The organism is Streptococcus sanguinis, from assembly GCF_020729725.1.
Lineage (GTDB): Bacteria > Bacillota > Bacilli > Lactobacillales > Streptococcaceae > Streptococcus > Streptococcus sanguinis_V.
Genome location: NZ_JAJEPA010000005.1, coordinates 1 through 922,746 on the forward strand (window position 1 = coordinate 1; position 922,746 = coordinate 922,746).

The window sequence follows — 922,746 nt, forward strand, 5'->3', positions numbered from 1 at the left end:
CACAAACGGGTAAACCAAACTTTGTCGGTGGCGACCCGAATGTACCACTGGATAATGATACTCCAGCGACTTTCGATGATGGAAGCAAACGCAAGGAAGTTCCAAATGTCGGTACCTTTGAAGTAGCACCAGATGGTTCTGTTACTTTCACACCGGACAAGCAATTTGTTGGGACACCAGACCCAGTTGTTGTTAAGCGAGTAGATAAGAATGGTACCCCAGTGACGGCTAAGTACACGCCTACTGTTGAGAAAGTGACCCCAATAGGAACTACCGCAACTAGCACCGGTCCACAAGGCCTTCCTCAAACTGGCACCCCGACCTTTGCGGGCGGTGAACTACTTGTTCCAATTGATGAAACCGTTGAACCAAGCTTTGAAGATGGCAGCAAGGAAAAGACCATTCCAGGCCAGGGAACGTACACCATCACTCCAAATGGTGCAGTGACCTTTACTCCAGACAAGCAGTTTGTAGGCAAACCTGATCCAATCACTGTGAAACGTGTCGATAAGAATGGCACACCAGTGACTGCGACCTACAGTCCAGAGTTCACCAAGGTAACTCCAACAGGTGCTGGAGCCAAGACAGAAGGTCTGCAAGGTCAAATTCAAGAAGGACAAGTCACCTTCACTCCAGGCCATGATTCAGTTCCATTCCCGGCTGGTTCGACTCCGTTATTTGACAATGGTTCTTCTGTCAAAGAAGTACCGAATGTCGGTAAGTTCGAAGTGGATGCAGATGGCAAGGTCACCTTCACTCCAGACAAACAATTCAAGGGTGAAACACCAGAACTTGAATTGACTCGTGTGGATGCCAATGGAACACCTGTTACAGTCAAGTACCAAGCGGTGGTGAAAGAGGTAACTCCAACAGGCACCACCGTGACGAGCACTGGCCCACAAGGTCTTCCGCAAACAGGGACTCCAACTTTCAAAGGTGCGGACCCACTAGTTCCGATTGATGAGACTGTTGAGCCAACCTTTGCAGATGGAAGCAAGCAGAAGACCATTCCAGGTCAAGGAACTTATACTATCACTCCGAATGGCATTGTGACCTTCACGCCAGAGAAGCAATTCGTAGGCAAGCCAGATCCAATCTCTGTGAAACGAGTAGATAAGAATGGTACACCAGTGACTGCGACCTACAGTCCAGAGTTCACCAAGGTAACTCCGATAGGTACTGGCACCAAGACAGAAGGTCTGCAAGGTCAGGTTCAAAAAGGTCAAGTGACTTTCACGCCAGGACATAAATTAGTTCCATTCCCAGCAGGTTCGACTCCACTCTTTGGTAACGGAAAGAATATTAAAGAAGTACCAAATGTTGGTAAGTTCGAAGTGGATGCGGATAACAAGGTGACCTTCACCCCAATAAAACAATTCAAGGGCGAAACATCAGAACAGGGATTAATTCGTTTAGACGCTAACGGAACTCATGTTATTGTCAAATATCAAGCAATAGTGAAAGCAGTAGTCCCAACTGGTAAAGATGCGACCTCTACGAATATCAAAGGCCATGTTCAAACTGGCACCCCTGTATTTGAAGCAGGTGATCCACTGGTGCCAATTGATGAAACGATTGCGCCAACCTTTGAAGACGGAAGTAAGGAAAAGACCATTCCAGGTCAGGGAACTTATACTATCGCACCAGATGGTACAGTGACCTTCACTCCAGAAGCTGATTTCCTTGGTCAAGGAAGCGGTGTGACCCTTGTCCGTCGTGATAAGAATGGCAGCTCAGTGACGGCTCGCTATATTCCGACCGTAGTTGAACCATCAACTAGCAAGGACAGTGTATCTAGCGGTCGCAAGGGTCAAGCTCAAACAGGCACGCCTACCTTTGAAGGGGCGATTGACCAGGCAGTAGCACCGACCTTTGCGGATGGCAGCACCGAAATGGTTGTCCCAGGAGAAGGAACTTATCGGTTCAATATGCTGGGAGCAGTAACCTTTGTACCAGAAGCTGATTTTGTCGGAACTGCTCGCGGAGTCGTCGTGAAACGTCTCGATATTTATGGCAATGCCGTGACGGCTACCTATACCCCGACTGTTTTGGGAAGCACTGATACAGAAGATACCAGCAGCACGGGTCTCAAAGGCCAGCCTCAGACCGGCAAGCCTATCTTTGAAGGAGACGTGGATCCAACCGTTCCGCCAACTTTCGAGGATGGCAGCACCGAAAAGGTTGTTCCAGGTCAAGGTAGCTACACGATTGCGCCAGATGGCACTGTGACCTTTGTACCGGAAGCGGGCTTTGTCGGTCAAGCTGATGGCGTGACAGTGATTCGAAAAGACCGCAATGGTCAGACGATTTCAGCAGTCTATGTTCCGACTGTGACAGAAGCTCCTGTTCAGCCAGAGCGGACGATTACGCCTGCACCACCGTCTCTTTCTAAGAGTGAGGGTGCAAAATCCCTTCCTAAGACTGGTACAGAAGAAACCTCATACTTAGCTGCAAGCTTACTTGCGGGAGTATCAGGTTTGGGACTGATTGGATTAGAGAAGAGAAAGAAAAAGTCTGAAGACTAAAATTTAAGAATTTAGGTTTCAGATACTAAATTAAAAGAGGAAAGATTCGTTTGTGGATCTTTCCTTTTTTAAAAATAGACCATTTTTAAAAAAGTGTCTATTTATAAATAAAAATTCCATAATTATAGTTATATATATAGCTAAGTAAAAAGGAATAGTGTATAATAAAGCCGTTGGAATTAAATGATTATTTAGGAGATTATTATGGGAAAAGATTTGTTTAATCCACACCTGCGTAAGTTTTCGATTCGAAAACTAAACGTTGGTGTTTGTTCTGTGCTCTTATCGACCTTGCTTCTTTTGGGAGCAGCTGCGCAGGTTAGCGCTGATGAGACTGTTTCTTCTGGGACTCAAAACGAGGTTTCTGAAATAGGTATAGCTGATTCCTCAGTAAATACTGCAGAGCTGCTAAATTCACCAGCTGAGGAAAGTAATCCTGCCACTATTTCAGCTCAGGTAGAAGATGCATCTGCTGTATCAACAGCAAGGCCTGATTCAGATGGCAAGTCAACAAGTGAGCAGCCGGCGGCAGAAACTGCCTCTTCACAAGCAGGTGTTCCCACAGAAGTTAAGTCTGAGGAGACTACCCAACCAGCTCCTGCTCAACCAGCAGCAGTCGCAGAGACTGCTCAGCCTAGTCGCTCTCGTCGCGTAAGACGGGATGCGGCACCTACTGGTCTGCGAGATGGTGACCCTAACAACACAATTGAAAAGCCTACTTTGGCTGACTCTGAAAAAAAGAACCCTACGGAGTTGATGAAGCAGATTAACTGGCTGGATCTTGGTGATAAAAGTGCCATCAGCAACTTAGATACGGACGATTCCTTTAAAGTTGGTACTGTTTATGAAAAAGAAATTTCACCAGGCTATCGTATCAAACTGACAGTGACGGAATTAAAACCCTTCCACTCAACAGAGATTTATCGTGACCGCGTCAAGGGTACTGCGTATGAAAACAGCTATGATCCAAATGCGAAAAATACTTGGTTTAAATATGTAAAAGAAGAATTTCAAAAACAAGAAGTCGAGGGAGATTCAGCTAGACCGAAAATTATAGGAGCGGAACAGAATCAATGGACAGCCGTCCGAGACCAAGGGATTAACACCAATGGTCGAAAGACTCAATTACTAGTCCCTAAAAATGGTGCTAGCTATGGAATAAAATTCAAGGTAGAAGCGACTTACCTTGGGAAACCTGTAAAAGCAACAGTTATCATGTCAGATGGAGAAGAGGCCAACCCAGGGGAGTATGCTATCTTCACGACCAATGGCCAAGGTTGGGAACACTTGGCAGAATGGAAACGCGTTCGGCCAGATGGTCGGGAAATTACCGAAACTTATGCACCGATGAACCCTAACAGATATGGTCAATACATAGGGGATGATGCGACTGTACCTGTAATCGACTGGACTGCTTTTACTAATCCAGATCAAAAAACAGGAGGCTTGGGCTCTCAGGTCTTTGGTCCTAATACTTCTAAAGATCACACTGTTCCGATTGTGATGACACGTGGCGCTTCAGAAGTTGGGATTTATATTGCTTCTTCTGGTCAGCAAGCTGCTATGATTGGTTTTATGGTAGTAGATGAGGGAGATGCACCAGCTTCTTATGGAAATGCTGTTCATGCTATTTCTGGTTATGATGCCAATACAGGTGCAAGAACTCCTCAGCCATTCTTGGGTCGGGTTGAAGCTGATATTGATACTACTTCGGGTAATGACTGGATGCATGATGAAAATACTGATCACGCAGACGAAGGGGTTGATCAGCTCTTGCCTTCAGATTTGACTGGTAAGACAAATAACCTTTTCCGAGTTAATCGTCTTCAAAATGGTGACTACTCAGTTCGTCTCCAAGCCTCTGCCAATGGCAATAGCAAGGCCTATGTCCGTGCTTGGATTGATTTCAATCAAAATGGCGTTTTTGATGAAAATGAGGCCAGCGAATTTACTGAAGTAACAACGGCTGGTGACTATACTGTTAATTTTAAGAATAATCCAGCGATGACCAATCCTGAAGTTAGCAAGCTGGGAATGCGGGTCCGTATTGCCCTGAATAAGGGAGATATTGAAAAACCTACGGGAACAGCCTTTAGTGGGGAAGTTGAAGACTTAGAAGTCATCTTGACCTATCCACCGAAGGGAGAAAAGAAGGAAAGTACGGGAATAATCGGCCAGCGTCAGAAAGCTACTCTTCAGTTTACACCTCAAGGTATTGATCAAAAAGATGAAAGCAAGAAAGCAGCTATTGATACAACTGTAGCACCTCTTGTTTTGGATAATGCTGGCAATACATTAACAGCAGATGGCGACGGTTGGTACAGTACTCCTGAAGGACGATATAAAGTAACAGCCAAGGGTGCAAATGTGGATGTGATATTTGAACCTAGCACTGGCTTTATCGGTACTACTCAAGGAATTAATATCCGCCGTGTTGATACTAATGGTGCAAGTACAGATTGGATTGCGAAGAATAATGGAGAACCTGTTATCAACGATAAGTTGAATAATATGGATGCCCGCTATATTCCGACTGTTTTGAATTTCACGGAACATCGTTCGACGGAAGCACAAGGTTTGCCTCAAGTGCAAGATATTGTCTTTAATGATGGCAATCCTGCTAAGACACCTGCTCAACCATCTGCAACGAATCCTGTCTTTTTCTTGGATGCTGATGGTAATCGTATTGTTGGCACAAGTACGAAGGCAACCTCGCAAGGCCAAGAAGTGGGAACCTTTGAGTTAGATCCAGCTACTGGGCGTGTGACCTTCACTCCGAATAAGTCATTTGTGGGGACAGTTGACCCTGTTAACCTACAATTGCATGATGCCGATGGAACAGAGCACCGTGCAACCTATCAACCAACAGTAACGCGTGTTGTTCCAACAGCGCAAGGAGCAAGCTCTGAAGGTATTCAAGGTGCTGAACAATCTGGTAATTTGATTTTTGTGCCAGGTGATAATCGTGTGCCAATTAATGAGACGGTCGCTCCAACTTTTGATAACGGTCAAACAACTAAGGTTGTTCCGAATGTCGGAACTTATATGGTTGATAACGCAGGTCGTGTAACCTTCCAACCAGTTCCTAGTTACACTGGCCGTCCAAGCGCTGAATCCGTTAAACGTGTTGATATGAACGGGACTGAAGTAACCGCTGCTTATCAAGCTGAAGTTAAGGCCGCAACTCCAACAGGTCAAGATACACAGACTGTTGGGCTTCAAGGACAACTTCAAACTAGCCAGCTTAACTTTACTCCAGGTCAAGCAACTGTTAATAACCAAACACAAACAGTCCCATTAAACCCAGCAGGACCACAATTCGTTGTGGATGGGCAGGTTCAACAGGGTAATACCTTGGCAGTTAGCGACGCAAGTGGCAAGCTACAAGGAATTTACACTGTTCAAGCTAATGGAGATATTAGCTTCCAACCTGCTCCTGATTTTTACGGAACGCCTACTCCTGCACATCTTCGTGTAAGGGATAAGAATGGTTCTACAGCAGAAGCGGTTTACCAACCTACAGTGACTCAAGTAATGCCAACTAGCACCGATGCGACTAGCACAGGTCCTCAAGGTATCCCACAAACAGGTACGCCTACTTTCACTCCTGGCGACACAGCTGTTCCAATTGACATGGATTCTCCAATGACTTTCGAAGATGGTCAGCCTAAGAAGACTGTTCAGGGAGTGGGGGTATACACTATTAACTCAGATGGTTCTATCACCTTTACTCCTGAGAAACAGTATGTTGGGACACCAACACCAGTCACAGTAAAACGTGTGGATAAGAATGGCACGGAAGTGACAGCTACCTACACTCCAACCGTTACTAAGGTTACACCGGTAGGTACTAATGCGACTAGCACTGGCCCCCAAGGTCTTCCTCAAACTGGTACCCCAACCTTCACAGGCGGTGACCCACTAGTTCCGATTGATGAAACAGTAGAGCCTATCTTCGCAGATGGTAATAAGGAAAAAGTGATTCTAGGTCAAGGCACTTACACCATTGCTCCAGCTGGGGCAGTGACCTTTACGCCAGACAAGCAGTTTGTAGGCAAACCTGACCCAATCACTGTAAAACGTGTTGATAAGAACGGTACGCCTGTAACTGCAACCTACAGTCCAGAGTTTACGAAAGTGGTTCCTACAGGTACCAATGCAACGAGCACAGGTCCTCAAGGTGTTCCACAAACCGGCACGCCAACCTTTGCGAGTGGTAATCCACTGGTTCCAATCGATGAAACCGTTGCACCAAGCTTCGAAGATGGAAGCAAGAAGAAGACTATTCCAGGTCAGGGAACTTATACCATTACTCCGGATGGCGTAGTGACCTTCACGCCAGAGAAGCAATTTGTTGGGACACCGGATCCAGTAACAGTTAAGCGAGTGGACAAGAACGGCACACCAGTGACTGCGACTTACAGTCCAGAGTTTACTAAGGTTACGCCAACCAGCACCAATGCAACAAGCACCGGTCCTCAAGGTGTCCCTCAAACTGGCACACCGACCTTCGCAGGCGGCGATCCACTGGTTCCAATTGATGGCTCAGTAGAGCCAACTTTCGAAGATGGAAGTAAGGAGAAGAAGATTCCAGGCCAGGGCACTTACACCATCACTCCAGATGGCGCAGTGACTTTCACGCCAGACAAGCAGTTTGTAGGTAAGCCAGATTCAGTAATTGTGAAACGTGTTGACAAGAACGGCACACCAGTGACAGCGACCTACAGTCCAGAGTTTACGAAAGTGATTCCTACAGGAACTGGTGAGAAGACAGAAGGCCTGCAGGGTCAGGTTCAAGAAGGAAAAGTCACCTTCACCCCAGGCCATGACTCTGTTCCATTCCCGGCTGGTTCGACTCCGTTATTTGACAATGGTTCTTCTGTCAAAGAAGTACCGAATGTCGGTAAGTTCGAAGTGGATGCAGATGGTAAGGTGACCTTCACACCTGACAAACAATTCAAGGGTGAAACACCAGAACTCGAATTGACTCGTACGGATGCCAATGGCACCGCTGTTACAGTCAAGTACCAAGCGGTAGTGAAAGAAGTGATTCCTACAGCTACCAATGCGACCAGCACTGGTCCTCAGGGTGTTCCACAAACAGGTACTCCAACTTTCCAAGGTGGTGATCCACTGGTTCCAATTGATGACTCAGTAGAGCCTACCTTCGCAGATGGAAGTAAAGAAAAGACCATTCCAGGTCAGGGAACTTACACCATTGCTCCAGATGGGGCAGTGACCTTCACCCCAGACAAGCAGTTTGTAGGTAAACCAGATCCAATCACTGTGAAACGTGTGGATAAGAACGGAACTCCAGTAACGGCTACCTATAGTCCAGAGTTTGCCAAGGTAACTCCAACTGGTAAAGATGCTTCCTCTACAAATATCAAGGGCCATGTTCAGACTGGCAAGCCTGTCTTTGAAGCAGGTGATCCATTGGTTCCAATTGATGAAACCGTTGAACCAAGCTTCGAAGACGGAAGTAAGGAAAAGACCATTCCAGGTCAAGGAACGTACACTATCTCACCAGACGGTACAGTCACTTTCACTCCAAAAGCTGATTTCCTTGGTCAGGGAAGCGGTGTGACCCTTGTCCGTCGTGATAAGAATGGCACCTCAGTGACGGCTCGCTATGTTCCGACCGTGGTTGCACCATCGACCAGTCAGGACAGTGTGTCCAGCGGTCGCAAGGGTCAAGCTCAAACAGGCACGCCAATCTTTGAAGGGGCGATTGACCAGGCAGTAGCTCCGACCTTTGCGGATGGCAGCACCGAAATGGTTGTCCCAGGCGAAGGAACTTATCGGTTCACTATGCTGGGGGCAGTGACTTTCGTGCCAGAAGCCGACTTTGTCGGAACTGCTCGCGGAGTTGTCGTGAAGCGTTCAGATATTTATGGCAATGCCGTGACGGCTACCTATACCCCAACTGTTTTGGGAAGCACTGATACAGAAGATACCAGCAGCACGGGTCTCAAAGGCCAGCCTCAGACTGGTAAACCAATCTTTGAAGGAGACGTGGATCCAACTGTTCCGCCAACTTTCGAGGATGGCAGTACTGAAAAGGTTGTTCCAGGCCAAGGAACTTACACGATTGCGCCAGATGGCACAGTGACCTTTGTACCAGAAACTGGCTTTGTCGGTCAAGCTGACGGCGTGACAGTGATTCGCAAAGACCGCAATGGCCAGACGATTTCAGCGGTTTACGTTCCGACTGTGACAGAAGATCCTGTTCAGCCAGAGCGGACGATTACGCCTGCACCACCGTCTCTTTCTAAGAGTGAGGGTGCAAAATCCCTTCCTAAGACTGGTACAGAAGAAACCTCATACTTGGCTGCAAGCTTACTTGCGGGAGTATCAGGTTTGGGACTGATTGGCTTAGACAAGAGAAAGAAAAAGTCTGAAGATTAAGAGGAGAGAACTTAAGTTTTAACTCCTGAATTAAAAGAGGAAAGATTCATTAGTGAATCTTTTTTCTTTATGCCCAAAGAGAAAAACTCTTAAAAACTTCATAATAATGGCATTTCTAAAATGTTAAAGATTAAAGTAGAATTTGAAAAACTCCCAGATTTATTTAATTTATAGGTATTTTTCTACGATCTATTTTTTCTTTTGTTTTTAAAAATAGACTATAAAATGCTTTGTGTCAATTTTTTTAAAAATTTTTTATATAATTATAGTTATATATATAGCTAACTAAAATGGAATGTTGTATAATAAAACTATTGTAACTAGATGATTATTTAGGAGATTATTATGGGAAAAGATTTATTCAATCCTCACCTGCGTAAGTTTTCGATTCGAAAACTAAACGTCGGTGTTTGTTCTGTGCTCTTGTCAACCCTGCTTCTTTTGGGAGCAGCGGCACAAGTTAGTGCTGATGAAGTTAGTGATTCTGGTGCCCAAAACGAAGTTTCGCAAACAGGAATAGCCGAATCATCAGTGAATTCTGCTGAAACTGTGGCTTCTGAACATTTACATGCAAAAGAAAGTTCAGCACTTGCTTTTGCTACTGAGACCCCTCAATCAGATGATAATCCTAGTCTAAGAAGCTCAGAGCCTGAGAAAGTTGAAGAATCTACTGAATCTACAGCAACTAAACCAGTTGAGAATACTCAGCCAATCACTGTTCACCCAGAAACATCTAACGCGGCTATCGTGGCTGAAAAGTCAGAAGCAATAGCAGATGTATCTCAGCCTAATCGCTCTCGTCGTGTGAGACGGGATGCTACACCTACTGGACAACAGAACAGCATAACAACAGGAGTTACGATAGGTACAGGACCAGCTGGGGCAGATGATGCTACCTCTACGCCACGAGTACCTAAACCAAGCTTGGAGGAATCTGTCAAGAAAGATAGTACCCAATTAGCCAAACAGATTACTTGGCTTGATTTTTCGGATACTGCAAGTTGGAAAGGATTGGATTCACGAGGTGGACTCCAAGTAGGAACGACCTTCAAGAAGGAAATTTCACCTGGCTATGAAGTAACCCTGACGGTCACTGAGCTTAAACCTTTTAACTCGACTGAAACTTATAGAAAACGGGTTGAAGGAACACCGACAGCAAATACTTATGACCCAAATGCTCAGAATGGATACTTAAAGTCTGCTCCACAATATGGGAAGATACCTCCTACTGTGACGGGGGCAATCCAAAACCAATGGACTTCTATCCGCGATCAAGGTTTTAATACGCAAGGACGAAAGACGCAGCTTGTCTATCCAGAGAACTCTACCAACTGGGGAGTGAAATTCAATATTGAGGCAACCTATCTCGGTAAGCGCGTGGCCCCTACGGTGGTTATGGCCGATGGTGAAGATGCCAACCCAGGTGAATTTGCTATCTTCACTACTAACGGAGAAGGATGGGAATATCTCGGTGAATGGAAGAATAAGAGTACTGCCAAAGAAGCCTACACGGTTATTACCAAGCAAATGTTGGATGATGAAAATGTAAAAAGAAGAGGTCTCTTAATCTTAAGAGATACAAGCGTAGACTGGTATAAGTACCTCAGTCCGGATACTGTGACAGGTGGTCTGGGGACTCAGGTCTTTGGACCAAACCGTTCTAACGAACGGACGGTTCCTGTGGTGATGACACGAGGAGCTTCTGAAGTAGGATTTTATGTAGCATCATCTGGGCAACAGGCTATGATGATGGGATTTTTAGTGGTGGATGGAAGTGATGCGCCAGCGACTTATGGCGAAGCCTTCCATACCATTTCAGGACGTGATTCGGTGACTGGTAAGCTAATTAATCAGCCTTACTTAGGGACTACTCCAGCAGACATTGATGTTGATACAGCTAATAATTGGGTTCTGGATGATAAAAAGGAACACAAGGACGAGGGGGCCAGCCAATTACTAGCGGACGATCAATTAAGTACTTCTAATGATTTGCTTGATTTAGACAAAGCAAAAAATGGGACATATACGATTAAAATCAAAGCTAACCCAAATGGCAATGCTAAATCTTATGTCAAGGCCTGGATAGACTTCAATAATGATGGAGTCTTTAATGAAAGCGAAGGTAGCAACCTACAAGAGATTACAGCTGCTGGTGACTATACCTTGACCTTCAATGCCAACCCAAATATTAGTGGCGGTCAAGTGGAGAAATTGGGTATGCGTTTCCGAATTGCGACTAATAAAGGTGATATTGAACAACCAACCGGTATTGCCTTTAGTGGTGAAGTAGAAGATATGCTCTTACACCGCATTTATCCTCCTAAGGGGGAGAAGCAGACTACGGACGGCTTTACAGGTGAGACTCAAACTGCTGTCCTTCACTTCACACCTAAAGGAACGGATCGCTCAGACGACAGTATCAATGCAGTTATGAGCACCCAAGCGCCTCAGGTTTTGGATAAGCAAGGCCAAGTTCTGACAGCCGTTGATGGCAACTATATTCGTCCAGAAGGGACCTATCGCTTGACCGTCAAGGACAATGACGTGCAAGTTGCCTTCACACCAAATGCTGCCTTTTCTGGAACTGCTGACGGAATTAATATTCGTTGGACTGACAGCAATGGCACCTCGACTGGTTGGACTTCAACGGATGCTTCTGACCCTAATAAAAATGATCAGTTGAATAACATGGACGGCCGTTATGTGCCAACAGTCCGTAAGATTCCAAACTACGAATCAAGTGGTCTTCAGGGACTGGAACAAAATAAAACGCTAGTCTTTAATGATGATGATGCGAATACGACCCCTGTCATGCCAGAAGCTACTCGTCCGGCTAGCTTTGTGGATGCAAATGGACGACTGGTAACAGAAAATACGGTGCCTGCCATGGCCAATGGCCAGCAAGTGGGAACCTATGAATTGGATCCAAATACCGGCCAAGTGACCTTCAAGCCTATCAAGACTTTTTATGGCACGCCAGACTCAGTGGTAGTTCAAGTCAGTGATACCGACGGTAAAGCACACCGAGCACGTTATCAACCTAAGGTAATCCAAGTAACGCCAAGAAGTACCAATGCTGAATCAACTGGTCTTCAAGGCCAAGCACAAAGTGGTAAGCCAACTTTCACTGCAGGTGACCAACAAATCCCAATTGACATGAGCAAAGCCATGACTTTTGAAAATGGGTCGGACACCTTGGAAGTAGCCAATGAAGGAACTTATACTATCAATTCAGATGATACCATTACCTTCAAGCCGCTTAAGCAATTCACTGGCAAGGCGACACCAGTGACGGTCAAACGTGTTGATACCAATGGCACCGAAGTGACTGCAACCTATATACCTAACGTGACCAAGGTCACACCAACCAGCACATCCGCTATTTCATCAGGTCCTCAAGGGGTGCCACAAACAGGAACGCCGGTCTTCAAGGAAGGCGACCCAGCGGTCCCAATTGACTATAATAAGCAAATGACCTTTGACGATGATCAACTTAAGAAGATTGTTGTGGGCGTGGGAGAATACACCATCAATTCAGATGGTTCTATTACCTTTACTCCAGATAAGAAATATGTGGGAACCCCAGCCGCGGTGACGGTTAAACGAGTTGACGAAAATGGCACAGAAGTAAGAGCAACCTATACGCCAACTGTTACCAAGGTAACTCCGACTGGTACTGGTGATAAGACAGAAGGATTGCAAGGTCAGGTTCAAGAAGGCCATGTTAGCTTCACACCAGGTCATGATTCTGTGCCGTTTCCAGCTGAAACAACTCCGCTCTTTGACAATGGTTTGACTGTTAAAGAGGTCCTAAACGTTGGTAAATTTGAAGTGGATGCGAATGGTAAAGTTACTTTCACGCCAGACAAGCAGTTTAAGGGAACCACTCCTGAGCTGACATTGATTCGAGCAGATGTGAATGGCACTCCTGTTACAGTCAAATACCAAGCAGTGGTGAAAGAAGTGGTTCCTACAGGTACCAATGCGACTAGCACTGGTCTTCAAGGTCTACCACAATCAGGTACACCTACTTTCACTGCGGGTGACAAGTCTGTGCCTATTGATATGGCCCAACCCATGACCTTTGAAGATAATCAAACAACTAAGAAGGTAGACAAGGTCGGTACTTATGTCATTGAGTCAGATGGCTCGATTACTTTCACTCCAGAAAAGCAATATGTGGGCACACCAACACCAGTGACTGTTAAACGCGTTGATACGAATGGCACTGAAGTTACTGCTACTTACACGCCAACGGTAACACGGGTCACACCAACTAGCACCAATGCTGAGTCAACAGGCCTGCAAGGACAACCACAAAGCGGCAAGCCGATCTTTACCCCAGGTGACCAAGCAGTCCCAATTGATATGGCCAAGCCAATGACCTTTGAAAATGGTACCGACACATTGGTAGTAGCTGATCAAGGAACTTATACTATTAATTCAGATGGTTCCATTACTTTTAAGCCAGAGAAGAAATTTACTGGCAAGGCGACCCCAGTCAAGGTTAAACGATTTGACACAAACGGAACAGAAGTAACGGCCACTTACACTCCTACTGTTGAAGAAGTTATTCCAAACGCAACTGGCGATCAGACTGAAGGTCCACAAGGATTGGTTCAGAATGGTAAAATTACTTTTGAAGCTGGAAGACCAGAAGTAGGTTTTTCAGCAGACAATACCCCAGTTTTTGACACGGGTACCAATGTGAAAGAAATTGAAAATGTTGGTAAGTTTGAAGTGGATATTGATGGCAATATTACCTTTACCCCGGTCAAGACATTTGTAGGTAAAACACCTGAAATTGAAGTCAGCCGTGCAGATGTCAACGGTACCCTTGCTAAGGCAAAATATCAAGCAACAGTGACAGCTGTAAAGCCAACTGGTGTTGGAAACAAGACAGAAGGCCTGCAAGGTCAAGTTCAAGAAGGTAAAGTGACCTTCACACCAGGGCACGACTCTGTTCCATTCCCTGTTGGTTCGACTCCATTGTTTGATAACCATTCAACAGTGAAAGAAGTACAGAATGTCGGTAAGTTTGAAGTGGACTCTGATGGTAAGGTTACCTTTACCCCACTCAAGCAGTTTAAGGGGGAAACACCAGAACTTGAATTGACTCGCACCGATGCTAATGGCACTCCAGTAACCGTCAAGTACCAAGCAGTTGTGAAAGAAGTGGTTCCAAGAGGAACTGACGCGACTAGCACAGGTCCTCAGGGGGTTCCGCAAATAGGTAGCCCGAGCTTCCAAGGTGGTGATCCACTTGTTCCGATTGATATGGATTCTCCAATGACATTTGAAGATGGTCAACCTAAGAAGACGGTTCAAGGAGTAGGAGAATATACCATCAACTCAGATGGTACTATCACCTTCAAGCCAGACAAACAGTATGTGGGGACTCCAGCTTCAGTTACTGTTAAACGTGTAGATAAAAACGGAACGGAAGTGACTGCCACCTATACGCCAACGGTAATACGGGTAACGCCTACCAGCACCAATGCTGAATCAACCGGCCTTCAAGGTCAACCGCAAAGTGGCAAGCCAACTTTCAGTCCAGGTGACCAAGCGGTTCCAATCGATATGACCAAACCAATGACTTTCGAAGATGGAACTGATACTTTGGTAGTGGCTAATCAAGGAACTTATACCATTAATTCAGATGGTTCCATTACCTTCACTCCGGATAAGCAATTCACTGGCAAGGCGACACCTATTAGGGTTAAACGAGTCGATGCTAATGGCACAGAAATAACTGCTACTTATACCCCAGAAGTTACCAAAGTAACCCCAACTGGCACCAATGCTGAATCGACTGGCATTCAAGGTCAACCACAAAAGGGGACGCCTACTTTCACTCCTGACGAATCTGCTGTTCCAATTGATATGGATTCTCCAATGACCTTCGAAGACGGTCAGTCTAAGAAGACTGTTCAGGGAGTAGGGGAATACACTATCAACTCAGATGGTTCTGTCACCTTTACTCCAGAGAAACAGTATATTGGTACACCAACACCAGTCACTGTGAAACGTGTGGATAAGAATGGTACTGAAGTTACTGCTACTTATACTCCGACCGTTACCAAGGTAACTCCAATCAGCACCAATGCGACTAGCACAGGTCCTCAAGGTGTCCCTCAAACTGGCATTCCAACCTTTGTGGGTGGTAATCCACTAGTTCCAATTGATGAAACAGTTGAGCCAACTTTCGGAGATGGAAGTAAGGAGAAGACTATTCCAGGTCAAGGAACATACACGATTGCTCCAGATGGCGCAGTGACTTTCACGCCAGACAAGCAATTTGTAGGTAAACCGAATCCAATCTCTATAAAACGCGTCGATAAGAATGGCACGCCAGTAACTGCAACATACAGTCCAGAGTTCACTAAAGTAACTCCAACTGGTACTGGTGATAAGACAGAAGGCTTGCAAGGTCAGGTTCAAGAAGGTCATGTTATCTTCACTCCAGGCCATGATTCCGTTCCATTCCCAGCGGGCTCAACTCCACTGTTTGATAATGGTTCAGCAGTTAAAGAAGTGCTAAATGTCGGTAAGTTCGAAGTGGACGCAGACGGTAAGGTAACTTTCACACCAGACAAGCAATTCAAGGGGGAAACGCCAGAACTGGAATTGACTCGGACTGATGCGAATGGAACTCCAGTAACCGTCAAATATCAAGCAGCAGTGAAAGAAGTGATTCCAACTGGCACCAATGCGACTAGCACTGGTCCTCAAGGTGTTCCACAAACCGGTACTCCAACGTTTGCGGGTGGTGATCCACTAGTTCCAATTGATGAATCAGTAGAGCCAACTTTCGAAGATGGCAGCAAGGAGAAAAAGATTCCAGGTCAAGGAACTTACACCATTGCACCAGATGGCGTAGTGACTTTCACACCTGAAAAACAATATGTTGGTAAACCAGATCCAGTCACTGTGAAACGTGTAGATAAGAACGGCACGGAAGTGACTGCGACTTACAGTCCAGAATTTACGAAAGTAACTCCAACTGGTACTGGCACTAAGACAGAAGGCTTGCAAGGCCAAGTTCAAGAAGGCAAAGTAAGCTTCACTCCAGGGCACAACTCTGTTCCATTCCCTGCTGGTTCGACTCCGTTATTTGACAATGGTTCTTCTGTCAAAGAAGTACCGAATGTTGGTAAGTTTGAAGTTGATGCGGACGGTAAGGTGACTTTCACTCCAGACAAGCAGTTTAAGGGTGAGATACCGGAACTTGAATTGACTCGTACCGATGCCAATGGCACTCCAGTAACCGTCAAGTACCAAGCGGTAGTGAAAGAAGTGATTCCTACTAGCACCAATACAACCAGCACCGGTCCACAAGGTGTTCCACAAACCGGCACACCGACCTTTGCAGGTGGTGATCCACTGGTTCCAATTGATGACTCAGTTGTGCCAAGCTTCGACGATGGCAGCAAGGAAAAGACCATTCCAGGTCAGGGAACATACACCATTACTCCAGATGGAGCAGTGACCTTTACTCCAGACAAGCAGTTTGTAGGCAAACCAGATTCAGTGACTGTAAAACGTGTCGATAAAAATGGCACTCCAGTAACAGCTACCTACAGTCCAGAGTTTGCCAAGGTTACTCCAACTGGTAAAGATGCGACCTCTACGAATATCAAAGGTCATGTTCAAACAGGCAAACCTGTATTTGAGTCAGGTAATCCATTGGTGCCAATTGATGAGACGATTGCACCAACCTTCGAAGACGGAAGCAAGGAAAAGACTATTCCGGGTGAGGGGACTTATACCATCACGTCAGATGGGACAGTCACCTTCACTCCAGAAGCTGATTTCCTTGGTCAGGGAAGCGGTGTGACTCTTATTCGTCGTGATAAGAATGGCACTTCAGTTACAGCTCGCTATGTTCCAACCGTGGTTGCACCATCAACTAGCAAGGACAGTGTATCCAGTGGCCGCAAGGGCCAAGCTCAAACAGGCACGCCGACTTTTGAAGGGGCGATTGACCATGCAGTAGCACCGACCTTTGCGGACGGCAGCACCGAAATGGTTGTCCCAGGAGAAGGAACTTATCGGTTCACTATGCTAGGGGCAGTGACCTTTGTGCCGGAAGCCGACTTTGTCGGAACTGCTCGCGGAGTTGTCGTGAAACGTTCAGATATTTATGGCAATGCCGTGACGGCAACCTATACCCCAACTGTTTTGGGAAGCACGGCCACAGAAGATACCGGTAGCACCGGTCTCAAAGGCCAGCCTCAAACTGGTAAACCAATCTTTGAAGGCGACGTAGATCCAACCGTTCCTCCAACTTTCGAGGATGGCAGTACTGAAAAGGTTGTTCCAGGTCAAGGTACTTACACGATTGCGCCAGATGGCACAGTGACCTTTGTACCGGAAACTGGCTTTGTCGGCCAAGCTGACGGTGTGACAGTGATTCGCAAAGACCGCAACGGTCAGATGATTTCAGCAGTTTACGTTCCGACTGTGACAGAAAATCCTGTTCAGCCAGAGCGGACGATTACGCCTGCCCCTCCATCACTTTCTAAGAGTGAGGGTGCAAAATCCCTTCCTAAGACAGGTACAGAAGAAACCTCATACTTAGCTGCAAGCTTGCTTGCGGGAGTATCAGGTTTGGGACTGATGGGCTTAGAGAAGAGAAAGAAAAAGTCTGAAGACTAACATAGGCTTGAAGAAATTCCGTTAATAAACTAGAAGAATTTCGGAAAAGCTCAAAAATAGGTAGAACTTATGTTCTACCTGTTTTTTTTAACAAAAAATTGTTGGAATTAATAGAAAGAATCGAAAGCTTCAGCTGGCTAATGACTGTCCTGCTCCTAAGTCAGTTTGATAGTTAAAGAGGGTAACTTTATATCTTCATGCTTTTAATTTTCTCTTCATCCGGTGTGACGCGCAGGGTTTTCTGGCCCGTATAGGTGACAAATCCTGGCTTTCCACCGGTTGGTTTGTTGAGCTTTCTAGTCTCAATCATATCTACTTGGACCAGATTGGAGAGTCTAGCTTTGGAAAAATAGGCTGCTAACTCGGCAGCGTCTGTCTTGACTTCATCGCTGGGCTGAAGATTGCCTGTGATGACCACATGACTACCTGGAATATCCTTGGCGTGAAACCAAAGCTCGTCCTTCTTGGCCATCTTAAACGTCAGCTCGTCATTTTGTAGATTATTGCGTCCAACTAGGATAATAGTTTGGCCATCTGTTGCCAAATATTTCTCCGGTTTCTGTCTTTTGTGGATTTTCTCTCTTTGGCGTCGGCGGATAAAGCCAGTCTGGATTAGTTCCTCCCGAATTTCTGCAATTTCAGTCAGGATGGCCTGAGAAAGGGCTGTTTCCACGCTCTCTAGGTAGAGAATCGTAGTCCGTGTCTCCTCAATCAAGCTGGTCAGGTGTTTGACGGCTTCCTTGAGCTTCTGGTAACGTTTGAAATAGCGCTGGGCATTTTGGTTGGGAGTCAGGGCCTTGTCAAGCGAGATGATAATCTTCTCACCTGTATAGTAATTATCCAACTCAACCTGGTCCTGATCGTTAGGTACCTGATGGAGAAAGGTAGTTAAGAGCTCCCCTTTTTGACGGAATTCCTCTGCATTCTCCGTTGCTAGAAGTTCTTCCTCTTGCTTAACCAGCTTTTTTCGGTTCTTTTCCAACTCATTTTCTACTCGACGAATCAGTTCGCTAGCCTGCTGGTTGACTCGATCTCGCTCAGCCTTGTCCTTATAGAAAGTGTCCAAAAGCTCGGATAGCGTGGACATTTGGGTCTTGCTGTCGGAAAATAGCAGAGCAGAGAAGGATTTTTCGGTCAGGCTTGGCTGAGTTGGACTGGCAAAAAATGCACGGAAAGTTTTGAGCTTGTCAGCTGTCAGACGGCCACTGAGCTCAGTAGCCGTATCTCGGCCCAATCCCTGAAAAATCTGCTGCAGGCGTTTGGGCTCTAAGTCTTCAGTATGTAAGATTTCAAAGAGCTTTTCATCACCCACAGCGAAAGGATTGAGACTGCCTGTCTGAGGCGGTGCGACATAGGTTGAGCCAGGCAGGATCGTTCGATAGCTATTTTGTGAAAATCCGACATGTTTGATGGCCTCAATAATCTTACCGCTAGCCTTGTCCAAGAGAATGATATTGCTGTGCTTGCCCATGATTTCGATGACCAGAGTCACAGCCACGCTATCGCCGATTTCGTTCTTATTGGAGACGCTGATTTCCAAAATCCGGTCATTCTCCACCTGCTGGATTGCTTCAATAACAGCGCCCTGCAGGTATTTGCGCATCACCATGATAAAGGTATTGGGAACAGCTGGATTTTCAAACGTGGTATCTGTCAGCTGGACGCGCCCAAAGACCGAGTGGGCTGATAGTAGCAGCTTGTGGCTTTGGCGGTTGCTGCGAATCTGTAAAACCAGCTCCTGTTCAAAGGGCTGATTAATCTTCTGAATACGGCCGCCCAGCAATTCGCGGCGGAGCTCCTCTGTCATGTGGTGTAAAAAAAATCCGTCGAAAGACATGTTTTTCTCCTTGAAAGTTGCTAAAGAAAATTATAACAAAAAACCAAGCTAAAAGCTTCTAAAGTCTCGTCAAAAAGCAATTTAATTTTTTCCTATAACTGCCTCTATAAACCAAATCCGAACATTTTATAAAAATTTTCAAAAAGGTCTTGACATCCTTTCAGGAAAAACTTAAAATATAGGAAATTAGAAAAGTAGTAGATGTATTTGTTTTTAGCGAGCTTGTGGTTGGTGGAAATGAGCAGCAAATCTTTACGAAATTGGGCTAATTGATAAAATGAATTTGAAACAATAAGAATTCGGTAGGCACACCTTACAGTGCAGCTTGTTTGATGACAAGACAGAGATATGGGGAATATTAGTTATTTTCCATAATTGAGGTGGCACCGCGATTTACGCCCTCACACAGAGTACCTGTGTGAGGTTTTTTGTTGCTTATTATAAAAAACAAGGAGAATTGCCTATGTTTAAACGATGGCGTCCCTAGGGATTAAACAGAAAAAATATAAAACATAGAAATGGGGAAAGAACATGAAAAACAAACGATTAATCACTATCTTAGGCCTTCTGGCCGTTTTGGCAATCGGTGGGATAGTCTATTCCAGCCTGAACAGTAAAGGCAATACTACTAAGACTAGTAGTGATAGTCAGACAGTCAAGGTCGGCGTGCTGCAGTATGTCAGCCACCCTTCACTGGATTTGATTTACAAAGGAATCCAGGATGGTCTGGCTGAGGAAGGTTATAAGGGCGACAAGATTAAGATTGACTTTATGAATGCTGAGGGCGATCAGAGTAAGGTTTCTACTATGAGCAAGCAGCTGGTGTCCAATGACAATGATGTGCTGATTGGGATTGCGACTCCGTCTGCACAAGGACTGGCTGCAGCTACTAAGGACAAGCCTATTGTCATGGGAGCTATCACAGATCCGGTCGGAGCAAACCTAGTGAAAAATCTGGACAAGCCCGGGGGCAATATCACTGGTGTCTCTGACCGCAATCCAGCTAAGCAACAGTTAGAGCTGATTAAAAAGTTGACTCCAGATGTTAAGACTATCGGTGCGCTATATTCTAGCAGCGAAGACAACTCCAAAGCTCAGGTAGAAGAATTCAAAAAATTGGCTGAAGAGGCAGGCTACAAGGTAGAGGAATACTCTGTTCCTTCGACCAATGAAATTGCTTCAACCATGAATGTCATGACAGGCAAGGTTGACGCTATCTGGATTCCAATTGACAATACCATTGCGTCAGCTTTTGCGACAGTTGTATCCAGCAATAAAGAAACTAAGAAACCAATTTATCCAAGTGCGACAGCCATGGTTGAAGAAGGAGGCCTTGCCTCTGTCGTTGTAGACCAGTATGACCTAGGTGTTGCGACTGGTAAAATGGCAGCTAAAGTCCTTAAAGGTGCTAAACCTGCTGACACTGCAGTAGATATTTTCGATACAGGTAAATCTGTCATTAATACAAAAAATGCCAAAGAACTTGGCATTACAGTACCAGAAGATGTCCTCAAAGAAGCAGGTCAGGTTATTAAATAGAAAGAAGGAAGTCTGTTGCTTGACAGGCTTCTTTTTCTCGATAGTCTCTTTTTGTAAATTCTTTAACTGAGCTTGCGAAATGTTTAGAAATCTGTTAGAATGAAATATAACTGAATAGCAATCCGCAAGACCAGTAACCTAGGGGAAGTTTAACAGGGAGGGGAGCCATCGACTGAAAGCTCTCTAGATGAAAGCTAGGTGAATTCACTTGCTCAAGGATTGATAAGTAAGGTCTGGCTTGCCAGATAAAAAACGGATGGTACCGCGTGTCAACGCTCCGCTTATGGAGATTGGCGCGCTTTTTATTTTGGAGGGAAAATGACGAAAACGATTGAAGAACAACTAAAAAGTTTGCGTGAAGAGACTCTAGCTTCTCTCAAGCAGCTCAAGGCGGAGAATCAAAAGGAACTGCAAGACTTGCGTGTAGCTGTCTTAGGTAAGAAAGGTTCGCTGACTGAAGTCCTGAAAGGGATGAAAGATATCTCAGCTGAAATGCGGCCGATTATCGGGAAGCATGTCAATGAAGCGCGTGACATTCTGACAGCAGCCTTTGAAAAGACTGCACAAGAGATGGAAGAGCAATTAGTAGCTCTGAAACTGGCTGAAGAATCCTTGGATGTGACCCTGCCCGGTCGTCAAATTCCGGTAGGGAACCGACATATTCTCAGCCAAACTAGCGAGGAAATCGAAGATATTTTCATCGGGATGGGCTATCAGGTTGTGGACGGCTTTGAAGTGGAGAAGGATTATTACAACTTTGAGCGGATGAATCTGCCTAAGGACCACCCGGCTCGGGATATGCAGGACACTTTCTACATTACAGAGGAGATCCTGCTCAGAACCCACACCAGTCCGGTGCAGGCGCGAGCTATGGACGCTCATGACTTTTCTAAAGGGCCACTCAAGATGATCTCACCGGGGCGCGTTTTCCGTCGGGATACCGATGATGCGACTCACTCCCACCAATTTCATCAGATTGAAGGCCTGGTGGTTGGAGAAAATATTTCCATGGCCAACCTGCAAGGAACGCTGCAACTGATTGTCCAGAAGATGTTCGGCCAAGACCGCAGTATCCGTCTGCGTCCGTCATACTTCCCATTCACAGAGCCTTCTGTTGAAGTGGATGTTTCCTGCTTTAAGTGTGGCGGTGCTGGCTGTAATGTCTGCAAGAAGACCGGCTGGATTGAAATTATGGGAGCTGGTATGGTGCATCCGCGCGTGCTGGAAATGAGCGGTATTGATGCAGAGAAATACTCTGGATTTGCCTTTGGTCTTGGTCAAGAGCGGGTAGCTATGCTTCGCTACGGTATCAACGATATTCGTGGCTTCTACCAAGGAGATATTCGTTTTTCTCAGCAGTTTAAGTAGAAACCTGTATTCATAGATGCAGCTTTTCTGAGAAAGGAGTGCAGTATGCTAGTCAGAGTAAAAAGAGAAGAAGCGAGCCTCCTTCGGGAGTTGGAAGTCGCGACCTATCAAGAAACCTTTGGTCCATTTATCAAGGAAGCTGATATGGCTCATTATTTTGACAATGAGCTGTCGCTTGCAACTATCGAAAAGGAACTGGCAGATCCTGAGTCAGAGACTTATTTTGTTGTCAAAGACAGCGAAATTGCTGGTTTTCTCAAGTTTAACTGGGGACAAGCTCAAACGGAGCAGGAACTGCCACAGGCCTTTGAGGTTCAGCGAATCTATGTCTTGAAAGTCTATCATGGTCAAGGTTTGGGCAAGGAAATGTTTGAATTTGCCTTAGAAGAAGCCGAGAAACGAGGCTTTGACTGGGTCTGGCTGGGCGTCTGGGAAAAGAATTTTAGAGCTCAAGATTTTTACTTCAAATACGGCTTTGAAAAATTTAGCCAGCACGACTATATCACTGGTGAGACGGTGGACACAGACTGGCTGCTGCGCAAGAAATTGAAATAAACAAGAAAATTTAAAGATAGGAAATGGTACGACCTAAAAGCTCGAAATTTAGATGATTTGCTTATGAAATCAGGATTTCAGACAAATCCCTAAAATTTGGTTGGTCAAGTTCCTCAGCGATAGAATAGAGAAAGGAATTGAACCCGGGCTAAAAACTCGGAAAAAAGATAGATTTGTGACCATTCATCGAATGCTTAGCAAATCTCCTATTTTTCAGTCGTTTTTGACGCCCTTGGTATCTTAAATATGCTAGTAAGTTATAAGTGGTTAAAAGAGTTAGTAGACATTGATGTGGCGAGCGCTGAGCTGGCTGAGAAAATGTCAACGACAGGAATTGAAGTGGAAGGTGTAACATCACCAGCTGCTGGCCTGTCTAAAATTGTTGTTGGTGAGGTGGTATCATGTGAGGATGTTCCTGATACCCACCTGCATGTCTGTCAAGTCAATGTCGGAGAAGAGGAGAACCGTCAGATTGTCTGTGGTGCTCCAAATGTTCGCGCAGGCATCAAGGTTATGGTGGCTTTGCCAGGTGCTCGCATTGCCGACAATTATAAGATTAAAAAAGGGAAAATCCGAGGCTTGGAGTCACTGGGTATGATCTGTTCTCTTGGTGAGTTGGGCATTTCTGATTCTGTCGTGCCAAAGGAATTTTCGGATGGCATTCAAATCCTGCCTGAAGAAGCAGTGCTAGGTGAGGAAGTCTTCTCTTATCTGGACTTGGACGATGAGATTATCGAGCTTTCCATCACACCAAATCGGGCAGATGCTCTGTCTATGCGTGGGGTGGCTCATGAAGTGGCTGCCATCTATGACAAGTCAGTACATTTTAAAGATTTTCCGCTGGTGGAAAATGAAAAGCAAGCAGGTGACAGGCTATCAGTGGCTCTTGAAACCGAGAAAGCCCCTTACTACGCAGCTCGTATCTTGGAAAATGTCACTATTGCCCCAAGTCCTCAGTGGCTGCAAAATCTCCTCATGAACGAAGGAATCCGTCCCATTAACAATGTAGTGGACGTGACCAACTACATCCTGCTCTACTTTGGTCAGCCTATGCATGCCTTTGATCTGGATACATTTGAGGGTGACCAGATTGTCGTGCGGGAAGCGCGTGCTGGTGAAAAGCTGGTGACGCTGGATGGCGAAGAGCGCGAGCTGGAAGTCAGCGACCTAGTTATTACTGTGGCAGATAAGCCAGTGGCTTTGGCTGGTGTCATGGGCGGAGCAGCGACTGAAATTTCCGGTAAGTCCACTCGTGTTGTTCTGGAGGCGGCTGTTTTTGATGGAAAATCAATCCGCAAGACTAGCGGTCGCCTTAACCTGCGCTCAGAATCATCTTCCCGCTTTGAAAAGGGCATCAATGTGGCAACTGTTAATGAGGCGATGGATGCGGCAGCAAGCATGATTGCGGACTTGGCAGGTGCAACCGTTCAGGCTGGTATCGTATCCGCTGGTAGCTTAGACACTAGTGATGTTGAAGTGGTGTCTAGTCTCGCGGATGTCAACCGAGTTTTGGGAACAGACTTGCTTTATACAGATATTGTGGATGTCTTCCGCAGACTTGGCTTTGGCTTGTCAGGAAATGCTGAACAGTTCACTGTCAGCGTGCCTCGCCGTCGCTGGGATATTTCAATCGAAGCAGACCTCTATGAAGAAATTGCCCGCATTTACGGCTATGACAAATTGCCAGCTAGCCTGCCAAAAGATGACGGAACTGCTGGTGAATTGACTGCAACGCAACAACTGCGCCGACAAGTGCGGACTTTAGCAGAGGGAGCTGGGCTGACAGAAATCATCACCTACGCTTTGACGACGCCAGAAAAGGCGGTTGAGTTCACTCTCAATCCTAGCAACTTGACTGAGCTCATGTGGCCGATGACAGTGGAGCGCTCTGTTCTTCGTCAGAACATGGTTTCTGGGATTTTGGACTCCCTAGCCTACAATGTGGCTCGTAAAAATAAGAACCTATCTCTCTATGAGATTGGAAAAATCTTTGAGCAGACTGGCAATCCTAAGGAAGACCTGCCAAATGAAATCAATAGCTTTGCCTTTGCTTTGACAGGTCTGGTTAACGAAAAAGACTTCCAGACCAAGCCAGTAGCAGTTGATTTCTTCTATGCTAAGGGTGTAGTGGAAGCACTCTTTGCTAAGTTGGGCTTGACAGCTGAATACGCGGCTAGCAGCCAGATTAAGAGTTTGCATCCTGGTCGGACTGCTTTAATCTCTATCAATGGCCAGCCTGTCGGCTTTGTCGGTCAAGTCCATCCTGCGACAGCCAAGGCTTACGATATTCCTGAAACTTATGTGGCTGAACTCAACTTGTCTGCTATTGAAGAGCAGCTTCAGCCAGCCCAGCCATTTACAGAAATCACCAAATTCCCAGCTGTCAGCCGTGATGTGGCCCTTTTGCTCAAGGCAGAAATCACTCACCAAGAGGTCCTTGATGCAATCCAAGCTGCTGGTGTTAAGCGCTTGACAGATATTAAGCTCTTTGATATCTTCTCTGGGGACAAGCTGGGTGTCGGCCTCAAATCCATGGCCTACAGCCTGACTTTCCAAAATCCAGAAGCCAGCCTGACTGACGAAGAAGTGGCTAAATACATGGAAAAAATCGAAAAATCCCTGACCGAAAAACTCGGAGCAGAGGTACGTTAATGAACGATTCCCCAGTCATGTGATTGGGGATTTTGATTAATACTCTTCGAAAACCTATTCAAATCATAGTTGATTTGCAGTTTCGCTTAGCTTTCTGTCTTGGCAAGGTTATTACTGGGTTGCGAGCAATGATGCAGACGAAACGAGGAGTATTCGAAATTGAAAATCAATAGGAAAAGTAATCATGGAAAATTCAAACCAAATATCCCAATGTCAGAATCTTTGGGCTAGAAATAAGTATCTGGTTCTCAGTCATTCCAGTAAGGTCTATCTGGGAATCCGCCAATACCTGAAAAGTGACTCGGTGGAAGCGGCACATGTTCAAGGCTTGATTGACCAGGCGGTAGCCCTGCCTGAAAATCGCGGTCAGGTCAGCAATGCCTTTCAGCATGTTTGGGGCTATTTTAAGAAAAAAGCCAGTACGATTGAAAAAGAAGATTTTATGCATCTTTTGCTTCGTTACCAATCCGGTCAGGCTGAGCAGAAAGACTTGGTAAGAGTTGTAAGGAACCTGCTAGTCAAGTATCCCAACCCTTATCTGCAGCAGTCGACCTTGATATTTGGGAATGAGGCATGAAGTTCTGGAATTGGGGAAGAATCGTAAAATTGTTCCTCTAGAAGCTTTGAGGATAATGCTAGCTATTATCAAAGAGACCACAATTGATTTTAAAAGCATTGAAAAAAGCGGTCATACCGCTTTTTTGCTTATTATCCCCAGAATTTCTGGGCGATTTCTTGGCCTTGTTTGATTTTGGCCCATTGTTGTTCAATGGTGAGTTCATTTCCAGAGTCACAAGAGGCAAAGCCGCATTGGTGGGAGAGCAGGAGACGCTCTTTCGGTAGAACGGTTGCTGCTTTCTCGAGGAGGTCTAGGACACGCTTTTCATCATCCAAGCCTGTCGTCTTACTAGAGAGCAGTCCTAAAACGACTTCTGCATCCTTGTCTTTCAAAGCTGCTAGGGCTGATACATCACCCGCTACATCACTGTCCCACTCTAGGAAGTAGCGATCATAGTGTTGGTCGCGCAGGAATTTTTCCGTGATAGCTTCGTAGGTGCCTTCAGCAGCAGAGCGGCTTTCGTAGTTGCCACGGCAGTTGTGGGTCCAGACAGTCAGTCCTAGCTCATGGGCATAGTCAACAACTTCGTTATTAATAGCGACAAATTCGTCTGCCAGGTCAGCAAGACTAGCATTGCCCTCCGCAAAGAAGCTAGCAGGATTGGACTCGTCAAAAAGCTCCCAGAGGCAGTCGTCAAACTGGATAATCTGTCCGCCAGCAGCCTTATAGTCGTCCAAAAATTCCTTATAGGCCTGTATCAAGCCTTTTTTCAAATCTTCATTGGTCTCGTAAACTTGTCCTGGTCCAGCCAAGCGGTCAAAGACTGCTAACTCAGTATAAGCATGGGCAGGTCCCCAGACAGTCAGCTTGGTATCCTCACCATCTGCCTCTTCCTTGACTAGCTTATAAATCTCAATAAAGTGATGATTTTTTCCAGAGAGTGGTGCTGTGATGCGGATACCAATATCCTTGCGGGTCTCGTATTGCCCGCCGTCATGGTCTTTGAAGGTATAGCCGTGGTCAGCAATGTAGCGCTCGATTCCCTTAAGTCCCCAGACAAAGTCCAGATGCCACATAGACTTGGAGTATTCTCCATCCGTCAGGATGTCAATACCCTTAGCCTTTTGCTCAGCGATAATCTCCTTGATGTCAGCTGTCTCCGTCTCATGGTAGCCTGGGAAGCTGTCGTAGAAGGGGTATTGAATGTCGTCGCGGTGCTCAATTTCTGTTTTATACTGGCGGAGATTTTCTGGGCGCAGAAGAGATCCAACCAGTTGAAATTTTGATTTTGTCATAAGATTTCTCACTTTCATTAGGGATTACGGTCTATTGTATCGAAAATTTCTCGGCAAATAAAATAGTTAATTATACTGGTAGAGTATAGCCGAAAACTATTGCTAGCGCTTCCTGAAATTTGTCTTTCAAGATCAAAGAATCTTCTCTATCACTGTTTCCTGAGGCTGAAGCCCTAATCGCTCATAGAAACGCAGGGCTCCGACATTGTCGTTCCAAACATTGAGAGTCAGATTATAGCAGTCGATTTTCCGAGCATAGTCTTCTGCAAAGCGATAAAGCTGCTCGCCGACCTTTTGCCTTCTGGCTTTCTCATCCACACATAAGTCCTCAATAAAAAGTGTTTTGATGGGATTGAGTATAGGACTGACAGGTTCCTTGATGGAGCAAAAGAGGTGACCGAGGATTCCTCCAGCTTCATTTTCAAAGACAAAAATAGGGGTGGATTCTTGACCCAGAATCTTCTCTAATTCTTCATTGCTAAACTTGCTGCCCTTGGCCTTGAAAATGTCCGGACGAGCCTGATGGTGGACAAGCAAGATTTGCTGAAGGAGTTCTTGGAGTTCAGGAATATCGCTGACTTGGGCTTTTCTGATTGGCATGATCTTCTCCTTTTATCTTTTTAAGAATCATTATACGACAGGGAACTATTTTGTCAAGAGAGTTCGAAAAGACTAAGAGAACAAGTAGCGTCTGAATTGCAAATGTCAATCAGAGTGACTCATTTCCTTTAGGTGTATTTTCCTTATAATAAAAACTGCTAGGTGTATTTTCCTTTTAATAAAAACTGCTTTTTCTTGACAAATGAAACAGACAAGTGTAGAATATAAGTATAAACTACAAATGTAGAAAAAGGAGAAAGCGATATGACTATTACAAAAAAAGCCTTTATCGGAATTCTATCTCTGACAGCAGCAGTCCTATTGGCTGCTTGCTCAGGCAATACCAACCAAGGAGGGAATACTAGTTCATCACAGAATACGCAAGACCAGACATCACAATCTGCGCAAAATCAGACTTCGCAGTCATCAGCTGCATCTTCCTCTAATCAGCCTTCGTCATCATCAAATGCAGGGCAGGCTACTAATCTAGACGGGCGCTATCAAGCAACCGACCATGATGGTGACCAGCACGTCCTAGAAATCAATGGTACGACTGGTACTTGGACTGAGACCGAGGTTGATGGCAGTAAGGAGATCAAGCAGGTACAAGTAGATGCTGCTAACCAAAGACTGATAGTTGGTGATGATGCTAAAAGCTATCGCCAAAATGGCAATCAGCTGATTGTGGACGAATTGGATGATGATCCAGATACTCTGACCTTTACCAAGCAGTAAAGCGCTTCTCATTCTGCTCAGGACAACAGGATGAGCAGTGAGGAATTAAACTAGGAAACTCTGAGAATGGAGTTTCCTTTTTTTATAAAAATTTTATCTTAAATGATATCAAATATTTGACTTGAAGGGTGCTTTAAGTTGTATAATAGTTGCAATAAAGATATCAAAGGAGAAGAAACGATGAAATTGGCAGTTTATACAAAAGCGGGCCAAGTTGGCCTAGCAGAAATTGGTCGCCCGCAAATTGAGGCAGCAGATGATGCTATTATCCGCATTGTCCGTACTTGCGTTTGCGGATCGGATCTCTGGAGTTATCGTAATCCAGATATTGAATCCGGCCATCAAAATAGTGGGCACGAAGCCATTGGAATTGTCGAAGAAATCGGAGAGGCTATTACAACGGTCAAACCGGGAGATTTTGTCATTGCACCTTTCACCCATGGCTGTGGGGAGTGTGATGCCTGTCGCGCTGGCTATGATGGGACTTGTGACCGCCATATTGGCACCAATTGGTCTAATGGGGTGCAAGCGGAGTACATTCGCTTCGAATATGCCAACTGGGCTCTTGTCAAAATTCCGGGTCAGCCTTCTGATTATACAGAAGGCATGCTCAAATCCCTCTTGACACTGGCTGATGTCATGCCGACTGGCTATCATGCTGCGCGAGTGGCAGATGTTAAGCCTGGTGATAAGGTGGTCGTGATTGGTGATGGAGCTGTGGGGCAATGCGCTGTGATTTCTGCTAAAATGCGTGGCGCTTCCCAAATCGTTCTTATGAGCCGTCACGAAGATCGACAAAAGATGGCCTTGGAATCAGGTGCGACAGCTGTTGTGGCTGAACGTGGCGAAGAAGGAATTGCCAAGGTCCGTGAAATCCTTGGTGGTGGTGCAGATGCAGCTCTGGAATGTGTCGGAACAGAAGTAGCCGTAGATCAAGCCCTTGGGGTTCTTCACAATGGTGGACGTTTAGGTTTCGTTGGTGTTCCTCATTACAATAACCGTGCGCTCGGTTCTACCTTTGCTCAAAACATTACAGTGGCAGGCGGAGCAGCCTCTGTCACAACTTACGACAAGCAAATCTTGCTCAAGGCAGTTCTTGATGGTGATATTAATCCAGGCAAGGTCTTTACTTCAAGCTACAAACTGGAAGATATTGATCAAGCTTATAAAGATATGGATGAACGCAAGACCATTAAGTCCATGATTGTCTTTGATTAGGTAAAGAAGAAAACAGTCTTGCTGCGGTCTCTTTAAGATGGCAGTAGGCTGTTTTTGTATGGCTTGATAGGTATTTTTTAGGAAAGGGAATTCATTCTTTATGTTCTCTACACCAAGCTATCCACCTTGACCATTCGGCGGCCAGGTGGAGCTGGTGTTCTTTGATAAGGCTGTCTGGACAAAGGCTGGGGAATTCGACGCAGAATCGGGCTTCTAGACCTTTTTCTGTGTCGCGAAACTGATGGCGAATACCACCGATATTGCAACCATTCGCTAGACTGGCAGCACCAGCAGTTTGGAAGGGATAAGATGAATCACGAGGCTCCTCTATCTCGGCTTCACCACCAAGATTAAGAAAAAACTGTGTCGGCAGAGGGCTATTTCCTGCTGTCTCAATGACTTCCAGTTTACCGCCGTGTGTCTGCATGGCATAATGGTCTGGACAGGCACCAAGATTGACGCTTTTATGAACATTTGTCTTTTCTAACATCAATTTTTCTAGCCATTTACTGAAAGAAGCAATAGTCAGTTCACTTGCAAAAATCGTGATGATAGCTCTTTTTCGTGGTTTCTTGGACCATTTGGCGGCCCATTTCATTAAATATTGGCTCCATTTGAGTTTGGTTCCGAATTGCTGGATTAGCTCTTCGTATGTCAGCTTCATTTTTGCTTCCAGTAGGGCTTGGTCTAAAATCTCCGTGTTGTCAGTATTGGGCAGCTGTAGATTAAGTATCTTGGCTGCTTTATGGATTCTCTTCTTCCGCCAGTGCTCAATTCTTTCTTGACTGACTTCCTTTTGATTGATCATAATCTTCATCTTTTAATCCTCTTGTTCTTGTCTTCTGCTTATATTTATTATATAGTGGGAGCTGGATGGCATACAAGCATCAATTTTAGATAGACTGTTGCATTTTGAGGTGAATGGTATGTATGAGAAAAAAAGAAGAGAGACAGAAAAGCGGATAGAGACTAGCTTGCTGCAGTTGATGAAAGAGCAGACTTTTGAGAGCATCAGTATTCGCCAATTGATTGACTTGGCAGAGATGAATCGAAGTACTTTTTATCGGCATTATTTGGATAAATATGATCTGCTGGAGAAGATAGAAGACCGCTTGCTAGGTGATTTGCAGGCCTATTATCAAGAGGTTCTAGAATCTGCCTGCTTGTTCAAGTTAGAAAAGGATTTTAAAGTGGAAGACTATATCCATGAGAAACAGAATCTTTTTTATTTTTTTGAGCCTTACTTGGAAGACTTAGCCATTCTTTTAGGGCCAAATGGCTGTCCGACTAGTTCGTGGCGGTTGCAGGAAGCTCTGAAGGAGATTTTCTGTCAGAGTATTTCCTTGGCAAATCCACATTTAGAGGAGGTAGAGGCGGACTTGCTCCTGAATCATCAAGCTGCGTCCTTTATGGGAACTCTGACTTACTGGCTGGCTCATCCTCGCTATAAGGCTCAGCAAATGAGTGTTTTTCATGCTAGGGTGACCGCTGTTGGTCTGGCAGGTTTTGTCAGAGAGCATATGGAGGGGGATTGACAGGATAGTTTTTCCAGTTTGCTTCTTTATGGTATAATAGTCTGGAATATCTCAAAGGAGGACAGCTTTGTTTTTAGCTTTTAAAGAGATTGTCTATAGCCGTGGGCGTTATCGTTTAGTGGTTGCTGTGGTCTTTCTCATTACCTATATGGTTTTCTTTTTATCTAGTCTTTCCGTCGGTTTGGCTAGGCTCAATCGCTTGGCTTTGGACCAATGGCAGGCTGAGTCGATCGTTTTGTCGGAGTACGCAAATAAGAATCTAATAGCTTCGACTCTCAAGGAAGAGGAATACAGCCGCCTGCTTCAAGGGGACTCAATCGCTGCTTTGGGACAAACGTCAGCAGTGGCCAATTATGAAGATGGGACTGATAAACTCAATGCTCAGGTTTTTGGTCTCTCTTGGGATAGTTTTCTAGCGCCTGACATTATTGAGGGACGTCCTGCTGAGACTGCTTATGAAGTCATTGCGGATAAGCGTCTGCAGCAAAAAGGTGTGAAACTAGGCGACCAGCTTCAGCTTAATGGAAGTGAGCGCCTCTATCAGGTTGTTGGTTTCACAGAGGATAATAGCTTCTTTACGCAACCTGTAATTTTTATGGATCTAGATGATTTCAGGGAATTAAAGTACGGCTCTAGTCAGGTTAAGAATATCAGTGCACTTGTGGTCAAGGATGGTCAGAAGATTGAAGAAGCTGGACTTAGTCAGCTCTCTATGAGCGATTTTATAGAAAATATCCCTGGTTATCAGCCTCAGGTACTGACTTTTTCCTTTATGATTGGGGCCATGGTTCTGATTACATTTTTGGTATTGGGAATTTTTATGTACATCATTACCATCCAAAAGACGCATCTTTACGGTATTATGCGCGCCCAAGGGATTGCCAGTGGGAAGATTATTGCTTCTATTTTTTGGCAGATTTTCATCCTGTCAACTCTGGGAATCAGCTTGGCAGTCTTGGCTCTCTTGGGAACCCAGCTAGTCTTGCCGGCTTCTATGCCTTTTTACAGTGACTGGAGAGCTTATGCTGGATTGATTGTCCTGATTGTGTTCATGTCACTGGCTGGCGGACTCTTGTCCATTCATCGGGTTCTGAAAATTGACCCTATCACAGCGATTGGAGGTGAGTAAATGTCAATCATAGAACTAAAAGGGGTTACAAAAGAATATGGTCAGGGGCATACGCTGGTCCAAGCCCTGAAACCAACTGATTTCCGATTGGAAGCAGGGCAGTTTGTAGCTATTATTGGGCCGTCAGGCTCGGGTAAAACAACCTTTCTTACCTTGCTGGGCCATTTGCAAACTCCCTCAAAAGGACAGATTTTGCTGCATGGGAAAGATACTTCCCAGCTCAAGGAAAAGGAACGGGCTGCTCTGCGTTTCAATGATTTTGGCTTTATATTGCAGGCTTCCAATCTCATCCCTTTTTTGAAAATCGAAGACCAGTTCCAGCTGATTGACCGCTTATCTAAAAAGAAAAGGACGGATCTAGACAGTCTGATTGAGTTGCTAGATCTACAAGGAACTCTCAAGCAGTATCCGAAAGAATTGTCCGGCGGAGAACGGCAGCGGGCTGCAATCGCCCGAGCACTTTACAATAGCCCTGATATTATCTTGGCTGATGAGCCGACAGCTAGTCTGGATACAGAACGGGCCAAGCGCGTGGTTCATCTGCTCAAAGAGGTGACCCAGAAATTCAATAAGAGCGTGGTCATGATTACTCACGATACCCGCCTGCTGGACGAGGTTGATAAGGTTTATGAAATGCAAGACGGAGTGCTGACTCAAGTTCGATAAAGCGTTAGAATGGTTTATGCAATCAAACAAAAAAAGGAGAGGACTATGATTCATTATAAAACAAATCCTCAGCTGGATTTTGCAGCAGTGCTAGACCTCTATGCTTCAGTTGGTTGGAGCAATTACACTAATCGACCTCAGCAGTTAGAGCAGGCATTCCATCATTCTTTGTTTGTGATGGCGGCCTATGATGAAGATAAGTTGGTTGGTTTGATTCGAGCAGTCGGAGATGGGCTTACCATTGTCTTTATTCAGGATTTGTTGGTGTATCCACACTACCAGCGTCAGGGGATTGGCCGAAGCCTTCTTCAGCAGACGTTGGAAAGATTTAAGGATGTTTACCAAATCCAGTTGGCAACGGAGCAATCAGATAAAAATCTAACTTTTTATCAAGAGCTCGGCTTTCGCCGACAGGAAGATTTCGACTGTACTGGCATGATTTATGCACCCAATAAAAAGTAAAATTCTATAGGAGTTTGTTAATAAGCTCCTTTTGTCATGTTTACAAGAAAAAAAGGAATAGAACTAGACCGATGAAAATATTTCTCGGTCTCTTTTGTTTTTCCTTGACAGTTGAATTATCAGAATTTATAATAAAGGAAGAAAGGTGATAACAGTGTTATCGAATTGAAAGCATGAAAAAAGAAACAGATGAGTTAAACGAAAAAATCTTGGAAAGCGCAAGGAGTGAGTTCTTGGCTTATGGCTATCAGGATGCTTCACTGCGGAGAATTTGTCACGCTGCTGGCTTGACGACTGGGGCTCTTTATAAGCGCTATGAGAGTAAGGACAGTCTCTTTGTTGCCCTGCTTGAGCCTACTCTGACAGCCTTAGACCAGTATGGACAAGAGCAGAAGCGACGTGACTATGCTTTCCTAGAAGAGGGACACCTGTCTGATATGTGGGCCCATCGCTTGGAGGATCTCCAGTCCCTGATGCGGATTCTCTATGAACATAAGGATATTATGCAGCTCTTGCTCTTTAAATCTCAGGGATCTTCGCAAGTGGACTTTAGGATGCGTCTGCCTCATTTGGCTGCAGACGAGACTTATCGCTATTTGGAGCTGGCATACAAAGAGGGTAAGAACAATCATTTGGTCAAACACGAGTTTCTGCGATCGTGCATGACAGCTTATTACACTGCTGTATTTGAGCCCTTGGCTCAAGACTGGCCCCAAGAGCAGGCGCTGGAATTTTGCCATTCCATCATGAACTTGTTTGACTGGGGAGGTTTGCTAGGTTTTTGATAGAAAGAAGGAAATTCTATGAAGAAAAAATCTGTCCTTGCTTGGATCTGGGACTTTGTTTCCCTTCATAAAATATATTTTGTGCTCAGTCTGATCTTTGCCTTTGCCTCTGTGCTTTCAGGATTTCTGCCTTATTTCTTTATTGGTGGAATGATTAATCAGCTCTTGGCTGGCAATAAAAACTGGGATTTCTACCTGCAGCAGTCAGCGTGGGCAGGTCTGGCCTGGATTGGCTACTGGGGATTCCATGGTATTTCCACCATGTTGTCGCATACGGCTACTTTTAAGATTTTAGCGGAAATGCGGCACCGCCTGACAGACAAGCTGGCTAGGCTGCCTTTAGGTACAGTGCTTAGTCAGTCATCAGGCAGTTATAAAAACATTATCGTTGAGCGGGTGGATGCGACCGAAACGACCTTGGCTCACCTGATTCCAGAGTTTACTGCTGGAATTTTTGGTCCGATTATTGTCCTCATTGCCATGCTGATCATTGATTGGCGGCTGACCTTGCTGTCTCTCCTGACTATTCCTATTGTGGTGCTGGCCTATGTTCGGATGGCTGCCAATAGCGAAGCGGACTATCAAAATACTCTTGTCAAGACCAAAAAGCTCAATGATACAGCGGTGGAATACATCAATGGGATTGAGGTTATCAAGGTCTTTGGCAAGGAAAAATTTTCTTATGATAAGTTTGTGACAGCTGCTAGAGAAGGAGCAGACTGCTTTATTGAGTGGATGCGCAAGTTCAATCTGGAGATGGGCATTGTGACTGCTTTTCTGCCATCAGGCTTGCTCTTTCTGCTTCCGGCTGGCTGTTATTTCTATCTGCAAGGCAGTTTGACTGCTGGCAATTTCATTCTGATGATTATTCTGTCGCTCAGTCTTCTGACTCCTCTGATTTTAGTGGCTAGCTATATGGACGATTTACGGAAAATCGGGACTATTTTTGGCCAAGTCATTGATATTTTGGAAAAGCCTGATTTGAAAAGGCCTCGGGAGCTGAGAGAACTTCCAAAAGGAAGGGATCTGGTCATGACGAATGTCAGCTTTGGCTATACAGATGAAGAGGAAGTACTGCATGGTATTTCGCTAGATATTCAGGCTGGCAGCATCAATGCTTTAGTTGGGCCATCAGGCTCAGGCAAGTCTACAATTGCCAAGCTTTTAGCTTCTTTCTGGGACGTCACTTCTGGTCAGATTACCTATGGTGGCTTGGACATTCGCCAGCTTCCGCTAGACTATTACAGTCTGCAGATTGCTTATGTGACACAGGATAACTATCTCTTTGATGAGACTATTATGGAAAATATCCGGATGGGAAATCCAGCAGCTTCTGATGAAGAGGTCACCGAAATTGCCCGTCGCTGTGGCTGTTATGACTTTATCATGAACTTAGAAGACGGGTTTGAAACTCAGGTCGGATCTGGCGGCGGCCATCTATCTGGTGGGGAGCGTCAACGGATTGCTATCGCCCGTGCCATGCTCAAGGATGCGCCGATTCTTATCTTGGATGAAGCGACTGCTTATACAGATCCGGAAAATGAAGCACGGATCCAGTCCAGTCTAGCTCGTCTGATTGAGGGACGGACCTTGATTGTCATTGCCCACAGGCTGTCTACGATTATGAGTGCAGACCAGATAGTCTTGGTCAATGATGGTCGGATTGAAGCTAGAGGTCGGCATGAAGAATTGCTGGCAGCCAGTCCGCTTTATACTTCCATGTGGCAGGCCCATATTGCTACCAAGGATAATAGTGAGATGGAAGGAGGGCTGACTCATGCTTAATATACTGAAGAAATTCTTTGATTTCTGTACGTCAGAGGACCGTAGGAAATTTTATCAATCCATTTATCTGGGCGTCATCAAGTCCTTTATCATCGCTCTGCGTATTCCAGCAATTGGCCTAGTCGTTATGGGACTGATTGAGAAGAATCTCTCTATGCAGACTTTCTGGCTGGCTCTGGGCATCATGCTGGTATCCACAGTGCTAAACGTCTGGATTACCCTGAAAATCACCATGCTGCAGACGGAAGCAGGCTATCATACCTGTGCTCAGAAGCGGATTGAAATTGCCGAACACATGCGCTATCTGCCCATGGGTTACTTTAATCAAAATAGCTTGGGCAAGATTACTAGTGTTACGACTAATACGCTGGAAGGGCTGTCTGATGTAGCTACGCGAGTGGTTATGATGACAGTGCAGGGATTTCTGACGACTGGACTCATCACTATTTTGGTCTTTCTCTATGACTGGCGGGTTGGACTGGTTCTCTTGGTGGGTCTCGTCCTCTTTCTCTTGCCAAATACCCTCATGCGTTGGCAAGTTGGCAAGGTTTCTGATGACAAGTATCAGGCGGATATGGACCTGGTAGCCGTTGTTTTGGAGTACAGCCAAGGGATTGTTGAAGTTAAGAACTACAATCTGGTCAACCGTTCTGCCAAGAAGCTGTCCAAGGCTATTGAAGGCAAGAGTCAGCTAGATACCAAAATGACACTCGTGACCTCACCTTACATTGCCCTCCAGGGCATGGTGACCAAGCTGACGGGTCTCTTTATGGGGCTTTTCTCTATCTACTTTTATCTCAATGGCAGTATGGAGCTGCTGGTAACCATTATGATGATTGTCAGTGGTTTTATGATTTATGAAAATCTAGACGGCGTTGGCTCTTTCTCTTCTCTCCTACGCATTGTTGATTTGTCGGTTGATATGGTCAATCAAGTCTTGGCTATCCAGCCGATGGACATCAGCGGTCAGGATATTGAGCCTAAAAGCAGCCGGATTGAGCTGAGAGATGTTAGCTTCTCTTATGGGAATAAGAAAATTATTGACCGGGTTTCCCTCACCATTCCAGAAAAAACGACAACTGCCCTGGTCGGACCTTCTGGCTCTGGCAAAACAACGCTCTGCAATCTCATTGCCCGCTTCTGGGATGTGGACCAGGGAAGTATCAGTTTGGACGGTCATGATGTCAAGGAGTACAGCTATGACAGCCTGATTCGCAATTTCAGCTTTGTCTTCCAAAGTGTCTATCTCTTTGAGGATACCATTGCCAATAACATTCGTTTTGGCAAGCCGGAGGCCAGTCAGGAAGAAGTGATAGAAGCTGCCAAGAAAGCAGCCTGTCATGACTTTATCCTCTCACTGCCTGATGGCTATGACACCAAGATTGGTGAAGGAGGTGCCAGTCTTTCTGGAGGTGAGCGCCAGCGCATTTCCATCGCACGGGCTATTATCAAGGATGCGCCTATTATCATTCTGGACGAAGCGACAGCCAATGTTGACCCAGAAAACGAAGAAGCCCTCATGCAGGCTATTCAGGCTCTGACTCGTGATAAGACCATTATCATGATTGCCCACCGACTCAAGACGGTTGAGCATGCAGACCAGATTTTGGTGCTGGATCAAGGCCGCATTGTTGAGCAAGGCAAACATCAAGACTTACTAGCCAAACAAGGCATTTACAGTAATTTTATCCAAGAAAGAAAAACAGCCGCCAGCTGGCGGATTGAGATGGGGGAGTGATAACCTGAAACAGCAAGTCACTTGGCTTGCTGTTTTTCATCTGAGAAAAGAATGGTATAATAAAACTATCTTTGCTAATCAAAATAAGAGGGAGTCTCATGTTTAAATCGAAAAAGTGGCTTTTTATTCTTTTTATTGTTATTGCCCTTCCGATTCTTATTATAAATCTACCATTTTTGACTAAGCCTCAATATAGTAACGATGGTAAGTTTATTCTTGAGCATCAAGATTCTATTAAAAAAAAGATAATTGAAAACTTGGATTTCGAAAAGAAACACATAAAATCTGTGACACTTTTGCCAGGTTCTGCTAGCGGAGAGTATGACAATGGCGGTGACGTGAGTGGGAATTATCATATCTATTTTTCAGCCTATGTCAATGATAATAAAGAACAATCATTAAGAGCGGAATTGTCTTTTCCAGATGCTGGCATTGCACCCTTTACTTTTATCCATCCTAACCCTTATAAAGACAAAAGTCAGGATATGAGTACCTGGTATATGGGCGAGATTGAAATATCGGAAGACTCTTCTTGGGATTGGAAGCGAGAGCAGGATGAGGCAAAGGAAGCCTTGTATAATTTTTCGAATGCTCTTGCTGATTCAGGAGAGAATATCGTGTATCGAGTTCAAAAAGAAAGGGCGACTCGTTTCTTTAATGAATGGCTGCAAGTACATCAGGAAAATTTCAAATCAGCGATTCAATCAGAACTGTATAGGGAACTTCCAGAACTCGAACAATCATTGGGAAAGATTCAAAGTATTCGTCTGAGTGAACATCAGTCCTATTTTCCATCTTCTTCTAGAGAACTTAGTTTCGATATATCCTTTGAAAAATATCCTGAAGAAGTTGCAACCATAAAAGGAGTGGTTCGTTCTCAGAGTGAACAATCTATCTTTCAAGATTCTTCAGCGTCCGCATCTATAAGTTTTGACAATGGACGTTTTGTCATTGATTCTGAGAATGATTCAAAGCTATATTCCATTTTTAGTAAGAGTAGACTAGGAAGCAGTGCAGGGGACATATCTTATTACCTCCCAGAGGATCATGGACATAGCATTTTAATTCCGTGAAAATCGAGCAAGCCATTGGCTTGCTGTTTTTCATTTATTGGCAGGAATGGTATAATAGTTGATAGTCGTGAGAAGTAGATTAGTGAATTTGGGAGAATATTGAAAAAAGAATAACAAAGAATAAATGATAGCGATATAATCTATCAACTTGGAAAAGAAAAGGAATAAAGATTTTAATTTTAGATGAAGAGGTATCCCATGAATGAAATCAAATGCCCCAACTGCGGGGAGGTTTTTACTGTTAATGAGAGCCAGTACAGTGAGCTTTTGTCGCAGGTTCGGACTGCAGAGTTTGACAAGGAAATTCATGCTCGGATTGAGCAGGAACTGGCTTTAGCAGAGCAAAAATCCCAGAATGCCCAACAAGCTCTGCTATCGCAGAAAGAGCAGGAAATTAGCAATCTTCAAAGTCAAATTGCTCAGTTTGAGACCCAGCAGGAGTTGGCTAAGAAAGAGGCAGAGCAAGCAGCTAGTCTTCAATTGCAGGAGAAGGAAAAAGAAGTTCAGCAATTGGAAAGTCAGCTGACAACTCTGCGCTTGGAGCATGAAAATCAACTGCAAAAGACCTTATCTGCGCTGGAAAAAGAGCGAGACGAGGTTAAGAATCAGCTAGTTTTGCAAGAAAAGGAAGCAGCGCTGGCTCAGACCTCGCTCAAAGAGCGCTATGAGGTAGAGCTGCGGCAGAAAGATGAGACAATAGAGTTCTACAAGGATTTTAAAGCCAAGCAGTCCACTAAGATGATTGGTGAGAGTTTGGAACAGCACTGCGAGTACGAGTTTAACAAGAACCGTATGGGGATGTTCCCACGAGCTGAGTTTGGCAAGGACAATGATGCCAGAACAGGCAGCAAGGGCGACTACATTTACCGTGAGGTGGATGAAAATGGTGTAGAAATCCTCTCCATCATGTTTGAGATGAAAAATGAAGGCGATGAGACAGCGACCAAGAAGAAAAACGAGCATTTCTTCAAAGAGTTGGATAAGGATCGGCGGGAGAAAGGCTGTGAGTATGCTATTCTTGTGACACTTCTGGAGGCTGACAGCGAGCTCTACAATTCGGGTATTGTCGATGTGTCCTATGCCTATGAGAAGATGTATGTTATCCGACCACAGTTCTTCCTCCCCATGATTACACTCTTGCGTAATGCTGCGCTCAACTCGCTTCAGTACAAGCAGGAACTGGCCTTGGTGCGGGAGCAGAACATTGATATTACGCATTTTGAGGAGGATTTGGATGCCTTTAAAGTAGCTTTTGCCAAGAACTATCAGTCTGCTTCGACCAACTTTGGCAAGGCCATCGAAGAGATTGACAAAGCTATCCGCCGGATGGAAGAAATTAAGAAATTCCTGACGACCTCTGAAAACCAGCTGCGTTTGGCTAATAACAAGCTGGACGACGTCTCTGTCAAAAAACTGACACGCAAAAATCCTACCATGAAAGCTAAGTTTGAAGCTTTGAAAGGAGACTAGGAGGATCCTATGCAGATACGAAAAGCAACCATGAAAGATGCTGAAGCCATACTGTCTCTATACGAAGACTTGGGCTATCCAACGACCGCTTCTAAGCTGGCTCGACGTTTAGAAACGATTCTTTCTCAGCCGCATTATGGCTGTCTTCTAGCTGAAAGAAACGGAGAAATTTTAGGTTTCTTGGGTTATGCAAAGCTCTTCTTTTTTGAAGCAGATGGATCTTACTATCGTATTTTGGCTTTGTCAGTTGCAAAAGAAGCAAGACGACAAGGAATTGCTAGTAGGCTAATTGATGAATTGAAAAAGCAAGCGGTAAAAGAAGGAGTTAAGGCACTGGCTCTAAATAGTGGATTAACTGCTGAACGAAATGCTGCACATCAGTTTTATCAGGCGGTTGGATTTGAAAAAGTGACTGCCGGCTTTGCTCTGCATTTAAAAAGTAAACATGAATAATCGTGGTAAAATAGTAAGGGAAACGAAGTAATGTCTTCAACAAAAGGGAAAACCTTATATTTTAATGATAAGAGCATGGATTATGTGACCTTTGGAAAAGGGAATAAGCCACTGCTCATCATTCCAGGTCTAGGAGATGGTTTGGCGACTGTTAAGGGAATGGCGCAAATGCTTGCCCTAGCTTATAGGGGCTTCGCAACAGCTTACCAGGTCTATGTTTTTAGCAGAATCAATGAGTTGCCAGAGAATTATACAACACAAGATATGGCGACTGATATAGCTGAAGCTATGAAGGTTTTAGGTCTGAAAACGGTAGCTGTCCTAGGAATTTCTCAAGGCGGTATGATTGCTCAGTGGTTGGCAGCAGATTTCCCGGAAAGAGTTGAAAAATTGATTTTGACAGTTACTACTGCGAAACTGAATAATCTTGGTAGGGAGCGGATTACTCGTTGGTTTGAGTTTAGTCAGACGGGAGCCTATAAGGAACTGATGTTGGATATTGCAAGTCACTCTTATACGCCAAAATCCTTTGGAAAGTTTAAATACCTTTATCGAATAATGGGAATCTTTGGTCGCATTAAAGATAAACAGCGGATTGCTATTCAGGCCATATCTTGCTTAAGACATGATAGTCTGGCAATTTTAGAAAAGATCAATTGTCCTACGCTAGTCATCGGAGCAGAAGAAGATGACGTTCTAGGTGTAGAAGCTTCGCTCGAATTGCGTCAACATATCAAAGATAGCCAGCTCACTATTTTGCTAGACTGTGGCCATGCACTCTATGAACAGCATAAGGATTTCCAAAAGAGAGTTTTAGTATTTTTAGAAAGTTAATCAATGAACGGAATTATCAACCTAAGAAAAGAAGCGGGCATGACCTCGCATGATGCGGTATTTAAGCTGCGCAAGATTTTAAAAACCAAGAAAATCGGTCATGGGGGCACCTTAGATCCAGATGTGGTAGGGGTGCTTCCCATTGCTGTGGGCAAGGCGACACGCTTGGTTGAGTTCATGCAGGAGGAAGGCAAGGTTTACGAGGGGGAGATTACTCTGGGTTGCTCAACAACGACAGAGGATGCCAGCGGTGACATCCTAGAGCGGACGCCGGTGACAGAGCTTCTAGAAGAAGCCCTTATCGATGAGGCGATGGAGTCCATGACTGGTGAGATTCGCCAGATTCCGCCCATGTACTCTGCAGTTAAGGTCAATGGCCGCAAGCTTTATGAGTATGCAAGAGCGGGTCAAGAAGTGGAGCGGCCAGAGCGGCAGGTGACCATCTATAGTTTCGAGCGCACCAGTCCGATTTCCTATGAAGGTGAACAAGCACGCTTTCGTTTTCGAGTCAAGTGCAGCAAGGGGACCTATGTCCGAACTCTGTCTGTTGATTTGGGAGCCAAGCTTGGCTTTGCCAGTCACATGTCCCAGCTGACACGGACTTCCTCAGCAGGTATGAGCTTAGATGATGCCCTAACCTTGGATGAAATAGCAGAGCGAGTAGCAGTAGATGATTTCTCCTTCCTCCAACCACTCGAATTAGGAATCGGAGATCTACTGAAAGTTGAGCTCTCAGACGAGCAGGTTGAGGATGTGAGAAACGGCCGTTTTATCAGCTTGATGTCAGAAGAAGCGGAGCTAGCTGGCTTTTATAAGGAGAAGTTAGTAGCCATTTTGGAAAAGCGGGAAGCCGCCTACAAGCCCCGCAAGGTCTTCCTTTAATATCCGCAGTAGAATTGTCAAAAGATTGTTACTCTTTTGTAATATGAAATGTGCGCTTGCATGTTATAATAATTTCATTAAACCTCACAAAAGGACAGCAACTGCACAACTGCTGTCCTTTTGTTTTGCTTTTTTTCGATTTTGACAAACGCCCTGACTAGAGCAGTCAAATCTTTTTGAATATTTTGCAGTTTAGCACGGAACGGATATTGTAAAAATAGCAAATGCGTAGTAAAATAGAGGAATGATGATAACCAAGAGAATTATAGATGAAAAAGGGATTGATCAGACAGAAGATACGGTCCTTGTTCTAGGCTATTTCGATGGGCTGCATAAGGGCCATCAGGCACTCTTTGAGAAAGCGAGAGAGATTGCTGCGGAGCAAGGTCTCAAGATTGCCGTGATGACCTTCCCAGAGTCTCCTAAACTGGCCTTTGTCCGCTATCAGCCTGAACTCATGCTGCATCTGGCTAGTCCTGAAGACCGGATGGCGCAGCTGGAAAGTCTGGGTGTTGACTATCTTTACCTGATTGATTTTACTAGCCATTTTGCGGGCAATACAGCTCGGGACTTTTTTGAGAAGTATGTATCTCGTCTGCGTGCCAAAGCCGTGGTAGCTGGCTTTGACTATCATTTTGGCTCAGACCGCAAAGAGTCACATGAGCTGAGAGATTATTTTAATGGCAAGATTGTTATCGTTCCCTCGGTTAATCTGGATAATCGGAAGATTTCTTCCACTCGGATTCGAGAGACGATTGCTGCCGGAGATATGCTAAAAACTCAAGAATTACTAGGCTATCCTCTATCTACGCGTGGCATTGTGGTTCATGGCAATGCCAGAGGACGGACGATTGGCTATCCAACAGCCAATCTAGCTCCTTTGGATCGAGTCCATCTCCCAGGAGATGGCGTCTATGTCGCGGATGTTGAGCACAATGGTCAGCGCTATCGTGGTATGGCTAGTGTTGGGAAAAATGTAACTTTTGACGGTGATGAACTCCGTTTTGAGGTCAATATCTTTGATTTTTCTCAGGATATCTATGGCGATACCATTCGGATTTTCTGGCTGGATAAGATTCGCGAGATGGTTAAGTTTGAAGGTATTGACAGTTTGGTTGCTCAGCTGCAGAGTGATGAACGAATCGCTAGAAGTTGGACTGGTTATCGAAATAGTTGAAAAATTTATATTTTCATGACATTCGGCAGTAATTTTCAAAAAAATATAGTCAAGCCAAATAAAATTTAGTATAATAGAGGTAGTTATTATACAGAATTAGAAGAGAAACGCATGATTACATTATTTTTATCGCCGAGTTGTACTTCTTGCCGTAAGGCGCGTGCTTGGCTGCTAAATCATGAAGTGCCCTTTCAGGAACATAATATCATGACGAGCCCTCTGTCAGCTCCCGAATTGCAACACATTCTTTCTTTGACAGAGAACGGTACAGACGACATTATTTCAACTCGCTCAAAAATTTTTCAGAAATTAGATTTGGATGTGGAGGATTTGTCCATTTCAACCTTGATTCAGTTGATTGAGGAAAATCCCAGTCTTTTGCGACGCCCAATTATTTTAGACGGCAAACGGATGCAAATCGGCTTTAACGAGGATGAAATTCGTGCTTTCCTGCCTCGTAGTTATCGTAAGGAAGAGTTAAGATCCGCAACCATGCGGGCAGATATTCAGTAAAGATGAACAAAAATTATAGTTACCCACTAGATTTATCGTGGAGCACTGAAGAGCTTGCTTCGGTGCTCTCTTTTTTTAATGATGTAGAAGCAGCTTATGAGCAGAAAGTCCAAGCGGAAAAGCTCTTGAAGTCCTATGCGGCTTTCAAGCAAGTTGTTCCTAGCAAGGGCCAAGAGAAGCGAATCGGCCGTGAGTTTGAAAATGTCAGCGGTTATTCGCTTTATCGTGCTGTTCAAGAGGCAAAAAGTAAAGGTAAAGGAAGCATTTCTCTTGGAAAATAAATTTCATTTTGCTAAAGAAATCATCTACCAAGCTGGTGCTTTTTTGAGGGAACATCTCTATGATGATTTGGATGTGAGTCAAAAGACCAGTGCCACTGACTTGGTCACCCAGATGGACCGGAAGGTTCAGGATGATTTGGTGGCTAAGATTCTAGCCCGCTATCCACAAGATGCTATTTTAGCGGAGGAAAATGGACTCCGACATAATATTGCTGATGGCAATGTCTGGGTGATTGATCCGATTGACGGAACCACCAACTTTATCACTCAGAAGGCTGATTTTGCAGTCATGATTGCCTATTTTGAAAAGGGCATTGGTCGTTTTGGCTTGATTTATGATGTGACTAGAGACCAGCTCTATCATGGTGGCGGAGACTTTGACGTCTATTGTAATGATCGGAAACTTCCTGCTTTTGAGGACCGGCTCTTTCAAGATTTTCTCATGGCTTCCAATGCCGGTATGCTGCAAGCCAATGATTGGGGCTTGGCAGACTTGGCTCGGGAGTGTTTAGGGGTTCGGGTCTATGGCAGTGCAGGTATTAGCTTCAGCAAGGTGTTGTCTGGTGGGCTCTTGGCTTATTTTTCCTACAACTGGCCTTGGGATTATGCGGCGGCTTCGATAATGGCGGAGAAGCTAGGCTTTATCGTTCAGACCTTGGATGGCAGTCAGCTAAATTTTCAGACTCGGCAGCCTGTCATGATGGCGCCTAAGTGCAAACTATCAGATCTGAAGCCTTATTTAGAAAAGGGGAAGCAGTAGATGGACTTTCCTAAAGGTTTTAAAGAAAAATATGAGCAGATTTTAGGCGCTGAAGCGGCGGATTTTTTTGCGACCTTTGATGATGAGCCGATTTCGGCCTTTCGTAGTAATCCTTTAAAAGAAGGCCAGCAGAATTTCTCAGATGCCATTCCTCAGACAGACTGGGGCTTTTATGGCAAGGTGTCTGGCAAGTCTGCTGAGCATGTGACTGGTCTGGTTTATTCGCAGGAGCCAGCAGCTCAGATGGTGGCTCAGATAGCAGCACCATCTAAGGGTATGAAGGTCCTAGATTTGGCGGCGGCTCCAGGTGGCAAGTCCACCCATCTTTTATCTTTTTTAGATAATACTGGCTTACTGGTTTCCAATGAAATCAATAGTAAACGCTCTAAAATCTTAGTGGAGAACATTGAGCGCTTTGGTGCCAGAAATGTTCTTGTTACCAATGAATCAGCTGAGCGGTTGGCTCAGGTTTTCAGCGGATATTTTGACTTGATTGTTTTAGATGCACCTTGCTCAGGCGAGGGTATGTTTCGTAAGCAGCCAGATGCTACCCAGTATTGGACGCTGGATTACCCAGCCCAATGCGCCCAGCTCCAGCGAGAAATTTTAACAGCTGCTATGAGCATGCTTGCCAAGGACGGTCGTCTGGTTTATTCGACCTGTACTTGGGCTCCTGAAGAAAATGAAGACATCGTTGCTTGGTTACTGGAAGAATTTCCACTTGAACTGATTGATATTTCTAAGATAAACGGGATGACTGAAGGAATTGGCTTTCCTGAGACAGCTCGTATGTATCCGCATCGCTTCAAAGGTGAAGGTCAGTTTGCAGCTCACTTTCGCTTTACTGGTGAGAATAGCTGCAAGAAGATTAAATCAAGTAAGAATCGTTTGACGAGCGAGCAAAGAAAACTCTGGCAGGACTTTGAGAGCAAGCATTTAAAAACAATCTTGACTGGAGATCTGCAGACCTTTGGGGACAATCTTTATTTGTTGCCTTCTGGCCTGCCAGACCTGTCCAAGCTAAAGATTGCTCGTAACGGTTTGCATCTAGGAACGTTTAAGAAGAATCGCTTTGAGCCTAGCTTTGCCCTAGGCTTGGCTATGAAGCCCAGCGAAGTTCTGAATCGAGTTGAAATCAGTAATCAGGACTTCAAGAAATATGCGGCAGGTGAGACGATTGAACTGGCAGAGCCGAAGCTAAACGGCTGGTACGAACTAGTCCTTGGCGGGAACGGTCTGGGCTTTGCAAAAGTCACTGGAAAAACCCTGAAAAATTATTTCCCAAAAGGCCTGAGATTTAGATAAAAAATTAGGAAAAGCTGGTATTATATGATATAGTTGAAGATGTGAATGTATTGGAAAAAAGCTTCTTTCTGCTAAGTAAGAAGTACTAAAGATACTTCCCATCCTCTTGATTTTATTAAAGGAGAAATCTTTTGAACAAATTGAAAAAATTTGCTTTAGCGCTGACGGCTCTGGGCTTAGGACTCACCTTATCGGCTTGCTCATCTTGGATTGACCGTGGTGAATCTATGACAGCAGTAGGGTCAACTGCTTTGCAGCCTTTAGTTGAAGCGGCAGCTGATGACTTTGGCTCTAACAACATCGGTAAAACAGTCAATGTACAAGGGGGGGGATCTGGTACAGGTCTATCTCAAGTGCAGTCAGGAGCTGTTGAAATCGGGAACTCGGATGTTTTTGCTGAAGAGAAGGAAGGGATCAAAGCGTCTGACTTGGTGGACCATAAGGTCGCTGTGGCCGGCATTGCTGTGATTGTCAATAAAGAAGTTGACGTGGATAATCTAACGTCCGAGCAGCTGCAGAAAATTTTCACTGGTGAAATCACCAACTGGAAAGAGTTGGGCGGTAAGGACTTGGAGATTTCGATTATCAATCGTGCGGCTAGCTCTGGTTCCCGTGCAACCTTTGACAGTGTCATCATGGATGGAAAATCAGCTGTGCAGAGTCAGGAACAGGATTCCAACGGTATGGTCAAAAATATCGTTTCGCAAACTCCCGGCGCGATTTCTTATCTAGCCTTTGCCTATGTTGATGAGTCTGTAAAAAACTTGAAACTCAATAACTATGAGCCAACAGCAGAAAATGTTGCTACCAATAATTGGTCGCTCTGGTCTTATGAGCATATGTATACACTAGGCAAGCCGACTGGTTTGGCTGCTGAGTTCCTAGACTATATGCTGTCAGATGATGTTCAAAAAGGTGTAGTTACCAGCATGGGCTATATCTCAATCAACGATATGAAAGTCAGCAAGGATGCTGATGGGAATGTCACAGCAATAGAAGGAGATTCAAAATGAAAAATGAGGAATTAACCAAAAAGTTGTTATCGCCTTCTAAGAATTCTCGCTTGGAGAAGTTTGGCCGCTATCTGACTTTTGCCTGTCTGTCACTGATTGTGGTGATTGTGGCTATGATTCTAATCTTCGTTGCTCAGAAAGGTCTATCTACTTTCTTTGTCAACGGCGTTAATGTTTTTGATTTTCTTTTTGGTGGTGTCTGGAATCCTTCTGGTAAAGAATTCGGTGCCCTGCCAATGATTTTAGGCTCCTTTATCGTTACCATTCTGTCAGCCCTGATAGCAACTCCCTTTGCGATTGGTGCTGCTGTCTTTATGACAGAAGTTTCTCCAAAAGGAGCAAAGATACTGCAACCAGCGATTGAACTTTTAGTTGGTATTCCGTCTGTTGTTTATGGATTTATCGGTCTGCAAATCGTGGTTCCTTTTGTCCGTACAGTCTTTGGCGGTACTGGTTTTGGAATTTTGTCTGGTATTTTTGTGCTCTTTGTTATGATTTTACCGACAGTAACCTTTATGACGACGGACAGTCTACGTGCTGTGCCACGTCACTACCGTGAAGCAAGTCTGGCTATGGGCGCAACGCGCTGGCAGACTATTTGGCGGGTGACACTCAAGGCTGCTCGCTCAGGTATTTTTACAGCGGTGGTCTTTGGAATGGCGCGTGCCTTTGGTGAAGCTCTAGCTATCCAGATGGTCGTTGGGAACTCTGCGGTGATTCCAACCTCTCTGACAACACCAGCAGCTACACTGACCTCTGTCCTGACTATGGGAATCGGAAATACCGTTATGGGAACAGTGGATAATAACGTTCTCTGGTCTCTGGCTCTGGTGCTCTTGATGATGAGCTTGGCCTTTAACAGTGTGATTAAACTAATTACAAAAGAAAGAGGTAAGAAAAACTATGCACGCTAAGAAATTAGATAAATTGGCGACTGGTGTTCTCTACACAATAGCGAGTATCATTGTTGCCATCCTTGCCTCTCTCATCCTCTATATCTTAGTTAGAGGTTTGCCGCATGTTTCCTGGTCTTTCTTGACAGGGAAATCCTCTTCTTACCAAGCTGGCGGTGGTATTGGGATTCAGCTATACAATTCCTTCTTCCTGCTGGTGATTACTCTGATTATCTCTGTTCCTCTTTCTATGGGGGCTGGGGTTTATCTGTCAGAGTATGCTAAGAAAGGCCCAGTAACCAACTTTGTCCGCACCTGTATTGAAATTCTGTCTTCACTGCCTTCGGTAGTAGTTGGACTCTTTGGTTATTTGATCTTTGTTGTCCAGTTTGAGTATGGTTTCTCAATCATTTCTGGTGCCTTGGCCCTGACGGTCTTTAATCTGCCACAGATGACTCGCAATGTCGAAGACAGTCTGCGCCATGTCCATCATACCCAGCGTGAAGCTGGTTTGGCCTTGGGAATTTCCCGATGGGAAACGGTCCTGCATGTGGTCATCCCAGAAGCTTTGCCTAGTATTGTGACAGGGATTGTACTAGCTTCCGGTCGTATCTTTGGTGAGGCAGCAGCCTTGATTTATACAGCAGGTCAGTCAGCGCCGGCTCTTGACTGGTCCAACTGGAATATTTTCAGCGTCACTAGTCCTATCTCTATCTTCCGTCAGGCTGAGACCTTGGCTGTCCATATCTGGAAGGTCAACAGTGAGGGAACAATTCCTGATGGAACGGCTGTTTCTGCAGGTTCAGCGGCGGTTCTCCTGATCTTCATTTTGATTTTCAATCTGGGAGCCCGCAAACTAGGTAGCTATCTGCATAAGAAATTAACCTCTGCTTAAAGGAGAAGAAATGACAGAATATAATTGGAATGAAAAACATATCATTACTTTTCCTGAAGAAAAGGTAGCCCTGTCGACCAAGGATTTGCATGTTTACTATGGTAAAAAGGAATCCATCAAGGGCATTGATATGCAGTTTGAAAAAAATAAAATCACTGCTTTGATTGGCCCGTCAGGATCGGGTAAATCAACCTATCTTCGCAGCCTCAATCGCATGAACGATACCATTGATATTGCCAATGTGACTGGAGAGATCCTCTATGAGGGGATTGATGTCAATCGCCCTGAAATCAATGTTTATGAAATGCGCAAGCATATCGGTATGGTTTTCCAGAGACCAAATCCTTTTGCCAAGTCCATCTATCGAAATATTACCTTTGCTCATGAACGGGCTGGTGTCAGAGATAGAAAGGTTTTGGATGAGATTGTAGAGACTTCGCTCAAACAAGCAGCTCTTTGGGATCAGGTCAAAGATGACTTGCACAAGTCGGCCCTGACTCTCTCTGGCGGTCAGCAGCAGCGGCTCTGCATTGCCCGTGCTATCTCGGTCAAGCCAAACATTCTGCTCATGGATGAGCCAGCGTCAGCCTTGGATCCGATTGCGACAATGCAGCTGGAAGAAACCATGTTCGAACTTAAGAATAACTATACCATTATCATTGTGACCCACAATATGCAGCAGGCTGCCCGTGCTAGTGACTACACTGGATTCTTCTATCTGGGCGACTTGATTGAGTACGATAAGACGGCTAATATTTTCCAAAATGCCAAGCTTCAGTCCACTAATGACTATGTTTCAGGTCACTTTGGTTAAGCTGCCGTCCGTATTCATCACGATTCAACAAGCTTAGTCTTTGGTTGAATGTAAAATAAAATGAAGGAAAAACGTATGACAGAACCTATTTTGCAAGTCAAGGACTTGTCGGTTTATTATAATAAAAAGAAAGCCCTTAATAGCGTTTCACTTGATTTCATGCCAAATGAGATTACGGCTTTGATTGGACCGTCAGGATCAGGTAAGTCAACCTTGCTCAAGGCTATCAATCGAATGGGCGACCTGAATCCAGAAGTAACGACTACAGGAACGGTCATTTATAACAGTCACAATATCTATGGTCCGAGGACAGATACGGTAGAGCTTCGCAAGGAAATCGGCATGGTTTTCCAGCAGCCCAATCCTTTCCCTATGACCATCTATGAAAATGTGGTCTATGGACTTCGGATTAATGGTGTCAAGGACAAGGCAGTTTTGGACGAAGCAGTAGAGCGCTCCCTTATTGGTGCTTCTATCTGGGACGAGGTCAAGGACCGTCTGCATGATTCCGCTATCGGTCTTTCCGGTGGTCAGCAGCAACGGGTTTGTGTGGCTCGCGTGCTAGCTACTAGTCCTAAGATTATTCTCTTGGACGAGCCGACATCAGCCTTGGATCCAATCTCAGCTGGGAAAATCGAGGAAACTCTATACAGTTTGAAAGACAAATATACCATGCTTTTGGTCACTCGCTCCATGCAGCAGGCGTCTCGGATTTCTGAAAAAACAGGCTTCTTCCTTGGTGGAGACTTGATTGAATTTAATGAAACCAAGAAGATGTTCCTCAATCCAGCCCATAAAGAGACCGAAGATTACATTACTGGTAAATTCGGATAACAGAAAGGAATCTTATGCTTAGAGTACAATTTGAAGAAGATTTAGAAAAACTTCATAATCAATTCTACGCGATGGGAAACGAAGTCCTATCGCAGATTAACCGAACGGTTCGTGCCTTTGTCACACATGACCGTGAACTGGCTCGTCAGGTCATTGAAGACGATGCTGAAGTCAATGACTACGAGGTCAAACTGGAGAAAAAATCTCTGGAAATCATCGCCTTACAACAGCCTGTTTCTCAGGACTTGCGGACTGTTATCACCGTGCTGAAAGCCAGCAGTGACTTGGAACGCATGGGTGACCACGCCGTATCGATCGCCAAAGCCACTGTTCGGATGAAGGGAGAAGTCCGCATCGAGTCCGTAGAGGATGCTATCAGCAAGATGGGGCGCGATGTTAAGAATTTCGTCGAAGAAACTCTGAACGTCTACCTCAATGGAAATGTAGACCAAGCTTATGCCGTAGCAGCTCTAGATGAGAAAATCAATCAATACTTTGATGATATTCGCGATCTAGCTACTGAGGAAATCAAACAAAATCCAGAGCTGATTGTGACTGGCCGCGACTACTTCCAAGTTATCTCTTACTTGGAACGAATCGGCGATTATGCCAAGAATATCTGTGAATGGGTTGTTTACTTTGAAACAGGTAAAATTATTGAGTTGTAATGAACAAAAGATACGATTTGTTTCGTGTCTTTTTTGTATAATCTCAAGTATGGTTAGCATTCTGTTTTGTGTTTTAACTTACAACTAACTATGTTATACTACGAGAGTAGAGTTAAAGTTTATATATTTTTATATGAGTACATAATGGAGAATGTTTATGAAGAAAAAGATCATTTTCACTTTGGCAGTTCTGGTACTTCTCATTCCAGGTGGAATCTTTGGTGTGAGAAAGTGGATTGAACACCAAAACTCACCCTATAATGTTTGTGATGTTTTAGACGATAAAGGAGTAAAACTTTACAAACGCGGATTTCGTTTGTTAGAAGAACAACTAGCAACTTACATTAAAGAGCACTATTCCGGAGTCACTAAAATAGAATTTTCACCTATACTAGTTCGAGGAGGTGACGGACGATATATGTTTCATGCCAATATTGTTCCTATAGTTTATGATGAATATGGAGATAAGGCGTATTTAGGTAAAAAAATTGGAAATCAAACATTTGCTCATTATGATGATTTTAGTAGTATTAGACTCGATTTTAATGGCTGGGATGAAGAAATCATTGAAATAAGAGTTGGTAGTGAATTTATTGATATATCTGATAGTAAATGTTTACCTGAAAATGCAAAACTTAATTCTGTTAAAGAAATTGATGAAAATATTGAAGCGCTTGTCAATGCTGGTCACCTAAAAGATGTGGTAAAAGGTGAAAAAGGTAGTCAAAAAGCGGAAATTCTCTATAATACAGAAATTAGGAAAGGAGACCATTTGGAATGGCATTGAAGGAGTCAAGGTGATAGTATTAAATCCTTTCAACAAAATATACTTTTCTTAAAATTAAGGTAGAAATATCTTTAAATTACTAATTATGATATAATGTATGTAAGTAATTTGTTTGTTTGCAATTTGATTAATAAAATGGAGGAGACTGATGAAGAAAAAATTTTTTGCAATCGGAATAGCTCTAATAGTTTTAATTTCAGGAGGAGTATATTGTATGACAAAGTGGATTGAACACAAAAACTCTCCATATAATGTTAGTGATGTTTTAGACGATAAAGGAGTAAAACTTTACAAACGAGGATTTCGTTTGTTGGAAGAACAACTGGCAACTTACATTAAAGAGCATTACTCTGGTGTCAGTAAAATTGAGTTTTCGCCAATTTTTGTTCAAGGTGGGGATGGGCAGAGCATGTTTCGTGCAAATATTGTTCCTGTGATTTATGATTTACAAGGCAATAAAGCCTACTTGGGAAAAAAAATTGGTGAGAAATCCTACAGTCATTATGGTAGTTTTTGGGATGTTAGGCTTGATTTTAATGGCTGGGATGAAGAAATCATAGAATTAAAGGTTGGTGACGATTTTATTGATATTTCCGAGAGTAAAAAATTACCTGTGGAAGCCAAATTATCAACTAAACCAAAAATTGATGAGAATATAGAAGCTTTTGTTCAAGAACATCAGCTCGTAGATGTTAAAAAAAGCGAGAACGGTAGTCCTGATGCAGAAGTTGTCTATAATACAGAAATTAGGAAAGGAGACTTTTTAGAATGGCCTTAACAGACGAGAGCATACAGGAATTACAAGTTGAAGTTCTTAATATAATAAAAGAAGAAAAAAATGGGAATGAGTTCTCACTTGATGAGAGCGGAAAGAAATATAAACTGATTAACGAAGTCAACGAAACCACCCAAGCTATTGCTGTTGCGCCTCTTGATAAGGAAGGGAATCCAGATTTCAGTCAAACTACTATTGTTGTTGCTGGTACTCAATCACCTAATAACGAAAATAATAACCATGTTACAGAATCAGTATTCAATGCGGTAATAGCAAGAAATCAATTAACAGAACAGACAAAGGACGTTCGAGAATTTTATAATCAATCATTAGCTAGTGCTAAAAAAATGGCTGGAACAGGACAGGAAGTTGATATTAGTAATATGTCGGGATTCAGTCAAGCTGGACCAGCAGTTGCTAAAGTAGCTGCGGAAATGAAAGTCCAGAAGATTACAAATTTCATGGACTGGGGTGCGTGGAATTCGTTGACAAAAAATACAGCCGATTATAGAGGTATTAGTGATGAAGAATTAGCATATATTAATAAACACTTACATTCATACAGTGATCAAGGGAAAGATTTAACAAGTTGGGATGGTCATGGAGGAATCATTCCGTATGGAAAAGTATATACTGTAGAGGGAAAAAATCATAATGCTGGATTACCAAAGATTAAAGGTAATAGGCTAGATTTTGAGTGGTATGAAAAAAATGGTCTTTTCTGCACTGCTATGACCGAAAAGCAAGTCAGAAAGATTGCAAAACATAAAGCAAAAATGTATGAAATAAATGTAGCAACCGCAAATTTTGGATTAGACTATGCCAAAAAGAATCCTGAAAATTATGTTCTTGAGTATTTAAGGGACTACGGAGACTTCGCTCCTGAGCCTTCTAAGCATGATTTAATCGCCATAAATAGGAAATACATTGATGAATTGCATGCTTCTTTAAGAATTAGTTCTGGCGAAATAACAATTAGTTTAAGAGAGGAACTCGTTCGCACAAGCGCTCAAACCGCTCAGCTTCAAGCTGAGGTCTACGAGCAAGAGATTAAAGATAAGTTAGCAAGTGCAAAATCGAAAGTTGAAGCACACATCTCAGAACTGAGCAATGCAGCCTATACTCTAGCCCATAATCTTTCAGCTGATGAGGTAGAGGGCTTATTATCTGAGTTGAGCATGTCAACTGCTTGGAATGATGGAAAAGAAGCAACTACCCTTGCCTCAGCAAACTCTTATATGACTACAATGACTGGTATTGCAGGGAATTTAAACAAAGCTGCAGATAGGATAGTAGAAATCGATCAACAAGGTGCCCAGATTTTTGAGAAAAGCTAGGAGGTAGAGTATGATTGAACCAAATACAGAAGATCGAGTTGAAGCCGAACGTATAAAAAAAGAATATTTAAAGATTCAGGAACGTATTGCCATTCGAGGTTTGATTTCAGCTAAAAGAGCTGTCCTTCTTGAAGAAAGTCAAGCTTTGCAAACTTGGTTGGATAGTCAAGCTGAGGCTATGAAAACTTTTGCATCCACTCAAGTACCTGCCGACTTATCCGGGGCCTTTACCGGTGGAGCAGCAGATTCCATCAAGGAGGTACTAGGTGCTGTTCCTAAGCCTAGTTTGACCAGCCCTATCTTATAGGAGGCTTTATGGATATTCAGAAAAAGATCAATCGTCTTGATGATGATCACATAGCTTTTCGAAAGAAAGTCAGCGAGTATGAATGGGATTATCAGGACATGAGACGAGAAGCTAAAAATGTTTCAGAGCAAATGAGCGAATGGATATTATCTTGTTGTCGCAATAGTCCTGATACCGTCCCCTCGTATGAATTAAGTCAAATAGAGGAAAACAGGGAAATTTTTGAGAGAAAAATTCAGCGTTATGAAGAACGGCTAAACAAAACTTATCACGAAGAAAATCGAATCTATAATAAAAAATTAGAGGAACTTGAGAAAGAAAAGAAGAACTCTTGACCTTTCTTCCATTTTATAAAACACATGGACAGGTTTTCCTGTCTTTTTGTTTGCATTTATTCTGCACTGAAATCCTTTAAATATGATACAATAATAACAGATTATAAGTGGACAAGAATGGCAGAGTAATCTTGCTACGTTGTTCGCTAGATGAGGAGAAGCTGATGCAAGCAGTTAAACATTTTATTGAAACTTTTGTTCCTGAGCACTATGATCTCTTTTTGGATTTGAATCGTGCCGACAAGACTTTTTCAGGCAAGGTGACCATTACTGGGGAAGCTAAGACAAGTAAGATTTCCCTGCATCAAAAAGATTTGACAGTTGAAGCTGTAGAGGTGGCTGGCCAAGCTCGTCCTTTCACTCTTGATAAGGACAATGAAGCTCTTTATATTGAGCTGGAAGCAGCTGGGCATGTAGTGGTGACAATAACTTATACTGGTAAGATTACGGACAATATGACAGGGATTTACCCATCTTACTACACGGTAGATGGTGTGAAAAAAGAGATTATTTCTACGCAGTTTGAGAGCCATTTTGCCCGCGAAGCCTTTCCGAGTGTAGATGAGCCAGAAGCTAAGGCAACTTTTGATTTGGATTTGAAATTTGACCAAGCAGAGGGTGAGTTGGCTCTGTCTAATATGCCGGAAATTGATGTTGAAAACCGCAAAGCGACTGGCGTTTGGAAGTTTGAAACGACTCCACGTATGTCTTCCTATCTCTTGGCTTTTGCTGCAGGGGATATGCAAGGAATTACTGCTAAAACCAAGAATGGAACCTTGGTAGGAGTTTATGCGACCAAGGCCCACCCAGAGAGCAATCTAGAGTTTGCTTTGGACATTGCGGTTCGCTGTATTGAATTTTACGAAGAATATTATGGAGTCAAGTATCCTATTACTCAATCCCTTCATGTGGCTCTGCCAGACTTTTCTGCTGGGGCTATGGAAAATTGGGGCTTGGTGACCTATCGGGAAATCTATTTGTTGGTGGATGAAAATTCAACAGCTCTAAGCCGTCAGACAGTTGCCTTGGTTGTTGCACACGAACTAGCTCACCAATGGTTCGGAAATCTAGTGACCATGAAGTGGTGGGACGACCTTTGGCTCAATGAAAGCTTTGCCAATATGATGGAGTATGTTTCAGTTGATGCAATTGAGCCTAGCTGGAAGATTTTTGAAGATTTCCAGACCAGCGGAGCTCCCTATGCCCTCAAGCGTGACGCGACAGATGGCGTCCAGTCGGTCCATGTAGAGGTCAAGCACCCAGATGAAATCAATACTCTTTTTGATGGAGCGATTGTTTATGCTAAGGGTAGCCGTCTCATGCACATGCTGCGTCGTTGGCTGGGAGATGATGCTTTTCGTAAGGGGCTAGGCGCCTACTTTGAGAAGCACCAATATGGCAATACTATCGGTCGTGATCTTTGGGACGCTCTTTCTCAAGCTTCTGGCCGTGATGTAGCAGCCTTTATGGATGCTTGGCTGGAGCAGCCGGGGTATCCAGTTGTCACTGCTAAGGTCGAAAATGACTGCTTGATTTTGACCCAGAAGCAGTTCTTCATTGGAGAGCACGAAGACAAAGGTCGTCTATGGCCAGTGCCTCTTAACAGTAACTGGCAAGGACTTCCTGATACTCTGACGACAGAAAGACTGGAAATTCCTAATTATGTAGCCTTAGCAGCGCAAAATGAAGGAGCCCTGCGTCTCAATACAGAAAACACTGCTCACTATATTACAGATTATCAGGGTGAGTTGCTGGATGCTCTTCTGAATAATCTCAGCTCTTTGGACAATATCAGTAAACTGCAAATCGTGCAGGAGCGCCGACTTCTGGCAGAGTCAGGTAAGATTTCTTATGCGGACCTGCTGCCAGTTATCAGCAAGCTGGCGAACGAAACTTCTTATATGGTAGTTTCAGCTGTTTCCCAAGTACTGGAAGGATTGAACCGCTTTGTGGATGAGGGCAGTCAGACAGAAGAAGATTACAAAGCCTTGCTGAAAGTTCTCAGTCAAAGCAATTTCGACCGTCTTGGTTTTGAAAAACAGGAAGGCGAAAGTGATGAGGATGAGATGGTTCGTCAGCTGATTGTGGGCAATATGATTAAGGCTGACGATGAAACGGCTAAAGCTCAAGCTAGTCAGATTTTTGACCGCTATCGTGATAATTTGGAAAAACTCCCTGCCGCTATTCGTTTGCAGGTATTGGTCAACCAAATCAAGCATCATGAAAGCAAGGAACTGACTAAGCTTTATCTGGACCTATATGTCGCTTCAAATGACGGAAGCTTCAAAAATGCCCTTTCTACAGCCCTTTCCTATACGAAGAACAAGGAAACCTTGGATGAACTTTTAGGGACTTGGAAGGATAAATTTACTGTAAAACCGCAGGATTTGTCAGCTTGGTATGGTCGTTTCCTCAGCCGGGATTTTACTCAAGAAGCAGTATGGACTTGGGCGCGTGAGAATTGGGACTGGATCAAGGCTGCATTAGGTGGCGACATGAGCTTTGATAGCTTTGTCATTAGCCCGGCAATGGTCTTCAAGACAGAAAAGAGATTAGCAGAATACAAAGCCTTCTTTGAACCACAGTTGGACGATATGGCGATTAGCCGAAACATCAGCATGGGAATCAAGGAAATCGCTGCGCGTGTTGAACTGGTGAAGCGCGAGAAAGAAGCAGTGGAAAAAGCAATTCGAGCTGCTATCTGATAGTTATAATTGAATTGACAAGAAAGTCTGAGATATTATCTTATCTCAGACTTTTTCTTTATCATTTTGAGTATTTAAACATTGCTTATATGCCTTTGCTTTGATAAAATAGAAAAGTATGTAAAATAAACAGGCAACTGTTTAAAGGAGAAATGGAGTTTATAATGGAAAAGAAAATAGTCTATGGCTTCCGCAAGAGCCCCCTTTCTAAGGGCTTGTGCGGAGCTGTTTTGGGTGCGGCTTTGATGGTAGCGGCCGGATCAGTTCAAGCAGAGGAGAAGGTATCTTCAGCAGCAGACCAGTCTGCCCTTTCTGAAGCAGCTCTTTCGCCAACCGAAGCACCCCAGCCAACTGCTGCCCCTGCTCAGTCAGAGCCAGTAGGGCAAGACAAGCTCCCTTTGGAGGTTTCCCATTCGGAAATGGATCAGGCTTTGGCTGAGGCCGAGAAAGCAGGAATTCAGATAAAGCAGGAGCCGACTGTTGATTTAGGAACAGCTAGAAATCCAGAAGAAGCTGCGAGTAAACGGGAGACAGCGCTAGCGGATTATGCGACTCAAATCAAGGAAATACGTGAAAACACAGCAGCTTATCAAGAGCAGTTGAAGACCTATGAGAAAGAGCTCAGTCAGAAAGAGTCTGCCAATCAAGCCCTGAAAGACCAATATGACAAGGCTCTGGCTTCCTATGAACAAGAGTCCAGTCGCATTCAGGCTGAAAATACTCAGCTAGAGGCAGACTATGAGCAGAAACGGACGGCTTATCAGGCAGAATTGAGCCGTATAGTAAAAATCAATCAAGAGAAAGAAGCCTCCTATCAAGCAGCTTTAGCAGCTTATCAAGAGGAGCGTTCACGGATTTTACAGGAAAATGCTCAAGCGAAAGCTGCCTACCAAACTGCTATGGAGAGCTATGCTACAGAGCTGAAAGTTACTCGGGAGAAGAATGCTGAAGCAAAGCGTCGCTATGAAGAAAGGCTTGCTCAGGTCTCAGCTCAAAATAAAGCTGCCCAAGCTGAAAATGCAGCCATTGCAGAACGAAATCAGGCAGCTGAAAAGGCCTATCAGGAAGCAGTCAAGCAGTATGAAGCTGAAGTTTCCCGACTGGCTCAGGTTAAGGCAGAAAAAGAAGCTGTTTATCAAGCAGCCATGGCTGATTATGAGAAAGAATTGGCTAGGATTCAGAAAGAAAATGCTGAGCTAGAGCAGCAGTATCAGTCAGAATTGGCGACTTACCAACAGGAAGTAGAACGCATTCAAAGAGCCAATCAAGCAGCTAAACAATCTTATGAGATAGCCTTGGCTAAAATCCAAGAGCAGAACAAAGAGATTGAGGCCCAAAATCTAGCTGTTCAGAAGAAAAATATAGCCTTAAAGGAGCAGTATCAGGCTGATTTAGCTGCTTATCAAGAGCGATTGGCTGAGATTCGTCAAAAAAATCAAGCGGCAGAGAAAGACTATGAGAGCAAATTAGCTGCTTATCAAAAGAATCGCTCTCAAATCAAGGCGGCCAATGATGCCAAAGCGAGAGATCATCAAGCAGCTTTGACTGCCTATCAATCTGAACTTGAACGTGTTCAATCTGAAAATAAGAAGCGGCAAACAGCCTATGAGACAGAAAAAGCAGAAATAACAGCCCGTAATGTTGCCATTCAAGCTGAAAACGCCCAGATTCGTCAGCAAAATCAGGAAAAACAAGAGCTTTATAAAAATCAATTAGCTCAATATGAGCAGGATGTGGCTCGAATCACCGAGAGCAATCAGAAAAGTCGAGAAGCATATGAGAAAGCCTTACTTACCTATCAGGAGGCGACTGCTCGGATTGAGACAGAAAACAAGAATAAATTAGCTGCTGATCAGGCAGCCTTAGCGACCTACCAAGCAAATCTTGCAAGGATTGAAGCAGAAAATCAAAGACTAAAAGAAGACTATGAGGCAAACCTTGCTTCTATTTCAGCACAGAACGCAGTGATTGAGCAGGAAAATGCAAGCATTAAAGGAAAAAATGCCCGCTTGAAAGCTGACTATGATAAGCTCTTAGAAGAATATAAGAAGGCAAAAGCTGCCTATGATACAGTCAAAACTAAGTATGATGCAGCTCTTGTAACTTTTGAGAGAGAGTTGCAGGAAGCTGAAGCTAAGAAAAATGAAGAAGGCTATCTCAGTAAGGTTGAAAGCCAGCCTTTTGTTTTCAAATCTGAGCCCCAGGCTGTCTTGACGCTTGATCCCTCTATTAGAACCTATACCAATAATGAGCTGAGTGATGAGGTTCGTTCTTGGGGAATGGATCAACAAGGAATAACTGCTTTGACCAGTGTTTTAAAAGGGAAAGAGCATCAGACTAAAGTCATTTTACAAAAAGATGTTCCTCTGGTAGCTACTTATACCAATATAAAAAATTCCAGTATTCAAGGCAAGAAAATCGCTAAAGTTGTCTACACTTATACTCTGAAAGAATCAACAAAGAGTCAGGATAAGCTTCCAGTTTTCTTAGTTAAGGATCCGACCTTGACTGTCTGGACCTTAGATTTTTATGGCCATTCTCGGGTCAATGTCCAAGCGGAGTTTTTCGATGAGGCTGGAGAAAGGCTTGATATGACAGGCTCGCTTGTCAGCTTCTCATCTTTAAATACGAACAAAGTTGCAATTGAGTACATTAAGAATTTTAATGGTGAATATATTCCTATTACAGGCTCTGCCATTAATGTTCACCCAGATACTAGTGTTCACGCTGATATTTCTATTAACTTTGAGCGGGAAGGCTCTCGCTTTGAATATAACAAGTGGGACTCGCCGAACAGTCCCTATAACTGGTATGGCGCTATCGTAGGTAAGGCACGGGGAGATGTCATTTCCTTTGATATTGGTTCACGAAATCGGGGTTCTGCTTGGTTTGTATTTAACTCTGATATTAAAGCCAAAGGTGTTCCAATGAAGCCTGTTGCTCCGACAGAAGTTGCTCAACCTCAGGAACCGGCTTATGAGGAAGTCAAGGCCTTGCAGCCTCTTCCGAGTCAGCCAGTCTATCAACCTTTGCCAGAAGAGCCAGTTCAGCCGACCTATCAAGAACTTCCTAAACAGCCGACAGAAACTCAGCCTCTTCCTCTTCCAAATCGGCCTGAGGAGCCAGCAGTTCTACCGGAAAGAGATTCGGAAAGTCTGCCGCAAGAGCCAACTTATCTGCCTGAGCCGCTTCAACCTCAAAAGCCAGTTTATCAGGAAGTGCCAGAAGAACCTAGCTCCCCTTCTCTATTGACAGAGCCGACTGCAGTTGAAGAGCCGACCTATGAGAAGGAGCAGCCCTTGCTGAGCGTTCCGCAAGCACCGGCCGAAGATCCACTGCCACAGGCACCTCAACGACCATCTTATTTTAAGGAACCAGAAAAACCTCAAAAAGCTCCTGAAGCAAGCACGGGAGAAGGACCGAAACCGCCTGCTTATGAAGATGAAATTGCTTTACAAGACCTTCCACTGGAACCAAGTTATATGCAGAAACCTCAGCTCCCTCAAGAACCAGTTCTTCAGCCTGAGCCTCAGGTACCTGTCAGAGAAAGTGACCTGCCTTTGCCTGAGAAGCCTGAAAAGCCGACCTATCAAGATCTTCCTCAAAAACCGGCTAAACCTAGCTATCAAGCTTTGCCAAGCCGTCCGCAAGCGCCGACTCAAACTTATCACTTTAACCAGCTCTTTATCCAGTTAAAAGTCAGAGAAGAGGTGGAGAATGAGTCCAAGAAGAATATTCATCAACAAGAGGTTAGCCATGGAAGTTTTGCTGTCCTTAATCTGGTAACGGATGCTTTGCCTGCTTATCGCTTGCCAATTCACTCTTTCGTATTGGAAGATCGTCTGCCAGAAGGTTTTGAATTGGATCTAGAAGCGACTAGAGCGAAAAGTCCTGGTTATGAAGTTTCTTATGACCCGAGCACCAGAGTCTTGACTTTTGTTGCTGCACTAGGTCTGCTTGAAGGCTACAATGCTGACTTGAATACTGCGACCGAGACGCTAGCTCCAGCAGCAGTCGGTCGACTCTTGTATCCAGGCAGAACTTATACCAATCATTTCAGCTTGCTGATTAATAATCAATACCGGATAGAGTCCAATCAGGTTAGTGTTTCAACACCTCCTGCAGAAATTACTATTCAAACAGCACAGAAATTTGAGCCTCTGTCAAACCAGATTTGGCAGCATCAAAGTTCTGCAAATAAGCAAGCAAGTAACTTGCAGCTATCTGTCAGCTACCAAACCAGTCAAGGTCAACTGCCTAAAACTGGTAGCAATGCGAGCTCTCTTCTCACCTATCTTGGCTTTGCGACCTTGCTAGCTTCATCCAGCTTCCGTCTTTCTAAGAAAGAGTCATAAAACGATAAGCAGCTCCTGCATCCAGAGCTTTTGAACATGATAAATCAAGACTGAGACAATTTCGTCCCAGTCTTTTTTGCTGCGGATTTTTGGGGCAAATGTTTGATAGATGTATCAAGTGTTTTAGATAGGCAAGTATTTTAAGATGAACGTAAATCGTGTTATAATAGCCATGTCAAAGAATTTTTACCTACAATAATCACTAATGTTAAAGAATTTCATCTAGCCAAACAACTAAAAAATAAGTATGATGAGGAGGAAAAGATAATGTTAGGAAAACAATTGAAGTTTATACGGGAGCAAAAAGGATATAGTCAAGCTCAGATTGCAGAATCACTAGGGACGACTCGGCAGACCATCTCGAACTGGGAAAATGATAAGACGATTCTAGATAGTGCAAGTCTTATTCGTCTAGCTGATTTTTACCAGATTTCATTAGATGAGCTATGTGGTAGAAAAGCTTTATCTATCTCCAAAGATTCGAGCATAAAATCAATGATTTTGACAAATGCCTGTACACTTTGGACTTGCTTTGTTTCATCTCTCGGATAGTTCTATTGATTTTCCTGCTAACTTTTTAGTTATTTAGAATATTAGGAGGAAAACAATGTTTTACTATTTTTATTTATCTCTCGCAATTCTATTTGAAATTGCCGCCACAAGTCTTTTAAAACTATCTCAAGGTTTTTCGAAGTTATTTTTTGCTTGCCTTGCTTTGATGTTTTATGGCTTGTGCTTTTTCTTTTTATCTCTATCTTTAAAAGGCATTCAGTTAAATCTAGCTTACGCTATTTGGTCTGGAATAGGTCTAGTAGGGACAACGATATTATCTATTCTGCTTTGGCACGAAAAAGTAACAGCTGTAAGTCTTTTAGGGATAAGTCTAGTTATTGTCGGACTTGTTTTATTGAATTTATCACAAAAGACTCACTAGAGAATGGAGAATGATATGTTTGATAATTATTTTAAAAATAAAAAGGTTGTAATTATTGGTGCAAGTGGTAGTTTGGGAAGAGTCTATACACGAGCTTTTCATCAAGCAGGTGCTAGGTTATATCTCTTAGGAAGAGATATAGAGAAGTTAACGATGTTTGTGAAAGAATTTTCGTCTTTTATTCCAATAAGCTCAGTGGATATTACAAGTGAAGAGTCTCTAAAAAATGTAGTATCAGAGATACAAGAGTGGTCGGAATGTATAGATATTGTTATCAATGCAACTGGTTTTGATGTAAGAAAGTCTTTGTCAGCGCATTACCTTGAGGACATAGAGCAGACACTATTAATCAATTTATCTGGCGCCATTCTGATTAGCAAGATTTTTCTGCCCTTATTAGCAAATGAAAAAGGTGCTACAATTGTGCATTCTGGCGGTTTTGCAGATGGGCGGCTCGCTTTCCCTTACTATAGCGTAGATGTGGCTAGTCGCGCAGGGATTTTTTCTTTTATTGAATCAATGAATCGCGAATTAAAGCAGGAGCAGAAAAAGGTGTATTTAACCTATTTTTGTCCCAATGCTGCGGACACACCCTCAGAAAAGCCTTACCATCCTGTTTGGAAAGAAATGGGGATTAAGATTTCAACTACAGACGAAGTTTGCCTAGCTTTGCTAAAAGGTATTAAGTCTCATCAAAGAGTCATCCTAATGGGACGAGGGGCATCTTTGTTTGCTAAACTCAACCTTCTGTCTTCAAGATTAGCTGATTTTCTTTTATTAGATAAATATAGCCGTATATTGAAAAAGCACTTTTCATAAACCATTTTCCCTATCTTTCAGCCTTTTTTAAGAAAAAATTCAGTCCTGTTTAAGTAAAAATCTATATGATAATGCTATTCAAGTGAAAGGATGTGTATGGGATGACTTGCAAGCTTCATTAGCTTCTTGTTTGATAGAAACAGATAGAAAAATTTACAAAAGAAAGAAGGAACATATTAAATGGATATGGAAAAAATGATTGTTGTAGAAAAAAGCACCAAATGGTGGCTGACAGTTGCGACGGGTGGTGCTCTAGCAGTCGGACTTATGGGTGGCTATGGTCTTGCGACAGCTATTCACGGTACAAAACATCAGCAATCAGCTATTCAACAGCCAGCTACTATGCCTGGAGCACTGGAGCAGGGACAGAATGCAGGAAATGGCATGCCGCCGCAGGATGGTGGACCAGGACAGAACGGTCAAGACCAAGGCATGCCGTCTCAAGACGGCCAGCAGTCTGACAATGACAAGAGCAAGAATTCTCCTGCTCAGCAAAATGACAACGGGAAGAAAAACAAGAGAAAGTCTTCAACGAACACAAATGAACAATCGGACAAGAACAATAATAAGTCGACAAAAGAAAATAAAACGTCGCAGTCGTAGAAAAAACTTACTGATTTTGACCCAAGTCATGATATAATAAGAATAGCAAATAAAACAAAAACCAAAAGACATAATCTTGGAAAGTTTTATTGGAGGAAAGAAAAATGATTAAAATTCTATTGGTAGAAGATGATCTTGGACTGTCAAACTCAGTTTTTGATTTTTTAGATGATTTTGCAGATGTAATGCAGGTTTTTGATGGTGAAGAAGGTCTATATGAAGCAGAAAGCGGTGTTTATGACCTTATCTTACTGGATCTCATGCTGCCTGAAAAGGATGGTTTTCAAGTGCTGAAAGATCTCCGAGCAAAAGGAGTCACAACCCCTGTTCTCATCATGACAGCTAAGGAAAGCTTGGATGACAAAGGACATGGCTTTGAGCTCGGAGCTGACGACTATCTGACAAAACCTTTCTATTTGGAAGAACTGAAAATGCGGATCCAAGCGCTCTTGAAACGCGCTGGTAAATTCAACGAGAATACTCTTTCTTATGGTGATGTAACTGTCAACCTATCTACAAATTCAACCACGAAGGCAGGTAAAGACGTAGAGTTGCTTGGTAAAGAGTTCGACCTCTTGGTTTATTTCCTGCAAAATCAAAATGTAATCTTGCCTAAGACTCAAATTTTTGACCGTCTGTGGGGCTTTGACAGTGATACCACTGTTTCCGTTGTCGAAGTGTACGTTTCAAAGATTCGTAAAAAACTGAAAGGAACGGCATTTGCGAAAAACCTACATACTCTTCGTAGTGTCGGCTACATTTTAAAAGATGCTGAATAAAATCAAGAAGACCTTTTATGCGGATGATTTCTCTTATTTCATTCGCTATTTTGGGTTGTTTACATTAATCTTCTCAGCCATGACCTTGATTATTATTCAGGTTATGCGCTCCAGCCTTTATACGTCAGTTGATGAAAATCTGAAAAACCTGAGTAATGATCCTAGTTCAGTAGCTGATTTGGCCTATTGGACGACAGGTCAGCAGTCTGATCCGAGTAATAAGGTCAATTCTAAAAGTCCTAAAAGCAGTAAAGAGCCAGATGGTGATTCAGATGAAGAGCCTAAGCCTAACAATCTAACTACGCCAAATGTCAGCTCTAATACTTTTGCCCTGCTTTTGGATGATGATTATAAAAATATTTCCACCAGCAAGAGCGATGGTTTTCTGGACTTTAATTCATTAGAGTTTAACAAGTCCTATCTAAATCAAATCAAGGAAATTGTGATTGGTAATAGCTTTGGTCAGACAGAAAGCTATCGGGCTTATCTCTTTGATATTGATCCTAAAAATGAGTATCCTGATATCAAGTACGCTGTGGTCATGACTAGTATCAGCCAGCTGGAGCAGACCAGCAGCAAGCATGAGCAGTTGATTGCCATGGTCATGGTCAGTTTCTGGGGAATTTCTCTGATTGCCAGTATTTATCTGGCTCGGATGAGTGTCAAGCCTCTGCTGGAAAGTATCCAGAAGCAGAAGGCTTTTGTGGAAAATGCCAGTCACGAACTACGGACTCCTCTGGCAGTATTGCAGAGCCGCTTAGAGACGCTCTTTCGTAAGCCTGAAGCTACAATTATGCAGAGCAGTGAAAATATCGCTTCTAGCTTGGATGAAGTACGAAATATGCGCTTGCTGACGACCAATCTGCTCAATCTGGCCCGTCGCGATGATGGCATCAAACCTCAATATGGTGAAGTCGAACCAGAATTTTTTGATACGACCTTTGCTAATTACTGTATTATCGCAAGGGAGAATAAAAAAGCCTTTCATTCAGAAAATATGATTAAGCACCCTATTGTGACCGATCAAATTTTCCTCAAGCAGCTGATGACTATTCTATTTGACAATGCTATCAAGTATACAGATGATGATGGCGTAATCAGTGTCATGGCTACTTCGACAGATCGTTACCTTATTTTCCGAGTGGCGGACAATGGCCCTGGTATCAGCGATGAAGATAAGAAGAAGATTTTTGATCGCTTTTATCGGGTGGACAAGGCTCGGACCCGTCAGAAAGGTGGCTTTGGTCTGGGACTTTCTCTAGCCAAGCAGATTGTCGATGCTTTCAAAGGCTCTATTTATGTCAAGGACAACAAACCAAGAGGTACGGTCTTTGAAGTTAAACTGCTATTGAAAGAAACGAAAAAGCGTTCTGTTAAATAGCGGAAGAGTGATTTTCATTGACAAATTTTTTGAAAAACAATTCTTAGCAGGCCTTGAGGCTTGCTTTTTATCTGCTTTTATTTACTTTTTTAAAAATTTAATATAAGTTTTGCCCAAAATAGGGTATAATAATAAACAAGAAAGAATGAGGTGAAATTATGGCATCAAAAATGTTACATACTTGTTTGCGTGTGGAGAATTTGGAAGCGTCTATCGCTTTTTATGCAGAGGCTTTTGGCTTTAAAGAGCTGCGCCGCAAGGATTTTCCAGATTATCAGTTTACTATCGTTTATCTAGGTTTGGAAGGCGATGATTATGAGCTTGAACTGACCTATAACTATGACCATGGTCCTTATGTGATTGGGGACGGCTTTGCTCATGTGGCACTTAGCACGCCAGACTTGGAAGGTCTGCACGCTGAGCACAAGGCCAAAGGCTATGAAGTGACAGATCCAAAGGGTCTTCCTGGCAACCCGCCCAATTATTATTTTGTAAAAGATCCTGATGGCTACAAGGTGGAAGTCATTCGTGAGAAGAGTCTCTAACATCTAGCTACAGTTAATTTTGCAAGATAAATGATGATTTTTATTCATTTAGGACAGGTGTATGAAAAGACAAAATAACAAGAAACAAGGAAAGAAAACACTCATTGTTCTCAGCTTGCTAGGTTTAGCTTTTATTGCTGCTTTATTTCTGGGTGCTGTAAAGATTTACGCTATTTTCCAAGAAAAGGAACTGCAAGAGAAAGTTAGTGTGCTGATTGCCCAAGAAGAGACCTTCCACGCTGAAAATACTGAAAAGCAGAACAAGATGATTGGCAGCCACTATGTAGAGGCCTTTTATCCTCTGCTAGATGGTCAGGTTATGGCAAGCGTTAAGGAGCAGATGGACGCTGATAGCCAGACGATTAAGGATAATCAGAAGAAGGGCGATAAGATTGAGGAATTGACCTTCTACTATGCTGAGGAAAAAGAAACGAGCCTGAAGGACGTCAAAGAAATACTGGTGCATCGCAAGGACTATCATGTCAAGGAGATGAAAATCAGTAAAGGAGAAGAACGGGAAGTTGCTGACAGCTATCTCGGTGCAGATGGCAGCCCTTTCACTCTGGATAAGCTCTTTCAGGATCCTGATGCAGCTAAGGAAATCTTCATCAATGAAATCTCCAGCCAGCTGACCTTTAGACAGGCCGATGAGGCAGTGCAGACGGAAATTCTCAATAACCTTAATGGAACGGAGTTGGGTCAGTGGTCCTTCCGTTATGAGTACAGCCATTTTTCTATCAAATTGAGCAAGGAAGTGCAAGGCTTAACCAGCATTGACGTTCCTTTATCTAGCTTTTATAACCAGATCAATGCGGACTATCTGACCGGCGATGACTTGGCAGCTTATCAGAGTTTTGAGGCTAAGAAGCATGTGAAAATGGTTGCTCTGACCTTTGATGACGGTCCTGATCCTAAGACAACACCGCAGGCTCTGGAGATCCTCAAGAAATATGGTGCCAAGGCGACCTTCTTTATGGTTGGTCAAAACATTGCTGGTAATGAAGCGATCGTCAAGCGCGTGCACAATGAAGGTCATCAGATTGGGATTCATACATGGGACCATCCAGTCTTAACTAAACTTCCTCTGGAGACAGCCCAAAAAGAAATCCTTGATACCCAGATCGCTATTAACAATGTCATAGGCATCAAGCCAACGATTACGCGGCCTCCTTATGGAGCTATTAATGCTACAATTCAAAATTCGGTTGACCAGTCCTTTATCATGTGGAATGTGGACAGCCTAGACTGGAAGACACGCAATACTAAAGCTATCATGCAAGAGATTGCCAAAACCCAGCCAGGCTCGATTATCCTCATGCATGATATTCACCAGACCAGTATTGACGCTCTGCCAAGTGTCCTCGAGTATCTGAAGAGTAACGGATATACTTTGGTAACGGTCGATGAGCTGCTGGAAGGTCAGCTGGAGCCCCATCGTATTTATTACGGCAGAGACTAATCCAGCCCTTGGGGTTAGATTTTTTGAAATCGTTGTTGGCAATGAGTAAAAGCAAAAAGCTTTGGAAACATTAGATTTCCAAAGCTTTTTTAGCTTAACTCGTTACATAAAGTTCTTGATTTTTTAGTAGAATTTCGCGAACAGAAGCGTATTTTTTCAATGTTTTCAGCTCTTCTGGATGACTGATGAGGGTGATGACATAGCCTTCTTTGCCCATGCGGCCGGTTCGGCCAGAGCGATGGGTGTAGGTTTCTAAATCGCGTGGAAGCTCATAATTGACGACACATTCTAGCGAGTCAATATCAATGCCACGAGCAACCAAGTCAGTGGCTAGCAGAAGAGTAATCTGATGGTTTTTGAACTTATCTAAGATAACCTTACGGAACTTAACGTTGACATCGCTGGCTAGAGAAACTGCATTGGATTCACGATACTGGAGTTTTTCCTCAGCGCTTCCTAGGTCTGACAGAGCGTTGAAAAAGACCAGTCCACGGAAATCTTCAACATTGGATAACTTGCGGAGCAAGTCCACCTTATCACGTTTTTCGACTTGCATGTAAAAATGCTGGATGTTATCCAAAACTTGGTTGTCAATGCTGATTTCTAGAGTGTTTTCAGCAATCTTATCGTGGTCGAACTTAGCGGTGGCGCTCATATATACCAGCTGGTGGTCACGAGGCGCATAGTGGGCGATCTTATCTACAAAGTGATACTGAGAATCGCTGAGCAGCTGGTCAAATTCATCCAAAATAATGGTTTCGACATTCATCATCTTGATTTTCTTGAGCTTGGCCAATTCGAAAATTCGCCCAGGCGTTCCGATGATAATTTCCGGACCTTTCTTAAGGCGCTCGATTTGTCTCTTCTGGCTGGATCCGGAGAGCAGGAGCTGGGCTGTCAGCCCTAAAGGCTCCGCCCAAGTTTTGCAAACCTCAAAGATTTGTCCGGCCAGCTCAGTATTAGGAGCTAAAATCAGGAGTTGTTGTGCTTTTCTAGGTGTCAGCTTGAGCAGACTAGGAAAGAGATAGGCCAGAGTTTTGCCAGTACCAGTCGGACTGATTCCCAGCACCGTATCACCTGCAGAAATAGGCTCAAACATCTTTTCCTGAATAGCCGTCAAATCTTCAAAGCCTAGCTGAGCCAGCTGATTTTGCCAGCTCGGGGGAAATTGTTCCTTAATCATCATCAACCTCAAATCTAATGCCAGCGTCCTTACGCATGGCAAATAAGCTTTCGTGAACAGCCGCAGCCGCATCTAACCATCTCTCGTAAGCCGCATCCTGTCCGCCCTTGAGCACTCGTGCGAAAGCCTGAGCCTCTTCCAACATGGTGTGGGAAGCACGCTGGATAGGCAGTACCTCCTCTTGACCGTCCAGATTTTGGAAAATAGCAGAGCTGATAAATTCAATCCCGTCTAAAGTCAGAGTTCCTTGATCTGTGTAAATCTCTGCAGGCAGATTGCTGTTTATATTTTTACCCGCCTGAATCTGAACTTGAAAGTCTGGATAGATAAGACAGCCGGCTCCATTTAAATCAATCGTATTGGCTAGCTGCTGGGCGCTGTAGCGAGCGAAGCGCGGATGGCCGAAAAGTCTGATAGCCGCATAGATGGGATAGACACCCAAGTCCATCAAAGCACCACCAGAAAACTTAGCTGAGAAAACGTTGGGCTGCTCTCCTGCAAGCAGAGCCTGCATTTTTGAAGAATACTTGGCGTAGGTAAAGTTAGCTCCTAAGACGGTCTTGTCCTTGAGGAAATCACTAATCGTATCAAAGGCCTGCTCATGATAGTTGCGGGCAGCTTCAAAGAGATAGACTTGGTGCTCGTCAGCCAGCTTGATCAATTCCCGCCATTCTTTGGGACGAGAAACCGCAGGCTTTTCGACAATGACGTGTTTACGAGCCAAAATAGCTACCTTGGCATGATTGAAATGCAGGCTGTTGGGACTGGCGATATAAACAACATCGATATCAGACGACAGAAAGTCCAGCATTTCAGTAAAGATGGCTGTATTTTCATAGTTTTGCACAAAGCGCTCAGCAGAAGCCAGAGTCCGAGAGTAGACAGCTGCCAGCTGATAGTCACCTGTTGAGTGAGAGGCCTTGATGAACTCATGAGAAATAGAACCTGTTCCGATGATTCCAAGTTTGAACATAAAAACCTCCTTTTTTCTATTTTTAAGCATCTACTTTTTTCATTTTAGCTCTTTCATTATAACATGAATTGCGGTAAAATAGATAAGATAACAAGAGATGGAGCTTATAATGCAAAATAGACCTATTATTATTGGTGTGACTGGTGGTTCCGGAGGCGGAAAGACCAGTGTTTCTCGAGCAATTTTAGCTAATTTTCCAAACGAAAATATTGCCATGATTGAGCATGACTCCTACTATAAGGATCAGACGCATCTGACTTTTGAGGAGAGGGTGAAGACCAACTATGACCATCCTTTTGCCTTTGATACGGACCTGATGATTGAGCAGATCAAGGAGCTCTTGGCAGGTCGTCCGGTGGACATTCCCACCTATGATTATACAGAGCATACTCGTAGCAAAAAGACTTATCGGCAAGTTCCTCAGGATGTCTTCATCGTTGAGGGGATTTTGGTCTTAGAAGATCAGCGCCTGCGGGATTTGATGGATATTAAGATCTTTGTAGACACAGATGACGACGTTCGGATTATCCGCCGGATTAAGCGAGACATGGAAGAGCGTGGACGCAGTTTGGATAGCGTTATTGAGCAGTATTTGGGTGTCGTTAAGCCTATGTATCATCAATTCATTGAGCCGACCAAGCGCTATGCGGATGTCATCATTCCAGAGGGGGCTTCTAACAAGGTGGCTATTGACCTGATTACGACCAAGATTGAAAAAATCCTTAAGGAAGCCAGAGAAGGCTAGGAAAAGCAGCTTTCTAGATTAGTCGTTTGAGGAAATAAATAGCTGTAAATCTGGTAAAAAGCAGTAGCTGCAAGATTTTTGAAATGTAATCTAGCAAGGGGAAGTGGACGGACTGAAATCAAGGATTTCCGAGTCCGGTCACTCCCTTATTTTGTAGGTGGTTTATGAAACAATTTGTAAAAAGAGAGTTTCACTCTCGTTCAAAATTTTTTGCCTGTCTCTTGACCTTTTGTGCAGGATTTATCGACGCCTATACCTTCATTGAGAGGGGTGGTACCTTGGTGGCAGGTCAGACGGGAAACGTCGTTTTCCTTTCGGTTGAGCTTATCAATCAGGAGACAAAGGGAATCGAAGTTAAATTAGCAACTATGCTGGCTTTTATGCTGGGGATTTTTCTGATGACAGTTTTTCAAGATCATTTTGCTCATTCTTGGCGCAGGCTGTCCAGTGTTTTTCCTTTGATATTGACGACAGTTATCGCTGGATTTTTGCCAGCAAATGTCCCCCATCTCTATATTGTGCCGCCACTGGCTTTCTGTATGGGCCTGGTTGCGACTGCTTTTGGCGAGGTGGATGGCATTGTCTATAACAACTCCTTTATGACGGGGAATATCAAGAAAACCATGGTAGCTTTTGGTAACTATGCCCGAAACAAGAAAGGAAAAGATTTGAAAGAAGGTCTTTTCTTTGTAGCCCTATTGGCCAGCTTTGTAGCCGGAGCTATCATCTCTACCTATCTGATTCAATTTTACCTATTAAAAACCATCTGGTTGGTTTCCCTGATTCTAACAGCCTTTCTCCTTTTCCGAGGCATTCAGTATGCGAGGAGATGAAGTTGCTGAATGCCAATGGATCGTATTTATTAAAATAAAAAATAAATAGAAAGAATTTGAGAAAAATCATTTATATAGGGCAAGGAAGCCTGCAATCCGTGTATTATAATACAAGGACAAGAGAGGCGTTAGCGACAGAATCTAGCACCGTTTCAGACACCGATGGTGTCATCAGTTCAAAGAAATCCAAGTGGCTTTGGGTTCTCTTCTTTGCTTTCGTGCTAGTTGCTATCATCGGTATTTGGATTCGTTCCTTGATAGCGCCCTTTAGATTGAGTGAGTGGATGATTCCTATCCATCTAGCCGCAATCCTTTTCGTTTTTATCGGAAGTGTTTATGGATTCGAAAAACTCTTCTACAGTGGGGTCGAGTCTGTCGTTCCAGCAAGTGAAGAGCAGTTTAAACAGGCAGTTGAAAGAAGTACCTTTTGGAGAAAATCTCCAGATAAGAAACCAACAGTCGATAAAATCATCTTGTATCTATTTGTTATCCTTGTTCTTTTGTTCTGTCTGGTTATTGCTGTGTTCCTTGTCATACCTGCAACCTTCATTCCTTACTATGAACATGAATGGTTTGAGCCGTCTATGTTCATGGTACCAATCGGAGCAACGATTATTCCAATTAGCGTCGTACTACTCTTATTCCAAAACAACCCCATCCGCTGGTTGTTAGCCGTGCGGAAGTATGAGCAAGGGAAAGTGATATTTGCAGAAGAAAAGGGGAAGAAAGATAAATAAAATTGAATTCTTTGTTCTTCATTTATAGTGCAGATTTTTTATAGGGATTAATTTATCAATAATGCTGAGTATTATCGACAGCATTTTCATAGATTGAACAAAATGCTCATGTAAGGATGAAGGGAACACGGCTAGTTTATTTTTTAGGTATAAAGATTTGAAAGAAAATACGTTTAAAGAAATTAAAGATGCAAATAAGCTGTATTTTAAAAGTCTAGCTAACACACGAGCATCTGTCAGTATGCTGGTTATTGCATGGACTGGATTACTAATATTGGCTATTGAAATTATTGCTTTTTATTACTATTTTAATATAGGTTTGGAAATTAATCCATTTAGCAATATATTTTTTAATTTACTCGTGTTTATTGCATGTTATCTTGTTATAGCTTTTTTTCTTCCTTTTTTAGGTTCCTTTGTTTACAAAAGGCAAATTTTATCAACTGCTTTTCTAGCATTATGTTATGCAAGTATATTCTTTTCTTTACAGTTGATGATGCTTTTAATTGTAGTTACTTCGATATCAACAAAAGAATTTACGATAGGGTTTCCCAAGTACTCACCATTTTTTGTGCCACTATTTATCGTAGAAACAGTTCTAAGTTTTATCTATCATTATCTTTGGTTAAAAAGGCAGCTTAAAAATGGATTCTCTTTTAATAGAACAGTGGGCAACTATTTAGCGAAATCTAGCGTCTATAGTCGAAATTCTCTTCTCATTATTTTCGGTCTCTCTATGTTAGGAGGAATTCTTTCAGGAAAGTTAATTCTTATCTTTGGGATTTTTGGTTCTCTTCTTTTCAGCTATGCGTTCTCCCAACTAATCATAGAGGTTACATACCTTTTATATCTAAAAATTCAGAGTGAGGAATATTGGGAAGAGGCTCCTAAAAAGAAAGAAACTTTTCGAAATCTATTTAAAGGATTTAGTTTGAAAAAAACAAAAATTCGTATTCCTATTGAAATCTTAGCTTTTGCAATATTCTTAGGTGTTTTTTATAATACTAACTATTCGAATCCAAGTATAAAACATCCTCTTTGGCTAAATTTCATTGGCAGAGTTTTCATCTACCTAATAGGAGTAGATTGCTTGGCTAGTTTTATACTATCGAAAATTAAAAAATCAAAAGATAGAACTAAAAAAGGGAAGAAATAAGGAAATTAACAATCAGATTTGATTCAAACAAGACCTGTTTATTTTTATATTTATTGTAGGAGGTTTGCTATGCGAGCGCATCATGTAAATTTTCGATATATATTGCTGGAGGATGGTAAGGAATATTTTCTATTGGATAAGCTACCGACATTGTGGGGTTATTTTTTTCCTTATCTGAATTGGTTTAGCAATCGAACGATATACCAATTGACAGAGTCGCAATTTTGGGAGGTTCGAATGCGTAAAAAACATTGGTTGGAGACACTTGTAATTCCAATGCCAGTATTTTTAGCTGTTTCAGTCTGGGCAGGGCGGATACGAACTAGTGAAAGCTTAGATACTTACCTTAATTCACCTCGCTTCTCATTCACTGAAAGATTGATTTATTGGTTTCTTACTTTTATACTAGCAGTATTATTTGCAAATCTAGTCCATTTTTTATCATCTCGATCTTTAGCAAAGAAATTTAATTTTAGTCTTTATACAAAAGAGCAAGGGAAAATAAAATTAGCTAAATTAGCTCCTTGGATGAAAAAGCAGTTTAAGAGTGTTCTGATTCTCAACTTCCTAATTGTTTTGTTTAGCTATCTCATTTTAAATTGGGGAACTATAATCTTCCTGATATTTCATGGTCTTATGTTACTAATTAGTTTACTTTTAGCAGGTGATCTAAGCTATAGTGAGAATTGTCAGTATATAATAGAGAGAAAAGAGGAGAAAGAATGGAAGGATTAGATTTCTAAATGTGGGACAGTATATTGCCTGATAGTTTTAGTAAGCTCTGTTACAGTAAAAGAAGTTTTCTCCATTAGCTTGTATATTAGAAACGAATATAAGATAACTAATTTATTATTTATGAGCAGGATAGTTAGTGTGTTAGATGAACTGAAAGTAAAAATAAAATTCTGAAGAAGTTAAATGATTCAATGATTAAGGAGAATAAAATGCCTGCAATTAAAAAATGTTGTTTGTTGGAAATTTTCAAGAACAAGATATTTTCTATCATTTTGAATCAGGGGAGCTCTATTCCTACTCTTATCAATCAGATAAATCATGGGATATTAAATGGGCCGTTTTATCTTCTGGACTGATACTAACCAACCTACTCTCTTCTATTGGTTTTCTTACTTTCTCAGTTCCTTTTGTAAAATATGGCTTGCTTATAAGTATGATAATGGCAATTGTTCTTTTAGCAGAGTGGGCTCTGAAGCCAAAGTATGAGCCAAAATTGATGACTTATAATCCTAATAATTATTTTGGTTGGTCTGACTTTATTAAGAAGTGCAAAAATAATTTGTTGTTCCTCTTATTGACAGGTATTGTTTTCTCCATAATGACATTTCAATTTTTATTGGCCTATCTTCAAGAAGCGAACCTGCATAACTATATCCTGTTTAGCCTTTTGTCCCGGTCTCTTATTTTTCGACAATTAAGCTTCGACCGATCAAAAAATTTTTGATGCTAAAGGAATTATCAGAGGAAGTATCTAAAGGGTAATTTATTGCCAATAGGAAGTGTCAGTCAGCTCTATGATAATAAGGATGAAATTATTATCATAGACTATTTTGGTATGATATTGAAAAAGTTTAGTATGGGCGATAATGTATTAAAAATGATTGTCACGAATGATAATTGCTGGCAATTATTTGAAACAAATTGAGAATGAAATAAGCTGATTACTAAGGAGAATATGATTGAAAAATAAAGCAAAGTTGGTGAATTTAGGTGCTTATAAGGATAAGTGTTACCATTTTGATTTTGAAAATAAAACATTATTAGAAGAGGTGAGACCTCCTAATTATTGGTCTTATATTTTAGTGCCGATAACTGTTTACGTTTTAAGATTTCTGATGACTGGTATTGAAAAAACTGGTATATTTGAAAGTGGGAGTACTCGGATTTTCCTAGTTCTATTTCTACTTGTAATCTCTTATCTATTGGCCCAATGGATTACAAAAAGTTATCAATCAAAGCTAGAACTTCAAAAATCCGCGCTTGATAAACATGTGTTGGCTAATTTTGTAAAAAGCCTTAGAAGAAGACGCATAGTTTTTCTTACACTGAAATCAGTGATATATTTAGCAATTTTGATTTGTGCTTGGCTATTTCTATCAGGTGTTCTTGGAGATGTCTTTCTGATATTTCTAGGGGCTTTACTTTCTTTATTTATACTAAATGCAGATTATCTATTAAAAAAATGGCCCTTCATTATTCAAACTCTGCAAAATGACAACTTTTAATTTTTTAGACTTTGTACGATTTTGGGATAATAGGGCATACAAGGGAATGGATATCTAATTTACTATTTTTAGTTATATCATTATCTTTGTTTTCTCAATTTATCACTCAAAAAACGTTATATCCCTTTTCGATTCAAGGTTGAATTATCAGAGGCTATGTAAGTCTTAGAGAATTTTCATATGAAATCAAAACGGATGAATTATCACTTTATTAGACGTTACGAAAGGTATTATATAAATGTTTAAAAAGGCTGAAATGGAGCCCTTGGCTAAAAGAAATCTCCGCTATCGTATATTAAAAACTGAGGATGAATATTATCTTCTTGATGTAGAACGCCCCTTTTTGATTGTCTACTTCTTGCCCTTGTTGATTTACTTTGTGCCTCAATAGAGAAGGGATATATAAACTGATTAAGTCGTATAGTGAACTAGGCGATAAGAATTTAAAATTGGGGAAATGGACCATATCTGCTAATTCAATTGGTAAAAAGATAGATTCTTTTAATAAAGGCTTGGGTTTTCTATTACCAACCACTACAATTAAACAGACGGTGACAGAATTTGTTAAAAATTCAAATGTATACAAAACATTATCTAAGAATGCTTGGTTAGGAAAATCTGCAAAGTTTTTAGGGAAAGCAAGCACTTTCTTAACTGTTGCTGACATGGCTATAACTTACACTAGTAGTGCTATGCAAGAATTTTCTGAATCAGGTCATGTTGGGAAAGCAGTGGCTGTTGGGGCATTAGATACAATTAAATCAATTGGTCCATTGGAAGGTGCAACGATTGGGTCGATGTTTGGGCCGGTTGGAACGGCAGTTGGATTCGGTTTGGGAGCGGTTAATACGGTAGTTCAAATGGTAAATCCACACCTTTATAGTGATATAAAAAAGGGAACTAAGCAGTTTATTGATGATGCTTCGAAAGTTACCAATGCTGTTGGAAAAGCAACGGAAAAAGCCGTTGGCAATATTGTAGGGGGCGCTTCGAAAATGTTTTCAGGATTTTTTGGAGGATGATAATTAATGAGAAAAACATTGTTTAATGCTAATTTTTATGAAAGTCGTCGATTGCGTCATGATGCTTTAATAGAGTATATGGTTAGAGATACTAATAGCCGTGGACTTTATACTGAATACTTTAGTGTTGCAAGAAAAATATTTTCTATTTTAGGAGTGCTGGTTATGTTTGGCATTGCTATTTTTACCGATGCGAATGTTCGTCATCCAGCTTCTGATGCTCCTATGGAAACATGGAGAATCAATTTTCTACCTCTTTGGATGTTTTTCCTATGTTGGATTTTGTGGTTTATTTCTTGTCGAGTAAATTTATATAAAAAATATTGTGCCCAAGTACCCTACATTGGTATCCTGAACGCTAATCTTTATATGATGTGGATGATTGTATCAATAAACTTATTTTTTATTACTTTTTTTGGGAAATTTATGACGGTATATGGTTTAATTATCTTTTATCTTTTAATTATTCTAATTGAATTGTGGTTGACTAAAAAAAGACTTGCTTCTCTTAAATATCGACTTTATAAAAGTGCAACTAATGATTCACTTGAGAAACAAAGAAAGGTGATACAGTTATTCATACTTTCAATCGGGTTAGTTGTTGCTGGATGGCTGACACTAAAAATTTTGCTTCCGGGTATTGGTGAGGTAAAGACAGATGTTTCAGGTGTGTTGTTGTCAATAGGCTTGATATTTATAGTAAATATATTTTTAATAGGTATGCTTATAATACTACTTTTGCCATATTCATTATATGGCTATTATCGCCGTAAGTATTCGGAAGAATATCGTCAATTTGAGGAAAAAACACTAGAAGAATGGTATGGAAAAAAATATTTAAAGAAATATGGAGGGAATTTATATGTTTGATAAAAATATGTTGCCGCTGGGAAGTGTTGTAATTTTGGAGGAAGGGATGCAAAAATTAATTATTATAGGTCGAGGTGTCATTTATGATGATCCCGAATTAGGTGAAGAAAGATTTGCAGCTATATATCAATTCCGATGGTCTGCTTGCTGTTCTATATAGTAAAAAGTTATCAGGAGATACTTATCTCAATATTGACTATGTATGTGAGGGCAGCTTCGTTAGACAAAATGTTTCCATTGCTTTCTCTAAAGTTTCGGATTTTGTTGTTCAAGCTTTTATTAATCGGTCTAAAAAAATAGGATATGATGAAACTGCTAGTGAAATATATCGCTCTATTGGAGGGGGAGAGCCCCCGCGTAAGAGTTTAGTGTAAAAAGAGGAGATTTTGGACTATCTGAAGAATTACGATATTGATCAGGCTTGGTTGGCAGAAAAATCTGACCAAATTCTCTACACTTATTTTCTAGATATCTGGTTTAAAGAGGGAAGTCAGCGCTTTTCTAAAGAAAATATGGGGAATTTGAAAGTAAAGTACTCTGAAACCATAGAGAGAGTGTGAATAGGCTATTCTAAACCAGACAGAATTTAATAAGTATTTTACACTAAAAGAACGTTATACGCCTTTTTGATTCAAATTTGAATTATCAGAGGCGATGTAAGCTAAGCCTTGTAGGATTTTAATGAGCAAAATGGTATTTGTAGAAGTATTAGAGAGGGAGCAGAATTGACAAAGAAAACATCGATTGCGATATATACACTAAAAGGAATTGGTCTGATTAGTATTTTCAGCTTAATGATTGTCGTAAGTCTTTTTAACCTCTTTTTAGATGGGAATTTGTTGGCAAATTTTTTATATTTCTTAGGGTCAGTTGTTTTATTAATTACAGTAGGATGGATGGCTTTTGTTTTTATGGGGAGAATAGAGCTTGATGACCAAGACTTGCTTGTTTTCCGAAATTTCAAATGCTATCGCTTTCCTCTTTCTTTGGTTACATTTTACTTCGGTAAGAACAGACACCTTTATCGCGGTAGTTATGAATGGCCCTTATTTATTGTAGGGGAAGCATTGACCCCAAATGGCAGCGGTCAAAAAGTAACACTGAAGTTGATTGGAAGTAAGTGGAAGAACCGTCAATTCCAGCATTTTATTCAAGAACATCTTGAAGGGAAAATACCCCCTTTGCCTAAGGAAGATTCTTGGAAGCTGAATACTTTTGGTCAGTTAGAGATCATTGAAGATGAGGTGCATGAAGAACCAAAGTCAGCATTGGCAGTTACTAGGAAGCTGACTGATTTTATCGAATTTGGAGCAGATCAAGGAAATGTCAAGAGGACTGTGTTTTATGATATTAAGCGAAATGAGCTTTTTGTAGGGAAAAGTGTGCCTTTTCCAATGATTTTTCTACCAAGTGCTGGTTTTTCTTATGGCCTGTATGTATTAACGGAGAATTTGACTGTACAAGGTTTGTTCCCTTTACTTTTTTCCTTCATTTTCATGCTTTTACTGGCTCTTTACCAGTTTAAAAATAGAAGGGAAAAATCAGTAGTTGAAGTAGTGCCTTATGAGATGCCCAGAGACTATTTTGCCACCCAAAAATCCAACGGTCTTAAAACCTATGCTCTCATTTTACTCTTTGCCTTGATTTCTGCTATTTTTTCTTGGCTTTATCTTCTATTTGGCAGTTTCCTACTTTTATTTTTGACGATTGTCATATGGTATTGTTTCTTGCTCTTGCTCCTGTCTGGGCAATTTAAAAAAACTAAATATTTGAAAGTATTAGAAAAAAGCAAAGTTATATAGTAAGTAATGATTAGTGTGTTTATAGGGAATATTTTATGATGATTCTTTTGCTTTGGAGTTTAATAATAAGTATGAGAGTGAGGCTGTAAACCTATCCATACTATAATAATGTCAGGAGTTGAAAGGATGATTTGAGATGAAAACTATCAAAAGTACGTTACTTGTAGCATCGCTGATACTTGTATTTCTAGGTGCAATTATAATAGTTCAAAATAAAAATCTGTTTACAGATGGAACCAAGCAGGAGAAAAAGAAAGAGCAAGATCCGCATGAAAAACAGCTAGCTTATCTTAAGAAATATGAAGAAGAGTTGGCCGACTTTGTTAAATCTTTAAACTCTAAAGTTGAAAGCGTTCAATTTGATTGGGAGAGTATGAAAGTCGAAGATATAGGGAATGGCACGCCACAAGGCGGTGGATATATTTTAACCTTGGACGGTAGAATAAATAATAACAAAGACACTGAATTTACATTGGGAATTCCTTTAAACCACAATTCAAATGAAGTTCCTGAGAAGCTGGTTATTTATGAAATGCAGCCGATAAGAATTTTACGAGATGGAGGCTGGTTCTTATATGAGTAATAGTAATTTAAAAAACTTTGATAATTTTTAGTCAGATTTGCCGCGTATAGTTCTATTTTAATGGGGAGGAATAACTGGTTAGCAAAATTTTAACTTTGTAATTAATAAAATATTAGAAGAAGCAGGAGCTACCTTACTTCTATTTTCTCGTATTTACAATTTTAAATCCTCAAAAATAATCCAGCATATTAAAAATTTTCAGAAAATATCGACTTTTTCTTGACAGGTTTATGATACTGTGTTAAAATACTAAACAATAAGAAACCATCTCAAAAAGGAGTTAGTCAAACATGAAGTCAACCCAATCTTCAAACTTTGCTTTGTTGTTGCGTTACTCGGGCTAGTGCAAAAGCATTAGTCCTGTTTGGCTTACCAAGCGGGAGTAAATCAACATCTCGCTTGTTCCTCAAGTGAGATGTTTTTTATTTCACCAATCTTATCTCAAATTCTGATGAGGAAGAAATGGATTCTAAAGGAGCGACGGGAGTGGGGCTACATCTTGATTTTTCTGAAATCAATTTGTCTTATACCGTCTCAGTCAATGAACACGACCTAGAAGTTGGGGAAGATTTTTTCCTAAATGGTCTATGTATCTTAGAAAAGGAGTTGTCTATGACACGCAAAGTTGAGTTTTTTGATACCAGCCTCCGGGATGGCGAGCAGACACCAGGAGTGAATTTCTCTATCAAGGAGAAGGTGGCTATTGCCAAGCAGTTAGAGAAGTGGGGTATTTCAGTCATTGAAGCTGGTTTTCCTGCTGCGAGTCCAGATTCTTTTGCGGCGGTGCAGGAGATTGCTAAAGTCATCACAAAAGCTTCTGTTACTGGGCTGGCGCGTTCGGTCAAGTCCGATATTGACGCCTGCTATGAAGCGCTCAAGGATGCCAAGCATCCACAGATTCATGTCTTCATTGCGACCAGTCCCATTCACAGAGAGTTCAAGCTGAAAAAGTCTAAGGAAGAGATTTTAGAAGCGGTGAAAGAACATGTCTCCTACGCGCGCTCCAAGTTTGAGATAGTCGAGTTTTCACCAGAGGATGCGACACGAACAGAGCTGGATTTCCTCTTTCAGGTTGTACAAACAGCAGTGGATGCAGGTGCGACTTATATCAATATTCCAGATACAGTCGGCTTTACCACGCCAGAAGAGTTTGCAAACATTTTCGACTACCTAGTGGCAAATGTGACTTCTGATCATAAGGTTGTATTTGGTGTTCATTGCCATGATGACCTTGGCATGGCAACGGCCAATACTTTGACGGCTATCAAGCACGGTGCTGGTCGTGTTCAGGGAACTATCAATGGTATTGGTGAGCGGGCTGGAAATGTAGCATTGGAAGAAGTAGCAGTTGCATTGGAGATTCGTCAAGACTATTATCAGGTTGAGTCGGATATCGTCCTTAATGAAACCATCAACACTTCTGAGCTGGTATCCCGCTTCTCAGGTATTCCAGTGCCTAAGAACAAGGCGGTCGTTGGTGGCAATGCCTTCTCTCATGAGTCCGGTATCCATCAGGATGGCGTCCTTAAGAATCCACTGACCTATGAAATCATCACACCTGAGCTGGTTGGAGTCAAGAGCAATTCACTGCCTCTTGGCAAGCTGTCTGGCCGCCATGCCTTTGTCGAAAAACTCAAAGAACTGGCTCTGGACTTTGCGGAATCTGAAATTAATGATCTCTTTGCTAAGTTTAAGGTCTTGGCTGATAAGAAAAATGAAGTCACGGATGCTGATATTCGGGCTCTGATTGCCGGAACGACCGTCGAAAATCCTGAAGGCTTCCACTTTGATGATCTGCAGCTGACGACCAACGACGACCATACTATCACAGCGGATGTGCAGCTGGTTAATGGCGACGGCGAGACGGTCAGCTGTGTGGCAGAAGGTAAAGGAAGCGTTGAAGCCATCTTTAATGCCATCGATCAATTCTTTAACCAGTCTGTTCAGCTTTTGTCTTATAATATCGAAGCGGTAACGGATGGTATTGATTCTCAGGCTCGTGTCTTGGTAGCTGTTGAAAATACGGATACAGATACGATTTTCAACTCCTCTGGTATTGACTTTGATGTTCTTAAGGCCAGCGCCATTGCCTATATCCATGCCAACACCTTTGTGCAAAAGGAAAATGCTGGTGAAATCGGCCATCAGGTATCTTATCGCGATCTGCCTGCAAATAATTAGAAGGAAGCGACTATGACAAAAGAAATTGTAGCTCTGGCGGGTGATGGTATTGGCCCAGAAATCATGGAAGCCGGCCTCCAAGTACTGGCTGCTGTTGCGGGCAAGTTCGGTTTTACTTATCATATCACGGAGAAAGCTTTTGGGGGTGCTGGTATTGATGCGGAAGGTCATCCTCTCCCTCAGTCAACTCTAGAAGCAGCCAAGGAGGCGGATGCTATTCTCCTAGCAGCTATCGGCAGTCCCCAGTATGATAATGCTCTGATTCGGCCAGAGCAAGGCTTGCTCGCTCTGCGCAAGGAGCTTGAACTCTATGCCAATATCCGCCCAGTTAAGATTTTCGATTCTTTGAAGCATTTGTCACCTTTGAAGGCTGAAAGAATTGCTGGTGTGGATTTCGTGGTCGTGCGTGAGCTGACTGGTGGGATTTACTTTGGTGAGCATATTTTGGAGGACAGATCTGCGCGGGATATCAACGACTACAGCTATGAAGAGGTGGAGCGGATTGTTCGTAAGGCCTTTGACATTGCGCGTGGTCGCAGAAAGCGCGTGACCAGTATTGACAAGCAAAATGTGCTAGCGACATCTAAACTCTGGCGCAGAGTAGCAGATGAGGTGGCCAAGGATTATCCAGATGTGACCTTGGAGCACCAGCTGGTGGATAGCGCTGCTATGCTCATGATTACCAATCCTGCTAAGTTTGATGTTGTTGTAACGGAAAATCTCTTCGGGGATATTCTCTCAGACGAGTCCAGCGTCTTGTCAGGAACGCTGGGAGTTATGCCATCAGCCAGTCATTCGGCTGCTGGGCCAAGTCTTTACGAGCCTATTCATGGCTCGGCTCCTGATATTGCAGGGCAAGGTATTGCCAACCCTATCAGTATGATCCTTTCTGTAGCCATGATGCTGCGGGATAGTTTTGCAGAGTTTGAAGCTGCAGAAGCGATTGAAGCAGCAGTGGAGAAGACTTTGGCTCAAGGGATTTTAACCCGAGATCTGGGCGGTCAGGCGACAACAACTCAAATGACGGAGTCAATTATTAATAATTTATGAAATGGATATTAACAGGTATTTGCCTGCTTTGGAACCTTATCGTTTTCCTGCTTTATGGCTGGGATAAGCGTAAGGCTAAGAAAAATCACTACCGCATTCCAGAGAAGACTTTGCTGATGTCAGCTTTGGCAGCCGCAGGTTTGGGCGCTTTATTAGGCGGTCGCCTCTTTCATCACAAGACCAGAAAATGGTATTTCTGGCTGGCTTGGATTTGCGAAATAATAGTGGAAATTGGAATTTTATATTACATATGGAGAAGCTAGTATGGCTGGAAAATCGATTTTTGATAAGCTGTGGGAAAGGCATCTGATAACGGGTGAAGAAGGCCAGCCCCAGCTTATGTATGTGGATCAGCATTATATTCATGAAGTAACCAGCCCTCAGGCTTTTCAAGGCCTTCGAGATGCAGGGCGCAAAGTTAGACGGCCGGATTTGACCTTTGGAACCTTTGACCATAATGTTCCTACGGTCAATATCTATGATATTCGGGATGTGATTTCCAAGGCTCAGATTGATAAACTTTCTGAGAATGTCAAGGATTTTGGTATCGAGCATGCGGCTCATGGATCGGAATTGCAGGGGATTGTCCATATGGTTGGACCGGAAACGGGCAAGACTCAGCCGGGCAAATTTATCGTCTGCGGTGACAGTCACACGGCCACTCATGGAGCTTTTGGAGCTATTGCTTTTGGAATTGGGACTTCAGAGGTGGAGCACGTTTTTGCCACGCAGACCATTTGGCAGGTTAAGCCTAAGAAAATGCTGGTCAAATTTACTGGGGTGCCACCTAAAGGTGTCTATTCCAAGGACTTTATCCTCGCTCTGATTGCCCGATATGGTGTGGCTGCAGGTGTTGGTCATGTGGTCGAGTATGCTGGGGATGCCATTGACCATCTGACCATGGAAGAGCGCATGACTATCTGCAATATGTCCATAGAATTTGGCTCTAAGATGGGCATTATGAACCCCGATCAGAAGACCTATGATTACGTTAAAGGACGGCCGGGCGCTCCAAAGGACTTTGAGGCGGCGGTAGCCGATTGGAAGACTCTGGTCAGTGATCCTGATGCTGTCTATGATAAGGTCATTGAGATTGATGTTTCCCAGTTGGCACCTATGGTGACTTGGGGAACCAATCCTTCTATGGGGGTAGAGTTTGGCGCGGCTTTCCCAGAAATCCGTGATATGAACGATGAGCGGGCCTACAATTACATGGACCTCTCACCGGGTAAGAAAGCAGAAGATATTGACCTAGGTTATATCTTTATAGGCTCCTGCACCAATGCCAGGCTCAGTGACTTGCAGCTGGCTGCTAAGTTTGTCGCTGGTAAGCACATTGCTCCCAATCTGACAGCTATCGTCGTACCAGGCTCTCGTCCGGTCAAGAGGGCTGCTGAAAAAATGGGACTGGATAAGATTTTCATGGATGCAGGCTTTGAGTGGCGCGATCCCGGCTGCTCTATGTGCCTGGGAATGAATCCAGATAAGGTGCCAGACGGAGTTCACTGTGCCTCGACCAGCAATCGGAACTTTGAGGATCGGCAGGGATTTGGAGCTAAGACACATCTTTGCAGTCCAGCCATGGCAGCAGCGGCAGCCATTGCCGGTCGCTTTGTAGACGTCCGCCAGCTACCGGAGGTCCAGTAAGGCAGTTTTATGGAAAAATTTACAATCTACACGGGGACAACAGTTCCCCTCATGAACGATAATATCGATACAGACCAAATTTTACCCAAGCAATTTCTCAAGTTGATTGATAAAAAAGGCTTTGGCAAGTACCTCATGTATGCGTGGCGCTATCTGGACAATCAGTACACGGAAGATCCTGATTTCGTCTTTAATAGACCGGAGTACCGCAAGGCGACTATTCTGATTACAGGGGACAATTTCGGAGCCGGTTCCTCTCGCGAGCACGCTGCTTGGGCCTTGGCTGACTATGGTTTTAAGGTAGTTATTGCCGGATCTTTCGGGGATATTCACTACAATAACGAACTAAACAACGGTATGCTGCCTATCGTCCAGCCGCTCGAAGTACGGCAAGCCTTAGCTAATCTGAAGCCAACGGATGAAGTGACGGTGGATTTGGAGCAGCAGAAGATTTTTTCACCAGTGGGAGAATTCTCCTTTGACATTGATGGAGAATGGAAACATAAGCTCCTCAACGGTCTGGATGATATCGGCATTACGCTTCAGTATGAGGATTTGATTGCAGAATATGAAAAAAATCGTCCATCTTATTGGCAGTAACCTCATTTTTGCTATATTGAGAAAATTCTGAAAAAACCTTGTCTCCGATAAAAATATATGGTAAAATAAATCTTAATTTAATAGAAAAGGAAGAAACTTATGACAAAACACATTCAATGGAACGGACAGCTTTCACAAGAAGGTTATGACATCTTGAAAGGCGACGGCGGCTGTATCGTTTGCCCGACTAAGGTGGGTTACATCATCATGACTAGCGATAAAGCTGGCTTGGAGCGTAAGTTCGAAGCTAAGGCTCGTAACCGTAATAAGCCAGGTGTTGTCCTCTGTGGCAGTATGGATGAGCTCCGTGCTTTGGCTCAGCTAAATCCGGAAATTGAAGCTTTTTATCAAAAGCATTGGGATGAAGACATCCTCTTGGGCTGTATCCTTCCATGGAAGCCAGAAGCATTTGAAAAGCTTAAAGCCTATGGTGACGGTCGGGAAGAGCTGATGACAGATGTTCGTGGAACTAGCTGTTTTGTTATTAAGTTTGGTAAGGCGGGCGAGCAGCTGTCAGCTAAGCTTTGGGAAGAAGGCAAGATGGTCTATGCTTCCTCAGCCAACCCATCCGGTAAAGGAAACCGCGGCAAGGTCGAAGGAATTGGCGAACGCATCGAAAATGCTGTTGATTTGGTTATTGAAGCAGATGATTATGTAGCCTCTATCCAGCCAGATAAGACTATCGAAACTCGCTATGAGCAAGGTGTTATGGTCTCTATGGTTGACAAGGATGGAAAACTGATTCCAGAACAAGGTGGCCAACGTTCCATCTCACCAGCACCAGTGGTCATCCGCAAAGGCTTGGACATTGACAAAATCATGATGCACCTGTCCGATACTTTCAACTCATGGGATTACCGTCAGGGTGAATATTACTAAGATAAAAAAAGAAGCTCAGTGTAGGAGTCGCCTCTTTACACTGGGCTTTTTAGCTTGGAACTTTGAGTTTAAAATCTTTACCCAGTTTAAAATTATTTCCAAATAAAACAAAATTCTTGACAGATGTAATATTTGGTGTTACAATTTATAAAAACGATTCGATATAGAAATAAATTGGGGAGGAAGTATGAAAGACAGTCATTTAGTAGCCTATCATATTCGTTTGTTGAATGGGCGGATTTTTCAAAAGTTACTGAGTCAAGATCCAGAAGCTCTTTATCGCAGTGAACAGGGCAAGATTCTCACAGTTTTATGGAATAGTGAAACGGGCTGTGCGACGGCGACAGATATTGCGCTGGCGACAGGATTGGCCAATAATACGCTGACAACTATGTTGAAAAAGTTGGAAGAGCAGGGCTTGGTGACCTTTAGTCAGTGTGGTTCAGATAAGCGAAAAAAATATGTTAAATTGACGGATCAAGGTTGGTCTCAGAAAGAAGTTGGCCATCGTGTCAGTCAAAAACTGGATGCTATTTTTTATAAAGGTTTCTCAGAGGAAGAAATTCGCCAGTTTGAAAATTATCAGGAACGTATTTTAGAAAATTTGAAAGAAAAAGAGGATTAGATCATGTCAAAACAAGTTGAAAATGCACACAATCTGTACATTCACGCCATTCAAGACGGGCGAGTCGCCGAGGCTCAAGCTCAGTCTGTAGGGGATACCTACATTCAACACTCGACAGGTGTGCCAGATGGGAAAGAAGGTTTTGCGGCTTTCTTTGCAAATTTCTTTGAGCTCCATCCCGAGCGTGAGATGAAGATCGTTCGCACCATTGAGGATGGCAATCTGGTTTTTGTTCATGTCCATCAATATCTCAATGGTGGAGAAGCTCAATGGGTGACGACAGATACTTTCCGTGCGGATGAGGATGGTCGTATCGTGGAGCATTGGGATGTCATTGACTACTATCGTGCTCCAGAAAATGGGCAGTTAGATCAGATCTTTGGAGATTTTGAAATCACGGATTTGGACAAGACGGTAGCAAATAAAAAAACCGTTCGTCGTTTCTTGACAGAAATTTTCCAAAATGGGGAGCTAGAGCAGTGGAGTGATTATGTGGCAGAAGATTTGATTCAGCATAATCATGAGATTGGCCAAGGAAGTCAGGCCTATAAAAACTATGTTGCAGAGCACGGGCTTACTTTTGACTTTGTTTTCCAGCTTTTGGGACAAGGAAACTATGTGGTTAGCTATGGACAGACTCAGATAGATGGGGTGGCTTATGCCCAGTATGACATCTTCCGTTTAGAGAATGGATTGATTGTAGAGCATTGGGACAACAAAGAAGTCATGCCTAAGGTAGAAGACTTGACGAATCGAGGGAAGTTTTAAATTGAGGACAAAGAATGATTGAATATAAAAATGTAGCGCTACGCTATACAGAAAAGGATGTCTTGAGAGATGTCAACTTACAGATTGAGGATGGTGAATTTATGGTTTTAGTAGGTCCTTCTGGGTCCGGTAAGACAACCATGCTCAAGATGATCAACCGTCTTTTAGAGCCAACAGATGGAAACATCTATATGGATGATAAGCGGATCAAGGACTATAATGAGCGTGAGCTGCGCCTTTCTACAGGCTATGTCTTACAAGCGATTGCCCTCTTTCCAAATCTAACGGTGGCTGAAAATATTGCTCTCATTCCTGAAATGAAAGGATGGAGCAAAGCAGATATTCAGCAGAAGACTGATGAATTGTTGGAGCTAGTAGGCTTGCCTGCTGATGACTATGCCCAGCGTATGCCGAGCGAGCTGTCTGGTGGTGAGCAGCAGCGGGTGGGTATTGTCCGTGCCATTATCGCCCAACCCAAAATCCTACTGATGGACGAGCCTTTTTCTGCTCTTGATGCTATCTCGCGTAAGCAATTGCAGAGCTTGACCAAGAGTATCCATGACCAGTTTGGGATGACGACAATCTTTGTGACTCATGATACGGACGAGGCCTTGAAATTGGGGAATCGGATTGCTGTTCTGCAGGAAGGAGAGATTCGTCAAGTGGCGACACCTGAGGAAATCTTATCTGCACCTGCGACCAGTTTCGTAGCAGATTTATTTGGAGGTGTTCAACATGGCTAATTTGTTTTCTACCTTTCAGGAGCGCTTTGGCGAATGGTTGATATCCTTAGGGCAACACCTCCAACTGTCTCTCCTGACCTTACTGGTGGCCATCTTCTTGACCATTCCGCTCGCTATCTATCTTCATAGTCACAAAAAGGCAGCCAATTGGGTGTTGCAAATTGCAGGAATCTTTCAAACCATTCCTTCAATGGCCTTGCTGGGGCTCTTTATCCCCCTCATGGGGATTGGTACACTGCCGGCACTGACTGCTCTGGTGATTTACGCTATTTTTCCGATTTTAGAAAATACTGTCACTGCCTTGAATGGAATTGATCCTAGTTTAGAAGAAGCTGGAATCGCCTTTGGGATGACCAAGTGGGAGCGACTCAAGAAGTTTGAACTGCCTCTAGCTATGCCCGTCATCGTGTCAGGAGTTCGGACGGCAACGGTTATGATTATTGGGACAGCAACTCTGGCAGCCCTTGTCGGAGCTGGTGGACTAGGTTCCTTTATCCTTCTAGGAATTGACCGTCGCAATGCCAGTCTAATCTTGATTGGAGCTATTTCATCCGCAGTTTTGGCTATTCTTTTCAATAGTCTCCTTAAATGGATGGAAAAGGCTAAGCTTCGGACGGTATTTACAGTTTTTGCTGTCTTAATCCTCGGCCTCGGCGCTTCTTACTCGCCGAGTCTGATTCCCAAGCAGGAGAAGGATCATCTGGTTATTGCTGGGAAATTGGGTCCAGAGCCAGAAATTCTCATGAATATCTATAAACTCCTCATCGAGGAAAATGCGGATATGACTGTGACAGTCAAACCAAACTTTGGGAAGACCGACTTCCTTTATCAAGCTCTGAAAAAAGGTGATATTGATATCTATCCTGAGTTTACCGGTACGATTACTGGAACTCTCTTGCAGCCTGCTCCAAAGGTCAGCAATGATGCTGAAGAAGTTTTTGAAGCAGCACGTGATGGAATCAAAAAACAGGACAATCTAGTCTTGCTCAATCACATGGCTTATCAAAATACCTATGCAATTGCAGTACCTAAGAGTGTTGCTAAAGAATACAATCTTAAAACCATCTCTGACCTTAAAGCAGTCCAAGATAAGCTCAAGGCAGGGTTCACCTTGGAATTTAACGACCGTGAAGATGGGAACAAGGGACTTCAATCTGTCTATGGACTGAATCTCAATGTGTCAACCATGGAACCAGCCCTTCGCTACCAAGCTATCCAGTCGGGTGATATTCAAATCACGGATGCCTATTCGACTGACGCAGAACTTGCGCGTTATGATTTACAAGTTTTAGAAGACGATAAACATCTTTTCCCTCCTTATCAAGGAGCGCCTCTCCTGAAGGCTGAACTGCTAGAAAAACACCCTGAATTGGAAGGTGTTCTCAATAAGCTGGCTGGTAAAATTACGGAAAGCCAGATGAGCCAGATGAATTATCAAGTTGGCATTGAAGGCAAAAAAGCGGAAGCTGTTGCGCGTGACTATCTGGTCAAGGAAGGACTTCTAAAAAAATAAGAAGTAAAAAAGTTAGACTTGTAAGGTCTAGCTTTTTTACTTACTTGAGGATAGACAGACTACGGATTGAAGAAGATGTGTTGATCTCTTAGTCAGGAAATCTTCATCCATTTTTGGTATAATAAAGTATCAATTCATGGAGGTGTTCTGATGGCATCTAGTCAAGAATATTTGGATTTTATTCTGAAGCAGCTGCAGGGCTTAGGCCAAGAAATCAGCTTTCGCAAGATGATGGGAGAGTATTTGCTCTATTATCGGGGGCGCTTATTCGGAGGGATTTATGACAATCGCTTGCTGCTCAAGCCAGTCCAGCCAGCCTTGGACTTTTTTGAAAATCCGGTTTATGAGTCTCCTTATCCAGGCGCAAAGCCAATGCTTCATATAAAAGAAGTAGAAGATGCTGCCTTTCTCTGTAATTTGATTGAAGCTGCCTATCCTGCCTTACCAGCACCAAAAAAGAAAAAATAGTCTTTCCTTTACAATGGATATTCTAAAAAGTTGCTGTTTAAATAGACATTTTTAAAATTTTCCTTTATAATGGACTTAAAGGAGGTTTGGTATGCTTTATATTGCTCTTATTGGAGATTTAATAGAATCCAAACAGCTGAAAAATCGTAAGCAGGCTCAGAAGGATCTGCAGGACATGATGGCGGTGCTAAATCAGGATTATCGGGATTATCTGGTGTCACCTTTTACAGTAACAACTGGAGATGAGTTTCAGGCTTTGCTGCGGCCTAATCCAGAGATTATGCAGCTCCTTGATCAGATTGCCTTGGGCTTTCCTCATCCGATTCGCTTTGGACTTGGTCTGGGGGAGATTGTGACGGATATTAATCGGGAGCACAGTATTGGTGCGGACGGTCCGGCCTACTGGAGGGCACGCGCAGCCATTGAGGCTATTCATGAGAAGAACGACTATGGTAGCAGCCGTATAGCTGTATCCTTGGGAGATGAAGAGCTCAGTCAGGCGGTCAATACGGTGCTGGCAGCTACTTCATTTATCCAGAGCAAGTGGAATAACAGTCAGAGAGAGGTTCTGGAGCGGATGCTCATGGAATATATCTATGACGAGAATTTTTCTCATGGAGAAATAGCAGAGCTGTTGCAGATTAGTCCCAGTGCGCTTAGTAAGCGACTCAAGTCCTCTGGTTTGAAGATCTATCTGAGAAATCGCCGTTTAGCTATGAGAATGATTCTACAGGCAGCAAAGGAGGCTGAAGAATGACAAATTTTATGGGATTTTCAGAATTTTTCATGCAGAATCCGATTCTTGTACTAACTTTGCTGGCTCATGTACTAGCTGATTTTCAGCTTCAAAGTCAGAAAATGGCCGACCTTAAAAGCCGGAGGATGAATTTCTTAATTCTCCATTTGGGAATTGTTCTGCTGCCCTTGTTGCTCTTGGGGCTCATCTTACCTAATTATCTGCTATATTTCGCCTTGGTCTGGTTCAGTCATGCGCTTATTGACTTCTTGAAGTATAGGCTGAATTCTTTGATTGTCCGGCATCATGCTCAAAAGTTTGCCTTTATACTGGATCAGGTCTTGCATCTGATTAGCATTTTTGCTCTTTATTTTCTCTTAGGGCAGCAGAAAATTCCAGCTCCTAATTGGCTGTCTGAGCGCTACCTCATGCTGCAGGCTCTCTTTTTCTTCGCCCTTACTGGTAAGCCGGTTAATATCCTCTTTAAACTCTTCTTCAGCAAGTATCAGGCAGGAGAAGACAGTGGGGAGACTATTGCGGGGGCTGGTGCCATGATTGGGATTTTGGAGCGCTTGATTATGGGACTTTCTCTTATTTTCGGGCAGTTTACTGCCATTGGGTTAGTCTTTACGGCTAAGTCTATTGCCCGCTATAATAAGATTTCAGAAAGTCAGTCCTTTGCTGAATACTACCTGATTGGCTCGCTTTTCAGTATGATTGCAGTCTTGTTGGTTTATGGCTGTCTGTATTGGTAAAAAAATAAAAAAACAGATCATCATAGCGATGGTCTGTTTGTATGTTCTGATCTATAACTCTACTCAATCATAGTATTGACAGCAGTGCCTGTTTGGTAGTCAATCTCTGCATTTGGAGAGACATTGTCCAAGAGGACATGAGACATTCCGTCCTCGTCTATTGTTTCCTTGCCACCTAGCTGGATGCTGACAACATTTCCTTCTGCGTCAAGCCCGACATACTGGAGCTCAATCTTGCGAGGAAGCAGCTCATTGTCCGTGTAAATCGGAGTAACCTTGTAATCCAGCCAATGATCTGGATTCTCCTCTAACCAGCGCTCCAAGCGATCTTCATAATAGAGCATGCTGTCTGGGTTATTGTCGTCCAGTCCTTGGAAACTGCCAGAGTTGAGCCAAGCGGTCATCGGAACGAGGTTTTTCCCTTCGTTATTGAGGCCGCTGAAAGTGAAGCCAATCAGATGAGCGCGATTCATGAGCCAAGCCCGATCATCTCCATTTCCGTAGTAAAATTTGTAATTGTGCCAACCGATGGGATTGTAAGTGACCTTGGTCTCCTTTTTCTTTTTGGCTTTGTGTTGCTCCTGCATTTGTACATGAGCAGCAGTAGCCCGACCGTATTTGTCCTTTTTCCCAAGCTTTAGCTGATACTCTCCATTCAACTCCAGAGTGCCGATAGCTGTTTCATCGCTATGGTTAAGCAGCTGGACCTTAATCTGGTTCTTCTGATTGGCAGCAACATTTTCTGCAGGAAGAGCCTGTGAAAGTAACAACAAAGAGCCGGCTGACAGGACAAGCCAAGTGCCAAACCTAAACTTTTTCATAAAGAACTCCTTTTAAATAATATATCTCCGACATCATTCTACTAAAAAATAGATTGTTTGACAACTAAAACTTTTCAAAAATATTACAAAAATAAATATCTGTTCAATAAGTGCAGGGTTTGACTAGGATGTGTATTTTTCCTATAATCATAACTAGAGAAAACGCTTGTATAAATTACCTAAGGAGGTGCTTATGAGTCCATCTTTAGAGGAAATGTCACTCGAGGAGTTGTGGCAGCTTTTTCCGATTTTTTTAAGAGAGCATCAGGTTGAGTGGAAAGACTGGTATGATGAGGAGCGGCTTCAGCTCTTGAGTTTTTTGCCTGCAAATCAGCTGGTTCGGATTAGTCATATTGGGTCGACATCGGTAGAGACCATCTGGGCCAAGCCTATAGTGGATATCTTGCTGGAAATTCCTAAAGAAACAGATATGGCGGTAATGAGAGACTTGCTGCTGCAAAATGGTTATCTGCTCATGTCAGAAAGCCAAGGGCGGATGTCATTTAATAAAGGCTACACACCGAGTGGTTTTGCGGAGCGGGTTTTCCATTTGCATCTGCGCTATGAGGGCGATCATGATGAACTTTACTTTAGAGACTATTTACAGGAGCATCCTACTGTAGCCAAAGATTATGAAAAGCTCAAGATATCCTTATGGAAGCAATATGAGCACAATCGTGATGCCTATACAGAGGCGAAAACGGATTTTATCAAGAACTATACAGAGGAAGCTAAAAAGCTTTATGGCAGAAGATATGAGAGGGAAGATAGATGATTTATCCAATTATTGGCTTTCTGATTATTCTTGCTTTTCTTTACTTGATTTACCAATCAAAGAGACCGTCTGGCTTTATAGGGCTATGGATGATGAAATTATGGAATCGTGTTTATATGCCCATGGTTGTTTGGGCAGTCAGTCAGCGGGGTCATAAGAAGCTATTTCATGCTATTTTGGATGTTGGAGTTGGAAATGGGGAATCCTCGAAATATTTGAAAAAACATTTTCCTAATAGTCGAGTTTTGGGGATTGATATTTCTTCTACTGCCATCAGAGCAGCTGAAAAATTGGCTGAGCCTGGCCTATCTTTTGAGGTGAAAAATGTTGAGAATACAAATCTTCCGGTTGAGAAATTTGATTTGATTACAGCCTTTCAGACTCATTTTCATTGGTCAAATCTAACTCAAGCGTTCCTAGAACTTAAGCGGATACTTAAGCCAGATGGAATCATCTTACTGGCATTTGAATGGAGCAAATTAGCTTATTACCAACCAGACTTTACAAAGCAAGAAAAACTGGAAAACTATTTGACAGATTTGGACCTGCATCTCATCGATAGTCAAAGAAAGGGTCAATGGATTCTTTATAAGATCGTTAAAAAAAAGGAGGTATCCTATGAAACAATTATTTTTATGTTCATATTTTGCGGGAGTCAAGAACTTGTTCAGACAATATGCATCTGAAAAGCAATTGGGCAAACATGTGCTTTTTATTCCGACGGCTGGAAATGTAGAAGAGTACAGAGGTTATATTGACGAAGCCCTGCAGACATTTGCAGATTTGGGATTTCAAGTAGAAATTTTAGATATTTCAGCTTGTGATAGAGAGACAGCTCAGGCCAAAATTTTCCAAAGCAAACTCCTCTATGTCTCTGGTGGCAATACTTTTTATCTTCTGCAAGAACTTAAGAAAAAGCAGCTTCTATCCTTGATAACAGAGCAGATTGCGGATGGCATGGTTTATGTGGGCGAATCCGCTGGTGCTATCATCACAGCCCAAGACATTGACTACAATAAGCTTATGGACGATAAGGCGGTCGCTAAGGAACTGAATGATACAGAGGCACTAAACGAGGTGGATTTTTATGTTCTTCCTCATGTTGGCGAAGAACCCTTTGTCGAAAGCGCTCAGGCAACTCTGGATACTTACAGCGACCAGCTGAATCTGCTTCCCCTCAATAATCACCAAGCTGTGCTTGTGAAGGGTAAAGAAGTGAGGGTTTTGGAGGAGGATAAGTAAGCAGAATATATGTTCTAGTTGACCTACTTGAGAAACTCTAATAAGAGGACTGAGTGCAATTGAGATAAACTAGATTAAACAAATTAGAATGCGAGTGTTGAACTTTGATTGAAAGAATATATGAAACACCAAGTGGAATAATTCATTATTGGACAAATGATGCTGTTGAATCATCCCAAAGTGCTCTTATCTTTTTACCTGGGCTAACTGCTGACCATAGGTTATTTGAAAAACAAATAGAATATTTTAAAGATACATATAGAGTCTTGGTTTGGGACGCACCTGGACATGCTTCATCTTATCCATTTCGTCTCGATTTTACTTTATTTGATTTAGCAAGTTGGCTGGATGAAATATTTATCAAAGAGAGAATAGAAAATCCAATAGTAATTGGTCAGTCAATGGGAGGATATGTAGGACAGGTTTATGCTCAACTTTTTCCTGAGAAATTAAAAGGTCTTGTTACGATTGATTCACCATCCCTTCAAAGGAAGTATTATACAGCTATGGAATTGTGGCTCTTAAAAAATATGGAGGCAATTTATAGAATCTATCCATGGAAATCTCTTTTGAAATCAGGCCCTAAAAGCGTATCAACAACAGACTATGGAAGAAAACTGATGTATGATATGATGATGATTTATGATGGCGATCAAGAAAGGTATGCTCGTCTTGCGGGATACGGATATAAGATATTTTCAGAAGCAGTGGAGAAGAAACTTTCCTATGAAGTAAAATGTCCACAATTGGTTATATGTGGAAAAGAAGATCGTGCAGGGTCTTGTATACGATATTTGAAGGCCTATGAAAGAAATACTGGGAAGTCTGTTCAATGGATTGATAAGGCGGGGCACAATTCTAATACCGACAAACCCGATATTGTAAATAGACTGATTGATGAATTTTTGGATAACAAAATTAAAGAAAAGCTTGGTTGAAAGACCGGCTTTTTGATATAATAGATTTCGTGAGTAAACAGAGAAGCTTTTGACCATATGAGGATTGGAATGATAAAGAAGAAAAAAGTATTTGTATTTTCTGTGCTTTTGCTATTAGTTTTTCTCTTTTGGGGAGTGAAGGCATATTTGGATGCTAATAAAAAAATATATCTTAAAAAAGAACCAGAAGTTTTTGACAGTATTCAGGTATTTGATGACCAGAAGTTTGTAATGGTCAGCCAAAAAGGACGATATGGGATTCGTGTTTTCTATGGCCAAGATTATGTGGCAACTGTTTCAGAAAAAAACCTTTATACAGGTGAGATGAAGACTCCTCCTAAAATAGGAGATGAAGAATACTTTAAGATTATTACATATGATCTTAATACTCCAAATCTTTTTAAAAGAGAGTTTGATGTTTATCAGCTTTTGGGTGAAGAAAATGTTTATAGAGCAACGGGTAGTATCGACTATTATTATCAAAATGGAACGGACTATTTTGTTATGCCTATGACACTGATCCAATATCAAGAAGAGGGGGAACAAAAACTTCTCTTTACGGCGAGAGGAGAGTTGATTACTGATAATTCTGAAGAAAGAATTGAAGAGTTGGAAAAAAGTAATCCTGGTTTAACTAAAGAACCAATTTATAAGACAGTTTTTGGCTGGAGTCAAGGGGGGATTAGCCAACAAATAACAGATAATTTGAAGGAGTTTGGGTTAGCATATACAGTAGGTACTATTTATCCTGATAGATACGAAGATATAGGATATATTAATCTTGCTGGCACAAACTTTGCCGCTCTTTACCCAGAAGTAGCTAAAAAAGCAAAGGATTTAGAAAATCTCTATTTTCGCCCAAAACAGTATACGGAAAAGGAGTGGTTTGATAAACTGATACATTGGTTTGCTCCAAAAGGTCAAGATGTAATGGAGCTTTATGCAACTGATGAGAAAACAGGAGAACGAACTCAGATCAAATCTTATGATGAATTTGCGGCATGGGTAGCCGCTCACCCAAAGGAGGGAGAAACGAATGAGTAAACGACATAGAGTTTACTTATTCGTTTCTATGCAAGAAGTGTTCCTTCTAGTTGGTTAGTTTTTTCAAATCAGTATCAGCAGGTGCGTTTGTGCCTGCTTTTTGATATAATAGACTTTATGAACACAAAAGAAAAAATTTCAAATTATCAACTTTTACTGGCTCAGTTGGATGCCTTGCTGTATGGAGAGACCAATGCTTTGGCAAATTTATCGAACGCTAGCGCCCTGCTCAATCAAGCCTTGCCTAATTCAGTCTTTACAGGTTTCTATCTTTTTGATGGGAACGAGCTGATTTTGGGGCCTTTTCAGGGAGGTGTTTCCTGTGTTCATATTACGCTAGGCAAGGGTGTCTGTGGGGAATCCGCGGAGAAAGAGCAGACGATTATCGTAGATGATGTGACCCAGCATGCCAATTATATCTCCTGTGATAGCCGGGCTAAGAGTGAAATTGTGGTGCCCATGGTAAAAGACGGTCGCCTGCTAGGAGTGCTGGATTTGGACTCAGCCTTGACGGGTGATTATGATAAGGTAGATCAGGAATATCTGGAAAAGTTTGTTCAGATTTTGCTTGAAAAAACGACTTGGAATTTTGAAATGTTTGGAGAAAAAGCCTAATGTATCAAGCTTTATATCGGAAGTACCGCAGTCAGACCTTTGGTCAGCTGGTGGGTCAGCAGGTAGTGGCTACTACTCTGCGGCAGGCTGTTGAGCAAGGCAAAATCAGCCATGCTTATCTCTTTTCTGGTCCTCGTGGAACAGGGAAAACTAGTGTTGCTAAGATTTTTGCCAAGGCTATGAACTGTCCGAATCAAAAGGACGGTGAGCCTTGCAATGACTGCTATATCTGTCAGGCTATTACTGAGGGGAGCCTTGAAGATGTCATCGAAATCGACGCTGCTTCAAATAATGGGGTAGATGAGATTCGTGACATTCGGGACAAGTCAACCTATGCCCCCAGTCTTGCCAAGCACAAGGTCTATATCATTGACGAGGTCCACATGCTCTCGACTGGGGCTTTTAACGCCTTGCTTAAGACCTTGGAAGAGCCAACGGAAAATGTGGTTTTTATCCTAGCAACGACAGAGCTGCATAAGATTCCAGCGACCATTCTTTCCCGTGTCCAGCGTTTTGAGTTTAAGTCTATCAAGACGCAGGACATTATTGGTCATATCGAGTGGATTTTGGAGCAGGAAGGCATTAATTTTGAGCAAGAAGGTGTGCAGATTATTGCCCGTCGAGCGGAAGGTGGTATGCGGGATGCCTTGTCTATACTCGACCAGGCTCTTAGTTTAACCCAGGAAAACCGTCTGACCACTGATATTGCTGAAGAAATCACTGGCTCTATCAGCTTAGGAGCCTTGGATGCCTATGTAGCAGCCTTGATTGCTCATGATGCAGTCACAGCCTTGGATAATCTCAATCTGATTTTTGATAGCGGTAAAAACATGGCTCGTTTTGTGACGGACCTCCTGCAATATCTGCGTGACTTGATTATTGTCAAAACTGGCGGGGAAAATCATCATGCCAGCGAGCTCTTTCTGGAAAATCTCAAGACACCGCAGGACACTCTTTTTGCCATGATTGATATGGCGACCAAGAGTTTGGCAGATATCAAGAACAGCCTGCAGCCTAAGATTTATACAGAAATGATGACCATTCGACTGGCAGAGACCAGCAGTCTTCCTACGGTAGCAGCTATTCCAGATAATCTAGCCGATGAGCTTAAGGGATTGAGACAAGAGATTGATAGTCTTAAGCAGCAGCTGGCTAATGGCAATGGGAAACCTGCAGCAGCTGTCAAAACTTCGGATATTCGACCGCAGAAGTCTAAGGGCTATCGAGCAGACCTCAATAAGGTCAATGCCATCCTAGAAGAGGCTGTTGAGAATCCTAGTCTGGCTCGCAGCAATCTGACTAAGCTACAGAATGCTTGGGGTGAGATTATCGAAAGTCTGGCTGGAGCTGATAGGGCCTTGCTGGCAGGATCGCAGCCGGTGGCGGCCAACGAAAGTCACGCGATCTTAGCTTTTGAGTCTAATTTCAACGCTGAGCAGACCATGAAGCGGGACAATCTCAATACTATGTTTGGTAATATTCTCAGCAATGCGGCAGGATTTTCACCAGAGATTTTGGCTATTTCCTTAGAAGAGTGGATCAAGATTCGAGCGGATTTTTCGGCTCGCAGCCGCAATGGCAAGGTAGAGGTTGAAGAGAAGGAAGAGGAAAGCCTGATTCCAGAGGGATTTGACTTTTTAGCAGAAAAAATTACCATTCAAGAGGACTAAAAAAAGATTTTTCTAGGCTTTCGTGTTATAATAAATCTATGAACAGACGACAATTTATTGTAATGGCTGTTTTTACGGCCTTAGAAACCTATTTTTTCAATGAATCCATCATGGCGGGGCACTATTTCATGGCTGCTTTCTGGGCAGTTTTGGTGTTGCGCAATCTGCAGATTTCCTATGTCATGGGGCGGATTGTGGATGAAATCGATAAACATTTAGGACCGAAATAATGAAAACAGGACTGAGTCATTAAGACTCAGTCCTTTTGAAATGAATTTTTCTGATTACCAACTGTTTAGCGAGACTTCACCGCTGTTGAGCCAGATTTCTTGACCATCTGTCAGCTGGACTAAGAGTTGCCCGCTGTCTGAGATGTCTTTGGCCAAACCTTGGTAGTCTGCGCCTTTTTGGCTGAAGCTTACTTGCCGTCCCAGCACCAAGGATTGCTGCTTGTAGAGATAGATGAGCTCTTCTGGGTCACTTTCGTAGAAGCATTTCCAAATCTCTGCAATGAGCTCATTGCGACTAATGGCTGGTTTCTCTTCAAAGAGAGAGCCGGCTTTTTCTTTGATGTCGGCTGGAAAGTCTGTAATGAAAAAATTAAAGCCAACACCGATGATGACATCGGTGACGAGTCCTGTCTCAATAGAAGTCGTAGCCTCGGTCAGGATGCCGGAAATTTTCTTGTTTCGATAGTAAATGTCATTGACCCACTTGATATCAACCTCTATAAGGGTTAGATTTTTTACTGCCTTGTAGATAGCTCCTGCGGTCAAGATTGTATAGGAGGGGAGCTGGTCGAAGGGGAGGTTGGGCTTGAGGTGGAGAGACATGTAAAAGCCGCCCTGGCTGGGGCAGAAGAAAGCACGACCGAAACGGCCACGGCCAGCAGATTGGGCAGCGGCTAGATAGAGAGTGTCGGCAGGGCGTCCGGCCTCCATGCCAGCCTTGGCATCCATCTGAGTGGACTGGCAGTCAGGATTAAAGGAGACCTGAACAGGTGAGTGTTCCTCAATCCAATCAGGAATTAGTAAGTCACCCGCTGTCAATCGATAGCCTCGGTTCTTGACGGATTCGATTTGGATGCCTTCTTTTTCCAGTTTTTGGATGGCTTTCCAAATGGAAGTTCGTGAAATGCCCAATTCTTGGGCTATTTTTTCGCCGTTGACATAGTCGTCAGCCTGACTGAGGATGTCAAAGATTTTTTCGTAGGTTTTCATAGGCGGTCTTTCTAGCTTAAAGGCTGCTTTCTCTTAGTGTCAGCTTGGTAGAGAGTTTGATCATGTAAGGGATGAGGTTTTCGTCAGTTTTAATCATCTGGTCCAGCATCTGCAGAGCTTGCTTGCCCATTTCCTCTGTAAAGACTGTCACAGTACTGAGAGGCGGATAGACGTATTTGGCGATGGATGTATCATTAAAGGAAATAATCTGGACATCTTGGGGAACAGCTATTCCCGCTTCCTGAAGAGCACGGAGGGCACCGACTGCCAGAGCATCGCTGGCTATGAAGAATGCTTTGGGCATCTGTTCTTTTTGCTGGTCAATCAGGTCTTTCATTAGTTGGTAGCCAGACTCTGAGGAGAACTTGCCGATCTTGACATAGGCCGGCTGATAAAGACCTTTTTTACTAAGGTAATGGCAGAAGCAGGCCAAGCGCGGGTCATCAAGACTTATCGTTCCGTCTGCGGTCTCTTCACGTCCAGCAATCATACCGATTTCTCGAAAGCCCTGCTGAAGAAAATGATCGAGAACATGAGTAACGGCATGCTCAAAGTCCGTTGTCACACAGCTGTGGCCTTGGTCGAGCGTATCGCTGTCCACGAAAACCAGGGCAGGACTGTATTGCTCCAGCTCCTTGACTTGCTGGCTGCTGAATTTTCCGATGGCAATGATGCCGTCAATCTGTTCTAGCTGGTTTAGAGAGTCGTTGTTGAAAATCCGCACGATATCATAGCCCAGTTCCTGGGCTTTCTTTTCAATGCCTAAGCGGATGGAGTAATAGTAAAGATCCTCCAGCTCTTCCAGCTCAGTGTACCATTCAACGATGGCAATGCGGTGTGTTTGAGGTAAAGTCTTTTTCTGCCTGTTGCTTTTTTTGTAGTTAAGCTGTTCAGCGATATCGAAAATCTTTTTACGCGTCTCATCACTGACAGACATGGACTTGTCATAATTCAAAACCCGCGAAACAGTTGCGGGAGAAACACCAGCAGTCTGGGCGATATCTTTGATAGTAGCCATTTGATTTGGTCCTTTTTAATTTACTGTCTACATAAATTATAACTCAAAAATTAGTAAATAACAAAGATATGTTTAGTAAAACTTAACTTTGTTCTCGAAATGAACTGGGTGAAAAGCCAAAATATTTTTTAAAAGCCTTTGAAAAGTAAAGGGGATCTGAGAAACCGACAGAATAGGCGATAAATTGGACAGGCTCACGGGTGCTTTTGAGGAGTTGTTTAGCTCGATGCATTCGGACATATTCCAGATATTCTTTAGGTGAGCTTTGGTGCTCCTCCTTGAAAATGGTTGTTAGATAGCTGCGATGAACGGACAACTTAATTGCCATATCTTGAATGCTGAGGTTAGGATTGGGATATTGAGTATCAATTATCTGCTTGCAGGCTAGATAGAGTTGCTGGCTTGCAGATAGGGTATTTGCCTGGGGCTTATAGGCAACGCTGCCCAAGTGAAAGATGAGTTCATAAAGTTGGCCCATAATGTGGAGTTGAGCTAGTTGGTTAGATTTGGTCTGCTCGGCGAAGTAAACCAAGTTCTCAACAATTTTCCCAATTCTATCTGTTTTTCGTTCCTGGTTAGCAAGTAGGTAGCAGTCTTCGGCAATCTGAGAATGATTGAAGTAGTCATAAACCCTACCGCCAGTCATTCCCAGCCAGTAGTAAGACCAAGGTTCTTCTTTGTCAGCCTGATAAAAGGTAAGTTCATTTGGCTTGAGCAGAAAGAGATCTCCAGCTTTTAAATCCACAATTTTTCCTTTGTAATGAAATTGACCTTTCCCTTTGGTAATGTAGTGAAGAACGTAGGTATCTCTAATAGCTGGTCCAAAAGAGTAGCTAGGTGTGCACTCTTCATAACCGTAGAAGCTAAGTGAGAGATCAATGGTTCCTGTTTGGTATTCTGAAAAAACAAGCATATTTTGCCTCCTACCTAACATTTTACCATATTTCCCTAACATAATTCTATTTTAGGAAGCGATTTCATAAGGTAAAATATTAGTAAATATGGAGGTTCAGAAATGGCTATCAAAATAGACAAACATCTATTCTACATCAATACAAAAAATTCCAGTCTTATCATTGAGGAAAGGGATGGCTACCTTTTGCTTAAACACTTAGGCAGAAAAATCGAATCCTATCATTTTTCCAATACAGTATTTGAGCGAGATCATGCTTTTTCTGGTAATCCGAGATCGAATGAGCGAAGTTTTAGCTTAGATACCCAGCGGCAGGTTTTGGGTCAGCATGGTTTAGGAGACTTTCGGCAACCTTCTCTGCAAGTCCAACATGCTAATAATGAAGTAACAGATTTTCGGCTTGTTGAGAGTCAGCTGATTAAGGGAGGTTTGGAAGTTCCAGGACTACCTAGCCCTCACAGTACAGAAGATGCTGAAACACTGGCCTTTATTTTAGAGGATGCAGTAGCTCATTTACGCCTCACTCTCTATTACACAGCTTTTGAGGATAACAATACCATTGCAACCTTTACTAAGTTGGAAAATATAGGTAGAGAGACAGCAGTCATACATAAGAACTTGAGCTTAATGGCAGATTTGCCAGCAGGGACTTATGATGTGATTAGCTTACAGGGAGCTTATGCTAGGGAGAAAACAGTTCGTCGTCACAAGTTAGAACAGGGAATTTTCAAAATAGCTTCCAACCGAGGAGCTTCTGGTCACGCGCAAACTCCAAGCCTTATCCTTTGTGATAGTGAAACGACGGAAGAGGCTGGTCAAGTTTGGGCAATTCAGCTCCTTTATAGCGGAAACTTTGAAGCTTGGATTCAGCAAAATCAGTTGAATGAAGTTCGGCTAGGTATCGGTATCAATGAAGATAACTTTGCTTGGAAACTGGAAGCGGGGCAGACTTTCTATAGTCCTGTTGCTCTGTTGAATTATTCGGCTCAGGGTTTGACTGGTCTTAGTCATGAGAGCCAAACTTTTGTTCAGGAGCATATCATTCCTAGAGCTTTTGCGAAGCGAGAGCGGCCAATTTTAATCAATAATTGGGAAGCAACTTACTTTGATTTCAAAAAAGAGAAGTTGCTAGAGTTAGCAGATGAAGCGAAGAAAGTTGGTATTGAGCTCTTTGTTCTCGATGATGGCTGGTTTGGCAACCGTTTTGATGACAATCGGGCTCTGGGCGACTGGTTTGTCAATGAAGATAAGCTAGGCGGCAGTTTGACAGAGCTCATAGCAGAAGTTCATAGCAGAGGATTGCAATTTGGTTTATGGGTTGAGCCAGAAATGATTTCCGTAGACAGTCAGCTGTATCGGGCACATCCAGACTGGGCTATTCAAGTGCCTGATCGGGATCATACCTACTCTCGCAATCAACTCGTATTGGATTTTGCTAATCCAGATGTGGTAGCCTATATCAAAGAAACACTGGATCAGCTGTTGAGTCAGCACGATATTGACTACATAAAATGGGATATGAATCGTAATATTACTAATCTTGGGAATGGCACTAACTATCTGGCGACCAAGATGCAGTCGCATAAGTATATCTTGGGGCTTTATGAAATTGTAAAATATTTGACAGAGAAATATGAGAATATTTTATTTGAGTCCTGCTCAGGTGGTGGTGGACGAAATGATCTTGGTATGATGAGGTATTTCCCTCAAGTCTGGGCTAGTGACAATACCGATGCCATAGCTCGTTTACCAATCCAATATGGGTCTTCTTATCTTTATCCGACTATTTCAATGGGTGCCCATGTGTCGGCAGTGCCTAATCATCAGATGGGACGAATTACTCCGCTGGCAACTCGGGGTCATGTGGCTATGATGGGAAATCTGGGGTATGAGCTTGATTTGACTAGTTTATCGGATGAAGAGAAAGCGGCGATTGCAGACCAGGTGAAGTTGTATAAAGAATTACGGCCAGTGGTCCAGTTAGGGCGTCAGTACAGACTAATCAATCCAGATGTTGGCTCCAATGAAGCAGCGGTTCAATTTAACTATGAAGATCAAACGATTGTAACCTATGTCCGAGTCTTATCAGTTGTGGAAACGATGGAAACAACCTTGAAACTAAAAGACTTAGAGGAAGAAGGACTTTATGAGCTGCAGGAAAATGGCGCAGTTTACTCAGGTGCAGAACTCATGTATGCTGGTATCACTATGAATCTTCCGCAAGGAGATTATCTTAGCAGACAGTTGCATTTTATTAAAAAATAAGGAGGCTAGACCATGAAATGGTATAAAAAGATGAGCTTAGCTGCTATTACAGGACTGTCCCTTTTGGGGCTGTCAGCTTGCAGCAGCCAAGGGGAGTCGACAGATGGCAAGGTAACGATTGAGTATTTCAATCAGAAGGGTGAAATGGTTGATACCCTTCGTGAGATTGCAAAAGACTTTGAAAAAGAAAATCCGAATGTGCATGTGAAAGTGGTGAATGTCCCTAACGCTGGGGAAGTACTCAAAACTCGCGTTCTGGCTGGAGATGTTCCTGATGTTGTCAATATCTATCCCCAGTCTATTGAATTGCAAGAATGGGCTAAAGCTGGGTACTTTGAAGATTTATCTAATAAAGATTATCTCAAGCGAGTTAAGAATCATTACGCAGATAAATATGCGATAGATGGAAAGATTTACAATATCCCTTATACTGCTAATGCTTATGGTATCTATTACAACAAGGATAAATTTAAAGAACTGGGATTGAAAGTTCCAGAGACTTGGGAGGAATTTGAGGAATTAGTTGATACGATTATAGCAAAAGGGGAAACGCCTTTTGCCATTGCAGGAGCAGATACTTGGACCTTGAATGGTTATCATCAGTTGGCTCTTGCCACTTCTACAGGTGGCGGTAAGGAAGCGAATGATTACCTACGTTTTTCCAAGCCAAATGCCATCAAGTCTTCAGATTCAGTGCTTAAAGATGATTTCAGGCTGTTAGATTTATTCCGCAAAAAAGGTGCCATGCAAACCAACTGGCAGGGAGCAGGCTATACTGATGTTGTCGGTGCCTTCGCTAGAGGCGATGCCCTGATGACTCCAAATGGCTCTTGGGCTATCACAGCAATCAATGCGCAAGATCCTAAGTTTAATGTTGGAACTTTCCCTTTCCCTGGAAAGCAAAAAGGACAAAGCTTGACCATTGGAGCAGGAGACCTAGCTTGGTCTATCTCGTCAAGTAGTAAGCACAAGAAAGAAGCCAATGCTTTTGTTGAATATATGTCACGTCCAGAAGTTATGCAGAAATATTATGATGTGGACGGCTCACCAACAGCTATTGAAGGTGTCAAGGAAGCTGGGTCAGATGCACCGCTAGCCGGTCTTGCTGAACTAGCATTTACAGACCGACACCTCGTTTGGCTAGCTCAAGACTGGACCAGTGAAAGTGATTTTTATACCTTGACTGGGAACTATATTACAACTGGAGACAAAGAGGATATGGCGAAAGCACTAAATGCCTTCTTCAATCCGATGAAAGCAGACGTAGAGTAGGAGTAGATCTACTATGAAAAAATTGATTGAGAAATATTGGGGCTGGCTCTTTGTCCTTGTTCCCCTTGTACTACAGGCTGTATTTTTCTATGTGCCCATGTTTCAAGGTGCCTTCTACAGCCTGACAAACTGGACTGGTTTGACCTATAATTATAAGTTTGTCGGACTCAATAACTTTATGCTCCTCATGAGCGATCCTAAGTTTATGAACGCGATAGGCTTTACTTTTATCATTACTATTTGTATGGTGGTTGGTGAGATTATGCTGGGAATCTGGATAGCACGAGCTCTCAACTCGAAGATAAAGGGGAAAACTTTCTTCCGAGCTTGGTTTTTCTTCCCTGCTGTCCTATCTGGATTGACTGTGGCTCTTATCTTTAAGCAACTTTTCAACTACGGATTGCCAGCTATAGGGAATACCTTAGGAATTGAATTTCTTAAAACCAGCCTTCTAGGAACGAATGGCGGTGCAATCTTTGCAGCAATCTTCGTCTTGCTTTGGCAAGGGGTAGCCATGCCTATTATCATCTTCTTAGCTGGCCTTCAGTCTATCCCGACTGAGATTACAGAAGCAGCTCGAATTGATGGAGCTAGCAGCAAACAAATTTTTTGGAAGGTGGAACTTCCTTATCTCCTACCAAGTGTTTCCATGGTCTTTATCTTGGCTCTAAAAGGTGGTTTGACAGCGTTTGACCAGGTCTTTGCCATGACAGGCGGAGGTCCGAATAATGCGACCACCTCTCTAGGACTTCTGGTATACAACTATGCTTTTAAGAGCAATCAATTTGGTTATGCCAATGCCATTGCTGTTATCTTGTTTCTCTTGATTGCGGTTATTTCTATTATCCAGTTGAGAGTATCTGAGAAATTTGAAATCTAAGAGGAGAAGCCCGATGAAAAATGCAGAAAGAAAAGCTAATTTTAGTAAATATATCTTGCTAACACTGGGGTCTATTATCATTTTAATTCCACTCTTAGCAACGATATTCAGTTCCTTTAAGTCTACCAAAGACATCGTTAATAATTTTTTCGGATTTCCGACTCAACCGACCTTAGAAAATTTTCAACGCCTTTTGGCTGATGGTATCGGAGGCTACTATTGGAATTCGATTGTAATCACGGTTCTATCTTTGGCTGTTGTCATGATTTTTATTCCCATGGCTGCTTACTCTATCGCTCGTAATATGTCTAAGAGAAAATCTTTTGGTATTATGTACACGCTCTTGATTTTAGGGATTTTCGTTCCTTTTCAAGTTATCATGATTCCTATTACAGTTATGATGAGTAAGCTAGGACTAGTCAACACTTGGGGATTAATTATCCTCTATCTGGCTTACGCTGTTCCACAGACTCTCTTTCTCTATGTAGGCTACATTAAGATTTCCATTCCAGACAGTCTGGATGAGGCAGCAGAAATTGACGGTGCTGGAAAGTTTACAACCTATTTCAAGATTATCTTTCCTATGATGAAACCCATGCATGCGACAACCATGATTATCAATGCCCTCTGGTTCTGGAATGATTTCATGCTTCCTCTCTTGGTACTCAATAAAGACTCCAAGATGTGGACTCTGCCACTCTTCCAATATAACTACACAGGTCAATACTTTAATGATTATGGACCGAGCTTTGCTTCTTATGTTGTTGGGATTATTACCATTACTATCGTCTATCTCATCTTCCAGCGCAATATTATTGCTGGAATGAGCAACGGGGCAGTGAAGTAAGCTCAAGATACAAAGACTGTAAAAAGCTCACAGTGCATACAAAGGCAACCACATCCGTAAACTATTGAATTTGTAACGCCTGTGGAAAAATAGGGAATTGGAAAAAGAAGCTTCAGCTTTTTCATACAGAGCTTAGGGCGTTTTCCATTCAGCGCACGGGAAAGAGTATATAAGACAAGATTTTAGAGGAGAAGACTATGGCTATTCAAAATAAGACCATGCTGATTACTTACTCAGACAGCCTGGGGGAGAATTTAAAAGATTTATATGACAATTTAGAAAAGCATTTTGGCGATGCGGTTGGAGGAGTGCATTTGCTCCCTTTCTTCCCATCAACTGGTGACCGGGGATTCGCCCCTGTAGACTATGAGGAGGTTGATTCAGCCTTTGGTGACTGGGAGGATGTAGAAAAGCTGGGCGAGAAATATTATCTCATGTTTGACTTTATGATCAACCACATCTCACGCCAGTCCAAGTATTATAAGGATTTTCAGGAAAAGAAGGATCAGAGTGAGTATCGTGACCTCTTTCTCAGCTGGGATAAGTTTTGGCCAGAAAATCGTCCGACGCAAGCTGATGTTGATTTGATTTATAAGCGTAAGGATCGGGCACCTAAGCAGGAAATCGTCTTTGCAGATGGAAGCACTGAGTATCTGTGGAACACCTTTGGTGAAGAGCAGATTGATCTAGATGTTCGCAGTCAGGTAACTAATGATTTCATCAAGAAAACATTGCGTCAACTGTCAGAGCATGGCTGTGATCTGATTCGTTTAGATGCATTTGCCTATGCGGTCAAAAAGTTAGATACCAATGATTTCTTTGTTGAGCCAGAAATCTGGGATCTCTTAGAAAAAGTCCAGCAGCAAGCGGCTGAGTTTGGGACGGATATTTTACCAGAAATTCATGAGCATTATTCTATCCAGTTCAAGATTGCAGAGCATGGCTACTTTGTCTATGATTTTGCGCTGCCGATGGTAACTCTTTATTCTCTATACAGTGGTAAAGCAGAGCGTCTAGTCGAGTGGCTTGAAATGAGTCCTATGAAGCAATTCACAACACTGGATACTCACGATGGTATTGGGGTTGTTGATGTTAAGGATATTCTGACTGATGAAGAAATTGACTTTGCGACCAATGAACTATATAAGGTAGGAGCTAATGTCAAGCGTAAGTATTCCTCGGCTGAGTACAATAATCTGGACATTTACCAGATTAACTCGACTTACTACTCAGCCTTGGGCGATGACGACAAGAAGTACTTCATTAGCCGTCTGATTCAGGCTTTTGCTCCAGGGATTCCACAGGTCTATTATGTTGGTTTCTTAGCTGGGAAAAATGACCTTGAACTGCTAGAAAACACTAAGGAAGGCCGCAATATCAACCGTCATTATTACAGTAATGAGGAGATTGCTGAAGAAATCAAGCGTCCAGTTGTGCAAGCCTTGCTCAAGCTTTTTCGTTACCGCAACCAGTCTGCTGCCTTTGACCTAGATGGCACTATTGAAGTGAATCTATTGGATGAAAATAGCCTCCGTATTGTCCGTAGCAATGCAGAAAAGTCGGTCACTGCTCAAGTAGTTATCAACCTCAAAGAATTGACATATAGCGCTAGTGAAAATGACCAAGCTATCACTTTTGAATAGAGATAAGAAAAGAGAAGAAGAATGGTAGAATTAAATCTGAAAAATATCTATAAAAAATATCCCAACAGCGACCACTACTCAGTGGAAGACTTCAATTTAGATATCAAGGACAAGGAATTTATCGTCTTTGTCGGTCCGTCCGGTTGCGGGAAATCAACTACGCTGCGTATGATTGCAGGTCTTGAAGACATCACTGAAGGAACTGCCTCTATTGACGGTACAGTGGTCAATGATGTAGCTCCAAAAGACCGCGACATCGCCATGGTCTTCCAGAACTATGCCCTTTATCCGCACATGACTGTCTACGACAACATGGCTTTTGGTCTCAAGCTGCGCAAGTACAGCAAGGAAGATATTGAAAAACGGGTCAATGAAGCAGCAGAAATTCTGGGCTTGAAGGAATTTTTGCAGCGTAAGCCAGCTGATTTGTCTGGTGGTCAGCGTCAGCGGGTAGCTATGGGACGCGCTATCGTTCGGGATGCAAAGGTTTTCCTTATGGATGAGCCTTTGTCAAACTTGGATGCTAAGCTGCGTGTTTCTATGCGGGCGGAGATTGCCAAGATTCACCGCCGTATCGGGGCAACAACTATTTATGTTACCCACGACCAAACTGAAGCTATGACCTTGGCGGATCGTATCGTTATCATGTCAGCGACCAAGAATCCTGCTGGAACTGGAACGATTGGTCGAGTGGAGCAGATTGGTACGCCGCAGGAAGTCTATAAACATCCGGCAAATAAGTTTGTGGCCGGCTTCATTGGCAGCCCAGCTATGAACTTCTTTGAAGTGACACTGGAAGATGGCCGTCTTGTCGGATCAAACAGAGACTTCAGTCTCCAAGTCCCAGAGGGCAATCTTAAGAGGTTGCGGGAGAAGGGCTATGAAGGCAATAAGTTGATTTTTGGTATTCGTCCTGAAGATATCAACATGGAACCAGCCTTTCTGGAAACCTTCCCTGAGTCGGTTCTAACTGCAAAGATTTCTGTTTCTGAGTTGCTTGGAGCGGAGTCTCACCTATACTGTGCGGTTGGTGGCAGTGAGTTTGTTGCCAAAGTTGATGCACGTGATCATATGAATACCGGAAGCAGTATTAAACTTGGCTTCGACCTAAACAAGGCGCATTACTTTGATGCTGAGACGGAAGACAATATTTTCTAATCTATTGCTCCTTATAAAATAATCCAGACAGATTACTGTTTGGATTTTTAAAAAAAATCTATCTATAAAATTAGTAAAATTTTACTAAATTTATTGAATTTTTACTCGGAAACAGTTATAATAAAACCAAGAAAACGATTACAATATCGATTATTCATTTTAAAGGAGTTTAGCTTATGTCAAACCTAATTTCAGCGGAGCAAGTCCGCGCAGATTTTGCCAAGGTTTTTGGAGTAGAAGCGGATCACACTTTCTTTTCACCCGGTCGGATCAATCTGATTGGTGAGCATACGGACTATAACGGCGGCCATGTTTTTCCTGCTGCGATTTCTCTAGGAACTTATGGAGCGGCTCGCAAGCGGGACGATCAGGTCTTGAGATTCTTCTCAGGAAATTTTGAAGAAAAAGGGATTATTGAAATGTCGCTGGAAAACCTGCACTTTGAGCCTGAGCATAACTGGACCAACTATCCAAAAGGAGTTCTGCATTTTCTGCAGGAGGCAGGCCATACAATTGACCGAGGCATGGATGTCTATGTTTACGGAAATATTCCCAATGGTTCTGGCTTATCATCTTCTGCGTCACTAGAGCTTTTGACCGGTATTATTGCGGAGAAACTTTTTGATTTGCAGTTGGAACGTTTGGACCTAGTGAAAATCGGTAAATTAACTGAGAATGAATTTATCAGGGTTAATTCTGGTATTATGGACCAGTTTGCTATCGGAATGGGTGCTGACCAGCGGGCTATTTACCTAGACACCAATACTCTTGAGTATGATTTGGTACCGCTTGATCTCAAGGACAATGTCGTAGTTATTATGAATACCAACAAGCGTCGTGAGTTGGCGGATTCTAAGTACAATGAACGCCGTGCAGAGTGCGAAAAAGCTGTTGAAGAGCTGAACCGCAAGTTGTCTATCACTACCTTGGGTGAGTTGGACGAGTGGTCCTTTGACGAGTATAGCTATCTGATAGAGGACGAAAATCGTCTCAAACGGGCTCGCCATGCTGTTTTGGAAAATCAACGTACTTTGCAAGCACGGGCAGCTTTGCAGGCAGGCAATCTTGAAAAGTTTGGCCGTCTCATGAATGCTTCCCACGTTTCTTTGGAACATGACTATGAAGTGACAGGTCTAGAGCTGGACACCTTGGTTCACACGGCCTGGGAGCAAGAAGGTGTTCTAGGGGCTCGTATGACCGGAGCAGGCTTCGGTGGCTGCGCCATTGCTTTAGTTGCTAAGGATGCGGTGGAATCTTTCAAAGAAAATGTTGGTCGCAAGTATCAAGAAGTTGTCGGCTATGCCCCTAGCTTTTACATTGCAGAAGTAGCTGGCGGAAGCCGAGTGCTGGATTAAATGGCAGAAAAGGAACTTGGGTCTGGGACAAAAGTCCTAGCCTCTCAATTGTCTTTGGATTGTCAAGCAAGACGCAGTGGTTGAGTGGGCTCTATTACGCTGACTTCATCAGCTTTTACAGCCCTAATCAACTGTGCGGAGGTGGGACGACGAAATCGAATTCTAACGAATTACCGATTTCTGTCCCACTCTCTTTACTAGCAAGAGAAAGGAAGAACTATGTCCAAGAAGTTACTGGATACTTTCGTATCAGCAGTGATTGACAATAGCGCTTTTGAGGAAATGGACACCATCTATCTGAGAAATCGTGTCATGGCTCTGGTTGGAGAGACAGTGGCGGAGGAGGAGACTGAGGCTGAGAATCTAATTGACCTTAAGGATGACTTGGTAGCTGTGGCTGTAAAGAATGGGAAGATTGGCGATACTCTGGCTGAGCAGGATATACTGGGAGCTGAGCTCATGAACTTAATCACACCTGCCCCTAGCCAGCTCAATCGGGACTTCTGGACGACTTATGCCTCCAATCCTGAGCAAGCTGTAGCTGATTTTTACCAGCTTAGTCAAAAGAATGACTATATCAAGGTCAAGGCCATTGCTAAAAACATTGCTTTCAAAGCACCGACTGAATATGGAGATTTGGAAATCACCATCAATCTCTCTAAGCCAGAAAAGGATCCCAAGGAAATTGCGGCAGCTAAAAAGGCAAAGACCAGCCATTATCCAGCCTGCCAGCTTTGCATGGAAAATGAAGGTTACCAAGGGCGCTTGGACCACCCAGCCCGTGCCAACCATCGCATTATTCGATTTGACTTGGCTGGACAGGAGTGGGGCTTCCAGTATTCGCCCTATGCCTACTTTAATGAGCATTGCATCTTTCTGCACAGCCAGCACCTTCCTATGTCCATCAGCCGGCTGACCTTTGAGCGCCTGCTGAACATCGTTGAGACCTTTCCAGGCTATTTCGCAGGTTCTAACGCCGACCTGCCTATTGTCGGCGGCTCTATCCTGATCCACGACCACTATCAGGGCGGACGTCATACCTTCCCTATGGAAATAGCAGAGCTGGATTGCAGCTTTACTTTTAGCGGATTTGAAGAGGTGGAGGCAGGCATTGTCAAGTGGCCCATGTCCGTTATTCGTCTAAGGTCTGAGAAGAAAAAATACTTGATTGAGTTGGCTGACAAGATCTTGAAAATTTGGCGGACTTATTCTGACCCAAGTGTGCAGGTGTTGGCAGAGTCTGAGGGTGAGCCTCACCATACCATCACGCCGATTGCCCGCAGGAAAAATGGATCTTTTGAGCTGGACTTGGTCTTGCGGGACAATCAAACATCCCCAGAACATCCAGACGGCATTTACCACCCTCATAAGGATGTGCAGCATATTAAGAAAGAAAATATCGGCCTGATTGAGGTTATGGGACTGGCTATTCTGCCGCCTCGGCTCAAGGAAGAACTCAAGCAGGTGGAACTTTTCTTGCTGGGAGAAGACTGTCAGGTTGCAGCCTATCATCAGGAGTGGGCCAATCAGCTCAAAGACCAGAATCCAGATGTTACCGCTGAGACAGTGGAAGGAGTAGTTCAGGCATCGGTTGGACAAATTTTCAGCCGAGTACTGGAAGATGCGGGTGTTTACAAGCGGACAGAGGAGGGGCAGGAAGCATTCATGCGCTTTGTCCAATCCGTCGGCATCCAGCCCTAGGAAATGTGTTATAATGAATCTAGCGCAAGAGGGAAAGGAAGTTTTATGGCAATTTTAGTATTAGGTGGTGCTGGCTATATCGGCTCGCACATGGTAGACCGTCTGGTAGCAGCAGGAAAGGAAGAAGTAGTCGTCGTTGATAATTTAGTGACTGGCCATCGGGCAGCCGTCCATCCGCAAGCAGTCTTTTATGAGGGGGATTTGGCGGATAAGGACTTTATGCGTGGCGTTTTTGCCAAACATCCATCCATCGATGCAGTCATTCACTTTGCTGCCTTTTCACTGGTCGCCGAGTCCATGGCGGACCCGCTCAAGTATTTTGATAATAACACGGCCGGCATGGTTTCTCTTTTGGAGGTCATGCAGGAATGCAGTGTTAAAAATATTGTCTTTTCTTCGACAGCGGCGACTTATGGCATTCCTGAGGAAGTGCCGATTCTGGAAACGACGCCTCAAAAGCCTATCAATCCTTATGGTGAGAGCAAACTTATGATGGAGACCATTATGCGTTGGGCAGACCAGGCCTATGGTATTAAGTTTGTAGCCCTGCGTTATTTCAATGTGGCGGGTGCCAAGCCCGACGGCTCAATCGGTGAGGACCATGGACCTGAAACCCATCTCCTGCCCATTGTGCTTCAGGTGGCTCAGGGCAAACGTGAGAAGATTGCTGTCTTTGGTGATGATTACGATACTCCAGACGGCACCAATGTCCGCGATTATGTCCATCCTTTCGACTTGGCTGACGCCCATATTCTGGCTGTCGAGCATCTGCGTTCTGGACATCCTTCAGATGCCTTTAACCTTGGCTCTTCGACTGGTTTTTCCAATCTGCAGATTGTAGAAGCCGCCCGCAAGGTGACCGGACATCCTATTCCTTTGGAAATAGCAGAGCGGCGCCCAGGGGATCCGGATACACTGATTGCTTCCTCTGAAAAAGCAAGAAATGTTCTGGGCTGGCAGCCGAAATTTGACAATATCGAAACCATTATCGAAACTGCTTGGAAATGGCACTCAAGTCATCCAAATGGCTATGATGACAGAGGATAAACTGACAAACCAGCTAGAAAGGCTGGTTTTTTACTTTGAATTATAAAACCCTTCTTTACAAATTTTTAAAAGCATTTTATAATAAAAAGAAGATTGATTGACATATTATCTGAAATCTTGTTTAGTTGCTACTAACTCTTAGTATGTCTTAAAAAATCAGGTAGTTACAGATGCGACGGGAAGCAACATTTTAGAATAACGAATTTTTGTATCACAATCAGATGTGACAGTTGTTGACAGTTTGTTGTGTAAGGGCTTTAGAGACTTATGATATAATGAAGCCATAAAAGTTTGAGAAGTCTCTTAATCTTTTCAAGCTGATTTTCATAAAAAGAATAGGAAATAAGTATGCACTCGATTCTTGCCTTATATATCACCCTGATGCCGGTCATTCTGGCTGGGATTCTGAATATGATCTTTTGCAAGTCTTCACTGCTAGAGGTGGCTTATCGACCAATGGATGGTGGGTTGATTTTAAAGGATGGTAAGAGGCTGTTTGGGGCTAACAAGACCTGGAAAGGCTTCCTCGGCATGATTGTCTGGGGAGCTTTGGCTCAGATCCTTTGGGGATTGCTCTTGAAGAGTATTTCTACCCTAGAGACGCTGCACTTGGTCTATGCCTTCTACGAAAATACCGTGCTCTTTAATCTGGTCCTTGGGGCTCTTTTGGGGCTAGCTTATGTTTTGTTTGAGCTGCCCAATAGCTTCATCAAGCGTCGTTTGGAAATCAGAGAGGGCAAGACGGCGGAGAATGGCTGGAAATGGACCTTTATCTGGATAGACCAGATTGATTCCTTGATTGGCTGTATTATTTTCTTACTTTTCTATATCCCTCTGTCTTGGCAACAGATATTGGGCATTCTAATCCTAGGTGCGGGTACGCATCTAGGAGTCAATCGTCTGCTCTACTGGGCTAAGCTTAGAAAAAATCGTATGTGAGATGGGAGTTTTTGATGAAAGAACTATGGCTGGAAAAAGAGCCTTCGACCGTCTATGGCGGTAAAATCAATCAGTTAATCAACCTTTGTCAGCTGGGGCTTTCGGTTCCTAAGGGTTTGATTTTGCCGGCGGACCAAGTAATGGATTGGCTAAGCGCAGCTCTGCCAGAATACTCAAAAGAGGGACTTAAAGAGTTAATTCATTTGGGCAAGGAGGAAATCGCGGAGCGTTTGCAGCAGTATCCCTTGGAGCCAGCTTGGCTACAGGAGTTAGCAGACTTTTGTCAGGAAAATCAAGCTTATATCGTTCGTAGCAGTGCCCTTTTAGAAGACGGGCAGAACATGTCATTTGCTGGGCAGTATGACTCGATTGGCAATTGCCGGACACTGTCAGAAATTGAGCAGGGCATTCGCTCTTGTCTGCTTTCTCTTTTTAATCCAGAGGCCTTGGCTTACTGGCAGCGTCAGGGTCTGGCAGAGCAGGATATTGCCATGGCAGTGCTGATTCAGGAGCAGATAGAGCCCGACTTCAGCGGTGTCTGCTTTTCCCTAGATGTAGCGACTAATCAGGACCAGACCATGCTGTTGGAGTATGTAAAAGGCTCGGCTGAGAGCTTGGTTAGCGGTCAAGTTAATCCTGAGCAGCTGACTCTTCCTTGGTACAAGCCAGACTGGCTTCAGTTTGAAAAGGCTGAAATTTCTCTTACAGTTTTGCAGAAACTGCACGTGCAGGTGTTGGAGATTGTAGCGTATTTTGGTCGGCCGATGGATATTGAGTGGTGTGCTGTCCAAGAGCAAGTCTATTTGCTGCAGGCTCGGCCCATCACGACAGTACCAACTAAAATCGACAGTGGCCGCTGGACGACGGCGAATTTTCGGGATGGTGGCGTGGCGGCCCAGCCCTGTCCAAATCTGATGTGGAGCCTTTACCGCCATTCTTGGCAAGAGGCACTCTCCAGTTTTTTGCTGGCAATTGGCTTAGAGCCTGAAGGAGTGATGCCGCCGCTGATGCGCCTGCACTATGCACGGCCTTTCTGGAACTTAGGCGTGGTCAAGCAAGGTATGGAGCAGATTCCGGGGTACATTGAGCGAGACTTTGATGATGAGCTGGGAGTTAATAAAGACTACCAAGGTCAAGGTTTTACCAGTAAATTAAGTCCAGCCTTGCTCTTGAATTTCCTGCGCGTATCTTTGAAAACTCAAAAAGTAACTAAGAATTTTCTGCATCAGGCGCCAGACAAGCTGCAAGAGCTGCGCCAGCAATTTACCCGCCTAAATCAAGAAATACGAGAACTGAACGACCAAAGCCCGCTCCAGCAGGTCGAAAGTCTTTGGCAGTTGGTGCTAAATCAGGCTTATTTAGACAGTGAGGGAACTTATTTCTGGCAGGCCTACATCAATACGGTCCAGCTGTCTATGAAAAAGACCAGTCTGCTTAAATGGCTGACGGTCGATGAATTTTTCCAACTGATAGCTAAATTGGGAAATGTTTCGCATACCAAGCCTTTGGCTCGGATGCTGGAAGCTGCGGATCTTATTTTGGCAGACGAGAAGCTGACAGACGACTGGTTGAAGCTATCGGTGGAAGAGTTGCAGGGACTGGCAGCACAATATCCTGAGCGAGCAGATTTCATCAAGGTTCAGGATTTCCAAAAGGACTTTGGCTATCACTCGGCTCGGGAGCTGGACTTGCGAGTAGCTAGTTACGAAGAAGATGCTCATCAGGTTATGTCAGCAATCCAGCAGTTGGTTGCTGATTCAGCTTACTACCAGGCGGCCAAAGCTTCGCTCAATCCTGTCTCTGAGTCTGAGCTGGATCTTGCCCATCTATCTCGAGCCAAGCAGAAAAAGATTGAAAAAATTAGCGAAGACCTGCGGAACTTGCTCTGGTGGCGGGAGGAGTTCAAGGATATTTCCACGCGCTATTACCACCTCATTCGTCAGATTAGCCTCAAACTCGGCCGAGCTTATGAAAAGCGAGGCTTTCTGAAAAATGAACAAGATATTTTTTACATTAAGAAAGAAAGTCTGACCGACTTTATGAAAGGGCAAAAGACAGCTGACCAGCTTCAAGAAGAAGCTGCTGATAATCGGCATTATTGCCAGGCCTATCGGAATTTTGAGCCAGTGGGTGATCTGACCGACAAAGAGATGAGCTTGGAAGAAGTGGTCCATGATAGTCAGGCTCTGCTGACGGGGATGCCAGCCAGCAGCGGTCAGGTAACCGGTCGGGTTCGAGTTCTCTTGGATTTGGCTGATATTGAGACGATTGAACCGGGAGAAATTCTTGTCACTCGCTATACAGATACGGGTTGGAGTTATGTTTTTGGTATTCTAGGCGGTCTTGTGACAGAGTATGGCGGGGTTCTCTGCCATGCATCTATTGTCGCTCGGGAATGCGGGATTCCAGCTCTGGTCTGCGCTAAGAATGCAACTCAGCTGCTAGAAACTGGCATGATGGTAACTTTAGATGGAAGAAGAGGAGAAATAAGAATTCATGAAGAAGAATGAACCTTTGTTTATCGGTGAATACGACAAATCTGTTATCCTGACTTATATGGGCGCTGCTTTTGCACTTTTGGCAGTCTATGCCATCATTCAGTCCCAGTTGCGGCTAGCCATGATGGCCTTTATCGTTAGCGGTATCTGTGACCTCTTTGATGGTGTCGTGGCGCGACGGATGAAGCGGACTGAAAGTCAGAAGCGCTTCGGCATTGAGATTGATTCCCTCTGCGACATGATTAGCTTTGCGGCTCTCCCGGCTGTGCTCCTCATGACTCAGCTGCCCTTGGGAGCGGCCAATATCATCTTGGCTGTCCTCTATGTATTAGCTGCTGTCACGCGCTTAGCGCATTTTAACCGCTTGGCCAAGCATGATGAAGGATCTGGCGCTTATTTTATCGGCTTGCCCGTGACCTACAGCGCCCTCTTTTTCCCTCTGACCTATCTGGTCTGTCAATGGCTGGCGCCTGGTCTCTTTGCTTGGGTGTGGCTGGGCTTGTCTCTTTTGCTGCCCTTCCTATTTGTCTATAACTGCCGTATTCCCAAGCCCAATAAGCTGGCCTATCTGGTCTTTGCGATTTTAGCTGTTGCAAGTTTGATTGGTCTGGGAGTTCTCCCGCATGGTTAAGGTCTATCAGCGAAAGACTGGCCAAGTAGTGGAACCGACAGAATACAAGGCGGGTCTGTTAGACAAGCTTTATGGCACTGCTTGGGGCCGCTTCCTATTGCCTATCTTGACCCAACCTAGCCTGTCTTATCTTCTGACTTTGAAAGACTACACTTCTTTTTCTCGTAAGAAAATTGCAGCTTTTGTAGAAAATTATCAGCTGAATCTGGCTGACTATGAAGATGGCCCCTATTCTAGCTTTGCGGCTTTCTTCCAGCGGAAAATCAAGCCTGGTCTGCGTCCAGTCTGTCCTGACAGTCAAGTACTGGCTGTGGCGGATGCCAAGCTGGAGGTTTTTACCATTAGTCAGGACTTACGGCTGACAATAAAGGGTCAGACATACAGGCTAGCTGACTTACTGTTGGATGAAGAGTTAGCTCAGCTGTTCACTGGCGGAACAGCGCTGGTCTATCGCTTGGGAGTGGAAGACCTGCACCGCTATCTGGCTGCTGAATCCGGCAGAATTACCCAAAAACGAAAAATCAAGGGACGCCTCCATACGGTCAGACAGGTAGCCCAGAAGCGGCGCTTGATTTATAAGGAAAATAAAAGAGAATACTGTCTTTTAGATACCGACCTAGGACCTGTCCTGCAGATGGAAGTAGGCGCTCTTCTGGTCGGAAAAATATACAATCACGGTCAGGACCATTTGGTCAGGGGACAGGAGAAGGGCTGCTTTGGTCTGGGCGGCTCGACCATTCTTGTCCTCTATCCAGCAGGCACGATTCGCTTGGATCAGGATATCCTGACTTACTCAGACCTCGGAATAGAAACCCAGATTCAAATGGGTGAAAAGATTGGAGAAAAGCTATGTTTAAACGATTAGCTGTTTATTATAAGGAAATGTTTCCTTTGCTGCCACGATTTTTTGTGGCCGCCATCATGTTTTTTGAGATTTATTTTGTCCTCTTGCTCAATGACGGAGTGACCACCTTTCACTTTGACCATCAGGAGTTAATCGGAATTTTTACGATTTTTGTCTTTCTGATGATTCTGCGGATTGCAGATGATTTCAAGGACTACGAGACCGACAGACGGCTCTTTCCTCATCGGGCTCTGCCATCTGGACGAGTGAAAAAGAAGGACCTGGCTATTGCCCTCAGCTTTATCGTAACTGTGTCTGTGCTTCTCAATGTTCTCTTTATGAACAATATTGGCTGGTTCCTCTTTCTCTATATTTACGGAACTCTCATGTCCTTCTGGTTCTTCAAGCGTGACAAGATTCAAAATTCTCTGCCACTGGCTCTAGTAACCCATAATCCGGTCATGATGATTTTGAATCTCTATACGATTTCTTTTGTCTGCTACAAGTACAATCTGCCCCTCTTGTCCCTACCAACCGTCTTGCTGGCCTTTACCATGTATTTCCCAAGTCTGATCTGGGAAGTCTGCCGCAAGATTCGGGCACCAAAAGACGAGACCGAGTATGTGACCTATTCTATGCTTTTTGGCTACAAAAAAGCCACTCGCTTTATCGAGGTGGTGACTCTTCTGGATATCTTGACCAATTTCGTTCTCCTTTGGAATATTTCCCGTGTTGGAGTGGTGGTCTTAGTGCTGAATGTTATCTGGATGACCGTCCAGTTTGAGCAGTTTATCAAGGATCCGACTCGCTTTAATATCCGGGAACGGGTGGAGCGCTATACTTATATCACGGAGACGACCATGGTTCTGTCCGTTGCTGTTTATCTCTTGATGGGGGTATTTTGATGAAAAGAATCAAGCAGACAGGGCTTGACCAGGTCGGAGGCAAGGCCTATCATTTGCTGAAAATGCAGGCTGCTGGTTTGCCAGTTCCTGATTTTGCAGTGTTTGCTTTTGAATTTTTTCAAGAATCTGCCAGCTCTGCTGACTTGGAGCGGATGGAAGAAGCTTATCGGTCTGGAGAGTTGGACTTGTCCCAACTCAGTCAGCAATTGCAGAACTGGGCCAGAGAGCAGTTTAGTCAAGAAGATCTGACAGCGACAGAAAGCTGGATTCATCAGGAATTTTCTCAGACAGACTGTCGCTTTGCAGTCCGCTCATCTGCTACCATCGAAGATGGGAAGGCCTCATCCTTTGCCGGTCAGTTTGAGAGTCAGCTCAATGTGAAGCCAGAGGGGCTTAAAGAAGCTATTCAAGCGACCTTGCTCTCTCTTTATCAGGAGTCAGCTCTTAGTTATCTGTTTGTGCAAGGACTATCCTTGAAGCAGGCGCAGATGATTTGCCTTGTTCAGGTCATGCAGGAGGGAGACTTGTCTGGGATTTACTTCACAGCTAATCCCAAGGGCATTCTGAACGAGCACATCATTGTCATCGGTCGGGGTTTGGGCAATAAGGTTGTCGAGGATAAGATTCCTACAACAATGGTGACGCTTCATCCCAAGGACCAGCTCTTTTATACAGAGCAGACGGAGGATTCACCAGGCGTATCAATGGAACAACTCGAGGAGATACAGGCCTTGGCGAGTCAGGTGAGTCAGCTTTTCGGACCTTATATGGATATGGAGTTTACCTTCGCAAATGGCCAGCTCTATCTCTTGCAGGCACGACCTATTACCACCTTGCCAGAGGGCCAGCAGATTATTCTGGATAACAGCAATATTGTCGAGAGCTATCCGGGCGTTTCCAGTCCTCTGACCATTAGCTTTATTCAAGAGGCTTATGCCAGCATTTTCCGAAGTCTGGCTCAGCGCTTGGTTGGCAAGGGTGCCCCTGAGTTGGCTGCCTATGAAGCCACTTTTCAAAATATGCTGCAGCCGGTCAATAGCCGGGTTTATTACCAGATTCAGAGCTGGTATCAGCTCTTACAGCTTTTGCCTTTTTCAAAGAAAATCATCCCTATCTGGCAGGATATGCTGGGAGTGCGAGAGACAGAGGTTCCTCAGATGCCGGTGCACCTGTCTGCGTTTAAACGCCTGCAAATCATGCTTCGTATCATCCGAGAGTTTTGGACTGCACCCAAGCAAATGCGGCAATTGGAAGAACAGTTTGCCCAGATTCAGCGCGAATACGAAGCGAGCTTTTCTCCCGACGCAGATGCAGAGACCTTGATTGCCTTGGTCAGCAAGCTAAAAGAGAATATTCTGGCTCACTGGGACATTACACTGGTCAATGACCTCTATGCTTTTGTCTATACTGGACTCCTGAAGAAGTCGCGTCGCGGCGGGGCTGTTCAGGCTGAGATTGCGGGAATTGAACAGATTGAAAGTATGCGGCCAGCCTTGGCTCTGCAGGCTTTAACAGCTCAGCTGAAAGCAGAAGAAAATGCAGAGATTAGACAGGCCATGGCAAGCGAAAGTCCAGCAGTCTTTCTAAATCGCCAGCACCCTTTGGTTCAAGAAATAGTCCATTTTATCCATGAATTTGGTGATCGGGCTCCAGAAGAGTTGAAGTTAGAAACTCCAACTTTTCGAACGCATCCAGAGCGTCTGCTCAAGCTCCTGCTGCAAATGTGCCAGCAAGAGGAGAAGAAGTTGGCCCCTCAAAAACTTGAAGAAGAGGTGCAAAAATCAGGCTGGTGGACGAATTTTCTTCGCAAGCGAGCCATGACTGGTGTTAAATATCGGGAAAGCTCTCGCTTAAACCGAACACGGATTTACGGCATGATGCGACAGATTTTCCGAACGCTTGGGCAGCAATTAGCCGAGCAAGGGCTTCTGGCTACAGCAGACGATGTTTTTTACCTGACAAAGGAAGAGTTGTTTGAGCTTACCAGAACACCCAGAGATGTTAGCAGTTTGATAGCTGATCGTCGAGAAAAGATGGAGGCGGATAAGGAGCTGCCAACTTTTAGTCGCTATGTTTTTGCTGGACAGGTCTTTGAGAAATATCTGAAACCGCAAAACCGCACCAGCAGTCATAATACAGGTAATCAAGTCTTACAAGGGATTGGCTGCTCACCTGGCTGCGTTAAGGCCCAGGTTTTGGTCGTGGAAGATGTGCAGGAGATTGAGTCTGCTCAGGACCGGATTATCGTGACCAAGATGACCGATCCGGGCTGGGTTTATCTTCTGACCCAAGCCAAGGGTGTCATTGCTGAGCAGGGGTCTTTGCTCTCGCACACGGCTATTATTTCCCGCGAGTTGGGTATTCCTTCCATTGTCAATGTCAGAGGTGCCTGCAGCCAGCTGCAAAATGGCAACTGGATTGAGATGGATGGCCTTACTGGCAAGATTCGACTGATCAAGGAGGAAGACCATGCTGGAAATTAAACCAGTCAAACCCAATACTGTAGAGCTGGACGATTTTCTAGCCCTGCCCAAGCGGATTTACCAGCCAGACCACCTTATGCAGTCGGAAGAGGAAGAGTTATCTTTGATTGAGGGCAGTCACCCGCTGAGTTCTGACTTAGAAACCTATGCCTTTATTGGCTATGAGGACGGTCGTTCTTGTATTCGAGGCCTTCTGACCTTCTATCCAGATGATGAGGCTGCTTACTTGGGATTTTTCGAGTCGATCAATGACCAGCAGATTTCATCTGCTTTTATCGAGCATTTAGCAGGTTTCGCCCGCAGTCTAGGAGCTAGCAGCATTATCGGCCCCGTACAGGCAAGCTTTTGGCTGGGTTATCGAATGCAGCTGACTGGAACAGAGGAGCTCCCTTTTACTGGAGAACCTCATAATCCAGACTATTATCCTGAGCTATGGCAGGCTGCTGGTTTCGAGCTCAAGGAGCGCTATCTGTCCAATTTTTATCCCAAGGTAAGCAATCAAACTCATCAGGACAAGCTAGCTCATCGCTTTGAGTCTTTTGAAGAAGCAGGATTCACCATTTGCTCTTCAAAGAAGCAGGAGTGGGATCAAGCTTCGCTGCAGGTTTTTGAGCTCCTCAATCGCCTCTATCAAAATTTTCCGATTTATCGGTCTATTTCCAGTCAGCAGTTCAGTCAGATTTTTCAGAAATACCAGTATATTCTTGATTTTTCTATGGTTAAGCTGGCCTATAAGGAGGGCATGCTGGCTGGTTTTCTGATTGCCATGCCGGACTACGGTTCTCTGGTTTATCAAAAACTGACTCCTCTTAACCTAGCCAAGCTTTTTTGGGCTAAGCGCTTTCCCAAACGTTATACGATTATGTATCTAGGAGTAGATGAAGAATTCTTGGGGTTGGGCTCTGCCTTGGCCTATCCGATTTTTAAAGAAGCGCAGAAGCGACAAGCCTCAGCTATTGGAGCCTTGATTCATCAAAAAACAGTCACGCGCCACTATGCAGCGGAATTGCAAGGAGACAAGCATGAGTATGGTCTCTTTGAGTTGAATTTGAACTCCTGACTAACAAAGTAAATCACATTTTAAAAAGCAAATTTTCTAACCGAAGATTTGTTTTTTTAGTTAAAAATGAACACTATTTTCAGGTTGTTCAAAAACATGATGATTTCAGCTTTCAAAGATATATTTTTAAGCAAAAGCATTGAATTTTTGTAGGAAATTCTGTAAAATTTTAAGAGATTATTATATGGAGAAAAGGGAATTATTATGGAAAAAAGAATCACTGGCGATACGCTCCAGCGTTATTCTTTTAGAAAGTTATCAGTAGGATTGGTTTCCGCCACTATCGGAAGCTTCTTTTTGAGTACCGCAATAGGGGGAAATATAAGTACGGTTGAGGCTGCAGAAGTCTCAGCCGGCAAAACCGTTCCAGTTCAGTATCACTACGTAGTAGAGTCTGAACTGACTGAAGCTGAGAAGAATGCAGTTGTTAAGGAGCTTCCAAAGTTTGTGGAAGAAAACTCTGATGCTTATTATCTGGTTTACCGTCCTAAGACCCAGGGGCTTTCGGCAAAAAGTTTGCCAAAGACAGGCTACTCAAGTCTGTGGGAAGCAACTTTTGCAGCTGCTGGGCTGACTTTAGCAGTCTTAGTAATTGCACGAGGTAGAAATGGTAAGCGATACCTGTCTTCTATTTTACTGGTGACGGGTCTAGGCTCTATTCTCCTAGCTCCTTCTGTATTTGCAGTGACTAATATTGAATTAGCCGCCTACAATCAAAGGCTAAATTTGACAGTAGGAGATAAGCTGCCGGAGCCTTTAGAGATTGCTGGTTTTGAGTATGTCGGCTATCTTAAAAGAGGTGAACAAGGCAAGGAAAACACAGCAGGAAGTCATCAGCTTCCTACGGCACAGAAGGACTTGTCAGCTGTTGAAGTCGATCAGCAGGCGGGCAAATCTGCTAGTCTTTCTGGGAATCCGAGTGCTGCCAACAAGCCAGCATCTACTGAAACAGAGAAACTAACCGAGCAAGAAAAAGAGATTATTGCTGCCAAAGAGCGCGAATTTGCTCGGCTTTCTCCAGTCACTGAAGTACCAGAACTGGAATTCAAGAGCCAAGAAAGCAGCCAAACCCAAGTCCTGCCTTATCAAACAGAATACCAATATTCAAATGAGCTCGCAGAGGGGCAATCTCAGGTCATTCGCGCAGGTGTCGCTGGTACACGTACTGTTGTCACTCGCAATTATATTGCAGGTAAAGAAATTGTAAAAAGCGAAGTGGTTTCAGACCAGGTAACTGCAGAGCCAGTTTCGGAAATTGTGTTGGTTGGAACTGCTGCAGTAAAATCTGTTCCAAAAGAAGCGCCAGTTCAAGAAGTCCCAGAATTGACTATTTATGGAACTACACCAGATACCGCACCCGTGCAAGAAGTTCCCGAATTGACGGCCTATGGAACTACACCGGATACCGCACCAGTACAAGAAGTGCCTGAGCTAACAACTTATGGTACCTCACCAGATGAAGCACCCGTGCAAGAAGTTCCCGAATTGACGACTTATGGCACAACGCTAGATACAGCACCGGTTCAAGAAGTCCCAGAGCTAACAACTTATGGCACTGCGCCAGATACCGCACCTGTGAATGAAGTTCCCGAATTGACAACGTATGGCACTGCACCAGATACAGCGCCAGTACAAGAAGTTCCGGAACTAACAACTTATGGTACCGCACCAGATGAAGCACCCATGCATCAAGCTCCAGAATTAGAGCTGACTGCGACGGATGAAACAAGAAGAGAAAAGATCGATTTTTCCGTCGAAGAACAGTATACTGATGAGATTCCAGAAGGCAGTCGCCAAATTGTCACACCAGGTGTCCAGGGTGAGCGGGCTATTACCACTCGTATCTATACCTCGAATGGCCAAGAGGTTGACCGCCAAGTTTTATCGGATGAAGAAATTCTTGCAGCAGTCACTCAGATTATTAAAGTTGGAACAAGTAAGTCAAGCCTGATTCCGGCTGACGCACCAAAGGTTGAAGAACTACCAGAATACCCGCTAACATACACCGACGAAACGCGCGTAGAGAAAATCAACTATACTATTCGTGAAGAAGAGACTGATGAGCTGGTTCGTGATGCCCGTCAAATTGCGACTCCAGGAGTTGAGGGTGAGCGTACGATTAAGACCCGTGTCTATAGTTCCAATGGTCAAGAAATTGATCGCCAAGAGCTATCTAATGAGGAAACCCTAGCTCCAGTGACGCAAGTAGTCAAAGTTGGTACAGCTAAACCATATTTGGTTCCAACCGATTCACCAAAAACAGACGCCTTGCCAGAATACCCGCTGACTTATACGGATGAGACTCGTATTGAGAAAATAGCCTTCAACATCGAGGAGCAATATACCGATGAATTGCCTCAGGACGCCCGTCAAATTGCCACTCCAGGTGTTGAGGGTGAACGGACTATCAAGACCCGTGTCTACAGTTCCAATGGTCAAGAAGTTGAACGTCAAGAGCTGTCCAATGAGGAAACCTTGGCTCCCGTAACGCAAGTCGTCAAAGTCGGTACAGCTAAACCGCACATGGTACCAAGTGATGTGCCAAAAACAGAAGTTCTTCCAGAATATCCGCTGACATACACCGACGAAACTAGAGTTGAAAAAATCACCTTCACAATTCGTGAAGAAGAAACGGACGAATTGGTTCGTGATGCCCGTCAAATTGCGACTCCGGGCGTTCAAGGTGAGCGAACCATCAAGACTCGCATCTATAGTTCCAACGGTCAAGAAATTGATCGCCAAGAGCTTTCCAATGAAGAAACTCTAGCTCCAGTAACGCAAGTTGTTAAGGTCGGAACAAGTAAGTCAAGTCTGATTCCAGGTGAAGCACCAAAGGTTGAAGAACTACCAGAATATCCACTGACTTTCACAGACGAAACTAGAGTTGAAAAAATCAACTTCACTATTCGTGAAGAAGAAAGGGACGAATTGGTTCGTGGTGCCCGTCAAATCGCAACCCCGGGTGTTCAGGGTGAGCGTACGATTAAGACTCGCGTCTATAGTTCCAACGGACAAGAAATCGACCGGCAAGAGCTTTCGAACGAGGAAACTCTTGCTCCAGTAACGCAAGTTGTAAAAGTTGGTACTGCTAAGCCGAACATGGTACCAGGTGATGCACCAAAAGCCGATGCTTTGCCAGAGTATCCACTGACTTACACGGACGAAACCCGAGTAGAGAAAGTTGCTTTCAACATCGAGGAACAATATACCGATGAGTTGCCACAGGATGCCCGTCAAATCGCAACTCCGGGAGTGCAAGGTGAGCGTACGATTAAGACTCGTGTCTACAGTTCTAACGGTCAAGAAATCGACCGCCAAGAGCTTTCTAACGAGGAAACATTGGCTCCAGTAACGCAAGTCGTCAAAGTTGGCACGGCTAAGCCTCACATGGTACCGAGTGATGCACCAAAAGCAGATTCTTTGCCAGAGTATCCACTGACTTTCACAGACGAAACTAGAGTTGAAAAAATCAACTTCACAATTCGTGAAGAAGAGACGGACGAGCTAGTTCGCGATGCCCGTCAAATTGCCACTCCAGGTGTGCAAGGTGAACGAACCATCAAGACCCGCGTCTACAGCTCTAACGGTCAAGAAATCGACCGCCAAGAGCTATCTAATGAGGAAACTCTGGCTCCAGTAACGCAAGTTGTAAAAGTTGGTACTGCTAAGCCGAACATGGTACCAGGTGATGCACCAAAAGCAGATGCTTTGCCAGAGTATCCACTGACTTACACGGATGAAACGCGTGTTGAGAAGATTAACTTCTCTATTCGTGAAGAAGAGACAGACGAGCTTGTTCGAGATGCCAGTCAAATCGCCATTCCAGGAGTTCAGGGTGAGCGTACGATTAAGACTCGCGTCTATAGTTCCAACGGACAAGAAATCGACCGCCAGGAGCTTTCCAATGAAGAAACTCTAGCTCCGGTAACGCAAGTGGTCAAAGTCGGAACAGCTAAGCCGCATATGGTACCGAACGATGCGCCAAAAGCAGATGCTTTAGAAGAGTTCGATTTAATTCAACTGCATAATTTATTAGCGGAAGCAGATCAGATTAAAGCTCAGGCACGTTATTTCAATGATAGTCAGAGTCATCAATCTAGCTATGATACTGCTTTGACAGCGGGTCAAGCGCTTCTGAGTCAATCACATGCTAGCCAAGCAGAAGTTAACCAACTGGTGGGACAAATCAATCAAGCCAAGGCTCAATTAAGCGGTCTTGAAGTTGTCAAAACTGCTCTTCAAACAGAGTACGATTTAAATCCAACTGTTAAAACAACTGCTAAATATAAAAATGCGGATTCAAATAAGCAGACAGCTTATACTGACGAATTGGCCAAGGCAGAAGGGGTTCTGAACAATCAAACTGCTACACAAGTGCAGGTCAATCAAGCATTTGCTAGCCTGACAGCAGCTAAAGAAGCTCTAAATGGAGTGCCTAAAGTTAAGCCGACAGTTTCTATTCTAAGTTTGACAGAAAATGCAGATGACAAGTCGGTTACAGTCCAATATAGATTAGAAGACCTGACCCAGTCCTTCCGTTCAGCAACTGCAGAATTGTACCAGGGTGATCAGCTTGTTCGTACTCTTCCGATTACCAATTTCGCAGGAAGTCTGAAGATTGGCGACTTAGACTACTACACAGGCTATACCCTGAAAACCAAGCTTACTTATGAACTGGATAATGGCAGCTTCACAGATCTTGAAACGGACAGCCGCAATTTCGAATTGGAATACAAGAAGATTGCCTTCCGAGATATTGATTCGGCTGAGTTTTACAGAAAAGAAAACGACCAGTTTAAGCGCGTCGTATCTATGAGCTCTATGCCTACAGATCTGTCTACCTACTTTGTCAAAGTCAAATCAAGTGAATCTAAGGAAATGCTCCTGCCGGTTCACAGCATAGCGGAAAGCCATAAGGATGGCAGGGATGTTTATAAGGTGACAGTCTCTCTGCCTGAGCTGGTCCAAGAAGGTGAGACAGGCTATAAGTCTGGCTATGACTTCTATATCAGTAAGGCAGTCCCTAGCCAGCAAAATGTCTACACCAGCTTTGCTGGTTTGATAGACGCTATGAAGAAAAATATGGCTGGAAACTATGTTCTGGGAGCAGATTTGGATGCTAGCGAGGTCAGTCTGGCACCTGCGGACTATGTCTACCTCAAAGGGAACTTCACAGGCAGTCTGACAGGTAATCATAATGGCAAGCAGTACGCGATTTATAATCTAGCTAAGCCTTTATTTGAAAACCTCAAGAGTGGTTCTTCTATTTCCAATCTGGACCTGAAAGAGGTTAATATTGTAGGCACCTATGACTCAGCGGCTTTGGCTCGCAATGCAGAAAATGCTCGAATCACAGATGTTTCAGTCCAAGGTAGAGTAGAAGTAAAAGACAATGCTTCTCAAGTAGCAGGTTTGGTCGTTATTGCTAACAATACCCAAATTACCAATAGCTCCTTTACTGGAACTATCGTGTCAAATGATAAACAGGGCAAAGAATACAATGTCGGTGGTTTGGTTGCCAATCTTAAGGGAGGAAACTCCTTGATTAGCCAAAGCAGGGCAGATGTGACTATTCTAGCAGGCGCTAGAGCCGACAACCAACGCTTTGGCGGTCTGGTTGGCCGTTTGGAAAACAATGCCCGCATCAGCCGATCTTATGTAGCTGGAAAGATTCAAAACTCTACTAAGAACGGTCAGATTGGCGGAGTGGTTGGCTCCAATTACTTCAATGGCTTGATTGATAATGTCATCAGCAATGTCAGCGGTACAAATGTTTACAGTATTTCTGGCGATCAGGGATATGAGAATAACCGTATCACAGAAGCTTATGCCGTTGAAGGAAATAAAACGCTGGAAAATGACAAGTTTGTCACTTCAACACTGACTCTGAACGAGGCAGAAGAGAAGCTAGCTAGCTTAGACATTACGACCACGCTAGAAGACACGAATCTCAATATTTATTCTGTCAACTATGCTCAGGAAAAGAATGCCCGAGAAGATCGTCTGATAGCTTATGCTAACATGGAAAAACTCCTTCCGTTCTACAATAAGGAGACCATCGTTGCCTATGGAAATAAACTTCCAGATAATCACAAGCTCAATACAGAGTACTTGCTGGATGTTGTTCCGATGAAGGGCGACCAGATTATCACTGATATCAATAGCAACAAGACCGGAATTAACCGTCTGATGCTGCACTTTGAGGATAATACGGTTGACTACCTGGATCTGACCTATAAGGGAGATTTCAAATATAAGGCAATTGCAGAGTACAGTGTAAACGGCTTAGACCTCCTTTATACACCAGAAGCCTTCCTATCAGACTATAGCAGGGTTCTCAATCAAGTGCTGCCAGAGTTGAACAAGGTTGTCCTTGACTCACCAACTATGCGAACTGTTTTAGGTGTGAATGCTGACACATCTCTGGATGATCTCTATCTGGATACGGCCTTTGACCAAGTCAAGACCAAGCTGTCAGAAGAGTTACGCAAGGTTCTGGCTATGGACAAGTCTATCAATACTGAAGGCGATGTCGTGGCTGACTATGTAGCTCAGAAGATTACAGCCAATAAGGAAGCCTTCTTGCTTGGTCTGACCTATCTCAACCGTTGGTATAATATCAACTATGACAATATCAATGTCAAGGATTTGTCGGCCTATAAGTTTGACTTCTTTGGAAATCATAATGCTTCAACGCTGGATACCATCATTTCACTAGGTAAGTCAGGCTTTAATAATCTTAAAGCCAAGAATAACTATATGGCTTATGATATCTCGCTCTCTGAAGCGACTGGTAAACGAGGGCTCTTTAACTATCTGGAAGGCTATCGTCAGCTCTTCCTGCCGGACAAGAGCAATAATGAATGGCTCAAGACCAATACAAAAGCCTATATCGTTGAGGCCAAGTCGGATGTGCCAGAAGCGAGACAGCTTCAGGATGCTGCCGAGGGCAAGAGCAAGTATTCTGTCGGTGTTTACGACAAGATTACTGCTGATAATTGGGAACACAAGGGCATGCTCCTGCCACTCTTGACCATGACTGAGAAGGGTGTCTATGCTATTTCCAATATGTCTACCATCTCTATGGGGGCTTATGATCGCTATCGCCTTGATGCCAATAACAGGGTGCGAACAGATGCTGAACTAGCTGAATATGTCGAAGACCGAGTGAGAAAAACAGCTGAATACCAGCGCGATCACTATGACTTCTGGTATAAGATTCTAAGCGATGAAAGCAAGGACAAGCTCTTCCGTTCTGTTCTGGTTTACGATGGATTCTCATTGGTTGACAAGAATGGTCAAAAATATTGGGCTCCAGCTAATGACAAAAAATCACTGGCTATGCAGGAATTCTTTGGACCAGCCGGCAAGTGGTATCCTAGCAAGGGCTATAATGCCTATGCTACAGGAAGTGTAACCCACTTTGATGCAGCTAAATTGTTAGAAGACTATGGTAACTCTGTCTATACGCATGAGATGACCCATAATTCTGACGGTGGTATCTACTTTGAGGGCAATGGCCGCCGCGAAGGTCTGGGAGCTGAGCTTTATGCTCGCGGTCTCTTGCAGTCCACTCCAAGTGCAGACGAAGCTACCATTACTCTCAATACCCTCTTCAAGGTGGACAAGGACTCTAAGACGCGTCTACATACATATAACTTCAAGGAACGCGTTCAAAATGCAGAAGACCTACAACACTATGTCCATGGTATGTTTGACATGATATACACGCTAGATTACCTAGAAGGTACCTCTATGCTTAAGCAGAGTGATGACGCTAAGCTTCAGTGGTTCAGGAAGATGGAGAATTACTATATTACAGATAAGTATGGTAAGGAAACCCATGCCGGTAACCAGACGCGAAGCTTTACTGCTGAGGAAATCAAGCAGCTGAAGACTTTTGACTCTCTGATTGAAAATGATGTCATCACTCGTCGGGAGAATAAGGATAGTGGCAAATATGGTCGAAATGGCTACCTCAGTCTCAGCCTCTTCTCACCAATCTACTCAGCCTTGAGCAATCCAAATGGAGCGCCGGGTGATGTCATGTTCCGCCGCACAGCCTACGAGTTACTGGCAGCCAAGGGTTACCATGAAGGATTTATCCCTTATGTTTCTGGTAAGTACTCTAAGGAAGCCTTTGATGAAGGTAAGAAAACATGGGATGGATGGTCCGGAAGAGATGTTGGTCTGATAACAGACCAGAAAGTCTTGGAAAATGTATTCAAGGGTGAATATGACTCTTGGCTAGCCTTCAAGAAAGCTATGTATAAGGAGCGGATTGATCAGCTGACCAAGCTTAAACCAATCACCATTGAGTACGAGCTCAGAAACCCAAGCAGTACCAAGAAAGTAACCATTCGCTCTTATGAAGAGATGCAGAAGCTGATGGACGAAGCAGTAGCAGAGGATGTACGCAACATTACTAATGCAACTAGCCGTGTTGATGCTAGCTGGGTTAACCTGCTCAAGAAGAAGATTTACAATGCTTATATTCGTGAGACAGATGACTTCAGGCAGTCAATCTTTAATAAGTAAGCGACAAAATGTTTTTCAGAAATACCTTTAAAAATATCTAGACTAAAAAAGTCTAGGTATTTTTTCTGCCATTTATTTCTAATATATCAATAATAACCCATCCGAGTTAGATTAAAAAACAATTTGTAACTTTTTTTGTAATTAAAGTAGACAAAGAATAGAAAAATGCTAATAAAAATTGTAGTTTACAAGGCGTAAATTATAATTTTTATGTTATAATTGATATGTATATGTCATATTTGCTTATCATATACGGTGCTATCATTTTTAGTTTGGTAATAAATCTTGATTTAGAATCGGCTGAAAATGAGGGGGTAGACAAGTGATGGTGTGCCTGCCAGCATTTGTCAAAAATAAAATATAAAAAGAAGGAGGACCGCATTCAAGGTGAAACAAACTTATCATAAAGTGTCTCATGCTCTGATGACTTTGCTGCTTTTGGTATCAACCTTTCTTCCCTTGTTAAGCTCAAGTCCTAGGGTTTCTGCTGCAGAGTTAGGTGAAAGTGATTATCAGCTAACTACAGATGTCACCATTAATACTAATCCTTTAAAGGATACAGGATACGGTGAAGGTAAATTTTACATTGCTCCGACCTATACATTTGCAGATAGCAAAGTATTAAATAATGGTGATACAATGGTTTATCGTGTTCCATCACAGTTCAAAATTGAGCGAACTTTGGAGGAAAACATAAGTGCACCGGATGGTACTGTTGTTGCCAAGTTGGTGACAGATCCTGTTACCAATACAGCGACCATTACTGTCACAAATGCTGAGTATTTTGCGAAAATGCCAGATACCAAGCGTATTCAATCTTCTTTCACAGTGGTTTGGGCTGATAATATGCCTTATGATCAAGAGCAAGAAGTTAATTTCCCAGGTGCTAGAACCTATAGGCTGAAGCGTATCAAGGTTGATGAAGAACCTCAGGGGTATTCCAAGTGGGGGGTTCAGGATTCTAAGGATCCTAACTATGTCAACTGGCGTATCCGTGTCAATCGTGATGTCCAAAATCTTGGTCAAGTTGTCATTGAGGACGCTATTCCAGAAGGCCAAGAGCTGGATGAAGATTCAGGGATTACAGGTTACTACTTTACTGAGTGGGAAGGTGCTTCTGGCACACGTAAATCCTTTAATCCGAGCCAGATTGTGACAATCACTGACTCCAATCATTTCACAGTTAATGCTGGGGATTTGAGTGGAAGAGGTATTTATGTTATCTACCGGACTCGTTTGACTGAGCCAGTAGATAAGGTAACCAAAAAAGCCTTTAACGATGTAACCGTTACATCTAATGGGCAAAAGATGCCTGATTTGTTAGCACGTCCATTCGCTCCTTTGACAACTCTTGATGGTGTTGGCGAAGGTACCCGTTCTGATGAAGTTATCTTTAAAGTCAAAAAGGAATTGACTGGCCGTAATTTGGCAGATGGTGAATTTACTTTTGATTTGATTAATAAGGATGACAACGACAAAGTTGTTCAAACGGTAACTAATAAAGCTGGTGCCGTAACCTTTAAGAAACTTCGTTTCAAAAAAGAAGGAACCTTTAACTACGTCATTCGTGAACGAGCAAGTAATCTGCCAGGTGTGACAAACGATGCCAATTCAGACATCAATGTTACTGTTACTGTAACAGACAACAACGGCGTTAAGACAGCAGCGGTTACCTATGACCGTGATGCTTTTACCAATACATACAAGTTAGAGCCAGCAACTGCAGCGATTACCGCTAAGAAAGTTCTGGATGGTAAAGCACTTGAAGCTGAAAAGTATACTTTCAAACTAACTGAGGTTGGCGGAAATAACTTGGAGCTTCAAGCAGCTAACGATGCCAATGGTAATATCAAGTTCCTTGGAATCAACTATGATAAAGAAGGCACTTATACTTACAAGCTGACGGAAGTAGCTGGAAATGAAGCTGGAGTGACTTATGACAGTACAGAACATACAGTGACTGTCACAGTGACCGCAAGCAAGGGCAAGTTGGAAGCTACCGTCGAAGGAAATAATCCAGTATTCACAAACACTTATAAAGACTTTGGTGTTAGCTATGAGTTTCTCAGCAGCAATGCAGCCTATCCAAATCTGCCAAAAGAAGTAACAGATTTGCTTCCAGCAGATGCTAATCGCTACACTAGTGGTACTAATGTAGACGCTAAGCAGCCTGCTAAAACAAGTGTTACAGTTACTGAAGGCACATGGACTTTCGAAGGCTATGCGGAAACGAATAGCCAGACTGTAGCAGATAAGGATCTTAAGTTTACCGGAAAATGGAATTTCACTCCAGCACCGAAATACAAGGTGACTTATGAATTTGTAAGTGCAGATCCGAACCGTAGCTTGCCAGCAGAAGTCACAGATTTGTTACCAAATGATGCCACTGAATATGCAGACGGTGCTGCCGTTCAAGCGGTTCAGCCAGCTAAGAAAACTGTTGAAGCAAGTGATGGTACTTGGAAATTCCTCAAATATGACGCAGATAGTAAAACTATTGCAGGCTCAGATGTCAAATTTACAGGCACATGGACATTTGAAGCTAGACGTCCACAAGGACCAGCTACACCGCCACCTTCTTCAGGTTCGACACCACCACCGTCATCATCTGGTGACAAACCAGTTGGTTCGACTGATGGAACCCCAGGTAATTCGTCAGATAAAGAAGGGAAAGATGTTACTGGATCAGCAACTGGCAAAAAAGTTTTGCCGAAAACAGGCAGTGAAACATCTATCTTTGCGATAGCAGCAGGATTTGCACTGATTCTTTTATCAGCTCTTGCCTATCGTTTCAAAAAAGCTAATTAATATTAGCCAAACGAATCATCTCAGCTAGCTGAGATGATTTTTTCTTGTCTTTGTCATCATCTATCCTTGATAATGTACTGACGGTTAAATTTATAAACTCTAAAGCAAGCAGTCATTCAAATGGATGTTTTTACGGTGGCTAATATTTGCTAAGCTTGATTTTACAGTCAATGAATACTTGACAATAAAAGTGAATTCTTGTTTTATAAAGAAGATTTGTTATAATAAAATAAGAAAAAGTTTCTTTGTTTAAAGGGAGATGTTGATGAAAAATAGGAAGTTTAGGGTGATTCCTTTTTTGCCCCTAGTTTTGTATCTACTGGTGTATTTGTACGGTTATTCGGGAATTGAGCCAGAGCCGGGGGTTGCTTATGGTTATTTTTACCTTTTTCTTTTTTTAGTTCCTGTTGTCATTGCTTATTTTGTAGTTGCTGTTATGAATTTTGCAACACTGATGGGGGAAGTTACTTATTTATTCAAAGGACAGCTGCTAGGGCATCTCTATCGGCTTTACTTTTCTATCTTTTTCTTTTCGATTTTGTTTTGCGGTTTTAATTATTATCAGTTGATAGCTCCATACGGCCCTCAGATGGAAATTAGTGCTGGAGAAGCATATAATTCCCTAGCACCTTATGCCATTCCTCTCTTGCTTTTTCTCTTAGGATTGTTGGGCAATCTCTTCTTTTGGGAGTTGGAAAAGAATGGAGTTCAGGAGGAGAAATAGTAGCAGTACGGCGATAGTAATTGAGGTGTTATAATTTCTCAAAATCATTAAAAGCCTGCTGAAAATCTATTTGCTCAGGCTTTCTTTGTGCTATAATAAAGAAAAACGATGAGGAGACATTCATGAATCAAACTGTTCAATATTTACAAGAATTAACGGCTATCCCTTCCCCAACGGGTTTTACGGCTGAGGTGGCAGACTATTTGGTACAAACGCTGGAAGGATTGGGCTATGAGCCTGTTCGGACCAATAAAGGCGGCGTCCATGTCGTGGTTAAGGGGAAAAATGACGCCCAGCATCGGGTAGTGACTGCCCATGTGGATACACTGGGGGCTATTGTTCGGGCTATTAAGTCTGACGGTCGTCTCAAGCTGGATCGGATTGGCGGTTTCCCTTGGAACATGATTGAAGGCGAAAACTGTCTAGTCCATGTGGCAAGTAGCGGTAAGACAGTTAGCGGAACAATCTTAGTTCACCAAACATCTTGTCATGTCTATAAAGATGCTGGAACTGTTGAGCGAACTCAGGACAATATGGAAGTCCGTTTGGACGAAAAGGTGACAAGTGAGAAAGAAACGCGGGATTTAGGAATCGAAGTCGGGGATTTTATTTCCTTTGATCCTCGTACCACAGTTACCAAGTCAGGCTTTATCAAGTCTCGCTTTCTGGACGACAAGGTCAGCGCAGCTATTTTGCTCAATCTTTTGCGCGTTTATAAAGAGGAAAATATTCAGCTGCCGGTGACGACTCATTTTGCTTTTAGTGTCTTTGAAGAGGTTGGTCATGGGGCTAATTCCAGCCTGCCGGAGCAAGCGGTAGAGTATCTGGCTGTTGATATGGGCGCTATGGGTGATGACCAGCAGACGGATGAGTATACGGTTTCCATCTGTGTTAAGGATGCTTCAGGGCCTTATCACTATGGCTTCCGCCAGCATTTGGTAAATTTGGCTAAGGAACAGGATATTCCTTATAAACTGGACATCTATCCATTTTACGGGTCAGACGCCTCTGCAGCAATGAGCGCAGGAGCAGAAGTCAAGCATGCCCTGTTAGGCGCTGGCATCGAATCCAGCCACTCTTATGAGCGTACCCATATTGATTCAGTCGTCGCAACAGAGCGTATGGTGGATGCATATCTTAGAAACGGATTAGTCGGACAGAGTGTCTAATAATGTCCAAAAACATTGCTCGAATTATTGGTATAATTCTTAAAAATATGTTATGTTCGTATATAGAATTACTTTAGGTTAAAAGGGAGAAAATGAAAGTAGTTTGTGTGGATTCCTGTATTCGTTCCCAGGCCTTTGGGATTGACATAGCTCTCCGCAATCGATTTGAACTTTTTGAAGGCATGAAAGTGCCTTATGAATTGTGGGTTTCTGAAGCGGATACAGATATATATACTAACGCCTCTTCTAGGCAGCTTGTGTTGGACAGTTATGAAGCCTTGGGCATTGATAGGACCAAGGTTCGTTTTCTTGGTTTAGAGTTGGGGGGACGAAGTGTCCAGGAGTTTGCTGAGGAGGAGCTTGAGCCAGAAGACTGGCTGATAATGGAGCGTCTGGATATTCCAGAAAATATTCTCTTGAGACGTGGACAAGATTTTCATGTAGTGCGCGTCCTTCATCAGGATCATATGATTGCCCTCGGACAAGAGTTAAATAAAAAGGTGATGAGCTGGCTGGATCAGGATGTGTTAGACTTTTTGGTTTTAGTTGGGGAAGGCCAAGAGGCTTATCTACCTCAAAAGATGAGGGATAAGGCCCTCTTTATTCCAACAACCTATGCAGATCAAGTGGTCCAATATCCAAGAGAGAGAGTCTTTGATCCTAAGGAGATTCGCTTGGTGACAGTCAGTCGTTTGTCTGAGGAAAAAAATGTTCTGTTATTGCTGAAAATCATGGCTTTGCTAAAATTTAAAGGGTATGAGCAATTTAGGTTAGATATCTATGGAGATGGTTCAGATATGGCTATGCTGCAAGATGTAGTTCAGCTCAATGATTTGGAAGATATGGTTCATTTTAAGGGCTATCAGTCTCAGGTGCCTTATCAAGCTTATGATGCCTATATTAGCACCTCCTTATCGGAAGCCTTTGCGACATCACTTTATGAGGCTTTGGTCAATGGCTTGCCTCTGATAGGTTTGGATGTGCGTTATGCCAATAGCGCTTATATTAAGCATGGAGAGAATGGCTGGCTGATACCGCATAATGACGCTAATCAGTATATTGCCCATCTAGAGCAATTTAGTCAATTTGGAGAAAAAGAATGGGGGGAATTTTCGGCAAGATCTAAAGAACTTGCCAATCGCTATCACAAAGAATTACTAGTCAATCTATGGGAAAAAGTTTTTAAAATTTCAAAAATAGGAGATTAAAAGGAGAATAATATGAAAAAGACTTTAGGAAAAAAAGTAGAACTGGGAATGAAATTAATCCCAATTCCTCTGTCTTTACTGCTTGCTGGGACAATGGCAGTGACTGTGCAGGCTGAGGAGGTAAGTAGTGAAACAGAGGGGAATCAAGTCCAAAATAACCAAGCGACTCCTCCTGTAAATCAAGAACTGCCAAATGATGGGACAATCAAAAATACACCAGCAGAGGAAGCTTCCGGTCTGACCATCTCAGAAGAAGGAGAGAAGGGCGCAGCCCAAGTCACGCCTGAAATCAAACAATTAGCTCAGGAATTTTATGACTATCATACTAAGGAAAATAGCTCTGAAATAACTAAGGCTGCAAACTTCACATCAGTCATGCCGGAGATGCAGTCAAACGAACAAATACAAGAAGCAGCTAAAAAGTATGATTATGCATATGCTATTCGCAAGATGGATGGAGTCTTTAAATATATTGATTTAAAACAAGTAGAAAATTTAAATCTAGTTAGAGATGAGGATTTTAGGGATGTAGGTTCTCGAATAGCAACACTTATCCAAAATGATACTGCCCTCTTCTTTTTGAATAAGTGGGAGGCTATATTCAATCCAAATCCAACACCTGAAGAAGTAGCGAAGATACCAAAAGCTATTATTCCACGCTCCGAATTGGATCTGACAGTTGATGAATCTATTCCAAAAAGAGTGTTTTTGAGAAACGCGTATCATCCACGAAACTGGCGTGGAGACTGGGATGGTTGGAAAACCTATGAAGAGGCTTTTTCTAGAAAATATCTGCCTTCGTCAGATCGTAGAATATTATCTATGAAAGAGATAAGACAGATATATTCTAAAAATCCTGATATGGTCCGAGTTGAAGCGTATCCTATTGAAAGGGAATTCTCTGAAAAAGGACCTATAAATCCGTACTTTCAGAGAATTGTGATTAATCAAAAGGAGCTCGAATTTTTTTCCACGCGTTTCCATAATAGGGATATAAAGAATGGAGTGTTTGATACACGAGATACGGATTCCTTAGGGTTTGGTTATAGAGATCCTATTGAATCATGGAGACAACAAAATTATCGTTTCAATGAGTCTCAAATTGGTAGAATTTTTAAACTACAAAAAGGGATGGGATTAGAAAAATATAACGACCTAGTGTATATCGACTGGCTGGGGAATAATCCGACAGTAACGGAGCCTTGGTTTGGTGAAAACAATATTAAAACCTTCCACTACAAACTGTATCTGATGAAACCTGGTGATAAGACTCGCTACTATATCGATCGGGACTATACGATTCAAATTGAGGGTGTACATGGGTTAATTGAGACGCCTGATGGTGGACTTAAAATTGTTGAATCAACTCTTTACAAGGGAGGGAAGACAACACTTGGCTTAAAAATTGACCAAAAGTTCATAGATACAGCTTTTAGATCTGTCAAAGCTGATGGCTTCGTCTTTAAAGTTTCGGATGTTAAGAAGGTTTATGCGAGTGATACGGAACCGGGCAAGGTTCTTGTCCGTTACCAAGACGAGCAGGGTCATGCTATTGCTAACCCTATTACGGATGAGCAACCAGGTAAGACTAGATACACAGTCAGCCCTAAACCTCTTATTTCCCATAAGAATCAGCTCTATACTTATAAATCTCGACTAACTGCCTATGATGCTGAATCGGGAGAGTACGAAGCAGGAAGAACCAAAGAAATCGTCTATAAGTATGAACTCAGCCAGTTCCAGCTTCCAAATGATGCACCAAGCGAAGACAAGCCCATCTTGGAAATGACTCGTTTTGTAGATGAATCAGGTCAAGAGTTATCAGACCCAGAGCGCGGTTTAGTAGCTTCTAAGACTATCGCTGGCTTTGACTATCAGTCCAGCAGTGACGAGGACAGTATTCGCACCCATGTCTATCGCGCAAGTGTGCATGAAGTACCGTCAGACTCTCCAAGTGAAGACAAGCCAGTCATGGAAATGACCCGCTTTGTAGATGAATCAGGTCAAGAATTATCATCTCCTGAGCAAGGTTTGGTGGCATCTAAGAGTATTGCTGGCTATGATTTCCAGTCCAGCAGCGACGAAGATGGTGTTCGCACTCATGTCTATCGTACCAGCGTGCATGAAGTGCCGACAGACGCTCCAAGCGAAGAACGGCCAGTCTTGGAGGTGACCCGCTTTGTAGATGGAACAGGTCAAGAGTTATCAGCTCCTGAGCAAGGTTTGGTGGCATCTAAGAGTATTGCTGGCTATGATTTCCAGTCTAGTACTGAGGAGGATGGCATTCGCACGCATGTCTATCGCGCCAGCGTGCATGAAGTACCGAAAGATGCACCAAGCGAAGAGCGCCCAGTCATGGAAATGACTCGCTTTGTAGATGAAAGTGGCCAAGAACTGTCAGATCCAGAGCGTGGTTTGGAGGCGTCTAAGAGTATCGCTGGTTATGACTACCAATCCAGCAGTGACGCGGACGGTATTCGCACTCATGTCTATCGTGCCAGCGTACATGAAGTACCGACAGATGCTCCAGTTGAGGACAAGCCTTCTATCGAAATCACTCGCTTTGTAGATGTAGAAGGAAGACCTTTAGCAGCTGAGGAATTTGGTTTGCTAGATGCTAAGGCTATTGAGGAGTATGGATTCGTTTCTGTATCAGATGCCAATGGCGTTCGCACTTATGTTTACAAGCCAAAAACGAACACTCAAACACCTTTGGGAACAGAAACTTCTGAGCAGAAGAGTCTTGTAAGGGTTGAAAACTCTGAGACTAGTCCGGTTCTATCTCGAGTGTCCAAACATCAATTACCAAATACTGGAAACACAAATTCATCATTCTTGGGAGCAGCAATTATCAGCCTTTTGGCTTCTGTTGGCTTACTACATTCCAAGAAAGAACGAAAAAAATAAGGCCAATCTGGTCTTATTTTTTCATTTCCATAATTTTGCTGTGACTTATCTAACACTCCATACACTGACAGAGCCTTCCTCCACAGGGAATTCTCCCCAGCCTTGATCGTCAATGGTTACGATTTGGGAGCTATTGCTTAGATAGTCACTGAATTCTCTGCCTGCCCATTCTGTGCCAACTAGCATGGATTTGCTAGCTGCTTGGTCATTGCTGATAAGGACAGCGATGGGTTGACCATCCTCCTTGCCTTGACGAGTCCAGCCGATACAGTTGGCATCGTCGAAGTAGTCGGTCTGCTCACCATAAGCAAGATTGAGGCGGATATCTAGGAGTTTATCCAATACCTCTTGAAAGCTCTCTTGGGCAAATTCTCCGCTAATGCCATAGTAGTCTCCGTAAAAGACGCAAGGCAATCCGGCTTCTCTAAGAAGTATGAGAGCATAGGCCGCAGGCTTGAACCATTCTTCAACTGTAGACTCTAAAGCCTGACCTCTCTGAGTATCGTGATTATCCACAAAGGTCACAGCTGATTTGGGGTGATTTTTTGCAAGTGTTTGGTCAAAAATAGTTCGTAGGTCATAGTCTGCTCCAGATTTGCTGGCATCAAATAAATTATGATGAAGTTTAACATCGACTAGATCAAAGCGGTAGTCAATATTTTCTAGATAATCGTTATTGGCCTTCTCATCGCTATTCCAAAATTCCCCAAAGACATAGAAATCTTCACCGTATTTTTCAGTAATATCGCGGATGAAATTCTTCATAAAGAAAGAATCGATGTGCTTGACAGCATCTAAGCGAAATCCATGTACACCAGTGCTTTCAATGAACCAATGAGCCCAGTCGTATAGATTTTGGATGACTTCAGGGTGCTTGAAATCAATATCCGCATACATTAGATAGTCGTAGTTGCCGTTCTCATTGTCTACTAACTCATCATCTGCCCAACCTTTATTGTCCCCTTGAATGAGGAAAATGCCTGACTTGTTGTTTTTTGCATCATAGTCAGTGCCGGTGAAGTGATACCAGTGCCATTCGAAGTCATTGTATGTTTTATTGCGGCCTGGGAAGACAAACTTAGTCCATCCTTTGATCTCGAAAGGTTCTGACAAGACCTTTGTGCGGTCGTTAGGATCAACTTCAACAACAGTAAAACGCTCTTTGTAATCTGCTGCGGCCTTGTGATTGAGGACTACATCTGCAATAGCTTCGATACCGTTCTGGCTAAGTGCTTCAATCGCTCGGAGGTATTCTTCTTTCAATCCATACTTGGTGCGGACGGTCCCTTTTTGATCAAATTCACCCAAATCAAAAAGGTCGTATACACCATAGCCGACGTCATTAGAGCCTGTTCCTTTGAAGGCTGGTGGCATCCAGACTTTGCGAATTCCTTTCGCTGCTAAGTTTGGTGCATCTTCTGCCAAGCGATTCCAATGCTGACCATCATCTGGCAGATACCATTCAAAATACTGCATTAAGGTTTGGTTTTCCATATAAATTTTCCTCTTCATTCTCACTGATTGGCTTTATTGTACCAAAAGAAGCAGAAAGGCGCAATCGTTTGCGTCTTTCTGCTTCTATAGATATTTTGACATCTTTCATAGATAAAAGATAGAATAGATTGAAATAAAAGCGCTTACATAGTATAATGGACTTATTATAAAAGATTTTATCTAAAGAAAGGTGTCTTTATGAGAAAGAAAAGACTAGTTACATTACTCCTACCAAGTTTGTTACTTGCACCTTTGGTATTGGCGCAAGCTGTTCAGGCGGATGAGGCGACTCAAGCTAGCAGCGAGCGCACGGACAATCTCAAGACAGAAACAGTTGCAAAGGCTTCTGAAACTGGCTCCAAGGACCAAGAGTCAACGGCAGTAGAAACTTCAAATCAGACTTCTTCAGAAGATTCGGTGCAGGAAAAGCAAGACAAGGCACCGCTTGCGGCTGAGGGAACGGTACCTAGCCTTAGCCCAGCGCAGGAGCAGGAGCTTCTTGCTTTGGCTAAAGATGTCAGCTCAGCACCCTCCGCTGCCTCAACTGCTGTGAAAGGCCAAGATTTATCTGCCTATACTGGCGTTCTTTCAAATCCTTCCCTCTCAGATAAGGAAATAACCCTGCAAGAGGCTGTGGATGAGTTACTCAAGTGGGCAGCAGTCAGTGATTCTCAGTTGGGGAGCAGTGCCGAGGATAGAGCAAATCTTGCAAAGAGTCTGGGGATGATTGAAAAAGAGGCTGATTTGACAGCCAGTGTCCAGGGTGCTAATCTGCAATCTATGTATTCGGTTGCCAAGCGACTGCATGATGCTTATCGCTCCGAAAAGAAAGAGCCCCTCTTTTTAAATGGTCGTTCACAGCCAATTTTTCCATATAGTAGTGGTGAAGACAGATATGAGGAGTATACTTATGAAGGCAGTGAGATTGTTCGTTTCCCAGTCTATGTAGAGACTGACTACGATACGGATGGCGACGGTAAGCGAGATTTAGTTAAGGCTATTGTGCAGCTTCCTAAAGCAGTTGCTAAGGGTGATTATAAGGCTGCGACAATCTTGGAAGCTCGTCCCTATGTCGCTGGAACCTTGGACGAAGACCATGTGACGCTAGAAAGTCTCAATCTGCCGACAAACGGTTCTTATGACATGAAGAGCCTGCGCAATCAGCCAGCTAAGCGCCAGCCAGTTTCTAGCATGAGCAGTATTGATGCAGCAAAAAGAGCAATGTCATCGGATTGGTATTATTACAGTCCATATGAGGGGATTTATGACTATGAAAACTTGAACTGGTATGATTATTTCCTCGTCCGAGGTTATGCCTTTGTTTCTAGCGCTGGTCTAGGAACCAAAGGTTCTGAAGGTTTTAATACAACTGGCTCTGATTTAGAAATTGAAGCATTTAAAAATATTGTCGAATGGGTCAATGGTAAACGAACAGCCTACACAGACAGAACTAGCAATATCGAAATCAAAGCCGACTGGGCTAATGGAAAGGTCGGTATGACTGGTCTGTCTTGGGCTGGTACGACAACTTTCGGTGTGGCAACGACTGGCGTTGAAGGATTGAAAACCATTGTTCCAGCAGCTGGAATTGCCAGCTGGTATGATTATTTCAATAGTCAAGGGTCGGCTTACACCAATCCGCCTTACAGTGATTTATCTTGGCTTTCTCTCTATGTCGCTACACGCTTGCTAGATCAAAAAGATTGGGCTGCTATTAGTAACAAGTATGCTGACTACATTAATCAGTTAAATAAGGACCAGAATGCGCACGGCCGTAACTATAGTCCGGTATGGCAGGAGAGGGATTACACGCTACATCCAGAAAAGATAAAGACCAGTGCCCTGCTAGTTCATGGTTTGAATGATGACAATGTCAAAACCAAACACTTTGAGCTCATGTATGATGCGCTAAAAAAAGCCGGTCAAGATGTGAAACTTTATCTTCACCAAGGGAATCATATCAATCCTGCTGCCGTATCTAGAGGCTTTGGTATTACAGCTAACAAGCAAGATTTTTATGATCTGCTCAATACTTGGTTCTCTCATTACCTCTATGATGTAGAAAATGATGTCAGCAAACTTCCTGCTGTTTTGGCACAAAATAACTATGATCCAAATAAATGGACCAGTTATGATGATTGGAAAAGCAGTAATCGCTTGATTCTGACAGCTCAGTCCAAGCGCTTAGAAGAAACGATTTCCAGTGACTACGCAGGAGCGGGAATTGATACCAGCAAGCGTGATGAAGCGGTTAGAAAAGCTTCTTCTAAAGCTAATTTGACCTTTATGACAGATGTCAAAGAGGATATGACCATTAAAGGACATATCCCAGTCCATTTCAAGGCAGCTCTGGCAAAGGGGGGCGGCAGTAATCTGCAGGTCAATGCCCTCCTAGTAGATGTATCAGACCAAGAGTTTGATGTGGTTGGAAACGGCGCAGCCAGTGATGAAAGTCAGAAAGACGGCTTTTGGATGGGCAGCAATCTCAACAATATGGATATCAAAAATTTTGCGACTGTCAAAACCAAATACAAAGTCATTGCCAAAGGTTGGGTCAATCTGGCTAATCCAGAATCGGGCTATGTGCCGTCTAGCTCGCAAAATAGTATTGATCCTCAAATTGGTCAATTCCATGACTATACAGTCTATTTGCAGCCTAATCTCTATACGGTGAAAAAAGGCCATAAGCTGGCTCTGGTTTTCAACACGTACGACCCAAGCGACCTCACGATTGATCGTCAATATGAAGTGACTTTCAAGACGGACTCTATCAGTGCGCTAATACCTACTTTGGAAGCTAGTCGCCTGCAAAAGGCAAACTATATACCGAATGCTCTTGATACAGCTTATGCAGCTCTACCAGAGATTATTGGTGCGAAATTAGTCGCACCAGCAATTTTAGAAGTTCCTGAGTATATCTTAGATAGCGAGGAAGGCGGAGAAGTTCCGTCAGTTCAGTTGGTAGTTCACTATGCAGAACACTATGATCAGGCAGTAGGAAAAGTTCAGAAGATCAGCAAGCAGCAAGCTCCAGTTACCTTACCTAAAACTGGCAGCAATTCAGATAAGGGAATCCTGCATCTTGGTTTGGCTCTGCTGGTCAGCACACTTGGCTTATCTAGTTTAGCAAAGAAATACAAACAACCGTAGTCGTTCTGTTTAAAAAAGCAGCTAGAATTTCATAGGTAGATGAAGTTCAGCTGCTTTTAACTTTATCCTATATAAGACCTTAGGCAGAGACGAGACAAAAAGGCGCAAAAAGAGTATACTAATCTGTATAGAAATCGGTAAAGGAGCTCTCTTATGATTGAATTTAAAGATGTCACTAAAGTTTATGAAGGAACGGTAGCTCTCAATCAGCTGAATCTGACCTTGCAAAGCGGAGAAATCGTCGGTCTGATTGGTCACAATGGCGCCGGAAAATCTACTACCATTAAGTCATTGGTCAGTGTTATCAATCCTAGCAGTGGTCAGATTTTTGTGGATGGGAAAGAATTATCCGCTAATCGCTTGGAAATCAAGAAAAAAATCGGCTATGTAGCTGACTCACCAGATCTATTTTTGCGCCTAACTGCCAATGAGTTCTGGGAACTGGTAGCGACTTCTTACGATATGACTAATGCTGAAGTAGAAGAGCGATTGGGAAATCTGCTTCATCTTTTCGACTTTGGCTCTCATCGGTATGAGGTCATTGATTCATTCTCTCATGGGATGAGGCAAAAAGTTTTCGTTATTGCAGCTCTTTTGTCTGATCCAGATATTTGGGTGCTGGATGAGCCGCTGACAGGTCTTGATCCGCAGGCAGCTTTTGACCTCAAGCAGATGATGCGCCAGCATGCAGATAAAGGAAATACAGTTCTCTTTTCAACCCACGTCTTGGAAGTTGCAGAGCAGCTCTGTGATAAGGTGGCCATTCTTAAAAAAGGAAAATTGATTTTCTACGGAACGATTGAAGAACTAAAAGGCCAACATCCAGAACAGTCTCTTGAAACCATTTATCTTGGTCTAGCAGGCCGTAGAGAAGAGGTGAGTCCTGATGCGCATTAAAGCTATAAAAAAACTCGTTGATATCAACATCCTCTATGCTATTCAGCCGTCTCAGCTGCAGCAGTACCGCAAGATGCAAGCTAAGAATCCTGAGCGCAAGGTCAATGTATCGCTGAAGGCCATCCGCATGTATCTGATCTTAGGACTGGTCTATCTCTTTCTTTTCGGCTTGATGGGCTCCCTGAACCAACTGGTTGGCAATCCGGGGCTCTTTGCCAATTTGGTTTCTGCTTTTGCTCTCTTTTCTATGTCTCAGGGCTTTCTGGTTTTTTACAATGTCTTTTATGAAAGCAAGGACTTGCAGTCTTATCGTCCCTACGCTTTTAGCGAAGCAGAAATCATCGTCGGCAAAAGCATTTCAGTTATTCTGACCTTGCTGATTGCCATTTTGCCTATGTTCAGTTATTTCTTGGTTTTGGCTTTTCAAGGTGGCAATCCTTTCTTGGGGCTTCCCTCGGCTCTGCTTGCTATTCTGATTTTAAGTTCAGTTATCACCTTTCTGATTTTGATTGCCGTCCACTTTATTACCAAGACAGCATTTTTCAGAAAGTACAAGACCATCCTGTCCAATGTCATTTTGGCTCTTGTTTCCGTCGGATCCTTTTTCCTCTATTTTATGATTAATCAAATGAACAGCAGAAGCGTTGTAAATCGTACAGAGGTTAAAGCTTTCTTCCTGCCAGTTCAAGCCTTTTATGATTTTATTCTTCATCCTTTTCATGCAGCTTCCTTGCTGGGATTTTTGGGATGGGTGGCAGTTGCGGCTCTTCTATTTTTCATCGTAAAGACCAAGGTCATTCCAGAATTTTATGAGGCAGCTCTCATGACGGGATCTTCAGTAGGAAAGCGGGAGCGCGTGCATGACATCAATATTGCGGAAGCAAAAAATCTCAAAAAGTTTGTCTGGCGCTACAATATCAGGCTCTTGAGCGAGGGTTCTGTCATTATGCAGGCCATCTTTATGTCGGCCTTTCTCCCTTACATTGTCATTTTCAGTATGGGAATGGGCATGATACAAGGCGGCCTGTCTTTGACTTCTTATCTGGGACCGCGCTTTCTCTTGCCAATGATGGCCCTGGCTGTTTTGATTGCAACACTAAACTCAGGCGGTAGCAACCTTACTGCTATTGGGATTTCTCTGGAAAGGGAAAATTTTGATTATCTCAAGGTTCTCCCATTTGATTTGAAGCAATATATTCATCTGAAGTTTTGGCAACTCTTTGCCGTCCAGTCTATCCTGCCTCTGACCTTGCTTTTGATAACCAGCCTTGTTTCCGGTATGCATCCAGTGACTTTCTTGGGCATGGTGATTGTTTGGGCTTTGATTAGTCTAATGTGGAGTTCTTGGGGTTACTACCGAGACTACAAGCATCTTGTGACTAATTGGTCCAATGTCACAGAATTGATGAGCCGAGATAATAATATGGTGAAAACTCTCTTAGCCATCGCTCTGATTTTAGGAATGTTGATTGTCATTACTCTTCTCTTCTTTATATCCAATGTTCTTGCGCCTCTGGTAATTTATATGATAGTCGCTCTAGTTTTAGCAGGCTTAGCTGTGTTGTCTTACATAGTCCACAAACACTACATGAAGAAGCTGAATGAAGAATTAGCAGTATTTTATTAAACGAGCATCAGGAAGTCGAAAGACTTTCTGATTTTTTGACTGTAAAAATAACAGCTCTGCACATTCGCAGAGCTGTTATTTGTTTTTCTTTATTTTTTCTACATCCAGTGGCATGAAAGTCGCCATGACTCGGCCGATGAGTTTAGGCTCTTCCTCATGTGGGATAAACTTATCACTGTATTTTTTATTAAGGGAAATCAGACGGATACCAGATGGATCGTTGAAGACCCTTTTTATAATGGTTTGGCCATCATAATCGATAGCATAGATAGCGCCAGCAAGCTCGAAATGAGTCTGCTTGATTAGCGCTACGGAATTTCTCGGATACTTGGGCTCTAACGAGTCAGTTCGTACCCAAAGGGCAATATCGTAGTCAATTTCTCTGTCCAGCCAGACTAAATCAGCTTGTTCAGGCTTATGCTGAGAGAGATAGTAATTCTCATAGACCAAGTAGGGGAAGTAGTCATCCTTTAAGCTGGCTTGTGTTTCTTGCTCAGTCAGGCTAGCTTCTAGTAGCTTTAATCCTTTCTCCTGTCTGTCTTGGTCAAGTTGCTGATAAATACGATTTAAATCGGGAAATTGTTGAGGGATATCTGCAATTAGTCGGTAACGAGGGTCGATTTCTTCAACCTCTACCTCAAAAAATCTTGCAATTTTTTCTAGATTGGCTGCAATAGGCAGAGATGTCCCTTTGATATAGCCAGTCAGTGTACTAGCAGGAATGCCTGTTTCACGAGATAGCTCAACTTGTTTTTTACCTGTTTCCTTGAGAAGTTCTTTGAGTTTTTTAGAAATGAGAAGACTTGCTTCCTTATCTTGGGGGCTTGCGGCGCCTCTTCCTCTGGCCATAATATCAACTCCTTTACTTGGTTTTATTATAGCGAATTAAATCGAAAAAGTAAAGGATTAGGTCAATTATTTGAGCCTAATCCTTTACTTTTTAGATACTGTATTAAATTTCGTAGCCCATTAAGATTCCGCCTTCCTCAGCATAGAAGCTGCAGAGACCTGAAGTCGGTACCGTTTCGATTTGAGCTTGAGAATATTTTTCTTGTACCAGTTGACTAAATTGCTGGCAGAATTTTTCGTTATTGCGGTGAGCGATAATGAGTCGGCCACCCTTGTAACCGGCTTTGAGGAGCTCTTCGATTGCAGAAGCAAGTGCTTTTTTCGGACCGCGTGCCTTTTGCAGAAGCTCTAGCGTGCCAGTCTGGCTAGCTTCACCGACCATACGGATATTGAGTAAGCCGACCACGGTTCCCAGAAGTTTACTCAGTCTACCGTTTTTGACCAAGTTATCTACTTTTGCTAGAACGAAGAGAAGCTTGGTTTTCTCTTGATAGCGACTAATGACTTCAACAACTTCATCAAAGCTGAGATCTTGCTGAATGAGTTCATTGAGTTTAGTCACAAGTAAGTCCACCTCGCCGCCGGCAGAAAGACTATCAATGACATGAATCTGGGCATCAGGATGTTCTTCCAAAAAGATTTTCTTAGCAACCTGTGCACTATTATTACTACCAGATAGAGTGCCGGTGATGGTAACCACAAAAATCTTGTCTGCTCCCTCAAAGCTTTTGAGATAGTCATCTGGACTAGGGCAGGCTGACTTTGAAGCAGCAGAAGAAGCATACATCTTCTCCATCATTAGGTCAATATCAAGCTGCTTATCATCTATAAAAATCTCATTTTCCACTTGAATGGTCAAGGGAACACTTTCAAACTGGGTGTCTTTAGCCAAGTTTGCCATTTCACGAAAGTCACAGCCAGAGTCAGCTATAATTTTCCAAGTCATATTTTTCTCCTTTTTTGTCAAGTATGTACAATAAAAAAATTGACAAAAAACCTGTCTTTTTTTAAAATTATAACATGAAGGATGCTTACTAGAAAGCGGAAACTGTCAGCTGATACAAGAGGGAAGAAATTGTTATGTCGGAAAAGAAAATATCGGAAAAATCACTCGCGAATTTAAAGAAATACAATCAGGAATCCAATCAAATCACGAGAGAGTCTCTGGAAATTTCTCTCATGCAGCTGCTGGAGAAGAAAGAACTCAAAAAAATTACGATTTCAGAGCTGGTTGAGCGAGCAGGGGTTTCCCGTGCGGCATTTTACCGCAATTATAGCTCTAAAGAGCAGATTCTGGAAGAGATTTTTAAAAACACTGTTCAAGGTATTACGGATAAATTGGAAGAGTTTAACTTTAAAACTGAGATGTACCAAATTTGGCTTTTTCTTTTTAAGGAAGCCAAGAAAGAAGCTCGGGTAATCAGTCTAGCCATTGACTATAATTTTGAAAAGCTGCTTACTCAGGCCGTATTCGACTTTTTGGAAAAGCGCAATCGCAATGCTAAGAAATCGACTAACTCTTACATGAATTCCTTCTGGAGTTCGGCAGTTGTTTCCGTTCTTTCCAAGTGGATTAAGGACGGTATGAAGGTTCCAGCTGAAAAAATAGCTTCTTTAGGCCTACCTCTTTTCCCACAGAAAAAGAAATCAAATAAAAACAAGTGAGTCATTAGGGCTCGCTTGTTTTTAGGTTCTGTAAGAAGTTGGTCAGTTCTTTTTGGCTACTTAATTCGTAGAATTTCTGAGGAAAAGTTTGTCGGATTTTCTTATATCTTGCCAGTGCAGTCTGACATCGTCCTTTCCAAAGAACCCAGCAGATAAACGGCCAGTCAAACTTTTCGGGGCAGCCTGGAGCCATGCTTTCTCTGGTCCGGTTGCGGTATTTTAAATAGCGTTTGAAAGCTCGATAAAGACAGTTCCAGCGAGAGAAGTTCAGAAAGATGATTTGGTCGGCTTCTGCCATCCGACGTTCATAAAAACACCAAGAGTAGTTGCCATCAATAATCCAGTCGGTATTTTTTGACAAAAAATTATCTATCTGTTTACTCATCCAATCATGGTCACTATCCTTCCAGCCAGGTTGATACTCTTCGAAAATCAAATTCAAACCACGTTAGCGTCGCCTAGCCGTACGCCAGTACTGCCTACGGCTAGCTGCCTAGTTTGCTCTTTGATTTTCATTGAGTAAAAAATAGCAATCTATCCATGTGAAGTTTGGGAATGGAGTAGTGGTTGGACAGTTGTGCTGCTAGAGTGGATTTGCCAGAACCGGAATAACCAATAATTGCTATTTTCATCCCTACCTCCTTTGTGTGAGAAACAAAAAAAGCTCCTGAGAGCTCCCTTTGTATGCATTATTTAGCAAGTTTAGCTGAAAGGCGTGCTTTATCGCGGCTTGCTTTGTTTTTGTGGATTAAACCTTTTGTTTCTGCTTTATCGATAGCTGAGCTAGCAGCACGGAAAAGTTCTTCAGATGGGTTTGCTTCAAATGCTTTGATTGCAGTACGCATAGCTGACTTTTGAGCTGAGTTTTTTTCGTTATGTTTCACGTTCAATTCAGCACGTTTGATAGCTGATTTAATGTTTGCCAAGTTGTTTCACCTCCATTGAAAATACTAACTATCTAATTATATATGAAAAGTTAGGATTTGACAAGCTTTTTTATTTTTTTAAGTAAATTTCATCAATTTCATGATTTTCGGCTTTGTGCAGGATAATTTCTGCTCGATTGCGAGTTGGTTCAATGTAGTCTAGCAGGTTGACAAGGTTAATGCTTTTCCAGACATTATGGGCGAAAGCTACCACTTCCTCTTCTGATTGAGTGGTGAAGCGGTGGTAGTAGTTTTTTGGGTCGTTTTCAGCCAGCGTCAGCATTTTTTTAAAGCGATCCAGATACCAGTTTTCGATATTTTCGATTTCTGCATCGACATAGATTGAAAAGTCAAAAAAGTCTGTCATATAGAGGCGCTCGTTCTGAGGATTCTGGAAAACATTGATGCCTTCGACAATAACAAAGTCAGCAGCCTTTACCCCTTGCATTTCCTGAGGGACGATATCATAAGTTTCATGTGAGTAGACTGGAATTTGGAAATCCTGACCGTTTTTTATGCTGTCCAGAAAGGAAAGAAGCAGCTCCATATTATAGCTTTCTGGAAAACCCTTGCGGTTTAAAATGCCATGATCTTCCAAGGTTTTATTCGGAAATAAAAAACCATCTGTGGTAACTAGCTCGACTGTCGCATTTGAAAAAGTCCGAGAAAGCAGAATCTGCAGCAAACGGCTAGTGGTGGATTTCCCAACGGCCACACTGCCAGAAACGCCAATGATAAAGGGCTGTTTCCGGCTTTCCTTTTGTAGAAAAATCCCCTTGGAAAAAGCCAAGTCTTCCTTAGAACGTTTATAAATCTGAATGAGATTGGTCAAGGGTAAATAGATGTCCGTCACGTCCTGCAGGCTAATTTTGTCATTGAAACTCTTGATAGAGTTAAGTTCAGCCTGAGTCAGAGGCGGAGTTGTTTTACGGTGCAGGTTTTGCCATGTATGGCGGCTGATTTTTTCAAAGTGAAGAAATTCGTTAGTCATAAGTTACTCCTGTATGATGGACTTTAGTATAACATACTTTTTGGAGAAATGAAAACGATTTACAATTCTAGGAAAATTATGATAAAATGGTTGTATGACTAAAATGTATTTTGCAGAAAATCCTGATGCCAAACATGATATTCATGAATTAAATGTAGAACTGTTAGGACAGCGGCTAACTTTTTTGACAGATGCTGGTGTCTTCAGTAAAAAGATGATTGATTATGGCAGTCGGGTTCTTTTGTCTGTCTTAGACTTTGAAGCTGAAGAACGGGTGCTGGATGTTGGCTGTGGCTATGGCCCATTAGGTTTGACCTTAGCCAAAGCGTACGGAGTGGCTGCGACCATGGTAGATATCAACCAGCGGGCCTTGGACTTGGCTCAGAAGAATGCTGAGAGGAATCAGGTATCTGCTCATATCTTCCAGTCAAATGTTTATGAAAAGGTCAGTGGCATTTTCGACCATATTATCAGTAATCCGCCTATTCGTGCTGGTAAGCAAGTCGTGCACGAAGTCATCAGCGGAAGCTATGAGCATTTGACAGAAGGCGGTGATTTGACCCTTGTGATTCAGAAAAAGCAGGGAGCACCCAGTGCCAAGTCGAAGATGGAAGCTGTCTTCGGTAATTGTGAGATTGTTAAGAAAGACAAAGGCTACTATATACTAAGGAGCGAAAAATAGGATGCGTGCTGTAGATATTATCCAAAAGAAAAGAGATGGTCTTGAGCTGACCAGTCAGGAAATCCGGTGGCTGATTGAGGGCTATGTGGATGGGACTGTGCCAGACTATCAGATGGCAGCCTTTGCGATGGCTGTCTATTTTAAAGGCATGACGACTCGGGAAATTTCTGATTTAACCATGACCATGGTTGGAACCGGTGAACAGTTTGACTTGTCAGAAATCGCGGGAATAAAAGTAGATAAACATTCTACTGGCGGTGTTGGTGATAAAGTAACTCTGGTCTTGGTTCCTTTGGTGGCTAGCTTTGGTGTGCCAGTTGCTAAAATGAGCGGCCGCGGGTTGGGCCATACTGGAGGAACCATTGATAAATTGGAATCCATTAAAGGATTTCAGGTAGAGCGCAGTCAGGATGACTTTATCAAGCAGGTGCAGGAAATTGGTCTGTCTGTAATTGGTCAGTCAGATCAATTGGTGCTGGCGGATAAACTTCTCTATGCCTTGCGAGATGTAACAGCGACTGTTGATACCATTCCGCTGATAGCGAGCTCTGTTATGAGTAAGAAGATTGCGGCTGGTGCCGATAGTATCCTTCTGGATGTAACGGTCGGTGAAGGCGCCTTTATGAAAAATATTGATGACGCTCGTGTACTAGCACGTACTATGGTAGATTTGGGCAAGGCTGTCGGAAGAAAAACGGTAGCTGTTTTGACAGATATGAGTCAGCCTTTGGGAACCAGCATCGGCAATCGTCTGGAAATCTTAGAAGCTTTGGATATCTTGCTGGGCAGGGGTCGTGAAGACCTCACAACTTTCATTTGTGAGTTGGCTCAGATTATGCTCGGACTGGCAGATGTTGAGAAAACGGTGGAAGAAGTAAGAGAACAGTTGACCAACGGTTCTGCTTTGAAGAAATTTGAAGCTATGATTGCTGCTCAAGGAGGTGACTTGGAAGACCTCTATCGTCCATCAAGTGCAGCTCATATTATAGAAGTGAAAGCAGAACAGGCAGGTTATATCACTGAACTGCCTGCTATGGAATTCGGACTCTTTGCTATGAGACTTGGAGCAGGACGTGCAGTTAAATCTGACGACTTGGATTATGAAACTGGAATTGTTTTCGAAAAGAAAGTCGGAGACAAGGTCGAAATTGGAGAAGTTTTCGCAAAAATTTATTCAAATGAAAAAATTTCTCAAGAACTAGTTACAGATTTTCAAAAAAATGTTAAAATAGGTGATGAAAGCGTTGCAGTAAGCGAGATTATCGAGGTTATTGCTTAATTCTAGGAGAAGCCAACATGAAATTAAACAAATACATAGACCATACGCTTTTAAAACCAGAAGCGTCAGAAGAGCAGATTCTGAAGTTAATTGAAGAAGCAAAAGTTTATGATTTTGCCAGTATCTGTGTTAATCCAACCTGGATAGAGTTTGCTGCGGAGCAGCTGAAAGGCTCAGATGTCAAGGTTTGTGTGCCAATTGGTTTTCCTTTAGGAGCCAACACTTCCGATGTAAAGGCCTTTGAAACGAAGGACGCCATCCAAAAGGGTGCTGGCGAAGTGGATATGGTCATCAATGTCGGTGCTCTGAAGTCTAAAGATTATGATTTGGTAGAGCGAGACATCCGTGCGGTTGTAGAAGCTGCTAACGGTACCTTGGTCAAGGTGATTCTGGAAACTTGCCTGCTGACAGATGAGGAAAAGGTTAAGGCTTGCCAACTGGCTCAGAAAGCTGGAGCTGATTTTGTTAAGACCTCTACAGGATTTTCAACTGGTGGTGCAACAGTCGAAGATGTTGCCCTTATGAGAAAAACAGTTGGTCCTGATATGGGCGTCAAGGCTTCTGGCGGTGCTCGTTCTTATGAAGATGCGCTGTCCTTTATTGAAGCAGGTGCGACTCGTATCGGAACTTCGGCCGGAGTGGCGATTATGAAGGGAGAAGAAGCTAGTGGCGACTACTGAGTTGATTGACTTGGCTGTCCAAGCCAGCAAAAATGCTTATGTTCCCTATTCTCATTTTCCTATCGGAGCGGTTTTAGTCGCTAAAGACGGACGGGTATTTACCGGCGTTAATGTTGAAAATGCTAGTTTTGGTTTGACCAACTGCGGAGAGAGGACAGCTATATTTAAGGCAGTTTCAGAAGGGACTTTAGACTTCGAGGAGCTGATTGTCTATGGTGAGACGGAAAAACCCATATCACCCTGTGGTGCCTGCCGCCAAGTAATGGCAGAATTTTTTGCTGAGGATCTAAAAGTGACCTTGGTCGCTAAAGATAAATCGACGGTCGTGATGACGGTCAAGGAATTACTTCCATATTCTTTTACAGATTTAACATAAGTCTGTTATCGGTCATCTGACCAAACTCAAACTTGCAACTGTGTTGCACATCTTATTTAGGAGGTTCAGAAATGAACAAAAAACAATGGCTAGGTCTTGGTCTAGTAACTGTCGCAGCATTCGGACTTGCTGCATGTGGAAACCGTGCTTCTCGCTCAGATTCTTCAGACGCGAAAACTGATTTGAAGGCTGCTATCGTAACTGATACTGGCGGTGTTGATGATAAGTCATTTAACCAGTCTGCATGGGAAGGTTTGCAAGCTTGGGGTAAAGAAAACGGTCTTTCTAAAGATAACGGCTTTACTTACTACCAGTCTACAAGTGAAGCGGATTTTGCGAATAACTTCAGTCAAGCAGCTACAAATGGCTATAAATTAGTTTATGGCGTTGGTTATAAATTAGCACCTGCTGTTACAGCTGCTGCTGATGAAAATGCTGATATTAATTATGTTATTATTGATTCTGTTATCAAAGACAAGAAGAATGTAGCATCTGCTGTTTTTGCTGATAATGAAGCTGCTTATCTTGCAGGTGTTGCTGCTGCAAAAACTACGAAGACTAACAAAGTTGGTTTTATTGGAGGGGCACGTGGCGAAGTTATCACTCGTTTTGAAAAAGGCTTTGAAGCAGGAGTGAAGTCTGTTAACAAAGATATTTCAGTTGATATTCAATATGCCGAAGACTTTAATAATCCTGAAAAAGGAAGAACTATTGCTGCAACCCAATATGCCGCAGGAGCTGATGTAGTTTATCAAGCTGCAGGTGGTACTGGAGCAGGTGTCTTTAAAGAAGCAAAAGACTTGAATGAGAAGAAAAATGAAGATGAAAAAGTTTGGGTAATCGGTGTCGATCGTGATCAAGCTGAAGAAGGTAAATACAAGTCTAAAGATGGCAAGGAATCTAACTTTGTACTTGCTTCCAGCTTAAAACAAGTTGGCAAAACTGTTCAAGAGATTGCTACTCAAACAGCTGATGGTAAATTCCCGGGTGGGAAAGTAATTACATTTGGTTTGAAAGATGGTGGAGTTGAATTGACAACTTCTAACCTATCTGAAGATGCTAAAAAAGCTGTAGAAGATGCTAAGAAACAGATTATTGATGGTAGTGTAAAAGCACCTGAAAAATAATAAAGATCCAGAAGCGACCCAACCTTCTTGGGTTGCTTTTTTAGGGTATTGAGACATTTTGTCTCAATAGAACCTACTAACTTGATTAGTAGGCTCTACTGAAATAAAATATAATTTTCTAGAAAGGAATACTCTAATGGCACATGAAAATGTCATTGAGATGCGTGAGATAACCAAAGTTTTTGGTGAATTTGTCGCAAATGACAAAATCAACCTACAACTGCGTAAAGGTGAGATTCATGCACTTCTTGGTGAAAATGGAGCTGGGAAATCTACCTTGATGAATATGTTGGCTGGTCTTTTAGAGCCAACTAGTGGAGAAATTTTTGTCAACGGAAAATCGGAAAAATTGGATTCTCCTTCTAGGGCTGCAGCTCTCGGAATAGGAATGGTTCATCAGCACTTTATGTTGGTTGAAGCATTTACTGTTGCTGAAAACATTATTCTTGGTAGCGAAATAACGAATAAAGGTGTATTAGATTTGAAAAAAGCTAATGCAGATATCCTTGAATTATCAGAACGCTATGGCTTAGCTGTTGACCCAACAGCTAAGGTTGAAGATATTTCTGTTGGTGCCCAACAACGTGTAGAAATCCTGAAGACCCTCTATCGTGGTGCCGAAATTTTGATCTTTGATGAGCCAACGGCAGTATTGACCCCTGCTGAAATTTTGGAATTAATGGATATTATGAAAACTCTTGTTAAAGAAGGGAAATCTATTATCCTGATTACTCATAAACTAGATGAAATTCGAGCAGTAGCGGATCGTGTCACAGTTATTCGCCATGGAAAATCAATTGAAACTGTTAGCATTGAGGGCGTTTCAAATAAAGATTTGGCTGAAATGATGGTTGGACGTTCGGTTTCTTTTGTTACTGAAAAGGAAGAAGCTAAACCGAAAGACGTTGTACTTCAAATTTCTGATTTGATAGTGAATGAGAATCGTGGTGTACCAGCTGTTAAAGAGCTTTCTCTTGATGTTCATGCAGGTGAAATCGTAGGAGTTGCTGGGATTGACGGTAACGGTCAGAGTGAGTTGATTCAGGCTATTACAGGACTTCGAAAAGTAAAATCAGGAAGTATTAAAATCAAAGGAAGGGAAGTTGTAGGACTTTCTCCACGAAAGATTACAGAAATGCAAGTAAGTCATGTACCTGAGGATCGTCATCGTGATGGTTTGGTACTTGAAATGATGCTTTCTGAAAATATTGCTCTCCAGACTTACTATAAAGAACCGCTCAGTAACAAAGGTGTTTTGAATTATAATCAAATTAATTCATATGCCCGTAAATTGATGGAAGAATTTGACGTTAGAGCAGCTAGTGAACTTGTTCCAGCAGGTGCTTTGTCAGGGGGAAATCAACAAAAAGCTATTATTGCTCGAGAAGTTGATCGTAATCCAGATCTATTAATTGTCAGTCAACCTACTCGCGGATTGGATGTTGGTGCGATTGAGTATATTCATAAGCGCTTAATTTCTGAACGTGATAAAGGGAAAGCCGTTCTTGTTGTCAGCTTTGAATTAGATGAAATTCTTAATTTATCAGACCGTATTGCTGTTATTCACGATGGAAAGATCCAAGGAATTGTAAAGCCATCTGAAACTAATAAGCAAGAGCTTGGTATTCTCATGGCTGGTGGAAAAATCAAGGAGGGTTCTAATGGATAAAAAAACACAGCAAATTGCTATTCCTTTTATTTCAGTTCTTTTAGGAATCTTACTTGGCGCCATCATCATGTGGATTTTTGGTTATGATGCCTTGTGGGGTTATGAAGAGTTGTTCAAAACAGCTTTTGGTTCCATTAAAAATATTGGAGAAATTTTCCGAACCATGGGGCCTCTAATTTTGATTGCTCTTGGGTTTGCAGTGGCTAGTCGTGCTGGTTTTTTCAATGTTGGTTTACCTGGTCAAGCTTTGGCAGGTTGGATTGCAGCTGTTTGGTTTGCCCTATCTTTTCCAACCATTCCTCGTTTTGCAATGTTACCGCTGACTGTCCTTGTAGCAGCAGTTGCCGGTGGTTTAATCGGTTTAATTCCGGGTTTGTTAAGAGCATTTTTAGGTACAAGCGAAGTTATTGTTACCATTATGATGAACTATATTGTTCTTTTTGCTGGAAATGAAATTATTCGGAATTTTCCTAAAAAACTAATGGTTGATTCCGAATCGAGTATTCCTGTTTCGGCAAACGCTAGCTATCGTCTAGACTTTCTTACAGAGCTTACTAAGTCACGTATGAATATTGGAATTTTCATTGCTTTGATTGCTGTTGCTGTAATTTGGTTTATCATAAAGAAAACCACACTTGGATTTGAAATTCGCTCAGTAGGTCTCAATCCAAATGCTTCAGATTATGCAGGGATGTCGGCGAAACGTACTATTATTCTTTCAATGGTGATTTCTGGAGCTCTTTGTGGTATTGGAGGAGCAGTTGAGGGTATAGGTACTTTCCAGAACGTTTATGTTCAAGCAGGATCTCTGGCTGTTGGATTTAATGGTATGGCAGTTGCTCTTCTTGCTAGCAACTCTCCTATCGGAATCATTTTTGCTGCGTTTCTACTTGGGACATTGCAAACTGGTGCGCCTGGTATGACAACGGCTACTATTCCTCCAGAACTTGTCAATATTGTAACAGCTTCCATTATCTTCTTTGTAAGTGCTCACTACATTATTGAAAAATATATCAAACCTAAAAAACGAATGAAAGGAGTAGAGTAAAGATGAATATTGTTGCTATTCTAACAATACTTGTATCAAATATGCTGGTCTATGCCGCTCCTCTCATTTTCACCAGTATTGGAGGTGCTTATTCTGAGCATGCTGGTGTTGTTAATGTTGGCTTGGAAGGCATCATGGTCATGGGAGCTTTTACAGGAGTTGTTTTTAACCTGACTTTCGCTGAAAGCTTAGGAGGAATGACTATTTGGTTTTCTCTTCTCGCAGGTGGTTTAGTTGGTCTTATTTTTTCTGCGATTCATGCAGTAGCAACCATTAATTTTCGTGCTGATCATGTTGTCAGCGGTACTGTACTGAACTTGCTGGCGCCAGCTTTAGCTGTCTTTCTTGTCAAGGCTATTTATGGAAAAGGACAAACTAATAATATTGATTTATCTTTTGGTAAATTTGATTTTCCGATTTTGTCTAACATTCCTGTTATTGGAGATATTTTCTTTAAGAATACTAGCTTGATGGGTTACATAGCTGTTGGATTCTCATTTTTAGCTTGGTTCATCATGTTTAAGACGAAATTTGGGCTTCGCTTACGCTCAGTAGGTGAACATCCTCAAGCTGCTGATACATTAGGGATTAACGTTTATCTCATGCGTTACTACGGAGTGTTGATTTCAGGATTTTTGGGAGGAGTAGGTGGAGCTTTGTATGCTCAATCTGCTTCGGTTAATTTCTCTGCTACGACGATTGTTGGCCCTGGATTTATAGCTTTAGCTGCCATGATTTTTGGTAAATGGAATCCAATAGGTGCTATGCTTTCAAGTCTTTTCTTTGGACTTTCCCAAGCCCTGGCTGTTGTTTCTACTCAGATTCCTTTCCTTGCTCATATACCTGCGGTTTATCTTCGTATCGCGCCTTATGCGTTGACAATCATTGTTTTAGCCGCTTTCTTTGGTAAATCAGTTGCTCCGAAAGCGGATGGTATCAACTATATCAAGTCTAAATAAACCTTTACACCAGTTCTTTGGAGCTGGTGTTTTTTGGGAGTTTGAAAAAAGTTATAATCATAGTAATAGAAAAAGCCTGCTTCAAGTGAAGCGGGCTTTTTAAGATTAGTTGGTTGCAATTTCATTTAGCAGGTCTTCTGCAGTGGTGGTTGGATTAACGCGTACTCGGTTAAGTGTGAGCAAGCCATTAGATAAGGAAGCTAGTCCGTTATTGGTCGTCAATCCCATCTTGTAGCCAAGGCTTTCAGCAATCTGCAAGGTTGCATCACTGTATCGTCCAGATGGATAGGCAACGGTTGTTGTGGTTTGAGACAGTTCTTTGTCCAAGTAAGACTTGGAGTCTTTTAACTCAATTTTTTGTTGGTCTTCTGCAGTCGCTGAGAGGTCAGGATGGTTGACGGTGTGATCTTCAAAAGACATGCCTTTGTCCTTCATTTCCTTTATCTCATCTAGCGTCAGCATATCTTCACGACCCGCTTGAACAAATCCAGTAATGACATTATTGGTTGCTTTCATGTCATATTTCTGGAGAAGCGGAAAGGCATTGGTATAGAAATCCCTTAAACTATCATCGAAGGTCAGCCAGACAACTTTTTTGTTTTCTGGCAAGACATTCTCCGTCAGTACCTTGTATGCTTCTGCCGGTGTTAGTGGATAGTATCCTGCGTCTTTCAAGGCTTTCAGATGGCTTTCAAATGTAGCTGGATCTACAATCAAACCAGCATTAGCTGCTTCTGATGGGTCCATGACGTGAATGGCATGATACATCAAAATAGGAACTTGAACTGGCTGGTCTTGCTTAACCCATTTGACTTTGTCCTTACTGTTGTCATCCGAAGTCGTCTTTTTATCCCGAGTTGGAGCTGACGAAGTTTTAGATGAAGTATTAACCTGGTTCGTTGACACGTTATTAGCTTCTTTTTGATTGTGCGAGTTTTGCAGCTTGGCTAGTAAAGAAAAGCCACCTACAATCAGGACAAGAAAAAGTAATAAACTCGTTAAAGAAAGCAAAATAGCTCTTTTTCTAGCTTTGCGTTGCTGCATGCGATTTCCTCGGTGTTTTCCTGTCATAATATCTCCTTTTTTTAAAAAATTACAATTCCTTGCGGAAATTTACATCTATTATAACAAATAAAGAAGTAGTTTTGTAGGCATTTTTATATAATTTTGTTATAATATTTTTTATACAAGAAATTTTCAAGGAGTGCTTCATGTCTATTAAAATAGCTTTACTTGGTTTTGGAACAGTGGCAAGCGGTGTGCCTTTTTTACTGAAAGAAAACGGAGAAAAAATCGTTCAAGCAGCTCATTCAGAGATTGAGGTTGCTAAAGTCTTGGTCAAGGACGATGCCGAAAAAGATCGTCTTTTAGCAGCTGGAAATGACTTTAACTTTGTCACAAATGTTGAAGAAATTCTGAAGGATTCTGAAATTACCATCGTTGTAGAATTGATGGGACGAATCGAGCCAGCGAAAACGTTCATCACTCGTGCTCTTGAAGCTGGCAAACATGTGGTAACAGCTAATAAGGACTTGCTGGCTGTTCACGGAGCAGAGTTGTTGGAAATTGCTCAAAAGCAAAATGTAGCTCTCTATTATGAAGCAGCTGTTGCCGGCGGAATTCCGATCCTTCGTACCTTGGTTAATTCACTGGCTTCTGACAAAATTACCCGTATCTTGGGTGTGGTCAATGGAACCTCTAACTTTATGATGACCAAGATGGTGGAAGAGGGTTGGTCTTATGAAGACGCTCTTGCTGAAGCACAACGCCTTGGCTTTGCTGAAAGCGACCCAACCAATGACGTAGATGGCATTGATGCGGCTTACAAGATGGTGATTCTTAGCCAGTTCGCCTTTGGTATGAATGTTAAATTTGAAGATGTGGGCCATCAGGGAATTCGAAATATCACACCAGAGGATGTGGCTGTTGCTCAAGATCTGGGCTATGTAGTCAAGCTGGTTGGTTCTATCGAAGAAACGGCATCGGGTATTGCAGCAGAAGTAGCTCCAACATTTCTGCCTAAAGCGCATCCTTTGGCTAGTGTCAATGGGGTGATGAATGCTGTCTTTGTTGAGTCCATCGGTATCGGAGAATCCATGTACTACGGACCAGGAGCAGGTCAAAAACCAACCGCAACTAGTGTTGCGGCAGATATTGTCCGTATCAGCCGCCGTTTGAATGAAGGAACAGTTGGCAAGGCCTTTAATGAATTCAGCCGTGACTTAGTGCTAGCTAAGCCAGAAGATGTGCAGAGCAGCTATTACTTCTCTATCTTGGCACCTGATTCTAAAGGTCAAGTTCTGCATTTGGCTGAGATTTTCAATGCTGAGGATATTTCCTTTAAGCAGATTCTGCAGGAAGGTACAGATGGTGAGAAGGCTCGCGTGGTGATTATTACCCATGCTGTCAGCAAGACACAGCTGGAAAATGTCACTGCTAAGCTTAAAGAAGTTGCTGAGTTTGACTTGCTCAATACCTTCAAAGTATTAGGAGATTAAGATGAAAATTATTGTACCAGCGACCAGTGCCAATATCGGTCCTGGCTTTGACTCCGTTGGGGTAGCCCTCTCAAAATATCTGGAAATTGAAGTCTTGGAAGAAAGTCAGGAGTGGGTGATTGAGCATGACCTCAATCCGAGAATTCCTAAGGACCGACGCAATTTACTGGTTAAGATTGCCCTGCAGTTGGCTCCAGATATTCAGCCACGCCGTTTGAAAATGACCAGTGATATTCCATTGGCTCGTGGGCTTGGGTCTTCTAGTTCGGTCATTGTGGCTGGGATTGAATTGGCCAACCAGTTGGCTCATCTTAATTTGTCGGATTATCAGAAACTGAAAATCGCTACAAAGATTGAAGGCCATCCTGACAATGTTGCGCCGGCTATTTATGGTAATTTGGTCGTATCTAGCTCATCTAGAAATCAGGTGTCTGCTGTGGTAGCGGACTTTCCGGATGCAGACTTCATCGCCTATATCCCAGACTATGAGCTTCGGACGGTTGAGAGCCGCCAAGTCTTACCAAATCGTCTTTCTTACAAGGAAGCTGTTGCGGCCAGCTCCATTGCCAATGTTGCGATTGCTGCTCTTTTAAAAGGTGATATGAAAATCGCTGGTCGGGCTATCGAGTCTGATTTGTTCCACGAAAAATACCGTCAGCCTTTGATCAAGGAATTTTCAGATATTAAGTTCTTAGCCAGAAAAAATGGCTCTTATGCAACCTATATCTCAGGAGCGGGGCCGACCGTGATGGTCCTTTCGCCTAAGCACAAGACGGAAAAGATATACCAGCTTTTGCAAAAACAGAATTTCAAGGGGCAAATCTTCCGACTTCAGGTGGATACTGAGGGTGTCCGAGTAGAAAAATAAATCATCAAGAGGTTTTCCATGAACCTCTTTTTCTTTTTGTAAAATAAGGATTTGATATCCCTATCTTTTTATACCTAACTGTGCTATAATGGGTCTAGCTTAAAGGAGGATAATTCACTTTATGGATCATTTAGAATTACAGGCTCTAGCGACTGAGCTAGGCTTACAGTTTGATGAATTTTCGTCTCTTGTCTTCGGACAGATAGAAGGTTACACGCTCTATATTGAGCCCACAGAGCAAAGAAAGCAATATAGGATTTGTTTTTCTGTTAAGGCTGGCGATGCTTTTACTGCGCCAAATGCCTTTGATGATTTGATTAAAAACTCAGAGGTTCTAACCAGTAGCCAACTGAATCACTATAAGCTAGTACTTTATGCTAAAGCCAAAACCAATCAAGCTCTTGCACAAGCTGTTCAAGAAGCACTTGTCTTTTTCAAGGAAAGAGGATTTGTAAATGTTTGTGAGCAGAGTGGTGAGCCTGGGCAGATTGATGTCTATCAATTGGGAGGAAATATCCTGATTTTGTCACGGCAAAGCTTTGAGACTCTGAGTTCAGGTCTTTCGCTGGAAAATCAGATCTATGACAATCAAAAAGAAAGTATCGTTGGTGGTATTGTTGGTGCTTTTGTTGGCAGTCTCATCGGAGGAGCGGTAATCTTATTGATTGCGCAGATGAATTATGTGGCTGTTGCTGGAGGATTGGCTATGGGTTACTGTACTATCAAAGGGTATGAGTTGCTGGGTAAAAAGCTATCTAAAGCAGGTATTGCTATTAGTATCGTGTTCATGGTCTTGGTGACTTTCTTAGTCAATCAGTTTGACTATGCTTTGTTACTTGTTCGAGAATATCCAGACGCGAATGTATTTGATGCCTTTTCAGCTGTCAACGAATCAATTTTTAATGGAATCATCCCAGATAACTATTGGTTCAACTTGATCTTGCTCTATGTTTTCACTGGAGCTGGGGCTTTCGGAGCTATCAGGAATGCTCTTTCTACTCAAACACAACGTTTTGTTACTAGGCAATTATAATCATTAAAAAGCTGACCTTTCTCAGCTTTTTCTTTGTAATCTATCGTAAATGCCATAGATTTTTGATATAATAGAGTGTATTTTGTTTACATAAAAGAGAGAAAATCATGCAAAAACTAGAGAAATTAAAATCTGAATTAGAGGGAATCGACATTCGCTTCAATGAGCCTTTGAGTCAATACACCTACACAAAGGTCGGTGGTGCAGCCGATTTCTTAGTTTTTCCCCGCAATCGTTATGAGCTGGCTCGTATTGTCAATTTTGCTAATCAAGAAGACATTCCTTGGATGGTGCTGGGAAATGCCAGTAATATCATTGTGCGAGATGGCGGTATCCGAGGTTTCGTGATTATGTTTGACAAGCTCAATAATGTAGCAGTAGATGGCTATATGATTGAGGCAGAGGCTGGAGCTAATCTGATTCAGACAACCCATATCGCCCTGCAGAATAGTCTGACAGGCTTTGAGTTTGCCTGCGGTATTCCAGGCAGTGTCGGAGGAGCAGTCTTTATGAACGCTGGGGCTTATGGCGGCGAGATTGCTCATGTCTTGGTGTCTTGCAAGGTACTGACTCCTCAGGGGCAAGTCAAAACGCTGGATGTTCGGGATATGAAGTTCGGCTATCGTCACTCACTGGTTCAGGAAACAGGCGACATTGTTATTTCTGCTAAATTTGCACTTTCACCTGGTGTTCACAGAACGATTCGTCAGGAAATGGAGCGCTTAACCCATCTGCGGGAGCTCAAGCAGCCTTTGGAATATCCATCCTGCGGCTCTGTTTTCAAGCGTCCTTTGGGTCACTTTGCTGGTCAGCTCATTAGTGAAGCAGGACTCAAAGGTCATCGGATCGGTGGTGTAGAGGTATCTGAGAAGCATGCCGGCTTTATGATTAACGTCGATGAAGGAACGGCTCAAGATTACGAAAATCTTATCGCTCATGTGATTGAAAGGGTGCGGGAAAATTCAGGTATTACTCTGGAGCGCGAAGTCCGCATCATTGGTGAATCTCTGTAAAACAGATATGATTCCCAGTAGAAGTATGCTGGATAAGGAACTGCAGCTGGCTGCAACTTAGTAAGGGGGTGAAAGCCTATCGACACGGAATTTATAAAGGGCCTTTACAGCCCTCACGAGGTAGCAGCGGTCTGACAGAACCCTTAATCTGTTAATACGAGAAAGAAGGAATTTATGACAATTGAAAAAACCAATCATCGAGTTTAAAAACGTTTCAAAAGTTTTTGAAGATAATAATACTGTCGTTCTGAAAGATATTAATTTCGAGCTGGAAGAAGGAAAGTTCTATACTTTGCTGGGCTCTTCCGGCTCTGGTAAATCAACGATTCTGAACATCATTGCTGGTCTTTTAGACGCGACAGACGGGGATATTTTTCTTGATGGCGTCCGCATCAATGATATTCCCACTAATAAACGAGACGTCCACACGGTTTTTCAGTCCTATGCACTGTTTCCGCATATGAATGTTTTTGAAAATGTTGCCTTTCCGCTGCGTCTGCGCAAGGTTGATAAAAAAGAAATTCAAGAGCGAGTTGCAGAAGTGCTGAAAATGGTTCAGCTGGAAGGTTTTGAGCGCCGTTCTATTCGTAAATTGTCAGGCGGTCAGCGCCAGCGTGTAGCCATTGCGCGGGCAATCATTAATCAGCCGCGAGTCGTTTTGCTGGATGAGCCGCTGTCTGCTCTGGATTTGAAGTTGCGCACGGACATGCAGTATGAGCTGCGGGAATTGCAGCAGCGTCTGGGTATTACTTTCGTCTTTGTCACACACGACCAAGAGGAAGCCTTGGCTATGAGTGACTGGATTTTCGTTATGAATGACGGTGAAATTGTTCAGTCGGGAACGCCTGTTGATATTTATGACGAGCCTATCAACCACTTTGTTGCAACCTTTATTGGCGAGTCCAATATTCTGCCAGGTAAGATGATTGAGGACTATCTGGTTGAGTTTAATGGCAAGCGCTTTGAAGCAGTGGATGGTGGGATGCGCCCAAATGAATCTGTTGAAGTGGTGATTCGGCCGGAGGACTTACGGATTACTCTGCCAGAAGAAGGCAAGCTGCAGGTTAAAGTTGATACCCAGCTTTTCCGCGGCGTTCACTATGAGATTATCGCTTATGATGAACTGGGCAATGAATGGATGATTCACTCGACTCGCAAGGCCATTGTCGGAGAAGAAATTGGTCTTCATTTCGAGCCAGAGGATATCCACATCATGCGTCTCAATGAAACTGAAGAAGAATTCGATGCCCGTATCGAAGAATATGTAGAAGTAGAAGAGCAGGAAGCGGGTCTGATCAATGCTATTGAGGAGGAACGCGATGAAGAAAACAACCTCTAATCTTTTTCTCTTGCCCTACCTGCTCTGGATTTTCCTTTTTGTCCTAGCACCTGTTGTCATGATTATCTGGAAATCCTTCTTTAACATTGAAGGGCAGTTTACGCTGGAAAATTACCAGACCTACTTCACATCGCAGAACTGGACCTATCTCAAGATGAGTCTGAATTCGGTTCTTTATGCAGGGATTATTACTGTCGTAACCCTGCTGATTTCCTATCCGACCGCATTCTTTTTGACTCAGCTCAAGCACAAGCAGCTCTGGCTGATGCTGATTGTCCTTCCGACCTGGATTAACCTCCTACTTAAAGCTTATGCTTTCATTGGTATTTTCGGTCAGAATGGCTCAATCAATCAATTCCTGACTTTTATTGGAGTAGGACCGCAACAGATTCTCTTTACGGACTTTTCATTTATCTTTGTAGCCAGCTACATTGAGCTACCTTTTATGATTCTGCCCATTTTCAACGTTCTGGATGATTTAGATCCTAATCTTATCAATGCCAGTTACGACTTGGGAGCTAATCGCTGGGAGACTTTCCGTCGGGTTGTTTTTCCTTTGTCCTTGAATGGTGTCAGAAGTGGAGTGCAGTCAGTCTTTATCCCTAGTCTCAGTCTCTTCATGCTGACTCGCTTAATTGGTGGTAATCGAGTAATTACTCTGGGAACTGCCATTGAGCAGCACTTTCTGACTACTCAGAACTGGGGCATGGGCTCTACTATCGGAGTGGTACTGATTGTTGCTATGCTCTTTACCATGTGGGCGACCAAGGAAAGGAGAGGGCGATGAAAAAAATTGCAAATCTCTATTTGGCCTTTGTATTTTTGGTGCTCTACATCCCCATCTTTTACCTGATTGCCTATGCTTTTAATGCTGGGGAAGACATGAATCGTTTTACAGGATTCAGTCTCAGTCATTTTCAAAATCTCTTTGAGGATTCACGTCTGATTTTGATTTTGGTTCAGACTTTCTTTCTGGCTTTCCTGTCTTCGCTAATTGCGACGCTGATTGGAACTTTTGGAGCCATCTATATCTATCAAGCCCGCAAGAAATATCAGGATGCCTTTCTGTCTATCAACAATATCCTCATGGTGGCACCGGATGTCATGATTGGGGCAAGTTTTCTGATTCTCTTTACTACTGCAAAATTCCAGCTGGGCTTCCTGTCTGTACTGGCTAGCCATGTGGCCTTTTCCATTCCGATTGTGGTGCTGATGATTCTTCCGCGTCTGAAGGAAATGAATGATGATATGATTAAGGCTGCTTATGACCTAGGCGCCAGTCAATTGCAAATGCTGAAGGAAATCATGTTGCCTTATCTGACTCCAGCCATCATCGCTGGCTACTTTATGGCCTTTACCTATTCGCTAGATGATTTTGCTGTGACCTTCTTCGTTACTGGCAATGGCTTCTCGACTCTGTCTGTTGAAATATACTCCCGCGCTCGTCAGGGAATTTCTCTGGAAATCAATGCCCTGTCAGCCTTGGTCTTTCTCTTCAGCATTGCTTTGGTAATTGGGTATTACTTTATCACCCGTGAGAAGGAGGAGACTGTATGAGAAAACTCTATTCATTTTTAGCGGGGATTCTACTGATTATCTTAGTCTTGTGGGGTGTCAGCTACCAGATCGAAAGTCGGACGCAGAGTAAAGAAAGCGATAAGTTAGTTATTTACAACTGGGGTGACTATATTGATCCTGAGCTGCTGACTGAGTTTACTAAGGAAACTGGTGTCCAAATCCAGTACGATACCTTTGACTCGAATGAAGCCATGTATACAAAAGTGAAGCAGGGCGGCACAACCTACGACATTGCTATTCCCAGTGAATATATGATTGCCAAGATGATGAAGGAAGGCTTGGTAGAAAAGCTAGATCATAGCCAGATTAAAGGTTTGGAAAATATCGGATCTGACTTTTTAGACCAGCCTTTTGATCCTGGAAATCAGTACTCGATTCCTTATTTTTGGGGAACGCTGGGTATTGTCTATAATGAAAAAATGGTTGATAAAGCTCCTGAGCATTGGAATGACCTTTGGCGTCCTGAATACAAAAACTCCATCATGATGATTGACGGAGCTCGCGAAGTCATGGGACTTGGTCTGAACTCGGATGGTCATAGTCTCAACTCCAAAGATGCTAATCAGCTGCAGGAGGCTGTCGACAAGCTCTACACTCTGACGCCAAATATCAAGGCCATTGTGGCTGATGAGATGAAGGGATACATGATTCAGAACAATGCTGCTATCGGTGTGACCTTTTCTGGTGAGGCTCGTCAGATGCTGGAGGCCAATGAAGACCTGCGCTATGTCGTGCCTACAGAAGCCAGCAACCTTTGGTTTGACAATATTGTCATTCCTAAAACGGTCAAAAATAAAAAAGCAGCCTATCAGTTTATTAACTTTATGCTGAGACCGGAAAATGCTTATAAGAACGCCCTTTATGTTGGTTATTCGACACCAAATCTTCCTGCCAAGGCCATGTTGCCTAAGGAAACTCAGGAAGATGAGGCTTTTTATCCGACTGAGGAAACGATGAAACATCTGGAAGTTTATGAGCAGTTGGGCCCTAAATGGTTGGGAACCTACAATGACCTCTATCTTCAAGTCAAGATGTATCGGAAATGATAGTCAAATAATTACTTGATGAATACAAAAAAACGCCTGGCTCAATGAGCTGGGCGTTTGCTGCTTGCTTAGTTTGAAGCTTCAGTCTGAGTGTTGGTTGCTGTATCTGCAGCAGAGCTAGAGGCAGTAGTGTCGCCTGCTGCTGTATCAGCCGTAGAGCTAGACGCACTAGTCTCAACTGCTGTTGCATCACTGCTGGAAGCAGCTGTATCAGTTGCAGTTGTTGAAGCAGGGCTGCTTGTTTCTTTTTCGATTTCCTTGATAATAGTAGTCGTTGCAGTAGAGCTACTGGTATCAGTTTTTGATTTTTCATCCTTATGGCCAGTCAGATTCATAATCGTGATGCTGGCAATGATGATAGATAAGATACTGGCAACCGTTGCAATAGTCTTTTGGAAAGCTGAAAGACCTGTTTTAATATGCTGTTTAGTAGGTTTTTTAGATGATTTTGTCTTGTTTTTATTACTGCGAGAATAGTTTTCCATGCTTGCAAGAATCTCCTTTTAAAATTTCAATGATTTCTTATCTCTCATTATACGTTTTTTATCTGAAAATGTCTTTAAAAAATCAAATTTTTATCTATGAAAACGCACACAGAAGATTGCTGTCAAGAAAAGAGGCTGCTCAAGTTTTGGTTGAGCAGCTTCTTGAGCTAGAATGGCAAAGTAATTACGCTTTTTCATCTTGGAGTACCGTTTGAGCGACAGCCAGCCTTGCTGCTGGAACCCGATAAGGAGAGCAGGAGACGTAGGTGACACCAATTTCTTGGAAGAAGGGGATGGAAGCCGGATCGCCACCGACCTCACCGCAGATGCCGATAGGAAGGTCAGGCTTGACTTGACGGCCCTTGCTGATAGCTATCCGCATCAATTCACCAACACCCGCTTGGTCAACGCTTTGGAAAGGATCAAAAGGGAGGATTTCTTTCTCTTTATAATGGCCGATGAATTTTCCAATATCGTCCCGTGAAAAGCCATAGGTCATCTGGGTCAGGTCGTTAGTACCAAAGCTGAAGAAGTCTGCTTCCTGAGCCAGCTGGTCTGCAACCAGACAGGCACGCGGAAGTTCAATCATGGTGCCAATTTCATAAGGGAAAGGCTCCAGACCATGATGCCTAAAGAGTTTGTCGATATGTTGGGTGAGAAAGGCTTTGACAGAGTCCAGCTCAGCCTTGTCTGCAATCAGCGGAATCATGATTTCTGGCTTGACGGTCAATCCTTCCTGACTCAGCTTGATAGCACTCTTGAAGACTGCTTCAACCTGCATCTTGTAAATCTCTGGTTGCGTAATCCCCAGACGACAGCCGCGGTGGCCTAGCATAGGATTGCTTTCTTGCAGCTGTTCAATGCGGCGAGTCAGTTTTTCTGGTGACTTGTGCAGCTTGTCAGCCAAAGCCTTGATTTCCTGTGAATCTTTAGGTAGAAATTCGTGCATAGGTGGATCCAAAAGACGGATAATCATAGGTTTGTCCTGTACTGCTTGGAACATTTGATAGAAGTCATTTTCTTGGAACTCTAGCAGTTTTTTGAGGGCGGATCTGGTTTCCAATTCGTTGTCGGCTAGAATCAGGCGCCGCATTTCCAGAATTCTCTCTTGACCAAAGAACATGTGTTCGGTACGAGCCAGACCAATGCCCTTTGCCCCAAACTTAATAGCTGTTTTTAGATCTTGAACGGTCTCTGCGTTGGCACGGACTTTGAGCTGTGCGACTTCGTCTGCCCATGAAAGCAGTCGTTGGAGTTCTTGGTCATTTTCGACTAGGACGGTCGGAATCTCACCGCTATAAATGCGTCCCGAGCTGCCATCAACTGAAATGACGTCACCTTCGGTCAAGACAAGATTTCCGCAGGAAACGGTCTTGCTTTCCTCGCTGATGTTCAGCTCACTGCAGCCAGCCACACAGCAGGTTCCCATTCCCCGGGCTACGACAGCTGCGTGAGAGGTCATACCGCCCTGACTGGTTACGATGGCCTGACTGACAACCATGCCCTCAATGTCTTCAGGTGAAGTTTCCTGACGGACTAAAATGACCTTTTTACCCAAGGAGTGGTAGTCTTTGGCGCGCTCAGCTGTAAAGACAATCTCGCCAGTTGCTGCACCAGGGCTGGCTGGCAGTCCTTGAGCCAAGAAAGGAGCATCTTGCAGAGCTTTTTCTTCAAATACAGGATGGATGAGCTGGCTAATCGTAGTAGGAGATACGCGCTGGAGAGCTTCTTTTTTGCTGATAATGCCCTCGTCTACCAGATCTAAGGCGATTTTCAAAGATGCTTTGGCGGTCCGTTTACCGTTTCTAGTTTGGAGAATATAGAGTTTACCCTTTTCGATGGTAAATTCAATATCTTGCATGTCCTTGTAGTGGTTTTCGAGAATCTTAGCATAGTCTTGGAAGGCTGCATAGGCCTGAGGGAGAGCTGTCTCAAGTGCAGCAATAGGCTCAGGGGTTCGAATGCCGGCTACGACATCCTCTCCTTGAGCATTGAGCAAAAATTCACCAAATAGCTGATGCTCACCGCTGGCGGGGTTTCTCGTAAAGACGACTCCTGTACCACTGGCTTGGTCGCTATTGCCAAAGACCATGGCTTGGACATTTACCGCTGTTCCCAAATCATGAGGAATATTATTCAAGTTGCGGTAGACCTGAGCTCGGGGATTATTCCAAGACTTGAAGACCGCCTTGATAGCAGCATAAAGCTGCTCTTTCGAGCTTTGGGGGAAGGTTTGATGATGCTCACGATAAAGCTGCTTGTACTGGTCGATTAATGCTTGATGTTCATCCAATGTGAAATCCTTGGCCTGTTTGCCAGCATTCCTTTCAAAATAGCCCAAAAGGTCATCGAACTCATCTTTGGAAATGCCATAAACTACATCAGCAAACATTTGCAGCAGACGTCGATAGCAGTTGTAGGCAAAGTCAGCGTTGGTCTGCTCAGCCAGAGTCTGGGTTCTTAAATCGTTTAGACCTAGATTGAGAATAGTGTCCATCATGCCCGGCATGGAAAACTTGGCTCCGCTTCGAACAGACACTAAGAGCAGGGCTGAGTCGTTGCCACTGAAATATTTACCGGTTTTTTCTTCCAATTCAGTAACCGCTTTCAAAACATCTTCTTTTAAAGAAGATTCAAAGAAATAAGGACTTTCTAAATATTCGATACAGCTTTCTGTGGTAATAGTAAAACCTGGAGGGACAGGCAGTCCCAAATTGGTCATTTCAGCTAGGTTGGCTCCTTTTCCGCCAAGTAGGGCCTTGTCATCTGCACATCCTTCCTCGAAGGAGTAAATCCATTTCGCCATATTTACCTCCAAAATTATGAAATATGTGTCATATTGTAGGACAACTACATTGTAATATACATCACATATATTTGTCAACAGAAAAAAGCATCCTATTTTATTGACAATTTTTCTTTTTTTGTTATAATGTGTTACAAAATAATGATTATTTAAACGTCTGAAAATGAAATATGAGTAATAATTCCTAAATTTTAAGCGAAATCAGGCTAGTCATCTATTATAAAGAACGAAGGAGTCAGACCTATTTGAAATTAAGTGAACGGCAAAAGAAAATTGTAGAAATTGTAAAAGAACACCAGCCACTCAGCGGTGAGAAAATCTCTGAATTACTCGATATTTCTCGGGCGACCTTGCGCTCGGACCTGTCTTTTCTGACCTTGGTTGGGATTTTGAAGGCTACGCCTAAAGTTGGTTACACATACTCGGGCTCGGATTTAGAGACGCTTTTCTTTTTCGATACCTTTCGAAAGGAAGTGGCAGAGATTATGACTTCGCCTGTTTTGGTATCTCATGATTCCTTTATTCAAGATGCCATTATTACCTTATTTATGTATGATGCGGATGTTCTCTATGTCATTGATGAGCATAAGCTGCTCTTGGGGATTTTGTCGCGTAAAGACTTGCTGCGGGCTTCGCTCAATACTAACATTGACAGCACGCCTGTAGCGGTTTGCATGACCCGAATGCCCCATATTAAAACTTGCTACAAGGATATGAATATTTTGGAAGCGGCGGCAGTTTTGCAGGATTTTGCGATTGATTCACTGCCGGTAGTTGATGAGGATAATGAGCGTAAAATTTTAGGAACTGTGACCAAGTCAGCCCTGCTGGATTATATTATTCAAGAGGCCAGAAGCGCTGAGGTTAATAGATAAGAGGAATGAACATGAAGAAAGAAATTATTGTTTACAGCATTTCAGATTCTTTGGGGGGGACTTCGCAGAAGCTATTGTCTGCGGTGACAGCCCAGTACCCAGATATTATTTTTAATAACAGCTATCGTTTTCCATTTATCAACAAAGAAGAAGAATTGCTGGATATTCTGCGTGATGCCATCAAGGACGATGCCCTTGTCATCAGTACACTGGTCGATGGTGGGCTAGCCGCTGCAGCTAGGGAGTTCAGTAAGTCCAACGGCCTTGCTTATCTGGATTTGATGCATCCATTTTTTGAGATTATCAGAGAAAAGACAGGCACCAGTCCTATAGAGGTGCCGGGTACTCTGCACCGGCTGGACACTGAGTATTTTAATAAAATCTCCGCTATTGAGTTTGCAGTCAAATACGATGATGGCAAGGCGCCGCAAGGATTTTTGGATTCGGATTTGGTGCTCTTGGGCGTCTCCCGTACATCCAAAACGCCACTCAGTATTTATCTGGCTAATAAAGGCTACAAGGTTTCTAACCTGCCTTTGATTCCAGAAGTCCCTCTGCCTCAGGTCTTGGATAAGGTTGATCCGGAGCGGATTATCGGCCTCTTATGTGAGCCAGAAAAACTGTCTAAGATACGCAGTAATCGTTTGAATTCTCTGGGATTGACCCAGTCAACCAGCTATACAGATCTGGAAAAAATATACGAAGAACTGGACTACTCAAAAGAAGTCTTTAAAAAGTATCGGGCACATGTCATCAATATCACGGATAAATCAATTGAGGAGACAGCTTTCTTGATTGAAGACCATTTGAAGAAATTGAGATAAGAGAGAAGATTGCAAAAAGCGGTTATAGAGTGAGGGCATAAGATGGAGCAATATAAGCGTATTTTACTGAAAGAATTTGATAGTCGGCAGAAGGTCATTACAGAGCTGACCAACCTAGAGGCAATTTTGAACCTGCCCAAAGGGACTGAGCTGTATATCAGTGACATTCACGGGGAGTTTGCTGCTTTTGACTATATTTTGAGAAGCTGTGCAGGTATCCTCAATGAGAAGATCAAGGACTGTTTTGGGGACAGCTTGTCAGAAGCACATAAGGATCGGCTGTCAGCGCTGGTTTCCTATCCTGAGCTTGTGCTGGGGGAAGAAACTAAAGGCCAAGACTGGTATCAGGAAACCATTCCCCAGCTCTTGAACTTGCTGGCTTTTGCAGGTGCAAAATACAGTCGCTCCAAGGTTAGAAAGGCTTTGCCGCCACAGTATGCCTATATTATCGAGGAGTTGCTCTATAGCGACAGGGCTTTGGCTGATAAAAAGTCCTATTTTGAGAATATCCTGACTTATGTGATTGAATTGCGGGAAGCGGTGCCTTTTATTCTAGGCTTGGCCCGAAGTATTCGGCAGTTGTTGATCGACCATCTTCATGTTGTTGGAGATATTTTTGACCGAGGAGCTGGTAGTGCTCAGGTCATGGATGAACTGCAGCGTTTTCACTCGCTTGATATTCAGTGGGGCAATCACGACATTATCTGGATGGGAGCATTTTTTGGCTCCAAGGCTTGCTTGCTAAATGTGCTGCGTATCGCAGCTCGCTATGGCTATCTCTGGGATATCGAGAAAGATTATGGTTTAAACCTGCGCTCCTTGACTCTTTTTGCAGACAAGACTTACCAGTCTAATCCTAAGTTTAGGCCTATTCTAGGCGGTAAAGAGCAGGAGTTTTCAGATGAGGAAATTCTGCAACTGGAAAAGGTTCACCAAGCCTTGGCGATTATCCAGTTCAAGCTGGAAAATCAACTCATCAAACGACGGCCTGAATTCCAGATGCAGGACCATGTGATGCTGGACAAGATTGATTATTGGGAAGAAAGTGTTACGATTGACGATACCAAGCATGCCCTGGTCAACACTTGTTTCCAAACGGTTAATCCGGAAAATCCGTCAGCTTTGACACCAGAAGAAAATCAAGCTGTAGACAGTATGCTGGCCTCGTTCCAAAGTTCGCTTAAGATGGCGGAGCATATGAGTCTTCTGATGAACAAGGGCTCTATGTATAAGATTTACAATCAGCACTTGCTTTTTCACGGCTGCATTCCTCTGGAGCCGTCAGGAGAATTCCAGCCTTTCATTCTCAATCAAGTCCATTACTCTGGCAAGGAATTGCTGGATTTCTTTGAGTATCATATTCGACAGGCGGCCAAGGATAAGGAAGTGGGCGATGATTTGTCGACTGATTTGATTTGGTATTGCTGGAAAGGTAAGCTTTCTCCTCTGTTTGGCAAAGAAAAGATGACTACCTTGGAGCGCTATTTCATTGAAGATAAGGAGACCCACAAGGAAGTGGAAAATTCTTATTTTTCTTATCGTAATTCTGAGAAAGTCTGCCAGCTGATTTTGGAAGAATTTGGTCTCTTTTCTCAAGAGTCTAGGATGGTCAACGGTCATACTCCGGTTAAGACAGGCAAGGGAGAGTCGCCTATCCGTGGGGGCGGTCTGCTCTTTGTCATTGATGGTGGTCTCTGCAAGGCTTATCAGAAGAAGACTGGAACGGCTGGCTATTCACTGCTCAATAATTCCTATGGCTTCCAGCTGGTGACCCATCAGCCTTTCCAAAATGCTCAAAAAGTTGTAGAATCGCCTTTTGCTCAGACCTCCCTGAAAAAGGTGATTGAAAATGTAGAGGAACGAACCCTCATCAAATCTACTACCATCGGTCAGAGCTTGTTCGCTCAACAACAGGAACTCTTTGGCTTGCTGCATGAGTTTTATGACCGGTGATGTTTAGCCCTAAGTTCTAACAGAATTTAGGGCTTTTTCTTTCTTGTTCCAGTTTCTCTTTCATGTTACAATAGGAGTATTGAAATTTAGAGGAAAGAACATGATTTATTTAGATAATTCAGCGACAACCAAGCCTTATCCTGAGGCTTTGGCCGCTTACACGGAGGTAGCTTCTAAAATCTGGGGAAATCCATCCAGTCTGCACAGTTTAGGCAGTCAGGCAACTCGTCTCTTAGAAGCTTCACGCAGGCAAATAGCAGAGCTTTTAGGCAAGTCTTCTTCGGAGATTTTTTTTACGTCCGGAGGGACAGAAGGGGACAACTGGGTGCTTAAAGGAGTTGCTTTTGAAAAAGTTCCCTTTGGCAAACACATCATCGTATCCAACATTGAGCATCCCGCTGTTAAAGAATCAGCCCTCTGGCTACAGAGTCAAGGGTTTGAAATAGATTTTGCCCCAGTGGACAAGGCAGGTTTTGTTGATGTAGACAAGCTAGCAGAGCTAATTCGACCAGACACCACACTGATCTCCATCATGGCTGTCAATAATGAAATCGGCAGTATTCAGCCCATTCAGAAAATATCTGAACTGTTAGCAGACAAGCCGACTATTTCCTTTCATGTGGACGCTGTACAGGCTATTACGAAGATTCCAACAGCTGCTTATCTGATGGATCGCGTCGATTTCGCTACATTTTCCAGTCATAAATTTCACGGACTTCGGGGTGTAGGCTTTGTCTATATCAAGTCTGGCAAGAAAATCAGTCCCCTCTTGACTGGTGGCGGTCAGGAGTCGGACAAGCGCTCAACGACGGAGAATTTAGCTGGCATTGCAGCGACAGCCAAGGCTCTGCGTTTGTCCATGGAAAAGCAAGAAGTATTTGCCCAGCGGACGGCTCAGATGAAGAAGATTCTCCTTGAAGAGCTGCAGAAGTATCCAGATGTGGTGATTTTCTCAGATCTGGAAAATTTTGCGCCCCATATACTAACCTTTGGTATCAAGGGAGTACGGGGTGAAGTTCTCGTCCATGCATTTGAAGACTACGAGATCTATATCTCGACTACTAGTGCATGTTCTTCTAAGGCTGGAAAGCCAGCGGGGACTTTAATCGCTATGGGCGTCGAAAAGTCTCTCGCTCAAACTGCTGTTCGTATCAGTTTGGTTCTTGACAACAATATGAGCCAGATGGAGCAGTTTTTGACAACTTTTAAAATTATTTACGAAAAAACCAGAAAAGTAAGGTAAACAATGCAATATTCAGAAATTATGGTGCGCTACGGTGAGCTGTCTACTAAGGGCAAGAACCGCATGCGCTTTATCAACAAACTCAAACGCAATATCCAGGCTGTCTTGTCAGTCTATCCCAAAGTCCATGTCAAGGCTGACCGTGACCGGACCCATGTTTATCTGCACGGTACAGACTATCAGCCAGTCGCTGAGTCACTCAAGCAGATCTTCGGGATTCAGAATTTCTCGCCGTCTTACAAAATTGAAAAATCTGTACCAGCCCTAATCGAAGCTGTCCAAACCATCATGAAGGAAGTCTATCAGGAAGGCATGACCTTTAAGATTACCAGCAAGCGCAGTGACCACAGCTTTGAATTGGATAGCCGCGAGCTTAACCAAACGCTTGGGGATGCTGTTTTTGAGGCCATTCCCAATGTTCAGGTCAAGATGAAAGCGCCTGATATTGAGCTTCGTGTCGAGATCCGTGAAGAAGCGGCCTATATCTCTTACGAGACGATTCGAGGTGCTGGTGGGTTGCCAGTTGGTACTTCGGGCAAGGGTATGCTCATGCTGTCTGGCGGCATTGACTCACCAGTGGCGGGCTATCTGGCTCTCAAGCGGGGGGTAGATATCGAGGCGGTTCACTTTGCAAGTCCGCCTTACACCAGTCCAGGTGCGTTGAAAAAAGCTCAGGATCTGACTCGGAAATTAACCAAGTTTGGCGGCAACATCCAGTTTATCGAAGTGCCTTTTACAGAGATTCAGGAGGAAATCAAGGCCAAGGCTCCAGAAGCCTATCTCATGACACTGACCCGTCGCTTTATGATGCGTATTACGGACCGGATTCGAGAGGAGCGGAGCGCTCAAGTCATTATCAACGGAGAAAGTCTTGGTCAGGTGGCAAGTCAAACGATTGAGAGTATGCAGGCTATCAACGCTGTAACCAACACACCGATTATACGTCCTGTCGTGACCATGGACAAGCTGGAAATCATTGACATTGCAGAGAAAATTGATACTTTCCAAATTTCTATCCAGCCATTTGAAGACTGCTGTACTATTTTTGCTCCAGACCGTCCTAAGACCAATCCGAAAATCAAGAATGCTGAGAAGTACGAAACTTACCTAGATGTTGAAGGCTTGGTTGAGCGCGCTGTTGCAGGCATCATGATTACAGAAATCACACCACAAGCAGAGGCTGATGAAGTTGACGAGTTGATTGAAGGGCTGTTGTAAAAGCGAGAGAAGGTGACGTTTATGCTTGCTGTTTTTCTCTTAATTCCTTTTTTGCTGATTCGTTTTCCTTTATTGAGTCATTTCGGCAAAAACGCTTTGTCACGCGCAGCTTATTTTGTACCAGTCCAAGGAAAAGAAAAGATAGCTTATATGATTTATCAATTGAGCAATCTAGCCTTGTTCATAATTTCTTTTTTCCTTGAAATCAACTTTCATTCTTCTGTTTTCTTTTATGCTGGAGTGGCTATTTACCTGTTTGGTTTGGCTTTGTGTGCTATCAGTATGAGGGATTTCGCTAGACCAGAAGCAAACGGCATGAATACAAAGGGTCTTTATCGCTATTCCCGTAATCCCATGTATGTAGCTTACCTTGTTTGTTTTTTGGGAATAGCTTTTTTGACCAAGTCAGTGATTTTCTTTTTGATTCTAGTCATGTTTCAGACTGCGTCCCACTGGATTATCCTCTCTGAGGAGCGCTGGTGTCTTGAAAAATTCGGGAAATCTTATCAAGAATATCAAGATAGGGTGAGGCGTTATATTTAGAAATTTTTTATCTAATCATTATTTAACAAGGCGGTTAGCGGATAACAATAGAAATACTATTTATCTGATTTGTAACAAAATTAATACTAGATGGAGTTTGAGATGGGATATTGGGATTATTTTTCGAGAGGCTTGCTTCAATCATTTTCTTGGAAAGACGGCTATGACAATGCTTTGTTAAGAGACGTGCCAGGGGAATCATATTTGTTAGGTGTCTTCTCGCATTCTTTGTTAGCCGTATTGATTACTTTTCTTGTTTTTTATGGTTTAAATATTGCTAAATTAAAAGCAGGTTCTTGGAAAGCTCTTATTAGCAAAGAATATCAAAAGAACCCAGTTAAATCTGTATTAGTTCTTGGTTTTGGTTTACCAATTACGATTCTTGTTCTTGTTTTTCATGAAGTTCATAGACCTATAGAAGCTCTACATGTTTATAAATATTTCAAAGAACAAAACGTGCACGCTGATATTGTTCGCTTAATTGATATAGATATACATACTACGACTGGTAGGTATGGAAGAAAGATATTTAGTAATCTTATCTTCATAGTTGAAACAAAAGAAGGGACTCGTAAAGTGAACATTTCCGATGCCACACAGTATGAGGCAGAATTTTTAAAAGAAAATCTTGAAACGCCAACAAATATTTCCGTTTATGTAAATAGTAAGGGTGAAATAGTCTTTGTTCATTAGTAGATAAAATTTAAAGATAATCCTTGAAAATCCGTTTTCATGCGATGAAAAAGCTTGCTAAAGAGCTGCAGAAGTGCTATACTTATAGAGTTGACTATGCACATTCCTGTGCAACCGCACGATCATCGTTGCTCGTCGTATAACAAATTTAAACTTCGTCATTATCGCCTTGCCTAACACAAGTTATGCCTTCGGCTCAATTCCTAGTTTATTCTTTGTTATACTTAGAGCTCTTCTCTTAAGTGGTTCGTCCCACGATGCTAGGCGAGTCTTCACAAAATCTGGGGAAACCCTAAAAATCATAGGAGGTGCATAATGAGCACATACGCAATCATTAAAACTGGCGGAAAACAAGTTAAAGTTGAAGTTGGTCAAGCAATCTACGTTGAAAAGTTGAACGCTGAAGCTGGTCAAGACGTTACTTTTGACGAAGTTGTTCTTGTTGGTGGTGAAAACACTGTTGTCGGAACTCCGCTTGTTGCTGGAGCTTCTGTTGTCGGAACTGTTGAAAAACAAGGCAAGCAAAAGAAGGTTGTTACTTACAAGTACAAACCTAAAAAAGGCAGCCATCGTAAACAAGGTCACCGTCAACCATATACAAAAGTTGTCATCAACGCTATCAACGCTTAATTTTAAGGAGATTAAATGATACACGCAGTCTTTGAAAGAGCCGAAGATGGCGAACTGAGGCGTGCAGAAATCACAGGTCACGCCGCGAGTGGTGAATACGGCTTTGATGTCGTGTGTGCGTCCGTTTCGACGCTCGCCATTAATTTTGTCAATTCAGTTGAGAAATTCGCAGGCTACGAACCAAACTTAGAATTAAACGAAATAGAAGGCGGTTATCTGAAGGTTGAAATTCCTCAGGATATACCGTCGCACCAAAGAGAAATGACTCAGCTTTTCTTTGAATCATTTTTCCTAGGAATGGCAAACTTATCGGAGGACTCATCTGAGTTCGTCCAAACCAGAGTTATCACAGAAAACTAACACGGAGGAAAAACATTATGTTAAAAATGAATCTTGCTAACTTGCAACTATTTGCCCACAAAAAAGGTGGAGGTTCTACATCTAACGGACGTGATTCACAAGCGAAACGTCTGGGAGCTAAAGCAGCTGACGGTCAAACCGTAACAGGCGGCTCTATCCTTTACCGTCAACGCGGCACTCACATTCATGCAGGTGTCAACGTTGGACGCGGCGGAGACGATACTTTGTTCGCAAAAGTTGAAGGCGTAGTACGCTTTGAACGCAAAGGACGCGATAAGAAACAAGTTTCTGTTTACCCAATCGCTAAATAATTAATAAGAAATCCCCATGCTCGGATAATTAAGCATGGGGATTTCTTATTAGAGACGGCACGATAAAGCATTTGTTTAATCATTCATGATGATGCTCATCGATTTTGGTATACAAACTCTGATAATATTCTAAAATTTTAATTTTTAGACTAATAAATATCTGAAATCGCTTGCATTTCCTATTTTTTTATGTTATTCTATATAAAATAGATGCAATCATGTTTCTAAGTCTAAAAAGACAAGGAGAAATTATGGAAAAAGAATCATTTAAACTTCCAGGCTTTTCATTGTACAAATTGAAAGTTGGATTAGCATCAGCAACTCTTCTATTTGCCTTTTCACAAGCTTCGCATGTTTTTGCAGACCAGGTTGGTACACCACCTTCATCAAGCAGTATAGCAAAAACTGAAGCAGTAAGGTCTCCGATTGAAGCTGCTGGTACTGAAATTGCTGCTGATACGACGAAACCTGTTGTTGAAGAATCTACAGCGAAACCAGGAGACTTGATTGATGTCTCAAAAAATGTATCGCCTGTTGATGTCAAAGAAAGTCAAGACGGCAATCAAACAGTCCATGTTGAAACGGCGACTGTTGATGTTACAAAGACAGAAGTGGCTCCGGCAAAGGTTGATAAGGCGCCAGATCCAATAACTAGACGTACTGAAAATACTTTATCTGGCACAGATGAAAATGGGAATCCCTATACGCAGTACGAGCGAGTAGATAAGACTACAACCATTACCTACACCTCAACGCCACCAACTGTAACAAAAGCTGGTTCAGCTGATATTGTCTTTGTTGTTGACCGTTCAGGATCCATGGGTAGCACAATTGATATTGTTCGTGCAAATATTAATGAATTTGTGCGAAATATTACTAAAGAGGGGATTACAGCACGTTTTGGCTTGGCGACATTTAGTGATGAGGTCTACGGCCGTAATTCTGGCAGCAAAGATGAAGATACGGTTCTAACACGGTTTGGGTCATCTTATTTTACAACTGATCCGGCTGAGCTCGAAAAAGCGTTGGCTGCAATTCGTATAGCGAGTGGAGGAGATACTCCAGAAACACCAACTCCTGCCCTGAACCAGATTATTTCGACCTATGATTGGTCTAAGTCATCTAAAAATAAGAAATTCGTCGTTTTATTGACAGATGCTGAAATGAAAGAAGACCCTTCAATTCCAACGGTTGCTGATACACTTGCTGCTCTAAAAGCTGCTGGTATAGAAAGAACCGTAGCGACGGTAAAAGCGATTGAGGGAATTTACAAAAATTTTGCAACAGAAGGCAGAGTGCTTGATATCGAAAATAACTTGGCAGATGCTCTGACAAAGGGAACCACTTCATGGATTGTTGAAAGTGTCAATGAAGCTCGTTACTATAAAATCATAAAAGATAGTTATCAATTCTATCTTGAGCGTCGTACTACAATGCCTACATCTACCGTCTACCATGTTCAGGCACCAACACTTTTGGCCAAATCTGAACAGTCTCTTCCTAAAACAGGAAGTAGCGAAAAGGCGGTCTATAGTGTTGTGGGACTTGGTTTGCTTCTGGCTGGATTGGGGCTAGGTATTAGTGTAAGAAAATCAAAAGAACAATAACCATCTGCTTATAAAAAATGAATTTTCTATTTGAGTGATTTTGAATAAAATAAATACCAGAAACGAAGACATACGTCCTCATTTCTGGTATTTTTCGTTATGGTGTAACTTCTTCATCTTTTATATTAACAACGCCATGCCAATTAGTATAATAGGTCTTTCCTTTGTAGTCGAAAGAACCTTGCCTCAAAAGATCGCCATACTCGGTAAAGTAATAATAGTACTTGCCAATCTTATAAAGTCCGTTTTTATAAGGTGTCCCATCTTCTCCAAAGTAATAAGTATATTCAGAGTAACTAACAAATCTGTTTTTGACCATTTCTCCGTAAGAATCAAAGAAGTATTGCTTGCCGTCTACACTGTAAAGATTGATGACCCTTCGTCCTTTTTCGTCAAAATAATAGACCTTACCTGTTGGGCTGGTATAGAAGGAGTTTTTTAGATTTGTCGGAATTTGTTCTGCTGGGTCATCTTGAATTTTGTATGTATCTCCATATTGGTTTGCGAGATAGTATTTACCCTCATGAAGTACGATTCTATTTTTAATTATTTCCCCAGACTCATCATAAAAAGCAGCAGGGAATTCACGCTTAGGAGCCTCCGGAACCTTGATAGGTCCTGGATCATCAAAGATAGTAGGGTCGTCCTCAATATCTGGTACACTAGGATCGTAAATACCAACTTCACGTCTAGAAACCCAGTCAGGGATTGACTTGTTCTCCGCTTGGACTGTTCCGGTGGAAATCAAAGCAGAGGCCAAAGTCGCAGCAGAAGCGAGAGAGAGGCCCAGCCAATAGCGGCGGTTGAACATTGCTTTGGTGTTCTTTTCTTGTCTCATAGCAAATCCTTTCTATGCAACTGTTAGCACAAGATTAAAGAATCTCATTTTTAACAGTTAGGTTATGTTATTTCTATAAAATTATACCTCTGTAACATTTCTATAATATTGTAATACTATTTCATTTTTATAGAGATTATATTACTAATTGGTGATAAAAACGAACAATCATTAGATAATATGTAAACGTTTACAAACATCGTTTTTTGTGCTATTATAGGGATGAAAGGAGAATGCCTATGATGAAAAGGTATAAATTGCTATTGGCGCTTGCCTTATCATTACTAGTTTTTTGGCCATTGGGAGCCATAAAGGCAGATACGGTTAATCAGCCGCCAGAATCTGCTAACCAGTCTGAACAAGCAAGTGCTGCAGTTGTAACAAACTCTTCTGATAGTAGTGCAGGGGCTAGGGGCACGCCAAGTCAGGATAGTCAGATTGCCGAAAAAGCCTTGTCAGTCTCTGATGTTCCGTCAGTTGCAGCTACTGAAACTGCTGCTTCAACCAAAGAAGGCAATACTGGTAATTTAGTAGAAGATTCTGCCAAACCAGCGACTGCCCAGCCTGCAGAAGTTCTCTTAGCTGCCAATCAGACGCAGGATCAGGCAGCGAGTGATACACCGTCTGCTTCTAAGAGAGTGCGGGAGCTTGTGGAGGATATGACGCTTCGTCAGAAGATCACCCAGATGCTGATGCCAGACTTCAGAAAATGGCAGCAAGAGGGCCAGGCCTCTCAGTCTGATATGACGGAGCTGAATAAAGAAGTGGCAGAAGCGGTTGATAAATACGACTTTGGCGGAGTTATTCTTTTTGCTGAAAATGTGAAGGGAACTGCTCAAACCTTAGCCTTGACACAGGCCCTGCAACAAGCAGCTATCAGCAACCAAGATAATAATGGTAAGTTGCCGCTCTTGCTTGCTATAGACCAAGAAGGTGGTATTGTCTATCGTTTGGGCAGTGGGACTGCTCTTCCAGGCAATATGGCAGTTGGCGCGACGCGAGATCCAGAATTAGCCAATCAAGCAGGTCAAATCATCGGACGGGAATTATCGGCTCTAGGTTTGAATGTCAACTTTGCCCCAGTATTTGATACAAATAATAATCCGCAGAATCCCGTTATTGGTTTGCGGTCCTTCTCTTCTGATCCTAAGGTGGTTGCCCGTTTGGGAACGGCTATGATGGAGGGGATTCAGAAATACAATGTTGCAGTAGCGGCTAAGCATTTCCCTGGGCATGGTGATACGGCGGTAGATTCTCATACTGGTCTGCCTCTGGTAGATAAGTCCTATGCAGAGTTAGAAGCACTGGAGTTGCTTCCTTTCAAGGCTGCCATTGACAAAAACGCTGATATGCTGATGACAGCTCATATCCAATATCCTCAGATTGAAAAAGACACGGTTGTATCTAAGCAAACTGGCGAAACCATCTATATCCCTGCTACCTTGTCTGATGACATTATTACCGGCATTGTTCGCAAGAAATTTGGCTACAAGGGAGTGGTAGTGTCTGATGCTATGGGCATGGATGCGATTGCCAAAAATTTCGGAGAATCTGAAGCGGCTATCATGGCAATCAAATCAGGTGTAGATGTGGTGCTGATGCCAACCGTCTTACGTAGCAAGAGTGATTTAGCCAAGATTGATAAGATTATCAACGATATTGAACAGGCGGTTCAGAGAGGTGATATTCCAGTCAGCAGATTGGATGAGTCTGTGACCCGCATCTTGAACCTAAAAGAAAAACGAGGTATTTTAGACTTTGACCCATCTGAGCGCACACAAGCTAAGGCTGAAGCAACTGTTGGCTCAGAGTTAAACAGAGATACTGAACGAAAAATCGCTGCTAGCGCAGTGACTGTAGTTAAAAACGATGATACTGTTCTGCCCTTTAAAGTCAAATCTGGCGACAGGATTTTGCTGTTAGCGGCTTATGACGATGAAGTGCCTGGACTAGAGCTGGGTGTCAAGCGTCTGATAGCGGACGGAGTGATTCCAGCAGGTGTCACATACGAAGCGCTAAACTACAACAAAACAACCAAGTTAGAAGATTTGAAAGGAAAGATTGACCAAGCGACACACCTTGTCTTAATCTCTGAAATTGGACGTCAATCTCAACTAGCCAGCGATTTCTGGCTGACAAGAGTTCCGACAGAAGTTGTGGACTATGCAAATGCAACTGGAAAACAGGCAGCTGTCATGAGCATTTCCAAACCTTATGATGTAGCGAATTATTCTAATGCCAAGGCTATTGTAGCAGTTTATGGAAACAAGGGCATGGATCCAACAGAGTCTCTGAAGCCTGACAATGCCTTCGGTCCTAATATCCCAGCAGGTGTGGAAGTCATTTTCAATGGTCAAAATCATGTTGGGAGGTTACCAGTAAATGTGCCGCTCATCAAGGACGGTATCATGTCAGAGACAGAGGTGGCCTATCCTATAGGGCATGGTCTCTTTTATACCGATCCAGTTAAGGATATAAAGGTGAATATCCCTTCATCTGCTCAGCTAGATCAGCCTTTTACAGCTACCGTTACCCTGAGTGGACTAAACGGTTTAGAAAAAAATGACTACCGTCTTGCCCTTAAGATGGATAGTCAGCATTTCAACATCCTGCCAAGTCCTGACTATACCATCTCTGGCGATACTGTTCTGATTTCTAAAAAAGCCAACGATACCAATCCAGTTCAGATTGGTTTGAAAGGCTTAGTGGAAGGTCAGTTCAGTCCAGTGCTTTCCCTGACCTTGATTGACAGTCAAGACAGAGAATTCAGCATGGGAGAAGGTTATTATAAGGAGCTTATTCAGATTACTGCAGCTAGGCAGAGCATGGTTCCAGGTCAACAAAATCCTCCGCAGCTGAGTTTGCGTTCTGTTGAACCTGTAAGTTCTCGTCAGCAACTAAGTCAGCAGGCTACACAGGCTAGCCAGCTTCCTAAAACAGGAGATAGCAGCAGTTTGTTCTTAGTCTTGTTGGGTGCCTTGTTCTTGTTTGGGGCTGTCTATCTGTATGACTTGTCCTCTCGCAGACTATAAGCAATAAAAGAACGAGCGAGCAGTGTTGAAGAGCTCACAGTTTTACTTATTCTTGATAAAATAACAAAAAGGAAGAATCCAAAGTAACTTTGCAGTAAAAGCGGATTCTTCCTTTTTTATTTGGAGATTTGTAGGAATGCTGCAGCAGAGAGCTTTGCGAGTTTTCTAAAAATACGTAGGCTTGAATATTTTACTCGTCTGTCATCAGTTTACTATTTACTTTTTATACGCTTTTTGGTATAATAGTTCATGTTATAAAATGTAACATCAAAGGAGGTTCTATCCATGAAAGCATCTAAATGGCTGATTGCGACTGGAGTTGCACTGAGTGCCGGGCTATTGCTTACGGCTTGTAGCCAGTCTTCATCTAGCACAAATAATTATACTTACGTTTATAGTTCAGACCCTGACAGCTTGAACTATCTTGCTACAAACCGTGCAACGACAAATGATGTCATTTCCAACCTGGTCGATGGACTTTTTGAAAATGACGAGTACGGAAATCTGGTTCCCTCTATCGCGAAGTCATGGACAGTTTCTAAGGACGGTCTGACCTATACTTATAAGCTGCGTGATGATGCTAAATGGTACACATCCGATGGTGAAGAATATGCAGAAGTAAAAGCTCAGGACTTTGTGACTGGCTTGAAGTATGCAGCGGATGAAAATTCTGAAGCTATTTATCTCGTTCAGGACTCTGTGAAGGGCTTGGATGCTTATATCAAGGGTGAAGATAAGAATTTTGACAATGTTGGTGTCAAGGCTATTGACGACCATACTCTGCAATACACTCTGGCTCGCCCTGAGCCATATTGGAACTCTAAAACGACCAGCACGATTCTTTTTCCAGTCAATGAAGAGTTTCTGAAAGCAGAAGGAAGCAATTTTGGCTCAGTCAAGCCATCTAGCATCCTCTACAATGGTCCTTACTTGCTTAAGTCTCTGACTTCCAAGTCTGTGATGGAATTTGTCAAGAACCAAAACTACTATGACAAAGACAATGTGACTCTGGATAGCATCAAGCTGACTTATTACGATGGAAATGATCAGGAAGCGCTGATTCGCAACTTCAGCGATGGCGTTTACAGCACGGCTCGTCTCTATCCGAATAGCTCTGGCTTTGCTTCAGTCAAGAAGAAATATGCGGACAATATCGTATACAGCCCGCAGGATTCTACTTCTTATTACTATAATTTCAACTACAACCGTCAGTCTTACAATCATACTTCTAAAACAACAGACGCTCAAAAATCTGCTACTAACGAAGCAATCATGAACAAGGACTTCCGTCAGGCTATTAACTTTGCCTTTGACCGTACATCTTATGGTGCGCAAGGAAATGGTGAAGACGGAGCGACTAAGGTCTTGAGAAACACCTTAGTGCCGCCTACTTTTGTTCAAATTGGCGACAAGGACTTTGGAACCGTTGTTGGGGAAAAATTAGTCAACTATGGTAGCCAATGGCAAGGAATTGATCTTTCTGACGCTCAAGATCCTTACTACAATCCTGAAAAAGCTAAGGCGAAATTTGCAGAAGCTAAGCAAGCCTTGCAGGCTAAAGGAGTTGAATTCCCAATTCACTTAGATATGCCTGTGGATCAGTCTAGCACGATTGGCGTTCAATGGGCTAGCTCAACTAAGCAGTCTATCGAATCGGCTCTTGGAGCAGAAAATGTCGTCATTGACCTGCAAAAGATGAGCACAGACGATCTTAATAATATCACCTATTTTGCTAATTCTGCTGCTCAGAAAGACTATGATATGTCTACTGGTGGCTGGACTGGTGACTACCAAGACCCATCTACCTACCTTGACACTCTTAATATCAAGAACGGTGGAAGCTTGCAAAACTTTGGTTTTGAACCTGGTCAAGACAATGATAAGATTAAAGAGCTAGGCTTGGATACATATACTAAGATGCTGGAAGATGCCAATGCTGAAACCAACGATGTGCAGCTGCGTTACGAAAAGTATGCAGAAGCGGAAGCTTGGTTGCTAGATAGTGGCTTAATTATCCCGACTGTTTCACAAGGGGCAACGCCGTCGGTTACTAAATCAGTGCCATTTACAAAGGCCTACTCACCAGTTGGTGTCAAAGGTTCAGCTTACAACTTCAAGCTGACTCAGCTTCAGAAGGATGTTGTAACGACCAAAGAATATGAAGCTGCTAAGAAAAAATGGAAAGAAGAAGCTACTGCGGCAAATAAAAAAGCCCAGGAAGAACTTGCTGACCACGTTGAAAAATAAAAAACGATTCACTTAGCGACATTGGGGCTGGATTTTTCCAGCCCCTTTTTGAATGGCTTGACCGAGGTTTTTGTAGTAAAATAGAAAGAAATACTGGAAGGAAGTGAGACGGATGCAAATAGGAATTTATAGTGCATTGCCTGAGAAAGAAAAGCAAGTATTGTTTGAATTAGTTCAAGAGTGTAATAAGGTGGACGGAGGATATAGACTGCCCTACCTGGATAATAATTATAATGCAGATCCTGAAATGCCAGCCTTCTTCTTGGCTGAGATGGATGGCCAGACCATCGGCTTTTTATCAGTCTACGCGGATGAACCTGGCCAAGCTGAGGTTTCTCTCTATGTTCTGCCGATGTATCGCCGTCAGGGTGTGGCTAATCTGCTTCTGGCTGCTTTTGCAAAAGTAGCTGATCAGTATGATTTGACCGAGATTGAGTATGTAGCGGAGCTGGTCTTTTTGAATGGTCATCCCGATTTTGCTAGGAGATTTGATTACCAAACAGATGAAGCGGAAATTTGGCTGGCACAGCCTGCTCAAGCTTTTCCTCTGGAAGAAAGAGAAGGGATTGAGGTTTTGCAGGGGAGTTTGGACTTGGCTGAAGAGATTGCAGCCTTTCAGTCCCAAGTCTTTGAGACACCGCTAGATGTTGCCTTGAAATACGCCAGAGAAGCCGTTAGCAGTGGTTCCAGTCTGCTTTACATCTTGAAGAAAGATGGTAGAGTTGTAGCTTCTGTGTCGGTTGATACGGATTTTGGCACTAATTATTTCTTTGGCTTGGCGGTTAATCAAGATTTTCAAGGGCAGGGGTTAGGAAGTTATCTCTTGCTTGCAAGTATGCAGGATTTGAATAAACTCAATGGACAGGAGTTTCAGATTGTCGTAGAAAAGCAGAATACCCGAGCTTTGAAACTTTATAAAAAGCTAGGCTTCAAAGAGATGACAGAGGTTGTCTATCTAAAAGAAAAATAGCAAATTTGTCTCAGATTACTCATTAACTTAAAAGGAGAAACTGGCTTCTTACAGTTGGTTTCTTTTGTTCTGCTTTGGTTTATGGTATAATGAGACGATATGTAAAGAAGGAAAATATTATGAATATTCAACAATTGCGTTATGTGGTCGCCATTGCTAACAGTGGGACTTTTCGAGAAGCTGCGGAAAAAATGTATGTCAGTCAGCCTAGTCTGTCTATCTCTGTCCGTGATCTGGAAAAAGAGCTGGGTTTCAAGATTTTTCGTCGGACCAGCAGCGGGACTTTTCTGACACGCCGAGGAATGGAGTTTTATGAAAAGGCTCAAGACTTGGTCAAGGGTTTTGATGTTTTTCAAAATCAATATGCTAATCCTGAAGAGGAGCGGGATGAGTTTTCTATTGCCAGCCAGCACTATGATTTTCTGCCACCTTTGATTACACAATTTTCTCAGACCTATCCAGAGTATAAGAATTTCCGAATTTTTGAGTCAACAACCGTGCAGATTTTGGACGAAGTAGCGCAGGGCCATAGTGAAATTGGCATTATCTACCTCAATAATCAAAATACCAAGGGGATTATGCAGCGGGTGGAAAAGCTAGGCTTGGAAGTAATTGAGTTGATTCCTTTTCAGACCCACATTTACCTGCGGGAAGATCATCCTCTGACTCAGAAGAATGAGCTGGTCATGGAAGATTTAGCTGCCTTGCCAACTGTTCGTTTCACTCAGGAAAAGGACGAGTATCTCTATTATTCAGAGAATTTTGTCGATACCAGTGCCAGCTCACAGATGTTTAATGTGACGGACCGAGCGACTTTGAATGGGATTTTGGAGCGTACCGATGCTTATGCGACGGGGTCTGGCTTTTTGGACAGCAATAGTGTAAATGGTATTACTGTCATCAAGCTTCGTGACAACTTGGACAACCATATGGTCTATGTCAAGCGTGAAGATGTGGAGCTGACTCAGGTCGGGGAAGACTTTGTATCGGTTATGAAAGAGTATTTTGCACAGAAAAAATAAAGTATGAAAAGAAAAATTATTATTCCTTTTGCAGTCTTGGTTCTTATTGCTGTGGACCAGCTGGTTAAGTTGTATATCGTCAGCGATTTTAAGCTAGGGCAGGTCAAGAGTTTCATTCCTCGTCTGGTGAGCCTAACCCATCTCCAGAATACTGGTGCAGCCTTCTCCATGCTAGAAAATCAACAATGGCTCTTTACATTGGTGACATTTCTGGTTATCGGCGGAGCTGTTTACTACCTCATCAAGCACCTCCATGCCTCAAAGTGGATGCTGGCTGGGCTGACCTTGGTGATTGCTGGCGGTTTGGGGAACTTTATCGACCGGATACGTCAAGGTTTTGTTGTGGATATGTTTCAGTTAGATTTTATCAATTTTGCTATTTTCAATGTGGCGGATATGTATCTAACCTTTGGTGTAGCTATTTTACTGTTGATGATTTTGAAGGAAGAAAAAGATGGAAGTAAGAATTGAGGCTTCGGTAGCTGGTCAGCGATTGGACAAGGCGGTTGCCGAGCTGACAGACTTATCGCGGAGTTTGGCTAATGAGCAGATCAAGGACGGCCGGATTTTGGTCAATGGACAAGCCAAAAAAGCCAAATACGCTGTCAAAGAAGGCGATGTCATCTCCTATGAGCTGCCTGAGCCGGAAGTGGTTGAGTATGTGGCAGAGGATATTCCGCTAGAAATCGTCTATCAAGATGAGGACGTGGCAGTCGTCAATAAACCTCAAGGAATGGTGGTCCATCCTTCTGCGGGTCATACCAGCGGTACGCTAGTCAACGCGCTCATGTATCACATCAAAGACCTGTCTGGCATCAATGGAGTCCTAAGACCAGGGATTGTCCATCGGATTGACAAGGACACTTCTGGGCTTCTCATGATTGCTAAGAATGACCAAGCCCATGTGGCTCTGGCTGATGAGCTCAAGGATAAGAAATCCCTACGCAAGTATTGGGCTATTGTTCATGGAAATCTGTCTAATGACCGTGGAGTGATTGAAGCACCGATTGGGCGCAGTGAAAAAGACCGCAAGAAACAGGCCGTGACAGCCAAAGGCAAGCCTGCTCTGACGCGTTTCCAAGTCTTGGAACGTTTTGGTGACTATAGCTTGGTTGAGCTTCAGCTGGAAACAGGCCGAACCCATCAGATTCGCGTCCATATGGCCTACATCGAACACCCTGTGGCTGGAGATGAGGTTTATGGACCGCGCAAGACCCTAAAAGGACACGGCCAGTTTCTTCACGCACGAACGCTGGGCTTCACCCATCCTCGAACTGGTGAAGTTCTGGAATTTACAGCTGAAGTGCCAGTTACTTTCCAAGAAACCTTGGAAAAATTGCGACAAGGATAGCGCAAGTCCATTCATCATTAAAATACAAATTTTCCTTCGGCCGCTTCAATTGCGGTCGTTTTTATTTTCCGTAAATCGTGGTATAATAAGACAATCTAGCAGTGAAGGAAAAGGAAATGAAAGCAAAGCGAATCGTATTTAAGGTGGGGACTTCGTCATTGACAAACGCAGATGGCAGTCTGTCACGCGCCAAGGTAAAGGAAATCACTCGGCAGTTGGCTCTCTTGCATGAGGCAGGACATGAGTTGATCTTGGTCTCATCAGGAGCTATTGCGGCAGGCTTTTCTTCTCTGGGCTTTAAAAAGCGACCGACCAAGGTGGCGGATAAACAGGCTTCAGCTGCGGTTGGACAAGGCTTGCTCCTCGAGGAATATACAACCAATCTTCTTTTGAAGCAAATCATTTCTGCTCAGATTCTTTTGACACAGGATGATTTTGCAGATAAGCGGCGTTATAAGAATGCCCATCAGGCCTTGTCTGTCTTGCTGAATCGCGGTGCAATTCCTATCATCAATGAAAATGACTCGGTGGCCATCGAGGAGCTCAAGGTCGGAGATAATGATACACTGAGTGCTCAGGTGGCAGCTATGGTTCAGGCGGACCTCCTAGTGCTCTTGACAGATGTCGATGGACTCTACACGGCCAATCCCTCTATCAATCCAGATGCTCGTCGACTGGAAAAGATTGAGAAGATTAGCTCTGAGCTGATTGATATGGCGGGCGGTGCAGGAACGAGCAACGGGACTGGTGGTATGCTGACAAAGATAAAAGCAGCAACTCTTGCGACCATGTCTGGCGTTCCGGTCTATATCTGCTCTTCACTCAAGACTGATGCTCTGCTGGAAGCTGCGGAGGAAACCAAGGATGGCAGTCTCTTTTTAGCCCAGGAAAAGGGTCTAAAAACGCAGAAGCAATGGCTTGCTTTCTACGCTAAAAGTCAAGGGGAAATCTATGTAGACCAAGGAGCAGCCGACGCTCTCAGAAATAATGGAAAAAGTTTGTTGGTATCCGGTCTTGTATCTGTATCGGGGAGCTTTGCCTATCAGGATACGGTAACAGTTTATGAAGATGGCAGCGGAGCTATTCTTGGTAAAGGGCGCGTGCGCTTTGGTAAGTCAGCTCTTAAAGATATGCTCAAGTCCAATAAGCCTAAGGGTGTTGTCATTCATCGAGATGACTGGATTTCTCTGACACCGGAGTTGAATGATTTATTTGCAGAACTTTAGAAGACGAGGAAAGGAGAAGCGATGACCTCAACACAAGCGATTTTTGAAAAGGTTCAGAAAGTCAAGAAGACGATTAATACGGCCACAACGGCTGAGAAAAACCATGCTTTAGAAGAAATGGCAAAGCAGCTCTGGCTTTCTCGTGCTGATATTTTAGCAGCTAATGAACTGGATATGGCAGCGGCTAAAGGTAAGATTTCAGATGTGATGCTGGACCGCCTTTATCTAGATGAGGAGCGGATTGCTGCCATGGCAGATGGCATTCGCCAGCTGATTGACTTGGAGGATCCTGTAGGGCAAGTCTTGGAAAGGACTGAGCTTGAGAACGGCCTCGTCATCAGTAAAAAGCGGGTGGCTATGGGCGTAATTGGGATTATCTACGAAAGTCGGCCCAATGTCACTTCAGACGCTGCGGCTCTGGCGCTAAAGAGTGGCAGTGCAGTCGTTCTCAGAAGTGGCAAGGATGCCTATCAGACAGCGCAAGCTATTGTCACAGCTTTGAAAAAAGGTTTGGCTCAGACGGAGATTTCGCCGGATTGTATCCAATTGGTTTCTGATACCAGTCGGGCTTCAGCTCAGGCAATGATGAAGGCCAAGGGCTATCTGGATTTGCTCATTCCTCGTGGTGGCGCGGGATTGATTCAGGCAGTCGTGGAGAATGCGACTGTGCCGGTTATTGAGACAGGTACTGGAATTGTCCATGTCTATGTAGATAAGGATGCTGATCAGGACAAGGCTTTGGCGATTATTGAGAATGCTAAGACCAGTCGCCCCTCTGTCTGCAATGCCATGGAGGTACTGCTGGTTCATGAAGAGATTGCAGGTGCATTTTTACCACGTTTGCAGAAGACTTTGGTGACAGATCGTGATGCTGCGCAAGAAAACCCTGTTGAATTACGCTTGGATGAGAAAGCAGGTCAGTATATCTCGGGCTCGCAAGCTAGACCAGAAGATTTTGACACCGAGTTCTTGGACTATATCTTGGCGGTCAAGCTGGTTTCCTCGCTGGAAGAAGCGGTGGAGCATATTGAAGCTCACAGCACCCATCACTCGGATGCCATTGTGACGGAGAACGATTCAGCGGCAGCTTACTTCACAGAGCAGGTGGATAGTGCTGCAGTTTATGTCAATGCTTCAACCCGTTTTACAGATGGTGGTCAATTTGGCCTTGGCTGCGAAATGGGGATTTCTACTCAAAAACTGCATGCCAGAGGCCCTATGGGGCTGAAAGAGCTGACCAGCTATAAATACGTCATCCAAGGGACTGGTCAAGTGAGGAAATAATGATGAAAATTGGATTTATCGGTCTGGGAAATATGGGCGGCAGTCTTGCTCGCCTAGTTGCCCAAGATGAAAGATTTAGAAGCGAATTACTCCTGGCTAATCGCAGTCGAGACAAGGCTGAAAAGATTGCTGCGGAAGTTGGTGGACAACCGGTCAGTAATGAAGAAGTTTTTGCTCAGGCAGAGGTGATTTTTCTGGGTATCAAACCAGCTCAATTCGCTGACTTGCTGACTGAATATCAGGAAATTCTAGAAAAACGGAATTCTCTTCTGCTGGTTTCGATGGCTGCTGGTCTGCCCTTGGAGCTATTAGAAAAATTGACACCTAGCCACCATCGTTGGATTCGGATCATGCCTAATACACCAGTAGCTGTTGGCGAGGGTGTTATTAGCTATGCCTTATCCCAGCAGGCGAATCAAGCAGACGAAGATTTGTTGCGTGAGCTACTGTCTTCTGCTGGCCTTTTGGTCAAACTAGAGGAAAAGCAGTTGGATGCGGCGACAGCTCTTGCTGGCTGTGGACCAGCCTTCTTCTATCTCTTTATAGAGGCCTTAGCAGACGCTGGTGTCCGAGCAGGACTCAGTCGCGACATATCGCTTGAACTGGCCAATCAAACTCTTTTAGGCGCTGCCAAGCTAAGTCGGGTTAGTGAGCAACATCCGGCTCAGCTCAAAGACCAGGTCTGCAGTCCGGCTGGTTCGACCATCGCCGGGGTAGCTAGTCTGGAAAAAAATGCTTTTCGAGGAACGGTCATGGATGCCGTTCAAGCTGCCTACAAGAGGACGCAGGAGTTGGGGAAATAAAGAAATCTACCAGTTTTAAGCTGGTAGATTTTGTATAGGTTGGTAGTCAAATCAGAGGGGGAATTATGTTCTTTCAACAATTTGCAGATGAAAATTTTATCTTGAATAATCTTCATAAATGGTATGGTCATGATTGTCAGATTTCTCAACTCTCAAAAGGTAGTGAAAATCTAAATTATTTGCTCGACGGCCAGTTGGTGGTTCGTGTGCTTTATTTGGCCAAAAGTTCGCCAATTTTTTCGCAAGCCTTTCCGTATCTAGAAAGAGAAGTGTATTTTGTCAATACTTTATACGAGAACAAGTTAAATCCGCTTCGGTATCTGTCTTTTCCAGATGGGAAGTTCATTCATCGGTTGGATGTGAAGGATGGAAGTCTCTTTTTTCTGAAATATCCTTATTTAAGAGGTGAACGAATGACTTTCTCTTCCTATAATTTGACAAAACTTGCTCGAAAATTAGCAAATATACATAATTTTTCTCAGAGATATTTGATGACATTTGAAAGAGTCCCCTTTTATGACGACTTGATTTCTTCTTTACATTTCAGAGCTTTTTCTTACAATCCTCAGCTTGAAAGAATCATTCCAGGCTATCAGGTATTGTGGAAAATATTTCAAAAGAACACAAAAACTTTGAAGTCAATGAAGTCTGAGAGGGGGAATATTTTTATTCATAACGACTTACATAATGAAAATTTGCTGCTTTGCGAAAAGGAAGTAGCTATATTGGATTTTGGAGATTGCAGATATTCATTACCAGAAGAGGATATTGGAACCTTATTTTGGGGAATCCTGCAGAAAGTTGAAAGGTCAAAATATGAAGAAATGCTAGATAATTTTTTTAAATATTATTCCAGACCAATCGATAAAACTGTTTGTTTTCGTTATGCCTTGCAGAGATTTTTAGATATTCATTTGTATTATCTGAATGAAAATCTAAAAGAAGCTAACTTAATCAAATATCAAAAAGAAAAATTCAACAAAGAAGAAGCAATGATTAATTTTCTCATATTGAAAATTACTGAATAATACTTGCTTAATAAAAGTGTTTAAAGCTTGAAGCAGGGATTTGGCGATTATGATTTTAACCTTATTAATCCAACATTTATCCCGCTTGTCTTTATGATTTATGTTATAATCTTACTATGCAAACCAAACCGACTTCTGCTTATGTGCACATTCCTTTTTGTACTCAGATTTGTTATTACTGCGATTTTTCCAAGGTTTTTATCAAAAATCAGCCGGTAGATAGTTATCTGGAGCATTTGATTGAGGAGTATGATTCCTACGACATCAAAAAGCTCCGTACCCTCTATATCGGTGGTGGGACTCCGACGGCTCTATCGGCACCCCAGTTGGCTTTTTTGCTGGAAAAGCTGACAGACAAGCTGGACTTGTCTTATCTAGAAGAGCTGACCATTGAAGCCAATCCTGGGGATTTGGATGAGGAGAAGATTGCGGTACTCAAAGATTCACCTGTCAATCGGGTTTCGCTGGGCGTACAGACCTTCAATGATCGCATGCTCAAGCAGATTGGCCGCAGTCACTCGGAACAGGACATCTATGAGAATATTGCAAATCTCAAAAAAGCAGGTTTTGACAATATCTCAATTGACTTGATTTATGCCCTGCCCAAGCAGACTATGGAAGATGTGAAAATCAATGTTGACAAGGCTATTGCCCTAGACATTCCCCACATGAGTCTGTACAGCTTGATTTTGGAAAACCATACGGTCTTTATGAATCGGATGCGGCGAGGGAAGCTGCCTCTGCCCAAGGAAGATTTGGAAGCGGAGATGTTTGATTACATTATTGCTGAGCTAGAAAAAGCAGGTTTTGAGCATTATGAGATTTCAAATTTTTCCAAGCCAGGCTTTGAGAGCCGCCACAACCTCATGTATTGGAACAATGCGGAGTATTATGGTATCGGAGCGGGAGCGTCTGGCTATGTCAATGGTGTCCGCTATAAAAACCACGGGCCAATTCGCCATTATCTGCAGGCGGTGGAAGCGGGCAATGCCCGTGTGCAGGAAGAAGTGCTGACGCTGAAAGAACAGATGGAAGAAGAGATGTTTCTGGGCTTGCGTAAGAAGTCAGGTGTTTCAAAAAAACGCTTCAAGGAAAAATTCGGTCTTTCCTTTGAAGACCAGTACGGAGCTGTTGTGGCTGAACTGACTGAGCAGGGCTTGCTAGTGGCAGACAAAGACATCGTACGCATGACCAAACAAGGCCTCTTTTTGGGCGATACGGTTGCTGAGAAATTTATATTGGAGTAAATCATGGGCTTAACTTATCAAATGAAAATGAAAATTCCTTTTGATATGGCAGATATGAATGGCCATATCAAGCTGCCGGATGTCATCTTGCTGTCCTTGCAGGTATCGGGGATGCAGTCAATCGAGCTTGGCGTCAGTGACAAGGATATGCTGGAGCGGTATAACCTAGTCTGGATTATCACGGACTATGATATTGATGTGACACGTCTGCCACGATTTGCAGAGGAGATTACTATCGAAACAGAAGCCTTAACTTATAATCGGCTCTTTTGCTACCGTCGCTTTACGATTTTTGATGAAGCGGGTGAAGTCATTATACAGATGATGGCAACCTTTGTTCTTATGGATCGGGATAGCCGCAAGGTTCGTGCCGTTGATCCGGAGATTGTGGCGCCATATCAATCTGACTTTTCCAAGAAATTACTGCGCGGTCCTAAGTATCCAGACTTGGAAAATCCTGTCAGCAAGGACTACCATGTGCGCTTTTACGACTTGGATATGAATGGCCATGTCAATAATAGCAAGTATCTGGACTGGATCTTTGAGGTCATGGGTGCAGACTTCCTCACGAAACATATTCCTAAGAAGGTCCATCTCAAGTATGTCAAGGAAGTTCGACCAGGCGGCATGATTGCTTCTAGCTACGACCTAGAAGGTCTGCAGAGCAATCACCAAATTTCCAGTAACGGCGAAGTCAATGCCCAGGCTTTGGTTACCTGGCAAGAGTTTAAACATGAGAATGAGGAAGAGCAGAAATGACTTATAAAGGATATTTGATTGATTTAGACGGGACGATTTATAAGGGCAAGAGCCGGATTCCGGCTGGTGAAGCCTTTGTGCATGACTTGCAGAGGCGCAAGATTCCCTATCTTTTCGTGACCAATAATACCACGCGCACGCCAGAAACAGTGCAAACCATGTTGGCGGAGAATTTTAATATTGAGACGCCACTTGATACCATTTACACAGCAACTCTAGCTACCATTGACTATATGCAGGAGAAAAATCTGGGCAAGAAAGTCTACGTCATTGGTGATGTGGGACTTAAACATGCTATTGAAGAAGCTGGATATATAGAAGACACAGAAAATCCAGACTATGTAGTAGTTGGGCTGGACTGGGAAGTGGATTATGAGAAGCTGACAATAGCGACTCTGGCTATTCAAAAGGGTGCCCACTTTATCGGAACCAATCCAGATCTCAACATTCCGACTGAGCGAGGTTTGCAGCCGGGAGCTGGCGCAATCAATGCCCTCTTGGAAGCAGCCACTCGGGTTGAACCGACCTTTATCGGCAAGCCCAATGCCATCATCATGGAAAAAGCCATAGAGCATCTAGGGTTGGCGCGTGAAGAAGTGGTCATGGTGGGTGATAACTATCTAACAGATATTCGAGCGGGAATTGATAATGGCATTCCGACGCTCTTAGTTACGACAGGCTTTACCCTGCCAGAAGAGGTGCCCAATCTGCCGATCCAACCGACGCATGTCTTGTCCAGTCTAGCGGAGTGGGACTTCGATGCGTGATAAGTTGAGATTTTCAGCTAGCGTCTTGTGCTTGCTGGCAGCAGCGATATTACTAACCATTTATCTGGCTTGGCTCTTATATCCGATGGAGATTTCTTATTTCAACTTGCCAGATAAGGTGTATTTGAAAGCAGAGACCATCCAGTATAATTTTAATATTCTGATGAATTACCTGACCAATCCTTTTAGTAAGAAACTGGCGATGCCAGATTTTCTCTCGTCAGCTGCAGGGCTACATCATTTTCAGGCAGTCAAGTATCTTTTTCATTTGGCGCAAGCTATTTTTCTAGTTACTCTGCCTGCTTTGATTTTCTTTATCAAAAAAGTAGTCAAAAAGGGATTTTTAGGTCTCTACAGGCGGGCTTTTCTATTAATTAGTATCTTGCCACTTGTCTTTGCTGGACTGGCTTTTATGATTGGTTTTAATAATTTTTTTACACTCTTTCATCAAGTTCTCTTTGCCGGAGACAATACCTGGATGTTTGATCCAACTAAGGATCCAGTCATTTGGATTCTACCAGAAGAATTTTTCATGCACGCCTTTATTCTTTTTGCTTTACTTTATGAGGGAATATTTTTAACCTTGTATTTTCTAAGCCGAAAGGGTAAAGAAAAAATTTAATATAGGAGATTTTATGTATTATATGCCCGAACCTTTAAATCCTAAAAAAGATCTAGGCCGATTTTCAGCGACTTGCTTTACTTATTTGTGGGTCATGGTTGCTGCTGTCTTCATTTACGTATTTGTTGCCTTTTTTGTCATCATGCCAGGACAAGGTATGGACATTCAAAAGACGCAAGACATTGTTACCAAATTCATGGAAAAGGACGGCGGAGCCTATATTCTAGCTTCCTGTCTTGGTGTTCTTACTTTTACGGTGTCTAGGGGTAAGCAGCTCTTTAAATACGACCTTCGCCGCAAGGGGCGGAAGATGACTCCTAAAGTTTTCTTTTATATGATTTGCTTCCTTTTATTCGCCCAATTGTTTACAGCCGTTGTCAATCAGATGATGCAGGCTATCATGCAACTCTTCAATCTAGATCTATCTAGTATGGAATCGGGAGGCGGCGGTTCTGAAACGCTGACCATGTTGATTTATTCATCCTTGATGGCTCCGGTTACGGAGGAAATCATTTTTAGAGGTGCTGGATTGAGAGCGTTAGAGAAGCATGGCAAGATTTTTGCCATTCTTCTGACTGCGATTTTGTTTGGTCTCTTTCATGAAAATCTTTATCAGTTTTATTTTGCTAGTTTGATTGGTTTAGGTTTTGGCTATATCGCTTTTGAGTATTCGATTATCTGGTCTATCATTTTTCATGCTCTCAATAACTTTGTCATAGCAGAAGGTATAGCTTTTCTTTCAAAAAAAGCTCCAGAGCCTATTGTTAACATCGTTTTTTACGGCCTATTAATCGCTGGCAGCACAGTATTTCTTTTGCTTTTAATTTTGAAATGGCCAAAATTCAAGGAATATATTGACGCCAATCGTTCGCTCCCAGGGACCTACCGACAGGCTTTTAAGTCAGTCTGGTTCTGGGTTCTGGTTGTGTTTACTTTTCTTGGAACTTTTCTGCCTGTCATGGCAGCCTATCTTGTATCCTTGATCAATAATAGCTAATTGCCTTTTATTTGGCAGGTATGCAACGATATGAAAGGAGTTGGATATAACCCAGCTCTTTTTTGTTCGGTAAAAAGATAGAAATTGAAAGTTTTTGATAGAAAATGCTTGACATTGAAAATTAAAGAGGTATAATAATAATCGTAAACGATTCCAAAGGAGGTGCTTTATGCTGAAGTCGGAAAGAAAGCAAGTTATTCTAGAGACAGTCATAAGAGAAAAATTTGTCTCTTTAGACTATCTAGTACATGCTTTAAACACTTCAGAATCAACTATCAGAAGAGATTTGGATGAATTGGAGAGCGAGCACAAGCTGCGACGAGTTCATGGAGGAGCCGAAAGCCTTCATTTTCTACAGGAAGAGGAGAGTAATCAGGAAAAATCTATCAAAAGCATTCAAGAAAAGACAGCTATTGCCAAGATGGCAGCAAGCTTGATTCAAGAACATGATGTGATTTTTATTGATGCGGGGACAACCAATGAGCTTTTAGTCAACGAGTTGCATGATCCTAGAGTGACTGTTGTCACCAACTCCATTCACCATGCGACCAAGTTGGTAGAGCGCAATATCCCGACGGTCATTATCGGCGGAAAGGTCAAGCGTTCAACGGATGCCAGCATTGGCGGTGTGGCTCTGAATCAAATCGGTCAGTTGAATTTCGATAAAGCCTTTATTGGAATGAATGGCATTGACGATGGCTTCTTTACCACTCCAGATATGGAAGAAGGAGCTGTCAAAAGAGCGATTTTGGAGAATGCTAAGAAAACTTATATCTTGGCTGATCTTTCTAAACTAGGACAGACGTCCTTTGTCAAGGTTGCTCCTCTTGCCAAAGCAAGCATTATTACTAATCAAAATGAATCAGAAGTGATTCAAGCGCTCAAAGAAAAAACGGAGGTGATTGAAGTATGATTTATACTGTCACACTAAACCCTTCCATCGACTATATTGTCCGTCTGGACAAGGTCTTTATAGGAAGCGTCAATCGGATGGACAGTGATGATAAATTCGCTGGCGGGAAGGGAATCAACGTTAGCCGAGTTCTCAAACGTCTAGGCATTGAGAATACAGCGACTGGCTTTATCGGTGGTTTTACTGGCAAGTTCATTACAGAAACTCTGGAAGAGGAAGGAATCTCCAGCCATTTTGTAGAAGTTGAGCAGGATACTCGTATCAATGTCAAAATTAAAGCAGATGCTGAGACAGAAATTAACGGACCTGGTCCAGAAATTTCCAGTCAGAAACTAGAAGAACTTGAGAAGTTCCTTTCTTCTCTGACTTCGGAAGATACAGTAGTCTTCGCAGGCAGCAGTCCTAAAAATCTAGGAAACGTTGTCTACAAGGAGTTGATTGGCCTGACCAGAAAGACAGGAGCGCAAGTTGTCTGTGACTTTGAAGGCCAGACGCTACTGGATTCTTTAGAGTTTGAGCCGCTTTTGGTAAAACCAAATAATCACGAACTAGGTGATATTTTCGGAGTCAAGCTCGAAAGCTTAGATCAGATTGAGAGTTATGCCCGTCAAATCTTAGACAAGGGTGCCCAACATGTGATTATTTCCATGGCTGGCGACGGTGCCTTATTGGTGACTCGAGATGGTGCCTACTTCGCTAAACCTATCAAGGGCAATGTAAAAAATTCTGTTGGTGCTGGTGACTCTATGGTGGCTGGATTTACCGGAGAGTTTGTCCGGTCTGGCGATGTTATTCAAGCTTTCAAATGGGGAGTGGCCTGCGGAACGGCAACCACCTTCTCAGATGATTTGGCGACAGCTGATTACATAAAAGAAATCTATGAAAAAGTAGAGGTAGAAAAAATATGAAAATTCAAGACTTACTAAGAAAAGATGTGATGTTGCTAGACTTGCAGGCAACAGAGAAAAAAGCTGTTATCGAAGAAATGATTCAAAGCCTAGTGGAACATGGCTATGTGACAGACTTCGAGACTTTCAAAGAAGGGATTTTGGCTCGTGAAGCCTTGACTTCTACAGGTCTGGGTGACGGAATCGCTATGCCTCACAGCAAAAATGCTGCAGTGAAAGAAGCGACTGTCCTTTTTGCCAAGTCAAATAAAGGCGTAGATTACGAAAGTTTGGATGGCCAGCCAACTGATCTTTTCTTCATGATTGCAGCTCCAGAAGGTGCTAACGATACTCACTTAGCTGCCTTAGCTGAATTGTCTCAATACTTGATGAAGGATGGTTTTGCGGATAAACTGCGTCAAGTGACTTCACCAGATCAGGTGATTGAGCTCTTTGACCAAGCTTCGGAAAAAGCGGAAGAACCTGCTGTTGTTGAACCTGCCAATGAGGGGGGAGACTTCCTTGTAGCTGTAACAGCTTGTACGACAGGAATTGCGCATACCTATATGGCTCAAGAGGCTTTGCAGAAGGTTGCAGCTGAAATGGGTGTCGGTATCAAGGTTGAAACCAACGGTGCCAGTGGTGTTGGAAATAAACTGACAGCAGAAGATATCAAAAATGCCAAAGCTGTTATCATAGCAGCTGATAAAGCGGTAGAGATGAATCGCTTTGACGGCAAGCCGTTGATCAATCGTCCGGTTGCTGATGGTATTCGTAAGACAGAAGAACTCATCAATCTAGCCCTTTCTGGAAATGCAGAGGTTTACAAGGCGGCTAACGGTGGCGGTGCTGCGGAATCAAGCAATGAAAAGCTTAGCCTGGGTGGTGCTTTCTACAAGCACTTGATGAGCGGTGTTTCCCAAATGTTGCCATTCGTTATTGGTGGCGGTATTATGATTGCCATTGCATTCTTGCTGGATCAGATCTTAGGAGTGCCAAAAGATCAGCTTTCTAATCTAGGAAGTTACCATGAGATTGCAGCTCAGTTTAAAGCAATTGGTGGAGCAGCCTTTGGCTTCATGTTGCCAGTATTAGCTGGTTATATCGCTTACTCAATCGCTGAAAAGCCAGGTCTGGTTTCTGGTTTCGTAGCTGGCGCAATTGCGAGCAGCGGTGCATCATTTGGCGGTGTTGCCTATGCTGAAGGCGGTCAGAAAACTCTTGATTTAGTTGGTGTATCATCAGGTTTCCTTGGTGCTTTGGTAGGAGGATTCTTAGCCGGTGGTGTTATCTTGCTTCTTCGCAAGCTTCTTGCAGGTCTACCTCGTTCACTTGAAGGTATCCGTTCAATCTTGCTCTTGCCTCTTCTGGGCGTTCTTGTGACTGGATTTGTGATGTTGGCGGTCAATATTCCAATGTCAGCAATCAATACGGCCTTGAACGATTTCTTGGCAAGTCTGAGCGGAAGCTCTGCTGTCCTTCTTGGCCTCTTGGTAGGCGGTATGATGGCTGTCGATATGGGTGGGCCAGTTAATAAGGCGGCTTATGTATTTGGTACTAGTACACTTGCAAGCACTGTTTCAACTGGTGGTTCACCTGTTATGGCAGCAGTTATGGCAGCTGGTATGGTTCCGCCCTTGGCAGTATTTATTGCAACTCTTTTGTTCAAACATAAATTTACTGAAGAAGAACGTGATTCAGGTTTGACAAACATCGTCATGGGACTATCTTTCATCACAGAAGGAGCGATTCCTTTTGGAGCTGCTGACCCAGCCCGTGCTATTCCAAGCTTTATCGTAGGTTCAGCTCTAACAGGTGCTCTTGTAGGATTGTCAGGTATCAAGCTCATGGCTCCTCACGGAGGAATCTTCGTTATCGGTTTGACAAACAATCCAATCCTTTACTTGGTATATGTATTGATTGGTGCAGTAGTCAGCGGTATTATCTTTGGTTACCTGCGCAAACCACTTGAAAAATAATATTTAAAAGAATCTCGCTTTTGTTAGTGAGATTCTTTTTTGTGTTTTCCAGCCTGCAAATTTTAGCATGGAAACTTCGCTCGATATATGGTATAATGGGCCTATCGCATATTTTTAGGAGAATAAAAATGAACATACAGCGCGAAAAAGAATTTGTTAGTCAGTACCATTTTGACGCCCGAAATTTTGAGTGGGAAAAAGAAAATGGAACACCTGAAACCAAGGTTGATGTGAATTTCCAATTGGTCAAAAGAGATGTCGAAGCACACACAACTTCATTGATTGTGATTTTGACCTTTATGATTGTTTTTGAGAATTTTGTTATCAGCGGAACTATTTCGCAAGCCAACCACATTCACGGTCGTCTTATTGAGGAACCGAGTGAATTTGACCACGATGAAGTGGAAGAGCTGGCTCGGCCTTGCTTAACTATGCTCAACCGCTTAACTTATGAAGTGACAGAAATTGCTCTGGATTTGCCAGGCATTAATTTGGAGTTTTAATCATGAAGTTAGCGGTTATCACAGATTCATCGGCCTATCTGCCGGCTTCGCTGCTAGAGAACGAAAATCTTTTTGTTTTGGACATCCCGGTCGTGATTGACGGTGAGTCTTATGTCGAAGGAAGAAACTTAACAGCTAGTGAATTTTATGAAAAAATGGCTCAGTCAGATGAATTGCCCAAGACCAGTCAGCCTAGCATTGCGGACCTAGAAGAGATTCTTACCATTCTAGACGGCAAAGACTATACCCATGTTCTGGGACTCTTTCTATCTAGCGGTATTTCTGGTTTTTACCAAAATATTCAGTATCTGAAAGATGAATTTCACGGTTTGCAAATTGCCTTTCCGGATTCCAAGATTACCAGTGCTCCGCTTGGTATCATGGCCCAATCAGCTCTAGAATGGGCAGAAGAAGGGCTGGAGTTTGACACAATTTTAGCTAATGTCCAGAAGCAGATCGATGGCACCAGCGCCTTTATCATGGTAGACGACTTGAACCACTTGGTCAAAGGAGGACGCCTGTCTAACGGCGCAGCTATTCTAGGAAATCTGCTCAGTATCAAGCCTATTCTGTATTTTAATGAACATGGCGTGATAGAGGTTTTTGAAAAGATTCGGACGGAGAAGAAAGCTACCAAGCGTATGCTGGAACTCGTCCAAGAAAGAACAGCGGGCGGTGCTTATCAGATTATGGTTATCCATGGCGATGCGCCAGAAAAAGCAGCTGAGCTTCAGCGGAATCTGCTAGACGTTGGTATTGCTGGTGAAGTCCCTATCGCAACCTTTGGCAGTGTTATCGGGACGCACTTGGGTGAGGGCAGTGTTGCGCTGGGCTATATTCCTGTGATCTGATTGCTTGAAAGTCTGAGCTTGTCTTTGTAAGGAGGAAAACATGAGTATCAAAGTTATTATTGCTGGTTTTAAAGGAAAAATGGGCCAAGCAGCCTATAAAATGGTGACAGAAGATCCTGAATTAGAATTAGTTGGGCTGCTGGATCCTTTTACGGATGAAAAAGAAGTGGCTGGTGTTCCCGTCTTCAATGCCAAGGAAGAATTGGCTGAACTGGAAGCCCATGTCTGGGTTGATTTTACAACCCCTAAAGTAGCTTATGACAATACTCGCTTCGCTCTAGAACAGGGATTTTGCCCAGTGGTCGGAACGACAGGTTTTACACCAGACCAGTTGGAAGAGTTAATCACATTGTCTAGAGAAAAGGAGCTGGGTGGATTGATTGCTCCAAACTTTGCCTTGGGAGCTGTTTTGCTGATGCAGTTTGCAGCTCAGGCAGCCAAGTATTTTCCAAATGTAGAAATTATCGAGTTGCATCATGACCAGAAAAAGGATGCACCGAGTGGAACAGCTATCAAGACAGCCGAGCTCATCAGCCAAGTCAGACCAAGCAAGCAGCAGGGAGCTGCTGATGAGGAAGAGTCTATAGCTGGCGCTCGCGGAGCTGATTTCGATGGCATGCGTATCCATTCAGTTCGCTTGCCAGGTCTGGTTGCCCATCAAGAAGTAATCTTTGGCAGCCAGGGAGAGGGATTAACCCTACGGCATGATTCCTATGACCGTGCTTCCTTTATGACAGGAGTTAATCTCGCCATTAAAGAAGTTGTCAAACGCTCAGAATTAGTCTATGGATTGGAACATTTACTATGAGATTAGAAACTCTGCCTTCTGAATTTCAGGAGGCTTTGCCAGTATTAGAGAAGATAAAAGTGGCTGGTTTTGAAGCTTATTTTGTTGGCGGCTCTGTTCGAGATGCCCTTTTGCAGCGACCTATTCACGATGTGGATATCGCTAGCTCCAGCTATCCTGAGGAAACCAAGCGTATCTTTGACCGTACAGTTGATGTAGGGATTGAACATGGGACCGTCTTGGTTCTGGAAAATAACCGTGAATACGAAGTGACGACTTTCCGGACCGAGGATGTCTATGTGGACTACCGCAGGCCCAGCAAGGTTTCTTTTGTGCGCTCGTTGGAAGAAGATCTCAAGCGGCGCGATTTCACCATCAATGCTCTAGCTTTGGATGAAAACGGCCAGGTTATTGATCTTTTCCAAGGCTTGGATGACTTGGGAGATCGGATTTTGCGGGCGGTTGGGACGGCTGCAGAGCGTTTTAATGAAGATGCTCTCCGCATCATGCGGGGCTTTCGTTTTCAAGCTGCCTTGGATTTTGACCTGGAACAAGATACTTTTGCGGCTATGAAGGATTGTGCTCCCTTGCTTGAAAAGATTTCAGTTGAACGGATTTTTATCGAGTTCGACAAGCTACTGCTGGCTCCGTTTTGGCGCAAGGGCTTAGAGGCACTCTTGACAAGTGGTGCCATAGAATTTTTGCCAGATTTGAAGGGAAGCAGAGCTAAGTTAGAAAGGCTCTTTGACTTGGCTTCAGATTTTTGCTTTTCAGCATCTGAACAGGCTTGGGCTGCGCTTTTACTGGCCTTGGATGTGCAAAATGTCAAAGGCTTTCTGAAAAAATGGAAGACCTCTCGTGAATTTGCCAAAAAAGTAGAAGATTTAGTTGAGATTGCTGCCATTCGCTTAGAACGAGACTTGACCAAGCGCGACTGCTATGACTATGATATTGACTTATTGCTACAAGCAGAAGAGCTTCGGCAGGCGCAAGGTTTGGCAGTTGATTTCTCTGCCATTCAGAATCTTGATGCCAGTCTGACTATTCACAGCAAGCAGGAAATGGTGGTCAATGGCGGCATGCTGATGCGGGAGTTCGGCTTTGAGCCAGGACCAAAACTTGGACAAATTTTGAAAGAGTTAGAATATGCTATTGTAGACGGCCACTTACCTAATGACTTAGAGGCCATTTACGCCTATATCAAGGAGAAAAAATGAGCGATTTTATCGTTGACAAGCTAACCAAATCAGTAGGAGATAAGACTGTTTTTCGGGATATTTCCTTTATCATTCATGATTTAGACCGGATTGGTCTGATTGGCGTCAATGGAACAGGAAAGACAACGCTGCTGGATGTGTTGTCGGGCAAGTCGGGCTTTGATGGAGATGTCAGCCCTTTTTCTGCTAAGACGGGCTATAAGATTGCTTATCTGACTCAGGAGCCTGATTTTGATGAGGAGCAGACGGTGCTTGACACTGTTTTATCAAGTGATTTACGGGAAATGCAGTTGATTCGAGAGTATGAGCTGCTCCTGACAGCTTATGATGAAAGTCAGCAGTCTAGACTAGAAGCAGTTATGGCCGAGATGGACTCGCTCCATGCTTGGGAAATCGAAAGCCAGGTCAAGACGGTCCTGTCCAAGCTTGGTCTGACAAATCTGTCGCTTAAGGTCGGTCAGTTATCAGGAGGTCTTCGTCGTCGAGTTCAGCTGGCCCAGGTTCTCTTAGGTGATGCAGATTTGCTCTTACTGGATGAGCCGACCAACCACCTAGACATTGATACCATTGAATGGCTGACGCATTTCTTGAAAAATTCAAAGAAGACCGTCCTTTTCATCACCCACGACCGCTATTTCTTGGATAATATTTCAACTCGGATTTTTGAGCTGGATGGCGGTCGCTTGATTGAATACCAAGGAAATTATCAAGACTATGTCCGTCTCAAGGCGGAGCAAGATGAGCGGGATGCGGCCTTGCTTCATAAGAAACAGCAGCTGTACAAGCAGGAGCTATCCTGGATGCGACGGCAGCCTCAGGCCCGGGCAACCAAGCAACAGGCTCGGATCAATCGTTTCCATGACCTCAAAAAAGATTTGACCAGTCAGACGACTGACAGCAATCTGGAAATGAACTTTGAAACCAGCCGTATTGGTAAGAAGGTCATCGAGTTTCAAAATGTAGACTTTGCTTATGATCAGAAGCCTATTCTCTCTCAGTTCAGTCTTTTGATCCAGAACAAGGACCGCATTGGGATTGTCGGAGATAATGGTGTCGGCAAGTCGACCTTGCTCAATCTGATTGCCAGTAAACTCCAGCCTCAGGTTGGCCAGCTCATTATCGGAGAGACAGTCCGAGTGGCCTATTTCTCTCAGCAGATTGAGGGTTTGGATGAGTCTAAGCGGGTCATTAATTATCTGCAAGAAGTGGCTGAGGAAGTCAAGATAGGCAGTGGAACGACTTCCATTGCAGAACTCTTGGAGCAGTTTCTTTTTCCTCGTTCTACTCATGGGACTTTAATCGAAAAGCTTTCTGGCGGAGAGAAAAAGCGGCTGTATCTGCTCAAGCTTCTCTTAGAAAAGCCGAATGTCTTGCTTCTTGACGAGCCGACCAATGATTTGGATATTGCGACTCTGACGGTCTTGGAGAATTTTCTGCAAGGATTTGCAGGTCCAGTTATTACAGTCAGCCATGACCGTTATTTCCTAGACAAAGTTGCAAGCAAGATTTTGGCTTTTGAGGATGGAAGTATCAGAGATTTTTTCGGAAATTACACGGATTACTTAGATGAAAAAGCCTTTCTGGCAGAAAGCTCTGCCATTTCCCAAAAGACTGAAAAGGAAAAAACGGTCAAAGTGCGCGAGGAGAAAAAGCGCATGACCTACTTTGAGAAGCAGGAGTGGGAGTCTATTGAGGCTGATATCGAGGCGCTGGAGGAGCGGATTTCTGAGATTGAAGCGGCCATGCAGGAGAATGGCTCGGACTTTGCTCGCCTATCTCAACTCCAGCAAGAACTGGATGAGCAGAACGAAAAACTTCTGGAAAAATACGAGCGCTATGAATACCTGAGCGGGTTAGATGGATGAAAGAAGTAGTGTTTAGGCAGAGCTGGTTGAAAATATTCCTTTTTGCTTTATTGGCGAGCGCTCTTGCTGTCTTTATGACTGCAGTTCTTGTATTACCATCTAAAAACGGATACCTATTATTTGACTCCAATATTTCTGTGATTGAAAAAATGTTTTTGGTGATAGGTACAATTGTTTTTGATTTTCTGTCTATTTTAGTATGGCTTTGTTTGTTTAGAGATAAACGTTTTCTTCATCTAACGGAACAGGGATTTTACTTCAGACCCCTTCTTTTTAGAGAAGTTTCGTTTTATAGTTGGGAAGAAATCCAGAGGATAGACTATAGAATTGAACGTATTCGACATTATGGGAAGATCCAATTATTCAATAAGAGACATATTTTGACAGTTCATTTCCATTCTGTAAATCTTCCTCTTTTAAAAAGAAGAACTGCTTATAGAATGAGTAAAAAATTGAAGTTTGGTATACCTGAACCGTTAGAAATTACTCTTATGTTACTGAAAAAAGAGAAACCAAAGTGTATTTATGAAATGATGATGAATTACCATAATCAATGTCGAGCAAGTCAGAAGGATAATTAAGGTGAAGTTTATAGTCCGAACAGTTTCATATACTGTTAATCTAAAACGTTTAGAGATGGAACGGAGGCATCTATGAAACTAAGATTGGAAAGTAGAAAATCGAAAAAAACTCAAGAACTGGGAAATTTAATCAGGGCCTACAATCAATCTAAGAGGGAGCCCTCCAAAAGCGAACCTCTTAACATCTATGTAGAAGACGAACAAGGAAATCTGCTGGCTGGTATGGCGGCCGAAACTTTTGGAAATTGGCTGGAGATTGAGTATTTGTATGTGAGCGAGGATTTGCGAGGGCAAGGTATAGGCTCAGAAATACTGTGCAGGGCTGAACAGGAAGCCAGAGAAAGGAAATGCAAATATTCGTTTGTAGACACGTATCAGTTTCAAGCCCCAGATTTTTATAAAAAGCACGGCTATACAGAAGTGTTCGCGTTGAAAGAATACCCCTATACTGGTGAAAGATATTATTATACAAAAGAGTTGTGAGTTTACTTTGGGAATAAAGATGGATTTGATTTTTACTTTTCTTTATGCAAACCTTTTCCTTACTGAAAAAATCTGATATAATGATGATAAATAAAACACAGAGGAGAATATCATGTCGAAAAAAATAATCGGAATTGACCTTGGTGGAACATCTATTAAGTTTGCTATTTTGACTTCAGAGGGCGAAATTCAGGAAAAATGGTCCATTAAAACCAATATTTTGGACGAAGGCAGCCACATCGTAGATGATATGATTCAGTCAATCCTGCATCGTTTGGACTTGCTTCAGCTTTCAGCAGAGGATTTTATCGGGATTGGTATGGGCTCGCCAGGAGTAGTTGACCGTGAGAAAGGGACTGTTATCGGTGCTTACAATCTCAATTGGAAGACGCTGCAGCCGGTCAAGGATAAGATTGAAAAAGCGACTGGGATTCCTTTCTATATTGACAACGACGCTAACGTTGCCGCTTTGGGTGAACGCTGGATGGGAGCTGGAGAAAACCAGCCTGATGTAGTCTTTATGACACTGGGTACAGGTGTTGGCGGAGGAATTGTTGCCGAAGGCAAGCTCTTGCACGGACTTGCTGGGGCAGCAGGAGAGTTGGGCCACATCACTGTTGACTTTGATCAGCCGATTCAATGTACTTGTGGCAAGAAGGGCTGCCTAGAGACTGTGGCATCTGCGACTGGTATTGTCAATCTGACTCGCCGCTATGCTGATGAATATGCTGGTGATGCCGAGTTGAAAAAACTGATTGACAATGGTGAGGATGTCAATGCGAAGATCGCCTTTGACTTGGCGAAAGAAGGCGATGAGCTGGCTCTGATTGTCTATCGCAATTTCGCTCGCTATCTAGGAATTGCCTGTGCCAATATCGGCTCTATCCTCAACCCATCTACAATCGTTATCGGGGGTGGTGTATCAGCTGCAGGTGATTTCCTGCTGGATGGCGTACGCAAGGTTTATGAAGAGAATAGCTTCCCGCAGGTTCGTACTTCAACCAAGTTGGCCTTGGCTACTCTTGGAAATGATGCTGGTGTTATCGGAGCAGCATCATTGGTTTTACAATAAATTATACAAGTTTGCTTTATTTGTTCTCCTGCAGAAAGTTCTGTAGGAGAATTTTTATAGAAAATTTGCTATACTAGAAAAAGCTCACTGAACGAAGGAGAAATCATGACGTTAGCAGATACGATTTTCAAAGAGAATATTAAAAAGATTATGGAGCAAGGTGTTTTTTCTGAAAATGCTCGTCCGCGCTACAAGGATGGAAATGTGGCCAATTCCAAATATATCACTGGTTCTTTTGCGGAATACGATTTGAGCAAGAGAGAGTTCCCAATCACGACTCTGCGCCCTATTGCTATCAAGTCTGCCATCAAGGAAGTACTCTGGATCTATCAAGATCAGTCTAATAGCTTAGAATTGCTCAATGACAAATACAATGTTCACTATTGGAATGACTGGGAAGTTGGCGATACGGGTACTATCGGGCAGCGCTACGGAGCAGTTGTCAAGAAGCACAATATTATCAATAAAATTCTCCAACAGCTGGAAGCCAATCCTTGGAACCGTCGCAATATCATCTCTCTCTGGGATTATGAAGCTTTTGAAGAAACAGATGGCTTGCTTCCATGCGCTTTTCAGACCATGTTTGATGTTCGGCGTGTAGATGGAGACATTTATCTGGATGCGACTCTTACTCAGCGCTCAAATGATATGTTGGTTGCTCATCACATCAATGCTATGCAGTATGTGGCTCTGCAGATGATGATTGCTAAGCATTTTGGCTGGAAGGTCGGCAAGTTCTTTTACTTTATCAATAACTTGCATATCTATGATAATCAGTTCGACCAGGCGGAAGAGCTCTTGCGCCGCGAACCCAGCGACTGCCAACCTCGACTCCTTTTAAATGTACCTGATGGGACTAGTTTCTTTGATATCAAAGCAGAAGATTTTGAGTTGCTGGACTATGATCCCGTTAAACCTCAGCTGAAGTTCGATTTGGCTATTTAAAGATTTTGATAAGTGTATGCGAAAACTGCCAACCTCAGCAAAAGTTCTGCTTGAATCATACTTTAAACATGCCTTTTTACAGCAAATTTGATAGAATAGAGTTACTAATACAAAGGATAAAAGGATGACAAAGAAGATTATTGCCATTTGGGCTCAGGCAGAGGATGGTCTGATTGGAAAAGACAAGGTCATGCCATGGCATCTCCCGGCAGAATTGCAGCATTTTAAAGCAACAACCACTGGACATGCTATTTTAATGGGGCGTGTGACCTTTGATGGTCTGCAGCGTCGCGTTTTGCCAAATCGAATAAGTCTGATTTTGAGCAAGGATAAGAACTATCAAGTTGACAATGAAAATGTCTTGTTGTTCAGCAATGTGGAAGATGTCTTGGAGTGGTACCACAAGCAGGATAGAAACTTGTATATTATCGGCGGAGCGCAAATTATCAGAGCTTTTGAGCCGTATTTGGAAGAATTGATTCAGACTCAGATTGCTGCTAAACTTGAAGGAGATACCTATTTCCCTGAGACATTTGACTGGGCTCCTTATCAGGAAGTTAGCAGTGAATTTTATGCTAAAGATGAAAAGAACCCTTATGATTTCACTATAAAAAGATACCAAAGGAAGGACTCGTAAGAATGGAACGTAGTATTTTTGGTTTTTTTACGGCCTTTTTATGTGTCATTTGTCTTATTTGTGCCGTTCAAACCTTTCGGAAAAAGCGGTTTGGACTGGCGGCTTTATTTTTGCTGAATGCTTTTACAAACTTGGTAAATTCCATTCATGCTTTTTATATGACACTTTTTTAACATGTGCGAAAGAAAATAAATAGATTTAGAATTTTAGAATTGGAGTAAACAATGCCTACAAGTCGTAATGATGATATGATGGTTTTTTGTTCTTTCTGTGGGAAGAATCAAGATGAGGTGCAGAAGATTATTGCTGGCAACAACGCCTTTATCTGTAATGAATGTGTGGAGCTGGCGCAGGAAATCATCCGTGAAGAATTAGCTGAGGAAGTGCTGGCAGATCTATCTGAGGTACCAAAACCTCAGGAGCTGCTGAATATCTTGAACCACTATGTTATCGGGCAAGACCGAGCTAAGCGTGCCTTAGCAGTAGCGGTCTATAATCACTACAAGCGTATTAACTACCACGACAGCCGCGAAGAAGAAGATGTGGAACTTCAAAAGTCAAATATTTTGATGATTGGCCCGACCGGGTCAGGTAAAACCTTCCTGGCGCAGACTCTTGCTCGCAGTCTCAATGTGCCTTTTGCCATTGCGGACGCAACTGCTCTGACTGAAGCTGGTTATGTCGGAGAAGATGTGGAAAATATCCTGCTCAAGCTTTTGCAGGCGGCTGACTTTAATATTGAACGTGCAGAACGTGGGATTATCTATGTCGATGAGATTGACAAGATTGCTAAGAAAGGCGAAAATGTCTCTATCACCCGTGATGTTTCGGGTGAAGGAGTTCAGCAAGCTCTCCTGAAGATTATCGAAGGAACAGTAGCTAGTGTACCGCCGCAGGGTGGACGCAAGCATCCCCAGCAAGAAATGATTCAGGTTGATACTAAGAACATTCTCTTCATTGTTGGTGGTGCTTTTGACGGTATCGAAGAAATCGTAAAACAGCGTCTGGGTGAGAAAATCATTGGTTTCGGTCAGAACAACCGAGCAATCGACGAAGATAGTTCCTATATGCAGGAAATTATATCAGAAGACGTTCAAAAGTTTGGAATTATTCCTGAGTTGATTGGCCGTTTGCCTGTTTTTGCTGCTCTGGAGCAACTGACAGTTGATGATTTGGTCCGTATTCTGAAAGAGCCTAGAAACGCCCTTATTAAGCAGTATCAGGCACTTCTGTCTTATGATGATGTTACGCTTGAATTTGACGAAGATGCTCTGCAGGAGATTGCCAATAAAGCGATCGAACGTAAAACTGGTGCACGCGGACTTCGCTCTATCATTGAAGAAACTATGATGGATGTCATGTTTGAGGTCCCAAGTCAGGAAAATGTAAAACTTGTCCGCATTACCAAAGAAGCAGTAGATGGAACAGATAAGCCTATTCTAGAAACTGCCTAACGAGGTGCTTATGGAAATCAATACCCACAACGCAGAGATTTTGCTGAGTGCAGCCAATAAATCGCACTACCCTCAAGATGATATTCCAGAGATTGCCTTAGCTGGCCGATCAAACGTTGGAAAGTCCAGCTTCATCAACACACTTCTCAATCGTAAAAATTTAGCGCGAACTTCAGGAAAACCTGGAAAAACTCAGCTGCTAAACTTTTTTAACATTGATGACAAGCTGCGTTTTGTTGATGTGCCAGGTTATGGCTATGCCCGTGTTTCCAAAAAAGAGCGTGAAAAATGGGGGCGGATGATTGAGGAGTATCTGACCAGTCGTGAAAATCTCAGAGCAGTTGTCAGCCTAGTTGATCTTCGGCATGATCCCAGCGCAGATGATGTGCAGATGTATGAATTTCTGAAATATTATGACATTCCGGTTATACTAGTAGCGACCAAAGCTGATAAAATCCCTCGCGGAAAATGGAATAAGCATGAGTCGGCCATTAAGAAAAAACTGGATTTTGACAAAAATGATGATTTCATTCTTTTTTCCTCAGTCACCAAGGATGGCTTAGATGCTGCTTGGGACGCGATTTTATCAAAAATTTAATAATACGAATTAAATCCAACTCGTTTTTGAGTTGGATTTTTTGAAATAAAACGAAAAATGTCATATACTTGTAAATTATCAATAGTGTTTTTTTAATCTTTAGTATGTTACAATGGTATCATTAACATCTTATTCAGGAGAAGTGCTGTGAAAAAGAGAATTTCAAAAAAAGGTAAGAGAATCCTTTCAGCTTTATTCATCATGACAACAACGATTGCTGTTGGTTTCGTCTTGGCAAAGCATATTAATCCTGCTAGTGCCAATAATAGCGACCAGCAGCCTATGAATCAAACAGACTATTTCATCTCACAAATCGGTGAGCCAGCGCGTCAGTTGGGACAGGACAATGATCTTTATGCCTCTGTTATGATTGCACAGGCTATTTTGGAAAGTGGTTCAGGACAGTCTGGTCTGTCTGGTGAGCCTCATTATAACCTTTTCGGTATCAAAGGTCACTATGATGGCCAATCTGCTAATATGGAGACTTGGGAAGATGACGGAGAGGGAAATGCTTATACCATCAACGACAGTTTCCGTTCATATCCTAGCTATGTAGAGTCTCTGCAAGACTATGTTGCGGTTCTCAAGCAGGGGCATTTTGCAGGTGCATGGAAGAGCAATGCGCCAACCTATCAGGATGCAACAGCTGCCCTGACTGGTGTCTATGCGACAGATACTAGCTATAATACTAAATTGAATTATATTATTGAAAAATATGATTTGACTCGCTTTGATTCACCACTCTATGAGTCTGGAGCTGGCTATATCGTTTACAATCCTTATCGTCAGCAATACACTACTCAAGATATCTTGGATGTCGATACTGCCTGGGCGAATAGATTTTAATAAAGACAACAAAAAAGAGGGAGACCTCTTTTTATGTTTAATCGTAGATTTTAGGAGTATTTCATGGGAAAATTTAAAGATTTGCTTGACAAGCAAAAAATTATTATTTTAGACGGAGCCTTAGGTACAGAGTTGGAAAGCCTGGGATATGATGTATCTGGTAAGCTTTGGTCAGCTCAATACCTATTAGACCAGCCTCAGATTATTCAAAATGTGCATGAAAGCTATGTGAGAGCTGGCAGTGACATCATCACTACGTCCAGTTATCAGGCCAGCATTCCAGCATTTATAGAGGCAGGACTAACTCCTGAAAAGGCTTATAATCTTTTAAAAGAGACAGTCTTCTTAGCACAAAAGGCAATCGAAAATGTCTGGACGGGATTATCTCCAGAAGAGCAAAAGCAGCGACCCCGTCTTCTGGTTGCAGGATCGGTAGGGCCTTATGCTGCCTATTTAGCTGATGGTTCCGAGTATACGGGAGACTACCAGCTGAGTGAAGAAGAGTTTCAAGATTTTCACCGTCCACGCATCCAAGCTTTATTGGAAGCTGGGAGTGACTTGTTGGCTATTGAAACGATTCCAAATGGAGCAGAAGCGGCAGCAATCCTCCGACTTTTAGCTGAGGAATTTCCGCAAGCTGAGGCTTATTTGTCCTTTGTCGCCCAGTCGGAGAATGCCATATCAGATGGCACTAAGATTGAGGAATTAGGAAACTTGGCTCAAGAAAGCCCACAAGTCTTGGCAGTTGGTTTTAACTGTACAGCTCCACATTTAATTGCTTCTTTATTAGGTGAGCTTGGAAAAGTGTGCAACAAACCTTTTCTGACTTATCCTAACTCTGGCGAAACTTATAATGGCTTGACCAAGACATGGCATGATGATCCAGAGCAGGAGCTGAGCTTGCTGGAAAATAGTAAACTTTGGCAAAATCAAGGTGTACGGCTTTTTGGTGGTTGTTGTCGAACACGGCCAGAAGATATTGCTCAGTTAGCAAAAGGATTTAAGGGTTGAAAATAGATTTTCAATCCTTTTTTAGAAAATTTAAAAAGGTTCTCGAAAACGCTATCAAAAGAAAGAACTTTGTGATATACTATACATAGTTTAAATTAATAGGAGAATTTTTTATGCCTGAATCAACATTTATTCCTAAAATTGAAGCAGCTTGCCATAAGAAAGAAGCTTTATTTGATACAAGCAAGGCCAAGTACGCTGTTCGTTCCATCTTTGCTGGAGCTTTCCTAACCTTTAGTACTGGGGCTGGAGCCATTGCAGCGGATTTGACGAATAAGATTGTTCCGGGAACCGGGCGCTTTCTCTTTCCATTCATCTTTGCTTGGGGATTGGCTTACATTGTCTTTCTAAATCCAGAGTTGGTGACTTCCAACATGATGTTTCTGACTGCTGGTACCTTTTTGAAGAAGATTGACTGGAAAAAAGCTTTGGTGATTTTGCTTTATTGTACCTTTTTCAATCTGATTGGCGCCTTGATTGCCGGCTGGCTCTTTGCTAACTCAGCTGCTTATGCGGGACTTAGCAAAGATAGTTTCATTTCTGGTGTTGTGCAGATGAAGCTTGCTCGATCTAATGAGCTGATTTTGCTCGAGGGAGTCTTAGCCAATATCTTTGTTAATATTGCTATTCTTTCTTTCGTTCTGGTCAAGGATAGTACAGCTAAGCTCTTCTTAGTTATATCAGCCATTTATATGTTTGTATTCCTGACTAACGAACACTTGGCAGCCAACTTTGCTTCCTTTGCTATCGTGAAATTCAGCTCAGCAGCAGCGGAAGTGCAAAATTTTGGTATTGGAAATATCCTACGCCACTGGGGCGTAACCTTTATCGGTAACCTCATCGGTGGTGGCCTACTCATAGGTTTGCCGTACGCTTGGTTTAATAAGGAAGAAAATAATTATGTGGACTGACAAAAAAAGGATTTTCGAATCCTTTTTTTGATGTCTCCTTAAATAAATACAACCTTATGGACAAATTTGATAACCCATTGTTATTTGTTTGTGATAAGCTACTTTACAATCATCAATCTCTTTACAGAGCAGTTTGTTGGAAGTTAATCAAATAGCTAGAGGAATGAGATGAAATTCCTCTAGTTTTTTATTTGAAATTGGTATAACTTCCTAAACACGAACTATAAAATTATAATAAAACTAAAAGTTCGTATTTATCTTCAAAATTGATTTACAAAACAATCAAAGTAATCTATAATAGGGTGTAGGTTAATATGTTATAAAAGGAGATTTATGCAAAGAGTATAAAAATTTAGGGGATAGATTTCATATCCGTTACTACATAGAAATAAGTATTTATTTTGTATTAGATAATGATGTTTATACTGATAATGTTAGTATGATTGCATGGACGCATTTTGTAGAATAGTAGATAACCAAGGGAGATGTTTACATATCACAAAAGTACAGCCAAGGATTCAAGGAACCCCTTGTTCGTTTACATGATTCATGTAAGCTAGTCTCGGAATTAGTCAAAGAGTATGGCATCTCTAATCAGACGATTTATAAATGGATAAAACCCTGTGAAAAACCTGCTGGTCAGGATTCTATCAGTCTTTCCCTGCACCAAGTTCAAGAAATGCTTAAGGAAATGACCAAGATGAAAGAGGAGATAATGGAATAAAATCACAAGGATAAACCATGGTTTTTCAAACAATAGGATGATGGGTAAGGAAAAGGAGAAGGTTATGAAGAAATTTTTAAAAATATTCATTATAATTTTAGGAGGTTTAGTAATTATGACAAATTTGTTCGGTTGTGATAAAAATAGCCGAGCTCATGTGGAAAGTCAGTTTGTGGATTTAGAAAAGATTTATTCTACTGCAAATGTTTCGGACTTGTTTAAATTTTATCCAAAAGGATTTGAAATTATTTATACAGTTTCAAATTTTGACGAGACTGGGAAAGATGTTCAATATTCTATAAATGTTTCAGGGAATCCTATTGATAAATCCATTAAAGGATTTATTGAAAAAAAGACTGGAAGGTTTTTTGAAGATGATACAACTAGTGAGATTGAGTACAAACACAATATTCAATATTCTGCTCAAGGGTGGGAGAGTTTAGATTCAGATTATGTTATGGAGGAAGAAGCGAAAAACATCACTTTTCTCTTTCAATCCAATGTTTTTTCTGAAAAAATATTGGCCGGCTATAAATTAATTAATAGTCGATATGACCCTGACATTCCTGCCTATCATTTGGCATATTATTTGGATGAGGAATTAGCAAAAAAGAATCACTTGGATTCATCTTGGAGAAATCAAAATGAAAATTTTGTTCTTTCGTTTACCAGAAATATCAGTGATGATAGAAAATATGTTCAAGTTAATATGTCCACTTCGCGTTCCCTAAAATCAGAAACTATAATAAATGAATATAGAGAGGTGAATGATAATGAGTAGTGAATTGACAGCGTATGTGTTGCGCTTAACTTACCCAGTGGAAAATGCTTAAGTTTGTTAAATTAATTTGGTATATTATACAAACAAAAGAAGATGTTATGAATAAGAACACTGTTCAGTATCCAGATGGAAACAAAGTTAAATACACAAGAGGGGAAATGCGGTATAAAAGGAGATAAAGAATTGAGTTTAGGAGGAGCTGGGGGAAGTGGGAAAAAGAATTAAGTTTTCGCCGCTAAAAGCTAGAATTTTGATGATGATCGGTCCAATGTTTGGCGCTATCTTCTTTGGTTTATATTCGTGTAGTGCTATTTATCATACATTAAAAGTAGGATTATCATTTTGGCTAGATTTGATTCGTGAAAATTTTATGTTGATTCTTTTCTTTATTTGGATCCATATGAGTTTAGTTGAGTCTATCTATAGAATGATAAAAAATAATCTTTTGTTAAACAGTAATATTCAGGAATTGAGAGATTGTTACCCTGAGCTTGAGGAGGACTGGCAAAATCTTAATGATGCGGACTACTTTGACAAAGATTTGCAAGTTTTGGTTTATGGCGATCATCTCATTTGTTACAGGACATTTGATATTGCCTACCTGCCAGAATGTTCTAAGATAGGTGCATTTATGAAGGCGTCTGTTTTTCGTCTTTCCCGTTTTCGTGAGGTAAGACGAGTTCATTTTTCTGCATGGTACCTTGATGGCAGTGAATCTGGACTCCGGACAGATGAGTTGCGAAAGTTTATTGGAATGAATCAGAAAGCTCGTAAAGATGCCTTATTTGATTATTTAAGAGAGAACTTTGATTATATTGAACTCGAAACTTTCGACTAAGGGAAAGAAGTAGATATTAGTCAAGTAAGAAATTTGCAGAAAATAATGACTAAATTTAAAAAAGATTGTATAAAAAGCTTGCAATCTTTTTTTTCTTTTGCTATAATTATCAATGGTTTGAAAAAACTGCCTAAGACAGTAGGGGAGCTCGACTCATAAAGATCCTACCGAGGACAAAACGTATCATGTAAAAAGAAGCGTATTGTACTTTCGTGTCTAGGTTTGGGCGCGTTTTTCTTTTGGAAAATTCCCCAAGCAAAATAATTACGGAGGTGAAACACTAAATGAGTGAAGCTATTATTGCCAAAAAAGCGGAACTGGTTGACGTAGTTGCTGAAAAAATGAAAGCCGCTGCATCTATCGTCGTTGTGGACGCTCGTGGTTTAACTGTTGAGCAAGATACCGTTCTTCGTCGTGAGCTTCGTGGAAGCGAAGTTGAGTACAAAGTTATCAAAAACTCAATCTTGCGTCGTGCAGCTGAAAAAGCTGGACTTGAAGACCTGGCATCTGTTTTTGTTGGACCATCTGCAGTAGCATTTTCTAACGAAGATGTTGTTGCTCCAGCGAAAATCTTGAACGACTTTGCTAAGAACGCTGACGCACTTGAAATCAAAGGTGGTGCAATTGAAGGCGCTGTCGCATCAAAAGAAGAGATTCTTGCACTTGCAACTCTTCCAAACCGCGAAGGACTTCTTTCTATGCTCCTTTCTGTACTTCAAGCGCCAGTTCGCAACGTTGCACTTGCTGTCAAAGCAGTTGCAGAAAACAAAGAAGACGCAGCTTAATCTTAAGCTACGCAGCGTAGCCTAGCTACGAAAAAAATATTATAAATTTAAAAATTATTTGGAGGAAATAACAATGGCATTGAACATTGAAAACATTATTGCTGAAATTAAAGAAGCTTCAATCCTTGAATTGAACGACCTTGTAAAAGCTATCGAAGAAGAATTTGGTGTAACTGCAGCTGCTCCTGTAGCTGTAGCTACTGCTGGTGCTGGTGAAGCTGCCGCTGCTAAAGATTCATTCGATATCGAATTGACTGCTGCTGGCGACAAGAAAGTCGGCGTTATCAAAGTTGTACGTGAAATCACTGGTCTTGGCCTTAAAGAAGCTAAAGAACTTGTTGATGGTGCACCAAACGTTATCAAAGAAGGCGTTGCTGCAGCAGAAGCTGAAGAACTTAAAGCTAAATTGGAAGAAGCTGGAGCTTCAGTTACTCTTAAATAATAGAGTTTCCTATCATAGAAATCAACCAAGTCGAAAGACTTGGTTTTTTTGTATCCAAAAATCATTTTTACGTTAAAACGCTAACAAAATATAGGATTGTATGATATAATTTAGACAGATTATTGCGATTTAGGAGATATTATGAATAAGATAAAAGTTATATGAGATTGTTGATTAGGAGATTTTTGTTAGGGGGATTCAGATGAATGAATGCAATGGCTTACTGTTGCTCATTCTCTGGTTAAAGGATTTGTTATTCTTTTTAGAATAATTTGAAAGGGATTTTATGAAAAAGTTTTTTGGGGAGAAGCAAACTCGGTTTGCTTTTAGGAAATTAGCTGTCGGACTTGTTTCGGCTGCTATTTCTAGTTTGTTTTTTGTGTCTATCGTTGGGGTTGACTCTGTTCAAGCGCAGGAAAAGTTGAATGTACACTATAAATACGTGACAGATACTGAAATAACTCTGCAAGAAAAGGAGTTGATTGTAAGTGGATTTCCTAAAATGTCAGAAGGCAATGAGGAGACTTACTATCTTGTCTACAGGTTAAACTCAAATGCTGGAGCAAAAACCTTACCTAATACAGGCGACAGTAACAATTCCAATACTATGATGACGGCTGGTCTGTTAACGACGATAGGATTGGTTGTTTTTCTTGTGTCAAAAAGAAAGGTTCAAAGCAAGTTCCTCTTGACTGTTTTGGTGAGTGCTGGTGTCGGAGGAGGCTTGATACTATCTGTCGATGCGCTGGAAAATGGGATCTTGCTACAGTATAATGCCGAATATCAAGTGTCGGCTGGGGAAAGTCTGCCTTCACCAGGTGAAATCTCAGGCTATACCTATGTTGGCTACATAAAAGATGAATCAATTAAAAAATTATTAGACAATAAGATTCTTGATAATCAGCAGAATGCTAATGAGGATAAAGAAGTTTTAAACCAAAATAAGAATCTAGATTATTCAGTTTCTTTTGATAAGAATGGGCTGAAAAATCAAACTCTTGGCGTTAATACAATTGAGCCCCAAGATGAAGTCTTGTCTGGCCGAGTAGTTAAGCCTGAACTATTATACAAAGAAGAGACCATTGAAACTGAGATAGCCTTTGGAGAACAAATACAAGAAGATCCGGATTTACCTGAAGGTACTGTAAGAGTAAAACAAGAAGGTAAACTAGGCCGTAAAATCGAAGTCGTTCGAATTTTTACTGTAGATAATGCGGAAGTTTCTAGAGAGGTTCTTTCGACTAAAATAGAGGAAGCAACTCCTAAAATAGTGGAAAAAGGGACTAAAAAGCTTGAAGCGACTAGCGAAAAATCAGTAGCTTCTAACTTAGTGGAACCCGAGCAAGCCGCTCCCTTACCAGAGTACACAGGAGTCCAATCTGGAGCCATCGTTGAGCCTGAACAAATTGAACCGGAGATTGGAGGTGTCCAATCTGGGGCAATCGTTGAACCCGAACAAGTCGCACCGTTGCCTGAATATACAGGCGTTCAATCAGGTGCGGTAGTTGAGCCCGAACAAGCGACTCCATTACCAGAATATACAGGAACTCAATCCGGCGCAATAGTAGAACCCACGCAAGTTACTCCATTGCCAGAGTATACAGGTGTTCAATCAGGTGCGATAGTAGAACCTGTGCAAATGACTCCCTTACCAGAATACACAGGAGCTCAAGCTGGTGCAATTGTAGAACCCGAGCAAGTTACTCCATTGCCGGAGTACACAGGAGTCCAAGCAGGAGCAATCGTAGAACCTGAACAAGTGTCTTCGTTACCTGAATATACAGGAACTCAAGCTGGAGCGATCGTTGAGCCTGAGCAGGTAGAACCTCCGCAAGAGTATACTGGAAACATCGAACCAGCAGCGCCAGAAGCGGAAAATCCTGCTGAAAAAGCTCAAGAGCCGAAAGAGCCGAAGCAAGAACCAGAAAAGAATATCGAGCTAAGAAATGTATCTGATGTAGAGCTGTATAGTCTAACTGATGGAAAATACAAACAGCACGTTTCTCTGGAGGCTATTCCAAGCAATCAAGAGAATTATTTCGTGAAAGTAAAATCTTCTAAATTTAAAGATGTTTTCTTGCCGATTTCGTCAATAGTAAATAGCACGAAAGATGGTCAGCCAGTTTATAAAATTACTGCAAGTACTGAAAAATTAAAACAGGATATCAACAATAAGTACGAGGACAATTTTACTTTCTATCTAGCTAAAAAGGCTGAGAGAGAAGTCACAAACTTTACTTCCTTTAGTAATTTGGTTCAAGCTATAAATAATGATCTTGGAGGAACTTATTATTTAAGTGCTAGTCTGAATGCCAATGAGGTCGAACTAGAAAATGGCGCTAGCAGTTATATAAAGGGCAGATTTACAGGTAAGCTCTTTGGCAGCAAAGACGGAAAAAATTATGCTATTTATAATTTGAAGAAGCCTTTATTTGACACTTTGAGTGGAGCTACTGTAGAAAATCTGGCTCTTAAAGATGTAAATATCTCAGGGAAATCTGACATTGGGGCCCTTGCAAATGAAGCGAATAATGCAACAAGGATTAACAATGTCCATGTAGACGGTGTTCTGGCTGGTGAACGTGGCATTGGTGGCTTGGTTTGGAAGGCTGATAATTCTAAGATTACGAATAGTGGTTTCAAGGGAAGAATTATCAACTCCTATGAAACGAGGGCACCATACAATATTGGAGGATTAGTAGGTCAACTGACTGGCATCAATGCAGTAGTTGATAAGTCAAAAGCTACGATTACCATCTCGTCAAATGCGGATAGCACAAACCAAACTGTCGGCGGTCTTGCAGGTCTTGTCGAGAAAGATGCGCTTATCAGCAATAGTTACGCCGAGGGTGACATTAATAATGTGAAGCGCTTTGGAAGTGTTGCTGGTGTGGCTGGCTACTTGTGGGATAGAGACTCTAGTGAAGAGAGACATGCTGGAAGATTGCATAATGTTCTTAGCGATGTCAATGTTATGAATGGGAATGCGATTAGTGGTTATCACTATCGAGGAATGAGGATAACTGACTCATATAGCAACAAGGACAACAGAGTCTACAAAGTGACTCTTGAAAAGGATGAGGTTGTCACCAAGGAATCTCTCGAAGAGAGAGGTACAATCCTTGATGCTTCTCAAATCGCAAGTAAGAAATCTGAAATTAACTCTCTTTCTGTACCGAAAGTCGAAACCTTGCTGACTAGCACTAATAAAGAAAGCGATTTTTCTAAGGTTGAAGGCTATCAAGCCAGTCGAGCTTTAGCATATAAGAATATAGAAAAACTACTGCCGTTTTATAATAAGGCAACCATTGTCAAATACGGTAATCTGGTAAAAGAAGATAGCGCTTTGCATGAAAAAGAAGTCTTATCTGCAGTCATGATGAAAGATAATGAAGTGATTACAGATATTGCTTCACATAAAGAGGCGGCTAATAAGCTCTTGCTTCACTATAAGGATCATTCATCTGAAAAGCTAGATCTCATCTACCAATCTGACTTTAGTAAGTTAGCAGAATATCGCGTGGGCGATACAGGTCTCATCTATACGCCAAATCAATTCTTACAAAATCATAGTTCAATCGTCAATGAAGTTTTGCCTGATTTGAGAGCAGTCGATTATCAGTTAGAGTCTATCAGAAACACCCTAGGTATTTCTTCAGGTGTTTCACTGACGGAATTATACTTAGAAGAGCAGTTTGCTAAAACCAAGGAAAATCTAGCAAATACACTGGAAAAACTTTTGTCAGCTGATGCAGTCATTGCCAGCGAAAATCAAACGATTAATGGTTACGTCGTTGATAAAATCAAACGCAACAAGGAAGCCTTGCTTCTAGGTCTGACTTATTTAGAACGCTGGTACAACTTTAACTATGGTGACGTTAATATCAAAGACTTAGTCATGTACCACATGGATTTCTTTGGTAAGGACAACGTATCACCGCTAGACACGATCATTGAATTAGGTAAATCTGGCTTTAACAATCTTCTGGCCAAGAACAACGTAGATGCTTATAGCATCAGCCTAGCAAACAATAATGGAACAAAAGATTTGTTCAGCACGCTAGCCAATTACCGAGAGGTATTTTTACCAAACAAAACAAATAATCAATGGTTCAAAGAGCAAACCAAGGCTTATATCGTTGAAGAAAAATCAGCTATTGATGAGGTGAGGGTCAAACAAGAGCAGGCTGGTAGCAAGTATTCTATCGGGGTATATGATCGAATTACCAGCGACACTTGGAAATACCGAAATATGATCCTACCTTTGCTGACAATGCCTGAAAGATCTGTCTTTGTCATCTCGACTATATCCAGTCTTGGTTTTGGTGCCTATGACAGATATAGAAATAATGAGCACAGAACAGGAGCAGAACTCAATAAGTTTGTTGAGGATAATGCTCAGGAAACCGCAAAACGCCAACGCGATCATTATGATTATTGGTATAGAATATTAGACGAGCAGAGCCGTGAAAAGCTCTATCGAAACATCTTGCTCTATGATGCCTATAAGTTTGGTGATGATGCTACTGTCGGCAAGGCTACAGCGGAGGCACAATTTGACAGTTCTAATCCAGCTATGAAGTATTTCTTCGGACCTGTTGGAAACAAGGTTGTACACAATAAGCATGGTGCCTATGCTACTGGTGATAGTGTTTACTACATGGGCTATCGTATGCTGGACAAGGACGGAGCCATTACCTATACCCATGAAATGACGCATGATTCTGATAATGAAATCTATTTAGGCGGATATGGAAGAAGAAGCGGACTTGGTCCAGAATTCTTCGCCAAGGGCTTGTTGCAAGCACCAGATCATCCAGATGATGCGACAATCACGGTCAACTCAATTCTCAAATATGACAAGAATGATGCATCTGAAAAATCTCGTTTGCAAGTCCTGGATCCAACTCAACAATTCCAAAATGCGGATGATTTGAAAAACTATGTTCATAACATGTTTGATGTCATTTATATGTTGGAGTACCTAGAAGGAATGTCAATCGTGAACCGTCTGTCTGATGTGCAAAAAGTGAATGCGCTGAGAAAAGTCGAGAATAAATATGTTCGAGATGCTGATGGAAATGATGTTTACGCAACGAATGTGATAAAAAATATTACAATTGCGGATGCGCAAAAATTAAATTCATTTGACAGTCTCATTGAAAATGATATTCTTTCAGCGCGTGAGTACAAAAATGGTGATGTAGAAAGAAATGGCTACCATACGATTAAACTCTTCTCTCCGATTTATTCGGCTTTAAGCAGTGAAAAAGGAACGCCTGGAGATCTTATGGGACGGCGTATGGCTTATGAGCTTCTGGCAGCCAAGGGCTTCAAAGATGGTATGGTCCCTTATATCTCTAATCAGTATGAAGATGATGCTAAGCAAAACGGGAAAACGATCAGTATCTATGGTAAGACCAGAGGTCTGGTAACAGATGACTTGGTTTTACGCAAGGTCTTCAACGGTCAATTTAATAGTTGGACTGAGTTTAAGAAGGCTATGTATGAAGAACGTAAAAACAAGTTCGACAGTCTGAACAAGGTCACATTTGATGATACAAGACAACCATGGACAAGTTTTGCTACTAAGACTATAAGTACTGTTGAAGAGTTGCAAAGCTTGATGGATGAAGCAGTTCTCAAAGATGCAAACGATAATTGGTATTCTTGGAGTGGCTATAAACCAGAACATGACAGTGCTGTACACAAGCTTAAAAAAGCAGTCTTCAAAGCTTACCTTGATCAAACCAATGATTTCAGAAAATCAATCTTTGAAAACCAGAAGTGATTGGTTTGAGTTTATCAAATGGACTGCAAAGTTGCAAGTCTGAAATGTTAGGGCAGAGCTTGAATTACTCTTAAATTCAGACCTTCTTGCAGATAAGAAATGACGAACCTAGTGAAAACTAGGTTTGTTTTTCTATATAAGTCATGCAATTAAAACAGTTGCTAGTCTGCTTTCAGGAAGTTTGCTGCTGACAGTCATTTATGAGGCTGATGATAAGCAGAAAAAAGTCTGAAATGACCTTTACCCTACTTCATATTTTTGTTATAATATTTGTATTAAAGCGTGCATTTGCGCGCTCTTTTCTGTGTTTAGAAAGCACATGGGTGCTTTAGAGTGAGTTATTTTTGAATAGATGGTGAAGGAGGAGTTATGTTATACATTTGGTCTTATTTGAAGAGATATCCTAAGTGGCTGGTCTTGGACTTTGTTGCGGCAATCTTTTTTGTGATTGTCAATCTAGGGTTGCCAACGGTGCTGGCTCGGATGATTGATGAGGGAATCAATCCTAAGCAGACAGACCGGCTCTTTTTCTGGGCTTGGGTCATGTTTGGCGTTATTATCTTAGGAGTGCTGGGGCGAATCGTTCTGGCTTATGCGGCTGGGAAGCTGACGACGACCATGGTACAGGATATGCGCAATGATCTCTATGCCAAGCTGCAAGAGTATTCTCATCATGAGTATGAGCAGATTGGAGTGTCTTCTTTGGTCACGCGCTTGACTTCGGATGCTTTTGTACTCATGCAGTTTGCGGAGCAAACCCTTAAAATGGGTGTCATTACTCCCATGATGATGCTGTCCAGTATTCTCATGATTTTTCTGACCAGTCCGTCTCTGGCATGGATTGTAGCTGTTTCAGTGCCTTTCTTGGCAGTCGTGGTCATCTATGTAGCGGTTAAAACCAAGCCCCTGTCTGAAAAGCAGCAGAAGACCCTTGATAAGATTAATCAGTATGTGAGAGAAAATCTGACCGGTCTGCGTGTTATACGAGCTATTGCAAGAGAGGAGTTTCAAGAGAAGCGTTTTGCTGATGAAAATGAGGTCTATGCGCAAAACTCCAATAAGCTCTTTAAGCTGACTGGTCTGACAGAGCCACTCTTTGTGCAGATTATTATTGCGATGATTGTGGCCATTGTCTGGTTTGCCCTAGATCCTTTGCGGGACGGCAGTCTTGAAATCGGAAATCTCGTTGCCTTTATCGAATACAGCTTTCACGCCCTGCTGTCCTTCCTCTTCTTGGCCAATCTCTTTACTATGTATCCACGGACGGCGGTATCGAGCCAGCGGCTCAAGGAAGTCATGGACATGCCCATTTCCATCAATCCTAATGAAGATGGTGTAACAGAGACAGATACGCAGGGGTATCTGGAGTTCGACAATGTAACCTTTGCTTATCCCGGTGAGACAGAGAGTCCTGTACTGCATAATATTTCCTTCAAGGCTAAGCCGGGTGAGACTATTGCCTTTATCGGTTCAACTGGTTCGGGTAAGTCTACACTGGTGCAGCTGATTCCGCGCTTTTATGATGTAACAATAGGTAAGATTTTAGTGGATGGTGTGGACGTCCGTGAATACAATCTGAAGGCACTGCGTCAGAAGATTGGCTTTATCCCACAGAAGGCTCTGCTATTTACCGGAACCATCGCAGAAAACCTACGCTATGGAAAGGAAGAGGCCAGTCAGGAAGAGCTGAGTCAGGCAGCTGAGGTGGCTCAAGCCAAGGACTTTATCGAGAGTCGGGAAGAGCGTTTTGAGACTCATCTGGCCGAGGGAGGCAGCAATCTATCCGGAGGGCAGAAGCAGCGGCTCTCTATCGCCCGCGCGGTGGTCAAAAAGCCGGAAATTTATATCTTCGACGACTCTTTTTCTGCTCTGGATTATAAGACGGATGCGGTGCTGCGTCGTCGTCTCAAAGAAGTGACAGGTCAGGCAACGGTGCTGATTGTGGCCCAACGGGTGGGAACCATCATGGACGCTGACCAGATTATCGTTCTGGATCAAGGCGAAATCGTTGGACGCGGGAAGCACGAAGAGCTGATGGAAACCAATGATATCTATCGTGAAATTGCGGATTCGCAGCTGAAAAATCAAGCTTTGACAGAGGAATAGAAAGGAGACTGACATGAAAAACACATCAAGTTTTGCTCGTCTATGGAGCTACCTAAAAGTTTATAAATTTGCAGTCGCCTTTGCCATCTTCCTCAAAATCCTCAGCGTCGTTATGAGCGTCGTCGAGCCCTTTGTCTTAGGTCTTGCCATTACTGAACTGACAAATAATTTGCTGGATATGGCTAAAGGTGTGGCTGGTGCCCAGATTAATGTGTCCTATGTCGGCTGGGTCATGGTCTTGTATTTTGTGCGGGCGATTTTTTATGAAATCGGTTCTTACTATTCTAATTACTTTATGACTAATGCAGTGCAGGCTACCATTCGTGACTTGCGCGATGAACTTAGTCATAAGATTAATCGCATCCCCGTTTCTTACTTTGACAAACATCAGTTTGGTGATTTGCTGGGGCGTTTTACCAGCGATGTCGAAGCTGTTTCAAACGCCTTGCAGCAGTCCTTTCTGCAGGTTATCAATGCAGTCTTTACTCTGATCTTGGTTATCGTCATGGTATTGGTGCTCAATCTGCAGTTGGGTATCATTGTGGTAGTTTCGATTCCGATTACCTACCTCAGTGCTCGCTTTATCGTGAAGAAATCCCAGCCTTACTTTAAACAGCAGGCAGATGCACTGGGGGCTATGAATGGCTTTGTTCAGGAAAATCTGACAGGATTTAATATTTTGAAGCTATATGTCAGAGAAGAAAGTTCGCAGGAGGATTTTCGACAAATTACGCAAAAACTGCAGAAAGTAGGTTTTAAAGCTAGCTTTATCTCTGGTTTAATGATGCCTGTTTTGAATGTTATTTCAGATCTGACCTACCTCTTGTTGGCCCTGCTGGGCGGCCTTCAGGTTATTGCTGGGCGCTTGACAGTCGGGAATATGCAGGCTTTTGTTCAGTATGTCTGGCAGATTAACCAACCCATTCAAAACCTGACTCAGCTGGCTGGTCAGCTGCAGAGTGCCAAGTCTTCTTTGGACCGGATTTTCCAAGTGCTGGACGAAGCAGACGAAGTCAATGATGAGACAGAAAAGCTGGATCAAGATCTGACAGGTCAGGTTAGCTTCAAGGATGTGGACTTCCAGTATGTGGGAGCCAAACCGCTCATTCGGAATTTCAATCTGGAAGTCAAACCAGGTGAAATGGTGGCTATTGTTGGTCCGACTGGTGCTGGTAAGACCACGCTGATTAATCTTCTTATGCGTTTCTACGATGTGACCAAAGGCGCGATTACGGTGGATGGCCATGATATACGACATCTGTCCCGTCAGGACTACCGTAAACAGTTCGGTATGGTGCTGCAGGATGCTTGGCTTTATGAGGGGACTATCAAGGAAAATCTTCGTTTTGGCAATCTGCAAGCCACTGATGAAGAAATTGTAGAGGCAGCCAAGGCGGCTAATGTGGATCATTTTATCCGGACTTTGCCAGGTGGCTACAATATGGAAATGAATCAAGAATCCAGCAATATCTCGCTGGGGCAGAAGCAGTTGCTTACGATTGCGAGGGCTCTTTTGGCCAATCCTAAGATTCTGATTTTGGATGAAGCGACCTCATCTGTCGATACACGGCTGGAGCTCTTGATTCAGAAAGCTATGAAGACTCTCATGCAGGGGCGGACCAGTTTTGTCATTGCTCACCGACTGTCGACCATTCAAGAAGCGGATAAGATTTTGGTGCTCAAGGATGGTCAGATTATCGAGCAAGGCAATCACGAGAGTCTCTTGGCTGATAAAGGATTTTATTATGACCTTTATCAGAGTCAATTTTCTAAAAAAGCGGAAGAAGTTTAAAAGGTTTGCTAAATCATTTGATAACTGCTAGAATATAAGCAAAGTGAGGTAGCAATGTCTTTAACGAGTCAAATTATTACAGCAGAATTTCCTGATTTAGATAAGGTAGAAGCTCTTAATCGAGAAGCCTTTCCAGAAGAAGAGAGAGTTCCTATTAATGAATTTCTCCGCTATACCAATGATGAACGGTCTCATTTCTTTGCCTTCTATAATGAGGAAGAATTTGTTGGTTTTGCTTTTGCAGTTTATAACGAAAAAATGTTCTATGTCAGCTTCTTTGCGATTATGCCGCACCTTCGCAGCCATGGCTATGGGGGAGAAATCATTCATAAACTGACAGAGTTTTATCAAAAGACCATGGTTCTAGAGGTAGAACGTGTCGATGAAGAATGTGATAATTTAGAGCAACGTCAAGCACGTATGGACTTCTATAAGCGTAATGGCTTTCGAACGACCAATGCCTTTCTGGAATATGAAGGATTAAGCTTTGAAATCTTGTATTTGGGACATCATTTTGATGAGGAGGCTTATCGAGATATTTTCCATATGCTGCAAGAGAAGAACTTCTTTGAATTCGAAATTAAGTACAGAAGATTTAGCGATGTGTAAAGTTTGCTAAATGATTTATAGCCATTTTTAAAAGGTTGAGATAGGATGTCTCAACCTTTTTACTATGAAAAATCTCTTTTATTTTGTTTTGGATCAGGATGTACAATATTGTATTTTTCTCGCATTAAGAAACAGTAGAGCATGTCTGTTTTAAGAAAGTAAACCATCAAAAAAAGATAGAGATAGGTCGGTAAAGTATACGATTTAAAACAAATTTATTTGTATTACTTTAAAATAAGCCTTAAATCTGTGGATAAGTCAGGAATTTGCTAAAAATCTTCAAAAATATTTCGATTTATTTCGTTTTTTAAACTAACTTACCGTGAAAAGTTAAAAGTGTTGCGGAGCGGGCTATTTACGTATATAATGATAAAGCATGAAAAATTAAAAAGGAGATTCTCGTGATTAAAAAAGGTGCTTTGACAGGTTTGCTCCTGTTTGGAATGTTTTTCGGTGCTGGAAACTTGATCTTCCCGCCTTCACTTGGAACATTATCTGGTCAGCATTTTTGGCCAGCTATTGCAGGATTTGTCTTGTCTGGGGTTGGACTTGCTGTTCTGACTTTGATTATCGGAACGCTCAATCCCAAGGGCTATATTCACGAGATTTCTCAGAAGATTGCGCCTTGGTTTGCTATTGTCTATCTTGTAACCTTGTATTTGTCAATTGGGCCTTTCTTTGCTATTCCGCGGACAGCGACGGTGGCCTATGAAGTTGGTATTGCTCCTATGCTGTCTAAAAATATGACTGGTATCGGATTGATTGTTTTCACGACACTTTACTTTGCGGCTGCTTACCTGATTTCTTTGAATCCATCTAAGATTTTGGATCGGATTGGGCGTATTCTGACGCCTGTCTTTGCAGTTTTGATTATTATCTTAGTGATTCTAGGAGCTTTGAAATACGGCTCAAATGCACCTCAGCAGGCTTCGCAAGCTTATTCTGCGTCAGCTTTTGGGCAAGGGTTCTTGGAAGGTTATAACACTTTGGATGCCTTGGCTTCAGTGGCCTTTAGCGTAATCGCAGTAACGACTCTAAATCAGCTAGGTTTCAAGAATAAAAAAGAATATGTTTCAACCATCTGGGTTGTTGGTTTGATGGTGGCGTTAGGCTTTAGCGCCATGTATATCGGTTTGGCTTTTCTAGGCAATCATTTCCTAGTTCCAGCTGAGATTATTGCCAAAGGCAATCCTGGTGTTTATGTCCTGTCGCAGGCGACACAGGCTATCTTTGGACCTACAGCACAGATTTTCCTTGCAGCTATGGTTACTGTGACTTGTTTTACAACAACAGCAGGACTTATTGTATCGACTGGGGAATTCTTTCATAAAACTTTCCCTAAGGTATCTTATAAAGTGTACGCAACTGTCTTTACTTTGATTGGGTTTGCGATTGCTAATCTTGGCCTCAATGCCATCATTCAATATTCTGTTCCAGTCTTGCAAATTCTCTATCCAATTACCATTGTTATCGTTCTGATTGTCATTGTCAATAAATTCTTACCACTGTCCAAAATCGGTATGCAAATGACGGTGGCAGCAGTGACTCTGATTTCCTTTGCGGGTATTCTCGGACAGCAGTTCCATATCACTAGGATAAGTGGTATTATAAATTCTCTTCCATTTGCTCAGGCTTCATTGCCTTGGTTGGTGCCAGCTCTAGTTGGAATCCTACTTTCTCTCTTTTTGCCAAACAAGCAGAAGAGTGAGCGTTTTGAGATGGAGAGCTAATAGATAACATCCGCCACAATGTGGTGGATTTTTTTGACTCATTGTCAATTATAGTAGGGAATTTATGGCGAAGGAATTCAAGCTGTTTTTTTTATGAGCAATAGGACAATATAATCCTTTTATAAGATAGATTTAAGAAAAATTTTAACTTTTTCTTAACCATTTTTAATCTTAGGAGATTATACTAAAGTCATAAAAAAACAAACCTAAAGGAGAATCTTATGAAATTCAATTCAAATCAAAAATATACCCGCTGGTCAATTCGTCGTTTAAGCGTGGGTGTGGCTTCCGTTGTTGTTGCCAGTGGTTTCTTTTTGCTAGTTGGTCAACCAAATACCGTACATGCAGACGATCTCACCTCAACTCCTACTAAAGTTCTTCAAGAAGATTCGTCATTATTAGAAAAGAATGAGTTGCCAGAGACAGTTTTAAAAGAAGAAATGGATTCGGCTCTACCTGTAAATCAGTCAGCTACTAAGGAAGAGGTTGATGAAACTATTTCTCTAGATAAGTCTAGCCTAGCTCCTAACGAAGAAATGGTAGAACCAAAAGAAGAACAGACTATGGCAGAAGTTAGCAATCAAAAAAAAAGAAGCTAAACCGGAGGCAACTCTTGTTGAAGTTTCAAACCAAGATCGTGAAGCGGCTACTTCTCAATCGGTAACTACTCCAGATGAAGTTAGAAAAGGAGTTGAAGAAAATACTAAGGACTCAGTAGACGTTCCGGCCAGCTACTTAGAAAAAGCGAACGTTCCTGGTCCATTCTTGGCAGGTGTTAATCAAGTTATTCCGTATGAAGCTTTCGGTGGAGATGGTATGTTGACGCGCCTCTTGCTCAAATCTTCTGACAAGGCTCCTTGGTCAGACAATGGTTCAGCTAACAATCCAGCCCTCTTGCCACTTGAAGGCTTGGCGAAAGGTCAATACTTCTACGAAGTGGATTTGAACGGCAATACTACAGGTAAAGACGGACAAGCCCTTCTTGACCAACTTCGCATTAATGGCACTCATGATTACCAAGCGACTGTCAAAGTTTATGGTGCCAAAGATGGTAAACCAGATTCGACTAATCTTGTAGCAACAAAAAATGTAACTGTTAGTTTAAATGGCCTTGTTTCAAAAGAATCAGTCAAAGACTCAGTCACCAAAAATATTAAAGACCATATTGATGTTCCAGCTAGCTATTTAGAAAAAGCGAACGTTTCTGGTCCATTCTTGGCAGGTGTTAATCAAGTTATTCCGTATGAAGCTTTCGGTGGAGATGGTATGTTGACTCGCCTCTTGTTAAAAGCCTCAGACAAAGCCCCATGGTCAGATAATGGTTCGGCTAAAAATCCTGCTCTATTGCCGCTTGAAGGCTTGGCAAAAGGTCAATACTTCTACGAAGTGGATTTGAACGGCAATACTACAGGTAAAGACGGGCAAGCCCTTCTTGACCAACTTCGTATTAATGGCACCCATGATTACCAAGCGACTGTCAAAGTCTATGGTGCTAAAGATGGTAAACCAGATTTGACTAATCTTGTAGCAACAAAAAATGTAACTGTTAGTTTAAATGGCCTTGTTTCAAAAGAATCAGTCAAAGACTCAGTCACCCAAAATATTAAAGACCATATTGATGTCCCAGCCAGCTACTTAGAAAAAGCAAACGTTCCTGGTCCATTCTTGGCAGGTGTTAATCAAGTTATTCCGTATGAAGCTTTCGGTGGAGATGGTATGTTGACTCGCCTCTTGTTAAAAGCCTCAGACAAAGCCCCATGGTCAGATAATGGTTCGGCTAAAAATCCTGCTCTCTTGCCACTTGAAGGCTTGGCGAAAGGTCAATACTTCTACGAAGTGGATTTGAACGGCAATACTACAGGTAAAGACGGACAAGCCCTTCTTGACCAACTTCGCATTAATGGCACTCATGCTTACCAAGCGACTGTCAAAGTCTATGGCGCTAAAGATGGTAAACCAGATTTGACTAATCTTATCGCAACTCGCCAAGTAATAATTCGGCTGTATGGAAAAGAAATGTCTGCACAACCATATCAACAAGAACAAATGAATGTGAAACCTTCTACAACAGATTCTATGAGAACAGCTAAGGGTATGAAAGAAGTGGATCACCGTATAACTGATCTGAAGGAGAAACATCCCACTTCTAATCCGATGGCAGATATGGTGAAAAAAATGATAAGCCTTCGTTACCAAAAACTGGTGAAGCCCAGACTTCTACAGCAACAATTGGTTTCTTTGGGCTAGCCTTGGCAGGAATTCTTGGCTTTCTAGGTTTGAAAGAAAGACAAAAAGATTAAGTAAGGTTCAAATCATTTAAAAATTACTAAAAATAGTGTTATACTAAAGCCAGTATAACACTGTTTTTATGAGGAGATTGACAATGGGAAAGACAATTTTACTTGTTGATGATGAGATGGATATTCTGGATATCAAAAAGCGCTATCTTGTGCAGGCTGGCTACCAAGTTTTAGTGGCTCGAGATGGCGTGGAGGGATTAGAGCTTTTCAGAAAGAAATCTGTTGACCTGATCATCACGGATATTATGATGCCAAATATGGACGGCTATGACTTTATCAGTGAGGTTCAGTATATAGTACCTGATCAACCTTTTCTTTTTACAACGGCTAAGACCAGCGAGCAAGACAAAATTTACGGGTTGAGCTTAGGAGCAGATGATTTTATAGCCAAACCTTTTAGTCCACGCGAGCTAGTTCTAAGAGTCAATAATATTTTGCGCCGACTTCATCGTGGAGGTGAGATCGAACAAATTGAGCTCGGTGACTTGATGATGAATCATGTGGTTCATGAGGCTCGTATCGGGGAGTGTTTGTTGGAATTAACAGTGAAGTCCTTTGAACTGCTTTGGATTTTAGCTAGTAATCCTGAGAGAGTTTTTTCAAAGACGGAGCTTTACGAGAAGGTGTGGCAGGAAGACTTCGTAGATGATACCAATACACTTAATGTTCATATCCATGCTCTGAGACAGGAATTGACCAAGTATGCCAGTTCAAACACTCCTGCCATCAAAACTGTCTGGGGTCTTGGGTATAAAATGGAAAGATCACGAGGTGGAAAATGAAATTAAAAAGTTACATTCTAGTAGGGTACCTAATTTCTAGCCTACTAACGATTTTACTCGTTTTCTGGGCAGTCCAGCGAATGTTGATTGTAAAAAGCGAGATTTATTTCCTAGTTGGAATGACATTGATTGCTAGTTTTATAGGAGCGGCAGTCAGTCTCTTTCTTTTATCGCCAGTATTTTCTTCCCTTTGGCATCTGAAAAACAGGCTCAGAATATAGCTGACAAGGATTTTAGTACAGAGATTGACGCCAAGGGCCCTATCGAATTTCAAGAGTTGGGTCAGGCTTTTAATGATATGTCGCATAATTTGCAAGAAACGTTTGAGTCGCTTGATGAAAGTGAACGAGAAAAAGGAATGATGATTGCCCAGCTTTCTCACGATATTAAAACTCCCATTACCTCTATTCAGGCGACTGTGGAGGGGATTTTAGATGGAGTGATTGAAGAAGAGGAGCAGATTCATTACTTGACCACGATTAGCCGTCAGACAGAGCGTTTGAATAAATTGGTGGAAGAATTAGATGTTTTGACTCTTAATGCCCAGCCTCAAATAGAATCAGATGAAGAAGCTGAAATAGTCTTTCTAGACCAGCTATTGATTGAGGTCATGAGTGAATTTCAACTATTGATTGAGCGGGAGGAGCGGGATATCTACATTCAAGTGTCTCCCGAGTCAGCGAAAATTAAGAGCCATTACGATAAACTTTCCCGTATTTTGCTCAACTTGCTAAATAATGCCTTTAAATACTCCGACCCTGGGACTAAAATTGAGATCGTGGCTCAGTTAACTGAGCAAATCTTGACAATCAGTGTGAAGGATGAGGGACGGGGTATTTCTCCTGAGAATTTGGATAAGATTTTTAAACGCCTTTACCGTGTGGAAACTTCTCGAAATATGAAGACAGGTGGGCATGGTCTGGGCCCTGCTATTGCACGTGAGTTGGCTCATCAGCTGGGTGGGGAAATAACGGTCGAAAGCCAGTATGGCCTAGGAAGCACTTTTACATTTACTCTCAACTTAACATAAATCCACAATAAGTGATAAACATTTTTAACGCTTGATTTAGCAAAGATAACATCAAATTCAAGTTTTTTCAAATCTATCTCCCTATTTTTAGGGGGATTTTTATTTTATACTATAGTCAGAAATTGATAGAGAGGTTTTTGAAATGGCAACAAGTTTTTTGTTCTTTATTTCTGTTTTTCTGGCGGGGATTCTATCTTTTTTCTCGCCCTGTATTTTACCGCTTATGCCAGTCTATGTGGGGATTTTGCTGGATTCGGATCAGCCGAAAACGGTTCGGTTTATGGGAAAAGATATTTCCTGGTATGGTCTAGCTAAGACTCTCTGCTTTATAGCTGGCTTATCAACTGTATTCTTAGTTTTGGGCTATGGAGCTGGTGCTTTGGGGCAAGTCCTCTATGCCCCTTGGTTTCGCTACGTTCTTGGTGGGATTGTCATTCTACTGGGAATCCATCAGATGGGAATCATTAATATCCAGCAACTGCAAAAGCAAAAGAGCATCCAACTTAAAAAGAATAGTAAAAGAAGTGATTTTCTTAACGCTTTTCTCTTGGGTATCACCTTTAGCTTTGGTTGGACGCCCTGTGTGGGACCTGTTCTGAGTTCTGTTTTAGCAATTGCTGCTTCTGGCGGTAACGGCGCTCTTCAGGGAGGTTTGCTTATGTTGGTTTATACACTTGGATTAGCACTTCCTTTTCTAGCTATGGCTTTGGCTTCTGGCTGGGTATTACAGCGCTTTGCGAAACTCAAACCTTATATGGGAACGCTTAAGAAAATCGGCGGTGCACTCATCATTCTCATGGGAATTTTGCTGATGCTTGGAAATCTAAACGCTTTAGCATCATTATTTGGATAAAAATTATATAATTAAAGGAGACACATCATGAAAAAAATCACTACACTTACAATCGCTGCACTTAGTATCTTTGTCCTAGCTGCCTGCTCTAATCAAAAATCAGATTCTGACATGAAGAAGATGGATGACAGCAGCATGATGAAGAAAGATGATATGAAGAAAGATGATATGAAAAAAGACGACATGAAGAAAGAGGATATGAAAGACTCTAGCATGTCTGATGATAAAATGAAAAAGGATGATATGAAGGACTCTTCTATGATGTCCGACAGTAATTCTGACATGAAAGATGATATGAAATCAAGCGATTCAAGCATGAAGGATGATATGAAAGATTCATCCGAAATGTCATCTGACAAATAAGAATTCCACCATAGGAAAGAAAGTCGTCAGTTTTGTCGGCTTTCTCCTTATTTTGAAAGGAAAGAAAACGATGAAGAAGTTATCGATAATGACTATCAGTCTGCTTTGTGTCGGCTTTTTGGGAGCCTGTTCAAATCAGAAGATGAACTCGGAAGTTTCTAAAAGTGATAAAAGTAATATGGAAACAAAAGCTGATTCTGGGCAATCTACCAAGATGGCCAAGGACTTTAGTCTGCAAGGTGTGGACGGCAAGACCTACAAACTGTCTGATTTTAAAGGCAAGAAAGTATATTTAAAGTTTTGGGCTTCTTGGTGCTCTATCTGCCTATCTACACTTGGTGATACTAATGATTTAGCTAAGGAGCAGTCAGGAAAAGATTATGTTGTCCTGTCGGTGGTGTCTCCGACTTTTAACGGAGAAAAGTCTGCTGATGATTTCAAGGAATGGTACAAGTCTTTAGATTACAAAGACTTCCCAGTTCTCATGGATACTAAGGGAGAATTGCTGAAAGAATACGGTATTCGCTCTTATCCATCTGCTCTTTTCGTAGGCAGCGACGGTTCTCTTGCTAAGACACATATTGGCTACATGAGCAAGGAAGATATTGAGAAAACACTGAAAGAAATCAAGTAAAAAGGAGCAATGAACATGGAAGGCAAATGGAAAATTCTTCTGGTTATGCTTGGTTTGCTTGTCTGCTTTGGACTGGTCTATGTGATTGCGGGGAATGGTAAGCAATCATCTCCTGAACAGATTAAGAAAGCTTCAATGAGCAAGACAGAAGCGGTAGCCAAACAAAAGACAGAAGATGTCAAGGAAGAGGACAAGCGGGAGATTTATCTGGCCGGTGGCTGTTTTTGGGGAGTAGAAGAGTACTTTTCTCGTGTGCCAGGTGTACTTGATGCAGTATCAGGCTATGCAAATGGTAAGGGAGACACGACCAAGTATGAATTGGTCTCTCAAACTGGTCACGCTGAGACGGTTCACATCACTTACAATGCCAAGAAAATTTCGCTAAAAGAAATTCTGCTTCACTATTTCCGCATTATTGATCCAACTTCTAAAAACAAGCAGGGAAATGATCAGGGTACTCAGTACCGGACAGGTGTTTATTATAAGGATGAAGCTGATCTAGATACGATTAACCAGGTCTTTGATGAGGTTGCTAAGAAATATGATAAGCCTTTAGCTGTTGAAAAAGAACCTCTGAAAAACTTTATCAAAGCAGAAGATTATCATCAGGATTACCTAAAAAAGAATCCTAATGGATATTGCCATATCGATGTCAATCAAGCTGCCTACCCTGTTATTGAAGCTAGTCGCTATCCTAAGCCTAGCGATGAAGAGATTAAGGCTAAGCTCTCTCCTGAAGAATACGCAGTCACACAAAAGAATGACACAGAGCGGGCCTTTTCTAACCGCTACTGGGATAAGTTCGATGCTGGTATCTATGTTGATGTGGTGACAGGAGAGCCACTCTTTTCATCAAAGGATAAGTTTGACTCAGGCTGCGGTTGGCCCAGTTTCACCCGTCCTATCAGTCCAGATGTTGCGACTTACAAAGAAGACAAGAGTTTCAATATGACACGGACAGAAGTTCGCAGTCGGGCTGGAAATTCACATCTGGGGCATGTTTTTACAGATGGTCCTAAGGAAAAGGGCGGCTTGCGCTATTGTATTAATAGTTTGTCCATTAAGTTCATTCCAAAAGCTGAGATGGAGGAGAAGGGCTACGGTTATCTTTTGGATTATGTTTAAGAGCATTTTGATTGAAAATTTGCTATAATAAATCCAGTAAGAATAAGGAGTTGAATCTTGTGTATTCAATTATGATTGTAGAGGATGAGTATCTGGTAAGGCAGGGGATTGCATCCTTGGTAGACTATGAACAGTTTGGTATGCAAGTCATCGCCCAGGCTGAAAATGGAATAGAAGCTTGGAAGAAATTTCAGGAAAATCCTGCTGACATCCTGCTGACCGATATCAATATGCCACAGATGAACGGTCTCGAACTGGCCAAGCTAGTCAGAGATCAGGCTCCTAAGTGCCATATCGTTTTTCTGACAGGCTATGATGATTTTGACTATGCTAGGACAGCTATTAAGCTAGGTGCAGATGACTATCTTCTCAAGCCATTTTCCAAGGATGATGTTGAGGAAATGTTGGCCAAGGTGCAGACCAAGCTTGATAAGGAACGTAAAAAATCCCAGATTCAAAACTTGGTCGATCAGGGGCAGCGCTCTGAGTTGGAAGAGGTTATTCACGCGCGTCTAGCTGATTCAGAATTAAGCCTGAAAAGTTTGGCTTTCCAATTGGGGTTTAGTCCGTCCTATCTCAGCGTTCTTATCAAAAAGGAATTAGGCTTGCCCTTTCAAGATTATCTGATTCAGGAGCGGATGAAAAAAGCAAAACTCTTACTCCTGACTACAGATTTGAAGATTTATGAAATAGCAGAGCAGGTAGGTTTTGAAGATATGAACTATTTTTCTCAGCGCTTCAAGCAGGTGGTCGGGCTGACACCTCGACAGTTTAAAAAAGGAGGGGAGAAATGAAACGATATCCGCTTCTTATCCAGTTGATTGTCTATATTTTTCTGCTGGTCCTTTTACTCTTGGGGTTTGTTGGGAGTCTTTACTATCAGACTAGCTCGGGGACTATTCGGCAGCTGACAGAGCGGACGACGCGCAATAGCATGGAGCAAAGCGGGCAGTTCATTGCTTCCTATTTGCAAAAATTAAAACAAACCACCTCCACACTGAGCAAGGAAGAAACGATTCGGAAGTTTGCTCAGAATCAAGAAAGCAGCGAAACGTCAGTACAGGCTTTGATGAAAACCATCATTGAAACAGATCCGGATTTGGTGTCGGCAGTATTGGTTACCAAGGACGGGCGCGTGGTCTCGACAGATACTCAAATCAGCATGCAGACATCCTCTGATATGATGAATGAAAAATGGTATCAGGAAGCTGTCCATACCAGAGCCATGCCTGTCTTGACTCCTGCTCGCAAAGAGTCTCTGTCATCAGAGAAAGAGAAGTGGGTTGTTTCCGTCACTCAGGAAGTAGTGGATGAAACAGGGCAGAATCTAGGTGTTTTACGTTTGGATATTGGCTACAATAGTCTCAAAGCCTATTTGGATCGGCTTCAGCTAGGAAAGAAGGGCTTTAGCTTTATTGTCAATAGCCAGCATGAATTTGTCTATCATCCTAAGAAAAGTGTTTACTCCTCCAGTCAGGAAATGAAAGCTATGCAGTCCTATATCTCGGTCAAGGATGGTTACGCAGACCAGAAAGAGGCTTTTGTCTATCAGATTGATATCGCAGACAGCGACTGGACTTTAATTGGCGTTGCCTCTTTAGAGCAATTACAGATGCTTCAGTCACAGATGCTTTATTCTTTTATAGGAATGGGCGTTTTAGCACTCCTGATGTGCTTGACTGGTATTTGGTTTGTCCTGCGTTTGTGGATTAAGCCTCTTCAGAATCTACAAGCTGTTATTCTGAAGATTGGGGCAGGCGACTCAAATCTGCGAGCGGAAGCTAAGGGTTCTCCAGAGTTGGTTGACTTGGCTCAGCAGTTCAATAAAATGCTGGACCAAATTGAACAACTAATGGAAGCTGTCAAGGCTGAAGAACAAAATGTCCGCCGCTATGAGCTCCGAGCTCTCTCAGCTCAAATCAATCCCCATTTCCTTTATAATACCTTGGATACGATTGTCTGGATGGCTGAGTTTAATGACAGTAAGCGTGTTGTTGAGGTAACGAAATCACTCGCTCAATATTTCCGCTTGGCGCTCAATCAAGGACATGAACAGATTGCTCTCAAAGATGAGATTGACCACGTTCGTCAGTATCTCTTTATCCAGAAGCAGCGCTATGGTGACAAGCTCCAATATGAGATTGAAGAGGATGAATCTCTAGCTGATTATAAATTGCCCAAGCTGGTACTCCAGCCCTTGGTTGAAAATGCCATCTACCATGGTATCAAGGAAATTGACCGACAAGGCATGATTCGGGTGACGTCAGCAGCAGAAGAGGGGCAGCTGATACTGTCTATCTATGATAACGGCCGTGGTTTTGAACTCCGCGACTCTACGGACATGACTCTCCCTCGCTTAGGCGGTGTCGGTCTGAAAAATGTCGATCAACGCTTGAGATTGCAGTTCGGAGACGACTACCATATGGAAATCGATTCTGAACCAGATAAATTCACCAAGATTAGTCTTTATTTGCCGCTAGTTACAGATGATTAAATCTATTAAGTTTTAAAATATTCAAGCCGGTAGGATTTTCTCCGGCTTTTTACTGTTTGAAAAAATGCACTGGTTTTGCTGTTCATCAAGCGAATTTTTCTATTTTCCTAGTCACATTATGTTTACCAGAAAATTACCGTAGCGGATTTGTGAAAAATCTATAAGATTCATTTATAATGATAAATGAATGAATATTCTAGGTAAGGAGTTAGAGGAGAGTAAATGGAGTCGCCTTTATTTTTTGTTTCAGTTTTTTTAGCGGGTATTTTGTCCTTCTTTTCCCCTTGTATTTTTCCTTTATTGCCGGTTTATATTGGCATTTTATTGGATGACAAGGAGGTCAAGACCCTGAAAGTATTCGGCCGAGAGCTTGCTTGGCAGGGAATGGTTAGAACACTCTTTTTCATTGCGGGTATCTCAACAGTCTTCTTTTTTCTAGGCTTTGGAGCCGGATTTTTAGGAACGATTATTTACAGTCCGACCTTTCGTTATGTGATGGGTGGCCTCATCATTCTGCTAGGTCTGCACCAGATGGAGCTTATTAATATTCGCCAGTTACAGATTCAAAAGAGCTTGACTTTCAAAAAGAACGGTCAGAAACATCATTTTTGGTCTGCATTCTTATTAGGTATTACCTTTAGCTTTGGTTGGACTCCTTGCATTGGTCCGATTCTCAGCTCAGTCTTAGCCTTAGCGGCTTCGGGTGGGAATGGTGCATTTCAGGGAGCAATTTTGACCTTGATTTACACTTTGGGAATGGCCTTGCCTTTCTTAATCTTAGCTTTGGCATCTAGCTTTGTTATGCAGTATTTTAATAAAATCAAGCCTTATATGGGCCTGATGAAGAAAATCGGTGGAGCCCTGATTATTCTGATGGGAATTCTGCTGATGCTAGGACAGCTCAACGCCCTGTCTGGACTTTTTGGATAAAAGGAGAAAGAAATATGAAAAAATTTGTTACGTTATTAGCAACTGTGTCAGCTGTAGCCTTTTTGGCGGCCTGCTCGGAGCAGGAGGATAAGCCTATGACTATGACCACAACCAGCAGTTCATCTAGTGAGGCTGCTCAGACAAGTACAGTCACCCAAGCAGCTGTCGGTCAAGAGGCTCCCGACTTTACTCTGCAGTCTATGGATGGAAAAACAGTCAAGCTTTCTGACTATAAAGGCAAGAAGGTTTATCTAAAATTCTGGGCTTCTTGGTGCGGACCTTGTAAGAAGAGTATGCCAGAATTGGTCGAATTAGCTGGTAAAACGGACCGTGATTTCGAAATCTTGACAGTTGTAGCACCAGGTCTCCAAGGAGAGAAATCTGCCGAGGAATTCCCAAAATGGTTTCAAGAACAAGGTTATAAAGATGTACCAGTTCTATTTGACACTTCGGGAGAAATTTTCCAAGCCTATCAGATCCGCAGTATCCCGACTGAAATCCTCATTGACAGTCAAGGGAAAATCGGGAAAATCCAGTTTGGGGCTATCAGCAATACTGATGCAGAAGCAGCTTTCAAAGAAATGAAATAAAGCAAAAAAGAATGGACTTATCATCCATTCTTTTTAGTTTGAAAGGTAATTAAGCGCTAGCACCTGATGTCGCATCGGCTCCTCCGTCTCCATGACCTCCATCGCCTCCAGCATCAGAAGCACCAGAAGTAGCGTCTGCGTCTCCATGACCTCCGGCAGGAGCAAATGGTCCGCTGCCTCCAACCAAACGTTGACCAGTTTCTTTTAAGTACCAGTCAAGCCATGGTTGGAAATTAAAGACGATTTCATTGATACCTGCGTATGATCCGTCAGGATAGTACATAGCTTGGTAGTTGTGGGTATTGATAACGCCTGCAGGTGAACCTGGGACGATTGTACGTACGTATTCTTGATTTCCGTTGCGAAGTGTTCCAATAACCCACTCTACATTCTTCATCCGAGCTGGTGGAAGAGAACCATGAACAGTTGACATGCGGCTACCTGATTGAGGTGGCACACGTTTAGCAAACATAGTGTCTGGATCTTGGTGGGCGTTATTGTAGTAGAGGAATTGATTGTTATCGTCAGCGTATGTCAATTCAAATGGCATAGCTTTTAAGAACATATCAATCTGGTTAACGGTCAAGATACCATGGTCGAGTTTGACATAAGTATCACCAGAAACAGCGCCAGTGATTGCTGCGACTTTTTCCACCCATTCTGGATCATCTGGATCAACTTCTGTAATTGTCGTAGCGATTGGTTTTCCGCAGTCTAAATCTTCAGGTTCGATTGGTTTTGGTTTTTTCAATTTTGAAACCACCTCTACATATTTGATAAAGTTATCTAAGCATGTTTCAAGGAAATTCACAGTTCCTTCGTTGGTGATATTACCATCATTGTCAAAAGCTTCCTTGGCTTTGCCCAGCAAGAACTCATTGCCTGGAAGAGTGTAAGCATTGACACCAGGTGCGTCTAGGATTTTACGCAGGTGAACTTGAGCGCGAGATGTTCCTTGGTCGTAGTATGATGCACCAACAATCATGACAGGCTTGTTTTCGAAAGGATGAACCTCGAAAGAGAGCCATTCCAAGACACTCTTCAAAGGAGCGCTGATAGTATGATTGTGCTCAGGAGTTGCGATGATGACACCGTCTGCACGTGTGATTTTGTTATACAAATAACGCAACTGGAAGCTTTCATCCCATTTTTCATCCTGGTTAAACATTGGGACTTCATCGATTTCTAAGACTTCCAATTCAAATTTAATTTTGAACTGACGGCGGATGAATTCCAATAATTTTCGGTTGTATGATTGTTCGTAGTTTGATCCTACAATTCCAACAAATTTCATTCTTTCGGTCTCCTATCTTACAATTTTTCCCAGTTAAATTCTTCGGCATCTTTGCGAAGCAATTCTTGTGCGTTGCGCAATTTTTCAGTGATTTTGACAAAGATACGGAAGTCATCAAAGATAGCATCCAATTTTTTGACAACATCAAGATCTACCAAGTCTCCGCTTTGGTCAAAAGCTTGAAGGGAATGCGAAAGCAAGAACTCATCTGGAAGAACAGTTGCCTTGATTTCTGGAGCGTTCAAAATTTGACGGAGCTGCAATTGGGCACGAGAGGAGCCAAGTGTACCATAAGAAGCACCAGTGATCATGACCGGCTTGTTCAGCAGTGGATAGATACCATAAGAAAGCCAAGCCAGAGCGTTCATAAGCACAGCTGGAATAGAGTGGTCGTACTCAGGTGTACCGATAAGTACGCCGTCTGCTGCATCAATTTTTTCGGCAATTTCTGATACCAACTCAGGGACGTTTCTGTCAGCAGGTTTATTAAACATTGGGATATCTTTAATCTCTACCAGCTCGATTTCAGCCTTGTCAGCAAAGTGCTTAGACATATATTGAAGAAGTTGCCGGTTTGTAGAACGTTTAGAATTTGTTCCAACAATTGCAATAAGTTTTAACATAAAATTTCCTTTCTGAAATGAAGATACAAATCCCTCGTAGGTGCAGTTATTTTTCTTTAGGCAAGTAAAACCAAAAGAAAGAGAGGGCGTTTTAAATGGGCATTATTTATAAAAGCTAGAGCGATAGAAGTACCGCTTAGTGCTGTAGCAAATTCATCACTTTTGAGAATTAAGAAGCAGTAATTATCTGCTCTAAAAGACCTGAGCTACAGAAGAGCTGACTGTCTTGGGTGATTATCAAGGCTTCAATCCCTGCTTGCTCTTCAATCTGAGACAGAATTGATGTCGGACTTTCACCAAATAGACGGGTTGTCCAGATTTCGCCATCTACCGACTTGTCTGAAACAATGGTCAGACTAGCCAATTGATTTTCGATAGGATAGCCTGTTTTGCGATTCAGAATGTGATGGTAGTTCCGCCCTTCAACTGTAAGGGTTCGCTCGTAGATTCCTGATGTGACCACTGACTGATTGCTGACAGCTAGTATTGCTGAGTGATTGCCACGAGGCAGCTTGGGATTTTGAATGCCAATTCGCCAGGCACGCTGGCTGACTGCATTCTGCCCAATGGTTAGTACATTGCCACCGAGATTGATAAGAGCAGAGGTCACTCCCTGACTCAGCAAATAGTCTTTAATCTTATCAGCGATATAACCTTTAGCCAAGGCACCTAAATCCAGCTTCATGTCTTTCTTAGTCAAAAAGACACTACAATCTTCTGGATTCAGCTCAAGCAAGTTTGTGTCAGTTAAGCTCAGAGCTTGCTGAATCTCCTCCCTACTTGGTAGACGGGCATCTGAAAATCCTATCCGCCAGGTCTGAACGAGAGGGCCAATAGTGATATTTAAGTGGCTGCCTTCTGCTAGGCTGTGATATTTTCCCAGCTCAATCAGTTCAAAAAGCTCTGGATGAACTGAGACACTTTCAATTCCTGCCAGATGATTGATACTCATAAGTTCAGAGTCTTCATCATTGGCACTGAAGCGATTTTTATAGAGATGAAGCAGTTGGACTGCCTCATCTAAGAGTATTTCCGCTCGCTCATGATAGAGAGAGATGCAAATCGTACTCCCCATCAAATGGAGTGAGCGAGAAGCAAAGTCCACATTATCACAACCTTTCTAAAATTAACCTCTCTAACCTTATTATATCAAAAAGATACCGGTTTCACAATCTTAAAATTGTTATATTTTCAGAAAATTAACTTTCGCACAAAGCTGTGTTTTCGAAGCAATAAGACAGCGGTGGTAAAGCATTTTAGGCAGTATAAGAATTTTTGAAAATCTCGAGCAAATTTCTTGTAAACGCTCACAGGAGATGATATACTGTTCTAGTAAATTATAAATTAAGGTAGGACTATTCTTATGAGTAAAATCGTTGTAGTTGGTGCAAACCACGCAGGTACAGCGTGTATTAATACAATGTTGGACAATTATGGTGCAGAAAACGAAGTAGTTATTTTTGACCAAAACTCAAACATTTCATTCTTGGCATGCGGAATGGCCCTTTGGATTGGACAGCAAATCAGCAAGCCAGATGGACTTTTTTATGCAGATAAAGAAACTTTTGAAGCAAAAGGCGCAAAAGTTTATATGAATTCACCAGTTGAGTCAATTGATTATGATGCGAAAAAAGTTACAGCTATTGTAGATGGTAAAGAGCATGTAGAGTCATATGACAAATTGATTTTGGCAACAGGTTCTCAGCCAATTCTGCCTCCGATTAAAGGTGCTGAGATGGATCCTAACAGTCGGGAATTTAAGTCAACTTTGGAAAATCTGCAATTCGTAAAATTGTATCAAAATGCTGCAGATGTTATTGAAAAATTGCAAGACAAGAGCAAACATATCGAACGTGTGGCAGTAGTCGGAGCTGGTTACATTGGGGTTGAGTTGGCAGAAGCCTTCAAACGCCTTGGTAAAGAAGTGATTCTGATTGACGTTGTGGATACTTGTTTGGCGGGTTACTATGACCACGACTTGTCTGAAATGATGCGTCAGAATCTTGAAGATAACGGTGTTCAATTAGCCTTTGGGCAAACTGTTCAAGCTATTGAAGGTGAAAGCAAGGTAGAACGCATTGTAACGGATAAAGCTAGCTATGATGTAGATATGGTTGTTCTCGCGGTTGGTTTCCGACCAAACACTGGTCTTGGCGCTGGCAAGTTGGAAACATTCCGCAATGGTGCTTTCTTGGTGGATAAGAAACAAGAAACTAGCATCAAAGATGTTTATGCAATCGGTGACTGTGCGACTGTCTACGATAACTCTATCAACGATACAAACTACATCGCTTTGGCTTCTAACGCCCTGCGCTCTGGTATCGTAGCAGCTCATAATGCTTGCGGACATGAATTGGAGTCTAATGGTGTTCAAGGTTCTAACGGTATCGAAATCTTTGGTTTGAAGATGGTTTCAACTGGTCTAACTGAAGAAAAAGCAAAACGCTTTGGTTACAGCCCAGCTGTAGTCGAGTTTAAAGATACTCAAAAACCAACCTTCCTTGAAAAAGTTGAACACCACGATGTTACAATTAAGATTGTTTATGATAAGGACACGCGTGTAGTTCTTGGAGCTCAGATGGTTTCTAGAGAAGATATGTCTATGGGTATTCACATGTTCTCATTGGCCATTCAGGAAAAGGTTACAATTGATAAATTGGCCTTGCTGGATCTTTTCTTCCTGCCACACTTCAACAAACCATACAACTACATTGCTCAAGCAGCTTTGAAAGCAAAATAAGAAAATGAGTCTGGAATAAATTTCCAGACTTTTTTGTAGAGGCTGTAAAAAGAAAAGTAAAAGAAGAAATTTATATTTCATCTGTTTATCAGGCCTGCTTTGTGCTAGAATAGTGGTAAAGTAACTTTTTAGAGGAGATTGGGAATGGCAAAAGAGTCTATCTCACGTGAGGACGACATCAAGAGAGAATTTAATTTCGCAACTCATTCGATTATTTCTCAGGTTTTGCGAGGTGTCTTAGTTGGGATTTTTGCTGGACTGGTGGTGGGCGTTTTTCGCTTTCTGATTGAAAAAATCTTTCATTTAGTGCAGGATGTCTACCATTGGAGTCAGCAGTCTATGATTTGGTTGCTGGCTTTGGTGTTCCTTTATGCTTTCATCGTCTTGCTCAACGCTCGCTGGGTAAAGTCGGAGAAAAATATCAAGGGATCAGGTATTCCGCAGGTCGAAGCAGAGCTGAAAGGCCTGATGTCGCTTTCTTGGTGGAGTGTTCTCTGGAAGAAGTTTGTATTGGGGATTTTAGCCATTTCTAGCGGTCTGATGTTGGGGCGAGAAGGACCAAGTATTCAGCTAGGTGCAATGAGCGGAAAAGGTGTCTCTAAATTTCTAAACCTAAGTGCTGCTGAGGAGAGAGCGCTCATTGCTAGCGGTGCAGCAGCAGGCTTAGCAGCAGCTTTTAATGCACCAATCGCAGGCCTGCTTTTCGTAGTAGAAGAGGTTTACCGTCATTTTTCACGCTTTTTCTGGGTTTCTACGCTGGCGGCCAGTCTAGTTGCTAACTTTGTCTCACTCTCCATGTTTGGCCTAACGCCAGTGCTGGACATGCCGGATAATATCCCGGTCATGAAGCTGGAGCAGTATTGGATTTACCTAGTCATGGGCTTGCTGCTAGGTTTGTCAGGTTATATTTATGAGAAAGTCATTTTGAATATTCAGCAGGTTTACCAGTTTTTGGGGCGCTTGTTTCGAATTTCAGAAGCCTATTATCCCATTCTGGCCTTTGCCTTGATTCTTCCGATTGGTTATTTCCTGCCTCACTTGCTGGGCGGGGGCAATCAGTTGATTTTATCTTTGACCGCTAGTCATTATACTGTGGGAACCTTGCTCTTATTTTTTGTTCTGCGTTTTATCTGGAGCATGCTGAGTTACGGAAGCGGGCTACCAGGTGGTATTTTTCTGCCTATCCTTGCTCTGGGTTCACTTCTGGGCGGAGCAATGGGGGCAGTCTGTCTGCAGCTGGGTTTGATTTCTCAGGAGCAATTTCCGATTTTCATTATTCTGGGCATGAGTGGCTACTTTGGAGCTATTTCCAAGGCTCCACTGACAGCTATGATTCTGGTCACAGAGATGGTCGGCGACATCCGTAATCTCATGCCGTTGGGACTGGTCACTCTGACTGCTTACATTATCATGGATCTGCTAAAAGGAGCGCCAGTCTATGAAGCCATGCTGGAAAAAATGTTGCCAGATAGTATCGAGGACCAAGGAGATACTACTTTAATTGAAATCCCTGTTTCTGAAAAGATTGCTGGTCGGCAGGTGCATGAGCTAAACTTGCCTGATGGGGTCTTGATTACCATGAATGTCCACAAGGGAAAGACTCAAACGGTCAATGGTAGCACGCGCCTCTATCTAGGAGATACGATTTACTTGGTGCTGAAAAAGACGGAAATCGGAAAAATCAAAGAAGAGCTGCTTTAATGGTCTTAATATATAGTTTTTGATTAAATTGTCAGACAATTTCTTGAAATATGAGAGAAAAACTGGTATAATTTACAGGAAATAATCTCTATCTAGGAGAGAAAACAAAGGAGTCACCATGAAAAAACTTGGCATCGTCCTATTTTCAACAGCAATTTTACTGACTGGCTGCGCAGCCAACAACTCTTCAAACAAGACTGGCTCAAGTAGCCAAGCATCCAGCAGCCAAACGGCTGTCAATCAGAAAGAATTGGACAAGGCGACAGCGGATTACAAATCTTTTGTCCAGGGACAAATCGATCAGCTCCTGACAGATACGGAGAAGTTTCGTGATACCCTTAAAGAAGGCAAGCTTGATGAGGCTAAAAAGCAATATCCGCTTATCCGTATGGCCTACGAGCGCTCGGAACCGATTGCTGAGAGCTTTGGTGAATCAGATGTTAAAATTGACTTCCGCTTAGTCGACTATGTGGATGAAAACAAGACCGAAGAAGGCTGGTCTGGTTTCCACCGCATTGAAAAAATCATGTGGGAGCAAAATACAACCAAAGGAACTGAAAGTTATGCCGATCAGCTGGTCAACGATATCAAGGAGCTAAAAGCTAAAATCGCAACGGTTGAAGTGACGCCGGATATGATGCTGACAGGCGCTGTTGACTTGCTCAATGAAGTGGCGACCAGCAAGATTACAGGTGAGGAAGAAGTATTCTCTCATACAGATCTCTATGATTTCCGAGCAAATATTGAAGGAGCAGAAAAGATTTTTGAGCTCTTCAAGCCATTGATTCAAGATAAAGATGAGAAGCTTGTTAAGACCTTGGAACTTGAGTTTAAAAATGTAAACAGTCTCCTAGACAAGCACATGACTGACTCTGAAAACTACAAACTCTATACAGAATTGACAAAAGAAGACACCAAAGAGTTGGCGGAAGCTGTGACCAAACTGGGTGAGCCTCTTTCACAAATGGGAGTCATTCTAAACGGGGAGTAATCATATGACAAACGACGAAAAATGGTTTAATAAAAAGATGGATCGTCGTGAATTTCTTAAAAAAGCAGGGATTGGAGGCGCTGGTCTTGCACTGGGTGTCTCTGGTGCATCTGCTTTTTTCGCTAATCAGGCCAAGGAAGATAAGAAATTCGTTGACGGTGAGGAAGAAATCAGATTCTACGGGGAGCATCAGGCTGGTATTACAACTCCGATGCAGAAGAATATCTACTTCGTTATTCTGGATTTGCATACGACAGATAGGGAGACCATTATCCAGCTCTTCAAGGACTGGACAGCCTATAGCGAGAAGCTGGTAGATGGAGAATTGGTCAAAAAAGATAATTCCAATGCTCTTTTGCCGCCAACGGATACTGGAGAAACTGTTGGTCTAAACCCTTATCGACTGACCTTGACCTTCGGTGTTTCAGCCTCTTTTCTGAAAAAAATGGGCTTGTCAGACAAACGACCTAAGGCTTTTCGGGATTTGCCTCCTTTTCCAAAGGAGCAGCTTAAAGAAAAATATACGGGTGGCGATATTGTCATCCAGGCCTGCGCGGATGATGAGCAGGTAGCCTTTCATGCGGTCCGCAATCTGGTCCGCAAGGGGAGAAATGCCATCACTATGAGGTGGAGTCAGTCAGGCTTTGCTGCTATCGGAGACCGGATGTCAACGCCTCGTAATCTCTTTGGATTTAAGGACGGCACAGCCAATGTGACCAAGGAAAAAGACTTCGACAAGGTCATTTGGTGCGATAGCAAGGACTGGATGCAGGGTGGCTCTTACATGGCTGTCCGCCGAATCCAGATGTTCCTTGAGACCTGGGACCGAACCAATCTGCAGGAGCAGGAAAACACTTTCGGCCGCTATAAAGATAGCGGAGCGCCTTTTGGCAAGAAAGACGAGTTTGACGAGGTTGACTTGGACCTGCTGCCAGAGGATTCACATGTCCGTCTGGCCAAGGAGGTTGATAAGCCCATATATCGCCGGTCTTACTCTTACTCGGACGGGATTGATGAAACTACTGGTCAGTTCGACACAGGCTTACTCTTTCTTTCCTTCCAGAAAGATCCAGACAGCTTTGTCAAAGTTCTAACTAATCTAGGCGCTCAAGATAAGATGAATGAATACGTCACGCATATCGGTAGTGGTTTGTTTGCTTGCTTTGGTGGAGTGAAAAAAGGAGAATACCTTGGTCAAAAATTATTTGAATAAAAGCTTACTTGTCATGGGGTTCTTGCTGATCTTTTTGGCTAAGCCGGTTTTAGCGGATGATAGCTACAGCAGTCTATTCGTCAAAATCACTGATGCCAGCACTGCAGTCAAGCAGAAGGACCAGGAAAAAGCCAAGCAGCTAGTCGGAGAGATCAAGACTGACTTTGAAAAGGTGGCTAATCACGACTCTGCAGCGGGACAAGAGGTAAGCAAGGCACTAGACTTATCGGGTCAGGTGACGGAGGAGAAGCTGACACAAATCTCTTCTGCCCTCTTGAAATTTGAAAAAGAGCAGAATCCAGTCGACTTAGAGGCTGAGAAAAAGAAGCTTCTCAGTAAGTTAGAGCCAAAATTTGAAAACCTACAAAAGGCCATTAGCGCTAAGGATTTAGAAGCGACAAGAGAAGCATACAAGAAGATGAATAGTACCTGGACTACCAATGAAAGCGTGGTTCGAGACAACAGCACAGCCCATTACGGCAAGGTAGAAACAGCTATTTCATTCTTGCGCAGCGCCATTGAGACGGAGCCTACTGACTTTGATATGATTCAGTCTTCTTTTGATGATTTGAAAACCGCCATTGATAATTTTGTCAAAGGTGAGAAAGTCCAAGAAACTGCTGGTAATCTGACGCTGAAAGATGGAATTAAGCTGCTAGAGGAGGCCTTAAGTCTCTTTCAAAGCGGAGATGATAAAAAGGCTGCTGCCAAGATGAAAGAGTTCATCACCATTTGGCCAACGATTGAAGGAGATGTCAGTGTCAATAATCCTTCACTTTATACCAAGGTAGAGAGTCAGACGCCAGTTATTATGGTCAAGGGGAGCGAAGAGAAGTATCAAAAGCAGCTAGAATCCTTGATTAGTGAGCTGTCACAGATTGACACGACAGCTTCCTACCATTTCTTTGATGCTATGCTGATTTTACTGCGTGAGGGTGTAGAAGCGCTTTTGATTGTCATGGCTTTGATAACGACTCTGAAAGCCTCTAAGATGAAAAAAGGGCTCAAATGGGTTTATGCCGGCGCAGCAAGCGGAGTTCTAGCCAGCGCTGTGATTGCAGCTTTGCTACAGTTTCTTTTCCCAGTAGTTGCTTCTGGATCCAATCGTGAGATTATCGAGGGTGCAGTGGGAATTTTCGCTGTCGCCATGATGATATTAGTTGGTATCTGGCTGCACAGCAAGGCATCTATTGAGAAATGGAATGACTTTATGGAAAGCCAAATGAAGGCTGTAACAGCCACAGGCAGTTTTCTTTCCATGTTTGCTCTTAGCTTTCTGGCAGTTTTCCGTGAAGGGGCTGAAACCATCCTTTTTTATGCGGGAATTCTGCCGCGCATCACTATGACTGATTTCCTTTTGGGAATCGGCTTGGCTGTTCTGGTCTTGGTCTTGCTGGCCTTTATCATGAGCAAGGCGTCTGGTCTTCTCAAGCCACACAGCATTTTCTTCTGGCTGACTTGGCTAATCTATGCTCTGGCCTTTAAAATGCTGGGCGTCAGCATCCATGCCCTTCAGCTGACCAATATCCTACCGACTCACTTAATCAATGGCTTTGTGACTGTAGACTGGATGGGGATTTATCCAAGCCTAGAAGTGGTAGTTAGTCAGGCGCTCTTTATCCTGCTGGTGGTCTATGTTAGCTGGAAAAATAAGAAAAGCGAGCAGCGGCATGGATAAAAAAGAGCAGACTATTATTGAGCATTTGACAGAGTTTAGACGGCGTTTTCTAGCGGTATTGGCTTGCTTCTTCGTGGTATTTCTGGTTAGCTTGCTCTTTTCAGCTGATATTTACCGATGGCTGACCAGTAATTTTGAGCAGAAGCTGCTGGTGCTGGGGCCGGATGATATCCTTTGGATTTATATCAGTCTGGCTAGTCTGGTCGCTTTTTCCCTAACCTTGCCATTTCTTGTTTATCAGGTCTGGGAATTTGTCCGACCAGCTTTGCGAGCCAATGAAGCACGAGCTGTTTTCGCCTATATCCCGGCTACCTTTCTCTGTTTTGTTCTGGGACTGGCTTTTGGCTTTTACTTTGTGACTCCAGCTATTTTGCAGGTCTTGCTGTCGCTAGGTGAGGGCCTCTTTGAGACACGACTGACAGCGCAGAATTATCTTAGTTTCGTCTTTCATACCACTATTCCGATTGCCTGCCTTTTTGAGTTGCCGGTTCTGGTGTCCTTTCTGACTTCTATCGGTTTGCTCAATCCGAAATTTTTGGTAAAATATAGACGATACGCTTACTTCATCTTGCTTGTTTTAGCAGTTGTCCTGACACCGGCCGACTTTATCAGCGACTTGTCTATGACAGTGCCTCTGATTTTGCTCTATGAAGTCAGCATCTTACTTAGTCGCATCATTTATCAAAGAAAATCAACGAGGAGAAACTAATGGGACTTTTAAAAGACATCGGAGTACCTGGGGTAATCATTATTGTTCTGGGCGCCCTGCTTATTTTCGGACCAAAACGCCTGCCCGAACTGGGGCAATCTATCGGTAAAATGTTTTCGGAATTCAAAAAGGCAGTCAATCACGCTGGAGAAGAAGAAAAGACCGAGAATAAAAACGAAAAAGAGTAAAGGAAAAGCACGGATATCTGTGCTTTTTCTGCTAGAATCAAGATGGATTTTGGAAAGGAAGGAAGACGAATGAAAAAATTGGAAGAACGGATTCTCAGGGATGGACAAGTGTTAGGTGAAAATATACTGAAAGTTGACTCTTTTCTGACCCATCAAATTGATTTTTCATTGATGAAAGAGATTGGCCAGGTCTTTGCGGAGGCGGTAAAGGACGCAGGAATTACCAAGGTAGTAACTATTGAAGCTTCTGGTATTGCTCCGGCTGTATACGTAGCAGAAGCGCTAGGACTACCAATGATTTTCGCTAAGAAGGCCAAAAACATCACGATGACAGAAGGGATTTTGGCGGCTGATGTTTATTCTTTTACCAAGCAAGTGACTTCGACCGTTTCGATTGCTGGGAAATTTCTCAACTCTGACGATAAGGTACTGATTATTGACGATTTCTTGGCTAATGGTCAGGCAGCCAAGGGCTTAATTACCATTATCGAGCAAGCAGGAGCCCAGGTTGAGGCAGTTGGCATTGTCATTGAAAAATCCTTTCAGAATGGCCGCAAGCTTTTAGAAACAGCTGGATATCGTGTCCTTTCTTTAGCGCGAATCGCAGGATTTGAGAAAGGTCAGGTTGTCTTTACTGAGGCAGATATATGATTTCCTTTTCCTTTTGACTATCTGTCTGGCTTATAGTATAGTAAAGATAGTTGATATTCTAAAAATCTAAGCTCATTGATTTCACTTGGCTAGAAAAAGTTTTTGAGGGATTTCTATGCACCAAACTCATAATTTACAGCAGCGGATGCGGCTCTTTATTTCTATTTTTTTGCCAATTTTGATCTACCAACTGGCCAATTTTTCAGCCTCATTTGTCGATACGACCATGACAGGTCAGTATGACACCTTGCATCTGGCTGGTGTTTCTATGGCAACTAGTCTTTGGATTCCATTTTTCGACCTGCTGATAGGGATTGTTTCGGCCTTGGTACCCATAATCGGGCATCATTTAGGACAAGGGAAAAAAGAAAAGATTGCTTCTGATTTTTATCAGTTTATTTATCTTTCTTTGGGGCTATCGCTAATTTTATTTGCCTTGGTATTTGTGGGCGCTCCTCTAGTTTTGTCTCACCTTGGCCTAGAGCCTTTGGTAGAAGAAGTGGCAAAGAACTATCTTTGGTATCTAGCGCTCGGCATTATCCCTCTTTTGCTCTTTAGCATCATTCGTTCTCTGTTTGATGCTCTGGGGTTGACCAAGCTTTCCATGTATCTCATGCTCTTACTTTTACCTTTGAATGGCACTTTTAATTATGCCCTAATCTACGGAGCATTTGGTTTTCCAGAAATGGGCGGAGCTGGAGCCGGACTTGGGACTTCTTTGGCTTATTGGGTTTTGCTTCTCATATCCTTGTTAGTAGCAGTCAAACATCCAAAAATCCGAGCATATGAACTATGGAAGATTCGACCGCTAGATAAAAAGGGCTTAATCGAGGGCATTCGACTTGGACTGCCTATCGGCGGAACGTTTTTTGCAGAAGTTGTGATTTTCTCGGTTGTTGGCCTGGTCATGGCTAAGTTTTCGTCACTAATCATTGCCAGCCATCAGGCGGCCATGAATTTTTCAAACTTAATGTATGCCTTTCCTATGAGTATTTCAACTTCTATGTCTATCATCGTTTCTTATGAAATTGGAGCCAATCGTCCTGACGATGTTAAGAAATTCTGTAAACTTGGGCGGCTGACGGCCTTGGGAATTGCTGGATTTACTTTCCTCTTTCTCTATATCTTACGCGACCGTGTGGCTGCTCTCTATGGGTCGGATACCGAGTTTATCCGTATGACATCTGTTTTTCTGACCTACAGCCTCTTTTTCCAATTAGCAGATACTTTTGCGGCTCCTTTGCAGGGTATTCTTCGGGGCTACAAGGATACTCAGGTGCCATTTTACTTAGGTTTGATTGCTTATTGGGGAGTTTCGCTGCCTCTGGGGTTCTTCTTAGATCACTATACTAGTTTAGGCCCTTATGGATATTGGATTGGTCTCATTGCCAGCTTGGTGATGAGCGGCATTCTCTTTCAGTGGCGACTTAATCGTTTGGCTAAAAATATTACAAATTAAAGAGTGTTGGTTTGTCCCTTTAGGATAAGTCAGTGCTCTTTTTTTCACAATCTTTTGTTAAAATTAGATTAAAACATGAAAAACGCTTACATTTTTTCTAGTATATTGATTGTGAAAATGATATAATAAACATAAGATTATCAAGTTAAGTTTTTGCTAAAATAGGTTAATTTTTAAAATGTTGTTTGCAGTTGACTTTGGTTTTCAGTAGAAAAGCGAGGAAACTATATGACCGAACACTATACCAATCTTTTGCAAGAAGTACTAAATGCTGCAAAGGAATTAGCTATTCAAAAACACAATTATCAAGTGGACATTCCGCATGTCTGGACAGTGCTGACCCAGCCTCAAGCTTTTGCCTTGGAATTCTATACCGGTCTGGACCTTGATATTAATGAATTTATCAGCGTCATCAATCAGGAACTAGCCAAGATTCCTGTATTTTCACATACGGATACGAACCGCTACGGACGTCAGTATAGTCAACGTCTCAAGAATCTTTTGAATGATGCAGAGGCTGAAAGGGCGGAACTGAGGGACGAGGTGGTAACAGTAGAGCACCTGATTCTCAGTCTATTTCATCAGCAGCGAAATCCGATAACTGTCTTTTTGAAACAGGCAGGAATTGATAAGGAGCTAGTTGCAGCAAAGTTGAATAAGGCTCGCCAAGGCAAACGAGCAATCTCTTCAAACCAGGAAAGTCACTATCAGGCCCTGAACAAATATGCGGCTAACTTTAATCAGTGGCTGGCTGACCAGACCGATAGACAGGTAATTGGTCGAAAAGACGAAATTGACGATATTATCCGTGTGCTGTGTAGGAAAGAGAAAAGCAACGCCATTCTCCTAGGCTTTCCAGGCGTTGGAAAATCCAAAGTGATAGAGGGGTTTGTTGGAAGATTACTTGCAGATGACGTTCCAGGAAAATTGCAGGGCAAGGAAGTTTTTAAGTTAAATCTAGGCGGATTGATTGCTGGAACTAAATATAGAGGAGAGTTTGAAGAGCGCTTCAAGGCTGTTTTGGATGAGGTGCTAGCTGCTAAGGGGAAGATTATTCTTTACATTGAGGATATTCACCAAATCGTGACAGCAGGGCGGACGGAGGGCTCTCTTGATGCAGGCAATCTTTTAAAGCCACTCTTGGCTCAGGGACAGATTAATATCATTGGCACAACGACTTTTGCTGCTTATCGAGAAAGCTTCGAGCTAGATCAAGCTTTGGAGGGGCGTTTTCAGCGGATTCGCATTGAGGAGCCCGATCAAGATAAAGCTTTGACAATTCTACAAGGACTGCGGGAGAATTATCAGGACTTTCACGGAGTTAGGCTGACGGACGAAGCCTTGCAGGCAGCAATCAGTCTTTCAATTCGTTATCTGTCAGATCGTTATTTACCTGATAAGGCACTGGACTTGATTGATGAGGCGTGTGCTGTTAAGAAAATCCGGCTAGCTCAAGCGGAAACTGAACGACCAGACGTCAGTCGTGAAGATATAGCCAGTATCGTAGAGCGTATAACAGGAATCAAAGTGCAGGGAATTATGGACAATGAGCGTAAACACCTGCTAAATCTAGACAAGCTCCTGCGCCAGAGAATTGTTGGGCAAGACCAAGCTGTTCAAAAGGTTTCGGAGGCGATTTTACGCTCAAGAGCAGGAATTCAAAATCCAAAGCGTCCTATCGGGTCCTTTCTCTTTCTGGGGCCGACTGGAGTTGGGAAGACTGCTTTGGCTAAAGCCCTTGCTGAGCGGCTGTTTGGTAATGAGCTGGAAATGGTTCGACTGGATATGTCTGAGTACATGGAAAAACATGCCGTAGCTCGTTTAGTTGGTCCGCCACCAGGTTACGTCGGATTTGAAGAGGGAGGACAGCTGACAGAAGCTGTTCGTAGGAGGCTTTATTCGATTGTCTTGCTGGATGAGATTGAAAAAGCCCATCTGGATGTATTCAACACCCTGCTGCAAGTCTTGGACGAGGGACGCTTGACAGACTCTAAAGGGCGTACTATTGACTTTAAAAATACTATTTTGATTATGACAAGCAATATTGGCTCTCAGCAGATTTTGGAAAGTCTCAAAAGTAAACAGGGACTGACTGCTGAAACGCAGGAAGAAGTTCTGTCCTTGCTGCAACATAGCTTTAGACCAGAGTTTTTAAATCGGATTGACGAGACGGTTATTTTCAACCCTCTAAGGGCAGAAGATATGGTCAATATCGTAAAAATTACGGTTCGCCAACTTCAGGAAAGGCTGAAACAACAGAAGATTCAGCTTCATCTGAGAGAAGAAGTCTATGCTTTTTTAGCCCAGAAGGACTACCAACCAGAGTTTGGTGCTCGTCCTATTCAAAGAAGCATTATGCGCTATCTAGAAACGCCTTTGGCTCGTTATTTGGTCGAAAATAAGGAAACAACTGAAATGAAAGTTCAAGTCAGTTTGAAGGATAGCCAACTGGAGTTTAATTATTTGGTATAAGCTTCTTCTAAAAAGCAAGCGCTTACTATGTGTAGACGAAGAAAATGAAGAAAGGAGGTTCATGGTTTCTGAGCAGACTGTATCTTGAGATTTTGAAATGAATCTTAGGTATACGAAAAATAATGAGATACTTCTTGTATCTATAGCCGACAGCAATCATTTTGATTGTTTGAGCACCCTTTGCATTTTATGAAAGGAGGTCTGTTTTGTCTGTTTATGATGTTTTGATTATCGGTGCTGGACCGGGCGGTTATGTGGCTGCTGAAGAAGCAGCTCGGTTGGGTAAGAAGGTGGCTGTGGTAGAAAAGAAGTCTATCGGCGGAACCTGCCTGAATGTAGGATGTATACCGTCTAAGGCCTATCTCCAGCACGGCCATTGGCTGCTGACAATGGAAGAAGCTAGGCGTTATGGCATTGAGAGCAAGCTTGAAAGGATTGATTTTGAGAAATTGGTAGACCGAAAGAATCAGGTTGTTGCCAGTTTACAATCTGGAATTCATGCTAGCTTTAAGTCTTTAGGCATTGAGTATATAGAAGGTCAGGCCAAGTTTGTCAAAGACCGAACTTTCTCCGTCAATGGTAAAGAAATCAGTGGCAAAGATGTGATTTTGGCTACTGGCAGTTATCCTTTTGTACCTCCTATTAAGGGACTGGAACAGGTTGACTACCTAACGACAGATACGTTTTTTGACTTGAGGGAACTTCCTGAGAAGTTAGTCATTATCGGAGGTGGAGTTATCGCAATTGAGCTAGCTTTCGCTATGGCTCCTCTGGGTGTTGCTGTTACTGTTATCGAGGTTGCTCCAGAAATTCTTTTGACCGAAGAAGCAGAAGCGCGACATGTGATTCAAAAGAAACTAAAGAAAATGGGGGTGATGATTTATCAGGGGGCGCAGATAAAGGAAGTAACTGGTAATTCTGTCTTGCTTGAGAACGAGCAGGTTGCTTTCGACCATCTTTTAGTCGCTACTGGCCGCAAACCAAACCTAGAGCTAGCGAAGGATATGGGATTAGCCTTGACGGAGCGAAATTTTGTCAAGGTAGATCAATACTACGAAACATCCAAAGAGCATGTTTATGCTATCGGTGATCTCTTAGAATCTTATATGCTGGCCCACGTAGCTAGTGCAGAAGGAATAAAAGCTGTGAGAGCTATCTGCCGAAGAGCTGAAGAAGCAGTTGATCCGCTCGGTGTCCCCCGTTCGCTCTACACCAGTCCTGAAGTAGCTTCTTTTGGTCTCAGCAAGGATGAGGCTGAGAAGGCGGGATATGATGTTCAGGTCCAACAGCTACCTTTCTCTTATAACGGGCGGGCTATTGCTATAGGTGAGACAGAGGGCTATGTCAAGCTAATCTCAGAAAAGAAATACCATCTTCTACTAGGTGCAGTCATCGTTGGTCCGAACGGTACAGATCTTCTGCAGAATTTGATTTTGCTGAAGCAGGCTGAAGCAACGCTGGATCAAGTTCTTGAAACAGTTTTTGCTCATCCTACCACATCAGAACTAATACAAGAGGTCGCTAAAAGACTCGTTCAGGACGATTAATGAGGAGGTAAAAATATGTCAAATTATAAAGACTTACCACAACAATTGAGCAAAACAAGAAACCAAAGTGCTGTATCAGAGCTAGTAGATTTAAAAGTCTATGATGCTACTGAAGTTGAAGTAGAGCAGGTTTCCAAAGAAAAAGCCAAGACCATGTATAAAACCATGTGGGATATCCGTAATTTTGAGGAAAATACTCGGCGTTTCTTTGCTGCAGGACAGATTCCTGGATTTGTTCACCTTTATGCTGGGGAGGAAGCGATTGCTACTGGCGTCTGTGCAAATCTGACAGACAAGGACTATATTACCAGTACTCACCGGGGACACGGTCACTGTGTTGCTAAGGGCGGTGATTTAAAGGGAATGATGGCAGAAATTTTTGGCAAGGAGACTGGGCTTGGAAAAGGAAAAGGCGGATCTATGCACATCGCCGATTTGGACAAGGGAATTCTCGGTGCCAATGGTATGGTTGGTGGAGGCTTTGGTCTAGCTACCGGTGCTGCTATGCGAAACAAGTACTTGAAAACCGATAGTGTGGCTGTCTGCTTCTTCGGTGATGGTGCAGCCAATGAAGGGAATTTCCATGAATGTCTCAACATGGCATCAATTTGGAAACTGCCAGTTATCTTTGTCAATGAAAACAACCTCTTTGCAGAATCGACACCGCAATGGTATTCTTCAGCGTCTGGCACCATTGCTGAGAGAGCGGCTGCTTATAATATGCCCGGCGTTCGGGTTAATGGTAAGGATTTATTCGCTGTCTACCAAGTAGCCAAGGAAGCTGTAGAGCGGGCTCGTAGAGGGGAAGGACCTACCTTAATTGAAGCTGTAACATATCGCGATCATGGTCACTTTGAAGGGGATGAGCAGAAGTATAAGGCTTTGGAAGGTGAAGAAAAAGACTGGGCTGATGTGGATGCTCTAGATGTCTTCCGTGACTACGCTATCGAGCATGGCCTCTTGACTGAAGAGGAACTTGATGCCATATTAGAGGAGTCTCGAAAGGATGTGGAAGAAGCTATCAAATTTGCTCAAGACAGTCCAATACCTCGTTCCGAGTCTCTGCTGGAAGATGTATTTGCTAATTGATAGAAGGAGGTTGATCAAATGGCTAGACAACTGTTATTTATGAAAGCAATCAATGAAGCGCTGGATCAGGCAATGGCAAAAGATGATACCGTAATCCTTCTGGGAGAAGATATTGCTGGCGGTGTAACAGTCAAGCACTTGGAAGAAGAAAACGAAGATGCTTGGGGCGGCGTAATGGGTGTAACCAAGGGACTCATGCCAAAATACGGACGAGAGCGAGTGATTGATACTCCAATTTCTGAGCACGGATACGTGTCAGCTTCTGTTGGAATGGCTCTGACTGGCTTGCGGCCAGTACCGGAGCTGATGTTCAATGACTTTATCGGTTTCTGCTTTGATGCCATTCTGGGGCAAGGCTCAAAAATGCGCTATATGTTTGGCGGTAAGGCTAAGGTTCCGATGACAATGCGGACCATGCATGGGGCAGGAGCTTCGGCTGCAGCTCAGCACTCGGGTTCTTATTACGGTCTCTTTGGTTCCATTCCTGGTATTAAGGTAGTTGTTCCAGCAACTCCGTATGATGCTAAAGGGTTACTGCTGGCTTCCATTGAAGACGACAATATCGTGATTTATTCAGAAGATAAGACCCTCTATGGTATCAAGGGAGAGGTACCAGAAGAATATTATACAGTTCCAATTGGAAAGGCTGCTGTCCGCCGTGAAGGAACAGACCTCACTATCGTTACTATCGGTAAAATGCTTTATGTCGCTTATGAGGTAGCAGATCGCTTGGAAAAAGATGGTATTTCGGTCGAAGTAATTGACTTGAGAACAGTAGCTCCTTGGGATGAGGAGACTGTCTTTGAATCAGTCAAGAAAACTGGACGACTGATTATCGTTGATGAATCCAACCCTCACAATAACACAGCGACGGATATTGCAGCTGTAGTGACTGATAAATGCTTTGATTATCTTGATGGTCCAGTAAAATGCGTCTGCGCGCCAAATGTGCCAGTGCCATTTGCTGTGAATCTGGAGCAGCTCTATATCCCTAATGCTGATAAGGTTCTGACTGTTGCTGCAGAATTGATTGACGATCTGAAGAGATAGAAGGGAGGCAAGTATGGCTACAGAAATTGTAATGCCTAAGCTAGGCTTAACAATGACCGAAGGTTTGATAAATAACTGGCTGGTCAAGGAAGGCGACACCGTAGCTGCTGGTCAGCCTGTCTTGGAAATCAGTTCTGAAAAATTGACCAGCGATGTAGAGGCGCCAAGCGCAGGAGTTGTTTTAAAAATTATCAGTCAGGCGGGCGATACTGTCCCGTGCAAGAAAGTAATTGCATGGATTGGTGAAGCAGGAGAATCTATTCCAGGTATGGAAGCAGAAGGAGCCTCTGCGAACCAGTCAGAAAGTGAGCATGGGGCAGCTGATGCAGGGGTTGGACTAGCAGAAAAAACTGCGACAGCAAGTTCCAACTCTGTCGGAAACAGTGAACATGGACGTATTTTCATCACTCCTCTTGCCCGTAAGATTGCTAAGGAAAAAGGATATGATATTTCCTTGATTTCAGGAACGGGAGGCAATGGCCGTATTACCCGACGGGATGTGGAAAACTATAAACCAGAGGCACTTCCAAACCAAACACCTGAAAGTAGCTCAGCAGTCCTTCAGCATGCTGGTCAAGTTGACTATGGTGCAGGATTGACAGGTATGCGCAAGACTATTGCAGAGCGGATGATGAATAGTCTCCAGACATCTGCTCAGGTGACCTTGCACCGTAAGGTGGATATCAGTCGGCTGATAGCCTTTAGACAGGATATGAAGGATAAGGTCGCTTCTCCACTAGAAAATGGCGAAATCAGCATCACGACTCTGCTGACAAAGGCAGTTGCCAAGGCATTGAAAGATCACCCTCAGCTCAACGCTTGGTATTTCAATGGTCAGTATCAGGAAGTAGAAGATATTCATATTGGTATCGCGACGGCACTTAGTGATGGTTTAGTGGTTCCGGTCATTCGTCACGTGGATAAGCTAACGCTGGCTGACTTGGGCTTAGCTATCAAAACGGAAGCTAATCAAGCTCGTAAAGGAACTTTGGATCCAGCTCTTTACTCAGGTTCAACCTTCAGTATTACTAATCTCGGGGGAGCAGGAATTGAGTATTTCACTCCTATCCTAAATACACCAGAAGTAGCCATTTTAGGAGTTGGTGCATTGCAAACGTCGCTGGCTCTTGACAGCCAAGGACAGGTCTACGAGCAAAAATTCCTGCCGCTCAGCTTGACTTTTGACCATCAAGTCGTAGATGGTCAGCCCGCAGCGGAATTTCTAGCCAGTCTAGCGGACAAGTTGGAGTCTCCTTACGACTTGGTTTTCTGATAGAAGAATGAGTGGTGAATTTCATTCCTGAATGATAAAGAAAAAGGCCAGCAGGTTAAATCTCCATAACCTGCTGGCCTTTTTCTTTTTTATTTTTCCCTCATTTCTCCTTGTGGGAAGTAGGTTCCTTCTGGCATGTCGTTAATAATGACATGGACAGCAGACTGAGGTGCGCCTGTATTTCTGACAACGGCTTCAGTTACTTCCTTGGCAAGAGCCTTTTTCTGCTCCAGAGTACGACCTTCAAATAAATCAATTCTAACAAATGGCATATTTTTTGCCTCCTTTATTTCTTTATCATTATTTTATCACAAATGAGGTTTTAAAGAGTAGTGAATTATGGTAAAATAATGTGAAGTAAAAATGGAGATAGTGGATTAGCAAAGATTTAAATTATGGCTCAGTTATACTACAAATATGGCACGATGAATTCGGGCAAGACCATTGAGATTTTAAAAGTCGCCCACAATTATGAAGAACAAGGCAAGAGCGTCGTCATCATGACCTCGGCTATCGATACAAGAGACGGCTTTGGGGTTGTTTCCAGTCGCATCGGCATGAAACGAAATGCCATAGCTATTGAGGATGAGACAGATATTTTTGGCTATATCCAGCAGCTGCCTGAAAAACCTTATTGTGTTTTGATTGATGAGGCTCAGTTTTTGAAACGCCATCATGTCTATGATTTGGCTAGAGTGGTGGATGAGCTGGATGTTCCGGTTATGGCTTTTGGTCTGAAAAATGATTTTCGCAATGAACTCTTTGAAGGCTCCAAACATCTCTTACTCTTGGCTGATAAGATTGAGGAGATTAAAACCATTTGCCAATATTGCTCTCGTAAGGCCACTATGGTTTTACGGACTGATAACGGAAAGCCAGTTTATGATGGTGAGCAGATAAAAATTGGCGGTCACGAGACCTATATCTCAGTCTGCCGCAAGCACTATTTTAACCCCGATATTAAGTAATCCAACGATAGAAAAAAGGAGATGATGAAAAATCTATGAACATCTATGAACAGTTACAAGCGGTTGAAGATCGCTACGAAGAGCTTGGTGAACTCCTAAGCGACCCTGATGTAGTCAGCGATACCAAGCGATTTATGGAGCTTTCTAAGGAAGAAGCCAGCACCCGCGATACAGTGACGGCTTATCGAGAGTATAAGAAAGTCCTGCAAAACATCACAGACGCTGAAGAAATGATAAAAGACGCCTCTGGCGATGCGGACTTAGAAGAAATGGCCAAGCAGGAGCTCAAGGATGCTAAGGCTGAAAAAGAAGAATACGAGGAAAAACTAAAAATCCTCCTTTTGCCTAAAGATCCAAACGATGATAAGAATATCATTTTGGAAATCCGGGGTGCAGCGGGAGGAGACGAAGCACAGTTGTTTGCCGGCGATCTCTTGCAGATGTATCAAAAATACGCTGAAAGCCAAGGCTGGCGCTTCGAAGTTATGGAAGCTTCTTATAATGGTGTAGGTGGGATAAAGGAAGTGGTCGCTATGGTCTCAGGCCAGTCGGTCTACTCAAAGCTTAAGTATGAATCTGGCGCTCACCGCGTACAGCGGGTTCCTGTAACCGAAAGCCAAGGTCGCGTTCACACCTCAACAGCAACTGTCTTGGTGATGCCAGAAATCGAAGAAGTCGAATACGACATTGATCCTAAAGATCTGCGCGTTGACATCTACCACGCATCTGGTGCAGGTGGACAGAACGTCAATAAGGTTGCGACTGCTGTTCGTATCGTCCATCTGCCAACCAATATCAAGGTTGAAATGCAGGAAGAGCGGACCCAGCAGAAGAACCGGGATAAGGCTATGAAAATCATCCGAGCTCGTGTGGCAGACCACTTTGCTCAAATTGCTCAAGATGAGCAAGATGCAGAGCGCAAGTCTACGATTGGTACTGGTGATCGCTCAGAGCGGATTCGCACCTATAATTTCCCACAAAACCGGGTGACAGATCACCGTATTGGCTTGACCTTGCAAAAGCTGGACACGATTTTAGCTGGCAAACTGGATGAAGTCGTTGACGCTCTGGTTCTCTATGACCAAACACAAAAACTAGAAGAGCTGAATAAATAATGATGTTGGCTCAATATTTAGCTGAGCTAGAGCAAGAGCTAGTAGCAGCGGGAGAAGAAGCAGAAAGCCTGTCTTTCGTTTATCGGGCTCTCAACGAGCTCTCCTTTACCGACTTTGTTTTCAAACTTCGGACAGAAGTCAGCCAAGAAGATTGTGACCAGCTAAAAGCGATTCAAGAGCAGCTGCTTGCTCATAAGCCGGCTCAGTATATCATTGGCAGCAGTGACTTTCACGGCCTGACTCTCAAGGTTGATGAGCGGGTTCTAATTCCTAGGCCTGAGACAGAGGAGCTGGTGGAGCTGATTTTGTCAGAAAATCCTGAAAGTTCTCTGTCTGTCTTGGATATCGGAACAGGAAGCGGAGCCATTTCTCTTGCACTGGCAAACAGGCGTCCAGACTGGCAGATTACTGCTTCTGACCTTTCGGAAGACGCTCTTTCCCTGGCAGCAGAAAACGCTCAGTCCTGCGGATTCAGCCTCACTTTTGTCCAATCTGATTGCTTGGATGCAATCCAAGGAAAATTTGACATTATCGTCTCCAACCCACCCTATATTTCAGAAGCAGATAAAGACGAAGTTGGACTCAATGTTCTGACCTCAGAGCCTCACATGGCCCTCTTTGCTGAGGAGGATGGCTATGCCGTCTATCGGAAAATAGCCGAGCAGGCAGGAGACTATCTGACAAAAAAAGGGAAAATCTATCTGGAAATTGGTTACAAGCAAGGCGATGGCGTCAGGGAATTACTGAAAAAGTCCTTCCCTCAAAAACGAATCCGAGTTCTGAAAGATCAATTCGGCAAAGATAGAATGGTGGCGATGGACAATGGATAAGATAGAGAAGACTATGGCAGCAGGCGGAGCAGTTGTCCTGCCTACAGAAACTGTTTATGGCCTCTTTGCTCAGGCTTTGAATCAAGAGGCGGTTGAACGAGTCTACGAATTAAAACGAAGACCTCGTGACAAGGCTCTCAATCTCAATGTTGCTAGCTTGGAAGAGATTTATGTTTTTTCTAAGAACCAGCCCAGCTACCTAGAGCAGCTCTATCAGGCCTTTCTGCCTGGGCCACTAACTATTATCCTCCAGGCCAATGACCGAGTGCCTGTTTGGATAAACTCAGGTATGGAAACCGTGGGTTTTCGGATTCCTAAGCATCCAGTTACACTGGACTTGATTCGTAAGTATGGTCCCTTGATTGGTCCATCCGCCAATCTTTCTGGAAAAGCTAGTGGAACTTCTTTCCAGCAGATTATGATGGATTTTCAAGAGCAAGTCTCAGGGGTAGAAGATGATGCATCCTTGACAGGTCAGGATTCAACTATTCTAGACTTGTCTGGAGAAAAGGCACTTATTCTACGCCAAGGGGCAATCACTCGCGAGGATATTCTCGCCCAAGTAGATGATATAAAATTTTAACTTTTAGGACCTAAGGTCCTATTTTCGCAAAAGAAGGGAGACACCTTATGATTTTTGACCAAGAAGACTACAAAGCATTTGACCCAGAGATTTGGGAAGCAGTTGCTAAAGAAGAAGAACGTCAGCAGCATAATATTGAGCTGATCGCTTCAGAAAATGTCGTTTCTAAAGCTGTCATGGCTGCTCAAGGTTCTATTTTGACCAATAAATATGCCGAAGGCTACCCAGGTCGCCGCTACTATGGTGGGACAGATGTAGTGGATGTAATTGAAAGTCTAGCGATTGAGCGTGCTAAAGAAATTTTTGGTGCAAAGTTTGCCAATGTGCAGCCTCACTCAGGTAGCCAGGCAAATTGCGCTGCTTATATGGCTTTGATTGAGCCAGGTGATACTGTTATGGGTATGGATTTGTCTGCTGGCGGCCACTTGACTCACGGTGCGTCAGTCAGCTTCTCTGGTCAAACCTATAATTTTGTATCCTATAGTGTTGATCCCGAAACAGAATTACTGGACTTTGATGCTATTCTCAAACAAGCCAAGGAAGTACAGCCTAAGCAAATTGTGGCGGGGGCTTCAGCTTACTCTCATATTATTGACTTTTCAAAATTCCGTGAAATCGCTGATGCGGTAGGCGCTAAGCTCATGGTTGATATGGCTCACATCGCTGGATTAGTCGCTGCAGGCCTCCACCCAAGCCCTGTACCTTATGCGGATATCACAACAACTACAACCCACAAGACCTTACGTGGTCCTCGCGGTGGTTTGATTTTGACAAATGATGAAGAATTAGCTAAGAAAATCAACTCAGCTATCTTCCCTGGCATTCAAGGCGGACCATTAGAGCATGTCATTGCAGCTAAAGCAGTTGCATTTAAAGAAGTACTGGATCCAGCTTTCAAGGTTTATGCTCAGCAGATTTTGGACAATGCCCAAGCTATGGCTCAAGTCTTCCGTCAGCATGATAAGTTCCGTGTGATTTCTGACGGTACTGAAAATCATCTTTTCTTGGTTGATGTCACTAGGGTTGTAGAAAATGGGAAAGTAGCGCAAAATCTCTTGGATGAAGTCAATATTACCCTTAATAAAAACTCCATTCCTTACGAGACTTTGTCACCGTTTAAGACTAGCGGAATTCGTATCGGTACAGCAGCCATTGCAGCTCGAGGCTTTGGTGTAGCAGAAAGCATCAAGGTAGCAGAGCTTATTATCAAGGCTCTGGAAAACGCTGAAAACGAAGCAGTGCTGAATCAAGTGCGGGCGGAAGTTCGCGAACTAACGGACGCTTTTCCACTCTATGAGGGCTTGAACTAAGATGGATATTTACGTAAAAAAAGCGATTATTCATCAATTCAGCCCAGCTGACACCGAACTGCTGCTGGCGGATAAGTTTCTCAACATTACTCCCAAGATTGAAGAATATCTGCGCAAGAAGATTGAGCGGGTATACTCTGATGATGCTAAAACAGGTGTTTTCGACCCCGAAAACGTCTTTTTAGCCCAGCTTTCAGACGACCTACTGGAAACATCAGTTACAGTGGCCAAGCTCTGGCAGGAGGAGTTTTCTGTCAGTGAAAACCAGAAAACCAACGATCTGATTTTTGTCCAGTTTGACAAAGAGGGTGTGGAGCACTTTGCTTTTCTGCGGATTGCTCTGCGGGAAACTCTGACCCACTTAGGTGGCGAGGTGGACAATCCTATCAAGCTGACGCAGAACAATCTGCCTGGCTTTGGTACGGGGGCAGACGAGGCTTTGGTCATCAATCTCAAGTCTCGCAAGTACCATCTGATTGAAAAGCGCATCAAGTATAACGGTGCCTTTCTCAATTATATGTCAGATAATCTCTTGCAGGTCAATCCGACAATCTCAGCTAAGAAATCAATCAAAGCACTTGAGAAGACTGCTCAGAAGGTTGCTGAAAGTTTTAACAAAGACGATTTTCAGTTCCAGTCCAAGGTCAAATCCAGTATTTTCAAAAATCTGGAAGAAAATGACGAACTGTCGCCTGAAAAGTTGGCTGATGATCTTTTTGACAGCAATCTGACTGCCCGACTTACCTTTATTGACCAAGTCAAGGAAGCTATTCCTGAGCCAGTCAAGTTTGATGAGATTGACAGCAGCCGCCAGAAGAAAAAGTTCGAAAATCAGAAACTCTCCCTTTCAAATGGAATTGAGCTCATCGTTCCCAATAATATATATCAGGACGCAGAGTCGGTAGAATTTATCCAGAACGACAACGGGACCTATTCTATTTTGATTAAGAACATCGAGGATATCCAAAATAAATAATGTTTAAATTTCTAAGAAGACTGATTCTAGTCCTTTTCGTGCTCTTTGCCGGCTATAAGATTTATCAGGTTCATCATGATGTCAAGCAGGTCATGAAGTATCAGACTTTGGTCAGAGAAGTGCTGGACGAGCAGGATACAGCGGCCAATGAAGAATTGGTACTGGCCATGATTTATACAGAGACCAAGGGAAAAGACACCGATGTCATGCAGTCCAGTGAAAGCGCGACTGGTCAGACTAATGCCATCACGGACAACAAAGAAAGTATTCGCCAAGGAGTTCAGGCCTTATCTGATAACCTAGAGTTAGCCAGTGAAAAAAAGGTCGATGTTTGGACAGCAGTACAAGCCTATAATTTCGGTCAGGCCTATATCGACTACGTCGCTAAAAACGGTGGCGAAAATACGCTGGAGCTAGCCAAGAAATATTCCAAAGATGTGGTAGCGCCAAGCTTAGGAAATGTAACTGGCAAGACCTACGGCTACTATAACCTGATTTCAATTTTCCACGGTCCAGAACTCTATATCAACGGCGGTAATTATTATTATTCCCGTCAGGTCAAGATGAACATGCACATCATGCGCCTCTTAAAATGGTTTTAGAAAGAAGTTTTCAAGCTTCTTTCTTTTTTTGATGGTGAAGTAATAATCCAGATATTTGTAACCACCATGGATACATGATATAATTTTGTACATCTATCATAAAAAGGAATGAAAAATGAACAAGAAACTTGGTTTTAAGCTCCTCGTTCTGGTCTTGGTGACAATTGCCGGTCTAACAGCTTTTTACAACCATAAAGAAGCCACTGAGCTCAACACAAAACAATATGTGCAGTCAACAACGCCGACCTTGTTTTTCCACGGTTTTGGATCCAGCTCTAACGCTGAAAATCATATGACAGAGGCAGCCAAAAAAGCTGGAGTTACTCAGACAATTATCACGGCAAATGTCAGTAAAAATGGGCAAGTAAGCTTATTAGGCGAGATACCGAAAGGTGCTATCAATCCCATTATTAAGGTAAACTATGAAGATAACCGCAATACTGACTATGCTCAAGATGGCAAATATGCAGCAGCTGTGATTCGTAAGTTACAAGAGACTTATGGCTTTGATAAGATGAATCTGGTAGGCCATTCGATGGGGAATATGTCCATCCTCTTTTATATGTTAGAGAACGGTCAGGATGAAAAGCTGCCCGAGCTGCAAAAGCAGGTCAATATTGCCAACCATGTTAATGGTCTGCAAGGAAGGGACTTGCCTGAAGATTTGACAATTCTAGACGACCAAACTGGCCAGCCTAGTGCTATGAGCCAGACTTATCAAAAACTACTGGGATTACGAGAAATCTATCCGCAAGAGCAAGTAGATGTTCTGAACATTTACGGTGATTTTAAAAATGAATCCGACGGTTCCGTACTCAATACCTCTTCCCGCAGCCTCAAATATCTCCTGGTTGAGAATGCCAAATCTTACCAGGAAAAGAAAATCACAGGTCAGTTGGCTCAGCACAGCCAATTGCATGAGAATCCAGAAGTAGACGAATTACTGATTGACTTCCTTTGGAAAAAGTAGGGAAGAGCAGTTACTGGCAAGCAAATCCAGTGACTGTTTTTTCTTTGAACTTCTTTGAGAAATGTTGTAAAATGTATCTATTATCTCAAGCCCTCAATGGATGAGATAATAATAACTCCATCATTGCAGCAACTTAACTGAAGCACTCTAAACATCAAAAGGAGCGAAAATCACAAGCTCAAGAAACAGAAATTAGAGGCAGTCAGATAGAAAGTTTACTGTATAAAACAGCTAAGCTATAGAATTTGGGAAACTATGGCGGGAGGAAAAGAGGAAAAAATATGAAATTCAAAAAAACTTTAATGACAGCAGGAGCCTTGCTGGCTACTCTGTTTACTGTATCAACCGCAGCTGCCGATTCAAATGTTCAGAAAGTCATTGATGAGACATACGTACAGCCTGAGTATGTGCTGGGTTACTCCTTAGATGAGAGCCAAAAACAGCAGACCTTGCAGATGTTGGGTTACAATTCATCCAGCGATAGCAAGCCACTTAAGACCATGACTCCAGAAGTCTACTCAAAAATCATGGACGTTGCTAATGACCCTAGCCTGCAGCTTTATTCTTCTGTAAAAATCCAGAAGTTAGGCGGCAATAAGCCATTAGAGGTCAAAATTGTCACTCCGCAAAACATCACCAAGGTTACTGAAGATATGTATCGCAACGCGGCTGTTACTCTAGGTGTTCAGCACGCGCAGATTACCGTTGCGGCACCGATTCCGGTAACAGGTGAGAGTGCTTTGGCAGGGATTTACTACTCTCTTGAGGATAATGGCGCGACCATTCCTCAGGAAAATAAAAACCTAGCGCAGGAAGAACTGGCTGCCCTTTCTGGTATCAATGCTGAAAATACAGGTAAGGAAGGCTATGATGCGGACAAGCTTAACGTAGCTCTGGCTGATATCAAAGCGGCTATCGCCAATGCTAAGAAGAACAACAGCAATCTGACAGCAGATGATGTCCGTAAGATTGTTGAAGAAACCTTGAAAAACTATGGACTGACTCAGTCAGTGACCAATGACCAAATCAACCTCATCGTGAATTTTGCTATCAATCTTTCAAACAGTGGAGTCATTACGGATTCTGACTTTACGAAGACCCTTAGTGACTTGAAAGACAGCATTGTTTCAAAGGCAGGGGATACCTTTAACAATATTAACCTCAACTTTGATGCAAACGGCCTCATTCAAGAAGGCGGTAATTTCTTTTCTAATATCTGGAATGCCATTGTCAACTTCTTTAAAGGATTGTTTGGAGGTTAATTCCAAGACTATGTAAAACAAGGCTAGGACATTTTAGTCCCAGCCTTGTTTTACGTCTAGAAATGAAATTTTAATTTAGCTTTTTAAAAAGAAAATACGGAAGAGCAGCAGCAGACAAAGATGAAGCGGATAGAAAGCATAAAAGCCCCATTTTACCCAGACAGGCGAATAACCGCGCTGGCCGTTATAGGCTTTGAGAAGCGGCAGAGTCAGGAGTAGGCCCAACATAGCAGCCGCATCGCAGAGCAGGACAGGATTGGGATCTGTGTAAAAGGCCCAAAGATTTATCAGAATAGACACTACCATAAGGGTGAGGATTGGTGTGACAAAGCCGTCTGATTCCTCCCGTTTTTCATAGAAACCAACAATCGTCAAGATTCCCAAAAAGGCCCAGTCAGATTGCCAAGTCAGAAAAGAGAATGTTAAAATCAAGAGCAAGCGCAGAAAAGAATGCTGAACCTTTTCCAAAAATACTAGCAATAAAAGCCCTAAGAGTAAAGTGTAGAGAATGTTATTATCAACTGTCAAAGGTTTGTGGCTTTCAAAAAGATAATAGAATGGCAGAATGGAGAGCAACCAAAAAAGAGTTAGACGAAGTGCGTATTTCCCTTTGCTTCGTGTATACTGAAAGCCCTCAACCAGTAAATAAGCCATGATTGGAAAAGTTAGTCGTCCAATTGTTTCGGTCAAGAAATACAAGTAAATATTCTGATTTTCCAACTCTAGCGTATGTCCCAAATGGTTGATAAGCATAGCAGCAATAGCAATCAATTTCAAATGAAAAGCTTCCAGTGATTTTTTCATCTCTAACTCCTTCATCAATATTTTACTAGTCATTATATAAAAAATGGTGTACGAAGTCAATGCAATCAAAAAGGGCTTTTCGCCCTTTTGTTAAGATTGTTTCTTTTCTCGTTGTGCTAGCCATGGGAGGATAAGGCCTAGCCCTAAAAGAGCAATAGGAGTGATAATGTTAGTTGCTAGCGTAAACCACCACTCGGTTGGATGAGTTGCCAAATCTACCTGTGGAGCCATTCCTAGGATACAAGCGAAAGCAGTAAAAGCAAAGCCCCAGGCACCAACTAGAAAGCCGAGCATACGATTTTTAACAAATATGTATTCAGCATTTTTAAACTTTTCCCATTTATGGTACAAGAACATATAAGCTATAAAAACCCAAAGGAAACACATAGGGGAGACGATAGCATTGAGATTTGTCATCCATACTACTAGGCCATCAATTTCCTTAAGTCCAAGAAGCGGCAATACAATGATAATAGTAACTAGAATTCCTGTTAAAAGATAACCGTTGATAAGCATTCCTGACTTAGTCCGCTTGCGTAGCCAACTTGGAATAAAATCTTCGTCTGCACTACCTAAAAATATTTGTAGCGGAGCGTCAATACAAATGGCTAGCGTAGCAGCTTGGCCGATAGTTTGAGTAATAGCGTAAATTGTTACTAGAAAACCGCCTAACCCCCAGTGCTTACCTAAAACTGCGAAGGCTTGATAGGCACCATTTCTCATCAAATCAACAGGAATGTTATTGCTATCAAAAATCATAGCCATGGCAAGCGAACCTAAGATTGCACAAGCTCCAATCATTACAGCCATCGCAATCATCCCTTTTGGAAACCCTTTTGCTGGATTCTTCACTTTATTAACATAGGGAGAGATAGCTTCAGCTCCTCCGACAGAGAATACCAGAAGTGCAATTGTAGTAAAGTAAGAGAAGTCAAACTTTGGAATGTATGTAGGTAATTTATCCATGTTATCCGTTTCCAACTGCAAATTTGGTTTGATAAAAGGTATCCCGACAGCTAAGAGTATAAAAAGGATTAACATTACCAGCATAGCTCCGCCTGCTAAGGTTCCTAAAAATTTCAAAGCCTTTAGACCTTTGGTAGAAATATAGAGAAGTAAAAGAAAAGCGACTAGACAGAGTCCCACCAACAAAGGCATGGAGAGACTGTCCAAAAATTCACCATTCCCTTGGATAACCCAACCTAAGGCAATCAAAATAGTTTGAGGCTTTTGAGCTAGATAAGGAATTTGAACAACCCAATAGGTCCAAGCTGCAAAGAAGGCCAGTCGTTTAGTAGAAGTTAGCTTTATCCAATCACTGACCCCACCTTCGCTTGCCTTGAAGGTTGATCCTAACTGTCCTACCATCAAGGTATAAGGAACAAAGTAGATGGCTAGTAGTAGAATCCAGGATGTCACAACAACGATCCCTTGTTGGGCAAAGTTATTGACAACATTTCCTAAGCTCCAAACAATATTAAAAGCAATTAAGGCAATCATCAGCCAACTAATTTGCTTAGAGTCTTTTTCCATAGAAATTCCTCCTTCTAATAACAAATGGTTTCCGTTTAGGGAAAAGTAACTGTAAAATAATGAACCTTTTTCAATTTATATTATAACACTTTAAGCGAAACAATAAAGCGTTTACATTTGTTTTAATATTTTTATATGCACTAAAGTATCTGAAAAAATATAGGTGTTTTTCCATCCTTAACCAAAAACAACTGATAGAGCATTGGGAGAGACAAGTTAAGGAATTCATAGATTCTAAGTCAAAACATTAAGCAAAGTATTTTTATCAAAATCAAAACCAGCTATCCTTTTAGAAATTTCTGCTGAGATGGCTGGTTTTTTTATTTATATTTTTACTCCCACTCCACAGTTGCAGGTGGTTTGCTGGTGATATCGTATACGATTCGGTTGACATGATCTACTTCGTTGACGATACGAACAGAGATTTTTTGCAGAACATCCCAAGGAATCTTGGCAAAGTCAGCTGTCATACCATCGATAGAAGTGATAGCACGAATCGCAATTGTGTAGTCGTAAGTCCGGCCGTCTCCCATGACCCCAACAGATCGGACACCTGTATTAACAGTAAAGTACTGCCAGATGTCGCGGTCAAGACCAGCTTTGGCGATTTCTTCGCGGAGAATAGCGTCAGATTCGCGGACAGTTTCCAATTTTTCCTCTGTGATTTCTCCCATGACACGAATAGCAAGCCCTGGGCCTGGGAATGGCTGGCGCCAAACAATTTCATCAGGCATACCAAGCTCTGTACCCAAAGCACGCACTTCGTCCTTGTAGAGCGTGTTCAGTGGCTCAATCAGCTCAAACTGCATGTCTTCTGGCAGACCACCAACGTTATGGTGGGACTTGATAGTCTGAGCAGTGTCGGTACCAGATTCGATAACGTCTGTATAGAGCGTTCCTTGAGCCAAGAATTTTACATCTTTCAGTTTGCTGGCTTCGTCGTCAAAGACATAGACAAACTCGTTTCCAATGATTTTACGTTTTTGCTCTGGGTCTGAGACGCCGGATAGTTTATCAAGAAAACGCTTAGCTGCGTCAGCCTTAATAATATTCAAACCAAATTTGCCGCCCAGCATATCCATGACCTGATCAGCTTCACCTTTACGCAAAAGACCATGATCCACAAAGATACAGATTAGTTGATCACCGATTGCTTTCTGTAAGAGAACACCGACAACAGAAGAGTCTACACCGCCAGAAAGTCCCAACAGCACCTTCTTGTCACCAACAGTTTGGCGGATTTTTTGAATTTCCATGTCAATGAAGTTATCCATAGACCAGTCGCCTTTAGCTCCACAAATATTCAGAGCAAAGTTACGAAGAATATCATAACCAAACTCTGAATGACGAACCTCAGGGTGGAACTGAATGCCGTAGATTTTCTTAGTTGGATTTTCAATAGCTGCAAAAGGACAGTCAGCAGAAGTACCAGTACGGACAAAGTCAGCGGGAATTTCTGTTACTGCATCTCCGTGGCTCATAAGAACTAACTGGCTTTCAGGCGTACCGTTGAAAAGGCTGGAATTAGCAGTATGTGACAGATTTGACTGACCGTATTCACGATTTCCAGCATGACCAGCAGGGACAACCTTGCCCCCCAGCTTGTGAGTCAAAAGCTGCATACCATAGCAGATTCCCAAAATCGGGATTCCCAACTCGAAAATTTCCGGATCAATATCAAAAGAGCCGTCTTCATATACAGAATTCGGACCGCCGGAAAAGATAATCCCGACAGGCTGGATAGCACGGACTTCGTCAGCGGTAATCTTGTGGCTCTTGAGCTCAGAAAAAACACCGATTTCACGAATGCGGCGTGAAATCAGCTGGTTGTACTGGCTGCCGTAATCAAGCACGATGATCTTTTCGACATCTTGCAATTCAGTTCTAGTAGTCATCTGTTCCCTTTCTTAAAAGAAGTAATCTTTTCCCCTCATTTTATCACAAAAAAGGAATTTTTCCAAGGCAATAAGGAGCAAGAGTGCTGAAAAAACGAATATGAGTCTTTATTTGACAAAACTGCTAGAATCGTGAGAAAAGCAAGTATTTGAGAGCTAATCCTTATCATTTAGTTTGACATTTGAAGTATTTGGTACTAAAATAAAGGAAGGTACCAAATAAGAAAGAAGAGTCAACATGTTGCCCGCATATATCAAAATTCATGATCAGATTAAGAAAGACATCGACGATGCCGTTTGGGAGATTGGAGAGCGCCTGCCCAGTGAGCGAGATCTAGCCGAAACCTTTAAGGTCAGCCGTATGACCCTGCGTCAGTCCATTACGCTCTTGGTTGATGAGGGGGTGCTGGAGCGTCGGGTCGGCAGTGGTACCTTCGTAGCCAGTACACGTGTTCAGGAGAAAATGCGCGGCACCACCAGCTTCACGGAAATCATGAAGGCGCAAGGCAAAACGCCATCCAGCCAGCTTATTTCTTATCGGCGTACCCTGCCCAGCGAGCAGGAAGTGGAGAAGCTAGGCATCCATAAGACAGAAAATGTCATTCGGATGGAGCGGGTCCGCTATGCTGACGATTTGCCGGTGGTCTACGAGGTGGCTTCAATTCCAGAGAAGTTCATTAAGAATTTCAAAAAAGAAGAGGTGACCAGTCATTTCTTCCAGACCTTGCAGGAACATGGTTATAAAATCGGCAAGTCCCAGCAGACGATTTATGCTCGGCTGGCTAAGGAAAAAATCGCCAATTACCTCGATATTCCCCGCGGCCATGCTATATTAGGACTGACTCAGATTTCTTACTTTGACGACGGAACAGCTTTTGAATATGTAAAAAGCCAGTATGTTGGCGAACGTTTTGAATTTTATTTAGAAAACAATTAATTATTGCAAAACTCTTGGTTATCACCAAGGGTTTTTATCTTGTATTTCACTTGGCAGAAAATGCTGATTGAAGTTTCGCAATCTCATATTTCGAGTGTTTATTTCCCTTGTCAGACTAGAGTTTATCATGCTTTTCTGGTATAATGTTTCTTATGGAAATTGAAAAAACAAACCGAATGAATGCTCTCTTTGAGTTTTATGCGGCGCTTTTGACTGACAAGCAGATGAACTATATCGAGCTCTACTATGCAGATGATTACAGTCTGGCAGAGATTGCTGAGGAGTTTGGTGTTAGCCGTCAGGCTGTTTATGATAATATCAAGCGGACGGAGAAGATTCTGGAAGACTATGAGAAAAAGCTTCACATGTACTCGGACTACATTGTCAGAAGTCAGATATTTGACCAGATTACGGAGAAATACCCTGACGACAGCTATCTGCAGGAGCAGATCGGGATTCTGTCTGGTATTGACAACCGAGAGTGACCATGGCTAAACAAGTTATCTACAAAGGAATGCCTTGCTGGTTGTTGGAGTCGGAAGAACCTTTTCCTGCTAGGGTACAACTCATCTCCCCTGACGATCTTTCTAAGGCAATGCAAGAAGGCTTCAGCTGCTGGGGCTACCCAAATGAGATTATGAAAGAAGTCTCTGCTGAGGAATACGCTTGTTTAACACGTTTTGGAAAATTTCCACTGAATTGATTGAAATAGAAACTAGGAGAAATAAAAAATGGCATTTGAAAGTTTAACGGAACGTTTGCAGAACGTCTTTAAAAATCTGCGCAGAAAAGGAAAAATCTCTGAGAACGATGTCCAGGAAGCAACCAAAGAGATTCGTCTGGCCCTTTTAGAAGCCGACGTTGCCCTGCCAGTTGTCAAAGACTTTATCAAGAAAGTCCGTGAGCGCGCTGTCGGTCACGAGGTTATCGATACCCTCAATCCAGCGCAACAGATTATCAAAATTGTTGACGAAGAGCTGACAACTATCTTGGGTTCTGATACTGCTGAGATTATCAAGTCACCAAAGATTCCGACTATTATCATGATGGTTGGTCTGCAGGGTGCTGGTAAGACCACCTTTGCTGGAAAGCTTGCTAATAAGCTCAAGAAAGAAGAAAATGCTCGTCCGCTCATGATTGCGGCGGATATTTACCGTCCGGCGGCTATTGATCAGCTGAAAACACTTGGGCAGCAAATTGATGTACCTGTTTTTGCTTTAGGTACGGAAGTTCCAGCTGTTGAGATTGTCCGTCAAGGTTTGGAGCAAGCGAAAGCCAACCACAATGACTATGTCCTGATTGATACGGCTGGGCGCCTTCAGATTGACGAAAAGCTCATGCAGGAACTATCAGATGTCAAAGCGCTGGCTAATCCGAACGAAATCCTCTTGGTTGTCGATGCCATGATTGGTCAGGAGGCAGCTAATGTCGCTCGCGAATTTAACAGCCAACTGGAAGTGACCGGGGTTATCCTGACCAAGATTGATGGCGATACTCGTGGCGGTGCAGCCCTGTCTGTCCGTCAGATTACTGGTAAGCCTATTAAATTTACTGGTACCGGTGAAAAGATTACTGATATCGAAACCTTCCACCCAGACCGTATGTCCAGTCGAATCTTGGGCATGGGGGACATGCTGACTCTGATCGAAAAAGCCTCTCAAGAATACGATGAGAAAAAATCGCTTGAAATGGCTGAAAAGATGCGGGAAAACACCTTTGATTTCAATGATTTTATTGATCAGTTGGATCAGGTACAAGGCATGGGACCTATGGAAGACTTGCTCAAGCTGATTCCAGGAATGGCCAATAATCCTGCTCTCAAGAATATCAAAGTGGATGAGAAAGAAATTGCCCGCAAACGTGCTATCGTATCCTCTATGACACCGGCTGAGCGAGAAAATCCTAACTTGCTGAGTCCTAGCCGTCGCCGGCGGATTGCCAATGGTTCAGGTAACAGTTTCGTTGATGTCAATAAATTTATCAAAGACTTCAATCAAGCTAAGCAGATGATGCAGGGCGTTCTATCAGGCGATATGAGCAAGATGATGAAGCAAATGGGGCTCAATCCAAACAATATGCCTAAGAACATGCCTGGTGGCGGAGGAATGCCCGACATGTCAGCTCTTGAAAGTATGATGGGCCAAGGCGGCATGCCAGATATGTCAGGCTTAGGAGGATCCGGCATGCCGGATATGAGCCAAATGTTCGGCGGCGGACTCAAGGGCAAAGCCGGGGAGTTTCTAATGCGCCGCAGCATGAACAAAATGGCCAAGCAAATGAAGAAAAACAAGAAGAAGCGGAAGTAACAACAAAAAAACAAGTCACATAACTAAGTTTTATGTGGCTTGTTTTTGAAAACGTCAGATTCAGATATGGAGACTAGAATGAGGCCTTTTTTGACTCAATTAATTCATCGACTTGCTAAAACCTTTCAAAAATTATTGAATAAGCTGCCTAGCCACCCTATTTCTCATCTTCCTGACAGCAAGGTAAAAATCAGCCCGATCATCATGATCCCAGGTAGTTCGGCGACAGAGAATCGTTTTAATCGAATGGTTAAAAAACTCAACCGCAATCAGCATCCACATCATAGTCTGGTTCGTATTAAAGTCTGGAATGACGGGCATATAACTTACCGAGGGCATTTGAAGCGCAAGGATAGAAATCCCATTTTTGTGGTTGGTTTTCAAAATAATCGTGATGGCTATGAAAACATCAAGCAGCAGGCGGCCATGTTTGATGCTGCCTTGACTGTTTTGCGAGAGAAGTATTCTTTTAACATCTTTAAGGCGCTGGGGCATTCTAATGGTGGACTAGTTTATACAGTATTTCTTCAGCAATACCTTGCAAACCACTCTAAGCTAGAGATGGAAAAGCTACTGACTATTGGCAGTCCTTATAATCTGAACAAGAAAAATCTTAATCATCGAGTCCCGATGCTAGATGACTTTGTAGCCAATCAGGAAAAACTGCCTAAGAAGCTGCAGCATTTGTCGATTTTGGGAATTTTTTTCCGAGACGGTGACGGAATTGTCCATAGAAGCAGCGTAGAGGCTGGGAGTTTGATTTACAAAGGAAAGATTGCTTCACATAGAGAGGTAGTCATCGTAGGCAAGAATGCACATCATTCCTCCCTGCCGCAAAATGAACAGGTAATTGATTTAATTAAAGGGTTTTTATTCTAGTATTTTTTACATAATTTAATTTTGGTAAAAAATTAGAAAGACGATAAAACAATGAAAATGACAGACATTCTTCATAGGTATTATGGGTATTATGGTGACTTTGAGCTGATAAATGAAAAATGGAATGAAGACTATGAAAGCATTTTGATTAAGCCAAAGGGTAATCAAGAATATAAAAGATGCCGTTTGGCAAAGAAAACACCTAAAAAAGAAGGATACTTTACAGTCTTTTGGAAAAAAGACCAAGACAACAAGAATATTCCTTATACTGATAAAGACTTAGGTGATGAACTGGTTGTTGTCGTCATCGACGACCGTCATTGCGGTATATTTATAATCCCCAAAGAGGTGGCTATCAGTAAAAAAATTCTTTCTACAAAGGATTGTAAAGGAAAGATGGCAATGCGGTTTTATCCGTCCTGGTGCACAAATTTAAATAAAACAGCTCAGGCAACACAAAAATGGCAACTGGATTATTTTCAAAAAATCGAATTAGAAGAATAAGTTTTATGTAAAACAAGACAGAGTTTAGTTTTTGAATTTCTCAATTCTGTCTTGTTTTTATTATTTGTTTTGTAGTAAAGTTAGATTGCTTACTTCCCTCTATCATCTTTCCGAAAAACTATAATTTTCTTGAAAAATATATCTAGATATGCTATACTACTGTTATAGAAAAAACGGAGAAATATGATGAGACGTGAACTGTTATTAGAAAGAATTGATAAACTTAAGGCTACCATGCCCTGGTACATTCTGGAATATTACCAATCAAAACTGGCGGTGCCTTATAGTTTTACAACCTTATACGAATATCTCAAAGAATATGATCGCTTTTTTAACTGGGTACTAGAATCTGGTATAACGGATGCTTCGCATATTGCTGAGATTCCTCTCTCGGTCTTGGAAAATATGACCAAGAAAGACATGGAAGCCTTCATTCTGTATCTGCGAGAGCGGCCGCTTCTCAATGCCAACACGACACAAAACGGTGTTTCTCAGACAACTATCAACCGAACTCTGTCAGCTTTGTCCAGCCTCTACAAATATTTGACTGAGGAAGTTGAAAACGAGCAGGGAGAGCCCTACTTCTATCGAAATGTGATGAAAAAGGTTGCTACTAAGAAGAAAAAGGAAACTCTGGCTGCTCGTGCAGAGAATATTAAGCAGAAGCTCTTTTTAGGGGATGAGACAGAAGAATTCCTCCAGTATATTGATAGGGAGTACCCTAAGAAGCTCTCTAATCGCGCCCTGTCCTCTTTTAACAAGAACAAGGAACGAGATTTAGCCATCATTGCCTTGCTGCTAGCCTCTGGTGTTCGTCTGTCTGAAGCTGTTAATCTTGATCTGAAAGATATCAATCTCAAAATGATGGTTATCGAAGTAACAAGAAAAGGCGGTAAAAGGGACTCTGTCAATGTTGCTGCTTTTGCCAAGTCCTATTTAGAAGAGTATCTAAACATTCGAAGCAAACGATACAAGGCCGAAAAGACTGATACAGCCTTCTTTTTGACTGAATACCGCGGCACTCCTAATCGAATCGATGCTTCCAGTGTCGAAAAAATGGTGGCCAAGTATTCCGAGGACTTCAAGGTGCGAGTGACGCCTCACAAACTCCGCCACACACTTGCTACACGTTTATACGATGCAACCAAATCTCAAGTTCTCGTCAGCCATCAGCTAGGGCATGCTAGCACTCAGGTGACGGACCTCTACACCCATATTGTCAATGACGAGCAAAAGAATGCTTTGGACAAATTGTAATATTACATAATTTAAAATATGTGCATTGAATGATAACAAAAGAGCGAAAAATCTATTTTAGATGCTTCGCCTTTCTTTTATAAAAACTCAATCCAATAATTACGATGGGGTTCAACAATCAGCGGTTTGTTCCAGAAGTGCTTGAGATGTTCTAGGTTTGCTGCTGTGACTGGTCGATTTTTGGTGTTGTACTTTTCAGCACTTTCTCTAGTTAGGAAGCATTTGACCGCTTCGTAGGATCCTTCTGCTGTCTCTCTATTCAGCCCTTCAAAGCTAACTTCATCGCCTGGCTGAGGATTATCCGTGAAGAGTTTTCCGATAAAATAGACCGTTTTACTCTTCATCAGATCGTAAGCCTTGATATTCTCTATTCGATTATTAGCTGCTGCAAACATAATGCAAAAGCTGTCAACAAGGTCCTTCAAAGGCATCAGATCTTCCTTGGGAACGAAGATATCTACCATGTAGAGCCCACCAATGACTAGGTTTTGGAAAGAAGGTTGCTGAATAACATTATCTAACGCCATACCAAGCGGCAATTTCACGGCTTGATATCCTGATTTTTCAAATTCTTCTTTCTTTTTCTCATAATCTTCTGGAGATATGCTAACATAAAAATTGTCTGGATTAGGAGATGGTTTTTTCTTCAGAAAAGCTACAACTGTGCGGTCCAACTGCTCAAACAAACCAAGGCTTTCTACTGGGACTTTCTGCATCAAGGCACCCCTTTCTCTGATTCCCTATCATTTTATCATATCTGGTAAATAAAGCCTAGAGAAAACTAGCTGGTTAAGGAAACGTAAGAATGTTGTTGATTTGAAATATACTGTTTACATGAAAAACCAAACTCTTCAAGAGCTTGGTTTTCTTTATGTCATATTTTAACCAACGATAGCTTCGGCAATTTCTTCTCTGCTGATTCCAGCAAAGTAGCGGCTAATATCAATCCTTTCAAGAGCTTTAAGGACATCTTCTCGCTCGTATTTAACGCCGCGCAGCACATCTTCCACTGCTGCTACATCCTCAATACCAAAGAAGTCTCCATAGATTTTAATATCCTGAATCTTGGATTCAACAACATTGGCAAAGATTTCTACCTTACCACTGGTAAACTTGGTGCCACGGCGCACGTTGTATTCAGGCGATTTACCGTAGTTCCAGTCCCAAGTTCCAAACTTGCTATCTCTTATTTGCTTGATTTCTTCCAGTTCTTTCTCAGAGAAGACATACTCTGTCATTTCTGGATATTCTTTCTTCATATAGTCCAGAAGCAGGTCGCGGAATTCTTCGACAGTAATCTTTTCTGGCAATTCATTGACAATATTTGTCACGCGTGCACGAACGGATTTAACACCTTTTGATTCGAACTTGTCTTTAGAAACTTTAAGCGCATTGGCCAAGACAGACAAATCAACATCAAAGAGCAGGCAACCATGGTGCATGATACGGCCGTTAATATAGGCCTGCGCATTGCCGCAGAACTTCTTACCGTCAATTTCCAGGTCATTACGGCCAGTGAATTCAGCCTTTACCCCAAGTTCTGCCAAGGTGTTGATAACTGGCGTAGAGAAACTCTTGAAGTCAAAAGCTCTATCTTCACTTTCCTTAGAGATAATGGTGTAGTTAAGGTTGTTTAGATCATGATAAACAGCTCCGCCGCCGCTGATACGACGCACAACTTCAATGCCATGCTCACGAACGTAGTCACGGTTGATTTCTTCGATGGTATTTTGGTGACGTCCCACTATGATAGAGGGTTTGTTAATCCAGAGCAGGAAAATTTCATCCTCATCTAAGAGGTGTTTGAAAGCATATTCTTCCAGAGCAATATTAAAAGCTGTGTCATTTGAGTAGTTAACAATGTATTTCATAAGCTACCTCTTTATACGATAGAGACTGGAACAATGATTTATGTCCAGTCTAATCTATCTTTTAAATTATTTTTTCTTAGGTGAGTGAACTGCTAATCCCAGTACATCTGCAAATGCTTCGTACATAACTTCTGAGAAGGTTGGATGACCGTGAATGGTCTTAAGCATTTCTTCTACGGTGATTTCCATTTCGATGATGGTTGATGCTTCATTGATTAATTCTGCCGCTGCAGGACCAATGATATGAACACCGAGGACTTCACCATACTTCTTGTCAGCGATGACTTTAACGAAGCCTTGAGCTGCATCTGAAGCAATAGCACGGCCGTTAGCAGCGAAGTTAAACTTACCAATCGCTACATCGTATTTCTCACGAGCTTGCTCTTCTGTCAAACCAACTGCTGCTACTTCTGGCAGGGTGTAGATAGCTGCAGGCGTCAGATTGAGTTTAGCAACATGGTGGTTACCCTTCAGAGCATTTTCAGCAGCAACTTCACCCATACGGAAGGCTGCATGAGCCAGCATCTTAGTACCATTGATATCACCTGGTGCGTAAATATCTGGAACAGAAGTTTCCATGTACTCATTGACTTTGATACGGCCGCGATCCAGTTCGAATTCAACCTCACCGATACCTTCTAGGTCTGGCACGCGTCCGATAGAAAGCAGGGCCTTATCTGCTAGAATATCTTCTTTTCCTTCAACCTTGATACGGAGTTTTCCGTTTTCTTCGATGATTTCTTCCAACTTAGTTTCAGTTAGAATTGTCATGCCCTTGCGCTCCAGAATGAGGCGAAGGTTTTTAGAAACTTCCGCATCCATAGCTGGGACGATACGGTCCATCATTTCGATAACGGTGACTTTTGAGCCAAATGTCATGAAGGCTTGTCCAAGCTCAATACCAACAACACCACCACCGATAATTACCAGATTTTCTGGCACTTCGTTCATTTCCAAAATATCATCACTGGTCATAACAAGAGATGATTCCATACCAGGAACATTGATCTTGCTGACTTTGGAACCACCAGCTAAGATAATTTTCTTCGTTTCTAGCAGCTCGCTGCCGTTTACAAGAACATTCTTGTCTTTAGTAATGGTACCAATTCCCTTATGAACATCCACGCCATAGCTGCGTAGAAGTCCAGCAACACCTCCAACAAGCGTATTGACAACCTTGTTTTTGGTTTCCAGAACCTTGTCCATGTCCACTGAGAAGCTTGGATTTTCGATAATGATACCGCGATTAGCAGCGTGGCCAATGTTTTCAATGATTTCAGCATTGTGCAGGTAAGTCTTGGTAGGAATACAGCCACGGTTCAAGCAGGTTCCGCCGAGCTCAGACTTTTCAACCAAGGCAATCTTGCCACCCAGCTGAGCTGCTTTTATAGCTGCCACGTAACCAGCAGGACCGCCGCCGATAACAACGATATCGTAAGCATCATCACTCTTATCTTCATCAGCACTTGCTGCCGCTGCTTTAGGAGCTGGTGTTTCCGCAGGTGCAGAACCGCCAGCAGTTGGGATGTTTTCTCCTTCTTCACCCAAGTAACCGATGACTTCCGTTACTGGAACAGTTTCTCCGTCGCCTTTGAGAATAGCAATCAGGTAGCCGTCTTCTTCAGCCTCCAATTCCATGCTGACCTTGTCAGTCATGATTTCCAGAAGGATTTCCCCTTCTTTGACAAATTCGCCGACTTTCTTATTCCATTGGACAATTTGCCCTTCGGTCATATCCACGCCGGCTTTTGGCATAATTACTTCTAAAGCCATTTTTCTTTCCTTTTCTAATTTAATTTTTCACTTGCTGAGTGTTTCGTTTCTTTACTTTTTAAACTAGCAAAGAAAATCTTATACCAACATTGAAATTGGATCTTCAATCAAAGCCTTCAAGTCCTTCATAAACTTAGCTCCAGCCATTCCGTCAACTACACGGTGGTCAATGGTCAAGCCAAGACTCATAATTGGACGGATAACAATTTCGCCATTAACAACGACAGGTTTTTCTACTGTTGAGCTTACCCCCAAGATAGCAGAATTTGGCTGGTTGATGATAGGACCGAAGGACTGAACACCAAACATACCTAAGTTACTGATTGTGAAGGTTGAATTTTGCAGCTCGCTCGGAGCTAACTTGCCTTCCAAAGTACGTCCGATAACATCTTTAAAGGCTACCACAAGCTCTGATAGGCTCATTTTCTCTGCATTGTAGACAACTGGTGTCATCAGGCCGTTATCCATACCGACTGCCATTGAAAGGTTGACATAGTTGTGTGTGATAATGGTCTTGCCATCCTCTGTCAAGGTTGAGTTGAGATAAGGATGCTTCATCAGTGTCTTCACAACAGCCAGCGAAAGCAAGTCTGTGACAGTTACTTTTTTGCCAGTTGCTTCCATGATTGGATCCAGCACTTTTTTACGCAAGGCCAGCATTTCTGTCATATCAACATCATAGTTGAGGGTGAAGGTCGGCGCAGTTAGGTAAGATTCTACCATCCGCTGAGCTATAACCTTCCGCATCGGCGTCATTGGGATACGCTCAATCTCACCATAAGGAGTGACATTATCAGGCACTTTTTCCACTTTTTCAATTTGAGCAGGAGATTTGATTGTATCGCTCTCAACATTCTCAGGCAAGAAGGCAAGAACATCTTTCTTCATAATCTTGCCACGATGGCCAGTTCCTTGAATCTCTTGCCAAGCAATATTGTGTTCTTGGGCAATTCGTTTTGCCAGTGGTGAAATACGCACCACGTTTGTATCTTTATAAGTTTCCACGTCTTCTTTGTGGACACGACCGTTTGCGCCTGAGCCAGAAACAACATAGAGGTTGATTCCCAAATCATCCGCTAACTTTCTAGCTGCAGGAGTCGCTCTTAGCTTATCATCAGCCATGACCTCTCCAATTCTAATTATGATACTAAGGGCATTAAAAGCGACTGAAAAATAGGAAATCGACGCAGGCTTCGATGAAGCCAAGGAGATTTATCTTTTTTTCGAGCTTTTAGCCCATGTTAAACTCTACAAGTAACTTGGATACAAGCCTATCTCAAGTTACTACGGTTACCGCTATCGGCGATCAACCTTGTAGACTTACTAATTCGCTCATCTGCTATAATCAATCTGAAGAACGATTTTCTGCAATTAGAAAATCCTAAACCTCATTAACCCTCTACACAAGATTAGATTACATAAAATAATTTATGTAATCTAATTCATAAGAAAGCCTTTTCTTTATTATACCTTATTCTTTGTGATATGTCTTCCGAATAGCGTCTTTGATGCTTTCAACGGTCGGAATCATCGCATTTTCCAAGTTTTGTGCATAAGGCATTGGCACATCTTCACCTGCACAGCGGCGGATTGGCGCATCTAGATAGTCAAATGCTTCAGACTCAGAAATAATCGCCGAAATTTCACCAATGAAACCGCTAGTTTTGTGGGCATCATTAACCAAAACAACCTTTCCAGTCTTCTTAACAGAATTGATGATAATATCCTTATCGAGCGGCACCAATGTACGTGGGTCAACCACTTCTACAGAGATACCTTCTTCTGCTAATTCTTCAGCTGCCTGCATGACACGGCGAAGCATTTTTCCGTAGGTAACAACTGTTACATCAGTACCTTCTTTTTTGATTTCACCAACACCAAGTGGGATTACATACTCAGGATCCAGTGGCACTTCGCCTTTTTGGTTAAATTCAGACTTGTATTCCAGGATAATGACCGGGTTGTTGTCTCGGATAGATGCTTTAAGAAGACCCTTCATATCAGCCGGAGTTCCTGGAGCGACTACCTTAAGCCCTGGAATGTGGGTAAACCAAGATTCCAAAGACTGCGAGTGCTGAGCGGCAGAGCCAACTCCATTACCTGCTGCACAGCGGACAGTCATTGGCACTTGTCCTTTTCCGCCAAACATATAGCGAGTTTTAGCAGCTTGGTTAACAATAGCATCCATGGCGATTACAGAGAAGTCCATAAAGGTCATGTCTACGATTGGACGCAGCCCTGTCATAGCTGCTCCAGCTGCTGCTCCAGAAATCGCTGCTTCCGAAATCGGACAGTCACGTACACGCTCTGGCCCGAACTCTTCCAGCATACCAACAGATGTTCCGAAATCTCCACCAAAGACTCCGACATCTTCTCCCATCAAGAGTACATTTTCATCGCGACGCATTTCCTCAGACATAGCGAGGATAATGGTGTCACGAAAAGACATAGTTTTAGTTTCCATTTTCTTTTTCTCCTCTCTTTAGTCTGCGTAAATATCTTCAAAGGCAGATTCAAGCGGTGGGAATGGGCTTTCTTCTGCAAACTTCACAGATGCTTCTACTGCTTCTTTGACTCCAGCTTGGATAGCTTCCAGCTCTTCCTCGCTTGCAATCTTGTTTTCCAGCAAGTATTTACGAAGATTTTCGATTGGATCTTTTTTCTTCCATTCTTCTACTTCTTCACGAGTACGGTATTTACCTGGGTCGGAAGAAGAGTGTCCCAACCAACGATAAGTGACGCTCTCAATCAAGACAGGTCCTTTACCACTGCGAACATGCTCTACAGCTTTTTGGAAGCCTTCATAAACATCCAGAACATTATTTCCATCTTCGATGAACATACCTGGAATGCCATAAGCTGCGCTGCGCTCGTGGATGTGCTCTACATTGGTCATTTTCTTGATATCAGCAGAAATGCCATAGCCGTTATTAATACAATAGAAAATAACTGGTAGATTCCAGATAGAAGCCATGTTGACTGCTTCGTGGAAGACACCTTCGTTGGTAGCCCCGTCACCAAAAAAGCAGACAACAATCTTACCTGTCTTCTGCATTTGCTGGGTCAGAGCTGCTCCGACAGCAATTCCCATGCCACCACCTACGATACCATTAGCACCAAGATTTCCAGCATCTAGATCCGCAATGTGCATAGAGCCGCCTTTTCCTTTACAGGTTCCAGTGTATTTACCAAGGATTTCAGCCATCATTTCGTTGAGGTTGATTCCTTTGGCGATAGCTTGACCGTGTCCCCGGTGATTAGAAGTCAGCAAATCATCCTCATTTAAGGCCAGCATAGCACCGACATTGGCTGCTTCCTCACCTACCGAGAAGTGAGTCATCCCAGGAACCTTTCCTTTTTTTACAAGTTGAGCAATTTTTAAGTCCATGCGACGGATTTCTTCCATCTTACGGAACATCTCTAACAAAAGATTTTTATCTAAAGTTGCCATTTTTTTGCCTTTCTAAGCATAATTCTTCTATTTAATTCTATCTAAAGCTGTAAGCACTGTCAAAACTTTTGCTCACTTGCATTTCACAAAGAAAAACCAGTCAATCCATTGGATAAACTGGTTTTCGATGCCAAAATAGAAATTTCACAAACTTTTTGTGCTAGAGTAGTTTTTACTACTTTGAAACTGTTATACGAAAATAATAGCAGAGCATGCTTTTGATTAGTCCGCCTGTTTAGCAAAATCTGCAATCATCTGCTCCATCTGCTCACGGCTTGGTGTTGTTAGCATATAGAGGTAGTCACCTTGCAGCTCTGCAAAAGCGGCTGGCATGTCTTTTTTAACCTTGAAATTATCTCTGTATTTCTCCAGCAAGTCAGCCTCAGGGTAAGCATAGTTTGTCGATGCACGGCGCGAGGTTGCCAAACAATACAGTGGCTCCATGTGAGCAGCTGGGAAAGGCTCTCCTGCTACAATCGCTGCATAGCCTCTGTAAAGATCGATTGAGTGGGCGAAATTATAGACATCAATGGTAAAGCCGCCAGCTGGACGGTTATTGTACTCAATGGCTACATAATCATCACCTTCGCGGAAGAACTCAATATGGAAAAAGCGTTCTTTCATGCCGAAGGTTTTGACAATCGCTTCTCCATAAGCACGCAGTTTTGGATCCATATCCTTAAGAACGTAGTAGGAATTGTCCATCTTATAGATCATCAAATCCAGCGGTGTATGAGCATAGTCAAAGGTGGTCGAAAAGACGATCTGACCGTCCTTATCTACCAAACCGTCAAAAGTACAGATTTCGCCAGACTGGACAAACTTTTCAAAGAAATAAGCTGTCTGATGATCCCATTCTTGCTTGAAACGTTCAACATCTTCTGCTGTTTCCAATTTAAAGGTCGCAGCTGCCCCCACTCCATTATCAGGCTTGGCAATCAAAGGCAGACCAAGTTTCTTGACAGCCAAATCAGCGCCTGCTTCTGTATTGACAATCTGCCCCGGTACGACTGGAACGCCTGCTTTTTTAAAGAGTTTCTTCATTTCTGATTTGAACTTGGTCTTTTTCAAATCTTTTGGTTTTGCTCCAAAAACATTAAATTGCTCACGCAACTCAGCGTCCAGTTCCAGCCAATATTCGTTATGAGACTCAATCCGATCGATAGGCCCATGTTTGTAGAAAAGAAAGGCCACCGCTCTTTTGACTTCGTCAAGGTTTTCAAGATTCTCTACTCTGAAATATTCGGTCAATGAATCCTTCAAAGGCTGGTCTAGCTGGTCATAAGGCTCCTGACCGATTCCCAGAACAGTGATTCCTTTGTTAGCCAGCTCCACTGTAAACTGCTGAAAATTTTGCGGATAGTAGGGAGAAATAACGATATAATTCATAGGAAACCTCCTTTAAAGATTGAGTTCATTAAGGAAATAAGGCATTTACTTACGCCACCAAACCCAGTCATGGGAAACATCGTGGCCCCATTCAGCAAACCAAGCTGGAATATTCTTATGATCAAAAGCTTCTTTCAGCGTGTAGAAGGAAGGAAGGCCATCCTGCTCCCAGTCGCCTAAGCCAGTACAAACGATAATATCCGCCTGTCGATAGCGGTCAATAAACCAGCCATCATTTTGGTTCCAGATATAGTCAGCTGGCGAGTTTTGATAAATGACTTCGTCATTCAAATTGTCACCGACAAAGAAACGTGCATCATAGACACCACTAAGGGCAATCACTTTATTGAAAACATCTGGATGCTGCAGGAAGAAATTAACAGCATGATAAGCGCCCATAGAGCAGCCTGTCGTCATCATAGGGTCAAACCAGCCTGTCTTATGCTTGACAAATGGAATCGCTTCCTCGATGACATAACGCTCATATGCACGATGCATTTCTGCTCGGTCGTGAGGATGCTTCCAGTCCGCCAGCCAGCTCTCACTATCAACACTGCTGAGAGTGAAAAACTGGAACTTACCGGCCTCAATAAAGCCAGCGCAGGCTTCAATCATGCCAAAGTCAGCATACTCATTGTGGCTGCCGCCTGATGATGCGAAGACTATAATCGGGAGCCCAGCGTGGCCATAGCGATTGACATACATTTCACGGCCTAGATTACCGCTCCAATGGCTTAAAAATTCTACATGCATAGTTTCTACCTCTTTCTCACTGTTTAACTAGACTACCATTTCTCGCTGATAAAACGGAAACAGTCCGGCAAGTGCTCCGCCCAAGCGATCTCGTTGTGAATAGCTCCAGACTGGATCTTAATCTGAATATTGGACAAATCTACCCCAGATACAAGTAACTGCCGGAAATAGCTGAGCGATGAATCAATATAGGCCTGCTTGATGTTACCAGCCATCAATGTCTTATCTGTATCATCAGCCTCTTCTGTTCCAACATAAATGAAAACTCGCTGGTCAGCCTGAAGTTTTTTTCTCTCAATATAACGGTCAAAGGATTCCTGATGCAGCCAATTTGCTGATGAAAAGATGCCCAGACAACCAATCTGATCTTGGTATTCAACACCGATAAACTGGCTGATATTACCCCCAAGAGAAGAGCCAATCATAGCTGTATGTAGCCGATCCGACTTGGTCCGATAATGCTGGTCAATGAAAGGCTTGACGACTTCCATGACAAACTCCGCATACTCCGTTCCCTTGCCACCAAACTGAATACCGGGAATATTGGACTCTTGGAACTTCCAAGCTGAATACTCATTCATGCGCCGTTGGCCATCGTTATCAATAGCCACGACAATCATTTTTTCAATATCTGGATTACGCTTGATTGTCGGAATGACTTTCCACGAATGGCCACTGAAAGACTCCTTGCTATAGAGAACATTTTGACCGTCGTGAAAATAAACGACGGGATACGTCTTATTTGTGTCTTGACTATAGTTCTTTGGAAGCAAGACGCGAACACGACGTTTCTGTTTGGTATAAGGAACGACCAACTCATGTGTTTTCATTTCAAGGTAAAAATAGGATTTATTCATTTTCAGAAAACTTTCTATTTTCAAAATTTTTATTTATTATATCACAAATTAAGCAAAAAAGTTAGGAATTTCCTAACTTTTTGATGATTTTTATTAGATAATGATAGAAAATAGATTATTTATCCAAATAAGGCTGTAAATCCTGCAAGGCGCGCTCAGCAATTTTCTCATAGCGCTCTTTCTTATCACGAATCCGAGGGCCGTCTAGCTCTTTGATAATGCCAAAATTGACATTCATAGGTTGGAAATGCTTGCTGTCAGCATGGGTAACATAATGTGGCAGGCTGCCAATTGCTGTTGTTTCTGGAAAAACAAGTGCTTCTTCTCCCTTGAAGAGTCGAGCGGCATTGATACCAGCAACTAGGCCAGAAGCTGCTGACTCTACATACCCTTCAACACCAGTCATTTGACCTGCAAAGAAAAGATTTGGCTGTTTCTTAGAGCGGAAAGTCTGTTCCAGCAGATTTGGAGAGTCCATATAAGAGTTACGGTGCATGACACCATAGCGGACAAATTCTGCATTTTCAAGGCCAGGAATCATTTGAAAGACTCGCTTTTGCTCACCCCACTTGAGATGAGTTTGAAATCCAACGATATTGTAAAGACTACCAGCTGCATTATCCTGACGAAGCTGCACCACAGCGTATGGTGTCTTATATTCACCATCTCGAGGTCCTTGGTAGTCGTCTGGATATTCTAAACCAACCGGCTTCATCGGACCATAAAGCATGGTTTTAATGCCTCGCTTAGCCATAACTTCAATAGGCATACAGCCTTCAAAGTATTTTTCTTTTTCAAAGGAATTGAGCGGTGCTTCCTCAGCATTGACCAAAGCATCATGGAAATCCATAAATTCTTGCTTGGTCATGGGTGCATTGAGATAGGCTGCTTCTCCCTTATCATAGCGGGATTTGAGATAGACCTTGGTCATATCAATAGTATTGACATCAACAATCGGCGCTGCTGCGTCGTAGAAATAAAAACCGTCACCTCCATTGAGCGCGTGGATTTTTTCTGCTAAAGCATCACTGGTCAAGGGTCCCGTAGCAATGACTGTGATGGCATCCTCTGGAATTTCTGTGATTTCTTCGCGAATGACCTCAATCAATGGATGGTTAGTCACTAGCTCCGTCACCAGCTGCGAAAAGCCTTCTCTATCAACAGCTAGAGCACCACCAGCGGGCACTCGAGTCGCTTCTGCTGACTTTAAAATAACCGAGTCCAACCGTCGCATTTCTTCCTTGAGCAGACCGACTGCATTGGTCAGCGCATCTCCTCGCAAAGAGTTAGAGCAAACCAGTTCTGCAAAGTCCACAGTTTTGTGTTGCGGAGTTGATTTGACGCCCCGCATTTCATAGAGTTTGACTGGGATGCCACGCTTGGCAATCTGGTAAGCTGCTTCACTGCCAGCCAAACCAGCACCGATAACATTGATATAGGATGATGACATGATACTCTCCCTTGGATATTTCTAGATTTTCACTCTGACCATTATAACAAAAAGATAGTAAAAAAGACAGACAGGAGAATTCCCGTCTGTCCGTCATTTTGTCATTTTTTCCAAATAAGCAATCTTAGCAAAATCCTTATGATTGTTATTATCATTTCGGTAAGAATCTTGGGAAGAGGCGCGGTAGATAGCTAAAAATTGCTCTGCAGTTGGCAGTAGAAATTCAACACCTTCAACTTCTTTTCGAGTCAACTTCTCTAGCGGTACACCCGAAAAAGCCTCCAAGGTTTCCATGGCTCCGAATTCAATAGACAAATCTTCTTTTTGAAATTCATGCTCGTGCAGATCGACTAAACGATAGCCCAAGCGCTCCATCATAGGCTCAATCTTGTCCATATCATAAATACGTTCTTCGTCTGGAGCTTCCCAGCCACGCTCATCACCATGAACGTGAATATCAATATCTCGCGCCTGCCAGTCCTGACCAGTAACCTGTTCCAACCCCAAGGAGCCCATCAGCAGTGGAACAATTCCTATCTTATTCAGTTGAGACGCGATTTTTAGAAATTCTCCAAATTTATCTGTCATAAAACTGCACCTCTTCTTCAGAAAAAAATATTTGCATAATATAAATTATGTAAAAACTATTTCACTTTTTCTTCTTCATAATCGCCATTGCTGCAGACCACTTGCTTGCCACCACCACGAACTTTCTTTTCAATCAGATAATGGTCACATTTTGGACAGTTCCGACCAACTGGCTTGTCCCAAGATGTGAAATCACAGTCTGGATAACGATCACAGCCATAAAAAATACGATTTCGCTTAGTCTTACGCTCGATAACTTGACCTTTCTGGCACTGTGGACAGGTCACGCCGATTTCCTTGACGATAGCTTGAGTGTGACGGCAGTCTGGGAAATTACTGCAGGCGTAGAACTTGCCAAATCTACCCAACTTGATGACCATGGGACTGCCACAGACCTCACAGTCAAAGCCAGCCGGTTCATCCTTGATTTGGATTTTCTCCATTTCGGTCTCGGCTTTAGCTACTTCCTTTTCAAAAGGTCGATAAAACTCGTCAATGACTTTCTGCCACTGCTCTTTTCCAACTTCAACATCATCCAGTTTTGCTTCCATCTCTGCTGTAAATTTCACATTTACGATACCTGGGAAGAATTCGACAATCAGTGCATTAACAATCTCACCTAGTTCCGTCGGCTCAAAGCGCTTGGAAACCAGCTTAACGTAATATCGTTTCTGAATGGTCTCAATAGTCGGTGCATAGGTAGATGGCCGACCAACACCATTTTCTTCTAAAGTTTTGATGAGAGTCGCTTCAGAATAACGAGCAGGTGGCTGGGTAAAGTGCTGTTCTGGATTGGTATTGACACGTTTGACTGTATCCCCCTTTTCCATATCTGGCAGCATTTTATTCTTGTCAGAGTCGTTATAAATAGCCAGATAGCCATCAAACTTGACCTGACTGCCATTGGCGGCAAATTGGACACCATTTTGCCCCAGCTTGACATTCATAGTATCAAAGACTGCTGCTGTCATTTGGCTGGCTACAAAGCGGTTCCAAATCAGCGTATAGAGCTTAAGTTGATCCTTGTCCAGATACTTTGCGATGCTTTCTGGTGTATTGAAAACGCTGGAAGGACGAATGGCCTCGTGGGCATCTTGAGCGCCAGAAGCGTTCTTAGCCTTGCTGCCATGTTTGGAATATTTAGCGCCAAATTTATCCGTGATAAAGCTTGCTGCTTCATTTTGCGCTACAGGACTGATACGAGTCGAGTCGGTACGCATATACGTAATCAGACCTTGTACGCCAGAACCGATATTAATCCCCTCATAGAGCTGCTGAGCCACCATCATGGTCTTACGAGTCCGGAAATTAATCTTATTAGCGGCATCCTGCTGCATTGAGGAAGTCGTGTAGGGCAGCGGAGCATTGCGTCGACGCTCTTTCTTTTCGACACTGTCGACTGTAAAGTCATCACCCTTGAGGTGAGACAGAACTTCTTTGACCTCGTCGTTGTTAGACAGCTTCATCTTTTTGCCATTCATACCATAGAAGCTGGCCTGAAACTGACGGGTTCCTTTCTTGAAGGTTCCGTCAATTGTCCAGTATTCTTCTGGTTTGAAGGCATTAATTTCATTTTCCCGATCGATAATCAGCTTGAGGGCAACAGACTGCACTCGACCAGCTGACAGACCTTTCTTGACTTTCTTCCAGAGAATAGGAGAAATGGAATAACCAACCAAGCGGTCCAAAACTCGACGAGCCTGCTGGGCATCGACCAGATCCATATCAATCTGGCGCGGCTCTTTAAAAGCATTCTTGACCGCATCTTTGGTGATTTCATTAAAGACGACACGGTTTTTCTCTTTCTCATCCAGATTCAGAATGTGGGCTAGATGCCAAGAAATAGCTTCTCCTTCGCGGTCCGGGTCACTTGCTAGAAAGACTTGCTTAGCTTTCTTCGCTTCTTTTTTCAAGTCATTAATTAACGGACCTTTACCTCGAATATTGATGTATTGCGGCTCATAGTTGTTATCAAAATCGATGGACATAGTGGACTTTTTCAAGTCACGAATATGCCCCACACTGGCCAGAACCTTATAATTTCTTCCCAGATATTTTTCTATTGTTTTTGCCTTGGCAGGCGACTCTACGATGACAAGATTTTTCTTGGTCGTAGACTTTTTCTTTGTTTTTGTTACCAATTTAGACACCTTCTATAAGAAATAAATCTCATAGAGTTTAAACTATTTTTTGATAGATGTCAACTGCTAACTTTTCTTATAGGAAAACTTGTTTTAAAAATCAAACTCAGAAAGAACGTCAGAGCCTGATGTAATGCACTTTGCACCCTCTTGGATCAAATGATGGCAACCGTCAGATTTTCCATCTAAAATTGACCCCGGAATAGCAAAGACATCTCGCCCTTCTTCCATGGCTCGCTCACAGGTAATCAGACTGCCTGAACGCATCTTAGCTTCTGCCACGATGACGCCTCGACAGAGACCAGCGATGATACGATTTCGCTCTGGAAAATGAAATTTCAAAGGCTGTTCACCTGGACCATACTCTGTCAGCAATAAATGATTTTTGCCAATGTAAGCTTGTAATTTTTTGTTAGCCTTGGGATAGAAGACATCTAATCCCGTCCCAATGACAGCAATGGTCTGACCTCCGTTTTGTAGAGCAGCCATGTGAGCTGCTGTATCAATCCCTCGAGCCAGCCCGCTGACGATAACCAATTCATTATTTAGCTCTTTGATAATCTTTTGTACTGAGGCATTTCCTTGCTTGCTGCTGTCTCTACTGCCAACGACCGCAGCTTTGGGCAATTCTAGTAGATTTAGATTTCCCTGATAAAATAACAAAGTCGGGGCATCGTAAATTTCACATAAATCCCAAGGATAAATATCATCCAAGATAGAAAAGGACGGAAAAAGTTCAAATTCTTCCTTCAAAGCTGGTAAATCAAGCCTCTTGTATTTCTCTATAAAGAGTGCAGGATTGCGGCACTCAGATACGACAGCCTTATCTCGCAGAGAAAGCTTGCCATCTTTACTCTCGGCGTATCTCAAAACATTTAAAACCTGATGATTAGTCAAACCAGCTTTTTTCATTTTATAAATCTCAAAATTATTCATTTTTTCACCTCACTTTCTTATTCGTAAAAAAGTTCAAAAAAAGAACTGCAATACAGTTCCTTCTTTACGATTCTATTAAATTTGATGTTGTCAATAGCTGGTTTCTATGCCTATCACCTTTAACACATCTTTTATTCTTTATGAACAGGGATTTCCTTAATAATCTTAGCAGGATTGCCAGCCAAGACTACATTGTCACCAAAAGACTTGGTCACAACCGCTCCTGCTCCGACTACCACATTATCTCCTAGTGTCACGCCTGGCAGAATCGTCACACCGCCGCCAGCCCAGAAATTATCACCAATAGTGATTGGTGCTCCGTACTCAATACCGGAATTTCTTTCCACTGGATCAAGCGGATGAAGAGGTGTCAGAAGCTGGCAATTTGGACCAAGCAAAGCATTATCTCCGATGCGAATCGGGCAAACGTCCAACATAGTCAGATTCCAGTTAGAATAAAAATTCTCCCCTAGATGAATATTGATTCCATAATCACAGACCAAGTCAGGCTTCATAGCAAGATTCTCCCCTGTGCTGCCAAACCATTCTTTGATAATAGCCGTGCGCTTGACACTGTCTTGTTCTTGGTTAAAACGATATTGAAATTCCTTTGACCTTGCTGCCAATTCTCTTAATTCACTGTCTTGTGGTCGGTAAATCTCTCCAGCAATCATTTTTTCGTATTCGCTTTGCATATCATCCTCCTTTTCATGCGTGACAAATGGATAGTCAGGTACAGTTGTTCATCCTCTGATGTTTGGTAATTTCTGGTTTGCTTTAAAAATTCAGCAATCTTCCTAGTTGTCTCATAAGCCAAGGGATACTTACATTTAAGTAAGTCAAACATCTCATTGTCCTCTAAATCACGGTGGCCTCTATCAGTCAGAACTCGCTCACAGAAAAATTTTAGATGGGTCATGAAGCGCTCAAGGTAGATGTCTTCCTCGTCTAAAGAAATTTCCAAACTGTACTTGACAATGGTCATGATTTCCTCCATCATCATAGTCAAATCACGCGCAGTTCCATCGCCATTTTCCAACTCTGCATTGACCAAGGTCAGCGCCATAAATGCTGCTTCATCATCTGGAAGTTTCTTGCTGACATAAGCACTCAAAAGCTGTTTTGCATACTGACCAACCTCAAACTCGATAGGAAAAAAGCGTTTAATATCCCACATGAGGAAATTCTTGAGATAAATATCATCTTCCAAGCGCAGCAAGACTCCGTGGATATGATCTGCCATCGCCAGAAAAGCAGTGTCTTTGAGTTTCTTCTGCAGTTTCTCCCTTGCGAAAGAAATAATCTTATCTGACATTTCCATGACCTCTGCTGGCAACTCCATCAGAAGCTGTCGTCTATTTTCTGACAAGACATACTTTTTCTCAATCAGCTCATCTGGAATCTCCTGGCTAACTTTTCGACCAAAGGCCAGTCCTCGTCCCATGAGAATAACTTCTTCTTGGTTTTCTTCAGAAATCACCACATTATTGTTTAAGATTTTACTGATAAGCATGCCTCACCTCTTCGTGCCTATTCATACATGGATTTTACGGGTTCAAATGTCTTGCGATGAATAGGGGTTACGCCGTTTTGATCCAAGCCCTGTAAATGGCTCTTAGTGCCATAACCCGCATTTTGCGCAAAATCATAGCCAGGAAATTCCTTGTCATAGTCTGTCATCAGCTTATCCCGAGTGACCTTAGCAACAATACTGGCCGCTGCGATAGACAGAGAATTAGCATCACCTTTGATGATGGACTCTTGCGGAATATCAACATCCAGTTTCATGGCATCAATCAGCAGATAATCTGACTTGAGACGAAGCTTAGACAAAGCCTCTTTCATAGCCAGCTTAGTCGCTTCGTAGATATTGACTTGATCAATAATCTCGCTGTCCATCAGGCCAATACCGACTGCCAAGGCTTTATCCATGACTGCTTGATAGATATCTTGGTGCTTTTTCTTAGGAATCTTCTTACTGTCGTTGAGGCCCTTAATCTTACATCCTGGAGGTAAGATAACTGCTGCTGCAACAACAGGACCAGCTAAAGGACCGCGACCGACTTCATCAATCCCAGCAATCGTCTGATAGCCGGCTTGATAAAGTTCTTTTTCATACCGTAACATCTGCTCTAGACGCAAATCCTCATCTAACTCCGCCTGAATGACTCTTTTACGCTTTTCAATCGCCTTTTGAACTCCGCTGCGCAAATCATTCGCCGCTTCTGCCAGAAAAGGATCAGCCAAATCAGTCACTAACTCTAAACGTTGCTGGATTTCTTTAATCGTTGCCATCTAGTTCTCCAACCGTATCCAAGCAATAACGGCCTAGCTTGCCATCGCGGACATCTTTGACAAAAAGGCTATAAAAACGATCATAGTCATCGCGGAAGCCAAGTTTTTGGGTCATATCCATAATCATGTCTGGCGCTTCTTGGCTTAGATCCAGCTGTTTGAAGCGTGCTGTCAGCTCTTCAGGATAATGCTCCTTGAAATAATTGAGGCCAAAAATCGTCACCTCATCCATAGGCAGCAGATTATCCTTGATAGCACCAGTCAGGGCAAGCTTGAGAGCAACCGTCTCATCTTCAAACTTAGGCCAGAGAATCCCTGGTGTATCCAAGATTTCCAAGTCTTTATTTGACTTGAGCCATTGCTGCCCCTTGGTCACACCTGGCTTATTCCCTACAACGGCAATTTTCTTACCAGCTAATCGATTCATGAGGGTTGATTTGCCAGCATTGGGAATACCGATTATCATGGTACGCAGAGTTTCGATGCGAATTCCTCTTTCTTTCTGTCGCGCCAATTTATCAGCCATAAGTTTCTTAGCTGCATCTGTCACTTTTTTTACAGCAGATTGCTCTTTAGAATTAATAGATAAAGTCGAAATCCCCTGGCTTTCAAAATAGCTCTGCCATTCTTTAATTCGAACAGGGTCTGCCAAATCAGCCTTGTTTAAAATCAGAAGCTTAGGTTTATCGCCCACAATCTTAGTTAGCATAGGATTCTGACTAGATAAAGGCAGTCGCGCATCAACCAATATTGTCACAAAATCAACAAACTTAATATTTTCCTGTACCTGTCTCCGTGCCTTAGACATATGACCCGGAAACCATTGAATCGTTGCCATAATTTATCCTTTCAACGAATATCATTGATAAAATTTTATATCTTTAACTATTTTAACATATTTCTAGGATTTAAGCGGATGAATTCTAAAGTGATACCCTCTACCTCAAGAGCAAAAAAAGCCCTAGCGGGCTTTCTAACTTTATCTTACCTGTTCAAAATGCAGATGCACAGCGATATGATCTCCATAGCCATTGCGCTCTAAATCGCGCTGTAAGCGATAGGAAATATAATGCTCAGCAATAGTAATATAACCTGCACCCAAGAGGCGACTTTCAACCATAGACTGAATCATGCTAATCGTCGCACGCTCAACCTTTGCTTCTTCCAAATCCAGAACCACTTTCTTTGTAACCTGCGCTAAATTCTGACGCAAATCATCTGTCAATACATAGACAGTCTGTGCCGCCTTTAAAACTGCTTGATAAATTTTATCTGGGTCAAATTCTACAACCTCACCGCTCCGTTTAATAACTTGCATAAAAAACTCCTTTTATATTATATATTTCTAATCTAATGTATGTCTCTAACATGACTGCTGCCAATCCAGTTGTCTATAGTCCGCTCAAAAAGAAATCTCAAAGTCAGACCATACCTTAACATTATATAATTTTTTCCAATATTTTTCAAAGGATGCTTCCATTTTTTTATCCTTAAAAGACCATATAAAAAAGGACCGCTCTGGACAATTCTTTTCCAATGTTCTTCATACAACTATCAGATTCCGAATTCACTTTTCAGTTTAAGTCAATACGACTAACTTAGCAAGCAAAACATTATGTATCGGATTTCTCTAATGTTATGTCTTGTCTTTTGTAACGATAGTGCATTTTCCAGTGATTTTCAGACACTTCTTCTAAACTCAATGTTTTGTTAATAGCCTTAAAGGACAATTTTTCTTCTTCAACTCTCTTTAAGAGCTCAACTAATAACTCTCCTCCAGCATTCAGAGAAATTAAACTATCATCCTCGCTATCATATTGAAGTAGAATTTTCTTTGTTGGTTTGTGAATGATGTTATAAAGATTGAAAGCTTTATCAATTTCAAAATTTTTCTCTTTGTCTGCCACCATTGACAAACTGTGTAGCTCCAACTGACCAATTTTAAAAGCTCCAAAAAGACTGAAAACTATCCCTAACGCAGCAAGTGTTTCCCAGATGAAAGAGAAAAGTTTCAAATCCCAATCCGTTATCAGTATAAGAAGTAAATAAATAATTCCTAAAACAGATCCAAGTAAAATCAATCCTGAACCATAGCAACCAGCCTTATCACCAGTTCGGATAACTGGCTTATCATAAACTTTTTTGCCATCAAGTTTTTCCAGTCTATGCTTAGCCTTATAGTCCTCAATTCGTTCACTATGTTTTTCTGTCACAATTTTCAATTCTTTCTTTATTATTTTTATTATGTCAATCCTAAAACTGCTTCTATCAATCAATAATCCGGTCTCAGGACACCTTTAACCGTCTCTTTGGTTGCTTGGTAGTCGCCATCGACCACAACCTTGATAATACGTTTGGCATCTTCTTCGGGCGCAGGCACAAGTGGTAAGCGAGTTGGGCCTGCCGCAAAGCCCAAGTAATTAAGGACTGCCTTGACCGGGGCAGGGCTTGGGTAAGAGAAAAGAGCATTGACTTTAGGGATGAATTTCCGTTGGATAGCTGCTGCTTTTTTGATGTCATTGTGCTCAATAGCATCCAGCATTTCAAACATTTCATCACCGTTTGTGTGAGAAGCAACAGAAATAACTCCATCAGCCCCCAAATTCATAGCATGAAAGGCATCGCCATCCTCACCAGTATAAATCAGAAACTCCTCTGGACGATGCTCAATCAGATAGGCCATATTCGCCAGACTGGTACATTCTTTAACACCGATAATATTTGGATGTTCAGCCAACCTCAGCATAGTCTCAGGTGTCATCTCAACAACAACCCGGCCAGGTATATTGTAGATAATGATAGGCAGGTTTGAAGCATCCGCAATGGCTTTAAAGTGCTGATACATCCCTTCCTGAGAAGGTTTATTGTAATAGGGAACAATTGCCAGACCAGCTGCAAAGCCACCAAATTCATTTACTTCTTTGACGAATTCGATAGAATCGCGCGTTTCGTTGGTACCGACACCCGCAATCAAAGGAACACGCCCCTTGACAACCTTTTGAACTGCCGCAAATAGCTCCAACTCTTCATCGTGAGTCAGGGTTGGACTTTCAGCAGTCGTTCCAGCCAGCAAAATCCCATCTGTATGGTGGGCCAAAAGGTGCTCAATCAAGTCTGGAATAGCTTCAAAATTGATGGAGCCATCTTCATGAAAAGGAGTAATAAAAGCTGTGATGATTTTACAGTTTTTCAAATCCGCATACGCCATAAACTTACCTCTCTTTGTACGAAAAGAGGGTTGAAAGAACGATTATTCAACCCTGTGCTGTCAAGTTTCCTTGGTCACTTTATTTTAATTCAAAAACCACTTCTGCTGTCGGACGAACTAAACCACGCTCATGCAGTGTCTCTGCGATTTGAACAGAATTCCAAGCCGCTCCTTTAAGAAGATTGTCTGAAACGACCCACATGTGGATTCCTTTTTCCGCATCAAGATCCTTGCGAATCCGACCAACAAAGGTTTCTTTCTTACCAACTGCATTGATTGCTTGCGGATAAACCTGATGAGCTACATCATCCTCCAGAACAGCACCAGGAAAGGCTGAAATTGCTGCTTTTACCTGATCAATAGGTGCAACTTCCTTAGTCTCGATGTAGACAGACTCTGAGTGAGCAGACAAAATAGGAAGACGGACACATGTCGCAGAAACAGCAATAGAATCATCTTCCATGATTTTTTTCGTTTCCTTAGTCATCTTCATCTCTTCGTAAGTATAGTCGTTATCTGTAAAGACATCAATCTGAGGTAAGGCATTAAAAGCAATAGGATAATGTTTTTTATCACCGCCACATGGGAGGATATTGGCTTCCGTGTCCTTAGGATTTACACCATCATTGAGAACAGAGCGCAATTGAGCTTGGGTTTCAAGAATGGCTCCCATACCTGCACCAGAAACAGCTTGATAGGTAGACACAATGATGCGCTCCAGCCCCCATTGCTGACGAACAGGCTCTAAAGCCACCATCATCTGAATTGTCGAGCAGTTAGGGCAAGCGATAATTCCCTTGTGCTGATCTAAGGCATGGGCGTTGACTTCTGGAACAACCAAAGGAACATCAGGATTTTGACGGAAATAAGAGGTGTTATCGACCACTACTGCTCCAGCTTTGACTGCGTAAGGAGCGAATTTTGCTGAAGTAGAACCGCCAGCTGAGAAGAGAGCAATATCTACACCTTCAAAAGCCGTCTCAGTCGTCTCTTCGATAGTAATATCTTGTCCCTTGAATTGGAGAACTTTACCAGCTGAACGAGCAGACGCCAGATAGCGTATTTTATCAATTGGAAGGCTAGATTCTTCCAGCATTTTAATCATTTGAGATCCAACGGCACCAGTGGCACCTACTACAGCAACTGTATATCCCATGCGATAACCTCTCTGAATTTTCAAAAAATTTTGTATTGTTAGTATTATACTATTTTTAGGAAAAAATGCAAATATTTCTGAAGAATATAAGTGCGATATTTTGATAAACCACACCAACTCTCATGCCTCTCTATGAGAGATTTCAAGGTTTACAGATTTTGTGCTCACGAACAAAACTGCATTCATTGCTCTACAGCTCAACTTCTTCCTGTGGGCTCGTTTCGTCAAGAGCAATAGCACTCACGACTTCGACCGTCTCAGTATCAATGTCTCTAAGCTCGGCTTCAACTAACCTTCTTTCCTCTCTAAGAGAAGTTTCAAGGTTTACAGATTTTGTTCTCACGAACAAAACTGCATCCATTGCTCTACGACTCAACTGCCTTCTGCGAAGTTGTTTCATCAAGAGCAATAGCACTTCTCAACGCCTATCGTATCAGCATCAATGTCTCTAAGTTCGGCTACGACTAACCGTCTTGCCACTCTAAGAGACATAGAAAAATCCCCAATCCGTAGATTGGGGATAAGGGCACTTTCGTGTGATCAGCAGGTTCACACAACTGATCAAGGTCCGCTCCTGCGTTTATGACCTCCCATGCTTCAATTTGCAGAAAATCTGCATATCGACTCATCGCACGAAATATAGTTTACCTTATCTTTTTCCGTTTTGTCAAGGTATTTAATCTAAAATATAAACAAAAACTTGTCTATCCTTCCACTCCTGACCTTCTTTTTGGAATTGTTTCCGTACTCCTTCAAGATAGAAATCAGATTGCTCTAGTAATTTTTGCGAAGGGATATTCTGTAGATCAACATGTGCTTCTAAACGATGAAATCCTAGTTCGCGACTGACTTTCTTGAGTTCTTCTAGCATAGCTCTGGCGTAGCCCTGACGCCAAAATTGATTATGTATCGTATAACCTATTTCCGCCCATTGAAAGTCATCTCTAGCTAGCACAAATAAATTAACCATACCAACATGTTTTCCGCTTTTTGCGTCATAAATTCCCCAAATATACTGCTGGTCTTTCTCTCGGAAATCGCGGTGCTTAGCCACCAAGTCCGCAAACCAACTTTCTGTACAAATTGTCATATCTAAAAGCCCATCATCAAATGGTGATTGAGAAGGAAGTCTATCGGAAAATCCTTCCATCCAAACTAAGTAATCCTCCTCTTCCAGATATTTTAAATAAATATGTTTCATAAATACTTACTTCCCTCTCGAATACTAAGGGCAACCATTTCTGCTTGATACCGTTCTATAAAATCTCTGACCCAGTCTGGATTGGTTTTGGAATAATCTCTCAGCGCCCAGCCGATGGCCTTGTTAATAAAGAATTCTGTTTGGCCTAGATTATTGACTAAAATGTTCTCTAGCAACTCTATGTCTGTTTCCTCTTTTCGAAGAAGCTGATGATCAATAGCCAAGCGCCGCAGCCAAATATCCTCATCACGACTCCAAGCTAAAATAATCTCTTTGGTTTCTGGAAATCGGGCAATGATTGATCCAACCAAGCGGTCCAAAAAGTCTATGGTATCCCACCAAGATTTTGTTTGGGCTAGCTTTTTCAAACGTGGCAAGTCAGATGGAGTCAATAGTTTCTTGCGATTTTCCAGATAATCTAGCACGGTGTACTGTAATTCTCGATAGGGATTATTCCAAGCTTCATTTATAAAATCCCAGTCAATAATGGAGTCAGTCTGCTGTTTAAAAAAAGTCTTTGCGAGTTTCCGTCTGGCCGGAGTCTTGACTCCTAGAAACTCAAATTTATTTTTCATATAGGCTTTCATAGCCACCGCATCATCTGGGTTAGCTACAGCTTTTAACTCTTTTTCTAATTCCTCTACATCCATAGTTTACTCCAACAATTCACGGTCATAAATAGTGTAGTCACAGCGGTAAATCACGAGGCGCTTGCCGTCAATCAGCAACTCAGAAGTTTTGGGGGCATCTGACTTATCAAGAGAGACACGGTCTCCAGCATAGGTAGCCAACGGAGTGCCGTTTTGAGATCGAATCAAAATGACCTTTTTCTTTCCGGTAAAGTCGTTTTTAAAGGCTGAAATCATGCGATTTAAAACGGGAACTGAATGGCTATTCTCCTCAACATCTGCAGTCTTTTGATATTGAGCAAAGACATCTTTCAAGCCTTTTTCTTCTGCAATTAAGGAAGAGCCCACATGGTCAATCTCATACTTACCCAAGGTGATTTTGAGCACAGATGAATCTTCCTTTGAATTTCCTTCCTCATCAACTGAGTCAAATTCCTCGTTACGCGAGATGGATAGAGACTTGCCCGACATCTGGTCAATGAGTTGGGAATTCTCATCATAGGTGCGAACCGTCATCTCCAACCCCAACCATTCCTCTTTGGCATTTTTGAACCAATTTTCAACGGACTGACAGCCGGTCAAGGTCAAAAGACCAATACTTAGAAGAGTTATTAATAAATGTTTCTTTTTCATCATTTCCACTCCATTTCTTTTAAAAGTTTGATGGGGCCAGCTTGCTTGTCTAAGGACTTTTGCAGCCAAACAATGTCATGCCAACGCTCGAATTTATAGCCAATTTTAGGGAAATGTGCCACCTGCTGGTAGCCTCTTTTGCTATGCAAAGCTAGGCTAGCTTCGTTAGGCAGAGAAATACAGGCTAGAAAATGGATATAACCCATCTGCTCTAACATTTCTTCCAAAGCATCGTAAAGCTTACTGCCGACTCCTTTTCCTCTAGCATCTTGACTGACATAGACGGACAATTCTACCGCCCAATCATAGGCTGCACGCGCATAATAAGTCGAAGCATAGGCATAACCTAAAATTAAACCATCTTCTTCCGCTACGAGATAAGGATATTTTTCCAATGTTTTCTCAATTCTATTTGCAAAATCCTCAATAGTCGGTACTTCATATTCAAAAGTAATGGCTGTATTTTCTACATAAGGCGCATAAATAGCAAGCAAGGTCGCAGCGTCTGATGGGTTTGCTAATCTAATGTTCATGTTGACTCCGTAGTCTATTCTCATTATTTTCACTATTATACCAAAAAAGACTCGTAAAGAGCCTTTTAAACCAAGATCAAAATAGACCAATCGCTGTGCCGTCTGCTGCCACATCCATATTGAGTGCTGCAGGGCGTTTTGGCAATCCTGGCATGGTCATGACATCTCCTGTCAAAGCCACGATAAAACCTGCCCCAAGTTTTGGTACCAATTCACGAATGGTAATTTCAAAGTTTTCTGGCGCGCCCAGAGCAGCAGGATTGTCTGAGAAGCTATACTGTGTTTTGGCCATGCAGATTGGTAGCTTGTCCCAACCGTTTTTGACAATTTCCCGAATCTGAGTCTGCGCTTTTTTCTCAAAGTTCACCTTTGAACCACGATAGATTTCTCTGACAATTTTCTCTATTTTTTCTTCAATAGAAAGATCATTATCATAGAGGCGAGTGTAATGAGCAGGTTCTTCATTAATGGTTTTGACTAAAGTCTCAGCCAAAGCCACACCACCTTCAGCGCCATCAGCCCAAACACTAGCAAGCTCAACTGGTACCTTAATTGCTGCACAGAGTTCCTTAAGCGTAGCAATTTCAGACTCCGTATCTGAGACAAATTCATTGATGGCTACTACTGCTGGAATACCGAACTTACGCATATTTTCAACGTGCCGCTTGAGATTAGCAAAACCAGCTCGGATCGCCTCAACATTCTCTTCTGTAAGTGCATCCTTAGCTACTCCACCATTCATCTTAAGAGCGCGCAAGGTTGCAACGATTACGACTGCATCTGGAGAAGTCGGTAAGTTTGGAGTTTTAATATCTAAGAATTTTTCAGCACCAAGATCTGCACCAAATCCTGCTTCAGTCACTGTATAATCAGCCAACCGCAGCGCTGTGCTAGTCGCCAAAACAGAGTTACAGCCGTGGGCAATATTAGCAAATGGTCCGCCATGAACAAAGGCTGGTGTCCCATAAATAGTCTGAACTAGATTTGGCTTAATCGCATCTTTCAAGACTAAAGCCAAGGCTCCTTCTACCTCAAGGTCACGAACATAGACTGGTGAGCGGTCATAGCGATAACCGATGACAATGTTAGCCAAGCGCTTTTTCAAATCTTCAATATCCGTGGCTAAGCAAAGAATCGCCATGATTTCAGATGCAACCGTAATGTCAAAACCATCTTCGCGCGGAATACCATTGACAGGACTTCCTAAGCCAACGGTCACATGGCGAAGAGCCCGGTCATTTAGGTCAACCACCCGCTTCCAGATAATGCGGCGTTGATCGATTCCCAGAGCATTTCCTTGATGCAAATGATTATCAATGAGAGCTGACAGGGCGTTGTTAGCAGTCGTAATGGCGTGCATATCACCAGTAAAATGCAAGTTAATATCTTCCATCGGTAGAACCTGCGCGTGACCGCCGCCAGCTGCGCCTCCTTTGATTCCCATAACAGGCCCCAAAGACGGTTCGCGAATGGCAATCATAGTTTTCTTGCCAATTTTATTGAGCGCATCAGCTAGTCCAATGGTAATGGTAGACTTACCTTCCCCAGCAGGTGTCGGATTAATCGCCGTTACCAAAATCAGTTTGCCAACAGGATTTTTTTCAACCTCACGAATCTTATCAAAGCTGAGCTTAGCCTTATACTTACCATATAATTCCAAGTCGTCATAGTTGATGCCAACTTTTTTCACTACATCAACAATAGGCTGCAATTCAACACTTTGAGCAATTTCAATATCTGTTTTCATCAAGAACTCCTCTATCAATTAATATAAAGATTATAACAAAAAAGAGCAAAATCTACATGATTAAGCTCTAAATAGATTTTAATGTTCGGGAAAAACAAAAAACTTGGAAATTTTTGTCCTCTAAACTATAAGATTTTAGAGTCACTTTTCCGCTGTGACACTCTGCAATTAGAATTATTTTACTAAATTTCTTTTTTCTTGTAAAATAGTGCTATGAACATATTGATTACTTCTGGCGGGACCAGCGAGAAAATCGACCGTGTCCGCTCTATTACAAATCATTCGACGGGCAGGCTAGGGAAAATTATATCTGAAAGATTCCTAGACAAAGGCGATCAGGTGACTCTGGTGACGACTCCCAAGGCTGTCCGCCCGGCAGCTCATCCCAATCTTACCATTGTCCAGATTGAAAATGTTGCAGAACTGCTTGAAAGCTTGAAGCCGCTCGTTCACACACATGATGTACTGATTCATGCAATGGCTGTCTCAGACTACACCCCCGTCTATATGACTGGTTTGGAAGCTGTAGCTGCTAGCCCTGATATGACTGAATTTCTGAATAAAACTAACTCAGAAAGCAAGATTTCTTCTCAGGCTGATGTTCAAGTTCTTTTTCTCAAAAAGACACCAAAAATCATCAGCCTGGTAAAAAAATGGAATCCAGACATTCGCTTAATTGGCTTCAAACTCTTGGTCAATGTTACTAAGGAAGAGTTACTCAAGACCGCTCGAGCCAGTCTCATAAAAAATCAAGCAGAAATCATTGTCGCCAATGATTTAACAAAGATTTCTAACCAAGAGCACAGAGCTTACCTTGTCGGAAAAGAGACCGTAACTGAAGCTCAATCCAAAGAAGAAATTGCTCAGCTCCTCTACCAGCATATCCGCAATACATAAGGAGGATTAAGATGACTCAGATTACCTTGGCTGTCAGTGGAAGTATATCAGCCTATAAGGCTGCTGACATCACTAGCCGTCTAAAGAAAGAGAACTTTGAAGTAGCTGTCCTCATGACAGATGCAGCGACAGAATTTATCACACCACTGACCCTGCAAGTCTTGTCACAAAGGCCAGTTGCAATTGATATTATGCAAGAACCTGACCCTAGCAAGGTCAATCACATTGATATCGCTAAAAAGTCTGACCTCTTTTTACTGGCTCCCGCTACAGCCAATACCATCGCTAAACTAGCCAACGGTTTAGCTGACAATATGGTGACAGCTACTGCACTGGCTCTGCAGCCTCATACGAAGAAAGTTTTAGCTCCAGCTATGAACACTAAGATGTTTGAAAATCCACTAACTCAGCACAATTTGGAGCGTCTGCAGCGTTTTGGATGGAAAATTATCCAACCACGCGAAGCTGTTCTAGCCTGTGGTGATCAGGGGACAGGTGCTCTAGCCGAAGTTGATACAATTATTGATACAGTAAAGGAACTTATTTATGAAAAAACAGTCTAAAATTGCTCAAATTGCTATTTTCTTTGCCATTATGTTGGTACTGCACCTGCTCAGCTCGGTTATTTTCAACTTACTTCCAGTACCGATTAAACCTACGATTATTCACATCCCAGTGATTATCGCCAGTATCCTCTATGGCCCTAAAGTCGGAGCTGTTCTAGGTGGCCTCATGGGATGTATCAGTGTTATTACCAATACCTTGGTACTGCTGCCAACCAGCTATCTCTTTAGCCCTTTTGTGCCAAATGGAAGCCTCTCTTCACTTCTTGTTGCCATGGTGCCTCGAATTCTCATCGGTATCACTCCTTATTTCGTATATAAAGCAATGAAAAATAAGGCTGGCTTGATTGTAGCTGGTTCCGTTGGTTCTGCCACTAATACCATCTTCGTCTTGGGCGGTATCTTCTTTCTCTTTTCAAATGTATACCAAGGAGATATCAAAGCACTTCTGGCTGTGATTCTATCAGCAAATTCCATTGCCGAGTTAATCATTTCTGCGGTTTTGACAGCAACTATCATTCCTGCGCTTGAAAAAGCGCAAAAATGATGATGATTTAGTTTTCTGGACCAAGCAATGCTTTGGTCTTTTTTAATCCAGCATTTCCGCTATACCATTCTGAAATTCTTGAAACAATACCTTGAAAAGTATTTCATCGTTTTCTAGGTAACCTCTTTCAAAATTAATGAAAATATGCTACAATGTAAGCGATTAAGAAAATTTAAGAGCAGGATTTTTTACTAAAATTTCCATCTCTTCATTTCAAAAATAAAGGAGACTCCACCTATGACTTATCAAGATAACTTCAAAAAATGGCTTGATTATGCTGAACTTCCTGACTATCTTCGTGAAGACTTGAATAGTATGGACGAAAAAACTAAGGAAGATGCCTTTTACACCAATCTTGAGTTTGGTACTGCTGGAATGCGTGGTTTAATTGGCGCTGGTACCAATCGTATCAATATTTATGTTGTCCGTCAGGCAACCGAAGGTTTGGCTCGCTTGATTGAAGAAAAAGGTGATGAGTTCAAAAAACGCGGTGTCGCGATTGCTTACGACTCCCGTCATTTCTCACCAGAATTTGCCTTTGAATCTGCTGCTGTTTTAGCTAAGCACGGCATCAAGTCCTATGTCTTTGAAAGTCTACGCCCAACTCCAGAGCTTTCATTTGCAGTGCGTTATCTGGGAACTTTTGCTGGTATCATGATTACAGCCAGCCACAACCCTGCTCCATTTAACGGCTATAAAGTATATGGTGAAGACGGCGGACAAATGCCTCCGCATGATGCAGATGCATTGACTGACTACATCCGTGCGATTGAAAATCCTTTTGCTATTGAGGTTGCTGATGTTGAAGCTGAAAAAGCTTCTGGCTTGATTGAAGTGATTGGCGATGCTATTGATGCTGAATACCTCAAGGAAGTTAAAGATGTCAATATCAACCAAAAACTGATTGATGAATACGGTAAGGACATGAAGATTGTCTATACTCCTCTGCACGGTACTGGTGAAATGTTGGCTCGTCGCGCTTTGGCTCAAGCAGGATTTGATTCTGTTGAAGTTGTTGAAGCTCAAGCTGTAGCTGATCCAGACTTCTCTACTGTTAAGTCTCCAAACCCTGAAAGCCAAGCAGCCTTTGCCTTGGCGGAGGAATTAGGCCGTAAAGTTGGTGCAGATGTCTTGGTCGCAACTGACCCAGATGCTGACCGTGTCGGTGTAGAAGTTCTGCAAAAAGACGGCAGCTACCTCAACCTTTCAGGTAACCAAATCGGAGCCATCATGGCTAAATACATCTTGGAAGCTCATAAGAGTGCTGGAACTCTGCCAGCTAACGCAGCTCTCTGCAAGTCTATCGTTTCCACTGACTTGGTGACTAAGATTGCTGAAAGCTACGGCGCAACCATGTTCAACGTCTTGACTGGTTTCAAATTCATCGCTGAAAAGATTCAAGAATTCGAAGAAAAACACAACCACACCTACATGATGGGATTTGAAGAAAGCTTCGGCTATCTGATTAAGCCATTTGTACGTGATAAAGACGCTATCCAAGCTGTTTTAGTTGTGGCTGAGCTAGCCGCCTATTACCGCTCACGTGGCTTGACCTTGGCTGACGGTATTGAAGAAATCTACAAAGAGTATGGTTACTTTGCTGAAAAGACTATCTCTGTAACCCTGTCTGGTGTTGATGGAGCTGAGCAAATCAAGGCTATCATGGCTAAGTTCCGTGACAATGCTCCGAAAGAATTCAACGCTACTGCTATTTCTGTTACTGAAGACTTTAAGGCTCAGACTTCTACCGCCGCAGACGGTACTGTTACAGCTCTGACGACTCCTCCAAGCGACGTGCTGAAATACACCTTGGCTGACGGTTCATGGATTGCTGTTCGTCCATCCGGAACAGAACCAAAAATCAAGTTCTACATTGCCGTTGTTGGTGACAGTAATGAAGACGCTCAAGCAAAAATTACTGCTATTGAAGCAGAGATTAATGCCTTTATCAAGTAAAAAAACACTATCAACCAGAGGATGAATTTCACATTCTCTGGTTTTTCGTTTCCAAATCAAGCATTTTTCTGCTTTTTATGGCATACTAGTTTTATCAAAAGAAATGAGGATTATTTATGGAACAATTTGCTCAAAATATTAAAGACTTGGAAGTCGCAACTGTTGACCGCGCTCGTCAAGCAATTGCTGACAAAGAGACTGCAACTTTCTTCGTTGGTCGCAAAACTTGCCCTTACTGTCGAAAATTCGCTGCTACTCTTGCTGGCGTTGTCGCTGATACCAAGGCACATATTTTCTTTATCAATAGCGAAGAAGCCAGCGAATTAGAGAAACTGCAAGCTTTCCGCTCTGAATACAGCATTCCGACGGTTCCTGGTTTTGTTCATATTCAAGACGGCCAAGTATCTGTTCGTTGTGATTCTTCTATGACTGCAGATGAGATTAAAGCTTTTGCAAACTTATAAAATTGATTCAATTCAAAAATCTGAGACAAAAAGAGTCTCAGATTTTTTATTTATTTCTAGCTTCCTGAAAAGCCTCCCACATCTTCTGCTGGGGTTTGGCAAAGGGGTAATTGCCAAAGTCTCCTGGATGAAGCCACAAGACTTCTCCATCAGCCGCGTGCTGGCTATCTTTAACACGGCCATAAGCTAACTGGATATGCCACTTGCGATGACTGAAAACATGCTGCACTTTTGAAAAGGACTGCTGCTGCCAATCAACAATCAAATCATAATCCTGCTCAAAGCTTTCTTGAGGAGACAAGTCCAGACTGGGCTGATTTTCAGCCACCTCAAACAAGGACATCTGATTTTCAGTTTGAAATTCCTCGATTTCAATCAAAGGAAAATGCCAAAAACCTGATAACAAGCCAGCAGCCTCATTCTTTTCAAGCAAGAACTGTCCCTGTTCGTTTTCGATAATCAAGCCTTGCAGATAGACTGGAACTGGCTTCTTTTTAGGTGCTTTGATTGGGTATTTATCCATTGTTCCATTCAAATAAGCTGCGCTGAACTCCTTTACAGGACTGTCTTCTGGATGAGGATTAACAGGAGCTTCGATATCTGACCCCAAATCCATCAGCGCTTGATTAAAATCTCCTGGTCTATCTGGATCAATCAGAATCTCCATCATAGCCTGAAAGACCTTCCGATTGCTAGGTTGGCCAATATCTAAATCAACTTCAAACAATCGACTCAGCACCCGCATAACATTGCCATCCACCGCAGGCTCAGCTAGTCCAAAGGCAATACTAGCAATTGCACCAGCCGTATAAGGCCCGATCCCTTTGAGGCTAGCAATTCCTTCATAGCTATCAGGAAATTTCCCAGCGAAAGCCGTCATTATCTGCTGGGCCGCGTTTTGCATATTTCGCACCCGCGAATAATATCCCAGTCCTTCCCAAGCCTTGAGCAGTCTATCTTCTGGTGCCTGCGCTAAGTCAGCTACTGTCGGAAACCAGTCAAGAAAACGTTCATAGTAAGGAATCACCGTATCCACCCGAGTCTGTTGCAACATAATCTCAGAAACCCATATATGATAAGGATTATTTGTTCTGCGCCAAGGCAGGTCGCGTTTGTTTTCATCATACCAAGTCAATAATTTTTCACGAAAAGAGGCAATTTTATCTGCCTGCCACATCTCAATTTCGTATTCTTTCAAATCTAACATAAATCTAGTATAGCATAAGGCAAGAAAAATAGGAGAGCTTACGCCCTCCAATTGTTTCCTATCGTTTAATAATGGCCGACTGCCTGACTAGCTGTAATCAAAGTCAGCTTATAAACATCATCCGCATTACAGCCTCGAGAAAGGTCGTTAACTGGATGGTTAAGACCCTGCAAGATAGGACCTACTGCTGAAAATCCGCCCAAACGCTCTGCCATTTTGTAGCTGATATTCCCAGCTTCGATACTTGGAAAGACAAAGACAGTCGCTTGACCAGCTACCGGGCTGCCAGGCGCTTTCAACTCTGCTGTTGCAGGAACGAAAGCTGCATCAAACTGTAATTCACCATCGATAGCTAAGTCTGGACGCATTTCCTGAGCCAACTTAGTCGCTTCTACAACCTTATCAACCTTTTCTCCGAAACCAGAGCCTTTGGTCGAATAGCTGAGCATAGCAACTTTTGGATCGATACCGAAAATTTGTGCTGTCAAAGCTGAGTTAACAGCAATCTCCGCCAAAACATTGGCATCTGGATCGATATTGATGGCACAGTCACTGAAAATGTAGCGTTCGTCATCACGCACCATGAGGAAAGCTCCTGAAGTACGAGAAACCCAAGGCAGGGTCTTGATGATTTGAAGAGCCGGCCGAACAGTCGCTGCTGTAGAGTGGATTGCTCCTGAAACCATTCCTTGGACTTTACCAAGGTAAACCAACATAACCCCAAAGTAGTTGACATCTTCTTTGAGCAACTGACGTGCTTCATCTGCAGTGATTTTTCCTTTACGGCGCTCAACGAATGCTTCTACCAACTCCTCAAAGCAGGAACAGTTTGAAGGGTCAATAACCTGATATCCTTCTTTTATTCCCTCAATTTCTAGATAGATACGGATTTTATCAGGATTCCCCAAAAGAACTGGTGTAATATCGGTTTCTTTCACCAAACGTTTAGTTGCTTGCAAAATCCGTGGCTCCTCACCCTCCGGCAAGACAATTTTTACTTCCTTATCTTTCAAGGCTTCACGAATTGAATCAAAAATTTTCATGTTTCTTAAAACTCCTTTATCTCTTAATCTTTTAATTTCTCAATAACTTGTTTAAAATCTTCTGGCAAAGGACTGGCACGCTCAACTTCCTGACCACTAAAAGGATTATAAAATTTCAAAGAATGACAATGTAAAGCCTGACGCTCTATTCCGTGTTCCAAACTCCCACCATAAAGGTCGTCACCCAAAAGCGGAAAGCCAATATGTGAAAAATGAACACGGATTTGATGAGTCCGCCCGGTATGAAGATGGATATCCACCAGATAGACATCTCCGAACTGCTCTATAATCTTATAACTGGTATGAGCGTACTTACCATCCTCTGTCACGCGCCTCGTAATGATACTCTCAGGGTTGCGGCCAATCGGAGCAATAATCTCACCTTGCTCTTCTAAGTCACCAGTCCCCCGAACCAGAGCATAATAGTGCTTTTCTATCAGCTTCTTCTGCAACTGTTTATCCAATCTGGCGTGAGCATAGCCATGCTTAGCGAAAAGCATGAGACCGCTTGTATCCTTATCCAGGCGAGTCACGATATGCACCTGCTGGTTTTCATAGCCCTGACGAATATAGTAAGCCTTGACGAAATTAGCCATAGTGTTGGAATGATTAACACTGGGAATGCTAGCCACCCCTGCCGGCTTATCCAAAACCAAGAAATGTTCATCCTCATAGACAACAGACAAGTCCTTATCAACAGCTTTCAGACTCTCAAAGCCTTTTTCAGAAGGAATGTCAATCGTCACCTTATCGCCAATATCCAAGAGATAAATAGCGTTCTGAGGTTGATGGTTGACAAGAATGTTTCCGCCGGAAAATTTTATCTTAGCCAAGAGGCCTTTGGAAATTTCGTGTCGCTTCAAAAAAGTCTTTACCTTGACATGCTCATCAGCAATAAACTCAAACCTCATTCCTTGCACTCTCCAATAAAGGAGTCTCTGACACGATTCCAAAAGCTGGTATGGCTTGGTGAAGCCACAAAATGTATCTTATGATTGTCAATCTGATACTCAATACGGACAATATTTTTGAAAGAGAAAGTCTGATTATCAACCGCAATCGTGTGATAATCACTGCGGGTTGGCACCAGCTCAATCTTATCCTTTTTGGGAACAATGACCGACGAGCCCAACGTCCGATAAACCCGATTGTTTAGACTGGCAATTTCTGTCACCTGTAAGGCTTCGATTGTCGGATGCAATACCGCTCCACCTAGAGATTTGTTATAGGCTGTACTGCCTGTCGGAGTAGAAACGGAAATCCCATCACCTCGGAAGCGCTCGAAATGAACCCGATTGATAATGACATCGGCTACCATAGTCCGATCCGAACGCTTGATTGTTGCTTCGTTCAAAGCACGAATGGTGCGTGTATCACCATTTTCAAAAGTGATTTTCACATTTAAAATTGGATAAGAAACCTGAGCGCCAGTATCCAGTTTAAGATTTTCGACCAGCTTATCCAATTCAAAATCACGGTAGTCCGTATAGAAGCCAAGATGGCCAGTATGCACACCGACAAAGCGGACCCGATCCAGCTGTTCTTCATACATATGAAAAGCCGATAGTAACATGCCGTCACCCCCCACCGAAATCACGATGTCGGGATTCTTAGGAGTTAAAATAAAGCCATTCTGTTTCAGCTTCTGCTTTAAATCTTGATAAACTTGTTCACTCTGTCTTTTCCGATTGCGGATAATCGCTATTTTTTTATCTGTATTCTTCATCTGTATCATCACTATTTCCCACACCGTCATTCAACTTGCGGTGAAGAGGATCAAAGAGAGCCTGCGCCTCCTGGATAGCATCACGGATAGCACCCATCTCCTCATCAAGCTGATAGGCAAGATTAGCTGTCGTTTCCAAGCGGCATTTGATTTCCTCGGGAAATTCTCCTTTATACTTGTAATTCAAAGAATGCTCAATCGTAGCCCAAAAATTCATCGAAAGGGTGCGAATCTGAATCTCAGCCAGAATAAGCCTATGACCATTAATCGTATCAACTGGATATTCTACAATAACATGGTAACTCCGATAGCCACTGGCTTTTTTGTTTTTGATGTAATCCCTTTCCTGGACAATACGCATATCAGTCCGATTTCGCAGGACTTCTAAAACTTCATCAACATCATCGACAAACTGGACCATGACCCGTAAGCCAGCGATATCCTGCATCTCCTGCTCGATATTTTCCTCGCGAATGCCTCGCAGAATCATCTTTTCTTTAATGCTCTCAATCGGCTTAACACGTCCGGTCACAAACTCAATCGGAGAATGACGTTGCTGCTTGCGGTATTGCTTTCGCACTCCACGAAGCTTAATTTTCAGCTCTCCAACCGCTTGAATATAGGGGTCTAGAAACTCTTCCCATTCTATTGTCATACACTTACCTTGTCATATCATTATTTTTTGTATAAAATAAACACAACTGTTATTATAACATAAATCGCTTTCAAAAAAAAGAAAAGGATATGAAAATGAATCACTTAGAAATTGAATTCAAAACCATGCTGACCAAAGAAGAGCACGACCGTCTGCTCCAGTTATTTGCTGATATTTCTCCTATTAGCCAGACCAACTACTACATCGAGTCAGATCAACAAAGTATCCGACACGCACACATGGCTTTTCGAGTACGAACTTTTAACCGTCGCGAAGCTGAGCTGACACTCAAGATTCCTCAAGAAGTCGGAGCCTTGGAACTCAATCAGAACTTGACACCAGAAGAAACTGAAAATATTTTGCAGAACAATGAATTTCCTACGGGAGAGATTTTAGAGACACTGCTTCAGAAAGAAATTCCCATCCAAGACTTGAAGATTCTAGGCTCTCTAGAGACTATTCGCTATGAAAAAGAAGATGAAATTGGCCTGCTTGCTCTGGATGAGAGTCACTACTTGGGCAAAAAAGACTTCGAACTCGAAGTCGAAGTTGAAGATTTCGAAAAAGGAAAAGAAAATTTCCTCAACTTCCTAAAACAACATAAGATTGACTACAAGCCTGGCAAGAGCAAGATAGCAAGATTTTCTGAAAACTTGTAAATCAACGACCACAAATAGCTGAAATAATCTAATTTTTTTGGTAAAATAAAAGGTAGCAATCTAAAGCCTATTGAAAAATAAATTTCATGGAGCATTAGATATAGAAATGAGACAAAAAGAGGACGGTCCAACTCATGTCAGATAAAAAAAATATGAAGCTTTTTTCCCTCAACTCCAATCATTCCATAGCTGAAAAAATCGCTGAAGCTGCTGGGGTTCCATTGGGGAAACTTTCCTCCCGCCAATTCTCAGACGGCGAAATTCAGATTAACATCGAAGAAAGTGTTCGTGGCTATGACATTTACATCATTCAGTCTACTAGCTTCCCTGTCAATAATCACTTGATGGAGCTCTTGATTATGGTGGATGCCTGCAAGCGTGCCAGTGCTAATACGATTAATGTTGTCATGCCTTATTTTGGTTATGCACGTCAGGATCGGACTGCTGCTCCTCGCGAGCCAATTACAGCTAAACTGGTTGCCAACATGCTTGTCGGCGCTGGAGTAGATCGCGTGATTTCTCTGGATCTTCATGCCGTGCAGGTCCAAGGTTTCTTTGATATCCCAGTTGATAACCTCTTCACTATCCCACTCTTTGCCAAACACTACTGCAATATGGGCCTTACTGGCGATGATGTCGTTGTCGTCAGCCCTAAAAACTCTGGTGTAAAACGCGCCCGCAATTTGGCTGAATATCTGGATGCCCCTATCGCTATCATTGATTATGGCGAAGATGAGGCGGGTCGCTCTGAGGGATATATCATTGGAGATGTCGAGGGCAAGAAAGCTATTCTTATTGACGACATTTTAAATACCGGTCGGACTTTCTCTGAAGCAGCTAAAATTGTCTGTCGCGAAGGCGCAGTCGAAATCTATGCTGTATCCAGTCATGGTCTCTTTGCAGATAAAGCTGCGGAATTGCTGGATAATTCTCCTATCAGGGAAATTCTTGTGACAGACTCTGTTGATACCAAAGAAAAAACACCTAAGAATCTCCACTACATTACAGCTAGTGAACTGATTGGTGATGCCATTGTCCGCATCCAAGAGAGAAAACCAGTCAGCCCACTCTTTGCCTATCAAAAGAAATAAGGTAACCGGAGTGATTTATTTAGATAATGCCGCTACAACTGCTTTGTCGCCTGCTGCAATCCAAGCAATGACCAAGACGATGACCGTCTTTGGAAATCCATCCAGTACGCATAGTCATGGCCGAGAAGCTAGTAAACTCCTTAGACAGGCGCGTGAGGATATTGCTCAATCTCTGCATACTCAAAGCAATAAGATTATTTTTACTTCAGGCGGTACTGAAAGCAACAATACTACTATCAAAGGCTATGCCCTTCGTCACCAGAACCGAGGGAAGCATATTGTCACCACTGCTATTGAACACCATGCTGTCTTAGAAGTGGTGGAGTACTTAGTAGATAAATTCGGCTTCGAAGCTACTTTTGTTCAGCCGGTGGATGGTCAGATTCGAGCAGAGGATATTAAGAAGGCTCTTAGACCTGACACTATTCTTGTATCTGTCATGGCGGTTAATAACGAGACGGGTGCCATGCTCCCCATTAAGAAAATTGGTGAACTACTGCGAGAACATCCTGCTGCTTTTCACGTTGATGCTGTCCAAGCAATTGGTAAACTTCCCATCTACCCTGAAGAGCTAGGGATTGACTTTCTCTCTGCTTCAGCGCATAAATTTCATGGTCCCAAAGGCGTTGGCTTCCTTTATGCCAAGAAGATGGATTTTGACAATTTCATGCACGGTGGCGACCAGGAAGAAAAACACCGGGCCGGAACTGAAAATCTAATCTCTATCACAGGTATGGCGGCGGCTCTGTCAGATAGCACGGAACATCTTGAGGGAAATCTAGAGCATGCGCAATACTTAAAAGACAGCTTACTTGCTGACTTATCGGATATCGACTTTTACTTAAATGAAAGTCAGCCAAGCTTGCCATATGTCATCAATTTGGGATTTCCCAATCAAAAGAATGACCTGCTTCTACTTCAAATGGATTTAAATGGCTTTTCCATTTCAACAGGCTCAGCCTGCACGGCCGGAGCTATACAACCCAGTCATGTCTTGCAAGCTATGTATGGCAAGGATTCCAACCGCTTGCATGAGTCCATTCGGATCAGTACTTCGGACCAGACGACTCTGCAAGAGATTCAATCATTTACAAAGAAATTAAAAGAAATTTTAGGAGGATAAGATGGCCTTTCAAACATCTGTTAGCTTAGCAAACTGTGAATATACCTATTCACTTCACCCAAATGTCAAGAAATTTACCTTGCGCGACAATACATTCGCGGAAAGTAAGGTTGGCAACTATGAACTCTCTCGTCTGCTGGAATCTGTTCCCAACAGCGGAAATGGTTTTCTGCTGAAAATCATCGTCAATAAAGATTTGAATGGTTTCAAAATCAACATCACTGACAAATCAGGCCTGCGCTTGGTCAATATTTTCAAATCAGAAGACCATCACATTATTCAGCAAAAATTTTATTTCTTGATGGATAGCCTGGTTGAAAGAAATATTTTTGAAAAGACACCACAATAAGCAAGATTCTCGCGATTTTGCTTTTTTGGTTTTGACACTTCAAAATTTAAGCAAGCTTGATTCCTACTTAGAACACTTGAAGAAAAGACCAACAGAACACAAGGAAAGGATTAACGATGGTTGAACTGACCTATTTGGACTCATATAAGGTAAAACGAACACTCACCTATGAAGACTTCGACGAATTTCTTCTAGCCTTCTCTGGCTGCGTCACAGTTCCTGACTCTCTCAAAGTACTTTCCATCACTTATAATGGACACCGGCTGCCTTTTGCAGGGCTAATTGGGGACTTGTACCGCCAGATGTACCAGTTAGACCTGAGCCCCTACCAGGACTGAGCTTTTCAACGCTATTATTCCCAGCGATTACTGATTTTCTTTTTTATAAATCAAACATCCTTAATTAGTTGATTTTTTCACAAACTTCCTATAAAATAGAATTAGAAAGGTTGTGATTTTGTGAAAACTGAAAAAAATACTACAATTCCCCGAGCTACTGCTAAAAGGCTTTCGCTCTACTATCGTATTTTTAAACGTTTTAATGCTGAGAAGATCGAAAAAGCCAACTCCAAGCAAATCGCTGAAGCCATTGGTATTGACTCTGCTACTGTCAGACGAGATTTTTCTTATTTCGGTGAGCTTGGCCGCAGAGGATTTGGTTATGATGTCAAGAAATTGATGAACTTTTTTGCTGACCTCTTAAACGACAATGCTATTACCAATGTCATGATTGTTGGTGTTGGTAATATGGGGCGGGCTCTGCTGCACTATCGTTTTCATGAGCGCAATAAAATGAAGGTTGTAATGGCTTTTGACACAGATGACCATCCAGAAGTTGGCAGCACAACCAGCGATGGGATTCCTATCTATGGAATTTCCCAAATCAAAGAAAAAATACAGTCAGGAAATGTGCAAACTGCCATCCTAACTGTACCTAGCGTAAAAGCTCAAGAAGTCGCATCTATCTTAGTTCAGGCTGGTGTCAAGGGCATTCTCTGTTTCTCACCTGTAAACCTATCCCTGCCTAAGGATGTGGTCGTCCAGTATGTTGACCTGACTAGCGAACTGCAGACTTTGCTCTACTTCATGAGAAAAAATGATTATTAATTTGAAAGAGGTATTAAACACTCTATGAGTAAACCTATTATTGGAATAACCGGAAATGAAAGAGAAATCCCAGACGATCACTTCATCCATATGAGCTATACAGCGACAGGATTCGTTGAGGGTGTCAAAGAAGTTGGCGGAATTCCAATGATTTTGCCAATCGGTGATGAAGAAATGGCTAAACAGTATGTTTCCATTGTCGATAAATTAATCATCACAGGAGGTCAAAATGTATGCCCTCAATTCTATGGTGAAGAGAAAACCATTGACAGCGATGATTATTTACTCAAGCGAGACATTTTTGAGTTAGCTTTAATCAAGGAAGCTCGCCGCCAAAATAAACCAATCTTCACTGTCTGCCGCGGAACCCAACTTTATAATGTCGCTTTAGGCGGTACGCTTCATCAAGATATTGAAGATCATTGGCAAGATAGCTCTGCTGAGTACACAACCCAAAGCATGGTGACCAAGAATGGTTCTATTCTGCACGAAATCTATGGACCAGCATCCGAAATCAACTCCTTCCACCATCAGAGTATCAAGGATTTGGCTACTAGCCTAGAAGTCATCGCCTATGATCCTCGCGATAAGATTATTGAAGCCATCACTTCTACTGACGACAGTCCTTTCCTTGGCGTCCAATGGCATCCAGAGTTCTTGTTTGGCTCCAGAGAAGGGGACCTAGCTCTGTTTGATTATGTTGTCAATATTCTTTAAAAACCTTTATTCCTAGATAAACTTCTGTTCTACTCGAATAGAAGTTTTTTATATTCAAGTAAATCAAATTATATCATATCTGTCTCCTCTCGGTAGCTATAGTAGTTGGATTTGGACACAATCAAATGATCCAAAAGGACCAAGCCCATCATCTCACATGCTTCTTTCATATGCTGGGTCACCTCATCGTCATTTCTGCTGGGAACGACTGAGCCTGATGGATGATTGTGTACCAGTATGATAGATGTCGCTAGATGCTTGAGAGCGTAGTGGAGAATCTCTCTTGGCTCAGCAATGCTTCTGCTTACCGTCCCCATAAAAATAGTCTGCTGGTGCAAAATTTGATTTTGACTATTAAGATAAATAGCAACCAAGCACTCCTGCCTCATATCTCCAAGTTCTTGCTGCATTTTCTGTGCTAACTTTTGACTGCCCATAATCTGCTCTTTCTGCAGAACCTCTGCTCGATTAATCCGACGACCTAATTCGATAATGGCCTGTAGCTCCACAGCCTTAATCGGACCGATTCCAGAAATAGTCTGCAATTCCTGCAAAGTTAAATACTTGAGATCGTTCAAACTAGAAATAGATGATAAAATTCTCTGAGAAACTTGAAAAACAGTTTCTTTTTTGTTCCCTGTTCTGAGAAAGATTGATAGGAGCTCCTGGTTACTGAGTTTTTCAGCCCCCTCTCTCATCAATCGCTCCCGCGGCATCATACTAATATCATCTTGAAATGAAATGCTATACATAGAAACCTCCTTACCTTATAATTCGGAAAAAGAGTCAAAATCAGCAAGAATTGATATAAAAAAACTCCAAAAATTAGAGTTCTTCCTAACCTTTGGAGTGAATTTTTTTAGTTTTCGTCTTTAAATCTGCATTTGGTTATAAGACTTACTGAAAGATTCAATAACTTCCTTAGGAGCCTTGTCATACTCGACAGAGCCTTCTAACGTTCCCTTGACAATAGTCCGGTTGGTTGCCGCGGCATCCTCACAAGTAACTAAAGTAATCTCTGTAACGCCTTCAGTATCCTCAATCAGATCCGTTCGATCTGGAGTTACCGTTTCAACACTGGTGATTACATAAGTATAGACTTGCCCTTTATCGGTGATATAGATTTTCATACCAGCCTTAGCACGATCCAGTGGGGAAAAGAGCATGTTACTAGCCCCTGTGATGCCAAAGACGTGGTGGCTAGCCAAGGCGTAATTTCCCTGTCCCATCTGCTGAGTCTCTTTCATCGTACCAGCACCATAATACAATCCAGCATTATCCAGCCCTTTGAAGATCGGCAAATTCATGGATACTTCTGGAATTGAGATACCTCCGATAACAGGCAGCTTCTGGGCTTTCCACTGAGCATTGATAACTGCTTCTGTAGAAAGCGACTCTACCTTATTAAAATCAAAGCTAGTCTCAGCATTTTTATTTTTATTAATAGAGTCTTTGGAAACCTTGCTGACCTGATATTGGTTGGTATGCCAAACCATAATCATGTTTCGGATTTGCGCATTAAAGATTAAGCCTAGGGCCACAAAAATTAATAATGTCGCAACAATATTGATAAAAATATTTCTTTTACTTTTTTGTTTTCTTTTTCGACTTCTTTTTCCTTGTACCATATAGAGGTCCTCTTTTACGATTCGTTTTCTTCCTCTGCTACATCTTCTTTATCGTCTGCTTCGACGCTTGTAAAGGTGACAATTTGTGCATTTTGGTCCAGACGCATGACCTTAACACCCATAGTTGAGCGGCCTGTCTGAGAAATATTAGCCACACTGGTCCGAATGATGACGCCTGTATTAGTGATAATCATCAAATCTTCCTCTCCAGTAACAGTCATCAGACCAGCGAGAGGTCCATTCTTATCAGTGATATTGGCTGTTTTAATCCCTTTACCACCACGGCCCTTGGTTGGATACTCACTAGCAAGAGTTCGCTTACCATAGCCTTTTTCGGTGATGACAAGCACTTCGTCTCCCTCAGCAATCACACCAGCTCCAACGACCTGGTCACCATCTCGAAGATTAACTCCGCGAACACCAGTCGCTATACGGCTCATGCTCCGGACAGCTGTCTCATTGAAGCGGACAGAATAACCAAACTTAGTACCAATGATAACATCTGCAGCGCCGTCCGTCAGAAAGACATTGATTAACTCGTCTTCATCTTTCAAATTCAAAGCCTTAAGACCGTTCTGACGAATATTAGCAAATTCTGTCACACTGGTCCGTTTGACCACCCCATGACGGGTAGTAAAGAAGAGATAGGAATCATCACTTCGGTCTTGCTGAACATTTATGATAGTCTGAATAGTCTCTCCTTCATCAAGCTTCAAGAGATTGACTACTGGCAAGCCCTTGGCTGTCCGACCGTACTCAGGAATTTCATATCCTTTGAGACGATAAACTCGACCTTTATTTGTAAAGAAGAGCAGTCTATCGTGGGTGCTTGTTGAAACCAGCTCTTTGACGAAGTCATCATCTTTGACACCAGTTCCTTGAACACCGCGGCCTCCGCGTTTCTGAGCGGTAAATTCAGTCTGGTTCAGACGTTTGATATAACCTTTATTAGACAGGGTAATCAAAACATCCGCTTCCTCAATCAAATCTTCATCTTCAAGAGAAAGAACTTCTCCCACCATCAGCTCAGTACGGCGGTCATCCGCAAATTTACGCTTGACCTCATCTAACTCTTCCTTGATAATAGCGATAACGCGCTCTGGCTTAGCCAAAATATCAGCCAGGTCTGCAATCAAGGCAATCAGCTCATCGTATTCTGACTGGATCTTATCACGTTCCAAACCAGTCAGACGGCGCAGACGCATATCGAGGATAGCCTGACTCTGGCGTTCAGATAGCTCAAACTTAGCCATCAATTCAGCCTGTGCTTCTGCGTCCGTTTCGCTATTACGGATAATCCGAATCACTTCATCAATGTGATCCAGCGCAATCAGCAAACCAGCCAAGATATGAGCTCGAGCTTCTGCCTTTTCTTTATCGAAGACAGTCCGTCGAGTCACCACTTCCTTTTGGTGCTCAATGTAGGCCAACAAAATCTCACGCAGAGACAGAATCTCCGGCACACCATTTTGAATAGCCAGCATATTGAAGCTAAAATTGGTCTGCATCTGAGTCAGCTTGAAAAGGTTATTTAGAATGACATGAGCAGAGGCATCACGGCGAACCTCAATGACAAAACGAACCCCTTCACGGTTGGACTCATCACGAACAGCTGTGATACCGTCAATGCGTTTTTCCTGCACCAGACGAACAATATGCTCATGGACCTTGGTCTTATTAACCATGTATGGAAACTCGGTTACGACAATTCGCTCACGGCCATTTTTCATCTCTTCGATTTCAGTGCGAGAACGAAGAACAATCGAACCCTTCCCTGTTTCATATGCCCGGTGAATACCAGACTTGCCCATAACCAGTGCTCCTGTCGGAAAATCTGGTCCAGGAAGGACTTCCATGATATCGCGAGTTGTTGCATCCGGATTGTCCATAACAAGCTTAACTGCATCAATAGACTCAACAAGATTATGCGGTGGAATATTGGTCGCCATCCCAACTGCAATCCCTGTCGCACCGTTCACAAGCAAGTTAGGGAAGCGAGCAGGAAGAACTACGGGCTCTCTCTCGCTAGCATCATAGTTGTCAATATAATCAACAGTGTTTTTATTAATATCACGAAGCATCTCAAGAGCAATCTTGCTCATTCGTGCTTCTGTATAACGCTGAGCAGCGGCCCCATCTCCGTCCATAGAACCGAAGTTTCCATGGCCATCTACGAGCACATAGCGATAGCTCCACCATTGAGCCATCCGCACCATCGCTTCATAAATAGAGGAGTCACCATGCGGGTGATACTTACCCATGACATCCCCTGTGATACGAGCTGATTTCTTGTGAGGCTTTTCAGGCGTCACGCCCAGCTCATTCATTCCATAGAGAATCCGACGGTGAACTGGCTTTAGACCATCACGAACATCTGGAAGTGCCCGAGCCACGATAACGCTCATCGCGTAATCAATGAAACTTGTCTTCATTTCACTAGTCAGATTAACATTTACTAAGTTTCTGTCTTGCATTAAAAAATGCCTTTCTTTCATATTAAACTACCCTTTATTATACCACATTTTCTTTAATTTTTCAGTATTTTGAACCGTTTGTAAAAACGTTTACATCGCTAGATACACAAGTTGACCGTGACAAAATATGGCAAAAGTGGTAGAATGAATGTGTACGGGAAATATTCCCTAAAAAAATAAGGAGATGTTTAGAAATGACTGCTACTAAACAACATAAAAAAGTCATCCTTGTCGGTGACGGTGCTGTAGGTTCATCTTACGCATTTGCTCTTGTGAACCAAGGTATTGCTCAAGAACTTGGTATCATTGAAATCCCTCAATTATTTGAAAAGGCTGTCGGTGATGCTGAAGACCTTAGCCACGCCCTTGCTTTCACTTCACCTAAAAAAATCTATGCAGCTACTTATGCAGACTGTGCGGATGCTGACCTCGTTGTTATCACTGCAGGTGCACCTCAAAAACCAGGTGAAACTCGCCTTGACCTTGTTGGTAAAAACTTGGCTATCAACAAATCTATCGTTACTCAAGTCGTAGAATCAGGCTTCAACGGTATCTTCCTCGTTGCTGCTAACCCAGTTGACGTTTTGACTTACTCAACTTGGAAATTCTCTGGTTTCCCTAAAGAGCGCGTTATTGGTTCAGGTACTTCACTTGACTCAGCTCGCTTCCGTCAAGCTCTTGCTGAAAAGATTGGTATCGATGCTCGTTCTGTCCATGCCTACATCATGGGTGAGCACGGTGACTCTGAGTTTGCGGTTTGGTCACATGCTAACGTTGCAGGTGTCAAATTGGAGCAATGGTTGCAAGCTAACCGCGACTTGAACGAACAAGACTTGGTTGATCTTTTCATCTCCGTCCGTGACGCAGCATACTCAATCATTAACAAAAAAGGAGCAACTTACTACGGTATCGCAGTTGCTTTGGCTCGTATCACAAAAGCTATCCTTGACGATGAAAATGCTGTATTGCCTTTGTCAGTCTTCCAAGAAGGCCAGTATGGCGTTGAAAATGTCTTCATTGGTCAGCCTGCTATCGTTGGTGCTCACGGTATCGTACGTCCAGTAAACATCCCATTGAACGATGCTGAAACACAAAAAATGCAAGCATCTGCTAAAGAATTACAAGCAATTATTGATGAAGCATGGAAGAATCCAGAATTCCAAGAAGCATCTAAAAACTAATTATAAAAAAACATCTCCTAATAAAAGGGGATGTTTTTTAGTTGTTTTATATGGATTTAACAGCAAAAATATCAATCAAATAAGGTACGATGAGCTCGCTCTCTATGTCTTTCAAAGAAGAAATCCAGACAAAGTCTGTGTGCTCTTCTGGATCTAATATAATATCACGCTCTTCCAAAATTCTACCCGCATAAACTAAGCGTGTGAAAACACTATCTTTGCTAGCATCAAACTGACTATCTTCATGGATAATCTTATCAATCCGAATTTTTTGATTAACCTCTTCCATAGCCTCACGTAGAGCTGCCTCTCTAGGCAGTTCATTCTCTTCTACACTCCCACCAGGAATGTCCCAATAAGATGGATAGACATTAGGACGACCTCGCTTTATTTTCGAGCGTTTGATAAGCAAATACTTCCCCTCTTTCTCGATCAAGATATGGGCGATTAATTTTACTGTCATTGCATGTTCCTCCAAGAAAGAGCAAAAAAAGACTCCGAAGAGTCCAGTTTTAAGTTATCCACCCTGAGAGAATCGAACTCCCATCTCAAGAACCGGAATCTTGCGTGATATCCATTACACTAAGGGTGGCAACTAATTCATTATAACTGATTTTCTTTGAAAATACAAGTGAAAATCAGAAAAAGAAGTTGAGAAATCTCAACTTCTTTTATCTAATTACAATTCAATATCGCCAAACAAATCAGCCATTGAGAATCCAGTTTGAGTTTCTGGAAGTTCAAAGTCACGTTTTTCTTGACGTTTCGGACGACGAGGACGTGATTGACGTTTCTCATCTTTTTGTCCTTCTTCTTGAGCTGGACGTTCTTCAAGAGCCTTGATAGAAAGTGATACACGCTCATCAGCAGCATTCACTTCAAGAACCTTAACAGTTACTTCTTGACCAACCTTAAGGGCATCCTTAGGGCTTTCAACACGTTTGTGTGAAATTTGTGAGATGTGAACCAATCCATCGATACCTGGCAATACTTCAACGAAAGCACCGAAATCAGTCAAACGTTTTACAGTTCCTTCAATCACATCGCCTGCAGCAAGTTTTTGCTCAACGCCATCCCATGGTCCAGGTGTAGTTGCTTTAAGAGAGAGGGATACGCGTCCTTCTTCTTCGTTCAAATCAAGAACTTTCACTTCGATTTCATCACCAACTGATACAACAGACTTAGGTGATACATTGCGTTCATGTGACAATTCAGTCAAGTGAACCAGTCCGTCAACTCCGCCAAGGTCAATGAAAGCACCGAAGCTAGTGATGCGAGCAACTTTACCAGTTACAATATCACCAACATTCAATTTACCAAAGACTTCAGCACGTGCTGCTGCAGCTTCAGCTTCTACAACTTCACGACGTGAAAGGATGAAGCGGTTTTCTTTTGGATCTACTTCTTTAATCTTAGCATCAAACTCTTGACCTACAAAACGCTCAGTGTTACGAACGAAACGAGTATCAAGCATTGAAGCAGGAATAAATCCACGGAGTCCTTCAAACTCAACTGAAAGTCCACCTTTAACAGCACGAGTGCCCTTAACAGTGACAACTTCTTCTTCACGACCAACCAATTTGTCCCAAGCTTTGCGAGCTTCCAAACGTTTTTTAGATACCAGGTAAGTTACTGTGTCTGTATCTTTACCCACTACTTGACGAAGAACAAGCAATTCAAGTGTTTCACCTGGTTTTACAAGGTCGTTGATATCAGCGTCGCGGTCATTTGTCAACTCACGAAGAGTCAAAACACCTTCAACACCAGTTCCAGCGATTGCAACATTAGCTTGGTTAGCGTCAACAGTCAATACTTCAGCAGTAACGACGTCACCTGGCTCAACTTGGCTAACACTGTTTAGCAAATCTTCAAATTCATTCATCTAAAAAAATCCTCCAACAATCAAGCTTACGCTTGACATACTACTTATTTATTTTCCTAAGCACCCGCAAATGACATTGATCTATCGTTAACGATTTCCATCCTATAAAGAAATAAAACACCTAAAGACATTTTATTATTTTATCAGATCTATTACCTAAGAACTGGGGTAGCTGGATTCGAACCAACGCATGAGGGAGTCAAAGTCCCTTGCCTTACCGCTTGGCTATACCCCATTAATATAAAGAATGGAGAGAGAGGGATTCGAACCCCCGAACCCGAAGGAGCGGATTTACAGTCCGCCGCGTTTAGCCTCTTCGCTATCTCTCCGACAATCAACGCTATCTATTATAACATTGATACAATGAAAATGCAAGCCCTATTTGCTTAAATTATAGGTTTCAATCAAAGTTTCCACAGCTCTTTCAAGTTTTTTATAAAAACTTTCAGCATTTCCATTTTTGATAATTGCAAACTGGCCATCTAGTTCGGCAATCTCTCCGATAACCTTCTTGCCTATAGCAAGACTGTAACCGTCAAATTGGTCTGCTCCGACCTTCACTTTGTTGTCTGTGATTTGAATTTCAATTTTTTTATCTTTTTTACTCATAACTTACCTCTTTCAAATTTCTATTGTACACGAAAAAGGCTGACTTCGCAAGCTATCTTAGGCTAGAATCACAGAAAAACTGCCCAATCAAGGACAGTTTTTAGATTATACTTTTACAATCCAACCTTCTGGCGCTTCAACATCGCCGAATTGAATACCAGTTAATTCGTCATATAGCTTCCGAGTGACTGGACCGACTTCTGTCTCGCTATAAAAGACGTGGAAGTCATCGCCGTGCTGGATACCACCGATAGGAGAAATAACAGCCGCCGTTCCGCAAGCTCCTGCTTCAGTGAATTTACCCAAGTCTGCCAGTGGAACATCTCCCTCAATCGGCTTGAGTCCTAGTCTGTGCTCCGCCAGATAAAGCAAAGAATACTTAGTGATGGATGGCAAGATTGACGGACTAAGCGGTGTTACAAACTCATTATCCTTAGTGATACCAAAGAAGTTGGCAGAACCCACTTCTTCAATCTTGGTATGAGTTGCTGGATCCAGATAAATCACATCAGAGAAATGCTTATCCTTGGCAATCTTTCCTGGTAATAAGCTAGCAGCGTAATTGCCACCCACTTTTGCCGCACCAGTTCCATGCGGTGCCGCGCGGTCATAGTCATCTGACACAATGAAGTTAGTCGGAGTCAGACCGCCTTTGAAGTAATTGCCGACTGGCATTACAAAGAGTGTGAAAATATATTCTTCAGCTGGTTTTACGCCGATAATATCGCCGACTCCAATCAAGAGAGGTCGAATATAAAGGGTTCCGCCTGTTCCATAAGGTGGCACATATTCTTCATTAGCTCGAACAACCTGCTTGACTGCGTCCACAAACATTTCTGTAGGAACTTGCGGCATGAGCAAGCGGTCAGCTGTTCGTTGCAGACGCTCTGCATTTTTATCCGGACGGAAGAGTTGAATACTGCCGTCCTTGGTTCGATAAGCCTTCAGACCTTCAAAAGCCTGCTGACCGTAGTGAAGGCAAGGAGAGGACTCAGAAATATGGAGTGTAGCATCCTCCGTTAGGGTTCCTTCTTCCCACTGGCCATTGCGATAGTAAGCTAAATAGCGATAAGGTAGTTTCATATATGAGAATCCTAGATTTTCCCAGTCAAGATTTACAGTCATGGTCTTTCTCCTCTTCTTCCAAACTTCATTTTTAGATACTCCCTATTTTACACCTTTTTAAGATATTTTCAAGTATTATTTTCAATTTTCAGAAAATTTTGTTATCCAATCTTTTTTCTGCTATCAAACTCATAGAAATTGAAAAAAACCAGCTCCTGCGAACTGGTTTGATGATTACTTGATGTAAGCTGAGAAGACTTCTTCATCTGAAATGGTATCAGAAATGAAACTTCCATTGCTAGTTCTCTCAGACAGGCTGAGATCAGCTAGATTAATCTCATAGGCAGTTCCTTTATTAGAAAGCACCTGCAAAATCTGCTTTTCACTGGCTTCTGCTTCAGTAGTGAAGAGGTCAAAGTCCACTGCTTCACCAAAGACTGGTCCGGCTGCAAAGACACGATGCGGCTTGGTCTTAAGCTCTCTCAGAACTTGAAGACCGCGATTTGCCCGACTGGTAACAGGAATGTCTGCGACTGCCATACGCTTGAGCGAACCGCGCTGAGTCAGGAGGTAAAGCGAGTCTGTGTTGGCGATAAAGGCTGCCGCTAGGACATCGTCTTTCTTGAGATTAATGGCTTTAACCCCAGCTGCCTTAGCTCCGATCACAGGAACTTCCTCAATATTGAAGCGAAGGGCATAGCCGTTCTTGGTCACGAGCATAACATCATCCAGCTTAATCGGCGCCAGAGCAATGACCTGGTCGTCTTCATTTTTTAGTTTAGCAAACTTGAGTGACTTAGACTTGTAGGTCCGCCAAGGACTGAACTCCTTGCGCTCTACACGCTTGATTTGACCCAGCTTGGTCGCTGCAAAGTAAGTGCCTTCCTCAAAGCTGTCCAGTAATTCTGTATAGATAACCTCTTCCTTGGTGTCAAAGTTACTGATGGTCTGGCTGAGGTGTTCTCCGATTTCTTTCCAGCGGATGTCTGACAGCTCATGAACAGGCCGGTAAATAACATTTCCCAGGCTGGTGAAAATCAATAAATGCTGAGTCGTCTTGGCTGGGCTAACAAAAATCAGTCGGTCATCGTCACGCTTGCCCATCTCCTCTAGGGTCGAAGCCGAGAAAGAACGCGGACTGGTTCGCTTGATATAGCCAGAACGTGTCACGCTGACATAGGTCTCTTCCTCAACAATCAGACTAGCTGTATCAATCTCGATGGCGTTTGCTGTATCCTGCAGCTCGCTGAGACGCGGATTGCCAAACTTCTTCTTGACATCGCGGAGCTCCCGCTTCATGAGGTTATACATAGTTCGCTCATCACCGATAATGGCTGCCAGCATCGCAATTTTCTCACGGAGCTCTGCTTCTTCCTCTTCCAGAACCACTACGTCTGTATTTGTCAAACGATAGAGTTGGAGAGTGACGATAGCCTCAGCCTGCTCCTCAGTGAAATCATAGCTGATCTTAAGATTTTCCTTGGCGTCTGCTTTGTTTTCTGAAGCACGAATCAGGGCAATCACCTCGTCCAAGATGGAAATAACCCGAATCAGTCCTTCCACGATATGGAGCCGTTTCTCAGCCTTGGCCTTGTCAAAGCGGCTGCGAGCCAGAATAATCTCCTTGCGGTGGGCAATATAACTGGTCAAGATTGGCACAATCCCCACTAAACGCGGCGTGAAATTGTCAATAGCCACCATGTTGAAGTTGTAATTGACCTGCAAGTCGGTGTACTTAAAGAGGTAGTTGAGAATCAGCTCGGTATTAGCGTCTTTCTTGAGCTCAATGGCAATGCGAAGACCGTCCCGGTCGGATTCGTCCCGCACCTCAGCAATGCCAGCCACCTTATTATTGACCCGCACATCGTCAATCTTTTTGACCAAGACCGCCTTATTAATCTCGTAAGGAATCTCGGTGATGACGATTTGCTCTTTTCCGCCCTTCAGCTTTTCAATCTCAGTTCTGGAGCGGACTACGACGCGACCTTTACCAGTCTCGTAGGCTTTCTTGATCTCATCACGGCCTTGGACAATAGCTCCTGTTGGGAAGTCTGGACCTGGCAGAAACTCCATGAGTTTGTCCACCTTGGCAGACGGATGGTCAATCATATAGATGACAGCGTCAATGACTTCGGCAAGATTATGAGGTGGAATGTCGGTCGCATAACCAGCGGAAATCCCAGTTGCTCCATTGACCAAGAGATTAGGAAAGGCTGCCGGCAGAACGGTCGGCTCCTTCTCAGTATCGTCGAAGTTCCAAGCAAAAGGAACGGTATCTTTCTCGATATCCTGCAAAAGATAGCCAGCCATCTCAGACAGCCGCGCCTCAGTATAACGCATAGCCGCCGGTGGATCACCGTCCATGGAACCATTGTTCCCGTGCATCTCAACGAGAATCTCACGGTTTTTCCAATCCTGAGACATGCGAACCATGGCATCGTAGATGGAGCTGTCACCGTGAGGGTGGAAATTCCCCATGATGTTCCCGACAGACTTGGCTGACTTGCGGTAGCCCTTGTCAAAGGTGTTGCCGTCCTTATTCATCGAATAAAGAATACGGCGCTGAACAGGTTTCAAGCCATCGCGAATGTCCGGCAAGGCCCGCTCTTGAATAATGTATTTGGAGTAGCGACCAAAACGCTCTCCCATGATGTCCTCAAGGGACATGTTTTGAATGTTACTCATATAGGATACAAATCCCGTAAAATACAAAGCGAAAATAGGAAATTCTTGCAGTGAGCGATGCTCACAAGAGAATTTATCTTTTTCACACAGTATTTAGGGCGTGTTCAACTCCTTTCAAAGAATGTAGAGTAGTTTTTTATAAAATAAAGGATATTTTACGGAAATTAGTCCCGTGTTCAGTTACTATAAGTAACCAAACTATCCTTTCTGTAGTTTAATGTTTTAAATTACGTTCTTTATTTAGTCAGTGATTGGGAAGTCTTGCCTCAGCATACTCAATCATCTTTTCTGCAGTTGCTTTGTCATAGTGGAAGCCAGTTTTGAGAGAGAAGTCTTGTGCTTCTTTGTGGAAAAAGTGCATGGTAGCTAAGAGAGACTTGGCAAGGCTTTTCTGGTCAGAAAAGTCAAGCAAGGCTGTAAATTCTTTCTCTTTCTCGGTAGGCAAATACTGAAAGAGGTACTTGTAGTTCTTGCCAACATCGACTGTTCCCTTAGCCGCTGCCACTTTCCAAGCTAAAAGCTTGAGCAATTCTTGCTGACAGATTCCATACAGATGATCCGTCGCATAGACCAGGTGGTTCCGATGAATGCCCTTGACCACATAGGCTGATACCCACCAGAACTCATTGCAGGATTTGTCAAAGTCAGTCGCACTGGCTGGTGCGGTCCAATAGCGCTTGGGTGTCGGTGCATAGGGAGCAAACAGTCCCTGCGGGTCATCCAGAACCGTGAAATCCGCTTCGCTATCTACCCACTCTTTGATGTGCTCCTTGGAGCAAAGGGTCAAATCTATCCGATTGCCACCTTCAAAGAGCATGAGATAGAGGCGGCGATGGTCTAGTAGGACATGCTGCTCAATCATGCGCTTGCCAAACTTTTCCAACCAAGCAAGGTCAGCCACCAGAGCATCCAAATCCTCCACAATGTAGACCACATCATAGTCTTGGAACTCGTCCTTGGGAGCATTTGGGTTTGTCCGCGAGCCGGACATAGCGACAGCGTAAACCTGTAGCACTTTTGCGGTTTGCAAAATCACATCAAACATCTCGGTTTCAGTTCTCATGAGAATACCTGCCTTTTTAGTTGAAACTCTTGATTCTGTAGAGGACATGTCTATAAAGCGGACTGTCAGCTGGAACTTTTTCATTATCAAATTCTTTGACAAATTCCATACCTAGCTTTTGCATGACTTTTTGCGAAGGGAGATTGAGTAAGGATGTAAAAGAGTAAACTTCTGATAAGCCAGCTTGCTGAAAAGCAAAGTCTAGACAGGCTTGGGCAGCCTCCGTTGCATAACCACGATTCCAAAACTCTTTTCGCAGACGCCAGCCGATTTCTACAGCTTCTTTTCCAGCGAAAATCTGTAAATCCGAATGGTGCAGACCTACCAAGCCGATGAACTCCCGACTGTTCTTTTCTTCAACAGCCCAAAGACTGTAGCTATAAGCCTTAACTTCATCTTGAATACCCTGATAAATACGCAAGGACTCCGCTTGACTATATGGCTTTGGGAAATACTGCATGACCTCTGGATCCTGATTCAGAGCAATCAAAGCTTGCAAATCAGATTCCTGTAAGTTCCGTAAAATGAGACGGTCAGTTTTAAGCATTGTCATCTAATCACTCCTCTACAAACGTTCTTATCTCACAACTCCTCAGCTTTATATAGGCTATAGCCTTCATAGTAGTAACTATGGTCTATGCCCTTCATGTAGAGGTGGCGGTTATGAATGTCCTTTGTGAGGGCTTGCTTGAGGACGTGCTTGATTTCTGTGTCTCGAATGGGGCTGCGCTCCATGGCTAGGAGGTAATCTTCCTTGTCCACTTGAGACCAGTCCACAACTTGCCCCAGCTCAGCCTTGAGTAGGTGGTCCAGCCAAAGCCTCATGCTCCTACCATTCCCCTCGCGGAAAGGATGGGCAATATTTAGCTCCACATACTTTTCGACAATCTGATCAAAGGTCTGCTGAGGCATGCGGTCAATATTTTCCAAGGAAGCTGACAGATACATGACAGGAGCAAAGCGAAAATTCCCTTTTGAAAGATTGACTGTCCGAATCTGACCAGCAAAGTCATAGATTTCTTCAAACAAGAAAGCATGAATAAAGGCCAGAGTGGCATAGGTGCCAGCTGCTTTATCGTCCAGAAGCTGCTCTTCAAAAAGCTCTTTAGCTCGGGTCTTGCTGATTTTTTCTTCCATCTTTGCTAGTTCAAGCGAATCCGTCAGACCCAGTTTATTGTCAAGAGTCATCGGCTGTCTCCTTTCGTCAGAAGTTGCTAGTTCGCCTCCGCCACTTCTTCTTTCACCTTCTTAGCAGGTTTGCGTTTTTTGTAGCGGCTGCGGATGGTGTTGAGGTGGTCGCGGAGATTGACCACGTGAGTTCTTTCAGGATAAGCGTAGGCAATGATTGCAGTGAAATCCACTAGAAAATCATAGATTTCTTGCAGCTTGAAGCGGACGTTCTTATTCTGGCTCGGTGTCTTGCCCTTGAGCTCAGTCAATCGCTCCTTGTAGACCTTTTCAAAGGCCTTCTGAGCAGCAGCCAGACTGTCGACATGGGCTTCCAGATGAAGCTTAGCCAGTGCTGTCTGGTAGGTCGGCTTTTTCAGCGCTAGGAGTAGGTGGTTGATGCCCTCGGTCTCCTTTTCCAAGCTAGTTGCAGCTAGACCAGTGTAGTTTTTCAGGAGCTGAGACAGGGTCTCGTAAGCTTCCTTTGTCGCTGCGTCCTTGACCCGTGCAAAGGCCCGAACCAAAGACTGGAGCGTGCCCAAAGCATCATCACGCTCGCGGTCAGCCTGATCCAAACTAGCTACCAGCTTGCTGGACTTGGTCTGATGAAGCCCACCCTGCAGCTGTTCCAGAAGTTTGTCCATCTCATCCAGCTTGGTCGTGTAAATGCCATCCACCTTATTTTCCTTGATAAATGCCGCAACCTCGCTCCGACTCTCAGACATGAGCTGGAAAAATTCATTGTTTTCTAAATTGCGTACAGTTAAACTAGTGATTCCATATTCTTTTTTCATAAAACTCCTCTTTCTTCATGTGTTTTTTAATCTTTTGCTACAAAACCGCTCAGAACACATGTAAACGTTCGGCTTTTGCTCTAAAAATGCAAATCACACATGTGTGATTTGGTTTTTTGCTCTGAAACAAGCAATTCTTCATGTGTAATTTACTGTTTCAGAGGTGACGAGGATGATTCTTCGTGTGGGGTGAAGTCATTTCTTTTTCAATTCATTTAACTTAGATAAATTTTTTCCCATTTCCATACTGAGAATCACAAACAAGGTTGAAGAATAAATATTATCATACCATTGTTCCAATTCCTCATCATTCATATTTAGATGATATTGCTTATCGTTGTTATGCCTTAATCCTCCCTTGTTATACATCTCAGAGAGCCTATCAAAAGCAATAATTTTTGATTTATCCTTATTTAGCCGCAATACTTCTTTTAATTCAGTATAAATGACTTTTGATTCATCAGATAGTTTTTTAGGTCGTTCAAACTCCTTGAGATACGGCTCCAAATAGCCTGCTAAAGAAAGAAGTATCTCTTTCTTACGCTGTATATTTCCCTTATTTAAAAAATGATTATATTCTAAAACCTTTATCGCATCTTCAATATTAGTTTCAGATATAATCTGAGAAACTTCCGAGGCATAAACATTCTTTTCAACGATAATTTTGTCACCATTTTCTAAAGTAATCAGTTCATGATTTGATTCATCTAAAATTATGTTTATATTTTTTCTAATTTCACTTATTAAATCAATAAATCCTTCATAATTCCGGACTCTTATATCTAAATTCAAGCCCTCAAACACATCCAGCAAACATTCAAAAAATGTATATAGAGTATCAAAATCATTACAGTGATTAATTTCTAATTCGTCCAGTAACTGAGTAAACGAAGTTGTAGTTCTTCTTTTTTCATACCCAAAAAAATCATTGTGAATCATATTCATTAATGTCCATTCATCTGTGAAGAAATCCTCATGAGTCGAACCATCAACGTCAACAAAATCATCAACCACTGGTGTTCCATTGGGGGAAAGTTTCATTTTCGGGAAGCACATTACAACCTTATGTTCTAATAGTTGAACTATTTTTTTATATTCATTATGTGGATCCATTTCATTTTCTTTTAGTAATTCAAAATAATTCTTCCTTGTCATTTCTTATCCTTTATTCCTTAAAACACAGTCGCTTCTTCTAGCGTAAACTTGACATTATCCTCAATCCACTTGCGGCGTGGTTCGACCTTGTCGCCCATGAGGACATTGACGCGGCGTTCGGCGCGGGCTAGGTCTTCGATGGTGACACGGATGAGGGTGCGGGTGTCGGGATTCATGGTCGTCTCCCAGAGCTGGTCGGCGTTCATTTCACCGAGCCCCTTGTAGCGCTGAAGCATGGCACCTTTGCCAAACTTGCGGCGCAGGTCATCCAGCTCGCCATCGGTCCAAGCATACTCGACGACTTCGCTCTTGCCCTTGCCCTTGGACATCTTGTAGAGAGGCGGCAGGGCGATATAGACGCGGCCAGCCTCGACCAGTGGGCGCATATAGCGATAGAAAAAGGTCAGCAGCAAGGTCTGGATATGGGCACCGTCAGTGTCCGCATCAGTCATGATGATGATCTTGTCATAGTTAGCATCCTCAAGGGTAAAGTCTGTACCAACACCCGCTCCAATCGTGTAGATCATGGTGTTGATTTCTTCGTTCTTGAGAATATCGGCCATCTTAGCCTTAGCAGTATTGATAACCTTACCGCGCAGGGGCAGGATGGCTTGGAACTTACGGTCACGGCCTTGCTTGGCAGAGCCACCGGCAGAGTCTCCCTCGACCAGATAGAGTTCGTTCTTGGCTGGGTTCTTAGACTGGGCCGGAGTCAGCTTACCAGAGAGCAAGCCCTTGTCTTTTTTATTCTTCTTGCCATTCCGGCTTTCGTCACGCGCCTTGCGGGCCGCTTCTCTGGCATCTCTGGCCTTGATAGCCTTGCGGATAAGGTTAGATGCCAGCTCGCCATTTTCCAAGAGGAAGAAGGTCAGCTTGTCAGAGACGATAGAGTCCACGGCCGGACGAGCCAAAGGGCTGCCCAGCTTGTCCTTGGTCTGGCCTTCAAACTGCAGGTGCGCCTCAGGGACCAGAATGGACAGGACAGCTGCCAGACCCTCGCGGTAGTCCGAACCTTCCAGATTCTTGTCCTTTTCCTTGAGCAGACCTGTTTTTCTGGCATAGTCGTTCATGGCCTTGGTAATAGCGGTCTTGAGCCCCGTCTCATGGGTACCGCCGTCCTTGGTGCGGACGTTATTGACAAAGGACAGGATATTATCGGCGTAGCCGTCGTTGTACTGGAGAGCCACCTGGACTTGGAAGCCGCTCTCCTCGCCCTCGAAATAGAGGACAGGAGTCAGGGTTTCCTTGTCTTCATTGAGATAGCTGACAAAGTCTTCAACCCCGTTCTCATAGTGGAACTCTACTTCTTCGCCAGTGCGAGCATCGGTCAGCGACAGACGGACATTCTTGAGCAGGAAGGCTGATTCCTTAAGCCGTTCAGCAATGGTATTATATTTGAAGTCTTTCGTTGAAAAAATCGTATCATCCGGCATGAAGGTCACTTTGGTTCCAGACTTGGACTTAGGTGCCGTGCCGATTTTCTTGAGCGTAGTGACTGGTTTTCCGCCATTTTCAAAGCGCTGCTTGTAAACAGTCCCATCGCGTGTGATTTCCACTTCCAGCCAGCTAGACAGGGCATTGACAACAGAGGAACCTACACCATGGAGACCGCCTGAGGTCTTATAACCACCTTGGCCGAACTTACCACCGGCGTGGAGAACGGTGAAAATGACCTCAACCGTGGGAATACCCCTAGCATGCTTTCCGACTGGCATACCACGTCCGTGGTCTGCAACCGTCAGACTGCCGTCTTTGTTTATCGTCACATCGATCCGGTCACCGAAGCCTGACAGGGCCTCATCGACAGCATTGTCCACAATCTCCCAGACCAAGTGGTGGAGTCCCGCTCCGTCGGTCGATCCGATATACATCCCCGGACGTTTGCGGACCGCATCCAACCCTTCTAATACCTGAATGGCATCGTCATTATAATTGTTAATATTGATTTCCTTTTTTGCCACAAGAACCTCCTAATGATTCATCTTTTCTATCTTACAAGTTTTTAGCAAATATTGCAAAGATTTTTTTGAAAAAACTGCTGATAAGGACTGATTTTACACGAAAAACGATCCAATATCCGAGTAGACATTTCCTGCTATAAATTCTATCCTTTTCTATTGTAAGAAAGCGAAATAATGGTATAATAAAATCATGATGAACACGATAATTGGATTAATACTAGCATACTTACTTGGCTCTATTCCGACTGGACTTTGGATTGGGCAAATTTTCTTTAAAAAAAACCTGAGAGAATACGGCAGCGGCAATACCGGAACGACCAATACTTTCCGTATTTTGGGAAAGACGGCGGGGACGGCTACTTTTGCTATTGACTTTCTCAAAGGAACTGCAGCGACCCTGCTGCCTTTCTTTTTGCATATTGAGGGAGTTTCGCCGCTTGTCTTTGGCCTCTTGGCTGTAATAGGCCATACTTTTCCTATCTTTGCTGGCTTTAAGGGCGGCAAGGCTGTGGCAACCAGTGCGGGGGTTGTTCTGGGCTTCTCACCAGCCTTCTTTGTCTATCTGATTGTCGTCTTTGCCAGCATCCTCTATCTGGGGAGTATGATTTCTCTAGCAAGCGTGCTCTCAGCAGTCATCGCTATCCTGTCGGCTCTGCTCTTTCCTCTAGCTGGCTTTATACTGCCTAGCTATGATCTCTTCTTCACTCTGATTATCATTACACTGGCTTTGATTATTATCCTCCGGCACAAGGACAATATCCAACGCATCAAACAGAAAAAAGAAAATTTAATCCCTTGGGGCTTGAATATCACCCATCAAAATCCTGAGGCAAAGAAATAAAACGGAAGTGAACAACTTCCGTTTTATTGTGTCTTCTAACTAGTCTTCTTTGTGACTTTTCTTGATTCCTGCCAACCCAAAGAATCCTAAAACCATACCAACTAGGCTCAAGGCAACTGCTGATTCGCTGCCTGTCTGTGGCAGTTCTTTAGCTGCAGGATCCTTAGTGAAGGTCTTAGCAACATGAACGGCTACTTGCTTAGTTTGTTTTGGAGTATTAACCAGTGGAGCTGCCTGTTTTCCAGGATCAGCTGCTTTGGCACCAGTTGGGTAGGAAGCCGCATTAGCTGGATCCGTTCCTTGCTTAATTTCTTCAATATCAGTGTAGCCATCGCCATCTGTATCCTTAGTGGATGAAATAGAGATAGCACGTGAGTTGGGATTGATAACTGAATAGGCAGTCAAATCAGCTTTTGCAAGATAGTCTGCGAAGGCCACATCCATAGATGGTCCTTCTTCGCGAGGGCCACCCAGCATGGTATAGCCGTCACCACCAGCAGCCAGGAAGTCATTGGTCGTCAGATAGTAAGTCTTATTTGGATCAAGAGGCTCATAAATACCCGTTTCTGTGTTCTTAATCTCGATGTGGAGAACACGCTGATTAGCTGGCAGATTGGTGTCATAGTAGACTTTAGCTCCAGAGATTTGCAGGTAACCACCACTTGGTTCTAGCAAGGGTTGTCCATTCTCATCCAGCACAGGCTTGCCATCTTTTTCCTGAAGAATAGAGCCCAGAGATTTGGCAAACATATCTGCGATATTTTGACCAGTTACCTTGATTTGAGAAATAGTGTTCCCAAAAGGCAATACAGCGATAACATTTCCCTTGGTGATTGGCTTGTCTTTAGCAATAGTTTCCCGCAGGCCGCCTCCGTTAGTAACAGCCAGGTCTGTTTTATTGGCAAAGCCAGTTTGACCATAATCGTAGAGAGCATCAGCTACGACATTACCTAGATTGGTTTCACGAACGCGGACATTTTCACGGTCGCCATTAAGCTCTACAGGGCTGTTTGCCACGACAACCTTAGCATTATCTGCGTCGTATCTGGCTTTAATCTTGCTGACCATGTCAGCTACTACTGGGTCTGGAGCGACTTTTTTAGCTGTTTCAGCAGGGATTTGCTGAGGATTACCAAGAAGTTGATTGGCCTTGAATGTCACTTTTCCGATATTGTGTAGGTAGCTACCGGTCTGGTTGTAGGTGACATTATCGCCATAAGTAGTAGACTCTACTGTGTGGGAGTGGCCGTCAATAACGGTTACGCGCTTGCCCTTGAGCTTAGGATTTTTAGAAAGAGCTTCACCCAATGTTGAGCCTCGCCACTCAATTGGCGTGGTCGTGTCAACACCCAAGTGAGCCAGAACAACGTAGTTTTTGTAGTTTTTTCCTTCTGCCGCTGCGCGTGCTTCTATTTCATCAATGACCCGATTAACCTCTGTGATTGGATCAGTGAAGGTCACACCTTGGATGTTTTTAGGGTGAGTTTTTGTGGCAGTTTCAGGTGTTGTCACACCGATTACCACAAACTCATCTCCCTCAACCGCTGGATCCTTGTCTACAATAGTAGATGCTTGGAAAACTCGAGCATTGTTGGCATAGGTATTGGAACTTAGGAGTGGGAATTTAAGAATTTCCTTGTATTTCTTTGCCTCATCTAGACCAAAGTCAAACTCATGGTTTCCGACTGCCATAGCATCGTAGCCTATTTCATTGAGGATTTTCGCTCGTTCTTCACCTTTTGAGCTATTGGAAATTGGCAGCCCCTGGAAGGCATCACCCGCATCCACAACTAGCACTTTAGGATTTTTAGCGCGCTCTTCCTTGATAACAGTAGCCAGCTTAGCATCACCGATAACGCCTTTTTCCTCTACGATGCGGCCATGCACATCGTTGGTATGGAGAATTGTAGCCTCTGGCAAGTTTTCAGACTGGGCTGGAGCTGCAGCGGCTTCTGTCGCAGCTGGAGCAGCCAGAGCAGCTGCATTCTGACTATCTGCTGGCTTTTCTTCTGCTGAAGCTGCTGGAGCAGTTGGTTGCGCTGCAGATGCTGCCTCAGCAGCTGGCTGATTGGTCAACTCAGCCTTTGCTGGCTCTGGACTAGCCTGAGCCTCTTCTGCAGAGACTTGATGAGCCAAAAAAGCAGGTGCCAAAAGCACTGTCGATAGAACAGGTAAGATGAAAAATTTCTTCTTCATATAACGAACACTCCTCTTTAGTATTTTGTTATATTATACATCTTTTTTGCTTAAAAAGGAACTAAATCAACACTATTTCAACAAACATTCGGTTTTTCAGAAAATTACTAGAAAATTTTCTGTGTTAAAAAAGGCTCTGAAATTCATCAGAGTCTGAACTATATTATCCCTCAAAGACAACATCCCCATCACAGATGGTAAACTTCACTTGGCCTTTCAGCTTTTCACCAACAAAAGGTGAATTGGCTGCTTTGGAGGCAAAATGATCAGTCACAAGTCTATCTGCTTCTGGATCAAATATAGTCAAATCGGCTGGACCATCCTGAGCGATGAAGCCAGCATCGAAACCATACAACTGAGCCGGATTAAGAGTCATTTTCTCTAAAAGTTCCATCAAGCTCAGATGACCAGCCTCAACTAGGTAGGTCAGTCCCAGAGAAAGCGAAGTCTCAAGCCCAGTCATGCCAGAAGGCGCTTTAGTGATGTCTTCAACATTTTTCTCGTCAGCATGATGTGGAGCATGATCCGTCGCAATAACAGAAATGACACCAGATTTGAGCCCCTCAATAACCGCCAGCCGGTCCGATTCTAAGCGCAGAGGGGGATTCATCTTAGCATTGCTGCCCTTGGTCAATAGCAGAGCTTCTGTCTTAGAGAAGTGCTGAGGTGCTGCTTCAGCAGTGACTTGAGCGCCAAGATTCTGAGCGAATTCCACCACCTTTACACTCTCAGCCTTGGACAAATGCTGGATATGCACATGAGCCTTTGCATCATAAGCAATCATGACATCGCGGGCAATCATGCTGTATTCTGCCACACCTGTCGCGCCGCAGATATGAAAATGCTCTTTAGCGATATGCTCGTTGAAACCAAGTATGCCGTTGAGATTAGGATCTTCCTCATGCAAGCTGATAAAGGTGTCATTTTTACGTGCTTCCACGAGCGCCTTGCGGACAATGCCAGCGTTGGTCAGCGGAATACCATCATCAGAAAAACCTACTGCACCAGCCGCCAAGAGTTCTTGGAAATCTGTCAGATGCTGCCCATCAAAATTCTCTGTAATCGTCGCGACCGACTTGATATGGATATTTTCACGACTAGCCGACTCTAGCACTTCTTTCAGAGTTTCAACTGTAGAAATGGTCGGATTGGTATTGGCCATCATGACAACTGTCGTAAAGCCACCTGCTGCTGCTGCCAAAGCCCCCGTATGAATGTCTTCCTTATGAGTCTGGCCCGGCTCTCTAAAATGAACATGTATATCCACCAAACCTGGAGCCACAACCAAACCACTGGCATCAATAACTTTTGCTCCTTCTGCCTGCAAATCTTGACCGATTTTAACGATTTTCTTCCCCTCGACCAAGAGGTCAGTAATTTGGTCAAAACCAGTCTTAGGATCCATAACTCGTCCGTTTTTGATTAATAGCATCGTCTTATCTCCTTATTCGTAAAAGTCCACCTGCGTATCCAACAGCTTATCCCCGTCATAAACAAACTTTGCTGAAAAGAAAGGCTTGTCTTCTAAAAGCCACTCAACAAAAGTATGATCGCCTTCCCAAGTTGGTTTAGACAAAACCTGATCATAAGGCACCCATTCCAAAGTCCCTTCATTGCAGTCAATCAGTTCACCCTCGAACTCAGTCACCTTAAAGACATAGGTGTACCAGTCCAAGTCGGGAGTAAACTCTGGGAAAGTGATAACACCTTTGAGAACGGGCTTGGCCTTTAGACCTGTTTCTTCTAGAATCTCGCGTGCAGCGCATTCCTGCGGGGTTTCTCCACGCTCTAGCTTGCCACCGACACCGATCCATTTTCCAGCGTGAACATCATTGGGCTTTTTATTGCGATGCAACATAAGAAACTCTCGACCATTATCGATATAACAAATCGTCGCTAACTGAACCATACTACCTCCTAAGCTAACCAATCGATAGGCTCCAAGCCCTTAGCTACTAAAAAATCATTGGTACGAGAAAAAGGTTTACTACCAAAGAAACCACGGTAAGCAGACAAAGGGCTTGGGTGAGCTGACTCGATTATCAAATGTTGAGAATTGCTAATCAGGGCTTTTTTCTTGCGCGCGTAAGAACCCCAGAGGATAAAGACAACTGGATCAGATTTTTCATTGACTACTTTGATAATAGCATCCGTAAAAGGCTCCCAGATTAAGCCAGCATGCGCATTGGCCTGGCCAGCAGGTACTGTCAGACCAGCATTGAGCAAGAGAACGCCTTGCTTAGCCCAGGAAGTCAAATCATGCGACTCCTTCACTCCGATATCATCAGACAGTTCTTTGAGAATATTCTGCAAGGAAGGCGGAGCTGGAATATCATCGGGTACAGAAAAACTTAGGCCCTGTGCCTGTTTCGGTCCGTGGTAGGGATCCTGCCCTAAAATAACCACCTTAACATCCGCTAAATCTGTTGTCTGAATCGCATTAAACACCTTTTCCCGAGGTGGGTAAATAGTCCCTGAAGCATACACTTCATCTAAAAAATGATTGATTTTTGCAAAATAACCTTCCGGCAGCTGCTCCTTAATCAAAGCGTGCCAAGCTGAATGCTGCATACATGTCTCCTTACGTCTCAATTTCACGAACTTGTTCATCTAGCTCTATGGCCGGATAATGGTCGGCTAGATAAGAACTAAAGCGACTCCAATTTTTCTCTTTGTACCTAAATGGCATAAACTGTTCCCTATAATCTTGATTTCTGACAATAAGGAAGAATTTCGGCGGCAAAAGAGACATGCTTTTCTTGCCCTTGTATCGACTATATTTCTGATATTTATTCAAGAAAATCTGCCAAATTTGAGAATCCATCTTCCTAAAACAGAAATAGTTATGATAAGTAATGAGGCAATTCTTATAAATCAAAAGCTTTAATTCTTTGTCATGAAAGTCAGCCTCTTCTTCTATTGTTCCAAAATCAGGAGTTGGAGATAATTCCTCCGTCATTATTTTAAGATATTTTCTATGCCTGCTGATATGCTCAGTTAATTCAAGAAATCGAACAAAAGCGAAACCAGAAATAATAATTCCACCAGCGACTCCCACATAAGCACTTTTTCTCTCACTCTTACCCGCTTCTTCCCGTACATATCCACTTCCATTATGAACCAAATAAGAAAAAGCAAAAACGGTCAGCAAAAGCAAAAGCGTAAGAAAAACGATTTTGTATATAAAATTAAAAAACAAACTTCTCTTTATCATAAAATTTTAGAGATATCCTCCTTGGAACAAGGCAATAAGTATTTTTTTCTATTTTATCCACCTAAGCGCTCTTTTGAGTTCAGCTGTGCCATTTTCCAGAAAACAAGAACCGTGGGCTAGTATGATTTTCTCCGGTTGCCAAGCCAGCATCTGCTCTAGACATTCTTTGGCTTCTTTTTGATGACCGATAAAGGTCATACGGTAGTCAATAGGCGTCTGTCCATCTGGAGCTGCAACACGAACCAATTTATAAACCTTGCTGCGAATCTGATTTGGAAAATGATTTGTTTCAAAATTCTCAATCAAATCTGTCAAAATCAAGGTTTGACTGCCCTTATGAAAAAAGACAACTTCCTCAATATAAGTACTTCCCTTGAAAAACAACTGATCTATCTGACCTGCCCAAGCTTCTGGAGCCTCATCCGTCAGCTTTTCATCAAAAGAGACTGGTATTTTCTGATTGGCTGCTCTCTCTTCCACTCCTGGGCTAGACCAAGCAATTGCCTCAGGATAACGCTTCTTCCAGTCAGCTATATAGGCATAGTGAATCTTATTAGGCGAGACAAGGTGTGCAACTGGTCCCAAAGCGTCCAACTGGTCAAACAAAGCTTGATTTGGCTGAATTGGTGAATGGCACCAGAGCTGGCCATTTGCTAACTTGATGACAGTCATGCGGGTAGAAAAGGGCAGATTTGTCAGCACCGCATCCATCTCAATCAAATCACCATCTACAATCCAGATATTCTCAGCAATGGGCTTCAAGGTATAAAGCGGTTCATAGATAGGAACAGGTCTTTTCATTTCAAAGAGTCCTTCTTTCTAGTCCAAAAGCGAAACTTCCCTAGAACTTGAGGATACTGGGCTAATCCTAGGGAGGATAAAATCAAAATCTGTGGCAAAAACTGAATCAGATAACGGGTCTTTCCTCCTTCAAAAATCTGCAAAAAGAGCAGACCGCCAAAAACAGCTAAGGTTAGAAAATTCAGTTCGTCACTGGAGCGATATTTCCAAAGGGCAAAGACAAGTCCTGCTGCCATGACAATCCAGACCACCTGCTTGGACAGCGAGAAATAGACAAATTCTGACTTGTCAGTATTCAAGAAGAAGTCACGGACAAACTGAGTTAAAGGATTATCCTTCGTATCTTGGTAAAAAGGCGATATATAAGGCGTCTTTTCATTTTCAACACTGCGGTAGAGCCAGCCCAAATCTCCTTCTGCCACAGTCAGAGACTGCTTGTGGAAGAGATGATGAGCTAAAGTCAAAGGATTATATTCACTTAAGCGCCGCTTGATTTCCTTGATAACATATTCCTTGGCAAACATGCCATTGTTATAGTCATACTGCTTATCGGGCTCAATATACTGCAAGAGCCCTTCTTTCATATCTTCCTGATTATGTCCATTGAAGGTCAGACCTAGATTGATAAAGAGCAGAGGACCTTTTGCTAGTCCCTCTCCCTTCATAATCGGAACTTCCGTCTGATGCTTGGACCAGTAATGCAGCGGGGCGTAACTAATCGCAAAACTGCAAGAAAAAACGACTAGTATCAGAAAGAACTTCTTCCAGTTCTTTTTGAAAAAGAGAACTCCGAAGACAGCTATCAGCAGAATCATTACTGTTGGTCTAAAGAAGAAAGCCAGACTAGTCATTAGCCCAAGCAAGATACTTCGCCAAACCAGCTGCCGGCTTGATTCCTCTCCTTTCAGCAATCCCAGAACTAGGAAAATCTGCAGACTGATGAAAGGAAGGGGGGGAATATCGGTATACATTGAAAAGAAATAAGGAGAAAAGCCCAGTAAAAGCACATAAAGACTAAAGACAGCATCTGCAGCCTTTTGGGAAAAATACTTTTGGCAGCCCTTGTAGAGAATCAAGGCCGTTACGTTAGTATAAACAATATTCAAGGCTTGCATGACCCATAGACCAGATCCCCCAAATACATTAAAGAAAAAACGCTCGTATAGAAAGAGAGAGACATTGTTAGGGTTGCGGGTCAGATAGCTGGAAATAGAGCTTTCTTTCAGAGTTTTGAAAGCTCCTGTAAAGACAACTGCTGCATCCCGCCTAATCAAAAGCTCTGCTGAAAAGAGCATTATCAGCTGAAAAATAAAGGCAGCTAGCATAACAAGAAGTTTATGCTTCATCAGCCAATGATAAGTTTTTCCTAGCAAATTCCGATAGCGATAGGCCAGATAAGCCAAGCCAGCAAAGGCAAACAAAGCCAAAATATTCAGCTCTGCAACATGCCAGATGGCAATCAGAAACCAGTGAACAGCCGTAACCAACATAACTTTCTGTAATATCGAAAAGGATAGATGATAAATCTTAGACATAGCTCTATTATACCAAACGCCGAGACTTTAAGCCATTTTTAAAGGCAATACAAGGACGTTTTACTGAAAAATGACCTGAATAAGAGTCAGATCATTTTATTTGTATTCGGTCTAAGACTGCCAATTCTCTTGGTCATGCTTAAATTTCTCAAGCAAGGCCAAGCCCTCTGGACTGACATAACCCTCTGCTTCGGCTAGAGTGATTAACTCAGTGTAGTTAGAAAGGGTCACCAATTTGACACCCGCTTCATTGAAGTTCTTTTCTGCCTTTGGCAGCTCATAGGTAAAGATAGCTGCTGCGCCAATCACATCCGCACCTTCACGTTTAGCGGCAGCTATAGCATCCAAGACCGAACCGCCAGTCGAGATTAAGTCTTCAATGACAACCATCTTCTGTCCAGGCGCTACGCGACCTTCGATTTGATTGCCCGCTCCGTGATCTTTGGGCTTGCTGCGGATATAGGCAAATGGCAGGTTCATTTTATCTGCGATAATGGCTCCATGAGGAATGCCTGCTGTCGCAGTTCCAGCAATGACTTCTACATCAGGAAATTCCGCCTGAATCTTTTCGACAAAACCATCCTCAATCAAAGTCCGAGTCTCTGGATAAGCCAAGGTCACACGGTTGTCAGTATAAATAGGTGACTTGATGCCCGACGCCCATGTAAAAGGCTCTTCTGGCTTCAAATACACAGCTTTTATTTTTAATAAATCACGCGCGATTTCTTTTGCTAAAGTCATTTTTTGCTCCTTATAAATTTGAATTTTTATGATGCTGTTAATTTTTATAAACGATTTAATTCGAATCTCTTGTTTTTCCTAGCTATTCCACTGCTTCTTAATCTCGTGGTAGGCATCCCAAGGATTTTCAGCTTGGATAATCGGACGGCCGACTACAATATAATCACTGCCGATTTGATGGGCTTCCTGCGGAGTCATGACCCGTTTCTGGTCGCCAATTTCTGATCCAGCTGGCCGAATACCCGGCGTCACACAGAGGAAATCATCCGCAGTTGCCGCCTTAATCAGTTCAACTTCTTGAGCTGAGCAAACCACACCATCCAGACCGGCTTCTTTGACCTTCCGAGCGTAGTTGACAACAGACTCCTGAACCGTAGTCTGGATATTTTGGCAATCACGCATATCTTCCTCGCTGGTCGAGGTCAGCTGAGTCACCGCAACCAACTTAGCCTTATCCCCCAAGACCTTCTTGGCTTCGCTCATCATCTCTACACCGCCTGCTGCATGGACCGTCACCATGTCGATACCAAAAGTTCCTAAGACAGACATGGCTGAGCGAACTGTATTAGGAATGTCGTGCAGTTTCAGATCCAAGAAAATGCTGTGTCCAAGACCTTTCAGATAATGAACGATTTCTGGACCGATGGCATAGAAAAATTCCATGCCGATTTTGACATAGAGTTTTTCATCTTCCGGAAAATGCTCCAAGAAATCTTTGACATCGTCAAAAGATGGAAAGTCGAGGGCGATAATAGGCCGTTCTTCACGCATGAGGGGAAAATCTCCTTTTAAATTATTATCTTCAAAAAAGTCCATTAGGCATTTATATCTCAAAAACAACCTTCACATTAGGCTCAGAGACATAGAAAAACCTTGCCCGAGAGCAAGGTTACACGAAAATGTGGCAGTATCTGCCATTCAAACGTATGTACCTTAGTAGCCTCTCTGGACTTCTTTAAAGGTTATATTTAGTTCATTCTATAATTTCACAGCAGGATTGTCAAGTAAAAATGTAACTTTAAAGTAAATTCTCTCGAACTTCTTTACGTAAGCTTTCAAGACTTTCGATGCCGTATTTATCCATAGCTTTAGGCAGGTTTTCAATAATGGTAGGACAAGCATATGGATCCGTGAAATTGGCAGTTCCCACTCCAATAGCTGAAGCGCCCGCTATAAACATCTCCAGAGCAGCCTCCGCCGAATCAACTCCCCCCATACCAATAATGGGAAGTTTGCTTGCCTGCGCCACTTGACGGATCAGCTTGAGCGCTACCGGAAAGACAGCCGGACCAGACATGCCACCAGTGCCATTAGCGATAATAGGCTTGCGCGACTTTAAGTCAAACCGCATACCTACCAAGGTGTTAATCATAGTAAAACCAGCAGCCCCAGCGTCTTCAACAGCCTTGGCTACCTGAATGATGTCTGCCACACTCGGAGTCAATTTGACATAGACTGGCACAACAGAAGCATCAACTGCAGCCTTAGTTGCTTCGTAAGCCAACGCCGGAACTTGACCAATCAACAGTCCAGCATTTCCATGGTCAACATTAGGACAGGAGATATTGAGCTCAATAGCCTTTACATTAGGGGCTTGAGAAATTTTCCCAGCCACTGTGGCATATTCTTGATTGGAAAAGCCCGCTACATTGGCTATGATTGGTAGGTTGGGATAATGCTTTTCCAGCCAGGGCAGTTTTTCAGCTAGAACAACCTCAAGACCTGGATTTTGCAGGCCAATGGCATTGAGCATCCCAGCTGGCGTTTCTGCCACCCGCGGAGTGGGATTGCCAAAGCGGGGGTCCAAAGTCGTAGCCTTTATCATAATAGAACCCAGCAAGTCCAAGTCATAGTATTTGGCATATTCCTGTCCGAACCCAAAGCAGCCAGATGCTGGAATAATTGGATTTTGCAGGTCCAAGCCTGGCAAGGAAACTCTTAAACGTTGGTCACTCATTATTTCCCCTCCTAGACAATAATCGTGCCCGTCTCAAAGACCGGACCGTCTTCACAAACCCGCTTATTGACCGACTCGTCCTGACCTGCAATATGAACGACGCAGGCATAGCAGGCGCCCATGCCACAAGCCATACGAGACTCCATGGAGAGATAAGCATGCGGATGGTCCTGAAACTTACGATCCACATACTGGAGCATAGCTGGCGCTCCACAGGAATAGACAGCCGCATACTCTTGGGTCATCTCATCTACCACCGCTGATACATAGCCCTTGCGACCATAGGAACCATTATCCGTCGTGACAATGACCTCGGCGTATTTTTTCATTTCCTCTTCTAAAATAACAGCAGATTTGTCAGCAAATCCCAGTACAGCTGTCACTTGAGCTCCCTTGGCAAGCAATTCTTTAGCAACCTCAAGCAGGGGAGGGACACCAATCCCACCACCGATAACCAAAGCGCGGCTACCTGCCCTTACAGGACTCAAATCAAAGCCATTTCCCTGAGGCCCCATAACATCAAGAAACGAGCCGACTGGCAGTTGAGAAAAAATAGCCGTCCCGCCACCTTCTATCCGATAAATGATACGACAAGTCAGATTATCTCTGTCAATCTCAGCAATTGAAATAGGCCGGCGCAAAAGTTTGCTGTCATCGGGTACCCGAATATGTAAAAACTGCCCAGCCTGCATCTGGCTGACCATTTGGCCCTTTAGGATCATGGAAAAAATATTAGGTGCAATCTCAACTTGCTCCAGCAGCTCCATCTGCTCCAGCATAATCTTGCCAAATCTCTTTTTGCAACTGTCACTAACCATGACAACCTCACTTTCTACAAGAAAAAACCTCGCCACAGCAAGTTTTCGCAAAAAACAAGGCAGCCAACTGCCTCTTATACCGTTTTTCCTACCTTACAGCCTCACTGGACTTGATTAAAGGTTAAATTGTAAACATTATATCGTTAGAGATATGGATTGTCAAGCCATAAAAAATATTAGAATTTTAAGATCTCCGACCTACCACAGCTTTACCAGTCCTTGTCAAATTCACTTCTTGCATCCGCAAGACGAAAGCTGCCATCCTCCTGCCTCTTGAAAATCAAAGACACCCTATCCAATTTTCGTTCAGCAGGTGGACGATGAATATTAAAATAATTCACCCGCAACGATAACGGGCTATAATCTGTATCGCTTCCAGAAAAATTACTATCTGAAGGCAGTCCAAATCGAGCAACAATCTCCTGATATGTCATTCCACCTTTTCCATATTGACTATCACCTACTGTCAATGTATCCATATCTTCTGGCTTCCACTTAAAAACAAACTCATTTTTGATAGCTGGTAGGTTATGAATGTCATCCAAGTAAACTGCCGTTTTAGTTATTAAATAGTACTTTTTTCCATTGGAATCGGGGTCATAAAAACCCAAACTGATTTCCTGAGGATGTCCTGATGAACCATATCTCGGAACATCTACAATTCTTGTCTTATAAGTTAGTGTCAATCCATTTTCGGTAAAACTCACATTTGAACCCTTACCGTATTTCGTAATAACCTCTTCCAAAGTCGGATTATTTTCCCACTCCCCGACTTTGGCTATTTTGAGTTCTACAAAATTGTCTAATGTCCAATTAAAAACAAACTTTTTTTCATCTTCCTCAACAATTTTCTTTTTCAGTTCCTTCTGTTTTTTGTCCATTTCTAACTCATCTTCATCTTGCTGAGTAGTAGAGCTTTCTTTACTAACTGACGACACTGTCTTATTATATTTGTACTTAAGGTTGGCTCTAGGAATCTTTTGAGAAAAATAATAGAAGCCAAAGAATAAAGCAAATGACAAGGTCAAACAAAGAAGAATAAAGGCCGAATTAATCCTTTTTTTCTCCTCCTGTATGGCCATCATGCTAAGTTCTTCTCTTTTTATCTTTTGTTGTTGATAAAGTTCTTTTTTTATGGCTTTAAATGAATTAGCATCATGTTTTTTCTTGCTACTCCTTCTCAAGATTATCTCCTCTGTCTTTTTTATTTTAGTTTACTGATTCTGTTTAGAAACCAAACGCCATGTTCCATCTTCTTGCTTATAGAATTCTAGATTGACAGACTTCAATTGTTCCGGATTTGTCAAAGAATGAGGATTATGATAAGTAACTCGCATTTGAAGTTGATTGTCCTCTCCCAAAATCGTCTGATACAGCGGCAAACCAACATTTGAAACAATCTCATCATACACCGTACCTTTGTCAGTACCTTCTCTAGCACCAATAACAAGACTATCTATATATTCTTGTGTCCATAAAAAGTTTCTATTAGGATTTTGATCCACCTTAATTTCATCACTTGCAAGGTTAGAATGGTACTTGGAAATGAGCTTATAGACACCATCAAATTCAGCAAAGGTTAAAGAAACATAACCAAGAGCACCATCCTTCTCTTTCCAAAAAAGACGAATATGCTTTTGAATTTCATTATTTGATGAAAAATCAATCCACGAACCAGCTTCAACAGGTCTTCCAAATTCTCTTAAAACATCTTCCAAGGCCGCTCCGCCTTTAGCTTTGTCCATGGGTAGAGAAACTGCCTTGTCAACCGTCCAAAGAAAGGAACCACTTTTTTCTGGAGGAACTGTAAGACTTTCAGCGAATTTTTTTACTTCAGTCTTCTTATCCTCTAATTTTTTTGATGGTGAAATAATCTGACTTGACTGGCTCACCGGTTGCTTAGATTTAGTCTTTTGCGATATAGAAAGCATCAAAAAAACTGCTCCAACGATAGAAAAGCCAATAATGGCTAATAGAACGAATGGTAAGAACTTAGACTTAGATGTCTCCTTCTCTAACTCAAGAGCAATATCTTCAAAAGAATCTTCTTTTCTCTTCATAACTACTCCTTTTACAGTCTAAAAATCATCATATCACGAATAACTTGAAATTGCAAAACCTGTTTCATTATAAAAGACTTGATAAAATCGCTCTATAATTCCGATAAGAATAAACTTTAAAAATGTCACTATATCCAATAGAATTTCTTTTACCATCTGTCCATTTGATAGATTCAATTATAAAACCATGCTAGCTTTCATTGATTTACCGGGAAAAAATCCCCAGTTTGTGATAAAATAGTCCTATGAGAATTCAACAGTTACACTATATTATCAAAATTGTCGAGACTGGCAGTATGAACGAAGCTGCCAAGCAGCTTTTCATTACTCAGCCTAGTTTGTCTAATGCTGTGCGGGATTTGGAAAATGAAATGGGTATCGAGATTTTTATTCGCAATCCCAAAGGAATTACCTTGACCAAGGACGGCATGGAGTTTCTTTCCTATGCCCGGCAGGTAGTTGAGCAGACTCAGCTTCTAGAGGAGCGATACAAAAACCCTGTCGCCCACCGTGAGCTTTTTAGCGTGTCTGCCCAGCACTATGCCTTTGTGGTCAATGCCTTTGTCTCCCTGCTTAAAAAAAGCGATATGGAGAAATACGAGCTCTTTCTGCGGGAAACTCGGACTTGGGAGATTATTGACGACGTAAAAAACTTCCGCAGCGAAATCGGCGTCCTCTTTCTCAATAGCTACAACCGCGATGTCCTATCCAAGATGCTGGATGACAATCATCTGATTGCGACTCATCTCTTTACGGCTCAGCCCCATATCTTTGTCAGCAAGTCCAATCCGCTGGCCAAGAAAAAGCTGGTCCAGTTATCTGACTTAGAAAACTTCCCCTACCTCAGCTATGACCAAGGGACTCACAATTCCTTCTACTTTTCTGAGGAAATTCTCTCTCAGGAACACCATAAAAAATCAATCGTCGTCAGTGACCGCGCGACGCTCTTTAACCTTTTGATAGGTCTGGATGGCTACACTATTGCAACCGGTATCCTCAACAGCAACCTCAATGGTGATAATATCGTCTCCATCCCACTGGACATTGATGATCCGATTGAACTGGTCTACATCCAGCATGAAAAAGCTAGCCTATCCAAAATGGGAGAACGCTTCATTGACTATCTGATTGAGGAAGTGAAGTTTGATAAATAGACTGCAAAAAACACCCGAAAAAGCTTTTTCAGGTGTTTTTGCTATTGTTTCAATTTCCCCAACACTTCTCCAATCTTGCCCTCAATCACTAAGTCTGCCTGGCTGTCTTGAGGGATGCTGGTCTTGTTGATGACGACCAGATGCTTACCTGCAAAGTACTGGATGAGGCTGGCTGCGGGATAGACAACTAAGGAGGTGACGCCGATTATCAGCAGGTCCGCTTGATGGATAGCTTGAGCTGCCTGCTGGAAAACTTCCATATCTAGCGGCTCTTCATAGAGAGTCACATCTGGCTTGACAATACCGCCACAGTCAAGGCAGTGAGGAATGGTGCCGTCCAGAGCCAGAAAACCGTCCAAATCGTAGAATAGCTGACAATTCAGACAGTAATTTCTATCCGCACTGCCATGTAGTTTGAGAACCTTCTTTGAACCGGCCATTTCATGCAAGCTATCTATATTTTGAGTTACTACAGCCTTGAGCTTGCCAGTCTTCTCCAAGTCTGCCAAGTAGGCATGAGCAGCATTGGGCTTAGCATCCGGATAGAGCAGGTACTTCTTGTAAAAGTCAAAAAACTCCTGCGGATAGCGCTCAAACATAGTGTGAGAAACCAGCTGCTCTGCAGTAAAATGCCGTCCCAGTTTGACACTGTATACCCCATCTGAACTGCGGAAGTCCGGAATATTGGACTCCGTCGAAACACCCGCACCACCGAAAAAGACAATATTCTGGCTTTGATCTATCAATTCTTGCAGCCTTGCAATCTTATCCATCCTGCTACTCCTTATAAGAGACTTTCTATGACCCCATTTGCTCGGTCAAAGTAAAAAGGTTCCTTCTGATAAACTATGCCTGTCTCCTGCGCCAAATCAACCAGAAGAACCATAAAGTGCTGAGACGAAAAACCTGTCGTCCGGTGCAATTCTTCCTCGTCAAAAGGCTTGATAAGGTGAGCTAGCGGATTGCGGACTGACTTTTCTAACTCTCTTAGTTGCCGTGCTGATTCTTTGACAGATTCGGGCAAATTCAACTGCAAAATCAGCTCCGTCAAACTAGAAGAATTGACCGTGCTTTCCGCATGAAAATTTTGCAGGTCAGGATTATCAGAATGTCGCATCTTTTCAAACTTCCAACGGTCGTAACTTGCTCCTCGCGAATTATGAATATAGCAGTCAATATCCGGTATTTGCATGCGAATCAGTCGCATAAAAATCCGATAAATAGCCGGGCTGACAGCTCGGATAAAGTCAATCAGTTGCTCATTTCTCAGCTTGGCTTCCAGATCATAAAGGTAATTAACCAGCTGCTCATCCGCTTCATTTTCATGGCAAAAAAGCTGAAAATCAGCTAGGTCAGACCTAGTGATTTCCAACTTTAGATTCATCATAGATTGGATATTGAGCTCTCTTCGCTCCGCTAAAGCCTCAAGAAGAAGGACCAAGTCAGACTGGACACTGCTTCCTGCTCGCTCAGCTAGTTTATGGGCATAAGCATAGTCATAGCGGGAAATAGCAAAGAGGATGGCTTCTTTGACATCTACTTTCATGCTTCTGCAATTAAGGTTTCCAAACCAACCTTCATCATATCGGTAAAGGTGTTTTGACGCTCTTCTGCTGTCGTGTCTTCTTCTGGATTGACCAAGCTGTCAGAAATGGTCATGATAGCAAGAGCGTCCACATGGTGTTGAGCTGCCAAGTAGTAAAGTGCCGCAGCTTCCATTTCAACTGCCTTAACGCCCCACTTACCAAGCTCGATGTTCTTTTCAAAGTAGTTTGAGTAAAAGACATCTGACGACAAGACATTCCCAACATGGGTTGTCATACCAAGACCTTTGGCGATATGGTAAGCCTTATCTAACAAATCAAAGCTAGCGATTTGCGGAAAATCATACTGTGGCCAGTCATTGCGGATGATATTGGAGTTAGTCGCAGCCGCCTGAGCCAGTACTAATTCACGGACATGGACATCAGCATTCAGCGAACCAGCTGTTCCCACACGAATCAGCTTTTTCACACCATAGTCAACAATCAGCTCACGCGCATAGATAGAGATTGATGGCATCCCCATCCCAGTTCCCATAACTGAAACACGCTGGCCTTTATAAGTTCCAGTGTAGCCGAACATATTGCGGACTTCATTGAAGCAAACAGCGTCCTCAAGGAAATTCTCCGCAATAAATTTAGCCCGAAGCGGATCCCCTGGAAGAAGGATTTTATCAGCAATTTCACCTGGCTTAGCAGAAATATGAATAGACATAATATAAGATACTAAGGGCTTAAAAGAGGCAAAGCAAAAATAGGAAACGAACGAAGATGCGACTGCATCTAGGTAGATTTATCTTTTTTGCACCGCCTCTAGCCCGAGTTCAATTCAAACTCAGACGCCCTTCCTTTCTGTGTTTATTTGAAAGATAGTTTTCCGCTTGTGTTCAAATCTGAACACCTCGCTCTACCTTTCTTTAGTTTAATGATTTTATCAGCTAGATAGAAAGGCTGTTCCGGGTTTAATTCCCAACCCAGACACTCCGCCTTTCAACATTTTTTACAATTCAGCAAGTGTTTCTTTAAGAAGTCGTTTAAAATCACCTTTGACACGTTCTGTTACTTCAACTACTTCCTCATGATTAAGCTCTTCTTGGAACCCAGCAGCAAAGTTTGTAATGCATGAAATTCCAAGGACTTTCAAACCAGAATGTGCTGCTACAATCACTTCTGGAACAGTAGACATGCCGACTGCATCCGCTCCAAGCGTCTTATAAGCGCGGATTTCTGCAGGTGTTTCATAAGTCGGTCCAGTGACACCGATATAGACACCCTCATCCAGCTTGATACCAAGCTTATCAGCAACTTTCTGAGCGGTGGCACGGTATTCTGGAGTGTAAGATTTCGACATATCAGGGAAACGTGGACCAAATTCATCCAAGTTTTCACCAATCAAAGGATTTTGGCCAGTCATATTGATGTGGTCCGTAATGGCCATCAGTGTACCAGGACCATAGCCGATACCACCGGCAGCATTGGTCACAATAACACCTGTCGCACCAAGGGCCTTCATCACACGCACTGGGAAAGTAACGATTTCTAAAGGATTTCCTTCATAGAAATGGAAACGGCCTTGCAGCGCCAAGACTTTACGTCCTGCCAAGTCTCCATAGACTAATTTACCAGCGTGACCAACAACAGTTGAGCGACCCCAGTTTGGAATATCCGCATAGTCAAGACTAACGGCATTTTCGATTTCAGAAGCCAATTCTCCCAAACCAGATCCTAAGATCAGACCAAACTCAGGCTCTGTCATACCTTTTTCTTTCAAAAAAGCCGCTGTTGCTTTGATTTTTTCTGATAAGCTTGTCATAAAATATTTCCCTCACTCTCATATAATGCTTATACTAATTTGTCCAAGAAGCTTTCACCAATCATCGCCTTGTCCACTCCGAAGTTTTCCGCAATGGTAGCTGAGATATCCGCAAAGTGTCCGACAGGAATATGACCATGACCACTCAGCGATTTTCCGAAGACCAAAAGCGGAATGTACTCACGAGTGTGGTCGGTTCCGGCATAGGTTGGGTCATTACCATGGTCAGCAGTAATCATGAGCAAGTCATCTTCACGCATGTTTTCAATAATTTCTGGGATGCGAGCATCAAACTCTTCCAAGCAGTCACGGTAGCCATGTGGATCACGGCGGTGACCATAAAGAGCATCAAAGTCTACTAGGTTAGTGAATGAGAAACCTTCTTTGAAGTTTTCATCTTTCAAAACTTTGACCAAAGTATCCACACCATGATTGTTAGACTTATTGTGTCCCATATCATGGTTGATTCCAGCTCCGTTGAAGATGTCGTTAATCTTCCCAACTGAATAGGTATCAATTCCAGCTTCATTGAGCTTATCAAGCACAGTTGGATTAAACGGAGAAACGGCATAGTCGTGACGGTTAGCTGTACGAGTGAAGTTGCATGGATCACCTACATAAGGACGAGCGATGATACGTCCCAGAAGTGCAGGACGTTCCAAAGTAATAGAGCGGGCGAATTCACAGATACGATAAAGCTCTTCCAAAGGAATCACTTCTTCGTGTGCCGCGATTTGCAATACTGGGTCAGCAGAGGTGTAGATAATCAGCTCGCCTGTTTCCATCTGACGAGGGCCAAAGTCATCAATAACTGCTGTACCAGAGTATGGCTTGTTAGCCTCACGAATGACTTTACGACCGGAAAATTCTTCAATTTGAGTCAGGATTTCTTCTGGGAAGCCATTCCAGAAAGTATCAAAAGGCTCAGTAATATTGAGACCCATGATTTCCCAGTGGCCTGTCATCGTGTCTTTTCCAAGCGATACTTCTTCCAGCTTGGTATAGTAGCCGCTAGGGTTTTCTTCTTGAGGAACGGTCTTCAAAGAAGCAGGACGCTCGATATTTCCTAGACCGATCTTAGCCATGTTTGGCACATTCAGTCCTACCGTTTTGGAAATATGTCCCAGAGTATCTGAAGCACCATCTGGTACCCCTGCATTGACAAAGTTATTGGCATCTGGTGCAGCACCGATACCAACTGAGTCCATGACTACCAAGTGAATACGATTAAATTTTGGCATAAAATACCTCTTTCTATTTATTGGCCTCTAAAACTTGGAGACCCGATTTTCCAGCAACAATGACCTTGTCTACCATTTGATTAAACAGTCCATGCTCCACTACTCCCACAACATGATCAAGTTCTTGTGCAAACTCAACTGGATTTTCAATCACACCTAAATCTAAGTCAATAATGAAATTCTGCATGTCCGTGACAAAACGTTGGTCATCTTTCTCACGAAAGGCTGGCTTATATCCAGCACGCTCAAAGCGACGAAAGAGCTGTTCAGCACCGTACTGAACAACTTCTACTGGTAGCTTGAAGGCACCTAACTTCTCGACCATCTTGCTCTCATCGACTACCCAGATATAGTGCTTTGTAGGCACCGCTACGACTTTCTCCATGAGAAGCGCGCCGCCACCGCCCTTGATACCGTTAAAAGCTGAATCAACCTCATCAGCACCATCAACAGTGACATCCACCTGATTTACATCGTCGATAGACTTGAGCGGAATGCCCAGCCCTTCAGCCTGTTTGCTAGTGACACTGGAAGTCGTAACAGCTGTAATCTGCAATCCTTCTTCCTTGATCCGCCGACCAATTTCTTCGACAAAATAATAAGCAGTCGAACCCGTCCCGAGACCAACTATCATCCCGCTTTGGACAAATTCAGCAGCCTTGATTCCTGCCAGTTTCTTTAGATTTTCCATAGCACCTCCTCGAATCACACTACTTTTATTATATCATGATTCTCACTAACATGAAAGTGTTTTCTTTACCAGACTTAAATTTCATTCCTTCCGCTTGATAATCGAAAGCCTTGCTCCTCCTTGATTTTTGCGTTACAATTAGAGTAATTGATTTTAAACACAAGGAAAAATGCAATATGATTACCAGAGAATTTGATACAATCGCTGCGATTTCTACGCCTCTTGGCGAAGGAGCCATCGGCATTGTTAGACTAAGCGGGACTGATAGCTTTGCTATTGCCCAAAAAATCTTCAAAGGGAAAAATCTAAGCAAAGTGGAAAGCCACACGCTCAACTACGGTCATATCGTCGACCCTCAAAAACAGGAAATTCTGGACGAGGTTATGCTTGGTGCTATGCGCTCTCCCAAGACCTTCACGCGCGAGGATATCATTGAGATTAATACCCACGGCGGGATTGCGGTCACGAATGAAATCTTGCAGCTGGCTATCCGCGAGGGTGCTAGAATGGCTGAGCCTGGTGAGTTTACCAAGCGGGCTTTTCTCAATGGGCGCGTAGATTTGACTCAGGCTGAGGCTGTCATGGACATCATCCGCGCCAAGACCGATAAAGCCATGAACAATGCTGTCAAGCAGTTGGATGGCTCTCTCTCCAATCTTATCAACAATACCCGTCAGGAAATTCTCAACACACTGGCTCAGGTCGAGGTCAATATTGACTATCCCGAGTACGACGATGTGGAAGAAATGACAACCCAGCTTATGCGAGAAAAAACAGCTGAGTTCGAGGCTCTGTTAAGCAATCTTCTCGATACTGCACGACGAGGTAAGATTTTACGCGAAGGCATTTCCACTGCTATCATCGGCCGGCCTAATGTTGGCAAGTCCAGCCTGCTCAACAATCTCCTGCGCGAGGACAAGGCCATTGTGACTGATATCGAGGGTACGACCCGTGATGTGATCGAGGAGTATGTCAATATCAAGGGTGTGCCGCTCAAGCTCATCGATACCGCAGGGATTCGAGAAACCGATGACCTTGTAGAACAGATTGGAGTTGAACGATCTAAAAAAGCCCTGCAGGAAGCTGACTTGGTTCTTTTAGTCCTCAATGCCAGCGAGCCTCTGACGGATCAGGACAAACAATTGCTCGAAATCAGTCAAGATAGTAATCGTATCGTCCTGCTTAACAAGACTGACCTTGAGGAAAAGATTGAGCTGGATCAGCTGCCAACTGATGTCATCAAGATTTCTGTCCTCCACAATCAAAATATCGATAAAATTGAAGAACGCATCAATCAGCTCTTCTTTGAAAATGCTGGTATCGTAGAGCAAGACGCTACCTACCTGTCCAACGCCCGCCATATCTCCTTGATTGAAAAAGCCCTAGAAAGCCTGCAAGCCGTCAACCAAGGCTTGGAAATGGGTATGCCCGTAGATCTTCTCCAAGTCGATATGACCCACACCTGGGAAATCCTCGGCGAAATCACTGGTGACGCCGCACCAGACGAACTCATCACCCAACTCTTCAGCCAATTCTGCTTGGGGAAATAGAGAACAAAAGGACTGATTTACTCAGCCCTTTTTATGATAAAACATTACAGATTCCCCTCTATCCTAAACTATAATAAAAACAGAACAACGCTATCTGGTCTATAGTAAGCTGTTGTACAGTTACTTAAATCTTGAGAGTACAAAAACCGTTTTCTTAGTCTTATAAGAGGCCTTTCTGTTGTACAGTTACTTAAATCTTGAGAGTACAAAAACCGAAAGTAAAATAGATTTACTTCCGAAAGGTTGTACAGTTACTTAAATCTTGAGAGTACAAAAACTGCCTTGAGGCTTAACCTCTGCCTGCTGAAGTTGTACAGTTACTTAAATCTTGAGAGTACAAAAACTGCAATTCAAGGTATCTATCCCCATCTAATGTTGTACAGTTACTTAAATCTTGAGAGTACAAAAACCAATACAGACATCGATGCGGGATATATCGTGTTGTACAGTTACTTAAATCTTGAGAGTACAAAAACCTACATGTCCACCAGCACCTCCAGATTGGCGTTGTACAGTTACTTAAATCTTGAGAGTACAAAAACTGACCGATGTAAAACCTCTTTAAAATAAAGGTTGTACAGTTACTTAAATCTTGAGAGTACAAAAACGTAAGTTAAGGTCTGATGTGCCTGAGGATTGTTGTACAGTTACTTAAATCTTGAGAGTACAAAAACAATCGTGGATAAAAGCTTGCTATCGTCATAGTTGTACAGTTACTTAAATCTTGAGAGTACAAAAACTGGAACAAGATTTTATCGGTCAATATTCTGGTTGTACAGTTACTTAAATCTTGAGAGTACAAAAACGATACTTAAGCACTTGATTTAATACATTTTGTTGTACAGTTACTTAAATCTTGAGAGTACAAAAACTCTTGTCTTTGCAAAGTAAAACGGGTTTAAGTTGTACAGTTACTTAAATCTTGAGAGTACAAAAACGCAAGTTGCGTTCTGATGTACCAGAGGATTGTTGTACAGTTACTTAAATCTTGAGAGTACAAAAACTTTTGGATTGTCCTCTAAAATAGCTTCAGTGTTGTACAGTTACTTAAATCTTGAGAGTACAAAAACTGGATGAAGAAAGAAATCAAGAGAAATCCTGTTGTACAGTTACTTAAATCTTGAGAGTACAAAAACTTCCTCTAACTCATAATGATACTCAACCCAGTTGTACAGTTACTTAAATCTTGAGAGTACAAAAACTGGATACTACTACAGACGATTTGGCTTTGGGTTGTACAGTTACTTAAATCTTGAGAGTACAAAAACATGGTAATATTAATATTTATACAACAGAAAGTTGTACAGTTACTTAAATCTTGAGAGTACAAAAACCTCAAATGGAAAAATTGTGATTTTTATACTCATATATTGATTATAATGCCTATTGCGATTCCTGTCAATTATAGGTATTCAAAAACTTAATTAATAGCGGATTAGACATCGTAGAACAAATTCTTGGCTTTTTATCGTATTGGTACAAATGATTTATAATTTTCAAAGTAACTATATCTGGAATTGATAAACTAATATGAGCAATATCCTTACTAAAAAGATATGATGAAACTTTTTGTAACGACTCTAAAAAAACCTTTTCATCCGGTACCTCATTAGCAGGATATTGACCAAAAAATCTTTCATACATAAATGAAAATTCGTAAAAGTGTTCTACTAAATCCGCAACAATATTAACATTCATTATATTTTCTTTATTTATATAAATATATCCCTCGCTTGATAGAAAGTTAATAACGTGAAAATTTTGTAAATCCATAGTCATCTCATTCATCTTTTTACAACAATTTATAAACTCACTATAGTTTAAATAACTATCCATGTTATGAGTGATAAGAATTATCTTACTACTGCTTTGACACGCAACTTCTGATATCATGTCTAAAAAGAAGAAAAATTTTGTTTCATTCTCTAAAAATTCAAAGGAGATGTTTTTATCACCTAGACCGAAATAAGGTAGAAAATTTTTAATAATTAGTTGCTCTGGGTTGAAATACTGGCTTTCAGTGTGATATTCAACTTCTCCAATGTGAAGATTAAGTCTTTGATTCACACTACTTGAAATGAGATCCAATTTGTCATTAATCACATCAATTAGTCCCATTATTTCAAAATCATTTAGCTTACTTTTTAAATAATCAAAGGAAACTGTACCTTTCTTATAAGCCATTTGTTCGATTAAATCTTGTATATCTGAAATTGAGATAATCTTATAATCTGTTCTTTTCAAAACACTTTCGTCAGAAAAAATTACTGGCTCATTTTGCTCAAAAAGACTTAGGTCTTCCATACTATATTTTTTTCCATCAAAATACCAGATTAGTATTTGCCAAATATAATATTTTAACTGTTTATTTTCTCCTATTATTTGAGTAAACTTTCCAAAGTTTATTGATAAATCTTCTCGATAAGGATGTGTGAATTTCCATTTCATATAACCACCATTTTTTTATCACTAACTACTTCTTCTTGTTTAGTTTTGCCACCAATGATTAGAACCATTTCAGAAAACTGTTTTTCTGTTACAGCTAGTAAACGAACATTACCGCTAGGTAGATTACTTTGTTTTAGTTTTTTGTAAAATTTACTAGCAAAACTACGATTAGGACAAGTTCGATAATATACGGAAAACTGTAGCATTTCAAAACCATTTGCAATCAATTCTTTACGGAAATTACGGTAGCTTCGCTTTTCCTGATTAGTTTCCATAGGAAGGTCAAAAAAACAAATCAATCTCATTGCTTCATACCTCATTTTATTTACTCGATTCCAAACTTGAGACAATCGGACAATAAAACTTTGTTGTATCTTTGTCCGCAATACATTTAATAAATCCTTTTACATATTTATCCATAGCTCCAGTTACAGTGCAATTTTCCTTACCATAACGAATCTTTGCATTTAATAAATCCGTTAAAGCTAATCGGAATTCATATTTTAAATAGTCTTCTTCCCTTAAATGTTGATAAACCCATACATCAATAATCTGCCTAAAAGGTTCCATCAGATCATCTACCAGATTAAATTGATTGTATTCATTTTTGTGAAAGATTCCAATCAAGGGATTTAAGCCATAACCAGCCACAATCCTTGCCATTTGAGCTCTCATAATTGCATAACCATAATTTAAACCTGCATTAATAACATCAGCTTCCTGCTGGGTTACGCGAACAAATTTTTTACCAAATAATTCATTAAAATAAACTTTAGCTGCATGTCCTTCTCGATTAGTTTTATCACCTAGTTCAATATGATCTTTATAGTCAGCCAACAATTGAATACAAGCTAAATCTTTCTCAAACATGGCTAACACATCCTGCTGATTATTAATCTTGAAATAAGTAATAATTTGCCAGAGTTTGTCTTTTTGCTCCTGCGTCCAAAGCAATTGTTCTTGTAATCTCTTATAAGCTCTGAAATGCCCATTTTGAGAATGATAGATACCGGTTGGCAGATGCTCATTGTCACAAACGACCAAAGCAATATTGTATTTACTTAGAGCACTCAGTAAACGAAGTGTAACAACTGTGTCTCCACCCTCTGCTACTATGATAGAAATATCACTCAAAGGAATGGTATATTCTTCTCCCATCTTTTTAATTAAGAGATTATCTAGTTTTAATCTCATTTTTTCACTTTGACATACATGTACAATTCTCCAAGTCATCAATTTCCCCTTTAAAATACGAAAACACCCCGCCAATAGACAGGGTGTTGATTTCGGCATGAAGCCTTATCTTTGTAGCTTCTGCAAGATTTAAGTAACTGTGTAAGGCGTCCCTTACAATTATCATTATAATATATTGCAGAGCTAATTGCAACTCTTTTTAAAGATTATTTTAAAATTCGAGTTTTGGAGCATCACCCTCTTTTTTGATGAAACGTTTATTCCCTAAAACATCTGTTTGAACTTTGTAGATGGAGAGGTCCGCTTTTCCCAATCCTTTTAAACAGCGACCATTAGATGTTGTAACAAATACTTTAATTTTCTCCTTACCTTCAAAGTTTCCTTTATCATAGGGTTTCAATTCAACATAGTGTTTTTGGTTTGGCATAGTTCTAGATAAAAACCTAAACATTTGTTGTTCCTTAGTCTTTGTATCCTTAATTAAAAGTAAATCATTTTTATATAAGGTAAATTTGAATTCTGATTGTTCGCTTACTCCTTCTTTTTCTTTGATTTCGTAATATTTATCTAGAGTTATAGAATAGTTCCCAGTTCCCTTTTCAAACTGTAAATCAGCATATTTCAAGCCTAATAATTCATATTTTTCAGTCTCTGGATTAAAATAGACATCTGTACGCCATGGAGATAAAGATTGTAATATAACCTGATTCTCACTATTAGCTGGGGTAATATCTATATGATTCCCTAATTTGTTATCATAGTATTTCAGACTCTTAATTTCTGGACCTTTTCCTTTTTTACTATATTTTCGAATAGGACCATTTTCCTGTCTATATTTCTCGAAGGGATTACAAGCAACTTCTTTTCCATTTTCATTTTGTTCCTTATCAGGATATGTTTTTAAAATCTCCTCAATGACCTTTTCAAAAGTTAGCGGATCCTTACAGTACATCAGAAATTTACTTTTATCCTTTTTATAAAGCTTTATGAAAGCATCATAACCCGTTTGAGAATATATATCCTTAATCTTACCTAATACATAAGTTTCTTCCGACTTATCTTTACCTAATTTCGCTTTTCTAGTTGCATAAATCGTTGCATCAGAAATCTTACGATTATACTTTGAATCCACTTGATAGGAAAATAAAATACTATCTTCGAATTTTTTACTGCCTAGCATATCAACAAAATGATCATAAGGGGCTCTAAATACTAATTCTTTGTACTCATCGTCAGTCAATGTAATAATCTCTCCTGTTTCAGAATCCACAAATTGGTTATCCTTGTAAGAAATCAGAGGATTATTCCACTTTTTCCAAAGTCTTAATTGACTGGAGGCCGCGATAATTAATGCATCGACTGCATGATGGTGATAAGTTTCACGCGATTTGTCAATCCGCCACTTTCTTCTAAGTTGAGAAGTAAATTGTCCGCGCACCACTGAAATCTTGGTATCAAAATCATTTAATTTATAAAAATCCTGAAGAGCATTTAGAACTACTCGAGAAGAATAGCGAGTATCAACTAGATTGCGCTCAATAAATTTTTGTTTGACTTCAATTTTGTTAATGTCTTCCTCATTCAGCAAGTAATCTTTCTTTTTATTACTGAGTGCCTTAGAGGCTTTGACATAAGATTTAAATTCTCTATATGACCAAGAATCATCCATACCATCCAGTGCTTGAAATGGTGTACGCTGTCCTTTCTCTTGATTGGCTGTTGCTAAAACTAGTACCTTATTTGCTAAACTATCATCAAATGAAAGAGAAAGAGGCAAAATATGATCAATCTCATATTTATACTGATTTTCAATCAAATCTGCTATTGTTATATTCTTCCCAGTATAGAGACATTTTTCTCCCTGCTGATGCCAAAGACGAATTTTCGTAGCCAATTCTTTATGCCCGTGAAAAATACTATCTGGTAGTTCCTTTTTTCCATTATATTGATGAGCAGCTTTTTCCATTGCAGCATTTTTCTCATCTTCATTGGCTTTTTGACGCTTCACATAATCTTTCTTTGCATCCTCTTCATTATTTTCGCGCGCCATTTCAATAACGATATTATCAAAGATGCCATATTTCTTTGTAGCAAGATTTATGATTTTAATTGCTTGTCTGACTGACTTAGCAACTACTGGATTGTAAATTTCTTCGGTCAATTCCTTCTCATCAATATACTTGGTTCGTTCAGATCTTGCCTTTGTTTTTTGTTTGCCCAATCGTGTAAGGATTGTCATTTGCTCTTCAGATGTTTCATAAAGCTCTGGAATCAACTCCATCATCAATTTGATTGAAAAATTATGCCAGCCTTTTCCAAACAAAGAACTATTAGACTTTCTAAATGAGACTAATTCAGCAATCTGATTTTGTTCAAATTCTCCTTTAGTAAATGATACTTTAATCGCTTCTTCGATTCCTTCACGTTCCGTATTGAGTGTGAGAATATGAGCCAGCTTATCTAAAACTTCTCTAGATAGTTGCTTAACATCAACCGTTTCCAATGTTTGCATTTTTCGATAAATATCAAAAGTATGCATTTCTGGTTTTTCACTTTTATCAATCCGATAGCCCTTAATATCGTCCACTGACGCGTCAATCAATTTTGCTATATACTTCAATAAAGTAGCGGCACCTAAAGTTTTAGCCCCTTTTGCATACTCAATAATCTGTCTCTTCTGCTCCTCACTGAGCTTCTTAGTTTCTGTTGGAACAGTCAGATTGTTCAAATCATTGAGTAAATTAAATTCCTGTGCCGTGTAAGAAGCTTTAGCAGCTCTGTATTCCTCTGGATAAAAGGTACATTTCCCAATCAAAATACCAAAAATATTATCCAAAGTTGTTCCATCTGTTCTGAAGCGTCCATAATCCGTACGAGACTTTTCATTCCCTGGTCCATGGTAATACTTACGTTTTCCAGTTAAAATCGTTAAATAAGCCTGAATAAATTCATCAGTGATATCTTGATTATAGTCTTGCTGCTTTGTCAAGATTCGCTCTGCTTCTTTTTTATAAGCCGAGGTCGAAAACACGTTAAGCAGACGGTGTTTTTCTCCATTTTCTTCAATGGTAAAATCACCTCGAACCTGTCCGTATTTCTCAAAACGTTCCAGCTGAATCTGTCCTGGTGTTTTATCTGCGAGCAGCTTTCTATTTTCTTCAACAGCCTTGCCATATTCTGAGGAAGAAGACTCACCGTCTTCATTAGCGTCGTCAAGATAACTAATCCCTCTCCTTTTGACAATATTTTTCAACGCAATGAATAATTCTTCATTAGTTAATTTCTCAATTAGTCCCTTAACTCGTAATTCATAAGGATTTAAATTGATAGATACTTTTGAAAAATCTGTTACAAGCTCAGCATCCCTAAATAAATCAGCTAGACGAACTTTTCGATGTTTCTTTCTGCGTCCTAATCTCCGACCTTGGCGAAATCCTCGTCTCTCAACATTGCTGTCAGCAGTAGCCGCTGGGAAAATTCGTGAACTGGCATGAATAATTTCACCAGATTCTTTGTCTATAATTCCCACACCCACAGAAGCTACACCGATATCTAGCCCTAAAATTTTTCCATTCATAACTCCACCTCATTACACATTATATTAATATCATTGTAAACTTAAAAACTCAAAAATTCAATAGATAATGAGTATTTTTGTCACTTTTTACTAAAAAAACGCTACAGCTTTTGCTGTAGCGCTCATTTTTCATTCTTCAATATCTCCATATCTGCAGCTATGAAGAATGATATTACTCTCGTAACTTGGGAATGGCGACAAACCATCTGTTTTGAGTTTTCAGAAGTCTACACCCACCATTTAGAACAACAAAAAGAAAAAATCATAATCAGATAAGAAAGACTTTTGAAACTTTTGGGGCAGATTAGGGCCGACTATAACAAAAACCCCTGTAAATCAAGGGTTATTGTTAGGATTTTATGTCCCCTGCCGGAATCGAACCAGCAACTACTCCTTAGGAGGGAGTTGTTATATCCATTGAACTAAGGGGACTTAGAGAAAAACTCTGCCCAACGACAGAGTCTTTCTAAGATTAACGGCGAATTTCTTTGATACGCGCTGCCTTACCTTGCAATGCACGAAGGTAGTACAATTTAGCACGACGGACTTTACCGTAACGAACGACTTCAATCTTGTCAACACGTGGAGTGTGGATTGGGAAAGTACGTTCAACACCGATACCGTTAGAGATTTTACGAACGGTGTAAGTTTCTGAGATACCAGCACCTTTACGAGCGATAACCACACCTTCAAAAATCTGGATACGTTCGCGAGTTCCTTCAACAACTTTCGCGTGAACGCGGACAGTGTCACCAGGACGGAATGCAGGGATGTCAGTACGAAGTTGACCTTCAGTCAAACTTTGGATTAATGGATTCATTTTTTCTACTCCTATCTTACTAATCTTAAGGTTCAAGACCGCAGCGGATTAGCCGTTTTTTGTGCTTCCATTAGGCACAAAGTATATTATATCAAAATTTCTAAAAATGTAAAGATGTTTAAATGAAAATTCCTAAAAGAATCGCTAAAAACCCGAGTATGTATGTCGAAGCCAAATAGAAAACAAATTTCTTTCTCTCTGAAAAGAGCTCTGCTAGCTCAGCGTTCATTGTAGAAAAAGTCGTCAGACCACCACAGAAGCCTGTTGCCAAAATCACATAAAGCTGCTTGTCTTCTATATGATTATAAAAATAACCAATGAGAAAAGCACCTAGCAAGTTTGCCAATAAAGTCCCAAGCGGCAGAGATGCTCTGCTATTGACCTTGGAGAAAACATAACGCACAAGAGCGCCAGCGCCGCAGCAGATTAACATCGCCCACATCATGGCTTCACCTGCTTTCCAGCCCATAGAGCGATTGCAAGGCCACCACCTACACTTAAGACTAGATAGATAAGAAGCTCCATATAGCGCCCTGAATCTGCTAGTTTGATACTGTCTAGCAGAAGACCAGAAAAAGTCGTCAAACCTCCGCAAAAACCGGTCGAAAGTGCTAAAAGCAGACGCTGGGACTTAACTTTACTGCTAAGATAGCCCTTGATAATATAGAGCAGCAAAAAAGTTCCCAAATAATTGACCAATAAGGCAGCCAGCGGAAATGAATCAGCAAAAACTGATAAGAGAGCTACTTGGTAACGTAGCCAACCGCCTGCCATTGCAGATAAAGCCACAGCTATCGAGTTCTGTACTTCTTTCATTAGATTTTTTTATTCTGAAATTCACGCGAGCGTTTTAAAATGTCAGAAAAGGTCGCAACAACAGTTTCCTTATAGTCTTTGTTTTCAACCTTATCCGCCACTCTGGCAAAAATCACATCTTCTCTCTTGCTATCCAAGACAGCTGCGCCTGTTAATTTTTTTAAAGCTACGACTTGGCCAACCAGATTCATGCGTTGCTCCAACAAGGCAACGATTGCATCATCCACTTGATCAATTTCCTGTCTGATTTCTTCTAACGTCATCTACTTCCTCCTTATATTCTATCTATCATATCAAAAAATAGTAAAATTTTCTAGTTAAATTCTAAATAAAAAGGTCCAATGGACCATGATTCAAAGGGAACTCGCAAGGGCGAGTCTTTATCTGCAACCTAAAACAGCTCCTATCTATAGATTAAAAAGGTTCCCCGAACCTTATTAAAGAGCACTCGCTTAACCGAGTGCTTAGCCACAACCAAAAATACCCGTTAGGCTTGTCTCAAGGTAAACCGACTACCGTCGGTTCTCATCCGCAGATTAAAAAAGTCCACCGAACCTTGGATTAAGGAGAACTCGCAAAAGCGAGTTTTTAACCAACTGAGCCCTCCATGCTCATATTGATGAGTTGGTTGAGTTCGACGGCGTATTCCATTGGTAGTTCTTTGGTAATGGGTTCCATAAATCCGTTGATAATCATAGCTGTGGCTTCTTCTTCGCTTATTCCTCGGCTCATTAGGTAGTAGAGCTGGTCCTCAGATACTTTGGAAACCTTGGCTTCATGCTCTAGCGCGACATTTGAATTATGGATTTCATTAAAAGGAATGGTGTCAGAACTGGATTCACCATCCATGAGAATGGTATCGCACTCGATATGAGATTTGGAACCAGCACTATTCTTACCAAAGCGGACCTGACCACGATAGTCTGTCTTTCCACCATCCTTGGCAACTGATTTAGAAATCAGAGTACTGGAAGTCTTGGGCGCATTATGAAAAACCTTACAACCCGCATCCAAGTGCTGACCATAGTTGGCAAAGGACATGGATAGGACAGAAGTCCTTGCATTGCGGCCATTAAGAATGCTACAGGGATATTTCATATTGACCTTACTGCCTAAGTTACCATCAATCCACTCTAAGGTGCCACCCTCCTCAACAATCCCCCGCTCCGTTACAAGATTATAGACATTGTCCGACCAGTTTTGAATGGTTGTATAGCGGAAAAAGGCATCCTTTTTGACAATGATTTCGACATTTGCAGCATGAAGACTATTGCTTGTATAGGTCGGTGCTGTACAGCCCTCGATATACTGGATGGAGCCGCCCTCCTCGATAATCATCAAGGAGCGCTCAAACTGGCCGGCATTTTCGCCATTGATTCGAAAATAGGTCTGAACAGGAACTTGGCACTGGACGTTCTTGGGCACATAGATAAAGGTGCCGCCGGACCAAACTGCACTATTAAGAGCAGAAAATTTATGCTCAGCATTTGAAATCACAGTACCAAAATACTGCTTGACCAAGTCCGGATATTCCTGGACAGCCGTATCCGTATCGGTGAAAATAATCCCCAGCTTGGCAAACTCTTCCTTCATATTATGATAAACCACCTCAGATTCATACTGTGCAACAGCTCCAGATAGGAACTGCTTCTCGGCTTCTGGAATTCCCAAGCGGTCAAAGGTTTTCTTGATCTCTTCTGGAACTTCATCCCAACTGCGAGCCCGATCTCCGCTTAGCTTCTGGTAGTAGATAACATCATCAAAGCGAATCCCTGACAAATCAGGGCCAAAGTCGGGCATAGGCAGCTTATGAAAGAGTTCCAACGAGCGCAGGCGATAGTCCAGCATCCACTGGGGCTCATTCTTGATTTCTGAGATTTCTCGAACAACTTCTTCGGTCAAACCTTTACCAGTCGAAAAGAGTGGCTTGACATCATCATGAAAACCAAAGGCATAGTCGCGTTCTTTCATAGGAACTCCTCCTTTATCTGATGGATAGCGCTTACTTACATTATACTCCTAATCATGAGAATTGTCAGAAAATAACACTTTCGCAAAACAAAAACGGCAGAAGCCGTTTTCTCTATTTATCACTTTAAACTTTATCAACCAAGCCTTCTGCAAAAGCTTCCAAGCGCGCAATATCATCATCTTCCGCAGATAGGTCCACCTTAACACTTTCTGAGCCCTTCACTGCTCCTGTAGCAGCAAAGGCAGCATCAAAGTCATCGACAGCCTTGCAGAATTCGTCATAGAAAGTATCGCCTGAACCGACCACCCCATAGACCTTGCCAGACAAATCCAAACTAGACAAGTCTTCGTAGAAGTCCATCATTTCATCAGGTAGCTCACCATCACCATAGGTATAGGTCGCTACAATCGCAATATCTGCTTCCAAGAAATCTTCTGCATCGACAGTGGTGCACTCGTCCACTTCAACTTCTACATCCAGGTCTCTTAGCTTATCCGCCACAATATCAGCAATTTCCTCGGTGTTTCCAGTCATGCTGGCAAATACAATTTTCGCTAAGGTCATAGTTTCCTCCAAATTCTAATCTGCTCTCATTATATCATATCTTTTTTATTTTAAAAATAAAAACTCTTATGCTACAATGGGTAAAGAAAGTTGACGAGGTTATTTATGACTCTTTATCATGATATTTTAAGTAAGATCAAAGAATACGATACTATTATTATCCATCGCCATATGCGGCCAGATCCTGATGCTCTTGGCAGTCAGGTCGGACTGCAAAAGCTGCTTCAGTACCACTTCCCAGAAAAGACAATTAAAGCGACAGGCTACGATGAGCCCAATCTCATGTGGTTGGCACAAATGGACCAAGTCGCAGACAAAGAATACCAAGAGGCCCTAGTCATCGTCTGTGACACTGCTAATACAGCTCGCATTGACAACCAACGCTACACGACAGGCGATTTCCTCATCAAAATTGATCATCATCCTGATGATGAGGTTTACGGAGATATTTCTCTGGTAGATACAAGCTCTAGCAGTGCCAGTGAGATGATTGCTCTCTTTGCCTTTGAAAATAACTTAGACTTGAGCAAGGAAGCTGCTGAACTCCTCTATGCTGGTATCATCGGCGACACTGGCCGCTTCCTTTATCCTTCCACTAGCGCCCGCACATTCGAAGTAGCTGCCAAGTTGCGTCAATATGATTTCGACTTTTCAGCCTTGTCTCGAAAAATGGACTCTATCAGCCGCCAGGTAGCTAAACTGCAGGGCTACGTATATGAGCAGCTGGAAATAGATGAAAATGGAACTGCGCGGGTCATTCTACCTCAGGAAATTTTACAAGCCTATCAACTGACCGATGCTGATACAGCAGCCATCGTCGGGGCACCTGGACGAATTGAAGATGTCGGTCTGTGGGCTATCTTTGTTGAGCAACCAGACGGGCACTATCGTGTCCGCATGCGCAGCAAGGTTATTCCTATCAATGGTATTGCTAAAAATCATCACGGCGGTGGACACCCCTTAGCCAGCGGAGCCAATGCATTTTCTAAAGAAGAAATTGAGCAAATCTACACTGAGATGAAAGAATTGGCAAAAAAGTAAGAAATTAGTCTAAAAGTCTTGTCAAATCAATCAGAATTTGATAAACTATCAAAGTAACTAATCTATGGCTCGCAAAGAGACCATGGCAGAAAGGAAATTTTTGTAAAATGAGAAAAGATATTCATCCAGAATACCGCCCAGTTGTCTTCATGGACACTTCTACCGGCTACCAGTTCCTTAGTGGTTCAACTAAGCGTTCAAACGAAACAGTTGAATTCGAAGGGGAAACTTACCCATTGATCCGTGTAGAAATTTCATCAGACTCACACCCATTCTACACTGGACGTCAAAAGTTCACTCAAGCAGATGGACGTGTGGATCGTTTCAACAAAAAATACGGTCTCAAATAATCTTAAGCACCAATCGGTGCTTTTTTTGTATTTAAAAATTTCTTTTCGCCTTTTTAAACTTTAAAATCTGTTCACAACCGCTACTTTTGCTTCCTAGTTAATTCAACAAAAAAACTCCAAAAGTCAGACGATTAAAATCTAACTTTTGGAGTGTGGTTTATATGCAACCAAAGATTAAGAGCACAGATGTTTAAGAATAAAATTCCTTATTATTTATAGCTGTAAGCCCAGTAGTATACGCCATTTCCGTCTACAACTGTCGCTACTGCACCTTCAGTTACATTAGGATCAAGAAGCAATTCTCTCAGACCGCTGTTAGCCCATTTCTTAACGACAACAGAGGCATCTTCATCACGACGTCCAACAAAGCCTGAGCTATCGTATTGACGTGAGATTTCATTTACTTTTGGAAGTGCTTGATTTTGATAAATGTCTTCTGACCATGTCAACTCTTTCAAGCCTTGAGCTTTACGCTCTTCATTGATTTTAGCGAAAGCTTCTTTAGCTTTTGAAACATAGTCATAGTTTGTATCGTTTGTTGCTTCAACACGGTAAACAAACTTAACATAACCAAATTCTACATCACTGTATTTCTTGTCCTCAACGCCACTCTTAAGGTTTGCAATCAAGACATAATCCTTAGCATATGGGTTTTCTTTGGTTTTTTCAAAGATTTCTGGATCTTCGATTTCCCATTCAACTTTGGCATCCCATCCTGCATTATCAAGGAACTTAGGATTCATCTTTTCGATAACGTAGTTCTTGAACTCTTCAACGTTCTTGAATGGCAGCGGCTGACCAGCTTTAGCCGTTGTCACTAGGTTAGTTGAGTACAATTTCACGCTAGAGTCTTTATCACTGTACATGTATTCATCATCAGCAGTGTTTTCGTGAAGTTTTGGATCAAGAGCTGGATCGTTTGGATCAGTCATACCTTGAAGTTTCCATTTGTCACCAAACCATTTCCAATATGGAGAATAGCCATTCGCTTCTGAGTCAGATGGTATACGGTAATAATGGGTAGAACCATCGAAGTAATAGTTAGGATCTGACTCAAGAGCCTTGTCACCTGGTTTTCCAGTTGGGTAGATAATTTTTGGAGCTCGTCCATTTGGTGCCCATGTCAAGTGTTCAAGACCTTCTGCTGGTTTTTCAACATATGGCGGAATTTGATCTTCACTTGGTTTATCAGTTGTTACCAAACCAGGAGTCTCTGGTACAGCAGGTCTTGTTGGAGTTTCTGGTTTTGGTTCTGCTGGTTGCTCTGGTTTTGGAGCAAATGGATTGAGGTCGCCTTCTGCACCGTTAATTGGAGGATTTTCTGGCAAATCAACACTTGGTACCTCAGGTTTTGGTTCTGCTGGAGTTGTTGGTTGTTCAGGTCTATCATTTGGAGCTGGAGTTGGTTGCTCTGGTTCTGCTGGTGTCGGAGTTGGAACTTCTGGTTTTGGTTCTTCCGGCTGACTTGGAGTTGTTGGATTAGTTGAGTTATCAGTAGAATCCTTAACAAACACCCACTTACCATTTTGATAGTAGTAATAGTCACCATTATCCAATACATAGTAATGATAGCCATTTTCATAACGATAATGTGGATCATTTTCCAGGTTGTTATTGGATGTGCTGTTATTGTTAGTATTTGTCAGTGGCTTCCACTCACCATCACGATAGATACGGTAAGAACCATCTGTCATACGGTAGTAATGGTTACCATTCCAGTAAATATAGTTCTCATCATTTGCCAGATTGTTGTAGTTATTCCAACCATTATATCCGTAGTTGTTGCTATAGTTATAATTCCAGTTGTTATAGCCTGGATAATAGTTATTATAACCATAGTCATAATTATAGCCATTGTAACCATAGTTATAGTTATTATAGCCATAATTGTAGTTATTGTAACCATAGTTATAATTATTGTAACCATAGTTGTAATTGTTGTAACGATAGTTGCGGTTGTTACGGTAATTATAGTTGTTATAACCATAGTTATAATTGTTATAACCACCATTCCAGTAATTATAACCTGGTTGATAGTAGTTATAGCCATAATCTTGAGCCTGAGCATTATTTGCAAGAGCAATTGCTGGAATAATAGCCGCAGCCGCTACAACAGATCTTGATAAGAGTCTGAAACGATTGTTCATATTAATTAAACCTCCAAAGTGACCAACATCACTTTATTTTTTTGTGGGGGGGAATTTATTTTTTGTGCACAACTTCATAAAAAAGAATTTCACGAAAATACTGTCAGCCGACAGTTGACTACTCCATCATTATCAAACGCAAAAAAACGAATCACTAGTTAGTGAATCCACCTGATTAAAGGTTGCACATAAATGTTTTTATAACATTTGATTTAGAAACAAAGAAGTCAATATGCTTGAAAATACTTTTTTATGCATATCTCACCCTCAAGACGAATTATAGCACAAGAAATTTTTGAATGCAAGCATTTTAGTTAACAAGGTGTAAATTATTTTTATGGGTAATTTTTTATAGTTCGTTTTTTTGTTTATTTTTCTGTTTTTTATCTTTAAAAATCTATAAACTCTTCTTTTTAACGAACTAAAATAATGGAAAAATGTTTATGATTTGGTTTACACCGTGTAAATTATTTTTATTGTTTATTTATAAAAACTTCTCACCCTCTCATTTCGATTTCTTGTTTAAGTTTATTTTAAGCTTATCTTAAGCCTTTTTTAAGCTTATCTTAAGTTTGTTTTAAGAATCAAAGAATCTATTTATGAATTTCTTGCTTATGGGTTTTTATTTACAGAAATGAATAAGTGTTAAAAAGTAGTAAAAAATACTAGAAGCATTTATTCCAGCTTCTAGTATTTTGAATTTATTAATATTTGAGTTGTTTGATAACCAAGAGGTGGCTATTTTCCTCCCCGACCAAGCTGTGTGGCTCATTGGGCTCCATCGTCAAAAAGGAACCTGCCACTAACCGAACGGTTTGTTCGCCAGCAGAAAAGCTTACATCTCCCGACAAACAAACAACTGTTACTAGTGCATCAGCACTGTGCTCTGGTACTTCTTTTCCTTTAGCAAGATGCAGATGATGGATGATTCTGCCTTCTTCTTGCACAGGTGTTTCTGCAAAATCATTATTGGGATTGGTAACAAAAAATTTCATTTTCTTCCTCCTTCTAATGGATGATGTGACTACTGATCTTCATAGCCTCCACCAGTAATGCCGAAATATTCTTCTAAAGATTTGCCTGATTGAACAATTTCCTTGGCTTCTTGACCAATATAGCGCAGATGCCAGCTTTCAGGCATATAGCCAGTTGAACCTTCCTTACCCTCTAGATAGCGAACGATAAAACCGTATTTATAGGCGTTGTCTAAAAGCCACTGACTTGCTCCAGCTTCTTGTACGAGATTACCATTCTTGTCAATCAAGTCAAATGCCAAACCAGTCTGGTGCTCGCTGTAACCTGGCCGAGCTGAATAGCGGTCTGCAGCTGCCTTACCATCCTGATTGACATAGTTTTGATAGAGTTCTGTCTGAGTATCATAGCTACGGAAACCACTGTATTGGTCGCTAATGGCATAGTCTTGTGCCTGCATGTCTGCAATCAGTTTGAGCAATTCTGCTTTAGCAGTCGCATTCTCACCTGGGTTATAGGAAGAAGACAAAGGGTAGTGTTTGTTGACAAGAAGAATCTCATCATATTTCCCTTTGACACTGTAGTAGCTGCCGTTATAAGAAACATTTTGATCAAGAGTTTTGGCCTCGTGATTTTGCTCCTTTTTAGTATCAGTGCTGTCTGAAGATGTTGTCGTATCTTGGCTAGAATTTTTGTCTTTTTCAGCATCTTGTTTCTTAACTGTACTAGTTGATCTAGGCGCTTGTTTATCAGTGCTATCTCCAGTAGTGTCTTTACCAGACGAACACGCGCCTAGAACAAGAACAGATGCTGCAAGAAGAATTAGTTTACTGTATTTCATTGTCATAATATCAACCTTCTGAAACTTCAAGATTATAGATTACAAAAGAATCCCCACTAGGTTTCAAGTAATAAGTCTTATTTTTACGATTTACACTATTTGGAGTGTTATCGACATAGTGGACTGTATAGTCCTCATATGTTGTCACGATATAGGAACCATTTTCTTCCTTGATTTCGCGGATATCCAAAGCTCCTGGCTCATAATAGTTAATTTTTGCTTTCTTAACACCACCACCAGTGGTCCACTCAACCATTTCTCGATATACTGCACTAGAGGTATCGTAGTATTGAGAATAGTTGTTGCTTCTGTTAGAAACAGAGCTGAAAACAGCACTGCGGTAGTCATTAAGGAAAGTAGAGACTTTTGCTTTTTGAGCCTCAACCTTTTTCGCTTCTTCGTTCTTTTCTCTAATCTTAGAAACCACTTCCTTAGGAAGCGATAATTTCACATTAGTAGTATCATCTTCCACAATTACTGTCTCTTTATTGGTAGTAAAGGTAGTATCAGAGATAGTAAACTTGGCATAAATTTCAAGTTCTTGATAAGGAACAAGCTGCAGCTCAGGGGTCAAACTGCTACCACTTTCTTTACCATTAACAACGATTTTAATATCTGTTGCTTTTGAAGTTTCAGAAGGCATCGTAATTTTTAGCTGTTTCTTTTCAGACTTGAGATCCAGTTTGATTTCATTATCTTTAGCCGTAGCTAAATCAAGCTGAACCTTACTCTCTACATCTCCAACATCTGTCTTTCCTTTGAGAGTAAAGTCTTGTTTGATAAAGTGATATTCACCCAATTCAGTGTCTGTATTTTTCTTAAGAGTAATAGTTTTTTTCTCACCAGGTTTAATGGTAGCATTATCCAAATTTGTATTGACTTTAACTTTGACTGGATAGGAAACCATCTGATATTCCTGGAAAATACCAAATTTCTTACTCTTTTCAGTAACACCTAAAATCTTATTATTGTTGTCATCGATATAAGCAGATTTGCCATTTGACTCAACAATGTTATCTAGCTCAGTTTCGAGATTAATCTCCTGGCTCTCTAGGTGCTCAACTAAAGCTCTTGCTTCAGCGCGCGTCCACTTATCGGATTGAGTAGAAAGAAGACTTGCCACTTCATCGAAGTCTTTGCTAGAGACGGCTTTTGCAAAATGGTCTGTGACCACTTTAACTCCAGTTATAGAGTTTAGATAGAAGAAAGCTCCAATCAAAGAGGCAACTAAAACGGTTGGAGCCCCAATCATGATTGCTTGCTTCTTTGATATTCTCTTTTTAGCCTTTTTTACTGGTTTCTGTGGTAATTGCGAGTCGAGCAATTCAGACCGAATAGGCAAGTTAGAGAATCCTTGACTCTTAGCTTCTGCAAATTCTTCTTTGGTAGGTTTTCGACCAATATTATTTTCAAAAGCTCGTAGCCAATTCTTACGAAGCTCTTCATATTGGCTAGATTCAAATGCGCCTTGCTTCTCATCTTTGGAAGATGATTGAACCGATTCTTCTGTGACAGAATCTTCAGAAGGTGTCTCCTGAACAATATCTTGATTATCAGAAGCTTCATCAGTAGTATTTTCTACTGATGAAGTATCTGTGGTTGCTTCCCCTGCTTCGCCTGCAATCTCCTTAATCTTTTTTGGATCAAAGTTAGATTGTTTGCCGGCTTGGAACTCACTTGCAGTTGGTTTTCGACCAATTACTTTTTCAAAGAGATCAACCCATTTTTCTTTTGTCGCCATAAATCTCCTCCAATTATTACATCATTGCGATACTAGCTAGTAGAGAAAAAGCGATGAAAGAGAAGATAATTGTAATCACACCATTGATAATAATGGCCAATAGATATTTATAAAAAGGATCCATAGAGTTGTTTGTCTTAGAATAAATCAAAGCAAAGGTCGCTCCAACTCCAATTAACAAAATTCCAATCCATGTGAATAAAAGGGACAATTGAATGACTCCCAGTAGGGCAAATAGAGCTGAAATAGCAATAAACGGAAGAACTATAGCATACAGTCGGCCGTACCAATCAAAAGCCTTATTGAAGGTAAAACTTCCATCCTGATAGACCAAACGCTTCACAACAAAACCACCCAAAATGATAGAAAAAAGGAAGAGAGCTGCTGCTATCAGGGAAACAAAGAAGACTTTGAAATTAAGAGACGGAACAACATCATACAAACTAAAACTGTAAACCCTAAACATATTGATGATACTGTAAACGTTGGAATTTGCGACAATAGCAAAAAAGAACACTGTCAAACCTAGCGATAGATAGCCATTCACCTTACTGCTCTCAACTTCAGATGTCGGCGATTTCCAAGCTGAAACAAGCCAAGTCCAGAAACCTTTCATTGTTTTAGAAAACTCGCTAGGCTGAGGAGGTTGCTGACTGTAATAAGCCTGCGGTCCTTGTTGAGGTACTTGTGAATTGAACTGTCCTTGCTGTGGGTTGTTCTGATAAGCTTGCGGACCAGAAGACTGAGGCTGTCCAGCAAAGGGACTCGCTTGTTGAAATCCTTGTCGCTGATATGGTTGTCCCTGATTAGCAAATTGATTTGGAGTTGCTTGTTGCTGAGGAACTTCTTGATATTGTTGAGAAGCCTGCTGAGCAAAAGACTGTTGGAAGTTTTGTGGCTGTTCAAAGCTTGATGAAGCTGGGCTAGCGTCACTAGGCGCTTGCTCCGCACTAACCTGTTCAGCCTCAACAAATTCTCCAGCTGCCAATGCTTGGGCAATTTCTTCCTCTGTAGCCGAGCGTCCATTAACGGCCTCAAAATATTCAAGCCAATCTTGTTTTGACATAAAATATCTCCTATCTATAAATTATTATACTACTATAGTATACAAAAAAAGGGCCGGAAATTCAATCTATTCCAGCATTTGCTCTTCTTAATCGCTTCTCATATCGTCAATTTAGCAGGGAAAGCCTCCACTCCTCCTTCGACATTGATTACTTGGTAACCCTTGGCTTCCAAAAATTCGCAGGCACGCGCTGAACGTCCTCCTTTTTGACAGATGATATGGTAGGGGATTTGTTTATCTAATTTTCCATAATTTTCAGGCAGGGTGCTGAGAGGCAGATTCTGAGCCCCGGAGATATGTCCAGCAGTAAATTCATCCACCTCGCGAACGTCAATCAACTGCAATTCTTCTGCCTGCAATTTGTCATATAAATCTTTCGCGCTAATTTTTGGCATTCTTTTTCTCCTATTCATTCATAATCACGATTTTTCCAAAACCTGCCGTCCCTTCGATAAATGCATGAGCTTTGGGCACTTGCTCTAGGGAAAAGACACGCCTTGGTGTAAGATTGACCTGATAGCGGTCAATATAGTCAAATAATTCATCCATCAAGTCTTGGCTCACATGAGCTGAGTGAAAACTTGTCAGAAAACTGTTATTTTTAATTTCCTCAATCGGGTTGAAATCGTCCAGTTCCCACTGACCTCCCAAGAGTCCGGTCACACAGATAATACCACCCTCTTCGATATGGTCAAAAGAATCCTTGACAGTTGCCGGACCAACCAACTCAAGGATTTTGTCAAACTTATCCTCTTTTTCCAGTCGGCCATCCTGGTCTATAATGATATCGTCATAGGCTTGGTGCTTGAGTAGAAACTGTTTGGAACCGCTATTGACTGATCCGACGATATGTGTGCCTGGAAACTGTGCCTTGACCAGACGAGCAAAGGCCAAACCGACACCGCTAGTGGCAGCCTGAACCAAAATCTTGTCATTATGCTTAATGCGTAGATTTTTCATAGAGCCTAGGGCAGTATAATAGGTCTCTGGCACTGCAGCCAGCTCTGTCCAGGTCAGGTTGGTCTCGACTGTATAAATTTGGTCGTTCGGCAAGAGGACATACTCAGCATAAGAACCGACAAAAGCTCGCCCCATTTTACCCATAATGGAAACCACTTTCTGGCCGACCTCTAAGTCTGCTCGAGTCGTCTCGGCAACTTGGGCAACACACTCAATGCCTAAAATCCGAGGGAAGGTGACACTAGGCGATAAACCCTCACGAGTAAAAATCTCCGAGCGGTTAATCCCAAACCCTCTGACCTTGACCAAGGTCCAGCCTTCTTGAAGTTCTGGAATCGGTCTTTCTTCCAGCAGAAGCTTTTCTGCCCCCCCCGCTTCGTAAATGACTATAGCCTTCATCGTTTCCATAGAATCACCTCGCTTTCTACAAAGTTTAGCATTCTAAACTTAGACTTTTCAAAAAGACAGTTAGATACTTCTGAAAATCAAACTGAACTTTGACAAAATCATTGGCTGACTGTTTGAGAATCTCCTGAGGGGAACCAAGTTGCTAGCTACGTCATTCATCCAAGATTAAGATAGGGGTACAGACCCTAGCAAACGAGTGATAACAATCTGCTAGGTTTAATCACTTGAAAGAGAAGCTGGATAGCACTACTCTATCACAGCAAAACGGTTAGTTAAAGCTCAAGAACTTGGTAAGAGTAGCCTAAATCCTCCAAAAATTCAAACAAATCTGTTGTAGAAATAAAGATGGTCTTTTCATTGGTATTGGGATGGAAAGTCATGATTTCTTTTGATACGATGTACTTATCAAAATACACTAGAATGTCTTTTTCTTGATTATTTAACAACCCAAAAGGTGAAACCGTTCCTGCTGATAAGTTCATTTTCTCAGCCAAGGAGTCCAATGAGGCCATGCGAATCCGATCGGCTCCCACTTGAACTTTAAAGTCATCCATATCCAATCGTTTCTTGTCATCCATAATCAGCAAATAATACTGAGTTTTCTTCCTGTTGGTCAAAAACATGGACTTAGTCCGGACTCCTTCCATGCCTTCAATATAGCTATCTGCTTGCTCTGTCGTAAATGCAGGTGGGTGCTCTACCACATCAAAGGTGATCCCCAACTCTTGCAACTTATTAGCCACTTGTTGATAAGCATCCATAGTTTTTCTCCTTTATTGATGAATAATCTTTTGTACCAACGCTTGCAAGTCTGGCACAACCTGCTCTGCAAACCAAGGGTTTTTAGCCATCCAGATTTGGTTGCGGGGCGATGGGTGTACTAAAGGGAAAAAGTCAGGCAGGTAGTCTTGATAATGCTGAACTGTCTCGGTCAGCTTGATATTTCCTTTTTGATGCAGATAGTATTTCTGTGCATACTGACCAATCAAAATGGTCAGCTCAATATCTGGCAAAAGCTCTAAAATAGGCTGATGCCATTTGTCCGCAAAGTCCTTACGAGGTGGTAAATCTCCAGACTTCCCATGTCCCGGAAAATAAAAATCCATGGGCAAAACTGCAAAGTAGCCAGAATTATAAAACATCTCTTCATCAACACCCAGCCATTCTCTCAACCGGTCACCACTCTTATCTTTCCAGTAAAGCCCTGCCTCTTGAGTTTTCAGCCCCGGCGCCTGACCAACAATGTTAATTCGAGCATTCTTTGGTGCCGCAAAAAGCGGCTTGATCCCTTGCTCCGTAAATTCTTTATTTTCTGGGTCGGCCATGATGGCCTTAGTAATATCTTCTAAAGTATGCATAGCAACTCCTTGCAAAGAAACTCATTTGGCAAGACCAAACGAGTTCTTCTTTTTTATTTGATTAATTCGTAGATAGCTTCCGCGTAAATGGCCGCAGCACGGAAAAGGTCTTCTACATCTGTAAATTCATTGGCTTGGTGCATAGTGTTGACATAGTCTGGGAACATAGCCCCAAAAGCCACACCGCGCTTCAAAAGACGGCCAAAAGTTCCACCACCAATGACTTGCTCGTGTCCTTTGAGACCTGTTTGTTTTTCGTAAACACTCAAAAGAGTTGCTACTAATTCATCATCTGCTGGGACATAGTGCGGAGTGTGTCCATGCTCAGATAGGCTTACTGACACAACACCCGCAACTTTTTCAAGACCGGCCTGAATCGTTTTCGGATCAGTACCTTGCGGGTAACGGATGTTCAGAGCAATGGTATTGTCAGCCTTGGCGCTGTCAAAATGGAAGACACCAGCATTCATGCTGAGAGCACCCATTTTAGCATCTGTATAAGCAATTCCTAACTTCTCACCTGCAAAGTCCTCGTGCAGAACTTGAGCTGCAACTTCCAGATAAGCTTTGGCGTCGCCTGCAAAGTCAAATTGGTTGAGGAAGAGAGCTAAATAGGTTGCTCCGTTGATACCGTCCTCTGGTGTAGAACCATGAGCTGACTTCCCAATAACTGTCACTTCAAGAGCGTCGCCATTTGCTTTCAGACTAGCTGAAACCTTGTGGGCAGCAGCAAAGTCTTGTAATTTGGCATCCAATTCTGCTGCATCAACTGCTGCTGTAAAAATAGCTGTCGCTGATTCAGGCACCATATTCTCACGAAGTCCTCCAGTGAAGTTCTTGAGTTTAAAGCTGCCATCATTACTGTTACCAAAGTGGAGGTATTCTGTGATATTTCCTTTTTCACCGTTAATGATTGGAAATTCTGCATCTGGCGAGAAACCAAAGTCTGGCTCAGGCAAACCAACATGCTTGAAATAATAATCCATGTCTTGCCAACCGGATTCCTCGTCTGTCCCCACCACAAAGCGAACGCGCTTAGATACTGGCAATCCCAAGTCTTTGATGATTTTCAAACCATAGTAACAAGCCATAGTTGGCCCTTTATCATCGGATGAACCTCTCGCATAAAGCTTGCCATCAATAATTTCAGGCTTGTAAGGATCTGTATTCCAGCCACTTCCGGCAGGGACTACATCCATGTGGGCAAAAATCCCAAGTTCTTCCGTACCCTCACCAAAAGTAAAGTGACCAGCATAATTGTCCACATTCTTCGTTTCATAACCATCGCGTTCAGCAATTTCTAAAAACTTATGCAGAGCTTGAACAGGTCCAGGTCCAAAAGGATGCTCCTTGTCTGCCTTGGAATCGTCCCGCTCTGAGTTGATTTCCAAAAGACTGAACAGGTCAGCTAAGAGAGCTTCTCTGCGTTTTTCAACTTCCGCTTTAAAATCAATTGTCATTATTTCACCCCAATTTCCAATTCGATTTAAATCATTTAAACTATGAATTAAATCGTAAACATAACTATATCAACGTTTCTCGATGATTTCATCAACTGGCAAACGATAACTTGGTTCTAGTTTTTCATCAGTATAACCAACCGTAATCAAGAGTTCCGGACGAAAACGCTCATCAATTTCCAAAACCTCATTAACCTTAGATTTGTCGAAACCTAAGATGATGTTAGAACCGATACCTTGGTCAGTCAGAGCCAAAACAAGATTCATGGCCACCAGACCAGCATTGAGAGATAAATAATCGCTCTTTTGCTGCTCACTATAGCGAGCAAACTCAGCAGGCAGATTCTGCATGTAGAATTGGAGCTGTTCGTCAGAGAAATTCTTAACTCCAGCCACACGCGCAATCTTACGAGCCCGCTTGGTCAAATCTGTATCCGTAAAGAGGGCAATGGTCACTGGTGCTTCCTTAATCTGGTCCACATTTCCACCGAAAGCTGTCTCAGTTAGAGCCTGATTACGCTCCCGTACTACTACAAACTTCCACGGCTGACTATTGTGAGCACTGGGTGCCAAAGTTGCAATTTCAATGGCTGTGCGAACATCCTTTGGATCCACAGGTTTGTCATTAAAATGCTTGGTCGCATGACGCTTTTTATTGAGTTCTAGAAATTTCATAAGTCGCATCCTTTTCTAAATATACTAGCTTCATTTTATCATATTTTGTAAGAGTTTGCAGTTTTTTTCCTTTCATAAATTTCACTAAATCATTATTAGAAATGCTTAAATTATGCCTATTTTTATTTATAATTGAGTATAAACAATATTTTATTTAAAAATTTTTTGATTCAATCTTATCTTTTAAGTCACTTAAATTTCCATCTATTTTACATTTTGCTACAAAAAAAGCAGGTGGTTCTTACCTGCTTTGTTAATATTATTGTCCAGATTTAAGCTGACCAAGAGCTTTATAAGCCCCTTCAATAGCCTTCTTCATAGCATCACGTCCTGTTTTCAATTGCTGAGCAAATAGAGCACGATTTTGTTCTGGAATTTCTGTATCATCTGAACCAGCACTTGAGAGCGTTTCATTAAAAGTTTCTCTTGAAGTTTCCATAGATTGAATAGCTGGTTCTACTTGTTGATTGTATGCTTCTTTCCCAGCCTCAGGTACTTTGTTCCCAATTTCATCAATGTACTTTTTATAATTATCAATCAACTTACTAAAGAGAGCTTTCATGTCACCAATTGTTTTAGCATTGTCGATTTCTTCATCTGTCAAAAGAACAATTTCTGGGATTTCTACATCTGAACTAGCTGTTTTTGATGAAGTTTCAGAGCTACTTGATTTACTCTTTGAAGTAGATGTTTTTTCTACAGAACTTGAAGCTTTTTCAGAAGAATCTGATGTTGTTTTTCCAGAACATGCTGCTAAAGTTATAACCGATAAAAGCGCTACACTAGCTGTAATAATTTTTCTCATTACTGTCTCCTATTAATAAAGAATAGACATATTATAATACAAAATTATTTTATTGTCAAACATTATAGGCATTGTAATAGTCCATCCATTTCTGTTAATTTTTTCCTAATTATTAAAGAAATCCTGCATACACAGTCCTCATATGAGATTTGTCTATTCTAAATCCACCTGTGGCTCTGCTACTTCTGACAAGGATGTTTTCTGCTGGTCTACTGGATTCAACTTCTCCCGCACTGCTTCTGCCACTGCTCGTGGTACGCCGACTTCGACGATTTGGTCAACACTGGCTTCTCTAATCTTGGTTAGAGATTTGAAGTGTTTCATAAGATTTTGCTTGCGTTTTGGTCCCAAGCCTTCAATGCCATCTAGTTGTGATGAGAAAGAATTCTTAGACCGGAGCTGGCGGTGGAAGGTAATAGCAAAGCGGTGGACCTCATCTTGGATACGCTGGAGTAGGAAAAATTCCTGCGAATTACGGGATAATTCTACAACCTGCAGAGGGTCACCAAAGAGCAATTCATGAGTCTGGTGCTTGTCATTTTTTTGCAGTCCAGCGATGGGAATATCTAATCCCAACTGATTTTGGATAACTTCTTTAGCAATATTGACCTGGCCCTGTCCACCGTCAATGACAATCAGATCAGGCGGAGTCAGTCCATCCCGAATCACCCGACTATAGCGACGTTTGATGACCTCTCGCATACTGGCATAGTCATCTGGTCCAACCACTGTTTTGATCTTATACTTGCGATAGTCTTTCTTGCTGGGCTTGCCATTGACAAAGACCACCATAGCTGATACTGGACTGGTCCCCATGATGTTGGAGTTATCAAAAGACTCAATGCGAACTGGCGTTGGAATGTTAAGAAGCTGCCCTAGATTCTCAATAGCACCTTGGGTCTTTTCAATAGATTTCTCCAAAAGGTCAAATTTCTGCTGGAGACTGACTCGGGCATTTTTGATAGCCAGATTGACCAACTGCTTCTTCTCGCCTCGCTGGGGCTTAAGCACCTTGGTATCCACCATGGCTCGGACAGCTTCTTCGTCAATATCTGCCGGAATCAAAATTTCATTGGGCTTGAGGTGGGATTTTTCCTGATAGAACTGGCCGATATAGGTCAAAAAATCCTCATCAGGATCATTGTAATAAGGAAAAAGATTGACATCACGCTCAATTAGCTTGCCCTGGCGGACAAAGAAAACCTGTACGCACATCCAGCCCTTATCTACATAGTAACCAAAGACATCCCGATTCTGTAAATCCTTAGCCATAACCCGCTGCTTGGTTCGCAGCGTGCCAATGGACTGAATCAAGTCGCGGTACTCAGCTGCTTTTTCAAACTCCATAGCTTGCGCAGCGCCAGCCATTTTCCCCCGTAAATCCTCAATAATCTGGTCATCTTGTCCTTTGAGAAAAGCCGCGACCTCCTGAGCCAGCTCTTTGAAATACTGGCTGTCTACCTGACAAATAGTGTGGGCCTTGCACTGTCCCAGATGGTAGTAAAAGCAGACCTTTTCAGGCGGATTGGTACACTTACGAAAAGGAAAGAGCCGATCTAAGAGACGCTTGATTTCATTGGCCGCACCAACATCGGGGTAAGGACCAAAATAAAGTCCGCCGTCCTTTTTGACTTGGCGCGTGATAATCAGGCGCGGATAGGTCTCATTGGTAATCTTAATAAAAGGATAGGACTTATCGTCCTTGAGCATGATATTGTACTTGGGCTGGTTTTCCTTGATTAGATTGATTTCCAGAAGCAAAGCCTCAATATTGGACTCGGTGACAATAAACTCAAAATCCTCAATCTCAGAAACCAGAGCCTCCGTCTTGGTATCATGACTGCCACGGAAATAAGAACGGACCCGATTGCGAAGATTCTTAGCTTTGCCGACATAGATAATGGTACCATTTTTGTCTTTGTGAATGTAACAGCCGGGACTGGTCGGCAGCAGTTCCAGCTTTGATTGGATTAGCTTGTTCATAGGTCTATTATAGCAGAAAAGGGAAGCATTCAACAGGTAGACACTAGATTATTAGAAAATCATAAGTTTGATTCCTTCCATAGGTAATGATGATCTATAACCTGTTTTTAAATCTTCTTTCAAGTACCAAAAATCTATTTCAAAAGAAACATGATTCTCTTCATAATAAAGCGTTTTCTAAGTAAAAATCAAGCAAGCGATTGCACAGCCATTTTAATAGGCTTTGATTAAATAAACAGAAATAAAATAGAAAAATTTTAGAAAAATTAATATATTTTTAAAAAATTTTTCAAAAAAGACTTGACAAAAATTGCAAACGGTTGCATAATAGAATTGTAAATAAAAATTCCGGGAGGAAATAGGAATGAAAACATGGAAAAAAGTAGTATTGGGCAGTGTCAGCTTGCTGGCTGCAGGAACGCTGTTAGCAGCTTGTAGCTCGAATAGCAGCAAGGAGAGCTCTTCTTCTAAAGCCGATAGCAAGACCTTGAAACTTTGGGTACCAACTGGTTCTAAAGATTCTTACTCTGATACAGTTAGCAAGTTCGAGAAAGAATCAGGCTACAAGGTTGATGTAGTCGAAATGGAAGATCCAAACGCTCAGGAAAATCTGACAAAAGATGCTAGTACTGCTGCTGATGTTTTCTCTCTGCCACACGACCAACTTGGTAAATTAGTTGAAGCTGGAGCTATTCAAGAAGTTCCTTCTAAAATGGCAGAAGAAGTCAAGAAAAACGATACTGAACAAGCAGCAATTGGTGCTCAATACAAAGGCAAAACTTATGCTTTCCCATACGGTATCGAATCACAAGTAACCTACTATAACAAATCAAAGCTTTCCGCTGATGATGTTAAGTCTTATGAAACCATCACTTCTAAAGCTAAATTTGGTGGAAACTTGAAAGAGGCTAATGGATACATCACTGCTCCACTCTTCCTTTCTGTTGGCGACACTCTCTTTGGTAAAGATGGTGAGCAAGTAGACGGAACAAACTGGGGTAACGAAGCCGGTGTGAACGTTCTGAAGTTCATCGCAGCTCAAAAGAATAACAGCGGTTTTGTAAACGTAGATGCTTCTAACCTTCTTGCTAAATTTGAAGATGGTTCAGTTGACGCTTTCCAATCAGGTCCATGGGACTACGCAGCTGCTGAAAAAGCTGTCGGTAAAGACAACCTTGGTATCTCTGTTTACCCAACTGTTAACATCGGTGGACAAGACGTTCAACAAAAAGCCTTCCTTGGTGTAAAACTTTACGCAGTTAACCAAACACCTTCAAACGGTGACGGAGAACGTATCGCAGCAAGCTACAAACTGGCTCAAGCACTTACTAGCAAAGAAAGCCAAGAAAACCAATTCAAGTTTGAAGGACGTCACATCATCCCTGCTAACAAAGAAGTACAAGAGTCTGAAGATGTGAAGAAAGATGCCTTGGCACAAGCTGTTATTACAATGGGTTCTTCTGATACCTACACAACAGTTATGCCTAAACTTAGCCAAATGTCTGTCTTCTGGACTGAAAGTGCTGCAATCCTCAGCGATGCTTACAACGGTAAATTTGGTGAAGATCAATACCTCGCAAAATTACAACAGTTTGATAAAGATTTAGCAGCAGCTAAATAATACTCAAACGAATAAAAATAAGCATTGAAGTGAGGAGGGCAGCCTCCTCACTTCTTTCTTTGTAAATATAAGGAGAATACTATGACTCAGTCATCCTATGACAATGCATCCATGGTTCAGATCTTTAAAGAGGGAACATGGGATGTCAAACTCTCTTTTCTGGTAATGGGACTGAGCAACCTTGTAAACAAACAATTTATCAAGGGGCTGCTCTTCCTCTTCTCAGAAATTGCTTTCCTGATTGCTTTTGCAGTCCAAATCATACCAGCTATTGGCGGCATGATTACATTGGGGACTCAAGAGCAGGGAGAGGCTATCAAAAAAGTTAACGGCTTGGAAATCACAGTTCAAGTAGCCGGTGACAACTCTATGCTGATGCTGATTTTTGGACTTGCTTCTCTCATCTTCTGTGCAGTCTTCGCCTACATCTACTGGTGTAATCTGAAAAGTGCTCGTCACTTGATGGCCCTCAAGCAGTCTGGTCAGAAGATTCCTAACTTCGTTGAGGACTTTAAGACGTTGGCTGACGGCCGCTTTCACATGGGCTTAATGAGCATTCCTCTTATCGGAGTACTGCTTTTTACCATCCTACCTCTGATCTACATGATCTGCTTGGCCTTTACTAACTTTGACCATAAGCATCCAGCTCCTAAGTCACTCTTTGACTGGGTTGGCTTCTCCAGCTTCGGTGATGTCTTCTCAGGTCGTATGGCTAGCACCTTCTTCCCACTTTTAGGCTGGACCTTGATTTGGGCGGTTGCTGCGACAGCTACTACTTTCTTCTTCGGAATCGTTTTAGCTCTCTTGCTCAATACAAAAGGCCTCAAGTACAAGAAAGTTTGGCGCACACTCTTCGTTATCACTATTGCTGTGCCACAATTCGTATCCCTGCTCTTGATGCGTAATTTCCTGAATGACAATGGACCTTTGAACGGATTATTGCAAAGCCTCCATCTCATTCAGCATCCAATTCCATTCTTGAGTGACCCTGTTTGGGCTAAGTTCTCAATCATCCTTGTCAATATGTGGATTGGTATTCCATTTACCATGCTGGTAGCGACTGGAATTATCATGAACCTCCCTAGCGAGCAAATCGAGGCTGCTGAGATTGATGGAGCTAGCAAGCTTCAAATCTTCAAGAGCATTACTTTCCCTCAAATTCTCTTGATTATGGCGCCATCACTCATCCAGCAGTTTATCGGAAACATCAACAACTTCAACGTTATCTACTTCCTGACAGGCGGTGGACCTACTAACTCTTCCTACTATCAGGCAGGCTCAACTGACCTCTTGGTTACCTGGCTCTATAAACTGACCGTTTCAGCCAAGGACTACAATCTGGCATCTGTTATCGGTATCCTGATCTTTGCAATCTCTGCAGCCTTCAGTCTCTTAGCCTATACTAGATCCGCATCATTCAAGGAAGGAACTGCTAAATAATGAAAAATAGAAAAAAACTCAGTTTATTAGGGATTTATGTCTTACTGGCTGTTCTAGCGTTTATCTGGCTAACGCCGATTATCTGGATTTTTCTGACCAGCTTCCGTGGTGAAGGCTCTAATGCAGTCCCTTACTTCTTCCCTAAGACTTATACTCTTGACAACTATATCAGACTGTTTAATAACAACACATATCCTTTTGTTCAGTGGTTTATGAATACCCTGATTGTTGCAACAGCGACCTGTATCCTGTCTACTTTGATTACTGTGGGTATGGCTTACTCACTCAGCCGTATCAAATTCAAGCATAAAAATCGTTTCCTCAAGCTGGCTCTGGTACTTAACATGTTCCCAGGCTTCATGTCTATGATTGCGGTTTACTACATCTTGAAAGCACTCAATTTGACACAAACCCTTACATCACTGATTCTGGTTTATTCAGCTGGAGCGGCTCTAGGCTTCTATATTGCTAAAGGTTTCTTTGATACAATCCCATATTCCTTGGACGAATCCGCTATGATTGACGGAGCAACTCGCTTCCAAATCTTCCGGACTATTACATTACCGCTGTCAAAACCGATTATCGTTTATACAGCGCTTATGGCTTTCATGGGACCTTGGGTTGACTTCATCTTTGCCTCTGTGATTCTAGGCGATGTCAAGGAAAAATATACAGTGGCTTTGGGACTTTTCCAAATGCTTAATAAGGACGCCATCAATAAATGGTTCTTGCCTTTCACATCTGGAGCAATTATCATCGCTATCCCAATCACTCTTCTCTTCATCTTCATGCAGAAATACTACGTAGAAGGTGTAACAGGCGGAGCGGTCAAATAGAATCTAATATGTATATCAAAAACTTCCGACAATTTAAATCGGAAGTTTTTATCTTAGAAAATTCAGAACTTAGCTTCTCTGTCCATTTTATATGAGATTACTCATTAGCTTGGATAAAAAAAGGCTCTATAATTTCTGTAGTGGGTAAATCCACTGCAGGGATTATAGAGCTTTTTGATTGTATACAAAAAGTCCCATATGACTTATAATGAAAAGCGACCAAACCATCATTAGAAAGGTTCATATGGAACAACTTCATTTTATCACAAACTTGCTCAATCTTAAAGACCTTAACATCACTTTGATTGATTGTCTGGACCAAGGAACTCACAAAGAACTGCTGGCCAAATTGGATTACCAGCCTCCTCAATGTCCCGCTTGTGCTGGCAAAATGGCTAAATACGACTTCCAAAAAGCCTCAGGGTTGCTGAGACAGACCTGGTCAAGAAAAATCATCAGATTCCGGTCATTCTCAATCAAAAAATCGCTCAGAAACTGATTGAGAAACTGTCCATGACAGCTATTGCAGAGCAGCTCTCTGTCTCCACTTCTACCGTTATCCGAAAACTCAAAGAGTTTCAGTTCAAGACCGATTTAAACTTCCTGCCTGCCCTTATGAGCTGGGATGAATTCAGCTTTAAGAAAGGAAAAATGAGCTTTGTCGCTCAGGATTTTGAGTCTGGCAATCTCCTGGCTATCTTGGACGGCCGATCTCAGGCCACTATCCGAAATCACTTTCTTCGCTATCACAGAAAGATCAGGGAAAGAGTTCAAATCATCACTATGGACATGTTCAGCCCTTATTACGACATTGCCAAGAAACTCTTTCCTAATGCCCGAATCGTCCTGGACCGTTTCCATATTGTGCAGCACCTCAGCCGGGCTATGAACCGGCTGCGCATTCAAATCATGAATCAATTCGAGCGGAAATCTCTTGAATATCGGACTGTTAAGCGCTATTGGCAGCTCATTCTGCAGGACAGCCGCAAACTCAGTGACAAACGCTTTTATCGGCCAACTTTTCGCATGCATCTGACCAATCGGGAAATTGTCCAAAAGCTGCTCAGCTACTCGGAAGAACTCAAGCACCACTATGAGCTCTATCAGCTCCTGCTTTTTCACTTCCAGGAGAAACAGCCCGATGAATTCTTTGGCTTGATACAAGAGGCGCTCCCTTCTGCTCTTCCTCTTTTTCAGACGGTCTTTCGGACCTTTATCAAGGACAGGGATAAGATTGTCAACGCCCTAGAGCTGCCTTACTCCAACGCCAAACTCGAAGCCACCAACAACCTCATCAAAGTCATCAAGCGCAATGCTTTTGGCTTTCGAAACTTTGACAACTTCAGAACCCGCATTTTCATTGCCCTCAACATCAAAAAAGAGAAGACAAATCTTGTCCTCTCTCGATGTTAGATTTAGTCAACCCACTACAGTTGACAAAGAGCCCTGCACCAAGTGCCATACCAAAAATTGCAAGGCGTTCTGCTTCTGAACCAGTATTTGGCAGAATAGCAGGTACCGTTGGAGCTTTATCAGCAGTCGTAGCCACGCTAGCAAGCTGAGCAGCAGGATTTACAACAAAATCAGCAATTAATCCTTCACCTGCCGCTTGAACAGCACCTGTAGTTGCTCCTTTGACTTCACGAGTGTTCGCATGAACTTCTGCAGTCTTAGCATCTGAATCTTTCTTAGATTCATCCTCTGCACCTGGACCAGCAGCTCCGGCTTTTACAGCAGTTAGAGGCTGTTTATCTTCACCTGAGCGATAGTTACTATTCAGAGCATTTCCATACAGGATAGCTGCTTGATTCAAGATATTCAAGAGGGTTTCATAATTCGCTTGAAGACTGTTGTAGGATTCCTCAAGGACAGCTAAAGTTGCAGTCTCTTGATTTAAGATTGCTTGTTTAGCTTCATAATCAAGCTGCGCTTCTGCCAACTCTCGCTCTGCTTCTGCAAGTAACTGAGGAGCATTTTGAAGGTCAATAACTTTCTTTTTAGCTGCTGCTAATGTTTTTTGAGCAGACAGCAAGTCCTCTTGAGCAGTTGTCAAATTAGCTTTCGCAGCTTCTTGAGCTGACTGAAGTTCTGCCAACTTATCCTTAGCTGCCACTAAAACTGCCTGAGCATTGCTCAAGTTAGTTTGGTAAGGAGCCAAGCTTGCTGCAATCTTAGCTGTTGCTCTGTTAAGAGCTTCTTGCTTGAGAGCAACATTCTGCTTGGTTAAAGCTAAATTATTTTCAGCAGTCGCTACCTTCTGACGAGCTGCTTCAACTGCTGCAATCTGAGCTGCCGCTGCCTTTTGAGTATCAGCTAATTGAGCATTGAGGATATTGATAGCTGATTCCTGACCAACTTTTTGAGCCTTGAGTTCAGCTAATTGATTCTTAAGTGCTGTAACATTTGCGTTAGAACCTACAGAACGACCGCCACCAGCACGCAACAACTGCTCCATAGCAGCAACAGTCAATAGAGTGCCGTTATTAACACGTTGGTCAAAGTTGCTAATGTGATGGAAACCAACCTCGGATGTACCATGAGGTGTGCCCCATTGGTTTGGATGCTTATCATAAGCAGCCGAGATAGCATTCGCTTTATTGTCCATCATCTGAACATAGTGGCCAATCTGAGCAAAAACATTTGCTCCAACTCTCATGTAGATAGCATTAGCATCAATCTGAGTTTCATCAGTAGGCAGTCCATACTGCGCTGCAATCCGTTGATAGAGTTCTTTTTCACTGTGCCAGAAATTGACAGCTCCTTGTGGGTCAAAACTAATCGCTACATTTTCGTTACCAATAAGCTTGCCCATATGCCAGTTATTGCGCTCAAAGTAGATAGTCTGAATCTGGCTAGCCACATTCGCATACGGATCAACCAACAACTCTTGTAAGCCGGCATTACGACGGTAAGCATTAATCGCCTTCACCAACTCTAAAGCTTGCAGGTTATTTTCTAGACTAGCTGGACTGGTTGGATCAGAATTAACTGAGATACCAAATTCATTCTGTCCACGTTGGTAAACAGCAAGTGCATTGTTAGCAGCATCACGAATTTCTTGATTGGCCGCATTGTTACGAACATTTTCTAAAAATTGAGAATAAGTCGTATTGCGAAGGTCAACAGGAGCTGTTGCTACTGCTTTCTCAGCAGCAGGAATTTGTCCTTCAAGAGAGCTGATAGCTTGATTAGTTTGGCTTAAAGATGCCTTTGCCTGATTGATTTTATTCTGGATTTCAGCCTGCACTTGTGGAGCAGAAGACGCTGCTTGCTCTGCCTTTGTCAACTCAGTCTTTGCATTGTCTAAAGCGGTCTGTGCTTGACTTTGCTGGCTCTTAGCAGTTGCTACTGCTTGCTCCTCTGAGTTAAGTGGTGTTTTAGCTTGTTTCAATTCAGTCTCGGCAACGTCTACCAGAGATTGGCTTGCCTTAATAGTATTTGCTTGATCTTTAACAGCTTGGTCTGCCTTGGCAGCTTTAGCCGCTGCTTCTCGAACAGCAGTGTCTTTTGCGCCAACCTCTTGCTCTGCTGTTTTTGCTTCCGCTTCTGCTTTGGCAATATTTTCTTCTGTTGCTGCTGCTTGGTTTTCCTTAGCAGCTTCGACAGCAGCTTCCGCTTCTTTTACATTAGTTTCTGCATCTTCAGCTTCTGTTTTAGCAGTATCTACTGTTGATCTTTGTTCATCAAGTTTAGCTTTAGCAGCTTCAGCATTTTCTTGCGCTACAGCCACATCTGCTGCAGTCACCGGTTTTTCAGTTACTTCAGTCGCTTTTGGAGCTGTTACAGCTGATTCAACCAACTCATCCGCGTGCACTTGATGGGTCAGTCCACCAGAAATAATAGTTGTAGCTGCAATACCAGTTGCTACAACAGACTTACTAATTTTCTTTTCCATAATCTCTTTCTCCTTTTATAATCTCACATGCTATAATTAACCTGGGTATAGCAGCCCGCATAGTAATATACTATCACAAAACGCTAGTATTAACTAGTAGCAAACGTATCCTTTTAATAGTTTTTTTATTACATTTTAGTTACAAAAATGTTTTATTAGAAAAACAAGCTGGTTTTTCCAACAAAAATGAGCATTTCTGTATAAAATAAAGCAAAAACTCCTAGATTCTTTCTAAGAGTTAATTTTGCTTGTCAGTTCGATTGAGCTTGTCGAATTTCTTCTAACATTGCTTCTTCTTCGGCCGTCATTTCATAGTGTTCCAGCAAGTCAGGACGTCTTAGGTAGGTCTTTTTCAGACTTTCATAGAGACGCCACTTACGGATATTTTCATGATGGCCACTCATGAGGACTTCAGGAACGACCATGCCGCGATAATCATAGGGGCGAGTGTACTGAGGATATTCCAAGAGTCCAGATGAAAAACTATCATCAGTATGACTGGCTTCCTTGCCAATAACCTCTGGAATCAGGCGAACGGTAGCATCAATCATGGTCATAGCCGCCAATTCTCCTCCAGTAAGGACATAGTCCCCAAGCGAGATCTCATCTGTCACTAAAGTCTTAATCCGCTCATCATAGCCTTCGTAATGGCCACAAATGAAAATGAGTTCCTCTTCCTTAGACAGTTCCTCAGCATAGGCTTGGTCAAAAGTCCGACCAGCAGGATCCAGCAAAATCACGCGCGGCTGCTGCTTTTCAATGGCATCATAGGCATCAAAAATAGGTTGAGCCCGTAGCAGCATACCCTGACCTCCGCCGTATGGCTCGTCGTCTACATGCCGAGATTTTTCAGCCTTTTCTCGGAAATTGTGGTAGTTAATTTCTAAGAGGCCTTTTTCCCGCGCTTTACCGACGATAGAGTGCTCCAAGGGTGCAAACATCTCCGGAAAGAGAGTCAAAATATCAATTTTCATCGTCCAGCCCTTCCGGTATCTCTACATCAACCCGACCTTGCTCAATGTCAATCCCCAGCACTACTGGCGGAATATAAGGCAGCAGCAAGTCGCGCTTGCCTTTACGTTTGACCACCCAGACATCATTAGCTCCTGGCTGCAGAATTTCCTTAATTGTACCAAGAAGAATGTCATTTTCATAGACTTCAAGTCCGATGATTTCATGGTAGTAAAATTCACCATCTTCCAAGTCCGTCAAATCTTCCTCTCGGACCTTCAGAGTAAAATCACGAAATTTCTCAATGTCATTGATGTGGTACATCCCCTTAAACTTGATAATATCAAAGTTCTTAACCTTGCGATGGCTGGCAATCTCCACATCCATGACAAACTGATCCTTCTTGTCAAACAGGGCAAGGGTATTACCTTTTTTAAAACGCTCTTCTGCAAAATCCGTCACTGACAAAACCCGCATCTCACCTTGCAAACCTTGCGTATTGACGATTTTTCCAACATTAAAATAATTCATCTCGACTCCAACATATTATACTCTGCCTAGTATTTTATCATGATATAGGGGAATGTACAAGGGAGATAAGGGGGAATTCTCTTGCCTATATTTATTTGATTAAAGTTACTGTTTAGCGTATAATTATACATATAGAGCCTCAACCCTATAGACACCTAGGTGTGTTTACACAAAACCAGAAAGAAGTTGGTGATACCTATGGGAAAAAAATTAAGCAAACTCCTTCTCTCTACTGCTATTCTAGCTACCACAGCCGCCAGTTTAACTGCTTTGACACAGGTCAAAAAAGGCCAAGCAATGGAAAATGAAACGAAAGAAACTAGAAATGTCTCAGCCCTTGACGAAAAAATTGCTCAAATTGATAACCCAACCATCAAGGCTTTCCTAGAATACTATGCTAGTCAGAACATGACCTCTGCATCGTCTCTTCCAATGATAGATGATTTGGAGTCCAATACACGCATCATCGTTATTGAGATAGACTATGCAGATACAAGCCAACCCCCTGCCATTGGAACATTAGTCGATGGATCCGAAGGTCCTGTCGGTGGAACTGTTGATGCTGATGGCAAATACATTGAGTTTGATACCAGTGACCATAGCAAATCCGCAACCGTTCAGGAAATTCGAGATGCTATTGCTGATATTCTAGGGTAGACTCTCATAAATACGTACTAAATAGCTGAGATTAAAATCTCAGCTATTTTGCATGTATATTTACTCCCGCTTTCGATATACTAATTAAAGTTTGCATACAACTTTTCATCACATTTCTAAAAGAAGCTCAGCTATCTTTTCTGACTCACTCCAATGTAAATAATGATGGCTTCCTCCTAAAATAATCTGAGTATTTTGTGACGCAAATTCGGAATCTTTATATTCTTGTTCTCGATAGGCCTGACTAAGGATAAAAATCGGGAATTGAAAAAAGATATCTAAGTTCTGAAAATCGCTTTCTGCGATACTGCAGTAATATTGAAATCCTTCTTGTACAGATTTTAATCTATCTAACCCCCTTTCTGCCTTCTCCCATAAGATTTTAAAATTAGCTGCTGAAAAACTCTCTTGTCCTATTTTTTTCAGATATTCATATCCTCCACCGAGCGTCTGAACTTTCTCCTGTAAGGATAAAAATTCGGGATAAGGATTCTGCGCTAATTCTCCGTATAGAACAGAATAAGTGGTCGGCTCAATCAAGATCAGTCCCTGACAAAGCGGCTCTGACTCAGCAATTTTAACAGCTATAAGGCCGCTAATACTGTGTGCGCAAATAGCATACTGAATGACTTTAAAATGCGATAAAACCTCTATAATAGATTGAACCAAATCATCCAAAACAAAATTTTCTTGATTTTCCAGTGGGCTTTGGCCAGCATTAGGGTAATCTATTGTTAAATAGCCCCAATTTTTAGGTAACTTCCGAATAACTGGCAAAAAATTTTCATAGGTCGGCAGACTCCCTGCACCGCTTAAAAATACAGCAATCTTTTCCGCAGGTTGATAGGATACAAATAGCTGTCCTACTTTCGTTTTGATTATTTTTTCTTTCATAATGTTTCCAATCAATTCTTAACAATATTATCTGGGCACACACTACTATCTGAGAGATAGCTATTTTACTAGTGGAATAAGGACACCCCAATACCAGAAATTTTTCATATTCAACCAAGGACCGTGTCACAAGAGGCAGTTGCTAGTATTGCCTTAGAAGGTGTTAGGCATTCTCTTCGAAAACCTGTTTAGCAAATTCCTCTACCAGAGCATTAAACTTGGCTGGTTGGCATAGATTCGACGGATCAAACGAATCAGCAATGACAACATTTTGAACATGACTAAGATGTTCCTTAGTTGTTTTCATCATTTGGACTAATTTTCCTGAAAAATCCCCCGCCAGCAAAAGTGTAGGAATCTTGCACTTATCCAAGGCAGCACGATAATCAATAGCTTCAATTGCCCTGCGCTGCAAAACAGACTCCTCAGGTCGCATCCGGTCGAATAAATCAACAAAATAGGAGCGAGCTAAAGGCCATCGTTTATAAATCGGCAAGGTTGATAGCTTCATAAACCATGAGTATTTCACTAAAGGAGCCGTAAGTTGAGCCAGAGAGTTCATCATTGGCGACAAATCCGGCGCACAAAAAGTATCGCACAAGAAAGCTCCCTTAAAGATTTGCGGATTTTGAGTCATGAGGTGCATGGTTAAGATACCGCCATAGGAAGTCCCTCCAATTATGACTTGGCCGACGCCTTCTTTTTCCAAAATCGCCAGCACATCTGCTGCCTGTATATTTAGAACCTGATCCGCCTGACAAGTCAGCTGGCTTGATTGCCCATTTCCTCGTAAATCAGGCGTAATAACCTGATAGCGATCCTTAAAAAAATCTATCTGAGGCTGAAACATGCCCGAGTCAGCACTCAAACCATGCAGGAGCACGAGCGTTTCTTTGTGACCTCGTCCGTCCATCCGATAAAATACCTTGCCATCAGTTCTTTCGATATAATCCATCCTATCGCCTCCACTCTAGATTTCATTTATACTTTTCTGCGATTCTTTGGCCAGTTCTATCTGTTGCTTTCTTTCCCTGACAACTGCTTGCATATCATCTGGACTCTGCAGATTTAGAACTTTGACAGCATAATCCGCCGAGACAATGGCATGACCTCGCATATGGGCTGTTGCAACCGCTTGGGCAAAGACACGAGCGGCATACTTGCTGACTGGTGATTTGGCTTGCTGAGATAGCTTCTGAGCCAAGAAACCAGCCTTCCTCAGCTCATAGGCAGAAACATTTCCCACAAGTCGCGCCTCAAACACTTCCTGAACTTGAGTCAAGATTTGCTGTTTTTTTAGATCGTCACCAATATCTATCAGAGCTATAAAGCGAGTGGCATGTTCCATTGCCCATTGGGCAAGTTGCTGCTGAGGAAGCTCTACCAAGATTTGCTCCAGTTTCAATCTTTTCTCAGAGTCATCCCAAATGGCAACTTTGTAAGTACTGGGTAGGTGATTCATTTTAGTCTTATAAGCAGTTCGTTCAAACTCATTCCATGCATAATCTTCTGGTTTCATTGCTTTCTCTTTCTCTATTACTAGCTAGCCTAAACTAGGTGAAAAACTCCTTTATTACTGAAAAGAGAATATTCCTAGTTTTCTTGGAGGTTTTTCAAAAATCCTTCCACATTTGACATAATTAGATAATTTTATCGAAACTACAAAATAGTATCATTGATATCTTCTAATATCTTAAAACTTAATGAGATCTTTTTATCACCTATGTTACACTGTATATTTCTATATTTTATTCTTTGCGTAATCAATTCTCTTTTATGATTTGATTGTAAAAGATTTAATAATTGTTCAACAGTTGCCTCACCAGAATATAATTGAGGAAATATATCTACAGAGTATATATTTCCTTTTTCACTAACATGAATCTGAGGTGTTCTCCTATTCATAAAATTAGAAAAATCAATCTCATCAATAATATATACTTCATCTTGTTTTGAATTATATTTTTTTCAATCTGAATCATCTCATAAAGTTGATTCAAGATTGAGACCTCATATAGAAATTTATTTACAATCTGTTCATTCAATATAAAAAATTTCTTCATTAAAATATATTTAGCTATAAGTTTAGTACCATCACTAGAATTTCCACTTGTAAAAACCCCAGATAATTTCAATAACTTGATGTAGTCATTGACATCATGAGCCTCATATAAATGTTTATAAAATTCAACAGTATTAATTTTGTTTTTATATTTATTAGTATTCCAATATTTCATAAATTTTTAAAACCATAAAATAGCAAGAAAATATCTTCCGCTCTTCACGAAAAAACGGGACACACCGGTCCCGTTCTTCTTACTTCTCATCAATAACGATGCGAACTTTTTTGTATTCAGTTGGGACAGAGTAAACAATCGTCCTTATAGCGGAGATAGTACGACCTTTACGACCGATTACACGTCCAACATCACTCTGATCAAGATCCAAGTGATATTCTAAAAATTCAGGTGTATCCTCAATCTTGATAGTTAAGGCATCTGGCTGTGAAATCAAAGGTTTCACTATCGCAATAATTAGATTTTCAATCGTGTCCATATGTCAACCTACGCTTCTATTATTTAGAGTATTTTGAATCGTGGAATTTCTTCAATACGCCTTCTTTTGAAAGGATGTTGCGTACAGTATCAGAAGGTTGTGCACCATTACCCAACCACTCAAGGATACGGTCTTCCTTCAAAGTCACTTGGTTTTCAGCTACAAGTGGGTTGTAAGTACCAACTGTTTCGATGAAACGACCGTCACGAGGTGAACGTGAGTCTGCAACATTGATACGGTAGAAAGGTTTTTTCTTAGAACCCATACGAGTCAAACGGATTTTTACTGCCATTATTAAGGTCTCTTTTCTTTATTTTTTTCTTTTGGTGAAATAGCAGAGCTATTAAGCACATGTTCTATTATAGCAGATTAAAAATAGCTGTCAAGTTTTTTTCTTGACAGAGTTAAAAAATTTTTTTAGATTAGTCTTTCTTGTTTAAAAGAACAATAGTTTTTCATTTACAATCTCCTTATGGAACCAAGAGTCTGATAATGTCGTCATAAGAATAGGCGGTATAGGTCGGTTGAAAAGGACTTTGATTTTCTAGCTGCTTGGGATTGTACCAGATAGAGTCCAATCCAGCATTATTAGCGCCAGCAATATCAGCTGTCAAAGAGTCTCCAATCATCAAAGTCTGAGACAGGTCAAAATCTGGTATTTGCTCTGCTATTTTTTCATAAAACAAAGCTTCGGGCTTCTGAGTCCCCATCTTTTCTGAGATGAAAATGTGATTAAAATAAGGAGAAATATCGGAATGGGCCATGCGGCCGGTCTGAATAGCCGTGATGCCATTGGTCGCTCCGTAAATCTCATAATCAGCTTCTGTCAGACTGTCCAAAAGCTCGCTAGCACCAGCATATGTTTGTCCTTGCTGAGCAATATACTGCTGATAGAGAAGGGCCAACTCGGCGCCATCCTTCTCAATGCCAAAATGGGCAAAAAGACGAGAAAAGCGAGTGTTGACAAGCTCCGGCTTGGTGATTTTCCCCCGCTCCAGATCCTGCCAAAGCCCCTTGTTCATGGGAATATAATAGTCTTTGTAGGCCTGAATCTCCGCTACGCCCTGCTCCTCCAAAAACTGAGTCAAAGCAATATCTTCTGCCGTATCAAAATCCAGCAACGTATGATCAAGGTCGAATAGTAGAAATTTGTATGACAAGGTATAAATCCTTTCTATAACTGTAGTAGCTTCATTATACCACAAGCTACAAAAATATCAGCCGCTCAAAAATAAACGGCTGATTTCTAATCTATTTCACCACAGGTATCCAGAGTTCCATTTGATAGTCTGCTATCCCTTCTTTCAATCCTGCTGCATTACCAAACAGCATCTTCGTTTTTCTCACTTCTTCTACTCTTCTTTATAGTGAATACACAAATCTCTAAACTTATTATCTAGCGCTGCAATATCATACAAGACTTCTGACAGTTTCTGATAATCCTCCTTGATACAAAATAGATGAGCTTGGCCGAACAACTTTGCTAAATTTTCTTTTAGTTCAGATCTGACCGTATCGTGGTCTTTTAAGAAGTTACTCATGTATAGATTTCTGATAGAAGCTAATTTGAAACTAAAGTATTGATGAAGATGTTTTTGTTCTTCATTCAAACCATTGTCCGCTACCGACTTAGCATATCTTGTTATCACATTCTCCTCGCCGTGCTCATATCGTTGCTTCATCAGCATAGATGTTTTCTGATAAATCTCTTTGGAAGTTGGAGATTTGATTTTTTTAAAGTTTCCCCACATGGAGAAAGAACCTCTTTTATAGTCGATATTTTTAGCTTCCCAGGCTTTCGAAAATTCTGAGAAAGTCATTCTCATACAAGCAAAACCTGCTGGATCATGGAAATAGATGAACTCATCATCTAGATCATAAACTGAAACAAAATGGTCCACCCCATACAAATGAATGTGATTGGGATTATAAGTGAGATAACCCATGTCCAAAGGGCCAAGAACAACTGGCCCGCTGAGCAAGAACTTACTGAAAATCTCTCTGATAGAGAGAAGATCCACCGCATTTGAATCCTTTATATAGTATTCATCATATGTAAAACCCAGAATGTTTAAAGAATGGCTGATAGAACTATCTGGCATCCCATTATCAAAGAAGACTAAGGGGTGTTTTTCATCTTCCTTTATAATACTAGAACCATTTCCCATCACCATAATGGCTTCCAAAAACTCAGGGCGAACATCATAACCATACGAATGCAACGCCATCGCAAGTGAATATGTATAACAAAGAGAAACGTCCCCAAAATATATCTGCATAGCATCATCCTCCTCTGTAATCGACACCTAAAAAATGACTTGCAATCACCATTTTATTTCACAACAGGAATCCAGAGTTCCATTTGATAGTCTGGCGAGGACATGTCACCCTCGGAGTAAACTTCAAAATCTGGTGCTCCTGAGTGGCGATAGCCAGTTTCTGGGAAAAAGACTTCCAAGACATATTTCCAAGCATGGTGGATGCTTGCTGGAATAGCGCCTTTGACTGGTACGATGGCATATTCTGCTTCTGAGATTTCTTTGATTGACAGACCTAGTTCTTCTGCTTTCGCTTTATTCTTCACATCATAGGTAGCCATATAGTTGATGATTTCGCCTTCTTTGACATCCGAGCAGACACCAAAGGATTGGCCACTGCCCAGACTTTCTAGGCTTTCAAAGCTGTGATTTGCATAGAGCTGCTCCCATGCAGACGGGCACTGGCTATTGTCAATAGCTTCCAATAGGACACCTGCCACGGTAAAAGCAGGTTTCTTTTGAATCTTGATATCCATGTTCTTTCCTCCTGTAATCTTTAAGGATAATTGAAGTCTAGGAAAGACCCTATAAGGTTTTCCATTTCGAACTTCTGAGGGGGTCGCACCATGGAATTTCTTGAAGGCTGCGCTGAAGGCATCCGAAGACTCATAGCCGTATTTCAGTGCTATATCAATGACTTTCTCAGAGCTTTCCCGCAAGTCCGTCACAGCTTCTGACAGCCTACGATTGCGCAAGTATTCTGCTAAAGTCATATCCGCCAGGATGGAAAAGAGCCTGCTAAAGAGAGCATATGAATAGCCTGACAGCTGCTGGAATTTCTGCAAATCCATTTCTTCGTCCAACTTACTTTCCAGATATTCCATGGTTCGATTGAATTGATGCATCATATTCTTTTTCACCTCACAAAAAATACTAAGGCCGTTAAAAGCAAAGTGGAAATAGGAAAATTGGCGGAGGGGCTCCTGCTCCGAGAAAATTTTATCTTTTTCACATAGCTTTAGGCCGTGTTCAATTCTAACTATAGTCTAACAGATATAAGAAACTCTGCCCTAGAATTTTTGTACAAGATTTAGAGGGGGATTCTACAACCTATCCCGCAGCTTCTCCACAAAAAGATAAGCCGCTGGGCAGGTCAGGGTATTTTTAATTGTCAGATGATTAATCTGATGAATCTTCTTGCGGTCTGTATGAGGGAACTCGCGGCAAGCCTTAGGACGGACATCGTAGATCGAGCAGAGATTATCTCCACCTAAAAAAGGACAAGGCATAGCCTTGAAGACCTTGTCGCCGTCTTCGTCCACCTGCAGAAATTCCTCTTCAAAAGCTGGCAGCTTCATCTTGAAATACTTGGCAATACGGACAATGTCAGCTTCCTTAAAGTCTGGCCCCAGAGTTTTACAGCAATTGGCGCAGGCTGTACAGTCAATCTCCTCAAAGACCTCATCATGGATCTGATGGGCAATCTTATCGAGGTTTTTTGGTGGCTTTTTCTTGAGACTGGCTAAAAATTTTCGATGCTCTTTCTGCTTCTGCAGGGCTAGCTGATGGTACTTTTCAAGGTCAATTTCTTGAGTCATATATTTTTCTTTCTGTATTCAAATTATTTTTATTATATCATAAAATGGGCGCTCTTAAATGTCATCAAAACTCCAAAATATGACATATTCCACCTCACAAAAAAATCTGAGAACGAGTCCCAGATTTGCTTTTTATAAACTTAGAGAGTTATCATCAAATGCTATCGCTAAATGCTTTTTCCACCGTCCTTGCTGACGCTCCAAGTTTCTTCGATATAGGGGATAAACTCATACAGAGTGTCTTCATCGCCTTCAAAGGACATCATATAGACCTTATCGCCTTGTTTGAAGACCCAAACCGTTAGGTTTTGAGTGGATTTTAAAACAACATTAATCTGAAAGGCTTCATTTCCAGCTACGGTACTCTTTGCTCCCCAAAAATCATCGACTTCCTTATTATCCTTCCAGTGGTAGGCAATCCGTTGGGCAATGGTTTCAGCGTTGAATTCTTCGCCTTCTCCGATATTGGCTTTTTCTTTTGTATAAGCGTTCATCGTGACAATGTTATAGCCACTTCCATCCGTATACTGGACGCTATCGCCACCATCTACATCTGTAAACTTAATCCAATTATCAGGAATACTAATATAGCCATAATCATCAGAGCCAACCCGCTGTGTACCAGTAGTCTTTGACGTTTTTTTGTCTCTACTGCTGCTAATGCTTGTATCACTGTCATCTCTCAGGGAAACCCGACTGGAAGAATCAGATGGTTTCCGACTGCTATAGCTCTTGACGAGGCTACAAGAGGACAGGGAGAGGCCGGCTAAGATTGTCAGAGAGAGCAGAAAGTACTTCTTTTTCATGGTCATTCCTTCCTAAATCTAATAAATTTTACTAATACTAGTTTACCATATTTTTTGGACGAAAGGAAAGAGAGACATTGTCGCATCCGATTTCTTTTCCGTTTATAGGACTATGCTTTTTTAGCAGCCTTATTCCACTGGTACCATCCGACCAAGCTGTTGATTAAATAGATCAAATATTTCCCTTGAATCTGAAGACTTTCACCCCACCAGAGGTAAATAGAAAAAATATTGGTCGCTGCCCAGAAAATCCACTGTTCGCGATAAACAGCCGTCATCAAGATTTGCCCTACTCCATTTGTCGCATCTGTGATTGAATCACGATAAGGACGATTAGCCCCCACAGACTGATAAATCAAACCAAAGACCAACCACCAAAGCACACTGAGTGATAGATATTTTGTCCATCCTTTGGCATCTAGCTTACGAGCAACAAACTCTTGCTTTTCTTTCTTAAACTGACCTTGATAAATCCACACCAAGAGTCCAATTGGCTGCATGATGGTAAAGTAAAGAGTCGTCAGGACCTCGCCATAGAAGCCTTTCTGCAAAGCCAAAATCAAGTAAATCACAGAATTAATCAAACCAAAGAGGTAATTGCTAGCCCGTCCTTCAGAAACAAAGATCACACAGATAATCCCAGTCAGACTGCAAATCATCCCCGTCCAATCCACGATGCGATGTTCATATATCAGCTCCAGCCAGAGCGGAAAACTCCCTAGAATCAAGAGATAAAACCACTGACCTAGACTGCGATGAGCAAACAAATCGTCCCAGATAAGCTTCAAGGTACCAGAAAAGCCGAGCTTCTTTATACTAGTCACCATGCGTTTATAGCCACCAGACATTTCAGAAAGCGTCAGCTTCATGTTTGCGATTTTCTTTTGGATATAAGTATTCATTCTTTCTCCTTTTGTTTTTTAAGAGCCGTGTCAAATTGACTTACGGATGCAACGCTCTATTATTTTCGAACACACACAAGATTTGTCTTATGCAGTGTTCACATTTTATCATATTCCTATTTCAGAAAATGTCAAGTAAAATCAAAAAAAGATTTTCTAACGTTCGGATTTCAAGAAAAGACCTACAAATTTTTGTAAGTCTTTTTACTTAGATTTGGTAGTACTCGAACGTTTTTCTGATTTGTCACTATGTTTTTGTGAAGCACAATTAGCTTCTACACTAAAAAACAAGAGACTTAATAAATAGGCCTCTTGTTTTTTTAAACTATTATTAGCTGACTGCTCCCTTGCTATCAAGACTCCAAGTATCTTTCATGTTTGTAATGAAATCATCAAGAGTTTCTTCGTCGCCTTCAAAGGATAGTATATAGACTTTGTCATCTTTTTGGAAAACCAATGTATTAGCAAGTTGTCTCGATTTCAGAATGATATTTATTTGAAAGGCTTCTATTCCTGAGACAGTACTTTTAGAGCCCCACATCTTTTCAATATTATCTTTTTGACTCCAATTATAGGCTACATGTTGAGCAATTGTTTCTGCATTGAAAATCTCACCATCTGCTACTTCAGCTTCTGCCTTAGAAACAGCATTCATGGTAACGATATTATAAGCAGAACCGTCGGTATATTGGATAAGTCCTTCAACTTCTGCATCAAAAAATTTAATCCATTTACTTGGGATATCGATATAACCAAACTCTCGAGAACCAACACGTTTTGTTTCTTGATTGGTTTTGTTCTTGCTTCTTTTAGAAGAAGAATTTGACGAATTCTTTTTCACTTGTGCACTGAAACTAGTCGAAGAACTAGATTGATCAGGCTTTTGTCCAGAATTGGCACACGATGCAAGAGTAAGTGAAGTTAATACCAGAACTGCTCCAAGCAGATACGATCGTTTCATGATTTTCTCCTTTTGGGATATATTACCTAGAGATATAAGGCTTTATTCCTCATCCATACTCAGGACACTGAGGAAGGCTTCTTGTGGGACTTCGACAGAGCCGATAGCTTTCATCCGTTTTTTACCGGCTTTTTGTTTTTCTAGGAGTTTGCGCTTACGAGAAACGTCACCACCATAACACTTGGCCAAAACATTTTTACGCAAGGCCTTGATGTCTGTACGAGCCACGATTTTCTGTCCGATGGCTGCCTGAATGGGTACTTCAAACTGCTGACGAGGAATGATTTTCTTGAGCTTGTCTACAATCAGCTTACCACGCTCATAGGCAAATTCCTTGTGAACGATAAAGCTGAGAGCATCAACTTTGTCGCCATTGAGGAGAATATCCATCTTCACCAGCTTGGACGATCGATACTCAGAAATTTCGTAGTCAAAGCTAGCATAGCCACGAGTAGAGGACTTGAGCTTGTCAAAGAAATCAAAGACAATTTCAGCAAGCGGAATCTGATAGATGACATTAACCCGATTATCATCGATATAGTCCATGGTCACAAAGTCACCGCGCTTGCGCTGAGCCAACTCCATCACCGCACCGACAAATTCCTGGGGCACCATAATCTGTGCTTTAACATAAGGTTCCTCAATGGAATCAATCTTGGTCGGGTCTGGAAACTCGCTCGGATTGGACACATCAAGGGAGACACCATCCGTCATATTGACCTTATAGATAACAGACGGCGCCGTCATAATCAGATCAATATTAAACTCACGCTCCAAGCGCTCCTGAATAACGTCCATGTGCAGCAAGCCCAAGAAGCCACAACGGAAACCAAATCCTAAAGCTTGCGATGTTTCTGGCTCAAACTGCAGACTGGCATCGTTTAACTGAAGCTTTTCGAGAGCCTCACGAAGGTCATTGTATTTATTGGACTCAATCGGATAGAGACCAGCGAAGACCATCGGATTCATCTGCTTGTAGCCAGCTAGTGGCTCTGCAGCTGGATTGTCAGCCAAGGTCACTGTATCTCCGACCCGCGTATCCTGTACCGTCTTGATAGAGGCTGCTATATATCCAACATCCCCTGTCGCTAGGAAATCACGACCAATGGCCTTGGGCGTAAAGATACCGACCTCAGTCACGTCAAAGGTCTTGCCATTGCTCATGAGCTGAATGGTATCCCCCGGCTTGACCACGCCGTCCATCACCCGCACTTGCAGAATTACCCCACGATAGGCGTCATAGACCGAGTCAAAAATCAAGGCCTTGAGCGGTGCTTCTACATTTCCAGTCGGAGCTGGAACTTTTTCCACAATCTGCTCTAAAATTTCCTCAATTCCGATGCCAGCCTTGGCAGAAGCCAATACGGCTTCGCTAGCATCCAGTCCAATCACATCTTCAATCTCTGCCCGCACCCGCTCTGGATCCGCAGCTGGCAGGTCAATCTTATTGATAACTGGCAGAATTTCCAAGTCATTGTCCAGCGCTAGATAGACATTTGCCAAGGTCTGAGCTTCAATCCCCTGAGCCGCATCCACGACCAAGATAGCCCCTTCACAGGCCGCAAGAGAACGCGATACTTCATAGGTAAAGTCTACGTGTCCCGGGGTATCAATCAAGTGAAAGATATAGGTTTCACCGTCCTTGGCGGTATAATTGAGCTCGATAGCATTGAGCTTAATGGTGATACCTCGCTCCCGTTCCAAGTCCATGCTGTCTAAAAGTTGGGCCTGCATTTCCCGGCTGGAAACCGTCTCAGTCGCCTCCAAAATCCGGTCAGCCAAGGTTGATTTCCCGTGGTCAATGTGGGCAATGATGGAGAAATTGCGGATCTTCTCCTGACGTTTTTTCAAATCTTCTAAATTCATTTTTCTCATCCTTTTAGGGTATTCTATTTATTATAACACAAGACCAGTGATTTTTCCTATAGACTCGGACTTTCTCTATAAATTATGCTATACTAGTCAGAGAATAATTTTGGAGACACTTTATGATTAAAATTCTTGCACTTGATATGGATGGTACCTTGCTAAATAGCAAAAAAGAAATTCCCCAGGCTCACATCGAAGCTCTGCACCAAGCTATTGAAAAAGGAGTCAAATTGGTTCTTTGTACAGGTCGCCCCTTGGTCGGCGTCAAGCCTTATTACAACAAGCTGGGCCTTGCACAAGAAAACGAATATGTCATCGTGGACAATGGCTGCGCTACACACCAGACCAGCGACTGGAGTCTGGTGGACTGGCAAGAGCTGAGCGGTCAGGATATTCGCTATCTCTACAGCCTGTCTGAAAATAGCCCTGTCCAGCTGACTCTCTTTGATGAGGAGCATTATTTCGTCTTCGGAGAAAAAGCCAGTTCCTATGTCGTGAATGATGCTAGCCTAGTATTCACCACTCCAACCGAGATTAGTCTGGAAGAGGCTTGCAGCGGCAAACACAGAATGTTTCAAGCTATGTTTTTAGGCAGCCAAGAGCAGGTAGATGCTTTTGAAGCCGACTTTGGCCAAGAAATCTGCCAGCGTTTCAGCGGTGTTCGCTCCCAGCCAGTCATTTACGAGGCCATGCCGTCCGGTGTGACAAAAGCCTTTGCCCTAGAGCGATTGGCTAAACAATTGGACGTCAATCCTCAGGAAATCATGGCAATCGGTGATGCCAACAACGACATCGAAATGCTGGAATATGCTGGCCTCGGTGTTGCCATGGGCAATGCTTCAGACCATGTCAAAAGCCTAGCCGATGCCGTCACAGACAGCTGCGAGGAAAATGGGGTCGCTACAGCTATCGAGAAGTATATTTTGAATTCGTAAAAGTATAAATCCCCAGAAGTAAAACTTCTGAGGATTTTGTTTTCAGTCTAAGAATTAGCCTGCTTTGAGGCTAATTTTTTTCTTTATTTAATAACAGCAAAACCAGCTGTCCAGTTGATTTTCTCACGTACGGCAAGTGTTATTTGCAAGAAACCCATTGCCTCTAATTCACGGGCACGTTTGAGGCCACCAGCATCAATCATATCTAAGCCACCTTCTTGGATATATCCAGCAAGAATTTTCTTTGCTTCTTGGTCATCCGATGCCAATTGAACAGATGTTTTTGCTTTATCAGCGACTTGTTTCGAAGCAATTGTCGCCGCAAAATTTGTGTTAAAAGCTTTGACCACACGAGCTTCAGGAATTAACTTAGCAATTTCTTCTGCTGCTGAACTCCCAGCTGGTGTAAGCAATTCATCCATATTCTCAAAGTTTACAGGGTTAGAAATATCTACTAAGATTTTTCCAGCGAGCGCTGCTTTATTAGCTTCAAGAATGCTTGCAATTGCAGCGTATGGAACAGCCAATACAACAATATCACCCGCACGTTTTGTAAGACCTTCTTTCCCTACAAAATCAACTTCATGTCCACCTGAAGTGAATACACTTGCGATTGCTTGTCCCATATTTCCTTGTCCAAAAATTGTAATATTTGCCATAATATGTTCCTCCTTTTAACTTACAAACCTTTGTTGTAATATTTTTTGTTACATCCAGAATTATAACACATGATATTGTAATGTCAATAATTACAACTCGGAAATTTAAAAAAATTTCTAGTTCCTAAAAGTCACTGGTATTTTATCACAAAAAACATATAAAAAAGGAAGAGCACTATATCTTCCTTTTTGTTGTTCTATAACCTTAACACTATGCCGTCTTGGCACTTGGAAATCAGACAATATCTATCCCCTTCTCTTTGAGATTTTCCAGGCATTCTTGCAGATAGGCTGCATCATGCTCAGGATAAATGGGATGTTCGAGCTCCTCAGCTTGCAACTCCTGGTAAGGTGGACAGGTCTTGCCACGGTAGTCCTTGTCCAGCCAAAGGGTATCCGGCTGATAGCCCCGCTTTTGCATCTCCTCCATAATCAAGAGATGATAAGCATAGAGGCAATAAGGACTGTGCTCAAAAACATAGTTGACCGTCGCATGCGGCTTGCCCCACCCTCGTCCTCGTAAGGCTGCACACTCTCGGTGCTGACCTAAAAGCTGCTGGCGCGGAAGTTTTTCAATCAAATCTTGGTGCCAAAGTCTCACATTTTCTTCTTCTAGAATAATCTTATAAAGTCATCAACGAATATGAACAATCAACTCTTGGGCAGTTTTCCTGCTTTCTCCAGCATTTTCTTGACAAAATACGGCATCTTAACATTCTCGCGCCCCTTTTTCTCAATCAGCTTCTTGACGAAATCTGGCATTTTCAGCTCTTCATCCTCTGCAAGAATCTGGCTGCTCTCCTCCGACGGCTGTAATTCATCGAAGGTTTCTTCTTCTGGAAAACATTCTTTGAAGGGTTCATGCTCATGGCGGCGGATAGTTTGAATCAGGGCATCAATTAGCCGGTCGTCTGCATTGGGCATAGGCGGTCTGTGATAAGCAACACCCAGATCATCGCAAAGTTCCTTGCACTCCACGTCATTATCAAAAAGGACCTCTATATGCTCACTGATAAAGCTAATCGGCACAAAAATATAATGCTGCGGATGTGTTTCTTTCTGGCGCATGTAGTCCAGAACGTCAGGTTTGATCCAAGGGAGTCCGATGTCACTCTCACTCTGCCAAACATTGAGATAATCCTCTTCTGTCAGACCTAACCTTTCAGCAATCAAGCGGGCATTGTCATAGATCTGATCAATGTAAGGATCTCCGAAATCCAAGGCCAGAATAGGCACACTGTGGGCTGAGAAGAAAATCTTGAAGGTCTCCTCTCCAACCTCTTCAGTAATAATCTTTCTCAGCTCCTCTGACCAATAATCAAGAATAGCTTCTTCCTGATACCATTCCTTAATGATATTAAAACGGATGCAATCACTCTGGATAAACTTCTCATAACCCATGACAGAATAGTAAGAAAAATGAGGTTCCAGGATCAAACAGATACATTCCTCAATACCATCCTCTTCCATCTGCTCAATCACATCTGGGATAAAAGGACGTGAGAATTTATTGGCAAAATAAACCGCATACTCACCAGATAAACGTTGACGGACCTTTTCTACCTCTTCTAGACTGATACGCTGCAGAGGCGTTCCACCGATGAGGACATAGTTATCATAGAGGGTCTGAATCTCATGGTCTTGCGGCCGGACACCGCGACGAATATTGGTAAAAAATTCAGCCACTCCCTCAAAGCTAATCTCCTCTGGCGAGCCAAAAGTCATCATTAGAATTGCTTTCTTCATTATCTTTCCTCTTCAGTCACTCAGAGAAAGCCAAGCTGACTTTCCGATGACTTTTTTGTAATCACTTTCATTTTAACATCTTAAAAAAGACTTGAATAGACCAAAAAACCTATTCCTTGAAAAGAATAGGGAAATTTAATAATTCAGATATTTTAATGTTGGAGATATGCTTAAATAGTTTGTTGAATTCTCCAGTTATAAATCAAGCTTGAGCAGGCGCCCCAGCTCCTGATAGAGAATCTCTGTAGGCTGATATTCTTTACTTTGCTGGGCAAGAGTTTTCAACTGAGACCAGTCCGTGCGATCCGTCAATTCCTTAAAAAGGCCCAGCACTTCTGCATCAGTCTTTCTGCGAGCAACCAGCCCCACCTGAGCCAACTCAGCACGAACGGCATTGTCAAACTGGTCATAATCCTGCGGCAAAATGAGACTGGGAATCTCATGCTCAATACAGGCCATCATGATACCCGTCCCCGCATGGTGAATTGCAAAATCTATCTTATCCAGAATATCTGTATAAGGCAGATAGTCAAAGAGCAGCAGGTTTTCCGCCAGTTTGCGAGGAACATTTCCCAAGCCACTAGCTTCTCCCAAGGTGACGTAAAAAAGATAGTCTGGGTAGAGTTTGCTTAGCTTTTTCGCCCGCTCCACCATGCGCTCCTTCTCCCATTTTAAATGCGTACCGCAAGTCACTAAAACCCGCTTCTTATCAGTCTCAAAATAAGACTCATGATCTGCAGGCAGGCAATCAAAGGACAGGCATTTGTAGCCAACCCAGCGAAGCTGCTTGGGAAAATCATCTCGAAACTCCAGCTCTTTCATACCCAAAGCCAAGATAGAGTAAGGCGAGTAAATAGCTTCTGTGCCGTCTTCCCTATAGAGTTTAAAATCTTGATAGTCTCCCAAACTCTTCCGAACTAAAGCAAAGGCCATTTTCTTTCCACAGCGAATAACTTGCCTGCCCAATGCATCTCTGAACTTGTATAAGGCACCCTGATGAGGTTTCCAGCCCCCCAAATAGGTCGGCGTTGTCGTCCGGCACTCAATCGCAACCGGACTCGGAATTGTGGTTATCCAGGGGATGTCAAAGCGATCAGAAATCAGACCTGCTGGTGAAGCAACAAAATCCGCTATGACCAAATCCGGTTTGCCGCCCTCCTGCCAAATTCGATTTAATTCGTCTAGAACCTCTGGAATTAGTCTAGAATTGGCCCGAAACTGCTGATAGGCAATCAAAAGATTGCTTTGCTGCGGAGTATTGGCGATATCCTCCATCACCGTCGGTCTTTCTGGAAAGAGGGCTAGACAGTCAAAACCGATTTCCTCTACTAAATCTTTCTTTTGGCAGCCAGTGATGACCCGAATCCGAAAACGCGGATCCGTCAGCAGAGGCTTGACTAAGGTCAAAGTAGGCAGTAGGTGCCCACTAAATGGCACACTAATCACATCAATCTTTATCACTTTTTCTAATCCAGTCATGAACTAATCCTTTCACATCTTCCCTGTATTCATAATCAAAATGGTTGCTATCCACCATCACATCAGCTGGATGGCCATCTAGGCATCTGCTGTAAATATCCTTCCTGCCCTTGATGACCAGCGAGTCAATATCCTTGCGATTTAGGAGTCTCCGTGAAACAGGCCCCAGCGCAATCACTCTCAGTCTGATCGGCAGATTTTCCTCAACCAAATCCTCCAGCCACTGGGTCAGCATATTGAGTCCCGAGCTCTTGCAAATAATGACAGCCTCCTCAGCATCCAGTAAAGGAGATAAATGCCGCTGCAAAGCCTCCTGAAAGCGAGAATTGTAGAGAGTATGCCAATAGTAACGGATATTGGAAATGGAAGCATTCAGCAAGGAAACTTGGGTTTGTCGCTCATGCTCAAATCCCTGGTTAAACGGAAAATTACTAGCCACCACTGAGAAACCCGGTGGACAAATCTGCTCAAGAAACTCAAGCTGTCCTGCGGTCAGACTAGCGCAGTTCAAATGACTGCTGCCACTGAGAAAAAGCAAGACTTTACTAGATTCTATCAAGGTTTGGTCTAGCGACAGAGCATCCAACTTATCCAAGTACTGCTTCATCTTACTCATAGCGGATTTTCCCATCCGTCACTCGAATCTTCCTTCCCCGCCAGTTAATCACCCGCGGACTGAGCAAGACATAGAGGAAAAGCCAAGGCAAGACTAGGTCATTCAGCACCTCGTAGAACACTTCATCAGGATACGGCCGAGCAGTTAGGATAAGGCGACGATACGCCAGCATCCAAACCGCTTTGATCAAGAGCAAAAGCAAAGCCAGAAGTACAAAAGGCCAGCCAAGAAAGAAACTAATGAGCAAGGCAGGAAAGGACAGAAAACTAGGAAAAACAATTAAAATAATAACCTTCCAGTCCAAGTGCTCCTTCAGATAGATAGAGCTAAAAAGCAGCCAACGCTTCATTTGCAGCAAATATTGCTTGGCATCCTTGATGGTAGTCCGGACATTACAAGTCACCCGCGTCTGGATAATCTCAACTCCCTTGCGGCGTAAAAAATCCGCTACAGCCAAATCATCACAAAGATAGTCTTTAATAGCACTGAAGAGCTTCTGCTCCCTAGCCAGTTCAAGTGGCAGGATGTAGAACATTCCATTAATCGAGTGGTTGGCTTTGACTTCAGCCATGGTAAAATAGGTAATAAAAGAATTTCCATTGACAAAAGCTGCTACTAGCTTGGACCAGAAATTACTTCGCTCCTGATTATAGGGAATGCCTGTCAAAATAACATTCTCACCTAGATGAGCTGTCAATTCCCCCATTTTTGAAAAATCAATGACACTGTCATCGTCGAGAACAATCAGATATGGCCGGGTCAACTCATCTATAATTTGCTCAATCTTATAACTCTTAGGATTAATCCCCTGTGGGACATCCTCCATGAGAAAAACGCGAATACGCTGGGCATAAGAAGGATTTTGACAAATCTTGTCAGCAACTCGCTGCGCCTCTGGGTCAGACTGATCAATTAGCCAGTAAAACTCAACTGCTTCAGTCTGTTGGAGATTGGCTAATAAGTCAATTTCCAAACGAGGGTCACCAGATAGGATGGGCTGAACCACCGTATAAAGCTCCTCTTGAAAGTCCGATGAAGAGCTCTGCCCTTTTTTCAAATAAATCAAAGACAAGAGCCAACGCAAGATAAAGAGAAGCAAATAGGTAGCAGTCAGCAGGAAAAAAATAAGTTTCATGATTAAAGCCCCTTTCGTAGATAAGCACCAATCAAACGGATAATCCATCTTTGCGGAAGTAGCTTCATGAGCCAAGCCAGTAATCGATATCTCTTGCCCACTATCGCATAAGAACTGCCTTGCTGAAGCAGTCTAATGATGCGCCGTGCCGCTATCTCCGGACTCATTTGCAACTGACTTCCACCTAAAGCATTCTGTAACTCTGGAGGAAAGATGGCAGTCCGAACCGGTCCTAAAACGTAAAGACAAACCGTCACCTCAGAGCCTTTAAGTTGCAGCTCTTCTTGCAAGGCTAAGCAGTAGGTCTGCAAAGCGGCCTTGCTGGCGCTATAAGCTGCCAAATAAGGATGGGGACAAAGGGCAGCTAAAGAAGAAAGCTGGACAAGACTTATCTTGCGATTGCGCTCTGCGACTTGCTTCATTAGCCGAATTGGCGCTTGGTAATTAACCTGCCAGAGGGACTCTTCATCTGCTTCCGAAAGAGATAGCGCTGGACCAAAATTAGCCAGACCGCAGCAATTAATCAGTAGATCTGCCTCTAGCTGCTGAGCAAAATCGTCCACAGCAGCCGCATCCAGCAAATCCAAAACTATGCAGGAAAGCTTAGCTCTAACTCCAGACAAATCCTCTTGCAACTGAGTGAGCTTAGCTTCATCTCTGCCAACCAAGACCAGCTGGTCTGTCCTTTGAGCCAGTTCTTTAGCCAGCTGACGACCTATACCTCCCGAAGCCCCCAAAATGACAGCTTTGCTGATTGTTTTTTCCATTTGCATAGATATAGTTTACCAGATTTTGACAAGATATAAAACTAATTGCTAGATTTTACCTTTGCCCTCAAGAAACGAAAAACATTTCTCACTCTCTCCTGAATATGCTAAAATAGATTTAAATGAAATGAAAAAGGAGCATTTATGAAATATCCTAATCTGTTAGAGCGTTTTCTGACATATGTCAAGGTCAACACACGCTCAGACGAGACATCTACTACTACACCCAGCACCCAGAGTCAGGTGGACTTTGCCAACAATGTCCTCATTCCTGAAATGAAGCGGGTTGGCTTGGAAAATGTCTACTACCTGCCCAACGGCTTTGCGATTGGAACTCTGCCAGCCAACGACCCTAGCTTTACCCGCAAGATTGGCTTTATTTCCCACATGGATACAGCAGACTTCAACGCAGAGAACATCCAGCCGCAGGTCATTGAGAATTATGATGGCGGTGTGATTCCGCTAGGACAATCTGGCTTTAACTTAGATCCTGCGGACTTCGCCAGTCTCCATAAATACAAGGGCCAAACTCTGATTACGACTGACGGAACCACTCTTTTGGGAGCAGATGATAAGTCAGGTATTGCTGAAATCATGACTGCTATCGAATACCTGTCTGCCCATCCAGAAATCAAGCATGGAGAAATCCGAGTGGGCTTTGGACCGGATGAGGAAATCGGTATCGGGGCTGATGAGTTTGATGCTGAGAACTTCGATGTGGACTTTGCCTACACAGTAGACGGCGGCCCTCTAGGAGAACTCCAGTACGAAACCTTTAGCGCTGCTGGAGCAGAACTGACCTTCCAAGGCCGCAATGTCCATCCGGGAACTGCTAAAGACCAGATGGTTAACGCTCTTCAGCTGGCTATTGACTTCCACAACCAACTGCCAGAAGCCGACCGACCAGAGAAAACTGAGGGCTACCAAGGCTTCTACCACCTGATGAACCTGACCGGTACTGTCGAAGAAGCTCAAGCTAGCTACATTGTCCGTGACTTTGAGACAGAGGCTTTTGAAAATCGCAAAGCTGCTATGCGGGCCATCGCTGATAAGATGAACCAAGAGCTGGGCAACGAACGCGTTATCTTGACCCTCAAAGACCAGTATTACAACATGAAACAGGTCATTGAAAAGGACATGACACCTATCCATATCGCCAAAGCAGTCATGGAAAGTCTGGACATCCAGCCTATTATCGAGCCTATCCGTGGTGGAACTGATGGCTCTAAAATTTCCTTTATGGGCATCCCGACCCCTAACCTCTTTGCCGGCGGCGAAAACATGCACGGCCGCTTCGAATATGTCAGCCTAGAAACCATGGAACGCGCTGTCGATACCATCATCGGCATTGTTACCTACCAAGAGTAAAAGAAAACCACAGAAGTTCATGAGGAATTTCTGTGGTTTTTGTTGTTTGTAGTATGAAGAGAATAATATACTTCAGTCCTAAGCGCTCCATTACTTTAAATTAAATAGACAAATGTAAGTAACGCTATCAATAATAGATATATCACGAAAAAAACAATCATTTGTATTCTTAAGATACTATCATATCCAGGATACCTTTCGACAAACCCCTGATAAGGATTTTGTGGATTATACCATACTGACATTTTAGAACCAACTGGAAATATTTTTGCCAAATTTAATACATGATATGGACTTCTAATATATTTTGTATCTAATACCTCAGCCTTAGCTTTTTTTGAAGTTGTAGTTTCATAAGTTTAATAGGATAAACGTTTTTCATAAATTTTGCCATCTACCACGTATTCAACAACTGGTAAAGCGGCTTAAACTGAACTATTTAAATAGCTATGTCTAACTACTCTGCCAACAACTTTTGTTGTTGCATATTTCTGAATATTTTTCTCCCTTCTATAAAATAAAATATATATCAGAAATAGCACAGCAAAAACAGCGGTGAAAATTAGTACGATTTGAATATATACCTCTTTTATCATTTACAACACCTTTGTTTTATTCCCTCTATTCACTTTATTATCTTTAGTCTATTCATTAATTTTGTTTTTATCAAACACATTATCAGCTATATCTGTCCAAAACCAATACTCTCTTGGAATTAAATCTAGGAAATGTTGATATTTCCCAATCCATGGAGCTGATACATACTCTTCAAAAGAAATAGATTCTGTGTAATTTGAGTACAACAACAAATTATCCATATCAACAAATAAAGATGGGGCGAAATCATAAATAGCGTTCAGTTTATCCCTTTTATACTCATTAGTAAAGACTTTCCTTAACTCTGAAAGGTCGCAACTATATTTTTGCATATCCTCTAAAAAATAGAGGACATTCTCGTGCAATAAAAACGGGGAGCGCAATCTCTCTTTATCAATATGTTCTACACTATATCCCGCTTCTTCGTAATTAATATACCACAGCTCCAAGTCAGAAATATACCAAGAATACTGATTTTTGTACTTAAAAGCGACAACAATATTTTCACCATATTTTGCTCTAATCATTTTTTTACCTATTTAATTATTCTGGCATTTTGTCCATATTTAATAAACCATTAGTTTATTGAATATGGAAAATCAACATCTATCAGTCTCTGTTTATTTTAACACAATATCAATCAAATAAGTATAGGGTTGTGAAAATCAAAAACGAATGATGGTCTTAGACTTGGCTTGGTCTTCATCATTCGTTTTATTGTTGTTTTACATCAAAATGTAAGCTTAGCTAATCTGAACATTTTTCAGCTGGCCGTCAGCTCCTGTAAAGCTGATGCTTCTACTTGCTGGATTGTAGCTGAAAGTCTCTGGGCTGACACCGTAGAGCTGAGAAAGCTCCTGCAATTTCTGGTTGAATGCTTCCTCTGTCATGCCAAAACTCGCTGCTAAGCTTAATGGAGCAGCTGGATTTGCTGGCGTCGAAGTTTCTACTGGCTTCTCAGATTGGTTTTGGGCCGTTTCTGAAGTGGCAGATTCGGAAGATAGATTGCCATTTTGCGGGGTTTCTGGAGCACTGGTGCTAGCTGGCTGGCCAGAAGTAGGCTGTTCAGCCGATGCTTTGAGGAAGCCTTTTTGCACCGCATAGGCATCCGCAGCTTGACGCTCAGCTTTTGACAAGTCTTTCTTGTAGATATAATGCTCGTGGTCCAGATGGGCTACTCGATAGCCTTGCTCATCCGCTCCGACCATATCCTGCAGATTAAAGTGATAGTCATCATCTTCCCTATGCTGAGAATCGGACTCGCTTGCCCCCTCAGGATGGACGAGTGACTGCTGGAAGGCCAGGATTTCCTTAAGCAGCTCTTTCTTGTCTGTAGCTCTCTGTCCAAGCTTATCAAAAAGCTGGTCCAGCTGCTGGTATTGCTGCTCGCTTCCTTGATTCTTTTCCAAATACTGATGGATAGACATGAGCAGATTATAAAGCTGCTGATAAACTTCCTGATTTTCCGTATTAGCCGGCTCTTCCTTTTGTCCAGCAATAGTCCGGCTCATCTGATTTAAAAGCTTCTGACTTGCTGCCAGCAGAGCTTGCTTGTCTGAGCTGCTACTCTTTAATTCCTTGCCTAGTTCTAAGATTCTAGCTGCATAGTCTGCTCGGCTGTTTTGGTCCTTTACTTCTCCAAGCAGTTCCTGCGCTTTTCCAAGAAAGACAAGCGCTTGAGCGCTCTTCTCGCTCTCATCCGAGGTGCCAAAATCATCATAAATACCCTTCAAAAAGTCATAAATCATGGCTTTGTAGGTTGGCTGATTTGGCTCTCCCTGATCCAGCTCTGTCTTTTCAGAGGACGCAGAAGGCTGGCCGCTAGCAAGGGCTGCTGCAATCTCTTTCTTAGTCTGATAGAGGGCAGGAAAAAGCTGCTGGAGATTAGTCGCTTCTATAAAGGCTTGAGACTTATAGAGAGTCAAGGTCAGCTCGGCTGCTTTTCTGCGCAGCTCAGGGCTCAAGCGTCCATCCTCTAATGCTTGGTAGAAATAGCGAATATAATCAACCGCTGTGACGCCTGTCCGATCATGATAATCTTCTAAAGCTGATAGTAATTGTCCTAGCTCTGCCATTTCAGCTTGATTCTGGCCAGCATAAGCATTTTGCAGACGCTGCAGCAAGTCAGCTTTCTTCAGTCCATAGCTATCTGTGTCAAGTCGGTTCATTCTCTCCAAAAGCCCTTGATAAGTCTTGTCCAGCTCGGTCTCTTGGATTGGCTTGACCGTCTGATCCACATGGATAAATTGCTTATCAAAGTTATCCAGACTGTTCAAATAACCAGCTGTTGAGTTGCTAGGCAGCTTCTTCATAGTTTCCACAAACTGCCCCAAAGCAAGCTCAATCCGCCGCTGCATAAGAGGATCATCAGCATAGAGACGCTGACTGTCTGCTTTTAGGCTTTCTACTTTTTGCAAAATAGCGGCCTCATCATAATCGCCCTGTTCATACTTAGATTGAATCTGAGGCAGACGATTTTTCAAGGCTTCTGCTGCGCCCTTAGACTGGATCTTGATATAGTGGTTATGATCGCCATGAGGAATGACAAACTGCCCATCTTCTACCTGCAGACTGTAAGGCGAAAGACCTGAGCGCAAGGCTGTTGTGTAGAGCTCATTCATGAAGTCCAGCTCTGCATTGCCCGTTACCAGAGGAATGCGGACATGCTCCTTGCGGACAGCATAGGGGTGGATATGAGTCGGATCATAGGCTTGGTCAGGGTTATTAAAGACAAAGAAGCCATTTGAGATGCGAACCGCTTCCTTGGGAACGCCATAGGTTTGGCAGATATAAGCAATCTTTTCCTCATCGCTGGCATCGCGTGAATAGCGTTCAGCGTCATTGACTGCTGCAGACGGTTTTGCTGGCTGCTGCTTGGCCAAGACCTGCTCCGCTGCTTGAATCTGTTCAGCAGTCAAGTCTTTCTTGTAAAAGTAATGAGCATGATCTCCGTGCGATACCATGTAGCCTTGATCGTCCTTGCCAATGACAGCCTCCGCATGAAAACCATGGTCGTGCTCAGGCTGTGACGGTAGCTGAGGCAGAGGATCGCCTAGCGGCTGGTAAGTATAACCAATAGGAATCAAGCGGGCAATCTTCGCTTCCAAGTCTGACAGCTTGTCATAAGGAATGAAATGATGGTGGTCTCCGTGGGGTATAACGACCCCATTTTCTGTCCGACGGCTGATTTTCAGCGGATCAAACACTATGCCGTCCCCTTCATGATAGCGCTGAGACTGAGGCAGGGCATAGAGTTGCTGCAGCAGACTTGGCAACGATGGCTGAGACGGCTGAGACGAATTGGACGGACTCGGCTGAGTGATCGCTAAGCCAGTACTTGGTTGCTCAATCTTTGAATAATTTGGTAGCTGTGGAGACGGATTTGAGACAGGTCCCCCCTGATTGATAGCACTATTCTGATTCCTTGTGTTAGAAGATACTATCGGCCTACCGTAGTTAGGCGGATTCACCCGTCCGCCGGCCTGCCTGCTATTCCAGTAGCTCTGAGCCGCGGCCAATTCTGCTGGTGACAGGTCGCTCTTAGGAATGTAGTGAAAATGCCCGCCATGCGGCACGATAAAAGCATCGCCAGTATCCTCGATGACGTCAGACGGACTAAACATATAACCATCATCCGTCCTATATCCCCCTTGGCCTTGGTAAGAAGCTCCTGCAAGATCTGCGGCTGTCTTTCCTGCAGCTAAGGACTTGCTAGGCTGGCTGAAATCGCGAGTCTTGCTTGATTTTGTTGCGGAAGATTTGCCACTATCGCCTTCTTCCTTAGTCTTATGCAGCTTCTTCTGCCGCGCAATCTCATCCACCGATCGGATATTGCTGGTATGCTTGGCATCCTTGAGGTAGAGATAATACTTCCCTTCCACCTTAATGATATAACCATCCTTGACCTCATTGACAATATCTGCTTCTTGCAGCGTGTAGTTAGGATCCCTGATAATCAGCTCTTCGCTGATAATGGCATCAAAAGGCACCTTTCCATCAAAGTAATGATAATGGTCTCCATGGGAAGTGACATAGCCCTGATCTGTGATTTTCACGACGATTTGCTCTGCTTCGATACCTTCTTCATCATTGATTTGATCAGATGTCAAATTTTTATTTTTATCCGTCTTGTCACCCGAAGTCTTGTCCTCAATATAGGCTACTTTGTTATTTTTGGTCTGGGGTCGGGGCTGAGATTGCCATTGGATAAGACCGTAAGTTCCGAGACCGAGAGCTAATACAGTAGCTGAAGCAAGGAAATATTTCTTTTTCATGGTTGTCTTTTATCCTTTCAAATCTTTAGCTAAAACAGCTAGATTTTCTTCTAAATTTTCTAAATAAGATAGTTGGTTGGCTGGGTCTGCTTCCAGAGGATTCAGCTCCTTGATTTGTACACCGGTCGCCTTGACCAAGGTTTGAGCCACTTTGGAAGAAGCATTGCTTTCCACAAAAATGGTCTTGACCTGGTGCTCCTTTACAAAGTCTTCTATCTCTGTCAGCTGACGCGGACTAGGCTCCTGCTCCGGTGAAATACCAGCAATGCCCAGCTGGATCAGCCCGAAGCGCTTGGCCAGATAAGAAAAGGCAGTATGCTGGGTTACAAAGGTCTTGTTGGGTACTTTATCAAAAATCTCCTGATAGCGCTCCGTCAACTCCTTGGCCTCTTCTTGAAATTTTCGGGCATTGGCCTGATAAGTATCCCGATGGTCGCTATCCAGCTCCGACAGCCTGTCGGCGATAATCTGAGCTTCCTCCGCAGCCTTCTGAGGATCCAACCAGGTATGGGGGTCATAGAGCGTCTTCTCATCCACTCCCTCTCCTGCTTGGACATCTTCCAAGCCAGCGACTCGATCCAGCTCCATTCCCTGAGAAGCCTCAAGAACTTGAACCTTGGAATTCTTGAGACTAGGATTCAGCTCTCCAGCCCAGGACTCCAAAGTCCGTGAGTGATAGACAAAGACATCTGCATCATAGATGGCTGCCACGTCATTGGCTGAAGGCTCAAAATCATGAATACCGCTGCTAGACTGAATCATGCGCACGTCATTCAGATCGCCCGATATAGCCTTAACCATGGAGTAAATAGGATAAAAGCTGCTTACAATCCTCAATCCTTGCGACGGACTGGATGGACTGGATTCTTTTTGAGACTGACAAGCCCAGAGACACAAGGCCAGGGCCAGAAGGCTAAGGCAAGCTGAGAATTTTAAAGCGCGTTTCATAATATCTCCTTAACTTATTATTAACCAGTTTATTAACTGGTTAATATCATACACTTTGTCAACTTCTTTGTCAAGTTTTTTAAGAAAATAAAGAAAAAAGGAAGTAGGATTCATTCCCACTTCCTCTTTGCTTTTAATTTCAATATATTTTGAAAGGTTATTTATTATGACTATTCAAGGACAGGATAAACTTGGACAGATGCATTTCTCAGGCTTAGCTATATGAGATTACTTTTTCGACTTTCAGACTGTCAAATGACGATCTGGAAATTGGAAATCGCTCTATATCGCCTCTGTAGTGAAACTACGGCTTTCCAGCACTTTCAGCATGGCATCGGCCGTGTCCAAGGCGGTGAAGAGGGGCACTCCGTGCTCAATAGCTGAGCTACGGATAATCTGACCATGCTTATCTGCCGTCCGCTTGGTTCCGACTGTGTTAATAATAGCCTGAACCTTGCCCTTGCGGATATAGGCTGGGATATCCTTGTCATCATCACTGCCGATTTTTTCTACCAGACGGACGTGTAGACCGTGATTTTCGAAATAAGAGGCTGTCCCCTTAGTTGCCCAGATACCATAGCCAATACTGGCAAAACGCTGAGCCAGCTGCAAGGCTTCTTTCTTGCTATCGCCTGCAATAGTAAAGACGATATTTCCAAAGTTTGGCAGATGGAGATAGGAAGCCTCAAAAGCCTTGTAGAGTGCTTTTTCTAAGGTTCGGTCACTGCCCATGACTTCGCCGGTAGACTTCATTTCAGGCCCCAAAAGACTATCAACCTTCGCCAGCTTGGTAAAGGAGAAGACTGGCGCCTTGATATGAACCATGGAACTTTCTGGATGAAGACCGTCTTCATAGCCCAGCTCTGCCAAGCTTTCCCCAAGAATCAAACGAGTCGCTACTTGCGCCATCGGAATATCGGTCACCTTGGACAAGAAAGGAACAGTCCGGCTGGCCCGTGGATTGACCTCAATGACATAGACCTGCTCATCTTTGATGACGAACTGAATATTCATCATACCGATACAGTTCAGTCCCAGAGCCAAACGCTTGGTATAGTCTGCAATGGTATCCTTAACTTTCTGCGATAGGGTTTGTGGAGGATAGGCCGCCATGGAATCTCCTGAGTGAACTCCTGCCCGCTCGATATGCTCCATAATCCCGGGAATCAAGACCTGACGACCATCAGAAATGGCATCCACTTCGCACTCATCACCGACAATATAAGAATCGACCAAAACCGGATGGTCTGGACTTGCCTTAACCGCTGTCCGCATATAAGAGCGTAGATCCGCTTCGTTTTCTACGATTTCCATAGCACGGCCCCCCAAGACATAGGAAGGCCGCACCAGAACAGGGAAGCCAATCTTACGAGCAGCCTCTACCGCTTCCTCTTCATTAGTGGCTGTCTGACCTGGCGGCTGCGGAATATCCAACTCTTTCAGAGCTTGTTCAAAGAGATCCCGATCCTCAGCTCGATCCAAGTCCGCCACTTGGGTACCTAAAATCTTAACACCAGCCTTGGACAGAGGCTCTGCCAGATTAATGGCTGTCTGACCGCCAAACTGAACGATAACACCTTTAGGCTGCTCCAGCTCAATGACATTCATGACATCTTCAAAGGTCAGCGGCTCAAAGTATAGCTTATCTGAGACAGAAAAGTCAGTCGACACAGTCTCCGGATTGCTGTTCATGATAATTGCTTCATAGCCAGCTGCCTGAATAGCCTTTACAGAATGAACAGTCGCATAGTCAAACTCGACCCCTTGCCCGATTCGGATAGGACCAGAACCCAGCACCAGAACTGATTCCTTGCTGGATTTGACAGATTCATTTTCAAAGCCATAGGTAGAGTAGAAATAAGGCGTCGCAGACTCGAACTCAGCAGCACAAGTATCTACCATCTTGTAAACCGGCACAATCTTCTGCTCCTGCCGGATGCGACGTACCTGCTCAGCTGTTGTGTCCCATAAGGCAGCAATCTTAGTATCCGCAAAGCCATTTTGCTTGGCTTTCTTGAGCACATAGCTATCTCCGATATGACAAGCCAGTTCCTGCTCGATTTCGTAAATATGAAGCAGCTTATCCAGGAAAAAGACATCAATCTTGGTCAGCTCAGCAATTTCATCCGGACTGTAACCACGGCGAATAGCCTCTGAGATATAGAAAAGTCGGTCATCTTGCGCCTTGACAATCTTCCTCATCAGTTCATCATCGCTTACTTGACTGAGAGCAGGCAGCTCGTTGTGGTTCACACCAACTTCCAAAGAACGGCAGGCCTTGAGCAGACTCTCCTCAATATTGCGCCCGATAGCCATGACTTCCCCTGTCGCCTTCATCTGGGTTCCCAGACGGCGCTCACCCTGCTCAAACTTATCAAATGGAAAGCGTGGAATCTTAGCGACCACATAGTCCAGAGCCGGCTCAAACATAGCATAGGTAGAGCCTGTCACCGGATTAATGATTTCATCCAATGTAAGTCCGACTGCGATTTTCGCCGCCAGCTTGGCAATCGGATAGCCGGTCGCCTTAGAGGCAAGGGCTGATGAGCGGGAAACCCGTGGATTGACCTCGATAACATAGTATTTGAAACTATGCGGGTCCAGAGCCAGCTGCACATTACAGCCCCCCTCAATCTTCAACGCACGGATAATCTTGAGGCTGGCGTCCCGCAGCATCTGGTATTCATAGTCTGAGATGGTCTGACTAGGTGCAAAAACGATAGAATCACCTGTGTGGATGCCGACTGGATCAAAGTTTTCCATATTACATACGACCAGCGCATTGTCTGCACCATCCCGCATAACTTCATATTCGATTTCCTTAAAGCCCGCTATGGAGCGCTCGATCAGACACTGAGTCACTGGAGAGAGTTTGAGGCCGTTTTCTGCGATTTCCTGCAGCTCTTCTTCATTGCTACAGATACCACCGCCAGTTCCTCCCAGTGTAAATGCCGGACGGACAATGACTGGATAGCCGATGCCAGCCGCAAATTCCAGTGCTTCATCAACTGTATTGACAATTTCTGACTCAGGGATGGGCTGGCCTAGCTCTTCCATCAGCTGCTTGAAGAGATCCCGGTCTTCCGCTTGGTCAATGGCTGACAGCTTTGTCCCCAAGAGCTCCACTCCCAGCTCTTCTAAAAGTCCTGACTTGGATAGTTCCATGGCCATATTGAGTCCGGTCTGGCCGCCCAAAGTAGGCAGAAGAGCATCTGGCCGCTCCTTACGCAATATCCGAGCAACAAACTCCAGCGTGATAGGCTCGATATAAACTCGGTCTGCAATTTCCTTGTCCGTCATAATGGTCGCTGGGTTAGAATTAACCAAGACAACACTGTAGCCCTCTTCTTTCAAGGACAGGCAAGCCTGAGTCCCAGCATAGTCAAACTCCGCAGCCTGACCAATAACGATAGGACCAGAACCGATGACCATAATTTTCTGAATATCTTTACGTTTTGGCATAGTGCACCTCTCAATCTTGCTTCCTAGTAAGCCTGATGGGCATCCATCATTTCCATAAACTCATCAAAGAGATAGTCTGCATCATGCGGTCCCGGCGCAGCATCTGGGTGGAACTGCACAGAAAAGGCAGGATAATCCCGATGGCGCACACCTTCGACAGACTTATCATTGATTTCTTCATGGGTCACAATCAGGCATTCTGGCAAATCCTCACGACTGACTGCATAGCCGTGATTTTGACTGGTAAAGTCAACTCGGCCTGTCGCAATCTCACGCACCGCGTGGTTGAAGCCACGGTGACCGAACTTCATCTTATGCGTCTTTGCACCGTTAGCCATGGAGAAGAGCTGATGTCCCATACAAATCCCGAAAATTGGAATCTTGCCCTGAACACCACGAATCATGTCCAGAGCCTCCGGCACATCTTCCGGATTTCCCGGTCCATTGGATAGCATAACCCCGTCAGGATTGAGCTGGAGAATTTCCTCAGCACTAGTATCATAAGGCACCACCGTCACGCTGCAGTTGCGTTTGGCTAACTCCCGCAGGATAGAGTGTTTGAGGCCAAAGTCCACCAATACCACACTGCGACCCGTTCCCGGAGCTGGATAGGACTGCTTGGTAGACACCTGCTTGATGTTATCAGTCGGCAGAACTGTCGCCTGCAGTTGGTCTTGCAAATGCTCAATACTATCATCTGCATTGGCAATGGTTGCCCGCATGGTTCCATGCTGGCGAATAATCTTGGTTAGTGCCCTTGTATCAATTCCCGAAATGCCTGGTATCTTCTTGATTTTGAGGAACTCATCCAAAGACAATTGCTGGCGCCAATTGCTGGCACGACGTGCATACTCATAGACCACCACTCCCTTGCAGGTTGGCAGAATGGATTCATAGTCGTCTCGATTGACACCATAATTTCCAACCAAGGGATAGGTAAAGGTCAAAATCTGGCCGTTATAAGACTGGTCCGTAATCGATTCCTGATAGCCTGTCATGCCTGTGTTAAAGACGATTTCGCCTGTCACAAAAAGATCCGCTCCAAAAGCTTCCCCTTCGAAGATCATGCCGTTTTCTAATATTAAAAGTCTCTTTGCCATTGTTCCCTCCTGTCCAAGATGCAGACCGCCCACGACCATCCACATAAGATATATAATAATAGGGAGTGGGATTGCTTCACATAGCTTCACCCACTCCCGGCCTACTGTCCGAGATTATTGACGGCCTTTCAGAACTGCTTCAATAATAGCCATTCTGACAAAGACGCCGTTAGTCATTTGTTCAACGATACGCGATTTTGGTGCTTCGACCAGATGATCCGCAATTTCTACATCACGGTTAACCGGAGCCGGATGCATCAGAATCGCCGCATCTTTCATCCGGTCATACCGCTCTTGAGTCAGACCATGCAATCTGTGGTAATTTTCTTTAGAAAAGATGGACTCGTAGTCATGGCGCTCATGCTGCACGCGCAGGAACATCATGACATCCACTTCTTCAATTACCTCATCAATGGTGACAAACTTACCATAGTCCGCAAACTCTTGGCTCCGCCATTCTTCCGGACCAGCAAAGTAGAGCTCTGCCCCCAAGCGCTTGAGAATCTGCATGTTTGACTTAGCCACGCGCGAATGGTCCAAGTCACCAGCAATCGCAACCTTTAGTCCTTCAAAGCGACCAAACTCTTGATAAATAGTCATCAAATCCAGCAAGCTTTGGCTAGGATGCTGACCAGAACCGTCTCCACCGTTAACGATAGAAGTCGTAATGGTTGGACTTTCCACTAGCTCTTTGTAATAATCCACTTCTGGGTGGCGAATGACACAAACATCGACGCCAAGGGCAGACATGGTCAGGATAGTGTCATACAAGGTTTCTCCTTTATTGACCGAGCTGGTCTTGACATCAAAGTCCAGAAGATCGCAACCCAACTTCAACTCTGCTACCTCAAAGGCCTTGTGAGTCCGCGTCGAAGGCTCAAAGAAGAGGTTAGAAACGATATGCTGCTCATCATAATGGACTTTAGCGCCATTTCTAAATTCGATTCCGCGTTTAATCAAGGCCATAACTTCTTCATTTGACAGAGTTTCCATAGAAACAAGGTTCTTAAGAGCGATTTGATTGGATGACATGATGTAATTCTCCTTTATGAAAGAATGAGGGCTTCCAGAGTGCTGCAAGTAAAGTCGCTCTGAGAGCAAGCTATTTTTGAACGAAAGTTAATGATTTAGCACCTAGCTCAATCCTTGGGCTCAGGCAGGACAAGATAGAGTACAATTCCCAGAATAGTTGACAAGGCAACTCCTGAGATTTGCAGACCCGACAGCTGCAAGGTCAGACCGCCGATACCAGATACCAAGATAACACTGGCAATCAAGAGGTTCTTTTTATTGTCAAAGTTGGTCTGTGCTTCGATCAGAATTTTGAGACCGCTCGAAGCAATTACCCCAAAGAGGGCGATGGAAATACCACCCAGTACAGGACTCGGAATGGATTGGAGCAATGCAGATACCTTGCCAACAAAGCTCATGACAATAGCCAGCACTGCTGCGCCAGCAATGACATAGACACTGTAGATTTTATTGAGCGCCATAACTCCGATATTCTCTCCGTAGCTAGTCACTGGCGGTGCTCCGAAAAGCCCTGCAATAATCTGAGCCAGACCATCACCAGTCAAAGTCTTGTCTAGACCCGGATCCTTGAAGAAATCCTTGCCTGTCAAGCTATTCAGCACCATAACATGCCCGAAGTGTTCTGTCATGGTTACAAAGGCGATAGGCGCCATAGTTAAAATCGCACTAGGATAAAATTTCACATCGTAGTCCAAGAAAGGCAGACTCATTGGTGGAAGATGGAACCAAGAAGCTTGCCCTACCTTGGCAAAAGACACAATTTCCTGGCCAGTCACGGCCCCTAGAATCAAGCTAAAGATGTAGCCGACTATCAGGCCTAGCAAGACTGGGATGATTCCCACAATCTTCTTACCATAGATATTAAAGAGGATGACTGCCAAGAGAGTGACCATACCGATAATGAAGTAGGTCAAATCATAAACCTTTTCACCATTAGCTGCTGTCTTATTCATCACATCGCTAACAGCTGTTCCAGCCAAGCTCAGACCAATGACCATGATGATAGGCCCAACCACTACTGGCGGCAGCACCTTGTCAATCCAAGCATTTCCAGCAAACTTGACAATCAGTGCCACGATAAAGTAGACCAGACCACCAGTGATGGCTCCCTGTGCAACCGCTCCGATACCATCTGTCTTCATCAGCATCTGCATGGCTGCGATATAAGCAAAACTAGAGCCCATGTAAGCCGGAATCTTGTACTTGGTAACAGTCAGATGGGCCAGTGTTCCCAGACCGCTGGAAAAGAGGGCTACCGCTGGGTCAATTCCCACCAGAATCGGTACCAAGACCGTCGCCCCAAACATGGCGAACAAGTGCTGAAAGGATAGTCCTAAAAGCAGACCTGGCTTTGGCATATCATGCACATCATACTTAACATCTTGACTCATTTAGCTTATTACTCCCCCATAATCAAAACGCGATCTTGACCGTCTGTCTCGGTCATCTCAACAATAATCTCCTCAGTTTGGCTAGTCGGAATGTTCTTGCCGACATAATCTGCCCGTATAGGCAGCTCGCGGTGACCACGGTCTACCAAGACAGCCAGACCAACCCGAGAGGGACGTCCATGACTGACCAGATTGTCGATAGCTGCTCGGATGGTCCGTCCTGTGTAGAGGACATCGTCAATCAGGATTACTTGACGGTCGGTAATATCTACTGGAATCACTGTCGTATCTTCCTCAACCTTGATATCATCTCGGAAAGGCTTGGTATCTACTTCTGCGACTGGAATATCGATATTCTCCAACTGAGACAACCGCTTCTGAATCCGGTGAGCCAAGTGAACCCCACGGGTCTTAATGCCAGCCAAGACCACTTGGTTCAAGTCCTTGTTGCGCTCGATGATTTCATAGGTAATCCGCGTAATCGCGCGATTCATGGTGATGTCATCGACAACTTCTTTTGTTTTCATTCTTTCCTCCTCAAATAACAGAAAAAGTCTCCTTATACAAGGAGACTTCAGAAAAATCTAGTCAGGCAAGCTAAAACAAGACGCACTTGCTTACACTCCACCCATCTTTTTACTTGCTCCTTGTCTATCTCTCTGGATAGAATTAAAGGATTATTCAATTTTTTATACTATATCACAAATTCAAAACTATTTCAAGAAAAAAATTGTATTTTTTCTGTTTGACTGGATAAGGGTTAGTGATTAGCTTCTTTCTCTTCTTTTTCCTTATCTTTTGAATCCTTTTGATTTTCTTTGTCTGCTGCTTGAGATGGCTCGTCTTTTAATTCAGGATTTTCAGTAGTTGGCACTTCTTCTGATGAAGGCTTAGAAGAGTTTTCTAGATTCTCAGCTTGACTGTTTAACTCTGCTTCAGGAGATCCAGCTGGATGCTCGCTATCATTAGAATCTCCTTGGCTGCTTGCTTCAGATGAGGCTGGCTTACCTTGTACATCTGCACTTATAGGCTCACTTTGCTTAGGTGCTTCCTTCTTTTCGTCCTTTGCATCAGCAGGCTTATTATTGTCAATGCTGCCACCCTGAACATCTGGGAAATGCTGCGCCAAAGCTTTCGGAATTTTATTTTCATTCAATTCAAGCTCTTCTTTAGGGATGTGATTGTCGCTGACATTGATATAAGTCACCGTCTTATTTGGTTCCTGCAGCGCTAAGGTTGTAATTTTATTCTTGTTGACAGTCAGATTGTCTAAAGCCCTAAACTGATTAATCCCTTCCAAGTTTTTCAGCTCATTCTCAGCCAAGTTTAAATTCTTCAAGGAAGACTGAGCGGCTGGAATATCCAAAGATGTAATCTTGTTTTGACTCGCGGACAAGGTAACTAAGTTCTTAGCAGCTTCAACTCCTGCCAGTGAAGTCAGACGATTGCCATTTAGGCTTAGAGTTGTCAGATTTGGATTAAACTTCAGGAAGTTCAAGCTCTCAACATTGGAATTATCAGCTGTTAATTCTTCAAGTTTGGAAGCTTTGAGGGTATTGAGATTTAAGTTTGGATTATTGGATAAGAAAAGCCTTGTTAAATCTTCTTTTTGGCTCAGAGCAGAAACATCTTGTAGTTGATTATGCTCTAAACTTACCGCTTTTAATTTCGGAAGCTTGGTCAAAGCAGAAATATCAGAGATATTGTTGTAGTCAAGGTTCAATGACTCCAGATTTTTCAACTTTGCCAGCGGTGAGATATCGGCAAGGTCATTACCCGCTGCTGCCACTGTTTTGAGGTTTGGGTAATCCTTCAAGAAAGATAAATCAGTGATGCCATTCTGGGAAATATCCAAGCCTTCCAAGGTCGGAATCTCTTTTAAGAAATCATAGTTGGTAACGCCCGTCTTTGTCATCCACAGCTGTTTTAAATGTTTAAATTGCAGCACTGGTCTGATGTTCTTTATCGGAGTAAAGCCAATCCCCAGAACCTCAATATTTGGCATCAGTTCCAAGCCTTTTCTTTCCAGCGGATCTTTGCGCTGGCCGATATTTAGATACTTTACAGTTGCCAGCCAGGCTTTCATCTTTTCCTTATCCTTCTCATCTGATGGGAATGGGGTATCTGCCGTAGCATGTAAAATATCTTCAATGATCTCATCATCAAATCCTAGAGTTTTCAAGGTTGCCATACCAACTGCGTCATGAGCGTGTGGATTTCCATGAGGATCAAAAGGCTTAGTCGTATCAATCTCACTGACCAAGGTCGAATGGCTATGATCACCATGCGGATAGATAAATACCTTTCCTTTATCTGTATCGCTCACTTGAATCAGGCTTTCATCGATTCCTAATTGCTGAGCCAAATAGGCCTTTTTCTTGGCAACTTCTTCTTCCTTGTCTGATGGACTTGGAGTAGGTTCAGGTGCAGGAGCTGGTGCTGGTGAAGGCTGTGCTTGCCCTTGACGGCCATAGTAGGCATCTTCAGCAGCTTTCTTATGTTCTGCGGGAATCAATGACTCCCAAGGAGAAGCAATCAGCTGCTCATAGGGGATGAAATGAGTATGACCATTATGATCTGCCAGCAATCCTGTCGCAAGTTTGCCTGTTACCCCTGTGCCTCTAAATAAGAATCCATCACTTGTAGGGTAATCAATTCCAGCAAACTGGCGTTTAGTTGTCCCTTGCTGCTGGGGGACAGATGGTCTAAGCGTTGGCTGATAAATATGTCCCGTAGGATTGCTAGAAGGTGTTGGACGATAGGTCGGTGCTTGTGCAAGATTCCCCACAGACTGTTTCAAAATATAATGGAAATGATCCCCGTGACGCACAACATAGCCGTATTGGTCTTCCGACACAATGTCTCTAGGATTAAAAACATAGCCATCATCAGCAATGCTCATTTGATTTGCCAGCTGATCCGTTCCCCCAGGCGCTTGCCCATCTTTTGGTATCAGATAGGCCCATTTACTATTTTTCAAATCAGAATAAAATATAAAATGCGTATGACCATCATGCTCTAAAATCAGACCTTCATTGGTTCTAGCTTTAATTTGTGACTCACTTTTGAAGAGAAAACCATCATCCGTCGGCTTATTAACTCCAGGAACCTGTCCTTTTTTGGTCGCCTTACTTTTCTTCTTCACCTCTTGCTTGGTCTTAACCTTATCCTTACTGCTTTCCTGTTGAGACGGCCGAGACTGACAAGCCGCCAAGCAAAGGTTACAAGCTAAGATGATTCCTGCTAATCCTAACAGTTTTTGATTGCGTTTCATTTCTTCCTCCTTTTTTATTTAACCGGTTAATCATTAACTAGTTAAATATATCATACAAATCTGATATTGGCAAGAAAAAATCGAAGTAAAATAAAAAAACAGAGCAAATCTGTTTTTCACCTAAAATTCACATGTCACTCTGAAGATTTTTTCTTTGAGAAAGAGATGGATTTTATCCCGTAAAAGATAAAACCAAAGATCAGGTAGGCTGCAAAGATAATCAGAGACATCTGGATGACATAAGGCCAGCCTTTCTTAAAGACATTGAGGAAAAAGTAAGGAAATGGATTATCCTTGGATCTTGGAATATCTATTTTCAAGAAAAAGCCATTAAAGAGAGCAAAGGCCATGTAGACCAAAGGCACACTTGTCCAAGAAATCGGATCAAACCAACGGTACTGGCGCGATTTGTCAAAGATTACTGTATCCAAAAGAAACGCCAAGGGTACTATATAATGACACAGAAAATTCTCTAGACGGTAAAAATCTGTCGCAATTGGGGCTAGCAAGAGGTGATAAACGACACAAGTAATCATGATGGACATGGTCACCCCGCCCTTGATTCGCAAGATTTTCGGAGCCTTCCAAGCATCGCCAGGTCTCATCATCAGATAGACCAGATAGCCCGTAAAGAGCAGGACCAAGAGATTGGACAAAACCGTATAGTACATGAGCATGCCCACGCCATACTTAGTGATTTCCAGATACACACCCAAAAAGGCCAGGATAAAAAGAATAATTCGATAAATTAAGATAAAACGACGATTCATAGAGACCTCAAATTTTCTTAACAAACTCTGACTTGAGCTTCATCGCACCGAAGCCGTCAATCTTACAGTCGATATTATGGTCGCCTTCTACGATGCGGATATTTTTCACGCGCGTTCCCTGCTTGAGATCCTTAGGTGCTCCTTTGACTTTCAGATCCTTAATCAAGGTAACTGTGTCGCCATCAGTCAGCTTATTGCCATTAGCATCGATCGCTACAAGTTCTTCTTCTGCTTCTTGGACCTCGGCTGGATTCCACTCATAGGCGCACTCTGGGCAGACCAAGAGCGTTCCATCTTCGTAGACATACTCTGAATTACATTTGGGGCAGTTTGGTAAGTTGTTCATTTTTTCTCCATTCTAGTCAAGGCTGCTAAATTCCCATACCAGCCTTCTATATATGATTAAGCTCTTCCTTCATTTTTCAAGTCCAGCAGAACACTAAGCTATGTGAAGGTCAACTAAATCCTAAAAATCTAGTTTTCTCCTATTTCCACACCATTCTAGTATAAGCTATTTTAAGCATTTTGACAAATCTCTTTCAGGATTTTTACAGGTCTTGACCTTTCTACAAAAACAGTGTACTATACTAGTGTATATACAGATAAAAAGGAGTCACTATGAAACCAAAATCTAAAAATCAGTTTATGACGCTGACCGCTTTTTTGACTGCACTAGCTATTGTTATCCCACTAGTTATGCCAATTAAAATTGTCATTCCGCCCGCTTCCTTCACCTTAGCCAGCCACGTCGCTATCTTTCTGGCTATGTTTATCTCCCCTCTTATGACGGTGATTGTCGTGATTGGTTCTGCTATTGGGTTTGGAATGTCCGGACTTCCTTTTATCATCACGCTTAGGGCCCTGTCCCACTTGCTCTTTGCTAGCATCGGCGCTCTTTATCTGCAAAAGCACCCGGACACACTGGACAGCCAGAAGAAGACTTGGATATTTAATTTCCTACTGGCCTTGATTCATGCCTTTGGCGAAGTGGTCGTCTGCATCCTCTTTTACACGACTTCTGCCTATCCTGCTAATGCTTTCTATATCTTATTTGGTCTGGTTGGACTTGGTACGGTCATCCATAGCATGGTCGACTTTGTCATTGCTAAGTTCATCTATCAAGCGCTAAAAAAGATTCGCTAGAGCTTGAAGATTCCTGACTTTTGGTTTACAATGAAGCTATGACCAAGCAAAGACGAGAAGAACTATTAGACCTTTTGAAAACATCATCTGCTGCCCTCAATGGCCAGTCACTGGCGGAGCATTTCCATGTGACCAGACAGATTATCGTGCAAGATATTGCCCTCTTGCGGGCTGATGGTGCTCCCATCCTCTCAACCAACCGTGGCTATCTTTATAAAGACCGCCAAGAAAGCGCTGCTGTTCATCAGCTCTTCAAGGTTCAGCATAGGGCTGAGGATATGGAGGCCGAGCTGCTGGCTATCGTGGATAATGGCGGACGCGTACAGACTATTTTGATTGAGCATCCAGTTTACGGAGAAATCCAGACTTACCTGAAGCTGACCTGTCGCCGAGATGTCCAGCATTTTCTCCAACAGGTCGCATCCTGTGCCTTTCGTCCCTTATCTGAGCTGACAGATGGAGTCCACTATCACCTAGTACAAGCCGACTCCCAGCAGGATTTGGACTATGTAGAATCTGCCTTGAGAGACCTAGGATTTTTACAGGAATGAATAGCAAGAAAGAAAAAGACTGATTAGGCCCCAACCTAGTCAGTCTTTTTAGTACATACTCTTGCGCCAACCGCCTTCTATGCGCTCGTGATAGTAATATTCTGACAGTTCCTCATCTTCCATCATACGCAGAAGTTCTAACATATCGTAGGCCAAGTCCAGCTGAGGCAGGGTTTCCTTGTCTACCCAAGAGATCTCGCCCTCTTCAGTCGAGTGAATCTGACCAGAGGATTCAGTCGCTTTGTAACAAAAGACGATGTAGCGAACCCCTTCATCCGTATGCCAGTTCTTAACTCCGACCAGTTTTGGATGAGTAATAGTCAAACCCGTTTCCTCTAAAATCTCACGGACAACTGAATCATGGAGAGACTCACCCTTCTCAATATGCCCACCTGGGAAAGCATATCCAGACCAACGATAGCGCTCAGGAGAGCGATACTGCATTAGGACTTTACCACGCGGCGCATCTTCAACAAGGCAGATGTTTGTTAGGATTGTTTTTTGGGAACGTGACATGGATTCACTCGCTTTCTAAGTTATTAAAACATATCTTCATTATATTTCACTTCTAACTTCATGACAAAGGGATTAATCAATTCATGATGCTCATAGGTACTATGAACCACAAAACCTCTGACAATAATGATTTCTTTATCTTGTATATGATAGTCTATATTGATGGGCATGGCAGTATTCGGAATGATTGACAAAGCAAAGAATGCCGAAAACCAAAGATAAAGTGCCACTAGTGCACTGAATAATTCAAAAATGAGGTGATACCAATGAAAATCTCTTATCCTAAAAAAGACTATCCAAGAATGGATAAAGAAGGTCAAACAAAGAATAAAAAACCAAGTATTCCACAAAACCGGAGTAAAGGATAGACCAAAAGCTAACAAAATCAAATGAAGAATGACAAAGGTTAGCAAGGCCAGATAGAGTGTTTTAAATGAAAATAACTTAGAGAGATTTTCTTTGGTCATGTTTTTTCCTCTTTATTTCATTATATTTCAAAATCAACATCGTTAATGCTGGTATAAAGAAAAAGATTAGATAGGTAGCAATCGGAAACCAAACATAGCGAGGATTCAGGTTCCACAATGGTGGCAGAACCCCCTCTCCGTCTTCTAATTCTATTCCTACACAATAATGCAAAAGAAAAACTAGACCATTAAGATAAAGAAAAAATTCTGAAAAACCTTTTAGTGTGTTGAACCCTTCTTCTCTTAGACTTCCAAACCAGGAATAATATGGGAGAACAATCAAAAGTGTCAAATTTAAATATAAAGGGCTAATATATTTAAACTCACGAAGCGGACCCGGAATAGACTTATTTCCAAATGTTAAAAATCCCACTCCAATCGCAACCATTATAAAGAATATATAACCTAAAAGAGCTTCTACTATCCAATGTTTTTCCAACCAAAGGATAAACTTGTTTCCCTGAGCTTTTACTTTTCTCTTGTTTTTATTTTTCTTTTTGGTCTTACTACTCATTCACCAACTCCACAATCTTCTGGAAAGTCTTGCCATTTCGGATAGTCAGTTGCTTGTAGAAACTGGACTTGAGCAGTTTCTTATGATAGTTGGACTTGAGATAGTCCGCTTGGTCAGCATTGCTATAAAAGAAAGCCGTCTGACCAAAATGCAGCTGCTCCTTGTCATTCGCCCAACTGCCTGCCAGCTCTTGGACACTCTCCCTGTCTGTCTCCGGCAGATAAAAAAGAACATCTCGCCGAAAGGCTGTTTCATCCTGCCACCAAGTAGGCAGATTGGCTGTTTCTTTTTGAAGCATAGCAGAGCTGACAAGGACGAAAGGCAGAGGAAAATCGTAAGACTGACTAAAATAAGCCAACAAGATCTCCCGAATCCTCTCCTCCTGCTCCTCGCTCTCAAAGAAAAGATTGCCGCTATTAATGTAGGAAACCGGATTTTCAAAACCCAACCCAGCTAAATCCTTCTTCAAATCAGCCATAACGACCTTGTTTTTCCCGCCGACATTGATGCCGCGGAGTAAAAGTGCATAACGCATGTGGTGCTCCTTAAAAATATATCTATTATTTCCAAACTAACTATTAGAGTTTTTCGAGTAGATCATCCGTTTTTCTTTCACGGCTTTTCCTAGGTCAATGACCTTTTCCTCGTCGTCAAAAACAAAACCCGTTTTTTCATAAAAGGCGATGGCACGTTTGTTATCTTCTAAAACCCATAACATAATCTCTTGATAACCATCCAAGGCAGCAAAAGCAGCCTTTATTAACTGCTGTCCTATACCCTTGCCATAATAATCTTTTAAGACATACAAAGCGAAAATTTCACCAGCTATCCTAGCTGGATCTCGAAAATCACCGTAGCTAACAAAGCCGACCACTTTAGCATCATCCAAAGCGATCAAGGTATTTTCAGGATACTTTTGACTATAAAATCGGCACTTATCCAAAGTCATTTGTTCTTGAAAATCCGCTGGCAAGATGCCATCATAAGCTTCTCGCCATGTCTGCCAATGAACTCTGGATTTCCCTTCTATCTCCTCAGCTGTTTCCATTTTTTTGATAGTGATGACCATTTGTTTTCTCCCATTCTTCTCTCAAAATGCCGTATTTAATACTATCAAAATAAACACCTTGATAATAACGAACTTTTGAAATATGAGCTTCTTTTTTCATTCTTAATTTTTCAGCCAATTTCATCATACCAAAATTCCCTGACCATGTCGTCAAACCCAAATGCTCTAGCTCTAAATAATCCTGAAAGGTCCTATCTATCCACTGCAACATAGCATTTCTTCCTATGCCAGCATTCCAGTATTCACTCTCATAGATATCAATTCCTAATTCCATCCATCTTGTTTGCTGGCATTCCCAATAACGTGAAACAGTTCCAACTAGTTTACAATCTACAAAAATTCCTAAACGATTCGAGTTATTTAGAAAATATTCTGATTTTTGTAGTTTAAACTCCTCAAAATTTGTAAAATACTGATAATCATCAAAGTAAGGAGCGTCGTACTGTTTCCAAATTGGATTAGGATGCGAATAAGCAATCTCCCACAAAGGCATTAAATCTTCTTCCACTAGTTTTCTTAAACAGATCATATTTATCCCTCAATCCATCGCCTTTATTTCCAGAATCATATCGCGAATCTGTGCGGCCAGTTCGAAGTCGAGAAGTCCGGCAGCTTCTTGCATTTGGCCTTCCAGTTTCCTGATCATGTCCTTGCGCTCTTGCTTATTGAGGCTTTCAATTTCGACAGTTTCGTCCTTGTCTGGCAGGGCAGCCTTGGTCACGCTAATTAGGTCGCGGATTTCTTTCTTGATGGTCTGCGGTACAATGCCATGCTCTTCATTATAAGCCATCTGGATTGCCCGACGGCGGGCAGTTTCATCAATAGCGCGCTGCATGGACTGAGTCATGGTGTCCGCATACATAATCACATGCCCCTCGCTGTTGCGGGCTGCCCGTCCAATAGTCTGGATAAGACCGCGTTCGTTGCGGAGGAAACCTTCCTTGTCTGCATCAAGAATTGCTACCAGACTAACCTCAGGCACATCAATTCCCTCGCGCAGCAGGTTAATCCCAACCAGAACGTCAAAGACACCCAAGCGCAGGTCTCGAATAATCTCGGTTCGCTCCAAGGTCTTAATGTCCGAGTGCATGTACTTGACCTTGACACCCATTTCCTTGAAGTAGTCCGTCAAGTCTTCCGCCATCTTCTTGGTCAGGGTTGTGATAAAGGTACGCTCATTCTTTTCGACACGAGCATTGATTTCACCCAAGAGGTCATCAATCTGCCCCATCGTTGGGCGGACTTCCACCTCTGGATCCAGAAGCCCTGTCGGCCGGATAATCTGCTCAATAACAGTATCCGTCTGTTCATTTTCATAGTCGCCCGGCGTAGCCGATACATAGACAATCTGGTGAACATGGCTCTCAAACTCCTCCCGGCGCAGCGGACGGTTGTCCAAGGCAGATGGCAAGCGAAAACCATAATTAACCAGCATCTCCTTACGAGAGCGGTCACCATTGTACATACCCCGAATCTGTCCCATGGTCATGTGACTCTCGTCAATCATAATCAAGAAATCATCAGGGAAAAAGTCCAGAAGGGTATAAGGCGGCTCTCCTTCGCTCCGACCATCCATGTGGCGAGAATAGTTCTCAACTCCATTGGTATAGCCCATTTCACGCAGCATTTCGATATCATACTCTGTGCGCTGCTTCAAGCGCTGGGCTTCCAGAAGCTTGCCTTCCTTCTCAAAGATAGCCAGCTGCTCCTCTAGCTCGGCCTGAATCTTAGCAATGGCTACTTCCATGTGGTCTTCATTGGTCACGAAGTGAGTGGCCGGGAAGATGGCTAAATGGTCCACCTCACCCAAAACTCGACCTGTCAAGGCTTCGACCTCACGGATCCGGTCAATCTCATCTCCGAAAAACTCTACCCGAAATGCATGTTCATCCCGAGAAGCAGGAAAAATCTCCACCACATCTCCACGAACCCGGAATTTCCCCCGCTGAAAGTCAATGTCATTGCGCTCAAACTGGATATCTACCAAATCATTGAGCAGCTTGTCACGGGAAATCTCTAGTCCAGGACGCAGGCTTATCACGCTGTCAGAGTATTCCTTAGGCGATCCCAGACCATAGATACACGAGACCGAAGCCACGACAATCACATCATTACGCTCCAAGAGGGCTGATGTCGCTGAGTGACGGAGCTTGTCAATCTCGTCATTGACCGAGCTATCCTTTTCGATATAAGTATCACTGGAAGGCACATAAGCCTCTGGTTGGTAGTAATCATAGTAGGAAACGAAGTATTCCACCGCGTTATTGGGGAAGAACTCCTTAAACTCACCATAAAGTTGGCCGGCCAGGGTCTTATTATGGGCGATAACCAGAGTCGGCTTGTTGACCTGAGCGATAACCTGACTCATGGTATAGGTCTTACCAGTACCCGTCGCTCCCATGAGAATCTGAGCCTTCTCGCCCCCCTCAATATTGTCCACCAACTGCTCAATAGCCTGGGGTTGATCTCCTGAAGGCTCGTACTTGGAAACCAATTCAAATTTATTATCTGTTATTCTGTTAATCATCTTTTATTCCTCAAATTGTGCTTCTATCATTTTACCATATTTGCCCTATTTTCTCTGGATTTGGGTATAGGTAGAATGGCCACGCTTCTACCATCGTCTGTCCCTTGTCATACATCTCGTTAAAAGACATAAAAAAGGCCCAGCTCAACTGGGCGAAATGGTTATTTCTTAAAGATCAGAGCTTGAGGCAGGCGATTTTCTTTTTTGAGTGACCAGTAGAGATAGGCAATGCAGCCAATCAGGACGATACTGGCAAAAATAGATCCTTCAGCACCAAAGGCTCCGCCGGACAGTATATCGACAGAAGATTGCGAGCTATAGTTCAAGATAGAGGTAGATGCTCCTTGGCCACTGACCTGAATGCCATAGATATTTCCTTGCACAAAATTCCAAGCGCCGTGCATACCAGCCAGTACCCACATATTGTCATACTTGAGCATAAGGAAACAAGCAAAGATACCGTCTAGTATGATATTGACAATAGAAAGAACGGTCACACCAGGGTTAAAGAGGTGCAATGCCCCGAATAGAGCGCTGGAAATCAAGATACCAATGAAGATATTTGACTTAGCACTAACTGCTGGAAAGAGCCAACCACGCGTCACTAGCTCTTCTGTCCCACCTTGGAGAATCCAGAAAGGAATGATTGCTAGGACGAAAATAAAAGACTGCAAGTTAAGCTGACCTAATTTCAGACTGCCTGTCCCCGTTACCAAGAGCAAGACAACAACTAGTGAAAACTGAACGGCTCCAATAAGGAAGCCTTTGAGGAGATTTTTGAACCAGTCTTGTTTATAAAATCCCAGACTAGAAAAAGGACGCTTCTCACGATATCGAACCCAGAGGAAAACTGCTAGGGCGATAAAGAAGAAAGTAAACAGTTCAAAAAATAAACTATAGTGACGGAAAAATTCCATAAGTGCTGCTTGTCCGCCAGTAGGGTTTGTCGCACGGAACAAAATACCAATAACAAGCCCAATCGGAAACATTCCGAACATTCCAGCAAAACGACCTACATAAACAAAACCAATAGCAATCAAGATAGCCAACCAAATCGGCGGAATATAACGCGATTGCTTGATAGCATCCAACATACGAGATTTAAACATATACACATTCCTTTCCTTGTTTGAATTTATTATAGCACATTATTTTAGGATGAGCAAAAGAGAACGGTCTGAACCATTTTAGTTGTCTTATCAACTTCAATAATCTAAGTCTTTTCAGTTCCTCACCCATTGACGCTATATTACTAAATAATAAATTAGAAAAATCTATCAGTCCCCTTCGTTTTCTCTAGTAATCTCTTCAATGTTTGTTATTTCTTCGTCTAACCGTTTATCAAATTCCGCCTTATTCTTGAAGGGATAAGAATAAGTCCGCCAAGTATACCATTTAAGCCCTTCATCGCCTTTGTAATACCATTCTATCTTAGTTGGCAGAAAATCTTTGTTGTATGTGATGCGCACCTTTGAAAACTGATCTTCTTCCCTGTAGATGTATTGTAACTCAAATTCGGGTGGATATTTTTCTTCTAATAAAGATTTATTCACTAGTGATTCAGGTGAGCGGGTAATTTGATAGTTTGATTTTTTTATTTCATCAGGTCTAACATTTAAATTAAGAAGAATTGAGGATATTTCATTATTTAACGCTCTTTCATAATATTCCTTAGCTTCATATTTACTACTCCCCCCAAACAGTTTGTTGTCTTTAATCGCAGCTCCATGAAAATAGTAAAACTCTTTATTTTTTAAATCAAATCCTGTTCCAAAATCATTGTTTGCCTCAATATCTGACATGCTTTTAACAAAAACAAATCTTTTATTCATTAAGATTGAATATGCATCACTTGTGGTCTTTTTGATATTGTTTGCTACGACTGTAACCATAATAACCACGATTACTAGGCTTGATACCACTAGCATACTCTTTATATTTATTATACTCTGCCACTTTTTCATCTTCGGACATACCCTTTGTTCTTTCTTGCCAAGCTTCATAATCTTTATGTCCTCCTCCTTTTACAATATCTGCATACTGACCGCCCTTTTTGTCCAAATCTTCTTCAGATTTGAAGATACTCTTAGCTTTTTGCCTGAGTTCAGAGTCTGCTGGCTGTGTAACATCCAATCTATTATGTTGGTCAGCATAAATTCCAGTGACTGCGTCATTATTCCCTTTTGACGGACCGTAGTTAAAGGACTCTGTATTAGCAATTTCATGCAATTCATCATGAGTATAATGTTCTGGATTGGAATCATATCTACCATTAGGTAGCTTATGCTGATCATAGGCATCCCACTGTGTCTCAAATTCTCCTGTTTCGAGATTCACAATAAATTCAACCATTCGAGCATTATTGAAACCTTTTTTTGGATTAACAGTGCTTTCTTGAGGAACTTGAACTTTCATATTGTAAGGACGTCTGAAAACATCTGTATCTTTATCATAACGATTATGATAGTTAGCTCCCGTAGTATAATCAAAAGTAAGCCCTTGCTCTTCACCGTACGCCAAAAGCTTTTCATAATCACTAGCACCCTCATAGTTATTTCGAATATAATAAATTGCTTGACGATCAAGATAATAGCGGAACAGGTGAATTTGTTGACCTAAGCCAGATTTATCTTCCTTAAGCGATTTATCCTTAAAAGTCAAAATTACATCTTTTCTAAAATACATCAAAAAGTCTCCATGAGGTGACATTTTATCAGAAAATTTATGAGTAGCACTGGTTAAATGCATGAAATTATGTTCATCTACTTCAGCTCCTAAATGTTTGAGAACTAATTCTAATTTTTCTCTGGAACTCATCTTACTTGCTGCATACATGCCTGTGTAGACGTCAGATCCTACTTCCTTTGTTTGAGCATATAGTTCGTCACGTTTATTGTAGAACTCTTGGCCTGTCTGAAGTTTTGCTGTGCTTGATTTAACCTGATTGATATAATTCTTTACAGCCGCATCATCCCAGCCATCAACTTTCTTCAACTCTTCAGCCTGTTGGCGCAGTCCCGTGATATAAGAATTGTATTCCTTCCATGAAAGATTTTGTGGTCGCTCAATCTGATATTTCTTAGCAAAATCACGATTTGCTTTTAGTTCTCCCGCTACGGTCGTCCACGATAAATCTGCAGGAATACTATAGGTCCCTGTATTAGCATCCCAAGAGCTGGCTAGCTGCCCCACACCAGTATCAATTGCTTGCGCCAAAGCGTCAATATCTCCAAATATTTCAGGAGAACTAGCATTAAAAGCTCTGAGTTTATCTAATTTTTCTTGAAGTTTATCTCGAGCTGCAGAATAGGTATCTCCAAGTTTCTGCAGTCCCTGTAAACGCTGAAAACTTCCCGAACTAGTTGACTTGCTCGCTGCAATGGTATCTATTGAAGCTTGATTGGCTGCAATAAGCTGGTCATAATGCTGAATATCCTCTATTAGCTTATCCTCTTGTAAATCCTCATCTGCAACTTGTGCACGATACTCCTTTGGAAGAGATTTAACATCTGCCTGAGTTGCTTCAGCCAATGCTACTCCTGTTTCTTTTAATGGAATAATGACACTGGTAATAAAAGCTCTAAAGGAATCATAAGCTTTACCAGATAAGTCCGAGACCGAATTTTCCACTTGTTCGAGAGAATTTCCTAATTCTTTATAGCTATCCAAATGGCTTTTAGTCATAGCTGTAGTACTCTCAACTTGCGAATCTAAACTTCCGCAATAAACTTCAATTCCCATCTACTTTATCCTCCGTTTGATTGATTCTGATACGTTCATGATAAATGTCATTCAAATCATCTTCTAGCTTACGCTTTTGAAGGTTAATCTCATCCAAATCATCTAAAAAACTCTCAGAAACAATATTCGATTCATGAAACGCTTCTGAATATAACTGTTCAAAAAAAATTCTGGAAGAGGGATAAGACTCGAATGAATCCCAAAGTTGAGTTTGCGCTTCTGAACGATACCAATCGAAATTTTCTTTTTGGTTCTCCAACAATCTTTTTTCCCGCAGCAGTCTTTCCTCCTGCAAAAACAAGCCCGCTTCCTTTTCTCTCAGTTCATCAAGTCTCTTCTCTTTATTCACGATTCTGTCCTTCAATTAAACGAAACCTTCCAACACTATCCTCATCAACTGCTTGAAATTGCTCAGCCACACTTTTAATATTAGTGCAAGCTGATTGAATGGCCAACGAAATATCCTTGGCTTTACTTTGAGAAAGATCTATTGCATGATGCGCAGAATCATTTCCCAAAAGTTTAGTCTTTTCATCCTTAGAAGCATTTGAAACACTAGCTAGGGCATCTCCTCCATTCTTCATAGCTGACGCTAATTGTTGAACGATCAAAATATCGCTTTTAATTTCTTTCATTGACTCTTCCCTCAAATTTACTTTTATAACCCAATTCTAGCATATTATTAGGCAAAATAAAACTGCTCTTTATTTTAACACTGTTTCTACATCTTCCCCACTAACTCAGTCAAACTACCGTCTTTTTTCATCTTGATAAGCAAGTAAAGCACGGCTAACAAGAGAATGAGCGAGCTGAAAACAGAGGCTTCAGCGCCGAAAGCTCCACCAGTCAACCAGCTCCATTCTGACTTTGGAATAAAGTTCAGGACTGCCGCGTCAACGCCAGTACCACTAACGCTGAAACCATAGATATTTCCTTGGGTAAAGTTCCAAGCAGTATGAAGTCCTATAATCCCCCAGACATTGTCCGTCCGGAGCAGATAGAGACTTGCAAAGAGCCCAAATAAGGCAATGTTAAGAATGGAAAGAATACCAATATCTGGATTGCCTAGGTGCAAGAGGGCAAAGAGCAGGCTTGAAGTCAGCAAACCGATGGGCAAGTTGGTCTTTTTGACTGAAACTGGCAGAAGCCAAGCCCTTGTCACTAGCTCTTCTGCCCCGCCCTGAATCATCCAAAGCGGAAGCAAAATCAAGATATAGAGGAAAGGTTCCAGCGTCAGCTGTCCCCATTCGAAAGAGACAGCTCCGCTCAACAGCATAAGCAGAGCGACTAGACTAAAGAGGAGAAAACCTACTGTCAATCCTTTGACTAACTCCACCAAGCTTCCTTTTTTAACAAAGCCCAGAGTCGCGAGCGGTCGTCCTTCAGCCCAGCGCACCCAGAGAAAGAGAACCAGTATCATAAAAACAAAGCTAAACAAAAGAAAAGGCAGGGCAAAATTGAAGAAGATTTCAAAGAATCCGCCTTGCCCCAAGAAACCTAGCATAAGACTTAGGAAAGCAGAAATTGGCTCCAAAGCCAAATAAGCCAACTGCTGTCCTCCTTGCACAAAAACAATCGCCAGAAAAAGAGACAAAATATAAGGAGGGACAAAGCGAGCTTGATTGACTCCGTCCAAGATACGTGATTTTTTCATAAGAACCTCATTCTAATCTTGCTTTCATTCATTTCCAGTATAGCAGACTTTGCTCTAAGAACAAAGAAAAGTTACAGTTCTTCTTACAAAAAACACAGAGTTTATATGTCAGAAAATCTAACATAAAAACAGGAGAAATTTGCCTAATCAGTGTTTTTTTGCTATAATGCTAGAATGCTAAAAAGGAGGAAGAAAATGAAGAAAAAATTTTTAGCAATCTTGCTAACATTATTTCCATTTTTTGCGTTAGGGGCGACAGCCCAGGCAGATACGATCAAAATCGTATCCGATACTGCTTACGCACCATTTGAATTTAAAGATTCTGATCAGACTTACAAGGGGATTGACGTTGATATCATCAACAAGGTCGCAGAAATCAAAGGCTGGGACATTGACATGAGTTTCCCTGGCTTCGATGCAGCTGTCAATGCGGTCCAAGCCGGCCAGGCGGATGCCATCATGGCTGGTATGACCAAGACAAGCGAGCGTGAAAAAGTCTTTACCATGTCTGATACTTACTACGACACTAAGGTCGTTATCGCGACGACTAAGGCAAACACCATCAGCAAATACGAACAGCTGAAAGGAAAGAAAGTCGGTGTAAAAACAGGAACGGCTGCCCAACGTTTCCTTGAGAAGAACAAGGATAAGTACGGCTACACTCTCAAAACCTTTGACACGGGTGACTTGATGTATAATAGCCTTTCTGCTGGTGATGTCGATGCAGTGATGGATGATCAGCCGGTCATTGAGTACGCCATCAATCAAGGCCAAAACCTGAAAATTTCTATGAAGGGTGAGGCTGTTGGAAGCTTTGCTTTCGGTGTCAAAAAAGGTAGCAAGCATGAGCACTTAGTTACTGAGTTTAACGAAGCTCTGGCGCAGATGAAGGAAGATGGAAGTCTGGATGAAATCATTAATAAATGGACGGCTTCTAAAGGCAGCTCTGACTCCGCCGTACCAGAGACTTCTACTCCCGCCGGTCAAAAAGCTACTCCGAAAAAAGACAAATACATTATTGCCAGCGACTCATCTTTTGCTCCTTTTGTCTTCCAAGATGACAGCAACCAATACACTGGGATTGACATGGAGCTGATTAAGGCTATTGCCAAAGACCAAGGCTTTACCGTGGAAGTAACCAATCCTGGCTTTGATGCAGCTATCAATAGCGTTCAGACCGGTCAGGCTGACGGAATTATCGCCGGTATGTCTGTCACAGATGCCCGCAAGAAAACTTTTGACTATTCTGACCCTTACTATACAGCCAACTCTATCTTGGCAGTCAAGGACAGCAGTAATATCAAGTCCTACGACGAACTCAAGGGCAAGACAGTCGGTGTCAAAACTGGTACCGCTTCTCAAACGTTCCTTGAGGAAAACAAGAGCAAGTACGGCTACTCTATTAAAACATTCTCAGATGCAGCTTCCATGTATGACAGCCTCAATACTGGCTCTGTCGCAGCTGTGATGGATGATGAGCCCGTTGTCAAATACGCTATCAAACAAGGCAAGAAGCTTAAAACACCTATTGAAGGTACACCAAGCGGCAAAGTCGCTTTCGCAGTCAAAAAAGGCAGCAATCCTGAGCTGATTGAGATGTTTAACAATGGACTGGCCAACCTCAAAGAAAGCGGCAAATACCAAGAGATTTTAGACAAGTATCTGGCTAGCGAGGAAAAAGAATCCACTGTAGATGAGTCCACTATTTGGGGCTTGCTGCAAAACAACTACCAAGAACTTCTTAAAGGTCTGGGAGTGACGATTGCTTTGGCACTGATTTCATTTGCGATTGCTATGGTCATCGGGATTATCTTTGGTATGTTCAGCGTCAGCCCTTATAAACCGCTGCGCTGGATTGCAGAAATCTTTGTTGATGTCATTCGTGGTATTCCGCTGATGATTGTGGCGGCCTTTATCTTCTGGGGTATTCCTAACCTAATCGAATCCATGACTGGCCAACAAAGCCCAATCAATGCTTTCGTTGCAGGAACCATCGCCCTCTCTCTTAATGCTGGCGCCTATATCGCAGAAATTGTCCGTGGAGGTATCCAGGCCGTTCCTGTTGGACAGATGGAAGCCAGCCGCAGCTTGGGGATTTCCTACTCCAAGACCATGCGCAAGATTATCTTGCCACAGGCAACTAAGATTATGCTGCCAAACTTTGTCAATCAGTTTGTCATCGCACTCAAGGATACAACGATTGTCTCAGCTATTGGACTGGCCGAGCTCTTCAAAACGGGTAAAGACATCATCGCCCGCAACTATCAGAGTTTCCGGATGTATGCTATCCTAGCTGTGCTCTATCTCATCATTATCACGCTCTTGACCCGCTTGGCAAAACGCTTAGAAAAGAGGATTAAGTAATGGCAAAATTAAAAATCGATGTGAACGATCTTCATAAATACTACGGGGAAAACGAAGTCCTAAAGGGGATTACTGCTAAATTCTACGAGGGCGATGTGGTCTGCATCATCGGTCCTTCCGGTTCTGGTAAGTCAACCTTTCTGCGCAGTCTCAATCTGCTAGAGGAAGTCACTAGCGGAACCATCACGGTTGATGGCTTTGATTTGACGGACAAAAAGACTGACGTGGATCTGGTCCGTGAAAATATCGGTATGGTCTTCCAGCACTTCAACCTCTTCCCGCACATGACTGTTCTGGAAAATATCACCTTTGCTCCTGTTGAGCACAAGCGCTTGACCCAAGACGAAGCAAATAAGCTGGGGATGGAGCTTTTGGAAAAGGTTGGCTTGGCTGATAAGGCTGATGCCAGCCCTGACAGCCTGTCCGGCGGTCAGAAGCAGCGGGTAGCTATTGCTCGCGGTCTGGCTATGAATCCAGACATCATGCTTTTTGATGAGCCTACTTCTGCCCTTGACCCTGAAATGGTCGGCGATGTTCTCAACGTTATGAAGGATCTGGCCCAGCAAGGTATGACCATGCTGATTGTGACCCATGAGATGGGCTTTGCCCGTCAAGTAGCCAACCGCGTTATCTTTACCGCTGACGGTGAATTCTTAGAAGACGGCAAGCCTGACCAAATCTTTGACAATCCACAGCACCCACGCCTCAAAGACTTCTTGGACAAAGTATTAAATGTATAAAACCAAACGAAGAGCCAGCTTATATGCCGGCTCTTTTCTTGTTTCAAAAATTTTTAAACTACACCAACCACCACTGGTAAAGCGACCAGTAGAGGATATTAGCTACTATGGAGAGGGCGGACAAACTAGTCAGAACTGTCAGGAAGAGGCGACCTTTTCCGAGTCCCTTTCGAGCCCTGCTAAAGAGCGGATAAACCGCACAGCCTGCTAAGAACAATCCCAAACCTGCAAAAACCATATAACGCCACTGAGCGATGATACTGAGATCCGTAGTGCTTGAGCTAAGCAGGAGCAAGAGTAAATTTCCAGCTGAGACCACTACTCCTGCAGCTGTCAAGATGTGCCACCATTTCCAAGCTCGATTTTGCTTGCTTTTTTCTTTGCCAAAGACCAGTCGATAAAGGACTAGCACAAGCCGCACAAGTAGATTACCCAAAGCATAAACGACACTTAGAGCTGCCAAAGCAATCAACCCAAACTTAGTCCAGATTTCCCAGTCAGGAACTTTCTCGAAATCACTGACTGGAGTAGCGATTCGCGTTTTGCCATTTCCACTTTTATAAATAGTCCAAAACAAATGATCCATTCTCTCCGAGGACGGCTTCTTCATATGAAGCAAATTACCTGGAAAGAGCTGATACAAAGAAAGCGGACCTTGATTAAAATTCCGAAGGATTTGATAATAGCCTGGTTCGAACTTTTTCTGAGTCTCTGCACTGGCTGTCGGACGCTTTCCGAAAACCAATTCTGGCATGCCATCATTATAAATTTCTTCCACGCCTTGATTGGTCATGATCACCTGGCCGATACCATCCCTCAGATCCAGCAGAAGATAGCTGGAAAAACCATTTGTATTCCCTCCGTGCCCTAGCACTGTAACGCCAAATTCACTGGCCCAGAAGCCATGAGCATTACGAACGATGTCTGTACCAGGATAATAGGAAGTGCCGGTGTATAGTTTGTCCCAAGTCTCCGACCGAGTAAAGAGAGTTTTACGACTTAGCAGAGCCTGAGCAAATTTTTGCAAATCACTCAGCGTTCCTGTGGCTCGACCAACTGGATACAGGCCGACTTCATAAAGTGCATCTCCTAACAGGCTGCCATCTGTCGTATATCCTTTTACTTCCTTGCGCTTGGCTTGGACATAAGCATTGTCAGACAAGTCTTGAGCTATAGCCGTTCTCTCCATGCCCAGAGGCTGGAAGATATGCTCGTGGGTATAATCAACAAAAGATTGCCCAGAAATTCGCTCCACAATATAGGCTGCTAACCCCGTACTGTAGTTGGAATAAGCTGTCGTTGTTCCCGGTTCAAAGGACTGAGCCGGCTGATATTGGAGCAGCAAATCCTCTAAACTCTTGCCCCTTTGCATATAGAGAGGGGCTTCGTCAAATCCAGACTGATGGTTCATCAAATCCAGCATAGTAATAGGCTTGTCATAGCGGAGATTTCTAAGAAAGCCCTCTGGTAGATACGTGCAAATATCTTCTTCTAGGTTAATCTTACCTTGCTCCCAGAGCTGCATAACAGAGACCCAGACAGTCAGCTTAGTCACGGAGCCCCATTCAAAGACACTGTCATCATCGGCCTTGATGCCTTTTTCCTTGTTCATATAACCAAAGTTTCCTTGATAGATAGTGCCGTCTTTGTCAAAGACAGCTGTCGCCATGCCGGCTGTTGTCTTTTCGTGCTCTTTGACATAGACTTGGATTTTCTGGCCAATTTGGCTGCGCTCTGTGCCCGAAGGCAGCTTCTGAGAGTCAGCCAATGCAGTGGCTGGGCGAAAAAGACCCAATGTTAAAATAGTTAGAAGTATGAGAACAACTGATTTTTTTATGAGATACTCCTTTGCAGAATTACACAGACAAAGCCCGCCTTCCCAAAGGAAAGCAAGCAACTTATATCACATCACCCACCATTGGTAAAGTGACCAATAGAGAATATTGGCTACTATAGCTAGGGCAGATAGACTAGTCAGAACTGTCAGGAAGCGGCGACCTTTTCCGAGGCCTTTTCGCACTTTGCTAAAGAGCGGAAAAACCGCACATCCTGCTAAGAATAGGCCCAGACCTGCAAAGACCATATAGCGCCAAGATTGAACAATTGAGTAATCCTGAGTCAAGGCAGACAGTAAAAGCAAAATGAGATTGCCAGTAAACAGCAACATCCCTAGAGAGGTCAGGCAATTCCAGATCTTCCAAGAGCGCGGAGCCGAACTTTTAGCTTTACGCAGCATGAGACGGAAACCGCCAATCAGAAAACTAATCAAGACATTTCCCAGAGCAAACACGAGCGCCAGAGCTCCGAGAAACACGACTAGATAATGTCTAAAGAGAACTGAATCGGAAATCCTTTCTGCATTAAGGACACCAAATTCGAGGCGGTCAGCACCTTGACTTCTGTCTATGGTCCAGAAAGTGCTCAGCAGATCTGGCTGATCTGATACTTTGTTGATCTTTTGGATGGCCCCAGGGATCATGAGCATGAAGGACAGTGGTCCCCTATTATAGCTTCTCAGATAGTGGTAAGAGCCAGGCTTGAACTGCTTTTTAGTAGCTTCGCTGACAGTCTGCATCTTGCCAAATATCAGCTCTGGCATTTGAACATTGTAAACTTGTTCATACAGTTGATTGGTTAAGATGACTTGGCCGATGCCATTTTTTAGATCCAAGTAAAGATAGCTAGAAAAGCCATCAGCATTACCACTGTGTCCCAGCAAGGTAACACCGTAGTGACTGGCCCAAAAGCCATGAGCATTACGAACAATATCCGTACCAGGGTGGGTAGAGGTTGTTGAGTAAAGCTCGGTCCAAGTTTCTGGATGATGAAAGAGCGTCTTACGTTCCAGCAAGGCCTGGGCGAATTTCTGCAGGTCTCCTAGAGTCCCCACAGCCCCTCCGACTGGGTACATCCAGAGCTTAAATGGTGTATCTCCCAAGAGCTTACCTTGGTCATCATAACCCTTATCCTCCTTGCGCTTTTCCTGTACATAAGCGTTGTCCGATAAGTCAGGCAAGATAGCAGTCCGATCCATGTCCAGCGGCTCAAAAACATGCTCATGGACATAGTCTGCATACTTCTGCCCAGATATCCGCTCCACGATATAAGATGCCAAAGCCGTGCTGAAGTTAGAGTATGATGTCGTCGTACCCGGCTCAAAGGACTGAATAGGCTGGTAATCGCGGAACTGCTCTTCCAAGTCGCTCTTATCTCCCTTTTTGTAGAGTGGCATTTCATCAAAGCCAGCCTGATGGTTCATCAGATCCAGCATGGTGATAAGCTTATCATAGCGAAGATTGCGGAGAAAGCCTTCTGGCAGATAAGTTTTGATGTCTGCTTCTAGGTCGATTTTGCCCTCTTCCCAGAGCTGCATGACCGATACCCAGACCGTCAGTTTAGTGATTGAAGCCCATTCAAAAACACTGTCATCGTCAACTTTGACTTTGTTTTCCTTATCCACATAGCCAAAGTTTCCCTTGTAGATGGTTCCGTTTTTATCAAAGACTGCTGTTGCCATACCGGCTGTTGTCTTTTCGTGCTCTTTGACAAAGTCTTGGATTTTCTGACCGATTTGGCTGCGGTCCGTGCCAGACGGCAGCTTCTGCGAGTCAGCTAAAGCAGCTGTCGGCCGGAAGATTCCTAGAGTTATAATCGTTAAAAGTGTCAGAATAAATGATTTTTTCATAGCATTTCCTTTCTGTTCGACTCAAAGATTCATATGAGCTAAGGTCAGATAATTTGTACAGTCTCCCTTTAATTTTAGAATCAGCTTATTCTTATTTTTTAATCATGCGTTTTTCTCTTCTTTATCCGCCCGACACCAGAGATAAATACTGTAAAGGGTCAGAATGCCCAAGCCGCCAAGGTAAAAGAGGGAGTTGACCTGAGAGAAATCAAACTTATCAGCTAGGTTGATGCCGACAAACGTTTCTATCAGAATGTCTAGCAGGGCATGAAAAATCATACAGGCAAGGACAGATTTCGTCTTCTTATGCAGTGCAGCAAACCAGATAGACTGGACTATAGTTACAATGATAAAGACTAGAAAGGGATTCTGACTTCGATCATAAAAACGGTCATAAAACCAGAGAGGAATATGCCAGCAAGCCCAAGCTAGTCCAGTTATTGAGGAGGCGATAAGCATAGAGAACTTCTTTTCCAAAGCCGGCTGCAGAAAGCCTCGCCAGCCAGGCTCTTCCATGCCACCAGCCAAGGTCATAAGGTAGATAAAGAATCCAATAAATGAAAGCAGAGCTCCGTCTACTAGCTTGCCTCCGGAAGCTAATGCAAAAGTCACTGCCAGACCTCCACTGAAGAGTAGGAGATAGAGCCAAGTCCCTTTCTTGCTTGAGAAGATAAAGGAACAGATGGCTTTGAAGCCTTTTATTTTCAGTACCATTAGGCTTGCTATCACCGGTCCGAACATACTGAGACTCATTAGGAGGCCTTCCAGAGCCAGATAGAGTATAGGTGGATTTTCCGGCCAGAGATTTTTGAGAATGATAGCTAGCAACATAAATCCCCAAGTCCAGCCGAAGTTCCAGGCTAGGAACGGCCAGACTAGTTTTGGTTGTGGTTTGCTTCTTGTTTCATTGGTCATAGAACTTTCTCCTTTAAATGGTTTGATTTTTGTACTCTGATAAGGTCTTTGATTTTTTGCCTCATTTAGCCGCGCTCTGTATAAAAGACAGCTATTGTACTTCAGCTCCTGTTGAAAAATCACTAACCTTAAGATTGTAAAAAGAATTAATCAAACGGTTTACCTCATGAGATAGTCCATTCCCCCAGAAAAGACAAGCAAATAATCACAATGCCCACCACTGATAGAGGGACCAGTAGAGGATATTAACCACAATGGCCAACGCAGATAGACTAGTCATGACCGTCAGGTAGAGTCGGCTCTTGCTCAATCCTTTTCTTGCCTTGGTCAGAAGCGGGAAGACTGCACAGCCAGCCAGAATCAATCCCAGACCGGCAAAGACAATGTAGCGCCAGCTAGCTAAAAAGCTCAGATCGCTGGTAGCAAATGTGTTAAAGAGGAGGAGGAAGTTTATAGCCACACCTACTCCAGCCAAGGAAGTTAGGTAAGTCCAGATACGAAGAGGTTTTGGTGTTTTAGATTGACCTTTTTTGAAGACCAAGCGGAAGAGATCCAGTCCGCCCCGTGCCAAAAAGAGAATGATACTGAAAACAAGTCCGACTGCCGCTGAAATAAGCAAGGACCAGTCTTTCAGAATCTCGCTATCCTTGACTCTGAAGTTGTCGCCATAGGAAGCTGTTACCTTAGTCTCGTCTCCACTACCGCTGACTACTGAAAAATTCTGGGTCAAAAGCGGATTGTCCTTAGATTTCTTGACAAACTGAGTGTAAAGCAAGATTCTGGAGATAGATATAGGACCACTGGCAAAGTTGCGAGCAGATCGGTAATTGCCAGACTGGAATTTATCAAAGGTAGCTGAGTCCGTCTTTTTCTTAGGTCCAAAAACCAAGGCTGGCATTTCATAATTATAAACTAACTCATGATCCTGATTCGTCATAATGGTCATACCTATACCATTTTTCAAGTCCAACAGAATATAAGATGAGTAGCCAGTCGAGTTTCCTCCATGGCCAACAAGCGTCGTGCCGTACTCCCGTGTCCAAAATCCGTGCATATTGTGCGGCATATCCGTTCCTGGATAATTCGATGTTGCTGTGTAGAGAGTTGTCCAAGTCTCAGCATGCTTGAAGAGCTTTTCTTTCTTCAAAAGCGCTTGGGCAAACTTCTGGAAGTCAGCCAAAGTGGAGACGGCATTCCCTGCCGGGTAAAGCCCTAGATGGAAATAGCTAGTTCCCATAGATGTCTGACCGTCCGCCCGATAAGAGATTTGCTCCATCCGCTTCTGGTAAATCTTTGGATTTTCCTTAAAGTCGGCTGATAGAGCAGTGTCTTTCATCCCTAGTGGTTGAAAGATATGCTCATGGACATAGGCCGAGAAGTCCTGACCAGAGATTCTCTCGACGATATAGGCTGCCAGACTAGCTGAAAAGTTTGAGTAGGCTGTCATGGTGCCTGGTTCGTAAGACTGTTCTGGCTGATTAACTGCCAGAATCTCCTCAATAGACAAGCCCTTATCTTCCTTGTAGGCGTGGGTAGACTCACCAAAGCCGGCCTGATGGTTCATGAGGTCTGTCATAGTAACGGGCTTGTCGTAGCGCAAAGTCTTCATAAATCCCTCTGGCAGATATGTGCGAATATCTTCGTCAAGGTCAATCTTGCCCTCTTCCCAGAGTTGCATAACGGAGACCCAGATAGTTAGTTTCCCTACTGACCCCCATTCAAAGACGCTGTTGTCGTCGGCTTTAATGCCTTTTTCCTTGTTCATATAGCCAAAACTACCTTGATAAATAGTCCCGTCCTTGTCAAAAACAGTTGTTGCCATACCGGCCGTTGTCTTTTCATGTTCCTTGACAAAATTTTCGATTTTCTGACCGATTTTGTCGCGGTCCGTACCAGACGGCAGCTTCTGCGAGTCAGCTAGAGCAGTAGCTGGCTGAAACAAACCAAGCGTTAATATAGTTAAAAGTATTAGGATAAATGATTTTTTCATGCGATTCTCCTTTGCAGAATTATGCAGACAAAGCCCACCTTCCCGAAGGAAGACAGGCAACTTATCACATCGCCCACCACTGGTAGAGCGACCAATAAAGAATGTTAGCTACGATAGCGAGAGCAGATAGACTCGTCATGATTGTCAATAAGAGCCGACCTTTGCCAAGTCCCTTTCGAGCCTTACTCAAGAACGGATAGATGGCACATCCTGCTAAGATTAAACCTAGAGCTGCAAAGACTATATAAGGCCATATGCTATAGGGATAACTACGATCACTTGCTAGAAAAGCTACAACAAGGCCATAGAAATTTAAAACCACTCCTACTGCTGCTAAAGAGGTCAGATAAGTCCAAATCCGAAGTTTCTTAGGTGTTTTAGGCTGGCCTTTTTTGAATACCAATCGGAAAAGATCTAAACCACCCCGTACCAAAAAGAGAATGATACTGAAAACAATTCCGACTACCGCTGCAATAAGCATGGCCCAGTCTGCCAAAATTTCGCTATCCTTGACTCTGAAATAACTTGCATAAGGAGTTGTCACCTTGACCTTATCTCCGCTGCCACTGACTACTGAAAAATCCTGACTCAAAAGTGGATTGTCCTCGGATTTCTTGACAAAACTAGTATAGAGGAATAAGCTTCTAGAGATAGACATAGGACCACTGGCAAAGTAGCGAGTAAATCGGTAATTTCCAGACTGGAATTTGTCAAAGGTGGCTGAGTCTGTCTTTTTCTTAGGTCCAAAGACCAAAGCCGGCATCTCATGGTTGTAGACGAATTCGTGTTCTTGATTCGTCATGATAGTCATACCGATGCCATTTTTCAAGTCTAGCAGGATGAAAGAGGAATACCCCAAGGTATTACCGCTATGGCCGACAACAGTCATGCCAAACTCTGTAGCCCAGAAACCGTGCATATTGAGCGGCAGCTCTGTCCCTGGATAGGTCGAGGTCACTGTGTATAGGGTCGCCCAAGTCTCAGCTCGCTGGAAGAGCTTCTCTTTCTTCAAAAGCGCTTGGGCAAACTTCTGAAAGTCAGCCATGGTAGAGGCAGCATTTCCCATTGGATAGAGCGCTGAGTATAAATAGGCAGTCCCCTTCGAAGTCTGACCATCTGCACTATAGGACAAGGCCTCCATTCGCTTCTTATAAACCTTAAGATTATCCTTCAAATCTGAAGACATAGCTGTATCATTCATCTCTAATGGCTGGAAGATATGCTCATGGACATAGGTAGAGAAGTCCTGTCCGGAGATTCGCTCGACGATATAGCTCGCCAAACCGGCAGAGAAGTTTGAGTAGCTGGTCATGGTGCCGGGTTCGTAGGACTGGGTTGGCTGATTATTGGCTAAGCTTTCCTCAATTGTCAATCCTGTCTCTTCCTTAAGGCCCTGAATTGACTCGCTAAATCCCGCCTGATGGTTCATGAGATCAATCATAGTGATCGGCTTGTCATAGCGAAGGTTTTTTAAAAATCCCTCTGGCAGATAGGTGCGGATGTCTTCCTCTAGGTCAATCTTTCCCTCTTCCCAGAGCTGCATGACGGAGACCCAAACCGTCAGCTTGGTAACCGATCCCCATTCAAAAACGCTGCTATCATCCGTTTTGACTTTCTTTTCCTTGTTCATATAGCCAAAGTTTCCTTTGTAGATGGTGCCATCCTTATCAAAGACCGTCGTCGCCAAACCAGCCGTTGTTTTTTCATGTTCCTTGACAAAGTCTTGGATTTTCTGACCGATTTGGCTCCGCTCCGTGCCAGACGGCAACTTCTGATCCTCAGCCAAGGCTGTAACCGGCCGGAAGAGTCCTAGAGTTATAATCGTTAAAAGTGTTAGAATAAATGATTTTTTCATGATATTTCCTTTCTATTTAGCTTCAACAATCGCATAGGCGATACTTCTGTATACCATTCGGATAAAAATTCTTAGCATATCTTTCTCCTTTCTTAAGCAATGATTTGCATCATCTAATCAAAAGTCACTGCTTCTACAGCCACCCTTGTCGCTCCATCTTTCTTGACATGGTCCTGAATTTTTTGGCTAATCTGAATGGCCGCCGTGTTAGACTTCAAAGATTGCTCCATCGTCTTAGCTTGAGGCGTTTTTACTAGCCCTAAGCTTAGGACTGTCAAAAGCCAGAGAAATAACGTTTTTGGCATGGTTTCTTACTCCTTAGATACAATTTAAAATGACGACTGGAATCTATCCCATTCCAGCTCTTCTTATTTTTTACAAATTTTAGGCCTATCTGTATAATCATTTTATATATATAAATTTTATATACAAGAAGATTATATATAATTTTCTGGTATATGTCAAATTTTTATATAATTAAAAAATTATATATCAAAATCAGCTTACAAGCCTTGAAATCAATATTCTTAGAAGGTTTATAAAAATGGGCTCCAAAAATCTTTTAAAAATTTTTATTTATTTGAAAGCGCTTGACGAATTTACTTTCTTCTGTTAGACTTAAAGCAGAACTATTTCGGAGGTACACGGAGACATGAAAAATTAAGTCTATTTTTTAAAGGAAACTTTATTTAGTAGATTTTGTCATGTTTCTGCATATCCGCGGGATGTTCATTTTTTGTGCTTTCTATCTTCTATTTGCTTATCTTTAGATCAATCCTGTCGCTCCTATGACCGTGTAAGCTGGAAGCCTATGAACGAATAATCCTACTTGGACACTCCTGTGTCTGCTTTGTGCAATTAAAAACAGCTCTGCTAAATAAAGCAGGGCTGTATTTTGTGTTATAAAACGAAGGAGACATCTATGCTTCAAATAAGAAATCTAACCATTACCCACCTAAAAGACCTGAAAGAGTTAGTCAAAGATTTGTCACTGACTGTCAATCAAGGAGACAAGGTCGCTATTATCGGTGAGGAGGGCAATGGCAAGTCCACCTTGCTCAAGCTCCTGCTAGACGAGCGACTGGTCAGCTCCTATGTCAGCTACAGCGGACAGATTGATAAGTCCTATACTGCTGCTGTCTACCTGCCCCAGCAGCTACCTTCAGAGGATGCCCAACTGACGCTCAATGACTATTTCTTTGCTGATTTTGAGACCGAGCTGGACTATGCTAAGCTCTACCGCTATGCTGGAGAGCTCAACTTTGACAGCCAGCGTTTTGCCAGTCAGCAGCAGCTCTCTAGCCTATCTGGAGGAGAAAAGCTTAAAGTTCAGCTCATCAAGAAACTAGCCAGTGATTGGGACATTCTCTTTCTTGACGAGCCCTCTAATGACCTTGATCTTGAAACTCTGACTTGGCTGGAAAACTTTATCAGCCACAGCCAGCAAACTGTCCTTTTCGTCTCTCACGACGAACACTTCCTCGCTCAAGCCGCGACCAAGATTGTTCATCTGGAGCGAATCAAAAAGAAGCAGGAAGCTAGAACCAGTGTCAAGAGTCTGGACTATGAAAATTACCGCCATCAGCGTCAGGAGGCCTTTGAAAAACAAGGTCAATTGGCACGGAAAGAGCGGGAAGAACACGCCAAGACCGTGGAAAAACACCGACGGGTTAAGCAGAGTGTAGAGCATACTTTACGAAACACCCATGACGCTACTGCAGGTCGACTGGTGGCTAAGAAAATGAAAAATGTTCTCTCACAGGGCAAACGATTTGAAAAGGCAGGTGCTGAAATGACCGAAATCCCGACACAGGAAGATGTCATCAGCCTTCACTTCTCAGACATAGAAGCTCTGCCATTGACCAAAAGAATCCTCAAATTAGAAGGAATGAAACTGGAAACAAACGAGCGACAATTGGCGGAGAACCTGACTCTGGAGGTCTGCGGTCAGGAAAAAATCGGACTGATTGGTGCTAATGGTGCAGGCAAATCTACTCTGCTTAAGGAAATATGGAAGGTCCTGCGTGAGCGGACAGATATGCGAGTAGGCTACATGCCCCAGCATTATGGTGACTTGCTGGCTGATGAGAGCAGTCCCTTGGACTTTCTGGCTCCCTCTGGCGACAAGTCCCAGGAGGAGAAAATCCTGACTCATCTAGCCAGTCTCCAGTTCACGCGCGACGAGGCCCGCCACCCGATTGGGCAGCTTTCCGGCGGTCAAAAAGCCAAGCTTCTTCTGCTCAAACTAGTCTTAGACCGCCCAAATCTCCTCCTTCTGGACGAGCCAACCCGCAACTTCTCTCCCACCTCTCAGCCTCAGGTTCGCCAGCTTTTGGCGACCTATCCTGGCGCCATTATCGCTGTCTCCCACGATCGGATCTTTCTCAAAGAAGTCTGCCAGAAGATTTATCGACTTACGGAGGAGGGATTGGAAGAAGTTGAACTATAAGCAAAAGAGGCTGGGACAAAAGTCCGACCTCAAATATAAAAAGCAAACAAAACTAGTTTTCTGGTAATCAGAATTCTGCTTTGTTCGCTTTTCGCATTTAATTATAGATTAGAAGGGCTTAATAATTAAAATTTTTAAAAATTGAAATTTTTTTGTCTCAAACTCTTTTTTGTAGCAAAGAGACTATTGTCCCAGACTCTTTTACTCTATTATTGAGACTTACCAAAAGAAAAATTAACTTAACAGGTATTTCTACTGCAACTTTTAACACATTCATTAACTACATTAGAAATAAGAGAAAGGCAATTCGAAACAGAGACAGGGCGAGCAAATGAAGGGGGTAAAACCAGTAAAATACTTTTCCAATATTGGCCCCTTTTTGACCGTTGTAGAAAGAGGTCACGAGGAGAAACAGAAGACAGGTGGCAGCCAGATCAGCCAGACCATCATAGGAGAAATTGAAGGCCAAAATTAGGATTTGCACACTGTTCAGTACCAAGACACCGCCAATTTTTCGGAAGATTGGGTCTTTAATCTTTGCAAAGGCATAGATACCAAAAACACCTCCCGTCAGTCCGCCGTCAGCGATAATGGACAGAGTAAAACAGAGTAGAATAATTAGAACTTTTCTCCAGGTTGCTGTTTGCTGATCACTGTAATAAAGAGCACAGAGCCCCAAAAAGAGAGTAACAACCGTATTTTGCATGATAAAGCCAAGACCAGTAACCCAGCCCATCAGAGAGAAAGGGATGATACTGATAAGAGCCAGCAGCCCCAATCGTCTCATATACTTGCGCACATCATGACTGTGCCGATATCCTTCCGCGATACAAAAGGCAAAGACTGGAAAAGCCAGGCGGCCTATTATGTGCATACTATTGGCCGGCCAGTTAGGAGAGAGAATATTCATATTGGTAGCCAGTGGAAAAGATACCCAGGCGATATGGTCAATCAGCATGGCAAGCATAGCAAGCAGTTTCAAACTGCTATTGTCAATTATTTTTTTCATAGGATCCTCCTTTTTCCTTTCCTAGGATACAAGAAAGAGGTTCTTTTTTCCATTTCTTTAGCTTACATTTCTCTCATTTTTCTTACAATTTTGTAAGTTGGAATTTCACCTTTTTACCTCATCGATGAATACTTCTGATTTTTTCTTGACAAATAAGACTGAACGAGGCTGGGACAAAAAGATTTTGATTTTAGGAATTCTTTATTATAAATTTTTAAAATCGATAGATTAGACAAAAAAGTGAACAAGACAGACTTCTGAGTGTCAGATAACTCCGTTTTGTTCGCTTTTTATATTTAAGGTTAGACTTTTGTCCCAGCCTCTTTTATCATTTTAACTATAAAGTAAGTTTTCTAAGATTAGAGCTATGCAATCTAACGAGGTCTTCCTTAAAACAGTTATCTCTTCGTCTGAATGCGAGGAATACAAAATTTCATCTACAATAGAGGTGATAAAATTAAATAGGACATTAGAAATAGATTTTAGATTTGTTATTTCTTTATTACCTACGTAATGTTTTAAACATTGATAAGTGAATTCTTTCATTTTATCATTGTGCTGATCCTGTATTCCCTTAACCTCAGGAATGGAATAAGAAAGCATCTCAATTTGCGCGTGAAACTCTTTATCTTCTAAACTAATTAAATTATCAATTAATTTTTCAATCCAGCCTTTGTAATCACTACTGAATAACTCCAAATTTTCACTAGTATTCAGTTGGTTAAAGATTACAATAAACGATTCATTGTAGTCTTTTAATATTAAAAATAAAATCTCTTCTTTATTTGAAAAATAAGAATATAGTGTCCCTATTGAAATCCCCGCTTCTTTTGCAATTTCATTTGTGGTAACATTAAAATAATTCTTTTTTGCAAATAATTCTTTCGAAACAGCTAAAATCGTGTTTAATTTATCTAAACTTCTTTTTTGAACAGGTTTTCGAACTAGTTTCTTCGACAATACTTTCATCCTTTCTAAGCAATCTTTCTCTTATGATATCACACTTCCAGTAAAAATTCTTTTAAATGCCATGAATAGCAATAATATGCTATTTTATTTTTCAAAAAAATGAGCAAATACTCATTTTTACTTGACACAAAACTAAAAAAGAGTACAATTAAACATGAGTTATAACTCATGTTTTAGAAAGGAGAATTGCAATGAATAAAAAAACTATAATAACTATTGCAATGTGTTTGGCTATTTTCTTAGTCATGCTCGACACAACTATCATGAACATTACGTTGCCTGCTATACAGAAAGGACTAAATGTTAGACTTGACAGTTTATCTTGGGCTTTAAACATTTATACCATTATTTTTGCTACATGTACTATCCCATTGAGTAAATTAGCAGATATTTACGGGAAAGGGAAAATTCTTATTATTGGATTAGTACTCTTTGGTATCGGAAGTTTAATTTCTGGATTGGCAATGGAATTTTATCAGCTTATTTTAGGTAGAGTTATTGCTAGTCTAGGAGCATCAATCTTATTACCAGTAGGAAATATACTAGGAATTTCTTCTTGGAAAGTTGAAGATAGATTTAAAATCGTTGCCGCTTTAGGACTCACTCAAGGAGGAGCAGCTGCAATTGGTCCTACACTTGGAGGTATTATTACCGATAGCTTATCTTGGCATTGGATATTCTTTATCAATATTCCCATTGTTATAATTGCTCTTCTATTATTGATAAAATCTTTTGACTTTAAAAAAGATACTACAGTTTCAACCAGAATTGATTGGTATGGTAGTTTGATTTCTATGATATCACTTTGCTTATTGACTCTCGGGTTAATTAAAGTAAGAGATTGGGGTTTCAATGACTGGAAGAGCATCACCTGCTTTAGTATTTCTATCATCACAGGTTTTCTATTTATTATTATAGAAAAACAAAATTCCTCTCCAATGATTAATCTGAATTTATTCAGGATCAAAGAATTTTCATCTGCCTCATTAGTCGCATTTATTGCTCAATTTTTCTACATTGGCGTTATTGTTATTCTACCAACCTTCTTTACTACTGTTCAAGGGAAGAGCGAATTAGATGCTGCTCTAATACTACTCCCTATGTCATTAACTGTTTTCATTTTTGGAGGCTTGGGAAGCCTAGCAATTAATAAACTTGGTCCTCGCTTATTGGTATTTACTGGTCTGCTAGCAATTCTAATTTCTTACATATTATTGATAACATTAGATCCTAACAATACACTAACCATGAGTTTTTCAACATTAGTTTTGGGGATTGGCTTTGGTATTATTGCAGGGCCTATTAATGTTTTAGCAGCTTCTACATTAGATGGAGAATTGTTAACGGCTTCTCAAAGCGTCATTAGTGTTGTAAGGCAAATTGGATCAGTTATAGGAGTTTCCGTATTTATCTCTATACTTACAAATAATATCAAAATTCTAACGGTCCATACTCCTCAGAAAATATCCGAAGCCTACCTATCTATCTATAAAATATGGATTCCTTACCTATTCGCCCTACTTTTCCTTTCCTTATTATTTGCAAAACGGGATATTTATTTACAAACAAAGGATATAAAACATGAAAAGAATTGAAATTGATGTAAGCCGAACTGACTTTGAAGTAAAAAAAGGAAAAGAATTCAAATTATCTTTTAAAAATTGCTCCCGAGAGGATTATAAAATTATAATCAATGATTCCGAATTTATCCTGAAAGAAATGAATGTATTTAAAACAATCTGTTTCTGGATGATTCCCAAAATCACTATTTCGATTCCTTTCAACAAGGTTGAAACTTACAACGTTAAAGTTGAAGATAGCACAGCAACATTTCAATGGCTCAAAGCTGATGATATTAATCTATATACGGCTAGAGGGAGTGTTTTTATTAACAATTTGGAATGTAATACTTGTAACTTAGCTTGTGGCATGGGGAATACATCGCTTCAAGGTACTATTCAACAGAACGCTAATTTCACATGTGATATGGGAAATATAATTTTTTCGGGATATCAGATATCCTCCTCTTACAAATTGAAAGTCAATAGTGGCCTTATCACTGTAAATGGTCTTAGCTATACGAATACCTCTCATAAGCAAAAAAATACCAATTGTGAGTCCCCTATCTTTGATCTAAACTGCAATATGGGAAATATAACTATTTCATAAACTGATTTTTAGCAGAAAACAAGTTAGGCAAACTTGGACTATAAGCAAAAAGAGTTGGAAATCCAACTCTTTTAGTTTTGTTTAGCATCAATCTGTGAACTTTAATAAAGCTCCCCTTCTACTCCTGCGCCGTCTGCATTTGGTAATAAACACCTCTGGCTGCCATGAGCTCCTGGTGATTACCATGCTCGACGATATCACCATCTAACATAACGAGGATGATGTCCGCATTTTGAATAGTGGACAGGCGATGGGCAATGATAAAGCTAGTCCGACCCACCATGAGCTTGCTGAAAGCCTCCTGAATCAAGACTTCTGTCCGGGTATCAATGGAGGAAGTTGCCTCATCCAAGATTAGGATTTTAGGAACGGAAAGGAAGACACGGGCAATGGTCAAGAGCTGCCGCTGGCCTTGAGACAGGGAGTCCCCAGCATCCGCTAGGTAGGTGTCGTACCCCTGAGGCAGCTGCTGGATAAAGAAATGAGCATTGGCCGCCTTGGCAGCTGCAATAACCTCTTCTCGGCTGGCGTCTGGCCGGCCAAAAGCTATGTTGTCGTGAATAGTCGCCGTCTTAAGCCAAGTCTCTTGCAGTACCATACCGAATTGCTGACGATAAGAGGATCTAGTGTAATGCGTGATGGGAATACCGTCTAGCGAAATAAGACCACTATCAACATTGTAAAAGCGCATGACGAGATTGATTAAAGTAGACTTGCCCGCACCAGTTGGCCCGACAATTGCAACCTTGCTAGCTGCCGGAATCCTTATATTCAAATCCTGAATCAGCTCTTTGCCAGAATCATAGCCAAAAGCCACATGCTCAAAGCTAATCTGTCCTTTGACATTTTCAGGATGAAGAATTTCCTGACCGGGCTCAGCTATTTCTTCTTGGTCCAAAACGCTGTAAATCCGCTCTGCACAAGCTAAAGCGCTCTGCAATTCTGACATGACTGACGATATATCATTGAAAGGCTTGGTGTACTGGTTGACGTAGTTGAGAAAAGTTACCAGCTGCCCAACCGTAAAACCTGTTCCCTGAATGATTCGGACAGCCCCAAAGCCCACAATCAAAGCATAGATCAGGGCATTGATAAAACGAGTCGAAGGATTGACCGTCGAAGAATAGAAAATAGCCGCCTGCGAATAGTCTGCATAGGTTTGGTTGCTGCGAGTAAAAGCTGTATCAAACTGCTCCTGAGCATTAAATGCCTGGATTAGACTTTCCTGGGTCAGACTTTCCTCAATCAGCTGGGTCTGCGCTCCCCTCGCCTGCGTCTGACGTTGGAAAAAGCTAAAACTCTTTCTGGCAATAAAGCGAGCTAAGAAGAGAGAAAGGGGCGTCAAAAGCAGAACCAAAAGCAAGAGGAAAAAGTCCAATCTGGCCATGCTAATGATAGTCACTAAAATTGTCAGCAAACCCACAAAAAATTGATTGAAAACCATAAGCAGGCCATTGCTGAGCTGCTCCAAATCTGTCGTCACCCGACTAACCAAGTCGCCAGTTCCCTGCCGATCCAGATAGGCCAAAGGCAGATAGTGCACTTTCTTGATAACACCTTGACGGAGCTGCTGACTGTAGCGATAAACCAGCTGATTATAGAGCAAGGGATTGAGCCACTGAATCAGCGTATTGGCTAAGATGACCAACAGCATCTGCCCCAAAATCGGCATCACATGCTGCTCCGCATGAGGAAGAAGAACACTATCAACCGCATTCCCGATTAAAACTGGAAGAAGAACAGTCAGAGCCACTTGAGCCACCGTTCCCAGACTAGCTAGAAGAAAGAGCCAGCGCGCCTGCAGCAAATCGCGAGTCAAACGCCTCAAGCTGCTAGATGATTTCTTATGCTTCATGCTTGTCCTCCTCTCCTTGACTATGCTGTGAGTGATGAATTTCTCGGTAAATGGCAGAGCTGACTAAGAGTTCCTCATGGCGATCAAGAGCCACTTGTTCTCCCTTATCTAGGACTAAAATTTGATCCGCTGAGCGCAAGCTATTGGTCCGCTGTGAGATCAAGACCAGACTGGTCTCAGTCAATTCATTCTTAATAGACTGCAGGAGTCTTGCCTCTGTCAAATAGTCCAGAGCAGAGGTTGCATCATCTAAAATCAAGAAAGGAGCCTTCCGCAAGACAGCTCTGGCAATGGTTAAACGCTGACGCTGTCCACCAGAAAAATTCCGACCAAAGGCCTCTACAGTCGCATCCAAGCCACCTTCCTTCTGAGAGACAAAGTCCGCTGCCTGAGCAATCTCTAAAGCCTGCCACAAGTCTGCGTCAGTTGGCTTGCTTGACATACCCAAGGTCAGATTGGAGCGAACAGTTCCTTGGAAAAGCTCCGCCTTCTGAGGTACCAGACTGATCCAAGACCGCCATTCACTCAGATTTTTAGGGCTGCGTCCTTGGGAAAAGATGGTCAACTGACCAGCAGCCACAGGATAAAGATGAGCTAGCAGCTGAACCAGAGTAGACTTCCCTGAACCTGTCCCGCCAATAACACCTAAAGTCTGACCTCTTTTCAAATCAAAAGTCAGACCAGTCAAGGCTGGACTAGCTGCATTTGGATAGGAAAAGCTGACCTGCTGGACTTTAATAGCTTGATTTGGCAGAGCTGTTTCCTGCACTAATTCCTGCAGGACATCTTCTTCTGCTTGCTCAAATACCTGACCAATACGACCTGCACTGATATAGCTTTGATTGAGTGAGTTGACCAGCATAGCCAGCTTGAGCAATTCCACCAAAATCTGCAATAAATAATTGACCAAGGCCACTAGCATCCCCTGAGTCAGTATGCCCTTGCCGATAAAGGTATTCCCCTGCCAAATGACAGCAATCAGAGTACCATTGACCGTAAGAAAGGTCAGAGGACTAATCAGACTAGCCAGAGCTCCCGTCCTGATTTGCCAGGTTTTATAGAGCTCATTGCGATTGCGAAAGGTCTGAACCTCGCGCTGGGTCTGACCGAAAGCTCGTATAACCCGCATGCCCTGTAGCTGCTCACGAGTCAAATTGACCAGCTGATCAGTCAGCTGACGAATCTTAGCATAGAGAGGATTCATCAGACGAGACATGAAGACGATAATAGCCGTTAAAATTGCCACCATAAGCAAGAACCACAAGGTAATGACCGGACTGATAGTAAAGGCCATGATGATAGAGCCAAAAACGATGATAGGCGCCCGAAGAAAGAGACGAAGGAATTGATTGATGCCCGTCTGAATCTGATAGGTGTCGCTCGTCAGCCGGGTCACCAAGCTAGAAGTCGTCAACTCATCCCGACTAGCCTTGGGCAGACGCAGGATTTTTTGATAGAGGTCACTTGTCATCTGACGAGTAAAGCCCACTGCCGCCTTTGACGAATAATATTGGGCCACCACTGCAACCACCACGCCCAGAGCAGCCAAGCCCATCAAAAGAAAAACCATCCAGTAGAGATGGGAGCTGTCGTGTCTAGGAATGGTCTCATCCACAATCCCCGCAATCAAAAGCGGAACTAACAGTTCAAAACTGGCCTCCAAAAGCTTGAACAAGGGTCCCAGCAAAGACTCCCTGATATAGCCCTTGAAATATTTCAATAAATCTTTCATACTGCCTACTTCTCCATTAAACTGTATTTATTTTACCATAATTTTCAAAGGCTAAAAAATATTCTCCTTCTGACAAGCAGAAAGAGAACATTGATATTAGACTTCTTGTAAACTCTGGCTTATTTTCTTTAGCCCCATATGCAAAAATGGTGTCGTTGCCAATAAGAAGCTGCCTAAAACTATAAACGTCCAGTCAAAACCAAAGTGATCGATCAACCAGCCCGTCACAGGGAAAAAGACAATCATACTCAGGCTGAACATCATAGAGTAGACACTAAGCATGGTCGCCCGCACTTTACTTGGCAGCTGCTTTTGTAAATCATTGTCAAAAATCGGCTGGAAAAGAGCATACAAGGCGTTGCTGATTAGATAAATCAAAATATAGATGACTGGTGTTCCAAAATAGGACAGCAGGTAGCTTGCTCCAGTTAGAAGAACCACTGAAGGAAAGAGTTTTAAGGCAGAATATTTCTTTCCAATCATACTCGCCAGATAGACCGCCAAGATATTCAAAGCACTGCCAATTAGCATGACTACCGAAATCTGCCAATCTTTTAAGTCAGGCAATTGATTTTGATAGTAAAAATAAAACATACACATCAGCGTTCCGATGATTTGGGAAAGAATCATCCAGATAAAAAGGCTGGGATTTCTCTGCAACTCCTCTTTGACAGCCCAGATAATCTTTTTCATAGTCAAACGTTCTGCTTTCACTGCTTTGACACTTGGCTCCTTCAACATCCAGGTCAAAAAAAGAACGATGATAGAGGTGCCAATCATGATATAGTAGGTCAGATGCAATTGTCCATGGACAAAAAATCCAGCCCAGACCGTTCCCAAAGACCGGGTCGCTTCAGCCACCCCCGACATAAAACTGGAGATGGATAAGTAACGTTCCTTAAGTCCAGCCTCTAGAGAAGAATCATAAACCATGGCCGCACTTGTCCCCGAATCAAAATTATAGGACCAAGCGCTAATCACCATGGCCAGTGCATAAACCCAAAAGTTCCCCTGCCCAGCCAACATAAGAACAGAAGACACAATCCCAGCTATCCGGCTCAGATAAAGATTGGTCTTGTAGGAAAAGCGATCCGCCAACATCCCAGAAGGAATTTCACAGATGACACTAGTGGCATGAAAGATACTTTCCAAAAGCCCAATCTGCCAAAGGGACATGCCATTTTGACTTAGAAATAAAATCCAAAAACTAGTAATGCCTAGAAAGGCAAAAAATTCTACACCGGCCATCAGCCCGATATTTTTCCGATAACTTCTTTTAAACATATTTTCTCCTTTAACAAGTGTTTCTTCATTTTTATCCTTTATCACTTGTTAATCCGCTGTTCACATGACCTCTACCTCTTCTTTCTCTAAAATTTTGTATCTGGATTATTTCATTGTTCAATGTTGAAAAAACGCCACATGGGCGTTTTCATTGATTTACGGTTTAATACGGTGCAACATACGTGGGAATGGAATGGCTTCACGGATATGCTTGGTTCCTGCTACAAAGGTTACCATGCGCTCGATACCGATACCGAAGCCACCGTGCGGAACTGTTCCATACTTACGAAGATCCAGGTAGAATTCATATTCTGTCGTATCCATACCAAGATCATTCATCTTAGCAACGAGGGCATCGTAGTCTTCCTCACGCATAGAACCACCGATGATTTCACCGTAGCCTTCTGGAGCAAGCAAGTCTGCACAGAGGACACGGTCTGAATTTCCAGGAACTGGCTTCATGTAGAAAGCCTTGATAGCTGCTGGGTAGTTCACGACAAAGGTTGGTACACCAAAGTGGTTTGAAATCCATGTTTCATGCGGTGAACCAAAGTCATCTCCATGTTCCAGATGCTCATAATCAGCATCCTCATCATTTTCATGCGCTTGCAAGAGGTCAATCGCTTCATCATAGCTAACACGCTTGAAAGGCTCTGCAATATAGCGTTTCAAAAGTTCTACATCGCGTTCCAGTGTTTCCAAAGCTTGAGGAGCGCGGTCAAGAACACCTTGGATCAAGGCTTTAACATAAGCTTCTTGCAAGTCGAGTGACTCATCATGCGTCAAGTATGAATACTCTGCATCCATCATCCAGAACTCCGTCAAATGACGGCGGGTTTTTGATTTTTCGGCACGGAATACAGGACCAAAGTCAAAGACGCGACCAAGAGCCATAGCACCTGCTTCCAGATAAAGCTGACCTGATTGACTCAAGTATGCTGGAGTTCCAAAGTAGTCTGTTTCAAAGAGCTCAGTTGAGTCTTCAGCAGCATTTCCTGACAAGATTGGGCTGTCAAACTTCATAAAGCCATTCTTATCAAAGAATTCATAGGTAGCATAGATGATGGCATTGCGGATTTGCATCATAGCCACTTGCTTACGAGAACGCAGCCACAAGTGACGGTTGTCCATGAGAAAGTCCGTTCCATGTTCTTTTGGCGTAATTGGATAGTCATTTGACTCACCGATGATTTCGATATCTGTAATGTCCAGCTCATAGCCAAATTTTGAACGTTCGTCTTCCTTGACAATCCCTGTCACATAGACAGAAGTTTCTTGGCTAAGCTTTTTAATCGTATCAAACTTCGCCAATCCTTCTTCTTCGCCAAATTTCTCAATGAAGTTAGGCTTGAAAGCCACCCCTTGGAAAAAGGCAGAGCCATCGCGCAACTGCAAGAAAGCAATCTTACCCTTACCTGACTTATTGGCAACCCAAGCACCGATGGTCACTTCTTGACCAACATAATTTTTCACATCAATAATTGTTACGATTTTCTTTGACACGTTTTTTCTCTTTTCTATTTTTTATTCTTTATGACAGACTGCCTCGACATTATTACCATCTGGATCCAAGACAAAGGCTGCATAATAAGGCTGGTGATATTGGGGACGAATGCCTGGGGCGCCATTATCTTTGCCACCCGCTGCAAGGCCAGCTTGATAAAAAGCATCCACATGCTCCCTAGTCTCTGCACGAAAGGCAAAATGAGATGCATCTGATTGCCCATGACTTAACCAAAAATCTCCAGCTGGAGCCGTCCGAGGTTCAGCAAAACTTACTGCCTGAGGAATTTCAAAGGCAATCTTGTAGCCCAATGGCTCTAAAGCTTTCTGATAAAAGAGCTTGCTGGCTTCCAAATCCTTGACTTTAATACCAAAATGATCAATCATATCTGCCTCCTAGATTGGTTGCTAAATGTCACTTTATTTCAAGACAAATCTTTTGGACATCTGTTCTATATTTTACCATAAAGCGATTGCAATAGCTATCCTTGAAAAGGCTAAATCTCAGAAAAATTAAAAAACCAGCCTCCTAAAGGCTGGCGGATAACTCTCTCTGAATAAGAGGACTAATTTTTTGTTCCATATAGCAGTCGATCAACCATGTCATCATCATAGTTCAAGACTTTTTTCAAAGCCATCTTAAAGCGCTGATCGCTGAGAATCTGACCTCCTGGACTCTGATCAATCGTCGCATAATTCCCCTCCCCATCCTGAGTAAAGGCTACAGTGAGCTCTTGGTCAGGGTCTTCACAAACATCTCTCCGAGGATCTTTTGAACTGGTAGACGGTCGAAAGTCCATTCTTTGAAGACGAAACGACAGTTCTTTATGAAAAGCCGCAATGTCCTTCTGACGATTGGCCACTAACTCATGTTTGTCCAGCCAAGTCAAAACATCTTCTTTTGTAATATATATCATTTTCCCCTCCTAAACCAAATCAAAGTTCGCCCTGTAAACGACCGTATCATAGCTTGGGCTAGCTGCTGACAGAGCTGCTTGAATGATATGGAGCACGCGCTGCTGTTGACCTTCAAAAGCTAAAGGCAAGAGCATATTGGAGACATTTTTGACAATCACTCCCTTAGTGAATTCCCCATCTTCATAAGAAAAATCCTGCTGATGAAAAATGGTCTTAGTCTTAAATTCAATCATCTGTCCTTGCAAGATTAGCTTATAAGTCTTCTTCCAGTTGGTTCTGCCACCAAAGCGATAAAGGACCAGATAAATCCCCAAATCATGATCTGCAACCCAATCGCCCGTCTCAAAGACTAGCTCGTCATCAATCCCAGCCTTCTTTAAAAGCTCAATCCCTTCTTCAGAAATCATCTCGTGCACGAACTTCCAACTTCCTTCCTGGGGAAGAGTTGCTGTTCCCTCAGTCTCCTTCTGAGGACTACTACTGACTTCTTTATGATGAACTCTTTTAGGGGTAAATTCTTCCTCCCAAGTCATCTCTTCTTCTATGTCACTGACAGCCCGCCTAGTCGGTAAAAAATCCAGACACTTTTCTAATAATCCCATATCCTATCTCCTCTTTATCTGTACTCCACATGGTTTACTTCCCTTATCTTTGTATCATAATAAGGGTTAATCTGCGACAGGGCATGTTGAATCACTGTTACGATCTTGTCCTCTCGTCCTTTTAAAACCTTGGGAATTACAAGTTGGGAGATTGTTTCTGTTGATAGACCTTTTACACTTTGATCTTCCTCATTGCGAACTGGATATCTATCGGCCCGCTCTTCTTCTAGGCGAAATTCAAGCAAGTGCCTACCTAGAATCATGGCTAAGACTTGATATTTCCCTTCACCAATACGAAATTGCTTGACGCAGAGAAAAATCCCTCTCTTCTCATCCTCTAGTAAAAATGGCAGAGCCAGTTCTTTTTCTTCAATAGAAAAATCCTCGAGAAGCTTCTTCTCTCTTTCCCCTATTTCCTTTCTGATAAAACCCATTTTATCTCCTTTTGTACAAAATAATCTTCATCCCTATTATTACTTAAGTAAAAAGACCATGAGGAACACACTGCAAGTCAATAGAATGCAGGGCTAGACCAAATGGACTTCTTTTATTATACACCGAAACACCCTCGTCTTCAACTAAATACTCCTCAAATTTTTAAGTCGTCTGGTGATTCTTATCATAAAGTTACTTATACTTAGTTAATCTGCCATTGATAGCTGCTTTTTAATCAATAGGCGGATCATTCTTTACCTCTTCCTCCGTCTTCCAGTAGGTCATACTGCTTTTCTCAGTATCTACCTCCATCTTTTTATTAAGTCTAATATGAACCTTATAATGGGCACGTTTAATTAAAAACTTTTGACTGTTCTCTGCAGAACCCCAAGTTCTACAAACCATCAAAAAGCGTGCAGAGCCCAGTCCAGATATCTCCTACTTAGTGTAAGAACCAGGTGCAGTTGGGCGTTCTAAGATTCTCATATTTAAATTCAATTCTGGCTGGTAATTGTTCAAATACCAGTCTATTCGGGCCGAGTCATTCTCATAATATTGGATACGATAGCGATGACCTTTGACTTGCAGACTATAGCCATTGGATTCGGAAATAGTGGTCCAACCCACCTCTGAATTAAAGAAAACATAAGCTCCTAGCAAGACTAGACCGCCTAGCAAGAATAAGAAAATCAAACGACGTTTCATATTGTTCTCCCTCCACTATTGTTTAAATCCTTCATCAGCTGAATTCTAAGCGAAGCCAATTAACATTTATCCTTGCTAAAGCTTGCTGATTTTGACTAGAGTGAAAAACGCTTCCATATCTTTCTATATTATTTTACTATATTATTTAACTCATTACCAGTACAGTAAAAAATAAATTGAAAAGGACGAACTCTGAGTCCGTCCATATTTATCGTTTATACATCTTCGAAAGCAGTGTAAGATTGAGAGCTTTATTTACTCTCCATAAAATGCTGTAGACGTCCAATGGCTTCTTTGAGTGTTTCCATATCTGTCGCATAACTGAGGCGGACATTTTCTGGAGCACCAAATCCTGCTCCGGTCACCAGAGCCACACCGACTTCTTCTAAAATAGCAGTCGTAAAGTCGGTCACATCTGTATAACCTTTCATTTCCATGGCTTTCTTGACATTTGGAAAGAGATAGAAGGCCCCTTGCGGCTTGACCACTTCAAATCCTGGCACTTGAGCCAAGAGAGGATAGATGGTATTCAGACGCTCTTCAAAGGCTTGACGCATAGTCTCGACCGTTTCCTGACTGCCAGTCAGCGCTTCTATAGCTGCGTATTGAGCCGCTGCTGTTGGGTTAGAAGTCGTCTGACCTGCAATCTTACTCATAGCTGCTATAATCTCTGGCTCACCAACTGCATAGCCAATCCGCCAGCCTGTCATGGAGTAGCTCTTAGAGACACCATTGATGACCACTGTCTGCTTGCGAATCTCCTCTGATAGACTGGAAATTGGCGTAAATTTATTTCCGTTATAAACCAGACGTCCATAAATGTCATCTGCCAAAATCAGAATGTCATGCTCTACAGCCCAGTTCCCAATCGCCAGCAGCTCCTCTGCTGTATAAATCATACCCGTCGGATTGGACGGAGAATTCAAAACCAAGACCTTGGTCTTATAAGTACGAGCAGCTTCTAACTGATCCACCGTCACCTTGAAATTATTTTCCTCAGTGGCTTGAACAAAAACAGGTGTCCCCTCGGCCATCTTAATCTGGTCGCCGTAGCTTACCCAGTAAGGCGTCGGAATGATAGCTTCATCACCTGGGTCAAGCACACTCATAAAGAAGGTGTAGAGGGAGAACTTAGCTCCGGTTGCCACCGTCACTTGATTCGGCTGGATTGTGTAGCCGTAATAGTTGGCAAAATACTCTACCACTGCTTCTTTTAGCTCTGGCAGACCGCTAGTCACCGTATAAAAGCTAGCACGCCCATCCTCAATGGCAGCTACAGCCGCATCTCGGATATTCTTAGGCGTCGGAAAATCCGGCTCTCCCAGAGTCAGAGATAGAATATCCCTCCCCTGCGCTTTCAAAGCCTTAGCACGCGCTGCTGTTGCTAAAGTCACGCTTTCTTCCATCTTTAAGACACGATTTGATAATTTCATAGTCCCTCCTTGCTGACCAACTGCCCGCTTTCAAAACCAATCAGGTAATAGCTGCCTCCCGACTTGACTTCCCAGATGGGCTGAGCCTTAAAATAGCCCATGATCACTTTATCAATAGTTCCTGCTCCATTGTCCTTGGCAATGCTCTCCGCCTCTGACTGACTGACACCTTGGTCCAGTCGATAGACCCGAATCTCATTGGAATCTTTAGCAATCAAAACAGCTTTTTCGACACCTTTACTAGTCTTACCAAGCAGACTGTAGTAAGATTCCTGCCCATTGTAGATGGCAAAAGAATCCACTTTTTCAAGATCTGCGTATTCCTTGGCCAAGCGTCTGCTTGCTTCCTTAGCCGACTGTCTCGGCTGCATAGATACTTGCAAAACTGCAAAAAATGAAAATACAAGAACGCTGAGAACGATAAAAATACCGATAAGGTACTGCCAAATTGGAAAACTGGCTTTATTTCTATTTTTATATTTCACTCCGTCATTATACTACAAATACTCCTATTTTTCTATCTTTTTTTGATGAGAATATTCTCAAAATTCTAAAGCAATATCCTTGCATATGATACTATTTATTGGTAAAATATTGTTATGAAGATTACAGACGATTTAAACAAAGAAGCTCTGCTTGATTTGAAAACCATGATTGTCTTTCACAAGGCAGCAAGAACCATCCGTGCCATTGAAGCCCAGATTTTTAAAAAGCATGATTTGACTCCTACTCAGTTTTCCGTCTTAGAAACCTTGTACAGTAAAGGAGAACTGCGTATTCAGGACCTGATTGACCGCATATTGGCTACTTCTGGCAACATGACTGTCGTCATCAAAAATATGGAACGCGACGGCTGGATTGTCCGCACCTGCGACCCCAATGACCGCCGGGCTTTTTTGATTGGCTTGACGGAACAAGGCAGAGCTAAAATTGAAGCCGCCCTGCCTGATCATATCAAAAACATTCAGCAAGCTCTTTCCATTCTCGAAGAAGACGATAAACAAGATTTGATTCGCATTTTAAAAAATTTCAAAAAATTGAGCTAAATAATTGCTAACTAGTGATTAATGTTGTAACATATATTGTAACAAGAGAAATTTCTCTTTATTTTATAAAAAAGGAGACAATGCAATGTCTAAAGTATTATTCATCGTCGGCTCGCTTCGTCAAGGTTCTTTCAACCACCAATTGGCTGAGCAAGCAGAAAAAGCTTTGGCTGGCAAGGCAGAAGTTTCATATCTTGATTACAAAGATGTACCATTCTTCAACCAAGACATCGAAAGCCCTGCTCCAGCTGCTGTTGCTAAGGTTCGTGAAGAAATCTTGTCCGCTGATGCCATCTGGATTTTCTCACCTGTCTACAACTGGGCTATTCCAGGAGTAGTGAAAAACCTCTTGGACTGGGCTTCACGCGCTCTGGAACTGTCAGACCCAACTGGCCCATCTGCTCTGAATGCTAAGGTTGTTACTGTTTCATCTGTAGCTAACGGCACATCACCAGATGAAGTATTCAAGCACTACCGCAGCCTGCTGCCTTTCATCCGTATGAATGTGGTAGAACCATTCACAGGTATTGGTATCAACCCAGAAGCATGGGGAACTGGACAACTGACTGTCGCAGAAGACAAACTTGCTGAACTCTCAGCACAGGCTGATGCTCTTTTAGCAGCCCTTAACTAAAAAGAGAAGATTATAAAAAGAAAAGAAAACTTATAAGACACTAACCCCCCGCAAATAATTGCGAGGGGTTTTTAGAATACTTTACTGACAGGAACAGGTATTATAAATCAGCTAAAGAATATTTAGGATGAGGAAGATGAGATAATTTATCTTCTATCGTTACTTGCATTTCCTCTTCTGATTCATCAATATACCCCTCAAACCAAATTTTTTCAATATCTTCATTGTTAAAGAAGCAAACCTGATTATCTATCATCCCAAAAGGATATACACAGCCAGAATAGTCTAAATAGCCAATTTCACCTTTGTTATCATAAAGAGGACAACGGTTAATAATCATAATTTTTACTTGTCCATTTTTAAGCTGAACGACACTCCCTATCGGTAGTAACTTAGACATTAGAAATCTCCTTTAATAATTCTCTAGAATTCTAAGTATTTTTCTTTTTTAAACTTTTCGGAACTTTTATCTGTTTGAATAAATGGGACCTTATAAGACCAAAATAAGCAATAAAGAAGCCCATGTCACTTAGCAAATAAGACAAATAGCTGCCTTTGCTTAAATACTCAACAGATTGATAGATGGCAAAAACAGCAAAAATCATGCCAATTCCAAACTTCCCATATACATTTCGACTAAAAATATATAAAAACTCATCTTTTATAGGTAGTGTTTCAAAATGAAACTCGTTAAATGACGGCTCTTTATTTGTCCTTGCAAGCAATTCTACTAGATATCCAACAAAAACATAACCCAAAACTAGCAAGATTAACTTCCACAGGAAGGACAAGTGGCTATTCGAAACAGAAGTAAATCCATGTAGCAGCATAATGCTAGCTGCGAGAACATATTTCGTGAGATCCAGATGGAATTGTGGACTATGAACATTTGCATAAATTTTATCCGTTTTTAGGTTCATATAATAGTTTCTCCCCTGAAAAGTCAAGAGATAGGTTAAATATTCTTTTTTCTTCATTTTAATTGCTTTTCCAATCTTTTAAGGATAATCAATTTCTCTAACGGTCTATTTCCTATTAAAATGAGCCCAGATGCCGGGAGAAAACCAATTATACCCATAAAATAAAGGAAGCTTCCTGAAAAATAATAATCAATTATAAATTTAATTGACGTAAAAAATAGTATAGTCCCAAAAAACAATATTCCTTTACATTGTGTTTGTTGGTTATAAAGAAAATTAGGCCAGTCAAAATATAGTTTCTGATTAAAATTTTTCATAGTTCCTTTTCTAATATTTCTTAGAACAAATATTATCAAAACTAAAACGCTGAGAACAGTCGAACACAAAATAAATATTCTGATAGGCACACTGGCAACCTGAGGTGCTGTTGCTTCTGAATAAATGTTTCGTAAAAGAAAGGAAGCAGGCAGAATAGCCCAAGTGAGATTAGGAGCTTTCTCTTCTTTCTTATCTATAGAGTATAGTTGTCCAGTTTTTCTATCATAAAAAATATTTTTATCTCTGAAATTACCCAACCAAAATACATTCTTATTCATTGATTTACTCCAAGTAGAGACGGTTCATAATCATAGCACTTCCATTCAATAATTGTTCATACATTACCTTGATCCATAGATTATAAGCTAAAACTCTTTATTTATTTTTCATCAATTGCTTTACTGCCGTCATTCTTTTCATAAAATTGCTTTTGGCTATTGCCATATAAAATATAAAATAAAAGGCAATAACTTCTATTAAGTTTGTCATAGTAGGAGCGTTCAAATATTCTCTCATTTGAAAAACAGTCAAGAAGGAACTCACTGCAAATGTAATAAGCAGAATGTATAATCGGTTTCTCTCTTCTTCTAAAAAATTCAACCAACCAACATGTTCATATAATTTGGGATTAAACACCTCAACGTTTTGCCCTAAATACTCATCTTTAAATCCAAAGTGACAAACCAAAGATATAAGAATAAGAGTCGTACATAAAACAATTACTTTGAAAATAGGGGATTCAAATTTTATATTGTTTACTTGAATGAGAAAAGCATTTCCTAGAATTCCAAAGGAGATTACTAACCATCTGAGATTAGGAAAAACTCTCTCATTTACTTTATTAGAATATACTTTTTTTCTTTTCACATCATAAAAGATGTTTCGACCTTGAAAGCCGCCTATGATAACCATAGATTTCGTTTTCTTCATTTTTCAATACCATCATATTAATAAAAAACTAGGACTGAGAGAAATCAAATTCTTCCTAAACTTTACCTATCTACCACTTGAGCCTCAAATTTAACTGGTTTATTGTCTACATTGGTGATGGTGATGGAGTAAGGTTTGTTGTTTGTCACATCAAAAATTTTTTCTCCTTGATACTGAATAATTAAATTTGATTTTTCTATATAAATATCAGCTAAATCACTATTTTCTACATAAGATTCAGTCAACTCTCCCGACTCATCTCTGACCCATTTGAACACATTTTGATTACTTAAATCATAATGTAAATCACTACCACTTACAGACCAATACTCTCTGCCATTTAACTCTAGTTTATTTTTATCATTTTTCTTTAGAATTAACTCTGAATAATATTCCACATCCTGTATCCGAGGATTGACCGTTAGGCTGATCGACTGTCCAGGTTGTAGGGTATATTTACCAAGATTTTGTGCCCATAGATAAAATAGAAAAGCAGATGCCAGAACTGCAATAAGCAATAAATTACAGCCTAAATTCCAATTCCATTGTTTTTTCAAGGTCATTTGTGAATCTCCTTATAGTCGTCATACCATCTTGGATCTCTATCCATTCTGTAAGATTTCGTTCTCTTTCAATTTTCTCCGCTGACCCGACAACCTGATACATAGCAACAGTACTATCATACGAAGAATCAAATAGACCAAACGAAGGATTTTCATCTTTCCAAGAGCTGACAAGAAGTTTTTCCTTGCATATCCTATCTCATGAGTTAATTCCTCAATAGTCTTACCCGTCTTTTGCTCCACAATAGCAGCATTCTTTGGTATGAGATAGTATCTAGTGTCTAATGTCGAAAAATTTGATTTGGACAACGATTCGTCTAAAGGAAATGAAATCGCGTAATTTTCCTTATTAGGAATCTGATTGTATTGAGCGGAGACCTGATCATCATATTTACTAGGGTAACAGGTCATTTTTATATTTTCATAGTCTAGATGCATAATGCCATCCAAAATGTTACTAGTCCATTCTTCCGCATAATGGTATAGATTCGCCTTCTTATCTACCATTGGCCAAACCATAACATACCGACTATGCATGAATTCCTTGGTCAAGGCCGAGTTGCTAGCCAGACTGGTCGCACCAATCTCGTATACTGACCAAACAAGCACAATGAGCATTAAGAAAGATTGGGCAGGTTTTGTTTTGAAATAATTCTGAAGTAAGCTAACCTTAGTATTAGTTTCCCTATTCTGTTTTCCAAACATCTCTAAATTTTACTTCTCCCCAAAATTGTTTTTTGTTCATAAGCACGCTTAAAAGCGTCACATTGATAACGATCATAAGCAAAATAGGAAGGAATAAGGATCAGAAGTAGGGACAAAACAATAGTCAGGTATTTATAGCGTTTGAATTTAACGAACATTGTATCAGCCCCTCTTTCTAAATAGTCAAAAAGTATTCCTGATTTTTCCTCTTCAACAGTTTTACCATGATCTACAAGAAAGGCTTCACTATTCCCTGTTCACAATATCTCACACTTTATTTAGAAGCTAGTTGCTGTTTCATTTTTTCAAAGAACTGATTCAATTCTGTTTGAACCTGATGTAGTAGCTCTTTTTCTTGAGTCTCATCTATTTCAATTTTTTCCCCAGTACCACCTTCCTCTATAGAATCATAACTCGAATCAATTAAATTCAATTTTTTATCTAAGAAAAACGCTACATCTGTTTCTTTACCATTAATCATAGTAGAAAAAAGAACTAGAAGCTCACTGTCTTCCAAACTAGTCGGTGGGCGTACATCCAAGTTTAATTCCCCAGGTATTTTAAGTTTATTTATCCCCCATCGGCGAACCACCGGGTCATCCGGAATTCCATAGCCAGCATCTCGGATAATATCCTCGTTGTTACCTGCGAGGATACTTGCCAGTAATTCAATTTTATTGGCAGAAGAAAAATCTGGTTCAGGTTTATCACCAGGCCCAAAGAGCAACCAAATAACAAAAGCAGTTATTATCAAAAATAGGATGCTTATTATTTTTTTACGTACCGACATTTTTATCTTCTCCTCGCTTCAAATAATTATAAAAATCTTCTTTTGATTTTTTATGCTCATCCGTATTCGATCTGTTACTTGATTGCTAATTTATAAGTTGTTGCCAATGTTTTTCCTTACTTGTCCACCACTTGAGCCTCAAATTTAGCTGGTTTATTGTCTACATTGGTGATGGTGATAGTATAGGGTTTGTTATTCGTGACGTCAAAAGCTTTTTCACCTTGATACTGAATAATTAAATTTGATTTTTCTATATAAATATCAGCTAAATCACTATTTTCTACATAAGATTCAGTCAACTCTCCCGACTCATCTCTGACCCATTTGAACACATTTTGATTACTTAAATCATAATGTAACTCACTACCACTTACAGACCAATACTCTCTGCCATTTAACTCTAGTTTATTTTTATCATTTTTCTTTAGAATTAACTCTGAATAATATTCCACATCCTGTATCCGAGGATTGACCGTTAGGCTGATCGACTGTCCAGGTTGTAGGGTATATTTACCAAGATTTTGTGCCCATAAATAAAAGAGAAAAGCAGATGCCAGAACTCCAACAAGCAATAAACTACAACCTAAATTCCAATTCCATTGTTTTTTCAAGGTCATTTGTGAATCTCCTTATAATCGTCCATACCATCTTGGATGTCTTGTGCATCTCCAGGATTATCACCATATTGTCCATTAGCTATACTCATAATATACTTAACTTGTGCTTCAGTACCAAATTTTTCTACTGTACTGAACTTATCCGAGACAAATTGGGCAGCTCCAGCACCATATTTTAAATAGTCATCACTTGATTCTAGATATCCTTTTCCAACATAGCCAAAGAGGTAATTTCCCATGTAGTCTGATTTCATCCCTTCTTCCCATTGGCGACCCCAAACTGAAAATGGGTAATCTTCTCTATAGACACGATTTTTAAGGTCAAGAGGTTGTTTGGTATTGACTAAATCAATGAAGGTAGCATTATCTCCTAATTTTGTTCCAATCAGAACAGAAGTATCTGTCACTCCATTGTCTCCAGGACTCTTCCAGGTCTCTCTCCCCTTTTGTATTAGTTCTGCTCTCTTCCCATCTTCCATTTTTTTTACATCTAGAACATCATCCCCAAGTTGCTGGGCTATTTCTTTTACATTAACTCTAGAGTTTGATAAAGAATCATTGAATTCCTTTTCAATTTTTTCTTTCTTCTTAATCATATTTGGATCCTTACTCGTCCAATCATCATCCATCGCCTTTCGTTTCTTCCAATACTTATCAAAAGCAGCTCTATTATTGTAAAACAGATAATCTTCATAAGCTTTGACGATTAGGTTTGCTTTTTCGGTCGAAGTTTTATCACTCTTTTTGATTTTCTCAACCTTTTCCTGTAGTTTCTCTGGATTAGCTCTATTAGTAGCTTCTGTCATCAGCTTGTTGGTGACAATTTCTGGTAACTGAGCTTTCGGATAACGTCGAGCATAAGATTCTAGGGTTTCAAATTCCTTATCACTCAGCTCTTTGCCCTTTTCCAACTTGTCTAAAATACTTTGATACTCTTTATGCAAGTCTTTGGTTTTCTTAGAAGAATCATATTTTATGCTCTCAATCTTCTGCTCTTTCATCTTCTTGACCCAGCTCATATCCACTCCATCAACATAGTGATTACCGTTGCTGTCTACTAGGACTTGGCTTAGCTGGCTAGCTCCTTGGATAGCTAGACGGAGGACTTCCAGACTATCACTGAAATATTGAGAAACTTGAGCGACAAAGAACTCCAGCTTTTCAATCTTCTCTTCCAATTCTTTGATTTGTGATTCAATTTGCGATTCTGCACTAGAAAGAATCACCAGAGACTGCATGTGAGAAACGATATTAAATGTAGCAATAGACTTCATGCGCTCTAAGAAAGATTCTTTAGCTTCAATAGCCTTTTTGACAGAGGCTAGCTGCTGCTCTCTCAATTCTTTCGTCTTCTTCAGCTGTTCCAGATCAAGGTTTCCATACCCTGATACCTGAGCATCGGCAACTCTGTATGAATTTAACTCCGTTTGAATGTCGTCCACTGCAGTCTGTAGCTTCTTAATGGCAGGAATGATAATCTCTGAAAAGAGGCCTTTCCCTGCTGTATAAGCTGCTCCCATGAGTTCTCCTGAGTCTAGGGTAGCTATTAGGTGGTCACATCCCTGAGACAATCGGTCTGTCACCTCATTAGCCACTTGAATATTACTAGACATAGCCTCCATCAGCTGTGAAGACTCTGACGCACTGTACTTTACTCCCATGGTAAAGAGTTCCTTTCTTTCGTCAATTTTTCTCGATTTTCATCTAATTTTTGCCGAACTTTCCTTGTTTGTTTGGAAACATTGTCCAACTCTTGCTCTACGTAGCTGTCAATTGCTTGCTGCAAGGCTTGGTTTTCTTCCCATATTTTACGATTAGTAGAACTAGTCTCTGATACGGGATCTATCAAGTTTTCTATTTGGGCATTCATCGTCCAAATATCTGTACGAAAATCCATTACCTTCTCTTCATAACGCCTTTTGAGAACTAAAAGATCTTCTTCTTGATTCTCAAGCTGAATAATCTGCTTATGTAATTGCTCACGTTTTTCTTGATTTTTATCTTTTATCATCATTTGCTCCAACGTTGCGCTTGCTCTACATCACGCTTTTCAATTTTATAAGCTATATCAGGAAATTTATTAGCCTGAGTCAGGACTGCTGCGCTAAAGTCACTGACAGCCTGCAGCATTTGATTGCATACCTGACGGCCTGCTTCCATCCCAGCAATCTCTGTAGTATAGCTGAACTCTACCTGCTGATTTTGCTTGTCACTTGTATCTACCCCAACCAATTCACTAATAGCATTCTGAGCGGAAATACTATCCGACTTGATTTTTCCCATAGTTCTAAAACTCCTTAGAAAATTCATTTTTTTATAACAATTTTATCACAAAAATATTACGTAGATATTATAAAAATTGATTTCCCTTTTCACACTTCCTTGACATAAACCAACTCTTGTTCACTAGACAGGTCAGGTCGGTAAGTAAAGCCTGCAAAGCTTAATTTTTTCATCTGTTTGACTTCTGTCACTTGGTTAGTTATAAGAGCTGTTAAAAACTCACCACGCGCTTTTTTAGAAATGGTCGAATGGACTTTTAGCTTGCCGCCTCGATTTTCTAGAAACTTGAAGCCTATCAAGCGCTGGCGAATTTCCTTGGAAAAGACTGTTTCAAACTCGCTGGACAGGAGGGAGAAAATCACCTCATCTTCTGCCAGAGCCTGGTCATAAGCTTCTTTCCAAAATGCCTTGAGACTCTTCCCATCTAGTTTAAGTGGCATCATAAAGTCCAAGCGATGGGGCGCTATGGGCTCCAGGGCTGGGATGACACCGTAAAGCGCTGATGTGATGGCAAGATGCTTCTCGATATACTGACTTTCCTCCCTGGTATAGTCCTGTCTCTTGATATGACGGTACATGAGTCCATCAAAAAGATAAAGGGCTGGAGCATGCTGCGCAGTTCCTTCTCGCAAAGCCTGAATGGCTTGCCACTCTACCTCCGCTCTTTCTGGGGAGATTTTATAAAATGATGCCAAGTCAGCTACTGACATGGTTGCCAACTCATCCAACACAGATTGAGTTTGTGCTGAAGGTGGATTAGGAATTGCAGATGGTGCGGTTAGATTCAACTCTTTCGCAGTTGGGATAAGAATTTTCATAGTTACCTTCTTTCATTTAGTGAATATGGAGGACAACCCATTTTCCCAAGGCTGTCTCTAGTAGATAGCTGCCGATGATGAAGCCTAGCAGATTGGTCAAGATATCACCCAAGTCAAAAATGCCAAGGTGAAAGAGATATTGGCTCCCCTCAACCAGACTGATAGCCAAGGTAAAATAAGCCACATGTTTCCATGATAGCTTGCAGAGAAAGCCCAGCGGGATGAACATAATGATATTCATGGTTGGTACAAGCTTATCTCCATAAATCCAATTATAGGTAAAAGACTGCAGGTCCAAACTAAAGCCCTGCCTGCCGATATTTTTCAAAAAGAGCGCATAGAATAGAATGAGAAAATAGAGGGCATAACTGGCTAGCACCAGCCAACGAGGAATATGCCGACTATAGAGGCCACGAATAAAAAGCGAGCTGATAGCTGTCAAAGTCAGAATGATAGAAGCTGGTATCAGCAGGTTCCACTCTGGCTGATTCTTGTAAAAGACGACGGCTACGTAGGCATAAAAAAAGCGCATATAGAGCCAAGACCAGAAAATCAGACTGCCTAGGAAGGCTGCCATATCAAAGATTATTTGTTTTTTCATCTGAAACCTCCCTTTCTTCTTTTTAAGATTATATCAAATTTCAATGGGACATTCTATTTTTTGCTTGACTTTGATTTACAGAGATGTTATCATCTAGTTATAAAGACTAGATAAGAAAGTGATAAAGATTTGAACGCTCAACAAGTTTTTCCAAAATGGGACGAATTACCAGAACTGGAGCTATATTTAGACCAAGTTCTGCTCTATGTAAACAATGTCTGTGGCTCTTCCATTTCAGCCGCTGACAAGGGATTGACCGCTTCTATGATTAACAACTATGTCAAGCATGGCTATATTGCCAAGCCGGTCAAGAAAAAATATCAACGCCGCCAAGTAGCTCGCTTGATTGCCATTACGACCTTAAAAACGGTCTTTTCTATCCAGGAAATTTCAGCTACTTTAAATATGTTGCATAAAGAAGCAGATTCGCGAGAACTTTATGATGACTTCGTTGACTATATGAACGGTAGCAAGCTGGAGGTGGCCCCCATCATTTCCACAGCCTGCCAGACGGTCAAACTCTATCAAAAGACCTTATCCCTAATCCAAGTACCAAATGAGGAGGAAGAAAATCTTGAACTACGCGCTTAAACTCAGTAAAAAACTATCCTTCGGAGAGGAAATTGCCAACGCTGTTACCCATGCGGTAGGGGCCGTTCTGATGCTGATTCTGCTGCCTATCTCAGCTATTTATAGCTATGAAGGGCACGGGTTGGTGGCCGCTGTCGGAACTTCTATCTTTGTCATTAGCCTCTTTCTCATGTTCCTCTCCTCGACAGTCTATCACTCCATGTCCTATGGCTCGACCCACAAGTATATCTTGCGCATTATCGACCACTCCATGATTTATATCGCCATCGCTGGCAGCTACACACCAGTCGTGCTGTCGCTGATGAATAACTGGTTTGGCTATCTCATCATTGCTATCCAGTGGGGCACCACCATCTTTGGCATTCTCTATAAGATTTTCGCTAAGAAGGTCAATGAAAAATTCAGCTTGGCTCTCTATCTGATTATGGGCTGGCTGGTGGTCTTTATCATTCCGCAGATTATCGGTCAAACCGGACCAGTCTTCTGGGGACTCATGCTGGCTGGTGGCCTCTGCTATACTGTAGGAGCTGGCTTCTATGCTCAAAAGAAGCCCTACTTCCACATGATTTGGCACCTTTTCATTCTAGCGGCCTCTGCCCTGCAATACCTTGCTATCGTTTACTTTATGTAAGAAAAAATACAAAACCGTCTGAGGATTCTCAAACGGTTTCTTTTTTTATGCTGTTTATTGATTCATCCTTACTTTTCAGTGGTCTTCTTTGCTTGTGCGCTTTTCTGACTTGCTTAAAGATTGGATATAAGATTGGGACAGCGATGACTGTCGCTAGACTGGAGCCAAATGTACCAGTAATCTCAGCTACTGCCAGTAAAAAGGCTGCTGGTAAACTACTCCCACCAAACAGTGTTCCTGTCAGAGTGTACTTGAAAATATTGAGCACAATCTTCACCAAAGCAGCTGCTACTGCTGTCATAAGAATATTTCTTAGTTTATCCTTTCTCTGAAAGAGTCCCTCATACAGAAAATGAATCACCACGGCCACCGCAAGTGCTTCTAACAAGATAATTGGGATTTCTGCCGCATAACCATTTAACAAGTCAAATATTCCTAGTCCAATGGCAGCTGCTAAAAAACCGAGCTTACTGCCAAAAATCAGACAACCCACTACCACCAGCGCATTCCCAAAGTGAATAAACTGAGCTCCGACAGGAATTTTAAAAAACTGAATACTCAGAAAAATCAAAGCAGCAAATAAACTAATCATGGTTAAGGTTTGCAAATCAAGTGTTTGTTTCTTCATCTCTTTCCTCCATTAAGGCTTGAAAATCAGCGAAAAGCTCTCCTAGATAGGGCTGGTAAAAAACGCCCTTCTTTGGATCTATTTGCTCTTTAAAGCTAAGTACCAAGCTCTTTTCAATAAACTTCAAAATCACCGGCAGGGCTTGCTTGATGTCAATCCCCTGAACAAAAGCCGCAGCTACAAGTGTCGTCAATATATCACCCGTTCCAAAAAATTGCTGGGGCAAAGCTGGACTAGAAAAGAGGTTAAACTCCTCTGTTGCCGCATCAAAATAGGCCACACCAATCTGATTTTCTTTCATGGGCAAGCCAGTTAGCAAGACCTTGCTCGGTCCTAACTCAGCCAAACGTTTGCTGTAGTCCTCCCATCTATCTTCTGATAAACTCTCTTCGTAGGATTCTTCTAACAACAAACAGGCTTCCGTCAAATTAGGCAGAACCAAATCGGCATGTTGGCAGAGGCGACGCATATGGTCTAGATGGGCATCTGAAAATCCCTGATAAAAAGTCCCCTTGTCTCCCATGATAGGATCCACGATAAGGGGCAAGCTTTTTTCCTTTTTAAAGCGCAACAAATTTTCCACCTGTATGTCAGATTTCAAATATCCTGTTACCAGAGCTGAAAAGTCGAATTCCAGGCTCTGCCATTGTTTCAAAAAAGCAAGCATCCCATGCGTGTAATCATCTATATAGACGTCTGGAAAACCGCCTGTATGGGACGATAAAATCATGGTTGGCAAGAGGGCCACCTCTAGCTGGCAAATTGCAAAGAGCGGCAGGGCAGCTGTTGCGGCAACCTTACCTAAGCCAGAAATATCTGTGGCCAGAATGACTGTTTTTGTTTTCATGACTCCTCCTACTTGCTCTCTATTGTAAAATATCTGAAAATGAGTTACAATATGAAAAAATCAAATCTGTGTGGGGACAGTTTCATGGTTAAAGCAAAATACCAACGCATCGTCGATAAGATTACTAAGGATATTAAAGAGGGAAAACTGACAACTGGTCAGAAAATTCCTTCTGTCCGGAAGCTGGCAGAGCGTTATCACTGTAGCAAGGATACTGCGCAAAAGGCTCTGATTGAGCTCAAGTATCAGAAGTACATCTATGCCGTTCCCAAAAGCGGCTACTATGTGCTGGAGAATGCTCAGGAAGAAAAGCTGGATTTGGAGCTGCCTGTGAGGGATGACCGCCACCAAGCCTATGAGGATTTCCGACTCTGTGTAAATGAAACTCTGATCGGCCGGGAAAATTATCTCTTCAACTATTACCCTCAGCAGGAAGGACTGGAGGATCTGCGCCTCTCTGTGCAAAAGTTAATGTTGGACTCTGCTGTCTATGCTTCTAGGGATCAGCTAGTTCTGACTTCCGGCACCCAGCAGGCCCTCTATATCCTCTCACAGATTGACTTTCCCAACCAAAAAGAGCATATCTTAGTAGAGCAGCCGACCTACCATCGGATTAATGATCTTCTGCTAGCGCAAAAACTTCCTTATGAAACCATTGAAAGAACACCACAGGGGATTGACCTGCAAGAACTGGAGAGGATTTTTAAAAGCGGAAAGATCAAGTTTTTCTACACTATCCCGCGTTTTCATTATCCCTTGGGCCACTCCTACAGTCGGCAGGACAAGGAAGAGATTCTTCGACTGGCCCAGCTCTATGATGTCTATATCGTAGAAGATGACTACCTATCAGACTTTGATAGCCGGCGGGAGCTAACCTTTCATTATCTAGACAATAGCCAGCGGGTCATCTACATCAAATCTTTTTCTACCAGCCTTTTCCCAGCCCTAAGAATCACCGCCCTGCTCCTTCCGCCCCAGATTCAAAAGACCTTTATCGCTTATAAAAGTGCCGTGGACTATGACAGCAACCTCATCATGCAGAAGGCCCTATCGCTCTACATCGACAGTCTCATGTTTGAAAAAAATAGGCTGGCGCTGCTGCAGCTTCAAGAAGAGGAAGCAAGAAAGGCGCAGATACTACTGGAGCAAGCTCAGCTGCCACTAGCCAGCTATCTGACCAAGGACGGCATTCTGTTAGACTTGAGGTCACTTTCTTCTGTCAGTGCTCTCAAACACAGCAGCCTTCCGCTTGACTTCTTTGAACAAAGCTACCTTGCTAGCTGCCCTTACCAGTATGCCAAGCTTCCTTATGATAACTTAGAAGAAAATGTAGAGAAATTAAAAGACTATTTAAAATAGATGTAGAATTCATTCGGAATTCTACACCTTTCATTTATAATCAGGTTTTTCAAGACTCCATCATCCCAGCCTGCAGTTGGTACATTTTCTTATAGGTGCCATCTTGAGCTAGCAATTCTTCGTGGCTGCCGGATTCGATAATGCGGCCATTGTCTAAGACATAAATGCAGTCGGCATCCTGAATGGTAGACAGACGGTGGGCAATGGCAATGGTTGTCCGCCCCTGCCGCATTTTTCTCAGTGAGCCTTGAATAAGTTCCTCTGTCTCTGAATCAATATTAGCTGTCGCCTCATCCAAAATCAAGATTTTAGGCTTGGTGGCGATGGTTCTGGCAAAGGCTAGAAGCTGCCGTTGACCGCTGGAAAAAGTCGCTCCCCGCTCAGTCACAGGGGAATCATAGCCTTGAGGTAGCTGACTGATAAAGCCATGAGCGTCTACAAACTTAGCCGCTTCTATAATTTCTTCTCGCGTCAGCTGCTCTTGGTAAAGCTGGATATTGGAAGCAACGGTACCGTGATAAAGGAAGGGTTCCTGCAAAACAAGGCCAATCTTTCGCCGCAGCTCCGCCTGACTATAGTCTTTAATATCGCGTCCATCAACCAAAATCTGCCCCCGCTCAAATTCATAAAAACGCAGAAAGAGATTGATAATGGAGGACTTGCCAGAGCCAGTCGAACCCACAAAGGCAATCGTCTGCCCTTTTTTGACTGAAAAGGAGATATCCCGCAAAACATCTCGTTTTCCATCATAAGAAAAGGAAACATGCTTGAATTCGATGCTGCCATCTTGGATTTGCAAGTCTTGGTTAGCCTGCTCAGGCTCGTAGTCAGTACGGTCCATGATTTCAAAAACCCGCTCCGCAGCAATCATAGATGTCTGTAAAACAGAGTAATTCTGCATAACATCAATTAAAGGATTAAAAAGCTGATTAACATACTGGATAAAGGCATACATAATACCAGCCGTAATTCCCGCCACTTGCCAAGTCAGGCCAAAGTAAGTCAGAATCACTCCATAAGCCAAGATTTTCAGCAGAGACATGGCCGGCCTCAGAAAGAGACTATTGATATTGAGATAGCGATTGGTGAATCCTAAATGCTGACCGTTAATTTCTTCAAATTCCCGCAACAAGCGCTTCTCTTGCCCGAATGCCTGAATAATTCGCATCCCTTCAATACTCTCAGATAGCTTGACATTTAAATCGCTGAGCTTATTCCTAACCTGCTTTAGCTGACGATTGGATAGATGCTGATAGAGCAAGATAGAGGCTGCCATCAAAGGTAAAAAGAGAGCAATCATCAGGGTCAATTGCCAGTTGAGGGCAAACATAGCGCTCAAAGTAACAACTAAAATCAGCAAGGAGCTCAAAAAATTAGAAAAAATCTCACTGAACATATCTGCTACTGCCTGAGTATCATTAGTCAGGCGGGAAACGATAGCACCAGCTGGCGTTCTATCAAAATAAGCCATTTGCAGACGCTGGATATTGGCAAAGCTTTCCTGTCGCAAGTCCCGAACCACACTTTGAGCCACACGCGCAAAGAAATACTTTCCCAAGAAAGTAAAAAGTACCCGCAAGAGGAAAAGACCATAGTAAAGAGCCAGCAAAGGCAGGCCAGCCCAGGCTTGGTTACGGCCGATAAACTGATCAATAAAATAGCGGGCCAGAAGCGGCAATGCTGTTGTGACCAGAGTCGTCAGCAGAATGAAGGTCAAGGCCATGCTGCTCACTATCCTGTAGCGCCACATATAGCCTAGGAGGCGATGAAAAGTTGCTTTCTTTTTCATATTAATCTTCCTCCTTCAAGCTTTCTGCCAGCTGCTGATTGTGATAAGTCTGGGCATACCAGCCCTTTTGCTCCAGTAGCTCTTGGTGAGTGCCCCGTTCCTTGATCCGTCCCTCTTCCATAACCAAAATCAGGTCTGCATGCACCAAGGCCGACAGCCGATGAGCTGTGATGATGGTTGTCTTGCCAGCACGCTCTGACTTTAGATTTTCCAAAATCAGATGCTCCGTCTTGGCATCAACAGCCGACAGGGAGTCATCCAAAATCAGAATTTCAGGATTGGTAATAATAGCCCGACTCATCGCCAAGCGCTGCTTCTGTCCACCAGACAGAGACAAACCCCGCTCACCGACAACCGTATCCAGCCCCTCTGGCATAACCTGAATATCCTCATACACACCGCATAGTTGAGCGGCAGCTAGAACCTGGCTATCTGTCAGCTGGGGATTAGCAAAGCGGATATTGTCCCGAATGGACAGAGCAAAGAGCATCTGTTCCTGTGGTACATAGCCGATAAGACGGCGCAAGTCTTTGAGGCGGTACTCCCGGATATCATGGCCATTCAGATAGATAGCCCCCTCCTGAATATCCTGCTCCCGCAGCAGCAAGCGCAGAAGAGTGGTCTTCCCTGAGCCCGTCTGACCGACAATTCCCAGTGTCTGTCCCTGCTCAATGGAAAAATGAATATCCGATAAACTAGTCTCCTCGGCATAAGAAAACTTCCGAATGTCATAATCTAATCGACCATTTTCCGCATGAGAAAGGGGTTGTTCAGCTTCCTTGACATCTGACTCCTGAGCCAGCAGTTTCTCAATTCGCTCATAAGAAACAGCCCCTCGCTGGCCGATGTTAAAAAGATAGCCTGTAGCCTGCAGCGGCCAAACCAGCATATCCAGATAAGTGATAAAGGTAACCAACTCTCCTATGGTAAACTGCCCTTGGGAGATAAAAATCCCACCGAAAATCAAGGTCAAAACATAAGAAAGACCGATAAAAAGCAAAACCAAGGGGTCAAAAAGAGAATCGTACTTGGCAGCCAAAACGTTTTTTTCGTAGACTTCCTGATTGGTCTTGGCAAAAGACTGAGTCTCCGCTTCCTGATAGCCAAAGGACTTGGTCACTCGAATCCCTGAAACGCTCTCCTGTACCTTATTGTTCAAATCTGAAAATGCCTCTTGAGCAGCCTTAAAACTTTCATGATTCTTTCGACCAATCAAGCCCGTGCCCCACGACAAGAAAGGCATGGGCACAATGGCAATCAAGGTCAGCCGCCAGTCCAAAACGAAAAACATGGTCAGCAGGGTTACCAAGGCTGTAATAGAAGCATCCACAGCTGACATGACTCCACCACCAGCCAGACTAACAACTGCATTGATATCGTTGGTCGCATGAGCCATCAAATCCCCTGTACGGTATTTCTGATAAAAAGAGGGGGACATGTGAGTAAAGTGCTCGAACAATCGAGAGCGCAGAATTCGTCCCAGATTATTGGATGTCCCTAAGATATAAAGGCGCCAGACATAGCGCAGGCCATACATGATAAAAGCTGAAGCAATCAGCAACAGCAAATTAAAGAGCAGCTCTTGAGAAGTCAGATGTTTGCTAGCAATTCGGTCAATAACCTGACCGATGACTCTAGGCGGTATCAGATTGAAGACGCTGACCAAGGATAAGGCCAAGATACCGATGATATAGCGCCGCTTTTCTAACTTAAAAAACCAGGCTAATTTTCTAATGAGGTCCATAATTTCTCCTATTCTTACTAGTCTTTTTATTATACTGTTTTTTGAGGAAAAATGAAACACAGCGGATTGGAGCGCTGTGTTTTCGATTTTATTTTTTACTGGTCAGCTGGTAACTAACAGCCAGTAAATCAAAGATTTCCTGATCGCTCAGGGTATCATTCAAGGGCAGACTGAGCCAATATTTCTTATTCATGTGAAAGGCCGGGTAAATCCCCTTTTTCTGAATCAGCTCCGCCACATGGTCATTCTTAACATTTAGCACCTCAATATCGCCGCTTCGCTCTGCTTCAAACTTAGACCAGTCTGTGGTCAGAAAAGCCCCATACCATTTTTTACTGTCCTGATGGCGGAAAACCCCTGCTTTAGTCGAGCTCTTTCTGGATGACTTCTCCCAGAGGTACTCTATTTGCCCCTGATAAACCTCAGCCGCGTGATCCCGCAGTCGCTTACTCTGCTCATAGAGAAAGCCAACTTCGTCAAAACAGTGCTGACGGATAGCCAGAAGAGCTGCCTGACAAGCTTCACGAACCTGACCGACAAACTCCCCCGTCACCTGCTCCATCTTGACCTGCAGATAAGCGTCATCAGTGTCACAGTCAAAAACCTGATAGTCCAGCTCTCCATCTCTGATAGTCACTTCCAAGCGAAAGTCACCCTTCATAATCTTCTGCGAGAAACGGTAAGCTCCATCAGACTCCTTAAAACCGTAAGTCTGAAGCTTATCTGGATTAGCCTTGTATTTTTCAAATAGTTCCAACATCTACTTAGCCGCTGCTAGCGCAGCTTACCCCTCCTTAAAATACAATTTTAGTTCCATGCAGCTGGTCTACTGCCAGACTGTCTATAATTTGCTGACGATTGCCTAGATGAATGCCACCTCCCGGCATGATATCAATCCGATCAGCAGCATGCTCGATTAATTCATCTAGCCAAGCAAAATGCTCCTCAATCGGCTCATTAGCAGGTCCTCCGTGGGTCAAAATTCGCTGGACACCGTTCTCAATCAGCCAGTCCATTTGGCCAAACTGGTATTCAGCTGGGATTGAGTCAAAAGCCATGTGGAAGACTACTTCCAGTCCTTTGCAAGCCTCTAGCAGGCGCTGCATCTTCGAAACATCTATTTCGTTCTTCTCCGTCAAGACACCAAAAACCACTCCCTGACTACCGGCTTCCTTGGCTTTTTGGATATCTGCCAGCATAATCTCAATTTCAAGATCAGTGTAAACAAAATCACCGCCCCGTGGCCGAATCATGGTCATTACAGTCGCACCGTAAGGCTTGGCTAAGTCAACTGCTGCTTGAATTACGCCGTAACTGGGTGTCGTGCCTCCGACAGCCAGATTATCACAGAGCTCAATCCGCTGGGCTCCCGCCTTCATAGCATTTTCTAACAAGGTTACATTTTCCGCACAAAATTCATAAAGCATCATCTCACCTCTGATTTAATATATTGATTTCCTCTATCTATTATAACACAAGAACTTCTCAATATCAGCTCTTATCAAATTTTCTAGCTTCTCTTTTACACCAATCAAGCCAATTGGTCTGATAGTCTTCCTTGGATAAGATGCGGTTCTGTAAATCAGCTATCGAGAAGATGCCTCTTTCTTGACAAGCCTGAACACAGTATTGATAAAAATCCCAGTTAAGCTCATCCCTATCATAATAGATGGGGATATGAGAGAGGCCAGCCTGATATGCCTTAAAGGCTCTGCTATGTCCATCAGTAAAGAAAACTTTTCCATCCATGCGCTTGACAGGTAAAGCTTCAAGTTCTTGTTGGTCAAAATCAATGCTAATCCTGTCCAGCTTTTCCCGTGAAAGGTAGAACTGACTGGGCTGGATCTGCGCTATGGGCAAGGTCAAATCAAGTGTATAGGATCTGCCTTTCTCTGTAGCAAGAGTTGGATAGAAACCAAGCGACTCAAACAAACTGCGAGAGGGCTGATTGAAATCATAAATTTCTTGAACTGCTAGTTTCTGATAGCCTAGATTGCGTGCGCGCTGCATCAAAGCAGAAAGAACTTTCTTGCCAATTCCTTTCCCACGGTAGTCCGCTTTTCCAATGACAATCGGCAAATCATCTTGCCAAAAGGTCACATCCCCAATAGCCAACCAACACTCCTGCTCCCATACTTCAATAAAATACACTTCACCTTGCCTAGCAAGATATTCATACATTCTTTGAACTCGCTCCGGCGGATAGGGATCTCTTCTGCCATCAATCATATAAATCGTATCTGGATCTTGATACCAATCTAAGGCTAACTCAAACTGGCCATCATAGGCCCGCAAACGCAGATTGTCATCAATAACAATCAGCTCCTCTTGCTGGATATTAGGAATAGGCATCTTCTCTCCCTCACAATGACATTATTCAAATAATAGTATAAAAACTCCATTTGATTCGGAAGGGCTCCTCCTCAAATGAAGTTTTCTTTTTTAGATTCCATAACCCATGCTGAACTGGATTTTAGCAGCACCGTTCTGGAAGCTAATCTTGTTAATGCTGAATTGACTCTGCGGCAGAGCTAGAAGGAAACTATCTCCCTCCGTTGTGATAGATGAATTAGAGGCCTGCATTTGTTGCTTCAGCATGCCTGTCACCCAAGATTTAGGGATAGGAAGAGAGCCCAGCTTGGCACTATCGATTGTGATGTGCAAGACATTATCTCTCACCGTCACATCCACCTCTAGGTCCAGCTTACTGCCAATGAAGAGCAATTTGACTGGATACTGGATGCGCAGCTTATTGCCTTCAATACTGTAAACACTGTTCAGCAGCTCCTGATTCTCAGAGTCAGTCAGAGAAGACTTGAGCACCTGATTAAGCTGGACGCTATTGAGAGAAACCTCCGTGCTGACTCCCTGTGCCGTCACATTGGCATTGCTCAAAGCCGGCTCAATAATACTCATCCAGGAAGCACTGCCTTGAACATTCTTTAATTGTTCACTTTGATTAACAGATGCAGGAACCAGAAACAGCACCGCTGCAAGAAACAGCACCAAAGCAATTCCCACTACTCTTTTTACCATTTTCATGTTTGTATTCCTTTAATTTGAGAAAATCCCTTTAGCTAAAAACACAGAAAGGATTTATCTTATTTTACACTATTTTTGCATAATTTTCTGTAACAAACATATTAAAAAGCTAACAATCCTGTGAGAAAAGGCTGGGACAGATAATCCCAGCCTCTCAATCACATAGCGCTAGTTTTACAAGGCTCATCATAGATAGCCTATTCTTACTTAATTACTTCCTGAGTCTTAGCATAATTAGCTTCTACTGCTTCTTTTTCAGATTTCCACCAGTCTTGGTTGTCCGTGTACCACTTGATCGTCTCTTTGAGACCCGCTTCAAAGTTGGTGAACTCTGGCTTCCATCCTAGCTCATCGCGGAGCTTGCTGGCATCAATGGCATAGCGGAGGTCGTGGCCGGCACGATCTGTCACATGGTCATAAGCATCTGCTGGCTGTCCCATTTCCTTGAGAATCAGCTCCAGCACTTCCTTGTTGTTCTTCTCGCCATCAGCACCAATCAAGTAAGTTTCGCCGATTTGACCCTTGGTCAAAATCGTCCAAACACCTGATGAATGGTCATTAGTATGAATCCAGTCACGGACGTTTTTACCTTCGCCATAAAGTTTTGGCTTGATACCGCTCAAGATATTGGTAATCTGGCGCGGAATGAACTTCTCGATGTGCTGGTAAGGACCATAGTTGTTTGAACAGTTAGAAATAGTCGCTTTGACACCAAATGAGCGCACCCAAGCTTTAACAATCAAGTCTGAAGCTGCCTTGGTTGATGAATAAGGCGAGCTTGGATTGTACTTGGTTTCAGCTGTAAATTTTTCACCTGGCCCTTCTCCAAGACCTGGCAAATCTTCACGCAGAGGGAGATCTCCATAGACTTCATCAGTCGACACATGGTGGAAACGAATGTCGTACTTACGTGCTGCTTCCAAAAGTGTGTAAGTTCCGATGAAATTGGTGTGGATAAATGGACTCGGGTCATTGAGCGAGTTATCATTGTGACTTTCTGCCGCATAGTGAACGATAGCATCAGCTTCAGAAGCAAGCTTATCTACCAAGGCTGCATCAGCAATATCTCCAACAACCAACTCAACGCGGTCGCCTAAAATTTCTTCAATATTGGCACGATTACCCGCGTAAGTCAGCTTGTCCAGCACTGTCACATGGACATCTGGAAAGTTATTGTAAACATAGTGGACAAAGTTAGAACCGATAAAACCAGCTCCACCTGTCACGATAATTTTATTATATTCAGTCATTGATTTATTTTTTCTCCATAATAAAACAAAATAAGGAATTATTTGTTTCGTAAAAAATAGTAATTTTGAAATTATATAAAGGGCTAAGAAAATAAACAAAAAGAGGAGAACCATCATCAGAATGAATCCTAATGGTCCTAGAGAAATAAGAAAATAGAATATAATCAGCAAGAAATAGATAATATATTCAAACACTTGTTCTATTCACTCTTCTTACAAATCTTCTTTTCTTAGAGGTTTAACATCCTTGAGTAATGGATGGTTCTTGTCTGCTTCTGAGACTTCTGCTGCTTCTAAGTTTTCCCACTGGATGCCTAAAGCTGGGTCTGCATAGTTGACAAAGGCATACTTCGGTTTGAGTTCCAAAGCCCAGTAGTCATTCACCAGATAGCTATAAGAAACCGTGTCAGAAAGGACTTGGAAGCCGTTGGCTACACCACGCGGCACAAAAATCCCCTTGCTGGCATCGATGACTGTCTGGTAGGTGTTACCAAAGGTTTCACCCTCACGTAAGTCTACCCATGAGCCTAGTACTTTACCATCGTCAGCGACTGAAATGTACTTATCCCATGGCTCAGCATGAAGACCACGCAGGACATTTTTACGAGAAAAGCTGACATTATTCTGCAGTTTTCCTTCTGCGAAGAAGCTTTCAGGAAAACCTAACGGCAGCATTTTTTCCTTTTGGAAATTCTCCTTAAACCAGCCTCGGTTGTCTCCACGAACAGGGATGTCAAACTCCAGCATACCTGGAATTCCAAGAACCTCACGCGCTGCTAATTCCTTATCAAAAAATTGTTCCGTCATCTTCTTATTCTTCTCCAATCAAGCGCAAGAGATAGTGGCCATATTCATTCTTTTTCAATGGCTGCGCCAATTCGTGCACTTGCTCTTTAGTGATATAACCCATACGATAGGCAATTTCTTCCAGATTCGCCACCTGAACGTTCTGCATCCGCTGAACTGTTTCGATATATTGAGCTGCCTCTAAAAGACTTTCATGAGTACCTGTATCCAACCAAGCAAAACCACGTCCCATAAGCTCAACAGACAAATCACCACGATCCAAGTAAGCCTTGTTAACATCAGTGATTTCCAATTCACCGCGAGGACTTGGTTTGATGTTCTTGGCAATTTCTACAACATCGTTATCATAGAAATACAGTCCTGTCACTGCATAGTTAGAGCGCGGCTGTTCCGGTTTTTCTTCGATGGAGATAGCATTCATATTTTCATCAAATTCTACTACACCAAAGCGTTCTGGATCCTTAACATGGTAGCCAAAAACAGTTGCCCCTTTTTCTTTAGCAGCAGCATTTTGAAGCATTTTACTCAGACCTGGTCCATGGTAAATATTATCCCCAAGAATCAGCGCCACGCGGTCATCTCCAATAAAATCAGCCCCAATGATAAAGGCTTGTGCAAGTCCGTCCGGACTTGGCTGCTCTGCATAAGAGAGCTTGATACCAAACTCAGAGCCATCACCCAGCAGATCCTCAAAACGAGGCAAATCTGTTGGAGTGGAGATAATCAAGATGTCCTTGATACCAGCCAGCATAAGAGTTGACAATGGATAATAAATCATGGGTTTGTCATAAACCGGCATGAGCTGTTTTGACGCAGCGCGGGTCAATGGATACAAACGTGTACCAGAACCACCTGCAAGAATAATACCTTTCATATGAGTTTCCTCTCTTAATGTATTCTCCTTATTCTACCATTTTTGAAAGCGGATGTCATCCTTTTCACTACCCTTAAATAAAAGAAAAAGAGCGGAAATTCCACTTTCTTCCGTTCTTTGATTCCAAGTTGACATCATCCCAAAGCCACATCCAAGACCATCATGAGAACAAAGCCCACCATCAGACCTAAAGTCGCCACATCAGTATTGCCATTGGTCTGCGAATCCGGTATCAACTCCTCTACCACCACGAAAATCATAGCTCCTGCTGCAAAGGAAAGGGCATAGGGCAGAATAGCCGTCATGGCCATAACAGCTACTGCTCCCAGAACAGCTCCGATTGGCTCTACAATCGCAGACATGGAGCCCCAGTAAAAGGCTTTAAGCCGAGACTTGCCGTCCGTCCGAATCGGAATGGATAGAGCCGCTCCTTCTGGGACGTTTTGCAGGCCAATTCCCAAAGCTAGGCCAATCGCACCGACAAAGGCTTCCGGACTAGGATTGGCGGCCAAAGCACCAAAGGCTACTCCGACTGCCAAACCTTCTGGAAAATTGTGAATGGTAATGGCTAAGAAGAGCAGAGCCGTCTTGGACAGCTTCTTTCGGCTATGCTCAGGAACACTCTCTGCCTCCGAAATGTCTTTGCTCAAGTGCAAGTGAGGTACCACTGCATCAATCAACCTCAGGAAAAAACCTCCCACTAGAAAGCCAATCGCTGACGGCAGCCAGGACAGCTTGCCATAAGAACTTTGGGCATACTCAATCGACGGTGCCAGAAGCGACCAAAAGGAAGCCGCAATCATGACGCCTGCCGCAAAGCCCATCATAATATCCAGCAACTTGCGACTGACCTTTTTAAAGAAAAATACAACAGCCGAGCCCACAATGGTACATCCCCATGTAAAAAGCCCAGCCAAGAATGCCTGCATAACTACAGGCTGCGATCGTAACCAGTCCATAACTTCTCCTTATCCTCTGAAATCAATCATACAAAATCGTCTTGGTTTCCTCGATACAGTGTTCTTCCTCATTCCAGTAATGAATCCGCTCGAAAGAGCCTTTCCGCCAGTAGAGGGGCAAACGTTCACGTATGTCGTCCTGCATATCTATTTGGTCAAGTTCAGAAATCTTCCACCATTTTGGTTCCCCTTCATGATCGTTTCCCCTGACTTGCCCCTCAAAGGCAGTACAAAGAAAATCGTAATACACATAACGTTCTTCTTTACTCGGATTAGTGAAGCCTGAAATTCCCTTCAATTCCATGTTTAGAGCAGTTAGCCCCGTTTCTTCTTTTAATTCGCGCCTTGCAGCTTCAAAAAAAGATTCTGGAAACTCCACTTTCCCGCCCGGTTGTATCCACCCTTTAAAATTATCATGCCGGCGATTAAGCAGTAGGATTTCTTCATCTTTTTTTACACAAATATTGACCCAATTCAAAATGGTTTCTGTCATATCAAACCTTCTTCACATACCGTTCGATAGGATAGTCAGCTGGATTCAGCAGCCCCGCTTCTCCTAGAGCCATCTGGGCCAATTGGCGTCCGATAAGCGGGCCAGTTGTCAGACCAGAAGAGCCTAATCCGCTGGCAGCGTAGACATGCGGTAAGTCTGGAACAGCTCCAAAGAAAGGTGCAAAGTCGCTGGTATAAGCCCGTGTTCCCACGCGCTCACCTAGAATCTCTGCATTAGACAACCTTGGCAAGTAAGTTTCCGCTTCTCGCTGCAACTGATCCAGCACTTTCTTATCTACCTTCAAATCAAAACCCTGATCATTTTCATGACTGGCACCGACACTGACCTTACCTGCTAGAAAAGGAATGATATCCAACTCGCCCTCAGGCATCACAACAGGGTAGTCATCTGTCTTTTCAGCCAGCTTAAAATCACGTAGCTGTCCTTTTTGCGGCCGAACATCTGTCTTATAGTCCAGTGGCTGCAAGATTTCTCCCAGCCATGCCCCCACAGCTAAGATAACACAGTCAAAGTCGTGTCCGTCCACCAGAAGTTGCTCTCCTTCTACTGTCAAGCTTACCTTTTTTTCAACTAGCTCTGCTTTGCTGGCTTTCAGAAGTGTCTCCGTCAAGAGTGCCCCCTCCACACGGGCACCGCCGGAAGCATAGAGAAGCCGCTCAAAACCTTGCAAGTCTGGAAATTTCTCCTGCGCTTCCTGACGGCTGAGAAGACTTAACTCCCCTATTAAGGGCGACTCTTCCCGACGATTAGCAGCCAAATCATAAAGCTCCTGCAGCTTGCTCTCGTCCTTTTTAAGCAGATAAACACCTGTATGTTGGTAAAAGTCTGTCTGGATTCCAGCATCTTTCAGTTCCGCAATCAAGTCCTGATAAAAATCAGCGCCCAAACGCGCCATCCTGTACCAAGCCTTGTTGCGACGCTTGGAAAACCAAGGACTGATAATGCCAGCAGCTGCCTTGGTTGCCTGCCCCTTGCCGTCATCAAAGACAGTCACTTCCACATCTGGGGATTTGGACAGATAGTAAGCGGCTGTTGATCCGACAATCCCAGCTCCAATCACTGCTACTTTTTTCATGTCGCTCCCTCTCAAATATGTCGGAAAGGATTGGTAGAAGACTGACTAGCCAGAATCTCAATCTCCCATCCCTCTTCTGCCTTCCAAAGATCAAATTTTTCTTTCAATTTTTCCGTAAAAAGAACCTCAATATGATGTCCAGGATCCAGCGCCAAAAGACCTTCTGTCAGCATTTCCTGAGCAGTATGATAGTAAATATCACCTGTAATGTAGACCTGCGCTCCCTTGGCAATGGCCTCCGGATAAAAGGACTGACCGCTGCCACCACAGATAGCCACACGCTCAATGACGCGTTCGAGGTCTGCTTCTTCATAAGTGACCATACGCAAACTATCTAGTCCAAAACTTGCCTTGACCTTAGCCGCAAAGTCCCCAAAGGTCTGAGGAGCAATCTTCCCCACGCGACCAATACCGTGATCTGGCCCCGTCTGACTGAGAAAACTTGTCTCCTCAATCTCTAAAAGCTGACAGAACCAGTCATTTAGCCCGTCTTCCACGACATCAATATTGGTATGGCTGACATAGACAGCAATATCATGCTTGATGAGGCTTAAAATCATCTGATTTTGCGTCTTATCCGCCACTAGGTCCTTGAGCGGGCGAAAGATAGGCGCATGCTTAACGATAATCAGTCCTGCACCTGCCTCAATAGCCTCCGCCAACGTCTGCTCACGAATATCCAGCGCCACTAGAACCTTGTCCACTTCCTTATCCAAAGTCCCGATTTGCAGACCTGAAATGTCGCCCTCCATGGACAGTTCTTGCGGGCAGTAGGCCTCATAACGGGCGATGATTTCACTTGCTAACATGGAGCACCTCCTTGATATTTTCGATTTTTTGGGACATAGCAGAGCGTTCCAGCTGATTCTTTTCTGGGATATGGGCTAGAGCTCCTTCAAGTTTCTTCAGTTCTTTCTGCCATCTTAGCTGAAAAACAGGTGACTGTTGCTTCATCAGAAAAGGACCAAAGCGTTTTTCTTGCTCTGTCAAAGTTTGCTGGCCAGCTTCTGCCACTAGGATTTCGTAAAACTTACCAGCCTCTTCTAAGACATCCTCAGCCAGCAAGCGAAAGCCGTTAGATACAAGCCAGCTGCGAAGCTCATCCTCTCGGTTATTGGGCTGCAAAATCAAGCGGGAAATAGACCCAAGCTTAGCTCTGCCATTTTCCAAAATCTCTGAAATCAAGCGACCACCCATGCCAGCTATAACGATGGTATCAATCTGATCTTCCGCTTCAAAAGCCGCCAGACCATTGGCCAAACGAACCTCAATCTGCTCCGTCAGCCCATGCTCTGCCACATTCTTCTGAGCAGACTGAAAAGGCCCCTCTACCACTTCTCCGGCCAGAGCCTTCTCAATCCGTCCTTGCTGAATCAAATAAATAGGCAGATAGGCGTGATCGCTCCCAACATCCAGCAACTTTGCCCCATCCGGCACAAAAGCAGCTACTCGCTCCAAGCGTTGGGAAATAGTCTTTTTTTGCATTACTTACTCTTTTCTAAACATTCTTCTACTCAGTATATCATTTTTAAGGGTATAAAAAAAGCAGCGAAAGAAAAATCAGCCTATTGATAAACTGATTTTGTCTCGCCACTTGGTGATGGGATGTTCCCACCCGACACTTATTTATTTAATTTCCTGATACTCGGCAGCTAAACCGCGCTGAACCGCCGGACGAGCTGCAATCTTCTCCGCCCAAGCAGATAGATGTTTGTAGGAGGTGGCATCCAAGAACTCAGCTGCGCTTGGATAGAGCTTATCCTGCACTAACTGCCCATACCAAGACCAGATAGCAATATCAGCAATACTGTAGTCATCTCCAGCGATATAAGCTTTCTTGGCTAATTCTTTGTCCAATAAATCCAGCTGTCGCTTGGCTTCCATCGTAAAGCGGTTGATGGGATATTCTAGCTTTTCTGGAGCATAGTTAAAGAAATGACCGAATCCGCCTCCCAAAAAGGGCGCAGCTCCTGTCTGCCAGAAGAGCCAGTTGAGCACCTCAGTCCGACCGACCAAATCTGACGGAATTAGCTTTCCAAACTTCTCTGCTAGATAGAGCAGGATATTCGCAGACTCAAAGACAGGAATCGGCTTATGACCTGACTGATCCAACAAGGCCGGAATCTTAGAGTTGGGATTGATTTTCACAAAATCTGAGCCAAACTGGTCGCCGTCCATGATGCTGATCTTATAGAGGTCATAGGCTGCCTCAGTGATACCCGCTGCCAGTAGTTCCTCCAGCATAATCGTCACCTTAACCCCATTTGGAGTCCCAAGTGAATATAGCTGAAAAGGCTCTTTACCGACAGGAAGCCTCTGCTCAAAACGCGCGCCTGCAGTAGGCTGATTGATACCTGAAAATTTTCCTTGGTCGCTATCCGCAGCAGACCAGACTTTTGGCAATTGATAGGTCATACTTTTCTCCTTTTTTATAAAACCAAGGGCCTGTCATATCTAACAGGCCACTATAAATCTAATAAAGTCAGTCCTTCCACAAATTCATGGCATTGAGGAAATCATCTGAAACTGTCACATTTTGAGGGTTAGCTGCTTCACGTTCTTCCCGTTTGGCTTCTACCTGAGCAAGCGTGATGATGCCTTCCTTACGCCAATTGCGCAAGATAGCCTGAATATACTTCCAGTTGGCCTTGCCATTAAACACAGCCTCACGAAGGGCAGCCTTGACCAAGTCAGGATTGGTTTTGTCGTCTTGAACAGTCTTGGTCAAGTCCTCAATTTCAAAGGGTGTCAAGAGACGACCCAGTTCCTGCTGGAAGGTCTCCACCAAGTCTTTCAAAACATTCTGAGGTGCCTTTGCCACAGTCTGATGACCGCTTTTAGCTGCCAGCAGTTCATCCAGCTTTTCCAAAGCCGGTGAAGCATCAAATATAACCTCTGTCTCTCCATTCAGCTCAATGGTCTTATACTGTAAGAGACCTTTCTCCGTCAGATGGGACATAGAGCGATTGACTTCTGACAGGGTCTTGCCAATATGCTCCGCAATTTGACTAGGCGCCAGCTCTTCCAGAGAAGTCGTATTTTGCAGATAGAAAAACTGCCAGACCAAAAAATCATCGCTGGAATCAAAGATGTCCTTAAAATGTAAAAGAAGGGCACTCGGGATTACAAGATTGCCCGATTTAAAAGCTGATAAATAAGTCATGTCACCTCTTATAGATAAGCAAAAAACGATACATCATTTTCAGGACTTTCCCAGTCAAAAGGTGTCTCCTGATAGACAGCATAATTAACCCAATTGCTGAAAAAGAGTGCAGCAGCCGAACTCCAGCGTAAGGCCGGTGTCGCATGGACATCATCGTTTTTGAAATAATTCTCTGGAATATGTGGATTCTTCCCTGCCTTCAAATCGCGGAAATACTCATTGGATAAAGTATCACGGTCGTACTCCATGTGACCGAAACTATACACCTCTCGCAAGTCCCGGCTAGCCAACACAGAGAGGCCAGTATCTTCACCATACGAGAGAATTTCCAGATTAGTCAGATTGACAATATCTTCCTTAAGAACTTCGGTATGACGGGAATGCGGCGCATAAAACTCATCGTCAAAGCCACGGAAAAGCAGATTGCTACTGTCAGCAGACTGGCTATAGACACCCGATAATTTGCGCGTCATCTGCTGCTTGTCCACACCGTAGCGAGCATAAAGTCCAGCTTGAGCCCCCCAACAGATATGCAGAGTCGAAAAGACATGGGTCTTGGACCATTCAATCACCTGCTGGAACTCTTCCCAGTAGTCCACCGCTTCAAAAGGCAGATGCTCTACCGGTGCACCAGTGATAATCAAGCCATCAAAATAGCGATTTTTAACCTCATCAAAAGTCTTATAGAAAGTCTCCATATGCTCTGCACGTGTAGTTTTGGATTGGTGCGAGCTCATGTAGAGGAAGTCAATAGTCAACTGCAATGGCGTATTAGCCAAGTGGCGCAGTATCTGAGTCTCCGTCACCATTTTCTGGGGCATGAGATTGAGTACCAAAATATTCAGAGGGCGGATATCCTGATGGTCCGCCCTATCGTCATCCATTACAAAGATATTCTCAGAACTTAAAATTTCAACAGCTGGTAGTTTTTTATCGATCTTAATTGGCATGAAAATATCTCCTATTCTCTAATATATTTATTATACTGAAAGGAGATATAGTTTTCAATTATATTTTATCTTTACCTAGGTATAGCCTGAAACTATGTATTAATAATGCATCAATACTTTATAGTCATATTCACCAATAACTTCACGACCTTTTAATTCATCCAATTCGATAAGGAAGGCACATCCTGCAACGATACCACCAAGGCGCTCAATCATTTCAATAGTTGCTTTAACAGTTCCACCTGTTGCCAATAAATCATCAACAATCAACACACGCTGGCCTGGCTTGATAGCATCCGCATGCATGGTCAAAGTATCTACGCCATACTCTTTTTCATAATCAGCTGAGATGACTTCACGAGGAAGTTTTCCAGGCTTACGAACTGGAGCAAAGCCAATTCCTAACTCAAAAGCAACTGGACAGCCCACTATGAAGCCACGAGCTTCAGGTCCAACTACCATATCAATCTTCTTATCCGTAGCATATTGGACAATCTCACGAACAGCATAACTGTATGCATTTCCATCTGCCATCAAAGGGCTAATATCGCGGAAGGTTACACCTTCTTTTGGATAATTCTCAATTGTTGCAATATAGTCTTTTAAATTCATAATGTTCTTTCTATAATAAAAATTTTTTACTCTCTATTATATCACTTTTTCATCCAAATGGTAACAGAAAAACTTACTTTTTAAGGAGATAGGTTATTTAATTTAAAAGAGTATGTTTCGTTCATTTATAGACCACCATATTGAGGCTGAGATAGAGTTGGTTAATCTTTACAATCACTTCTTCCACTAGATCCAAGAACGAAATTTCCTTTTCCCTAAAAGCCTGAGCCATAGGTCCAAGTCATTCACTTTTTAACGTGATTACCTGCACAATTTTCAGTCTGCTTCCATCAAATAATCATAAATCTCCTGCACGGTGCCCAGAGCCATGAGTTCTTGTTCTTTGACTAGGCGCTTGAGATCTTGGTAAATACGACTGCTTTCAATTTCTTTCTTTTCTGCTTCCTTATTGACCTTCATGACGCCTTCAGTGATGCTGACAAAGCCCAGCTCTTCAAAAATCTGAATCATTTTAACCAAGAGAATCGGATCAATTTTCAGATAAGCTGCCAGATCCTTTAGCTTATAGCGAACATCAAACTCGGGGAACTGATAGATTGTCTTGTAGAGTTTGGCAAACTGCTCACGGTTGCCATAACCAGTCAGATAATAAGGCTTGGCAATCTCATTTTTAAAGTAAATCGCTTCAAAATCCTGAGACTGAAGAATCTTCTTCAAAACCTGCAAATCATCAGGCAGGTCATAAACCACAACCGCTCTGCTATTTGTCAAATCTGGCAGCTCTTCTGTGAAACGCAAGACTGGAACCTTGTCAGGCAGCGTCGCATTTTTGCTGCGGATATTGAAAAGCTGAACACCGTCCACACGAGCATCTACCAGCATGAGCTGGAGACTGGTCTGTCCATTCCATTTATTGACAGAGAGGCTGACAGCCAGCTCCAGATTCTTGGTTTGGGCAAACTCTGTCGCCAGGCTTCCTTGCCCAAAAGCTACTACTTCAAAAGTAGCATCTCCCTGAGAAATTTTTAGCTTGAGATGGCTATTGCCAGCTCCCATAGTCCGAGCATTGTCCACTTTAAAGTCCTTGAGGTAAAAAAGCGGCTTCTTATTGTCCATACCAAAAGGCGCCAGTTTTTCAAAGCTTTTGAGTGTATCCAGGGTTAGTTCTGGCAAGTACAACTCCTCATCTAAATACAGGGCTGTTTTGCCAGTCAAATCCAAATCATTGTCTGAGATGTAAGCTGTCAAAATATCAGACAACTCTTCTAGCTTGTCTGCTTCAAGAGTCATACCAGCTGCTCCAGCATGGCCGCCAAAGGCTACAAAAAGGTCACGATGACTGTCCAAGGCATCAAAAATATTGACCGCTTCAATACTGCGGGCGCTGCCCTTAGCGATGCCATCCTCAATATTGAGCACTATGACTGGCTGGTGCAGCTCTTCCAGCAAGCGCCCAGCGACAATCCCTAGCACTCCAGGATTCCAACCTTCCTTAGCCAGCACCTGCACTGGTCTCTTAGGATCCAGCATGGTTTGTGCTTCTTCATAAATCTGCTGGACGATTTCCTTGCGCTCATCATTTTTCTGGTTGATCATGAGAGCAATGTCATGAGCTTCGTCGTCGTCAAAGCCTGTTAAAAGCTCAACCGCCGGATTTGGATCATCAAGCCGTCCCAAGGCATTGAGTCGGGGAGCAAGCTGGAAACCAACCGTTTCTTCGTCTAGCTCATCTGGCTGAATGCCTGCAATTTTGAAGAGTTCCTGAAGTCCTACTCTCTGGGTATTTTTGAGAACAGAAAGGCCATATTTAACCAGAATCCGATTTTCCCCCGTCAGACTGACCATATCAGCGATGGTCCCAATGGCCACTAAGTCCAAAAGTTCGACTTGGACTTCTTCCAACAAGGCTGTTGCTAGCTTAAAAGCCACCCCACAGCCAGCCAGATGCTTGAAAGGGTAATCCGCTCCGCTATGCTCTGGATGGACAATCGCATAGGCGTTTGGCAGCTGCTCAGGCATAGAGTGGTGATCCGTCACGATGACATCCACGCCCAAAGACTGGGCCAGCTCGATAGCTTCAAGTCCCGCTACTCCATTATCCACTGTAATAATGAGCGAGATGCCTTGATTTTCAATAAAATACTTGTAAACACTGCTATTAGGACCATAGCCATCCGTAAAGCGATTGGGCAGATAGACCTGACACTCAGCCCCCAGCTGCTCCAAGGCTTCCTTGACAATCGATGCCGAGGTCATACCATCAGCATCATAATCACCATAGATCAAAATCTGCTCATAATTCTCAATTGCTGCGCGAATGCGCTCCACTGCCCGATCCATATCATGCAGGTCATAAGGGTCGTGAAGCTGGTCTAAACTAGGCTCCAAAAATTCCTGTAAAGCCTCTTCAGTCTGCACACCTCTTTGGTAAAGAAGACTGGCAGCGGCAGGTTCTAATCCAGCTTTTTTAGCCTTTTTTAAAAAATTTTCGTCTGTAAAATTAGTGGCAAACTGCCAGTCATATTTTGAGCTAATCATGATAAGTGAAACACTTTCTCCGTTCAATCTTGTCTGAATATTATAACACGAAAAGACTGGTTCAACCAGTCTCAAACTTTCTATCTACGAGCAAAACTCTCAGTCTCACTCATCTAGGTAAAGCCCCTTAGCAACGCTTTGATCAATTACTTCCTGGGCTAATTCCCAAAGAGTTTCAGAGGTTTGTTGGATAAAGAATTTCTTAGCAATAACCTGCGACTTGGTCAAACCATGAGGGTTATCATGAGGCTGAGCGACTTCTAAGTGATTGAGCAGGGGAACCAGAGCATCCAGCACTCGGGCATATTTAGCCTCTATGCTAATGCCGGTTTCAAATTCCTGCCAAAGCTCTAAAAAGGAATCTTGCTGATCTGATGGCAGCTTGTCCAAACTGATTTTCAAGGAGTCCAGCTCTCTATCGTAAGAATCACTCTTGCCTACATCGTCAAAAATAAAAGTATCGCCAGCATATATTTCTCCCAGATCATGAATCAGTAACATAGACATGACCTTTTCCAGATTAACTTCTTCGGGAATATATTCTCGAAAAACTAGCGCCATGAGCGCACCCTGCCAACTATGCTCAGCAGAATTTTCGAAACGATAGGCATCCAAGGTTCGATTGTTGCGATGAGTGGCTTTCAGTTTTTCCAGCTCATTGGTAAAAGCCAGCTGCTGTTGTAGACGTTCAAGCATGTGGAACTCCTTTGAAATGTTTTTATAGCTAATTCTATTCAAAATTGATAGTTAATCATAACGCTCTATTTGATTTTCTTCAAAAACTAAACTTTCACTTCTTTTCTGTTTTTTCCCTCGCCATCGAATCACCAACTCTGACGTCAGGTGGATCAGGATAATCGTCAGAAGGAAGGCCCAACGGCCATTTTCCCACTTGGTCAGCTGCTGGGATTTGAGCAGAAAAAAAGATAACTCAATAAAAATAGGATGGAGGAAGAAATAAAGGATACTTAAATCTTTTAAATGTCGCCAGTTTTTTTCACGCTTCCACTGAGTTTTTAACAGCCAATTGAATAAGAAGAGCGTAAAGGGAATGAGAGCAAAGAAAAAGTTTTTATCCAGTCCCTGCCTGATGTAAACCAGTATTCCTTCGCCTGCCAGGAAAAGACTTGCCAACAGAAGAGACAGCCAGCGTTTTTTCTGAAATAAGGCTATCTGCTCGTAATCAGCTAGAAAGTAGCCTAAATAGATAAAAATGGGCGTATAGAAGAGGCCATTCCTGCTAGTGAAAAAGAGCTTGGCATAGGTATCATACCAGTCTGTCAGCAGACTAGGCGCCAGATAGGCATGATAAGTCTCAATAGCACCTAAAGCGTAGAGAACTAGTAAAAGAACAAATGTTTTCTTGGGACCCAACTTCCTATATAAAAAATGTACAAGCAGCAAACCTAAGAGAAAGGCAGGAATATACCAGAGCTGGTAGCTCATTCCGATGTAGAAGAGCGCTGCTAGAATAGCCAGCGGAGCTAGGTAGAGAGGCCAGTGCAGAGATTGGAAGTAAGTCAAAGCATAGGGAAGATAGACCAAACTCCAAAAGCCATAGGCCTTTAAAATACCTTTGATATACAGAGTCAGTTTCGTAGAACCGTGCTCTCGCTTCCAGCGTACTCGGAAAAAATAGGCTGAAGAAATTAAAAAGAATGGCACTGCCATGCGACCAAACATACTCTTTTGAACAAAATGCAGGGCTTCATGTTCAAAAAGCCTCTGACAGTGAACCAGAATTACCAAAACGGAAGCGATATATTTAAAAAGGCTGAGCAGGGCATAATTGACTGGCTGCTCTGACTCTATGACTTCTCTCCTTTGCATCAAGCTTTCTCCTTACGGGGGTTGTTTAAGATGTAAATGAGCACTTCTTCTCTTTAACCTAAGACTTGGCTAGACAAACATGCTGAAAGGCAGCGATGTCTCGATAAGGTGATTGGTTGCAGACTGCCAGCTCCATTTCAAGCATCTTTTCAGCCCAATCAGGGACATTTTTATAGTCATTAGTCTGCAGCCCGTAAAAAATTCGTACTCCCTGATAATTCTCAACTTCTAACGGAAGACCTGAAATCACTTCTTTAATCTGATAGATCTTTGCAGCTCCCATGCTGTGGGTTTGATATTCCTCACCTGCCAAAATCTGCTGAGCCTTCTCTGTGTCATTCTCAAAAACCACTGTATGCATAATACGCCCAACCTCGTGATGCTTAACCAGAGAAATTTTGCCGTCTTTTTTTAAGAGGCGGGAAAATTCTGCTAAATAGAGAGCAGGGTCTGATACATACTCTAAGACATTATGACAGATGATGACATCAAAAGACTGGTCTGGAAATGTTTGCAGAAGGTTCAAACTGCCATGCAATTGCTCATAGGAAAAGTTCTGCTTGCGCTCGGAAATCATTTCTGAACTCGGCTCGATGGCGGTCACTTGGTTCTTTTCCGCTAGAAAATCAGCCACAATCCCAAAACCGCTACCGAAATCAAGAATTTTCTGGCCCTTCAGCGACTCTAGAAAGGCAAAAACAATATCATACTGAAGCTTGCCCCAAGGCGCCTGCAGATGAGCCTTGTAGGCTTGTAGATTAGCTGTCATAAAACCTCACTTATAGTTAAACATATTGGCTGCCATCTTGTCGGCAATTCTTGGAAAAAGGGTATAAAGCTTGTGGGCTAGATTGAGAATCCCTGGTAGATTAATTTCCCGCTTCTTTTTGCCAAAGGAGCTGACAATTTTGCTCGCTACAAAGTCAGGATCAAGGATATACTTGTCGACTGCTTTTACATAGGAACCGTCAGGATCTGCCTGATCGAAAAAGGCTGTTTTGATAGGACCTGGGTTCACCGTCGTGACATAAACCCCAAAAGGCAGGAGTTCCAAACGCAGGGCATTGGAAAAACCAATCGCTGCAAACTTGGTCGCTGAATAAAGACTAGACTTGCTACTTGCAATGAGGCCGGCCATACTAACGATATTAACGATATGTCCTTGACCTGCCTGCTTCATGCGCGCTCCAAAGATACGGGACAGGTTCATCAGGGCAAAGGTATTGACTTCAAACATGGCCTCGATATCGTTTGAGCTAATTTTATCAAATTCTTCAAAAATCCCATAGCCAGCGTTATTGACTAGTACATCGACGTGGCCGTACTGACTGTCAATCCGCTCAGCAAATCTTTCCAAAGCTGAGCTATCTGTGATATCCAGCTCCACTAAGTCAAGATTTTCCCTTTCTCCATATAGTTTTTCCAGCTTAGCCTTGCTCCGTCCGACCAAAATCAGTCGGTCATGGGGCAAGAGCTTAACCATTTCCTGAGCCAGCCCACCGCTAGCCCCTGTGATGATGATGGTTCTCATATCTCCACCTCTTCCAGATCCTTGACCACATGGACCTTTTCAAAGACAGCACTGGCATCGCGGCGCATTTGGCTGATGTCCTTGGCTAGAAAGCGAGCACTGATATGGTTGAGGAGAAGGCGCTTAGCACCAGCTTCCTTGGCTACTTCTGCAGCTTGCATATTGGTAGAATGACCGTGATTGCGGGCCAGTTTTTCGTCTCCCTTGCCATAGGTCGCTTCATGTACCAGCACATCTGCTGCCACTGCTAAGCGAACGCTTGCAGCAGTCTTCCGAGTATCACCCAAAATAGCAATGGTTTTGCCCGGACGAGGAGCTGAGATATAGTCTGCTGCAATAATTTTGGTCCCATCTTCTAGGACGATATCCTGACCGTTCTTAACCTTTCCAAAAAGGGGACCAAAGGGAACACCCGCTGCTCGTAGCTTATCTGCATCTAGCGTTCCTTCCAAATCTTTCTGCATCACCCGATACCCCACACAGAAAATTGTGTGATCCAGCTTATCCGCATAAACTGTGAACTTGTCTGTTTCCAGAATCTTACCCAGACTGTTTTCATCAAACTCATGAAAATCAATCCGATAAGGCAGACGAGAACCTGACACGCGCAGGCTAGACAGGACAAAGTTTTTAATACCTTTGGGACCATAAATTTCCAGATTAGTCTGCTCTTCATTAGCCTGAAAAGAACGACTGGACAGAAAGCCCGGCAGGCCAAAAATATGGTCGCCATGCAGATGCGTGATGAAAATCTTGCTGATTTTGCGCGGTTTAATCGTCGTCTCCAAGATCTGGTGCTGGGTACCTTCACCGCAGTCAAACATCCAGATCTCATTGATTTCCTCCAAAAGCTTGAGGACAAGACTGGACACATTGCGAGCCTTGGATGGCTGACCGGCTCCGGTTCCTAAAAATTGTAATTGCATGTTTTTCTTTCTAAATGATATAAATCATGGCAGAGCGATTCTGCGAGTGATAGTATTTCCTGCCAGCATAGGACTGAGCCAGCTGACTGACTTCATCTTGATTGTAGCCCAGAACTCTCTGGCTGCCATCCGCTAGCTGCTGCCAATCAGTCAAAGTAGTCAGAGCCTGACTGTCCACGACTTGAGACTCAGCTTTGAGAGGTGCCATTTTTATTCTCCCAGCTTCTTCGTAGACCAAGTACTGTGGAAAGACTTGAGCGATTTCAAAGAGCAAGTCAGCTGTTACCGGCTCTGGCTTTTCAGGGAAGACCAAGCCGACTTTCTCGCTCTCATAGCAAAATCCATAGGACTTGCCAGAAAGATTGAGTCGGACAAAAGGCTTGCTTTCTATAAAGCTAGGCTCCGCATTCCACAAGTCGAGCGCTTGGGTAATCTCTAGAAAATAGGCTGTCGCTGATTCCGGACTTTTCTTTTGATAAAGCTCAGCAAAGTAAGCATTGATAACGCTGGGCGGCGGTGTGATGAAACTACGCTTCTGCTCCTCTGTCAGTCCAGCCAATACTTGCTCTAAGTAGACCCTGTCTAGACTAGTAAAACCGCCGTATTTCAGGGCCAGGTCAATATAATCAGTCATAAAATTCTTCCAGTTTCCATTTGTTTTTCTCGGCAATCCAACCTGAAATGGTTTCGACATCGTCTATGTATTCTCGATTCCCCATAATCGCGACTTTTTCTAAATCATGAATCTTGTATGCTTTAGCCGGCGTTACCTTGATGGTAAAAGGTAAAAAGAGCTCTTTCATCCGCTCCAGCAGGACTTGCTGCAAAAGAGCTCTGCTATTGTCCGCCTTAGCCGAAATCAAAGAATAAGGAGTCAGGGTCGGAGTGAAATCCTCAGCCTTGTCCGCTTTGTTATAGAGAGTCAGCCGGGGAATATCCAGCATATCCAGCTCCTTCATGATATCCAGGACAGTCTTTTCGTGCTCCTCATGATGAGGGTCGCTGGCGTCAATAACATGGACAAGCAAATCGACATTTTTACTCTCTTCCAGTGTGGATTTAAAGCTAGATACCAGCTCTGTAGGCAAATCCTGAATGAAACCAACTGTGTCCGTCAGAGTGACATTGAGCTGACCACTGAGGTTGATGTTCTTAGTCGTGGCGTCTAGCGTCGCAAAAAGTTCGTCGGCCTCATACTGGCTCTTACTGGTCAAGCAGTTCATGATTGTAGACTTTCCAGCATTGGTATAGCCAATGAGGCCGATTTTGAAAATGCTGGATTCCAGCCGTTTTTCACGAACGGTAGCCCGATTTTTCTCCACTGCTTTGAGCTGGCGCTCAATATCATGAATCTGATTGCGGACGCTACGTCGATTGAGCTCCAGCTGACTTTCACCAGGCCCGCGGGAGCCAATTCCACCAGCCTGACGGCTGAGCATAATCCCCTGGCCAACCAAGCGAGGCAGTAGATACTTGAGCTGGGCTAGATGCACCTGCAGCTTGCCCTCATGACTCCTAGCCCTCATGGCAAAAATATCCAAAATCAGCTGCATACGGTCAATGACCTTAACCCCCAAGCTTTCCTCCAGATTGACATTTTGGCGAGGTGTCAGACGGTTATTGACAATGACGGTCGAAATCTCCTCAGCATCAACCATCTGCCGGATTTCTTCTAACTTACCAGAGCCAACAAAGGTCTTGCTGTCATACTTTTCCCGCTTCTGGCTATAGGAGCCGACTACTTCAGCCCCTGCCGTCTTAGCTAAACTTTGCAGTTCCTCCATGGATAGGTCAAAATTCTCCGTGTCTGCTAGTTCCACACCGACCAAAAAGACACGCTCTGTTTTTTTCTCTGTTTCTATCATCTCATATCCTTACTAAGACTTGGTCAGCCAGCTACTTGTCCAGAAAATTCTTGATGTCTTCCATGACCTGATTTTTATAGTCTGGTTTTCCCACCTGATAGAAGGTCACGGACATCCGATTGCGAAACCAAGTTAGCTGGCGCTTGGCAAAACGACGGGTATTCTGCTTGAGCTTGTCCACGGCCTCTTCTAGGCTCATCTCACCTTCGAAGTAGGGGAAAAGTTCCTTGTAGCCGATACCCTTGCTGGCTTGACTGGTCGGAGCTTTCTCAAACAGCCAACGGGCTTCTTCTAAGAGTCCGGCTTCTAGCATCAGATCTACTCGCTGATTGATTCGCTCATAAAGTGTTTGTCTTTCATCATCTAGACAAATCAGCAGGGCTTCATAGTCTGGTTGATTATTTTCTAGTTGTCCGCCTAACTGAGCAATCTCTAGCGCCCTCATAGCCCTGCGTCGATTCAGCTGGGGAATCTCGATACCCAGCTCTGCTATTTTTTCAAACAAATCCTCATCTGACCAACTGTCCAGCTGCGCCCGATAGGCCAGGATCTCCTCGTGAGGAACGGATCCGCCCAGATGGTAGCCCTCAAGCAAGCTCTGGATATAGAGCCCTGTGCCGCCGCAAATGATGGGCAGCTGACCTTGAGCCGCAATCTCACGAATGGCCTGAGCTGCCTCAGTCACAAAATCATAGGCTGAGTAGCTTTCTCCAACCTTCCGCACATCCAGCAGATGATGGGGAATGCCCTCTTGCTCTTCAGGACGAATCTTAGCCGTGCCAATATCCAAGCCACGATAGACCTGCTGGCTGTCACCACTGATGATCTGGCCATTGAAGCGCTTGGCTACCTCAATACTCAGAGCTGTTTTTCCAACTGCCGTAGGCCCCACTATCACAATTATCTTGGTTTTCATCGTTTTTCCTTGAAAAAATTTTGATTTTTCGTTACTATTAATTATAACATAAATAATAAAAGTTCAGAAAAGGAGAAATCACATGGCTAAAGGATTTGGAAAAGGCGTTCTTACAGGAGTTGCAGCTACTGTTGCTGCCGTGGCAGGCGCAGTATATGCAGTCAAGAAAAAAGTCATCGAACCTGAAGAACAAAAAGCGGCTTTCATCGAAGAAAACCGTAAAAAAGCAGCTCGCAAACGTGTAGCACACTAAGCCTGCACATTTCACTAAAAAGCCTGGAAAAATCCAGGCTTTTTTCTTTTTTAAAAGAACAACAATCAAATCGACTGCTGCAAACAAAGCAATTAGACTCTAAGAGCCCTCTCTTTCTTGGGCGGTTGAATACCATGAGAGCTTAAGATATAATTGCTTAAGAGTAAGAATACTAACAGCTCAAGAACAAAAAACAAATCGAAAGCAGGATTGGAAGACAGAGAAACGAAAGGAATTGCGAGACACACAATTATGACATAAAAGATTTTCAAGCGTTTGATATAAAGCCAGAAGAGGTCAAGGCTTTGCCTGCCATTGATCTGCGACTTAGACTTGCTTCCCGAGTACCAGATGATAAATGCTTCCGCAAAAAAGAATAGACCTAGCAAAATGATCATTCTCCAAAAATGAACCTGCAGTAGAATTCCCACCACTATCAATAACAAAACACCCAAGCTCAGCGCTACCACTGCTCGCCTAGTATTAGTCATAAAATCAACTCCTTTAAAAGATAAATTCAAAGAATTTCTTTAGCAGTTTTTTCTTTTTATTCTCAAGCAATTCAAAAAATCAATTCCTATTTCTATGATGAGAACTAAAAAATATAAGCGAAACAATTAAAAACGAGACAATTAAACCTACCGTAGTTTGGTTTAAAAACGGATAATTAAAAAAGAAAGAATTATAGAGTGTTAATAATAGACCTCCTACCGTTAGCACAAAAGATATAAGCATAGAAATTTTAAAAAACAAATTTTTTTCCATATTAGTGACCTCTTTTTTCCTTGTATAATTGTCATAAGATAATCAAATTTATTTTTTCTAGAGAATAATGTAAAGTTAGAATGTTACTAATAACCGTAGCTAGGGTTCATTAAGTCTCATAGCTCTTTTATTATCACTCACTGAGTTCTATATAGGGAATACTATGCTCAATTAGTAACAGTAGTTTAGATTCTATCATCCATCATATCAAACTGCGACCTTACATTTATATCCATAATAAATACCAGTTACTTTTTCTTTGATTTTGATATCATACCTACAGTATAGCACATTTAAAGAATTTAAACATAAAAATCATAAACAGTCTTTATTTTGTCGTAAATGGTTATTTTAATAAAATACAGCATCTGATAAAATCAAATGCTGTATGCAATTGTGTATTGTTCTAATGACTTTATTCGGCCATCAAAGTAATAAGCAAGAGGTAATTGCTATTTTTAGTTATAAGTTTGAAATTTCAATCTAAAATAGACCAAAATATTATATAAAATGACAGATATAAAGTAAATAACAGCTATGATTTAAAAACTGTTAAATAATTTAATACATTTTTTTACTAATATTCCCTGTTATAACATCAAGGACGCGCTGCTCCATTATAGCCGTTATAGAATCCCCATGCAAACAAACCGCTTGCTAAACAATTCACTGGCCCTGAAAGACACATTAAAGCAAGCCCTGCTTGAACTGGATTAATACCTCCTCCCCCAAATTGAGATAAATCTTCTTCGCTTAAAATAATAATTTTATTAGAATATGTATTTTTTTTCATGTCGTCCTCCAATTTATTAGAAACGTTTAATCATTATTTTTAAGATATGAATTAATAAATATGATTAATATAATTAAAAATGGAACTATCAAGCCTATGGTAGTATGATTAAAAATTGGATAAGCAAAAAAGTAATAGCAATACAACAAAAGAAGGACCCCCGTTGTTATCACGGAAGACATAAATAGAACAGTTTTTAGAAATAATTTTTGTCTCATGCTATTCAACTCATTTCTTTCCAACATACACTCTATAGTAACTAGGGATGTGTTGCATAATAATATGCTCGACCTGCGGCTTCACCAAATGAATAGATTCCCCATCCGATTCCTATTCCAATCCCTATAGCCTCAAGCACTCCTGTAACACCCCCTTCAACAGTAGCCAACTTCTTATCTTCCAACACATCAAACTGTGACATCGCTTTTGTATTCATAAGAATACCTCCTATTTTTTTCTTTTGTGTCGCGAACACACCAATAGTATAGAACTTTTAAAGATTGATAGATACAAAAATAATAAATAGCTTTTATTTCGTCCTAAATAGTCATTTAAATAAAATACACTCTCTATTAAATAGAGAATGTAATTATTTTATATCATTTATAAATCGATCTTTGAGGAATTCTTGTAGCAAACGGATTCATTTCTTTTAGGATTCTATTTGTTTAGGAGATAGGTAAATATATTCCAAATCTTAAATGAAAAAGCAAGCACCATTTATTTAAGCCAAATCATTTTTGCTCATCACTTTGTAAAACATGACTTATGCTCCTTTTCTGCTTTTTAAATTAATTAGTGGAACTAAATTAAGTCTGTTTATCTTTTTGAGAAAAGCCATAAGAGTTGCTGCTAGTGAAATAAAGCCTAGAAGTGCGAAGAATTCAGTTGTCTTTTCACCTGTCTGCGGCAATGTCCTTGGCATTGATTGTTTAGCCACATCCTCCCTCTTTTGATTTTTAAAATCATTATCAATTAAAATAGGATATTGGCCACTCTTAACTTCTCTCTTGTCCTGCAGATCTGACATAGAAAATCTTATTTGACTTTCATGGGAAGTTGACGTAGTCTCTTGATAAACAACAGTAGGATTATTTTCACCACTTGTTACGTTCGATTGTTCCTTTGTTTTCTCTTGTTTATCTGTTGTACTGGTGTACAAGTGTTCATATAATTGTTGAGCTGTTGCTCCTCCTCCGGCCCAACCAGAAATAAGTTTCCCATTTTTTAGATACAGGACTGTAGGAGTTCCTGGAATTCCTATAGTTTCAAATAAAAATGTCTTTGCCTTGTCATCAAGGTCTTTTCCATCAATATCATAATATTCAAGATGATTATCAATTAATCGATTAAACTCTTTCAGCACGGGAGAAAACTGCCGACAGTAATAGCAAGTTGACCGACCAACATAGATTGTATGCTCCTGACCATCTTCTGTAAAAGATTGGTACACTTGATTAATCGAAACTTTTTGAAAATCAGCTACATTTTCTAAATAACTGGCTTGAGTCACTTCTGCCTGAGTAGCCTCAGTATGTTCGGAGCGATCCGAATTCTGCTCTGTAGGCTGGCTTGCTTCTGCCCTCCCATTAGATTCAGGCACAGCATCTGATACAGTAGAAAAAGCTATATCGGTACTTCTGCTGACTTCTGCTTCTTCCTGACCACCTTGCACATCTATACTACCCGTATCAGCTGAAACCGATACAGCACCTAGGCCAAGCAAAAGCGGACAGAGTAGTATCGAAATAAACATTTTATTTTTCATAATAAGCTCCTTCTTTTTTTTATAAATTTAGTTTAACTTATTCTGATAGCAATAAAACAAGAAAATCCTAAATGGACTTTATTTACTCTTTAATGGTTGTTTTAAAAAATCAGCCTGTTTCTGAATCTTTATGAAGCAGTAACAGAGTTTTAGACTATTTCAAAACCAACTAGACTCCTCTTTTGCGGATTATCCGATAAGAAATCAGACAGCATAGTAACATGAGGATCAAGCGTATAATAATAATGGTAATACCATTTGCAGTAAAATCGTTAAAGAAGAAACCTTTGCTACTAGAGAGCTTTAACAAAAGTCCTTCTGTTTCACCAGTTGAAACAGAAAAAATAGTCAGTATTTTATTTATCACACCATCTCTAAAAATATTCATCAAAAAATCTGGAGCCAAGAAGAATCCTACAGAAGTTGCGAACGTAGCCAAGGGTGACTTTGTCAAACTGGATATGAGAATCGTCGTTCCCATGATAAAGAGCATACCTACAAACTGGAATAAGATAAGGCGAATTAACAATTCTAATAAGTTCATCCTTACAGGAAATTGCAAAATGTTATGAGCTATATTAATCCAATACAAGTTCATTTGAACGCTGGTATCTGCTCCACTCCATCCAAAATACCAAGTAAAGACAGACAAAATAATTGTATGAACTATTAAAAATATAAGTATACCTATCCCAAAAACAGCGAAGATTTTTGAAACTGTCAATTTGCTTCTACCATATTTTGTTGTTAGGAGCAGAGAATTCATCTTTTTTGCAGTATCTCCCGAAAATACTGAGGAACAGATATACATAAATAAAACAAGTATCAATGAAAAAGCATTACTTAACATTGTATATAATTGATTCCATGAAGCATAATTACCTAATTTTAAACTATTCAATGGCAGCGCCGAATCTAACTCATCTTGTGATTTGAGTTTGGCATTTTCATAATGTAATACCTCATCTGACTGATAAGTTTGAAGTAAGATTTCTTTCCCATTTGATACAAGTCGATCAATACTATCCCATGAAAATATATCATATATATCAGTACTTTTGAGATAAGGCATCCTTTCTGCATAATCATTGACAATTTTACCTATCAAATTATCAGATAAATAACCAGTGTGTTCTTCTGCTATCTTTTCTTGTATGCGAACCGACTCTATACCATGAATACGATCAGTGGAAATACCGCTTAGCTGACCATCGTAAAAAAAAGTAGGATAAAATAATCCAGATAAAACTAGAATACTAGCCAAAACTGCACCTAAAACAGACTTCTTTTTTATTAGTTTTTTTAACTCAAAAGTAACTAACGCTTTCATCAAACAGTCTCCTCTCTAAAGTGATAAATATAAAGGTCTTCCAAACTAGGCACTACCTGGTTTGCCCTTTCGACCGGTCTTGACATACTAATAACCCTCAAGATTATACCGTCAGGCTCTATCCGCTCATTAACAATCACATAATCCCTTGCAAAATATTGCCAATCACTCTCTGAAACTTGAAACTCCCAAACTTGTCCTTCAATAAGCGAAAGAAGCTCCTTTGCACTACCTCTCTCAATAAAATTTCCATCTTTTAGGATTAAGATTTCCTTGGCAATCGCTTCTATATCGGATACGATATGGGTTGATAAAAGGATAATTTTTTCGGCCGATAGCTCACTGATAATATTTCTGAATTTCACCCTTTCTTTGGGATCTAGTCCCACAGTTGGTTCATCTAAAATCAAAATCTGGGGATCATTTAGAAGAGCTTGCGCAATTCCTAATCTTTGCTTCATTCCACCCGAATAGGAAGCAATTTTCTTTTCCCGGACATCAGATAAACCAGTAAGTTTTAGAACTTTATCACTCTCTGCTCTGGCTTGTTTTTTAGTCATTCCCTTAAGAGTAGCCATATATAAGAGAAAATCTATCCCTGAAAAATTAGGGTAGTAAGAAAAATTTTGAGGTAAGAACCCAATATATTGGATATGATCCTCTGCAGGCGAGGAACTATCAAATCTAATTCTTCCTTGGCTTGGCTTAATAAGATCACAAATAATATTCATTAAGGTTGTCTTACCTGTACCATTTGCTCCAAGCAAGCCATAAACTCCTTCTGTAAATTTACAGGAAATATTACTGAGCACAGTCTTAGAACCGTAACTCTTGCTAATGCCTATCATTTCTAATTTCATAAAGGCCCTCCATTCCAAAAAACAACACAGGGGACAGAAAATCGTCATTTTCTTCCCCCAACTATATATAAGACTAACAAACTAATCAGCCAACTAATCATGTTATGATATAAAAGATAATGCTGGAATAAACGCCTACAATTACTATATAAGACTTCATAGATGAGAGTATCTTTTGGAAATTTATATGTAAGCTACCCAGATCTCTTCTTCGAACTTATGTAATTGATATGTTAGGCATTAAATACTGCACAAACTACTCCACGATGGATTCTCATATATGCATTAGCATTTTCTTGAGCTGTCCGACGTTGAGCATGCCACGCGCTTTTATATTTATTTGAACATTGCCATACATAGCCCCAACCACCTTCGACAGTAGCAAGCGTATTTTCATCCAGCACATCAAACTGTGACATTACTTTTGTATCCATAATAGATACCTCCTATTATTTTTCTTGTGCATCGCGACCACACCTAAAGTATAACATTTTTCCTAAAAATTGTAAGGTCAAAATCATGAATAGCTATTATTTACTCCTAAACGGTAATTGATAAAATTTTTTTAAAATTTTACCATTTAGGATAACATAACAACCATTTGAGATTTTTGAGACCGTTTTACTCTAAATCGTGCGATAATATGAATGCATATATAGTAGGAGAAAGGAAGATTATTTTATGTTCAAATATCGTAAAAGTTTTGTCCCTCAGATAGATGCTAGAGACTGCGGCATTGCTGCCTTAGCTTCTATTGCAAAATATTATGGTTCCAACTACTCCTTAGCACATCTGCGAGAGCTTGCCAAAACTGACAAGGAAGGCACTACAGCTCTGGGAATTGTCAAGGCCGCAAAGGAGATGGGGTTCGAGACACGAGCGATTAAAGCGGATATGTCGCTCTTTGAACTATCTGATATGCCCTATCCATTTATTGCTCATGTCAATAAAAATGGTAAACTTCAACACTACTATGTCGTCTACAAAAAAGAAAAGAAGCACCTTATCATCGGAGATCCAGATCCAACGGTCAAAATAACGAGGATGGGCCTAAAACGTTTTGCATCTGAGTGGACTGGAGTGTCAATCTTTCTAGCTCCTGAACCCAGTTACCAGATTCACCGAGACAAAAAAATTGGATTAATGAGTTTTATACCGCTCATTCTAAGACAGAAGTTTTTGATATTCTATATTATTTTATCCAGCCTTCTTGTAACATTGATGAATATAGTGGGTTCTTACTACCTTCAGGGAATTCTAGATGAGTACATTCCCAATCAGATGAAAACAACTCTAGGCATTATTTCTATAGGCCTAATTATCACCTATGTCTTACAGCAATTCATGTCTTTTTCTAGAGACTACCTATTGACTATCCTTAGCCAACGATTGAGTATTGATGTAATTTTATCCTATATCCGCCATATTTTCGAGCTCCCTATGTCCTTCTTTGCAACTAGGCGGACTGGCGAGGTTATTTCCCGATTTACGGATGCTAACTCTATCATTGACGCTCTAGCATCCACTATATTATCTCTCTTTTTAGATTTATCTATCTTAATCATTGTCGGTTGCACTTTATTCCTACAAAATGCTAATTTATTTCTAATGACCTTGCTGGCAATTCCTATTTATATCATCATTATTTTTAGTTTTATGAAATTCTTCGAAAAAATGAATAATGAAGTGATGCAAGCGAACTCCATGGTCAGCTCTGCTATTATTGAAGATATTAATGGTATTGAAACGATTAAATCTTTAACTAGCGAAGAGGTCCGTTACCAAAAAATTGATGGAGAATTTGTAGATTATCTTGATAAGTCCTTTCGGCTCAATAAGTTTTCGATTATACAAAGTTCTTTAAAACAAGGAGCACATCTGATTTTAAATGTATCAATTCTTTGGTTAGGAGCTCAGCTCGTTATGAACAATCATATTTCTATCGGTCAGCTAATTACTTTCAATACCTTGCTTTCCTATTTTACAAATCCGTTAGAAAATATTATCAACCTTCAAACTAAACTCCAATCAGCTAGAGTTGCTAATAATCGACTAAACGAAGTATATCTAGTAGAATCTGAATTTGCAAAAAAACAGCCCATTACAAAAACAAGTGCTTTAGCAGGTGACCTTAGTTTTGATAATGTATCCTACAAGTATGGTTTTGGACGAGATACTTTATCTGATATCCAGCTAACTATCAAAGAAAGGAGCAAGGTTAGCTTAGTCGGTATTAGCGGTTCAGGCAAGACAACTCTCGCTAAACTAATCGTCAACTTTTACGAACCCTATCAAGGTGAAGTTCGTATCAACGGCCATAACCTTAAGACTATTGATAAAAAAATCCTGCGTCAGTATATCAATTACCTTCCTCAACAACCCTATATTTTTAGTGGTTCTATTCTGGAAAATCTAACCCTCGGAGCCAATGAAACTATCAATCAGTCTGACATTATTCAGGCTTGTGAGATTGCAGAAATTCGCTCCGATATAGAGCAAATGCCTATGGGCTATCAGACAGAGCTATCAGATGGAGCTGGATTATCTGGAGGTCAAAAACAACGAATTGCTCTGGCACGCGCACTTTTAACTAAATCACCTGTTCTTATCCTTGATGAAGCAACCAGTGGACTTGATGTCCTAACTGAGAAGAAAGTTATTGATAATCTGATGGCCATGAAAGAAAAAACTATCATCTTTGTAGCTCACCGGCTTAGTATTTCTGAGCGGACTGATCAAGTGATTGTCCTTGACCGCGGCAAAATCATTGAAATCGGCCCTCATAAAGACTTAATGGAACAGGGCGGATTCTATCAACATTTATTTAATAAATAAAAAGGAGGTATACTATGAATCCTAATCTCTTTAAAAGTACTGAGTTTTACAAGAGACGGTACCATAATTTTGCAACGGTTCTGACAATTCCGTTAACCTTATTAGTCATATTCCTAGTTCTATTTTCTTTATTTGCTACAAAAGAGGTGACTGTAACTTCTGTTGGTCAGATTACCCCTACCAATATTGTCGCTTCCATCCAATCAACCAGTGATCACACTGTTAAAGTCAACAATCTCACCGAAAACCAAACTGTCAAAAAGGGAGAACTTCTGATTAGCTACACTGAAACCTTAGAGGCTTCTCAAAAACAAGCTATTGAAACACAGCTCGAACGCTATAAACACCAGAAAGAAGGCTTGGAAACTCTAAAAACTAGCCTGAAGCAAGGAAATAATCTCTTTGGCGATAATGATGAGTTTGGTTATGGTAATATCTATAACAACTTTGTCAACCAAGTCAATGATATCAATCTTGGAATCTCTAAAGCAAATACAGAGGTAAGCAATCAAACCGCTATCGCTAGCAATGCTGTCGCTGCCATTGATAATCAAATATCTAAACTACAAGCCCAAATAAAAGATTATAATGACCTTTACAACGCTATTTCCAACAACTCGTCCAGCTTACCTGAAGGAAACTCTTATCAAGATATGTTTAATTCTTATCTTAATCAGTATAAAGTAAACCAAGATACCAGCATCACCAGCCAATATCTAACACAAATAGGCTCAAATATATCAAGTCTAGAATCCTCTATTTCAAATCTAGAGATACAAAAGGCAGGTACAGGCAGTCCAAGCGTATATGATGGTAGTGCAACAACCAAGATAGAAGTTTTACGAACTCAGTTTATTCAAAATGCAGATCAACAACTAGTAACTATTCAGTCACAAATTACCGATTTAGAGAATCAGCTTAACCAAACAGATGACCAACTTCAAAATAATCAACTAATATCTCCTGAAAATGGTGTTATTCATCTAAATGAATCTTATAAAGGGAAGAACTTATTACCTAAAGGAACTGAAATAGCCCAACTCTATCCACAAATCAAGGAAAATCAAGAAGTCTTTATCAGCTACTATGTAACTTCAGCCTACTTACCTAATCTGAAAAAAGGACAAACTGTCCGCCTCAGTCTGGAAAAAATAGGAAACCAACCACTAGTTATCACTGGGAAAATCAATAGCATTGACCAAACTGCCACCGAGACCAAGGAAGGTAGTGTATTCAAAGTAATAGCCAAAGCTAAGCTCTCCAAGGAAAATAGCAGACTAGTCCGATATGGACTTCAGGGACGCGTAACCAGCGTCATCGCAAAAAAAAGTTATTTTAACTACTATAAAGACAAAATTCTTAATCATAACGAATAAAATTAAATTGGTATAATAAATAACCTACCATTCAGGAATAAATAAAAACTAATTAGGATTTTCTCTGCAAAAACATTAATATTTTTGTTATTCTAATATCATTAAAAACAAGGAGGTTCATATTATGAACAAAAAGAAATTATTTAAGCAATTCAACGCACTATCGCCTGAAGAATTAGAAAATATTTCAGGAGGGGGACAGAATTGGTTAAGAGGGATTTCCAACTGGTTTGAAGCTGTTTTTGGTAGATAATAAAAAATCCAGCCCTCTAATCTAATTATAAATAATAAAAAGCCAATTTCATCAACAAATTGAAATTGGCTTTTTGTTAGATAGAGCTATAAAAAACATTTAACAGTTTTACTTCTATCTCTTGTTTAAATTTGTTATCATGACTAATGGTACGCAGAGAAACATTGGGATAACGACTGATGATATTTTGAACGTTATAAAGGCCAATCCCTCTATTTTCTCCTTTGCTACTAAAGCCCTTTTTAAAAATATTATTGGAATCCACTGAGAAATCTTTTATTGAGTTTTCTATGATAAAAACCTGTTTACCTTCTTGCTCAAGAAAGGCAAAAGAAACTACTGGATGATTAGTTTCAATAGCTGCTTCTATAGCGTTATCAGCCAGTATGGAAACAATGGTGACGAAATCAAGCAATTCAATTCCTCGAAGCTCAATTTCCTGCGGAACTTCTAATCCGGTCTCTATATGCTTACTCTGAGCTTCAAGAAATTTTGCAGATAAGACACTTTTGAGAGCATCGTTATGAATATTAGACAAACGTCCCAGATCGTACTTAGATTGGTTGAGCGATTGACCAGAGTTCTTTAGGACTTGATTATAGATCATTTCAATTGCTGGTAAATCCTGAGTATCAATTCCTAATTTTATACTCTTTAAAATATTGACATAATCATGACGAAAACTTCTTAACTCACTATAAAGCTCCTCAATGTGCTTACTGTAGTCGGACATGTTCCTCAATTGTAATTCTCTTTGCTCACTTAATTGCTGTTGAATTCGTTCTCGCAAATTGCGGTCTAAAATATTAACTGAACTTAGAAAGAGAATAATGTAAATAACTACTATCAGTTCACGATTATACAAGTTAGAAGATTGATGATGCTTTTCTATATAAGTAAAATATTGAACAAATGTATAATAGAAAATCATGGAAATATTTAGAAAAACAATTAATTTTATATCTTTTTTATTTAATTTATATTCCCTCAATCGTTTAAAATTATAGTGCAATAACTGAGGCAGAAATAAGGATAGTAAACTAGCTAAAATTGCTGAAATATATAGAATATATTTATCAGGATTTAACTGAGCCTGGGTATGGGAATGCATTATATTTCTTAAAAAAAAAGAAAAAAGACGGTGTAAAAGATTCCAAAGAACAACTGGAAAGAGACCATAAAATATAGCTAGAACTTTTGGTGTATATTTGTTTATTAGCAATGAAAAAATTAAAAAATATATAGGAATGGTTAAAAAATTAACATATGAAAAAATATTATTCTCAGTAATCAACTCTATGATTGCAAGTAAAATCCCTATAAAATTCAATCCTAAAGTTGCTAATATATATTTTTTCCAATCCATTTTAGCGCCACTGATATTCGAAAAGAGAATAAATAAGGCTAAAGACTGAAATATCAATGCTACAATTTGCAATCCTATGAACACAAATCCCTCTCCTACTTCTAGTATACTACTTCCCTTCTGCTTTTAAGGCTGCCCGCAATCCTTTCATCTTAAGTCGAGAAACATAGCAGCTAGCGCCATTTGGGAAATAAGCTATGTTTTCCAATTTATCTATTTGAGCGATATTGGCTAGATTGACCACATAAGATCGGTGGCAACGATAGAGGCGCTTGTCCTGCTTAACAATCTCAGAAAGCTGTCCATAAAATTCAATGCGCTCTTTCTTCGTATAGAGGATAAGTCTATGGGGAACATCCGATGTTTCAAAAAAGTAAATTTCATTAAAAGGAACTTGAATTTCAGATTTGGAATTTTCAAATAGAAAGGTTTCCTCAGCTTGGAAACTGTCCTTTCTTTTATATAGATAGGCTAGATCCTTTTCAACCTGCTTAATAAAGGCCTCTTCAGACTGCCCTTTATCAATAAAATCAAAAGCTGATACCTGATATCGAAAAGTCAAAGGCATAAACTCTGAGTGAGTTGTCACAAAAACAATCAAAGCATAGGGATCTAACTTACGAATTTGACCAGCTACTTCCAAGCCCTTCTGTGTCTCTTTTTTTATCTCAATATCCAAAAAGAAAATCTGGTGCCTTCCGCGTTCCCTAACAGCATCAAGTAACTTTTGGGGATTGCTGTAGATTTCTAAAAACTGACATTTCCAGCCGTTTTTTTTCAAAATATTCAGAATGGTTGACTCCATATAGAATTGCTGCTTGATATCATCTTCTAACACAAAGATTTTCATCTTATTTTCCTCCTTCCTTAGACCAATGCTTAATAAGACTGGCAAAACTGCGTCTAGAGCAGACAAGTTCTCCTGGGCTAGATTGCTCAAAGAACAAGGTTTTATGCTCCCTGTCAACCCCCTTAACTTTAGCGAGATTAACAAGAGTTTGACGATTACAACGAAACAGGTCTTTAGGATAGCTTTCTGCTAGTTCAGTCAGAGAAGCCCTGAGATTGTAATTTCTTTTTCCGGTCACAATAAGGACGAAATGCGGCTTTTGAGGATGGGACTGGATATAGAAAATTGATGAGAGATCCAACTTCCGAAGAGTGTTGCCGTCTTTAATAACGATTGTAGCCATTTGTCTACCTCCTTTGCTCTAGCATACCACAAGCAAGTTTCCAAAAGGATATAAAATCCTCAATGGTACCTAGAAAGTCTTAAACGGTAGACAGAAAAGATTCTGATGACAGGAAAGGAGCACTAAAGTGTCCATTATTCTCTCCTTTATTTTATCACAAATAAAGGAAAAACTACATTAATATTATAAAAAAGATCGCTCTTTGAGCGATCTTAAGATACATTACTTCCCAACTAAATAGGTATGAGCAAAGCCAAACAGAAAGGCCATGAATTTAAGCGAAATTCCTGCAAAAAGTACACCTGAAAAATGCATTGGAAGAGGATTTATTACTATAACTAATAGTAACTTGTTTGTAGACAAGCTTTTAGATTGGTTTTCTGGAATTTTCTTTTTAAAATATGAATGAAAAAATAGAAAGCTAACAATAATCAATCCAACACCCAGTAATATCAAAACTCTTAACTAGCTAGAAACTTCTTTAGAAAATAATGCAATCATAACTAGTAGTTTTAAAAGTTAAGTAGGACTCTAAATATCTGACATCACAAATTCATCCTACTTTACCTTGCCAAAGAAAAAAGTTAAACTTTTAAATTATCTATTTTTAAGACTCTTTCCACTTCAATTAATATGATTATTATTAACATCCACCATTATTTCTAGATCCAGATAAACCATCAAAGAACCCACATATTGAGCTTAAAAATTCTGACCAACTAGGCAAAATAGGAAAAACACTTCCACCAACTACTTCTTCCATTTCTTTTTCATTTAACATTTTTATTTTCATCTTTTTACCTCCCAAGAACTAATTACAAATTAACGGTGAGCAAAATCCCGCTTTGAGAACAGGAAATTGTCCAATCCGTTTGCCTACTTTATAGAAAAAGTTGTATGAGGTATTGTCGTCACCTCCCAAAACAGCTGTCAGAGCATTGTCATCCATTATTTCAAAATAAAATTCTTTTTTTGAGTCCATAAAAAACTCCTTTCAAAATTTGAGAATTGACTAAATCGCTTTTAAATTATCTTTTTAGCCAAATTCATTTTAATAATTTCCCCTCGCGAGTGGTACTTAAAATATACTACTTTTTCTTAAAAATAAGATAATAAAATCCTAAACAGTCTGTATTTACTCCTAAATAATTATTTTTACGAGATTCACAATAACCCTACAACCTATCTTTTGTCTTATTTCAATCGGCACAGCATCAAATAATCATCTTCCCTCTCTTCAACCGTGACAAAGCCTAATCTTTTATAAAAGTGAGCGGCGGGATTATCTTTGGAAACGGAGAGGGAGACACTTGGGTAGCCTTTGGCCTTGAGCAAGTCCAGCATGGCCATCATCAACTGCTGGCCTAGTCCTTGCCCTCTGAAGTCAGGCAGGAATGAAATGGATAGAGAGGGTGTCTGGTCGTCAAAATAGCCGTAATCTTTCATGATGCAAACCCAAACAGCTCCGACCAGCTGGCCGTTCACTTCTGCTGCTAAAGCCCAATCATCTGGCTGCTGACCAAAATCCTTGATATACATCTCTAGTTCTGGCTCTTTCAAGATACTTCTGGGCAGCTACTCTAGACCTGATGGAATAAAAATAGCTTGGTAAAGAAATTCCTCTAAGAGCGGGATTTCCTATTGTTTTAAGGGTCTAATCTCAGTCATGACTTCTCCTTCTAGATCAACTGCTCCTCGCCTATGCCGGTCTCCGCTAAGATTTTGGCAACTCGGTCAAATTGCAAGCGGAAATGCTCCAGCTTGTGGCCGTCTGATCCCACTGAAAAGCGCTGACCGCCCAGCTCCTTAACTAGAGAAAGAGCGTAGATATAGAGTTCCTCGTGACCATATAGATACATGGACTTGCAGTTAAGCTCAAAGGCCAGACCATAATCAATCATCTTTTGAAAAAGATGTCGCAGCTCTGGTTCAAAAAATTTTAACTCCTCTACGGTAAGCTTAAATTTTCGGAAACCATAGTCAAAGTGAGCTAGTACATCTGCTGGCACAGCCTCAATAGCCTCTTTTAACTCTCTCAGGTAACGGGGAATCAGCTCCATCTTATCCAGCTGCAGGACTGGCTCTTCCAGATAGTCAAAGCTGCCATTGTGGTGGACAGACAGGAGCTTGAGGTCATAATCCTTGTCCGCTAGGAAAGATAGGATATCGTCTTTACGCGGAGCGTAATAGCCAATTTCAATCCCCTTTTTGATGCGGTTGCCATATTGCTGGTTCAGCTCTGCTATTTTTGCTGAATAGGCCGCATAGTCAGGCACATCATCATGAGGCGAGGCTGCTTCGTAGGGGTAGGGATTAGACAAATCATAGTGCTCGGTGGTGACAATCTCGCCCTCATAATGGTCCAGATAGTCACAGAAATCTGCCTCAGAATCATAGGAAAAATAGGTATGAAGATGGTTGTCGCGCATGCTGGACCGCCTTTCTGCAAATCTTATATCCGTTTAGTATTGGTTAATTTCAGGCCGGTCATGAATCCGGCTCTGCTTGCCCTGACGGGCCTGGAGGACGGCCTCTATCTCTTTTAGACTGACGCCAGTCTCGACGAGAGCAACCGCCAGATGGTAGAGCAGATCAGCTGTCTCATTGGCCATCTCGTCTTTGTCAGCATTTTTAGCAGCAATGACCACTTCTGTCGCTTCTTCACCGACTTTTTTTAGAATCTTGTCCAGCCCCTTGTCATAGAGATAGCTGGTATAGGAGCCTTCCTTGGGCTCTTTTTTGCGTTTGAGGGCTTCTTGATAGAGGGTTTCTAGCATAGTATCTCCTTGTTACTGTCCTTATTTTACTATAAAAAGCAATTCTTTCCAATTGCAGGCTGGTGGCTTGATACTGACTTCTTAGTTTTATTCTTGCATTTACCAAGTACTAAAGTAAGGGAGCTTTTAGTCAATTTTGCCGTCTTCTTCATCCCAGATTGTATGAAAAAAGCAGGATTTGGCACCGGTGTGGCAGGCTGCTCCCAGCTGGTCTACCTCGATCAGCAGGGTATCTTGGTCGCAGTCAGCTGTGATTTTTTTGACAGTCTGATAGTGGCCGCTGGTGGCTCCCTTATGCCAAAGTTCCTGACGTGACCGGCTCCAGTACCACATCTGACCACTGGTGCGGGTCAGATGGTAGGCTTCTTCATTGAGATAGGCCAGCATGAGGACTTCTTTGCTAGTGTGGTCTAGGATAATGGCAGGTATAAGACCGCCTTGCTTTTGAAAATCTAACTTCACTTCTGTCATTAGATGCGCACCTCCAACCCAGCTGCCTGCATGGCTTTTTTGGTCTCTGAGATGGAGACCTGACCATAATGGAAAATTGAAGCTGCCAAGGCACCTGTCGCTGCAGTCTTTTCAAAAACTTCTAGGATATGCTGGCTACTGCCAGCACCACCAGAGGCGATGATAGGAACGGAAACCACTTGAGAGACGGCTTCCAGCATAGGCAAGTCAAAACCGGACTTGGTCCCGTCCTTGTCCATACTTGTCAGAAGAATTTCCCCCGCTCCAAGACCGACGGCTTCTTGAACCCAGTCTAACAGGTCGCGACCGCTGTCCTTGCGGCCGCCAGCTAGATAGACATGCCAGCTGCCATCCGCTTCTTTCTTAGCATCCACGGCCAGCACCACACATTGGCTGCCGAATTTCTCAGCGCAGTCAGCCAAAAGCTGAGGATTTGCCAGTGCTGAGGAATTAACTGCAACCTTATCCGCACCAGCCTGCAGCATCCGCTTCATGTCCTCAACCGTGCGAATGCCGCCCCCGACGGTAAAGGGAATGAAAACCTGCTCCGCCACGCGCCGGACCATCTCGACCGTCGTGTCCCGCTCCTCATGGGTGGCGGTGATGTCCAGAAAGACCAACTCATCGCAGCCAGCTTCATAGTAAGCCTTGGCCGCATCAACTGGATCTCCCACATCAGTCAGATTGACAAAGTTGATGCCCTTGACCACCCGACCGTCCTTGACATCCAGACAGGGAATGATTCTTTTTTTCAGCATGGCTAGCCCCTTTCTGCTTCCTTAATCTGCTCTAGGCTAATTCGTCCACTATAGTAGGCCTTACCAACAATGGCACCAGCCAAGCCCAGTTTTTTCAGTTCATCTAAGTCATCCGCTGACTGGATGCCGCCAGAAGCAATGACTTGAGCATGCTGGAGAGCTGCCAGCAATTTTTGATAATGCTGGATATTGGGGCCAGTGAGAGTCCCGTCTCTGTCCACATCTGTATAGACGAAGAGACGGACACCGATTTTTTCCATGGCCAGCGCCAGACTGATATAGTCCTGACTGCTGGTTTCTAGCCAGCCCTCAGTCGCAACTAGACCCTCTTTCGCATCAATGCCAATCACGATTTTGCTGCTTCCAAAGCGCTCCAGCGCAGCCTCAACAAATTCAGGATTCTTAACAGCCATAGAGCCAATAATGACACGGTCAATGCCAACCGCCAGGTAATCTTCAATCTGCTCCAGACTGCGGATGCCGCCCCCGACTTGGATAGCTAGACCAGTTTCCGCTTTAATCTGGGCAATCAAATCTCGATTGGCCGCCCGACCTTCTAAGGCCCCGTCCAAGTCAACCACATGAATCATGGTAACCCCAGCTTCTTTGAAAACTCGAGCTTGCTCCAAGACATCGGGATTGACTACCGTCTTCTGACTAAAATCCCCTTTTAAAAGGCGGACGGCCTGACCGTCTTTGATATCAATAGCGGGCAGTATTTTCATAGACATACTCCTTAAACTTCTCTAGGATACCGAGGCCAACAGCACCAGACTTTTCTGGGTGAAACTGGCAGCCAAAGACCGATCCTCGGTGAATCATGGCTGGGATAGGTAACCCATAATCAGACGTTACATCCAAGTACTCCTCCGGAACATCCGTATAGTAGCTATGGACAAAATAGACTGACTGGCCCTCAAGACCAGCTGTCAAAGCAGACGACTGCTGGATCTGTAAGTCATTCCAGCCCATGTGGGGCACAGGCAGACCAGCCTGGTCCGGAATCCGACGGCAAACACCGGGAATCAAGCCCAGTCCAGAGCTTTGACCATTCTCTAATCCAGACTCCAGCAGGAGCTGCATGCCTAAGCAAATGCCCAAGAGAGTTTTGCCATCAGCCACAGCCTGCTGGATAACGGAGACCAGTCCTCGCCTTTCCAACTCCTGCATGGCAGTAGGAAAAGCACCGACACCTGGTAAAATCAAACCATCGGCAGCTAAAATTTCTTGCGGATCAGCTGACAGGCGCGCTTCTAGTCCGACCTGAGCCAGAGCACGGAGGACATTTGCTGTATTTCCTGCGTCATAATCAATTACAATCATCATCTCTACATCAACTCCTTTCACTCAGAAGGACAAGCTAGAGCAAGCCCTTGGTGGAGTTGATTCCATGAATCTCTGGATTTATGGTAATAGCCTCCCGCAGAGCTCGTCCAGTCGCTTTAAAGAGGCTTTCCGCCTTATGGTGACTGTTCTTGCCATGAAGGATTTTCAGGTGCAGATTCATCTGCAGATTAAAGGCTAGGGCTTGGAAAAATTCCTCCACCAGCTCGGTATCAAAATTCCCTAGCTTGGGATTATCAAAATCCGCCTCAAAGACCAGATAGGAGCGACCGGATATGTCCAGACTGACCATGCCTAGAGTTTCATCCATAGGCACAAAGCTTGTACCGTAGCGGTTGATGCCGGCCTTGTCTCCCAAAGCCTGACGCAGAGCCTGTCCTAATACGATGCCCACATCCTCGACCGTATGGTGGCTGTCCACCCAAAGGTCGCCTTCAGCCTTGACCGTCAGAGAAATTCGACTGTGGCGGGCAAAAAGAGTCAGCATATGGTCAAAGAATCCGACACCGGTCTCGATAGCTACCGGCTCCTGTTGATCAAGATTGACAGCCAGTTCAATATCGGTCTCCTGTGTTTTACGCTTGATTTCAGCTTGTCTCATGGCAACTCCTTTTATTTTTCCTGTCTGCGGGCTTCGATGGCCTTGGCATGTCCCTGCAGACCTTCTGCATAGGCCAGACTGGTAATATCCTTGTCAGCCGCCCCTACAGCAGCACGGCTGTACTGGGTGTACTGGATGCGCTTGATGAAGTCATAGACACCCAGAGCTGATGAAAAACGGCTGGTGCTGGTTGTCGGTAAAACGTGGTTGGCTCCCGCATAGTAGTCACCGATTGGCTCGCTGGTATAGTGTCCCAGAAAGACAGAGCCAGCATTTTCAACCTGATCCAGATAGCTGTAAGCATCGTCCATGGCAATCTCCAAATGCTCCGGTGCCACCTGATTCATGAGTTCAAACATAGCTTCCTTAGAAGGCGCAAGGATGATACGGCCGTTGTTCTCAATCGAAGCACGCGCGATTTCCTCCCGCGGCAGCTCTTTCAGCTGTCTGTCGAGCTCTGCTTCCACTTGATCAGCCAGTTCCTCCGAGTCGGTCACCAGAATAGCCCGAGCCAGCTTGTCGTGCTCAGCTTGCGATAGAAGGTCGGCAGCCACATAGACTGGACTGGCTGAACTATCTGCAATTACTCCAATCTCCGAGGGTCCAGCAATCATGTCAATCCCCACGACACCATAAACCATCTTCTTGGCTGTGGCCACAAAGATATTGCCTGGTCCAGTTATCTTATCCACCTTGGGAATGGTCTCCGTTCCATAAGCCAGGGCTGCTACGCCTTGGGCTCCGCCAATTTGGAAAATCCGATCCACACCAGCAAGCTTGGCAGCGACCAAAATCGCTGGCGTAAAGTGTTCCTGAGGTGGTGTAATCATGATGATTTCTTTGACACCGGCAATCTTAGCTGGGATAACATTCATGAGAACGGAGGACGGATATGCTGCGGTGCCCCCAGGTACATAGGTGCCAACCCGCTCAATCGGCCGAATCAACTGACCACGAACAACGCCCTCACTGGGACTATCCTCAAAACCAGTCTCCAACTGCTGGCGGTGGTAGGATTCAATATTAGCTTGGGCATTTTTCAGGGCGGTCAAGACCTCTGGATCAATCTCCTCAAAAGCTTGGTCAATCAGCTCCTGCCCAATCTCAAAGTCTGTCACCTCAACCTTGTCAAAAAGCATGGTATAGTCTCTTAAAGCTTGGTCACCGTCTTGTTTGACCGTTTCAATAATCTCAGCCACCGCTTCTTCCACATCTAAGTTCTGCTGGCTGAGCTGCAGCTGCTCTTCGTATAAAATCCGTGAAATTTCTTCGTTACTACCGCTTAAACGCTTAATAATTGTCATTTAAAAGCCACCTCTCTTCTTCCTACTAGGGATTCAATCTTTGCCACAAAAGGCATGATATCCGGGTTATTTTTCAGGGAAGCCTGATTAGCAATGAGCCGGGCCGACACCCGACAAATGTCTTCAAAAACCAGCAGGCCGTTAGCTGACAGGGTATGCCCCGTCTCCACAATATCAACAATGGCATCCGCCAGACCCAGCACCGGTGAAATCTCCACACTGCCTTGGATGGAGATGATTTCCACATCTTCCCCTTTCTGATTAAAATAATCAGTCGCCACTGTTGGGTACTTGGTCGCAATCCGCTTGCGTTTGTGATCATGAGGGTCATAGCTGGGCACCGAGGCCAGTGAGAATTTACAAAGGCCAAAGTTCAGATCCAGCAGCTCCAGATAGCCAGTCGGATGCTCAAAGAGAATATCCTTGCCGACAATGCCCAAATCAGCGACTCCGTGGCGCACATAGGTCGTCACGTCAGGCCCTTTGACCAAGAGAAAGCGAAAACAGCTGTCTGAACTTTCGAAAATCAAGCTGCGCCCCTTGTCTGCCATGAAGGACATATCAAAGCCAGCCTGGGTCAAGAGCTTGACCGTATCTTCCTCAATCCGCCCCTTGGTCAGGGCAATGGTAATCTGACTCATCTGCTGTCACCTTCCTTTCCGCCCTCGTCTGGTAGGTCATCATGAATAGCCTGATAGACACTGTCAATGTCTAGGGACCAGCCAATAGCTGTCAGCTCTGCTGCCCCGAAGCGCTTGAAAAGCTGGTCATAGCGACCACCAGATAGAAAAGCATCTGGCACTCGGTCGCCAAAGACCTTGAAGGTAAGGCCAGTATAGTAAGGCATGGCCGCTACCTGCCCCAAGTCCATGGTTGTCTGCTCCAGCAAGCCTGAAAGGCTCTGCAAAACTTGCTCCACATCATCTAAAGCCGTCAATATCCGCTCGTTGTCAACTATCTCTCTAGCCCTAGCTAAAACCTGTTGGCTAGGACCAAACAAATAGGGCAGCTCCTGCAAAAAATCATCAAATTCACTAGGTCTGGTCTGGGTGAATTCAAAGAGTCCCGTCCTATTTTTCTTGCGAATATAATCTAGCAGCTGGGCCTCCTCCTGCGAATCCAAGGTCAAACTCTCTAGGATTGTCTGCAGGATTGCTGCATGAGAAAACTCGAACTGATAAGACTTAACCTGCGCTAAATCCAGCGACTGCTTGGCTGTCTTGATAGCCTCAAGCACCGCCTCGCGAGCTGGATAGCCAATAATCTCAATACCAGCTTGGCTGAGCTCGTTGGCAAGACCACGCAGCTCTTCTTGATAGTGAAAGACCTTGCCCGAATAGGAAAACTTGGTCGGCGTATGCACCCTAGTCGAAGCAATAACCCGACCAATCTGGCTGGTCACATCTGGCCTCAGCACCAATAGCTCGCCTTTTTTATCGAAAAGATGATAATGATGGGGCTCCACATGGTCACTGAAAACCTCGAAATGCTCCAAAGTCGGCGTGTCAATCCGATTGAAGCCCTGAGCCATCAGAAAATCACTGATGTCCCGCTCAATCTCGTAGGTCACACGCGCCCTCTTGAAAAGCTTGTCATGCATGCCAATCGGAAGGGTGATTTTATTCATAGGCTGCTTTCCTTTCTTGCTCTATTCTTACACCGGCTGGCTTTGAGTCAAACTCTCAGCTGCTGCAAATTTCTTTGATAGCTGCTAGAACTGTCTCCATCTCCTCTCGCCGTCCGATAGAGATGCGTAAAAAGTCTTTGATTCGTTCCGCTTTTGGAAAATACCGCACATAAATCCGACGCTCCTCTAGCTGCTGGAAAAGCTCTGCTGCAGAGATTCTAGTAGGCTGGGCTAGGACAAAGTTGTTCTGACTGGGCAGGACTTGGAAATCCAGCGCAGCCAATTCCCCAGCAAACCAATCTCGGGTCTCTTGAATGGCTCTACCGGTCTCCATATAATAATCCCAATCTTCAACGGCCGCAAGGGCTAAGCGCTCTGCTAACATATCCACTGAATAAGGATTGATGGAGTCCTTAACAGCTTTCATGACAGCTATTAAGTCTGAATGGCCAATGCCGTAGCCCACCCGCAGACCAGCCAAGGCCGCATCCTTGGAAAAGGTTCGTGTGATAAAGAGGTTGGGATAGGTTTCTAGAAGAGGCAGGGCAGATTGACCACCAAAGTGAATATAAGCCTCATCCACCACCACGACCACATCCTGATTGGACGCCAGAATTTCCTCCAACTGATCCAGCGGCAGATAAATCCCCGTCGGAGCATTAGGATTGGCTAGAATAATACCGCCATTGTCTCCAAAATAATCTGACGGATGGACCTCAAAATCATCTGTCAAAGGGATTTCTCGAAAAGGCACGTGGTAGAGGTCCGCCCAGACCTTGTAAAAACCATAGGTCAAGTCCGGAAATAAGACTGACTCGCCGCTGTTAAAGAAGGCCAGGAAAGCCATGGACAAGATGTCGTCACTCCCATTGCCGATAATGAGCTGGTCGGGCGATACACCCAAATTCGTCGCCAAAGCTTGACAGAGCTCCGCCTGATCCAAACTGGAATACTTGCGCAACTCTTGGGCATCAAAGTTCTGTAGAGCATCTGCCACTTTAGGACTTGGTCCGTAAGCATTTTCATTGGTATTAAGCTTAATCATATCTGGCTCATTGGGCTGCTGCCCTGCTACATAGGGATTGATCTGCCTGAGACCTTTTAGCTTAACCATCTTGCCACCTCTCTTTCACACATTAGCCATTATCTGACTCTGATTATCTTTTAGAACTTCTAATAAATGAAAGACGAAATTTACCGCTTTAGTAAAGGAAAATAAGGGAATCCTATGATTTAAAAATAATAAAAAGCCCTCGCAAAAAAACTTTGCAAGGACGTTGACACGCGGTTCCACCTTTATTCAGACCTCAGTCGCCTGAGGACCCTCTGGGAGTACGAGACTCCAGATTGATAACGGCAATCAGCCGTCGGACACTAGTCTCAGACTGCTGACTGATTTCGCATCCGCACTCAAGAATGTGTCGTCTAAGGATTGCATGCTATCTCACCATTAGGCACTCTCTGTTTCTTGTCTTAGACTTTTTCTCTCATCGCTTTCAATTTATTGTTGACTATTCTACATGAATTTTTATTAAAAAGCAAGAGGAAAATTGAAAAAAATTAATTATTTTTTCCTTTCTAAATAAATTAACGTTCTTTCAGCATAGAGCTAGACAAATCCAACAGATTAATTGCTGTTTCAAAATGCTCCCCCATCAGGTCATAGACAGCATCTTCGCTTAAGACGCCGCAAGCTATATTTTCAGGGAAATCCGGTCCATTCGAGAACTCTAAATCATCAAAAAATTCCTGACCAGTATAGTAGTCCCTCAACTGAATATAATCTGACTGGCAGTGCTCCAACTCAGCTAAAGCTTCCTGGGCTCTTGCCAATACCTGAGAATATTTATTCAGGTGCTTTTCCATTTTTTGAATGCGTTCTAACTGTTCCACAGGCTTCCTTCCTTTCTGGACACGACAAAATAATCAATTCACCTGAACCACCTGCAGCTGTTCACCACCTAGCAAAATCAAATATTTTTCAATCTGCGAAATGCCATAAGAACGGCTGAGAGCTTGAGCATATAAGTCTAGCTGGCTTCGGTAGCGAGCAATCAACTCAGATGGGGCCTTGTATTTATCCGTCTTGTAGTCAAAGAGAATTATCCGGTCTTCAAATAGCAGGTAACCATCCAAAATCCCCCGCAAAACAAATTCCTGACCGCTGGCCTCATCTCTCTTGAGCATGGCAAACGGTGCTTCTCGACGAACTCTGTCACTGTTCTCAATCAAGAGTCGCCCCAAATCCGTCTCGAAAAACGATGCAATCTTAGACAGCTGAATCTGCTTTTTAACCGCTTCATCGGCCTGAACCTGAGCCAAGGCAGAACGAAGTACAGCCATACTGGGACGGCTATCCAAAGGAATCCGCTGCATGAGTTCATGAACGGCACTGCCGACTTGAGCCCCAGTCACTTTGGCTTTTCTGCCAAAATCAGGCAACTCAAAGCTAGGCTGAGGCCGAAAAGCTGCTCGCTCATCCATGATATCCAGACCATCTGTATCCATGATGGGCTCATAGAATTTCTTAATCTGGCTTGGAGTTCGCACACTAGGCAGCTCAATGGCAGAGCGATACTGGCTATTCAGTCGATCCACGCTTTCTAAAATATCCAGAGCCCGACGGATATCATCCGACTGACGATTATCTGCCAAATCATCCGCTGGAAAGAGCACAGGCTCATTAATTCGCCCTATCTCTTCAGCAGTTAGCTCCTCATCAGTGACAAAACGAGTCTCGTAGGCAAGATTCTCATCGGAAAAAACAGCCTGAATGGCATAGAGCCAGTCTTGGAAATTGTTGAGCTGGCTGCGCAGACTGGCAGACAAACGCCCTTGTTGGCTCTTGCCCCACTGACGCTTTTTCAAGGCCTCTTGACCGCCCTTACCGACCAGATAAAGCTTGGTTTCAGCCCGCGTCATGGCCACATAAAGCAAACGCATCTGCTCAGACAGACTGGCCAACTGCAGCTCCGCTAGATTCTGCTGATAAGGCAGCGTATCCATGGAAATGCGCAGCTGATTAGGCGCATAAGGATCTTCCACAGACACCGATACATCCGCCACATACTTGATGCCAACTCCCTTGGTCCGGCTAAGGATAATAGCAGAGCTACTATCCTGACGGTTGAAGGCCTTGTCCATATTGAGCAGGAAGACATACTTGAACTCCAGCCCCTTACTCTTATGAATGGTCATGAGACGAACGGCGTCCTTAGGCGCCGCCACTGGCACACTGGCTAGATCATGCTGATTTTCCAAGATACGGTCTATCATCCCGATAAAGCGAGAAAGGCCTTTAAAGCTAGACTTTTCATACTCATTGGCCCGCAAAGAGAGGGCATAGAGATTGGCCTGTCTCTGGGCACCATTGGCTAGAGTTCCCACCATGTCATAGTAGAAACGGTCCTGATAAATCTTCCAAAGCAAATCATACAGGGAATGCGTCTTGGAATAGGTCCGCCAGCTTTGTAGGGTCTCATGGAAATGCTGCAGTTTTTTCTGCAGTTCCTGAGTGACTAAATCAGAGTTCAAACCTCTTCCTTGAAGGGCATTAACCAGCTTTTCATAAAGATTTTCCTGAGAATGCTCTTGACTGGCCTGCAGGGACAGCCGAGCCAGCTCGTCCTCACCAAGGTCAAACATGGGAGACTTGAGAAGGGCAGTCAGGGCATAGTCATTCAGTGGATTATTGATGGTCCGAAGGGTATCCAGCATAACCAAAACCTCCACTGACTGCAGATAGTTTGCGGCGCCATCATCTGGTACCAGCGGAATCTGGTGCTGTTCAAAGGCAGCTAAAATCAAATCATTACGGGTTCTGGATGCCGTCAGAAGCGTAATATCTTTAAAAGCCACTCCTTCTTCATTGTGCAGGCGGATGATTTCCTTGATGACTAGGTCCACTTCCCCAGCTGATACTGCCTGCGGCAAGCCCTCATCAACCTCCTCTTCCAGGCTCTCCTTGGATCCTTCATAGATTAAGAAGGAAGCGCGGTTAGCTGGATTAGGCTCGCGTTTGGATGGATTGCCAGCCACCAGATAGTGGGTTTCATTGTAGTCAATTTCACCGACTTCTTCATCCATCAGGCGTTTGAAAACATCGTTGGTTGCTTCCAGCACCTCAAGATGACTACGGAAATTTTCCTTGAGGACGATTAGCTTGCCCTGACTGCTATCCTCTTGATAAGCCTTAAACTTATCACTGAAAATCTGCGGATCCGCTTGACGGAAGCGGTAGATAGACTGCTTGATATCACCTACCATAAAGCGATTTTGCCCTCTGGAAAGCAAGTCCAGCATGCGCTCCTGCGTGTGGTTGGTATCCTGATACTCATCCACCATGACCTCGTGGTAGCGTTCCTGATAAAAGCGACGCACCTCTGGGAATCTCTCTAAAATCTCAATAGCAAAATGGCTGATATCACCAAATTCAAAGGTATTTTCCGCCTTCTTACGCTCCAAGTAAGCCTGTGCAAAATCCGCCACAAAATCCCGCAGAAGCTCAACTAGAGGCAGGCACTCATCCTGATGCTGCTCAATAAAGTCCAGTTGATAAAGCTGCTGGTCAAAGCTGCGTAGCTGCTCAATCATAGGCTTCCTGGCTTCATTGTAATCCTTGGCCATTTCTTTTTTGAGCTCGTCTGCTTTCTTGCCAACCCGAGCTGTAAAGGCTTGGCCATTGGACAGTTGGGAAAGTGCTACAATCTGCTTGAGAACCTGAGCTGTTTCTTCTATCGGTGACAATTCATTCAGCCCTGCTAAGGCGGTCAGAGCGTCTTGGACATTCTCCTGATACTTGGCGCCCGCAAACTCTCTTCCTTCATGCTCCAGATGGGAAGAAAAGAAAGCTTCCAGCTCCCAAAGGGCTGATTTGATTTGACCGAATATCCGCTCTCTCTCTGCTGCAAAGTCACTGTGCTCATAGCCATAGAGGAAGGTTTCTTCCAGCCAGCGCTGAGGACTGCTGGTTGACTGCAGAAAACTGTAAATCCGATAAACTTGCTCCCGGAAACTTGATAAATCCTTCCGCTTACCAGTAAAATTCTTAACCAAACGGCTAAACAAAGCCTGACGCTCGCTGTCATAGTAACGATCAAATACTTGGCTAAAGACTTCATTTTGCAGAATCAGCTGCTCACTGGCAGACTGGAGAATCCGAAAGTTCGGTGCCAAACCAAGCAGGTAACCATAGCGACTAAACACTTTCTGGGTAAAGGCGTCCATGGTACCAATATCGGCATTGGGCAGATCAGCTAATTGCTGGGTCAAATGTTGCTTGAGTTCAGGACTCTTGGCCTCCTTCAAGGCCTGGCCCAATTCCTTCTCCAGCCTCTCTTTTAGCTCGCCTGCCGCCTTGACGGTAAAGGTTGAGATAAAGAGCTGCCTGACAGCAACACCTCTAAGAATCTGGTCTATAATCCGCTGGACCATGACAAAGGTTTTCCCTGATCCAGCTGATGCAGAGACTAAGATGTTTTGACCTGAGGAATAGATAGCCTCAATCTGCTCAGCAGTCCGTTTTTGTTCTTTATTAGAAGTGGCTTCAAAATGCTGTAGCTGACTAATTTCTTCTGGACTTAAAAAAGACTTCTTCCTCATTTTTTCAACTCCTCCCTCATCTTTTCTATCCATGCTTGGCGCAGTTTCTCACCAACTGGACGTTTTTCAAATTTAGTCAAATCTAATTTATCTAACTGTCTGGCTTGGCCTAGGTGGCGATTGGCTTCAAAGCCTGTAATAGACTTAAATTGATCGACGTAAGGTGCTATATTCCGGCCATTTTCTGTGTAGGGATTGATCTCAAAGTGGCCAGCTAGAATGCCTTCAGCTACTTTTTTATAGAGAATTTCATTATAAGCTAGTAAAATAGACAGTTCTTCTTGACTGAGACTATTAACCTTGCTCTTTTCATAAACAGGACCCAAAGAGGCCAGCTTATCTGCTAAAAAGAGCCCCTTGTACTGCATGGTTTTCGCAACTTCCTTGACCGCATCTCCTAGCTCTTTGTTATCTTTAAGGGCAACAATAGGCTCTGTCATTTGCAAGTACATGGCACCAAAAAGATCTCTACCTTCCTGCTGAGCTTGGAGTTCCTGGATAGCCGCTAGATAAGTCGGAAGCTGAGAATTCAGACCATTAAAAAATTTTTCATAGCTAAACTTAGTCTCACTGGACTTATAGTCCACGACTCCCAGACTCCCATCAGCTAGCAAACGGTCAATTCTATCCACCTTGCCTCGAACACTAACAGATCTGCCATCTTCCAAGATAAGGAAAGGCTCTTTACTGTTCCCAAAGACTGTTTCTTCCCCAATCGTTTCAATCCCAGCTGACTGGGCCAGAACTTGGCTCGTTGACTTAGCTGTATCTAGTAGCAACTGACGAGTAAAGAGACTCTCACTAGATTCATTGTAGAGGCTTTCAAATTCAGTCTCCCGCATGGTTTCGTCTATTGCCACCTCTAATCGCTGGTCAAAGTCTCGACTAGTATCCTCCTGAAGTACTTTCTCAAAAATTCGATGCAGAAAATTTCCGTGGCTTCTAGCATCTGGATGAATAGTCCACTCTTCCTGTAATCCCAGAACGTATTTGATGAAATAGCCATATTGATTTTTGAAGTATTCGTTTAAAGCAGAGGCTGAAAGTCGGAGGGGCTGATCTTTTGGATAAAGGGTTTGCAGAGTTTCCGGTTGCAGAGGCTCCGTTTTCAGTTCCTTGCTAATTTGCGGAATACTGATGCCTTCTGCTGCCAATTTCTTGCGGAGAACCCGCACAGCCACTGCCCAAAAAGTCTGCTCCTCTGCTGTCCACTCTCGGTCAATCTCCTCTTGATGGAGCTCGATGATTTGAGACAAGAGAGCTCGGTAGCTGCCAATATCGTCACTAGAAGCCTGAGGCTTTTTGACAATGATGGGCAAGGAAAGCGGAGCTGCAGTCAATTCCAGCAGATAGGTCGACATGCTGTCCTCTACTTCATTGACCAAGGCTGGCGCAGACAAGACCAGCTCTTTTGTGGCAGAATTCATCAGCGACAGGGCTGTGTAGCGATTCTTCTTGAGATTTTCTGAACTGGCAATCTGCAGTTCTGCCTGAGAATCCGTCTCTTCATTAAGTCGAGCCCGATCTTCATCACTGAGCAAACTCTTGTTTTGCGCGATTTTCGGGAAACGCTCCTGGGTCAGTCCAATAGCGTAGACATAAGGTGCTGCTAAAGGCTCTATCAGGTCATAAGACTGGACCTTGACCACATCTACTGTCGCCGGCACTGTCCGATAGTTGGACAAAAGCATACCTGAGAGGAGCAAGGCCAGAAAGTCGTCTAGTTTGACCTTACTATCCGCAAAAACCTGAGCAAACTGCTCTAAGACATGGCTGAAAGCCTTCCAGACTTCCTCATGACGCTCCTGCTCCTGCTGACTTGTTCCCTGTAGCAGAGCTGTCAAATTGTCAGACAAACGGGTTGCTTGGACGAACTCCGTAAACTTAGCTAAGAGTCCCGACGCCGTCTGGCTGCGGGATTTGAAAAAGTCTTGTAGCGGAGTCATGACCCGACGACGAATATGATTGAGACGGTCTAGGTCAAATTTCTCTTGGCTATTGACCGTGAAATCTTTGGCTAGCTTGGCTGCTCCCTTAATGTCCGCAAAACGCAGATATTGCTCAAAATGATCCAGCTCTTCCTGAGTTAAATCTCCGTAGAGCCCTGTCTTTAAGAGGTTGAGCAGGTCTTCCAGTTGGAAATTATAACGCTTGAGTCGCTCCAAGGACTCAACAAACTGAACCAGCGGATGCTGGGCCATCGACTCGCTCCTCCCCAGATAGTAGGGAATCTGATATTGGTCAAAAATAGTCTTGAGCTGAAGCTGGTAGGCTTCCTCATCTCCCAAAAGCAGACGAATATCCTTATAACGCGCCCCATCATGAATTCGCTGCCGGATGGACTTAGCCACATACTCCAGCTCTTCTTTCTGGTTCATAGTAGCCCAGATTTGCAGCTGAGAGCGGTCTTTCTCACTAACTTCAACAGCCGACTCAGAAAAGTCATAGCGACTCTCCAAAATCTTAGAAATCCGCCCAAAGGCATCTTCTGCTTCCGCATGAGGGATATAGTCAGGCTTGACCTGATAGTCCTCGGCCAGCTTTCTCAAAAAATCCACGCTGGCCTGATAGAGATTGCCCTCACGAAAGGCTGCTCGATAGGCTTTTTGGCTGGCATAGGTCCCAATGACAATCTCCACACCTTTCCGATGCAGAAGACCGACTAAGTATTCCTCTTCGGCAGAAAAACGAGTAAAGCCATCAATGACCAGGGCCAAATCTGCCAGCTCCTCATCTGTGTCGCCAGCTAGAATATGCTGGGCAAAAGTAGCAATCTGAGAAGACGAATCAAAATCCCCCTTATTCAGAGCAACAGTTACCGCTGTAAAAATCTTGACCAGATCCTCCCGCTTCTCAGGCTCCTCTAGAAATTCCAAATCCGCAAAGGACATCTGGGCAGTCTGCAGTTCGTGATAAAGATCCATCAGTTGCTGGATAAACTGGGGATCCTTCTTAATCCTGCCATAGACCTTAAGCTCTCCGTCATCTAGCTCTGTCAAGGTCCGATAAATCAGCATTCCCAGACCAATATCGTCCAAACTCTGCCCTTGCCGAACATCATTGAGGACAAAATACCGAGCCATCTGGGCAAAGCGCGTCACTGTAATGGCAAAAGAAGCCTTGTTCTTCAGGCACTCCAAAACCGCCCGCTCCTTCTCAAAAGATAGCGAATTTGGCGCAATATAAAAGACTCGCTTACCAGCCGCCACCAAGCTCTCAGCCTCAGCCACTAAAACCTTGGTCAAAGAATGGCGAATATCTGTATAAAGTAATTTCATAGCCTGCCTTTTCCTCTAGAAAATATAGGAACATTATACCATTTTTGCCAATAATTCTCATGGAGAATAGTCCCAAAACCCGATTAAACCCCATCATCTAAAGATAGTCTTAGTGACCATCCTCATCATGTCCATAAAAAACGAAAAAGCCACTGCTTCCAGTGACTTCCTAAGGCTCTCACTTCTTTCAAAGTAAGGGCTCATTTAATCTTATGCTTATTCATCTTTTCTTCAAAAATCTCTGTCATAATCACGCGCAATTCTTCTCTTTCCTTGTCAGGAAGTTCGCCTTGCTGCTTAGCGACAGCGTACAACTCAGGATATTGCTTAGCAACTCGCTCAACCGTCTTGGTCGTCGCATGCCCTCTCACGAAAAAAGGAATCCTCTTAATCCACTCTTGGGGGACAAGTGCCAGAATCTTTTTGGCAGCTTCCTTATCGGAAATTTCTGCGGTGCTGAGCCCTTGATTGATCTGCTCTTGCTCTTTTTCTGTAAAATCTTTTAATTCCATACGCTAAATCTCCCAGTTCTATTTTCTTAATGCTAACTCAAGCATACTACTTATCCTCTACCCACTTATCATTGTCCATGATAAAGGGTTTGGCCAGTCCTTCTCCTGTGTAGTCTTTATATTTGGTCTGCAAGTATTTGTAGACATCTTCCTTGGTCGCAAACTTGATAGCCTGGTAAGGCTCTTCAAAGGTCAGCTTTTCGATAAATAAGTAGCCATCTTTATCTGGAACCAAGACGCCGACATGACCGACAAAGAGAGAATCGCCGTCAAGATTGTCATGAACAATGACAGAGAGCATTCGAGCCTTTTCATTAAACTTGAACTGTTTGAAGTATTCCTCCATCTTCTTAGCATGGACTTTTACATCTTGGGTCGCTTCAGTCTTGACTCTTGAAAACAGAATATTAAATTCTTCCTTATCCTTGGCATCAAAGAGCTTGCCCTTGTCAATCGAATCATTATCTATGAACAAGAGTTCATCATCTTTTTCTATTTGAGGAATTTCGATGCTATTTTTCAGCAAAGTGTAAGTATTAATCCGACAATTTGTCCCGATAAAATCGCCCTTTTTTGCCTGCCACAGAGGATTGATTTTTTCTACATCATATTCGGTTTTGGTAAACTTAGTGAAATCGCCCGTTAATCCAGTGGAGCCGACAAGTCCATTGTAGTCATTGACTAGATTAACAAAGTTATCGACACTGTCTTTATCCAAGTCAGCTGCCAACAAACTCTTGACTTCTTCGACACTCTTTTTACTGTTTAGATTTGAATAAGTCGATGTAGTTTGACTTGTTTCTTTATTTTTCTGCGAACTAGCACATGCTGCCAGCCCAAAAGTCAAAACCAGACAGGCGCAGGACATAATTATTTTGCTGTATTTCTTCATTCTTATTTCTCTCTAATTCTTGTCTTCTACAGACTATTTTGCTTTACAATTTTTCTGATGAGCCTTCAATTTTTTCATGGCCCAGTCATAATGGCTGGAAGTAGCACTTACAAAATAGGAACCTAGTACAGTGCCTCCGACCCATTTATAGACATTTTTTGAAAACAATTCTTCATTTGTAAATGTGTCTGCCAACTTCAAAACATCTTGATGGGACTGATGAAAGATCTCAGTTGCCTCTTCAAGAGAAGTATTCTGATGTTTCTTCCAAAATTCCAGATTCAACCCTCCATAAGTCTTCCAGTTATAGGGCGCAGGAAGAAAGGGCTGCTCTTGCCCCTTTTGATTGGAATGCACCCAATTCAACAAGAGCTGATGCCATTCATAGAGGTGAATCAAAACATCTCTTACATTTTTATCTCGTCTCCAATGGGCCTCTTTCTTCTTTTCATCCCGAGAAAAATCAAAAGGCGTATTTAACTCTTGATCAGACATCTTAGAAATGAGAGTTTGTAGCTTCTCATAGTTTTCCTTAGCAGCCAGCATCAAATCTTCTTTAGTTTTCGGTCTAGGCATAAGATTGCACTCCTTTGCATAGTTTCTCCACTTATCAACAACTACCTTACAATAATCATCAAGAAGGTATGCCCGGAAGCAGGATAATTTTCATCTTGTGAAAATGAAATTTGATAATATTATATCAGAAAGAAGGAAAGAAAGACATTTACTGCTACGGTTAGAGTCTAGAGTAAACTACAAATCCCTTTGGTAAGATGACAAGTTGCTGGTCATCAGTTTGGCAATGGCTCACCAAATCAGCTGAATCTCTGTCTAAGAGATAATTCTCTTTGGACTGATTAAAAATAGCTCGGATTACTTGATGATCATGTTGCCAATCTAAAGCCAGTACATCAGGCTCGATTTCTTCTAGGGTAAATTTCCCATACTGAATAATATCCGCAGTTTCCTTGCGAAGCTGAATTAAGTTCTTCATAAAATTGAGCATGTAATTGCTATCAGACACCCGATCCCAAGGCATGACCCGTCTACAATCCGGGTCCATACCTCCGCCCAATTCTAGCTCAGTCCCATAATAGATACAAGGCGTCCCTCTTTGTAAAAAGAGAAAGGCGAGTGCGGATTTGACAAGCTGGATATCACCTTTGGCAGTCGCCAAAATTCGCTCCGTATCGTGCGAATCCAAGAGATTGAACATGACTTCAGATATCTGCTGCTTGTAGTACATGGACTGGCAGTTAATCTCAGCTATGAATTGACTGGTCTTCTTGCTCCTGCTCAAAAAGTAGTCCTTGATACTATCCGATAGAGGATAGTTCATGACAGCGTGAAACTCGTCGCCATTGAGCCAAGGCTGAGAGGTATGCCAAACCTCTCCAAGAATATAAAGGTCAGGCTTTTTGGCCAAAACAGCCATACGAAAATCTCGCCAGAATTGGTGATCAACCTCGTTAGCCACATCCAGCCGCCATGCATCAATGTCAAAATGTTCAATCCAATAGGTCGCAACGCTTAAGAGATATTCTTTCACCTCAGGATTTGCCGTGTTTAACTTAGGCATATAGCTGGCAAAGGCAAAGGTATGATAAGGGAGTTCTTTTGGATTCTCAAGCTTGTCATTCGTCACTGGGGACTTTTGAATGTGGAACCAGTCTTTGTAAACAGACTTTTCACCATGCTTGAGAACATCCTGCCATTGAGCGGATTGATCGCCCATATGATTGAAAACCGCATCCAGCATGACCTTCATGCCACGCAGATGAGCTTGCTCCACCAGTTGACGGAAAGTCTCCTTGTCCCCAAAGTGTCGATCAATTTCAAAGTAATCCGTCGTATTGTACTTGTGATTGCTTGGAGATTCAAAGATGGGACAGAGGTAAAGCCCTGTAATGCCCAAGTCTTGCAAATAATCCAGATGATCAATAATCCCTTGTAAATCCCCACCAAAGAAATCCGTACTTTTAGGTCTGATAGATGAATCCCAATCTAGAGCTCCTTCTGGCGAAAGTTCAGCATTTCCATTGGCAAAACGTTCTGGAAAAATCTGATACCAGACCGTTTTTGAAACCCAGTCAGGAACCTGACAGCCATCAATCTCATGAATATAAGGGAGTTTAAAGCCATTGCCTTCTAAAGCAAGGTTTTCTGGACAATTATCAGTGAAACCTTTATCACCATACAAGACGCTTTGCCCCTCTTTATCCTCAAGCTCAAACAAATACTGAATCCGAGCAAAGCGCACAGAGACAGCTGCTTGCCAATAATCAAATAAGGAATCAGAGGTCACCTTGACCATCTCTTTTACATCTTCATAAGAATCTTCAAGAAAAACAAAAGGATCGCCATAGTGCAAAACGATTTTCTCTACATCATCTTTCTTAGTCCTTATTCTGATATGAACTTGACCTTCTTTATAAAGGTAGGCATATTCCGACTCCGGTCTATGATAAATGGCTGTTAATTCCATACTTTTCATCTCCTAGACTTCTCTTTCAATTTTTAAAGCAAACGTTTTCATAATGTGACTCTAGTATACTATTTTAAAAAAATGATTGCAAGCTATTGTTCAAGTTTGGGAATAGGAGGTATAGCAGAGAATATTAAAAAGCCTTGGAGACAAGGCTTTTAATGTTCTTTTCAAAACTTAACACAATATATTCTTTAAAATTCTATGCAAAAAGTTCATGATATTAACTACCTACGCGTTCAACATTATTTTCTACATATTACATCTTAAATGCCGTTATCCAAAAACATATTCCGGCTATAAGTAAAATCAGAGTCATAACATATTTTTCTTTCCTACTTTTTGAAATCATGTTCATAATCGTATTCAAAGATAGGTAAGCGGCAAAGAAGAAACAAATATATTTAGTAACCTTAAAAGACAGCCACAAGGGAATACAACCTCCAGCTTACAAAACAATGATCATTGCAAAAATTTGGATAGCTATCGAAATGACTGCCGAAACTTTAAATTTTTTAGGTAAGATTTTATGTTGTCCGCCCATTGTATATTCTCCCAAAGGAAGACCGCAAGCAATAAGAACTATCATAATTGCTATAACTCCAAATAATACAGCACCTTATATTGAAAACATAAACTTTCAAATCATCTAAATGATTTGAAATACAATATTTAGGAACATCGTTTATTTTAATCAACTTCCTATTTATAAACGAAATAAATTTCAACGTAACAATTGATTATTTGTCTAGTAGGAACTCCCTTAGCGTAGTCTCAAAAAAGCAATAAGCAGCATCACTCTTAATATTCAATGTATTCTCGAACCAAGTGCTTGTCCCGAAATTTTGAGATGAAATCCATACGATATTATCATCAACTAAAACCATCTTTGAATGTAAATTTGGTCTTGTTTCAAAAATTAAGTTTTGAAATTCATTCTTAAGATTCTTTAGCGTTGGTAAAGCTATTGAATTTGCATAGATTGTTACATCGTTTTGCTGTTTAAAGAGTTTTTTTAACATTGTGCGAATGTAGTCTAAATTTGGGAGTGTATAGGTCGTAATAATAATTTTTCTATTATGTAATCCATTGAATTTTTGATTCCAATTTAACTGTTTAGAGAATTTAACTTCAACATTATGCAATGTTTTTGATGAAATTGACGGTTTAAAGGGCTCATAAGGAATTTTAGTATAATTTGGTGAAACATAATCCGAACTTTTATGTGAAAAATTGTAAGGCGGTTTCCCGTTTGCTAAATCATCCACAATATTGAGATAATAATTATAGATATCTTGATCCCGAATAATAACACCGGTCTGAAACCAGTCTGACTGATCAATATTTTGAGATCCTAGATACACAAAATTAGGCTCAGCTAGAATAATTTTAGCATGGGTCTTTTCGACTTGAATCACCTCTGAATTAGATACAATCTCCCGAATTAAATCTGCATAATGTTGACTTTGCTTATGTATTTTACTTAATAGGACTCTAACATTTCTTTTTTCACGGAAAAGTTCTTTTACAAATTCATCATCATATAAACTGTAGGTAACGATGTCGATCTTAGCCGAACTAGAAATTTCTTCAAATATACTGTGAAAATCAATATGTGATAATAATTCGATATTATCTAAATGGTATGTGTCCCCTCCATTGTCAGACTTAGATTTTAAATGATATGTTACCATAACTTTTTAACTCGGTTTCCTTTCTATTTATAAATTTATCATATTAGTCAATTTTAAATGCAATCATCTATGACCACTAGTAATACTATAGTCTGTAGTGATGGTTGAATATCATTTTGCATATTAATTTCTCCTGAGCATTATCTGACTATATTATACCACGAACGCGCTTACATAAAATATTAAAAAAGCAAGACCACAACAATAATAATATTGCTTTAGGAGATTGTGAAAAAGATAAAGTTATTTAGGAGTGACTATAGTATAGGGGCTCCAACTTAATTATTTCCTAACATCTGATTCGTTCTTACGAAAGTCAGGCAGTTCTTCAAATTTTGTTAATTCAAAGACGAATGCCTTATCCTCTGGTATATGGATACCCTCGATTTTATAACGTTTATCGCTTTTCTACTCTGGCATGATATGAATGAAGCAAGATTTCTTTCAGGTTCTTATTCATAACTTGCACAATCCCCTTCTGCTCATCCTCTGGTTTTGAAAACTTGAACGAACCTCTAGTTTTAGCACGGCAAACTTGAATTCCCATAACCTTAGTTTCCTTATTGAAAGCAATTAAAACCTGTGCAAGGTAATCAAGTTCTTGTACAATTCCCTTACTAAAAGTGACAAAGTTTTTATTAATCGTCATGCTATAATCGAATGATGCACGTTCAACGGTTACTACTTCTAATCTAAAATCTTTAAAACTCATAGTTTTCCTCTTTCTTATTTAAATACTTCTTTGATATCCTTAGTTTTCCAACTAGGGTCAAGTACAATATACTTCCTCAACTTACCTGTTTTAAGCTTTTTGATGTAGAGTTTTGGTGCAATCGCTTTATTTGTAGTTTTCGATCTTCTTGGCAGTTTAAGAAGTTCTTGCACTAATTCCCATCTAGATCCTGGTATGATTGAGCGAATTCCATTTTTTAGATGATACTTAGGCTTCTCACCATTGTTTTTACGAGACTTATGACTGAAGCAATCAACAGTAAAAGTCTTTTAAATGATGATTTCACCCTTGTACTTCTCATTCTTAAGAATGTTATAGATTGCTAGGTTAGACCAATTATCTAGTCCTATGACTGTAGGAATGTGACTATCCATTAATGACTCTACAATCTCTCGAACAGACATGCCATCGATATATGAGTCATAAATGAATCGGACTATTTTTGCTTCTGACTCATATATCACAATACGTCCATATTGGTTTTGTATAGCCGAGTAAATTATGAGTGGGAATGATTGGTATTCCTCTCTTAAATCGTTCTATTACCAACCAAGTGATTGATGCACTCTTTTGCTCACTTTCACCTTGAGCAACGATGGACATAACTCCAATAATAAAATGACTATTTGTATCTAGGGTATTGAGATTGATATCCTCGTTATAAATTCCCACTGGATTTGGTAGAGCCTTAAGTTCTTGATAGATACCAATAAAGTATAACTGATTACGGGCAAACAGACTAACGCTCTTTACAATTATTAAATCGATTTACCTTCACGGCAGTCATCAATCATCTGTTTAAATTGCTCACGCCGCTTAATAGTTGTACCTGAAGCACCTTGGTCCGCATAAATACCAGCAAGTTCCTAGTCTAGATTGTTGTTAATCTTTTCAGTATAGGTTTGTTTCTGAAGTCCAAAACTCCCAGACTGTGATTCATCAAAGTTGCTCCCCCTACAATATGCAGCAACGCGCAACTTGGTAGTCTTTACATCAGTAAACTCACGCTTAGCTAGAATAATTTCAGCTGTATGTTCATTTTCGAATGCGTCAAGAATACGCTATTGCTGGTGAGTAGTCTTTCTTGGATTCCTTCTTACCATATGTTTTATCTCCTTTCCAGAAACCTACAATTGTAGTATATAAAATAAAAGGAGTGGGAAAGAACCCTGACTGGTTAAAAAGAGTTCGTTTTCCCACCCCCGTACAGTTGATTAGGTCATCTTTGGAGCTTAAAAAGCGAACGAACATACCAATCAACCACTGCGTCATACAGTTACGCCTATTAAACATCGAAGGCTGGACATTTTTTGCCCAGCCACTTCAAATTACTCTAATCTATAGATTAAAACTTAAATTCGTTATATTCTTCATTGAGAACTTTCATAAGTTTATCAAGTCTTGCCAAAAAATACTGTTCTTCTGAAGAAAGATATTCACCCGAAGAAATTTTCGTTATTAACTTATCTTTCTCACCAGTAAGAATATCAAAAGTTAAGTAAGCACAGGCATCAAATCCTTCATATTTAGGACTATCGATCCCACTTTTTAACGCATTAGCAATAATAGAATCTACCACAATATAACTCCAATCTATATAACACTACAAAAGAGTATTCCATTATCTGCAATACTCTTTTGTAGTGTCTCGCTAGCTCTGCATAAACGCTACCGAAGCTCCTCACCGCTGCGACGAGACACATTATAAATTTTGAACCCTGCGAAATTATTAACGCCATAATCTTGCCCTCCATTACATTCAATGCATTGAACAACCCATCGCTTACTAAGTCTATAAGTATTTCTATACCAACTTGTGTGGACAAAAGCAAAAAGGTCGAGGAGTCTGAAATATCGGTTAGCAGCAAATGATGAGGAGGGGAGTCGAACCCCTATCCCCGATAACAGAGGATTCAATATTTCAATCTTATTCTATCATGAAATTTTCAAATAAACAATCATAATTTTACTCTTAATGTTCTCAAAAATAACACCTCAAGCTATGTTAAGAAATTCATCAACAACATCTACAAATTTCCCCAAGACCAAATCTTGCCTAAGTTTCATATATAAGAGGGTACACATTCATTCCCATAAAGCCATGCTCATTAGTAATAAATGTATACCCTAAGTGTAAATGGAAATAAAAACTCAGTAACACCACCTATCGGACCAAGACACTCAACTGTTGCTCTCAGTCTGATACTTCCTCATACATCACAAAAATCCTTAAAATCAAAGCTTTTCATTATTGCGATTTATCAAAAGGTTTCTAGGCTTTTACAAGCAAACCTACACACTCCACATGTGCTGACGTTAGCTACCTATACTGTGAAACGAAATGTAGAGGGTCAGCATATTTGAATTAAACCATTAAACGTAACTAATGTGCTTTTCTACCAACGTAGACAAAGTTCAGGAGGTCTCTAAATTTTTCTCTCTCAATACTATCATGAAGCATATTAGAATATTTGATATTTTAGGGGAAGAACATTTGAAAATTCAATACAGTGAACACTATTCTAATCTCATAAATTAAAAATTTGATATCGTTGTACTAACCAATTAAGTTCTTCAACATAATCTTCGTTTAACATTTTTATACTGATATTTTCAGACAGAGTTTTTTTTATTATCCATTACATCGCTCTTCTATACTCCTTAGTTAACTTTATTGTATATTATAAATGGAAAAAAGCTAATCATCTTATTTTGTAAACTATGTATCATTTTATTTATCGAGTTTTATCACCTTATCATAGCGCTTCAAGTCCTCTTCGCTGTAGTGATGAATCACTTCTACAAGTGCTTGTGGGAGATAGAAGAGAAGCTGGCTGATTTTCTCTTGGTTTTTAAGATCCAGATTGGCTTTGACCTCATCAGCCAGGATAAATTGGCGATTCTGATAGAGCGCGCGGGCAATTTCTAGCCGCTGCTTCTCACCGCCTGACAGAGTTTGATTGCTGGGTGTTTTACCTTGGAGAGCTTTCAAACCGGTTTGCTGCAGAATCTCTTCCATCCTTCTGGAATCAAGTTCTTGTCCCAAAGCGATATTTTCTTCTAGTGTCAATCCATCAAAGATATGACTTGACTGGAGAATGTAGGCTCCTGCCTGATAGAGTTCATCCGAGCTTAGCTCTTGTCCATGGTAACGAATCCGACCTTGACTAGGCTTGATTTCTCCATAGATAAGGTTCAATAAGGTTGTTTTCCCAGACCCGCTTTCTCCGATAATGGCAATCTTTTCCCCTTCCCCAATGGTAAGGTCGCAAGGGGCTAGGATTTCTCGACCATCACGCTCTACGCTGACTTGATCTAGCTGGATAGGAAAGACGGAACCTTCAAGAACAGAAGGCATTTTCCACTCCTCTCCCAGCAATTTTTGATACTTATCACAGAGAGACTTGGCTGATTTTCTAGTATTGATAAAGTAAGATAACTCCTGAAATTGGTAGCCAATATTATGCGATACTAGGTAAATCCCAACAAAGCTGGCTGCAGATAGGTAGTTATAAAAGGTCATGAAACCACCAATGACAATAGGCGCAACCGAGCAAAAAGCATCAATCCCATTGATAAAGAGACTGTTTAGCGTCCGTTGCTTTTCATAGGCGATTTCTTGCTCTAAAGCCTTGTGCAAATCTTTGGAAAACAGTTTGTAAAATAAGCTTTGTCCCCGATAATGCCGTATGGAACGAGCACCCGCAATCATATTGGTCACTTGAGAGACATAGCTCTGGTTAGCTAGGGACTTCTGCTCAGAAATCGCATCCAAGCGTTTGGAACCTATGCTACTACAAAGAACCGGTATCGAATAAAAAATGATAAAGAGCAAGCCGAGATAAAAATTTGTCCAGAGAGCATAGCAGATGGAGACAGTTGTAAATCCCAAAGAAGAAATGATAATGACAGTAGGCTCAATATAGTTATCTTCTAGCTGTTTCACATCATTTTCCAGGTCGGACAAAACCTCTTCATCCGCTATCCGACGGCTATATAAGAAAGTCTGAAAGATAGCCTGCTTAATGCCCGACTTGAAGTCCGTCAGCACTCGTGCATAGTAATAGCGTTTCCCCGCCAAACCCAGCAAGAGAATCAAATTCCCCACAATCCCCCAAATCAAGACCTGCCACAGCAAATGCAACTGGTGATTGGTAAAACTAGAGACAATATACTGAATCAAAGCGGGTGTAATGACAGCCTCCAGCCAAGTAATCATAATCGCCACAAAATAGAAGAATAAATACTTTTTAGTTACATAAGATCTAAGCATAGCGTATAAACCTCCTGAAGTTATTTACCAACTTAGATGGTCTTTTTTTATCTAGACGGGGATATAAGGGCTTAAAAAACCTTTATCTAAAATGTTCCTATGCTTTCACCAGCAGAGCTACACACTCAACATGTGGTGATATAGCATCCCTGCACCATAGAACGAATATAGTCAGCCAAGTTTAAAATTATACTATGGAATGAAATTATTTATCTTTATTTAATGCTTTTAGTAGCAGTCGCTCTGTTGTTGAAGAATAAAGATATTTTCTTAACGAATCACTTGCTCTCTTAAACCTGTATAATAACTCCAAGTCGTCATAAATAGACCAAGATAAAAGAGAAAGTTCCTCTTTCCTCCTCTTCTCAATTTTCTCTTGAGTAAAATCATACGGATAAGTGTGGCGTTTATCTAATTTAGAAGTCATCCCCTTTTTAGTATAGAAAGATCTTTCGATTTCCTCTTCTTTATTCAATAAAGGAAAATCAAAAAAATTAAGATACCAGATATCAAATCGTTTAACTGAGAATATTCGTGTATATTTCCTTAAGCTATCACTAGATAATTTACTCATAATTTCTCGAAACTCAGTCAAATCAGTTATCTCAACAAATCTAAATGTCTCAATCTCTCTGGGTATATAATACTTCTTCCCAACTAATGCACTATAGTTAGGAATTTCCTTTTCTAAAAACATTTCAACAATTGAGTCTTGGCAATTAATAATATAATCAAAATTCTCAGATAATTGATAAATATGATTATCAATCCAAATCAATAATTTTTCGTACAATAAGACAACTTCTTCAAAATATTGACTATTTTCCTTATCAATCATTTTTCGAACATCACGTTTTTGACTATAGAAATAGAAGAAAAAGACGATTGGTAATATCGTCATCAAAGCTACAAGGGCTGGTAACCTTGAAAAGATATCACCAATATTTACTTTCATTTGTAAAATACCTCTTAGAAATTCTTGAAGCTTATACAAATAATAATCAATATCTCCTCTCAATATTCTCAATGAAAAACAAGCAAATAAAAATGCAAAGAGCATAGGGACACTTATTATAATTCTAAAAATACTAACTAATAACTGAGTCAAGGAGAGCTTAGATAACCCTCTCCAGACTGAACTTTTTTCACCACTACCATAAGTTACCCAACCTAAACGTAATAATCGACTTAGTCTTAGTAAATAATAATTCAATCTAATTATGTAAAGGGTAATCCCTAACTTTTTCATTCTTATTGCATATCGTCCCAATCTATTTAACCAATAACTTATTTTGCTAAAAATCTTTATTATTACTAAATCATATATGAGTAATACTAAAAGTAATTCTATCCAATATATAAAAGTTAGAGGTAACAAATTTCCTTGAGAAGCGTTCAAATTAGTAGAAATAACTTCACTAACTATAATTTTCCAAAAAAATGGTAACAGTGCTACCACTATAAGTAGCAACATATATTTAAATATTTTACTGATCTTCATATTTTCAACTCTCTCATAATTTTTTGTCCAATAGTATCTAAGTTTTCTAACCACTTATCATACTCATCATAGATATACAATATTGTATTAAATAATTTCAAAAAATCTTTTTCTTCGATTTCCTTCTCCCAACGACCATGTCCCACCATATGTCTATTTGGTTCATCAAGTGTAAATCTATTCGTATCTTTGAAAAAATTATACAACCAATGCATTAGCCCTACATCACTAAACGACTTCTCGATAAATATAGTATCAATTTCTTCAACCGCTTTATACCCAACGGGTATTCTCTTGCTTGAAGAAGTCCTTTCGGAAACTCTATTTAGTCCGCCATCAATCGCCAAACTGCCTAAAGTGTATGCTGCATAGAAATTTTGATTTAAATAGCACTCAACCATTGATTTTACTAAGGTTTCTGAGTAACATTCCGACTTTTGCAAGTCAATAATAAAGTCCCTATCTCTTAGTTTGTACCTAAGTAACTCAATCCATTCTTCCTCCAAGTAATTCCATTCCTCAGCAAGTATATGCTGATAAACATTTTTATCACGAAAATAAATAACCCAACCACTTTCTGCCAAAAGTTTAACTCCAGAAATAATCTGTTTAATTTCCTCATTTGTGTATGTCGAAGGCAGTGACTTTAAAAGTTCATTGATGTTACTAAAAATCTTTGAATAATCAATCTGATAGCTAGCAATTAACTTTTTAGTGGATTCTGCAATGTTTTGAATTGCTTGCAAGTGTGTACTCGACAACATATTATTGTACGAAGCAATTACTTCTGACATAGCATCGATAGCACTTTTATCCATTTGAATTGATGAAGTCAGACTTGCCGAAGGAGTCGTAAAATTAGCTATATTCATTAATTTAGATGCACTTAATTGCATTGAAGTCGCAATGAATCCTGAAATATCGGAAGAATTTACTGCTGACTGAAAGCTACTAAGAGTATCAGACAAAATAGAAATAGCTGCAATATTTTGTCCCAATTTGATCTTCTCAGAAAGTTTTGCTACGTTGTTTACCGCAATTTTTATAGAATCTCTTTCCACTTTCTTCGCATCATTACTATCAATCATTTAGTCCTCCAAACAGCTTACTTATATAGTTCATTATACCACTAAAGCCACAAAAAGAATGCAACCAAACAGTCACAGTCTCTTACAATTCTATCTCTGCTCCATCTAAAAATTTAACAGAAACATTTTCTTTTTCGATAGTGATTCCATCCAATACCTAGAATATAATTAACCCATTAAAATCCTATTTTATTCTCCAAACTAACAATTTTAGTTGTTAACTGTAGTAATATTCTAAAAAGTTATCAACTTCTTTCAGTCCATAATATTTTTCTATAAAAATTTCTAGATTTTCCGTAAGAATATAAACTGCTATTCTACTTCTACTTCGCTGATACCTCAAGTGGTACAAGCAGTGATATCGTCTAAACACGTGGTGAAAGCTTTCTTCTTTACTATCTGACGAATAAAAGTGAAAATGATTTTAAATTAATACCGTAAAACAATACTACATTTCCCAAAATGGCATAACAACATTGGTAAAGTTATTACTCCTACACCCCTTTGACTTATTACACTGTTCACAAGTAAGTTGCCAATTGGATGGATCATTATTTCCTCCATTTTGTAAAGGGATAATATGGTCAAAGTTTTCCTTTGTCACTGTTGTATGTGCTTTCGATAGGTCACAACCACAAATAGAACATCTATACTTATCTCTATAAATTATTGCATTCTTTAACCAAACGGGTATATATTTCGCTCGATATAAAATCCCATTTTCTTTTAGAATCTCGGGATATTTGTCTTTTTCTATTTTACTGATATACTGAGCACATTGGAAATTAAACTCATATAAGAAATTCTTATTCCAAAATAAATTAGTAAACACATCATTAACAAAATGGTCAAGCGCAACATCAAAAAAAAGTTTAAATAACTGGGTCGCATATTCTTCTAACTCTTCTGTAGAGTCATCATAAGCAAATTCAGAAATATCCAATCTCCCCACTTTAGAATAATCAATATCGTAATTTTCAAGAATTGAAAACATTTCCTTTATTCCTTCTACTGGAAAATGCTTATCAAGCAACCATTCTATAGAATAAACAACAAGGTATTCAATGTATTTATGTATCGCTGTAACTTTTTGTGGCTTAATCCAACACTCCAATACATCTTCATAATAATCTTCTAACCAAAAAAACACATCCATAGACTGATCAGTGTCAGTACTTGATTTAATAACTAATGAAGCATACTCCATTACCACATTTAAATTTGGATTAGTTATTTTACTCATATTTCCCTCCGTAAATAAAATATTATTACATTTATATTAAAAATACAGAAAAAACATTAGAAACAATGATTTCTACTCTTGTTATTGCCTTACTTTTATTCTATTAAATTACCTTAGTAGTTCGGACTTACCGTATCATTTCGTCGGTTTCCCTCCATTCTACGAGTCCTATTCCATAGGCGGAACATCTGCTTCTACTTCACTGAGGTCTCAGCTCGAATAAGCAGTGATACCGCCTCAACATGTGCTGACGTTAGCTTCCTATACTATGAAACGAAATATGGCGCATCTGAATGTTTGAATTAAACCATTAAACGTAAGTCATTCATTCAAAATAGACTTGTTCTGTAGTTCTTCATCTGCAACAATCTTTGAAGCTACTACCTTATCGAATAATTCAAATTCTATCTCTACAAAATAGATAAACGAATCCGCAATTTCTAGAAGCTTGGGATTCAGCTCCTCTCTAGCCGGAATACCTATTGCCACATTTTTACCATTATCTTGAATAGACCACCAAGTTTTCTCATAAGCTGAATCAGAAAGGTGAACAAAGCCTGACATTTCCTTGTATACTTTATCAATCTTAGGACAGTACAAAGCCAGTCTGCTTCTCAACCTCACATCCGTCATTAATTTCCCATCATCATCTTTTAGTCTATTTATAGAGATTCCTTCTAAAAAACTGCTAATAAATTTCTTTCTATCCTCCGATATAAAAGCTGCAAACACTCGCATCAAATTATCTAATTGAACTCTAAGTAAAACTCCCGAACAAGAAATATTTCTTTCCCTAAGCATTATTGAGAGACCATCCAACACATCAACTAATTTTCCCAATGCAGATGTAAAAAACTGATCTTTCTGGAATAAATTGTTACCAATTATACCTTTAGAAAGTTCAACTGCTTCAGTCCTTAAGTTTTTAAATCTACTTAACTTCTTATCAAGCTCTTCAAAATAGTCCTCGTTTAATATTTTAGTGTTTACAGATTTATTGGATTGTGATGGCTCATCAATGCTACTCATTCTGGGCTTCTCCTCTGTTTAATTACTAGTTCTATTTTACCCCATAAACGCAAAAAAGGCCATAGTTAGAGCACCTCCTCTCTTAACTATGGCCTTATAAATTTACTTCTGTTCCTTCTAAAAATTTGATAGAGATACTGCCGTCTTCACCAAGAGTAATCTTCTCAAGCACCTGGCACATCTTTCTTCTATTGAATTGTTCCTGATCACTATCAAGCATCTCCTGTAATTGCGCCGCATGATACTTTTCCAGCTTTTGTTCTTCGCTAAAGTTAGCCCACTTTTCTTCTAGCTTTCCCTTATTTTCTCGAAGAACCTCGATGGCCCTGAGGAAAGCCTGCTGCAGCGTTTCCTCATCAATATGACGATTGATACAGCCCTGAACTCCTTTAACCTTGTACCGGTTATTGCACTGCCAGACAGGACGTTTCCCTCTGCTCGTGGTCCAGTTCTTTCTGCCAAACAGACCACCGCATTCTTTACAGAATACTTTGCAAGTGAACGGGTTTTGTTCGCACTGAATAATGTAAAAATTGATGTGATTGTCCTGCCTAAACTGATTTCTCCGCTCCACCTCGAGCTGAACCAACTCCCATTCTTCCTTATTAATAATGGCTTCATGGTTGCCCTCGATATAGTATTGGTTGACCTGTCCCTGGTTCTCACTGCGCTTCTTGGTCAGAAAATCCACCGTATAGGTTTTCTGCAAGAGGGCATCTCCCATGTACTTCTCGTTTTGAAGCATTCTTTGAATGGTAGTCGGATACCAGTTAGCTTTCCCATTCCAACCTGGAACCCCTTCTTCTTTTAAAGTTCTTGCTATACTTTCTGGCGTTTCTCCTTGTAAAAAATCCCGAAAGATTCGTCTGACAATCTTGGCTTGCTCCTCATTGATGACGAGATTTCCATTGTCTCCTTTGTCATATCCTACAAACTTGGTTGTGTTGACTCTTATCTCGCCTCGTTCAAACTTCTTTCTAATCCCCCAAGTCGCATTCTCTGATATGGACCGGGATTCATCTTGGGCCAAGGAAGAAAGAATAGTTAATAGCACCTCTCCTTTGGCATCCAGACTGTCAATATTCTCCTTTTCAAAAGTGACCCCAATTCCTAGCTCTTTAAGCTCTCGGACATATTTTAAGCAGTCCAGCGTGTTCCTGGAAAAACGGCTGATAGACTTCACAATGATTCTATCCACCTTGCCTTTTCGGCAGTCTGCTATCAACCGATTAAACTCAGTACGTTTTTTGGTATTGGTTCCTGAAATCCCTTCATCCGCATAAATATCAACCAAGTCGTAGAGAGGATTCTGCCGAATGTAGTCCTGGTAGTAACGGACCTGGTTCTCATAGCTTGATAGCTGTTCGTCTTGGTCTGTGGACACTCGGCAGTAAGCCGCCATCCGAATTTTCTGAATGTGTTGCTTCTGCTCGACTTGTATCGTTTTCTTGGCAGGAATAACTGTAATGTTTTTGGCCACTGATGTTCTCCTCCTTTACCACGGTGGGTTCATAGACACTCCAATCCTGAACTGCACTGTCCGGCACGCGCATACCAATACAGGCAGCTTTTCCTTCACGGATATACTTGCTGCAGACCCATACAACCTTTCCTTTGTAGTACTTCTGCCGTTTTAAAGTAGAGCCACAATGCCCGCATTTCAATAAGCCACTCAAAGGATACCGCCGGTTGTAATCAAAGCTTAGGTTTGCCTTTCTATTCTGTTGCAGGCGCTTTTGAACGGTTTCCCAATCTTCTCTGGATACAATGGCTTCATGGTTATCCGTAATCAGGTACTGCTGAACTTGACCTTGGTTGAGTCGTTGTTTGGCCTTGATTTCCGCAAAAAAGTATTTTTGAAGGATTGCATCACCCTTATATTTTTCGTTTTTTAGAATATTGGTAATGGTACTTGAATACCATTGCCCACCGTCTACCGTAGCAACTTTCTCTTCATTGAAAAGCTTTGCGATGGCATGAACTCCCTTGCCAGATAAATAAAGGTTATAAATTCGTTGGACGATTTTAGCTTCTTCAGGATTGATGATTAACTCACCATTCTCATCCTTGTCATAGCCTAAAAAGCGCTTGGTGTTAATTACCAGCTCTCCTCGCTGGAACTTCTTCTGAAAAGCCCAGCGTTGGTTCTCACTCATATTCCGCAGTTCTTCTTCTGCGTAACTGGCAAGAACCGTAAGCATGACTTCCCCCTCATTTGACAAGGTATGGAGATTTTGTTCTTCAAAGAAGATATCCACTTGGATGGCTTTCAGCTCTCGGCTTACTTCAAGCAAGAGTTCTGTATTTCTGGCAAAACGGGAAATGGACTTAGTATGAATCACATCAATCTTTCCAGACCTGCAATCCTCCAGCATCTGCTGAAAGCCTGGGCGCTTAGCTAGTTTTCCCGAAATCCCCTGATCATAATAAACCCCGATAAAGTCAACATCTTTTTTATTTTGATAGAGATGGCTATAGTAGGCTTGCTGATTGGTGAGGGAATCTTGTTGCTTTTCTGTCATGGTTGAAACCCGCGCATAAGCACAGACTCGTTTCTTTTCTGGCTTCATCCCACTCTCCTTTCTTCCTTACTATATATCACTCTAAAGTCTGAATTTATCAAGTATTCAGCCCACTCATTCAAGCATTTTTTAAATCCAAATGCTGTATATGTAAAGAGACTGCATGGAATATCCACACAGCCTCTGTCGGCTTATTCAATCCGCAGTACTTGACCGGGGTAAATCAAGTCTGGATTTTCAATTCCATTGATAGCCGCTAAGTGTTGATAGCTAGTACCATACATATCCGCAATGGCTGAAAGCGTATCGCCACTTTCAACTGTATAAGTGGTGCTGCTAGGTGCTTGCGAACTTCCAGTCACCTGCAAGACTTGTCCCGGATAAATCAAGTCAGGATTGGCAATCCCATTGATAGCTGCTAATTCCTGATAACTTGTCCCATAAAGAGCCGCAATAGCCGATAAAGTATCCCCTTCTTGAACCGTGTAAGCCCCAGTTGACGCTGGGGCTGTTGCTTGCTGTGGCACTTCTGGCCGAGGTTCTGGCACCTGTCCAGTATAAACAGAACGCAAATCTCGATACATATAATTGGAATCTACTCGGCCACTGATACCGCCAACAATTCCATCACTGGTAAACTGCCAGATATCTGTTGGAACAGTACAAGCAGCCACCTGCCATTGAGCTACCCAATTCGTATAGCGGGACAAGTCACCCATATTCTGGAACCAGTACAGGCTTGCATAGACACCAGCCCAGTAACCAGCGGCTTCTACATTGTCACAAAACAGTCGGCAAATAGCCGTAGAGGTTTCCCAGCTTACGCCCCCATTGTTAGCTTTCCATCCGTCCGCATCCTCCATATCAATATAAAGCGGCATAGAAGGATGGAATTGCCGGGCAAAGTTCAAAAAGGCATTGACCTCAGCTTGTGCTTCTCCCAAGTTTCGGGCATAGCTATAATGGTAAAAACCGTACGGAATGCCAACCCGCTCACATTCAGAAGCATTTCGCCGTGCACGCAGGTCTTCCGCAAAGCTACCCCAAGACGAACGAATAATCACAAAGTCAACATTGTTCTTCAACTGATCAAAATCAATAAAGCCATTGTGCTCACTGATATCTACTCCAAATAATGCCATCTTATTTTTCCTCCGATTTTAATTGTTTCAAAGTTTGTTTGAGTTTCTCTGGAACTGGCAGCCCAATCCGAGCCGCATTTTCTATAATACTGAGACCTTCATTAGACAGGTAATAGAAAATAATAGCGGTTCGGATGATGCCACCCTGTTTTAGAATATGGGTGTCAATAATCTGCCCCATGGCCACTAACATCAAGATGATGACTTTTTTAAAAAGCCCTCGAAAACCAACTTCACTGGAAAGTTTCTTCTCAACAATGGCTGCCATCAACCCACTGATATAATCAATAGATATGAAGACAATCAAGGCAAAAATAAAACCATCCCAATCGCCAAAAACACTTCCTAAAAGTCCTCCTACCGTAGTAAATAGGACTTTATTCGCAAAAACTAACTGCTTCATGATGCATTTTCCTTTCTATGCGGTTCACTCCAGTCGGGATTTCCCTTTTCATCAAATTGCATGATATAAAAGTTTTTATGGAATAACTCAGACAAATTCATGGTAGGGACTGTCGCTCCCCACTGAGTTAGAGCTCCCACTGTTTCGACTTCCATCAACTGACGTCGTCCTTCTTTAATCACAGGACGCTTTTGTACTTCTCGGTACATATAAAAATCCTCCCCCTCATTTTTGCAGCGAATGAATTCGCCATTCTCCCGCATATAGGTTAGAGCTGCAGCTAAATCAAAGGGTTCTGTGATTTTGCTGAGGTCCGGCAATAATTCTTTATTCTCCATCTTTGTTACCTCCGCGTGTTTCTTCTGGAGCTGTCACTTCTTCAAGAGCGGCTTCCAGTTCTTCTTTTTCCTTTTGGAGAGCTTGATAAGCCTCCTCTTTCTGAGTCAATTGAATGGCTAAGAGGTTCTTTGAAGTCATCTCATCAGCCAGTTTTCTGGTCAGCTCTTCAATGGTTAAACGAAGAGCCTGATTAATTTCTTCTTGGTTCATTTATTTCCTTTCTTATAAACGGCCAACTAAACTTCTGGTGTCCCACCAGCCAGGATAGCCCTCCCCATGGCTCCCACGATATTCATACAGCACTCCAATACTATTAGACATGCGTTGAAGAACCTCATGAAGGGATACATAATTTCCACTAGTATCCAGATAAAGCCAAACGTCCCCAACGTTAATGGTTGAGTCTCGTCTATCCTGTTTTCTACTTGGACGCAACTGAAGCTTACCTGTTGTTGTCATAACCCAGCCGTCTTTATTATCATAGGCAGAACTGGCAAAAGACAATTCATCCCCAACCACATCGAGCGAGTCAACATTAACCCCATTCCAAGCCCGAATACCTACAAAACCACCATCATTAGAGCTTTCACTGCCATAGCGATTAGACCCAATAACTGTCACACCAGCCCTCCCCTTACCGTCCACATTTCCTGTCGCAAACTTAATGAACTGGGTTGGATAACCAGCTAGAACTCGTTTCAATGCTGCTTGGTCTGTATAATACAAAATCTGACCCGCATTGAGACTGATTTCCATAGCTCGGTTAATGGCTGTTAGGATACCGCCTGATATCTTGTTCGCAGATAAAGTTACCGACTGAACCTGACTGATAAAGGCGTGCTTTGAAAAGAGTTTCTTAAGATAGGCTTCCGTCGCAGACAACTTGTTGAACAAGGCATCGTCCACTTTCAGTTTCTCAGCTGTCACTGCTTCTGCACTTAAGATAGCCGTTGTGACTGATCCTGATTCAAAGTTGGCTGTCTTTAACTTATCCACCATAGCAGACTTAATCACGGCATGGTCAATTAAAGTTTGCCCTGTGATATGAGTAAGTCTACCATGGATATGATTCACTCCATTCGCTAATAGATTCAAACTGTTTAAGACCGTCCCATTTGAAGTCAAATGCTGAACCGACCAACTATTCGCCAGCTGAGTTTGAACAGTTGATACCTTCTGGGTCAAATCCGTCACCTTGGTCACATAGGAAGAATCAGTCAACACAATCTGGGCCAGATTATGTTTAACGGTATCTTCTTTTGAACCAATGACGCGTGAGTACAGATTGATTGTTTCTTGAACCTTTTGAAAGTCACTGTTGTTGGTTTTGCCATTGACTGCCTGCATGATTTCTGAAAAGCGTCCCTCCACTGTTTGAGAATAAGAAGCAATCTTGGTTTCTGTGTATTGCCGGTCATCCTCTGGAGCTGGACTCGGTGTCGTCGCAATTGTCCCATCTTCCAATTGAGGGTCTCGAATGTAGAGAACATCACCAACTTGCCAACCATTTGAATAACAAACCCAGGACCAAAATTTCTCGAACTTCACGGTAAAGGGATGCACAAACCGATGCCAGTCAGTTTGAAGCGTCACTGTTGAAACACCGCCTGTCTCAAAACCAAAGCGAACCACAGTCGAACGACTAGCTTTCATGTCTGCCGCATAAACCATCTTCTTCCCCTGCCATTCCGTTCCTCTCATGTCAAAAATAGGCTTATGAAAACCACCATTCCCAGCTTTTGTGCAGGTAGCTTTGAGATGGTAGCCACTTTTAGCATTCGTATCTGGTAACCGTTCAAACTTCCATTCGGACACATTGGAAATGAGGGGCAACAAGCCATCAAAATCATAATGACGGATATAGTTTCGTCCCCCTATCTGCAGACTTTCAAAGCGACGATTCAAGCCTTTTACATCTTCAGAATAAACAGATTTTGCGACATAATCCTTAGCCACCTGCTCTCGAACAGCGCTAGCTCGGTTAGCTGTTTCTGTCCGTACATACTGTTCAAGCTGTTCTCTCCGTTCTCCATCTTTTAAAACATACCCCTGAACCTGTTGGAGGGTTGTTTCAAGGCCAGATAGAGTTTGTTTAACTTCTGTCTTACTGACAAAAGTCCCCATTTTCTGAAGAGTTTCTGTTTGAAAAGCCGTCAGTTCTGCTGTTGTTCGATTCGTCACTTCTTGGACTTTGTTCAGAGCTTGCTGAGTAGCTCCTGCCTTCCCTAAGGCTTCTTCTGACTTTTGGGAAATTGCTTGAAGCGTAGATTCCGTCGTTTTCGTAAAAGCAGTAAACGAACTCTGAATCTGATCACGAGTCTGAGCTGCAATTTCTTCTGCCTTTGCTTTGGCCTTTTCAATGCCGTCTAGTACCTTGCTCTCTTGCTTCTCAAAAGCAGCTTCAAAGGCCCGATTGGCATTTTCCAAGGCTCGTTCAATCATCAACTCTTGACTGCCTTGAGCTAGATTCAAAATGGAATGTGCTGCAGCTGTTAAATTTGAAGAACTGCCATGGCTACTTGCTTTTGCAGTATCATCAAAGGTTAATGAGACATATTCTTTAGCCAGCGCATCATATTCATAAGCCACAGTCTGCTTTAACAAATCTACATAATGCTTTCGGCTTTTTAGAGTGACCCAGTCTCCCAAGTGAACCGTTTGACCATCTAACTCATAGGCTTCTATCACAATGGCATCCTGCTCTCGGTCAATCTTATCATGATAGAATTTGCTCTCACCCCATTTTCGCAATTCCTCAAGGGTTTTGATATTATTATTCGTGAACTCTTTTTCGTTAATATAGGGATAAGCACTAAGCAAAGGACTGTCAACGGTCACGGTTAACGTTTTCTCTTCTTTAGCTCCTTCTGGCTTAAAGGTTGAATGAACATGGATACGGGTCACAACATTCTGGGAGCTTCTATTCCGTTTGTAGGATTTCAGATTCTGATGAGTCGTAATAATGACACCACGATTCTTTCCTCGATGCTCTTGAATAGAGAAGGAAAAATTATCTCGAGTCAGTTCCCCTTCCCAGGTTCCGACAATGGAATGAGCACCATCCAGCAAGACGTTATAAAGCGTAGTTGTCTCAGTCGTATTAAAATCCCTGCGTTTGGCAATATCACTAGTGAAAGAAAAAGGCCCAAGACTTGTCTTGGCTGCTTGGACCATATTAGATAAAGCCGTCATACAGCCGACTTGAGAATTTCCGATTGGCTTAATAGAATGCTGCAGGATGTCATCCGTGATGTGATAGCACAGTACCTCCACGTGGTCATCCATCTCAACTGGCTTCTTGATACGAAAAAGCTGTTCTCCCAATTCAGGGACAGGAGCCTTAATGAGTTTATCTACTTTCAATAGCCGATAAAGATGGCTGTCCGTTATAGGATACCTGAGGGTTAAGGTGAAATCTCCATTCAACGTTTCCTTTACCCTAGCAGATACCGCTTCATAAAGAGGGATACCGTTCCATTTAACGGTCTGTACTTCCTTATCCAATAAATAAAGCATTAAGCCCACCCCCAGACAATCTCAAAACGAATGGACTGAATCCCAGTCCCCAATACGACACCTACTGTTGTAGCTTTTGAAGGATCAATCATCAAAAAATCACCAGACCACTTGATTCTTTTTCCTGATGAGGTTCTAAAACTTGGTTTGGCAGGGTTGTTATCCATCACCAGTGTTTCACCAGACTCTATTTTCTCCAAACGAACAACCTGACTGCCAATCGTAAAACTGGTTTCAGTTGAGGTGTTTCCAACTATTGTCAATTTGGGAAAAGCCAAAGCCGAACCTTTCGTTCGCAGAGCACCATTTTGAGTGAACGACTGACTATCTGTATCTTTAAAGAACTTTGTGGGATGGCATTGGAAAGTCGCTTCCATCTCATAAACCTCATGCTTGTCCTTTATAACTTTTGAAACAAGGACCTTATAGCACCAGAGTTGGACTGTTTTCAACTGCTCACACTCCAACCAAAACTGTTCTTTAGAAAAGAGCGTCAAAAATTGAAAGAGTTGTTCTTCACTTGGTTTGACTACATAAATTTTAAAAGCCAACTCCATTACATTACGGTGCTTGTTAGTTTCCATTACAGCACCGCTGATTCCTCTATGTTCGAGGAGCTGTGTTTTACTATCCTTCATGACAATCGGTGGGCTGTTTTCTACAATCACCTTAAAGGGAAAAGAGGAGGTATGAACTCCATCAATCACTAATTCATTGTGTCGAATCATGTTCCCAATCCTTTCAATTGTTTTTGTCTGGCTAGTTCATCTGCCAGCCTTCCTGCCACATGTTCTGCCAAGCGCTCTAAGTCCGCTTCTTCCCTAATTACAACATCTGAAATTGTAATGGTAATCTGTGGCAGAGCATCCAAGGTAGAGGCAATCCCTCGGCCAATCTGACCCAATGTTTCTCTGTTTAAGGGAAGCACTGCTTCTCTGCCTGCCTCCCCTCCTGCTAAGAGGTTCGCACCATTTAATCCAAAGATGGTTGGCTTGGTTAATATCCCACCCTTGGCATACCATTCAATCCCGATTCGTGGAATATCTCCCTTTAGCCAATCAAGTGGGTTCGCCGACCCACTGACACTAAAATGAGGTAAGGGAATATGCGGCCAAGAGATATGGAAATTAAAGAGGTTCTTTATAGCATTGATGGCAGAGGAGACGGCATTCTTAGCTCCGTCAATCGCTCCAGAAATGGCATTTTTGATGCCATCCCAAATATTTCGAACAGTTGAGAAGATGCTATTTAGGACATTTGAGATGGTCTGCAAGATACCATTCCAAATATTGGATAGTGTGCTTGCAATCCCCTGAACAATCCCCGTTAGCGTAGATTGAATCGCATTCCAAATGGATGAAAATAAAGAAGAAAGAGCGGACAATATATTTGAAACACTGTCCTTGATACCGTTCCAGCTATTCACTATAAATTGCCAGATGGCATTAAGAATTGTGCCAATAATGGTCTGAATCGCTTCCCATACAGTCGACACAATTTGCTTAATAGTTTCCCAGGCACCTGACCAATCACCCGTAATCACCTGCATGATCAATGTGATAATGCTAAGAATAACATTTAGGACGGTTTCTATTATCGTCTTGATAATATCCCAAGCTGTTGTGACAACGAGTTTGATATTCTCCCAAACAGCTGATAGATAAGGGCCAATTAAATCCATGATGGTCGTGATTACCGTCGAAATGGCATTCCAGACTGTTGTTGCAGCATCTTGAATCAATTGGTGATTTTCCTGCCACCAAGAAACCAAGGTCCCCCAAATCTCCAGCACAAAGTCCACGACTTGCTGGACGATGAAAGAAATAGCTGAATAGATGGCATTCCAAGCTTCAGTAACAGCCGTTCTGAAAGCTTCATTATATTCCCACAGTTCCTTAATACCAATGACCAATAAGGCAACAACTGCTATCACCGCCAGTACAATCCCTACAATTGGAGCTGCCGCAGCTAACATCCCTCCAATCGTGGTTCCAAGTGCTAAAGCAGCAGCTTGTAAGGCCACAATAATGGGCAAGAGAACACCCGCAACTGTCACCAATCCACCCACAACCAGAATGAACTCCCGCACAGGTTCTGGAAGGCTCACGAACCATTCCGCAACACTTTTCAAAAGCGGAACAAGTTGTTGGAGAAACGGAGCTAGGGTTTCTGCAATCGCTCCTCCAACTTCGGCCATGGCCTCTTTAGCTGCATTTTGAGCTAAGGTGAACTGATCAATAGGGTCAAGCGTTGCTTCATAGGTGGAAGCAACCACTCCCTTTGCTTTTTCTGCGGTTCCTGCTAAATCATCAAAAGATAGAGCCCCCCGCTTAATGGCATCCACCATCCGTGGAGCAGCTTTAGTACCAAAGATACTGGATGCAAGCGTTAAGGCTTCCGTTTCACTAGTGCTGTTTCGGATTTGTTCGACCGTTTCTCTTAAGCCTTCACTCAGTGTCTTTCCTTTAGCTGCATAGTTGACTGCTGCTTTGGAGAGAGAAGAAAGAGCAACCGAAGAATCGACCCCACTTTTTTCAAACTGCCCCATAAGAGCCACACCCTCATCAAACGAAAGTCCTAAAGCCTTAATTTGTGGGGCACCTTGGATAGCTTTGGTCATCAAATCCTGAACACTGACTCCAGTCGCCTGGGCCGTATAAGTGACCGTATCTAAGACTCGATTTAAATCACTCGTCTCAAGTCCATAAGCTTCAATAGCTTGTTTTGCAGAAATGGCTGATTCCGTCACGTCCGAACCATTGATTTCTGCGTACTTAATCAAAGTCGCAGAAGCGTCCTTTAAGGCATCACCAGTCAACCCAAACTGGGTATTAAGCTCACCAACAGCACTGCCCACTGTTTGAAAGTCCGTTGGAATTTCAGTCGCAAGACCTTTTGCAATATCTGTCATCTCATCTAGCGCTTTTCCACTGGCACCGGTTTTGGTGACGATGATATCCATCCCTTCGTCCACTTCCCGAAAAGCTTCCAGTGTTGCTTTTCCGAAGTCAATCAGCTTCTGACTGATTTCGCTCAGTTTTTCACTGAAGTTGGCTAGAATCTCAGACCTTAATAGATTGTTAGTTTCTGCTAAGCTATGGTTGGCATTATCACTTGCCCCACTCATGCTGCTCATCTCATCTTGCAGATGATGATAAGCTGTCTTGGTTTCATTGAGTGACTTTTCTAGTTTATTGGCTTCAACAGAGTTCTCACCGTACTCAGCCTTGGTCAACTCTAACTGCCGCTCTAGATTGGCAATTTGTTTCTCGACAATCTCTGACTGAGTCACAACCTTTTTCTGGGCAAGAGCCAGCTTTTCAGATTCACTGGCATTGCGACCTAGCTGACTTTCTTGCAGCTTAAAGGAGGAAGCGACTTTCTCACTCTCTGAAGCCAGTTGATTTTGTTCCGCTCCCAAAGCTGCTAGTTTACTTTTATTGCTGGTGACACTGGAGCCATTTTGTTCCAAAGCTCGGTTAACACCCTCTAACTTATTCTCATAGCTTTTGAGAGTGTTCTGAGTGATTTCAACTTCTCTTTGAAAAGCCCGATACTGATCAGCTCCGATTTTCCCGCTTTGAAACTGCGCTTCTACCTGAGATTGGGCTTGACGCAGTGTCTCTAGCTTCTCTTTGGTTGTTTGAACTTGCTTGGCTAAAACCTCTTGTTTCTGAGTTAAGAGAGTGACATTGCCTGTATCAAATTTCAGTGCCTTATCAATTTGTTTCAGCTCTCGGCTTGCTTCTAAGGCTTCGTGGTTCACTCCTTTTAGGGCTTTTTGTAAGGGAAGGGTATCGCCACCAATTTCAATTGTAATTCCTTTAATGGTTCCAGCCATACCGTCACCTCCTTACCGCCACATCAAAAATTATCAAAGTCTGCCTGCGTAGCCTTGCGAGTTTTATCTTCCTTTTTGGTACGCACTTCCACATAGTCTGTCTGATAGTCCAAGGCCATGCCAATCGTTATCTCTTTTAAATCAGACATGGATAACCCCGTCTCTTTACAACAGTGAAGATAGGATTCTACCGTGAAGGTTTCGCTGCTCGCTTCTTCCGACGCATCGACTTTTTTCTGGTTGTCATCCCTTGATTTAACAATTCCATCAGAACCGGTCCTACTATTTGAATTGGAAATTCTTCTAAGCCCATAAAGAACTCTTCAAAAGGTTCAATAGATGGGTTAGCTGATTTGGCAAAGACCCAAAAGAGCCGGTGGAAAAAGGTTATATCAAAATCCGCCAACATGCTCATATCCACATCAGATGCAGATAAAGTTTTGCCTTCTTCTAGCTGTTCAGCTTTTTTTAGTATCGACTCCGCCTGCAACATTTGAAACAGGTCCTGAAAATAATCTTTTCCAAATTCTTTTTTATAGGCAATTGGTGTGTAAGCATTGGTCGCAAGCTCAATATTCTTACCTGATAACTGAATCGTTTTCCGCATGATTAACCTCCTGGCTTCACAGTTGGTTCATAGACTTTTGTGAACCAAGTCTTTTTGACATCTTCTGGGGTATCCTCTGTGGTCCTGCGACGGACGATTTTATCCAGTGGACGTGGACTGGCTTTGAATTTCAATTCTACTTCGTTGATGTCTGAGCCGCTCTTTGTTTTAGAAGCAACGGTTGGCCGGCTTGCATAACAATAATAGAGCACATGAAGCGTTTCTTTCTTATCCCCTTCAAATCGGAACATCAAAGCAAAGTTTTTCTTCTCACTGCTTGCAATTTCTGAGATGACTTTACTCTGGGCGTCGATAGTTTCTCCCAACACTCGGGTCAAAAATTCCTGTGTCAAAAGAGCCAGTTTCAGAGTTCCTTCATAGCCATCATTGGATTCTGTCGTATAAAAATTGATGTTGTCTGCTTTATAGGAACCCGAATCTCCTTGTGGCTCCAAGGTCAGCTCTGCAGCACCCCGAAGCCGTTCCACCGTTCCGTAGGTCAGCGCCCCATCATCTCCTTCTTTGGTTACTTCTGCCCAATGAACATCCTGCAAACCAAAGGTTACTTTATTTTTCTCCATCGGATTATTCCTTTCTATTGATTCAAATGATAAATAACCTGATACAGCTTTTCCGTATCTAGGTAGCTTTCTTCCTTGTCAAAAAAGAGAGAATGACTGTCGAATGCTATTTCTATTTTCTCCTCTAACCCAAGGTCCTTTTTATCAGTATAGAGTTCCAGTCTTACTTGACTTCCTTTGTGATAAGCCAAATTATCTGCTCCATAATTCTGAGAAGCAGGAAACCAATACACCAAAAAGGGAGGAGCCGGACTATGCCCCTCCTCAAAATGATGGTAAGCACATGGCAGACCTAGACTGCTTAAGAATGAAAACCACTCATCTTTCTTCATAACTTCTCCTTCAAGCGTTCTTCAAATTGGCGAATCATCTTTTCTTCAACTGGAGCAATATGCCGAATTCCTTCAACCCTGCCACCGCCTCGTTTGGCATGACCATTTTCAAGGAGGTGTGTCAGTCCTGGTGTTCGATTATGAATCGTTTTTGTCAGTGCTAAATTGGTTTCTTTCGTCGCAGTAGAGGTCCAGCCTCGAGCATATTTCCCCCGCTTTTTAGGAGAACCTTGCTTTAACTCATTGACGGCTTCCTGCGTGCTGTCTTCCACCACTGCTTTCACTGTTTCAGTAGACCTTTCCACATAATCCTCTAACTCCTTTTGAACAGCCCGAGCTAATTCAGATGGGTCAATGGTTGCCATATTGTACCTCCTCTGTTGCGTCTATTAAGATTATCTTCTGAGGATAAGTCAACGAATCAATGGCCTTGATATTATAAAGCTTCTCCGCAAAACGAAGACGAGTAATCTTGCTATCCAATTCTTGAATAGCAGGGTCGTAGCGCAGCGTAAAGCGTAACTGATGAATATTCTTGACCATTAATGAGGCAGTGCCTTCCGTTTCAAGAAGTACCTTGCAGGAACACCACCTGGAAAACAGTGGTTGCCACTGACTGCTTTCATTACCAATAGCATCTTGCACAATGACTCGTTTTTCAAAGAAAACTCGTTTGCTTAACGGGGCTATTTTCATCAGAATACATCCCTTCTGTGGGCAGAAAGAAGAGCCTTGAGGAGTTCTACCAGGCTTTCCTGCCCTCCTTCTTCCCGATGCTCATAAAGGTATGCTGTCCCAAACAAAACAATCGTCTGAAGGAAGTCGACTTCTTTTTCTTCCGTCACTTCCTCCAGATTCTTGCGTAGGATACCGGAACACAGCTCTTCACTGGCAGAAATCATGACTTGAATCAAGTGGTCATCCTCTGAGTGTTCGACTCTCAGATAGTTCTTTGCTTCCTCCAAACTAATCTTCATGAGAGACCTCATTTCATGGTCAAGACTTTAACCGCTTCATTCAGAATCAACTTACCATCCACGCGCTGACTAGCAAGGAAGCCAACTTGACCGCTTTCTGCGTAAAGCTCATTCAGACGCTTAAAGGAACGTCCTTGACGATCCGCAATCCAGTAGTAAGAAAAGTCACCGAAAGCCAATACTTTCTTACCTGTATCAATGGTTGGCACAAAGCTAGAGGTGAAATAAGGACGATTCAAAATCATATCTGGAACACCAGCTTGAACAGATGGCTGCCAGATATAGTTACCATTATTGTCCTTGAGTTTCCGTAAAGCTTTTACGGTGGAGTCGTTCAAAATCCATACTGCATTTTTCCGATAAGGTGATTTAAGCGAGTGATACAAATCCATGACATCGTCAAAGGTAATGGTCGCTCCACTGCTCGTAGCCCCTTCAGTGACCGTTTGGAAGATTCCGGTTGGCTTACCTGTCCCATCACCAATCAGAAAAGCTTCCTCTTCCTTGACACCAATCCGGCGGGCAAATTCATTAGCCATGTAGCTTTCCAAATCAAAGACGGAATCATAGAGCAGCTCATCAGAAATCTTAATGGCTGTTCCAACCTTATGAGAACCAAGCGTTACTTGACTAAAGGTATCTTCTGATTCCTTGAACTTAGAGTTCTCATCCATCCAAGTCGCTTCACCATTCCCTGAAACAACTGGAATCTTACGCTCTCCGCTTGAAGTCTGAATGACCGTTGCGAGACTCCGCATGAAGTTTTCTTCTTGAAGAGCTTGGATCAGGCGTTTCTCATATTCATCTGGAACCAAGTAACCGCCACGTGAGTCATCTCCAATACTGAGGGTATTTTCGATATCATAGAAGTTTTTCTTGCGGATATTGTTCCAAAAAGCTGTGTTGTAGGCTTTAGAGGACCGACCTCCTTTGGGATTTCCTCCGCCTACGGTTGGACTAGCAACAATCGCTTGACTAACCGGACTGGCTAGCTCCTTGTCCAGCGCTTCCTGCCGTTCCAAGCGTTCAATCTCTTTACCAAGACGAACAACCTCATCTTCCATTTCTTCATAACGAGCCGTATCTTCTGCAGAAACCAGCCCCTTATCATCCCGACAGGTATCCAGGAAGTTTTTTGCTTTCTCCCATACCTGTGCTCGTTTTTCTCTTAATTCTAGAATGTTTCCCATGATTCTTCCTTTCTTATTTCAAGAGTGACAGTCGTTTCTCTAACTGAGAAACTGGTGTTTTGGGCTGAGTTTTTTTATCAGCCAATTTTAAAAGCAGCTGGTTGGTCACAGCTGCTCGACTAAACATCATACTTTGAACCGTCCCCTCTTCATGAGGAGCCGGTTCATACAAAATAGAATCCGCAAATCCAAGCTCAAGAGCCTTCTTAGCATTAAACCAATACTCAGCATCCATCAAATGCGATAGCTGCACACGAGACAATCTGGTCTTGATTTCGTAGGCATTGAGAATAGATTCTTTGACTTCTGACAGCATGGCAATGGCTTTCTCCATTTCTTTGAAGTCTCCAATTGCGACGGTCATTGGATTGTGAATCATCATCATGGCTACCGGACTCATATTGACAGTGGTTCCTGCCATAGCAATGACACTGGCTGCCGAAGCTGCAATGCCATCAATATTAACGGTCACATCGTCTTTATAGTCCATCAACATATTGTAGATTTGAGCTGCCGCAAAGACATCACCACCCGGTGAATTAATCCATAAGGTCAATGGCCCGGTGCCACTCATGAGTTCATTCTTAAAAATTTGCGGAGTCACATCATCATCCACCCAGGATTCACTGGCAATCGTACCATTTAGATGCAGCACGCGCCCCGTTTCATCCTCGCTGAAATTCCAAAATTTATTCATGATTCTCTCCTTTATGGCTATCTTTCATAAATCCTCCTGCATCTTTCAACTTGGTCATATTCCCATTAATCAGATAAAGGTCGCCGCCTTCTTCTGGCGGGATAGGATTGAGCTCTTCTAGTTCCCGGATATCATTGGTCGAGAGCCAGCCGTTTTGCCTGCCAATCGCATAGCCGTTCATTCGACTTTGGTAGTCTCCACGAAGCAGGCCATCTACATTAAATTTAATGAAATGGGTCTTCTTCTCTTCCGGCAGCAGCAAACTTTTCTTAAGAGACTGTTCAAACCGAACGACCCAAGGGTCCAAGGTATACTTAACAAACTCAAGAGATTGTTGCTCAATATTAGAAAAACTGGACTTTTCTAAATCTCCTACCATGTGCGGTGGAATCCGAAAGAGACGCGCAATCTCATTGATTTGAAATTTGCGGGTTTCCAAGAACTGCGCTTCTTCAGGCGGAATGCCAATTTGCTTATAGCTCATCCCTTCTTCCAGGACAGCGACCTTATGAGCATTTCGTGTCCCCTGATAGACTGCATTCCAGGAATCTCGGACCTTTCCTGGGTCTTTTAAGATACCCGGGTGTTCGAGAACTCCCCCAGGGTTAGCCCCATTGCCAAAGAAACTAGCACCATACTCTTCACAAGCAAGTGTCATCCCGACTGCGTTCTTTGCCAGAGCAATCGGAGAATAGCCAATCAGACCGTCAAAGCCTAATCCCGGAATATGAAGCACTTCTTCTTGTGATAAAACAATGCTTCCCATCTCCTGAAAATTAGGATTGTCTTCCTCATAGCGGTTGTAGACATAGTAAAGCTTCCCCTTTTCACTGCGGTGAACGCTCATCTGATCTGGTAATAAAGGATACAATCCAATCACCTGACCGGAATGGTCACGCAGAATCTGAGCATAGGCATTCCCCCAGATTAATAGATGACTCATCAAGGTTTCTCGAAAGACAAAAGAAGTCATATCAGGATTTGGCTCGTCATGCAAAAGCGTATAAAGAACATGTTCTGTATCCTTTGCTTTTCCTCCTTCAGTGTATCGATACACATGAAGGGGCAAAGAAGCAATGGTCTCTGACAGAATCCTTACGCAGGCATAGACTGCTGTCGTTTGTAATGCGGTCCGTTCATTGACCGTTTTCCCACTCGTGGTTCGACCAAAGAGTAGCGAAAAGTCATTCCCTTCATACTTATTCTTGGGCTCTCCCCTTTGTCGTTTTAGACCTAATTGTTCCAGTATTCCCATACTCATCTCCTTTTTAGACACGAAAAAAGCACCTCGCTTGAGATGCTTCATAGTAACTATTCTAATAAAATCAAAAATATATGAGACTTTAAATTAGCTAAGGTCAAATTCTTTTCTCACTTCTTTTAGAGATGTAACTTTGCCTTGAATAATTTCCTGATGCCCAACTAAAATTTCTTTCATCAAATCTTCAAAAGCAATTTGATACTGTTGGCATAAATCTGAATTTCCTTGGAGATTATTTACTTGTGATTCAGCCATCTTTTCAACCTCACATAAATTTAATTTGTATATAGAGTACCATAAAAGATAAAGACTCTTCAACTAAAAGGATAAGATTCCTCTCTCATCATAAATACTGCCGTTATCCTTTTGATGTCGAATGCATCTGTCTAAGGCCATAATGGCTGCTACAATACCGTCAATCTTCTCTACAGACTTTTCCTTATCTGGTTTAATATTCCCAGCAGGGTCTTGCCTCATAACGACATTTTGGGCCATCCACTTCAGGACCGGATGACCTCCATGCTGGATTTTCCCTTCCATCATGAGTTTGTAGAATTCTTTAGAAGGTGGGCTCATATCCTTATAGCCCTGACCAAATGGAACCATTGTTAACCCCATGCCCTCCAGGTTCTGAACCATCTGTGTCGCATTCCAGCGGTCATAAGCAATTTCTCTGATGTGGTAGATAGTGGAGAGTTCTTCAATGAACCGCTCAATAAATCCGTAATGAACCACATTCCCTTCTGTGGTAAGAAGAAACCCCTGCTTTTCCCAGACATCATACAGCACATGGTCTCGTCTGGACCTAAGAACCAGTGTATCTTCAGGTAACCAAAAGAAAGGAAGAACCTGATAGTTTTCAGCTTCATGTCTAGGTGGAAATATCAGTACAAGAGCCGTAATATCTGAGGTGGAAGATAAATCCAGACCAGCATAGCAATCTCTGCCTTTTAAACTTTCTACATCAATCGGCTGACTCCCTTTGTCATAGACATGTTCCGGAATCCAAGTCACCGCTGAATTAGTCCAGATATTGAGTCGTAGCTGCTTGAATACATTTTCTTCTGCTGGGTTATCTAAGGCATTCAGATAAGCTTCCCGAACCCGGTCAATTCCAATTGTATGACCGAGTGAAGGATTAGCCTTTAACCAGTTTTCTTCATCATTCCAATCCTCTTCCTCTGATAGACCATAGACAACTGGGTAAAAGCTACTGTCTTTCTTCCGTCCTTTTAGAATTTCTAAGGCCTTGGTATGCAGTTCATAACAAATGGAGTTCTTGTCATTTCCTGCTGTCGTAATAATAAAAAAGAGCGGCTGCTCTCTGGCATCCCCACTTCCTTTGGTTAAAACATCATACAGATGACGATTGGGCTGGGCATGGATTTCATCAAAGACCAGACCCGATACATTGAGTCCATGTTTGGTCCCAGTTTCAGCTGACAACACTTGATAGAAGCCAGCATTAGAATAATTGATGATGCGTTTAGTAGCCCCCATGACTTTGGACCGTTTTTCTAAAGCCCTACTCATCAAAACCATTTGTTTGGCTACATCAAATACGATAGAGGCTTGATTTCGATCACAGGCCGCCCCATACACTTCGGCACTGGCTTCTCCGTCTGCGTATAAAAGATAAAGAGCTATCGCAGCAGCTAGTTCAGACTTCCCATTCTTTTTGGGAATCTCTACATAGGCCGTCAGAAACTGTCGATTCCCATCTTCCTTTACACTGCCAAAAAGGTCACGTACAATTTGTTCTTGCCATGGTAACAGTAAGAATTTCTGTCCCGCCCATCGTCCTTTGGTGTGGCAGAGATTCTGAATGAAGGTTACTGCCCGGTCTGCCTTCTTCTTATCATAACGAGAAGTTGGAAGCATGAAGGGAGAAGGAATATAGTGATACGTCATAAGCGCCCTCCTAGTAAATCTTCCATTTCATCTCCTGAACCCACTTCAGAATCCATTGAAGCCAGCCGTGTTCTGGCAGATGGCGTTAAGCCAAACTGTTCACAGAACTTGAGCATGATTTTAAGATTGGTCTGAGAAATAGAAACTTGTGGCACTTGTTGGAGATAGCCATTTGGAGTTTTAATGATAGAGCCATGTTTTGAAAGAAACTCTTCTGCTTCCTTCCAGCGGGCATAAGCTTGGCAGTAACCCGCAAAAGCCGTCATATCCATATCGGTTAAAAGTCCCAATCCTTCTAGAATTTTTCCCATACGCTTCCATTCTTTCTTGGCATCTTCTTCAAGCCAGGAAGGGCATCTAGGTGCTTTCTTCTTTGGCTGAATTTCATTCTTTGGAAGTGGGCGCTTGCCTGGATTACCTTCTAAAATTTTCAAACTAGTTGGTTTGGGCTTTCTGCCCTTTTGTGCCATGCCCTCACCTCCTTCAGTCCACAAGAAAAAGCCCGGAGGCTTTATTTCTTATGAATCGATTTTCTCGACTTCATCAATACCGTGTAACACATGAAGTTGCCGTCCATTGTCCCATTGAACTATCAAGGAACCAATATCGTCCACATCTTCCACCGTTCCCAACATACCAACTGGCACTGGATTCGGGTCTTCCATTTTTAAGAGTCGAACCCTCGTTCCAGCAGGATAGCGCCTTTTCAGTAAGTCTACAAACTTTTTATTCATCTTTATTTTCCTTCCATCGTCTAAGTGAAAGATACTTCTTCCCAAATACGATTGGTGTCTTCGACAATCAGCTGCAATTCCATATCAGCCATTTTTCCAATCGTATCGGCTTCTTGAATGGAGGTCAGTAAGTTCTGAACCTGGGTAGCATCTTCCTGTTCCACACTGTCCAACTCTCGTTCTTGAGCCAAGGTTATAAATCCTTTGGATAAGAGGGCTAAACGATTGCGAGCTTGTTCCAACATTAGATTAGCTTCTGCATTTGAATAAAGCATCATATCTTTCTCCTTTGGGGTTCAATTTGTTCAATGGTATAATACCTCTAGTCTGCATATTTATCCAGTTATTAGTAGTCATTATCAGAATATTTTTTGACCCCAAAGAGTGGATTCTACAATCAATTGTTCAATCGTTTGATTTAGATATTTCAATTCCAGATAACCAAATTGTTTTGTCTTCAACCCTCTCCCAATAACCTCAAGCAGTTCCTGAAGTTGTTTTTGTGAGATTTCTGATGTCGGCTGAAATGACTCTAATTGAACGGCTATATTTTCAATGTATCGCTTGGTTTCTGATTCCGGAAAACTATTCCTCATAGCTCTCCTTCACCGCATCTAAAATGGCTTTCCCGATTGTAAATACAACCGTCACTGTCACACCGTTACCCGCTTGTTTATATAGCTGTGCATCTGAATTTACAGCACGCGCTTTTTCAAACAATTCATCAGGAAATCCTTGAAGCCTGAAACACTCTTTAGGAGTCAATCTACGAATCTTAACTGTTTTTCCTCTCCAGACAACTGCTCCCATTTGTCCTCCACAGGACAGGTTATGGGCCACCCCTTTCCCGACTCGTGCCCTTCTTGTTCTGGATCCTGGATAAGATAAATCAACAGAATCTCCAACGTTCGCAACTTGATAACCCTTCTTCGTACCATTGCGAACCTTTATCCCCTCTTGCTCAGCAACTTCTAAAACAGCTGTATTCATGGCCGTTCTTTTTGTTGTCCCTGACGTATAGCGAGCAGTGATGCACCGAGCTGTATTCGTTACCTTAGCAGCTGTTAAAGATTGGTCAATCATATAAAGTCCTGTTTTAGCTCCTACTCCACCACCCTCACCAACAAGAGTCGTTGAAATACCAGAAGTATCATAAACTCTGTAACTTTGCATGCCTCCTATAAGCTGCTTAAGATGGTTGCTGCTTTCTCTGCGGACAGGTAATACTTGTCGTCTACCTCTGCTTCTAAGATGTCCGAGAGTATAGACCCGTTCTCTGTTTTGTGCGACTCCGTAATCTTTGGAATTAAAAATCTGCCATTCGAGGTCATACCCTGCTTGTTCCAGACTAAAGAGATAGTCGAGATAATCTCGTCCCCCGCCACTTGATAAAAGTCCCTTAACATTTTCAAGGAGTATCCACTCGGGTTTATCCTTTTCTTCCTGGCTTTCGAGCAAAGCAACAAATCTAAAAAAGAGTCCACTTCGCTCACCGTATAATCCAGCTCGCTTTCCTGCGATAGACAGATTTTGACAAGGGCTTCCCGCACACCATAAATCTGCTTTTGGTAGTTGTGCAGGGTTAATGGTTGTGATATCGTCATGAAACCATTCTCCTTTCGTTTCATACATCGCTTCATAAGATTTTCTAGCAAACTTATCTTTTTCGCAATAACCAATACATTTCATCCCAGCTAATTCTAATCCACAGCGAAAACCACCAATTCCTGCAAAGAAATCCAGAAAAGTAATCGTCATTGTACTTCCTCCATTTCATTCACAGCTTCTTCAAAAGATAAAGTTCTGCCTTCACGGATTACTTTCACGTCCACCTTTTCTGTGGCTTCCATATAGCGTTTGACAATAACATCCACAAACTTTTCATCCAGTTCAATACCATAACAAATTCGACCGGTCTGATCAGCCGCAATTAAGGTAGAACCACTTCCTAAGAATGGGTCTAGGACAAGCGTTCCTCGCATGGAAGAATTCTGAATCGGATAAGCCATAAGCTGAACGGGTTTCATGGTTGGATGCTCTTTGCTGGATTTTGGACGGTCATATTCCCAAATGGTCGTCTGCTTTCTATCAGAAAACCATTGGTGTTTTCCTTTTTGTTTCCAGCCATAGAGCACTGGTTCATGTTGCCACTGGTAGGGACTTCTGCCTAATACCAGAGCATTCTTTTTCCAAACGCAACAACCACTCAGATAAAAGCCAGCATCCTTAAAGGCCTTTCTGAAATTCAGCCCTTCTGTATCCGCATGAAAAACATAGATGGAAGCATCCTCCTCCATGGACTGTTCTACATTCACAAACATAGAAAAGAGAAATTGGTAAAATTCCGCATCGGACATGTCATCATTTTTGATTTTACCCGCTGTTTCTTCCACATTAACATTGTAAGGTGGGTCAGTCACAACGAGGTTGGCTTTCTTATCTTCCAGAAGAAGCTGATAGGTTACCGGCTTTGTAGAATCCCCACAAATCACCCGGTGTTTTCCAAGATGCCAAATATCTCCTTGTTTCGAGATAGTCGGTTTTGTCAGCTCCGCATCTACATCAAAATCATCCTCTTTCACTTCCTTATTGTGGACTTTAGAAAAAAGCTGATCGATTTCTGGAGCTTCAAATCCAGTTAGGTCTAAGTTAAAATCCGCATCCTGCAAGTCCACCATCAAGTCAGCCAAAAGTTCTTCATTCCACGCGCCTGTGATTTTGTTTAAAGCGACATTCAGAGCCTTAACCTTATTCTCATCATCAATCCCAACCTGAACACATTGAACTTCTTTATAGCCCAAGTCAGATAAGACGGTCAGTCGTTGATGACCTCCAATTACAGTGCCATCGTAATTGACAATAATCGGGTCAACGTATCCGAACTCCACAATGGATTTCTTGATTTTTTCGTATTCCTTATCGCCCTTCTTGAGTTTCTTTCGTGGGTTATAAGTCGCTGGCTTTAAAGAGTCAATGGGTAATGTTACCCACATCATATCTTGTGTGACTTTCATACTACCTCCCTAGTAAAAACGAGATTGAATATAGCAGGCATGGCTACAAAACTTCCGATTCGCATTGCCGTATGATAAAAAGGACTTACCGCAATATTGGCAAGTCAATTCATAGTAAGCTGTATTTTGTTTCTGATGTAATTCTGGATGGTCCTGCCACCAGTATCTCCGACAGGTATCCGAACAAAATTTCTTAGGCCGCCCAGTTCCTTTGGGGATAAAGGTTTCTTTACAGTGAAGGCAACAAGGAAGGCCACTGGCTTGGTCTTTCATCATCTTCGTGACGGCATTTCGATAGCCTAATAGTTCCGGATTTCGTTTGCAGTAATTGCGAACAGAATCCCGAGACAAACCGACTATCTTTCCAATCAGCTGGTAACCCAAACCCTCAGAACGCAGTTTTCTAATTTGTTTTCGCTGAAAATCGTCCATTTCTCCCTCCTTTCTGTACTGAAATCTCTAACCTTTTAAACCATAAAACGAAAGAAAAACAAGCCATAACTTCTTGTTACAGCTTGTTTCTCAGTTATTTATTTCTTCAAAAAATATACCCCTTTTACATTTTGCGAAAATGCACGTTTGAGGGGGCCACGGTCTTTTGAGAGGCAATTCGCAGAGATTTTATCCCCCCTACCCCTCACTAAAAATCATATCCATAAATTGGAGTATGGTCCTCGGTCATGGTTTTATGGTCATGACAGGATTTACAAAGAGGTTGCCAGTTGCCCTCATCCCAGAACAATTTTTGATTTCCTCGGTGAGGAACGATATGGTCCACCACCGTCGCCCGCCTGTAACGATTCCGCTTCAGGCACCGAACACAGAACGGATGAAGCTTCAAGAAACGGAGCCTAGCTTTGTTCCATCGTGAATCATATCCTTTAGCCTTCGTGGACTTTACTTCCTGTGAATGAAGGTGGCTGTGTTCCTCGCAAAACCTGGAACCGCAAGGAACTAGCCTTGGACAGTTTGGATGCTTGCAAGGCAGAGCGGGTCGTCTTGGCATGGCCTTCACCCCTCTCTATATTCTTTCACATCTTAATCATATCACAATATTTCGTGCAAAGCAGTACCGACTTAGTACCGTATTAGTTCCGGGGTAGTTCCGCTTTAGTACCGCACTAGTTCCACCCTAGTACCGGGGTAGTTCCGTCTTTTCGATTTTTGCAGTTTTTACTTGACAAATAAAAAAAGACGTGATTCAAAACGTCTTTCTAACTTATTTATAATTTTGCAAAGCTTTCTCTAGTGCTACATAGTCACAATGAAATTTACTAAGAGCGCTCCCTTTTGCTATCGTCCTACTGTAGATTTTAGACGCATCCGAGATGATTTTATCTTGTTCTGACTTACAAAACTCATGCTCCTTGTAAAATAGGAACTGGTAGTTCAAATCAAGACTCTTGAATTCTATTTTCTTATACGCTCCATCTGCAACTGGAATCATTTTTCGAATATCTAAGACAGCAAGAATGTGATATTTTTTATCTAACGAGTTTGGATGATCACGATAAATTGCATTTTTCTCATTAGAGTTCTTATCAACTAAATCGTAAATCATTAAATAATCACGACTTCGCATTCGTTGATTTTTATGCTTTTCCTTTGCAGATGTTAATGGAATGAAATACTTGATATTTTCTATATCTACCAAGATACCTACATATGGCTTTATCGTTGCTCTATAAGAAGGATGGTAATATACATTGGAATCAACCTCGTATAGATATTCAATGTAATCATTGTCAATTTCATAAAAGGCAATAGAATCGTTTAAGAACTTCACTAGAGTTTCTCCGTTAAATTTATATATAAAAAGCTAGGAAACTCCTAGCTTAGTTTCACTTTGGGGTATAGGCAGTGAATCGCCTCATTTAACGCTCACATTTGGGGTATAGGCAGTGAATCGCCTCATTTAACGCTCACATTTGGGGTATAGGCAGTGAATCGCCTCTTTCTATAATCATTATACAATAAGAAAGAAGGCTATGCAAGTGATTAATAAAATTTTTTTAAAACTTTGAAGCACAATTTTTTCACCTTCTAAACGGAAATGGCTTACAGCAAGCTGTAAGCCATTTATTGAGTCGGTTTATTCTGGTGTCTGCCACCCGCTTGGCCCTTATGTCCAAGATTAAATATCGGATTTAGTTCTGGTGTCCGCCACCGCTTGACCCTTATGTCCAAGATTAATATCAGATTGACCATGAGCCGACTACTCATCTACACCATTATTATATAATAATGCAAATAATTTTACAAGTAGTTAACTCAAATTTACTCGAAAATACCAGAGTTTTTAGACCAATTTCTTAGGGGTTAGCCAGATTAACTGCTTAATTTATCACAAGCAGATTACATGATGTAAACTTTTTTAAGCTACGGCCTTTTCCAGTGAACAACGTACCATCCGCCTATAATAATTCTCCATCACATATGCTGCCATATCTGAAATGACTCCTTTTGTCACTGGCATGGCCTGCATGCTATGAGTTGCCTGATTGTAAAGAGTCAAGAATTGAACCTCAATATTGTAGATATAAACTCCTGAAACAAATAAGGTAGATAGGATTTCAACTTCTAAAATTTTCAAATTCCGCACCTCTCTATTTTGATGTTTCTAGTATAACTCAAAACAACTGATCAGGGGTTGCTATCCTCTCAAATGTACAAAAAAAATGTCTGAAATGTTCATTCCCTGCATCCCAGACATTTTTTGAAAAGGTTATTTATTTTCTTGCCCTGCTTGGTAGGCTGCCTCCAAGGCTGCTTGTAGGGACCAAACCGAAACTTCGTGAAAATCAAGGCTGTCAGTATTCCGCCTTTCCAGGGTTGGAACATTGAGGTATTGTTTGGCGATTTGCTCTAGTTGTTCTTTCATGGCTGTTACCCCTTTTCTTTTTTGTATGTGTATGTTACCGTACAATCCTTTATTTATCAAGTCATTAGGGCAGAAATTTCAAAGATTTCTGCCCTTTGTTTTTTACTTTTAAGCCGGAAAGCGTTCCAGAATTTGGTCCAAGATTTCTTCTATACTTTCATCCTCTGGGTAGACTTCCCAACCCCTGTCATAGCTGACGGCTTCCTTACCATCTACGTCCACACCTAATTTGAAGATGCGTCCGTTGTCAATTCCATCCTCGAAAGGTTCGGGGCTTACCTTTGCCAGGTAAACCACCTTCCGATTGTGGCTTGTAAACGTTCCTTCTTGCCACATGTTTCTGCCTCCTTAGTCCAACCAAACGTAATCATCAACTTCCAAGCCTGTTTCCTCGCAAAGGGCTTGAAGTTTAGGATAGTCTTCTCCGAAATATCCTTCGGCTGTGTATTCTCTGGTGTCTCCATAAGCTTTCTTTGTTAGCTCAATGGATTGCTTATTTTCCTTCAGCTCCTTGAGTTCTTCCACATCGTAGTAGAATCCGTATTTCTTAAGTAAGTCCGCTAGTTTTTTCATAGCCGTTTACCCCTTTTCCTTTTTGTATGTGTATATTACCGTACTACTCTTTATTTATCCAGTCATTAGCGAAGAATTTCAAAGATTTTTTAAAGTCCCACCTGCACCTTTAAAGCCTGGTCAATCCGCATCAGCCAGGCTTCTTCCCGAATCGTCATGACCTTATTTTTCAATTGAAACTTATCCACCGTAAGGACCTGTTCTGCTAAAACCAAGCTGGACCATTTAAGCCCTTTGAAAACTTTCTTAGGTAGATACACATGAGTAGGCAGGGGCTTTTTCTTTCTGACCTGCTTGGTTAAGGGAAGCACCGTCACTAGATGGGAGTGGTCGTTGGCCTTATTGTTGCTGACGACGATGGCCGGTCGAATCCCCTGCTGGATATGACTGTTTTTCTGATTTCCAAAATCTACGTAATAAATATCGCCTCGTTTGCACATATGGTTCTCCTCTAACTAAGTAAAAAATCTTCTAACTGTTGGTTTCTGATAGCATAAATCAAACGCAGTTCCTTAATGGCCTTCTGCTTCCACCTGCTAATGGTACTCCGGCTGATATGGTACTTGACCATGAGGTTATCCCAGCTTTCTGACACAATGACTAAATCCGTCACAAATTCTGCCAAATCATCCGGAAGCTGACCGACTGCCACTTCAAAGAAATGCAATTCCTGAACTAAACGGCAGTAGCGCTTTGACAAATATTGATAAAGCTCCCGATTGGCTTTCTCTGTTTCTTCCTTGTAGGATAAAGCAATAACCTCACTGCGATAAGGATTCTTACTGGTTTGCACCTTTGGTTCATCAGAGCGACCATAGACCATGGTGTCCAGCATCTCGTTTTCTGAGATGCCGACAAACTGGTCCAACTGGCTGCGTAAGAGCTTCATCTCCTTTTCCATGTTCTTATAATCATAGAAAAGGCTCTCTATTTTATCCATCCGCTTCCTCCTCTCTCAATTCATATTTGACGGCATCAATCAGGGATTGCTGAGAGATGTCCTTTTCTTTCAATCGTTTCATGACTTGTTCGTCTATGGTATTCTTCGTAATGATGTGGTGAACAAGCACTGTTTCTTTCTGCCCTTGCCGCCAGAGCCTTGCATTGAGCTGCTGGTACAACTCCAAGGACCAGGTTAGGCCAAACCAACAAATGGTATGACCGCCAGCTTGAAGGTTCAGTCCATGACCACTGCTTGCCGGGTGAATCAAACCAAGGACTATCTTTCCCTTGTTCCAGTCCTCAATATCCTGATTACTTAGAATCACTCTGGTTTCTGGAAAGCATTCCTTGATGCGTCTCAAATCGTGTTGAAACCAATAGGCAACTAACAAGGGCCGGCCATTCATACTCTCCACCATTTCTTCCAGGGCCACTAACTTCTGATCATGCAAGAGTACGGTCTCTCGATTTTCGTCATAAACCATGCCATTAGCCATCTGCAGTAATTTATTCGAAAGGCTGGCACTGTTTACGGCATCCAGCACCTGTCCTTTAAGTGAAATCACCATCTCTGCTTTGAACTCCTTATAAACTGCAAATTCTGGCTCCGACATCTCAACTAGAACTTCATTGTCCACTCGTTCTGGCATATTGAGATAATCGACTGCCTTCATGGAAATCGTCATATCCGATATCTTGTCATAGATGACTTCTTCTGCTCCACCCTTTGGCTTATAAGAAAAGATAACCTGACCGTTTCGCTTATCAGGGTCAAAATACTGATTGCGAAATCCTGTGATAAAGCGCCCTAAACGCTCTCCGCCATCTAAAATGCCAATCTCAGAAAATAGGTCCATGATATTCCCAGGAGTTCCAGTCAAGCCAACCATGCGCTTGATTTTAAATCGAACTTTCTTTAAAGCTTTGAAGCGTTTGGCTTGATAAGACTTGAAGCTAGAGAGCTCATCAATCACCACCATATCAAAATCAAAGAGTTGATTCTGAATCAACCAGACGACATTTTCTCGATTGATGGTATAGATAAAGGCTGCGCGTGTTAAAGCGGCTCTTCGTTCTACTTCACTGCCAATGGCAATGGAAATATCAAGCCCCTTTAAATGCTCCCACTTGTCGAGCTCACTCTTCCATGTATGACTGGCCACACGAAGTGGGGCAATGACCAAGACTTTTCTGACCTCAAATGAATCCAATATCAAATTCCACAATGCCGTTAAGGTAATCACGGTCTTTCCTAGTCCCATATCAAGAATCAAACAAGCTGTCTCATGCTCCTCGATGAACCGAGTCGCCACCTCTTGATAAGGATGTGCCTTGTATGTCATCTAGTATTTCTCCAATCTTTTCTTTATCATCCAACACATAAACTAGAAAACCTAGCTTTCTTAACTGCTCCATGCGCCTGACCTGAATTTTTCTGGGCTTTTCTCCTGGGGCTTTTAACTCCACAAAACCAATCTTTCCTTGAGGTAAAGCCACGATTCGATCAGGCACCCCTACCAAGCCAGGCGAGACAAACTTCATGGCAAGGCCACCCCGCTTCTGACTTTCTACTCTCAGTTTTTCTTCAATTGCTCGTTCTCGCATCTTTCACCTCCCAGGGTTTCCGATAGGGGTTGCCAAAAGGGTTCAAACTCCTTACGCGCGTACGGGTGCCCATTACCCCTATTTTACTAGTAGTAACACTACTCTCTTAGAAAAGATAGGCAACTAAGGAAACTAGTACTAGAGAAACTACTATTGGCAACGGCTTTGAGAGGTTTCCCATTCGGTTGCTGAAAGGTAAAATCGAAAACCTGTGGAAACCAACTAACGGTTCCCAAGTTGCCTTACGGCACCCGGACAAAAGCACGTTGAGTGCCATACAGAGAAAATTTCATCTTACCAGTCGTGTTTCCAGCGTACTTATGCCAACCGCCAATTTTATTTAGAATCCCTTCGATTTCATAGGAATCAGCCTTTTTGATATTCTGCCGTTCCTTTCCAAAGCACTCACACCAAATTTCCATAATGCAGACCCGCTCACGCTGTTCCGTTCCCTTCAAAGTCTGACTGCCAAAGTCACTCCCAGCTAGGAAAGTCCGCCGCTCATATAAGTCCATCTTGGCCCAGTTATCGGGCAATAAGGTATCCAGGTACTCTGCGACAATACCTTCTCGGTCGTCTGATTCCATGGCTTCCTGTCGCTCTTTATTTGCTTCATTTTCTGCTTTTCCTTTGAGAAACAGTTCCTCTCCAGCTTCATAATAGACCTTGGCTTCCGCCCACAATTGGTCTACATCGACTAGCTCCCAGGGCTTCAATTGACTGGCATCGGACACTCGAATCGGCCAAAAGCGACGGTTCCCCGTCACGTCTCGCAAGAAGCCACCTTCTGAATTGGTTGACCCCACAATGATACAAGCACGTGGGTGACTTTCCACATTCACCCCATAGGCTTGACGGAACTTATCATCCTGGCGGGATATAAAGGATTTGACGGTCTCCACATCCGTTTTTCGAATTCCGGTCATCTCGGAAATCTCAAGAATCCAATAGCCTTGCAGCTTTTCTGCCGCAGTCTTATCCCGCATGTCTGAAATCGCCAGAGAATCCGAGAACCACTCTTTTCCTAGCTTGAGAAAGAAGGTTGATTTTCCTATCCCCTGCGGTCCATTTAATACCAAGATAGAATCAAATTTAATGCCGGGTTCATAAATTCTTGCTATCGCAGCCACCATGGTTTTTCTCATGACAGCTCGTGTATAAGCTGTGTCCTTTGCACCAAGGTAAACGATAAGAAGTGAATCAATCCGCTCAACCCCATCCCAAACCAAAGGTTCTAGGTATTCCTTAATGGGGTGGTAAAGCCGATAAGAAGTCACCACAGCTAATAGAGCATCCTTAAACTTGGTTGGTGACCAAATACCATAGACACGCTCAAAGTAGAGCTTGGCATTGGCTAAGTCCGAATCATTCCAGCCAGAGCGTGACCGTCTCCAAGGCACCTCACCAATCACATCAATAACATTCTTGAATTCGTTGTAGACAATATTTTGAAGATTGGGGTCAAAGTGGAGAATGGTCGCAATGTTGGATAAGGTATCCTTAACACGGCCAGTCTTATCCAGCTCTAAGCTCGCTTGCCAATTTTCCGTATCAGCGAATTCCAAAGTCGCATCTGCTAAGCGCTCTTTTGCCAGTGTCTCCCTGGTCGCATCATCTTTTAGGACATAATCCTGCATAGCCTTATAAGACGGTTGCTTAGCCGAGTCTTTCTTTTCCTCATCATCCTGATCACCAAAGAGATGGAGGCGAACCAGGTCAAAAGCCGATAAAAGCCTGTGACCATAAGGGTCGGTCGCATGGTGGCTATATGCAAATTTGTCATCATAAAGAACAACCCCAGCACTAGTTGTGGCATGAATATAATCAAAACGACCTGGAATGCTGGAAGGTTTGTAAACATCTCCTAGAAATTTTTCAATTGCTTCTGTAATGGTGTAGGTTCGGTTAAAAGCCCCAATCAAGCCAGATTTTCCAAGTGGGTCTGCTTGTTTGGCAATGGCTCGCTCCAGCAGTTTGTTCTGCCGGCTGGATACTGGCCACTCAGTCGTATCTTTCCAGTTTTGATAGCGTGCTAGAACCGTATCCGGATTGAGGAAGTCACCCTCTAATTTTTTGAAGACAAACTCTCCGTCTTGCGAGGTTGAAGGCCAATACATGAGTCGACTCGGTTCATAGGTCGTATCATCAAACAACTCCATACCAATGTCTTCAGCTACTTTTCTGGCAACAGCCTGGTATTCCTCAGCCGATACTTCCCGAGATAAGGGGAGTATCAAACGCAGCCTCGGATGCTCTTTGGTATGTTTATGCGTTGAATAGAAATAGGCAAAGAAAGAAAAGAAGAGCTCGACTTCATCCATAATGCCTGGTGTCGCAAAGTCCATGTCCAGAGTCAGGGCGGAACGAGACAGTACGGCATCTTTCTTTCGTCTTCCTTTGTCAAGCTTTCCTAAAACAAAGCCGCCGACATCTTTGATATTATCTTGTTTTGATTTCGCTAGTTTCTTATACTCTGCAACAGTCTCAGCCGTTCGAATAGTTGTTGAAATGCGGGCTTCAAACTGCTCCAAGCTATAACTGGTTTGCGTCCAAATCTTATCGGTTCGTTTGTTTCCTAATGAAATGGTAAGTTCCATTCTTTCCTCCTCAATCTTTCTTATAAAATTCACAGGCATAGCCGTCTGCTCGTAAAGGCAGACCTTCGGCCCAGTCTGGCTTTGTGGCAAGTAGCTGACAGACTTTTGCCACACTATCTTCTCTCACTTCTACCACCGCTTCATCATGCACATGAAGAACAATAGCTAATCCCTTTTGCTTGAGCTGCATCATGCCATAGGCCAATAAATCTCGGGCGATACCCTGAACAATATTTTCCACTAACTTTGGTCCATAGGTCTCAAGCCTTGTCCATTTCTTACTCTCTCCAATCCCTTCATAGGTCAAGCCGGGCTTGCCGAATGCGTTCATTCCCATGCGAGGTTTAACATAGGTTAATTTACGACCTGAAGGCAACGTAATAAAGAGCATTCCCGATTGATAACTAATGACTAGATTCTTAATCTTCTTCGGTTCTCTTGTTTCGTATACCTGCTTTGCGACCTTATCTATCTCCCACCAAAAAGCGACAATATGTGGATTGGCTGACCGCCACTGATTGACGAGCGGCTGCAACTCCTCTTCTTCCAGTCCCATATCCAGTGCTCCCATAGCGGTTAAAGCACCAACTGAACCACCATAGCCAAGAGCCAGTTCTGCAATCTTACCTTTTTGACGAAGATGGCTATTGGCCCCATGCTTTTCAACTGGTACTCCAAACATAGAAGATGCGGAAGCGCAATAGATATCCCCACCCTGTTCAAAGACTTCTAACCGCCAAGATTCCCCAGACAGCCAAGCCAGCACTCGGGCTTCAATCGCCGCAAAGTCAGCAACGATAAACTGATGACCTGCTTTGGGGACAAAGGCAGTCCGGATGAGTTCAGAAAGGACACCTGGGACATTGTCATAGAGAGTATCCAAAGTTTCAAACTGCCCTTCTTTGACAAGCGTTCTAGCAAGGGACAAATCCTTGAGTTTGTTCTGAGGGAGATTTTGTACCTGGACTAACCGTCCAGCCCAGCGGCCGGTACGGTTTGCCCCATAGAATTGCAGGAGACCGTGTACCCGACCGTCAGAGCAAACACAACGTTCGATAGCCTGGTATTTCTTGACGGAGGTCTTGGACATCAAGAGACGCAGCTTTAACATTTCAAGCACTTCTCCATCTGCTTCTTTGAGATGCTTCGCCACCTCTTTCTTTCCCAGCGAATCCATGAAGACTCCTTGTTCTTCTAACCAGCCTTTCAGTTGAGAGACAGAGTTAGGATTTTCTAGGCCACTTAGCTCATAGGCACGCTTCGTCACTTGCTCCTTATAAGAGAGGTCACAAAGAATGGCCTGTTCAACCAACTGCTGGTCTACCTCTATGCCTCGGTCATTGATTTCTTGATCCAGCTGATAGAAAAACTGCTCACTCTCAAGCAAGGGATAGTTTCTTAAACGCTCTCGAATAGCTTGTTCCACCTCTACATCTCGCTTGCAATAGCTTTTAAACAGTTCCCAGTCCTCTGGTGCGTGATGAGGAAAGTTTCGCTCGCGCATACCATTGGCTTTCGTTGCTTTACAGGGCAGACAGAAATACCGAATAAGCCTGCTTCCCTCTTTCATCTTTTGTTCTTCTATGTTGAGAACTCGGCCCACTCCTTCAAGGGATAATGGTAGGCCTAGACTTGCTGCAAGTACCGCCGTACAGAACCAGGACTTAGCTGAGAGATGCTCTCCTAGAAACTTGGAAAGACAGACCCTCTCAAAGTTGGCATTGAAGGCCGTTTTTATAATGGCATCATCTAATAGAGCTAAACGAATCTCTTCAGGAATCTGCTCTCCCTGAGCTAAGTCTACCACCTGCGTTTCTTTCTCGTCCTCTTTATAGGCAAAGAGCAAAATCTCAAAGGCTAGACTATCCACATAGCGATAGACTCCGCATTTTGTTAAGTCTACTTCTGAATAAGTTTCAATATCAATGCTTAGAGTTTTCATCCGTCCTCCAATAGGTAAAGAGGTGGAGACCCACCTCAGGCTAGAAAGTCGTCATCATCAACGGTTCCAAATTCATCTTCTGCTCGAACTCGGCCACCTAGTGGCTCTCCGTCTTTCAATTTTTGAATGTTTCCAAGACCAGCTGCCACCCCACGATTTCCATTGGAATTAAAGCCGTAGAAGGTCACAGATACCCGACCATAACAGCCGGAATAGACTTCTGCCTGATCCAGAATTGGTTGAACCTGCTGGTCTACAACCTGTGGCTTTTGTTTGGAATTACAGTTAATGAAATAGCTATTGGAATAGACTTCATCATCCGGCCGGTCAATGTCTCCGTCTCGGAGTGGGAGTTTCAGATTGGCTGGAATCTTCCCGCCAAATTTTGAAACGGCTTCTTGTTTGGCCTGCTCTACGGCTTGTTGGATTTTCTGAATGGTGGCCTTATCGCTCTTTGGAATAATGACCGATACAGAATATTTCGGCTCTGAACCATTGATAGAGTGTGGTTCCCATACATTGGCATAGGATAGACGTCCAGGGACGATTACTTTTGTTTCTTTTGACATATTAGTTTCCTCCAAATTCAGCTACTGCTGGAATATATTCTTTTCGTTTATCACTTTCAGGTACAAGGGTCAGCTTGCCCTGAGGTTTACGAACCAAGTGCCCCAACACTCGGTTAAATTCTGTCTTACCCATCCGTTTCTCCAGTTCAGTCAGAGAAACCAGACTTTGTTTATAGATATCCGTGAAGCCTTCTGCTTCTGCTAGTTTGGCCACTTCATCTTCATTAGTGAACTGACGGATAGAGCGGCCTTCAACCAACTTGAACCCATTCCATGATTTATGAGCATCAATGGCCACCTTTGTCGCATAGTCTTTCACCTCTGTCGCCCATTTGACCAGATCATCCACATGAAGAAGAATTTCTTCAATCTCGCCATCCGTCAAAAGATGAGGGGAAGCCAACTGGAATTGTTCAAGCTCTTTATGATAGTCCATTCGTGCCCGAAGGACCGCATTGCAAGGAGAGAACTGACACCAAGGACCATAGGTGACCTCCCCTTCTCCTTTAAAGGCCAGTTCAGCCTTTGGTTTCAGCTCCGTCTCAGCCCACTCTACCAAATCTTCTCGCTGTAAAATAGCCGTGGAGATATTCCCTTTTCGTGGCTGAAAAATGGTCATCTTGACCTCTTCAATATCATAGAGAGCATAATAGAGTTCCAGGGCTCCCAGGGCATAGAGCTTCATCTGCGGATTGTTTTCCGCTTCGACCAACACCCCTTTGCCATACTTAAAGTCCACGACATAAAGAGTACTGTCTGCCACAATAACACAGTCTGCCGTCCCAAATCCTTCTGGAACATAGCGAGAAAAGTCAACGGTCTGCTCAATCAAAATAATTGGATCACTCGTCTCTTGTTTGAGCTGTTCTAACTCATCTAAGATGAAGGCAACATAATCTTCCGTGGCTTGTTCCATCTCAAGCGTCAACTCACCTTCCGGTTCTTCTGCTTCTAGTTGAAGAACGTTCTTTAGCTTATATTCAGCTAAGGCATGGGCCAGTGTTCCTTCCTCCGCTGCAGGATTGGTCTTGTGTTCAAAGAACTCTTCCAAGCGAGCAAGGGGAGGCACCGTCAGCCAGCGGTGGCTGGAGGATGCCGATAATAGCGCATGTTGTTTTTGAGCCATATCAGAGTCCTTTCGCATCTTCAAGGAGAGAAGCATAGTGCTGCTCATCTACTGCAGAGAGCTTGTTCGCTCCATACTTTTGAAGGAGTTCTCGTACCTGTTCCGTCTTACCTGCCCGAGATTTCTCGGCTAGAACTTTGCGGATATCTTCAATCGTAACAGTCGTTGGTAAAGTCACCTTTTCTACTTGTTTTGTAGGTGCTTCAGCTGTTACGTCAACGGCATCACACAGTTCCTCCAGGCTATCTGCCAGCATTCGCAAATTGGAGACAACCGTTTCTAATTTTTTCATTTGTGCCATAGCTTTTTCCTTTCTTACTCTAAGAACATGCTTGGAAATTTAGACCAAACAGAGTCTTTAGCAGTCGTCACTTTTGGACTCTTTTCTCCTGCGTATCGAACCTTATGCCCGCTACATTGGAGTGCAAACAAAGGCTCTACTCGGTCATCAATCTCCATGGTATCTGGATTAATAGGCTGGCCATTCTCATGGAAGAGTCGGAAAGGTTTCCCAAGCTCTTTCGCCGTCTCAATCTCATACTTCATACCTTGAGAGATATTGGGACCATAGACCCAAATCTCATCACATCGTTTTAAAAGCTCCTGTCCCATAGTCAGCCCTTGAATTCGCTCATCGGGATTTCGGTCATTTAAGAACTGAGTCAAAAGTAAATGCGGAGCGATGGGCACATAACCTGCCTTAGCAGCTTGCTTGGAATAAGCAAGTGCCTTCTTTTCATTTTCTGCAACATTCCCTCGATAGGGTGAACAAATAAATACTGTTTTCATTCGGAAAAATCCGTCCTTCATCATTTTTTGGAGTTGCTGTCGATGGCCATCTCCAACTCACAAGACTAGTATAAAACCATTTGGCGAAAGTCAACAGAGCAAAAAATGAGGGATTCTAAGCCTAAAAATGCGGTTTTAGTAAGTGGACCTTTAACTAGAAAGACTGTCAAAACGCAAAAAAAGACCCCTCAAAAAATGAGGGGCAAAAATAAATTTTTTTAAATTGTTTCTATATTCATGGATTTTAGCTTTTCATTCACTTCTTCCACTGAAAGATGATAACAGTTTCTGAGAATCATTTTATAAGCACTATGATGTGGAATCATATCGCTTAAGCTATGAGTGCTCTTTCCTATCAAATCGAAACTGAAGTCCGGATATAGCTTCAGTCCAATACAGACAGCGATAATGTTCGTCAACTTACCATTCTCTCCGTGCTTCAATTCCATCCTTTCTATTGTAGAAACACTGACACCACTGTATTCTTCCAATTGTTCTCTGGAACAATCTTTTCGGTCTCGATGGTAACGTAATGTCCCACAAAAATGATTAGGAAGTGATTCCATGATGCGCTGAATCTCAGGAAAAATATGTCCGGAATATTCAGGGATTGAGTTGACTTCAATGATATGCTCTGAGAAATCTATCTCAATTTTTAGTTCTGGCAGGTTTCCACGATACAAGATATAATCATTGAAATCCTTGTAGCTAATACTTTCTCGTCCTGCATAGTGAATATCAAAAATCAGGCAACACTCATCCATATGAGAATAAGCGTAGTCAGTCATTTGATAAACTCCATATTCTACCATACGAACATACTTCTCAGAGTTTATGCAAAAATGAGAATCTACATAAACATATTTTCCCGAATCCATTAGCTCTCTAAAACGTTCATTCTTGAAGTTCAAAAAACAAGCATTGTTAAAAGAGATGGTAAAGGTTTGATTGTTCTGAATCGCATCCGCTTCACAGGTATAACTCTTGATGTATTCATGCCCCACATACTTGTAGATGCCTTCAAATTCGGTATAACCAAGCTGCATCATGCGAATCTTAACAACCCATCGAGACACTTGAAAGAATTGAGCTAAATCATCAATCACTTGTTCAAACATAGTGATCCGTCCATCTTCATCAAAAACTAATGAATATTTGAGAAACAGTTCTTGGACCATCATTTTCGTGGTTTTTCTAGGCATCAAAATCCTCGCAGCAATGCCATTAGCCTGCCACTCCATCCAGTCATAAGTACTCCATTTATCTTCTTTGATAGCTGAGCGATTTAAATAGCTGGAAATTTTGGTATCTTTCGAACCAAATAAACTCTTATATTCATTGTGAGTACGATGCAGGAGCCAGTGAACACATTCATGAATAATGGTATTATTAAAGCTTCCCTGATTTCGAAGTCCTTTTACCTGAGGGTCAACGAGAGCAGTTCCGGCCTTCACAGTACGTTTCTTTTCTTGATCTCCATCAAAGAAAGTCACAAGACTATCTTTAAAAACCATCTCACCAAAAATAGAGCCATCTGAGGAAAGAGTAGCTTCTTCAACCTCAACTCCAATATTCCCTGCAAAATCATAGATGGGCAGTGCCATAGGAGCTTGTAGCATCTCTGGATAATATTGTTCTAAAATGTCTTCTGCAATACTATCCATATTCTTCGCGCTAACATAGGGCACAAATTCTTTTGAAAAATATGGAGTAGTGCCCTTCTCACTTGAAGGAACATAAGGCTTGATTTTTAAGACAGAAAATTGATGCAGGCCATCAGCCAATAAATATTTCACTTTTACTGAAAGCCAGATTTCAGCACTGTCTTTTTCATAGCCAAAACGGCCATGACCTCCAATATTTAAAAAGCCAATTACTAGTAAATCCGAAACAATAAAGTCTCCACTTTTATTGCTTGCATGGATACTCTTTATAGAGAAGTCATCTAGTTTGGTAAACTTGATGTCATCAATTGAATATGAGGATATGTTTAAGGATTCTCTAGAGTTATAAACATACGAATTAATCTGAGTAAAAAGCTCATTATAAAATGTATTTTGGAATAAGGTTTTAAATGACATAGCAATCTCCCTTTTTAATAAATTTTCTACAAATTTGAGTTGTAGTTCCATATAAATCACAAAAGAAAAGTCTTAATMCGTTTTTCAATATATTCAGTATATCAAAAAATACATTATTTCTTAAGTTTTATAGGATGATATTATATACACTTCCTTTTAAACTCATTAAACGAAACTCATATAAAATATTTTTTGATAAAAATTATTGAAAACTAAATCTCTTTTTGATACAATGATGTTGTTTTATAAAACAACACAGGAGTATTATATCATGTTTTCGGGAAAAAGACTAAAACAAAAACGTATAGAAAAAGGAATGACGCAAGCTGAAATAGCAGATATCATCCGTATAAATCGCTCATCATACAACAGTTGGGAATCTGGACGAGCAAAACCTAACCAAAAAAATCTCTCAGCTCTTGCTTCTATCCTTGGGGTCTCAGATACTTATTTTGAGTCTGAATATGACATTATGAATCATTATCTTCAACTGAACCCTATGAATCAACAAAAGGCTGACACATATGTTGAAGACTTACTACAGTCACAGGAACAAAAGAAAACTATTCAGCTTTTTGCTGTCGAGGTATTGTCGGATATTGCTCTCTCAGCCGGTGCAGGTAAAGCATTCTTTGATGAACAAGAAACTGAAACCGTCTATTCAGATGAGGAACAATACGGATATGATGTCGCTGCCTGGATACAGGGGGATTCAATGAAACCTGTCTACGAAGATGGAGAAATTGCGTTAATTCGAGCAACTGGCTTTGACTATGATGGGGCAGTTTATGCTCTTTCCTGGAATGAGTCTGTTTATATAAAACGACTCTATCGGGAAGAAAATGGTTTTAGGATGGTTTCCTTAAATAAAAAGTATCCAGATCGTTTTATCCCATTTGAGGACGAACCAAGAATTGTTGGCTTGGTTGTTGGGCATTTTATGCCTGTGATCGGAGGATAACTATGGTCAAAAAACATACAGATATGACTTATCTAAGGTATAACCGAATTTATATTTCTTTGACTTTAGTTGAATATGATATTACCAATTACCTAGATATTCTAATTGCAAAATTGGAAAGTATGAAATCGAGGTAAATTATGGCTTATATTGACTATTCAAAAGAACCTCATTCTGACATAGCTTTCTTTGATATAAAATCATTCTATGCTTCCGTTGAGTGTATTGACAGAGGTTTAAACCCACTAACTACCTCACTCTGTGTTATGAGTCGAGCGGATAATTCTGAAGGACTTATTTTAGCTTCGTCACCTATGTTTAAAAAAGTATTTGGAAAATCCAATGTAGGACGTTCTTATGATTTACCATTCGATATTAAAACTAGGCAATTTAATTATCTGAATGCTAGGCGGAAAGGAATTAAAATCTCATACGACTATATCTTTTATATTGAACATTGGGCAAAGAGAACCTTAATTGTTCCGCCTAGAATGGATTTATACATAAAGAAAAACATTAATATACAAAATATCCTTCAAAATTATGCCAGTCACAAAGATATACTACCTTATTCAATTGACGAAGGATTTATCGACTTGACATCCTCACTCAATTACTTTATTCCTGGAAATACATTAACTCGGAGAGAAAAACTGGATAATATCTCCGCAAAAATTCAGCACGATATTTGGAGAGAAACAGGTCTCTATTCGACTGTTGGCATGAGCAATGCTAATCCTCTACTTGCAAAACTAGCATTGGATAACGAAGCAAAAAAGACTCGAACTATGAGAGCAAATTGGTCTTATGAAGATGTCGAAACAAAAGTCTGGTCTATTCCAAAAATGACTGATTTCTGGGGGATTGGTTCAAGAACAGAAAAAAGATTAATCAAATTAGGCATTACTTCAATCAAAGAATTGGCAAATTGTGATCCTGCCATTTTAAAAAAAGAATTCGGTGTTATCGGACTTCAGCATTGGTTTCACGCAAATGGAGTTGATGAAAGTAATGTTCATATAGCGTATAAGCCAAAATCTAAGGGGCTTGGAAATTCACAAGTTCTACCAAAGGATTATATACAACAACGTGATATAGAGATTGTCTTAAGCGAGATGGCTGAACAAGTATCAATTAGGTTACGAAAGGCTCATAAAAAAGCTAGCACTGTTTCTATATTTGTGGGATATTCTCGTATCGAAAATAAAAAACCAATTAGCACTCAGCGAAAAATAGAGCCAACTAATAACGCAAAAATACTAAAAGAAACGGCCCTATCTCTCTTTCGTAGTAAATACTCAAGAGGGGCAGTTAGACAAATTGGGGTGAGATATGATGATTTTGTGGATGAATCATTTAGCCTACTTTCACTATTCGATGATTATGAAAGTATTGAAAAAGAAGACAAACTTCAACAATCCATTGATAGTATTAGAAACGAATTTGGATTCCTAGCAATTCAAAAAGCTACTTCTCTTCTAGAAAGCTCTCGAAGCATTGCTCGTAGTAAATTAATTGGTGGCCACTCTGCTGGTGGATTGGAGGGATTAAAATGATTGACCGCTCTTATTTACCCTTTCCAGATGCCCGACAATATCATGATAGAAAAATGGCAAAATGGATGGGATTTTTCTTGTCTGAACATACTTCTGCATTGAAAGAGGATAGCAACAAGGCTTCTTTCAAGTTCGAATTGTCTTTTGAAGAAAAATTACTTTTATTGAACCAGCTTTATGTAAATCAACTAACTAGTTGTATCCGCAGTAAATACTTAGAACAAACTATATCTTATTTTGGTACTGTCTCAACAGTTAATAATGAAAGAATACTCTTAAAGAGCACGGAAGGGTATGTACCTCTAAAATTAGCTGATATACTTACTATAGAATTAGTTGAGGAATTTGAGAATGAAACAGCTTGAATCTAATAGAAACGAATTGCAGATGGATTACTTCAGTGACAGCTACAGAAAATTTGAAACTGACTTCTATCGCTATTCTGCTTTAAATACTCCGCTTACTTTTCTTACTGATGACATCATGCTAACCATGGCAAAATCCATGAAGAATTTTTTTAAGTTAAATAAAGAGAATTCAATAGACAATCGAGATCATTACTTTGTATTTAATATAGAAACAATAAATGATGGAAGGTTAATCAGGAAGTATAGTTATCAAAAAACAGTAACACATATAAAATAGCTCAGCACAATAATTGTGCTGAGCTATTATATTATCGAAATATAAAATGTGAACTATTTACTGAATACAAAATTTGCAATTCGTTCTGCAGCTTTCTCTGTGGCTTTATCAATATCATTTTTCGTCCAAGTATCACTATCATAGTTCACAAGTGAATGAGCAATTGGAAACCTGCTGCCAATGTAGCCTCGTCCACTCGTTATATTATTTTCCTTTTTAGTTCTAAACCATGCATCCCCTATACCTCTATTAATAACCGATTCGAGAAGAATCTTATTTCCGAGTTTTTCAGCATATTCTTGAAATTCTTCTTGGCTAGAAAAACCAGCATCCGCCATTATGTTTTCCCTGTTTAAACCACTTTGAGGCATAATATGTTCAATATCAATACCGCCCTCAAGATTATATTCTTTGCCCTGTTCAAGAGCGTAAAGATACTCATTCACATAAAGAATCGAATTCGGAACCCCACTTTCGGATAGAGTCTGTCTGATGCTATTATAATCAAAATTATTTTCAATATGGTCTTTTATATTAGAAATTAAGTCCTGAGTAGAAATTGTTGTAACTTGACTATACTTCAAATTTATTTCTTCAAGAAACCCTTTAAACAGTCTATGGCTATACGAGAGTTCTGAAAGTTCAATGAGAAGTCCAAGTTTTAACAACTCTTCAAGATAGCTGATATCATTTCGATAAAATAAGTAGCTACTAACAAACGGCTTCAAATTGCCATTGAGTCTGCTAATAACTTGACCTAGCATAGATTCAGAAAAAATATCAAAGTTTGTTAGTATTTTTTCTAGCTCACTAGTGAATAATGTATCTCGATTTAAAAGCTCCTTATTCTTAGCAAAGAAAGCACGAATCCCAGGATTTCTTCGATCAGAAGCATTTTGTTCAGAAAGTTTCACAAAGATATAATGAGTAATAAGTGTATTTAAGTCCAGCCGTGATACATCCGTTCTAGCAACAATATTTTGCCAATTACTTTCAAAAATTTTTCTATCTTTTGCGTTCGCGGTGGTTTTAGACACAATTACTTCAATTGGTGTCAAAGGAACTCCTGTACCATTCAAGGAGTTAAAGATGTTTATAGCCTGATCAGTATTATAGCTAGTAATCGTAATTACCTGACAGCTGTTAATAAAATGATTTGCAAAATTTATACAACTAAGTACACTAAGATTACTACACCAGTTATAAAAATAACGGAAATTTTTGAAAAAATTGGTATACCTATTATCTTTCTGTCGACGATATATTTGGAAAGCGGAATTCTTGATACTATCGAAATCGTTCCCAAGAAGTACAACATTCATATCATTTGCATACTTCTCAGAAATCGAATCGTTAAAATATTTAATCTTATCCTTAGTAGGGAAATAAACTCCCTCAACAAAATCATCCTTTTCATCTTCAGATAAATTGAACAACATAACTGAAATTTGTTCCTTAAGTCCGTTCAACCGCTTGATGATTCTTTTTCCATCGGCATCCGTTGATGGTTGGACAATTAGCTCATTCTCTATTTTCAAAAGCAATGCCTTTAATAACAGCATAAACGTTGTAGTTCTTTGTTGACCATCAATCAGGGCAACCTCATGCTCCTCACCTGACTCTTGAGCGATTAGTATCGCTCCAAAAAAATAATTATCTTGAACAGAATCATCAAAATTTTCCATATGTACATTAATATCTTCAATCAGCTGTTCACATTGTGCCACCTGCCAAGCATATGGACGTTGATAGGTCGGAATATAAAATTCTGACTTTGTGAAATACTCCTTTATTGTTTGTAAATTGGGCTGAATGTCATTTCTCATACCACTATCTCCTAAAACTTCTTAGTTGAAGCTATTATACCACGAAACTGTTACCAATCAAACTGAAATTGAGTTCTATTTAAAAAATCCAAACTCTACAATTAGCTAAAGTAATACCATTTTTAGTAATCGATTATACTTTAATTGATAGTTTTTATAACACACATAAAATATAAAAAAGGTAGAGCCCAAATCAACTCTACCATAAACCTAGTAAGAATCAACTTTCTTTGCGATAAGGTTTAAGAACCTCATAGCCTTTCAACTCAAAGACAAAGGCTCTATCCTCAGCAATGTATATACCTGGTACTTTATAGCGTTTTCCACTCTCCCAGTCTGGCATAATTGTCAAGATGGCTTCTTTCAGATTCTTATTAATCATCTGAACCACACCTTTTCTAATCTTTTTTGACTTGCAGAACTCATAAGACCCCTTGGTATTAGCATGGCATACCTGAATCCCCATGACTTTTGTGTCTTTGTTAAATGCCACAATGACATGACTAGGATAGTTCAGCTCAGCAGCTATGGCCTTGCTGAATGTTACGAAATTCTTATTGACAGTCATGCTGTAATCACTAGCAGTTTTCTCAATGGTAATAACTTGTAAATCGTAGTCTGAAAATCTCATGGCTTTTCTCCTTTAAATACAGTTTGAATCTCCTTCTTCTTCCAAGAAGAATCGAGTACAATAAAATCCTTTAATATACCTGACTTCACCCTTTTTACATAGAGTTTTGGCACAAGAGCTACTTTTGCAGATTTCGTTCTTCTTCTCGGTTGAGAGAGCAGCTCTTGAACCAAACTCCAGTCAGAGTCAGATATAATTGAAGGAATTCCATTTCTCAGTCGGTATTTCGGACGCTCACCATTATTCTTCCGCGTCTTATGACTAAAGCAGTCTACCGTATAGGTCTTCTGCATGATAATCTCACCCTTATACTTCTCATTCCTAAGGATGTTATTAACAGCAAGGGGAGACCAGTTTTCAAGTCCAGTGACCGTTGGAATATGATGTTCCATTAACGCATTAGCAATCTCACGAGCAGTCCTACCATTTATGTAGGAATCGTAAATATACCTAACTACCTTGGCTTCTGAATCATCAATTACGATTTGACCATATTTGTCCTTAGTATAGCCAAGCAGATTATGCGTTGGAATAATAGGGATACCACGTTTGAAACGCTCAATTATCGACCAAGTAATAGAAGCACTTTTCTGTTCACTCTCTCCCTGAGCTACTATGGACATGACACCTAAAACGAGCTCACCTTTGGTATCCAGTGTGTTTAGATTAATGTCTTCTATTAAAATACCGACTGGATGAGGTAAAGCTTTCAGTTCCCGATATATACTAATGAAATCCAGCTGGTTTCGAGCAAAACGACTGATACTCTTGACCAGTATCAAATCAATTTTCCCTTTCCTGCAGTCTTCAAGCATTTGTTGGAACTGCTCACGCTTCTTAATGGTAGTACCAGATGCGCCCTGATCAGCATAAATACCAGCCAGCTCCCAATTCGGTGTATTCTGAATCCGTTCCAGATAGGTTTGTTTTTGCAGTTCAAAACTGCCTGACTGGGATTCATCAAAGGTGCTCACCCGGCAATACGCTGCAACACGAGTCTTTTGCTGTCCCAAGCTAGCATTCTGCACAACTGCTGGAATGACTTCAACAGTTCTTTCGGATTCAAAGGCATTACGTATGCGCTCTTGCTTCTTCGTTAATTTCTTAGAACTCCTTCTGACCATTTTTCCTCCTTTCCAGAAATCTGCATCTTTATTATAAGAGAAGAGAGAGCTAAACAGAAGAATATTAACAAAACTGTAATAAAAAATGACTCAATTATTGAGCCATGGTTACCGATTCACATAATTTACCTAGTAAATCTTCATCTATTCTATCACTAAGATATTTTTCATAAAGGTCATATGCATTTAGTTTTGCAATTCTAACCTGAGATAAATCAAGATTGGATAACATTTTCATATCTACTTTCCCAAAATGCAAGTCTGTAGAATTCTCAGTAGGCATCAAGAAATAGTTCAGAACATGCAAATTGTTTTTATTTGCAAATTCTTTATAAGCCAACTCATACAAGAACTGTTTAGTAACATCACCTACACCTGGAGCATGTTCTAAATGATTCGCAAACTTTAAACTATAATACTTACCATCAAGTATTAACAATGTGTCATTACGAATAGTTATGGTATCTGGAATCAATGTACTAGAAGCAAAATATGCTTCGTCATTACCAGATAGCCATAAAGGTTTTTCTATAATTTCAATTAATTGATTTGAGCTATTACTATCGTTAGGAGCAGCAAGTCCTAGATTCGAAATCTTATGGTACAGCTTATCATCAAATACAACTTTACATGCTGTTTCCCAAATAATATGAATGGAATTAGTTCCGTAAACGCTAATATAATTTTCACTATCAGCGTCATATTTTTCAGAAACATAACTATAGAGTGCTTTTAATAGCAATTGTTTTCTTGTATTGAACTCTTTAGATAGCGCGGCTTCAATAGAGTAAAGAAGATAATCAGAATCGCCTAAATCTTCTAGCTCCACATCCGTCAGATACTCTCCAGACAAGTCAAAAAGATTCAAAAAATCACAATCATCCATTTTTTTACTGATTGTACTAATCACAACTTCATGCAATTGCCGAATAATATTTTCATCATCATTTTGACTTTTTCGGGTATATAATTCTGGATAAATGGGAGTATCATCGGATATAAATGCATAGGTGTCGTTGATTGTCTTATCCCAAATAATATCTCCAGATCCGTTAATTTCTATAACTGACTGATCTGTTGAAAACAACCCATAATCAAAATAGTCCTCGAGAAGAAAGAGATTAAGGGCTAGCTCATTGAAATTTGATTCATCTGAAATATCATTTAAGATATCCAAATTTTGAGTCCTAGCTTTCTTACTGTATTTTTCAATCACTTTCAAAACTTGCTTAAATTCATCAAAAGGTCTAGAGTTAGACGAAATATACTTGGGATAACAATAGAAAATTATTGATTTGACAACCACTACACCTACAAACTTAAACTTATAGAGAACCTCCGTTTCACTAGAGTCAACTTCAACTAACTCAACCAATTCATCATTAATCTCAGACAAATCATCAAAATTATCAATCAATGATTTCTTAACTTTTTTTATAACATTGAATCTCTTTAAACGTTTAAGAATACAAACTATAGCAGCGTCTGACATATCTTCACCGAGTAGAATTGATAGTTCTGAAAAAGTATACCCTTTTTCTTCTCTAACATAGACAGTCTTCATATGCACTTCCTAACTATTTTGAGTTGAAGACAGAAAATTTTGATAGTCGTTAAATAGTGATTCCGAATTTCTAAAGATGGAAAATACGTCTTTCAGTTCTGTACCATCTTTAAGTTTCCCATCTTCATCAAAATTCTTGTCAAACTGTTCGCAAATTTGAGAATAGCGAGTAAGGCCATCAGCAAAGAATTGTGCTCTCTTTTGTTTTACAGCATCATCAAATAAATACATTAATACTTTATTCTTAAAAATAGAGTTAAACTCCTTAGAATTTAGAATTTTAGTCTCTACGTTTTCTAAAACAGATTCAGGTTTAAGAAAGAACGGTCCCATTAACTTATCTTCATTAATTTTGAAAGAATTAGCTGATAATGTATCATTAATAGTTTTTCTAAGAGCATTCCAATTTAGACCATATCCTGTCACATAATCACTAATTTTTTCTTCGTTGTCATTGATACCGAACCTCTCAAATTCCCAACGGCGCTTAAAGGCCGTATCCATTAGAAAAACTCCTTGGTCAGCACTATTCATCGTTGCCCAAATAAATAAGTTATTAGGAAGCTTGAGTTCAGTCAGATCAGCAGGATTAATTTCAACACCTGATTTGCTAAACTCATCAATAATGTAACCCTTCATATCTTCAGATAGATTGATAGCATACTCACTAATACCGTCCTTTCTATCTAGTAATTGAAAGATATCACCAAAAACAGAAGCAACATTTGCCCGATTGATTTCTTCTACAATAAGGAGATATGGGTTTTCAGATTCTGAATTTTTTAGAGCTTCCACGAGAATTCGCATGAACGGTCCCGGAACATATTTGTATGTAATGCCTTCACCATCAGTTTTTGGGACTGGTTTGTAGGTCCCTACAAATTGGCTGTAGGAATAATCCGGATGGAAAGTTACACGTTCAAAAAGCCCTTCATTTCCATTTAAAAGGTTATCCTTTTCTTCCTCCAAGCTAAAGCTTTTACCAGTGCCAGGTGCTCCGAAAAATATTCTATTGAAATGGAGGTTTCTAATATTTCTAAAATGGCTATCATAATGAATGCCATTGCTAACTTCTACTTCACTTTCTTTTTCAAAGGAACCTTTCTTATTATCGATCTCAAATTGCTTATTCAGCCTATTTTTATAGGCAAGTAACACTTCCTGACTTTCATTTAGAGCTATCTTTCCTCTTTCAGGCATACTTAAAAATCTATTCAAACCCTCTGGTACAATATTCTTTAGAATTCTTAATGATCCTTTAGGTTCAACACATCTATTCAAATCGACAACTTGATTATCTTCAAGAAGTGCTTCATAAATGGACAGGTTATTAAAAATAATACTCTCCTCAACACCGTTATCATCTCTATAGGAAATCTTATAGATTGATTTTTCATTGAATAAGGTAAGAAGAGTAATCAATTTTTCTTCAATTTCAGTGCTAAAACGGACACTTAAACCAAGCCAATTTAGTAATACCTTAATAAATTCATCTCGATTCGAAGAAAAAACCAGACTAGCATAATCCATGTTTGTAGTAAATGAAATACGTTTCACAAACCGATTTCCACCAGTACGCTCAGCGCTGTTAGTAAGGTCATCAACAAATGAGAATCTTGCAAGGCCGAAACAAAGTTCAAAAGTAACAATTAAAGCTTCAATTTGAGAATGAAAAAGTTGGTTACTATTAATTAGCTCTAAAAAATTTCCTTCATCAATTTTTTCTATGTCTAGTATAGGCTTGACTTGCTCTAATATATTTCTAAAGACATCTGAGGCAATTTGAATCTTATTACTACCATCCGACTCTGAATAAATTAAAGTATCTAAATTATATTTTGATTCCCAAAACAAAAAGAGAAGAGCGATTGACTCTTTTAAATTCGGCATTGATGATTTAATTCCTAATTTTAAATCAACATTCGGGTAGGATTTTAACTGTTTTAACTTACTCATTAACGTTTCTCATATCTTTCTTTATAAGTTTTGCTATGGATTCTGCTACTTTAGGTGGTACTGCATTCCCAACTTGCTTCATTTGAGAAGATTTTGTTCCGTAAAATATAAAATTATCAGGAAAGGATTGTAACCTTGCTGCTTCCCTGACAGTAATTGCCCGATTCAAAAAAGGGTGTGTAAATTTACCAGATGAAGGTGTATCAAATCGGGTTGTTATCGTAACAGCTTGTTCATCTTTTCTCATCCGTTCCCAAGTACCACTGTATATTGATTTAGTTAAATGTTCTTTTGGTAAATTTTCTTTCCCCGAGTTTTCAGGAATAAGTTCAAGACGTTCCAAGGCTATTTTAGAATGCTTAGTAGCTTTATGGTTATATAATTTGTCCATTTCGCTCCTCATTTCCTCTTGATAAGAACTTTCAGGAGGAAGTAAATAATTCTGTTGTTCAGCACCTTCTCCTGAATTTAAAAAAGCCAAATCACTAATAGCATCCCATATTGTAACTTCATTTTTACCACTTAGATTAATTTTAACCTCTTGGGGACCTTTTTTACCTATGATAATAGCCCGTTTTCTCTTTTGGGGAACTCCTAGAACAGACGCATCTATTACATCCATTGATAATGTATAGCCAATTTTTTCAAATAAGTCAATTAATTCCCTTTTAAAATAACCTTTTTCTGCAGTCAGTAAGTTTGGGACATTTTCCATTACAAAATACTTTGGGGACACCAGTTTCACCACATCAACAAAATATTTAAATAAAAAGTTGCGTTCATCATTAATTGTTTTTCGGCTGCCTTTTTGAGAATACCCTTGGCACGGTGGCCCTCCTATTATAACGTCAACTTGTCCTATTAATGTACCAAACTCTTCTTCAAGATTAAGTTTAGTAATATCCCCATGTATCATTTTTGTTTTAGGATGATTTTGTTGATAAGAATACGCAATTTCTTTATCAAATTCATTTGCAACAACTACATTGAAACCTGCCTTCTCAAACCCCAATGACATTCCCCCGACACCCGCAAACAAATCTAAGATATTACACTTTTTCTCTCTACAGCTCATTTTCTTTTAAATCCTCTATACGTTTTTTTGAAATTTCAAAATAGTTCTCATCTAGTTCAATACCAATAAAATCTCTTGCCATACTTTTAGCAACAACTCCAGTTGTACCACTCCCCATAAATGGGTCAACAATTAAATCCCCCTTATTCGAAAGCAATTCAACAAAATGACTAATCAATTGAATTGGTTTTTGAGTCGGATGTTTACCAAAGCGCTTTTCATTTTTTGTTACTAAAGATGTCTCAATAAAATCATGATATAACCTTGAATCATTATTAAAAGTACCTGTTCTGGATTTATAAGTGAAATACAGCCATGCTTCAGTAGAATTTACAAAATGTAAATTCATATTTCTAGGCATAGGATTTGTTTTGTGCCAAATACCCGTAGTCTTATAATAAAAACCATGCTTTATAGCTAGCTTCATTATAGTCTCTACTTTAATTAGAGACATGAACATAATCATACTTGCACCTGTCTTAGAGATTCTAGCAGATTCTTCAAAAAAATTATCCATTGACTCTAACCAATCATCATAATCCATATCATCCCAACCCGCTGCACCAAAAAAATTGTCTCTCATTTTATGAAGATTTGTATCTCTGTTTTTCATAAATAAGCCCAAATTATACGGAGGGTCTGTAAGAATCAAATCTACAGAATCAGTTTGTATTTTTTTCAGTGCTTTAGAACAATCAGCGTTTATCAATTTTATGTTAGCCATTTTAATTACTTTTTACTTTCTATTAGTTCAGAAACATCACAACTAAGGTAAGCAGAAATTTTTAACAACGTATCTGTCGTTACGCTTTGATTTCTAATTAACTTTGAATAGGTACTGGACCCCAATTTGACTGATTCTCTTAGCTCTGTTCTAGACAGTTCTTTTTCTTCTAATTTTCGCCATAACGGACTATAACTAATTTTCATCAATTTTCTCCAAAATATACTGTCATTAATTATATCACAAAAAGTACCGTAATAGGTACATGAGAGTTTATTTTTTCAAAATGAATAATCATAAAAATCCACTGTATCTGTCTGTGGAAATAAAATATTTTTCATTATCCCAACTTACAGTATCATTCCTACCACTTCAACTTGAATAGTTACCTTGATACATCCCCACTAAAAGCAAAAAGCCACTGTTTCCAGTGACTTCATAAAGCCTTTCGCTAAAAGGTTTCTAAGCTTTCATGAGCAGAGCTACAGCCTCAACATGATGCGTCTGCGGAAATAAGTCCACCGGCTGGACTTTCTTCAACTCATATCCTAATTCTTGGTATAGTTTGATATCACGCGCCATAGTAGCGACATTGCAGGAGATATAAGTGATTTTCTTGGGTTCCATGCTGACGCTGGCTTTGATGAAGCTCTCGGTCAGTCCTTTTCGTGGTGGATCGACTAGGATGACATCCGCTTGGATACCCTCTTTAAGCCAGTTTTGGATGGCTTCCTCAGCAGGAGCGCAGACATAGCTGGCGTTGGTAATGCCGTTGATTGCTGCATTCTTTCGGCTATTTTCGACAGCTTCTGGAATCACTTCGACACCATAGACCTGCTTGACCTGCTTGGCAACTGATAGACCGATAGTCCCGATGCCAGAGTAGGCGTCAAGCACCACATCATCTGCAGTCAGTTCGCAAAAGTCAATGGCTGTCTGATAGAGATTTTCTGCCATTTCGGTATTAACTTGGTAAAAGGCCGGCGCAGCAATCTGGAAGTCATTCCCCAGCATCTGGTCGGTAATGTAGTCTTTGCCATAAAGCGTTCGCCAGTCTTTTCCGAAAATCGCATTGCCGGGCTGGTCGTTGATATTCTGCATGATGGACTTGATAGCTGGGAAGGCTTCTGTCAAGCGCTCCATCAACTGCTCTACTCGGAATATTTTGGGTCGGGTTGTGACCAATATTACCATGATTTCCCCTGAATAATGGCCACGGCGAACAACTAGATTGCGAATGAGTCCAGTCTTTTCTTGCTCATCATAAGGTTTGAGGTCAAAACGACGCAACAAATCGCGTGTAAAAAGAATAACTTGATCAATAATTGGGTCCTGAATATAGAAATCTTCAATCGGCAGGAGGTCATGGGAATTTTTCCGGAAAAATCCTGTTTCCAGCTGGCTATTGACACGGCGGACTGGCACTTGAGCCTTATTGCGGTACCCCAGAGGATGTTCCATACCAAGTGTCGGTGCCACCTCAACATCAGATAAGCCAGCAATCTTATAGAGACTGTCCTTGACCTGCTTGCGTTTGAAGTCCAGCTGGGCTGGATAGTTCAGATGCCCCAAGTCAGCAATCCCCGTACGAAGATAGGCCATATCAAGATTTTCATTGCGCTGGTCTGAAGTACGGAGAAATTCCTCCACCTTGCCAAAGCCAATTTTTTTATTGACCTTGAGCACACGCATACGGATGTGCTCACCCGGCAGGGCATTTTCCACAAAGAAAACCAGGCCTTCTGCCTTGGCCACCCCTGCTCCCTCGTGGCTCAAATCCACGATTTCAACTTCAATCATATCATTCTTTTTTAACATATTTTTCTCTTTCTGCTTTATCGCTCTGCCATTTCCCAAAAGAAAAGGCGGAACATCGTCCTACCTTTCATTATATCATATATCTTATCTGAGACCCATTTGCTGCAGTCTTTCTTTATAGGCTTCAAAGTCAATCAATAGCCCTTGGCCGCCGTACATGTCATAGGTATCAACCCAGTCGCCATTTTCCGGAATCGTCAGGCGCTCAACTCCATTGCGGGAATCTCCAGCCATAGAGAGACCATTGGTCAAAAGGAAGCTGTAAGGCACATTGGTCGAAGTCAAGGCAAAGACCTTACCCAGAGCCTCTGATCCGGTAAAGAGCTTGGTCGGATCCTTGACCTGCTGGAAAACAGCTGTTAATACTTCCTGCTGGCGGCGGGTCCGGCCAAAGTCGCCCTCATCATCCTTACGGAAGCGAGCGTAGTTGAGCAAGGTTCGACCGTCCATCTGCTGCTGACCAACCTTGATTGTTTGATTGGGTACCACACCGTCTTTCATATTCAGGTCATCTGGCACTTCAACTTCTGTCACTTTCTCCCCATCGATCGTTGAGAACTGGGCATTCATGCTGACGCCATTTGGGAAAAGGGTGTCAATAGCTGTCGCAAAGGTCTGGAAATCCACCAGTGCATAATATTTAATGTCCAAATCGAAATTATCTTTGAGCATCTGGCGGACATAGTCTGCACCACGGTTGTGATTTTGCTCCCCAATCGTATAGGCAGAATTGAGCTTTTGGTCATAATAATCTGCCTGCGAAGGGTCCGTGTACTCATTGCTGACGCCGTCAATGTGAATAAGGGTATCACGCATAAAGCTGACCAATTTCACCTTGTGGTCCTTATTACCAACATTCAAGACCATAATGGAGTCAGTCCGCGTCTCAGTCGAGTCGTCACCAACCCGGCCATCTGTTCCGAGAATGAGGATATTCACTCCGTCCTTAGTATCCTTGCCGTCAAAGAATTCCGTTTCTGCTGGCTTAGAATTGCCATTATGAGCTGTCGTCAAGCCTTTGACAAACATGAAAATCATGCCCCCCAAGACCATCAGCAGGAAAATCCCTGCCCAAAGCAGAATCCGTTTCAAGCGGATTTTTTTGCGAGGCTTCTTGGGCTTGTCTTGTCCCAGACCAGCTCCTGCCAGAGCTTCCGGCTCCTTCTTTTGCTTTCTGCTGCGAGAAGAACGCTCAGGGTACTTGGGCAAGAGGCCAGAAGAATCCATTTCCACTGACTCTTGCTCATAGGCGTCGCTAACTGTATGCGGCTGCTCTTCATGGTCAGGCGCACTGGCTGAACCGCCAATCCCCTTGGACTTCTGGCGCAGATAGTCAAATTCCTTCTTTTCTTTATTGTTTAGATAATAATAATTTTTATAGAGATAATCTAAGCGGAGCTGTTCATGATGGCTAAGATTTTCTGGTTTCTTCATCTCTTCTCCAATCTACTGCTACTTGTCCTCAATCAGAAACACACTGTAGCTACCAAAAATTTTATAAGTAATTCCAAGACTTGTCAACTCTTGATAGGCAAAATCCGCCAATTTTTTCTGCTCGTTGTCGATGTCAATAATGAAGAAATACTCTCCCAGAGCCGTTTTTAGAGGCCGGCTCTCAATCTTGGTCAGGTCAATCCCACGCCAAGCAAAGGTCGACAAAGCCTTATAGAGAGCGCCTGGCAGATTATCTGGCAAGGTCAAGGCCAGTGTCTGCTTGTCTCCTGTCTTGGTCAGTTGAAGCTCAGGCACCTCATGGCCTAGAATCCAGAAGCGAGTATAATTTTCTTCCATTTCCTGAATATCGCTGGCCGCTACTTTGAGCCCGTATTCTGCTGCAGCCGTGCGCGGAGCAATAGCCGCAAAATTCTTTTCAGGATGCTCTGCCACAAAACGAGCTGCATAGGCCGTACTAGCCGTCACCTCAATGGCAGCCTGCGGATAATGCTGGCGGATGTATTTCTTTCCTTGAGCGATAGCCTGCGGGTGAGAAAATATTTTCTCGATTGGCTTCTCCAAATCCGTCACCAAGAGCTGCTGCTTGATGGGCTGGACGATTTCAGCCACCGCCTGAATATCTGCTTGATGAAAGAGATAGTCCAAGGTCTCATGGACACTGCCCTCAATAGAATTTTCCACCGGAACAACCGAGTAATCCACTTCTCTAGCCTCATAAGCCTTCATGACCTCGGTAATATTCTGATAGGGAACCAAGTCCTCACTGGGAAAAGCAGCTTGGGCTACATGGTGAGAAAAGGAGCCTCTGGGACCTAAAAATGCTATTTTCATTGAATTTCCTCAATAATTTCCTGCGGGCTTTTGAGCCTCGTATCGACAATCTGGGTCGCCACTTCCTCATACCAGGCCTGACGCTGCTCAAAAATCTGCTGCAAGTCTGATTTGCTCTGATTTAAGAACAAGGGCCGCTCTTGCTCAGCATCCTGCTGAATTCGCTGATAGAGCGTTTCAAAATCTGCCTTCAGATAGATATTATCAGCATTCTGAGCCAGCAATCTGCGATTTTCAGGGCTGACGACTACACCGCCGCCAGTTGAAATGACCAAGTCCGTATCGATCAACTCAGCCAAGAGCTGGGCTTCAGCAGCTCGGAAGGCTACTTCACCATGCTGGTCAAAATAGTCCTTGATAGACATGCCCAGCCGCTGGCAGAGCAGTTCATCCATATCGACAAAATCTTGGGCTAAGGCTCTGGCCACTGTGGATTTTCCGGCTCCCATAAAGCCCAGCAATATCTTAGCCATGCATCAAGCCCTCCAAGTCGTTGAAGAAGCTTGGATAGCTGGTCTTAATGGCTTCAGATCGCTCAAGTTCTACCTGACCGCTTTGAGCCAATAAAGCAGCAATTGCCGTCATCATCCCAATACGATGGTCACCAAAGGTGTTGACCTGAGCACCATGAAGAGGTGTTTTCCCTTCGATAATCATGCCGTCTTCCGTCGGGGTAATAGCTGCGCCCATGCTATTAAGAGCGTCTGCCACCACCTGGATCCGATCGGTTTCCTTGACCTTGAGCTCCTCTGCATCACGAATGACAGTCCGTCCCTGAGCCTGCGTCGCAAGAAGAGCAATAATCGGCAACTCATCAATCAAACGTGGGATAATCTCGCCGCCAATCTCCGTACCCTTAAGCCCAGAAGTCTCGACGGTGATGGTAGCAGACTTGGCTACTGGATCAATATCTGACAGCGTCATCCGTCCGCCCATAGCCTCTATCACTTCTAGAATACCTGTACGAGTTTCATTGATGCCGACATTTTCTAAGACAATCTTAGAGTCCAGCACAATCAATCCAGCCACCAGCCAAAAAGCCGCACTGGAAATGTCACCTGGAACCGTCACTTCCTGAGCAGTGAATTCCTGACCGCCCTGAATGCGAATTTCCTTGCCCTTGACCTCAATCTGCCCGCCAAACTGGGCAATCATATCTTCTGTATGATTACGGGTGATTTCCTTTTCTATAATAACTGACTCTCCCTGAGCCTGCAAAGCAGCAAAAATCAAGGCCGACTTAACCTGAGCAGAAGCCACTGGCAACTGATAGTGAATAGGCTGCAGTTCCCTGCTGCCCTTCATCTTGAGCGGTGGTAAATCGCGTTCAGTCCGACCAGCAATCTCTACTCCCATCTGTCGCAGAGGAATGGTCACCCTATCCATAGGCCGCTTGGATAGACTGTCGTCACCAAACATCTCCGCTTCGAAATCCTGACCAGCCAAAACACCAGAAATCAAACGGATAGACGTTCCAGAATTGCCCATATCCAGCTTATTTTTCGGTGCTTGCAAACCTTCAAATCCTACGCCATGTATCTTGACTAGATTTCCATCGTCCTCAATCTGCACGCCTAAGTCGCGAAAAACCTGCATGGTAGACAGTACATCTTCTCCTCGCAGAATGTCACGAACAGTAGTAACCCCCTTGGCCAAACTGCCAAAAATAATGGAACGGTGACTGATAGACTTATCTCCAGGTACGCGGATACGGCCCTTCAGGCCTCTTACATTGGTTGATAATTTCATAGGTGACCTCGTACTTTCCTTTGTTGCTTCTTATTTTATCATAAAAAGACCAGAAATTCTTAAAATTTCTGGAATCCTGACTAAAGCAAAAAGAATCCAGGTATTCAGCCCAGATTCCTCTTTTTTATTAGCTTACTTAAGCAAATCCTGCACCGGATCAAAGATGATACGCTCAATGTCCGCTAGATAGATGGATAGTTGCTGTTGCTTATTGAAGAATTCAGAAAGAACAGCATTGCCCTGAATCTTCTCGCCAAAAGAAGTCATCTTGTCTTGCACCTCCTGAGTCGGTACCTGACCAGTCTGAGCCAGCTGTTGCAACTCCTGCTGGAAAGCCAGATAATCTGTAAAAATAGCCTTCGCTTCGCTATCTGCATCCACTGCTTTCTTACTTTCTGCGACGGCCTTGTACTCAGGTAAATCACGCAGATTTCTGCTCAATTCATTGGCTAAATCATAAATATTTGACATAGAGTTCTCCAATCTATATTAGTCTTCGGACACTAGGTAATCCGTATTTTCTCTTACTATTGTAGCAGATTTTTCCAAATCTTGGTGATTTTTAAAGGTGATTTGCAGAATACCGTTGATATCTTCCCGGTTTTCCTCGTTAATACGAATATTGACGACTGAAATTCCGCGCAGAAGCTCCAAAATACCCAAAATCGCATCTTCTTCGTCGGGCACCTCAATAAAGAGGTCATAAAAACTGTCCACACCGGCTCGCTTATGAATTTCCATCTGCTTACGGCTTTGTCGTCCTCGATCGAAAAATTCCCAGATAGCTGTCTCGTCCTTAGCCTCAATCGCTGCGGCAACCTTGTCTAACTGGTCTTTAAAATCTTCCAGCCGCTCCAAAATGGCTTGATGATTTGTCAAGAGAATAGAGGTCCACATACCCGGCTCACTCTCCGCAATCCTCGTCATATCGCGAAAACCACCAGCTGCAAAAGACTGGGTCAGCTCATGCTCTTGGCTATAAGCTGCCGCTTGCTCCATAAGGCTGGAGGCTAAGATATGCGGAAAATGGCTGATTTGGCTGGTCACTCGGTCGTGCTCGGCTGCGTCCACCTGGATAAAGCGGGCATGAAGACCACTCAGTAAGTCTTTCATTTCCTCAAGCGTACCAGGCTTGGTCAGGCTAGAGGGGGTGAAGATATAATAGGCATTTTCAAAGAGAGTAACATGGGCGGCCTTGGCTCCGGTCTTGTGACTTCCGGCCATGGGATGAGCGCCAACAAAGCGGACAGGCTTATTCTGCAGATACTTTTCTGCTGCTGCTACAATCTCAGCCTTGGTTGATCCAGCATCTGAGATGATAACATTCTCCTTCAGATCCATCTCCGCCAAGTCTTTGATAAAAGCTATGGTCTGCTTGATAGGCACAGCCAGAATAATCACATCAGCCAAGGGAGCAAAGGCGGCAAAATCATCCGTTACCCGGTCTACCATTCCACGTTCCAAGGCAACTCTGCGCGATTCCTCACTGCGATTGTAGCCAAGAATCTCTATCTCAGGGTAATCACGCTTGATGCCCAGAGCCAAGGAAGCTCCAATCAGTCCCAGACCTACGATATAGACCGTTTTTCTCTCCATGCCCTTCTCCTTACTTCTAAAAGTTCTTGACAAATTCCCGATGGCGGGCTACAGCATCCTTTAGTTCTTCCAGATTGTCCGAAGAGAACTTCTCCAAGACTTCGGTGGCTAAAACTGTTGCCACCACGCTTTCCATGACAACACCCGCCGCCGGCAGAGCCGTCGGATCACTCCGCTCCACTGTCGCCTTATAAGGCTCGTGGGTCTCAATATCCACGCTCATCAGTGGCTTGTAAAGGGTTGGAATGGGCTTCATAACACCTCGCACCACGATTGGCTGACCATTGGTCATACCGCCCTCAAAGCCGCCTAGATTATTGGTCCTGCGAGTGAAGCCATCTTCCTCAGACCAGAGGATTTCATCCATGACTTGACTGCCCTTGAGACGGCCTGCTTCAAAGCCCACGCCAAATTCAACTCCCTTGAAAGCGTTGATGGACACGACTCCCTGAGCAATCTTAGCATCTAGCTTCTTGTCCCATTGAACATAGGAGCCTAGACCAACAGGCACACTGCCAACAACAGTCTCAATGACACCACCGATGGTATCCCCGTCTTTCTTAATCTGATCAATGTAGGTCTTGATTTCTTCTTCACGCTCGGGATTGACAATGGAAACCTCTGACTGGGCAGCTCTTTCCTTGATTTCTGCTACAGTTAGATTATTCGGCACATCAATATCAATGCCGCCAAAGGTCACAATATGGCTGGCTACCTCTATACCGATTTCTTCCAGCAAACGCTTGGATACTGCTCCGACTGCTACACGCATGGTCGTTTCGCGGGCAGAAGAGCGCTCTAGGGAATTTCGTAAATCGTCAAAGCGGTATTTCATACCACCAACTAAATCAGCATGGCCAGGGCGTGGTTTGGTAATCTTACGCAGCCCTTTTTTCTTTTCATCCACATCTGCCACGCTCATAATCTCCAGCCACTTCTGATGATCCAGATTCGTGACATTGAGGGTAATCGGGCCGCCCATGGTCAAGCCATGCCGAACCCCAGACGTAATCTCGACTTGGTCGCTCTCAATCTTCATGCGGGCACCGCGACCATACCCACCCTGGCGTCGCTTGAGCTCAGCATTGATATAATCAGCGGTCAGAGGAAGACCAGCCGGCACTCCCTCAATAATAGCTGTCAGACGTGGTCCGTGCGATTCACCTGCTGTTAAGTATCTCATACATTTTCTCCTATTCTGAGATGGAAAAAACTGGACATTCTGTCTATTTTTTCATCCAAACTGTCCAATCGTCTTAAACTCCATCTGGCACTTATTTCTTCAGAAATTCTTTCATCTCTTCCAGCGGAATCTGGTGAATACTAGCCGAACCCAGCTCAGGCACCAGTACTAGCTTGATAGAGTTGCCTCTAGCCTTCTTATCATGAGTCAAGGCCTGATAGAGAGCATTCTCATTCCAAGGCTGGTAATCCACCGGCAAGCCAAACTTCTGACACATACGTACGATGTCTTCTGTAATTCCGGCTGACATGAGGCCTTTCTTTTCAGCGACGCGGGAAACCTGTACCATGCCAATCGCTACAGCTTCACCATGCATGACCTTGCCATATCCTGCTGTCGCTTCGATAGCGTGCCCAATGGTATGGCCGAAATTCAGATAGAGGCGGACGCCATTATCCAGCTCGTCCTCGACCACAATCTTACGCTTGACATCGCAAGAATGGTAAATGATGCTCTCCGCATGTTCCAAAATCGACTCTGGGCTTCCATTCATTTCTGAAAGCTCGTCCCAGAGTTCCTTATCCTCAATCAAGCCGTACTTGACCACCTCGCCCATGCCTTCGATCAGTTCCCGCTGGCCCAAGGTATGCAAGACTTCAGGGTCAATCAGAACTCCGTCAGGCTGGGTAAAAGTTCCGACCATATTCTTGGCCCAGGGTGTATTGACGCCTGTCTTACCACCGATAGAGGAGTCCACTTGAGCTGTCAGAGTGGTCGGAATCTGCACGAAATGAACGCCCCGCATGTAGGTCGAAGCAGCAAAGCCTGCCAAATCTCCGACAACTCCGCCACCCAAGGCTACGATACCATCACTGCGGGTCAGACCAATCTTGACCAAAAACTCATAGACTTTGTTGACAGTCTTTAAGTTCTTGCTGGCTTCGCCCTCCAAAAAGTCAAAGACAAAAGTCTCAAATCCAGCCGCTTCCAAGCTCAGCTTGACCTTTTCAGCATAGAGTCTAGCCACTCGATTATCCGTGACGATAACTACCTTCTGAGGCTGCCACAGCCGACTCAGCCAACTTCCAGCCTGAGATAAAGCCCCCTTTTCGATGAGAATATCATAGGGATGATGCGGGAGATTCACATTTAGTTTCATAAGCGCCTCCTTATTTATACAATTCTTCTAAACACTGCCAAATTTCCTGACTGGGCATGGTCTTACCGGTCCAAAGTTCAAAGGCTTCTGCTCCTTGATAAAGCAGCATGCCGAGTCCATTGACCGCTGTGACATTTTGATTTCTGGCCCATTTGAGAAAGGATGTTTCAAAAGGTTGGTAGATAACATCTGCAACTAAAATCTGGCTGGGCAGCTCAATCTGTTCAGGCAGGGGCATGCTGATGCCATCCATGCCTAGACTGGTCCCATTTACCAGAAGGTCTGATTGGTTAATTCTATTCTGCAAGCTATCCACGTCTTCCAAGGTTAGTACCTGGATACGACTCTTGGTTTGGTGGCTGATAGCTGCCATTTTGCTGACAGTCTTCTCATAGGAAGGTTGACGAGTAAAGACGAAAATTTCCTCTGCATTGTCCAAAGCCGCTTGGGCAATAATCGCTGTCGCTGCTCCACCTGCCCCCAAAATCGTCATTTTTTTGCCCCGAATAGCAAAAGAAGGCAAGCTCTTAAAAAATCCCTTGCCATCTGTGTTATAACCAACTAAAATTCCATTTTTATTCACAACCGTATTGACCGCTCCGATAAGGCGGGCACTGACATCCAGCTCGTCCAGATAAGGTATCACTTCCTGCTTATAGGGCATGGAAAGATTGACACCAAACATATCGTATCTGCGGATATTTTCTATACTGGCCTGCAGATCCTTCGCTTCTACTTCCCAAGCTAGATAGACACCATTGACACCAGTCTTTTCAAAAGCTATATTGTGAATAAGAGGAGAAATACTATGCTTAATTGGCTTGGCAACCACAGCAGCCATGCGGGTGTGGCCATTAATTCTCATTCAAAATCTCCTGGATTTTCTTCATATTGCTCAGAGAAATCTGACCAGGTGCTGACGCTATCTCCTGACTGGCAAAAGACCAGCTGGAACCTGTCAAATCAGCCGCAATGCGTGAAATCCTGCCGACTTTTCCCATGGAAATAGTGACAAAATCCTGCTCAGGATTTAAAGTCTTGAAACCGCGAGTATAGTTCATCAAGTCCAGCACATCCTGCTCATTATGAGCCATGACAGAAACCTTGACCACCTTAGGGGTCAGAGAAGTCAGCTCAGACAGGATTTCCATCATATTTTCAGGCGTTTCCTCAAAGTTATGGTAGCTCAGCACCAGATTAGGAAACTCTAGCATTTCTTCAAATTTCCCCTTGTGAGAGAAATATTCAAAGTCGATATAATCCGGCTGGTAAAAACCAGCCACTTCCTTGATGAGAGCTACGTATTCATCATCGGATAGTTCGATTTCTCCGCCTTCCTGACGGGTCCGTAGCGTGAAAATCAACTCACGTCCGGCAAATTTTTCAAAAATAGCTGGCGCAACATTTAAAATGTCATCCTTGGCCAGAAAATCTGCCCGCCATTCAATAATATCCGCTTCTTCATAGCGTGATACATCAATTTCTTGAGCTTCTTCTAAACTCTTGGGCATTACAGAAACGACTAATTTCATTGGTCCACCTTTATTGTAAATACCTTGAGGTAATTACTGCTCCCGTCTTTTTTATTATAGACAAAGTCTGCTGGCAAGCCATACTCCGCAAGATAGCGGTGCTTTCTGCCGGCAAGACCTTTTTCAATTTCTTGTTTAAACTTACTTTTGGAAAGATTGGCTGCATTGGTACTTAAAATCATGATTCCCTGAGGATTTAGGATTTCCAAGGCTTGTGCAACCAAACGATGATAATCTTTAGCAACCGAGAATGTCTGCTTCTTATTTCTAGCAAAGCTAGGCGGATCTATCACAATGACATCAAAACTTAAATCGTGACGCTTAGCGTACTTGAAATAATCAAAGACATCCATCACCTGAAAGCGATGCTGATCCAGTGTCAGACTATTGGCCAGAAAATGAGCTTCAGACAGCTCACGGCTGCGCTTGGCCAAATCAACTGATACTGTCTGACTGGCACCGCCCATGGCTGCAGCTACTGAAAAAGCAGCTGTATATGAAAACATATTGAGTAAACTTTTACCAGCAGCCAAGCCATCTACCAGACTGGCACGCACATCGTGCTGATCCAGAAAGATACCGGTCATGAGTCCGTCATTCAGAAAAACCTGATAGCGAACACCGTTCTCCAAGACTGTGAAGTTTTCCGGTGCTTCCGCTCCGTAGAGATGAGCCGATTCGTAGTTCAAACCCTTGAAACGAATCTTTTCATAAGCTCCCTGAATCTCTGGAAAAACCTTAACGAAGGCTGTTAGAATCCGCTCCTTGATAGCAAAGACAAAGTCATTGTACCAAGAAAAAAGCGCAAAGTCATTGTAGAAATCTACCGTGAAGCCACCGAAGCCATCCCCCTCTTGATTAAAGAGTCGGAAGGCTGTCGTGTCAGACGAATGGAAATAAGTAGAACGTCTGCTCTTAGCCTGCTCAAAGAGGCCTTGAAAAAAATCCGAGTTCAGCTCTACCTTCTTCTGGGAAATCAGCCAGCCTACTCCCTTATTCTGCGGAGAGAGATACGCTGTGCCTAAAAACTTGCCCTGACGATTTTGCAGCTCCACACATTGATTCTGAAGCGAAAGAGCGCCAAAATCCTTTTTATCTAATAAAAGAATGCCCTTTCTCAGTTTTTCTTCTGCCTCTTGACTAACAGTAAGTTTATTCATAAATTATATTATACCAAAGATTGTGAAAATTCTCAAAACATATTTTACATTTGAGTTAATAAAAGATTTCACAAACGAGTGCAAAACGACTATAAACCTCTCCATAGAGGGGATAAGGCTTTTATAGAAATATTACAATTTCGCCGATTTAAAATATCTCAAATGCGGCTCAAATTTTCCTTAACTGGAGAAATTATGTTATACTTAGAGGAGAAAATTTTTAGGAAATAAGACAAGGAAGTAACTTTTTGTGAAAAAAATAACCAAGAATTTACTCAATTTCATGAGTACGAGACTAGGTTTTGTCTTGATTTTACTGGTCCTCTATTGGATAAAAACCATGTGGGCCTACACGATTGATTTTAACCTTGATATCCAAGGTGCCTATCAAGTATTTTTAGCTATTATCAACCCTTTCCCTATCAGCCTCTTGCTGCTGGGACTGGCACTTTATGTAAAACGAACTAAATTATTCTACAGCCTAGCCTTCGGAATCTATCTGCTCCTCTTTGCTTGGCTGGTATCTAATTCCATTTACTACCGCGAGTTCAGTGACTTTGTCACAGTAAACACCATGCTGGCTTCTAGCAGTGTTTCAGCTGGACTTGGGGAAGCAGCACTTGAGCTCTTCCGCCCTTGGGATATTCTTTATCTGATTGATTTCCCGATTTTGGCCTTCTTATTCTTTAAGAAATACATTCGCATGGATGACCGGCCTTTCAATAAACGCGCCAGCTTTGCTGTGACCTCTCTGTCCGCCATGCTTTTCTCAGCCAACCTTTTCTTGGCTGAAATTGACCGGCCTGAGCTCTTGTCACGTGGATTTTCCAACTATTATGTCGTTCGGGCTCTGGGCTTGCCAGCCTTTCTAGGTTACAGTGCTAACCAGACATACACCGCCAATCGTGAGCGCTCCAAAGCTTCTGAAAAAGACTTGGAACCAGTAACAGAATACATTCAATCCCACTATGCGGAGCCTAATCCAGAATATTACGGGATTGCCAAAGGCCGCAATGTTATCTATGTCCATCTGGAAAGCTTCCAGCAGTTCCTGATTGACTATAAGTTGCAGGCAGATGGGAAAGAGTACGAGGTGACACCTTTCCTCAACTCCCTCTACCACTCCAATTCGACTCTGGCTTTCTCCAATGTCTTCAACCAGGTCAAGGCTGGTAAGACTTCTGATGCTGAAACCATGATTGAAACTGGGCTCTTCGGTCTCAATCAAGGATCTTTCATGGTCAACTACGGTGGTACCAATACCCAACAAGCTGCACCTTTTATTCTTTCCAAAAACGGCAACTATACTTCTGCTGTTTTCCACGGAAATACAGGAAGCTTCTGGAACCGCAATACAGCTTACAAGCAATGGGGTTATAACTATTTCTTCGATGCGTCTTACTTTACCAAGCAGGACGACACCAACTCCTTCCAGTACGGCTTAAATGACAAGATTATGCTGAAAGATTCCATCAAATATCTGGAACACCTGCAGCAGCCTTTCTATGCTAAGTATATCACGGTTTCCAATCACTATCCTTACACGACAAGTCTGATTGGTGACGAAATTGGCTTCCCGCTGGCTAAGACCAAGGATGAAACCATCAACGGTTACTTTGCCACTGCCAACTATCTAGATTCTTCTGTCAAGGCCTTGTTTGATTATCTTAAAGAATCTGGCCTCTATGACAACTCTATTATCGTTCTCTATGGAGACCATTTTGGAATTTCCCAAACCCGTAATCCTAACTTGGCCCCTCTTGTAGGAAAGACCTCTGAGACTTGGTCCAACTACGACAATGCCATGATGCAGCGCGTACCATACATGGTAGTGGTGCCTGGCATGGACAAAGGAAAGATCATTGATACATACGGTGGTCAAGTAGATATGCTGCCAACATTGGAGCATTTACTGGGCATTGACTCTAAGAACTACCTTCAAGTTGGACAAGACCTGCTGTCATCTCAGCATCAGCAAATCACAGCCTTCCGCTCCAGCAATAACTTTGTCACTCCAAAATACACTAGCTTCAATGGACGAACCTACTACACCCAGACCGGTGAAGAAATTACCAATCCTGACGAAACCATCAAGAAAGAACTAGATGAGATTCGTAATGCCGCCAATACTCAGCTTAAGATGAGTGATGCAATTCAAACCGGTGACTTGATTCGCTTCTACAAGGGAAATGACTTAGGCAAGGTCAACCCTAAAGATTACTCTTATCTTAATTCAATGAAGGCCTTGTTGGCTATTGAAAAAGAAAAAGGCGACCAATCGACCAGCCTTTACTCTAAACGAGGCAATGTCTCCACTGTGGACCTCTTTAATTCGCCAAGCTACCGGGCACTGCATCCAGAGCAGTTCCAAACTAGCAGCAGCGACGAAGATAGTAGTCAAGAAGACTCGAGCTCTTCCAGCTCTAGCTCCACAGCCAATCCATAGATAGCAAGAGCCTTAAGTCCAATGGACTTAAGGCTCTTCAGGCTCTATAATTTCTGCAGTGGGTAACACCACTGTAGGAATGATGGAGCCTCTTTTGTTGTAGAAAAAAGTCCCATAAGCCCTATAATGAAAAGCGATGAAACTATCATTAGAAAGACTCTTATGGAACAGTTAAATTTTATCACAAACTTACTGGGAATAAAAGACCAGAATATCACTATCTTGGATGTTCTAGATGCTGGTACACATAAAGAAATCATCGCTAAGCTAGATTATCCCGCTCCTAAATGCCCTCACTGTCAAGGACAAATGGCTAAATATGACTTCCAGAAAGAAGCAAAAATTCCCTATCTAGAGTGTGTGGGATACAAAACGCTGATTCGGTTAAAGAAACGACGTTTCCGCTGTAAAGTCTGTAGGAAAATGGCGGTCGCAGAGACTTCCTTAGTCAAGAAAAACCACCAAATCGCAGCCATCGTCAACCAGAAAATTGCTCAAAAACTAATCGAGAAAGTCCCTATGACAGCCTTCTCTGAAAGCTTAGCTGTATCTACTTCCACCGTCATTCGTAAATTGAAAGAATTCAAGTTCAAGACTGACCTTAACTGCCTTCCAGAATACATGAGCTGGGATGTGGAAACAGTCAGGGAAGTGACTGTTTCAATCGGCAGATAGAGATGAGCTTTATTGCACAGGATTTCGATTCCAGAAAGATTATAGCTATCTTAAGATGGGCGGACTCAAGCAACGATTCGCAACCATTTCCTTCGTTATTCTAGACAGGTAAGAAGTCGAGTGAAAATCATTAAAATGGACATGTTTAGCCCCTACTACGATATTGCCAGAAAACTATTTCCAAACGCTAAAATCGTTCTGGATCGTTTTCACATTGTACAACATCTCAGCCGTGCTATAAGTCGTGTTCGTGTTCAAATCATGAATCAATTTGATCGAAAATCACACGAATATAAGGCACTGAAACGCTACTGGAAACTGCTCCAACAAGATAGTCGAAAACTAAGTCATAAACGCTTTTATCGTCCAACTTTTCGGTTGCATTTGACCAACAAAGAGATTCTGGAAAAGCTTCTCTCTTACTCTCAAGCACTCCGAGAACACTATGAACTCTACCAGCTCTTACTCTTTCATTTTCAAGAGAAACAGGCTGACCATTTCTTTGGACTCATTGAAGATACCATTTCTTGTGTAAATCCTATCTTTCTAACTATTTTTAAGACCTTTTTGAAAGATAAGGACAAGATTATGAACGCACTGGAACTGCCCTACTCAAACGCAAAACTAGAAGCTACTAACAACCTCATCAAAGTCATCAAGCGAAACGCTTTCGGCTTTCGGAACTTTGACAACTTTAAAACTAGAATCCTCATCGCTTTGAACATCAAAAAGGAGAGGACTGATTTAGTCCTCTCCAGATTATAACTTTTCATCAACCCGCTACAGTTGACAAAGAGCCCGAAAAAGAGGGATAAGTTGCAGATAAGTGAAAACCTCTAAAGTTGGAAAACTTTAGAGGTTCATGCTAAGGTTGAAAATGCTGGTGCAAGATAGCAAAGTAATCCTGCGGATTATGAAGAAATGGGAAGTGGCCGCTGTTTTTAATCGTAAAGACTTGGGCGCTAGGGTAGCGGCTGATGACAAAATGTTCACTGGCACCAAAAATATCATTGTCACCAAAGGTCACGGTGATAGGAAAAGGAGGATGTTCTAGTCGGGGCAAGAGAGGATAGGCCATAATTTCCTTTCTTGTCTGATTGCCTGCTTGGACTGAAACATTGCTCATGTCTAGTTTCATATCATGAAAGGCTGGATAGTCGGCATTGTAATTACGGACAACTTGGCGAAAGAGAGCTTGCGAAGCCTTGGAACTACCAAGATTGCCGAGCAGAGAATAGATTCCCATTTTTAGCCATTCGATAGTCGTGCAGTGATTTTTATTGTAATTCATCATCTCTTTTTCCATTTGCTGCCACTGCTTGCTCGTGCCTGTTCCCGGAGAGGAAAGAAAGAGACTAAGAACCCGCTCAGGGATTTTGCTGGCGTAGATTTGCGCGTACAATCCGCCCCAGGAATGTCCCAAAAGGTGAAATTTATCTACATTGAAGTGGTCGGCAATCGTGTTGATGTCCGCAATGTAGGCTTCCATGCTGTAGTCGCCACTCAGGCAGGGCGATTTTCTCGTTCCCCGCTGGTGAAAGACAATCAGTTGATAATCTTTTTCGAGCTTAGGGATAAAGAGCTTGCAGTCATCAGGCGCTCCCGGTCCACCGTGCAGCAGGATAATCGTTTCCTTGTCAGGATTGGGGTAGCAGATGGTGTAGAGCTGGTCGGATCCGTTTTGAATCATTGTTTCGATTTTTTGAGAATGGGTCATAACTTTCCTTTCTTTTAGTAGAGCGTCCACCACTGATATAGGCTCCAGTAGAGGAGATTGAGAACGACGATAAGTGAAGCACTGCTGGTCAAGTAGGTCAAGATTTTTCGACCCTTGCTCACTTGGAATTTTGAGCGCAGGAAGAATGAGGCAATAAGGCTAACCAGGAGGCTAACTCCCACAGCTGCAAAGCCCATAGAAAGCCAAACACGGCTGTTTGGTGAGGAATGTAGACTCAGGACGCTTTGGATAAAGAAGTAAAGCAGGAGCATGGTAGATAGAATGAACCCGCAAGTCAGGTATTGCCAGAGCGACCAAGCAAGCGGTGTAAGTTTGTGATTTTTCCGCTTGAAAAGAAGCCGATAGAGTTTGACCAGTAAAGCAGATACAGGGATGAGGAGGGCATAGAAAGCAGCGAGGCACCACAAGACGAGACTGCCGTAATCCTTGACTACATCCCATGTGGAAAGTTTAAGGTAGTCTGCGATAGGCAATTTCAGCCGTTCTTGCTTGCCGTTTTTCTCCAATTCCCAGTATTTTTGAGTGACAAATTTACTATTTTTCTCAAGATAGTTAGTTATTGGCGGAGCAATGCGCGTGATTGATAAGGCATTGGTGAAAACGCGACTTGAGCGATAAACGCCCGGTTTAAACTCTGCTTTTATCTTCTCTGAAGTAGTTGCCTTGTTTCCATAAATCAGCTCAGGAATTTTTTTAAGATAGTTACTTTCGTATTGTTGATTGGTTAAAATGACGGTAGCGATACCTGATTTGAAATCCAAAGTTAATATGGATGAAAAGCCAGCCGTATTACCACCGTGACCGAGGATAACGCGGTCTTGATAAAGGTCACTCCAAAATCCGTGAGCATTGATTGGGAGTTTGCTATCAGGAAAAGTCGAAGTCGCCGTATAAAGGGTGTCCCAAGTTTCCGCGCGCCTAAAAAGTGTCTTCTTTTGCAGGAGTGCTTGGGCAAAGGTCTTAAAGTCTTTCAAAGTTCCTGTTGCTCGCCCGCTCGGATAGTAAGGATTAGGCTTGTTTGCCTCGCCAATCAGCTGACCGTCTGAGGTGTAGCCCTTGATTTCCTTGCGTTTTTCGACCACATAGTCATTATCCGAAAAATCGGGCAAAATAGCGGTGTGCTTCATACCTAAGGGCTGAAAAATATGCTCGTGCACATAGTCAGCGTAAGATTGTCCGCTAATCCGCTCGACGATGTAGCCAGCAAGCACCGTTCCAAAATTGGAATAAGCAGTTATTGTCCCCGGTTCATAGGCTTGAATAATCGGCGCCTTTTGTAGCGTATGGGCTAGGTCTTTGTCTTCATTTTTGGCCAAGTCAACATCTGCGAAGCCTGCTTGGTGGTTCATGAGGTCAAGCATGGTAATGGGTTTGTCAAATTTGAGCTTGCTTTTGAGAAAATCCTTGGGCAGATACTCTTTGATGTCGGTTTTTAGGTCAATTTTCCCCTCTTCCCAGAGCTGCATGACGCTGACCCAGACGGTTAATTTCGTTACAGAGCCCCACTCGAAAACTGAGTTGTCATCCACCGCCCACTTTTTTTCCTTGTCTACATAGCCAAAATTATTTTGGTAAATGGTTTGACCGTCCTTGTCAAAAATAGATGTTGCCAGTCCTGCGCTGGTTTTCTCGTTTTTCTGATAATAATCCTCAATCTTCTGTCCGATTTGGTCGTAAGATGTCCCCGACGGCAATTTTTGCTCATCGGCTCGAACTTGCGCTACTCCAAAAGCGAGCAAGCCGCAAGTCAGCAGCGCCACAGTGCTCTTCAAAAATGATGTTTTCATGATACTTACCTTTCTATTAAAGTGCCCACCATTGGTACAGGCCCCAATAAAGGATATTGAGAACGACGATAAGTGAAGCGCTGCTGGTCAAGTAGGTCAAGATTTTTCTGCCTTTGCTGACTTGGAATTTTGAACGCAGAAGAATTGGCAAAACAGAACTAGCAAGAAGCAGCAGACCCGTTATTGCAAAGATGACATAGAGCCAAGCACTGTTATTTGGCGAGCCGCTGATGTTCATATTATATTGCACGATGAGAATGGTTATGAGTACAGTGGACAAAACAAGTCCGCAAGTCAGATAATGCCAGAGCGACCAAGCAAGTGTCACAGGTTTGCGGTTTGTCCGCTTGGCAAGGAGCCGGTAGAGCTTGACCAGTAAAGCAGATACCAAACTAAGAAGAGCATAGAAGATTGCTAACCCCCATAGGATGACACTGCCGAATTCTTTGGCAACTTCCCAGTTAGATAGTTTAAAGTAATCAGAAACTGGGCGCTTGATAAATTCTCGCTTACCGACTTTCTCCAAGCTCCAGTAAAATCGATTTTCACTATTTTTATCAATATAGAAGGTCGCCATATTTAGTCGCGCAATGGATAAAGGCCCAAAGAATTGACTAGCGTCACGATAAAAGCCGGGTTTGAGTTCTTCTTTCTTTTTGTTGGGAACATCTTTCTTTTGCCCATAGACCAGCTCGGGAATTTTCTCAACATAATTTTTCTCGCCCAGTTGGTTCGTTAAAATGACAGCAGCGATACCTGATTTTAAGTCTAAGGTCAAACTTGATGAAAAACCAGCTGTATTACCACCGTGCCCGAGGATAACTTGGTCTTGATAAAGGTCACTCCAAAAACCATGAGCATTGGTAGGAAGATCGCTATCAGGATAGTTAGAGGTTGCTGTATAAAGGGTGTCCCAAGTCTCTGAACGCTTAAAAAGTGTCTTCTTTTGCAGGAGTGCCTGAGCGAATGCCTTGAAATCTTCCAAGGTTCCTGTTGCTCGCCCAGCAGGGTACATTTCTATTAGATATGGAGCTTCGCCAATCAACCGACCGTCTCTAGTGTAACCTTTGACTTCCTTACGTTTTTCTACTACATAGGGATTATCTGATAAATCGGGTAAGAGAGCGGTGTGCCTCATATCTAAAGGTTCAAAGATATGCTCGTGGACATAGTCAGCATAAGATTGTCTGCTAATCCGCTCGACGATATATCCTGCCAGAGCCGTCCCAAAGTTAGAGTAGGCTGTCACTGTTCCCGGCTCATAGGCTTGATAGATATGTACTTTTTTGAGCGTATCTCCCAAGTTCTTACTAGTTCCCTTGGCAAGCCCCGTGTCTCCAAAGCCTGCTTGGTGGTTCATCAGATCCAGCATGGTGATTGGCTTGTCGTATGTGAGCTTGCCTTTGAGAAAATCCTTGGGCAGATACTCTTTTATATCTGTTTTAAGGTCAATCTTGCCTTCTTCCCAAAGCTGCATGACGCTGACCCAGACGGTCAACTTGGTGGCAGAGCCCCACTCGAAAACTGAGTTGTCATCCACCGCCAACTTTTTTTCCTTGTCTACATAGCCAAAATTATTTTGGTAAATGGTTTGTCCGTCCTTGTCAAAAACAGATGTCGCCAGTCCCGCACTGGTTTTTTCGTGTTCCTTGTAGTAATCCTCAATTTTCTGACCAATTTGGTCGTAAGGCGTGCCTGACGGCAACTTCTGCTGGTCAGCGTAAGCGTGACCAGCTCCCAGAGCGAGCAAGCCGCAAGTCAGCACAGTTAAGCAATGTTTAAAAAATGATGTTTTCATGATACTTACCTTTCTATTAAAGTGCCCACCACTGGTAAAGGCTCCAATAAAGGATATTGAGAACGACGATAAGTGAAGCGCTGCTGGTCAAGTAGGTCAAGATTTTTCGACCCTTGCTCACTTGGAATTTTGAACGCAGAAAGATTGGCAACCCAGCATTGACTAAGAAAATCAGTGCAAGCAGGGCAAAGAGAATGGCTTGCCAGCGATAATCGGGCATGTACTTCCCCGAAACGGCAACTATGACGAGACCTGCTAGATTGACTAGGCTAACCAAAATCAGTCCGCAAGTGCCATAATGCCAAATTTTCCAACTTCTTGGAGTCGGTCTTTTGCTTTCTTTTCCAAAAAGTGAGCGATATATCTTGCTCAAAGCAGCTAACAGAAGAACAAGTACGGCATAAACCGATGCCAGTCCCAGCAGAGCGACAGAGCCATAATCCTTTATCACCTCCCAAAGCGAGAGCTTTTCTAAATTATTATAGGTTGTTTCAACTTCTGTTCGGCCTTGGCGCTGTTGCAAAAGCCAATAGTTGCTGACTAATAAATGACCGTCTTTTATCACATCTTTCACATAAAAGGTATAAGCGGGGGCAAGGCGCGAAATAGAGGTCGGGCCTTGCTGAATGGAGCGAGAAGTTCGATACATGCCCTCTTGAAAGTCTTTTTGAGACTGGCTAGGGGCTTGCTTTTTCTTACCAAAGACCAAATCGGGTAGACCAAAAGAATAGGTGGCTTCTTCTCTCTGATTTACCATAGTAACCATGCCAATACCCGATTTGAAATCTAGCGAAATCAGGGTGGAAAAACCGGCAAAAGAATAGCCGCCGTGTCCTAAAATCGCCCCTGTCTCATACTCTGTCACCCAAAAGCCGTGAGCGTTCTTAGCGACTGCTTTATCTGAGAATGTAGAAGTTGTCTGATACAGTTCATTCCAGGTTTCTGGGCGCTTAAAGAGCTTTTCCTTTCTCAAAAGAGCTTGCGCGAACCGTTTGAAATCGGCAAAAGTCCCTGTCGCCTGTCCCGCTGGATAAATATCTGCGGGAAGCAATTTATCTAGATATAAGTTTCCATTTGTATCATAGGTTTTCTCACCCTGCCGCTTGTCTCGGACATAGGTATTGTCCGACAAATCAGGTAAGAGAGCGGTATGGTTCATGCCCAAAGGCTGGAAAATATGCTCGTGGACATAATCCGCAAAGTCCTGTCCGCTGATGCGCTCCACGATATAGCCTGCTAGAGCTGTACTGTAATTGGAATAGGAAGTCACCGTCCCTGGCTCATAAGTTTGAGCGGGCTGGCTTTTTAGTAATTCTTCCAAGCTCTTGCCTGTTCCTGTGTTCAGCGGCGTTTCATCAAAACCCGCTTGGTGGTTCATCAGATCCAGCATGGTAATGGGCTTGTCGTATTTGAGGTGTTTCAGGAAATCCTTGGGCAAATACTCTTTTATATCTGTTTTTAGGTCAATTTTTCCTTCTTCCCAGAGCTGCATGACGCTGAGCCAGACGGTCAATTTGGTGGCAGAGCCCCACTCAAAAACCGAGTTGTCGTCCACAGCCAGCTTCTTTTCCTTGTCCATATAGCCAAAGTTCTTTTGGTAAATGGTTTGGCCGTCCTTATCAAAGACTGCTGCCGCCAGTCCCGCGCTGGTTTTTTCGTGTTCCTTGTGGAAATTTTCAATTTTCTGACCGATTTGGTCATAAGGCGTGCCCGACGGCAATTTTTGCTGGTCAGCTCGAACTTGCGCTGCTCCAAAAGCGAGCAAGCCACAGCTTACTAACGCCACAGCGTTTTTCAAAAATGATGGTTTCATGATATCCTCCTTAAGATGTATTTTCCCCTTTGCACCCTTATCCTAACAAATGGACAATAGCAAATCTACCCCTTTTCGGTAAGTGGTAAGATTTCCTAAGTAAGTGGTAGAAAAAGTAGCTCTATAATTTCTGTAGTGGGTAAAACCGCTGTAGGAATGAGCGAAATGCTTTTGGATTTCGGAACTTTGACAATTTTAAAACTAGAATCCTCATCGCTTTGAATATCAAAAAGGAGAGGACTGATTTAGTCCTCTCCAGATTATAACTTTTCACCAACCCACTACAGTTGACAAAGAGCCACTTTTCATGTAGCTAATAACTTATTGGATAACTTCAAAAACAGAAACCGTCAGATTTTCAACATAGAAAGGCTTCTTATGACGGCTATTGCCCACTATGAGACGCAGCTTATCTGCATTAGGCAGATAATAGGGCAGGCCGCTGGCATTAAATATGACTTGATAGTGCTTGTCATCCTTGATTTCAAAGATAATCAAGCCACTGCCCTGCTCTGCTGATTGGACAAAGACATGCTTATAAATGTCTTCATAGGTCTGATAAGAAAAGGCCTTGCAGCTTGTCTTGAGGCGAATGATGTCCTTGATAAAATCAATACTCTCTTGATGGTCCTGCAAAATATCCCAATTCACCTGATTGACTGCATCTGGCGCATTGTAGCTGTTCATAGCCCTTTCGCGATCGCTATGCAGAACTTGGCCGTCTTCCCCCGTAGCTACAAGCTTAGTACGAGAAAATTCCTGTCCGACCTCCATGAAAGCCATACCCTGCATGAGCAGGTTCATGGCAGTTGCCAGCTCAATCCGCTTGGTGCGAGTCAGAACATCATCGTCTGGATGCAGCTCCGCAAGCAAATCATGTAAATTGAAATTGTCGTGAGCCTCCACGTAGTTAAGAACTTGATCAGGACTGAGATAGCTGCCTAGCTCACTGCTGCCAAGGATAGACTTAGCGACAATATCCTCCGTCGCCTGACCACTGACAAAGCCAGCCTTGATGCCGCCGTAAACCTCGGCTCCCTTGACCGCATCCCGCTCTGTATCATTGAAAAATCCAATCCGCGGCAACTGATAAGCATTGTCCTTCTTAGCCTTGTCTTCTGGTCTCAGGCCCGTTCCCATATCCCAGCCTTCTCCATAGAGCAGAATTCTCGGATCCACCTCATCCATAGCTTGACGGATGGCATTCATCGTTTCCACATCATGAATTCCCATTAGGTCGAAGCGAAAGCCATCTACATTGAACTCCTCTACCCAGTACAGCAGAGAGTCAATCATAAACTTGCGGAACATCTCATGCTCACTGGCTGTCTCGCTCCCCACTCCAGTTCCGTTTTGGAAAGAGCCATTAGGATTCATCCGATAGTAATAATCCGGTACTGTAGCCTGAAAAGCAGAATCATAGGTCGAGTAGATGTGATTGTAAACAACATCCAGTGTCACAGAAATCCCCGCATCATGGTAGGCCTGAATCATCGTTTTCAAATCGCGAATAGCCTGCGCTGGGTCAGCAGGATTGCTGGAAAAGCTCGTCTCCGGAGCATGATAATTCTGCGGGTCATAGCCCCAGTTGTAGATTAGCTCTCCATTTTCATCATAGTCCTTGTGACGATCAGAGACAGGCTGAAGCTGGATAACATTAATGCCTAAATCACTGATATAGTCAAAGCCAGTCTTTTGTCCTAGATGATTGGTAGTTCCTTTTTGACAGGCTCCAAGAAAGGTTCCACGCAGCTGACTATCCACGCCTGAAGTCTCCGACTTGGTCAAATCACGAATATGCATCTCATAAATCACTGCTTGATTTGGATTATCCAAGCGCCAGAAAGCTTCTTTGCCTTGCAGAACTTGAAAACCAGCTACTTCTGTCTCATCCGCTCCAAGAATCGCTGAGCGCTTGCCATCTGGACTGGTTGCAGTGGTATAGGGATCTCGAGTATAGAAATTGCGGTATTCAAAGCTAACATGATAGTGATAGGTCTTGCCTGTCAAGTCTTCTGCTATTTCAGCTGACCAGACACCGATGGTGTTTTCTTTATGTTCGTGAGAATATCGGTCTCCTTTTTGCATTGGGAAGCTTTTATAAACAGGAGCTTGATTGTCAGCCGATTCATAGACTACCAACTCTACCTTCCTAGCTGTCGGTGCCCAAACTTTGAAAGTATGTGCGCCGTCCGTCTGACGGTGTCCCAACCAGCCTTGATAGCCCCAGCATTCATCAAAGTAGTCTGTTCTCAGGGCCATATCAAAGTTATGCGGACGCCGGCGTGAATACTGGTGACTTGTCGTTGCAGCCTGCAGGGAATAATACACCTGAGCATCTCCCTCAATCAGCCAAATTTCCGTTACCAGATGAGGAGGCAACAGATCAATATGATAGTCACATGACTGGCTAGACCAGTCTGAACGTTTGATAATCACATGAGCATGATCTAAGGGCTCCCAGGTTTGAAATGATAATTCCCCCTGAATACCAAAATAATCAAGTTTGGAAAAGGCTACTTCCTGTCCCCATTGGTTTATTTGCCACTGCCACATATCATAGGAGAAATAATCTCCAGTAGGATTATGGTAATGGACTAAGACTTTATAGTCTAGCATGTTCTTTCATCTCTTATCTAAAATTATTCTATTGAAAGGGCTGTCTGACTGATTTCATCAATATTGGCAAAAAATTCCAAATGTCCGTGCAGCACTTCCAGTTCCACAGGCGTATCGCCGCCGTATTCTCCATCCAAATTCAGCATAAATGGACCTTTTTTATCTAAAACTTCCAGCTGCAGCTTGCTTGTTTTGAGGTATTCTACATTGATATCGCCAACGTGCTGACCGCCATTGATAGCCTGCATCATCAGACTCAGCATATCAAAGAGATTGGCTGTCTTGACCAAAATCAAGGTAAAATTCCCATCGTCTAATTTAGTATCTGGCGCTAGCTTTTCAAAACCACCGATAGAGTTGGTCAGAGCCGCAAACATGAGCGAAATCTTCCCTTCAAAGACACCGTGGTCATGCTTGATACGGACCTTGCGGAACTTAGAGCGAGGGAGTTTTTTGGCTCCTTCTGCGACATAAGCAAAGTAGCCTAGGCGAGATTTGACCTCGCTAGGTACGCTATAAGTCAGCTCTGTCAAGGTTCCAGCCGCTGCAATATTGATAAAATACTTGTTACCATAGGCCCGGCCAATATCCATCTTAATGGTCTGATTCTTTTCGATAATGCGAGCCGCCGCTACTGGGTCTCCCATGGGAATCTTGAGAGCACGCGCATAATCGTTGGTTGTTCCAGTTGGGATAAAGGCCAATTTAGGCCGTTCATCCAGATTCGCCACACCATTAACTACCTCATTGATGGTCCCGTCGCCACCTGCCGCAATAATCAAATCAAATCCTGCTTTTGCTGCTCTTTCAGCTTCTTTTTGAGCAGAAAGAGGCGCTGGAGTGGTTTGGTAGGCGCTGGTTTCATAGCCCACATCCTCCAAAACATCCAGAACTTCCGCTATATTTTTCTTAATAATTTCCTGTCCCGAAGTCGGGTTATAAATCAATCGTGCTCGTTTAATCTTATCCTTCATACTTCAGCCTCATAAGCTATCAAGCCAATCTTCATCCCGAATTTCAATTCCTAACTCCTGAGCCTTGGCCAGCTTGCTGCCGGCATCTGCGCCAGCTACTACCAGATCCGTTTTTTTAGAAACAGATCCAGAAACATTAGCACCTAGACTCTGCAATTTTTCTTTGGCTTGATTGCGGGTCAATTTTTGTAATTTACCAGTCAAGACAACCGTCATACCTGATAGGGCTGCATCTGCCGCTGCCTTTTGCCCCAGATAGTCCAGATTTACACCTGCTTCTTGCAGCTCAGCCAAAAGAAACTGAGAGCCTTCCTGCTCAAAATAGGTATGCAGGCTTTGGGCAATCACAGTTCCAAGGCTGTCAATAGCCGCAATCTCTTCTTGGCTGGCCTGAGACAGCTTAGGAATATCATGGAATTTCTCCAGCAAAATCCGACTGGCCTTACTTCCCACATGACGAATCCCCAAGCCAAACAAGAGGCGTTCAGCCGAGTTCTCCTTGGAAGCTTGAATAGCAGTATACAATTTATTTGCTGATTTTTCCTTAAAGTTCTCTAGTTCTAGTAAATTTTCTACCGTCAGCCGATAGATTCCAGCTACATCCTTGACTAGGTTTTGAGCAAAGAGCTTCTCTACCACTGCTGGACCCAGGCCAGTAATGTTCATGGCATCCCGGCTGGCAAAATGAATCAGCCCTTCCTTGATCTGGGCTGGACAGAGCGGGTTAATGCAGCGCAGAGCGACTTCGTCTTCAAAGTGTACCAGCTCACTCTCACAGCTCGGACAGTGACTTGGTATTTCCAGAGGCTCCTCTGAGACTCGTTTGGACTCCACCACTCGCAAGACAGCAGGAATAATATCCCCCGCCTTATAGACGATAACGGTGTCTTTCTGACGAATATCCTTCTCTGCAATATAGTCCACATTGTGCAAGGTTGCTCGGCTGACAGTCGTCCCCGCTAGCTGCACTGGCGTCAGATTGGCTGTCGGAGTCACAACTCCCGTCCGCCCCACTGTCCAGTCAACAGACAGAAGCTGGGCTTCCTTTTCCTCAGCCGGAAACTTATAAGCGATGGCCCACTTGGGTGCCTTGACAGTATAGCCAAGCTCCTCTTGCACCGCCAAGTCATTGACCTTGATGACAATACCGTCAATCTCATAAGGCAGACTGTCCCGCTCCTGAGCAATCTTTTCGATAAACTCCCAAACTGCTTCGATAGAATCCGCCAGAATATGAGTAGGATTGACAGAGAAGTCCAAATCTGCCAGCTTGTTTAAGACGGCTTCTTGGCTGTCAGCCTGAGTCGGACTAGCTTCTTGGTAGAGGAAGGTTGCTAGATTACGCTTGGCCACAACTGCTGTATCCAGCTGGCGCAAGGTTCCTGCTGCCGCATTGCGGGGATTGGCAAACTCAGGCTCACCATTCTCCTGCCGCAGCTGATTGACAGCATCAAAGGAAGCCTTAGGCATGTAACACTCTCCGCGAACAGTAATGTCCAGCGGTTCTTTCAATGTCAGGGGAATATCCTTGACCCGCTTGAGATTTTCAGTGATGTTTTCTCCAACAGAGCCGTCTCCCCGAGTCGCTCCTGCTACCAAGATTCCCTTTTCATAGGTCAGGGAAATAGAGAGCCCGTCAATCTTGAGCTCACAAAGATAAGAAACTTGTGGAAATTCCTTGCGAATCCTCTGGTCAAAGGCTAGTAATTCTTCACGTGAAAAAGCATCCTGCAAACTAAAGAGAGGATACTGGTGTGGATATTTTTCAAATCCTTCTAAAATCTTCCCTCCCACCCGATGCGTCGGACTGTCAGGCAGGATATCGGTTGGGTACTTTTCTTCTAACTCCGCTAACTCACGATAGAGTCTGTCATACTCGCTATCCGATACACTTGGCCTGTCTGCCGTATAATACTCATGGGCATATCGGTTGAGCAATTCTACTAATTCTGACATTCTTTCTTTCATACTTCTATTTTATCACAAATACACAAAATCTTCCTCTATTTGTTCCGAATTCTTCCTAAAAAAGAAAAGGACATAAAAAGAGCGGAAATTCCGCTCTCTGCTATCTTATTTTGTCAAATCAATACTTTTCGCAATCTGGTTAATAAGGATAGCTCCAACAATCAAGGAAGCAAATTCTCCAATGGCCGTTGTAAACCAAGTCAGGAAGAATGGCAGGCCTTGCAAGAAGTGTAATTCTGCAGCGATTGTCACCATCGAAATAGAGAATAAAACTGCAAAATAGAAATGATCCAAACGAATCAAGCCTTTAATCAGATATTGATTCTTATAACGACTGAAAAGGTAGACACCTAGTGACAGGAAGACCAAGGTGGACCCACCACCGACAAAGACATCAACGATTCCAAAACTATAGAGATTGGCAATCATACAGCCAATGGTCACTCCCATGATATACTTCTGATTATAAAAAGCCATAAAGTTCATCATTTCAGAAATTCTGAACTGGTAAGCACCATAGCTAATCGCATTTAAAGGGGGAGTAATCGTAAGGGCTACATAAATGGCAGCAACAATGGCAATCTGAGCCAAATCACGAACTGTCAGTTTTTCTTGTTTCATGTTTTCTCCTTTAGCGGCTTTACCGCGTGTAATATGCTTGGCGAAAGAAGCTAAGCGCCAAGGGTTGCATCACATGAGAGGAGCATCATTCGTTGATTCCTCCCACAGATTTAGCAACCCAACTAGTATAGCATAAATCCTAGAAATATGATAGACTATCTTTATGAAAACTTTAATCAAAAAATTCTTTGACAATGAGGTTCTGTCCTATCTCTTCTTTGGTGTGGCAGCAACACTTGTTTATATGACTACTCGTCTCCTTATTTTCGCTCTTACGGGACAAACATTATTTGCCACCATTACTGCTAATATCACAGCAGTTCTTTTTGCCTTTATCACAAATGATACCATTGTCTTTAAGCAGCAACGCAAAGGTTGGCAAAAGCGACTTCTTAAATTTGCTCTGGCGCGTTCTGGCACTCTTTTGCTAGACATCGTTCTTGCAAAATTATTAGTGGATACTTATCCTAATATTATCGGGCAATTTGTCAACAATAACCGCAATCTTATCAACTCTATCGAGTCACTTTTTTCTCAAGTACTTATTATCGTCCTCAACTATGTCTTTAGTAAGATTTTTGTCTTTAAAAACAAGAAAAAATAACAACAAATCAGTCTATTTCACCCTATAAAAGCAAATCTGGACCAGATAATTCTGATCCAGATTTTTTTAGTCTCAGATTTCCAAGCTTGGATTGTCAAGCGTCAGATGAGTGATTTCACCCTTAACACCAAAATAGTCCTCAATCAGAGTATGGAGTTCTGTCATAGCTGCTTGGGCACGCACGGCCTGCTCTTCGTTGATGGCCTCGATAACCAAGATGGCATTCTTGGTCTCCTCGGTCAGCATAGTTCGCTGGGCTTCTCGCCAGTTAAGGCAACGGCAGACAGCCCCTTCTTCATCATAGTAGATGATTTCTTCTGGCAGTGCCGGTGCGTCACTCTCAGCACCCAGCGGGAAAAAAGCTTCCCCACCCTTGGCTTTTCCTAGATGAAGACCTCCGACAATCTTATCCAAATCCTCACCGCCACATGGAACCGCATAAGACAGCGAGACACTGTTGTAGATATCAACCAACGGATTGATTGGATGAAATTCACGTCCCTGACTGACCCGCTTGAGCAGAGCTTCGATAGAGGAACGTACTCCTTTCTTAGTCTTGAATTGACTGAAGGCCTGCCGCCACTCCTGAATGACTTCATTTTGAGTGAAGTTCTCGTCTGAGATAAAGTCCTCAGCTCGCTTCGCTCCCTTATCCAGCAGGGATTTGAAATAAGGATCCTTACTTTCATCCACTCGATTATCCAGTCCCTTGACCACTAAAACACTAATCTGAGCTTCCGGAAATACTTGCCAAAATTCATTTTCAACTGTAACTTTCATGATGTACCTCTTTAATCTTAATAGTTTCTTTTTTGTCCTTTTTTGACTGCTTCCCAGTCACCTGTGATGTTTTCACGCAATCGGACCAGCATTTTCTCCAAGGCTTGAACTTCCGCCTGAGAAAAGCCCTGCAGGGATGTCTCTTCAGAATAGTCATTCTCAGCTAGGATAAAAGGATAGAGTTTTTCTCCTTTTTCTGTCACAAACCATTCCTTGTTCTTCTTGTTGCCCTTGGCTGCCTTCTGCTGGAGCAAGCCCTTGGCCTCTAGCTTCTTAACAGATCGGGCAACCGTTGAGCGATCCACCTTGAGCAGCTCCGACAGCTCCTCTTGGATAATCCCCGGATTTTCCGCGATTCGCACCAGATAAAGATATTGTCCCCGTGCCAGCTCTATATCACGGAACTCAATATTAGCAATGGAATCCAAAGCTCGGGCTATAATCCCAATTTCCCGCAATACCGACATATCCCCTCCTTTAAACTTTTATTTGAATCTATTATAACACATTTTATTGCAAATGCAATAAAAATAATTGAAAAGAAAAAAGAGGAAAATCCTCTTTAAATTTGGCAAAAATGTCTTTTTCTAGTTTTCATCTTCCTTATAGTATTTTTGTAATTCTTCCGCTGAATTAATGACATGTTCCTGCCCATCTACTGAATATTCAGCTGGGATAGTTACATTCTCAAATACATTCGTTCCTGGCGGAAAGAAGAGTTCAGCAACCTTCTGAACCAACTTGATATCAGGTTCTTCATTTAAGAAAGCTACACGAGAATCATAGCCTTGCAAAATCTTGTGCAATTCGGGATAATCTTGACCAAGGACTGTTTTTTTAAGATTTTTGCGAGGATACGTATCATTTAAACCAACACTGGTCATAGATACGCTTACTCCTTTCTTAGCGAGGTTATCATAAAAGCTTGTATTGGAAACAAAATTATTTTTAGTAGATAACTTATCAGTTTTCACTTTATCAGCTGGAAGAATCTTTCCCTCATCCAAATCAATGAAGTAAACTTTATAATCCTCATCGTTTTCAGAATGTTTGGGATGAAGAATAATCCTAACGTACTTCTTCTCACTAGTCGCACCTCTCCCCATTCCTATTGAGTCTATTTCAGAAGGAACAAGATTATCATCAAAAGAACGCACCATCTTAAAAATATCAAATTCTTTTCTTTCTAGTTTTTCTCCCACTAGTTTATAAACAGCTAACCTCCAATATTCTCCTTTTTCTGGTACATTCCGATTAAAATCATATAGGCCTTGCTCTGGATTGTTCTTCAGCTTCATATAGTTATTTACAAAATAGCCATAATTAAATGCCCTTAAACTAGTAAACTTACTTGTTTCTGACTTAACTGTTGCCATTTTCTGCATTTCTTCCGAGTCTACGAGCTCCCAATTATAAAACAAAGCTTTTTTTCCTTCAAAAAATTTATAATTCGGTCTATACTCAGGCACATAGTAGGTATATTGACCATAATTTTCTTGAAATTTTGCCTTTTGACAATTATCCCAGATATAATAGCCTACAAATCCTAGAATCAAGACTAGAGCAACCACAATACTCTTCCATTTAGTTAGTTTTTTACTTTTCATACCTATTTATCCTTTTCCACTCTAAAACAACATCCGTCCTCTTCTTCATCCTGCTCTTTCTTCTTGAAAGTAAAGCGTCCAGTGCTCTCAATTTGAAACCCTGACTCACAGCAGCTCTGGATACTGGCATTAAGCACTGCGCCAACAATCAAAATTTTAGCAATTATGATAAACCAAAACATCATCACAACCATAATGATAGAGCTGAAAAAGCGAACATCAACCAGGTGATTTAAATAATTATCCATGTAGACAGAAAAGATATTCAGCAAAGCCAGAATAGTTAAGAGCACGAAGGCGCTTCCGGGCAGAACATAGCGTTTCTTGCTGATTTTCACATTAGGAAGGAAATAATAGAACATAACCAAAACCGCAAAGAGTAAGGCATAAATCAGGGGCTCGGTAAAATTCTGCAAGTGCTGATAAAGCTGGTTATCTAGCTTCCAGTAAGTACGGAGGAAATCCAGCGACATATGGCCGAACATGGTCAGAAAGAGGGCCAAGGCAAAGAGAATCTGCAGACCTAGACTCACAAAGAGACTCATGACGCGATGAGAAATCAGCCCCCGACTCTTAGCCACCCCATAGGCTTTGTTAAAGGCAATCTGGAGGAAATTCATGGACTTGGAAAAAGTCCAAAGAGCCGACAAGACTGAGAAGCTCAGCAGACTAGTCGAAGGCTGGGTCAGAACTTCACGCATGACTTTTGCCACAACATCATATAAAGTCTCTGGAAGCATGTCCTTGATAGCTGTCAGAAAATCCGCCACCGGAATGTGAAAATAGGGCAAAATATTCACCACAATCAAGAGCAAGGGAAAAACAGAAATCAACCAATAATAAGCAACTGCAACGCTGCTCAGCTCACTATCTGCCTCTTTATAAAAACGGAAAAATTCTCTTAAAAACTGATTGTTGCGAACCTTACTAAATAATTTCTTCACTCTCTTCTCCTTCAAAAAAAAGCTGAGACAAGTGCCCAGCCTTTGATTTCTAATAAGTTCCTTCTTCTCCCTGGCTGGTCAGAATGACAGGACCATCTTTTGTAATGACAAACTGATGCTCATACTGACAGGACAGGCCGCCATCCAGCGTTTTATGTGCCCAGCCGGTCTCAAAGTCCGTATCAATTTCCCAGGTACCTGTATTGATCATGGGCTCGATAGTCAGAACCATTCCCTCACGCAAGCGCAAGCCGCGTCCTTCTCGACCGTAATGCGGCACCATAGGCTCCTCATGCATGGTTGGACCAACACCGTGACCCACCAGATCCCGCACAACACCATAGCCATGACTTTCAGCATATTCCTGAATAGCTGCGCCAATGTCACCGATACGATTGCCAACCTTAGCAGCCGCAATTCCACGATAGAGACATTCCTTGGTCACATCCATCAGCTGCTGAGCTTCTGGGCTAACCTTCCCTACTGCATAGGTCCAGCAAGAATCTGCCACACCGCCCCGGAAGCTCTCTGTGTGCTGCTTCATCTGTGCTACATTGTCAAAGTCTAGCTTGGACACATCCAGCTCTGCCTTATCAACCAAGCCAACCACCATATCAACGCTGATGACATCACCTTCTACCAGCTTCTGATGACGAGGAAAGGCATGGGCTACCTCGTCATTAAGAGAGCAGCAAGTCGCATAAGGATAGTCCATGACAGAGCCTTCAACACCAATCTGTAGGGGCAAGGCATTGTCTTCTTTACAACGCTTGCGGACATACTCTTCTATGTCCCACATGTCAATGCCTGGCTTAATCAAGTCTCTCAAACCAATATGGACAGAAGCCAGAAAATCTCCACTCTTGTCCATCAAGTCAATTTCACGCTGTGATTTTAAAGTAATCATTCTTTCTCTAAATTCCTCTTCTTAATTAATTTTCACTGTAATCGTGGCTTTGGCAACCAGCATCGCTTCCAAATACATCTCAAAGTCAATAATGGCTGTCCGCCTAGTCTGACGGATAATACGCGGCTGGATATGCAGCAGATCATCAATCTGGACCGCCTGAAAGAAATAAATCATCAGCTGGTCGATTATCAGGCTGCGGCCACTGTTGACCATGAGCTGCTGGGTAATCCGAGTCAAAATTTCTGTCAGCACACCGTTGGCCAGCACACCATTTTGCTCCAGCATAAATGGCTCAACAGTAAAGGAAAACAAATCATCCTGACGGCTAATCTTCTGTCCCACTTGCTCACTGAAAGTCGGCAGGCTAGAAATCTGAGAACGGCTCATTTTCTCCATAATGTCCCGCCGCGTGATTACACCTAGTAAGGTCTGGTTGCTGCGCACTACTGGTATCATTTCAAAATCTTCTGCAATCATGCGCTGGCTGATATTGGCAATATTAGCAGATAAGCCTGTCATAAAGACGTTTTTCGTCATGACCTTGTCCAAGGTTGTCAGAGGAGACTTATCCCCAGCATCCCGCATGGTTACTACTCCCACCAGCATCTGCTGCTGGTTGATAACCGGAAACCGGCTGGCACGATTGCGACGAACCAAGTCCAGATAGTCACGAACAGTATCTGTATCATGCAAAAAGCCATACTCGTGGCTGGAGCGATAGACCTGCTCCACTGTTAATATATCGGTCTTGATCTGCATATTGGACAAGGCGCGATTAATCATGGTTGCGACGGTGTAGGTATCATGCTTGGTCCTGAGAACCGGTATATTGAGCAGATTAGCCATCTTCAGAACTTCCGAACTGACTTCAAATCCTCCGGTCACCAGTACCGCATTCTCATTTTCCAGAGCCAAGAGCTGAATTTTCGTCCGGTCTCCGACAATCAGGAGGCCGCCCTCTGTCAGATAGTGCAGGATATTCTGCTCCGTCATGGCTCCGATTGAAAACTTATTAAATTCTTTTTCAAGACCATCTTCTCCAGCCAATACTTCTGAGCCAGTAATATCAACGATTTCCTTGTAGGTCAGATGCTCCAAGACAACTTTCTTGGACTTAACCCGAACCGTACCGCTCCGAGGCCTAGTCTCAACAATACCGCGGTTCTCAGCTTCCTTGATCGCTCGATAGGCCGTCCCATCACTAACTCCCAGATAGTTTGAGATACTGCGGACACTGACCCTCTTGCCGATTGGAAGATTTTCAAGATAGGTTAAAATTTCCTGATGCTTACTCATTAAAATCTCCTCTCTCATAACGGTACTCCAGATAATCTCTCATCTTCCTCGTGTACCGATCGCTCCCTTTAAACTGCCGATAGAGGCTGAAGCCAGATTTTTGAGCTACCTTTTGACTAGCTAGGTTCTCTGCATGAGTGATAATACTGAGGCGCTTGAAGTCAAAGCGGGTAAAAGATAGAAAAGCAATCTCTCGGACAATTTCTGTCATCAGCCCTTGTCCCCAGTAGTCTTGCCGCAGAAAATAGCCTAACTCAGCTTCTTTCTTGATCTCGTCCATCTTTTCAAACTTGACAGAGCCAATCATTTCCTGCGTTTCCTTGTGACAAATGGCCCAAATCCCCAGAGGATTTTTCATAAAGAAATTAGCAATGACGTATTCACTTTCCTCTAGGCTTGCTTCTGTCGGAAATATGAACTGAGTATTTTCCGGATTGGACGCAATCTTATATAGGGCCCCCGCATCTTCAAAGACAATGGGCCGCAAAAAAGCATGCTCTGTCTCAATAAATGAGCAGGCTGCCAAATGTGTCCACAAATTCATCTGCTACCTCTACAAAAAATAAGCGAAAAACGCTTATTCTTCTATCAACTGGATATCTGCACCCAGACTTGTTAATTTTTCAATAATATTAGAATAGCCGCGCAGGATAAACTCGATATTAGTGATCTCTGTCTTTCCTTGAGCCATCAAACCTGCAATAACCAAAGCAGCTCCTGCTCGTAAATCGGTTGCCTTGACCTGAGCTCCCTGCAATTGATTTGGCCCCTCATAGACAATCTGGTCGCTACTAGTTGAAATTTTACCTGCCATCTTAGCCAGCTCCGCCACATGATTAACCCGCTTCTCATAGATGGTGTCCGTAATCTTACCATGGCCATTAGCCGTCAGCAAGAGCGGAGTGATGGGCTGTTGTAGGTCAGTTGCAAAGCCTGGATAAGGAGAAGTCTTAATGTTGATAGCTCGTAGATTTTGCTGTTCTTCGACGAAAATGCTGTCTTCAGAAACCGTCATCCGAACACCCATTTCCTCAAGCTTGGCAATAAAACTTTCCAAATGCTCATAAAGGACATTATTAATCTGAATTCCCTGACCAATGGCTGCAGCAAGGGCGATATAAGTCCCTGCCTCGATACGGTCTGGAATTACTTGATGACGCGTTCCATGAAGGTGTGGAACCCCCTCAATCGTAATAATATCGGTTCCTGCTCCACGGATGTGCGCTCCCATATTATTCAAGAGAGTTGCCACATCAATGATTTCTGGCTCCCGCGCTGCATTTTCAATAATAGTCCGACCTTTGGCCTTGACAGCAGCCAACATAGTATTGATGGTGGCACCCACACTGACCGTATCCATATAAATGCTAGCGCCTTTCAGCTGCTGACCTCCTGTGGATAGGTTCATGTAGTTGCCATCCATGGTCATCTTAGCCCCCATAGCTTCAAAAGCCTTGAGATGCAAGTCAATAGGACGCGGCCCCAAGTCACAGCCACCAGGCAGACCTACCGTTGCTTCACCATAGCGACCAAGCAAGCTACCATAGAAATAATAAGAAGCCCTTAGACTGTTGATCTTTCCATAAGGCATAGGGACGTTCTGGATACCACGCGGATCAATCGTCAGACTGTCCTCAGAGCGAGTAACACTAGCCCCCATGGCAATCATAATATCAATCAGGCTATCCACATCCGAAATATCCGGAACGCCATCCAACGTTACAATATCATCTGCCAGAATCACAGCCGGAATCAAGGCAACGACACTGTTTTTAGCACCATTAATAGTCACCTCTCCTTTTAAGGGGCGACCACCATGTATTACAATTTTTTTCATGTTTAAAATAAAGCTCTTTCAAGGTATTGCCATTTATTATACCACAGATTCGAGAAATTTCCTATACTTTTAGATAAATAAGACAATTGAAATTAAAATGAAACAGGGAAAATTGCTTTTTTAATAGTATTTTCACAAAAATACAGTATTACCAGGAATGAGAGAAGCGCAAGGCTAGACTGCTTGCCTTGCAAATATTACCCATATAAAAAAGCTCTCAACCATTACGATTGAGAACTGTCTTCTTACTGCACTGATGCTTTCAATGCCTCTACCTTATCCAACTTTTCCCAAGGCAGGTCAATGTCTGTCCTACCCATGTGGCCATAAGCTGCTGTCTGACGATAGATTGGGCGTTTCAGATCCAACATTTGAATGATACCGGCCGGACGCAGATCAAAAATCTGACGAACCGCTTCCTGCAACTTGCTTTCTGCAACAGTACCAGTGCCAAAAGTATCGATGCGTACAGAAACCGGCTGAGCCACACCAATGGCATAGGCTAACTGTACTTCTGCTTTCTTGGCCAGTCCAGCCGCCACGATGTTTTTAGCGATGTAGCGAGCTGCGTATGAAGCTGAGCGGTCGACCTTGGTTGCATCCTTACCAGAGAAAGCACCGCCACCGTGACGAGCATAACCGCCGTAAGTATCCACAATAATCTTGCGTCCTGTCAAGCCAGAGTCCCCTTGCGGACCGCCAATTACAAAGCGACCGGTTGGATTGATGAAGAATTTCGTCTTATCATCCAAATATTGGGCTGGGATAACTGCTTTAATTACCTTTTCAATCACATCACGATGAATCTCTTCATTAGTCGCTTCTGGGTCATGCTGGGTCGAAATAACTACCGTATCCACGCGCACTGGCTGGTCATTTTCATCGTACTCAACGGTCACCTGAGACTTAGCATCTGGTCGCAGATAGGCAATCTCTCCTGATTTGCGCAATTCCGCCAATCGACGGACTAGCTTGTGACTGAGCGAGATAGGCAGCGGCATGAGCTCCGGCGTTTCATCCACCGCAAAGCCAAACATAAGCCCCTGGTCTCCAGCACCAATCAAGTCCAATGGATCTTGATCCGCATTCCCACGAACTTCCAGAGCTTCGTTGACACCCTGAGCGATATCTGGCGACTGCTCCACCAAAGATGGATGAACACCGACCGTCTCTGCTGAAAAGCCATACTCTGTATTGGTGTAGCCAATTTCTGCAATGGTATCACGAACCACACGATTGATATCCACATAAGCTGTGGTCGAAATCTCACCAAAAACATGAACCGAGCCCGTATAAACGGCTGTTTCAGCAGCCACATGGGCATCTGGATCCTGACTCAAGACAGCATCCAAAATAGCATCGGAAATTTGGTCTGCAATCTTATCAGGATGCCCCTCCGATACAGACTCAGACGTGAAAAGTTTACGTTCTGACATAGAAATGTCCCCCCTTAAAAAATTGTTATAGAGTTACAAAGTACTGATAGAAGTTTCCTATCATCTTATCGGGACTATATAACTTCTTCATTATACCACTTTTCGCTAAAAACTTCAGAATTTTTTTAATAGAAAAAGCTATAGACGAAAACTATAGCTTTATTGCAATGATAAACTAAGGGCAGCTTGCTAACAACTCTTCAACTTCCGCCTTACCGATAGCATCACCAGCTTGGTCAAAAAGTCTGATAGCAGCCGCGAAGTTGATTCTTGCTTCTTGGAGATTTCCCAAAGCTTGAGCAATTTCGCCCAAGCCTCGGTAACTACAGGCATGATTGATCACATCATCTGACTCCTTAGCATAGATATGCGCCTTTCGCATAAACTCCTGAGCTTGAGTCAATCGGCCTAATTTAAGATTTAGATAACCTAGCTCATAGAGATTAACTGATTGACGATAATGGTCATCTGGGAAGTACATCGCTAGGAAAGCAGCCTCTTTTTCTATCCATTCTAAAGCTTGATAAAAATCTCCCGCAGCTCTAGCAACATAGCCTAGCTGATGATAAGCGATATGCTCATTTTCAATATCACTATCATTTTGAGCCTGAATCAGATAAAGCTCCAAATTTGCAAAAGCATTCTGATAATCTTGCCTTTCTACAGCAAGATAAGCTCGCAAATTCCAGCGGCTAAAGGAATCTTTTTCAAGCTGCTGCTCTAGTTCTTCGGCCTTATTTAATTGTCCTTCAAAGAAATGCTGCCAAGCGGCTGCCAATTTCTCATTCATCTGCCTTCTCCTTTTACCTCCAGAACTTCTCCTCTATAGCAAATCCGTCTGAGCAATGGCCTTCTTGACATCATCCAGCGGCAGATGAACCAATTCCACCTCTTTTTCCTTGTAGAGATACTGAGCATAGTCATCTATGCGATATTGGTTGATGTATACTACCCGTTTGCAGCCGACCTGAAGCAGTTGCTTGGTACAGTTGAGACAGGGAAAATGGGTCACATAAGCCGTAAAGCCCTTGGGAACTCCCCGCTCGGCTCCTTGCAAGATAGCATTGACCTCGGCATGCAAAGTCCGCACGCAGTGACCGTCAATAACCAAGCACTCATGGTCAATACAGTGCTCAGTCCCTGAAACTGAGCCATTGTAACCAGTTGAAATAACCTTATTATCCTTGACCAAGACAGCGCCGACTTTGGCTCTTTTGCAGGTTGAGCGATTAGCAATTAAGAGAGCCTGAGCCGCAAAATACTGATCCCAAGCCAAACGATTCTCTGACATAATTTCTCCATTCTACTGATTTTTTATTCACATAAGTATCTGTTTTTCCTATTATATCGCAAATTCCTATTTTTAACTAGCTTTACCATGAAAGCTGTCTTATCAGCAACATGCCTTTATCTATACTATAAGTGGCATGGCAGACTATTTCCCTCCTCATACTTTTCATTAAGAATTATCGAAAAAGAACCAAGGAAATCCTCAGTTCTTATTTTAATTATTTACCAAGCTTAGCTTTAGCTGCGTCTGCAAGAGCTGTGAAAGCTGCTGCATCGTTAACAGCCAAGTCAGCCAACATTTTACGGTTAACTTCAATCTCAGCCAATTTCAAACCATGCATCAATTGTGAGTATGAAAGGCCGTTCAATCGAGCTGCCGCGTTGATACGAGTGATCCAAAGTTTGCGGAAGTCACGTTTTTTCTGACGGCGGTCACGGTATGCATAGTAGTAAGAGTTCATTACTTGCTCTTTTGCAGTACGGAACAAGATATGTTTTGCTCCATAGTAACCTTTAGCTAATTTTAAAATACGTTTACGGCGTTTGCGTGATACAACGCCACCTTTAACACGTGCCATTTATATTTCCTCCAATATTTCCTAGATAATCGTTACAGTAGCTCTTATTTCAGACCTGTAAGCATTGCTTTGATACGCTTGAAATCTCCTGCATGCACCATTCCTGCTTTGCGAAGATGACGGCGTTGTTTCTTAGTCTTTCCGTGGAAACGGTGAGAAGTGTAAGCACGGAAACGTTTCAAGCCACCAGAACCTGTACGTTTGAAACGTTTAGCTGATGCGCGGTGTGTTTTTTGTTTTGGCATAATGTTTTCTCCTTTTTCTATCTTTCTGACAATCTATTTTTTGTCAGGAATTGGCGCCATCTGCATGAACATCTGACGTCCATCCATCTTAGGCTTTTGCTCAATAATAGCAACATCTTGAGTAGCTTCAGCAAAATCTGCTAAAACTTTAGCCCCGATTTCTTTGTGGGTAATCATCCGGCCTTTGAAGCGGATAGATACCTTTATTTTATTTCCTTTTTCAAGGAATTTGCGTGCGTTGCGAAGTTTAGTGTCAAAGTCTCCCTTGTCAATAGTTGGGCTGAGACGAACTTCTTTCACAGTAACAACACTTTGTTTCTTGCGTTGTTCTTTTTGTTTTTTCTGGTACTCAAATTTGAACTTACCGTAGTCCATAATTTTTGCAACAGGTGGTTTAGCTTGTGGCTGAATCAGGACCAAATCGACATTTGCTTCATCCGCAAGAGACTGCGCTTCGCTCAGCGGTTTAATACCTAATTGTTCGCCGTCAAGACCGATCAAGCGAACTTCACGCACACGAATTTCATCATTGATGAATAAGTCTTGTTTTGCTATGGTTTTCACCTCTTTTTTTATTTTTAGAGAAAAACAAGTGCGGACCTGCTAACGCAAACCCGCACTACACGATAATATTTCATTACTGAAACTGAATCCTGTAGAGCCAGACAACGTTAGTCGCAAGGCGAGAAGCTCTCACTTCTGCTTTTCTCAACTCCACTATCATACCAAGTTTCATTTTATTTGTCAATGATTTTTTTCGCTTTTTCTTCGATAAATGCAACAACTTCAGAAATGCCAATACCAGTGGTATCAAAATGTATGGCATCTTCTGCAGGTCTCAATGGCGAAACTTCGCGGTGACTGTCCTTATAATCCCGCTCGGCAATTTCTTCTTTCAGTTTCTCCAAGTCAGCAGGAATACCTTTAGATAGATTTTCCTTGTAACGGCGCTCAGCTCTTTCCTCAACCGAAGCTACCAGATAAATCTTGAGCTCAGCCTGAGGCAAGACAACCGTTCCAATATCACGGCCATCCATGACAATCCCTCCCTGAGCTGCAATTTGCTGCTGCAAGGCCACCAGTTTCTCACGGACTTGAGGAATGGCAGATACCCAAGAAACGTTATTGGTAACTTCATTTTCCCGAATTGGGTGAGTCACATCCACATCGCCGACAAAGACTAGCTGCTCGCCATCTTCTGCTCGACCAAAACTGACCAAATGATTATTGAGCAAGTCTACAATTTCAGTGGCATTTGCTTCCGTCAGATGATGCCGCAGAGCCAGATAGGTTGCAGCCCGATACATGGCTCCTGTATCTAAATAAGTATAGCCAAAATCCTTAGCAATAATCTTGGCAACGGTCGATTTTCCACTGGAAGCAGGACCGTCAATCGCAATTTGAATCTGTTTCATGGTCAGCTCCTACTCAATCTTCACAACATCACCTGGATTGGCATACCAAGAACCAGTAGACATATGAGAAGGGTTAAGCTGTTCAAGCTTGGCAATAGAAATACCTGCACGCGCCGCAATGGCTGCTTCTCCTTCGCCAGGCTGGACAGTCAGAGTTCCTTCAGAGGATTCTGTGGTATTTGCCGCTGTCTGCTCTGCTGTAGAAGACGCTTCGCTGCTAGAACTTGCTGCTGAAGTGCCGTAGAAACCTTCCATTTGGGTTTGTCTATTACTTCCTCCAGTAGACAGATAGGTCAGGAAGCACACCACCGCAACCACTAAAATACAGAAAATAATGGTTAATATGGTCAATAAGCGGTCTGCATTCAAGGCGCTAAACTTCTTAGTTCGTTTCAACTTATCTTCTCCGTTATCGTATACATCTTCTTCCCATGGTTCTTTTTCCATGACTTCCTCCTTGAGTTTTTCTTAAAATCTTATTACAATATGGGTATGAAAGTAACACTCATTCCCGAACGGTGCATTGCCTGTGGGATCTGTCAAACCTACTCAGATCTTTTTGACTATCATGACAATGGCATCGTCAAATTTTACCAGGACGACCAGCTCCTAGAAAAGGAAATCGCTGAGGATCCCGATGTCGTGGAAGCCATCAAAAACTGCCCAACCCGAGCTCTTTTGAAAGACTAGGATTTTTTGGACTGACTGCCATAGTAAGCTTCAAAATAGTCAATATGGGTAAAATTATCTACTAATTCTACCTCACCCTTAAAATGCTCATTAAGGGCTAGGGCATTGACAAAATATTTCTTAGGCCACTTGCGCATACAAAAACTCCGGCTGCGGCTCTGCCCCTTAAAATATAAGGTAATTGACGTCTTGGTCACTTCGACTTTTTCAATATCTGAAATCTTGACCTTTATCGGAGTAAAGGGATTGGCTGTGATAATACGCAAGGTTCCATCGTCATAAATGGTAAAATAACGATGAACTCCCATTCCCAACAAAACCATGAACAAGAAGAAAGAAAACAGAACAAGAGTCGGCACTCGTGAGCTTTCATACATCAAAGCTAAGCCAACAAAAATCGGAATGACCGATAAAGACCAATATATTATCAGGATAGCTACATCTGGCTGCCAGTGATAGCGAACCTTACCGAAAATCTTTATCATGCTCACACCCCCATACTACTAGTTTAGCATAAATTAAGAAAAAATAGAACAGGTAGACTTGCCTATTCTATTTTTTTATTTATGAATTTTAATTTTAGAAATATTATTTAGAAAATTTGAATAAAGAAGTAAATTATATAAGTAACCAAAGGAAGGTACGTCACGACTACTATACCATGGAGAAATGGTCGTTTAAGTTTTACTATATTGGGTATAAATGTCAGTAATAGCAAGCTATAGGCGATAAAATACCTCTGTTGAACTCCTTCAATTATATCAGAATCAACAAGAGAAAATTGAAGATATAAAATAAGGAAGGTGGATAAAATAATCGCAAAGAAAGAAAATATTTTGCCTATTTGAATTAAATTGAATTTTTTAATATCTATTTTAGTCACTCTATATTCTTTTTCTTGATAAAGCCAACTGAGTCCATAGGCAACATAATACAGTATGGAAACTAGGATAGGAGGCTTTTGATAAGTCACTTCCTCTGCATACCCTAGCTGAATCACTGTATAATCATAAGAGAAAATCTCTCGAAGATACATACTTATAAATTTAAAAATATTTGAAAAAATATGAGATAACTGCTTAAAGGTATTTACATTTCTCCCAAAGTAAGCACCTGTATTTACATCCTTTATCAATACGATCAATAGTAATGAACAAAGTATTGAGAAGAATAAAGTAAATAACAGAAAAATATTTATAAATCTACTAGTTAGCTTTTCTTTATTTGCAAAATAGAGCATCGGGAAAACAGATATTATAATTAAGAAAGCTGGTACTTTAGCCAAAGAAACTAAGATAATCGATATTCCTAGTTGTATTGCATCTAACTTTTGAAAACTTTTTAACTTTGCTACTTTATAGGTGACTTTAGTTAAACAAGCTACAAAAAAAATGATAGAAACATTTGTAAAAACATCAGCTGAAATAGCGCTGTTTGTTAATAAGATTGTAGGATGAAGACTTAGCGCAGCAATTGTCCACTTACTAAATGGGATTATTCGAATTGACAATATTAAAACGAAAAAGGCAAAGATTAATCCGGATAATCTCATAAAAATGAATTCAGTTGCTGGAGTTAAATGCAAAATTTTATTCAATAAGGCAATCAAGACATAGGGAAAGTATACAAGAGGATGATAAGGAACGGCATTGGTAGCCGCTTGAAATCTGTTTTTTTCAGAATACTGTAATTTACCAACCTCTGATAAAGGATATAAACCAAACGTATGGTTAGGCCCATTTTTTATAAAATAATCCATAAAAGATTGCTGATTTTCTGATACCATTCCTCCAAATAAAGCCATATTCCCATTATCATTTTTGTAAACATCTCCATTACTAATTTGAATCGCTCTATAATAATGAGATTGTTCATCCATCCAAGATCCGGGATTTCTATATAGTACTGCACCTAAGGCGACAATAAAACTAATACAAAGTGCTGTAAAAACATGGCGAGCATATGTTTCCTCTTTTATTCCTAATAATTTTTCAATTCTCTCCATTTATGTAATCTCCTAATATATTTATTATTAATACTCCGCATTAAATTGATAAATTCTATTTCCGTCTTTATCAGGACCATATAGGAGTTGGAATTCTTTCCCAAATTTGATCGCTAAATCTCGACTTGAAATAACATAACTAACATGTAACTCTTTTAAAGTTGCAGTGTTGACTTGCATATCTAAGACATCTGGACTACTGTTAGACATACTTACTTTATCATCAACTAAAATTGGCTTAATGTGAGCATAACGATTCCACTCATTAACATATTCACCATTGATATCTATCTTCTTCATTTCTTCTATATCTGGATAAAAGCGAACACCATTAATCATTTTTGCTCCAAACATTTGTGGATAATTATAAAGCATGTTGTTGTCCGTCAACCAAATAGATTGTGGATTTCTTTCGACTATGTCTTTAATTGCTATTCCTAGCTTTTTATTCTCAACAACTTCTGTTCCTCTAACAATTGGATTTACTGTAAAACCAGTTAATAAAGATAAAATTAACATAAATAGAGTAAATAGTTTCTTATATTTTAAAACTCCTAGCAAAAATGTTAAGAAAAGTAGAAAAGCTGACAGTAATATATAGCTTCTTGAGATATAATCCTTATAAACTTGATTGTAAGATATCAAATAGGAAAAAAGAATAAAACTAAGTATACTAATAGGCAGAAGAACTTTAAAAAGCTTCTTGCATTCCATTTTCCAAACAAAGTCAATAAACCAAAAACTAATAAATACTGCTATAACAGCCAAAGCCTGCCAGGCTCTTCCTGATGTCACATAACTGAATAGAGTAATTTTTGCTAACCATTCTGGGACACCAACGAATATGTATAGTATAAGAAATACACTGTACAAAGACAACAGAATTCCAAATAAATTTTCCTTAATCTGCTTCTTATATATGATAAAAGGCAAAGCCAGGAGCATAAAAGGAAGAAAATTAAGAGAAGAGGCTAATTCTACTTGATTTAATATAGTAGGAAGCTTATAAGGCAGAAAGAGATTTAAAAATATAGTGATTAGAAATGTGAGAGGAATTCCTCCACCTGTAGAAACTCGACTACCTGGATAGACTGTTTCTAACGATGCAATAATAGCATCTAAACTTTGATAAATACTAACTCCCAGAATCACAGCAGTGACACAAAGCGTTGTAAACATAATAATCCAATCATTTCTGGACAGTTGTTTTTTTCTCAAAGCTGTAAAAAACTTAACGAGAAAATATATCAAAATAATATAGGCAAAAACAACTTGAAATGCGGGATAAATGACTAAAACAAAGCCAATCAGACTACTGGATAGAAGTGCTGCAAAACTGACCTTAGCAATTAATTTTTCAGAACTAAAATAATAATAAATAGAAACCAAAGTTAGTAAAGTAAACCAGACTATATCTCCCAAATGCTGCATGAACCACCACTGTACGACTGGTGTATAAGTGATAAAGAAAGCCGCTATAAAAGACAACACCTTATTCCCCTTTGTCAGAATCATAATAAACTCAAAAGACAAAAGAATAAGAGTAATAATCTTAAAACACCAATACCAAGATAGAGCACGAGAAGGACTGAGGAATAAAGCTCCCCAGTTAAACGGTTTACCCAAAATAGAAATATGATTGACTGGTGAATGATAAGCTACAATCATATTCTGACCAGACAAACCATAATTCTCATTGACAAGTTGATTACCAGAATTAACCTGAGAGATAAAAAAGGAAGTTTGAACCATCCATTCATCAGATCTAATTCCTCTTGGAATGCCAAAAATAACACCATCTGTATTTGAAAAAGGTGATAACCATTGGCTACCATCTCCTTCAATTTTTGATTTTGACTGAACTCCATTCTGAAGCTCAGTCACACCCATTCTATTCCAGCTCGCTATGGAACTACCATTAAGATTCAGTACCAAGCCAAGAATAAAGACTACCAGAGCTAAAGCATATCTATATTTTATAGCCTTATTAAAAGCATTAATCATAGTATTGATAAACCTCGAGTTCATACTGCATTCGGTTTTGTCGAACTACAGTATCCAAAATGATACCAGCAATAAAAAACAAACCTGCTAAAATCATAAATCCTGTCGCTAAAACTGCTGATGGCAATTTGTCAATCAAGCCTGTATTAGCAAACTCTGCAATAACGGGTAATCCAATAATAAGTCCTACCAAAAATAAGAAAAAAGCTAAAATAGAAAAGAATACCAATGGCTTATAGTCTTTAAATAGACTAAAAATCATTTTGAGAACCTTAAAGCCATCAGAAAACGTGCTGAGTTTAGACTCACTTCCCTCAGGACGATCCTTGTAAGTTATTGGTACTTCTACTAGTTTGAAACGCTTATCCATAGCATGAATAGATAGCTCTGTTTCAATTTCAAATCCTGGAGACAAGACAGGAAATGTCTTAACAAAAAGTCGATTAAAGCCACGGTAGCCGGTCATAATATCATTGTAGCTTCCCTTATATAGAGAGTTAATCAAGTACTTGACTAAATTATTACCAAAATCATGGAAACCACGTTTATTTTCTTGGGAATAGGTTCCGTTTGAAAGACGATCTCCAATGGTCATATCAGCCATTCCCGAACGCAAAGGAGCTAGTAATTTTTCAACTTCAGCTGCTGGATAGGTATCATCTGCATCAGCCATAATATAATAATCTGCATCAATTTCTCTGAACATAGAACGAACTACATTCCCTTTGCCTTGCCTAGGCTCAAATTTTACAAAAACTCCAGCTTCTCTAGCCAGTTCATTGGTCCTATCCTTTGAATTGTTATCATAAACATAAATGTCTGCTTGAGGTAGAACTTTCTGAAAATCCCTTATAACCTTTTGAATAGTTATTTCTTCATTATATGCTGGAAGCAATACCGCAATTTTTTCTTTCATTTTATATTCTATCTCCTTGTTTTATAAAAAACACTATCGTTACAACAGTCTTACCATCTTGCTGAAGAATAATAATCCACGATATACGTCTCCATCTTTTCTTCTTCGTGTTTAGATAAGTATCGAACTACGGCATCAGATGTATTTGCATAAGTTAATTCTGAAACAAATAAGCTGCTAAAAACTGTCCTATACTCCTTATTAGCAAATAATGAATTACCTAAGAAATAATTTTCCCTAGAAATATCTAAATAATCTAAAATAGTTGGAGTAAGGTTAACAGAATTTTGCCCCTGAGCATCTAGTATTTGAGGAACGACTCCTTTATAATATATGAAAAAAGGTACTTTGTCAAGATTGCCCATTCCTCTAGACTGATTAGGAAATGACTTTCTATATTCATCATCAACATAAGTTGCATGGTCGGTTGTGAAGACTAAAATTGTATTTTCCGAATATTTACTATTGTTAAATTTTTCGATGAATTTCCCAAATTGTATATCTAAATCATAAAAACGGTTTAACAAACGGTCATTTCCATCAGAGTATTTCCTATCAAATGAATTCATGCCAATATGTGTACCAAAAGTATACATTGAGATAAAGAAAGGTTGCCCATCAGGCTGATTAGCCATCAATTTATTAAGTTCTTTATAGGCATCCTTATCGAATGTACTCTCCTCCCCCTTAGAAGGCTGTGCATCTAGAACAGAATCAAAACCTAAATGGTTTAAGTAAGAAGTGAATTCTTTATTATGAGCTTCTGTATTAATAAAAGAAGTATGATATCCTTCTTTCTTCAAAATGCCCTGTAGAGAAATCAGATGGTTCTGATCAGAATTATCTAACTGATAACCTGAATATAATTGACCAATTATCCCTCTATAAGTTGCAAAGGTATGATTATAATAATTGGAAAAACTCAAAGATTTTGATTGTAATTCTTTAATATTAGGAGTGATATTTCTCTCATCATCAATAATATGCTGAGACATTCCCTCTGTAAAAATAAGAATCACATTAGGTTTCTCGGGTATATTTTTCGGTTTTTTAATAAAGTCTCCAACTTCCTCCTTGTAGAAAAGTTTTTTCTTCTCTGCAGACTCTCTTTCCGCTTTTTGAAGCAGCTGAATATAATCATATTCAGCAACTGCTAAATCGTAGACTGACTTACTTGGAGAATACTTAAAACCAAAGAATCCTCCCAAAGATAAATTTAGAGTGAGTGCAGCACTCAAAAGAAATAGAGAAACAACATTATATTTATAAAGGTAGTAGGTAATCTTATTCTGTGTTTCAACATACTTAATCGGTAGGAAACTAAAGGTTAATAATAAAATAATACCTAAACCAAAAATAAAAATTCTTCCTTTGAGAGCCTCCCAGGAGCTCAGATTATTTAACATAATAAGAGTTACAAAGCTATTTCCAAAAAAAAGAACTAATATCTCGACGTTATAAAAGAGAATAAACAAATTATTGATAAAGCATCCAATAATTTTATGTTTTTTAATGATAAAATTTGAAACAAGAAAAAAAATAATCAACTCTAGCAAAGGAATAATGACATATAGTAAATTCCCTGTTGTTTTCAACGTTAAAAAGCTAATAATAATAGAGAATAGATATTTAAGTACTGTAAATTGATAATCTTTGTATTTAGTATAAAAAGAACTATAATCTATTTTGTGCTTTTTTTTTCCAAACATTTTAATCTAATTCCTAATCTTTCTAATCATCCTCTTAACAATATATTTTATGGCACTTGCTGGACCAAGGAAAATATATTTAGCCGCACCTTTTAAACCTCCTATATTATCAAAGTTCACATAGGTATTTGGTAAGGTGTCCGGACGAATATTTAAAACATTATTATCAACAAAAGGAGTGATATATATTTCATTTCGAGAAATAGCATAATCAAATCGCTGCGACCAAGCTAGATAGACCAAAATGCGCTCAATAGAGTGTAATATTGTATGCTGCGGTAGTGGCTCTTCCGGAATATCCTCATCTTTAAGTTCTATGTCAAACAGAGGCTTTAGTGCATCATATTTGAACCATATAAATGTACCATAACTCATAATAAAAGTGTTCAAACTATTAAAATCTATAGCTCGATCGATATTCATTCTTTCCCAAAGGATATTCATATCGTCCGCAAATTTATTTTCATTTAAAGGATCCACAATCTTTGTATAGCGGAAAAAGGTTGGTATATCTGCAATCACAAGTCCCAATCGTTCATTATTTTCTAAATTAGTGAGAATCGAATTGGCAGGTTTTATCAGCATATCAAAAAGTTCATTTCTCCAGGAATCACCAACCCAATATGGATATTCTGGAGACTTTTTGGTATGGAAATGTCCAATGTAATCATAAGACGATAGCTCTTCCTTTAGCTTCAACATAGGAATAATGTCTCGTCCACGATTTCCTGTTAAATAAATATTCGCTTTTTGATGCCGTTTTGCTAAAATAATTTCAATTTCTGATCTTTTATTTTCCGAATCAGTTGTTAAAAATAGGTCATAATCAAAATTAAAATATTGGAATCCATCCAAAAATTCTTCTAATAAGTCTACATAAAATGTATGGAGATGTACAGCTACTTTCTTTTTGTTTGAATATGCATCATTTTTATTTTGAAGGACCTTTCTATCAATCAGATATGGCGGTGTTGGTTGACTGACATCTGACATATGAGACAAGATAAATTCTACTGGATAGTCGGATACCTCTTCAATCTCTTTCAGTAAATATGGAGATAAATGCTGACTTAAATCAAAAGTTTTAATTTTAATAAAAGGGACCTTATATTCCAAAAGAATATGTGGATAATGAATAGTAAAATTACTATGGAAAAAATCTTCCTTTAGTGGGAGAGTATTTAAAATAGCTTGATATTGGAATCCCGCATCAGTAAATTTTTTCGTATATTGTGTTTCATAATTGTCAATAACTTTTTGTACATCTGTATAATTTTCAACAGATTCCCAAAAAATTTGAAAAATTTCTGATTGAACTAGATTTTTCTTGAACGAAATAAAATAAGATTGAAGATGCTCATTAATAAACAAATTTCGTTGCTTAACTTCTTGATGATTCGTCATTCCCCAAAAATCAATATCAGAATCTGATTCATAGTTTTGATAAATTGGCTCCATATCCCAAAGTGGTCCAAAACAGGTATCATTCATGACGGTCACCGAATCATACTCTTTCAATGATTCAAAACCAACCAATTCCATTCCATCATGCCAAGCACCAAAATCATAACCAGTATTTTCCCGTTGAAGGAAGACATCAATCAACCCTTTTTCACGAAGTTTATCAACTTCAGATTCACTAAGTTGACTATTTGAAATAAAAATTAATTTTTCAAACAAAGGTCTCATATGCTCAAGTTGATAATGAACATGGCGGCTGATATGATCATATTTATTAAAATGAACATAAATTAATAATCGTTTCATTTCTTTCTCCTCAAGAAGTTTATAATTTTAGTCGAAAGCTGCCAACGCCTGCTTTCGATTATAGCATGATATTGCTGGTTTAATGCCTGGTATTGCTCTTCTAATTGAATTATTCTTTCTTGCAAAGATAAATTGTCTAACTGAAGCTCTGATAATTCAGTTAAAAGTGATCCTTCCCTCATTGGTTCAAAAATATCTTTCATCTCATAAAAAAAGGTAAATTTCGTTTCAGAAATACTCTCTAAATTATAATGAATTTGAGGATCATTTTTCCCGAAAAGTAAACTATCTGATAAAGCTATTCCATTTGTAAAATCAATGGGAATCTCCTCATGTTCTTTATAGGTTTGCAATTTTACATTTTTATAATAGCTTGGTATTTCAGATAAATCAACCCTCAACCTCATAACATCCGAAGGAAGTTCAACGTAAATTTCATCAGAATATTCCAATGGAAATCTCAAACTGTTTTCTTCTGAAAAATTTTCTCCTAATTTTGAGTAAAAAAATGTTACAAATTGCTTCTTAATCTCAAATACACTATGGTTTGGCAAAGTATTTCCCAGTAGCAATTCAATCGCTTGCAGGCTATTCTTTACAGGAGACAAAGATTTCTCAATTCTACTTAAAAGGGCCTCATAACAATTTTCAATGGTGTATAGTTGCTTAGCTACCTGACTGGTCTCCAATGCAGCACATTTATAATTTCGGAAATTTTCAATCACATTTTCTAAAGTTTCTGTAAGAGAATCTATATTGCCTAGAGGATATACAAATCCTGTATTAAAAATATTACGAACTGTAGAATATCCTAAATTATCAGAAACAATTGTAGGAACTCCTTTTAGAATTGCCTCAATGAAAACCAAGGAGAACGATTCTGATTTAGAATTGAAAACACAGATATCAGAAGATGTGATTTCTTTCCATGGAAGATTCCGATATCCTAAAAACCTTACCTGATTCAATGAATGTTTCTCTATAAATTCGTCACATTCCTGCTTAATATCTTCTTCCCAATCTCCTATAAAAATTAAAGGGATATCAAATCTCCCTAACTTAAGATAGGCTTGCAGTAATTCCATCTGATTTTTATTTTCATTAATTAAACCAATAGAAACTATTCTTATTTGTTCTCCTTTACCAAGTGATTCATCAGAGATTTCTGTAAAAGGAATAAACGATTGCAACTTATGATTTCGATTTCCAAATTTTTCCAGCGACTTTTTCAAATTGCCTTGGACAGCAAAAACTTCATCTGAATTATCAAGCATAAAATCGAACTTTTCTACATAATAGGCAAACTCTCTTTCGGGAAATTCGTGAATAAGCCAAAAATGTGGAACAGATTCACAAGCCGCCGCTAAAGCACCTTGAAATACATTCGCTGTATTAGAAATAACCAGTTCAATTTTATTTTTTGAAATAATATCCCTTATATCTTGAATATTCTTATGGTAAAACAGAACTCTTTCTTCTTTCGACAAAAGAAGATTCCCTGGCGCTTCTTCCCACCACCATTTTACAGTCGTAAGTGGAAATAATTTAACACCTGCATCCTGTAATTTATCTCGATACGCTCTATGTGTAGGATGTCCATTTTCAGGATAAACATTAAAAACATTGTAATCTAAATGTGCTAGATAAACCATCAAATTTGTAATAGATCTCTCAGCACCGTTATCCAAAGTTCCTGTTGGTGAAACAAATAAAATATTTTTGCCCATATCTCAACCTTTAAAGACCTTTACTCATTTAATTCATGCCAATTACCATTTCTAACCAATAGACCCGTCGCAGAATCAAGTGCAGATTTATCGTTGTCAGGAATATCTTTTCTTTCGATAAATACAATCGGTGCTTTTGCTGACGATGCAAAATCTAGAACCCGTTTCTCTGAATCACGAATAGTTGCTTCTAATCTAAGCCGAGCTTGGTTAAGATAGGGAAGTTTGCATTTATATATTACTTTTTTCTTCCCAACACCTTGCGTTTTTAGATTCATCGAATTGTCATTGTAATAGCCATAATTGGTATTAATATCTACAAAAGACATAGCAATATGAGATTCAATATCTTCTAATTGTTTAAATGTAAACTCAAATTCAAGTTCTTGTTCTGGAGTAACTTGCGCTTTTGATAATAGCTTCACTTCAAAATCTTCAACCAAAACCCTTTGTTCTCCTAATTTTTCAGATTCCTGAGACTCTTTAATTGGTTGAATAACAGCATTATCAAAACTGTACTGGTTGGCCACATCATCTGGATTGCCGATAGCCTTGACCAAGCCATTTTCAATCAAGACAGCCTTATTACAATATTTTTTAACAGCTCCCATGTCATGGGTCACCAGAATGGTCGTCTTACCTGACTCCTTGCGATCTTTGAAATAGTCATTACACTTACGCTGAAAGGCTTCGTCCCCGACAGCCAAGACCTCGTCCAAAATCAGAATATCACCCTGAGCCTTGATGGCCACAGAAAAGGCCAAACGCACCTGCATACCGCTAGAATAGTTCTTGAGTTTTTGATTCATAAACTCTCCCAGCTCAGCAAACTCCACGATATCATCGTACATGTCGTCTACTTCTTCTGTTGAGAATCCCAGCATGGCACCATTCATATAGACATTTTCGCGGCCAGTTAGTTCTGGATTGAATCCGACACCCAGCTCAATAAAGGAAACCAACTTACCATCAATCGTTACCTTGCCCTTCTCCGGAATATAAATCTCAGAAATAATTTTAAGGAGGGTAGACTTACCAGAGCCATTGCGCCCGACAATCCCGTAGAAGTCACCCTTTTCGACCTCAAAGGAAATATCTTTCAAAACATGCTGTTCTTTGTAGCCTTTGATTCCCTTAAAACGATTGACTAGACTGGTTCTTAAACTCTGAGTAGCCTCAGTAGGCAATCGAAAGAATTTACTTACATGGTCGACTTTTACTGCAATATTATTTGACATTATAAAATCTCCGCAAATCTCTTAGCATTTTTATTAAAAATATAGTAACCAAACCAGAAAATGAAAATTGGCAGAATATAGGGAATGATAGAAATAAAATGATTCCCAATCAAATCCCAGCCACGCATACTTCCTGAAAAAACAACAAAATGACGTAAATCCTGAATAATTTGAGCAAGGGGATTAAGCATCATGATTTTAGCAATAGTTACTTGCCCTCGTTGAATAATGAACGTAAGCGAGTAAATAATTGGCGTTGCGTATAAGCCAGCCTGCAATACAACTTCCCAAATTGGCCCAATGTCACGATATTTGACAAAGAAAGTTGCTAGAATAAAAGCAAATCCTGTAGAAACTAAAACCAACTCAACAAACAGAGGGAGGATAATTAGCCAACCTAATGACAAAGGGACACCATTAATCAGAGCAAAAACAGTAACTACCAATAAATTAATAGCATAATTAATTGCTGCGCCTGCAATAGATGAAAAGATAATAATTGACTTTGAAAAATTTAGCTTTCGTAATAAATCACCTCGCGAGACAATTGACATCATCCCCATATTAGTTGCCTCAGTAAAGAAATTCCAAGTTACCATTCCTAAAAGGAGAGATACTGCATAATGTGGTGTTCCATCATCAAATCTCAAAAATCGAACGAAAACAAGATACATAATCGAAAATAGCAACAACGGTTTTAAAATTGACCATAGATGTCCAATAAAGCTTCCTTGATAACGTAATTTAAAATCAGTTTTAATCATCTCTCGTAAGAGAATCCTGTTTTTTTTACTAAAAAAATCCATGAATATTACTCCTTATAAGCAAACTTTGTGAGAATGAGGCTCGTAAAAACAAGGGTATGAAAAGCACGGTTTTTACGGTAGCCATACTGGCGAATCCTGCGCCAGCGCTCCTTAAAAGGCGCCTCCATAATGGTCACAAAGTTCTCAATTAACTCTCTATTTTCAGCAGTCAGCGGCAGGACCAGCAAATTTCTAGCCTGAGTCTGACTGTCTTTTATCAATTTCCAATATTTGGCAAAAAGAACATGGGGACGAACCCAGTTTTTTACGCGTTTTCTGAGCGTTCGAGCTCCTAGCACATTATTTGAATGCTGGCGATAGAGCTCACCCGGCTTGTCAATATAGACTAGATTGCCAAAAGCCGCAGCCAGCAAGCCCAGATACCAATCGTGCATGAGCAGTTCATGCTCTTCCTCCCCAGTCCAAAGTTGGGCCAAGGCGCGATTTATCATAGAAACACCGCCCGTTACCGTATTCTCCGTCAACTCTTGGATTAGTTCTGTATTAGCGTGATCTGACTGAGTGCGAATCATACTTTCGTGAACAACCTGTAGCTCTTGATCTACGACTTTCAAGTCAGTATAAACCAGCAAGGGCTGACTGCTATCATATTTGTCTGCCTCAGCCAACTGCATGGCAATCTTGTCTGGCAGCCAAACGTCATCTTGGTCGCTAAAGAGATAGAAATCCGAATCTTGGTATTGAAGCAAGCTATGAAAACTCTGAATGACACCCAGATTTTGTGGATTTTCCCGATTGATAAAGGAAATACGGTCATCCTTGCGACAAAAATCTTCAATGACAGCCCGCGTCCCATCTGTAGAGCCATCATCACGAATCAGCAGCTGCCAGTCCCTATATGTCTGCTCTTGGATACTCTTAATCTGCTCGGCCAGAAACTGTTCCCCATTATAGGCGGACAGAAGAATGGTCACTTTCATGATAAAAATAAATCCTCGTATTCACCCACAATTTTTTCCCAGGTGTAGTTTTCTTTCATATTTTCTTTGGCGGCTTGGCCTAGCTCCGTAAAATCTGTTTGCGCATCTACTCGGTCAATCAGCTGGGCCAGCTGGCCTTTTTCTTTTTCCCAGTAGAGAGCCGTTTCTTTTGCTACCTTCCGATTGAAGTCCACATCCAATACCAGATTGGCATCTGTCTGAGCCAGAGCTTCCAAGAGTCCCGGATTGGTCCCACCAACCTCATGCCCATGTATGTATGCAAAAGCATGATTACGGATATATTTGAGCAGATTCTGATCGTAGACCGTACCGACAAACTTAATGCGAGAATCACGGTCAAAGCCTGTTTTCTGCTTGAGCTCTTCAAAATAGGGATTGCCCTCATGATTGCAGATGATCAGCAAGTCACGTCTGGTTTTGGATTTCATAAATTCTTGAATGATGGTTTCATAGTTGTTTTCCGGAACGAAGCGTCCGACAATGAGGTAATAGTCTTTTTCCTTACTGGCCCACTTTTCAAAGAATACCCTGACCTTACCTTCGTTTTCTGTCAGATTGGACAGATAAAGGTCAGTTCCATAAGCGATACAGGTCGTTTTAGACCAAGGATAAGCTTTTTGAATATAGCTTTCGATGCCTTGATTGTCCGCGATAACCAAGTCTGCGTGCTTGGTCATAACCTTCTCAGAATATTTGAGATAGGCTTGAACTGGCTTAGACCACTTGGCCCGCTTCCACTCCAACCCGTCAGGATTAATAAAGAATTTACCGCCTGCCTGATGGATACGACGAGCAAAGGGAAAGATAAAAGCACCAATCGTATTTCCAAGAATGTAAAAAATTGGCTGTTCAATCTGCTCTTTTTTAGCAAACTTGAGGGCATAGGAGACAGCCATCATATCATAGGCAATTACGCGGGCCGGACCAAGCTTGGGTGGCTTGACTGTAAAGCAGTCTACTCCCTTGTAGTCAAAATGATGAAAAGCTTCATCATCTGATAAGCAGGCCACATGATACTGGATTTGAGAAGATATTTGATGCTCCGTCAATTTCTCGACAAAAGTTTCAAATCCTCCATATTTGGCAGGAAGTCCCCGACTCCCGATGATGAAGACATGTTTCATGATTTCCCTCAATTCAAGATTTTACAATCCATTCTATTATACCACTTTCTAGTGTGTTTGTATAACCAGAAGCAAAGAATCCTTCATTACCTGTACAAGAATAATACGAAAGTCACTTTGTTTTTAAATTAGCCTATCCATTGTAGATTTTTTTAGATTACTTTCAAACATAGTCGTTTATTTTATCTTATACTAGTTCGCTATATCTACGCCAGTACAACCTACAACTATCCTACTCGGACTAAAAAACTATCTCCTTAAATACAGAAAGCATACAAAAACCCCGTTTTCACGGGGTTTAGTGTCTGACTTTAATTGTTATCTGGGAACGGAATCGAATTAAGCTTCGATTTCTGTAACCATACCTGAACCAACGGTACGTCCACCTTCACGGATAGAGAAAGTAGTACCTTGTTCAACGGCGATTGGGTGGATCAACTCAACGTCGATTGTTACGTTATCACCAGGCATTACCATTTCAGTACCTGCTGGAAGTTCGATTGAACCTGTAACGTCAGTTGTACGGAAGTAGAACTGTGGACGGTAGTTGTTGAAGAATGGAGTGTGACGTCCGCCTTCTTCTTTAGTAAGGATATAAACTTCACCCTTGAATTTAGTGTGTGGGTTGATTGAACCTGGTTTAGCGATAACTTGTCCACGTTCGATTTCATCACGTTGGATACCACGGAGAAGCACACCTACGTTGTCCCCTGCAAGACCTTCGTCAAGCTGTTTACGGAACATTTCAACACCAGTAACAACTGCTTTTTGGATTTCTTCTTTGATACCAACGATTTCGATTTCGTCGTTGACTTTAACGATACCACGGTCGATACGTCCTGAAGCAACTGTACCACGACCAGTGATTGAGAATACGTCTTCGACTGGAAGAAGCAATGGCTTGTCAGTATCGCGTTCTGGTTCTGGGATGTACTCATCAACAGTATCCATCAATTCCATGATGATGTCTTCATATTTAGAGTCACCTTCAAGAGCTTTAAGAGCTGAACCTTGGATAACTGGAAGATCGTCACCTGGGAAGTCGTATTCTGACAAGAGGTCACGGATTTCCATTTCAACCAATTCAAGCAATTCTTCATCATCAACCAAGTCAACTTTGTTCATGAAGACGATCAAGTGCTTAACACCAACCTGACGTGAAAGCAAGATGTGCTCACGAGTTTGTGGCATTGGTCCGTCAGTTGAAGCTACTACGAGGATCGCTCCGTCCATTTGAGCGGCACCAGTGATCATGTTTTTAACGTAGTCCGCGTGTCCTGGAGCGTCGATGTGAGCGTAGTGACGCTTAGCAGTTTCATACTCAACGTGCGCAGTGTTGATAGTGATTCCGCGTTCGCGTTCTTCTGGAGCAGCATCGATAGACGCATAGTCTTTAGGTTGGTTAACTGCTGAAGGCAAGCGACGTGCCAATACAGTTGTGATAGCTGCTGTCAAAGTAGTTTTACCGTGGTCAACGTGTCCGATAGTACCAATGTTAACGTGTGGTTTACTACGATCGTATTTTTCTTTTGCCATTTGAGTAAAAGCCTCCAATAAAATATATTTTATAGATAGACAGTAGGCAATACAGTCTAACTTTCCTTACTATTTTATCAAATTTAAATGAAAATGCAAGTCTTTTAGCATTTTTTTGTGAATTATTCCTTGTCTAACTGATAGTAAGGCTGATTGGAAACGGAAGCACCAATACTGGAAGCATAATTCCATTCTTTCCCTTCTAATTGGCTGAAATTCTCAGCTTTCCCAGTCAGAATAATACCAGAAAAGGTCAATTGATCCCGATTTTCTGCTTCACGAATATCTAGCTGACCAAATTTCTTGAGATAGGCCTCAACATCATTGTACATATTGTACTTGTTGACAGTTGGGAAAAGGTTTTTATCGGCCTTTTTCAAATAGTCTAAGAAAGTCTGTTGCTCTTGCTTAGCCTCTTCGCTCTCTTTTTTGCCGTCCGACGGATAGGGATTAAGCAGCGTACTATTAGCTCCGTAAGTCGTCTGAGGATCGGTGCGCAATGCCATACCATTTTCACCATCTTCTGACTGACTGCCAATCCAGTACCAGTTAATCTTGAGGTTACTCGGTATCATCTGCTGGATTTCCTTATAAGTGTAAGGTTTATCAAAAGTCAGAGCTATTTCTACCAATTGATTCGGCATTTCTTTGACAGATACAAGTTCATGAGGTGCTGGATCTGAAGACTTCGTCTGTTTGGCATTGACATTGTAAAAGACCGGATATTTCTGCCGAAGCTCTCGCGTATAGGTCCCTGAGGTAGAGGAATAAGTCGCCTCTGACGTCGGATTTTTATAAGAACCTGTTAGTGAATAGTTCCCCTCATAGGCTGGATAATCCACCATCACTCCATCAAGGTCTTTAAAACGATCAGAACGTAATGTTCCCGAAAGATAAGAGGTCGGATTATAGTATAGACTGTCATAGTCAACATTAGGATAGGCGATTTCGGACATAACTTCGTACTGTTTCTGCAAGTCTCGTCCGTTACCAGAGGCTAATTTTGCCAACCCCTTTCCTAGAAGACCTAAGAGAACTAAAGATACAACGGAGCTAATAGCGACTGTCTTCCAGAGTCTTTTTCTTCTGCTTTTCTTTGCAACATTTTCAAATGTTTCCATTTCGATATCCTTTCTTTTCCAGCTCCTTTCGGAGTTTAACACGACTGCGCATCAGCTGAATCTTGACCTTGCTCACTGAGTAAGACATGATTTGGGCAATCTCCTTGACCGTGAAATCTTGAAAATAATAGAGTTCTAAAAGCGTGGCTTCCTTGAGTGACAGATCTTCTATCATACTTCTTAGCAGCTCATAATCTTCATTTTCAAAGGGATTGACAAGATCTTTTCCAAAAAATTCTTTTCGCAAAATCTCCAAATAATGCTTATCTCTCCTATATCTGTCGATATAGCGCCGGATGGAAACCCGATACATCCAAGCTCGCATCTTTTCCGCCGGAATAATAACTTCTGTTTCCAACATCTTGACAAAAACGTCCTGAACTACATCTTCTGCTTCCACTTTAGAAGCCCCTGACTTCTGCAGATAGGATACAATCTCGCGAGCAAAGCCTATCAAGATTGTTTCATATTCATCTAGTTTGATAAGCTCACCCCCTCCTTCACTAGTATAACGAATTAAGTAGCCCTTTGGTTACAAAAATAGAAAAAACCGGAAAAATTCCGATTTTCTCTTTGTATTAGCCAGAGTTTCGCAGACCAGTCGCTATACCGTTGATGGTTATGTGAATCAGCTTTTCTTGATCTGGTGTAAGCTGACCGTTGCGCTGACGCTTGATTAGTTCTAGCTGGATATAGTTCAAAACATTAAAGTAAGGCATACGATAGTGCAAGCTATCCCTCAGATAGGTATTTTCTGCAAGGAGCTCATCGTGCCCTTCAATCTCTAGAATGACATCCTTAGTTAGCTGCCACTCATCCAAGATAATATTGAAAATATCTCGCACATTCTGATCTTCACAAAGCTGCGCATACTCAAAAGCGATATTCATATTTGACTTAGACAGAACCATGTCTACATTTGACAAGAGTGACTTGAAGAAAGGCCATCTCTTATACATAAATTGCAGAAAGTCTAAGTTATTTTCTGGGTCTTCATCAATGAATTCCTTGAAACTTGACCCAACACCATACCAGCCTGGGAACATAACCCGACTTTGAGACCATGAGAAGACCCATGGAATAGCTCTGAGACCACCGATTTCAGTGATGGTTTTACGGGCTGCTGGACGAGAACCGATATTAAAGCTAGAGATAGCCTTGATCGGACTCGATTCGAAGAAATAATCGTAAAAACGCTCGTCGCCAAAGACCAAATCACGGTAAATCTGATAACTGCGATTGACTACTTGGTCCATGATTCGCTCATATTTATCAGACGTATGGCTATCGCTCTTCTTATGAGTTACCATGCGGTTAATGGCGGCAGATACCAGCATTTCCAAGTTATAGTAGGCTGCGTCTTTGTTTCCATATTTATTTCCAATAACTTCCCCTTGCTCGGTCAGACGGATTCGGTCATTGATACTGCGGAGTGGCTGAGATGTGATGGCTTCATAAGTTGGACCACCACCACGTCCTACTGTACCTCCCCGACCATGGAAGAAGGTAATTTTTACGCCAAACTTATCACCGATGGCTGTCAGCTGCTGCTGAGCCTTGTAGAGGGTCCAGCAAGAAGATAGGTAACCACCGTCCTTATTACTGTCTGAATAGCCCAGCATAATTTCCTGGTAATTATCCTTAGAGGCAATCCACTTCTGTGCAATCGGCAGAGACAGGTATTTCTCCATGGTATCACAGGAATTGTCCAAATCCTCAATGGTTTCAAAGAGCGGAACAATCTGGACACGAGCACCATTTTCATCAATCAGCCCTACTTCTTTAAGCATAATAGCCAACTCAAGTAGATCTGATACACTGGTCGAGTGAGAGATAATATTCTGCTTAATCACTTCCTCTCCAATGGCATCTTTTAGCTGACGGGCGGTTTTGAAAATTTCCAGTTCCTTTTGCAGAAGCTCGGACTTAGGCTCATGAGTAGCTGATAGGATACGAGGATCTTCTAGCAGCTGTTTGAGGAGGACCTGGCATTTTTCTTCTTCCGACAGGCTACTATAATCCTGAACAATATTAGCCGAAGCCAAGAGCTCAGCCACACAGGCCTCATGAACGCTGGAATCCTGACGCATATCAATGCTGGCCAAGAAGAAGCCGAAAACATCAACCGCTTGGAGAAGTTCAGTCAAATCCCCACTTACCAAGGCTTCACCATGATGTTCAATAAGAGAATCATAAATGACCTGCAAGTCTTCCTTGAATTCTTGAGCGGTTTTGTAAGAAGGTGTCTCCTCCTTCTTGAGCTCGGTCAGGGTCTCGCTGATACGAGACTGGATATAATTAGGGATGATTTCTCTTCCTTTATTGTTGACAGAAAGGTTGGCTTTCGCAGACAATTTTTCCTCAGCTCGGTCAGTCAATCGCTGACCATCATTTGAGAAATTACCTTCTTTAAGGTAAAGCAAGGTTTGAATCAGCTTGGACTGGATATAGTGGAAAGCTCGGCGGTAAGGCTCATTTTCCCGATAAACAGACTTGTCAGTAGACAGAGCCGCCATTTCTGCTACTGCCTGACTGGTTTCTGAGAGGTTGGTCGAGAGCGAGAAGGTGCGATAGAGTGTATAAACCTTGTCAATATAATAGTTGAGAATGACTTCACTCTGGAGGGTAGCTGATAGTTTGAGGGTTTCTGCTGTTACAAAAGGATTGCCATCCCGGTCGCCGCCAATCCACATTCCCATGGTAATAGGCTTAGGATTATCCAACTTGATGCCCCGCTCTTCCGCCAAGCGTCTGTATTCGACCATAAAGTTAGTGATCGCTTGTAGGAAAGAGCTGTTGTAGTACTCCATGACATTGGTAATCTCATTGGTCACTTTCAGCTTCTTCTCACGGATCATATCTGTCTGCATCATAAGCTCAATATAGCGGCGGAGATTTCCTAGCCACTTCTTCTCATTGACTAGTCCTGCTTTAACATCACGATGCTGACGCAGTAAACTATGAATATGATTGGTTAAGTCCAGAATAGTCTTGCGCTGGACCTGGGTCGGGTGAGCTGTCAGTACTGGCACAACATTCAGATTTTCCAGAATCTCCTGAGCATTTTCCCGCGTTGAAATCAGGTCAATGGTTGTTGATAGCTTTCCAAGATAATCCTGATCGATATTGTTCTGATGGTTGATTTCATAAGCTAAATCCACGTCTTCTGAGATATTAATCAAAAGCGGCAAAATAGAGAAATAACGAGAAATATAAACCATTTCATCCGTCGTCAATTTTTCTACAATCGCTTTTAACTCATGATATTTGGAGTTAACCGCCAGCTCCTCCATGAGGGAGATTTTTTCAAAGGTCTCAGGGCTGAGAAGATTCCGAGTAATATCGGCAAGCAAGTCTGTCAAAATAGCGACTTCTTCTCGAATCACTTCTTTATTGCTGTAGCTTTCTAATTTGTTAAATGACATAATCTGCACCTTTCATTTTTGCAACAACTGTTCATACGAACTGCGTTTAAGCTTCCTCAGACTGGTCTTGCGCCTCCGCTTCCATCTGTTCATAGAGGGCATCACGGCGCTCGTTGGCATCAATATTAAGTACCAAGGCGATGGCTACTGACAAGACCAGAAGACTGTTCCCTCCTTGCGATAGGAAGGGGAAGGTTACTCCTGTAGACGGAATGAGACCTGATATTCCACCGATATTGATGAAGGTCTGCATGAGTATCATACCGCCAATTCCCAAGGCCATCATGGAGTTAAATGGATTCTTTGCCCGAATCCCTACCAAGATAATTCTCAGAATCAGGAAAAAGAGTAAGGCCAAAATCAGACTGGCACCAAAGAAACCAAACTCTTCTATCACGATAGAAAAAACAAAGTCCGTATGAGCTTCCGGCAGATAACCGCGCTTCTCAATAGAGTTCCCCAAGCCTAGACCAAACCAGCCGCCATTACTCATAGCATAGTAGGAATTAGCCAATTGGTGGCCTGAGCCAGACAGGTCCTTGAAGGGATTGAAGAAAGCACTGAAACGCTTGGCCACATACCCAAAGACTGGAATCTTGGCCACGCGCTCAACCCCAATCAACCAAATGCTCGCCAGAACCAATCCCGAAACACTGACAATGGCTCCCAGCATCGTAGAAAACCATCGATAGCCAATCCCGCTGACAGCTATCATTATTACGACGGTCAAAAATAGAATAGTCGCATTTCCAAGGTCAGGCATAATCGCTACAATCCCAATCAGAATAGCCACCATGGTCCGCCAGTCGTTAAAGGCTTTAGGAAACCAATGGTTGTGAGTCAGAGCTTGATAATCATAAACCTTTATCTCCTCCTGCCTCTTAGTGAAGCGAAAAGCTAGATACCAGACCAGAATAATCTTCAAATACTCCGCAGGCTGAATACTGAAAGCTCCAAGCCTCAGCCAACCATGGGCGCCGTTAATAGTCCCCGTTATAAAACGAGATAAAAGCAAAAGGATAATCTCAGCAAAGATAACTATAGTCAGGATACTTCCTTTTTTTAAGAAACCCAAGCGGATTCTATACAGGAGCGCAATTATAAAGAGACTTATTACCCAAAAAATCCCCTGATTCAAGACCATGCCAAAACCATTTCCTCCGGCCTGAATCGAGGTAGGACTCGTCGTTGAATAGACCACAATCAATCCCAAAACAGATAAAATCAAATAGGGAATCAAGATGGAATAATTCAACAAGTGCTTCTTGTCAATTTTCATATTTCACCATTAAACTTCTAAAAATTCAATTCTCATTATACCACCTTTTGGATTGAAAAAAAAGCATTAGTGCAGAGACTTGAACAATAAGGTCTTGCTTTCTCTCTTTTACATAAAATTGTGATAAGATAGGAAGCAAACAAAGGAGTATAAGATGACAGACATTTATGATATTGAAATTAAAAAACAAGACGGAAGTCTGCAAAAAATGAGTGATTATAAAGGAAAGATTCTGCTGATTGTCAATACAGCGACCGGCTGCGGCTTCACTCCTCAGTATCAAGAACTGCAGGAACTCTATGAGCGCTATCAGAAAGACGGATTTGAAATCCTAGATTTCCCCTGCAATCAGTTTGGCCAGCAGGCACCTGGAGACGCTGCAGAAATCAACAACTTTTGCAACCTTAACTACGGAACGAGCTTTCCTCGATTTGCTAAGATTGATGTCAACGGTCCTCATACTGCTCCTCTCTTTGACTGGCTCAAAAAAGAAAAGGGAGGTCTGTTGGGCGAGAAAATCAAATGGAACTTCACAAAGCTTCTGGTCAGTCGAGATGGCAAAGTTGTCAAACGTTTCTCTCCGCAAACTTCTCCCAAAAAGATTGAAGAGCTCATTCAAAAGCTATTATAAAAGGTAAGAAAAAGCAAAATGATTTATCCAACGGCAACTCACCGTCCACAGCTTAGCTAAGCTCTTTTAAAAAAACAAGACATTTTGAGCTTTCAAAATGTCTTGTTTTTGCTTTATAATATTTCAATTATATTACATTTTATTCATTTTCTAGCAATTCTGGGGATATTTTTTGCTTTTTTATTTGTTTTAAGTTAAAATAAACCAGTATGAGGAAGAGGATTAAACCGCTTGCAATCCTAATTTTCTTTGCTTCTTTTATCATTTTTATTTTGATAAGCAAGCAAATTACTGACTCTCAGGAAAAGCAAGCACAGGCAAAAATTTCACAAACTAAACAGACTCCAAGTTCCTCAAAAAAAGAGGAACCATCGGACGATTCGTCCTTAGATGAAGAGTTTATTTCCAGACCAATCATTGACATTTCTGGCTGGCAGTTGCCAAGTGAGATTAATTACGACTTACTCGCACAGAATGTTTCAGGAGTAATTGTCCGTGTTCATAGTGGAGCGCAGGCCAAAAAAGAAAATGCAGCAACCCACCTGAATGGTCTGGACAAGTCTTATGAAAGACATATCAAAGAATTTCAAAAGCGCAACATCCCTGTTGCTGTCTATGCCTATGTGGCCGCCAATAGCAAAAAGGAAATGGAAAAAGAAGCTGAAAGTTTCTACAAGGCTTCTGCCAAGTACCATCCAACCTATTATTGGCTAGACGTGGAAGAAAAGACCATGTCTGACATGAATGCGGGAGTTGAGGCTTTCAGAGCCAAGCTAGAGTCACTTGGTGTTAAAAATATTGGTATCTATATTGGAACTTATTTTATGGAGGAGCATAGCATCTCTACTGACAAGTTCACAGCAATTTGGATTCCGACTTATGGTAATGACGACGGCTACTATAATGCCGCACCAAATACTGAGCAAGATTACGACTTGCACCAGTACACATCACAAGGTCAACTGACTGGTTTCTCTCATTATCTTGATTTGAACCAGCTGTCAACCTTGAAAGACCAGGCAGCTACTTATCAAAAGCTATTTACAGTTCCTAAAGAAAGTCAATAGCTCAGAACGACAGCTCAAGTCTCAAAGACTGCTGTCGTTTTTTATTGTCATAAAATAGGAAATTTCCAGTCGTTTCCTCTTAATAAAGCCTATATTTTATGATATAATGATTTGATAAATGAAATTAGAAAAGGAAAATACAATGATTTCTTGGTTGAATAGAATTTTCAAAGGAATGGTCATTGCACTTGGCTTTATTTTGCCAGGAGTTTCAGGCGGTGTTTTAGCAGCTATCTTAGGTATTTATGAACGCTTGATTCATTTTTTAGCCCATTTAAAGGAAAACTTCGTCGAAAATGTTCTCTATTTCATACCAGTTGGAATCGGAATGATTTTAGGAATTGCCGCTTTCTCCTATCCTGTCAATCTGCTGCTGGACAACTACAAAGTGATTGTCCTCTGGGGATTTGCGGGAGCCATTATTGGAACTGTTCCCAGCCTCATTAAAGAGTCTGTCGCTAAAAGTGAGCGTGATCGGGTTGATATTCTCGTTTTCTGGGTCAGCCTCATCCTTTCAGGAATCTTTCTTTATTCCCTAAATGGGATGGTCGGCACCTTGCCAGCCAACTTTCTCTCTTTCATCTTAGCTGGAGCTTTGATTGCACTGGGCATTTTAATTCCCGGACTTAGTCCGTCCAACCTTCTCCTGATTTTAGGACTCTATGCCCCTATGCTGAATGGATTTCGCAAACTGGATCTCTTGGGCACCTTTCTTCCAATTGGAATCGGTGGTGCCTTAGCACTGATTCTCTTCTCTAAGCTCATGGATCATATTTTGAAAAACTACTACTCTCGTGTCTATCACTTTATCATTGGCATCGTCCTATCCAGTACACTTCTCATTGTAGTGCCACAAGCAGGAAACAGTGAAAGCATAAGCTATCATGGAGTTTCTGTATTGACACTTGTCCTTGCAGCCTTTTTCTTCGGTCTGGGAACCTGGTTGGGTCTCTGGATGTCACAATTAGAAGAGAGATATACTAATGGCTAAAAAAACAAAAATCAAAAAAACTCTGGTCGAGCAAATTTTAAGCAAGGCTAAGATTGAACATAAAGGTCTGCAGCTAAATGCCTTAGCAGAACACCCAGCCGATGGTTTGGACCGTTCGCAGATTTATAAAACCTTGGCCTTGACAGGAGACAAGACTGGCACACTAATCGGTATCTTGCCTATCACAGAGCATCTGTCCGAAAAGAAAATGGCCAAGATTTCTGGTAATAAAAAGGTTAGTATGATTCCTCAGAAAGACTTGGAAAAGACAACGGGCTATATCCACGGAGCCAATAATCCTGTCGGTATCCGGCAAAAGCACAACTTTCCAATCTATATTGACCAGTCAGCTCTAGAGCGAGACAGCATCATCGTGTCTGCTGGCGAAGTCGGCCGCAGTATCGAAATCAAAGCTCAAGATTTGGCGGATTTTGTTCAAGCTGACTTTGCAGACCTCAAGGAGAATTCTAGCTCATAACTCTTCAATACTGCACCTAATATTCTCAATAAACCCTAATAAGAAAGAAACAATCAACCACTATGAAATTATACTTTGTCCGACACGGAAGAACGGAATGGAATCAGGAAGGCCGCTTTCAGGGAGCCAGCGGTGATTCGCCACTGCTGCCAACCGCCGTTGAAGAACTGCATACCCTAGGAAAACATCTGGCTCAGACACAATTTGGAAAAATTTTCAGCAGCGACCTCCCACGCGCCATTCGCTCTGCTGAGATTATTCAAGAAGAAAGCCAGTTTCCGACTGAAATCGTATCAGTACCTGAACTGCGAGAATGGCAGTTGGGAAAACTAGAAGGCGCAAAAATTTCTACCATTGAAGCCATCTATCCACATCAGATGGCTGCCTTCCGCCACAACCTTTCGCAATTTAATCATACTTTTTTTGACGCTGAGTCGGTTTATCATACAACCCACCGGACCATTTCCTTTATCAAGACCTTAAAGGACAAGAACTATGAACAAGTGCTCATTGTCGGGCACGGAGCCAACTTAACCGCCAGCATCCGAACCATGCTGGGCTATGACACACCTCTCCTGCGCAAGAATGGCGGTCTGACCAATGCCAGTATCACCATTCTTGAAACAAAAGACTTTGAGAATTTTGAGCTGATCACTTGGAATAATACGGATTACTTACTTAAAAAGGCAGAAAATTAAAGCTGGATTTCTAGCTTTTTTTCTTACTTTATAGCCAAATATAGATGAATTTCCCTATCTTTTGTGATAAAATAGGTAGGAAAACTTTTGGAGGAAAAACATGACTACTGAACATATTGAGGAATTAAACGACCAGCAGATTATCCGCCGTGAAAAAATGGCTGCGCTGGCTGAGCAGGGAATTGACCCTTTTGGCAAACGCTTTGAGCGGACTGCTAACTCTGCTCAACTAAAAGAAAAATACAACGATAAAGATAAAGAAGAATTAAACGAGCTCAATGAAACAGCTATTATCGCTGGCCGTCTCATGACCAAGCGCGGCAAAGGAAAGGTTGGCTTTGCTCACATCCAAGACCGTGAAGGCCAAATCCAGATTTATGTGCGTAAAGATGCTGTTGGTGAAGAAAATTATGAAATCTTCAAAAAGGCGGACTTAGGGGATTTCCTCGGTATCGAAGGTGAGATTATGCGGACGGATATGGGGGAGCTTTCTATCAAGGCAACCCACCTTACTCATTTGTCTAAGGCTCTGCGTCCCCTACCTGAAAAATTCCACGGCCTGACAGATGTCGAAACCATCTACCGCAAGCGTTATTTGGATTTAATTTCCAACCGCGAAAGCTTTGAACGCTTTGTCACTCGTTCAAAAATCATCTCAGAAATCCGTCGTTACTTGGATGGACAAGGCTTCCTTGAAGTTGAAACTCCTGTTCTCCACAATGAGGCAGGCGGTGCTGCTGCCCGTCCATTTATCACCCACCACAATGCCCAAAATATTGACATGGTACTGCGGATTGCAACCGAGCTTCACCTTAAACGTCTTATCGTTGGCGGTATGGAGCGAGTTTATGAGATTGGCCGTATCTTCCGTAACGAAGGAATGGACGCAACTCACAATCCAGAGTTCACTTCCATCGAGGTTTACCAAGCCTATGCAGATTTCCAAGATATCATGGACTTGACTGAAGGTATTATCCAACATGCTGCTGTCTCTGTAAATGGAGATGGACCAGTCAACTACCAAGGAACTGAAATCAAGATCAATGAACCATTTAAACGCGTTCACATGGTTGACGCCATCAAGGAAATTACTGGAGTTGATTTCTGGCAAGATATGAGTTTTGAAGAAGCTACTGCCTTGGCTCAGGAAAAGAAAGTTCCGCTTGAAAAGCACTTCACCGAAGTTGGCCATGTTATCAATGCTTTCTTTGAAGAATTTGTGGAAGAAACCTTGATTCAGCCAACCTTTGTCTACGGTCACCCTGTAGCAGTATCACCTCTGGCTAAGAAAAATCCAGAAGATCCACGCTTCACGGACCGTTTCGAGCTCTTCATCATGACCAAAGAGTATGCCAACGCCTTCACAGAGTTGAACGATCCAATCGATCAATTATCTCGTTTTGAAGCACAGGCAAAAGCCAAAGAACTGGGGGATGACGAAGCAACTGGCATTGACTATGACTTTGTCGAAGCTCTGGAATACGGTATGCCACCAACTGGAGGTCTAGGAATCGGTATCGACCGGCTGGTTATGTTACTAACAGACGTGACTACCATTCGTGATGTCTTGCTTTTCCCAACGATGAAATAATCTGTATTTTATAGGATATTAAGAAAACAAATCCTGCTGAAATTCCAGCAGGATTTTTACATCACAAAAAAGTCTGGGAAACCAGACTTTTTGTTGTATTATTCATATCTCAGTGCTTCAATTGGATCTAGTTTAGAGGCCTTGTTGGCCGGTAGGATACCGAAGAGAACACCGATAGTCGCTGAAAAAAGAAGACTAATGATGCTGACTGTGAGTGATACTGTCACTGGAGTTCCTTCCAGCATTTGACTCATAGCCGAGCCCAGTACAGACGCAAGTCCTGCAGCTAGAACCAGTCCAATCAAACCACCAATCAGTGTCAAAATCATAGACTCAATCAAAAATTGCATCAGTATGTTGCCACGTGTTGCTCCCAGAGCTTTTCGCAGACCGATTTCACGAGTCCGCTCAGTGACCGATACCAGCATGATATTCATAACGCCGATACCACCAACAAAGAGAGAGATTCCGGCAATGGCTCCGATAACACCTGTCATAGCACCATAAATATTTTGCACTTCCTGATAGAGAGCACTATCATCTGTCACTTGATATTCGCCCTGTTGGAGACCAGCAATTTCTGTTAATTTCTTGGCAACCTTAGGGCCAAGTTCTGGGACCAAGCTGGTATCATTCACTCGGAGAACAATCTCTGAAATTTCATCTACTCCAAAGTTTGCAGCTATAAGAGTATTGGTCGTAATGGCATTACCACCATAGACCTGCATGGAGCCAGATGCAGCAGCAGTTTCAGGATCTCTATAAACCCCAATCACCCGATAGTTACTTGCACCCACTGTCACAATTTTATTGATTGCCTCTTCAGCGGAAGAAAAGAGGTTCGCAGCCAGATCTTCGTCCAGCAGCACAACACTGGCAAAGCCTTGATAGTCTTGCTGCCTCAGAGCGCGACCAGCAATTATTTTGTATTTTTTCACCTGAATATAGGTCATGTTTGCACCGACAAAGTTGACGCGCTCAGCCTGCTTATTTTCGTAGCTAAAGGTTTCCATAGCTGAGTTGGTCACATAGTAGCCGTCCACTCCCTTGATATGGGTCAATTCCTTAACCCATGCTTCCTGAGCCTTGGGTGGTTCCACCACTTCTTCGCTTTCATCTTCCACATTTACAGAATAGAGATCAGCCGTTTGTGTATAGGAGCCATCCTTGCTCTTTTTAGGAGAAAAGACGAGACGCATGTTTTTCTGACTTTTGGTAAAACTCTCATTGACCCGTCGGGTAATGGAATCTCCTAAGGCCATTATAACCACAACCGAAGCCACTCCGATAATAATCCCAATCATGGTCAGGAAAGACCGCATCTTGTGTCCAAGAATGGAGCTAATGGCAAATTTCCAGTTTTGCATTAGACTAGTCCTCCTTCCTTAGCGCTATCAGATGAGATGACACCGTCACGAATGACAATTTGCCGTTTGGCATAGGCCGCAATCTCAGGCTCGTGAGTTACCATGATAATGGTTTTCCCTTCTCGATTGAGCTCAGTTAAGAGCTCCATAATCTGCTCACCAGTCTTGGTATCCAAGGCTCCTGTTGGTTCGTCAGCCAGAATCAGAGAAGGATTATTGACCAAAGCACGCGCAATGGCAACCCGCTGCTTCTGTCCTCCGGAAAGCTCTGAAGGCAGGTGATGCATCCGCGTGTCTAGCTCCACCTTGGTCAGAAACTGCTCGGCCAAGGACTTGCGCTTAGACAGACCGACACCTGCATAGATCAAGGGCAGCTCCACATTTTGCAAGGCATTAAGCTTAGACAAGAGAAAGAACTGCTGGAAGACAAAGCCGATTTGCTTATTTCGAACCTTGGCCAGCTTCTTATCACCTAGCTTTGCGACTTCTTCGCTTCCCAGATGATATTCACCAGTGGTCGGACGATCCAGCATCCCAATGATATTCATCAGAGTAGACTTACCAGATCCAGACGGTCCCATGATAGCAACAAACTCGCCCTCTTCAACCTCCAGACTGATATCTCTTAATACCTGCAGTTCCTGGTCTCCATTGCGATAGCTCTTATTAATATTTTTTAACTCAATTAGCTTCTTCATAAGATTTCACCTCTTGACCGTCTTTCAAGCTATCTGTCGGATTGATGATAACTTTACTATCCTTTGTCAAACCAGATGAGATTTCTTGATTTTCAGCATCAGCATTTCCGAGCGTCACTTCTGTCTTCTTGGCAACTCCTTTTTCCAGGACCCAAACATAGTTCTTGTCCCCGTCCATTACCACACTGCTGACTGGTACAATGAGTCCCTGAGTATTGTTTTTAACTTCAATGTTGACAGAGAAACCTTGCTTGAGCTCACCAATCTCGCTGGTAATGTCAATTGTAAATGGATATTTAGAACCTGAAGCTGTTCCGCTACCACCAGTTCCAGATGGCTGAGCTGCTGCCTGCTGGCCGTCTTTCGGATAGTTGGAAATGTAGCTGATTTTACCAGTCCATTTCTTATCTGGGTAAACCTTTGATGTAATGGTCACTTCTTGACCGACAGACAAGTTAGCCAGGTTGTATTCGGACAATTCTCCCTTAATTTGCAGATTCCCATTGCTGACGATATGAACCAAGGTTTGAGTGGCACCAGTTGTTGATTTTGAAACATCGCGGTTGACTTCTACGACCGTACCATCTGCTGTGCTGGTTACTGTTAAGGCATTGAGAGTAGCTTGTGCTTTGTTCATATTATCAACTGCATCAGCTCGAGCATCGCGCAGGTCAGCTGCCTGAGACTCTACAGAACGCTGAGCCTGAGCTTCAGACGCCCCATCTGCTTCTTCATCGCCAGTAGTATTTACAGTCACACCATTGGTTTGCAAGTCATGCAATTGACGATCGGCTTTGCTCACCGCCCGAGCAGCTGCATCATAAGCAGCCTGAGCCTCTGCACTTTTATAAGTAACCAATGCTTGACCAGCAGTCACTTGGTCACCGACATTGACCAGTACATTTTCCAAGTCACCCTTAGTGCTGTCATAGTAGATATACTGCTCATTGCTGGCTGTAACATTGCCTGTCAGTAAGACTGAAGAAGCCACTGAGCCTTCCTTGGCCTTCTGAATCAGCGGAGTCGTATCGACCGGTGCCTCAGAAGGATTCCCTCCATTTAAAAACATGAAGAGAATTGCTCCTGCAACAACTGCAATCGTAGCTCCAATAATGCTAAATAATTGCCATTTCTTTAACTTTTTCATCTCTTTTCCTCCTCTTGATGAAAACGATTTTCTTTTGTTATATTATATCACAAGGCTATCATAATTCTTCTAAAAAAATTTACAGTTTTTCACAAATGGTTGCTATTTTATCTCAGATAGTCACTCCACTTAAATCCGTAGCAGATTTTTGCATTCACCTGCTAAAAAAGGTACAATTACCTCATATAATAGAAGGAGATTCTGACAAAATGAAAGAATTTGATATGATTGCTATTGGCGGTGGCAGCGGGGGAATTGCTACCATGAATCGGGCCGGCGAATATGGTGCCAAGGTTGCCGTTATTGAAGAAAAGAAACTGGGTGGTACCTGTGTCAATGTCGGCTGTGTCCCAAAGAAGATTATGTGGTATGGTGCTCAAATCGCTGAAGCTATTCAGCATTATGGACCAGACTACGGCTTTACCTCTGATAATCAGGCTTTTGATTTTGCTACCCTTCGGAAAAATCGCGAAGCTTATATTGACCGAGCACGTTCGTCCTACGATGGTAGCTTCAAGCGGAATGGGGTTGAGCTGATCGAAGGCCGTGCCCGCTTTGTAGATGCAAACACTGTCCAAGTCAACGGTGAACTTATTCGTGCCAAGCACATTGTCATCGCGACGGGTGCTCATGCAGCTATCCCCAATATCCCTGGCGCAGGCTACGGAGAGAATTCTGACGATGTCTTCGCTTGGGAAGAATTACCTGAATCTGTGGCTATTGTCGGAGCAGGCTATATAGCTGTTGAACTAGCTGGCGTGCTCCATGCTCTGGGAGTCAAAACAGACCTTTTTGTCCGTAAGGATCGACCACTGCGCAACTTTGACAGTTATCTGATTGACGGACTGCTCCAAGAAATGGAAAACTCTGGACTCCAGCTTCATACCCATAAGATTCCACAAAAGCTGGAAAAACTGCCTGATGGTCAGCTCAAGCTCTACTTTGAAGATGGCAGCAGTCACACAGCCCAGCATGTTATCTGGGCAATCGGTCGTAAGCCAAATGTTCAAGACCTCAATCTAGAAGCAGCTGGCGTCACTCTCAATGAACGTGGCTTCATAGCTGTAGATGAGTACCAAAACACTGTGGTTCCAGGTATCTATGCTCTAGGCGATGTAACAGGTGAAAAAGAATTAACTCCTGTTGCTATCAAGGCTGGACGAACCCTGTCTGAGCGTCTTTTCAATGGCAAAACAAATGCTAAGATGGACTACTCAACTATTCCAACTGTTGTCTTCTCCCATCCTGCTATTGGGACAGTCGGCCTAACTGAGGTAGAGGCTGTTAAGACTTACGGAGCTGAAAATATCCACGTTTACACATCTAGCTTCACATCCATGTATTCAGCTGTCACCCAGCACCGCCAACAAGCTAAGTTCAAGCTCATCACAGCTGGTGAGGATGAAAAGGTCGTTGGCCTGCACGGCATTGGCTATGGAGTAGACGAGATGATTCAAGGTTTCGCTGTTGCTATCAAGATGGGCGCTACCAAGGCTGACTTTGATGCTACAGTTGCTATTCACCCGACAGGTTCCGAAGAATTCGTGACCATGCGATAAAAAATTCAAAATCAGAAGAGGTTTGGTATTCCAGCCTCTTTTTGACTTCTGCTACCATTTTATAATAAAGATGATGACCGTTCCATAACCTAATCTTTCATTTTACTGACAATTCTTACATTTTTGTAAGATTGTAAATTTTAGCTATTTCAGGTTCATTTGATATCCCTTTGAAATATCCACTTAATGAAAGAAAGTCAGATTTTTTCAGACCATAAACTTCTACATCACTATTTTAAAAGATAATTATCAAATATCCATCAAGAAATATTAAAGAATTTCTAAAGATTATGAAAAACATGCTTTACTTGCTAATTTTTATAGACGACAAGGAGCCTGAAATGAAATCTCAGACTCCTTTTTCTTTATGGTAAAATAGCTACAGCTCTAACTGGTGAACCGCTGGCTTGATGCCAGTTGGGAAAACTAATCGAGATGAGAGCACCCTTAGCCGGCAGCTGATCCAGATTGGTCATAACTTCTAGCTGATAAATGTCCTGCTCCAAAAGATAGTATTCATTAAGCAATCCATGCTCTGCTGTAGGAATACCCGCATCTGTATCAAAGGTTTCGTGACCTACCGCCTTAACACCACGCTCATGGATAAGGAACTCTAGAGCATCCCGTCCCCACCCAGGAGTATGCTGAATCTCCTGATCATCCAGATTGCGCATAGCTGATTGACTCGGCCAACGCTTGGACCAGTCTGAGCGAAAAGCAACAAACGTTCCTGGCTCAATCTGCCCGTGCTCCGATTCAAAATCTAAAATATCCTGCTTGCCCAGAATAAAGTCTGGATTCTCTGCTACTTCCTTAGACTTATCAATAACTACCAAAGGCAGGAAAAGATCTTTTAGCTCAATCTCTTCCAACCAGCGACCGCCCTCCACAAAGTGAATCGGAGCATCAATATGAGTCCCGTACTGGCCAACTACAGAAAACTGCTGAACATGAAAACCGTCTTTCAAAGTGAAAATATCCTTCTTCTCCAAGGCAGGCAGAGCTGGAAAATGCGGACTATCTTCCTTGATCTGATGGGACAAGTTAACCCATTTTTTCTCCAGTAGTTCCTGATAAATTTTTAATAAATCTGTCATAGCCTTCTCCAATCTAGTCAGTCTTGCTTTGGGAAGATGTTGATTACGCACCCACACCTCTAGCAAAAACTCTTATTTACTATTGCATTATTATATCAATCAAAGTGTGCTGCTGCAATTCTTTACAGTTCTTTTAGATAATCCTTTTTTATTGAAAATAATATAGTTTAAAGCTATAGCTATTTTTTCTAATGAAACCTATTCAAGCATTGAAAATTTTGATATGATAGAACAAAGCAATCCAGAAACGAGGGAAACAGATGAGTAAAACGAAAAAGCTTCTTGCAGCCTTGGGCATCCTTTTCTTTAATATTTTTGGTCTTATCGCCTTCTTCGTCTTGCTCGTCAGAAGCAAGAAACGAAAATAAGAATCTGTCTGTATAATTGTCTCGTCCGATTAAGAAGGACTTGACTTTTTTTTATTTAGCTTTTAAAATAGTTACCATAAAATCAAAAAGAGGTTTACTATTTATGAACAAGAACAAAGCTTTTCTTCTTGCCCTCCCAGCTATCGGAGCTGCCTTCCTAGCTGTCCTATCCCAATTAACTATTTCCATTGGTCCCGTTCCCATCACGCTGCAGACTTTTGCTGTCGGTTTGATTGCAACGATTTTTAAACCACGCGAAGCGGTTCTGTCGGTCTTTATTTATCTGCTGCTGGGAGCTATTGGCCTACCAGTCTTTGCTGGAGGAAGCGGTGGTTTCCAGGCTCTCTTTGGCCCTAGCGCCGGCTATCTCTGGTTCTACTTACTCTTTGCCCTTGTAACATCCAGTCTGACCCATAAGGACAGTCCTTTCTATATGATTTTTATAGCCAATGTATTGGGTGATGCTCTCGTCTTTGTCGGTGGTATCCTAGGACTGCATTTCTTGGGAGGGCTTGATTTCTCTAAGTCAGTTGCGGTTGGCCTAACTCCTTTTATCCTGCCTGACTTGCTAAAAATGGTTTCCATCACCATGATCAGCATCCCTATTTTTAAGAGTCTGAAATTTCATCCCTACTTTTCAGAGAAATAGAAAAACTGATAGAGCTTTCTCTAGCAGTTTTTAAATGCATCCACGAGAACCTGGAATTCTTCATTGGAAAGTGTAATTCCCTTGCCCATTTTGCTGTGGTCTGGACTCCAAGTCCGAATATCATACTTAGCTGGTGCTCCATTAAAGCTAACGCGATTAAGCTCCTTGGTCCAGCCCTTGTCATTTTCAGATAGGACCAGAAGTTTTTCTTCGATTTCGAATGTAAATTCTGCCATATTTCACCTCTTGTTTTATTTTCCAACTAATAATTCGTAAAAGAATTTACAATTTAGGGAATTTTGTTATATAATATATTGTAACAAGTTATGGAGATTTTAGCTATGAAAAAATATCTCGAAATGATTTTACAAAGAGCCAACGAATTTATCAGTGGTAAAAAGAATGAACAAGGACCAGAGGACAGCGGCCGCATTCTGCGTACCATCGAGCTAGCTCTGCGAAAACAATCTGGTGTCCACGTTATCTTTCTAGATAAAAGCTTCACTGGCGATATTGTTAAATACGATCGCGAGCGCCTGCAGCTGATTATCAAGAATTTCAAGAAAAGTATGACCACTATTATCCGCGTGCAGGACATAAAGCGAATCAGTCTCGTACCCAATAATATCCGTGAAGCCCAAAAGAAAGACATTCGCATCACCAACCGTCGTTTCAAAAGATAACTCTTCCATCCAGTTGGATGGAAGAGTTATTTGTTTGTCTGAAAATAAATAGAACGATGATTCTTGCATCCTGGATTAAAAGGATGAGCGCAGATAGGACAAGCATCCTCACAGCCAAGATACTGAGAAATAGTCAGCTCCGTCCTGCAATGACCACAAAGAACTACTCGATCTTCTGACCGACTCACAGGATAGGCCAGAAAAACATGATCTTCGTAGCGGTCATGACAGAGAAAGCAAGGATAGTATTTCTGACAAGCAAAGCACTTAAGAGCTACGATATCTTTCTCACTATGATAATGCTGGCAGCGAGTCTCCTCATCAAGAATATCTCCGTAAACCTGAATCATGCTACTTCCTCTCTGATAACCTCTATTCATAAAGATGGCTTTTAGATTAAAAAGCCACCTATGAATATAAGATTAAGCTCGGACGGTCACACTAGTGCCATCTTCCTTATAAAGATTAATCAAGCCTTCCTTTCGAGCCCGCACCATATCGCCAGCCTCTACGGGCTGCTCCAAGTGAATGGTCAGAAGCTCCATCGGATTAGGAGCCCGATCAATTTTGTTACCATCAGCATCACGAAGGTCTGCGATAAAGGTTTCAAAATGACGGAAGCCCGGTCCGTAAAATTCAACCTGATCCCCTTCGTGAATAACATTGCGCTGACGAATAGTCGCTGTCTGACTGTCTGCGTCATAGGCTACTACTTCTGCTACAAATTTGTATTCTGGAATCTTGCGTCGCGCTCCGAAAAGCTGCTCATTCTCTGTTGGAGTATGATAGTAAAATCCTGTGGCCAATTCACGTTGAGCAACCTTCCACATCTCATCGACCAAGTCCTGCTTGATAGCTTCAAACTTTTCAGGACTTTCTAGATAAGCATTTACAGCTGCTTTATAGCAGTTAGTCACCGTAGAAACGTAATGAATAGACTTCATCCGTCCCTCAATCTTCAAGCTATCCACTCCATTTTCAATCATATCTGGTATGCGATCAATCATGGACATATCAACTGCGGACATAGAAAATTCTTCTGGAACTTCCCCCTTCAAACTCTTACGTTCTTGTCCGAAAGGCATGTCGTAGAGATCGTATTTCCAACGGCAGGATTGTGAGCAGCCACCACGATTGGCATCGCGCATACTCATGTGGTTGGATAATGTACAACGTCCAGAGTAGGAAATACACATTGCTCCATGAACAAAGGCTTCTATTTCAACATCAGTCCGTCGGCGAATTTCTGCCAGTTCAGCCATAGAAACTTCGCGAGCTAGGACAACGCGAGTCAGTCCTAGATTTTTCCAGAACTCAAGCGTTTCATAGTTGGTCGCACTGGCCTGAGTCGACAGGTGGATTTCTAGACCAGGTGCTTCTGATGCTGCAATAGCAATCAAAGCTGGATCAGAAACAATGACAGCCGCAATCCCGATATCTCGCAAACGGCGGAACCACTCACCAGCTCCCTCTTCATTGCCCTCATGCATGACCATATTGGCCGCAACATAGACCTTAGCTCCATAACTAGCCGCAAACTGAACCCCTTCTTCCATCTGTTCAAAGGTAAAGTTCCCAGCCCGACTGCGCAGACCATAGGCCTGTCCGCCAATAAAAACAGCATCTGCTCCATATCGAACAGCTACTTTTAGCTTTTCCAAAGTACCAGCAGGTGATAACACCTCTGGTCGTTTCAACTTTCTTGCCATCATTTTCTCCTATTTGCAATATAAAAGTGTTGATGTCTAATCCTTATTATTTTATAGTAATTTACACCTAAAAGCAAGGTTCTTTGAATTATTTTCACAATTCTAATTTTTAGATTTTTCGAATTAATTCAAAAAATAGTTTGAAACATCTATTTTTTACTCCTGCTTTATCAAGCTTATTTTTGTTTTCAAAAAAGAACTCCTAAAAAGAGTTCTCGTTTCTAAATTTATTTTACCATATCGGGATCATAGTCATAAAATCCTGTATCGAGAAAACGATTTTTCGGATGCAGTTTATGAATCGCCTCATCCAGCACAAAGGCTTGATCTGAGCTAAACTTGCCTGCTTCAATCAAATCTCTCGCCTCTACAAAAATCTTAGCAATCTCAACAAAGTTGTGACCAGGTGTGTAGAGACCTTCCAACTTCCAGTTGCAGAAGCCATGGTCAACCAACTCTATCAGCTTGGTCATCAAATCCAAGTCATTATTGGCAAAAATATGAGTACCATGATTGTCCTCAAAAATCGAGTAATGACTCTGCGGATCGCTTGGTTCCGCCAGAAAGAGGTCTCGCTCCCGTGTCTTTTCATCATCGATATGAGTGAAATTATAATAATTCTGCAAAAGAGGACGCTTGGAGTGATGGATGACACTAGCCCCATAGACCAAGACTTCAGCAGGAATTTCCAGAATTTCTGGCATCTTAAAAAGCTCAGCAGAAGGAATCTCACGCGCTAGGACAGCTTCTGAAACTCCTGCGTTCTTAGCCCAAAAGTTAATCTGACGGCTACTGGTAACCATGGTCGATGCGTCGTAAATGGTTTTTAATTTGTAGCCATCTCGCTGCAGCACATAGAAAACACCAGCATCCCCAACGGTAATATAATCTGCCCCAATTTCCTGGAGAAAATCAAGATAGGGCTTGATATTATCCATCATTTCCTGATGCATGAGCGCGTTCACCGCAACGGTCAACTCTTTTCCTGCTTGGTGAACTAAGTCAGAAATTCGAGTTAATTCGTCTAAACTAAAATTATGAGGCAAACGAAGGCCATAATTTTTCTCACCGACATAAATTCGATCGACATTTGCCTCCAAAAGTTCTTCAACTTGTTCTATACTTTCAGCTGTTGCTGTAATAATTATCTTTTTCATACAACCATTATAGCAAAAAAATATAAAGGAGTGGTTTTTCATTCGAATTTATTCGTTTTGTAATCCTTTTGTAATATTTAAAACTGCAAAAAAATGGTAGAATTAGAGGGTACTGTAAGGAGAGAGAATTATGCACGTAAGAAAATACCAACAATATGATGACCCAACTGACTACTACTATCAAGAAATTGAATCTGAACAAACACCACTCTATCAAGAATACCTACCTGAAGCAGAAACATCACCAAGATTAAGTGAACTCTTTTTCTTCTTAAATATTGCTGTTTTCTGTGTCTTGACAGTTTTGTTTAGCTTTGTATTTTTGAGTTTAAAAATGAATACATTTATGTCCTTCACTTTGGCCATTGCTTCTAGCTTGATTAGCATTCAATCTTATCGCCTGTTCGCAAAGAAACGCCAAACTAGCAAATAAACCAACCTTGTGATTCTACGATTTTAAAATAAAAATATAAGAAAAACCGACGACGCTTTAAGTCCTCGGTTCTTTTTTTCGTTCTTGCAAACAAAGAAGACTAGCAATTTTGCTAATCTTCTTTGTTTTATTTTTCTTCTTGACTGTCTGTTTCAACAGCCTTTTCATCTTGACCTTCTGTCATTTCTGCTCCGAAGTCAATGATGATTTCTTCTGAAGGTTCCTCTTCTTCTTCGAAGATTACCGGTTCTTCCTCAGCAAAGCTGCTTTCTTCTTTATCAAATTTTTCTTTGATTTCATTAAACTTATCTTGTGAGTAGTCAACGACTGATTTTGTCGTTTCTTTGACAGATTCGATGACAGTTTCAGTTGTAATCTCGCCTTTCTCAACCTTTTCCTTGGTTTGTTGAATTGCGCTGACAGCTTGATTTGAAAAGTCTTTAGCAGACTGAACGACAGCTTCGTGGATATCATCAGGATTTTCTTGGTATTCCTTAACAAAGTCCCGAACCTTATCTGTCGTTTCCTTTCCTTTCTTACTGGTCAGAAAATAGGCAGCAGCTGCACCTGTAACGGCGCCCAATAACAGTGATGAAAATTTTCCCATAATAGACCTTCTTTCTTATTTTTTAAACAATTTTGAAGCAAAACGCAAAGCAGACAAACCAGCTGTTGTCTTGACAGATCCCTTGCCAACAGACACAGCTTTTTTACTCAGCGTGCGCGCCTGAACGTTTAAATCTGAAACAGACTCAGACAGGTCCGCTACAGCTGTAAACAAAGGATCAATAGTTGCGACTTTTTGATTGATGTCGTCAGTTAAGACATTGACCTTGGCCAGCAAATCATTGGTTTGGTGAAGGGTCACGTTGACATCAGAAGTCAAGACCTTAATGGTATTTTCTGTTTCATCTAGCATCTTACCAGCTTTCTCGCCCAGATTTTTGACTGTTATCGTCAAGTAAATCACGAAGATAATAAGGGCAACTGCCAGTAAAGCATAAGCAATTTCAATTATCATATTTCTCTCCTTTCATCACTGACATCTCTTATAAAAGAGTCAGCGGATCTATTATTTCTTATTCTTGGTAATAAGGGGCTTTCTTTTTTCTTTGGTAAATGATGATGCCGATTCCGACAAAAATAAGAATCAGCGACAGCCATTGGGAAACACGCAGGCCAGCAAACATGAGGCTGTCCGTCCGCATTCCCTCAATGATCATCCGACCAAATCCATACCAAATCAGATAGAAGGCGGCGATTTCTCCCTGTCTCAGCAACTTAGGCCGACGGCGGAGAACAATAATCAAGATAAAACCAATTAGGTTCCATACAGATTCATAGAGGAAAGTCGGCTGTCTGTAACTGCCTTCGATATACATATTCTCACGAATAAAGCTAGGCAGGTAGTCTAAACTCTTAACTGCCGCACCATAGGCCTCATGGTTGGCAAAATTTCCCCAGCGACCAATACTCTGGGCAATCATCACACTTGGTGCTGCAATATCTAGAAAATCGACTGGGTGAATCAGCCTTCTCCGACAGAAAAAGTAGAGAACAATGGCACCAGCTATCAGCCCGCCGTAAATGGCAATACCTGCTATTCCGCCATTCCAAAAATCAATGATTTTTATCAGATTCTTACCGTAATAATCCCATTCAAAAGCCACGTAATAAAGTCGGGCACCAACGATGGCTACAGGAAAAGCTACTAGGATAAAATCCAAAATATCATCAGGAATAATCTTCCGACGCGGAGCCTCTTTCATGGCAAGATAAACGGCTAATACTAAGCCTGTGACAATACAGATGGCATACCAGCGAATACTGATAGGACCAAGTTGGATAGCTACTGGATCAATCATGTTTCACCTCATTCCGGCTAATTAAATCGGTGAGGCGCTCTTCAAAGATCTTAGTAGCATCATAGCCCATTTGCTTAGCTCGATAGTTCATCGCTGCAGCCTCAATCACGACTGAGATATTGCGACCAGTCTTTACAGGAATCCGAATACGTGGAATTCTAACACCGGCAACCTCCAGCTCCTCTGTATCATTACCTAGACGGTCAAAAGTTTTTTGAGTGTCGTAATTCTCCAAATAGACAGCTATCTGAACTTGAGAAGAATCTTTGACTGCACTGGCTCCGTATAAACTCATGACATCGATGATACCAACACCACGAATTTCCAATAGGTGGCGCAGGATTTCAGCCGGCTCTCCCCAAAGGGTCACTTCATCCTTGGCATAGATATCCACTCGGTCATCCGCAACTAAACGATGGCCACGCTTAACCAATTCAAGTCCTGTCTCACTTTTACCAATTCCACTGTCCCCTTGGATGAGAACACCCATGCCATAGATATCCATCAGAACCCCATGAACACTGGTTCTCTCAGCCAGCCGAGAATCAAGATAACTGGAAATTTCTCCAGACAAGCGGCTAGTAGAGGCTTTGCTTCTAAGAATAGCAACCTGCTTCTCATCAGCCGCATCAATCATTTCTTTAGGAATCTCTAAATTTCGAGCAATGATAACCACCGGCGTCTCAGGCTGGAACATTTTCAGCAGTACTTGATGGCGATTATGAGAGCTCATCTTCATCAGATAAGACCACTCTTTCATCCCAATCAGCTGTATCCGCTCGGGTGTATAAAAATCAAAATATCCAGTCATTTCAAGTCCAGGCCGAGAAATATCTGAAGTTTTAATTTCTTTTTCCAGTAATACTTTATCACCGTACTCCTGAGACAGACGAGACATTTTTAAGAGGTCTTTGACCTTTACTGACATTGTCTTCTCCCTTCAAATTTGTCTGCTTCTATTATAGCAAATTTTTACCTCAAAAGAATCTTTAAGATTGATTTTAGAACGAAAAAATATTTTGATTTAAATCAACTTTTAGTAAAAATAAAAAACAGCCGAGATATCAATCGATCAGGCTGCTGAGAATTTTCTTTTGGTTATTAAAACATGGATGGTTTTCTACAAAATCTGGGACCTCTTTCAGAGGCAACCACTTCAAAATAGTCGAAATGGCACTGTTCTTTGACAGAGCACACCTGCTCCAAAAGTCTGATGCTGTCAGGAACCAGACCAGTTTCTTCTTCTAATTCGCGCAGGGCAGCTGTCTGACTATCCTCTCCTGCCAGCACACTGCCTCCCGCTCCGAACTCATAGTAGCCAGGATAGAGACTTTTATTGGCTGACCGCCGCATAAAGAGAATATCACCATCCTGATGGCGAACCAAGACATTAACACAGAGATGAAACTGTCCTTCAGGAATTTTTTCTCCTCGAACCAGGAGATGAGGGAGTTGATTTCGATTTAAGTCATAGGCATTCCAAACTTCTGTCATATTTCCTCCTTGAATAAATTGCTAATATTTTGGTGATGTTTTTAAGTGTCAATTTACCTGGTTTTCTAGACGTCTTCTTTTAGATTTTTTCTAAAAGAAGCAAGCAGAAAATAAATCACGGCATAGAAATGTCTTACTAAAACATTCCCTACTTCAAGTAAAAAATCGGGAGTGCATCCCGAAATTTTCTATTTTATTAAGAATTACCAAAACCAGCCGTCTTTATCGTCTTCGATAGCTTCTGCTTCTTTTCGTTTGCGTGGACCAGTTCCATACATTTCTTCTTCTATGTCTTCTTTATAGGGCATAACCATAGCCAGCAGGATATAGATGAGAATTCCCAAGCCGAAATTGACCACAGTAAAGATAATAAAGAGGAAGCGCACCAGGCTCAGATCAAAATCAAATTTATCACACAGACCGGACAAGACACCGGAAATCAGTCGATTCTTTTTCAACTTATAGAATTTCACGTTCATGATAGAGACCTCAATGATCATATTTACTTTATTCTACCATATTTTATAAGAAAACAATCGGGCCAAAGGCTGATTGTGCCTTAGAAAATTCATTCTTTTGAAAAAAGAGAGTTCTTCAAGGAACTCTCTTGCTAATCTATCAAGCTTTCTCTGACAAACGGAGCTTGCCCATACAGCGTCCACAACGGTATTTTTGAAGATTGACTCTGCGTCTGCGACGGATAAGTGCTCCGCAGCTCAGGCATTCATAGACGAGAAAAGATTGCGAGTTGGACAACGCGGGAGCGTAGCGCAGACCATCAACTCGCTTGAGCAGTTCTTTAAAATCTCGATCCCCATGGCGGTAACCTTTGCCTTGATAATAGAGGTGATAGTGAGCCAGCTCATGGCGAACAATTTTTCGGAAGGTCTCCAGCCCAAAAGTTTCATAGATTTTTGGGTTGAAATCTAGATGACCATCTTTTGGAAAGAAGCGTCCTCCTGTAGTGCGGAGGCGCTTGTTCCAATAAGCTTGGTGGCGGAATTCCCAGCCAAAATCTTCAACCGAAACCTGCTTGACATAGTTAGTTAGATTCATTTGGTGCTATCAGAGAGAGGTTAACCTTCTCCCGCTCCACATCTAGCTTATCCACCCAGACTGTGACCAAATCACCAACAGATAGGAGCTGACTAGGATGCTTAATATAGTCTGTGCTCAGCTTGGAGATATGAATAAGACCGTCTTCGTGGATACCGATATCCACAAAGGCTCCGAAATCGACGACATTGCGGACGACCCCTTCCAGCTTTTGACCGATGCGCAGGTCCTTGATATCCAAGACATCCTGCCGCAAAACTGGCGCGTCGAAGGAATCTCGCAAATCACGGCCAGGCTTGAGCAAATCCGCAATAATATCTTTGAGGGTTTCTTCTCCCAAGCCTAGCTCTGCAGCCAAACTAGCAGTCTGAACAGCTTTTAACTTAGCTTGGGCAACTTCATCCAAACTGCTGATTTCCAGACGCTTAAAGAGCTCCTCCACAGCCTTATAAGACTCTGGGTGGACGCCTGTATTATCCAGCAAGTTATCACTTTCGGGAATACGCAGGAAGCCGGCTGCCTGTTCAAAAGCCTTTGCGCCCAAACGCGGCACTTTCTTGATGGCTTCGCGAGACCGAATCAAACCTTCGGTTTCTCGGTACTTGACAATATTTTCTGAGATAGTTTTATTAAGACCAGCTACATGGGCCAGTAGGGCAGGACTAGCGGTGTTGATATTGACCCCGACTTGGTTAACTACGGTATCAACGACAAAGTCCAGACTTTCAGACAGCTTTTTCTGGCTGACATCATGCTGGTACTGACCAACTCCGATAGACTTAGGATCAATCTTGACCAGCTCAGCCAATGGATCCTGCAGACGGCGGGCTATGGAAATAGCTGAGCGCTTTTCAACGGTCAAATCTGGAAACTCATGACGAGCCAGTTCACTAGCAGAGTAGACAGATGCTCCGCTCTCATTGACAATAACATAGCTGACATTCGGATGAGATTTCAAAACTTCCGCTACAAAAGCTTCGCTTTCCCGGCTGGCAGTTCCGTTTCCGATGGCAATGATTTCCACGCCAAACTGCTCAATCAGCTCTGACAACTCTTTCTTAGAAGCTTCAATCTGAGCTGGCTTTGCTGGCGCTACTGGATAAATAACATGAGTCGCCAGCATCTTGCCTGTCGCATCAACAACAGCCAGCTTGGCTCCTGTCCGAAAGGCTGGGTCAAAGCCCAGTACTACGCGACCTTTGAGAGGAGCAATCAGGAGGAGGTGACGGAGATTATCTGAGAAGAGCTGAATCGCACCATCTTCAGCGGTCTCAGTCAGCTCGGTCCGAATACGACGCTCCATGGCTGGAATGATTTTCTTTTTAACTGCTTGCTGGACAGCTTCGATAATATAGACATTTTTCACCTTGAAGCGTACTTCAAAGAAGCGCAGGATCTTCTCGAGATTGTGCTCAAAACCAACCTTGAGAATACCTAGCTTCTCACCACGATTAAGAGCCAGAGTCCTGTAGCCTTGCATAGTCGCTACTTTTTCAGAAAAATCATAATAAATTTGGAAGATCTGCTTTTCATCCAAATCACCGTCTTTGAGACTGGATACGATAGAAGAATTGGTCTGCATCTCATGGTAGGTCCAAGCCCGCAGCTTAGTATCTTCGGAAATTGCTTCAGTCAGAATATCCACTGCTCCAGCTAGAGCAGCTTCTGCTGTTGGAAAGGCTTCACTAGTAAGTTTCTCTGCCTCTTCCTGCAAGTTAGCCGCATCCTGTAGGATGAAGCGGGCCAAAGGAAAGAGACCTGCTTCACGAGCAATAGTAGCCTTGGTACGGCGCTTCTCCTTATAAGGCAGATAAAGTTCTTCCACATCAGCCAGCTTCTCAGCAGCCTCAATCTCAGAGCAAAGAGCATTCGTTAGTTTGCCCTGCTCCTCAATCTTAGCTAAGACCGTCGCTTTACGCTCTGCCAAGGCAGTCATGCTCTTATCTAAGTCAATGATTGCCTTAATTTCGACCTCATCCAGATTTCCTGTCATTTCCTTACGGTAACGAGCAATAAAAGGAATTGTATTTCCCTCAGCGGTCAGATCTAGAACCTGTGATACTTGGCTTTCTTTAAGGCCCAATTTCTGGGCAATTTTTTCAATATTTATATTTTCCATAACAATCCTATTATATCACAAGTGCTTTGAAAGATAGGCTATTTTAGAACTATTTAGTACTATTTGTACAAAAAAATTTAGGGTAAATTAACGACAAAGGGTCTCTTATGTCTCAAAATTTCATTTTTTGATAATTGGTAGTATAATAGAATTATTATTTTAGAAATGAGGTGCCTTTATGGCTGTTAAATTTACTAGATCAGATGATTTGGACAAAATGTTCGAGGAATTTGCGACCCTGCCCAAGATGGAAAAGGTAGAGTTCCCTGAGGAAGACAAGAAAAAATCTAAAAATGAGAAGGATAAGAAAGAATGAACTTCTTCTCTCAGCTACCGGCCAGTGTCCTGCAAGCTGGTGCCATTTTTCTCTCCATTATCATTGAGGCCCTGCCTTTTGTCTTAATCGGAAGTATCATTTCTGGCTTTATCGAGGTGTATGTCACGCCAGACAAGGTTTATCGTTTCCTGCCCAAGAACAAATGGACTCGGATTTTCTTTGGAAGCTTGGTTGGTTTTGTCTTCCCCTCTTGCGAGTGCGGGATCGTCCCCATTATAAATCGGTTTCTAGAAAAGAAAGTTCCCAGTTACACGGCTGTGCCCTTTCTGGTAACGGCTCCAGTCATCAACCCCATCGTGCTCTTTGCGACCTACTCAGCCTTTGGAAATTCCCTCCGAATGGCTCTGCTTCGTGCTTTAGGTTCTATGGTCGTGGCTATTCTTTTAGGGATTTTTCTGGGCTTCTTTGCGGATAGCAATATTCAAAAAGAAAATCGCAAAGCAGTCCATGAACATGACTTTTCACATCTCAGTAAGGGACAAAAGCTTTTTCAGGTCTTTGTGCAGGCCATTGACGAATTTTTCGATACAGGTCGTTATCTGGTTTTTGGCTGTCTCTTTGCCAGCCTAGTCCAGGTCTATGTGCCAACCAGAATCCTGACCTCCATCAGCTCAACACCAGCTGTTGCTATTCTTCTGCTCATGCTGCTGTCCTTCCTGCTCTCACTTTGCAGTGAAGCTGATGCTTTCATTGGAAGCTCCTTGATTGCTAGTTTCGGCTTATCGCCAGTCTTAGCTTTCTTGGTCATTGGGCCTATGCTAGATGTCAAGAATCTGCTGATGATGAAAAACTACTTTAAGACGCGCTTTATCTGGCAATTTATCAGCCTGGTTACCGTCGTCGTCTTTCTTTACTCTTGGCTTGTGGGGGTAGTGCTATGATTCGATTTTTAATCTTAGTCGGCTACTTTGAGATTACCATGTATCTGCAGCTGACAGGCAAGCTCAACCAATATATCAATCTCCACTACTCCTATCTGGCCTATCTATCTATGATTCTGTCCTTTGTCTTAGCAGTTGTGCAGCTTATCATCTGGATGAAGAGGATGGAGGTCCACAGTCATTTAAACACTCGCTGGGCCAAGTTAGGTAGCGTGCTGCTCCTTGTCATTCCACTTTTTGTGGGAATTTTCTTTCCAACTGTTACCTTGGATTCGACAACAGTTTCGGCTAAAGGATTTCATTTCCCGCTGGCTGAGGGAACTTCAACTGCTATTCAGCAGGACGAAGGCACAACCAGCCAATACCTAAAGCCGGATACCAGCACCTACTTTACCAAAGGGGCTTACGAAAAAGAAATGCGGGCAGCCGCCAAGAAATATGTCAAGCAAGATACCATTCAGGTCACAACTGAGAACTACATGGAAATCATGGAGGTCATCTATGATTATCCCGACGAGTTTGTAGGCAAAACGCTGGAGTTCACCGGCTTTGTCTACAATGACCCCAGCGACCAGAAGAGCCAATTTCTTTTTCGCTTCGGTATTATCCATTGTATCGCCGACTCAGGTGTCTATGGCCTCTTGACGACTGGAAATACCCAGCATTTCGAGAATAATACCTGGATTCATGCCAAGGGAAAAATTACCATGCACTACCATAAAAGTTTGGGGCAAAGCCTGCCAACTCTAGAAGTTGAAAGCTTTGATAAGGTAGAAAAACCGGACAATCCTTACGTTTATCGGGTATTTGAATAAAGAAAACGAGGCTGGCACAATCGTGTCTAAGCCTCATTTTTTGTATTTGAATATGTTTCAAGCAGCGGTCAATTTCTTTCTATTTGTCTCCCTTTTCAGAAACCGAATTTCTGAATACAATCTTTAGAAAAATTGTGATAAAATAGAGACATCATTTAGAAAATAGGTATCAGGATGTCTTCAAAAGTTATTGTAACAATTTTCGGAGCCAGCGGTGACTTGGCAAAAAGAAAACTCTATCCATCCCTCTTCAAGCTCTATAAGTCTGGCAATCTTTCCAAGCATTTTGCTGTTATTGGAACAGCCCGCCGTCCTTGGAGCAAGGAGTATTTTGAGTCTGTAGTTGTCGAAGCAATCGCTGATTTAGCTGACAGTCCAGAGCAAGCCCAAGAGTTTGCCAGCCACTTCTACTATCAAAGCCATGACGTACAGGATACCGAGCACTACATTGAGCTACGCAAGCTTCAAAATCGACTCAATGAGCAGTACCAAGCCGAGCACAATAAACTCTTCTTCCTGTCCATGGCTCCGCAATTTTTCGGCACCATTGCCAAACACCTCAAGTCTGAAAACATCGTAGATGGCAAAGGATTTGAACGTCTGATTGTTGAAAAACCTTTCGGGACAGACTTGGCAACTGCCAGCCAACTTAACGAAGAACTCTTGGCAGCCTTTGATGAAGAGCAGATTTTCCGTATTGACCATTATCTAGGCAAGGAAATGATTCAGAGCATCTTTGCTATCCGCTTTGCCAATCTTCTCTTTGAAAATATCTGGAATCGTGACTACATTGACAATGTCCAGATTACCTTTGCAGAAAAGCTAGGTGTCGAAGAACGTGGTGGCTACTATGACCAGTCCGGTGCTCTACGAGATATGGTTCAGAATCATACCTTGCAGCTCCTGTCACTCTTAGCTATGGACAAGCCGAAAAGCTTCAGCAAAGAGGACATTCGGGCAGAGAAAGTCAAAGTTTTTGAACGCTTGGTACAGCCCGACAAAGATGACTTGAAACGCTTCTTTATCCGCGGTCAATATAAGTCTGGCACGGTCAAAGGTAAGAAATACATCTCCTACCGGAGTGAGCCTAATGTCAATCCTGACTCCATGACTGAAACCTTTGCTTCAGGAGCTTTCTTTGTAAATAGCGAACGTTTCCGTGATGTTCCATTTTTCTTCCGAACTGGTAAACGCCTCACTGAAAAAGGCACTCTTGTCAATATCGTCTTTAAGCAAATGGAGTCTATCTTTGGTGAGGAATTAGCACCAAATGTTCTGACCATTCATATCCAGCCGACTGAGGGCTTCTCTCTCAGCATGAATGGCAAAGAGGTCGGCGAGCGCTTCAGCTTAGCTCCTCTCTCTCTGGACTATCGAACAGACGCAACAGCTAGTGGTGCTTCCCCTGATCCTTACGAAAAATTAATCTTTGACGTCCTTAACAATGACTCAACCAACTTCAGCCACTGGGATGAAGTCCGCTCCAGCTGGGAGCTGATTGATCAGATTGAAGAGCTATGGCGTAGCAACGAAGTGCCTCTTCATGAGTATCCTGTCGGTTCTATGGGACCAGATGCTTCTTTTGAACTCCTTAGAGAATTTGGAGCTGACTGGCAGTGGTCTCCAAACAAATAAATTTTAAAAATTGTTCATAAAAAACCAGTACTCGTACTGGTTTTTTGTTTTATACCAAGCCTTCAAGCAGGCCTTTCATAAAGTTCTCTGAGTTGAACTCACCAATATCATCAATCTTTTCTCCAAAGCCAATCAGCTTCACTGGAATATCCAATTCCTGACGAATGGCTAGTACAACCCCGCCTCGAGCTGTTCCATCAATCTTTGTTAGTACAATTCCTGTGACTGGAGTGATTTTAGAAAATTCCTTGGCCTGAACCAGAGCATTCTGACCGGTTGAAGCATCGAGAGCTAGGAAAGTTTCATGTGGCGCTTCTGGATCCACCCGCTTAATAATACGGCCAATTTTCTCCAGCTCTGCCATGAGATTGTCCTTATTTTGCAGGCGACCAGCCGTGTCAATCATAAGAACATCAACCTTCTCTGCCAGAGCACGCTCCATTCCGTCATAAACCACGCTAGCAGGATCGCTCTTCTCAGGCCCCGTTACTACTGGAACATCTACGCGCCGACCCCATTCAGCCAGCTGAGCTACTGCTCCAGCTCGGAATGTATCTGCTGCTACCAACATGACTTTCTTGCCTTGTTGTTTGTACTTATAGGCTAGTTTACCGATAGAGGTGGTTTTACCAACTCCGTTGACCCCAACAAAGAGCATGACAGTCAAACCGTTTTGGAAATTGATTTTTTCATTAAAGCGGCCATCTTTCTCATAAATGTCCACCAATTTTTCAATAATCAGCTGGCGTAGAGCAGCTGGTTTTTTAGCATTTTCCAGACGGGCTTCATAGCGTAGTTCCTCAGTCAGACTGGAAGCTACCTGCACCCCTACATCACTAGTGATGAGCAGCTCTTCCAAGTCTTCGAAGAACTCTTCATCTACTGAGCGGAAATTAGCAAAGAAGGCATTGAGCCGTGCTCCAAATCCTGTCCGAGTCTTCTTTAGGCTGCGGTCATATTTTTCCTGAGTGGATTCCTCTTGAGGAAGTTCAGCATGGTCTTCTGTAGCGGCTGCTTCTGATTCTTCAGCAACATCAGCTGCTTGAACGACCTGTTCTGATTCTGTTAGTGACTCCTCAGCTGTTTCTGGCTCGAACTCATTATTTGAATCGGTTGCCACCTCGTCATAAGAAGATGCTTCATCCGACAGCTTTGCTTGTTCAACAACTTCTTCTACCGTTTCGTCAATGCTCTCAGCATGATGCTCTTCTAGAGTTTCTTCAGTCTGACTTGCTCCTTGAGCCACTTCTTGATTTTCTGCAATAATTTCTCTTTCATGCTCTGGCTCCTTGCTTTCTTCTTGGATAGTTTGAGATGCAAGCTCTTCAATATCGGTCAAACTATCTTTTGTATCCGAAATTTGGTCATCAAGTTGCTGCTCGCCCTGATAGGACTGAACAGCTTCCGCTTCAAGATTTTCTCCTGCTTCTGGAGCAGGTGCTGTTTCTTCTCCAAGGTCATCAATGTTTTCCAATGCTTCCTTGACAACTTCTTCAATCGGCGGTTCTTGTTTTTTTCGGCCGAAAAGGCGGTCAAATAATCCCATCGGCTAATCCTCCTTTAGTACATATTCTTCAATAGCCCAAGCCACTGCATCCTCATCATTGGTCATAGGTGTCACCACATTGGCTGCTTCTTTGACGATGGCTACTGCATTCTGCATAGCCACTCCCAGACCAGCCCACTCAATCATAGACAGATCATTGGCTTCATCACCACAGGCCATGACTTGACTTCTCTCAATACCTAAATGGGCAATCAGTTTCTCCAAACCATTAGCCTTATGGACATTTTTAGGGGACCACTCCAGCAGCATTTCTCTAGATTTAAAAATCTCATAGCGCTCAAATAATTCCGGTGAAATTTGCTCAATAGCCGCATCCAGTGGTTCTTGAGCATAAGCAGTGACACATTTATTATAAGTCTGCTGGCTGGACAAATCACTAAAATCAATGGACTCAAAGGTCAGAGCTGGATTAAACTGAGCATAAAGCGAGTCTTGATCGGATTGAATCTGATAGACAAGTCCTTCGCAGATAGCATCAAGAGGGATATGGAGCTTGTCTGTTTCCTCATAAATCCGAACCACATCATCATAAGAAAAGACTGTTTTATCAAGAATTTCTCCAGTGTTGCGCTGAACAAGTCCCCCATTAAAAGTAATGGTGTACTCATCTTCTCGACCGTCTGTTCCCAGCTCATGCAGGAAAAAGTCCATAGCCTTAAGGGGACGGCCAGTAGTCAGAACTACCTTAACTCCCTTGGCCTGAGCTGTTTTTAAAGCTACTAAATTGCGCTCAGAAATCTTCTTGTCTGAAGTCAGAAGAGTTCCATCCAAGTCCAGAGCAATCAGTTTTATATCTGCCATTATAATCCCTCCATGTAAGTGATAACCGACTGAGCATCATGGTGGCCGATGACTTCCTTGGCCACTTCTAAAATCTCAGGGCGAGCATTTTCAGTCGCAATCGGATAGCCAGCCACCTGCATCATGTGCAAATCATTGAGATTATCACCAAAAACCATGACTTGAGAAAGATCTATGTCTAGCTTCTTGGCCAACTCGACAATGGCAACCCCCTTATCCACATGGTCCAGAACGATGTCAATCGACTTGTAGCCAGTTGTCATGGCCTTGACTCCGTCGATATTCTCATTGACCCAAGCTTCGCCAGCTGCGACTTGGTCCTCAGCAAAATTGGTCGTAAACTTGAAAATATCATCGTCGATGTCAGCCAAGCTCGCTACTTTTTGAATGTTTTCATTATAATGAGCACTGAAAGAAAGATAGGTCGGATCCACAGTCTCCAAGACATAGCAGGCACGTTTGCCCGTCAAAAGCAGCTCATTGACATTGACATAGGGTGATTCCTGCAGCTTGTCAAAAACCTTGAGGTAAAAGTCCCGAGGCATAGTTGCTTCATAGAGGTCCTCGCCATGAAATTCCACTAAACTGCCGTTTTCAGCAATAAAAATAATCTCATTGCGCACTTCCTCAAACAGCTTTTCCAGCGACAAGAGGCCGCGTCCGCTAGCCACGGCAAAATACATACCTTTTTCCTTGAAGCGAGTCAAAACTTGCTTGAGACGATCCATATCAAACTGACCTTTACTGTCTAAAAAGGTGCCATCCATATCCGTTGCTACTAATTTTATACTCATGTTACATACTTTCTAAATCTTTTAACTTGACCGAGACAATCTTGGAAACCCCAGACTCCTGCATGGTAACTCCGTAAATAGAGTCTGCAGCTGACATGGTTCCCTTACGGTGAGTGACCACGATGAACTGGCTGTCCTTGTCAAATCGATTGAGATAATCCCCAAAGCGTTTAACATTAGCCTCGTCCAGCGCTGCTTCTACCTCATCCAAGATGACAAAAGGAATGGTCTTAACACGGATGATAGAGAAAAGCAGAGCCAAAGCTGACAAGGCCTTCTCGCCACCGCTCATCAGATTGAGCGACTGGATCTTCTTGCCCGGTGGCTGTACGGAGATTTCTACACCTGCCGTCAGCAAGTTCCCCTCCGTCAATATCAGGTCTGCCGAACCACCGCCAAACATCTGACGGAAAGTCACCTTGAAGCTTTCACGAATGGCTTCAAAGGTTGATTTAAAGCGTTCCTTGACTTCGTCATTCATCTCTTCAATCGTCTCTAAGAGCAGATTTTTGGCTGATAGGACATCGTCTCGCTGTTCGTTAAGGAAGTTCAAACGATTGCTGACTTCTTCAAACTGCTCAACTGCTTCCAGATTGACTGGACCTAAAGCTCGAATGGCTTTTTCCAAATCCTTAACCTGGCTTTCAGCAGCTGGCAAACTTTCTAACGGACGAGCCTGGCTGCTTGCTTCTTCGAAACTCATCTGATAGTCATCTGTCAGATTGCTTGCCAGACGGCGCATGACATCCATGAGCTTATCCTTTTCTGCCTCTGCCTTGGCTTGCCGGCGAATCAATTCTTCATTTTGATGGCGGGCTTGCTCCAAACGACTGGCAATATCGTCAGACTGACCTTCCAGATCTTCAAGCTCAAATTTCAGGCGAATCAGTCTTTGATCCAGCTCAATCTTTTCTTGCTTGGCGGTCTCTAATTGCTCTTCCAGAATCGTAATATCCACCTTCTGCAAGCTGGACTGCTCCTTTTGCTCCATCAAAAGTTCCAAGGTCGACTGCTCTTTTGCAAGGCTGGCTTTTTCCTCGGACAGACGCTCCAAGTCATTCTTTTCAAAGCGTTGATTGGAGGTCAGCTCTGTTCGCTGGAGCTTGAGTTCAGCTAAACGAGAGGAAAGCTTGTCAAAGCGAGCCTGAACTGCATCTTTGTTCGACTTAACCTGCTCTATTTCTGCAGTGATGTCCGTTTTTCCTTGCTCAATTTCAGTCAAGCGGGTCTGCAGTCGGTCTTTCTCTTCTGAAATATCCAAAGCAGATTGACCAGCCAACTCCTGTTCCTGTAGATTTTTCAGACTTGTGAGCTCTTCTACACGCTTGGCCAACTGTTCATAGGCTAGATTAGCCTTTTGCTCAGCCAAGCGAGCTTGCTCACCATCTGTCTTGATTTGTTCCAATACCTGCTTGGCCTGACTTAGCTGGTTTTGCAGAATTTGCACTGCTTCTTCCTGCTCTTTCAAGCTGACATTTTTCTGCTTAATCTCTTCAAGCAAAGCATCTAGCTCCGGCTTGATAAAGATAGTATTGTTGTTGCGGTTGGCACCACCAGCATAAGATCCGCCAGTCCGAAGCTCTGTTCCATCCAAAGTCACCATGCGAACCTGATAGCGCACTTGGCGAGCTGCTGCTCGGGCATGCTCCACTGTATCAAAAATAGCGGTCGTTCCCAGCAGATTTTGAAAAATGCTGTCTAACGATGAATCATAGCTGACCAGAGAAGAAGCCAGTCCCAGAAAACCAGCACTTTTTTCAATCGTAGCACGGTTATGGTCAGGCAGCTGACGCGGCTTGATGGTTGTTAAAGGCAGGAAGGTTGCCCGGCCAGCCCGATTTTTCTTCAGAAATTCAATAGCCCGAGTCGCAGCCGCCTCATCTTCCACGATGATATTCTGACTGCTGGCTCCCAACGCAATTTCCAGCGCAGTCTGATAGTGGGGGTCAAAGCTGAGTTTTTCACTAACTGCTCCAACAATGCCACCTAGACGGCCAGCTTCCTGCAGCACACTCTTCACCCCAGCATAGAAATTACTGTGATTTTTGAGAATGGCTTCCAAGCTATTAGAACGCGCCTGCTTGTTTTTGAGGTCGTCCAAAAGCTCAAACATCTTAGTCTGCTGATGCTTATAGTCAGCCTCTAGCTTCTCTACCAACTGGATCTGACTCTGGTAGTCAGCCAGTAGGCCCTTGAGGGCTTGGCGAGCAATTTCCAACTCCTCCAAACCAGCCTGCTCCTGAGTCTGACTAGCTTCCAAATCTCCTTGCAATTTAGCATAGTCTGCCTTCTTGCTCTCAGCCAATTTAAGCTCGCTAGCCAGCTGGCTCTCCAGAGAAGTCAAGTCATTAGAAAGATTTGCCTCTTCCTGCATGAGCTTGACATACTGCTCACGCAGATGTTCAATCAGCTGGTCTGGATCATCTGAAAAGTCTGCTAATTCTGCTTCCAAAGCAGCGATAGACTCCTCATTGTCAGCCAGTTTGGCAGCTATTTTACTCAATTCAGCCTGCTTGTCTTCTATGTTGCTTTCTATCTGAGCCAGTTTTTCTGACAAAGCAGCCAAACGTTCTTCATTTTCCCGACGGCTCGTCGCTGCCTGACTGGACTCCAGCTTAGAAAGATCAATTTGTCGCTCCAAATCACTGATTAAGCGGGTCAATTCCAGCAAACTAGCCTGATCATCAGACAAAGTTTGATTGAGCTCATGGCGCTTAGTCTTCAAGGTTTGATTTTCAACTTCCAGCTCATCGCGCTTGCTATAGTAGGCTGCTAGCTCTTGCTGGATATTCGTTAAATCTTCTTCAGCCTTGATCAACTTTTCCTTATTAGCTGTCAGCTGAGCGACCAAAACATCCAAGTAAAGCTCTCGGCGCTGGCCATCCAGACTCAAGAAGCGCTTAGCAGTTTCAGCCTGCTTCTCCAAGGGCTTGACCTGGCTCTCCAGCTCGTAGATAATGTCTTCCAGTCGATCCAGATTATCCTGGGTTTGACTAAGCTTGCTTTCCGTTTCCTTACGACGCGTCTTATACTTAAGCACTCCAGCAGCTTCTTCAAAGATTGCCCGACGTTCCTCTGGCTTGCTGTTGAAGATTTCCTCAACCTTCCCTTGGGAAATGATGGAGAAGGAATCTCGTCCCAGCCCTGTATCCATGAAAAGATCATGGACATCACGCAGACGGACTTTTTTACCGTCAATCTTATACTCACTATCACCGCTGCGGTAAATGTGACGCTCCACCCGAATCTCATTGGCAGCATCCTTGATAAATTGGTCGCTGTTATCCAGAACCACTACCACTGATGCGTAATTAAGGGGCTTGCGGGTTTCTGTTCCCGCAAAAATCACATCAGGCATCTTGCCGCCCCGCAGACTTTTCACACTGGACTCTCCCAAGGCCCAGCGCAGGCTCTCTGTAATGTTGGACTTGCCGGAACCGTTTGGCCCAACAACCGCTGTCACTCCCTGATCAAAGACAACTTTAGTCTTATCAGCAAATGACTTGAAGCCCTGAATTTCAATTTTCTTTAAAAACATGAAGAACTTTCCTTTTCAAATGCGTTTTTAGCAGCTTCCTGCTCGGCCAGCTTTTTAGAACGCCCCTGGCCTTGACCGGACTTGCGGCCATTGATAAGAACAGCCACCTCGAAATTTTTGGCATGAGCCGGCCCTGTCTCGGAGACAACCTGATAAGCAATTTCCACATCACCATTAATCTGCAGCAACTCCTGCAGCTTGGTCTTATAGTCCGTCACCCGCTCAAAATCTCCCGCTTCCACCTTGGGAATCATGACTTGGTAGAGAAAGCTTTTGACTGCTTCCACACCCTTATCTAAGAGCAAGGCGCCTAAAAAGGCCTCGAACAAATCTCCTAAAATCGTATCACGATTCCGGCCGCCAGACTTCTCCTCACCGCGTCCCAGCTTGATAAAATGATCAAACTGACAATCACGGGCAAAGCCTGCCAGGCTCTCCTCCCGAACAATCATGGAACGCAGCTTGGACAAGTCGCCCTCTGGTCTCTTAGGATACTTGGTATAAAGATACTCCGAAATAATCAGTTGCAGAACAGCGTCTCCTAAAAATTCCAAGCGCTCATTGTGTGAAATTTTTAAGAGGCGGTGCTCATTGGCATAGCTCGTATGAGTAAAAGCCGTTTCCAACAAGGTCTCATCAGAGAAAACCAAGTCAAACTGCTCCAGCAATGCTTTTTTCAAATTTTCCATTACTATTTTACATCATGCTGACCTCAGTCAGATAAGTAGCATGACACCTTTTCCTTTCCAAAGATATACAGTCTCTATTATAACAAAAAACAGGCGCAAACGCACCTGCTGACAGTGATTTCTATTCCTTATCCGGAATTACTTTAAATAAATAATAGGTGATAAAAATGGTCAGACCCAACAGTCCAATCTTGACCCAAATAATAGGCGCTAGCAAAATGGAAATCCCCATCAAGATATAGATGGAAACAATAATCTTTTTCTTACGTTCCTTGGCAATCGTTCCTGTCTCTCGAAAATCTGCCACATAGGTCTGATACATCTTTGTATGATAGAGCCAATTCTCAAAACGCTTTGAACTGCGCGAAAAGCAGGCAATGGACAAGAGAAGAAATGGTGTCGTAGGCAGGAGAGGCAGAAAAATCCCCAAAACTCCTAACCCTAAAGATAAGAGACCTACTACAAAGTAAATTGGTCGCATACAAGCTCCTTTGCAAAATAAAACCGTTACTTTTTAAATATATAATGGATACCGCACTAGAGCAATAAAACCAAACCTTTTGCTTTGATTTTTAAATACTCGTCAAAGGCGTTGCGGTATCAGGCGAGGTATCATAGACTTGGAAGTCGTGACCGACTGCCATATCGGCTTGAGCCAGCTGATTGACCATGGTCATGTGAGCCAATTCCTTGATATTGTTTTCCTTACTGAGATGTCCTAGATAGATTCGCTTGGTGCGATTGCCCAGAGTCCGAATCATGGTCTCCGCTCCGTCTTCATTGGACAAGTGGCCCATATCCGACAGAATCCGCTGCTTAAGACTCCAAGGATAGGCACCACTGCGAAGAATTTCAATATCATGATTGCTCTCAATCAGGTACCCGTCAGCATTTTCGATAATTCCAGCCATCCGATCACTGACATAGCCCGTATCCGTCAGCATGACAAAACTCTTGTCATCCTTCATAAAGCGGTAAAATTGTGGACAGGCTGCGTCATGACTGACACCAAAGCTCTCCACATCCAAGTCTCCAAAGGTCTTGGTCTTGCCCAATTCAAAGATATGCTTTTGGCTCGCATCCAGCTTGCCCAAGTCCTTTTCCATAGCCTTCCAAGTGGTCTCATTAGCATAAATATCCAGATGATACTTGCGGGCCAATACACCAACGCCATGAATGTGGTCCTTGTGCTCATGGGTCACTAAAATGGCATCCAAATCCTCAGGCTTGCGGCCAATTTCACCCAACAAGCTCGTAATTTTCTTGCCTGATAAGCCAGCGTCAACCAGAATCCGCTTTTGATCTGTTTCCAGATAGAAACAGTTACCGCTTGATCCTGACGCCAGAATACTGTATTGAAATCCTTTAGTCATGTTTACTTTCTATATATCATCTTCATTATCCCAGTCGTCATCCCGGACACCATCATTCTCATAAGGCAAGACAATGGTAAAGGTCGAGCCCACACCATACTCACTCTTAGCCCAGATAAAGCCCTGATGCTGCTTGATAATTTCCTTGGCAATAGCCAGCCCCAGACCTGTTCCGCCCTGTGCGCGACTGCGTGCCTTGTCCACTCGATAAAAGCGGTCAAAAATCTTAGGCAGGTCCTGCTTGGGAATTCCCAGACCTTCATCCGCAATCGAGAGGATCAACTGCTCATCAGTTGTCTTGATGGAAACAGTAATGGTTCCACCATCCGGCGAATACTTGATGGCATTGTTCATGATATTATCAATCACTTGGGTCAGCTTATCTGTATCAATCTCCACCCAGATCGGTGTTATAGGATAATCACGGATAATCTCATATTTCTTGGTCTCGTCTTGATTTTTTATCTTGTCAAAGCGATTGAGGATAAAAGTGATAAAGGCTGTGAAATTCGTCAGTTCCACTTCCAGATGACTGGTCTCATTGTCAATACGGGACAGACTAAGCAAGTCCGTCACCATCCGCATCATGCGGTTGGTTTCATTGAGCGATACCTTGACAAAATCTGGTGCCACTGGCTCAGACAAGGCTCCCTCATCCAAGGCTTCCAGATAGGACTTGACACTGGTCAGCGGAGTCCGCAACTCATGGCTGACGTTGGAGACAAAGAGGCGACGCTCCCGCTCTTCCTTATCCTGCTCTGTCGTGTCATGCAAGACAGCTACCAAACCAGAAATAAAGCCCGACTCCCGCCTTACCAAGGCAAAGCGAACCCGCAAGCTCAGATACTCACCATTTTCATCCTGAGAATCTATCGTCAGCTCAGGAACATTGGTAATCAGATCCCGCAAATCATACTCGTCTGAAATCGAAAGCAGATCCAAAATACTCATATTTTGGACCTCATCTCTCTTAACTCCCAACTGCTTGGTTGCCATATCGTTGATAGTGATAATCTGCCCCCGGCGGTTAGTCGCGAGCACGCCATCTGTCATATAGGACAGGATACTGGAAAGGCGTTTGGTTTCTTGCTCAAGGTTTTCATGTGTCAGTCGAATGACCTCTGAAAGATCATTGATACTGTTGGTCATATCTGTGATTTCTGGACTCCCTTGCATGTCCAGCACTTCAGAATAGTCCCCTGCAATCAAATCTTTAACCTTTTGATTAAGCTGCACAAGCTTTTGGTTATCACGGCGATTTTCCAATAAAAGCAAGGCAACAACTACAATGAAGCCGATAATAATGATAGCAAAGACGAAATCCGCAGAAATCACAAATTGTTTAATTGCTTCAATCATTATTTCTCATATAGTAGCCAACTCCGCGGCGAGTCAAGATATACTCAGGCCGGCTTGGCGTATCTTCAATCTTTTCACGCAGGCGGCGGATCGTCACATCCACTGTACGGACATCGCCAAAATAGTCATAGCCCCATACTGTTTCCAGCAAGTGCTCACGTGTCATCACCTGACCGATATGTGTCGCCAAATGGTGAAGCAGTTCAAACTCACGGTGGGTCAGCTCCAGCTCCTTGCCATGCTTCTTAGCAACAAAAGCATCTGGCAAAATCTGCAGTTCTCCAATGGTCAACTCGTTTGGGCCACTTTCTTCTACTTGGTTTTCCACAACAAGGTCTGCCCGACGAAGAAGTGCCTTGACACGCGCCTGCAGCTCACGATTTGAGAAAGGCTTGGTCACATAGTCATCTGCACCGATTTCAAGGCCGATAACCTTGTCAAACTCACTGTCCTTAGCAGACAATACAATAATCGGAACATTGCTGGTCTTGCGAATAGTCCGAGCAACTTCCAGTCCGTCCACTTCCGGCAGCATCAAGTCCAGAATCAAGATGTCTGGCTGTTCTGCTTCAAACATTTCCAAGGCTTCCTTGCCATCAAAGGCAGTCAAAACCTCATAGCCTTCTTTGGCCATATTAAACTTAATAATATCTGAGATTGGCTTCTCATCATCTACAACTAATATTTTCTTCATATGTTCACCTTAACATAAGATTGGGATTGAATCAACTCCATGATAGAAAAGTTGTGACATAGTCAGCTAAGTCGTCCTGCATCAACACGTGCAAAAGGCAATCTAGTTTGCCTAGCTAGACTCCCAATCCAATTTTATTTATTTATATAGTCTTATTATACCAAAGTTTTCTTAAAAAACACTAATTCAAGCCATTTTTATTCCACATTTGTAGAAAATGGACAATTCTCATCCCAAAAAAATTTTTCTCTGAATGAAAATACTCATTTTTATTCAATTTGACAGTTTATTTATTCTATGGTAAAATCTATGTCATATTATCTAACACAAAGGAGAAAGATATGGCTTTAGTTGAATTTAAAAATGTCGAAAAGTATTACGGAGATTACCATGCTCTGCGCAATATCAATCTCAGTTTTGAAAAAGGGCAAGTGGTTGTACTGCTGGGACCATCCGGATCAGGAAAATCTACTCTTATCCGTACAATCAACGCTTTAGAAGGCATTGACCAGGGAAGCTTGATCGTCAATGGCCACGAGGTCACGAACACTGCTGCCAAAGATCTGGTTAACTTACGCAAAGAAGTCGGAATGGTCTTTCAACATTTTAATCTTTACCCCCACAAAACGGTGTTAGAAAATGTTACCTTGGCGCCTATTAAAGTTCTTGGAATGTATAAACAAGAGGCTAAAAAAATCGCTAAAAAATATCTAGAATTTGTCAACATGTGGGACAAGAAAGACTCTTACCCAGGCATGCTATCTGGTGGACAAAAGCAAAGGATTGCCATTGCCCGAGGTTTAGCCATGCATCCTGAGCTCCTGCTCTTTGATGAACCGACTTCTGCCCTTGACCCTGAAACAATCGGGGATGTTCTGGCTGTTATGCAAAAATTAGCCAAAGACGGCATGAATATGATTGTGGTCACACACGAAATGGGCTTTGCCCGTGAGGTAGCCGACCGCATTATCTTCATGGCAGACGGTGAGGTGCTGGTGGATACTACTGATGTTGATGCTTTCTTTGACAATCCTACCGAACCCCGTGCTAAGCAGTTTCTCAGTAAAATTATCAACCATGAGAGCGATAATGTACTTTCTTAAAAAGGAGAAGACCTATGAAACTACAAAAAATACTCATTAGCCTACTCCTACTCTTTCTGACTCTAGGCTTGATTCACGCCGCTCCTGCACATGCCGATTCCAGTACCAGCCAACAGGTTAAGGCCATCCAGAAACGCGGAGTCCTTAATGTCGGTGTCAAGCAGGATGTACCTAACTTTGGTTACCTCAATCCTGATAGCAATGCTTACAGCGGTCTAGAAATCGATATTGCAAAGAAGATTGCTAAGGAACTAGGCGTCAAAATCAACTACGTCCCAGTTACCGCACAAACCCGCGGACCACTTCTGGACAACGGACAAGTTGACATGGTAATTGCGACCTTTACCATCACAGACGAGCGTAAGGAAATCTATAATTTCACAACCCCTTACTACACCGATGCTTCTGGTTTTCTAGTTAATAAATCCAGCAAAATTACAGACGTCAAGGACTTGAATAACAAGACTATCGGTGTCGTCCAGGGCTCTATTACTCAAACCTTACTGGAAGAAATCGCCCAAGAGAAAAAACTCAACTTCAAATATGTAGAGTTAGGTTCCTACCCTGAACTAGCTGTTTCCTTGCGAGCTCACCGTATTGATGCTATTTCTGTTGACAAGTCCATCCTGACCGGCTATGTAAGTTCCAAGTCAAACATTCTGGATTACAGCTTCAAAAAAGCCGATTATGGTGTGGTAACAAAAAAATCCAATACTCAATTGAATGACTATGTAGATGGCCTAATCGCTAAATGGAAGGAAAACGGCAGTCTTCAGAAACTTTATGACAAATATGATTTAAAACCATCTGCTTCAACAGATGATTAGAAAGGAGACCCCATGAGTTTTAGTATTTCTTCTTGGCAGGCCTACTTTGCGGACTTTGGCAAGTTTTTCCAAGGATTCCTCTTTACCTTAGCTATTTCCATCGGCGCCCTGACCTTGGCTCTTTTACTAGGGATTTTCTTCGGAGCTATCAGCACAGGTAAGCATAAAGTTCTACGTGGTCTAGCTCGTGTTTTTGTTGAGTTTTATCAGAATACACCTCTCTTAGTGCAATTTGTAATTGTCTTTTACGGTCTTCCGCTAGTCAGCAATTACACCATCATGCCCTCAATCTATTGGACTGCGGTTCTCTGTGTGGGACTGTATCATGGTGCTTACATCGCCGAAGTCATACGCTCAGGTATCCAGTCCATTCCTCGCGGGCAGACCGAAGCTGCACTCTCTCAGGGCTTTACCTATGTAGAAACTATGCGATACATCATCCTGCCCCAAGCTTTTCGGATTATCCTGCCACCGCTAATCAATCAGGTCGTCAATTTGATAAAAAACACTTCTACCGTCGCTATTATCTCTGGTATGGATCTGATGTTCGTGACCAAGTCTTGGTCTGCTCTGAACTCCAACTACATCCCAGCTTTTGCCGGAGCAGCTCTGCTCTACTTCCTCCTTTGCTTCCCAATCGCCAGCTGGGGACGTAAGGTAGAGGAAGCCAATAAACAAGCTTACAGCATCTAAGGAGGTCTCTATGGAAAATATTTTAAAAGTCTTAACCGCAACCAACCTCCTCTTTATCCTTAAGGGGCTCTGGCTGACACTGCAAATTTCTTTCATTTCCATTGTCCTATCCACGATTTTTGGAACTATTCTAGCAGTCATGAGAAATGGAAAAAATAAACTGCTCAAGCTGATTGCCAGCATTTACATCGAATTTGTCCGTAATGTACCCAATCTGCTCTGGATTTTCACTATCTTTTTAGTCTTTCAGATTAAATCAACGCCAGCTGGTATCATCAGCTTCACTGTCTTTACTTCTGCTGCTTTGGCAGAAATTATCCGTGGCGGTCTCAATGCCATTGATCCAGGTCAGACTGAAGCTGGCTTATCTCAAGGATTTACCCAGTTTCAGATTTTGCGTTATATCATCCTACCTCAGGCTATTCGGAAAATGCTGCCAGCCATCATTTCTCAGTTTGTCACAGTGATTAAGGATACCAGCCTGCTCTATTCTGTTATTGCGCTCCAAGAACTCTTTGGTTCTGCTCAAATTCTAATGGGGCGCTATTTTGAAGCTGAACAGGTCTTCGCACTCTACTTATTAGTAGCAGCCATCTATTTCCTGATTAACTTCGCTATTTCCAGCTTCTCGCGCAAGCTATCCCAACGCTGGGCTCAAGCTGCAGAATAAGTAGCTCAGATACAGACCTACTGTGCAAAAGTTGAGTTTACCAACTCAACTTTTTTATTTTTAACATTTGTGGTAGAATAATATCAAAGGATAGACAAGGAGAACGATATGAAAAAACTAACATGGCTTTTCATCACTTTCTTAACAGCAATCTTTCTCAGCGCCTGCGGTCAGCACACTAGCTTCCAGGGAAAATGGAAGGCTCAGAAAGCAAATGGAGAGGACATTGACATTGTCTTCAATGACAAGACAGGCAAGCTAGGCGATAAAGAATTTCACTATAAGATAGATAAGTCAGGCTACCAAGATAATACCAAATATTACAGTATCACTGTCAGCGACACCTATCACTACACCATCCTTTTCCCAGATGATGATATGAAAATAGCTACTCTTCTAGAACCTGACGACCCGTCTAGCGACCCTCTCTATGGGGAAATGCTCTATGCCATGAACAGAAATGAGTATCCTGATTTTGATGATTATGTGGATAAATACTTGCATTAAGATAAAACTTGCTAACATAATTAGTTAAAGAAGTTTCTATCTGTAGGTAGATAACAATTAAACCCGAGCCAATTGCTCGGGTTTAATTGTTATCTAATAAATGCTACTTTTCAAGGCGTGATTTGTTGGCAATGTCTGCTAAGATTTGCTCTACAAATTCGTCTACTGGTATTGTATGTGTTTCTTTTTGACCGTAGCGGCGGACATTAACAGTACCGTCTTCTACTTCCTTGTCACCAACGATTAGCTGATAAGGAATCTTGCTAGTTTGTGAGGCACGAATCTTGTACTGCATTTTTTCATTACGCTCATCCACATCAGCACGAACACCCTTGTCGCGCAGCTTCTTAGCCACTTGCCAAGCATAGTCGATATGGGCTTCATTAGAAACTGGAATCAAAGTCACTTGATGCGGAGCCAGCCAGGTCGGGAAGGCACCCTTGTAATTTTCAATCAAGATGGCTGTAAAGCGCTCCATGGTTGAGATAACTCCACGGTGAATCATAACTGGGCGATGCTCTTCACCGTCAGCGCCGACATACTTGAGGTCAAAGCGCTCTGGCAAGAGGAAGTCCAGCTGGATAGTTGATAGAGTTTCCTCATTTCCAAGGGCTGTTTTAACTTGGATATCGAGTTTTGGACCGTAGAAGGCTGCCTCTCCTTCTGCCTCAAAGTAGTCCACACCCATTTCATCAAGGGCTGCTCGCAGCATGGTTTGGGCATTTTCCCACATCTCATCGTTATCAAAATACTTATGTGTATCCTGAGGGTCACGAAGAGACAGACGGAAACGATATTCAGTCAAGTTGAAGTCAGCGTAAACGTCGATAATCAACTGCAGCGCACGCTGGAATTCTTCCTGAATCTGCTCTGGCGTTACAAACAAGTGGCCATCGTTCAAGGACATTTCACGAACCCGCTGCAAACCAGTCAGGGCACCAGATTTTTCGTAGCGGTGCATCATGCCAATCTCAGCGATACGGATTGGCAACTCACGGTAAGAGTGAACATGATGTTTGTAGACCTGGATGTGGTGAGGGCAGTTCATCGGCCGCAGAACAAACTCTTCTCCATCACCCATATCCATGGTTGGGAACATATCCTCTTGGTAGTGCTCCCAGTGGCCAGAAGTCTTATAAAGCTCCACAGAAGCCAAAGGCGGAGTGTAGACGTGTTGGTAGCCTGAAGCCAACTCTTTATCAACGATGTAGCGCTCCAACTCGCGACGAACAGTCGCACCATTTGGCAGCCAGAATGGCAAACCTTGACCCACTTCTTGAGAAATCATGAAGAGATCCAGCTCTTTCCCTAACTTACGGTGGTCGCGTTCTTTGGCTTCTTCCCGCATTTGCAGATATTTCTTCAGGTCTTTCTTGTCAAACCAAGCAGTACCATAGACTCGCTGCATCATAGCATTGTCGCTGTTCCCGCGCCAGTATGCTCCAGCCACGTTCAAGAGATGGAAGATTTGAATCCGACCTGTAGATGGAACGTGAGGCCCACGGCAGAGATCCACATATTCACCCTGACGGTAGATGGTCAAACCACCCTCATCTTCAGAGTGCTCTTCAATCAATTCCAACTTGTAAGGATCGTTTTTGAAAATTTCACGCGCCTCATCCTTGGTCACTTCCTCACGGATGGATGGGAAGTTTTCTTTGACGATTTTCTTCATTTCCTCTTCGATACGAGGCAGATCTTCATTTGAAATTTGCCCAGCTTCATTATCTGTATCGTAGTAGAAACCATCCTGAATGGCAGGGCCAACGCCCAAGTGAATATCTGGGAAAAGACGACGAGCTGCTTGCGCAAACAAGTGGGCTGCAGAGTGACGCAAGATATCTAAAGCATCTTCGTGGTCAGGTGTCACGATTTCAATAGCACCATCTTCAGTGATGGCACGAGTTGTATCAATCAATTTGCCGTTGAATTTACCAGCCAAGGCTTTTTTAGCTAGGGAATTGCTGATAGATTGAGCAATTTCAAAAGTTGACACGCCAGATTCGAATTCACGAACAGCGCCATCTGGGAAAGTAATCTTAATCATGAGTTTTCTCCTTTAATATTATATTGTTTCTGTTAAGCAATTTAAAGATTCGAGCAATCTCTTCCGCAGTCTGCTTTTCTGACTGACTACCATCTGTTATGAGGCTAGGATAGCCTAATCTCACCGCTTCCTTCCGAACCATTTGGGCAAAAAGAATGTCTCGCTGCATCCAGTTTTCAAAAGCTTGCTCAGGATTGGTTGTTCCCTCTAAGACATAAGGAACCCATTCTCTCTGTCTATAATGCTTTTTCTGAAAATCAGCTGTTGGAGTCAAGCATAGATAGGAAGACGCTGGCCATTCAAGTTCCTTTACCAAATGAGGCAAAAGTCCTGCCCCCTCAACCAAGAGTGGTCTATCTTGATTTTTTATCAAGTAAGATTTTACATAAGGAAAAATCTCTTCATAAAAGCGCCATTCTTCATCTGCCATCTCTTCTGGATTTCTCATCCAGATTTGTTCCGGATTTCTGTCCTGTCTAAGAAGGCAAATCGGCTGTGAATCTGCACTTGCTTGACTCATCATCTCGTCTACCAAATCATCCAGTTTGATATGAAGCAGCTGATACTGTCTAGCAAGAAGTGAAGAAATTGTTGACTTCCCACTACAAGGCGAGCCGCCAATCATATAAAGCATCATTCCCCCTCCTTCTGACAAAAGAAAAACGACATCCTCAAAAGGACGTCGCAACGTGGTTCCACCTTCATTTATGCAAGTCAAAAGACTTACACCTCGAATCGGCTTTAACGTAGCCACCGTTTTATGTTTGCATAAAAGCTAATAGAGTAGTCCCAACTGCATCCTCTACGCGATTTCCAGCTCCACGCGCTCTCTAAAAGATTTCCTGCAGGTGATATGTCTCTAGAAAACATTATAGCACGATTGGAAAAATTTGCAAGAGCTATTGACCATCAAAACCAGAAAAATGATTTAGAGACTCTTGACTCAAAGTTGCAGCTTGACGTTTTTTACGGTATTGCTCTGCCAACAGCATTCCTCCCAAAGAAAGGAATAACAAGACATGGATATCTCTAGCATTATAAAGCGTGGAAGTGATTGGATTATAAATCTTGTCTCCTGAATAAAAAAGTCCGTCAAAAAAGTTTTTGAATAGATAATAATACTGAACCCCTGGAATCAAAAGAAGAAAGGGCAGAGAAAAACCTTGCATCCGAGTATTTATATAAACAATCACTGCACCAATCAAAGGAAGCAGCAAAGCATAATAAAATAAATTAAGATTAGAAAGCCAGTTCAAATCGCTTCCCATACTTTCTGTATTATTTATAAAATATTGCCAAATTTGTTCCCAAATCAAGCCCGAACCAACGACAATGCCATAGAACAAAAGCAACAAAGGCAGCTGTTTGAGATATTTTTTCATAAGATTTCTCCTCTATTTCTAAACAAAACCTTGCATAAATAGCTATTGCCACAATGATGCAAGGCATGTTTCTATTCTAATAATTTAGTAATATTCCTGATTTTTTTCACTTGCTTACTCGAAGCTTTGAGGATACGAACGGAGCCATTGATGGGAAGAGAGATGACCTTGCCAGGCAGATAGGCCACCGTCTTGGCCAGACGCTTGGCAGCACTTTCCTCTGGGCTAAGCTCGTTATGGAAGTCCTTGGAAATAGTCAAATCCAGATAAAACTCATAGACTCTGCGGCCAAAATTCTCCGCTGAAATCTCGTAGAGCTTGTCTTCTAACTTCTGCTCATCCATGTCAGGCGTCGCAATAATCGCCTCTAAAATAGCACCTGATAAATCCCGCTCTTGGTAATAAAGGGTCCCAAAAATCTTGTCACTGATAACATTATCCAGATAAGGATTGCCATGTGCAATAATTGGTGTACCGCTGGCTAAGCTTTCCAGATAAGTCAGACCTTGAGTCTCACTGGTTGAGGCAGAGATAAAGAAATCCGCAGCTTTATAGTAAAGGGCCGTATCACTAGGAGCAATCATCCCCGTAAAGATGACAGCTTCTTCAATCTGAAGCTTGGCAACCAGTTCTTTCAAGTCTTCCGCATAGGGACCGTCGCCGACAATGACCAACTTGACTTTGTCATTTTCTTCAAGGACGGCAGGCATCGCCTCAACGATAGCCTGGATATTCTTTTCATAAGAAATACGGGACAGACTGAGCAGCATAATCTCGTCTTCAGCCAGTCCTAGCTTGAAACGGAGCTTCTTGATATCCTCACGCGAAATTTCCGGTCGCTCAAACTTCGCCAGCTCAATTCCTGTCGGAATCACCCGTTTTTCTGCTTCGATTTTATAATCAACCAAAAGGTCATAAACAATCTCGCTAGGGCAGATAACCCCATCCAAGTCACTCATGAAGCCACGGACGATGTACTTGACCATGCTAGGACGGATGACCATCCCCTTGGCAATATAGTGCACATAATCCTCATACTGGGTATGGTAGGTATGTACTACCGGAATCCGCAGCTCTTTGGCAATCCAAATCCCCAGCAGCCCTAGTGAGAACTCAGTCTGGGTATGGATAATGTCCAGCTGGTACTGACGGGCAATTTCTAGCGCATGAGAAAATCCTCGATAAGCCACTCTTCGATCCTTAAAGGCAAAGAAAGGTACGCTGGGAATCCGAATAATTTGCCAATCCTCATAACGATTGACATCCTTGTCCGTCGTCGTAAAAATAAATACCGTGTGACCTAATTTTTCCAGCTCCGTCTTCAAAGTCCGAATACTGGTAGCAACCCCAGAGACCTGAGGAAAATAGGTATCTGTAAAAAGACCAATACGCATCTTACATCTCCAAAACTGTTTGATAAGCCTTGACTAACTGATCTGCAACATCGTCAATAGACCGGCTTTTAGCCACCTGATAGCCTGCTTCGCGCTTGTCCACCTTTTTATCTAAGACATTTCTCAGAGACTGGACAAACTCATCTACATTATGGCAGAGCTCGGCTGAACGCTCATCCACCCAGCCCTGATAGACTGGAATATCACGCAGCACAACATTCTGCTCACTAGCCAAGGCTTCCAGGACAACAATTCCTTCAGTTTCCTCATAGGACGGGAAAAAGAAGGCATCTGCTCCAGACATGGCTCCCTGAAATACCGCTCCCTTAAAATAACCAGGGAATTCGACATTATCAGGATGGTCAAAGAGAACCAGCCGGCGAATCTTGCGCGGAATCAACCAGAGATTGATAGAGCCCAGCCAGATAAAGCGCACATCAGGCATCCTGCGAGCAACCTCTACAAAATCCTCAATCCCCTTGCGGCGAAAATAAAGGCCAGCACAGACGACCACCTTCTGCCCTTCTTCAATCTTGAAGTACTTTTTAAAAACCTCTTCCTTGTGAGCATCTTTCTTATATTTTGGTAAGTCAATACCGTTTGACACAGCCACCATGGGTGTAGTGACCCCATAAGACTGGATCAGCTGCTTGGAATACTCCGAAGGCGTGATAATGAAATCCGCCTTTTTATACATGTGCGTCAGGTATTTACCAAAGAGTGGAGCAAAGAGATTGGATCCAATAAAGGAATTTTCAAAGTCCTCCTTGGTCGAATGCCCATGCATAATCACTTTTTTATTGCCCCTCTTGGCAGCATGCAGGAGAAGCAAGCTACGGGGACCATAGGTATTGATGTGGACCACATCATAATCTCCTAAAACGTCCGTCGTATAAGGAATCCCAGCCAAATCCAAGGCGTGCATCTGGTGCTGGAGGGCTCGGCCGATTCCTGATTTCTCCAAAACGGACTTTCCTTCAAGGTACAGTAATACTTTCATACTTCCTATTATACCGAAAATCAAATAAAAAGGAAAACCACAAGGGCAAATGAGGTAAAAAATCCATCCAAAGCCTGATAGCATATAGAAAACGCTCTAGCTGAACGGAAACACAAAAAAGCTGAGGTACTACACCTCAGCCTCGCTTCATAATCATGAAACTCTCTTAAAGCAGTCATTGACTTAGTCTCTTCAGACGCTTTTCAAGTTCAGAGAAGTTCCTAAGCAGACTGGCGGACGGACACCGCTTATTTCCGAGTTGATTTACGCTCGCTAATGCTGTGAGCCAGGAGAACTTCGCGTTCTTCCAATTCTTCCTTATGCATAATCTTAGTCAGCATGCGCATACTGATAGCCCCGATGTCATAGAGAGGCTGACCGATTGTGGAAAGGTTAGGACGAGTGAAACGAGCTACTTGCGAATCATCACTGGTAATGATTTCAAAATCTTCTGGAACTTTGATGCCTTGATCAGATAGACCATTTAAGAGACCTGCTGCTAGTTCATCTCCTGTGACAAAAGCTGCTGTTGCTTTGGAAGCAATAACACGCTCTGCCAAGTGGTAGCCATCATCATAAGAATATTTTGATTCAAAAACCAAGCCTTCGCTGTAAGAAAGTTTCTTGTTCTTCAAGCCATCTTTATAGCCTGATAGACGGATTTTCCCGTTGATATCATCTACAAGCGGTCCACTGACAAAGGCAATTTTCTTATTGCGTTTAGCCAGTAATTCTACAGCATCAACTGTTGCTTGCTTGTAGTCAATATTGACGCTCGGAAGTTGATGCTCCACATCGACAGTACCCGCCAAAACGACCGGTGTGCGTGAACGTGAAAACTCTGAGCGAATTTTCTCTGTCAGATGATAGCCCATGAAAATAATGCCATCCACCTGCTTAGAAAAGAGAGTATTGACAACGGATACTTCCTTATCATCATCCTCATCACTGTTAGCCAAGACAATGTTATATTTATACATTTCAGCAATATCATCAATCCCTTTTGCCAGGGTTGAGAAATAGCTATTGGTAATATTTGGAATAACAACACCGACGGTTGTAGTCTTCTTGCTGGCTAGTCCACGTGCCACTGCATTTGGACGATAGTCAAGACGATCAATGACCTCTAAAACTTTTTTACGTGTGTTTTCTTTGACGTTCTTGTTTCCATTCACTACTCGACTGACTGTCGCCATCGAAACTCCCGCTTCACGGGCGACATCATAAATCGTTACTGTGTCGTCTGTGTTCATATAGTTTCCTTTCTTCTATTGAAAATATCGTTTTCACTTTCCTACATTCACCATTTTATCACTTCTTGTAAACACTTTCAAGTATTTTGATAAGTTTTTGAAAAGTCTTGCTTTTTTTGACATTTTTTGCCAAAATAGAGGCATAGAAAGAAGGTTGTGACCATGACAAAAATCCAACAAATCACCCATTATCTCGAGAATGAGAAGCTAGATGCTGCTGTTCTGTCTGATCCAGTCACCATCAATTATCTGACTGGTTTCTACAGCGACCCGCATGAGCGGCAGATGTTTTTGTTTGTCTATCCTGACCATGAGCCCCTGCTCTTCGTTCCTGCTTTAGAAGTTGAACGTGCTTCAGGTTCTGTTCCCTTTTCAGTCCTTGGCTATATGGACTCGGAAAATCCTTGGCAGAAGATTAAAGCAGCCCTGCCAGCTCACTCCTTCAAGACTGTCGCTCTTGAGTTTGATAACTTGATTTTGACCAAATATCATGGATTGAAAACTGTTTTTGAAACTGCAAAGTTTGCTAACCTGACTCCTTACGTCAACCGCTTGCGCCTGATCAAGTCTGCCGATGAAATCCAGAAAATGCTGGTAGCTGGGCAATATGCGGATAAGGCTGTCAATATAGGTTTTGACAATATCTCACTGGAAAATACCGAAACAGATATCATTGCTCAGATTGACTTTGCCATCAAGCGCGAAGGCTATGAAATGAGCTTTGAAACCATGGTACTGACGGGAAATAATGCAGCTAATCCGCACGGCATTCCCGGAGCAAATAAGGTCGAAAATAACGCCCTCCTCCTCTTTGACCTTGGCTGCATGGTCAATGGCTATGCTAGTGATATGACGCGGACTGTTGCTGTTGGCCAGCCGGATCAGTTCAAAAAAGATATCTACCATCTGACCTTAGAAGCCCAGCAAGCTGCTCTTGACTTTATCAAGCCAGGCGTCACAGCTCATGAAGTAGATCGCGCCGCTCGGCAAGTTATCGAAAAAGCTGGCTATGGTGAGTATTTCAACCACCGCCTTGGCCACGGTATCGGTATGGATGTTCACGAATTCCCATCTATCATGGAGGGCAACGACATGGTCATCGAAGAAGGCATGTGCTTCTCTGTTGAGCCTGGTATTTACATCCCTGGCAAGGTCGGTGTCCGCATCGAAGACTGCGGCCATGTCACTAAGAATGGTTTTGAACTCTTCACCGAAACTAGCAAGGACTTGCTGTATTTTGAATAGAATTTTATAAGCCTATATTATATTTTGAATGATTATTGGACTTAGCAAAGACCTTCTGATTCTTTGAGCTATTATTGTTGGACATTGTTATAGCTGTCTTAGTCCTTAAGCATTTATAATTTCAAAAAACGATAGAAAAGTTTCTGTCGTTTTTTCTTGTTTCCTAGTAATTATAATAAATCATTTAGGTTCACCCACTTTTCTCCAATGAAGTCGTCTGTCAGAGACTTTCCGAAAAACTCAATTGATCTTCACTAACCAGTTCTTACACCAACAAGATGTTTTCATCACTGAAAAGATAAAGCGTAATTAAACCTTGTCATAACACAGGTTTTTAGCCCTTCTTGCCCTTCTGATTTAAAAATGTTATAATTTTTTATGAAAAATTGTCTAAAAATTCTAATCTTTGCTGTTAAGGAGGTCTGGATGCTCTTTAAAAAGTCAGAAAATCAAGGATTTTCTCGCTATATCTGCCTGCTCTTGCTTCTCATCATTTTTCTGGCTTGTTCTCTCTTTTTAGCTGTCTCCTTGGGATCGGTCACTATTGACATACAAGACACTTACCAGATTATTTTCAGCAAGCTCGGAGTTTCCCTTGGCACAGGCAAACTATCTCCGTCTACAATTGCTATTGTTTGGAACATGCGGGTTCCAAGAGTCCTCTTGGGAATCCTAGCTGGTGCTGGCCTTTCTGTCTGTGGCAGCGTCATGCAATCTACTGTCAATAATCCTATCGCAGAGCCTTATATCCTGGGAATTTCAGCCGGTGCAACCTTCGGAGCCACACTAAGCATTATCTTAGGGCTCAAATCCATTACTGGCGCAGGCGCCTTTATAGGAGCCATTCTGGCATCAGCTGTGGTCCTTTTTATCGCATCCATGCAGGGAAAGATGACGACAAGCAGTCTGATTTTATCAGGAACAGTTGTAAATGCCCTCTTTATCGCTTTTTCCAACTTTATCATTTCCGTCGGTGCCAATGCTGATAGCCTTATGACAATCAAGTTCTGGACTATGGGCTCACTGGCTGGAACTTCTTGGTCAGATTTAGCCTTGCCGGCTCTTGTTGTTGGTCTCTCCTTTTTGTTTTTCTGTTCTCAGTATCGTATTTTCAATACTATGATGATGGGGGACGAAGCAGCTTTGACCCTGGGAGTCCCTCTGCGTTTTTACTGGTTTCTTTATATCACAGTTGTCGCAGTCATGACAGCGGTGCTGGTTGCCTGCTGCGGTATTATTGGCTTCGTCGGACTAATCACTCCGCACATTGCTCGCAGATTAGTCGGTACCAACTACAAAAGGCTCTTTCCTATCGCTACCCTGCTCGGCTCACTCTTTCTTGTCTGGGCAGATGTTTTAGCTCGAATTTTGGTTAAAAATGCCGAACTGCCGATTGGAATCTTCACTGCTTTGGTCGGTGCACCCTTCTTTATCTACATTGTAGCCAAAAGCCGAAAGGAGGTAAGCAGCTGATATGGATCTAATTTGCCAAAATATCCACTATGCTGTCGGCCAAAAAGAGATCTTAAAAGGGATTTCACTCAAGGTCGAGCGAAATCAGTTTCACACTATTTTAGGACCCAACGGAAGCGGCAAAACTAGTCTGCTCAAAACAATCTACCGTCAGATCAAACCTGACAGCGGGAACATTTATCTAGACGGAAGGCCACTTGAACAGGTCAGCATAAAAAAAGCAGCCCAGAAAATAGCCGTTGTAACTCAGTTTAACCATCTTCAGTTTGACTGCACCGTCCAAGAAATCGTCATGCTGGGCAGGACGCCGCATCTGTCTCTTTTTCAAAAAGAGAGCGATAAAGACTACGCCCTTGTTCGTCATGCCTTGAGTCAGGTAGACATGCTGTCCAAGAGAGATCGAACCTATTTATCCCTGTCTGGTGGTGAGAAGCAAAGAGTCCTGCTGGCACGCGCTTTGGCTCAACAGCCAAGCCTACTGCTCCTAGACGAGCCGACCAATCATCTGGATATCAAATACCAGCTGGATATGCTTCGTATCGTCAAAGACCTGAACATCAATGTTTTGGCTGTTTTACATGATATCCAACTGGCTTGTCGGTATTCAGACTATTTGTACCTCATGAAGGGAGGTGAGATTGCATACCAAGGCGCTCCAAAGGAGGCCATCACCCATGATTCACTGCAAACCGTTTACGGTATTCAGAGCAAAGTGATCTGGACCAAGGATCGACAGGCCATGATTCAGTATCTATAAGAATCTGTTTTCAGCTTTATCTATACAAGCTCCAAGCCCAAGAAAGGAAGGCAATATGAAAAAAACACTCAGTATCTTACTCGTCGCAACTGCTGCACTGACAATGGCAGCCTGCAATTCTTCATCTAAGGAAAGTACGAAAGAAAGCTCAACTTCGCAATCTTCCTCCAAAACAGAAAGCGCGAAAAAGAGCACAGCAGAGACAAAATATCCAGTGACAATCAAAACTTACGATGCCGAAGGCAAGGAGATTGATCAGGTCTTTGAAAAGGCACCGGAAAAGGTCATCACCAACAACCTTTCGACGACCGAAGTCCTGATTGAACTAGGATTGAAAGACAAGATCGCCGGTATGCTCAATCCAGACAACGATGTCACAGATAAATACAAGGCTGATATTGCCACCATTCCGCAAGTCGGCGACAAGAAAACCGTATCACAGGAAACTGTGCTATCTTATGAGCCAGACGCTCTTCTTGGCCGAAACATGATGTTTTCCGAGAAGTCTCTGGGGACAGTCAGTGCCTGGAATGAAAACAAAATCCCTGTCTATACACAGAAGGCTTCCCTGTCCAATACTAAACAAGACCTAGGCAATATCGTTGAAGATGTTAAAAATATAGGAACCATCTTTAACGTCCAAGACAAGGCCAATCAATATGCTGATCAACTGCAGGCAAGAATTGACACTGTCAAGAAAGCTAATAAGGCTAGCCAAGGCGAAAAGAAAAAAGCGCTCATCATGTGTGCCTACAACGATGAGACTTTCGGTGCTTATAAATCTGCCCTGCAGGAGAGCTTGCTTAACCAGCTCGGCTATACCAATGTAGCGACCGGAACCTCTGACCTAACCTTGGAAAACCTGGTCTCTATGGATCCAGAAGTCATCATCTATGTAACCAGCGACCGCAACAAGGCCATGGATGAACAAGCAGTTGATTTAATGAAAGCTAATCCAGTTCTGGAAGATGTCCCAGCGGTCAAAAATCAGAAAATCATGACCATCTCCTATGATGAGTTCATGGATTATGGTCCTGCTGTAATTGACTCACTCGAGAAAATCAATGACTTTGTCAATAAATAAGACCTTTGTTTGGGAGAGTATCACTGTCAATATTACTCTGCCCCAAGATTATGACGGATCACGACCTTATCCAGCAATCTTGCTAAATGATGGCCAGATAAACTATCTGAGCAGGCTTTCTTCATCAGTAATCTTGATCGGACTGATACCGAACAATAGGCTGGACGATTATACACCCTGGAAAGCCAATGCTCTAAAGCCTGGCAATCCTGATTTTGGTGGCAGAGCAGATAGCTACCACCAAAAGCTCTTCAGCGGTATATTAACAGAAATCAGACAGCACTACCTACTGGATGACAAAAGAATTGCCTATGGTGGCTACTCTCTCGGTGGACTAGCGGCTGTTTACAGTCTCTATAGCGATTGCAAGATCCCCTGTGTCTTTTCTATCTGCGGCTCCTTTTGGTACCCGGGTTTTACCGACTATTGCCGGACCCAGGACTTGAAAAACAAGGACTGTCTAGTCTATTTGCAGAACGGGAAGACAGAAGGCGCGAATCACTCAAACCGACTTTCCAAAGCTCCTTTTTATGCTGCAGAAATTCATCACTTGATTCAGAAAGAAATCCTTACCACCTGCTCCGTCTTTGATCCTTATGGACATCATGAAGCCCTCAAAGATCGCTATGCTGCCTTTGCCGACTGGCTGGCCACACAATGGCATATCGACTAATGAAAATCCCCTTTGTCACTTACAGCAGCTGACAAAGGGGTTTTTAGTTTATTAATGCAAGCAAAAGACTCTTACCAGTAAAATGGTAAAAGTCTTGGAAAAAAATTACACCAAAATTATTACTGTCTCTCATCCCCAAATTTACCAGTATGAAGGTGGGTAATAGTGTCATGACCAGGTAGAGGAGGCAGCCCGCCAGAATCCTTACGACTGAACACTTCAAGCAAGCCTGGTGTCAATTGAGAATTTTTCAACTGCTCAGGGCTAATCTCTTGGACAATTTCTGCTCCTCGTCCCGTCTGTACTTTATAGCCAAACAGAGGGTCAATCAAGGTGCCACGCCCGATTGCAACTAAATCCGCAGCCGTATCCTCAATAGCAGCTTCTGCGTCTTCCTGACTAAAGACACCACCGATTGTAATCAGTTTAGTTCGCTCATCCATCACTTCCTTAAAATGATCTACATAGGTCTTGTCAGATCCTGCAGGTTTTGAAGCGTAGCCAGCCAAAAGCGACAAATGGATGTAGTCTAGTTCGTGCTTGACCAGCTCCTTGACCAAAAGCTTGGCTTCTTCATAAGTGTAGCCCACTTGATCTTCATGGATTTCATCTGGGCTAATCCGATAGCCAATAATAAAATCTTCTGGCGCATACTTGGCTGCAGCACGCTTCACTTCCTCGACTACTGCCAAAGGAAAAGCCATACGTTTTTCCAAAGTTCCGCCCCATCTATCCTGACGAACATTGGAAGTGCTAGAAAAGAATTGCTGCAGCAGATAGTGATTGGCACCATGGATTTCCACTCCTGAAAAACCAGCTTGAACTGCACGTTTGACTGCTCGACCAAAATCCTTGATAATTTCAACGATTTCTTCATCGGTCAATTCTCTCACCGGATATGGCAGGAAAGAAAAATCTAAGGCACTTGGAGCTAATACTTCCTCACCCTTCATAGCACGGCCAGAAGCTGCTATCCCACCATGATGAAGCTGCAAAATCGCTTTATTGCCATACTTCTGAAGGGAAGCTGCTAATTTTCTCTCCCCTTCGATATGGGCATCAGAGTAAATACCTAATTGAACTGGATAGCCAGTCTGGTAACACGGCCCTCCTGATGGACTAACATAATGAAATTCAGTAATCAAAAGTCCTGCTGTCTGAGAGCGTGCTCCGTAGTATTGCAAAGTATCATCAGACACAAATCCTCCTTCTAAGCCACTGAAAGTATACATAGGGGAAAGCACCAAACGGTTGGTTAATTTGGCACCGTGACGCAATTGAATCGGGTCTACAATTTGTTTAGACATAGTAAAAATCTCCTTTCTTCTTTGACAATTGGTTTTCAATAAGCATTTATTACCAACAAGTATTCGCTATTAAAATCTACGCTGTAACATCATGAGAATTCATTATACTCTTATTTATAATGTCGTTTTCTATACTCCATCGGACTCACTCCGTAAGTCTTCCGAAATAATTTTGCGAAATAGGCTGCATGCAGGCCGCCTGAATGCTCTGCAACTTCTTGTATTGAGAGATTAGTGTTGATTAGTATTTCTTTAGAGTATTCTAATCGAAGTTCGCGTAAACGTTCTTGTGGTGTTTTTCCAGTCACACTCTTATAGACATGCCGAAGATAAGACTCAGAGCCTTTTGCCATAAAAGCTAAATCTTTCAAAGTTAAACTTTGCTGGAAATATTCTTTTAAAATATGATCAATTTCTTCTACCCACTCCTCTTTGCTAACCGGCTTTCCTAGTGGACGGCATCGTTTACATGGTCTATATCCTGCTTCAACTGCCTGCTCTGCTTTTTGAAAAATCGTTACATTTTCTTTTTTGGGAAGACGAGAGGCACATGAGGGACGACAGAAAATTCCGGTACTTCTAACAGCATACCAAAAAAACGTATCATAATCACTGTTATTACTTTTAATAGCCTCCCACTCCCAATCTTCAGCCATATGTCCTAACGCCATCATTTCCTCGCCTCCAGCTTCAGCAGGTAAGCTTTTTTATCAAGTCCGCCGGCATAACCCGTCAGCTCGCCATCGCTTCCAACGATCCGATGACAGGGAATTAAAATAGAAATAGGATTATGCCCAATCGCACCTCCGACTGCTCTGGCCGAACCAATCTTACCATACTCGGCTTGTAACTCTCGTAGAATATCTGAATAGGTAGCCGTCTGACCGTAGGAAATCTTCTGCAACACTGCCAGAACCTTGCTTCTGAACTCAGTCACTTGAGGTGCCAATGGAATTTCATCTGTTTGGGGATTTTCCCCCTTAAAATAAGCATCTAGCCATGCAACAACGCGTTGGCTTACTTCTGTCTCCTCCTGCTGTGCTTGCTCCAAATCATAGCCTGCACCATAATATTTCTGTCCTTCCAGCCACAGCCCCAGCAGGGCAGTATCGTCCGTCATAATGAGAATACGGCCGATTGGGGATTTGTAATAAGTTATGTACATTTCTTCTCCTTTTCGATGATAATCAACTAATAAAGTAAACGCCAAATATAAAAAACTGCATATGAACACCATGTTCCCCACTCATTTTTTAACTTTAACAGCAATTCCTTAGACGGTTTCTCATCTAAACCAAGTATATAAGATATGCCATTCTGCAATCCAATGTCAGCCATCGGAAAAGCCGATTGGATACGAAAACATCGCATCATCACATAATGAGCCGTCCACGGACCAACACCATAAAGTTTAAGCAGCTCTTTTTCAATTTGCTCAGCTGTATCTAACTTTTGATAATAACTTCTTGAAATGGTGCCCTGATACAAGAGCTTTGATATTGTTTGTAAATATTCTGCTTTTTTACGAGTCATTTGCAACTCCAATAACTCCTCAGCCACGCTATTTGCAACCACCTTTGGCTTTGGATAAATCCAGTAAGTTTCATGGTTATAGTGAAAAGCTTCGCCATATTTCTTGACAAAACGTTCTTTTAGGGTATAAGCATAAGCAAGATTTACCTGCTGTCCTAAAATTCCCCAAGTAATAGCCTCATAAAAATCTGGCACACCAATCAAACGAAGTCCGTAAAACTTCTGAACCAAAGGAGATAAAATATCATCTTCTTGTGCAAACTGATAAAAGTTATCTAACGACTGATCCAAATCCAACCAATCTCTGACAAAATTGCTAATAACTTTTCTAGCCTCAGCAGAAAAAATAGTCTGATTTTCCACCTGGATACATATCTCTTGAACTTGCTCATTGTAAAAAATCGTACAAAGATAAAATTCATTTTCAACTTTAAACAAGCGCTTAATTCTGTCATTTGCAACTTGGTACATCACTTCCTTTTCCTCTCTTGATAAGTAGGAAATGATTTGTCCCCAGTCAAAGATAGATGACGTTTCTAAATAGATTATATTTTTAGCTAACATTTCTCCACCTTTCTTTTAGTTATTATACCATCATTTTGGAAGCGGAAATATAACAATCTGGCTTTCTCATCAGAAAAACAAAATCCCCGTATCTTTAGCAGATGGGGGATGGCATCGTATTTAACTAGGTGACTTGGAGCTTAGCCACAATCCCATCTGGGTCTGTGACTTCTAGCTCTTGGGAACTAATCCATCGGACTGGCGCCTGCAAGTCCAGAGCATTTTCATAAATAGCTACTAGGTCTTCTTTCCCTTCTACTTGCGCCTCAAAATAGGCTAGTCCCATTTGCTTCGGTTGACGATGATTCAAGTGAGAACTTCCCCATTCATTAACTGCTAGATGATGATGGTAGTTTCCTGATGCCAGCCAGCTAGCAGAAGGTACAGAAAATTTATCCTCCAAGTCTAGAAGCTTTTGGTAAAAATGACTGGCAGCTCTGCTATTTTTCACAGACAGGTGGACATGACCCATATGAGTGCCTTTAGCAATACTAAAGGGTTGGACTTCCTGACCTAGTTCATAGATTTCTTGAGCCGCAAGTGCTTCCGTCACTCCGATAATGCGGCCATCTTCTCGGATATCCCAATCAGCCTGAGGCTTGTCCCGATAAAGTTCAATGCCGTTGCCTTCTGGGTCCTCCAGATAAATGGCTTCACTATAACCGTGATCCGCTCCTCCAACCATAGGAACTTTATTCTCTGATAAATGCTTAAGGATATCCGCCAAAGCTTGACGACTTGGAAGCAAAAGCGCCAAATGATAAAGACCGTAAGCCGACTTGACGGGCTGTCGGTCACTGGTTGCTAAGAGCCTCACCAGCACTTGTCCGCCCCTGCCCAAAGCCACCTGTCCGTCCTGCTCTTCCAAAAGTTCCAGGCCTAAAACACGCTGATAAAAATCCTTTTGTCTCGCTAAATCGGCCACATAAAGTGCCATCTCTCCTAGATAAATCTTGCTTTGATATTCAAAAGTCATGTACTTTCTCCTCTCTTTAATTTTAAATGTCAGGAGTGCTCCTGCTCCATCTTTTTTTATTTCTCCAAAACAGAAATACGTTTCTTAATGTGGCTGCCCTTTTCAATCTCATCCAACATAGCCACAGCATAATCTGCATAGCTAATTCGACTTTGACCGGCTTCATTGACAGTAAAGGCCTCGCCAGCTAAGATATAATCGCCCGTCTTAGCACCATCTGCATCAAAATTTGCTGCAGGACTGATGTAGGTCCATAGAACATTATCAAACTGACGCAAATGAGCCAGCCCTTCCGCCATAGCTTTAGCCAAAGGTTTGTAATCTACTGGAAAATCTGGTGTATCTGACAGCTGGATGGTCATTTCTGGATCCATATAGAGGCTGCCTGCACCACCGACAACCAACAATCGAGTCTTTGTATCTGCCAAAAGCATTGCTAGATGCTCCAATGAACTTGTATGCTGGGGCAAGTTGTCTGGTGCAAAAGCTCCAAAAGCTGATACGACTGCATCAAACTCAAGCAAGTCTTCCTTAGTCAATTCAAACAAATCTTTAATTAATTCACACTGGGCCTCACTTTTATTAGCTGACCGAACGATGGCCGTTACATCATGCCCTCGTTTAACCGCTTCATTCACAATGAGGCTGCCCGCTTTTCCATTTGCTCCGATTACTGCGATTTTCATACTCATTTCCTCCGAAAGTTTATTTTAGATTGTAATTGCTTTTGTTACATCTATTAGTATAGCACATCTTAATGTAATGTCAATAATTACATCTCAGAATATTATTCACCAAAAAACAATCTGCTCACTGGGAAACAGATTGTTCTTTAATTTCTTTTTCGGTTGCTGCGACGACTTCGTCAAGGCTGGTCTGAGCCAATTCAGCTTCCATGGCTGCTTGAATAGCTGCCAAGCGATCGTCTAAGACATTGTGAATGTTCTTGCCGATAGGACAGTCTGGATTGGGCTTGTCATGAAAGCTAAAGAGCTGGCCGCTCTTGCCCAGACATTCAACCGCACTATAGACATCCAAAAGGCTAATGTCTTTCAAATCTTTGGCAATCTCTGCTCCTCCAGTTCCACGAGCAACGGTAATCATTCCGGCATTCTTGAGCTGGGACAGGGTCTTGCGAATAATAACTGGATTGACGCCGACACTGCCAGCAAGGATATCACTTGTCAGTTTTTGTTTTTTTCCCTCCAAAGCCAGAACAATCAGCATATGAGTGGCAATGGTAAAGCGGCTAGAAATCTGCATTTTTTCTCCTCCCTCATCATTTTCTCTCACTATTATATCCCAAAAAGGGTGTAACTTCAAGAGTTACGACTGGACTTTAAGAAAGCTGCGATCTCATCTGCGTAGCCTTCCCTCTCACTGATTTCCCGCAGCAGGTCGTGATTGTGAGTATGATGGATACCATTGACCAAGCTCTCCCGATAAATCTCATAGTAAGGCAAGTGGAGCTCTCGAGCCAATCTCAGCTCCTGCTCCACATCGTAGGCCACGCGCCTCAGGTCGACATCAGCCAGACCCATCTCATCTATCTCTAAAATGGCATACTGGGCTCGCAAGTCCTGACGCAAAGCCGAATCTAGAAAGAATGGCTGACCAATGGAGCCGGGATTGATAATCAGCTGGCCCTTAGTCCCGTAGCGGAGAAACTGCTGGTGAATATGACCATAAACAGCGATAGCGCAGTCGTTTCCTTCAAAAAGGCGGTCGAAATCACTCTGCTCGCCAATATGAATCAGCTCCCGCCCCCAATTCTTATCGGGCAGATGGTGGCTGACCGCAATCTTCAATCCCTCTACTTCTGTCAAGATTTGCAGAGGAAGTTCTTGCATGCGGTCAATCTCTTCAGGACGGATTTCCTCTAGGACAAAATGACAGAGCCGGGTCAGATAGAGATGGCTGGGACGATCCAAATCTAGTTTTTGATGCAAGGCATGCCAGAGGCTGTCTTCCCAATTCCCTCTGACCTGGAGGCTGATGGGCAGCTGCTCCATCCTATCTAAGATATTCCTGCGACCGGTTCCTGGTAGGAGCAAGTCCCCCAAAAAACAATAGTCTGTCACTTGCTGGCTTTCCGCATCCGCCAGTACTGCTTCCAAGGCTGTGCTATTCCCATGCACATCGGATAATAAGGCAATTTTTCGTGTCATCGTGTGTCTTTCTCTTTCTTTACAAGGAATATTATATCAAAGTTCAAAAAAACTTCCACCCATCAAGTGAGTGAAAGTTTTAAAGTGTTTTTTTATCAATCAACATACTTGAGCGCTTCCAGCATATCCACCCGTCTGAGGCGGTAATTGACAAAGAAGCCAAGCAAGGTCAAAATAAGAGTCACTGCTGTTAGAGGAAACAGATAGACTGAGGGACTTACTTGAGGGTTTAAGCTGATAATGCTAGGCGCAACCTTCTCAATCAAAAAACGGTGCAGGAAGAAACCGCCTAGAAGCCCAACTGCCATCCCAATCACTGAAAGAATAATGGTCTCTCGATAGATATAGAGGGTCACTTCCTTATTATGAAAGCCCAAAACCTTGATAGTGGACAGTTCGCGAATCCGCTCGGCCATATTGATATTTGTCAAATTATAGAGAATGACAACTGCTAAAAGAATGGAAATCAGCACCAAAACCAGCATTGTATTATTAAGAGAATCAGCTAGAACGTTGAACTGCTTCACCATGCTAGCATTTTGGGAGACACTCTTGACAGACTTGAGGCTCATAAATTCATTGGCCTTATTCACAATATTTTTGCTGGAAGAGTTCTTGAGTCGCACTAGATAAGCGTTTTTCTCGGGCTTTTTGCCGTAAATCTTCTGGTAGTCAGTTGCCTTCATAAAGGCAAAATGGCCAAAATGATTCTCATTGACTGCTGCGAGCTTGACAGGCTTGCCACCCAGCTCTATACGGCCACCGGGGCTAACTCCAGCTATGCGGGCCAATTTATCCGAAACAACTACACCGTCCTTCAGGGACAGCTTCTGTCGGCTGTCAGGACTTTCTAACGAGATGAACGGTTCAAAATTTTCCTTGTCCGTAACCATTAAAGTGATTGATTCTGTCTCTTTTTTTCCTTTGTATTTCTCTGTCAAGGTTTCACTGTAGATCTCCTGATAATCAGCAATCGAGCCATCAGCCAACATCTTTTTCAGCTTGTCTTGCTCAGCTTGATTCTCCCCAGGATTGACAGCGACAATCAAGTCGTATCGCAGAATCTCCTCAAACTGACGTTTTGGAATACCACCAATAGAAGATTGGAGTCCTAGACCGGCAAAGAGCAGGGCAACAGAACCCGCCACACCAAAGATGGTCATAAACATCCGCTGCTTATAGCGAAAGATATTGCGAGCTGTGACCTTCTGAGTAAAGCTAAGGCGCCGCCAGATAAAGGACAGTCTTTCCAAAAAGATCTTGGAGCCTTTGACCGGTGACTTGGGCAAAAGCAAGTGAGCTGCTTCTTCTGTCAACTCCCGTCTTGCCACCAAATAGGCAGGGAGAACACTGGATAGAAGGGAAAGTCCCAGGGCCAGTAAACTATAGGAAATATAAAAATATGCATGAGGGGCAGAGAGCACCATCCCTCTGGTAATAATAGAAGAAATCACTCCAGACAAGAAATAATGTCCCAGCAGAATCCCTACGAGGGTACCTAGACTCCCCGCCACCAAACCGTAAAGAGCAAACTTGCGAATGATATCGCGGCTATGATAGCCTAGAGCTTTGAAGACGCCTGCATTCGTTCGCTCCTCATCGACAAAGCGAGTCATGGTGGTAAAGGTCACCATAGCTGCCACCAGATAGAGCACCACCGGGAAAATATTACCAATCGACGCAATACTATTCATGGAGTTTTTATACATATAATAGCCATTACCACCTGGCAGAGACTTGCGGTCATAGCTATGATAGGCCGGCTCTTTCAAACGATTCAGGTCTGCCTTAGCGTCAGCTAGCTTGTCCTTGCTAGCTGATAAGTCTTTCTCTGCCTTTGCTAGCTCTGCTTTTTTCTGATTGAGCTGGGACTCAGCTTCCTGAATCTGCTGCTGGCTTTGGCTGAGCTGATCGGGAGCTAGGATAGAGGCGGATTGAGCTGCCGCTAGCTGGCTTTTTTGCTGGTCTAGCTGACTCTGAGCTTGCTCTAACTGTTTTTTACCTTGGGTCAGCTCACTCTCAGCCTGAGCAATCTTGTCTTGGCCCTTCTGAATGGTGCTTTTGGCATCCGTCTCTAGTCGCTTAAACCGGGTCGCTCCGTTATCTTCCAGGCTCTTGTCCAAAGCAGTCTGGTGCTGCTCCAAACGCTCCTGATAGCTTTCAGAGAAGGGAGCCAGCTTTTCTAAATCATGATAGCGTAGGCGGGCAATACTGTAAACATCTGTATCAAAGGCCTTGGGGCTGACTACAGCATAGGCTGATAAAGCCCCGCTGCCACTAGTCGCATTGCCCAGATTTCTATCAGACCAGAGCTCTGCCGAGTTGACAAATCCCACAATCTTATAGGTCTTGCTTTTCAGAACTGACCGACTGCCTGCTTTCTCGGTCAGATCAATCTCCTGACCAAGCTTATATTTCTTAGACCAAAAGCTAGCCAGAGCAATTTCTTGCTCTTTCTTAGGAAGACGACCAGAGGTCACTTGAAAGTTTGAAATATCCTTAGTATCCGAGAATACTCGCAGGGCCTCCTCGTCTACGGTGACATCTGTCAGATAGCCAAACTCGACATCAGCTCCCTTAATAGATTCCAGCTCTTTCTGATCCGCCTTATCCAAACCATAGTCCGCCATAACAGCCAAGTCCATGGTTCGTTGCTCTTTCAAATAATCTGTTGCTGTTCTGCGCATATTGGGTGGAGCGACCTTAAGCCCCACGAGAGCTAAAGAGCCCAGCATCATGAGGATTAAAATAGATAGGAAACGTCCTTTAGAGCTAGTGAAGGAGCGCAGAATATCTTTCCAATAAATCTTTCTCTTCATATCAATACTCCAATGTACTTATATCCTGAGGCTCTTCATTGACTGTAACACTCTTGACTCTCGCATCGTGCATGCGGATAACCCTGTCAGCAATGGGAGCCAAGGCAGCATTGTGGGTCACGATAATCACCGTCGCCCCTTGATTGCGGGACATATCCTGTAAGATTTGCAGCACTTGCTTGCCGGTATTGTAGTCCAAAGCTCCTGTCGGCTCATCGCAGAGCAAAATCTTGGGATTCTTAGCCACAGCCCGAGCGATAGACACCCGCTGCTGCTCCCCTCCTGATAGCTGGGCCGGAAAATTATTGAGGCGCTTTTCCAGACCAACTGCGGTCAGAGCTGCTACTGAATCTTGAGCGTCCTTGACGATTTCAGAAGCCAATTCGACATTTTCCTTGGCCGTCAGGTTAGGCACCAAATTGTAAAACTGAAAGACGAAGCCCACGTCATTGCGGCGATAGTCCGTCAGCTGGTGGGAATTGTAGTCAGCAATATTCTGTCCGTCTATCAAGATGTCTCCCTCATCATTGGTATCCATACCGCCGAGGATATTGAGCACCGTAGACTTACCAGCACCAGAAGCGCCTAGGATAATGACCAGTTCCCCCTTTTCAATCTCAAAAGAAATATCGTTGTTAGCGACAATTTCTGTGTCACCTACCTGATAACGTTTAAAACTATGTTTCATTTCAATGTAAGCCATGTCATCATCTCTCCTTTTCAAAGCTCTTTTCCTTAAATCAACAAGGTGTTGATTCCAAATCACAGATATTATATAATGAGCTTAGATAAAAAGCAATAATCAAAAATCAACAAACTGTTGATTTAAGAAAAAAGGAAGCAAAATGGTCCAGAAACGAAAAACTAGTACCAAGGAAGACATCAAAGAAGCCTTGATCCAGCTACTATCAGAGGAAAGATTTGATAATATCTCTATCAGCAAGCTCTGCAAGCGGGCTGGGATTAACCGCGGCACCTTCTACCTCCACTACCAAGATAAGTATCAGATGGTTGATAGTCTCAAAAGCGAAATTATTTCCCAACTTTCTAGTTATAGCATGTTTGAAGTGGAGAACGAATATCCCAAAAAGTTAATGATAGCAAAATTTCATATACTGCGTGCCAATGAGCGTCTAATCAATGCCCTGACCAGAAGCCATTATATTGACTTTCGCGAAGCTATTCGAGAGTACATAACCACTATCATTCTGAGTGATAAGCAAAAAGGTGCTACCCAGCGTTTTTTAGAGGAGAACTTTCAGATTCCTCAGAAATACGCCTTGGAAATCTTCCTATCCAGTGTTGAGGGGATTATTTCTCTTTGGATAGCCGGCGGAGCTCAGGAAGAACCTGAAGAACTCACTGATATAATTTTGACTACTTATAACTATGATTATTTGAGATAAGGGCTCTAGCTTGAAGGATAACCTAGACAAAAGTCGTTTTTTCCACTAAGAAAGGCCGAACTGAATGCTCGGCCTTCTTTTTATTTTAGATTAGTTTTTCTTTGTTTTCTTCAAAAGGAAGAAGACTCCTGCTAGGATAATCAAGCCAGCAAGGCCCATGATGGTGACTTGCTCACCTGTTGATGGCAGGTCTTTTTTCTTAGCCTTGACGGACTGCTCATTTCGATACTGCACTTGGTAAACAGAGAAATGATTGGTCGTGAAGCTGATAGTCTGGTTTTGATTAACCGTTACATCAAATTTCTCAACCTGCTTGCCATTTTCATCCAGAGCATAGACGGCATCTACTGGCAGGTCTTTGCGGACTGGGATCGTCACAAGAGTTGGACTGACCTGATGTACCGGCTGACCATTCGGATCGGTCAAGCGAATGTCATAAGTATCTGTCGGCTGAATCTTGCTTTCCAGTTTTTTCACTGACAGCTGAAGACCAGCCTTGACCAAATCAGCATTTTTCAAGCGAATGCCAGTTGCGACATCCACCAAGCTGTCATCTTCTACATTGACTTCTGTCCGTGTGTCAAAACTACTAGAAGTTGCTAAAGAGGAAGAACTTGACGATCTTTGAGATGACGAAGAGCTGCTAGAATCTTGGCTGGAGCTGGAAGGAGTAGTTTTTGTTGCTTCCTTGATTTTAGCTTCCATTTCAGCTTCTAGCTCTTTCATTTCCTTAAAGACTTGCGCTGCTCGAGCTTGTGTTTCCTCAGTAACTTTGGACGAAGAGTCTGGCAGAGCTGCATTGGCTGCATCTAGAGCATTTTGCTCCTCAATAAAGCGGGCTTCCAAGGCTTTCCACTTGTCTTGGACAGAAGTGCCAAAGAGGTCCTGATGCTTGGCCGCCATATCATAGATATGAGAAGCTACCCAGTACCAAGAGTCTGGACTGTAGCTCGTTGTATTGACCTTATAGGCATCATAAGTATCAGTGATGTTACCATTATAAGGCAGGTAAGGTGAGAAGCGCGGACTGCCTACCGCCAGCCACATAGTGCCTCCGCCCATATTGGCTGGAACACCGTCTTTGAGCTGGAAGATATGAGCTTCCATGACATTTGGATTGCCCAGCGGATATTTGTAAACAGGATCTGTCGTACCGCGTTGTGGCAGCCCCTTACCATCTAGCTCCATTTGGTCCAGCGGCTTAAACTGAGTGCCCTCAAAGCGATTGCGCTGCATAGCCATGACATCTGCTACACTAATCTTTCTGTCTGTAGAGTGCATGAGGTCAAAGTAAGGATCATCATAAGACACAGCTGCATTTGGGTCCAGACTAGTAATACCAGCCCAGGCACGTGAACGATCTGCCTCTGCCATCGGTGGATTGTAGGACTGAGAAATATGGAATTTACCGTCAATTTCTTTATAAGAATTAGCTTGCTTGGCTACATCCTGAACACCTTTTGAAGCAATGACATTTTCCGTATCATCAAAGTCAACACTGCCCAAGAAGAAAGTATTAGGAAAAACAGCATACTTGTCATCTGGGAATTTAATAGCAACATATTGGTGGCCAGATAGGATTTCCATATACCAGACACCGGTCTTGTCAGCAATGGTGATAATATTCCCCTCTGCTGCTCCCTGCTCTCTGACAATCTGTGCCATCAGCTCCACACCCTGACGGGCAGTCTGAACATGAGGCAGAACGACAGTTGTCAGGATAGACTCAGCCAAGCCATTTTCTACATAAGGGTCCACCTTTTGAATGGCATCATTGGCCTTGGCAGAAACTGTCGCAGAAATGGAAACACCGTATTCATTGAAGCCAACCTCGTCAAAAATACCTTGGGATGGGGTCACATCTGATACCGAGGTATACTTGTAGCTTTCTGCCGGCAGGGTCCATTCAAAGCCGTTGGTTTCATCGACCAGCTTGGCACCACTCGCATTGGTCTTTCTCGGATGAACCAGAAAGACCTTATTGTGATTGGGCTCCAAGTCCTCCGTCCGACCGTAAAGCGTCGTTCCGTCTGCCGTCAGGTCTTTCCCGACGATAAATCCTGTGCAGGCTTCGACCACTTGGAAAGGAAAGAGAAAAATGGTCGAAAGAGCTAACAAGGAACGAAACAATATTTTTTTCATAAAAATATCTCCTTTGTTTTTTTGTAAAAAATTACAAAATTAAATACTATATTCAGTATAGCCTTTTACTCCAGGTTTTGCAAGCGATTTCATTTTTTTTGACATGTAAGATTTACTAGATAAATAATTCATTTTAAAATAGAAAAAAGCCAGATAAAATCTGACTTTAAAGACACGTGGCTGCGGAGGCACAAACCGCAGCCGCGCAAGTATTGCAGGAAAGAATGGATAGGAGAAAAAGGACAAACTTCTCTCCTATTACCAAACTGGTTGTGCTTCATAACTTATATTATTTTCTCATCTTTTCCTAGACAAGCAATTTTACCATACGCTGACCCGCTTATCTGGAGCCAGATACATGGCATCACCTTCTTTGATTTCTGGATAGGTTTCATAGAAGGCCTCTACATTTTTGAGTTGCTGGTTGACCCGCAGCTCGGAAGGAGCATGAACATCTACCTTCAGGAGAAGTTGGTTAAATTGCAGACTGGCCTTGCTTCTCCAGATATTGGCATAGTTTTCAAAGTAATTCTTCAAGTCCGCATCTGGATATTTCTTTTTAACAACTTCGAGAGTAGCTGAAAGTCCACCGGCATCGGCTACATTTTCTGTTACCGTAAGCTTGCCGTTGACCTTGCCACCGTAGATTTCAATACCATCCCACTGCTTGGTAACAGCTTCAATTTTCTTGTCAAAAGCTTTCTTATCTGCTTCTGTCCACCAATTGTTCAAATTCCCCTCTTCATCAAAGTTTGCACCGTTTGAGTCGAAGGCGTGAGTAATCTCGTGACCAATAACCATACCGATACCACCATAGTTCTTTTCCATTTCTTGCTTAACATCAAAGAATGGATTCTGCAGGATTGCGGCTGGGAAGTTGATACTGTTATTTTCCTGTGAGTAGTAAGCGTTGATATCATAGGAAGGCATCAGCCACTCGGTCTTGTCTACTGGCTCAGAGAAGTGCTCAACATCATATTGATGTTTTGCTTGACTCAAAGCAATTGCATTTTCAAAGAAGGATTTTTTATCATCTACTTTTAAGGCCTTAGTCACTTCGCGAACTTTTTCAGGATAGCCGATATAGAGTTTCATCGTATCCAGCTTCTTGACTGCCTTCTGCTTGGTTTCTTCTGACAGCCATTCGTTTTTCAGCATACGTTCTCGATAGACTTCCTTGATATCCTTGACCATTTGGGTCACTTCTTGCTTGGCTTCCTCACCGAAATATTTGCGGCCATAGTAAAGACTAAAGACATCTGAAAAAGTTCCTGTTGTCAGATTGTATGCTGCATCTTCCTTTGAAGTTGCTTCCTTAGTACCTTGCAAGGATTTTTGGTACTCTGCAAAAATCAGCCGATAGTCATCGGTTAGAAAACTAGATGCTGATGCTGCCTGCTTCACAAGCATCCAAGATTTGAGCTTGGCAAAGTTCTTGTCGTTGACTACTTTGGCAAAATTTTCATAATACTTAGGGTTAGGTACATTGACATCACCAGCTTCCTGGCCTAGATAGTCATTGATAATATCGTGAAACTTAAAGGTATCCGAGTAGGCATTGATGTCTTCTGCCGTCTTAGGATGGTGAAGATTTTTAATTTCTGAAGTTTCTTCATTACTTTGGGCATACTTGGCCAATTCTCCATCAAATTCTAAGGCTTCTTTGACAATCTTTTCGCTGTCTTTTTCACTATAGCCCAGCTTTTGCAAGGCTTCTTTGAATGCTTTTTCCAGCGGATCCATCATCCTTTTCTTAGCATCTTCATCTTCATAGTAGCTCTTATCCGGTAGCATAAGACTTGGACTGGACAGATTCACTTGTTTCTGATTGGTATTTTCTAGGTTAGAACTAATTTCAAAAGTAAACGGCAGAGCCAAACCGCGTTTTTCCCAGTCAACAGCCTTGCTAGCTAGGTCCTTTAGATCGGACAAGTCTTCAATTTCCTTGAGATAGGACTTGAGAGGGGCTAGGCCATCCTTTTCCCGCTGCTTGAAGTCCGTCGCTTGCTGATAGTATTTGATAAACTCAGGCATGCCTTCAATCGTTGACTCTTCTTTACCAGAGACTAGATTTTTGACATCCGCCTTCATCTTATCCTTGACCTGCTCGTTCAACTCATAAAACACACCGTTAGACGGCTGGTCGCTAGGGATTTCTGCCTTTTCCAGCCATTTTTTATTGATGGCCTGATAGTAATTGGTCCTCACTGTGGCATTCTTATCAATCGGTGTCTCCTGAGGGACAAAGGTCTTATAAGCCCAGTAGCCACCGGCAGCCAAGATTAGGCCGGTCACAGTCAAAGTAGAAGTTAGAATGATTTTCGTTCTTTTCTTCATGAGTTCCTCCTTTTATATTAAGTAAAATATAATTGACTTTTTTATTTTACTCATTTACTTTAACATATTCTTTTTTCCTCGTCAACAGAAAACTGAAGGTCTGGAAAAATTTGCCGCAAGAGGAGAGAATAAGGTCATTCAGTCTGCTTTTAAAAGTGATCTGCTCTAGACTCACACTTAAAGAAAAACTAAAGTTTCCTACCAGCTGTCCTGTTGCTTCCAGCACTTTTCTCTCCCCCTTGCACTTTCTAGTATAACGACCAAACTTCAGATATTTCTCAAGAAATTCTAAAATATTTCTAAAGTTTTTTACTAAAATAAAAAAAGACTGAGACAAAAACGCCTCAGTCTAGCTTTATTATGTTCAAAAAATATTGAGGCTGAGACATTTTAAATTGTCTCCCAGACCTTTTAAACCAGAACCTCAAAATAAGTTGGTAAAGTTAAATTTTCCAAAATCAACTTCTGTCCTACACCATCTACTGAACCTTTTTAGCCAGCATCGTCGCAAAGCGCAGCTGAATTCGATTGCCGTTTTCATCACGGCGATGGAGGTGACCAGGATTTTCATTGTACTTAACCAGCTCCCAGTCCTTGTAATACTCGGCAAGCTCGCCTTCCTTAAAAGTAAAAGGAAAGGGAACAGAGCATGGGAAGTCTTCTGTGTCCATAGCACAGACGATGAGATTGTAGCCACCAAGCGCTGTATGATCTTGCATATTTCGGATAATATCCGGAATCCGCTCCGCCTGCAGAAACATCAGGACAACGGTTGAAACAATCAAATCATAAGTCTGAGTCAGACTAGCTGAGTTGATGTCGTAGCTACCCACTAGCAGATCTAAATCCTCCTGCTCCACAATGCTACGTAAGATCTCCAGTGCCAGCTCATTCTGATCTACAGCCGTCACTTCAAAACCTTGCTTGGCCAGAAAAAGAGCATTACGACCTTGACCACAGCCCAAATCAAGCGCCCGCCCTGGTCGGACTGTCTGCATGGCTTCCAAAACCTCTGAGTGCACTGGATTGCTGCCGTATTTCTTTGGAAAATAATCCTCAGGCCGACAGTAAAACTCCAAATACCACTCCAAATCATCTGTCAAGGCTTCGACCCGATGCCAAGCTTGGGGCTGGGCAAAAGGATTGTCCTGACCAGCTTCAAAGATGTGCTCAGCCAGCTCCTCACCTTCCTCTGACATTTCGACAAACTTAAGGCGTCCCTTGAGAACAGTGATTTTGCCCCAAGTTCCCTCTTTGGTATTGTGCTTTCTCTTTACCGCTTCTGGCATGGTCTCAGCCGTCCACAGCGGCATGCGTTTATAGGCTAGCAATTCTTTTGTCATAAAAAATCCTTTCTCTAAAAGCCAAGCTCCGAATAATCTAACTGTCTTTATCATACTCGAAAAGCACAGACTTGACAAGTGGCAAAGTGGTCAGAACTTTTCTGTTTAGTAAATTTGACAATAAACAATTTAAGACAGCTACTGTAGATGAAAATCACTAATATAAAACTAAAAAAGACCGGTCACCCAGTCTTTCATCTTGTATGAAAGTTGCTATGTCCTTTTTTTAACCCTACCATTTTGACTATTTTATGCTGCTAAAAACCTCAACAATTCCTTTGAGAATTCATCCGCATATTGGAAAATAGAACCATGTCCAGCATTTGGATAGATAAGAAGTTTGCTTCCTTCTACCTTTTCATGCATAGCATAAGAATTTTCTGTTGGGACTTGCATATCCTTATCACCATTCACAATTAAGGTTGGTTGAGTGATATATTTCAGATCGTCTTGTGGAGCTTGGCCCCAAGCCTTGATTGCCTTGAGCTGCGTTAAGAAACCAGAAATTTTCATGTCTTTGTCCTTAAATTGCTCAGTCCGCGCGCCCATACGATCTAAAACCTTCAAAGCTTCTACTTTACCTTGCTCATCATGATTATAAAAAATATAGCGTTTTGGGTCAATACGCTCAAGGGCAGCTTTAAACATATATTTGAATGTTTTTCCGGTAACCTTATCCATTTCAAATCCACCTCGAGGACCAGTTCCTGCCAAAATAAGACAATTAACCAAATCAGAATCCATACGAACTATTTCTTGAGCAATCATACCGCCCATAGACAGTCCTAAAAGGTTGATACGATTGTAACCTAAATCACTTATAATGGCGATGGTTTGCTCTGCCATGCCTGGGATAGTCGTTGCAACTTTTCCCTGACTTGCCCCAACACCTGGTAGGTCTAAGACAAGGACATGATGCTCTTTCGCAATCAAATCTAAAAGTTTTGGATCCCAATTGTCCAAGGTCGCAGCCAAGTGAACTAACATAACAAGCGGAAAGTCAGACTTACCCTTGCTAAGTTCACGATAGGCAATTTGATTGCCGGCAACAGAGATGCATTGATTTTTTGTTGTAATGTAAGACATAAACTTCTTTCTAATTATTCAAAGCTGAGAACTGTTTTCCCACGTGAACGTCCATTCGCAACCTTGTCGAGAGCAGCATTCACCTCATCAAACGGGTAAACTGTATCAATAGATGGTTTGATTTCAAGCTTACTGAAAATATCTGCCACTTCTTGTAATTGAGCACCATTACTTTCAACAAAGATAAAATGATAATGAACACCATACTTCTCAGCCATCTTATCAAACTTACGACCAGCAAGTCCTAGCAAGATTTGTTTCCATTTTGGCAAGTTCATACGTTTAGCAAAAGCACCATTTGGCATCGCTCGAAGAGAAACCAAGTGTCCACCTTTTTTCATGATAGACATTTGCTTCTCTGTTTCAGAACCACCAAGTGTATCCAAAACATAGTCCACATCGCTGACAGTTTTTGTATAATCCTCCGTCTTGTAATCAATAAAGCGATCTGCCCCCAGTTTCAAGACACGCTCAGCGTTAACGGCAGCACCATTCGTGATGACTTTCAAGCCTTTTGCTTTAGCAATAGGAATCGCCATGCCACCAACACCACCTGTACCTCCAGAGATGAAGATTGTTTTACCAGCTTGAGCTCCCATAAGCTCAAGGGCTTGCATAATAGTCAAAGCCGTCAAAGGCACCGCAGCCGCTTCTATGTCTGTCAAATATTCTGGAACTTTTGCCAAGGCTTCACTATCTACGCCAACATATTCTGCAAAAGCTCCGATATAATCAAGTGGGAGGCGAGCAAAAACACGGTCGCCAAGCTTGAAGTTGCTGACACGGCTTCCAAGTTCTTCAACAACTCCAACAACTTCATTCCCAGCTGTTTGCGGCAATTTGTAAGGGACAATCATCTTCACTTCTCCTCGGGAAATCATATTGTCCAAAGGATTGACTCCCGCTGCAGTGACCTTAATCAAAACTTGATTATCTGCAATGATAGGCTTTGCTGTTTCTGTTATCGTAAGGTTGATGTTCTTTTTGTCGTATTTTGTATGTAGTGCTGCTTTCATTATAATCTCTTTTCTATCCTTTATCTTCTTTGCATCAAGTGCAAGACTGTATTTTTGTTTTTAAAACTAAGATTTTACAAGTCAGTTTCGAACTTGATTAGCTGTTTTATATAAATTATTGATGACATCATCTAATGTTTGATGGCTTAGTGCTTTTTCTAGCTGAGCTTCTGTGCTAGCGAAAATTGGCGAGACTGCTTCTTGAATATTTTGTCCGACAGGACATTCTTGATTAGCGTTCTGATGCATTTGAAACAAACTAATGTGCTTAACTTCTTGGGTCGCATAATAAATCTCAAGTAAACTCATCTTCTTAGGAGTTTTGCTGAGTTGGTAGCCCGATTTACCTTGATGAGAAATAATCAAACCTGCATTTTTCAACAAGGTAATGACTTTTCGAATATAGCTAGAATTAGTTCCTACACTCGTCGCTAAGTTTTGCGAACTCAAAGTCTCCCTACTCTCACTAATCATTGTCAAGATATGCAAAGCCACTGAGAATTTTGTATCCATAGAAACTCCTTTTTCATAAACTTGTATCTGATACAAGAATAAGTATATCATCTGGATGGTTACTTATCAACTATTATGCTCACTTCTTTTTTTAAAATTAGAAAAGTCATCGAAGACAATCGAATAACTGGAAAACTTGCTCCCTAAAATAAAAAAAGACCGGTCACCCAGTCTTTCATCTTGTATTAAAGTTCTTCATTTGTCTTGCGATGTCGCGGTTTTGCTCGCGGCGTTTGATGGACTCGCGCTTGTCGTAGTCGTGCTTCCCTTTGGCTAAGCCCAGGAGGAGCTTGGCATAGCCGTCCTTGAGATAGACCTTGAGCGGCACCAGCGTCATACCAGTTCCCTTGATCTCCTGCTCCAGCTTTTGGATCTGCCTCTTATGCAGCAGCAGCTTTCTGCGACGTTCAGGCTCTTGGTTCCAGATATTTCCCTCTTCATAAGGCGCGATATGGACATTGCTGAGCCAGGCCTCACCGTTCTTAATCTGAGCAAAGCCGTCTTTGAGATTGATGCGGGCAGCACGGACACTCTTGATTTCTGTCCCAGTCAGCACCATGCCAGCCTCGATGGTATCCACGATGGTGTAGTCGTGTCTGGCCTTTTTATTTTGCGCGACGACCTTTCCTTCTCCCTTTGCCATGCTTGGCTCCTTTCTTGACTAGTTCCTTGTAAAATGCCTTCTGGCTCTTGCCTTTCTTGGACTTCTTATCTTTCTTATCTCTGTAGCCTTTTTCTTTGGAAGAATGGCTGCGCTTGTCATCCTCACGGCGTCTCTTTCTGCCTGACTTGCCTCTGCCACTCTTGCTAGTCTTTTCTACCAGGTCAAATTCACTAGGCAGGTATTCAAAGTCAATCTCGCCCGTAGCCTTATCCGCTCGGACCAGCTTGATGCGAATCTGCTGACCAACCTTAAAGACCACGCCGGACTTTTCTCCTTGCAGGGTCATCGTCCGCTCATTGTAGCTGTAAAACTCTGGCAGGTTAGTAACATGAATCAAGCCTTCGACCGTATTAGGGAGCTCCACAAAGAGTCCAAACTTGACCACGCTTGAAACCACACCGTCAAACTCTTCTCCAACGAATTCTTCCATGTACTCAGCCTTCTTCATGGCTTCGACTTCACGCTCGGCCTCGATAGCCCGACGCTCTCGGCTGGAAGACTGACTGGCAATCTCTGGAATCACTTGCTCAAAATGCTCTGCTATTTCCTTAGACTTGCTATAATTCCGTACCATCCGGTGAACCAAAAGGTCCGGATAGCGGCGAATTGGACTGGTAAAATGCGTATAAAACTCCGCTGCCAGACCATAGTGACCGTGATTGTGCTCAGAGTAGCGAGCCTGCTGCATGGAGCGCAGAAGCATCATGGACAGGACTTCCTCATAAGGCTGGTCTTTGACCGATTCCATAATATCCTGCAGAGCCTGCTGACTCATAGAGCTAGCCGTTCCGTATATCCGAATCCCAAAGCTAGAGGCGTAGTCGATAAACTTCTGCACCTTCTCCGCCTTAGGCTCCTCGTGAATCCGATAGATGAAGGGCAGATTTAACTTAGCAAAATGCTCAGCCACCGTCTCATTCGCCACCAGCATAAAGGACTCAATCATGCGCTCAGCAATCCCCCGCTGACGCAGGACAATATCCACCGGCCGTCCTTCTTTGTTTACCATGATTTTGGCTTCTTTGGTGTCAAAGTTGAGTGCACCGCGTTTAAAGCGCATGCTTTCCAGAATCTCATGCAGCTGGACCATACTGTCAATGCTAGGTACAATGACCTTGAACTGTCCAGCTTTTTCCTCATCTCCTGCTATGATGTCGTTGACATCGCTGTAGGTCATGCGGAAGGTCGTCTTGATAACAGTCTGGGTAATGGTATGCTTGACCACGCGCCCCTTGGCATCAATCTCCATGATAGCCGACTGGGTCAGCCGATCCACATTGGGATTGAGAGAGCAGATACCGTTGGACAAGCGCTCTGGCAGCATAGGCACCACGCGGTCGGTCACATAGACAGAGGTTGCCCGATTGAGGGCTTCCTTGTCCAGCTCAGAACCTTCTTTGACATAGTAGGACACATCTGCGATATGGACGCCTAGCTCAAAGTTGCCATTTTTCAGGCGCTTGATATGGACAGCATCGTCCAAGTCCTTGGCATCCGCTCCATCGATGGTGAAGGTTATCTCTTCACGCAGGTCCATACGCCCTGCCAAATCACTCTCTGTCGGTGCCTCTGGAACTCGCTCGGCTTCTTCCAAGACCTTTTCTGGAAACTCAGAGACAATATCCATCGACTCCAGCACTTCCAGTACATCAATGCCTGGATCGTTGACATGACCGACCACATCGACCAGACTAGCCACAAAGAAATCGTGTTTCTTGGTCGGATATTTGTCAATAGCGACCTTGAGCACCTCTGTACCATCCAGAACCATAGCTGGTTTTTTGACATAAATAGGCTGGCTTATTTTCTGATTTTTCGAGCGGATATAACCCGCATACTTGGGCTTTTCCTCATCCAGAACCAGCTGACCAACCGCTGACGTCAGGCTGTGCTCCAAAATATCGATAATCTTAGCCTCAGCTGATGTTCCCTTGATACGGTCTGCCACCTTGGTAATGACTACTTCCACTGTATCGCCATCAATGGCATGATTGACATCATTACGGCCGACAAAGAGGTCATCCTCTTCCTCATTCAGGGTGACAAAGCCAAAGCCATTCTTGTGGGCATGAAAAACACCCTTGAGCGTCAGACGCTCCTGCTTTTTCTTCTCATAAAGCTCAATCCGTCCCTTGTCATCAAAGCGAATCTGATGCTTTCTTTCCATCTGGGAGATAGTCTTGACCAAGCTACTAAAGTCCTTGGAAGACTCTTTCCCCAAAGCAGCCGCCAGCTCATCTACGCTAGCCTGCTGCCTGTCTTTTAAATATTCAATGATTTCTGATTTCATATTCCTCTTCTCTTGATGAGTTCTTTCTTCATCTCTTTTAAATCTCTTTAAAACTTAAAAAATAGGCCAAGACGAAGTCAGAGCCCATTTTATTTACTAGATAATACTGCTAATACCAATGCAATCAGTAGCCAGAAGAAAATCATGATTCCCGTCATACGCTGCATCACAGCTTCAAAACCACGTGCCTTAGGACGTTCAAACAAGTCGTTGGCACTGGCATCAAAAACGTTGCTGGACTGATTTTTGGTTGGCTGCATGAAAATTGCAATGACAATAATAGCTGATAAAATGACTAAAATGGTTAATAATAGGTTGTACATAAATAAAAACTCCTTAAAATCCTATCTATTTTATCATAAAATCTACTTGGATTCAAGATGTAAAGTAACTTTTCTTTCCTTGGGACAATACTTTAAGACCTCAATTTTTTCCGGATGCGTTTTAGTATTTTTGCTGGTCAGATAGTTCTGACTGCCGCAGCTGGAACATTTTAAATTTATTTTAACGCGCACTAGATATCCTTCTTTTTAAATAAATTTCGAAAACTAAAGAGATTGGCCAGCATACTAACGGCAACCAGCCCTGCTGTTGCATAAAAGACTGAATGATAGCCATAGGCTGCCGCAATGACCGATCCAGACATAGGGCCGACCACCCCACCCAGATAAAAGAAAATCTGATTATAGCTGAAAATCCTAGAGATTCCAAATTTGGGTGTTATCTTACTTAGCAAAGCATTGACACCTGGTATCAGCGCCCCTGTTCCTAGACCAAATAAAAAGCGATAAAAGCCCAGCTGCATAGGGGAGCCAGCATTGGCACAGAGCAGATAAATCAGGATTGAATAGAACTGAGCCAGCACCAGAAGCCGATGATTGCCGATATGGTCTCCTAACCGCCCCAGAATACTGGAGCTCATCATGCTGGAAAGTCCCATGCTAGAAACGATGAGACCCGAAACAAAAATCAGATTCTCCTTTTGCCCCAATTCTCTGACATAGAGGGCAAGGATAGGGCTGATAGATTGAGCTGCAAACTGGATAACAAAGCTGGTCAGAAAGAGATTCATCAGCATCTTAGGATACCTGAGTTGACGCAGCAATTCCCTATAGCCTACCTCTTCTTGTCGGGTCACTGGCACAAAATCCTCCCGAATCAAATAAAAGGTCATCAAGGCTGCCACTAGAAAAAAGCCGCCAATCAGAAGAAAGACATTGCGGATACCGAACATCTCCGCAATCAGACCGCCAATAAACGGCCCCATAAGATTACCCGCAACGACACCGGTCGAGAGAGTTCCCAGAGCATAACCCGTTTTTTCCTTGGGAGCCTGACTGGCAATCAGAGCTGTGCTGTTGGGAACATAACCAGCGAAAACACCGTTTAGAAAGCGTAGGAGCAAGAGCTAGAAAATATTGGGTACAAAGGCAATACCTCCCATAGTGAAAAGCATGGCAGTAGCTGCACGTATCATCATAGGCTTACGGCCATATCGGTCGGCCAGACTTCCCCAGACAGGAGAGAGCAGCCCGCTGAAATTGCAGAGAGTGAAATCCCTAGCCCTGCGTAATACTCCACCTCATGACCGCTAGCCCCCAGCTGCTCCACGAAAAGTGGCATAAAAGGCGTCACCAGAGAAATGCTGGCACCTGTTAGGAAGTTCCCAAACCAAGCGACTTTCAGGTTATGTTTCCAATTTACTTGTGTCGTGATAAATCATCTTCTTTCTAATTTCTGCAAAGCATCGCGAATCTGCTGTCGAGTTTCCTCAAGCGAGCCATTATTATCTATCAGCACATCCGCCCTCTTTCGTTTTTCTCGAAGAGATAGCTGAGCTGCTATGCGTTTTTCTGCCTCTTCCTGACTGAGAGCATTTCGAGTCATAAGACGACTGAGCTGAGTTTCCACCGTCACATCCACCAGCCAGATCTGGTCAAACCAATCTTCATATTGTAGCTCAAACAGCAAGGGAAGATCCATAAAAAAGATGTCTTCCGTCTCTGCCAGCAAATCTCGCCTGCCAGCCAGTTCCTCGCGGATAATCTGATTTTGTATTTGACTGGACTGCGCCAAGAGTTGAGGATTCCCAAAAATCATAGCTCCCAGCTTAGGCCGATCCAAGCGCCCATCTTCCTGTAAGATAGATAAGCCAAAAGCGGATAAAAGAGCTTGATAAAGCCGTTCCCCCGGCTCTTGAAGCTCATGTACTACTTGATCCGCATCAATGACTTGGTAGCCCTGCTGCCTTAAAAACTCTGTCACGGTTGACTTACCCGAGGCAATGCCACCAGTGATGCCGATAATTCTTACCATGACAGCTACCTCACTTTCTGGCAATGAGGACAGAGATGGGTACCTCGTCCGCCCAGCTTAATTTTTTCAATCGGGCTGCCGCATCTAGCACAGGGTTGCCCAGTCTTTCCATAGACCTGCAGAAAATCCTGCATCGTGCCATCCTCACCCAAAGCATTGCGGTAGGTCCGAATGGTCGATCCTCTCTTTTCAATCCCAAGCTGCAAAACTTTTATAATCTGCTCACGCAGCCGCTTGACTTCAGCAGGCTTTAGACTATCTGCTGGCCTTGCCGGATGAATCCGCACCCGCCAAAGAGCCTCATCTACATAGATATTGCCCAGACCAACGACCAAGGTCTGCTCCAGCAAATAAGGTTTGATGGGCTTCTTGGAACGAACTAAAGCTGCTGCAAAAGGAGGCAAAAGAAAGTCCGCCTCTGTCGGCTCAGGACCAAGCTTTCTAGCAGTAAAATAAGCCTCCAGCTGATTCTTTCTCAAGAGCTCCATGGTCCCAAACTTGCGGACATCCTCATAAACAAGCGTCCCACCATCTGTCATCTCGAAAAAGACATGGGCATGCTTGCGCTCAGGCACCGCTTCAGGATAAAAAAGATACTTGCCTTCCATTCGCAGATGGGAAACCAGCACTCCGTCCGTCAGGTAAAAGAGCAAATACTTGCCCCGACGGCCAATTTTTTCAATGGTCTGACCTGGCAAGTCATGAACAAAGCTATCCACTCCCGTGCCAATCATCTTGGCATAGCGGACCTGCACCTGCCTAATCGTCTTGCCAACAACCAGACGCTCCAAACCGCGCCGAACCGTTTCCACTTCAGGTAATTCAGGCATAAAACTCCTTTCTATCTTCTATTTATTAGTCAGAAATATACTCTAAAATATCAGCAGGCTGACAATCCAGCGTTTCGCAGATAGCCAGCAAGGTTGCAAAACGAATACCTTTAGCCTTACCTGTTTTTAGAATGGACAAATTTGCTTGTGTAATACCAATAATTTCCGCCAATTCTTTAGAGGTCAAACCCTTTTCTTCCAATACCTTATCTAAATTAACTTTGATTTTTCCCATCACACAAAACCATCAACATCTTCTTGAATTGTCTTCCCGTTTTTTATGACAAGATGCAAGACCCCTAAAACAATTACCAAAGCCAGACTATCAATATATGGCAGAAATAAATTATCTACAAAATCTATCCACGACTGTATAGATTTTTGACCGATAAAAATATCCCATATAATACTACCAATAGGTAAACAAGTAACTAAAATCAACAGATATTTACTAATCCGATAACTTTCGTTCGTAAAAAACTGGTGAACTAGCATGCGGTGTAGAAAAGAACGAATCAGACCAAAGATCAAAATCGGAAGCAAACCCAGCCAAATCATTTCATAAGATACCCTTAATAACTCTGCAAGTGGGGTAGCAGTTGATTGCCAGTTATAAATCATCAAGACAATGGCTACAAAACCTCTAGCTAAAAACCAGAAAGCACAAAATATTTGTACCAAACAAGTAATTATGGTTATTACTTGTTTCAAAATTCGCATCTTCATAGCTTACCTCCTTATTGTTTTACGATAATTCATCCTTACAATTATTATAAAACAATAATTTAACTAGGTCAAGAAATATTGTAAAACAATAATTAAATTATACTATGTAGCATGTTGCTCTAAATAAATGACATGCTCATAGTAAGCTATCAAAGCCCCATAGCAAAGCTGTCCGAAAAATACTCATCCAGCATCAGGCGGTGTTTATCCGATACATTTTCCAGCTCTGCTATTTCTTCTTTAGAAAAAAAGCCTAACCGCAGTGTTTCCTCATTGTGAAAATTGGAAATATCAACATTCTCCAATGCCTGCAGTTCATACAGAAAGACAACCGTCTGAACTTTGTCACCATTAGGATAAGATTCATCAAAATTAGTATAAACATTCAGCAAGCGCTTGGCTTCAACAGCATTGCCTGTCTCTTCGTGAAATTCGCGCACGGCTGCTTGCAAAGAAGTCTCCCCGAGCTCCATAGCTCCACCAGGAATCGCCCATGTTTTTTTATCGCCTCGCAACTGCAGAAGCACACGACCTTCCTCGTCTGCCAGAATCCCACCAGCAAAATTCAGGATAACTCTATCATGCCCCACCTTGGAGCGAATATAGGAAATATAGTCTTGGTTCATATCATAAATCATTATTTTCAATCAAGTAACAGATAATTTGTAAGATAGTTCTTCATCAATTTTAACAATATATATTACTAAAATTAATAAAGCAATAGAGTAATCAATTTGATACATTTCTTCTGATTCATATGAGGGTGAACCATGTTGATACTTATTCCTTATTGCCAAACTATTATCAAACTTACTATTATTCAATAGAAAATTTAAATAATTTGCTTCGCTTTTTGAAAAAAGCTTACTCTCAAATTCAATCATACCTTTCTCAGAAAGGCAGTCTAAAATTGCTTTCTCATCATTATCTGAGTTAAAATAGCTTACTTCATCATACAAATATAGATCTTGTAATACACCAATTTCTTTATTGTTTAAAAAAACAAGCCTATCATTTTTTTCAGATAGTATTTCATTGTCAACTAAAAATTGTATTTTGGCTCTATCAACTCTTAAGAAATCTTCTTTCCTTACAATGTTATTTGTGATTAATTCTACAAAATTTTTACCGTTTTTTCGTTCATTGATATAGGCCAAATGAGATTGATCAGAAAATAATAAAAACAAAATATTTTTAATATCAGAATTATTGTTAATATACGCATACTTTTTAGGAATATTACTAGATAGATTCCCTACATTTGGAGTTGAGTCTAACAAATTATATTGTTCTCTACTAATTTCACCATCTTCCATTAGTAACAGATATTGTTTTCTTATTTTTTCTTCATTCCTAAAAATTGTTGCTGTTTTATTATCAATCGCATCATCATGAGGTGAAAAACTAAAAGGTAACCACTTTATCTTCAATTCATCGCAGTATTGAAAGAAAAACCAATCCACTACCTGTTCAATACTTAAATCAAACTCACTAAATAATCTCTGATAAGCACGAATCTTGAATGAGACTAACTGTAGCTTCATTTTAAAATATTGAGTATCTTGATAAGAATTCCTAGTTAACATCAACGTAGATTTTACGACTCCTAATGTCTCTTTATTAGGGAAACTTGGCAAGCTTGACATCCTTTTCTTTGAGAAAACTTCAGAATCTTTTAAAAAATATGTGAATAAACTAGTATAATCATGCTTGCTTTTTATTTTTTCGTAATCAACCAAAGATACCATATACAAGGTCAATTGCTCATCGACTTTTTCCCCACTAGATTTCATTAAATTATTAATAATACTTTTATCAATCAATTCTGGTGGTGAAAATGGACTTTTATCACTATATTCAACAATCTTTTTTTCATATAAATTTCTATCAAAATATACTTCAAAAATCACATGAAGTCCTGCTTCAGATTTATCAAAACTTTGATAAAATAGTTTTAATATTTCTTGAATGTCTGACTTCTGATTTCGTGTAACTTTAAAATATTTGGTACCGAGTTCTTGAATTGGCATTAAAAGAAGCCTAAGATAATTTGGATTTGCTTCTATACTATTTATATAATCAGATAAAAGTTCGTTCCACTCATCGGAAGATATATTATCAGGTATACAGTAAGACTGTCTAGATGAATTTATATAATTACTTAAAAGATATTCAAGATGTTTCGTTTTTGCAAGAAAAGCTTCCCTAATAAATTTTGGATACATGTTACAAAAATATTTATTTTTTAATAAATAATATAATGGTAACCCGCTTTCCCAAAAAACTTCTTCAAACCAAATTTCAGATATTTTTGAACCGTAGTTGAATCTACAAAAAATGTCAAAAAAATCTTCTCGATATTCGTATTCATCTTTCAACAGAATCATATATCTTAAAATCAATTCACTCGATGCTCTACCATAAAATTCATTAATATTTCTTTTTAATACATTTTCATAAGAATTAACTTTGTCAATATATTCTTCTGGCCAATTTGTAGAATAATTAGCTGAATCAAAGATTTTAAGAGTATTATCAAGTTCAATAGCATCTGTAAAATTACTAATCTTTTTCTTTTGCTCTATATATAAATCAAAGATTTTCTCCATTCTACTAAGGTAAGAAGAAATTGATAAATCATTGGTCCCATAAAATTTAACCCTATGTTCCATTTCTGTTTATTTATCAATACTCCTTCTTATTATAGCCAAAGTCCGCCAAGTCCAGCTTCTTGTCCCGCCAGTTTTTCTTGACCTTGACCCAAGTTTCTAGGAAGACCTTGTCCCCCAGCATGAGCTCAATATCGCGCCGAGCCATGGATCCGATTTTCTTCAGCATGGAACCGCCTTTACCAATGATAATGCCTTTTTGGCTATCGCGCTCCACCATGATAGTCGCTCGGATATGGACCTTGTCCGTCTCTTCGTCTCGCTTCATGCTGTCAACAACCACTGCGACTGAGTGGGGAATTTCCTCCCGCGTCAGCATCAAAACCTTTTCCCGAATCATCTCTGACACCAGAAAGCGCTCCGGATGGTCGGTAATCTGGTCTTCTGGGAAATACTGGAAGCCTTCCTCCAGATTCTCACTAAGGATGTCAATAAGATGAGAAACATTATTGCCCTGCAGGGCTGAAATCGGCACGATTTCTTTGAAGTCCATCTGCTGACGGAAATCATCAATTTGCGCTAAAAGCTGATCCGGATGGACTTTATCAATCTTATTAACCACCAAAATAACTGGCACCTTAGCCGCTTTCAGGCGTTCGATAATCATGTCATCGCCCTTGCCACGCGGCTCATCAGCTGGCACCATGAAGAGGACGGTATCCACCTCACGCAGGGTGCTGTAGGCTGCTTCCACCATAAAATCGCCTAGAGCCGTCTTAGGCTTGTGGATTCCCGGCGTGTCGATAAAGACAATCTGCTCCTTATCCGTTGTATAAATCCCCATAATTTTATTGCGAGTGGTCTGAGCCTTATCGCTCATGATGGCAATTTTTTGCCCCATAACATGATTCAAAAAGGTGGATTTCCCAACATTAGGACGTCCTAAAATAGCTACAAAACCTGATTTAAAAGTCATTATTTCACCTCTATTATTTCCATAAAAACAGCAGAAAATCGGCAGTCTCCCCCGATTTTCAAATCTTTAAAAAATCCAATCCCAAATCTTGGGAACAAAAATAATCAGTCCCGTCACAACAGCAAAGCCAGACACGACCAGAACAGCTCCCGCCGCCATATCCTTGGCATTCTTTGCCCGCATAGAAAAGTGGTAATCGCTGGCCAGATCCACGACATTCTCAATGGCAGAATTGACAATCTCAAAGGCAATGACCAGAAAAATGCTCAAAAAGAGAAAGAGCCACTCTATCGCAGACAAGTCAAAAATCAGTCCCGCAACTATCACTACCAGAGCTGAAAGGACATGCTTACGCAGGTTGCGCTCCTCTTTAAAGGCTGTAAAAATACCGGTTAAAGCAAATTCCAGACTCGAGACCACATCTCGATTTTTCCATTTGCGTTTGTTATTTCCTTGTGAGTCCATAAGCAGTTAAAATTTCTTCCTGTAATCCAAACATTTCTGCTTCTTCTTCCGGCGTATAGTGATCATAGCCGTTGATATGCAGAAAACCATGCACTGCCAAAAAGCCCATCTCCCGCTCAAAGCTGTGGCCGTATTCCTCTGCCTGCTCACGCGCCTTGTCCACTGAAATGAACAGCTCGCCGATATAGGCGTCAAAATCTTCCAGCATCTCAGCTAGCTCAGGGTGGTCCAGCAAATCCTCCTCGTCAACAGCGATGTCCAGCTCAGGCTTATACTCCAAGCTGATCACATCCGTCGGCCGATCCGTATCTCTATATTCCAAGTTTAGTTCATGACTGCGCGCATTGCTGACAAAAGTCACAGCCATTTCCTTATTTTCCTTGCCCGTTTTCTGGGCCGCAAACTCCAAAATTTCCTGAGTCTGTTTAAGAATCTCTTCTGAAACCTGACCCGTTTCATCTACCATTTCGATATACATATCTTACCCGCTTTGCTAGTATTACCTTATTATATCATATTTTGGCTCACTTTAGGGAGCCGAGGGCAGGGTTTTGGAAAATAGCAGAGCAGATTTATCAACCTCTCACCACAAAGACAAAAGCAGATCTTTTTTTATTTAATCTCTTCCCGAAACTTTGCCTTTCACTACCTGCTATCATTGGCAAAAAGAAAAGGCTGGGAAAACCCAACCTTGTCCTACAAGATGCTAATTGCCGGGATCGAACCGGCGACCTCATCCTTACCATGGATGCGCTCTGCCAACTGAGCTAAATCAGCGTACCTATCTAATATATCATGTAGATAGGTGCTTGTCAATATCCTTTCTCATTTTTTTGCAAAATAATCTTCCTTAGTCAGATAGTAATGAACCCGTGTCACAATGCGGCCTTGCTCATGCTTGTCTAGTGATGCGTAAGGCTCTTCGTGGGAATATTTCATACCAGACTTGACCATAACCCGGCCAGATGCTGGATTATCCACATCGTGCAGCGCTACAAGTTTGTTCATCCCGATTTCCTCAAAAGCCAGCTTGATGACTGCGCGATTGGCCTCTGTCGTATAACCCTGATTCCAGTATTTTTTATTGATTACATAGCCGATAGCCGCTGTTTTCAAGTCCAGCCTGATCTTATGCAGGTCAATAGTCCCAATGAATTTGCCGCTTTCCTTCACTTCTATTCCCCAGCGCCCCAGAGGATTGGCCAGATAAAAGAGAGCGATATTATTGCGTGTTTCTTCCAGGCTTTTGTTAGTCTCAAAGGTATAGCGAGTATTTTCCTCATCCGAAGCGTACTCAAACATCGCTGGGGCATCTTCCAAGGTCACTGGACGCAGAATCAACCGCTCAGTTTCCAGTCTGGTATGACGAGCCAGTTTGACATAGATATTTTCCATCAGGACCTCCTAGTTTTTCTTAACAGAATAGCACAATTCACTAATGAAAGCAAACCGCTCCGATTTTTTCTTGATTTTTAAAGCGTTTTCATATACAATAAAAACATCTTAAAAAAGGAGCATATTTGTTATGTTAATCGGTATTCCAAAAGAAATCAAAAACAATGAAAATCGTGTCGCTCTGACACCAGCTGGTGTTCATAGCCTCGTTGGTAAAGGCCATGAAGTTCTGATTGAGACAAATGCTGGGCTGGGATCTGGTTTTACAGATGCAGACTATGAAAAGCAAGGTGCAAAAATCGTCCCTACTGCTGCAGAAGCGTGGGCAGCTGAGCTGGTGGTCAAGGTCAAAGAACCTCTAGCAGCCGAATATAGCTTCCTCCGCGATGACCTCTTACTCTTTACCTACCTGCACATGGCTGCCGCTCCTGAGCTAGCAGATGCTATGACAAGTGCCAAGACGACTGGTCTGGCCTACGAAACTGTCCGCGACCAAGATGGACAACTGCCACTCTTGGTACCTATGAGTGAGGTAGCTGGCCGGATGGCTGTCCAAATCGGAGCCCACTTCCTGACTAAGCGCGAAGGTGGATCTGGCGTACTTCTCGGCGGTGTACCGGGCGTTCCAAAAGGAAAAGTTACCATCATCGGTGGCGGTGTCGTAGGAACGCATGCTGCTCGTATCGCTCTAGGACTGGGCGCTCAAGTGACTATTCTGGATATCAGCGCTAAGCGTCTGTCTGTCTTAGAAGATGTCTTCGGCCATCAAATCCAGACCCTCATGTCTAATCCTTTCAATATCGAAGCTAGCGTTCGAGAAGCAGATGTCGTGATTGGTGCCGTCCTCATTCCAGGTGCGAAGGCTCCAAAACTGGTGACAGACGATATGGTTAAGCAAATGCGTCCTGGCTCTGTCATTGTAGACGTAGCCGTTGACCAAGGCGGTGTCATTGAAACAGCCGACCGCGTGACGACCCACACCGAACCTGTCTACGAAAAACATGGCGTCCTCCACTATGCAGTTGCTAATATCCCTGGTGCCGTAGCCCGCACTTCTACCATCGCCCTGACCAATGTTACCCTTCCTTATGTAGAGGCTTTGGCAGAAAAAGGCTTCAAACAAGCTATTGCAGATGACCAAGGACTGCGCCAAGGTGTCACAACCTACCAAGGTCACATCACCAGTCAGCCAGTTGCAGAAGGCCTCAACAAGGACTACACATCTATTGACGAACTCGTTTAGTTGATTATTTCAACTTTAAAACCAATCTCACAAAAAAGAGCAGAAATAAATCTGCTCTTTTCGTATACTATTAGATAAAAATCAAAGCTTTCTTTAGTAATACCTCTTTAGCTTTTCTTGATTTTCTTTGAAAAATTCCTCTAGCCATTCCATACCATAGGCATGACTAAAACCTTCTAAAAGAACTGAAAAATCAATCGTATCAAAACCTAACTTTCTCAGGTCCTCAAAGGTATTGAATGGGGAATGAAAATCTTTGTATTTGATAATAGCTCCGATGTCTTTCAAATCCTGCTCTCTAATGCTAATCATTTTCATCCCTAAAACATATTCAATCGGAACCATTAAAACCGTTAAATGACTAAAAATATATAAGATCTCACATAACTCAACCGCAGGTTGCTTGTTCATGTTCGCTACATTATTATTGAGCCAAAGTTCTTCATGAGTATTGAGATTAAATCGTTGTCCTACTCTTGAAATAATCTCGTTGATTTTTTGGTTTTCTTGGTAAAAAGCATCTACATCTTGGGTTGCTCGCAAGCCATGATGTTCCAATACATAGCCCCCAACACAGATAATAGTCAAAGTAAGGTTGGCTTGGGCCAATTCTTGATTTAAGGCTTCAAAAACTGGTTTCATTTTATCCATGCTTGTATTTCTCCATCAGCTCTTGAACATTTGTTAACTTAGCAGGTTTGTTTAAAGAAACCACATACTCATGCGTGGGAGTGTGTTCTTGTAGAGCATATTTCAGACTAACCTTTTGAAAATCTGTCAACTCTTTTGAAGACAACAAACGTTCCACATCTTTGTCAGTCAAATAAGAACTATCTTCAAAAATAACCTTTCTAAGGTAACGAAACCAATGACTGGCGTTAAATCTTGATTGCCTAGAAGCGTTAATCATGTAATCATACCAATCCATCTTCTACCTCTTTTTAAAATTCTATCTTTCCTGATAATCACTTTTAATCATTTTATAAACCTTAAAAATTCTATATCATGGCCGATGTGAACTGATATTTAGTTCTCTTATTCCATTTCTTCTGGCTCAGTTGCAGCCTCTTTAACAGGAGTTGGTTCATAAGCTCGGATAATCTCCGCCACCACTGGATGACGAACGACATCCTTAGCTGAGAAATGAACAAAATCAATCTGGGAGATGTTCTTCAATTTCTCCTGAGCATCAATGAGGCCGGACTTAACATTGCGAGGCAGGTCAATCTGGCTAATATCTCCATTGACAATCATCTTGGACTGAAAGCCGAGACGTGTCAGAAACATCTTCATCTGCATGATGGTAGTATTCTGTGCCTCGTCCAGAATAACAAAGGCATCATCCAGCGTCCGCCCCCGCATATAGGCTAGGGGCGCAATCTCAATGATTTCTCGCTCCATAAGGCGCGTTGTCTGGTCCTTGCCCAAAATCTGATACAAGGCATCATAGACCGGACGCAGATATGGATCAACCTTTTCCTTAAGGTCACCAGGCAGAAAACCCAAACTCTCACCAGCTTCTACTGCCGGCCGCGTCAAGATAATTCGCTTGACCTGCCCACGCTTGAGAGCTGTCACCGCCAAGGTCACCGCCAGAAAGGTCTTCCCTGTTCCAGCCGGCCCGATCCCAAAGACGATATCATGATTTTTAACGCTGTCTACATAGATTTTCTGACCAAGTGTCTTGACCCGAATCGGCTTGCCATAGCTGTCCTTGATAATCTCTTCTTCGTAAAGAGCTACAAACTTATCAATTTCATCATTTTTGACCATGGTAATGGCTGTCACAACATCGGGTGTTCCAATGGTCATGCCACGATTGACCAAAACCAAGAGAGCCTGAATGACCTGTCGAGTCTCCTCGCAGGCAGCCTCCGTACCTAAAATCTGCACAATCTCGGTTCGGGCATGGATGGTTACCTTCAATTCCTGCTCCATCAAGCGCAGATGGCGTTCATTAGAGCCAAAAAGATGAAAGGCATCATCTGGATGGCCCAGTTTCAATTCTACTGAATGTTCCTGCAAACAAAGAACCTCTCTATTTTTTTTATTAAATGAATTACCTTTATTATATCAAAGCAAGCAGAAAATGACTATTCCCAGCAATTATCTGCTTAATTGGCCTGATACTCTTCCCAAATAGCATCAAACTCACCCAAGTTAAAGGAAAAATTTGCGTGCTCCTCCAGAAAACGACTGACCTCATCAAAATCATCCGTATGCTTGGGAAAGGCCGTATCCTGAAAAGCCAAATCCGCCAAAATAGCCTTTGGCTCCTTACTCTTAGGATTACGCTCTGTCATCAGCCAGCTGTAAAAAGATTTTCTCATAGGTTCCTTTCTATAAATTTGTTAAAAAAGTGATTTAGAGAACTTTATTAATACCTTATAAAATCCAGAATAGTTCTCAATATTAACTACAACATGTTTCACAAACTGAAGCATAAAATAGTTTATAGCACAATAAAACAACACAGCTATTAAATAAATCGACCATATTGTAATATGTTCATTTGAATTTTCCTGAAAAATTTTAAAAATTTCATATTTAATTTCAGGAAATAAGACATTCCCCATTCCAACTAGAGCTGATAAAAAACTTAATAAAGACAAGGGCTTTATGATACTTTTTAAAAAACTTTCATGTAGTTCTAGGTCTTTTAATGCTTGGTTTTTATTAAATTCAATTTTTTTACTGTTACTTATCTCTTCGTTAATACTACTTAATAAAATAATTTCTAAGTAATTTAATAATATCAAAAATTCAGCGGTTACAAAAACTAATAAGTCGCCATTAATTTTAATATGAAAAATATTATAGATAATACTCGCTGGTATCGGAGAAATAAATGTAGCAATTAAAAGTATCGTCATATATATAAACAACGGCGTATTTAAAACATAACCAATAAACTTGTTATTTTTTAACGAAATTTTATTTTCTATCCAAATCAAACTCTTTCTTAACCAATTAATTCTAACTGTAGCTGTATTTATTTCCATTTTATGCCAGATTTTATTAAACAAATATTTCAAAGGAAAGTATAATAAAATTGTTGGGTATATAACAAAATATGCTAAAAAAGGAATGAATATATAGCAGCATAGAAATAAAATTACTATTAGAGGAATAATATAAAACAGTATCATAATCAGATAAGAATCCTCACACCAACTCCGTTCCAGTCGGGTCCTGCTTGATTTTACCAGCTTTCATCAGCCCACCCAGAGCTTTTTTAAACTGGCCTTTGGAAATGCCAAAGGTGGCCTTGATGTCGTCTGGTGAAGACTTGTCGTTCAAAGTCATGAAGCCGCCATTGCTCTCCAGATAGGTCAGAATCATTTGGGCATCATTTTCCAGCATTTCAAAGGAACGAGGCTTGAGGGAGAGGTTAAGCGTGCGGTCTACTTCACGGAAGCCAATCACCCGTGCGTCCAAGACCTGACCGAGACGAGGCTCTGCATAGCGCTCACTCGGATGAATAAAGCCCAGCATATTATTCTCCGGCAGGTAGACAAAGGTGCCAGAAAGCTTGAGCCGATAAACGATAGCTGGCCAGTTTTGATTTTGCATGTTATTGTAGGCAGGACGAGCCAGACGCTGGAAATCCTCTTGATAAGCCAGTTGGCCCCAGATGCGATCTTTCTTGTCCACATCCAGACGGATATAAAGGCGGTCGCCTTTCTTAGGCCAGAGTTCCTTGATTTCTGGCAAGATGTCTAGTGACACGACAATTTGCTTATCCGGCAGACCGGTATCGACAAAGACACCTAGATCCTTTCGGACCTCCGTTACTGTTCCCCAGCCAAACTGGTCTTGATTAGCTGTAACTTCAAGAGTTGTCAGGCGAAGCTTCTGCTTCATATCGCTGTAGGCAAAGCCTTTGACAGACTGACCCAGCTCATGCGCCCCCTCTTCCTTAGAAAGAGCGTAAACCTGACCGTCCTTTTGAACAAAGTAAAAGCGATCATTTTCATCCGTGATGATACCCACGATGAAGCTGGCAAGATTTGTATTCATATAGACCTATTTTCTACCTTGCTTCTTCAAACTGGGCAAGGATTTTTGATGTTAAAACAACTCAGTCAGCCAAAGCCAACTGAGTTTTGATTTTGATAAAAATGTTAAACTTCTAAAAGTTCTTTTTCTTTGTTTGCTGTCATTTCATCGATATGTTTGACAGCATCGTCCGTTACTTTTTGAATATCCTTTTCCAAGGTCTTCAATTCATCTTCAGTGATTTCTTTAGCTTTTTCCTGCTTCTTAGCTTCATCCATAGCATCGCGGCGGATGTTGCGGATAGCAACTTTAGCATTTTCACCGACCTTTTTCACTTCTTTAGCCAAATCACGGCGAGTTTCCTCTGTCAGAGCTGGAATGACCAAACGAATCACAGAGCCATCGCTGGCTGGCGTAATACCCAGGTCAGAAGCATTAAGCGCACGCTCAATGTCCTTGATAGAAGACTTGTCAAAAGGTGTCACCAAAAGAACACGCGCTTCCGGAATCGTAATCGAAGCGATTTGGTTGAGCGGAGTTTCTACTCCATAGTACTCCACATGGATGCGGTCCAAAAGGCTGGCATTGGCGCGGCCTGCACGGATGCTGCCAAATTCACGAGCCAGACTTTGGTGCGAGTGGGTCATTCTTTCTTTTGCTTTTTCTACAATTGCATTTGCCATGAGTTTCTAATCTCCGTTCTTATAAATTATTTGATACTGTTGTTCCGATTTGCTCACCGATAACAACGCGTTTGATATTGCCCGGCTCATTCATGTTAAAGACAACCAAGTCAATGTCATTGTCCATAGACAGGGTCGAAGCCGTCGAGTCCATAATCCGCAGTCCCTTGCTGATAACATCCCGGTGGGTCAGTTCATCAAACTTAACAGCGGTCTTATCCTTCTTAGGATCGGCATTATAGACACCGTCCACGCCATTTTTAGCCATGAGAATCGCATCTGCTTCAATCTCTGCTGAGCGCAAGGCAGCGGTTGTATCGGTTGAAAAATAAGGAGAACCAATACCTGCACCGAAAATGACTATACGGCCTTTTTCCAGATGACGAAGAGCCCGACCTCGGATATAAGGTTCAGCTACCTGCTGCATAGCAATCGCTGTCTGCACGCGCGTATCTACACCGACCTGCTGCAGCGAATCCGCCATTACCAGCGCATTCATGACAGTGCCCAACATACCAGTATAGTCGGCCTGCACACGGTCCATGCCCGCTTCCGCTGCCGGCTCACCCCGCCAAAGGTTTCCACCTCCGATAACCAGAGCAATCTGAACTCCCAAATCGTGAACTTCTTTGATTTCTTCCGCCATCTTCTGAACAGTTTGAATATCAATACCAACGCCTTTTTCACCGGCAAGAGCTTCACCTGACAACTTAATCAAAATACGCTTATACTTAGGTTCTACCATTTTTTTACTCCTTATTTTATCTGTACTATTTTACCACATTTTGTGATTTTTATATAGTTAAATCACTGAAATTTTTCTTTTTTCCTTTTAGTAAAATAGCAGAGCAGGCAAGCTCATTTCACAGAAAAACCAGCCCCATCATCAGATAGGACTGGGAATGAATATTTCAATCATCTTTTACAAGGTCTACTCACTGCTTGACCGACTGTTTCTTTTCTCGTTTAGCTAAGAGTGGCAGGATGACACCCAGACTGATCAAGACGATTGGCGTCAGGATATTTGTCAAGAGAGAGAATTGCCAGCCAGCTGGGTCTTTGGCAAAGTCCACTTTCGGAACCATCCCTAAAATGCAGGCAAAGGCTGTAAAGAGGAAGCACCAAGCTCCGATGGCAAAGCCAACTTTTGGATTTTTGGTAAACTTGTACTCGGCATCCTTGTACTTCTTCCAGGCCTTGTTCAACATCATGTAGGCCAGGAATACCCAGAGATACCGCATTGGCATAACAATGGAGTTGAGGTTGGTCATCCATTTGACTAGGCCGTCAATTTCTTTGATTCCAAAGATAGGCAGAATAATCAAGAAGCTAACTAAAATCCCTGTCAGGATGTAACCGTTAATGAGGACTCCTTTTGATGTTCTCTTGCGCAGCCAACTTGGGACAAACTCTTCATCAGCATTATTGAGCATGATTTGCAGAGGCGCGTCAATAGAGAAAGCCAGTGCTGCAATCTGTCCAACCATATTGGTCAGGGCATAGATGACTACTAGTACATTGCCCACTCCCCAATAGTTGCCCAGCTTTTGGAAGGCTTGATAAGCACCATTTCTCATCAGGTCTTCAGGAATATTGCTGCCATCAAAAAGCATGCCCATAGCTATAGAGCCTAGGATAGCAGATGCACCAACCATGACAGCCATGACAATCATCCCCTTTGGAAATTCCTTGGCTGGATTGCGTGTTTGGTTAACGTAAGGAGATATTTTCTCAGCCCCGCCGACCGCAAAGACTAAGAGGGAGATAGTCGTGAAATAAGAGAAGTCAAAGTTGGGAATGTAAGTGCTAAGCTTATCCATATTGGCCGTCGCAAACTGCATATCAGGTTTGATAAAAGGAGCCCCGACCGCTAAGAGGACGAAGAGGAAAGACATAATCAGCATGGCACTGCCAGCTAGCCCCCCAATCACCTTGAGCGTGGACAGTCCCTTGGTAGACAAGTAGAGAAAAGCACCGAAAATCAGCAAGCTAAGAATAACGATCCAATGAATATCAAGACTGCTCAAAAAGTCTCCATTTCCCTGAATGGCCCAGCCCAACGGGATCAAAACTCCCTGAGGTTTCTGAGCTAGATAGGGAATATGCACCACCCAGTAAGTCCAGGCCGCAAAATACGCCAGTCGCTTGGTAGAGGTCTTCTCCACCCAGTCACTGACACCGCCTCCGCTCTCCTTAAAAGTCGAGCCTAGCTGCCCCACGATGAGAGCATAGGGAATAAAGTAAATAGCCAGGATAAGAATCCAAGAAACAATTACCGAAATACCCTGCTGGGAGTAGTTATTAACCACATTTCCCAGACCCCAGACCATATTAAAAGCAATCAGAGATACCATCAGCCAAGTTAGCTGGTTCTGATCTTTTTTCATGACACCGTCTCCTTTTGTTATAAAATAAATTGATTCGATATTATTATAACATGTTTCTATGAGTTTGTAATCGCTATCAGCGTTTTTATTTCAAAAAAAGAACTACCCGAAGGCAGTTCAATTTAATTCTTAAAGTGAGTTTACGTCAACCTTGATACCAACACCTTGTGTAGTAGTGATAGTCAGGTTAGTTACGTAAGTACCTTTAGCAGTAGCTGGTTTCGCTTTTTGGATTGTGTCGTTGAAAGCTTTGAAGTTTTCAACCAACTTGTCAGCTTCAAATGAAACTTTACCAATGATAGCTTGTACGTTACCTGCACGGTCTGCACGGTAAGTAATCTTACCACCTTTAGACTCTTCAACTGCTTTTGCAACGTCCATTGTTACAGTACCAGTCTTAGGGTTTGGCATCAAGTTACGAGGTCCAAGGACACGTCCAAGGCGACCTACAAGTGCCATCATATCAGGTGTAGCGATTACTACATCAAAGTCCAACCAACCGTCGTTGATTTTTGCAACGAGGTCATCTTCACCAACGAAGTCTGCACCAGCAGCTTTTGCTTCTTCAGCTTTTGCTCCACGTGCGAAAACAAGAACGCGTGAAGTTTTACCAGTTCCGTTTGGCAATACCATTGCGCCACGGATTTGTTGGTCAGCTTTTTTAACGTCGATGTTCAGGTTGTAAGCAACTTCTACAGTTGCATCGAATTTTGCAAAGTTAGTTTCTTTTGCAAGTGCTACAGCTTCTTCTACGCTGTATGCTTTTGTGCTGTCGATCTTTTCAAGAGCAGCACGAAGTTGTTTGCTTTTTTTAGCCATTTTATCTTTCTCCTTGTAAGTGGTTCAATCGATTTTCATCTCCCACGTCACTCGTCAATCTGATCAAGTGTAGTGCGGGCAAATGGGATGAACGTTATTGATTAGTCAACAACAGTGAATCCCATAGAACGAGCAGTACCTTCAATCATACGCATTGCAGACTCGATGTTTGCAGCGTTCAAATCTGGCATCTTAGTTTCAGCAATTTCTTGTACTTGCGCACGAGTAACTGTTGCAACTTTCGTTTTGTTTGGCTCACCAGAACCTTTTTCAACACCTGCAGCTTTCTTCAGAAGAACAGCAGCTGGTGGAGTCTTAGTCACGAAAGTGAATGATTTGTCTTCGTATACTGAGATAACAACTGGAATAATCATACCAGCTTGATCAGCTGTACGAGCGTTGAACTCCTTAGTGAATCCCATGATGTTGATACCGGCTTGACCAAGCGCAGGACCAACTGGTGGAGCTGGAGTAGCTTTACCAGCAGGGATTTGCAATTTTACAAGTTTTTCGACTTTTTTAGCCATTTTTAAATCCTCCTTTGTGGTTTTGGCGGTAAATAAAGATTTTTACCTCCCACAAGTATGCTTTTCGCATACCTTTCTATTATACACTAAACTTTGTTAAATGCAAGGAATTTTATCTTCTTTTTTGAATTTTTTGTGGTAAAATAATCTTATGACACTATTAAAGATTGCTTCGATTTTATTTATCTTTTTAACTTTGATTTTAACCACTATTACTGTGCGAGTTTTTCAATTAAGAAAATACGGTTTAAACTTTGCGGACTTGGCTTTTCCGCTTTTTGTTGTGGAATTTTATATCATTTCAGACAAGGCCTACTATCATAGCTTGCTGCCCCAGCTGACCCTAGCTCTCTCAGTTCTCGCTATCGCCATTACCATTTATTTCCTAAAGAAAAAACGGAGCTTCTACTATCCCAAGTTTTTCAAGTTCTTCTGGCGGGCTGGTTTTCTTCTGACCTTCTTCATGTACCTAGCCATGGTCATTGGACTCTTTTTGTAACAATGTAAAACAAAACCCATCGGTCATAAGATAGCCGATGGGTTTTCATATGCGGGACTTACAAGTCCTTCTTTTGCCGTGAAAGAAGGTCCTCCCGATTTTCCTAGTTTTATTCGTGAATCTCCAGAGGCAGGCCATCCGGATCAAAGAAGAAAGCCATCTTACGGCCGTCAAAGTCATCATAACGCAGCTCGGTATGAGGAATCTCCAAACGGTCAAATTCCTCTAGCGTTTCTTCGACATTCGTCACTCGGAAGGCCAGATGCCGCAAACCAGTATGTTCTGGAGCAGGCAAGGCTGGCCGCTTGGGTGCTTCTTCCTTGATAAAAATTTCCAGAGTCAGATTTCCCTTGCGAACATTAAAGAGAATATCCTGCTTGTCCGGCCGATGGTGCTCATCCAGCTGCTCAAAGCCCAGCTTGTCCACATAAAACTCCCTAGTCTTAGCATAATCATGGCCAATAATCGCAATATGGTGAATGGTGTCTAGTTTCATGTCTTCTTTTTCCTTTCCTTAACAAAAAAGTAGAGAAAATCTGCCGGCTGACTGCTGGCAGATTTGTTTTTATCAAATGGCTATCTTGCTGGCAGACTAGTGAAATTAGAATCAATTTGTCTGCAAAACCTTTCTCGGCTTGGTTCCCTCGGCTGGACCGATAACGCCTGCCGCTTCAAGTTCTTCCATAAGGCGAGTGGCCCGATTAAAGCCGACCGAGAGTCGCCGCTGAATCATAGATGCGCTGGCTTTCTGAGTCTCGATAACCAAGGCCTTGGCTTCTTCAAAAAGCGGATCTCCTCCATCATCGCCCCCACCAGTATCCAAATCACTTTCAGATACTTCACCAGGATCAAAGCTATCATCATAATCAGCTTCAGCTTGATTTTTGACAAAGGCTACGATTCGCTCCACATCTTCATCTGAGATAAAGGAGCCCTGCAAACGAACCGGATGGTTTTCATCAATAGGCTTAAAGAGCATGTCTCCTCGGCCCAAGAGTTTTTCCGCTCCATTTTCATCCAGAATGGTCCGACTGTCTGTCCCGCTGGAGACTGCAAAAGCAATTCGAGACGGCACATTGGCCTTAATCAGCCCCGAGATCACATCTACAGATGGCCGCTGGGTAGCCAGAATCATGTGAATCCCAGCCGCACGCGCTTTTTGTCCCAGACGGATAATGGCATCTTCCACTTCCTTGCTGGCCACCATCATAAGGTCAGCCAACTCGTCCACGATGACGACGATTAAAGGCAGGGGAACCTGCTTGTACTCTGACTGAGCATTGTACTCGGCTACTTTAGCATTGTAGCCAGCAATGTTACGGGCACCGACCTTGGAGAAGAGTTCATAGCGGTTTTCCATCTCGTCTACAACCTTTTGCAATGCACGACTGGCCTTGCGAGGATTGGTCACAACAGGGATCAGCAAGTGGGGAATGTCATTATAAACGGACAGCTCCACCATCTTAGGATCCACCATCATAAACTTGACTTCATCCGGTCTGGCTTTCATGAGAATGCTGGCGATAATACCGTTGACGGCCACAGATTTTCCAGAACCAGTAGAGCCCGCTACCAAGAGATGGGGCATCTTAGCCAAGTCAAAGGAGCGGACAGAGCCGTTGACAGCCTTCCCAAGTGGGATTTCTAGGAGCTTGCTGGCATCCGTTTTCGACTGTTCCCAAAGTTCTCGGAAAGTCACGGTCGCAACTTCAGAGTTGGGTACTTCAATCCCGACTAGGGATTTCCCAGGAATCGGCGCTTCAATCCGCACATCCTTAGCAGCTAGGGCAAGAGCCAAGTCATCAGCCAGATTGGAAATCCGATTGACCCGAACACCAACAGCTGGCTTGACCTCGTACTTAGTGACGGAAGGTCCGATTTCAGCCCGCTCAACAGCAGCCTTGATGCCAAAACTAGCAAAGGTTTCTTCCAAAATCTTAATATTGTCTCGGACAATGCGTTTTTCTTTAGACTGGTTTTTAGGCTTGTCAGGCGCAAAGAGGTTGATGGTCGGCAGCTTGTAGTCCAGACTTTCCTTGGCGGTGAAGTCCACTTCTACCTCTACGTCCGAGTCAGCCTCGTCCGTCTCTTCTTCGCGACCAAAGTCCAGAGGCTCATGAGGGTCATACTCTCCCGGTTCCTCATAGTCTTCCTCGTCAAAGTCCACAGCCGTATCTGACAAGTCCTCGTCATCTAAAATTTCTCCTGTTTCAGGATCGACATCTGCTTCTTCTTGCTCTACTTCAATGGCTTGCATAGCTGCCTGTGCAGCTTTTTCTTCCTGCTCCAGGAAACGGAGCTGACGCTTTTCTTCCTGCTTTTCTCTCCAATTTTGAAAGGCTGCCATAGCTTTTTCAGAAATGTCATAGATAGACCAAGGGCTCATAAGCAGGCCGCCTAAAAGAATGAGCAGCAGGCCGAAGAAATAAGAACCGATATTTGAAAAAAGGAAAGAGATAGGTGCGTATAAGAGAGAACCCAGCAGGCCGCCACCCGCGAAGGAGCTGACCTTAAAGGCTGTCAGATCAGTCAAGACCCTGCCTAGAGTTGTGGATAAGACAGCAGTCCCTTCTAGCTTCAACACACTGACGAAATAAGCTTGGAAAATTAACTCCAGTCCCAAAAAGAGGCTGATAAATCCTGAAACCGTCCCCTCGTGCTTGTGCAGCCACTTGAAAAAAAAGAGATAGCCAAAGCTGGCCAGAATAGCCAGATAAGCTAAGCTTCCCACCAAGAGGCGAATCATATTATAAATAGTGACTCCAAAGGCACCCAGCTTAATCGCTGCAAACAAAAGAATAAGAGCCAACACAAAGGTGGCAATCATCCTCTTTATTGCTTTTTGTCTTTCTAATTCTGCTTTTGTCGGCCTACGAGTAGTCCGGCCTTTTTTCGTGTTTTTCTTTGTTGCCATAACCCTTATTATACCATATTTGAGTCTTAGATGAGAAATCTTTTATCTAGATCAGAAGCAAAAAACTTATTTATCCACGTAAAAAGAACTGGGCTAACCAGTTCTCATTTCACTATCACAAAATTCTTATTAAGCCTCTGGCATAACAGCCCAGGCAATCAAGTAAGCCAAGACACCTGTACCTGCTGCACAGCAAAAAACAATACAAAGAATACGGACCAAGGTTGGATCCAAATCAAAGTAGTTTGCGATACCAGCACATACACCAGCGATTTTCTTGTTGTTGACATCTCTTGTCAGTCTTTTCTCCATGGAAAACACTCCTTATTATTTTTACACTGTTTATTTTACCATAACATTTCTCTATGCACAAGTTCGCCTGCTATTAAACTCTCTCTTCAGATAAAAATTAATTAGATCAAGATGAATTTGTTCACTCTACCATACTTTTAGAAAGTCCCAGCAAAACTCTTGTTCTTGTGTTAGAATAGAGTGAATTCTAATTAACAGTAAAAACATTTCAGGAGTAAGATAATGCGAGCCGGAGTCATTCTTTACAATCCCCAAACCAAGCAGATACTGCTCATCCACCGCTGGAAAAATGGAGAAGAGTATTTTGTGATACCGGGCGGCGGAGCCGAGTCAGGTGAGACTGCAGTCCAAGCAGCTCAGAGAGAAATTCAGGAAGAGCTGGGTTGGAGCTTGTCTGAAAAGCAGCTGCAGCCAGCCTTTACTTTCAGAAATGGCCAACGCTTAGAAATCTATTTTCATGCCACTATCAGCCATACATCAGCTCCAATGATTCAGGGTGAGGAAGCCCTTCGCAGGCATGCCCAGAATATCTATCAACCCGAATGGCTAGACATAGAAGCAATTTGCGGCCTGAACTTACGGCCAGCAGGACTTAAAAATCTGCTTCTGGATTGTCTGACACAGGAGGGTTTGAAAAACTAGCCTAATTGTAGTAAAATATCAGTAGTTTACAATCTAATGCGAGAAAGGTTTTATATGAAAAAAATTCTTCTTATCGGCCTCTTATCAGGATTTATCTTGGCTGGCTGCTCTGGTAAAGGCAAAGAAGAGGAGACTACTAGCTCCTCCAACTCATCCAGCAGTTCCTCTCTAGTGAGCTCTAGCTCTGACCCGGAGGAAACCAGCAAACTCCGTGAGCAACTCAAGGATGCCATGACCAACGAAAATGCCAACTTCCCGCAGCTATCTACAGAAGTTGCTGAAGATGAAGCGGAAGTCAAGTTGGTAACGACTGAAGGCGACATCCGCATTAAGCTCTTTCCAAAACAAGCCCCACTGGCCGTTGAAAACTTCCTAACTCATGCCAAGGAAGGCTACTATGACGGCATTATATTCCACCGCGTCATCAATGAATTTATGATTCAGACCGGAGACCCTAAAGGTGACGGCACTGGGGGTGAGTCTATCTGGAAGGGCAAAGACAAGTCTAAAGACTCTGGAAACGGCTTTAAAAATGAGTATTCTCCATATCTCTATAATATTCGTGGTGCCCTATCCATGGCCAATGCAGGCCCTGGTACCAATGGCAGTCAGTTCTTCATCAACCAAAGCAAGAAAGACCTGTCTAGCCAAATGTCTACGGATTCTTTCCCAGCTAAAATCATAGAAGCCTATAAAAACGGTGGAAATCCTACTTTAGATGGCGGAGCTTATACCGTATTCGGCCAAGTGCTGGAAGGGATGGATGTGGTGGACAAAATCGCTGCTGCAGAAACAGACGACAATGACAAGCCTAAAAAAGATATCAAGATTGAAAAAATCGAGATTATCAAGGACTATGACTTCAGCAAATAAGCTTGCTGCCCAACCAATAAAGGAGGGAAATCAATATGATTATCTGGGGATATAAAGGTTATCAGAAAAACGTAGGACAGACCCAAAGCAGTATCGAGTGTGCCAACTGCCACAATGTAGCACCTTGGGAAATTATTGAAACCGGCCGAAAGTTTACACTCTATTGGATTCCAACCTTTCCTTACGGTAGAAAACATTACCTCACCTGCCCTGTCTGCCAGCATGGCAAACAGATTGAGAAGCAGGAAATCGAGCAGTTTTTGAATTATTAGTAACAGAAAGAGACGACTCGCAATGAACCGTCTCTTTTCTTTTATTAAATTTTATCAAGTCAACTGGTTAAAATCCCAGATCTGGTCCATCCAGCCTTCATAGAAATCAGGCTCGTGACAGACCATGAGGATACTGCCCTTGTATTCTTTCAGCGCCCGTTTGAGTTCCTCCTTGGCATCGACATCCAGGTGGTTGGTCGGCTCGTCCAGCACCAGAACATTATTTTCTCGGTTCATGAGGAGGCAAAGGCGGACCTTGGCCTGCTCTCCACCTGAAAGGACTTGAATCTGGCTCTCGATATGTTTGGAAGTCAGGCCACATCTGGCCAGAGCTGCTCGGACTTCTGCTTGGTTAAGAACCGGAAAGGCGTTCCAGACTGCTTCCAGCGGTGTCTGACGATTGCCGCCTTCGACTTCCTGCTCGAAATAACCCAGCTCCAGATAGTCCCCGCGCTCGACTTGACCTGCGATAGGCGGGATAATCCCTAGCAAGCTCTTGAGCAGGGTTGTTTTCCCAATTCCGTTTGCCCCGATGATAGCCACCTTCTGATTGCGTTCAAAGGTCAGGTTAAGGGGCTGGGTCAGCGGTCGGTCGTAACCAATCTGCAAATCTTTGGCTTGGAAGATAAAACGGCCAGGTGTGCGGGCAGGCTTGAAGTCAAAGGTAGGCTTTGGCTTCTCACTCTGCAGCTCAATAATGTCCATCTTATCCAGCTTTTTTTGGCGGGACATGGCCATATTACGGGTCGCTACGCGGGCTTTATTACGAGCTACAAAGTCTTTGAGGTCCGCAATTTCTTTCTGCTGCCGCTCGTAGGCTGCTTCTAGCTGAGATTTTTTCATCTCATAGACCTCTAAGAACTGGTAATAATCACCAGAATAACGAGTCAAGTGCTGATTTTCCACATGATAGACGATATTAATGACGTCATTCAGGAAAGGAATATCATGCGAGATCAGAACAAAGGCATTTTCATAGTTCTGTAGATAACGCTTGAGCCAGTCAATGTGCTCCGCATCCAGATAGTTGGTTGGCTCGTCCAAGAGCAAGATATCCGGTTTTTCCAGAAGCAGCTTGGCTAAGAGAACCTTAGTCCGTTGCCCACCAGATAGCTCCGTTACATCGCTTTCCATCCCGTAGTCCATGACACCTAGAGCCCGTGCGACCTCGTCAATCTTGGCATCTAGGGTATAGAAATCTCGGCTCTCCAAGCGGTCCTGCAGCTCGCCCACTTCTTCCATCAGGGCATCAACATCAGCTCCTTCCTCAGCCATACTCATATAGATTTCATTGATACGAGTCTCGGTCTTGAAAAGCTCGTCAAAGGCCGTACGCAAGACATCACGGACAGACTGACCTTGCTCCAGCACAGCATGCTGGTCCAGATAGCCAGCCGTCACATACTTGGACCACTCGACCTTACCTTCGTCTGGCAGCATTTTACCCGTCACAATGCTCATAAAGGTTGACTTTCCCTCACCATTGGCACCGACTAAGCCGATATGCTCACCCTTAAGGAGGCGGAAGGATACATCCTCAAAAATAGCCCGGTCTCCGAAACCGTGGCTGAGATTTTTTACTTCTAAGATACTCATTTTTTCTCCTCTATCATTGATTGCAGTTCCTTGATTATACCATCAAAAGGGATTTTTTGGCAAGACAGAAGAAAAGGAAAAGCGAGCCACTTAAGTCTCGCTTGCTTGTTCTCAATTCGCATGATGTGTATGCTTGGTAATCCACTGGGTCAGCTTGATCTTCAGCCAAAATCCATAAATACCAAAGGTAACAATGGTCAGCAACCACCACTTGATCCAATTCCCAAAAAGTTGCATAGCAGTACCGTCAAAGTAAAGACGGTGCCCGTCAATAACTGTATGTTTTATCTTCCAATTATACAGAATACACATGCCCCAAGGTGCACAAATTCCCAGCGTAAATACTGTAATCAAGGTAGCCAAAATCACATGACCCATGTAAGAAAAGAGACCACCATCAAAATAAGACTCTTTGTACATACTATCTCTCCCTTAAACTAACTCTTTCAGAAACTGAATCAGGGTTTCTGCCGAGCGTTTACCAGCTTCAAGAATGAATTCATCAAAAGTGACATTGGCATCATGACTTGCCGTATCACTCATGGCGCGAATAACCATAAAAGGCAGGCCAATCGAATGTGTAGCTTGAGCAATAGCTGCGCCCTCCATCTCGACAGCAAGGACATCTGGAAAATGCTCCTTGATGCGGTCAATTTTGTCTTGACCAGCAACAAAGCTGTCACCTGTCGCAATCAAACCTACTCTTGCATTTTGATGGGTTTTTTCAAAAATTTTCTTCATTTCAGCAACCAGATAGCGGCTCGCTTCAAAATAGAGCGGCTGCCGCGCCATCTGACCGTAGTCATAGCCAAAGGCCGTCACGTCCACATCATGGTAGACCAGACGATCTGCGACCACCACGTTGCCGATAGCCAGACCTTCTGCCACTGCTCCAGCTGAGCCTGTGTTAATCACGGCTGTGACCTTGAAGTCATTGACCAAAACAGCCACACTCATAGCGGACATAACTTTGCCAATCCCACTTTCGACCAACACCACTTCATGGTAGCCAATAGAGCCCGTATGATAGACATGGCCCAAACGCAGGTGCTTCTGCGGGTTTTCTAAATGCTCCAATAGAATCTTCAACTCCTCAGGCATGGCTGCGATAATTCCAATTTTCATATAATACCTCAAATAATACCTCAAATCATCTGATGAAAAAGAAGCATAGACAGGCTAGGCTTCCTTTTAAGTGCAATAAAGCTGGTTTTTAAGGCCACCAAATAATAGCAGCAATCAAACCAATCAGCAGGATGACCACCCAAAAGAGAATCTTATTGAGTTTGGCTTGAAAGAGGCTCCGCTTTTGGTTTTCAATCCGACGGCTCTTAGTCACGGTCGGATCTACCTCAATGTGCAGAGTCTCATCTGTAAACTCCCCTTGGTTTTGAGCAGTCTGATAGCCAAAACGACTCTGATTCTGCTGAGACCGAGCTTCTTCATAACCAAAGCGGTTTTGAGGGCTCTGATAACCAAACTGAGTATCCTGTCGGCTAGACTGCTGCGAGCTAAAGGAGCTTCTGCCAGTTGAAAGAATCTTGGTTTCCTCGTCATCCATGAGAGGCGGCCCCGAAATATCCTCACCGCGGTTAGCCCGCTCAATGATTTCATCTGTTAATAAAGCTTTTCCCATTGATCTACGTTCCTATTTATTCAGATTTTTTTGTTCCCAGTACTGAAGGGCCATGATAGTCTTGGCATCGGAGATGTCACCGTTTTGCAGCAACTGATGTGCCTCCTCCAGACTGACTTCAAAAAGTTCCAAGGTTTCATCTTCGTCTTGGGGACGAGGGTTTTCGACCTTTGTCAAATGGCTGGCGCTGTAGAGCTTGATTTTTTCATTGCAAAAACCGATGGCAGAGTAAAAATCATAGACCAACTCCAGCTGTCCTGTATAGCCGGTCTCTTCTTCTAATTCTCGGAGGGCAGCCGCTTGGGGATCTGCATTCTCTCCTAGCTCAAGTTTCCCAGCTGGAATCTCGTAAGAAGTCGCTTCAATGGCCTTGCGGTACTGCTTGACTAAAATCATCTTATTTTCCGGGGTGATAGCAATTACAGCCACCGCCCCATTATGAAAAATCAAATCCCTTTGGGCCTGACCTTTGCCCTCCGGCAGCTCTACCTGGTCGCGAACCACTTTAAAAATCGGTCCCTGATAAATTTCCGTACGTTGGACGGTTTTTTCTTCAAATTCCATGACTGAACCTACTTATTTTGAGGATGATGAGGAAGACGCTTAGCATAATCTTCCTTGTTAATCTGACGGCCACGTCCCAGAGCAATGGCATCTGCTGGTACGTCCTTGGTAATAGTAGAACCCGCACCGACCAGTGAGTTGTCACCTAGCTCAACTGGAGCAATAATGGTCGAGTTGGAACCAACAAAGACATTGTCGCCAATGATAGTCTTGTACTTCTTCTGACCATCATAATTGACCGTAATGGTACCTGCACCAAAGTTGACATTAGCGCCAACTTCAGAGTTTCCAATGTAGGTCAAATGACCAGCCTTGGTATTTTCGCCAATTGACGATCCTTTAACTTCAACAAAGTTTCCGACATGGACATCCTTAGCCAGACTAGAACCTGGACGGATATGAGCGTAAGGCCCTACCGTTACTCCATCTGCAACACTTGATTCTTCAATCATGGAGTTGGTGATAACGGTCCGCTCTCCAATGACAGAGTCCACGATGTAGGTACCATTAGTCAGGATAGTCTCTGCCCCAATCTTGGTCTGACCTTTCAGGGTCACATTTGCTTCAACTTGAACCTCTGGCGCAATTTCTACATCCACATCGATATAGGTCGCATGAGGATTGACAAAGCTGACACCATTGACCATATGCTGCTGGTTAATCCGACGGCGCATAACACTTTCAGCTGTAGCTAGAGCCACGCGGTCATTAACCCCCAAACTTTCATCAAAGTCTTTGAGCGTATAAGCGCCGACTTTTTCACCATTTTCGCGGAAAATACCAATCACATCTGTGATATAGTATTCGCCTTGAGCATTATTAGTATTAATATTTTTGAGGGCTTCAAAGAGACGAGCATTGTCAAAGACGTAAGTCCCTGTATTGATTTCCTTGATTTGCTGCTCAAAGTCAGAAGCATCCTTCTGCTCAACAATTTTCAAAACTTCGTCATGTTGATTGCGAACGATACGGCCATAGCCGAAAGGATTATCTGCTTCAGCTGTTAGGATAGTCGCAACATTCTTGTGGTTGATATGGAAGTCAATCAGATTTTTCAGGCTTTCTCCTGTAATCAAAGGAGTGTCGCCAGCAATGACCAGCGTCTGACCTGTCAGATTTTCCAAAACAGGCTCGGCCATCATAACGGCATGACCAGTTCCCAACTGCTCGGTCTGACGGACAAAGTCTGTCTGACCTGCCAAGACTTGCTCAACTAGCTCCGCCTTGTGGCCAACGACTGTCACGGTCTTTTCTGGATTAATAGCATTGACGCTGCGGAAAACATGTTCCAGCATGGAAATCCCTGCAACCTTGTGCAGCACTTTTGGCAAATCTGACTTCATGCGAGTACCCTTACCCGCAGCCAAAATAATCGCGTAATTTGTCATCAATTATCTCTTTTCTGTAGGATATCACCTTTATTATATCACTAAAAGGTAATTTTTAAAAATTTAAAATCAAGCCATCCCCTTAAAAATCTGCAACAAAAAAACTTTTGCACAAAAAAATCAGCCTTTAAACAGCTGATTTTGCTTCTTTTTCTTTGATTTTCTTTGGAAGATGAACTTTAGCCTTGCCATAGTCCTTGAAGACAGCCCGCTGCTTGAAGTAAATCAATTCTCCATCTAAGGCTGTATCTTCGTCCAAATCCATGGTCATATCAATAGAGCGAATGGTCCGAGTCTTAGGGTCAACCACAAAGGCGACCTGACACTTCTCAATGTCGATGGTCGTATCATAATGTTCATCATTATAAGCATAGTAGAAGGCATCGATAAGATCATAGGCCAAATCACCTTCTGCTGTCACCGAAAACTCATAGCCCCCATCCACTTTTTTCTTAGTCAGTTCTGACTCATTATCTACCATGACCTGCAGCAAAGCCTTAAAGGAGGACATGCCCGAATAGCCATCAATATGTTTCCGGGAGTCGGTGTCATCAATGGTCTCAAATCCATCCTTTTCTTCCAAGTACATCCGATCCTCACTGAAATAATGGGTCAGTTCTTGATCATCATAGGTTTCGTAAAGCTTGGCTAAATAAGGTGAATCTGAAACAGTCAGCTGTTTAACTGTCTCAGCTTTTCTTTTTTTGTAGCCTTCTAGATAGGTCGACTCAGACAGCCGATCCATGTAGAAACTATCATGATCGAATTTTTTCAAGGATGCATCCACCACAGCCGACAGCTTAAAGCGGGATTCAAGAGCTTCTGCGATTCCTCCAGGCTTAAAGTAAGTATAGAGAAAGGTTCCGCCAATCAGTACAAAGCAGACACAGCCGTAAATGATAAAAAAATGAACCTTCTTCAAAATTAATCCTCCTAGAAGCCTTCTGTCGTTTTATAGCTTATATTATAAGCTTTTTTAGAGCTATTTTCAATCTTTTTCAGAAACGGTCTTTGAAGACTGTAGCGGAAGAAATGCTAATTTTTTTTTCAAACTCTCAAAGTCATTGCCAAATGTATCTACAAGTCAAGTAGCCGCTGCTTTTTGAATACTTAGTATCTCAGCCCTCTTTCTCATTTTTAGCCAACTGCTGGCGAAGCTTGCTAAACCATTCCAACTGAAAGCGGGCCGAATCCAGCCCAAATTCGAGCGTCTTTATTTCAAAATAACCAATCTGGGAAATACTTTCAGCTAAATCAGCCGCCTGACTGGTCTCTATCAGCTCTGTAGCCAGATGGCTGTTCTGCTCTAGATAGGCTTTTACCTTTTCTTGTTCCTCCGTAAAACGAATCGCGTCTTTGACAGCTTCAAACTCTTGGACTTCAACTTCCAGTCCCTCAATGGTCAAATCCAGCATCTGAAGCTGCTCTTTCTTAGGAAGATAACCCATAAAGAGGAATTTCCCCAAGTCCATATTCTTATTCTTGCTCATGTCGATAGGCGTTTTAAGCCACCCCAAAAACAAGATTCGTCCCGAAGCAGTAATGGCATATTCCTTCTTCATTTTTCCTTTTTCTACATACTCCGAATAAGTCACTGCTCCTTGCTGGGACAGTTTTTTTAAGGCTGCTTGGATACTATCTAGACTGTCACTGCACATAGAGCTGAAATTTTGCCGCATCACCTGACGAATTTCATAAACTGTAAAATGTTTTATCATGAGTAAGCCTAAAATTAATTTATCCATTTCTCCTCCAAATCACGATTTTTATATACCTAATAGCAACACTTTTATTTCGATTTATCAAGGACAAACAAAAAGCCTATTCAAAAATAGATTTAAGCTTGATCCAGCGGATAGGCCTTGCGAAATTCTTCTAGGACGACACCCGTTTCTTGCGAAAATTCCAAACCGGCTTCCGCCAGACACTCCGTAAAAAATTCCTGATGGACTTGTTGCCAGTAGGCCAAGGATTTGTCTCCTTCTCCTTCCTTAAAGGCGTGTTCGGCTGAAACCTCATTAAAAGGTACCACAGAGACTTTGGTGATTTCAATGATACAGACTGCCTTGTCCTGACTGTCTAAAATGACATCAAAGCTTCCTGCCTGCGGCAAGGGCTCATTTTCAAGCTTATAGAGCTCATAGGCAGAAGCCGTCGCTGTCTTTTCACCACGCAGCACTAAGTCAGCAAGCTCATCTGCCAAGTCACCGAAGGCCCAGGCGTCAATATCGTCGCCAATCTTTGGATTGATTTTCTTGTATGCCTGCCACATTTCTTTTGGGGTCATCACTTCTCCTGTCTTTCTAAAATGATAATTATTGTTTATAAAAAATCTTCCTACAAAACTGTATCTTTATCAAAATCCATAAAGTCATCATGCTCATAATAGTAAATCAGAGCCTGTAAACACTCTTGATCAGTCACTTCTGCTTTCTGCTCCATGACTGACAAGAGAACATCCGCAAAATCTTCACCGTAATAAATCAGCTCCAGCTCCTGCTCCCTTACTTGTCTTTGGACTCATTGAAGATACCATTTCTTATGTAAATCCTATTTTTCAAACTGTTTTTAAGACCTTCTTGAAAAACAAGGATAAGATCCTGAACGCACTGGAACTGCCCTACTCAAACACAAAACTAGAAGCTACTAACAACCTCATCAAAGTCATCAAGCGAAACGCTTTCGGATTTCGGAACTTTGACAATTTTAAAACTAGAATCCTCATCGCTTTGAACATCAAAAAGGAGAGGACTGATTTAGTCCTCTCCAGATTATAACTTCTCATCAACCCACTACAGTTGACAAAGAGCCCAAAAATCAAACATTTCCCACACTTTCTGAAATCATTTCATCCCCTTACATAGAAAGCAGACACCATTTTATAGCCTCTAGGCATTTCGAGACTTGCTTCCGTAACAAACCTTTAGTAAAATGTTAGTAACACAAGTCTAAAGGAGGCGCTTATGACTCAAAAAACGATCCATCGCTGGGCTCCCTGGTCTATTTTAGGAAGCTGGCTGATTTATGTTGCAGATATATTGATTGCTATCTCTGACGGTTTTGGAAAGGGATTTTGGCAGCACATGCCTGATTTAGCAGCTTGGAAAGTTGATTTTGCAGGCTATGCCTTACTTCTTTTCCCGCTTTTAGGAATGGGCGTCTATATCCTCTCTATCGGACTGAGACAAAAATGGCTAGGAATAGTAGGAGCTTGGATTCTCATGACTGTCTGTGTTTTCCTCCACACCAGCTATTTCTATTTTGCCGCTACTTCGCGGCTGTATGCCCAAAATCCCTCTGCCGATATTGCAAAATTACTAGAAAGCTTTTCAATAGTGAAAAATAACTTTCTGCTTATTTATTTCGTACTTATGGCTGTACTTCTCCTATTTATTGTTATCCTCGTTTTGAGTAAGAAAACGGCTTACCCGCGCTGGTTTGCCCTAACAACTCCCTTAACAGGAATTCTCCTTAGTCGGCTACTCAGCGCTATTGCACCAGCCCTTCGTGAAATGCTTTCTCCTATTCTCATTCCCGCCTTTTGGTTTGCTTTAATGATAACAATAGCCATGATTTTTGCCCTAAAGGACAAAAACTTTACCAACAAGGAAGCAAGTAGCTGTCCTGAAAATTCAGTTCTCCATTTTCCTTAGCATACAAACAGAAATCATCATCTAGCTCTTCCGATTTTACAGCCTCAATGATGTCTTTTAAGAAATAGGTTTGGTTTTTCTTCATTGGTCAAAAGTCCCTTTCCATTCATAAGCTGGATAAGCTCCTAGGCACTGATAGCCCAAGCTTTCTGCGACTTTTTTGGAGGCTTCATTGTGCGCATCCCATAGAGGAAAGAGTAAGCGTTTTCGAGCTTCTAAAATCATCTGGGCACCTAAAATTTTGGCCAAGCCCTGTCTTTGGTAGGCTGGCTTGGTGGCAATTTCAATCTCAAGAGCTCCATGATAGACCAATCCTGTCGATACGCCAGCTATGATTTCCTCTCCTGAATAGAGTAAAAAGCCAAAGCCACCCGCCGCTTGAAAATGGTCAAAATCGGAAAAATCACCCTGCAAATCCTGAGACCAGGCTTCCTCAGCCAAACGCTCATAACTCTCCTTATCAATCAGACAAAGGTAGTAGTTTGCAGGTAGCCTGCGCTGCCATTTCTCCAAAGCCTCTGTGTCAAAGGCAACCCTGTCCGCAAAAGCATAGCGAGTAAACTTGCCCAACTCACTCTGACTATCCAAAAACTCTTGCCAGCTGGGCTCCTCGGAGATAATGATCTTGTCAGCCAAGCTGTATTTTGTTCTATAATCCTGCCAAAAATCCGGATCCACCTGACCAGCCGGAAAGATGAAATTTCCTAGTTGGTAAAGGCAGGATGTCTCAGGCGCGTTCATGAAGAACTGCCCTAGACCAGCATCCAAACCGGAAATTACCATATTTTTGGACCAGGTTTGGAAAAGATTCTTAACTTTTTCATTGTTCGCATTCTTCATTTCCTTACTTCAAACTCCAGCCACCGTCGATTTTGATAATCTCGCCCTGCATAGCAGCTGCCTTACCACTGGCTAGAAAGAGGCTGACGTCTGCCACTTCCTGAGGATCCAGCCAGCGCTTGATAGGCGTTTTCTCAGCAACCCAGTCTGCCAGTCCTCCTGGCTCAAAATCTGAGGCAGTCATGGCTGTCTTGACTGCGCCTGGCGCTAGGCCAAACACTTGGATATTTTTATCCGCATAGTCTAAGGCTATCTGCTTGGTCAGGCCAGCCAGAGCATGCTTAGAGGCTGTATAGGCAGCACCGCCGCCGCCAGCCAGAAAGCTAGCAATTGAGCACATATTAATGATGATACCGAACTTTTTCTCCAGCATTTTCTGCAGGTAAAAGCGAGTGATTTTCATTGTAGCGGTCAGATTGAGCGCAAAAATCTGCTCCCAGTCCTCGTCGCTGGTCTCGTGCAGGGGACGATAATCGTCCAAAATACCGGCTGTATTACAGAGAATGTCCACCTCAGGCAAGCTAGAAAAGAGCGGTGTCAAATCGCCTGTCAAATCCATCTTGACAAAACGAAGCTCATTTAGAAAGCCAGGGTTTTCATCCTTGTCCACCCCGTAGACGCGGTAGCCATTTTCCAAAAAGGTCAGAGCCTGAGCTCGGCCGATGCCAGAGCTAGCTCCCGTCACTAGTACCGTCTTAGTCATCTACTTCCACCCAATCTGTCGCGAGGACATCACAAGGAGTCGGACTCCACACGGAGAAGCCCTCCCCCTCACCAGAAACATTGATGAGGAAATAAGGTGTCACTTCAAGAGCCACCCCATTTTGTTCAATCGTGTCAAAGAGCTGGACGTAGTTCTCTGCCCCACCCCAGCCTGTACGCACATATTTTTTCTTGGCCTTAAGGCCTGGTAAAATTTCTTCAAATGTCATGGTTTTCTCCTTTTGCTTATTGGTAATCTTTGACAAATTCCCTACTAGCCGCCAGTAGTCATAAGTATATTGAACAACTTTTGCTTGACTGTCAATAATTTTATCTGACGCTTTGCAACAAAGTCTAAAATTAGACCTTCTTCTCCATCTCAATAAAGAGTTGAATATCCCCATTGCTTTCCTGCGGGATGCGCCTCACCACTTCAAAGCCCATGTTGAGATAAAGCTGCTGGGCTCGGTGATTGAAGTCAGCCACGGATAGACTTATGACTCGGGGCGCAAATTTTTCCATGATAAAGTCCAGAATTTCCTGCAGAAATCCAGCGCCCTGACCTTTTCCACAGTGCTCCGGCTTCATCCCCAAACCAAGCTCCAAAGTGCGCTCTCCTTTCTGCTCCAAGCAGAAAAATCCATAGAGTTCTCCTTCACTCAGGACTTGATAATAACGGTCTCCACGCGCTTCAGGGGAGACCATTTCTTCATAATCCTCCAGGTCATTTTTCATGTCATAAAAGTCATAAGGTACCTCATAATGCCAGTCCTTGGCAATTTCCAAAGCATGCTGCTGAGTTAGTGGTTCAATCATCATCTACTCCTCCTTTCTCTAAAATCCCCAATAAAATCGTTTCTGGTCTGCTTTTTCGCTGCAGCCGAGGCTGCGATAAAATTCATGGGCTGCGGAGCGGGAAATGCCTGAATTAATCCGAATTCCTGTGTAGCCTGCTGCTTTTCCCTCTTCACGCAAAGCTTGCATCAGAGCTCTGCCATGTCCCTGCCCTTGAAAATCCTGAGCGACGGCCAAAGCCAAGAGATTGAGCAAGGACGGGAAATAGAGACAGTCGTAGCTAGCAGCATGAGCGTAGCCTATGACCTGACCGTCTTCTTCAACTACCAAAATCAAATGCTGGTCATTCTCTAGCAGCCTCTTCAGTTGAGCCTCCGTCGCTTTCCTATCGAAATCATAGCCCAGACACTCAGCATTAAGTCGCTGAATGGCTGCGGCGTCCCTTAGTTTTACTTTACGAATCATTTGTCACCTCGTTCTTCTCTTTATTATAGCAGAAAAGCAGTCTCTTTGACTGCTTTCAATGAACTATTCTCCTATCTGTCCCTTCAACCAAGACTCCGCCTCTTCTAAAGGCTGGTCTGTTAGGACATCGGGCTGGATTGCCTCATTCTCATAAAGCTTGCCCGTGCGATCTAGGATACTCGAGGTAGTCAAGAGCAAAACCGCCCCATCATATAGTTGATAATAATTATTTCCCGTAGTATAGCTTGCCGTTGGCTGACCAAATATTTTAACATTTTCCAGTCCTTCAAAAGCTAGCGCTGTTATTTCTCCCGAGCTTCCTGTCCGTTCATTGATAAGGACAGCTATTGGCACTTTCTTTGCTTTCTCATTAGTCGGCTCCAGACCAAGCTGCTTCAGAACATCTGATCGAGAAACTGCGCTCTTGCTTCCATTTTTATAAACGAATTGGAAGAGGTCTTCATCAGGCAAAAGAGAGGACAGTCCAGCAATCATCGGATACATATTCCCGCCGGTATTATCTCTCAAATCTACTACAACCGCCTGATAGTCATCCTTTCTAAGAGCTGCTGAAAGTTTCTCAGCATAAGCTTTCGCTGCCTGTGCATCACCAGTGAAAGCAGGAACTTTTAAATAGAGAATACCCTCCCGATTCTGCACTTCAGGCTGGTTTTTGCTTTCTGGACTATTTTCGGGATTATCCTGTGGACTTAAAAAATAAGAATGCTTTCCGCCAGCCTCTTTGGTTAATTTTTCCAAGACAGGATAGGTGTCTTGATAAGTCTTGGCTGATTCAAGCTTCTCTAAAGCTTTCTTTTTCTCATTTTCCCAATCTTTGTCCGTATAAAGACCAAAATCAAGCTTTTTCACAACCGAGCGGGCATATTCCTGCGGACTAGGTGGAAAAAGAAAAATCCCATAGTCTGGACCAAAGTAGGCTAGAAAACCTATTAAAAGAGCAAGTAAAACCAGCACTGTTCCCGAGCAACCTAAAAGGACTTTTTTCATAATCACACAACCTTTCTTGTGAGGATTTCTGAGCTGATTATAGCAAAATAGAGACACGTTTTCCATGTCTCTACCTTACATTTATCATCGTCAATCTTACATTTTTGTAAGATGATTTCATTTAAATCTACAGAAGCTTATTTCCATCTCTCACTCTTAGAGAATGCAATCATCAAACTAGACCCAGCTAGAACTGCCAGAATAAGAAGACAGATATTTTTCAGTGGATAGAGCCAGTCTTTATTTTTCTCGTGCCAAGTTGTCTTCCAAAGTCGAACATAATCAGCATGCATATCTTCAGGCTGGTTCAGCTGAATATTAATCACAATCGCCAATAAGATCAAGGCGATAAAAGCAAGGGCAAAGAGCCAGATTTTCTTCTTTTGGCTTAGGTTAAGTTTTTTCATTCTTTTCTCCTTCTATTAGTTCAAATTCTATCTCTTTGTCTCCACTAACTTCTATACCTCTGAAAAACAAGACTATTCCAATAAAAATAGGTATTAATAAAAAGAATCTGGGCTGAGTAAAAAACATAACAAATAATACTACACTCGATAAAGTACCTATTACCAATAATTGACGAATACTAAATCGCTTCATTTACCACACCTCTATTCTGTTGGGCAATTTTTTAATAGGCTCTTTTGTTCTTACTTTTCCAATCAAGCTAAGTTTGCAACCTTTTTTATTTAGAAAAGATTCAAGCCGTTTCTTTCTATAATATTTTACAAGAAACATAGCAAGAAGCATCGATCCTATTGCCACACCAATATTTACAAGACCAATTCCGATATTCATTGGTCGATTTATTGGTCCAAAGAAAAAATTTAGTGGAATTATTTTTCTCAGCATTCTAGCTAAGATAAGACCTATGGAAGTTCCTGCAATAGCAGGTAGATTATTTGATTTGTTTAAAAATTCAGTATGGGGTATGAAAGAATAGTCTGTTTGATAAACCTTTCGAAAACTGCCCCAGGAAATTGTTCCATTTCTTTCCACGAGATATTCCTGTCCATTATCAGAAATTATTAAGAACCATCCGAGAAAAGTTTTCTTACCATTCAAAGAGATATTATAGCATCGGCCTTTTATACAATTTTTCTTCATAAAACTCTTTCTGCTTTATTTATAGTTACCAAGTTTCTACATTAGATCTTATCAACCAATCTCTTAACCCTACTTCTCTTTTACAGCGATTTCAGAGTTTCGATAGCCATAGAAGGCATAGATGAGACTTCCCAGCGCTAGGGTAATTCCAAAGGCCTGCCAGGTTTCCTTGGTATACTGGGTCATGAAGGACAGGCAGATGATAATGGATAAAATTGGTGTCAGAGGTACTAAAGGCGTTTTGAATTCTCCAGCTTTTGGCATTCCTTGATCTTTCCGCAGTTTCAAGACAGCCAGTGCCAATAAAATCAGATAGGCCAAGGTACAGATATTTAGGAAAGAGGCAATGCTAGCCAAGGGAAAGATACCCGCACAGACAGCTGAGGCAATCCCTACTAAAATCGTTGCATTCTTTGGAACCCGACTGTTCTCTGTCAATTTTTTGAAAGAGCGGGGCAAGAGACCATCACGCGCAATACTGTAAATCATCCGCGACAGAGCATAGGTCATGGAGATACAGACCGTAATCAGAGTCAAAATAGCGACGACAGAGATATAGTTGGCTGCCCAGCCAAGTCCGATGCTGCGCAAGGCAAAGGCCACCGCATCTGAGACATCCAGCTTGCTATAGTGGACAACCCCAGTCAAGACCAAGGTCACCAAAATATAGAGAATGGTCACGATGCTCAAGGATAAGACAATCCCACGCGGAACATTCTTTTGAGGCTCTTTGATTTCATCGACCGCCATGGAAATGGACTCAAAGCCCAGAAAAGCAAAGAACATGAGTGAAGCCCCAGCCATGATGCCGATCTTGCCGCCATAAATTTCTCCAAAGCCAAAAGGTGCAAAGTTAGACCAATTTTCTGGTTTGATGAAGAAAAATCCTGCAATGATAAAAAGTGCCAAGGCTGAGAATTTCAAGACCACCAAGGCTGAGTTGAAGCGCAGGGCTGCCTTGGAGTTCAGAAGGACAACTCCCGTAACAAAGGCCAAGACCAGAATAGGCAGCAAGTCCACATAAGTACCTGCTTTTGGATTGAAGGTGCCATTCAGAGCTGCCGGCAGTTGGATGCCAAAGCCGCTCAGCAAGCCCTTCAGATAAGAACCCCAGCCAGAGGCAACACCTGAAATAGCGGTCATGAACTCCATGATGGTCAGCCAGCCAGCCAGCCAAGCAGGAAATTCTCCCAGAACCGCATAAATATAACTATAGGCTCCGCCATTGGCCGGAATCCGTGAGGCAAACTCAGCGTAAAAAAGAGCTGAAATACTCACACAAAGAGCTGAAATGACAATCGAAACGGTCAGAGCAGGCCCAGCATATTTGGCTGCCCCGGTCCCTGTGATGGTAAAAATCCCAGTTCCTACCATTGCTCCAATACCAAGCAAAATTAAATCAGGAATTTTCAAGTGACGGCGCATGCCCGTTCTATCCTTGCTAGCATCTTTTTTTCTAAATATATTCATCTATTTTTATTCTCCTAATTGCATTAACGTCCTATTTTATCATATTTCCACGCTTTTAGGAATCTTTCTCAGAAATTTACCGAAAAGAAAGGCTGAGAGAAATCTCAGCCTAAGTCTTTAAAATAGATGAAAGCTATATGAAGCCTGTCTCTACTATCACATAGCCACAATTTTGCGATAGCTGCGAGAAGTAATGAGAAAGACACCGACATATACTGCAATAAACAGAGCACAAACACCCAGAGTCATCACTAACATGAGTGTGGCATTCAGCACCCCTAAAGCAGATAAAATCAAGCTCAGCATGTGATAGGCAAATGCCAAATGAAGAAAAGCAAAGATTAGTGGTAGGAAAAAGACTATCAGAATTTGCCTACGAATCGTTTTCTTAATTTGTTTTTCGTCCAATCCAACCTTTTGTAAAATAACAAAGCCTTCTCGATCTTCATAGCCTTCAGAAATCTGCTTGTAGTAGATGATAAGAACAGTTCCAAGCATAAAAACGATTGATAGGAAAATTCCAATAAAGAACATACCACCTAGCATTCCTTTTATTTCTTGCTTATCGAAGGCTGTCACCGAACCATAAATACCTTGATTTTCAGGTAAGGTGGTATTAAAACTGCTTAACTTTTCTTGGTATGCTTCTTTTAGTTTTCTCTGTTCTTCTTTTGGAAGCTTGAGATTTAATCCTCCATAATAGTTAACATTGACAGCGTAATCGTTCATAAATGAAGAAAAGATTTGACTCGGATTTTTAGCTACCATATAGATTTTTTCAGGCACTATCATATTCATCGGATCGGGTATATTACCGAAAACGAAATCTTCTTTTAATTTTCTCTTGATTTTTAAATTTTTATCAGCTAGCTGTAAATCTTTTTTGCTGTCTAGTTCCAGTCCTTGCTCAAATATGGCTACTTCATCATCTTTAAGCTGAAGATTTTGACCCGTCATTCCTTGATAATCACTCTCAGAAATGGCCAAAATATAAAGATTTGGAGTGAATGATTTCTGTCCCTTAGAATAAATATCTAGCTGATTACCAGCTCGGCTTCTAACTCCTATCGTATAATACTGGTAAATAACTTTTTTACTAATCTGTAGCTGCTGCTCTTGAACAAACTCTGTCAAAGCTTGGTCCAGCACCTCACCTGTTATTTCTTTTCCTTGGATACTGAAATCATGCGGGAACATGGCATTCTGCATATAATCACCGCCAGCATAAATGTTAGCTCCACCAGATAAGGTAACCAAAACCATTGTCGACAAAATAGAAATCGTCGCTAAACCGATTGCATTTTTCTTCATTCGAAAAATTAGATTAGATACCGAAATCATGTTATCAGGCTGATAATAAAATGTCTTCTTCTTTTTCAAAAATTGTAAGAAAACAGTCGTTCCTGCATTGAAAAGTAGATAAGTCCCTAGAATAACAAAAAGTACAGCTACGAAGAAAATGATAATGGCTGCCATCGGATTAGATACACCTAAAGCAAGATAATAGCCAAAAGCGAGAGAAGACATACCAATAATAGTTTGCAAGAGTAAAAAGCGACTCTTTTTCTCCCCGCTATTTTTTTCTTTGACTAATTGCAGAGCATCAAACTTTCTTAAGTAAAAGCCGTTTTTAATTAGCAAACAGAAAAATACAAAAGCATAGAAAATGATAATCAATACCAATACAAAAGGTTGAAATGTCGAAACTAGAACCACCTTGGTACCCATGAGCTTGAGCAAAAAGGCATAAATCAACTGGTCAAAGAGAAGACCTATAGTCAGCCCCAAGCTTACAGCCACTAGCCCGAAAATCAGAAGCTCAATAAAAGTCATAACAAAGAGATGACGCTTATTAAGACCTAGCATACCATAAAGCCCCAGCTCCTTGGAGCGATTCTTCATGACAAATTGATTGGCATAAAAGACAATAATTCCAGCTGTGATGTTCACAATAACAACCCCTAGAACCAAAACGAGGATAACAGAGCTGGCACCTGTCATTTTGGATAGATTGGGATTAAAAGCCAGGGAGTTGAAAATATAAGAAATGGCTACAGCCACACAGGTAGCCAGTGCAAAAGGATAATAGAGACGGCGGTTCTTAATCAGATTGGATACCGCCAATTTTGCTGCTAATCGAAACACTAGTCCTTCACCTCACTTGCCATAACTGTCAGAGTGTCAGAAATCTCTTGGAACATCTGCCGCTCAGTCTTGTCACCGCGGAAGATTTGATTATAAAGAATCCCATCCTTGATAAAGAGCACCCGCTTGGCGCGGCTAGCTGCTGCCGTTGAGTGGGTCACCATGAGAATGGTTTGACCGCGGGCATTAATATCATCAAAGACATCAAGCAGAGCTGCCGAAGATTTGGAATCCAAAGCTCCCGTCGGCTCGTCCGCCAGCAGAATCTCAGGGTCTGTGATGATGGCCCGAGCCACTGCTACCCGCTGCTTTTGACCACCAGAAATCTCATAAGGAAACTTCTCTTGTAGCTTGTTAATCCCTAGCTCATTGCAAGTCGTAACCAGCTTTTGCATCATCTCGGTAATGGGACGACGAGAGAGGACTAGCGGCAGAAGAATATTATCCTTGACTGATAGGGTGTCCAGCAGGTTGAAATCCTGAAAGACAAATCCTAATTTTTCTCGGCGGAAACTGGAAGCCTGGCTGTTTTTGATGGTTGCTGTGTCAGTTCCGTTGAGAAAGACGCGGCCCTCAGTCGGCTTGTCCAGCATGGCTAGGATGTTGAGCAGGGTGGATTTCCCAGAGCCTGACTCCCCCATGATGGCGACATACTCGCCTTTTTCTACCGTAAAGTGAATGTCTTTCAGTGCCTCTACTTGGCTGCCCTGAAAGCGAGTTTTATAAATCTTTTTCACGTGTTGTACGTCTAATAATGTCATACTCGAACCTCTTCTTTATTTAACTTGATACTACTATCATACCGGAAAGACAGACAAGTTTCCATAACCTAATCTTTCATTTTGCCTGCCAATCTTACATTTTTGTCATCTTGTGCTCCAAGTCGGATAAAGAGAAAAGTCAACTGACCTTTCTCTCATCCTTAAATACTGGAAACTATCAGTGGCTGTACTGCAGCCAGAAATAATATTGACTGGAAGCACAGCCTAGGCGAGTCTTCTCGATTTCTTCCTTGGAAATCTTTTGAGCTTTAGGTTTACTTTGGCGATGGTTAAAAAGATTGATTTTCATAGCAAGCCTCCTTCTTGAAATCTGATTATTAGTTTGGAAGACGTTTATCTTCTTTTTCTTTACACTTATAGGATACCGAATTCCCAGGCTAGCTGCCATAAGATAACCTTTCATTTTAGCCTTTAAACTTACATTTTTGTCACTTAGAAAAATAGTTTTCGATTGCCCTTAAACTGCATCAATAGGCCTAAATTCAACGATACCTATCGGCTTCTTTCATCAAGCACATAAAAAAACAAGCGTCAATGTTCATTGACACTTGTTTTCTGTTTTATTTTTTGAAACGGATCCCGAAATAAACCCCACAACCAACTATCAGAATCAAACCGAAAGCAAGTAGCGTAAAGCTGATTTCTGTACCTGTGAAAGGCAGAATTTTCTTCGTCTTTCCCTTGTCTCCAGGTTTATCTTGGTCTTTTTCTATTGGTTTATCTTGATTTGATTTTTTCGGATCTGGTTCATCTGTTTTTTTAGACGGATCCTTGTCTGGGCCAGTCGGTTTCGTTTGGTCAGTTACGACTAACGTCCCATCCTTGTATTCTACTGTATTTCCGTCAGCATTTACAACTGTTACTGTGCCATCGAGATTCACTTGGAACACAATGTCGGTAACAGCTAGGTAACCGGTTGGGGCTGCAGCTTCATGGAAGGTATATACTCCAGGAGCTAATCGAAGCTCATGCGATGTATTTGCTTCTGAAGTCCATTTTGCTACAGGATTGCCAGTTGCCTCTTTGCCTTGGAAAATTTGAATCTCTGCACCAGCAATTTCTGTACCGCCGAGGTTGACCTTACTGAAGGTTACCTTACGTGGAAGATTATCGTCCTTATCCGTTACTGTAACAGTTGAGCCGTTGGTTACGACCTTGTTCTCTTCACCCTTAGAGTCTTTCTCGCCGACATTGGTTACTTCTACTGTTCCGTCAGTTTTTACTTGGAAAGTAATGTCTGTCACTTTGAGGTAGCCGGTTGGTGCCGCTTCCTCATGGAAGGTGTAAGTACCTGGAGTCAAGTTCAATTCTTTAGACTTACCAGCTTCAGATGTCCAGCTTTCTACTGCTTGGCCTTCTGCCTTGTTGCCCTTGTAGATCTTGATTTGAGCTCCTGCGATTTCTGTACCACCAAGGTTTACTTTACTCAAAGTAATCGCTTTGGGACTATCATCGTCTTTATCCGTTACTGTAACAGTTGAGCCGTTGGTTACGACCTTGTTCTCTTCACCCTTGGAGTCTTTCTCTCCGACATTGGTCACTTCCACCGTTCCATCATGTTTGACTTGGAATGTGATGTCCGTTACTTTGAGGTAACCCGTTGGAGCCGCTTCCTCATGGAAGGTATAAGTGCCAGGTGCCAAGTTGATGTCCTTAGACTTACCTGCTTCGGATGTCCAGCTTTCGACTGCGTTTCCTTCAGCTTTCTCGCCCTTGTAAATCTTGATCTCAGCACCGGCGATTTCAGCACCACCGAGGTTGACTTTGCTGAATGTCACCTTACGTGGGAGATCATCGTCCTTGTCGGTAATAGTTACTGTTGAACCATTGGTTGCAACGGTGTTAGCTTCGCCCTTAGCGTCTTTTTCTCCTACGCTAGTCACTTCCACTGTACCGTCATACTTGACTTGGAATGTGATGTCGGTAACCTTAAGGTAACCGGTTGGGGCTGCCTCCTCATGGAAGGTGTAAGTGCCAGGTACTAAATTTATATCCTTAGACTTACCAGCTTCAGAAGTCCAGATTTCGACTGCTGTGCCTTCAGCCTTGTTGCCCTTGTAGATCTTGATTTGAGCTCCTGCGATTTCTGTACCACCAAGGTTTACTTTACTGAAAGTCACCTTACGCGGGAGATCATCATCCTTATCGGTTACTGTAACAGTCGAACCATTTGTCGCAACGGTGTTAGTTTCACCCTTAGAGTCTTTCTCTCCGACATTGGTCACTTCTACTGTTCCGTCAGTTTTCACTTTGAAAGTGATGTCGGTCACCTTGAGGTAGCCTGTTGGAGCGGCTTCCTCATGGAAGGTATAAGTACCAGGTGCTAAGTTGATGTCTTTAGACTTACCAGCTTCGGATGTCCAGCTTTCAACTGCATCGCCTTCAGCTTTCTCGCCCTTGTAAATCTTGATCTCAGCACCGGCAATTTCAGTACCGCCAAGGTTGACCTTACTGAAGGTCACCTTACGTGGGAGATCATCGTCCTTGTCAGTCACTGCAACAGTTGAACCGTTTGTCGCTACGGTGTTAGCTTGGCCCTTAGCGTCCTTCTCACCAACATTGGTCACTTCCACTGTGCCGTCATGTTTGACTTGGAAGGTGATATCCGTTACTTTGAGGTAGCCCGTTGGAGCGGCTTCCTCATGGAAGGTATAAGTACCGGGTGCTAAGTTGATGTCCTTAGACTTACCAGCTTCGGATGTCCAGCTTTCTACTGCTTGGCCTTCAGCTTTTTCGCCCTTGTAAATCTTGATTTGAGCACCGGCAATCTCAGTACCGCCTAGGTTTACTTTACTGAAAGTCACCTTACGCGGGAGATCATCATCCTTATCGGTTACTGTAACAGTCGAACCATTTGTCGCAACGGTGTTAGTTTCGCCCTTAGAGTCTTTCTCGCCAACATTGGTCACTTCCACTGTACCATCATGCTTGACTTGGAAGGTGATGTCGGTCACTTTGAGGTAGCCTGTTGGAGCGGCTTCCTCATGGAAAGTATAAGTACCTGGAGTCAAGTTTAATTCTTTAGACTTACCAGCTTCAGAAGTCCAGCTTTCGACTGCTTGCCCTTCTGCCTTATCGCCCTTGTAGATCTTGATCTCGGCACCGGCAATTTCAGTACCACCTAGGTTAACCTTACTAAAGGTAATCTTACGCGGTAGGTCATCATCTTTGTCAGTCACCGTAACAGTTGAACCATTAGTTGCAACGGTGTTAGATTCACCCTTAGCGTCTTTCTCGCCAACATTAGTCACTTCCACTGTGCCATCTGTTTTGACTTGGAAGGTGATATCAGTAACTTTAAGGTAACCCGTTGGAGCTGCTTCCTCATGGAAGGTATAAGTACCTGGTGCCAAGTTGATGTCCTTAGACTGATTAGCTTCGGATGTCCAGCTTTCTACTGCTTGGCCTTCAGCTTTGTCTCCCTTGTAGATCTTAATCTCTGCACCAGCAATCTCAGTACCGCCGAGATTGACCTTACTGAAAGTAATGGCTTTAAGACTATTGTCCTCTTTATCGGTTACAGTAAGAACCAAGCCATTTGCTTCAACAGAATCTGTTGCACCTTTAGCATCAACTGTAATGGTGCCATCAGAATGAACTGTGAATTTAATATCTTCTACAGCTACAAACCCAGCAGGAGCAAGGCTTTCTTTCAGAGAATAGGTCCCTGGAGCTAACTTAACCACCTTAGAGGCGTTGGCTTCGGAAGTCCACTCTGCAAGAGGCTTAGCTTCAGGACGAATCTGACTGCCTTTGTAGAGTTTCAATTTCGCACCAGGAATTTCCTTCCCGTTTGGATCTACTTTCTTGATTGTCACATCTCGTTCTGAGTCGTCATCCTTGTCTGTTACCTTCAAGGTTGCTCCGTCAGTCACAACCTTATTGTTTTCACCTTTGGAGTCTTTCTCGCCGACATTGGTCACTTCCACTGTGCCGTCATGTTTGACTTGGAAAGTGATGTCAGTTACTTTCAGGTAACCAGTTGGAGCTGCTTCCTCATGGAAGGTGTAAATACCAGGCTCCAAATTGATTGCTTTAGACTGATTAGCTTCGGAAGTCCAGCTTTCTACTGCTTGACCCTGCGCTTTGTTGCCCTTGAAAATCTTAATTTGAGCGCCAGCAATTTCTGTACCGCCTAGGTTGACCTTACTGAAGGTAATGGCTTTAGGACTATTGTCCTCCTTGTCGGTAATCGTCAGAATTGACCCTGCTGCTTGAACAGTATCTTCTGCTCCTTTTTTCACAAGAGCAACAGTACCATTAGCACCTACTGTAAATGTGATATCTTCAACATATTGATAACCCGCAGGAGCATTCGCTTCAGTCAGTGTATAGGTTCCTGGAGACAATTTTATCACTTTAGAAGTATTTTCTTCTGAAGTCCAGTCTGCAACGGGAGCTTCTTCCTGGTCAACGTGATCACCTTTATAGATTTTCAGTTGCGCACCAGGAATTTCTTTCCCGTTTGGATCTACTTTTTTGAAGGTTATATCCTGCTCAGTTACCGTCTTCTTATTGACGATTTCACGCGATACAGATTTGTCTGTTCCAAAATCCTGGGAACCAATCTTAATTTCCTCAGTTAATTTATCATATCCTGTAGGAGGAGTCACTTCACGGATGGTATAATCATCGCGCAACAAGTCACCCAAGTTGGCATTCCCGTTAGAATCTGTGGTTAATTTTCCGACAACTGCTCCGCTTCGATCACGAACAACTTCAAACTCAGCACCTTGCAGATTTTCACCATTTTCATTGACCTTATGGAGCTTAATGGTGAAAACATAGCCTTCTCCAACACCGCCAGCAATCTGATAAGAGCGATTTTCAGCTGATGTCGTTGTTTGACCACCGTTATAGGTCATGGTAGCACTGTTGGAAACGCGCTCACCATCAACTAGATCGTAATCTGCTTTTGTCTTATAGTCCAGCAAATACCCGAAACCATCCATGTCGCCAAGGTCGATCGTGAATCCATCACCAGCAGCATTTTCCGTAATTTTTGATTGGAAATTAGCTGTCACGTCTTCTGTTGAATCCCGCACCCAATCTCCATTATTCCAGCGCCAAGCAATTTTATAGACCCGAATTGAGTCTCTCATGATTTTAAAATTAGGCGAGGTAATCTTGTCAGTTATCGTTACATCGGTATAATGTTCCATATTGCGGTTAATCGCAATATTGTAATGAACTTCATTCTTACCGTCTTCTGCTGCCTGATAAGAGCTCTTCTCAATTTTTGAGTCATATCTTTTGGGAGGTCCATTATAATGGACGATTCCCGGATACAACATCCGACCTCCTACGGTAAATCCACCATTCAAGTCACCTTCTTGTCTCACAACATCATGGTCAACTCGTGCATAGAAGAAGAATTCTCCTTGGACACCAGACTTTTGCTCAACATAATTTGTATAGGTCAAAGTAATGGTCTTGTTGGTTGAATCCAAAAATCCATTTGCAACTACGTTATCTGAGCTGTCTTTAAGCTCAATAGCTGAAGAGTTCCCAAATGCATACTCAGAAGGCAAGGTGATTTTTGTCGTATCTCCTTGATGTACTTGGTTATCCGGCAAGACAAACTTTGCGTAAACTCGAAAAGTTTCCCATATATCAATTCCCTGCGTCAAATCACCACCTGAAGAATTCTTCAGGCTCATCTCAGTGATAACATCACCAAACTCAGCTGCTTGCACCTGAGTAAGAGGAGCTACTGATGGCAAAATGACTCCTAAACAAAGAATAATAAGGTGGAGCAATGCTCTAATCCTTTTGTTCATGCAATTTTCCTTTCTCACAATATTCAGTTTTAAATGTACAATGTAATTGTATACTAACTGAGCTTCCCCATCTTGTCAGTGCCCACTTTCTAGAAAGCGAACATTTATAGATACATTACATCTACATTTTATCATACTATAAGAAAAATGGCTATACACAAAAGGAAATTTTTTTAACATTTGTTTACCTTTTTGTCATTTAGAAAAGGTGGACGATTTACATGATTCATTTGCAAATCAGACCACTATTGCTAGGGTCAATTGCGTCTGACAATCAATGTCCTCAATAACGCAGAAAAACCGGAGACAAAGTCCGGTTCTTCTGATTTATTTCCTAAACATTAGGGCATAAAATTTCCCGTCCCAGAGGAGTTTCAACTCCTTCTCCTTAACCCCTGCCGGTATAGCGGCCTCAATTTCTCCTAAATCAACAGTAGCGTCCTTAAAATAGTTCTTGCTGAAGTGATTCTTCTTATATTGCTGGTCCACATAGTCTGCCGTCTCGTCTGAAATCATAATTTTAGTCCCTGGCTTAGCTACCCGCAGCATTTCCTGCATGGCCTTGGCCTTATCGCTAAAGAAATTAATCCCGCCGATATGATAGACGATGTCAAAGCTATTATCCTCAAAGGGCAGGTCTTCTGCACAAGCATGAAAGAGCTGCAGATTTGTTTTCTTGGCGCAGGATTTCTGGCATTTTTTCAGCATGCCTATGGAAATATCTGCCCCGACAAAGTCTAGGCTTTTCAGGTCAATATTCTCAGGAATGTAGCGTAGGTCGTGACCTGTTCCGATAGAGACATAAAGAACTGACAAATTGTCCTTCCATTCTATTTCTGCCATCAGATCCCTTCTTAGCTTGTCAACTGTCTTGCCATAGAGAAGACCGCCCAGCCATTTCTCACTCAAATCATACCAGCGAGCAAAGCGATTGTACATGGTCATATACTTGGCATTGTCCCCTGAGACATAATCCGGATTCAGCGCCAGATAGATGTCCCCATCTTTTTGAAAATCCTCTAACTTCAAACCTGGCTTCAGCTTCTCTTGAATTTTTGTATCTGTCATATCTTCTGTCTCCTTTTTCTATTTGCCATTTATTATAGAGGATTCTGAGACAAAAACAAGAGTTTTTCCGTAAGTGGCTGCCCTGCATGAGTAACTGGAAGAAATTGCTAAGTAAGCTGCAAAAAAACTAGACAAAAAATGTGCAAACAAAAGAAGATAAAGCATTCTGCTCTATCTTCTCTTTGTTTATTTGCTCAGTCGAGTCTTACGGTAAAGTCCTAAAAGAGCCAGGACTACCAGACCAGAAAGAACTAGTCCAAGGCTTTCAGCAGAGCCAGTCGCAGGAAGAACTTTTTTAGATTTTCCTTGACCATCTGCTGCTTTATCAGAATCAGATGATTGATTTGGCTTAATACCGCCTTGAACTGCTTTATCAGGGGTACCAGGTTCAGCTGGTGCCGCTTGGTCAGTAATGAACAACTTACCGTCTGTATACTCTACTGCATTACTATTAGCGTCTAGAACTGTTACAGTGCCATCTTCATTGACTTGGAAGACAATATCAGTCACAGCTAGATAACCTGTCGGAGCCGCTTCCTCATGGAAGGTATAAATACCCAGCTCTAAGTTGATTTCTTTAGATTTGTCAGCTTCTGAAGTCCAAGATGCGACAGGACTGCCCTTGCTTTCCCGTCCCTTGAAAATCTGAATCTGAGCACCGGCAATTTCCTCACCAGCTAGATTGACCTTACTGAAGGTTACCTTTTTGTCTCCAGGAATTTGCGTTTGCTTGTTAACGACATTTACTGCGACCAATCTGCTGTCTCCAGAATCTCCAGATGCCGGACTTCCTACGTTCAAAGTCTTACCAAAATCCGTCGGACTGATGGTAATATCCTCTGTCAGGCGATCGTAACCAGCTGGAGCAGTCGTTTCACGCAGGATATAAGTGTCACGCAGAAGATTACCAACTTCTGCGTTCCCATCTGCATCTGTCGTGATGGTGCCAACCACCTTATTGGTCGCTTTCCGCACCACTTCAAAGACTGCACCGCTCAGAGAAGCATTAGACTCATCAGTCTTGTGAACCTTAACCTTGAAGTTATAGCCTTCTGACTTTCCGCCAGCAATCTGATAAGAGTATTCATTAGTTACAGACACTGTCTCGGTATTGTTGTAGTTCATAGTAGCCTTATTTCCTACAACTTCTCCATCAGCCAAATCATAGTCAGCCAATGTCTTGTACTCAACTAGGTAGCCGAAACCTTCTACATCTCCGAAGTTGATTGTCAAGCTATCGCCTTCAGCGCCAAAGGTCATCTTAGACTGGAAGTCTGCTGTTACATCTTCAGTCGAATCACGCGCCCAATCTCCATTATTCCAGCGCCAAGAAACCTTATAAACTCGTACAGAGTCTTGAACAATCTTAGCGTTTGTATCACCCAGCTTGTCCGTCACAGAGACATTTTTGTAGTTCCCCATGTTGCGGTTAATGGCTACATTGTAGCGGATTTCATTCTTAGCATCGGCATCCCACTGAAAAGCACTCTTTTCTAGCAGGGACTCATACTTTTTCGGAGGTCCATTATAGTGAATGCTGCCAGCTGGAATCCTATTATTGCCTACCGTGAAAGTAGCTGGAATATCCCTTTCCTCTGTGACAACTTCGTGGTCAATCCGCGAATAGAAGAAAAACTCGCCTCTGACACTGGACTTCTGCTCTACATAGTCTGTGTATGTCAACGTGATGGTCTTAGCATTGCTATCCAGAACTCCATTAGCCACCAGAGCTCCGTTTTCATCCTTAAGCTCAATAGCTGACGAATTCCCAAAGGTAAATTCATTCGGTAAATGAATCACCGTTGTATCACCCGCATGGGCTTGGTTGTCCGGCAGGGCAAACTTAGCATAGACTCGGAAGGTCTGCCAGATATCTACACCATTGGTCAGCTGCTCACCAGAGTTAGTGGTGAGGTGCATCTCAGTGATGACATCATTGAGTTCCGCCGCCTGAGCCTTAAGGGTTCCAGCTAGGAAAGGCAGGAACACGCCTAGACAGAGAATGATGAGCTGAAACCATACTCTCAGTTTTTTATTCATGCAATCTTCCTTTCTCACAAGTAAAATTTGTTTAAAAGCACAGCGTATTGGCAAGCCAGTCGAACACGCTCTTTTCATGTTTTTCTGCCTTTTTGACAAACACTGGAAAGACAATACTAATTCATTGTACCATATTGACTATTAAAAAACTATAGGAATGCTCAGAGGGTTTTATCATAAAAAGGAGAAAGAAGAAGCTAAGCCTTCTCTCTCCTATTGATACGAAAACGGGCCAAAAGATGACCTAAAAATCATTGAAAAAATTAAGCTCTTCTATTTTGACAAAAAGGTCAATCTTTATGTGACGCACTGGAAGTTGCGTCTACCTGATTCTGATCTGTTTCTTCTTGTTTGGAAGAATTTCTTTCCGTCTTATCTGAGGTGTCAGGCTCTTTCTGCGTATGTCCACAGGCCGTTAGGATAAAGACAGAAGTCAGAGCCAGAAACAAGCTCCCAATGTTCTTGAACCTAGACATACGAGTCCTCCATTTATGCGAAACTTGATGAGACTAGCACTTCGCCAAAAATGCCTGCACAGTCTTAACATCTTCTGGAGTTCCGCCTTGGTCAATATCGCAGATATGCTGGAGCCCGTATTTTTCAATAATCAAGGCAGTCGCCCCGCAGAAAGTCCGGCCGTGTTTAACAGAGTCGCCATTGTTAACAAAACCTTTAATCAGCCCAGGATGTTTCTTGATAAAGCGTTTGGTAGACCATGGAATTTTCCCAGCTCCAGCATTTCGAGTAATGAGAATACAAGGCTCTTCCAGTTTCTCCTTGATGCTCTGGGTCGGATAGCCCAGTGATTCTGCAAATCGTTTACCAATACCAGTATTTGAATCATAAACTACAATCATCTTCATCACCTACTTTCTTAAAAAAAGGATAGCAAACCAAGCCGCAAAGCCTAAAACCACAACATCTGAGATGAGCATAAGCATGAACTCCAAATCTGGCATCATGTGAATGTACATCAACAATGACAAAGTTGCCAAAGCCAGTACCGTCAGCTTAGCAACTGCTGGCAAGCCCGGAATCAAAGCTGCTCCGATTAGGACAAGGATGAGACCTCCAACTAAAAATGACTGAAAATCCACACTTAAACTAAAACCAACTGTCGCACCGCCGTAACCAATGGTCAAAAGACCAATCAGAACCAGACAGATACCTAAAATAGCCAATCCGCTCATGGCAAATCCTCCTTGCTTATTCATTCTTTTCCTCACTTTCTGTTTTTGAATGAACAATTTTTAACATTCATTCAAAACTTTCTAAAAAATAATTCACTTTATACTTATCCAATCACATTTCTTGAATACCTTCCAATTCCTATTCGCACTACATAAGACATCACCTCCTTTTGTTTGTGAATGAATGATTTTAAAAATTCATTCATGTTTACTTCTAAGTAAAGGAATTTCCTCTATTTGGAAAAAATTCCCTTAACAAAATATTTAACTAAAGTCTCAAGACTATCGAAGTAGCCTGAAAATTCCTGCTCTGTGACATGCATGTCTATGTAGTAAATCAAGTCATAAACCTTCATAATCTCAGCTATTTTCTCCTTCGAAAAGCCCTCTTCCTGCAAGCGCTGGCTGAAAGTCTGAATCAGAAATTGATGAAAGGCATTGGATACTTGGCCGGAATCCTGATTATAGTAATCATGCAGAATCTGAGAAATGCCTGGCTTGTTCCACTCGGCTAGAATTTTATTGGGCGAAATCAATTCAAAAGTAACTGCAAAAAGTTGTTCAACGATTGCCTCGGGCTCGCCCTGCCAGTCCACACGTCGCATGGTTTCCTCACGTATACGGCTATTTTCAGCAATATAAACCTCCAAGAAGATAGCTTCCTTAGACTCATAATACTTGTAAAAAGATCCGACAGCCATCTGGCTTCTCTTAGCAATATCAGAAATTCCAGCTGCCTTATAGCCTTTTTCTGCAAAAACTTCTCTAGCCGCAGCTAGGAGCTCATTTTTTTTATCCATTTCCACGCCTCTTTTGTGAATGAATTTATTTTTATGTTCATTCATATTTTAACACAATCTTGCCACTTGTCAAGCATTTATGTTATACTATACAAAAAAAGATAGTTTGCTAATCAAATTATTTTTTAGATTATATTTTGGAGGTTGAGCTATGCTCAAGGAAAGACGAAACCAGGGTACCATCGCCCTACTGGTAATTACTTTTATTTTTCTAGCAGTTGCTGCAGTGATGGGCTTTATCCAATACCAAAAAGTCAACACCAAGACTGCCTATGACCGAAATAGCGAGTCGGGAGCAGATTTAGCAGTCTATGCTGAAGTGTCATATATTTTCCCAGAGGCCCTGATTGAAGTAGAAGACAATACTCAAGTTTGGCTGGTTGCCTACCAAGACGGATATGTTGGTCTGCAGGCTAAAAAAGGGGACAAGCAGATTGCCCAGCTCTTGGAAAAAGAGAAAAAGGGCGAGCTGGAAAAAAATCCTGTCCGAATCGTTGGCTCCTACGTTAATGCTAACTCCCCTAAAAAAAATCAGGGATATATCTCTAATTATGGCAGCCTCGTTCGCGGTCTCCTAGCAGACAATTCCGAAGTCATCACAGTAATGTCAAGCAGCTCCTATATCTCTATCACTGAATTTGAATCTGACAATCTTGCATTCATGTTCTATATTCTGTTTTTGATTGGACTCAGTGCTTTCTTTGTCGTTATAGGAATTATCGGCCGCAAGAAAAATATCGCTGCCTACGAAGAAATCTATGCAGCCTATCCAGAGACCAAAGATAATCTCAATATCCTGCTTGAGCAAGCTTCTTTCCACGACGATGTGCTGAAAATTGCTGTTTATAAAGACCATCTCATTACCTACTATCGAGGTTTCAAGGCGATTGATCTCAAACAGGTCGTCCATCTCTACCACCACATTCTTACCATGCATCGTGGCTTCGTTGCTTCAAACAGAAACTCAACCTTAGTTGCTGTTCGAAACAATCAAAAGAAATACCAAATGCCTATTAAGAACATTGGTAAAACAACAGACACCAAACTCCAGTCTACTTTTGACTATCTCTACAACCACTTCCCTCATATCAGATTGGGAGTGTAGTATCACATAGAACTCAAGCTAGAAGATCTAGCTTGAGTTTTTTAGATACAAAAAAAAAGGAGCAGGATACAATCCAGCTCCATTTTTATGATATGCTTGTCAGAACGTTTTTCAGCAAGTTACTTGCCTTCTTTTTCCTTTCTGCGCTTAGCCAAGGCGCTGTTAATCTTCTTGGTCTTAAGATTTGTATCCAAGTAAAGAAAGAGCCATACAAAGAGATAAATCAGAATAAAATCCAGCCAGAAATGCCAGTTGGCAATTAAAAATCCCCAGTTATTGTAGACCATGAAGCAGCATACTAAGACTGCGACAGCGACAAAATGCAGTAACATCGAGACTGAAAAAGAGAAGCGGTCTTCAAGAGTTTTTAACATTGAACTGATGATCCCAATCAAACCGCTCATCACAATGACACTGATGATATTACTTGTTGTTGGCGGATTTTTTTGAATAGAGAGAGCAAGGACAATCAGATAGACTGCACTCCCTGTCTGGATGCCCATCAATATAGCGTGTAGACATTTTTTTATACTCATCACTTACCTCCTAGATTCCCAGATATTCCATCAAGAGTTTGACATAGCGACGGCTGACTTCGGTTTTTATTTGATTTGTCAGCTTGGCCGTCATATTGCCAGAAAAGCTGTCAGACAAAGACTCCAGATGGTCAATATTGATGACAGCATGCCGGGAAACCTGGATAAAGTTCGAGCTGCTAATCCGCTGCTGAAAGCGAGTCAAGGTCTCTGTCGTCTGGTAAATGCCTTCTCTACTGTAAATCATCAGAGTTGTCTGGTTGATGTCTGCTAAGATAATATCTTCAGTCCTCAACATGACCAGTTTATCGTCCGACTTGATAGGCAGGACGCCACTAGGCCCAGCCTTGTACTGCTCTATATAATCTAAGATGGCCTTAGCTTCTGCCCCTAGCTGGTCTGCCTTGACCACAACCAGCGGATCCTTGGATGAAATGGTTGGATCTGTTTCAAATTTTGCTTGCAAGAGGAAGCTCCCTATTCACATTCTATTGTAGTTTCAGCCGGCGGATAGCAATCATATTTTGCACCATCCAAATAAGCGCTATTGCAACTAAAACTATTCCAACTATATAGAAAGTTTCTGTCCTTGTCAAGAGCTCCTGCCATTCAATGCGAATTCCCATTGTTTTTTCAAAAGCTGCTTGTGACTGGCTGCTATTAGCAAAAGTATCTGCTAGACTTTCTTTCATGAGAAACTGTCTGAAAAGAGATGCCATGTAGTTAGAAGGCGTAAGCTTCATTAGGTTTTGCGCCATATTCGGCAAGGTTCCAATGGGGATATAGGTCCCCACTAGAAAACCAGAGGTCGCTCCGACTACGGTCGCTAATTTACCTAGACTATCCACTGATTTGAAACGTTGAACAATCAGAGCATTTATCAGTGTGGCCAAGAGGCTGTTTAAGATCATCAGAAGAACCAGGTAAGGAAGGATTCCCCACTCAAAGGAAATGTTATCCGCCAGTGTAAAATAGCTGAGCATAAAGGCAAACATAATGACCTGCATCAAAAAGCCGATAATAACAGAGCTGACAAGATAACTAAGCTGCAAGCCCCATGGTCCCAAGCCTGTGATAAAGAGGTCGTCTGTCACCTTCCGCTCCCGATCTTCGACCTGCCGAGAGAAAGCTGCTAGGGTGGTCGTTAATCCTGTAACTGCCAACACGCCGCCAATCAGCCACAAGTCCATCAGCTGGCTAGAATGGTCTTTGTAATTATTTTTCAAAAAAATGATATAAAGCACAAAGGGAATAATGGCTCCGAAGAGGGACAAAATTACCCCACTGCGGTTGCGGAAATAAAGTAAAAAATTACGTTTTATCAAAGCGAGCATATTAGCGTACCTCTCTTCCTGTCAGTGCCATAAAGGCATCGTCCATGGTTCCGGGTTGGAATTCAAATTGTTCGATATAGGGACCAGCCTGAGCCAGTAAGGTCAGAGCTTCTTGAGTCGTTTTAGGCTGGAGGATAAATTCTCCCACCTTGGCTTGCTCCCAAGCGCAGCCTCTAGGCAAACTTTTCTCTAAACCTACTGAGTCTTGACTCAAAATCCGTAAGACATTGCGGGCATAGTTTCCCTTAATCTGGTCTGCAGAGCCTTGGGCAATGACCTGACCATGATCTACGATATAGATCTTATCTGCATCATCAGCTTCATTGAGATAGTGGGTTGTCAAGACAATGGTCATCTGCTCTTCTTTCTGAATTTGTTTGAGTAGGCTCCAAATACTCTCCCGAGTCTGAATGTCCAGGCCTGTCGTAGGCTCATCTAGAAAAAGCAGGTCAGGACTGTTGAGCAGGGCTCGAGCAATGTCCACCCGACGCTTTTGTCCGCCAGAAAGCGTTCCATAAGGCTGCTTGACAAAGGCTGACAAGCCCAGCTGAGAGACCAAGCGCTCAATTCTACCTGCCGGCATCTCCTTGTACTGCTTGGCTCTGATGGTCAGATTTTCCAAAACTGTCAGCCGAGCGTCCAACACACTGTTTTGGAAAACCACACCCAACTTAAGCTTTTCAGCATAGCAAATCTGCCCGGATGTCGGCCGCAAGAGACCTATCAGCATCTGAATAGTTGTCGATTTTCCTGCACCATTAGGGCCTAGAATAGCTGTAAAACTGCCTCTCTCAATCTGAATATTCAGATCATTAACTGCCACCTTATCGCCATAAACCTTGCTAAGATTTTTCGTTTCTACTAACATGATCTTTTCTCCTTTTCTTTACTTCTGAGACTATGATAGCAAGTCTTTTTTGAAAAATCTCGGCTTTTTGGACAAGCGGTAAAATGAGGGAGATGAGAGGTAAAAATCCAGACGTCAAAAAATCCCCGACCATTCGGTCAGGGAAGTTTATTAGCGGGCGACAATCTTGCGGTAACTGCGTGAAGTCAGTAAGAAAACTAAAATATAGGTCAGGAGGAAGACTCCGCAAGTTGCAAGTGTCGTCTGAATCAAAAGAGGGAGATTGGTCACACCTAGTAGGGCAACTATCAAGCGCAACATGTGAAAGACCGCTGCTACATGTAGAAAAGCAAAGATGAGAGGTAGGAAGAAAACAGTCAAAATCTGCTTACGAATGGTACTTCTAGTCTGCTTTTCATCTAAACCAACTTTTTGCAAGATGATAAAGCCATCGCGATCTTCATATCCTTCAGAGATTTGCTTGTAGTAAATCACGAGAACAGCTCCTAGAAGGAAGATAACGGAGAGGAAGACACCGATGAAGAGCAAGGTTCCAGTAAGTTCTTGATAGCTCTTTTCTGCGCTGTAACGGTCACTAGCCATTGCGAAGCTACCATCTTGAGTTTGTTCCTGATCCAAAGTGTCCCTCAACCCCAGTTGGACTTGCTCGACAAACTTTTTACTGTCCTTAGTCTCTGAAGCAACTCCAATGTAGTAGTAATGATCCACATCGAGATTAACCTCTTTGCTATCATTGACCACCATATAGAGACCCTGCTCCATGGTCACATCGTTTGGATTAGGGATTTCCCCATGCGTGAAATTTGACGATAAAAGCTGCTTAATCTTCCAGTCCTTACCATTCACTCGGAGTGGCTTGTCCTTATTTAAGGAAATATTTTTTCCATAGACAAGAGTTTCATCGTCTGCCAGGTCTATCTTTTCCCCTGTCATTTTTTCATAATCCTGACGATTGATGACCGTAATCGTGCCTGCAGACTTGGTCAAGATACTTGTATCCGACTCTAGCTCTCTTTGCATTGGAACTGTTACATCATTACCAGACAGTTTCGTAATGAAGGCTGATTGGTAGAGATAGGTAGTATAGCTTGGCTTCTTCAGACCTGAGTCCTGAGCTACTTGCTGAACCTTGTCCAACAGAGCCTCCTTCTGATCGGTCGATTTCGGCAAGACGACGCTGACATTGTAATCCTTTGGATGCAAGGTAGTAATATAATCCTGACCCCCAACATAGATATTGATTGTACCAACCAGAGTCACTAAGAGCATGGTAGATAGAATGGAGATAGTTGCCAATCCTGCTGCATTTTTACGCATCCGCGAGATGAGATTGGAAACAGAAATGAAATTCTGCGTTTTGTAGTAGTAGCCTTTGCGCTTTTTGAGAAATTTCAATAATGTAATTGAACCTGCATTAAAAAGCAGATAGGTTGCGATGATAACCATGACCACAGCTATAAAGAAATTGCCGATAGCAGCGACAGGTTTGGTGACAGTCAAAGCCATATAATAAGCTACACTCATGAGCAGGAGCCCCAGCAAGGTTTGCAGAAAAAGGAAGCGTCCCTTCTTCTCGCCAGCTTTCTTTTCTTTCATTAGGTTAAGAGAGCTATAGCGTAGAAGTCGGGTAGAGTTGAGCAACAAAATCACCGCAAAAGCAATACCCAGACTGGCTAGAGTCATCCAGACGATCTTCCATTGGAAGGTCGAGGCAATAACTGCCGGCATTCCCATCAATTTCAAAAGGACTGCGTAGAGCATCTTATCTAAAGCTAGGCCAGACAAGATGCCCAGACCAACTGTAGCTAGATAAAAGACACAGAGCTCAAAGAAGGTCATGACTAGCAAATGCTTCTTCTCCATGCCCAGCAGACTATAGACTCCCAACTCTCGGGAGCGGTTTTTCATGACGAAGCTATTAGCATAGGTAATGAGGATAAGGACGGCAATCTGAATGACATGGATGCCAAACTGCAAGGTCATGCGAGCTGCCGAACCGCCATAAGAGGTCTCCATATTGGGGCTATAAGCTAGTGAGACAAAACTATACAAAATCGCTGTTGCCAGTACCGTCGCCAAAGCAAATGGATAATACAAACTGCGATTTTTAACCAGATTAGACAAAGCCAGTTTACTCGTTAGTTTGAACATAATTGCCCACCTCACTTGCCATAACTGTCAGAGTGTCAGAAATCTCTTGGAACATCTGCCGCTCGGTCTTGTCACCGCGGAAGATTTGATTATAAAGAATCCCATCCTTGATAAAGAGCACCCGCTTGGCGCGGCTAGCCGCTGCCGTTGAGTGGGTCACCATGAGAATGGTTTGACCGCGGGCATTAATGTCGTCAAAGACATCTAACAGGGCTGCCGAAGATTTGGAATCCAAGGCTCCCGTCGGCTCGTCCGCCAGCAGAATCTCAGGATCTGTGATAATTGCCCGAGCTACTGCAACCCGTTGCTTCTGGCCACCGGAAATCTCATAAGGAAACTTCTCTTGCAGCTTGTTAATCCCTAGCTCGTTGCAGGTCGTAACCAGCTTTTGCATCATCTCGGTAATGGGACGGCGAGAGAGGACTAGCGGCAGGAGAATATTATCCTTGACCGACAGAGTATCCAGCAGATTGAAATCTTGAAATACAAAGCCTAATTTCTCTCGGCGGAAGCTGGAAGCCTGGCTGTTTTTGATGGTTGCTGTGTCAGTTCCGTTGAGAAAGACGCGGCCCTCAGTTGGCTTGTCCAGCATGGCTAGGATGTTGAGCAGGGTGGATTTCCCAGAGCCTGACTCCCCCATAATGGCGACATATTCGCCTTTTTCTACCGTAAAGTGAATATCCTTCAGTGCCTCTACTTGGTTTCCTTGAAAGCGGGTTTTATAAATCTTTTTCACGTGCTGTACGTCTAATAATGTCATCTTGCTTCCTTTCTGTCTAGCAGGCACCTATCAAAGCCCTGCTTTTAGCAGTATTTATGAACTGCCTCCTAATTGATAAGTCTATTTTATCTCAATACCAACCACCCTGCCATAACCTAAGCTTACATTTTAAAGTGCAATCTTACACTTTTGTAAGATGAGATGGGCTTTATTTTACCCAAAAGGCAATCAAAGCAATTAGCCAAAGGTGGGCTGGATAGAAAATATAGAAGAAATATTTGCTCCACTTGCTGCTGGATCCTCGCTCACCATTATAGAAGTGCAAGAGAGGAAGAACACTGATAAAGAGCCAGTCTGAATTATAGAGCAACATCGATAGCGTGTCCTGCAAGGTTGGATAAATTTGAATACTCATGGCAAAGAGAACTCCCGCCCAAACTACATAGGACAAGTTTCTGAAAAAGACTTGGTTTCTAAAAAGGTAGGTCAAGAGCATGAAAGGAAGCAGAGCCATGCCGCCTTCGCTAAAGAGAAGCCCAACCAGCAAGACTAATACTCCTGCCGCTATCCGCAAACCAGGCTTCCTACCCTTAGCAGCTCCGCCATTGTCAGAAAAGCCAAAGAAAAGACTCAGCATGAGAACCCCGCAGGCCAAGGTCAGGAAGATATTGTGAGTGAGGTAGATGCCCTTCTCCTGAAAGAGAAGCGTCAGGATACAGTTTCCTGTCTGCATCAGGGCTGCCCAAAAGAAGAGCCGCATATTGTAAGCCAGGCGGTTGTGAGTGTGGAGAAAGCCTTCAACTGCCATGAAGGCAAATGCTACTCCGACACAGCGGGTTAGGGCATGCAAGACGCCATCCCAGCCGTCCGGCACTAGCCCTGGTATCTGGCTGATATGGTCAAAAACCATAAGAAACGCCATGAAGAGCTTCAACTGAAAAGCATTTATACCTTTTGATTTCATTTTTCTGTCTCCTTCTTATTTCTTGACTCTATGATAATAAAAAAGAAAGGTCAGTACCATAACCTAACCTTTCATTTGCTAGTTTTATTCTTACAATTTTGTCACTTTTAAAAATCTGCAGGGACATTCGTAAAAATAGGACAAAACCTAGTGACTTTTATGAGAATTTTCATCTGTCTGCAACTGTTCTAAAAAGTATTTGACCGCTTGTCGGTCTGCTTCCGTTCCAGAGCCCTCTATGTTACGAATATGGCGAAGATCATATTGCTCCACAATCTTATCCGTCGCCCCGCAAAAGGTCCGCGGATAACGCTTCTGATTGCCATTGATGACAAAGCCTTTGATTAGATGTCTGTACTTTCTGATGAAGCGCTTGGTTGTCCACGGAATCTGCCCTGCTCCGCTATTTCTGCTGACTAAAACACAGGGTCCCTCCAGCTTTTTCCAGACTGACTGGCTAGGCAGTCCCAGACTATTAGCAAACTTCTTGCCCAAACCAGTCAGACTATCATAAACCACTACTAGCAACTTTCTTCCTCCTACTCAAAGATCAATTTCTTCTCAGGAAAGGCGATGGAAACCGTCGTTCCCTGACCAACTTGAGAGTCTATAGCAATCTTATGTCCCAGCTGGTCAGCAATTTTCTTGGATAGATAGAGCCCTAATCCTGACGACTGCTGGGTCAGACGACCATTGTAGCCTGAGAAACCGCGCTCAAAAACCCGTAGCAAATCAGCATTTTGAATCCCCAAACCCGTGTCCTTAATATAGAGGCTGCCCTCGTGAAAATAAATCTCTATGCTGCCTTCTTTTGTGTATTTAAGACTATTGGACAGGATCTGCTCCAAAATCACTAGAAACCACTTTTTATCAGTGACAATCGTGTGGTCTAGATCATGAAGATTGAGACTGAGTCCTTGCTGAATAAAGAAAAGGGCGTATTTCTTGACTACTTCCCTGACCAAATCAGCCAGATTTTCCTGCTTCAGCACTAGATCGTCGTGGAAGCTTTCCAGACGGAGGTACTGAAGCACCAGATGAACGTAGGATTCGATCTTGAAGAGCTCCTGCTCCAACTGAGACTTGGCTTCCTTATCCTTCAAGTCTCCAATCAAAAGTGAGCTGGCTGCAATAGGAGTCTTGACTTGATGAACCCACAGAGTATAGTAATCCAGCAAATCATTGTATTTTTCCTGCTCAACCAAAAGCTGATTCTTCTGTTCGTACTCCAACTCTTCCACTCTTTCCTGCAAAAGCTTTTCTAGAGGAGTCTGAGCCTGAGCAGAGGCTTGCAGCTTCTGGCTGCGATAGCTCTTAAAGGCAGTCCAAGCATCTGCTCCGATAAACAAGAAAGACAGAAAAGCTAGCAAGAGCGCGACATATTCCAGCAGACTGCGGTAAGCATCAAAGACAAAGGCAAAGAGCAGAATAAAGCCTAGCAGCAAAATCAACAGAGCTAGAAAAAATCTCCGCGAATAAAGGTAAGACTTAAGAAAGAAAAATTTATCCTGTATGTCCATTGATGAGACCGTATCCTATTCCTTTTTTGGTTTCGATGAAATTCTTCAGTCCGTGCTCTTCAAGCTTCTTACGCAGGCGAGCCACATTGACCGATAGGGTATTGTCGTCGATGAAAAAGTCACTGTTCCAGAGTTCCTTCATCAGATCATCACGCGCTACGATACCATCTGCGTGCTCAAAGAGGACCCGCAAAATCTGAAATTCGTTCTTGGTCAAGGTCACCACTTTCCCATCAAAGACTAAATCTGTCGACTTGAGATTGAGAATGACACCCTGATGCTCCAGGAGACTCTGGTCGTTTCCAAACTCATAGGAACGGCGCAACAATCCCTGAACCTTAGCCAAAAAAACATTATTGTCAAAAGGCTTGGTCACATAGTCATCTGCCCCCATATTGATAGCCATGACAATGTCCATGGACTGATCGCGAGAAGACAGAAACATGATGGGCACCGTTGAAATCTTACGGATTTCCTGACACCAGTGATAGCCGTTAAATAAGGGCAGGCCGATATCCATCAGCACCAGATGCGGCTCCTCTCGGACAAAGACAGTCAGCACATCCATAAAGTCCTCAACTGCCACTACCTGAAAGCCCCATTGTTCCAGCATTTTCTTAATCATCTGACGAATGACTGGATCATCTTCTACTAGTAAAATCTTGTGCATCTTTCCCTCCCGATTGCTTGCTAGTAACATTATACCAAAAAATGCGATTGCTTGTTTATCATCCTCAGTCTAAGGTAGGATTTTTCTGGAAAAGAGAAATTCTATCAGAAAAATATGCTATACTAACTAGTAGAAATTGGAGATATAACATGAGCAATATTTTTACTTACCTTGAAGAAGTTCAGCATGACAGCATTTATGATAAACCTTTCAATGAACTGGATTTGCTAATTCTGACAGAGATGACCTACTTGCCTTTTGACCAACTAGTGCACGAGGACATGTCCCCCTACTGCGACTGCCGACTGCTGGATTTGGCCGACCAAGTACCGCGCGACCTCTCCATGATGGTTAGCAAAAACCGACTAAAACTGCTAGATTTGGCCGCAGCCTCTACCCGCTTTAAAAATCTAAAACTGATGGGCTATGTCAATGACATTGACCAAGATATCCAGAAGCAATTCGCTGCCTTGATTTTCAAAATCAAGCCCGATACCTATGTCCTGGTCTTTCGCGGAACGGACGACTCCATTGTCGGCTGGAAGGAAGACTTCCACATGACCTATATGGCTCAAATCCCTGCTCAGAAAATGGCCGCCCGCTATCTGCAGAAAGCCTTAGAAAATCTGCCTGGTAACTTTATCCTAACCGGTCATTCCAAAGGAGGAAATCTAGCATCCTATGCAGCCAGTCAGATGGAAACGTCGCTTCAAGACCGTATTGAAGCCATCTACAGCTATGACTCTCCTGGCCTCAATCACTCTGTCACCGAAAGTAATGGCTATCAGGCCATGGTTGAAAGGATGAAACGCTACCTGCCTCAGAACTCCATCGTCGGCATGATGCTGGAAACACCTAAGGAAGCTAGGATTGTCAAAAGCAGTGCCATCGGCGGCTTTGCCCAGCACGATACCTTTTCATGGAAAATCAAGGGAGACTCTTTCCTATTGCTGGATACACTAGATGCAGAGAGCCTACAGATAGACAAAACGTTTAAAAATTGGGTGAGCTCCGTTTCAGATGAAGAACTTAAAGACTTTTTCGACCTCTTTTTCGGACTGATTTTGGATGCTGGTATCCAGTCTGTCGACGAACTGTCCAATGTTGAAAACTTTAACAAAGTCCTCGATATCCTGAAAAATGCTCAATCCCTAACAAACCAAGAACGTGACATGCTGCTGCGCTTGTCCAAGCTCCTGCTGAATATGCGTGTTCAAAGCTGGAAGGATGACATTAGCATACCTAATCTTTCTGAAATTGGCAAAGATATTCGAGAAAATCTATCACGCTGGAGTAAGCAGTTGCCTTTCGGCCAGTCTGAGACTGATAAAGTGGAAGAGACTGCTACAGAAGTTCACGAGTAAAATCACAAATCTCTTCTATAGCTTGTCTAACGGAAGAATTGACCTATCCATACCAAAAACAAAACAGGCTCTTATCTTGACAGCTTGTTTTTTCTTTGTTAAAATGTAACAAAAACATTTACAACTAAGTAGTAATAAAAATCAGAAAGGAAACCATCATGAAATCTATCAAAGGAATCGCTCTTATCGCTGTCAGCATAATCCTGACCATCTATGCTTGGGCTTCAGCTGGGATGACCAACTTTATCGTACCCGGTCTGGCCTTGACTACCCTCTCGCTGACCTTTTTACTTGCGACTCGGAACGCCCTTTTGGAAAAATGGTTCCATGGCATCGAAAAGATGTACGCCTATCATAAGTTTACAGCTATCTTTTCCGTCGTCCTGCTCGCTCTCCACAATGTTGCCATGGGCGGCAGTCTATGGGGATCTCATCTGGCAGCCCAGCTTGGGAATGTCGGCATCTATCTCTTTGTCAGCATTGTTCTGGTGGCCTATCTCGGCAAGCACATCAAATATGAGGCTTGGCGCTGGATTCACCGCTTTGTGTATCTGGCCTATATCTTTGGCCTCTTTCACGCTTATATGCTGATGGGCAGTCGACTCCTAACACCGACCTTGCTGGGCTTCATAGTCGGATTCTACGCTATCATCGGTTTAGCTTCTGGCTTTTATATCATCTTCCTCTATCAAAGTTTGGCCTTTCGACATCTGGGAAAAATCACTCAGGTCAAACGGCTGAACCACGATACCGTGGAGTTGAAGATCCAGCTTAGTCAAAAGCTAGACTACCAGTATGGGCAGTTTGCCTTTGTCAAGATTTTCCAAGAGGGATTTGAAAAAGCGCCACATCCCTTCTCTATCTCTGGCGGCCATGACAATATCGTCTACTTTACCATCAAGAACTCTGGTGACCACACTAAGAAACTGTATGACAAGATCCAAGAGGGAACTAAGGTCACCATTGACCGAGCTTATGGCCACATGATTCTTGACCAAGGGCAGGAAAAACAAATCTGGATTGTTGGTGGGATTGGCATTACGCCCTTCATCTCCTATATCCGTGAAAATCCTAAGCTGAATCGTCCAGTCAGCTTCTACTATGCTTATACCGGAGCAGAAAATGCTGTTTACCTAAACCTACTCAAAGACTACGCAGCCAAGAATCCGCAGTTTGACCTTCATTTGGTCGATAGCAAGGTCTCTGGCTATTTGGACTTCAAGAATTATCCTTTGGACGACCAAACCACGGTCTTCATGTGCGGACCTGTCAAGATGATGGATAAACTAGCCAACGAATTTAAAAAGACCAATCCTAAAGCAGATCTGGTCTATGAAGGCTTTAAATTTAAATAAAGAGTATAAAACATCAGGAGCAACGATAAGGTTGCCCCTGATGTTTTATTGTCTAGTAATAAATTGAAATGAACCATGATACAGCTTCGAAAGTCTACCTAATTCGGAAGAATCTTCTCCAGAGAATAAGGAACAATTTCAATAGCTGATATTACTGTTTTTTAGGCATATTTGAAACAAACAGATAAGACATTTTCAAAACATTTACCAGTTTATCACGTTTCTCTTTTAAGTTTTGCAGGAACGGATCCCGTACCTCTGCTGGAACTTCTAAATCATCTGAACCATACTGAGATAATTGATCACTAAGAGTCTGTTTTGATTCCTCAAAAGCTTTCAAACCTTCTTCCGCTTCTTTGTCAAAATCTGCTCTTTCAGACTCAGGGAGTTTTTCTCTAATTTCTCCACTATATTTGATGTAATTATCCGCAAGCTTATTGTACACGGTTTTCAAGTCACCAATTGTTGTTGCGTTAGCGATTTCTTCGTCTGTAACCAAGACAAAGTCAGGCGTTTCTAAATTGGCACTTGACGAAGTACTTGAAGTACTTGAACTGCTTGAGTTACTTGCTTTACTGCTTGATTTTGAAGACTTTTTAACTGAGCTAGAAGCAGCCTTGCTTTCTGAAGATTTAGAAGTAACGGATGAATGATTATTTGAACATGCTGCTAAGGTAACTGCTGCTAAAAGAGCCACGCTGGCTGAAAAAATTTTTTTCATTTTTGTCTCCTTAAATAAAAAGTAATTTCATTATAGAATAAAACTAAAGTGCTGTCAAAAATCTGACTGTTTTTTAAAGAAATCAAAAATTCCTATTTTTCCTCCTTGAATTAATTTGAAAACTTTATAGTATTAAAAACAAGCAACTACTTTTATGATAAAAGGGTATATATTTTTATCGTTTTTCGATATATTTTTCTTGAAATACAATAAAAAATAGATTATAATAAGAATAAAAGGAAAAGAAAATCTACTGCCGGCTGATTTTCGATAGAGGTAAGCATCATGAAAAAGATTGAATTAAAAAATAACTCTTTGCTCAAAGATATCGTTACTCTACTGAATCTTATCATAGTGGGTTATGCTGCTATTCTGGTCTTTCTTACTATCCTAAGTGTGATTTCTTACACCAGTCTTTCCGACAGGTTGGGAATGAAGCTCAATGTTCAATTTCTGCCCTCAGCTGATTTTTCAAATTTGTGGAGTATTTTAGCCTTTGTTATAAATCTTCTCACAGCTTCTTTGACTATTTATCTCATCTATCTTGCTCGTAATTTCATCAAAAATTTGATTGGTGGAAAGATTTTTGATTCATCAAACACGCAACTAGCTGATAAGGCGTGGAAAGTATTTCTGGCTCTGACCTTTCTTTCCGTTAAGGTTGCTGCATCAGGCAATCCCATCGCCCTCCCCTTCTCTTTTAACGCCAGTATGAGCTTTACACCTCTCTTGGGCGCTCTGATTATTTGGCTGATGATGAAAATTCTGGAAAAGGGAATTGATATAGCTGAAGAAAATGAATTTACTATCTAGGAGGCTGCTATCATGATTATCGTTAATCTTGATGTTCAGCTGGCCAAGAAAAAGATGAAACTGGGAGAACTAGCCGATATCATCGGCATCACAAACGCCAACCTTTCCATCCTCAAAACAGGCAAGGCTAAGGCTATCCGCTTTAGCACCCTCAATGCTATCTGTCAGGCCCTTGATTGCCAGCCTGGAGACATCTTAGAATTTACAGATGATGAAGAATAAAAAAACTCCCGTCCTAGTCGATTTTATTTAGCTAAGGATGGGAGTTTTGTTTTACTTTTCTATTCAATCATTTGTGTTTCAGCTAGTTTCTTATACCAGTGAGCGGATTTCTTCGGATAGCGTTCCTGCGTTTCAAAGTCTACGTAGAATAAGCCGTAGCGTTTTTCATAACCGTTAGACCAAGAAAAGACATCCATCAGAGACCAGATAAAGTAGCCCTTGACATTAGCCCCGTCCGCAATCGCATCGGATAAAACTTCCAGATGCTGCTTGACGTAATCAATCCGAGCATCGTCGTAAACCGTATTGTCCACAAATTCATCTTTATAACCCAGACCATTTTCTGTGATATAAATCTTCTTGTAGTTTGGATAATCTTTCTTAATCCGCATGATCTGGTCATAGAGACCTTGCGGATAGATAATCCAATCCCAATCAGTTTTTGGTATATGGGTTGGAGATTCTCTACGCCCTACACCCTTAATCTGGTACTTGGAGCTTCCCTTTTCGCCTTTTCCGTTATGGATAATTTCTGTTTCACCGTCAAAGTCGCGCATCCAGTCACTCATATAGTAGTTGATGCCAAGGAAGTCATTGAGGTCTTTAGCTGCTTCTAAAGCTGCAAAGTCTTCATCTCGCAGATCCAGCTGGCCACCATTGACCTTAAGGATATGATTCACTCCTGCCAGAGTTACATCTGAATAGTGTCCCAGATAAGTCGCATCTAGGATAAATTTGTTATGAATAATATCTTCCAACTCTGCTGCTCTGACATCTGCTGGATTTTCTGGATCGTAAGGATATTTTGTCGGAAGTGCATGAACGACACCGATTTCACCCTTGTATCCCTTGTCCTTATAGAGCTTAACAGCACGGGCATGAGAGACCATCATGTTATGATGGGATTGGAAAACCTTGGCCAAGTCATACTGGATACCTGGAGGGAATTTTCCAACTAAGTACTGGCCATCGCCAATAGGGCCAATTTCATTGAAAGTCGTCCAATAGCGAACTTCTGGAAATTCTTCAAAACAGAAAGCCGCATAGTCTACAAAGTGCTCAATATTTTCCCGATTGAGGAAATCGCCATTTGAATGAAGAGCCTCTGGTGTATCAAAGTGGTGAAGGGTCACAAAAGGTTCTACATGGCGTTTGTGGCATTCTGCGAAAAGATTATGGTAAAATTCCACACCTTTTGGATTGACCTCGCCATATCCTGTCGGGAAAATCCGTGACCAAGCAATGGAAATCCGAATACCATTGACACCATACTCTTCAGCCAATTTCAGATCCACAGGGTATTTATGGTAAAAGTCGCTGGCAGGTTCTGCTGTATACCAGTAGTTATCTTCAAGGTATTTATCCCAGGCAACAGGTCCTTTTCCATCTGTGTGGGTTGCTCCCTCAGCTTGATAGGCCGCTGTTGCACCGCCGAAAATAAAATCTTTAGGTAAGCTTTTTGTCATCTTATTTTCCTTTCAATAGTCTTTGAGGTGAAACAAGTAAGTAACAGGGGAATTGAACTTTGCTTCACCTCAAATGAACTAACAAATTAGTTGTTAAATTGCTCCTGAACGAAGGCCAGTGCTCCTTTGCCATCACGAGTGAGCTTGATGTATTGGCCACCTTCAGTCTTAGCTAGCTTGATGCCTAATTTATCTGTTTCCGCCTTCATGTCTTCAAAGTTGGAGGCAACTTGAGGAGCCAGGATAACCAGGTCAAACTCAGGCAGCATTTCACGGTGAGCACCGTAGCCACCCGCTGCTGCTTTCACAGGAACATTGTATTCAGCTGCTGCTTTATTCAAAGCGTTAGCCAGCAATCCACTAGTACCACCACCTGCACAGAGCACCAGAACATTGGTTTCTTCGCTAATATTGTTTTGAGCTGTAGCTTCTTCATCCACTCCTGCTTTTTCAAGGATAGCGTCTGCTTTAGCAGTATTAAAGTTAGCTGCTACTTTTTCTTTAAGAGCATCGTTAGCTTTGCCGGAACGTTCTTCTTCTAGGATTTGTTCGTCATAAACCTTGACAAATGGATAGTAAATAATCACATCCACCACTACCAGAAGGGCTGCAAGAACAAATGACAGAAGCTGGAAGTTGGTACCCAGCACAATTCCCAGAGGTCCAGGTGTCACCCAAGGAAGGTTGGCTGAGAAGGAGTTCATGTTTAACGTATCAACAAAGAATTTGAAAATCCATACGTTTGCGATAGGAGCAAAGATAAATGGAATAAAGAAAATCGGATTCAGAACGATTGGTGCTCCAAAGAGAATAGGCTCATTGACACCAAAGAAAGTTGGGACAACAGATGCCCGTCCAATCGCACGGTTACGCTCGGACTTACAAATCCACATGAAGAGGAATGGAACAATCAAGGTCGCACCAGTACCACCCATGGTAACGATGAACATTTGAGTACCAGAAGTGATGACCTTATCCGCATGCTGACCAGCTTGTACCAGAGCCAAGTTGGCATCGATATTGGCATAAGTAATGGCAGCAATGGCAGGCTCAACGATAGACGGACCGTGAATTCCCACAAACCAGAAGAAAGCATAAGCACCAAAGATAAGAGTGATTCCCAGATAGCCGTCAGCTGCTGAGAAGAGCGGAGCGAGAAGTGTTCCGATGGATTCAGCAACCGTCACTCCCAGACTTGCTTTAACAAGCAGCTCCAAACCGTAGAGCAGAACGACTGAAACAGTGAATGGAATCAAGTCTTTAAATACTTGCGAGATATTTGGTGGAACTTCTTCCGGCATGCGGATTGTGACATTATTTTTCACACAAACCTTGTAGACATTAACCGTAACGAAGGCTGCGATAAAGGCTGTCAAAAGACCTTTGGTCCCCATGAAGGCAGTCAGGAAGCCACCTTCCTTGGCAGGCTCAGCTGCCATGAGGAGGAAGCCGACCATAGAAGCCAGCATAGTAGACAAGAAGTTAATCTGGTTTGTCGCAGGCAGGTCGCGATTGACAGAGTCTGTCAGCGCCTTAGCAGTGGTCCCACCCACAAAGAAAGCCAGAATCCCCATCGAATAGCTATAAGGGGTCATTAGGAAAGTTTCAATGTCCTTTGACCAGTGGAAGCCCCAAGCATTTGGCACATAGGCAATCAAAATAAAGATAGATGAGAAGAGGATGACTGGCATGCCAGCGATAAAGCCATCCCGAATAGCACGGAGATAGATATTCCGAGAAATCTTCTCAAAGAAAGGCTTCCCTTTCTCAATAAGTCCGATGAGTTTGTTCATTATTTTACTCCTCTTTTGTATAGTTCAATCAAATGGTGCATCATGTCTTTTAGCAAAATGGTAGTCATTAGGTGGTCTTGGCCGTGCATCATGGTCACACTGTAAGCCAAGTCCTCACCAGCCGCTTCTTTTGTCAAGAGACTGGTCTGAGCATGGTGAGCTTCAGCGATGCAACCATTGGCTTCTTCTACCAAGGCATCTGCCTTAGCAAAATCCCCAGCCTCTGCGGCTTTCAATGCTTCCAGGAGCTTGGAGCGAGCGTCACCAGCGTAGGCCACAATTTCAAAACCGAGCAATGTTACTTCTTCTCTATTCATGAGAGTTCCTCCTTGTATTCTTATGTGAAATTTTATTATTTTTTATTATAAAAGGCGTTGAATATGCAGCACCAGGTAAACCCGTTCGCTGCGGTAGAGATCAGTTCCCGTCTTCTGGGCAATGATGTGGTAAATATCACTTCCGACCTGATAGGCTTGAGGGTAGGTCATTTGGATCTGACTTTCCATTTCGAGCAGGGAAACATTGTCATCACGGCTTCTGTCCAGATAGTCCAAAAAGTAGTTCAGGTGAATCATAAAACGGTCATAAAAGTTGCTGTTTTCTGCACTTCTTTTAATGCCATTTTTCTTCAGCTCTGCCTCAACAGCAGCCAGAATATCTTTTCGCTTGCCCAAGTGACTTTGCCCCTCAGGATTGGTCTCCCCTTCAGCATTGATAAAGTGATAGGCAATGCGATTGACCTCGTCGCTAGGGAAATGATCCAACAACCGCTCGCGGTATATCGCTACCGCTTCCTGAGCAATCTGATAAGGGACAGGGTATTTGTCCGAAGCATCTGGCAGGTCACTCTCCTTGTACCGCCCCTGCTGTAGAGCCTGATAAGAACAGTAGATGTGATCCGTCAGCGTGACATAGATATACTCCTGGACAGGGTAATCATACTTCTTAGAAAGGGTGTCAATCACATCATAGGTTACTGTGATAAAGTCTAGTGGAACATCTTTGAGCAAGGCCACAAAGTTTTCTTTAGACTCTTCCGTTCTTAGGCGAAAGATTTTCTCAATCTTACTTTCCAGAACGATGTCACCCTTCTTTTTATTAAAAGCTATGCCACTGCCAATCAGAACAACCTCTTCACCATTTTCATGTTTGGCTAGAGCAACATTGTTGTTCATAGGATGTATGATTCGATACATATCTCCTCCTCTTCATTTTCTAGGGTTCTGGCAAAACAAAAAGACCACAAACAAACAGAGGCTACTATCTTCCCTCAATTTATTTGCGGTCACGCCTAATCTAACTTAGTAACGCTCACCCTATTCAATTTCTGATTTCATTATAGCATATCAGTCTCAGAATGTAAACCCTTACTTTATTTATTTTTTAACAAATTTTAGACTCTTTCTTTCCAAGAGGTAGCTGTTTTTTGAAGAACCTTGTTGAGCTCATCAATATTTTCAAATCCTGTTGTACGAAGCCACTTGCGAGCTGCTTCTTCACCTTGCTCAATGTAGTCTTTGACACTGCCAGCCCAAGTCGCACGTCCGCAAAGAACGCCGTTGAAGTTGGCACCTGACTCATGAGCGAACACAAGGGTTTCTTGGAAAAGTTTCGCAGATACACCCGCACTCAAGTAGATGTATGGCAAGTTCGTTGCCTCATCCTGTTCCTTGAAGAAGGCAGCAGCTTGTCCTTTAGTATGCACCACTTCACCATCGCCAAAGCCTTCAACGTATTTAACATTGACTGGTACTTCCACTTTCAAGACATCAATGTTGAAACGTGGATCTGAGAAGACCTTCATAGCACCGATAACCTTATGTGGTTTTACTTTGGCGTATTCTGCAGAACCTGCATCCGCAATCTTTTCATCGTATGCCAAGATTTCAAGGAAGAAAGGAATATCTTCTGCCACACACTCTGAACCCACACGCTCGATATAAGCCTGCTTTTGCTGGTTAAGTTCGTCAGAGCTGTCTACATCATAGTAAAGAAGGAATTTCACCGCATCCGCACCTTGTTCTTTGATGCGTTTTGCTGACCAAACATCTAGACAGTCTGGCAGGCGCTTGGTGCTAGAAGTATCATAGCCTGTCTTTTCATAGGCCAATAGCAAGCCTGCATTCTTGTCCAAAGCTTTAGTAGCAGGCAGTCCATACTCAGGATCCAGCAGCATAGACGAAGCGTAAGGAGTCAGCTCTTCTGCGACCAAAACTTTCAGTTCTTCCATTTGAGCTACTGTTGGTTCTGCTTCCTGGTGTTGAGCCATGAGGCGTTTCAAAGCACCACGTTGGTCAAATGCCAAGGCAGAAATGATTCCATTCTCATCAGAAAGTTTTTCCATGTACTTACGTTTTTGTTCTGTTAATACCATTCTTTATACCTCTTTTACTGTGATTTGATTGTATAGGACGTCGTAGTTTTCAACATTGACATGTCCAGTCATTTTTTCTTGGGCATTGAGCATGCCCAAAACATTTGCTTTCTTCAATAAGGAAGCATCATCTAACCGAAGACTCAAAGCCGAAGAAATCCCTGCAACAGTTGAGTCCCCAGAGCCAACTGGATTGACCACTTGGATTTTAGGAATATCCACTTTATAGAAAGTGTCCCAGTGTTTGGCAAAAGCGCCATCTGCACCGAGTGATACGATGATCCACTCGATTCCTTCAAATAGCGGTTCTGAAAGGACAGCTTTTAATTCATCCAAATCTTTGGAAACGTCGCGACCCAACAACTGAGAAAGTTCCTCATTATTAGGTTTGATGGCAGTTGGTTTGACATCTGATTTGAGCACAGCTTCCAGAGCAGCTCCAGAGCAATCCAGCACCACCTTATTACCAGCTTGATTAGCCATTTCAATCAGCTGGATATAGTATTCTGTCGGCAGGCCCGCTGGCAGACTGCCCGAGATACTGACAACATCTGCCTCAGACATCAAAGACCGGAAGTGCTCTTGAAAATCCCTTGCCTCATCCGCTGTAATAGTCGGACCGGCTTCCAGGATTTCTGTTTGTTTACCTTCGTGTAAGATAGCAATACAGTTTCTCGTATCTCCCGAAATGTTATAAAAGCATTGTCTAACATTAGGATGAAGGTTTTGTAATAAGAACTCTCCATTAGTCCCACCAATCAGTCCCGTCGCAGCGACATTGTCTCCAATTTCTGCCAAGACCCTGGTTACGTTGAGACCCTTTCCGCCTGCTGTTTTACTGACTTCTGAAACACGATTAACAGTATCAATTTTCAATTCTTCTAAGGGATAGGAAATATCGATAGAAGGATTCATGGTCACTGTAAGAATCATCTAGCTACCTCACTAATCGTGGTACTCTCCACGATCCCATTTTTCAAGAAATTCTGTAAAGAAGTTGGCATCTGTTTGATGAGCATTGTGAGTCTCAACGTGCTCAATCTTAGCAATCAGCTTCTTGTTTTCTTCGGTTGGTTTATATTCCGCATGGATGAAAGCTTCAATGATATCACACATGAGGAGCTCACCAGTAATTTTTCCACCAAAACCAATAACATTCGCGTTGAGTTCTTCCTTAGCATAGAGAGCTGAAGTCATGTCACGTACCAAAGCTGAACGAACACCAGGAACTTTATTTACAGCGTTGTTGATACCGACACCTGTACCACAGATACAAACACCAAGATCAGCTTGTCCACTAACGACTGCCTCCCCTACTTTTTTACCAAAGATTGGGTAGTGAGTACGTGTATGGTCATAGGTACCAAAATCAAGAACTTCATAGCCTTTTGATTTTAGAAAATCTGAGACTGCCATTTTTTCATTGGTAACGATATGGTCACATCCAATTGCAATTTTCATTTGATTTCTCCTTTTCTTAGCACATCTTGTTGAGCATATCAACTCGGATTTGGTGGCGACCGCCGTCATATTTTCCATTGACAAAGCCTTTGGCAATGTTCTTAGCTAGCCCTTCACCAACGATTTCAGCTCCCATTGTAATCATGCGAGAGTTGTTATGACCACGAGTCATGTAGGCAGAGCGTTCATCTGAGACTTCTGCCGCAACCATGCCTTTGATTTTGGTCGCTACCATGAATGGACCAGCTCCATAAGCGTCAATGACAATACCAAGATTCTCCTCTTGTTTATTCACCTCAGCCGCAACTGCAAGGGTCACATCAACAAAATCTTGACCTTCTTTCGTCACATCCACCACTTCAAAGTTTTCTCCGACGAGAAAATCCTTGACCACATCTTTCAGCTTGCTTCCAGCAGCATCTGCTCCAATAATAATTGCCATGAGCATTCTCCTTTGTTTGATTTTTTGCACAGAATATTGTTTATAAAAAACACTTTCTGTTTCCTATAAGCATACTATACTCCTTTAAAAGTTATTTGTCAACATTTTTTGTTTATTTTAATCAAAATATTTTTAAAGATGATTAAAATAAACAAAAAAGCCCTAAAAAGAGCTTTCTGATTTTTTTCATTCATTTAAAATAATCTAGGAAATAATCTTGGTATAGACTTCCAGTTCTTCTTGAGCATTTTCAGACATCTGGTCTGTGATAACAGCTGTAATATCAGCCAAAGGACAGATAGAAGTGAAATCTTCCTTGCCAATCTTAGAAGAATCAATCAGTAGGTAAGTCTCTGTCGAGCGCTCCAAAGCCAGCTTCTGAGTGTAGGCTTCTTCAAAAGAAGAGGTCATAATCTGACCATTTTTGATACCATTGCCGCTGAAAAACATCTTAGTAAAGTACATCTTATCCATGATGGCATTGGTCATCTCGCCGACAAAGGCTTGAGTCGCTTCCCGCATCTCCCCACCAAGGAGAAAGACTTTGAAGGTATCCGACTTCTTCTTCAGAAGATCATGAAAAATCGGAAGGCAGTTGGTAATCACGCGCAGATTCTGATTGGTGATTTCCTCAGCCAGCACTTCCACAGAAGTCCCCGGTCCAAGAAAAATAGTATCGCCATCTTCAATCAGCTCCACAGCCTTCTTGGCAACAGTCCGCTTGGCCTCGATATTCTGATAAAGCTTCTCTTCATGAGGGATTTCTCTGTACTTGAGGTGCTGATTACTTTTAGCCCCACCATGAACTCGAGTCAGCAGCCCTTTACTTTCCAGCTCAATCAAGTCCCGCCGAACCGTCATGTCTGAAACCTTCATACTCTCTACAATCTCAGCAACCGTCACTGTCCCAACTCGATCAACCAGTTTAACTATTTCGTCCTGTCTCTGATTTTTACCCATACTATTCCCTCTCTACACTCTAGTTTTGTTTATTATAACTCATTTTTCTGTTTTTTTCCATATTATTTGTTTGTTTTAAACAAAATGTGATATAAAATCCGAGAACAGAAATAGTTACTGTTCTCGGATTTTTAATTTTTCCTACTCTTTATAGTAGTATTGATCAGCAGGGACATTTCCGATATTCTGACCAAAAACTAATCTCGGTCTACTACTATCAGATTGATCACCATACGGATTTCTAAAGCCAATTTTAAATAAAGCAATCATAGCCCCTGAATTCCCTGACCGAATGTTGAGTGTTGGAAACTTAGAATTGGAAATCGAATTTGGTGAGATACTCTCATTTCTGTTCGTTTTTCCATCTGCGGATATAATTACTTCCAGACCTTCTCCATTTTTCCAGACACCTGCTAAAGTCGCATAATCACCTTTCATAATGGATTCAATGTCCAAATCTTGTTTCTCTACTGAGTCAGTAGTATATTTTTCCCACCACTTATCTTGATATTCTCTAAAACTAATTTGATTTGTTTGATCAAATATTATTCTTTTTTCTGAGCTAATATCTCCATTTGGTCCTTCAATATTTTCTGGAACCAATAACACTGAAATTTCTTTACCCTCTACAGCTATTTGGTTTACTCCAATAAAGTATGCTTCATAATAATCTCCTATTTTTCTAGGCAGTTTATTCTCATTCAACTTATATTGCATATGAGAAGAGCCACTCCAAAAATTCCAATCATTGCCTTTTCCAGTAATTCTTGGGAATACACTGGTTCGATTTTGAAAATAATCTTCAGGCTTATATGCATACAAAGTAAATCCTGAATCAGCTATTGATTGTTCCAAATCGTCATTGGAATAAACACCGTCAAATGAAGATAAGTTCCCCTTGAGTACTAAGTCCTGGTCTTTGGCATTATCTGATTTAAAAAAATCTTTTTGATTGGAAAATATCATTTCATGGTTCAAATCACCATCAGATAAAGTAACTGTAACAAGTTTAGATTTCTCATCAAATACTTCAATAGTAATATTAAAACTATCATAACCATCAGATTTTTTCATTTTGCTAGTAGATGTTTTTTTCTTTTCCTCTTCTTTCCAACTAGTCTCAAAAATACCAGAAACCTTACCATCGGAGGTTTGATAGTCTATTTTCCACTTATGATCAAGGGAACTAATTACAGCTTTACTGCCAGTATTAGAAATATACTCCCCTGTAATATCAACTTTATCCGAACTATATATATGTTCACTAACTTCTTTAGTATTTTTCGAACTATATTGCTTATAGACAAAAAAACAAACTAAGCCTAGGATAGTTATAAAAATAATAGAACCCCAAAATATAAATTTCTGTTTTTTAACTCTATTTGTTCCCCTGTAACTTTTTCTCATATTTCCCTCCGATTCATTTAATAATTTTTAACTCCCTTATAAAACCAATGTCATTATAACTTTTTGATTTTGAATTGTAAATCCTTAAAATAAATATATGAGTTATTTCTAAATAGAAAATACTAATAAATCCCCCAGCAGCCTCCTGCTGGGGGATTGTCATTAGATAAAAGCTTGTTATCCAATCAAACTGCCATTTGGGACTTTCTCGTCCACAGTAAGGAGAGTCAGTTGGTCGCCGTGCTCGGCTGATAGAATCATACCTTGACTGATGCGGCCCATCATTTTGCGCGGTTTGAGGTTGGCTACGATTTGGACTTTCTTACCGACCAGTTCTTGCTCGTTTGGATAGTATTTAGCAATACCAGAGAGGATTTGGCGGTCCTCACCGTCTCCTGCATCCAAGCGGAACTGAAGAAGCTTATCAGAACCTTCAACTTTAGAAACCTCTTTGACTTCTGCGACACGGATTTCCACCTTATCGAAGTCGTCAAACTTGATTTCCTTGCGGTTAAGTTTGAGCTCGACTTCTTCAGGCTTCCATTCTTTTTCAACCTCAGATTTGTTACCTTCCATTTGTCCCTTGATATAGGCAATTTCTTCTTCCATATCCAGACGTGGGAAGATTGGTGTTCCTTTTTCTACAACTATCAGGCCTGCTGGGAGTTGGTCAATTGCTAGGTTTTCCAGCGAAGCTGCTTGAGGCAAGCCAAGTTGACTGAGGACAGCCTTGCTCGTTTCCATCATGAAAGGCTCAATCATGTGTGCCACAACACGAAGGCTGGCTGCCAAGTGGCTCATAACCGCTGCCAGTTCTTTGACCTTGGCTTCATCCTTAGCTAAAACCCAAGGAGCAGTTTCATCGATGTATTTATTGGTGCGGGAGATGAGCGTCCAGACTGCTTCTAGAGCGCGTGGGTAGTCTACTGCATCCATATATTTGTAGTAGTCAGCGATAGATTGAGCTGCCACCTGAGCCAGAGCTCCGTCAAAATCCGTTACATTCTCTTCGTAGGCTGGCACTTGACCGTCAAAGTACTTGTTAATCATAGAAACAGTACGGTTGAGCAGGTTTCCAAGGTCATTAGCTAACTCGTAGTTGATACGACCCACATAGTCCTCAGGTGTGAACGTTCCGTCTGAACCAACAGGAAGACTGCGCATGAGGTAATAACGCAGGGCATCCAAACCATAGCGTTCTACCAGCATTTCAGGATAGACCACATTGCCCTTGGACTTGGACATCTTACCATCCTTCATGACAAACCAACCGTGGGCAATCAAGCGGTCAGGCAGCTTAATATCCAGCATCATGAGCAGGATTGGCCAGTAGATAGAGTGGAAACGCAGAATGTCCTTGCCCACCATGTGGAAGACTGTTCCATTCCAGAATTTATCGTAGTTAGCATAATCATCCTGACCGTAGCCAAGAGCAGTCGCATAGTTGAGCAGAGCATCAATCCAGACATAGACAACGTGTTTAGGGTTAGATGGCACAGGCACGCCCCAAGTAAAGGTCGTCCGAGATACGGCCAAGTCTTCCAGACCTGGCTCAATGAAGTTTTTCAGCATTTCATTGAGACGTCCGTCTGGTGTGATAAAGTCTGGATGAGATTTAAAAAATTCTACCAAGCGGTCTTGGTACTTGCTGAGACGGAGGAAATAAGACTCTTCTGATACCCACTCCACTTCATGTCCAGATGGCGCAATTCCGCCGGTTACTTTTCCATTTTCATCACGGAAGACTTCAGCCAGCTGGCTTTCTGTGAAGAATTCCTCGTCTGATACAGAATACCATCCTGAATATTCACCCAAGTAGATATCGTCTTGAGCTAGGAGACGTTCAAAGACATCGGCTACAACCTTTTCGTGGTAGTCATCTGTCGTCCGGATAAATTTATCGTAAGAAATATCCAGCAGTTTCCAGAGTTCCTTGACCCCAACTGCCATCCCATCGACATAAGCTTGAGGACTGATACCAGCTTCTTCAGCTTTTTGCTGAATCTTCTGTCCATGCTCGTCAAGGCCAGTCAGATAGAAAACATCGTAGCCCATGAGACGCTTGTAGCGAGCCAGAACATCACAAGCAATGGTCGTATAGGCAGACCCGATGTGGAGTTTACCGCTCGGATAGTAGATAGGGGTTGTAATATAAAACGATTGTTTTTCAGTCATTTTTAATCCTTTCAAGGCTAATGAAACCTTTTTTAATAGCACTTCATTATATCATATTTTGTTCAGTTTGCGAAAAGACATTCATTAACATTCAAATCAATTAAAAAACCTAGAAAATATTCTAGGTTTAATAGGTCACAACATTCAAATTGCCGCTTTCGTATTCTGCGATGAAGATGTTAGAAATATCAGTATAACCATCTTTAGCTAGTCTCTCCACCAGCCACTCTTCTGTTTTATCAATAGACTCCAGAATATCAATTTGGACAACACCATCTGTGATAAGGGGATATTTAGGATTCTCTTCACCAGCCTGTACGATGATGAGTTGGCCGTTTTGCTCCAAAACTGCTCTCTTGACCTGCTTGAGCTGGAAAATACCTTGGCTGCGCAACTTCAAAGCTACATCTGCTGCTGAAAGACCAACAGAACGGCAGGCTTCGGGACTCAGTTCTCCATGCTTAATCAACGTTGTCGGCTTACCATCAATCAAATGCTTGACCGCACGGACATTGTTATTGAGCCACTTCAGGCTTAAGACCAGGATGGTCCACATGATGAGAATGACCGCATACTGGAGGATGTTAATGGAGCTATTGTAAATCACCCCACCGATAATACCACCAAGAACATAGTTTTGAATCTGGTCGATCGCTGAATTAGGCGCCAGATTTCCTTTTCCCGTCACGTTGATGACAAAAACTAGTGAGAAAAGCCCCAGCGCTAGTTTAATTAGGATTTCAAGAAAATTCAATGTCATTTTTCAACCTCCACTATTTCTATATCTGTCGTCTTATGCAAGTTAATTTTTTCAAGCAGATATTTATCCGGCTCACTGCCGCTCATAGCCCGATAAAAGTTCTTTCCGACCTTCAAAATCGCTCCATCCGTCGCGGCTGAAGTATTGACATAGACCTCCGACTTATCCACACCCAAATCTTCTGAAATGACCTCAATAAAATGCAGAGAGGTTTGAAACTGGTTGTTAGAGTCTTGGTCAGTCTGAAAATTGCTAATGCCAATCAAGACCATAGCCACTAAGGCCAAAACAGAAATAATGGCTAATTCCCGGAATTTTGAATCGCGCTTATTGCGATAGGCCTTAAAAGCAAAAAATCCTGTCACAAGCAGCAGCAAGACAGAAAGTGCAACTGACACCCAGTTTTGCTGGCTAATCTGACTCAAAACATAATCATAAGAATAGAATTTCATGGTTTCTTCCCTCTATTTTTCTAGGATAATTATAGAAAAATTTTCATTATTTTTCAAGCTTTCTTACAATCACTTTGCTATAAATCAGTCCTAAATTTTGTTATAATAAACTCAGCAAACTTCTACTAGAAAAGGAAATTTTATGAAACTCATCTCTTGGAACATTGACTCTCTCAACGCTGCATTGACCAGTGATTCCGCCCGAGCTAAGCTCTCTCAGGCCGTCCTCCAAACCTTACAAGCAGAAAATGCAGATATTATCGCCATTCAGGAAACAAAACTGTCTGCGACTGGCCCAACAAAAAAGCACTTGGAGATATTGACAAATCTTTTCCCAGACTATGAAAACACTTGGCGCTCCTCTCAAGAGCCCGCCCGCAAGGGCTATGCGGGAACCATGTTCCTCTACAAAAAAGAACTGACACCAACCGTAACCTTCCCAGAAATCGGTGCTCCATCAACCATGGATGTTGAAGGTCGCATCATTACGCTTGAATTTGACGGCTTCTTTGTCACTCAGGTTTATACGCCTAATGCTGGCGATGGACTCAAACGCTTGGATGACCGTCAAGTCTGGGATGCCAAATACGCTGAATACTTGGCAACACTAGATCAACAAAAACCAGTCCTCGCTACTGGCGACTACAATGTGGCCCACAAGGAAATCGACCTGGCCAATCCAGCCAGCAACCGCCGTTCACCAGGCTTTACTGACGAAGAGCGCGCTGGCTTCACCAACCTGCTGGCTAAAGGCTTCACCGATACCTTCCGCCACTTGCACGGCGATATCCCTAACCAATACACTTGGTGGGCGCAACGCAGCAAGACTTCTAAAATCAACAATACAGGCTGGAGAATCGACTACTGGCTGACCAGCAACCGTGTAGCTGACAAGGTAACCAAGTCTGATATGATTGACTCCGGTGCGCGCCAAGACCACACACCCATTGTCATGGAGATTAAGCTCTAAGGAGAAAGCTAATGGACTATCAAGCTGTCATTCCCGAATTTGTGGTATCCAACATCGAAAAGTCGCGCCACTTCTACTGCGACTTGCTGGGATTCTCTGTCGAATATGAGCGTCCAGAGGAGAAATTTCTCTTCATCTCACTTGAAGACTGCCAGCTTATGCTAGAAGAAGGCAACGCGGAAGAATTAGCCCAACTGACCTATCCTTTCGGACGTGGTGTCAATATTTCCTTTGGCATTGAAGATGTCCCTCAGCTCCACCAAAAACTGCTGGAAGCTGACTATCCTATCCATCGTCCGCTGACCAAAAGAGAATTTCGAGTGGGAGATAGCTTTATTTATCCCCATGAATTTGCGATTTTAGATCCAGATGGTTATTTTTTAAGATTTAGTGAATAAGAAAGCGAAGTCATCAGACCTCGCTTTTTAAATATCTTTAAAGTTATAGAGTTGCGGATAGTGATCGCACTCTGGATTTTTAGGATGGCAGATAGCCCGTCCAAAGTAAATCATGGCCTGATGGGCAGGCAGCCAACGTTCCGGTGGAAGGACATCCATAACTCGCTTTTCTACTTCCAGTGGCGTTGCCGACTTTTTAACGATATCATGGTGCTTGCAGATGCGCTCCACATGGGTATCAACAGCAAAGGCTGGAATACCAAAGCCCACACTCATGACTACATTAGCCGTCTTGCGACCAACACCAGCTAGACTTTCCAATTCCGCCCGCGTTTGTGGTACTTGGCCGTCAAAGTCGTCCAAAAGCTGCTGGGCGCATTTCTTCAAAAACTTGGCTTTGTTGCGATAGAGTCCTAGGCGGGAGATGTATTTAGCAATGTCTGCTTCACTAGCCGCAGCCATGTCCTGTGGACTAGGATAGGCTTCAAACAGAGCCGGCGTTGCCTTATTGACCGCAGCATCTGTCGTCTGAGCCGACAGCATGACCGCTACCAAAAGCTCAAAGTGATTGCGAAAATCCAGACTGGGCTTGGCGTCAGGGAAAAGAGCAATAATCTCTTCAATGACATGACGAGCCCGTTTTTTTGATAAAACCATGATTCTTCTTTCTAAGATTGAGATAGATTTATTATATCATGAAAAGCTTTTTAATGTCATTAGGAGCTTCTTCAGCCACGCTTTCTAACTCAAATTCGATCATACAATCTACTCGAAGTACATTCCCTAAAAGAAAAATCATAACATCTTGTATATTCTTTCCATCCCACTTGATACTCCTTATACCTAATTCCAACAGGAAGGAGTTACTTACCATTTAAAGGTTTACTATTCTTCTTCATCATCAATCAAAAAGAAATCATAATCTTTGAAAAAAAGTATAGATGCCAATCTGTAACCAAGACAAACCTGTCAACCAGTTCGAAATAGAGGATCAAGTATTCGTCACAAGGAAATCCAGATTCTAGGAAACACTATATTAGTTTCATATCATTTAAATTTAGGTTTGAGCCAAAATTCTTGGATATTGCCGTACCAATCAATACCAGCAATAGTATTTCTGAAAAATTCAACATAGTTAAGATCTTCCCTTAAAATTTCAGAGCCGATTTTAATCCAACCTGATTGCTCATCATAATACGTTTCCCAATTGTAAGCATAGTCAATGCGAAAACTATCTCCCCCATTAATATCATTATCTGTAACAACAATAACACCTTTATCAGATTTAGGAGGCACCAAACTTCTTTTTATCCAAGAAAAGTCGTTATGATACCCCCAAAGTTGGGTGGATTCCATATTTTCTGAATTAAAACCTAAAAATAAATATATAAAACTAAAAGTAATATCGCTAGTTATTGTTGGAGTAGCTATTAATTCCTTTGTATCTGTTTTATATATTAACTCCTCTTGCTGATAATACTCTTTTTTTATTATTTTAAACATATTTTCCTACCTATTAATAAAGTTAAAGTGTACAATTTGATTTGTATCTAAATCAACAACTAATTCCCAAATACCATTGCTTCTTCCATTAAATGATCCCTTCACTTCCCAACGCCAACCATTTGGTAAGTACTTATCTTTTACAGGGATACCACCATCGATAATTTCTTGAATAATTAAATCTGTCCCAGCATTATCAACGAATGGCCTAGCTTTATCGCCTACGTATTTGCCGCGTTTAATAACATCATTTGCATGATTTTTGACTGTTTCTGTCATCGTTAATTCAGAAGCTTGTATATTTTTAGAAATAACATCACCACTTTTAGCTACATCTTTCGATGTATCTGCAGTTTTTCCAATATCTTGGATTTTATCAACAACCTTTGCAGTATCTGTAGTCTTATCCACTGCCTTAGCTGCATCTACTACATCATCTATCTTATCTACTAGTTTTGCCACATCGCCAACAGTATCAACTGCTTTGGCGACTTTACCTGCCCCCTTAGCAATTGGGATGAGATTCATGAGTGTCCAAACACCAGCTTCAAAGCGATTAGCATCCTCACCAGTAACAGGATCTTTTCCGTCTATCAGTCGTTTAATATCATAAATTCCAGTAAATTCACCTAGTAAATTTTTACCAAATTCTTCCGTTCTTTTCCATACTTCTGCATTCCTAACTTGCTTTTCCTCATCTGTCAAAATTGGGGCTGTCCCTACTGCATTTTTATAATCATAGGCAGCTATAAGTTTATCAATAGAGTCTGAATCTCCTTGATTCGCTCGTTCAATCAACCTTTGCAATTCCTCTAGACTTTGAGATTTTTTAGATAGATTAGTAGCTTTATTTCTGACTCCCCAAGAGCTTTGAATATTTTGGGACCAATCTGTTGGTGCAGAATGAAAGCTACCATTGAACCCCTTAAAATCTGCACCGATCATCGTTAATCCTTGCATCACAGACGAATACATATTCTCAGCTCCAGACAATAGAGTTGCTGAACCCGCTGCAAAATTTCTGAGCTTAGTCAATTTTTCCTGATAACTATCTCTTAATGTTTGAGCCGACTGCAGATTCTGCTTTATTTCTTGCAAACCAGCGACAGAATCTTTTAATCCAAGTTTTGTTACCTCAGAAATAATTGCATTATAATTTTCAATAATTCCATCTTGAGCAGTGATTTGCGCTTCAAGTGTTTCTTCATCTAAGTCCTCTTGCCCAACATCTGAACGGTAGGTAGTTGGCAGACTACTTGTTCCAGATGATAGCTCTTCCGAGAACATAATTGCGCTTTTCAATAAAGGAATAAGAATATTTCCAGCATAAGCTTTGGCTCCGCTATAAGCGGTTCCTTGCAGATTACTTGCACCTATAAAAACTTCCAAGGCTGCAATAACAGAAAGATAGGCCGTCGTTCTGCTTGTTACTACGCTAGAAGCTGTCGTTGCTTGGGTATCCGAAGAACCCAAACTCATTTTAATACCCATAATTTTTCCTCCTGGACTTCTCTTCCTCCAGATGTATCAACTTATGCTCTCGCTCTAGATTTTTTAGTTTTTCTTCAAAAGCTGTTTCTTCCTTCTGCAGTAGCTTCTTATTTTTCTCAATTATGCTTACCAATAAGTCAGATGTATGCTGCAGTTGTTCCAAGGTAGTTTGGCGATTAATTTCATCTTTATAGGATAGATTATAATATAGAAGTTCATTTAGAAGTAATGTTGAATTAGAATATCTTGTATCAATTTCCAGTTCAAGGTTTGTTATTTTTCTTTTTTTATCTTGTATATCAAATATCTTTTCCTGAACAACTATTTTTTCATCACGTACTTGTTCCCAAGTTCTTTTACTGTCCTTCTTATCATTCATGCCCCGTCTCCAATATTTTGTTCAAGGGAGTTTTTTAATAAATTTTCTGGTGAAGAAGGTTGTATTTGAGGACCATAACCGCTCATTCTAAGATTCACTCCATTTTCAAATAATTTACTCAAATCAGAATCTTTAGCATCAAATTCTTGTGCAAGACTATGAACCAAGTTTACAAATTCACCAATTTTTGTACTAATACTTTGAGCGATAACCGCCTCATTGGTTAATAAATTCCCTGCAGTGGTATTCCCTTGATAACTACTAGTGCTATCTTTTGTAACTTGACCAGATATTAAAATACTATTTCCTGCTGCAATAATCCGTCCAGCTATATTAGCTGCAGTTTGCAACTCACTTTGTATATTCCCCATCTCTTTTTTATCCTTTCATTGAATATTTATTCAAATTTATTTTGCTTATTGGAATTAAAACAAAAAAATGTAATTTCTGACACTCAAGAGCAACATCTATCATATCAGTCCAAAAATAAAAACTTTTAACCACTTTTTTTTCAAGCCTTATCTTCTCACAACCCCAACTCTTCATACGTCTTCCGGTAGCCAATCTGCAAGATTTGGTTATCTCGAACCAAGAGCGGCCGTTTAATCAACATGCCGTCTGTCGATAATAAATCAGCAGCTTCCTGGGATGTCAAATGCGGAACTTTTTCTTTGAGACCTAGCTCACGGTATTTGAGGCCGCTGGTATTGAAAAAGGCCTTGAGCTCAAAGTCCGAGTTCTGGATCCAGTCTAGGAGTTGATCCCGGCTAGGTGTATTTTGGACAATATCCACCGCTTCAAAGTCCACTCCTAATTGAATGAGCTCAGCCTTGGCCTTGCGGCAGGTAGAGCATTTTGGGTATTCGATAAATTGTAACATTGTTTTTCCTCCGTCCCTATGATAGCCCAGCTAGCTCCTTCTTGTCAAGCCGAGACTCATTAGAAAAAGCCGACAAGCGAAAGGCTCATCGGCTGATACAGATTTATCTCCTAGGGAAGTATAGTCTGTTTTCCTGTTATTTCTTAATCAAACGCACTCGCACAATATTGTCGCTATTCTCAAATTTATCAACCAATTCCTGAATCTTGCTTTCATCCGACTCATCCAAATCCAGCAAAGTATAGGCATAATCACCCTTGGAACGATTGATGATATTGTCGATATTGATATTCAAATCACTGACTGCTGTTGAAATCCGAGCTACAATATTCGGTACATTTTTGTTAATCAAGGTAATCCGGTAAGGGGCTGAGAGAGCCTGACGGACATTAGGGAAATTCACTGAGTTGATAATCTCGCCCGTTTCCATGAAGCGGCGAATGGTTTTCCCAGCCATAATGGCACAGTTGAGCTCAGCTTCTTCAGTCGATCCGCCCAGATGCGGAAAAACTGTAATCTGCGGATGACGGAGCAGCTCATCTACACCAAAGTCTGTGATATAGCGCTTGATAACACCTGCTTCCAAGGCTTCAAATAGGGCAGCATTGTCCACCAGCTCGCCACGAGCAAAGTTGATGAGGGTTGTTCCCTTTTGCATAAGACCAAAAGCAGCCTGATCAAAAGTAGCGCGTGTATCATCAGTCAGGGGCACATGGATAGTTATGTAGTCGCTCTTTTCAAAGATTTCCTTAATGTCTGCTACCCGCTTGACATGACTAGAGATATTCCAAGCTGTTTCAATGGATACATAAGGATCATAACCCAGGACGTTCATCCCCAGACGATAGGCATCGTTGGCAATACGGCCGCCGATAGCACCCAGCCCAATGACTCCCAGAGTCTTCTCTGAAATCTCTGTCCCAGCAAACTGTTTCTTACCAGCTTCCACTTGCTTGGGAACATCATCTCCAGAAAGATCGTTAGCCCAACTATTAGCTGCGATATAGTCACGGGCAGACAGGAGAATGGAAGCCAAGACAGCTTCTTTCACCGCATTGGCATTAGCTCCTGGCGTATTGAAAACCACGATTCCCTGAGCTGTTGCCTGGTCGACCGGAATATTATTTGTTCCTGCACCCGCCCGCGCAATGGCTTTGAGCTTGCTTGGAAATTCCTGTCCATGCAGGTTTTGACTGCGCAGGATATAAGCATCTGGATTGTCAGACTTATCTCCGTCAATCTGAAAAGCATTGCCCAGCTCCTTAAGCCCGATTTGATTGATATTGTTAAAGGTTTTGACACTAAAGACCATAGTTTCCCTCTCTTAAGAATTTTCTTCTTCAAATTTCTGCATAAAGGCAATCAAGTCCTTGACACCTTGAAGCGGAAAGGCATTATAGAGACTAGCTCTCATGCCGCCTACGCTGCGGTGCCCCTTGATATTCTTGAATCCCGCTGCTGCAGCCTCTTTGTTAAATTTGGCGTCCAGCTCTGGGCTAGGAGACACAAAGGGAATATTGGCTACTGAGCGCTGCTCCTTGTAACGGACTGGACTGCGATAAAAGTCAGACTGCTCAATGAAGTCGTACAAAAGGCCAGATTTTTCACGATTGCGCTTTTCCATTTCTGCTACACCACCTAGCTCCTTGACCCACTCAAAGACCAGCTTGGCCATATAGATGGCAAAAGTCGGTGGTGTATTGTAAAGAGAGCCATTGTCCGCCTGAATGCGGTAATCTAACATGCTAGATAGAACTGGTTCGTCATCCAGCAAGTCTTCTCGGATGATGACAACTGTCACGCCGGCAGGTCCGATATTCTTCTGAGCCCCAGCATAAATCAAACCAAAATCCTCTACTCGGTATTGAGCAGCCAGGATATTAGAAGACATATCCGCCACAATCGGCACGCCATTTGTTGCAGGCAGGTCATAAATAGCCGTTCCTTCGATGGTATTATTGGTTGTCAGATGCACATAAGCCGCCTGCGGATCAATCTCCTTTTCATCAAAAGAAGGAATTTCCGTGTAATTTAAATCCTCTGACGAAGCCAAAAGAATAGGCTCAAATGGAATGAACTTAGACAGCTTGACTGCTTCAGTGTAAGCTTTCTTTCCCCAAGATCCAGCCACTAGGTAGTAGGCCTTGCCGCCTTGGGCTAGATTAAGGGGAATCATACTAAACTGAGTAGAAGCTCCACCCTGCAGAAAGAGCACGCGGTAATTGTCCGGAATATCCATGAGCTCACGCAGCAAGCTCTCAGCTTCTTTGATAATATCGTCAAATTCTTTGGATCGGTGGGACAGCTCCATCACACTCATGCCACTTTGGGCATAGTCTAAAAACTCAGCCTGAGCTTTTTTCAAGACTTCCTTGGGCAATACTGCCGGTCCAGCAGAAAAATTGTAAATCGTCATATCCTACCTCCAAAATTTATTTTGTATATCATATCACAAAGTTTAGAAAATATCTATTTTATTTCAGAAATCTAGCACTTTTTTAGCCAATTCCCGAACATTGTTGAAATATAGATAAGCAAAACCAACTGTCTAATTAAGGTAACAAAAAAATCCTGAGTTTAGGTCAGGATTAAATAGTCTTACTAAAAAGCTGAGTTACGCTTTTTCCAATTTTAAAACAGACAACTGGTTGTATTGAGAAAAGTATCTGAGCTTCTATCAATTCTTATTTTCATGATACACCGCATAGAGCTCGCTCTTGTTCCTGCCGTATTTCTTAGCTATGTTCTTGATGGCATGATTTTTTTTGCTGCCGGCTTCAACTAAAAGATCAATCTCAGCTAGGATCTGCTCTTGAGATATGTCTTGAAGAGCATCTTCTTCCGCCCCAGCTACAATCAAGAGACACTCTCCTTTAGGCAGATGTTCTGCTGTATAGGCCAACAGCTCTGAAATCAGCCCTCGCTGATACTCCTCGTGAATCTTAGTCAACTCGCGCACCAGGACGACTTTGCGATCACCATAAACTGCCAGCATGTTTTCCAACGTAGCCCGAACCCGATGAGGGGATTCGTAGAAAATCTGGGTCTCAGGATAGGATTTTTTGCTAGTGAAAAATTCCTTCTGCTGGCCAGCCTTTCTAGGCAGAAAGCCATAGAAAATATGCGGTTGGGGAGCCAAGCCGCTGGCAATCAAGGCTGTTATTCCAGCGCTAGGGCCAGGAATCGGCACTACAGTAATTCCAGCTTCTAGCACTGCCTGAACCAAATCATGTCCTGGATCAGAAATACTGGGCAGACCAGCATCCGAAACCTGAGCTATATCATTTCCGCTTTGAAGCATGTCTAAGAGAACTGGGATTTTCTCCTTGGCATTGTGCTCGTGAAAACTGATTTGCTTGGTCTCAATCCCAAAATGCTTAAGCAGAAGGCCCGTATTTCTCGTATCTTCAGCCGCAATCCTGTCGACCTCTTTCAGGGTATTGACCATACGGATGCTCATATCATCCAGATTGCCGATAGGAGTCGCGACCAGATAGAGTTTGCCGTAGGCAGTTTCGCCCTTAAAACTTTTTTGAACCTGCATCACTACTCCCTAAATAATAACTCATCGCAGAACATGCACTCTGCGTCATTCTCCCGGCGCTGACCATAGAAATCCGTACAGACATGAAAGCCGTCATAGTAAAGCTTACGCAGATTATCTCGGTTTTTCTTGGTCTTGGTCGGAGCTTCCTTCTCCACCTCTCCCAAGCGCTCCCTCAACTTGTCATTTTCCAGATGCAGAGCAATATTTTCCTCTACCACACTCTTGAGATTTTTCTTGACAGCCTCCACCTCAGCAAGGGTCACTAAAAGCGTCTGTGAAAAATCATCCAAGGCGTCAAATAAGTCTTTTTTATCCATTTTATACTCCTGTGCTGCCTCTTTTTACTTTCCTTTCAAAGTCATATATTCTAAAGCGTTTTGAAAAGATACGTTGGCTCGCCACATCTTCCGAGCCAGCAAAAGCTGCTCCAAGGCCTGTCGACCGCTCTCTGTTGCTATCTCTTTATAAAATAATACTTCCAAGAGCTTGAAGACCTGTTCCTGCTTCTCCTTATCATCAGCCAGCTTTGCCAGACGCGAAACCTGCAGAAATGCCTGACTGGTGCGAGTCTGAAAATCCTTGACAAAGCGCTCGCATTCGCTGACTAATTCAAAAAAGGCATTATTATGAGCCAAGCTAGCCGCTTCTGACTGAGTCTGACTATAAGCAGCTAGCAGCTCCGCTCGACTTTTAATCAAGCCATCCTGTTCCAAACTGTGCTGCAGAGCAGCTGTATTTTTCAAAAAATGATAAACCTGAGTCCGACTTCGAATCGTCGGCAGAATCAGCTGTTCATCAGCAGTCAGAAGAAAGATATAAATCTCACTCTGCGGTTCCTCAATGACTTTGAGCAAGGAATTGGCTGCATTGACGTGCATCCGATCCGCATCGCAGATAATGAAAACCTGCCGACTGCCTTCCAGACCGCTCTGAGAGAAGTTTCGGACCAGCTCCCGAACCCGGTCTGTTTTGATAATGTTATTAACCGGTCGCACCACCGTTACATCAGAAAAATCTTCTTCTGCAATCAAACGGCAAGAACGACAGGACTGACAAGGCCAGACGCCTTGCTTATTCTCACAAAAGAGACTCTGGGACAGGATTTGGGCCATTTCAAAACTGCCAAAAGCTCCGGTAAACAAGTAGGCGTGACTAAGCCGCCCCTGTTCCAAAATATGCTGAAACTGCTCAAACAAGCTGGGTTGGCTTTGCTGTAACTCTTTTATCTTCATGACGGATTCCCGAATCGTTCCTGAATGATGGCCAAACTATCAGCCACTACCTTATCCAAAGGTTGGCTGGCATCTACCTTGACAAAGCGCTCAGGCTCCTTGTCAAGAATCGCCAAATAGCCCTGCCGAACCCGCTGATGCAGGTCTAAACCCTCCAGATCAAGCCGATTCACCTCTCGGCTCTCGTTTCTAGCAATCCGCGCCAGCCCTTCTTCCACATCAATATCAAAATAGAGGGTCAAATCAGGCTTGAGTCCATCTGTTGCAAACTGATTGAGCCATTCAATATCTGCCACATCCAGACCTCGTCCGTAGCCCTGATAGGCAACTGAACTATCTATAAAACGGTCCATCAAGACAAGCTTTCCTTGCGCCAAAGCTGGCAAAACCCGCTCAGTTAAGTGTTGGCGGCGGCTGGCAATGTACAGCAAGAGCTCAGTCTTAGCATCCATAGCCGTATGACTAGGTTCCAAAATCACTTCGCGGATAGCCTCAGCAATCTGGACGCCACCTGGCTCCCGCGTCGTAATAAGACCAGTTCCATAATTTTTCAAAAAAGGAAGCAAGGCTTCCAACACACTCGACTTTCCAGCCCCTTCTGGACCTTCCAGCGAAATCAAAATACCATTTTTCATCTTTACCTTGAATCTCTAACTTCTATTTTTTGTTCTTTATAAGAAAATGCAGATAAGACTTGCCCTAAAGCTTGATATAAGCCACTGTTGAAGCATGTCCAAACAGCTGAGCAGCCTAACAAGAACCGAATTCGTCAGCTCATTATTTTCATCCTACTCTTTTTTATCTATTGTTTATTTTACCAAAAAAAAAGCTAAAAGCCCATCATAAGAAAAGACTTTAAAAATTTTTTCAAAGTGTTTCACAAAGGATAAATTTTTGGTAAAATATATTCAGAATAACTTTCTGGAAATAGATTTAGGAGGATGTTATGTTTAAATTAAAAAACGTACTGGCCATCATTTTTGGGGCTGGAATTTTTTCTTTTGGGATTCATTATTTGGTCATTCCTTTTCATTTATATGAAGGTGGCGCGACGGGTTTGACCTTGATTGCCTACTATCTGTTTAAAATCCCTGTCTCGACGACCAACCTGATTATTAACATTCCTCTCTTTATTATTGCTTGGAAGCTGTTAGGCTCGCGAACCCTCTATCTCAGCATTCTAGGGACCTTCTCCGTGTCTGCTTGGCTCAAAATTTTTGAAATCCTACCTGCCTCCAAACACTTGCAAGACTATTTTCTTTCAGCTCTGGACGGGGATGTTTTACTGGCCTGCCTTGGAACAGGGATTGTTTTGGGGATTGGACTAGGCATCATCTTCAATGCTGGCGGAACAACTGGCGGTACTGACATTGTAGCCCGCATCTTTAATAAATACACTAGCATTTCCATGGGCAAACTCATGCTGACTGTTGATTTTGTAGTCATTACCTTGGTTCTCCTTGTTTTCAAAGACCTACGCATGGTGTCTTATACCCTGATGTTTGTCTTTATCACCTCGCGCGTCATTGACCTGATCGCAGAAGGAGGTTTTGCCGGCAAGGGATTCCTTATCGTTACCAGCAAACCGGCAGAACTTGCTGAAGCTATCAATAACAAGCTGGATCGTGGAGTGACCTTCATCAAGGGTCAAGGCTTCTATAGCAAGCAGGATCTCCAGATTGTCTACTGTGTTGTTTCCCGTAACGAAATGCAGCAGATGAAGAAACTCATTAACCAAGTCGATCCATTTGCCTTTACAACGATTACCGAAGCCCATGAGATCTTGGGCGAAGGCTTCACTTTAGATGCCAACAAACAACCTATTGTACGTTAAAAACCTCATCCAATGATGAGGCTTTTTTTATCGCTTATAAAGCTTTTGCTGAAGTATGTGTAATCTCAGCAAGCTCAATCGCATGCTCTTCAAATTTTTTCTTGAGAAGAGCTGTATCTATATTACCAGCTAATTGTACTTCAATAACAACCTTTCCATCCTTACGTGGGATATTGACGGTATTGGAGATGTTGAGATTTTCTTCCACCAGAAGACGGATTATCTGCTCAAGAACCCCCACCTTATTCTCAGTGACAAAGCGCAGACGGACTCCCTCTTCACCATAGCCAGATACTTCTAAGAAAGCCTTGAAAATATCACGGTCAGTGATAACCCCGTAAAGTTGCTCATTGTCTACGACAGGCAAGATGCCAATCTTATTTTTCAGCATCAGATAGGTTGCATCTTCCAGACTGGCAAACTGAGAGATTGTGACCACATCACGAATCATAACATCACCAACTTTTGTTTTGTTGAGAAGATAGTTCATCTCATAAATGGATAGACTCGTTGCCTTAGATGGACTAGCTTCTGCAATCGTTCCTTCTGTCACCAGTCCCACTAGTTGGTCATTCTCAATCACTGGCAAACGGTGAAGCTTTTGCTCACGCATCATATCCGCCGCATGAGCAATCGTTGTATTAGGGCTAATATAAACCACCTTACGCGTCATAAAATCTTTAACTGCCATAAAAGTTCCCTCAACTTCCTATCCATAATTCTTATATTTATTATACTTTATTTTGAAGCTGATTTCAAACGCTTCCAAGGCCTGTGCCTAAGTTTTCAAAATTTAGAAAAATCCCGCGATTGGAAAAATTGAAGGCAGGCAATGCTCAACTATACTAGCTTAACATCCAAGAGACGAAAAAGGTCCAATGGACCTTTTCTAAATGTTAAGTTACTACCATAACTTTCTATCAACAACCTAAAAATGTCTCCCAGACATTTTGAAGAAAATTCGCTCTCGCGAATTCTCATCTGCAACCTGAAACAGTCCCCTGGGCATCTTGACGAAAACCTTGTTTTATTTATCTGCAACTTAAAAAGGTCCATTGGACCTTTTCAAAATGTTAAGTTACTATCGTAATTTTCTATTAACAACCTAAAAATGTCTCCCAGACATTTTAAAGAAAACTCGCTACCGCGAGTTCCTATTTGCAACCTGAAACAATCCCCCGGGCATCTTGACGAAAACCTTGTTTTCTTTATCTGCAACTTAAAAAGGTCCATTGGACCTTTTTAACCACCTAGATATGCTTTGCGGACTTCGTTAGAAGCGAGGAGCTCTTGACCGGTTCCGGACAGAACGATTTTACCTGTTTCAAGAACATAACCACGGTCGGCGATAGAGAGTGCCTTATTTGCATTTTGCTCAATCAAAAGAACTGTAGTCCCTTGTCGCTGAATATCTTGGATAATATCAAAGATTTCCTGAATAAAGATTGGCGCCAAGCCCATAGAAGGCTCATCTAAGAGCAAAAGCTTAGGTGTAGACATCAGAGCCCGTCCCATGGCCAGCATCTGCTGCTCACCACCTGAAAGGGTAGCAGCATCTTGGTTTTTACGCTCTTCCAAACGTGGGAAACGAGAGAAGACCCTTTTGAGATTGGCTTGATTTTCTTCGCGGTTTGTTTTGAGAAAGGCGCCCATTTCCAAATTTTCCAAAACGGTCAAACCTGGAAAGACATGGCGGCCTTCTGGTACTTGCGAAAGTCCAGCTGCTACGATTTTTTGAGCAGGAACTTTTTGAATTTCATTGCCGACAAATTCAATTTTACCAGCACTTGGACGAACCAAGCCTGAAATAGTCCGGAGAATGGTCGTTTTCCCAGCGCCATTTGCACCAATCAGGGAAACAACTTCTCCTTCATTTACTTCAAAGCTGACATCACGGACAGCCTGAATCATGCCATAATGGACAGAGAGATTCTCAACTTTAAGCATGGACATTAGGCTTCACCTCCTAGATAAGCTTCAATAACGCGTTTGTCATTCTTGATTTCATCAGGTGTTCCGTGCGCAATCAAGCGGCCGTACTCCAGCACATAGATGCGCTCAGTGACTTCCATTACCAGACTCATATCATGCTCAATTAGCATGATGGTAATGTTAAATTCGTTTTTAATCCGTCGAATCAATGCAGTCAGCTCTGCTGTCTCCTGAGGGTTCATCCCTGCAGCCGGCTCATCCAAGAAGAGGATCTTCGGCTCCGTTGCCAAGGCCCGAACAATCTCCAAGCGGCGCTGCTGACCATAAGCTAAGTTCTTAGCCAAGGTTTCTGCTTCCTTGTCCAAGTCAAAAATTTTCAGCAACTCCAAAGCCTTAGCTTTGAGTTCTTCTTCGTTTTTGTAGTAAGCTGGCAGGCGGAGGAAAGAAGCTAACACATGAGCCTTATGATGATTACCAAAGGCAATCAAAACATTATCCAAAACACTAAGGTCCTTAAAGAGCCGGATGTTCTGGAAAGTCCGCCCTAGACCTAAAGAAGCAATCTTGTAAGGTACCTTACCATTGAGCAAATGACCATCTAGTGTCACTGTTCCTTCACTAGGCTCATAAACACCAGTCAAGAGGTTAAAAAGGGTCGTTTTTCCTGCACCATTAGGGCCAATCAGACCAACCAGCTCGCCCTCGTTGAGTTCCAAGGTCACATCGCTGACAGCAGTCAAACCACCAAAGTTTTTAGTTAGATTTTTCACATCAAGAAGTGCCATTATTCTTTGACCTCCTTATTATTTTTGAAGAGCTTAGACAGGCTGAGCTCCCAAGTTCCTAAAAGTCCGCCTGGACGGAAAATCATGACCAAGATCAGGGCCAAAGAATAGACAATCATCCGAATGCTGGATACATCCTGCAGCAACATATTGAGAACTCCCAATACTACTGCAGCCACAATGGTTCCAGTCATCGATCCTAGACCACCAAAAACGACAATAATCAAGATATTGATAGTGTTGGTAAAGGAATAGTCCTTAGGAACAACTGATCCAACAAAGCCAGCTTGAAGAGAACCAGCAATAGAAGCCGTGATAGCTCCCAAGACAAAGGCTGTCACTTTGATTCTAGTAGTATTAACACCAACAGACTCGGCAGCAATCTCATCCTCACGGACAGACAGAGTACTGCGGCCAATAGGACTGCGCAGGAAATTCAAGGTCAAAATAGTTGTGATAACAACAAAGACATAGACCATCTGCCAAGAAGTAAAGGGCGGAATGGATAGGATACCAGCTGCGCCATTCGTCAAAGTACCGCCATTAATAATCAGAATACGGATAATCTCTGAGACACCAAGAGTTGCAATCGCGAGATAGTCCCCTTTAAGTCGCAGGGTCGGCAAACCAACTACTAAAGCCACAATACCAGCAATGATAGCTCCAGCCAGCATAGCAATGAAGAAAGCTCCATATGTTGGCGATTTAGAGCCAATAATCGCTACAGCGTAGGCACCGATAGCCATAAAACCAGCATGCCCAAGAGAGAATTGACCTGAGAATCCGACGATGAGATTAAGTCCCACAGCCAGAATAATATTAATCCCGATCTGCTCTAAGATTTGAATGTAAAAAGCGTTGAGAACACCGGCACTAACCAATACTGTCATCAACAAGTAGCCAATTAAGACAAGTCCAAGCCAGAAAATATTTATCTTTAAATTCTTTTTCATACCTTACACCTTCTCTTTCACATTTTTACCGAGGATACCAGCTGGACGAATCAGAAGAATGACAATCAAAATCGCATAGACAATGGCATCGCGGAAATCAGATAGTCCAAGCGCTGTCGCAAAAGTTTCCAAAAGACCGATAACAAAGCCACCAAGCGCAGCACCAGGAATGATTCCAATACCACCGAGAACGGCTGCTACAAAGGATTTAATACCTGGAGTCATTCCCATCAGAGGCTCCAATGAATTATAGTAAAGGGCAATCAGGACGCCAGCAGCTCCTGCAAGAGCTGATCCCAGAGCAAAGGTGAAGCTGATTGTCCGATTGACATTGATTCCCATCAGCTGGGCAGCATCACTATCTACAGATACAGCTCGCATAGCCTTACCCATCTTTGTCTTCTGCACGATGAACTGCAAAGCCACCATGAGGAAAATCGAAATTCCCAAAATCAGCAACTGAATATTTGAGATAGAAATCGGTCCTAAGTTAAAGCGTACTGTTTTAATAACCTGCGGGAAGGAACGGGTATTGGCACCGACAAAGAAAATCATGCCATACTCAAGAAGAAAAGAGACCCCAATGGCTGTAATCAAAGCCGCAATCCGAGTCGAATTTCGCAGAGGACGATAGGCTAAAAACTCAATAAGCACACCGAGAATCGCTGTCCCAATCATCGCTAAAATGAGAGAAAGGAAGAAATTAAACTTCAAGATATTAATCAAGTAATAACCCATAAAGGCACCGATCATATAGATATCGCCGTGGGCAAAGTTAATCAGCTTAATAATCCCATAAACCATGGTATAACCCAAAGCCAGAAGCGCATAAACACTACCCAGGATTAGACCGTTGACTAATTGTTGGAGCATTAGACACCACTCTTTCTATAATAAAATAAGGAATGGGACAAAAATCAGCAGACTAGGTCGTGATTTTATCATCCCACTCCCAAAATACGAATAATAGTTGATTGAGAAACGAAGAAGAATAGATTATAAAACAATACTCTCTCAAATCCGTAGATTTATAAAGAAATCATCTACTAACTTGCTCAAGCAACTAGAAATAGAAAACAAGTCAAAGACTGGGATAGCCCCAGCCTCGTAACTATTATTCAGCTTTAACTGTTTCTACAGTATCTACTTGACCGTCTTTCAAGCCAATCATCAGAGCTGTTTTCACTGGATTGTGGTCTTTATCAATAGTGATTGAACCAGTCACTCCATCGAAATCTTTAAGCTTAGCCAAGTTGTCTTTGATATCTACAGAAGTTTTAGCACCTTTGGCTGCTTCTGCTGCCATATAAACAGAGTCATATGCCAGAGCTGCAAACATAGAAGGCTCTTCTTTGTACTTAGCTTTGTATGCTTCAATAAACTTCTTAGCTTTTTCTGACATTTCACCAGAAGTTGTAAAGCCAGATACATAGTAAACATTTGTAGCCGCAGCAGGAGTTGCTTGCTCAACGAACTTAGCATCACCAAAGCCATCAGGACCAACGATTGTTTGGTCGATACCCAAACCACGCGCTTGATTGACAATTTTACCAGCTTCTGTATAGTAACCTGGAACAACCAGAGCATCAAATTCTTTGCCCTTAATCTTTGTCAAAGCAGCTTGGAAGTCTGTATCCTTGGATTGGAAAGTTTCTGTTGCTACAATCTCACCCTTGAATTCCTTCTTGAAAGCATCTGCCATTCCTTTAGCGTAGTCACTAGATTGGTCGTAGTAAAGAACGACTTTCTTAGCTTTCAAGTTATCAGTAACATACTTAGAAATGATTTTACCTTGGTAGCTATCAATGAAGGTTGCACGGTAAAGATAATCTTGCTTGTTGGTCAGGTCATCCTGTGTCGCACTTGGTGTAATGAGTGGCACACCTGCTTTAGCAGCATTTGCAGTAGCTGAAGCTGTAGCTCCAGAAGTCGCAGGGCCAATGATTGCATTTACCTTGCTTTGGGTAACCAAGCTAGTAGTGATGGTAGATGCTTCAGCTGTTTCTGATTTGTTATCCTTATCAGTAACTTCAATCTTCTTGCCATCTACGCCACCAGCAGCGTTGATTTCATCAACGGCCAACTGAGCACCATGTTGTTCAGCTGTACCGTAGGCTGCTACTTCACCTGATTCTTCAAAGTTAAAACCAAATTTAATCGTATCGCCAATTTCTGTACCTGTTACTGTTGAGTTGTTATTGGATACTTCTCCACAAGCTGCGAGAAGGGCCGCACTAGCAAAAGCTACTAGGGATAGTGCAAATTTTTTCTTCATTAGGAAATCTCCTTAAGTGATTTGATTGATGATATAGTAAGAATATATCGAATTATCTGACAATTGTCAACCCTTTATAGAAATTTTATCAAATGATAACGTTTTCTTGCTCTCTATACAGGCTTCCAACAAAGTTTTGATCTAGTTCTTTTATATGAGAAATCCGAACTTTCTTAACATAGCGCTCCTTGGGCAGATTCTCCTGTAAGTTCTGGGCTTCTTCTTGCTTGACATAGAGATGCAGATAGCGATGCTTCTTAGAATGATAAATGATATCACCGAAGTTAGCTAGTTTTTTGGCATCTCGATTATAGTAAAGATAGACAATCAAGCCCACTCTTTCTTCTCTCTCTATCATAAAACTCCTTTCCGGTCCATGTAGTTCTTAGATGATTATAGCAAAGATAGGGCAAAAAAACTAGCCCTGAAAAGCTTTATGGTCTGCTTAAAACACCTGAACTTGCTAACTTATCAGATTCAAAACAGCAAAAAAGGAGCCTCTTTTGGCTCCTCCTATGTTAGCTTAAATTGCTATTTTCCATGATTTCGTCAATAAAGCCGTATTCCAATGTTTCCTGAGCACTCATCCAGTAGTCGCGTTCTGCATCCTTGTGGATTTGCTCAACGGACTTGCCAGAGTTTTCAGCCAAGATTTTTTCCAAGGTATTACGGGTTCTAAGCAAGTGCTCAGCTACAATGGCCATATCCGTTTGCTGAGTACCACTTCCAGCTCCGCCCATTGGCTGGTGGATCAGATATTCTGCATTTGGCAACATGAAGCGTTTGCCTTTGGCACCGCTGGAAGCAATGACCGTCCCCATGCTGGCAGCTACACCCATAACAATGGTCTGAACATCAGACTTGATAAAGTTCATAGTGTCCACAATGGCCAGACCTGCTGAGACAGATCCCCCCGGCGTATTTACATAGAGGTAAATATCTTTAGTATTGTCTTGAGCGTCCAAGAAAAGGAGCTGGGCAATGACTGAATTAGCCATATTATCCTCTACTGGGCCAGTCAGCATGATAATGCGGTCTTTTAATAGCCGAGAGTAAATATCATAGGAGCGCTCCCCTCGGCTGGTTTGTTCAATAACTACAGGAATCATAGTTTTCTCTCTTTCTCTTTTTAAAATTTTCTATCAAACTAGGGAATAGAATTTCAAATTACGGAACTATTATATCCTTTTGGTCAAAAAAGGTCAAATATAAACTTTTACTTAGTTCCGAAAAGACGATCTCCTGCATCTCCCAGTCCTGGTACGATATAACCATGGTCATTGAGGTGGTCATCCAGAGCGGCTGTGAAAATATCAACATCTGGATGAGCTCCCTGCAAGGCTTTTACTCCTTCTGGCGCAGAAACTAAACATACAAAAGTAATGTGGCTAGCACCACGTTTCTTCAGAGAATCCACCGCCAAGATCGCAGAACCACCCGTAGCCAACATTGGATCTACAACGAAAATCTGACGTTGGTCAATATCTTCTGGCAACTTGACCAGATACTCAACCGGCTTCAAAGTTTCTTCATCACGGTACATTCCGATATGCCCAACTTTAGCTGCTGGAACCAAGCTCAGAAGTCCATCCACCATGCCAATACCAGCCCGCAGGATGGGTACAATAGCTAATTTTTTTCCTGCAATCTGCTTTTGGACTGTTTTCGTAATTGGTGTTTCAATTTCTACATCTTCAAGTGGTAAATCGCGCAAAACTTCATAACCCATGAGCATTGCGATTTCATCAACTAATTCACGAAAAGCCTTGGTAGAGGTATCTGTACGACGCAAGATAGACAATTTATGCTGAATTAGTGGATGAGCGATAACTTCAAGTTTTCCCATGATTGGATTTCCTTCTTTCAATTTATTCTTCTTATTATATCAAAAAAAGAGTGAAAAGGCTTGCTATAAGCAAGCCTTTTCAAAGATTTTCTTCACCTTATAGCCATTCTCTATAGCGCTTGATATAAAGGTGTTTAACAAGGGTTACACTAACCATATAAAGCGCAATAATCAAGAGGAGGAAAAGGAAATAAGTGCCATTTAGCGGAGCTGTCTTCAGAACTGACGCAAAGAGGCTGTATGGCAGGGAAGTAACAAAGAGGGCTGCTGCCATGGTCGTCACAATAACAGACAAAGCAGGACGGCTTTGCACAAATGGCAGCTTAGGTGAGCGCAGCATGTAGATAACCATGGTCTGGGTCCATATGGACTCAACGAACCAGCCTGTTTGAAAAAGAGTGATAAAGGTTTCTGCTTGCCCACTACCAGCTTGATAGTTGCCACCTGTTATCATAGGTACGATAATAAAGTAGAGCAACAAATAGGTCAAAACATCAAAAATGGATGAGATAGGACCAATCCAAGCCATAAAGCGGGTAATAGAGTTAGCAGACCAAATCCGTGGTTTCTTGAGAAATTCACTGTCAACGTTATCGAAGGGCAGAGCTATACAAGACAAGTCATAAACTAGATTGAGGACAATCAGATGAACTGGTGCCATAGGAAGAAATGGCAAAAAGATACTGGCAAAGAGGAGAGAAAAGATATTCCCAAAATTGGAACTGACCGTCATCTTAATGTACTTGGTCATGTTGGCATAGACCTTGCGCCCTTCTACCAGCCCTTTCTCCAGAACCATAAGGTCCTTGTCCAGCAGAACGACATCTGCTGTTTCCTTGGCAATATCGACAGCTGTATCAACAGAAATACCCACATCTGCTACCTTCATAGAAGGTGCATCATTGATACCATCACCCATGTAGCCAACCTTGTGGCCATTAGCCTTGAGTTGGAGAATGATCCGAGCTTTTTGGTCAGGTGAGAGCTTGGCAAAAACCGTTGTATGCTCCACTGCCTGACTCAATTCTTCATCAGATAAGGCATCCACCTCTACACCTAGTAAGATATTATCTACATCTAACCCAACCTTTTCACAAACTGCCTGGGTCACCTTATCATTATCACCGGTCAAAATCTTAGTAGCAACGCCGTACTCAGCCAAGATTTCAATAGCTGGAGTCGCAGATGACTTAGGTGGATCTAGAAAGGCCAGATAGCCCGTCAAAATCATGTTAGATTCATCCTTGACTTCATAGTCGTAATCTTCTTCTAAGTCTGACTTGTAGCTAACACCAAGCACGCGCAGCCCTTGCTCATTGAGTTGAGCCACTTCCGCAAGGATTTCCTGACGAATCTCCTCAGTCAATTCCGTAATGCGTTTCTTGTATTCTACATGGCTAGAGATAGCCAGCATTTCCTCCAAGGCCCCCTTGGTCACCATGCTGATAACATCCTCATCATCCTTGACGATGACACTCATACGACGACGCTCGAAATCAAAGGGCAGTTCATCAATTTTCTTAAAGGTTTGGTCTAGATTACGGACAATCTCATGCTTTTCTGCTTCTTTCTCCGTCCGATTGATAATGGCCCGGTCCATAAGATTTTTGAGACCAGTTTGATAGTAGGAATTGAGAAAAGCACGACGGAGCACTGCTAAGTCCAAATCTCCATGAATATCCAGCGGGTATTCTAACACAATCTCGTCTTGGGTCAGTGTGCCCGTCTTATCCGTACAAAGGATATCAATAGCTCCTAGGTCTTGGATGGCATTCAGCTTCTTAATCACGACCTTTTCCTGAGCCATGATAATAGAACCTTTAGCCAGGCTCGCTGTGATAATCATAGGCAGCATTTCTGGAGTCAGGCCGACCCCAACACTGAGGGCAAAGACACCTGCTTCCAGCCAGTCGCCGTCTGTCAGACCGTTTATGAAGAACACGACCGGAACCATGACGAGCATCAGACGAATCAAGAGCCAGGAAATGCTATTCATCTCGCGCTCAAAAGAGGTCGGCTCATCATAGGTGTTAAGCGTCTGCTCAATGGCTCCCATCATGGTCTCATCGCCAACCACCAGCACCAGAGCTGTAGCTCTTCCGGAAATAACGTTTGTTCCCATAAAGGCCAGTGACTCTGTTTCTAAAAGGCTATCAAGTTTTTGTTCATCTGACTTGGCTAGGCACACCTTTTCTACTGCATCGCTTTCCCCTGTCAGACCAGACTGCTGAACAAAGAAATCACGCGAGTCCAGCAGCAAGACATCTGCAGGAATCATGTCTCCGGCACTAAGCTTGATGATGTCTCCTACAACAAGCTCATCAATCGGAAGTTCCTGCTCTGCTCCTTCACGGATAACCGTAGCTGTGTTGACAATCAGCCGAGACAAATTACTAGCAGCGCGGTCGCTCCGCAATTCCTGAACAAAACGAATGCCTCCAGAAATCAAGACCAGAACGACAATAATGATAGAAGTTGTCGGATCTTCCTCACCAGGCTTAGCCAGCCAAACATTGGTCACTAAAGACACGAGAGCAATCACCAATAGGATGACTGTAAAGGGGTTAATGATAGACTCGTAAATTTTCTTTAGAATAGAGTCTTCCTGACCCTTTGTGATGATATTTTCACCATAGAGGTCACGATTTTCTTCGACCTGCTCTTCTGTCAGGCCGCGAAAAGAACTCTTGTAAAAAGCCAGAGTTTCTTTTACAGGAAGCTGCAGAGCAGCAACTAATCTTTCTTTTACTGTTTTCATTGGTTTCTCCTTGATGTATGATTGATAAATTTCATACACAGGGACCAATCACTTTATGAGGACAGAACGACACAAATCAGCGATTGGCTGTGTATGTGCGGTTCCGGATAATCGTCAATTTGCATCGCGTGTCTCCTTTCTTAATTTATAAAAACAATTAAAAGTCCCAAGATGCCTGCAAGACGTCAAAAGTGGCATTCATCTTCTGTGTCCAATCTTGCAATTCTGGAAAATTTTCTTTTAAAGATAATCCAATAACTTCTTCACGTAAATTCCACCAATCTACAAGAGCAACTACTTGGATTGTTGCAATATTTAAAGAGAGCCCTTGCTCAGTAGCCAGTTTCTCTAACAAAGACAAACTCCGTATATTTCTCTCTTCAATTTGCTGATGTCTGTCTTTCCACCAATGTTCTTTTTCATGGAAAAATTTTTCCGCAACAATCGGCATTGTATTTTCCAAAATTCCTTCAGCAATGGACAGTATATTTAAAACATGCCATTTATCCATTCCATTGGGGAAAAGTGAGATTTCCTGACCTAGTTCGTCTAAATATTGAGAAATTAAATCACTACCATATAACCATTCTCCACTGGAAGCTTGAAAAGCAGGAATTCTACCTAAAGGATTATCTTGATTGTGCGGTGAATTTCTATCAAAAGCCACCTGAACTTTCTGAATATCCACTTGCTCCTCTAAATGATGGTGTAAAATTGTAACATATACCTTACGCGCAAAAGGACTGGTACTAGAATACCAAAATTTCATCACTATTCCTCCTTCTTTTTCCTTAAGAGGCAGGCCAATCAAATATTTGCACTCTTGAAATATTTTCAACAAAAAAGAATACCCTGCCAATTTCTCAGCAGGGTTGTTTGCATGTCAGGTTATTCGCTTCATTGTTTTAAGCACAGATAAAGCAAGCATTCACCGTTCAAGCTTTAACTCCATAAGGCGATGAAATGAGCTTAGTCTTGACCTTGGCGATCAGGACTGTTAACCAACGAGTAGTGTCTCCACTGCTTTGCGGTAGTCATCCGTATCCTTATGGTAGCCTCACCTACCGATTTTCCACTATTACTATACTCCTCTTTCAAAGGATTGTCAATCATTTTTTCTCGCTTGAGACAAATTTCAAAAAATTCTTGATTTATTTTGGCAATACCTCTGCAATACGGGAGCAGATTTCTTCAATCATCGTCTCTGGAGCAGCAACATTTAGGCGGGCATGGCCTTTGCCTTCTTTACCAAAATCACTTCCTCTATTCAGGACAACCTTAGCCTCTTCTCGCAGAAGCTGGAAGAGCTGGTCATCTGTCAGGCCATAATCTGAAAAGTCCAGCCAAATCAGATAAGTCCCTTGAGGCTTCATGACCCGCAGGCGCGGTGCTTCCTTGGCAAAATAATCAACCACAAAATTTACATTCTTCTCAAGAACTTCCTTTAGTTCCATCAACCAAGACCAACCGTAACGATAGGCTGCTTCTGTCGCTAAAAAACCAAGGCCAGGAATTTCATGCTGGTTGTTGGCCAGCTGGCGTTTTTTAAACTGATGCCGCAAGCTAGGATTCTCAATCACAGCATAGGAATTTTTGGTCCCAGCAATATTAAAGGTCTTAGTCGCACTGGCTAAAATCAAGCTAAAGTCCTTAAAGTCAGGCGAGACAGTATTAAAAGACTGGTGCTCATTCCCAAACAGCGTCAAGTCTTGGTGGATTTCGTCTGAAACCACGAGGACTCCATACTTTTGGCAGAGGCGTCCAATTTTCTCTAACACTTCCCGTTCCCAAACTCGACCTCCGGGATTGTGCGGATTGCAAAGAACATAAATCTTGACTTCATTATCTGCAATGTCACGCTCTAGCTGCTCAAAGTCAATCTGAAAGAGACCATCCTGCTCTATCAAAGAATTGGTAATAAGCTGACGATTATTGAGCTTAACACTGCGGGCAAAAGGTGGGTAAACGGGAGTGTTGATTAGAACAGCATCCCCTTCCTTGGTAAAGGCTTGGATAGCCGTCGAAATAGCAGGGACAACTCCTTCTATAAATACCAAGGCTTCCCGATCAAAGGTATAGTCGTGCTCATCCCGCTCCCAATCTAGAACAGCATTGATTAGCTCTTCACTAGCATAGGTATAGCCATAGACTAACTGATTAGCGTAATCATGAACAGCTTGCTGAATTTCAGGCAGAACTTCAAAATCCATATCTGCAATCCAGGCTGGCAGGACTTCCTTGTCCTTCTCCACTTCTTTCCATTTATAAGTATGATGTCCTACACGACAGGGGGCTTTTTCAAAATTATATCTTCCCATATTATTCATTCTCCAAGGCTGCGCGTAAATCGTCTACCAAATCTCGACTATCCTCAATTCCAATCGACAGGCGCAGCAAATCATCAGTTAAGCCATAAGAATGACGCACTTCCACCGGAATGTCTGCGTGAGTCTGGGTCGTCGGATAGGTAATCAAGCTCTCCACTCCTCCTAAACTTTCCGCAAAGGTAAAGACTTTCAGGCTATTTAAGAGATGAGGAATCTTCCCTTCATCCACAACTTTAAAGGAAATCATACCACCCTTACCTGGATAGAGAACCTCTTTTACCGCAGGAGATTTCTTCAAAAAATCAACCACTTCTTGCGCATTCTGAGTAGAGCGCTCCATACGGAGAGCCAGTGTCTTGAGACCGCGCAAAAGCAGATAGCTGTCAAAAGGAGACAAGACTGGTCCAGTTGTATTGAGATTATAGAAAAGTTTGTCATAAATAGCAGTGTCATTGGTCATGATAGCTCCAGCCAAGACATCATTGTGCCCGCCCAGATACTTGGTCGCAGAGTGTAGAACAATATCTGCTCCATCCTCCAGCGGTCTTTGGTAAATAGGACTGTAGAAGGTATTGTCCACAATGACAGCTGCTCCTCGCTCATGAGCCGCTTGGGAAATGCGGGCAATGTCAAACTCTACCATAAGAGGATTGGTCGGTGTCTCGATATAGACAATATCTATATCCTCTGTTAGACTATTCAGAAGTTCTTCTTCTGTATTGGCATAGCTAAAGGCAAAACGCCCTTCTGCTTCAGCTTGGGCAAACCAACGGAAAGATCCGCCATAGAGATCCCGAACAGCCAAAACCTTGCTGCCGACCGGAAAGGCACTAAAGGCCAGCACAATAGCCGACATACCAGAGCTAGTCGCTAGAGCATAATTTGCACTTTCGATAGCAGCCAGAGTCTCTTCCAAGCTAACCCTTGTTGGATTCTTGGTTCGAGTATAGTCATAACCTGTTGACTGGCCAAACTCAGGGTGCTGGTAGGTCGTTGAAAAATGCAGGGGTGTTGTCAAAGCACCGGTTGCTTCATCTTTTTTTACCCCAGCCTGAGCCAATAGTGTATTTAATTTTACGTCTTTACTCATATTAACCTTCCAATCCTTCGCTAATATTTCACCCTCTATTGTAACATCTTTTGAAAACATTTTTCTTTTTTCTTTTCAAGAGCTAGCTATAGTTTGAAACTATAATGTTAATGTTTTAGACATAGTAAAGATAAAAATTAAAAAGCCCTGCGGCTTTTTAATAGATATGAAAGCGTCGACGCAGACTAGCCGCTTTTGAACCGATAAAGCGATCCATGAGGCGAACTTTGAGCGCCAGTCCGCCATAGACAGCGAGGCCGATACCGCCAATCAGAGCGATATAGACAAAGCTGGAAATCCGACCGCTTGGATGAAGGAAGAGACCGATAAGAAGCTCTGTCACCAAGACAAAGATGGTCATCAGAACCGTCAAAATCACTGACAGGAGACTCCGTTTAAAGAGATTCTTAGGATTCAGACCTGTTACCTTGCGAATTTCCTGATACATGAGCAGGATTGGGATAATCAAGCCAACTGTCGTCGCAAGAAGAGGACCATAAGCTTTAAAAATATAAATCAAGGGTACTTGCAGCACCAACTTGACTCCTACTCCATAGAGGAAATAAATAATAGCTTTTCGATTTTGGAAGAGGGCCTGAATCATCGGAGCCAACACCGTATATAGACTGAGGATAATGGTCTGCAGCATAGCAAAGATGAAAAGTCCCAGTGCTAAGCCATCTGGCTTGCCATAGAAAACAGTATACAGAGGTTCCGCTACCAAAACAGCACCAATGGTTGCTGGCAAGATAAAGAAAATCAGCATACTAAGATTATCCTGCACCAAGCGTGCAGCCGATCGGAAATCACCTTTGACATAGTTCTCAGTCAAGAGAGGAATCCCGACACCGCCGATAGAAGTAGCCACTGCAATTAAAATCATGGTAATTTTATTAGGATTGGCTGAGAAATAGGCAAACTGAACCAGCAGCTCGGATTTGCTGTACTTGCTAATCCAGCCCATGACATGGATAAAGGTAGCTTGGTCAATAATCTGAAAAAGCTGAATGGCAGATCCTGTGATAATGAAAGGAATAGCTTCTCGGATGGTATCCCAGAGGAGGGCACGGCCATTAATTTCCCCTGCATTGGCAGGCTTATGAAGGATGGAAATCAGCATCCCTGTCTTCCAGAGATAGAAGGCTAAGACAGCCATGCTAGCCAGCATACCGATAAATGCTGCAAATGTTGACTGGGTAACCGCTTCTACATAGTTGCCAGAACCGATTTTCATGATGAAAAAGGCTGTCAGCAGCATCCAGATAACCCGAATGACCTGCTCCGCAATCTGACTGATGGCATAAGGCTTGAGATTGTTAAAACCTTGGAAAAAACCTCGGATAACACTCATCGATGGGAATATCAAAACGGCCAGAGACAGACTCTGCATGACTGGAACCAAGTCTGAACCACCGCCTGACATAGAAGCGAAAACTGGTGAGAGCAGGTACATAATCACTGCAAAGACAGCTCCCAAAAGCAGCATAAACTTGAGAAACTCTCGAATGAGAGTAAAGCTATGCTCTTCCTTGTCAATGGTATTGTACTTAGCTACCTGCTTGGCCACTGCCACTGGCACGCCAGCTGTAGAAATCAGTAAAAACCAGGCATAAATATTGTAGCCCATAGTAAAAAGGCCGTTGGCCTCGGCGCCGTGCTTGCCCATCCAAATATACCAAGGAATGATATAGATGGCACCCAGAAGACGACTGATAAAATTGCTGGCAGTTAGCCAGGCAGTTCCCCGCAGCATCTGCTGCTGCTGGCTTGTTGTTTCTTGGCTCATAGAAAACCTCTTCTATTTATTCTTCTTTTATTATAAACTTTTCCTTGCCTCTTGTAAAACCCAGCCATAAGGTTTACAATAGATTTATGATTAAAATTGAAACCGTATTAGATATTTTAAAAGAAGACCATAATTTTCGTGATATTGTTAAAGACGGAGAATACTTCTTCTCCTATAGCGGCTTGACTTTCGATAGTATCAGCTATGACAGCAGGGAAGCGGATGCCTCTACCCTCTTTTTTGTCAAGGGCGAAGCTTTTAAGAAAGAATTTCTAGAAAAGGCCATCACCTCTGGCCTGCGCTTTTATATCAGCGAGACAGACTTTCAAGTGGGTATTCCGGTCCTCTTGGTTAACGATGTCAAGCAGGCCATGAGTCTCTTAGCCATGGAATTTTACGGCCATCCGGAGAAAAAGCTCAAACTGCTAGCCTTTACTGGCACCAAGGGTAAGACAACTACAGCTTATTTTGCCTATCAAATCCTCTCCCAAAGTCATCGGCCTGCCCTGCTCTCGACTATGAACACCACTTTGGATGGCAAGACTTTCTTCAAGTCAACTCTGACCACACCAGAGAGTCTGGATCTTATCAAAATGATGGCCCACGCCCTTGAAAATGATCGGACTCATCTCATCATGGAAGTTTCCAGTCAGGCTTATCTCAAGAAAAGGGTCTATGGCCTGACCTTTGATGTGGGTGTCTTTCTCAATATCAGCCCCGACCATATCGGCCCTATCGAGCATCCTACTTTTGAGGATTATTTCTACAATAAACGGCTCTTGATGGATAATAGCCGAGCAGTTATCGTAAATAGTGACATGGACCATTTCCAAATCATGAAAGAGCAAGTCGCTTCTATGGAACACGATTTCTATGGAGCAGGCTCTAGTAACACTATCACGGATTCTCAGGCTTTCAGCTTTGAAGCGACTGGTAAGTTAGCTGGCCACTACAATATCCAGCTTATTGGCCACTTCAATCAGGAAAATGCAGTAGCGGCTGGTCTTGCCTGTCTGCGTCTGGGTGCTAGCCTCGAAGACATCAAAAAAGGAATTGCTGCAACTCGAGTCCCAGGCCGCATGGAAGTTCTGACTCAGAAAAATGGCGCCAAGGTCTTCGTTGACTACGCTCACAATGGCGTCAGCCTAAGCAACCTACTATCTGTGGTAGAGGAACACCAGAAGGGCAAGATTATTCTCCTCTTGGGTGCTACCGGCAACAAAGGTGAAAGCCGCCGCAAAGACTTCGGTCTCTTACTCAATCAGCATCCTGAGCTGACCGTTATCTTAACCGCGGACGACCCTAACTATGAAGATCCTCTAGCCATTGCGGAGGAAATTGCGTCCTACATCTCCTATCCAGTGGACAAAATGGCCGACCGAGAAGAAGCCATCAAAAAAGCTCTCAGTCTGACTGAACGAGAGGGAGATGCTGTCATTCTGGCCGGTAAAGGAGCAGATGCTTACCAAATCGTAGAAGGAGAAAAAGTAACCTATCCAGGGGACTATACCCTTGCAGAAAAGTATTTATAAGAAAAAAGGCGAGCATATCGCCTTTTTATTGTCGTTTTGTAAAAATTACCGCCATTTAATCAGAACGTACATCAAGCTGGAGCCGAACATATCCGCCAAGGCGTGCATGAGAAAGAAAGGCAGGAGGTTCTTGACCTTGTACTTGTAAAGGAAATAGTAAAAGAGACCATACACCACTCCGATAACCAAGGCCCACAGCATACCCTGATAGGTGTGGAAAGAAATCCGAATGATAGTAGAGTAGGCCAGAGCCCACCACTTATACTTATCCTTAACAGAGGTCATAAGCCCCAGAAAGAAGAATTCCTCATAGAAGCCATTTAGAAGTCCGTAGAGAATGGCCATAGGTGTCAGTTCAGCAAATTTCCGGAAGATTTCCAGAATATCTACATAAGACCAGAGAGTTGGATCAAAGTAATTATACTCGCCGCTCAGTGTCGTTACAATGTCACCAAAGAACCCTACCACTACAAAAATAAGAGGAGTCCAAAGGAGAACCGACCAGCTCAGACGGATAGGAAGCTGCTTAAAGTCAAAGCGCCGGAGCAATAGATAAAGAATGGTCAAGACCAGCATCAGTAGTTGAAAATTGAAATTGCTAGAAAAAGCCGCTCCTTCAGTGGCTGTATTGGTCACTGTTTCAGTCGCTCCTGTACTGGAAGCTGGTGCAAAGCTAGCTAGATAAAGCTCCGTTGAGCGGTAAATAAACTGCCCAAACATGAGCAGAGTAATCACAGCAATATCAAACCACCTCAACTCTTTCAAAGGCTTTGAGGGGCGTAGGTGTGTCAATCGTTTCATCATCTTTCCTTTCACCACCTGTAAATTCATGTCATCATTGCAGGTTCTTTTTTATATTTCTATCTTAGCATGACAAGCTTAAATTTTTATTATTTGCAATTTTATAAAACTTTTTTATTTTGTTTTTATTAAATTGTCAGAAAACTCTTTTTTTTAGAAAAATTTTTATGGTATAATAAAAGGCGTAATTCTGATAGAAGAATCAGCCAGAAAGGAAGTCTATGTCCACTATCTCTGCAGCAAGTATCCAGGTCGCCTACGATCAAAAGGTTATTATTGACGGACTGGACTGCCAACTAGCCGAGGGAAAGATTACAACTATTATCGGTAGCAATGGCTGCGGTAAATCCACTCTTCTCAAGGCTTTTACTCGCATTTTGCCGATAAAAGCCGGCAGTATAACCCTGGATGGACAGTCCATCGCCCTACTGCCGACCAAGGAGGTGGCGCAAAAGATTGCCTTGCTGCCCCAAACCATGGAGGCGACCGATGGCATCACTGTCTATGATCTGGTCTCTTACGGCCGCTTTCCGCATCAAACTGGCTTAGGGCGGCTCAGTACAGAAGACCGGGAAAAAATCTGCTGGGCTATGGACGCAACTCAAGTCAGCGAATTTTCGGACTGGCAGGTGGATGATTTGTCTGGAGGTCAGCGTCAGCGCGTCTGGATTGCTATGGCTTTAGCTCAAGATACAGAGACTATTTTTCTGGACGAGCCGACCACCTATCTGGATATGAATCACCAGCTGGAAATCCTGGAGTTGCTGAATGACCTCAACCGACTCAGCGGAAAAACCATTATCATGGTTCTGCATGACATCAACCTAGCTGCCCGCTTTTCCCATCAGTTGATTGCTATGAAAAATGGGCACATCCGGTATCAAGGAAGTGTTGAGCAGGTCATGACTTCGGATATTCTGAGAGACATTTTTCAGATTGAAGCCCAGATTATTCGGGATCCTATTCAGGATAAGCCGCTCTGCCTCAGCTATCAGCTCGTTAAATAAGTCATGTATTCATAGATATGTTTTCCATATCGCTTCATGAATACAGCTTCTAAACTTTTTATAGAATTGGAGGAAAAAATGAAAAAGTTTTTATCATTTGCCACCCTTACTGTCACCATCTTCCTTTTAGTTGCCTGCGGCAGCTCATCTAAATCTGAAAACTCTGCCTCTTCAGACAAGGTCGAGCTATCTAGCAAGCCCAAAATTGATGGATTTCACTACTACGGCGATATTCCCAAAAATCCAAAACGCATCGCCAGCCTCTCCTCTACCTACACAGGCTATTTGCTGCAACTAGGTTTCGACCCTGTCACTGTAACATCCTATGATGCTAAAAACCCTGTCCTCAAAGAAAAAGTCAAAAACGCCAAGGTCCTGATGCCGGAAGATTTGGAGTCTATCGCCAAGCAAAAGCCAGACCTTATCGTGGTAGATGCCAGTGACAAAAATATCGATGAACTAAAGAAAATCGCTCCAACTATTGCCATTGATTATGGAAAAAATGACTATTTAGAAATCCTGAATCGCTTTGGCCAAATCTTTGGTAAGGAAAAAGAAGCTGATCAATGGATTGCCGATTGGAAGAGCAAAACAGCTGATATTGGCAAGCAGTTAAAAGAAAAGCTGGGACAAAATGTCACTTTCACGGTTGTCGGGCTATATGAAAAGGAAATCTACCTCTTCGGTAACAACTGGGGACGAGGCGGAGAAGTTATCTACAAATCGCTGGGATTTGATGCCCCGCAAAAGGTGAAGGAGGAAGTATTCCCGAGTGGCTACTTGCAAGTCAGCCAAGAAACGGTGAATGAGTACATTGGCGATTATGTCCTGGTTGCAGCTGAAGATGATAAAACAGGCAGTGCTCTTTACGAAAGCGATGTTTGGAAATCCATTCCCGCTGTCCAACATAACCATATCTTAAAAGTGGATGCCAACGCCTTTTATTTTAACGATCCATTGACACTTGAATACGAACTCAAAACCATTCAAGATGGCCTTGAAAAAATGAACTAGGCCATTCCTTGCAGAAACTCAGACTAGTGAAAAAACATTGCTAGTAAGCGATATATCTCATGACAGCTATTTGATTTTCGACTATATAAAGGATACCAGATGACGCTTCATACACCATTTGCTCAAAAAAATAGGCCAAACATCTTTTGGCTTGTTTTTTTCGCCCTCATTCTCTTGCTGATTAGCGGACTCTATCTCTACCTGCGCTTTGGCATTCCCAGCTACTCCCATCAGCAACTGATAGAAACGCTGAGCCATCCCTTTAAGGAAAGTCCAGCCCAGAACATCATCATAGATCTGCGCTTACCTAGAGGAATTGCAGCTCTGCTAGTCGGAGCTAGCTTGGCCGTTTCAGGAGCCATCATGCAGGGAATTACCCGCAATGCTATTGCTGATCCAGGACTTTTGGGGATCAACTCTGGAGCTGGCCTTGCGCTCATCTGCGGTTATGCCTTTTCTAAGAGTATACACTACAGTAGCATCCTCCTGCTCTCACTTGCAGGAGCCTGTCTAGCCAGTATTCTGGTTTTTAGTCTCTCCTACCATCCTAGAAAAGGTTTTGAGCAACTACGTCTCGTCTTATCCGGTGCCATGGTAACAACACTCCTGACTGCCATCGGACAAGGCTTGACCATTTACCTCAACCTGACCAATGCTGTCATCGGTTGGCAAGCTGGAGGGCTTCTAGGAACCAATTGGAAAATGCTGCAAATCATTGCTCCCTTTATCTTATTAGGCCTCTTACTGGCTCAGCTATTTTCTCACCAACTAACCATTCTCAGCCTCAATGAAACAGTAGCCAAGGGCTTAGGCCAGCGAACGACTCATATGACCCTGCTCTTTCTAAGCCTTGTTCTACTGTTATCAGCGGCAGCCGTTGCCCTAGTAGGAAGCCTGGCTCTTGTCGGACTGATTATTCCACACTTTGTCAAAACCATCAGCGGAAAGAACTACCAAAAAATCCTGCCACTGACGATGCTAACAGGAGCGCTCTTTCTACTAATCTGTGATTTTGCTGCGAGTCATATGGTCGGTCTGCCTCTTAGCTCTATTATCAGTCTCGTTACGCTGCCAGTCTTCCTATGGCTGATGAGAAAGGGGGCCTTCTATGAGAGATAAAAAACGGATTCTTTTGGTTCTAGTAAGCCTCAGCCTCCTGACTTTCCTAATTTTCCTACTGTCTCTATCATCAGGCGATCAGGAATTTAACGTCGGAGAAGCTTTCCGATATCTGCTGGGGCAGGGAGATGATGGCAGCGCCTTTATCATGGAGCAAATCCGCTTGCCTCGAATTCTAGTCTGCCTTCTAGCAGGAGCTTCGCTAGGGATGAGCGGTGTACTGCTGCAGACCTTTACTCGAAACCCACTTGCCGATTCAGGAACCTTGGGAATCAATGCCGGAGCTGGTGTTATCATAACTCTTGCTATCAGCAAGCTAGAAGTGACCGATCCTTTCTATATCCGCTATCTTCCCTTCATCGCGACTTTTGGCGGTATGCTGACAGTAGCCCTCATTTACCTGATTTCACATCAAAAAGGCCAAGCTATCAGCCCCGTCAAGCTCATTATCGCTGGTGTGACCTTGTCAACCATTCTGTCTTCTAGTATGATTGCCATCACCGGCCGTGTCGATCAGAACAAACTGACCTATGTAGTTAGCTGGCTAGCTGGTAAGATTACTGGGAATAACTGGGAAAGTCTAGCTATTGCCGGCCCCTTCTTGCTTTTATTCTGGCTACTGACCTATCTGCGCTCCCACAAGCTCAATATCCTCAGCCTAAATGATGAAACAGCTCTTGGTCTTGGGATTCATCTAAAAAGAGAGCGGCAGATAACCCTGTTATTAGCCAGTGCTCTCGTCGCCTTTAGTCTATCCCTAGCTGGAAATATTGTCTTTATCGGTATGTTAGCTAGCCATATCAGCAAACGATTCCTACCCAGCGATCATCGCTTACTCTTTCCAGCCGCCATGCTGCTAGGTGCCTTTATCATGACAGGGGCAGATACGATCACAAGAACCTTCCTCATCGGAAGCTCCGTCCCAACAGGCATTTTGATTTCCATTATTGGAGCCCCCTATTTCCTCTACCTTATGTATCAGCAAAAAAAATAATCAGCCGAATAATCGACTGATTGTTTTTTATTTATCCAAGCTGTTTTTGATTCCTTCTACAGCACCTTCTACAGCTTCTTTAGCATCTTCAGCAACTTCTTTGGCTTTGGCAACTGTTTTTTCAACAAAGCCTTCTGCTTCTGTCTTGTTATCTCCTGTAACTTTGCCCACGCCTTCTTTAACAGCGCCCTTAGCTTGATCAAATTTATTTTCTAGTGACATATGATTGCCTCCGTTCTTTTTTACGGTTTCTGATACCGTTTACAGTAGTATATGTTTTTTCTTTCCAAAGGTCAACTATTCTGCTCATTCTATGAGAAAATCAGTGCAGCTGGAAAGTCAATCTCTCCTTATCAAAGCTGGCCTGTAACTCATACTTGCCTGCTTCGTTTTGCCGGATATAGCCCAAAATCACTAGGCTATCGACAAAAATGTCCCGCCGCTTCTGCATGAGCTCATCCTTGCGGACATACTTGAGAAGAAAGGTCGTCATATACTTGAGTGCATACTCTGGATTGACATCGCCTAAGACAGCATAGAGGGGCTTTTGTGCCTCAGACAGCGGATATTGGCGCTGCATCTTGTAAAAATAATTTGCCAAGGTCAGCTTATCCCGCTGAAAATCTGTCTCTTCCAGCAAAACAGCCGCATTGGTCTGATTGGAAAGCTGAGTCTCAAAGCGCAGCTCTAACAGTTCCTGATAGAGCGGACTATCATCACGGATAAAGATTTCCTGATCCAAACTCACAGTCTCCAAACTTTCCAAAAGTGGCAAGGTCAGATAATATCGCTTGTTCTCTCGCTTGATGTAGCCAGCCTTGATAAACTCCTCTATCGAGCGGTCAATGTTGGCCACACTCTCAAAGTCTCTCTTAATCTCCCGCAGAATCACTGCCTCATGCTGATCCAAATAATCAATCAGCTCCTTAAAAAAAGGCTGGCACATCAAACGGCTGGGATTGATGATTTTAATCATGGAGTTCTCCTTTGTAGATGAGTTTTCTTGACTGAGCCAACTGGCTAGGATTCGTTCCAGGCTGACCTAGGAGAACCACTAAGCCCAAGTCCCGATAATATTCCTGCCAAAAATCAGAAATCAGATTTTTCTCATCACCAAACTGCATGGGAATCGTATCAAAAATCGGCAAAATTTCCGCAATATACTCCGAACAGTAAAAACCATCGGACTGCGGATAGAAGCTGAAATTGTATGGCTTTCCTAGATGTAATTTGGCCCTTTTAAAGACTGCTTCTGCTTCAATAGCTGGATAGCAGTACACGTCATAAACATCCTCATCTTGTAAAAAATCAGACAAATCTTGATTGACAACACCATTCTCATGGGTTGCATGATAAATCTCACCATTAAAAAAGATGGCCACATGACTATATGAACCAGTTGCTGCTCGGATGGCTGCTGCAATTTCTGAAGATCCGACTGTAAAAATCAAATCTCCATCTTGTAAATCTTGAATCTTCATTTTTCTCACCCATCAAAAAAGGAGTCAAGACTCCTTTTAGGTATGAGGGGAATAGCCCCTTCTAGTAACTTATTTCCTCAAATGAGCTCTTTAAGCATTAAAACTTTCTGTTAGTTGAGGCACCACTTGCTTCTTACGAGAAACAGCGCCTGCAAGGAAAGCATGGTTGTTTTCAAGAACAAAGTTAAAGGCTGCTTCGACCTTATCCATATTGCTTCCGATAGCCAAAATTTCTGAGTTTGAGTTGATAATATCTGTAATCATCAAGACAAAGTCAGAGTAGCCATTATCAGCGATTGCTTTTTCAATAGCAGCTTCGATTTCTGCTTGACGCTCCAAAACTTCAGCAATATCAACTGTGTTGACCTGTGCCACACGGACATTGTTTCCGTTGAGCTCAAATGTTTTCGCATCGATGTCAATCAATTCTTCTGCAGACTTGCTAGCCAAGTTTGTACCTGCCTTAAGCATTGCCAAACCATACTCTTCCAAGTTGACACCAGCTAGCTCAGCCAATTCTGGTGCAATGACCTTGTCAGTTGGATGAGTTGTTGGTGACTTGAGCAAGAGAGTATCAGAGATCAAACCAGACAGCATCAATCCTGCAATTTCTTTTGGAACTTCTACGCCGTGCTCCTTGAACATACGGTAAACAATAGAGGAAGCAGATCCCACTGGCTCCAAGCGCATGTAAAGCGGACTTGCTGTTTCAAAGTTAGCAACACGGTGGTGGTCCACCACGCCATAAACTTCAACTTCAGCAATATCTGCCACAGACTGCTGGAATTCATTGTGGTCTGTCAAGATGACTTGCTCAGCCCCTTCTGCCTTGGCAGATGTAATCACGCGCGGTGCAGCCACGCCAAAATAATCCAATACAAAGGCTGTTTCTTCATTAGGCTCACCCAGAGCAACAGCTTCTGTATCCAAGCCATAAGCTTCACGAGCCAAGTAAGCAAAAGCGTAGGATGAACCAATAGCATCTGAGTCAGGATTTTGGTGACCGAAAACTAAAATTTTAGACATGATAAACCTCTTCTTTTATATAAACTTATTGCATTTATTTTACCACAATTACAAGTATTTCACAAAAGCAGAAGGACATTTTCTGAAGAAAAATGGACTGGTCAACCCACCAGCCCATTTATCCATACTCAAAGTAGATTAGCTATTATGCACCCGATTCATATACTCTGTATAGGACTCAGTCTGCATGAGTTCCTTAGCATTCTTGACCCGATCAGCTGTTGGAGGCTTAACCCCTTCCAGCTTGTAAGGGATACCCAACTCCCGCCATTTGAATTCTCCCATGGTATGGTAAGGTAGAATTTCAAACTTATCTACATTCTTCAGCGTCTTTACAAATTTACCTAGCTCAATCAGGTCATCATCACGGTCGGTCAATCCCGGCACCAAGACATGGCGGATCCAGACTGGCTTTCCAATGTCAGACAGGTACTTGGCACAAGCCAAGATATTCTTGTTGGTCTGGCTGGTCACAATTTTGTGCTGTTCTTCGTTAATCTCCTTGATATCAAGCAGGACTAGGTCGGTGACTGCCATAAGCTTATCAAATTTTTTCAGATAGCGAGGCGTATTTCTGAAGGGTAGGGCACAGGTATCCAATGTACAGTGGATGCCCAGTTCCTTAGCCTTGGTAAAGAGGGCAATTAGAAAATCAATCTGCAGCAAGGCCTCTCCTCCGCTGACGGTGATGCCGCCTTTGTTACCCCAGAAGCCCTTATAACGGAGAGCTTCTTGTAAAACATCATCCACTGTCCGCAGCTGAGATTTGTTGGTCTCCATCTCCCATGTGTCCGGATTATGGCAATACTGGCAGCGCATGTGGCAGCCCTGCAAAAAAACAATAAAACGGATACCCGGTCCATCAACAGCTCCAAAACTTTCGGTGGAGTGGACCATGCCCGTTACCTTTCCATAATCAACTGCTTCTTCAATTTTCTCTTCAACCATCACGCAACCTCTTAACTCTGAAAACGTTTTATAACTAACTACATTATAACATGATTAAAGCAAAAATAGACTTAATTTGCCTATTTTTTAGAAAACAAACTGTTTTTCAGTTTCATTTTCAGTGTTTTACAACAGATAAAACTTTAGGGCGAAAGCTGATTAAGACTTGCTCTTAGATGCCGGCCAATAAAAAATCAGGGAAGATTCTCTATTCCACCCTGATTTCACTTTTGAACTGATTTTAGTTAATTTCTATTTCTCTTTTTGAGAGTAAAAGCAAACATTAGCAAGGTCAATCCCAAGACTGCCCAGCCACTCTTATTTTGGCCGGTCTGCGGGAGCCCCTTCTTCTTGCTGCCAGCAATCTGACCTTGTCCAGTTTGATTGGACGATGGAGGATTGGTCTGAGACGGAGCTCCTTGATCTGCCGCTGCAGAGGATTTATCGGTTGATTGAGACGGTCGGGAGCTGTCAGAAGACGAAGCTGCAACATCCTTAGAAAAGTCCAGCTGCACCACTACTGGATCATGGTCTGAAGCTCTGCCATGTTCCTCCATGAAAGAGGCATTGATATGGACAGGCGCAAAGACTGCCTTGCCTGCAAGGTTCTTCGAAATGAAAATGTTGTCCAAACTTTGGTTGCTGCCGCGGTAGAAGTAGGAATAACGGTCAGCCGCATCATGCTCCTGCATGAGATTAATCAGTTCATTACCCGCCAGTGCTTTAGCTGTTTCGGAAAATTCAAAATCATTAAAATCACCAGTCAACACAAACTTAAGGTTAGGATTTTGTCTCAGTCCTTCCTGAACAAAGCTATTTAAAATTTTAGCCTGCTCTATCCGAGCAGCCTGCGTATGCTGAACTGCTGGTTGAGCGGAGCCATAAACAGCATCATCCCCAATCTTGGACTTCAAATGATTGGCGATAACGACGATATGCTGTCCCTTGAATTCAAACTCAGCTGCCAAGGATTTACGAACCTTAGTAAAGGCTGGATTTGTTGGAGCAATCCGGGCAGGATTCTTAACCAAATGGCCACCAGAGAAGCTAGCTGCTTCGTCACTCGTACCAGCTTCTTTTTCGACTAACTTCACCCGATTTGGATCGTAGAGAAAGGCCACGCGGATATTAGAGCCAGGCTTGCCTCCATCTTGACCGTCAAGTGGGGCAACTTCGGTGTACTTGTAAGTTTTTCCGCCCAGTTCTTTGATGCGGGCCGCTAGTTTCTCACCGCTTTTGACACCGCTGGTCGTTCCGTCATTAACGCTGCCATTTTCATCTTGAACCTCAATGAGCGTAATGATATCTGGACTGTGGATTTCATTGATAAAGGAATTAGCGATTCTAGTCACTTTTTCCTCAGGTGTTTCACCTTTTTTAGCATTAGCAGAAAAATTCTCGATATTGTAGGAAGCAATAGTCAACTTGTCCTCGCTTGGATAGATAGGAGAGACCTGTCTCTGCAAGCCACCGTCCACCAAATCAGGCAGCTGAGTCGGCTCCAACTTGTAAATCTTCCCACGATAAGTCACGACTCCGACCACATCACCATTGAAATAATCCTTGGCCTTGGCAATGAATTTATTGCCAACATAAACTGGAATGGTTGCTGTATTTTGAGCGTTTGGACGAAGATTAAGACCTCCGATATTGTTTAGCGGTAAGGCTTGGTAGCCTTCCGGCAAGAGATAAGTATCTCCACGGTACTGCGGGCCTAAAACGCGGGGCCTCTTCACCGTCGTCAACATTCCTTCTAAACTTTCCCAGTAGTCCAACGCTTCACTTTGAGGTTGATAGTTATTAATATCGTTATCGACCGTATCCTGAGGCATGTTGGCTACGATGTCTACTGGAGCAGGCAAGTCAGCCTTGCCTTCCTTGGTCACCTTGGAAGCGATAAGCATGGTGACAGTCAAGCTATCGCTTGGCTTGTTGAAAGTCTGCCCCTGACGAACGCTGAGCTCTTCCATGTAGCCTTCTTTGACGCGTCCTTCAAGACTAAGTTTGTCACCGACATCGACTTTTTCTTTAGAAACAACATAAAGAGCATCAGAAGTCCTGCTATTTCCATCAGGATTCACGTCTTGAACATAAAAACCATAGCGGTCTGTTTTCGTCACAACTACATTGGAAACTTGAACCTCTTTGTCCTCATAGGGAGAGGCTTGTGATTCTCCCTGAATGGTTCCCACATTGGGAACAACTTCTGGTCCGCTAGTCGCAGCTTGTGCTGCAGCAGGAGCTTGGCCTTCCTTTTCCACTGTCTCTGTAGAAGCTGCCTTTGACTCTCCTGATTCTGCTGATGCACTCTCTGCTTGACTAGCAACCGACGCATCACTTACAGCCGGATTCTCTGTAAGAGCAGCCGCCTCAGAAGTCGACGAACTTACCGCTTCTTCTGCTCCGACTGGTTGGACAGAAAAAAGCAGGGACAGAAAAGCAGCTAGCAAAACCGCTGTGGGAAAGAGCTGCCTGTAAGAAACTTGTTTTTTCATGAACTTCTCCTTTTCTGTATAAATGTATATTATCCTATTTAATTTTTATTATAAAGAAAAGAATCAAATTTTGCAAAGGCTTTCTTAAAATTCTGTATTAGTTTCTCTCACTTCAGAAAAATACTTGTCTAGGCTTGCCCAACACAGAAAAAAAGAATCTGGAAACATTTCCAGATTCTTTCGAGACTTTAGTTTTCTCCCACTAAGATAGCCAAGGTTTCGTATGGCTGCAGGGTCATCACATGGTCAATCTGAGTCTTGCCGTAATTGGATAGGAGAACCTGACCATTTTGATAATCCGGCAGGATGTCCACTGTAATCGGATCAGCATAAAAGTTGTTAAGGACTAAAAGTTTTTGTCCTTGCCACTCCCGCTCAAAGGCATAGACCTGAGGACTGTCCTCATAGGCTGGCTGATAGCTGCCCTCTGCGATGATAGGTAGTTCCTTACGCAGGGCAATCAATTTCTGATAAAAGGTAAAAATCGGTCCCTTGATTTCATTTTCCACATTGATAAGAGGATAGGATTTGCCCGCCTTCAGCCATGGAGTTCCTGTTGTAAAACCTGCATTGACCGAATCATCCCACTGCATAGGCGTCCGAGAATTATCACGAGATTTAGCCTTGATAATCTTGAAAGCTGCTTCTGGCGATTGACCTTCAGCAAGTAAACTCTGGTATGCATTGAGAGACTCGACATCCATATAATCTTCCATGGAGTCATAATCAGGGTCCACCATGCCAATCTCCTCCCCCATGTAGATATAAGGCGTCCCGCGAGACAGATGAATACTGGCTGCCAGCATGGTTGCCCCTTCATTGCGGAAATTCTCTACATCGACAAAGCGATTGAGAGCTCGCGGCTGATCATGGTTGTTCCAAAAGAGGGCCGACCAACCGCCGTGTTCGCTCATTTCCTTGCCCCAAGTATGGAAAAGGCGTTTTAATTCTTCAAAGTCAAAAGGCTTAAGGGTCCACTTCTGTCCAGCTTCATAGTCCACCTTGAGATGATGGAAATTAAAAGCCATAGATAGCTCCTGCCGGTCTGGTGCGGTGTAAAGGATACAGTTTTCAATCGTCGTAGCACTCATTTCGCCAACCGTCATAACGGAATCGTCCTGCCCGAAGGTCGCTTCGTTCATCATGCGCAGATAATCATGCACAATTGGCTTATCAGTATAGGCTGGCTTTCCCTCCTGATCCGGACAGTCCGTCAGCACCTCATCTTTACCGATCACATTGATGACATCAAAGCGGAAGCCTTTGACCCCTTTGTCTCGCCAAAAATTCACCACCTTGAAGAGCTCTTGACGAACATTGAGGTTGCGCCAATTGAGGTCAGCTTGAGTGACATCATAAAGATGCAGATAATATTTGCCCGTATCGCCAAATGGCGCCCAGGCACTGCCACCAAACTTGGACAGCCAGTCCGTCGGCTCATCCCGCAGGATAAAAAAATCCTGATAGTAGGAATCCCCAGCCAGTGCCTTTTGGAACCACTCATGCTCAATCGAGCAATGATTGAGAACCATGTCCAGCATAAAGTCAATACCATGCTGCTGGCCGACCTTGACCATCTCTTCAAAATCCGCCATATCTCCAAAGATAGGATCAACCGCAGTATAGTCAGAAATATCATAACCATTGTCCCGTTGCGGACTCGGATAGAAAGGATTGAGCCAGATCATATCCACTCCCAGCTCTTTCAGGTAAGGAAGTTTTTCAATAATCCCGCGAAAATCTCCCAAACCGTTGCCAGTCGTGTCTTTAAAAGATTTTGGATAAATTTGGTAGACAACCTTTGTTTTATCAAGTGTCATATTTCCTCCTTTTTTGAGAAAAGGGACAGATTTTAAAGCACCGTCCCTTTCTATAAGTCATTTCATTTTTCTTTAAAGCGGATTAGCTGTCATCAATTGGCTGCCTCGCTCAACTACCCGAGGAAGTTGTTCAAGCACCTCCACCTGATACTTGTCTGAGTTCGTAATGATGACTGGTGTTTCTGTTACATAGCCTGCTTTCTTGATCATGTCTATATCAAAGGAAATGAGCTTGTCGCCAACCTTGACCTTATCTCCCTGAGACACATAACCTTCAAAGCCTTTGCCCTCCAGATTAACAGTGTCCATTCCGATATGCATCAGGATTTCAACCCCTTCATCTGACAAGATACCGATGGCATGCTTGGTTGGGAAGAAGACTGTTACTCTACCATTAACTGGTGAAACCAACTCACCTTGGCTAGGTACAATGACAACTCCACGCCCCATCAAACCTTGTGCAAAGACTGGATCCGTTGCCTGACTCAATTCTTTGACTTCTCCTGCCAGCGGACTGGTGATTGTTACAGGGGTCAATGAATCAGCTGCTTGCACCTCTGGAGATGACTCGGCTTTGGATGGCCCGGCAAATTCTGCCTCCTCCTGAGCTGCAAACTCCGCCTGCAATTCTGGATCTTCCTCTGTCTTCGTCAAGAAGCCTATCTTGTGGAAGAAGAAAGTCAGGAACATTGGTACAAGGATTGCTACAAGCATAACTAGAAGGAAAGGAAGCCAATAGTTTGCTTGAATAGAAAGGATAGCTGGTAAGCCTCCGACACCAATACCAGTTGCTGTAACATTAAAGCTAAGGGACAAGACTCCGGCAATAGACGAACCAATCATCCCCGCAACAAATGGATAAACGTACTTGACATTGACCCCGAAGAGAGCTGGCTCAGTAACGCCAAGGTAAGCAGAAATGGTTGCTGGAAGTGAAATTTGTGCCTCTCTTTCATCACGACGATGCATGAGATAGTAGGCAAATACAGCTGAACCTTGAGCAATATTAGACAGAGCAATCATGGGCCAAAGAGCTGTTCCACCATAATCATTGGCTAATTGTGTATCAATGGCATTGGTCATATGGTGAAGACCTGTAATCACAAACGGAGCATAAAGGGCACCAAATACTGCACCAAACAACCATTTGAATGAACCTGTCAAACCAATAAATACAAACTTAGACATGCCTTGTCCAACCCACCAGCCAAAAGGACCTAAAACCGTATGGGCCAAAATCAGAGCTGGAAGCAGAGAAAGCAAAGGAACAAAAATCATAGAAATCACTTCTGGAATCCGTTTTCGCCAGAAAATTTCTAAGTAAGAGAGAGACAGACCAGACAAGAGAGCCGGAATGACCTGACCTTGGTAACCATATTTGTGAAACTCAAGTATCCCAAAATACCAAGTGAAGTCTTTAGTAATCACATCTTTAGAGGTATTGGCTACATCATAAGCATTCAACAAATGTGGAGAAACCAAACAAATTCCCAAGACAATCCCAAGAATCTGACTAGTTCCCATCTTACGGGAGATAGACCAAGTAATCCCCACTGGTAAGAAGTGGAAGACTGCTTGTGCCGGCAGCCAAAGAAAGTCATTAACATTGCTCCAGAATTTGGACACATCCACAATTGTATTATAAACCGGTTGTCCATTTTTTACTTGTGCAACTCCGTCAACAATCTTTCTACCCAAAGCTTCAATATGCACGCCCTCAAGGACATTGCGGAAGCCAAGGATTAACCCTCCGACAATCAAGGCTGGAATCAAGGGTGTAAAAATTTCCGCCAGAGTGGCCATAACCCGCTGAAGGGGATTTTGCTTGCTCTTGGCAGCAGACTTGGCTGCTTCTTTTGATACTCCCTCAATACCTGATACAGCAGTGAAGTCATTGTAAAAGATTGGCACATCATTTCCAATGATGACTTGGAATTGCCCAGCATTTGTGAAAGTTCCCTTGACCACTGGGATTGCCTCAATAGCCTTGACATTGGCCTTTTGATCATCTCCAAGTACAAAGCGCATCCGCGTTGCGCAATGGCTAACTGCTGTGACATTCTCTTTGCCGCCGATTGCATCTAGCAGATCCTTGGCTTCCTTCTCAAATTTTCCCATTTGACTACTGGCTGAATGAGAATCCAGCACTCTCCTTATATTTTTTTACGAGTCGGTTTTGCAACACACTCCTACAAATTATTGTAATCGATTTCAAAGATGTAGGCAAGTTGTTTGTTGAAAAAAGCCTTTATTTTTGATAAAATTTTCTAGGTTGTATGCAAAAAAGAAAACAAGTGGAGTTTATGATGAAGAAATACAAACAATTGTTCAAACAGATTGAGAAAGACATTTTAGAGGAACGTTATGCAGTCGGAGACTTCTTGCCCAGCGAACATCAGCTGACAGAAGACTACCAGGTCAGCCGCGATACAGTCCGCAAGGCTCTGGCCCTGCTGCAGGAAGAAGGATTGATTGAAAAAGTCCGTGGACAGGGTTCCAAAGTCATCAAGCAGGAACAGTTTGACTTTCCTGTGTCTAAGCTGACCAGCTATCAAGAAGTAGTCAAACAGAATAATATGCAGTCCAAAACCAATGTTGTCAGCTTGGAAAAGATTACCGTAGACCAGAAATTGTCCGACATCACTGGCTTCCCTCCTTACCGACTGGTTTGGCGAATCGTCCGTCAGCGCGTTGTGGACCAAGTCGCCTCTGTACTAGATATTGACTATTTAGACAAGGGCATCGTCCCTGACTTGACAAGGGAAATCGGTGAGCAATCCATTTACGCCTATTTGGAAAATGACTTAAAGCTCAAAATCGCTTATGCCAAAAAGGAATTTACCATTGACCACGCCAATGACCAAGACAAGATTCTCATGGACCTAGGCAAGGACCAGCAAGTCGTCTCTGTCAAGTCTCAGGTCTATCTGGCAGACGGCCGCCAGTTTCAATATACTGAGAGCCGGCACAAGCTAGACAAATTTCGCTTTGTGGATTTTGCTAAGCGTCAGAAAGAATAACCTTGATTTCCATCCAGACCACAAAACCACCTCTGCCTTCCAGCTGGCAGAGGTGATTTCTTTTATGAGTAGTCTAAGGCTGCTTTGTTTTGGAGCGACAAAGAGCCTCAAAATTTCTTTTTACTTGTTTTAGGAGATTTATATGAAAAAATTAGTTAAGGGCTTCTGCTGCTTTTTAAACGTTACTGATTCTTATTACTTCCTTTCTTACTTTTGCGCCTGTGAGAATGTCAATACTTGCTTATCATATAGGGTAACTTTAGATGTCATTGGACTGTCCTCATTTCTATTTTGATGCTATTAGTATAATCCCAGAAACTTAAGACAGACTTATAAAAAACTTGAAGGAAACTTAAAAGACTGAGGTTATTTCTCAGCCTTTTCTGCTTCTTCAATAATGTCAGAAATTTCAACCTTAACCTTCGTAACACGGCCATTTTTAACCTTGTCATTGGTCAAAATGAGTAGCTTATTCTGACTTTCGACTTCATAGCTAATGCGTTCCTTCGGATCTGGAATAGTCCCTACACAAGTCAAGTAATAACCAGCTATCGTATCCACATCATCGCTTTCGATTTCGACTTCAAAATATTCATTAAAGTCATTGAGGGTCATGGTTCCTAAGACAATGTAGGTATTCTCACCAATTTCATGAACTTCAATCTCAGCCTTGTCAGTCTCATCGTCAATCTCACCAACAATCTCCTCCAAAAGGTCTTCCAGTGTGACCAGACCAGCCATACCGCCATACTCATCCAAGAGAATCGCCATTTGATTTTGCGTATTGCGTAGCTCCTTGAGCAAATCATCGACAAACATGGTTTCCGGTACAAAGAGTGGCTCCTGCAAAATCTTGCGCAGAACGATATTGTCAAAACCATTGACGAATCCTTCATTAAGCAGTCGCTTGGTATGAATCAGACCGATGACATTGTCCTTATCCCCATCATAAACGGGAATCCGCGAGAAGCTCTGTTTGAGAATGCTCTCGATGATTTCCTTGGTATCGTCCTGAATGTCCACCATAAAGGCATCCGTCCGCGGCACCATCAGTTCACGCGCCATCAGCTCATCCAGAGAGAAAATCCCCTGCAGCATCTCAATCTCATCTGCATCCAAGGTCTCCTCACTCTTAGTCAGCATATACTCAATCTCATCCCGAGTCATCTTTTCGTCTGCATCATCAAACTTCATCGGGGTTATCCGACTCAGTAGATTAGTCGACGCTGACAGCAACCAAACGAAGGGGCTGACAATCTTGCCAAGAAAGATAATAACCGGTGCAGCCCGCACAGCTAGATTGTCTTTCAGGTTCATGGCAATGCGCTTGGGATAAAGCTCACCCAAAACAATAGAAATATAGGTCAATAAGACCAAAGCCAAGAAAGTTCCGATAGCACGTGCTGTTTCGGAATTTCCCATCCAAGAAGAGAACAGTTTCCCCAGATTATCCGCAAAACTGGCCCCAGACAGGATATTGATAACAGTAATCCCAACCTGAATAGTTGATAAGAAGTTATTGGGGCTTTCTAAGACAGCTAAGAGCCGGATATACTTGAGGTCACCCTCTTCAGCCTTTTGCTCCACACGCGCCCGATTGAGCGATACCATTGCCATCTCGGCTGCTGAGAAAAAGGCATTTAACAAAGTCAATATAAACAGTAGTAAGGCTTGCCATAAAATATTCTGACTGCCAGGGTCTTCCATTGATTCTTTCTCCTCGAAATGTATAAGTAAATCTGATTATATCATATTTTTAAATTTAGTGCACAGGAAATGAAAATAAGACGGGAGGCCCTTCTTCCGTCTTATTTTCTGGTATCGAGACTCTGGGATTAATCGATTACCAAACTCATCCTTATTTATTAATAATCCCAAACTCTTCGTTCTTCTTCTGCTGCTGGGCTTCCTTGTGATTGTCATAAAGGTTGGCCAAGAACTTAGCGATTTCTTTGAGGATAGAATAGGTCGGGATTGCCACAATCATCCCTAGAACGCCATAGATATTGCTGGATAAGAGCAAGAGCACCATGATGGTAATAGGATGGACTTTCATCACACCGCCAACGATACGGGGATAGAGGATATTGCCATCAACCTGCTGGATAATCAGCATGTAAATCAAGGCCGCCACCATCTTCTGAGGATCCGTAAAGGCATAAGTAATGACCATGGGAATCAAGCCGATACTCGGTCCTACATAAGGAATCAGATTAGCCAGACTGGAGAAAATAGCAAAGACCAAAGCGTACTTGAGCCCAATCACGCTATAGCCAATATAGGCCAGAGCACCGATAATCAGGGCATCGATTGAAATTCCGCTGATATAGCGGGCAACAGTAGCATTGAGATTAGTTAGCAAGCTGGAGATATTGAGCTTATCTCGCTTGAGGACTGTCCGCTCCAGCATGGGTAAAAGCTTATGGCCGTCCATGAGGAAGTAAACCAAGAAAATCGGCGTCATAATCAAAATCATCAGCGTATTGACAACTGCTGACAGAACGCTGCCCAGACTGTTGGTTACACTGTTAAGGATATTTTGCAGAATATCCACATAAGACAGATTGAGCTGCTGGATGGTGGACTGGATATTCAGATTTCGAAAGAGCGGATTTTTAGATAATTGATTAACAAAACTTTGAATTTCCCAATAAAGTCCTTGCGTTGAATTAATCAAGCTGCTCAGCTGATTAATCAAAATCGGCAAGAGATAAATAACACCCAAAGCAATCAAACCAAATAAAAGGCTGAGCGTAATCAGAATCCCAATCATTCGGTTGATTTTGAGCTTTTCCTGAAGAAATTTCACCAGAGGATTCGTAATATAGTAAAGAAATCCTCCTACAAGAAAGGGAATCAAGATTGTATTCACAACGCTAACAATCGGGGTTATCATATCCCCCATTTGGCGCCAGATAAAGAAAATAATCGTTAGCAAAAGGACCTCACTGGTCCAAAACATCAGCTTACTTTTATGAAACATTTGACTCCTCCTATCAGTTATTTTACCATAAATTTTGTTATAATAAAGGAGATTTAACGAAAGAAAGAGTAAAAATGGAAAAGATTATCGAACTGGAAAATGTAAGCTTGGCTAAACAAGGCCGGACCATCTTAAAAGATCTCAACTGGCAGGTGAAAAAGGGGGAGCATTGGGCCATCCTCGGTCTCAACGGTTCTGGAAAGTCTACTCTTCTGCGCTTGCTCATGGCTGAGCATTGGAAGACTCAGGGCAAGGTAACGGTTCTGGATACGGAATTTGGTGCCGGCGACATTCCTCAGCTGCGAACTAGGATTGGAGTAGTTGGCTCCTTCATTGCTGAGCGTCTGCCCAGCCATCTCACTGCCGAAGAAATCGTCCTGACAGGCAAGTATAAAAGCAGTATTCTCTACGCTCCTTACGGGCAAACTGAGCTGAACCAAGCTAGGGAAATGCTGGCTTCCATTGGCGGGCAAGATTTGATTGGCCGAAGCTACATCAGTCTGTCTCAAGGGGAAAAGCAGCTCTTGCTGATTGCGCGCAGTCTCATGGAAAAACCAGAACTGCTTATCTTAGACGAAGCGACCAGCGGTCTGGATCTCTTTGCCCGCGAGCGCCTGCTGGATCAGATTGGTAAGATTACACAGATGGACCAAGCTCCAACCATCCTCTATGTCACCCACCATGTAGAGGAAATCACTGCTGCTATGGATCATGTCCTGCTCCTAAAAGAAGGAGAAATCATAGCCCAAGGTCCTAAAGAAGACATTCTTCAAAAAGAGGTCATGAATCAATTTTATCCCCAGCCAGTCGAGCTGATTGAGCTGGGAGAAGACCGCTATTTCGTCAAGGTGGAGGGCAGGTCCTCATGAAGCAATTTTCTAATACCATCTTCAACCTAGGCTACTTCCTGATTCTGACCATGACTGCGATTGCCTTGCTTTTCCTGTCAGGGCAGATTCTGCTGTCCCATACTTACATACCTTTGAGAATTTCTGAAGGAGTCCAATTCGTCAGTAATCCTTGGTATTTCTACCCTATTCTCCTGCTCTTTCTCCTCAGCCTCTTTTTAATCCGGCCTCTGTTGGAAAAGGTTCAGACCAAGCATCTTTTTTGGTTTCTGTCCCTCATCTTTATAGCAGCAGCGATTTTTCTGATAACGGCCTACGATGGCCGCATCCGAGCTGACGCCAAGCACGTTTTCAATGCAGCCCTAGCCTTTAACCGAGGAGATTACAGCTCGCTGACAACCGTCGGAAGCTACATGTATCGTAATCCCCATCAGCTAGGACTGATGACTCTGGAGCGACTTTATACTTTTATTTCTCCGACGACTCAATTTGCCTTTAGCATGAATGTCGGCTGGACTTTACTCAGTCATTTCTTGATTTATAAGATTACTGCCCTGCTCAATGCCAGAGAAATGATTCAGAAATACACGATTCTGCTGACCTTTCTCTTTCTACCACAACTCTTTTTCATCCTCTTTGTCTACGGTACCATTCCCGGGCTCTTCTTCTGTCTGCTCAGTCTCTATGCTTTTATCAAGCTGGATCAGAAAGGAAATTTACTCTATGCCTTGCTGGGAGCGGCCAGTATTAGTCTGGCCTGCCTCCTGCGCAACAACTACATCATCTTTGCCATCATGCTGATTGGAGTCTGCTTCCTGTCCATTTTTTATAAATGGTCTTGGAAGAAACCACTGACTATCATCCTGATTTTAGCCGGCATTGTCCTTTCAAACAAGGGACTGACTGCCTACTATGAGCAGCTGATTGGGGGCAAGATTGGTGTCGGTACCCCAAAAATCGCCTACATCACTATGGGCCTGCGGGATGATCCCAATCGGCAGACCTTAGGAGGCTGGTACGATGCCTACAATACCAAGATTCTCAAGCGCAACAAATATGATGAAAATTTGGCTACAGAAATGGCCACTCGGGATTTGAAGGATATTTTGATTCACTTCAGTAAGCATCCTGCTTATGCGCTGAAATTCTTCTACGAAAAAGTCAAGTCGACTTGGACTGAGCCAACTTTTCAGTCTATTTGGACTGGGCCTCAGATTGAGCGCCAGCAATATATGAAGCCAGCTGTCCTGCGCAGCATTTATGAGGAAAGAAAAGGTTATCAGATTGTTAATTTCCTGCTCTTAACGCTGCTAGCCAGCATCTATCTGCTCTCCTGTTTCTTTATCCTGCATAAATTTTTCGTCGCCGAGGAAAAGCTGACGCCTTTTGACCTCTATCCCTTCATCTTTCTCTTGGGGGGCGGCCTCTTCCACTTCTTCTGGGAAACCAAGAGCCAGTATGTCTATATCTATGTCCTCCTTCTCATCCCTTCCGCCGCTCAATCCTTAGTCGACCTGAGCGATTGGTGGAAGAACAAAGGAAAAGGTGAGCCAAAAGACCAACTTGAGAAAGACCTATAAAACTTGAACACTTGACAAGAATTCCTTATAATTTTATAGGAATATTAAGTGAAACAAAGTTGAATTTGTAACTGAAATATTTTGTATTTTACGAAAGGAGAATAGTGATTTATGTTTTCAATATTAGGTGCAGTATTATTTGGAATTATAGCAATTATGACAGTTCTTGTTGCTTGCGGTCTGCCTTTGGGCGAATTTACAATGGGTGGACAACATAAAATCTTACCTAAGAAATTTAGACTTGCGGCAGTCATTTCGGTAGCTATTCAAATTTTTGCCGTGATCATTATTTTGCAATCCGGAGGTTTTATTCCCCTGTGGCTGTCTTTCAAGGTTACTAAATATATTTGTTTCTTCTTTGCCGCTTACCTATCCTTGAATACGATTATGAACATGATTTCAAAAAGTAAGAAAGAAAAATATGTTATGACTCCGATTTCACTTATAGCCGGAATATGTTTTTGGATAACAGCATTTCAGATGTAGCATGTGAAATGAGGATCATCTACAGTGCGTTAAATTGAGAATTTATCTAAAAGGAGTTGATTTATTAAATATGGATAAAAGCAGAAAATTTATAGCGGTAATTTTAGCATTGCTTGCGGCTATTTTTTATGCAATAAATACACCATTTTCTAAAGTGCTTTTAAATAAGATTCCACCGACATTGATGGCATCTTTTCTATATTTGGGAGCTGGAACAGGTGTAGGTATTATGTACTTGTTTCATAGGAAAGTCGAAGAAAAGTATGAAAAGTTAAATAAGGCAGATTTACCTTATACTGTTGGAATGATTGTCCTTGATATTGCGGCACCTATATCCCTTATGATTGGTATAAATATTGGTTCAGCCTCAAATGCTTCACTGCTAGGTAACTTTGAAATTGTAGCAACAACAATTATTGCTCTTTTGATATTTAAGGAGAAAGTAACATCAAAGTTGTGGATTGCTATTGGATTTATCACAATATCAAGTATAGTTCTTTCATTTGAAGGGGCTGAAAGTTTCAAGTTTTCATTAGGTTCATTGTTTGTTATACTGGCAACTTGCTGTTGGGGACTTGAAAATAACTGCACTAGAAAAATTTCAGATAAAAGTACTTATGAGATTGTTTTACTAAAAGGTTTTTTCTCTGGTAGCGGTGCATTTATAGTCGCCCTTATTTTGGGAGAAAGAATTCCTGAAATGAAATATATAATGGCTGCTTTGCTACTTGGATTTGTGGCATATGGGCTCAGTATTTTTATGTATATCAGAGCACAAAGAGATTTAGGTGCTACAAAAACTAGTGCATATTATGCTGTAGCTCCGTTTGTAGGAACTTTTTTAGCATTTATAGTAAATGGAGAAAAACTTACTTTGGTATATTTCATTGGTCTTGTTTTTATGATAATCGGCAGCGTAATTGTTGCATATGATACAATGGTTAAACGTCACAGTCATAGTCATTCTCACATAATTGTTCACACGCATGATGGGAAAACACATACTCATATTATCACGCATGAACATGAGCATAGTCATTTTATATTAGAGGAAAAGCATAATCATAATCATAAACATAAAGATTATATGAACAGCAAAGAACATAAATTGATACATGAAAAGAGATTGTAAATTTATAAAAGTGCTGTATTTGAAACATAACAAATTAAAGTTTCAAATAAAATAAAAATTAAAAATTAAAGCAAGATTAAAATAGTTCAAGAAATTAGAAATTTGTAGAGGTGAGAAAAATGTAATGGCAACCTATTCAACTTAAATCGAAATAATATAAAATTACGTGGAAATTATAAGATGAACAATTATATAAAATTAAATGAAGATAGATGGAATAATGTAAAAAATGACTATACTGAGCCATTGACACATGAAGAATTAGAAGAAGTTAAAAATAATCCAATTTCTGTTGCATTAACTGTTGGGAAAAAAGTTCCAACAGAATGGTTTGAAAAAGCCAACGGAAAAAGGATATTAGGTTTAGCTTGTGGTGGTGGACAGCAGGGACCCGTTTTTGCTGCAAAAGGTTATGATGTCACCATAATGGATTTTTCTAAATCACAATTAGAAAGAGATGAGTTGGTTGCTAAAAGAGAAGGATTAAAAATCAATACAATTCAAGGCGATATGACAAAATCATTTCCATTTGAAAATGAAACCTTTGATATTATTTTTAATCCAGTTTCAAATGTATATATAGAAGATTTAGAAAATATGTATAAAGAAGCCTCTCGAGTATTGAAAAAGGGAGGACTGTTAATGGTCGGATTTATGAACCCTTGGATATACATGTATGATGCTGACATTGTATGGGACAAGCCTGATGAGGAATTACTTTTAAAGTTTTCAATACCTTTTAATTCAAAAGAGCTTGAAGAGGAAGGCAAGATAATCATAAATCCAGAATATGGATATGAATTTAGCCATACCTTAGAAAGTCAGATTAGAGGACAACTTAAAAATGGTCTCGCTATGATAGATTTTTATGAATCGTGTGACAAAAGACATAGATTATCACGTTATGGAAATGACTATATAGCTACACTCTGCATTAAACCATAATATTATAGAACATGCTTCAGGAGAATAGCTCATTTTATTTTCCTTAAGGGTTAAAATCTAAATCTCAGTTTGTATAATTGAATATAACGATTTGAGAAACAGTAAATCACAAAGGTTTACTGCTTTTTTGCTTATTTTGAGAAGTCATAACCACCCGTGAAAACAGGTAACTTGTACACCGGCTATATGCAATTTCCCTCCAGCGACGTCTAAAGAAGTTCGCTGAACATTGCTCGGGGCAATGCTATGTTCGTTTGACTAATGCCCGTAAAAACAGGCTTTTATCTTATTCTAAAACTGCCATCTGAGAACGGTTTGACACTTAACTTATCAAAGACAAGGTCATTTTTTCCCAATCACGTATATTAGAAACTATCTTTTCATTTAGGCCAACGATATTCACATAGTCCCCTCTCCCCCAAAACTTTCGATTGTCATAATATAACCCCTCTTGTTTTTCAATCTGAACAGGAGGGGTTGTTTTGAATGGAAATGAATAAGACTTAGTTTTGTGTTATTAGCATTTTCATCACTTCATTTTAATCGTAATCAGCATACCTCCACCAAGCTATTGTTGCGATAAGACCTAGAATACTTACCCCAAATAAACTGACAATGCTCCCAAAATTCAATAGTGCTTTTCCTGCAATACCACTTGCGAGTGCAGGAATCGCCCATGGAATGTATTTCCCAAAGTTAAGAGCAGAACCAAGCTGAGAAAAAATAATAGTAAAAATGATAAATGCCAATGGAGACAAATATCCCCGGCCTAAACAAGCAAAAAAAGCCACTGGAGTAGAGAGTACGATCGTAAGAGTAGTACAAAAAACAAAAGTAAGTATACCTTTAAAAATCACCGCTAAGCTCCCACCCTCAAGTCCAATCAGATTGCCAGCTAATAATCCCAATAAAAGTGCAAAAACTGATAGAATATAGCTCCATAGAGCGATAACGATAAACTTGGATAATACGATCGTATCTCTTTTTATCGGGAGTGCTAATAGGTCTATCATCGTTTTATCAGAATATTCTCTACCAAAAATCCAAGATGCTGTAAATCCAAAAATGAGCAATCCCCCAACAGAAATGACTTGTGATACGGTCATTAAGTACGACGACCAGTCTGTTATCCTCATCATTTCCATTTTTGCAGAAATCAAACCAAGATTTTTGAAATTCTCTGGATATTTCATCATAGTTGCAAACAAGCCAACAATAAAAGGAACTAAACAGATAGAACAAGCAGTTACGATGGAAAGTTTTGATTTTATTAACTTTCTCCATTCAATTAAAATACAGGAACTAAGCTTTTTCATTCGAAATACCTCCACTATAGTCATTCAGTACTCTTAAAAAATAATGCTCTAAATCTTCTTTTTCAACAATCAGTGTTTTAGGTGGATAACCTGCATTAACTAGCAATGTAGCAATTTTTTCCGGATATTCCACAGATTTTCTATCAGTTAATTCCAAGAAATTGATATTATTTTCTTTGTCTGATTGAATGTTTGCCTGATAGCCATGGTTAGACAATACTTCTTTCATGGCCTTATTATTAGATCCACTTACTAGTAACTTCTTTTCTAAGTACTGTTCTAATTCATTGCTTTCAACTTCTCTTATAAGTCTGCCCTCATGTACAATAACTATCCTAGTAGCAATTTTAGATATTTCTTCCAGATTATGACTGGAAATAAGAACAGTTGTACCTAGATTATTTGCCAATTCCTTTAACAGCTCTCTCACTTCAAGAACTCCAAAAGGATCTAATCCATTTGTCGGCTCATCAAGAATTAGAATTTTGGGTTTATGAATAATCGCTTTTGCAATTCCTAAACGCGCAACATTTCCTAAAGAAAGATGCTTCTCCTGTTTATGTTCATATTGCTTTAGTTTTAATTTTTCAATTACCCAGTCAATATTATCTCTATTAACCCCTCTTAATTTACTAACGATTTCTAAATTTTCTCTCACCGTTAAATCCGGATAAGAATAAGGCGTCTCAATAATATAACCTATTTCGTTTCGAAGTTCTAAATTATTCAGATCTAACTTTTTTCCTTGAATATAGCATTCTCCTGATGTAGATTTTATCAATCCTAGCATCATTCTCATCGTCGTTGTTTTCCCTGCACCATTCAGTCCTAAAAACCCTACTATTTCACCAGGTTTTATCGATAGATTCAAGTTGTTGACAACATTTTTTGTTCCATATCTTTTAGAAAGCTTTGCGGTTCTAATTGCTTCTTTCACCATTACCTATCCTCCTTAGTAATTTGTTCCACAACTCCTTGTATGACTAACTTCAATGTAGTATCAAATTGTTCTTCACCGATTTCCTCGATGTGTAATATAGTCATAGCAATCGTTCTAAATAAAGCAGAGACGATTTCTACTGATACATTTTCTCTAATGTTGATTCGGGATACAATTTTTTTAACCATCCTATCATCTATCAGATGATGATTTGTTATCGCCTCTTTTGGCAATTTTCTTACGAGTAATTCCATTTCATGATTTTTAAATATAGTATACATAAATGAATAGCGAAAATCTTGATAAAAATCATAAAGTAACTCTACCAGACGATTTGTATCTATCTTGGTTTCCATATCTAATTGTTCTGTCAGGCGATTCATAACATCTATTTGATATTCTTCTAAGACCGTAAAAAATAACATTTCTTTTGAGGAATAAAAATTATAAAAAGAACCTTTGGAAATATCTACCATTGCTGCCATTTGGTCAACTGTGGTTTTCTTAACCCCATATCTTTGAAGGCATTCCTTTGCAACTTTATGTAATTTCTTTCTAATTACTTCCTTTTCTTCAGTAGTAAAAGCAGTAGCCATAACTTCCTCCTGAAAACTCTGTGACGTTTTTTGGTTTTACAGTCATAGCTTATCATATAAACTAAAAGATGTCAAAAGTCTTATATCTTCTTTGTAAGAAAATATAAGACTTTAAATTTACACACATCATAATTCTCTTCTTTTAGACCTATTTATTTGAGTGTCACAATTTAAAAAATAAGGATACAGTACTGAAAGCTCCTATTGTCTGGCTTTTCTCTCTGTATCCTTATTGTATCTCAAGTTCCTTCTCTCAATTTCTCAATCATGACCAAGAAAGGCGGATGGTTAATCTGATTGATGGTCTTGTAGAGGGCAACGGTGAAGTCCTGCTGGGGCAGCTGACTTACGAAGTCTAGGACCGCATCTTTTTCAACTTCGCCATCTTCATGCCCGTAGTAAATCATGATAGCTGCACGGCCGCCTTTCATTAAACCTCGGCATACCTTTTCCAAAGCTTCCAGTGTCGTATGGGGTCGGGTAATGACTGACTTGTCCGCTGAAGGCAGGTAGCCAAGATTAAAAATAGCGGCCTTGAAATGTTCCGTGTATTGGTCCATAGTCTCATGACCATCCAAGATTAGCTGAGTATTGTCCAAGCCTGCTTCTGCCAAGCGCTGGCGGGTCTTTTCCACAGCCTGCTCCTGAATGTCAAAGGCATAGACTTGCTTAGCCAACTGAGCTAGAAAGAGGGTATCATGCCCGTTGCCCATAGTAGCATCCACTACGACATCTTCCTTGGTCACGACTTCTGCCAAAAAGGCATGGGCCATCTGTAAGGGTCTTAACATACGAATCTCTGCTCCTTTGCTTTACAGCCTTGCTTGCTGCCACGACGACGCATTTCTGCCTCAATGGCATTGAGAACTTCCCATTTATTGAGGCTCCACATGGGGCCAATCAACATATCTCGCGGGGCATCGCCTGTGATACGGTGGATGACGATATGCTCGGGGATAATCTCCAGTTGGTCGCAGACGATGGAGACATACTCCTCCTGACTGAGCAGCTGCAGTCGCCCCTCATGATAATCCCGCTGCATGCGGGTATTAGTCATCAAGTGAAGCAAGTGAAGTTTAATTCCCTGAATGTCATTGTCCGTCACACAGCGACGGACATTCTCCAGCATCATCTCATGGGTTTCGCCCGGCAGACCATTGATCAAGTGAGAGACAATCTCCGCCTTGGGAGCCAGCCTACGAACTCGCTGGACCGTCTCCACATAGAGCTCATAAGAATGGGCACGGTTGATGAGGTCTGAGGTCTCCTCGTAGGTAGTCTGAAGCCCCAGCTCCACAGTCACATGCATACGCTCGGACAAGTCAGCCAAGTAGGCAATAGTCTCATCAGGCAAACAATCCGGCCGAGTTCCGATATTAAGTCCAACGACACCTGGCTCGTTAATGGCTTGCTCATACCGCTCACGAATCACTTCAAGCTTCTCATGAGTATTGGTGAAGTTCTGGAAATAGACCAGATACTTGCGAACATCCGGCCACTTGCGGTGCATAAAATCAATTTCCTTATAGAACTGCTCGCGAATGGGCGCATCCGGCGCCACAATGGCATCACCTGAACCCGAAACGGTACAAAAAGTACAGCCTCCATGCGCTACCGTACCATCCCGATTGGGACAGTCAAAGCCCGCATCAATAGGCACCTTAAAAGTTTTTTCACCAAAAAGTTTTCGATAATAATCATTCAAAGAATTGTAAGATTTCATACCTTTCATTCTACCACAAAAAATAGCTTAGAAACAAAAATTCCCTCTTTCACAAAGAAAGAAGGAAGTCACCGTTCCCATTGATAACGCTTGAGGTCCACACAGCCATTAGCCTTCAAGTCCACTCCCTCCGCCCAAAGCAAGTGCCTTTGGTCTTCCCAGCCAGGTGCGAGGCGCCCTGCTACATTGACCACCCGATGGCAAGGATGTACACCGCCATAAAGCTCAGACTGACTGAGAATCTTTCCCACCAAGCGGGCATTTTTTGGCCGACCAATCAAACGGGCAATCTGGCCATAGGTCGCTACGCGCCCAGAGGGAATGCTATCTACTACTACCAAAACAGCATTGATGATTTCTTGATTTAAATTGGACATTCTGACCTCCTAATCTTGTTTGCTCCTATCTTAAAGAAAGGGATTTTCTTTGTCAAGACAAAAAGGCCAGCAAAGCCAACCTCTCGCATCTATATTTATTTCTGCTTTCCCTTGAAACGCCACTGAAAACGCAGCTTGTCATAAAAGGGAAATTCGATATTGAGGATGGCAAAGCCCATCAAGGCTCCTCCGATAACATCTGTCGGATAGTGCACGCCCAGATAGACTCTAGATGCCATAACAGTGAAAATATAGACCAGGAGCAGGCCTTGTACCAAGCGCTTTATTTTTGGGTTTTGAATCCGTTGCTGAGCGATAATAATCAAGGTCCCAAGAACAATAGCTGTCGCCATGGAATGTCCGCTCGGGAAAGAATAACCGCCCTCTTCGACCAAATGCGAAAGACTCGGCCGGCTTCTGTGGTAAACGAGTTTAATCAGCTTAATCAAAATCCCATGTAAGACCAGATTTCCTGCTAGTAAAGCAGCTTCTAATTTCCATTTTTTATACAGGAAAAATAAGACAAGGGCAAAAACCCAGATGATAATACTCAATGGATCAATCACACTGGTTACAAGCTTAAAAAAAGTTGTCAAAGCTGTAGGTAAATCGCCCCGCAGCCAGGTCTGAATCGGGGTGTCAAAGCTGGTCAGTTGCTCAGGATAAAACTTGACCATGTAGCCTAGCATGACGAAAAGTAAAAGGGCAAAAGAGCCCTTTGTTAGATAAGATTGTTTATTTTTCATAGCGTTTTAGGACGGGCTGTAAGAGTTTGTAAATTAGCCAAAAGACGACAGCCCAAATCACTCCTTCTAATAGGTTAAAAGGGACAATCATAGTCAGCAGATACTTGGACAGGCCATATGTTTTATAAATATCAAAACCAGCAAACCTCGCATAGAGAGGCACAGCATAAATGACATTTAGAATGATCATAGTAATCGTTAGACCAAGTGTTGCTGCTAAGGAAGCCTTCACATAGCTAGATAAGCTCTTTCTTTTTTTCCACAAGAGGGAAAAAGCACAAACAAAGACAGCTACCGCTAGTATATTCATGGGTAGACCGATTAGAGTGCCTACGCCATTATTATTCAAAGCTAGCTTTAAGACAGAGCGAATCAAGAGCACTGCCAGAGAGCTTTTTAAATCCAAGACTACCAAAGCCAGTAAAATCGGAATAATTGAAAAATCCAACTTTAGAAACTCAGTTATCAAGGGAATCTCATAAAGCATGAGTAGAAATGATAGAGCAGATAAAACTGCTACAATCGCCAACTTACGAGTATTTGTCATCACAGGTTCCTCCAATTTATAAAAATTAGAGAAGCCGGAAAGGCCACTGAAAAAAGCTTGTCAGCTAATGATTATTTAGTATAAGGCTCAGCCCTTAAATAAAGATTAAACGGCAAGATTGCTTCACTGCCTCTCGTCTTCTCCCATCCAGACTATACTGTCGGTTGTGGAATCTCACCACATCAGCTTGCGCTCGCGGACTTGATTTGGCATTGAGAAAAAACATTTTCCAGCCAAAAGTTACCGCCGGTCGGGAATCTCACCCTGCCCTGAAGACATCATTATCATAACAAAAAAAGCCTGCCAGAGCAAGCAATTTGATTGATGTAATTAAAAATGTTTCAACAAGGCTCCTTTCATTTCTAATCCTCCGTTGAATAATCATTACACTTAACGCCTTCCTTCTTAGCAGTGAGGTTATTATATATTGTCACTGCAGAAAAAATACCAAGTAGAAGGAGGGAGGTGATGACCCATTTATTTTTTATCCATTTCATATTAACCTATTTTTTACCTATGGCTGAATGCTGATCCCACCAAGCTTCCATCTCTTGATAAGAGTTGATGGGGGTTTGCTCGCCTGTTTTAGGATCAGTGGCTATCACATCTATCTTGTCTTGACCGATCGGCGCAAACAAATGACGCATATCCTCAAAGACAGACTCTTTTGTGTTTTGCCCCTTTCGCAAATATACTTCAAATATTTTTTCTTCCTGTACTAATTTTACCATCTCTGGACATTCCTGATACAAATTGATATTAGCTGTCTTCGGAAATTTCTCCTTATCATTAAACCCAGAAAATGAGAGATGCCAATAGGATACATTTGCATGGTAAGGATCCATTGCTTCTCGAAGGTTTGTCGGACCAAACCCCATATCCATGTCTTCCATATAAGTCTTCGAGTCAAAACCTTGTGGAGCTTCCTGAAAGCGCTCTGTCTCTAAATCTAAAAAGAGGTAACGGCCATTTCGACTATCTGGTTCTTCTTTAAGAGAAACCAACACGGCCACATAATCTTTCCCATTATAGTATACAGAATCATAGCCCCAAGGTTGAAGCCTATGATCATATCTATATAGCTCCTTATAGAGATCAATCTTTCGTTTCTTAAAATCCTTCGTACGCAGGTCATGTAGAATCAGATACCAATAATCCCCCTCTAGCTGATGATTATTATTGGCAATACGTTCCTGTCTCCTACGCTTCTGAGATACCAGGTAGTTTTGAGTAGGACTTGCGCCAGTATCGCGACCTTCTTTGTCCAGACCAACAACATACTGTTGCTTATCACCGAATAATAATATCTTATCCACTTTGGTTGAATAATCATCATACTTCACTTCATCCTTTTTTGCAGTAAGATTGTTGTATATGATTATTGCAGAAAAAATAGAAATTAGAAGGAGGAAAGTGATGATCCATTTATTTTTTATCCATTTCATATCAACCTACTTTCTAGACTAATTTCCTGTAGCCTGAGCCGGTGAGACATTGCTCTTTACTTCAGCTTGTCAGCTTCATACTCATATACCAAATCTAAGCCAGCAAAATTCTGCTGGCGCAGGGCTTCATAGACAATCATACAGACTGTATTTGAAACGTTGAGGCTGCGGACATGCTGGTCGTTCATGGGAATACGCAGGGCCTTTTCTGGATGAGAGCGCATAAATTCCTCTGGTAGTCCCTTGTCCTCACGACCAAACATAAAATAGTGCGAGCTTTCTGCTGCAAAATTCTCCTCAGAATAGACCTTCTCCGCAAACTTAGAAATCAGATAAAGTCGGCCGTCCATCTGCTCCATAAAATCTTCTAAACTATCATAGTAGGTGATGTCCAGCTTATCCCAATAGTCCAGCCCCGCCCGCTTCATCTTGCGGTCATCAATGGGAAAACCCATGGGCTTGATGATGTGAAGCGGTGAATTAGTCGCAGCGCAAGTACGGGCGATATTGCCGGTATTTTGCGGAATCTGAGGCTCAAAAAGAACGATATGATTTTTCATAATAAGAATATTTTCCTAGTATTTTTCTTTAGATAAAAAAATAGCCACACTGCCCGGAGTCAAGCTCAGCAAACAGCGTGGTTAAGGCTTCATTAACTTACATCACAACAGGTTTGAGGTAAACCAATGAAGGTACTCATTTAGTATAACACTTTCAGCCTACAAGTCAATAAAAAAAGCTCAAAAAGTTGTAGTTTTTTTTAAATATCACAGGAAGATACCATTTTGGTAAAAAAATATTCGGAATTCTATAAATAAGCAAGCTATTCTGTATTTTATAGATGAAATTTAATTGAAAAAAGAGTATGATAGATACATACTTTGGAGGAATCTAAACTTATGAAAATTATTGTTGTCGGTGGCGGGAAGGTCGGAACGGCCCTCTGTCGCTCCTTAGTGGCTGAAAATCATGATGTTATCCTGATTGAGCAGGATGAGGCTGTTCTCAACCAGATTACCAAGCGCTATGACATTATCGGTATTTCTGGCAATGGAGCCAACTTCAAAATCTTAGAACAAGCGGATGTTAGTCACTGCGACATCTTCATCTCTATGACTGAGCATGATGAGGTCAACATGGTCTCAGCTGTTCTGGCCAAACGAATGGGCGCTAAGGAAACCGTCGTTCGGGTGCGTAATCCTGAATATTCCAACCCTTACTTTAAGGAGAAGAACATTCTAGGCTTCTCGCTGGTGGTCAATCCTGAGCTCCTAACTGCTCGCTATATTGCCAATATCATTGATTTCCCTAATGCCCTGTCAGTAGAGCACTTTGCCAATGGCCGGGTGGCACTGATGGAGTTCAAACTCAAGGAAGACAGCAATCTCTGCCAGATGAGTATTTCCCAGTTCCGCAAGAAATTTGGAAATATCATTGTTTGTGCCATTGAGAGAAAAGGGCACTTGGAAATTCCTGATGGAGACTTCACTTTGGATGCCGGCGACAAAATCTATGTCACAGGTAACCGCCTGGACATCGTTCAATTCCATAATATGGTACGACCTAGAGTGGTTAAGAGCCTGATGATTATCGGGGCAGGCAAGATTGCTTATTACCTGCTCAATATTCTCAAGAATAGTAAAATCGAGCTCAAAGTCATTGAATCTAACCATGAACGGGCAACCTTTTTCAGTCAGGAATTTCCTGATCTCTATGTTGTCCATGGAGATGGTACTGCCAAGGATATCCTACTGGAGGAACGCGCCAATAACTTTGATGCCATCGCTACCCTGACTGGTGTAGACGAAGAAAATATCATTACTTCTATGTTCCTTAATAATCTGGGTGTGCAGAAAAACATCACCAAGGTCAACCGGACTAGTTTGTTGGAAATCATTGATAACCAAGACTTTGCCAGCATCGTGACACCTAAAGGTATCGCCGTTGATACAGTTATGCACTTTATCCGCGGTCGCTACAATGCTCAGTTCTCTAACCTAGAAGCTCTGCACCATGTAGCCAACGGCCAAATCGAGACCCTGCAGTTCCAAATCAAGGAAGAAAACAAGATGACTGGTATTCCTCTGTCTCAGCTTCATCTGAAGAAAGATGTTCTGATTGCGGCCATTATCCGCCAAGGTAAAGCTATCTTTCCTACAGGCGATGACAATCTGCAAGTTGGAGATAAAATTGTCGTGACCACTCTGCTCCAAAATATCACGCAGATTTACGATCTGTTAGCGAGGTAGACCCATGAATAGATCTATGATTCGCTACCTGCTAGCAAAATTACTGCTGATTGAGGCGGCTCTGCTGATTGTACCCATTATCGTCGCTCTAATCTACGGTGAGCCTTTAAAAGTCTTTCTCTCTATCGGGGCGACCATGGCTATCCTGCTAGTTTTAGGTGGCATAGGCTCTTATTTCAAGCCCAAGGACCTGCATATCTACGCCAAGGAAGGTGTACTGATTGTAGCCCTTTGCTGGATTCTCTGGTCCTTCTTCGGAGCCCTGCCCTTTGTCTTCTCTGGTCAGATACCGGACATCATCGATGCCTTCTTTGAGGTCAGCTCCGGCTTTACAACCACGGGAGCGACTATTCTCAACGATGTCGGCGTTCTCTCTCATTCGCTTCTCTTCTGGCGTAGCTTTACCCACTTAATCGGAGGGATGGGAGTACTGGTCTTTGCCCTAGCTATTATGGACAATGCTAAAAATGGCCACTTGGAGGTCATGAAAGCGGAAGTTCCGGGACCAGTCTTTGGCAAGGTTGTATCCAAGCTCAAGAGTACGGCCCAGATCCTTTATATCATTTATCTGGCTCTCTTTGCAATTTTCGCCTTGCTTTATTTCCTGGCGGGTATGCCGCTCTTTGACAGCCTTGTGATTGCCATGGGAACAGCTGGTACAGGAGGATTCACCGTATACAATGACGGTATTGCTCACTACAACAGCTCACTGATTACTTATCTGGTCAGCTTTGGGGTCTTGGCTTTCGGTGTCAACTTCAACCTCTATTATTATCTGCTGATTCGCAAGTTTAAGGCCTGCTTTGGCGATGAGGAGCTTAGGGGCTATCTCTGGATTGTCTTTCTTTCCACTGCCTTGATTGCCTTTAATGTCTTCCATCTCTATCAAGGTTTTGCTAAGAGCGTGGAGATTTCCTTCTTCCAGGTCTCCAATATCATCACAACGACTGGATTCGGCTATGGTGATACGGTCAAGTGGCCGCTCTTTTCTCAGGTCATCCTGCTACTGCTCATGTGTATCGGGGGTTCGGCCGGATCAACCGCTGGGGGATTCAAGGTTATTCGGGGGATTATCATTTCCCGCATTGCCAAAAATCAAATCCTCTCTACCCTATCACCCAATCGGGTCCTAACCATGCATGTCAATGGTGCTGTCTTAGATAAGGATACTCAGCACAAGGTCCTCAAATATTTAGCAACCTATGTTTTGATCGTGCTGGCACTGGTTTTCATCGTCAGCCTGGATAATAACAATCTCATGACAGTTGTCAGTGGTGTTCTATCCTGCTTCAACAATATCGGTCCTATGATTGGGACGACGGATACCTTTTCTATCTTCAGTCCTTTTTCTAAGCTATTGCTATCCTTTGCCATGATTGGCGGACGTTTGGAAATCTACCCAATTCTCCTACTCTTCTTGCCTAAGACTTGGTCGAGAAGGTAGGAAATATTCGGAGAATATAGATATATATAAAAGTCACACTAGCTAAATAGCTAGTGTGACTTTTTTCTTGAATTATTTCTTCTCAGGCTGAAATAGTCTGGTACAGGATCTTCTCCTGGCTGAGACCAGGGATGACAGCGGAGAATTCGCGCCAAACCCATCAAAACTCCTTTAGCACCATGCTTCTGGATAGCCTCTATCATGTAGTTAGAGCAGGTGGGCCGAAAGCGGCAAGATGGAGGAAAAGCAGGCGATATGAAGCGCTGATAAAAACGGACAGGAGCAATGAGCAGTTTCTTTATCATTTCTTGGTCTTGGTTACAGCCAGTGTATGCAGCTGGCTGACTTCTTTCTTGCTGAGCTTGCGATATTCACCAGGCTTGAGGCCCGTCAGGTCCAAATGACCAAAGCGAGTCCGTGAAAGCTTATCCACTTGCAATCCAACCGCCTGGAACATCTTCTTGACCTGATGGTTACGGCCTTCGTGGATGGTCAGCTGAACGACCGAGCGATTTTTCGCCGGATCAACCTTGATAATCTCATAAACTGCTGGCTTGGTTTTGCGCCCCTCTATCTCAATACCTCGAGTCAGAGGACGAAGAACTTCTTTATTGGCCAATCCTTTGACACGCGCCACATAGACCTTGTCAATCTCATTGCGGGGATGAATCATCTCGTCGGTAAAGTCCCCGTCATTGGTCAGAATGAGAATGCCAGAAGTATCCCAGTCCAAACGACCAACCGGATAAATCCGCTCCTTGACCTGAGGCAAGAGCTCCACGACCGTCTTACGACCCTTGTCATCACTGACAGAGGAAATGACTCCGCGCGGCTTATTGAGGAGGTAATAAACCTTCTCTTCGTTGTAGATAGGTTGGCCTTCAACTTCCACACGGTCGCCAGACTTGACGTTTGTCGCCAGCTCTCGCACCACTTGGCCGTTTATACTGACCTTCCCCTGCCTAATTAGCTCTTCTGCTTTTCGACGGCTGGCTATCCCAGCATGAGCGATGTATTTATTGATTCTCATTGATATCTGTCCTTTCAATAAAGAGCTGGCTTTCTTCAGCAACTAGCTCCGTTTCTTCGACAATCGGCAGCTCATCTAAGTGATTGATCCCCATATAGTCTAAGAAATAATCCGTTGTCACATAGAGATTTGGCCGGCCAATGACTTCCTTTTTGCCATCCTCTCGAACCAGTTCAAAAGCCAAGAGCTTAGCCAAAGCACCGCTGGAATTAACCCCACGGATGTCATCTATTTCTACCCTTGTAATCGGCTGCTTATAGGCGATGATAGACAAGGTCTCCAGTGCAGCCCGCGACAAACTTTGATTGATTGGCGCCCTTGAATAGGCCCGCAGAATCTCAGCAAACTCTGGCTTTGTAACTAGCTTGTATGTCTTTGAAGTTTCCAGCAGGGTCAGGCTAGAGTCTGGATTGGCTTCATATTGCTCAGCCAACTTCTCCAAACTCTGAATAACCCCGGTCGGCGGCAAAGAAAGGATTTCTGCCAATTGATGAACCTTGAGTCCATCTTCTCCCGCCACAAAAAGCAGGGCTTCAATCTCTGCTAACTTACTCATTTCCTCTTCCTACTAAATAAATATTTCCAAAGTTTTCTTCCTGAATGACTTGCACTTCCTGCACCTTGACCAATTCCAATGTCGCCAGAAAGAGAGTAATAACTTCATTCATGTCCTTGGTCTCTGCGAAAATCTCCTGCAGAGCCAGACGGCTCTTACCAGCACAGCGCTGACGCACCACATCCATCATGTCCTCAATCTTATACTCGTCTCGCACAATGGTTGTATGGCTCTTAGAAAACTCCTCTTGCTTCTTGGCGATAACCTTGGAAAAAGCCAAGAAAAGATCAATCGTTGACTTGTCATGCAGGAGCTCAGCGTCTTCATAAACCAGCTCCAGCTTAGGCTTAGAATAATAAAGCGCTCGGTCATCATGCTGGAGCGACATTTTCTCACCCAAGAGCTTGAACCTGCGGTATTCCTCAATCTGGCTCAAGAGGTCTTGCTCCAAGTCATCTTCTAGCTCAGCATTATCCGCCACCTTAGGCAAAAGCTTGCGGCTCTTAATCAGCATAAGCTGGCTGGCCATGACCATGTACTCGCCCGTCACTTCCAGCTTCATGGCCTGCAAAGTAGCCACATAAGCCAGATACTGCTCGATAACCTCCGTAATGGGCACATCATAAATATCCACCTGGTACTTAGATACGAGGTGGAGCAGCAGGTCCAACGGGCCTTCAAAATCTTTTAGTTTGATATCCATTTTTATCTGTATTTTTCTAATGTAATCATGGTTTTCAAGCCCAAATCCTGGGCAATATCATAGAGGCCAATCCCCTTCTCCCGCTGGCGCAAAATAAACTGCTCACGCAGGCTTTGGGCAGATAGACTGGCTTGTCCCTGCTCAATCAAGAAGGCCTCTAGCTGACGGAAACCCCACTGACGAGAATAGGATTTGCCGTTTTTCTCAAATAAATACGTCCCCGTCAGATAGTCTTCTAACTCACCCGTCAAGCTCTCAGGAATCTTGATGACCCGTTTCTGACCGGCCTTTTCAATCTTCAAAACCTGAAAGTCCAGATTGACATCTGCCACTCTGACCTGCAGAATCTCGCTAGGCAGCAAGCCCATTTCCAAAATAAGAAGAGCCATCAGCCGCCCCCTGGGAACGCTTGATTCCTGCCAAAAAGCAGACAGGTCTAATAGTTCGTTTTCCTGCTCCTTCGATATGGAGACCTTGGGCAGGACCAAGCGGTGAAACTCCTCAATAAGCTGCTGCTGATAAAGGAAGTAGAGAAATTGATTGACTGCTGAGAGCTTCCGCTTCTGAACAGCTGCCTTAAAATCCTTGATAGAGGCCTGATAAATCCGCAGATTGGTCTCGGTAATCCGGCCGTGTACTTCCTCGATAAACTGCTCCAAATCATAAGAATAGGCAATTTTAGAATTTTCTGAGATGTTTTTTTGATTTAAAAACGGTCTAATGTATTCTTTCATTTTTTGCGAATTTCGTACTGCTTGCTAAAGCCGTGCAACAAAGAATTGACAGCTTTCAAAATGGACTTTCTAGTAATAATTCCGTAAAAATGCTGATCCTCGCCCACAACCGGCAGAAACGACTCGTCGACCAGCTTATGAAGCACATCTGATACAGTATAATCTGGCCCAACTGTCAAGTCGTCCATTTTAGTCATGTGGACGATGTCTGTCATCATGAATTCCTCTTCTGGCAAATCATGGCGCATGCGATAAGACATGATGTCTGTCAAGGAAATCGTACCAACAAACTTTTTATCTGCCGTCACGACTGGTACACGTGAGTATGTCATCTGACTCAGCAATAGGATAGCATGATCCACATTATGGGTGTCAATCATAACCGCCAAATTTTCCCCAGGCGTCAAAAAAGTTTCTTCATGTTCCAGCAGATAGTCTTCAAATTCCTTAGCAATCATCGGCTAAACTCCTTGGACAAGCTTGGATAAAGTTCATGATTTCGTGTATAGAAATCAACTTTAAAGCGATCCTTGTCAATCTCTACCTTAGCGTAGAGACGTTCGTTAATCAGGCCGCGTGGCTGGCTGATGGATCCCGGATTCAGAAAGAGCGTTTTGCCTTCCATTCGAGCATCTGGGATATGCAGGTGGCCGTAAAGGCAGATATCTGCATTAACCTCTTGCGCCCATAAATCCAGCTTTTGAAAAGAAAAGTTGATATGGAAGAGATGTCCGTGGGTCTGGGCAATAATGGTCCCCGCCAAATCCGTCACCAAGCGTTCTGGATAGCCGTCATAAAAGTCCATATTCCCTGCAACAACCTGAATCCCTTGCCATACCTCATCATCAGAAGGAAGCTCAGAGTCTCCGTTATGGAAAATCGCATCTACCTTTCCAATATAATGATTCCTAATTTCTTCTACAATAGCACGGTCGCCATGAGAATCACTCATGACTATAATGGTTTGCTTTGCCATGCTGGAAATACCTCCACTAATTTCTTAACTGCCTGAGCCCGATGGGATTGCGCATTTTTTTCTTCCATCGTTAGCTCGGCAGACGTTTTTCCTGTTTCTCCCACTAAGAACAAAGGATCATAGCCAAAGCCATTTTCCCCTTTTGGCTCATGGGCAATGTAGCCCGGCCAATCCGCTTCGACTACCAAAGACTCCCTGTCAGGACTGGCCACCACTAAGGTCGTATGAAAATGGGCTGAGCGGTCCTTGACATCAAAAACCATAGCCAACTCATGCAGGAGCTTGATGTTGTTTTCATCATCTGTCGCGCCTACTCCAGCGAAGCGAGCCGACCAGACGCCAGGCAAGCCGCCTAAAACATCGACCTGCAGACCTGAGTCGTCAGCTAGCACCATTTTACCGGTCAGTTTACTGATGGTCTCTGCCTTGAGCCGCGCATTTTCCTCAAAGGTGGTTCCCGTTTCTTCCACTTCTGGCAAATCAGGATAATCATTGAGATTTTCAACCTTATAGCCCAGCTTATCAAAGAGTTTGCGAAACTCTGCTGTCTTACCTTCGTTGCGAGTCGCAATCAAGATGGTATCTCCGACAGCCATCTCGGTCTCCCGCCCCTGACCAAAAAAGTCGGTCATCTTAACTCCATCCTTAGACAGGAAGAAGACCTTGCGCAGCAAGTCCTTTTCTGTAATCAGAATAGCCCCCTTATGACTGGTCGCCTTAAAATCCCGCTTCTGGCGGTCGTTAATCATATTGAGGACAAACTGGATATAGGACATGGGCGAGCCGTATTTGACCACAACTGTGGTAAAAGCGTTGTACTCTTCATCCAAATCTCGCTCAATCAGCTCGCTCAACTCTGCATCAATATGCTCCAAGAGCCTGTATGGGATGTCGTTGAAATGATAGCCAGCCTTGCGAAAGCGAGTCCATTCTCCGATATACCAATTGTTCTCGTCAATGTATTCATAAATTTTATTTGTCATAAGCTTACATGCTCCACATTCACTTTCAGGCCCAGCCAGCTTTCTGCAATCTCCGAAAAGCTTTTGGCATTGGCAGTTGTGTAAAATTGGTGATTGAGCTCCTGTTTTTCCCGACTGCGGTTGATTTCAAAGTAATTGAGCAGGACAGAAATATCCCGTACGCACTCTGCCCCGCTGTCAATCAGCTTCACATCCGGTCCCATCCTATTTTGAATGATAGGCCGGAGCAAGGGATAGTGGGTACAGCCCAAGACCAGGGTATCTACCCGACCAGCCAAAGGCTGCAGGGTTTCATAGACCACTTTTTTTGTAAGGCTGGAATGAAGTTCATTGGACTCTACCAAAGGTACAAACTTAGGGCAGGCCAAACTTTCCACCTTCATCTCCGGCGAGAGCGCTTCAATCTTCTGACGATAGATATCAGAAGAAACAGTCATTGGCGTTCCAATAACACCGATGCGGCCGCTGGCAGTTGACTTAATAGCCGCGCTAGCCCCCGGCAGAATCACGCCCAGTACTGGAATATCCAGCTTTTCCTTCACTTCTTCCCAGACAACAGCAGTCGCTGTATTGCAGGCAATGACAATCATCTTAACATCCTTGGTCAGGAGGAAGTTGACCAATTGCCAGGTATAAGCGCGAATCTGCTCAGCAGGCCTTGGACCGTAAGGAGCCCGCGCCGAATCTCCAATATAAATGACCTCTTCGTGGGGGAGCTGCCGCATGAGCTCACGGACTACAGTCAAACCGCCCACTCCTGAGTCTAAAAAACCGATTGGTCGATTATCCATAAGGTCTTCTTTCTAAAACAAGGGACTGGAAGCCGATTCCAAATCCCCATTTTTTTATAGATTTTCTCTACTGGTATTAAAAGCCAGCCTCTAGAAAATTATTTTTTCTTTTTGTTCTTAGCAAGCGCCGCTTTCTGCTGGCTGATAATTTGACGGTAGACTTGCTGCACTTTCGCTTCATTTGGCCGTTGACCGCTAGCGCTAAGCAAGGTCCGAACTGCTTCTACATTCAAACGCGGATTTTCTGCAAATTCCTTCTCCACCTGCCGACGAAGCAGATACATACCCAAGATCACGCCTCCAGCAAATGCTGCCATAATCAAGAAAATTGCTAAAACTAAATTCATATCAAGAACTCCTCTATTTCCATTTTTACATTGCTCTTCATTATATCAAATTTTCTCTATTTTTCAAAATCAAAGCCATACAGTGTCGCAAAATAATCTTCTGGTTTTTCAGCCCGACGAATCATGCGAACATTGCCCTCTTGCTCCAAGAGAATTTCGCTGGAGCGGAGCTTGGCATTGTACTGATAACCCATAGAGAAACCATGGGCACCCGTATCGTGAATCACCAGTGTATCACCGATTTGACTGACGGGCAGCGGGCGATTAATGGCGAATTTGTCGTTATTCTCGCAGAGGCTGCCGACAACATCCACAATTTCTGTCTCACTCTCAGGTCGATCCATATTAGTAATGTGGTGGTAAGAACCGTACATGGCAGGACGCAACAGATTGACCGCAGAGGCGTCCACCCCCAGATAGGTTCGGTAGGTTTGTTTCTTATGGGTAACCTTGGTGACCAGCAAGCCAAAAGGCGCTAACATAAAGCGACCTAACTCCGTATAAATCTTGACCTGTCCTAGGCCAGCTGGAGTTAGAATAGCTTCATAGGCCTGACGAACTCCTTGGCCAATGACCGCAATGTCATTTTCCTCGCCATCAGGTTGATAATTAATGCCGACACCGCCAGATAGATTGATAAAGTCCAGCTCAACTCCTGTCTCAGCCACTACTTCTACAGCCAGCTCAAAAAGCTGACGGGCCAGTTCAGGATAGTAGTCATTGCTGACAGTATTTGAGGCCAAGAGAGCATGAATGCCAAACTTCTCAGCTCCCAACTCCTTGAGCTCTTTGAAAGCCTGAATCAGCTGGTCCTTGGTCATACCAAACTTGGCTTCTTCTGGATTATCCATAATGCTGGTTCCCAGCTCAAAGACACCGCCAGGGTTGTAACGGCAGGAAATGACCTTGGGAATACCAGCGGCTTCCTTTAGAAAAGCTACATCTTCATAAGCATCCAGATTGATAGTCGCTCCTAGGTCACGCGCAAACTGAAATTCCTCAGCCGGTGTGTTATTGGACGAAAACATGATATCCTGTCCAGCAAAGCCCAGCTTTTGGCTCATGAGCAGTTCGACATAGCTAGCACAATCCACCCCGCAGCCTTCTTCTTTGAGGATTTTTAAAATAGCAGGATTGGGAGTGGCCTTGACGGCAAAATACTCTTTAAAACCTGGATTCCAAGAAAAGGCCTCATGCAGGGCACGCGCTCTTTCCCGAATTCCCTTCTCATCATAAAGATGAAAAGGTGTTGGAAACTGCGCCGTAATCTCAGCTAGCTTTTCACGACTGACAAAAGGAGTCTTCATACTATTCTCGCTTTCTATTTGCTGGCTTTATTATACCATAAATCCATAGGAGAAACAAAAAGCACTGGGCAAGCGCCCAATGCTTTAGTCTTATTTAGCCTAATTATTTGTTTCTTCCAAAAATACGCAACAAGCTGAGGAAGAGATTAATGAAGTCCAGGTACAGATGCAGAGCCAGCGAAATTGCCCAGCCATTCCCTGGATTGCCATTGGTCTGCTCATATACATAGCGGATTTTCTGATTGTCCCAAGCGATGAGCCCTGAGAAAATAAGGACACCAACGATACTGACAATAAAGTCCAAGCCACTGCTTCTCAAGAAGATATTAAGGAAGCTAGCAGCGATAATACCAATCAAACCGGCCATACAAGCTCTGCCCATTCCAGAAAGATCCTTCTTGGTCACCTTGCCGATGAAGCCCATAGCAAAGAACATAACGGTTGTTGTCAGAAAGGCTAAGAGAACCTCTGACTGAAGATACAGCGCCATGATAATACTTAAGGTAAAACCATTGATGGCTGAATATGCTAAAAACATAGGCAACGCCGCTGGGCTATTGCTCCGAGCAGTTCCAGATGCTACCAACACAAGGATAAACTCAACTGCAATAGCTGCATAATAGATCCAGACAGATCTTGTCAAAATAGTATAAATAGCATCTTGAAAGACAAATAGCATCAAGAGGGACACGATTGCTGAGATTCCGATACCGACACCAACGATAGAATAAATCTTAGCATAGAAAGAATTAATATCTGATTGATCTTGAATAATAGAATGATTCATAGTTACTCCTTTTATAATTAAACATTTACGGTTTCAGCATCTTTCGATGAAAGAGCTTGCGATTACTGCCCTTGCGTCTCCAAGGTGCCGTCGCTTCTTTGACGGCCCAATACTTGTCCACCATCGTCACAATATAAGACTCCTTATAGCGCGGCGGAGCAATGGTCGCCCCCCACATATGCTTGACGATAATATCCTCTTCGACTTTATTAAGCTTGGTAATCTTACGAGCATTGCGAACTGCCAGCCTCGGATGAACCCAGGCATGACTCTTCTTAAACTTGGTTACACGCCAGTCATAGTAGAATAAGTCATGAAGCAGGGCACCGCGTGCCGTGCTGCGGCCATTCCAGCCAAATTTTTTGGCAATTCTGTAACTAGTATAACTTACATTGATGGAATGTTCAAGTCTATTGGAATGAATATGATGGGGAATTTCTTTTAGACGCTGCACACTGGGCTTTTCAATCAAGTGCCCAACATAGGCCATAAATTCCTCGTCCTGTTTGTAAGGCATAGAATCACCTCCCTTGCCAACTATTATATCTCTTTTTCTGATTTTTAGCTTAAATGAAAGATTAAAATACCAGCAGCAACAGCAACATTGAGACTTTCTGCCTGTCCCTTCATGGAAATATGTACCAGAAGATCAGCAGCTGCCGTCATTTCTGAACTAATTCCCTGCCCTTCATTGCCCATGACTAGAGCAAAGCTCTCTTTACTATCCACCTCTCTGTAATCGATAGATGTTAACGACAAGGTCGACGCTAGAATTGGCAGACTGGAAGACTGAGCCAGCCTAATAAAATCAGCCGTATCCATCCGATAAACTGGCAGATGGAAATGGCTCCCCTGCATAGAGCGCAGCGTTTTTAGGTTATAGATGTCTGCCGACGAGCTAGAGATAAAAACCCCGTCAAAACCAGCTGCATCCGCAGTCCGAATGATGGTGCCGACATTACCTGGATCCTGAATGTCCTCCAAGAAAAGATAGCGTCCACTTAACTCCGATGGTATTTCTTCCCTTTCAAAAGCCACTTCCGCGACAATCCCCTGTGGCGTCTTACTATCAGCCAAATCTGCTAAAATCTCTGGACTGACAAAGATTACCTGAGAAAAATCAGCTAATCGCTCTGCGTATTCCGCTAAAGCAAAAATCCGAATCAGCTCTGCCCCGCTGCTGACAGCTTCCTCAAATAAATGCCAGCCCTCGATCAAATAAGAATCCTTGCGGTATTTTTTGTGATGAAGTTTTTTAGCTTTTTTTACCACATTATTGGCTTTTGAGGTTATAATATTCATAAGAACATTATACCACAATTTAGCAGACTTGCACTCATACTGAGGGCTTAAATCCCCTCGGTCCGCTCACTAAAGGAGGATGCCATGCAAAAAGTGAAAATGACAGCCCAAGGACGGGTACAAGGGGTTGGATTCCGCTGGGGAGTCTATTCTCTAGCGCTGGAAATCGGAGGTATTACCGGCCGGGTCTGGAACAACGACGACGGTACTGTTGGTATTCTGGCTCAGGCTGATGACCCAGCTCTGATGGCCAAATTTATCCAGGAAATCCGCAAGGGACCGACCCCTTTTTCTAAGGTCAGTTATTTGGATGTGATCATGGCTAATTTCGACTCCTATCCTGACTTTAAAATTTCAAATTAGGTCTGCAGAACTATTGTATATTTTGCAAAAAAACAGTAGAATAGATAGGTATTATTTTTTAGAAACAAAGGATATGAACTCGTGAAACATTTCAAACGCTTTTTATTCTCCGGTATGGGACTGGCTGCGCTTCTTTTCCTGTCCGGCTGTGTGGGCCGCGACAAGGCCGGTAATCCTTCTGGTCTGATCTGGGACGTGATTGGTCAGCCTATGGCGGATGGTATCCAATTCTTTGCCAAGAATTCAGGTCTGGGTTATGGTCTGGCGATTATCATCGTTACGCTCATCGTGCGGATTATCATTCTGCCGCTGGGAATCTATCAGTCTTGGAAAGCAACGCTTCAGTCTGAAAAGATGAACTACTTTAAGCCGATTTTTGCCCCAATCCAAGAGCGAATCAAAAATGCCGAAACTCAGGAAGAGAAAATGCAGGCTCAGCAAGAACTGATGGCTGCTCAAAAAGAGAATGGACTCAGCATGTTTGGCGGTATAGGCTGTCTGCCTTTGCTCATCCAAATGCCTTTCTTCTCAGCCCTCTTCTTTGCAGCCCAGTATACTCAAGGAGTTGCAGGCAGTTCCTTCCTCTGGATTAAAGACCTGGCCAAAAGCGATTGGGCTTTGACTGCCATTGTCGGTATCCTCTACTATATCCAGTCAGTGCTCTCTCTGCATGGCATTGAAGATGAAACTCAAAGAAACAGCATGAAACAGGCTTCTTATATGAGTCCTATCATGATTGTTGGTTTCTCATTCCTCTCTCCTGCCGCAGTTACTCTCTACTGGGTAGTCGGTGGATTTATCCAAATCATCCAGCAATTTATCATCAACTACATCATTCGACCTCGCTTGAGAAAACAGGTAGCTGAGGAATTTGAAAAAAATCCTCCTAAAGGCTTGAAAAAAGCGAGTCGGGCTAAAGATGTCACTCCAAAAGCTCAGCCGGCTATTGAGCAAAAGAACAAAAAGAAAAAGAACCGCAATGCTGGTAAGCAACGGTCAAGATAAAGAAAAATTCTTCTAGCTAATACTAGAAGAATTTTTTAATCTCAAGTAAGAATCAGCGTAACCGATACAAAAAACTCAGCAAACAAAGCAATAACTGATTAACGAGGTGACTCTATCACAGTAAAACGGTAAAGCCAATCAAGCCCTTCTTATATGAAACCCAAATCCTGCCCTTGAAAATCCGTACCAGACTTTCTGCCATGGATAGGCCAATCCCGTAGCCAGGCTGCTTCTGATTGTGCGATTCGTCTTCGCGATAGAAACGGTCAAAGAAACGACTGTAATCAACATTTTTACCATCAGCATAGCTATTAGCTACCGTCAGACGGGCTCGTTTCCCGCGCTTGGCCTTGGTCAAGGTAACAAAAATTTGCCCATCTTCGTCACAATACTTGCAGGCATTGTCAATCAGGATACTGACCAATTCATAGAGTTCATCTTCAGTTGCCTTGACATGGATGTCTTCCTGCAGCTTGATCTCGTACTTCTTGCCTGCCTTCTCGATGACAGACTTGAAGTTCCCAGCCACTTTTTTAACAACTTCTGAGAAATTCACATCCACCAAGTTAACATCTGGCTGCTCTTCCAGACGGGCCAGAACGACCATTTGATTGATTAGGTTGCTGAGTCGCTTGACCTGATCCTTGGTGCTTTCTGTCCATTCATTTTCGCCAGTCATCAGCTCTTGCAGCTCCGTATTGGCTGAAATGATTGCCAATGGCGTCTTCAATTCATGTCCAGCATTGGTAATGAAACGTTTTTGGTTTTCATAGTTTTTGATATAGGGACGGACAGCAAAGTTGGAAAATCCAGACACGACCAAGACAAAGAAAATAAAGCTATAGAAGCACAACTGGATAGACAGCCAGAAAAAGTCATTGCGGCTTTCGAGATAATTAGTCGAATCTAAGACCACCAGTAAATAGCGCTTGGTCTTGGAATCCTGCGTTATCTGGTAGGAATAAAACTGACTCCCTACTCTAAAAACGCCACTGCTGCGGCTGTCCTTAATCACTTTGTTAGCATAGCTGAGCGCCTGCTCCTTAGATAGATTGGACAGATGGTCCAAGTTAGAGGAGTAAAGTGTTTTGTCTTCCTTATAGACCACGCTGAAATAGCGGTATTGGTAGATGGTATCAATGGTGATACGGTCGTTTTGCAAGCTCTCTGCCGTTTCTTCTACACTGGGAAAATCTCCATTATTGGCAGATAGAATATTGAGAACGGCTTGGATTTCTCCGTTGGTCTGCAGAAAGCGAACGGAGTTTAAGACAGCAATCATGGTCAGCAAAATACAGACAATAGCCGCCGAAGCCAGCAGAATGAACCGAATTTTAAGCTTCCGAAACATGGCTATCTCCTTCCAGCAGCACCAGAGTGAAACTGCCGCCTTCCTCACCCAAGATAGCAAGATCAGCATGAATAGCCTTCAGCTTCTGACGCAAATAGGAAATATAAATCCAGACGAAGCCTTCGTCCAAATCCTCATCCTCGTCTTTGGACCAAACATGGTGGAAGATTTCCTGAGTAGAAAGACTCTTCTGGGCATTGAGCATGAGAAATTCCATCATTCTAGATTCCTTACCGGCTAGGCGGATGGAGTTGGAGCTAATAAGCTCATGTTCTCCGACATTGAGACTCGTTTGGCCAATCTGCAGCAAATTGGGGGTGAACGTCGCTACCCGTCTTGACATAGACCGCAGGCGAGCCAGAAGCTCTTTCAGAGAGAAGGGCTTGGTCAAATAATCATCTGCACCGGCATCCAGCCCTGTGACCTTGTCATCCACCTCTGACATAGCTGTCAGCATGATGACGTGGGTCGTATTGCCGGACTGGCGGATTTCTTTCAGCGCTTCAATGCCTGTCTTGACCGGCATCATGATATCCAGAATCATCAAATCATAAGCATTTTCCTTGGCCAAGTCCACAGCTTCTTGCCCATCAAAGGCTGTATCAACCTGATAGCCTTCATGGGTCATCGCCGTTTCCAAGACACGGGACAGCTGTTGCTCATCTTCAGCTAATAAAATCTTCATCATCTCACTCACTTTCTCGAATCAAATTGCGGATGGTCTGCATGGTCACATCACAGGAGGCCAACTCATCTGCACAGCGTTTCAGCTCGCGAACAATCCGCTTGCTGTCTTTTATCTCGTGCTTGTACTTCATCTGATGCTCTAAGCTGGCCCAAGAATCCATAGCAATGGTCCGAAGCTGGATTTCTACAAAATAGCGGCCGGGGTTTTGACCATGACAGTCCTCATAAGGAGTCTCCACCTCTAATATCAAGTGGTAGGAGCGATACCCATTAGGCTTGGCAGCTCGGATATAGTCCTTTTCCAGAACAATCTCACAGCCCTCCAGCTGACGAAGCACCTCAATAGTCTGATAGATGTCCTCGATAAAACCGCAAACAATCCGAATCCCAATCGCATCACGAATTTCTTTCAGGGCAGACTCTGGCGCCCTAGGCAGATTCTTGCGTCGACATTTCTCTTCCATACTGGCTGCCTGCTTGACCCGTGCATTAAAATGCTCAAAAAGCTTCTGCCCTGTTTCCCGCTTGACTCGATCATTAGCCTCTTGAATACGCTGACTAAGATCCTCTAAAATCTTGGGCAGGTAGGCCCCATATTTCCCATAAATATCTTGCTCTTGCATACAGTTCTCCTACTTTTCTAGCTTATTCTCATTATAGCATAACCATCTGTCTTTTCTCTATTTTTCCCCTGCTCTTCTTATCTAGCCTACACCCTTTGTCTTAAAAGAAACGAAAAAAGAACCAGTCTTCTAGCCAGTTCCTTTTGGTATCGATTAAACGGTTTTTTCAACCTTGAGAATTTTAACGTCGTAGCTGCCAACCGGTGTTTCGACTGTTGCAGTATCACCTGTCTTTTTGCCAATCAAAGCTTGACCAATCGGGCTTTCATTGGATACCTTGCCTGCAAAAGCATCTGCACCAGCAGAACCAACGATAATGTAGACTTCCTCTTCGCTTTCGCCTATTTCTTGAATGGTAACTGTTTTGCCGATAGCTACTTCATCCTTGGCTACAGCGTCACTGTTTACAATCTCAGCGTAGCGGATCTTGGTTTCCAGACTAGAAATCTGACCTTCCACAAAAGCCTGTTCGTCCTTTGCAGCTTCGTATTCACTGTTTTCTGACAAATCGCCGTAGGAGCGGGCAATCTTAATACGTTCGACCACTTCTGGACGACGCACCAATTTCAATTCTTCTAATTCTTTTTCTAGTTTTTCCTTTTCCTCTAGGGTCATAGGATAAGTTTTTTCAGCCATTTTTTCTCTTTTCTTTTATTTTCTTTTATTTTAAAACTAAAACAAGAGGCTGAGACAAGTCTGTATCAGTCCCTTTTTTATATAGCAGGACTGAGAAAGCTAGAACAAAATGCGCTAGCTTTCTCTCGTCTGCAATGACAGCAGTCTAATTAGAACTGCTGCTGGATTGAGTGAGCTTGCTATTGACATGCTCCTCAACATTTTTAGCGTGTTCCTCATAAGTATTGGCGAAGTAAACAGCGCCTGTTTCAACATTTGCCACAAAGTAGAGGTAGTCCGTCTTACTTGGATTAATGGTAGCTTCCAGAGCTGATAGGCTCGGACTATCAACTGGCCCAGGCATAAGCCCTTCTTTTTTATAGACATTGAAAGGCGAGTCGATATTGGTATCAATCTCAGCGTCCTCTTTCAGAGTCGTTTTCTTTCCTAGCTTGCCTTGAGCATAAAGGATAGCGATATTACTCTGAAGCGGCATCGCTTGATTGAGACGATTGTAAAATACACTGGCAATATCTTTACGGTCCTGGTCTGTCGAACCTTCTTTTTCCACCAAAGAAGCAAGTGTCAGAACTTCATTAACCGTTAGGTTCTTCGCTTCGATAGTAGAGTAGTAAGAAGACAGATTGGTATTCATAGCGCCCAACATCTGGTCAATCAAGCTTTCCAAATCCGCATCCTCACCATAGTTATAAGTGGCAGGGAAGAGGTAACCTTCTAAGCGATACTTGACTCCGCTGTCCTTGCTTGGCAATGTACCCAGCAACTGTGGATATTTAGCCGCCATCTTGGAAATGAAAGCTTCATCCTGCACCTTAGCTAGGAAATCGTCCTTGCTAAAAGGTGTCTTGCTAGTCTTTTTAGAAGTTGCAGCTGCATTAACTGTCACAGCCTCTGCAATCTGCTCCAGTGTATAGCCTTCAGGAATAGTAACCTTACCAACAACTGGTGGTTGCGGCGTATCCGTTCCACCTTCCTGAAGCTGACGAGCAATGGTATCTAAGTCCATGCTCTTCTGGAGATTGTAATAACCAGACTGGTAATTGTTAAAGCTTTTAATCTTGGAATAGAGACTAAAAACTTGGGCATTTTTAATCAGCCCCTTTTTCTCGAGGATTTCTCCAATCTGCTTAGAGCTTGAGCCTTCTGGTACTTCAACTGTCACATACTCTGTTGCGTTTGCATCAACAGGTTTAAGAGCTGAAGATACATAAGTATAGCCGACAACTCCTGTGACCACAAGTCCCAGCAGGACAATCAGCAGAACCGTTGTCATAATCCTGCGGGCTAATGTGTTTTGACGTTTTTTCTTGACCGTGTTGTTGGCCCGATTAGCCCGAGATAGAACCTCATTGGGCTTCTTATCTTCCTCATCCACTCGGCCATAGACCTGAGGGTGAGCCTTTTCATTCTCTGCAACCTTGTAGGAAACATCTACCGAAGCCGGTCTAGCTTCAAAGGCATCCGCAGCTGCTGTTTCTTTTGCAGAAGCAGAGTCCGCTTCTGATTGGCTAGTTGAAGAGGGAGTTTGTTCTTCCTTTTCTCCAGCTAAGTCTTTCAAAATCTGCTCTTTAAAGCTCAGATTCTTCTCTTTGTCTTGTGATTTTTCAGTCAAAAATTTGACCTCCTTCATCATAATCCCTAACATTATATCTTAAAAGTCAGATAAATGCAATAAGAGTAGGTATTTACAGCTTTGTATTGGCTTTTTTCAGCTTGAGACTAGGATTTTCCCAGACCATATCAAACCAAGCAGCGCCTGCGTAAGTTGATTTTGACAAACCTTCATTTACAAAGGCATGCTTCTCGTAGTAAGCGGTGAGATAGTCGTGGCAGGTCAGATTGATGCCGTGGCGTTCATCTGCTATAGCAATTTCTTTCATAGCTTCCAGTAGCTTGCGACCGACTCCCATCCCCTGAGCATCCTTCGAGATAGAAAGGCTGGTCAATGAGATAAAGCCACCGTCCAGATGACCATAATCTTCAATCTCCTCTGTAAAGGAAATATCCTTTAAATAACGTTCTGGACGGACAGGTCCCTCCAGATAGCCCAGAATCTTACTATCCTTTTCTGCTACCAAAAAAGTCGAAGATAGGGTTTGGATATGTGCTGCTAGACTTTCTCGACTAACAGCCTCTTCTGGACTGAAATTTTCCAATTCGATAGCATAAATGGCGTCTAAGTCAGCCATTTGAGCTTGACGGATAATCATCACTTCTCCTTAAAATTGGGATTTTCCCACACCATATCAGACCAGACAGCTCCACCGTGAGTTGAGTCAGAAATCCCTTCGTGGACGAAACCATTTATCTCATAATAAGGTATCAGCTCATCATGACAGGTTAGGCTAATGCCCTGTCGATTTTGCTGAACAGCTGTCTCCTTGAGAGCTGCAAGCAACAAGGTTCCGACCCCCTGCCTCTGAAAATCCGGATGGACGGACAGACTTTGGACGGCAATGAAGCCACCTTCTGGAGAATTAGCACCCACCTTACTAAAGAGATCATCTGTCAGATATCGCGCTTGAATAGCCGGTCCAACAATATAGCCTGCAAGCTGACCATGCAGCTCTGCTAGCAAAAAAGTATCAGCAATCTGCTCAATCCGTTCTTTGAGAACTTCTGAACTGGCTGCTTCTGCTGCTGGAAAATTCAGCTGCTCAATTGCAAGAATTTCTTCCCAGTCGCTCAAGTCAGCCCGTCTGATTCGAATCGGTGCTTCCATCAAGTCTCCTCCTACTGAACGTTGCTGGTCAGATTGGACAGGAGACGTTCAAAGGAATATTCATAGGTCTGGATGTCACCAGCTCCCATAAAGACATAAACGGCATTATCGTGGTCAAGAAGCGGAGAAACATTATCCACGTCAATAACCTTGGCCCGCTTCACAATCTTTTCAGCCAGATCTTCGACCTTAACATCGCCATTGTCCACCTCACGAGCAGAACCGTAAATCTGAGCTAAATAAACTGAGTCAGCCTGATTGAGGGCTTCCGCAAATTCGTCCAAGAGAGCAATGGTCCGAGTGAAGGTATGCGGTTGGAAGATTGCCACGATTTCCTTGCTTGGATATTTCTGACGGGCTGCATCCAAGGTTGCGATAATTTCCGTCGGATGGTGAGCAAAGTCATCAATGATAACTGTTTCGTTGACAATTTTCTCTGTAAAGCGGCGCTTAACTCCGCCAAAAGTCTTGAGGTGTTCCCGAACTAGATTCAAATCAAGACCTGCAGTATACAAGAGGCCGATGACTGCTGTCGCATTCATAATGTTGTGACGGCCAAAGCTTGGAATTTGGAACTCACCCAGTTCCTGACCGCGGAAAGAAACTTTAAAGCCTGAACCGCTGGTAGATCGCAAGAGGTCGTGAGCAACAAAGTCATTGCCCTCTTCCTTGAAGCCATAGTAGTAAATCGGAGCCTTGGACGTAATCCGGCGCAGCTGTTCATCTTCTCCATAAATGAAGAGTCCTTTGGTAATCTGCTTGGCATAGTCATTGAAAGCATTAAAGACATCTTCCAGGCTCGTGAAATAATCCGGATGGTCAAAGTCGATATTGGTAATAATCGAATATTCTGGATGATAAGGCATGAAATGACGCTCGTACTCGTCTGACTCAAAGACAAAATACTTGGCATTGGCAGAACCGCGGCCTGTACCATCCCCAATCAGATAGCTAGTATCCGTGATATTGGACAGAACATGGGAGAGAATACCCGTTGTAGAGGTCTTCCCGTGGGCACCAGCCACTCCCAAGCTGACAAAGTCACGCATAAAGCCACCTAAAAATTCATGGTAGCGTTTATAGCTGATACCATTTGCGTCTGCATAGGCAATTTCTACATTGTTATCT

At 42.4% G+C, this 922,746-nt stretch carries 876 protein-coding genes, 5 tRNA genes, 16 pseudogenes, 1 CRISPR repeat array, 3 riboswitches and 3 other annotated features (1 of these 904 only partly in view); of the genes and pseudogenes, 324 read left to right on the forward strand and 573 right to left on the reverse strand.

Annotated features, from left to right (window positions below; all coding sequences use genetic code 11):
- From K4I03_RS00095 to K4I03_RS00105, 3 genes are all read left to right on the forward strand, one after another.
- Nucleotides 1-2,525, forward strand: a 2,525-nt coding sequence (locus K4I03_RS00095) for an LPXTG cell wall anchor domain-containing protein (protein ID WP_227963290.1), incomplete at its 5' end; no start/stop codon positions are given.
- Between the two features lie 204 nt (nt 2,526-2,729).
- Nucleotides 2,730-8,933 (forward strand): CshA/CshB family fibrillar adhesin-related protein, encoded by a 6,204-nt coding sequence (locus K4I03_RS00100; protein WP_227963291.1) that lies wholly within the window; start codon nt 2,730-2,732, stop codon nt 8,931-8,933.
- A gap of 345 nt (nt 8,934-9,278) precedes the next feature.
- Nucleotides 9,279-17,591: a CshA/CshB family fibrillar adhesin-related protein gene (locus tag K4I03_RS00105; protein ID WP_227963292.1), complete on the forward strand. Its 8,313-nt coding sequence runs from the start codon at nt 9,279-9,281 to the stop codon at nt 17,589-17,591.
- A 187-nt stretch (nt 17,592-17,778) separates the two neighbouring features.
- Here K4I03_RS00105 and fbpA read toward each other — a convergent pair whose 3' ends face one another.
- Nucleotides 17,779-19,428 (reverse strand): Rqc2 family fibronectin-binding protein FbpA, encoded by a 1,650-nt coding sequence (gene fbpA, locus K4I03_RS00110; protein WP_227963293.1) that lies wholly within the window; start codon nt 19,426-19,428, stop codon nt 17,779-17,781.
- 171 nt (nt 19,429-19,599) lie between these two features.
- Nucleotides 19,600-19,834, forward strand: a binding site (T-box leader).
- A gap of 125 nt (nt 19,835-19,959) precedes the next feature.
- On the opposite strand from fbpA, the gene trpX reads away from it, so the two are divergent.
- The 5 genes from trpX to K4I03_RS00135 all read left to right on the forward strand — a co-directional run bounded on the left by trpX (nt 19,960) and on the right by K4I03_RS00135 (nt 26,119).
- Nucleotides 19,960-20,967, forward strand: coding sequence for a tryptophan ABC transporter substrate-binding protein (gene trpX, locus K4I03_RS00115; RefSeq protein WP_227963294.1), 1,008 nt, complete (start codon nt 19,960-19,962; stop codon nt 20,965-20,967).
- Between the two features lie 318 nt (nt 20,968-21,285).
- Nucleotides 21,286-22,335 (forward strand): phenylalanine--tRNA ligase subunit alpha, encoded by a 1,050-nt coding sequence (gene pheS, locus K4I03_RS00120; RefSeq protein ID WP_002904274.1) that lies wholly within the window; start codon nt 21,286-21,288, stop codon nt 22,333-22,335.
- A gap of 45 nt (nt 22,336-22,380) precedes the next feature.
- Nucleotides 22,381-22,890 (forward strand): GNAT family N-acetyltransferase, encoded by a 510-nt coding sequence (locus K4I03_RS00125; protein ID WP_227963295.1) that lies wholly within the window; start codon nt 22,381-22,383, stop codon nt 22,888-22,890.
- A 246-nt stretch (nt 22,891-23,136) separates the two neighbouring features.
- Nucleotides 23,137-25,542, forward strand: a complete 2,406-nt coding sequence (pheT, locus tag K4I03_RS00130; RefSeq protein ID WP_227963296.1) for a phenylalanine--tRNA ligase subunit beta — start codon at nt 23,137-23,139, stop codon at nt 25,540-25,542.
- 184 nt (nt 25,543-25,726) lie between these two features.
- Nucleotides 25,727-26,119: a YbgA family protein gene (locus K4I03_RS00135; protein WP_227963297.1), complete on the forward strand. Its 393-nt coding sequence runs from the start codon at nt 25,727-25,729 to the stop codon at nt 26,117-26,119.
- Between the two features lie 131 nt (nt 26,120-26,250).
- Here the strand turns inward: K4I03_RS00135 and K4I03_RS00140 are convergent, their stop codons facing one another.
- Together K4I03_RS00140 and K4I03_RS00145 are read right to left on the reverse strand one after the other, a co-directional pair.
- A complete protein-coding gene (locus K4I03_RS00140; RefSeq protein WP_227963298.1) occupies nt 26,251-27,396 on the reverse strand; it encodes a cobalamin-independent methionine synthase II family protein in 1,146 nt (381 codons plus the stop codon).
- Between the two features lie 132 nt (nt 27,397-27,528).
- Nucleotides 27,529-27,996, reverse strand: a complete 468-nt coding sequence (locus K4I03_RS00145; RefSeq protein WP_002915456.1) for a GNAT family N-acetyltransferase — start codon at nt 27,994-27,996, stop codon at nt 27,529-27,531.
- A 264-nt stretch (nt 27,997-28,260) separates the two neighbouring features.
- On the opposite strand from K4I03_RS00145, the gene K4I03_RS00150 reads away from it, so the two are divergent.
- Together K4I03_RS00150 and K4I03_RS00155 are read left to right on the forward strand one after the other, a co-directional pair.
- Nucleotides 28,261-28,731 (forward strand): SP_0198 family lipoprotein, encoded by a 471-nt coding sequence (locus tag K4I03_RS00150; RefSeq protein ID WP_227963299.1) that lies wholly within the window; start codon nt 28,261-28,263, stop codon nt 28,729-28,731.
- Between the two features lie 180 nt (nt 28,732-28,911).
- Nucleotides 28,912-29,949, forward strand: coding sequence for a zinc-binding dehydrogenase (locus tag K4I03_RS00155; RefSeq protein ID WP_227963300.1), 1,038 nt, complete (start codon nt 28,912-28,914; stop codon nt 29,947-29,949).
- Nucleotides 29,950-30,040: 91 nt separating this feature from the next.
- Here the strand turns inward: K4I03_RS00155 and K4I03_RS00160 are convergent, their stop codons facing one another.
- A complete protein-coding gene (locus tag K4I03_RS00160; RefSeq protein WP_223336724.1) occupies nt 30,041-30,766 on the reverse strand; it encodes a hypothetical protein in 726 nt (241 codons plus the stop codon).
- A 109-nt stretch (nt 30,767-30,875) separates the two neighbouring features.
- On the opposite strand from K4I03_RS00160, the gene K4I03_RS00165 reads away from it, so the two are divergent.
- The 38 genes from K4I03_RS00165 to K4I03_RS00350 all read left to right on the forward strand — a co-directional run bounded on the left by K4I03_RS00165 (nt 30,876) and on the right by K4I03_RS00350 (nt 69,035).
- Entirely contained in the window at nt 30,876-31,484 is a 609-nt protein-coding gene (locus tag K4I03_RS00165; protein WP_227963301.1) for a TetR/AcrR family transcriptional regulator, read from the forward strand.
- Between the two features lie 67 nt (nt 31,485-31,551).
- Entirely contained in the window at nt 31,552-32,613 is a 1,062-nt protein-coding gene (locus K4I03_RS00170; RefSeq protein ID WP_002900595.1) for an ABC transporter permease, read from the forward strand.
- Nucleotides 32,614-33,279 (forward strand): ABC transporter ATP-binding protein, encoded by a 666-nt coding sequence (locus tag K4I03_RS00175; RefSeq protein ID WP_227963302.1) that lies wholly within the window; start codon nt 32,614-32,616, stop codon nt 33,277-33,279.
- A gap of 45 nt (nt 33,280-33,324) precedes the next feature.
- Nucleotides 33,325-33,741: a GNAT family N-acetyltransferase gene (locus K4I03_RS00180; RefSeq protein ID WP_227963303.1), complete on the forward strand. Its 417-nt coding sequence runs from the start codon at nt 33,325-33,327 to the stop codon at nt 33,739-33,741.
- A 173-nt stretch (nt 33,742-33,914) separates the two neighbouring features.
- Nucleotides 33,915-34,526, forward strand: coding sequence for a TetR/AcrR family transcriptional regulator (locus K4I03_RS00185; RefSeq protein ID WP_227963304.1), 612 nt, complete (start codon nt 33,915-33,917; stop codon nt 34,524-34,526).
- A gap of 18 nt (nt 34,527-34,544) precedes the next feature.
- Entirely contained in the window at nt 34,545-36,311 is a 1,767-nt protein-coding gene (locus tag K4I03_RS00190) for an ABC transporter ATP-binding protein (protein ID WP_227963305.1), read from the forward strand.
- Entirely contained in the window at nt 36,304-38,049 is a 1,746-nt protein-coding gene (locus K4I03_RS00195) for an ABC transporter ATP-binding protein (protein ID WP_227963306.1), read from the forward strand. Before K4I03_RS00190 ends, K4I03_RS00195 begins: the two co-directional genes overlap by 8 nt.
- 98 nt (nt 38,050-38,147) lie before the next feature.
- Nucleotides 38,148-39,122 carry a hypothetical protein gene (locus tag K4I03_RS00200; protein WP_125351709.1) on the forward strand — a complete coding sequence of 325 codons (975 nt, stop codon included), beginning with the start codon at nt 38,148-38,150 and terminating at the stop codon, nt 39,120-39,122.
- A 198-nt stretch (nt 39,123-39,320) separates the two neighbouring features.
- Nucleotides 39,321-40,592 carry a DUF2130 domain-containing protein gene (locus K4I03_RS00205; protein ID WP_227963307.1) on the forward strand — a complete coding sequence of 424 codons (1,272 nt, stop codon included), beginning with the start codon at nt 39,321-39,323 and terminating at the stop codon, nt 40,590-40,592.
- Between the two features lie 9 nt (nt 40,593-40,601).
- Nucleotides 40,602-41,045 carry a GNAT family N-acetyltransferase gene (locus K4I03_RS00210; protein ID WP_227963308.1) on the forward strand — a complete coding sequence of 148 codons (444 nt, stop codon included), beginning with the start codon at nt 40,602-40,604 and terminating at the stop codon, nt 41,043-41,045.
- Between the two features lie 30 nt (nt 41,046-41,075).
- Nucleotides 41,076-41,879 (forward strand): alpha/beta fold hydrolase, encoded by an 804-nt coding sequence (locus K4I03_RS00215; protein WP_227963309.1) that lies wholly within the window; start codon nt 41,076-41,078, stop codon nt 41,877-41,879.
- A 3-nt stretch (nt 41,880-41,882) separates the two neighbouring features.
- Nucleotides 41,883-42,761, forward strand: coding sequence for a tRNA pseudouridine(55) synthase TruB (gene truB, locus K4I03_RS00220; protein WP_227963310.1), 879 nt, complete (start codon nt 41,883-41,885; stop codon nt 42,759-42,761).
- Between the two features lie 247 nt (nt 42,762-43,008).
- A complete protein-coding gene (locus K4I03_RS00225) occupies nt 43,009-43,938 on the forward strand; it encodes a bifunctional riboflavin kinase/FAD synthetase (protein ID WP_295345683.1) in 930 nt (309 codons plus the stop codon).
- Nucleotides 43,939-44,049: 111 nt separating this feature from the next.
- The gene (locus K4I03_RS00230) at nt 44,050-44,451 is read left to right on the forward strand and encodes a Spx/MgsR family RNA polymerase-binding regulatory protein (RefSeq protein WP_002906786.1); all 402 of its coding nucleotides are present in this window, start codon (nt 44,050-44,052) and stop codon (nt 44,449-44,451) included.
- A gap of 2 nt (nt 44,452-44,453) precedes the next feature.
- Entirely contained in the window at nt 44,454-44,732 is a 279-nt protein-coding gene (locus K4I03_RS00235) for a UPF0223 family protein (RefSeq protein WP_002897770.1), read from the forward strand.
- The gene (locus K4I03_RS00240) at nt 44,722-45,492 is read left to right on the forward strand and encodes an inositol monophosphatase family protein (RefSeq protein WP_227963311.1); all 771 of its coding nucleotides are present in this window, start codon (nt 44,722-44,724) and stop codon (nt 45,490-45,492) included. The genes K4I03_RS00235 and K4I03_RS00240 overlap by 11 nt, the downstream gene beginning before the upstream one ends.
- Nucleotides 45,493-46,797 carry an RsmF rRNA methyltransferase first C-terminal domain-containing protein gene (locus tag K4I03_RS00245; RefSeq protein ID WP_227963312.1) on the forward strand — a complete coding sequence of 435 codons (1,305 nt, stop codon included), beginning with the start codon at nt 45,493-45,495 and terminating at the stop codon, nt 46,795-46,797.
- 131 nt (nt 46,798-46,928) lie between these two features.
- A complete protein-coding gene (locus K4I03_RS00250; RefSeq protein WP_227963313.1) occupies nt 46,929-47,810 on the forward strand; it encodes a phosphate ABC transporter substrate-binding protein PstS family protein in 882 nt (293 codons plus the stop codon).
- Nucleotides 47,807-48,724 carry a phosphate ABC transporter permease subunit PstC gene (pstC, locus tag K4I03_RS00255; protein WP_002895771.1) on the forward strand — a complete coding sequence of 306 codons (918 nt, stop codon included), beginning with the start codon at nt 47,807-47,809 and terminating at the stop codon, nt 48,722-48,724. The genes K4I03_RS00250 and pstC overlap by 4 nt, the downstream gene beginning before the upstream one ends.
- On the forward strand, nt 48,714-49,598 hold the full coding sequence (gene pstA / locus K4I03_RS00260; protein WP_002895770.1) for a phosphate ABC transporter permease PstA: 885 nt from the start codon (nt 48,714-48,716) through the stop codon (nt 49,596-49,598). Before pstC ends, pstA begins: the two co-directional genes overlap by 11 nt.
- Nucleotides 49,599-49,608: 10 nt before the next feature.
- Nucleotides 49,609-50,412 carry a phosphate ABC transporter ATP-binding protein PstB gene (pstB, locus tag K4I03_RS00265; RefSeq protein WP_002895769.1) on the forward strand — a complete coding sequence of 268 codons (804 nt, stop codon included), beginning with the start codon at nt 49,609-49,611 and terminating at the stop codon, nt 50,410-50,412.
- Nucleotides 50,413-50,487: 75 nt separating this feature from the next.
- Nucleotides 50,488-51,246, forward strand: coding sequence for a phosphate ABC transporter ATP-binding protein PstB (gene pstB / locus K4I03_RS00270; RefSeq protein ID WP_009660526.1), 759 nt, complete (start codon nt 50,488-50,490; stop codon nt 51,244-51,246).
- 14 nt (nt 51,247-51,260) lie between these two features.
- Nucleotides 51,261-51,914, forward strand: coding sequence for a phosphate signaling complex protein PhoU (gene phoU / locus K4I03_RS00275; protein WP_002919209.1), 654 nt, complete (start codon nt 51,261-51,263; stop codon nt 51,912-51,914).
- Between the two features lie 157 nt (nt 51,915-52,071).
- Entirely contained in the window at nt 52,072-52,701 is a 630-nt protein-coding gene (locus K4I03_RS00280; RefSeq protein ID WP_227963314.1) for a hypothetical protein, read from the forward strand.
- Between the two features lie 148 nt (nt 52,702-52,849).
- The gene (locus K4I03_RS00285; protein ID WP_223336741.1) at nt 52,850-53,479 is read left to right on the forward strand and encodes a hypothetical protein; all 630 of its coding nucleotides are present in this window, start codon (nt 52,850-52,852) and stop codon (nt 53,477-53,479) included.
- The gene (locus K4I03_RS00290; protein WP_227963315.1) at nt 53,470-54,813 is read left to right on the forward strand and encodes a hypothetical protein; all 1,344 of its coding nucleotides are present in this window, start codon (nt 53,470-53,472) and stop codon (nt 54,811-54,813) included. The genes K4I03_RS00285 and K4I03_RS00290 overlap by 10 nt, the downstream gene beginning before the upstream one ends.
- Nucleotides 54,814-54,823: 10 nt before the next feature.
- The gene (locus K4I03_RS00295) at nt 54,824-55,120 is read left to right on the forward strand and encodes a hypothetical protein (RefSeq protein WP_002919196.1); all 297 of its coding nucleotides are present in this window, start codon (nt 54,824-54,826) and stop codon (nt 55,118-55,120) included.
- 8 nt (nt 55,121-55,128) lie between these two features.
- Complete coding sequence (locus K4I03_RS00300) at nt 55,129-55,455, forward strand: hypothetical protein (protein ID WP_227963316.1); 327 nt, start codon at nt 55,129-55,131, stop codon at nt 55,453-55,455.
- Between the two features lie 164 nt (nt 55,456-55,619).
- Nucleotides 55,620-58,160, forward strand: a complete 2,541-nt coding sequence (locus tag K4I03_RS00305; RefSeq protein ID WP_227963317.1) for a M1 family metallopeptidase — start codon at nt 55,620-55,622, stop codon at nt 58,158-58,160.
- Nucleotides 58,161-58,312: 152 nt separating this feature from the next.
- Nucleotides 58,313-62,515, forward strand: coding sequence for an LPXTG cell wall anchor domain-containing protein (locus tag K4I03_RS00310; protein WP_227963318.1), 4,203 nt, complete (start codon nt 58,313-58,315; stop codon nt 62,513-62,515).
- Between the two features lie 267 nt (nt 62,516-62,782).
- Complete coding sequence (locus K4I03_RS00315) at nt 62,783-63,067, forward strand: helix-turn-helix domain-containing protein (RefSeq protein ID WP_002917391.1); 285 nt, start codon at nt 62,783-62,785, stop codon at nt 63,065-63,067.
- A gap of 55 nt (nt 63,068-63,122) precedes the next feature.
- On the forward strand, nt 63,123-63,449 hold the full coding sequence (locus tag K4I03_RS00320; RefSeq protein ID WP_227963319.1) for a DMT family transporter: 327 nt from the start codon (nt 63,123-63,125) through the stop codon (nt 63,447-63,449).
- A 3-nt stretch (nt 63,450-63,452) separates the two neighbouring features.
- Nucleotides 63,453-64,268 (forward strand): SDR family NAD(P)-dependent oxidoreductase, encoded by an 816-nt coding sequence (locus K4I03_RS00325; protein WP_227963320.1) that lies wholly within the window; start codon nt 63,453-63,455, stop codon nt 64,266-64,268.
- Nucleotides 64,269-64,448: 180 nt separating this feature from the next.
- Nucleotides 64,449-64,871: a hypothetical protein gene (locus tag K4I03_RS00330; protein ID WP_227963321.1), complete on the forward strand. Its 423-nt coding sequence runs from the start codon at nt 64,449-64,451 to the stop codon at nt 64,869-64,871.
- A gap of 104 nt (nt 64,872-64,975) precedes the next feature.
- Nucleotides 64,976-65,650 carry a response regulator transcription factor gene (locus K4I03_RS00335; RefSeq protein ID WP_002897753.1) on the forward strand — a complete coding sequence of 225 codons (675 nt, stop codon included), beginning with the start codon at nt 64,976-64,978 and terminating at the stop codon, nt 65,648-65,650.
- Nucleotides 65,640-67,031: a sensor histidine kinase gene (locus K4I03_RS00340; RefSeq protein ID WP_227963322.1), complete on the forward strand. Its 1,392-nt coding sequence runs from the start codon at nt 65,640-65,642 to the stop codon at nt 67,029-67,031. Before K4I03_RS00335 ends, K4I03_RS00340 begins: the two co-directional genes overlap by 11 nt.
- Nucleotides 67,032-67,189: 158 nt before the next feature.
- Nucleotides 67,190-67,576, forward strand: a complete 387-nt coding sequence (gloA, locus tag K4I03_RS00345; protein WP_002895748.1) for a lactoylglutathione lyase — start codon at nt 67,190-67,192, stop codon at nt 67,574-67,576.
- 61 nt (nt 67,577-67,637) lie between these two features.
- The gene (locus K4I03_RS00350; RefSeq protein ID WP_227963323.1) at nt 67,638-69,035 is read left to right on the forward strand and encodes a polysaccharide deacetylase family protein; all 1,398 of its coding nucleotides are present in this window, start codon (nt 67,638-67,640) and stop codon (nt 69,033-69,035) included.
- Between the two features lie 94 nt (nt 69,036-69,129).
- On the opposite strand, the gene K4I03_RS00355 is transcribed toward K4I03_RS00350, so the two are convergent.
- Both K4I03_RS00355 and K4I03_RS00360 read right to left on the reverse strand, forming a co-directional pair.
- On the reverse strand, nt 69,130-70,221 hold the full coding sequence (locus K4I03_RS00355) for a DEAD/DEAH box helicase (RefSeq protein ID WP_227963324.1): 1,092 nt from the start codon (nt 70,219-70,221) through the stop codon (nt 69,130-69,132).
- The gene (locus K4I03_RS00360) at nt 70,211-71,221 is read right to left on the reverse strand and encodes a Gfo/Idh/MocA family protein (protein WP_227963325.1); all 1,011 of its coding nucleotides are present in this window, start codon (nt 71,219-71,221) and stop codon (nt 70,211-70,213) included. Before K4I03_RS00360 ends, K4I03_RS00355 begins: the two co-directional genes overlap by 11 nt.
- Before the next feature lie 79 nt (nt 71,222-71,300).
- On the opposite strand from K4I03_RS00360, the gene udk reads away from it, so the two are divergent.
- From udk to K4I03_RS00490, 26 genes and pseudogenes are all read left to right on the forward strand, one after another.
- Complete coding sequence (gene udk, locus K4I03_RS00365; protein WP_060976800.1) at nt 71,301-71,936, forward strand: uridine kinase; 636 nt, start codon at nt 71,301-71,303, stop codon at nt 71,934-71,936.
- Between the two features lie 164 nt (nt 71,937-72,100).
- Nucleotides 72,101-72,769, forward strand: a complete 669-nt coding sequence (locus tag K4I03_RS00370) for a YoaK family protein (RefSeq protein WP_227963326.1) — start codon at nt 72,101-72,103, stop codon at nt 72,767-72,769.
- Nucleotides 72,770-72,825: 56 nt separating this feature from the next.
- Nucleotides 72,826-73,506: a hypothetical protein gene (locus tag K4I03_RS00375; protein WP_149565644.1), complete on the forward strand. Its 681-nt coding sequence runs from the start codon at nt 72,826-72,828 to the stop codon at nt 73,504-73,506.
- Between the two features lie 157 nt (nt 73,507-73,663).
- Nucleotides 73,664-74,662: a hypothetical protein gene (locus tag K4I03_RS00380; protein WP_149565643.1), complete on the forward strand. Its 999-nt coding sequence runs from the start codon at nt 73,664-73,666 to the stop codon at nt 74,660-74,662.
- A 69-nt stretch (nt 74,663-74,731) separates the two neighbouring features.
- On the forward strand, nt 74,732-75,397 hold the full coding sequence (locus tag K4I03_RS00385) for a DUF443 family protein (RefSeq protein ID WP_149565642.1): 666 nt from the start codon (nt 74,732-74,734) through the stop codon (nt 75,395-75,397).
- A gap of 959 nt (nt 75,398-76,356) precedes the next feature.
- The gene (locus K4I03_RS00390) at nt 76,357-76,902 is read left to right on the forward strand and encodes a hypothetical protein (protein WP_149565641.1); all 546 of its coding nucleotides are present in this window, start codon (nt 76,357-76,359) and stop codon (nt 76,900-76,902) included.
- A 256-nt stretch (nt 76,903-77,158) separates the two neighbouring features.
- Nucleotides 77,159-77,293, forward strand: coding sequence for a DUF443 family protein (locus K4I03_RS00395; RefSeq protein ID WP_227963885.1), 135 nt, complete (start codon nt 77,159-77,161; stop codon nt 77,291-77,293).
- Nucleotides 77,294-77,351: 58 nt separating this feature from the next.
- Nucleotides 77,352-77,924: a hypothetical protein gene (locus K4I03_RS00400; RefSeq protein WP_227963327.1), complete on the forward strand. Its 573-nt coding sequence runs from the start codon at nt 77,352-77,354 to the stop codon at nt 77,922-77,924.
- Between the two features lie 6 nt (nt 77,925-77,930).
- Nucleotides 77,931-78,794, forward strand: coding sequence for a hypothetical protein (locus tag K4I03_RS00405; protein ID WP_149565640.1), 864 nt, complete (start codon nt 77,931-77,933; stop codon nt 78,792-78,794).
- A pseudogene (locus K4I03_RS00410) lies at nt 78,787-78,912 on the forward strand (DUF4176 domain-containing protein); the annotation flags it as partial. The gene K4I03_RS00405 and the pseudogene K4I03_RS00410, both read left to right, overlap by 8 nt.
- 268 nt (nt 78,913-79,180) lie before the next feature.
- Nucleotides 79,181-79,354 (forward strand): TipC family immunity protein, encoded by a 174-nt coding sequence (locus K4I03_RS00415; RefSeq protein WP_227963328.1) that lies wholly within the window; start codon nt 79,181-79,183, stop codon nt 79,352-79,354.
- Nucleotides 79,355-79,519: 165 nt separating this feature from the next.
- Nucleotides 79,520-80,596 carry a hypothetical protein gene (locus tag K4I03_RS00420; protein WP_227963329.1) on the forward strand — a complete coding sequence of 359 codons (1,077 nt, stop codon included), beginning with the start codon at nt 79,520-79,522 and terminating at the stop codon, nt 80,594-80,596.
- 136 nt (nt 80,597-80,732) lie between these two features.
- Nucleotides 80,733-81,179, forward strand: a complete 447-nt coding sequence (locus K4I03_RS00425) for a hypothetical protein (RefSeq protein WP_227963330.1) — start codon at nt 80,733-80,735, stop codon at nt 81,177-81,179.
- Nucleotides 81,180-81,791: 612 nt separating this feature from the next.
- Nucleotides 81,792-83,360 carry a 2-isopropylmalate synthase gene (locus K4I03_RS00430; protein WP_227963886.1) on the forward strand — a complete coding sequence of 523 codons (1,569 nt, stop codon included), beginning with the start codon at nt 81,792-81,794 and terminating at the stop codon, nt 83,358-83,360.
- Between the two features lie 12 nt (nt 83,361-83,372).
- Nucleotides 83,373-84,410, forward strand: a complete 1,038-nt coding sequence (gene leuB / locus K4I03_RS00435) for a 3-isopropylmalate dehydrogenase (protein ID WP_149565637.1) — start codon at nt 83,373-83,375, stop codon at nt 84,408-84,410.
- Nucleotides 84,407-84,673, forward strand: coding sequence for a DUF1294 domain-containing protein (locus tag K4I03_RS00440; RefSeq protein ID WP_149565636.1), 267 nt, complete (start codon nt 84,407-84,409; stop codon nt 84,671-84,673). The genes leuB and K4I03_RS00440 overlap by 4 nt, the downstream gene beginning before the upstream one ends.
- Before the next feature lies 1 nt (nt 84,674).
- Complete coding sequence (leuC, locus tag K4I03_RS00445; protein ID WP_149565635.1) at nt 84,675-86,057, forward strand: 3-isopropylmalate dehydratase large subunit; 1,383 nt, start codon at nt 84,675-84,677, stop codon at nt 86,055-86,057.
- 9 nt (nt 86,058-86,066) lie between these two features.
- The gene (gene leuD, locus K4I03_RS00450; protein WP_002895722.1) at nt 86,067-86,657 is read left to right on the forward strand and encodes a 3-isopropylmalate dehydratase small subunit; all 591 of its coding nucleotides are present in this window, start codon (nt 86,067-86,069) and stop codon (nt 86,655-86,657) included.
- A 99-nt stretch (nt 86,658-86,756) separates the two neighbouring features.
- Complete coding sequence (locus K4I03_RS00455) at nt 86,757-87,536, forward strand: L-threonylcarbamoyladenylate synthase (protein WP_149565634.1); 780 nt, start codon at nt 86,757-86,759, stop codon at nt 87,534-87,536.
- A gap of 187 nt (nt 87,537-87,723) precedes the next feature.
- Nucleotides 87,724-88,161: a MarR family winged helix-turn-helix transcriptional regulator gene (locus K4I03_RS00460; protein ID WP_149565633.1), complete on the forward strand. Its 438-nt coding sequence runs from the start codon at nt 87,724-87,726 to the stop codon at nt 88,159-88,161.
- Nucleotides 88,162-88,164: 3 nt separating this feature from the next.
- A complete protein-coding gene (locus K4I03_RS00465) occupies nt 88,165-88,929 on the forward strand; it encodes a nuclear transport factor 2 family protein (RefSeq protein ID WP_227963331.1) in 765 nt (254 codons plus the stop codon).
- A 14-nt stretch (nt 88,930-88,943) separates the two neighbouring features.
- Nucleotides 88,944-89,672 (forward strand): ABC transporter ATP-binding protein, encoded by a 729-nt coding sequence (locus K4I03_RS00470; protein ID WP_227963332.1) that lies wholly within the window; start codon nt 88,944-88,946, stop codon nt 89,670-89,672.
- A complete protein-coding gene (locus tag K4I03_RS00475) occupies nt 89,665-91,185 on the forward strand; it encodes an ABC transporter permease/substrate-binding protein (RefSeq protein WP_227963333.1) in 1,521 nt (506 codons plus the stop codon). Before K4I03_RS00470 ends, K4I03_RS00475 begins: the two co-directional genes overlap by 8 nt.
- Before the next feature lie 150 nt (nt 91,186-91,335).
- Nucleotides 91,336-91,653 (forward strand): TfoX/Sxy family protein, encoded by a 318-nt coding sequence (locus K4I03_RS00480; protein WP_227963334.1) that lies wholly within the window; start codon nt 91,336-91,338, stop codon nt 91,651-91,653.
- Between the two features lie 91 nt (nt 91,654-91,744).
- Complete coding sequence (locus K4I03_RS00485) at nt 91,745-92,410, forward strand: SatD family protein (RefSeq protein WP_227963335.1); 666 nt, start codon at nt 91,745-91,747, stop codon at nt 92,408-92,410.
- Complete coding sequence (locus K4I03_RS00490) at nt 92,407-93,144, forward strand: DUF3307 domain-containing protein (protein ID WP_227963337.1); 738 nt, start codon at nt 92,407-92,409, stop codon at nt 93,142-93,144. The genes K4I03_RS00485 and K4I03_RS00490 overlap by 4 nt, the downstream gene beginning before the upstream one ends.
- A gap of 59 nt (nt 93,145-93,203) precedes the next feature.
- Here K4I03_RS00490 and K4I03_RS00495 read toward each other — a convergent pair whose 3' ends face one another.
- Nucleotides 93,204-93,965: a DNA/RNA non-specific endonuclease gene (locus K4I03_RS00495; protein ID WP_227963338.1), complete on the reverse strand. Its 762-nt coding sequence runs from the start codon at nt 93,963-93,965 to the stop codon at nt 93,204-93,206.
- A gap of 193 nt (nt 93,966-94,158) precedes the next feature.
- On the opposite strand from K4I03_RS00495, the gene K4I03_RS00500 reads away from it, so the two are divergent.
- From K4I03_RS00500 to K4I03_RS00535, 8 genes are all read left to right on the forward strand, one after another.
- On the forward strand, nt 94,159-94,740 hold the full coding sequence (locus tag K4I03_RS00500; RefSeq protein ID WP_227963339.1) for a GrpB family protein: 582 nt from the start codon (nt 94,159-94,161) through the stop codon (nt 94,738-94,740).
- Nucleotides 94,737-95,426: a class I SAM-dependent methyltransferase gene (locus K4I03_RS00505; protein ID WP_227963340.1), complete on the forward strand. Its 690-nt coding sequence runs from the start codon at nt 94,737-94,739 to the stop codon at nt 95,424-95,426. The genes K4I03_RS00500 and K4I03_RS00505 overlap by 4 nt, the downstream gene beginning before the upstream one ends.
- A complete protein-coding gene (locus tag K4I03_RS00510) occupies nt 95,359-95,982 on the forward strand; it encodes a Type 1 glutamine amidotransferase-like domain-containing protein (protein ID WP_149565625.1) in 624 nt (207 codons plus the stop codon). The genes K4I03_RS00505 and K4I03_RS00510 overlap by 68 nt, the downstream gene beginning before the upstream one ends.
- 104 nt (nt 95,983-96,086) lie before the next feature.
- On the forward strand, nt 96,087-96,920 hold the full coding sequence (locus tag K4I03_RS00515; protein ID WP_227963341.1) for an alpha/beta fold hydrolase: 834 nt from the start codon (nt 96,087-96,089) through the stop codon (nt 96,918-96,920).
- 69 nt (nt 96,921-96,989) lie between these two features.
- Nucleotides 96,990-97,964, forward strand: coding sequence for a hypothetical protein (locus K4I03_RS00520; RefSeq protein WP_227963342.1), 975 nt, complete (start codon nt 96,990-96,992; stop codon nt 97,962-97,964).
- 117 nt (nt 97,965-98,081) lie between these two features.
- Nucleotides 98,082-98,579, forward strand: a complete 498-nt coding sequence (locus K4I03_RS00525) for a GAF domain-containing protein (protein ID WP_227963343.1) — start codon at nt 98,082-98,084, stop codon at nt 98,577-98,579.
- Nucleotides 98,579-100,249, forward strand: coding sequence for a DNA polymerase III subunit gamma/tau (gene dnaX, locus K4I03_RS00530; protein WP_227963344.1), 1,671 nt, complete (start codon nt 98,579-98,581; stop codon nt 100,247-100,249). The genes K4I03_RS00525 and dnaX overlap by 1 nt, the downstream gene beginning before the upstream one ends.
- 38 nt (nt 100,250-100,287) lie before the next feature.
- Nucleotides 100,288-100,479, forward strand: coding sequence for a DUF3272 family protein (locus tag K4I03_RS00535; protein WP_002909920.1), 192 nt, complete (start codon nt 100,288-100,290; stop codon nt 100,477-100,479).
- Between the two features lie 54 nt (nt 100,480-100,533).
- Here the strand turns inward: K4I03_RS00535 and birA are convergent, their stop codons facing one another.
- The 3 genes from birA to K4I03_RS00550 all read right to left on the reverse strand — a co-directional run bounded on the left by birA (nt 100,534) and on the right by K4I03_RS00550 (nt 103,400).
- Nucleotides 100,534-101,469, reverse strand: a complete 936-nt coding sequence (gene birA / locus K4I03_RS00540; RefSeq protein WP_227963345.1) for a bifunctional biotin--[acetyl-CoA-carboxylase] ligase/biotin operon repressor BirA — start codon at nt 101,467-101,469, stop codon at nt 100,534-100,536.
- A gap of 16 nt (nt 101,470-101,485) precedes the next feature.
- Nucleotides 101,486-102,487: a LacI family DNA-binding transcriptional regulator gene (locus K4I03_RS00545; RefSeq protein WP_227963346.1), complete on the reverse strand. Its 1,002-nt coding sequence runs from the start codon at nt 102,485-102,487 to the stop codon at nt 101,486-101,488.
- A gap of 82 nt (nt 102,488-102,569) precedes the next feature.
- Nucleotides 102,570-103,400, reverse strand: coding sequence for an AraC family transcriptional regulator (locus K4I03_RS00550; protein WP_033179144.1), 831 nt, complete (start codon nt 103,398-103,400; stop codon nt 102,570-102,572).
- A gap of 102 nt (nt 103,401-103,502) precedes the next feature.
- Between K4I03_RS00550 and K4I03_RS00555 the strand changes: the two genes are divergently transcribed.
- The 22 genes from K4I03_RS00555 to K4I03_RS00660 all read left to right on the forward strand — a co-directional run bounded on the left by K4I03_RS00555 (nt 103,503) and on the right by K4I03_RS00660 (nt 142,282).
- On the forward strand, nt 103,503-105,665 hold the full coding sequence (locus K4I03_RS00555; RefSeq protein ID WP_227963347.1) for an alpha-galactosidase: 2,163 nt from the start codon (nt 103,503-103,505) through the stop codon (nt 105,663-105,665).
- Between the two features lie 12 nt (nt 105,666-105,677).
- Nucleotides 105,678-106,937: an extracellular solute-binding protein gene (locus tag K4I03_RS00560; protein WP_125351393.1), complete on the forward strand. Its 1,260-nt coding sequence runs from the start codon at nt 105,678-105,680 to the stop codon at nt 106,935-106,937.
- 13 nt (nt 106,938-106,950) lie between these two features.
- The gene (locus tag K4I03_RS00565; protein ID WP_227963348.1) at nt 106,951-107,817 is read left to right on the forward strand and encodes a carbohydrate ABC transporter permease; all 867 of its coding nucleotides are present in this window, start codon (nt 106,951-106,953) and stop codon (nt 107,815-107,817) included.
- A gap of 13 nt (nt 107,818-107,830) precedes the next feature.
- Entirely contained in the window at nt 107,831-108,664 is an 834-nt protein-coding gene (locus K4I03_RS00570) for a carbohydrate ABC transporter permease (RefSeq protein ID WP_227963349.1), read from the forward strand.
- A 197-nt stretch (nt 108,665-108,861) separates the two neighbouring features.
- Nucleotides 108,862-110,307 carry a sucrose phosphorylase gene (gene gtfA, locus K4I03_RS00575; RefSeq protein WP_227963350.1) on the forward strand — a complete coding sequence of 482 codons (1,446 nt, stop codon included), beginning with the start codon at nt 108,862-108,864 and terminating at the stop codon, nt 110,305-110,307.
- Between the two features lie 21 nt (nt 110,308-110,328).
- Nucleotides 110,329-111,465 carry an ABC transporter ATP-binding protein gene (locus K4I03_RS00580; RefSeq protein WP_227963351.1) on the forward strand — a complete coding sequence of 379 codons (1,137 nt, stop codon included), beginning with the start codon at nt 110,329-110,331 and terminating at the stop codon, nt 111,463-111,465.
- 176 nt (nt 111,466-111,641) lie between these two features.
- Nucleotides 111,642-112,820 (forward strand): galactokinase, encoded by a 1,179-nt coding sequence (locus tag K4I03_RS00585; protein WP_227963352.1) that lies wholly within the window; start codon nt 111,642-111,644, stop codon nt 112,818-112,820.
- Nucleotides 112,821-113,039: 219 nt separating this feature from the next.
- Nucleotides 113,040-114,521 (forward strand): UDP-glucose--hexose-1-phosphate uridylyltransferase, encoded by a 1,482-nt coding sequence (galT, locus tag K4I03_RS00590; protein ID WP_002924985.1) that lies wholly within the window; start codon nt 113,040-113,042, stop codon nt 114,519-114,521.
- Nucleotides 114,522-114,566: 45 nt separating this feature from the next.
- Nucleotides 114,567-115,568 carry a UDP-glucose 4-epimerase GalE gene (gene galE / locus K4I03_RS00595; protein ID WP_032908190.1) on the forward strand — a complete coding sequence of 334 codons (1,002 nt, stop codon included), beginning with the start codon at nt 114,567-114,569 and terminating at the stop codon, nt 115,566-115,568.
- Between the two features lie 348 nt (nt 115,569-115,916).
- Entirely contained in the window at nt 115,917-116,507 is a 591-nt protein-coding gene (locus K4I03_RS00600; protein ID WP_227963353.1) for a CDP-archaeol synthase, read from the forward strand.
- A gap of 14 nt (nt 116,508-116,521) precedes the next feature.
- Nucleotides 116,522-119,017, forward strand: a complete 2,496-nt coding sequence (locus K4I03_RS00605) for a PEP/pyruvate-binding domain-containing protein (protein ID WP_227963354.1) — start codon at nt 116,522-116,524, stop codon at nt 119,015-119,017.
- The gene (locus K4I03_RS00610; RefSeq protein WP_227963355.1) at nt 119,004-119,636 is read left to right on the forward strand and encodes a CDP-alcohol phosphatidyltransferase family protein; all 633 of its coding nucleotides are present in this window, start codon (nt 119,004-119,006) and stop codon (nt 119,634-119,636) included. Before K4I03_RS00605 ends, K4I03_RS00610 begins: the two co-directional genes overlap by 14 nt.
- A complete protein-coding gene (locus K4I03_RS00615) occupies nt 119,629-120,501 on the forward strand; it encodes a phosphatidylserine decarboxylase (protein WP_227963356.1) in 873 nt (290 codons plus the stop codon). The genes K4I03_RS00610 and K4I03_RS00615 overlap by 8 nt, the downstream gene beginning before the upstream one ends.
- Entirely contained in the window at nt 120,486-121,385 is a 900-nt protein-coding gene (locus K4I03_RS00620) for a UbiA family prenyltransferase (protein WP_227963357.1), read from the forward strand. The genes K4I03_RS00615 and K4I03_RS00620 overlap by 16 nt, the downstream gene beginning before the upstream one ends.
- The gene (locus K4I03_RS00625) at nt 121,385-123,868 is read left to right on the forward strand and encodes a phosphoenolpyruvate synthase (RefSeq protein ID WP_227963358.1); all 2,484 of its coding nucleotides are present in this window, start codon (nt 121,385-121,387) and stop codon (nt 123,866-123,868) included. The genes K4I03_RS00620 and K4I03_RS00625 overlap by 1 nt, the downstream gene beginning before the upstream one ends.
- Nucleotides 123,855-124,928: a hypothetical protein gene (locus tag K4I03_RS00630; RefSeq protein WP_227963359.1), complete on the forward strand. Its 1,074-nt coding sequence runs from the start codon at nt 123,855-123,857 to the stop codon at nt 124,926-124,928. Before K4I03_RS00625 ends, K4I03_RS00630 begins: the two co-directional genes overlap by 14 nt.
- A 204-nt stretch (nt 124,929-125,132) precedes the next feature.
- Nucleotides 125,133-133,466: an SIALI-17 repeat-containing surface protein gene (locus K4I03_RS00635; protein WP_227963360.1), complete on the forward strand. Its 8,334-nt coding sequence runs from the start codon at nt 125,133-125,135 to the stop codon at nt 133,464-133,466.
- Nucleotides 133,467-133,853: 387 nt separating this feature from the next.
- A complete protein-coding gene (locus tag K4I03_RS00640) occupies nt 133,854-136,274 on the forward strand; it encodes an SHIRT domain-containing protein (protein ID WP_227963361.1) in 2,421 nt (806 codons plus the stop codon).
- A gap of 259 nt (nt 136,275-136,533) precedes the next feature.
- Nucleotides 136,534-136,998: an ABC transporter permease gene (locus K4I03_RS00645; protein WP_227963362.1), complete on the forward strand. Its 465-nt coding sequence runs from the start codon at nt 136,534-136,536 to the stop codon at nt 136,996-136,998.
- Nucleotides 136,999-137,120: 122 nt separating this feature from the next.
- The gene (locus K4I03_RS00650) at nt 137,121-138,167 is read left to right on the forward strand and encodes a M42 family metallopeptidase (protein WP_227963363.1); all 1,047 of its coding nucleotides are present in this window, start codon (nt 137,121-137,123) and stop codon (nt 138,165-138,167) included.
- A 92-nt stretch (nt 138,168-138,259) separates the two neighbouring features.
- Nucleotides 138,260-139,375, forward strand: a complete 1,116-nt coding sequence (locus K4I03_RS00655) for a glycosyltransferase (RefSeq protein ID WP_227963364.1) — start codon at nt 138,260-138,262, stop codon at nt 139,373-139,375.
- A 12-nt stretch (nt 139,376-139,387) separates the two neighbouring features.
- The gene (locus K4I03_RS00660) at nt 139,388-142,282 is read left to right on the forward strand and encodes a MucBP domain-containing protein (RefSeq protein WP_227963365.1); all 2,895 of its coding nucleotides are present in this window, start codon (nt 139,388-139,390) and stop codon (nt 142,280-142,282) included.
- A 45-nt stretch (nt 142,283-142,327) separates the two neighbouring features.
- On the opposite strand, the gene K4I03_RS00665 is transcribed toward K4I03_RS00660, so the two are convergent.
- A complete protein-coding gene (locus K4I03_RS00665) occupies nt 142,328-143,794 on the reverse strand; it encodes an alpha-amylase (RefSeq protein WP_227963366.1) in 1,467 nt (488 codons plus the stop codon).
- Nucleotides 143,795-143,974: 180 nt separating this feature from the next.
- On the opposite strand from K4I03_RS00665, the gene K4I03_RS00670 reads away from it, so the two are divergent.
- From K4I03_RS00670 to K4I03_RS00680, 3 genes are all read left to right on the forward strand, one after another.
- Nucleotides 143,975-146,926, forward strand: coding sequence for a CocE/NonD family hydrolase (locus K4I03_RS00670; RefSeq protein WP_227963367.1), 2,952 nt, complete (start codon nt 143,975-143,977; stop codon nt 146,924-146,926).
- Nucleotides 146,927-147,079: 153 nt separating this feature from the next.
- Nucleotides 147,080-147,823, forward strand: coding sequence for an ABC transporter ATP-binding protein (locus K4I03_RS00675; protein WP_060976712.1), 744 nt, complete (start codon nt 147,080-147,082; stop codon nt 147,821-147,823).
- The gene (locus K4I03_RS00680) at nt 147,813-149,450 is read left to right on the forward strand and encodes a hypothetical protein (RefSeq protein ID WP_227963368.1); all 1,638 of its coding nucleotides are present in this window, start codon (nt 147,813-147,815) and stop codon (nt 149,448-149,450) included. The genes K4I03_RS00675 and K4I03_RS00680 overlap by 11 nt, the downstream gene beginning before the upstream one ends.
- Before the next feature lie 75 nt (nt 149,451-149,525).
- Here K4I03_RS00680 and K4I03_RS00685 read toward each other — a convergent pair whose 3' ends face one another.
- A complete protein-coding gene (locus K4I03_RS00685) occupies nt 149,526-150,299 on the reverse strand; it encodes an XRE family transcriptional regulator (protein WP_227963369.1) in 774 nt (257 codons plus the stop codon).
- Between the two features lie 103 nt (nt 150,300-150,402).
- A complete protein-coding gene (locus K4I03_RS00690) occupies nt 150,403-151,245 on the reverse strand; it encodes a DegV family protein (RefSeq protein WP_227963370.1) in 843 nt (280 codons plus the stop codon).
- Between the two features lie 134 nt (nt 151,246-151,379).
- On the opposite strand from K4I03_RS00690, the gene K4I03_RS00695 reads away from it, so the two are divergent.
- Nucleotides 151,380-151,964 carry a TetR/AcrR family transcriptional regulator gene (locus K4I03_RS00695; RefSeq protein WP_149565604.1) on the forward strand — a complete coding sequence of 195 codons (585 nt, stop codon included), beginning with the start codon at nt 151,380-151,382 and terminating at the stop codon, nt 151,962-151,964.
- A 4-nt stretch (nt 151,965-151,968) separates the two neighbouring features.
- Here the strand turns inward: K4I03_RS00695 and K4I03_RS00700 are convergent.
- The 3 genes and pseudogenes from K4I03_RS00700 to coaA all read right to left on the reverse strand — a co-directional run bounded on the left by K4I03_RS00700 (nt 151,969) and on the right by coaA (nt 153,881).
- Nucleotides 151,969-152,596 (reverse strand): annotated as a pseudogene (locus K4I03_RS00700) (DNA topology modulation protein).
- Between the two features lie 57 nt (nt 152,597-152,653).
- On the reverse strand, nt 152,654-152,890 hold the full coding sequence (gene rpsT, locus K4I03_RS00710; RefSeq protein ID WP_002895661.1) for a 30S ribosomal protein S20: 237 nt from the start codon (nt 152,888-152,890) through the stop codon (nt 152,654-152,656).
- Between the two features lie 70 nt (nt 152,891-152,960).
- Entirely contained in the window at nt 152,961-153,881 is a 921-nt protein-coding gene (coaA, locus tag K4I03_RS00715; RefSeq protein WP_227963371.1) for a type I pantothenate kinase, read from the reverse strand.
- Nucleotides 153,882-153,975: 94 nt separating this feature from the next.
- Here coaA and K4I03_RS00720 point away from each other — a divergent pair, with 94 nt between their 5' ends.
- The 8 genes from K4I03_RS00720 (at nt 153,976) to K4I03_RS00755 (ending at nt 161,701) form a co-directional block, all read left to right on the forward strand.
- The gene (locus K4I03_RS00720; protein WP_227963372.1) at nt 153,976-154,563 is read left to right on the forward strand and encodes a class I SAM-dependent methyltransferase; all 588 of its coding nucleotides are present in this window, start codon (nt 153,976-153,978) and stop codon (nt 154,561-154,563) included.
- Between the two features lies 1 nt (nt 154,564).
- Entirely contained in the window at nt 154,565-155,842 is a 1,278-nt protein-coding gene (locus K4I03_RS00725; RefSeq protein WP_227963373.1) for a pyrimidine-nucleoside phosphorylase, read from the forward strand.
- A 17-nt stretch (nt 155,843-155,859) separates the two neighbouring features.
- A complete protein-coding gene (deoC, locus tag K4I03_RS00730; RefSeq protein WP_227963374.1) occupies nt 155,860-156,522 on the forward strand; it encodes a deoxyribose-phosphate aldolase in 663 nt (220 codons plus the stop codon).
- The gene (locus K4I03_RS00735) at nt 156,509-156,898 is read left to right on the forward strand and encodes a cytidine deaminase (RefSeq protein WP_223312827.1); all 390 of its coding nucleotides are present in this window, start codon (nt 156,509-156,511) and stop codon (nt 156,896-156,898) included. Before deoC ends, K4I03_RS00735 begins: the two co-directional genes overlap by 14 nt.
- Before the next feature lie 71 nt (nt 156,899-156,969).
- Nucleotides 156,970-158,025, forward strand: coding sequence for a BMP family lipoprotein (locus tag K4I03_RS00740; RefSeq protein ID WP_002900482.1), 1,056 nt, complete (start codon nt 156,970-156,972; stop codon nt 158,023-158,025).
- A gap of 136 nt (nt 158,026-158,161) precedes the next feature.
- Nucleotides 158,162-159,694, forward strand: a complete 1,533-nt coding sequence (locus K4I03_RS00745; protein WP_227963375.1) for an ABC transporter ATP-binding protein — start codon at nt 158,162-158,164, stop codon at nt 159,692-159,694.
- Complete coding sequence (locus K4I03_RS00750; protein ID WP_002906683.1) at nt 159,687-160,742, forward strand: ABC transporter permease; 1,056 nt, start codon at nt 159,687-159,689, stop codon at nt 160,740-160,742. Before K4I03_RS00745 ends, K4I03_RS00750 begins: the two co-directional genes overlap by 8 nt.
- Before the next feature lie 2 nt (nt 160,743-160,744).
- Nucleotides 160,745-161,701, forward strand: coding sequence for an ABC transporter permease (locus K4I03_RS00755; protein ID WP_002906682.1), 957 nt, complete (start codon nt 160,745-160,747; stop codon nt 161,699-161,701).
- Between the two features lie 105 nt (nt 161,702-161,806).
- On the opposite strand, the gene K4I03_RS00760 is transcribed toward K4I03_RS00755, so the two are convergent.
- The gene (locus tag K4I03_RS00760; protein WP_227963376.1) at nt 161,807-162,772 is read right to left on the reverse strand and encodes a polysaccharide deacetylase family protein; all 966 of its coding nucleotides are present in this window, start codon (nt 162,770-162,772) and stop codon (nt 161,807-161,809) included.
- A gap of 140 nt (nt 162,773-162,912) precedes the next feature.
- On the opposite strand from K4I03_RS00760, the gene K4I03_RS00765 reads away from it, so the two are divergent.
- The 8 genes from K4I03_RS00765 to K4I03_RS00800 all read left to right on the forward strand — a co-directional run bounded on the left by K4I03_RS00765 (nt 162,913) and on the right by K4I03_RS00800 (nt 171,076).
- On the forward strand, nt 162,913-164,199 hold the full coding sequence (locus K4I03_RS00765; protein ID WP_227963377.1) for a homoserine dehydrogenase: 1,287 nt from the start codon (nt 162,913-162,915) through the stop codon (nt 164,197-164,199).
- Between the two features lies 1 nt (nt 164,200).
- Entirely contained in the window at nt 164,201-165,067 is an 867-nt protein-coding gene (gene thrB / locus K4I03_RS00770) for a homoserine kinase (RefSeq protein ID WP_002909872.1), read from the forward strand.
- A gap of 121 nt (nt 165,068-165,188) precedes the next feature.
- A complete protein-coding gene (locus K4I03_RS00775) occupies nt 165,189-166,100 on the forward strand; it encodes a hypothetical protein (protein ID WP_227963378.1) in 912 nt (303 codons plus the stop codon).
- A gap of 107 nt (nt 166,101-166,207) precedes the next feature.
- Entirely contained in the window at nt 166,208-167,113 is a 906-nt protein-coding gene (murB, locus tag K4I03_RS00780) for a UDP-N-acetylmuramate dehydrogenase (protein WP_227963379.1), read from the forward strand.
- Between the two features lie 181 nt (nt 167,114-167,294).
- A complete protein-coding gene (locus tag K4I03_RS00785) occupies nt 167,295-168,452 on the forward strand; it encodes an ABC transporter ATP-binding protein (RefSeq protein ID WP_002904388.1) in 1,158 nt (385 codons plus the stop codon).
- Nucleotides 168,433-169,239 carry an ABC transporter permease gene (locus K4I03_RS00790; protein ID WP_002895634.1) on the forward strand — a complete coding sequence of 269 codons (807 nt, stop codon included), beginning with the start codon at nt 168,433-168,435 and terminating at the stop codon, nt 169,237-169,239. The genes K4I03_RS00785 and K4I03_RS00790 overlap by 20 nt, the downstream gene beginning before the upstream one ends.
- Nucleotides 169,236-170,009 (forward strand): ABC transporter permease, encoded by a 774-nt coding sequence (locus tag K4I03_RS00795; protein ID WP_002900472.1) that lies wholly within the window; start codon nt 169,236-169,238, stop codon nt 170,007-170,009. Before K4I03_RS00790 ends, K4I03_RS00795 begins: the two co-directional genes overlap by 4 nt.
- Nucleotides 170,006-171,076, forward strand: coding sequence for an ABC transporter substrate-binding protein (locus K4I03_RS00800; protein ID WP_227963380.1), 1,071 nt, complete (start codon nt 170,006-170,008; stop codon nt 171,074-171,076). The genes K4I03_RS00795 and K4I03_RS00800 overlap by 4 nt, the downstream gene beginning before the upstream one ends.
- 68 nt (nt 171,077-171,144) lie before the next feature.
- Here the strand turns inward: K4I03_RS00800 and K4I03_RS00805 are convergent, their stop codons facing one another.
- Both K4I03_RS00805 and ppdK read right to left on the reverse strand, forming a co-directional pair.
- Nucleotides 171,145-171,561 carry a DUF6556 family protein gene (locus tag K4I03_RS00805; RefSeq protein ID WP_002900470.1) on the reverse strand — a complete coding sequence of 139 codons (417 nt, stop codon included), beginning with the start codon at nt 171,559-171,561 and terminating at the stop codon, nt 171,145-171,147.
- 184 nt (nt 171,562-171,745) lie between these two features.
- Nucleotides 171,746-174,367 carry a pyruvate, phosphate dikinase gene (gene ppdK, locus K4I03_RS00810; RefSeq protein ID WP_227963381.1) on the reverse strand — a complete coding sequence of 874 codons (2,622 nt, stop codon included), beginning with the start codon at nt 174,365-174,367 and terminating at the stop codon, nt 171,746-171,748.
- A 245-nt stretch (nt 174,368-174,612) separates the two neighbouring features.
- On the opposite strand from ppdK, the gene K4I03_RS00815 reads away from it, so the two are divergent.
- The 11 genes from K4I03_RS00815 to K4I03_RS00865 all read left to right on the forward strand — a co-directional run bounded on the left by K4I03_RS00815 (nt 174,613) and on the right by K4I03_RS00865 (nt 184,624).
- Nucleotides 174,613-175,242 (forward strand): CBS domain-containing protein, encoded by a 630-nt coding sequence (locus tag K4I03_RS00815; protein ID WP_002915339.1) that lies wholly within the window; start codon nt 174,613-174,615, stop codon nt 175,240-175,242.
- Between the two features lie 5 nt (nt 175,243-175,247).
- Complete coding sequence (locus K4I03_RS00820; RefSeq protein ID WP_227963382.1) at nt 175,248-176,066, forward strand: pyruvate, water dikinase regulatory protein; 819 nt, start codon at nt 175,248-175,250, stop codon at nt 176,064-176,066.
- A gap of 42 nt (nt 176,067-176,108) precedes the next feature.
- Nucleotides 176,109-178,019, forward strand: a complete 1,911-nt coding sequence (locus K4I03_RS00825) for a fructose-1,6-bisphosphatase (RefSeq protein WP_227963383.1) — start codon at nt 176,109-176,111, stop codon at nt 178,017-178,019.
- 100 nt (nt 178,020-178,119) lie between these two features.
- On the forward strand, nt 178,120-179,262 hold the full coding sequence (locus tag K4I03_RS00830; protein ID WP_227963384.1) for a cysteine desulfurase family protein: 1,143 nt from the start codon (nt 178,120-178,122) through the stop codon (nt 179,260-179,262).
- Between the two features lie 3 nt (nt 179,263-179,265).
- Nucleotides 179,266-180,480 carry a tRNA uracil 4-sulfurtransferase ThiI gene (gene thiI, locus K4I03_RS00835; RefSeq protein WP_227963385.1) on the forward strand — a complete coding sequence of 405 codons (1,215 nt, stop codon included), beginning with the start codon at nt 179,266-179,268 and terminating at the stop codon, nt 180,478-180,480.
- A 21-nt stretch (nt 180,481-180,501) separates the two neighbouring features.
- Nucleotides 180,502-181,023 carry a methyltransferase family protein gene (locus K4I03_RS00840; RefSeq protein WP_227963386.1) on the forward strand — a complete coding sequence of 174 codons (522 nt, stop codon included), beginning with the start codon at nt 180,502-180,504 and terminating at the stop codon, nt 181,021-181,023.
- Between the two features lie 102 nt (nt 181,024-181,125).
- Nucleotides 181,126-181,716, forward strand: coding sequence for a hypothetical protein (locus K4I03_RS00845; RefSeq protein WP_227963387.1), 591 nt, complete (start codon nt 181,126-181,128; stop codon nt 181,714-181,716).
- 315 nt (nt 181,717-182,031) lie between these two features.
- Nucleotides 182,032-182,346 carry a 50S ribosomal protein L21 gene (gene rplU / locus K4I03_RS00850; RefSeq protein ID WP_002904398.1) on the forward strand — a complete coding sequence of 105 codons (315 nt, stop codon included), beginning with the start codon at nt 182,032-182,034 and terminating at the stop codon, nt 182,344-182,346.
- A gap of 15 nt (nt 182,347-182,361) precedes the next feature.
- Nucleotides 182,362-182,706: a ribosomal-processing cysteine protease Prp gene (locus tag K4I03_RS00855; RefSeq protein WP_227963388.1), complete on the forward strand. Its 345-nt coding sequence runs from the start codon at nt 182,362-182,364 to the stop codon at nt 182,704-182,706.
- Between the two features lie 17 nt (nt 182,707-182,723).
- Nucleotides 182,724-183,017, forward strand: a complete 294-nt coding sequence (gene rpmA, locus K4I03_RS00860) for a 50S ribosomal protein L27 (protein ID WP_002895619.1) — start codon at nt 182,724-182,726, stop codon at nt 183,015-183,017.
- 251 nt (nt 183,018-183,268) lie between these two features.
- A complete protein-coding gene (locus K4I03_RS00865; RefSeq protein WP_227963389.1) occupies nt 183,269-184,624 on the forward strand; it encodes a vWA domain-containing protein in 1,356 nt (451 codons plus the stop codon).
- A 97-nt stretch (nt 184,625-184,721) separates the two neighbouring features.
- Here the strand turns inward: K4I03_RS00865 and K4I03_RS00870 are convergent, their stop codons facing one another.
- Nucleotides 184,722-185,462, reverse strand: coding sequence for a hypothetical protein (locus tag K4I03_RS00870; RefSeq protein WP_227963390.1), 741 nt, complete (start codon nt 185,460-185,462; stop codon nt 184,722-184,724).
- 233 nt (nt 185,463-185,695) lie between these two features.
- Here K4I03_RS00870 and K4I03_RS00875 point away from each other — a divergent pair, with 233 nt between their 5' ends.
- From K4I03_RS00875 to sdbB, 55 genes and pseudogenes are all read left to right on the forward strand, one after another.
- Nucleotides 185,696-188,494, forward strand: a complete 2,799-nt coding sequence (locus K4I03_RS00875) for a glycoside hydrolase family 3 N-terminal domain-containing protein (protein WP_227963391.1) — start codon at nt 185,696-185,698, stop codon at nt 188,492-188,494.
- Between the two features lie 285 nt (nt 188,495-188,779).
- Nucleotides 188,780-190,741 carry a peptide ABC transporter substrate-binding protein gene (locus K4I03_RS00880; RefSeq protein WP_048773297.1) on the forward strand — a complete coding sequence of 654 codons (1,962 nt, stop codon included), beginning with the start codon at nt 188,780-188,782 and terminating at the stop codon, nt 190,739-190,741.
- A 112-nt stretch (nt 190,742-190,853) separates the two neighbouring features.
- On the forward strand, nt 190,854-191,711 hold the full coding sequence (locus K4I03_RS00885) for a GNAT family N-acetyltransferase (RefSeq protein ID WP_048773299.1): 858 nt from the start codon (nt 190,854-190,856) through the stop codon (nt 191,709-191,711).
- Nucleotides 191,712-191,830: 119 nt separating this feature from the next.
- On the forward strand, nt 191,831-192,733 hold the full coding sequence (locus K4I03_RS00890; protein ID WP_032912458.1) for a LysR family transcriptional regulator: 903 nt from the start codon (nt 191,831-191,833) through the stop codon (nt 192,731-192,733).
- Between the two features lie 3 nt (nt 192,734-192,736).
- Nucleotides 192,737-193,204, forward strand: a complete 468-nt coding sequence (gene lspA, locus K4I03_RS00895; protein WP_002909845.1) for a signal peptidase II — start codon at nt 192,737-192,739, stop codon at nt 193,202-193,204.
- The gene (locus K4I03_RS00900; protein WP_227963392.1) at nt 193,188-194,084 is read left to right on the forward strand and encodes an RluA family pseudouridine synthase; all 897 of its coding nucleotides are present in this window, start codon (nt 193,188-193,190) and stop codon (nt 194,082-194,084) included. Before lspA ends, K4I03_RS00900 begins: the two co-directional genes overlap by 17 nt.
- Before the next feature lie 116 nt (nt 194,085-194,200).
- On the forward strand, nt 194,201-195,310 hold the full coding sequence (proB, locus tag K4I03_RS00905; protein ID WP_227963393.1) for a glutamate 5-kinase: 1,110 nt from the start codon (nt 194,201-194,203) through the stop codon (nt 195,308-195,310).
- 21 nt (nt 195,311-195,331) lie between these two features.
- The gene (locus K4I03_RS00910; protein WP_002904420.1) at nt 195,332-196,594 is read left to right on the forward strand and encodes a glutamate-5-semialdehyde dehydrogenase; all 1,263 of its coding nucleotides are present in this window, start codon (nt 195,332-195,334) and stop codon (nt 196,592-196,594) included.
- 2 nt (nt 196,595-196,596) lie between these two features.
- Nucleotides 196,597-197,397: a pyrroline-5-carboxylate reductase gene (gene proC, locus K4I03_RS00915; protein WP_227963394.1), complete on the forward strand. Its 801-nt coding sequence runs from the start codon at nt 196,597-196,599 to the stop codon at nt 197,395-197,397.
- Between the two features lie 65 nt (nt 197,398-197,462).
- A complete protein-coding gene (locus tag K4I03_RS00920) occupies nt 197,463-198,425 on the forward strand; it encodes an aminoglycoside phosphotransferase family protein (RefSeq protein ID WP_227963395.1) in 963 nt (320 codons plus the stop codon).
- A 116-nt stretch (nt 198,426-198,541) separates the two neighbouring features.
- Entirely contained in the window at nt 198,542-199,672 is a 1,131-nt protein-coding gene (gene hemW / locus K4I03_RS00925) for a radical SAM family heme chaperone HemW (RefSeq protein ID WP_227963396.1), read from the forward strand.
- Nucleotides 199,673-199,675: 3 nt separating this feature from the next.
- Entirely contained in the window at nt 199,676-200,431 is a 756-nt protein-coding gene (locus K4I03_RS00930) for an acyl-[acyl-carrier-protein] thioesterase (RefSeq protein ID WP_227963397.1), read from the forward strand.
- Nucleotides 200,428-201,198, forward strand: a complete 771-nt coding sequence (locus K4I03_RS00935) for a TIGR01457 family HAD-type hydrolase (protein WP_002895600.1) — start codon at nt 200,428-200,430, stop codon at nt 201,196-201,198. Before K4I03_RS00930 ends, K4I03_RS00935 begins: the two co-directional genes overlap by 4 nt.
- Nucleotides 201,191-201,820: a TIGR01906 family membrane protein gene (locus K4I03_RS00940; protein ID WP_227963398.1), complete on the forward strand. Its 630-nt coding sequence runs from the start codon at nt 201,191-201,193 to the stop codon at nt 201,818-201,820. Before K4I03_RS00935 ends, K4I03_RS00940 begins: the two co-directional genes overlap by 8 nt.
- Before the next feature lie 13 nt (nt 201,821-201,833).
- Nucleotides 201,834-202,817, forward strand: coding sequence for a CPBP family intramembrane glutamic endopeptidase (locus K4I03_RS00945; RefSeq protein ID WP_227963399.1), 984 nt, complete (start codon nt 201,834-201,836; stop codon nt 202,815-202,817).
- A gap of 169 nt (nt 202,818-202,986) precedes the next feature.
- A complete protein-coding gene (locus K4I03_RS00950) occupies nt 202,987-203,730 on the forward strand; it encodes a DeoR/GlpR family DNA-binding transcription regulator (protein WP_227963400.1) in 744 nt (247 codons plus the stop codon).
- Nucleotides 203,727-204,638, forward strand: a complete 912-nt coding sequence (pfkB, locus tag K4I03_RS00955; protein ID WP_227963401.1) for a 1-phosphofructokinase — start codon at nt 203,727-203,729, stop codon at nt 204,636-204,638. Before K4I03_RS00950 ends, pfkB begins: the two co-directional genes overlap by 4 nt.
- Complete coding sequence (locus tag K4I03_RS00960; RefSeq protein WP_227963402.1) at nt 204,635-206,596, forward strand: PTS fructose transporter subunit IIABC; 1,962 nt, start codon at nt 204,635-204,637, stop codon at nt 206,594-206,596. Before pfkB ends, K4I03_RS00960 begins: the two co-directional genes overlap by 4 nt.
- Nucleotides 206,597-206,724: 128 nt before the next feature.
- Nucleotides 206,725-207,099, forward strand: coding sequence for a DUF1149 family protein (locus K4I03_RS00965; protein WP_002915309.1), 375 nt, complete (start codon nt 206,725-206,727; stop codon nt 207,097-207,099).
- A gap of 2 nt (nt 207,100-207,101) precedes the next feature.
- A complete protein-coding gene (locus tag K4I03_RS00970) occupies nt 207,102-207,950 on the forward strand; it encodes a DegV family protein (RefSeq protein ID WP_227963403.1) in 849 nt (282 codons plus the stop codon).
- A gap of 40 nt (nt 207,951-207,990) precedes the next feature.
- Nucleotides 207,991-208,758 carry a 4-hydroxy-tetrahydrodipicolinate reductase gene (gene dapB, locus K4I03_RS00975; protein ID WP_227963404.1) on the forward strand — a complete coding sequence of 256 codons (768 nt, stop codon included), beginning with the start codon at nt 207,991-207,993 and terminating at the stop codon, nt 208,756-208,758.
- Nucleotides 208,755-209,954 carry a CCA tRNA nucleotidyltransferase gene (locus K4I03_RS00980; protein ID WP_227963405.1) on the forward strand — a complete coding sequence of 400 codons (1,200 nt, stop codon included), beginning with the start codon at nt 208,755-208,757 and terminating at the stop codon, nt 209,952-209,954. Before dapB ends, K4I03_RS00980 begins: the two co-directional genes overlap by 4 nt.
- Complete coding sequence (locus K4I03_RS00985; protein WP_227963406.1) at nt 209,951-211,819, forward strand: ABC-F family ATP-binding cassette domain-containing protein; 1,869 nt, start codon at nt 209,951-209,953, stop codon at nt 211,817-211,819. Before K4I03_RS00980 ends, K4I03_RS00985 begins: the two co-directional genes overlap by 4 nt.
- Nucleotides 211,816-212,400 (forward strand): hypothetical protein, encoded by a 585-nt coding sequence (locus K4I03_RS00990; RefSeq protein ID WP_227963407.1) that lies wholly within the window; start codon nt 211,816-211,818, stop codon nt 212,398-212,400. The genes K4I03_RS00985 and K4I03_RS00990 overlap by 4 nt, the downstream gene beginning before the upstream one ends.
- Nucleotides 212,401-212,472: 72 nt before the next feature.
- Nucleotides 212,473-212,883: a GNAT family N-acetyltransferase gene (locus K4I03_RS00995; protein WP_227963408.1), complete on the forward strand. Its 411-nt coding sequence runs from the start codon at nt 212,473-212,475 to the stop codon at nt 212,881-212,883.
- Between the two features lie 112 nt (nt 212,884-212,995).
- Nucleotides 212,996-213,955 (forward strand): ROK family glucokinase, encoded by a 960-nt coding sequence (locus tag K4I03_RS01000; RefSeq protein WP_227963409.1) that lies wholly within the window; start codon nt 212,996-212,998, stop codon nt 213,953-213,955.
- A gap of 105 nt (nt 213,956-214,060) precedes the next feature.
- Nucleotides 214,061-214,900 carry a thymidylate synthase gene (locus K4I03_RS01005; protein ID WP_227963410.1) on the forward strand — a complete coding sequence of 280 codons (840 nt, stop codon included), beginning with the start codon at nt 214,061-214,063 and terminating at the stop codon, nt 214,898-214,900.
- Between the two features lie 124 nt (nt 214,901-215,024).
- A complete protein-coding gene (locus K4I03_RS01010; protein WP_227963411.1) occupies nt 215,025-215,537 on the forward strand; it encodes a dihydrofolate reductase in 513 nt (170 codons plus the stop codon).
- Between the two features lie 2 nt (nt 215,538-215,539).
- Nucleotides 215,540-215,710, forward strand: a complete 171-nt coding sequence (locus tag K4I03_RS01015) for a hypothetical protein (protein ID WP_002895584.1) — start codon at nt 215,540-215,542, stop codon at nt 215,708-215,710.
- Nucleotides 215,711-215,761: 51 nt separating this feature from the next.
- Entirely contained in the window at nt 215,762-216,991 is a 1,230-nt protein-coding gene (clpX, locus tag K4I03_RS01020; RefSeq protein ID WP_227963412.1) for an ATP-dependent Clp protease ATP-binding subunit ClpX, read from the forward strand.
- Nucleotides 216,992-217,001: 10 nt separating this feature from the next.
- Nucleotides 217,002-217,589: a ribosome biogenesis GTP-binding protein YihA/YsxC gene (gene yihA / locus K4I03_RS01025; RefSeq protein WP_002915299.1), complete on the forward strand. Its 588-nt coding sequence runs from the start codon at nt 217,002-217,004 to the stop codon at nt 217,587-217,589.
- Nucleotides 217,590-217,736: 147 nt separating this feature from the next.
- Nucleotides 217,737-218,435, forward strand: a complete 699-nt coding sequence (locus tag K4I03_RS01030; RefSeq protein ID WP_227963413.1) for a glucosaminidase domain-containing protein — start codon at nt 217,737-217,739, stop codon at nt 218,433-218,435.
- 63 nt (nt 218,436-218,498) lie between these two features.
- Entirely contained in the window at nt 218,499-219,446 is a 948-nt protein-coding gene (gene mmuM, locus K4I03_RS01035; RefSeq protein ID WP_227963414.1) for a homocysteine S-methyltransferase, read from the forward strand.
- 113 nt (nt 219,447-219,559) lie between these two features.
- Nucleotides 219,560-220,357: a formate/nitrite transporter family protein gene (locus tag K4I03_RS01040; RefSeq protein WP_227963415.1), complete on the forward strand. Its 798-nt coding sequence runs from the start codon at nt 219,560-219,562 to the stop codon at nt 220,355-220,357.
- A 493-nt stretch (nt 220,358-220,850) separates the two neighbouring features.
- Complete coding sequence (locus K4I03_RS12640; RefSeq protein ID WP_227963887.1) at nt 220,851-221,081, forward strand: helix-turn-helix domain-containing protein; 231 nt, start codon at nt 220,851-220,853, stop codon at nt 221,079-221,081.
- Between the two features lie 64 nt (nt 221,082-221,145).
- A complete protein-coding gene (locus tag K4I03_RS01050) occupies nt 221,146-221,862 on the forward strand; it encodes a hypothetical protein (RefSeq protein WP_227963416.1) in 717 nt (238 codons plus the stop codon).
- Between the two features lie 208 nt (nt 221,863-222,070).
- Entirely contained in the window at nt 222,071-222,700 is a 630-nt protein-coding gene (locus tag K4I03_RS01055; RefSeq protein ID WP_227963417.1) for a hypothetical protein, read from the forward strand.
- Between the two features lie 111 nt (nt 222,701-222,811).
- Nucleotides 222,812-222,947 (forward strand) — a sequence feature (ribosomal protein L10 leader region).
- A gap of 37 nt (nt 222,948-222,984) precedes the next feature.
- Entirely contained in the window at nt 222,985-223,485 is a 501-nt protein-coding gene (gene rplJ, locus K4I03_RS01060) for a 50S ribosomal protein L10 (RefSeq protein ID WP_227963418.1), read from the forward strand.
- A gap of 73 nt (nt 223,486-223,558) precedes the next feature.
- Complete coding sequence (rplL, locus tag K4I03_RS01065) at nt 223,559-223,927, forward strand: 50S ribosomal protein L7/L12 (protein ID WP_227963419.1); 369 nt, start codon at nt 223,559-223,561, stop codon at nt 223,925-223,927.
- A gap of 286 nt (nt 223,928-224,213) precedes the next feature.
- Nucleotides 224,214-229,718, forward strand: coding sequence for a ZmpA/ZmpB/ZmpC family metallo-endopeptidase (locus K4I03_RS01070; RefSeq protein ID WP_227963420.1), 5,505 nt, complete (start codon nt 224,214-224,216; stop codon nt 229,716-229,718).
- Nucleotides 229,719-230,087: 369 nt separating this feature from the next.
- Entirely contained in the window at nt 230,088-231,824 is a 1,737-nt protein-coding gene (locus tag K4I03_RS01075; RefSeq protein ID WP_227963421.1) for an ABC transporter ATP-binding protein, read from the forward strand.
- Nucleotides 231,825-231,837: 13 nt separating this feature from the next.
- Nucleotides 231,838-233,616: an ABC transporter ATP-binding protein gene (locus K4I03_RS01080; RefSeq protein WP_227963422.1), complete on the forward strand. Its 1,779-nt coding sequence runs from the start codon at nt 231,838-231,840 to the stop codon at nt 233,614-233,616.
- 54 nt (nt 233,617-233,670) lie between these two features.
- On the forward strand, nt 233,671-234,225 hold the full coding sequence (locus K4I03_RS01085; RefSeq protein WP_002895565.1) for a GNAT family N-acetyltransferase: 555 nt from the start codon (nt 233,671-233,673) through the stop codon (nt 234,223-234,225).
- A gap of 401 nt (nt 234,226-234,626) precedes the next feature.
- A complete protein-coding gene (brnQ, locus tag K4I03_RS01090; RefSeq protein WP_227963423.1) occupies nt 234,627-235,955 on the forward strand; it encodes a branched-chain amino acid transport system II carrier protein in 1,329 nt (442 codons plus the stop codon).
- Between the two features lie 221 nt (nt 235,956-236,176).
- Nucleotides 236,177-238,255, forward strand: a pseudogene (locus tag K4I03_RS01095) (SSURE domain-containing protein).
- 83 nt (nt 238,256-238,338) lie between these two features.
- Nucleotides 238,339-239,037, forward strand: a complete 699-nt coding sequence (locus K4I03_RS01105; protein ID WP_032907405.1) for a response regulator transcription factor — start codon at nt 238,339-238,341, stop codon at nt 239,035-239,037.
- Nucleotides 239,034-240,067, forward strand: a pseudogene (locus K4I03_RS01110) (sensor histidine kinase). Before K4I03_RS01105 ends, K4I03_RS01110 begins: the two are co-directional and overlap by 4 nt.
- A gap of 142 nt (nt 240,068-240,209) precedes the next feature.
- On the forward strand, nt 240,210-240,920 hold the full coding sequence (gene ccdA2, locus K4I03_RS01115) for a thiol-disulfide oxidoreductase-associated membrane protein CcdA2 (RefSeq protein WP_002897620.1): 711 nt from the start codon (nt 240,210-240,212) through the stop codon (nt 240,918-240,920).
- Between the two features lie 27 nt (nt 240,921-240,947).
- The gene (locus tag K4I03_RS01120) at nt 240,948-241,283 is read left to right on the forward strand and encodes a hypothetical protein (RefSeq protein ID WP_227963424.1); all 336 of its coding nucleotides are present in this window, start codon (nt 240,948-240,950) and stop codon (nt 241,281-241,283) included.
- Nucleotides 241,284-241,353: 70 nt separating this feature from the next.
- Entirely contained in the window at nt 241,354-241,917 is a 564-nt protein-coding gene (locus K4I03_RS01125) for a redoxin family protein (RefSeq protein WP_227963425.1), read from the forward strand.
- Nucleotides 241,918-241,932: 15 nt separating this feature from the next.
- Nucleotides 241,933-243,042, forward strand: coding sequence for a peptide-methionine (R)-S-oxide reductase MsrB (gene msrB / locus K4I03_RS01130; protein ID WP_227963426.1), 1,110 nt, complete (start codon nt 241,933-241,935; stop codon nt 243,040-243,042).
- A 59-nt stretch (nt 243,043-243,101) separates the two neighbouring features.
- Nucleotides 243,102-243,836 carry a response regulator transcription factor gene (locus K4I03_RS01135; RefSeq protein WP_227963427.1) on the forward strand — a complete coding sequence of 245 codons (735 nt, stop codon included), beginning with the start codon at nt 243,102-243,104 and terminating at the stop codon, nt 243,834-243,836.
- Nucleotides 243,833-245,536 (forward strand): cache domain-containing sensor histidine kinase, encoded by a 1,704-nt coding sequence (locus tag K4I03_RS01140; RefSeq protein ID WP_227963428.1) that lies wholly within the window; start codon nt 243,833-243,835, stop codon nt 245,534-245,536. Before K4I03_RS01135 ends, K4I03_RS01140 begins: the two co-directional genes overlap by 4 nt.
- A 222-nt stretch (nt 245,537-245,758) precedes the next feature.
- Entirely contained in the window at nt 245,759-246,466 is a 708-nt protein-coding gene (ccdA2, locus tag K4I03_RS01145) for a cytochrome c biogenesis CcdA family protein (protein ID WP_227963429.1), read from the forward strand.
- Nucleotides 246,467-246,480: 14 nt separating this feature from the next.
- Nucleotides 246,481-247,056: a thiol-disulfide oxidoreductase-associated lipoprotein SdbB gene (gene sdbB / locus K4I03_RS01150; RefSeq protein ID WP_227963430.1), complete on the forward strand. Its 576-nt coding sequence runs from the start codon at nt 246,481-246,483 to the stop codon at nt 247,054-247,056.
- A gap of 49 nt (nt 247,057-247,105) precedes the next feature.
- Here the strand turns inward: sdbB and K4I03_RS01155 are convergent, their stop codons facing one another.
- The 3 genes from K4I03_RS01155 to K4I03_RS01165 form a co-directional block, all read right to left on the reverse strand.
- Nucleotides 247,106-248,350, reverse strand: coding sequence for an NAD(P)H-dependent oxidoreductase (locus K4I03_RS01155; protein ID WP_060976398.1), 1,245 nt, complete (start codon nt 248,348-248,350; stop codon nt 247,106-247,108).
- Nucleotides 248,351-248,367: 17 nt separating this feature from the next.
- Nucleotides 248,368-248,973: an NADPH-dependent FMN reductase gene (locus tag K4I03_RS01160; protein ID WP_002900396.1), complete on the reverse strand. Its 606-nt coding sequence runs from the start codon at nt 248,971-248,973 to the stop codon at nt 248,368-248,370.
- A gap of 169 nt (nt 248,974-249,142) precedes the next feature.
- Complete coding sequence (locus K4I03_RS01165; RefSeq protein WP_227963431.1) at nt 249,143-250,078, reverse strand: FAD:protein FMN transferase; 936 nt, start codon at nt 250,076-250,078, stop codon at nt 249,143-249,145.
- Nucleotides 250,079-250,336: 258 nt separating this feature from the next.
- On the opposite strand from K4I03_RS01165, the gene nox reads away from it, so the two are divergent.
- The 14 genes from nox (at nt 250,337) to K4I03_RS01235 (ending at nt 267,734) form a co-directional block, all read left to right on the forward strand.
- Nucleotides 250,337-251,713, forward strand: a complete 1,377-nt coding sequence (gene nox / locus K4I03_RS01170) for a H2O-forming NADH oxidase (RefSeq protein ID WP_227963432.1) — start codon at nt 250,337-250,339, stop codon at nt 251,711-251,713.
- 144 nt (nt 251,714-251,857) lie between these two features.
- A complete protein-coding gene (locus K4I03_RS01175) occupies nt 251,858-253,414 on the forward strand; it encodes a ClC family H(+)/Cl(-) exchange transporter (protein ID WP_227963433.1) in 1,557 nt (518 codons plus the stop codon).
- Between the two features lie 118 nt (nt 253,415-253,532).
- Nucleotides 253,533-254,405 carry an iron uptake system protein EfeO gene (gene efeO / locus K4I03_RS01180; RefSeq protein ID WP_227963434.1) on the forward strand — a complete coding sequence of 291 codons (873 nt, stop codon included), beginning with the start codon at nt 253,533-253,535 and terminating at the stop codon, nt 254,403-254,405.
- Nucleotides 254,406-254,409: 4 nt separating this feature from the next.
- A complete protein-coding gene (gene efeB / locus K4I03_RS01185) occupies nt 254,410-255,618 on the forward strand; it encodes an iron uptake transporter deferrochelatase/peroxidase subunit (RefSeq protein WP_227963435.1) in 1,209 nt (402 codons plus the stop codon).
- The gene (locus K4I03_RS01190) at nt 255,596-257,296 is read left to right on the forward strand and encodes an FTR1 family protein (RefSeq protein ID WP_227963436.1); all 1,701 of its coding nucleotides are present in this window, start codon (nt 255,596-255,598) and stop codon (nt 257,294-257,296) included. The genes efeB and K4I03_RS01190 overlap by 23 nt, the downstream gene beginning before the upstream one ends.
- Nucleotides 257,289-258,005 (forward strand): twin-arginine translocase subunit TatC, encoded by a 717-nt coding sequence (gene tatC, locus K4I03_RS01195; RefSeq protein WP_227963437.1) that lies wholly within the window; start codon nt 257,289-257,291, stop codon nt 258,003-258,005. Before K4I03_RS01190 ends, tatC begins: the two co-directional genes overlap by 8 nt.
- Nucleotides 258,005-258,193 (forward strand): twin-arginine translocase TatA/TatE family subunit, encoded by a 189-nt coding sequence (locus K4I03_RS01200; RefSeq protein ID WP_002906601.1) that lies wholly within the window; start codon nt 258,005-258,007, stop codon nt 258,191-258,193. Before tatC ends, K4I03_RS01200 begins: the two co-directional genes overlap by 1 nt.
- 69 nt (nt 258,194-258,262) lie before the next feature.
- The gene (locus K4I03_RS01205; protein WP_227963438.1) at nt 258,263-258,844 is read left to right on the forward strand and encodes a xanthine phosphoribosyltransferase; all 582 of its coding nucleotides are present in this window, start codon (nt 258,263-258,265) and stop codon (nt 258,842-258,844) included.
- A gap of 115 nt (nt 258,845-258,959) precedes the next feature.
- On the forward strand, nt 258,960-260,303 hold the full coding sequence (locus tag K4I03_RS01210; RefSeq protein WP_227963439.1) for an MATE family efflux transporter: 1,344 nt from the start codon (nt 258,960-258,962) through the stop codon (nt 260,301-260,303).
- 228 nt (nt 260,304-260,531) lie between these two features.
- Nucleotides 260,532-262,775 carry an ATP-dependent Clp protease ATP-binding subunit gene (locus K4I03_RS01215; protein WP_227963440.1) on the forward strand — a complete coding sequence of 748 codons (2,244 nt, stop codon included), beginning with the start codon at nt 260,532-260,534 and terminating at the stop codon, nt 262,773-262,775.
- Nucleotides 262,776-262,981: 206 nt separating this feature from the next.
- Entirely contained in the window at nt 262,982-264,322 is a 1,341-nt protein-coding gene (gene lpdA / locus K4I03_RS01220; protein WP_227963441.1) for a dihydrolipoyl dehydrogenase, read from the forward strand.
- A 15-nt stretch (nt 264,323-264,337) separates the two neighbouring features.
- Nucleotides 264,338-265,411: a thiamine pyrophosphate-dependent dehydrogenase E1 component subunit alpha gene (locus K4I03_RS01225; RefSeq protein ID WP_227963442.1), complete on the forward strand. Its 1,074-nt coding sequence runs from the start codon at nt 264,338-264,340 to the stop codon at nt 265,409-265,411.
- An 18-nt stretch (nt 265,412-265,429) separates the two neighbouring features.
- A complete protein-coding gene (locus K4I03_RS01230) occupies nt 265,430-266,461 on the forward strand; it encodes an alpha-ketoacid dehydrogenase subunit beta (RefSeq protein ID WP_002895536.1) in 1,032 nt (343 codons plus the stop codon).
- 13 nt (nt 266,462-266,474) lie between these two features.
- A complete protein-coding gene (locus K4I03_RS01235) occupies nt 266,475-267,734 on the forward strand; it encodes a dihydrolipoamide acetyltransferase family protein (RefSeq protein WP_227963443.1) in 1,260 nt (419 codons plus the stop codon).
- Nucleotides 267,735-267,823: 89 nt separating this feature from the next.
- Here the strand turns inward: K4I03_RS01235 and K4I03_RS01240 are convergent, their stop codons facing one another.
- Nucleotides 267,824-268,024, reverse strand: coding sequence for a 4-oxalocrotonate tautomerase (locus tag K4I03_RS01240; RefSeq protein WP_223322810.1), 201 nt, complete (start codon nt 268,022-268,024; stop codon nt 267,824-267,826).
- Between the two features lie 105 nt (nt 268,025-268,129).
- Between K4I03_RS01240 and K4I03_RS01245 the strand changes: the two genes are divergently transcribed.
- The 9 genes from K4I03_RS01245 (at nt 268,130) to K4I03_RS01285 (ending at nt 276,350) form a co-directional block, all read left to right on the forward strand.
- Nucleotides 268,130-268,702, forward strand: coding sequence for a thymidine kinase (locus K4I03_RS01245; protein ID WP_227963444.1), 573 nt, complete (start codon nt 268,130-268,132; stop codon nt 268,700-268,702).
- A 35-nt stretch (nt 268,703-268,737) separates the two neighbouring features.
- Entirely contained in the window at nt 268,738-269,817 is a 1,080-nt protein-coding gene (gene prfA / locus K4I03_RS01250) for a peptide chain release factor 1 (protein ID WP_002895522.1), read from the forward strand.
- Nucleotides 269,817-270,647: a peptide chain release factor N(5)-glutamine methyltransferase gene (gene prmC / locus K4I03_RS01255; RefSeq protein WP_227963445.1), complete on the forward strand. Its 831-nt coding sequence runs from the start codon at nt 269,817-269,819 to the stop codon at nt 270,645-270,647. Before prfA ends, prmC begins: the two co-directional genes overlap by 1 nt.
- Nucleotides 270,640-271,230, forward strand: a complete 591-nt coding sequence (locus K4I03_RS01260) for an L-threonylcarbamoyladenylate synthase (RefSeq protein ID WP_227963446.1) — start codon at nt 270,640-270,642, stop codon at nt 271,228-271,230. The genes prmC and K4I03_RS01260 overlap by 8 nt, the downstream gene beginning before the upstream one ends.
- 47 nt (nt 271,231-271,277) lie before the next feature.
- Nucleotides 271,278-272,540 carry a serine hydroxymethyltransferase gene (gene glyA, locus K4I03_RS01265; RefSeq protein ID WP_227963447.1) on the forward strand — a complete coding sequence of 421 codons (1,263 nt, stop codon included), beginning with the start codon at nt 271,278-271,280 and terminating at the stop codon, nt 272,538-272,540.
- 1 nt (nt 272,541) lies between these two features.
- The gene (locus tag K4I03_RS01270) at nt 272,542-273,516 is read left to right on the forward strand and encodes a nucleoid-associated protein (protein ID WP_002915230.1); all 975 of its coding nucleotides are present in this window, start codon (nt 272,542-272,544) and stop codon (nt 273,514-273,516) included.
- Nucleotides 273,516-274,118: a lysozyme family protein gene (locus K4I03_RS01275; protein ID WP_125341686.1), complete on the forward strand. Its 603-nt coding sequence runs from the start codon at nt 273,516-273,518 to the stop codon at nt 274,116-274,118. The genes K4I03_RS01270 and K4I03_RS01275 overlap by 1 nt, the downstream gene beginning before the upstream one ends.
- 115 nt (nt 274,119-274,233) lie before the next feature.
- Nucleotides 274,234-275,088: an alpha/beta hydrolase gene (locus K4I03_RS01280; RefSeq protein WP_227963448.1), complete on the forward strand. Its 855-nt coding sequence runs from the start codon at nt 274,234-274,236 to the stop codon at nt 275,086-275,088.
- Between the two features lie 281 nt (nt 275,089-275,369).
- Nucleotides 275,370-276,350, forward strand: a complete 981-nt coding sequence (locus K4I03_RS01285; protein ID WP_227963449.1) for a DUF1002 domain-containing protein — start codon at nt 275,370-275,372, stop codon at nt 276,348-276,350.
- Nucleotides 276,351-276,425: 75 nt separating this feature from the next.
- Here K4I03_RS01285 and K4I03_RS01290 read toward each other — a convergent pair whose 3' ends face one another.
- From K4I03_RS01290 to guaA, 3 genes are all read right to left on the reverse strand, one after another.
- On the reverse strand, nt 276,426-277,187 hold the full coding sequence (locus tag K4I03_RS01290) for a TraX family protein (protein WP_321573147.1): 762 nt from the start codon (nt 277,185-277,187) through the stop codon (nt 276,426-276,428).
- Between the two features lie 57 nt (nt 277,188-277,244).
- A complete protein-coding gene (locus K4I03_RS01295; RefSeq protein WP_227963451.1) occupies nt 277,245-278,687 on the reverse strand; it encodes an APC family permease in 1,443 nt (480 codons plus the stop codon).
- A gap of 332 nt (nt 278,688-279,019) precedes the next feature.
- Nucleotides 279,020-280,582, reverse strand: coding sequence for a glutamine-hydrolyzing GMP synthase (gene guaA, locus K4I03_RS01300; protein WP_227963452.1), 1,563 nt, complete (start codon nt 280,580-280,582; stop codon nt 279,020-279,022).
- Nucleotides 280,583-280,820: 238 nt separating this feature from the next.
- On the opposite strand from guaA, the gene K4I03_RS01305 reads away from it, so the two are divergent.
- From K4I03_RS01305 to xerS, 7 genes are all read left to right on the forward strand, one after another.
- Nucleotides 280,821-281,519, forward strand: coding sequence for a GntR family transcriptional regulator (locus K4I03_RS01305; RefSeq protein WP_227963453.1), 699 nt, complete (start codon nt 280,821-280,823; stop codon nt 281,517-281,519).
- 152 nt (nt 281,520-281,671) lie between these two features.
- Nucleotides 281,672-282,004, forward strand: coding sequence for a putative DNA-binding protein (locus tag K4I03_RS01310; RefSeq protein WP_032907526.1), 333 nt, complete (start codon nt 281,672-281,674; stop codon nt 282,002-282,004).
- 2 nt (nt 282,005-282,006) lie between these two features.
- The gene (locus K4I03_RS01315) at nt 282,007-282,222 is read left to right on the forward strand and encodes a 2-oxoglutarate:acceptor oxidoreductase (RefSeq protein ID WP_227963454.1); all 216 of its coding nucleotides are present in this window, start codon (nt 282,007-282,009) and stop codon (nt 282,220-282,222) included.
- Between the two features lie 28 nt (nt 282,223-282,250).
- The gene (gene ffh / locus K4I03_RS01320; RefSeq protein ID WP_227963455.1) at nt 282,251-283,825 is read left to right on the forward strand and encodes a signal recognition particle protein; all 1,575 of its coding nucleotides are present in this window, start codon (nt 282,251-282,253) and stop codon (nt 283,823-283,825) included.
- Nucleotides 283,826-283,903: 78 nt separating this feature from the next.
- The gene (locus tag K4I03_RS01325; protein WP_227963456.1) at nt 283,904-284,704 is read left to right on the forward strand and encodes an alpha/beta hydrolase; all 801 of its coding nucleotides are present in this window, start codon (nt 283,904-283,906) and stop codon (nt 284,702-284,704) included.
- A gap of 51 nt (nt 284,705-284,755) precedes the next feature.
- On the forward strand, nt 284,756-285,208 hold the full coding sequence (locus K4I03_RS01330) for a MepB family protein (RefSeq protein ID WP_227963457.1): 453 nt from the start codon (nt 284,756-284,758) through the stop codon (nt 285,206-285,208).
- A 186-nt stretch (nt 285,209-285,394) separates the two neighbouring features.
- Complete coding sequence (gene xerS / locus K4I03_RS01335; RefSeq protein WP_227963458.1) at nt 285,395-286,465, forward strand: tyrosine recombinase XerS; 1,071 nt, start codon at nt 285,395-285,397, stop codon at nt 286,463-286,465.
- 77 nt (nt 286,466-286,542) lie between these two features.
- On the opposite strand, the gene K4I03_RS01340 is transcribed toward xerS, so the two are convergent.
- The 27 genes from K4I03_RS01340 to K4I03_RS01470 form a co-directional block, all read right to left on the reverse strand.
- Nucleotides 286,543-287,181 (reverse strand): hypothetical protein, encoded by a 639-nt coding sequence (locus tag K4I03_RS01340; protein ID WP_227963459.1) that lies wholly within the window; start codon nt 287,179-287,181, stop codon nt 286,543-286,545.
- Between the two features lie 165 nt (nt 287,182-287,346).
- Nucleotides 287,347-288,336, reverse strand: coding sequence for a lipoate--protein ligase (locus K4I03_RS01345; protein WP_002921209.1), 990 nt, complete (start codon nt 288,334-288,336; stop codon nt 287,347-287,349).
- Between the two features lie 66 nt (nt 288,337-288,402).
- A complete protein-coding gene (gene lpdA, locus K4I03_RS01350) occupies nt 288,403-290,109 on the reverse strand; it encodes a dihydrolipoyl dehydrogenase (RefSeq protein ID WP_227963460.1) in 1,707 nt (568 codons plus the stop codon).
- A gap of 78 nt (nt 290,110-290,187) precedes the next feature.
- Nucleotides 290,188-291,231 (reverse strand): dihydrolipoamide acetyltransferase, encoded by a 1,044-nt coding sequence (locus tag K4I03_RS01355; protein ID WP_227963461.1) that lies wholly within the window; start codon nt 291,229-291,231, stop codon nt 290,188-290,190.
- Between the two features lie 349 nt (nt 291,232-291,580).
- Complete coding sequence (locus K4I03_RS01360) at nt 291,581-292,573, reverse strand: alpha-ketoacid dehydrogenase subunit beta (protein ID WP_002900354.1); 993 nt, start codon at nt 292,571-292,573, stop codon at nt 291,581-291,583.
- A gap of 18 nt (nt 292,574-292,591) precedes the next feature.
- Nucleotides 292,592-293,560 carry a thiamine pyrophosphate-dependent dehydrogenase E1 component subunit alpha gene (locus K4I03_RS01365; protein ID WP_002897566.1) on the reverse strand — a complete coding sequence of 323 codons (969 nt, stop codon included), beginning with the start codon at nt 293,558-293,560 and terminating at the stop codon, nt 292,592-292,594.
- A 222-nt stretch (nt 293,561-293,782) separates the two neighbouring features.
- The gene (locus K4I03_RS01370; protein ID WP_002909733.1) at nt 293,783-294,949 is read right to left on the reverse strand and encodes an ATP-grasp domain-containing protein; all 1,167 of its coding nucleotides are present in this window, start codon (nt 294,947-294,949) and stop codon (nt 293,783-293,785) included.
- 45 nt (nt 294,950-294,994) lie between these two features.
- Nucleotides 294,995-295,702, reverse strand: coding sequence for an esterase family protein (locus tag K4I03_RS01375; RefSeq protein WP_227963462.1), 708 nt, complete (start codon nt 295,700-295,702; stop codon nt 294,995-294,997).
- A 32-nt stretch (nt 295,703-295,734) separates the two neighbouring features.
- Nucleotides 295,735-296,559 (reverse strand): alpha/beta hydrolase, encoded by an 825-nt coding sequence (locus K4I03_RS01380; protein WP_002900350.1) that lies wholly within the window; start codon nt 296,557-296,559, stop codon nt 295,735-295,737.
- Between the two features lie 115 nt (nt 296,560-296,674).
- Nucleotides 296,675-298,009, reverse strand: a complete 1,335-nt coding sequence (trmFO, locus tag K4I03_RS01385; protein WP_227963463.1) for a methylenetetrahydrofolate--tRNA-(uracil(54)-C(5))-methyltransferase (FADH(2)-oxidizing) TrmFO — start codon at nt 298,007-298,009, stop codon at nt 296,675-296,677.
- A gap of 93 nt (nt 298,010-298,102) precedes the next feature.
- Nucleotides 298,103-298,597, reverse strand: a complete 495-nt coding sequence (locus tag K4I03_RS01390) for a phosphoribosylanthranilate isomerase (RefSeq protein ID WP_227963464.1) — start codon at nt 298,595-298,597, stop codon at nt 298,103-298,105.
- Nucleotides 298,598-298,653: 56 nt separating this feature from the next.
- The gene (topA, locus tag K4I03_RS01395) at nt 298,654-300,747 is read right to left on the reverse strand and encodes a type I DNA topoisomerase (RefSeq protein ID WP_227963465.1); all 2,094 of its coding nucleotides are present in this window, start codon (nt 300,745-300,747) and stop codon (nt 298,654-298,656) included.
- A gap of 84 nt (nt 300,748-300,831) precedes the next feature.
- Nucleotides 300,832-301,674: a DNA-processing protein DprA gene (gene dprA, locus K4I03_RS01400; protein ID WP_004186865.1), complete on the reverse strand. Its 843-nt coding sequence runs from the start codon at nt 301,672-301,674 to the stop codon at nt 300,832-300,834.
- A 131-nt stretch (nt 301,675-301,805) separates the two neighbouring features.
- A complete protein-coding gene (locus K4I03_RS01405; RefSeq protein ID WP_002902928.1) occupies nt 301,806-302,369 on the reverse strand; it encodes a sugar O-acetyltransferase in 564 nt (187 codons plus the stop codon).
- The gene (locus K4I03_RS01410; RefSeq protein ID WP_227963466.1) at nt 302,345-303,187 is read right to left on the reverse strand and encodes a PRD domain-containing protein; all 843 of its coding nucleotides are present in this window, start codon (nt 303,185-303,187) and stop codon (nt 302,345-302,347) included. The genes K4I03_RS01405 and K4I03_RS01410 overlap by 25 nt, the downstream gene beginning before the upstream one ends.
- A 17-nt stretch (nt 303,188-303,204) precedes the next feature.
- Nucleotides 303,205-303,969, reverse strand: coding sequence for a ribonuclease HII (locus K4I03_RS01415; protein ID WP_227963467.1), 765 nt, complete (start codon nt 303,967-303,969; stop codon nt 303,205-303,207).
- Nucleotides 303,956-304,807, reverse strand: coding sequence for a ribosome biogenesis GTPase YlqF (gene ylqF, locus K4I03_RS01420; RefSeq protein ID WP_004186857.1), 852 nt, complete (start codon nt 304,805-304,807; stop codon nt 303,956-303,958). The genes K4I03_RS01415 and ylqF overlap by 14 nt, the downstream gene beginning before the upstream one ends.
- 141 nt (nt 304,808-304,948) lie before the next feature.
- On the reverse strand, nt 304,949-305,287 hold the full coding sequence (locus K4I03_RS01425; RefSeq protein WP_002895476.1) for an ATP cone domain-containing protein: 339 nt from the start codon (nt 305,285-305,287) through the stop codon (nt 304,949-304,951).
- Nucleotides 305,288-305,582: 295 nt separating this feature from the next.
- The gene (locus K4I03_RS01430) at nt 305,583-306,182 is read right to left on the reverse strand and encodes a hypothetical protein (RefSeq protein WP_032912179.1); all 600 of its coding nucleotides are present in this window, start codon (nt 306,180-306,182) and stop codon (nt 305,583-305,585) included.
- Between the two features lie 59 nt (nt 306,183-306,241).
- Nucleotides 306,242-307,177, reverse strand: a complete 936-nt coding sequence (gene dapA / locus K4I03_RS01435; RefSeq protein ID WP_002900331.1) for a 4-hydroxy-tetrahydrodipicolinate synthase — start codon at nt 307,175-307,177, stop codon at nt 306,242-306,244.
- 79 nt (nt 307,178-307,256) lie between these two features.
- Nucleotides 307,257-308,333, reverse strand: coding sequence for an aspartate-semialdehyde dehydrogenase (locus K4I03_RS01440; protein ID WP_032910421.1), 1,077 nt, complete (start codon nt 308,331-308,333; stop codon nt 307,257-307,259).
- 190 nt (nt 308,334-308,523) lie between these two features.
- The gene (locus K4I03_RS01445) at nt 308,524-308,676 is read right to left on the reverse strand and encodes a hypothetical protein (protein WP_173309673.1); all 153 of its coding nucleotides are present in this window, start codon (nt 308,674-308,676) and stop codon (nt 308,524-308,526) included.
- Nucleotides 308,677-309,009: 333 nt separating this feature from the next.
- Entirely contained in the window at nt 309,010-309,534 is a 525-nt protein-coding gene (locus K4I03_RS01450; protein WP_002918994.1) for a GNAT family N-acetyltransferase, read from the reverse strand.
- Nucleotides 309,531-310,184: a DNA alkylation repair protein gene (locus K4I03_RS01455; RefSeq protein WP_227963468.1), complete on the reverse strand. Its 654-nt coding sequence runs from the start codon at nt 310,182-310,184 to the stop codon at nt 309,531-309,533. The genes K4I03_RS01450 and K4I03_RS01455 overlap by 4 nt, the downstream gene beginning before the upstream one ends.
- A gap of 3 nt (nt 310,185-310,187) precedes the next feature.
- A complete protein-coding gene (locus K4I03_RS01460; protein WP_227963469.1) occupies nt 310,188-310,799 on the reverse strand; it encodes a DUF5052 family protein in 612 nt (203 codons plus the stop codon).
- A complete protein-coding gene (locus K4I03_RS01465) occupies nt 310,796-311,329 on the reverse strand; it encodes a GNAT family N-acetyltransferase (protein WP_227963470.1) in 534 nt (177 codons plus the stop codon). The genes K4I03_RS01460 and K4I03_RS01465 overlap by 4 nt, the downstream gene beginning before the upstream one ends.
- 76 nt (nt 311,330-311,405) lie before the next feature.
- Nucleotides 311,406-313,076 carry a formate--tetrahydrofolate ligase gene (locus K4I03_RS01470; RefSeq protein WP_125341529.1) on the reverse strand — a complete coding sequence of 557 codons (1,671 nt, stop codon included), beginning with the start codon at nt 313,074-313,076 and terminating at the stop codon, nt 311,406-311,408.
- Nucleotides 313,077-313,289: 213 nt separating this feature from the next.
- On the opposite strand from K4I03_RS01470, the gene K4I03_RS01475 reads away from it, so the two are divergent.
- The 5 genes from K4I03_RS01475 (at nt 313,290) to K4I03_RS01495 (ending at nt 317,503) form a co-directional block, all read left to right on the forward strand.
- A complete protein-coding gene (locus K4I03_RS01475; protein WP_227963471.1) occupies nt 313,290-313,973 on the forward strand; it encodes a phosphopantothenate--cysteine ligase in 684 nt (227 codons plus the stop codon).
- 11 nt (nt 313,974-313,984) lie between these two features.
- Nucleotides 313,985-314,536: a phosphopantothenoylcysteine decarboxylase gene (coaC, locus tag K4I03_RS01480; protein ID WP_227963472.1), complete on the forward strand. Its 552-nt coding sequence runs from the start codon at nt 313,985-313,987 to the stop codon at nt 314,534-314,536.
- Nucleotides 314,520-315,083, forward strand: a complete 564-nt coding sequence (locus K4I03_RS01485) for an ECF transporter S component (RefSeq protein WP_227963473.1) — start codon at nt 314,520-314,522, stop codon at nt 315,081-315,083. The genes coaC and K4I03_RS01485 overlap by 17 nt, the downstream gene beginning before the upstream one ends.
- A 237-nt stretch (nt 315,084-315,320) precedes the next feature.
- Nucleotides 315,321-317,039, forward strand: a complete 1,719-nt coding sequence (locus K4I03_RS01490; RefSeq protein ID WP_227963474.1) for a phospho-sugar mutase — start codon at nt 315,321-315,323, stop codon at nt 317,037-317,039.
- A 116-nt stretch (nt 317,040-317,155) separates the two neighbouring features.
- Nucleotides 317,156-317,503 carry a thioredoxin domain-containing protein gene (locus K4I03_RS01495; protein WP_227963475.1) on the forward strand — a complete coding sequence of 116 codons (348 nt, stop codon included), beginning with the start codon at nt 317,156-317,158 and terminating at the stop codon, nt 317,501-317,503.
- Nucleotides 317,504-317,549: 46 nt separating this feature from the next.
- Here K4I03_RS01495 and mutY read toward each other — a convergent pair whose 3' ends face one another.
- From mutY to K4I03_RS01520, 5 genes are all read right to left on the reverse strand, one after another.
- On the reverse strand, nt 317,550-318,710 hold the full coding sequence (gene mutY / locus K4I03_RS01500) for an A/G-specific adenine glycosylase (RefSeq protein WP_227963476.1): 1,161 nt from the start codon (nt 318,708-318,710) through the stop codon (nt 317,550-317,552).
- A gap of 65 nt (nt 318,711-318,775) precedes the next feature.
- Nucleotides 318,776-319,753 carry a phosphate acetyltransferase gene (gene pta, locus K4I03_RS01505; RefSeq protein WP_002897533.1) on the reverse strand — a complete coding sequence of 326 codons (978 nt, stop codon included), beginning with the start codon at nt 319,751-319,753 and terminating at the stop codon, nt 318,776-318,778.
- A gap of 23 nt (nt 319,754-319,776) precedes the next feature.
- Nucleotides 319,777-320,664 carry an RluA family pseudouridine synthase gene (locus tag K4I03_RS01510; protein ID WP_227963477.1) on the reverse strand — a complete coding sequence of 296 codons (888 nt, stop codon included), beginning with the start codon at nt 320,662-320,664 and terminating at the stop codon, nt 319,777-319,779.
- Nucleotides 320,661-321,479: an NAD kinase gene (locus K4I03_RS01515; RefSeq protein ID WP_301280219.1), complete on the reverse strand. Its 819-nt coding sequence runs from the start codon at nt 321,477-321,479 to the stop codon at nt 320,661-320,663. The genes K4I03_RS01510 and K4I03_RS01515 overlap by 4 nt, the downstream gene beginning before the upstream one ends.
- Nucleotides 321,463-322,134, reverse strand: a complete 672-nt coding sequence (locus tag K4I03_RS01520) for a GTP pyrophosphokinase (protein ID WP_002900311.1) — start codon at nt 322,132-322,134, stop codon at nt 321,463-321,465. The genes K4I03_RS01515 and K4I03_RS01520 overlap by 17 nt, the downstream gene beginning before the upstream one ends.
- 95 nt (nt 322,135-322,229) lie before the next feature.
- Between K4I03_RS01520 and K4I03_RS01525 the strand changes: the two genes are divergently transcribed.
- The 7 genes from K4I03_RS01525 to K4I03_RS01555 all read left to right on the forward strand — a co-directional run bounded on the left by K4I03_RS01525 (nt 322,230) and on the right by K4I03_RS01555 (nt 327,179).
- Complete coding sequence (locus K4I03_RS01525) at nt 322,230-322,793, forward strand: CYTH domain-containing protein (RefSeq protein WP_321573148.1); 564 nt, start codon at nt 322,230-322,232, stop codon at nt 322,791-322,793.
- Between the two features lie 134 nt (nt 322,794-322,927).
- Complete coding sequence (locus tag K4I03_RS01530; RefSeq protein WP_002897526.1) at nt 322,928-323,884, forward strand: ribose-phosphate diphosphokinase; 957 nt, start codon at nt 322,928-322,930, stop codon at nt 323,882-323,884.
- A gap of 10 nt (nt 323,885-323,894) precedes the next feature.
- Nucleotides 323,895-325,007 carry a cysteine desulfurase family protein gene (locus K4I03_RS01535; protein WP_321573149.1) on the forward strand — a complete coding sequence of 371 codons (1,113 nt, stop codon included), beginning with the start codon at nt 323,895-323,897 and terminating at the stop codon, nt 325,005-325,007.
- 1 nt (nt 325,008) lies between these two features.
- Nucleotides 325,009-325,356, forward strand: a complete 348-nt coding sequence (locus K4I03_RS01540; protein ID WP_002902952.1) for a DUF1831 domain-containing protein — start codon at nt 325,009-325,011, stop codon at nt 325,354-325,356.
- Nucleotides 325,357-325,472: 116 nt separating this feature from the next.
- The gene (locus K4I03_RS01545; protein ID WP_061589018.1) at nt 325,473-325,694 is read left to right on the forward strand and encodes a DUF4649 family protein; all 222 of its coding nucleotides are present in this window, start codon (nt 325,473-325,475) and stop codon (nt 325,692-325,694) included.
- A 120-nt stretch (nt 325,695-325,814) separates the two neighbouring features.
- Entirely contained in the window at nt 325,815-326,462 is a 648-nt protein-coding gene (locus K4I03_RS01550) for a redox-sensing transcriptional repressor Rex (RefSeq protein WP_002900304.1), read from the forward strand.
- A 24-nt stretch (nt 326,463-326,486) separates the two neighbouring features.
- A complete protein-coding gene (locus tag K4I03_RS01555) occupies nt 326,487-327,179 on the forward strand; it encodes a gamma-glutamyl-gamma-aminobutyrate hydrolase family protein (RefSeq protein WP_168955521.1) in 693 nt (230 codons plus the stop codon).
- Nucleotides 327,180-327,247: 68 nt separating this feature from the next.
- Here the strand turns inward: K4I03_RS01555 and radC are convergent, their stop codons facing one another.
- The 3 genes from radC to gyrA all read right to left on the reverse strand — a co-directional run bounded on the left by radC (nt 327,248) and on the right by gyrA (nt 331,281).
- Complete coding sequence (gene radC, locus K4I03_RS01560) at nt 327,248-327,931, reverse strand: RadC family protein (protein WP_002900302.1); 684 nt, start codon at nt 327,929-327,931, stop codon at nt 327,248-327,250.
- A gap of 120 nt (nt 327,932-328,051) precedes the next feature.
- Nucleotides 328,052-328,807, reverse strand: a complete 756-nt coding sequence (locus tag K4I03_RS01565) for a class A sortase (RefSeq protein ID WP_227963479.1) — start codon at nt 328,805-328,807, stop codon at nt 328,052-328,054.
- A gap of 14 nt (nt 328,808-328,821) precedes the next feature.
- The gene (gene gyrA / locus K4I03_RS01570; RefSeq protein ID WP_227963480.1) at nt 328,822-331,281 is read right to left on the reverse strand and encodes a DNA gyrase subunit A; all 2,460 of its coding nucleotides are present in this window, start codon (nt 331,279-331,281) and stop codon (nt 328,822-328,824) included.
- A gap of 194 nt (nt 331,282-331,475) precedes the next feature.
- On the opposite strand from gyrA, the gene K4I03_RS01575 reads away from it, so the two are divergent.
- Nucleotides 331,476-332,462, forward strand: a complete 987-nt coding sequence (locus K4I03_RS01575) for an L-lactate dehydrogenase (protein WP_002895436.1) — start codon at nt 331,476-331,478, stop codon at nt 332,460-332,462.
- 46 nt (nt 332,463-332,508) lie between these two features.
- On the opposite strand, the gene K4I03_RS01580 is transcribed toward K4I03_RS01575, so the two are convergent.
- The 14 genes and pseudogenes from K4I03_RS01580 to parE form a co-directional block, all read right to left on the reverse strand.
- Nucleotides 332,509-332,925: an NUDIX hydrolase gene (locus tag K4I03_RS01580; RefSeq protein WP_227963481.1), complete on the reverse strand. Its 417-nt coding sequence runs from the start codon at nt 332,923-332,925 to the stop codon at nt 332,509-332,511.
- Nucleotides 332,926-332,982: 57 nt separating this feature from the next.
- Nucleotides 332,983-333,054 (reverse strand) — tRNA-Arg (locus tag K4I03_RS01585).
- Nucleotides 333,055-333,141: 87 nt separating this feature from the next.
- Nucleotides 333,142-334,344, reverse strand: coding sequence for a 30S ribosomal protein S1 (gene rpsA / locus K4I03_RS01590; protein WP_002897515.1), 1,203 nt, complete (start codon nt 334,342-334,344; stop codon nt 333,142-333,144).
- A 163-nt stretch (nt 334,345-334,507) separates the two neighbouring features.
- A tRNA-Gln gene (locus K4I03_RS01595) sits at nt 334,508-334,579 on the reverse strand.
- Between the two features lie 13 nt (nt 334,580-334,592).
- Nucleotides 334,593-334,673, reverse strand: a tRNA-Tyr gene (locus K4I03_RS01600).
- 49 nt (nt 334,674-334,722) lie between these two features.
- On the reverse strand, nt 334,723-334,953 hold the full coding sequence (locus K4I03_RS01605; RefSeq protein ID WP_002921118.1) for a DUF2969 domain-containing protein: 231 nt from the start codon (nt 334,951-334,953) through the stop codon (nt 334,723-334,725).
- A 105-nt stretch (nt 334,954-335,058) separates the two neighbouring features.
- A pseudogene (locus K4I03_RS01610) lies at nt 335,059-336,084 on the reverse strand (branched-chain amino acid aminotransferase); the annotation flags it as partial.
- Between the two features lie 168 nt (nt 336,085-336,252).
- A complete protein-coding gene (gene parC / locus K4I03_RS01615) occupies nt 336,253-338,703 on the reverse strand; it encodes a DNA topoisomerase IV subunit A (protein ID WP_227963483.1) in 2,451 nt (816 codons plus the stop codon).
- Between the two features lie 244 nt (nt 338,704-338,947).
- Nucleotides 338,948-339,766, reverse strand: coding sequence for an aminoglycoside 6-adenylyltransferase (locus K4I03_RS01620; protein WP_227963484.1), 819 nt, complete (start codon nt 339,764-339,766; stop codon nt 338,948-338,950).
- Nucleotides 339,767-339,782: 16 nt separating this feature from the next.
- Nucleotides 339,783-340,319, reverse strand: coding sequence for a GNAT family N-acetyltransferase (locus K4I03_RS01625; protein WP_227963485.1), 537 nt, complete (start codon nt 340,317-340,319; stop codon nt 339,783-339,785).
- Between the two features lie 29 nt (nt 340,320-340,348).
- Nucleotides 340,349-340,954, reverse strand: coding sequence for a protein adenylyltransferase Fic (fic, locus tag K4I03_RS01630; RefSeq protein ID WP_227963486.1), 606 nt, complete (start codon nt 340,952-340,954; stop codon nt 340,349-340,351).
- Nucleotides 340,955-340,980: 26 nt separating this feature from the next.
- A complete protein-coding gene (locus K4I03_RS01635; protein ID WP_227963487.1) occupies nt 340,981-341,727 on the reverse strand; it encodes a DUF6261 family protein in 747 nt (248 codons plus the stop codon).
- A 195-nt stretch (nt 341,728-341,922) separates the two neighbouring features.
- Nucleotides 341,923-342,882 (reverse strand): acyl-CoA synthetase family protein, encoded by a 960-nt coding sequence (locus K4I03_RS01640; protein ID WP_227963488.1) that lies wholly within the window; start codon nt 342,880-342,882, stop codon nt 341,923-341,925.
- Between the two features lie 17 nt (nt 342,883-342,899).
- Entirely contained in the window at nt 342,900-344,843 is a 1,944-nt protein-coding gene (gene parE / locus K4I03_RS01645; protein ID WP_227963489.1) for a DNA topoisomerase IV subunit B, read from the reverse strand.
- A 190-nt stretch (nt 344,844-345,033) separates the two neighbouring features.
- Between parE and plsY the strand changes: the two genes are divergently transcribed.
- A complete protein-coding gene (plsY, locus tag K4I03_RS01650) occupies nt 345,034-345,684 on the forward strand; it encodes a glycerol-3-phosphate 1-O-acyltransferase PlsY (RefSeq protein WP_227963490.1) in 651 nt (216 codons plus the stop codon).
- Nucleotides 345,685-345,723: 39 nt separating this feature from the next.
- On the opposite strand, the gene nt5e is transcribed toward plsY, so the two are convergent.
- The 13 genes from nt5e to K4I03_RS01715 all read right to left on the reverse strand — a co-directional run bounded on the left by nt5e (nt 345,724) and on the right by K4I03_RS01715 (nt 359,006).
- Nucleotides 345,724-347,880, reverse strand: coding sequence for a cell surface ecto-5'-nucleotidase Nt5e (gene nt5e, locus K4I03_RS01655; RefSeq protein ID WP_227963491.1), 2,157 nt, complete (start codon nt 347,878-347,880; stop codon nt 345,724-345,726).
- 163 nt (nt 347,881-348,043) lie between these two features.
- Entirely contained in the window at nt 348,044-349,312 is a 1,269-nt protein-coding gene (locus K4I03_RS01660) for a dihydroorotase (protein ID WP_227963492.1), read from the reverse strand.
- Between the two features lie 12 nt (nt 349,313-349,324).
- Nucleotides 349,325-349,789, reverse strand: a complete 465-nt coding sequence (locus K4I03_RS01665; RefSeq protein WP_002904550.1) for an NUDIX hydrolase — start codon at nt 349,787-349,789, stop codon at nt 349,325-349,327.
- Between the two features lie 8 nt (nt 349,790-349,797).
- Nucleotides 349,798-350,451: a uracil-DNA glycosylase gene (locus tag K4I03_RS01670; RefSeq protein ID WP_227963493.1), complete on the reverse strand. Its 654-nt coding sequence runs from the start codon at nt 350,449-350,451 to the stop codon at nt 349,798-349,800.
- 10 nt (nt 350,452-350,461) lie between these two features.
- Nucleotides 350,462-351,094: a hypothetical protein gene (locus tag K4I03_RS01675; protein WP_227963494.1), complete on the reverse strand. Its 633-nt coding sequence runs from the start codon at nt 351,092-351,094 to the stop codon at nt 350,462-350,464.
- A gap of 48 nt (nt 351,095-351,142) precedes the next feature.
- The gene (locus K4I03_RS01680; RefSeq protein WP_227963495.1) at nt 351,143-351,895 is read right to left on the reverse strand and encodes a DUF4336 domain-containing protein; all 753 of its coding nucleotides are present in this window, start codon (nt 351,893-351,895) and stop codon (nt 351,143-351,145) included.
- The gene (locus K4I03_RS01685; protein ID WP_227963496.1) at nt 351,892-353,430 is read right to left on the reverse strand and encodes a glycosyltransferase family 39 protein; all 1,539 of its coding nucleotides are present in this window, start codon (nt 353,428-353,430) and stop codon (nt 351,892-351,894) included. Before K4I03_RS01685 ends, K4I03_RS01680 begins: the two co-directional genes overlap by 4 nt.
- A gap of 111 nt (nt 353,431-353,541) precedes the next feature.
- Complete coding sequence (pyrE, locus tag K4I03_RS01690; RefSeq protein ID WP_227963497.1) at nt 353,542-354,171, reverse strand: orotate phosphoribosyltransferase; 630 nt, start codon at nt 354,169-354,171, stop codon at nt 353,542-353,544.
- A gap of 78 nt (nt 354,172-354,249) precedes the next feature.
- Nucleotides 354,250-354,942, reverse strand: a complete 693-nt coding sequence (gene pyrF / locus K4I03_RS01695) for an orotidine-5'-phosphate decarboxylase (RefSeq protein WP_227963498.1) — start codon at nt 354,940-354,942, stop codon at nt 354,250-354,252.
- Between the two features lie 247 nt (nt 354,943-355,189).
- Nucleotides 355,190-356,128, reverse strand: coding sequence for a dihydroorotate dehydrogenase (locus tag K4I03_RS01700; RefSeq protein ID WP_227963499.1), 939 nt, complete (start codon nt 356,126-356,128; stop codon nt 355,190-355,192).
- Nucleotides 356,129-356,139: 11 nt separating this feature from the next.
- Nucleotides 356,140-356,946 carry a dihydroorotate dehydrogenase electron transfer subunit gene (locus tag K4I03_RS01705; protein WP_227963500.1) on the reverse strand — a complete coding sequence of 269 codons (807 nt, stop codon included), beginning with the start codon at nt 356,944-356,946 and terminating at the stop codon, nt 356,140-356,142.
- A gap of 209 nt (nt 356,947-357,155) precedes the next feature.
- Nucleotides 357,156-358,130: a hypothetical protein gene (locus tag K4I03_RS01710; RefSeq protein ID WP_227963501.1), complete on the reverse strand. Its 975-nt coding sequence runs from the start codon at nt 358,128-358,130 to the stop codon at nt 357,156-357,158.
- Between the two features lie 30 nt (nt 358,131-358,160).
- Nucleotides 358,161-359,006 carry a hypothetical protein gene (locus K4I03_RS01715; RefSeq protein WP_125330383.1) on the reverse strand — a complete coding sequence of 282 codons (846 nt, stop codon included), beginning with the start codon at nt 359,004-359,006 and terminating at the stop codon, nt 358,161-358,163.
- Between the two features lie 245 nt (nt 359,007-359,251).
- Between K4I03_RS01715 and K4I03_RS01720 the strand changes: the two genes are divergently transcribed.
- Nucleotides 359,252-360,160, forward strand: coding sequence for a LysR family transcriptional regulator (locus K4I03_RS01720; RefSeq protein ID WP_060976025.1), 909 nt, complete (start codon nt 359,252-359,254; stop codon nt 360,158-360,160).
- A 41-nt stretch (nt 360,161-360,201) separates the two neighbouring features.
- On the opposite strand, the gene K4I03_RS01725 is transcribed toward K4I03_RS01720, so the two are convergent.
- From K4I03_RS01725 to rpiA, 6 genes are all read right to left on the reverse strand, one after another.
- On the reverse strand, nt 360,202-360,933 hold the full coding sequence (locus K4I03_RS01725) for an NAD-dependent protein deacylase (protein ID WP_227963502.1): 732 nt from the start codon (nt 360,931-360,933) through the stop codon (nt 360,202-360,204).
- A gap of 11 nt (nt 360,934-360,944) precedes the next feature.
- Nucleotides 360,945-361,706, reverse strand: a complete 762-nt coding sequence (locus tag K4I03_RS01730; RefSeq protein ID WP_227963503.1) for a hypothetical protein — start codon at nt 361,704-361,706, stop codon at nt 360,945-360,947.
- Nucleotides 361,703-362,416 (reverse strand): purine-nucleoside phosphorylase, encoded by a 714-nt coding sequence (gene deoD / locus K4I03_RS01735; RefSeq protein WP_004186762.1) that lies wholly within the window; start codon nt 362,414-362,416, stop codon nt 361,703-361,705. Before deoD ends, K4I03_RS01730 begins: the two co-directional genes overlap by 4 nt.
- Before the next feature lie 285 nt (nt 362,417-362,701).
- Nucleotides 362,702-363,514 (reverse strand): purine-nucleoside phosphorylase, encoded by an 813-nt coding sequence (locus K4I03_RS01740; protein WP_227963504.1) that lies wholly within the window; start codon nt 363,512-363,514, stop codon nt 362,702-362,704.
- Nucleotides 363,515-363,543: 29 nt separating this feature from the next.
- Nucleotides 363,544-364,755, reverse strand: a complete 1,212-nt coding sequence (locus tag K4I03_RS01745; protein WP_227963505.1) for a phosphopentomutase — start codon at nt 364,753-364,755, stop codon at nt 363,544-363,546.
- A 13-nt stretch (nt 364,756-364,768) separates the two neighbouring features.
- The gene (rpiA, locus tag K4I03_RS01750; protein ID WP_227963506.1) at nt 364,769-365,446 is read right to left on the reverse strand and encodes a ribose-5-phosphate isomerase RpiA; all 678 of its coding nucleotides are present in this window, start codon (nt 365,444-365,446) and stop codon (nt 364,769-364,771) included.
- 176 nt (nt 365,447-365,622) lie between these two features.
- On the opposite strand from rpiA, the gene mnmE reads away from it, so the two are divergent.
- Nucleotides 365,623-366,996, forward strand: coding sequence for a tRNA uridine-5-carboxymethylaminomethyl(34) synthesis GTPase MnmE (gene mnmE / locus K4I03_RS01755; protein ID WP_227963507.1), 1,374 nt, complete (start codon nt 365,623-365,625; stop codon nt 366,994-366,996).
- Nucleotides 366,997-367,107: 111 nt separating this feature from the next.
- A CRISPR array of direct repeats spans nt 367,108-368,330; the repeat unit is 36 nt; unit sequence GTTGTACAGTTACTTAAATCTTGAGAGTACAAAAAC.
- A 64-nt stretch (nt 368,331-368,394) separates the two neighbouring features.
- Here mnmE and csn2-St read toward each other — a convergent pair.
- The 11 genes from csn2-St to K4I03_RS01810 form a co-directional block, all read right to left on the reverse strand.
- Nucleotides 368,395-369,444, reverse strand: a complete 1,050-nt coding sequence (csn2-St, locus tag K4I03_RS01760) for a CRISPR-associated protein Csn2-St (RefSeq protein ID WP_223322626.1) — start codon at nt 369,442-369,444, stop codon at nt 368,395-368,397.
- Complete coding sequence (gene cas2, locus K4I03_RS01765; protein WP_223312977.1) at nt 369,441-369,764, reverse strand: CRISPR-associated endonuclease Cas2; 324 nt, start codon at nt 369,762-369,764, stop codon at nt 369,441-369,443. The genes csn2-St and cas2 overlap by 4 nt, the downstream gene beginning before the upstream one ends.
- A 1-nt stretch (nt 369,765) precedes the next feature.
- A complete protein-coding gene (gene cas1, locus K4I03_RS01770; RefSeq protein WP_223322624.1) occupies nt 369,766-370,677 on the reverse strand; it encodes a type II CRISPR-associated endonuclease Cas1 in 912 nt (303 codons plus the stop codon).
- 172 nt (nt 370,678-370,849) lie between these two features.
- The gene (gene cas9, locus K4I03_RS01775) at nt 370,850-374,215 is read right to left on the reverse strand and encodes a type II CRISPR RNA-guided endonuclease Cas9 (RefSeq protein WP_227963508.1); all 3,366 of its coding nucleotides are present in this window, start codon (nt 374,213-374,215) and stop codon (nt 370,850-370,852) included.
- 360 nt (nt 374,216-374,575) lie between these two features.
- A tRNA-Arg gene (locus K4I03_RS01780) sits at nt 374,576-374,647 on the reverse strand.
- A gap of 40 nt (nt 374,648-374,687) precedes the next feature.
- Entirely contained in the window at nt 374,688-375,035 is a 348-nt protein-coding gene (rplS, locus tag K4I03_RS01785; RefSeq protein ID WP_009660455.1) for a 50S ribosomal protein L19, read from the reverse strand.
- A gap of 118 nt (nt 375,036-375,153) precedes the next feature.
- Entirely contained in the window at nt 375,154-375,480 is a 327-nt protein-coding gene (gene crcB, locus K4I03_RS01790) for a fluoride efflux transporter CrcB (RefSeq protein ID WP_227963509.1), read from the reverse strand.
- Nucleotides 375,477-375,851 carry a fluoride efflux transporter CrcB gene (gene crcB, locus K4I03_RS01795; RefSeq protein WP_227963510.1) on the reverse strand — a complete coding sequence of 125 codons (375 nt, stop codon included), beginning with the start codon at nt 375,849-375,851 and terminating at the stop codon, nt 375,477-375,479. Before crcB (K4I03_RS01795) ends, crcB (K4I03_RS01790) begins: the two co-directional genes overlap by 4 nt.
- Nucleotides 375,851-376,114 (reverse strand): chorismate mutase, encoded by a 264-nt coding sequence (locus K4I03_RS01800; RefSeq protein ID WP_002906446.1) that lies wholly within the window; start codon nt 376,112-376,114, stop codon nt 375,851-375,853. The genes crcB (K4I03_RS01795) and K4I03_RS01800 overlap by 1 nt, the downstream gene beginning before the upstream one ends.
- Before the next feature lie 325 nt (nt 376,115-376,439).
- Entirely contained in the window at nt 376,440-377,822 is a 1,383-nt protein-coding gene (sufB, locus tag K4I03_RS01805; protein ID WP_002895377.1) for a Fe-S cluster assembly protein SufB, read from the reverse strand.
- A 124-nt stretch (nt 377,823-377,946) separates the two neighbouring features.
- Complete coding sequence (locus tag K4I03_RS01810; RefSeq protein WP_227963511.1) at nt 377,947-378,387, reverse strand: flavodoxin; 441 nt, start codon at nt 378,385-378,387, stop codon at nt 377,947-377,949.
- Nucleotides 378,388-378,492: 105 nt separating this feature from the next.
- Here K4I03_RS01810 and K4I03_RS01815 point away from each other — a divergent pair, with 105 nt between their 5' ends.
- Both K4I03_RS01815 and K4I03_RS01820 read left to right on the forward strand, forming a co-directional pair.
- A complete protein-coding gene (locus K4I03_RS01815; RefSeq protein ID WP_227963512.1) occupies nt 378,493-379,428 on the forward strand; it encodes a DHH family phosphoesterase in 936 nt (311 codons plus the stop codon).
- A 107-nt stretch (nt 379,429-379,535) separates the two neighbouring features.
- Nucleotides 379,536-379,778: a type B 50S ribosomal protein L31 gene (locus K4I03_RS01820; RefSeq protein WP_002895374.1), complete on the forward strand. Its 243-nt coding sequence runs from the start codon at nt 379,536-379,538 to the stop codon at nt 379,776-379,778.
- Nucleotides 379,779-379,987: 209 nt separating this feature from the next.
- Here K4I03_RS01820 and K4I03_RS01825 read toward each other — a convergent pair whose 3' ends face one another.
- From K4I03_RS01825 to uvrC, 13 genes are all read right to left on the reverse strand, one after another.
- On the reverse strand, nt 379,988-381,925 hold the full coding sequence (locus tag K4I03_RS01825; protein WP_227963513.1) for a CAP domain-containing protein: 1,938 nt from the start codon (nt 381,923-381,925) through the stop codon (nt 379,988-379,990).
- A gap of 704 nt (nt 381,926-382,629) precedes the next feature.
- A complete protein-coding gene (locus K4I03_RS01830) occupies nt 382,630-382,920 on the reverse strand; it encodes a cupin domain-containing protein (protein WP_227963514.1) in 291 nt (96 codons plus the stop codon).
- A 29-nt stretch (nt 382,921-382,949) separates the two neighbouring features.
- The gene (gene ldcB, locus K4I03_RS01835; protein ID WP_265333605.1) at nt 382,950-383,738 is read right to left on the reverse strand and encodes an LD-carboxypeptidase LdcB/DacB; all 789 of its coding nucleotides are present in this window, start codon (nt 383,736-383,738) and stop codon (nt 382,950-382,952) included.
- A gap of 10 nt (nt 383,739-383,748) precedes the next feature.
- Nucleotides 383,749-385,479: a TcaA second domain-containing protein gene (locus tag K4I03_RS01840; RefSeq protein WP_227963516.1), complete on the reverse strand. Its 1,731-nt coding sequence runs from the start codon at nt 385,477-385,479 to the stop codon at nt 383,749-383,751.
- Nucleotides 385,480-385,495: 16 nt separating this feature from the next.
- Nucleotides 385,496-386,545, reverse strand: a complete 1,050-nt coding sequence (locus tag K4I03_RS01845; protein ID WP_227963517.1) for a proline-rich domain-containing protein — start codon at nt 386,543-386,545, stop codon at nt 385,496-385,498.
- A 98-nt stretch (nt 386,546-386,643) separates the two neighbouring features.
- Complete coding sequence (locus K4I03_RS01850) at nt 386,644-386,958, reverse strand: rhodanese-like domain-containing protein (RefSeq protein ID WP_227963518.1); 315 nt, start codon at nt 386,956-386,958, stop codon at nt 386,644-386,646.
- The gene (locus K4I03_RS01855) at nt 386,951-387,913 is read right to left on the reverse strand and encodes a zinc-binding dehydrogenase (protein ID WP_227963519.1); all 963 of its coding nucleotides are present in this window, start codon (nt 387,911-387,913) and stop codon (nt 386,951-386,953) included. Before K4I03_RS01855 ends, K4I03_RS01850 begins: the two co-directional genes overlap by 8 nt.
- Before the next feature lie 272 nt (nt 387,914-388,185).
- Nucleotides 388,186-388,674, reverse strand: a complete 489-nt coding sequence (locus tag K4I03_RS01860; protein ID WP_227963520.1) for a prolyl-tRNA synthetase associated domain-containing protein — start codon at nt 388,672-388,674, stop codon at nt 388,186-388,188.
- A gap of 12 nt (nt 388,675-388,686) precedes the next feature.
- Nucleotides 388,687-389,271 carry a uracil-DNA glycosylase family protein gene (locus K4I03_RS01865; protein WP_227963521.1) on the reverse strand — a complete coding sequence of 195 codons (585 nt, stop codon included), beginning with the start codon at nt 389,269-389,271 and terminating at the stop codon, nt 388,687-388,689.
- 53 nt (nt 389,272-389,324) lie between these two features.
- Nucleotides 389,325-390,731, reverse strand: coding sequence for a dipeptidase PepV (gene pepV, locus K4I03_RS01870; protein WP_227963522.1), 1,407 nt, complete (start codon nt 390,729-390,731; stop codon nt 389,325-389,327).
- Between the two features lie 69 nt (nt 390,732-390,800).
- Entirely contained in the window at nt 390,801-391,406 is a 606-nt protein-coding gene (locus K4I03_RS01875) for a nitroreductase family protein (protein WP_227963523.1), read from the reverse strand.
- 259 nt (nt 391,407-391,665) lie between these two features.
- Nucleotides 391,666-392,211 (reverse strand): hypothetical protein, encoded by a 546-nt coding sequence (locus K4I03_RS01880; protein WP_072074056.1) that lies wholly within the window; start codon nt 392,209-392,211, stop codon nt 391,666-391,668.
- Between the two features lie 153 nt (nt 392,212-392,364).
- Nucleotides 392,365-394,194 (reverse strand): excinuclease ABC subunit UvrC, encoded by a 1,830-nt coding sequence (uvrC, locus tag K4I03_RS01885; RefSeq protein WP_227963524.1) that lies wholly within the window; start codon nt 394,192-394,194, stop codon nt 392,365-392,367.
- A 364-nt stretch (nt 394,195-394,558) separates the two neighbouring features.
- Between uvrC and K4I03_RS01890 the strand changes: the two genes are divergently transcribed.
- From K4I03_RS01890 to K4I03_RS01905, 4 genes and pseudogenes are all read left to right on the forward strand, one after another.
- Nucleotides 394,559-395,815 (forward strand): extracellular solute-binding protein, encoded by a 1,257-nt coding sequence (locus K4I03_RS01890; protein WP_227963525.1) that lies wholly within the window; start codon nt 394,559-394,561, stop codon nt 395,813-395,815.
- Between the two features lie 81 nt (nt 395,816-395,896).
- Entirely contained in the window at nt 395,897-397,255 is a 1,359-nt protein-coding gene (locus tag K4I03_RS01895) for a carbohydrate ABC transporter permease (protein ID WP_002915026.1), read from the forward strand.
- Nucleotides 397,255-398,091 (forward strand): sugar ABC transporter permease, encoded by an 837-nt coding sequence (locus tag K4I03_RS01900; RefSeq protein WP_002895328.1) that lies wholly within the window; start codon nt 397,255-397,257, stop codon nt 398,089-398,091. The genes K4I03_RS01895 and K4I03_RS01900 overlap by 1 nt, the downstream gene beginning before the upstream one ends.
- 244 nt (nt 398,092-398,335) lie before the next feature.
- Nucleotides 398,336-399,504, forward strand: a pseudogene (locus K4I03_RS01905) (ISL3 family transposase).
- On the opposite strand, the pseudogene K4I03_RS01910 reads toward K4I03_RS01905, so the two are convergent.
- The 3 genes and pseudogenes from K4I03_RS01910 to rimM form a co-directional block, all read right to left on the reverse strand.
- Nucleotides 399,464-402,047: pseudogene (locus K4I03_RS01910) on the reverse strand (CAP domain-containing protein). The pseudogenes K4I03_RS01905 and K4I03_RS01910 sit on opposite strands and share 41 nt — an antisense overlap.
- 190 nt (nt 402,048-402,237) lie before the next feature.
- A complete protein-coding gene (trmD, locus tag K4I03_RS01915) occupies nt 402,238-402,960 on the reverse strand; it encodes a tRNA (guanosine(37)-N1)-methyltransferase TrmD (RefSeq protein WP_227963526.1) in 723 nt (240 codons plus the stop codon).
- Nucleotides 402,950-403,468: a ribosome maturation factor RimM gene (rimM, locus tag K4I03_RS01920; protein WP_002895323.1), complete on the reverse strand. Its 519-nt coding sequence runs from the start codon at nt 403,466-403,468 to the stop codon at nt 402,950-402,952. Before rimM ends, trmD begins: the two co-directional genes overlap by 11 nt.
- Nucleotides 403,469-403,666: 198 nt before the next feature.
- On the opposite strand from rimM, the gene K4I03_RS01925 reads away from it, so the two are divergent.
- Nucleotides 403,667-404,125 (forward strand): hypothetical protein, encoded by a 459-nt coding sequence (locus K4I03_RS01925; protein WP_227963527.1) that lies wholly within the window; start codon nt 403,667-403,669, stop codon nt 404,123-404,125.
- Between the two features lie 108 nt (nt 404,126-404,233).
- Here the strand turns inward: K4I03_RS01925 and K4I03_RS01930 are convergent, their stop codons facing one another.
- The 13 genes from K4I03_RS01930 to lepA all read right to left on the reverse strand — a co-directional run bounded on the left by K4I03_RS01930 (nt 404,234) and on the right by lepA (nt 415,966).
- Entirely contained in the window at nt 404,234-405,019 is a 786-nt protein-coding gene (locus K4I03_RS01930) for an alpha/beta fold hydrolase (protein WP_227963528.1), read from the reverse strand.
- A gap of 163 nt (nt 405,020-405,182) precedes the next feature.
- A complete protein-coding gene (locus tag K4I03_RS01935; protein ID WP_227963529.1) occupies nt 405,183-405,974 on the reverse strand; it encodes an alpha/beta fold hydrolase in 792 nt (263 codons plus the stop codon).
- 15 nt (nt 405,975-405,989) lie between these two features.
- Entirely contained in the window at nt 405,990-406,538 is a 549-nt protein-coding gene (locus K4I03_RS01940; protein WP_227963530.1) for a putative immunity protein, read from the reverse strand.
- Nucleotides 406,539-407,335: 797 nt separating this feature from the next.
- Nucleotides 407,336-407,575: an RNA-binding protein KphA gene (kphA, locus tag K4I03_RS01945; RefSeq protein WP_002895313.1), complete on the reverse strand. Its 240-nt coding sequence runs from the start codon at nt 407,573-407,575 to the stop codon at nt 407,336-407,338.
- Nucleotides 407,576-407,594: 19 nt separating this feature from the next.
- Nucleotides 407,595-407,867: a 30S ribosomal protein S16 gene (rpsP, locus tag K4I03_RS01950; protein ID WP_002895310.1), complete on the reverse strand. Its 273-nt coding sequence runs from the start codon at nt 407,865-407,867 to the stop codon at nt 407,595-407,597.
- Nucleotides 407,868-408,045: 178 nt separating this feature from the next.
- A complete protein-coding gene (locus tag K4I03_RS01955; RefSeq protein WP_321573150.1) occupies nt 408,046-408,735 on the reverse strand; it encodes a YjjG family noncanonical pyrimidine nucleotidase in 690 nt (229 codons plus the stop codon).
- Between the two features lie 192 nt (nt 408,736-408,927).
- Entirely contained in the window at nt 408,928-409,854 is a 927-nt protein-coding gene (locus K4I03_RS01960) for an ATP-binding cassette domain-containing protein (RefSeq protein ID WP_125435041.1), read from the reverse strand.
- Between the two features lie 53 nt (nt 409,855-409,907).
- Entirely contained in the window at nt 409,908-410,741 is an 834-nt protein-coding gene (locus K4I03_RS01965; RefSeq protein WP_125435039.1) for an AraC family transcriptional regulator, read from the reverse strand.
- 195 nt (nt 410,742-410,936) lie between these two features.
- The gene (locus K4I03_RS01970; RefSeq protein ID WP_227963532.1) at nt 410,937-411,431 is read right to left on the reverse strand and encodes a YkgJ family cysteine cluster protein; all 495 of its coding nucleotides are present in this window, start codon (nt 411,429-411,431) and stop codon (nt 410,937-410,939) included.
- Nucleotides 411,432-411,598: 167 nt separating this feature from the next.
- Nucleotides 411,599-412,243 (reverse strand): hypothetical protein, encoded by a 645-nt coding sequence (locus K4I03_RS01975; RefSeq protein WP_227963533.1) that lies wholly within the window; start codon nt 412,241-412,243, stop codon nt 411,599-411,601.
- A 104-nt stretch (nt 412,244-412,347) separates the two neighbouring features.
- The gene (gene pnuC, locus K4I03_RS01980) at nt 412,348-413,139 is read right to left on the reverse strand and encodes a nicotinamide riboside transporter PnuC (RefSeq protein ID WP_227963534.1); all 792 of its coding nucleotides are present in this window, start codon (nt 413,137-413,139) and stop codon (nt 412,348-412,350) included.
- A gap of 331 nt (nt 413,140-413,470) precedes the next feature.
- Nucleotides 413,471-414,100: a hypothetical protein gene (locus tag K4I03_RS01985; RefSeq protein WP_227963535.1), complete on the reverse strand. Its 630-nt coding sequence runs from the start codon at nt 414,098-414,100 to the stop codon at nt 413,471-413,473.
- 42 nt (nt 414,101-414,142) lie between these two features.
- Complete coding sequence (lepA, locus tag K4I03_RS01990; protein ID WP_032913594.1) at nt 414,143-415,966, reverse strand: translation elongation factor 4; 1,824 nt, start codon at nt 415,964-415,966, stop codon at nt 414,143-414,145.
- A gap of 122 nt (nt 415,967-416,088) precedes the next feature.
- Here lepA and K4I03_RS01995 point away from each other — a divergent pair, with 122 nt between their 5' ends.
- A complete protein-coding gene (locus K4I03_RS01995; RefSeq protein ID WP_227963536.1) occupies nt 416,089-416,904 on the forward strand; it encodes a Cof-type HAD-IIB family hydrolase in 816 nt (271 codons plus the stop codon).
- An 83-nt stretch (nt 416,905-416,987) separates the two neighbouring features.
- On the opposite strand, the gene K4I03_RS02000 is transcribed toward K4I03_RS01995, so the two are convergent.
- From K4I03_RS02000 to K4I03_RS02030, 7 genes are all read right to left on the reverse strand, one after another.
- The gene (locus K4I03_RS02000; RefSeq protein WP_227963537.1) at nt 416,988-417,563 is read right to left on the reverse strand and encodes an NADPH-dependent F420 reductase; all 576 of its coding nucleotides are present in this window, start codon (nt 417,561-417,563) and stop codon (nt 416,988-416,990) included.
- 235 nt (nt 417,564-417,798) lie between these two features.
- Nucleotides 417,799-418,164: a TIGR02328 family protein gene (locus K4I03_RS02005; protein ID WP_227963538.1), complete on the reverse strand. Its 366-nt coding sequence runs from the start codon at nt 418,162-418,164 to the stop codon at nt 417,799-417,801.
- A gap of 50 nt (nt 418,165-418,214) precedes the next feature.
- Complete coding sequence (gene hemH, locus K4I03_RS02010) at nt 418,215-419,309, reverse strand: ferrochelatase (protein WP_227963539.1); 1,095 nt, start codon at nt 419,307-419,309, stop codon at nt 418,215-418,217.
- A 195-nt stretch (nt 419,310-419,504) separates the two neighbouring features.
- Complete coding sequence (locus K4I03_RS02015) at nt 419,505-420,788, reverse strand: glycosyltransferase (RefSeq protein WP_227963540.1); 1,284 nt, start codon at nt 420,786-420,788, stop codon at nt 419,505-419,507.
- Entirely contained in the window at nt 420,757-421,404 is a 648-nt protein-coding gene (locus K4I03_RS02020) for a hypothetical protein (RefSeq protein ID WP_227963541.1), read from the reverse strand. The genes K4I03_RS02015 and K4I03_RS02020 overlap by 32 nt, the downstream gene beginning before the upstream one ends.
- The gene (locus K4I03_RS02025; protein ID WP_227963542.1) at nt 421,397-422,539 is read right to left on the reverse strand and encodes a glycosyltransferase; all 1,143 of its coding nucleotides are present in this window, start codon (nt 422,537-422,539) and stop codon (nt 421,397-421,399) included. Before K4I03_RS02025 ends, K4I03_RS02020 begins: the two co-directional genes overlap by 8 nt.
- A 2-nt stretch (nt 422,540-422,541) precedes the next feature.
- Nucleotides 422,542-423,312, reverse strand: a complete 771-nt coding sequence (locus K4I03_RS02030) for an SDR family NAD(P)-dependent oxidoreductase (protein ID WP_227963543.1) — start codon at nt 423,310-423,312, stop codon at nt 422,542-422,544.
- Nucleotides 423,313-423,450: 138 nt separating this feature from the next.
- Here K4I03_RS02030 and pepT point away from each other — a divergent pair, with 138 nt between their 5' ends.
- Nucleotides 423,451-424,674 carry a peptidase T gene (gene pepT / locus K4I03_RS02035; protein ID WP_223314280.1) on the forward strand — a complete coding sequence of 408 codons (1,224 nt, stop codon included), beginning with the start codon at nt 423,451-423,453 and terminating at the stop codon, nt 424,672-424,674.
- 644 nt (nt 424,675-425,318) lie between these two features.
- Here pepT and K4I03_RS02040 read toward each other — a convergent pair.
- The 11 genes from K4I03_RS02040 to K4I03_RS02090 all read right to left on the reverse strand — a co-directional run bounded on the left by K4I03_RS02040 (nt 425,319) and on the right by K4I03_RS02090 (nt 441,868).
- Nucleotides 425,319-425,798: a hypothetical protein gene (locus K4I03_RS02040; RefSeq protein ID WP_227963544.1), complete on the reverse strand. Its 480-nt coding sequence runs from the start codon at nt 425,796-425,798 to the stop codon at nt 425,319-425,321.
- 216 nt (nt 425,799-426,014) lie between these two features.
- Complete coding sequence (locus tag K4I03_RS02045) at nt 426,015-429,545, reverse strand: pneumococcal-type histidine triad protein (protein WP_227963545.1); 3,531 nt, start codon at nt 429,543-429,545, stop codon at nt 426,015-426,017.
- A gap of 9 nt (nt 429,546-429,554) precedes the next feature.
- Nucleotides 429,555-430,493 carry a metal ABC transporter solute-binding protein, Zn/Mn family gene (locus K4I03_RS02050; protein WP_227963546.1) on the reverse strand — a complete coding sequence of 313 codons (939 nt, stop codon included), beginning with the start codon at nt 430,491-430,493 and terminating at the stop codon, nt 429,555-429,557.
- A gap of 282 nt (nt 430,494-430,775) precedes the next feature.
- Complete coding sequence (carB, locus tag K4I03_RS02055) at nt 430,776-433,955, reverse strand: carbamoyl-phosphate synthase large subunit (protein WP_227963547.1); 3,180 nt, start codon at nt 433,953-433,955, stop codon at nt 430,776-430,778.
- Nucleotides 433,956-433,978: 23 nt separating this feature from the next.
- Nucleotides 433,979-435,055: a carbamoyl phosphate synthase small subunit gene (locus K4I03_RS02060; protein WP_227963548.1), complete on the reverse strand. Its 1,077-nt coding sequence runs from the start codon at nt 435,053-435,055 to the stop codon at nt 433,979-433,981.
- A 114-nt stretch (nt 435,056-435,169) separates the two neighbouring features.
- Nucleotides 435,170-436,087 (reverse strand): aspartate carbamoyltransferase catalytic subunit, encoded by a 918-nt coding sequence (locus K4I03_RS02065; RefSeq protein WP_227963549.1) that lies wholly within the window; start codon nt 436,085-436,087, stop codon nt 435,170-435,172.
- Nucleotides 436,088-436,194: 107 nt separating this feature from the next.
- Nucleotides 436,195-437,478 carry a uracil-xanthine permease family protein gene (locus tag K4I03_RS02070; protein ID WP_002912653.1) on the reverse strand — a complete coding sequence of 428 codons (1,284 nt, stop codon included), beginning with the start codon at nt 437,476-437,478 and terminating at the stop codon, nt 436,195-436,197.
- A gap of 8 nt (nt 437,479-437,486) precedes the next feature.
- Nucleotides 437,487-438,005 carry a bifunctional pyr operon transcriptional regulator/uracil phosphoribosyltransferase PyrR gene (gene pyrR / locus K4I03_RS02075; RefSeq protein WP_032912439.1) on the reverse strand — a complete coding sequence of 173 codons (519 nt, stop codon included), beginning with the start codon at nt 438,003-438,005 and terminating at the stop codon, nt 437,487-437,489.
- Nucleotides 438,006-438,238: 233 nt separating this feature from the next.
- Nucleotides 438,239-440,752 carry a pneumococcal-type histidine triad protein gene (locus K4I03_RS02080; protein ID WP_227963550.1) on the reverse strand — a complete coding sequence of 838 codons (2,514 nt, stop codon included), beginning with the start codon at nt 440,750-440,752 and terminating at the stop codon, nt 438,239-438,241.
- 134 nt (nt 440,753-440,886) lie between these two features.
- Nucleotides 440,887-441,522, reverse strand: coding sequence for a Pr6Pr family membrane protein (locus tag K4I03_RS02085; protein WP_227963551.1), 636 nt, complete (start codon nt 441,520-441,522; stop codon nt 440,887-440,889).
- A 7-nt stretch (nt 441,523-441,529) separates the two neighbouring features.
- Entirely contained in the window at nt 441,530-441,868 is a 339-nt protein-coding gene (locus K4I03_RS02090; protein ID WP_227963552.1) for a zinc ribbon domain-containing protein YjdM, read from the reverse strand.
- A gap of 272 nt (nt 441,869-442,140) precedes the next feature.
- Between K4I03_RS02090 and K4I03_RS02095 the strand changes: the two genes are divergently transcribed.
- Nucleotides 442,141-442,665 carry a membrane protein gene (locus tag K4I03_RS02095; protein ID WP_002906384.1) on the forward strand — a complete coding sequence of 175 codons (525 nt, stop codon included), beginning with the start codon at nt 442,141-442,143 and terminating at the stop codon, nt 442,663-442,665.
- Nucleotides 442,666-442,685: 20 nt separating this feature from the next.
- The gene (locus tag K4I03_RS02100) at nt 442,686-443,216 is read left to right on the forward strand and encodes a transcription repressor NadR (protein ID WP_227963553.1); all 531 of its coding nucleotides are present in this window, start codon (nt 442,686-442,688) and stop codon (nt 443,214-443,216) included.
- Nucleotides 443,217-443,264: 48 nt separating this feature from the next.
- Here the strand turns inward: K4I03_RS02100 and K4I03_RS02105 are convergent, their stop codons facing one another.
- The 13 genes from K4I03_RS02105 to K4I03_RS02165 all read right to left on the reverse strand — a co-directional run bounded on the left by K4I03_RS02105 (nt 443,265) and on the right by K4I03_RS02165 (nt 453,704).
- Entirely contained in the window at nt 443,265-443,732 is a 468-nt protein-coding gene (locus K4I03_RS02105) for an 8-oxo-dGTP diphosphatase (RefSeq protein ID WP_227963554.1), read from the reverse strand.
- Nucleotides 443,733-443,755: 23 nt separating this feature from the next.
- Nucleotides 443,756-444,199, reverse strand: coding sequence for a hypothetical protein (locus tag K4I03_RS02110; RefSeq protein ID WP_125409215.1), 444 nt, complete (start codon nt 444,197-444,199; stop codon nt 443,756-443,758).
- Nucleotides 444,177-444,713, reverse strand: a complete 537-nt coding sequence (locus K4I03_RS02115) for a hypothetical protein (protein ID WP_227963555.1) — start codon at nt 444,711-444,713, stop codon at nt 444,177-444,179. Before K4I03_RS02115 ends, K4I03_RS02110 begins: the two co-directional genes overlap by 23 nt.
- On the reverse strand, nt 444,706-445,248 hold the full coding sequence (locus tag K4I03_RS02120) for a DUF1697 domain-containing protein (RefSeq protein ID WP_227963556.1): 543 nt from the start codon (nt 445,246-445,248) through the stop codon (nt 444,706-444,708). Before K4I03_RS02120 ends, K4I03_RS02115 begins: the two co-directional genes overlap by 8 nt.
- 36 nt (nt 445,249-445,284) lie before the next feature.
- A complete protein-coding gene (locus K4I03_RS02125) occupies nt 445,285-445,782 on the reverse strand; it encodes a GNAT family N-acetyltransferase (RefSeq protein ID WP_125402011.1) in 498 nt (165 codons plus the stop codon).
- The gene (locus K4I03_RS02130; RefSeq protein WP_125402010.1) at nt 445,748-446,311 is read right to left on the reverse strand and encodes a GNAT family N-acetyltransferase; all 564 of its coding nucleotides are present in this window, start codon (nt 446,309-446,311) and stop codon (nt 445,748-445,750) included. Before K4I03_RS02130 ends, K4I03_RS02125 begins: the two co-directional genes overlap by 35 nt.
- A gap of 9 nt (nt 446,312-446,320) precedes the next feature.
- Nucleotides 446,321-448,309 carry an excinuclease ABC subunit UvrB gene (gene uvrB, locus K4I03_RS02135; RefSeq protein ID WP_227963557.1) on the reverse strand — a complete coding sequence of 663 codons (1,989 nt, stop codon included), beginning with the start codon at nt 448,307-448,309 and terminating at the stop codon, nt 446,321-446,323.
- A gap of 161 nt (nt 448,310-448,470) precedes the next feature.
- Complete coding sequence (locus tag K4I03_RS02140) at nt 448,471-449,418, reverse strand: CPBP family intramembrane glutamic endopeptidase (protein WP_227963558.1); 948 nt, start codon at nt 449,416-449,418, stop codon at nt 448,471-448,473.
- Nucleotides 449,419-449,586: 168 nt separating this feature from the next.
- Nucleotides 449,587-450,201: a hypothetical protein gene (locus K4I03_RS02145; RefSeq protein ID WP_223311553.1), complete on the reverse strand. Its 615-nt coding sequence runs from the start codon at nt 450,199-450,201 to the stop codon at nt 449,587-449,589.
- A complete protein-coding gene (locus K4I03_RS02150) occupies nt 450,158-452,050 on the reverse strand; it encodes a DUF3114 domain-containing protein (protein WP_227963559.1) in 1,893 nt (630 codons plus the stop codon). The genes K4I03_RS02145 and K4I03_RS02150 overlap by 44 nt, the downstream gene beginning before the upstream one ends.
- Complete coding sequence (locus K4I03_RS02155) at nt 452,040-452,399, reverse strand: flagellar hook-associated protein (protein ID WP_223311555.1); 360 nt, start codon at nt 452,397-452,399, stop codon at nt 452,040-452,042. The genes K4I03_RS02150 and K4I03_RS02155 overlap by 11 nt, the downstream gene beginning before the upstream one ends.
- Nucleotides 452,392-452,685 carry a TIGR04197 family type VII secretion effector gene (locus tag K4I03_RS02160; RefSeq protein ID WP_223311556.1) on the reverse strand — a complete coding sequence of 98 codons (294 nt, stop codon included), beginning with the start codon at nt 452,683-452,685 and terminating at the stop codon, nt 452,392-452,394. Before K4I03_RS02160 ends, K4I03_RS02155 begins: the two co-directional genes overlap by 8 nt.
- Nucleotides 452,686-452,771: 86 nt before the next feature.
- Entirely contained in the window at nt 452,772-453,704 is a 933-nt protein-coding gene (locus K4I03_RS02165; RefSeq protein WP_223311557.1) for a CPBP family intramembrane glutamic endopeptidase, read from the reverse strand.
- Nucleotides 453,705-453,899: 195 nt separating this feature from the next.
- Here K4I03_RS02165 and K4I03_RS02170 point away from each other — a divergent pair, with 195 nt between their 5' ends.
- On the forward strand, nt 453,900-456,068 hold the full coding sequence (locus tag K4I03_RS02170; RefSeq protein ID WP_223313033.1) for an ABC transporter substrate-binding protein/permease: 2,169 nt from the start codon (nt 453,900-453,902) through the stop codon (nt 456,066-456,068).
- Nucleotides 456,068-456,808, forward strand: coding sequence for an amino acid ABC transporter ATP-binding protein (locus K4I03_RS02175; RefSeq protein ID WP_002895249.1), 741 nt, complete (start codon nt 456,068-456,070; stop codon nt 456,806-456,808). Before K4I03_RS02170 ends, K4I03_RS02175 begins: the two co-directional genes overlap by 1 nt.
- A 58-nt stretch (nt 456,809-456,866) precedes the next feature.
- Here the strand turns inward: K4I03_RS02175 and K4I03_RS02180 are convergent, their stop codons facing one another.
- The 6 genes from K4I03_RS02180 to K4I03_RS02205 all read right to left on the reverse strand — a co-directional run bounded on the left by K4I03_RS02180 (nt 456,867) and on the right by K4I03_RS02205 (nt 465,558).
- Nucleotides 456,867-458,645: a serine hydrolase domain-containing protein gene (locus K4I03_RS02180; protein ID WP_227963889.1), complete on the reverse strand. Its 1,779-nt coding sequence runs from the start codon at nt 458,643-458,645 to the stop codon at nt 456,867-456,869.
- A 66-nt stretch (nt 458,646-458,711) separates the two neighbouring features.
- Nucleotides 458,712-460,493, reverse strand: coding sequence for a serine hydrolase domain-containing protein (locus tag K4I03_RS02185; protein WP_227963560.1), 1,782 nt, complete (start codon nt 460,491-460,493; stop codon nt 458,712-458,714).
- A 102-nt stretch (nt 460,494-460,595) separates the two neighbouring features.
- Nucleotides 460,596-461,408: a CPBP family intramembrane glutamic endopeptidase gene (locus K4I03_RS02190; protein WP_227963561.1), complete on the reverse strand. Its 813-nt coding sequence runs from the start codon at nt 461,406-461,408 to the stop codon at nt 460,596-460,598.
- A 205-nt stretch (nt 461,409-461,613) separates the two neighbouring features.
- Nucleotides 461,614-463,398 (reverse strand): serine hydrolase domain-containing protein, encoded by a 1,785-nt coding sequence (locus K4I03_RS02195; protein WP_227963562.1) that lies wholly within the window; start codon nt 463,396-463,398, stop codon nt 461,614-461,616.
- A gap of 64 nt (nt 463,399-463,462) precedes the next feature.
- On the reverse strand, nt 463,463-465,253 hold the full coding sequence (locus K4I03_RS02200) for a serine hydrolase domain-containing protein (RefSeq protein ID WP_227963563.1): 1,791 nt from the start codon (nt 465,251-465,253) through the stop codon (nt 463,463-463,465).
- Nucleotides 465,254-465,366: 113 nt separating this feature from the next.
- Nucleotides 465,367-465,558 carry a hypothetical protein gene (locus tag K4I03_RS02205; RefSeq protein ID WP_227963564.1) on the reverse strand — a complete coding sequence of 64 codons (192 nt, stop codon included), beginning with the start codon at nt 465,556-465,558 and terminating at the stop codon, nt 465,367-465,369.
- Between the two features lie 617 nt (nt 465,559-466,175).
- Between K4I03_RS02205 and K4I03_RS02210 the strand changes: the two genes are divergently transcribed.
- Complete coding sequence (locus tag K4I03_RS02210) at nt 466,176-467,702, forward strand: ATP-binding cassette domain-containing protein (RefSeq protein WP_227963565.1); 1,527 nt, start codon at nt 466,176-466,178, stop codon at nt 467,700-467,702.
- 280 nt (nt 467,703-467,982) lie between these two features.
- Here K4I03_RS02210 and K4I03_RS02215 read toward each other — a convergent pair whose 3' ends face one another.
- Together K4I03_RS02215 and K4I03_RS02220 are read right to left on the reverse strand one after the other, a co-directional pair.
- On the reverse strand, nt 467,983-468,711 hold the full coding sequence (locus tag K4I03_RS02215; protein ID WP_002900153.1) for a TraX family protein: 729 nt from the start codon (nt 468,709-468,711) through the stop codon (nt 467,983-467,985).
- A gap of 333 nt (nt 468,712-469,044) precedes the next feature.
- Nucleotides 469,045-469,680 (reverse strand): TetR/AcrR family transcriptional regulator, encoded by a 636-nt coding sequence (locus K4I03_RS02220; protein ID WP_227963566.1) that lies wholly within the window; start codon nt 469,678-469,680, stop codon nt 469,045-469,047.
- A 191-nt stretch (nt 469,681-469,871) separates the two neighbouring features.
- Here K4I03_RS02220 and K4I03_RS02225 point away from each other — a divergent pair, with 191 nt between their 5' ends.
- Together K4I03_RS02225 and K4I03_RS02230 are read left to right on the forward strand one after the other, a co-directional pair.
- Nucleotides 469,872-471,275 carry an MFS transporter gene (locus tag K4I03_RS02225; protein WP_227963567.1) on the forward strand — a complete coding sequence of 468 codons (1,404 nt, stop codon included), beginning with the start codon at nt 469,872-469,874 and terminating at the stop codon, nt 471,273-471,275.
- A complete protein-coding gene (locus K4I03_RS02230; protein ID WP_045503318.1) occupies nt 471,262-471,849 on the forward strand; it encodes a DUF4097 family beta strand repeat-containing protein in 588 nt (195 codons plus the stop codon). The genes K4I03_RS02225 and K4I03_RS02230 overlap by 14 nt, the downstream gene beginning before the upstream one ends.
- Nucleotides 471,850-471,967: 118 nt before the next feature.
- Here the strand turns inward: K4I03_RS02230 and K4I03_RS02235 are convergent, their stop codons facing one another.
- The 11 genes and pseudogenes from K4I03_RS02235 to K4I03_RS02285 all read right to left on the reverse strand — a co-directional run bounded on the left by K4I03_RS02235 (nt 471,968) and on the right by K4I03_RS02285 (nt 482,801).
- Nucleotides 471,968-473,704 (reverse strand): ABC transporter ATP-binding protein, encoded by a 1,737-nt coding sequence (locus K4I03_RS02235; protein WP_227963568.1) that lies wholly within the window; start codon nt 473,702-473,704, stop codon nt 471,968-471,970.
- Nucleotides 473,694-475,436 carry an ABC transporter ATP-binding protein gene (locus K4I03_RS02240; RefSeq protein WP_227963569.1) on the reverse strand — a complete coding sequence of 581 codons (1,743 nt, stop codon included), beginning with the start codon at nt 475,434-475,436 and terminating at the stop codon, nt 473,694-473,696. Before K4I03_RS02240 ends, K4I03_RS02235 begins: the two co-directional genes overlap by 11 nt.
- 96 nt (nt 475,437-475,532) lie before the next feature.
- Nucleotides 475,533-476,720, reverse strand: coding sequence for an MFS transporter (locus tag K4I03_RS02245; protein ID WP_227963570.1), 1,188 nt, complete (start codon nt 476,718-476,720; stop codon nt 475,533-475,535).
- 156 nt (nt 476,721-476,876) lie between these two features.
- A complete protein-coding gene (gene asnS, locus K4I03_RS02250) occupies nt 476,877-478,223 on the reverse strand; it encodes an asparagine--tRNA ligase (protein ID WP_227963571.1) in 1,347 nt (448 codons plus the stop codon).
- A gap of 21 nt (nt 478,224-478,244) precedes the next feature.
- Nucleotides 478,245-478,610, reverse strand: coding sequence for a VOC family protein (locus tag K4I03_RS02255; protein WP_227963572.1), 366 nt, complete (start codon nt 478,608-478,610; stop codon nt 478,245-478,247).
- A 179-nt stretch (nt 478,611-478,789) separates the two neighbouring features.
- Nucleotides 478,790-479,140 (reverse strand): hypothetical protein, encoded by a 351-nt coding sequence (locus K4I03_RS02260; protein WP_002900144.1) that lies wholly within the window; start codon nt 479,138-479,140, stop codon nt 478,790-478,792.
- Between the two features lie 9 nt (nt 479,141-479,149).
- The gene (locus K4I03_RS02265) at nt 479,150-479,743 is read right to left on the reverse strand and encodes a hypothetical protein (RefSeq protein ID WP_002900143.1); all 594 of its coding nucleotides are present in this window, start codon (nt 479,741-479,743) and stop codon (nt 479,150-479,152) included.
- Nucleotides 479,744-479,757: 14 nt separating this feature from the next.
- Complete coding sequence (locus K4I03_RS02270) at nt 479,758-480,177, reverse strand: hypothetical protein (RefSeq protein WP_227963573.1); 420 nt, start codon at nt 480,175-480,177, stop codon at nt 479,758-479,760.
- A 232-nt stretch (nt 480,178-480,409) separates the two neighbouring features.
- A pseudogene (locus K4I03_RS02275) lies at nt 480,410-480,883 on the reverse strand (hypothetical protein).
- Between the two features lie 251 nt (nt 480,884-481,134).
- Nucleotides 481,135-482,316 (reverse strand): pyridoxal phosphate-dependent aminotransferase, encoded by a 1,182-nt coding sequence (locus tag K4I03_RS02280; RefSeq protein WP_227963574.1) that lies wholly within the window; start codon nt 482,314-482,316, stop codon nt 481,135-481,137.
- On the reverse strand, nt 482,313-482,801 hold the full coding sequence (locus K4I03_RS02285; protein WP_227963575.1) for a cell wall elongation regulator TseB-like domain-containing protein: 489 nt from the start codon (nt 482,799-482,801) through the stop codon (nt 482,313-482,315). Before K4I03_RS02285 ends, K4I03_RS02280 begins: the two co-directional genes overlap by 4 nt.
- 114 nt (nt 482,802-482,915) lie before the next feature.
- Here K4I03_RS02285 and K4I03_RS02290 point away from each other — a divergent pair, with 114 nt between their 5' ends.
- A complete protein-coding gene (locus K4I03_RS02290) occupies nt 482,916-483,362 on the forward strand; it encodes a MarR family winged helix-turn-helix transcriptional regulator (RefSeq protein ID WP_227963576.1) in 447 nt (148 codons plus the stop codon).
- An 85-nt stretch (nt 483,363-483,447) separates the two neighbouring features.
- Nucleotides 483,448-483,996, forward strand: coding sequence for an NADPH-dependent FMN reductase (locus K4I03_RS02295; protein WP_227963577.1), 549 nt, complete (start codon nt 483,448-483,450; stop codon nt 483,994-483,996).
- Between the two features lie 100 nt (nt 483,997-484,096).
- Here K4I03_RS02295 and K4I03_RS02300 read toward each other — a convergent pair whose 3' ends face one another.
- The 13 genes from K4I03_RS02300 to K4I03_RS02360 form a co-directional block, all read right to left on the reverse strand.
- Entirely contained in the window at nt 484,097-484,396 is a 300-nt protein-coding gene (locus K4I03_RS02300; protein WP_227963578.1) for a DUF4176 domain-containing protein, read from the reverse strand.
- A 31-nt stretch (nt 484,397-484,427) separates the two neighbouring features.
- On the reverse strand, nt 484,428-484,973 hold the full coding sequence (locus K4I03_RS02305) for a hypothetical protein (protein WP_227963579.1): 546 nt from the start codon (nt 484,971-484,973) through the stop codon (nt 484,428-484,430).
- Nucleotides 484,970-485,512, reverse strand: coding sequence for a hypothetical protein (locus tag K4I03_RS02310; RefSeq protein ID WP_227963580.1), 543 nt, complete (start codon nt 485,510-485,512; stop codon nt 484,970-484,972). Before K4I03_RS02310 ends, K4I03_RS02305 begins: the two co-directional genes overlap by 4 nt.
- A 97-nt stretch (nt 485,513-485,609) precedes the next feature.
- On the reverse strand, nt 485,610-486,164 hold the full coding sequence (locus K4I03_RS02315; protein WP_227963581.1) for an ABC transporter permease: 555 nt from the start codon (nt 486,162-486,164) through the stop codon (nt 485,610-485,612).
- A 62-nt stretch (nt 486,165-486,226) separates the two neighbouring features.
- Nucleotides 486,227-486,727 (reverse strand): hypothetical protein, encoded by a 501-nt coding sequence (locus K4I03_RS02320; protein WP_227963582.1) that lies wholly within the window; start codon nt 486,725-486,727, stop codon nt 486,227-486,229.
- Nucleotides 486,728-486,766: 39 nt separating this feature from the next.
- On the reverse strand, nt 486,767-487,432 hold the full coding sequence (locus K4I03_RS02325; RefSeq protein WP_227963583.1) for a hypothetical protein: 666 nt from the start codon (nt 487,430-487,432) through the stop codon (nt 486,767-486,769).
- 274 nt (nt 487,433-487,706) lie between these two features.
- The gene (locus K4I03_RS02330) at nt 487,707-488,222 is read right to left on the reverse strand and encodes a hypothetical protein (RefSeq protein WP_227963584.1); all 516 of its coding nucleotides are present in this window, start codon (nt 488,220-488,222) and stop codon (nt 487,707-487,709) included.
- Between the two features lie 116 nt (nt 488,223-488,338).
- Nucleotides 488,339-488,839, reverse strand: coding sequence for a hypothetical protein (locus K4I03_RS02335; RefSeq protein ID WP_101771448.1), 501 nt, complete (start codon nt 488,837-488,839; stop codon nt 488,339-488,341).
- Nucleotides 488,836-490,500 (reverse strand): polymorphic toxin type 44 domain-containing protein, encoded by a 1,665-nt coding sequence (locus K4I03_RS02340; RefSeq protein WP_227963585.1) that lies wholly within the window; start codon nt 490,498-490,500, stop codon nt 488,836-488,838. Before K4I03_RS02340 ends, K4I03_RS02335 begins: the two co-directional genes overlap by 4 nt.
- Nucleotides 490,491-490,850 (reverse strand): hypothetical protein, encoded by a 360-nt coding sequence (locus K4I03_RS02345; RefSeq protein WP_168955626.1) that lies wholly within the window; start codon nt 490,848-490,850, stop codon nt 490,491-490,493. Before K4I03_RS02345 ends, K4I03_RS02340 begins: the two co-directional genes overlap by 10 nt.
- The gene (locus tag K4I03_RS02350; protein WP_227963586.1) at nt 490,850-491,149 is read right to left on the reverse strand and encodes a TIGR04197 family type VII secretion effector; all 300 of its coding nucleotides are present in this window, start codon (nt 491,147-491,149) and stop codon (nt 490,850-490,852) included. Before K4I03_RS02350 ends, K4I03_RS02345 begins: the two co-directional genes overlap by 1 nt.
- Before the next feature lie 62 nt (nt 491,150-491,211).
- Nucleotides 491,212-491,940 carry a peroxide stress protein YaaA gene (gene yaaA / locus K4I03_RS02355; protein ID WP_227963587.1) on the reverse strand — a complete coding sequence of 243 codons (729 nt, stop codon included), beginning with the start codon at nt 491,938-491,940 and terminating at the stop codon, nt 491,212-491,214.
- Nucleotides 491,941-491,956: 16 nt separating this feature from the next.
- Nucleotides 491,957-492,541 carry a VanZ family protein gene (locus K4I03_RS02360; protein ID WP_227963588.1) on the reverse strand — a complete coding sequence of 195 codons (585 nt, stop codon included), beginning with the start codon at nt 492,539-492,541 and terminating at the stop codon, nt 491,957-491,959.
- A gap of 129 nt (nt 492,542-492,670) precedes the next feature.
- Here K4I03_RS02360 and K4I03_RS02365 point away from each other — a divergent pair, with 129 nt between their 5' ends.
- Together K4I03_RS02365 and trhA are read left to right on the forward strand one after the other, a co-directional pair.
- Nucleotides 492,671-493,132 (forward strand): DUF1836 domain-containing protein, encoded by a 462-nt coding sequence (locus tag K4I03_RS02365; protein WP_002920914.1) that lies wholly within the window; start codon nt 492,671-492,673, stop codon nt 493,130-493,132.
- A complete protein-coding gene (gene trhA, locus K4I03_RS02370) occupies nt 493,116-493,763 on the forward strand; it encodes a PAQR family membrane homeostasis protein TrhA (protein ID WP_002900134.1) in 648 nt (215 codons plus the stop codon). Before K4I03_RS02365 ends, trhA begins: the two co-directional genes overlap by 17 nt.
- A gap of 28 nt (nt 493,764-493,791) precedes the next feature.
- On the opposite strand, the gene K4I03_RS02375 is transcribed toward trhA, so the two are convergent.
- Entirely contained in the window at nt 493,792-494,391 is a 600-nt protein-coding gene (locus K4I03_RS02375; protein ID WP_227963589.1) for an ECF transporter S component, read from the reverse strand.
- Nucleotides 494,372-495,238, reverse strand: coding sequence for a pyridoxamine kinase (locus K4I03_RS02380; RefSeq protein ID WP_227963590.1), 867 nt, complete (start codon nt 495,236-495,238; stop codon nt 494,372-494,374). Before K4I03_RS02380 ends, K4I03_RS02375 begins: the two co-directional genes overlap by 20 nt.
- A 39-nt stretch (nt 495,239-495,277) precedes the next feature.
- Between K4I03_RS02380 and K4I03_RS02385 the strand changes: the two genes are divergently transcribed.
- Nucleotides 495,278-496,597, forward strand: a complete 1,320-nt coding sequence (locus K4I03_RS02385) for an aminotransferase-like domain-containing protein (protein WP_227963591.1) — start codon at nt 495,278-495,280, stop codon at nt 496,595-496,597.
- A 49-nt stretch (nt 496,598-496,646) separates the two neighbouring features.
- Here the strand turns inward: K4I03_RS02385 and K4I03_RS02390 are convergent, their stop codons facing one another.
- The 27 genes from K4I03_RS02390 to miaA all read right to left on the reverse strand — a co-directional run bounded on the left by K4I03_RS02390 (nt 496,647) and on the right by miaA (nt 522,943).
- On the reverse strand, nt 496,647-498,386 hold the full coding sequence (locus K4I03_RS02390) for an ABC transporter ATP-binding protein (protein ID WP_227963592.1): 1,740 nt from the start codon (nt 498,384-498,386) through the stop codon (nt 496,647-496,649).
- A 1-nt stretch (nt 498,387) separates the two neighbouring features.
- Complete coding sequence (locus K4I03_RS02395; RefSeq protein WP_227963593.1) at nt 498,388-500,130, reverse strand: ABC transporter ATP-binding protein; 1,743 nt, start codon at nt 500,128-500,130, stop codon at nt 498,388-498,390.
- 88 nt (nt 500,131-500,218) lie between these two features.
- A complete protein-coding gene (locus K4I03_RS02400; protein WP_227963594.1) occupies nt 500,219-500,890 on the reverse strand; it encodes an MmcQ/YjbR family DNA-binding protein in 672 nt (223 codons plus the stop codon).
- A gap of 34 nt (nt 500,891-500,924) precedes the next feature.
- The gene (locus K4I03_RS02405) at nt 500,925-501,557 is read right to left on the reverse strand and encodes a copper homeostasis protein CutC (protein ID WP_227963595.1); all 633 of its coding nucleotides are present in this window, start codon (nt 501,555-501,557) and stop codon (nt 500,925-500,927) included.
- Between the two features lie 64 nt (nt 501,558-501,621).
- A complete protein-coding gene (locus tag K4I03_RS02410) occupies nt 501,622-502,482 on the reverse strand; it encodes a GNAT family N-acetyltransferase (RefSeq protein ID WP_227963596.1) in 861 nt (286 codons plus the stop codon).
- A gap of 90 nt (nt 502,483-502,572) precedes the next feature.
- On the reverse strand, nt 502,573-503,172 hold the full coding sequence (locus K4I03_RS02415) for a hypothetical protein (RefSeq protein ID WP_227963597.1): 600 nt from the start codon (nt 503,170-503,172) through the stop codon (nt 502,573-502,575).
- A 203-nt stretch (nt 503,173-503,375) separates the two neighbouring features.
- Nucleotides 503,376-504,422, reverse strand: coding sequence for a dTDP-glucose 4,6-dehydratase (gene rfbB / locus K4I03_RS02420; RefSeq protein WP_227963598.1), 1,047 nt, complete (start codon nt 504,420-504,422; stop codon nt 503,376-503,378).
- A gap of 213 nt (nt 504,423-504,635) precedes the next feature.
- Nucleotides 504,636-505,229 carry a dTDP-4-dehydrorhamnose 3,5-epimerase family protein gene (locus tag K4I03_RS02425; protein ID WP_227963599.1) on the reverse strand — a complete coding sequence of 198 codons (594 nt, stop codon included), beginning with the start codon at nt 505,227-505,229 and terminating at the stop codon, nt 504,636-504,638.
- A gap of 4 nt (nt 505,230-505,233) precedes the next feature.
- Nucleotides 505,234-506,103: a glucose-1-phosphate thymidylyltransferase RfbA gene (gene rfbA, locus K4I03_RS02430; RefSeq protein WP_002897349.1), complete on the reverse strand. Its 870-nt coding sequence runs from the start codon at nt 506,101-506,103 to the stop codon at nt 505,234-505,236.
- Nucleotides 506,104-506,237: 134 nt separating this feature from the next.
- Complete coding sequence (gene tmpA / locus K4I03_RS02435; RefSeq protein ID WP_227963600.1) at nt 506,238-507,062, reverse strand: ZIP family manganese transporter TmpA; 825 nt, start codon at nt 507,060-507,062, stop codon at nt 506,238-506,240.
- Between the two features lie 22 nt (nt 507,063-507,084).
- On the reverse strand, nt 507,085-507,555 hold the full coding sequence (locus tag K4I03_RS02440; protein WP_227963601.1) for an 8-oxo-dGTP diphosphatase: 471 nt from the start codon (nt 507,553-507,555) through the stop codon (nt 507,085-507,087).
- Between the two features lies 1 nt (nt 507,556).
- Complete coding sequence (locus tag K4I03_RS02445; RefSeq protein WP_227963602.1) at nt 507,557-508,651, reverse strand: NAD(P)/FAD-dependent oxidoreductase; 1,095 nt, start codon at nt 508,649-508,651, stop codon at nt 507,557-507,559.
- 11 nt (nt 508,652-508,662) lie between these two features.
- Entirely contained in the window at nt 508,663-509,460 is a 798-nt protein-coding gene (locus K4I03_RS02450) for a Nif3-like dinuclear metal center hexameric protein (RefSeq protein ID WP_227963603.1), read from the reverse strand.
- Nucleotides 509,447-510,136, reverse strand: coding sequence for a tRNA (adenine(22)-N(1))-methyltransferase (locus tag K4I03_RS02455; protein WP_227963604.1), 690 nt, complete (start codon nt 510,134-510,136; stop codon nt 509,447-509,449). The genes K4I03_RS02450 and K4I03_RS02455 overlap by 14 nt, the downstream gene beginning before the upstream one ends.
- Nucleotides 510,137-510,277: 141 nt before the next feature.
- Entirely contained in the window at nt 510,278-511,066 is a 789-nt protein-coding gene (yghU, locus tag K4I03_RS02460) for a glutathione-dependent disulfide-bond oxidoreductase (protein ID WP_227963605.1), read from the reverse strand.
- A gap of 67 nt (nt 511,067-511,133) precedes the next feature.
- The gene (locus K4I03_RS02465; RefSeq protein ID WP_227963606.1) at nt 511,134-511,814 is read right to left on the reverse strand and encodes a DnaD domain-containing protein; all 681 of its coding nucleotides are present in this window, start codon (nt 511,812-511,814) and stop codon (nt 511,134-511,136) included.
- Between the two features lie 8 nt (nt 511,815-511,822).
- Nucleotides 511,823-512,764 carry a homoserine O-acetyltransferase MetA gene (metA, locus tag K4I03_RS02470; RefSeq protein WP_227963607.1) on the reverse strand — a complete coding sequence of 314 codons (942 nt, stop codon included), beginning with the start codon at nt 512,762-512,764 and terminating at the stop codon, nt 511,823-511,825.
- Nucleotides 512,765-512,863: 99 nt separating this feature from the next.
- The gene (locus K4I03_RS02475) at nt 512,864-513,376 is read right to left on the reverse strand and encodes an adenine phosphoribosyltransferase (RefSeq protein ID WP_012000418.1); all 513 of its coding nucleotides are present in this window, start codon (nt 513,374-513,376) and stop codon (nt 512,864-512,866) included.
- A 276-nt stretch (nt 513,377-513,652) separates the two neighbouring features.
- Nucleotides 513,653-515,875: a single-stranded-DNA-specific exonuclease RecJ gene (gene recJ, locus K4I03_RS02480; protein WP_227963608.1), complete on the reverse strand. Its 2,223-nt coding sequence runs from the start codon at nt 515,873-515,875 to the stop codon at nt 513,653-513,655.
- Nucleotides 515,876-515,980: 105 nt separating this feature from the next.
- Entirely contained in the window at nt 515,981-516,571 is a 591-nt protein-coding gene (locus tag K4I03_RS02485) for an HD domain-containing protein (RefSeq protein WP_227963609.1), read from the reverse strand.
- 51 nt (nt 516,572-516,622) lie between these two features.
- Entirely contained in the window at nt 516,623-517,705 is a 1,083-nt protein-coding gene (locus tag K4I03_RS02490) for an acyltransferase family protein (RefSeq protein WP_227963610.1), read from the reverse strand.
- A 58-nt stretch (nt 517,706-517,763) separates the two neighbouring features.
- On the reverse strand, nt 517,764-518,474 hold the full coding sequence (locus tag K4I03_RS02495; protein WP_227963611.1) for a class I SAM-dependent methyltransferase: 711 nt from the start codon (nt 518,472-518,474) through the stop codon (nt 517,764-517,766).
- A gap of 6 nt (nt 518,475-518,480) precedes the next feature.
- Nucleotides 518,481-519,236, reverse strand: coding sequence for an SDR family NAD(P)-dependent oxidoreductase (locus tag K4I03_RS02500; protein ID WP_227963612.1), 756 nt, complete (start codon nt 519,234-519,236; stop codon nt 518,481-518,483).
- On the reverse strand, nt 519,233-520,162 hold the full coding sequence (gene rnz, locus K4I03_RS02505; protein WP_227963613.1) for a ribonuclease Z: 930 nt from the start codon (nt 520,160-520,162) through the stop codon (nt 519,233-519,235). Before rnz ends, K4I03_RS02500 begins: the two co-directional genes overlap by 4 nt.
- Before the next feature lie 10 nt (nt 520,163-520,172).
- Nucleotides 520,173-520,796 (reverse strand): cystathionine beta-lyase, encoded by a 624-nt coding sequence (locus K4I03_RS02510; RefSeq protein WP_227963614.1) that lies wholly within the window; start codon nt 520,794-520,796, stop codon nt 520,173-520,175.
- On the reverse strand, nt 520,789-522,027 hold the full coding sequence (gene hflX, locus K4I03_RS02515) for a GTPase HflX (RefSeq protein WP_227963615.1): 1,239 nt from the start codon (nt 522,025-522,027) through the stop codon (nt 520,789-520,791). The genes K4I03_RS02510 and hflX overlap by 8 nt, the downstream gene beginning before the upstream one ends.
- 31 nt (nt 522,028-522,058) lie before the next feature.
- The gene (miaA, locus tag K4I03_RS02520; RefSeq protein ID WP_227963616.1) at nt 522,059-522,943 is read right to left on the reverse strand and encodes a tRNA (adenosine(37)-N6)-dimethylallyltransferase MiaA; all 885 of its coding nucleotides are present in this window, start codon (nt 522,941-522,943) and stop codon (nt 522,059-522,061) included.
- Nucleotides 522,944-523,025: 82 nt separating this feature from the next.
- Between miaA and K4I03_RS02525 the strand changes: the two genes are divergently transcribed.
- Nucleotides 523,026-523,196, forward strand: a complete 171-nt coding sequence (locus K4I03_RS02525) for a DUF3042 family protein (RefSeq protein ID WP_002895160.1) — start codon at nt 523,026-523,028, stop codon at nt 523,194-523,196.
- A gap of 92 nt (nt 523,197-523,288) precedes the next feature.
- On the opposite strand, the gene K4I03_RS02530 is transcribed toward K4I03_RS02525, so the two are convergent.
- From K4I03_RS02530 to K4I03_RS02560, 7 genes are all read right to left on the reverse strand, one after another.
- Nucleotides 523,289-523,687 (reverse strand): hypothetical protein, encoded by a 399-nt coding sequence (locus tag K4I03_RS02530; RefSeq protein WP_227963617.1) that lies wholly within the window; start codon nt 523,685-523,687, stop codon nt 523,289-523,291.
- Between the two features lie 872 nt (nt 523,688-524,559).
- Nucleotides 524,560-524,754 carry a hypothetical protein gene (locus K4I03_RS02535; RefSeq protein ID WP_227963618.1) on the reverse strand — a complete coding sequence of 65 codons (195 nt, stop codon included), beginning with the start codon at nt 524,752-524,754 and terminating at the stop codon, nt 524,560-524,562.
- 259 nt (nt 524,755-525,013) lie between these two features.
- Complete coding sequence (locus K4I03_RS02540) at nt 525,014-525,190, reverse strand: bacteriocin (RefSeq protein WP_227963619.1); 177 nt, start codon at nt 525,188-525,190, stop codon at nt 525,014-525,016.
- A gap of 330 nt (nt 525,191-525,520) precedes the next feature.
- Complete coding sequence (locus K4I03_RS02545; RefSeq protein ID WP_227963620.1) at nt 525,521-526,522, reverse strand: LPXTG cell wall anchor domain-containing protein; 1,002 nt, start codon at nt 526,520-526,522, stop codon at nt 525,521-525,523.
- Between the two features lie 169 nt (nt 526,523-526,691).
- On the reverse strand, nt 526,692-527,852 hold the full coding sequence (locus K4I03_RS02550; RefSeq protein ID WP_227963621.1) for an ABC transporter permease subunit: 1,161 nt from the start codon (nt 527,850-527,852) through the stop codon (nt 526,692-526,694).
- Entirely contained in the window at nt 527,852-528,712 is an 861-nt protein-coding gene (locus K4I03_RS02555) for an ABC transporter ATP-binding protein (protein ID WP_227963622.1), read from the reverse strand. Before K4I03_RS02555 ends, K4I03_RS02550 begins: the two co-directional genes overlap by 1 nt.
- Nucleotides 528,713-528,945: 233 nt before the next feature.
- On the reverse strand, nt 528,946-529,146 hold the full coding sequence (locus K4I03_RS02560) for a bacteriocin class II family protein (RefSeq protein ID WP_125337005.1): 201 nt from the start codon (nt 529,144-529,146) through the stop codon (nt 528,946-528,948).
- Between the two features lie 247 nt (nt 529,147-529,393).
- On the opposite strand from K4I03_RS02560, the gene K4I03_RS02565 reads away from it, so the two are divergent.
- The 3 genes from K4I03_RS02565 to K4I03_RS02575 all read left to right on the forward strand — a co-directional run bounded on the left by K4I03_RS02565 (nt 529,394) and on the right by K4I03_RS02575 (nt 533,176).
- Complete coding sequence (locus tag K4I03_RS02565) at nt 529,394-531,547, forward strand: peptide cleavage/export ABC transporter (RefSeq protein ID WP_227963623.1); 2,154 nt, start codon at nt 529,394-529,396, stop codon at nt 531,545-531,547.
- 14 nt (nt 531,548-531,561) lie between these two features.
- Complete coding sequence (locus K4I03_RS02570) at nt 531,562-532,923, forward strand: bacteriocin secretion accessory protein (protein WP_227963624.1); 1,362 nt, start codon at nt 531,562-531,564, stop codon at nt 532,921-532,923.
- A 124-nt stretch (nt 532,924-533,047) separates the two neighbouring features.
- Complete coding sequence (locus K4I03_RS02575; RefSeq protein WP_227963625.1) at nt 533,048-533,176, forward strand: ComC/BlpC family leader-containing pheromone/bacteriocin; 129 nt, start codon at nt 533,048-533,050, stop codon at nt 533,174-533,176.
- A gap of 76 nt (nt 533,177-533,252) precedes the next feature.
- Here K4I03_RS02575 and K4I03_RS02580 read toward each other — a convergent pair whose 3' ends face one another.
- The 79 genes and pseudogenes from K4I03_RS02580 to K4I03_RS02970 all read right to left on the reverse strand — a co-directional run bounded on the left by K4I03_RS02580 (nt 533,253) and on the right by K4I03_RS02970 (nt 607,118).
- Nucleotides 533,253-534,626: a sensor histidine kinase gene (locus K4I03_RS02580; RefSeq protein WP_227963626.1), complete on the reverse strand. Its 1,374-nt coding sequence runs from the start codon at nt 534,624-534,626 to the stop codon at nt 533,253-533,255.
- Between the two features lie 25 nt (nt 534,627-534,651).
- On the reverse strand, nt 534,652-535,392 hold the full coding sequence (locus tag K4I03_RS02585; protein ID WP_227963627.1) for a response regulator transcription factor: 741 nt from the start codon (nt 535,390-535,392) through the stop codon (nt 534,652-534,654).
- Between the two features lies 1 nt (nt 535,393).
- Nucleotides 535,394-535,735: a LytTR family DNA-binding domain-containing protein gene (locus K4I03_RS02590; RefSeq protein WP_227963628.1), complete on the reverse strand. Its 342-nt coding sequence runs from the start codon at nt 535,733-535,735 to the stop codon at nt 535,394-535,396.
- Between the two features lie 643 nt (nt 535,736-536,378).
- Nucleotides 536,379-536,528 (reverse strand): hypothetical protein, encoded by a 150-nt coding sequence (locus K4I03_RS02595; protein WP_227963629.1) that lies wholly within the window; start codon nt 536,526-536,528, stop codon nt 536,379-536,381.
- An 18-nt stretch (nt 536,529-536,546) separates the two neighbouring features.
- Nucleotides 536,547-536,717: a hypothetical protein gene (locus tag K4I03_RS02600; RefSeq protein ID WP_227963630.1), complete on the reverse strand. Its 171-nt coding sequence runs from the start codon at nt 536,715-536,717 to the stop codon at nt 536,547-536,549.
- A 212-nt stretch (nt 536,718-536,929) separates the two neighbouring features.
- Nucleotides 536,930-537,295, reverse strand: a complete 366-nt coding sequence (locus tag K4I03_RS02605; RefSeq protein ID WP_408643071.1) for a GNAT family N-acetyltransferase — start codon at nt 537,293-537,295, stop codon at nt 536,930-536,932.
- Between the two features lie 119 nt (nt 537,296-537,414).
- Nucleotides 537,415-538,164, reverse strand: coding sequence for a PHP domain-containing protein (locus tag K4I03_RS02610; protein ID WP_227963631.1), 750 nt, complete (start codon nt 538,162-538,164; stop codon nt 537,415-537,417).
- A gap of 33 nt (nt 538,165-538,197) precedes the next feature.
- Nucleotides 538,198-538,512 (reverse strand): phosphoribosyl-ATP diphosphatase, encoded by a 315-nt coding sequence (gene hisE / locus K4I03_RS02615; protein WP_227963632.1) that lies wholly within the window; start codon nt 538,510-538,512, stop codon nt 538,198-538,200.
- 126 nt (nt 538,513-538,638) lie between these two features.
- Complete coding sequence (hisI, locus tag K4I03_RS02620) at nt 538,639-538,983, reverse strand: phosphoribosyl-AMP cyclohydrolase (RefSeq protein WP_227963633.1); 345 nt, start codon at nt 538,981-538,983, stop codon at nt 538,639-538,641.
- Entirely contained in the window at nt 538,983-539,741 is a 759-nt protein-coding gene (gene hisF, locus K4I03_RS02625; RefSeq protein WP_061596616.1) for an imidazole glycerol phosphate synthase subunit HisF, read from the reverse strand. The genes hisI and hisF overlap by 1 nt, the downstream gene beginning before the upstream one ends.
- A 2-nt stretch (nt 539,742-539,743) precedes the next feature.
- Complete coding sequence (gene hisA / locus K4I03_RS02630) at nt 539,744-540,466, reverse strand: 1-(5-phosphoribosyl)-5-[(5-phosphoribosylamino)methylideneamino]imidazole-4-carboxamide isomerase (RefSeq protein ID WP_227963634.1); 723 nt, start codon at nt 540,464-540,466, stop codon at nt 539,744-539,746.
- Nucleotides 540,444-541,067, reverse strand: a complete 624-nt coding sequence (gene hisH, locus K4I03_RS02635) for an imidazole glycerol phosphate synthase subunit HisH (protein ID WP_227963635.1) — start codon at nt 541,065-541,067, stop codon at nt 540,444-540,446. The genes hisA and hisH overlap by 23 nt, the downstream gene beginning before the upstream one ends.
- A gap of 34 nt (nt 541,068-541,101) precedes the next feature.
- Nucleotides 541,102-541,686, reverse strand: coding sequence for an imidazoleglycerol-phosphate dehydratase HisB (gene hisB / locus K4I03_RS02640; protein ID WP_227963636.1), 585 nt, complete (start codon nt 541,684-541,686; stop codon nt 541,102-541,104).
- Nucleotides 541,687-541,697: 11 nt separating this feature from the next.
- Nucleotides 541,698-542,990, reverse strand: coding sequence for a histidinol dehydrogenase (hisD, locus tag K4I03_RS02645; protein WP_227963637.1), 1,293 nt, complete (start codon nt 542,988-542,990; stop codon nt 541,698-541,700).
- On the reverse strand, nt 542,987-543,631 hold the full coding sequence (gene hisG, locus K4I03_RS02650) for an ATP phosphoribosyltransferase (RefSeq protein ID WP_002933335.1): 645 nt from the start codon (nt 543,629-543,631) through the stop codon (nt 542,987-542,989). Before hisG ends, hisD begins: the two co-directional genes overlap by 4 nt.
- Entirely contained in the window at nt 543,628-544,617 is a 990-nt protein-coding gene (locus tag K4I03_RS02655) for an ATP phosphoribosyltransferase regulatory subunit (protein ID WP_227963638.1), read from the reverse strand. Before K4I03_RS02655 ends, hisG begins: the two co-directional genes overlap by 4 nt.
- A gap of 55 nt (nt 544,618-544,672) precedes the next feature.
- Nucleotides 544,673-545,731, reverse strand: coding sequence for a histidinol-phosphate transaminase (hisC, locus tag K4I03_RS02660; RefSeq protein WP_227963639.1), 1,059 nt, complete (start codon nt 545,729-545,731; stop codon nt 544,673-544,675).
- A gap of 473 nt (nt 545,732-546,204) precedes the next feature.
- The gene (locus tag K4I03_RS02665; protein ID WP_227963640.1) at nt 546,205-546,510 is read right to left on the reverse strand and encodes a DUF4298 domain-containing protein; all 306 of its coding nucleotides are present in this window, start codon (nt 546,508-546,510) and stop codon (nt 546,205-546,207) included.
- A gap of 33 nt (nt 546,511-546,543) precedes the next feature.
- Nucleotides 546,544-550,218, reverse strand: coding sequence for a helicase-exonuclease AddAB subunit AddA (gene addA, locus K4I03_RS02670; RefSeq protein ID WP_227963641.1), 3,675 nt, complete (start codon nt 550,216-550,218; stop codon nt 546,544-546,546).
- Entirely contained in the window at nt 550,215-553,496 is a 3,282-nt protein-coding gene (gene rexB / locus K4I03_RS02675; protein WP_227963642.1) for an ATP-dependent nuclease subunit B, read from the reverse strand. Before rexB ends, addA begins: the two co-directional genes overlap by 4 nt.
- A 200-nt stretch (nt 553,497-553,696) precedes the next feature.
- Complete coding sequence (locus K4I03_RS02680; RefSeq protein WP_227963643.1) at nt 553,697-554,008, reverse strand: hypothetical protein; 312 nt, start codon at nt 554,006-554,008, stop codon at nt 553,697-553,699.
- Between the two features lie 46 nt (nt 554,009-554,054).
- Nucleotides 554,055-554,900, reverse strand: a complete 846-nt coding sequence (locus tag K4I03_RS02685; RefSeq protein WP_227963644.1) for a DUF4300 family protein — start codon at nt 554,898-554,900, stop codon at nt 554,055-554,057.
- Nucleotides 554,901-554,933: 33 nt separating this feature from the next.
- On the reverse strand, nt 554,934-555,476 hold the full coding sequence (locus K4I03_RS02690) for a ClbS/DfsB family four-helix bundle protein (protein WP_227963645.1): 543 nt from the start codon (nt 555,474-555,476) through the stop codon (nt 554,934-554,936).
- Between the two features lie 160 nt (nt 555,477-555,636).
- Nucleotides 555,637-557,385 (reverse strand): glycoside hydrolase family 13 protein, encoded by a 1,749-nt coding sequence (locus K4I03_RS02695; protein WP_227963646.1) that lies wholly within the window; start codon nt 557,383-557,385, stop codon nt 555,637-555,639.
- A 259-nt stretch (nt 557,386-557,644) separates the two neighbouring features.
- Nucleotides 557,645-557,974: pseudogene (locus tag K4I03_RS02700) on the reverse strand (hypothetical protein).
- Between the two features lie 151 nt (nt 557,975-558,125).
- Nucleotides 558,126-559,079: a phospholipase D-like domain-containing protein gene (locus K4I03_RS02705; protein ID WP_227963647.1), complete on the reverse strand. Its 954-nt coding sequence runs from the start codon at nt 559,077-559,079 to the stop codon at nt 558,126-558,128.
- Between the two features lie 397 nt (nt 559,080-559,476).
- Nucleotides 559,477-559,791 (reverse strand): hypothetical protein, encoded by a 315-nt coding sequence (locus tag K4I03_RS02710; RefSeq protein ID WP_227963648.1) that lies wholly within the window; start codon nt 559,789-559,791, stop codon nt 559,477-559,479.
- A gap of 14 nt (nt 559,792-559,805) precedes the next feature.
- A pseudogene (locus K4I03_RS12600) lies at nt 559,806-560,870 on the reverse strand (recombinase family protein).
- Between the two features lie 287 nt (nt 560,871-561,157).
- A complete protein-coding gene (locus K4I03_RS02725) occupies nt 561,158-561,391 on the reverse strand; it encodes a hypothetical protein (RefSeq protein WP_045773285.1) in 234 nt (77 codons plus the stop codon).
- Nucleotides 561,392-562,543: 1,152 nt separating this feature from the next.
- Nucleotides 562,544-564,085 carry a streptosactin export ABC transporter GggC gene (gggC, locus tag K4I03_RS02730; protein WP_227963650.1) on the reverse strand — a complete coding sequence of 514 codons (1,542 nt, stop codon included), beginning with the start codon at nt 564,083-564,085 and terminating at the stop codon, nt 562,544-562,546.
- 205 nt (nt 564,086-564,290) lie between these two features.
- Nucleotides 564,291-565,586 (reverse strand): hypothetical protein, encoded by a 1,296-nt coding sequence (locus tag K4I03_RS02735; RefSeq protein WP_227963651.1) that lies wholly within the window; start codon nt 565,584-565,586, stop codon nt 564,291-564,293.
- Nucleotides 565,583-566,674 carry a hypothetical protein gene (locus tag K4I03_RS02740; RefSeq protein ID WP_227963652.1) on the reverse strand — a complete coding sequence of 364 codons (1,092 nt, stop codon included), beginning with the start codon at nt 566,672-566,674 and terminating at the stop codon, nt 565,583-565,585. Before K4I03_RS02740 ends, K4I03_RS02735 begins: the two co-directional genes overlap by 4 nt.
- A 448-nt stretch (nt 566,675-567,122) precedes the next feature.
- On the reverse strand, nt 567,123-567,917 hold the full coding sequence (locus tag K4I03_RS02745) for an HNH endonuclease (RefSeq protein ID WP_227963653.1): 795 nt from the start codon (nt 567,915-567,917) through the stop codon (nt 567,123-567,125).
- A 321-nt stretch (nt 567,918-568,238) separates the two neighbouring features.
- Complete coding sequence (locus tag K4I03_RS02750; RefSeq protein WP_227963654.1) at nt 568,239-568,946, reverse strand: hypothetical protein; 708 nt, start codon at nt 568,944-568,946, stop codon at nt 568,239-568,241.
- A gap of 94 nt (nt 568,947-569,040) precedes the next feature.
- Nucleotides 569,041-570,405: a recombinase family protein gene (locus K4I03_RS02755; protein ID WP_457853175.1), complete on the reverse strand. Its 1,365-nt coding sequence runs from the start codon at nt 570,403-570,405 to the stop codon at nt 569,041-569,043.
- Nucleotides 570,293-571,516, reverse strand: a complete 1,224-nt coding sequence (locus K4I03_RS02760) for a recombinase family protein (protein ID WP_227963655.1) — start codon at nt 571,514-571,516, stop codon at nt 570,293-570,295. Before K4I03_RS02760 ends, K4I03_RS02755 begins: the two co-directional genes overlap by 113 nt.
- Nucleotides 571,517-571,659: 143 nt before the next feature.
- On the reverse strand, nt 571,660-572,610 hold the full coding sequence (locus K4I03_RS02765) for a LysM peptidoglycan-binding domain-containing protein (RefSeq protein WP_227963656.1): 951 nt from the start codon (nt 572,608-572,610) through the stop codon (nt 571,660-571,662).
- A gap of 1 nt (nt 572,611) precedes the next feature.
- Nucleotides 572,612-573,013, reverse strand: coding sequence for a phage holin family protein (locus tag K4I03_RS02770; RefSeq protein WP_227963657.1), 402 nt, complete (start codon nt 573,011-573,013; stop codon nt 572,612-572,614).
- Complete coding sequence (locus tag K4I03_RS02775; RefSeq protein ID WP_227963658.1) at nt 573,010-573,351, reverse strand: hypothetical protein; 342 nt, start codon at nt 573,349-573,351, stop codon at nt 573,010-573,012. Before K4I03_RS02775 ends, K4I03_RS02770 begins: the two co-directional genes overlap by 4 nt.
- Nucleotides 573,341-573,562 carry a hypothetical protein gene (locus K4I03_RS02780; RefSeq protein ID WP_227963659.1) on the reverse strand — a complete coding sequence of 74 codons (222 nt, stop codon included), beginning with the start codon at nt 573,560-573,562 and terminating at the stop codon, nt 573,341-573,343. Before K4I03_RS02780 ends, K4I03_RS02775 begins: the two co-directional genes overlap by 11 nt.
- 12 nt (nt 573,563-573,574) lie before the next feature.
- Nucleotides 573,575-576,868 carry a phage tail spike protein gene (locus tag K4I03_RS02785; protein ID WP_227963660.1) on the reverse strand — a complete coding sequence of 1,098 codons (3,294 nt, stop codon included), beginning with the start codon at nt 576,866-576,868 and terminating at the stop codon, nt 573,575-573,577.
- Complete coding sequence (locus tag K4I03_RS02790; protein ID WP_227963661.1) at nt 576,868-577,596, reverse strand: phage tail protein; 729 nt, start codon at nt 577,594-577,596, stop codon at nt 576,868-576,870. The genes K4I03_RS02785 and K4I03_RS02790 overlap by 1 nt, the downstream gene beginning before the upstream one ends.
- Complete coding sequence (locus tag K4I03_RS02795; protein ID WP_227963662.1) at nt 577,593-580,709, reverse strand: phage tail tape measure protein; 3,117 nt, start codon at nt 580,707-580,709, stop codon at nt 577,593-577,595. Before K4I03_RS02795 ends, K4I03_RS02790 begins: the two co-directional genes overlap by 4 nt.
- Nucleotides 580,710-580,732: 23 nt before the next feature.
- Nucleotides 580,733-580,858, reverse strand: a complete 126-nt coding sequence (locus K4I03_RS12545; RefSeq protein ID WP_048800147.1) for a hypothetical protein — start codon at nt 580,856-580,858, stop codon at nt 580,733-580,735.
- Between the two features lie 38 nt (nt 580,859-580,896).
- A complete protein-coding gene (locus K4I03_RS02800) occupies nt 580,897-581,316 on the reverse strand; it encodes a hypothetical protein (RefSeq protein ID WP_227963663.1) in 420 nt (139 codons plus the stop codon).
- A 2-nt stretch (nt 581,317-581,318) separates the two neighbouring features.
- Nucleotides 581,319-581,897, reverse strand: coding sequence for a major tail protein (locus K4I03_RS02805; RefSeq protein ID WP_101771492.1), 579 nt, complete (start codon nt 581,895-581,897; stop codon nt 581,319-581,321).
- Nucleotides 581,898-581,911: 14 nt separating this feature from the next.
- Nucleotides 581,912-582,229, reverse strand: a complete 318-nt coding sequence (locus K4I03_RS02810; RefSeq protein WP_227963664.1) for a hypothetical protein — start codon at nt 582,227-582,229, stop codon at nt 581,912-581,914.
- A complete protein-coding gene (locus K4I03_RS02815; RefSeq protein WP_227963665.1) occupies nt 582,226-582,594 on the reverse strand; it encodes an HK97 gp10 family phage protein in 369 nt (122 codons plus the stop codon). The genes K4I03_RS02810 and K4I03_RS02815 overlap by 4 nt, the downstream gene beginning before the upstream one ends.
- Nucleotides 582,581-582,925, reverse strand: a complete 345-nt coding sequence (locus tag K4I03_RS02820) for a head-tail adaptor protein (protein ID WP_227963666.1) — start codon at nt 582,923-582,925, stop codon at nt 582,581-582,583. The genes K4I03_RS02815 and K4I03_RS02820 overlap by 14 nt, the downstream gene beginning before the upstream one ends.
- Complete coding sequence (locus tag K4I03_RS02825) at nt 582,925-583,206, reverse strand: head-tail connector protein (protein WP_227963667.1); 282 nt, start codon at nt 583,204-583,206, stop codon at nt 582,925-582,927. The genes K4I03_RS02820 and K4I03_RS02825 overlap by 1 nt, the downstream gene beginning before the upstream one ends.
- 8 nt (nt 583,207-583,214) lie before the next feature.
- Nucleotides 583,215-584,396 carry a phage major capsid protein gene (locus tag K4I03_RS02830; protein ID WP_112384675.1) on the reverse strand — a complete coding sequence of 394 codons (1,182 nt, stop codon included), beginning with the start codon at nt 584,394-584,396 and terminating at the stop codon, nt 583,215-583,217.
- 13 nt (nt 584,397-584,409) lie between these two features.
- Nucleotides 584,410-585,093 (reverse strand): head maturation protease, ClpP-related, encoded by a 684-nt coding sequence (locus K4I03_RS02835; protein WP_227963668.1) that lies wholly within the window; start codon nt 585,091-585,093, stop codon nt 584,410-584,412.
- Nucleotides 585,086-586,348: a phage portal protein gene (locus tag K4I03_RS02840; protein ID WP_227963669.1), complete on the reverse strand. Its 1,263-nt coding sequence runs from the start codon at nt 586,346-586,348 to the stop codon at nt 585,086-585,088. Before K4I03_RS02840 ends, K4I03_RS02835 begins: the two co-directional genes overlap by 8 nt.
- A gap of 93 nt (nt 586,349-586,441) precedes the next feature.
- Nucleotides 586,442-586,573, reverse strand: a pseudogene (locus K4I03_RS02845) (antitoxin); the annotation flags it as partial.
- 99 nt (nt 586,574-586,672) lie between these two features.
- Nucleotides 586,673-588,265, reverse strand: coding sequence for a terminase large subunit (locus K4I03_RS02850; RefSeq protein ID WP_227963670.1), 1,593 nt, complete (start codon nt 588,263-588,265; stop codon nt 586,673-586,675).
- Nucleotides 588,262-588,735 carry a phage terminase small subunit P27 family gene (locus tag K4I03_RS02855; protein ID WP_032913607.1) on the reverse strand — a complete coding sequence of 158 codons (474 nt, stop codon included), beginning with the start codon at nt 588,733-588,735 and terminating at the stop codon, nt 588,262-588,264. The genes K4I03_RS02850 and K4I03_RS02855 overlap by 4 nt, the downstream gene beginning before the upstream one ends.
- A gap of 48 nt (nt 588,736-588,783) precedes the next feature.
- Complete coding sequence (locus tag K4I03_RS02860; protein ID WP_227963671.1) at nt 588,784-588,999, reverse strand: DUF4314 domain-containing protein; 216 nt, start codon at nt 588,997-588,999, stop codon at nt 588,784-588,786.
- A gap of 20 nt (nt 589,000-589,019) precedes the next feature.
- Nucleotides 589,020-589,277 (reverse strand): hypothetical protein, encoded by a 258-nt coding sequence (locus tag K4I03_RS02865; RefSeq protein WP_227963672.1) that lies wholly within the window; start codon nt 589,275-589,277, stop codon nt 589,020-589,022.
- 81 nt (nt 589,278-589,358) lie between these two features.
- Nucleotides 589,359-589,595 carry a hypothetical protein gene (locus K4I03_RS02870; RefSeq protein ID WP_227963673.1) on the reverse strand — a complete coding sequence of 79 codons (237 nt, stop codon included), beginning with the start codon at nt 589,593-589,595 and terminating at the stop codon, nt 589,359-589,361.
- Nucleotides 589,585-590,757 (reverse strand): DNA cytosine methyltransferase, encoded by a 1,173-nt coding sequence (locus K4I03_RS02875; protein ID WP_227963674.1) that lies wholly within the window; start codon nt 590,755-590,757, stop codon nt 589,585-589,587. The genes K4I03_RS02870 and K4I03_RS02875 overlap by 11 nt, the downstream gene beginning before the upstream one ends.
- A complete protein-coding gene (locus K4I03_RS02880) occupies nt 590,754-592,013 on the reverse strand; it encodes a site-specific DNA-methyltransferase (protein ID WP_227963675.1) in 1,260 nt (419 codons plus the stop codon). Before K4I03_RS02880 ends, K4I03_RS02875 begins: the two co-directional genes overlap by 4 nt.
- 9 nt (nt 592,014-592,022) lie before the next feature.
- Nucleotides 592,023-592,445 (reverse strand): helix-turn-helix domain-containing protein, encoded by a 423-nt coding sequence (locus K4I03_RS02885; protein WP_227963676.1) that lies wholly within the window; start codon nt 592,443-592,445, stop codon nt 592,023-592,025.
- A gap of 208 nt (nt 592,446-592,653) precedes the next feature.
- Nucleotides 592,654-593,019, reverse strand: coding sequence for an HNH endonuclease signature motif containing protein (locus K4I03_RS02890; RefSeq protein ID WP_227963677.1), 366 nt, complete (start codon nt 593,017-593,019; stop codon nt 592,654-592,656).
- A gap of 213 nt (nt 593,020-593,232) precedes the next feature.
- Entirely contained in the window at nt 593,233-593,799 is a 567-nt protein-coding gene (locus tag K4I03_RS02895; protein ID WP_227963678.1) for a type III toxin-antitoxin system ToxN/AbiQ family toxin, read from the reverse strand.
- A 588-nt stretch (nt 593,800-594,387) separates the two neighbouring features.
- On the reverse strand, nt 594,388-594,606 hold the full coding sequence (locus tag K4I03_RS02900) for a hypothetical protein (protein ID WP_227963679.1): 219 nt from the start codon (nt 594,604-594,606) through the stop codon (nt 594,388-594,390).
- Nucleotides 594,607-594,738: 132 nt separating this feature from the next.
- Nucleotides 594,739-594,894 (reverse strand): DUF6900 domain-containing protein, encoded by a 156-nt coding sequence (locus K4I03_RS02905; RefSeq protein WP_227963680.1) that lies wholly within the window; start codon nt 594,892-594,894, stop codon nt 594,739-594,741.
- A 108-nt stretch (nt 594,895-595,002) separates the two neighbouring features.
- Nucleotides 595,003-595,230 carry a DUF7678 domain-containing protein gene (locus tag K4I03_RS02910; RefSeq protein WP_227963681.1) on the reverse strand — a complete coding sequence of 76 codons (228 nt, stop codon included), beginning with the start codon at nt 595,228-595,230 and terminating at the stop codon, nt 595,003-595,005.
- A gap of 12 nt (nt 595,231-595,242) precedes the next feature.
- Nucleotides 595,243-595,467, reverse strand: a complete 225-nt coding sequence (locus K4I03_RS02915) for a hypothetical protein (RefSeq protein ID WP_227963682.1) — start codon at nt 595,465-595,467, stop codon at nt 595,243-595,245.
- A gap of 89 nt (nt 595,468-595,556) precedes the next feature.
- Nucleotides 595,557-595,907 carry a type II toxin-antitoxin system PemK/MazF family toxin gene (locus tag K4I03_RS02920; RefSeq protein WP_227963683.1) on the reverse strand — a complete coding sequence of 117 codons (351 nt, stop codon included), beginning with the start codon at nt 595,905-595,907 and terminating at the stop codon, nt 595,557-595,559.
- Between the two features lie 11 nt (nt 595,908-595,918).
- A complete protein-coding gene (locus tag K4I03_RS02925) occupies nt 595,919-596,407 on the reverse strand; it encodes a hypothetical protein (protein WP_227963684.1) in 489 nt (162 codons plus the stop codon).
- Nucleotides 596,400-597,752: a DEAD/DEAH box helicase gene (locus K4I03_RS02930; protein WP_227963685.1), complete on the reverse strand. Its 1,353-nt coding sequence runs from the start codon at nt 597,750-597,752 to the stop codon at nt 596,400-596,402. The genes K4I03_RS02925 and K4I03_RS02930 overlap by 8 nt, the downstream gene beginning before the upstream one ends.
- The gene (locus K4I03_RS02935; protein ID WP_227963686.1) at nt 597,694-598,014 is read right to left on the reverse strand and encodes a VRR-NUC domain-containing protein; all 321 of its coding nucleotides are present in this window, start codon (nt 598,012-598,014) and stop codon (nt 597,694-597,696) included. Before K4I03_RS02935 ends, K4I03_RS02930 begins: the two co-directional genes overlap by 59 nt.
- A 242-nt stretch (nt 598,015-598,256) precedes the next feature.
- Nucleotides 598,257-600,611 (reverse strand): virulence-associated E family protein, encoded by a 2,355-nt coding sequence (locus K4I03_RS02940; protein WP_227963687.1) that lies wholly within the window; start codon nt 600,609-600,611, stop codon nt 598,257-598,259.
- 10 nt (nt 600,612-600,621) lie between these two features.
- Nucleotides 600,622-602,553, reverse strand: coding sequence for a DNA polymerase (locus K4I03_RS02945; RefSeq protein WP_223347716.1), 1,932 nt, complete (start codon nt 602,551-602,553; stop codon nt 600,622-600,624).
- A 35-nt stretch (nt 602,554-602,588) separates the two neighbouring features.
- Nucleotides 602,589-603,122, reverse strand: a complete 534-nt coding sequence (locus K4I03_RS02950) for a DUF2815 family protein (RefSeq protein WP_227963688.1) — start codon at nt 603,120-603,122, stop codon at nt 602,589-602,591.
- A 1-nt stretch (nt 603,123) separates the two neighbouring features.
- Entirely contained in the window at nt 603,124-604,266 is a 1,143-nt protein-coding gene (locus K4I03_RS02955) for a DUF2800 domain-containing protein (protein ID WP_223348082.1), read from the reverse strand.
- A complete protein-coding gene (locus K4I03_RS02960; protein WP_223347720.1) occupies nt 604,250-604,549 on the reverse strand; it encodes an rRNA biogenesis protein rrp5 in 300 nt (99 codons plus the stop codon). Before K4I03_RS02960 ends, K4I03_RS02955 begins: the two co-directional genes overlap by 17 nt.
- 14 nt (nt 604,550-604,563) lie before the next feature.
- Nucleotides 604,564-605,037: a DUF7768 domain-containing protein gene (locus K4I03_RS02965; protein WP_227963689.1), complete on the reverse strand. Its 474-nt coding sequence runs from the start codon at nt 605,035-605,037 to the stop codon at nt 604,564-604,566.
- A 218-nt stretch (nt 605,038-605,255) separates the two neighbouring features.
- Complete coding sequence (locus tag K4I03_RS02970; RefSeq protein WP_227963690.1) at nt 605,256-607,118, reverse strand: XRE family transcriptional regulator; 1,863 nt, start codon at nt 607,116-607,118, stop codon at nt 605,256-605,258.
- 271 nt (nt 607,119-607,389) lie between these two features.
- Here K4I03_RS02970 and K4I03_RS02975 point away from each other — a divergent pair, with 271 nt between their 5' ends.
- The 4 genes from K4I03_RS02975 to K4I03_RS02990 all read left to right on the forward strand — a co-directional run bounded on the left by K4I03_RS02975 (nt 607,390) and on the right by K4I03_RS02990 (nt 610,280).
- On the forward strand, nt 607,390-608,079 hold the full coding sequence (locus K4I03_RS02975) for a LexA family transcriptional regulator (RefSeq protein WP_223348088.1): 690 nt from the start codon (nt 607,390-607,392) through the stop codon (nt 608,077-608,079).
- Between the two features lie 140 nt (nt 608,080-608,219).
- A complete protein-coding gene (locus K4I03_RS02980; protein ID WP_227963691.1) occupies nt 608,220-609,635 on the forward strand; it encodes a Y-family DNA polymerase in 1,416 nt (471 codons plus the stop codon).
- On the forward strand, nt 609,632-610,000 hold the full coding sequence (locus K4I03_RS02985; protein WP_223347732.1) for a hypothetical protein: 369 nt from the start codon (nt 609,632-609,634) through the stop codon (nt 609,998-610,000). Before K4I03_RS02980 ends, K4I03_RS02985 begins: the two co-directional genes overlap by 4 nt.
- A complete protein-coding gene (locus K4I03_RS02990) occupies nt 609,987-610,280 on the forward strand; it encodes a DUF5960 family protein (protein WP_223347733.1) in 294 nt (97 codons plus the stop codon). The genes K4I03_RS02985 and K4I03_RS02990 overlap by 14 nt, the downstream gene beginning before the upstream one ends.
- A gap of 53 nt (nt 610,281-610,333) precedes the next feature.
- Here the strand turns inward: K4I03_RS02990 and K4I03_RS02995 are convergent, their stop codons facing one another.
- The 20 genes from K4I03_RS02995 to K4I03_RS03090 all read right to left on the reverse strand — a co-directional run bounded on the left by K4I03_RS02995 (nt 610,334) and on the right by K4I03_RS03090 (nt 631,663).
- The gene (locus K4I03_RS02995; RefSeq protein WP_227963692.1) at nt 610,334-612,106 is read right to left on the reverse strand and encodes a DUF262 domain-containing protein; all 1,773 of its coding nucleotides are present in this window, start codon (nt 612,104-612,106) and stop codon (nt 610,334-610,336) included.
- Between the two features lie 220 nt (nt 612,107-612,326).
- Nucleotides 612,327-612,737 (reverse strand): hypothetical protein, encoded by a 411-nt coding sequence (locus tag K4I03_RS03000; protein WP_223347737.1) that lies wholly within the window; start codon nt 612,735-612,737, stop codon nt 612,327-612,329.
- On the reverse strand, nt 612,734-613,861 hold the full coding sequence (locus K4I03_RS03005; RefSeq protein ID WP_227963693.1) for a recombinase family protein: 1,128 nt from the start codon (nt 613,859-613,861) through the stop codon (nt 612,734-612,736). The genes K4I03_RS03000 and K4I03_RS03005 overlap by 4 nt, the downstream gene beginning before the upstream one ends.
- Nucleotides 613,862-613,955: 94 nt before the next feature.
- Nucleotides 613,956-615,425, reverse strand: coding sequence for an LlaJI family restriction endonuclease (locus K4I03_RS03010; RefSeq protein ID WP_227963694.1), 1,470 nt, complete (start codon nt 615,423-615,425; stop codon nt 613,956-613,958).
- 9 nt (nt 615,426-615,434) lie between these two features.
- Nucleotides 615,435-617,381: an McrB family protein gene (locus K4I03_RS03015; protein WP_227963695.1), complete on the reverse strand. Its 1,947-nt coding sequence runs from the start codon at nt 617,379-617,381 to the stop codon at nt 615,435-615,437.
- The gene (locus K4I03_RS03020; RefSeq protein WP_223347749.1) at nt 617,374-618,456 is read right to left on the reverse strand and encodes a DNA cytosine methyltransferase; all 1,083 of its coding nucleotides are present in this window, start codon (nt 618,454-618,456) and stop codon (nt 617,374-617,376) included. Before K4I03_RS03020 ends, K4I03_RS03015 begins: the two co-directional genes overlap by 8 nt.
- Nucleotides 618,446-619,180: a DNA-methyltransferase gene (locus tag K4I03_RS03025; protein WP_117277119.1), complete on the reverse strand. Its 735-nt coding sequence runs from the start codon at nt 619,178-619,180 to the stop codon at nt 618,446-618,448. Before K4I03_RS03025 ends, K4I03_RS03020 begins: the two co-directional genes overlap by 11 nt.
- Before the next feature lie 5 nt (nt 619,181-619,185).
- Nucleotides 619,186-619,386, reverse strand: coding sequence for a helix-turn-helix domain-containing protein (locus K4I03_RS03030; RefSeq protein WP_117277120.1), 201 nt, complete (start codon nt 619,384-619,386; stop codon nt 619,186-619,188).
- Nucleotides 619,387-619,642: 256 nt separating this feature from the next.
- Complete coding sequence (gene rlmD / locus K4I03_RS03035) at nt 619,643-620,998, reverse strand: 23S rRNA (uracil(1939)-C(5))-methyltransferase RlmD (protein WP_321573151.1); 1,356 nt, start codon at nt 620,996-620,998, stop codon at nt 619,643-619,645.
- Nucleotides 620,999-621,082: 84 nt separating this feature from the next.
- Entirely contained in the window at nt 621,083-622,432 is a 1,350-nt protein-coding gene (locus K4I03_RS03040) for an LCP family protein (RefSeq protein ID WP_125378587.1), read from the reverse strand.
- 18 nt (nt 622,433-622,450) lie between these two features.
- The gene (gene pheA / locus K4I03_RS03045) at nt 622,451-623,284 is read right to left on the reverse strand and encodes a prephenate dehydratase (RefSeq protein ID WP_227963697.1); all 834 of its coding nucleotides are present in this window, start codon (nt 623,282-623,284) and stop codon (nt 622,451-622,453) included.
- A complete protein-coding gene (locus tag K4I03_RS03050) occupies nt 623,281-623,757 on the reverse strand; it encodes a shikimate kinase (RefSeq protein ID WP_227963698.1) in 477 nt (158 codons plus the stop codon). Before K4I03_RS03050 ends, pheA begins: the two co-directional genes overlap by 4 nt.
- Nucleotides 623,750-625,033, reverse strand: a complete 1,284-nt coding sequence (gene aroA / locus K4I03_RS03055; RefSeq protein ID WP_227963699.1) for a 3-phosphoshikimate 1-carboxyvinyltransferase — start codon at nt 625,031-625,033, stop codon at nt 623,750-623,752. The genes K4I03_RS03050 and aroA overlap by 8 nt, the downstream gene beginning before the upstream one ends.
- Before the next feature lie 132 nt (nt 625,034-625,165).
- Nucleotides 625,166-625,504, reverse strand: a complete 339-nt coding sequence (locus K4I03_RS03060; protein WP_002895097.1) for a YlbF/YmcA family competence regulator — start codon at nt 625,502-625,504, stop codon at nt 625,166-625,168.
- 18 nt (nt 625,505-625,522) lie between these two features.
- Complete coding sequence (locus tag K4I03_RS03065) at nt 625,523-626,629, reverse strand: prephenate dehydrogenase (RefSeq protein ID WP_227963700.1); 1,107 nt, start codon at nt 626,627-626,629, stop codon at nt 625,523-625,525.
- 16 nt (nt 626,630-626,645) lie between these two features.
- A complete protein-coding gene (gene aroC / locus K4I03_RS03070; RefSeq protein WP_227963701.1) occupies nt 626,646-627,812 on the reverse strand; it encodes a chorismate synthase in 1,167 nt (388 codons plus the stop codon).
- 91 nt (nt 627,813-627,903) lie between these two features.
- A complete protein-coding gene (gene aroB / locus K4I03_RS03075; protein ID WP_227963702.1) occupies nt 627,904-628,971 on the reverse strand; it encodes a 3-dehydroquinate synthase in 1,068 nt (355 codons plus the stop codon).
- Between the two features lie 10 nt (nt 628,972-628,981).
- A complete protein-coding gene (locus K4I03_RS03080) occupies nt 628,982-629,836 on the reverse strand; it encodes a shikimate dehydrogenase (protein WP_227963703.1) in 855 nt (284 codons plus the stop codon).
- The gene (aroD, locus tag K4I03_RS03085) at nt 629,826-630,503 is read right to left on the reverse strand and encodes a type I 3-dehydroquinate dehydratase (RefSeq protein WP_223310640.1); all 678 of its coding nucleotides are present in this window, start codon (nt 630,501-630,503) and stop codon (nt 629,826-629,828) included. The genes K4I03_RS03080 and aroD overlap by 11 nt, the downstream gene beginning before the upstream one ends.
- Nucleotides 630,500-631,663, reverse strand: a complete 1,164-nt coding sequence (locus K4I03_RS03090) for a class I SAM-dependent rRNA methyltransferase (protein WP_227963704.1) — start codon at nt 631,661-631,663, stop codon at nt 630,500-630,502. The genes aroD and K4I03_RS03090 overlap by 4 nt, the downstream gene beginning before the upstream one ends.
- Before the next feature lie 250 nt (nt 631,664-631,913).
- On the opposite strand from K4I03_RS03090, the gene K4I03_RS03095 reads away from it, so the two are divergent.
- Together K4I03_RS03095 and K4I03_RS03100 are read left to right on the forward strand one after the other, a co-directional pair.
- Entirely contained in the window at nt 631,914-634,109 is a 2,196-nt protein-coding gene (locus K4I03_RS03095; RefSeq protein WP_125356793.1) for an LTA synthase family protein, read from the forward strand.
- Between the two features lie 162 nt (nt 634,110-634,271).
- Nucleotides 634,272-635,549 (forward strand): annotated as a pseudogene (locus tag K4I03_RS03100) (ISL3 family transposase).
- 100 nt (nt 635,550-635,649) lie between these two features.
- Here the strand turns inward: K4I03_RS03100 and K4I03_RS03105 are convergent.
- From K4I03_RS03105 to K4I03_RS03140, 8 genes are all read right to left on the reverse strand, one after another.
- Nucleotides 635,650-636,501 (reverse strand): alpha/beta fold hydrolase, encoded by an 852-nt coding sequence (locus K4I03_RS03105; protein WP_227963705.1) that lies wholly within the window; start codon nt 636,499-636,501, stop codon nt 635,650-635,652.
- A 14-nt stretch (nt 636,502-636,515) separates the two neighbouring features.
- Nucleotides 636,516-638,309 (reverse strand): serine hydrolase domain-containing protein, encoded by a 1,794-nt coding sequence (locus K4I03_RS03110; protein ID WP_002920811.1) that lies wholly within the window; start codon nt 638,307-638,309, stop codon nt 636,516-636,518.
- 16 nt (nt 638,310-638,325) lie between these two features.
- Nucleotides 638,326-640,107: a serine hydrolase domain-containing protein gene (locus K4I03_RS03115; protein ID WP_002906173.1), complete on the reverse strand. Its 1,782-nt coding sequence runs from the start codon at nt 640,105-640,107 to the stop codon at nt 638,326-638,328.
- A 16-nt stretch (nt 640,108-640,123) separates the two neighbouring features.
- The gene (locus K4I03_RS03120; RefSeq protein WP_227963706.1) at nt 640,124-641,920 is read right to left on the reverse strand and encodes a serine hydrolase domain-containing protein; all 1,797 of its coding nucleotides are present in this window, start codon (nt 641,918-641,920) and stop codon (nt 640,124-640,126) included.
- Nucleotides 641,921-642,241: 321 nt separating this feature from the next.
- Complete coding sequence (gene pulA, locus K4I03_RS03125; RefSeq protein ID WP_227963707.1) at nt 642,242-644,539, reverse strand: type I pullulanase; 2,298 nt, start codon at nt 644,537-644,539, stop codon at nt 642,242-642,244.
- Between the two features lie 23 nt (nt 644,540-644,562).
- Complete coding sequence (locus K4I03_RS03130; protein ID WP_002914839.1) at nt 644,563-645,513, reverse strand: diacylglycerol kinase family lipid kinase; 951 nt, start codon at nt 645,511-645,513, stop codon at nt 644,563-644,565.
- Nucleotides 645,514-645,522: 9 nt separating this feature from the next.
- Nucleotides 645,523-647,481 carry an NAD-dependent DNA ligase LigA gene (ligA, locus tag K4I03_RS03135; protein ID WP_227963708.1) on the reverse strand — a complete coding sequence of 653 codons (1,959 nt, stop codon included), beginning with the start codon at nt 647,479-647,481 and terminating at the stop codon, nt 645,523-645,525.
- A gap of 105 nt (nt 647,482-647,586) precedes the next feature.
- A complete protein-coding gene (locus K4I03_RS03140; RefSeq protein ID WP_227963709.1) occupies nt 647,587-648,102 on the reverse strand; it encodes a QueT transporter family protein in 516 nt (171 codons plus the stop codon).
- Nucleotides 648,100-648,237: riboswitch (PreQ1 riboswitch) on the reverse strand. Its footprint overlaps the gene before it by 3 nt.
- 28 nt (nt 648,238-648,265) lie before the next feature.
- Here K4I03_RS03140 and K4I03_RS03145 point away from each other — a divergent pair.
- Nucleotides 648,266-648,706 (forward strand): GtrA family protein, encoded by a 441-nt coding sequence (locus K4I03_RS03145; protein WP_227963710.1) that lies wholly within the window; start codon nt 648,266-648,268, stop codon nt 648,704-648,706.
- Nucleotides 648,707-648,778: 72 nt separating this feature from the next.
- On the opposite strand, the gene K4I03_RS03150 is transcribed toward K4I03_RS03145, so the two are convergent.
- From K4I03_RS03150 to K4I03_RS03225, 16 genes are all read right to left on the reverse strand, one after another.
- Nucleotides 648,779-649,486 (reverse strand): B3/B4 domain-containing protein, encoded by a 708-nt coding sequence (locus K4I03_RS03150; protein WP_227963711.1) that lies wholly within the window; start codon nt 649,484-649,486, stop codon nt 648,779-648,781.
- Between the two features lie 17 nt (nt 649,487-649,503).
- Nucleotides 649,504-649,953 carry a MarR family winged helix-turn-helix transcriptional regulator gene (locus tag K4I03_RS03155; protein ID WP_002909364.1) on the reverse strand — a complete coding sequence of 150 codons (450 nt, stop codon included), beginning with the start codon at nt 649,951-649,953 and terminating at the stop codon, nt 649,504-649,506.
- 120 nt (nt 649,954-650,073) lie between these two features.
- Complete coding sequence (locus K4I03_RS03160) at nt 650,074-651,093, reverse strand: hypothetical protein (RefSeq protein WP_002900017.1); 1,020 nt, start codon at nt 651,091-651,093, stop codon at nt 650,074-650,076.
- 2 nt (nt 651,094-651,095) lie between these two features.
- Nucleotides 651,096-652,052 carry a YihY/virulence factor BrkB family protein gene (locus K4I03_RS03165; protein ID WP_227963712.1) on the reverse strand — a complete coding sequence of 319 codons (957 nt, stop codon included), beginning with the start codon at nt 652,050-652,052 and terminating at the stop codon, nt 651,096-651,098.
- Between the two features lie 34 nt (nt 652,053-652,086).
- Nucleotides 652,087-652,944 carry a methionyl aminopeptidase gene (locus K4I03_RS03170; protein WP_227963713.1) on the reverse strand — a complete coding sequence of 286 codons (858 nt, stop codon included), beginning with the start codon at nt 652,942-652,944 and terminating at the stop codon, nt 652,087-652,089.
- 21 nt (nt 652,945-652,965) lie between these two features.
- Entirely contained in the window at nt 652,966-654,243 is a 1,278-nt protein-coding gene (gene spxR / locus K4I03_RS03175; RefSeq protein WP_032912421.1) for a CBS-HotDog domain-containing transcription factor SpxR, read from the reverse strand.
- The gene (locus K4I03_RS03180; protein WP_002897261.1) at nt 654,236-654,787 is read right to left on the reverse strand and encodes a GNAT family N-acetyltransferase; all 552 of its coding nucleotides are present in this window, start codon (nt 654,785-654,787) and stop codon (nt 654,236-654,238) included. The genes spxR and K4I03_RS03180 overlap by 8 nt, the downstream gene beginning before the upstream one ends.
- Before the next feature lie 33 nt (nt 654,788-654,820).
- Nucleotides 654,821-656,080, reverse strand: a complete 1,260-nt coding sequence (locus K4I03_RS03185; protein WP_002895048.1) for a UDP-N-acetylglucosamine 1-carboxyvinyltransferase — start codon at nt 656,078-656,080, stop codon at nt 654,821-654,823.
- 245 nt (nt 656,081-656,325) lie between these two features.
- The gene (metK, locus tag K4I03_RS03190; protein ID WP_002909358.1) at nt 656,326-657,516 is read right to left on the reverse strand and encodes a methionine adenosyltransferase; all 1,191 of its coding nucleotides are present in this window, start codon (nt 657,514-657,516) and stop codon (nt 656,326-656,328) included.
- 175 nt (nt 657,517-657,691) lie between these two features.
- A complete protein-coding gene (locus K4I03_RS03195) occupies nt 657,692-658,306 on the reverse strand; it encodes a tetratricopeptide repeat protein (protein WP_227963714.1) in 615 nt (204 codons plus the stop codon).
- Between the two features lie 33 nt (nt 658,307-658,339).
- Nucleotides 658,340-658,807, reverse strand: a complete 468-nt coding sequence (locus K4I03_RS03200; RefSeq protein WP_227963715.1) for a deoxycytidylate deaminase — start codon at nt 658,805-658,807, stop codon at nt 658,340-658,342.
- A 217-nt stretch (nt 658,808-659,024) separates the two neighbouring features.
- Complete coding sequence (rplT, locus tag K4I03_RS03205) at nt 659,025-659,384, reverse strand: 50S ribosomal protein L20 (protein ID WP_000124830.1); 360 nt, start codon at nt 659,382-659,384, stop codon at nt 659,025-659,027.
- Between the two features lie 44 nt (nt 659,385-659,428).
- Nucleotides 659,429-659,629: a 50S ribosomal protein L35 gene (gene rpmI, locus K4I03_RS03210; RefSeq protein ID WP_002895038.1), complete on the reverse strand. Its 201-nt coding sequence runs from the start codon at nt 659,627-659,629 to the stop codon at nt 659,429-659,431.
- Between the two features lie 33 nt (nt 659,630-659,662).
- Nucleotides 659,663-660,193, reverse strand: coding sequence for a translation initiation factor IF-3 (gene infC / locus K4I03_RS03215; RefSeq protein ID WP_002895037.1), 531 nt, complete (start codon nt 660,191-660,193; stop codon nt 659,663-659,665).
- A 16-nt stretch (nt 660,194-660,209) separates the two neighbouring features.
- Nucleotides 660,210-660,340, reverse strand: a sequence feature (ribosomal protein L20 leader region).
- A gap of 26 nt (nt 660,341-660,366) precedes the next feature.
- Entirely contained in the window at nt 660,367-661,044 is a 678-nt protein-coding gene (gene cmk / locus K4I03_RS03220; protein ID WP_227963716.1) for a (d)CMP kinase, read from the reverse strand.
- 9 nt (nt 661,045-661,053) lie between these two features.
- Nucleotides 661,054-661,491 carry an SAG1386/EF1546 family surface-associated protein gene (locus tag K4I03_RS03225; protein ID WP_002895035.1) on the reverse strand — a complete coding sequence of 146 codons (438 nt, stop codon included), beginning with the start codon at nt 661,489-661,491 and terminating at the stop codon, nt 661,054-661,056.
- Nucleotides 661,492-661,536: 45 nt separating this feature from the next.
- Here K4I03_RS03225 and K4I03_RS03230 point away from each other — a divergent pair, with 45 nt between their 5' ends.
- Complete coding sequence (locus tag K4I03_RS03230; RefSeq protein ID WP_321573152.1) at nt 661,537-661,734, forward strand: ferredoxin; 198 nt, start codon at nt 661,537-661,539, stop codon at nt 661,732-661,734.
- Here the strand turns inward: K4I03_RS03230 and K4I03_RS03235 are convergent.
- The 16 genes from K4I03_RS03235 to ftsW form a co-directional block, all read right to left on the reverse strand.
- Nucleotides 661,731-662,219, reverse strand: coding sequence for an EbsA family protein (locus tag K4I03_RS03235; RefSeq protein WP_002895031.1), 489 nt, complete (start codon nt 662,217-662,219; stop codon nt 661,731-661,733). The genes K4I03_RS03230 and K4I03_RS03235 overlap by 4 nt on opposite strands.
- A 107-nt stretch (nt 662,220-662,326) precedes the next feature.
- Nucleotides 662,327-663,739, reverse strand: a complete 1,413-nt coding sequence (locus tag K4I03_RS03240; RefSeq protein WP_227963718.1) for a DUF2142 domain-containing protein — start codon at nt 663,737-663,739, stop codon at nt 662,327-662,329.
- Between the two features lie 27 nt (nt 663,740-663,766).
- Complete coding sequence (locus tag K4I03_RS03245; protein WP_227963719.1) at nt 663,767-665,743, reverse strand: DUF7657 domain-containing protein; 1,977 nt, start codon at nt 665,741-665,743, stop codon at nt 663,767-663,769.
- Nucleotides 665,736-666,659, reverse strand: coding sequence for a glycosyltransferase family 2 protein (locus K4I03_RS03250; protein ID WP_125378788.1), 924 nt, complete (start codon nt 666,657-666,659; stop codon nt 665,736-665,738). The genes K4I03_RS03245 and K4I03_RS03250 overlap by 8 nt, the downstream gene beginning before the upstream one ends.
- Nucleotides 666,660-666,709: 50 nt before the next feature.
- Nucleotides 666,710-668,368 carry an LTA synthase family protein gene (locus tag K4I03_RS03255; RefSeq protein ID WP_223310645.1) on the reverse strand — a complete coding sequence of 553 codons (1,659 nt, stop codon included), beginning with the start codon at nt 668,366-668,368 and terminating at the stop codon, nt 666,710-666,712.
- Between the two features lie 6 nt (nt 668,369-668,374).
- Complete coding sequence (locus K4I03_RS03260) at nt 668,375-670,135, reverse strand: rhamnan synthesis F family protein (protein WP_227963720.1); 1,761 nt, start codon at nt 670,133-670,135, stop codon at nt 668,375-668,377.
- Nucleotides 670,132-671,862, reverse strand: a complete 1,731-nt coding sequence (locus K4I03_RS03265; protein ID WP_227963721.1) for a glycosyltransferase family 4 protein — start codon at nt 671,860-671,862, stop codon at nt 670,132-670,134. The genes K4I03_RS03260 and K4I03_RS03265 overlap by 4 nt, the downstream gene beginning before the upstream one ends.
- A 20-nt stretch (nt 671,863-671,882) precedes the next feature.
- Nucleotides 671,883-673,100, reverse strand: a complete 1,218-nt coding sequence (locus tag K4I03_RS03270) for an ABC transporter ATP-binding protein (RefSeq protein ID WP_227963722.1) — start codon at nt 673,098-673,100, stop codon at nt 671,883-671,885.
- The gene (locus K4I03_RS03275) at nt 673,100-673,906 is read right to left on the reverse strand and encodes an ABC transporter permease (protein ID WP_125378134.1); all 807 of its coding nucleotides are present in this window, start codon (nt 673,904-673,906) and stop codon (nt 673,100-673,102) included. The genes K4I03_RS03270 and K4I03_RS03275 overlap by 1 nt, the downstream gene beginning before the upstream one ends.
- A 5-nt stretch (nt 673,907-673,911) precedes the next feature.
- The gene (locus K4I03_RS03280) at nt 673,912-674,847 is read right to left on the reverse strand and encodes a glycosyltransferase family 2 protein (RefSeq protein WP_227963723.1); all 936 of its coding nucleotides are present in this window, start codon (nt 674,845-674,847) and stop codon (nt 673,912-673,914) included.
- Complete coding sequence (cps2T, locus tag K4I03_RS03285; protein ID WP_227963724.1) at nt 674,844-675,992, reverse strand: beta 1-4 rhamnosyltransferase Cps2T; 1,149 nt, start codon at nt 675,990-675,992, stop codon at nt 674,844-674,846. The genes K4I03_RS03280 and cps2T overlap by 4 nt, the downstream gene beginning before the upstream one ends.
- Before the next feature lie 339 nt (nt 675,993-676,331).
- Nucleotides 676,332-677,528 (reverse strand): elongation factor Tu, encoded by a 1,197-nt coding sequence (gene tuf, locus K4I03_RS03290; RefSeq protein ID WP_002895003.1) that lies wholly within the window; start codon nt 677,526-677,528, stop codon nt 676,332-676,334.
- A gap of 122 nt (nt 677,529-677,650) precedes the next feature.
- Nucleotides 677,651-678,649: an anti sigma factor C-terminal domain-containing protein gene (locus tag K4I03_RS03295; protein WP_061592589.1), complete on the reverse strand. Its 999-nt coding sequence runs from the start codon at nt 678,647-678,649 to the stop codon at nt 677,651-677,653.
- On the reverse strand, nt 678,636-679,106 hold the full coding sequence (locus tag K4I03_RS03300) for an RNA polymerase sigma factor (protein ID WP_061592588.1): 471 nt from the start codon (nt 679,104-679,106) through the stop codon (nt 678,636-678,638). The genes K4I03_RS03295 and K4I03_RS03300 overlap by 14 nt, the downstream gene beginning before the upstream one ends.
- Nucleotides 679,107-679,227: 121 nt before the next feature.
- Entirely contained in the window at nt 679,228-682,074 is a 2,847-nt protein-coding gene (ppc, locus tag K4I03_RS03305) for a phosphoenolpyruvate carboxylase (protein ID WP_227963725.1), read from the reverse strand.
- Nucleotides 682,075-682,120: 46 nt separating this feature from the next.
- Nucleotides 682,121-683,353, reverse strand: coding sequence for a cell division peptidoglycan polymerase FtsW (ftsW, locus tag K4I03_RS03310; protein ID WP_227963726.1), 1,233 nt, complete (start codon nt 683,351-683,353; stop codon nt 682,121-682,123).
- 154 nt (nt 683,354-683,507) lie between these two features.
- Here ftsW and K4I03_RS03315 point away from each other — a divergent pair, with 154 nt between their 5' ends.
- The 6 genes from K4I03_RS03315 (at nt 683,508) to lysS (ending at nt 688,809) form a co-directional block, all read left to right on the forward strand.
- Nucleotides 683,508-683,984, forward strand: coding sequence for a glutathione peroxidase (locus K4I03_RS03315; RefSeq protein ID WP_227963727.1), 477 nt, complete (start codon nt 683,508-683,510; stop codon nt 683,982-683,984).
- A 209-nt stretch (nt 683,985-684,193) separates the two neighbouring features.
- On the forward strand, nt 684,194-685,051 hold the full coding sequence (locus tag K4I03_RS03320) for a glycoside hydrolase family 25 protein (RefSeq protein WP_227963728.1): 858 nt from the start codon (nt 684,194-684,196) through the stop codon (nt 685,049-685,051).
- 142 nt (nt 685,052-685,193) lie between these two features.
- Nucleotides 685,194-686,042 carry a DUF368 domain-containing protein gene (locus tag K4I03_RS03325; RefSeq protein ID WP_032908757.1) on the forward strand — a complete coding sequence of 283 codons (849 nt, stop codon included), beginning with the start codon at nt 685,194-685,196 and terminating at the stop codon, nt 686,040-686,042.
- Entirely contained in the window at nt 686,035-686,520 is a 486-nt protein-coding gene (locus K4I03_RS03330; RefSeq protein ID WP_223322461.1) for an aminoacyl-tRNA deacylase, read from the forward strand. Before K4I03_RS03325 ends, K4I03_RS03330 begins: the two co-directional genes overlap by 8 nt.
- 62 nt (nt 686,521-686,582) lie before the next feature.
- On the forward strand, nt 686,583-687,218 hold the full coding sequence (locus K4I03_RS03335; protein WP_227963729.1) for a histidine phosphatase family protein: 636 nt from the start codon (nt 686,583-686,585) through the stop codon (nt 687,216-687,218).
- Nucleotides 687,219-687,318: 100 nt separating this feature from the next.
- Nucleotides 687,319-688,809, forward strand: a complete 1,491-nt coding sequence (gene lysS / locus K4I03_RS03340) for a lysine--tRNA ligase (RefSeq protein ID WP_111675579.1) — start codon at nt 687,319-687,321, stop codon at nt 688,807-688,809.
- A 98-nt stretch (nt 688,810-688,907) separates the two neighbouring features.
- Here lysS and K4I03_RS03345 read toward each other — a convergent pair whose 3' ends face one another.
- Genes K4I03_RS03345 through K4I03_RS03355 form a run of 3 tightly spaced genes read right to left on the reverse strand, consistent with a single transcriptional unit; the run spans nt 688,908 to nt 692,021 of the window.
- A complete protein-coding gene (locus K4I03_RS03345; RefSeq protein ID WP_002903133.1) occupies nt 688,908-690,176 on the reverse strand; it encodes an ABC transporter permease in 1,269 nt (422 codons plus the stop codon).
- Nucleotides 690,176-690,874 carry an ABC transporter ATP-binding protein gene (locus K4I03_RS03350; RefSeq protein ID WP_227963730.1) on the reverse strand — a complete coding sequence of 233 codons (699 nt, stop codon included), beginning with the start codon at nt 690,872-690,874 and terminating at the stop codon, nt 690,176-690,178. The genes K4I03_RS03345 and K4I03_RS03350 overlap by 1 nt, the downstream gene beginning before the upstream one ends.
- A complete protein-coding gene (locus K4I03_RS03355; RefSeq protein WP_227963731.1) occupies nt 690,858-692,021 on the reverse strand; it encodes an efflux RND transporter periplasmic adaptor subunit in 1,164 nt (387 codons plus the stop codon). Before K4I03_RS03355 ends, K4I03_RS03350 begins: the two co-directional genes overlap by 17 nt.
- Before the next feature lie 209 nt (nt 692,022-692,230).
- On the opposite strand from K4I03_RS03355, the gene gorA reads away from it, so the two are divergent.
- A complete protein-coding gene (gene gorA, locus K4I03_RS03360; protein ID WP_227963732.1) occupies nt 692,231-693,580 on the forward strand; it encodes a glutathione-disulfide reductase in 1,350 nt (449 codons plus the stop codon).
- Nucleotides 693,581-693,945: 365 nt separating this feature from the next.
- Here gorA and K4I03_RS03365 read toward each other — a convergent pair whose 3' ends face one another.
- Nucleotides 693,946-694,677 (reverse strand): cyclase family protein, encoded by a 732-nt coding sequence (locus K4I03_RS03365; RefSeq protein ID WP_227963733.1) that lies wholly within the window; start codon nt 694,675-694,677, stop codon nt 693,946-693,948.
- 471 nt (nt 694,678-695,148) lie between these two features.
- Between K4I03_RS03365 and K4I03_RS03370 the strand changes: the two genes are divergently transcribed.
- A complete protein-coding gene (locus tag K4I03_RS03370; RefSeq protein WP_227963734.1) occupies nt 695,149-695,694 on the forward strand; it encodes a biotin transporter BioY in 546 nt (181 codons plus the stop codon).
- Nucleotides 695,695-695,714: 20 nt separating this feature from the next.
- Here K4I03_RS03370 and K4I03_RS03375 read toward each other — a convergent pair whose 3' ends face one another.
- On the reverse strand, nt 695,715-695,930 hold the full coding sequence (locus K4I03_RS03375) for a YdbC family protein (protein WP_227963735.1): 216 nt from the start codon (nt 695,928-695,930) through the stop codon (nt 695,715-695,717).
- A 90-nt stretch (nt 695,931-696,020) separates the two neighbouring features.
- Between K4I03_RS03375 and K4I03_RS03380 the strand changes: the two genes are divergently transcribed.
- Nucleotides 696,021-696,377 carry a hypothetical protein gene (locus K4I03_RS03380; protein ID WP_002899965.1) on the forward strand — a complete coding sequence of 119 codons (357 nt, stop codon included), beginning with the start codon at nt 696,021-696,023 and terminating at the stop codon, nt 696,375-696,377.
- 26 nt (nt 696,378-696,403) lie between these two features.
- Here K4I03_RS03380 and K4I03_RS03385 read toward each other — a convergent pair whose 3' ends face one another.
- The 3 genes from K4I03_RS03385 to K4I03_RS03395 form a co-directional block, all read right to left on the reverse strand.
- A complete protein-coding gene (locus K4I03_RS03385) occupies nt 696,404-696,727 on the reverse strand; it encodes a CHY zinc finger protein (RefSeq protein ID WP_227963736.1) in 324 nt (107 codons plus the stop codon).
- Nucleotides 696,728-696,799: 72 nt separating this feature from the next.
- Nucleotides 696,800-698,086 carry a peptidase U32 family protein gene (locus K4I03_RS03390; RefSeq protein ID WP_227963737.1) on the reverse strand — a complete coding sequence of 429 codons (1,287 nt, stop codon included), beginning with the start codon at nt 698,084-698,086 and terminating at the stop codon, nt 696,800-696,802.
- Nucleotides 698,087-698,313: 227 nt separating this feature from the next.
- Complete coding sequence (locus K4I03_RS03395) at nt 698,314-699,243, reverse strand: peptidase U32 family protein (protein WP_049553350.1); 930 nt, start codon at nt 699,241-699,243, stop codon at nt 698,314-698,316.
- Between the two features lie 130 nt (nt 699,244-699,373).
- Here K4I03_RS03395 and K4I03_RS03400 point away from each other — a divergent pair, with 130 nt between their 5' ends.
- Nucleotides 699,374-699,676 carry a DUF3270 family protein gene (locus tag K4I03_RS03400; protein ID WP_002894977.1) on the forward strand — a complete coding sequence of 101 codons (303 nt, stop codon included), beginning with the start codon at nt 699,374-699,376 and terminating at the stop codon, nt 699,674-699,676.
- Between the two features lie 127 nt (nt 699,677-699,803).
- Here the strand turns inward: K4I03_RS03400 and K4I03_RS03405 are convergent, their stop codons facing one another.
- From K4I03_RS03405 to K4I03_RS03440, 8 genes and pseudogenes are all read right to left on the reverse strand, one after another.
- Nucleotides 699,804-700,283 (reverse strand): YtxH domain-containing protein, encoded by a 480-nt coding sequence (locus K4I03_RS03405; protein ID WP_227963738.1) that lies wholly within the window; start codon nt 700,281-700,283, stop codon nt 699,804-699,806.
- A 15-nt stretch (nt 700,284-700,298) separates the two neighbouring features.
- Nucleotides 700,299-700,697, reverse strand: a complete 399-nt coding sequence (locus tag K4I03_RS03410) for a DUF948 domain-containing protein (protein ID WP_002894975.1) — start codon at nt 700,695-700,697, stop codon at nt 700,299-700,301.
- A 58-nt stretch (nt 700,698-700,755) separates the two neighbouring features.
- The gene (gene lgt, locus K4I03_RS03415) at nt 700,756-701,541 is read right to left on the reverse strand and encodes a prolipoprotein diacylglyceryl transferase (protein ID WP_002894973.1); all 786 of its coding nucleotides are present in this window, start codon (nt 701,539-701,541) and stop codon (nt 700,756-700,758) included.
- On the reverse strand, nt 701,534-702,469 hold the full coding sequence (gene hprK, locus K4I03_RS03420; protein ID WP_002894971.1) for an HPr(Ser) kinase/phosphatase: 936 nt from the start codon (nt 702,467-702,469) through the stop codon (nt 701,534-701,536). Before hprK ends, lgt begins: the two co-directional genes overlap by 8 nt.
- A gap of 136 nt (nt 702,470-702,605) precedes the next feature.
- A pseudogene (locus K4I03_RS03425) lies at nt 702,606-703,035 on the reverse strand (NUDIX hydrolase).
- A 203-nt stretch (nt 703,036-703,238) separates the two neighbouring features.
- On the reverse strand, nt 703,239-703,514 hold the full coding sequence (locus tag K4I03_RS03430; RefSeq protein ID WP_032907817.1) for a PspC domain-containing protein: 276 nt from the start codon (nt 703,512-703,514) through the stop codon (nt 703,239-703,241).
- Between the two features lie 139 nt (nt 703,515-703,653).
- The gene (locus tag K4I03_RS03435) at nt 703,654-704,091 is read right to left on the reverse strand and encodes a SprT family protein (RefSeq protein ID WP_227963739.1); all 438 of its coding nucleotides are present in this window, start codon (nt 704,089-704,091) and stop codon (nt 703,654-703,656) included.
- On the reverse strand, nt 704,078-706,210 hold the full coding sequence (locus K4I03_RS03440) for a Tex family protein (protein WP_227963740.1): 2,133 nt from the start codon (nt 706,208-706,210) through the stop codon (nt 704,078-704,080). The genes K4I03_RS03435 and K4I03_RS03440 overlap by 14 nt, the downstream gene beginning before the upstream one ends.
- 178 nt (nt 706,211-706,388) lie before the next feature.
- Here K4I03_RS03440 and K4I03_RS03445 point away from each other — a divergent pair, with 178 nt between their 5' ends.
- From K4I03_RS03445 to zwf, 4 genes are all read left to right on the forward strand, one after another.
- Entirely contained in the window at nt 706,389-706,526 is a 138-nt protein-coding gene (locus K4I03_RS03445) for an SPJ_0845 family protein (protein WP_002897213.1), read from the forward strand.
- Nucleotides 706,523-707,428: a permease gene (locus K4I03_RS03450; RefSeq protein ID WP_002897212.1), complete on the forward strand. Its 906-nt coding sequence runs from the start codon at nt 706,523-706,525 to the stop codon at nt 707,426-707,428. Before K4I03_RS03445 ends, K4I03_RS03450 begins: the two co-directional genes overlap by 4 nt.
- Entirely contained in the window at nt 707,425-708,243 is an 819-nt protein-coding gene (locus K4I03_RS03455) for a TIGR03943 family putative permease subunit (RefSeq protein ID WP_227963741.1), read from the forward strand. The genes K4I03_RS03450 and K4I03_RS03455 overlap by 4 nt, the downstream gene beginning before the upstream one ends.
- Nucleotides 708,244-708,417: 174 nt before the next feature.
- Complete coding sequence (gene zwf, locus K4I03_RS03460; RefSeq protein WP_227963742.1) at nt 708,418-709,878, forward strand: glucose-6-phosphate dehydrogenase; 1,461 nt, start codon at nt 708,418-708,420, stop codon at nt 709,876-709,878.
- A 49-nt stretch (nt 709,879-709,927) separates the two neighbouring features.
- Here the strand turns inward: zwf and ftsY are convergent, their stop codons facing one another.
- The 9 genes from ftsY to yycF all read right to left on the reverse strand — a co-directional run bounded on the left by ftsY (nt 709,928) and on the right by yycF (nt 720,693).
- Nucleotides 709,928-711,424 carry a signal recognition particle-docking protein FtsY gene (gene ftsY / locus K4I03_RS03465; protein ID WP_227963743.1) on the reverse strand — a complete coding sequence of 499 codons (1,497 nt, stop codon included), beginning with the start codon at nt 711,422-711,424 and terminating at the stop codon, nt 709,928-709,930.
- Between the two features lie 3 nt (nt 711,425-711,427).
- Entirely contained in the window at nt 711,428-712,246 is an 819-nt protein-coding gene (locus K4I03_RS03470; RefSeq protein ID WP_111675567.1) for a Cof-type HAD-IIB family hydrolase, read from the reverse strand.
- Nucleotides 712,246-713,040, reverse strand: a complete 795-nt coding sequence (locus K4I03_RS03475; protein WP_002899943.1) for a Cof-type HAD-IIB family hydrolase — start codon at nt 713,038-713,040, stop codon at nt 712,246-712,248. The genes K4I03_RS03470 and K4I03_RS03475 overlap by 1 nt, the downstream gene beginning before the upstream one ends.
- A gap of 1 nt (nt 713,041) precedes the next feature.
- Nucleotides 713,042-716,578: a chromosome segregation protein SMC gene (smc, locus tag K4I03_RS03480; protein ID WP_227963744.1), complete on the reverse strand. Its 3,537-nt coding sequence runs from the start codon at nt 716,576-716,578 to the stop codon at nt 713,042-713,044.
- Nucleotides 716,569-717,267: a ribonuclease III gene (gene rnc, locus K4I03_RS03485; protein ID WP_002913383.1), complete on the reverse strand. Its 699-nt coding sequence runs from the start codon at nt 717,265-717,267 to the stop codon at nt 716,569-716,571. The genes smc and rnc overlap by 10 nt, the downstream gene beginning before the upstream one ends.
- A gap of 121 nt (nt 717,268-717,388) precedes the next feature.
- Complete coding sequence (locus K4I03_RS03490; protein WP_227963745.1) at nt 717,389-717,748, reverse strand: YbaN family protein; 360 nt, start codon at nt 717,746-717,748, stop codon at nt 717,389-717,391.
- Between the two features lie 91 nt (nt 717,749-717,839).
- Nucleotides 717,840-718,640: an MBL fold metallo-hydrolase gene (locus K4I03_RS03495; protein WP_227963746.1), complete on the reverse strand. Its 801-nt coding sequence runs from the start codon at nt 718,638-718,640 to the stop codon at nt 717,840-717,842.
- 9 nt (nt 718,641-718,649) lie between these two features.
- Nucleotides 718,650-719,999: a cell wall metabolism sensor histidine kinase VicK gene (gene vicK / locus K4I03_RS03500; protein WP_002899938.1), complete on the reverse strand. Its 1,350-nt coding sequence runs from the start codon at nt 719,997-719,999 to the stop codon at nt 718,650-718,652.
- Entirely contained in the window at nt 719,992-720,693 is a 702-nt protein-coding gene (yycF, locus tag K4I03_RS03505; protein WP_002894937.1) for a response regulator YycF, read from the reverse strand. The genes vicK and yycF overlap by 8 nt, the downstream gene beginning before the upstream one ends.
- Nucleotides 720,694-721,034: 341 nt before the next feature.
- On the opposite strand from yycF, the gene K4I03_RS03510 reads away from it, so the two are divergent.
- From K4I03_RS03510 to K4I03_RS03530, 5 genes are all read left to right on the forward strand, one after another.
- Nucleotides 721,035-721,796 (forward strand): amino acid ABC transporter ATP-binding protein, encoded by a 762-nt coding sequence (locus K4I03_RS03510; protein ID WP_227963747.1) that lies wholly within the window; start codon nt 721,035-721,037, stop codon nt 721,794-721,796.
- Between the two features lie 14 nt (nt 721,797-721,810).
- The gene (locus K4I03_RS03515; protein ID WP_227963748.1) at nt 721,811-722,623 is read left to right on the forward strand and encodes a transporter substrate-binding domain-containing protein; all 813 of its coding nucleotides are present in this window, start codon (nt 721,811-721,813) and stop codon (nt 722,621-722,623) included.
- A 12-nt stretch (nt 722,624-722,635) separates the two neighbouring features.
- Nucleotides 722,636-723,316 (forward strand): amino acid ABC transporter permease, encoded by a 681-nt coding sequence (locus K4I03_RS03520; protein WP_002906090.1) that lies wholly within the window; start codon nt 722,636-722,638, stop codon nt 723,314-723,316.
- A gap of 10 nt (nt 723,317-723,326) precedes the next feature.
- Nucleotides 723,327-723,986, forward strand: a complete 660-nt coding sequence (locus K4I03_RS03525; protein WP_002899933.1) for an amino acid ABC transporter permease — start codon at nt 723,327-723,329, stop codon at nt 723,984-723,986.
- Between the two features lie 108 nt (nt 723,987-724,094).
- Nucleotides 724,095-724,493, forward strand: coding sequence for a hypothetical protein (locus K4I03_RS03530; RefSeq protein ID WP_049540636.1), 399 nt, complete (start codon nt 724,095-724,097; stop codon nt 724,491-724,493).
- A gap of 103 nt (nt 724,494-724,596) precedes the next feature.
- Here the strand turns inward: K4I03_RS03530 and thrS are convergent, their stop codons facing one another.
- The 6 genes from thrS to ccpA all read right to left on the reverse strand — a co-directional run bounded on the left by thrS (nt 724,597) and on the right by ccpA (nt 731,569).
- Nucleotides 724,597-726,540, reverse strand: a complete 1,944-nt coding sequence (gene thrS, locus K4I03_RS03535; RefSeq protein WP_223313333.1) for a threonine--tRNA ligase — start codon at nt 726,538-726,540, stop codon at nt 724,597-724,599.
- On the reverse strand, nt 726,533-727,177 hold the full coding sequence (locus tag K4I03_RS03540; RefSeq protein WP_223313334.1) for an adenylate kinase family protein: 645 nt from the start codon (nt 727,175-727,177) through the stop codon (nt 726,533-726,535). The genes thrS and K4I03_RS03540 overlap by 8 nt, the downstream gene beginning before the upstream one ends.
- 262 nt (nt 727,178-727,439) lie before the next feature.
- Nucleotides 727,440-727,922 carry a hypothetical protein gene (locus K4I03_RS03545; protein ID WP_223313335.1) on the reverse strand — a complete coding sequence of 161 codons (483 nt, stop codon included), beginning with the start codon at nt 727,920-727,922 and terminating at the stop codon, nt 727,440-727,442.
- 71 nt (nt 727,923-727,993) lie between these two features.
- On the reverse strand, nt 727,994-729,316 hold the full coding sequence (locus tag K4I03_RS03550; protein WP_002913364.1) for a glycosyltransferase family 4 protein: 1,323 nt from the start codon (nt 729,314-729,316) through the stop codon (nt 727,994-727,996).
- A gap of 1 nt (nt 729,317) precedes the next feature.
- Nucleotides 729,318-730,316, reverse strand: coding sequence for a glycosyltransferase family 4 protein (locus K4I03_RS03555; RefSeq protein WP_227963749.1), 999 nt, complete (start codon nt 730,314-730,316; stop codon nt 729,318-729,320).
- Between the two features lie 248 nt (nt 730,317-730,564).
- Nucleotides 730,565-731,569, reverse strand: coding sequence for a catabolite control protein A (gene ccpA, locus K4I03_RS03560; RefSeq protein ID WP_002894913.1), 1,005 nt, complete (start codon nt 731,567-731,569; stop codon nt 730,565-730,567).
- Nucleotides 731,570-731,731: 162 nt separating this feature from the next.
- Here ccpA and K4I03_RS03565 point away from each other — a divergent pair, with 162 nt between their 5' ends.
- The 5 genes from K4I03_RS03565 to K4I03_RS03585 all read left to right on the forward strand — a co-directional run bounded on the left by K4I03_RS03565 (nt 731,732) and on the right by K4I03_RS03585 (nt 736,801).
- Entirely contained in the window at nt 731,732-732,814 is a 1,083-nt protein-coding gene (locus tag K4I03_RS03565) for a M24 family metallopeptidase (protein WP_227963750.1), read from the forward strand.
- A gap of 426 nt (nt 732,815-733,240) precedes the next feature.
- Nucleotides 733,241-734,287, forward strand: coding sequence for a FecCD family ABC transporter permease (locus K4I03_RS03570; RefSeq protein ID WP_227963751.1), 1,047 nt, complete (start codon nt 733,241-733,243; stop codon nt 734,285-734,287).
- A gap of 1 nt (nt 734,288) precedes the next feature.
- A complete protein-coding gene (locus K4I03_RS03575) occupies nt 734,289-735,044 on the forward strand; it encodes an ABC transporter ATP-binding protein (RefSeq protein ID WP_227963752.1) in 756 nt (251 codons plus the stop codon).
- A gap of 55 nt (nt 735,045-735,099) precedes the next feature.
- A complete protein-coding gene (locus K4I03_RS03580) occupies nt 735,100-736,128 on the forward strand; it encodes an ABC transporter substrate-binding protein (RefSeq protein ID WP_125390367.1) in 1,029 nt (342 codons plus the stop codon).
- The gene (locus K4I03_RS03585) at nt 736,109-736,801 is read left to right on the forward strand and encodes an alpha/beta hydrolase-fold protein (RefSeq protein WP_227963753.1); all 693 of its coding nucleotides are present in this window, start codon (nt 736,109-736,111) and stop codon (nt 736,799-736,801) included. The genes K4I03_RS03580 and K4I03_RS03585 overlap by 20 nt, the downstream gene beginning before the upstream one ends.
- A 119-nt stretch (nt 736,802-736,920) precedes the next feature.
- Here K4I03_RS03585 and K4I03_RS03590 read toward each other — a convergent pair whose 3' ends face one another.
- The 10 genes from K4I03_RS03590 to K4I03_RS03635 all read right to left on the reverse strand — a co-directional run bounded on the left by K4I03_RS03590 (nt 736,921) and on the right by K4I03_RS03635 (nt 746,871).
- A complete protein-coding gene (locus tag K4I03_RS03590; RefSeq protein WP_227963754.1) occupies nt 736,921-738,108 on the reverse strand; it encodes an NADH-dependent flavin oxidoreductase in 1,188 nt (395 codons plus the stop codon).
- Between the two features lie 110 nt (nt 738,109-738,218).
- Nucleotides 738,219-738,782, reverse strand: coding sequence for a bifunctional transcriptional activator/DNA repair enzyme AdaA (locus K4I03_RS03595; RefSeq protein ID WP_223322430.1), 564 nt, complete (start codon nt 738,780-738,782; stop codon nt 738,219-738,221).
- On the reverse strand, nt 738,779-739,273 hold the full coding sequence (locus K4I03_RS03600) for a methylated-DNA--[protein]-cysteine S-methyltransferase (protein ID WP_227963755.1): 495 nt from the start codon (nt 739,271-739,273) through the stop codon (nt 738,779-738,781). Before K4I03_RS03600 ends, K4I03_RS03595 begins: the two co-directional genes overlap by 4 nt.
- A gap of 26 nt (nt 739,274-739,299) precedes the next feature.
- Nucleotides 739,300-740,205, reverse strand: coding sequence for a DNA-3-methyladenine glycosylase family protein (locus tag K4I03_RS03605; protein WP_227963756.1), 906 nt, complete (start codon nt 740,203-740,205; stop codon nt 739,300-739,302).
- 124 nt (nt 740,206-740,329) lie between these two features.
- On the reverse strand, nt 740,330-741,181 hold the full coding sequence (locus K4I03_RS03610) for a VOC family protein (RefSeq protein WP_227963757.1): 852 nt from the start codon (nt 741,179-741,181) through the stop codon (nt 740,330-740,332).
- Nucleotides 741,182-741,237: 56 nt separating this feature from the next.
- Nucleotides 741,238-741,867 (reverse strand): NAD(P)-dependent oxidoreductase, encoded by a 630-nt coding sequence (locus tag K4I03_RS03615; protein ID WP_227963758.1) that lies wholly within the window; start codon nt 741,865-741,867, stop codon nt 741,238-741,240.
- 124 nt (nt 741,868-741,991) lie between these two features.
- Nucleotides 741,992-742,444, reverse strand: coding sequence for an Rrf2 family transcriptional regulator (locus tag K4I03_RS03620; protein ID WP_002931101.1), 453 nt, complete (start codon nt 742,442-742,444; stop codon nt 741,992-741,994).
- A gap of 56 nt (nt 742,445-742,500) precedes the next feature.
- Nucleotides 742,501-743,349: a metallophosphoesterase family protein gene (locus tag K4I03_RS03625; protein WP_227963759.1), complete on the reverse strand. Its 849-nt coding sequence runs from the start codon at nt 743,347-743,349 to the stop codon at nt 742,501-742,503.
- A 95-nt stretch (nt 743,350-743,444) separates the two neighbouring features.
- Nucleotides 743,445-746,168: an FtsX-like permease family protein gene (locus K4I03_RS03630; protein ID WP_227963760.1), complete on the reverse strand. Its 2,724-nt coding sequence runs from the start codon at nt 746,166-746,168 to the stop codon at nt 743,445-743,447.
- 1 nt (nt 746,169) lies between these two features.
- Entirely contained in the window at nt 746,170-746,871 is a 702-nt protein-coding gene (locus K4I03_RS03635) for an ABC transporter ATP-binding protein (protein WP_227963761.1), read from the reverse strand.
- Nucleotides 746,872-747,013: 142 nt separating this feature from the next.
- Between K4I03_RS03635 and K4I03_RS03640 the strand changes: the two genes are divergently transcribed.
- Nucleotides 747,014-747,574, forward strand: a complete 561-nt coding sequence (locus K4I03_RS03640; RefSeq protein ID WP_227963762.1) for a TetR/AcrR family transcriptional regulator — start codon at nt 747,014-747,016, stop codon at nt 747,572-747,574.
- Between the two features lie 90 nt (nt 747,575-747,664).
- Here the strand turns inward: K4I03_RS03640 and K4I03_RS03645 are convergent, their stop codons facing one another.
- From K4I03_RS03645 to K4I03_RS03750, 22 genes and pseudogenes are all read right to left on the reverse strand, one after another.
- Nucleotides 747,665-749,716 (reverse strand): C69 family dipeptidase, encoded by a 2,052-nt coding sequence (locus K4I03_RS03645; protein ID WP_227963763.1) that lies wholly within the window; start codon nt 749,714-749,716, stop codon nt 747,665-747,667.
- A gap of 321 nt (nt 749,717-750,037) precedes the next feature.
- Nucleotides 750,038-752,053, reverse strand: a complete 2,016-nt coding sequence (locus tag K4I03_RS03650) for a M13-type metalloendopeptidase (protein WP_227963764.1) — start codon at nt 752,051-752,053, stop codon at nt 750,038-750,040.
- 479 nt (nt 752,054-752,532) lie between these two features.
- Complete coding sequence (gene tehB, locus K4I03_RS03655; protein WP_227963765.1) at nt 752,533-753,396, reverse strand: SAM-dependent methyltransferase TehB; 864 nt, start codon at nt 753,394-753,396, stop codon at nt 752,533-752,535.
- Nucleotides 753,397-753,645: 249 nt separating this feature from the next.
- Nucleotides 753,646-754,482: an alpha/beta fold hydrolase gene (locus K4I03_RS03660; protein WP_227963766.1), complete on the reverse strand. Its 837-nt coding sequence runs from the start codon at nt 754,480-754,482 to the stop codon at nt 753,646-753,648.
- Nucleotides 754,483-754,496: 14 nt separating this feature from the next.
- Nucleotides 754,497-755,498: an NADP-dependent oxidoreductase gene (locus K4I03_RS03665; RefSeq protein ID WP_227963767.1), complete on the reverse strand. Its 1,002-nt coding sequence runs from the start codon at nt 755,496-755,498 to the stop codon at nt 754,497-754,499.
- 81 nt (nt 755,499-755,579) lie between these two features.
- Nucleotides 755,580-756,011 (reverse strand): Rrf2 family transcriptional regulator, encoded by a 432-nt coding sequence (locus K4I03_RS03670; protein ID WP_223311702.1) that lies wholly within the window; start codon nt 756,009-756,011, stop codon nt 755,580-755,582.
- A 175-nt stretch (nt 756,012-756,186) separates the two neighbouring features.
- Nucleotides 756,187-756,654, reverse strand: a complete 468-nt coding sequence (gene smpB, locus K4I03_RS03675; protein WP_227963768.1) for an SsrA-binding protein SmpB — start codon at nt 756,652-756,654, stop codon at nt 756,187-756,189.
- On the reverse strand, nt 756,617-758,965 hold the full coding sequence (gene rnr, locus K4I03_RS03680) for a ribonuclease R (RefSeq protein ID WP_227963769.1): 2,349 nt from the start codon (nt 758,963-758,965) through the stop codon (nt 756,617-756,619). The genes smpB and rnr overlap by 38 nt, the downstream gene beginning before the upstream one ends.
- A gap of 89 nt (nt 758,966-759,054) precedes the next feature.
- A complete protein-coding gene (gene secG, locus K4I03_RS03685) occupies nt 759,055-759,288 on the reverse strand; it encodes a preprotein translocase subunit SecG (RefSeq protein WP_002894878.1) in 234 nt (77 codons plus the stop codon).
- 42 nt (nt 759,289-759,330) lie between these two features.
- The gene (gene rpmG, locus K4I03_RS03690) at nt 759,331-759,480 is read right to left on the reverse strand and encodes a 50S ribosomal protein L33 (protein ID WP_072074309.1); all 150 of its coding nucleotides are present in this window, start codon (nt 759,478-759,480) and stop codon (nt 759,331-759,333) included.
- A pseudogene (locus K4I03_RS03695) lies at nt 759,480-760,651 on the reverse strand (multidrug efflux MFS transporter). Before K4I03_RS03695 ends, rpmG begins: the two are co-directional and overlap by 1 nt.
- Before the next feature lie 33 nt (nt 760,652-760,684).
- A complete protein-coding gene (coaE, locus tag K4I03_RS03700) occupies nt 760,685-761,281 on the reverse strand; it encodes a dephospho-CoA kinase (protein WP_227963770.1) in 597 nt (198 codons plus the stop codon).
- A 5-nt stretch (nt 761,282-761,286) separates the two neighbouring features.
- Nucleotides 761,287-762,111: a DNA-formamidopyrimidine glycosylase gene (mutM, locus tag K4I03_RS03705; protein WP_227963771.1), complete on the reverse strand. Its 825-nt coding sequence runs from the start codon at nt 762,109-762,111 to the stop codon at nt 761,287-761,289.
- Between the two features lie 25 nt (nt 762,112-762,136).
- A complete protein-coding gene (locus tag K4I03_RS03710) occupies nt 762,137-762,346 on the reverse strand; it encodes a helix-turn-helix domain-containing protein (RefSeq protein ID WP_002912962.1) in 210 nt (69 codons plus the stop codon).
- Nucleotides 762,346-762,837: a hypothetical protein gene (locus K4I03_RS03715; RefSeq protein ID WP_227963772.1), complete on the reverse strand. Its 492-nt coding sequence runs from the start codon at nt 762,835-762,837 to the stop codon at nt 762,346-762,348. The genes K4I03_RS03710 and K4I03_RS03715 overlap by 1 nt, the downstream gene beginning before the upstream one ends.
- 149 nt (nt 762,838-762,986) lie before the next feature.
- The gene (locus K4I03_RS03720; protein ID WP_227963773.1) at nt 762,987-763,463 is read right to left on the reverse strand and encodes an NUDIX hydrolase; all 477 of its coding nucleotides are present in this window, start codon (nt 763,461-763,463) and stop codon (nt 762,987-762,989) included.
- 21 nt (nt 763,464-763,484) lie between these two features.
- Nucleotides 763,485-765,446 (reverse strand): hypothetical protein, encoded by a 1,962-nt coding sequence (locus tag K4I03_RS03725; protein ID WP_227963774.1) that lies wholly within the window; start codon nt 765,444-765,446, stop codon nt 763,485-763,487.
- A 76-nt stretch (nt 765,447-765,522) separates the two neighbouring features.
- Nucleotides 765,523-766,422 (reverse strand): GTPase Era, encoded by a 900-nt coding sequence (gene era, locus K4I03_RS03730; protein WP_002894867.1) that lies wholly within the window; start codon nt 766,420-766,422, stop codon nt 765,523-765,525.
- A 66-nt stretch (nt 766,423-766,488) separates the two neighbouring features.
- Nucleotides 766,489-766,887 (reverse strand): diacylglycerol kinase family protein, encoded by a 399-nt coding sequence (locus tag K4I03_RS03735; protein WP_002918638.1) that lies wholly within the window; start codon nt 766,885-766,887, stop codon nt 766,489-766,491.
- Nucleotides 766,868-767,365, reverse strand: a complete 498-nt coding sequence (gene ybeY / locus K4I03_RS03740; RefSeq protein WP_002916974.1) for an rRNA maturation RNase YbeY — start codon at nt 767,363-767,365, stop codon at nt 766,868-766,870. The genes K4I03_RS03735 and ybeY overlap by 20 nt, the downstream gene beginning before the upstream one ends.
- Before the next feature lie 226 nt (nt 767,366-767,591).
- Nucleotides 767,592-767,664, reverse strand: a tRNA-Thr gene (locus K4I03_RS03745).
- A 48-nt stretch (nt 767,665-767,712) separates the two neighbouring features.
- Nucleotides 767,713-768,282, reverse strand: a complete 570-nt coding sequence (locus K4I03_RS03750) for a GNAT family N-acetyltransferase (RefSeq protein WP_227963775.1) — start codon at nt 768,280-768,282, stop codon at nt 767,713-767,715.
- A 130-nt stretch (nt 768,283-768,412) separates the two neighbouring features.
- On the opposite strand from K4I03_RS03750, the gene ald reads away from it, so the two are divergent.
- Nucleotides 768,413-769,525: an alanine dehydrogenase gene (gene ald, locus K4I03_RS03755; RefSeq protein ID WP_227963776.1), complete on the forward strand. Its 1,113-nt coding sequence runs from the start codon at nt 768,413-768,415 to the stop codon at nt 769,523-769,525.
- A gap of 93 nt (nt 769,526-769,618) precedes the next feature.
- Here the strand turns inward: ald and K4I03_RS03760 are convergent, their stop codons facing one another.
- The 11 genes from K4I03_RS03760 to rplK form a co-directional block, all read right to left on the reverse strand.
- Complete coding sequence (locus tag K4I03_RS03760; protein WP_227963777.1) at nt 769,619-770,176, reverse strand: DUF6036 family nucleotidyltransferase; 558 nt, start codon at nt 770,174-770,176, stop codon at nt 769,619-769,621.
- Complete coding sequence (locus tag K4I03_RS03765) at nt 770,169-770,453, reverse strand: hypothetical protein (RefSeq protein ID WP_223311713.1); 285 nt, start codon at nt 770,451-770,453, stop codon at nt 770,169-770,171. Before K4I03_RS03765 ends, K4I03_RS03760 begins: the two co-directional genes overlap by 8 nt.
- Nucleotides 770,454-770,560: 107 nt before the next feature.
- Complete coding sequence (locus K4I03_RS03770) at nt 770,561-771,550, reverse strand: PhoH family protein (protein ID WP_227963778.1); 990 nt, start codon at nt 771,548-771,550, stop codon at nt 770,561-770,563.
- An 89-nt stretch (nt 771,551-771,639) separates the two neighbouring features.
- A complete protein-coding gene (locus tag K4I03_RS03775; protein ID WP_227963779.1) occupies nt 771,640-771,855 on the reverse strand; it encodes a YozE family protein in 216 nt (71 codons plus the stop codon).
- A 21-nt stretch (nt 771,856-771,876) separates the two neighbouring features.
- Nucleotides 771,877-772,479 carry a hypothetical protein gene (locus K4I03_RS03780; protein ID WP_227963780.1) on the reverse strand — a complete coding sequence of 201 codons (603 nt, stop codon included), beginning with the start codon at nt 772,477-772,479 and terminating at the stop codon, nt 771,877-771,879.
- Nucleotides 772,480-772,690: 211 nt separating this feature from the next.
- Nucleotides 772,691-773,545, reverse strand: coding sequence for an RNA-binding virulence regulatory protein CvfB (gene cvfB / locus K4I03_RS03785; RefSeq protein ID WP_227963781.1), 855 nt, complete (start codon nt 773,543-773,545; stop codon nt 772,691-772,693).
- A gap of 104 nt (nt 773,546-773,649) precedes the next feature.
- Nucleotides 773,650-774,207 (reverse strand): ribosome recycling factor, encoded by a 558-nt coding sequence (frr, locus tag K4I03_RS03790; protein WP_002894858.1) that lies wholly within the window; start codon nt 774,205-774,207, stop codon nt 773,650-773,652.
- Between the two features lie 19 nt (nt 774,208-774,226).
- Nucleotides 774,227-774,952 carry a UMP kinase gene (pyrH, locus tag K4I03_RS03795; protein ID WP_002894857.1) on the reverse strand — a complete coding sequence of 242 codons (726 nt, stop codon included), beginning with the start codon at nt 774,950-774,952 and terminating at the stop codon, nt 774,227-774,229.
- 190 nt (nt 774,953-775,142) lie between these two features.
- The gene (locus K4I03_RS03800) at nt 775,143-776,594 is read right to left on the reverse strand and encodes an APC family permease (RefSeq protein ID WP_002909243.1); all 1,452 of its coding nucleotides are present in this window, start codon (nt 776,592-776,594) and stop codon (nt 775,143-775,145) included.
- 129 nt (nt 776,595-776,723) lie between these two features.
- Entirely contained in the window at nt 776,724-777,413 is a 690-nt protein-coding gene (gene rplA / locus K4I03_RS03805) for a 50S ribosomal protein L1 (protein ID WP_002894855.1), read from the reverse strand.
- A 101-nt stretch (nt 777,414-777,514) separates the two neighbouring features.
- On the reverse strand, nt 777,515-777,940 hold the full coding sequence (rplK, locus tag K4I03_RS03810; RefSeq protein WP_002894851.1) for a 50S ribosomal protein L11: 426 nt from the start codon (nt 777,938-777,940) through the stop codon (nt 777,515-777,517).
- Nucleotides 777,941-778,091: 151 nt separating this feature from the next.
- Between rplK and K4I03_RS03815 the strand changes: the two genes are divergently transcribed.
- Nucleotides 778,092-778,439 (forward strand): DUF3397 domain-containing protein, encoded by a 348-nt coding sequence (locus K4I03_RS03815; protein ID WP_002897148.1) that lies wholly within the window; start codon nt 778,092-778,094, stop codon nt 778,437-778,439.
- Nucleotides 778,440-778,548: 109 nt separating this feature from the next.
- Here K4I03_RS03815 and gloA2 read toward each other — a convergent pair whose 3' ends face one another.
- The 3 genes from gloA2 to K4I03_RS03830 form a co-directional block, all read right to left on the reverse strand.
- On the reverse strand, nt 778,549-778,935 hold the full coding sequence (gene gloA2 / locus K4I03_RS03820; RefSeq protein WP_227963782.1) for an SMU1112c/YaeR family gloxylase I-like metalloprotein: 387 nt from the start codon (nt 778,933-778,935) through the stop codon (nt 778,549-778,551).
- A gap of 111 nt (nt 778,936-779,046) precedes the next feature.
- Nucleotides 779,047-781,353: a DNA translocase FtsK gene (locus K4I03_RS03825; RefSeq protein WP_227963783.1), complete on the reverse strand. Its 2,307-nt coding sequence runs from the start codon at nt 781,351-781,353 to the stop codon at nt 779,047-779,049.
- Nucleotides 781,354-781,482: 129 nt separating this feature from the next.
- Nucleotides 781,483-781,665, reverse strand: coding sequence for a PspC domain-containing protein (locus K4I03_RS03830; protein WP_002897145.1), 183 nt, complete (start codon nt 781,663-781,665; stop codon nt 781,483-781,485).
- Nucleotides 781,666-781,887: 222 nt separating this feature from the next.
- Here K4I03_RS03830 and K4I03_RS03835 point away from each other — a divergent pair, with 222 nt between their 5' ends.
- Genes K4I03_RS03835 through K4I03_RS03845 form a run of 3 tightly spaced genes read left to right on the forward strand, consistent with a single transcriptional unit; the run spans nt 781,888 to nt 783,452 of the window.
- Entirely contained in the window at nt 781,888-782,307 is a 420-nt protein-coding gene (locus tag K4I03_RS03835; RefSeq protein WP_227963784.1) for an NUDIX hydrolase, read from the forward strand.
- 54 nt (nt 782,308-782,361) lie between these two features.
- Nucleotides 782,362-783,180: a peptidylprolyl isomerase gene (locus tag K4I03_RS03840; protein WP_227963785.1), complete on the forward strand. Its 819-nt coding sequence runs from the start codon at nt 782,362-782,364 to the stop codon at nt 783,178-783,180.
- Nucleotides 783,181-783,215: 35 nt separating this feature from the next.
- Nucleotides 783,216-783,452: a zinc-ribbon domain-containing protein gene (locus K4I03_RS03845; RefSeq protein WP_125338452.1), complete on the forward strand. Its 237-nt coding sequence runs from the start codon at nt 783,216-783,218 to the stop codon at nt 783,450-783,452.
- 54 nt (nt 783,453-783,506) lie between these two features.
- Here the strand turns inward: K4I03_RS03845 and K4I03_RS03850 are convergent, their stop codons facing one another.
- From K4I03_RS03850 to K4I03_RS12680, 10 genes and pseudogenes are all read right to left on the reverse strand, one after another.
- Entirely contained in the window at nt 783,507-785,048 is a 1,542-nt protein-coding gene (locus K4I03_RS03850; protein ID WP_227963786.1) for an ABC-F family ATP-binding cassette domain-containing protein, read from the reverse strand.
- A 111-nt stretch (nt 785,049-785,159) separates the two neighbouring features.
- Nucleotides 785,160-785,468 carry a DUF898 domain-containing protein gene (locus tag K4I03_RS03855; protein ID WP_227963787.1) on the reverse strand — a complete coding sequence of 103 codons (309 nt, stop codon included), beginning with the start codon at nt 785,466-785,468 and terminating at the stop codon, nt 785,160-785,162.
- A 12-nt stretch (nt 785,469-785,480) separates the two neighbouring features.
- Complete coding sequence (locus K4I03_RS03860; protein WP_227963788.1) at nt 785,481-786,173, reverse strand: 5'-methylthioadenosine/adenosylhomocysteine nucleosidase; 693 nt, start codon at nt 786,171-786,173, stop codon at nt 785,481-785,483.
- An 88-nt stretch (nt 786,174-786,261) separates the two neighbouring features.
- Entirely contained in the window at nt 786,262-786,684 is a 423-nt protein-coding gene (gene macP, locus K4I03_RS03865; protein WP_227963789.1) for a cell wall synthase accessory phosphoprotein MacP, read from the reverse strand.
- 12 nt (nt 786,685-786,696) lie between these two features.
- Nucleotides 786,697-787,248, reverse strand: coding sequence for an NUDIX hydrolase (locus tag K4I03_RS03870; protein WP_227963790.1), 552 nt, complete (start codon nt 787,246-787,248; stop codon nt 786,697-786,699).
- Between the two features lie 8 nt (nt 787,249-787,256).
- Nucleotides 787,257-788,636 carry a bifunctional UDP-N-acetylglucosamine diphosphorylase/glucosamine-1-phosphate N-acetyltransferase GlmU gene (gene glmU / locus K4I03_RS03875; protein ID WP_227963791.1) on the reverse strand — a complete coding sequence of 460 codons (1,380 nt, stop codon included), beginning with the start codon at nt 788,634-788,636 and terminating at the stop codon, nt 787,257-787,259.
- Between the two features lie 127 nt (nt 788,637-788,763).
- Nucleotides 788,764-789,558, reverse strand: coding sequence for a hypothetical protein (locus K4I03_RS03880; protein ID WP_227963792.1), 795 nt, complete (start codon nt 789,556-789,558; stop codon nt 788,764-788,766).
- 196 nt (nt 789,559-789,754) lie between these two features.
- On the reverse strand, nt 789,755-790,381 hold the full coding sequence (locus tag K4I03_RS03885; protein ID WP_227963793.1) for a PadR family transcriptional regulator: 627 nt from the start codon (nt 790,379-790,381) through the stop codon (nt 789,755-789,757).
- 92 nt (nt 790,382-790,473) lie between these two features.
- Nucleotides 790,474-790,923: an ASCH domain-containing protein gene (locus K4I03_RS03890; RefSeq protein ID WP_125382804.1), complete on the reverse strand. Its 450-nt coding sequence runs from the start codon at nt 790,921-790,923 to the stop codon at nt 790,474-790,476.
- A gap of 50 nt (nt 790,924-790,973) precedes the next feature.
- Nucleotides 790,974-791,150 (reverse strand): annotated as a pseudogene (locus tag K4I03_RS12680) (DUF7716 domain-containing protein); the annotation flags it as partial.
- Here K4I03_RS12680 and K4I03_RS03895 point away from each other — a divergent pair.
- Together K4I03_RS03895 and K4I03_RS03900 are read left to right on the forward strand one after the other, a co-directional pair.
- Nucleotides 791,150-791,413: pseudogene (locus tag K4I03_RS03895) on the forward strand (transposase); the annotation flags it as partial. The pseudogenes K4I03_RS12680 and K4I03_RS03895 overlap by 1 nt on opposite strands.
- A gap of 186 nt (nt 791,414-791,599) precedes the next feature.
- Nucleotides 791,600-792,289, forward strand: coding sequence for a DUF6796 family protein (locus K4I03_RS03900; protein WP_227963794.1), 690 nt, complete (start codon nt 791,600-791,602; stop codon nt 792,287-792,289).
- An 81-nt stretch (nt 792,290-792,370) separates the two neighbouring features.
- Here the strand turns inward: K4I03_RS03900 and K4I03_RS03905 are convergent, their stop codons facing one another.
- The 20 genes from K4I03_RS03905 to K4I03_RS03995 form a co-directional block, all read right to left on the reverse strand.
- Entirely contained in the window at nt 792,371-793,129 is a 759-nt protein-coding gene (locus K4I03_RS03905) for a GNAT family N-acetyltransferase (protein WP_227963795.1), read from the reverse strand.
- 4 nt (nt 793,130-793,133) lie between these two features.
- Nucleotides 793,134-793,832 carry a 3-oxoacyl-ACP reductase gene (locus K4I03_RS03910; protein ID WP_227963796.1) on the reverse strand — a complete coding sequence of 233 codons (699 nt, stop codon included), beginning with the start codon at nt 793,830-793,832 and terminating at the stop codon, nt 793,134-793,136.
- Nucleotides 793,825-794,061: a DUF2829 domain-containing protein gene (locus tag K4I03_RS03915; protein ID WP_227963797.1), complete on the reverse strand. Its 237-nt coding sequence runs from the start codon at nt 794,059-794,061 to the stop codon at nt 793,825-793,827. The genes K4I03_RS03910 and K4I03_RS03915 overlap by 8 nt, the downstream gene beginning before the upstream one ends.
- A 130-nt stretch (nt 794,062-794,191) precedes the next feature.
- The gene (locus K4I03_RS03920) at nt 794,192-794,650 is read right to left on the reverse strand and encodes a GNAT family N-acetyltransferase (RefSeq protein ID WP_227963798.1); all 459 of its coding nucleotides are present in this window, start codon (nt 794,648-794,650) and stop codon (nt 794,192-794,194) included.
- A gap of 15 nt (nt 794,651-794,665) precedes the next feature.
- Nucleotides 794,666-795,091, reverse strand: coding sequence for a GNAT family N-acetyltransferase (locus K4I03_RS03925; protein WP_227963799.1), 426 nt, complete (start codon nt 795,089-795,091; stop codon nt 794,666-794,668).
- 63 nt (nt 795,092-795,154) lie between these two features.
- Nucleotides 795,155-796,165: a S41 family peptidase gene (locus K4I03_RS03930; RefSeq protein WP_227963800.1), complete on the reverse strand. Its 1,011-nt coding sequence runs from the start codon at nt 796,163-796,165 to the stop codon at nt 795,155-795,157.
- 71 nt (nt 796,166-796,236) lie between these two features.
- Nucleotides 796,237-796,506 (reverse strand): hypothetical protein, encoded by a 270-nt coding sequence (locus K4I03_RS03935; protein WP_227963801.1) that lies wholly within the window; start codon nt 796,504-796,506, stop codon nt 796,237-796,239.
- Nucleotides 796,493-796,699, reverse strand: a complete 207-nt coding sequence (locus K4I03_RS03940; RefSeq protein ID WP_049548036.1) for a hypothetical protein — start codon at nt 796,697-796,699, stop codon at nt 796,493-796,495. Before K4I03_RS03940 ends, K4I03_RS03935 begins: the two co-directional genes overlap by 14 nt.
- On the reverse strand, nt 796,700-797,206 hold the full coding sequence (locus K4I03_RS03945; protein ID WP_227963802.1) for a hypothetical protein: 507 nt from the start codon (nt 797,204-797,206) through the stop codon (nt 796,700-796,702).
- A gap of 69 nt (nt 797,207-797,275) precedes the next feature.
- Nucleotides 797,276-798,676, reverse strand: coding sequence for an amino acid permease (locus K4I03_RS03950; RefSeq protein ID WP_125408870.1), 1,401 nt, complete (start codon nt 798,674-798,676; stop codon nt 797,276-797,278).
- Nucleotides 798,677-798,832: 156 nt separating this feature from the next.
- Nucleotides 798,833-800,821 carry an ABC transporter permease gene (locus K4I03_RS03955; RefSeq protein WP_227963803.1) on the reverse strand — a complete coding sequence of 663 codons (1,989 nt, stop codon included), beginning with the start codon at nt 800,819-800,821 and terminating at the stop codon, nt 798,833-798,835.
- A complete protein-coding gene (locus tag K4I03_RS03960; RefSeq protein ID WP_002894797.1) occupies nt 800,821-801,582 on the reverse strand; it encodes an ABC transporter ATP-binding protein in 762 nt (253 codons plus the stop codon). The genes K4I03_RS03955 and K4I03_RS03960 overlap by 1 nt, the downstream gene beginning before the upstream one ends.
- 178 nt (nt 801,583-801,760) lie before the next feature.
- Nucleotides 801,761-801,892 (reverse strand): hypothetical protein, encoded by a 132-nt coding sequence (locus K4I03_RS12550; RefSeq protein WP_009659231.1) that lies wholly within the window; start codon nt 801,890-801,892, stop codon nt 801,761-801,763.
- A 271-nt stretch (nt 801,893-802,163) separates the two neighbouring features.
- Nucleotides 802,164-807,383, reverse strand: coding sequence for a SpaA isopeptide-forming pilin-related protein (locus K4I03_RS03965; protein ID WP_227963804.1), 5,220 nt, complete (start codon nt 807,381-807,383; stop codon nt 802,164-802,166).
- Between the two features lie 327 nt (nt 807,384-807,710).
- The gene (locus tag K4I03_RS03970; RefSeq protein WP_061592032.1) at nt 807,711-808,451 is read right to left on the reverse strand and encodes a class I SAM-dependent methyltransferase; all 741 of its coding nucleotides are present in this window, start codon (nt 808,449-808,451) and stop codon (nt 807,711-807,713) included.
- Nucleotides 808,452-808,637: 186 nt separating this feature from the next.
- Entirely contained in the window at nt 808,638-810,491 is a 1,854-nt protein-coding gene (locus tag K4I03_RS03975) for a SpaA isopeptide-forming pilin-related protein (protein ID WP_227963805.1), read from the reverse strand.
- A gap of 290 nt (nt 810,492-810,781) precedes the next feature.
- Nucleotides 810,782-810,967, reverse strand: a complete 186-nt coding sequence (locus K4I03_RS03980; RefSeq protein ID WP_002918572.1) for a hypothetical protein — start codon at nt 810,965-810,967, stop codon at nt 810,782-810,784.
- Nucleotides 810,968-811,000: 33 nt separating this feature from the next.
- Nucleotides 811,001-811,357 carry a class Ib ribonucleoside-diphosphate reductase assembly flavoprotein NrdI gene (locus K4I03_RS03985; protein WP_227963806.1) on the reverse strand — a complete coding sequence of 119 codons (357 nt, stop codon included), beginning with the start codon at nt 811,355-811,357 and terminating at the stop codon, nt 811,001-811,003.
- A complete protein-coding gene (locus K4I03_RS03990) occupies nt 811,358-811,705 on the reverse strand; it encodes a hypothetical protein (protein ID WP_227963807.1) in 348 nt (115 codons plus the stop codon).
- 209 nt (nt 811,706-811,914) lie between these two features.
- The gene (locus K4I03_RS03995) at nt 811,915-812,526 is read right to left on the reverse strand and encodes a TetR/AcrR family transcriptional regulator (protein ID WP_227963808.1); all 612 of its coding nucleotides are present in this window, start codon (nt 812,524-812,526) and stop codon (nt 811,915-811,917) included.
- A 106-nt stretch (nt 812,527-812,632) separates the two neighbouring features.
- On the opposite strand from K4I03_RS03995, the gene K4I03_RS04000 reads away from it, so the two are divergent.
- Nucleotides 812,633-813,586 (forward strand): hypothetical protein, encoded by a 954-nt coding sequence (locus K4I03_RS04000; RefSeq protein WP_227963809.1) that lies wholly within the window; start codon nt 812,633-812,635, stop codon nt 813,584-813,586.
- A gap of 119 nt (nt 813,587-813,705) precedes the next feature.
- On the opposite strand, the gene K4I03_RS04005 is transcribed toward K4I03_RS04000, so the two are convergent.
- The 10 genes from K4I03_RS04005 to K4I03_RS04050 all read right to left on the reverse strand — a co-directional run bounded on the left by K4I03_RS04005 (nt 813,706) and on the right by K4I03_RS04050 (nt 822,350).
- The gene (locus K4I03_RS04005; RefSeq protein ID WP_227963810.1) at nt 813,706-814,122 is read right to left on the reverse strand and encodes a DUF3021 domain-containing protein; all 417 of its coding nucleotides are present in this window, start codon (nt 814,120-814,122) and stop codon (nt 813,706-813,708) included.
- Between the two features lie 10 nt (nt 814,123-814,132).
- A complete protein-coding gene (locus tag K4I03_RS04010) occupies nt 814,133-814,588 on the reverse strand; it encodes a LytTR family DNA-binding domain-containing protein (protein ID WP_227963811.1) in 456 nt (151 codons plus the stop codon).
- A 22-nt stretch (nt 814,589-814,610) separates the two neighbouring features.
- Nucleotides 814,611-815,456: an ABC transporter permease gene (locus K4I03_RS04015; RefSeq protein WP_227963812.1), complete on the reverse strand. Its 846-nt coding sequence runs from the start codon at nt 815,454-815,456 to the stop codon at nt 814,611-814,613.
- Nucleotide 815,457: 1 nt separating this feature from the next.
- Complete coding sequence (locus tag K4I03_RS04020) at nt 815,458-816,324, reverse strand: ABC transporter ATP-binding protein (RefSeq protein ID WP_227963813.1); 867 nt, start codon at nt 816,322-816,324, stop codon at nt 815,458-815,460.
- Between the two features lie 150 nt (nt 816,325-816,474).
- Entirely contained in the window at nt 816,475-818,475 is a 2,001-nt protein-coding gene (locus K4I03_RS04025) for an ABC transporter permease (RefSeq protein ID WP_227963814.1), read from the reverse strand.
- Nucleotides 818,456-819,235, reverse strand: coding sequence for an ABC transporter ATP-binding protein (locus K4I03_RS04030; protein ID WP_032913634.1), 780 nt, complete (start codon nt 819,233-819,235; stop codon nt 818,456-818,458). The genes K4I03_RS04025 and K4I03_RS04030 overlap by 20 nt, the downstream gene beginning before the upstream one ends.
- Before the next feature lie 169 nt (nt 819,236-819,404).
- Nucleotides 819,405-820,160 carry a TraX family protein gene (locus K4I03_RS04035; protein WP_149565223.1) on the reverse strand — a complete coding sequence of 252 codons (756 nt, stop codon included), beginning with the start codon at nt 820,158-820,160 and terminating at the stop codon, nt 819,405-819,407.
- Nucleotides 820,161-820,307: 147 nt separating this feature from the next.
- Nucleotides 820,308-820,688 (reverse strand): class Ib ribonucleoside-diphosphate reductase assembly flavoprotein NrdI, encoded by a 381-nt coding sequence (locus tag K4I03_RS04040; RefSeq protein WP_187759350.1) that lies wholly within the window; start codon nt 820,686-820,688, stop codon nt 820,308-820,310.
- Between the two features lie 11 nt (nt 820,689-820,699).
- Nucleotides 820,700-821,680, reverse strand: coding sequence for a sensor histidine kinase (locus K4I03_RS04045; protein WP_149565222.1), 981 nt, complete (start codon nt 821,678-821,680; stop codon nt 820,700-820,702).
- A complete protein-coding gene (locus K4I03_RS04050; protein ID WP_023916543.1) occupies nt 821,664-822,350 on the reverse strand; it encodes a response regulator transcription factor in 687 nt (228 codons plus the stop codon). The genes K4I03_RS04045 and K4I03_RS04050 overlap by 17 nt, the downstream gene beginning before the upstream one ends.
- Nucleotides 822,351-822,391: 41 nt before the next feature.
- Between K4I03_RS04050 and K4I03_RS04055 the strand changes: the two genes are divergently transcribed.
- Nucleotides 822,392-823,714 carry a DUF2974 domain-containing protein gene (locus K4I03_RS04055; protein WP_227963815.1) on the forward strand — a complete coding sequence of 441 codons (1,323 nt, stop codon included), beginning with the start codon at nt 822,392-822,394 and terminating at the stop codon, nt 823,712-823,714.
- Between the two features lie 158 nt (nt 823,715-823,872).
- Nucleotides 823,873-825,069 (forward strand): ferredoxin reductase family protein, encoded by a 1,197-nt coding sequence (locus K4I03_RS04060; RefSeq protein ID WP_227963816.1) that lies wholly within the window; start codon nt 823,873-823,875, stop codon nt 825,067-825,069.
- A gap of 151 nt (nt 825,070-825,220) precedes the next feature.
- Here the strand turns inward: K4I03_RS04060 and K4I03_RS04065 are convergent, their stop codons facing one another.
- The gene (locus K4I03_RS04065; RefSeq protein ID WP_227963817.1) at nt 825,221-825,790 is read right to left on the reverse strand and encodes a hypothetical protein; all 570 of its coding nucleotides are present in this window, start codon (nt 825,788-825,790) and stop codon (nt 825,221-825,223) included.
- Between the two features lie 285 nt (nt 825,791-826,075).
- Here K4I03_RS04065 and K4I03_RS04070 point away from each other — a divergent pair, with 285 nt between their 5' ends.
- Nucleotides 826,076-826,603, forward strand: a complete 528-nt coding sequence (locus K4I03_RS04070) for a DUF2975 domain-containing protein (protein WP_227963818.1) — start codon at nt 826,076-826,078, stop codon at nt 826,601-826,603.
- Between the two features lie 12 nt (nt 826,604-826,615).
- On the forward strand, nt 826,616-826,825 hold the full coding sequence (locus K4I03_RS04075; RefSeq protein ID WP_002894739.1) for a helix-turn-helix domain-containing protein: 210 nt from the start codon (nt 826,616-826,618) through the stop codon (nt 826,823-826,825).
- A 59-nt stretch (nt 826,826-826,884) separates the two neighbouring features.
- Here the strand turns inward: K4I03_RS04075 and lacG are convergent, their stop codons facing one another.
- The 13 genes from lacG to K4I03_RS04140 all read right to left on the reverse strand — a co-directional run bounded on the left by lacG (nt 826,885) and on the right by K4I03_RS04140 (nt 840,115).
- Complete coding sequence (gene lacG / locus K4I03_RS04080; protein WP_002899825.1) at nt 826,885-828,291, reverse strand: 6-phospho-beta-galactosidase; 1,407 nt, start codon at nt 828,289-828,291, stop codon at nt 826,885-826,887.
- Nucleotides 828,292-828,377: 86 nt separating this feature from the next.
- The gene (locus K4I03_RS04085) at nt 828,378-830,084 is read right to left on the reverse strand and encodes a lactose-specific PTS transporter subunit EIIC (RefSeq protein WP_227963819.1); all 1,707 of its coding nucleotides are present in this window, start codon (nt 830,082-830,084) and stop codon (nt 828,378-828,380) included.
- Nucleotides 830,084-830,401, reverse strand: a complete 318-nt coding sequence (locus K4I03_RS04090) for a PTS lactose/cellobiose transporter subunit IIA (protein ID WP_002894735.1) — start codon at nt 830,399-830,401, stop codon at nt 830,084-830,086. Before K4I03_RS04090 ends, K4I03_RS04085 begins: the two co-directional genes overlap by 1 nt.
- A gap of 45 nt (nt 830,402-830,446) precedes the next feature.
- Nucleotides 830,447-831,280 carry a PRD domain-containing protein gene (locus K4I03_RS04095; protein ID WP_227963820.1) on the reverse strand — a complete coding sequence of 278 codons (834 nt, stop codon included), beginning with the start codon at nt 831,278-831,280 and terminating at the stop codon, nt 830,447-830,449.
- Between the two features lie 197 nt (nt 831,281-831,477).
- A complete protein-coding gene (gene lacD, locus K4I03_RS04100; protein ID WP_227963821.1) occupies nt 831,478-832,458 on the reverse strand; it encodes a tagatose-bisphosphate aldolase in 981 nt (326 codons plus the stop codon).
- A 3-nt stretch (nt 832,459-832,461) separates the two neighbouring features.
- The gene (locus tag K4I03_RS04105) at nt 832,462-833,391 is read right to left on the reverse strand and encodes a tagatose-6-phosphate kinase (RefSeq protein WP_227963822.1); all 930 of its coding nucleotides are present in this window, start codon (nt 833,389-833,391) and stop codon (nt 832,462-832,464) included.
- Between the two features lie 12 nt (nt 833,392-833,403).
- Nucleotides 833,404-833,919, reverse strand: coding sequence for a galactose-6-phosphate isomerase subunit LacB (gene lacB, locus K4I03_RS04110; protein ID WP_002894723.1), 516 nt, complete (start codon nt 833,917-833,919; stop codon nt 833,404-833,406).
- Between the two features lie 16 nt (nt 833,920-833,935).
- Nucleotides 833,936-834,361: a galactose-6-phosphate isomerase subunit LacA gene (lacA, locus tag K4I03_RS04115; RefSeq protein ID WP_009659075.1), complete on the reverse strand. Its 426-nt coding sequence runs from the start codon at nt 834,359-834,361 to the stop codon at nt 833,936-833,938.
- A 204-nt stretch (nt 834,362-834,565) separates the two neighbouring features.
- Nucleotides 834,566-835,321 carry a DeoR/GlpR family DNA-binding transcription regulator gene (locus tag K4I03_RS04120; protein ID WP_227963823.1) on the reverse strand — a complete coding sequence of 252 codons (756 nt, stop codon included), beginning with the start codon at nt 835,319-835,321 and terminating at the stop codon, nt 834,566-834,568.
- Nucleotides 835,322-835,462: 141 nt separating this feature from the next.
- Nucleotides 835,463-836,728, reverse strand: coding sequence for a DUF6287 domain-containing protein (locus tag K4I03_RS04125; RefSeq protein WP_227963824.1), 1,266 nt, complete (start codon nt 836,726-836,728; stop codon nt 835,463-835,465).
- A gap of 177 nt (nt 836,729-836,905) precedes the next feature.
- Entirely contained in the window at nt 836,906-838,903 is a 1,998-nt protein-coding gene (gene metG, locus K4I03_RS04130) for a methionine--tRNA ligase (protein ID WP_227963825.1), read from the reverse strand.
- A gap of 127 nt (nt 838,904-839,030) precedes the next feature.
- A complete protein-coding gene (locus K4I03_RS04135) occupies nt 839,031-839,663 on the reverse strand; it encodes a DUF421 domain-containing protein (protein WP_002916954.1) in 633 nt (210 codons plus the stop codon).
- Nucleotides 839,660-840,115, reverse strand: coding sequence for a DUF3290 family protein (locus K4I03_RS04140; protein ID WP_227963826.1), 456 nt, complete (start codon nt 840,113-840,115; stop codon nt 839,660-839,662). Before K4I03_RS04140 ends, K4I03_RS04135 begins: the two co-directional genes overlap by 4 nt.
- Nucleotides 840,116-840,257: 142 nt before the next feature.
- On the opposite strand from K4I03_RS04140, the gene K4I03_RS04145 reads away from it, so the two are divergent.
- On the forward strand, nt 840,258-841,085 hold the full coding sequence (locus tag K4I03_RS04145; RefSeq protein ID WP_227963827.1) for an exodeoxyribonuclease III: 828 nt from the start codon (nt 840,258-840,260) through the stop codon (nt 841,083-841,085).
- An 11-nt stretch (nt 841,086-841,096) separates the two neighbouring features.
- Complete coding sequence (locus tag K4I03_RS04150; RefSeq protein WP_227963828.1) at nt 841,097-841,483, forward strand: bleomycin resistance protein; 387 nt, start codon at nt 841,097-841,099, stop codon at nt 841,481-841,483.
- Between the two features lie 27 nt (nt 841,484-841,510).
- On the opposite strand, the gene nth is transcribed toward K4I03_RS04150, so the two are convergent.
- The 12 genes from nth to tmk all read right to left on the reverse strand — a co-directional run bounded on the left by nth (nt 841,511) and on the right by tmk (nt 851,150).
- A complete protein-coding gene (gene nth, locus K4I03_RS04155; RefSeq protein ID WP_046165310.1) occupies nt 841,511-842,140 on the reverse strand; it encodes an endonuclease III in 630 nt (209 codons plus the stop codon).
- A gap of 390 nt (nt 842,141-842,530) precedes the next feature.
- Nucleotides 842,531-842,986 (reverse strand): hypothetical protein, encoded by a 456-nt coding sequence (locus K4I03_RS04160; protein ID WP_149565209.1) that lies wholly within the window; start codon nt 842,984-842,986, stop codon nt 842,531-842,533.
- Nucleotides 842,987-842,992: 6 nt separating this feature from the next.
- On the reverse strand, nt 842,993-844,477 hold the full coding sequence (locus tag K4I03_RS04165; RefSeq protein ID WP_227963829.1) for a pre-toxin TG domain-containing protein: 1,485 nt from the start codon (nt 844,475-844,477) through the stop codon (nt 842,993-842,995).
- Entirely contained in the window at nt 844,467-844,856 is a 390-nt protein-coding gene (locus K4I03_RS04170; protein ID WP_149565207.1) for a hypothetical protein, read from the reverse strand. Before K4I03_RS04170 ends, K4I03_RS04165 begins: the two co-directional genes overlap by 11 nt.
- A complete protein-coding gene (locus K4I03_RS04175; protein ID WP_227963830.1) occupies nt 844,853-845,227 on the reverse strand; it encodes a TIGR04197 family type VII secretion effector in 375 nt (124 codons plus the stop codon). The genes K4I03_RS04170 and K4I03_RS04175 overlap by 4 nt, the downstream gene beginning before the upstream one ends.
- Before the next feature lie 155 nt (nt 845,228-845,382).
- On the reverse strand, nt 845,383-845,736 hold the full coding sequence (locus K4I03_RS04180; protein ID WP_227963831.1) for an arsenate reductase family protein: 354 nt from the start codon (nt 845,734-845,736) through the stop codon (nt 845,383-845,385).
- Between the two features lie 136 nt (nt 845,737-845,872).
- Nucleotides 845,873-847,048: a 3-phosphoglycerate dehydrogenase family protein gene (locus K4I03_RS04185; protein ID WP_227963832.1), complete on the reverse strand. Its 1,176-nt coding sequence runs from the start codon at nt 847,046-847,048 to the stop codon at nt 845,873-845,875.
- Between the two features lie 12 nt (nt 847,049-847,060).
- Nucleotides 847,061-848,152 (reverse strand): 3-phosphoserine/phosphohydroxythreonine transaminase, encoded by a 1,092-nt coding sequence (gene serC / locus K4I03_RS04190; protein ID WP_223312352.1) that lies wholly within the window; start codon nt 848,150-848,152, stop codon nt 847,061-847,063.
- Nucleotides 848,153-848,413: 261 nt separating this feature from the next.
- Complete coding sequence (rsmI, locus tag K4I03_RS04195; RefSeq protein WP_004193052.1) at nt 848,414-849,280, reverse strand: 16S rRNA (cytidine(1402)-2'-O)-methyltransferase; 867 nt, start codon at nt 849,278-849,280, stop codon at nt 848,414-848,416.
- A gap of 2 nt (nt 849,281-849,282) precedes the next feature.
- Entirely contained in the window at nt 849,283-849,600 is a 318-nt protein-coding gene (gene yabA / locus K4I03_RS04200) for a DNA replication initiation control protein YabA (RefSeq protein WP_002894690.1), read from the reverse strand.
- 24 nt (nt 849,601-849,624) lie between these two features.
- Nucleotides 849,625-850,515, reverse strand: a complete 891-nt coding sequence (locus K4I03_RS04205) for a DNA polymerase III subunit delta' (RefSeq protein ID WP_227963833.1) — start codon at nt 850,513-850,515, stop codon at nt 849,625-849,627.
- On the reverse strand, nt 850,512-851,150 hold the full coding sequence (tmk, locus tag K4I03_RS04210) for a dTMP kinase (protein ID WP_004193056.1): 639 nt from the start codon (nt 851,148-851,150) through the stop codon (nt 850,512-850,514). The genes K4I03_RS04205 and tmk overlap by 4 nt, the downstream gene beginning before the upstream one ends.
- A 311-nt stretch (nt 851,151-851,461) precedes the next feature.
- Here tmk and K4I03_RS04215 point away from each other — a divergent pair, with 311 nt between their 5' ends.
- The gene (locus K4I03_RS04215; RefSeq protein ID WP_002914608.1) at nt 851,462-852,349 is read left to right on the forward strand and encodes a YitT family protein; all 888 of its coding nucleotides are present in this window, start codon (nt 851,462-851,464) and stop codon (nt 852,347-852,349) included.
- A 34-nt stretch (nt 852,350-852,383) separates the two neighbouring features.
- Here K4I03_RS04215 and K4I03_RS04220 read toward each other — a convergent pair whose 3' ends face one another.
- The 14 genes from K4I03_RS04220 to K4I03_RS04285 form a co-directional block, all read right to left on the reverse strand.
- Nucleotides 852,384-853,040: a CBS domain-containing protein gene (locus K4I03_RS04220; protein ID WP_002905931.1), complete on the reverse strand. Its 657-nt coding sequence runs from the start codon at nt 853,038-853,040 to the stop codon at nt 852,384-852,386.
- Between the two features lie 551 nt (nt 853,041-853,591).
- A complete protein-coding gene (locus tag K4I03_RS04225; RefSeq protein ID WP_227963834.1) occupies nt 853,592-854,302 on the reverse strand; it encodes an ABC transporter ATP-binding protein in 711 nt (236 codons plus the stop codon).
- On the reverse strand, nt 854,302-855,066 hold the full coding sequence (locus K4I03_RS04230; RefSeq protein WP_002913262.1) for an ABC transporter ATP-binding protein: 765 nt from the start codon (nt 855,064-855,066) through the stop codon (nt 854,302-854,304). The genes K4I03_RS04225 and K4I03_RS04230 overlap by 1 nt, the downstream gene beginning before the upstream one ends.
- Nucleotides 855,066-856,019, reverse strand: coding sequence for a branched-chain amino acid ABC transporter permease (locus K4I03_RS04235; protein ID WP_227963835.1), 954 nt, complete (start codon nt 856,017-856,019; stop codon nt 855,066-855,068). The genes K4I03_RS04230 and K4I03_RS04235 overlap by 1 nt, the downstream gene beginning before the upstream one ends.
- A gap of 3 nt (nt 856,020-856,022) precedes the next feature.
- Nucleotides 856,023-856,892 carry a branched-chain amino acid ABC transporter permease gene (locus K4I03_RS04240; RefSeq protein WP_002894678.1) on the reverse strand — a complete coding sequence of 290 codons (870 nt, stop codon included), beginning with the start codon at nt 856,890-856,892 and terminating at the stop codon, nt 856,023-856,025.
- A 241-nt stretch (nt 856,893-857,133) separates the two neighbouring features.
- Nucleotides 857,134-858,294, reverse strand: a complete 1,161-nt coding sequence (locus K4I03_RS04245; protein ID WP_227963836.1) for an ABC transporter substrate-binding protein — start codon at nt 858,292-858,294, stop codon at nt 857,134-857,136.
- A gap of 88 nt (nt 858,295-858,382) precedes the next feature.
- Nucleotides 858,383-858,652, reverse strand: coding sequence for a YlbG family protein (locus tag K4I03_RS04250; RefSeq protein ID WP_227963837.1), 270 nt, complete (start codon nt 858,650-858,652; stop codon nt 858,383-858,385).
- Between the two features lie 160 nt (nt 858,653-858,812).
- Nucleotides 858,813-859,430, reverse strand: a complete 618-nt coding sequence (locus tag K4I03_RS04255; RefSeq protein ID WP_223313447.1) for an ATP-dependent Clp protease proteolytic subunit — start codon at nt 859,428-859,430, stop codon at nt 858,813-858,815.
- Nucleotides 859,431-859,510: 80 nt separating this feature from the next.
- Nucleotides 859,511-860,140 (reverse strand): uracil phosphoribosyltransferase, encoded by a 630-nt coding sequence (upp, locus tag K4I03_RS04260; protein WP_002918524.1) that lies wholly within the window; start codon nt 860,138-860,140, stop codon nt 859,511-859,513.
- A gap of 97 nt (nt 860,141-860,237) precedes the next feature.
- Nucleotides 860,238-862,898 carry a magnesium-translocating P-type ATPase gene (gene mgtA / locus K4I03_RS04265; protein WP_227963838.1) on the reverse strand — a complete coding sequence of 887 codons (2,661 nt, stop codon included), beginning with the start codon at nt 862,896-862,898 and terminating at the stop codon, nt 860,238-860,240.
- Nucleotides 862,899-863,055: 157 nt separating this feature from the next.
- Nucleotides 863,056-863,667: a glutathione S-transferase family protein gene (locus tag K4I03_RS04270; protein WP_227963839.1), complete on the reverse strand. Its 612-nt coding sequence runs from the start codon at nt 863,665-863,667 to the stop codon at nt 863,056-863,058.
- 150 nt (nt 863,668-863,817) lie between these two features.
- A riboswitch (M-box (ykoK) riboswitch) is annotated at nt 863,818-863,974 on the reverse strand.
- Nucleotides 863,975-864,049: 75 nt separating this feature from the next.
- Nucleotides 864,050-865,225, reverse strand: coding sequence for a MalY/PatB family protein (locus K4I03_RS04275; RefSeq protein ID WP_227963840.1), 1,176 nt, complete (start codon nt 865,223-865,225; stop codon nt 864,050-864,052).
- Nucleotides 865,218-866,375 (reverse strand): cystathionine gamma-synthase, encoded by a 1,158-nt coding sequence (locus K4I03_RS04280; RefSeq protein WP_227963841.1) that lies wholly within the window; start codon nt 866,373-866,375, stop codon nt 865,218-865,220. Before K4I03_RS04280 ends, K4I03_RS04275 begins: the two co-directional genes overlap by 8 nt.
- Nucleotides 866,376-866,472: 97 nt before the next feature.
- A complete protein-coding gene (locus K4I03_RS04285) occupies nt 866,473-868,101 on the reverse strand; it encodes a putative polysaccharide biosynthesis protein (RefSeq protein ID WP_011837320.1) in 1,629 nt (542 codons plus the stop codon).
- Between the two features lie 86 nt (nt 868,102-868,187).
- On the opposite strand from K4I03_RS04285, the gene K4I03_RS04290 reads away from it, so the two are divergent.
- A complete protein-coding gene (locus K4I03_RS04290; protein ID WP_227963842.1) occupies nt 868,188-869,633 on the forward strand; it encodes a UDP-N-acetylmuramoyl-L-alanyl-D-glutamate--L-lysine ligase in 1,446 nt (481 codons plus the stop codon).
- A 45-nt stretch (nt 869,634-869,678) separates the two neighbouring features.
- Here the strand turns inward: K4I03_RS04290 and K4I03_RS04295 are convergent, their stop codons facing one another.
- Entirely contained in the window at nt 869,679-870,437 is a 759-nt protein-coding gene (locus K4I03_RS04295) for a CPBP family intramembrane glutamic endopeptidase (protein ID WP_227963843.1), read from the reverse strand.
- Between the two features lie 218 nt (nt 870,438-870,655).
- Here K4I03_RS04295 and K4I03_RS04300 point away from each other — a divergent pair, with 218 nt between their 5' ends.
- The 4 genes from K4I03_RS04300 to K4I03_RS04315 all read left to right on the forward strand — a co-directional run bounded on the left by K4I03_RS04300 (nt 870,656) and on the right by K4I03_RS04315 (nt 874,568).
- Nucleotides 870,656-871,441: an ABC transporter ATP-binding protein gene (locus K4I03_RS04300; protein ID WP_227963844.1), complete on the forward strand. Its 786-nt coding sequence runs from the start codon at nt 870,656-870,658 to the stop codon at nt 871,439-871,441.
- Nucleotides 871,442-871,519: 78 nt separating this feature from the next.
- Nucleotides 871,520-872,455 (forward strand): iron-hydroxamate ABC transporter substrate-binding protein, encoded by a 936-nt coding sequence (locus tag K4I03_RS04305; RefSeq protein ID WP_227963845.1) that lies wholly within the window; start codon nt 871,520-871,522, stop codon nt 872,453-872,455.
- A gap of 99 nt (nt 872,456-872,554) precedes the next feature.
- Nucleotides 872,555-873,574 carry a FecCD family ABC transporter permease gene (locus tag K4I03_RS04310; protein WP_227963846.1) on the forward strand — a complete coding sequence of 340 codons (1,020 nt, stop codon included), beginning with the start codon at nt 872,555-872,557 and terminating at the stop codon, nt 873,572-873,574.
- Entirely contained in the window at nt 873,564-874,568 is a 1,005-nt protein-coding gene (locus K4I03_RS04315; protein WP_227963847.1) for a FecCD family ABC transporter permease, read from the forward strand. The genes K4I03_RS04310 and K4I03_RS04315 overlap by 11 nt, the downstream gene beginning before the upstream one ends.
- Before the next feature lie 27 nt (nt 874,569-874,595).
- Here the strand turns inward: K4I03_RS04315 and K4I03_RS04320 are convergent, their stop codons facing one another.
- The 8 genes from K4I03_RS04320 to treP all read right to left on the reverse strand — a co-directional run bounded on the left by K4I03_RS04320 (nt 874,596) and on the right by treP (nt 884,456).
- On the reverse strand, nt 874,596-874,790 hold the full coding sequence (locus tag K4I03_RS04320; protein ID WP_002894655.1) for a CsbD family protein: 195 nt from the start codon (nt 874,788-874,790) through the stop codon (nt 874,596-874,598).
- A gap of 100 nt (nt 874,791-874,890) precedes the next feature.
- Nucleotides 874,891-875,544 carry a DUF1803 domain-containing protein gene (locus tag K4I03_RS04325; protein ID WP_227963848.1) on the reverse strand — a complete coding sequence of 218 codons (654 nt, stop codon included), beginning with the start codon at nt 875,542-875,544 and terminating at the stop codon, nt 874,891-874,893.
- Nucleotides 875,537-876,049 (reverse strand): YiiX/YebB-like N1pC/P60 family cysteine hydrolase, encoded by a 513-nt coding sequence (locus K4I03_RS04330; protein WP_002914587.1) that lies wholly within the window; start codon nt 876,047-876,049, stop codon nt 875,537-875,539. Before K4I03_RS04330 ends, K4I03_RS04325 begins: the two co-directional genes overlap by 8 nt.
- Before the next feature lie 90 nt (nt 876,050-876,139).
- Complete coding sequence (locus tag K4I03_RS04335) at nt 876,140-877,075, reverse strand: manganese-dependent inorganic pyrophosphatase (RefSeq protein WP_002909135.1); 936 nt, start codon at nt 877,073-877,075, stop codon at nt 876,140-876,142.
- 138 nt (nt 877,076-877,213) lie between these two features.
- The gene (gene pflA, locus K4I03_RS04340) at nt 877,214-878,023 is read right to left on the reverse strand and encodes a pyruvate formate-lyase-activating protein (RefSeq protein WP_002905907.1); all 810 of its coding nucleotides are present in this window, start codon (nt 878,021-878,023) and stop codon (nt 877,214-877,216) included.
- 245 nt (nt 878,024-878,268) lie between these two features.
- Nucleotides 878,269-880,518, reverse strand: coding sequence for an endonuclease/exonuclease/phosphatase family protein (locus K4I03_RS04345; RefSeq protein WP_227963849.1), 2,250 nt, complete (start codon nt 880,516-880,518; stop codon nt 878,269-878,271).
- Nucleotides 880,519-880,706: 188 nt separating this feature from the next.
- A complete protein-coding gene (treC, locus tag K4I03_RS04350) occupies nt 880,707-882,338 on the reverse strand; it encodes an alpha,alpha-phosphotrehalase (RefSeq protein ID WP_227963850.1) in 1,632 nt (543 codons plus the stop codon).
- A 72-nt stretch (nt 882,339-882,410) separates the two neighbouring features.
- Complete coding sequence (gene treP / locus K4I03_RS04355; protein ID WP_227963851.1) at nt 882,411-884,456, reverse strand: PTS system trehalose-specific EIIBC component; 2,046 nt, start codon at nt 884,454-884,456, stop codon at nt 882,411-882,413.
- 188 nt (nt 884,457-884,644) lie between these two features.
- Here treP and treR point away from each other — a divergent pair, with 188 nt between their 5' ends.
- The gene (treR, locus tag K4I03_RS04360) at nt 884,645-885,358 is read left to right on the forward strand and encodes a trehalose operon repressor (RefSeq protein WP_185774665.1); all 714 of its coding nucleotides are present in this window, start codon (nt 884,645-884,647) and stop codon (nt 885,356-885,358) included.
- A 366-nt stretch (nt 885,359-885,724) separates the two neighbouring features.
- Here the strand turns inward: treR and K4I03_RS04365 are convergent, their stop codons facing one another.
- Entirely contained in the window at nt 885,725-887,065 is a 1,341-nt protein-coding gene (locus K4I03_RS04365) for a hemolysin family protein (protein WP_002909126.1), read from the reverse strand.
- 151 nt (nt 887,066-887,216) lie between these two features.
- The gene (locus tag K4I03_RS04370; protein ID WP_002897049.1) at nt 887,217-888,341 is read right to left on the reverse strand and encodes an AI-2E family transporter; all 1,125 of its coding nucleotides are present in this window, start codon (nt 888,339-888,341) and stop codon (nt 887,217-887,219) included.
- 74 nt (nt 888,342-888,415) lie between these two features.
- Between K4I03_RS04370 and K4I03_RS04375 the strand changes: the two genes are divergently transcribed.
- The 5 genes from K4I03_RS04375 to K4I03_RS04395 all read left to right on the forward strand — a co-directional run bounded on the left by K4I03_RS04375 (nt 888,416) and on the right by K4I03_RS04395 (nt 893,332).
- Nucleotides 888,416-889,210: an ABC transporter ATP-binding protein gene (locus K4I03_RS04375; RefSeq protein ID WP_227963852.1), complete on the forward strand. Its 795-nt coding sequence runs from the start codon at nt 888,416-888,418 to the stop codon at nt 889,208-889,210.
- Nucleotides 889,207-890,769, forward strand: coding sequence for a beta-carotene 15,15'-monooxygenase (locus K4I03_RS04380; RefSeq protein ID WP_227963853.1), 1,563 nt, complete (start codon nt 889,207-889,209; stop codon nt 890,767-890,769). Before K4I03_RS04375 ends, K4I03_RS04380 begins: the two co-directional genes overlap by 4 nt.
- A 111-nt stretch (nt 890,770-890,880) precedes the next feature.
- Nucleotides 890,881-891,255 carry a hypothetical protein gene (locus tag K4I03_RS04385; RefSeq protein WP_002909121.1) on the forward strand — a complete coding sequence of 125 codons (375 nt, stop codon included), beginning with the start codon at nt 890,881-890,883 and terminating at the stop codon, nt 891,253-891,255.
- Nucleotides 891,256-891,325: 70 nt separating this feature from the next.
- A complete protein-coding gene (locus tag K4I03_RS04390) occupies nt 891,326-892,387 on the forward strand; it encodes a DMT family transporter (RefSeq protein WP_002909120.1) in 1,062 nt (353 codons plus the stop codon).
- 180 nt (nt 892,388-892,567) lie between these two features.
- Nucleotides 892,568-893,332, forward strand: a complete 765-nt coding sequence (locus tag K4I03_RS04395; RefSeq protein WP_002909119.1) for a class I SAM-dependent methyltransferase — start codon at nt 892,568-892,570, stop codon at nt 893,330-893,332.
- A gap of 539 nt (nt 893,333-893,871) precedes the next feature.
- Here the strand turns inward: K4I03_RS04395 and K4I03_RS04400 are convergent.
- The 10 genes from K4I03_RS04400 to K4I03_RS04445 all read right to left on the reverse strand — a co-directional run bounded on the left by K4I03_RS04400 (nt 893,872) and on the right by K4I03_RS04445 (nt 901,582).
- Nucleotides 893,872-894,648, reverse strand: a complete 777-nt coding sequence (locus tag K4I03_RS04400) for an ABC transporter permease (protein ID WP_125347158.1) — start codon at nt 894,646-894,648, stop codon at nt 893,872-893,874.
- Nucleotides 894,635-895,588 (reverse strand): ABC transporter ATP-binding protein, encoded by a 954-nt coding sequence (locus tag K4I03_RS04405; protein WP_227963854.1) that lies wholly within the window; start codon nt 895,586-895,588, stop codon nt 894,635-894,637. The genes K4I03_RS04400 and K4I03_RS04405 overlap by 14 nt, the downstream gene beginning before the upstream one ends.
- Entirely contained in the window at nt 895,588-896,184 is a 597-nt protein-coding gene (locus K4I03_RS04410; protein ID WP_048772992.1) for a TetR/AcrR family transcriptional regulator, read from the reverse strand. The genes K4I03_RS04405 and K4I03_RS04410 overlap by 1 nt, the downstream gene beginning before the upstream one ends.
- A 239-nt stretch (nt 896,185-896,423) precedes the next feature.
- The gene (locus K4I03_RS04415) at nt 896,424-896,975 is read right to left on the reverse strand and encodes a tRNA (mnm(5)s(2)U34)-methyltransferase (protein WP_227963855.1); all 552 of its coding nucleotides are present in this window, start codon (nt 896,973-896,975) and stop codon (nt 896,424-896,426) included.
- Nucleotides 896,969-897,916, reverse strand: a complete 948-nt coding sequence (locus K4I03_RS04420) for a TIGR01212 family radical SAM protein (RefSeq protein ID WP_075202670.1) — start codon at nt 897,914-897,916, stop codon at nt 896,969-896,971. Before K4I03_RS04420 ends, K4I03_RS04415 begins: the two co-directional genes overlap by 7 nt.
- Before the next feature lie 59 nt (nt 897,917-897,975).
- A complete protein-coding gene (locus K4I03_RS04425) occupies nt 897,976-898,284 on the reverse strand; it encodes an MGMT family protein (RefSeq protein WP_227963856.1) in 309 nt (102 codons plus the stop codon).
- A 95-nt stretch (nt 898,285-898,379) separates the two neighbouring features.
- Nucleotides 898,380-899,030 (reverse strand): phosphatase PAP2 family protein, encoded by a 651-nt coding sequence (locus K4I03_RS04430; protein WP_227963857.1) that lies wholly within the window; start codon nt 899,028-899,030, stop codon nt 898,380-898,382.
- Entirely contained in the window at nt 899,020-899,577 is a 558-nt protein-coding gene (locus K4I03_RS04435) for an ECF transporter S component (RefSeq protein ID WP_227963892.1), read from the reverse strand. The genes K4I03_RS04430 and K4I03_RS04435 overlap by 11 nt, the downstream gene beginning before the upstream one ends.
- Nucleotides 899,578-899,708: 131 nt before the next feature.
- Nucleotides 899,709-899,858, reverse strand: a riboswitch (FMN riboswitch).
- 222 nt (nt 899,859-900,080) lie between these two features.
- On the reverse strand, nt 900,081-901,022 hold the full coding sequence (locus tag K4I03_RS04440; protein ID WP_227963858.1) for a hypothetical protein: 942 nt from the start codon (nt 901,020-901,022) through the stop codon (nt 900,081-900,083).
- Between the two features lie 56 nt (nt 901,023-901,078).
- Complete coding sequence (locus K4I03_RS04445; protein ID WP_227963859.1) at nt 901,079-901,582, reverse strand: tRNA (cytidine(34)-2'-O)-methyltransferase; 504 nt, start codon at nt 901,580-901,582, stop codon at nt 901,079-901,081.
- A gap of 339 nt (nt 901,583-901,921) precedes the next feature.
- Between K4I03_RS04445 and trkA the strand changes: the two genes are divergently transcribed.
- Both trkA and K4I03_RS04455 read left to right on the forward strand, forming a co-directional pair.
- Nucleotides 901,922-903,271, forward strand: a complete 1,350-nt coding sequence (gene trkA / locus K4I03_RS04450) for a Trk system potassium transporter TrkA (RefSeq protein ID WP_002913133.1) — start codon at nt 901,922-901,924, stop codon at nt 903,269-903,271.
- 4 nt (nt 903,272-903,275) lie between these two features.
- Nucleotides 903,276-904,715: a TrkH family potassium uptake protein gene (locus K4I03_RS04455; protein WP_002913134.1), complete on the forward strand. Its 1,440-nt coding sequence runs from the start codon at nt 903,276-903,278 to the stop codon at nt 904,713-904,715.
- A gap of 50 nt (nt 904,716-904,765) precedes the next feature.
- On the opposite strand, the gene yidD is transcribed toward K4I03_RS04455, so the two are convergent.
- The 14 genes from yidD to K4I03_RS04525 all read right to left on the reverse strand — a co-directional run bounded on the left by yidD (nt 904,766) and on the right by K4I03_RS04525 (nt 914,231).
- Nucleotides 904,766-905,020, reverse strand: coding sequence for a membrane protein insertion efficiency factor YidD (gene yidD, locus K4I03_RS04460; RefSeq protein WP_083842612.1), 255 nt, complete (start codon nt 905,018-905,020; stop codon nt 904,766-904,768).
- On the reverse strand, nt 905,017-905,745 hold the full coding sequence (locus K4I03_RS04465; protein ID WP_002909097.1) for a pseudouridine synthase: 729 nt from the start codon (nt 905,743-905,745) through the stop codon (nt 905,017-905,019). The genes yidD and K4I03_RS04465 overlap by 4 nt, the downstream gene beginning before the upstream one ends.
- Nucleotides 905,732-906,301: an SMC-Scp complex subunit ScpB gene (scpB, locus tag K4I03_RS04470; protein WP_002909096.1), complete on the reverse strand. Its 570-nt coding sequence runs from the start codon at nt 906,299-906,301 to the stop codon at nt 905,732-905,734. The genes K4I03_RS04465 and scpB overlap by 14 nt, the downstream gene beginning before the upstream one ends.
- On the reverse strand, nt 906,294-907,004 hold the full coding sequence (locus K4I03_RS04475; protein WP_002905143.1) for a segregation/condensation protein A: 711 nt from the start codon (nt 907,002-907,004) through the stop codon (nt 906,294-906,296). Before K4I03_RS04475 ends, scpB begins: the two co-directional genes overlap by 8 nt.
- Nucleotides 907,005-907,006: 2 nt before the next feature.
- Complete coding sequence (xerD, locus tag K4I03_RS04480) at nt 907,007-907,738, reverse strand: site-specific tyrosine recombinase XerD (RefSeq protein ID WP_002894607.1); 732 nt, start codon at nt 907,736-907,738, stop codon at nt 907,007-907,009.
- A complete protein-coding gene (gene cbpB / locus K4I03_RS04485) occupies nt 907,735-908,196 on the reverse strand; it encodes a cyclic-di-AMP-binding protein CbpB (RefSeq protein ID WP_002905145.1) in 462 nt (153 codons plus the stop codon). The genes xerD and cbpB overlap by 4 nt, the downstream gene beginning before the upstream one ends.
- Nucleotides 908,193-908,714, reverse strand: a complete 522-nt coding sequence (locus K4I03_RS04490; protein WP_002894605.1) for a metallophosphoesterase — start codon at nt 908,712-908,714, stop codon at nt 908,193-908,195. The genes cbpB and K4I03_RS04490 overlap by 4 nt, the downstream gene beginning before the upstream one ends.
- Nucleotides 908,693-909,697, reverse strand: a complete 1,005-nt coding sequence (locus K4I03_RS04495; RefSeq protein ID WP_227963860.1) for a nucleoside-triphosphate diphosphatase — start codon at nt 909,695-909,697, stop codon at nt 908,693-908,695. Before K4I03_RS04495 ends, K4I03_RS04490 begins: the two co-directional genes overlap by 22 nt.
- On the reverse strand, nt 909,694-910,488 hold the full coding sequence (gene racE / locus K4I03_RS04500) for a glutamate racemase (protein WP_049548003.1): 795 nt from the start codon (nt 910,486-910,488) through the stop codon (nt 909,694-909,696). The genes K4I03_RS04495 and racE overlap by 4 nt, the downstream gene beginning before the upstream one ends.
- A gap of 98 nt (nt 910,489-910,586) precedes the next feature.
- Nucleotides 910,587-910,835 carry a YneF family protein gene (locus K4I03_RS04505; protein WP_072074436.1) on the reverse strand — a complete coding sequence of 83 codons (249 nt, stop codon included), beginning with the start codon at nt 910,833-910,835 and terminating at the stop codon, nt 910,587-910,589.
- A gap of 56 nt (nt 910,836-910,891) precedes the next feature.
- Nucleotides 910,892-912,142, reverse strand: coding sequence for a diaminopimelate decarboxylase (locus K4I03_RS04510; protein WP_227963861.1), 1,251 nt, complete (start codon nt 912,140-912,142; stop codon nt 910,892-910,894).
- A gap of 103 nt (nt 912,143-912,245) precedes the next feature.
- Entirely contained in the window at nt 912,246-912,929 is a 684-nt protein-coding gene (locus K4I03_RS04515) for a Bax inhibitor-1/YccA family protein (protein ID WP_227963862.1), read from the reverse strand.
- A 25-nt stretch (nt 912,930-912,954) separates the two neighbouring features.
- Entirely contained in the window at nt 912,955-913,446 is a 492-nt protein-coding gene (locus tag K4I03_RS04520; protein WP_227963863.1) for an HD domain-containing protein, read from the reverse strand.
- A gap of 44 nt (nt 913,447-913,490) precedes the next feature.
- Nucleotides 913,491-914,231, reverse strand: coding sequence for a TrmH family RNA methyltransferase (locus K4I03_RS04525; protein WP_227963864.1), 741 nt, complete (start codon nt 914,229-914,231; stop codon nt 913,491-913,493).
- An 84-nt stretch (nt 914,232-914,315) separates the two neighbouring features.
- Here K4I03_RS04525 and K4I03_RS04530 point away from each other — a divergent pair, with 84 nt between their 5' ends.
- On the forward strand, nt 914,316-914,594 hold the full coding sequence (locus tag K4I03_RS04530; protein ID WP_227963865.1) for an acylphosphatase: 279 nt from the start codon (nt 914,316-914,318) through the stop codon (nt 914,592-914,594).
- A gap of 81 nt (nt 914,595-914,675) precedes the next feature.
- Complete coding sequence (yidC, locus tag K4I03_RS04535) at nt 914,676-915,599, forward strand: membrane protein insertase YidC (protein WP_002909077.1); 924 nt, start codon at nt 914,676-914,678, stop codon at nt 915,597-915,599.
- 115 nt (nt 915,600-915,714) lie between these two features.
- On the opposite strand, the gene K4I03_RS04540 is transcribed toward yidC, so the two are convergent.
- From K4I03_RS04540 to murC, 8 genes are all read right to left on the reverse strand, one after another.
- On the reverse strand, nt 915,715-916,950 hold the full coding sequence (locus K4I03_RS04540) for a sensor histidine kinase (RefSeq protein WP_227963866.1): 1,236 nt from the start codon (nt 916,948-916,950) through the stop codon (nt 915,715-915,717).
- Complete coding sequence (locus tag K4I03_RS04545; protein ID WP_321573153.1) at nt 916,934-917,635, reverse strand: response regulator transcription factor; 702 nt, start codon at nt 917,633-917,635, stop codon at nt 916,934-916,936. The genes K4I03_RS04540 and K4I03_RS04545 overlap by 17 nt, the downstream gene beginning before the upstream one ends.
- A gap of 4 nt (nt 917,636-917,639) precedes the next feature.
- Entirely contained in the window at nt 917,640-918,260 is a 621-nt protein-coding gene (locus K4I03_RS04550; RefSeq protein ID WP_227963868.1) for a GTP pyrophosphokinase, read from the reverse strand.
- Between the two features lie 153 nt (nt 918,261-918,413).
- The gene (gene greA / locus K4I03_RS04555; protein WP_002931411.1) at nt 918,414-918,896 is read right to left on the reverse strand and encodes a transcription elongation factor GreA; all 483 of its coding nucleotides are present in this window, start codon (nt 918,894-918,896) and stop codon (nt 918,414-918,416) included.
- 145 nt (nt 918,897-919,041) lie between these two features.
- Nucleotides 919,042-920,541, reverse strand: coding sequence for an endolytic transglycosylase MltG (gene mltG, locus K4I03_RS04560; protein WP_227963869.1), 1,500 nt, complete (start codon nt 920,539-920,541; stop codon nt 919,042-919,044).
- Between the two features lie 40 nt (nt 920,542-920,581).
- On the reverse strand, nt 920,582-921,106 hold the full coding sequence (locus tag K4I03_RS04565) for a GNAT family N-acetyltransferase (RefSeq protein WP_049543882.1): 525 nt from the start codon (nt 921,104-921,106) through the stop codon (nt 920,582-920,584).
- Nucleotides 921,106-921,618: a GNAT family N-acetyltransferase gene (locus tag K4I03_RS04570; RefSeq protein WP_009659172.1), complete on the reverse strand. Its 513-nt coding sequence runs from the start codon at nt 921,616-921,618 to the stop codon at nt 921,106-921,108. Before K4I03_RS04570 ends, K4I03_RS04565 begins: the two co-directional genes overlap by 1 nt.
- A gap of 11 nt (nt 921,619-921,629) precedes the next feature.
- Nucleotides 921,630-922,746, reverse strand: the 3' portion of a protein-coding gene (murC, locus tag K4I03_RS04575; protein ID WP_002905154.1) for a UDP-N-acetylmuramate--L-alanine ligase. 218 nt of this gene lie beyond the right edge of the window; only the last 1,117 of its 1,335 coding nucleotides appear in the window; the start codon falls outside the window, past its right edge; the stop codon is at nt 921,630-921,632.

Coding starts and splice junctions, on each gene's coding strand:
- K4I03_RS02590 (WP_227963628.1), bottom strand. CDS start 535,735: ATGGCTACAATCGTTATTAAAGACGGCAACACTCTTCGGAAGTTGGAT.
- trkA (WP_002913133.1), top strand. CDS start 901,922: ATGAAAATTATTGTTGTCGGTGGCGGGAAGGTCGGAACGGCCCTCTGT.
- K4I03_RS03270 (WP_227963722.1), bottom strand. CDS start 673,100: ATGTCAAATAATATTGCAGTAAAAGTCGACCATGTAAGTAAATTCTTT.
- K4I03_RS00940 (WP_227963398.1), top strand. CDS start 201,191: ATGCGTGATAAGTTGAGATTTTCAGCTAGCGTCTTGTGCTTGCTGGCA.
- K4I03_RS00630 (WP_227963359.1), top strand. CDS start 123,855: ATGCTGGAAATTAAACCAGTCAAACCCAATACTGTAGAGCTGGACGAT.
- K4I03_RS01840 (WP_227963516.1), bottom strand. CDS start 385,479: ATGGCGACAAAAGAAAAATGGGTTGATCTCTTTGAAAAAGTAATTGGT.
- K4I03_RS00100 (WP_227963291.1), top strand. CDS start 2,730: ATGGGAAAAGATTTGTTTAATCCACACCTGCGTAAGTTTTCGATTCGA.
- K4I03_RS03630 (WP_227963760.1), bottom strand. CDS start 746,168: ATGAAGAGAAAGATTTATTGGAAAGATATTCTGCGCTCCTTCACTAGC.
- K4I03_RS03595 (WP_223322430.1), bottom strand. CDS start 738,782: ATGATGGCGTTAGGACATATGGCTGAAGATTGGGAGTGGGAGGCTATT.
- rplA (WP_002894855.1), bottom strand. CDS start 777,413: ATGGCTAAAAAAAGCAAACAACTTCGTGCTGCTCTTGAAAAGATCGAC.
- K4I03_RS00900 (WP_227963392.1), top strand. CDS start 193,188: ATGGAAGTAAGAATTGAGGCTTCGGTAGCTGGTCAGCGATTGGACAAG.
- K4I03_RS00625 (WP_227963358.1), top strand. CDS start 121,385: ATGAAAAGAATCAAGCAGACAGGGCTTGACCAGGTCGGAGGCAAGGCC.
- K4I03_RS00655 (WP_227963364.1), top strand. CDS start 138,260: ATGAAAGTAGTTTGTGTGGATTCCTGTATTCGTTCCCAGGCCTTTGGG.
- K4I03_RS02295 (WP_227963577.1), top strand. CDS start 483,448: ATGTCTAAAGTATTATTCATCGTCGGCTCGCTTCGTCAAGGTTCTTTC.
- yghU (WP_227963605.1), bottom strand. CDS start 511,066: ATGACCTATCAATTGCCAAAAGTCTGGTCTGCTGCGGATAGCGACCAA.
- K4I03_RS02655 (WP_227963638.1), bottom strand. CDS start 544,617: ATGAATAAAATCACCCTTCCGATTGGCATGCATGACAAGCTTTTCAAG.
- K4I03_RS03585 (WP_227963753.1), top strand. CDS start 736,109: ATGACTTTGTCAATAAATAAGACCTTTGTTTGGGAGAGTATCACTGTC.
- K4I03_RS00845 (WP_227963387.1), top strand. CDS start 181,126: ATGGGATATTGGGATTATTTTTCGAGAGGCTTGCTTCAATCATTTTCT.
- rfbB (WP_227963598.1), bottom strand. CDS start 504,422: ATGACTGAATATAATAAAATTATCGTGACAGGTGGAGCTGGTTTTATC.
- K4I03_RS02930 (WP_227963685.1), bottom strand. CDS start 597,752: ATGACATACAAGGCACATCCTTATCAAGAGGTGGCGACTCGGTTCATC.
- K4I03_RS00935 (WP_002895600.1), top strand. CDS start 200,428: ATGACTTATAAAGGATATTTGATTGATTTAGACGGGACGATTTATAAG.
- rpsP (WP_002895310.1), bottom strand. CDS start 407,867: ATGGCAGTAAAAATCCGTTTGACTCGTATGGGTTCTAAGAAAAAACCT.
- K4I03_RS02710 (WP_227963648.1), bottom strand. CDS start 559,791: ATGAGTTTTAAAGATTTTAGATTAGAAGTAGTAACCGTTGAACGTGCA.
- ald (WP_227963776.1), top strand. CDS start 768,413: ATGTTAATCGGTATTCCAAAAGAAATCAAAAACAATGAAAATCGTGTC.
- K4I03_RS00840 (WP_227963386.1), top strand. CDS start 180,502: ATGCTTGCTGTTTTTCTCTTAATTCCTTTTTTGCTGATTCGTTTTCCT.
- K4I03_RS02925 (WP_227963684.1), bottom strand. CDS start 596,407: ATGGATAAAATAGAGAGCCTTTTCTATGATTATAAGAACATGGAAAAG.
- mutY (WP_227963476.1), bottom strand. CDS start 318,710: ATGTTAGATTTGAAAGAATACGAAATTGAGATGTGGCAGGCAGATAAA.
- nox (WP_227963432.1), top strand. CDS start 250,337: ATGAGTAAAATCGTTGTAGTTGGTGCAAACCACGCAGGTACAGCGTGT.
- K4I03_RS02225 (WP_227963567.1), top strand. CDS start 469,872: ATGAATAAAAAAACTATAATAACTATTGCAATGTGTTTGGCTATTTTC.
- K4I03_RS01845 (WP_227963517.1), bottom strand. CDS start 386,545: ATGTCAAAACAAGATTGGCTTGAATATTTTGAGGCCGTTAATGGACGC.
- cbpB (WP_002905145.1), bottom strand. CDS start 908,196: ATGATTGCTAAGGAATTTGAAGACTATCTGCTGGAACATGAAGAAACT.
- K4I03_RS01200 (WP_002906601.1), top strand. CDS start 258,005: ATGGGACTTTTAAAAGACATCGGAGTACCTGGGGTAATCATTATTGTT.
- K4I03_RS02450 (WP_227963603.1), bottom strand. CDS start 509,460: ATGTTAGCAAGTGAAATCATCGCCCGTTATGAGGCCTACTGCCCGCAA.
- K4I03_RS03330 (WP_223322461.1), top strand. CDS start 686,035: ATGGCTAAAAAAACAAAAATCAAAAAAACTCTGGTCGAGCAAATTTTA.
- ligA (WP_227963708.1), bottom strand. CDS start 647,481: ATGAAAGAAAGAATGTCAGAATTAGTAGAATTGCTCAACCGATATGCC.
- tatC (WP_227963437.1), top strand. CDS start 257,289: ATGGATAAAAAAGAGCAGACTATTATTGAGCATTTGACAGAGTTTAGA.
- K4I03_RS02325 (WP_227963583.1), bottom strand. CDS start 487,432: ATGTTTGGAAAACAGAATAGGGAAACTAATACTAAGGTTAGCTTACTT.
- K4I03_RS04335 (WP_002909135.1), bottom strand. CDS start 877,075: ATGTCTAAAATTTTAGTTTTCGGTCACCAAAATCCTGACTCAGATGCT.
- upp (WP_002918524.1), bottom strand. CDS start 860,140: ATGGGAAAACTTGAAGTTATCGCTCATCCACTAATTCAGCATAAATTG.
- thrB (WP_002909872.1), top strand. CDS start 164,201: ATGAAAATTATTGTACCAGCGACCAGTGCCAATATCGGTCCTGGCTTT.
- K4I03_RS03920 (WP_227963798.1), bottom strand. CDS start 794,650: ATGATGATTGAACCACTAACTCAGCAGCATGCTTTGGAAATTGCCAAG.
- K4I03_RS02585 (WP_227963627.1), bottom strand. CDS start 535,392: ATGAAAATCTTTGTGTTAGAAGATGATATCAAGCAGCAATTCTATATG.
- K4I03_RS01720 (WP_060976025.1), top strand. CDS start 359,252: ATGAGAATTCAACAGTTACACTATATTATCAAAATTGTCGAGACTGGC.
- gorA (WP_227963732.1), top strand. CDS start 692,231: ATGAAAGAATTTGATATGATTGCTATTGGCGGTGGCAGCGGGGGAATT.
- lspA (WP_002909845.1), top strand. CDS start 192,737: ATGAAAAGAAAAATTATTATTCCTTTTGCAGTCTTGGTTCTTATTGCT.
- K4I03_RS00565 (WP_227963348.1), top strand. CDS start 106,951: ATGAAAAAATTGATTGAGAAATATTGGGGCTGGCTCTTTGTCCTTGTT.
- K4I03_RS02510 (WP_227963614.1), bottom strand. CDS start 520,796: ATGACTGATTATATTGACCTGGCCCTGAAATACGGCGGTTTTACTAGT.
- K4I03_RS01425 (WP_002895476.1), bottom strand. CDS start 305,287: ATGCAAGTTATTAAACGGAGCGGTGAGGTTGTAGAATTTGACCCAGAT.
- K4I03_RS01315 (WP_227963454.1), top strand. CDS start 282,007: ATGGCTAAACAAGTTATCTACAAAGGAATGCCTTGCTGGTTGTTGGAG.
- ldcB (WP_265333605.1), bottom strand. CDS start 383,738: ATGAAATACAGTAAACTAATTCTTCTTGCAGCATCTGTTCTTGTTCTA.
- K4I03_RS01305 (WP_227963453.1), top strand. CDS start 280,821: ATGTTGCCCGCATATATCAAAATTCATGATCAGATTAAGAAAGACATC.
- K4I03_RS00195 (WP_227963306.1), top strand. CDS start 36,304: ATGCTTAATATACTGAAGAAATTCTTTGATTTCTGTACGTCAGAGGAC.
- K4I03_RS03380 (WP_002899965.1), top strand. CDS start 696,021: ATGGAGATTTTAGCTATGAAAAAATATCTCGAAATGATTTTACAAAGA.
- K4I03_RS02975 (WP_223348088.1), top strand. CDS start 607,390: ATGTTTTCGGGAAAAAGACTAAAACAAAAACGTATAGAAAAAGGAATG.
- hprK (WP_002894971.1), bottom strand. CDS start 702,469: ATGTCAGTAAAGGTCAAAGACCTCTTAAAAATGTCTCGTCTGTCTCAG.
- K4I03_RS03625 (WP_227963759.1), bottom strand. CDS start 743,349: ATGACACGAAAAATTGCCTTATTATCCGATGTGCATGGGAATAGCACA.
- metA (WP_227963607.1), bottom strand. CDS start 512,764: ATGCCAATTAAGATCGATAAAAAACTACCAGCTGTTGAAATTTTAAGT.
- K4I03_RS01405 (WP_002902928.1), bottom strand. CDS start 302,369: ATGCAAAGCGAATACGAAAAAATGATTGCTGGAGAGATTTACCGACCA.
- K4I03_RS01800 (WP_002906446.1), bottom strand. CDS start 376,114: ATGACGTTAGAAGAAATCAGACAGGAAATTGATCAAGTGGATGATGCA.
- pstB (WP_009660526.1), top strand. CDS start 50,488: ATGACAGAACCTATTTTGCAAGTCAAGGACTTGTCGGTTTATTATAAT.
- K4I03_RS04060 (WP_227963816.1), top strand. CDS start 823,873: ATGAAATCTATCAAAGGAATCGCTCTTATCGCTGTCAGCATAATCCTG.
- K4I03_RS03245 (WP_227963719.1), bottom strand. CDS start 665,743: ATGATTAATGCTTTTAATAAGGCTATAAAATATAGATATGCTTTAGCT.
- K4I03_RS03255 (WP_223310645.1), bottom strand. CDS start 668,368: ATGTTTGGAAAAAAAAAGCACAAAATAGATTATAGTTCTTTTTATACT.
- aroC (WP_227963701.1), bottom strand. CDS start 627,812: ATGAGATACTTAACAGCAGGTGAATCGCACGGACCACGTCTGACAGCT.
- K4I03_RS02820 (WP_227963666.1), bottom strand. CDS start 582,925: ATGAAAATAGCCCCGTTAAGCAAACGAGTTTTCTTTGAAAAACGAGTC.
- K4I03_RS00690 (WP_227963370.1), bottom strand. CDS start 151,245: ATGACTTGGAAAATTATAGCTGACTCTGGCTGTGACTTTCGTGAAATG.
- K4I03_RS01830 (WP_227963514.1), bottom strand. CDS start 382,920: ATGAAATTTTTTGTTACCAATCCCAATAATGATTTTGCAGAAACACCT.
- ybeY (WP_002916974.1), bottom strand. CDS start 767,365: ATGTATATCGAAATGGTAGATGAAACGGGTCAGGTTTCAGAAGAGATT.
- K4I03_RS02025 (WP_227963542.1), bottom strand. CDS start 422,539: ATGAAACTTATTTTTTTCCTGCTGACTGCTACCTATTTGCTTCTCTTT.
- K4I03_RS01940 (WP_227963530.1), bottom strand. CDS start 406,538: ATGAAACCAGAAGATTATGCATGGAATGAGTTTGAACGAACTGCTTAT.
- K4I03_RS03530 (WP_049540636.1), top strand. CDS start 724,095: ATGAAAAAACTAACATGGCTTTTCATCACTTTCTTAACAGCAATCTTT.
- K4I03_RS01105 (WP_032907405.1), top strand. CDS start 238,339: ATGGGAAAGACAATTTTACTTGTTGATGATGAGATGGATATTCTGGAT.
- K4I03_RS00695 (WP_149565604.1), top strand. CDS start 151,380: ATGTCGGAAAAGAAAATATCGGAAAAATCACTCGCGAATTTAAAGAAA.
- K4I03_RS02610 (WP_227963631.1), bottom strand. CDS start 538,164: ATGCGCGACAACCATCTTCATACCTATTTTTCCTATGATTCTGAGGCA.
- K4I03_RS00920 (WP_227963395.1), top strand. CDS start 197,463: ATGTTCTTTCAACAATTTGCAGATGAAAATTTTATCTTGAATAATCTT.
- K4I03_RS00560 (WP_125351393.1), top strand. CDS start 105,678: ATGAAATGGTATAAAAAGATGAGCTTAGCTGCTATTACAGGACTGTCC.
- pstC (WP_002895771.1), top strand. CDS start 47,807: ATGAAAAATGAGGAATTAACCAAAAAGTTGTTATCGCCTTCTAAGAAT.
- clpX (WP_227963412.1), top strand. CDS start 215,762: ATGCCTACAAGTCGTAATGATGATATGATGGTTTTTTGTTCTTTCTGT.
- K4I03_RS01825 (WP_227963513.1), bottom strand. CDS start 381,925: ATGAACAATCGTTTCAGACTCTTATCAAGATCTGTTGTAGCGGCTGCG.
- K4I03_RS00480 (WP_227963334.1), top strand. CDS start 91,336: ATGGCATCTAGTCAAGAATATTTGGATTTTATTCTGAAGCAGCTGCAG.
- K4I03_RS04125 (WP_227963824.1), bottom strand. CDS start 836,728: ATGAGAAAAAGTTACAGGGGAACAAATAGAGTTAAAAAACAGAAATTT.
- K4I03_RS03015 (WP_227963695.1), bottom strand. CDS start 617,381: ATGAGTAAGTTAAAACAGTTAAAATCCTACCCGAATGTTGATTTAAAA.
- mutM (WP_227963771.1), bottom strand. CDS start 762,111: ATGCCTGAATTACCTGAAGTGGAAACGGTTCGGCGCGGTTTGGAGCGT.
- K4I03_RS02680 (WP_227963643.1), bottom strand. CDS start 554,008: ATGGAATTAAAAGATTTTACAGAAAAAGAGCAAGAGCAGATCAATCAA.
- K4I03_RS04185 (WP_227963832.1), bottom strand. CDS start 847,048: ATGGTCTTTAGTGTCAAAACCTTTAACAATATCAATCAAATCGGGCTT.
- K4I03_RS02000 (WP_227963537.1), bottom strand. CDS start 417,563: ATGGCAAATATTACAATTTTTGGACAAGGAAATATGGGACAAGCAATC.
- K4I03_RS00140 (WP_227963298.1), bottom strand. CDS start 27,396: ATGACAAAATCAAAATTTCAACTGGTTGGATCTCTTCTGCGCCCAGAA.
- K4I03_RS03840 (WP_227963785.1), top strand. CDS start 782,362: ATGAAAAAAATTCTTCTTATCGGCCTCTTATCAGGATTTATCTTGGCT.
- K4I03_RS04045 (WP_149565222.1), bottom strand. CDS start 821,680: ATGGACATACAGGATAAATTTTTCTTTCTTAAGTCTTACCTTTATTCG.
- rfbA (WP_002897349.1), bottom strand. CDS start 506,103: ATGAAAGGTATTATTCTTGCAGGTGGTTCTGGTACACGTTTGTATCCA.
- K4I03_RS00495 (WP_227963338.1), bottom strand. CDS start 93,965: ATGAAAAAGTTTAGGTTTGGCACTTGGCTTGTCCTGTCAGCCGGCTCT.
- K4I03_RS02065 (WP_227963549.1), bottom strand. CDS start 436,087: ATGTCATCCAATCAAATCGCTCTTAAGAACCTTGTTTCTATGGAAACT.
- K4I03_RS02465 (WP_227963606.1), bottom strand. CDS start 511,814: ATGACTTATTTATCAGCTTTTAAATCGGGCAATCTTGTAATCCCGAGT.
- treR (WP_185774665.1), top strand. CDS start 884,645: ATGAAGAAATACAAACAATTGTTCAAACAGATTGAGAAAGACATTTTA.
- K4I03_RS03855 (WP_227963787.1), bottom strand. CDS start 785,468: ATGTACAAAGAGTCTTATTTTGATGGTGGTCTCTTTTCTTACATGGGT.
- hisI (WP_227963633.1), bottom strand. CDS start 538,983: ATGACAGAAGTGAAGTTAGATTTTCAAAAGCAAGGCGGTCTTATACCT.
- K4I03_RS00740 (WP_002900482.1), top strand. CDS start 156,970: ATGAACAAAAAACAATGGCTAGGTCTTGGTCTAGTAACTGTCGCAGCA.
- K4I03_RS04055 (WP_227963815.1), top strand. CDS start 822,392: ATGCGATTGCTTGTTTATCATCCTCAGTCTAAGGTAGGATTTTTCTGG.
- K4I03_RS04365 (WP_002909126.1), bottom strand. CDS start 887,065: ATGGAAGACCCTGGCAGTCAGAATATTTTATGGCAAGCCTTACTACTG.
- K4I03_RS01490 (WP_227963474.1), top strand. CDS start 315,321: ATGACTTATCAAGATAACTTCAAAAAATGGCTTGATTATGCTGAACTT.
- K4I03_RS01210 (WP_227963439.1), top strand. CDS start 258,960: ATGCACCAAACTCATAATTTACAGCAGCGGATGCGGCTCTTTATTTCT.
- K4I03_RS02920 (WP_227963683.1), bottom strand. CDS start 595,907: ATGTGCAAACGAGGCGATATTTATTACGTAGATTTTGGAAATCAGAAA.
- K4I03_RS00485 (WP_227963335.1), top strand. CDS start 91,745: ATGCTTTATATTGCTCTTATTGGAGATTTAATAGAATCCAAACAGCTG.
- K4I03_RS02575 (WP_227963625.1), top strand. CDS start 533,048: ATGAACAAAAAGAAATTATTTAAGCAATTCAACGCACTATCGCCTGAA.
- K4I03_RS00600 (WP_227963353.1), top strand. CDS start 115,917: ATGCACTCGATTCTTGCCTTATATATCACCCTGATGCCGGTCATTCTG.
- pstB (WP_002895769.1), top strand. CDS start 49,609: ATGACAGAATATAATTGGAATGAAAAACATATCATTACTTTTCCTGAA.
- K4I03_RS01460 (WP_227963469.1), bottom strand. CDS start 310,799: ATGATGAAAAAGAAACATTTATTAATAACTCTTCTAAGTATTGGTCTT.
- K4I03_RS03515 (WP_227963748.1), top strand. CDS start 721,811: ATGAAACTACAAAAAATACTCATTAGCCTACTCCTACTCTTTCTGACT.
- birA (WP_227963345.1), bottom strand. CDS start 101,469: ATGAAAACCTACGAAAAAATCTTTGACATCCTCAGTCAGGCTGACGAC.
- K4I03_RS01895 (WP_002915026.1), top strand. CDS start 395,897: ATGACTCAGTCATCCTATGACAATGCATCCATGGTTCAGATCTTTAAA.
- K4I03_RS03395 (WP_049553350.1), bottom strand. CDS start 699,243: ATGAAAAAGATAATTATTACAGCAACAGCTGAAAGTATAGAACAAGTT.
- K4I03_RS01975 (WP_227963533.1), bottom strand. CDS start 412,243: ATGACCATGAAAAAGAAGTACTTTCTGCTCTCTCTGACAATCTTAGCC.
- K4I03_RS03450 (WP_002897212.1), top strand. CDS start 706,523: ATGAACTTCTTCTCTCAGCTACCGGCCAGTGTCCTGCAAGCTGGTGCC.
- K4I03_RS00290 (WP_227963315.1), top strand. CDS start 53,470: ATGGCCTTAACAGACGAGAGCATACAGGAATTACAAGTTGAAGTTCTT.
- K4I03_RS00300 (WP_227963316.1), top strand. CDS start 55,129: ATGGATATTCAGAAAAAGATCAATCGTCTTGATGATGATCACATAGCT.
- spxR (WP_032912421.1), bottom strand. CDS start 654,243: ATGAGTAAGCATCAGGAAATTTTAACCTATCTTGAAAATCTTCCAATC.
- K4I03_RS00320 (WP_227963319.1), top strand. CDS start 63,123: ATGTTTTACTATTTTTATTTATCTCTCGCAATTCTATTTGAAATTGCC.
- K4I03_RS00185 (WP_227963304.1), top strand. CDS start 33,915: ATGAAAAAAGAAACAGATGAGTTAAACGAAAAAATCTTGGAAAGCGCA.
- K4I03_RS01155 (WP_060976398.1), bottom strand. CDS start 248,350: ATGAAATTTGTTGGAATTGTAGGATCAAACTACGAACAATCATACAAC.
- K4I03_RS02885 (WP_227963676.1), bottom strand. CDS start 592,445: ATGGACGATTTTCAGCGAAAACAAATTAGAAAACTGCGTTCTGAGGGT.
- K4I03_RS03005 (WP_227963693.1), bottom strand. CDS start 613,861: ATGGTCAGAAGGAGTTCTAAGAAATTAACGAAGAAGCAAGAGCGCATA.
- K4I03_RS01000 (WP_227963409.1), top strand. CDS start 212,996: ATGTCGAAAAAAATAATCGGAATTGACCTTGGTGGAACATCTATTAAG.
- K4I03_RS01390 (WP_227963464.1), bottom strand. CDS start 298,597: ATGACAGATAAATTTGGAGAATTTCTAAAAATCGCGTCTCAACTGAAT.
- K4I03_RS02485 (WP_227963609.1), bottom strand. CDS start 516,571: ATGCTTGAACGTCTACAACAGCAGCTGGCTTTTACCAATGAGCTGGAA.
- glyA (WP_227963447.1), top strand. CDS start 271,278: ATGATTTTTGACCAAGAAGACTACAAAGCATTTGACCCAGAGATTTGG.
- K4I03_RS03170 (WP_227963713.1), bottom strand. CDS start 652,944: ATGATTACTTTAAAATCACAGCGTGAAATTGACTTGATGGACAAGAGT.
- K4I03_RS02595 (WP_227963629.1), bottom strand. CDS start 536,528: ATGAAAATAAAAATGTTAAATGAAAAAGAAATGGAAGAAGTAGTTGGT.
- K4I03_RS04455 (WP_002913134.1), top strand. CDS start 903,276: ATGAATAGATCTATGATTCGCTACCTGCTAGCAAAATTACTGCTGATT.
- truB (WP_227963310.1), top strand. CDS start 41,883: ATGAACGGAATTATCAACCTAAGAAAAGAAGCGGGCATGACCTCGCAT.
- K4I03_RS00340 (WP_227963322.1), top strand. CDS start 65,640: ATGCTGAATAAAATCAAGAAGACCTTTTATGCGGATGATTTCTCTTAT.
- K4I03_RS04070 (WP_227963818.1), top strand. CDS start 826,076: ATGAAAAAGATTGAATTAAAAAATAACTCTTTGCTCAAAGATATCGTT.
- K4I03_RS01375 (WP_227963462.1), bottom strand. CDS start 295,702: ATGCATGTAGAATTTTTAAGCCATTGGAGCGGTAATCTAGGCCGTGAA.
- K4I03_RS04565 (WP_049543882.1), bottom strand. CDS start 921,106: ATGATTATCCGTCAAGCTCAAATGGCTGACTTAGACGCCATTTATGCT.
- K4I03_RS01285 (WP_227963449.1), top strand. CDS start 275,370: ATGAAATTCAAAAAAACTTTAATGACAGCAGGAGCCTTGCTGGCTACT.
- K4I03_RS03520 (WP_002906090.1), top strand. CDS start 722,636: ATGAGTTTTAGTATTTCTTCTTGGCAGGCCTACTTTGCGGACTTTGGC.
- K4I03_RS02085 (WP_227963551.1), bottom strand. CDS start 441,522: ATGAATCGTCGTTTTATCTTAATTTATCGAATTATTCTTTTTATCCTG.
- K4I03_RS03320 (WP_227963728.1), top strand. CDS start 684,194: ATGAGGAAGAGGATTAAACCGCTTGCAATCCTAATTTTCTTTGCTTCT.
- K4I03_RS02870 (WP_227963673.1), bottom strand. CDS start 589,595: ATGAGGAATAGTTTTCCGGAATCAGAAACCAAGCGATACATTGAAAAT.
- pepT (WP_223314280.1), top strand. CDS start 423,451: ATGAAATATCCTAATCTGTTAGAGCGTTTTCTGACATATGTCAAGGTC.
- K4I03_RS03260 (WP_227963720.1), bottom strand. CDS start 670,135: ATGAAACGATTATTAATTTATGTTCATTTTAATAAATATGATCATATC.
- K4I03_RS02305 (WP_227963579.1), bottom strand. CDS start 484,973: ATGAAGAAAAAAGAATATTTAACCTATCTCTTGACTTTTCAGGGGAGA.
- K4I03_RS01815 (WP_227963512.1), top strand. CDS start 378,493: ATGACTCTTTATCATGATATTTTAAGTAAGATCAAAGAATACGATACT.
- rexB (WP_227963642.1), bottom strand. CDS start 553,496: ATGAAATTACTTTATACAGATATTCGCCATTCTTTGACCAAGGTTTTA.
- lysS (WP_111675579.1), top strand. CDS start 687,319: ATGACTACTGAACATATTGAGGAATTAAACGACCAGCAGATTATCCGC.
- K4I03_RS02265 (WP_002900143.1), bottom strand. CDS start 479,743: ATGGGATTATTAGAAAAGTGTCTGGATTTTTTACCGACTAGGCGGGCT.
- K4I03_RS03720 (WP_227963773.1), bottom strand. CDS start 763,463: ATGAACCAAGACTATATTTCCTATATTCGCTCCAAGGTGGGGCATGAT.
- K4I03_RS00885 (WP_048773299.1), top strand. CDS start 190,854: ATGCAAATAGGAATTTATAGTGCATTGCCTGAGAAAGAAAAGCAAGTA.
- K4I03_RS00800 (WP_227963380.1), top strand. CDS start 170,006: ATGAGAAAACTCTATTCATTTTTAGCGGGGATTCTACTGATTATCTTA.
- deoD (WP_004186762.1), bottom strand. CDS start 362,416: ATGTCTATTCATATTTCTGCTAAGCCAGGTGAAATTGCTGATAAAATC.
- K4I03_RS01230 (WP_002895536.1), top strand. CDS start 265,430: ATGGCTAGACAACTGTTATTTATGAAAGCAATCAATGAAGCGCTGGAT.
- K4I03_RS01700 (WP_227963499.1), bottom strand. CDS start 356,128: ATGAGTGACCAACGTTTAAGAGTTTCCTTGCCAGGCTTGGACCTGCAA.
- K4I03_RS04225 (WP_227963834.1), bottom strand. CDS start 854,302: ATGTCCATGCTTAAAGTTGAGAATCTCTCTGTCCATTATGGCATGATT.
- K4I03_RS01875 (WP_227963523.1), bottom strand. CDS start 391,406: ATGAAATTTCTAGAACTCAATAAAAAGCGTCATGCGACCAAGCATTTT.
- K4I03_RS04085 (WP_227963819.1), bottom strand. CDS start 830,084: ATGAACAAACTCATCGGACTTATTGAGAAAGGGAAGCCTTTCTTTGAG.
- K4I03_RS01520 (WP_002900311.1), bottom strand. CDS start 322,134: ATGACAATAGAATGGGAAGAGTTTCTAGACCCCTATATTCAAGCGGTT.
- K4I03_RS03615 (WP_227963758.1), bottom strand. CDS start 741,867: ATGAAAATCGCAGTAATCGGAGCAAATGGAAAAGCGGGCAGCCTCATT.
- tmk (WP_004193056.1), bottom strand. CDS start 851,150: ATGAAAAATGGTATTTTGATTTCGCTGGAAGGTCCAGAAGGGGCTGGA.
- K4I03_RS00225 (WP_295345683.1), top strand. CDS start 43,009: ATGATAACCAAGAGAATTATAGATGAAAAAGGGATTGATCAGACAGAA.
- K4I03_RS02735 (WP_227963651.1), bottom strand. CDS start 565,586: ATGAAGATCAGTAAAATATTTAAATATATGTTGCTACTTATAGTGGTA.
- K4I03_RS03835 (WP_227963784.1), top strand. CDS start 781,888: ATGCGAGCCGGAGTCATTCTTTACAATCCCCAAACCAAGCAGATACTG.
- K4I03_RS02380 (WP_227963590.1), bottom strand. CDS start 495,238: ATGAAAACAAAAACAGTCATTCTGGCCACAGATATTTCTGGCTTAGGT.
- K4I03_RS00360 (WP_227963325.1), bottom strand. CDS start 71,221: ATGCTTAAAAATAGAAAAAAGGAGGTTTTTATGTTCAAACTTGGAATC.
- K4I03_RS00875 (WP_227963391.1), top strand. CDS start 185,696: ATGCCTATGATGAAAAGGTATAAATTGCTATTGGCGCTTGCCTTATCA.
- K4I03_RS04025 (WP_227963814.1), bottom strand. CDS start 818,475: ATGTTCAAACTAACGAGTAAACTGGCTTTGTCTAATCTGGTTAAAAAT.
- K4I03_RS02880 (WP_227963675.1), bottom strand. CDS start 592,013: ATGAAAGTCACACAAGATATGATGTGGGTAACATTACCCATTGACTCT.
- K4I03_RS03080 (WP_227963703.1), bottom strand. CDS start 629,836: ATGAGAATTAATGGCCACACCCGCATGGCTGCTGTGGTTGCCAAGCCA.
- K4I03_RS04150 (WP_227963828.1), top strand. CDS start 841,097: ATGGACTATCAAGCTGTCATTCCCGAATTTGTGGTATCCAACATCGAA.
- K4I03_RS03265 (WP_227963721.1), bottom strand. CDS start 671,862: ATGGGCAAAAATATTTTATTTGTTTCACCAACAGGAACTTTGGATAAC.
- K4I03_RS01740 (WP_227963504.1), bottom strand. CDS start 363,514: ATGACAAGCTTATCAGAAAAAATCAAAGCAACAGCGGCTTTTTTGAAA.
- K4I03_RS04545 (WP_321573153.1), bottom strand. CDS start 917,635: ATGAAGATTTTATTAGCTGAAGATGAGCAACAGCTGTCCCGTGTCTTG.
- leuD (WP_002895722.1), top strand. CDS start 86,067: ATGGAAAAATTTACAATCTACACGGGGACAACAGTTCCCCTCATGAAC.
- pnuC (WP_227963534.1), bottom strand. CDS start 413,139: ATGAATACTTATATCCAAAAGAAAATCGCAAACATGAAGCTGACGCTT.
- K4I03_RS02350 (WP_227963586.1), bottom strand. CDS start 491,149: ATGAATTTTCTAAGGAGTTTTAGAACTATGGGAAAAATCAAGTCGGAT.
- K4I03_RS00965 (WP_002915309.1), top strand. CDS start 206,725: ATGAACATACAGCGCGAAAAAGAATTTGTTAGTCAGTACCATTTTGAC.
- K4I03_RS03665 (WP_227963767.1), bottom strand. CDS start 755,498: ATGAAAGCAGCACTACATACAAAATACGACAAAAAGAACATCAACCTT.
- addA (WP_227963641.1), bottom strand. CDS start 550,218: ATGAGGAAGAAGTCTTTTTTAAGTCCAGAAGAAATTAGTCAGCTACAG.
- treP (WP_227963851.1), bottom strand. CDS start 884,456: ATGGGAAAATTTGAGAAGGAAGCCAAGGATCTGCTAGATGCAATCGGC.
- K4I03_RS01580 (WP_227963481.1), bottom strand. CDS start 332,925: ATGACAGTAAAATTAATCGCCCATATCTTGATCGAGAAAGAGGGGAAG.
- K4I03_RS02390 (WP_227963592.1), bottom strand. CDS start 498,386: ATGAAAAAGAAAGCAACTTTTCATCGCCTCCTAGGCTATATGTGGCGC.
- prfA (WP_002895522.1), top strand. CDS start 268,738: ATGAACATCTATGAACAGTTACAAGCGGTTGAAGATCGCTACGAAGAG.
- K4I03_RS03915 (WP_227963797.1), bottom strand. CDS start 794,061: ATGACATTTGAAGAAATTTTACCAGGCCTTAAGGCCAAGAAAAAATAT.
- leuC (WP_149565635.1), top strand. CDS start 84,675: ATGGCTGGAAAATCGATTTTTGATAAGCTGTGGGAAAGGCATCTGATA.
- cps2T (WP_227963724.1), bottom strand. CDS start 675,992: ATGAAACATGTCTTCATCATCGGGAGTCGGGGACTTCCTGCCAAATAT.
- K4I03_RS01970 (WP_227963532.1), bottom strand. CDS start 411,431: ATGACTCAAGAAATTGACCTTGAAAAGTACCATCAGCTAGCCCTGCAG.
- K4I03_RS00880 (WP_048773297.1), top strand. CDS start 188,780: ATGAAAGCATCTAAATGGCTGATTGCGACTGGAGTTGCACTGAGTGCC.
- K4I03_RS01270 (WP_002915230.1), top strand. CDS start 272,542: ATGGATATTTACGTAAAAAAAGCGATTATTCATCAATTCAGCCCAGCT.
- K4I03_RS04510 (WP_227963861.1), bottom strand. CDS start 912,142: ATGAAGACTCCTTTTGTCAGTCGTGAAAAGCTAGCTGAGATTACGGCG.
- K4I03_RS03970 (WP_061592032.1), bottom strand. CDS start 808,451: ATGACAGATACAAAAATTCAAGAGAAGCTGAAGCCAGGTTTGAAGTTA.
- K4I03_RS02740 (WP_227963652.1), bottom strand. CDS start 566,674: ATGATTGATAGTAATGATGCGAAGAAAGTGGAAAGAGATTCTATAAAA.
- K4I03_RS03250 (WP_125378788.1), bottom strand. CDS start 666,659: ATGAAAGAAAAAATTGCGGTATTGCTTCCAGCATATAATGAAGAAATA.
- rplS (WP_009660455.1), bottom strand. CDS start 375,035: ATGAATCCATTAATCCAAAGTTTGACTGAAGGTCAACTTCGTACTGAC.
- K4I03_RS04285 (WP_011837320.1), bottom strand. CDS start 868,101: ATGAGCCAAGAAACAACAAGCCAGCAGCAGCAGATGCTGCGGGGAACT.
- K4I03_RS03195 (WP_227963714.1), bottom strand. CDS start 658,306: ATGAATGAGAAATTGGCAGCCGCTTGGCAGCATTTCTTTGAAGGACAA.
- K4I03_RS00755 (WP_002906682.1), top strand. CDS start 160,745: ATGAATATTGTTGCTATTCTAACAATACTTGTATCAAATATGCTGGTC.
- galE (WP_032908190.1), top strand. CDS start 114,567: ATGGCAATTTTAGTATTAGGTGGTGCTGGCTATATCGGCTCGCACATG.
- K4I03_RS02690 (WP_227963645.1), bottom strand. CDS start 555,476: ATGCCTAGACCGAAAACTAAAGAAGATTTGATGCTGGCTGCTAAGGAA.
- K4I03_RS01525 (WP_321573148.1), top strand. CDS start 322,230: ATGAATCACTTAGAAATTGAATTCAAAACCATGCTGACCAAAGAAGAG.
- K4I03_RS02890 (WP_227963677.1), bottom strand. CDS start 593,019: ATGCCAAGACGACCCGCTCTGCCTTGCAAGCATCCAAACTGTCCAAGG.
- K4I03_RS02875 (WP_227963674.1), bottom strand. CDS start 590,757: ATGACGATTACTTTTCTGGATTTCTTTGCAGGAATTGGTGGTTTTCGC.
- K4I03_RS03525 (WP_002899933.1), top strand. CDS start 723,327: ATGGAAAATATTTTAAAAGTCTTAACCGCAACCAACCTCCTCTTTATC.
- K4I03_RS02765 (WP_227963656.1), bottom strand. CDS start 572,610: ATGGCATTATTTGGAGTAGATATCAGTGAGCACAATGGCTTTATTGAT.
- K4I03_RS03185 (WP_002895048.1), bottom strand. CDS start 656,080: ATGAAAAAAATTGTAATACATGGTGGTCGCCCCTTAAAAGGAGAGGTG.
- pflA (WP_002905907.1), bottom strand. CDS start 878,023: ATGGTTGAAGAGAAAATTGAAGAAGCAGTTGATTATGGAAAGGTAACG.
- K4I03_RS00910 (WP_002904420.1), top strand. CDS start 195,332: ATGACCTCAACACAAGCGATTTTTGAAAAGGTTCAGAAAGTCAAGAAG.
- K4I03_RS00550 (WP_033179144.1), bottom strand. CDS start 103,400: ATGCTTGTTTTTTCAGAATACCAAACAGGAACCATTGATCTCTCACTT.
- K4I03_RS03510 (WP_227963747.1), top strand. CDS start 721,035: ATGGCTTTAGTTGAATTTAAAAATGTCGAAAAGTATTACGGAGATTAC.
- K4I03_RS01860 (WP_227963520.1), bottom strand. CDS start 388,674: ATGGATGCTTATCAACAAGTGGCTAATAAGTTGCAAGAGTTGGGGATC.
- K4I03_RS02200 (WP_227963563.1), bottom strand. CDS start 465,253: ATGAAAAAATCATTTATTCTAACACTTTTAACGATTATAACTCTAGGA.
- coaA (WP_227963371.1), bottom strand. CDS start 153,881: ATGACTAACGAATTTCTTCACTTTGAAAAAATCAGCCGCCATACATGG.
- K4I03_RS03635 (WP_227963761.1), bottom strand. CDS start 746,871: ATGGCTTACATTGAAATGAAACATAGTTTTAAACGTTATCAGGTAGGT.
- K4I03_RS03930 (WP_227963800.1), bottom strand. CDS start 796,165: ATGGAAAACGTGTCTCTATTTTGCTATAATCAGCTCAGAAATCCTCAC.
- K4I03_RS02835 (WP_227963668.1), bottom strand. CDS start 585,093: ATGAATAAATTTTGGAATTTCAGCGAGGATGAAACGGGGCGCGTGCTG.
- K4I03_RS01225 (WP_227963442.1), top strand. CDS start 264,338: ATGTCAAATTATAAAGACTTACCACAACAATTGAGCAAAACAAGAAAC.
- fbpA (WP_227963293.1), bottom strand. CDS start 19,428: ATGTCTTTCGACGGATTTTTTTTACACCACATGACAGAGGAGCTCCGC.
- K4I03_RS01465 (WP_227963470.1), bottom strand. CDS start 311,329: ATGAACATTAGATTAGCAAACCCATCAGACGCTGCGACCTTGCTTGCT.
- K4I03_RS03365 (WP_227963733.1), bottom strand. CDS start 694,677: ATGACAGATTTATTAAAAATTTATCAGGAACTACTGGAGAAAAAATGG.
- K4I03_RS00795 (WP_002900472.1), top strand. CDS start 169,236: ATGAAAAAAATTGCAAATCTCTATTTGGCCTTTGTATTTTTGGTGCTC.
- K4I03_RS01890 (WP_227963525.1), top strand. CDS start 394,559: ATGAAAACATGGAAAAAAGTAGTATTGGGCAGTGTCAGCTTGCTGGCT.
- K4I03_RS02315 (WP_227963581.1), bottom strand. CDS start 486,164: ATGAAGAAAACGAAATCTATGGTTATCATAGGCGGCTTTCAAGGTCGA.
- K4I03_RS01925 (WP_227963527.1), top strand. CDS start 403,667: ATGGGAAAAAAATTAAGCAAACTCCTTCTCTCTACTGCTATTCTAGCT.
- cas9 (WP_227963508.1), bottom strand. CDS start 374,215: ATGAATGGAAAAATTTTAGGGCTAGATATCGGTGTAGCTTCTGTGGGT.
- K4I03_RS01125 (WP_227963425.1), top strand. CDS start 241,354: ATGAAGAAGTTATCGATAATGACTATCAGTCTGCTTTGTGTCGGCTTT.
- galT (WP_002924985.1), top strand. CDS start 113,040: ATGTCCAAGAAGTTACTGGATACTTTCGTATCAGCAGTGATTGACAAT.
- dapB (WP_227963404.1), top strand. CDS start 207,991: ATGAGTATCAAAGTTATTATTGCTGGTTTTAAAGGAAAAATGGGCCAA.
- K4I03_RS04375 (WP_227963852.1), top strand. CDS start 888,416: ATGGAAAAGATTATCGAACTGGAAAATGTAAGCTTGGCTAAACAAGGC.
- K4I03_RS01515 (WP_301280219.1), bottom strand. CDS start 321,479: ATGAAGAATACAGATAAAAAAATAGCGATTATCCGCAATCGGAAAAGA.
- K4I03_RS03975 (WP_227963805.1), bottom strand. CDS start 810,491: ATGAATAAAAAACTGAGAGTATGGTTTCAGCTCATCATTCTCTGTCTA.
- K4I03_RS02455 (WP_227963604.1), bottom strand. CDS start 510,136: ATGCAAAAAAAGACTATTTCCCAACGCTTGGAGCGAGTAGCTGCTTTT.
- K4I03_RS03965 (WP_227963804.1), bottom strand. CDS start 807,383: ATGAACAAAAGGATTAGAGCATTGCTCCACCTTATTATTCTTTGTTTA.
- sufB (WP_002895377.1), bottom strand. CDS start 377,822: ATGAAAGAACGCGACTATGCCTTTGGTTTTCATGATGATGTCAAGCCA.
- K4I03_RS03620 (WP_002931101.1), bottom strand. CDS start 742,444: ATGCAGATTTCTAGCCGCTTTACCATTGCCACTCATATGCTGATTGTT.
- K4I03_RS02915 (WP_227963682.1), bottom strand. CDS start 595,467: ATGAAAAAACTAGCGGACTTACTTAAGAAATACGGATTCTACTACGAT.
- recJ (WP_227963608.1), bottom strand. CDS start 515,875: ATGATTAGCTCAAAATATGACTGGCAGTTTGCCACTAATTTTACAGAC.
- K4I03_RS02600 (WP_227963630.1), bottom strand. CDS start 536,717: ATGGACTCAAAAAAAGAATTTTATTTTGAAATAATGGATGACAATGCT.
- hisG (WP_002933335.1), bottom strand. CDS start 543,631: ATGAGTCAGATTACCATTGCCCTGACCAAGGGGCGGATTGAGGAAGAT.
- K4I03_RS00790 (WP_002895634.1), top strand. CDS start 168,433: ATGAAGAAAACAACCTCTAATCTTTTTCTCTTGCCCTACCTGCTCTGG.
- K4I03_RS01415 (WP_227963467.1), bottom strand. CDS start 303,969: ATGGCAACGATTAAAGAAATCCAGCAACGTTTAGAGTTAGTGACTGAT.
- pyrE (WP_227963497.1), bottom strand. CDS start 354,171: ATGACTTTAGCAAAAGAAATCGCGCGTGATTTATTAAAAATAAAAGCT.
- K4I03_RS02020 (WP_227963541.1), bottom strand. CDS start 421,404: ATGAGTAAGATGAAGCAGTACTTGGATAAGTTGGATGCTCTGTCGCTA.
- K4I03_RS01290 (WP_321573147.1), bottom strand. CDS start 277,187: ATGACTAGTAAAATATTGATGAAGGAGTTAGAGATGAAAAAATCACTG.
- K4I03_RS01555 (WP_168955521.1), top strand. CDS start 326,487: ATGAGTAAACCTATTATTGGAATAACCGGAAATGAAAGAGAAATCCCA.
- K4I03_RS02050 (WP_227963546.1), bottom strand. CDS start 430,493: ATGAAACGCGCTTTAAAATTCTCAGCTTGCCTTAGCCTTCTGGCCCTG.
- K4I03_RS04090 (WP_002894735.1), bottom strand. CDS start 830,401: ATGAATAGAGAAGAAGTAACATTGCTCGGTTTTGAAATTGTGGCCTAC.
- K4I03_RS04430 (WP_227963857.1), bottom strand. CDS start 899,030: ATGAAAAATAAACAATCTTATCTAACAAAGGGCTCTTTTGCCCTTTTA.
- K4I03_RS00430 (WP_227963886.1), top strand. CDS start 81,792: ATGACACGCAAAGTTGAGTTTTTTGATACCAGCCTCCGGGATGGCGAG.
- K4I03_RS02825 (WP_227963667.1), bottom strand. CDS start 583,206: ATGAAGATTAGTTTGGAGGAAGCAAAGAACTATCTGAGAGTCGAACAC.
- K4I03_RS03150 (WP_227963711.1), bottom strand. CDS start 649,486: ATGAAAGTTACAGTTGAAAATGAATTTTGGCAAGTATTTCCGGAAGCT.
- K4I03_RS02345 (WP_168955626.1), bottom strand. CDS start 490,850: ATGATAAAAGATAAAAATCAAGAAAAACGTGAGCAATTACATAAGCAG.
- ffh (WP_227963455.1), top strand. CDS start 282,251: ATGGCATTTGAAAGTTTAACGGAACGTTTGCAGAACGTCTTTAAAAAT.
- rplT (WP_000124830.1), bottom strand. CDS start 659,384: ATGGCACGTGTTAAAGGTGGCGTTGTATCACGCAAACGCCGTAAACGT.
- K4I03_RS03890 (WP_125382804.1), bottom strand. CDS start 790,923: ATGACCCCAAAAGAAATGTGGCAGGCATACAAGAAAATCAATCCAAAG.
- K4I03_RS04385 (WP_002909121.1), top strand. CDS start 890,881: ATGTTTTCAATATTAGGTGCAGTATTATTTGGAATTATAGCAATTATG.
- K4I03_RS00830 (WP_227963384.1), top strand. CDS start 178,120: ATGATTTATTTAGATAATTCAGCGACAACCAAGCCTTATCCTGAGGCT.
- K4I03_RS00210 (WP_227963308.1), top strand. CDS start 40,602: ATGCAGATACGAAAAGCAACCATGAAAGATGCTGAAGCCATACTGTCT.
- K4I03_RS02570 (WP_227963624.1), top strand. CDS start 531,562: ATGAATCCTAATCTCTTTAAAAGTACTGAGTTTTACAAGAGACGGTAC.
- greA (WP_002931411.1), bottom strand. CDS start 918,896: ATGGCTGAAAAAACTTATCCTATGACCCTAGAGGAAAAGGAAAAACTA.
- K4I03_RS00165 (WP_227963301.1), top strand. CDS start 30,876: ATGTATGAGAAAAAAAGAAGAGAGACAGAAAAGCGGATAGAGACTAGC.
- K4I03_RS02695 (WP_227963646.1), bottom strand. CDS start 557,385: ATGGAATTAACAGCCATTTATCATAGACCGGAGTCGGAATATGCCTAC.
- smc (WP_227963744.1), bottom strand. CDS start 716,578: ATGTTTTTAAAGAAAATTGAAATTCAGGGCTTCAAGTCATTTGCTGAT.
- K4I03_RS00200 (WP_125351709.1), top strand. CDS start 38,148: ATGTTTAAATCGAAAAAGTGGCTTTTTATTCTTTTTATTGTTATTGCC.
- parC (WP_227963483.1), bottom strand. CDS start 338,703: ATGAGTAACATTCAAAACATGTCCCTTGAGGACATCATGGGAGAGCGT.
- smpB (WP_227963768.1), bottom strand. CDS start 756,654: ATGGCAAAGGGAGAAGGAAAGGTCGTCGCGCAAAATAAAAAGGCCAGA.
- K4I03_RS04550 (WP_227963868.1), bottom strand. CDS start 918,260: ATGCAAGAGCAAGATATTTATGGGAAATATGGGGCCTACCTGCCCAAG.
- K4I03_RS03765 (WP_223311713.1), bottom strand. CDS start 770,453: ATGGATTGGTATGATTACATGATTAACGCTTCTAGGCAATCAAGATTT.
- K4I03_RS02830 (WP_112384675.1), bottom strand. CDS start 584,396: ATGGGAAACATTCTAGAATTAAGAGAAAAACGAGCACAGGTATGGGAG.
- efeB (WP_227963435.1), top strand. CDS start 254,410: ATGACAAACGACGAAAAATGGTTTAATAAAAAGATGGATCGTCGTGAA.
- K4I03_RS00635 (WP_227963360.1), top strand. CDS start 125,133: ATGGAAAAAAGAATCACTGGCGATACGCTCCAGCGTTATTCTTTTAGA.
- K4I03_RS00960 (WP_227963402.1), top strand. CDS start 204,635: ATGAAAATTCAAGACTTACTAAGAAAAGATGTGATGTTGCTAGACTTG.
- K4I03_RS03490 (WP_227963745.1), bottom strand. CDS start 717,748: ATGCGACCAATTTACTTTGTAGTAGGTCTCTTATCTTTAGGGTTAGGA.
- K4I03_RS02290 (WP_227963576.1), top strand. CDS start 482,916: ATGAAGATTACAGACGATTTAAACAAAGAAGCTCTGCTTGATTTGAAA.
- K4I03_RS03430 (WP_032907817.1), bottom strand. CDS start 703,514: ATGAACGTGAAATTCTATAAGTTGAAAAAGAATCGACTGATTTCCGGT.
- yycF (WP_002894937.1), bottom strand. CDS start 720,693: ATGAAGAAAATATTAGTTGTAGATGATGAGAAGCCAATCTCAGATATT.
- K4I03_RS00615 (WP_227963356.1), top strand. CDS start 119,629: ATGGTTAAGGTCTATCAGCGAAAGACTGGCCAAGTAGTGGAACCGACA.
- K4I03_RS00665 (WP_227963366.1), bottom strand. CDS start 143,794: ATGAAGAGGAAAATTTATATGGAAAACCAAACCTTAATGCAGTATTTT.
- pstA (WP_002895770.1), top strand. CDS start 48,714: ATGCACGCTAAGAAATTAGATAAATTGGCGACTGGTGTTCTCTACACA.
- K4I03_RS00475 (WP_227963333.1), top strand. CDS start 89,665: ATGGCTAATTTGTTTTCTACCTTTCAGGAGCGCTTTGGCGAATGGTTG.
- K4I03_RS02785 (WP_227963660.1), bottom strand. CDS start 576,868: ATGCTTTATTTATTGGATAAGGAAGTACAGACCGTTAAATGGAACGGT.
- K4I03_RS00500 (WP_227963339.1), top strand. CDS start 94,159: ATGAGTCCATCTTTAGAGGAAATGTCACTCGAGGAGTTGTGGCAGCTT.
- K4I03_RS01605 (WP_002921118.1), bottom strand. CDS start 334,953: ATGAGTAAAAAAGATAAAAAAATTGAAATTCAAATCACAGACAACAAA.
- K4I03_RS03335 (WP_227963729.1), top strand. CDS start 686,583: ATGAAATTATACTTTGTCCGACACGGAAGAACGGAATGGAATCAGGAA.
- hisE (WP_227963632.1), bottom strand. CDS start 538,512: ATGCTAGAAACCCTCTATCAAGAAGCCCTCAAACGCAAAAAAGAGCCC.
- K4I03_RS00585 (WP_227963352.1), top strand. CDS start 111,642: ATGTCAAACCTAATTTCAGCGGAGCAAGTCCGCGCAGATTTTGCCAAG.
- yidD (WP_083842612.1), bottom strand. CDS start 905,020: ATGATAAAGAAACTGCTCATTGCTCCTGTCCGTTTTTATCAGCGCTTC.
- K4I03_RS03960 (WP_002894797.1), bottom strand. CDS start 801,582: ATGACATTATTAGACGTACAACACGTGAAAAAGATTTATAAAACTCGC.
- K4I03_RS02800 (WP_227963663.1), bottom strand. CDS start 581,316: ATGCGGAAAACGATTCAGTTATCAGGTAAGAATATTGAGCTTGCGACC.
- lacG (WP_002899825.1), bottom strand. CDS start 828,291: ATGACAAAAAGCTTACCTAAAGATTTTATTTTCGGCGGTGCAACAGCG.
- K4I03_RS03235 (WP_002895031.1), bottom strand. CDS start 662,219: ATGATAAAGATTTTCGGTAAGGTTCGCTATCACTGGCAGCCAGATGTA.
- K4I03_RS04250 (WP_227963837.1), bottom strand. CDS start 858,652: ATGATAGAGAGAGAAGAAAGAGTGGGCTTGATTGTCTATCTTTACTAT.
- K4I03_RS04215 (WP_002914608.1), top strand. CDS start 851,462: ATGTTTAAATTAAAAAACGTACTGGCCATCATTTTTGGGGCTGGAATT.
- K4I03_RS01730 (WP_227963503.1), bottom strand. CDS start 361,706: ATGAAAGTAGATGTCAAAGAAGCCATCCTCTTTGCTATTTCCCGCTAT.
- K4I03_RS01665 (WP_002904550.1), bottom strand. CDS start 349,789: ATGGTTCAGTTAGCGACGATTTGTTATATCGATAATGGTCGAGAGTTT.
- K4I03_RS04325 (WP_227963848.1), bottom strand. CDS start 875,544: ATGATTAAAATCATCAATCCCAGCCGTTTGATGTGCCAGCCTTTTTTT.
- rimM (WP_002895323.1), bottom strand. CDS start 403,468: ATGAATTATTTTAATGTTGGAAAAATCGTCAATACGCAAGGTTTGCAA.
- K4I03_RS03090 (WP_227963704.1), bottom strand. CDS start 631,663: ATGAATAAACTTACTGTTAGTCAAGAGGCAGAAGAAAAACTGAGAAAG.
- K4I03_RS03540 (WP_223313334.1), bottom strand. CDS start 727,177: ATGATGCTTTATATGATTGGCGGCTCGCCTTGTAGTGGGAAGTCAACA.
- K4I03_RS02985 (WP_223347732.1), top strand. CDS start 609,632: ATGATTGACCGCTCTTATTTACCCTTTCCAGATGCCCGACAATATCAT.
- frr (WP_002894858.1), bottom strand. CDS start 774,207: ATGGCAAATGCAATTGTAGAAAAAGCAAAAGAAAGAATGACCCACTCG.
- K4I03_RS00870 (WP_227963390.1), bottom strand. CDS start 185,462: ATGAGACAAGAAAAGAACACCAAAGCAATGTTCAACCGCCGCTATTGG.
- K4I03_RS03845 (WP_125338452.1), top strand. CDS start 783,216: ATGATTATCTGGGGATATAAAGGTTATCAGAAAAACGTAGGACAGACC.
- K4I03_RS02185 (WP_227963560.1), bottom strand. CDS start 460,493: ATGAAAAAATCATTTATTCTGACACTTTTAACGATTATAACTCTAGGA.
- thiI (WP_227963385.1), top strand. CDS start 179,266: ATGCAATATTCAGAAATTATGGTGCGCTACGGTGAGCTGTCTACTAAG.
- K4I03_RS03130 (WP_002914839.1), bottom strand. CDS start 645,513: ATGAAGGATAAGATTAAACGAGCACGATTGATTTATAACCCGACTTCG.
- K4I03_RS04390 (WP_002909120.1), top strand. CDS start 891,326: ATGGATAAAAGCAGAAAATTTATAGCGGTAATTTTAGCATTGCTTGCG.
- K4I03_RS02840 (WP_227963669.1), bottom strand. CDS start 586,348: ATGGGAATACTGGAACAATTAGGTCTAAAACGACAAAGGGGAGAGCCC.
- K4I03_RS00605 (WP_227963354.1), top strand. CDS start 116,522: ATGAAAGAACTATGGCTGGAAAAAGAGCCTTCGACCGTCTATGGCGGT.
- K4I03_RS02230 (WP_045503318.1), top strand. CDS start 471,262: ATGAAAAGAATTGAAATTGATGTAAGCCGAACTGACTTTGAAGTAAAA.
- K4I03_RS04270 (WP_227963839.1), bottom strand. CDS start 863,667: ATGAAATTTTGGTATTCTAGTACCAGTCCTTTTGCGCGTAAGGTATAT.
- K4I03_RS01380 (WP_002900350.1), bottom strand. CDS start 296,559: ATGAATAAATCCTATTTTTACCTTGAAATGAAAACACATGAGTTGGTC.
- xerD (WP_002894607.1), bottom strand. CDS start 907,738: ATGAAAGAATACATTAGACCGTTTTTAAATCAAAAAAACATCTCAGAA.
- K4I03_RS00145 (WP_002915456.1), bottom strand. CDS start 27,996: ATGCCAATCAGAAAAGCCCAAGTCAGCGATATTCCTGAACTCCAAGAA.
- K4I03_RS03200 (WP_227963715.1), bottom strand. CDS start 658,807: ATGTCAGAGAATCGTTTGGCTTGGGATCAGTATTTTGCGGCTCAGGCT.
- K4I03_RS03345 (WP_002903133.1), bottom strand. CDS start 690,176: ATGCAAAACTGGAAATTTGCCATTAGCTCCATTCTTGGACACAAGATG.
- K4I03_RS01475 (WP_227963471.1), top strand. CDS start 313,290: ATGAACATATTGATTACTTCTGGCGGGACCAGCGAGAAAATCGACCGT.
- K4I03_RS02685 (WP_227963644.1), bottom strand. CDS start 554,900: ATGAAGAAATACAGCAAAATAATTATGTCCTGCGCCTGTCTGGTTTTG.
- K4I03_RS00760 (WP_227963376.1), bottom strand. CDS start 162,772: ATGACAGGAAAACACCGAGGAAATCGCATGCAGCAACGCAAAGCTAGA.
- K4I03_RS04165 (WP_227963829.1), bottom strand. CDS start 844,477: ATGGGTATTAAAATGAGTTTGGGTTCTTCGGATACCCAAGCAACGACA.
- gloA2 (WP_227963782.1), bottom strand. CDS start 778,935: ATGAAACTAGACACCATTCACCATATTGCGATTATTGGCCATGATTAT.
- K4I03_RS04445 (WP_227963859.1), bottom strand. CDS start 901,582: ATGAAAAATCATATCGTTCTTTTTGAGCCTCAGATTCCGCAAAATACC.
- K4I03_RS01545 (WP_061589018.1), top strand. CDS start 325,473: ATGGTTGAACTGACCTATTTGGACTCATATAAGGTAAAACGAACACTC.
- K4I03_RS03000 (WP_223347737.1), bottom strand. CDS start 612,737: ATGAGATTTTCAGACTACGATTTACAAGTTATTACCATTGAGAAAACT.
- pheT (WP_227963296.1), top strand. CDS start 23,137: ATGCTAGTAAGTTATAAGTGGTTAAAAGAGTTAGTAGACATTGATGTG.
- K4I03_RS04300 (WP_227963844.1), top strand. CDS start 870,656: ATGTCCACTATCTCTGCAGCAAGTATCCAGGTCGCCTACGATCAAAAG.
- K4I03_RS03405 (WP_227963738.1), bottom strand. CDS start 700,283: ATGGGAAAATTTTCATCACTGTTATTGGGCGCCGTTACAGGTGCAGCT.
- trpX (WP_227963294.1), top strand. CDS start 19,960: ATGAAAAACAAACGATTAATCACTATCTTAGGCCTTCTGGCCGTTTTG.
- pheA (WP_227963697.1), bottom strand. CDS start 623,284: ATGAAAATAGCATTTTTAGGTCCCAGAGGCTCCTTTTCTCACCATGTA.
- K4I03_RS03870 (WP_227963790.1), bottom strand. CDS start 787,248: ATGGAATTTGAAGAAAAAACCGTCCAACGTACGGAAATTTATCAGGGA.
- K4I03_RS03715 (WP_227963772.1), bottom strand. CDS start 762,837: ATGAAGATGCGAATTTTGAAACAAGTAATAACCATAATTACTTGTTTG.
- K4I03_RS02070 (WP_002912653.1), bottom strand. CDS start 437,478: ATGAGTCAAGATGTTAAGTATGATGTGCATGATATGCCAAAGCCAGGT.
- K4I03_RS03110 (WP_002920811.1), bottom strand. CDS start 638,309: ATGAAAACATCATTTTTGAAGAGCACTGTGGCGCTGCTGACTTGCGGC.
- K4I03_RS02260 (WP_002900144.1), bottom strand. CDS start 479,140: ATGATATATATTACAAAAGAAGATGTTTTGACTTGGCTGGACAAACAT.
- yihA (WP_002915299.1), top strand. CDS start 217,002: ATGGAAATCAATACCCACAACGCAGAGATTTTGCTGAGTGCAGCCAAT.
- K4I03_RS04370 (WP_002897049.1), bottom strand. CDS start 888,341: ATGTTTCATAAAAGTAAGCTGATGTTTTGGACCAGTGAGGTCCTTTTG.
- K4I03_RS03325 (WP_032908757.1), top strand. CDS start 685,194: ATGATTTCTTGGTTGAATAGAATTTTCAAAGGAATGGTCATTGCACTT.
- K4I03_RS03850 (WP_227963786.1), bottom strand. CDS start 785,048: ATGAGTATCTTAGAAGTAAAAAATCTCAGCCACGGTTTCGGAGACCGG.
- K4I03_RS03815 (WP_002897148.1), top strand. CDS start 778,092: ATGACACTATTAAAGATTGCTTCGATTTTATTTATCTTTTTAACTTTG.
- K4I03_RS02080 (WP_227963550.1), bottom strand. CDS start 440,752: ATGAAACGCAATCAAAAACTGTTAGGATTAGCAGGAATCATCTTAGCT.
- K4I03_RS03145 (WP_227963710.1), top strand. CDS start 648,266: ATGAAAACTTTAATCAAAAAATTCTTTGACAATGAGGTTCTGTCCTAT.
- K4I03_RS03020 (WP_223347749.1), bottom strand. CDS start 618,456: ATGAGCTGTAGAGAGAAAAAGTGTAATATCTTAGATTTGTTTGCGGGT.
- K4I03_RS02215 (WP_002900153.1), bottom strand. CDS start 468,711: ATGAAAAAAATAATTGACAATAGCAGTTTGAAACTGCTTGCTATGCTT.
- K4I03_RS03575 (WP_227963752.1), top strand. CDS start 734,289: ATGGATCTAATTTGCCAAAATATCCACTATGCTGTCGGCCAAAAAGAG.
- K4I03_RS00105 (WP_227963292.1), top strand. CDS start 9,279: ATGGGAAAAGATTTATTCAATCCTCACCTGCGTAAGTTTTCGATTCGA.
- tehB (WP_227963765.1), bottom strand. CDS start 753,396: ATGACAAAAGAATTGCTAGCCTATAAACGCATGCCGCTGTGGACGGCT.
- K4I03_RS00545 (WP_227963346.1), bottom strand. CDS start 102,487: ATGGCTACTATCAAAGATATCGCCCAGACTGCTGGTGTTTCTCCCGCA.
- rpsA (WP_002897515.1), bottom strand. CDS start 334,344: ATGAATGAATTTGAAGATTTGCTAAACAGTGTTAGCCAAGTTGAGCCA.
- K4I03_RS04410 (WP_048772992.1), bottom strand. CDS start 896,184: ATGGCTACTGCTTTTACTACTGAAGAAAAGGAAGTAATTAGAAAGAAA.
- rnc (WP_002913383.1), bottom strand. CDS start 717,267: ATGGAAAATTTGAAAAAAGCATTGCTGGAGCAGTTTGACTTGGTTTTC.
- ccpA (WP_002894913.1), bottom strand. CDS start 731,569: ATGAACACAGACGACACAGTAACGATTTATGATGTCGCCCGTGAAGCG.
- ccdA2 (WP_002897620.1), top strand. CDS start 240,210: ATGGCAACAAGTTTTTTGTTCTTTATTTCTGTTTTTCTGGCGGGGATT.
- K4I03_RS02425 (WP_227963599.1), bottom strand. CDS start 505,229: ATGACGGAACAATTTTTTGATAAGGAATTAGCAGCGCGTGAGGTTCTT.
- K4I03_RS02445 (WP_227963602.1), bottom strand. CDS start 508,651: ATGAAAAAAGTAGCAGTGATTGGAGCTGGGATTGTCGGATCAACAGCC.
- K4I03_RS01075 (WP_227963421.1), top strand. CDS start 230,088: ATGTTATACATTTGGTCTTATTTGAAGAGATATCCTAAGTGGCTGGTC.
- K4I03_RS04570 (WP_009659172.1), bottom strand. CDS start 921,618: ATGGAAGCACCGATTCGAATCAGACGGGCTGACTTGAGCGACTGGGAA.
- K4I03_RS02995 (WP_227963692.1), bottom strand. CDS start 612,106: ATGAGAAATGACATTCAGCCCAATTTACAAACAATAAAGGAGTATTTC.
- csn2-St (WP_223322626.1), bottom strand. CDS start 369,444: ATGAAATGGAAATTCACACATCCTTATCGAGAAGATTTATCAATAAAC.
- thrS (WP_223313333.1), bottom strand. CDS start 726,540: ATGATTAAGATTACTTTCCCAGATGGCGCTGTTCGTGAATTCGAATCT.
- K4I03_RS01675 (WP_227963494.1), bottom strand. CDS start 351,094: ATGATAAAGAGAAGTTTGTTTTTTAATTTTATATACAAAATCGTTTTT.
- K4I03_RS02220 (WP_227963566.1), bottom strand. CDS start 469,680: ATGAAAGTATTGTCGAAGAAACTAGTTCGAAAACCTGTTCAAAAAAGA.
- ppdK (WP_227963381.1), bottom strand. CDS start 174,367: ATGGCGAAATGGATTTACTCCTTCGAGGAAGGATGTGCAGATGACAAG.
- K4I03_RS02555 (WP_227963622.1), bottom strand. CDS start 528,712: ATGAAATTAGAAATGATAGGCATTAGCAAGAGTTACGGTTCTAAGACT.
- K4I03_RS04425 (WP_227963856.1), bottom strand. CDS start 898,284: ATGTCCAATTTAAATCAAGAAATCATCAATGCTGTTTTGGTAGTAGTA.
- dapA (WP_002900331.1), bottom strand. CDS start 307,177: ATGGCGTATGCGGATTTGAAAAACTGTAAAATCATCACAGCTTTTATT.
- K4I03_RS01470 (WP_125341529.1), bottom strand. CDS start 313,076: ATGAAAACAGATATTGAAATTGCTCAAAGTGTTGAATTGCAGCCTATT.
- K4I03_RS02270 (WP_227963573.1), bottom strand. CDS start 480,177: ATGGGTTTTATCAGAAAGGAAATAGGGGAAAGAGAGAAGAAGCTTCTC.
- K4I03_RS02170 (WP_223313033.1), top strand. CDS start 453,900: ATGAAGAAAAAATTTTTAGCAATCTTGCTAACATTATTTCCATTTTTT.
- K4I03_RS00465 (WP_227963331.1), top strand. CDS start 88,165: ATGTCAAAACAAGTTGAAAATGCACACAATCTGTACATTCACGCCATT.
- lacA (WP_009659075.1), bottom strand. CDS start 834,361: ATGGCAATTATTATTGGAGCAGATGCTGCTGGAAGCAAGCTGAAAGAT.
- K4I03_RS02090 (WP_227963552.1), bottom strand. CDS start 441,868: ATGAACAACTTACCAAACTGCCCCAAATGTAATTCAGAGTATGTCTAC.
- K4I03_RS01005 (WP_227963410.1), top strand. CDS start 214,061: ATGACGTTAGCAGATACGATTTTCAAAGAGAATATTAAAAAGATTATG.
- pheS (WP_002904274.1), top strand. CDS start 21,286: ATGACGAAAACGATTGAAGAACAACTAAAAAGTTTGCGTGAAGAGACT.
- K4I03_RS00505 (WP_227963340.1), top strand. CDS start 94,737: ATGATTTATCCAATTATTGGCTTTCTGATTATTCTTGCTTTTCTTTAC.
- K4I03_RS00330 (WP_227963321.1), top strand. CDS start 64,449: ATGGATATGGAAAAAATGATTGTTGTAGAAAAAAGCACCAAATGGTGG.
- K4I03_RS00865 (WP_227963389.1), top strand. CDS start 183,269: ATGGAAAAAGAATCATTTAAACTTCCAGGCTTTTCATTGTACAAATTG.
- K4I03_RS01455 (WP_227963468.1), bottom strand. CDS start 310,184: ATGGATGTAGAGGAATTAGAAAAAGAGTTAAAAGCTGTAGCTAACCCA.
- K4I03_RS02500 (WP_227963612.1), bottom strand. CDS start 519,236: ATGAGAACCATCATCATCACAGGGGCTAGCGGTGGGCTGGCTCAGGAA.
- K4I03_RS04290 (WP_227963842.1), top strand. CDS start 868,188: ATGATTAAAATTGAAACCGTATTAGATATTTTAAAAGAAGACCATAAT.
- K4I03_RS01070 (WP_227963420.1), top strand. CDS start 224,214: ATGAAAAAGTTTTTTGGGGAGAAGCAAACTCGGTTTGCTTTTAGGAAA.
- uvrC (WP_227963524.1), bottom strand. CDS start 394,194: ATGAACAAGCTAATCCAATCAAAGCTGGAACTGCTGCCGACCAGTCCC.
- rplL (WP_227963419.1), top strand. CDS start 223,559: ATGGCATTGAACATTGAAAACATTATTGCTGAAATTAAAGAAGCTTCA.
- lacB (WP_002894723.1), bottom strand. CDS start 833,919: ATGAAAATTGCAATTGGATGTGACCATATCGTTACCAATGAAAAAATG.
- K4I03_RS04065 (WP_227963817.1), bottom strand. CDS start 825,790: ATGAAAAAAATTTTTTCAGCCAGCGTGGCTCTTTTAGCAGCAGTTACC.
- K4I03_RS00335 (WP_002897753.1), top strand. CDS start 64,976: ATGATTAAAATTCTATTGGTAGAAGATGATCTTGGACTGTCAAACTCA.
- K4I03_RS00685 (WP_227963369.1), bottom strand. CDS start 150,299: ATGGCCAGAGGAAGAGGCGCCGCAAGCCCCCAAGATAAGGAAGCAAGT.
- K4I03_RS04295 (WP_227963843.1), bottom strand. CDS start 870,437: ATGATGAAACGATTGACACACCTACGCCCCTCAAAGCCTTTGAAAGAG.
- K4I03_RS02855 (WP_032913607.1), bottom strand. CDS start 588,735: ATGGCACAAAAGGGCAGAAAGCCCAAACCAACTAGTTTGAAAATTTTA.
- K4I03_RS02140 (WP_227963558.1), bottom strand. CDS start 449,418: ATGTTTAAATCTCGTATGTTGGATGCTATCAAGCAATCGCGTTATATT.
- K4I03_RS00970 (WP_227963403.1), top strand. CDS start 207,102: ATGAAGTTAGCGGTTATCACAGATTCATCGGCCTATCTGCCGGCTTCG.
- K4I03_RS04240 (WP_002894678.1), bottom strand. CDS start 856,892: ATGCTCCAACAATTAGTCAACGGTCTAATCCTGGGTAGTGTTTATGCG.
- phoU (WP_002919209.1), top strand. CDS start 51,261: ATGCTTAGAGTACAATTTGAAGAAGATTTAGAAAAACTTCATAATCAA.
- K4I03_RS03750 (WP_227963775.1), bottom strand. CDS start 768,282: ATGGAAAATATCTATGTCAAACTGGCTCGTCATACCAGACTGGAAACT.
- ylqF (WP_004186857.1), bottom strand. CDS start 304,807: ATGGCAACGATTCAATGGTTTCCGGGTCATATGTCTAAGGCACGGAGA.
- K4I03_RS02760 (WP_227963655.1), bottom strand. CDS start 571,516: ATGAAGCCAGAAAAGAAACGAGTCTGTGCTTATGCGCGGGTTTCAACC.
- K4I03_RS02095 (WP_002906384.1), top strand. CDS start 442,141: ATGAAACCAAAATCTAAAAATCAGTTTATGACGCTGACCGCTTTTTTG.
- K4I03_RS03030 (WP_117277120.1), bottom strand. CDS start 619,386: ATGAAAATTAGTTATAGTCCGTTATGGCGAAAATTAGAAGAAAAAGAA.
- K4I03_RS00160 (WP_223336724.1), bottom strand. CDS start 30,766: ATGAAGATTATGATCAATCAAAAGGAAGTCAGTCAAGAAAGAATTGAG.
- K4I03_RS01635 (WP_227963487.1), bottom strand. CDS start 341,727: ATGAAAAAAGAATATGGAATCACTAGTTTAACTGTACGCAATTTAGAA.
- rsmI (WP_004193052.1), bottom strand. CDS start 849,280: ATGCAGGTTCAAAAAAGTTTTAAGGGCGAAACTGCCTACGGCAAACTC.
- K4I03_RS02300 (WP_227963578.1), bottom strand. CDS start 484,396: ATGTCTAAGTTACTACCGATAGGGAGTGTCGTTCAGCTTAAAAATGGA.
- K4I03_RS00855 (WP_227963388.1), top strand. CDS start 182,362: ATGATACACGCAGTCTTTGAAAGAGCCGAAGATGGCGAACTGAGGCGT.
- yaaA (WP_227963587.1), bottom strand. CDS start 491,940: ATGAAAATTCTTATCCCAACTGCGAAAGAGTTGAATCTAACCGCACCA.
- K4I03_RS00535 (WP_002909920.1), top strand. CDS start 100,288: ATGAACAGACGACAATTTATTGTAATGGCTGTTTTTACGGCCTTAGAA.
- K4I03_RS01565 (WP_227963479.1), bottom strand. CDS start 328,807: ATGGTACAAGGAAAAAGAAGTCGAAAAAGAAAACAAAAAAGTAAAAGA.
- K4I03_RS03660 (WP_227963766.1), bottom strand. CDS start 754,482: ATGTCTTACATTACAACAAAAAATCAATGCATCTCTGTTGCCGGCAAT.
- K4I03_RS04015 (WP_227963812.1), bottom strand. CDS start 815,456: ATGCTCGCTTTGATAAAACGTAATTTTTTACTTTATTTCCGCAACCGC.
- K4I03_RS04475 (WP_002905143.1), bottom strand. CDS start 907,004: ATGGATATCAAACTAAAAGATTTTGAAGGCCCGTTGGACCTGCTGCTC.
- K4I03_RS03115 (WP_002906173.1), bottom strand. CDS start 640,107: ATGAAAACATCATTTTTTAAACATTGCTTAACTGTGCTGACTTGCGGC.
- K4I03_RS00660 (WP_227963365.1), top strand. CDS start 139,388: ATGAAAAAGACTTTAGGAAAAAAAGTAGAACTGGGAATGAAATTAATC.
- macP (WP_227963789.1), bottom strand. CDS start 786,684: ATGGGAAAAGCTTTATTAACAGATGAAATCATTGAGCGGGCTAACCGC.
- K4I03_RS03645 (WP_227963763.1), bottom strand. CDS start 749,716: ATGAAAAAAATATTGTTTCGTTCCTTGTTAGCTCTTTCGACCATTTTT.
- K4I03_RS00230 (WP_002906786.1), top strand. CDS start 44,050: ATGATTACATTATTTTTATCGCCGAGTTGTACTTCTTGCCGTAAGGCG.
- K4I03_RS03545 (WP_223313335.1), bottom strand. CDS start 727,922: ATGAAAAAATATCTCAAACAGCTGCCTTTGTTGCTTTTGTTCTATGGC.
- K4I03_RS02195 (WP_227963562.1), bottom strand. CDS start 463,398: ATGAAAAAATCATTTATCCTAATACTTTTAACTATATTAACGCTTGGT.
- K4I03_RS03495 (WP_227963746.1), bottom strand. CDS start 718,640: ATGACTAAAGGATTTCAATACAGTATTCTGGCGTCAGGATCAAGCGGT.
- K4I03_RS01040 (WP_227963415.1), top strand. CDS start 219,560: ATGCCTGAATCAACATTTATTCCTAAAATTGAAGCAGCTTGCCATAAG.
- K4I03_RS01810 (WP_227963511.1), bottom strand. CDS start 378,387: ATGACCTTAGCGAAAATTGTATTTGCCAGCATGACTGGAAACACCGAG.
- K4I03_RS04170 (WP_149565207.1), bottom strand. CDS start 844,856: ATGAATGATAAGAAGGACAGTAAAAGAACTTGGGAACAAGTACGTGAT.
- rpiA (WP_227963506.1), bottom strand. CDS start 365,446: ATGGAAAATCTAAAGAAACTGGCAGGAATCAAGGCTGCTGAATTTGTC.
- rnz (WP_227963613.1), bottom strand. CDS start 520,162: ATGCAATTACAATTTTTAGGAACCGGAGCCGGTCAGCCATCCAAGGCT.
- K4I03_RS00370 (WP_227963326.1), top strand. CDS start 72,101: ATGAAACAATTTGTAAAAAGAGAGTTTCACTCTCGTTCAAAATTTTTT.
- nt5e (WP_227963491.1), bottom strand. CDS start 347,880: ATGAAGAAGAAATTTTTCATCTTACCTGTTCTATCGACAGTGCTTTTG.
- K4I03_RS00645 (WP_227963362.1), top strand. CDS start 136,534: ATGTTGATGAAAAATAGGAAGTTTAGGGTGATTCCTTTTTTGCCCCTA.
- K4I03_RS01245 (WP_227963444.1), top strand. CDS start 268,130: ATGGCTCAGTTATACTACAAATATGGCACGATGAATTCGGGCAAGACC.
- serC (WP_223312352.1), bottom strand. CDS start 848,152: ATGACGATTTACAATTTTTCTGCTGGACCGGCAGTATTGCCCAAGGAA.
- K4I03_RS03120 (WP_227963706.1), bottom strand. CDS start 641,920: ATGAAACCATCATTTTTGAAAAACGCTGTGGCGTTAGTAAGCTGTGGC.
- K4I03_RS03925 (WP_227963799.1), bottom strand. CDS start 795,091: ATGATTCGTAAAGTAAAACTAAGGGACGCCGCAGCCATTCAGCGACTT.
- K4I03_RS01235 (WP_227963443.1), top strand. CDS start 266,475: ATGGCTACAGAAATTGTAATGCCTAAGCTAGGCTTAACAATGACCGAA.
- K4I03_RS04465 (WP_002909097.1), bottom strand. CDS start 905,745: ATGAGAATCAATAAATACATCGCTCATGCTGGGATAGCCAGCCGTCGA.
- K4I03_RS01660 (WP_227963492.1), bottom strand. CDS start 349,312: ATGCTATTAATCAAAAACGGACGAGTTATGGATCCTAAGACTGGTTTT.
- K4I03_RS02375 (WP_227963589.1), bottom strand. CDS start 494,391: ATGAAGAAACAAACACTTGATTTGCAAACCTTAACCATGATTAGTTTA.
- K4I03_RS03475 (WP_002899943.1), bottom strand. CDS start 713,040: ATGAGTATAAAATTAGTAGCAACGGATATGGATGGCACCTTTTTAGAC.
- K4I03_RS01965 (WP_125435039.1), bottom strand. CDS start 410,741: ATGATGCATCAATTCAATCGAACCATGGAATATCTGGAAAGTAAGTTG.
- K4I03_RS00775 (WP_227963378.1), top strand. CDS start 165,189: ATGGATCATTTAGAATTACAGGCTCTAGCGACTGAGCTAGGCTTACAG.
- hisA (WP_227963634.1), bottom strand. CDS start 540,466: ATGAAAATACTGCCCGCTATTGATATCAAAGACGGTCAGGCCGTCCGC.
- K4I03_RS03670 (WP_223311702.1), bottom strand. CDS start 756,011: ATGGATACAAAATTCTCAGTGGCTTTGCATATCTTGACAATGATTAGT.
- zwf (WP_227963742.1), top strand. CDS start 708,418: ATGTCTTCAAAAGTTATTGTAACAATTTTCGGAGCCAGCGGTGACTTG.
- K4I03_RS01575 (WP_002895436.1), top strand. CDS start 331,476: ATGACTGCTACTAAACAACATAAAAAAGTCATCCTTGTCGGTGACGGT.
- K4I03_RS01855 (WP_227963519.1), bottom strand. CDS start 387,913: ATGGAAACGATGAAGGCTATAGTCATTTACGAAGCGGGGGGGGCAGAA.
- K4I03_RS04005 (WP_227963810.1), bottom strand. CDS start 814,122: ATGAGTATAAAAAAATGTCTACACGCTATATTGATGGGCATCCAGACA.
- prmC (WP_227963445.1), top strand. CDS start 269,817: ATGATGTTGGCTCAATATTTAGCTGAGCTAGAGCAAGAGCTAGTAGCA.
- K4I03_RS00155 (WP_227963300.1), top strand. CDS start 28,912: ATGAAATTGGCAGTTTATACAAAAGCGGGCCAAGTTGGCCTAGCAGAA.
- hflX (WP_227963615.1), bottom strand. CDS start 522,027: ATGATAGAAACAGAGAAAAAAACAGAGCGTGTCTTTTTGGTCGGTGTG.
- K4I03_RS00670 (WP_227963367.1), top strand. CDS start 143,975: ATGAGAAAGAAAAGACTAGTTACATTACTCCTACCAAGTTTGTTACTT.
- K4I03_RS00470 (WP_227963332.1), top strand. CDS start 88,944: ATGATTGAATATAAAAATGTAGCGCTACGCTATACAGAAAAGGATGTC.
- K4I03_RS04020 (WP_227963813.1), bottom strand. CDS start 816,324: ATGTTAGTAGAAACGAAAAATCTTAGCAAGGTTTATGGCGATAAGGTG.
- K4I03_RS00750 (WP_002906683.1), top strand. CDS start 159,687: ATGGATAAAAAAACACAGCAAATTGCTATTCCTTTTATTTCAGTTCTT.
- K4I03_RS00315 (WP_002917391.1), top strand. CDS start 62,783: ATGTTAGGAAAACAATTGAAGTTTATACGGGAGCAAAAAGGATATAGT.
- gyrA (WP_227963480.1), bottom strand. CDS start 331,281: ATGCAAGACAGAAACTTAGTAAATGTTAATCTGACTAGTGAAATGAAG.
- K4I03_RS03010 (WP_227963694.1), bottom strand. CDS start 615,425: ATGAAGACTGTCTATGTTAGAGAAGAAAAAGGGTATACTTTTTCAGAA.
- K4I03_RS00425 (WP_227963330.1), top strand. CDS start 80,733: ATGAAAACTATCAAAAGTACGTTACTTGTAGCATCGCTGATACTTGTA.
- K4I03_RS02850 (WP_227963670.1), bottom strand. CDS start 588,265: ATGACGTATCACTATATTCCTTCTCCCTTCATGCTTCCAACTTCTCGT.
- K4I03_RS01985 (WP_227963535.1), bottom strand. CDS start 414,100: ATGAAACGATCGTATCTGCTTGGAGCAGTTCTGGTATTAACTTCACTT.
- aroD (WP_223310640.1), bottom strand. CDS start 630,503: ATGAAATTAGTCGTTTCTGTAATGCCCAAGAGTTTAGAAGAAGCTCAA.
- K4I03_RS02410 (WP_227963596.1), bottom strand. CDS start 502,482: ATGCCTATTCCTAATATCCAGCAAGAGGAGCTGATTGTTATTGATGAC.
- K4I03_RS00520 (WP_227963342.1), top strand. CDS start 96,990: ATGATAAAGAAGAAAAAAGTATTTGTATTTTCTGTGCTTTTGCTATTA.
- K4I03_RS04030 (WP_032913634.1), bottom strand. CDS start 819,235: ATGACATTATTAGACGTACAGCACGTGAAAAAGATTTATAAAACCCGC.
- K4I03_RS00205 (WP_227963307.1), top strand. CDS start 39,321: ATGAATGAAATCAAATGCCCCAACTGCGGGGAGGTTTTTACTGTTAAT.
- K4I03_RS02745 (WP_227963653.1), bottom strand. CDS start 567,917: ATGAGTAAAATAACTAATCCAAATTTAAATGTGGTAATGGAGTATGCT.
- K4I03_RS02790 (WP_227963661.1), bottom strand. CDS start 577,596: ATGATTCGACACAATGAATTAGTGATTGATGGAGTTCATACCTCCTCT.
- K4I03_RS00890 (WP_032912458.1), top strand. CDS start 191,831: ATGAATATTCAACAATTGCGTTATGTGGTCGCCATTGCTAACAGTGGG.
- hisC (WP_227963639.1), bottom strand. CDS start 545,731: ATGGTTAAGCTAAAAGGTCTCAGGCAGATCAATCCCTATGTAGCAGGG.
- K4I03_RS04435 (WP_227963892.1), bottom strand. CDS start 899,577: ATGACAAATACTCGTAAGTTGGCGATTGTAGCAGTTTTATCTGCTCTA.
- K4I03_RS00995 (WP_227963408.1), top strand. CDS start 212,473: ATGAAACTAAGATTGGAAAGTAGAAAATCGAAAAAAACTCAAGAACTG.
- K4I03_RS03825 (WP_227963783.1), bottom strand. CDS start 781,353: ATGGCAACAAAGAAAAACACGAAAAAAGGCCGGACTACTCGTAGGCCG.
- K4I03_RS02960 (WP_223347720.1), bottom strand. CDS start 604,549: ATGGCACAAATGAAAAAATTAGAAACGGTTGTCTCCAATTTGCGAATG.
- K4I03_RS02935 (WP_227963686.1), bottom strand. CDS start 598,014: ATGCGAGAACGAGCAATTGAAGAAAAACTGAGAGTAGAAAGTCAGAAG.
- K4I03_RS03710 (WP_002912962.1), bottom strand. CDS start 762,346: ATGGGAAAAATCAAAGTTAATTTAGATAAGGTATTGGAAGAAAAGGGT.
- K4I03_RS02525 (WP_002895160.1), top strand. CDS start 523,026: ATGGCTAAAGGATTTGGAAAAGGCGTTCTTACAGGAGTTGCAGCTACT.
- K4I03_RS01865 (WP_227963521.1), bottom strand. CDS start 389,271: ATGCATACTTTAGAAGATATTACTAAGGCCATCATGGCCGACCCAGAA.
- pta (WP_002897533.1), bottom strand. CDS start 319,753: ATGAAAATTTTTGATTCAATTCGTGAAGCCTTGAAAGATAAGGAAGTA.
- K4I03_RS03940 (WP_049548036.1), bottom strand. CDS start 796,699: ATGAAGCGATTTAGTATTCGTCAATTATTGGTAATAGGTACTTTATCG.
- K4I03_RS02805 (WP_101771492.1), bottom strand. CDS start 581,897: ATGGAGAAAAATAAAGTAACCTTTGGTTTGCAGGATGTTCATTGGGCA.
- K4I03_RS02340 (WP_227963585.1), bottom strand. CDS start 490,500: ATGGGAGTAAAGTACAGTGCGTCAGAGTCTTCACAGCTGATGGAGGCT.
- K4I03_RS04525 (WP_227963864.1), bottom strand. CDS start 914,231: ATGAATATTATAACCTCAAAAGCCAATAATGTGGTAAAAAAAGCTAAA.
- K4I03_RS01360 (WP_002900354.1), bottom strand. CDS start 292,573: ATGGAAACTAAAACTATGTCTTTTCGTGACACCATTATCCTCGCTATG.
- K4I03_RS00150 (WP_227963299.1), top strand. CDS start 28,261: ATGACTATTACAAAAAAAGCCTTTATCGGAATTCTATCTCTGACAGCA.
- K4I03_RS00675 (WP_060976712.1), top strand. CDS start 147,080: ATGATTGAATTTAAAGATGTCACTAAAGTTTATGAAGGAACGGTAGCT.
- rpmI (WP_002895038.1), bottom strand. CDS start 659,629: ATGCCAAAACAAAAAACACACCGCGCATCAGCTAAACGTTTCAAACGT.
- K4I03_RS00555 (WP_227963347.1), top strand. CDS start 103,503: ATGGCTATCAAAATAGACAAACATCTATTCTACATCAATACAAAAAAT.
- K4I03_RS02125 (WP_125402011.1), bottom strand. CDS start 445,782: ATGGTCATCACTATCAAAAAAATGGAAACAGCTGAGGAGATAGAAGGG.
- gggC (WP_227963650.1), bottom strand. CDS start 564,085: ATGCTTAGATCTTATGTAACTAAAAAGTATTTATTCTTCTATTTTGTG.
- K4I03_RS03410 (WP_002894975.1), bottom strand. CDS start 700,697: ATGATAATTGAAATTGCTTATGCTTTACTGGCAGTTGCCCTTATTATC.
- K4I03_RS04175 (WP_227963830.1), bottom strand. CDS start 845,227: ATGGGGAATATACAAAGTGAGTTGCAAACTGCAGCTAATATAGCTGGA.
- crcB (WP_227963510.1), bottom strand. CDS start 375,851: ATGAAAGAAGTACAGAACTCGATAGCTGTGGCTTTATCTGCAATGGCA.
- K4I03_RS03580 (WP_125390367.1), top strand. CDS start 735,100: ATGAAAAAAACACTCAGTATCTTACTCGTCGCAACTGCTGCACTGACA.
- K4I03_RS03980 (WP_002918572.1), bottom strand. CDS start 810,967: ATGTCTAGGTTCAAGAACATTGGGAGCTTGTTTCTGGCTCTGACTTCT.
- era (WP_002894867.1), bottom strand. CDS start 766,422: ATGACTTTTAAATCAGGTTTTGTAGCTATTTTAGGACGTCCTAATGTT.
- K4I03_RS01625 (WP_227963485.1), bottom strand. CDS start 340,319: ATGACAATGCTTAAAACTGACCGTCTCATTTTACGGAACTTACAGGAA.
- K4I03_RS02190 (WP_227963561.1), bottom strand. CDS start 461,408: ATGACCAATGAAACAAGAAGCAAACCACAACCAAAACTAGTCTGGCCG.
- K4I03_RS03550 (WP_002913364.1), bottom strand. CDS start 729,316: ATGCGTATTGGTCTTTTTACAGATACCTATTTTCCTCAGGTCTCTGGG.
- K4I03_RS03800 (WP_002909243.1), bottom strand. CDS start 776,594: ATGAAAAAAGATCAGAACCAGCTAACTTGGCTGATGGTATCTCTGATT.
- K4I03_RS01010 (WP_227963411.1), top strand. CDS start 215,025: ATGACAAAGAAGATTATTGCCATTTGGGCTCAGGCAGAGGATGGTCTG.
- K4I03_RS00825 (WP_227963383.1), top strand. CDS start 176,109: ATGGAGCAATATAAGCGTATTTTACTGAAAGAATTTGATAGTCGGCAG.
- K4I03_RS00510 (WP_149565625.1), top strand. CDS start 95,359: ATGAAACAATTATTTTTATGTTCATATTTTGCGGGAGTCAAGAACTTG.
- K4I03_RS03435 (WP_227963739.1), bottom strand. CDS start 704,091: ATGAATCTAACTAACTATGTCAAGCAGGTTTCGGTTGAAGATTTTGGC.
- tmpA (WP_227963600.1), bottom strand. CDS start 507,062: ATGGACTGGTTACGATCGCAGCCTGTAGTTATGCAGGCATTCTTGGCT.
- lpdA (WP_227963460.1), bottom strand. CDS start 290,109: ATGGCTTTAGAAGTAATTATGCCAAAAGCCGGCGTGGATATGACCGAA.
- K4I03_RS03945 (WP_227963802.1), bottom strand. CDS start 797,206: ATGAAGAAAAATTGTATAAAAGGCCGATGCTATAATATCTCTTTGAAT.
- K4I03_RS04220 (WP_002905931.1), bottom strand. CDS start 853,040: ATGGCAGTTAAAGATTTTATGACGCGTAAGGTGGTTTATATTAGCCCT.
- secG (WP_002894878.1), bottom strand. CDS start 759,288: ATGTACAACCTATTATTAACCATTTTAGTCATTTTATCAGCTATTATT.
- K4I03_RS02160 (WP_223311556.1), bottom strand. CDS start 452,685: ATGAAAGAAATTAAAAGCGATATTTTGATCGTTCAACAATTAGCGTCA.
- K4I03_RS00725 (WP_227963373.1), top strand. CDS start 154,565: ATGCGTGCTGTAGATATTATCCAAAAGAAAAGAGATGGTCTTGAGCTG.
- K4I03_RS00395 (WP_227963885.1), top strand. CDS start 77,159: ATGGAGCCCTTGGCTAAAAGAAATCTCCGCTATCGTATATTAAAAACT.
- K4I03_RS02235 (WP_227963568.1), bottom strand. CDS start 473,704: ATGAAGCATAAGAAATCATCTAGCAGCTTGAGGCGTTTGACTCGCGAT.
- K4I03_RS02145 (WP_223311553.1), bottom strand. CDS start 450,201: ATGGTTACAGTCGTAGCAAACAATATCAAAAAGACCACAAGTGATGCA.
- K4I03_RS03440 (WP_227963740.1), bottom strand. CDS start 706,210: ATGGAAAATATAAATATTGAAAAAATTGCCCAGAAATTGGGCCTTAAA.
- K4I03_RS03950 (WP_125408870.1), bottom strand. CDS start 798,676: ATGAATATATTTAGAAAAAAAGATGCTAGCAAGGATAGAACGGGCATG.
- aroB (WP_227963702.1), bottom strand. CDS start 628,971: ATGAAACTAAATGTGAATCTCCCGCATCATCCCTATGATATTCTCATC.
- pulA (WP_227963707.1), bottom strand. CDS start 644,539: ATGCTAGACTATAAAGTCTTAGTCCATTACCATAATCCTACTGGAGAT.
- K4I03_RS00765 (WP_227963377.1), top strand. CDS start 162,913: ATGTCTATTAAAATAGCTTTACTTGGTTTTGGAACAGTGGCAAGCGGT.
- K4I03_RS04320 (WP_002894655.1), bottom strand. CDS start 874,790: ATGTCACTAGAAAATAAATTTGATCAAGCTAAGGGCGCTGTTAAAGAA.
- K4I03_RS01880 (WP_072074056.1), bottom strand. CDS start 392,211: ATGAGAAAAATTATTACAGCTAGTGTAGCGCTTTTATCGGTTATAACT.
- K4I03_RS04205 (WP_227963833.1), bottom strand. CDS start 850,515: ATGAAGATAAAAGAGTTACAGCAAAGCCAACCCAGCTTGTTTGAGCAG.
- K4I03_RS02045 (WP_227963545.1), bottom strand. CDS start 429,545: ATGAAAAAGAAATATTTCCTTGCTTCAGCTACTGTATTAGCTCTCGGT.
- K4I03_RS02475 (WP_012000418.1), bottom strand. CDS start 513,376: ATGAATTTAAAAGACTATATTGCAACAATTGAGAATTATCCAAAAGAA.
- K4I03_RS03040 (WP_125378587.1), bottom strand. CDS start 622,432: ATGAAGAAACCAGAAAATCTTAGCCATCATGAACAGCTCCGCTTAGAT.
- leuB (WP_149565637.1), top strand. CDS start 83,373: ATGACAAAAGAAATTGTAGCTCTGGCGGGTGATGGTATTGGCCCAGAA.
- proC (WP_227963394.1), top strand. CDS start 196,597: ATGAAAATTGGATTTATCGGTCTGGGAAATATGGGCGGCAGTCTTGCT.
- K4I03_RS04105 (WP_227963822.1), bottom strand. CDS start 833,391: ATGATTCTTACAGTGACCATGAATCCTTCTATCGATATTTCCTATCCC.
- K4I03_RS04140 (WP_227963826.1), bottom strand. CDS start 840,115: ATGAAATTCTATTCTTATGATTATGTTTTGAGTCAGATTAGCCAGCAA.
- metG (WP_227963825.1), bottom strand. CDS start 838,903: ATGACTGAAAAACAATCGTTTTATATTACAACCCCTATCTACTATCCG.
- K4I03_RS02540 (WP_227963619.1), bottom strand. CDS start 525,190: ATGAATACAAAAGCGATGTCACAGTTTGATGTGTTGGAAGATAAGAAG.
- K4I03_RS01120 (WP_227963424.1), top strand. CDS start 240,948: ATGAAAAAAATCACTACACTTACAATCGCTGCACTTAGTATCTTTGTC.
- K4I03_RS00980 (WP_227963405.1), top strand. CDS start 208,755: ATGAGATTAGAAACTCTGCCTTCTGAATTTCAGGAGGCTTTGCCAGTA.
- K4I03_RS03860 (WP_227963788.1), bottom strand. CDS start 786,173: ATGAAAATTGGAATTATCGCAGCCATGCCTGAGGAGTTGAAGATTCTA.
- mgtA (WP_227963838.1), bottom strand. CDS start 862,898: ATGAAAACAGTAAAAGAAAGATTAGTTGCTGCTCTGCAGCTTCCTGTA.
- K4I03_RS00720 (WP_227963372.1), top strand. CDS start 153,976: ATGACTAAAATGTATTTTGCAGAAAATCCTGATGCCAAACATGATATT.
- lacD (WP_227963821.1), bottom strand. CDS start 832,458: ATGGTATTAACAGAACAAAAACGTAAGTACATGGAAAAACTTTCTGAT.
- K4I03_RS00950 (WP_227963400.1), top strand. CDS start 202,987: ATGCTGAAGTCGGAAAGAAAGCAAGTTATTCTAGAGACAGTCATAAGA.
- K4I03_RS04505 (WP_072074436.1), bottom strand. CDS start 910,835: ATGAATTTAGTTTTAGCAATTTTCTTGATTATGGCAGCATTTGCTGGA.
- K4I03_RS01440 (WP_032910421.1), bottom strand. CDS start 308,333: ATGGGATATACAGTTGCTGTAGTAGGTGCCACTGGTGCCGTTGGATCT.
- K4I03_RS02245 (WP_227963570.1), bottom strand. CDS start 476,720: ATGTTTAAAAGAAGTTATCGGAAAAATATCGGGCTGATGGCCGGTGTA.
- K4I03_RS04280 (WP_227963841.1), bottom strand. CDS start 866,375: ATGTTTTCAAAAGATGTTACAATAGAGGGTGAAATATTAGCGAAGGAT.
- hemW (WP_227963396.1), top strand. CDS start 198,542: ATGCAAACCAAACCGACTTCTGCTTATGTGCACATTCCTTTTTGTACT.
- K4I03_RS04095 (WP_227963820.1), bottom strand. CDS start 831,280: ATGTATCGAATCATACATCCTATGAACAACAATGTTGCTCTAGCCAAA.
- K4I03_RS00490 (WP_227963337.1), top strand. CDS start 92,407: ATGACAAATTTTATGGGATTTTCAGAATTTTTCATGCAGAATCCGATT.
- K4I03_RS01685 (WP_227963496.1), bottom strand. CDS start 353,430: ATGTCTAAGATTTATCATCTATCCTTTTCGATATTACAGAAAGTTATG.
- K4I03_RS01640 (WP_227963488.1), bottom strand. CDS start 342,882: ATGACAAGGAAGAATTATTTTGAATTACTAAAAGAAAATGAAATGGAT.
- K4I03_RS02400 (WP_227963594.1), bottom strand. CDS start 500,890: ATGTTGGAACTATTTGAAAAATACAAGGCTAATCCAGATAAGCTTCAG.
- K4I03_RS00680 (WP_227963368.1), top strand. CDS start 147,813: ATGCGCATTAAAGCTATAAAAAAACTCGTTGATATCAACATCCTCTAT.
- rlmD (WP_321573151.1), bottom strand. CDS start 620,998: ATGTTAAAAAAGAATGATATGATTGAAGTTGAAATCGTGGATTTGAGC.
- K4I03_RS01205 (WP_227963438.1), top strand. CDS start 258,263: ATGAAAAAATTGGAAGAACGGATTCTCAGGGATGGACAAGTGTTAGGT.
- K4I03_RS02395 (WP_227963593.1), bottom strand. CDS start 500,130: ATGGACCTCATTAGAAAATTAGCCTGGTTTTTTAAGTTAGAAAAGCGG.
- K4I03_RS03885 (WP_227963793.1), bottom strand. CDS start 790,381: ATGGATAAATTAATTTTAGGCTTACTCATGATAAAACATTTTACAGTT.
- K4I03_RS01175 (WP_227963433.1), top strand. CDS start 251,858: ATGGCAAAAGAGTCTATCTCACGTGAGGACGACATCAAGAGAGAATTT.
- K4I03_RS03105 (WP_227963705.1), bottom strand. CDS start 636,501: ATGACCCATTCTCAAAAAATCGAAACAATGATTCAAAACGGATCCGAC.
- K4I03_RS00175 (WP_227963302.1), top strand. CDS start 32,614: ATGTCAATCATAGAACTAAAAGGGGTTACAAAAGAATATGGTCAGGGG.
- K4I03_RS04530 (WP_227963865.1), top strand. CDS start 914,316: ATGCAAAAAGTGAAAATGACAGCCCAAGGACGGGTACAAGGGGTTGGA.
- K4I03_RS03275 (WP_125378134.1), bottom strand. CDS start 673,906: ATGGATTTTTTTAGTAAAAAAAACAGGATTCTCTTACGAGAGATGATT.
- K4I03_RS02545 (WP_227963620.1), bottom strand. CDS start 526,522: ATGAAAAATAAAATGTTTATTTCGATACTACTCTGTCCGCTTTTGCTT.
- K4I03_RS01725 (WP_227963502.1), bottom strand. CDS start 360,933: ATGGATAAGATTGCAAGGCTGCAAGAATTGATAGATCAAAGCCAGAAT.
- K4I03_RS01745 (WP_227963505.1), bottom strand. CDS start 364,755: ATGCCAAAATTTAATCGTATTCACTTGGTAGTCATGGACTCAGTTGGT.
- K4I03_RS02950 (WP_227963688.1), bottom strand. CDS start 603,122: ATGTCAAAAGAAACAAAAGTAATCGTCCCTGGACGTCTATCCTATGCC.
- K4I03_RS00305 (WP_227963317.1), top strand. CDS start 55,620: ATGCAAGCAGTTAAACATTTTATTGAAACTTTTGTTCCTGAGCACTAT.
- K4I03_RS01345 (WP_002921209.1), bottom strand. CDS start 288,336: ATGAAATACATTGTTAACTACTCAAATGACACAGCTTTTAATATTGCT.
- K4I03_RS02560 (WP_125337005.1), bottom strand. CDS start 529,146: ATGGATACAAAAGTAATGTCACAGTTTGATGTGCTGGATGAAAATACG.
- K4I03_RS02060 (WP_227963548.1), bottom strand. CDS start 435,055: ATGGCAAAGAGACTTTTAATATTAGAAAACGGCATGATCTTCGAAGGG.
- K4I03_RS02990 (WP_223347733.1), top strand. CDS start 609,987: ATGAAACAGCTTGAATCTAATAGAAACGAATTGCAGATGGATTACTTC.
- K4I03_RS03735 (WP_002918638.1), bottom strand. CDS start 766,887: ATGGACTCACAAGGAAATAACAAACGCAAATGGAAAAATCGAGATGTG.
- K4I03_RS02330 (WP_227963584.1), bottom strand. CDS start 488,222: ATGTCGGTACGTAAAAAAATAATAAGCATCCTATTTTTGATAATAACT.
- K4I03_RS03225 (WP_002895035.1), bottom strand. CDS start 661,491: ATGGAAAAAGAACCATGGGAAGAAGATGTATACGATAACGGAGAAGAT.
- K4I03_RS02150 (WP_227963559.1), bottom strand. CDS start 452,050: ATGGGAATTGAAGTTTATTGCGGAAGTTTAGATTCGCAAGTTGAGAGT.
- hisH (WP_227963635.1), bottom strand. CDS start 541,067: ATGATGATTGTAATTGATTATGACGCAGGAAATACAGCAAATGTCCTC.
- K4I03_RS03590 (WP_227963754.1), bottom strand. CDS start 738,108: ATGTCTAAACAAATTGTAGACCCGATTCAATTGCGTCACGGTGCCAAA.
- K4I03_RS02910 (WP_227963681.1), bottom strand. CDS start 595,230: ATGTGGCAAGAAGGAACGTTTACAAGCCACAATCGGAAGGTGGTTTAC.
- ppc (WP_227963725.1), bottom strand. CDS start 682,074: ATGTCATTTAACAAATTAGAAAGCTACAGCAATAAAGAAGTGATTCGA.
- K4I03_RS01820 (WP_002895374.1), top strand. CDS start 379,536: ATGAGAAAAGATATTCATCCAGAATACCGCCCAGTTGTCTTCATGGAC.
- K4I03_RS04275 (WP_227963840.1), bottom strand. CDS start 865,225: ATGAATAATATGGGAAGATATAATTTTGAAAAAGCCCCCTGTCGTGTA.
- K4I03_RS00820 (WP_227963382.1), top strand. CDS start 175,248: ATGAACATGAAGAAAGAAATTATTGTTTACAGCATTTCAGATTCTTTG.
- K4I03_RS03455 (WP_227963741.1), top strand. CDS start 707,425: ATGATTCGATTTTTAATCTTAGTCGGCTACTTTGAGATTACCATGTAT.
- K4I03_RS02405 (WP_227963595.1), bottom strand. CDS start 501,557: ATGCTTTATGAATTTTGTGCGGAAAATGTAACCTTGTTAGAAAATGCT.
- pyrH (WP_002894857.1), bottom strand. CDS start 774,952: ATGGTAGAACCTAAGTATAAGCGTATTTTGATTAAGTTGTCAGGTGAA.
- K4I03_RS01340 (WP_227963459.1), bottom strand. CDS start 287,181: ATGCAGAAAGTCCCAGTAGAAAGCCTTGGTTTGTTTGAGCAGTTGGAC.
- sdbB (WP_227963430.1), top strand. CDS start 246,481: ATGAAAAAATTTGTTACGTTATTAGCAACTGTGTCAGCTGTAGCCTTT.
- K4I03_RS01160 (WP_002900396.1), bottom strand. CDS start 248,973: ATGTTAAAACTTATTGCAATTGTTGGAACAAATTCTAAACGTTCTACA.
- K4I03_RS03760 (WP_227963777.1), bottom strand. CDS start 770,176: ATGGATAAAATGAAACCAGTTTTTGAAGCCTTAAATCAAGAATTGGCC.
- murB (WP_227963379.1), top strand. CDS start 166,208: ATGCAAAAACTAGAGAAATTAAAATCTGAATTAGAGGGAATCGACATT.
- K4I03_RS03570 (WP_227963751.1), top strand. CDS start 733,241: ATGCTCTTTAAAAAGTCAGAAAATCAAGGATTTTCTCGCTATATCTGC.
- K4I03_RS00355 (WP_227963324.1), bottom strand. CDS start 70,221: ATGATGATTAAGGAACAATTTCCCCCGAGCTGGCAAAATCAGCTGGCT.
- pepV (WP_227963522.1), bottom strand. CDS start 390,731: ATGACAATTGATTTTAAAGCGGAAGTTGAAAAACGCAGAGAAGCTCTC.
- K4I03_RS02495 (WP_227963611.1), bottom strand. CDS start 518,474: ATGACAGCTAATCTACAAGCCTACAAGGCTCATCTGCAGGCGCCTTGG.
- hisD (WP_227963637.1), bottom strand. CDS start 542,990: ATGACAATTATTAAGCGTTTAAGCGGTAGTAACGAAGAAATTTCACGG.
- ccdA2 (WP_227963429.1), top strand. CDS start 245,759: ATGGAGTCGCCTTTATTTTTTGTTTCAGTTTTTTTAGCGGGTATTTTG.
- K4I03_RS00930 (WP_227963397.1), top strand. CDS start 199,676: ATGGGCTTAACTTATCAAATGAAAATGAAAATTCCTTTTGATATGGCA.
- radC (WP_002900302.1), bottom strand. CDS start 327,931: ATGTATAGCATTTCATTTCAAGATGATATTAGTATGATGCCGCGGGAG.
- trmD (WP_227963526.1), bottom strand. CDS start 402,960: ATGAAAATTGATATTTTGACTCTCTTTCCGGAGATGTTTGCACCCTTG.
- K4I03_RS00650 (WP_227963363.1), top strand. CDS start 137,121: ATGAATCAAACTGTTCAATATTTACAAGAATTAACGGCTATCCCTTCC.
- K4I03_RS02320 (WP_227963582.1), bottom strand. CDS start 486,727: ATGACCTTGAAAAAACAATGGAATTGGAATTTAGGCTGTAATTTATTG.
- K4I03_RS03295 (WP_061592589.1), bottom strand. CDS start 678,649: ATGGAAACATTTGAAAATGTTGCAAAGAAAAGCAGAAGAAAAAGACTC.
- K4I03_RS00125 (WP_227963295.1), top strand. CDS start 22,381: ATGCTAGTCAGAGTAAAAAGAGAAGAAGCGAGCCTCCTTCGGGAGTTG.
- K4I03_RS02030 (WP_227963543.1), bottom strand. CDS start 423,312: ATGCAAATGGAAAAAACAATCAGCAAAGCTGTCATTTTGGGGGCTTCG.
- K4I03_RS03315 (WP_227963727.1), top strand. CDS start 683,508: ATGACAGACATTTATGATATTGAAATTAAAAAACAAGACGGAAGTCTG.
- K4I03_RS04145 (WP_227963827.1), top strand. CDS start 840,258: ATGAAACTCATCTCTTGGAACATTGACTCTCTCAACGCTGCATTGACC.
- K4I03_RS04310 (WP_227963846.1), top strand. CDS start 872,555: ATGACGCTTCATACACCATTTGCTCAAAAAAATAGGCCAAACATCTTT.
- K4I03_RS04380 (WP_227963853.1), top strand. CDS start 889,207: ATGAAGCAATTTTCTAATACCATCTTCAACCTAGGCTACTTCCTGATT.
- K4I03_RS03555 (WP_227963749.1), bottom strand. CDS start 730,316: ATGAAAGTATTACTGTACCTTGAAGGAAAGTCCGTTTTGGAGAAATCA.
- K4I03_RS02040 (WP_227963544.1), bottom strand. CDS start 425,798: ATGATTAGAGCAAAATATGGTGAAAATATTGTTGTCGCTTTTAAGTAC.
- K4I03_RS03445 (WP_002897213.1), top strand. CDS start 706,389: ATGGCTGTTAAATTTACTAGATCAGATGATTTGGACAAAATGTTCGAG.
- K4I03_RS04515 (WP_227963862.1), bottom strand. CDS start 912,929: ATGAATCATTCTATTATTCAAGATCAATCAGATATTAATTCTTTCTAT.
- dprA (WP_004186865.1), bottom strand. CDS start 301,674: ATGAATAATTTTGAGATTTATAAAATGAAAAAAGCTGGTTTGACTAAT.
- K4I03_RS01995 (WP_227963536.1), top strand. CDS start 416,089: ATGATTAAAATTCTTGCACTTGATATGGATGGTACCTTGCTAAATAGC.
- K4I03_RS02980 (WP_227963691.1), top strand. CDS start 608,220: ATGGCTTATATTGACTATTCAAAAGAACCTCATTCTGACATAGCTTTC.
- K4I03_RS04490 (WP_002894605.1), bottom strand. CDS start 908,714: ATGGCAAAGCAAACCATTATAGTCATGAGTGATTCTCATGGCGACCGT.
- K4I03_RS01280 (WP_227963448.1), top strand. CDS start 274,234: ATGAACAAGAAACTTGGTTTTAAGCTCCTCGTTCTGGTCTTGGTGACA.
- K4I03_RS01960 (WP_125435041.1), bottom strand. CDS start 409,854: ATGCAGATATATTTTGGGGACGTTTCTCTTTGTTATACATATTCACTT.
- K4I03_RS04075 (WP_002894739.1), top strand. CDS start 826,616: ATGATTATCGTTAATCTTGATGTTCAGCTGGCCAAGAAAAAGATGAAA.
- K4I03_RS04440 (WP_227963858.1), bottom strand. CDS start 901,022: ATGAAATGGATAAAAAATAAATGGATCATCACTTTCCTCCTTCTAATT.
- lepA (WP_032913594.1), bottom strand. CDS start 415,966: ATGAATTTAGAAGATTTGAAAAAACGTCAGGAGAAGATCCGCAATTTC.
- K4I03_RS03160 (WP_002900017.1), bottom strand. CDS start 651,093: ATGAAAAGTAAAAAACTAACTAAATGGAAGAGTATTGTGGTTGCTCTA.
- K4I03_RS03280 (WP_227963723.1), bottom strand. CDS start 674,847: ATGAAAGTGACCATTCTTCTGTCCGCCTATAATGGGGAACAGTTTCTG.
- K4I03_RS02120 (WP_227963556.1), bottom strand. CDS start 445,248: ATGCGTTATGCACTTTTACTCCGCGGCATCAATGTCGGCGGGAAAAAC.
- treC (WP_227963850.1), bottom strand. CDS start 882,338: ATGACACTTGATAAAACAAAGGTTGTCTACCAAATTTATCCAAAATCT.
- K4I03_RS04180 (WP_227963831.1), bottom strand. CDS start 845,736: ATGTTACAATTTATCGAATACCCAAAATGCTCTACCTGCCGCAAGGCC.
- K4I03_RS03140 (WP_227963709.1), bottom strand. CDS start 648,102: ATGAAACAAGAAAAACTGACAGTTCGTGATTTGGCTCAGATTGCCATT.
- K4I03_RS02255 (WP_227963572.1), bottom strand. CDS start 478,610: ATGATTGATCATTTTGGTATTAAAGTCAAGGATTTGGAAGCCAGCAAG.
- coaE (WP_227963770.1), bottom strand. CDS start 761,281: ATGGTAAGAATTATCGGCATCACTGGTGGCATTGCCTCGGGTAAGTCA.
- K4I03_RS02280 (WP_227963574.1), bottom strand. CDS start 482,316: ATGAAATTATCAAATCGTGTCTTAAAGATGGAAGAAAGCGTGACTTTA.
- K4I03_RS01310 (WP_032907526.1), top strand. CDS start 281,672: ATGGAAATTGAAAAAACAAACCGAATGAATGCTCTCTTTGAGTTTTAT.
- K4I03_RS02780 (WP_227963659.1), bottom strand. CDS start 573,562: ATGAACCAAGAAGAAATTAATCAGGCTCTTCGTTTAACCATTGAAGAG.
- plsY (WP_227963490.1), top strand. CDS start 345,034: ATGATGAACACGATAATTGGATTAATACTAGCATACTTACTTGGCTCT.
- xerS (WP_227963458.1), top strand. CDS start 285,395: ATGAGACGTGAACTGTTATTAGAAAGAATTGATAAACTTAAGGCTACC.
- K4I03_RS03775 (WP_227963779.1), bottom strand. CDS start 771,855: ATGAGAAAATCTTTTTACAGCTGGCTGATGACAGAGCGTAATCCTAAG.
- K4I03_RS04400 (WP_125347158.1), bottom strand. CDS start 894,648: ATGAAAAAGCTTAGTTCCTGTATTTTAATTGAATGGAGAAAGTTAATA.
- K4I03_RS00235 (WP_002897770.1), top strand. CDS start 44,454: ATGAACAAAAATTATAGTTACCCACTAGATTTATCGTGGAGCACTGAA.
- trmFO (WP_227963463.1), bottom strand. CDS start 298,009: ATGTCATCATCCTATATCAATGTTATCGGTGCTGGTTTGGCTGGCAGT.
- K4I03_RS03180 (WP_002897261.1), bottom strand. CDS start 654,787: ATGAATTTGTGGACACATTTGGCAGCCTGCTCATTTATTGAGACAGAG.
- K4I03_RS04245 (WP_227963836.1), bottom strand. CDS start 858,294: ATGAAGAAAAAATTTGCACTATCCCTAGTAGCTTTTGCTAGTGCGGCC.
- K4I03_RS03050 (WP_227963698.1), bottom strand. CDS start 623,757: ATGGCTAAGATATTGCTGGGCTTTATGGGAGCCGGAAAATCCACAGTG.
- K4I03_RS12545 (WP_048800147.1), bottom strand. CDS start 580,858: ATGTCTGATTTAAAAGAGATAACGATTGGCATGGCCTTGGACTATCAG.
- hisB (WP_227963636.1), bottom strand. CDS start 541,686: ATGAGACAAGCTGAAATCAAGCGTAAAACACAGGAGACCGATATTGAA.
- pfkB (WP_227963401.1), top strand. CDS start 203,727: ATGATTTATACTGTCACACTAAACCCTTCCATCGACTATATTGTCCGT.
- K4I03_RS02360 (WP_227963588.1), bottom strand. CDS start 492,541: ATGAAAAAACAAATAATCTTTGATATGGCAGCCTTCCTAGGCAGTCTG.
- K4I03_RS01670 (WP_227963493.1), bottom strand. CDS start 350,451: ATGCAGCATTCAGCTTGGCACGCTTTGATTAAGGAGCAGCTGCCGGAA.
- lgt (WP_002894973.1), bottom strand. CDS start 701,541: ATGATTGATCCAGTAGCTATCCAACTTGGTCCTATCAGTATTCGCTGG.
- K4I03_RS01715 (WP_125330383.1), bottom strand. CDS start 359,006: ATGAAGAGAAAAGAAGATTCTTTTGAAGATATTGCTCTTGAGTTAGAG.
- K4I03_RS04305 (WP_227963845.1), top strand. CDS start 871,520: ATGAAAAAGTTTTTATCATTTGCCACCCTTACTGTCACCATCTTCCTT.
- guaA (WP_227963452.1), bottom strand. CDS start 280,582: ATGACTACTAGAACTGAATTGCAAGATGTCGAAAAGATCATCGTGCTT.
- K4I03_RS03375 (WP_227963735.1), bottom strand. CDS start 695,930: ATGGCAGAATTTACATTCGAAATCGAAGAAAAACTTCTGGTCCTATCT.
- K4I03_RS00580 (WP_227963351.1), top strand. CDS start 110,329: ATGGTAGAATTAAATCTGAAAAATATCTATAAAAAATATCCCAACAGC.
- vicK (WP_002899938.1), bottom strand. CDS start 719,999: ATGATTGAAGCAATTAAACAATTTGTGATTTCTGCGGATTTCGTCTTT.
- K4I03_RS03995 (WP_227963808.1), bottom strand. CDS start 812,526: ATGAATGAACATAAAAATAAATTCATTCACAAAAGAGGCGTGGAAATG.
- K4I03_RS04420 (WP_075202670.1), bottom strand. CDS start 897,916: ATGAAAGGTATGAAATCTTACAATTCTTTGAATGATTATTATCGAAAA.
- K4I03_RS02240 (WP_227963569.1), bottom strand. CDS start 475,436: ATGAAAGATTTATTGAAATATTTCAAGGGCTATATCAGGGAGTCTTTG.
- K4I03_RS01260 (WP_227963446.1), top strand. CDS start 270,640: ATGGATAAGATAGAGAAGACTATGGCAGCAGGCGGAGCAGTTGTCCTG.
- deoC (WP_227963374.1), top strand. CDS start 155,860: ATGAAATTAAACAAATACATAGACCATACGCTTTTAAAACCAGAAGCG.
- K4I03_RS02130 (WP_125402010.1), bottom strand. CDS start 446,311: ATGATCTGTTTAAGAAAACTAGTGGAAGAAGATTTAATGCCTTTGTGG.
- glmU (WP_227963791.1), bottom strand. CDS start 788,636: ATGACAAATTACGCGATTATTTTGGCTGCGGGTAAGGGTACTCGCATG.
- K4I03_RS03065 (WP_227963700.1), bottom strand. CDS start 626,629: ATGGAGAGAAAAACGGTCTATATCGTAGGTCTGGGACTGATTGGAGCT.
- K4I03_RS00570 (WP_227963349.1), top strand. CDS start 107,831: ATGAAAAATGCAGAAAGAAAAGCTAATTTTAGTAAATATATCTTGCTA.
- K4I03_RS01330 (WP_227963457.1), top strand. CDS start 284,756: ATGAAAATGACAGACATTCTTCATAGGTATTATGGGTATTATGGTGAC.
- cas1 (WP_223322624.1), bottom strand. CDS start 370,677: ATGACTTGGAGAATTGTACATGTATGTCAAAGTGAAAAAATGAGATTA.
- K4I03_RS01680 (WP_227963495.1), bottom strand. CDS start 351,895: ATGAAAAGACCTGTTCCTATCTATGAACCGCTTTATACCTTGAAGCCC.
- K4I03_RS02750 (WP_227963654.1), bottom strand. CDS start 568,946: ATGAGTAGCATTGATGAGCCATCACAATCCAATAAATCTGTAAACACT.
- K4I03_RS02205 (WP_227963564.1), bottom strand. CDS start 465,558: ATGCCAAAAACGTTATTTCTCTGGCTTTTGACAGTCCTAAGCTTAGGG.
- K4I03_RS00325 (WP_227963320.1), top strand. CDS start 63,453: ATGGAGAATGATATGTTTGATAATTATTTTAAAAATAAAAAGGTTGTA.
- K4I03_RS01410 (WP_227963466.1), bottom strand. CDS start 303,187: ATGCTTATCAGTAAAATCTTAAACAATAATGTGGTGATTTCTGAAGAA.
- efeO (WP_227963434.1), top strand. CDS start 253,533: ATGAAAAAACTTGGCATCGTCCTATTTTCAACAGCAATTTTACTGACT.
- K4I03_RS00245 (WP_227963312.1), top strand. CDS start 45,493: ATGGACTTTCCTAAAGGTTTTAAAGAAAAATATGAGCAGATTTTAGGC.
- K4I03_RS04395 (WP_002909119.1), top strand. CDS start 892,568: ATGAACAATTATATAAAATTAAATGAAGATAGATGGAATAATGTAAAA.
- K4I03_RS00990 (WP_227963407.1), top strand. CDS start 211,816: ATGAAAGAAGTAGTGTTTAGGCAGAGCTGGTTGAAAATATTCCTTTTT.
- K4I03_RS02905 (WP_227963680.1), bottom strand. CDS start 594,894: ATGAAAGAACAACTAGAGCAAATCGCCAAACAATACCTCAATGTTCCA.
- gloA (WP_002895748.1), top strand. CDS start 67,190: ATGGCATCAAAAATGTTACATACTTGTTTGCGTGTGGAGAATTTGGAA.
- rplK (WP_002894851.1), bottom strand. CDS start 777,940: ATGGCTAAAAAAGTCGAAAAACTTGTAAAATTGCAAATCCCTGCTGGT.
- K4I03_RS02770 (WP_227963657.1), bottom strand. CDS start 573,013: ATGAAGCAGTTAGTTTTTGCGAATAAAGTCCTATTTACTACGGTAGGA.
- K4I03_RS02110 (WP_125409215.1), bottom strand. CDS start 444,199: ATGACCAAAGAAAATCTCTCTAAGTTATTTTCATTTAAAACACTCTAT.
- hemH (WP_227963539.1), bottom strand. CDS start 419,309: ATGAAGAAAGCAATTCTAATGATGACTTTTGGCTCGCCAGAGGAGATT.
- K4I03_RS01935 (WP_227963529.1), bottom strand. CDS start 405,974: ATGGATTATATCGAAAGAACTGATGGCAAGGTATTTTATCGGATGGAC.
- K4I03_RS03240 (WP_227963718.1), bottom strand. CDS start 663,739: ATGGAGAGAATTGAAAAATTATTAGGAATAAAAGAGGAAACATATGCT.
- K4I03_RS02550 (WP_227963621.1), bottom strand. CDS start 527,852: ATGAAAGCGTTAGTTACTTTTGAGTTAAAAAAACTAATAAAAAAGAAG.
- K4I03_RS02105 (WP_227963554.1), bottom strand. CDS start 443,732: ATGTCACGTTCCCAAAAAACAATCCTAACAAACATCTGCCTTGTTGAA.
- K4I03_RS02565 (WP_227963623.1), top strand. CDS start 529,394: ATGTTCAAATATCGTAAAAGTTTTGTCCCTCAGATAGATGCTAGAGAC.
- K4I03_RS04315 (WP_227963847.1), top strand. CDS start 873,564: ATGAGAGATAAAAAACGGATTCTTTTGGTTCTAGTAAGCCTCAGCCTC.
- miaA (WP_227963616.1), bottom strand. CDS start 522,943: ATGAAAACCAAGATAATTGTGATAGTGGGGCCTACGGCAGTTGGAAAA.
- K4I03_RS03400 (WP_002894977.1), top strand. CDS start 699,374: ATGCACGTAAGAAAATACCAACAATATGATGACCCAACTGACTACTAC.
- K4I03_RS04520 (WP_227963863.1), bottom strand. CDS start 913,446: ATGCCTTACAAACAGGACGAGGAATTTATGGCCTATGTTGGGCACTTG.
- K4I03_RS00295 (WP_002919196.1), top strand. CDS start 54,824: ATGATTGAACCAAATACAGAAGATCGAGTTGAAGCCGAACGTATAAAA.
- K4I03_RS00745 (WP_227963375.1), top strand. CDS start 158,162: ATGGCACATGAAAATGTCATTGAGATGCGTGAGATAACCAAAGTTTTT.
- K4I03_RS04230 (WP_002913262.1), bottom strand. CDS start 855,066: ATGGCACTTCTTGATGTGAAAAATCTAACTAAAAACTTTGGTGGTTTG.
- K4I03_RS04120 (WP_227963823.1), bottom strand. CDS start 835,321: ATGGGTAAAAATCAGAGACAGGACGAAATAGTTAAACTGGTTGATCGA.
- K4I03_RS02940 (WP_227963687.1), bottom strand. CDS start 600,611: ATGGAACTTACCATTTCATTAGGAAACAAACGAACCGATAAGATTTGG.
- K4I03_RS03230 (WP_321573152.1), top strand. CDS start 661,537: ATGAAAGTAACACTCATTCCCGAACGGTGCATTGCCTGTGGGATCTGT.
- cvfB (WP_227963781.1), bottom strand. CDS start 773,545: ATGAATACAAATCTTGCCAGCTTCATCGTGGGTATCATCACGGATGAA.
- K4I03_RS01540 (WP_002902952.1), top strand. CDS start 325,009: ATGGCCTTTCAAACATCTGTTAGCTTAGCAAACTGTGAATATACCTAT.
- rplJ (WP_227963418.1), top strand. CDS start 222,985: ATGAGTGAAGCTATTATTGCCAAAAAAGCGGAACTGGTTGACGTAGTT.
- K4I03_RS03905 (WP_227963795.1), bottom strand. CDS start 793,129: ATGAAGAATGCGAACAATGAAAAAGTTAAGAATCTTTTCCAAACCTGG.
- K4I03_RS00525 (WP_227963343.1), top strand. CDS start 98,082: ATGAACACAAAAGAAAAAATTTCAAATTATCAACTTTTACTGGCTCAG.
- rpmA (WP_002895619.1), top strand. CDS start 182,724: ATGTTAAAAATGAATCTTGCTAACTTGCAACTATTTGCCCACAAAAAA.
- gtfA (WP_227963350.1), top strand. CDS start 108,862: ATGGCTATTCAAAATAAGACCATGCTGATTACTTACTCAGACAGCCTG.
- proB (WP_227963393.1), top strand. CDS start 194,201: ATGAAAGCAAAGCGAATCGTATTTAAGGTGGGGACTTCGTCATTGACA.
- K4I03_RS04160 (WP_149565209.1), bottom strand. CDS start 842,986: ATGTTTAAAATAATAAAAAAAGAGTATTATCAGCAAGAGGAGTTAATA.
- K4I03_RS01275 (WP_125341686.1), top strand. CDS start 273,516: ATGTTTAAATTTCTAAGAAGACTGATTCTAGTCCTTTTCGTGCTCTTT.
- K4I03_RS02535 (WP_227963618.1), bottom strand. CDS start 524,754: ATGAAAAAAAATACATATTCTAATAAAATTATTATTTTAAGCGAAGAA.
- K4I03_RS04345 (WP_227963849.1), bottom strand. CDS start 880,518: ATGAAAAAACAAGTTTCTTACAGGCAGCTCTTTCCCACAGCGGTTTTG.
- K4I03_RS03910 (WP_227963796.1), bottom strand. CDS start 793,832: ATGACTAAGACGGTACTAGTGACGGGAGCTAGCTCTGGCATCGGCCGA.
- K4I03_RS01850 (WP_227963518.1), bottom strand. CDS start 386,958: ATGAATAGGAGAAAAAGAATGCCAAAAATTAGCGCGAAAGATTTATAT.
- K4I03_RS01080 (WP_227963422.1), top strand. CDS start 231,838: ATGAAAAACACATCAAGTTTTGCTCGTCTATGGAGCTACCTAAAAGTT.
- mltG (WP_227963869.1), bottom strand. CDS start 920,541: ATGTTAGGGATTATGATGAAGGAGGTCAAATTTTTGACTGAAAAATCA.
- K4I03_RS03830 (WP_002897145.1), bottom strand. CDS start 781,665: ATGGAGAAAAGACTGACAAGAGATGTCAACAACAAGAAAATCGCTGGT.
- ftsY (WP_227963743.1), bottom strand. CDS start 711,424: ATGGGATTATTTGACCGCCTTTTCGGCCGAAAAAAACAAGAACCGCCG.
- yabA (WP_002894690.1), bottom strand. CDS start 849,600: ATGGATAAAAAAGACTTATTTGACGCCTTGGATGATTTTTCACAGACG.
- K4I03_RS00610 (WP_227963355.1), top strand. CDS start 119,004: ATGAAGAAGAATGAACCTTTGTTTATCGGTGAATACGACAAATCTGTT.
- K4I03_RS01495 (WP_227963475.1), top strand. CDS start 317,156: ATGGAACAATTTGCTCAAAATATTAAAGACTTGGAAGTCGCAACTGTT.
- K4I03_RS02210 (WP_227963565.1), top strand. CDS start 466,176: ATGCTTCAAATAAGAAATCTAACCATTACCCACCTAAAAGACCTGAAA.
- K4I03_RS01450 (WP_002918994.1), bottom strand. CDS start 309,534: ATGAAACATATTTATTTAAAATATCTGGAAGAGGAGGATTACTTAGTT.
- K4I03_RS01370 (WP_002909733.1), bottom strand. CDS start 294,949: ATGAATTATATCGTTATTTCTCCCTACTATCCGCAAAATTTTCAGCAG.
- K4I03_RS00620 (WP_227963357.1), top strand. CDS start 120,486: ATGTTTAAACGATTAGCTGTTTATTATAAGGAAATGTTTCCTTTGCTG.
- K4I03_RS00405 (WP_149565640.1), top strand. CDS start 77,931: ATGAGAAAAACATTGTTTAATGCTAATTTTTATGAAAGTCGTCGATTG.
- K4I03_RS03060 (WP_002895097.1), bottom strand. CDS start 625,504: ATGTCAAATATTTATGATTTAGCCAATGAATTGAGCAGAAATCTGCGT.
- K4I03_RS02490 (WP_227963610.1), bottom strand. CDS start 517,705: ATGCAAAGGAGAGAAGTCATAGAGTCAGAGCAGCCAGTCAATTATGCC.
- K4I03_RS02865 (WP_227963672.1), bottom strand. CDS start 589,277: ATGATGCTTTATTCAAATGCAGAAGCTAATCTAATGTTGGAACAAGCT.
- carB (WP_227963547.1), bottom strand. CDS start 433,955: ATGCCAAAACGTAAAGATATTCAGAAAATTATGGTCATCGGTTCTGGT.
- K4I03_RS02815 (WP_227963665.1), bottom strand. CDS start 582,594: ATGGCAACCATTGACCCATCTGAATTAGCTCGGGCTGTTCAAAAGGAG.
- pyrF (WP_227963498.1), bottom strand. CDS start 354,942: ATGCGTGAAGAACGGCCTATTATCGCCCTCGACTTTCCATCTTTTGAC.
- K4I03_RS00945 (WP_227963399.1), top strand. CDS start 201,834: ATGTATTATATGCCCGAACCTTTAAATCCTAAAAAAGATCTAGGCCGA.
- K4I03_RS01900 (WP_002895328.1), top strand. CDS start 397,255: ATGAAAAATAGAAAAAAACTCAGTTTATTAGGGATTTATGTCTTACTG.
- K4I03_RS00190 (WP_227963305.1), top strand. CDS start 34,545: ATGAAGAAAAAATCTGTCCTTGCTTGGATCTGGGACTTTGTTTCCCTT.
- msrB (WP_227963426.1), top strand. CDS start 241,933: ATGGAAGGCAAATGGAAAATTCTTCTGGTTATGCTTGGTTTGCTTGTC.
- K4I03_RS02530 (WP_227963617.1), bottom strand. CDS start 523,687: ATGACTAATACTAGGCGAGCAGTGGTAGCGCTGAGCTTGGGTGTTTTG.
- K4I03_RS00310 (WP_227963318.1), top strand. CDS start 58,313: ATGGAGTTTATAATGGAAAAGAAAATAGTCTATGGCTTCCGCAAGAGC.
- K4I03_RS02965 (WP_227963689.1), bottom strand. CDS start 605,037: ATGAAAACAGTATTTATTTGTTCACCCTATCGAGGGAATGTTGCAGAA.
- K4I03_RS03605 (WP_227963756.1), bottom strand. CDS start 740,205: ATGTTAGCTAAAAATATAATCTATTTAGAAACGTCATCTATCTTTGAC.
- ftsW (WP_227963726.1), bottom strand. CDS start 683,353: ATGAAAATTGACAAGAAGCACTTGTTGAATTATTCCATCTTGATTCCC.
- K4I03_RS04235 (WP_227963835.1), bottom strand. CDS start 856,019: ATGAAAAAGAATTTAAAGATAAATATTTTCTGGCTTGGACTTGTCTTA.
- K4I03_RS03650 (WP_227963764.1), bottom strand. CDS start 752,053: ATGAAGAAAAGAACGAAAATCATTCTAACTTCTACTTTGACTGTGACC.
- K4I03_RS01215 (WP_227963440.1), top strand. CDS start 260,532: ATGACCGAACACTATACCAATCTTTTGCAAGAAGTACTAAATGCTGCA.
- K4I03_RS02165 (WP_223311557.1), bottom strand. CDS start 453,704: ATGAAAAAATCACGTATCTTGGACGGAGTCAATCAAGCTCGCTTTGTC.
- rnr (WP_227963769.1), bottom strand. CDS start 758,965: ATGAAATCAGAAATCATTGAATATTTAAAAGACAGGCAGCAGGCTAGC.
- K4I03_RS01510 (WP_227963477.1), bottom strand. CDS start 320,664: ATGAGGTTTGAGTTTATTGCTGATGAGCATGTCAAGGTAAAGACTTTT.
- K4I03_RS02310 (WP_227963580.1), bottom strand. CDS start 485,512: ATGAATAAGAATGTATTTTGGTTGGGTAATTTCAGAGATAAAAATATT.
- K4I03_RS02440 (WP_227963601.1), bottom strand. CDS start 507,555: ATGACAGAAACCATTTTGAATTGGGTCAATATTTGTGTAAAAAAAGAT.
- K4I03_RS01015 (WP_002895584.1), top strand. CDS start 215,540: ATGGAACGTAGTATTTTTGGTTTTTTTACGGCCTTTTTATGTGTCATT.
- K4I03_RS02945 (WP_223347716.1), bottom strand. CDS start 602,553: ATGAAAACTCTAAGCATTGATATTGAAACTTATTCAGAAGTAGACTTA.
- cas2 (WP_223312977.1), bottom strand. CDS start 369,764: ATGAGGTATGAAGCAATGAGATTGATTTGTTTTTTTGACCTTCCTATG.
- K4I03_RS03900 (WP_227963794.1), top strand. CDS start 791,600: ATGACTCAAAAAACGATCCATCGCTGGGCTCCCTGGTCTATTTTAGGA.
- K4I03_RS00285 (WP_223336741.1), top strand. CDS start 52,850: ATGAAGAAAAAATTTTTTGCAATCGGAATAGCTCTAATAGTTTTAATT.
- K4I03_RS01295 (WP_227963451.1), bottom strand. CDS start 278,687: ATGGAAAAAGACTCTAAGCAAATTAGTTGGCTGATGATTGCCTTAATT.
- scpB (WP_002909096.1), bottom strand. CDS start 906,301: ATGAGTAAGTTAGCAGAGATTGAAGCCCTGCTTTTTGTGGCGGGAGAA.
- K4I03_RS02385 (WP_227963591.1), top strand. CDS start 495,278: ATGAGTTACAATATGAAAAAATCAAATCTGTGTGGGGACAGTTTCATG.
- K4I03_RS04405 (WP_227963854.1), bottom strand. CDS start 895,588: ATGGTGAAAGAAGCAATTAGAACCGCAAAGCTTTCTAAAAGATATGGA.
- K4I03_RS03565 (WP_227963750.1), top strand. CDS start 731,732: ATGACAAAAATCCAACAAATCACCCATTATCTCGAGAATGAGAAGCTA.
- K4I03_RS02795 (WP_227963662.1), bottom strand. CDS start 580,709: ATGGCTGGAACCATTAAAGGAATTACAATTGAAATTGGTGGCGATACC.
- K4I03_RS01050 (WP_227963416.1), top strand. CDS start 221,146: ATGAAGAAATTTTTAAAAATATTCATTATAATTTTAGGAGGTTTAGTA.
- K4I03_RS01325 (WP_227963456.1), top strand. CDS start 283,904: ATGAGGCCTTTTTTGACTCAATTAATTCATCGACTTGCTAAAACCTTT.
- K4I03_RS04035 (WP_149565223.1), bottom strand. CDS start 820,160: ATGAAATCAAAAGGTATAAATGCTTTTCAGTTGAAGCTCTTCATGGCG.
- K4I03_RS04050 (WP_023916543.1), bottom strand. CDS start 822,350: ATGCACAAGATTTTACTAGTAGAAGATGATCCAGTCATTCGTCAGATG.
- coaC (WP_227963472.1), top strand. CDS start 313,985: ATGACTCAGATTACCTTGGCTGTCAGTGGAAGTATATCAGCCTATAAG.
- K4I03_RS03600 (WP_227963755.1), bottom strand. CDS start 739,273: ATGTACATAACTTATTACAAATCCCCAATCGGCCGTATTCTCATTATG.
- nth (WP_046165310.1), bottom strand. CDS start 842,140: ATGGTTTTATCAAAAAAACGGGCTCGTCATGTCATTGAAGAGATTATT.
- tuf (WP_002895003.1), bottom strand. CDS start 677,528: ATGGCAAAAGAAAAATACGATCGTAGTAAACCACACGTTAACATTGGT.
- K4I03_RS02860 (WP_227963671.1), bottom strand. CDS start 588,999: ATGAATAAAAAGTTTGTAGACTTACTGAAAAGGCGCTATCCTGCTGGA.
- K4I03_RS02955 (WP_223348082.1), bottom strand. CDS start 604,266: ATGCGAAAGGACTCTGATATGGCTCAAAAACAACATGCGCTATTATCG.
- K4I03_RS02970 (WP_227963690.1), bottom strand. CDS start 607,118: ATGTCATTTAAAACCTTATTCCAAAATACATTTTATAATGAGCTTTTT.
- K4I03_RS03990 (WP_227963807.1), bottom strand. CDS start 811,705: ATGAATAAGCAAGGAGGATTTGCCATGAGCGGATTGGCTATTTTAGGT.
- K4I03_RS03390 (WP_227963737.1), bottom strand. CDS start 698,086: ATGGCAAGAAAGTTGAAACGACCAGAGGTGTTATCACCTGCTGGTACT.
- rplU (WP_002904398.1), top strand. CDS start 182,032: ATGAGCACATACGCAATCATTAAAACTGGCGGAAAACAAGTTAAAGTT.
- uvrB (WP_227963557.1), bottom strand. CDS start 448,309: ATGATTAACAGAATAACAGATAATAAATTTGAATTGGTTTCCAAGTAC.
- K4I03_RS00805 (WP_002900470.1), bottom strand. CDS start 171,561: ATGGAAAACTATTCTCGCAGTAATAAAAACAAGACAAAATCATCTAAA.
- K4I03_RS00350 (WP_227963323.1), top strand. CDS start 67,638: ATGAAAAGACAAAATAACAAGAAACAAGGAAAGAAAACACTCATTGTT.
- racE (WP_049548003.1), bottom strand. CDS start 910,488: ATGGATAATCGACCAATCGGTTTTTTAGACTCAGGAGTGGGCGGTTTG.
- K4I03_RS02335 (WP_101771448.1), bottom strand. CDS start 488,839: ATGACCTTGAAAAAACAATGGAATTGGAATTTAGGTTGTAGTTTATTG.
- K4I03_RS01930 (WP_227963528.1), bottom strand. CDS start 405,019: ATGAAAGAAAAAATAATCAAAACGAAAGTAGGACAGCTATTTGTATCC.
- hisF (WP_061596616.1), bottom strand. CDS start 539,741: ATGCTGAAAAAAAGAATCATTCCCTGTCTGGATGTCAAGGACGGTCGG.
- K4I03_RS00985 (WP_227963406.1), top strand. CDS start 209,951: ATGAGCGATTTTATCGTTGACAAGCTAACCAAATCAGTAGGAGATAAG.
- K4I03_RS02415 (WP_227963597.1), bottom strand. CDS start 503,172: ATGAAAATGGTAAAAAGAGTAGTGGGAATTGCTTTGGTGCTGTTTCTT.
- K4I03_RS03370 (WP_227963734.1), top strand. CDS start 695,149: ATGAACAAGAACAAAGCTTTTCTTCTTGCCCTCCCAGCTATCGGAGCT.
- K4I03_RS02810 (WP_227963664.1), bottom strand. CDS start 582,229: ATGAAGAAAGATGAGTGGTTTTCATTCTTAAGCAGTCTAGGTCTGCCA.
- K4I03_RS04330 (WP_002914587.1), bottom strand. CDS start 876,049: ATGAAGATTCAAGATTTACAAGATGGAGATTTGATTTTTACAGTCGGA.
- K4I03_RS04540 (WP_227963866.1), bottom strand. CDS start 916,950: ATGTTTCGGAAGCTTAAAATTCGGTTCATTCTGCTGGCTTCGGCGGCT.
- aroA (WP_227963699.1), bottom strand. CDS start 625,033: ATGAAATTATCAACCAATGTAAGAGGCCTGAAGGGCCGTATCCGCGTA.
- K4I03_RS00385 (WP_149565642.1), top strand. CDS start 74,732: ATGCGAGCGCATCATGTAAATTTTCGATATATATTGCTGGAGGATGGT.
- K4I03_RS02175 (WP_002895249.1), top strand. CDS start 456,068: ATGGCAAAATTAAAAATCGATGTGAACGATCTTCATAAATACTACGGG.
- K4I03_RS02115 (WP_227963555.1), bottom strand. CDS start 444,713: ATGAGTAGTAAGACCAAAAAGAAAAATAAAAACAAGAGAAAAGTAAAA.
- K4I03_RS02015 (WP_227963540.1), bottom strand. CDS start 420,788: ATGACTGGATTAGAAAAAGTGATAAAGATTGATGTGATTAGTGTGCCA.
- K4I03_RS12550 (WP_009659231.1), bottom strand. CDS start 801,892: ATGAAAATCAATCTTTTTAACCATCGCCAAAGTAAACCTAAAGCTCAA.
- K4I03_RS00455 (WP_149565634.1), top strand. CDS start 86,757: ATGACAAAACACATTCAATGGAACGGACAGCTTTCACAAGAAGGTTAT.
- K4I03_RS02775 (WP_227963658.1), bottom strand. CDS start 573,351: ATGGAGAATAAAGAATTATTGCCGGACCTCAGCAAAATCACAGAACCC.
- mmuM (WP_227963414.1), top strand. CDS start 218,499: ATGGGAAAATTTAAAGATTTGCTTGACAAGCAAAAAATTATTATTTTA.
- K4I03_RS04495 (WP_227963860.1), bottom strand. CDS start 909,697: ATGACAAATAAAATTTATGAATACATTGACGAGAACAATTGGTATATC.
- K4I03_RS03355 (WP_227963731.1), bottom strand. CDS start 692,021: ATGAAAAAGTTAAAGAAATGGCAATTATTTAGCATTATTGGAGCTACG.
- K4I03_RS02705 (WP_227963647.1), bottom strand. CDS start 559,079: ATGGTAACATATCATTTAAAATCTAAGTCTGACAATGGAGGGGACACA.
- K4I03_RS01530 (WP_002897526.1), top strand. CDS start 322,928: ATGTCAGATAAAAAAAATATGAAGCTTTTTTCCCTCAACTCCAATCAT.
- K4I03_RS03935 (WP_227963801.1), bottom strand. CDS start 796,506: ATGAAAAAACTTAACCTAAGCCAAAAGAAGAAAATCTGGCTCTTTGCC.
- K4I03_RS00215 (WP_227963309.1), top strand. CDS start 41,076: ATGTCTTCAACAAAAGGGAAAACCTTATATTTTAATGATAAGAGCATG.
- K4I03_RS00460 (WP_149565633.1), top strand. CDS start 87,724: ATGAAAGACAGTCATTTAGTAGCCTATCATATTCGTTTGTTGAATGGG.
- K4I03_RS00180 (WP_227963303.1), top strand. CDS start 33,325: ATGATTCATTATAAAACAAATCCTCAGCTGGATTTTGCAGCAGTGCTA.
- K4I03_RS03725 (WP_227963774.1), bottom strand. CDS start 765,446: ATGGAGAAAATCTTTGATTTATATATAGAGCAAAAGAAAAAGATTAGT.
- K4I03_RS03385 (WP_227963736.1), bottom strand. CDS start 696,727: ATGATTCAGGTTTACGGAGATATTCTTGATGAGGAGACTCGCTGCCAG.
- K4I03_RS04135 (WP_002916954.1), bottom strand. CDS start 839,663: ATGACATTGAATTTTCTTGAAATCCTAATTAAACTAGCGCTGGGGCTT.
- crcB (WP_227963509.1), bottom strand. CDS start 375,480: ATGATGTGGGCGATGTTAATCTGCTGCGGCGCTGGCGCTCTTGTGCGT.
- K4I03_RS01365 (WP_002897566.1), bottom strand. CDS start 293,560: ATGGCAACTTTAGATAAAAATCTTTTGTTAGAGATGTTCCGTAAGATG.
- K4I03_RS03155 (WP_002909364.1), bottom strand. CDS start 649,953: ATGTCGGTATTGCGGGAAATTGGGATTATAGCCCGAGCTTTGGATTCC.
- K4I03_RS01620 (WP_227963484.1), bottom strand. CDS start 339,766: ATGAGAACTGAAACCGAGATGTTTGATGTGATTTTGCAAACCGCAAAA.
- K4I03_RS01485 (WP_227963473.1), top strand. CDS start 314,520: ATGAAAAAACAGTCTAAAATTGCTCAAATTGCTATTTTCTTTGCCATT.
- kphA (WP_002895313.1), bottom strand. CDS start 407,575: ATGGACACGATTGAAAATCTAATTATTGCGATAGTGAAACCTTTGATT.
- K4I03_RS00135 (WP_227963297.1), top strand. CDS start 25,727: ATGGAAAATTCAAACCAAATATCCCAATGTCAGAATCTTTGGGCTAGA.
- K4I03_RS04415 (WP_227963855.1), bottom strand. CDS start 896,975: ATGTTAAGACCCTTACAGATGGCCCATGCCTTTTTGGCAGAAGTCGTG.
- K4I03_RS03640 (WP_227963762.1), top strand. CDS start 747,014: ATGGTCCAGAAACGAAAAACTAGTACCAAGGAAGACATCAAAGAAGCC.
- K4I03_RS00440 (WP_149565636.1), top strand. CDS start 84,407: ATGAAATGGATATTAACAGGTATTTGCCTGCTTTGGAACCTTATCGTT.
- K4I03_RS00280 (WP_227963314.1), top strand. CDS start 52,072: ATGAAGAAAAAGATCATTTTCACTTTGGCAGTTCTGGTACTTCTCATT.
- pyrR (WP_032912439.1), bottom strand. CDS start 438,005: ATGAAAACAAAAGAAGTTGTCGATGACATCACCATGAATCGCGCGATT.
- mnmE (WP_227963507.1), top strand. CDS start 365,623: ATGATTACCAGAGAATTTGATACAATCGCTGCGATTTCTACGCCTCTT.
- K4I03_RS03350 (WP_227963730.1), bottom strand. CDS start 690,874: ATGAAGAAGCTAATTGAGTTAAAAAATATTAATAAGAGCTATCGCAAT.
- K4I03_RS01705 (WP_227963500.1), bottom strand. CDS start 356,946: ATGGTTAGTGACAGTTGCAAAAAGAGATTTGGCAAGATTATGCTGGAG.
- fic (WP_227963486.1), bottom strand. CDS start 340,954: ATGACTCTTGACAATAAACTGGGTCTGACGGATTCGCTTGAACTAGCA.
- metK (WP_002909358.1), bottom strand. CDS start 657,516: ATGTCAGAACGTAAACTTTTCACGTCTGAGTCTGTATCGGAGGGGCAT.
- udk (WP_060976800.1), top strand. CDS start 71,301: ATGCAAAATAGACCTATTATTATTGGTGTGACTGGTGGTTCCGGAGGC.
- K4I03_RS01085 (WP_002895565.1), top strand. CDS start 233,671: ATGTCTTTAACGAGTCAAATTATTACAGCAGAATTTCCTGATTTAGAT.
- K4I03_RS03025 (WP_117277119.1), bottom strand. CDS start 619,180: ATGGCTAACATAAAATTGATAAACGCTGATTGTTCTAAAGCACTGAAA.
- K4I03_RS01355 (WP_227963461.1), bottom strand. CDS start 291,231: ATGGCTGATGATAAGCTAAGAGCGACTCCTGCAGCTAGAAAGTTAGCG.
- K4I03_RS03470 (WP_111675567.1), bottom strand. CDS start 712,246: ATGGCAGATATAAAACTGATTGCTCTGGACTTGGATGGAACTCTTCTG.
- K4I03_RS03610 (WP_227963757.1), bottom strand. CDS start 741,181: ATGACTTTTGAATATCAAAGCAAGATTTATCTAGGAGAGATGGCACTT.
- cmk (WP_227963716.1), bottom strand. CDS start 661,044: ATGAAACAGATTCAAATTGCGATTGACGGTCCTGCTTCCAGTGGAAAA.
- K4I03_RS01140 (WP_227963428.1), top strand. CDS start 243,833: ATGAAACGATATCCGCTTCTTATCCAGTTGATTGTCTATATTTTTCTG.
- K4I03_RS04000 (WP_227963809.1), top strand. CDS start 812,633: ATGCTCAAGGAAAGACGAAACCAGGGTACCATCGCCCTACTGGTAATT.
- dnaX (WP_227963344.1), top strand. CDS start 98,579: ATGTATCAAGCTTTATATCGGAAGTACCGCAGTCAGACCTTTGGTCAG.